This window comes from Leifsonia sp. NPDC014704, from assembly GCF_043083605.1.
Lineage (GTDB): Bacteria > Actinomycetota > Actinomycetes > Actinomycetales > Microbacteriaceae > Leifsonia.
Window position 1 is genome coordinate 276,359 of sequence record NZ_JBIBYW010000001.1, and the last position, 786,865, is coordinate 1,063,223.

Here is a 786,865-nt window from a genome sequence, read left to right on the forward strand (position 1 = left end):
CCGTAACGTGCTTCGATCATCGCGTCCAGGTCGTAAAGCCGGTCCGCGCTGAACACGTTAGGTGCATCCACGTTCATCAGGTATCGGTAGCGAGCCGTTATGGCGGGAAATCCGAAAGCTGCCTTGTTCATGTTCCAGTGAACCCAGCGTGCATCGGGGATGAGCTTTGCGTTCTCGAAGAAGCGCTGGAGCATCTCTTTTTCGCGCTCGACTGGGTCATCATTTGGCGACGAATTGGCTATTGAAAATACTTCCGTTTTGCTTTCGCCGGATGCGTCAATGATCTCAGTCAAGCCTATTGCTGCAATCGCCAGGGGGCGGTCCTGGACATCGTAGAAGCTCTCACAGGAGTAGTGAACGCACAGCACGCGTTCTCCTCGCGCGAGCGCTCGCGTGATCTCACTTATTGCCTGACGCACTTCAGTCATGTTGTCCCTTGAAGGTGTAGTACGCACGAGTAGGAAAAGTCATAACGCAGAGCGGGGCTCCCGGAATGGTTCCAGAGCCCGTATCGATGCAGGCGAAGCTGTCTGCAATGTATGGGAGCCCTTGACGCTGCGCGTAATGGCCCGCCACTACCATCTTCGGGAGCACGATGTCCGGGTCAAATAGCGTGGGGTGACTGCCATAGACCACGTCCTCGTCTAGCCGACTGTCCGGGCGCTGCGGATTGATGCCTGAGTGAGAAATAATCATGTCCGCGCTCTCCCAGTACGGGGCGAGGCGCTCTAGGAAGCGCCGGTGGGATGGAGGGAAGGCATGGCGAAACTCTGTGAACGGGTTGGCTCCCACATTTGAACCAAGGTAGCTATGCAAGGTGGTGAGGCCCGCGTGTGCCAGGAATTTTGCCTCATCTTGCCCTCTGACAAAGTTGAGGAGAGCCAAGTCATGATTGCCGGCAAGGAACGTGACGCGTTCGCCCAAATCGGAACCGAATGCGACCATCAGATCCAGTACTTCACGCGAAAAGGGCCCGCGATTCACGTAATCGCCTGCAAACACGACCTTCGCGGGCCAAGAGCTCATCCAGGCGAGAGCCTTTTCAAGGGCTCGAACGTTCCCATGAATATCGCCTACGACGGCCACCGCTTCCATCAGAACGGAGGAACCGAGAGCGCGCTGTACTCAATATCGCCCGGCCCGAGCACGGTTGCAAAAAGTGCTGCCAGATCTTTGGACGCAGAGTTTGCCACAGCGTAACTCAGAGTACTTCGGTTCTCGCGGCGAATCGGCGCGGGCAGCACACGATCGAGCAAGCGGGCGAGGATTTCAAGGTCCTGGAACGAAAATTCGGACTGGCGTCGCATCTTCAGAGCTTGAGCGAGACCGGCGATATCGAGATTCTCAGCAGCCAGATCGGCGTCGAAACAGGGTGTGCCGCTCTCAATTGACTTCAGGTACACGGCTGTGCGTAGCGTGTAAAGCGCAAGCCGGCACAAGCCGTGCTGATATTGCTCCACGTCAGGAGCCGCAAGGTTGACCGCACCCGCGACTACCGATAGTTGATTCCACACTGGTTGATATGACGCAGGCTGCCGGTATGCCCGAAGTGCCCTGTCGAGCACGCCAGACTCATCCAAGATGAATATTCCGTCGGTCAAGAGGTGCAGAACGAAAAGGCTGCCCCTTTGTGCCATTTCGTGCAGATGCGCAGGAGTGTATTGAGTGACGTTTACCGTCCCTCGCGAATATGGAGCCGGGGATTCCGCCACAATCTCTAGCAGGTCCACGTCGGAGTCGAACTGTTGAGTGCCGCGGGCATAGCTGCCATACAGCATCAGCGCCAGCGCTTTACCGGTCGAATGCTCCACGACTTCAGCAAGCTCAGGAGGAGTCAAGAGGTCGGCGGCGGGAGTCATGATCGCAGGATAACCACATCCTCCGACGCTGCAGGCTATCCCATGCCGTTGGGCGCGACGAGCCCGAAGAGAAGGGAACTTGGAATCTGAAAATCGTGGACGGCGACGTGGTGGAGTTCCGCTTCAACGTGTAGATCGCCTCGGCGTTCACCAGTGCCGTGACCCGGGCGACCCCTTGAAGGGCCCAACCACGGCTCTCGTGATCCAGCCGCCGTAGAAGCCTCCGGGCTGCGGCGTGACGACCTCCCCGTCGACCGTGCACGCGTCCATCTGCTGGGCGTAGATGGCGACGCGGTCTCGGAGCGGCTCGAACCCCGGTGACGGATGCGGGTAGTTCCACGCGCACGCGGGCCGAATCTCGCCTCCGCCGCGCACGTCCAAATATCGTGCGGTGCCCTTGAACTCGCAGAACGACGAACCATCGGCGTCGACCAGCGCGCCGGTCGCGAAGTCCGCTATCGGGAGGTAGTAGACCGGCGGATGGCTTGTCTCGAGCACCCGGACAACGTCGCGGGTGTCGACGATGAGCTGCCCGCCCAGACGGATCGTGACAGGCACGGCGACGCTCTCGATGCGCGGCGGCCTCGGGTAGTCCCACACAGACTCCTGCCCCGGTCCGGGGATCTCGGGACGCGGTCGGGGCACCTGTCCACTCTACGTCCGCGGTGATTCACTGGAGCATGGCCGCCTCACCGATGTTCCCGCTCGGCTCCGTGCTGTTCCCCTCCGTGCCCATCCCGCTGCGGGTGTTCGAGCCGCGGTATCTCACGCTGGTCGGGCGGTTGCTCGACGAGGTCGAACCGGATTTCGAGTTCGGCGTCGTGCTCATCGAGCGCGGATTCGAAGCCGGGGGCGGCGACCAGCGCGCCTCGGTCGGGACGATGGCGCGCCTTGTGAGCGCCGCCGTGGGCGCCGACGACCTGCTCATCGTCGGCGTAGGGACCCGGCGGTTCAGGGTCGAGCGATGGCTCGACGACGACCCGTATCCCCGGGCCGAGCTCTCGATGCTGCCGGATCTGGAGTGGTCCGAGGCACTCGCACCCCTACGGACCGAGGCAGAATCGGTTGTCCGCCGCGTGGTCGCCCGCGTCGCGGAGCCGCAGTCGGATGCCGAGATCGAGTTGTCTAACGACCCCGTCGAAGCCGCGTGGCAACTGGCGGCGATCGCCCCGCTGGGCGAGTACGACAGGTACACCCTGCTCAGATCGACATCGTTGGGAGGTCTCCTGCGTCAGACGATCGATCTGGTCATCGAAGCCGAGGAACTCTGGTCCGCCGAGTAAGGCGCCTGGCGCGCGGATTCCCGCTTCATTGTGGGTCACGAATCGCGTTCTCCAGGGCTGCGGGGCGCCCCGGTATAAATGCAGGTGATGCGGTTTTGTCCTGGTGGCTCGCGCGAGCCTCCAGCCCGTGCGGCGATGGGATATCGGGTGGGTTCGGCGAACGACGATCTGGAAACTCTGCTCTTCGAGAGCAAGACCACCGCTCCGCTCTTCGACCCGGCCTATGTACGCCGGCAGGACCTCATCGGATCGCTGCGCGCAAGTAACTCCCGCGTCGTCACGGTCGAGGCGCCTGCCGGCTACGGGAAGACGTCGCTCCTCGCCGAATGGGAACACCTCGAAGATCGGGCGACCGGTTGGCTCACGCTCCGCGAAGACGATGACGATCCGGCGGCGCTGATCCGCCTCCTGGCTCGGGTGTGCACAGCGTTCGCATCGGAGGCCGAATCGGTCTTCACGCAGATCGCGACCACCCAGACGGGAGTGCTGAGCAGGCTTGCCCCGGCGCTGGCTCTTGCGCTCTCGCGGTGCGAACGCCCTTTCGTCTTGTTCATCGACGACGTCCACGTGCTGAGAACGGTCGGGTGCATCGACGCCTTGGAGGTGGCTCTGGCTCGGGTGCCGGCGGGATCGCAGGTGGTGCTGGCGAGCCGGCAGCATCTGTCGGCGTTGGCCCGGGGGCGCGTCGAGCTGTCGGCGGCCAGGGTCGGAGCGGCCGAGTTGCGGATCGACCTCGACGGGGCCGCGCGGATCGCCGAGGAGGCGGGCGCCCAGGTGGACCGGGGCCTCCTTGCGGACTGGGTGGAGCGGTGCGAGGGCTGGGCGGCCGGGCTGCACATGTACGCACTGCTCTCCAGAAGCCGGCCGTTCGCCGTCACGAGCGACCACAGCGCACTCGCCGACTACCTCTATCGAGAATGCGTCCGCGACCTCCCGGAGGACACCCGCCAGTTTCTGCTCCGCACGTCGATCCTCGACACCCATATCCCGGACCTCTGCGATGCCGTGCTGGAACGGACCGATTCGATCCGGATTCTGCGGGACCTGGAAGCGCGCCAGCTCTTCGTCACCGCGGACGTGGACGGCCGCGCGTTCCGCCTGCATCCCCTGTTCAGGGAGTACCTGTCGGATGAGCTGCAGCTCGAGTCCGCCTCGCTGGTGCCGGTCTTGCACGCTCGAGCATCGCAGTGGTTCGCCGAGCGCGGCCAACTCCCCGCGGCCATCGATCATGCCATCGCCGCCGGGGACTTCCCCACCGCGACGGCCCTGGTGACCGCCGCCGGTCTCCCGGCCTACGAGGCGGGCCAGAGCGCGACACTCGGCCGATGGCTGCGTGAGATCGGCGACGCCAACCTCCTGGCGAACCCGTCAGCCGTTGTCGTCTTCGCCTGGTTCGCCGTCCTCGCGGGATCGGATGACGACGCCCGCAAGTGGGGAACCCTGTTGGGGATGGTTCCCGATGACGCTGCTGCCGCCGGCATCAACATCCCTTCGGCGAAGGCGATGATCCGGGCAATCATGATGTCCGACGGCATCGAATCGGCCCTCGAGGACGCAGAGTTCGCGGCTGAGGTCGAGCCGCTCGAGAGTCCGTGGCGCGACCCTGCCGTCCAGATCCTGGGAAGCACCCTGCTCCACGCCGGCTATGAGGAGCGCGCCAGGATCGTGCTCGGCGAGGCGATCCACATCGCCAGCGTCCACGGCAATCCCGCTTCGATTGTGATCTGCGAGTCCGAGTTCGCCTTCCTCGCGATCGAGGCCGGAGCGTGGGAGCGGGCAGCGACGCACATCGAGAGAGCCCTGGATACCATCCGGGAGGGAGGCATCGACGGCTACGTCATGTCCGCGTACGCGCACGCGGCTGCCGCCTGCCTGGAACTCCATGCCGGCCGAACGCTGTCCGGGGGACGGTACCTGGCGCGTGCCATGTCAGAACGTCAGCGCTGCGGGAGCGCCGTGCCGCTCCTCAGCATCCCGACCCGGCTGCTGCTCGTCCGCGCGCAGATAGCCGTCGGAGATGCGGACGCCGCCCGGATCCTCCTCGATGAGATCGATGAAGTCCTTCGCCCGGGGGTTCCGGGCGACGCCGTGGATACACGGAGAGCGTTCGCCCGGAATCTGCTTGCCGAGCACACGCGCACCGTGCAGCGTCGAGTCGACTCCGTGGCGCTCACCGAAGCCGAGCAGCGCGTTCTTCCGTACCTCCAGACTCACCTGACCCGACCGGAGATCGCGCAGCGCCTTTACGTCTCGCCCAACACCGTCAAGACCCACATCAGCGCGATCTTCCAGAAGTTCGGGGTGTCGTCGCGTTCGGAGGCGGTGCGGCGAGGAGTCGAATTGGAGCTCCTCGGCAAGGCGACCCAGCTCACGCCGGTCTGACGGGGGTCGGCTTGGATTTCCGGCTTATTGTCCGGTTGACCGGGACGTTCTTGCATTCGACTGTGAGAAGTTGCCGATTCTCCGAGTTCACCAAGCGCGGGAGCGTCTCGAAAACATCTCCCGCAGTGACCGTTTCCGTCCCGGCCGAGTCTCTCGGCTGGCTTCCTCCGCGACGGCCAATCCAGCCTCCGTCGCAACGACCCAGCAGGCGAATTCCCAATCGGTCGCGACCTGTGCGGCCGAGACTTCGTTCTGAACGCGTGCTCTGACGTCCTCGAGGGCCTCGGGAACGTGACGAACGGGCGCGTGGCGACCAGGCGGACCTCCGTCGATGTACTCCATGCGCCCGACGCTGATGAGGCCCAGGGTGCTGAGCTTTTCGAAGCTGCCGAAGGCCGCAGCAATGTCGTCGTCGCTTGGTCGCCAGTCGGGAGTCGGCGGCGGATTGGTCCTGATTCCGAGGTGGATCAGGGCCCAGACAAGGGCGACATCGTCGTATCCAGTTCCCGCGAGCAGCTCCGTCTCCGCCGGGGTCAATTCCGTGCCCTCGATCACCCGGTCAGGATACTGGTAGGGCTGAAAGATCCCGCGCCTCCTCGACGACGAGCTCGACCTGACGCTGCTCATCCAGCCCGGGGAACTCAGCCGGGGCGCGAGGGATCTCGTCGACCTCTTTGCGTACCGCCGATCGCGCTAGCCGAAGCGAGGCTCGAACGGCCGTCTAGCATATGAGCCATGACCGACGTCGAAACCGTCACGCTTTGGCGTCCGACGGGACCCGAAGAGCTGGTGCTGGTGGAGGAATCCGATTGGACTCGCTGGCCTCCGCGGTTGCCGGATCAGCCGATCTTCTATCCGGTACTCAACGAGGACCATGCGGTCCGCATCGCACGAGATTGGAACGTCAAAGCGTCCGGGGTCGGGCACGTCACCCGCTTCCGCGTGCGAAAGGACTTCTTGGACCGTTTCGAGGTGCAGCAGGTCGGCGGTGAGACCATCCTCGAGTACTGGATTCCCGCCGAGCAGCTCGAAGAACTCAACGGCAACATCGTCGGGCGCATCGAGGTGACGCGCAGCTTCCGACGCGGGCCGGACGGCGATGTGGTGGAGGCCCACCGAGCGTGAGCGATCATGACGGCCGCGGGGGAGTGGCCCTCCGGCTTGACCCTCACCCGGATGGGAACCTGTTCGAGTCCGTCTCTCTTGTCCAGCGTGATGGGGCCGTCCTCTGGACTGCGACTCCGAATGGTTTCGGCTCCGATGACGCATGGACGAGTGCCCGGCTGGTGGATGACGCCGTCATCGCTCATACGTGGTCGTGCTGGCGCGTGCGATTGAGCCTCGCCGACGGGCGTGTCCTCGACGCGGTCTTCACCAAGTAACTGCGCGCGCTTCGCCGCCATTCACGCGTGCGTCCCGCGACGGTCCCGTTCGGCGTCCCGTTCAGCCAGCCGCCGCCGGGAGTCGGCGGTGATCCGGAACCATTCGGATCCACGGGCGAAGTCCCGGACGGCGGGAGGTGCCGCGCCCGCTTCGGTGGCGCTGATGAACGCGTTGATGACGTCTGCCTGGGCGATGGCGCGGGAGCGGCGTACGGCCGTCGCCGGGAACGAGCGGGAGGTGCGTCTTCCTTCGCGCATCCAGGACAGAAGCAGCATCTGCACCGACCGGTACGGGGTGCCGCGGGTGACGAACCAACTGCTCCACCTATCGGTTCTGCACCGGGTCTCCGCGTCGATCGGGATCGTATAGGTGCGGAACCAGCTCCGCACCCGGATGTGGCGGTCGGACAGGTAGACGCCGACGAACAGCGACCGGACCACAGCGACAGCGAGCAGGCAGGCAGCAGCCCAGATGAGCGGGGCCCAACTCCGATCGAGCGCTGACCGATCCGGGGATGGATGGAACAGACCCGCCAAGCAGGCGAGCAGGAAGACGATCAGTGTGGTGATGGACGCCACGCGTGCACCGCGACTCGACTGCCGCAGCCGGACCTCGGTCGTCCGTCCGCCGATGGAGCCGTCGGCGCGCCTTGAGGTCGAGCGTGCGTCTCTGACAACCGCGGGACGCGATCCAAGCAGAAACGGAGGACATTACGCCGCGTGGGCGGCGAGCGGTCCTCCCTTTCCGGAGCGTGCCCGGTGTGTCGGAGCGGGAGTCCTCCCTTTCCGCGGCCGCCGCCCTCTCACCAGCTCCGGAGCACCGTCGCCTTCGGGCCGGCGACGAGCGTCCGCGCGGGCACGTCCTCCGCGACGGTCGCGCCGGCGGCGATCACGGAGTCGCGGCCGATGGTGACGCCGGGGAGGATGGTTGCTCCCGCGCCGATCCACACGTTCTCCTCGACCGTGATAGGTCCGCCGGTCAGCCAGATGCGGCGGTCGTCGGTGTCGACGGGGTGACCGACGGTGATGAAGGTCGCCTTGGGGGCGACCATGACGCGCTCGCCGAGGGTGATGCCCGCGTAGTCGAGGAAGGTGCAGTTCTGGTTGATGAACACCCGCTCCGCAAGCTTCAGGTTGCGGCCGTGGTCGGTGAAGAACGGCGGGTAGATGGTCACGCGTGGCGGGAGCGGGCGGCCGAGGATCTGCTCGAACAGGGCGGACTTGCCCTCCTCGTCGTCGAAGGGGAGCACGTTCAGCCGCGAGGTCAACGCGGTCACCTCCAGCACCCGCTCCGTCATCGCCTGGAACTCGGGACTGTGGATGCGCATCAGCAGCTCGGACACCCCATGATCCTGACGCGGCGTCGCGCGCGCAGGCAGCGGACACGCCAGGGCGCGCCCAGAGCCGGCGCACGCTACGGTAAGGCTCGACACCGCACATCCAGGAGGACCCATGCCGTACGTCGTCGACTTCGAGAACGTCTCCACCGTCGGGCTGGAGTCGTCGCCCGTGGCGGACGCGCTCGCCGGCCTTCGCGCGAACGAAGCGCGGTACTACCGCAACAAGTACGACCACGTCTTCACCGTCGGCACCGCCGAGGAAGAGCAGGATGCGGTGGACCGGGTCGCGCGGGTCCTGAAAGAGGAGCGCGGCATCGTCATCGGCTCGCCGGCGCTCGAGGCCACGGACTTCGAGGTCGACGGGATGCGGATGACGTACGTCTTCTACGAGTCCGGGCTGTCGATCAACGTGATGTACACGCTCGCCGAGGGCGGCAAGCGGGCGGTCGGCTTCAAGCTCTCCGACGGGATGGACGTGCCGGAGGAGCTGTCGTCGTTCAAGTTCGCGCGCCAGAAGTCCCGGCTCGCGGGAACCATCCGCGGGTCCTACTTCGTGATCAAGGGCGAGTACTGACCTCCTCCGTCACACGACCGTACGGACGAATTCGGCGACCGTCGAGGCGATGAGGTCGCGCACACCGGCCGCTCCCAGCGGGGACGCTTTCGGCACCCGCATGCCGTGATCGGCTCCCGGGACCTCCACCACCCGGATGCGATCGGCGGCCGCGGCCGCGGATGCCCCGACCTGTGCAGCGCCCACTTCGGACGCGACGAGAGCCGCTGACCCGAACGGGTCGCCTCCGCCCTGGACGACGAGCACAGGGACGGCCGGCTCAAGCAGTTCGTCCAGCCGCGACCGGTCGGCCTTTCCCGGCGGGCGCAACGGGAACGCAAGACAGACGACAGCTCGAGCGCCTAGGGCCGTCGCCGTCCGACAGGCGACGCGCGCGCCCGCGCTGCGGCCGCCGGTGACCAGGGGAAGGTCGCCGGCGAGCTCCCGGACCCGCGGCGCCGTCTCCTGCCACGCGATGTCGAGGGTGGCCGGACGGGCGGCCACGCGCTTGCCCGCGACGCGCCACGGCTGCTCGTAGCGCACGACGGTGATGCCCTCGTCGGGCAGCCGGGAGGCGAGGACAGCGAGGTCGGCCGCCTCGATGCCGCCGCCGGCGCCGTGACCCATCCAAAGGACCGCGCTGGGATGCTCGGACGCGGAGACGGTCAGCCGGCCGGGGCCGACCGAGGTGGGGACGTCGATCTGCATGGAGTCGACGCTACCCGTGCGGGCCCGGCAGAGGGCGGTGCGCGCCCCGACTGTGGATGAGTCGGTGCGGTGCGCGGCTGTGGACGGAAATGCGCACATCCCGACCGCCCGGCATCCACCGCGACTCTTGCTTCCGCACGCCGCCGGGCGGACCATGGAAGTGGCGATGCGGGCGCCAACGGGTCGGATGGGGATGATCACGATGGTCGCGGACTCACGGGTGTGCAGAGTGTGCGGAGGGCCGATCTCCGAGGAGCGGCGGCTGGTGCCGACGTCGCGCGGGGCTTGGACGGTGGTGACGGTGGCGGTGGGCTGCCGAAATCCGCTCTGCCGTGCGTCGTCCCTCGCCCAGCAGCGCACGGTGCCGCCCGGCACCACGCTGGTCGCCTGAGTGCAGGCAGCCGGTCCGCCGTCTGCGGGTCGCAACACGCCGTTCTGGCGCGCCCATAACGGCGTTGCGACCCACAGGAGCGGCGATCAGGAAGCGGAGGAGGCCGCGCGCCCGGACCGCCCCGCGCGCCCGGGCCGCACGAACACCAGCAGCGCCAGGTGCACCACCGCCAACACGGTCGCGACCCCGACGGCCGTCAGCCAGCTGCCTGCGGTCGTCCCTCCGCTGAACAACAGCCCGAGCACCGTCGTGGCGACGATCGCTCCGACATAGCGCGACGTCTGGAAGATGCCCGCGGCGACGCCGCTGTCCTCCGGGCGGGCCGCCGAGTAGAGCGCCTGATTCATCCCGATGCTGACGACGCAGTAGGGGATGCCGAGCGCCGCCGTGAGCACGAGCACGACCCACGGCGCCGTCGTCGCGGCGGCGACGGCGAGGAGGGCAGCCCCGATCACGAGCGCGATCGCACCGGTGATCAGCGTCGGCCGCAGCCCGACGGACTCGATGGCGCGCGCGGCGAACGGCGTGACGACGACGGTCACGGCCGCGAGCGGGAACATCAGCAGCCCGGCGACGCCCGCGCTGTAGCCGCCGTGCGTCTGCAGGTACTGCGGCAGGCCGAAGAAGGCGGAGTAGTAGACGACGTTGAAGATCGCGAAGCTGAGGTAGACCAGCAGCAGGCGCCGGTTCGCCGCCAGCAGCCGCAGGTCGAGGAACGGGTGGGCCGTGCGCAACTCCCGCCAGACGAAGAGCGCGGCGGCGACGGCGCACACCGGCAGCAGCCACCAGAGCGGCTGGGGTTCCAGGTCGAGGAGGAAGACGAGGAGCGACGTCAGGGTCGCGATGAACAGCAGGATGCCGGGGATGTCTGACTCGGCCAGGGTGCGACCCAGCGGCACCCGCTCCCGTTCGGCATCGCGTGGAGCGAAGAACCACACACCGACGAAGGCGATCAGGGCCAGCGGCACGTTCACCCAGAAGATCGACTGCCAGCCGAGGAACGTGATCAGCGCGCCGCCGAGCACCGGTCCGATGGCGGCGCCGGAGGTGTTGGCGATCTGGATGCGGCCGAGCAGTCGCGGCGTCCCCACCCCGGAGGTCGCTGCGAGCGGCCGCAGCAGGGCGATCGCCGACGGGAACGCGGTCGCCGTTCCTACCGCCAGCGCCACCCGGCCGATGCAGACAGCGGCGAGGGACCCGGCGAACGGCGTGAGCGCGCACGCGAGCACGACGACGAGCATCCCGAACAGGAACAGGCGGCGCGGGCCGAAGCGGTCGCCGAGCCGGCCCATGAGCGGCTGGCCCGCGGCCGACGCCAGGTAGAACGAGGTGATGACCCAGGTCACGGCCGTCACATCCACACCGAAGTCGTGCTGCAGCGGCACGAGGGCGACCGCGATCATCGACGAGTTGAGCGGGTTCAGCAGCGTGCCGAGGCTGAGCGCGGCGACGGCCGCCCCGGTGCGCGGGCGCGCTGGGTCGTCGGAGCGGGTCACTCCGTCCACGCTACTCGGGCCGTGCGGTCACTCGTCGAGGTCGGCGGTCGTGACCGGGATGGTGGAGCGGTACGGGTAGGCGGGCATCGACGAGTACTCCTCCTCGTCGGCCAGTTCGTACACGTCGTAGGCGAGGGCCCCGGCGAACAGGGTGGCGACGCGGATCTCGCCGGGCGGGCATCCGCCGATCAGCGGAACGACCACGACGCTGTCGAGGGTCCGGCCGTCCTCGTAGAGGAGGGCCGCTTTGATGGTTCGCGTAAGTGCGTCCATGACCGGACTTTACGGCGGTTCGTGCGACCGTGACTTGACGGCGCGCGGTGGTTTGGAGAAAGTGATCCCAAGAGGAAGGACTCGCGTGGGAACGTTGATCTACGACGGGGCCGACGGCTTCACGTTCGACGACCGGGTGCTCGCGCACCTCCAGGCGGTCGTCCAGACGAAGCTGCGGCGCCGGGAGGGTTTCCTCCTGATCTGGACGGATCGCACAGCCGGTCCGGACGGCGTGCTGCGGTCGATCTGGCTCGACCCGTCCATCTCGCTCCAATTCGTGTTCGCGAGGCCGGAGTTGCCGGAGCTGAACCGCGACTGGCTGACCATCCTCGGCGAGCGCGCCAACAGCAACTCCGGACTGATGCTCGAGGACGACCTGCGCGCCGAGATCCGCGAAGAGATCCCGGAGGGGACCTACCGGGCGAGCAGGACGAGGAACGGCAAGCGCCGCGAGGGGGCGTGACGTGGGGAGGCTGGTCTACGGGACCGCGCCGCAGGAGTACGAGTTCGACGACCGCACTCTGGCGCACGTCAAGATCGCCGTCGTCACGAAGCTGCGCCGCCACGAGAGCTTCCTGCTGAACTGGCAGATCCCGGCCGACTCGGGTGGCGGCCGGGTGAGCCTCTGGATCAGTCGCGACATCCCGCTGGCGTTCGTGTTCAGCGGCAGCAGGCCGCCGCGGCTCAACGAGCGCTGGATGGATGTGCTGCTGCGGACGAGTCAGCGGACCGGCGGAATGGTGGTCGTGTCCGAAGCGGAGGCGGAAGCCATCGTCGACCGCGACGAAAGAGGGAACTGAGGATGTCGTTTCAGGCGTACCTCGACGCCGTCGAGGAGAAGACCGGCAAGACGCCGCGCGAACTCGTCGCGGAGGCGGGGGAGCGCGGGTTCGGTCCGGGCACCAAGGCGGGCGACATCCTCGCCTGGCTGAAGGACGACTACGGGCTGGGCCGCGGACACGGGATGGCGATGGTGCACGTGATCACCAAGGGCCCGCAGATCGACACGAAGTTCGTCGGCATCGACGGCGCGCACCGGGACGAGTCGGCGACGTTGTGGCTGGACGGCAAGGCGACCAAGCCGGGCGGCTGATCTCTCGCGTGGCACCGCGGCGCCCGTCAGGGCAGCAGCGCGAGCTTGCCGCCCGGGTGGCCCTCCTTCAGGAACGCGAGGGCCGCTGGCGTGTCGGCGAGGGGATACGTGCGCGCCACGGGGACCTGGAGCCGGCCGCTGCCCGCCAGCTCGAGGAGTGAGCCGCGGACGGAGTCGCGGAACGCCTGGCTCTCGGGCTGGGCGCCGAAGACGGCGTGGAAGCCCTCCTGCTGCGCGCGCTGAGAAGCGACGATGGTGACGATGCGCCGCCGGTCGGGGACGAGTTCGAGGGAGACGTCGACCGCCTCATCCGTGCCGACCGTGTCGAGCGCCGCGGCGATCGGCCCCTGGGCGGCTTCCGTGGCGCGCTCTGCGAGCCCGGGGCCGTAGGCGATCGGCAGGCCGCCGAAGCGACGCACCCGGGCGAAGCTCGCCTCGCTCGCCGTCCCGATGACACGCGCGCCGATCTCGGCCGCCTGCTGCAGGATGCTCACGCCGACGGCACCCGACGCCCCGTGCACGAGGATGGTCTCGCCCGCGCGCACATCGGTGACGTCCAGCATCTGGGCGGCCGTCGTGCCGACGAGCAGGAGGTTCGCAGCCTCCTCATCGGCCAGCCGAGCGGGTTTGGCGAAGACGTCCTTCGCCGGCACGGTGACGGCGGTGGCATAGCCGCCCTGGATGCGGAACGCGACGACCGCGTCACCGACCGCCCCGCCGCCGGACGCGATCTCGGTGTCCGGACCGATGGCCGCGATGACGCCGGCCACCTCGTAGCCGATCGGAACCGGGAGCTCCAGGCCCTCCCGGGGTGCCGACACGTGCTTGTAGTCGGCCGGGTTGACGCCCGCGGCGCGGACCTCGATCGTGACCTCGCCCTGTCGAGGTTCGGGGACCTCGACCTCCGCGAACTCCCACGTCTCCGGCCCGCCCCAGCGGGTCGCTCGCCACTGTCGTGCTGTCTTCTGGCTCGCCATGCTCGCAGTCAACTCCCGTCGGCTGTGCGCCGGCTCAAGACCTGCGGTGTGCCGTCTCAGGTCGCGGAGACGCGGTCCGCAGCACGCCCGCTGTGCCGGGCCCGGCGCGGACGGGTCGGCGCGAGCCGGAGCATCTGGGCCGTCGAGCTGTCGTCGAGCTCGACCAGGTCGCCGCGCGACTTGATGAAGTCGCTGAACGATCGGTACCCGAGGGCCTTCTCGCTGAAGGACGGGTCCATCCGTTTCATCTGGCCTTTGACCGTCGAGCTGTGCAGCCACGGCGAGTCGTCTTTCTCGTGGCCGAGCTGCATGGCGCGAGCGAGGAGTCGCGTGGCGACGTGCTGCGGGTCCTCGCTCTGCTCTTCGTCCGCATCGCCCGTGCTGGTCGTCGCAGCGGCACGCTTGCGGCTGCCGCGCTTCGCCCGCTGCGGCGGCTCGGAGGCAGCGTCAGCGGCCGGGACAGACGCATCCACCGTCTCGGGTGTCGTGGCGGCGCCATCCGTCTCGGCCGGGTCACCCGCGGGCTCCGCGGCGACCGCGGTCACCGGCTCGGTGCCCGCGTCGACCTCGACGTCGTCCGCGTCCTCCGCCTCGTCACGGGCGATGCCCGGGAGATCGTCGTAGCTGACGAACTCGTCGCACGCTGCGGCGAGCGACTTGGCGGTCGAGCCGGCGACGCCGATCCCGATCACGTAGCGCCCGAGGCGCTTCACCCGCTGGGCCAGCGGGATGTAGTCGGAGTCGCCCGCGACGATCACCACGTGGGTGAGTTCGGGAAGCCGGAACAGGTCTTCGACCGCGTCGACCGCGAGCCGGATGTCGGCGCCGTTCTTGGCGTAGGCGGCGGCCGGGAAGAGCTGCACGAGGTCGACCGCGCGGCCCACGAGCTGGCCGCGGTACTCGGCGTTGACGGCGGACGACCAGTCGGCGTACGCCCGCGTCAGCACCAGCGTGCCGAACGACGAGGAGAAGTCGATCACCGCGCCCAGGTCGACGCGCGCTTCCGCCAGCTTCTCGGCGAAGCCCGCCTTGGGCGCGGTCGAACTCGACTTGGGCCGATCGCGCATATAGGAGCCACGACCGTGCACCTGGTCGTAACGGGATATGACGATGTTGTCGAAGTCTATGTAGACAGCGACACGGCCGTCTCCGGGTTCACTCATGCTGCCACGATAGCTTGCGGCCGCCGTGAGCCGACCGGGCGGAGGCAGGATGTGGACAACTTCGGTCTGTGGATGGGCGGCATCGGGTGCCGCCCATCCACCCGGCCGTCAGGCCCGCGCGTAGCGGTCCGCCACATCGAGCGCCGCGTCGATCGCGGCGAGACCGCGACGCAGCTCGTCCTCGCCGATGACCAGCGGCGGCGCGACGTGCACGCGGTTGAAGTGGGTGAACGGCCAGACGCCCGCGGCCTTGCAGGCCGCGGCGACCTCGGCCATGGGCGCCGCATCCGCTCCAGCGGCGTTGAACGGCACAAGCGGCTCCCGCGTCTCGCGGTCGCGCACCAGCTCCAGCGCCCAGAACAGGCCGCGGCCGCGCACCTCGCCGAGCGACGGGTGCCGCTCCTGCCACGACCGGAGCTCCGGCTCGACCACGCGCGAGCCGAGGTCGCGCACCCGCTCCAGGATGCCGTCGCGCTCGAAAACCTCGAACGTGGCGACACCGGCGGCGCAGGCGAGGGGATGTCCGGAGTACGTCAGGCCGCCCTGGAATGGCACATCGTCGAACTGCGCCGCGATGGCGTCCGAGATGACGACGCCGCCGAGCGGCACGTATCCCGAGTTGACGCCCTTCGCGAAGGTGATCAGGTCGGGCACCACGTCGAACGCATCGACGGCGAACCACTCGCCGACCCGCCCGAAGCCGACCATGACCTCGTCGGCGATGTACACGATCCCGTACCGGTCGCACAGCTCCCGCACGCCCGCGAGGTACCCGGGTGGCGGCACCAGCACGCCGTTGGTGCCGACGACGGTCTCGGCGATGAGTGCCGCGATCGTGCCGGCGCCCTCCAGCACGATCACGTTCTCGAGGTGCTCCAGGGCGCGCTGCGTCTCCTCCTCCGGCGAGGTCGAGTGGAACGCGCTGCGGTACGGGTACGGGCCGAAGAAGTGCGCGACCGACGGGTCGCTCGGCTCGTTCGCCCAGCGCCGCGGGTCGCCGGTGAGGGCGATCGCGGTCGACGTGCCGCCGTGATACGAGCGGTACATCGACAGGACCTTGCGGCGGCCGGTCACCGCGCGCGCCAGGCGCACCGCGTACTCGTTCGCGTCCGCCCCGCCGTTGGTGAAGAAGACCTTGTTCAGCGTCCCCGGCGCCACCCCGGCGATGCGTCGCGCGAGCTCGCCGCGCACGTCATTCGCCATCGAGGGCTGCACCGTGGCGAGGCGGCCCGACTGCTGCTGGATGGCCGCGACCAGATCGGGATGCTGGTGACCGAGGTTGAGGTTGACCAGCTGCGAGCTGAAGTCGAGGTACGCATTGCCGTCGTAGTCCCAGAACGTGGAACCCTCGCCCGCGGCGATCGGCAGCGGGTCGATCTTCGCCTGGGCGCTCCACGAGTGGAAGACGTGGCCGCGGTCGTCGCTGCGCACCTGGCGTTCGGCCGCCGCATCCCCGAACGGATGCTCGACTCCGTGCCGGTCTAGGTAGCCGGTTCGCGTGCCGGTGGCCGGGATGGTGTCCGTCATCGTCGTCTCCTCGCTCACGCGTTGCCGGGGAACGCCAGCTCGATGCGCGAGTGCAGCGGGTCCGGCCAGCGCGTGGTGACCACCTTGCTCCGCGTGTAGAAGTGGAACGACTCGGGGCCGTAGATGTGAGAGTCGCCGAACAGCGAGTTCTTCCAGCCGCCGAACGAGTAGGCGCCGACCGGGACGGGGATGGGCACGTTGATGCCGACCATCCCGACCTCCACTTCGAACTCGAAGCGGCGTGCCGCACCGCCGTCGCGGGTGAACAGGGCGACGCCGTTGCCGTACGGGTTGGCGTTGATGAGCTCGATCGCCTCGTCGAAGGTGTCGACCCGGACCACCGACAGCACCGGGCCGAAGATCTCGTCGTCGTACGCCTTCATCCCCGGCTTCACGTTGTCGAGCAGGCTGACGCCGACGAAGAAGCCGTCGCCGTCGAACGAGCGCGCGGTGCCGTCCTCCACGACCGTCGCGCCCTCCGCCGCTGCGCCGCTGACGTACGAGGCCACCTTGTCGCGGTGCTCGCGCGTGATGAGCGGACCCATCTCGCTGGCCGCATCGGTGCCTGGCCCGATGCGCAGGGCGCCGAGGCGCGACTGGATGGCCGGCACCAGCCGGTCGCCCACGTCGCCGACCGCGACCACCACGCTGACCGCCATGCAGCGCTCGCCGGCGGAGCCGTAGGCGGCCGAGACCGCGGCATCGGCGGCGGCGTCGATGTCGGCGTCCGCCAGCACCACCATGTGGTTCTTGGCACCGCCGAGCGCCTGGACGCGCTTGCCGTTGGCCGACGCGCGCTGGTAGATCGAGCGGGCGATCGGCGTGGAGCCGACGAAGCTGACCGCGGCGACGTCGGGGGAGTCGAGGAGGGTGTCCACCGCCTCCTTGTCGCCGTGCACGACATTGAGCACGCCGTCCGGCAGCCCGGCCTCGCGGAACAGCTTCGCCAGGAACACGGAGGCGCTCGGGTCCTTCTCGCTCGGCTTCAGCACGACGGTGTTGCCGCACGCGATTGCGCTGGCGACCATCCACAGGGGCACCATGACGGGGAAGTTGAACGGGGTGATGCAGGCGACGACGCCGACCGGCTGCTTGACGCTGTGCACGTCGATGCCGGTGGACACCTGCTCGCTGTACTCGCCCTTGAGCTTGTCGATCAGGCCGCTCGCGAACTCCACGTTCTCGAGCCCGCGGCCGATCTCGCCCGCAGCGTCGGAGAGCACCTTGCCGTGCTCGCTCGTGACGATGGCGGCGAGTTCGTCGCGACGCTCGGTCAGGAGGTGACGGAGGCGGAACATCACGTCGGCGCGCTTGGTCAGGCTGGTGGCGCGCCAGCCGGGAAAGGCAGCGCGCGCGGCGGCGATCGCGCGCTCGGTCTCGGCGGCGTCCGCGAGGGCGACCTCGTGCTGGCGCTCGCCGGTCGCCGGATTGAACACCGGGCCGGTGCGCAGGGCGCCGGTCGATTCTGCGGCGATCTCTTCGCCGGCGATGAAGTGGCGGATCAGGGCCACGGGGATCCTCCTCGCGGTTTCGCCGGACGTTCTGCCCGACGGTGACAGTAAGCTTGCCTCCCAATGATCACAGAGCAGGGGCGGTAGAAGCGATGCCAGATCGTCGGGACCCGCACGCGGGCCGAACAGTTCGTCCGGACAGTCCGGGGAGTGCGCCGCAGCTGCACGCGCCGTCATCGTCCGTGCTGCCGACGGTGCGCGAGGTGCTGCGCCTGGAACCGGTGGCCGTCGCCCTGCCCGAGGTGCTCACCGGACGGGAGCGGCTGGATGCGCCGGTGCGCTGGGTGCATGTCGCCGAGACGGCGGAGGCGGCCAGGCTCAGCTCCGGCGGCGAGCTGCTGCTGGCCACGGGAGTCGGCTGGCCCTCCGACGATGCAGCTCTGCGGCGGCTCGGCCGGGTGCTCGTCGAGGCCGGTGTGGCCGGGCTGGTGCTGGAGCTGGGCGCACCCGTGCCCGCAGCGCCCGCGGCCCTGGTGCAGGAGTTCCAGACGGCCGGCCTGCCGTTCGTCGTGCTCCACCGGGAGGCGCGGTTCGTCGCGATCACGGAGGCCGTGCACTCGCGCATCATCGCGGAGCAGATGGTGGCCTTGCGGGCGCGGGACGACATCCATGCGCTCTTCACCGGCCTCAGCCTGCGCGGGAGCCCGGCGGACTTCATCGTGGAGCAGGCGGCGCGCGTGCTCGGGTCGCCGGTCGTGCTGGAAGACACCAGCCACCGGGTGATCGCCGCGAGCGGCCTGACGGCGAGCGGGCAGACGGCGAGCGGCCTGACGGCGAGCGGCCTGACCGCGAGCGGCACCGGCGGTGGCGCGGCCGCCCCGGACCGCAGCGCACCGGGCGAGGACGAGCTGGCCGGCTGGGAGCAGCGGTCGCGCGCGGCCCACCGGTCCGGCGAGGCCGGGTGGACGATCGTCCCCGTCGAGGCGCGGGGGATGCGCTGGGGTCACCTGGTCGGTCTGCCGGGGGAGCCGCATCCCGCCGGGCGCTCCAACGTGCTCGAGCAGGCCGCCGTCGCGCTGGCGCTCAGCCGGCTCTCCGACCGGGACGAGGACGAGTGGACGCGGCGCAGCCACGACGCGCTGCTCGCGGCGCTCCTCGGGCGGCGGTTCGCGGGAGAGGGCGGCGTGACGGCGCGGTTCGAGGCGGCGGGGTTTCCCTTCGGCGGCCGAGCGGTCGCCGGCGTCGCCGTGCGGCTGAGGTCGGGCACCGTTCCCGTGCCCGCGGCGGCGAGGGCCGTCGAGGCGGCGCGGGCGGCGGGTGTCGACGCGGTGGCCGGGCGGCATCCCGAGCAGGCGGGCACCCTGGTCGTCGCCGTGTCGGCGCGGCCGGGACGGCAGCTCGCGGATGCGCTCTTCTCGTCGATCGCGGACGGCGTCGGGTCGGTGCGCCTCGACGACCCGGTGGCGGTCGTCGCCGTCGGATCGGACGCGCGAGGGGTCACCGGACTGCTGTCGTCGCTCGAGGAGGCGGTCGAACTGGCAGCGGGTTCCGCCACGCGAACCGACGCGCGCCTCGGGCGGACCCCGCTCATCCAGCGCGTGCAGCATCGCCCGCTGCTGCGGCTCGTCAACGCCCTCGGCAGCGACCCGCGGCTGCTGGAGCACACCGAGCAGCTGCTGCGCCCGCTGATCGAGTACGACCTGGCGACCGGCGGAGACCTCGTGGAGGTGCTGCGCGCGTACCTCAGCCACCCCGGCAACCGGACGCGCGCGGCCGCCGCGAGCCACCTCTCCCGGTCGGTCTTCTACCAGCGCATCGCCCTGATCGAAGAACTGCTCGGGATGGACCTGGACGACGGCGAGACCGTCGCGGCCCTCCACGCCGCGGTGCTGACGCGGGGTCGCGTCGCGACCTGACCTGACCTGACCGCGGCAATCTGGTTGACGCGACACGCCGTCGTGGAAGGCGCCCGAACGGCGTGTTGCGTCACCTCGACGCCCGACGGGACGGACGCTGTCAGGAGTCGAAGCCGAGGCCGACCGCATCCAGCGCGCGGAGGAAGGCGTTGCGGTGTCCGGCGCGGTGATCGGCCTGGTCGAGGGACCAGCGGGTGAGGTTGATCCCGATCGCCGCTGCGGGCTCTGGCGGGAAGGGGATGGGTCGCGTGCGCACCATCTCCAGCTCCGTCCGCTCGGTGGTGCGGCCGGCGAGCAGGTCGAGCATCACCTTCGCACCGAAGTGCGTCGCCGCCACACCGAGGCCGGTGTAGCCGGCGGCGTAGGCGACGCGTCCCTCCCGTGCCGATCCGAAGAAGGCGCAGAACCGGCTGCAGGTGTCGATGGCGCCCGCCCAGCGATGCGTGAACGTCAGCCCCTCCAGCTGCGGGAACGTGGTGAAGAAATGCCCGGCCAGGCGCCGGAACGACGCCGGGCGATCTTCGTACGACGACCGCACGCGACCGCCGTAGTGGTAGACCGCGTCATAGCCGCCGAACAGGATGCGATCGTCGGAGGTCAGGCGGTAGTAGTGGAACTGGTTGGCCGAATCGCCGATGCCCTGCCGGCCCTCCCATCCGATCGACTGCCGCTGGGATGCGGTCAGCGGCTCCGACATCAGCACGTAGTCGTACACGGGCACCGTCGCAAGACGGTTCCGCCGCAGCAGGCTGGGGAAGACGTTGGTCGCGAGAGCGGTGCGGCGGGAGCGGACGGTTCCCGTCGGCGTCTCGAGCACCGTCCCGTCGCCGATGCTCTCGACCGGGCTGCGCTCGAAGATCTCGACCCCCGCGTCGCTGCAGGCCTGTGCCAGGGCGCGGACCAGCTTCGCCGGGTGGACGAGCGCCGAGTCGCGGGTGCGCAGCAGAGCACCTTCGTACGTCGGGGAGTGGACGAGGGCCTGGATCGCGTCCCCGTCCAGGAGGGTGGCCTCCGGCCCCTCGGCCTCCCGCAGCCAGGGAAGCTGGTGCGGTTCGGTCGCCACATCCAGGGCGCCGTTGCGCTCGAACTCCGCGTCGAGCCGCAGCTCGGAGACGGTCTGCTCGATCTCGTCGAGGTTCTGCATCCCCAGCCGCTGCAGTTCGTCGAACTCGCCGGGCCAGCGGGTGCGGCCGTTCTCGTCGCCGTGCGTCAGGCTCGCCTCGCAGAAGCCGCCGTTCCGGCCGGAGGCCGCCCAGCCGACGCGACGGCCCTCGAGCAGGACGACGCGCGCGGACGGATCCTCCCGCTTCGCGAGCAGCGCCGTCCACAGGCCCGTGTAGCCGCCGCCGACGACAGCCAGGTCGCAGCTGAGGTCGCCGTGGAGGCGCGGATGACGCTCGGCGGGCGCGTCCTCCGTCCAGAACACGGCCTGCCTGCTGGCCGCGAGCGCGTGCCGCACGACGGATGGGTCGGGGCGCTGCCGCTCGAAGACGGTGCTGGTCCGGGATGGGCTCACGCCGACATTCTGCCCGACCGGGCTGCGGCCGTTCGTCGGGAAACCCGGGGTGCGCCGTCCAATCCGTCCGGGCGACGGGCCGGGCGCAGGGCGCGGCATCCCCTGAGCGTTCTCGCACGACCTGGCGGGTGCGCGAAACGCGCGAACAAGTATTGTTGGCCGCGCACCATGAAGGGAGGCGGCCGTGAGCAACGGAGCGGGGCGCGTGACCATCGCGGGGCTGGCCGACCAGCTGGGTCTCTCGAAGGCGTCCGTCTCGTACGCGCTCAACGGGCTCCCCGGAGTGAGCGACGAGACGCGCGAGCGGGTGCTGGCCCTGGCGGAGCAGCTGGGATGGCACCCCAGCTCGTCCGCGCGCGCTCTGTCGCGGGCGAGGTCCGACACGATCGGCATCGTCCTCCGCCGTGACCCGAGCCTGCTCGGAGCCGAGCCCTACTACATGAGCCTGCTCGCCGGGGTGGAGTCGGAACTGTCCGAGACCGGGCAGTCGCTGCTGCTGCGCATGGTCGGCGCGGACTCTGGCCAGGAGGTCGCCGCGTATCGCCGCTGGAGCGCGGAGGCGCGGGTGGATGGCGTCATGCTCTTCGACATCACGTTCGACGACCCGCGACCGCAGCTGCTGGAGGAGCTCGGCCTCGCGTTCGTGCTGCACGGAAACCGCGAGGCGGTCGCGCCCGGCAAGGTGCTGCTGTACGACGCGCGTGCCGACGCCGGACTCCTCGTCGAGCATCTGGCCTCCCTCGGCCATCGTCGCGCGCTGCACATCGCCGGACCCGCCGAGTTCGAGCACGAGCAGGACCGCCGCGACGCCGTCGCCGCGCACGGGCGGGAGCTCGGCGTCGAGTTCTCGTTCGCGGTCTCCGACTACTCGATGGAGTCGGGGGAGCGGCTCGCCGCCGAGCTGCTGTCGACCGACACCTCCCTCACCGCGGTGCTGACGTCGAACGACCTGCTCGCCCTGGGCGCACAGACCGCGCTCAACCACGCCGGCCGCGAGGATGTCGCCATCGTCAGCTGGGACGACTCCCTGCTTTGCCGCCTCGGCACCCGGCCGATCACCGCGCTCGACCGGTACCCGGAGGAGCAGGGGCGGCGGTCGACACGGCTGCTGCTCGACCAGCTCGCCGGGCGCCCGGCGTTCGACCGCCGCGCACGGCCGAGCCGGCTCGTGCCCCGCGCCACCAGCATCCGCGCCGGCGAGCACGCCGCGCGCTGAGCGCGCGGTCGCCGCTCGCCCTTCACGCCGCCTACCGAAGTGCACGTCGTTGCGGGCGACACGCCGTAGCGGACCGCCACTACGTGCACCTCGCGGCCACATCCTGGCGGCCAGCGCGGCGCGCGCAGCGCGCGGGACGGCGCGGCCGGGGCGACCGGCCGGTATACCCTCGGACGAGGTGAAGTCAAGGATTGACACCTGAACCGGTTAAGTTAGGCTCAGCGTGGCGCTCCCGCGTCCGGCTCTCGCACCAGGGCCGGGATCGCCCCCCATCAAGAGACGAAGGAGTCACAATGAGGAAACGCGCCATCGCCGTCGCGGCACTAGCCGCAGCGGTCTCGCTCGTGGTCGCGGGCTGCAGCAGCTCGGGATCCGGATCGTCGTCCAGCGGAGCGACGCTCACGTACTGGGCGAGCAACCAGGGGACCAGCCTCGACAACGACAAGCAGGTCCTCACCCCCGTCCTGGACGACTTCACGAAGCAGACCGGAATCAAGGTCAAGCTGGAGGTCATCGGCTGGAACGACCTGCAGACCCGCATCCAGACGGCGGTCACCTCGGGCCAGGGCCCGGACGTGCTGAACATCGGCAACACCTGGGCCGCCTCCCTGCAGGCGACCGGAGCGTTCCTGCCGTTCGACGACGCCAACATGAAGGCGATCGGCGGCAGCGACAAGTTCGTGAAGGCCGCGCTCGACACCGGCGGCGCCGAGGGCAAGCCCGTCACGAGCGTCCCGCTGTACGGCCTCGCATACGGCCTCTACTACAACAAGAAGATGTTCACGGACGCCGGCGTGCAGCCGCCGACGACGTGGGAGGAGCTCGTCGCCGCGGCGAAGAAGCTCACCAACGGCAGCCAGTACGGCTTCGCCCTCGCAGCGGGCAGCTACACCGAGAACGTCCACTTCGCGTTCATCAACTCGGCGCAGAACGGCGGCGAGTGGTTCGACAAGAAGGGCAACCCGACGTTCGACAGCCAGGCCAACATCGACGGCATCAAGCGCTACCTCGACCTGATGCAGAGCGACAAGGTCGTCAACCCGTCCAACGCCCAGTACGACAACGGCGTGCAGGCGGTCAACGACTTCGCCACCGGTAAGGTCGCGATGATCCTGAGCCAGAACAACGCCGACGCCTCGATCGTCGCCAACGGAATGAAGAACGACCAGTACGGCGTCGTCCCGTTCCCGGCTCCCGAGGGCGGCAAGGACATCGCCACCTTCATCGCCGGCATCAACCTGTCGATCTTCAAGAACACCAAGCAGAAGGATGCGGCGCTCAAGTTCGTCAAGTACATGACGAGCGAGGACGTCCAGACCACGCTGGGCAAGCCGTACGCCAGCCTGCCGGTGCTGAATGACGCCAAGCCGGTCTTCACCGACAACGCCGAAGAGGCGGCGACGTTCCAGAAGATCTACAACGACATGTCCAAGCCGCTCCCGCTGGTGCCGGCCGAGGACCAGTTCGAGAACACCGTCGGCAAGGCGATGAACGACATGTTCGCCAAGATCGCCACCGGCAGCACGGTCTCCGACGCCGACATCAAGGCGGCTCTGAAGAACGCGCAGGACCAGGTCAAGCAGTCGCTCGGCGGCTGACACCCGGAAACCAGCCCGTCGGGCGGGGCGCGGCCACCGCGTCCCGCCCGGCGGACAGCCACACCCCTCAAGGAGACTCATGTCGACGACGACAGACGTCCGCGGCCCAGCGCGCACCGTGCCGGCCGCCGCAGCTGCACCGCCCCAGCCCAAGCGCCGCCGCCCCAAGGGATGGTGGCTCCCGTTCATCCTGCTCGCACCGGCGATCGTGTTCGAGCTCCTCATCCACGTCGTCCCGATGCTCACGGGCATCTGGATCAGCTTCACGCAGCTGACGAAGTTCTACATCGCCAACTGGGGCGAGGCGCCGTTCGTCGGCCTGAAGAACTACGCCGTCGCGCTCGACTTCAACGGGTCGGTCGGCGCCGGGCTGCTCCGGTCGTTCCTCGTCACCGTCGGCTTCACCATCCTGGTCGTCGGCCTGTCCTGGGTGCTCGGGATGGCGGCAGCCGTCTCTTTGCAGGGCCGGTTCCGGGGGCGTGCGTTCTTCCGCACGCTGTTCCTCGTGCCGTACGCGCTGCCGCTCTACGCCGGCATCATCACCTGGAAGTTCATGTTCCAGAAGGACACCGGCGCGATCAACCACTTCCTCTTCGACAACCTCGGCCTTCCGGGCGACAAGCCGTTCTGGCTGATCGGCGGCAACGCCTTCTGGTCGATCGTCATCGTCGCGATCTGGCGGCTCTGGCCGTTCGCGTTCCTGATGCTGATGGCGGGTCTCCAGTCCATCCCGTCGGAGGTGTACGAGGCCTCCGCGGTGGACGGCGCGAAGCCCTTCCGCCAGTGGCGCGCGATCACACTGCCGATGCTGCGGCCGGTCAACTCCGTTCTGCTGCTCGTCATGTTCCTGTGGACCTTCAACGACTTCAACACACCGTTCGTGCTGTTCGGGAGCACAGCCCAACCCGCGGCCGGCGACCTGATCTCGTTCCACATCTACAACGCCTCCTTCCTGACCTGGAACTTCGGCTCCGGAGCCGCGATGAGCGTCCTCCTGCTGCTGTTCCTGCTGGTCGTGACCGGCGCCTACCTGCTCGTCGTCAACCGGAGGAACCGCAATGCGTGAGACCCGCTCTTCCCACGTCTTCCGCTGGGTCACCATCGCCGTGCTCACCGTGTTCACGGTGGTACCGCTCTACGTCATGATCACGTCGTCGGTGAAGCCGCTCTCCGAAGTGCAGTCGGCGTTCACGTGGTGGCCGCAGACGATCACGTTCCAGCCGTTCATCGACATGTGGTCGACCGTCCCGCTGGCGTCGTACTTCGTGAACTCGCTCATCGTGTCGAGCGCGGCGACGCTGATCTCGCTGGTCATCGCCGTGTTCGCCGCGTACGCCGTGTCGCGCTACCGGTTCAAGGGCCGGAACGTGTTCACCACGACCGTGCTGTCGACGCAGATGTTCCCCGGAGTGCTCTTCCTGCTTCCACTGTTCCTCATCTTCGTGAACATCAACCAGGCGACCGGCATCCAGCTGGTCGGCACCCGGTGGGGCCTCATCATCACGTACTTCACGTTCGTGCTGCCGTTCTCGATCTGGATGCTCGCGGGATACTTCGACGGCATCCCGCGCGACCTGGACGAGGCCGCGAAGGTCGACGGCTCCGGTCCCATGGGCGCACTGTGGCACGTGGTGCTGCCGGCCGCCCGCCCGGGTCTCATCGCGGTCGCGATCTACTCGTTCATGACCAGTTGGGGCGAGGTGCTGTTCGCATCCGTGATGACGACGGACGAGAACAGGACGCTCGCGGTCGGCTTGCAGCTCTACTCGACCCAGACGAACGTGTACTGGAACCAGATCATGGCGGCGTCGTTGGTCGTGTCCATCCCGATCGTCGTCGCGTTCCTCCTGCTGCAGCGCAACTTCGTCGCCGGTCTGACCGCCGGCGCGGTGAAGTGACGCGCGGCCGCATCCCCTCTTCCTTCTGAAAGGCACCATGGATCGCCCATCCCCGGTCTTGCAGGTCGACGACGCCCCCGTGGTGTGGCTCGGCGCCAACTTCTGGTCGCGCACCGGCGGCCCGCTGATGTGGACGCGCTACGACGCGGCCATCGTGCGGGAAGAGCTGCGTGTGCTCGCCGAGCACGGCCTGAACATGACCCGCTCCTTCTTCTACTGGCCCGACTTCCATCCGACCCCGGACTCCCTCGACGAGCAGTGCGTGGCGAACTTCGCCGACTTCCTCGACGCGCACACGGAGATCGGGATGACGACGGTCCCGACGTTCCTCGTCGGGCACATGTCGGGCGAGAACTGGGACCCGGCGTGGCGCGACGGCCGCGACCTGTACAGCGACGTCTGGTTCGTCGGGCGACAGGCCTGGTACGTGCGGGAGCTGACGTCGCGGTTCGCCGCGCATCCCGCCGTCGCCGGGTGGCTGCTCACCAACGAGGTGCCGATCTACGGAGGGGAGGCGCCCCGTCCCATCGTCGACGCGTGGGCCTCGCTGCTGGTGGATGCGGTGCGCGCGGGCGGCGGGACGCAGCCGGTCGCCGTCGGCGACGGCGCCTGGGGCATCGAGACGACGGGTCACGACAATGGGTTCTCGGTGCGCGACCTGGCGAAGTTCACCGACTTCATCGGCCCGCACGTGTACCGGATGGAGACCGACCAGGTGCGGCAGCACCTCAAGGCGGCGTTCATCGCGGAGCTCGCGGCGACCGACGGACTGCCCGTCATCATGGAGGAGTTCGGCCTGACGAGCGACTTCGTGTCGGACGCGGGCGCCGCCTCCTATTACCGGCAGCTGCTGTACTCGACGCTCCTGGCGGGTGCCACGGGATGGATCGCGTGGAACAACACCGACTACGACGACCTCGCCGATCAGCGGCCGTACTCGCACCATCCCTTCGAGATGCACTTCGGAATCACCGACCGTCACGGCAACCCCAAGCCGCCGCTGCGCGAGCTGGCGCGGTTCGCCGCCGACCTCGCCGCGATCGAGCTGCCGTCGGTGCGGCGGGCGCCGGTGGATGCGGCGCTCGTCGTCCCCTCGCACCTCGCCGAGGACTACCCGTTCACGCAGGAGGAGGAGCGCGCGCACATCGTGGCGACGGGGGAACAGTCCTACGTCGCGGCGCATGAGGCGCACATCCCCGTCGCGGTGGTGCGCGAGAAGGAGGACGGCGGGCTGCCGACCGGGTACGGCCTGTACCTGCTGCCGTCGGTCAAGCAGCTATGCGCGACCTCGTGGGAGCAGCTGGTGTCGCTGGCGGGCGAGGGGGCGACCGTGTACGCGTCGTACTCACACGGGCCGAGCGGCGTGCAGCGCGGACCCTGGTGGGCGCACACGGAGGAGCTCTTCGGGGTGCGGATGGACAGCGCGTACGGGCTCGCCGAGCCGGTGACGGACGCGACCGTGACGCTGCGGTTCACCGAGGACTTCGGGTCGATCGCGGCCGGGACGGAGCTGTCGTTCGCGGCGGCGGGCAACGAGAACGGGCGGACGTACCTCCCGGTGCGCACGACGTCGGGTCGCGTCGTCGCGGTGGATGCGCACGGCCGGCCGGCTGTCGTGGTGCGCGATCACGGCGCGGGGCGCGCGGTGCTGTGCACGTATCCGCTCGAGTTCTTCGCGTCGGCGCAGGGCCGCGTGAACCCGGAGGAGACGTGGCGGCTATACGACGCGCTCGCCGTCGTCGCGGATGTGGAGCGGGATGTGCGGCTCGACGACCCGCGCGTCTTCACCGACGCGCTCGTGCACGAGGACGGCCGCCGCTTCGTGTTCTTCGTGTCGCAGCACGACACCGCGGTCACGGTCGAGCCGACCGTCGCCGGCGGCGAGCTGCGGACGCTCGACGGCGACGCATCCCCGTCTGTAGCGCTCGACCCTTACGGCGTCGCGATCCGCCTCCTCGCCCTCGACTGACGCCTCCTCCCAAGCCAACAGCTCCTGAGTTTTTCCGCCTTTCGAGGCTCTTTCGTGCGAAAAACTCAGGAGCTGTTGGTTGGGATGTCTCAGGAGGCGGGGGCGTGGCGGTCGAGGAGATCATCTCGTTGGTAGGGTCGCATCATGATGCATCGGGGGATGGGTCGCGTCGCCGCGGCCGTGGTCGCAGCATGCGTCGTCGGGCTGATGTCGGGATGCGCGCTGGTCGCTCCTCTGGCGCGTCCGAGTGCGACGCCGCGGGCCACAGCGGAGGCCTCCGAGCCCATCGCGCAGCAGGTTCCGAACCTGCTCGTCCCGGGCGAGACGATCGGCTCAGGCCGGCTGAGCGTCATCGACCACGAACCGATCGCCGATCCGGTGGCGGAGCATCCCGTGACCGGGGCCGTTCGCATCGTCGTCCGTCCCGATCGGGGCATCGAGGTACGCGTCCATCCCGACGACCCGGCCCGCGCGAGCCTTGCCGGGATCGACCTGATGCTGACCGGGGAACGGCACGACGGCCTGCCGGAGAACATCCAGGACGAGGCCTACTTCCCGGTGACCTCCGGCGCTCAGAGCGTCGATGCGGATGGCGAACTCGTTCTCCCCGTGCTGCTCGACCAGCCGTCCCTCGGCGACCCGTCGTTCCTTCACTCGATCGAGGAGGCTCCCGACGGCGACGGGCGAGTGACGGCGGCCGCGTCGATCACCTGGACGCTCCCCTCCGCCTACCCCGGCCTGAAGCCTGTGGATCACGGCGTGGTCGCCTACGCGCACGGGCGGACGATCGTGGAGAGCGGGACGCTGGCGTACTACATCCCCAACCCGTACGACACGCTCTACCAGGTGTCGCGCCGCTTCGGCCTGACCGAGGCACAGCTGGTGTGGCTCAATCCCGAGCTGCTCATGGACTCGCCCGATCCCGAACTGACGAGCGGCGTCGGCGTCAACCTGGACCCCGCGCGCCGCTGACCGCCGTCGAGTCCGCAAACTTTGCACGCTTCCGCCGCGTGGCGTGTGCAAAGTCTGCGGACTCGACGATGGGAAGCGGGGGTCAGGGGTGGTGCTCCAGGTACTGCTGGAGCACGGTTGCGTGGTTGCGGTCGGGGTCGCGAGCGCCGACCAGCAGCGTCACCGTGGGATGCGTCCGGCCTAGCTCGCGGAGAGCATCCACGGCGGGGTTGGCGTCGAGTTCGTCCTCATACCGGTGGCGGAACTCGTCGAGCACCTCGTCGCCCGGCGGGTTCTGGTGGAACCAGCGCCGGAGGTCGGTCGACGGGGCGACATCCTTGAGCCATTCGTCGATGTCGGCGCGCTCTTTGCTGACGCCGCGCGGCCACAGCCGGTCGACGAGCACTCGGTAGCCGTCATCGGGTGCGGGAGCGTCGTAGATGCGTTTCACCATGAACACGGGAGGCCTCCTTCGGTCGGCGCGCGCGACGCGTTCGTGCTCTCGAGTGTGCCCGAAGCGGTCAGCCCGAGGCCAGCAGGGCGTCGGTCTCGGCGCCCGTCGGAGCGGTCGCCGGTCCGCGCCGGGTCACCGCGATCGCCGCGGCCGCATTCGCCCGCCGCGCGGCGTCGATCGGTGCTGCGCCGCGGGCCAGCGCGGCGGCGAGGACGCCGCCGAACGCATCCCCGGCCCCTGTCGTGTCGACCGCGTCGACCGGGAAGGCCGGCAGGTGCGCAGGCGCCGGCTCGTCGGTCGCGACCCAGCAGCCGGAGGAGCCGTCGCGGACGACCGCGACTCCGCCCTCGCGCAGACTGCCGCGCAGCGACCCGGCGGCGGGCGCGGGATGGGCGTGCGCCCGGAGGATGCGCGCCTCGCGCGCGTTGGCGCTGAGCACGTCGGTGCGGCGCAGCACCGTCTCCAGGAGCTCCGGATCGAGTGAGCCGACCAGCGGAGACGGGTCGAAGACGACACGCGTCTCCGGGCCGATGGCGCCCAGCCAGCCGGCGACGGCGGGGCCGGATCCAGGATGCGCGAGGCTGTAGCCCGAGACGTACACGACGTCCGCCGCGCGGGGCTGGACCGCATCGAGGTCGGCTCGGCTCAGCATCCCTTCGGCGCCGGGCGCGGTGACGAACGTGCGCTCCGCGTCGCTGTCGAGGAGGACGACGCTGTAGCCGTTGTCGACGCCCTCGAGCGGCGGGTTGGCGACCGAGATGCCCTCGCGCCAGAGCGCCTCGGCGACGACCTCGCCGAACGGGCCGGTGCCGGAGCGGCCGGCGAACACGACCTCCGCGCCGTCTCGGGCCGCCGCGGCCATGACGTTGAAGCCGCCACCTGCGGACATGCCCGCCGAGGAGGCGAGGACGTCGCCGCCGCGCTCGGGCAGCGCATCCACGGTCAGGAGAAGGTCGACGACGACCGTCCCGGTGAAGATGAGTCGTCCGTCAGCCATGTCGTCTCCTCAGCTCCAGCAGTCCGTCGACCAGGGGTTCCAGGTCGAGGGCGTTGGCGCGGCGGACCGTCTCGAGCGCGGTACGCGGCCAGGCGGCGGCTCCGGTCGCGCCGAGCACGGCTCCCGCCATTGCGGCGATCGTGTCGGTATCTCCGCCGAGCGCGGCGGCGCGGCAGAGCGTGTCCCAGGCCGCGTCGGGATCGGGATGCGCGGGCTCAGACCCGGCGACGGTCACCGCGACGAGCGCGAGCGCGGCGACCACGGACTCCTGAGCGGCCACCGACGTGCCGATGACGTCCGAGAGGGCGTCGTCCTGCTCACGCGGCGCGAGACCGAGCAGGGAGGGGATGGCCCACTCGAGCCGGGCGGCGATGTCGCCGCCCGCGACCCAGTGACCGCGCCGTGCTCCTTCGCGGGCTGCCGCGACCGCCACCTCCAGTGCTTCCGGAGTGTCGGCGCCGTCGACGCCGGCACTCACCGCGGCGCCGACCGCGGCCGCGCTCGCGATGCCGATGCCCGTGTTGTGGGTGAGCGCGCTCACGGACACCACGGCGTCGACGAATCCGCCGAGCGGTTCGACGGGCACGGCGATGCCGACCGGGGTGATCCGCATCGCCGCGCCGTTGGTGGCCCCGAACCGGCCGGCCTCTTCTGGCGGCATGCCGTCTTGCAGGCGCTGAAGGGCGGCGCGGGTGCTGGGACCGAGCAGGTCGAGGGAGCCGCGAGACTCCATGGTCCGCTCCCAGGCGAGCAGCTCGGCGGCGAAGACGCTCGGGCGGACGGTTCCACGCCCGTCGATGAGGAGGCGCGCGAGTAGGACGGCCTGTTCGGTGTCGTCCGTGATCGATCCGGCAGGCATCCCGGCGGCGATCTGCTGGTGCGGACCGGCGGCAACCAGACCGCGGAGGGTGCCGTGATCGGCGAAGATGCGTTCGCGCGACATCGACTGGGTGGGCATGCCGAGGGCGTCGCCGAGCGCCAGGCCCTGGAGCGCGCTCAAGGCCCGGGCGCGGGTGGTGTCCCTCACAGCGGCGCCAGGAGCGCCCCGCGCAGTCGCTCGCTCAGGTCCGGTGGGATTTCGACGGCGACACCGAGGGCCTGGATGGCGCGGCTGAAGTAGTTGCGCGCCGCGGCGGCCAGCGTGATGTCGACGATCTCGCGGTCCGTGAAGCCGAGGTCGCGCAGCCGGCCGGCGTCGTCGGGGGTCATGGCGGAGGAGTCCGTGCTGAGGCGTTCGGCGTACTCCATCATGGCGACGTCCGCCTCGCTCAGCCCGGCGTCGTGGTAGTCGCGGGCGATGCGCTCGAGTTCGGACTCATCCATGATCGACAGGGACTTGCGGCCGTGAGCGAGTCGGCAGTGCTGCGAGCGGAGCGCCTGGGCGGCCGCGAGCGTGACCAGCTCGTACCGGCGCTTGCCGAGGGTCGGAACGATCGTGTGGACGAGATCCTCGAACGCGTGGAACGCCTCGGGGTTCGTGCTCAGTACCCGCGTGTACTCGGGGACGTATCCGAGGTCGTCGATGTCTTCGGCGTACAGCTCGGCGACGGCACCGGTCGCGTCGGACGGTTCCGGGCTCTCGATGATGGACACGGTGGTCTCCTCCCATGCGGACCGCCTCATTCTGACTCGCGCGCCCCTCCGAGCACCACCGCTCCGCGCATCCATCCCCGTCGAGTCCGCGCACATTGCACACGCCGCGCGGGGCGAGCGTGCAAAGATTGCGGACTCGACGGTGGGGATCGGGTCAGTGGGCGAAGGCGAGGTCTTCGGAGGGGGAGTCGGCGGGCTTCCGGAGGAAGAACGAGCCGACAACCGCGAACAGCGAGATGATCGCGCCCGCGACGAACGCCGCCCGGATGCCTCCGGCCTGCGCGGCGTCCACCCCCGCGCCGCCCGCGGCAAGGGCCGTGCCCTGGAGCGTCAGCACCGCGATCAGCAGGGCCGTGCCCGCCGCTCCGCCGACCTGCTGGATGGTGCCCAGGATGGCGCTGCCGTGCGAGTACAGGTGCGGCGGCACCGCGCCCAGACCGGCCGTGAACAGCGGCGTGAACATCATCGCGAGGCCGAGGCTCATGGTGACGTGCGCGGCGATGACGAGTCCGACCGGCGTGTGCTCGGTCACCATCGTGAGCGACCACAGCACGAGGCTGACGAGGATCGAGCCGGGGACAACGAGCACGCGCGGGTCGAATCGGTCGTACAGGCGGCCGACGAACGGCGCCGCGAGCCCCATGATCAGTCCGCCCGGCAGCAGGATGAGTCCGGTCGCCAGCGTGTCGAGGTGCAGCACGTGCTGCAGGTACAGCGGCAGCACGATGATCACGCCGAACATCGAGGCGGTGGTGATGGCCATCAGCACGATCGAGACCGTGAAGATCGGGAACGTGAAGGTCCGGAGATCGAGCAGGGCCCGATCCTTCCGCTGCAGGAGCAGCTGACGCGTGATGAACGCGGCCAGACCCAGCACGCCGACGATCAGCGAACCCCACAGCATGACCGGGCTGGCGGACGCGCCGCCCGACTCGCCGGAGAGCGTGAGGCCGTAGACCAGACCGCCGAACCCGAGCGCCGACAGGATGACCGACAGCACGTCGATCTTCACCTTCTCGGTCTCCGTCACGTTCTCGACGAACTTCATGCCGATGAGCAGCATGACCAGGGCGATCGGAAGCACGATGAGGAAGATCCAGCGCCAGGGCAGGAAGTTCAAGATGAGGCCCGAGATCGTCGGTCCGATGGCGGGCGCGACCGAGATGACGATCGACACGTTGCCCATGGTGCGCCCGCGCATCGCCGGCGGCACCAGGGTCATCAGTGTCGTCATCAGCAGCGGGATCATGATCGCCGTGCCCGACGCCTGGATTACGCGCGCCGCGACCAGCACCAGGAACCCGGGAGCCAGCGCCGCGGACAAGGTGCCGAGCGAGAACAGGGACATCGCCGCGATGAACATCTGCCGCGTGGTGTACCGCTGCAGCAGGATGCCCGTGATCGGGATCACCACCGCCATCGTCAGCATGAACGCCGTCGAGAGCCATTGCGCCGCGAGTGCGTCGACGTGCAGGTCGTCCATCAGCTTCGGGATGGCGACCGTCATGATCGTCTCGTTGAGGATCACGACGAACGTGGCCGCGAGCAGCAGCCAGATCACGCGCTGGTCGCGCGGCGACATCCGCGGCGGGGCCGACGGCCCCGCCGCGGGCGCGGCCGGCTGTCCGATCGCGCCGGCATCGATCGAAGGCACAGGTGAGGTCTTCTCAGTCACCGGTACAACTTATCGGGGACCACCGACGCGCGGGGTGTCCGTGACCTGAACTGTGGATGAGTTCGCTGACCGCAGAACTGTGGAATAAAACGCCCGCTCAGCGCCCGAGCCCGACGCGGTCCACGCGCCGGTGGTAGCGCATCCCTGCGACGCCGCCGAGGATGGCGCCGGCCAGACTCACCAACGCGACGACGACCGCCGTGATGATGCCCGTGAGCGTGACGGATCCTTCGCCGAGCGGGATGCGCGGGAAGCTGTTCAGGTTGCCCAGGATGTTGTACTGGCTGCCGAAGATGAGGCTCAGCACGGCGACGACCACGGCGATGATGACCGCCCACAGCCACACCGCGATGCCCTGCTTGACGCCGTCGAAGCGCGCCATCCGCCCGGCGACGTATCCACCGCAGAAATAGGCGACGAGCAGGATGACGACGAGCGCGATCGCACCGACGAGCCCGACCGTCGACGCATTGGCGTTGGCCTGGTCGATCGCGCGGTCGGCGCTCCCCGCGGTGCCGAGGCCGACGGCCGCGCCGGCCGCCGCGACCAGCGCGGTCAGCAGCACGGCGGTGCCCGTCGCGGTCAGCCAGCCGAAGAAGGCGGAGCCGAACTTCATCCCGCCGAACTCGCTGCGTTCACGGGCGACGACGTCCTCGCGGAGGGTGTGCGTCCCGTCCCCGTACGTCCCGTCCGGGTGGATGCCGTCGACGGGAGCCGTCGCGGGCGCAGCAGGGGCACTGGCCGGAGCACCGGCGCCGTCCCGCACGGCCTCGCGGTCGCGCACGGCCTCGCGGTCTCGCACGGCGTCACGGTCACGCACAGCGTCAGCGGGCGCCCGGTCTTCGGGCGGCAACGGTCGATCGGTCATGTCGTGCCTCTTCCGGTTCGCCCGCACGCGGCGGGTGGTCGTCGTCGATGGACACGGTAGGCCGGCACAGAAGCACCCCACAGACGCTTGATTTCCACCCCGACCGGGAGGATTATCGCCCGCCTCCGCGTACAGCCCTAGCCGCCGAGCCCCGCGACGGCCCGCACGGCCTCGCCGACGGCCGGAGCCACCGCGGCGAGGTCACCCGCCGTCACCTCCGGCCCCCACGAGAACCGCACCGCCGTGCGGGCGACGTCCTCCGGGTACCCGAGCGCGAGGAGCACGTGCGACGCGTCCTCGCTGCCGGCGGCGCACGCCGAGCCGCTGGACGACACGACACCGCGCCGTTCCAGCTCCAGCAGCACCGCCTCCCCGTTGATCCCGGGGAACACGAACGACGCCGTCCCGGGGAGCCGCGACGTGGGATGCCCGGTCAGGGATGCGCCTGGCGCCTCAGCGAGCACGGCGGCGGCGAACGCGTCCCGCGCTGCGGCAGAGGCCGTCGCCCGCTCCTCGAGCCCGGCGACGCTGAGCCGCGCAGCCGTCGCCAGCGCCACCACGCCGGCGACGTTCTCGGTCCCCGAGCGGCGGCCGCGTTCTTGACCGCCACCGTGGATGACCGGCTCCAGCGGGATGCGCCCCCGCACGTACAGCGCGCCGACGCCCTTCGGCGCTCCGAGCTTGTGGCCGGAGACGCTCAGCGCATCCACTCCCAGCGTCCGCACGTCGAGCGGCAGCCAACCGGCCGCCTGTACCGCATCCGTATGAAAGGGGATGCCGTGCTCGTGCGCGATCGCGGCAAGCTCGGCGATGGGCTGCACCGTGCCGACTTCGTTGTTGGCGAGCATCACGCTCGCCAGGGTCGTGTCCGGTCGCACCGAGGCGGCGAACGCTTCGGCCGTGACCAGGCCGTCCGGCCCGACCGGGACGAACGTCACCTCGAAGCCGTGCAGCCGCACCAGATAGTCGACCGACTCCAGCACGGCCTCGTGCTCGATCGGCGTCGTCACGATGTGGCGTCCGCGCGGGTTCGCCAGCGCGATGCCCTTCACGGCCAGGTTGTCGGCTTCCGTCCCGCCCGAGGTGAACGTCACCTCCGACGCGCGGCAGCCCAGCCAGTCCGCGACCGTCGACCGGGCGTCGGCGAGCCCCCGGGCGGCCGATTCGCCGACGGCGTGGTGGCTCGACGGGTTGCCGAAGTCGCCTGTCAGGTACGGCCACATCGCCTCCAGCACCTCCCGGCGGACCGGGGAGGTGGCGGCCGCGTCGAGGTAGATCACTCCACCACCACGTCCAGTCCGAGGTCGAGCGAGCGGACGCTGTGGGTGAGCGCGCCGGACGAGATCACGTCGACGCCGGTCTCCGCGATCGCGCGGACGGTCGCGAGGCTGACGTTGCCGCTGGCCTCGACGATGGCCCGGCCGCCGACCAGGGCGACGCCTTCGCGCAGCTCGTCGAGGGTGAAGTTGTCGAGCATGATCGTGTCCACCCCGGCCGCGAGCACCGGCTCGATCTGGTCGATGCGGTCGACCTCGACCTCTAGGTGCGTGGTGTGCGAGAGCTGTTCGCGCACGCGCAGCAGCGCATCCGTCACCGACAGGCCGGTCTGCGCGGTGAGGACGGCGAGATGGTTGTCCTTCGCCATGACCGCGTCCGAGAGCGAGTAGCGGTGGTTGTGGCCGCCGCCGGCGCGGACGGCGTGCCGCTCGAACGCGCGCAGGCCCGGGGTGGTCTTGCGGGTGTCGACGATGCGGGCGGAGGTGCCGGCGACCTCGGCGACGAAGGCGGCCGTGAGGGTGGCGATGCCGCTCATGCGCTGGACGAAGTTGAGGGCGACACGTTCGGCCTGGAGCACCGAGCGGGCCGGTCCCTCGACCGTTGCGAGCGCATCCCCGGCCGCGAACGTCGCGCCGTCGGCGACGTTCACGGTCACGGCGATCGCCGGGTCGGTCAGCGTCATCGCGGCGGCGAACACCTCGCCGCCCGCGAACGTGCCCGGCTCACGGGCCATCAGACGCGCGGTCGCACGAGCCGTCTCGGGGATGAGCAGCTGGCTGGTGACGTCGCCCCACGGGGCGTCCTCGACGAGGGCGGCCTGGACGGCGGTATGGATGAGCTGGCGGGTCAGCATGCTGCGGGAACCTCGAGACGGGTCGGCTGGGGGAGCAGGACGGTGTGGGCGGGCTCGCCGGAGCCGGTGAGCGGGAAGTCGGAGCGGAAGTGCGCCCCGCGCGACTCTTCGCGGGAGAGCGCTGCGGCGACGACGAGACGGGCGAGGGTGAGGAGGTTCGCATCCTCTCCGGACGTCGCTCCGGCCTCGACGTCGGGCATCGCCGTGGCGGCGAGTTCGGCGGCGGCCGCGGCGAGGCGTGCGCCGTCGCGGTGCACGCCGGCGGCCTCCCACATGAGTGCGCGCAGGCGGTCGCGGTCGAAGGCGCGGAGAACGGGATGCGGCGAGCCGGCGGCTCGCGTCGCGGCGTCCGCCTCCACCCGCCCCGCGCGCTGCGTCCACGCGGGAGGCTCGGCCCACGGAGCGTCGATCGCCCCGGCCGCCCGGTGGGCGAAGACGAGACCTTCGAGCAGGGAGTTGGAGGCGAGCCGGTTGCCGCCGTGCGCCCCGGTGCAGGCGACCTCGCCGACGGCGAAGAGGCCGGGGACGCTGGTGCGCCCCTCCGTGTCCGTCGCGACGCCGCCCATCGCATAGTGCGCGGCCGGGGTGACGGGCAGAGGACCGCGAGCCCAGTCGTGCCCGGCGGCGCGAGACGCGGCGTCGATCGTCGGGAAGCGCCGGGCGAGGAACTCCGCGCCGAGAGCCGTCGCGTCGAGCATCACCGGGCGGCCGCCCTGCGCGGCCATTTCGACGGCGATGCCGCGGGCGACGATGTCGCGGGGCGCGAGCTCGGCGTCGGGATGCACGTCGAGCATGAAGCGCTCGCCGGCGGCGTTCCGCAGGACCGCGCCTTCGCCGCGCACGGCCTCGGAGACGAGGAACGCGCCTGCGCCCGCGTCGGCCGCCGCGCCCGCGCCATCGCCCGCGTAGAGCGCGGTGGGATGGAACTGCGTGAACTCCAGATCGGCGAGCATCGCCCCGGCGCGCCAGGCCGCCGCCACTCCGTCGCCGGTCGCGACCGACGGGTTGGTGGTGTGCGCGTACAGCTGGCCCCAGCCTCCCGTGGCCAGCACCACCGCGTCGGCGTCGATGGTGAGAGCCTCGCCGTCGGCCCACAGCGACACCCCGGCGGCCCGGCCGTCCTCGACGATGACGTCGCGGAGGAACGCGCCCCCGACGACCGGGATGCGCGCCGCCGTCACCGCGGCGACCAGCGCCCGCTCCAGCTCGGCGCCGGTCGCATCCCCTCCGGCGTGCAGCACGCGGGCGGAGGAGTGGGCGGCCTCGAGGCCGCGGGCGAGCGTGTCGCCGTCGCGGTCGAACGCCGCACCGCGGGCGATCAGCTCGCGGACGCGGTCGGGGCCGTCGGAGCAGAGCGCCTCCACCGCGTCGCGGACGTTGAGCCCGGCTCCCGCGCGGAGGGTGTCGGCGACGTGCGCCTCCACCGAGTCGTCGGGGAACAGCGCCGCGGCGATGCCGCCCTGGGCGTACGGTGTGCTTCCGGAGGCGACGGACGACGACTTGGTCACGACCGTGACGTCGTGGCCGAGCGTGTGCGCTCGCAGCGCCGCGGTCAGCCCCGCGATGCCGCTCCCGACCACGACCACGCGGCTCATGTCAGGCCGCCATCGTGGTGTCGGGCCGCGCCGCCAGCATCCGCTCGAGCGCCACCCGGGCGGGCTCTGCGACGGACGCGGGAACCGAGACCTGGTTGACCACCTCGCCGCGGACGAGCCCCTCCAGCACCCAGGCGAGGTAGCCGGGGTGGATGCGGTACATCGTCGAGCACGGGCACACCACCGCGTCGAGGCAGAAGATCGTGTGCTGCGGGAACTGCGCCGCCAGCCGCTGCACCAGGTTGATCTCCGTGCCGATCGCGAAGGTGGAGCCTGCGGGTGCGGCCTGGATCGCCTTGACGATGTAGTCGGTGGAGCCGTACTCGTCGGCGGCATCCACCACATCCATCGGGCACTCGGGGTGCACGATCACGCGGACGCCGGGGAACTCGGCGCGCGCGTGCTCGATCTGGCCGACCGTGAAGCGCTTGTGCACCGAGCAGAAGCCGTGCCACAGGATGACCTGGGCGTCCTGCAGGGTCTCGGCGTCCGTCCCGCCCCACGCCTTGCGCGGGTTCCACAGCGGCATCCGCTCGACCGGGATGCCCATGGCCTTCGCCGTGTTGCGGCCCAGGTGCTGGTCGGGGAAGAACAGCACGCGCTGACCGCGCTCGAACGCCCACTCCAGCACGGTCGCCGCGTTCGACGAGGTGCACACGATGCCGCCGTGCTCGCCGCAGAAGGCCTTCAGCGCGGCGGACGAGTTCATGTAGGTGACCGGGATGACGGGGACGCGGCCGTCGGCGTCCGGTTCGGTGCCGTACAGCTCCTCCAGCTGCTCCCAGCACTCCTCGACCGAGTCGAGGTCGGCCATGTCGGCCATCGAGCAGCCGGCGGCGAGGTTGGGGAGGATGACCTTCTGCTCGGGACGCGAGACGATGTCCGCCGTCTCGGCCATGAAGTGGACGCCGCAGAATACGATCGCCTCCGCCTCCGGCCGCGCCTTCGCCGCGTTGGCGAGCTGGAAGGAGTCGCCCACGAAGTCGGCGTACTGGACGACCTCGTCGCGCTGGTAGAAGTGGCCCATCACCGCGACGCGGTCGCCGAGGGTCTCCTTGGCGGCGCGGATGCGGTCGCCGAGCTCCTGGGCGGTGGCGGTGCGGTACTCCTCCGGCAGCTCGCCCTGCCGCGGCGCGTTCGCCGGGATGGGGTCGCCGAGCGACGCGCCGGGCCCGTACGAGGGGGTGGTGTTGTCGAACGTCCAGGGCGCCTCCACCAGGTCAGGCGTGCAGGTGTCGCCGTCGAGCTGCCCCGACGCGATGAGCCGGATGGTGGTGTCGACCGAAGCGATGGTCATGCGTTTCTTCCTTCGAACGGGTGCTGCTGGCGGGGGAGCGGCCCCGCGTCGGCGAGGTCGATCTGGTCGTTGTAGCGGTACAGCCGCGGCGGGCGATGTGGCGTGCCGGTGAGGTACTCGTCGGTGGCGACGACGGCTCCGGAGGCCTCGATCGTGCGGCGGAAGTTCGCCGGATCGAGAGCCTTGCCGAGCACCGCCTCGTGCACGCCGCGCAGCTGGGCCAGCGTGAAGCGCTCGCCGAGGAAGGCGTGGGCGATGCGGGAGTACTCCATCTTCGTGCGGAGGCGCCACAGCGCGTACTCGACGATCACGTTGTGGTCGAAGGCGAGCTCGGGGAGGTCGTCCGCGGGGAACCAGCGCACGTTCTCGCCGACGCTGGCACGCTCGGCCTCCTCGCTCCGGACGAGGGCCCAGTACACGACGGAGACGACGCGCTCGGCGCCGGGGGAGCGGTCGGCGTCGCCGAAGGCGTACAGCTGCTCCAGGTAGCTCGGCGTGAGCCCGGTGGTGTCGTTGAGCGTGCGGGCGGCGGCGTAGGCGAGGTCCTCGCCGACCCGGAGGGGCCCGCCGGGGAGGGCCCAGCGTCCCTCGAAGGGTTCGCGGATGCGGCGCACGAGCGGCAGCCACACCTGCGGCACGCCGCCGGTCTCGTCGTCGGTGCGCAGGGCGAAGATGACCGTCGACACGGCGAGGATAGCACTCGCCCGTTCGTGCCGTGCCGTCATGGCCCGCTCCCGTCACCTAAAGGTCAACCTGACTCTAACGTCGGGATCATCTTAGTGTCATCCCGACCCGAACGCCAAACGCCACCCCCCCTCCGCCTCCCGCGCTGGGATTTGCGCCAAATCTCCGTTATGACGGGCCCAATACCGAGATGTGGCGCACATGTTCGCGTGCGCACGGGGCGGCGGGAGCGGATATGCTGGCCGGACAATCGAATACCGGGCCAACGAGGTCGATGCGGGAGAGTCGCGCGCGAGCGCGGCACCGAAGGAGCAATCCTCCCCGACAATCTCTCAGGTACGCGTACCGCATCGGACTGGCCACTCTGAAAAGCAGGATGGCGCCCGCCGTCCTCGCCCACGGTGAAAGCCGCGCATCCCATCGGGAGGCGAGGTGAAACTCTCAGGCCGGATGACAGAGGGGGAGTTCTTCCCGGGAGCGGCGACGCCGCCCCCGCAGCCCCCGGCCGACGGCCGGCGATCGGAGAACTCATGACCTCGCAGAGCACGCCCAACGGTACGAACGCCTCGGACGCGGACGACACGGACGTGAACGACACGGACGCGAACGACACGACCGAGCGCACCTCGCCGCTCCACGACGCCCACACCGCGGCCGGCGCCTCCTTCACCGACTTCGCCGGCTGGCAGATGCCGGTCCGGTACTCCTCCGACCTCGCCGAGCACCACGCCGTGCGCACCGCCGCCGGCCTGTTCGACCTGTCGCACATGGGCGAGATCGTGCTCCTCGGCCCGGAGGCCGGTCAGGCGCTCGACTATGCGCTCGCCGGCAAGCTCTCCGCCCTCAACGTCGACCAGGCGAAGTACAGTCTCCTGCTCTCCCGCTCCGGCGGCATCGTCGACGACCTCGTCGTGTACCGCACCGGCGACGACCGCTACATGGTCGTCGCGAACGCGTCGAACCGGGATGCGGTGGCCGCCGAGCTGCGCGATCGCACCGCGCCCTTCGACGTCGAGGTCTTCGACGAGTCCGACGACATCGCGCTGATCGCCGTACAGGGGCCGGCCGCCCTCTCCATCCTGCTCGCGACGCCGGGCCTGTCGGCGGACGCCGGCGCCCTCGGCGGCTCCGACTTCGGCGAGCGCCTCTCGGCCCTCAAGTACTACTGGTCGCTCCCGGCCGAGTTCGAGACGCATCCCGTGCTCATCGCCCGCACCGGCTACACCGGCGAGGACGGCTTCGAGCTCTACCTCGCGCCCGACAACGCCCGCGCCCTGTGGGATGCCCTGCTCGAGGCCGGAGCCGAGCAGGGCCTCGTCCCTGCCGGCCTCGCCAGCCGCGACACCCTGCGCCTCGAGGCCGGGATGCCGCTGTACGGTCACGAGCTCGGCCTCGACACCATGCCGGCGCAGGCGGGACTCGGCCGCGTCGTCAACCTGGCGAAGGACACCGACTTCGTCGGCCGCGCCGCCAGCGAGGAGGGGCCCGACCCGGAGGCCCGCGTGCTCGTCGGTCTCACCGGGGAGGGCAAGCGCGCCGCACGCGCCGGCTACCCGGTCTTCGCGCACGACGACACGACCGGCGACGACGCCGAGGTCGGCATCGTCACCTCCGGCGCGCTCTCCCCGACGCTCGGCATGCCCGTCGCGATGGCCTATGTCGCGCCGCGCTTCGCTCGCGAGAACACCGTGCTCCACGTGGATGTGCGAGGCACCCGCCTGCCATTCACCGTCACCGCCCTCCCCTTCTACAGCAGAAAGAAGCGCTAGCCATGGCCGCAGAACGAGACCTGAAGTACACGCCCGAGCACGAGTGGCTCCTGGTCGATGGCGACGTCGCGACCGTCGGCATCACGGCCTACGCCGCCGAGAAGCTCGGCGACGTCGTGTTCGTGGAGCTGCCCGAGGAGGGCAGCGACGTCACCGCCGGCCGCGTGGTCGGCGAGATCGAGTCGACCAAGTCGGTCGGCGAGCTGTTCGCCCCGGTGAACGGCACCGTCGCCGAGGCCAACAGCGCCGTGGTCGACGCCCCCGAACTCGTCAACTCCGACCCGTTCGGCGAGGGCTGGCTGGTGAAGGTCCGCTTCACCGAGCTGCCCGACAACCTCCTGAGCTACGACGAGTACGCCGCCCTGACCGGCGAGTAAGGTTCCCCCACCTCACATGACCGACCTCTTCCCAGCGCGTCACATCGGCACCGACGGCGACGCGCAGAGCACCATGCTGTCCGCCATCGGCGCGGCCGCCTCCCGCGAGTGGGCCTCCGTGGAGGACCTCGTCCTCGCGGCCGTCCCCGACTCCATCCGCGTGGACGCCGGGCGCGAGTCCGTGCTTCCGGCTCCGCTGAGCGAGCGCGCCGCCCTCCGCGAGCTGCGCGCGCTGGCCGCCCGCAACACCGTCAACCGCAGCCTGATCGGCCTCGGCTACTACGGCACGATCACGCCCGCGGTGATCAAGCGGAACGTGCTCGAGAACCCGGGCTGGTACACCGCGTACACGCCGTACCAGCCGGAGATCTCGCAGGGCCGGCTGGAGGCGCTGATCAACTTCCAGACCATGGTCTCCGACCTCACGGGCCTCGACACGGCGAACGCATCGATGCTCGACGAGGGGACTGCGGTCGTCGAGGGGATGCTGCTGGCGCGCCGCGCATCCAAGGCGAAGTCGCCGCGTTTCGTCGTCGACGTCGACACCTTCCCGCAGACGCTGGCGCTGCTGCGCAACCGGGCGGACGCGGTCGGCATCGAGCTGGTCGTGCTCGACCTGGCGAGCCTCCCGGCGGATGCCCCGGAGCTGAGCGACGCCTTCGGCCTGTTCGTGCAGTACCCGGGCGCCTCCGGGCGCGTGTGGGATCCGAGCGCCGTCATCCGCACGGCGAAGGAGGCGGGGGCCGTCATCGTCGCCGGCGCCGACCTGCTCGCCCTCACCCAGCTGCGCGCCCCCGGCGAGCTCGGAGCGGATGTCGCGGTCGGCACGAGCCAGCGCTTCGGCGTCCCGATGGGGTTCGGCGGCCCGCACGCCGGCTACATGGCGGTCCGCAAGGGGCTCGAGCGGCAGCTCCCCGGCCGGCTGGTCGGGGTGTCGCAGGATGCGGTCGGGAAGCCGGCGTACCGACTCACGCTGCAGACCCGCGAGCAGCACATCCGCCGGGAGAAGGCGACCTCGAACATCTGCACCGCGCAGGTGCTCCTCGCCGTCATGGCGGCGATGTACGCCGTCTACCACGGCCCCGCCGGACTGCGTGCGATCGGTCGGCACGTGCACCTGACGACGGCCGCGGTCGCCCAGGCGCTCCGCGCATCCGGTGTCGAGGTCGTGTCGCGCTCGTTCTTCGACACGCTCCAGGTCGAGGTGGATGACGCGGCCACCGTCGTCGCCCGCGCGCACGACCGCGGCCTCCTGCTGCACGCCACCGACGCCGGTCTCGTCTCGCTGAGCATCGACGAGGAGTCGGCGGAAGACCTGCGCGACGGCGCCTTCCCGCTCGGCGACCTCATCGAGGTGCTCGGCGGCACCATCGACGGCACTCCGACGCTCACCCTCTCCGGCGAGGCGTCGTACGACCCGGTGCTGGCGCGGGAGTCCGAGTACCTCAGCCACCCGGTGTTCAACACGCACCACTCCGAGACCGCGATGATGCGCTACCTGCGCCTGCTGCAGGACCGCGACTACGCCCTCGACCGCGGCATGATCCCGCTCGGCTCGTGCACCATGAAGCTCAATGCGGCGACCGAGATGGAGGCCGTGACCTGGCCCGAGTTCGCTGCGCTGCATCCCTTCGCCCCGGCCGCCGACGTGGCCGGCTCGCTGGAGCTCATCGACCAGCTGGAGGAGTGGCTCGCCGACGTGACGGGGTACGACACCGTCTCGCTGCAGCCGAACGCCGGCAGCCAGGGCGAACTCGCCGGACTGCTCGCGATCCGCGGCTACCACCGGTCGCGCGGCGATCTGCAGCGCACCGTGTGCCTCATCCCGCAGTCCGCGCACGGCACGAACGCGGCCTCCGCCGTGCTCGCCGGCATGAGCGTCGTCGTCGTGGCGACGGACGAGCTCGGCAACGTCGACCTCGACGACCTGCGCACCAAGATCGCGGAGCACGCCGACACCCTCGCCGCGCTGATGATCACCTACCCGTCGACGCACGGCGTGTACGAGCACGAGGTGGTCGCGATCACCCAGGCCGTTCACGACGCAGGCGGGCAGGTGTACGTGGACGGCGCGAACCTCAACGCGCTGCTCGGATACGCCCGGTTCGGCGATTTCGGCGGCGATGTCAGCCACCTCAACCTGCACAAGACGTTCTGCATCCCGCACGGCGGCGGTGGACCGGGTGTCGGTCCGGTCGCGGCGAAGGCGCACCTCGCGCCGTTCCTGCCCGGCCACCCGCTCGCGCAGGACGCGACGCACCCGATCGCCGGCGGCAGCCGCGTCGAGCACGGCGGAGCGCCGGTGTCGGCCGCCCCCTACGGCAGCCCGAGCATCCTGCCGATCAGCTGGGCGTACGTCCGGATGATGGGCGCGGAGGGGCTCAAGGATGCGACGGGAGCGGCCGTGCTGTCGGCCAACTACGTCGCTGCACGGCTGCGGGAGCACTTCCCGGTGCTCTACGCGGGGGAGGACGGCCTCGTGGCGCACGAGTGCATCCTCGACCTGCGTCCGCTGACCGAGCGCACCGGGGTCACCGTTGACGACGTCGCCAAGCGGCTCATCGACTACGGCTTCCACGCGCCGACCATGTCGTTCCCGGTCGCCGGCACCCTCATGGTGGAGCCGACCGAGAGCGAGGACCTCGCCGAGCTCGACCGCTTCGTGGCCGCGATGATCGCGATCCGCGAGGAGGCCGACGCCGTCGCGGCGGGGGACTGGCCGTCGGACGACAACCCGCTGCGGAACGCCCCGCACACCGCGGAGTCGGCGGTCTCGTCCGAGTGGACGCACCCCTACTCCCGCGAGCAGGCGGTCTACCCCGTCCCCGCCCTCGTCCGCGCGAAGTACTGGCCGCCGGTGCGCCGCATCGACCAGGCCTACGGCGACCGCAACCTCTTCTGCGCCTGCCCGCCCCCCGAGGCCTTCGCCTGACCCACGCCGACAGCTCCTGAGTTTTTCCGCGATTCCTGCTCGTTTGGCGCGAAAAACTCAGGAGCTGTTGGCTGGTCAGGCGAAGATGTGCGGGAAGAGGGCGACGGCGAGGGGATAGCCGACGAACGAGACGATGTCGATGATCGTATGGGCGACGACGAGCGGCATCACCCGGCCCCAGCGGGTGTAGCACCAGCCGAAGACGATCCCCATGATCGCGTTGCCGACGAACGGGCCGAAGCCCTGGTACAGGTGGTAGCTGCCGCGCAGCACCGCGGCGCCCAGGATGATCGCCCACGTGCCCCAGCCCAGCTGGCGCAGACGCGTGAAGAGGTAGCCGACGACGATGACTTCCTCCTGCAGCGCGGCACGGAGTGCGGCGAGGATGAGCACCGGCACGGTCCACCAGTGGGCGTCGAGCGTCGAGGCCTCCACCGTCACGGTGATCCCGAGCAGCCGGGTGAGGGCGTAGACGAGGATGCCCGGGATGCCGATCACGAGGAACAGGAGCGCCCCGCCGCCGAGATCGCGGGCGGGACGCGTGAGGTCGAAGCCGATCCGCCGGAAGCCGCTGCGCTGCGGCTGCCAGAGCAGGTAGACGACCAGGGCGACGGCGAACAGCGGGAACAGGTTGCCCAGCACCTGGTACAGGAAGTCGAAGACCTCGCGGCTGGACTGGGCGGGGTTCACCTCCGCCTTCTGCTGTGCCAGGGGCGTGCTCTGCGTCGCCCGGTCGATGATCGTGACGATGGAGTAGATCGCCGACTGGCCGAGCGACAGCCCGAGGACGATCGCGACCTCCCACCACAGGCGTGGGCGCGCGGAGCGCTCCACGGGGGTCTCTCCGGCCCAGGTCAGCGCGTCAGCCATACCGGCATCCTGCCAGCCCCGACGCCAAACCATTCAATCGTTGCATTGCACGATCAAATCCACCGTTTTTGTGCGCATCGTGCACGAATCCACCGACTGAGTTACCACTCTGTAACGTTTTCCCGCGCTGTTTTGCAATAGCTGGCAGCGATACCTAGGGTCATTCTTATCCCGCGCGGACCAGGCTTCTCGCATGCCCGTTCCGACGCACACTTCGCACAGGAGGAACATTGCACATCAACGGAAGAAAGGGCAGGTTCGCGGTCAGCGCGGTCGCCGTCGCAGGCGTCGCAGCACTCGCGCTGTCAGCCTGCACCACGTCCGGGAGCACCAGCACCTCGTCCGCTGCCAAGGGCGGCACCGTGACGGTGGCGGTCGTGAACGACTTCACCTCGTTCAACTCGCAGACGCCGCAGGGCAACCTGGACACCAACGGCCAGGTCGGTTACCTCAACGGCTCCTACGGAACCGGTTTCCAGTACATCGACAACAACTACAAGATCGTCCACGACGACAAGTTCGGCACGTTCGAGAAGACCTCGGACGACCCGCTGACGGTCAAGTACACGCTGAACAAGGACGACAAGTGGTCTGACGGCGAGCCCGTCACCGCCGACGACATGATCCTCGCGTGGGCCATCGCCTCCGGCCACTACGACTCGGCGAAGTTCGACGACGAGGGCAACGTCACGAGCGGCACCCAGTACTTCCAGATCGCAGGTTCGACCGCCGGCATCGACGCGACCGACTTCCCGACGGTCAGCAACGACAACCGCACGATCACCCTCAAGTACGACACGCCGTACGTGGACTGGGAGCTCGTCAACCCGATCGCGCAGCCCGCGCACATCGTCGCCAAGAAGGCGGGCCTCTCCTCGGCCGCCGACCTGACGAAGCTGCTGAAGGGCCTGCCGAAGGGCGACCCGGCGAACCCGGCTCCGGCCGACCCGACGCTGAAGAAGGCGGCGGACTTCGTCAACACCGGCTACGACGTGACCGCGTTCCCGACCGACAAGGACCTGCTGGTCTCCTCCGGCCCGTTCGTCGTCTCGTCGTGGACCCCCGGCCAGTCGCTCACGATGACCCCGAACAAGTACTACGCCGGCGGTCTGAAGCCCAACGTGGACAAGATCGTGTTCCGTATCATCCCGGACGCGAACGCCCAGGTCACCGCTCTCCAGAACGGTGAGGTCGACATCATCAACCCGCAGGCGTCCGCCGACACGATCACCGCGCTCAAGCAGACCAGCGCGAAGATCCTCACCGGTGCGCAGGCGTCGTACGACCACCTCGACCTGAACTTCGGCTCGCCCGTGTTCAAGGACGAGAAGGTCCGCGAGGCGTTCCTCAAGACGATCCCGCGTCAGCAAATCCTCGACTCGATCGTCACCCCGGTCGACTCGAAGGCCAAGGTCCTGAACTCGCAGATCTTCCTGCCGAACCAGGAGCAGTACGAGGGCAGCGTCAAGCAGAACGGCTCTGACAAGTACGACAAGGTCGACATCGAGGGCGCCAAGCAGCTGCTCGCCGGTGCCACCCCGACCGTGCGCATCCTCTACAACACGAACAACCCGAACCGTGTCGACGAGTTCCAGTCGATCTCGGCCTCGGCCGCCAAGGCCGGCATCAAGGTCGTCGACGCCGGCTCGCCCGACTGGAGCAAGCTGCTCCCGGGTGGCGACTACGACGCCTCGCTCTTCGGCTGGATCAGCCCGGGTGCAGGCACCACGCAGCTGCCGCAGGTGTTCGCCTCGCAGGGTGGCGGAAACTACAACCGCTACACCGGCACCAACGACCTGGCCCTCAAGTCGCAGACCACCCTGGACAAGGATGAGCTGACGAAGATCGAGTACCAGATCGACAAGCAGACCTTCACCGACGGCTACGGTCTGCCGCTGTTCCAGCTCCCGGGTGTCTTCGCGACCACCGCGCGGGTTGACGGCGTCAAGTACAACGGCGGGCAGTCCGGCCCGTTCTGGAACTTCTGGGAGTGGTCGGTCAAGTCGTCCTCCAAGAAGTAACAGCTCCGTAAGTGAGAGTGCCCGGGTGAACCCCGGGCACTCTTACTGCGGCGGGGCGTCGGTTCCGGCCGGCGCCCCGTATCATGTAGTCGGTGGACGTGATCCGTCCACCCCGTGAGATACGCGCCTGGCGGCAAACCCCCCTCCGCCGCACCCCCGATCGGCGCGTCCTGTCAGTGAAGGTTTTGAACCTATGGCGAGTTTCATCCTGAGACGCCTTCTGGTCTCAGTGCTCATCATCATCGCCGCCTCGTTCCTGATGTACATGCTGGTCGCCTATAGCGCCGACCCGCTCCAGGATCTCCGAGGCAGCAATTCCCCCAATAAGACGCAGCTCATCAACGCGCGCATCCAGCTCCTGCAGCTCGACGTCGCGCCGCCGCTGCGCTGGCTGCTCTGGCTGGGCGGTGCGGCCAAGTGCCTCATCCCGTTCGCCAACGCCTGCGACCTGGGGTCCACCGTCTCCAACGCGAAGGTGACCGACATCCTCCCGCAGGCCCTCGGGTCGACGGTGCAGCTGGTCACATTCGCCCTCATCCTCGCGATCCTCCTCGGTGTCACCATCGGCATCGTCACCGCCCTGCGGCAGTACAGCGGACTCGACAACGTCGTCACCTTCCTCAGCTTCTTCCTGTACTCGCTTCCGGCGTTCCTCGTGGCGGTCCTGCTGAAGGAGTTCGTCGCGATCGGCTTCAACAACTTCCTCGCGCACCCGACCATCCCCTGGTGGGTGGCCGTGGTGATCGGGTTGGTGGCCGGACTCATCTGGCAGTCGCTGATCGGCGGTGACCGGAGGCGGCGCCTGCTGACCTTCGTCATCTCCGCCGTCGCGACGGCCGGCGTCCTGCTGCTGATGTCGGCGATGAACTGGTTCCTCATGCCGGGTCTCGGCCCGGTGGTGATGATCCTGCTGATCGCCGCGACCGTGATCGGCGCCACGGCGCTCATCTCGGGACTGCAGAACCGGCGGGCACTCATCTCGGCGGCCATCGCGGGTGCGATCAGCCTGGTCTGCTACTTCGCGCTCCAGCCGCTCTTCAACGTCTCGACCATCGGCACGATCATCATCCTGGCGATCGTGGCCATCATCGTGAGCCTCGCGATCGGCTGGTTCGTCGGCGGCTACGACCGCGGTCAGAACATGCGGATCGCGGTCATCGTGACGATCGTCTCGGGCTTCCTGATCATCGTCGACCGTTTCATGCAGGCGTGGCCGCAGTACTTCCAGGACACCAACGGCCGCCCCATCGCGACCGTCGGCTCCTCGACGCCGGGACTCGAGGGCGACATGTGGGTCACGGGCCTCGACACCTTCACGCACCTGGTCCTGCCGACCATCGCCCTGCTGCTCATCTCGTTCGCCTCCTACACCCGCTACTCGCGGGCCGGGATGCTCGAGGTGCTCAACCAGGACTTCATCCGCACCGCGCGCGCCAAGGGCCTGCCGGAGCGGACGGTCGTCGTGCGCCACGCCTTCCGCAACATGCTCATCCCGATCACGACCCTCGTCGCCTTCGACGTGGGAGCGCTGCTCGGTGGTGCGGTCATCACGGAGCGCGTGTTCGCCATCCCGGGCATGGGCTCGCTGTTCAACCTCGGTCTCAGCCGCGGTGACCTCAACCCCGTCATGGCGTACTTCCTCGTGATCGCGGCCATGGCCATCCTGTTCAACTTCCTGGCAGACCTCGCGTACGCCGCACTCGACCCGAGAGTGAGGGTCCGATAAATGTCCGTCAACGACACACGAATCGCCGATGAGCTGGAGGCGCCGAGCGCCCCGCCCGTCAGCCAGGGAAAGCTCGTCTGGAAGCGGTTCCTCTCCAACAAGGTCGCCGTCGCCAGCGCCATCCTGTTCATCCTCATCCTGGTGTTCTCCATCTCGGCGATCGGCCTCGGCCCGATCCCCGGGTGGTGGAAGTACAACTACACCGAGCTGAACGACCAGGTGCAGCAGGGTGCCCCGACCTGGGAGCACCCGTTCGGCCAGGACCGCATCGGCAAGGACTACTTCGCGCTGACGATGCGCGGCATCCAGAACTCGATCCTCGTCATGGTGGTCCTCGGACTCATCGCGAGCGTCGTCGGTGTCGTCGTCGGTGCCGTCGCCGGGTACTTCCGCGGCGTCGTCGACGCGATCCTGATGCGCATCACCGACGTGTTCATCGTCATCCCGGCGCTGGTCATCGGCTCGGTCGTCGGACACGCGTTCGGCGGGCTCGGCGCGTTCTTCCTGGCGCTGATGCTCGGGTTCTTCTCGTGGATGGGCATCGCCCGTCTGGTGCGCGGCGAGTTCCTGTCCCTCCGCGAGCGGGAGTTCGTGGAGGCGGCCCGCGTGGCCGGCGCCTCGGACTCGCGCATCATCTTCAAGCACATCCTGCCGAACGCCATCGGCGTCGTCATCGTGGCCTCGACCCTGATCATGGCCTCGGCCATCCTGCTCGAGACCGCGTTGTCGTATCTCGGCTACGGCATCCGTCCGCCGGACGTCTCGCTCGGCCTCCTGATCAGCTCGAACCAGTCCGCGTTCCAGACACGGCCGTGGCTGTTCTGGTGGCCTGGTGCGTTCATCGTGACGCTCGCGCTGCTCGTCAACTTCGTCGGCGACGGCCTGCGCGACGCGTTCGACCCGCGCCACCGCCGGTTCAACCTCCGCAAGATGCGGGAGCAGGAGCCGGAGGAGGGCGAAGGCGACGGCCGGAGCCCCAAGACCGGAGCGGCCCTCGCGGAGGACGTGCTGTGACGCCCGCCCGCGTCGCGCTGTTCCCGGCCGGTTCAGGCCAGGAGCAGCGCGACGACGGTGCCCGCGAGCAGGAGCACCAGCACCGCGAGTTCGACCAGGTGCCAGCGCACCGTGACCGGCGTCTCGTCGGCACGACCCGCGTCGATGGCGCCCGCGTCCTGGAGCATGCCCCATCGGCGGCGCACGACCTCGGCCGCAGCGCCGGATTCGGTGCCCAGCAGGTCGCCGGGGCGGCGCACGCTGTCCTCGACCCGTGGGCGGCCGATGCGGCCCTTCGTCTCGTTGCGGGTGGCGCGGAGCGTGCTGCCGGTGCCGGGCGCCGGAGCGGCCCACACCGGGATCTTGCGGCCCGGGGTGTACAGCGTCAGCGCGTACTTGGTGTCGACCGCGATCAGCGCCTCCCACGGGATGCGGACGGTGCGCGTGACATTGACGACCGTGATGCCCTCGTCGGCGACCGTCAGCTGCGGACGCCACAGCATCGCCCAGGCGACGAACGCGAACAGCACGCCGGGCACGATGTACAGCAGCCGGGCGTCGTGGACGCTGACCAGCAGGCCGATGGTCAGGGCGGCAGCGGCCGCCCAGATCAGAACGGCAAGGACCCGGTTGAACCGGGACACGAAAACCTCGCGTTCGGCGGGGGAGACGTAGGGCATGGGTCCATGCTCTCATCCCGCCGGAACGCCCCCGAAAGGAACCACGAATCATGACCGAGACCAACCCGGTCCGGGCGACGGCGCAGGCCGGCGGCCCCGTCCTCGAGGTGAACAACCTCTCCGTCGACTTCGGCGTGGACGGCGTCTGGGTGCCCGCGGCGAAGAACCTGAACTACCAGATCAAGGCGGGCGAAGTGCTCGCGATCGTGGGTGAGTCGGGTTCGGGCAAGAGTGCGAGCTCGATGGCGATCCTCGACCTCCTGCCGAAGAACTCCCGCGTCCGCGGCTCCATCAAGCTCGACGGCCGCGAGCTGACCGGCCTCAGCCAGCCGCAGATGCGGCGCGTGCGCGGTCGCCAGGTCGCCGTGATCTTCCAGGAGCCGATGACGGCGCTGAACCCCGTCTACACGGTGGGCTTCCAGATCGTCGAGACGCTGCGCATCCACTTCGGGATGTCGCCGCACGAGGCCAAGGAGCGCGCGCTCGAGCTGCTCGCCATGGTCGAGCTGCCCGACCCCAAGAAGGCGTTCAACTCGTACCCGCACCAGCTGTCCGGCGGCCAGCGCCAGCGCGCGATGATCGCCCAGTCCATCTCGTGCGACCCGAAGCTGCTGATCGCCGACGAGCCGACCACCGCGCTCGACGTGACGGTGCAGGCCGAGATCCTGGAGCTGCTGCGCAGCCTCCGTGACCGGCTCGACAGCGCCATCCTGCTGATCACCCACGACATGGGCGTCGTCGCCGACCTCGCCGACAACATCGTCGTGATGCGCAAGGGCGACATCGTCGAGTCCGGGACGGTGGCGGAGGTCTTCTCCGAGCCGAAGCACCCGTACACGATCGCCCTCCTCGACGCCGTCCCTCACCTCGGCCAGCGCGAGGACGAGGAGATCGACACGACGGCTGCCCTCGCCGCGGGCACGGAGAACCCGGACGCGTCGTTCGCCGAGCGCATCCGCGCCAACGAGCGCGCGGCGCAAGCCGAGCACGAGAAGGCCGAGATGGACAAGCGCGAGGTCGTCGTCGACTTCCGCAACGTCGCGATCGAGTACCCGAAGCACGGCCGCGTGCCCGCGTTCCGCGCGGCGAGCGACATCGACCTGAAGATCCACGAGGGCGAGGTCGTCGGCCTCGTGGGCGAGTCGGGCTCCGGCAAGACGACCCTCGGCCGCGCCGCCATCGGCCTGCTGCCCATCCACTCGGGTCAGCTCGTCGTCGCCGGGCAGGACATCAGCAACCCGAGCCGGGACGAGATCCGCAAGCTGCACCGCAACGTCGGCATCGTGTTCCAGGACCCGTCGTCGTCGCTGAACCCGCGCCTCCAGATCTCCGACTCCATCGCCGAGCCGCTGCGCCTCGCGAAGAACCTCAAGGGCGCGGAGCTCTCGAAGGAGGTCGACCGCCTCCTCGACAGCGTCGAGCTGCCGCGCGCGTACCGCAGCCGATTCCCCCACGAGCTGTCCGGTGGCCAGAAGCAGCGCGTCGGCATCGCTCGCGCCCTCTCGCTGAAGCCGCAGGTGCTCATCGCCGACGAGCCGACGAGCGCCCTGGACGTGTCGGTGCAGGCGCGCGTGCTGCAGCTGATGCAGACCCTCCAGAAGGAGATGAACTTCGCCTGCCTGTTCATCACCCACGACCTCGCCGTCATCGACGTGCTGGCCGACCGCATCGCGGTGATGCACCACGGACGGCTGGTCGAGGTCGGTACGCGCGACGAGATCCTCCGCTACCCGAAGGAGGCGTACACGCAGCGACTGCTCGCCGCCGTGCCGCTTCCGGACCCGGAGCAGCAGCGCGCCCGTCGCGCCCTGCGCCTGGAGCTGCTCGCCGCCGGTTCCGACGACACCGCGGCGACGCCGACGGTCGTGCCGGAGCCGCAGCAGCCGGAGCCGCCGGTCGCCCAGGGGCTCTGAGCCGCTTCGCCACACAGGGGAGGGTCGGTCCACCAGGACCGGCCCTCTCTGCGTTTGCGGAGGAAGCTTGCCGGCGGCCGCGGCCGCGACCACGGCAAACGGAGGAGACCCGGAAGGACACACCGCTGGTGCGCACGAAGGGAGGTGTGGGCGGCGGCGACCCCGCGAATGTCCTCCGTTTCGCAGGGCTGAAGGGCTCGCTGACAGCGGACACAGGAGAAGGGGAGCGGATCCACGATAGAATGGACCGTTCCCCTTCTTCCTTCTGACGAGAGTCGAGTCTGTACGCATGTCCGAGAACGCCGTCGCCCGCCGCGATGATCTGCGAAATGTCGCGATCGTCGCCCACGTCGACCACGGCAAGACCACGCTGGTCGACGCCATGCTCAAGCAGACGAACTCCTTCGACGCGCACGCGCACGTCGAGGAGCGCGCGATGGACTCGAACGAGCTGGAGCGCGAGAAGGGCATCACCATCCTCGCCAAGAACACGGCGATCTCGTACAAGGGCAAGCACGCCCCGAACGGCCCGATCACCATCAACGTGATCGACACCCCGGGCCACGCCGACTTCGGCGGCGAGGTCGAGCGCGGCCTCTCCATGGTCGACGGCGTCGTGCTGCTGGTGGATGCGTCCGAGGGCCCGCTGCCCCAGACCCGCTTCGTGCTGCGCAAGGCGCTCGAGGCCAAGCTCCCCGTCATCCTCGCGGTCAACAAGACCGACCGCGGTGACGCCCGCATCGACGAGGTCGTCGGCGAGAGCCAGGACCTCCTACTCGGCCTCGCGAGCGACCTCTCCGACGATGTCCCGGACCTCGACCTCGACGCGATCCTCGACGTCCCCGTCGTGTACGCGTCCGGCCGCGCCGGCGCTGCGAGCCGCAACAAGCCCGCGAACGGCGAGCTGCCCGACAACGACGACCTCGAGCCGCTGTTCGAGGCGATCCTGGAGCACATCCCGGCGCCGAGCTACGACCCCGAGGCCCCGCTGCAGGCGCACGTGACCAACCTCGACGCGTCGCCGTTCCTCGGCCGTCTCGCGCTGCTCCGCATCTTCAACGGCACCCTCAAGAAGGGTCAGACCGTCGCTTGGGTCCGTCACGACGGCGACGTGCACAACGTCCGCGTGACCGAGCTGCTGATCACGAAGGCGCTCGACCGCTACCCGGCCGAGTCCGCCGGCCCCGGCGACATCGTCGCCGTCGCCGGTTTCGCCGACATCATGATCGGTGACACCCTGGCCGACCCGGACGACGTGCGTCCGCTTCCCGCCATCCACGTCGACGAGCCCGCGATCTCCATGACCATCGGCACCAACACCTCGCCGCTCGTCGGCAAGGTGAAGGGTCACAAGCTGACCGCGCGCATGGTCAAGGACCGCCTCGACCGCGAGCTGGTCGGTAACGTCTCGCTCCGCGTCCTCGACATCGGCCGTCCCGACGCGTGGGAGGTGCAGGGCCGCGGTGAACTGGCGCTGGCCATCCTCGTCGAGCAGATGCGCCGCGAGGGCTACGAGCTCACCGTCGGCAAGCCGCAGGTCGTCACCAAGAAGATCGACGGCAAGACCTACGAGCCGTTCGAGCACCTGACCATCGACGCGCCGGAGGAGTACCTGGGCGCCATCACGCAGCTGCTCGCCGCCCGCAAGGGCCGCATGGAGAACATGGCGAACCACGGCACCGGCTGGGTCCGCATGGAGTTCATCGTCCCGTCGCGCGGCCTGATCGGCTTCCGCACCGAGTTCCTCACCACCACCCGCGGCACCGGCATCGCGAACGCGATCTCGCACGGCTACGACGAGTGGGCCGGTCACATCGTGACCCGCAGCAACGGCTCGATCGTGGCCGACCGCGCGGGCGTCGTGACGCCGTTCGCCATCATCGCGCTCCAGGAGCGCATGACGTTCTTCGTCAATCCGACGGAGGAGGTCTACGAGGGCATGGTCATCGGCGAGAACTCGCGCGCCGACGACATGGACGTGAACATCACCAAGGAGAAGAAGCTCACCAACATGCGCTCCTCCACGGCCGACACGTTCGAGTCGATGACGCCGAGCCGCCAGCTGACCCTCGAGGAGTCGCTCGAGTTTGCCCGCGACGACGAATGCGTCGAGGTGACGCCGGAGGCCGTGCGCATCCGCAAGGTTGAGCTGGATGCGACCGCCCGCGGCCGCGCCGCCGCCCGCCTCAAGCGCCAGGACGCCGCAGCCGTCTGACCTGCGCCGCTCACCGAGGGGTCGCAACGCGCCGTTCTGGCTCAGCCAGAGCGGCGCGTTGCGTCCTCCGGATGGCCGCCGACGGCACTGCCTAGCCAGAGCCGGGCGGTCATCCGGGAGAATGGCAGCATGAAACGCCGCCTCGTCGCCCTGCCCCTCGCTGCCGTCCTGCTGCTGGGCGCCGCTCCCGCGCTGACCGCGTGCAGCTTCCAGGGCGTCGTGAAGGATGTGTCGGGCGGCAACGTCGACCTGGGCGGGACATCCGTCCCGTCGGACTTCCCGAAGGAGGTCCCGCTCGCCGATGGCGAGGTCGTGTTCGGCGCGGGCCTCGGTTCCGGCGCCGACAAGGTGTGGAACGTGACCGTCAAGGTCGAGAACGGCGACGCCTACACCGCGATCGAGAAGCAGCTCACCGACGCCGGCTTCTCCGGTCAGTTCGGCACCCGCGGCCCGAACGGGGGCGGCACCGGCACATTCAGCAACGGCACGTACGGCGTGCTCGTGGTCGTGACGGATGCGGGCAACAACGGGTGGGTCGCCAACTACTCGGTGTCGAAGGGCGGAACGCCGAGCCCGACGCCGTCGGCCGGCTGAGCGAAGCGGCTAGGCGAAGAGCCCGGCTCCCACGTAGGAGCCCTCTTTCGCACCGGGTGGCACGGCGAACACGCCGGAGCCGACGTGGCGGACGTACTCGTTCATCAGGTCGTTCTGCGCCAGGCGCTGCTGGATCGGGATGAACTGCTTCCGCGGATCCCGCTGGAAAGCGATGAAGAACAGGCCGGCGTTGAGGCGGCCCAGCTCGTCGTTGCCATCGACGAAGTTGTAGCCGCGACGGAGCAGCTGCGCGCCGCTGTTCATCGTGGGATGCGCGAGCCGCACGTGCGAGTCGGGGTCGATCTTCGTGCCGCCGTCCTTCGCCAGCGCCAGGAAGTTGGGGTCGCTGAACTCGGTGCCACCGGAGAGCGGCGCACCCTCGCCCTTGTCGCGGCCGATGATGCGCTCCTGCTCGCCGAGCTGCTGGCGGTCCCAGGTCTCGATGACCATGCGGATCTTGCGGGCGACGAGATAGGAGCCCCCGGCCATCCACCCGGCACCGTCGCCCCCGGAGGCCCACACCTGGTCCTCGACCACGGTCTGGTCCTCGGACTTGATGTTGGCGGTGCCGTCCTTGAAGCCGAACAGGTTGCGCGGGGTCACCTGGGCGCGGGAGGTCGACGACGTGCGGCCGAAGCCGAGCTGCGACCAGCGGATCGCCGCGCGCCCGAAGGCGATGCGGGAGAGGTTGCGGATGGCGTGCACAGCCACCTGCGGGTCGTCGCTGCACGCCTGTACGCACAGGTCGCCGCCGGTGATCGACTCCTGCAGCGCGTCGCCCGGGAACCGGGGCAGGTCCACAAGGGCCTCCGGGCGGCGGGAGGCGATCCCGAACCGGTCCTCGCCGCTCGCCGTGCGGAACAGCGTCGGACCGAAGCCGAAGGTGAGCGTCAGACCGCCGGGCGGCAGGTCGAGCGCCTCGCCGGTGTCGTCCGGCGGAGCATCCATCGGTCCGGATGCTGGGCCGTACTTGCCGGCGGGACGCCCCTGCGTCATCCGCGCGGCGGCGGCCGTCCAGTCGTGCAGCAGCTCGATCAGCCCGTCCCGGTCGAGGCCGGGGGAGGTGTCGAAGGCGGCGAAGTGGAGGCGGTCCTGCGCAGGTGTGGTGATGCCGGCCTGGTGGGGGCCGTAGAACGGGTACGTCGTGGCGGATGCGGCGGTCGCGCCGACCACGACACGGTCGGCCGCGACACCCGCGCCGATGCCGACGAGCCCGGCGCCGACCGTCGCGCCCGCGAGGCCGAGCATCCCTCGACGGGACAGGCCGGAGCGCCCGGTGACCTGGTCGGCCTCCGGGCGCTCGGCGTCGTGGTGGTTCTGCGTCACGCGCCCTACTTGACGATGATCGAGGTCAGGTGGCTGAGCGGTTCGCTGAGCGCGTTGACCTGGTCGGAGAGCTCCTTGACCTGCTCGGTGCTGAGCTCCGTGTAGCTGACGAAGCCGTCTCCCGAGCGGTACTGGGCCAGCGTCTTCTCGATGGTCGTGAACTCGCCGTCGAGCTTCGCGACGACGTCCTTGCCGTTGCTGCCCTTCTGCTCGGCGATGTCGCGGACGACGCCGTAGGCCACCTGGGCGCCCTCGAGGTTGGCCTGGAAGTCCTGCAGGTCCGTGTGCGAGAAGGCCTCCTCCTCGCCCGTGATCTTCGACCCGGCGACCTCCTCCATCAGGCCGATGGCGCCGTTGGAGATCTGGTCGATGGTGAGCGTGAAGTCCTTGGCGTGGACGAGGTCGTACAGCCGCTGGGTGTCGGTCACGAGCTTGTCGGCGAGCTGCGTGCGCGTTGCGGCATCGGACGGCGTGTACCCGGCGGGAGCCCACAGGTCCTTCTCGATGCGGTGCCAGCCGGTCCACTCCTGGCCCTCGGCCAGGTCGGCCTCGCGCAGGTCGAGGGCGGGGTCGAGGTCGCCGAACTGCTCGGCGGTCGGCTCGATGCGCTCGTAGAAGGAGCGCGCCGATGCGTACTGTGCGCGAGCGGCAGCGTCGTCGCCGCCGGCGTAGGCGGTGGCGAAGGTCTTGGTCGCGGTCAGCAGTGCGCCGGCCTGGTCCTTCACATAGCCGGTGTAGTTGGCGACGGCCTGGGCCACCTGCTTGCTCTCGCTCTGCGAGACCGTCTTGCCGGTGCCGGGTGCGACGGTGAACTTCGCGACGTGCGCGGGCTCGCCCACCATCCCCTTGCGGCAGGCCGAGTAGTAGTCGCCCTCGGCGAGCTGGACCACGTAGTTGACGGTCGTGCCCGGGCCGATGTTCTCCTTCTCACCGACGATGCGCAGCTTGTCGGTGGCCAGCAGCTCGAACTCGTTCACGTCCGTGCCGGTGTTGGTCACCTGGAAGGTGATCGGTCCGGCCTTCGCGGTGTTCGTGGACACCGTGCACTTGTCATCGCTCAGGGTGACCGCGATGGCCTCGTCCGAGGCGGTCGCCTGGTTCGGGACGCAGCCGGTGAGCGCGGCGGCCAGGGCGGCGGTCCCCGCGAGGGATCCGGCGACGGCCGTGAGGCGGCGTCGGGTCGAGCGGGAGGCGAGCGTGCGGGGGGTCACCGGGCGCTGTCGAGACATGGGTGTGCTGTTCTTTCTCTTGTGGTGCAGTGAGGGATCAAGAAGTGGGGGTCACGACGCGATCGGCGCGTGCGGCGCTGCGGCCGCGGCCGGTGCCGTCGGCGCTGGTCGTGCGGCGGAACGGTGCTGCCGGATGTAGAAGTAGCCGACCACCGCGAGGTAGGTGAACCAGGCGGCGACCTGCAGCGCGGTCGGCGACGGGTTGAAGTTCAGGATGCCGGCGGCCAGCGTGCCGTACCAGCTGGAGGCGGGGATCGCGCGGCTGATGTCGTACGCGTGGACGCCTCCGCCGGGGAGGAGGCCGGCCTCCTGCAGGTCTCCGAGCCCGTAGGCGAGCACGCCGGCGGCGACGAGGACGAGGAAGGCGCCGGTCCAGGTGAAGAACCTGCCGAGGTTGATCTTCACCATGCCGCGGTAGAGCAGGAATCCGATCACCGCGGCGGTGGCGATGCCGAGGAGGGCGCCGACGGCCGGCTCCCAGCTGCCGCCGGTGCTCGCGACCGTCGCCCAGACGAAGAGCGAGGTCTCGATCCCTTCGCGTCCGACGCTCAGCATCGCGAGGAGCACGACGCCCCAGCCGGCGCCGACGAGCGCGGAGTCGAGCCGGTTGTGGAGGGTGGACTTCATGCTGCGGGCGGTCTTGCCCATCCAGAACACCATCCAGGTGACGAACCCGACCGCGACGAGCGAGAGGGAGCCGCCCAGGATCTCCTGCGCCTGGAAGCTCATGCCGTACGGGCCCCAGGTGAGCACGGCGCCGATCCCGAGCGGGACGATGAGCGCGATTCCCACGCCGATCCAGAGCTTCGACAGCACTTCGGTGCGGCCGAGCTTGACCACGTAGGCCACCAGGATGGTGACGATGAGCGCCATCTCGAGGCCTTCGCGGAGGCCGATCAGGTAGTTCGCGAGCACAGGTGACCTTCGTCGGGGGAGGGTTCGTGATTGGTAAGGCTAACCTTACTGAATCGAGCGTAGAGCACCGCCCTGGAAGTGTCCAGATAGGATGCGAGGATGCTCAGCCGGATCGTCAGCGCCATCCTCCTCGTGCTGGCGGGAGCGGTCTTCGGGGCGATCGGGACGGTCGCCCACCAGTACTCGGTGACCTGGGGGATCCCCATCCCGCTCGGGCTCATCGGCTCGCTGCTGGCCTTCACTGCGCTGCTCGTCGGCCTGCGCCTCCTCGGTCACAGCCGGTTGCCCGCGCTGCTCGCGGCGCTGGGCTGCATCGCCGTCATCCTCCTGTTCGCGCAGCAGAGCGCGGGCGGCTCCGTGCTCATCCAGAACGACCTCGCCGGCCAGATCTGGCTCGCGGGGCCCATCCTGATCGCGGCGATCGTGATCGCCTGGCCCGACGTGAAGACCCGGCAGTCGGCCCGCGACGGCCTAAGCTAGAGGGACAGCTCCACCTGAAGGGATCCGATCCACTGTGACCTATGTCATCGCTCTCCCGTGCGTCGATGTGAAGGACAGGGCCTGTATCGACGAGTGTCCGGTCGACTGCATCTACGAGGGCGAACGGTCGCTGTACATCCACCCCGACGAGTGCGTCGACTGCGGCGCCTGCGAGCCGGTCTGCCCGGTCGAGGCGATCTACTACGAGGACGACCTGCCCGAGGAGTGGAAGGACTACTACCGCGCGAACGTGGAGTTCTTCGACGACATCGGCTCGCCCGGCGGAGCGTCGAAGGTGGGTGTGATCTCCAAGGACCACCCGCTGATCGCCGCGCTTCCGCCGCAGGCGCACTGAGCCGCGGCGCACCGATGACGGCATCGATGGCCGCGCCGCCGAAGGAGCGCTGACGTGGCGCTGCAGGAGCTCCCTGACTACCCCTGGGACCTGATGGCGCCGTACGCCGAGCGGGCGCGATCGCATGCGGACGGTCTCGTCGACCTGTCGATCGGCTCGCCGGTCGACCCGACGCCGGATCTCATCCGCGAGGCACTCGCCAGCGCGACGGACGCGCACGCGTACCCGCAGACGGTCGGGACGCCCGCCCTGCGGGAGGCGATCGTCGACTGGTTCCACCGCAGGCGGGGCGTCCGCGGGCTGACCGTCGAGAACGTGCTGCCGACGATCGGCTCGAAGGAGCTCGTCGCGCTGCTGCCGTTCATGCTCGGCCTCGGCGAGGGCGACTTCGTGGTGCATCCGCGCGCCGCGTATCCGACGTACGCGATCGGCGCGGCGATGGCCGGCGCGACCGCCGTCGCGAGCGACGATCCGGCCGAGTGGCCGGAGGGCACGCGCCTCATCTGGCTGAATTCTCCCGGCAACCCGGACGGCCGCATCCTCTCGGTCGCGGAGCTGCGCGCGGCCGTTGCGCGCGCCCGCGAGCTGGGCGCGTACATCGCGAGCGACGAGTGCTACGCCGAGCTGGGCTGGGAGGCGCCGTGGGATGCGGAGCGCGTTCCGAGCATCCTCGACCCGCGGGTCATCGGGCAGGACCGCCGCAACGTCCTCGCGGTCTACTCGCTCAGCAAGCAGTCGAACCTCGCCGGCTACCGTGCGGCGTTCGTCGCGGGGTGCAGCGCGATCATCGGGCGGCTCGTCAACGTCAGGAAGCACGCGGGCCTCATGCTGCCGGCACCGCTGCAGGCCGCGATGGTCACAGCGCTCGGCGACGAGCGGCACGTGGAGGCGCAGAAGGCGCTGTACCGATCCCGTCGCGACCTGCTGAAGCCGGCGCTCGAGGCCGCGGGCTTCCGCATCGACCGCAGCGAGGGCGGCCTCTACCTGTGGGCGACGGAGGGACGCGACGCCTGGGAGAGCATCGGACGGCTCGCCGACCTCGGCATCCTCGCCGGCCCCGGCCGCTTCTACGGCGACTTCTACCCGGAGCACGTGCGCCTGTCGCTCACGGCGACCGACGAGCGGGTGGCCGCAGCGGCGGAGCGGCTGCGGGCGTTTGGAGACAACCTCTAACGGGTCGCCGGCCCCTTTGCCCGATGCCGCAGTTGTCGCCGGCGTTCGTTAGGCTGTACCGGCACGGCCTGTCGAGCGGACGGCGCCGGGCAGCGCTGCCACGATCGGCGCGCACCTTTGACCACCCATATGGGCGACTAACCCACCAGGAGGCGTTGTGAGCGGACTCGGCACCGAGAGCACTGGCACCGAGAAGGCCGTAGCGGAGGCCGAACTCGCGACCGCCTCTCTGACCTATCCGGGCGGTGTCGCCGAGTTCCCGATCCGGCCGAGCGTCGACGGGGCCTCGAGCATCGATTTCTCGACGCTGACGAAGCAGACCGGGCTGACCAGCCTGGACTACGGCTTCGTGAACACCGCTGCCACGCGCTCGTCGATCACCTACATCGACGGCGAGCAGGGCATCCTGCGCTACCGCGGCTACCCGATCGAGCAGCTGGCCGAGAACTCCACGTTCCTCGAGGTGGCGTGGCTGCTCATCCACGGCGAGCTGCCGTCGACGTCGGAGCTCGCGGAGTTCGACGAGCGCATCCGCCGCCACACGCTGCTGCACGAGGACCTGCGCCGCTTCTTCGACGCCCTCCCGCACGACGCGCACCCGATGTCGGTGCTGTCGAGCGCGGTGTCGGCGCTGTCGACCTTCTACCAGGACTCGCTGAGCGTCCACGACCCGGAGCAGATCGAGCTCTCGACCATCCGGCTTCTCGCGAAGCTCCCGGTGATCGCCGCCTATGCGCACAAGAAGAGCCTGGGCCAGGCGTTCCTGTACCCGGACAACTCGCTGAGCTTCGTGGACAACTTCCTGCGCCTCAACTTCGGCACCCTCGCGGAGCCGTACGAGGTGAACCCGGTGCTGTCGCGGGCCCTCGAGCGCCTGCTCATCCTGCACGAGGACCACGAGCAGAACGCGTCCACCTCGACCGTCCGCCTGGTCGGCTCGACGCAGGCCAACCTGTTCGCCTCCGTCTCCGCCGGCATCAACGCCCTCTACGGCCCGCTGCACGGCGGAGCGAACGAGGCCGTTCTGCAGATGCTCGCCGGCATCCGCGACTCGGGCGAGAGCGTCCAGAAGTTCGTCGAGCGCGTCAAGAACAAGGAGTCCGGCGTCAAGCTGATGGGCTTCGGTCACCGCGTCTACAAGAACTTCGACCCCCGTGCCAAGCTCGTGAAGCAGTCGGCCGACGAGGTGCTCGAGGCGCTCGGCGTGCACGACCCGCTGCTCGACATCGCGAAGGAGCTGGAAGAGGTCGCGTTGGCCGACCAGTACTTCGTCGACCGCAAGCTGTACCCGAACGTCGACTTCTACACGGGCGTCATCTACAAGGCGATGGGCTTCCCGACGCGGATGTTCACCGTGCTCTTCGCGATCGGCCGCCTGCCGGGCTGGATCGCGCACTGGCGCGAGATGAACCTCGACCCGCAGACGAAGATCGGCCGCCCGCAGCAGCTGTACGTCGGTTCGCCGGAGCGCGATCTCGGCCGCTGAGCCGCATCCACGACTCGACGTCATCTCGGAGGGATACGCTCCTTCAGAGACGGCGGTACCGGCCGACGAAGGAGCGACGTGGGCGACGACACCCCCCGACTGAGGCGGCACCATCGGGTCCTGAGGGTGATCGGCGGCGTGCTCGCCGTCCTCCTGGTGCTGGTCGTCGTCGCCGGGGGCATCGGCGTGTGGACGATCACGCGCTCGTTCCCGCAGACCGCCGGGTCGGTGGATATCCCGGGCCTCACGAAGCCGGTCACGGTGTACCGCGACGACGCCGGCGTGCCGCAGCTGTCCGCATCCACCGCCGACGACCTCTTCCGCGCGCAGGGGTACGTGCACGCGCAGGACCGCTTCTGGGAGATGGACTTCCGCCGTCACGTCACCGCGGGCCGGCTGTCGGAGATGTTCGGCGCGAGCCAGGTGCCGACCGACACGTTCATCCGCACGCTCGGCTGGCGTCGCGTCGCCGAGCAGGAGGTGAAGCTGCTCGACCCGACATCGCTGCGGTACTACCAGGACTACGCGGACGGCGTGAACGCCTACCTGAAGCAGCGGTCGGGCGCCGGACTGTCGCTGGAGTACGCCATCCTCGGCCTGCAGAATCCGTCGTACAAGCCGGAGCCCTGGACGCCTGCGGACTCGATCGCGTGGCTCAAGGCGATGGCGTGGGACCTCCGGTCGAACCTCGAGGACGAGATCGACCGCGCGCTGCTGGCGACCAAGCTGAAGCCGGAGCAGGTGGCCGAGCTCCATCCCGGGTACCCGTACACCGGGCACCCGACGATCACCGACCTCGGCGGCGGGAACCCGCGGACCGTCACACCCGATGCCGAGCCCGGTGCCGCCGGCGAGCCGGAGCAGTCCTCGGGGGACGCCTCCGCGCCCTCGCCCTCTGCGTACGCGTCGCAGCTGGAGCAGGTGGCCGCGAGCGTCGACTCCCTCCCGCAGCTGATGGGCCCGGCCGGCGACGGCATCGGATCCAACTCGTGGGTGATCGGCGGGGCGCACACCGCGAGCGGCAAGCCGCTGCTCGCCAACGACCCGCACCTCGGCGCCGCCCTCCCGTCGGTCTGGTATCAGATGGGGCTGCACTGCACGACGGTGGGCCCGGAGTGCCCGTTCGACGTGTCGGGCTTCAGCTTCTCCGGCTTCCCGGGCATCATCATCGGCCACAACGACCGCATCTCCTGGGGGTTCACCAACCTGGGTCCGGATGTCGCCGACCTGTTCGTCGAGAAGGTCAGCGGCGACACCTACGAGTACGACGGCACGCAGGTGCCGCTGGAGAAGCGCACCGAGCGCATCCGTGTCGCCGGCGGCAAGGATGTGACGATCACGGTCCGGTCGACCCGGCACGGCCCGATCGTGACGGACATCGGCGATGCGTACGCCGTGATCGCGAAGGACCAGGCGGGCAAGCTCGGCGTGCCCGCGCAGCAGTTCCAGCTATCGCTGGCCTGGACGGCGCTGACCCCCGGCACGACGGCGAACGCGATCTTCGCCTTCGACACGGCCCGCGACTGGCCCAGCTTCCGGGCGGCGGCCCAGCAGTTCCAGGTGCCGTCGCAGAACCTCGTCTACGCCGATGTGGACGGCAACATCGGCTACCAGGCGCCCGGCCTCATCCCCACCCGCTCCGGTGGCGACGGCACGATGCCGATGCCCGGCTGGAGCAGCGGGTACGGCTGGACGGGCACCCTCCCGTTCGAGCAGCTCCCGTCGGTGTTCGACCCGCCGGCCGGGTACATCGTCACGGCGAACAACGCCGCCGTGGGGCCCGGCTTCCCTCAGCTGATCACGGCCGACTGGGATCAGGGCTACCGCGCGAATCAGATCGAGGTGCGGCTGAGCGCACTGCTGGCGCAGGGGAAGAAGCTGACGTCGAAGGACATGTCGGCCATCCAGGCGGACACGTACGACGCGAACGCGGCGAACCTCGTCCCGGTCATCCGCGCGGTGGCGGAGAAGCCGGATGCGTCGGCCGACGTGCAGCAGACCGCGCGCCTCCTCGCCGACTGGGACTACCGCGACGACGCGGACAGTGCGGCCGCCGCCTACTTCGCGGTGTTCTGGCGGGAGCTGCTCCACGACATGTTCGCCCGCAAGATCCCCGCGGCCACCGCCCCGACCGGCGGCGACCGCTGGTTCACCGTCGTCGCCTCCCTGCTCGGGCAGCCCGAGTCGTCGTGGTGGGCGGACTCGGACCTCGGCACCTCGGACCGCGACTCGATGATCGCCTACGCGGCGGACCAGGCATGGAAGGAGACGACACACCAGCTCGGCGGCGACGTGTCGTCATGGCGCTGGGATCGCCTTCACACGCTCACGCTGAAGAACGCGAGCCTCGGGGAGTCCGGCGTCGCCCCGATCGAGGCGCTGCTGAACCGTGGACCCTGGCACGTGGGCGGCGGCAGCAGCGTCGTGGATGCGACGGGCTGGGATGCGACGCTCGGGTTCGCGGTGCAGCGCGTGCCGTCGATGCGGATGGTCGTCGACCTCTCCGATTTCGACAAGAGCACGTGGATCAATCTCACGGGAGCGTCCGGTCACGCGTTCGACGCGCACTACACCGACCAGACCGACCTGTGGGCGGAGGGCAGGACGCGCCCGTGGCCCTTCACCCCGGCCGCAGTGAAGAAGGCCGCCGACCAGACGCTCACACTGCGCCCCCCACGCTGACCCCGGAGATTCGTGCCGAATGTGCGGAAAGCGCGCCGGTTTCCGCACATTCGGCACGTATATCGGTCAGGGGGAGGTGAGGGCCGCCCAGGCCATGCGCTCGAGGACGGGGCGCACGATTCCGGGCGCGACCTGCAGGGTGCCGACGCGCGCGGTGTGCGGCGTCGAGTTGAGGAGGCCGAAGGTGGCCTGGACGCGCACGCGCAGCTCGTCGTCGGCGAGGGCCGGGTGTAGGGCGCCGAGCACGCCCATCCACACCTCGACGTAGCGGCGCTGGAGCCGACGGACCTGGCGGCGGGCGGCGTCGTCGAGCGAGTCGAGGTCGCGGTCCTGCACGCGGATGGTGTCGGGCTCCCCGAGCGCGAAGTCGATGTGGAAGCCGATCAGCGAGCGCAGGGCCGTCTCCGCATCCGCTGCGGCCCCCTCGACCGCCTGACCGCCCGCGAGGAGGCGCTCGCTGACGCCGATGAGGAGGGCGGACAGCACGGCCTGCTTGGACGAGAAGTGGCGGTAGACCGCCGGTCCGCTCACGCCGACGGCCGCGCCGAGGTCTTCGATGGACACGCCGTTGAAGCCGCGTTCGGCGAAGAGCGTCGCGGCCGCCTCGAGCAGCGCGGCACGGCGGTCGGCCTTGGCCTGGCTGCGCTGCGTCGGCCGTTCGAGGGGAGCGGCGGGGCTTGGCTGGGTCATCGTCCTCGCGGGGTCGGGCCGCCCGATCGGCGACACTGGACTTTTCGGTTAATGAACACTAACCTAAAAACCGAGTTAGTGACCACTAACCGGATGTCGACGACGACATGGAGCAGCATGCCGACCCTGACCAGTGAGGCGTCCGCGACGGACGCCCGGTTCGAGCAGAACGACGCCGCCCAGCGGGAGCTCGTCGCCGATCTGCGGCGGCGCCTGGCGGTCGCGGCGGCCGGAGGCCCGGAGCGTGCCCGCGAGCGCCATGTCGCCCGCGGCAAGCTGCTGCCGCGCGACCGCATCGACGCGCTGCTCGACGAGGGAAGCCCGTTCCTCGAACTGGCGCCGCTCGCCGCCACCGGGATGTACGACGACGAGAGCCCCGCGGCGGGAGTGATCGCCGGGATCGGCCTGGTCGCGGGTCGCCATGTCATGGTCGTGTGCAACGACGCGACGGTCAAGGGCGGAACGTACTACCCGATGACCGTCAAGAAGCACCTGCGGGCGCAGGAGGTCGCACTGGAGAACCGGCTTCCCTGCATCTACCTGGTCGACTCGGGCGGAGCGTTCCTGCCGATGCAGGACGACGTCTTCCCGGACCGCGACCACTTCGGCCGCATCTTCTACAACCAGGCCCGGCTGTCTGCCGCGAAGATCCCGCAGATCGCGGCCGTGCTCGGCTCCTGCACCGCCGGCGGCGCCTACGTGCCGGCGATGAGCGACGAGACGGTGATCGTGCGCGACCAGGGCACCATCTTCCTCGGCGGTCCGCCGCTCGTGAAGGCGGCGATCGGCGAGATCGTCAGCGCGGAGGAGCTCGGCGGAGGCGACCTGCACGCCCGCACCTCCGGCGTGGTCGACCACCTGGCAGAGGACGACGAGCACGCGCTCGCCATCGTGCGCGACATCGTCGCGACCCTCCCGCCGCCCGCTGCGCCCGCCTGGTCCGTCGAAGAGTCCGTCGAGCCCGCGGCCGATCCGGTCGAGCTGTACGGCGTCGTCCCCGTCGACGTGCAGGCGCCCTACGACGTCCACGAGGTGATCGCGCGCATCGTCGACGGCAGCGGCTTCCACGAGTTCAAGCCGGAGTACGGCACGACCCTCGTGACCGGCTTCGCGCACATCCACGGGCACCCCGTCGGCATCGTCGCGAACAACGGCGTGCTGTTCAGCGAGTCCGCCCTCAAAGGTGCTCACTTCATCGAGCTGTGCGACCAGCGAGGAATCCCGCTGCTCTTCCTGCAGAACATCTCCGGCTTCATGGTCGGCCGCGACTACGAGGCGGGTGGGATCGCGAAGAACGGCGCCAAGATGGTCACCGCCGTCGCGACGGCGCGTGTGCCGAAGCTCACCGTGGTGATCGGAGGGTCCTTCGGCGCAGGCAACTACTCCATGTGCGGGCGGGCGTACTCGCCGCGCTTCCTGTGGATGTGGCCCGCCGCCCGCATCTCGGTGATGGGCGGCCAGCAGGCGGCCAGCGTGCTGGCCACCGTCAAGCGCGACCAGCTGGAAGCGCGCGGCGAGGAGTGGTCCTCCGACGACGAGGCCGCGTTCCGCGCCCCGATCGCCGCCCAGTACGAGGAGCAGGGCAACCCGTACTACTCGACCGCCCGGCTCTGGGACGACGGGGTGATCGACCCCGCCGAGACCCGTACGGTGCTGGGTCTGGCGCTCGACGTCGTCTCCCGCTCGCCGCTGCCCGACACCGCCTTCGGGCTCTTCCGGATGTGATCGCGTGACCTCCACTCCCTTCCGCACCGTCCTCGTCGCCAACCGCGGCGAGATCGCCTGCCGTGTCATCCGCACCCTGCAGCGACTCGGCATCCGTTCGGTCGCGGTCTACAGCGACGCCGACCGCGACGCGCCTCATGTGGCGCTCGCCGATGTCGCCGTGCGCCTCGGACCGCCCGCCGCGCGCGAGAGCTACCTGGATGTCGACCGGATCGTGGATGCGGCCCGCCGCACCGGCGCCGAGGCCGTCCACCCCGGCTACGGCTTCCTCTCCGAGAACCCGGCGCTCGCTGAGGCGTGCGAGGCGGCGGGCATCGTGTTCGTCGGCCCGGGCGTCCACGCGCTGGAGGTCATGGGCGACAAGATCACGGCAAAGCACGCGGTCGCCGAGCACGATGTGCCGACGATCCCCGGGATCGCCGAGCCGGGCCTCAGCGACGACGAGCTGATCGCCGCCGCCGAGCGCATCGGGTTCCCCGTGCTGGTGAAGCCGTCGGCGGGCGGCGGGGGCAAGGGGATGCAGGCCGTGCGCTCTGCGGGCGAGCTCCCGGAGGCGCTGCGGGCGGCCCGACGCGTCGCCGCGGCCGCATTCGGCGACGACACCCTGTTCTTGGAGCGGCTGGTCGCCTCCCCTCGCCACATCGAGGTGCAGGTGCTCGCGGACCGCCACGGCGGGATCGTCCACCTGGGCGAGCGCGAGTGCTCGCTGCAGCGCCGCCACCAGAAGGTGGTGGAGGAGGCGCCGTCACCGCTGCTGGACGAGGCGACCAGAGCGCGCATCGGCGATGCCGCCTGCCGTGTCGCCGAGAGCGTCGGCTATGTGGGCGCAGGCACGGTCGAGTTCCTGGTGTCGGCCGAGGCGCCGGACGAGTTCTTCTTCATGGAGATGAACACCCGGCTGCAGGTCGAGCATCCCGTCACCGAGCTGGTGACGGGTCTGGATCTCGTCGAGCAGCAGCTGCGGATCGCCGCGGGCGAGCCGCTGTCGTTCGCGCAGGAGGACGTGCGACTGAACGGCCACGCCGTCGAGGCGCGCGTCTACGCGGAGGACCCGGAGCGCGGCTTCCTGCCCGCTGCCGGCCACGTGCTGGCGCTGCGCGAGCCGGAGGGCGACGGCGTGCGGGTCGACAGCGGCATCGTCGCGGGCATCCCGATCGTCACCGACTACGACCCCATGCTCGCCAAGATCGTCGCCTGGGGCGAGGATCGTGACCAGGCCTTCGCCCGGTTGCGCGGCGCGCTCGCCGGCACGAGCATCCTCGGCGCGGTCTCCAACCTGGCGTGGCTCGTCGGGCTCGTCTCCGACGACGACGTCCTCGCCGGACGGATGGACACCACGCTCATCGACCGCCGCTTCGCCGAGCGGTCGCCCGCGTCGGTGACCGAGCCGGAGCTGATCGCGGCGGCGCTGCTGGCCCACCGTGAGCGCTGGCAGCAGCCGCCGATCGGAGTCGGCGCGGTGTGGGGTGCGCCGACGGGATGGCGTCCCGGCCCGGCTCGACCGGTGCGGTACGACGTAGACGGGGTGGCAGTATCCGTGAGCGGACCCGTCGAGGATGCGACGGTCACCGTGGTGCGGGATGGGTCCGATGCGTCGGCACCCGACGCCCGCCGCGCCTCCCTACGCCTGCGCGAACCGGACGCCGCGGGGCGCCCCGCGGTCGCCCTCCTCGACCTCGACGGTGAGACCATCCGCTTCGACGCCGCCCGCGACGGCGACACCGTGTGGCTGGCGCGCGAGGGCCGCTCCCGTCCGCTGCGGCTGCGCGACCGCGCGACACGCCTCGCCGAGCGGCTGGCCGCGGTCGACCGCGGGTCGCTCGCCGCGCATCCCGAGCTCCGCTCGCCCATGCCCGGCACCGTCGTCGCCGTTCCGGTCGAGACCGGCGCGCGCGTCGCCGCGGGCGACACGGTCGTCGTGGTCGAGGCCATGAAGATGGAGCACCGCCTGGTGGCGCCCGTCGACGGCGTCGTCGCGGTGCACGTCGGGCCCGGCGACCTGGTGCGGCTCGACCAGCTCGTCGCCCGCGTCGACGCGGACGAGGCGGACACGGACGATGCGGACGCTGCCGACGCGACTCCGCCCATCCCGAGCACTTCCGACGTTCCGCCCCAGCAGGCGGACGCGGCGCCGACACGACCGGCCGCCGCACAGCGATAGTCACCACAAGAGACAGGACCCGCATGACCATGCAGATGACCCGCCCCACCGGCCCCGCGGCCGAAGCCGCCGGATCCGACGACACCGACGTCGCCGGCTTCCAGCTCACCGACGAGCAGCGCCGCCTCCGTGACGAGGTCCGCGACTTCGCCGACACGGTCGTCGCGCCCGCCGCCTACGAGTACGACACCAAGCGCAGCCTCCCGTACGACATCATCGCCGAGATGGGCCGGATGGGCCTGTTCGGCCTCCCGTTCCCGGTCGAATACGGCGGGCAGGGCAAGGACTACCTGTCCCTCTGCCTCGCCGTGGAGCAGCTGGGGCGCGTCGACCAGTCGATCGGCGTCACCCTGGAGGCTGGCGTCGGGCTGGGCGCCATGCCGATCTTCCGCAGCGGCACCGAGGAGCAGAAGCAGCAGTGGCTGCCGATGCTCGCCCGCGGCGAGGCGCTCGCCGGTTTCGGGCTCACCGAGGCCGAGGCGGGCTCCGACGCGTCCGGCACGAAGACCACGGCCGAGCTGCACGACGGCGAGTGGGTGATCAACGGCACCAAGCAGTTCATCACCAACTCCGGATCGGACATCACGCGGCTGGTCACCATCACGGCGGTCACCGGCGAGGAGCGGCGCGCGGACGGATCGATGAAGAAGGAGCTGTCGGCGATCATCGTCCCGACCGGCACCCCCGGTTTCGTCGCGGAGCCCGTGTACGACAAGGTCGGCTGGCACACCTCGGACACGCATCCGTTGACCCTCACCGACGTGCGCGTCCCGGAGGCGAACCTGCTGGGGGAGCGCGGCCGCGGCTACGCGAACTTCGTGGCGACCCTCGACGAGGGCCGCGTGGCGTTCGCCGCGCTCTGCACGGGTGCCGCGCAGGGCTGCCTGGAGGAGGCCATCCGCTACGCCAAGAGCCGGAACGTGTTCGGCCGGCCGATCGGATCGAACCAGTACATCGCCTTCAGGATCGCCCGGATGCAGGCTCGCGTCCACACCGCCCGCCTCGCCTACTACGACGCCTGCTTCAAGCTGATGGCCGGCAAGCCGTTCAAGATGGAGGCCTCCGTCGCCAAGCTCGTCTCCAGCGAGGCCGCGATGGACAACGCCCGCGACGCCACGCAGATCTTCGGCGGCTACGGCTTCCTCAACGAGAACCCGGTCGCGCGCCACTACCGCGACTCGAAGATCCTGGAGATCGGCGAGGGCACGAGCGAGGTCCAGCTGATGGTGATCTCGCGCGCGCTGGGCTTCTCCGCCTAACCTGAATCCGCAGCCGACAGCTCCTGAGTTTTTCCGCGCAGCACCCGGCGTGTCGCCGGAAAAACTCAGGAGCTGATGGCGAGAGACCCTCGAAGGGGAGGACGCATGATCGACAAGACCGTCGGAAGCGCCGCGGAGGCCGTCGCCGACATCCCGGACGGCAGTACGCTCGCCGTCGGCGGGTTCGGCCTGTGCGGCATCCCGAGCGCGTTGATCCAGGCGATGCTCGAGGCCGGGACCACCGACCTCGAGGTAGTCAGCAACAACTGCGGCGTCGACGACTGGGGTCTCGGGCTGCTCCTCGCCGAGCACCGCATCGCCAAGATGATCAGCTCGTACGTCGGCGAGAACAAGGAGTTCGCACGCCAGTTCCTCTCCGGCGAGCTGGAGGTCGAGCTCACCCCGCAGGGAACGCTCGCCGAGAAGCTGCGGGCCGGCGGCGCCGGCATCCCCGCGTTCTTCACCCCGGCCGGCGTCGGCACCCAGATCGCGACGGGAGGCCTCCCGCGCCGCTATGCCGCTGACGGCTCCATCGCGGTCGCGAGCGAGCCGAAGGAGGTGCGAACGTTCGACGACGCCGAGTACGTGCTGGAGCGATCCCTCCGCCCCGACTTCGCCCTCGTCCACGCCGCAAAGGGCGACCGGCACGGCAACCTCGTCTTCCACGCCGCTGCGATGAACTTCAATCCGCTCGCCGCGATGGCCGGCCGCATCACCATCGCCGAGGTGGAGGAGCTGGTGGAGCCGGGCGAGCTCGACCCCGGCGCCGTGCACTGCCCCGGCATCTTCGTGCAGCGGGTCGTGCACGCGCCGGGCGTGGAGAAGCGGATCGAACGGCGCACCGTCGCCGAAGGGAGCGCACGATGAGCCTCAGCCGCACCGAACTCGCCGCCCGGGTGGCGCGCGAGCTGGAGAACGGGCAGTACGTCAACCTCGGCATCGGCATGCCGACGCTCATCCCGAACTACATCCCGGAGGGCGTCGAGGTCATCCTGCACTCGGAGAACGGCGTGCTCGGCGTCGGCCCGTACCCCGCCGACGACGCGGTCGACCCCGACCTCATCAACGCGGGGAAGGAGACGGTCACGGTGAACCGCGGCGCCGCCTTCTTCGACTCGTCGCTGTCGTTCGGGATGGTGCGCGGCGGACACGTCGACCTGGCCGTCCTCGGCGCGATGGAGGTGTCGGAGCGCGGCGATCTCGCCAACTGGATGATCCCCGGCAAGATGGTGAAGGGGATGGGCGGGGCGATGGACCTCGTCTTCGGCGCCAAGCGACTCATCGTGATGATGGAGCACGTCGACCGCGAAGGCCGGCCCAAGATCGTGACCGAGTGCAGCCTCCCGCTGACCGGCACGGGATGCGTCGACCGGATCATCACCGACCTGGCCGTCATCGACGTCACGGACGACGGACTGGTGCTGCGCGAGGTCGCGCCCGGCGTCACGGTCGACGAGGTGGTCGCCGCGACCGGCGCACCGTTGCGCGTTGAGCTGGAGGAGGCGGCATGAGGGAGATCGAGCAGCGCGGGCTCTACTACGAGGAGTTCGAGCCGGAGACGCGGTACCTGCACCGGCCCGGGCGCACGGTGACGGAGGCCGACAACGTCCTCTTCACGACCCTGACCATGAACACGCAGGCACTGCACCTGGACGCCGCGTGGTCCGCCCGGCAGCCCTTCGGGGAGCGGCTGGTGAACTCCATGTTCACGCTGGCGACGATCGTCGGCGCCTCGGTCACCCAGCTGACGCAGGGCACGATCGTCGCGAACCTGGGGTTCAGCGAGGTCGCCTTCCCGCATCCGCTGCACCACGGCGACACGCTCTACTCGGAGACCGTCGTGCTCGCGAAGCGGCTCTCCGCCTCCCGGCCGGGGCAGGGCATCGTCACGCTCGAGCACACCGGACGCAACCAGGACGGGGTCGTCGTCGCCACGGCGACGCGTCAGGTGATGGTGTGGTGCCGGGACGTCTCTCCGGTCGCGTCCGATCCGGGCGCAGCGGGAGGCGACGGGTCGGACGAGATCCTGTGAGCGAGGGCCCTGCGCCTACCTTCCCGTGGGGGCCGGCGCTGCTGTTCTGCCCCGCCGACCGCCCGGAGCGCTACGCCAAAGCGCTTGAGCGGGCGGATGCGGTGATCCTCGACCTGGAGGACGCGGTCGACCCGGCCACGCGGCCCGCGGCGCGGGAGGCGCTCGTGGCGTCGGAGCTGGACCCGGAGCGCGTCATCGTCCGGGTCAATCCGGCCAGGACCGCCGATCACGACGCCGACCTGTCGGCGCTCGCCGCGACGCCGTATCGCGCCGTGATGCTGCCCAAGGCCGAGCGGCCGTCCGACCTCGACGGGCTGCGCGACTACGCCGTCATCGCCCTGTGCGAGACGGCTGCGGGCGTGCTCGCGGCGCCGTCGCTGGCTGCCGCGCCCGGCGTGATCGCGCTGATGTGGGGCGCAGAAGACCTCGTCGCCTCTCTCGGAGGCACGTCGAGCAGGCACCCCGACGGGCGGTACCGCGACGTCGCCCGCCATGCGCGGTCGGCGGTGCTGCTGGCGGCAGGCGCCGCATCCATCCACGCCGTCGACACGGTGCACCTCGACATCGCCGACCTCGAGGGGCTCGCGGCCGAGGCGGAGGACGCGGTGGCCGTCGGGTTCGCGGCGACGGCGTGCATCCATCCCGGTCAGGTGGAGACGATCCGGGCCGCCTACCGGCCCGTTCCGGCCGAGGTGCAGGCCGCTCGCGAGCTGCTCGCGGCGGCCGAGAACGCGGGCGGAGGAGTGTTCCGGCACGAGGGCCGGATGGTCGACGGACCGGTGCTCGCGCACGCCCGGGCGGTGCTCCGGCGTTCGTGATGAAACTGTGACCTAGCTTTCCTCCACGGTTCACCCGTTTCGTCCTTCGCACGTCGGAGGCATGTCGTACGCTGCAAGTGTTCAATCGGGAATCCGAGGTACTCGAATCGATTCGAGACCAGTCGATTCGCGGAGAACGGAGATACGCGGCGGTTGGAGGTCGCGGGGGAGGGGGAGACATGCCACAGCTGCTACCCCTGCGCCTGCTCGAGACCGTCGGCCTCCGCAGCAGCACCGCCGCCGACCCGCGCGCCGGCTCCGCCGAGCCGCCGACCGGCGTCATCGATGTCGACCCGGCGATCGCGAGCACCGGCCCGCTGTCGATCATCGCGCCCCGCCGCATCGGCGAGAGCGACCTCGCGGTGTACCCGCTGTCGCTGGGCGCGAGCGTCTTCGGCTGGACGGCCGACGGCGACACGTCGCTCGCCATCCTCGACCGCTTCACCGAGCTGGGCGGCGACTTCATCGACACGGCCGACAGCTACGTCGGCGGCCGCAGCGAGGTGCTCATCGGCAAGTGGATGCGCGAGCGCCGCAACCGCGACCGCATGGTCGTGGCGACCAAGGTCGGGCGGCACCACGACAACCCGGGCCTCGGCTCCGTGAGCATGATCCGCGCCGTCGAGGCGTCCCTCGAACGGCTGCAGACCGACCACATCGACCTGCTCTACTTCCACGAGGACGACCCGGAGACTCCGCTGGAGGACAGCCTGGCGACGGCCGAGTGGCTGATCGAGAGCGGCAAGGTGCGGTACCTGGGCGCATCCAACTTCAGTGCGGACCGCCTGATCGAGGCGCGCATCCTGGCATCGTCCGGCCTGCCGAAGTTCGTCGCCATCCAGACGCAGTACAACCTGATGCACCGCAGCGAGTTCGAGAGCGCCCCGCGCATCGTCGCGGCTGCTCAGGGGCTCGCGGTGATGCCGTACTATGCGCTGGCGAACGGCTTCCTCACCGGCAAGTACCGCAGCAAGGGCGACCTGACGGCCGGGGCGCGCAGCGTCCGCGCCGCCGCCTACGTGAACCGTCGGGGCCAGCGCGTGCTCGCCGTCCTCGACCGCATCGCGGCCGAGCACCACGTGGCGCCCGCCAGCATCGCGCTCGCCTGGCTGCTCGCGAAGCGGACGATCGCGGCACCCGTCGCCAGCGCCAGCCGGCCGGATCAGGTCGACGCGCTGATGGCCGCCGCGGGCATCCGCCTCACCCGGTCGCAGATGCTGGACCTCGACCGCGTCTCCGAGTAGCGCGCGTCCCGTCCGGCGCGACCGTCTCGTCCCGTCCCGCCCGTCGCGCATCTCCGCGCAGACGTGGGCCGCAGCGCGCCGTTACTCGGGTCGCATAGCGGCGTGTCGCGACCCACAGCTCGGGTCGCGCCGGTCAAACCTCGCCGAGGATGCGGTCGAGCGCCCGGTGCAGCGCGGCGCCCGCGGCGATCGGGTCGCCCACGTAGCCGCCGGCGAGGGCGCCGTCGCGCGCGAGGATGAGGTCGTCCGCGGCGTCTCCCGGCCGCGGGTGGCCGATCTGGCGGAAGAGCTCCTCGATGCGGTCCGCGTACCAGTCGCGGTGAGCCGTCACGGCGACGCGGACCGGGTCCGTCTCATCCGCGAACTGCGCGGCGGCGTTGATGAAGGGGTCGCCGTGAAAGCCGGGGCTGACGGCCTGCTCGTTGATCGAGTCGACGAGGGCGCGCGCGATGTCACGCGGATCCGCGTGCTTGGCCTCCTGCTCGGCGAACCATTCGCGCACCTGGCGGTCGCGTCCTTCGACGTAGGCGATGATCAGTAGGTCCTTCGACCGGTAGTGCTTGTAGAACGTCGCCTTCGTCACCCGGGCGCCCGCGATGATGCGGTCCACGCCGACGGTGTGGATGCCCTCCTGATAGAAGAGCTGATCCGCCGTCGCGAGGATCTTGACCTTCGACGGCGCGGGCGGCCGGATGGTCGCTCGGGCACTTACGACCATCCGGCACGACTCCTTGTTCGGGGGAGGATCGGGCGCCTCCGCGTTGCTGTTCGTAGGCCGATCGCATCCGGCGCAGGGCACCGGACACGATGGCTTTCACAGTATAGCCGTAGACAGACGAGTCTGTTTGTCCTCTTTTTCCTAGCCACGGAATCCCGCCGGCTCTGGCGTAGGGTGGAAGGGATGAACAGCGCAGTCGACCTCCCGCTCGGTATGGCCGACCTCACCTTCGCGGCGTCCGGCGAAGCGCTGGTCCGGCGGACGGTGCTCCCGAGCGGAGTCCGCATCCTCAGCGAGCAGGTGCCCGGAGCACGCAGCGCCACACTCGGCTACTGGGTCGCCGTCGGCTCGCGCGACGAGAGCGACGGCCAGCCCGGGCATCCCGGCACCCTCGGCTCCACGCACTTCCTTGAGCATCTCCTCTTCAAGGGCACACGCACTCGCACCGCCCTCGACATCGCCGTGTCGTTCGACTCGGTGGGCGGCGAGCACAACGCCATGACGGCCAAGGAATACACCTGCTACTACGCGAAGGTCCAGGACCGGGATCTCGCGATGGCGGTCGAGGTCATCGGCGACATGCTCACATCGTCGGTGCTCGACGCGGCCGAGTTCGAGAACGAGCGCGGCGTCATCCTCGAGGAGCTCTCCATGGCGGAGGACGACCCCGCCGACGTCGCCAACGAGCGGATGTTCCAGGCCGTCCTCGGCGACCACCCGCTGGGCCGTCCCATCGGCGGCCGCCCCGACACCATCCGTGCCGCGAGCCGTGACGGCGTGTGGGAGCACTACCGGGCGAACTACCGGCCGCAGGACCTGGTGGTCACGGCCGCGGGCGCGGTCGACCACGACCTGCTGGTCGCCGGCGTGGGGCGGGCGCTCGCCGCCGCGGGCTGGGATCCGGAGCTCGTCGCCACTCCGGTCGACCGCCGCCCGTCGGTGCCCGCCGACATCCGCCGCGGGAGCCCCATCGTCACGGTCGAGCGCCCCAACGAGCAGGCCAACGTGTTCGTCGGAATGCCCGGGATCCTGGCCACGGACGACCGCCGCACGACCATGAGCGTGCTGAACTCCATCCTCGGCGGCGGGATGTCGAGCCGCCTGTTCCAGGAGGTCCGCGAGCGCCGCGGCCTGGCCTACTCCGTCTACTCGTTCTCCGGCTCGTACTCCGACGCGGGCGTGTTCGGCCTCTACGCAGGATGCACGCCGGCGAAGGCCCGCCAGGTCACCGAGCTGATGCTCGACGAGCTGCGGCGGTTGGCGTCCGGCGGCGTGACGCCCGACGAGCTGCGCCGCGCGGTCGGCCAGCTGTCCGGTGGCGCGGCCCTCGCCCTCGAGGACTCCGACACCCGCATGTCCCGTCTCGGCCGTGCCGAGATCACACTCGGCGAGTTCGCCGACCTCGATGAGAGCCTCCGGCGCCTCCACCTCGTCACCGCCGACGATGTGCGCGCGCTCGCCGCCGATTTGGCGGACCGGCCGATCTCCGTCGCCGCGGTGGGGAGCGTCACCGACGACGTGTTCGCCGGCCTCTCCTCCTGACCCGCCCTTCCTTCCGTTCCATCTCCGAAAGGTCCCGCTCGTGCCCCACTACATCTACCTCGTGCGCCATGGCGAGCAGCAGGATGCCGAGCACGGCCTGCCGGACGGCCCGCTCTCGCCGCGGGGCAAGCGTCAGGCGCAGCTGGTCGCCGAGCGGCTGAGCGGCATCCCGTTCACGTCGATGTACCACTCGCCGCTGGTGCGCGCGGCCGAGACGGCCGCGATCATGGCCGAGCGGATGCCGGCGCTCGAACCGCAGCCGTCGAGCCTGCTGTTCGACTGCATCCCCTCCGGTCCGACCCCGGACATGCCGAAGGCGTTCGAATCGTTCTTCGGCCCGGTGACCGAGGCGGAGATCGAGGCGGGCCGGGCGCAGATGGACGACGCGGTGCACGAGTTCCTCACCCCGGCGATGGGCGACCGGCACGACCTGCTGGTGACCCACAACTTCGTGATCGGCTGGTTCGTGCGGCACGTGTTCGACGCGCCGGACTGGCGCTGGCTGGGCCTCAACCAGGCCAACTGCGGCCTGACGATCATCCGCGTGCGCTCCGCCAAGCCGCCGGTGCTGGTGGTGCACAACGACCTCGGGCACCTGCCCGTCGAGCTGCGTACGGGTCTCCCCGAGCTGCAGCCGGTCTGACCCGCCCCGCCTGAGCAGCGAACAGCTCCTGACTTTTTGGGTCTCTGAGCCCCGACTTCGCCGAAAAACTCAGGAGCTGTCGGCTTCAGCCGAGGGGCTTGCGGAACCAGTCGGTCGCGTTGGGGTTGTCGTTATACGGCTGGATCGGCTCGTAGCCGTGCGAGCGGTACAGGCCGCCCGCGGCCTCCAGGCTCGCGTTCGTGTCGAGCACCAGCTCGGTCGCACCGAAGCCGCGGGCGCGCAGCTCCAGCTCGGCGAGGATCGCCCGGCCGTATCCGTTGCCGCGCTGTGTCGGCGTCACCCACAGGTGCTTGATCTCGTAGCGCACGACCGGCACGCCCTCCTCGACCTCCGACAGCGGGACGCGCAGCTCGCGGATTCCGCCGCATCCCACCTCGACGCCCTCGTCGTAGGCGAGCAGGAAGACGCCGTTCGGTGCCACGAACTGGCTCGGGTCCGGGAACGACGTGCGGTACGCGCCCTGCGAGCTCGGGAACGTCTCGGCGCGCTCGGCGAAGTAGTCGGACAGCATCCGGTGGGCGGTCGCGTCGGTGACGGCGACGTCTGCGAAAGACACCATCGGCCCAGCGTAACGCGGCCCGCGGGTAGGCTGATCGGGTGAGCATTCGCGTGGCCGTCGCCGGGGCGACCGGAAAACTGGGAAGCGTGGCGGTCCGCCTCATCGAGGAGGCCGACGACCTCGAGCTCGTCGCACAGCTCGACTCCCGCTCGCCGCTGGAGGACATGCTCGGCGCGGACGTCCTCGTCGACATGACGCTGCCGCAGGTCAGTCCGGGGATCGTCGCCTTCGCGGTCGATCACGGCCTCAATGTGCTCGTGGGCACATCCGGCTGGTCGGCGGACCGCATCCTCGACCTGGAGCGACGCGTCGCCGCGCACGAAGGACGCGGCGCCGTCGTCATCCCCAACTTCTCCCTCGGCTCCGCCCTGGGCACGGCGTTCGCCTCTGTCGCCGCCCGCTTCTTCGACTCCATCGAGATCGTGGAGACGCACGGCGCGGGCAAGGTCGACTCGCCGTCCGGCACGGCGGTGCGCACCGCCGAGCTCATCGGCGCCGCACGCGCGGCGAAGGGGCCGGTGGAGGCACCGCACTCCGACCAGCGCGCCCGCGGTCAGCAGGTCGCGAGCGTGCCCATCCACAGCCTCCGGATGCGCGGCGTCGCCGCCCAGCAGCAGGTGATCTTCGGCGGCGCGGGGGAGCAGCTGACCATCCGCCACGACACGATCGGCCCGGAGGCGTACGAGGCGGGCATCCTGCTCGCGCTGCGTGCAGCCGCGACCGCGACCGGGGTGACGGTCGGGCTCGACAAGCTCGTCGACCTCGGGATCGCGGAGCCGAGCGGCGAACCGCCGCGTCCGACCGTCCGCGATGCGGGCGACGACGGCACCGACCCGACGCGATAACGGACCGGCCGCCATGAGAAACCGTCTGGCCGCCATCCTGATGGCCGTCCTCCTCCTCGTCTACCTCGTACTGGTCACGCAGCGCGCGATCATGCTCCTGCTGACCGGCGAGCCCGTCGGCATCGCCATGGGCGTCGCGTTGATCGTGCTCCCGTTCGTCGCCGCGTGGGCGATCGGCCGGGAGCTGCTGTTCGGCGCGCGCACCGAGCGCCTGGTGCGACAGCTGGATGCGGAGGGCGCGCTTCCCGTCGAAGACCTGCCGACGAGGGCAAGCGGCCGTCCGCTCCGGGACGCCGCGGACGAGGAGTTCCCGCGGTACCGCGCCCAGGTGGAGGCGGAGCCGGAGAGCTGGCGCGCCTGGTTCCGGCTCGGGCTCGCCTACGACGCGTCCGGCGACCGGCGCCGGGCACGGGAGGCGCTGCGGCAGGCGATCCGGCTGGAACGGTCGCAGGCGAAGGCGGAACGTCCCGCGGCACGCTGAGCACCCGGCTCCGGATGCCGGCTGCGGGAGTGCAACTGCCTCAGGCCGCGCGCACCTCGACGAGCCGATCCATCGCGTCCTCGATCGTCGGATCCCGGAATTCGAAGCCGTCGTCGAGCAGTGCCTTCGGCACCACCAGCTGATCCGCGAGCAGCAGTTCGCGACCCGCGTCCTGAAGCGCCAGCTCGATCGCGAACTTCGGCACCGGCAGGAGGTACGGCCGCCGCACCGCCTGCGCGAGTGCGCGTACGATCTCTCCGGCCGTCGCGGGCGTCGGCCCGGCGATGTTGACCGGCCCGTCGAGCGACGAGGTCAGCAGGTGGACGAGCGCTGCCGCCTCATCGTGCAGGCTCACCCAGGGCCAGTGCTGGCGTCCGCCGCCGAGTGGCCCGGCGAGTCCCGCCTTGGCGATCGGGAGCAGCGGTTTCAGAGCGCCGCCGCGGCCGATCACGACGCCGGTGCGCGCGAACGCCACCCGGGTGGACGAGGGCGCGAGCCGGGCCGCCGCCTCCCAGGCGTCGACCACGTCGGCGAGGAATCCCCGCCCCTTCGTCGCCGCCTCGGTCAGCTGCTGGCCGGGGCGATCGCCGTAGTAGCCGACCGCTGAGCCGCTGACGAACACGTCGGGCGGGGAGTCGGCTCGGCGCATCCCCTCGGCAAGAGTTCCCGTGGTCTGGAGCCGTGACGACAGGATGCGTCGCTTGGTCGCGCGTGTCCAGGGCAGATGCTGCAGCGAACTGCCGGAAAGGTTGACCACCGCGTCCGCCCAGTCGAACAGCGCGGGGTCGACGGCCCGCTCCTCAGGCGCCCAGCGGAATTCGTCGGCAGCGGAGGGCTCGCGGCGCACCAGCCTCCGTGTCTCATGTCCGGCCGCGGCCAGTTGACGGCGCAGCTCGCCGCCGATCATGCCGGAGGCCCCGGCGAGCAGCACGCGCATGTCCGGCCGCCGGCGGATCAGGCGAGCGACGCGTCGAGCGTGATCGGGATGCCGACCAGCGCCCGCGACACCGGGCAGGTGCTCTTGGCCTCGTCGGCGAGCCGCTGGAAGTCGTCCTCGGACAGGCCGGGAACGGTCGCCGTGACGGTCAGGTGGCTGCCGGTGATGCCCTGAGCGGGGTCGAAGGTGACCGCGGCGGTGGTGCGGATGCTCTCCGGCGCGTTGCCGAACTGCGCGAGCACGTTCGAGAAGGCCATCGAGAAGCAGGCGGCGTGCGCCGCCCCGAGCAGCTCCTCCGGGGTCGTGACCTCGGCTCCGCCCTCCGAGCGGGCCTTCCAGTTGACGGCCAGTTCCGCCGCGTGCGACGAGTCAAGCGTGACCGTTCCGGAGCCGCTCGTCAGATCGCCGTTCCAGACGGTGGTGGATGCGCTGGTGACTGCCATGAAGACCTCCTCGTGACGCCCCGCCGCCGAGCGCGGCCGGGCGTCTCCCACCCTACTGACGGGTTCCGACACCGTCACCGGGTGCTGGGCGGATTCCCGGCTGGGCCGCTCGCTCAGGCCTGGGCGCGGCGCCGGATGAGCCGCGCGCGCACCAGCAACAGGTACAGCTGGCAGCCCAGGCAGTATCCGAACACCGAGTTGAGGAAGGCGGCGGCGAAGGCGAGCGCCGCCGCGATCGGGAGGGCGAGCGGCACACCGGACACGTACAGAACGAGGCCGACGCCGGTGACGAGCAGCCCGACCGCCTGTGCGAAGGTCGGGGGCGCCGGGTCCTCGAGTTGGGTCGGAGGCGTGAGCCGGGGCCGGATGACCGCGCGGAACAGCACGCCGTACGGATGGCGGCGGATGCCCGCGAAGGCGCCCCAGGCGAAGAGCAGTGCGATGACGAGCAGCAGTACCGCGGCGGCAGTCGTCGCCCCGACGAGCGAGAGGAAGAGGTCGATCAGCAGCAGCACCGCGGTGATCCCCGCGCCCAAACGCGGCGACCGCGGGTCGATGCCGGTGCGAGCGGACGGATCAGGCTGAGACATGGTCACTCCCGAGGATGCGGTGGAGGGTGAGGCGGACGTCGGCCGGGCGGGCGGCGCCGCCGATCCGGGCGCGGACAGCGCCCGTGGCGTCGAGGACGAGGGTCGTCGGCGTCTGGAGGATCCCGAAGCGGGTGGCGAGCTCAGGCCGGTCGGTGAGGTCGACCTCGGTGTGGGTGACGCCGTCGACGTCGGCGGCGACGTCGTCGAGCACGCGGGCGGTGGAGCGGCAGGGCGCGCAGAACTCGGTGGAGAACTGCAGGAGGGTGGCGCGGCCGCCGAAGCCGTCGACGCCCACCTCGGCGGGGATGACGACGTCGTGGACGCGCACTGTGCGCGCCCGCCCGGTGGTCGCGCGCCAGAGGAGCCCGGCCGCCGCGACGACGGCGACGAGCCCGAGCAGGATGCCGAGAGCCGCGAATCCGTTCACAGCTCGGGACGCTACGCCGACGCTGTGGACAGCGCAGCTAATGTGACCTCCCGTGACGGCGACCCGATAGCCTTGTGCCATGGCTGCTTCCGCGAATCCGTTCGGCCAGGTCCTCGTCGCCCTGGTCACCCCGTTCACCGCCGATGGCGAAGTGGACTGGGCGGCGGTCGAGAAGCACATCGACGACGTGATCCGCGCGGGGGCGGACGGCATCGTGGTCACGGGCACGACGGGGGAGACCTCGACGCTGACGGACCCCGAGAAGCTCCGCCTGGTCGAAGTGGGCAAGTCGGTCGCCGACGGCCGCGCCAAGATCATCACGGGCGGCGGGTCCAATGAGACCGCCCACGCCATCCAGCTGTACCAGCAGAGCGAGAAGGCGGGGGCCGACGGCGTCATGGTCGTCACCCCGTACTACAACAAGCCGACGCAGGCCGGCATCCTGACCCACTTCCGGATGATCGCCGACTCGACCGACCTTCCCGTCATCCTCTACGACATCCCCGGCCGCACCGGCGTGCCGATCAAGTACGAGACCATCCTCCGCATCGCGAAGCACCCCAACGTGCTCGCGATCAAAGACGCGAAGGGCGACTTCAGCGAGGTCAGCCGCGTGCTCAACCAGACCGACCTCATGTACTTCTCGGGCGACGATGCGAACGTGCTCCCGCACCTCTCGATCGGCGCGAGCGGACTCATCGGGGTCACGGCGAACATCGCCCCGACCCCGTACCGCCAGATCGTGGATGCGGTGAACGCCGGCGACCTGGCGACCGCCACCGCCGCCCACATGAAACTCGAACCGTTGGTGCGCGCCGTGATGACGCACGTGCCCGGTACGGTTGCTGCGAAGTACATCCTCCACGGCCTCGGCCGCATCTCGAGCCCCCGCGTGCGTCTGCCGCTCGTCGGGCCCGAAGAGTGGGAGGCCGCTCAGATCGAAGACGAACTCGACCTCGTCAAGGACATCCCCGGTGTCGACTTCTCGAACTTCCGCCCCGACCGCAACGCGGCCGCGGGCGGTGCGCTCCCGAAGATCGCCGGGACCACACGCTGACGACCGCACAGGCGGTCGAACACATGGCGGGCGCGCGAAGCCCCGCGAAGAACACAGAAATAGGAGGGCACATGCCCAACCTCGTCGCCGAGCCTCCCGCGCTCGAACCCGGAACACTCCGCATCATCCCGACGGGCGGTCTCGGTGAGATCGGCCGCAACATGACCGTCTTCGAATACGAGGGAAAGCTCCTCATCGTCGACTGCGGCGTCCTCTTCCCCGAGCAGGACCAGCCGGGCGTCGACCTCATCCTCCCCGACTTCGCGCCCGTGCGCGACCGCTTGGACGACGTCGTCGGCGTCGTGCTGACCCACGGCCACGAAGACCACATCGGGGCCGTTCCGTACCTGCTCAGGCTGCGGCGCGACATCCCGCTGATCGGCTCGGGCCTGACGCTGGCCCTGGTGGAGGCGAAGCTCAAGGAGCACCGCATCCAGCCGTACACGCTGACGGTCAAGGAGGGGCAGGTCGAGCAGCTCGGCCCGTTCTCGCTGGAGTTCGTCGCGGTCAACCACTCCATCCCGGATGCGCTCGCCGTGGCCATCACGACGCCGGCCGGCGTCGTGCTCCACACCGGCGACTTCAAGATGGACCAGCTTCCGCTCGACGACCGCATCACCGACCTGCGGGCCTTCGCGCGCCTCGGCGAGAAGGGCGTCGACCTGTTCCTCGCCGATTCCACCAACGCCGACGTCCCCGGCTTCACGCCGCTGGAGCGCTCGATCGGCCCGGTGCTCGACGCCGTCATCGCCCGGGCGCCGCGCCGCGTCATCGTCGCCAGCTTCTCCAGCCACGTCCACCGCGTCCAGCAGGTGCTCGACGCCGCCGCCGCGAACGGCCGCCGCGTCGCCCTCCTCGGCCGCTCGATGGTCCGCAACATGACCATCGCGGCGGAGCTCGGCTACCTCAAGGTCCCCGAGGGCGTGCTCATCGACTACAAGAAGGCCGCCGACCTGCCCGACGACGAGATCGTCTACATGTCGACCGGATCGCAGGGCGAGCCCATGGCCGTGCTCGCGCGGATGGCGAACCTGGACCACCAGATCGAGGTCGGTCCCGGCGACACGGTGATCCTGGCGTCGAGCCTGATCCCGGGCAACGAGAATGCGGTCTACCGCGTCATCGACGGGCTCACCAAGCTCGGTGCGAACGTCGTGCACAAGGGCAACGCGAAGGTCCACGTCTCGGGCCACGCGGCCGCGGGCGAGCTGCTCTACTGCTACAACATCCTGAAGCCGAAGAACGTCATGCCCGTGCACGGCGAGTACCGCCACCTGGTGGCCAATGCGCGCCTCGCCATGGACACCGGCGTTCCGGAGAAGAACACGATTCTGGCGGAGGACGGCTCGGTCGTCGATCTGCGCGACGGCGTCGCCCGCGTGGTGGGCCAGCTCGACCTGGGCTTCGTCTACGTCGACGGCTCCAGCGTGGGCGAGATCACGGACGCCGACCTGAAGGACCGCCGCATCCTGGGCGAGGAGGGCTTCATCTCGATCATCGTCGTCGTGGAGGCCGCGACCGGCCGCATCGTGACGGGACCGGAGGTGCACGCCCGCGGTTTCGCGGAGGACGACGCGGTGTTCGACGACGTCAAGCCGAAGATCGCCGCCGCCCTGTCGGAGGCCGCCCACAACGGCGTCCGCGACTCGCACGCGCTGTCCCAGGTGGTCCGCCGGACCGTGGGCCGCTGGGTCAACACCAGCTACCGCCGCCGGCCGATGATCGTGCCGCTGGTGATCGAGGCCTGACCCGGCCTCGCGCCGGCCGGCCGGGATCGTTACCCGCCGGAAACACGACGGTGGGTAACGTTCGTCCATGAACGCGTTCCACATCCGCCCCGCCGTTCCCGGCGACGCCCGGGTGCTCGCGGACATGCTGGTGGAGGCCGCGAACTGGAACCCGGTCCGTACCCGGCCGCGGGTGACCGTCCTCGACGATCCGTCCGTGCGCCACTACATCGCGGGCTGGCAGCGGCCGGGCGACTTCGGTTGCGTGGCCGAGGACGCCCATGGTGTGCCCGTCGGTGCCGCCTGGGCGCGGCTGTTCTCGCCGAGCGACCCCGGCTACGGCTTCGTCGCGGCCGGGGTGCCCGAGCTGACGCTGGGCGTCTACCCGCAGTGGCGTGCGCAGGGCGTCGGCCGGGCGCTGCTCCGTGAGCTGGCGCGCGCAGCCGCTGCGCGCGGTCACGCACGACTGAGTCTCAGCGTCGAGCGCTCCAACTTCGCTCAGCGTCTCTACGTCAGCGAGGGCTACGTGACGGTGGCCTCGGGGGAGGGCTCCGACACGATGGTGCGCACAGTTCGCTGACCGGGCCGGATTTCCACAACTCAGGCGCGGGAACCGCGTGATGACGGGGGCACGACGTACCGTTGTGGCATGGCTACGAGCACCAAGTCGAATTCACGCGCCCGGAACTCCGGTCGCGGCGGGTCGACCGCGCGCAAGCCGGCGTCGAAGACCGCGCAGCAGAAGACGGTCGCCTACCCGGCAGCCGATGCGGGGACCAGTCCGCTGATCCGCGCGTGGATGGGTCTCGCGCACCTCACCGGCGCCGCCTTCCGTGCGCTCGGTCCCGAGAAGCTGGCCAAAGAGGAACGGCGTGACGGCTTTCCGTTCTTCCTCGTCCTGCTCGCCATCGCCGGGGCGGTCATCGAGTGGTTCCTGATCAACGACCAGGTCGCGCGCATGCTCGACGCCTGGACGTTCGGTGCGCTCTTCGGGCGCGTCGCGTTCGCTCTTCCGATCGTCATGGTGCTGTTCGCCGCGTGGCTCTTCCGGCACCCCAGCTCCGTGCACGACAACACCCGTATCGGCATCGGCCTGAGCATCCTGCTGCTCATGGTCTCGGGCCTGTGTCATCTGTTCAGCCCGCACCCGTCTCCGAGCGACGGCGTCACGGCTCTTGCGCAGGCCGGCGGCGTGCTGGGCTGGCTGATCGCGGCCCCGCTGTCGCTGCTGATCACCCCGTACGGCGCGGGCGCCGTCATCATCCTGCTGCTGATCCTCAGCCTCTTCATCATCACCAAGACGCCGCCGAACAAGCTGCCCGAGCGCATCCGTGAGCTGTATGCCTACCTGTTCGGAGCGCAGCTTCCGACGGAGGACGAGCGCCAGGAGGCGAAGGAAGCCCGATCGAAGCAGGTCGAGCTGGACGGGGTCGACGACGAGCCCGAGCAGGAGGCCAACCTGCCCTGGTGGCGCCGGAACAAGTCGCAGCGCGAAGAGGACCCGGAATACGACGCCGCCCCGGCGGACGGCCTCACCGAGGTCTTCGGCGCCGGCCAGCGGGGCAAGGGGGAGTTCGCGACCGCCCTCGAGCCCGACCCGGCCAGCGACCACTACAACACCGAGGTGCTGAGCGAGCTCGCCAACGCCGAGGACGCGCTGCAGCGTTTCACCGGCGAGCAGCCGCCGACGGCCGTCGCGCCGCTCCCGCCCGTGGGCGGGGCGGCCGGAGGCGCGGCCGTGCTCCCCGGCTTCCAGGCCGGCGCCGAGGATTTCGATGAGGATGTCGCCCCGCCGGCGCTCCCCGAGCCGTCCGCCCCCTACAACCTCCCGTCGGCGACGATGCTCTCCGCCGGAACGCCGGCGAAGACGCGTTCCGGCGCGAACGACGAGATCGTCGCCGCCATCACGTCCGTGCTCACCCAGTTCGGCGTGGACGCGAAGGTCACCGGCTACTCGCGCGGCCCGACGGTCACGCAGTACGAGATCGAGCTCGGTCCGGGCGTCAAGGTCGAACGCGTCACAGCGCTCAGCAAGAACCTGTCGTACGCGGTCGCGAGCAACGAGGTCCGCATCCTCTCGCCCATCCCGGGCAAGAGCGCCATCGGCATCGAGATCCCGAACAGCGACCGCGAGATCGTCTCGCTCGGCGACGTGCTGCGGTCTCCCGCGGCCACCAAGAGCGTCCACCCGATGACGATCGGCGTGGGTAAAGACGTGGGCGGCGGCTTCGTCGTCGCGAACCTGGCCAAGATGCCCCACCTGCTCGTCGCCGGTTCCACTGGTTCCGGCAAGTCGAGCTTCGTCAACTCGATGATTACCAGCCTCCTGATGCGCGCGAAGCCGTCGGAAGTGCGGATGGTGCTGATCGACCCGAAGCGCGTCGAGCTGACCATCTACGGCGGCGTCCCGCACCTGATCACGCCCATCATCACGAATCCGAAGAAGGCCGCGGAGGCCTTGCAGTGGGTCGTGAAGGAGATGGACATGCGGTACGACGATCTGGCGAGCTTCGGCTTCCGCCACATCGACGACTTCAACCGCGCCGTCGTGAACGACGAGATCGTCCTTCCCGCCGGCAGTGAGCGGAAGCTGAAGCCGTATCCGTACCTGCTCGTCGTCGTCGACGAGCTCGCCGACCTGATGATGGTCGCGCCGCGCGACGTGGAGGACTCGATCGTCCGCATCACGCAGCTGGCCCGTGCCTCCGGCATCCACCTGGTGCTCGCCACCCAGCGACCCTCGGTGGATGTCGTGACCGGACTGATCAAGGCGAACGTCCCCTCGCGACTGGCGTTCGCCGTGACGAGCGTCACCGACTCGCGCGTCATCCTCGACCAACCGGGCGCCGACAAGCTGATCGGCCAGGGCGACGCCCTGTTCCTGCCGATGGGCGCGTCCAAGGCGATCCGCGTGCAGGGTGCGTGGGTGAACGAGGACGAGATCCAGAAGGTCGTCGACCATGTCACCCGCCAGGCGCGGCCGGAGTACCGGCAGGACGTCACGGTGTCGGCCGAGAAGAAGCAGATCGACTCCGACATCGGAGACGACCTGGAGCTCCTGCTCGCCGCCGCGGAGCTCGTCGTGTCGTCGCAGTTCGGATCGACGTCGATGCTGCAGCGCAAACTGCGCGTCGGCTTCGCGAAGGCCGGCCGGCTCATGGACCTGCTGGAGTCCCGCGAGATCGTCGGGCCGTCCGAGGGGTCCAAGGCCCGCGACGTGCTCGCAACGGCGGAACAGCTTCCGCAGGTGATCGCGCGGCTCCGCGGCGAGGAGCCGCCCGCTGGAGCTGCCGCGCCGACCGCGGCGGCGGGAGCCGGTGCGGGCGCCGCGCTCGGACCGGCCGGGGGCGGCGTCGATGCCGAGCTGGACGACCGCTACGGAAACGACCCTGTCGCGGCGATGACGGCGGGCTATCCTGAGGTCGAGGGCGACTCCGACGAGGACGCCTGGCAGCTGACCGACAGAGAGTAGACGACCACGATGTCGGTGCCCGACACGCCTCCGCCCGCAGCGGCGGACGGCGGAACAGCGCACGTGAGCAACTGGAACCTGCCCAACGCGATCACCGTGGTGCGCATCCTGCTCGCTCCGCTGTTCGTCTGGATGCTCCTCGCCGACGGCGGAGACGACGGCTGGCTTCGCTGGGCGGCCGCGGTGCTGTTCATCCTCGCGATCGCGACGGACGGCGTCGACGGTGCCCTCGCACGGCGTCAGGGACTCGTCACCGATCTCGGCAAGCTCCTCGATCCGATCGCGGACAAGGTGCTCACCGGAGGTGCGCTCATCGCACTCTCCATCCTGGGTGAGCTGCCCTGGTGGGTGACCGTCGTCATCCTGGTGCGCGAGATCGGGATCACCGTCTACCGCTTCGTGGTGATCCGGCAGGGCGTCATCGCTGCCTCGCGCGGAGGCAAGATCAAGACCATTGTCCAGTCGGTGGCCATCTCCTTCGCGCTCGTCCCACTGTGGACGGTGTTCGGCGACTGGATCTTCTGGGTGAACGGCATCCTCATGACCGCGGCCGTCATCCTCACCGTCTGGACCGGCATCGACTACCTCTGGCAGGCCTGGAAGGGCCGGAGGGCGAAGCGTGCCGTCGCCTGAGCAGTCGTCGACCGAGGTCGTGGTCCGGGCCTTGATCGACCGCCGGCTCACGGTCGCCGTTGCCGAGTCGCTGACCGGCGGGCTCCTCACCGCCGAGCTCACGAGTGTGCCCGGCGCGTCCGCCGTCGTCCTCGGCGGTGCGGTCGTCTACGCCACCGAGCTGAAGCACACGCTGCTGGGTGTGGATGCCGATCTGCTGGCGGCGGAAGGCCCCGTCCATCCCGAGGTCGCCCGGCAACTGGCCACCGGCGTCCGCGAACGCCTGGCCGTCGCCGAAAGCCCCGCCGACATCGGAGTGGCCACGACAGGAGTCGCCGGACCCGATCCGCAGGGCGGCCGCCCGGTGGGCACGGTGTACGTCGGCATCGCCTCCGACGCCGGCGCGCGCTCGATCGAGCTCGTTCTCTCGGGCGACCGCGACGGCATCCGCCGGTGGACGGTCGTCGAGGCTGTACGTGCGCTCGCCGCCGAGCTCGGAATAACGGATGTTTGAGACCCCCGGATTACCGCGGGAATACGCGGTGTTTCGGTCTCGTTACACCTGCTGCATTCACAAGAAAAGCCCAGTAGCCCTCGATATCGTGGAGCGCAGGGATGCGGTACATTCGTATCCCATCGATACGTCGGCAGGGTAAGAGAGGGAGGCTCCGAATGATTCTTGTACGTCAGGAAATCGGCGACGTGCTCAGGGACTTCCGCCTGCAAAAGGGTCGTACGCTCCGCCAGGTCGCCAGTAAGGCGAGCGTCGCGCTCGGGTACCTCAGCGAGGTCGAGCGCGGACAGAAGGAGGCGTCGAGTGAGATCCTCGCCTCCGTGGCAGACGCTCTGGAGACGCCGGTCTCGGTCATCATGCGCGAGGTCGGCGATCGGATCGCGGTGCTCGAGGGTCTCGAGCCGGTGATTCCGGACACGGTTCCGGACGAGTTCGTCTCGGCGATGGACTCGGACCTGGTCGCCCGCTGATCCCGCACGCTCTGGAGGACGCCCCGCTCTCGGCGGGGCGTCCTTCGTTTACCCCCTCCCTGCTCTCCGAAACAAAGGACCCATGAAGCTCAGCGAGTTCCAGCGCGCCGTCACCGACGAGTTCGGCAGCACCTACGGTCAGACGCTGCTGACCGACCTCGTCCTCGGCGAACTCGGCGGCCGCACTCCCAACGAGGCCATCGCAGCCGGTCTGTCTCCGCGCGAGGTGTGGATCGCGCTCTGCAAGGAGACCGGTGTGCCGCAGTCGCACTGGTACGGCGCGGGAAAGCCCGCCCCGAAGCGCTGACCGTCGGCTCGACACGCCATTTTCGGTTCTCGAAGATATGTTCGGAACTGGCTACACTTCTTCACATCGGCAGTCGAAAACCGGTTGTCCACAGATGCGCGTCCCTCGCTTCGGGTGTCGGACGTCACTCCTAGAGTCGAACCGTAGCGAAGCCCACGAAGGAGAACCGCAAAATGCCATCACCCGCAGACCGCGAGAAGGCCCTGGAAACAGCCCTCGCGCAGATCGACCGCCAGTTCGGCAAGGGCTCCGTCATGCGACTGGGCAGCGACGAGCGCGCCCCCGTCGAGGTCGTGCCGACCGGATCCATCGCCCTCGACGTCGCCCTCGGCATCGGTGGACTGCCCCGCGGCCGCATCATCGAGATCTACGGCCCGGAGTCGTCGGGTAAGACGACCCTGACCCTGCACGCCATCGCCAACGCTCAGCGCGCGGGCGGCATCGCGGCCTTCATCGACGCGGAGCACGCCCTCGACCCCGAGTACGCCCGCAAGCTCGGCGTCGACATCGACGCCCTGCTCGTCTCGCAGCCCGACACGGGTGAGCAGGCGCTCGAGATCGCCGACATGCTGGTCCGATCCGGCTCCATCGACCTGATCGTCATCGACTCCGTCGCCGCGCTCGTGCCCCGCGCCGAGATCGAGGGCGAGATGGGCGACTCGCACGTCGGCCTCCAGGCCCGTCTGATGTCCCAGGCCCTCCGCAAGCTCACCGGTGGGCTCAACCAGACCAACACGACGATGATCTTCATCAATCAGCTGCGTGAGAAGATCGGTGTCTTCTTCGGCAGCCCGGAGACCACCGCCGGTGGTAAGGCGCTCAAGTTCTACGCCTCGGTGCGCCTCGATATCCGCCGAATCGAGACCCTGAAGGACGGCGCCGACGCGGTCGGCAACCGCACCCGCGTGAAGGTCGTCAAGAACAAGATGGCTCCGCCCTTCAAGCAGGCGGAGTTCGACATCCTTTACGGTGTCGGCATCTCCCGAGAGGGCAGCCTGCTGGACTTCGGTGTGGAGCACGGCCTCGTCAAGAAGTCGGGCGCTTGGTACACCTACGAGGGCGACCAGCTCGGCCAGGGCAAGGAGAACTCGCGCAACTTCCTGATCGCGAACCCGGACATCGCGTCCGAGATCGAGCAGAAGATCAAGATCAAGCTGGGCATCATGGCCGACCCGAACGCGGCGGCGGAACAGCCGTCCAACATCGGATCGATCGAAGACAAGCTGCAGGCTCGAAAGGGCGCGTGACCGCGCCCTTCGCCTCACGGAGGGGATCCTCGTGGTGGTGAAGTTCCCGTCCTCTCCGGAGGACAACCAGGGTGACGGTACGTCGACCGCTGAGACGGGGGAGCGGGAGCATCTGGCACTCGTGACCCCGCTCCGGCGAGCGGCCTCGGAGCGCGGCGCCGATGGTGACCAGCATCCCTCGCGGCGCGGCCGGGTTCGCGAGCGTCAGCCGCATGAAGGCGTTGTGCGGCCGGTGGTCACATTGCCTGGGGAGGCTCCAGTCGGGGACGCCGTGACGGGAGCCGCGCGCGGGCGATCCGGTCAGAGGACCGACGCGGGGTTGGACGCCGGGTGGAACAACACCTGGGGCGCCGAGCCTCCGGCGCCGGCGATTGCGGACGAGTCGGAGGTCGACGAGGAGACGGTCCGGCAGGCGCGGAAGACCTCCGGGGTCGCGATCCGTCAGCTGGCTCGACGGGGGATGTCGCGGTGGGAGCTCGAGCAGTTGCTCACCAAGCGCGAGATCGACCCTGCGGTGTACGGGCCGGAGCTCGATCGGCTGGAGGTGCTCGGCGTGATCGACGACGCAGCGCTCGCCGCGACGCTCGCCTTCACGCAGCACAGCCGGAAGGGGCTCGGGCGTACAGCGATCGAGCAGGAGCTCAAGCGCCGCCACATCGATCCCGTCCTGATCGAGGCCGCGTTGGCCGACATCGGCGACGACGACGAACTGGAGCGCGCGACGGAGCTGGCCGTGAAACGCATAGGGCAGCTGTCGTCCTACGACGACGAGACGGCCCGGCGCAGGCTGCATGGGTTCCTGGCGCGCAAAGGGTACGCGTCGGATGTCGTGCGGCAGGCGATGGATGCGGCGTTCGCGACCCGGCGCCCGCGTGGCGGTTCCGGAGTCCGTTTCCAGTAGGCGGGCGTCTGCCGAACGCCCCGTGACCACGTCGCCTGCCAGGCGGCGAGAAACGTAGACTTGTCGCCATCATGAGCATCCTGGAACAGCACAGCGTCATCGCGCCCTCCGAGGCGGCAGTCCGTCCCGACGGCCGAGCGCGAACCTACGAGGTGCGCACGTTCGGCTGCCAAATGAACGTCCACGACTCCGAGCGCCTCAGCGGCTCTCTCGAAGCGGCAGGTTACATCCCCGCCAACGGTGAAGAGGCCGACATCGTCGTCATCAACACCTGCGCGGTGCGCGAGAACGCCGACAACAAGCTCTACGGCAACCTCGGCCACCTCGCGGGCGTGAAGCGCCGGCACGAGGGCATGCAGATCGCCGTGGGCGGGTGCCTCGCCCAGAAGGACAAGAACGTCATCCTCGAGAAGGCGCCCTGGGTCGACGTCGTCTTCGGCACCCACAACATGGGTTCCCTCCCGAGCCTGCTCGAGCGCGCCCGACACAACGACGCTGCCGAGATCGAGATCCTCGAATCGCTCGAGACGTTCCCGTCGACGCTTCCGACCAAGCGCGACTCGTCGTACTCCGGCTGGGTCTCCATCTCGGTCGGCTGCAACAACACGTGCACCTTCTGCATCGTCCCGTCGCTGCGCGGCAAGGAGAAGGACCGCAGGCCCGGTGACATCCTCGCGGAGATCCAGGCGCTCGTCGACGACGGCGCCATCGAGGTCACGCTGCTCGGGCAGAACGTCAACTCCTACGGTGTGGAGTTCGGCGACCGTCAGGCGTTCAGCAAACTGCTGCGGGCCGCAGGGCAGATCGAAGGGCTGGAGCGCATCCGTTTCACCAGCCCGCACCCCGCAGCGTTCACCGACGACGTGATCGACGCCATGGCGGAGACGCCCAGCGTCATGCCGCAGCTGCACATGCCGCTGCAGTCCGGATCCGACCGCATCCTCAAATCCATGCGGCGTTCGTACCGCTCCGAGAAGTTCCTCGGCATCCTCGACCGGGTGCGGGCGAAGCTGCCGGATGCGGCAATCAGCACGGACATCATCGTCGGCTTCCCCGGCGAGACCGAAGAGGACTTCCAGGAGACGCTCCGCGTCGTCGAAGCCGCGCGCTTCGCGTCGGCCTTCACCTTCCAGTACTCCATCCGCCCCGGCACGCCCGCGGCGACCATGGAGGACCAGGTGCCCAAGGAGATCGTCCAGGAACGCTACGACCGGCTCACGGCGCTGCAGGAGCGCATCTCCCTGGAAGAGAACCAGAAGCTCATCGGCCGCGAGGTCGAACTTCTCGTCGCCAACGGCGAGGGCCGGAAGGACGCCGACACGCGCCGGCTCAGCGGCCGTGCCCAAGACAGCCGCCTCGTGCACTTCGAGCTGCCCGCAGGCTCCGAGACGCCGCGTCCCGGTGACGTCGTCACGGTCCGCGTCACCCAGGCCGCGCCGCACCACCTCATCGCCGACTCCGCCGACGGCGCGCCCCTGCGCATCCGCCGCACCCGCGCGGGCGACGCCTGGGACCGCGCAGAGGCCGAGTCCTGCGCCGTGCCCGCCCACGGCGGCACGGCGGCGGGCGCGGAAGCGGGCCGGGTTTCCCTCGGACTCCCGACGCTCCGCACGCGCGAACCGCTCACCTCGCCGGGTGTCGGCACGATGCCGATCTACGACCCGACGGACGGACAGCGCTGAGCGCGGCGCCCATCCCTCCGCTCGTCGCGATCGTCGGCGCGACCGGCACCGGCAAGACCGACCTCTCGCTGGCGCTGGCCGAAGCGCTGCGCGTCCGGGGGCGCTCCGCCGAGGTCGTCAACGCCGACGCGATGCAGCTCTACCGCGGCATGGACATCGGCACGGCGAAGATCACTGCGGAGGAGTGGCGCGGCATTCCGCACCACCTCTTCGACGTGCTCGACGTCACCGATGAAGCCACGGTCGCCCGCTACCAGCCGGAAGCGCGGGCGCGCATCGCGGAGATCGCCGACCGTGGCGCCGTCCCGATCCTCGTCGGAGGTTCGGGGCTATACGTGTCGAGCGTGCTCTTCGACCTGCGTTTTCCGGGGACGGACCCCGAGCTGCGCGCGCGCCTCGAGTCCGAACTCGCCGAACACGGCCCCGGGATGCTCTTCCAGCGCCTGGCCGAGCGCGACCCGGAAGCCGCCCGGCGGATCGGATCGCGGAACGGCCGCCGCATCGTCCGCGCCCTCGAGGTCGCCGAGCTGACGGGGACGTCCGTCACCGGCGCGTTGCCCGACGAACCGTCCCTCTGGCACGAACCGACCGTCGTCATCGGGCTGGCCGCCCCGCGCGACGAGCTCGTCACTCGACTCGACGCCCGGGTCGACAGGATGTGGGCCGACGGGCTCCTCACCGAGGTGACGCACCTCATCCCGCACGGCATCGATCGCGGCGTCACCGCCCGCCGCGCGATCGGCTACGCGCAGGCCCTGGCCGAGCTGCGTGGCGAGCTCTCCCGCGAGGACGCGATCGCCCAGACGCAGCAGCTGACCCGTCGCTACGCCCGCCGGCAGGTCAGCTGGTTCAAGCGCTACCCCGACATCCACTGGCTCGACTACGACGCCCCCGACCTGGTGGATGCGGCGATCACGCTGGTGGATTCGGCGGAGACCGTCGAGCGCAGTGCGCCGGCGACGGGTCGCTAGGCTGGAACGCATGGCGACCATCCACTTCACCAAGGGTCAGGGCACGGGCAACGACTTCGTGCTCTACTCCGACCCGGAGGGGCGCCTGCCGCTCACCGCCACCCAGATCGCCGAGATCTGCGACCGCCACTTCGGCGTCGGTGCCGACGGCGTGATCCGTGCGGTCCGCTCTGCGCACCTTCCGGAGGGCGAGGCAGCCCTCGCCGAGGACGACGCGGCCGCGTGGTTCATGGACTACTACAACGCCGACGGGTCGCCCGCCGAGATGTGCGGCAACGGCATACGGGTCTACGTCCGCTACCTCCTCGAGACCGGCCTCGCCGAACTCCCGGAGGGCGGGACGATCGCCATCGGCACGCGCTCCGGCGTGCGTGATGTGCAGCGCAGCACCAACGGCTTCCAGGTCGACCTGGGCCGCTGGCGGCTCGACGGCGGCGAGCCGCTCGTCCGAGCGAAGGAGCTCGCCGTCGCCCGCCCGGGGCTGGGAATCGACATGGGCAACCCGCACGTCGTGGTCGCCGTCGCCGACGACTCCGAGCTCGACGCGGCCGACCTCTCCTACATCCCGCACATCGAGCCGGCGCCCGAGCACGGAGCGAACGTCGAGTTCGTCGTGCCGCACGAGCCGCTCGTCGTCGACGGCGTCGGCCGCATCCGGATGCGCGTGCACGAGCGCGGCAGCGGCGAGACGCTCTCCTGCGGCACAGGGGCGGCGGCCGCCGCGCTCGCGGTCCGTTATTGGGCGGGCGAGGGCGCCCCGAACCAGTGGCGTGTGGAGGTGCCCGGCGGCACCGTCGGCGTCCGCATGTTCGCCACGGAGGACGGCGAGCACGTCGGCCTCTCCGGCCCCGCCGCCCTCGTCTTCACCGGCACCCTGGACCTCGCCTGACCTATCCAACAGCTCCTGAGTTTTTCGCCGATTCAGCGCCCGGAAACGCGAAAAACTCAGGAGCTGTTGGCTTGGGATGGTGGTCAGGCGTCGGCGTGGGAGCGGGCGCGAAGGACGCGGTAGCCCTTCGAGGTCGCGGCCCGCGTGGTGGTCAGCTCCGGGAAGGTCGCCTGGATCCACCGCTGGAGGGAGTCGCTGCCGAGGTTGCGCTGCACGACCAGCCACGCGTCCGACCCGGGCTCGAGCCGGGGCAGCCAGCGTTCGAGGATGTTGTGCAGCTCGTTCTTGCCCACGCGGATCGGTGGATTCGACCAGATCGTCGTAAATCGCACGTCATCGGGAACATTATCCGGCGTCACCGGGTTTACATTGGTGAGACCGAGCTTCTGCGCATTCCTGCGCACCATGTCCAATGCTCGGGTGTTGACGTCGACGGCCCAGACCGTCGCATGAGGGGATTCGAGAGCAAGTGTGAGAGCCAGCGGCCCCCAGCCGCAGCCGAGGTCGAGGAACTGACCGCCCGGCGGCGCTGCGGGGACATGGTCCAGCAGCACTCGCGTACCCATGTCGATGCGCTCGGGGCTGAAGATCCCGTTCGCCGTCACCAGCTCGTACGTCTGGCCGGCGAGCTGAACGGTGAACGGCCGCAGGTTCATCTCGCTCTCGGGCGCCGGGGAAAAGTAGTGATCTCCGCTGGCCATAAGCAGACCGTACAGGACACGAACAAACTAGGGTTAACCCGGATCGGGGAACTGATGACTGATAAGACCGACATCCGCGACCACGACGCAGACGACGTGGTCGCGCGCGTGCTCGCCACGCAGGACAGCCGTGCGACGGTGACGCTGTTCGGCTCGGATGCGTCCGCACGGGCGCAGGCCCTGCAGGCGGACGCGATCGACGGCGGACTGCATGACGGCGAGCAGTTCGATCGCGAGGAGCGCGCAGCGCTCCGCCGTGTGTCCGGGCTCTCCACCGAGCTGCAGGACGTCACCGAGGTCGAGTACCGGCAGCTGCGGCTCGAGAACGTCGTGCTGATCGGCGTGTACTCGCAGGGCTCCCTGCAGGACGCCGAGAACTCGATGCGCGAGCTCGCCGCCCTGGCGGAGACCGCGGGCGCGGCCGTGCTCGACGGCCTGCTGCAGCGCCGTCCGCATCCCGACCCCAGCACCTACCTGGGCCGGGGCAAGGCGGAGGAGCTCGCCGGAGTCGTCGCCGCGCTCGGCGCCGACACCGTGATCGCCGACACCGAGCTCGCACCGAGCCAGCGCCGTGCGCTGGAGGACGTGGTGAAGGTGAAGGTGATCGACCGCACCGCGGTGATCCTCGACATCTTCAGCCAGCACGCGAAGAGCCGCGAAGGCAAGGCGCAGGTCGAGCTCGCGCAGCTCGAGTACCTGCTCCCGCGCCTCCGTGGCTGGGGTGAGTCGATGTCCCGCCAGGCCGGTGGCCAGGTGGGTGGAGCGGGCGCCGGCATGGGCTCGCGCGGACCGGGTGAGACGAAGATCGAGTTGGATCGTCGCCGCATCCACACGCGCATGGCGCGGCTGCGCAAGCAGATCGCCGGCTTCAAGCCCGCCCGCGAGGCGAAGCGCGCGAATCGCAACCGCAACTCCGTGCCGTCGGTGGCGATCGCCGGCTACACCAACGCGGGCAAGTCGAGCCTGCTGAACCGCGTGACCAAGGCCGGCGTGCTGGTCGAGAACGCGCTGTTCGCGACGCTGGATGCGACGGTCCGCCGGTCGGTGACCGCCGACGGCCGGCTGTACACGCTCGCCGACACCGTCGGCTTCGTGCGCAACCTGCCGCACCAGCTGGTCGAGGCGTTCCGTTCGACGCTGGAGGAGGTCGCCGACTCCGACGTCATCCTGCACGTGGTCGACGGCTCGCACCCGGACCCGGCCTCGCAGCTGGCGACGGTGCGCGACGTGATCGGCGAGGTGGGCGCCCGCGACATCCCGGAGATCGTGGTCTTCAACAAGGCCGACCTGATCTCGGCGGACGGCCGGCTCATCCTGCGCGGACTGGAGCCGGGCGCGATCTTCGCCTCGGCCCGGACCGGCGAGGGGATCGACGAGGTGCTGGCCGCCATCGCGCGGCTGCTGCCGGATCCCTCCCTCGAGGTGGAGCTGGTGGTGCCGTACGACCGCGGCGACCTCATCTCCGCGCTGCACGAGCGGGGTCGCGTGATCTCGACCGAGTACGTCGAGGAGGGCACCCGCGTGACCGCGCGGATCATGCCCGAGTACCACGCGGCGTTCGAGCCGTTCGAGGTGGCCGCGACCTCGTAGCCGCACACCGTATCCCGAAGGCCGGGCGGATCCTCTGTGTCACTGGATGACGCGAGAGGTTCCGCCCGGCCTTCTGCGTTGCTAGATTGCCAGACAACCGAAGCGGGCGACCGCCGACGTGGTGCGACAGCCGAGCCCGGCACCCGCCCGAGTGAATCCCTCCCTGTGCCGAATGCCGAGCGCGGGTGGGACGTCCTTGTGCCGCTGTCCGACCATCCGAGGAACCCATGAGCTGTACCGAGGCCCGGTTCTCCTTCGAGCTGTACCCGCCGCGCACCGAACGCGCCGCGGCGGCGCTGCCGGGGACGATCGACCTGCTGGCCGCGACGCGTCCGGATTTCATCTCCGTGACGTACGGTGCCGGCGGCTCTTCGCGGACTGCCTCCCTCGACGTGCTGCGCTACATCATCGAGCACACCGAGGTCAGTCCGATGGCGCACCTCACCTGCGTCGGCTCGTCGCACGAGGAGGCGCACCGGCTGATCCGCGACTTCCTCGATGCCGGCGTGCGCCGCTTCCTCGCGGTGCGCGGCGACCCGCCGGAGGGACTGGCCGACGGGGAGGACGGGATCGGCGACATCCGCACGACCGCCGAGCTGGTGCAGCTCATCCACCGCGTTCAGTCCGAGCGTGCACCGTACGGCGAGCTGGTCGTTCCGGAGCTGCACGCGCAGGCCGTGCTGGAGCATCGCGAGCACGTGCAGATCGCCGTCGCCGCCTTCCCGAACGGGCATCCGTCCTCGCACTCGGTCTCGCAGGACATCGACGCCCTGCTCGCCAAGCAGGCCGCCGGGGCGAACCTGGGGATCACGCAGCTGTTCTTCCACGCCGAGGACTACTTCCACTTCGCCCAGCGTGCGGCCGAGGCAGGCGTGACGTTCCCCATCCTGCCGGGCATCATGCCGGTGACGAGCCCCGCACGCCTGAAGCGGATGCTGGAGCTCAGCGGCGAGGACCTCCCCAGCGACCTCGCGATCGAGCTGGAGGTCGAGCCGACCGACGAGGGTCGCCGCGAGATCGGCATCGCCTGGGCCGCCCGGCTCGGCGAGCGGCTGCTCGCGGGCGGGGCCCCTGGCCTTCACTTGTACACGTTCAACCAGCACGAGGCCGTCCTGTCCGTGCTGGACCGCATCGGCGCCCTCCCGGCGGCGAGCGAGACCGCATCCACCACCCCGGCGAACCCGGCCACCGAGAAGGAACCAGCATGACCGACACCACCTCCGCCGCTTCGGGCCGCCCCGCCTTCCCGGCGGGCACCATCATCGGCTACCCGCGCATCGGCCGCCGCCGAGAGCTGAAGAAGGCCGTCGAGGCGTTCTGGGCGGGCAGCATCGACGCGGACGAGCTGGAGTCGGCTGCGGCCGACCTGCGCGCCGCCACGCGTGAGCGGCTCGCGACCCTCGGCCTCGGCCGCACCGATGCGTCCATCCCGGAGAGCTTCAGCTTCTACGACCAGGTGCTGGATGCGGCGGTCACCGTCGGCGCCGTGCCCTCGCGGTTCGCGGGGCTCGCCGCGGCCGACGGCTCCGTCGACCTGGCCGGCTACTTCACGATCGCCCGCGGCGAGGGGGAGAACCCGCCGCTGGAGATGACGAAGTGGTTCGACTCCAACTACCACTACCTCGTGCCGGAGATCGGCCCGGAGACGGCGTTCCGGCTGGCCTCGGACCGCATCGTCCGCGAGTTCGAGGAGGCCCGCGCTGCGGGGTTCGTCACGCGTCCGGTCATCGTCGGGCCGGTGACCTTCCTGCTGCTGAGCAAGGCGGCCGACGACGCCCCGGAGGGTTTCCGTCCGCTCTCGCGCCTGGCCGACCTCCTGCCCGTGTACGCGGAGCTGCTTGCGCGCCTCTCCGCCGCCGGTGCTCCGTGGGTGCAGCTGGACGAGCCGGCCCTCGTCAGCGAGAGCATCGACGAGCCGCGGGATGCGGTGCTCGCCGCGGTGCGCGAGGCCTACGACCTGCTCGGGGCCGCGTCCGACCGTCCCGCGCTCTTCGTCGCGGCGCCCTACGGCAGCCTGGATGACGCCCTACCGCCCCTGGCCGCCACCCCGGTCGAGGCGATCTCCCTCGACCTGGTGCGCGGGTCCCTCCCGTCGGGGCTCGACGCGGCGACCGCATCCGCCCTCGCCGGGAAGACGCTCGTCGGCGGCGTGATCGACGGGCACAACATCTGGCGCGGCGACCTCGAGGCGGCGTTCGGGAAGCTCACGGAGCTGCTGTCGCTCAGCCCCGATGTCACCGTGTCCACCTCCACGTCGCTGCTGCACGTGCCGCATGACGTGGACGACGAGCCGGACCTCGATGCGCGCCTGACGTCGTGGCTCGCCTTCGCCGACCAGAAGGTCGCCCAGGTGGCCGTGCTCGCGCGCGGCATCGTCGACGGGCATGAGGCGATCCAGGAGGAGCTGACCGCGGCCACCGCTGCGCTCGCCGATCGTGCGTCGGCGCCGGGCGTGCGCGTCCCGGCCGTCCGCGAGCGCGAGGCGGCGCTCACCGAGGCCGACTTCCGCCGCGGCGCGTACGCCGACCGGCTGGCGGCGCAGGATGCCGCCCTCAGCCTCCCGTTCCTCCCCACGACGACGATCGGGTCCTTCCCGCAGACCGCCGACATCCGCCGGTCGCGGGCGCAGCTGGCGAAGGGACTCATCACCGAGGCGGAGTACCTGGGCCGCATGCGCGACGAGATCAAGCGCGTCGTCGACCTCCAGGAGGAGATCGGAATCGACGTCATCGTGCATGGCGAGCCCGAGCGCAACGACATGGTGCAGTACTTCGCCGAGAACCTGGACGGCTTCGCGGTCACCCGCAACGGCTGGGTGCAATCGTACGGCTCGCGGTGCACCCGCCCGTCGATCCTGTGGGGCGACGTTTCGCGGCCGGCGCCCATCACGGTCGAATGGTCGGCATACACGCAGAGCCTCACCGACAAGCCGGTGAAGGGGATGCTGACCGGCCCGGTGACCATCCTCGCCTGGTCGTTCGTGCGGGACGACCAGTCACTCGGCGAGACCGCGCGTCAGGTCGCGCTCGCCCTGCGCGACGAGATCGCCGACCTGGAGGAGGCGGGTATCCGCGTCGTCCAGGTGGACGAGCCCGCGCTGCGCGAGCTGCTTCCGTTGAAGAAGGCAGCGCAGGGAGAGTACCTGGACTGGTCGGTCGGGTCGTTCCGCCTGGCGACCTCCGGCGTCGCCAACGGCACGCAGATCCACACCCACCTCTGCTACTCGGAGTTCGGCGTCGTCATCGACGCGATCCGGAACCTCGACGCGGACGTGACCAGCATCGAGGCGGCCCGCAGCCGCATGGAGGTCGTTCATGACATCCAGCGCTCCGGATTCGAGCACGGCATCGGGCCGGGCGTCTACGACATCCACTCGCCGCGCGTGCCGTCGGTCGCCGAGGTGACCGAGCTGCTGGAGACGGCACTCGAGGCGATCCCGGGCCGACAGCTCTGGGTGAACCCGGACTGCGGCCTCAAGACGCGCGGGTACGACGAGACCGTGGCGTCGCTGCGGAACATCATCGAGGCGACGCGCGGAGTGCGCGAGCGGGCGGCCGTGAACGCCTGACGCGTTCATTGGTGCATTGTGCGACCCCGGTACGCTCACGGCGTACCGGGGTCGTCGTGTTCCGGGGGAGCGTGCGTGTGAGGATGGGCGCATGGTGCGCATCCCGGACGAGGAGTTCGAGCGGATGGTCGGCGACATCTTCGATGCGCTGCCGGACGACATGGTGGGGCCGCTGGAGAACGTCGCCATCCTCATCGAGGACCAGCCGGACGGCGCCCGGCCGCGGCTGTTCGGGCTGTACAGCGGACGGCCACTGACCCGGCGCTCGGTGTACGGGTTCGGCGAGCTGCCGGACCGGATCACGCTGTTCCGCAACAATCTGGAGGCGTCGGCCGTGTCGGAGGACGACCTGCGGGCGCGGGTCCGGCTCACCCTGGTGCACGAGATCGGGCACTACTTCGGGCTTTCCGACGACCGGCTGAGGGAACTCGGCTGGGCCTAGCCCTTTCGCCGAAGTGCACCTTGCTGCGCACCTGGCCGGCGTGTCGAGGCCGACAACGTGCACTTCGGCGGCGGTTCAGACCGCGCGGAGGACCGCGACGACCTTGCCGAGCACCTGCGAGTAGTCGCCGAGGATGGGCTCGAAGTTCGAGTTGCGCGGCAGCAGCCAGGTGTGGCCGTCTCGCTGGCGGAAGACCTTGACCGTCGCCTCCTCGTCGAGCATCGCGGCGACGATGTCGCCGTTCTCTGCGGTGTTCTGGGCGCGGACGACGACCCAGTCGCCGTCGCAGATCGCCGCGTCGATCATCGACTCGCCGACGACCTTCAGCATGAACAGCTCGCCGTTGCCGACCAGCTGGCGGGGGAGCGGGAAGACCTCGTCCACCTGCTGCTCCGCCGTGATCGGGATTCCGGCCGCGATGCGGCCGACGAGGGGAACCATCGCGGCGTCGCCAACCGGCGTCTGGTTCTCGTAATCCGGCGCGGACTGCGACGACGACGGCAGGTCGATCAGGATCTCGAGGGCGCGCGGACGGTTCGGGTCGCGCCGGAGGTAGCCGCTCAGCTCAAGCTGGTTCAGCTGATGCGTGACGGACGACAGAGAGGAGAGGCCGACGGCGTCACCGATCTCGCGCATGCTCGGCGGATAGCCGCGCTGGCTCACCGACCGCTGGATCACATCGAGGATCGCCAGCTGCTTGTCGCTCAGGTTCTTGCGGCGACGGGTGCCTCCGCGTGCCTGGTTCTCATTCGACACGGGCGTCCTCTCCTGGCGTCGGCGGCCCTGCGGGGATGCTCCCTGCAGGAATGTCGGTGGTTCCTGATCTGATGTCCTCAGACAGTCGAAACTGTATCCGCGTCGGGAAGGGAAGACAAACATGTGTTCGAGTGTGTCGCGAACTTCGTCCACGAATTCCCGCTCTGAGGGCATCTTGCGGATTCGGACATTCGAAGATACATTCGGAACACAGCTTCGCACCCGCGAGTCTGAGGAGGTCACGGCCATGAGCGCAGTATTGATGAGTGAGTCGGTTCCCACCCTTCGTGCGGTCCCGCCGCTGCCGAAGGGAGCACGGGTCCGCCTGCGTCTCACGCGGCGCGGTCGCGCGGTCCTCTCCGCCCTCGTCGCGCTCCCGCTGGTGATCGGCGCTCTGGTCTTCGCCCTGAACGGCGGCGGCGCCGTCGCCACGGGCGAGCAGACCCACGTCAGCTTCCAATACGTCACCGTGGAGTCGGGCGACTCCCTCTGGTCCGTCGCGGAGCGCGTCGCGCCGAACGCCGACCCCCGCGACGTGATCGCCGACATCGTCTCCCTCAACGGCCTCGACTCGGCCGTCGTCTCGCCTGGCCAGCAGCTCGCGGTCCCGGCGAAGTACGCGCACTAGGCGCCGTCGGCGTCTCCCGGTCATCGACGGAGGCGATCCGCGGCTCGGCAGCCGGGATCGCCTCCGTTTCCCGTTCCCCGGCTTTCATTCCGTCGGAAGGTCCTCCGTTTCCGTCGCCCGGAGGCCGGTGGCGAAAGGGAGGGGATCCGCCGGCGGAGGCCGGATTCGGCCCTGAACGGAGGTGGATGCGGTCGCAGCACCACCGGATCTCCTCCCTTCGTGCGGGCGAGCGATCCCGGGGCTTGGTGGGGGCTGCTCGTCGGGCATCGCCGCGTCGCCGGGCGTCATCCGGCGGAAGGGCAGTGACAGCGCTGGCTACGATTGAGGGGTGACTTCTCTTTCTGAGCTGCCCATCCGGGACGACCTGCGCGGTCGGTCTCCGTACGGCGCTCCGCAGCGTCCGGTGCCCGTCGCGCTCAACGTGAACGAGAACACACATCCCGTTCCGGACGATGTGGCCTCCGACATCGTGGCCCGCGTCGCCGCCGCAGTCGGTGGAGTGAACCGCTATCCCGACCGCGAGTTCACCGAGCTTCGTGCGGCGTTCGCCCGCTACCTCGGCCACGGTCTCGCGCCGGAGAACATCTGGGCGGCGAACGGGTCCAACGAGGTGCTCCAGCACATCCTGCAGGCCTTCGGCGGCCCGGGCAGGACGCTGCTCGGCTACACGCCCACCTACTCGATGTACCCCCTGCTCGCCTCGGGCACCGGGACCGCCTACGTCGCCGCCGCCCGCGACGCCGATTACGAGCTGACCCCGGAGACGGCCGTCGCCGAGCTCCGGCGGCACAACCCGGATATCGTCATCCTCTGCTCGCCGAACAACCCGACCGGCACGCCCCTCGGTCTCGACACCATCGAGGCCGTCTACGACGCCACCGACGGGATCGTCGTCGTCGACGAGGCGTACGCGGAGTTCATGCCGGAGGGCGAGCCATCCGCCCTGACTCTGCTCCCCGGGCGACCGCGCCTACTGATATCGCGCACGATGAGCAAGGCGTTCGCCTTCGCCGGCGCGCGCGTCGGCTACCTCGCCGCCGACCCCGCCGTCGTCGATGCGCTCCGGCTGGTACGCCTCCCGTACCACCTGTCCGCCCTGACCCAGGCTGCCGCGCTCGGCGCGCTCGCCCACTCCGACGAGATGCTAGCGACGGTCGGCGACATCCGCCGCCAGCGCGACCGGCTGGAGACCGAGCTCGCACGCCTCGGCTACACGCCCCACCGCAGCGGCAGCAACTTCGTTCTCTTCGGCGGGGTGGACGACCCGCACGCGACGTTCGAGGCGCTGGCCGACCGCGGCATCCTCATCCGGGATGTCGGAATCCCGCACCACCTGCGCGTCACCGCGGGAACCGAGGCCGAGACGACCGCCTTCCTGGAGGCGCTGGCCGCGCTCGGCCGGCCCACCCCGGAGGATGCAGGCGCCGACGAGGCCCCCGACAGGGCTCAGAGCGCCCCGGTAGACTCGGACGCATGACGAATCGCGCCGCCACGGTCACGCGGGAGACGAGCGAGTCGAGCATCGAGCTGAGCCTCGATCTCGACGGCACCGGTGAATCCGACATCCAGACGAGCGTCCCCTTCTACGACCATCTGCTGACCGCGTTCGCCAAGCACTCGCTCACCGACCTGCGGATCCGCGCGACCGGTGACACCGACATCGACGTCCACCACACAGTGGAGGACATCGGCATCGTCCTCGGGCAGGCGATCCTGGAGGCGCTCGGCGACAAGTCGGGCATCTCCCGCTACGGCGACGCCCTGGTGCCGCTCGACGAAGCGTTGGTGCAGGCGGTCGTGGACATCTCCGGTCGCCCGTACCTCGTGCACACCGGCGAGCCCGCCGGTTTCGAGCTGCACCTCATCGGCGGCCACTTCACCGGTTCGATGGTCCGTCACGTCTTCGAGGCGATCTCGTTCAGCGCGCGCCTCACCACGCACATCACGGTCGTCGGCGGTCGCGACCCGCACCACATCGCAGAGGCCGAGTTCAAGGCGTTCGCGCGCGCGTTCCGCCAGGCGAAGGCGCTCGACCCGCTGATCAGCGGCATCCCCTCGACCAAGGGCGCGCTGTGACCGTGGCACGCACTCCCGGCAGCGCCCCGCAGGTCGTCGTCTTCGACTACGGGACGGGCAACGTCCACTCGGCCGTCAAGGCGCTCGAGGCCGCGGGGGCCGAGGTCGAGCTGACCGGCGATCGCAAGCGTGCGCTCGAGGCGGACGGCCTGCTGGTGCCCGGCGTCGGCGCGTTCACCGCCGTCGCCGAGGCGCTGAAAGCGTCGCACGGAGACGAGGTCGTCGACCGGCGCCTCGCGGGCGGCCGACCGGTGCTGGGTATCTGCGTCGGCATGCAGGTCATGTTCGAGCGTGGCGTCGAGAACGGCGTCGAGACCGAGGGGCTGGGGGAGTGGCCGGGGACGGTCGACCTCATCCGCGCCGACGTCGTGCCGCACATGGGCTGGAACACGGTGCGCGCGCCTGAGGACTCCACGCTGTTCGCCGGCCTGCAGGACGAGCGCTTCTACTTCGTCCACTCGTACGCCGCGCAGGACTGGACCCTGGAGGCGTCGGGCCCGTTCCCCAAGCCGAAGGTGACGTGGGCCGATCACGGCTCCCCGTTCGTCGCGGCGGTCGAGAACGGCCCGCTGAGCGCCACGCAGTTCCACCCGGAGAAGTCCGGCCGCGCGGGCATCCAGCTGCTCCGCAACTGGATCGGCTCGCTGTAGCCGCCGCCCGTCCGGCCTTCACCGGCTCTGGCCCCACCCGTCCGCGCCGCGGACCGACACGAGGAAACACATGACCGACTTCATCAGCACGCCCCGGCTCGTCCTCCTGCCCGCGGTGGATGTGGCCGACGGCAAGGCGGTGCGCCTCACCCAGGGCGAGGCCGGCAGCGAGACGAGCTACGGCGACCCGGTCGATGCCGCGGCCGAGTGGAAGGCGGCGGGCGCCGAGTGGATCCACCTGGTCGACCTCGACGCCGCATTCGGCCGCGGGGAGAACCGGTCCCTGCTCAAGAGGGTCATCCACGAGGTCGACGGCGTGAGCATCGAGCTCTCGGGCGGCATCCGCGACGACGCTTCGCTCGAGCACGCCCTCGAAGCGGGCGCGACCCGCGTCAACCTCGGTACGGCCGCCCTCGAGAACCCGGAGTGGGCCGCCAGCGCGATCAGCCGGTTCGGTGAGGCGATCGCCGTCGGACTGGATGTGCGCGGTACCACCCTCGCCGCCCGTGGCTGGACCCGCGAGGGCGGTGACCTGTGGGAGGTCCTCGACCGCCTGGAGGACGCCGGCTGCGCCCGCTATGTCGTCACCGACGTGACCAAGGACGGCACTCTCCGCGGGCCGAACCTGGACCTCCTGCGCCAGGTACTGGATCGCACTGAGCGGCCGGTCGTCGCCTCCGGCGGCATCTCCAACCTCGACGACATCGCCGCACTGCGCGACCTGGTGCCGCTGGGGCTCGAGGGCGCCATCGTCGGGAAGGCGCTGTACGCCGGCGCGTTCACGCTGCCCGAGGCGCTGGATGTCGCGGGACGCTGACGACGAGACGGGCGCCGTTCCGGAGGGCGCGGCGCATGCGCAGGGAGTGACCCCGGCGGGCCGACCCAGCGCCGAGGGCGCCGCGCGGCTGGCCGGGTTCGCCGCATCCCTCGCCGACTCCGCGGGTCAGCCGTGGCAGGGCCGCGAATTCGACGACAATCCGTTCGGCGACGACGACGGCTCGGCGCCGCCCGCGCTGCTCGGCGCGCTCGCCGCGTTCCGCGCCGGCGAGACCGGAGCGGAGACCGTGGTGGATGCGCTGCGCGATGTGCGCCTGCTCGTCCCGCTGATGGCGGACCTCGGCGACGAGGGCACGAACGACGCGGGGATGCGCGTCGACAAGACGCAGGAGCTGTCCATTGTGACGGTGGCGGGGCCGGACGGACGCACCGTCCAGCCCGTGTTCTCGTCGGTGACGGCGTTGCAGGCCTGGAACCCGTCCGCGCGTCCCGTCCCGGTGGACAGCCGTCGGGCCGCGCTCGCCGCCGCAGCGGAGGGCACCGAGCTCATCGTCCTCGACCCGACGTCGGAGACCGAGTTCGTGCTGCGGCGACCCGCCGTGTGGGCGGTCGCGCAGGGCACGCCGTGGCTGCCGAGCGATCGCGACGCGGAGGTGCACGAGGCGTTCCAGCGGTCCATCGCCTCCGAGCTCGGCGTGCATGACGTCGCCCTGCTGGCGGGCGACCCCGGCAACCGACTGGCGGGTGAGGAGCTCGTGGTGCGCCTCTCCCTCGCGGCGGGCCTGACGCGCGAGGAGCTGGACGCCATCCTCTCGCGGCTGGCGCAGCGCTGGGCGGCGGACGACGTGATCGCCACGCGCGTCGACTCGCTGCGCGTGCAGCTCGTCGCGTCCGGTGACTGAGGCCGCGGTGACTGAGGCTGCGGTGACTGAGGCCGCGGAAGCCGTGCAGCCGGCCGCTTAGGCTGGAGGCACCATGACCGTCTTCGCCGCCATCGTGCTGTTCCTCAACGGCCTGTTCAATGTCTTCGCCTGGCCGCGGTTCTTCACCCGGGTCCGCAAGGATGCGCGGGCTCGGGATGCGGCGGGCCGCGCCACGCCGTTCCTCATCGTGCACGGTGTGCTGCTGGGAGTGGCGCTGCTCCTGGCCGCGCTGTCGGCTGTGGCGGGCGTGCTGCTCCTGGTGGCAGGCTGAGCGCATGGCTCTCAACATCACCGGCGACCCCGAGGCCGACGCGCTGCTCGATCAGTCGCCTTTCGCCCTGCTCACCGGGATGCTGCTCGACCAGCAGATCCCGATGGAGACCGCCTTCGCCGGTCCGGCGAAGCTGCGCGACCGGCTCGGCTCGCTCGATCCGGCGACGGTCGCCGCGCTCGATCCCGACAAGCTGGCGGAGGTCATGAAGCAGACGCCGGCCGTGCACCGCTTCCCCGGGTCGATGGCAGCGCGGGTGCAGGCGCTGGCGGCCGCGATCGTGAGCGACTGGGGCGGCGACACCGCAGCCATCTGGACGCAGGGAGAGCCGGACGGCGCGGAAGTGCTGCGCCGCCTCAAGGCGCTGCCGGGCTTCGGCGAGCAGAAGGCGAAGATCTTCCTCGCCCTCCTGGGCAAGCAGAAGGGACTGACCGCCGCCGGCTGGCAGCAGGCTGCCGGCGACTACGGCAGTGAGGGCTACCGCTCGGTGGCCGACATCGTCGACGCCGATTCGCTCGCCCGCGTGCGCGAGCACAAGCGGGCGATGAAGGCGGCCGCGAAGGGAAAGTGACCACAGGAAGCGGCTTTCGGCGCCCAGCCGGCCGCCCGTGTGGAAAACCCGCTGCTGTCGGTGGTCGCCGGTAGTCTCGCAAAGCGGGTGGCGCTACGGCCGCCCCGAAGCGAAGGGAGGTCGCCGTGTTCCTGCTCGACGGGATCATCGTCACGAGCGCCAGCGACCTCACCGAGGCGTCCAAGTGCGAGTTCGCCTTCCTGCGCACCCTCGATGTGAAGCTCGGACGGCTCGAGAAGACCGAAGAGGTCGAAGATCCGATGTACGTGCGCTCCTCGCGCATGGGCGACGAGCACGAACACCGCATCCTGGAGCGCTACCGCGAGCGGTTCGGGAGCGGGGTGGCCGAGATCGAGCGGCCGGAGCAGCTGACGGCGGAGTCGCTCGCCGACGCGGTCCGTCGCACGTCCGACGCGTTCGAGCGGGGAGCGGAGGTCGTCTTCCAGGCGACGTTCTTCGACGGGTCGTTCGTCGGGTTCGCCGACTTCGTCGTGCGACTTCCCGACGGCCGCTATCGGGTGCAGGATTCCAAGCTGGCCCGCAGCGCCCGCGTGACGGCGCTGCTGCAGCTCGCCGCCTACGCGGAGCAGCTGCGGCGGATGGGTGTGGATGTCGACGACACGGTCGAACTGCTGCTCGGCGACGGCTCGGTGAGCGAGCACTCGCTGAGCGACATCGAGCCGGTGTACCGCAAGCGGCGCGCGCGGCTTCTGACCATCGTCGCGGAGCACGTGGCCGACGCCGGGCCGGTCGCCTGGGGCGACCCGCGCTTCACGGTCGACGGGCGGTGCGACACCTGCGACGCGGAGGTGCAGGCGTCGCGCGACGTGCTGCTGGTGGCGGGGATGCGCGTGACCCAGCGGGAGCACCTCCTCGCGGCGGGCATCCCCACCATCGACGCGCTCGCCGCCTCGACCGGCCCGATCGACGGCATCCCCGAAGGCACGCTCGACGGGCTGCGCGAACAGGCGCGGCTGCAGCTGCAGGCGGTGCCGGACGCTCCGCCGCCGGTGCGGGTGTTCAACGCGCCGGTTCTCGCGGTGCTGCCGCATCCCGATCCCGGCGACATCTTCTTCGACTTCGAGGGCGATCCGCTGTACACCGAGGGAGCCGGTGAACGCTGGAACCTCGACTACCTGTTCGGGCTGGTAGACCAGGACGAGCGCTTCACCGCGTTCTGGGCGCACGACTTCGCGGCGGAGCGCGTGGCGCTGGAGGCGTTCCTGGCGTTCGTCCGCGACCGCCGTGCCCAGTTCCCGGGAATGCACATCTACCACTACGCGGCCTACGAGCAGACGCACCTGCTCGCCCTCGCCGCCCGCCACGGCGTCGGCGAGGAGCAGGTCGACGGCCTGCTGCGCGACAATGTGATGGTCGACCTGTATCCGCTGGTGCGGAAGGCCGTCCGGGTCGGGTCGCGCTCGTACTCGATCAAGAAGCTCGAGCCGCTCTACATGGGCGACGAGCTCCGCGAGAGCGACGTGACCACCGGCGCCGACTCGATCACCGAGTACGCCAACGCGCGCGACCTGATCGCCCTCGGCCGCCTGGATGAGGCCCAGCCACTGCTCGACGACATCGGCGACTACAACCGGTACGACTGCGTCTCCACCTTGCGCCTGCGCGACTGGCTGATCGCCCGCGCGACCGAGAACGGCATCCCGATCGGCGCAGCTCCGATGGAGGAGACGGAGGCCGCACCCGAGGCCTCGCCGCTGCGCGCCGGGCTGTTGGCGTTCGCCGGCGATCCGCTCGACCCGCATCGCGATGCCGATCGCCGGGCGATGGCGCTCGCCGCTGCGGCGATCGACTTCCACCGGCGGGAGCAGAAGAGCTTCTGGCAGTCGCACTTCTCGCGGTTGATCCAACCGATCGAGGAGTGGGGCGAGACGCGTGATGTGCTCGTGGTCGAGAGCGCGACGGTGTTGCGCGACTGGTATCTCGATGAGGGCCAGCGCGTCGAGCGGCGCGAGCTGCTGCTCACCGGCGCCTGGGGTGCGGGCAGTGCCATCCGCGTGAGCGAGCGCACCGGACCGTACCTGCTCTACGAGTACCCCGGACCCTTCCGTCAGCCGCGTGCGCAGCCCGGTGCGCGCGCCGCTCGGACGGTCGCGGTGATCGACGCGCTCGAAGACGGCTCCATCATCGTCCGGGAGACTCTGCCGCCCGAGGTGGCTCCCTACCGCGACCTGCCGAGCGCCCTCACTCCGGCCGCTCCACCGGATTCGCGGCGGCTCGGGGAGGCGATCCGCGAGTGGGGGACCGCGCTGCTGATCGCTCGGCACCATGAGACCTGGCCAGCGGATGCGACGATCGACCTGCTGCGGCGCACACCGCCACGAACCCGGTCTGGTGCCCTGGTGCCTGACCCGACGAGCAGTGGAGAGGACGAGGCGAGCGACGGCACGGGACGGCTCGACGCGGTCGTCGCGAGCCTGCTCGATCTGGACCGATCGTATCTGGCGGTCCAGGGGCCTCCCGGTACGGGGAAGTCGTATCTGGGCGCGCATGTCATCGCGCGGCTGGTGGCCGAGCACGGCTGGAAGGTCGGAGTCGTCGCGCAATCGCACGCGGTCGTCGAGAACCTTCTTGACCGGGTGGTGGCCGCAGGCCTCGAGCCGGAACAGGTCGGCAAGGTGCCCAGCGGGGGCGCGAAGCCGGATCAGGCGGAGGCCGAGGACGCGGCGGGGGAGTCGGCTGTCCGATTCACGCCGCTCTCGGCGAACGGGCATCTAGAGTTCGCCGGCATCAATGAGGAGCGCGGTTTCGTGCTGGGCGGGACCGCGTGGGACTTCGCGAACGCCGGCCGCGTCCCGCGGGGCAGCCTGGATCTGCTGGTGGTTGACGAAGCCGGTCAGTTCTCGCTGGCATCCACCATCGCCGTGGGTGTCGCGGCGAAGAACCTCCTCCTGCTCGGCGATCCGCAGCAGCTGCCGCAGGTGAGCCAGGGGCGGCATCCCGAACCGGTCGACGGGTCCGCGCTGGGCTGGGTGAGCGACGGCCACGACGTGCTGCCGCCGGAGTACGGGTACTTCCTCGCCGAGACACGGCGCATGCACCCCGCGCTCGCAGCTGCGGTGTCGCGGCTGTCGTACGAGGGCAAGCTGCGGGCTCACGAGTGCGCGTCGGAACGCGAGCTGGGCGGCGTGGAGCCGGGCGTGCATCCCGTGCCGGTGCTGCACGTCGGCAATTCCACCGCCTCGCCCGAGGAGGCGGAGACCGTCGTCGCCCTCGTCGACGACCTCCTCGGCCGATCGTGGAGCGACCCGGCCGCTGGGCGCGACGATGTTCCCCTCGCGGAGGACGACATCATCGTCGTGACGCCGTACAACGCCCAGCTCGCCGAGGTACGTGCCCTTCTCGATGCGGCGGGTCATCGCGGGGTGCGGGTGGGCACCGTCGACAAATTCCAGGGTCAGGAGGCTGCCGTCGCCATCGTCAGCCTCGCCGCGTCGTCCGCGGTCGACGTGCCGCGCGGCGTGTCCTTCCTGCTCATGAAGAACCGGCTCAACGTCGCCATCTCGCGTGCGAAGTGGGCGGCATACCTCGTCCACTCGCCCGAGTTGACCGAGTTCCTCCCGACGACACCGGCCGGGGTGGGGGAGCTCAGCGCGTTCATCCGGCTGGTCGAAGGATCGGAGCGCACGGCCGCGCTGCCGGTCGGCTGACACCGGCGCCACGACAGCGGCCCTGCCGCCGCGAGACGCGTGCTGTTACGCTCATCCCGTGTCACCGGAGGAGCTGCAGACGCTCGCGCACCTGCGCCGGGCCAGGGACCTCATCGACCGCGACTACGCGAAGCCGCTCGACGTCCCGACCATGGCCGCGCGCGCCTATATGTCGCCCGCGCACTTCTCCCGCCAGTTCCGGGCCGCGTACGGCGAGACGCCCTACAGCTACCTGATGACCCGGCGGATCGAGCGCGCGATGGCCCTGCTCCGCGCCGGGATGTCGGTCACCGATGCGTGCATGGCGATCGGCTGTACGTCGCTCGGGTCGTTCAGCTCCAAGTTCACCGAGATCGTCGGGATGACGCCGACCGAGTATCGCACCCGCGAGCATGAGGCCGTGCGGGCGATGCCGGACTGCATCGCCAAGCAGCGCACCCGGCCCGTCCGGGCGCGGGCCTGAACCCGTCCACAGACCGCCCGCGCGTGCAGTTATCCACCTGAGCAGTTTTGGAGAAGCGCGCTCGATCCGGCGTTCCTAGAGTCGACTCATGACCGTTTCACTCCAGTACTCGCAGATCACCGTCCTCGACCCGGAGGAGTCGCTCGCGTTCTACCGCGACGCCCTCGGCCTCGACGTCATCCAGGACGTCACCTCCGGCGACCACCGCTGGGTCACCCTCGGGGTGGCCGGCGACGACGGCGCGGCCGTCGTGCTCAGCGACCCGCACGCGGGCCGTTCCCAGGCCGACGGCGACGCGCTCGCGCAGCTCGTCGTCAAGGGCTCCCTGAGCCCGATCGTCTTCCGCACCGACGACCTCGACACCGCCTTCGAGCGGGTGCGCGCATCGGGCGCGGAGGTGCTCCAGGAGCCGATCGACCAGCCGTGGGGTCCCCGCGACTGCGCCTTCCGCGACCCGTCCGGCAACATGGTGCGCATCCTCCAGTCGACGCCCGCGACGCAGAACGCCTGAGCCGGAGGCCGGCGTGCGCGGCCGCTCGCCGCGCATGCCGGTCGCCCGTGCCGGCCGCGTGCGTCGGTGGATTGCGCTGGTCGCTGAGGCGGGCCACGCTCGCGGCCGCCCGCGTCAGGCGCGGTCGACAGACACCGGGACGAACTCCCGGACCGGATGCGCGATCGTCGCAGCGCACGTGCTCAACAGGGGCTCGGAGAGCCGCTCGCCCACCTCCACGGTGAGGCGATCGCGGCCGTAAGCGAGTTCCACCGTCCAGCCGTGGGGATGCGGACGCTCCTCCAGCGGCCGGAACGCACCCACGCGGTCGTCCTCGGTGTCGGCGCGGGCGAACGCCTCCGCCGCCTGGGCGACGGTGCTGCGGCTGGTGCGTCCGCGCAGCAGCTCCGGCACCACGCGGCCCTCCGCGTGACGCTCCACGATGCGCGACGCGTCCTCGGCGCCGACCCGACCGTAGAGGAGGCCCTCGGGGAACACGATCATCGTCGCGGCGAACCGGTCGCCGCCCAGATGGGAGCACTCCCACGTCAGCTCGGGATGCTCGGCGGCCAGCGTCTCCACGACGGGGCGACCCCGTACGGCGCAGCACTGGTCGTGGCGGGCGTGCGCGCACACCGCGTAGATCGGTGCGTCGCTCGACTCTCCGGCGCTCCCGTCGAGCGGGATCGCCAGGAGCTCAGCAGGGTCGTCGACGCGACCCCAGCGGATGCTCTCCCGGCCGGGACGGGAGTCCACCAGCGCCCAGCGCCACGAGGTCTGGTCGCGGCGGACCGGCGCACGCAACCGCGTGCGCCGGATCGCCAGCGGACGGATGCCCGCCTCCTCGGCCCGCGCGACGATCCGGGCGCCGAGCGCCGGATCGAGCGCGGAGTCGAAGAACGCGTGGCGCCCCCACCCGCTCTCGATCTCGACCAGCAGCCAGCGCTCGCCGAAGCCGGCCGTTCCGGCGAGCGGGTCGTGGCGTTCCAACGCGCGATCGCTGCAGGGCAGCCACCCGGGAGCGCCGTGCCCGGCGGCTGTGGGCGCCGGTCCCGCGAGATCCGGCGGAAGGCCGGTCACGTCGCCGTCGCGGTCCCGAAGTCGGCGGTCGCGCTCCGCTCACCGTCGCTCGAGACACCCGCTTCGTCGGCGGGGTCCACGTCAGGGAAGCCGGCGTCGACCGGGTCGGAGACCGGAATGACGATCCCCTCACGCAGCAGCCTCCGCGCCACGACGACGGCCGAGCGCTCGTCGAGCGGCAGCTCGCCCACGGCGACCGGAGACCCGTCCAGCAGACGTTCGACCGCTTTTCGCGCGGCGATGGGCAGTGCGACCGTCTTGGTCGCGAGCCGCACGGTCACCGTCTCCACCTCCACTGTCACGTCGACGCCGAGACCGGGCCGTGCCGCGACCACGCTGTCGACCGACAGGTCGTCGGCGACGGCGATCGTCGCCAGCGGCCGGACGGGCGCGGGCGGGGTGTCCGATCGCTGGCGTCGGCGCAGACGCTCCGTCACCGCGGCGGTGACCGCGGACCGGGCGGACGGGTCGCTGAGCGCCTCGATGAGCGCATCCACCGTCTCCTCGACGAGGGGCGCGACCGCGTCAGGGTCCGACGGGTCGAACCCGAGCGGAAGCGAGCTGCGCAGTGCGGCAGCGTCCGCCGCTCGGGAGACGGCCTCACGCACCACGTCGTGACGGGTGTACGCGGCGACCCCGATGGTCAGGTGCACCGAGACGCCGCCGAGCGCCTCGGCCGAGTGGATCCATCCGCGCGGCAGATAGAGCACGTCGCCAGGGCGGAAGGTCTCGTCGATCGCCGGAGCCTCCTGGGCGCGGGCGGCGACGGCGTCGCGATGGTCGCTCCACGGCTGGTCGCGCAGCGGGTCGACATGCACCGGCTCGTGGATGCGCCAGTGCTTCTCGCCGGCGATCTGCAGCACGAACACGTCGTGCACGTCGTAGTGCGGATCGAAGCCGCGGGAGGACGCGGGCGTGATGTACGCATTCACCTGGGCGGGATGCCCGAGCTCGGTGGCGAGACGTCGCGCGAACTCCTGGATGGGCGGCCAGGTGCGGTGCAGCCCCTGGAGCACGAGGGTCGCGCCGTTCGCGAACTCGGCCAGCACCTTCGCGGAGTCGAGCTGGTCGCCGACTTCCGCACCGAAGCCGCCCGGTCCGGTGAAGCGTGACGGCGGGAGGACGGAGCCCTCCTTCGCCATGCGGACGAACGGCGTGCGGATCGCGCGCGACGAGACCAGCTCATCCACGGCGTCCATGCTGAAGAGGTCGGAGAAGTCCTCCGGGAGCGCGGCCGTCCGGGTGAACAGCGGCTTCCGGCCCCAGTGATCGGCCGCGAACTCCTCGCGCGTGATCGGCACGCAACGCGAAAGCGCGGGCCGGTCGCCCGGCCCGCGCTCGTGGGTCGTCATCAAGCGGACCCGTCGGCTCCGCCGTCGTGGCCGCCGGGGTTCGCTCCGCCGTCGGCCGGGCCTTCGCCTGCGGCCGAGCCGTCGGCTCCGCCGTCGTGGCCGCCCGGGTTCGCTCCGCCGTCGGCCGGGCCTTCGCCTGCGGCCGAGCCGTCGGCTCCGCCGTCGTGGCCGCCCGGGTTCGCTCCGCCGTCCGCGGGGCCTTCGCCGCCGCCGACCGCGTCGGTGCTGATGTCGTCGTCGTTGATGTCGCTCATTCCGTCTCCAGTCCGTCTGCGGGAACGCTGACCCCACTCACCCTACGCGTGGCCCACCGCGACCGTAAGGGTCGCCGGATGAACAGGCGGCGTCACATTTCGCAAGACGTTTTGACCATTGTCGGCGGCTCGGGAGAGGCTCGGAAGTGCCGCCACCGCGTTCGCCGGCACATCCCCCCTTCACGAGAGAGAGGCACAGCCATGTCCGACGCCACCCCGTCCACCCCCGCGCTCCCGGAGAAGCCGAAGCGCTCCCGCACCGGCCTCTTCGTCGGCATCGGCATCGCCGTCATCGCGGTGATCGTGGCCGTCGTCCTCGTCGTCGTGAACCTCACGGGATCGGGCGCCGCCACCGCCAAGAGCGTCACGGTGAAGATCGGCACCACCGAGGCATCCTCGCCGTACTGGGCCGTTCTGAAGAAGGAGGCGGCGAAGGAGGGCATCGACATCCAGACCGTCAACTTCCGCGACTACACGCAGGCGAACCCGGCGCTCGCCGACGGTCAGCTCGACCTGAACCTGTTCCAGCACCTGCAATTCCTCGCCAATTACGACGTGCAGGCGAAGCAGAACCTGGTGCCGATCGGCGCCACCCTCGTCGTCCCGCTGCCGCTCTACTCGACCAAGCACACGAGCCTCGACGACATCCCCCAGGGCGGGAAGATCGCCATCCCGAACGACCCGACCAACCAGGCGCGCGCCCTGCTCGTGCTGCAGAAGGCCGGTCTGCTGAAGCTGAAGAATGGCGGAAGCACCCTGGCCACCCCCGCCGACATCGACGCCGCTTCCTCCAAGGTCACCGTCATCCCGGTGGATGCCGCCCAGACCGCCCCGGCCCTCAGCTCGGCCGACGGCGCGATCATCAACAACAACTACGCCCTGACCGCAGGCATCGACCCCAAGTCGGCGCTGTTCCAGGACGACCCGAAGTCGGAGACCGCCGAGCCCTACATCAACGCCTTCGTCGCGCGCGAGAAGGACAAGGACAACCCGACCTACCTGAAGATCGCGAAGCTGTACCACACGAAGGCCGTGACGGATGCGGTGCTCGCCGAGTCGAAGAACACGGCGGTCATCGTCAACCGCTCCGAGTCCGACCTGATCGGCATCCTCGACGACCTCAAGAAGACCATCGAGGCGGCGCAGTAGTGCCCGACACTCCCACCGCGGGTCCCATCATCGAGTTCCGCGGCGTCACCAAGAGCTTCGGCTCCGGCGGCGCCGCGGTTCCGGCCGTCGACCGGCTGGACCTCACGATCGGACGCGGCGAGATCTTCGGGATCATCGGCTACTCCGGTGCGGGGAAGAGCACCCTGGTCCGGCTGATCAACGCGCTGGAGCATCCCACCGCGGGCGCCGTGATCGTCGACGGTCGTGACCTGACGACGCTGCGGGAGCGGGATCTGCGGCGCGTGCGGGCGGGGATCGGCATGATCTTCCAGCAGTTCAACCTGTTCCGCTCGCGCACCGTGTTCGGGAACGTCGCCTACCCGCTCAAGGTGGCGGGCTGGCCGGCCGACAAGCGCAAGCAGCGGGTCGCCGAGCTGCTCGCCTTCGTCGGCCTCACCGACAAGGCGTGGAGCTACCCCGACCAGCTGTCCGGCGGCCAGAAGCAGCGTGTCGGCATCGCCCGGGCGCTCGCCACCAACCCCGACATCCTGCTCGCCGACGAGGCCACCAGCGCTCTCGACCCGGAGACGACCTCCGATGTGCTCGCCCTGCTCAAGCGCGTGAACCGCGAGCTCGGCGTCACCATCGTGGTCATCACGCACGAGATGGAAGTGGTGCGCTCGATCGCGGACCGCGTCGCGGTGCTCGACGCCGGCCGGGTGATCGAGCAGGGAACGGTCTTCGAGGTGTTCTCCGACCCGCAGACGCCGACAGCGCGGCGGTTCGTCGGCACGGTGCTGCGCAATCAGCCGGGAGAGGCGGACATCGAGCGCCTCCGCGGCAAGCATGCCGGGAGGATCGTCTCGGCACGCATCCACGACGACGGCCGTCTCGGGTCGGTGCTGTCGGATGCGGTGGGCCGCCACAACGTGCGCTTCGAGATCGTCTACGGCGGCATCTCCGCCCTGCAAGGGCGGTCGTTCGGAAGCCTCACGCTCGAGCTCCTGGGCGAGCCGGGCGACGTGGATGCGCTGATCGCCGAGCTCCGCACGGTCACCGAGGTCGAGGAGGTGGCCGCATGACCGACTGGTCGACCCTGTGGCCGGTGTATCTGGAGTCCATCGGCCAGACGCTGTGGATGGTCGTCGCCACCCTGGTGCTCGGTGGCATCCTCGGACTCGCGCTCGGCGTCCTGCTCTACACGACCAGGCGCGGCGGACTGCTCGAGAACCGGGCGCTCTTCACGGTGCTGAACGTCGTCGTGAACTTCATCCGCCCGATCCCGTTCATCATCTTCATGACCGCGATCGCGCCGCTGACGCAGTTGGTGCTCGGCACGTTCCTGGGCACCCCCGCGGCGATCTTCCCGATGACGATCGCGGCGACCTTCGGCATCTCCCGCATTGTGGAGCAGAATCTCGTCACCATCGAGCCGGGTGTCATCGAGGCGGCGCGGGCGATGGGGTCGAGCCCGTGGCGGATCATCACGACGCTGCTCATCCCCGAGGCGCTCGGTCCGCTCATCCTCGGTTACACGTTCATCTTCGTCGCGATCGTCGACCTCTCCGCCATCGCCGGCAGCATCGGCGGCGGTGGCCTGGGCGACTTCGCGATCTCGTACGGGTACCAGCGCTACAACTGGGCGGTGACGTGGATCGCCGTAATCACGATCGTGGTGCTGGTGCAGGCGGCGCAGTTCCTCGGCAACGGGCTGGCGCGCAAGGCGCTGCGGCGCTGACCGCCGATCCGCGGGTCGCAACGCGCCATTGAGGCGTCGCCGTAACGGCGTGTTGCGACCCACGGATGCCTTCCCGGGAGGCATCGCCGGTCACGGGCCGACGTACCGGCCGACCGGCCGCAGCCGCAGCGGGCGCTGCGCGTACTCGTCGAGGGCGTGCACGATCCAGCCGACGGTGCGGGCCGTGGCGAACACGACCTCGCCAGCGTCGTCGCGCATTCCCGTCGCAAGCGTGAGCGCGCCGAGCGCGAGGTCGACGTTGGGATGCACGCCGGTGCGCTCGCGGACGACGTCGCTGATGGCCCTCATCGCCGCCGTGACCTCGGCGTGGCGTGGGTCGTCGGCCAGCATCCCGAGCAGGATGCGCGCCCGCGGATCGCCCGACGGATAGAGCGGCTGGCCGAATCCCGGAACGGGTCCGTGCGTCGCGACCACGGCATCCGCGACCGCGCGGGCCGGATCCTCGCCCGAGACGACGCGTGCCAGCAGCCGGTGCGCCGCCCGGCTGGCGTTCCCGTGCAGCGGCGAGTCGAGCGCGCCGAGTCCCGCGACGACGACGCCGTACGGGGTGGCGCGCGCTGAGGCCGCGGCGCGAGCGGCGAGGGTTGAAACAGCGATGTCGTGGTCGAGCAGCAGCACGAGGGCCGCATTGAACAGCCGGATGTCGTCGGCCGACGCCGCCGCGGGGGAGAGCCGGGTGAACAGGCGGGAGGCGAGGTCGAGGTCGGGGCTTCCGGACGGGAGCGCTGCCGGCCCCGGGTCGCCGTCGGCGTGCCGTCTCGGCTCGAGCACCTCGACCATCCCGGCCACGAGGCGCTCGGCGGCGGAGGCCACCACCGCCGCGTCGAGGGAGGCGCGCAGCGGATCGGCAGCCGCGAGGGCGCTCACGGCGACGAGCTGGCGGTCACGGTCGCCGGCCAAAGCGGGAAGGGCGCCGGTTACGGCCCGCGCAGCCGCGAGGCCCGCTCCGGGCGCGAATCGCGCCGTCGCATCCCACTCGCCGGTGAGCGCCCAGCGTGCGACCGTCTCGAACGGCTCGGCAGCCAACCGGTCGACCGGCCGGCCGCGATAGCGAAGCTCGCCGTCTTCGATGAGGGCGAAGGTCGTCTCTATCACCATCAACGGGCGACCCTCGGAGTGGCCGCCGTCGGCGGATGGACGGCGGCGTCTGCTCGCCGCGAACCGCTCGACCTCCAGAGGGTCGAAGGTGGATCCCTCCGCGGTGCGCTCGCGTCCGAGCCGACCGCGCGCGACGTACGCGTACAGGGTCTCCAGCTTCACGCCGAGCCGCTCGGCGGTCTGGTCGGCGGTGAGGCGGGGGAGCGCATCCATATTGATCCGATCAACGTTGACGATGTGTTGCATCCACGTTCACACTACCGATATGGACAGGATGGACGACACCCTCATCGACGTTCCCCGCGGCCTCACCAACGTGGTGGCCGCGCGGACGGAACTCGGCGATGTGCGCGGTCACGAAGGCTTTTACCACTACCGGCAGTACTCGGCCGTCGACCTCGCGCGCGAGCGGACGTTCGAGGAGGCGTGGCACCTCCTGCTGTTCGGTTCGCTGCCGGGCCCGATGGAGCTGGACGCGTTCCGTGCCCGCATCGCGGCGGCCCGATCGATCCCGTCCGAGGTGCGCGACCTGCTGCCGGCGATCGCCCGGCTGACGACGGGCGGGGATGCGCTGGCCGGTCTGCGCATGGCGCTGACCGCGGTGGGTGCGGCGGACCGGGCGCGTCCGCTGTACGACGAGAGCCCGGAGGCCCGGGTGGAGGACGCGATCCGCACCGCCGCGGTCACGCCCGTCCTTCTCGCCGCACTCCACGCGCTCGCCGAGGGGCGCGAGCCGCTCGAGCCGCGGGACGATCTCGGGTACGTCGCCGGGTATCTCCAGCTGGTGACGGGTCGCGAGCCGACGCCGCCGGAGGAGCGCGCGCTGAGTGCCTATATGACCGCGGCGATCGATCACGGGTTCAACGCCTCCACATTCACCGCCCGGGTGATCGCGTCGACGGGGGCGGATCTCGCGTCGGCGGTCGGCGGGGCGCTGGGCGCGCTGTCCGGGCCGCTGCACGGCGGCGCACCGAGCCGCGCCTTGGACACGCTGGATGAGATCGGAACGCCGGATCGGACGGACGAGTGGGTGCGGCGCACGCTCTCGGAGGGTGGCCGCGTGATGGGCTTCGGACATGCGGTGTACCGCACGGAGGACCCGCGTTCGCGCATGCTGCGCGAGTTCGCGGAGGGGTTCGGCGGACCGCGCGTCGAGTTCGCGGTGCAGGTCCAGACCCGGGTGCAGGAGCTCCTCGCGGAGCTGAAGCCCGGCCGAGAGCTGCACACGAACGTGGAGTTCTACGCGGGCGTCGTGATGGAGCTGTGCGGCATCCCTCGATCGATGTTCACGCCGACGTTCGCCGCCGCACGGGTGGTGGGATGGACGGCGCACATCGTGGAGCAGGCGGCCGACGGGAAGATCCTGCGGCCGTCGTCGCGGTACGTCGGACCTGCTGCTCCCGAGCCGCTCCCGGCACGGGAGGCGGCCGTGCACTGAGCGGCGTTCGCGTCGCGCCGCGGCGGCCCATCACCGGGCGGCGGTCACGCCTTCGGCGAGTACACCTTCAGCGCCGCCGGTCGCACGCGGAGGGTGATCTTCCGCGGGTCCCCCGGCGTCTCGGTCGACGCCTCGCCGTCGTGCGCGTAGCCGGGGTCGTCGCCCCGCGCCGCGATGGTGATCTCGTCGACGGTGCGCGCCTCGAGCGCGGGCGGCCCCTGCAGGAACGGCAGCCGGGCGACCAGGGCGTCCGTCCTTCCTCCGAAGGCGAGGGCGACCGCGCCGCGTGATCGCGGCTTGCCGTTGGCGAAGAGGATGCGCACGTCGAGCAGGTGATCGTCGAGGCGCCGGCGCTCGATCGGCGCCACCGCGACCGGGTAGTACCGGTCGACGCCGACGAACACCGACCAGACCGTTCGCACCCGGCCGTCGATCTCGATCTCCAGGGGATCGCCGCGGCGGACGACCCGGATGGCCGCGATCAGCGCAGCGATCGGCTTGCCGAGCCGCTTCTCGTGCTTTTCGCGCTCTTCGACGAACGACGGGTAGATGCCGACCGACGCCGTGTTCAGCACCGTGATCGTCTCACCCGTCCCGAACGTCAGGTCGGCGACGTCGACCTCGCGGCCGGAGCCCGCGGCGAGTGCCTGCAGCGTCGCGTCGACCGTGTCGAGCAGGGAGGCCTTCGCGAAGTGGTTGAACGTTCCTCCCGGGAACACCAGGAGCGGGAGCTCTGCCTCACGAGCGCGTTGCGCGACCGCGGCGACCGTGCCGTCACCGCCGTAGACGCCGAGCACGCGCGGCGGCGTCTCCGCCTCGAGCCGGCGTCCGATCACCTCGCCGATGTCGTCGCCGTCCGCGAGCTCGTGGATGTCGGCCTGCGGCAGCCGTTCCCGAAGCAGCGGCGCCGGCTTCGGGCCGCCGAGCCCGCGACCGGATCCCGGGTTCACCACGATGAAGACGCCATCGCCGGTCTCGCTGGCGGGAAGGTCGATCATGCGAGCCGTCGGCGGGTCGCGACGCACGACGGGCTTCACCGCCGGAGCGGCGAGGTTCAGCGCGACGGCGGCCCCGGCGCCGATCGCGGCGCCTCCGGCGACGTCCGACAGCCAGTGCGCCCCGGTGTGCAGCCGCGAGTAACCGACACCCGCCGCAAGGGGCGCCAGGACCGCGCCGGCCGCCGGCCACTCCAGCGCCGCTCCGGTGGCGAAAGCGGCGGCGCTCGCCGTGTGACCGGACGGGAACGACGGCGAGGTGGGGGAGCGCTCCAGCCGTCGGGCGAGCGGGATCGACGTGAGCGCGGGCCGGTCGCCGCCGATCAGTCGCTTGCCGACCAGGTTGGCGACGAAGCTCGCGAGGCCGAGCGAGGCGAGTCCTCGCGCGGCAGCCCGTGGTCGACCCAGGGCGACCAGGACGGCCGCCGCAGCGAACCACAGCTTGCCGTGGTTGGCCGCGAGGGTGAGGCCGCGCCAGAAGCCATCGGACACGGCGCCCGTGGTGCGCGCATTGATGCGCGACGCGACGCTCGCATCCCACCGCTTCAGACGGGCGGGGAGCGAGAGGCGCCGGGGAGTGCGGCGCGAGGTGCGCGATCGGGTGCGACGACGGGATGCTGCCATACCGCCAACGTACGCCGAGGCGGTCCGGCGAGGCGCGCATCCCCGCCGTCTGTGGACAACCGCCGAGGACGCGGAGTTGTGGACGACTGCGCACGACCCACCCTGTGGACGGCCTCTGCGCGACGTCGCCGCGGGCGGTAGGATCGACGGCGTGAGCACGCACGTCATCTCCCAGCCCAACGAACAGCAGCGCGACGTCGTCGGCAGCGACGAGCACGGCACGCTCGTCCGCAGCCTCAGCACGACCCTGCCGACCGCCCTCGGCAACCTCCTCGCCACGATCGTCGTGCTGGCGTCGCTCGTCATCGGCATCTGGAGCCTCGTGGCCACCTGGACCGGCAACGCGGAGGACTTCCTGCCCTTCTTCCAGGTCTCGGTCGCGGCCACCGTCGTGTCGCTCAACGCGCTCTACGCCCGCCGGACGTTCAGCTACGTGATCACGCTCATCGGCGCGATCCTGTGGCTCTGGGTCTCCGTGACGCCGTTCACCCCGTTCTTCCAGGTGCTGCTCCAGGCGATCACCGTCGTGATCATGCTCGCAGGCGTCGTCTTCTCGACCGCCGCGGTGCGCCTCAGCAAGCAGCCTCGCTTCTGAGCACGGACCGGCAGCGCGGGACGGACCCGCACCCCAGCCCCGACCGGACCGGCATCGACCGGACCGGCATCGACCGGACCGGCCTCCCCGACCCGACCGCGTCGGCGGACCCGTCGGCGCCACCGGCCGAGACGCTGTCGCGGCGCCGTCACTTCGTCGACCTCTCGCCGCTGCGCGAATCCCCGGCTTTCGCCCGCCTGTGGGCGGGCGGCGCCATCTCCGGCATCGGCTCGCAGATGACCATCGTCGCGGTCGGCCTGCACATCTACGACCTCACGCACTCGACGCTCGCGGTGTCGCTGGTGGCGCTGTTCGCCCTGCTCCCGATGATCGTCTTCGGGCTCTACGGCGGCGTCCTCGCCGACGCCTTCGACCGGCGCACCGTCGCGCTGGTGACCGCGATCGTCGCATGGTCGTCGACGGCCGCGCTCGCGCTCCTGGCCTGGCTGCACATCCCCGTCGTCTGGCCGCTCTACGTGATCACGACGATCAACGCCGTCGCCGGGGTGATGATCGGGGCGACCCGCCAGGCCATCACGCCGCGACTGCTGCCGGTGAGCCTGCTCCCCGCCGCCAGCGCGCTGGGCGGCATCAGCATGGGCGTCATGGTGACGGTCGGCCCGGCGCTCGCGGGCCTCCTGGTCGCGACGGTCGGCATCCCGTGGACCTACACGGTGGATGCGGTGCTCTTCACGGCCGCGTTCCTCGGCATCTTCACCCTCCCGTCGATCGTGCCGGAGGGCGAGCGGAAGAGCGCGGGACTCTCCTCGGTGCTGGAGGGTCTGCGGTTCCTCCGCACCGCGCCGAACCTCAGCATGACGTTCGTGCTTGATGTCGTCGCCATGACCTTCGGCCAACCGCGCGCGCTGTTCCCCGCGGTGGGTGCGCTGCTGATCGGCGGCGGCCCGATCACGGTGGGCATCCTGACCGCGGCGGGAGCGGTCGGGACGCTGCTCTCGAGCGTCTTCTCCGGGCGGCTCGGCGGCGTCCGCTGGCAGGGCCGCGCGGTCGAGCGGGCGATCATCGCCTACGGGGTCAGCATCCTCGGCTTCGGCATCGTGCTCGCGGTGGTCGCGTTCACCGGGACGGCCGGCGGCGGAGCGTCCCTGGTCGAGGCCAACCTCCCCGCCCTGATCGCAGCGACGGTGCTGCTCGCCGCCTCGGGAGCGGCCGACAACGTCAGCTCGATCTTCCGGATGACCATCCTGCAGGCCTCCGCGCCGGATGCGATGCGCGGCCGGCTCCAGGGCGTCTTCACGGTCGTCGTCACGGGCGGCCCGCGCCTCGGCGACCTCTACATCGGCGTGCTGGCCGTGACCGGGGCGCTGTGGTTCCCGCCGCTCCTCGGCGGCCTGCTGATCGTCGTACTGGTCGGAGTGATCGCCCGCGTCCAGGGCTCGTTCCGGCGCTACGACGCGCTCGCCCCCACACCGTGAGTCTTTCGCCGAGGTGCACGTAGTGGTCGCTATTCGGGCGAAATAGCCGCCACGACGTGCACTTCGACGGTGGTCAGGACTCGCGGACGACCTGGTCGGGCCGCTTGTCGGGGCGGAGCCCGCGCCAGGACGGCTGCCGCAGCCGCCCGGGGCCGGTCCACTCGGCGAACTCGACCTCGCCGACGAGCTCCGGCCGCACCCAGTGCGCGCCCCGCGCGTCGGCGGACGGCACGCCCTCCAGCGGCGGCGTCTTACGTTCGTGCGCTCCGAGCTTGGCGGCCAGATCGTCCAGCACCCGGTCGGTGAACCCGGTCCCGACCTTGCCGACGTAGCGCAGGGTGTCGCCGTCCGGGATGCCGAGCAGCAGCGCGCCGATGGTGTTCGCGCGGCGGCCGTTGCCGGGCGTCCACCCGCCGATGACCACCTCCTGCGTGAGGTGGTGCTTGATCTTGATCCACGATCGCGAGCGGCGGCCGGTCGCGTAGGTGCTGTCGCGGCGCTTGGCCATGACTCCTTCGAGCCCGAGTTCCCGGCTGGATGCGATGGCGTGGTCGAGATCGCCGTCGAACGCCGGCGGCACCTGCACAGGGTCGCCTCGACCCGGCCGCAGCACCTCGGTGAGGAGCTCGCGGCGCTCGTCGTAGGTGTCGCGTGTGTGCTTCTTTCCGTCGACCTCCAGGACGTCGAACACCATGTAGTGCGCGGGCGCACGCTTGAGGGCGGCCTGAACGTCGCCGGGCCGGGTCAGTCCCATCCGCGTCTGCAGCAGCCCGAAGTCGGGCCGGCCCTTCGGATTGAGGGTGACGATCTCGCCGTCGAGGACGAGGTCGTGGTCGCCTGCGAGGTCGACGAGTCCGGCGAGGTCGGGATAGGTCACGGTCACGTCGTTGCCGTTGCGGGTGGTGAGCCGCAGCCGGCCGCCGCGCACCTCGGCGACCGCCCGGATGCCGTCCCACTTCATCTCGAACGCCCACTCGTCCTCGTCGGTCACGTCCGCCTGCGAGCCGAGCGTGGCGAGCATGGGGGAGACGGGGTCGCCGGTGATCGCCGGGCCCGGCTCGCGGGAGGCCGCCGCGGAGGGGCGCTTGGACCTCGACTCCGGCTCCGCGTGCTCGTCCTGCCCCTCCGTCTTCATGAGGTGGATGAGCCAGTTCTTCTCGTCGCCGCCTTGCGCCGTGCGGATGAGCGCGAACGTGCGGGGTTCGCCGCCGAGGCCGCCGTCCGGCTGGCCGTGCAGCGTGGCGATCACCTCGTCGTCGCGCCACTTCTCCAGCTCGTAGTCGCCGTGGTCCCAGATGTCGACGTGCCCGGCCCCATACTCGCCGTGCGGGATGTCGCCCGCGAAGCTCCCGTACTCGAGCGGATGATCCTCGGTGTGCACCGCGAGGTGGTTCTGCTTGGTGTCGGTCGGCGTGCCCTTCGGCAGCGCCCAGCTGACCAGCACGCCGTCGTTCTCGAGCCGGAAGTCCCAGTGCAGCCGCCGGGCGTGGTGCTCCTGGATGACGAACGAGCGTCCCTCCCGGGCAGCGGGCCGCTCGGCGGGCACCGGCTCGGGGGTCTTGGTCGCATCCCGCATCGAGCGGTAGGTGGACAGGCGGTCCGGCTCCGACGCGTGGCCCCCGTGCCCGGCGGAGAGCTCGGCCAGCGGGTCGCCGCGGCGCTTCAGCCGCTGCATGACCTCGCGATAGTCGAGGTGCTCCAGGCTCTTGGAGGCGAGTTCGCGCCAGGTGCGCGGGGCCGCCACCGTGGGATGGAACCGGCCGCGCAGCGAGTACGGCGCGATCGTCGTCTTCGCGCCGTTGTTCTGACTCCAGTCGACGAGCACCTTGCCCGCGCGCAGCGACTTCTTCATGTCGCTGACGACGAGGTCGGGATGGTCGGCTTCGAGCGCGCGTGCCAGCTCGTGCGCCACCGCGCTGATCTGGTCGCTGGTCTGCGACCCGTCGAGGGCGGCATAGAGGTGAATGCCCTTGGAGCCGGACGTGACCGGCATCGGGTCGAGCCCCATGTCGGTGAGGATGGCGCGGGCCAGCCGGGCGACCTCCGCGCAGTCGACGAGGGTGACGCCTTCGCCGGGATCGAGGTCGAGCACCAGCCGGTCGGGGTTCTTCCGCTCGCCGCCGCGTCCCACCCGCCACTGCGGCACGTGGATCTCGAGAGACGCGATCTGCGCCAGCCAGATGAGCGTCGCACGGTCGTTGACCAACGGGTACGTGTTGGTGCTGGTCTTGTGCGTGATGGACGCCTGGCGCACCCAGTCCGGGGTGGAGGACGGGTCGAGGTTCTTCTGGAAGAACACCTCCGCCGGATCGTCGGGCGTCCCCACGCCGTGCACCCAGCGCTTGCGGGTCGCGATGCGGTCCCGGATGTGGGGGATCATTGCGTCGGCGACGGCGTTGTAATAGCCGAAGATGTCGGCCTTCGTCGTCCCCGTCTCCGGGTACATGACCTTGTCGAGGTTGGTCAGCTTGAGGCGGTGGCCGTCGATCTCGACGACCTCGGTGTCCTGGGCGGCCATGTCCTCACCGTACGCCCGGGCCGTACGGTCGCGGATGCGTTCCGGCGCATTCCCTGATCATGGCTTGAAAATGCGCCTGTTGCCGGACACGATGGGCACATGAGGGCCATTTGGACGGGCGCGATCACCTTCGGTCTGGTCAACGTTCCGGTGAAGGTATACAGCGCGACCGAGGATCACGACGTCCCGTTGCACCAGGTGCACGACGCGGACGGCGGCCGCATCCGCTACCAGCGGCGCTGCGAGATCGACGGCAAGGTGATCCCGTACGAGCACATCGTGAAGGCGTACGACGACGGTGACCGCACCGTCATCCTGACCGCCGAGGACATGGCTTCGCTGCCCTCGGAACGCAGCCGCGAGATCGACGTGGTGGAGTTCGTCCCGAACGACCAGCTCGACCCGCTGATGTTCGACCGCAGCTACTACCTGGAGCCGGACTCCAAGTCGCTGAAGGCGTACGCGCTGCTGCGGAAGACGCTGGAGGACGAGGAACGCACCGCGATCGTGGAGTTCGCCCTCCGCCAGAAGACCCGGCTCGGCGCCCTGCGCGTGCGCGGCAACGTGCTCGTGCTGCAGACGCTGCTCTGGCACGACGAGATCCGGGCGGCCGACTTCCCGGCGCTCGATCAGACCCCGCGCATCTCGGACCGCGAGCTGCAACTGTCGAGCGCCCTGATGGAGAGTTTCGCCGGCGACTTCGAGCCGGAGAAGTTCAGCGACGAGTACCAGGACGAACTGCGCAAGCTCATCGACGCCAAGCTGGAGCAGGGGGAGAGCGTCGACACCGCCGCCACCTTCGGCGAGGAGGAGGAGAAGAAGGGCGGTGGCGAGGTCATCGACCTGATGGAGGCTCTGCAGCGCAGCGTGGAGCGCAGCCGGTCGTCGAAGTCCTCCGGCGACAAGTCCGGCGAGAAGAAGCCGGCGGCGCGGAAGAGCTCCGCCTCCGGGTCGAAGTCCGCCTCATCGAAGTCGTCCACCGCATCCACGCGTAAGGCCCCGGCCAAGAAGTCTGCGAAGAAGCCCGCGTGACGCGGCTGAAGCGCAGCAACCCGTCCGGCCCCGGGTACCACCGGCGGATGACGGATTCGGGACCGGTGTACGAGGACGAGGCGGGCAACACGATCGTCGACGAGCGGGAGCTGGAGCGCATCCGCTCGCTCGTGCTCCCTCCCGCCTGGCAGGACGTGTGGATCTCGCCGGACGCCCGCGGCCACATCCAGGCCGTCGGCACGGACCAGGCCGGCCGCCGCCAGTACCGCTATCACGACTCGTGGAGGCTGCACCAGGACCGCGTCAAATTCGAGCGGGCCGCGCAGCTGGCCGAGACTCTTCCGTCGGCACGCCGCAAGGTGACCATGGACCTCCGAGAGGAGGGGTTCGGCCGCGACCGCATCCTCGCCGCCGCCTTCCGCATCATCGACCTCGGCAGCGTCCGGATCGGCAGCGAGGAGTACCTGCACGCCAACGGCAGCCGCGGGCTGACGACCCTGCTCTGCCGCCATGCGCGTATCGAGGACGACGACATCACGCTGACGTTCCCCGCGAAGTCGGCGCAGAAGTGGACGAGCACCATCACCGACGCCGACCTGGCGGAGCTGCTGCGGCAGATCCAGGCACTCCGCGGCCAGCGCTCGCGGCTTCTGTCGTGGAAGGACACCACCTGGCACGCGATCCGCCCGGCGTCCCTGAACGAGTACATCCGGCGGCAGACGCGCGGCGAGTTCACCGCGAAGGACTTCCGGACGCTGCACGGCACGATCGTCGCGGCGGAGGCGCTCGCCGAGCTGGGCGTCTCGGGGTCCGACTCGCAGCGGAAGAAGCGGATCAGCGCCGCCGTGAACGAGGCGGCTGCCGCCCTCGGCAACACCCCCGCGATCGCGCGGAACAGCTACATCGACCCGCGCATCTTCGACCGCTACCGCAGCGGTGAGGTCATCGACACGTCCGGCGGGCGCGCCCCCGAGCCGGCTCTCCTCGAACTGCTCTCCACCAGCTGACGCCCCTCACACGCCGACAGCTCCTGAGTTTTTCCTAGCGACACGCTGTCGCGGGGGCGAAAAACTCAGGAGCTGTTGGCTTGGGACGGGGATTAGGGACAGGGTCAGCGGTTGGCGGGGGACTGGGCTTTGGTGGAGGCGGAGAGCGGGGCCGCGATCTCCTCCAGCGACTTGCCCTCCGCGTTCACGCCGAGGAAGAGCTCCACCAGCCCGGCCGCGATCATGAGGCCGGCCCCGATGTAGTACCCGATGGCCACCTGGTGGATGCCGCCCTCGATCAGGGTGCCGAACAGGATCGGGCCGATGATGCCGCCGATGCCGGTGCCGACCGCGTAGAAGAACGCGATCGCCATGGCCCGGGTCTCCATCGGGAAGATCTCGCTGACGGTGAGGTAGGCCGCGCTGGCGCCGGCGGAGGCGAAGAAGAACACCACCATCCAGCACGCGGTCAGCCAGAACGCGTCGAGCAGACCCGCGTCGAACAGGATGGCCGTCCCGACCAGCAGGACGCCGCTGCCGACGTACGAGAGGGTGATCATGAACTTCCGCCCGACCGTGTCGAACAGGTGCCCGAGCAGGAACGGCCCGAGGAAGTTGCCGATCGCGATCGGGACGAGCGCCCACGGCGCCACGTCGTCCGGCACGTTGAGCAGCTTGGTGAGCACCAGCGAGTAGGTGAAGAACACGGCGTTGTACAGGAACGCCTGGCCGATGAACAGCGAGAGTCCGAGGACGAACCTCTTCGGGTACTGGGTGATCGCGACGCGCACGATCTCGCCGAAGCCCGTGGACCGGCGCTGGTGGATCTCGATCTCGCGGTCCCGAGGCACGCTCTCGAGCTTCTGGTGGGTGTCCTTCTCGACGCTCTCCTCGATCTCGTCGACGAGCTTCTCCGCCTCCTCGTCGCGGCCGTGGATGAACATCCACCTCGGCGACTCCGGCACATTGCGGCGGACCAGCAGGATGACGAGGCCGAGCACCGCGCCCAGGCCGAACGCGATGCGCCAGCCGATGTTCGGGGCGAAGATGTCGGTGTTCAGCAGGAACACGGTGAGGATGGCGCCGAACGCGGTGCCGAGCCAGTACGACCCGTTGATGGCGAGGTCGACCAGTCCGCGCCGCCGTGCCGGAATCAGCTCGTCGATCGCGGAGTTGATGGCCGCGTACTCGCCGCCGATACCCGCACCGGTGAAGAACCGGAACAGGAAGAACATCCACGGGGTGACGGCGAAGGCTGTCAGCACGGTCGCCACCAGGTAGAGGCCCAGGGTGATGATGAACAGCTTCTTCCGGCCGAACCGGTCGGTGAGATGGCCGAACACCAGCGAGCCGGTACAGGCTCCGGCGACGTAGATGGCCGCCGCGAGTCCGACCTGGGCGGTGGTGAGGCCGAGGCCGCTGTCCGGTTCGGTCAGGCGGCTTCCGATGGCGCCGACGATTGTCACCTCGAGGCCGTCCAGGATCCACACGGTCCCGAGTCCGACGACGACGAGCCAGTGGAAGCGGGACCAGGGGAGGCGGTCCATGCGAGCGGGGATGGCTGTGCGGATCGTCTTCAGCGACGCCGCGTTCCTCTGCGATGTGTGAGCTGTCACTCCGGGGACTGTACGGGTGCTGTGTATCCGAAGGGAGAGCCTTGACAAACCGAGATTGATTTGCTCCATCGGTCGTTAGCGCACCGTCGGTACCCCTGTCAACCCCTTGTTGGGGCACGGGGTCCATTGCTTATCGTGGCTAACGAACCACCGACCCGGAAGGGAACGTGGAACACCCGAACTGAGAGCACTTAAAACGAGGTCGCCCGTGCGTACACGGGCTGAATGGGATGACACGATGACGACGCTCGAAGTTACCAGCGACCCGGTACGGGACTACCTCAACGCCATCGGCCGCACGCGGCTGCTGACCGCCGACGAGGAAGTCGCCCTGGCCAAGAGGATCGAGGTGGGAGTGCTGGCCGGAGAACGGCTGGCGATCCGCCCGAACCTGACCCCCCGCGAGAAGCGCGAACTGCAGTACCTCGCCGATGACGGCAAGCGTGCGTTCGAGCGCTTCATCGAGGCGAACCTCCGCCTGGTGGTGAGCATCGCCAAGCGCTACGCCGGCCGCGGCCTCCCCGTGATGGACCTCATCCAGGAGGGCAACCTCGGTCTCGTCCGCGCCGTCGAGAAGTTCGACTACCGCACGGGCAACAAGTTCTCCACGTACGCCACCTGGTGGATCCGCCAGTCGATCCTCCGCGGGATCGCCGACACGGCCCGCCTCATCCGCATCCCCGTGCACACGGTGGAGAAGATCGACAAGCTGGACCGCATCCGCCGCGACCTGGGCGGGGAGCTGGGCCGCACGCCCACCCTGGAGGAGATGGCCGAGGCGTCGAACCTCGACCCCGCCGAAGTCCACAAGCTGCAGATGAGCGACTCGGAGACCGTGTCGCTGGCCGTGCCGGTCGGCGAGAACGAGGGCGCCGAGCTCGGCGACTTGATCGAGGACGGCGACTTCGCCGGCCCGCCGGAGGCCGTCGAGGTGGAGTTCCGTCACCGCGACCTGGAGGAGCGCCTTCGCGAGCTGCCGCCGCGCGACGCCAAGGTGGTGCGCATGCGCTTCGGTCTCGACGGGCAGAAGCCGATGACCCTCGACGAGGTCGGCGAGGTGTACGGCATCACCCGTGAGCGCGTCCGCCAGCTGGAGACCCGCAGCCTCAAGCGCCTCCGCTGCCCGGAGCTGCTCGAGTACCTGCGCTGAAGCGAGAGCACGACACGAAGGACCCCGCATCCGATCGGATGCGGGGTCCTTCCGTGTGTGGTTGCGTTCAGCGCCCGGGGGGCGAGTCCGCGTCGACCTCGTCTGCGCCCAGCGCGCCGATCTCCTCGGTCAGCTGGAGACCCTGCGAGCTGTTCGACGACGCCGTCAGCTGCTCCAGCCAGGTCTTGTTGATGCGCGGGTACCGGCCGCCGCTGTAGCGGAAGAGCAGGGGGATGGCCGGGTCGATCCAGATCGCGCTCCGGCCGTCGCCGACGCCCTGCTCGTCGCGCCACGAGAAGAAGAAGCCCTCTTTGCGGCGGAGCTTCAGGCCGATGACGATCTGCAGGTGCGCCAGAACCCTGTCCTCGAAACCGATCTCGGTGGTGCCACCGTAGACGAGCTTTCCCATACCGAAAACGTACAGGATGGTCACCCCGGTCCTGGCGACGGCATACGGCTGCCACACCCGGATGTTCGTCCACGGGCGTACTGTCGGCAACATGAGGCCGTCCCGCATCCTGGTCACCGGCGCCACCGGTTATATCGGAGGCCGCCTGGTCCCGAGGCTGCTCGCCCGCGGCCACGACGTGCGGGTGCTGGCGCGCACGCCGCAGAAGCTGACCGATGTGCCCTGGGCGGGCGACGTGGAGGTGGTGCAGGGCGACCTCCACGACGCCGACGCCGTCGCGCGGGCGGTCCGGGATGTCGACGTCGTCTACTACCTCGTCCACTCGATGCGGGCCCGCGGAGACTTCGACGAGGAGGAGTCCGCCGCCGCCCGCACCGTCGCCGAGGCGTCGAGGGCGGCCGGCGTGCGCCGCATCGTGTACCTCGGCGCGCTGCACCCGGAGGGCGAGCTCTCGCGGCACCTGCGCTCGCGGGTGGCCGTCGGCCGCATCCTGCTCGACTCCGGCGTCCCGACCGTCGTGTTCCAGGCGGGCGTGGTGATCGGTTCCGGGTCCGCGTCGTTCGAGATGATCCGGCACCTGACCGAGGTGCTGCCGTACATGCCGGCGCCGCGCTGGGTGCGCAACCGCATACAGCCGATCGCCATCCGCGACGTCCTGCATTATCTGCTCGAGGCGGCGGAGCTCCCGCCGGACGTGTCGCGCGCCTTCGACATCGGCGGACCGGACATCCTCCGCTACGGCCAGATGATGAACGCGTACGCCCTGGAGGCGGGTCTGCCGCAACGGCCGATCGCCTCCCTTCCGGTGTTCACGCCGTGGCTGGCCTCGCAGTGGGTGAACCTGGTCACGCCCATCCCGCGCAGCCTCGCCGTTCCCATCATCGAGTCGCTGCAGTACGACTGCGTGATGCGCGAGCACGACATCGACGCCGTCATCCCGCCGCCGCCGGAAGGGCTGACCCCGTATCGCCGGGCGGTCCGGCTGGCCCTGGCGCGAGAGCGGTCGGGGGAGGTGGAGACCAGCTGGCAGGACGCCTCGGTGGCCGGAGCCCCCAGCGATCCGCTGCCGAGCGACCCCGAATGGTCGGGCCACACCGTCTACACCGACCTGCGCGAGCGCGACTCGACCGCCGATCCCGAGATGCTGTGGCGCGTCGTGGAGGGGATCGGCGGGGAGCGCGGCTGGTACTCGTTCCCGCTCGCCTGGGCGCTGCGCGGCTGGGCGGACAAGCTGGTCGGAGGCGTCGGCCTCCGCCGCGGACGCCGCGACGCCGATCACCTGAACACCGGCGACGCGCTCGACTGGTGGCGGGTCGAGCGGATCGAACGGGGGAGGAGTCTCCGGCTGCGCGCCGAGATGCGGGTCCCCGGGCGTGCCTGGCTGGAGCTCGCGGTCCGTCCGCGCGAGGGCGGGGGATCGCAGTACCGCCAACGTGCGGTGTTCTTCCCGCGCGGTCTTTCCGGCCGCCTCTACTGGTTCGCGATCCTGCCGTTCCATGGCGTGATCTTCAACGGGATGGCCAACCGCATCGTGTACGAGGCGGAGCACCCGAAGGCGGCTAGCCGCGTCGCGCGTCCGACGCGGCAGCAGAATCCGGATCCGAGTCCTGCGCCGCAGTCTCCGGGTCGCCCGAACCCACAGCAGGAACCGACGCCAGCGTCGTCTCGCTGAGGTCGCGAAGGAAGCGGGTCACCGTGTCACGGTCCTGGGGGCTGAGCGAACGCACCACCTCGAAGCGGCGGGCGTGCTGCAGCCCCATGGTCCGCCGGACCTCGCGGTGCGTCTCCGGCGTGATCTCGACGGTGACGGCACGACGGTCGGTGGGGTGCGGGCGTCGGACGACGTGGCCCGCGCGCTCCAGGCGGTCGAGCAGCTTCGTGGTGGATGCCGTCGAGATGTGCAGGTGGTCGGACAGTGCCCCGGCGGTGACCGGGACGTCGGCGTTCATCGACGCGATGATGTACCGCAGGGCCCGCATGTCGGTCTCGTTGAGCTTCATGTGGGTGCGGGATTCGAAGCTGAGCCGCTGGTCGGCGTCGCGCCACTCGCGCATCGCCGCGAGCAAGCGGACGATCTGGGCCAGCTCCTCCTCGCTCAGGTCGTCGTGGCGGACGAGCTCCTGGCGCGGGTCGATGACGCGTGGATCGGTGAGGGATGCGGAGATGCGGCGTGCGTCGCGTCGCGCGTCATCCCGAGCCGGTGTCATGCGAACATCCTATTCCTATCCGTAAGAATCGTGCTAGGTTATTTGCTACCCAAGCTAGACAAGGGAGCCCGGGTATGACACAGCTGCACCCCGAGACACAGACTCCTGACGCACAGACTCATGACGCACAGACTCATGACGCACAGACTCCTGAGGGCGTGACCGCCGAGCCGGCCGACACTCTGGCGGATGACCTCGCATCGGTCGAGCAGCGCATCGACGGCTTCTTCACCGAGCGCATCTCCGCAGCCTCCGCCTACGACCCCTCGTACCGCCGCCTCTGGGAGTCGGCGCGGGATGCGGCCGACGGCGGGAAGCGCATCCGCCCGCGCTTCGTCCTCCTCGCGTACCGCGGTCTCGGCGGCGTCGAGCGCGACGTCGCGTGCACCGGGGCGGTGGCGTACGAGCTGCTGCACACCGCGTTCCTCCTCCACGACGACGTGATCGACGGCGACACCGTCCGGCGCGGCCGGCCGAACACGGCAGGCGAGTTCGCCGCGGACGCCGTCACCCGCGGTGCGACCGCACTCCGCGCTCGCCGCTGGGGCGAGTCCGGGGCGATCCTGGCGGGCGATCTCCTGCTTCACGCCGCATCCACCGTCCTCGCCCGTGCCGACACCGACGAGTGGACGCGCGAGCGCCTGCTCGACATCCTCGACCACAGTGTCTTCGTCACGGCCGCGGGGGAACTCGCCGACGTCGCCCTGTCAGAGCGCCTGGGCGAAGACGCCCCTGCCCTCGAGGACGTGCTCGCCATGACCGAGCACAAGACCGCCGCCTACTCGGTCTCCGGCCCCCTGATGACCGGCGCGCTGCTCGCCGGCGGGGGAGAGGACGTGCTCGCGTCGCTGGCCGAGTACGGCCGGCTCGTCGGAATCGCCTTCCAGCTCGGCGACGACCTGCTCGGCGTCTTCGGTGCGGAGGACGTCACCGGCAAGAGCATCGTCAGCGATCTCCGGCAGGGCAAGGAGACCTCGCTCATCGCGTACGCCCGAGGCACCGCCCGGTGGGAGGAGGTCGCGCCCGCCCTCGGCCGCGGCGACCTCGCGCCGCACGAGGCCGGACGGCTCGCCACCGTGCTCGAGGAGTGCGGCGCCCGCCGGTTCGTCGAGCGGCTGCTCGCCGACCATGTCGACCGCGCCGTCGCGCTGCTCGACTCCCCGTCCATCCCGCCGGCACTGGCCGAACCCCTCGCCGACGTGGCACGCTCCTGCATCGGGAGGATCGCATGACCCGAGCGCCCGAGGCCCCCACGACCACCGTGCCGACCGACCTCGCCACCTACACCGACGCGGCGCACGCCGGCGCGGCCACCATCATCCACGCCTACTCGACATCGTTCGGGATGGCGACCCGCCTCCTCGCCGCGCAGATCCGTCCGCGTGTCGAGGATGTGTACGCCCTGGTCCGCGTCGCCGACGAGATCGTCGACGGGGCCGCGGCCGAAGCCGGGCTCGACGTCGACGACCAGCGCGAGCTGCTCGACGCCCTGGAGGCCGACACGGAGCGCGCGATGCGCACCGGGTACAGCGCCAACGTCGTCGTGCACTCGTTCGCGGTGACCGCCCGGGCGACCGGCATCGGGGTCGACCTGACCCGTCCGTTCTTCGCGTCGATGCGCCGAGACCTCAGCCCCGTCGATTTCACGGCGGAGGAGCTGCGCGAGTACGTCTACGGCTCGGCCGAGGTCGTCGGCCTGATGTGCCTCACGGTCTTCCTGGCTGATCGTCCGGTGACGGACGACACGCGCCGGCGGCTGGAGGCGGGCGCCCGACGGCTCGGCGCCGCCTTCCAGAAGATCAACTTCCTCCGCGACCTGGCGGTCGACTGGACCGAGCTCGGCCGCAGCTACTTCCCGGGCATCGACCCGGCGCGACTGACGGAGCGGCAGAAGCTCGCCCTGGTCGTCGACATCGACTGCGATCTCGGCGCGGCGGCCGACGTCATTCCGGAGCTCCCGGACAACTGCCGCAGGGCGATCATCGCCGCGCACGGCCTGTTCGCGGAGCTGAGCGACCGCATCCGCGCGACGCCCGCGAGCGAACTGCTGACCCGCCGCATCAGCGTTCCGACCCGGGTGAAGCTCGGCATCCTGACGCGCGCGACCGTCTCGGCCGCACTGCCGCGCTCGGCGCAGGGAGAACGACCGTGACCGGGCAGACCGCCGTCGTCATCGGCGGCGGGATCGCGGGACTCGCGACGGCGGCGCTGCTCGCCCGCGAGGGATACGCCGTCACACTGCTCGAGCAGAACGCGACCCTCGGCGGCCGGGCCGGCTCGTGGGAGCACGACGGCTTCCGCTTCGACACCGGACCCTCTTGGTACCTCATGCCCGAGGTCTTCGACCACTTCTTCCGGCTGATGGGCACGTCCACCGCCGAGCAGCTCGACCTCGTCACGCTCGACCCCGGCTACCGCGTGTTCTCGGAGGACGGCCGGCCGCCGCTCGACATCCTCGCCGACGGCGCGGCCAACTGTGCGGTGTTCGAACGGGAGGAGCCGGGAGCGGGTGCTGCACTCGACCGGTACCTCACCGGGGCGGCCGAGACGTACCGTCTGGCCGTCGATCGCTTCCTGTACAGCACCTTCGCCGATCTGCGGCCGCTGTTCGCCTCCGACCTGATTCGCCGGCTTCCGCGCCTCGCGCGCCTGCTGCTCGAACCGCTCGACCGCTACGCCGCCCGCTTCGTCCGCGATGTCCGGCTGCGCCAGGTGCTCGGCTATCCCGCGGTGTTCCTCGGCACCTCGCCGGACCGCGCGCCGAGCATGTACCACCTGATGAGCCACCTCGACCTCGACGACGGCGTGCGCTATCCGCTCGGCGGCTTCGCGGCGCTGATCGACCGGGTGGCCGCGCTCGCGGAGGGCGCCGGTGCCCGGCTGGTGACCGGGGCGCGGGTCACCGCGATCCGCACCACCGCCGGCCGCGGCGGCGGCGCTTCGGCGCGCCCGAAGGCGGCCGGCGTCGAGTACCGGGATGCGGCCGGCGGCGTGCACACCGTCGACGCTGACGTGGTCGTGTCCGGCGCCGACCTGCACCACACCGAGACCGCGTTGCTGCCCGAGAGGCTGCGCACGCATCCCGAGAAGAAGTGGGAGCGCCGCGACCCGGGCCCCGGCGTCGTGCTCGCCATGCTGGGCGTGCGCGGCCGGCTGCCGGAGCTCACCCACCACAACCTGTTCTTCACCACCGACTGGGATGCGAACTTCCAGACCATCTACGGACCGAACCCCGGCATCCCGAACCCGGCCTCGCTGTACGTCTGCATGCCGAGCACGACCGACCCGGACGTCGCGCCGGAGGGGTACGAGAACCTGTTCGTGCTCATCCCGGTGCCGGCGGATGTCTCCCTCGGAGCCGGTGGATTGAACGGCGCGGGCGACCGCGCGATCGAACGGGCCGCCGACGCGGCCATCGCGCAGATCTCCGCCTGGGCGGGCATCCCGGACCTCGCCGACCGGATCGTGCTCCGCCGGACCGTCGGACCGGAGGACTTCGCCACCGACCTGAACGCCTGGAGCGGCGGCGCGCTCGGCCCGGCGCACACGCTGCGGCAGAGTGCGTTCTTCCGTCCGGGCAACGCCTCGGCCAAGGTCGACAACCTGCTCTACGCCGGCTGCTCCACGATCCCCGGCATCGGCCTCCCGATGTGCCTGATCAGCGCCGAACTGGTGCTGAAGCGGCTGCGCGGCGATGGTGGGGCCGGTCCTCTGCCCGAACCGCTTCCCGCCCCCGAGGCGGAGCGTGTGTCGTGACCTTCGTCTATCTCGGCTGCCTGCTCGTATCCCTGGCGGCGATGGTGCTGCTCGACGCCCGCTTCCGCCTGGTGTTCTGGCGCAATGCGCGCCGCGCGACGATCGTGCTCCTCGTCGGCCTCGCCTTCTTCCTGGCGTGGGATGCTGCCGGTATCCTGCTCGGCGTGTTCGCCCGGGGAGAGTCGCGGCTGATGACCGGCGTCGAGCTCGCCCCGGAGCTGCCGCTGGAGGAGGTCTTCTTCCTGCTCTTCCTCTGCTACCTCACGCTGGTGGCCGTGTTCGGTGCGCGGGCCCTGATGGATGCGCGTAGCCGGCCGTCCCGCGAGGTAGCGCGCGAGAGCGAGCGTGCCCGGTGACCTACGCGCTGCTCAGCCTGGTGTTCCTCGCGATCGCGGCGGCCGTCCTCGTCGTCGCGCTGGCGACCGCGCGCGACCGGGCACGGCTGGTGCGTCGATGGTGGGCGCCGATCGCCGTCGCGGCCGTCGTCATCCTGCTGTTGACCGCGGTCTTCGACAATCTGATGATCGGCGCGGGATTCATGACGTATCAGGACTCGCGGATCAGCGGGGTCCGGTTGGGCATCGTGCCGCTCGAGGACTTCGCGTACCCGATCGCCGGTCTTCTGCTGCTACCAGCCCTGTGGCTACTGACCCGGCGGCGGGGGAGCCGGTCGTGACCGCCGTGGCGCCCGCGGCCCCGTTCCGGCAGCTGGTGCTGGCATCGCGTCCCCTCAGCTGGATCAACACGGCGTTTCCGTTCGCCGCCGCCTACCTGCTGACGACCGGCCGCGTCGATGCGACGTTCGTCATCGGCACGATCTTCTTCCTCATCCCGTACAACCTGGCGATGTACGGCATCAACGACGTCTTCGACTACGAGTCCGACCTGCGCAACCCGCGGAAGGGCGGTGCCGAGGGAGCGCTGCTCGACCGCTCGGCCCACCGCCGAACCCTGATCGCGGCGGCCGTGACAACCCTCCCGTTCGTCGTGTACCTGGTGATCGTCGGGTCGCCGCTGTCGTGGCTGGTGCTCGGGTTCTCGCTGTTCGCGGTGCTGGCGTACTCGGTGAAGGGCCTCCGCTTCAAGGAGGTGCCGTTCGTCGACTCGGCCACTTCGAGCGTCCACTTCGTCAGCCCCGCCCTGTACGGACTGGTGCTCGCGGGTGCGACCTTCACCCCGCAGCTGTGGCTGGTGCTGCTCGCCTTCTTCCTGTGGGGCGTCGGCAGCCACGCGTTCGGCGCCGTTCAGGATGTGGTGCCCGACCGCGAAGGCGGCATCTCGTCGATCGCGACCGCCATCGGCGCGGCGGCGACCGTCCGGCTGGCGATCGTCGCCTGGGCCGCGGCCGGCGTCGCCATGCTCTTCACCGCGTGGCCGGGCCCGCTCGCCGCGGTGCTCGCCCTCCCGTACATCGCCGCCGCCGCCCCGTTCTGGTCGGTGACCGACGCCGACTCCAGCACGGCGAACCGCGGCTGGCGACGCTTCCTCTGGATCAACTACGCCTGCGGCTTCGTCGTGACGATGCTCCTCATCCTCTGGGCCTCCCTCCGCTGACCCCCATCCCCCCACCGTCGAGTCCGCAAAAATTGCACGCCGATCGCGTGGTCGGCGTGCAATTTGTGCGGACTCGACGGTGGGGCGGAGCGCGCGGGAGAAGAAGGAGAGCGTGCTAGTCGCGCTTGGGGAGCTGCTGCAGCGTCCAGGCGTTGCCGTCCGGGTCGGTGAAGTCGACGAATCGGCCCCACGCGAGGTCGTTCACACCGCGCGCCTCGATGCCGTGCTCTGTCAGGTGTGCGAGGGCCGCGTCGGCGTCGGGCACGACGATCTGGAGGCCCTTCATCGTGCCGGGCGCCATGTCGGTGAGCCCCTCGCCGAACGCGATGGAGCACGCCGAGCCGGGAGGGGTGATCTGCACGAAGCGGAGCTCCGGCGAGACGCGCTGGTCGTGGTCGGCGTTCCAGCCGAGGGCGTCGACGTAGAACGCCTTCGCCCGGTCGACGTCCGTGACGGGCAGGATGATGAGCTCGATGCGCCAGTCGGTGATGGTCATGGTGACACCCTTTCGTGATCGGATGATTCCCAGGCTAGAGCGGAATGCGGTCAGTTTCCGGCCGCAATATGATTTCGGCATTTTCGCGGTCGCGCGCGCTATCGTCGTAATCTCCGCCCCCGTCAGAACCGAAAGCGACGCCCCAGCGATGAGCGACTCCCCGGCCGCCCCGAGCCCCTACGAGGTGCTCGGCGTCCGTCCGGATGTGAGCCACGACGACCTGCGCCGCGCGTACCGGCGTCTGCTGCGGGAGACGCACCCCGATACCGGCGGCACTGCGGCCGCGTTCCAGGCCGTCCAGCAGGCGTGGGAGCTCATCGGCGACCCGGAGGACCGCGCGCGGTACGACCGCGGCGAGAGCATCACGGTGGATGCGGTGGCCGGCGACTCCGCCGGCGGCGGCTTCAGCGCGACCTTCCACACCTCGCGCGGGACGTCGCGCGGCGCGACCGTCCGCGCCCGCAGCTACGGGCATCCGGGCGGCCGCTCGCGCGAGCGATTCCTCTCCCTCATGCGCGAGTGGATGGGCCGGGGCACCGACGACCGCGACCCGTACGATCCCGCCCTGGTGCGCTCCGCACCGCGCGAGATCCGCCAGCTGCTCGCGGTCGCGCTCGCCGAGGAGGCGACGGCACGCGCCGTCTCGGGGCTGGGCATCGGCTTCACGATCTGGAACGACGTGGCCGTCCATCCGTCGACCGACGCGAAGATCGACCACATCGTGCTCGGTCCGGCCGGGCTGTTCGCCATCCGCTCGGCGGACTGGGGCGCTCCCGTGAAGCTCGCCAAGGGCGAGGTGGTCGGAGAGGGCCTCGCTCCCGACGAGGAGCCCTTCCACGACCTGTACCACGCGGCGAAGAGCTTCGGCCGGCAGGCCGGCGTCCGGTTCACCGGGTACATCGTCGTGGTGCCGGACGACGACCTCGACGTGCCCTTCGACGTCGTGCGGCGCGGCCGGCTGAGCGGCTCGATGCTCGTGCGCCGGTCCCTCCTCCCGCGGCTGCTCCGCGACGGCGCGAACGCGGCCGGACGCGAGAGCGTCGACCGCGCGTTCGAACTGCGGACCCGGCTGCAGGAGGCCGTGCGGTTCGTCTGAACCCGCTCTAGACACGGCGCGGCCGGCGCGAGCAGAGTGGACGCCATGGTCACTCCACTCGAGATCTTCAGCGGCTTCAGCGTCGACGACATCGCCGCGGCCAAATCCTTCTACGGCGACACCCTCGGGCTCGCGATCAGCGACGGCCCGATGGGCAACCTCGACCTCGAGCTGCCCTCCGGCGGTCACGTGTTCATCTACCCGAAGCCCGACCACACTCCGGCGACGTTCACAATCCTGAACCTGGTCGTGGAGGACATCGATGCAGCGGTCGACGACCTCAACTCCCGCGGAGTGGTGACCGCCATCTACGACGATCCGTCGCTTCCCACCGACGACAAGGGAGTGCTCCGGGGCCGCGCGGCCGACAGAGGACCGGACATCGCCTGGTTCCGCGACCCCGCAGGCAACGTGATCTCCGTGCTGCAGAACTGATCGGGCGGGGTCAGGCGCGTTCGTCGTCGCTGTCGAGGTCGCTGCTCTGCTCCAGGTCGCGCTCGTGCTCCGGCAGATCGTCGGTGGAACGCGGGACGGTCGACACCAGCTGGAACGTCGCCTCCTCCGGCCACGCCCGGTCGTCGACGAGTTCGTAGACATCGAACGCCGACGCGCCGACGAAGTCGGACGGCACGCGGATGCGGCTCGGCGGCACTTCCACGTCGCTGGGCAGCGTCAGCGTGCGCGCGGGCTCCCCGTTGTCGCGGAGGAGCACGGCGCGGAACGCGTGGGGACCGGAAATCGACACGGTCACACGTTAGGCGTGTCGCGCTGAGAGTTCGAGTGCTCCTCGGCTTTCATTCAGCAGCATCCCGACGAAGTCACGGCGGTCGCACGGGAGTTCTACACTGTGCACGTGGAGCCCTTCATCGTCTGTCTCTGGATCCTGGCCGCCGCCTGCCTGGCGACCTGGGTGCTGTCCCTCATCACCAACGAGCACTCGTGGGTGGACCGCATCTGGTCGATCGTGCCGGTGGTGTACGTATGGGTCTTCGCAGGCGCGGCCGGTCTCGCCGACGTGCGCCTCGACCTCATGGCGATCCTGGTCACCCTGTGGGGAGCCCGGCTCACCTTCAACTTCGCCCGGAAGGGCGGCTACGCGCCCGGGGGAGAGGACTACCGCTGGGTGGTGCTGCGCGGTCGGATGGGCGCGGCGGCGTTCCAGGTCTTCAACCTGTTCTTCATCGTGATCTACCAGAACATCCTGCTGCTCCTCATCGCCCTCCCCGCGTGGACCGCGTTCCAGCACCGCACGCCGCTGAACGCGCTCGACGTCATCCTCGCCGCCGTCTTCCTCTTCTTCCTCACCGGTGAGACGATCGCCGACCAGCAGCAGTGGAACTTCCACCGCTGGAAGAAGCTGGAGGTGGCGGCCGGCCGTGAGCCGTCGCCGCGCTTCCTGCAGGCGGGGCTGTTCCGGTTCTCACGGCATCCCAACTTCTTCTTCGAGCAGGCGCAGTGGTGGGTGCTCTTCCTGTTCGGATGCGTCGCCGCCGGATCCCTCCTGCAGTGGACGGTCATCGGGCCGTTGCTGCTCACCGGCCTGTTCATCGGCTCGACGGTGTTCACCGAGAGCATCAGCCGGTCGCGGTACCCGGAGTACGCGGAGTACCAGGCGCGCACCTCGCCCGTGGTCCCGTGGTTCCCGGGCCGCGGTGCCGGAGCGGCGCGCGTGTCGCCTGAATCGCGGTGACGCACCCCGCGCGACGCTGACGACCGGGGCTACGGTGGAGGCATGTCCTGCATCCGGTTCAACACCCCCGCCCAGCGCCAGGCCATGCGGAACCACCGGCCGGCCATGCTCACCGCCGAGGAGGCGGCCGCTCTGCACCCGGCACCCGAGGTGACGGAGAGCAAGCTCCGCCGCCTGCGGCTGCTCGCCGCCGACCCGAACCCGAAGATCCGGGAAGCGGTCGCCAGCAGCTACAACACCCCGGTGGACCTCTTCGAGACGCTCGCGAAGGACCCCGACGACGGGGTGCGCGGCTGCGTCGCGAAGAACGAGGCGACGCCCTGCGACATCCTGCGCGAGCTCGCCGACGACCGCTCCGAGACCGTGCGCGGCTGGGTCGCCGTCAACTACTTCGTCCCGGCGGATGTGATGGAAAAGCTCGCGGCCGACCGCAGCCGGACCGTCCGGAGCCTGGTGAAGTGGAAGGCCTCGCTGGCGGAAGAGACGCAGCCGGCCACCGAGAGCCGCCCGGTCCCGGTGGCCTGACATGGCCGGCTCCACCCCGCACGCGACGCCGGACGGCGGCCGCTCCAGCGTCCGCGTCGACTCGTGGGCCTGGGCGGTGCGGCTCTTCAAGACGCGCTCCGCAGCCTCCGACGCGTGCAAGGCGGGCCACCTGAAGGTGAACGGCGACCGCGCGAAGCCCGCGCAGCCGGTGAAGGTGGGCGACGAGGTCCGCGCGCTCGTCGGCGGTGTCGAGCGCATCTACATCGCGCGCCGGCTCATCACGAAGCGGCTGAGCGCGGCCGCGGCCGCCGACTGCTTCGAGGACCGCACCCCGTTGCCCCCGCCGCGCACCGAGGCGCCCGCCGCCGTGCTTCGCGAGCGCGGCGCGGGGCGTCCGACCAAGCGGGAGCGGCGGCTCCTCGAGCAGCTCCGGGGCCGCTGATGGCGTTCGCGCGCATCGGCATCTCCGGCTGGACCTACGCACCGTGGCGGGGCGTGTTCTACCCGCCGAAGCTGCCGCACCGCCTCGAGCTGGAGTACGCCGCCGAGCGGCTGGACTCCATCGAGATCAACGGCAGCTTCTACTCGCTGCAGCGTCCGACGAGCTACCGGATGTGGGCCGAGCGGACCCCGGACGAGTTCGTGTTCTCGGTCAAAGGCGGCCGCTACATCACCCACATCCTGCGCCTGAAGAACGCCAGGGGAGCCGTCGCCAACTTCTTCGCCTCCGGCGTGCTCGCCCTCGGCTCGAAGCTCGGGCCGCTGTTGTGGCAGCTGCCGCCGACGCTGCAGTTCGATGCGGGCGAGGTGGATGCCTTCCTCGGCATGCTGCCCCGCACCACGACCGAAGCGGCGGTGCTCGCCCGCGAGACGACGCTGAAGGAGGACCGCACGCACCTGGCCGCGGGGGAGGAGCGACCGCTGCGGCACGCGGTGGAGGTGCGCCACGCCTCCTTCGACGTCCCGGAGTTCACCGCGCTCGCCCGCGCGCACGGCGTCGCGATCGTGCTGGCGGACACCGCCGGGCGGTATCCGGTCATCCGTGAGGCCACCGCCGGATTCGTCTACGTGCGGCTGCACGGCGACGAGGAGCTGTACACCAGCGGGTACACCGACGAGTCGCTCGACCGCTGGGCGGCCGAACTCGGGGCCCATCTCGGCGAGGGGCGGGATGTCTACGCCTACTTCGACAACGACGTGAAGGTGCGCGCGCCCTACGACGCCATGGGCCTGCGTGACCGCCTTGCCGAGTGGACGCCGCGTCCTCACTAGACTCGGGAGCGTGCAGGGTGAGACCGCCGTGGTGAGTTCGCGGGTGTGGACGATCCCCAACGTGCTCAGCTTCTTCCGGCTCGCGCTGGTCCCCGTGTTCCTGTGGCTGATCATCGTCGGGGAGGACGGCCTCGCCCTCCTCGTGCTGGTCTTCTCCAGCGTGACCGACTTCCTCGACGGCTTCCTCGCCCGCCGCCTGCACCAGGAGTCCCGTCTCGGGCAGCTGCTCGATCCGGCCGCCGACCGGCTCTACATCTTCGCGGCCCTGATCGGCCTGTGCTGGCGTGAGGTCATCCCCTGGTGGCTCTTCGTGGTCATCGTGGCGCGGGATGTGATGCTCGCCGTCCTCGGCGTCATCCTCGCGAACCACGGGTTCGGCCCGCTTCCCGTGCACCACCTGGGAAAGGTGGCCACCTTCTGCCTGTTCTGGGCACTCCCGCTGCTGATGCTGGGGGAGGCGTTCGAGCCGCTCGCGCCCTTCTCCCTCCCGCTGGGCTGGGCCTTCGCGCTGTGGGGGGCGTTCCTCTACTGGTGGGCCGGCATCGTGTACATCCGGGAGACGGCACGGGTAATCCGCCTTCCGGCCGATGACAGGGGCCTACGATCGGATACGCTGGACGGCAAGGAGGTTGACGGTGCCTGAAGACATTCACCCGAACGGCCCGGCCGACGGAGCCGACGACGCCGCCAAGGGCCCCCTGCGGGACGCGGCGGGCAACGAGGACACGACCGCGCGTTTCGGCGAGGAGTTCATCTCGAAGATGTACCCCTCGGGCGAGGTGTCGCCGGAAGAGCAGGAGGCCATCGCCGCCCTGCCGTCCGGCTCCGCCCTGCTGATCGTGCGACGGGGGCCAAACTCGGGCGCCCGCTTCCTCCTCGACGCCGACGTCACGACGGCCGGTCGCCATCCCAACGCGGACATCTTCCTCGACGACGTGACGGTCTCGCGTCGTCACGCGGAGTTCACCCGCCGCGGCACCTCCTTCGAGGTCCGCGACCTGGGCTCCCTGAACGGGACGTACTACGACGGCGTCCGGATCGAGAGCGCCCTCCTCTCCGACTCGGCCGAGGTGCAGATCGGCAAGTTCCGCCTCACCTTCTACGCCTCGCGTCACGACCTCGCCGCAGCGGCGAACGGCTAGTGGCCCGGCCGGCCACCAGGGCCGCCGACGGCGCTCCGGCCCTGCTCAGCATCGGCCAGGTCCTCGCGCGGCTCACTCCCGAGTTCCCGGACCTGTCGTCGTCGAAGCTGCGCTTCCTGGAGGAGCGTGGGCTGGTCTCGCCGGCCCGCACGGCCTCGGGCTACCGCAAGTTCTCGCCGGCCGACGTGGAGCGGCTGCGCGCCGTGCTCGCCATGCAGCGAGACCACTACCTTCCGCTGAAGGTCATCAAGAAGTACTTCGCCGATTTAGATGCCGGGCTCGATCCCGCGTTCCCCGGCACCGCGCCCGCGGGGTCCATCCTCGCCGGCACGCGCCGCTACCGGCGTGACGAGCTCCTGCGCGAGGCGGGCGCCGACGTGGAACTGCTGCAGGATGCGGTGAGCGCCTCGCTGCTCCCCGCCTCGGACGTGTACGGCGACGAAGCGCTGACCGTGCTCCGCGCCCTCGCCGAGCTCCGCCGCAGCGGGATCGAGCCGCGGCACCTCCGCGGTTTCCGCGCAGCGGCCGAGCGCGAGATCGGGCTGATCGAGACCGCGCTCGTCCCCATCGCGCGTCGCAACGACGTGAGCAGCAAGGCCCGCACCGCCGAACTCGCCCGCGAGATCGCGGCGCAGCTCGACGTGGTGCGCGGCAGCATCATCCGCTCATCCATCGCCCGGCTGCGTCCGTGACGGCCCCGTCGCCTCGACACGCCGAAACCGAAAGGGCGGATGTCGTTGCCCGGCGACCGCCGCATGGGTACCGTGGATGAAGCGACGCGGATGCGACGCGCGATCCACAACCCGGGGTGAGAGGCGAACAACATGAGCGAACTGAGTCGTGAAGACGGCGTCGCCCGGTACGACCTCGGACTCCTCTTCACCGACGGCCTCCCCGAGATGGATGACGTGAACGGCTACCGCGGTGCGGTCGCCGCCCGCGCGGCCGGCATCTCGTACCGCCAGCTCGATTATTGGGCGCGCACCGGACTGGTCGAGCCGACCGTCCGCGGTGCCGCGGGTTCCGGGTCGCAGCGCCTGTACGGCTTCCGCGACATCCTCGTCCTCAAGCTCGTGAAGCGTCTTCTCGACACCGGCATCTCGCTGCAGCAGATCCGCACGGCGGTCAACCAGCTGCGCGAGTCGGGCGTGAACGACCTCGCCCAGACGACGCTGATGAGCGACGGAGCGAGCGTCTACCTCTGCACGTCGAACGACGAGGTCATCGACCTCGTCAGCCGGGGGCAGGGCGTCTTCGGCATCGCCGTCGGCAAGGTGCTGCGCGAGGTCGAGTCGAGCCTCGTCGAGCTCGACACGCAGACCGACGCCATGGACGAGCTCGCCGCGCGCCGCGCCGCGCGCACCCGCGCCTCCTGAGGCTCCGCCCGCCAAGCCAACAGCTCCTGACTTTTCGGTCTCAAACGACGTTTTGAGCGGAAAAACTCAGGAGCTGATTGCTTCTTAGCCGGGTCAGGACTGGACGGTCGCGTACTCGCCAATGCGGGCGGTGCGCAGCACACGCTCCAGCAGCAGGTCGAAGTTGTGCGCCATCTCCTGAGCGCTCTCGCCGGGCCAGACGTGCAGCGGCTTCGCCGCGCCTTGCGCCTGCTGCAGCGACGTGCGCTCCGGCAGCTGAGGCGACAGCACGAGCGGCCCGAACATGTCGCGCAGCTCCTTGATGCGGAACTGGTGCTCCAGAGATTGCACGCGCGCGCGGTTCACGATGATGCCGAGCGGCTGGAGGCGCGGCGAGAGGCCGCGACGGATCTCCTCGATCGCACGCAGCGCGCGGTCCGCGGCGGCGACCGAGAACAGGCCGGGCTCGGTCACGACGGCCACACGGTCGCTCGCAGCCCACGCGGTACGGGTGAGCGCGTTGAGCGACGGGGCGCAGTCGATGAGGACGAGCTCGTAGTCGTGCTCGACGTTGGCGAGCGCCTCCTCGAGCTTCCAGATGTCGCGGATGCTGGGGTGCGGCCCGTCGAAGTTGATCGCGGACGGGCTGCCGATCATGACATCGATCGTGCCGGAACGGCCCTTCGTCCAGCCCGACGGGGCGATCGCGGCGCGCACGATCTTCTCCTTGGGCGACGCGAGCACATCGGCGACGTTGAGGTGACCGGCGACCTGGATGTCCATGCCGGTCGAGACATCCGATTGCGGATCGAGGTCCACCACCAGCGTCCGGAGGCCCTTCGCGAACGCCGCCGACGCCAGACCGAGCGTCACCGTCGTCTTTCCGACACCGCCCTTGAGGGAGCTAACGCTGAGTACGTGCACGAGAGCCACGTTACCTTCACTAGTCTTAGAGAACCTAACCGTTTGCTGTGTGGTGTCGACCCCTGCTCGAAAGGTCCCCATGTTCCGAAAGATCCTCGTTGCCAACCGCGGTGAAATCGCCATCCGAGCCTTCCGGGCCGCGTACGAGCTCGGCGCCGAAACGGTCGCCGTCTTCCCGTATGAAGATCGCAACTCGATGCACCGCTTGAAGGCTGACGAGGCTTACCAGATCGGCGAGCCGGGCCACCCGGTCCGCGCCTACCTGGATGTGGACGAGATCATCCGCGTCGCGAAGGAGTCCGGCGCGGACGCCATCTACCCCGGCTACGGCTTCCTGTCCGAGAACCCGGACCTGGCCGAAGCGGCTCGCGCGGCCGGCATCACCTTCATCGGCCCGTCCGCCTCCGTGCTCGAGATGGCCGGGAACAAGGTCACGGCGAAGGAGCACGCGATCGCCGCGGGCGTCCCCGTCCTCAAGTCCACCCCGCCGTCGCGCGACATCGACGAGTTGCTCGCCGGCGCGGACGCGATCGGCTTCCCCATCTTCGCGAAGGCGGTCGCCGGCGGCGGCGGTCGCGGGATGCGCCGGGTCAGCAGCAAGGACGAGCTGCGGCCGGCGCTCGAGGAGGCCATGCGCGAGGCGGACAGCGCCTTCGGCGACCCCACGATGTTCCTGGAGCAGGCCGTGCTCCGCCCGCGTCACATCGAGGTGCAGATCCTCGCCGACGGCACGGGCGAGACGATGCACCTGTTCGAACGCGACTGCTCGGTGCAGCGCCGCCACCAGAAGGTCGTCGAGATCGCTCCGGCGCCGAACCTGTCGGAGGACATCCGCCAGGCGCTGTACCGCGACGCCGTCGCGTTCGCCCGCTCCATCGGCTACCAGAACGCCGGCACCGTCGAGTTCCTGCTCGACACCGCGGGAGAGCGCGCGGGACAGCACGTGTTCATCGAGATGAACCCGCGCATCCAGGTGGAGCACACGGTCACCGAGGAGATCACCGACGTCGACCTCGTCCAGTCGCAGATCCGCATCGCGGCGGGCGAGACGCTGGCCGACCTCGGCCTCAGCCAGGAGACGGTGCACATCCGGGGTGCGGCGCTGCAGTGCCGTATCACCACGGAGGACCCGACGGCCGGCTTCCGCCCCGACACCGGCAAAATCACGACGTACCGCTCTCCGGGCGGCGCGGGCATCCGCCTCGACGGCGGCACGATCAACCCGGGCGCGCAGATCAGCCCGCACTTCGACTCGATGCTGGCGAAGCTCATCTGCCGTGGCCGCGACTTCCCGGCCGCCGTGCTGCGCGCCCGCCGCGCGCTGGCCGAGTTCCGCGTGCGCGGTGTCGCCACGAACATCCCGTTCCTGCAGGCGGTCATGGAGGACCCGGACTTCATCGCCGGCAACGTCTCCACCTCCTTCATCGAAGAGCGCCCGGAGCTGTTCAAGGGCCGCGCCTCGAAGGACCGCGGCACCAAGGTGCTCAACTGGCTCGCCGATGTCACGGTGAACCAGCCCAATGGCCCGCGCCCGATCAGCGCCGACCCGGCGGAGAAGCTGCCGAAGATCGACCTGAGCGCGCCGGCCCCCGCAGGTTCGCGTCAGCGCCTGCTCGAGCTCGGCCCGGCCGGTTTCGCGGAGGCCCTGCGTGCGCAGAAGGCGCTCGCGGTCACCGAGACGACGTTCCGCGACGCGCACCAGTCGCTGCTGGCCACCCGCGTCCGCACCCGCGACCTCGTCGCCGTCGCGCCCTATGTCGCGCGGATGACGCCGGAGCTCCTCTCGGTGGAGGCCTGGGGCGGCGCGACCTACGACGTCGCGCTCCGCTTCCTCGGCGAGGACCCGTGGGAGCGACTCGCGACGCTCCGCGAGGCACTGCCGAACATCAACATCCAGATGCTGCTGCGCGGTCGCAACACCGTCGGCTACACGCCGTACCCGACGCAGGTGACCGACGCCTTCGTGCAGGAGGCCGCCGCGACCGGTGTCGACATCTTCCGCATCTTCGACGCGCTCAACGACGTGTCGCAGATGCGCCCGGCCATCGAGTCGGTGCTCGCCACCGGCTCGGCGATCGCCGAGGTGGCGGTCTGCTACACCGGCGACCTCCTCGACCCGGCGGAAGACCTCTACACGCTGGACTACTACCTCCGTCTCGCCGAGCAGATCGTCGAGTCGGGCGCGCACATCCTCGCCATCAAGGACATGGCCGGCCTGCTGCGCCCCTCGGCCGCCGAGAAGCTCGTCGCCGCCTTCCGCGAGCGGTTCGACCTCCCGGTGCACGTCCACACGCACGACACCCCGGGCGGCCAGCTCGCCACGCTGCTCGCCGCCGCGCGCGCGGGTGCGGACGCGGTGGATGTGGCCAGCGCCCCCATGGCCGGAACCACCAGCCAGCCGAGCGCCTCCGCCCTGGTGGCCGCCCTCGCCCACACCGAGCGCGACACCGGCATCTCCCTCACCGCGGTCGAGGACCTCGAGCCGTACTGGGAGGCCGTCCGCCAGGTCTACCGCCCGTTCGAGTCGGGTCTGCCGGGCCCCACGGGTCGTGTCTACAAGCACGAAATCCCTGGCGGTCAGCTCTCCAACCTGCGCCAGCAGGCGAAGGCGCTGGGCCTCGCGGAGGACTTCGAGCTCGTCGAGGACATGTACGCGGCGGCCAACCGCATCCTGGGCCGCATCCCGAAGGTGACGCCGTCGTCGAAGGTCGTCGGCGACCTGGCCCTGCACCTCGCGGCGGTCAAGGCCGATCCGGACGACTTCGCCGAGAACCCGCAGAACTACGACATCCCGGACTCGGTGGTCGGCTTCATGGCGGGTGAGCTGGGCGAGCTGCCCGGTGGATGGCCGGAGCCGTTCCGCACGAAGGTCCTGGCGGGCAAGACGGTCAAGGTCGGCGTCGAGGACCTCTCGGCCGACGACCGCAGCGCGCTCGAGGGGTCGAGCGAGGAGCGTCGCGCGACCCTCAACCGCCTGCTGTTCCCGGCTCCCACCCGCATCTACGAGCAGATGCGCGAGCTGTTCGGCGACCTCTCCGTCGTCGACACGCTCGACTACCTGTACGGGCTCAAGCAGGGCTCGGAGCACGTCATCGAGTTCAGCCGCGGCGTGCGCCTGTACGTCGGTCTGGAGGCCATCGGCGAGGCGGACGAGAAGGGCATGCGCACGGTCATGACCACGCTCAACGGCCAGTTGCGGCCGGTGTTCGTGCGCGACCGCAGCATCGTCGTCGAGACCAAGGCGGCCGAGAAGGCCGATTCCGCGAACCCGGGCCAGGTGGCCGCGCCGTTCTCCGGCGTCGTCACCCTCCAGGTCGCGGTCGGCGACACGGTCGCCGCGGGCCAGGCGGTCGCCTCGATCGAGGCGATGAAGATGGAGGCCGCCATCACGGCCCCGATCGCCGGGACCATCGAGCGGCTCGCCATCCCGAAGACCCAGCAGGTCGACGCGGGCGACCTGCTCGTGGTGATCCAGCCCGCCTGATCGGGCGACGGACGGCCGCCCCGCGCCGGGGCGGCCTACAATGACGAGTCGCGGGACACTCCCGCGGCAGAAGGAGGACGAGACGACGTGGCAGACAGGTCCGACGCCGACGCGCCCGAGGAGCGCGCCCCGCGCGACCTCGTGCCCGCGGATGACGAGCTGACGCCCGCGCGCTCGTTCGAGCCGACGTCGTCGCGCGAGCCGGTGCTGGATGTGGAGTCGACGCTGAGCATCGCCGTCGACCTCCCGCCGACGCCGCCGCGCGAGATGCCGGAGGACGAGGCCGCCGTCGCGATCGACGAGGTCCCGGTCGATCCGGGATTCGTCGCCTCGCCCGCCGAGCCGACCACCATGTCGGTCGCCATCGTCGCCTCCCGTCTCGCGTCGACGCCCGAGCCTCCGGACGGCGCAGCGGCTCCCGCCGCCGACGTGCCGCCGCTTCCCGCGTCCGACGCGTTCGCCGGCTCCCGCCGCGACCGGCTCCGCGGCGAGCAGTCCGGCCAGCCCGAGCCCGCCGCGATGCTGACCGCCGACCGTCTCCTCGAGGTCAACCGCAAGACGCGCCCCGGCCCGGAGGGACCGTGGCAGCGCTTCGTCTACAACGTCACCTTCCGCACCGTGAACCTGGGCGACTCGGCCAAGGTGCGGGCGCGCAAAGAGCTCGACCACCGCATCCAGAAGCACTTCGAGGGCGGCGCACGTTTCGTGCCCGTGCTGACCCGTAAGGGCGGCGTGGGCAAGACCACGGTCACCACGCTGCTCGGGATGGCGCTGGCGTCGGCCCGCGAGGACCGCATCATCGCCATCGATGCGAACCCGGACCGCGGGACGCTGTCGGAGCGGGTTCCGCGCCAGACGCGTTCGACCGTGCGGGATGTGGTGCACAAGGCGGCGAGCATCGGCGGCTTCACCGACTTCTCGGCACTGGTCTCGCGCGACGAGACCCGGCTCGACATCCTCGCGTCGGACACCGACCCGATGCTCTCCGAGGCGTTCGACGAGAACGACTACAACGTCGTCGCCGACCTCTCCGCACGGTTCTACTCGATCGTGCTCACCGACTGCGGAACCGGCATCGTCCACTCGGTCATGCGCGCGACCCTGCAGCGGGCGGATTCGCTGGTCATCGTGTCCGGCGGCAGCGTGGATGAGGCGCGCCTGGCCTCCGAGACGCTCACCTGGCTGGAGGCGAACGGGTACGGCGAGCTCGTCCGCAACGCCGTCGTCGCGCTCAACACCGCGACGCACGCCACGAACCTGGTGAAGCTGGAGGAGATCGAGGCGCACTTCCGTTCGCGGGTCCGCGAGATCGTCCGCGTCCCGTACGACCCGCAGCTGGCCGCCGGCTCCGTGGTGTCGTGGAAGGACCTCAAGCCGCTGACCCGCCTCTCGGCACGCACGCTGGCCGCCCTCGTCGTCGAGGGCCTGCCGGCGGAGCGCGACTGAGCGCCCGACCGTCCGCCCGATCCATCGAGGAGCACCTGTGACCGAGCGTCAGATCCGCCTGTTCGGCGACCCCGTTCTGAAGACCCCGTCCGAGCCGATCGGGGAGATCGACGACGGGGTGCGCGGGCTTGTCGAAGACCTGGTGGACAGCGTCCTCCCGCCGGGCCGCGCGGGTGTCGCCGCTCCGCAGATCGGCGTCAACGAGCGCGCGTTCAGCTACAACGTCGACGGGAAGGTCGGCTACGTGATCAACCCCGTCCTCGTTGAGGTGTCGGGGGAGCCGGTGCTGATGGACGAGGGCTGCCTCTCCGTGCCGGGTCTCTGGTTCAAGACTCTGCGCTACCCGTTCGCCCGGGTGACGGGCGTCGACCTCGACGGCAACGAGATCGAGGTCTCCGGCACCGGTGTGCTCGCGCAGGCGCTGCAGCACGAGACCGACCATCTCGACGGCAAGCTCTACCTCGACCGGCTCGACAAGGAGAGCCGCCGCGAGGCGATGAAGCAGGTCCGCGAGTCGGACTGGTTCTGACGCTCCTGCTCCCGCCGCGCTCGTAGACTGGCGACATGCGAATCGCGGTCACCGGAGGATCGGGCAAGCTCGGACGCACTGTCGTGCGCGAGCTGCGGAAGTCGGGAGACGTCGTCGTCTCGCTGGACGCGGCGGGGGAGCGTGGTCCCGGTTTCGTCCGGGTGGACCTCACCGATTACGGACAGACGGTGGATGCGATCCTCGGCGTCAACGACCAGCACGACGGCTTCGACGCGATCGTGCACCTGGCGGCCATCCCGGCGCCGGGCATCCTGAGCGACGTCGCGACGTTCCACAACAACATCCGCGTGACGTACAACGTGTTCCAGGCTGCGCGTCGCGCGGGCATCCGTAACGTCGTGTACGCATCGAGCGAGACTGTGCTGGGCCTGCCCTTCGACGTGCCGCCGCCGTACATCCCCGTCGACGAGGACTACCCGGCCCGGCCGGAGAGCACCTACTCGCTCGTGAAGCACCTCGAGGAGCAGATGGCGATCGAGCTGGTGCGGTGGGATCCGGCGCTGAAGATCGTGGCGCTGCGCTTCTCGAACGTGATGGACCCGGAGGACTACGCGGCGTTCCCGGCGTTCGACGACGACCCGTGGGCGCGAAAGTGGAACCTGTGGGGCTACATCGACGCGCGGGACGGCGCCCAGGCGATCCGCCGCGCGCTGGAGTGGGACACGACCGGTTTCGACCGCTTCATCATCGCCGCCGCGGATACCGTGATGAGCCGTCCCAACGACGAGCTCGTCGCCGAGGTGTTCCCCGGCGTGCCGCTGAAGCGCGAACTCGGCGTCAACGACACCCTCCTGTCGATCGACAAGGCCCGCCGCATCCTCGGCTACGCCCCCACCCACTCCTGGCGCGACGAGGTCTGAGATTCGTGCCGAATGTGCGCTTTCGCTCCCGCTAAGCGCACATTCGGCACGAATCTGATGCCTGTGGATAACGGGGAGTGTCCACAGAAGTAGGAAAGCGGCGCTGCGCAGCGGTGGGGGCGGCGACGATGTGGGGATGCGCACACCTCGTCCCCTTCCTCGTTTCCTTGCCTCGGGGCCGTTCACCGCGGCCGATGCACGTGATGCCGGCGTAGGGCCCCGGCGATTGCTCGCCCGCGACCTGCGCCATCCTTTCCACGGCGTGCATCTCGCCGCGCCTGCGACCAGCGTCGAGGATCTCTGCCGCGCGTACGCGCCGATCATGCCCGAAGACGCCTGGTTCAGTCATCAGACCGCGGCTGCTCTCCTCGGGATACCGTTGCCCGCATCGTCCACGACGGAGTCGTTGCACGTTTCGGTCGCCTTCCCGCGGACTCCGCCGAGCGGTCGGGGAGTTGTCGGCCACAGCTTGGGAACCATCGCCGGCACGTCCGTCGAGGGGATGCCGGTGTGCAGCCCCGCCCACGTCTGGTGTCAGCTGTCGGGTGTGCTCGACCGCGAGGATCTGGTGGCGGCGGGCGACCATCTCGTCGGCGCACGCTCACGGGTGCCACTGGCGGAGATCGCGGACCTAGCCGCGCTCAGCGAGAAGCTGCGTCGGACGAAAGGCGCGAAAGCCCGGACGTGGGCGCTTTCGCGCATCCGGTACGGAGCCGACTCACGTCCGGAGACGCTGTTACGGCTCCTGCTCGAGAGCTGGGGCGTGTCGGACCTCGTGGTCAATGGCCCGCTCGCGGTCGCCGGCGGACGGCTGACCCTCCATCCCGACCTTCGCAGCCCGTCCCATCGACTCGCGTTCGAGTACGAGGGTGACGGGCACCGCGTCGATCGTCGCCAGTGGCACCGTGACATCGAACGCCGCGAACTCCTCGAGGCCGAGGGCTGGCATGTCCTCCGCATCACCGCCACGGACCTCTTCGCCGACCGCGCACCCTTCCACGCTCGCGTGCAGAGATTCGTGCCGAATGTGCGTTAAGCCACCGCTATAACGCACATTCGGCACGAATCAGCGGTCAGTGGGCGAGGGAGAAGCCCTCGGTGCGGGGGTTGTCGCTGTAGATGCCGTCGATCACGTCGGCGAAGTCGGCGAGGATGACGTTGCGCTTGATGCTCATCTTGGGCGTCAGGTGGCCGCTCGCCTCGCTCAGCTCCGTCGCGAGCACCACGAACTTGCGGACGCTCTCGGCACGCGAGACGCCGGCGTTCGCGTGGTCGATGGCGCGCTGGATCTCGGCGTGGACCGCCGGATTGACCGACGCTTCGGCGAGGGTCATGTCCTTGTCCTCGCCGTTGTTGGCGAGCCACGTGGGCAGCATCTCGGTGTCGAGGGTGATGAGCGCCGAGATGAACGGCTTCTGGTCGCCCACCACGATCACCTGGCTCACCAGCGGGTTGGAGCGGATGGGGTCCTCGAGGGCGGCGGGGGAGACGTTCTTGCCACCGGCCGTGACGATGATCTCCTTCTTGCGGCCGGTGATCGTGAGGAAGCCGTCCTTATCGAACGAACCGAGGTCGCCGGTCTTGAACCAGCCGTCGTGGAACGCCGCGGCGGTCGCCTCCGGGTTCTTCCAGTACTCCTTGAAGACGTTGATGCCGCGCACCTCGATCTCGCCGTCGTCGGCAAGACGTAGGTCGACGCCCGGGAGCGCCGGACCGACGGTTCCGATCCGGAACGTGTCCGGCCGGTTCACGGTGGCGGGGGCTGTGGTTTCGGTGAGCCCGTAGCCCTCCAGGACCTTGATGCCGAGGCTGTGGTAGAAGTGCCCGAGGTGCGACCCGAGCGGTGCGGAGCCCGACACCGCGAACTTCACGCGGCCGCCCATCGCGGCACGGAGCTTCGAGTAGACCAGCCGGTCGTAGAGGGCGAACTTCAGCTTCAGGCCGAACGGCACCGAGCCCGCTTCGACGGCCTTCGAGTGCTCGACGGCGACCTCCGCGGCGGCGCGGAAGATCTTGCCCCGCCCGCCCGACTCCGCCTTCTGCTCGGCCGAGTTGTAGACCTTCTCGAACACGCGCGGCACCGCCAGCAGGAACGTCGGCTTGAAGCTCGCCAGCGCCGGCAGCAGCTGCTTGGTGTCGGCCTGGTGGCCGACCTTCACACCGCCGGTGACGCAGAGCACGGCGATGAAGCGCGCGAACACGTGCGCCGTGGTGATGAAGAGCAGAGTGGATGCGCCACCCGGCTGCTGCACGACGTCCTTGAGGGCCTCGGCCGAGTTGCGCGAGAGCTCGACGAAGTTGGAGTGGGTGAGGACGCATCCCTTCGGCCGCCCGGTGGAACCCGAGGTGTAGATCAGCGTCCCGATGTCGGAGCCCTTGGCGATGCGGCGGCGCCGCTCGATCTCCTCGTCGGGCACGTCCACGCCCGCGGCGGCGAGCTTGTCGAGGTCGCCGAGGTGCAGCTGCCAGACGGTGCGGATGTCGGGGAGTTCCGGGTGCACCTCGTCGAAGCGCGCGTGCATCTCGGCGTTCTCCAGGAACACCGCCATCGCGCCGGAGTCGGCCATGTTCCACTGGATCTGGGTGGGGGAGGACGTCTCGTAGATCGGCACGAGCACCGCACCGGCGAACCACACGGCGAAGTCGATCAGGGTCCACTCGTACCGGGTCTTCGACATCAGCCCGATCTTGTCGCCGGGCTCGATGCCCGCGGCGACCAGGCCCTTCGCGAGGGCGATCACCTGGCGGTGGAACTCCGCCGCCGACACGTCGCGCCAGCCGTCGCCGTCCGGGAGGCTGAACAGCGGCTGGTCCGGCGTCTGCGCCACTCGGTCGACGAGCAGGTCGGTGGCATTGGCGTCCGGGTCCGCAGGGACGATCGCGGGGGTAAGGATCTGTTTCACGGTAGCTCCCTCGATACCGGTGGGCGGGCGTGCGGCCGAATGGCTCGGGGCGATTCGGTTGATTACACTCTAGATGGTCCCGCCACGGCTCGCCCGAGACCCGGCCCGACCGCCCCTCCCTCTCACCATCCCTCCAGGAAGGCCCCACGTGCACGCCATCGGCATCGACATCGGAGGGACCAAGATCGCCGGAGCCCTCGTCGACGAGCTCGGGACGATCGTCCGGGAGGATCGCGTCCCCACCGATGCGACGCGCCCGGAGGAGATCGAGAACGCCGTCGTCGCGATGATCCGCCGCCTCAGCGACGGCCCGGAGGAAATCGCCGGTGCGGGAGTCGCCGCGGCCGGCTTCATCGACGCCGCGCAGTCGACCGTCTACTACGCGCCGAACATCAACTGGCGCCACGAGCCCTTCCGGGAGAAGCTCGAGGCGCGCCTCGACATCCCCGTGATCATCGAGAACGACGCCAACGCGGCCGGCTGGGCGGAGTTCCGCTACGGTGCCGGCCGGCTCGTCTCCGACATGGTGGTCCTCACCATCGGGACCGGTGTGGGCGGTGCGATCGTCAGCAACGACCGGCTCTTCCGCGGCGGCTTCGGCGCGGGAGCGGAGATCGGCCACATGCGCGTCGTCCCCGGCGGGCTTCCCTGCGGCTGCGGCGCGCACGGCTGCATCGAGCAGTACGGCTCCGGCCGCGCCCTGCAGCGCATGGCGAACGAGCTCGCGGACGCCGGCGGGATCGGCCAGGGGCTCGCGGATGTGCGCAGCCGGACCGGCGCGCTCACCGGGCACGACATCAGCGCCCTGATCACCGCGGGCGACCCGGGAGCGCTCGCCGCGCTCCGCCAGCTCGGCGACTGGCTCGGGCAGGCCTGCGCGAGCCTCGGCGCCATCCTCGACCCGCAGCTGTTCGTCTTCGGCGGCGGCGTCGCCCAGGCCGGCGAGCTGCTGCTGGAGCCCATCCGGCTGGCGTATCTGGAGAACCTGCCAGCACGCGGCTTCCACCCGGAACCCGAGTTCGCGATCGCCGAGCTGGTGAACGACGCCGGCGTCGTCGGCGCGGCGGACCTGGCGCGACTGCACGCATCCTCGCTCTAGGCGCACCGCGGGGATAGGCTTCGGTTCGATGTTCTACTGGCTGATGAAGTACGTGATCGCGGGGCCGCTCCTGCGCGGGATCTTCCGGCCGTGGGTCGTCGGGCTCGAGAACATCCCGGCCGATGGTCCCGTCATCCTCGCGAGCAACCACCTGTCGTTCATCGACTCCATCTTCCTGCCGCTCGAGGTCGACCGCCGGGTCGCCTTCCTGGCGAAGAGCGACTACTTCACCCGCAAGGGCGTGAAGGGGTGGGCGACCAAGGCGTTTATGAACGCCACCGGTCAGCTGCCCATCGACCGCTCGGGCGGAAAGGCCTCTGAAGCGTCGCTCAACACCGGACTCGCGGTGCTGGCGCGCGGCGGCGTCCTCGGCATCTACCCGGAGGGCACGCGCAGCCCCGACGGCAAGTTGTACCGGGGCCGCACCGGCGTCGCTCGCATGATCCTGGAGGCGGGCGTCCCGGTGGTCCCCGTGGCGATGGTGGATACCGCCAGGATCATGCCGATCGGCAAGCGGCTCCCGAAGATCGGGCGCATCGGCATCATCGTGGGGGAGCCGCTCGACTTCTCCCGGTTCGACGGGATGGAGGGCGACCGCTTCATCCTGCGCTCGGTCACCGACGAGATCATGTACGAGCTGCAGCGCCTCGGCGACCAGGAGTACGTCGACGTGTACGCCAGCACGGTCAAGGAGAAGCGGGCAACGCTGTCACAGTAGGACGGCCGCATCGGCTTTCGCGATAGGCTCGGATATCCCATCCAACCCCGAGTGAGCGGAAGACCAGTGCTACAGACCACAGAGCCCGTCGTGCGACCTGACGAGTCCGTGATCGAGGGCCTGGAGTATTGGCGCACGCTCCCGATCAAGCAGCAGCCGGCCTGGCCGGACCCGGAGGCGGCCGCCGCCGCGTCCGCCGAGATCGCCACCCTTCCGCCGCTGGTGTTCGCCGGCGAGGTCGACCAGCTGCGCACGCGGCTGGCCCGGGCCGCCGAGGGCAAGGCGTTCCTGCTGCAGGGCGGCGACTGCGCCGAGACGTTCGCCGGAGCGACCGCCGACGCTATCCGCAACCGCGTCAAGACCGTGCTGCAGATGGCCGTCGTGCTGACCTACGGCGCCTCCGTGCCCGTCATCAAGATGGGCCGCATGGCCGGGCAGTTCGCCAAACCGCGTTCCAGCGACACGGAGACGCGCAACGGCGTGACGCTGCCCGCCTACCGCGGCGACATCGTCAACGGCTACGACTTCACGCCCGAGTCGCGCCAGGCCGACCCGCGCCGGCTGGTGCAGGGGTACCACACCGCCGCATCCACGCTGAACCTCATCCGCGCCTTCACCCAGGGTGGATTCGCCGACCTGCGCCAGGTGCACAGCTGGAACCGCGGCTTCGCCGCGAACCCGGCCAACCAGCGCTACGAGGGCCTCGCCCGCGAGATCGACCGCGCCATCAAGTTCATGGAGGCGGCGGGCGCCGACTTCGACGAGCTCACGCGGGTGGAGTTCTACTCCAGCCACGAGGCGCTGCTCATGGACTACGAGCGGCCGATGACGCGCATCGACTCCCGCACCGGCACCCCGTACAACACGTCGGCGCACTTCGTCTGGATCGGCGAGCGGACGCGCGAGCTCGACGGCGCGCACGTCGACTTCCTCTCGCGCGTGCGCAACCCGATCGGCGTGAAGCTCGGGCCGACCACCTCCCGCGACGACATGCTCCGCCTCATCGACAAGCTCGACCCCGAGCGTGAGCCCGGCCGCCTGACCTTCATCACGCGCATGGGCGCCGGGAAGATCCGGGATGCGCTGCCGCCGCTGCTCCAAGCGATCAAGCGCTCGGACGCGAAGCCGCTCTGGGTCACCGACCCGATGCACGGCAACGGGCTCACCACGCCGACCGGCTACAAGACGCGCCGGTTCGACGACATCGTCGACGAGGTGAAGGGCTTCTTCGAGGCGCACCGCGCTGCCGGCACCAACCCGGGCGGCATCCACGTCGAGCTCACGGGCGACGACGTGACCGAGTGCCTGGGCGGTTCCGAGCACATCGACGAGGAGACGCTGGCGACCCGCTACGAGTCGCTCTGCGACCCGCGCCTGAACCACCAGCAGTCGCTGGAGCTGGCGTTCCTGGTCGCCGAGGAGCTCTCGGCCGCCGCCCGCTGATACCGGCTCGCAGTACCCTCCACCCTCCGCAGAAACGGAGGAGCCCCCGGCCCCACGGCCGCGGTGCTCCTCCGTTTCTGCATTGACGGGCGCGGCGGAGCGCTATCTCCTCCGTTCCGACGCGGGGCAGCGCCGGCAGACCGCGCCGGTTGCCGCGTCGGTCGGCTCAGAACCCGGCGAAGTTGACCGTGATTGTCGAGCCCTTGGGCGCCTGCGTCCCGCCGGCCGGTGACACCTTCGACACGACGAATGCGTTCGGTGCGACGTCGGCGATGGCGCTGTATTTGAGCTTGAAGCCGGCGTCCGTGAGCGCCTTCTTGGCCACATCCCACGTCTTGCCGGCGACATCCGGGATGGTGACGGGCTCCGGCCCCTTCGACGTCTCCAGCAGCAGGGTGTCGCCGGGGCGGACGGGCTCATGCTGCGGCTGCGCGGAGATCACGTCGCCGTCTTCGACCGTGTCGCTGTAGCTTTCTGGGCCCGCAGAAGTGAGGAGCTTGACCTTGCTCAGGATGGCCGAGGCGTCTTCCACGGACTTGCCGGCGACATCCGGGATGGCGCCGACCGACACGACGAGGTTCACCGACGCGGCCTCGAAGTAGTTGCCGCCGCCGGAGATGTCCGCGCCGTTGTCGGCGCGGGTCGCCGAGATGACGGTGTTGGCGGGCACCTTGGCGTCGAACTGCTCCGCGACCGTTCCGACCTTCGCCCCGACGCCGGTGATGGCGCTCTTGGCCGTGTCGATGGTCGTGCCGGCGAGGGGCGGGATCGTCACCGGCTTCGGCCCCTGCGAGACGCGCAGCGTCACCGTGCTGCCGCGCCCGGCGGGGACGCCGGCTCCGGGGTCGGTGCTCGACACCATCCCGGCCGCGACGGTCGTGCTGTATTCGGGCGCCTGAGCCGTCTTGAAACCGAGCTTCTGCAGCTGCGAGACCGCCGCATCCGGCGCCTTATTGACGACGTTCGGGATGGCGACCAGCGAGCCGGGGCCCGCACCGAAGTACCAGCCGGTGCCGGCAGCGACGCCGGCGAGCACGAGGACGAGCGCGAACAGCCACCAGCCCTTCGAGCGCCGCTTGGTGGCGGCGGCGGTCAGGGTCGTCGCCGCGGCCGGCGTGCTGGACGCTACCTGCTGGCGGATCGCCGGGTTGATGATCTGGGTGTCGCCCTGGTCGATCTCGTACGCGGGCGGCAGGACCATGGTCGGCTGCAGCACAGCCTCGCCGCGGAGCGCCTTCTCGGCCTCCAGCAGGCGATCGAGCATCTCGCGCGCGTCGCGGGGTCGACGGTCCGGGTCCTTCTCCGTCGCCCAGAGGACGAGCTCATCCAGCTCTGCCGGCACGGCCGGGTTCTTGCTGCTCGGCGCGGGCACGGCGTCGTTCGCGTGCTGGTAGGCGATCTGCATCGGCTGCTCGCCCTGGAACGGCTGCTGGCCGGTGAGCATCTCGTACATCATGATGCCGAGCGCGTAGATGTCGCTGCGGGCATCGGCGACGCCGCGGGTGACGAGCTCGGGGGAGAGGTAGGCGATCGTGCCCAGCAGCGCCTGGCCGGTGGCCGTGTTGGCGCTGGCCGCACGAGCGAGCCCGAAGTCGCCGATCTTGATGCGCCCGTCGTCGGCGAGCAGGACGTTCTCCGGCTTGAGGTCGCGGTGGACGATGCCCGCCTTGTGCGCCGCGGCGAGGCCGGAGAGCACCGCCTCCATGATGTCGATGGTCTGCTCGGGCGTCAGCTTGCCGTAGTCCTTGAGCAGGTCGCGCAGAGTGATGCCGGGCAGATACTCCATGACCAGGTAGGCCATGTCGGAGTCCTGGCCCTGGTCGAAGACGTTGACGACGTTGGGATGGGCGAGCCGAGCGGCCGAGCGGGCCTCCTGCACGAAGCGGCTCTTGAACGTGGAGTCGTCGGCGAGGTGGCCGTGCATGATCTTGATCGCGACGCGGCGCTCGAGGCGCAGGTCGGTCGCGAGGTACACGGTGGCCATGCCGCCTCGGGCGATCCGCGAGCGCACCTGATAGCGGCCGTCGATGAGACGGCCGATCATCGGGTCGGTCTGGCTCGTGGTCACGGATCGAGTCTAGGGAACGACCCGGGCGAGAACCCTGCAAAACACCGGTGGACGCGGTGGCTGTGATCGGGCTGTGACATTCCGGCTCAGCCGAGCTGGGCCAGCCAGGTGCGCGCCGACGTCTCCCACTTGGCGTAGGCGTCGGGGAACGCCGAGATCTGCACGGCCTGCGCGGCCTGCGTCACGCTCATCCGCGTCCATCCGGGGATGTCGAGGAGGCCCCTGGTGCGGCCGGCGTTGGGGTTCCCCGCTCCGCCGTAGAAGGCGAGCGTCGCGCGCGTCGGGTCGAGCACCTGCTCCGGCGTGCCCCAGCCGGTGCTCGGCCGCTGCTGGAACAGCCCGAGCGAGTCGCGGTCGCCGTAGCGGACATTGCGGAGGCCGGATTCCTGCGCTGCTGCGGCGAGGGCGATGACGACTCCCTGGTCCGGGATGCCCTGCTGGCGGCCGATGCGGATGATCAGCTGAGCATTCGCGCGCATCTCGTCGGTGAGGGCGACCACCTGACCGGCGGACGCTGTCGGCAGCGGTGCCGGCGCGGCGACGGGGGCGGGGGCGGCGACGGGCGCGGGCGCCGGTGCCGAGGTGTTGAGTGCGGCAGTGGTCATGCCGGGGATGCGGATCTTCTGTCCGGGAAAGATCAGGCTGGACGTGCTCAGGCCGTTCGCAGCCAGCACCGCGCGGGTGGTGACGCCGAAACGGCCGGCGATGCCGCTGATCGTGTCGCCGCGCACCACGGAGTACACCGCGGCGGCGGGAGTCGGCGCGGGGGCCGCTGGGGCGGGAGCCGGGGCCGGCGCGGCCGCGGGTGCGGCCTGCGCGAGGGCGAGCACCTGGCCCGGGAAGATGAGGCTCTTCCAGCTGAGGCCGTTCATCGCGAGGACGGCGGCGGTGGAGAGCCCGAACCGCGCCGCGATGCCGGAGATGGTGTCGCCGGACTGCACGCGGTAGGTCGCGGGTGCTGCCGCGACGGAGGTGAGCGGAACGGACGTGCTCGACGTCGACCCGCTGGGCGTCATCCCGATGGTGCTCCCCAGCGCGGCGCGCTCGAGAGGACTGATCTCGCCGGTGTCGCCGGAGTGGTCGGTCGCGCGGTCCTCCTGCGGCACCGCCTGCGCGGGCGTGACCAGGTTCAGGGTCACCGCGAGCGAGCTCGCGACCGCGATCGGGACGGTGCCCAGGATGCTGCGCGATCTGCCGGTGTCTGCCAGAGCCATGTGACCCCCTCTTCGAGTGACACGTCGCCCATCACGCTGACACACAAGGAGAGAGGAGTCAACAGGAGTGACGGATGTGACACGGGTTTACATGATCGTAACAATTACTCCGGCTTCTCGGCGGACGGCAATCCGTGGCACGCTGGTGGGGTGACCGAGCACGTCCAGACCACCGAGTGGTTGACCGTACCCGACCTCGTCGAGCTGATGGGACTGAGCGTGAGCCGCGTCCGTCGGCTCATCGAGGACCGCCACCTGGGAGCCAAGCGCGTCGACGGCGTGCTCAAGGTGCCCGCGTCGTTCCTCAAGGACGGCCAGCCGCTCAGCGAGCTGCGGGGAACCCTGATCGTCCTGGCGGACGACGGCTTCAGCGACGACGAGTCGGTGGATTGGCTGCTGACGGAGGAGGAGAGCCTCGGCACATCGCCGATCGAGGCTCTGCGCGCCGGCCGCAAGGCCGAGGTGCGCCGCGTGGCCCAAGCGCTGGCCTGAATCGCTCCCGGCTCAGGGAGCGGGCCTACGCGCTCCGGCGCGTGACCGCGATCGCGAGCTCGCGGAGCTGCCCTTTCGCCGCCGCGCCGAGCGGTGCCGCATCCAGCGCCTCGATGGCACGCGCCACGTTGTCGGCGATCATCCGCTCCACCGTGTCGACGGCTCCGGACTCCCGGATGGTCAGCTGCATCGTCCGGATCTGCTCCGGCGTGAGCTCCGGGTCGCCGAGCAGTTCGTCCAGCGCGGCGCGCGCTCCTGACGGGATGGCCTGGCGCGTGAGTGCGATGAGGACCGTCCGCTTGCCCTCCCGGAGGTCGTCTCCGCTGGGCTTCCCCGTCACATCGGCGTCTCCGAAGACACCGAGCAGGTCGTCGCGCAGCTGGTAGGCGATGCCGAGGGGGAGCCCGAACGCCCGGAGCGACTCCAGCTGACCCACGGTCGCTCCGGCGAGGCTCGCGCCGATGAGCAGAGGGGACTCGATCGAGTACTTGGCCGACTTGTAGACGATGACGCGCTCGGCACGCTCCAGCTGCTCCGAGTTGGGTCGGCCCGACCAGCCGATCTCCTCGAAGATGTCGAGGTACTGGCCGGCCGTGACGTCGATCCGCATCCGGTTGAACTCCGCCCGCGTCGCCCGACGGGCCGGCGCGCTCACCAGCTGCGTGAGCCCCTCGTCGAACAGCTCGTCGCTGAGGATGAGCAGCAGATCGCCGAGCAGGGTCGCCGCGCCCGTGCCGAACGTGGCGCCGGAGCCACCCCATCCCTCGCTCTCGTGGAGGTGCTCGAAGCGCTTGTGGGCGGCCGGCTTTCCGCGCCGCGTGTCCGAGTTGTCGATCAGGTCGTCGTGGACGAGCGCGGCGGCGTGGAACAGCTCGAGGGCGCTGGCGACGGACACCACCGCGTCGAGGGCGCCGCCGGCCGTGACCGCGCCGCCGGCCGTGACCGCGCCGCCGGCCGTGACGGCGCCGCTGTCCGACCCGTCGTCGCCCTCGTCTCCCGCGGTGCGGACGGCCTGCCATCCCCAGAAGCAGAACAGGGCCCGGAAGCGCTTGCCGCCGCTGAGAAATTCCCTTGAGAACGCCGCTACGGGAGAGAGCTCATCGGCGATCGAGACGAGAATGGAGGCACGCGCATCGAAGAATCCATCGATTCTTGACTGGATGAGGTCGACGAATCGGATGCTTTCAGACACACGCCTAGCCTAGCCAGACACGTGAGGTCTAGAATCGACCTCACTGAAGCCTCGAACCCGCGAGAAAGAGGGGGAATCGGATGCCGCTTTCGGAACATGAGCAGCGCCTCCTCGAAGAGATGGAACGCAGTCTCTACCAGAACGACGCAGACTTCGTCGCGAAGGTCGGGGGCAAGCGGGCACGTCCCGCCTACCGGTCGATCGTGCTCGGCATCCTGCTCGCCGTCGTCGGCGTCGGCGTGCTGATCGCCGGCGTCTACTACCGGCAGCCGATCGTCGGCATCCTGGGCTTCGTGGTGATGTTCGCGGGTGTCCTCGTGGCCATCGCGCCGGGCAAGCGCGTCGCGGTCGAGCCGGGCGTCGCCGAGCCGAAGAAGGCGAAGGCGCGTGGCGGTCAGACGGGATTCATGGACCGCATGAACGACCGCTGGGACAAGCGCAACGACGGCGGCGAGGGCTAACCCTCCACTCCGCTCCACCTGTTCTTCGACGAAGGGCCGATCTTCTGATCGGCCCTTTTTTGTTGCTCCCGGGGCTTCCTATGTGCTCCACTTTCCTCCACCAGTTACTTCCGCGTATTTTCGGGCTTCGGCGTACCCATTTCGGGGCAATCTGTCTTCAATGCGAGATTTTGTGGATGGAAGTGGAGTAAAGTGGAGCCACACCGCAACCTGGGCCGGGAGAGTGGGGGTGGCAGCCGATGTTCCTCGGTACGCATGCCCCCAAGCTGGACGAGAAGGGTCGCATCATCCTGCCGGCGAAATTCCGGGATGAGCTCGCGTCCGGCCTCGTCCTGACCCGCGGCCAGGAGCACTGCGTCTACGTCTTCTCGCAGCGCGAGTTCGAATCGCTTCACGAGAAGATCCGCCAGGCGCCGGTGACGAGCAAGCAGGCCCGCGACTACCTGCGCGTCTTCCTCTCGGGGGCGAGCGCAGAGGTCCCGGACAAGCAGAACCGGGTGACCATCCCGTCCGCGCTCCGCTCGTATGCGGGACTCGATCGCGACCTGGTCGTGATCGGCGCGGGCAGCCGCGCGGAGATCTGGGACGCCCAGGCCTGGGAGACCTACCTGGCCGAACAGGAAGCAGCATTCGCCAACACGGAGGAGGAGGTGATCCCGGGACTCTTTTGAGCCCGCGTCCCTGGCGCCGGACTCCCAGCCATACGCCCTGACACCACTTCCCCGGTGCCAGGTCGGAATGGATGGGGATCCGGGATCAGGGGCAGGCGACTCGTCCCGAACGACCATGACCGACTCCGAAGACACCTCCCGCATCCACACTCCGGTCCTCCTGGAGCGCTGCATCGAGCTGCTCGGCCCCGCGCTGACGCGGCCCGGCGCCGTCTTCGTCGACGCGACGCTCGGGATGGGCGGCCACTCCGCCGGCATCCTCGAGCGCTTCCCGGACGTCACGCTGGTCGGGCTCGACCGCGACCCCGAGGCGCTGGCGATCGCGGGGGAGCGCCTGGAGCGTTTCGGTGACCGCGTGCACCTCGTCCACACGGTGTACGACGGCATCCGCGAGGCCATCGAGGGGCTCGGTTTCGACGCGGTCGACGGCGTGCTGTTCGACCTCGGCGTCTCCTCCCTCCAGCTCGACCGGGTGGAGCGCGGCTTCTCCTATTCGAAGGACGCGCCGCTCGACATGCGGATGGACGGCACGAGCGAGCTCACCGCCGCGACGGTCCTGGCGGAGTACTCCGAGGCCGACCTGCGGCGCATCTTCCGCGAGTACGGCGAAGAGAAGCTCGCGGGCCGCTACGCCTCCCGGATCGTGGAGTCGCGCGAGCGCGAGCCGCTCGTGCGCTCCGGCCAGCTGGTCGACCTGATCATCAAGGCGACGCCGGTGGCCCTGCAGCGGCAGGGGCATCCCGCCAAGCGCGTCTTCCAGGCTCTGCGCATCGAGGTCAACCAGGAGCTGGCGGTGCTGCAGCGGGCGATCCCCGCCGCCATCGACTCGCTCTCGGTGGGCGGGCGGATCGTCGTGGAGGCGTACCAGTCGCTCGAGGACCGCATCGTGAAGCGCGAGCTGCAGGCCCGCTCCACGTCGAGTGCTCCCGCAGGGCTGCCCGTCGAACTTCCCGAGCACCGGCCCGAGCTGAAGCTCCTCATCCGCGGTGCGGAGCTGGCAGACGACGACGAGAAGGCCGCCAACCCGAGGGCCACCCCGGTGCGCCTGCGGGCGGCCGAGCGGGTGCGCCCGGCGAGCGGCGCATCCACCAGCAAGGACGAGACGAGGAGGCGTTCGTGAGCGGCAATCTGGCAGAGGCGGCCCCGGTCATCGGGCGCAGGCCGACAGCTGCGCGGCGTCCGGCGGCGCTGTGGCGCGGCGGCGCCCTCCCCACACCGGTGGAGGAGCCGAAACGGACACACCTGGAGGTCGTCCCGACCCGGTCGCAGCGGCGGGCACGTCCGCGGGCCCTCTACGCGGGGATCGCGGTCGCCACGCTGCTGGCGGTCGTCGTTGCCCAGCTCCTCCTCAGCATCGGGATCTCGCAGGGCGCCTACCAGCTGCAGACGCTGGAGTCGAAGCAGACCGAGCTGCAGCGCTCGTACCAGGCGGTGTCGGAGGACCTGAACCGGGTCGCCTCTCCGCAGAACCTGGCCGCGAACGCGAACGCGCTCGGGATGGTCAGCAACAGCAACCCCGCCTACCTGCGCCTCTCGGACGGGGCGGTGCTCGGCGCGCCGGTCCCAGCGAGCGGTGCGGCGGGGACGGTCACCGGGACGCAGGGCAACCTCGTCCCGAACGCGCTGCTCGCGGGCGTCTCCCTGGTGACGCAGCCGCAGCAGACCGCGAATCCGTCCACAGCGGCGGGGCAGGCTGGGAATTCCACGACTTCGGGTGGGGCTACCGGTTCCGGTGCCACGCCGACCGTACCGTTGCAGGGAGCGTTGCCGACTCCGGTGACGCACTGACGACGGGACGGATGCGGGGCATGGTCAGCAAGAAGATGCTGCGGCGGCGGACCGCCGTGACGGTCCTCGCCGTCGCGGCGACCGTCGGCATCCTGGGCGCCAAGCTGGTCGACATCCAGGTGGTCCGGGCGGATGCGCTGCAGCGGCAGTCGGTGACCGCCAAAGAGGTGTCGACGCCGCTGCTGGGCAACCGCGGCGACATCATCGACACCGACGGCACGGTCCTGGCCACCACGATCTACACATACACCGCCGCGGCCTCGCCGAAGGATGCGATCGCCGGCGGGCGGGCGAAGATGGTCGAAGCCGCCGCGAAGATCGGTGCGATCACCGGCCAGGGCGGCGATGCGGTCGTCGCGCTCCTCGACGCGGCGCTCAAAGAGAACCCGAAGTCGCAGTACGTCCTCATCAAGGCCGGTATGGATGTCGGGACGTTCGACAAGCTCGACAAGCTCCCGTACCCGTGGCTCACCTTCACCAAGAAGCAGGCGCGCAGCTACCCGAACGGCGCCGTCGCCGGCAACCTGCTCGGCTACCTCTCGCAGGGCGGCGACGCGGGGCTGGAGGCCAGCGAGAACGGCTGTCTGGCGGGGGAGAACGGCGAGGAGACCTACCAGCGCGGAGCCGACGGGGTGGCCATCCCCGGCAGTACCGTCGTGCAGAAGCAGGCGAAGGACGGCGGCACGCTCAAGCTGACCATCGACTCGGACCTCCAGTGGTTCGCGCAGCAGACTCTCGCCCAGCAGGTCGCCGCGACCGGGTCCAAGTTCGGCTTCGTGACCGTGGCGGAGGCGAAGACCGGGAAGATCAAGGCGATCGCGCAGGTGCCGTCGCTCGACCCCAACAACATCGATGCGACGGATCCGTCGTTCTGGCGGCTCCAGCCGCTCACCGACCCGCGGGAGCCGGGCTCGACCTTCAAGGCGCTGACGGCCGCGATGCTCATCGACCAGGGCAAAGCCACGCCGACGTCGCAGGTGCTCGCTCCGTACTCCTGGCAGTCCGGCAACGGGGCCGATCTTCACGACTCGGGATTCCACGCACCGCTCCGGCTCACCCTGACGGGCGTGCTCATGATGTCGTCGAACACCGGTATGTCGCAGCTGGGCCGCGCGCTCAGCGACCAGACCCGGTACGACTACCTGAAGAAGTTCGGGATCGGCGACCCGACCGGTCTGCCGTACCCCGACGAGTCCTCGGGGGAGCTCCACCCGGTCAAGGACTGGGATGACCAGACCAAGTACGCGACGATGTTCGGCCAGGGCGTCTCCGCGACCCAGCTCCAGATGGTCGGCGCGTACCAGGCGCTCGCCAACGGCGGCACCCGCATCCCGCTGTCGCTGGTCGAGGGATGCGAGCACCCGGACGGCTCGGTGACGGACATCCCGAACAGCAAACCCACGCCGGTCGTCTCCGCCCAGGCAGCGGCCACGACGCTCGGGATGATGGAGTCCGTCGTCACCGACGGCGAGCTCAAGAAGCAGCTCCAGATCCCCGGGTACCGCATCGCCGCCAAGACCGGAACGGCCCAGCAGCCGGATGGCAAGGGCGGGTACCTGCCGTCGTACTACGTGTCGGTCATGGGCGTCGCGCCGGTGGACGATCCGCAGTACGTCGTTTCGGTCAACCTCGGGTTCCCGACTACCATTACTTCGTCGGCAGCCGCCGCTCCGCTGTTCCACACGATCATGAGTCAGGTGCTGAAGACCTACCGGGTGAAGCCCTCCACGTCGAGCCCGGCGGACTATCCGCCCTACTACTAGAAACACCGTCAACGGAAAGTGAGCCACGTGACAGGACCGGCGCCCTCTTCACTGCGCCCCGAGCATCCCGTCGCCCGCCCGCTCGCCCAGCTGGTAGCGGAGTTCGGGCTGGATTGCCGCGGCGACCTCGACGGGGTCGAGGTGACCGGTGCGGCTCTCGCGAGCTCCGCCGTGGAACCCGGTGACCTCTACGTCGGCGTACCCGGCCGCAACGCCCACGGCGCGACGTACGCGACCGCCGCGGCGGAGGCGGGAGCCGTCGCCGTGCTCACCGACGAGGAGGGTGCGGCCCTCGCGGTCGAGTCCGGCCTCCCGGTCATCGTCACGCCGGAGCCCCGGGCCGCGCTCGGCGCGGTCTCCGCGTGGATCTACCGCACCGACGAGAATTCGGCGACGCTGTTCGGCGTCACCGGCACCAACGGCAAGACCAGCGTCGTGTACCTGCTCAACGCCATCCTCGGGCAGCTCGGGGTCGTCTCCGGCCTCAGCTCGACGGCGGAACGCCGCATCGGCGACACGGCGATCACGAGCAAGCTGACCACTCCCGAGGCGAGCGAGCTGCACGCGCTGCTGGCCCGGATGCGCGAGGAGGGCGTCCGCGCCGTCGCCATCGAGGTGTCGGCGCAGGCGCTGACCCGTCACCGCGTCGACGGGATCGTGTTCGACGTCGTCGGCTTCACCAACCTCAGCCACGACCACCTCGACGACTACGCCGCGATGGACGACTACTTCGCCGCGAAGCTCGAGCTCTTTCAGCCCGACCGCGCCCGCCGTGGCGTCGTCACAGTCGACTCCGACTGGGGCCGCGCCCTGGTCGAGCAGTCGCGCATCCCGGTCGCCACGCTCTCCAGCTCGCCCGGGGCCGACTCCGAGTGGCTGCTCACCGTGCTCGAGGAGACGCTCACCCGCACTTCGTTCGCCCTCGAAGGCCCGGACGGCCGCCGGCTCGAGACCAGCATCCCGCTGCTCGGCGCCTACAACGCGGCGAACGCGGCGCTCGCCATCGTCATGCTGGTCGAGTCGGGTTACGACCTCGACGCGATCGGAGCGGCACTGGAGCGCGACGGCGGGATCGACGCCTACATCCCGGGTCGCGCCGAGCGGCTGTCCGGCGATCGCGGCCCGGTCGTCTTCATCGACTACGGCCACAGCCCCGATGCGTTCCTCTCGACGCTGAGCGCACTGCGCAAGGTGACCGACGGCCGCATCGTCATGGTGTTCGGCGCCGACGGCGACCGCGACACCACGAAGCGCACCGACATGGGCGCCATCGCGGCCCGCGGGTCGGACGCCGTGGTCATCACCGACTTCCATCCGCGCTGGGAAGACCCGGCGAGCATCCGCGCCGCCCTCCTCGAGGGAGCGCGCAGCGCGGTGCCCGACCTCGAGCTGTACGAGGTGCCCGATCCGCGCGCCGCGTTCCGCACCGCACTGTCCCTGGCGGACGAGGGCGACGTCGTCCTGTACGCCGGCCCCGGCCACGAGGACTACCAGGAGGTCGCCGGCCAGCGTCTGCCGTACTCGGCCCGCGACGACGTGCGCCTCGCGCTGCGAGAGGCCGGGTGGCTGTAGATGATCGCCCTCACACTTGCCGAGATCGCCGAGGCCACCCGCGGCACCCTGCTGCTCGACGGCACCCACGTCTCCCCGGAGACGGCCGTCTCCGGACTGTCCACGACCGACTCGCGCGAGGTCGTCCCCGGCAGCATCTTCTTCGCGAAGCCGGGGGAGGTGACCGACGGTCACCTCTTCGCTCCGCAGGCGGTGGAGGCGGGCGCCGCGCTCGTCGTCGTCGACCATCCCCTCGAGCTGCCCGTCCCGCAGTTGCTGGTGCAGGACACCGTGGTCGCTCTCGGCGACCTGGCCACCGAGGTCATCGCCCGCGTTCGGGCGCTCGGACGGCTCAAGATCGTCGGCATCACCGGGTCGAACGGCAAGACGACGACGAAGAACCTGCTCCGCGCCGTGCTGGAGCAGGTCGGACCGACGATCGCGCCGCGCGCCTCCTTCAACAACGAGGTCGGCGCACCCGTGACCATGCTGCAGGTGACCGAGGAGACGCAGTTCCTCGTCGCCGAGATGGGCGCGAGCGGTATCGGCGAGATCGCCCGACTGGTGCGTATGGCGCGCCCGGACGTCGGAGTCGTCCTCAAGGTCGGCCTCGCACACGCCGGCGAGTTCGGCGGCATCGAGAAGACCCTGCAGGCGAAGACCGAGATGGTCACCGACCTGCTGGAGTCGGACGTCGCCGTGCTGAACATGGACGATCCGCGCGTCGCCACGATGGCGGACAAGACCGTCGCCCGCGTGCTTTGGTTCGGCCTCGACGAGCGCGCCGACGTGCGCGCGACCGACGTCGTCTCCGACCGGCGCGGCACGTCGTTCACGCTTCACCTCCCGCCGCGCAACGGGGCCGACGGTCCCGGCTCCGAGGCGCAGTCGCGCCCGGTGCGGTTCCAGGTGCTCGGCGAGCACCACGTCATGAACGCCCTGGCCGCCGCGGCGTCCGCGTACGTGCTCGATGTCGACATCGACACCATCGTCTCCGCCCTCCAGACCGTGAAGACGGCGGAGCGCTGGCGGATGGAGGTCATGGGCGGCAGCGACGTGACGATCATCAACGACGCCTACAACGCGAGCCCGGACTCCATGGCCGCAGCGCTCAAGACCCTCGCGCAGATCGCCGAACCGGACGGCCGTACCATCGCCGTCCTGGGTGAGATGAGCGAGCTGGGGGAGTTCTCCGGTGAGGAGCACGACCGCATCGGTCTGCTCGCCGTGCGGCTCGGCATCGACCAGCTGGTGATCGTCGGACCGGCGGCACGCCGGATGCACATCTCGGCCATCAACGAGGGCTCCTGGGACGGCGAATCCCTGTACTTCGACACGCAGGACGCCGCGTTCGAGCACCTGAGGGGTGCCCTGCGCCCGGGCGACACGGTGCTCGTGAAGTCCTCCAACTCGGCCGGGCTGCGCATCCTCGGCGACCGGCTGGGAGAATCGTTCTCGTGAGAGCCCTGCTGACATCCGGTGCGCTGTCGATGGCGTTCACGCTCTTCCTGACCCCGCTCTTCATCCGGCTGTTCCGCCGGCTGCAGTGGGGGCAGTTCATCCGCGACGACGGGCCCCAGAGCCACCACGCAAAGCGCGGCACCGCGACCATGGGCGGCATCGTCGTCATCCTCGGCACGCTGTTCGGCTACTTCACGGCCCTCCTGCTGACGGGGGACGAGACGAGCGTCTCGGCGCTGCTCGTGCTGTTCCTCATGGTCGGCCTGGGCGTCGTCGGGTTCATCGATGACTTCCTGAAGACCCGTCGCGAGCGCAGCCTCGGACTCACCGGCTGGGCCAAGGTGGCCGGCCAGGTCATCGTCGCCACCGTCTGGGCCTTCCTCGCGATCCGCTTCCCGAACGGCAACGGCTACACACCCGCGACGATGACGGTGTCCTTCATCCGCGACCTGCCGGCGATCGACTTCGGCGAAATCACCCGCTACGGCGCCATCGGCGTGATCGTCGGCTACGGCCTCTACCTGATCTGGATCAACTTCCTGGTCGCGGCCACCTCGAACGGCGTCAACGTCACCGACGGCCTCGACGGGCTCGCCTCCGGCGCGTCCATCCTCGCGATCGGCGCCTACATCATCATCGGGTTCTGGCAGTCGATCCAGTCGTGCGCGAGCATCAACCTGAACCCCGAGAACGTCGCGAAATGCTACGACGTGCGCGATCCGTTCGACCTCGCGATCGTCGCGACGGCGATCGTCGGCGCGGTCGTCGGCTTCCTCTGGTGGAACACCTCGCCGGCGCAGATCTTCCTCGGCGACACCGGCTCGCTGGCGCTCGGCGGCGCGGTCGCGGCCCTCGCCATCCTGAGCCGCACGGAACTGCTGCTCATCCTCATCGGCGGCATCTTCGTCATCGAGGCCGGGTCGGTGATCGTGCAGCGGGCGTACTTCAAGCTCACGCACGGCAAACGCATCTTCCTGATGAGCCCGATCCATCATCACTTCGAGCTGAAGGGATGGGCGGAGGTGACGGTCGTCGTGCGGTTCTGGATCATCGGCGGACTGCTCGTCGCCGCGGGCGTCGGGTCCTTCTACCTGGAGTGGCTGGCGACGTGAGCGATTCCGACGGCACCGCCCGCGCGGGCGACGCCCTGGCCGAGCGCCTGGCCGCTCTGACCAGCTGGTACCACGACTGGAGCGGCCTCCGCGTCGCCGTGTACGGCCTGGGCGTCACCGGCTTCTCGGTCGCGGACACGCTCGCCGAGCTGGGCGCCCAGGTGCTCGTCGTCGCTGCGAAGGCCGACGACGAGCGGCGGATGCTGCTGGAGGTCATCGGCGCCGAGCTCCTCCAGGAGCCCGACCTCACCGCGCCGCCGGAGCGTCTCGTCGCGTTCGACCCCGAGCTGATCATCGCGTCGCCGGGCTTCCACTGGGATCACCCCCTGCTGCTGTGGGCGGAGGAGCGCGGCACGGCCGTGTGGGGCGACATCGAGCTCGCCTGGCGTCTGCGCGACAAGGTCGCCCGTCCCGACGGAGCCGAGGGTCCTGCCGACTGGATCTGCGTCACCGGCACCAACGGCAAGACGACCACCGTGCAGCTCACCGCGACGATGATCCTCGCCGGAGGCAACCGCGTCGCACCGTGCGGCAACATCGGCGTCCCCGTCCTCGACGCCATCCGCGATCCCGAGGGATTCGACGTGCTCGTGGTCGAGCTCTCCAGCTACCAGCTGCACTGGGTCAACCGGAACGTCGGCGGCGAGCTGTCGCCGTTCTCGGCGGCGTGCCTCAACATCGCCGACGACCACCTCGACTGGCACGGCTCGCTCGAGGCGTACATCGCCGCCAAAGCGAAGGTGTACGACAACACCCGCGTCGCCTGCGTCTACAACAAGGCCGACGAGAACACCCTGCACATGGTGGAGGAGGCGGAGGTCACCGAGGGCGCACGCGCCATCGGCTTCGGCCTCGGCGTGCCGGGCCCGAGCGACTTCGGGATCGTGGACGGCATCCTCTGCGACCGCGCCTTCCTCGACGACCGCGCGAACGCGGCGCTCGAGCTGACCACTCTCGACGAGCTGCAGGAGGCCGGGCTCTCGGCGCCGCACGTCGTCGCGAACATCCTCGCCGCCAGCGCGCTCGCGCGGTCGTACGGGGTCGCTCCACAGGTCATCCGCGACGTCCTGACGGCCTTCCGGCTCGATGCCCACCGCATCGAACTGGTGCGCGTCCAGGCCGGAGTGAACTGGGTGGATGACTCCAAGGCGACGAACCCGCACGCGGCCGACGCCTCCCTGCGCGCCTACCCGTCGGTGGTGTGGCTGGTCGGCGGCCTGCTCAAGGGCGTCGATGTGGATGCGCTGGTCGGCCGGCACGTCGGGCGCCTCCGCGGCGCGGTGCTGATCGGGGTCGACCGGGAGCCGCTCCTCGCCGCATTCCGACGACACGCGCCGGACCTTCCGGTGCTGGAGGTCGTCGCCGACGAGACTGAAGAGGTCATGCCGACGGCGGTCCGGCTGGCCGGTGATCTCGCGCGAGAAGGAGACACCGTGCTGCTCGCTCCGGCGGCGGCGTCGATGGACCAGTTCGCCGACTACGCAGAACGAGGCCGCCGCTTCCAGTCGGCCGTGAACGAGTACTTGGGAGGTGAGGCGGATGACGAGTCCGCCCCGCGTCCCGACGCGCAGGACTGAGCGTCCGACGGCCGCAGGCCAGGACTCCGCCCAGCCGACGTCCCGCCCCAGCGCCGCCGCGCGCATCGGCGCGCTGACCACCCGCATCCAGCTGGGCCGGGGGATGACGTCCGAATCGGCCAACTACTTCCTCCTGCTCGGAATCACGCTGTTCATGGTCGTGTTCGGCCTCGTCATGGTGCTGTCCTCCTCGTCGGTGGAGGCGCACAACGACGACGACAACTTCTTCTCCCGCTTCTGGTCGCAGGGCGCGTACACGCTGGTCGGCCTGCCGCTGATGTTCCTCGTCTCGCGCATCCCGCGCGGGTTCTGGAAGAAGACGATCTGGTTCTTCCTCGGCGCCGCGTGCTTCCTGCAGCTGCTCGTGCTGCTCACCCCGCTGGGCGTCGAGATCGGCGGCAACCGCAACTGGTTGCGCATCGGCTCGGTCACGGCGCAGCCGTCGGAGGCGATCAAGCTCGCGCTCGTCGTGTGGCTGGGCGTCGTCCTTGCGCGCAAGCGGGATGTGCTCGACCAGTGGAAGCACGTCGCCGTCCCCGTCGTCCCCATCGCGGGAGGCGCGGTCGCCCTCGTGCTGCTCGGCGGCGACCTGGGCACGACCATGATCATGGCGGCGCTCATCCTCGGCGCCCTGTACTTCGCCGGCGTGCGCCTCCGCTACCTCCTCACTGGTGTCGTCGCCGTCGGCGCCCTCGCGGTGGTCGTGGCGCTGTCGAGCGCGAGCCGTGTCGGACGCATCGCCGCCTACTTCGGCGGGACGAGCGTCGCGAACCCGGACGTGGACTGGCAGATCAAGAACGGCTTCTACGCGCTCGCCTCCGGCGGCGTCTTCGGGGTCGGGCTCGGCAACTCGCACTCCAAGTGGTCGTGGCTGCCCGCCGCCGACACCGACTTCATCTTCGCGATCATCGGCGAGGAGCTGGGCCTCATCGGCGCGGTCGTCGTGCTCCTGCTGTTCGTGATGCTCGCGGTCGTCTTCCTGCGCATCATCCACGCGTCGACCGACCCGTTCGCGCGGGTGACGACGGCGGCGATCATGGTGTGGCTGATCGGCCAGGCGTTCGTCAACATCGCCGTGGTGCTGGGGGTGATCCCGGTGCTGGGCGTCCCGCTCCCACTGATCTCTGCGGGAGGGACTGCGATGATCAGTTCCATGATCGCCATCGGAATCGTGCTGTCGTTCGCCCGGCAGTCGCACCGTGACTCCCTGGCCGCCTCCGAGACCGGTTCGGCGGGCCGCCGGGCATGACGCGGTACCTTCTCGCCGGCGGGGGCACCGCCGGCCACGTGAACCCCCTGCTCGCCGTCGCCGACCGTCTGCGCCGTGACCAGCCGGATGCCGAGGTGCTGGTGCTCGGGACGAAGGAGGGACTCGAAGCGCGCCTGGTGCCGCAGCGCGGCTACGAGCTCGCGACCATCCCGAAGCTCCCGTTCCCGCGCCGCCCGAACGCGGCCGCGCTGCGCTTCCCGGGCGAGTACCGACGCAGCATCGCGACCGTCCGCGCCCTGATCCGCGACCGCGGGATCGACGCCGTCGTCGGCTTCGGCGGCTACGCCGCAGCCCCGGCCTACTCGGCGGCCCGGCGAGAGGGCGTCCCGCTCGTCCTGCACGAGGCGAACGCGCGGCCGGGTCTCGCGAACCGGCTCGGCGCCCGGTACACGCCGTGGGTCGGCGTGGCCTTCGAGGGCACGCCGCTCGCGCATCCCACGTTCGTGGGCATGCCGCTGCGAGTGGAGATCGAGCAGCTGGACGCGGCCGCCGTGCGCCCTCAGGCCGCAGCCGAGTTCGGGCTCGACCCCGAACGTCCGACGCTGCTCGTCACGGGCGGCTCCCTCGGCGCACGACGGATCAATCAGACCGTCTTCGCACGCGCCGCGGAGCTGACAGCCGCCGGCTGGCAGGTGCTGCACATCCAGGGCGGCCGCGGCGAGCTGACGGACCCAGGAATCGAGCACTACCGCCTGCTGGACTACTGCGACCGCATGGACCTCGCGTTCGCCCTGACCGATGTCGCTGTCGCCCGCGCGGGCGCCGCGACAGTGTGCGAGTTCGCCGCGCTGGGCATCCCGGCGGTGTACGTCCCCTTCCCGATCGGCAACGGCGAGCAGCGGTTCAACGCCGCAGGCGTCGTCAAGGCGGGCGGCGGCGTGCTCGTCGACGACGCGGCGTTCACCCCGGACTGGGTGGACGGCGACCTGCTTCCGCTGCTGTCCGACCGCGCCCGCGTGGCCGAGATGGCGCGCCGGGCCGCGTCGGTCGGGGTTCGCGACGGCTCCGACCGCATGGTCGCCCTCATCCGCTCGGCCCTCTGACAGCTCCACTCCGGTGAGCCTCGGGCCGATCCGCAGGGTCGCCGCGTAGCCTCATACTGGATGGAGTCCCTCTCGCGTAACCGAAAGCTGTACCTGTGACGATCAAGCCCGACCTGACCCTCGCCCTCCCGGAGGAGCTCGGAAAGCTCCACTTCGTCGGCATCGGCGGTTCCGGAATGAGCGGCATCGCCCGCCTGTTCCTCGAGGCCGGCTACACCGTGACCGGATCGGATGTGCGGCACTCCGCGAACATCGACACCCTGCGGAACCTCGGCGCGACGATCGCCATCGGCCACGACGCCGCCAACGTCGGCGACGCCGACACGCTGGTCGTCACCGGCGCCCTCTGGCAGGACAACCCGGAGTACCAGCTGGCACTCGAGAAGGGTCTGCCGGTGCTGCACCGGTCTCAGGCCCTCGCCTGGCTGATCAACCGCTCGCGCCTGGTCGCCGTGGCCGGCGCGCACGGCAAGACGACCTCCACCGGCATGATCATCACCGGGCTGCTGGGCCTCGGCGAAGACCCGAGCTTCGTGAACGGCGGCGTCATCGCCTCCCTCGGCACGAGCTCCAAGACCGGCACCGGCGAGCTGTTCGTCGTCGAGGCGGACGAGTCGGACGGCTCGTTCCTGCTCTACGACACGGCCGTCGCCCTGATCACCAACGTCGACCCCGACCACCTCGACCACTACGGCTCGCTGGAGGCGTTCGAGGACGCCTTCGTGTCGTTCGCCCGCGAGGCGGACGAGTTCGTCGTGGTCTCGTCCGACGACGCGGGCGCCGTGCACGTGACCGGCCGGCTGCGCGAGCAGGCGCCGGACAAGCGGATCGTCACGTTCGGCGAGGCGGAGGACGCGGACGTCCGCGTCCACTCCATCGTGACCGACGGACCCGTGTCGTTCACGGTGCGCTACCAGGGGGAGGACTACTCGGCGCGACTGCGCGTGCCCGGGCGGCACAACGCCATCAACGCCGGCGGCGCCTTCGCCGTGCTGACCGGCCTCGGGTTCGACCCGGCCGCCTCCCTCGCCGCCATCGCCGAGTTCGGCGGCACCGAGCGCCGCTTCGAACTGCACGGCACGGTGGGCGGCGTCAGCGTCTACGACGACTACGCCCACCACCCGACCGAGGTCGCCGCCGCGCTCTCCGCCGCCCGCACGGTGGTCGGAGACGGGCGCATCATCGCCGTCCACCAGCCGCACCTGTACAGCCGGACGCGTCTGTTCGCGCAGGAGTTCGCCGAGACGCTCGAGCGCTACGCCGACGAGACCGTCGTGCTCGACGTGTACGGAGCGCGCGAGGACCCGGAGCCCGGCGTGACGGGAGCGCTCGTCGCCGATCGCTTCGAGCATCCCGAGCGCGTGGCCTTCATCGCCGACTGGCAGAAGGCCGCCGACCACACCGCTCAGATCGCCCGGGAGGGCGACTTCGTGATCACCCTCGGCTGCGGCGACGTCTACCGCATCGTGCCCCAGCTGCTGGACTCGCTGCGCCGGGAGCACCCGGACGCCGCCGGCGTGTAGCGGGCCGCTCGGTGAAGCGTCCCCAGGGTTTCGACCGGCAGGAGGTGCCGGCGTCCGCGCCCGCGCCGCTGCGGCACGAGCCGGAGGCGCGCGACGAGCAGCGGCGGGAAGCCGCGCCCGCGCGCGGCGTCGGCACGGTGACCGAGCCCATCCCGGTGATCGCCGATCCACCGGGCACTCCGGCCGCGCCGCCCGCCGACGCCGAACCGGTCCGTGCCCCGCGCACCGAAACCTCGACGGACACGTCCCCGTACTCCCGGCTCCCCACGAACCGCGAGATCGACAAGGCGCTGCGGGCGGCCCGCCGCGAGCGCAAACGGCTCGAGCGCGGCGAGGTGCGCCGCTTCACCAAGCGGTCGCGACGACGTCGCATCATGTGGCTGGCTGCGGCTGCCGTCGTGGCGGGGCTCGTGCTCTCCGTCGTGCTCATCGCCTACTCGCCGCTGCTCGCGCTGAAGCACATCCAGGTGACCGGCACCGCCCGGCTGGATGCGAAGGCCGTCGAGAAGAAGCTCTCCGACCAGCTGGGCACCCCGCTGCCGCTGCTCGACCAGGCGGGCATCTCGAGCGACCTGGCCGCGTTCCCGCTCATCCGCAGCTACACGGTGGAGAGCCACCCGCCCGACTCGATCATCGTGCGCGTGGTGGAGAGGCAGCCGGTCGGCGTCATCCAGCAGGGGGCCGCATACACGCTGGTGGACGCCGCGAAGGTGCCGATCTCCAGCAGTGAGAAGCGGCCGGACGGCTACCCGCTGATCGCGGCGAGCGGCGGGGCGGCCGACGTGGATGCGGACTCCGGGTTCGCGGCCGCGGCCAGCGTCCTGAGCGCCCTTCCTGCCGACGTGCTCGCACAGGTCGACACCATCGCCGCCAAGACGAAGGACGACGTGAGCTTCACCCTCCGGGGCAACGGTGCGACCGTGGTCTGGGGGAGCGCGGAGGACTCGTCGCTCAAGGCGGCGGACCTCGGCGCGCTGCTGAAGAGCGCGCCGGGATCGTCGCGGTACGACGTCTCCTCGCCGCACAGCGTGACGACGGGATGACCGGGTTGGGCACGACTTTTCCGACACGCCTGACCGGATACCGGGGCGGCGGCCCGGCCCACCTAACGTCGGATCGAGAATTGCATACTCAGCAAGACTTTAAGCCTCAGCTAGAGGTTGAAGGTTCCAGTGGAGGCCGGACGTGACAGCACAACAGAACTACCTCGCCGTGATCAAGGTCGTCGGCATCGGCGGAGGCGGCGTCAACGCCGTCAACCGCATGATCGAGCTCGGCCTCCGCGGCGTCGAGTTCATCGCCATCAACACGGACGCCCAGGCGTTGCTGATGAGCGACGCCGACGTCAAGCTCGACGTCGGCCGTGAGATCACGCGCGGCCTCGGCGCCGGAGCGGACCCCGAGGTCGGCCGTCGCGCCGCCGAGGACCACGCGGAGGAGATCGAGGAGGCCCTCGCGGGCGCCGACATGGTCTTCGTCACCGCGGGTGAGGGCGGCGGCACCGGAACCGGTGGCGCACCCGTCGTCGCGCGCATCGCGAAGTCGATCGGCGCACTGACCATCGGTGTCGTCACCAAGCCGTTCTCCTTCGAGGGCAAGCGCCGCCAGCAGCAGGCCGAGGCCGGCGTGCAGCGCCTGAAGGAAGAGGTCGACACCCTCATCGTCGTGCCGAACGACCGGCTGCTGGAGATCAGCGACCGCGGCATCAGCATGCTGGAGGCGTTCTCCACCGCCGACCAGGTGCTCCTCGCCGGTGTCCAGGGCATCACCGACCTCATCACCACCCCCGGCCTCATCAACCTCGACTTCGCCGACGTCAAGTCGGTCATGCAGGGAGCCGGCTCCGCCCTCATGGGCATCGGCTCCTCGCGCGGCGCCGACCGGGCGATCAAGGCGGCCGAGCTCGCCGTGGCCTCCCCGCTGCTGGAGGCGTCCATCGACGGCGCCCACGGCGTCCTGCTCTCCATCCAGGGTGGATCGAACCTCGGCATCTTCGAGATCAACGACGCCGCCCGGCTGGTGCAGGAGGCGGTGCACCCGGAGGCGAACATCATCTTCGGTGCGGTCATCGACGACACCCTCGGCGACGAGGTGCGCGTGACCGTCATCGCGGCCGGATTCGATGGCGGCGAGCCGAGCACGCGGCCCGCCGCCGTGGACGCGCGCCGCGCCAGCTACATCGAGGCCGGCTCGGAGGAGTCCCAGGTGGCCTCCTCCGCCGAGGTGGAGGCGGGCGAGATCCCCGCGCCCGTGACGAACGACGCCTGGCAGACCGGCGAGAGCCCGGTGACCGAGGCCGCCCAGCAGAAGGACCCGGCGTTCGACGACGAGAATGACGACCTCGACATCCCCGACTTCCTCAAGTAGTCCGCTGGCCGAGCGGCTCGCCGCGGTCCGGGAGGGCGTCGCCGACGCCGCCCGGGCCGCCGGTCGTTCGCCCGACGAGCTGACGACGATCGTCGTGACGAAGTTCCACCCGGCCTCGCTCGTCCGCGAGCTGGCCGAGCTCGGCGTCCGCGATGTGGGGGAGAACCGCCACCAGGAGGCGCAGGAGAAGGCGGCCGAGCTCGCCGACCTCGACCTCACCTGGCATTTCGTCGGCCAGCTGCAGAGCAAGAAGGCGCGGCAGGCGCGGCGCTACGCGTCCGTCATCCACTCGGTCGACCGGTTCTCGCTCGTCGACGCGCTCGCCGCGCGCGAGAGCGAGGGCGACCGGGATGTGGATGTGTTCGTCCAACTGAACCTCACCGACGACCCTGGGCGCGGGGGTGTCGCCGGCCGCGACCTCGAACCGCTGGTGGAGCACGTGCTCGCAGCGCCCGGGCTGAACCTGCTCGGCGTCATGGCCGTCGCCCCGCTCGGCGAGGCGCCGGCCAGTGCCTTCGAGCGGGTCCGTGCCGCCTCCGACCGCGTCCGCGAGCTCGCGCCGGAGGCCACGTCGATCTCCGCGGGGATGTCGCAGGACTACCGCGAAGCCATCGCGGCCGGCGCGACACACCTTCGGATCGGGACCGCCATTACCGGGAATCGGCCGGAGCTTCGTTAATCTCGAAACGAAGAGTTCGAAGTGCGTGGCGAGGCGTCGACGCGCAGGTCTGTACGGAGGAACCATGGCCAACCCGCTGAAGAAGACGATGGTCTACCTGGGCCTCGCCGACGAGGAACTGGAGTTCGAGGAGCAGCCGCAGGAGCAGGCTCATCACCAGCCGCGCCGCGAAGCACCGGTCCACACCCCGGCCCCCTCGCCGGTCCAGGCCGTCCCCCACCCCGCTCCGGTCGCTCCCGCGGCCGGTCGCGCTCCGGTCACGCCGCTGCGCAAGTCGTCCACCGCACGGAATGCATCGGTACAGGAAATGAACGAGATCCTCACGGTCCACCCCCGCCAGTACCGCGACGCCCAGGCGATCGCCGAGTCGTTCCGGGAGGGCATCCCGGTCATCATCAACCTCTCGCAGATGAGCGAGGGCGACGCCCGCCGCCTCATCGACTTCGCCAGCGGCCTCTCGCAGGGCCTCTACGGCAAGATCGAGCGGGTCACCCCCAAGGTGTTCCTGCTGTCGCCCAGCCACGTCGTCGTCTCGGGCGAGCACGGCGGCCAGGACGCCGAGGTCGACGCCTCCTTCTTCGCCCAGGCCTGAACCTGCGGGCTCCGGCCCGTCGACGCTCGAAGCGCACCGCCTCCCTCGTCGTCCATTGCGGACGCTCAGGGGACGCGGTGCGCTTTCGTCCATACTGGGAGGGTGTTTGTCGTCTCCCTCATCGCGACCGTCCTCTACTATGCGTTGCTGCTGTACTTCTTCGCCCTGTGGGCCCGGTTCGTCCTCGATCTGGTGCGCGTCTTCGCACGGCAGTGGCGCCCGCGGGGTTTCGGGCTGGTGCTGGCCGAGTCGACCTACGTGGTGACCGATCCGCCCATCCGCTTCTTCCGCCGGATCATCCCGCGCGTCTCGATGGGCCCGGTGGCGATCGACTTCGGCTGGAGCCTCACCATGCTCGTGGTGATCATCGGCTTGTACGTGACCCTGGGATTCCGCTGAGCGTCGGTCCACGGTTCGGGGGAGGGCCCGTTGTATCGTTGACGAGCCGACGCGCCGGACAGGCGCTGGAGTGCGCGACTCCCGCCCGCTTTGCTAGCGTTGGCTGAACGCGTTTCTGTTCCAATTTCACGATCTAAGGTGGCTTGCCATGGCGCTGACTCCGGAAGATGTAGTCAACAAGCGGTTCCAGCCGACGAAGTTCCGCGAGGGCTACGACCAGGACGAGGTCGACGACTTCCTCGATGAGGTCGTCGTCGAGCTGCGTCGCCTGAACCAGGAGAACGAGGAGCTCAAGCAGCGCCTCGTGGCGGCCGATTCGCGGATCGCCGAGCTGCAGCGCAGCGCGGGCCAGGGCGGTGCCGCCCCGGTCGCCGCCGCAGCGCCGCAGGCGGCCGACAACGGCGAGGCCGAGCGCCTCCAGCGCGAGAACGAGGAGCTCAAGCAGCGCCTCGCGCAGGCCCAGCAGGAGGCCGCTCAGGCGAAGCAGCAGGCCGAGCAGCAGGCGCAGGCCGCTCCCGCCTACCAGGCGCCCGCGGACGACGCGAACGACCCCAACGCCACCAACAACCTGCTCCAGCTCGCCCGCCGTCTCCACGAGGAGCACGTGCGCGAGGGTGTCGAGAAGCGCGACCAGCTCATCGCCGAGGGTCACGCGACCGCCGCCCGGATCGTCGCAGAGGCCGAGTCGAAGCAGCGCGCTCAGATCAGCGCCCTCGACCAGGAGCGCACCGGCCTCGAGCGCCGCATCGACGAACTGCGAACGTTCGAGCGCGACTACCGCAAGGGCCTCAAGAGCTACATCGAGGGTCAGCTCCGCGACCTCGACGCTCCAGTGCAGGGCGGCGGCGCCCAGCCCGGCGGTGCGTCCGGCAGCCGTTCCGCGGCTCCCGTGAGCGCGAGCGGCTCTGTCCCGGCGCCGGTCCCCGCGGGCGGCTCCGACGACTCCGGCCAGGGGCAGCAGCCTCCGGCGTTCCCCGGCTTTGGAGGCTAGTCCCTCCCGGTCCAAGGTCAGCATCAGGGCCTTGGCGGTCCTGGCGGTGGTCGCGCTGTGCGTGTACCTCGTCGATCAGATCGCCAAGGTCCTGGTCGTCTCGAACCTGTACGAGGGCCAGCAGATCGAGGTCCTGGGGCAGCTGCTCCAGTTCCATTTCGTCAAGAACGCCGGCGCGGCCTTCTCCATCGGCAGCGGCTCCACGTGGATCTTCTCCATCGTCGGTGTCGGCGTCCTCGGCTTCGTCATCTGGTACGCCCCGCGCATCCGCTCCACCGCCTGGGCCGTCTTATTCGGCCTGCTGCTGGGCGGCCTGCTCGGCAACCTGACCGACCGGCTGTTCCGGGAGCCGGGCTTCGGGGTCGGCCATGTGGTCGACTTCCTGCAGATCCCGCTCCTACCGGCCATCTTCAACCTGGCGGACGTCGCCATCGTGTCGAGCATGGCGCTCTTCCTCATCCTCACGCTCCGCGGGGTCGGCCTCGACGGCCGTCACACCCACGACGATGACGACGATGAGGCCGATGCGGATCAGGCGGATGCGGACGGCGTGGATGCGGATGCTGCTGATGCAGACGCAGCGGCCGCCGACACCGCCCGCCCCGCGCCCGAGCCGCACGACGACAAACCGCAGGCCTAGATGGAGTCGCGCAGCTTCCCCGTCCCGGACGGCCTGGAGGGCTCGCGGGTCGATGCGGGTCTCGCCAAGCTCCTCGGGTTCTCGCGCAGCTTCGCCGCCGAGATCGCCGAGGCCGGCGGTGTCAACGTCGACGGCCGTGAAGCCGGCAAGTCCGACCGCCTCTCCGCTGGCTCCTGGCTCGAGGTCTCGTGGCAGCCGAAATCCGACGTCGAGATCGTGCCGATCGCGGTCCCCGAGCTGACGATCGTCCATGACGACGACGACATCGTGGTCATCGACAAGCCCGTCGGCGTCGCTGCGCATCCCTCAGTCGGCTGGGAGGGTCCGACCGTGCTCGGCGCCCTGGCCGCCGCGGGCTTCCGCATCTCCACCTCTGGCGCCGCCGAGCGCGCGGGCATCGTCCACCGGCTCGACGCGGGCACCAGCGGGCTCATGGTCGTGGCCAAGTCAGAGCACGCCTACACGGTGCTGAAGCGCGCCTTCCACGACCGCACGGTCGAGAAGATCTACCACGCGGTCGTCCAGGGTCACCCCGACCCGCTGACCGGCACCATCGACGCCCCGATCGGCCGGCATCCCCGGTCCGACTGGAAGTTCGCGGTCGTCGCCGGCGGTAAGCCGTCTGTGACCCACTACGAGACCATCGAGGCGTTCCCCTCCGCCAGCCTGCTGGAGATCCACCTGGAGACCGGGCGCACGCACCAGATCCGGGTTCACATGGCCGCGCAGCGGCACCCGTGCGTGGGGGATGCGATGTACGGCGCCGACCCCGTCCTCAGCGAGAAGCTCGGCCTCACCCGGCAGTGGCTGCACGCCGTCCAGCTCTCCTTCGACCACCCCGCGACGGGGGAGTGGGTCACCTTCACGACCACGTATCCGGCCGACCTGCAACACGCGCTGGACGTCCTCCGAGAGTCGTGACCCCGAGCACGTCCGCCACCACCTCATCCCCGACCCCGCCCCATCTCCGGCCTCTCAGGCCGTCGAAACCGGAGGAATTCCCGTCGGATCCGGCCTCGATCTCCTCCGGTTCGCGCCCTGTTGCGGCGTGTCCGATCGGATCTCCTCCTTTCCTCGCTGGGCCGCCGAGGGTCGGCCCGAAAATGTCGCCGACGACGTTTAGGCTGAATGGGTCATGAGCGACTCCTTCGTCCACCTCCACGTCCACAGCGAGTACTCGATGCTCGACGGGGCTGCGCGCGTCAAACCCCTGGTGGAGTCCGCGGCCGCCCAAGGAATGCCCGGTGTCGCGATCACCGACCACGGCAACATGTTCGGCGCGTTCGATTTCTGGCGCACGGCCACGGACGCCGGGATCAAGCCGATCATCGGCACGGAGGCCTACCTCACGCCGGGCACGCACCGCTCCGACAAGACCCGAATCCGGTGGGGCGACGGCGGCGGCGACGACGTCTCCGGATCGGGCGCCTACACGCACATGACCCTTCTGGCGGCGACGACCGAGGGGATGCACAACCTCTTCCGGCTGTCGTCGTACGCCTCGATGGAGGGCTACTACTTCAAGCCGCGCATGGACCGCGAGCTTCTGAGTAAATACTCCAAGGGCATCATCGCGACGACGGGGTGCCCCTCCGGCGAGGTGCAGACCCGCCTGCGACTGGGACAGTACGAGGCGGCGCGGGCCGCGGCGGCCGACTACCGCGACATCTTCGGCAAGGAGAACTTCTTCGCCGAGATCATGGACCACGGGCTCGGCATCGAGCGCCGGATCATGTCCGACCTCATCCGGCTGGCGAAAGACCTCGGCCTTCCGCTCGTGGCGACCAACGACCTCCACTACACGCACGCGGAAGACGCCAAGAGCCACGCGGCGCTGCTCTGTGTGCAGTCCGGCTCGACCCTCGATGACCCGAACCGCTTCAAGTTCGACGCCGACGAGTTCTACCTGAAGACCCCGGAGCAGATGCGACAGCTGTTCCGCGATTACCCGGACGCCTGCGACAACACGCTCGCGATCGCCGAGCGCTGCGACGTGAAGTTCGACACCGCCGCCAACTACATGCCGCGCTTCCCGGTGCCCGAGGGCGAGACCGAGCAGACATGGTTCGTCAAGGAGGTCGAGAAGGGCCTCGAGCAGCGCTACCCGAACGGCATCACGCCCGAGGTGCGCAAGCAGGCCGACTACGAGATCGGGGTGATCTCGCAGATGGGCTTCCCGGGCTACTTCCTCGTGGTCGCCGACTTCATCAACTGGTCGAAGCGCAACGGCATCCGCGTCGGCCCCGGCCGTGGCTCCGGCGCCGGCTCGATGGCCGCGTACGCGATGCGGATCACCGACCTCGACCCGCTGCAGCACGGCCTCATCTTCGAGCGCTTCCTCAACCCCGACCGCGTCTCCATGCCCGACTTCGACGTCGACTTCGACGACCGTCGCCGCGGCGAGGTCATCAAGTACGTGACCGAGAAGTACGGCTCGGAACGCGTCGCCCAGATCGTCACCTACGGCACGATCAAGGCCAAGCAAGCGCTCAAGGACTCCGGGCGCGTCCTCGGTTTCCCGTTCTCGATGGGCGAGAAGCTCACGAAGGCGATGCCGCCGCCCGTCATGGGCAAGGACATCCCGCTGACCGGGATCTTCGACAAGGACCACCCGCGCTACAAGGAGGCCGTCGACATCCGGGCGGTCGTCGAGACCGACCCCGAGGCGAAGACCGTCTTCGACACAGCGCTCGGGCTCGAGAACCTGAAGCGCCAGTGGGGTGTGCACGCCGCCGGCGTGATCATGTCGTCCGACCCGCTGATCGACGTCATCCCGATCATGAAGCGGGAGCAGGACGGCCAGATCGTCACACAGTTCGACTATCCGGCCTGCGAGTCGCTCGGCCTGATCAAGATGGACTTCCTGGGGCTCCGCAACCTCACCATCATCAACGACGCCCTCGACAACATCCGCGACAACCGCGGAGAAGAGCTGGTGCTCGAAGACCTGGAGCTCGACGACCGGCCCGCCTATGAACTGCTGTCACGCGGTGACACGCTGGGCGTGTTCCAGCTCGACGGCGGCCCCATGCGGTCACTCCTGCGCCTGATGAAGCCGGACAACTTCGAGGACATCTCGGCACTCATCGCGCTGTACCGCCCGGGCCCGATGGGCGCCAACTCGCACACCAACTACGCGCTCCGCAAGAACGGGCAGCAGGCGATCACGCCCATCCACCCGGAGCTCGCCGAGCCGCTCGCCGACATCCTCTCGACCAGCTACGGCCTCATCATCTACCAGGAGCAGGTGATGGCGATCGCGCAGAAGGTCGCCGGCTTCTCGCTCGGTCAAGCAGACATCCTGCGCCGCGCAATGGGCAAGAAGAAGAAGTCGGAGCTGGACAAGCAGTTCGAGGGCTTCTCGCAGGGCATGCAGGCCAACGGCTACTCGATGGACGCCGTCAACAAGCTGTGGGAGATCCTGCTCCCGTTCTCCGACTACGCGTTCAACAAAGCGCACTCGGCCGCGTACGGGGTCATCTCGTACTGGACCGCGTACCTCAAGGCGCACTACCCGGCGGAGTACATGGCCGCGCTGCTCACCAGCGTCGGCGACTCCAAGGACAAGATGGCGCTGTACCTTAACGAGTGCCGTCGCATGGGCATCAAGGTGCTCCCGCCGGACGTCAACGAATCGAACCTCTACTTCGCCGCCGTCGGCCAGGACATCCGCTTCGGCATGGGGGCGGTTCGCAACGTCGGCGCCAACGTCGTCGAGGGAGTCCGCGAGGCACGCGAGAGCAAGGGCCGCTTCGAGTCGTTCCACGACTTCCTGAACAAGGTGCCCATCCACGCCGCGAACAAGCGCACGGTGGAGTCGCTGATCAAGGCGGGCGCGTTCGACTCGCTCGGCCACACCCGCCGTGCGCTCGTCGAGGTGCACGAGGATGCGGTCGAATCGGCCGTGAAGATCAAGCGCAACGAGGCCAACGGCGACGTCGGGTTCGACTTCGACAGCCTGTGGGGCGAGGACGAGGTGACGCAGACGCAGCACCACATCCCGCAGCGGCCGGAGTGGGCGAAACGCGACAAGCTGGCGTTCGAGCGCGAGATGCTCGGGCTGTACGTCTCCGACCATCCCCTCGCCGGGCTCGAACTGCAGCTGGCGAAGCTCGCCAGCACGGGGATCGCCGAACTCGTGGCATCGGAGAACATCCAGGACGGCGAGACGGTGACCATCGCGGGCCTCGTGACGAGCGTGCAGCACCGCGTGGCGAAGGCGTCGGGCAACCAGTACGGCATGATCCAGGTCGAGGACTTCGGCGGCGAGCTGACGGTGATGTTCATGGGCAAGGCGTACCAGGAGTACTCGGCCCAGCTGCAGGGCGACGCGATCGTCGTCGTCCGCGGCCGCGTCAGCCTGCGCGACGACGGGATGAACCTGCACGCGTTCTCACTGATGACGCCGGACCTGGGTCAAGCCAACGACTCCGGCCCGCTCGTCATCACGATGCCCGATCAGCGCGCGACGACCGACACCGTGATGTCGTTGAGCGAGGTGCTCGCGCGGCATCCGGGCGAGAGCGAGGTGCGTCTCCGGCTGGTGAAGGGACAGGTCGCGCGCGTGTTCGAGGTGCCGAAGCCGGTGACGGTGAGTGCCGACCTCTACGGCGAGCTGAAGGGCCTGCTCGGCCCGCACTGCCTGGTCTGACCGGGGTCCGGAGGGCGCCGGGTCAGACCGGGTTGCCCGGACGCCAGTAGGTGCGCTCGTGGTAGACGAGCGGCGCGTCGTCCTCGCCGAGGCCGCCCTGCTCGATCTGCACGATGACGACGGCGCTCTGGTGCACCTGCACGCGCTCGACGATGCGGCCGACCATCCACGCAGTCGTGTCCTTGATGACCGGCAGCCCGTGCGGGCCGCGGTACCAGTGGTCGCCGAGGAAGCGCTGGCTGTTGTCGCCCGACAGCGTCTGCGCGACCTCGCGATTGCGCACGCCGAGGGTGTGGATGACGACGCGCTCGGTCTCCGCGATGGCGGGCCAGCTCGATGCCGACAGCGCCATGTTGAACGTGGCGAGCGGCGGGACGGCGGCGAGTGAGGCGAGCGACGTCGCCGTGAACCCGACGGGCGTGCCGTCCTCGCGTTGGGCCGTGATGATGGCCACCCCGGCCGCGTGACGGCGGAAGGTCTGCCGGAAGGCCGCGAGGTCGGGGGTCGCGTCGGTGATGGCGCCGTCGGTGGGGTCGGGGGATGCGCTGTTCATACTGTTGGTTACAAGCCCGAATCTGTGTGGACCATTCCGCGGGGGAGGGACTCGCCCGAGCGGATAAGGTGGATGGGCCATGATCCAGACCATCGACCTCCGCGGTGTCCAGCCTACTCGCGCCGCCTTCCAGCGACTCGTTCCCCGTCCCGTCGTGGACGTGCAGGCGGCGATGTCGGTCGCCTCCGAGCTGATCGACGACGTACGGCATCGCGGTGTCGCAGCGCTCACCGAGCAGGCGGAGCGTTTCGACGGTGCGTCTCCCGCATCCGTCCGCGTTCCTCAGGCCGAGATCGATGCTGCGGTCGAGGCGCTCCCCGCCGATGTGCGCGAGGCGCTGGAGGAGGCAATCGCCCGCGTGCGCGAGGCGACGGCCGCGCAGGTCCCGCCGCCGACCGAGACAGTGATCCGCCCCGGCGCCTCCATCGTGCAGCGCTGGGAGCCGGTCGAGCGTGCCGGACTCTATGTGCCGGGCGGAAAGGCCGTGTACCCGTCGAGCGTGGTCATGAACGCCGTGCCCGCGCAGATCGCGGGCGTCGCCTCCGTCGCCCTCGCGAGCCCTCCGCAGCGCGAGTTCGGGGGAGCGGTCCACCCGGTCATCCTCGGAGCCGCGGGTCTCCTCGGCATCGACGAGGTGTACGCGATGGGAGGCGCCGGTGCGATCGGCGCGCTGGCGTACGGAGTCGAGGAGCTCGGGCTCGACCCGGTCCAGGTCATCACCGGCCCGGGCAACATCTACGTCGCCGCCGCGAAGCGCGTGGTGCGCGGTCAGGCGGGCATCGACTCCGAGGCCGGCACCACCGAGATCCTCGTGATCGCCGACGACACGGCGGACCCCGCGTACGTCGCGGCGGACCTCGTGTCGCAGGCCGAGCACGACGAGGCGGCCGCATCCCTGCTGGTCTCCGACAGCCCGGCGTTCGCCGAGCGGGTCGTGGCCGAGCTGGATGCGCTGGCCGGCACCACCAAGCACAGCGAGCGGGTGCGCACCGCACTCGGCGGCCCGCAGTCCGCCGTGGTGCTCGTGGATGACCTGGCCGCCGCGGCCGCATTCAGCAACGCCTACGGCCCGGAGCACCTCGAGCTGCAGACGGCCGACCCGCACGAGCTTCTCGGCTCCATCCGCAACGCCGGCGCCATCTTCCTCGGGCCGACGTCGCCGGTGAGCCTCGGCGACTATCTGGCGGGGTCGAACCACGTGCTCCCGACCGGCGGACAGGCGCGGTTCTCGCCCGGGCTCGGCGCATACTCGTTCCTCCGGCCGCAGCAGGTCGTGCAGTACGACCGCGAGGCTCTGCAGGAGGTCGCCGACCGGATCGTCGCCCTGTCGACGGCGGAGGACCTGCCGGCGCACGGCGAAGCGGTCACCCAGCGGTTCCGCACCCGCTGAGCGATAGAATCCCACCATGTTCTGCCCCTTCTGCCGTCACCCGGACTCCCGCGTCATCGACTCTCGGACGAGCGACGACGGGCTGTCCATCCGCCGCCGCCGGCAGTGCCCGGAGTGCGGCCGTCGTTTCTCGACGACGGAGACGGCGAGCCTCAGCGTGATCAAGCGCAGCGGGGTGGCGGAGCCGTTCAGCCGCGAGAAGATCGTGCTCGGCGTCCGCAAGGCCTGCCAGGGCCGGCCGGTGACCGACTCCGATCTCGCCGTGCTGGCGCAGAAGGTCGAGGAGACCATCCGCTCGACGGGTGCGTCGCAGATCGAGGCCAACGACATCGGTTTGGCGATCCTGCCGGAGCTGCGAGAGCTCGACGAGGTGGCGTACCTGCGCTTCGCGAGCGTCTACCAGGGCTTCGACTCACTCGACGACTTCGAGGAGGCCATCCGCTCGCTGCGGCTGGCGCACCACGCGGAGCCGGTGCAGGTCGACTAGCCGGTATTCTCTTACCGGCATGTATCGCGCACTCTTCGACCTCGTCCTGGCCCGACTCGACCCCGAGCGGGCCCATCACCTCGCTTTCGTGGTGATCCGCGCCCTCTCGGCCGTCGGGCTCGGCGGGCTGGCCCGGCGCTTCACGGCCCCGGATCCGTCGCTCGCCGTCGAGGCGCTCGGACTGCGGTTCGACTCGCCGTTCGGCGTCGCCGCCGGCTTCGATAAAGACGGCGAGGGCGTGCTCGGTCTCGGCGCACTCGGCTTCGGCCACGTCGAGGTCGGCACGATCACCGCGCGGCCGCAGCCCGGCAACGACAAGCCGCGGCTGTTCCGTCTCATCCCTGACCGTGCGGTCATCAACCGGATGGGCTTCAACAACCACGGCGCCGGTGCCGCTGCCAACCGGCTGCTCCGCGTGCGACGTGCATCCCGGCGTCCCGTGCTCGGCGTGAACATCGGCAAGTCGCGGGTCGTCGCCGTCGAGCACGCGACGGAGGACTATCTCACCAGCGCCCGCGCGCTCGCACCGGTCGCCGACTATCTCGTCGTCAACGTCAGCTCGCCCAACACCCCGGGACTCCGCGGCCTCCAAGAGCTCGAACTGCTCGGTCCGCTCCTCACCGCGGTCAAGGACGTCGCGGGCACGACGCCGCTGCTGGTCAAGATCGCCCCCGACCTCACGAACGAGCAGGTCGAGCGCATCGCGCGCCTCGCTGTGGAGCTCGGGCTCGCGGGCATCATCGCGACCAACACGACGATCTCCCGCGACGGGCTCCGCACCGATCCCTCCGTCGTCGAGGCGGCGGGGGCGGGCGGCCTCAGCGGCGCCCCGCTCGCCGCGCGCTCCCTGGAGGTGCTGCGCCTCATCCGGGCCGTCGTGCCCGCCGAGCTCTGCGTCATCTCCGTCGGAGGCGTCGACACCGCGGAGGACGTGCAGGAACGGCTGGATGCCGGGGCCACCCTCGTGCAGGGCTACACAGCGTTCCTCTACCGCGGCCCGCTCTGGGCCCGTCAGATCAACCGGGGGCTGCTACGCCTCCGGCGTGCCCTGGTGGAAGCGTAGCCGCCAGCGTCCTGAGCTGCGCACCCACAGCGAGCTGCGCAGGGTCGCGCCGCGCGCATCCGTCGTCCGTGCGGTGAGCAGCAGCGTCTCGGGCGCGACACGGTCGACCGCGAGCAGCTCCATGGCGGCCGCCTGGTCGTCTTCGACGGCCAGCTCGGAGATGATCGCATCCCGACCCCAGAGCCGGCCGGAGCGCCCGATCTCCTCGAACGAGGGATGCAGCAGCTCGGCGAGACGGGATGCGTCCGAGCGCACCGCAGGCTCCAGCAGCTCGCGCTCCAGTCGCGCGACGACCTGCTCGTCGGTCTCATCGGCGGCGAGGTCGGCGAAGAGGTCGAGTTCGAGGGAGGCGTCCTGCGCGGGGGCAGGTACGGCGGCCGCAGGGGCAGCAGCGGGTGCGGTCGCCGGCGCCGCTGCGGGTGCAGGAGCCGGCACCTCCGCGACCGCCGCTCGACCGGGCCAGCCCGGACCGATCGGGATCGGGTCGCCCTTCTGGTAGGCGAGGGCGACGGCACGAGCGCGCACATCCGCCGCTTCGTTGAGATCGTGGCCGGCGTGCCCCTTGACCCACTCGAAGCGGTAGCTCCGGTCCTGCAGGGCGCGATCGAGACGCTCCAGCAGCTCGCGGTTCAGCACGGGAGCGCCGTCGGCCTTGCGCCACCCCTTGCGCTTCCAGCCCGGCATCCACTTGGTCACCGCGTTGATGACGTACTGGCTGTCGCAGAAGATGTGCAGGTCTTCGCCCAGGTGCGCGGTCGCCTCCAGCAGGTCGATGACCGCCATGAGCTCGCCCTGGTTGTTGGTGCCGTGCGGCCACCCGCCCGCGGACCAGTGGTCGTCGTCCACGTACCAGGCCCAGCCGGCCGGGCCGGGGTTGCCCAGGGCGGAGCCGTCCGCCGCCGCGACGATCGTCACGTCAGCTCGGGAACTGGCCGCGCTTGACCTGCGGCTTCGGCAGGCGCATGACCCGCAGCTGCAGCGCGCGCATCGCGGCGTACCAGCGCAGGCCGCGCTCGACCTTCGTCGCGCCGAACTTGGCGGCGATGCGCTTGCGCACCAGGAAGCCGAGCACGAAGCAGTCGATGACCGCGATCAGGAAGAAGCCCCAGAGCGCGAACAGGCCGTAGACCTGCATCTCCGGCCACGGCAGGAAGGTCAGGATGATGACGATCAGCATCACCGGGATGAGGAACTCGCCGATCGAGAACCGGGCGTCGACGTAATCGCGCACGTACCGACGCTGCGGTCCGCGGTCACGAGCGGTCAGATAGCGGTCGTCGCCGGCCGCCATGCCGATGCGCGCCTTCTCGCGCGCCTCCGCCTGCTTCTGCCGGGCGACGCGTGCCGCCTCCTTGCGGTCCGTCGGCACCAGCGGGCGCTTGCGGGCGGCCTCCTGCTGGCGGCGCGAGGGCGTCGGTGCGCCCTTGCCCTGCTTCAGCCGGGCAGCCGTCTCTTCGGGGGTCTCGGCGACGGGCGTCTCCGCCTCGCCTGCCGCATTCTGTCGTTTCGCCAACTTCGAGCCTTCGCTTGTGGGGTCCGCTTAAGATTACCCGCATGACAGACAGCCAGCAGACCCCAGTTCCCGCGGCCGCCGACGATGCGTCGGGCGGACCGACCCCCGGCATCGAGGCGGAGGTCCGAGCCGCGGTCGAGGCGGGGCTGCCGTCGGCCGTCGCCGACCTCTCGCAGCTCGTCCGCATCCCCTCGGTGTCGTGGTCGGCCTTCGACCCGCAGAACGTGCGCCGCAGCGCCGACGCCGTCGCCACACTCCTCACGGACACGGGGATGTTCGACAGCGTCGAGATCACGCAGGCGCCGATCGGCGACGGCGACCCGCTCGGGCAGCCGGCCGTGCTGGCGACGCGGGCCGCGAAGAACGGCCGCCCGACCGTCCTCCTCTACGCCCACCACGACGTCCAGCCCGAGGGCGACGAGGCGAACTGGGACACGCCGCCGTTCGAGCCGACCGTACGCGGCGACCGCCTCTACGGCCGCGGCGCGGCCGACGACAAGGCGGGCGTGATGACGCACGTCGCGAGCGTCCGCGCCCTGCGCGACGTGCTGGGCGACGACCTCGAGGTCGGCCTCGCCGTCTTCATCGAGGGGGAGGAGGAGTTCGGGTCCCGCTCGTTCGCGAACTTCCTGCAGCAGAACAAGGCGGCTCTTGCGGCTGACGTCATCGTCGTCGCCGATTCCGACAACGTCGACGTGAACACCCCGGCGCTGACCGTCTCGCTGCGCGGCAACGTGACTTTCCGCCTCACCGTCTCGACGCTCGAGCACGCCTCGCACTCCGGCATGTACGGGGGAGCGGCGCCTGATGCGATGCTCGCCATGGTCAAGCTGCTCGCCACTCTGCACGACGACGACGGTGCGGTGGCCGTGGAGGGGCTCACCTCGTACGACGCCGCGGCGGAGCCCCCGGCGTTCACCGAGGAGCAGCTCGCGGAGGACGCGGCGTTCCTGCCGGGCGTCACCAGCGTCGGCCGCGGTCCCATCCTGTCGCGGATGTGGTCGCAGCCCACCGTCACCGTCACCGGCATCGATGCGCCGACCGTCGCCAACGCGTCCAACACCCTGTTGCCCAGCGTCGCCGTGCGGATCAGCTCCCGCGTCGCACCGGGCCAGCCCGCCCGCGAGGCGTACGAGGCGCTGGAGCGCCACCTGCGCGCGCACGCGCCGTTCGGAGCGCACATCGAGATCGACGACGTCGACCTCGGCGATCCGTTCCTCGTCGACACCGACGGGTGGGCGGCGACCGAGGCGAAGCGCGCGATGACCGACGCGTGGGGCGCCGAAGCGGTCGAGACGGGCATCGGCGGCTCCATCCCGTTCATCGCCGACCTCGTCCGCGAGTTCCCGGCCGCGCAGATCCTCGTGACCGGCGTCGAGGACCCGGACACCCGGGCGCACAGCCCCAACGAGTCGCTGCACCTGGGCGTGTTCAAGCGCGCCGTGCTGACCGAGGCGCTCCTGCTGTCGCGGTTCAACGGGCGCACCGCATCCTGAGCAGATCCCGCGCTCTGCCGAATTTCCAGTTCGGCGACGTACAATCGACGCAGATTTCGTTCCGAAGTCCCGTTTCACCTTCGTGAGGAGTCCCATGACCGACACAACGCTGACCGCGACCAAGGCCCACGGAGTCGGCCTGACCGACGCCGCGGCATCCAAGGTCAGGAGCCTGCTCGAGCAGGAGGGCCGCGACGACCTGCGTCTGCGCGTCGCCGTCCAGCCCGGCGGATGCTCGGGTCTGATCTACCAGCTGTACTTCGACGAGCGCATGCTCGACGGAGACGCGACCGTCGATTTCGACGGGGTGGAGGTCATCGTCGACAAGATGAGCGTCCCGTACCTCGACGGTGCGACGATCGACTTCGAGGACACGATCCAGAAGCAGGGCTTCACGATCGACAACCCGAACGCGACCGGTTCCTGCGCGTGCGGAGACTCCTTCCACTGAGCGCCGTATAGCACAGAGAAACACATCGGGCCGCCCTCCACAGGGCGGCCCTTTTGTTCGGATCAGGGTGTCAGTCGGAGTAGGGTAGACACAGCCACATACAGTTGCATGTGAACTGTCCAGTAGTCACTCGAAAGGTCACCGGTGCGTCACAATCGCCGTCTCCGATGGGCTGCCATCCCGATCGCCGCGACGCTCGTCGTGGCACTCGCGGGCTGCACGCAGGCTCAGCTGCACGGATTCCTCCCGGGCTTCGTCGAGGGCGAGCCGCCCGTCACGAACCACACCGACCGCATCAGCGGCCTCTGGGTGACCAGCTGGATCGTCCTCCTCATCGTCGGCATCGTCGTCTGGGGCCTCACGCTCTGGGCGGTCATCGTGTACCGCCGCCGGAAGGGCCAGACCGGCCTCCCCGTTCAGCTGCGCTACAACATGCCGATCGAGATCTTCTACACGATCGTGCCGCTCATCCTGGTGCTCGGCTTCTTCGCCTTCACCGCTCGCGATCAGAACGCCATCGAGCAGCCCTACGCGAACCCGGACGTCAAGATCCAGGTGTACGCCAAGCAGTGGGCATGGGACTTCAACTACGTCAGCGACAACGTCTACGATCCGGGAATCCAGGTCCAGCCGGATGACAACAGCGCCACCCCCGGATCGGTCCAGGAGGGCGAGGTCCCGACCCTGTACCTCCCCGAGAACAAGAAGATCACGATCCAGCTCGACTCGCGCGATGTGATCCACTCCTTCTGGGTGCCGGCGATGCTCTACAAGAAGGACGTCATCCCGGGCAAGACCAACTACATGTACTTCGAGACGACCGACCGCACGGGCACCTTCGTCGGCAAGTGCGCCGAGCTCTGCGGCGAGTACCACTCCGCGATGCTCTTCAACGTGAAGATCGTGTCGCAGTCCGAGTACGACGCCCACATCAAGAGCCTTCGCGACCAGGGCTACGAGGGTCAGCTGGGCTCCGAGTACGACCGCAACCAGAACCTGCCCGGAACGGGCGCCCCGCAGGGCAACGAGTAGGACGCACAGATGACGACGACAGCACCGGCGCCGGGAGCGACCACCGCTCCCAAGCCTGCGCCCACGATCCTCACCGCGAACGGTGTGGCCCGTAAGGGCAACATCCTCGTGAACTACATCACGTCGACGGACCACAAGACCATCGGGTACATGTACCTGATCTCGTCGTTCGTGTACTTCCTCATCGGCGGCGTGATGGCGCTGATCATCCGCGCCCAGCTGTTCGAGCCGGGCCTGCAGGTGGTCGCCACCAAGGAGCAGTACAACCAGCTGTTCACCATGCACGGCACGATCATGCTGCTCATGTTCGCGACGCCGCTCTTCGCCGGCTTCGCCAACGTGCTCATGCCGCTGCAGATCGGCGCACCGGACGTGGCGTTCCCGCGTCTGAACGCGCTGGCGTACTGGTTCTACTCGTTCGGCTCGCTCATCGCGGTCGCCGGCTTCCTCACCCCGCAGGGTGCGGCATCGTTCGGCTGGTTCGCCTACGCACCGCTCTCGAGCACGACGTTCTCGCCAGGAATCGGCGGCAACCTCTGGGTGCTCGGCCTCGGACTGTCGGGCTTCGGAACCATCCTCGGCGCGGTGAACTTCATCACCACGATCATCACCATGCGCGCCCCGGGCATGACCATGTTCCGCATGCCGATCTTCACCTGGAACACCCTGGTGACCTCGATCCTCGTGCTGATGGCCTTCCCGGTGCTGGCCGCCGCGCTCTTCGCTCTCGCGGCCGACCGCGTGTTCGACGCGCACATCTACGACGCGGCGAACGGCGGAGCCCTGCTCTGGCAGCACCTGTTCTGGTTCTTCGGCCACCCCGAGGTGTACATCATCGCTCTGCCGTTCTTCGGCATCGTGTCCGAGATCTTCCCGGTGTTCAGCCGCAAGCCGATCTTCGGATACAAGACGCTGGTGTACGCGACGATCGCGATCGCCGCCCTCTCGGTCACGGTGTGGGCGCACCACATGTACGTCACCGGCTCGGTGCTGCTGCCCTGGTTCTCGTTGATGACGATGCTCATCGCCGTCCCGACCGGTGTGAAGATCTTCAACTGGATCGGCACGATGTGGCGCGGATCGCTCACGTTCGAGTCGCCGATGCTCTGGTCGATCGGCTTCCTGATCACGTTCACCTTCGGTGGTCTGACCGGCGTCATCCTCGCGTCGCCGCCGCTCGACTTCCACGTGTCCGACACCTACTTCGTCGTCGCGCACTTCCACTACGTGGTCTTCGGAACCGTCGTGTTCGCCATGTTCGCCGGCTTCTACTTCTGGTGGCCCAAGTGGACGGGCAAGATGCTCAACGACCGGCTGGGCAAGTGGCACTTCTGGCTGCTGTTCATCGGCTTCCACACGACCTTCCTCATCCAGCACTGGCTGGGAGTCGTGGGCATGCCGCGCCGGTACGCCACCTACCTGCCGTCGGACGGCTTCACCTGGATGAACCAGGTGTCGTCGATCGGCGCCGGCATCCTGGCGATCTCGATGATCCCGTTCTTCGTGAACGTGTACCTCACCGCGCGCAACGCGCCCAAGGTCACCGTGAACGACCCGTGGGGCTACGGCCGTTCGCTCGAGTGGGCGACCAGCTGCCCGCCGCCGCGGCACAACTTCACGTCGATCCCGCGCATCCGCTCGGAGTCCCCGGCGTTCGACCTGAACCACCCCGAGGCGGGCATCCCGGTCGGGATCGGACCCGCGAAGGACGCCCCCGACGCCCCTGTGCACGATGTCGCGAACGACGAGGTGAAGTAACCCATGCGCGCCAATGCCATCCTGTTCTGGATCCTGTCGATCTTCTTCCTGCTGTCGGCGGTCGTCTACACGCTGTGGAACCTGCTCGACCAGGCCCACCGCAACGTCGAGTGGGTCGGCACCATCGGCATGCTGCTCGGTGCGATCCTCGCCGCGTTCATCGCGTTCTACGTCGGCCGCTCCCACGCTTCGCAGGGCGGGGAGCTCCCGGAGGACCGCCTCGACGCGAACATCGACGACGGCGACCCCGAGTTGGGCCACTTCAGCCCGTGGAGCTGGTGGCCGGTGGCTCTCGCCTTCGGCGCCGGACTGGTCGTCCTGGGCCTCGCCGTCGGTTTCTGGATCTGCTACATCGGCGTCGCCTTCGCCCTGGTCTGCATCGTCGGCTGGGTCTACGAGTACTACCGCGGCTACTTCGCGCGCTGAGCGAACCGTCCGCGCCTGACGAGGGCCGTCTCCTACGGGAGACGGCCCTCGCTGCGTGTCGGGGCGCACCCGGCTCTCCGCCGTGTCCGGGCCGGGTCCGCGGGGCTGCACTCCGGCGGCGCTGGGTTGCCGCCCCGGCGCTTGTCGTCTGTGGGGCGTAACGCGCCGTTATGCCGCTGTCGTAACGGCGTGTTGCGACCCACGGATGGGGCCGTTGTCGCGCGAGAGTTGGTTCGGTCTCCCGTCGCCGCCGGAGGCCTGACGCCATCCAGTTGACGCAACACGCCGTCGTGGGCGACACCATGACGGCGTGTTACGTCAACCAGTGCAGACGACGGGGCGCCTAGCGGAGGAAGGGACGGGCCGGTGGCGTCAGCGGCGGGTGAAGCGGAGGACGTCGACGGAGACGCGCGTGGCGTCCACGTCCGACGGGAGGACAGCACCGGCGGCGGCGTGACGTGCCGACGGTCCCATGCCCGCCAGAGCGTCGCGTAGCGGCGGCGTAAGCGCCAGGTCATACGCGATCCGTTCGCGCGCCAGGAGGCCGTACAGCGGCTCTGTGGTGGTGATGACGTCGTCCGCCTTGTCGGACGGGATGTCGAGCATGGTCCCGGCGGCGCGGAGCGAACCGAGGTGGTCGGCGCGGGGGACCACCACCACGAGGGTTCCTCCGGGACGCAGGACGCGGTGGAACTCCGGGAGGTTGCGCGGGGCGAACACGTCGAGCACGGTGTCGGCCGCTTCGGAATGGACGGGCAGCGGACGCCAGGTGTCGGCCACGAGGCCGTCCACCCGTTCCGAAGAGCGCGCGGCGCGGGCGACCGCCTGCGGAGACAGGTCCATCGCGAGCCCCCGTGCGTCCGGGAGGGCGGAGAGGGCGGCACGGAGGTAGTGGCCGGTGCCGGCTCCCGCATCCAGCACGCGCGTCCCGGTGGCTGACGCCGACACGGCGTCGGCGATGGGGGAGTAGGCGCCGCTCTCGAGCACCAGGTCGCGCGCATCCAGCATCTCGGCGGTGTCGCCCAGATGCTTTGTACCTCCGCCGAGCAGGACGATGTAGCCGCGCTTGTTGACGTCGTGGCGGTGCCCGTTCACACATCCCAGAGTGAGGCGCTCGACCGGTTCCAGATCGGCCTGGCACACCGGGCAGCGCAGCCAGGCGGCCAGGCGGGACGGATCAACGGACATCGGCAGCCCCTCGGTCGAAGGAACGGGAAACAGCGGGCGGGAACGCGAAAGCGCCGGCGCGAATGAACGCACCGGCGCTTCCGACGGAGGCGGACCTCAGTGGTGGTCGTGGCCCGACTCGAGCTCGTTCCGGGTCGGCGGAACGATGCGGTCCTCGAAGAACCAGCGGGACAGGCCCGCACGCATCCGGTTCGCCGCCGTGATCTTGCCCCGACGGTTCGGGCGCAGCATCAGCGGCTCGTACGACTCGAACGACACCAGACGCCAGCGCTCGTAGTCGCTCAGCTGCTCGTGCACTTCGATGAACTCGCCGCCGGGCAGCTTCACGATCCGGCCGCTCTCGTAGCCGTGGAGGGCGATGGAGCGGTCCTTCTTCTGGAGCGCCAGGCAGACGCGCTTCGTCACGAAGTAGGCGACCACCGGACCGACGAACAGCAGCGCCTGCAGGGTGTGGATGACACCCTCCATCGTCAGCTTGAAGTGCGTCGCGATGATGTCCGAGCTCGCCGCCGCCCAGAAGACCGCGTAGAACGTGACACCGGCAGCGCCGATGGCGGTGCGGGTCGCCGCGTTGCGCGGACGGTCCAGGATGTGGTGCTCACGCTTGTCGCCGGTGATCCACGCCTCGAGGAAGGGGTAGATCATCACCGTGACGATGAACAGGCCCAGGATCGCCACCGGGACGATGATGTTGAACGACCAGGTGCGGTCGAGCCACACGAACTCCCAGCCCGGCGGGACGAGCCGCAACGCGCCGTCGGCGAAGCCGATGTACCAGTCCGGCTGGGTACCCGCCGACACCGGGGAGGGGTCGTACGGACCGTAGTTCCAGATCGGGTTGATCGTGAACAGCGACGCCAGCAGCACCAGCACGCCGAAGACGATGAAGAAGAAGCCGCCGGCCTTCGCCGCGTACACCGGGAGGACCGGGTAGCCGACGACGTTGCCCTGGGTGCGACCGGGGGCCGCGTACTGCGTGTGCTTGTGGATGACCACGAACATCAGGTGGAGCGCGATGAACGCCACGACGAACGCGGGCAGGAGCAGGATGTGCAGCGTGTAGAGGCGCCCGACGATCGCCGTGCCCGGGAACTCGCCGCCGAAGAGCAGGAACGAGATCCAGGTCCCGACCACCGGCAGACCCTTGATCAGGCCGTCGATGATGCGGAGGCCGTTGCCCGAGAGCAGGTCGTCCGGCAGCGAGTAGCCGGTGAAGCCCTCGGCCATCGCCAGGATGAAGAGCACGAAGCCGATCACCCAGTTCAGCTCACGCGGCTTGCGGAACGCGCCCGTGAAGAAGATGCGGAGCATGTGCAGGCCGATGGAGGCCACGAACAGCAGCGCTGCCCAGTGGTGGATCTGTCGGACCAGCAGACCGCCGCGCACCTCGAACGAGATGTTGAGCGTGCTCTGCATCGCGGAGGACATCTCGATGCCCTTCAGCGGCACGTACGAGCCGTTGTAGGTGACCTCGGCCATCGACGCCTGGAAGAAGAACGTCAGGAACGTGCCGGACAGCAGGATGACGATGAAGCTGTAGAGCGCGACCTCGCCGAGGAGGAAGGACCAGTGGTCGGGGAAGATCTTGCGACCGAACTCCTTGACGGCCCCTGAGATGCTGGTGCGGTCTTCCAGGTAGTTCGCGGCTGCCGCCGTGAAGCCGCCCTTCTTGGCCGTCGTCGTTGCCGCGGGTGCGGCGGTCGTGGTGCTCAATGGCGCTCCCAGAAGCTTGGGCCGACGGGCTCGGTGAAGTCGCTGCGGGCGACCAGGTAGCCATCGGCGTCGACGGTGATCGGCAGCTGCGGCAGCGGCCGCTTCGCCGGTCCGAAGATGACCTGCGCTTCGTGCGTGATGTCGAACTGCGACTGGTGGCACGGGCAGAGCAGGTGGTGCGTCTGCTGCTCGTAGAGCGCCACCGGGCACCCGACGTGTGTGCAGATCTTGGAGTAGGCGACGATGCCGTCGTAGTTCCAGTTCTCACGGCCCTTGGACACGTGCAGGTCCTCGGGCTTGAGGCGCATGAGGAGCACGGCCGCCTTGGCCTTCTCCTCCAGCATGTTCTCCGACTCGTTGAGGCCTTCGGGGATCACGTGGAACGCGCTCCCGAGGGTCACATCCGAGGCCTTGATCGGGGTTCCGGTTGGGTCGCGGGTGAGCCGGACCCCCTTCGCCCACATCGTGTTCGAGAGCAGCTCGACCGGGTCCTCGTTCTCGGGCGCGAGGCCGCGGAACAGGACGACGGCGGGCAGCGGGAAGGCGATCAGTGCGCCGATGAGGCTGTTGCGCACGAGCGTGCGCCGGCTGAACCCGGACTCCTCGTCGGCCTGGCGGAAGATCTCCGCGGCGCGCTCGGTGGTCGCCTCGCTTCCGCGCACGGGGTGACGGAGGTCGACGCCCTCCTTCTCGTGCATGAGCGCCTTGCCCCAGTGGACGGCGCCGATGCCGATCGCGAGGAGCGCGAGGGCTCCGCCGATGCCGATGAACAGGTTGTTCAGGCGGACCGAGCCGGGGTCGCCGTCGACGATCGGGAAGGCGAGGTAGGCGGCGACCGCCCACACCGAGCCCGCGATCGACAGGTAGAACAGCGTGTAGACGGTGCGCTCGGCGCGCCGTTCCTTCCGCGGGTCGAGGTCGGTGACGCGCGGGCGGTGAGGCGGGAAGCCGGGGTTCTCGACGGCGTCGCGGATGATCACCGCCGTCCCGGGGTCGCCGGTGCGGTGCGCCTCAGACGAACTGGCGGGCGTCAGCTCGCGACCGCCGTTCTCGTCCTGTGCCATTGCTCTCCTTCTTACGCTGTGGTTCGTGCCTGTGCGGGCCGACTAATTGGACTTCGCCGTGATCCACACGGTGAGGGCGACGATGGCGCCCAGACCGAAGATCCAGAGGAACAGACCCTCGGCGACCGGGCCGAGGTTGCCCAGCTCGAAGCCGCCCGGGGACGGGTTGTTCTGGATGTACTTCAGGTACGTGATGATGTCGGCCTTGCCCTGCGGCGTGATGTTCAGGTCGTTGAAGACCGGCATGTTCTGCGGGCCGGTGACCATGGCCTCGTAGATGTGCTCGGCGCTGACGCCGGTGAGCGGCGGGGCGTACTTGCCCTCGGTGAGCGCTCCACCCGCGCCGGCCACGTTGTGGCACATGGCGCAGTTGATGCGGAACAGCTCTGCGCCGTGGGCGGCGTCACCCTTCCCGTCGAGGTACTTCTGCTCGGGGATGGACGGCCCCGGGGCGAGGGATGCGACGTAGTCGGCGAGGGCCTTGACCTGGTCGTCAGTGAACTGGACCGGCTTCTCCTGCGCCTGCGGGCCCTGCATCTGCATGGGCATGCGGCCGGTGCCGACCTGGAAGTCGACGGCGGCCGCGCCGACGCCGATCAGGCTCGGGGCCACCGAGGTGCCCTGGGCGTCGAGCCCGTGGCAGGTGGCGCAGTTGGCCTGGAAGAGCTTCTTGCCCTCGTCGACCGAGTTCTGGCTGGCGGCGGCCACCTGCGGCTCGTCGGCGGACGCGGTGGTCGTCGTGAACGCGGCGTACGCGCCGCCGGTCAGTCCGAGGCCGATCGCGAGGAGCGCGACGGTGGCCAGAGGGTGTCGACGGCCGGCCTTGCGGGCGGGCTTGCCCGTGCGGGGCTGGGTGGCCGGGCGGGGGTTTTTCGGACGCATGGGGTGAAGAACGCTCCTGTTTCCTATCGGATGATGTAGATGACCGCGAACAGTCCGATCCACACGACGTCGACGAAGTGCCAGTAGTACGAGACGACGATGGCGCTCGTCGCCTCCTTGTGGCCGAAGATCTTGACCGCGAATGCGCGGCCGATCACGAGGAGGAAGGCGATGAGCCCGCCCGTGACGTGGAGGGCGTGGAAGCCCGTCGTCAGGTAGAACGCCGATCCGTAGGCGTTGGAGCTGAGGGAGATGCCCTCCGAGACGAGGGTCGCGTACTCGAGCACCTGGCCGGAGACGAAGACCGCGCCCATGAGGTAGGTCAGCGTGAACCACTCGACCATGCCCCAGCGCCAGAACTGCAGCAGACCGCCCGTGCGGCGCGGCTGCATGCGCTCGGCGGCGAACACGCCGAACTGGCAGGTGACCGAGCTGAGCACCAGGATCAGCGTGTTGGTCGCCGCGTACGGGATGTTGAGGTGCTGCGTCTCGGCGGCCCACAGATCGGGCGACGTCGACTTGAGGGTGAAGTAGATCGCGAAGAGCCCCGCGAAGAACATCACCTCCGAGCCGAGCCAGACGATCGTGCCGACGGCCACGACATTGGGCCGGTTGATCGCCGGCGCACTCGCTGAGGGAGAAATGGAGGTGCTCGTCACGTAACCCATTATGGCTGAAAAGAACCCTTGGTTTTCCCACCTGAGGGGCGGGAATCGACCGGATTTCCGGTTAGGACAGCCTTACCGGGCACCGATCGGCCGCTATCGCCGTGGCGTGTCGCCCGCCGATAGGATCGCTTCATGGTCCACACGCAGTCCTGGTCGTCCGTGCTGACGTCTCTCCTGGCGGGGGAGCACTTGAGCGTTGCGGACGCGGCCTGGGCCATGGACCAGGTGATGACCGGCGAGGCCACGGACGCCCAGCTGGCGGCCTTCCTCATCGCTCTCCGCGCCAAGGGCGAGACGGTGGATGAGATCGTCGGGTTCCGCGACGCGATCCTCGACCACGCCGTCCCGCTGGTGGTGGATCCGATGGCGCTCGACATCGTGGGAACCGGTGGCGACCGGTTCGGCACCGTCAACGTGTCGACGACCGCATCGATCGTCGCGGCGGCCGCCGGTGTCCCCGTCATCAAGCACGGGAACCGCGCCGCGAGCTCGTCGTCCGGCTCCTCGGATGTGCTGGCCGCCCTCGGCATCGACCTCACGCTCCCCGCCGACCGCGTCGCCGAGGTGCTGAAGAAGGTCGGCATCACGTTCGCCTTCGCCAGCGCGTTCCACCCCGGGTTCGGCCACGCCGGTCCCGTCCGCGCCCAGCTGGGCGTCCCCACTGTCTTCAACTACCTCGGACCGCTGTGCAACCCGGCGCGCCCCGAGGCGTCCGCGGTCGGCGTCGCGACGCTCGACCGCATCCCGCTCATCGTCGGCGTGTTCCAGACCCGCGGCGCGACCGCGCTGGTCTTCCGCGGCGACGACGGGCTCGACGAGCTGTCGACCACCGGTCACAGCCACGTCTGGGAGGTCTCGAGGGGCCTCGTCACCGAGCACGACATCGACCCGCGCGATCTGGGCATCCCCCGCGCGCGGATCGACGACCTGCTCGGGAAGGACGCCGCGTACAACGCGGCGGTCGTGCGTGCCGTGCTCGCGGGAGAAGAAGGCCCCGTGCGCGACATCGTCCTGCTCAACGCGGCGGCCGGGCTCGTGTCCTTCGAGCTCGCGTCCGACCCGTCGAGGGTTCAGGAGTCCATCCTGGATCGGTTCCGTTCGCAAATGGCGGTCGCTGCCCGAGCGATCGACTCCGGGGCTGCGGCCGCGAAGCTCGACGAGTGGGTGGCGGCGACGCACTGACAAAGTGGAGCATTCCACGGGAATGGAAGGAAGGGTTTCGATGAAGAAGCTCATCAACGACGTACCCGACGTCGTGGCCGAGTCCCTCGCGGGCTTCGGCCGGGCACACGCGGACATCGTCACGGTGTCCCAGGATCCGCGCTTCGTCTCCCGGGCCGACAGCCCGGTGCAGGGCAAGGTCGGCCTGGTCAGCGGCGGTGGCAGCGGCCACGAGCCCCTCCACGCCGGATTCGTCGGCAAGGGGATGCTGGATGCCGCGGTGCCGGGCGAGGTGTTCACCTCGCCGACGCCCATGCCGATCGTGGAGGCCACCAAGGCCGCCGACGGCGGCGCCGGCGTGCTCCACATCGTCAAGAACTACACGGGCGACGTGCTCAACTTCGAGACAGCGGCCGACCTGGTGGCGGCCGAGGGCATCACGGTTCGCTCCGTGGTGACCAACGACGACGTCGCCGTGCAGGACTCCCTGTACACGGCCGGCCGGCGCGGTGTCGCCGGAACCGTCCTGGTCGAGAAGATCGCCGGGGCATCAGCCGACCGCGGCGACGACCTCGACGCGGTCACGGCCATCGCGGAGCGCGTCAACGCCAACGTGCGCTCGATCGGCCTCGCGCTGACGGACGGCACGGTGCCGCACGCCGGCGAGCCGGGCTTCGTGCTCCCGGAGGACGAGATCGAGTTCGGCGTGGGCATCCACGGCGAGCCGGGCCGCGAGCGCATCAAGCTGGAGCCGGCGGACCGCCTGGTCGACCGGATGATGGATGCGGTGCTCACCGACCTCTCGTTCGACGGATCGCAGGTGCTGCTGTTCGTCAACGGCATGGGCGGCACACCGCTGTCGGAGCTGTACATCCTGTTCCGGCGGGCGGCCGAGGTGCTCGACGAGCGCGGCATCACGCTCAGCCGCTCGCTCGTCGGCAACTTCGTCACGTCGCTCGAGATGCAGGGCGCATCCATCTCGGTGCTCAAGCTGGACGACGAGCTGACGCAGCTGTGGGACGCCCCCGTCCACACCGCGGCGCTCCGCTGGGGACTGTAGGAAGCCGGAACGGACAACGAGGAGGAGGCGTCGATGACGCTGGACACGAACTGGGTGAGGCAGTGGATCTCCGCCGCGGCGGCATCCATCGGCGAGCACAAGCAGGAGCTGAACACGCTCGACCGGGAGATCGGCGATGGCGACCACGGCGAGAACATGGACCGCGGGCTGCACGCATCGGTCATCGCGCTGGAGAAGCTGCCGGACGACACCACGCCGAACGCGGCGCTGCGGTCGGTCGCCATGACCCTGATCTCGACGGTGGGAGGCGCCTCCGGCCCGCTCTACGGCACGGCGTTCCTCAAGGCGGCCGACCCTGTCGGCGACGGCGCCGAGATCGACGAGAAGGCCATCGTGGCGGCCCTGGCGGCCGCGCGCGACGGCATCGTGTCCCGCGGCAAGGCCGAACCCGGCGACAAGACCATGATCGACGCATGGACGCCCGCCGTAGATGCCGCTGCGGCCGCCCAGGAGTCCGGGGCTTCGGCCGCGGGCATCCTGGCGGCTGCCGCGGAGGCCGCCGAGAAGGGTGCGGAGGCGACCGAGCCGCTCGTCGCCCGGAAGGGCCGAGCGAGCTACCTCGGCGAGCGGTCGGCCGGGCACCGCGATCCGGGCGCCCAGTCGACGGCGCTGCTGCTGCGCGCCGCGGCCCAGACCGCCGAGGCGGCCGGATGACCGCGAAGGTCGGCGTCGTCTTCGTCTCGCACAGCTCCCAGATCGCCGCCGGGATGGTGCAGCTCGCCGGTCAGATGGCGGGCTCAGTACGGCTCGTCGCCGCGGGCGGTACCGACGACGACGGGATCGGCACCAGCTTCACGAAGGTCATGTCCGCCGTGTCGGAGGCCGACAGCGGCGATGGCGTCGTGGTGATCAGCGACCTCGGCTCGGCTCTGCTCACCGCCGAGACGGTTCTCGACATGCTCGACGAGGCGCAGCGGTCCCGCGTACGGGTCGTGGACGTGCCGTTCGTCGAGGGCGGTGTTGCCGCCGCGGTGGCTGCGGAGTCCGGCGGGAGTCTCGACGAGGTCGTCGCCGGAGCGGAGGGTGCGGTGGACGCGTGGGCCGGGAGATCCAGCGGCGCGCCGGCGGCCGCATCCACTCCGGCCGAAGCGGCCGAGCCAGTGGTAACCGAGACCGCCGGCCGGTACGAGCGCGAAGTGCTCGTCCGCAACCCGGAAGGGCTGCACGCCCGCCCCGCGGCGGAGTTCGTGAAGCTCGCCAACACGTTCCCGGTGAAGGTGACCGTCAACGGCAAGGACGCGAAGAGCCTCCTCGGCATCATGTCGCTCGGGCTCACCGCGGGCTCCACGGCGCGCATCGCGTCCGAGGACCCGGACGGTCGCTCCGCCGTCGACGCGCTCGCCGACCTCGTCGACACCGGCTTCGGCGAAGTCTGACATCCACGCCGTCAGCTCCTGAGTTTTTCGCCCGACACGCCGTCGGAAGCGCGAAAAACTCAGGAGCCGGCGGGGGGTGACGCGGGGGAGGTCCGCGTCAGGGGAAGTTGCATCTCGCGCTCGTCGGCGGTGCGGTCGAGCGGGTAGGGCTGCGTGCGGCCGGTGAACATGAAGCCGCGGCGGAGGTACGAGCGGATGGCCGGCTCGTTGTCCTCGTGCACCTCCAGCAGCAGGCGGTCGCCGCGTCCGCGCGCCCAGTCGATCACCGCATCCAGCAGCGCGTCCGTCATGCCGTGCTCCCGTCCGCGCCACGCCGGCGACACGTACACGCCGACCAGGTACGGCTCCCGCGACGGCGCGGACTGGAACCCGCCCATGCTGCCGAGCCACCGGCCGTCGTCCGCGACAGCGGCGAACAGCCGGCTCGTCGACGATGTGTTCGCCGCACGTCTGCGCCAATGCTCGTCGGGATGCGCGCGCGCCTGCTCGAGCGTCTCCAGGAACGCGATCGGCGCATCCTCGAGCATCTCGAACCGCAGCGCGCGGTACGCCTGCCAGTCGTCCTCCGTGCTGGCGCGGACCGTCCAGCCGGCCATGCGGGTCAGTCCTGCGCGGACAGCAGGGTCTCCGCCTCGGCGAGGAGGATCGCCGTGCAGAGCCCGTCGAGCGCGGTCGTCAGCTCGTCCAGCGGCGGGAAGGTCGGGGCGATGCGGATGTTCGCGTCGCGCGGGTCGTCGCCGTAGGGGAACGTGGCCCCGGCCGGTGTGACCGCGATGCCGGCCTCCTTCGCCAGCTGCACGGCGCGCTTCGCGGCGCCGTCGATCACGTCCAGGCTCACGAAGTAGCCGCCGCGCGGCGCCGTCCAGGTGCCGCCGCCCCACGGTGCGAGCCGCTCGCGGAAGGCCGCGTCGACGGCGGCGAACTTCGGCTCCAGGATGGCGCGGTGCTTTTCCATGTGCGCCGCGAGGCCGTCCGCGTCGCGCAGCAGGTCGACGTGGCGCAGCTGGTTGAGCTTGTCGGGACCGATGCTCTGCGCCGACAGGTTGTGCAGCATCCACTCGACGTTGGCCGGGGAGGCGCCGAAGAACGACACGCCAGCGCCCGGGTACGTGACCTTGGAGGTGGAGGCGAACACGAGCGGGCGGTCCGGGTTGCCGGCCTCCGCCGCGAGGGCGAGCACGTCGATCGGCTCGGGGCGCTCGTCGGTGAGGTGGTGGACCGCATACGCGTTGTCCCAGATCAGCCGGAAGTCGTCGGCGGCCGGGAGCGACACGAGCGCCCGCACGACCTCCTCCGTGTACACGGCGCTGGTCGGGTTCGAGTACACCGGGACGCAGAACATGCCGCGGATGCTGTCGTCCGTCTCCAGCAGCGACGCGACCGCGTCGATGTCGGGGCCGTTGTCGTCCGACGGCACAGGGATGAGCCGGATGCCGAGGCGCTCGGCGATGGTGAAGTGCCGGTCGTAGCCGGGGACGGGCGCAAGGAAGCTGATCGGGCGGCCGGCCCACGGCAGCTCGCCGCCCGGAACGCCGTGCAGCAGCGCGAACATGATCGTGTCGTGCATCAGGGTCAGGCTGGAGTTGCCGAGCGCGAGCAGCTGGTCGACCGGCACGCGCAGCGCGTCAGCGAAGATCGAGCGGAGCTCCGGCAGTCCCGTCGCGCCGCCGTAGTTGCGCAGGTCGGTGCCCGCGGCATCGCGGTAGCGACCGTCGGGCAGGTGCAGCAGGTCGTTGGAGAGGTCCAGCTGCTCGGCCGACGGCTTGCCGCGCGTGAGGTCGAGCTTCAGGCCGGCGGCCTTCAGGTCGTCGTACGCGCGGGCGAACGCGGAGTGCGCCTCGCGGAGCGCGGCGGTGTCGAGCTCGGCCAAAGGGGACGGGCGGAGAGTGGAGGCGGAGTGGGCTGCTGACGTCACGTCATCGATCGTACCGGCGCTGCTTCACGGCGCGCTCAGCCGGCGTGTGCGAACATCCGGAGTGTGACCGACGATCTGCACAAGGGCCGCGGCCGGACCCGCGCGAAGATGACCACCGCCGTCGCGTCCGGCGTGGTGGTCGCCGTGATCGTGGGGCTGCTGAACGCCTGGCATTACGCGGTCATCGCGGGCTGGGCGGCCGCCTGCATCGTCTACATCGCGTGGGTGTGGCTGTCGGTCTGGAGGCTCGACGGCACCTCAACGAAAGACCACGCCACCCTCGAGGATCCGGGCAGACGGACCACCGATCTGGTGCTCCTCCTGGCGTCCCTGGCGAGCGTCGTCGCCGTCGTCTACATCCTGGTCGATGCGAAAACTCTCACGGGCGGAGCTCAGCTCGGAGTCGCGCTGCTGGCCGTCGTCAGCGTCGCCCTCTCGTGGACCCTGGTGCACACCGTCTACGCACTGCGGTACGCGCGTATCTATTACCGCACCGGCGGCGGCATCGACTTCAACCAGAAGGAGCCGCCCCGCTACAGCGACTTCGCCTACCTCGCGTTCACGCTCGGGATGACGTTCCAGGTCTCCGACACGAACATCCAGAACGCGTACATCCGGGCCACGGTGCTCCGTCACACCCTGCTGTCGTACCTGTTCGGGACGGTCATCGTCGCCGCGACGGTGAACCTGGTCGCCGGGCTGACCTGACGCGCTTCAGCGCGTGTAGGTGACGAAGCGATACCGCATCCCGTTGGAGCCGGTGAGCCACTCGCCCGCGTCGACCGTCCAGCCGTCGCCCGGCTCGGGGGCGTACGTGTCGCCCGCGACGTCGAGGTCGATCTCGGTGACCTCCAGCCGGTCGGCTGTCGGAAGCGTCTGGCGGTACAGCTCGGCGCCGCCCATCACCCAGACGATGGGGGCGTCTCCCGCGGAGGCGAGGGCCTCATCCACCGAGTGCGCCACCACCGCGCCGGGAGCCTCCCAGCCGGACTGCCGCGTGACCACGATGTTCTGGCGGCCGGGCAGCGGCCGGTAGCGCTCGGGCAGCGACTCCCAGGTGCGGCGGCCCATCACCACCGGATCGTCGCCGGTGAGCGCGCGGAAGTGCCGCAGGTCTTCGGTGAGGTGCCAGGGCATGACGCCGTCAACGCCGATCACCCCGTCGTGGGCCTGCGCCCAGATCAGTGCGATCGTCATACGGCGACGGCCGCGCGGATCGCCGGGTGGTGCTGGTAGTCCTCGACGACGAAGTCCTCGAACCGGTAGTCGAAGATGCTGTCGGGCGTGCGGGCGAAGCGCAGGGTGGGCGAGGGATAGGGATCGCGCGTGAGCTGCTCGGTGACCTGCTCAACGTGGTTGTCGTAGATGTGGACGTCTCCACCGGTCCAGACGAACTCGCCGGGCTCGAGGCCGACCTGCTGAGCGACCATGAGCGTGAGGAGCGCGTAGCTGGCGATGTTGAACGGGACGCCGAGGAACATGTCCGCGCTGCGCTGGTAGAGCTGGCAAGAGAGCTTGCCGTCGGCGACGTAGAACTGGAAGAAGGCGTGGCACGGGGCGAGGGCCATGTTCGGGATGTCGGCCACATTCCACGCCGAGACGATGATGCGGCGGGAGTCGGGGTCGCTGCGCAGCGTGTCGATGACCTGCTGGATCTGGTCGATGTGCCGGCCGTCCGGGGTCGGCCACGAGCGCCACTGCACCCCATAGACCGGGCCGAGCTCGCCGTCCGCGTCGGCCCACTCATCCCAGATGGTGACGCCGTTGTCGCGCAGCCAGCCGACGTTGCTCTCGCCGCGCAGGAACCACAGCAGCTCGTACGCGATCGACTTGAAGTGGACGCGCTTGGTGGTGATCAGCGGGAAGCCGTCGGCGAGATCGAACCGCAGCTGCCGGCCGAAGACGCTGCGCGTCCCCGTGCCCGTGCGGTCGGATTTGTGGGCGCCGTTCGTCAGCACGTCGCGCAGGAGGTCCTCGTACGGGGTCGCAATCTCGCTCACACCCCCGATGCTACTTCCCCCGCCCCCGCATCCAGGCGACCCACCGCCGAGTCCGCGGAGACTTACCGTTTCTCGACGCGAAACGTGCAAAGTGTGCGGACTCGACGGTGGGTGGGGTCGGTGGGTAGGGCGGCGGCGGGAGGGAGGCTCTGCTGCTCGGGGGCGGCGCGTCGTAGTCTGGGGGCCATGGACCGGGGAGCGGCCGATCGGCACAGCGACGACGAGCTGGCGAGCGTGCTCGAGGAAGAGGTCGCGCGCATCACGTCCGCCATCCCGATCATCCTTCCCGAGGCGCTCCGCGGGGGCGCGGAGGAGGCGTCCGACGGCGGGGCGCCCGACGAGGTCAGACCCGATGATGTGGCGCCCGCGGAAGTGGATGTCGACACAGGCGGTGCCGATGTCGCCGACGATGACGAAGGCGAGTGGACGGGGCCGCCGACGCAGGCGATCAGCTTCGACGACCTGCCCGTTCGCCGGGAGCCGACTGGGCCCGAGCCGACCTTCAGCCCGTGGGTGGCGACGGCCGCGATCCCGATCCAGCGCAGTGAGCCGGAGTCGGTGGCGGAGTCGGTGACGCGGGAGGCGCATCCCACCGGCGCTCACGCCCTGCCGGTCGGCGAGCGCGAGCCGGAGGACGGCGATGAGGGGCACCGGCCGGGGCGGCATGCGTCGGCGCCCGCCGAAGCCGAGCCGGAGCCGGAGCCGGAACCCGTCGCGGCCGTCGCCCCGCCCACCTATCCACCGCTCGCGCGGGCGGAGCCACTCGGTCTGGTGCCGGAGGAGTTGGCGCCGCGGGACTCGGAACCGGTTCCCCTCGTCCCGGTGGTGACGGCGGTCGCTCCCGCTGCGCCTCCGGTCGAGTCCGAGGGGGTCGCGTCGGAGACCGACACCGACGACTCGACCGGCGCCGACCTCCCCGCTCCCGTGGCCGCGTCGGTAGCCGCGACGGCGACTCCGTCGGCTACCGGCGAGGTGTCCACTCCCGAAGCCCCCGCGAAGCGCCGTCCCGGGGTCTTCGTCCCGGAGGCCGCCGACCTCGAACCGACGGCCGTCGAGCGCCGCGTCGGACGCGCCTCCCGGATGTTCTGGCTCTGGTTCGCCGGCACCTCCTCGCTCATCAGCGTGGGGGTCGGCGCGACCCTCTTCGTGCTCGGGCTGAGCCTGCGCCAGCTGCTCGTCGCGACCCTCGTCGGCGTCGCGCTCTCGTTCCTGCCGCTCGGCCTCGGCACGCTCGCCGGGAAGTGGAGCGGCCAGCCGACGCTGGTCGTCTCCCGCGCGTCGTTCGGACTCCGCGGCAACATTATCCCGACGGTGCTCGCGCTGGTCGTGAAGCTGTTCTGGGGGTCGGTCCTGCTCTGGCTGGCGGGCTCCGCGGCCGGGTCGCTCACGGTCGCAGAGCAGTGGCCGGGGGATGCGGTGCTCGCGACCTCCGCGGGGCTGGCGGTCACGATCCTGGTCGCCGTCGCCGTCGCCTACTTCGGATACGCCCTCGTCGCGCGCGTGCAACTGGTGCTGACCATCGCCTCCGCCGTGCTCATCGCCCTGATGGTGGCGGCGACCTGGCGGCACGTGGATGTGTCGCGGGCGCTCGCCGTGCCCGACGCGCTGTGGACGCACGTGGTCACGGGGGCCGTCATCGTGTTCAGCTACGTCGGGCTGGCGTGGGCGATGAGCAGCGCCGAGGTCGCGCGCTACCAGCGGCCGCTGTCATCCGGTGGTGCGGCGATGCTGTGGGCGACGTTCGGCGCGGGCGTGCCTCCGCTGCTGCTCGTGTCGTACGGCGGACTGCTGGCCGCATCCGATCCCGGGCTGGCGGGGGAACTCGCGCGCGACCCGGTGGCGGGCCTCGTGCAGCTCGGACTTCCCGCGTGGTACCCGCTGCCGCTGCTGCTCGCCGTGGGGCTGTCGCTCGTCTCGGCACTCGTGCTGACCGTGTACTCAGCCGGTTTCACCCTCGACGCGCTGGGCGTCAAGCTCGGGCGCCGGTGGAGCACGCTGATCGCCGGTGCGGCGATCGCGGCGGTCGGCATCGTGCTGGCCGCGACGGTGACCGACCTGTCCGCCGTCATCCGTGGCGTCCCGACTGCCCTCTCCGTGCCGGTCGCCGCGTGGGTCGGCGTGTTCTCGGGCGAGATGATGCTCCGCACGCGCCGCTTCCACCAGGCGTCGCTGCTCGCTCGCGGCGGCGTCTACCCGGACTGGCGGTGGATCAATGTGGGCCTGTTGGTGGCCGGAACGGCGGTCGGGTGGGGAACGATCAGCTCACCGTTGCCCTGGCTGGCGTGGGAGGGATATCTCTTCCGTCTCGTCGGCATCGACCCGAATGCGGGCATCGGCGCCAGCAACATCGGGGTGGTCATCGCCCTCGTCATCGGGATGTTGGGAGTGCTGGTGAGCGCCGTTCCGGCTGTGCGGCGGCAGGAGCTGGCGGCGGCGTGACGCGACGGGGGATTCCGTCCACAGCGCGACGCGTGGTCGCGTTCTCCACACCTTCGGCTCGTCCGGTGCCGTTCGGACCGCATCCCGTAGGCTGATCGACATGCCTCACACCCTCGCCTCCGTCCGCGACACCATCGAGCGGCTCTGGCCGCTCGCCGGTGCCGAGAGCTGGGATGCGCCGGGGCTCGTGACGGGTGATCCGGCCGCTTCGATCGAGCGCATCCTGCTGTCTGTGGACGCGGTCGCGGCGACCGTGGACGAGGCGGTGGAGCTCGACGCCGACCTGCTGATCGCCCATCATCCGCTTCTGCTGCGGGGAGTCACCAGCATCGCGGAGGACCGGTACAAGGGCGCGCTGCTCGCCCGGCTGATCCGCGGCGGCGTCGCCCTGTACGCCGCGCACACCACGGCAGACGTGGTCGCCGACGGCACCAGCGACGTCCTCGCCACGCGGCTGGGGCTCCGCGACACGCGCCCGATCTCACCGGCGGCCGACGGCACGACGGGCATCGGGCGCGTCGGCGACCTCGCGCAGCCGACGACGCTCGGGCAGCTCGCTCGCGCGCTCGCCGACATCCTCCCGCCGACGGCCGGGGGAGTCCGGGCCGCCGGCGACTACCACCAGCCGGTCACCCGCGTCGCCCTCTGCGGCGGAGCGGGCGACTCCCTGCTCGGCAGCGACGCCGTGCGGGATGCCGACGTCTACATCACCGCCGACCTGCGGCACCATCCCGCCTCCGAAGCACGCGAGCAATCGGCGCTCGGCGGCGGCCCCGCCCTCCTCGACGTCTCCCACTGGGCGAGCGAGTGGCTCTGGCTCGACACCGCCGCCGATCAGCTGCGCGCCGCGCTGCCCGGGGTGGAGGTCGTCGTCAGCGAGCTCCGCACCGACCCCTGGGATTTCGTCATCCTGCAATGACCACCTCGCATGAAGGAAGCACCACACCGTGAAAGCCAGCCCCGCCGACCAGAACGAGCTCCTGCGCCTCCAGGCGGCCGACACCCGCCTGGCGCAGCTCGCCCACGCCACCAAGAACCTGCCGCAGGCGGCCGAGCTGCTGAAGCTTCAGCCCGAGGTGGAGGCTCTTCGTGCGCGGTGGATCGCCGCCACCGGAGAGCTGGAAGACGCCCGGGCGGAGCTCAAGCGCATCGAGTCCGACGTCCAGATCGTCGACGCGCGGGCGAAGCGCGACTCCGACCGCGTGCAGCAGTCGGCCTCGATGAAAGACGTCCAGGCGCTCGAGGCAGAGCTCGCGTCGCTCGCCAAACGCAAGAACGACCTCGAAGAGATCGAGCTGACCGTCATGCAGCGCGTCGAAGACCTGGAGCAGGCGCTCGCCGGGGTGGAGGCGGAGCGTGCCGAGCTGAACGGCCGCGTCGCCGCGCTCGAAGGCGAACGCGATGAAGAGGCCGGCAAGCTGGAGGCGCAGCGAACGGCGCTCGCGAAAGACCGGGCCGCCATCGCTGAGACGCTCCCGGCCGACCTGATCGAGCTGTACGAGCGCCAGCGCACGCGCTACGGCATCGGCGCCGCCGCGCTCATCCGCGGCGTCTCCATGGGCTCCAACGTGAAGCTGACAGAGTCGGACCTGTCCGACATCCGCCGCGCTGCGGCCGACGACGTGGTGCTCTGCCCCGACAGCGGCGCCATCCTGGTGCGCGGGGAGGACTCAGGGCTCTGACGTGGGGCACTGTCGTGGGGCACTGACCTCGGCACGGCGAGTGACCTCAGGCCCCTGCGCTATCGTTGAGCGCGGAATGGGTCGGCAAGACGGTCGCGTCGGTCCGCGAGAGCGGGCCGCCGAGGAACGTCCGGGCTCCGCAGAGCAGGGCGGTGGGTAACACCCACCCGGGGCAACCCGCGAGAAAGTGCAACAGAAAGCAGACCGCCGCAGGCTTCGGCCCGCGGTAAGGGTGAAACGGTGGTGTAAGAGACCACCAGCGGCCGGGGTGACCCGGCCGGCTGGGTAAACCTCGCCCGGAGCAAGGTCGGACAGGGGACCATGAGGCTGCTCGTCTCGTCCCCGGGTAGACCGCTGGAGGGCGGCGGCAACGTCGTCCCGAGATAGATGGCCGTCCGCGGTGCTCGCACCGTGACAGAACCCGGCGTATCAGCCGGCCCATTCCCTCACGAGATTCGTGCCGAATGTGCGCTTTCGGGCGCTCGAAACGCACATTCGTGCCGAATGTGCGGCGTCAGGGCGCGTCGGTGTCGGCGCCGTCGGGCGTGAAGCGGTAGCCCATCCCGGGTTCCGTCAGCAGGTAGCGCGGCCGCGACGGCTCGGGCTCCAGCTTCTTCCGCAGCTGCGACAGGTACAGTCGCAGATAGCCGGTGTCGGTCGTGTACTGCGGACCCCACACCTGGGTCAGCAGGGATTGGCGCGTCACCAGCCGCCGCGGATTCCGCAGCAGCACCTCCAAAATCTGCCACTCCGTCGGCGTGAGCCGCACCGCGCGGGTCCCGTCCCCGTCCCGCCGGGTCACCTGACGCGCCGCGAGGTCCACCGTCACGTCGCCGAACGTGATGACCGGTTCGTCCGTCGTCGTGCTCTGCCGCCGGGTGAGGGCGCGGATGCGCGCGAGCAGCTCGTCCGCCGCGAACGGCTTCGTGACGTAGTCGTCGGCGCCGGCGTCGAGGGCGTCGACTTTGTCGGCGGAGCCCGTGCGGCCGGAAACAACGAGGATGGGTACGCTCGACCAGCCGCGGAGCCCTTCGATGACCTCGATGCCGTTGAGCTCCGGCATGCCCAGGTCGAGCATCACCAGGTCGGGATGCTGGTCGACGGCCACGCTGAGCGCCTCCGCCCCGCTGCGCGCGGTGAGCACCTGATAGCCCCGGGCGGTGAGCAGGATGCGCAGCGCGCGCAGGATCTGCGGGTCGTCGTCGGCGATGAGGATCTTCACGCGTCCGCCTCCCGTGCCGCGGGCAGGGAGACGACCATGGTGAGTCCGCCGCCGGGTGTGTCCTCCGCTTCGAGCGTGCCGCCCATCCCTTCGACGAACCCCTTCGACAGGGCGAGCCCGAGGCCGATGCCCGCCTCGTTGTCGGTGTCGGAGAGCCGCTGGAACGGCGCGAAGACCGCCTCTCGACGCTCGGCGGGGATGCCCGGTCCGCGGTCGATCACGCGCAGCTCGACCGTCCCGGCGAACTCGCTGGCGGAGAGCACCGGCCGCGCGTCTGGTGGGCTGTACCGGAGGGCGTTGCCGAGCAGGTTCACGATGACGCGCTGGAGCAGGACGCCGTCGGTCAGCATCGGCGGCACGTGGGCGCCGAGGTCCAGCTCGACGTCGCCGGGGCCGGCGCCGAGCTCGTCGAGCGCGGGAAGCACCACGTCATCCACTTCGGTCGGAGCCAGCGACACCGCCAGCGCGCCGGCCTGCACGCGGCTGGCGTCGAGCAGGTCCGTGACGAGCGATGCGAGACCGTGGAGGCTGTCCTCCGCGGTCTCCAGCAGCGCCTCCCGGTCGTCGTCGCCGAGCGCGAGGTCCGACTGGCGCAGGGTGGTCACCGCGGCGGTCGCGGCGGCGAGCGGTCGGCGGAGGTCGTGCCCGACCGCGGCCAGCAGTGCGCTGCGCACACGGTCGGCTTCGGCGAGTGGCGCGAGCTCTGCGGCCGTGGCGGTGAGGCGGCGGTGTTCGAGCGCGGCCTCCAGTTGCGCGACGATGGCCGACAACAGTCGGCGGTCGCTCGCCTCCAGGTCGCGTCCGTACAGCTCCAGCGTCGCGATCTCGTGCGGCCCCGACGAGGGCGACGTGCGGCCGGTCGTCGCGCCTCGCTCGTCGCCCGCCGCCGGCCCGACCGGGATGCGCTGCACCGGTTGCGACGCGTCCGCTTCGCCGTCCTCGGCCACGATGGACTCCGCGCGCTCCTGCCCGGTGACCACGAGCCGCACGGCGCTCAGCCCGAACGCCTCCCGGGTGCGAGCGACCAGCGCCTGCAGCGCATCCTCGCCGCGGATCACCCCGCCGGCGACCGTGGCCAGCAGTTCCGCCTCCGCTGCTGCCCGGATCGCCGCACGGCTGCGGCGCGCCGCCTGGTCGACCACCAGGCTGACGAGCGCCGCGATGACGACGAAGAGGATGAGCGCGAGGAGGTGCAGGGGCTCGCCCACGGTGATCGTGTAGAGCGGATCCACGAAGAAGAAGTCGAGCGTCAGCCCCGAGAGCAGTGCCGCGAAGAGCGCCGGCCAGATCCCTCCGACGAGGGCGACGAGCACGACGAGCAGCTGGTAGCTGAGCACATCCGCCGTCATCGACTCGCCCGACCGCACGCTGGTGAGCAGCAGGGTCAGCAGAGGGCCGCCGATCAGGGCGAGGGCGAATCCATACACCCGGCGCCGCACGGTCAGCCCTCCGCGCGGACGCGGCAGGGAGAACCGCCCGCCGGCGCGGGCATGCGACACGATGTGAACGTCGATGTCGCCGGACTCGCGGATCACGGTCGCGCCGATGCCCGGACCGGTCAGCAGGGCCGCGAGCCGGCTGCGGCGGGAGACGCCGATCACCAGCTGGGTCGCGCTCTCGCCGCGGGCGAACTCGACCAGGGCGCGCGGGATGTCGTCGCCGACCACCTGGTGATAGCTGCCGCCGAGCTGCTCCACGAGCGCGCGCTGCGCCGCGAGGACGCCGGGCTCCGCCTCGCGGAGGCCGTCCTGGCTGGTGACGTGCACGGCGAGCAGTTCGCCGCCGGCGCTCCGTGCGGCGATGCGCGCTCCGCGGCGGAGCAGCGTCTCACCTTCCGGGCCGCCGGTGAGCGCCACGACGACGCGCTCGCGCGCCTCCCAGGTGCCGGCGATCCCGTGCTCGGCGCGGTACTGCAGCAGCGCGTTGTCGACCTCGTCGGCGAGCCACAGCAGGGCCAGCTCGCGCAAGGCGGTCAGGTTGCCGAGGCGGAAGTAGTTCGACAGGGCCGCATCCACCCGAGCCGCCGGGTACACGAGACCGTCCGCCAGCCGGTCGCGCAGCGCCTGCGGCGCCAGGTCGACGAGTTCGATGCGATCCGCACGCCGCAGCACGGCATCCGGGATGGTCTCGCGCTGCGGAACACCGGTGATCTGCTCGACCACGTCGTTCAGCGACTCGATGTGCTGGATGTTGACGGTCGAGATCACGTCGATCCCCGCCTCCAGCAGGGTCTCGACGTCCTGCCAGCGTTTCTCATGCTCCGACCCGGGAGCGTTCGTGTGCGCGAGTTCGTCGACCAGGGCGACGCTGGGGTCGCGGCGCAGGACCGCATCCAGGTCGAGCTCGGTAAGCGTCACCCCGCGGTGATCGACGCTGCGCCGGGCCACGACCTCGAGCGTGTCGACGAGAGCGGCGGTGGCCGCTCGGTCGTGCGTCTCCACGATCGCAACGACGACGTCCTTCCCGAGCGCGCGGAGCCGTTCGCCTTCTTCGAGCATGGCGAACGTCTTGCCCACGCCCGGGGCGGCTCCCAGCATCACCCGGAGGCGACCCCGCGGCATGGGGTGTTACGCCGGGGTCGGCGCAGGAGCGTCCTGGGGCGTCCCGGCCTCCGCGCTGCGGCCGCGCTCGCCGGCGTCGCGGCGCTCGTTGCGGATGGTCAGCGCGGCGGCCCCGAGGATGCCCGCGTTGTTGCGGTGCACGGCGGGGACGATCGGGGTCTTCAGCTTCAGCAGCGGGAGGAATTCCTCGTAGTGCTTCGAGACTCCGCCGCCCACGATGAAGAGGTCGGGCGTGAACAGGAACTCGACGGTCGAGTAGTACTTCTGTAGGCGCTTGGCCCACTTCTCCCAGCTGAGGTCCTCGCGTTCCTTGGCGGAGTACGCGGCGCGCGACTCGGCGTCGTGGCCGTCGATCTCGAGGTGGCCGAGCTCGGCGTTCGGGATGAGGATGCCGTCGTAGATCAGCGCGGACCCGATGCCCGTGCCCAGCGTGGTCATGATGACCAGCCCGTCCTTGCCCTTCGCCGCACCGAAGCGGGTCTCGGCGTATCCGGCCGCATCGGCGTCGTTGACGAAGTGGATGTCGCGACCGAGCGCCTTCTCGAACAGGTCCTCGGCGTGCAGCCCGATCCAGTCCTTCGCGACGTTGGCGGCCGAGAGGGTGACCCCGTGGCTGACGATCGCGGGGAAGCAGACGCCGACGGGCGCATCCGGCTCTTCCTGGGCCAGCCGGTCGACGATCTCTTTCGTGGTCTCGACGATGTCGTCCGGCTTGCCACCCTCCGGGGTGGGCAGCTTAACCCGGTCGCTGACGAGCTCGCCGGTCGACAGGTCGACCAGGCCTCCCTTGATGCCGGTTCCGCCGATGTCGATGCCGATCGCGTGCTTCTGCGAAGTCATGCCTCGAATCTACCGCGCCGCGAACCTCACCGCTCGCCGGGGCTCCTCCGACGGGTCGCCAGTGCGAGCGGGAGGAACGCATCGTCGACGAACGACTCGAGGGTCGCATCATCGGCCGGGGTGAGCCGCATGAGCATCTCGTGGCGGACGAGGGTCAGCGGGAGGTCGGCGACGACGGGGGAGAGCCGGGCGAGGTCGATCTCACCCCGGGCGTCCGCGCGTTCGAGGATGGCGCCGAGCTGGGTCGGCTGGTCGCCGATCAGGCGTTCGCGGAGGCCCGCGATGCCCCCGTCGGCCTCGGTGACGACGCCGGAGAACCGTAGGAGCACCTCCGTTACCAGTCCGCGGCGCCGGGTGTTCATCTGGCGCAGCAGGTCGAGCGTGTCCTCGCGCAGACTGCCGTGGTCGGGCACCTGGATCGGTTCGGCGGCGAAGTGGTGGCGGATCGCCGCGAGTGCCAGATCGCTGCGCGTCGCCCAGCGGCGGGCGAGGACCGGGCGGCTGGTGCCGGCCCGGGCGGCGACAGCCTCCATGGTGAGGGCGGCGAAGCCGTGCTCGTTGAGCTCGTCCCAGGCGGCGTCGAGTAGCGCGCTCTCGAGGGCTGCTCCGCGGCGTCGACGACCACCGGTCTCTTTAGAGTCCATTTGCGCATCTTATCCGATCGTCGTACGATCTCGTTAAGATACAGATGCGCATCTTAAGGAGCGGACATGGCGAACAAGCTGGATCGGGCGGTCGTGCGGACGGCGACCGCACTCGTCATCGGCGCATTGGCGGTGGTCTTCGACACGACCATCCTCAGCGTCGCCCTGCACACGCTGGCGAGCGACCTGCACACGACGGTCGCGCGGATCCAGTGGGTGACCACCGGCTATCTGCTCGCACTCGCCGCGACCGTGCCGCTGTCTGCGTGGTGCCTGGCGCGGTGGGGCGGCAAGCGCGTGTGGATGGTGGCGCTGGCGACCTTCCTCGCCGGCTCGGTGCTCTCGGGCCTGGCCTGGAACGCGGACTCCCTCATCGCGTTCCGCGTGCTCCAGGGCATCGGCGGCGGTCTCATGCTGCCCGTCATGACGACGATGGTGATGGAGGTGGCCGGCGGCCGTCAGCTCGGCCGCGTCTCGGCGGTGATCGGGCTCCCGGCGATGGCCGGCCCGATCCTCGGACCGGTCATCGGCGGGCTCATCCTCGCGCTCGGCGACTGGCGCTGGGTGTTCTGGGTCAACATCCCGTTCTCGGTCGCCGGTCTCCTGCTGGCCTGGCGGATGCTGCCGTCGGACCGCGGCCGTGACCCGAAGCGCAGCCTCGACCTGATCGGCGTGCTGCTGCTGGTGCCCGGGCTCGCCGGACTGCTGCTCGGCCTGTCCGACTCGGTGCTGGACGGCGGGTTCGCGCGGCTCGACGCGTGGCTGCCGTTGATAGTGGGCGCGGCCCTCGTCGCCGCCTTCGTGTTCTGGGCACTGCGGCGGAAGGGAGCCGCGCTGGTGGATGTGCGACTGCTGCGGGTCCGCTCGGTCTGGTCGGCATCCACTCTCCTGTTCCTCTCCAGTGTCGCCCTCTACGGCGCGATGCTGCTGCTGCCGCTGTTCTGGCAGCAGGCACGGGGGACGGATGCGCTCGGCGCCGGCCTGCTGCTCGTGCCGCAGGGGCTCGGGACGCTGGCATGCCGTCCGATCGCCGGTCGGCTCATCGACCGCATCGGTGCCCGGTGGATCGCGGTGGCCGGGTTCGCGGTGGTCGCGGTGGCGACCATCCCGTTCGCGCTCGGTCCGACGTCGGCGGCGGATCCGCTGCTGCTGGTCGCCCTGTTCGTGCGCGGGTTCGGGCTCGGCGCGATCACGATGCCGCTCATGGTGGCCTCGTACCAGGGGCTCGCAGGGGAGCAGATCGCGCACTCCAGCATCCTGACTCGGACGGCGCAGCAGCTGGGAGGGTCGTTCGGTACCGCGCTGTTCGCGGTGCTGCTGCAGGCGGCTGTCCAGGGTGGCGCGTCCGTGTCGGCAGCCTTCGACACCGCCTTCTGGGTGGCGACGGCGGCGACGGTGCTCGGGGTGGGGATCGCGTTCGCGCTGCCGTCTCCCGCGCGGGCCGCGGCCGCCCCCGCGCCCGTCGCGCCCGAGCCCACCCCCGCACACTCCAACAATTCCTGACTTTTTCGGCCGGAATCAGCCGTCAGGGGTGAAAAACTCCGGAGCTGTCGGCGTGGGATCTCAGGGGAGCGTGAGGATCTCGGCGCCGCGCTCGGTCACGACGAGCGTGTGCTCGAACTGGGCGGTGATGCTCCGGTCGCGGGTCACCACCGTCCAGTCGTCGGCCCACATCTCCCACTCGTGCGTGCCGAGGGTGAGCATCGGCTCGATGGTGAACACCATCCCCGGCTCCATCACGTCGTCGTGGGCGGGCGCCGAGTCGTAGTGCGGGATGATCAGGCCGGAGTGGAAAGCAGCGCCGACGCCGTGACCGGTGAAGTCGCGGACCACTCCGTAGCCGAAGCGCTTGGCGTACGACTCGATCGCCCGGCCGATGACGTTGACCTGCCGCCCGGGGGCGACGGCCTTGATCCCGCGACCCAGGGCTTCGCGGGTGCGCTCGACAAGACCGGCGACCTCGTCGGAGGCGGTGCCGGCGATGAAGGTCTGGTTGCTGTCGCCGTGGAAGCCGTTCTTGTAGGCGGTGATGTCGATGTTGACGATGTCGCCGTCCTCGATCACCGTGTCGTCCGGAATGCCGTGGCAGATGACCTCGTTGACCGAGCTGCAGATCGACTTCGGGTAGCCGCGGTAGCCGAGCGTCGACGGGTAGGCGTCGTGGGCGAGCAGGAACTCGTGCCCGATCGCATCCAGCTCCTCCGTCGTCACGCCGGGGCGGACGGCCTCGCCGACGCGTTCGATCGCCTGCGCGGCGATGCGCCCGGCCTCGCGAATGAGCTCCACCTCGTCGGGCGTGTACACATCACCGCGGGTGTACGGAGCGGGCCCGGGACGGCCGACGTATTCGGGGTGCGCGATCCGGCTCGGCACGGGCCGCATCGGGGTGACGCGACCGGGGATCAGGTGACCGGCGGAATCCTTAGGCATACGATCAACCTTATGACGAGCGACGAGTACGGCATCAAGCAGGACGCCGAGCACAAGTACTGGTACAACATGAAGACCGGCGAGGTGGAGCAGGGTTTCCTGTCACCCGCGCCGAACCGCGTCGGCCCGTTCGACACCCGCGACGAGGCCGAGCACGCCCTCGAGAAGCTGCGCGAGAACTCCGCGAAGTGGGCCGAGGAGGACGCCGAGGACGGTCGCTAGACCCGCGACGGTCGGCCGCCCTGCCGCGGCCGGCCGCGCCGCGGCGCCGACGTGCGGGAGCCGGTGACCGCTAGAAGCTGTGCTCCTCCGTCGGGAACGTCCGCTCCTGGACATCCGCCTTGTACGCGCGCGCCGCATCCGACAGCACGGTCTTGATGTCGGCGTACTGCTTCACGAAACGCGGCACGCGGCCCGTCGTGAAGCCCGCCCAGTCCGTCCACACGAGCAGCTGGCCGTCCACGTGCGGCCCTGCACCGACTCCGATCGTCGGGATGCGCAGCTCGGCCGTCACGCGCTTGGCCACCTCGGCCGGCACCATCTCCAGGACGACCGCGAACGCGCCGGCCTCCTCGACGGCGTGCGCGTCGGCGAGCAGGTCGTCGGCCGCCTGGCCGCGTCCCTGCACGAGGTGACCCCCGAGGCCGTGCTCGCTCTGCGGAGTGAAGCCGATGTGCGCCATGACGGGGATGCCCGCGTCGACGATCCGGCGGATCTGCTCGGCGCTGCGCCGGCCTCCCTCGAGCTTGACCGCGTGCGCGCCCGTCTCCTTCATGAAGCGGACCGCGGTGTGCAGCGCCTCAAGCGGGCCGGTCTCGTACGAGCCGAACGGCATGTCCGCGACGACGAACGCACGCTTGACCGCGCCGGCGACCGCACGCGTCAGGGGAATGAGGTCGTCGACCGTCACCGGAAGCGTCGTGTCGTAGCCGAGCACGTTGTTGCCGGCAGAATCGCCGACGAGGAGGAAGTCGATCCCCGCCTCGTCGAAGATCTGGGCGGTGAGCATGTCGTAGCTGGTCAGGCCGGTGAACGGCGCCCCCTCCTCCTTCGCCGCCTGGAAGTGGCGGGTACGCACCCGTTTCAGCGACTGCATCGACGAGGTCGCGGGATGGACGGAGGGCACCGGTGACTGCTCACTCATGCGGCTCAGTCTAGTGACGGCGCGCAGAGGTGTCCGGCGGCTCAGGCGGATATGGGTTCGTGGAGTCCACGCTTCCGCGCTGCGGCAGCAAGCCGCTTGTCGAAGGTCACCAGTGGGATGTCGTTGTCAACGGCCAGGCCGAGCGCGCAAGCGTCCATCTCGCTCAGTCCGTCAGCGATTTGCAGCTGGGCGAGCAAGAGCGGGCCTTGCTCCGAGAGGTGCGTCGATACCACTCCGAGCCGCCGCAAGTCTTCGAATGCCTCGACCGCCAGGTGTGCCTTGTGAGGACGGATGAGTGCCTCCGCGAAATTCACGGGGTGGACGAGAAAGGCGCGCTCTGATTCGAATACCTTCTTTGATGCAGCGTGGTGTTCGTCTTTCGGATTGAGCAGTCCGATGAGCACGCTCGCATCGAGAACCAAGGTCACTCTGGCCGGCCGTCTCGAGCGCCCGAGGGGCTTTCGGTGAAAGCATGCGCGTAGCGCGCGCTGATGCGATCGAGTTCGGCCAGCCGATCGTCCGCTTGCTTCCTCTGATCGGCCCGAAGGGCGTGCTCGCCCAGCTCGACCAGATGCAGGAGCAGCTTGCTATCCGATTCGCCAGGCCACCTCTCCCGCGCAGTCTCCAGTGCATGGGCGACGGTCGGCGTATGTGTCACTTGAGTGCGGAGCAATGTGGTCGGCATGACAGAAGTGTCGCACCTACATTTCAGGTGTTGCACCGACGCGTGCGGGGTGACGCTGCCCGTCAGCCACTAGTCTGGACACGGCCGAGGAAAGGGGCAGGATGGACAAGCAGCGCGACTTCGTTCTTCGCACGATCGAGGAGCGTGGCGTCAAGTTCGTGAGGCTGTGGTTCACGGATGTTGTGGGCACCCTGAAGTCCGTCGCGATCGCCCCGGCCGAGGTCGAGGGCGCGTTCAGCGAGGGGCTCGGCTTCGACGGCTCCGCGATCGAGGGCCTCACCCGCGCCTACGAGTCCGACCTGCTCGCGCTTCCGGACGCGACGACCTTCCAGATCCTCCCGTGGCGGGGCGAGGTCGACCCGACCGCGCGCATGTTCTGCGACATCACGACGCCGGACGGGCAGCCCGCCGTCTCCGACCCGCGGAACGTGCTCAAGCGCACGCTGGAGAAGGCGGCCGACCGCGGCTTCACCTTCTACACGCATCCCGAGATCGAGTTCTACCTGCTCAAGTCGTCGTCTTTCGGCACCGAGGGCCCGGAGCCCGTCGACTCGGCCGGCTACTTCGACAACGTCCCCGGCGGCACCGCCCACGACTTCCGCCGCCGCTCGGTGCGCATGCTCGAAGACCTCGGCATCTCCGTCGAGTTCAGCCACCACGAGGCGGGCCCCGGCCAGAACGAGATCGACCTCCGCTACGCGGACGCGCTCACCACGGCCGACAACATCATGACGTTCCGCACGGTCATCAAGGAGGTGGCCATCGAGCAGGGCGTGTACGCCACCTTCATGCCGAAGCCGCTCTCCGGCCACCCGGGATCCGGGATGCACACCCACATGTCGCTCTTCGAGGGCGACACCAACGCCTTCTTCGAGCCGGGCGCGCAGTACCAGCTGTCCAAGATCGGGCGCCAGTTCATCGCGGGCCTCCTGCGCCACGCGCCGGAGATCACCGCGGTCACCAACCAGTTCGTGAACTCGTACAAGCGCCTGTGGGGCGGGGACGAGGCGCCCAGCTTCGTCAGCTGGGGCCACAACAACCGGTCGGCGCTGGTCCGCGTGCCGCTGTACAAGCCGAGCAAGGGCCAGAGCTCGCGCGTCGAGTACCGGGCGATCGACTCGGCCGCGAACCCCTACCTCGCGTTCTCGCTGCTGCTCGCCGCCGGACTCAAGGGCATCGAGGGCCAGTACGAGCTGCCGCCGGAGGCGGAGGACAATGTCTGGGCACTCTCCGACGGGGAGCGACGCGCCCTCGGCTACAACCAGCTCCCGGCGAGCCTCGACCACGCCATCTCGCTGATGGAGGACTCGGAGCTTGTCGCCGAGACGCTCGGCGAGCAGGCCTTCAACTACGTGCTGCTCAACAAGCGCAAGGAGTGGGCCGAGTACCGAGCGCAGGTCACCCCGTACGAGCTGCGATCCAACCTCGAGATCCTCTGACCCCTTCGTCGTGACGCGGCAGCAGCTCTCCCTCACCGCCCTGGCGCGCGCCGGGTTCGTGGGGCTGAGCTCGGTCCGCGACGGACTCGACGAGCTCGCCGACCTCACCGGGCTGCCGCCCGAGACGCTGATCTCGGCGCTGTCCGTCGCGGCCGATCCGGATACCGCGCTCGCCTCCGCGCTGCGGCTGCTGCGGCAGGCGCCGGAGCAGGCGACGGCGGCTCTCCGGATCGAGGACGACGCCCGTCGGCTCTTCCGTCTGATCGGCGCATCGGAGGGAGCGGCCGAGTTCTTCCTCCGCCAGCCGGCCGAGGTGGATGCGCTCGCCGCCCCGATCACCTCGCTCCCGTCGGCGGACGAACTGCGCACCGACCTGCTCGACGTCGTCGGAGCCGTCGACGGCGTGGCCGCCGACGGCGACGAGAGCGCGTGGACGCGCCTCCGCATCCGCTACCGTCGCCGCCTGGTCCAGGTCGCGAGCTTCGACCTGGAGCAGTCCGACCCGGTCGGCGGCTTCGATGCCGTCGCCGCGACGCTCTCCGACCTCGCCGCGGCGACGCTCGAGGCCTCGCTGGCCGTGGCGCGGCGGATGACGATCGGCACCGGCCCCGGCCGCTTCCCTGAGGAGCAGGTGCGAGCGACGCGATTCGCGATCATCGGGATGGGCAAGGCGGGCGCCCGCGAGCTGAACTACGTCAGCGACGTGGACGTGATCTTCGTCACCGAGGGCGACGAGGAGGCCGGACTGGAGCCCGGCCGTGCCGTCGACATCGCCACGCGCCTCGCGATGCTGACGATGCGCGGCATCCACGAGCCCGCCATCGAGCCGGGCCTGTGGGAGGTCGACCCCAACCTGCGGCCGGAGGGCAAGGACGGCGCGCTCGTCCGCACCCTCGACTCGCACATCGCCTACTACGACCGCTGGGCGAAGGGATGGGAGTTCCAGGCGCTGCTCAAGGCGCGCCCGCTCGCGGGCGACCCCGGGCTCGGCGAGCGGTACGTCGCCGCCCTCGCACCCAAAGTGTGGAGCAGCGCCTCCCGCGAGAACTTCGTGGAGTCGGTGCAGCGGATGCGTGAACGCGTGACCGACCACATCCCGGACGACGAGGTCCACTACCAGGTGAAGCTCGGGCCCGGCGGGCTGCGCGATGTCGAGTTCACCGTCCAGTTGTTGCAGCTCGTCCACGGCCAGACCGACGACGCCGTGCGGCAGCGCGACACGCTCTCCGCCCTGGCCGCCCTCGCCGCCCAGGGATACGTGGGCCGCGAGGAGGCGGCGACCTTCTCGCGCGACTACCGCTCGCTCCGCCTGATGGAGCACCGCCTGCAGTTGCGCCGGCTGAGCCGCACGCACCTGATGCCGCGCGACGAGGCGGATGTGCGCATCCTCGCCCGCGCCACCGGTCTCGCTCCCAGCGCCGACGGCCTCCTCACGCAGTGGAACGAGATCAAACACCGTGTCCGCGGACTGCACGAGCGGCTCTTCTACCGCCCGCTGCTCAGCGCGGTCGCGGCGACACCGGCCGACGACGCGCGGCTCGCCGGGGGAGCGGGACTCACCAGCGAGCAGGCGGAGGCGCGCCTCGCCGCGATCGGGTTCCGCGACCCGCGCGGTGCGCTCGCCCACATCGGTGCACTGACCTCCGGCGTCTCGCGTCGTGCGGCGATCCAACGGCACCTCCTCCCGGTGATGCTGCAGTGGTTCGCGAGCGGCCCGGATCCCGATTACGGCCTCCTCACCTTCCGGCGGCTCAGCGAAGAGCTGGGCAGCACCCACTGGTATCTCCGGATGCTGCGCGACTCCACGGGGGCGGCCGAAGGGCTCACTCGCGTCCTGTCGGGGTCGCGGTTCGCCGGCGAGCTGCTGGGGCGCATCCCCGAGTCCGTCGCGTGGCTCGAGGACGACGACGAGCTGCGGCCGCGCCCGGCGGCGCTGCTGCGGGAGGAGACGGCGGCTATTCTCGCCCGGCATGAGTCGGTGGACACGGCCGCCGCCGCGCTCCGGGCGGTACGGCGGCGGGAGATCCTGCGGCTCGCGTTCTCCGGCATCCTCGGCTTCGCCACGATCGAGGAGCTCGCGCACGGGCTCACCGACGTCACGGAGAACATCATCTCCGGTGTGCTGCAGGCCATCCGGCTCGCCCGAGGGGATGCGGACCAGCTGGAGTTCGCCGTCATCGGCATGGGCCGCTTCGGTGGTCGCGAGCTCGGCTTCGGCTCCGATGCCGACGTGATGTACGTGTTCCGGCCGCTGGCCGCGGACCAGGACGCGGCGAACCGGAGCGCACTGGCGATCGTGTCGGAGCTGAACCGGCTCACCGAGGACAACCGGCTCCCGCTCGATCTCGACATCGGCCTGCGCCCGGAGGGGAAGAACGGCCCGCCCGCGCGCTCGCTCGACTCGTACCGCGCGTACTATCAGCGCTGGTCGCTCACCTGGGAGGCCCAGGCGCTGCTGCGCGCCCGCGGGATCGCCGGGGACGCGGGCCTGCTGGCCGACTTCACCGAGCTCGCCGACGAGGTGCGCTATCCGCAGAGCATCGGCGAGCAGGAGATCCGCGAGGTGAAGCGCATCAAGGCGCGCGTCGAGAACGAGCGGCTGCCGCAGGGTGCCGATCCATCCCGCCACCTCAAGCTCGGGCGTGGTTCGCTGAGCGACGTCGAGTGGTTCGTCCAGCTGATCCAGCTGCAGCACGCCGCCGAGGTGCCCGCGCTGCGGACCACCTCCACACTGGATGCGCTGGCCGCGGCAGCCGAGCACGGGTTCGTCTCCGCCGAGGACGCCGCGCGGCTGCGTGACGCGTGGGTGTTCGCATCCCGGACCCGATCGGCGATGACCCTGTGGGCCGACAAGACGGCCGATGTGCTGCCGTCCGACCGCGTCGCCCTCGACGGGGTCGCCCGGCTGATGGAGTACCCGCCCGGCTCCGCCTCCCGCCTCGAGGAGGACTACCTCGCGGTCACCCGCCGCGCCCGCCAGGTCTTCGAGCGCGCCTTCTACGGCCTCCCGCAGCGCCCCGCACCCACCGCCTGACGCGCCCGCCCCCTCTCCGTCGCTCGCCCCCTTCTCCCGCCACCGTCGAGTCCGCAAACTTTGCACGGTTCTCGACGCTGGAACGTGCAAAGTTTGCGGACTCGACGGTGGGCGCATGGGCGGGGAGTGGGGGCGCGGAGGACGTCAGGCGTCGCGGAGGCGGGCGGCTTTGGCGAGCAGCACCTCGCGCTCGCGCTCATTCGCGGCGAGTCCCGCTGCTGCGGTCAGCTCCGAGACCGCCTCTTCCGTCCGCCCGAGTTGGGCGAGAAGCTCGCCGCGGACGCTCGGCAGCAGGTGCGATCCGGGCAGGGCGCCGCGCGCGGCCAGCTCGTCGGCGATCCGCAACGCGTTGGCCGGACCGGTCGCCATGGACACCGCCGCCGCCCGGTTCAACTCCACCACCGCGCTCGGCGCGATCCGGCCGAGCGCTTCGTAGAGGATGACGATCCGGTCCCAATCGGTGTCGTCGGCGCTCGGCGCGACCGCGTGACATTCGGCGATGGCGGCCTGCAGCGCGTACGGCCCGCGCCCGCGACCCAGCTCATCCGAGCGGGCGAGTGCCGCCCGCCCGCGAACGATCTGCGCTCGGTCCCATCGCGTCCTGTCCTGCTCGGTCAGCAGAACCGGGGTCCCGTCCGGCCGGGTTCGCGCCGGGAAGCGCGCGGCCTGCAACTCCATGAGCGCGACGAGTCCGTGCGCCTCGGGCTCCCGGGGCAGCAGCGCAGCGATCATGCGCCCCAGGCGCAGCGCCTCGTTCGCGAGGTCGGCCCGCATCCACTCGCGTCCCGTCGTCGCCGCGTAGCCTTCCGTGAAGATCAGGTAGACGACGCTGAGCACGCCGGCGAGCCGTTGCTTCCACTCGGCGGGCTCGGGGGAGGCGAACGGGATGCGCGCCTCAGCGATCGTCTTCTTCGCCCGGACGATGCGCTGCTGCACGGTGGCCACCGGCACGAAGTACATCCGGGCGATCTCCGCCGTGCTGAGCCCGGCCACCACGCGCAGGGTGAGTGCCACCTGACCTTCCCGCGACAGAGCAGGATGGCACGCGGTGAACACGAGCCGGAGCACGTCGTCGTCGATCGGCTCCCAGGCGTCTTCGCCCGTCTCCTCCAGCGTCGCCGCGATCGCCCGGTACCGGTCGTCGAGCCGTTCACGCCGCCGCCAGTGGTCGATCGCGCGCCGCTTCGCCACGGCGACGAGCCAGCCGCCCGGATTCTCGGGCACGTCATCCCGGGGCCATTGATTCAGCGCCTCGACGAGAGCCTCCTGCGCGAGATCCTCGGCCAGGCCGACGTCGCCGGTCACCTTCGCGAGCGTCGCGACGACGCGCGCTCCGTCGATGCGCCAGACGGCGTCGACCCGTGCCGGGATCCCGCTCATGTTCTGCTGCTTTCCGCTCTGCTCAGGCCTTGTCGGCGGCCGCGCGCCACTCGGCCTCCTTCTGGATGTACTCGTTGTCGGCGAAGGCGGCGAAGTCGCTCTCGTCGGTGACGCGGCGCACTTCCAGCTTCGAGCCGGGGCCGAGCGGGCATCGGCTGGCCCACTCCGCTGCCTCCTCCTTCGAGCCGACCTCGAGGATCCAGAAGCCGTTGAACAGCTCGTGGGTCTCGCCGTAGGGGCCGTCCGTGATCGCCGGGGGCGTCGACGAGAAGTCCACGACGAATCCCGAGTCGGCGACATCATCCGCGAGGCCGTCGCCCGACAGCAGGACGCCCGCGGAGATCAGCTGCTCGTTGTACTTGCCCATCTGGGTGATGACCTCGTTGAAGTCCATCTCCTGGTAGGCCTGCTTCGCGGCGTCGTCCGAGCGCATGATCAGCATGTACTTCACGGGGTGTCTCCCTCAGATCCGGGGTGCTTCGGTCGCACCCTCCTACCATCGTGTCGAACGGCGGTGCGAAAGGTCGACAGAGCGGTGGAAAATCTTCGGGATGCCGATCTCAGACCGGCTGCACGACCTTACCCCGGGCGTCGTCGCCGCTGTCGCTGGGCTCCGGCTCACCGCCGTCCACCGTCGCGTCGGTGTCGCCGGCCTCCGCCGCGTGCGCCTCGTCCTCATCGGTGAACGGCACGCCAGAGCGCGGGGCGTTGTACAGCGCAAGGTCCAGGATGCCTTCCCGCTTGGCGACGATCGTCGGCACCAGCGCCTGGCCGGCCACGTTGACCGCCGTCCGGCCCATGTCGAGGATCGCGTCCACCGCGAGCAGTAGGCCGACACCGTCGAGGGGCAGGCCGAGCGTCGAGAGCGTGAGCGTCAGCATGACGATCGCGCCGGTCGTCCCGGCGGTCGCCGCCGATCCGACGACCGACACCACGATGATGAGCAGGTACTGCAGGATGTTGAGCTGGATGCCGTAGAACTGCGCGACGAAGATCGCGGCGATGGCCGGGTAGATCGCGGCGCAGCCGTCCATCTTGGTCGTCGCTCCCAGCGGCGCAGCGAATGACGCGTACGCGCTCGGCACGCCCAGGTTCCGCTCGACGACGCGCTGCGTGAGCGGGAGCGTCCCGATCGAGGACCGGCTCACGAAGCCCAGCTGCACCGCCGGCCACACGCCCGAGAAGTACTGGCGGATGGAGAGACCGTTGCTGCGGACGATGATCGGGTAGACCACGAACAGCACGATCGCGAGGCCGAGGTAGATCGCGAACACGAACCAGGCGAGCGATCCGATGGTCGTCCATCCGTAGGTCGCGACAGCGTTCCCGATGAGGGCGAACGTGCCGAGCGGGGCCAGCCGGATGATCCACCAGAGCACACGCTGGACGATCTTCAGCGCCGAATCGGTGAAGGTGAGGAACGGCTCCGCCTTCCTGCCCACCTTCAGGGCGGCGATGCCGATGGCCGCAGCGACCACGATCACCTGCAGCACGTTGAAGCTGACGGCGGAGGTGGCAGTAGCCACGCCATCCACCACATCCACGTGGGTGTTGACCTGCGCGCCGACGAAGTTCGCGGGCACCAGGCCGAGCAGGAAGTTCCACCACGTCGCGGTGACGCCGGGATCGGCGGCGGCGAGCTCCCCGTGCGACGCCCGGCTGCCCGGCTGGATGACGACGCCCAGCGCGATGCCGATGCTCACCGCGATGAACGCGGTGATCGCGAACCACAGCAGGGTCCGCCCCGCCAGGCGCGCGGCGTTCGAGACGCGGCGCAGGTTGCCGATGCTGGAGACGATCGCGAGGAAGACGAGCGGGATCACCGCGGCCTTCAGCAGCGAGACGTACGACTGCCCGATGGTGTTCAGGGTGGCGGTGAGCCCGTTGGGTTGCCCGCCCGGTTCGCCCAGCTGGCGTGCGATCAGTCCGGCGACGACGCCGAGCACGAGCGCAGCGGTGACCTGGACGCCGAAGGAGCGAAGCCAACGAGGGCCGCGCCGGGTCCGCGGCGCGGGGGAGGAAAGCGAAGTAGAAGTCATGCTTCCACGCTAGGAGCGGGGGAGGTGGACCCCCAGTTCTACGGCAATATACCGAAACATACGAAAGGACCGCACCCGTGATCGGATGCGGCCCTTTCGTGTGATGAGCGTACGGATCAGACCCCGTAGTACAGCTCGTACTCGAACGGGTGCGGGCGCTGCGCGAGCGGCTTGATCTCCTTCTCGCGCTTGTACTCGATCCAGGTCTCGATGAGCTCCGGGGTGAACACGCCGCCCGCGGTGAGGAAGTCGTGGTCGGCCTCGAGCGCGTCGAGCGCCTCGCCGAGCGACGCCGGCACCTGCGGGATGTTGCGCGCCTCCTCCGGGGGAAGCTCGTAGAGGTCCTTGTCGACCGGCTCGTGCGGCTCGATGCGGTTCTTGATGCCGTCGAGGCCCGCCATCAGCTGCGCGGCGAATGCGAGGTACGGGTTGCCCGACGCGTCGGGGGCGCGGAACTCGATGCGCTTCGCCTTCGGGTTGGAGCCCGTGATCGGGATGCGGATCGACGCCGAGCGGTTGCCGGCCGAGTAGACCAGGTTGACCGGGGCCTCGAAGCCGGGGACCAGGCGGTGGAACGAGTTCACCGTCGGATTCGTGAACGCCAGGACGGCCGGGGCGTGCTTCAGCAGGCCGCCGATGTACCAGCGGGCGATGTCGGAGAGTCCGCCGTAGCCGGCCTCGTCGTAGAACAGCGGCTTGCCGTCGTTCCACAGCGACTGGTGGGTGTGCATACCCGATCCGTTGTCGCCGAACAGCGGCTTCGGCATGAACGTGGCCGTCTTGCCCCACTCGTTGGCGGTGTTCTTGACGATGTACTTGAACTTGAGGATGTCGTCCGCGGCGTGGACCATCGTGTCGAAGCGGTAGTTGATCTCCGCCTGGCCGCCGGTGCCCACCTCGTGGTGCGCGCGCTCCAGGATGAGGCCGGCGTCGATCAGCTTCAGCGAGATGTCGTCGCGCAGGTCGGCCTGCTTGTCGACGGGGCTCACCGGGAAGTAGCCGCCCTTGTACGGCGTCTTATTGGCGAGGTTGCCGCCCTCTTCGACGCGGCCCGAGTTCCACGCACCCTCTTCGGAGTCGACCGAGTAGAAGCTGGAGTTCTGCTTCACCTCGTAGCGCACGTCGTCGAAGATGTAGAACTCCGCCTCGGGGGCGAAGTACGCGGTGTCGGCGATGCCGGTCGAGGCGAGGTACTTCTCCGCCTTCTTGGCGACCTGGCGCGGGTCCTTGGAGTAGATCTCGCCGTTGCGCGGGTTGTAGATGTCGAAGACCATGATCAGCGTGCGCTCGGCACGGAACGGGTCGATGTAGGCCGTCGATACGTCCGGGATCAGCTGCATGTCGGACTCGTGGATCGACGCGAAGCCGCGGATCGAGGAGCCGTCGAAGAGCTGACCGACGGAGAAGAACTCCTCGTCGACCGTCGAGGCGGGGATGTTGAAGTGCTGCTGCACACCGGGAAGGTCGGTGAAGCGGATATCAAGGAACTTGACGTCGGTGTCCTTGATGAACTTGAGCACCTCAGACGAATCACGGAACATACGGACGACTCCCAATGGCTTTGCGGGTGACCGGACTGCGCGTGCAGCCCACGACAACGCTAAGGGGAGGCCGTTTCCCGGGGGTGACGCAAATGTTTCCGGCATGTTACGGGTACCCGGGCAGGGGATGCGCGATCGGGGCGCGCAGGGCTCAGGATGCGCCGGGAAGCTCTCGATAGACTCGGCGGGTGCCGCAGAATCCCGCCAACCGTCCCGGCGACATCGCCCCCAGTCGTTACCCGGGGGAGCGCCTCGGGCTCCCCGAGGTCGGTCCGCGGTCGGTCGGACGGGTGGGGCGGCGGATCGCGGCGATCGCCATCGACTGGGCCATCGCATCCCTGCTGTCGTTCGCGTTCTTCCATTACGACTCGTGGGCGACGATCTCGATCTTCGCCGTGCTGCAGATCGTTTTCATCCCGACCCTCGGCGGCAGTGTCGGCCACAGGGCAGTCGGGATGCGGGTCGTCGCCGTGCGCGGCGGCTGGGTCGGGGTGTGGCGTCCCATCGTCCGGACCCTGCTGCTCTGCATCGTGATCCCGGCGCTGGTCTGGGACTCCGACCAGCGCGGCTTCCACGACAAGATCGCCGGCACCGTCCTCATCCGCGCCTGACGCGGTCCCACCCACCGTCGAGTACGCAAAAACTGCACGGAATCCACGTGGAGACCGTGCAGTTTTCGCATACTCGACGACGGGCGGAGCGGCCCGACGGAGGGGAGTGCGAGCGTCAGCGCGCGCGCTGAGCGCGCACCTTCATCGGGTCGATGCCCTTCGGGATCGGCATCTGATTCTCCATCGACTGGAGGCGGTTGCTGATCGCGAGCACCTCGGCCTTGGTGAGGGTCGGCTTGATCTTGGCGAGCGTGCGCGGCACCTTGTGCAGCGGCACGGAGTCGGCGTCCGGCCCGACACTGATGACGGTGACCGGAACGTTCGGGAGCACGCGGTTCACCTTGCGGCGCTCCTCGTCGATCATCCGCTTGGTGCGGGTCACCGGGCCCTCGCTGATGAGCACGACACCGCCGCGACCGGTCGCCCGGTACACCGCATCCTGCGTCTTGCCGTTGACGGCCACCGGCATCTCGGAGCCGCGCCAGCTGCGCTTCAGCGACGAGCGGAGCACGGCGCCGACGGCGCCCGGCTGCCCCTCGATCTGCGAGTACGCGGCACGCTCGGCACGACGGCCGAGGATGATCAGCGCGATCAGGACACCCGCGAGAACGCCGGCGAGGATCCACAGCACCATCGTGAAGATGTTGCCGCCGGAGAGGAACACGGCGAGCAGGATGCCGAGGACGATCGGCAGGACAGCCCCGAGGACGATGTACAGCACCGCGCGGTTGTCGTACCGGCGGGTCATCTGGAACACCTGCCACATCTGCTTCAGACGGCCGGGCTCCTTGGTGGACTTGTCCTTTGCCATAGCTCCAAGGATACCGGCTCGGCGGCGTTCCAGATGACCCGTTCGCTGCGGGGAGAGGGCTCTCAGGACACCGCCTGCGCGAAGCCGAGCGTCGCGTCGGCGAGGTGCCGCAGTTCCTCCGGCACCGGCCGTCCCTTCGCCTGCATGGATTGCGCCCACAGGCGTCCCGCACGGTACGACGAGCGCACCAGCGGCCCCGCCAGAACGCCGAGGAATCCGATCTCCTCCGCCTCCTGCTTGAGCTCGACGAACTCGTCGGGATGCACCCACCGCGCCACCGGCAGGTGCCGCGGGCTCGGCCGCAGGTACTGCGTGATGGTGATGATGTCGGTTCCCGCGTCGTGGAGGTCGCGCAGGGCTGTGCTGATCTCGTGGCGCTCCTCGCCCATGCCGAGGATGAGGTTGGACTTCGTGATCAGCCCGGCGGACCGGCCCTGTGTCAGCACGTCGAGAGAGCGGTCGTAGCGGAAGGCGGGCCGGATGCGCTTGAAGATGCGCGGCACCGTCTCCACATTGTGGGCGAACACCTCCGGACGGGCGGAGAACACCTCGCCGAGGTGGGCCGGGTTACCCGAGAAGTCGGGCACGAGGATCTCGACCCCGGTGCCCGGCGACTGGCGGTGGATCTCGCGGATCGTCTCTGCGTACAGCCACGACCCCTCGTCCTCCAGGTCGTCGCGGGCGACGCCCGTCACCGTCGCGTAGCGGAGGCCCATGCGCTGCACGGACTCTGCGACCCGACGCGGTTCATCGCGGTCGAACTCCGCCGGCTTGCCCGTGTCGATCTGGCAGAAGTCGCAGCGGCGCGTGCACTGCGAGCCGCCGATGAGGAAGGTCGCCTCGCGGTCCTCCCAGCACTCGTAGATGTTCGGACAGCCGGCTTCCTGGCAGACCGTGTGCAGCTCCTCGGACTTCACCAGGCTCTGCAGCTGCCGGTACTCCGGCCCCATCTTCGCCTTGGTCTTGATCCACTCGGGCTTCCGCTCGATCGGCGTCTGGGCGTTGCGGACCTCGAGGCGCAGCATCCGGCGCCCCTCGGGGACGGCGCTCACGCGACGGCCTCCGCAGCGGTGAACTCCAGGTCGAAGGCATCCATGACGAGCGGCGCGACGTCCTGCGGCGTCACGGTCCGGCCGAGCACGCGGGAGATCGTGGTCATCCCGGCGTCGCGGATGCCGCACGCGACGATGCGGTCGTAGGCATCGAGGCTGTTGGAGCAGTTGAGCGCGAACCCGTGCATGGTGACGCCCTCGGCGACGCGGATGCCGATGGCGGCGATCTTCTCGTCCCTGGTGGCTCCGGGGTTGTGCTCTGGTCGCATCCACACGCCCGAGCGGCCCTCGATCTGCACCCCGGTGACGCCGACGCGCGCGAGCACGTCGATGAGCACCCGTTCGAGCGCGCGGACGTAGCCGACGACGTCGATGGGGTCGTGGAGGCGGAGGATCGGGTACCCCACGAGCTGACCCGGCCCGTGCCAGGTGATCTTGCCTCCCCGGTCGACGTCGACGACGGGGGTGCCATCGTCGGGACGTTCGTCCGGGGAGGTCCTTTTGCCCGCGGTATACACCGGCGGGTGCTCGAGGAGGATGACGGTATCGGGCGCCCGGCCTGCGACGACGGCGGCGTGCAGGGCACGCTGCTGTTGAAGGGCCTCGAGATACGGCACGGAGTTGGCGCTTAGCCCCGTGACGTCATACGTGGTCACGGGGCCAGTCTATGCGCGGGGGCGACTCATGTGTTCACAGGCGGGCGAGTGGATGCGTTGTGCACAGATCCGCGGGCGGGCGGCCGCGGCGCCCGGCGGTCGGATGGGATGGAGGGGTGACTTCCTCTCCCATCTCCCTTCGTTCAGCCTCCATCCGACCCCCCGCGTCCGCGCGTTCCGCCGACCGCGCCCCGACCGAGGCTGAACTCCTGCGCGTGGCCAGGTCGATCGCCGCCGCCGAAGGGTGGGAGGTGGATGCGCCGACCTGTCAGGTGCGCGGCGAGCCGCCACGAGAGCTCCGGGTGGCGGTCTCCGGCGGGAGGCTCCCCGCGCGGTGCCTCCTCCGTCTGCGGGAACCTTCTCCCGGGGCGCCGCCCGGTCGTGCCGAGGTGGACGCGCGCGTTGCGGCGGCGAGCGAGCACGTGGTCGGAGTGGTGGCAGACCTCCCGCATCGGCGTGTGCGGGGGAGGGAAGTGGATGCTGTGGTCCTTGCCAATCCGGAGCACGGCGATCTCGACAGCCTCCTCGCCCAGAGGCGCGGCGGCGTGCGTTCGGGGGAGGCCGCGACCATCCTGCTCGGCGTGGCTGGCGGGCTGGAGGCGCTGCACACGTCCGGCTGGGCCGGACCCGGACTGAGCGGCTCGGACATCGTCTTCCTCGGCGACGGGTGCCCGGCGCTCGACGCGTTCGACGATGTGGAGCCGTGGACCCCCGACAACGCCGTGACGGACGCAGAGAGGTTCTACGCCCTGGCCCGGGCACTGTGTCTGAAGGTTGTGGACGGGTCCGGGATGCGACTGCTGGCCGCTGTGGAGGCCGGTCTCCGTCGCGGGAGCTGGTCCGCGCTGGCCGATTCCGTCCTGCTCGTGGTGGCGCCGGAGCCGGTCGGACTCCGGCCGGCCCCGCTGGAACCGATCGCGTCCGCTGATGGCGGGGCCGACGAGAAGCGCAGGACCGGCGGTCGGGCATCGCAGCTCGCCGTGTCGGTGACTCGGATGATGGACCGGCTCGACGGCCGGCCGGGCCGTGCTCTCGGTGACCGGATCCGGACGACGCTGCAGCGGAGGCCCGCTGTGGCTGCAGCCGCGGCGGTGCCGGTGGTGGTGGCGATCGCGTTCGTCGCCCTGCTCCCCGCACCTGGCCCGACGTCGGAGTCGGCGTCGGGGGAGAGCCGGGGAGCGCTCACGTCGGCAGCGGCCGAGCAGAGCGATGCGACCGAGGGAACGGGAGCCGCCGCATCTCCGTCCCGGACCGCCGCGACGCCGACTCTGCCTCCTGGCTCCACGCCGAAGCCGACGCCTGCGTCGTCCGGGGTGAGTCCGGCTGCCGTTGCTGCCGACGCCTCGGCCGGGGCGGGTGCGGTCGGCGGCGGCTTGGCGAGCGATGATCCGGTGGATGCGGCCCGCGCTGTCCTCGACGCTCGGCATTCGTGCTTCGCGACGCGCTCCTCGCAACCCGACTGTCTGTCGGCCCTACTCGATGCGGGCTCGCCCGCGGTCGCGGAGGACACGGCCGCCCTCGGTGCGGAGGGTGCCGCCGCAGAGCGGGACTACCGCGGCGCGCAGCTGTCGCTGGTCGAGCGGTGGGGCGGTGCAGCGCTCGTCAGCGCCGCCCCGGATTCCGCCCGCACCCCGGAAAGTGAACCGGCCTCGCTCCTGCTGGTGAGGAGCGAGGCCGGTTGGCGGCTACGGGCGGTGTACCCGTGAGCGGATCAGATTCCGAGGTTGGCCTCGAAGTTGCCGCCCTCGAGGCGGTTCTTGACCGCGACGAGGAAGCGGGCCGCGTCGGCACCGTCCACGATGCGGTGGTCGTACGAGAGAGCCAGGTACACGGTCGAACGGATCGCGATCGAGTCGGTGCCGTCGGCCGAGATGACGACCGGCTTCTTCGTGACGATGCCCGTGCCCAGGATCGCGACCTGCGGGAGGAACACGACCGGGGTGTCGAACAGGGCGCCACGCGAACCGGTGTTCGTCAGCGTGAACGTGCCACCGGCGAGCTCGTCCGGCTTGAGCCGGTTGTCGCGGGTGCGCTCGGCCAGGTCGGTGATCTCCTTCGCGAGACCCGCGATGTCGAGCTCCGACGCGTTGCGCACCACCGGGGTGAGCAGGCCGCGCTCGGTGTCGACGGCGATCGACATGTTCTCGTGGTCCGGGTACACGATGCTGTCGCCGTCCACCGTCGCGTTGATGACGGGGTACGTCTTCAGCGCCTCGGCCGCGGCCAGGGCGAAGAAGGGCAGGAAGGAGAGCTTCACACCGGTCTTGGCGAGGAAGTCGCCCTTCACACGGTCGCGGAGAGCGGCGACCTTCGTGACATCGACCTCGACGACGCTGGTGAGCTGCGCGGTCGACTGCATCGACACGACGGCGCGCTCGGCGACGACCTTGCGCAGACGCGACATCGGCTGGGTCGTGCCGCGGAGCGGCGATACCTCGGGAGCCGGGGCCGCCTCAGCAGCGGGCGCACCACCCTGAGCCGCAGCCGGGGCAGCAGCCGAGAGGATGTCCTCCTTGCGGATGCGACCGCCGACGCCGGTCCCGGTGACGGTGGAGAGGTCGACGCCCTGCTCGTTCGCGAGCTTGCGGACGATCGGCGTCACGTAGCCGGCGTTGCCGGCGTGGGCGCCCGATGACGAGCCGCCGGACGCCGCGGGGGCCTCCTGAGCGGGAGCGGCCTGAGCCGGCGCGGGCTGCGCCGGGGCGGCCGGTGCCGCGGGAGCGGCAGGAGCCGCCTGCGGGGCGGGCGCGGCCTGGGCGGGCGCCGCCTGCTGGGCAGGAGCGGCGGGAGCAGCCGGAGCCGGAGCTGCGGGGGCAGCCGCGGCCGGAGCCTCCTGGGCCGGTGCGGCCTGCTGGGCAGGAGCGGCCTCCGCCGGAGCAGCCTGCGGCGCGGGTGCGGCCTGCTCGGCGGCGGGTGCGGCCTGCTCGGCGGGAGCCGGTGCGGCCTGAGCCGGGGCCGGTGCGGCCTCCGCAGGAGCAGCCTGCTCGGCCGGAGCGGCCTCCGCGGGAGCGGCCTCGGCCGCCGGAGCAGCGGGCGCCTCGGCGCCTGCACCGGAGCCGTCACCGATCGTCACGAGCGCAGTGCCCACCTCGACCGTCTCGTCCTCCTGCACCAGGATCTCCTCGATGACGCCGGCGACCGGCGACGGGATCTCGGTGTCGACCTTGTCGGTCGAGACTTCGAGCAGGGGCTCGTCCACCTCGACACGGTCGCCAACGTTCTTCAGCCAGCGGGTGACCGTGCCTTCCGTGACGCTCTCGCCGAGCGCCGGGAGGCTGACGGATTCGCTCATGAGCTTCTCTCCTTCAAAACCTGATCGTTCAGTAGCTTATTGCAGCCGGGTCCGCGGGGGCGGACCCGGCTGGTCGTCCTAGAGGGTGTGCAGCGGCTTGCCCGCGAGGTACAGGAAGGCCTCGCCGAGGGACTCGTTCTGCGTGGGGTGCGCGTGGATGAGAGGAGCGATGTCCTCCGGGTACGCCTCCCAGTTCACGGCCAGCTGCGCCTCGCCGATGAGCTCGCCGACGCGGGCGCCGATCATGTGCACGCCGACCACGGGGCCGTCGTTGACACGGACGACCTTGACGCTGCCGTTCGTGCCGATGATCTCGCTGCGCGCGTTGCCCGCGAGGCTGTAGTCGTAGCTGCTGATGCTGTCGGCACCGTACTTCTCGGCCGCCTTCGCCTCGGTGAGGCCCACGGAGGCCACCTCGGGGTCGGAGTAGGTGACCTTCGGGATGTTGACGTCGGGGACGACGATCGGGTTGAGGCCCGCGATCTCCTCGGCGACGAAGATGCCCTGCTGGAAGCTGCGGTGCGCGAGCTGCAGGCCCGGCACGATGTCGCCGACGGCGTAGACGCCGGGGATGTTCGTGTGCAGGCGCTCGTCCGTGATGACGAAGCCGCGATCCATGGTGACCCCGACCTCCTCGAACCCGAGACCCTGCGTCAGCGGGCCGCGGCCCACGGCGACGAGCAGGATGTCGGCCTCGACGGTGTTGCCGTTCTCGAGGGTGACGACGACGCCGTTCTCGTTCTGGGTGACACCCTGGAAGCGCACGCCGAGGCTGTAGTCGATGCCGCGGCGGCGGAACGCCCGCTCCAGCGACTTGCTGATCGACTCTTCCTCGTTGGGGACGAGGTGCGGCAGCGCCTCGATGATGGTGACCTCGGATCCGAACGACTTCCAGACGCTGGCGAACTCGACGCCGATGACGCCGCCGCCGAGCACGGCCACCTTCTGGGGCACGAAGTCGAGCTCGAGCGCCTGCTCGCTGGTGATCACGCGGCCGCCGATCTCGAGGCCCGGAAGCGAGCGCGAGTAGGAGCCGGTGGCCAGGATGATGTTCTTGCCGACGATCGTGTCGTCGCCCACCTGCACGGTGGTCGGGGAGGTCAGACGGCCCTCGCCCTCGATGACGGTGATGCCGCGCGCCTTCACCAGGCCCTGCAGGCCCTTGTACTTCTTCGCGACGATTCCCGTGCGGTACTCGGTCACGCCGTTGATGTCGACGCCCTGCAACTGGGTCACGATGCCGTACTTCGACGACTCCCGCGAGTAGTCGGCCACCTCGGCCGCATGGAGCAGCGCCTTCGTGGGGACGCAGCCGCGGTGCAGGCAGGTGCCGCCGACCTTGTCCTTCTCGATCATGCCGACGGTGAAACCGAGCTCGGCCGCACGCAGCGCTGCTGCGTAGCCTCCACTCCCACCGCCGAGCACCACAATGTCAAAGTTCTGCTCAGACACCCAGCTACTCCCTCGCGCATCAGGATCATGTGACACGATTTGCCGCCCAGAGGGGTGGCTCCGGGAGACGTGTTGATGGGCGGGATTTCCCGCCCATACGACCCTACTACTTCCCGGAAAAGCTCTCGGCCAGACGGATGAGCGCCCTTACGCTGACGGCGGACGGTCCCTTCCCGGTGAATCCGTACGGCGCAGCGGGGCTCTTCGCCGGGCCTGCGATGTCGAGGTGGGCCCACGGGATGCGCGGAGCGTCGTCCGCGTCGCCCGTGCGTCCCACGAACTCCTGGAGGAACACGCCCGCGAGCAGAGCGCCGCCCGCGGTGTTGCCCGGGTTGGCGTTCGCGATGTCGGCCACATCCGAGTTGATCGTCGCGCGCAGCTCGCCGGGCAGCGGCATCGGCCAGAGCAGCTCACCGCTCTCCTTGCCCGCCGTGAGCACCTGGTCGACGAGGTCGTCGGAGCCCATCACGGCGGCGTACCGGGTGCCGAGGGCGACCATCGCCGCGCCCGTGAGCGTGGCGACGTCGACGATCGCGTCGGGCTGCTCCTCGCTGGCGGCGACCAGGCCGTCCGCGAGCACGAGGCGGCCCTCCGCGTCGGTGTTGAGCACCTCGACGGTGCGACCGCCACGGATGCGCAGCACGTCGTTCGGACGGATCGCCGATCCGGACGGCATGTTCTCCGCCAGGCACAGCCAGGCCGTGACGCGTACGGGGAGCGCGAGGCGGGCGGCGGCGAGCACCACGCCGAGCACCGTCGCGGCGCCGGTCATGTCGTACTTCATCCCGACCATGCCGGTCGCCGGCTTCAGCGACAGGCCGCCGGAGTCGAACGTGATGCCCTTGCCCACCAGCGCGAGGTGCCGCTCGGCGCCGTCGGGGGAGTAGGCGACCTTGACCAGCCGCGGCGGCCGGGTCGAGCCTTGTCCGACCCCGAGGATGCCACCGAACCCCTCGACCGCGAGCTGCTCCTCGTCCCAGACGGTCACCGTCACGGGGAGGTCCGACGACGCCGCCTGCGCACGCTCGGCGAACGTCTCGGGGTAGAGGTCGAGCGGGGGAGTGTTCACCAGATCCTTCACGAGCACAGCAGCCTCGGCGATGGCGGTGGCGCGGGCGATCAGCGCTCCGCTGTCCGACGCGGCGCCGAGCACCTCGACGGACCCGACGGGGTCCTTCGTCGCTGCGCGGCTCTTCTCGCGGTACTCCGTGAAGGCGTAGGCGCCGAGCGCCGCGCCCTCGAGTACGGCGCCGAGCTGCGCGTCGCCCTCCGCCGGGAGGTCGAGCGCGACCGCGGCAGTGCCCGCCAGCTGCCGCACGGCGCTTCCCGCGGCATAGCGCAGCGCATCCTCTCCACCCTCGGGCAGCCCGATGACCGCGAGCGACGCGCCGGCGCCCTGCCCGGGCAGCCGCACCAGTTCGTCCTTGCCCCCGCTGAACCCGACGTCCCGCAACTGCTGCGCGAGCCCGTCGCGGTCGGCGCCGGACAGCACGGTCACACTGTCGCGGGCGACCCGCGCGGCGACGACGAGCACGTCGGCGGGGCCGGAGGGGGTGGATGCGTCGGTCACGGTCAGCGCAGGAACGGTCATGCCTCGACCCTAACGCGCGTGCGCGTTCCGCCCGGTCGGGCAGCCGTGTTCGCTGTGGGCGTTCGCGCACCCGCCCCGCACTCGGCTCCCGGCGCCGGGGTCCGCTCTAGAGTTGAGATATGCGTGACCCCGGCGAACTGTTCGAGCTCAACCCGGCACTGTCGGTGCCGGAGGGATTGCCGCTCGTGGCGGGGCTGACCGGCTTCGCCGACGCGGGCTCCGGCGTGAGCCAGCTGGGCACCTATCTGCTCGGCACGCTCGACAGCGAGGTGGTCGCCACCTTCGACGCCGACATCCTCCTCGACTACCGTGCCCGCCGTCCGATCATCTACTTCGACCAGGACCACCTGACCGACTACCAGCCGGCGACCCTCAAGCTGTACCTCGCCTACGACGAGCTGCGTCAGCCGTTCCTGCTGCTTTCGGGCTTCGAGCCGGACTTCCGGTGGGAGGCGTTCACGGAGGCCGTGCTCGGCCTGATCGAGCGCTTCAAGGTGAAGAGCGTGACCTGGGTGCACTCCATCCCGATGCCCGTGCCGCACACGCGACCGATCGGCGTGACGGTGAGCGGCAACCGCACCGACCTGATCGACTCGATGTCCATCTGGAAGCCGCACACGCAGGTCCCCGCGAACGCCCTGCATCTGCTCGAGTACCGCCTGCAGCAGCTGTCGTACCCGATCGCCGGCTTCATCCTGCTCATCCCGCACTACCTCGCCGACACCGAGTACCCGGCCGCGGCGATCGCCGCTCTCGACTCGATCAGCGCGGCCACCGGGCTCATCTTCCCGACCGACCGCCTGCGGCAGGAGGACAGGGAGTTCGTCGCGAACATCGACGAGCAGGTCGCCGGCAACGCCGAGCTCGGCCGCCTGGTGGGCACGCTGGAGGAGCGGCACGACTCCTATATGGAGGACACGCAGCTGCGCTCGCCGCTGACCGACAGCGACGGCGAGCTCCCGAGCGCCGACGAGATCGCCGCCGAGCTCGAGAACTTCCTCGCCTTCCGCCGCCACGGCGACGAGGAGAACGGGCGCGGCGAGCGCTGAGCGCACACGCCCGAGCGGCAGCCGCGTCACCCCGGAGGAGACCTTCCCGACGACGGGCATAGGATCGTCCGGTGAATTCGCGTCGCTCCTGGGTCGTCTACGGGATCGGTGTCTTCGCCTACCTGATCGCGGTCATGCAGCGCACGACCATCGGCGTCGCCGGTGTGGCAGCGACCGACCGCTTCCACGTCTCCGCGTCCGTCCTGTCGACGCTCGCGGTCGTCCAGCTGATCGTCTACGCCGGGATGCAGGTCCCGGTCGGCGTGCTCATCGACCGGATCGGGTCGCGCGTCCTCATGATCGCCGGGACCGCGCTCATGGTCGTCGGGCAGGTCGCCGTCGCGCTCGCGCCGAGCATCGCCATCGCAATCATCGGGCGCATCCTGGTCGGGGCCGGTGACGCGACCGTCTTCACCTCTCTGATGCGGCTCACCAATTCCTGGTTCCGCGGCAAGATCGTGCCGCAGCTGTCGCAATGGATCGGCAATGTCGGACAGCTGGGACAGGTGCTGTCGGCGGTTCCCTTCGCGCTGCTGCTGCACCTCTCCGGCTGGACGGTCGCGTTCCTCACCGCGGCCGGCCTCTCCGTGATCGCGTTGGTGGGCATCGTGGCTGCGGTCACCGACCGGCCGGTGGGGGCGAGCGAGGGTCCGAGGCCGGCGACCTGGTCCGACTCGCTGCGCCAGCTGCGCATCAGCCTGGCGCGTCCCGGAACCCAGCTCGGGTTCTGGTCCCACTTCGTCACGCAATCCTCGGGCACCGTGTTCAGCCTGATGTGGGGCATCCCGTTCCTGGTGTTCGCGATCGGCATCGAGCCGGCGGAGGCGTCGGCCCTGCTCACGGTGCTCGTCGGCGCCGGCCTCATCTCCGGGCCGATCCTCGGCATCCTCACCGCCCGCTTCCCGATGCGCCGCAGCAACCTGGTGCTCGGGATCGTCGCCCTGATGGCCGCCGCCTGGACGCTCGTGCTGCTCTGGCCGGGGCAGCCCCCGCTCTGGACCGTGATCGTCCTGATCGCGGCGATCGGCATCGGCGGCCCCGGATCGCTCATCGGCTTCGACTTCGCGCGCACCTTCAACCCGCTGCACAGCCTGGGCTCGGCGAACGGGATCGTCAACGTCGGCGGCTTCCTCGCGAGCTTCGTGATGATGTTCCTGATCGGCGTCTCGCTCGACGTGCAGGCGCACGGAGCGGGCGGGGATGCGGAGCTCTACCAGCTGGACCACTTCCGCTGGGCGTTCGCCATCCAGTACGTGATCGTCGGCATCGGGGTCGGGTTCCTGGTGCACGCACGACGCCGCACACGACGCAGATTGAAGGACGACGAGGGAATAGAAGTGGCCCCTCTGTGGGTTGCACTCGTCGGAGCGTGGAGGAGGCGCGGCGGGCGCGAAGCGCTGTAGGGGCGCAGGCGGCGTCCCGATTCGATCCGATATGGCCGTACGTGGTCGGGGGCTCACGTGGAACGTGCAATAATTGACGTCTGGACCCGTTCATGTCCCTGGGCCGGAGCATTCGACGATGCCCGGCGCAATCACCCAGGACTTGACATGGGTCTTAGTAGTGTCCGCACGCAAACCCTGAGCCAGGCTCGGCCGTCAGGATCCCGGCCCCTCTGCTTGGTATGAAAGGTGTTCACATGGCAACCCGTGCAGCAACGAAGACCCGCGATGCGGAGGTCGAGGTCGACGAGACCGTGACCGTCGCCGCGGACGAGACGGCGAAGCCCGCCAGGAAGACCGCCGCGAAGGCGGCTCCGAAGAAGGCTGCGACGAAGACGGCTGCGAAGAAGCAGACTGCGTCGAGCAAGGCGAAGGGCAGTGCGGCGGACGACGACGAGGAGATCGACGACGACGCCGAGGTCGAGATCGACGTGGAGGACGTGGCCGTCGTCGCGGACGACGACGCGGCGGCGGACGACACCGACGACGCGGAGACGACCGAGGAGGCCGACTCCGACGACGCCGACGAGACCGAGGGCAAGACGCCCGCGATCACCATCCCGGTCGGCGACATCCCGCTGCCGACGGACGCGCTCGTTCTGCGCGCCGTCGACGAGGACGACGACATCCCCGTCTACTCCTCGACGATCACCGGCGCGACGGCCGACCCGGTCAAGGACTACCTGAAGCAGATCGGTAAGGTCCCGCTGCTGAACGCGGCCGAAGAGGTCGAGCTCGCCATGCGCATCGAGGCCGGTCTGTTCGCCGAGGACAAGCTCGCGAACACCCCGAACCTGAGCAAGGAGCTGGAGCGCGAGCTGAAGTGGGTCGCCCGCGACGGCCAGCGCGCCAAGAGCCACCTGCTCGGCGCGAACCTGCGCCTCGTGGTGAGCCTCGCCAAGCGCTACACCGGTCGCGGCATGCAGTTCCTCGACCTCATCCAGGAGGGCAACCTGGGCCTCATCCGTGCCGTCGAGAAGTTCGACTACACGAAGGGCTTCAAGTTCTCGACCTACGCGACGTGGTGGATCCGTCAGGCCATCACCCGCGCGATGGCGGACCAGGCGCGGACCATCCGCATCCCGGTCCACATGGTGGAGGTCATCAACAAGCTGGCCCGCGTGCAGCGCCAGATGCTGCAGGACCTGGGCCGCGAGCCCACCCCGGAGGAGCTGTCGAAGGAACTCGACATGACCCCGGAGAAGGTCATCGAGGTGCAGAAGTACGGTCGCGAGCCCATCTCGCTCCACACCCCGCTGGGTGAGGACGGCGACAGTGAGTTCGGCGACCTGATCGAGGACACCGAGGCGGTCGTCCCGGCCGACGCGGTGGGCTTCACGATGCTGCAGAAGCAGCTGGAGAGCCTGCTCGACTCGCTCTCCGAGCGCGAGGCGGGCGTCATCCGCATGCGCTTCGGCCTCGGCGACGGGATGCCGAAGACGCTCGACCAGATCGGCGACACCTTCGGTGTGACGCGTGAGCGCATCCGCCAGATCGAGTCGAAGACGATGGCGAAGCTGCGTCACCCGTCGCGCTCGCAGTCGCTGCGCGACTACCTCGAGTAAACCGGTGCGCTACCGACTGGCGGTCATCGCCGGCCGCCTCGCCCGCTGGCTTCTGCGCCTGCGGGGAGGCGGCTCCGCGGTCCCCGGCCGTGTCGCGCTGGCCATCGCACCGAAGTTCCTGGAGCGCGCGGTCAGCCGCCTTCCGCTCGGCGTCGTGTTCGTGTCCGGCTCGAACGGCAAGTCCACGACGACGAACATGCTCACCGCGATCCTGCGCGAGCACGGTCTCGACGTGTTCACCAACCCGTCCGGCGGCAACCTCCCGCAGGGCATCGCGTCCGCGCTGCTCGCCGACGTGCCGCTCGACGGCTACGTCCGCGGCGACGTCGGCGTGATCGAGGTGGACGAGGCCTACGGCGTCGATCTCGCGCGCGTGCTGAAGCCGCGCGGCTCGCTGCTGCTCAACGTCCAGATCGACCAGCTGAATCGCTTCTTCGAGCCGACCCGCGTGATCGGGATGCTGCGCTCCATCGCCGAGGGCTCTTCGGAGTTCGTCGTCGTGAACGCGGACGACGACAGCCTCGCCCGGGTGGGTGCCGAGCTGGCCGCGCAGGGGCGCGACGTGTCCACGTTCGCCGTCGCGCCGTCCATCATCGAGTCGTCGCCCAATGGGCTGGCCAACGTCAAGGACCTGACGGGCGCGGCCGCAGGCGCCCTGCCCATCCCGTCGGTGTTCGTCAGCAAGCTCGAAGTGCAGAGCGCACAGCTGACCATCGGCGGCGAGAACGTCCGCATCGGCCTGCCCGCACGCGGCCTGCACTACGCGGTGGATGCGGCGGGCGCGACGGCGATGGCGCGTCGGTTGCTCGGCGACCGGTTCCAGCCGAACGCCGTCGTCGCTGCGATGGCGGCGCTCCGCACGGTCTACGGCCGCGGGGAGACGCTGCACGTCGGCGACGAGGACATCGAGATCATCATGATGAAGAACCCGCCGAGCCTCCAGCTCAACCTCGACTACCTGAGCGAGTCGCCGGAGCAGGTGTTCGTCTCGGTCGACGAGGGCACGCCCGACCCGTCCTGGGTGTACGACATCGACCTGTCGAAGCTGACCCATGTGGATGTGGTGTCCGGCACGAAGGCGTGGCAGTTCGCGACGCGCTTCGCCTACGCGGGCATCGACGTCGACCAGGTCGTGCCGGAGCTGAAGCCCGCACTGCAGGCGTTCCTGGCGCTGCCGAAGCCGTCGCGCGGCACCAAGACGATGATCGTGAACTACGAGCAGATGATGCTCATCCGCAAGCAACTCGGCTTCCTCGACCTGGAGGGCGGCGAGCGATGACCGTGCTGCGCATCCTGCACCTGTATCCCTCCGAGCTCGGGATCAACGGCGACGCGGGCAACGTGCTCGCGCTGGCCGAGCGCGCTCGCTGGCGGGGCGTCGACGTGGATATCGTCGAGCACGCTCCCGGCGCGGAACTCCCTGGCGCCGTGGATCTCGTCCACATCGGCTCTGGTCCGCTATCGGCGCAGCGTGCCGTTCACGACGACGTCCTCCGGATCGCGCCGCAGCTGCGCCAGTGGCGTGATGCGGGGGTGCCGTTCGTGGCGATCGCCGGTGGCTGGCAGCTGCTCGGTACCCAGCTGGAGACCCCGGAGGGCGAGGTGCTCGCGGGAGCCGCCGTCTTCCCGACGCGCGCAGCTCTCGGCAGCCAGCGGCACGTCGGCGAGATCGTGGTGCGCCTCGCGGACGGCACGACGATCGCCGGTTTCGAGAACCACTCGGCCCGCACCGTCCTCGACGGCGCCGAGCCGCTCGGCCGCGTCGTGCGCGGCACGGGGAACGACGGCTCGGTGGAGGGCGTCCTGGTCGGATCCTCGATCGGCACCCACCTGCACGGTCCGTTGCTGCCGATGAATCCCGTCCTGGCTGACCGACTGCTCACCACCGCGCTGCGCGGCGAGCTGCCGCCGGTGCCGCAGACGGAGCGCGTGGACCGCTACGCGACCAACGCCCGGCGCGCGATCGCGGACCGCCTCGGCGTCTCCCTCTGACGCACGCCGACTCACACCAACGGCTCCTGACTTTTTCGCGTGCGTACGGCCGTTTCGGCCGAAAAACTTAGGAGCTGTTGGCTGGGGTCAGTTGACGTAGACGCGGGGAACCCGGGTCGCGACGCCGGTGATCATCTCGTCGGCGATCGTCTCCGCCCAGTCGGCGTACTTCTCGGCGGTGGGCTCGCCATCCGTGCCCGGGCCGAACAGGATCGCGGTGTCGCCGACCTCCACGCGGTGCGCGCCCGCATCCACCAGCATGCTGTCGGCGGCGACCTCGATGACGGGGCAGCGGCGGCCGTTCAGCTGAATGGATGTCTTGGCGATGCCGAGCGTCGGTACGCCGTCGGCGTAGCCGATCCCGAGCCGGGCGTGCGTCGTGCCGCCGACGTGGACCTCGGTGACGGGAGCCTCCAGCCGCATCGCGGGGATGAGGCCCAGCTCGCCCCCGGTCGAGTCGTCGAAGGGGGAGAAACCGTACGCGGCGATACCGAAGCGCACGAAGTCGAAGCGCGCCTCCGGCATCCGGATGCCCGCGGAACTCGCGGCCAGGTGCAGCACGTCGAACGAGGCGCCCAGACGCTCCGCCTCGGCGACCGCGTCGCGGAACTCGGCCAGGGCGGCCTCGTCGTCGGCGATCGAGGCGTCGGCCAGATGCGACCAGGCGGCACGGATGCGGACGATGCCGCGCTCCTGCAGGTCGAGGGCGGCACGGATGAGACCCGGCCACTCGTCACGGGTCGCGCCGTTGCGGCTGAGCCCGGTGTCCACCTTGAGGTGCACGACGGCGGGGCGGTCGGCACCCGCCGCGGCGACGGCCTCCAGCTGCCACACGGCTGAGATGCCGAGCTCGATGTCGGCCTCGATGCCCGCACGCCAGTCCGTATCCTGGCCGTGCAGCCAGGCGAGCACCGGGACGGTGACGCCCGCGCGCCGGAGGACGAGTCCGGCCGGGATCTCCAGCACGGCGAGCGAGGTCGCTCCGGCCTCCAGGCCCGCCTCGGCGACCGGGAGGAGTCCGTGGCCGTAGGCGTCCGCTTTCACGGCGAGCATGGTCTGCGCCGGCGCGATCAGCCGCGTCAGGTGGGCGACGTTGTGCCGCACGGCGGCGAGGTCGATGACGGCGCGGGGGAGCGGCTCGGCGACGGCGTCCACGATGGTCACGCGCTGTACGTCCTCTCGATGCGCCGGCCCAGCCGGCTCGTGATGACCGGAGCCGCGACGCCCAGCGCATCCGCCCAGTCCCGCACGGTCGGTTCTCCGCGGTCCGGGTCGCCGAACAGGATGACGGAGTCGCCGGGCGCGGCGGAGTCGTCGCCGATGTCGACGACGAACTGGTCCATGGCGATCCGTCCGGTGATGCGGCCGACGGTGTCGCCGACCTTCACGGGCGCCTTGTTGGAGGCGACGCGCAGGATGCCGTCGGCGTAGCCGAGTGCGACCAGCACGAGGGTGCTAGGCCGGGCGGTGCGGTACGTGTAGCCGTAGGAGACGCCGCGATCGGCGGGGACGCGCTTGACGGCGATGATCTCGCCCTCGAGGCGCATAGCCGGGGCGGACGGGCGGTCGGCGTCGAGCCCGAAGAGTTCAGAACCGAGGAGAGCGCCTGCGGGCCGGGATGCGGGACGGCGGCTGCCGACGGTCGCCTCGACGGGCAGACCCTCGTCGGCGATGGCGGCGGCATCCTCGACCCGGGAGACGAGAAAACCGCCGACCCCCGCATCCATCAGCGCACGAGCCACGGGGATGAGCCCGTGTCCGTACGCGTCGGCGCGGAGATCGGCGGTGCAGTCGGGGATCGACGCGATGGCGGCGGCTGCCGTCGAGCGGATGACGGAGAGGTCGATGTGGGCGCGTCTGCGCACACCCGTTCCTGGTGTCATCCTCCGGTCAGCCTCGCGATTCGCGATGCGGCCGCGTTACGCGCGCTGCTCTTCGAACAGGCGAGCGGTCTCGTCATGCCAGCTGTGGGCGATCTGAGACAGCTTCTCCTGGTGCTTCTTGCCGTGGTGGGCGCAGAAGAGAAGTTCGCCGTTATTGACAACGACACGGATGTACGCCTGCGCGCCGCAGCTGTCGCAACGGTCCGCGGCCGTCAACTGCGGCCCCGATGCGAGCTCGTCAACCGCCCCGTTCTCCGAGGTGAGTGTCGACATGTGATGCTCCTTTCCGTCGCAACCGCTTGAACTCGGTACGTCTATAGAACCACGGATGCTCGGCAATCAGGCGCGCATTGGCTGCTATTTCGCTCAACGCGTAGCCTCGGCTCCGGACTCGTGTCGGTGACGTAGGCTGCGCCGCGCGGCGCTTACTCTGGAGAGGCACGTGCGTCCGCACCCGGATGGGCGCACCGGAACCACAAGGAGCACCCGTGGCGAGTTCGGACTATTCGGCCAGGCACCTCTCGGTGCTCGAAGGGCTGGAGGCCGTGCGCAAGCGCCCGGGCATGTACATCGGCTCCACCGACTCCCGTGGCCTGATGCACTGCCTGTGGGAGATCATCGACAACTCGGTGGACGAGGCCCTCGCCGGTCACGGGTCCGACATCGAGGTCATCCTGCACGCCGACGACAGCGTGGAGGTGCGCGACCGCGCCCGCGGCATCCCGGTCGATATCGAGCCGAAGACGGGCCTCTCGGGTGTCGAGGTCGTCTTCACCAAGCTGCACGCCGGTGGCAAGTTCGGCAGCGGGTCGTACGCAGCCTCCGGTGGCCTGCACGGCGTCGGCGCCTCCGTCGTCAACGCCCTGTCGGAGCGCCTCGACGTCGAGGTCGACCGCGACGGCAAGACGTGGGCCATGTCCTTCCACCGGGGCGAGCCCGGCATCTTCGACGACAAGAAGGGCGAGCCGGGACCGGACAGCCCGTTCACCCCGTTCGTCAGCGGCAGCGAGCTGCGGGTCGTCGGCAAGGTGGCGAAGGGCGTGACCGGTACGCGCATCCGCTATTGGGCCGACCGTCAAATCTTCACCAAGGGCGCCGAGTTCTCGACGGACGACCTTGTCGGGCGCGCCCGGCAGACGGCGTTCCTCGTCCCCGGCCTCTCCATCTCTATCGACGACAAGCGGCCGGGAACGGACGGCGCGGAGACGGGCCGCACGACCTTCCGATACGAGGGCGGCATCTCGGAATTCGTCGACTTCCTCGCGCCGGACAGCCCCATCACGGACACCTGGCGGCTCACCGGTGAGGGGCACTTCACCGAGACCGTCCCCGTGCTGTCGGAGACCGGCGCGATGCTGCCCACCGAGCTGAGACGAGACTGCCAGGTCGACATCGCGCTGCGCTGGGGCACCGGGTACGACACGGTCATGCGCAGCTTCGTCAACATCATCGCGACCCCGAAGGGCGGCAGCCACCAGGCCGGGTTCGACCAGGGGATGCTCAAGTTCCTCCGTCAGCAGGTGGAGCAGAACGCACGCCGGCTGAAGGCGGGGAACGACAAGCTCGAGAAAGACGACGTCATGGCCGGTCTCACGGCCGTCCTCACCGTCCGCCTTCCGGAGCCGCAGTTCGAGGGTCAGACCAAGGAGATCCTCGGTACCCCCGCCGTGCGTGCGATCGTCGCCAACGTCGTCCAGAAGGCCATGGCCGAGCGGTTCGGTTCGTCGAAGCGCGACGACAAGGCGCAGTCGGCCCTCGTGCTCGACAAGGTCGTCGCCGAGATGAAGTCCCGGATCTCCGCGCGTGCTCACAAGGAGACGCAGCGCAGGAAGAACGCGCTGGAGACCTCCTCCCTCCCCGCGAAGCTGGTCGACTGCCGCTCCAACGACGTCGCCAACAGCGAGCTGTTCATCGTCGAGGGCGACTCCGCGCTCGGCACCGCCCGGCGGGCGCGGGACAGCGAGTACCAGGCGCTGCTGCCCATCCGCGGAAAGATCCTGAACGTGCAGAAGGCATCCATCTCGGACATGCTGTCGAATGCCGAGTGCGCGGCGATCATCCAGGTCATCGGCGCCGGCTCCGGTCGCAGCTTCGACCTGTCGGTCGCCCGGTACGGCAAGGTCATCATCATGTCGGATGCTGATGTCGACGGCGCGCACATCCGGACGCTGCTGCTGACGCTGTTCTTCCGCTACATGCGGCCGATGATCGAAGAGGGGCGCGTCTTCGCGGCAGTGCCGCCACTGCATCGCGTCGTGGTCGTCAACCCCGGCTCGAAGCCGAACGAGACGATCTACACGTACTCGGAGGCGGAGCTGCAGGCGGTGCTCGCCGACCTCAAGAAGCGGGGCAAGAAGTACCAGGAGCCGATCCAGCGCTACAAGGGACTCGGCGAGATGGATGCGGACCAGCTGGCGACCACGACGATGGATCGTGCCCACCGCACCCTGCGCCGGGTGCGTGTCCCCGACGCCGAGGCGGCGAACCGCGTCTTCGAACTGTTGATGGGCAACGACGTGGCCCCGCGCAAGGAGTTCATCATCGCGGGCGCCGACGACCTCAGCCGGTCTCGCATCGACGCCTGACCCCTCACCGCCCCCAAGCCAACAGCTCCTGAGTTTTTCGCGTTTTGTGCCGCTTTCGGCGCGAAAAACTCAGGAGCTGTTGGCGTGGGACGGGGGATCGGGGACGGTCAGCCGATGCGGCGGCCGATGGAGCCGATGACCGTGTCGAGCGGGGTGCCCGAGCCGTCGCGGCGCGAGCCGCCCTCGGGAAGGGTCCGCGCGACGCCGTCCGGCGCGACCGCGTGAGCGGGCGCCGGGCCGGCCCAGGCGAGCACCAGTTCGCTCTCGCCCTTGAGGAACCGCTGCGCGCGCACCCCGCCGGTCGCGCGTCCCTTGGCTGGGAACTCCGCGAAATCGCTGACCTTCGCCGTGCCCGGGTCGGCGCCGGGAAGCGTGGCGTCGCTCGCCGCGATGGTCGCGACCACCGCTGTCTCCGCCTCCTCGGCGGAGACCGCACCGAAGTAGATGACGCGCGCGCCCGCACCGAGGTTGATTCCCGCCATGCCGCCGGCCGCTCGGCCCTGCGGACGCACGCTCGACGCGGCGAACCGCAGCAGCTGGGCGTCGCTGGCGACGAACACGAGTTCGTCCGCGTCCATGACCGTCGTGGCCCCGACGACCTCGTCGCCGTCCTTGAGCGAGATGATCTCGAACTCCGGCTTGTTCGCCCAGTCGCCTGCCGCCACGCGCTTGACGACCCCCTGTGCGGTGCCGAGCGCGATCGTGCGCTCCGAGTCGAGCGACGCGAGGGCGAGGATGCGCTCCTTCTTGTCGGCGAGCGCCAGGTAGTCGCCGACCTTCACCCCGGCGGCCAGCTGGATGGAGTTCGCCGGCACCGCGGGAAGGTCGACGGGGGAGAAGCGGATGAGCCGGCCGCGGTTCGTGACGGCGCCGATCTCGCTGCGGCTGGTGGTGTCCAGCTGCGACAGGATCGCGTCGTGCTTGCTGCGTCGTGCCGGCGCTTGGATGCGGTCGAGGCCGCCTTCCGCTCCGTCGGCGCCCGCGACCGCGTCCACGCGCAGGATGCGCCCGGTCGTCGACAGGAACACGCGCGTGGGCACGTCGGCGACCTCGAGCTGCACGTTCGCCGCCTTGCTGCGCGACGCTCCGGCGATCGACGGCTTGGCCTCGGTGAGCAGGGTGCGGCGCGGGGTTCCGAAGGTCGCGGCGACCCGCTCCAGCTCGTCCGACACGAGGTCGTTGATGGCCTGACGCGACGCGAGCAGCGCCTCCAGCTCGTCGATCTCACGGCGGAGCTGGTCGCGCTCGGTCTCGAGCTCGATCCGGCTGAACTTCGTGAGGCGGCGCAGCCGCAGCTCGAGGATGTAGTCGGCCTGCAGCGTGCTGAGGTCGAACACCTGCATCAGGCGTCCGCGCGCCTGCTCCGTGTCGTCCGAGGTGCGGATGACCTGGATGACCTCGTCGATGTCGAGGATGGCGATGAGCAGGCCCTCGACCAGGTGCAGCCGCTCTTTGCGGCGGGCGAGGCGGAACTGCGAGCGGCGGGTGACCACGCTGATGCGGTGGTCGAGGTACACCTGCAGCAGTTCGCGCAGGCCGAGGGTCTGCGGTCCGCCGGCGACCAGGGCGACGTTGTTGATCGCGAAGCCCTCTTCGAGCGGCGTGTACCGGTACAGCTGCTCCAGCACCGCCTCCGGGCTGAACCCGGTCTTGAGGCCGATGACCAGCCGGAGGCCGTTCTGACGGTCGGAGAGGTCGGTGACGTCGGAGATGCCGTTGAGCTTCTTGGCGTTGACGCCGTCCTTGATCTTCTCGATCACCTTCTCCGGGCCCACCAGGTAGGGCAGCTCGGTGACGACGAGCCCGCTCTTGCGGGCGGTGATGGACTCGACGGTCACCTTGGCGCGCATCCGGAAGCTGCCGCGGCCGGTCGCGTAGGCGTCGCGCACACCGGCGAGGCCCGCGATCGTCCCACCGCCGGGGAGGTCGGGGCCGGGGACGTACTCCATCAGGTCGTCGAGGGTGGCGTCCGGGTTCTCGAGGAGGTGCCGGGCGGCGCCGACGACCTCGATGAGGTTGTGCGGCGCCATGTTGGTGGCCATGCCGACGGCGATGCCGCTCGCGCCGTTGACGAGGAGGTTGGGGAAGGCGGCGGGCAGCACGTCCGGCTGCATCAGCTGGTTGTCGTAGTTGGGGACGAAGTCGACGACGTCCTCGTCGAGGTCCTCGGTCATCGCGAGCGCCGCGGCGGCCAGGCGCGCCTCGGTGTACCGGGCGGCCGCGGGGCCGTCGTCGAGCGAACCGAAGTTGCCGTGCCCGTCGACCAGCGGGACGCGGAGGGTGAAGTCCTGCGCCATCCGCACCAGGGCGTCGTAGATGGCGCCGTCGCCGTGCGGGTGCAGCTTTCCCATGACCTCGCCGGTCACACGTGCCGACTTGACGTGGCCGCGGTCCGGGCGCAGGCCCATCTCCGTCATCATGTAGAGGATGCGGCGCTGCACGGGCTTGAGGCCGTCGCGGGCGTCCGGAAGGGCCCGCGAGTAGATCACCGAGTAGGCGTATTCGAGGAACGAGCCCTGCATCTCGGTCGTGACGTCGACGTCTTCGATGCGTTCCGTCGTTCCGGCGGCGGGCTTGTCGTCTGCAGGTGTCATTCGGGCATTCTGTGCGGTGCGAAGGGGCGGGGGCGGCTTGTCAGGCGGCGGGATCGCTGTGCCAGACTGGGCCGGATGCCCCCCATGCTACCGGCCGCGTTCACGACGAGAGCGAGCCTCGCCACGGTTCTGCCGAGTTCGCTCGCCGCGCTCTCCGGCGAGACGAACGACCTGGGCCTGCCGCGGATGGAGCATGTCGTCGTCATCGTGGTGGACGGGCTCGGCGCAGCCGCCCTCCGTGCCCGCGCCGGGCACGCGAGGACGCTCGCCCCGCTGCTCGGGAAGACGACGACGATCGACGCCGGCTTCCCGACGACGACGGCCGCTGCCCTGGCCACATTGACCACGGGGACGACGCCCGGCGAGCACGGCCTGGTCGGCTACCGCGTGCGCGACGGCGCCGACCGTCTGACGAACCAGCTGACCGGCTGGGACGATCGGATGGATCCGGCGACCTGGCAGCGCTCGACCACGGTGTTCGAGCGGGCCGCGGAGCAGGGCGTCCGCCCGCGCGCGATCGCGCTCCCGAAGTTCGCGGGTACGGGATTCACCGCGGCCGTGCTGCGCGGAGCGGAGTTCGTCGGCGTCCAGTCGATGGCCGACCGGTTCGCCGCGGCGGCCGAGGTGCTGGCGACCGCCGGGCCGGGCCTCACCTATCTCTACGTCGCCGAACTCGACCAGCTGTCGCACGCCCGTGGCTGGGAGTCGCCGGAGTGGACGGCCGCCCTGGAGACCCTGGATGCGCTGGTCGCCGACTTCGCCCGCCGCCTCGGCCCCGGCCGCGGCGCACTGCTGACGGCCGATCACGGCGCGGTGGATGTGCCGGAAAGCGGCCATATCCTCTACGACACCGCGCCCGAGTTGCTGCAGGACGTGGCGGACTTCGCCGGCGAGCCGCGCCTGCTCCACCTCTACGTCGAGGACGGCGCCTCCCCGGTGGCCGTCGCCGAGCGCTGGCGCGACGCCGAAGGCGACCGGTCGTGGGTGGCGACGCGTGCCGAGGCGGTGGAGGCGGGCTGGTTCGGCGAGCGGGTCGATCCCGAGGTCGCACCGCGGATCGGGGATGTGCTGGTCGCCGCACGCAAGCGCATCGCGTACTACGACGGCCGCGACCCGCAGCGGACCGGCCGCAACATGGTCGGCCAGCACGGCTCGCTCACGCCGGAGGAGACGCGGGTTCCGCTGCTGCGGTTCGGAGCGGCAGGCTAGGCCAGTTTCAGGCCAGGTCGTCGTCCGTTCGGGCGCCGAAGACGATCTCGTCCCAGCTCGGCATGGCCGCCCGGCCCTTCTTACGCGACGGCTGCGGGCCCGAGTCGTTCGACGGGCCGCCGTTCGACGGACCGCTCGGCGGCGCCGGAACGTCGAGGGGGAGCGGCGGCTGCTCGGCCGCGGGCGGACGCTCGTCGATGAGACGGAACGGCGTCGCGGCGGGCGTCGGGGTGACCGGGGCCTCGGTCGACGCCGTCGGCACGACATCCAGCGGGGTCGCATCGCTCGGCGTGGGGCGGTCCTCGTAGCCGGCGGCCTCCCGCTCGCCGCGGCGGCGGCGCAGGGCCTCCAGCAGGTCGGCGGTCTGGTGCAGGTCGCGCGGGGCCCCGTCGTCGGCGCGCTTGATCGCCGAGACGGTGATCGAGTTGTTCGCGCCCGGCGTTCGGCCCTGCGGCAGCGGCTCGATGGGAGCGGTGATCTCCGGGCCCATCAGGTCGGCGGCCGGGGCGGGGAACGTGAAGGCTCCGCTGTCGAAGCGGGAGTTGTCGGGCTCGCCCTCGTGCGGCAGCACGGCACGGAGCCGGGGGATGAGCGAGCCGCCGCGCAGCTCGCCGGCCTGCGACAGGGTGGTCGCCTCCGAGTTGAGCGGTGCGAGGGCGTGCTTGCGCGCGTCGTACGACCAGCGTGCGTCGTGGTCGATCGTGTCGGCCGTGAACTCCAGCTTGACGATCCAGCCGGTCTCGCTGTCCTTCCAGCTCGCCCAGCGCTCGCCCGCGACACCGAGCGACGCGAGCCGGTCGCGGATGACGGATCCGAACGTCTCGGCCTCGCCCAGCGGGTCGACGGCGTCGGAGGTGTGGACGGGGACGCTGAGGGCGCTCGCGACGATGTGCTCGCGTTCCGCGATGATGGGTCCCTCGAAGCGCTGCACGTACTCCAGCGGGGCTCCGGTGACCGCTGCGACGTCCTCAGCGGACATGCCGGAACGGATGTGGGCCTGCACTTCGCGCGGTGAGAGTTTGGGTGCGTCGGCGGGCGTCTCCTGCCGCACCTGGCGCACCTTCGACTGCAACGCCTCGTCCACGGCGATGCGGAAACGCTCACCGTCGTCGCCGACGGCGACCAGTGCGCCGTTCTCGACCCCGATGACCTTCAAATCCTGCATGTGGATTGCCTTCCGAGCTCGTTCGTACGGCCCCAGGATGCCACGGAGCAGAAGGCATTCCGGGGAATACAGCGGGCGTGCCGGAAGTTGCACACCGAGCAATGCTGAGAGGCTCCTGTTTGGTTTTGCTATTCAGGGGCGATTGATGCAAACTATGGCCGCCGATTGCGAGAATCGGCCGTTACGACGAGAAGTGGATGGGCATGGCAACGGATTACGACGCACCGCGGAAGACCGAGGACGACTCCGAGTCGATCGAGGCCCTCAAGGAGCGTGTCCCGGACAAGATGTCGGGGGTCGTCGACGTCGAAGACGCTGACAACCCCGGCGGATACGAGCTCCCCGGTGCCGACCTCTCCGACCTCGACCTCGACGTCGTGGTGCTGCCTCCCCAGGCGGACGAGTTCACGTGCGTGAACTGCTTCCTGGTGAAGCACCGCTCTCAGATCGATCACGAGACGAAGCTCGGACCGATCTGCGTGGAGTGCGCCGCCTGACGTCGAACGAACTAGGAACTGAGGCGAGCCTCATCGAGAACCCGGACCAGCTGGTCCGGGTTTCTTGTTGAGAGGAGCCAGTAGGGCGCCGGGTCGTCCTGATCCACAACGGGGATCTTCACGACCGGCTTGATCCAGCCACGGATGAGGAGCCATGCGCGGGCGTCGAGCCGCCGGCCGCGCTCCTGGGTCGCGTCGTCGCCGCGGTAGGCCGTCGGCTGCCCCACGAGGTCGAGCGGGATGCGCGCGTGGCCGGCGACCAGCTCCTCCTTCGTCACCCGGATGACGGGCGCGGTCGCGACGAGGAAGATCGCGAAGGCCACGTAGATGGCGATGGCGAGCACGACACCGATGGTGAAGTTGATCGGCGCGAAGACGAGCATCACCGCGGGGATGACGAGCAGGGTGGAGATGAACAGCCAGGGGGTGGCCCACAGTCGCTCTCGGTACAGGTCCATGACCTCTATTCGATCAGACTTCTGCACTAGCCTCTGACACGTGACCGATACCGTCGACGTCCCGATTATCGCCTCCTCCCTGCCCGCGTACGCGCACCCGGGCGACGCCGGCGCCGACCTGTGCGCCGCGGAGGCGGTGACCCTGGGCCCGGGGGAGCGCTTCACCATGCCGACCGGCGTGTCCATCGCCCTCCCCGACGGCTACGCCGCGTTCGTCGTCCCGCGCAGCGGTCTCGCCATGCGGCACGGCCTCACGATCGTGAACGCGCCGGGGACGGTGGATGCGGGATACCGCGGCGAGATCCGGGTGACCCTTCTCAATACCGACAGGTCGATGCCGTACGATATCGCCGTCGGCGACCGGATCGCCCAGCTGATCGTCATGCCGGTCACGCGGGCCCGGTTCATCCCCGTCGACTCCCTCCCGGACAGTCACCGCGGCACCGCGGGCTTCGGCTCGTCCGGGTACACCGTGACCGAGTCAGGAGAACACGCGTGAGCGACATCAGCGACACCCCTCGTGGAGCCGAGGAGGGCGCAGGGCTCGAGCAGCAGGACGACGGCCTGGAGGCGGAGTTCGAGAAGTCCGCGCCGCCGGACCGCGAGACCGAGGGGCCGCTCGACGAGAGCGAGGCCAACCCGGTGCGCCCGTACGTCGACCTCGGCGGGGTGAAGATCCTCCCGCGCGAGGGCCTGCACCTGCGCCTCGAGGTGGAGGAGGAGACCCAGCGCGTCGTCGCGGTCGGCCTCGACTACGCCGGCTCCACCCTGCAGGTCCAGCCGTTCGCGGCGCCGCGGTCGACCGGCCTGTGGCACGAGATCCGCGAGCAGATCACCGACCAGATCCAGCGCCAGGGCGGCCGGGTCAGCGAGCGCGACGGCGCATTCGGTCCGGAACTCGTGGCGGAGATCCCCGTCGCTGCGCCCGACGGCGGCCCCGTCGAGACGCGCGTCGCGCGCTTCGTCGGCGTCGACGGCCCGCGCTGGTTCCTCCGCGGTGTGATCGCGGGCGACGCGGCGGTCCAGCCGGAGGCGGCCGCGCTCGTCGAAGACCTGTTCCGCAGCATCGTCGTGGTGCGCGGCTCGGTGCCCATGCCGCCGCGCGACCTCATCCCGCTGCGGATGCCGGCCGCGCCGACGACCGGCAACGAGAACGACTACTCCTCTCTCTAAGGCGCGCGCATGACCGATCAGGACCGGCCCGACCGGAAGAGCACGCCGGCCGAACCCGCCGCCACGGCGGAGGGTGCGCCGGCTCCCGCCCTGGGCGACAGCATCGCCGCGGCCGCCCGCCGCTCGGGTCTCGGGCAGCTGGCGGAGACCGACGCCTCCACCGGCGCGGCGCTCCTCGGCGCGCTCGGCGGCATCCGCGGGCTGTGCGAGACGATCCTTCCCGGGCTCGTCTTCCTGATCCTCTTCACGTTCACGCAGAACGTCCCGCTGTCGATCGGCTGCTCGGTCGCCGTCGCGGTCGTCTTCACCGCGCTGCGCGTGATCGGCAAGACACCGCTCACGCAGGCGCTGGCCGGCCTGATCGGTGTGGGCATCTCGGCGATCCTCGCGCTCATCACCGGGCGGGGCGAAGACAACTTCTTGTTCGGGATCTGGACCAACGCCGCGTACGCCGCCGGCATCCTCGTCTCGATGCTGGTCCGCTGGCCGGTGATCGGCCTCGCCGCCGGCTATCTGATGGGCGACGGCGTCGCCTGGCGCAGCGACAAGCGGAAGTTCCGCCTGATGCAGGCGCTCACCTTCCTGTGGCTGCTGCTCTTCGTCGCGCGGCTCGTCGTGCAGGTACCTCTCTATCTGGCGCACACGGACGAAGCGACCAGCGCGCTCGCCCTCACCAAGCTCCTCATGGGCGTCCCGCTGTACGCTCCGCTGCTGCTCGTGACGTGGTTCGTGGTCAAGGCGCAGTTCCCGCAGAAGGCCGCCGCGCCGCGCCGCACGGCCTCGGGCCGCTAGGGGCGGTCGCAGGCTCGCGGGCGACGAAGGGGGACGGATGCTGGACGCGGGGACGCAGACCGGGCTGACGGCCGCCCAGGTGGCGGAGCGGGTCGCGGCGGGTCGCGCGAACACGCAGACGCAGCCGAGCTCGCGGTCGCTGGGCGACATCCTGCGCGAGAACATCTTCACGCTGTTCAACGGCATCCTCACCGCCTGCTTCATCGCCGTGCTGCTGCTCGGCGACCTGCGTGACGGGTTCTTCTTCGGCATCGTCGTCGTCAACGCGCTGATCGGCATCGTGCAGGAGTACCGCGCCAAGCGCGTGCTCGACCGTGCGGCGCTGCTGGCCGCACCGCACAGCCGCGTGCGCCGCGACGGAGAGGTCGCCACGGTCGCCCTGGAGGACGTCGTGATCGACGACCTGCTCGTGCTGCGCCCGGGCGATCAGATCCCCGCCGACGCCGTGGTGGTCGAGAGCACGGGGCTGTCGCTGGACGAGTCGATGCTGACGGGGGAGTCGGACCCCGTGTTCAAGGATGCCGAGGCGCCACTCCTCTCGGGCTCGCACGTCGTCACGGGCACCGGGCTCGCGCTCGTGACGGCGGTCGGGGCCGACTCGTACGCCAGCCGGCTGACCAGCGAGATCCGCAAGCACTCGCTGGTGCGGTCGGAACTCCGCGAGGCGACCAACCGCATTCTGGTGTACCTGTCGTGGATCCTCGGACCGCTCATCGTCGTGACGCTGATCGGGCGCGTGCTCACCTACGGCGGCTTCTCGGAGATCTTCGTCGACGACCGCTGGCGGCGCGCGCTGCTCGACGCCGTCGCCGCGGTCGTCGGCATGATCCCGGAGGGGCTCGTGCTGCTGACGAGCCTCGCGTTCGGCGTCGCCGCCATCCAGCTCGCCACCAAGAAGGTGCTGGTGCAGGAGCTCGCCGCCGTCGAGGTGCTCGCCCGCGTGGATGTGCTGTGCCTCGACAAGACCGGCACGCTCACCACCGGCGAGCTCTCCCTGCACGGCACGGAGGTCATCGGCCACGCGGCCGTCGTGGAGCTGGCAGAGACGGCGCTCGCCGCTTTCGGATCGGACGAGGCGGGCAACGCGACGTCCGGGCTGCTCGGATCGCGGTTCCGCAGCGACCGGTTCCGGGTGACCCGACGCATCCCGTTCAGTTCGGCGACGAAGTACAGTGCGGTGGCGATGACGGTCGACGGCGCCGAGAGCGCGTGGGTGCTCGGTGCGCCGGAACGCGTGCTGGAGCAGCACCCGGAGGCACTGGCCCGCGCGACGGAGCTGGCGGCCACCGGGCTGCGGACGCTGGCGCTGGCGCGGGCGGTCGACCCGCTGCCCGCGGACGTCCACCGGCCGCTGACCGGGACGCGCGTCGAGCCCGCGCTGCTCGTGCTCCTCGCCGAGACCTTGCGGCCGGAGGCGCGCGACGCCCTCGGCTACTTCCGCGAGCAGGCGGTGCGTGTCGTGGTGATGTCGGGGGACAATCCGGTCACCGTCGCGGCCATCGCGCGCGAGCTCCAGCTGGAGGGCGCGGCCGTGGACGCGTCCACCCTGACGACCGACGAGGCGCTCGCCGAGGCGCTGGAGACCGCGAGCGTGCTCGGTCGCGTCAGCCCCGACCAGAAGCGCACGGCGGTGCGGCTGCTCAAGGAGCGGGGCCGCACGGTCGCCATGACCGGCGACGGCGTGAACGACGCGATGGCCGTGAAGGATGCCGACCTCGGCATCGCGATGGGCACCGGCACGGCCGCGACGAAGGCCGTCTCGCGGGTCGTGCTGCTCGACGACCGCTTCGACCGGCTGCCCGATGTGCTCGCCTCCGGACGGCGCGTGATCGCCAACGTGGAGCGGGTGTCGAACATCTTCCTCGCGAAGACGACCTACGGCATCCTGCTGGCCCTCGTCAGCGCCGTCGTGCTCTGGCCGTTCCCGTTCCTCCCGCGGCAGCTGACGCTGGTCTCGACGCTCGCCATCGGCATCCCGTCCTTCTTCCTCGCGCTCGCGCCCAACAAGCGCATCTACACACCCGGCGTGCTCGGCCGGGTGCTGAAGTACTCCGTGCCGACCGGCCTCATCGCCGGGGTGACGGCGATCGTCGCCTACGCGCCGCTCTACGGCAGCATCCCGCTGCACGAGGCCCGCAGCGTGACCACCGTCGCCCTGTTCTGCGTGTCGCTGTGGATCCTGTGCGTGCTCACGCGGCCACTGACCGGGATGCGGTGGCTGCTCCTCGCCGCGGTCGCCGCCGCCTTCGCGCTGGTGTGCCTCATCCCGTTCACCGCATCCTTCTTCGAGATGCACCTGCACGCGGACGGGGCGCTCGCGTGGGGCATCGCGGTCGGGGCTGTAGGCGCTGCGGGCGTCGAGCTCTTCTACCGCTTCGCGAAGCGTCGCTCGCTGGTCTTCGACCGGCTCTGAGCGTGCTAGATTTATCTCGACGTCAAGATACTTTCCGGTTCGGCGATTTAGGGTTACCTTGCTGGAAAGGCGCTTCGACGGACGAGGAAGATGGACGAGGCGTGCGTGGACATCGCCTGCCGATGAAGGAGAGGGCATTGTGACTGCAACCGAGAACGCAGGACACGGCAGCTTCGGTGCGAAGCGGACACTGACGGTCGGGTCGAGGGACTACACGATCTTCGGGATCGACACGGTCGAGGGGTACGAGCGGCTCCCGTTCAGCCTCAAGGTCCTGCTCGAGAACCTGCTCCGCACGGAGGACGGCGCGAACATCACCGCCGACCACATCCGCGCTCTGGGTGGCTGGGATCCGGCCGCCGAGCCGGACACCGAGATCCAGTACACGCCGGCCCGTGTCATCATGCAGGACTTCACCGGCGTCCCCTGCATCGTCGACCTCGCCACCATGCGCGAGGCGGTCTCCGCCCTCGGCGGCGACCCGAAGAAGATCAACCCGCTCGCCCCGGCCGAGATGGTGATCGACCACTCCGTCATCGCCGACCTGTTCGGCACGGAGAACGCGCTGGAGCGGAACACCGACCTCGAGTACGAGCGCAACGGCGAGCGGTACCAGTTCCTCCGCTGGGGCCAGACCGCCTTCGACGACTTCAAGGTCGTCCCGCCGGGAACCGGCATCGTCCACCAGGTCAACATCGAGTACCTGGCGCGCGTCACCATGACCCGCGAGGTGAACGGCGAGCTGCTCGCCTACCCGGACACCTGCGTCGGCACCGACTCGCACACCACGATGGTCAACGGCCTCGGCGTGCTCGGGTGGGGCGTCGGCGGCATCGAGGCGGAGGCGGCCATGCTCGGCCAGCCCGTCTCCATGCTCATCCCCAAGGTCGTCGGCTTCAAGCTGACCGGCGCCATCCCGACCGGTGTCACCGCGACCGACGTCGTGCTGACCATCACGCAGATGCTGCGCAAGCACGGCGTCGTCGGCAAGTTCGTCGAGTTCTACGGTGCGGGTGTCGCCGAGGTCCCACTCGCGAACCGCGCCACCATCGGCAACATGAGCCCCGAGTTCGGCTCGACCGCCGCCATGTTCCCGATCGACGACGTCACCCTCGACTACCTGCGCCTCACCGGCCGCAGCGAGGAGCAGGTCCAGCTGGTCGAGGAGTACTCCAAGGCGCAGAGCCTGTGGCACGACCCCTCGGTGGAGCCCGTCTTCAGCGAGTACCTCGAGCTCGACCTGTCGACGGTCGTCCCGTCGATCGCCGGCCCGAAGCGCCCGCAGGACCGCATCGAGCTGAGCCACGCGAAGGACCAGTTCGAGAAGGACCTCGTCGACTACGCCGATGTCTCCCACGACCTGGTCGACCTGACCATCTCCGAGTCCTTCCCGGCGTCCGACCCGGGTGAGCTCCAGCCGGAGGATGCGCGCAGCACCCACCAGCACAGCCACCACAGCCACGCGCCGAAGGCGGCATCCAACCCGGTCCCGGTGCGTCTGTCGGAGAACGGCGAGGACTTCGTCCTCGACCACGGCGCCGTCGCCATCGCGGCGATCACGTCGTGCACCAACACGTCCAACCCGTCGGTCATGCTCGCCGCGGGCCTCCTCGCCCGCAACGCGGCGAAGAAGGGCCTCAAGGCGAAGCCGTGGGTCAAGACGACCCTCGCGCCGGGCTCCAAGGTCGTCACCGACTACTACGAGAAGGCCGGCCTCACGCAGGATCTCGAGGCCCTCGGCTTCTACACGGTCGGCTACGGCTGCACCACCTGCATCGGCAACTCGGGCCCGCTGCCCGAGGAGATCTCGCAGGCCGTCAACGACAACGACCTCGCCGTCACAGCAGTGCTCTCGGGCAACCGCAACTTCGAGGGCCGGATCAACCCGGACGTCAAGATGAACTACCTGGCGAGCCCGCCGCTGGTCATCGCGTACGCCCTCGCCGGCTCGATGAACTTCGACTTCGAGGTCGACCCGCTGGGCACCGACACCGAGGGCAACGACGTCTTCCTCAAGGACATCTGGCCCGACGCGGCCGAGGTGCAGCAGACCATCGACTCGTCGATCAACGAGGGGATGTTCGTGCACCAGTACGCGTCCGTCTTCGAGGGCGACGAGCGCTGGAAGTCGCTGCCGACCCCGACCGGCTCGGTCTTCGAGTGGGACGAGAAGTCGACCTACGTGCGGAAGCCCCCGTACTTCGAGGGCATGACGCTGGACACGACCCCGGTCACCGACATCGTCGGCGCCCGCGTGCTCGCCAAGCTCGGCGACTCGGTCACCACCGACCACATCTCGCCCGCCGGCTCCATCAAGGCGGACAGCCCGGCCGGCCAGTACCTGACCGAGCACGGCATCGACCGCAAGGACTTCAACTCCTACGGCTCGCGCCGCGGCAACCACGAGGTGATGATCCGCGGGACGTTCGCGAACATCCGCCTGAAGAACCAGCTGCTGGACGGCGTCGAGGGCGGCTACACCCGCGACTTCACCCAGGAGGGCGCCCCGCAGTCGTTCATCTACGACGCGTCGCAGAACTACCAGGCGCAGGGCACCCCGCTCGTCATCCTCGGCGGCAAGGAGTACGGCTCCGGCTCGTCGCGCGACTGGGCGGCGAAGGGCACGAGCCTCCTCGGCGTCCGCGCGGTGATCACCGAGAGCTTCGAGCGCATCCACCGCTCGAACCTCATCGGCATGGGCGTCGTGCCACTGCAGTTCCCGGCCGGCGAGTCCGCTGACTCGCTGGGCCTCGACGGCACCGAGGTGTTCTCGATCACCGGCCTCGAGGCGCTCAACGAGGGCACCACGCCCAAGACGGTGCACGTGGTCGCCGAGCCGAGCGAGAACTCGACCGCGGGCAAGCAGACCGTCGAGTTCGACGCGGTCGTCCGCATCGACACCCCTGGTGAGGCGGACTACTACCGCAACGGCGGCATCCTGCAGTACGTGCTGCGGAGCCTCGTCTAAGCACGCTGCGCGCTGAAACGGAGGTGTCGGCGGCCAGAACGGCCGTCGACGCCTCCGTTTGCCGCGTCTACGGGCGTGTCGCGTCCGGATCTCCTCCGTTCCGATCGGGCACGGATGCACGACATGTTGTCAAGGGGACCGTCGAACGGCGGCTTCCGAGCCTCTCTTCACGATGGCGCGCCTAGACTCGAATCCATGGGAATCCTCGAGACCATCCACGGTCCCCGCGACCTCGACCGGCTGACCGAGCGGGAGCTCGTCCAGCTCGCCGCCGAGGTGCGCGCGTTCCTGGTGGCCAACGTGGCGAAGACCGGCGGGCACCTCGGACCGAACCTGGGCGTCGTCGAGACGACCATCGCCATCCACCGCGTCTTCGACTCCCCGCGTGACGCCGTCGTGTTCGACACCGGACACCAGTCGTACGTGCACAAGCTGCTCACCGGCCGTCAGGACTTCTCGAAGCTGCGGCAGCGCGGCGGGATGGCGGGCTACCCGCAGCGGTCGGAGTCCGAGCACGACATCGTCGAGAGCTCGCACGCCTCCTCGTCGCTCTCGTGGGCGGACGGCATCTCGCGTGCGTTCGAGCTGACCGGCCAGCAGGACCGGCACGTCGTGGCCGTCGTCGGCGACGGTGCGCTCACCGGCGGGATGACGTGGGAGGCGCTCAACAACATCTCCGACGACAACAACCGCAAGCTGATCATCGTCGTCAACGACAACGGCCGGTCCTACGCCCCGACGATCGGCGGCATGGCGCGGTTCCTCAACACCGTGCGGACGCGGAAGAGCTACCGCAACCTGTACCTCACCTCGCGTAAGGCGTTCGACAAGCTCGGCACGCCCGGGCGCTCGTTCTACCGCGGCGTGCGCGGCGGTCTCCACGGGTTCCTGAGCCGCTTCTCGAACAACGAGGCGCTGTACTCGAACCTCGACATCAAGTACATCGGCCCCGTCCACGGCCATGACATCGAGGCGATGGAGGAGGCGCTGCGCCAGGCGAAGAACTACGGCGCGCCCGTCATCGTCCACGCCATCACGCAGAAGGGCCGCGGGTACGAGCCGGCGCTGCGCGACGCGGCCGACCAGTTCCACTCCGTCGGCCAGATCGACCCGGAGACCGGCGAGCCGATGGAGGGGTCGAGCAAGCCGTCCTGGACCGGCGTGTTCGCCGACGAGATCGTCCGCCTGGCCGAGAAGGACCCGAAGATCGTCGGCATCACCGCGGCGATGCTGCGCCCTACCGGGCTGCACACGTTCGCCGAGCGGTTCCCCGAGCGCGTCCACGACGTCGGAATCGCGGAGCAGCACGCGGCGACCAGCGCCGCCGGCCTCGCGTTCGGCGGGCTGCATCCCGTCGTCGCGATCTACGCCACGTTCATGAACCGGGCGTTCGACCAGGTGCTGATGGATGTGGGGCTCCACAAGGCGGGCGTCACCTTCGTGCTCGACCGGGCCGGCGTGACCGGTCCGGACGGGCCGAGCCACCACGGGATCTGGGACCTCGCGATCCTGCAGGTCGTCCCGAACATCCGACTGGCCGCTCCGCGCGACGGCACGCGGTTCCGGGAGGAACTGGGGGAGGCCGTGGCCGTGGATGACGCCCCGACCGTCCTGCGCTTCCCGAAGGGCTCCGTGCAGCCCGACATCGAGGCGCTCCGCCGGCTCGACGACGGCGTGGACGTGCTGCGCGAGGGCGACCGGAAGGACGTCCTGCTGGTCACCGTCGGTCCGATGGCCGACCTCGGGCTGAAAGTCGCCGACCGCCTGGCTGCGCAGGGGATCGGCGCGACCGTGGTAGACCCGCGCTGGGTCGTCCCGGTGCCGAAGAGCATCCTCGCCCTCGCGGCGGAGCACCGGATCGTCGTCACGATCGAGGACGGCATCCGTGTCGGCGGCATCGGCACGCGCGTGCGGCAGGACCTCCGCGAGGCGGGCATCGACACGGCCGTGGACGAACTGGGCCTCCCGGACGCCTTCATCGACCACGCGTCGCGCGACCAGATCCTCGAGGACGCCGGGCTCACGCCGCAGAAGATCGCGCGCGACCTGGTCGCCCAGGTGCTCGGCAGCCGCGTCCCGATCGCGCGTCCGCTGCCCGACGACGACACCGCCGGCGACGCTGCTACGGCCCCCGCGAAAAAGCGCCGCGCCTAGCCCGTCCCTGCCGTCCGTCCCGTCCCTGACCCCGCCTCCCGCCCTAAGCGAGAGATTTGCGCCAAATCTCGGTTATAGCCGCCGCATAACCACGATTTGGCGCAAATCTTCGGAGTGGGTGGGATCGGTTGACTTGGAGTGCGCTCAAAGTTCTACTGTGGCGATATGACCGACACACGGACGGCGATGTCGATCTCCGACGTCGCCGAGCGGACCGGGCTCACCACCCACACCCTGCGCTATTACGAGCGCGAGGGACTGATGCTGACCCCGGTCGGGCGCGCATCCTCCACCCATCGGCGCTACACCGAGGCGGACGTCACCTGGGTGACGTTCCTCACGAAACTGCGCTCGACGGCCATGCCGATCGCGACGATGCGCCAGTACGTCGTGCTCGCGCGCGACGGAGACGGCACTCAGGCGGAACGGCTGGAGCTTCTGCTCCTGCACCGGATGGCCGTCGTGCGGCAGCTGGAGGAGATGACGGCGAGCCTGGCGGCCATCGACTACAAGATCGACCTGTACCGGCAGAGCGTCGGCCAGGTCACGGAAGGGAACGACGCATGAAGACGATCGCATTGGGAACCGAGAAGCTGGAGGTCTCGCAGCTGGGCCTCGGCTGCATGGGGATGTCCGCGTTCTACACCGGAGCGGGTGCCGACGAGGCCGGCTCGATCCGCACCATCCACCGGGCGATGGACCTCGGCGTGACGTTCTTCGACACCGCCGAGATGTACGGCCCCTACAAGAACGAGGAGCTGCTCGCGAAGGCGTTCGCCGACGGCCGCCGCGACCGCGTCGTCATCGCCACCAAGTTCGGCACCATCAAGCACCGCCAGAACGACGAGCGCGGGATGGACGGCTCGGCCGAGAACGTGCGGCTGTCGGTCGAGGGCTCCCTGCGCCGGCTGCAGACCGACCACATCGACCTGTACTACCAGCACCGGATGGACCCGGACACGCCCATCGAGGAGACCGTCGGGGCGTTGAAGGAGCTGATCGAGCAGGGCAAGATCCGCCACTACGGGCTATCGGAAGCAGCGCCTGCGACGATCCGCCGCGCCAACGCCGTGCACCCGGTGACCGCCATCCAGACGGAGTACTCGCTGTGGACGCGCGACCCGGAGGCCGAGGTGCTGCCGACGGTCCGCGAGCTCGGGATCGGCTTCGTGCCGTATTCGCCGCTCGGTCGCGGGTTCCTCACCGGCACGATCCGGTCGCTCGACCAGCTGTCGGACGACGACTTCCGCCGGTTCAATCCGCGCTTCGAGGGCGACAACCTGGAGGCGAACATCCGGATCGTCGAGCAGGTCGACGAGGTCGCGCGCGAGCTGGGCGCGAAGCCGGGACAGGTCGCACTGGCGTGGCTGCTGGCGAAGGGCGACGACATCGCGCCGATCCCCGGCACCACGAAGGTGGAGAACCTGGAGCAGAACGTGGCCGCCGCCGACCTGCACCTGAGCGACGACCAGATCGCCCGCCTGGATGAAGTGGCCGCCCCCGTGGGCGACCGCTACCCCGACATGTCGACGGTCAACCGCTGACCCATCCCGCTGCCTGGCGCAATACGCTGCCTGACGCGACACGCCGTCCGCCACATCAGGCGGACGGCGTGTTGCGTCAACTCTGCGGTGCTTAGGCGACGCCCTTGACCGGCGGGTGGTGGAACGTGTCCCCGAACACCCGCTCGGAGGCTCCGACGCGATCCAGGTAGGGGGTGATGCCGCCCATCTGGAAGGGGAAGCCGGCGCCGAGAATCATGCACAGGTCGATGTCCTCCGGCGCCTCGACCACGTGGTCGTCGGCGAGCATGCGGTGGATCTCGTCGGCCAGGCCGTCTTCGAGGGTCCGCAGGATCTGCTCCTTCGTCCACGGGTTCGTACCGCCGGAGACGATCTTTGCCGCGCCCTTGTCGAGGCCCTTCACCTTGCCCTTGGCGTCCTTCTCCAGCAGCGTGCCGTACTCGGCCAGCTTGTGGAGGTTCTCCGACCGGTAGAACCGATCGGGGAACGCCGCGTGGTGGGTGTCGAGCACGTGCGCGCCGACCTTGAGGCCGACCAGGTCGAGCAGGGCGGACGGCGCCATCGGCAGGCCGAGCGGCGCGATGGCCTCGTCCACGACATCGAACGGCGTCCCGTCGTCGACCGCGTGCATCGCGTCACCGAGGATCTTCGCGAGGATGCGGTTCACGACGAATCCGGGAGTGTCGGCGGTGATCACCGCGTTCTTCTTGAGGGCGGCCGCCGTCACCATCGCCGTGGACAGCGTGGCCTCATCCGTGAGCGGGGTGTTCACGACCTCGATCAGCGGCATGACCGCGACCGGGGTGAAGAAGTGGAAGCCCACCAGGCGCTCGGGATGCTTCAGCTTGGCGCCGATCTGCTCCACCGACAGGGAGGACGTGTTCGTCGCGAGCACCGCCTCGTCGGAGATGAACTGCTCCACCTGCTCGAACACGTCCTGCTTCACGCCGAGCTCCTCGAACACCGCCTCGATGACCCAGTCGCAGTCGGCGAAGTCGGCCTTGTCGGTGGTGCCGGTGACCAGCGCGCGCAGGCGGTTGGACTCATCGGGGGAGATGCGGCCCTTCTCCTGAAGCTTGCCGATCTCGTCGTGGATGTAGGCGACGCCCTTGTCGACGTGCGCCTGGTCGAGGTCCGTGATGACCACGGGCACCCGGAGGCGGCGGACGAAGAGCAGCGCGAACTGGCTCGCCATGTAGCCGGCGCCGATGACGCCGATCTTGGTCACCTTCTTCGCGAGCTTCTTGTCCGGGGCGCCGGCCGGGCGCTTTGCGCGCTTCTGCACCAGGTTGAACGCGTAGATGCTCGCCTGGAACTGGTCGCCGGCGATGAGCTCCGCGAGCGCGTCGTCCTCGAGGGCGAACCCGGCCTCGCGGTCGTTCGACTTCGCGGCCTTGAGCAGGTCGAGCGCCTTGTACGGGGACTTCGGGACGGTGCCGATGCGCGACTCGAGCATCTTCCGCGCGATGCCGATGGCGGCATCCCACTTCACCATCCGCTCGATCTTGCCCGGCTCGTTCGGGCGCTTGACGACGACCTCGCCGGTGAGCACCTTGTCGGCCCAGCGGAGGGAGTCCTCCAGGAAGTTGGCCGAGTCGAAGATCGCGTCCGCGATGCCGAGGTCGAACACCTCCTGCGGCTTCAGCATCCGGTTCTGCTTGAGCGGGTTCTCGACGACCACCTTGAGGGCGTTCTCGATGCCGATCAGGTTCGGCAGGATGGTCGCGCCGCCCCAGCCGGGGATGAGGCCGAGGAAGACCTCGGGGAGGGCGAAGGCGGCCGCGTTGCGGTCGATGGTGCGGTAGTCGGCGTTGAGGCCGATCTCCACACCGCCGCCCAGCGCAAGGCCGTTCGTGAAAACGAACGACGGGACGCCGAAGGTCGCCTGCTTGCCGAGGACGTAGTGGCCCAGCTGCGGGAGCAGCTTCGCCACCTCCACGCTCGGGATGGCGTCCACGCGGCTGAGGTCGGCTCCGGCGGCGAGGATGAACGGCTTGCCGGTGACGGCGACTGCGTCGATCTCGCCGCGCTTCGCCCGCTCGGTCAGCTCGTCGAAGGTCTTCCCGAGCTCCAGCAGCGTCGCCGGTCCCATGGTGTTGGGGCGGGTGTGGTCGCGGCCGTTGTCGAGGGTGACGAGGGCGAGGATCTTGCCGCTGGGAAGCGGAACATCCCGGACGAACGAGCGGGTGACGACCTCGTCGTCGGTGAGGTCGGCGAGGGGGGAGAAGTCGATCTTGCTGTAGTCGGTCACGTGCGTGTCAGCCCTTCCGTGCGGCGCGCTTGTCGAAGTTCGGGTTCTCCCAGATGACGGTGCCGCCCTGGCCAAGGCCGACGCACATCGCGGTGATGCCGTAGCGCACCTCCGGGTGCTCCTCGAACTGGCGGGCCAGCTGGATCATCAGGCGGACGCCGCTCGCGGCGAGCGGGTGACCGATCGCGATCGCGCCGCCCCACTGGTTGACCCGCGGGTCGTCGTCGTCGATGCCGAAATGGTCGAGGAACGACAGCACCTGGATGGCGAACGCCTCGTTCAGCTCGAACAGGCCGATGTCGTCGATGCTGAGGCCCGCCTTGCGCAGCGCCTTCTCGGTCGACGGGACGGGGCCGAGGCCCATGATCTCCGGCTCGACGCCCGCGAACGCGAAGCTGACCATGCGCATCTTCGGGGTGAGCCCGAGCTCCTTCACCGCGTCGGTGGACGCGAGGAGGGAGGCGGTGGCGCCATCGGTCAGCGGCGACGAGTTGCCCGCGGTGACCCGGCCGTGCGGCCGGAACGGGGTCTTGAGCGTGGCGAGGCCCTCCATCGTGGTCTGGGGACGCATGCCCTCGTCCTGCGTGGCGAGGCCCCAGCCGGACTCGGAGCGGATCGCGACCGGCACGAGGTCCGGCTGGATCTTGCCCGCGTCGTACGCGGCGGCCAGCTTGTGCTGGCTGCGCATGGCGAAGCGGTCCGAGCGCTCCTTGGTGAGCGCCGGGAACCGGTCGTGGATGCGCTCGGCGGTCATGCCCATGTTGAGGGCGTCCTCGGCGACCATCCTCTCGGAGAGGAAGCGCGGGTTCGGGTCGGCCCCGAAGCCCATCGGGTGACGGCCCATGTGCTCCACGCCGCCGGCGATCACCAGGTCGTATGCGCCGAACGCGATGCCGGAGCCGAGGGTGGTGACGCTGGTCATGGCGCCCGCGCACATCCGGTCGATCGCGAATCCGGGGACCGACTTGGGCAGTCCGGCGAGGAGGGCGGCGGTGCGGCCGAGGGTGAGACCCTGGTCGCCCTGCTGCGTCGTCGCGGCGATCGCCACGTCGTCGATCCGGTCCTTGGGCACCTGCGGGTTCCGCTCCAGCAGCCCGATCATCGCCTTCACGACGAGGTCGTCCGCGCGGGTGTTCCAGTACTGCCCTTTTTCGCCGGCCCGTCCGAACGGAGTACGGACTCCGTCGACGAACACGACATCGTTCCTATCGGCCACAGTGCCTCCCAAATCAAGGTCGGAAACGATCCTAGGTACACCGGTGTGCACGAAAAGAATCGTTTGATCCTTCCTACGAAACGGGCTCGGACCCCTCGTCGGCGCTTTGGCTGGCATCTACAAATGCCTGGGCGATCACCTGTGAGGTTGCGGCAACCTGCCACGGTCGTGCACCGTGTGCCGTGAGCGCCTCGCCGACGCTCTCCGGCGTGATCTCGGCGGGCGGAGTCCAGGCGACCCGGCGCAGCGTCTCGGGGGTGAGCAGGTTCTCCAGCGGGATGCTGCGCTCCTCGGAGACGGCCGTCAGAGCGGTCCGCGCGGCCTTGAGCCGGGCGTCGGCGTCCGGATTGCGGTCCGACCACGCGCGCGGCGGAGGCAGTGTGTCGCCGTTGCCGCGCACCACGGGGAGGTCCTCCGTGGTGCGGCCGGCCTCGATGGCCGCCCACCAGCGGTCGATCTCGGTGCGGCTGGCCCGGCCCGTGAACTCGCGCATGGCCGCGAGGGCGCGCTTCGACTCCGGCATCGCCTTGGCGGCGGCGGTCAGCGAGGCGTCCGGCACGAGACGCCCGGGCGCTGTGTCGATCTCGCGGGCGAGCGCATCCCGCGCCTGCCACAGTTCGCGGGCGACGGCGAGGTTGCGGATGCCGCGGATCGAGTGGATGCCCGACAGGCGCCGCCAGGGCTCGTTGCGGACGGGCACGAGGTCGCGGACGAGCTCGTCGGCGAACTCCTGCCGCGCGATGTCCGTCTTCCCCGCCTCGTCGAGGAGCGCGGCGATGGCATCGCGCAGGTCGGGCAGCAGCTGCACGTCGAGGGCGGCGTAGTCGAGCCACGGCTGGGGGAGCGGACGCGTCGACCAGTCGGCCGCGCTGTGCTCCTTCGCCAGGTGGATGCCGAGGAGCTCTTCCACGACCGTCCCCAGCCCGACGCGCGGCATCCCGAGCAGACGTGCGGCGAGCTCCGTATCGAAGACGATCGACGGGTCGAGGCCGACCTCGCGGAGGCAGGTGAGGTCCTGCGTCGCCGCGTGCAGCACCCACTCGTCGTCGTGGATGGCCTCGTTCAGCTCGTCGAAGCGTCCGACGGCCGGAGGGTCGAAGAGGAACGTGCCCGCCTCGCGCCGGAACACCTGGATGAGGTAAGCCCTCTGCGAATACCGGAAGCCGCTCGCACGCTCGGCGTCGACGGCGACCGGGCCGGTCCCTGCGGCGATGCGCTCGACCGCCGCCAGGTAGTCGGCACGGGTCTCGATGACCGTGTACTCAGCCACGCGGCGCCTTCCTGGGCGTGGCCGCCCGGGCGCTGAGCAGGCTCACCCCCTCGCCGGTCGGGGGGAGGCCGGCGAGCATGCAGAGCAGCTCACCCCATCCCTCGACATGGGCGGAGACGTCCGCCTCGAGCGGGCTCCAGGAGGCGCGCAACTCGATCTGGGAGCCGTCGCCCTGGGCGGCGAGCTCGCCGAAACCGGTGGAGATGATCTTGGTGGCCGTGCCGCTCGCGGCGGTGTAGCGCGCGTGGCGCGCATCTAGCGCATCCACCAGCCACGACCAGGCGACGTCGGCGAGGAACGGGTCGAGCCCGATGTCGGTCTCGAGCGGCGCCTGCGCGAAGCAGACGATGCGGAACGGGCCGCCCCACGCCTCCGGCTCATCGGGGTCGTAGAGCAGGATGAAACGGCCGGTGCCGAGATCCGAGTCGCTTCCATGCCGCGCGGGCCGGACGTCGGCCGCGAGCGCGACGGAGTACGGCGCCAGCTGCGCGGGCGCGGGGATCTCCTCGATCACGAGCTCCGGACGCGACACTGCGGTGCGAATGGACTGCAGCGCCGTGGCGAACTCCGCCGGGTGCTGCGGTGGGGATGTCGGTGTCGGCACGCTTCGAACACTAGAAGCCTTTGGTGTCGTGCGGCAGTAAGGCACGCCGCCTGGGGAACTCCTGAGTCCGTGTGCGTGCCGCCGCCGGTACGCTGCCGTTATGGCGGCAGGCGGCTCGGATTCGGCGTGGGGCAAGGCACTCGGAACAGCGGCGTTCGTCGCGGGAGGGCTGGTGGTCGGCACCGCCCTCATCGCCGGATGGGCCACGGCCCGCGTCGCGCGCACCGTGATCACGCCGGTGCGTCGCCGGCCGCAGAACCAGACCATCCGCTCGTTCGACGAGAGCGTCGGAACGGTGACCCTGCGCGAGACGCCGGACGCGACGATGCCCGGCCGCCTCGGCCTCTGGTGGGGCGGCGACACCGGCTACGCCAAGCTCGGCGGCCTCATCGAGCGTGCTGACGGCTCGGTGACGCGCGAGTTGGAGCGCGTGGAGTTCGGCGAGCTTCGTGCGGGACGCTCGCGCATCAGCGGGTACTACTACCTCCAGCCCGGCGAGCTCGGGCTGCCCGTCACCTCCGTCGAGATCTCGACCGAGCTCGGCGAGGCGCCCGCCTGGGTGTTCCCCGCGCCAGAGGGTGCAGGCGACGAGCGCTGGGTCATCCAGGTGCACGGCTGGGGTGCCAGCCGCCAGGAGGGACTGCGCGCCGTGCGGGTGTTCCACGACGCCGGGTTCACCTGCCTGCTCGCCTCCTACCGCAACGACGGGGATGCGCCGGAGAGCGCCGACCGCCGCTACGGTCTGGGCGGGACGGAGTGGCGCGATATCGAGGCCGCGATCGACTACGCGGTGTCGCAGGGCGCGCGATCCGTCGTCCTCATGGGCTGGTCGATGGGTGGCGCCGTGGTGCTCCAGACGATCACCCGGTCGCCGTCGGCGCAGCACGTCGCCGGCATCGTGCTCGAGTCTCCCGTCATCGACTGGATCGACACCCTCGGCTACCAGGGCAACCTCCTGCACCTGCCGGACATGATGACGCGCGCCGCGATGCGTCTCATCGAGTCGGAGTGGAGCGGGCCGATCACCGGTCAGGGCGCGCCGATCGACCTCCGCAGCATGGACTTCGTCGCCCGGGCGTCCGAGCTCAGCCTGCCGATGCTCATCCTGCACAGCGACGACGACGGGTTCGTGCCGTCCACCGGGTCGCGTGCGCTCGCCGAGGCGCGGAGCGACATCGTCACCCTCGTGCCGTTCGACGTCGCGCTCCACACCAAGCTGTGGAACTACGACGAGGCCAAGTGGACGGGCGCCATCGCCGAGTGGCTGGGCGCGAACATCCCCGCTGAGGCACCCGCCGTCTCGGCCGCGGCATCCGGCGGCGACTAGTCGTGCGGCGGTAGCTCGCCCGCGGTGAGGGCGATCATGCGCGACGTCGAGCGCAGGTACTTCTTGCGGTAGCCGCCGCCGAGCATCTCGTCGTCGAAGACGTCGCTGAGCGGAACTCCGGACTGCACGATCGGGATCTCGGCGTCGTACACGCGGTCGATGAAGGCGACCAGGCGCAGGGCGGCCATCTGGTCGTGCAGCACTTCCACATCCCGGAGGCCGATCACATCCACGCCGTCGATGATCTTGATGTAGCGCGAGGGGTGGACGGTCGCGAGGTGCGCGATGAGGTCCTGGAAGCGGTCGCTCGTCACGGTCTCGCCGCGGCCGGCCAGCGCGGTCACGACGCGCTCGTACTCGCTCGCATCCACCGTGATGGCGCTGCCGGTGGTGTCGCGGCGGCGGTAGTCGAGGCCGTCGATGCGGACGGTCTGGAAGTTCGACGACAGCGACTGGATCTCGCGCAGGAAGTCGCTCGCCGCGAACCGGCCCTCGCCGAGCGCGTTCGGCGGGGTGTTGCTCGTGGCGGCGATGCGGGTGCCGGAGGCGACCAGCTCGCCGAGCATCCGGGTCATCATCATCGTGTCGCCCGGGTCGTCGAGCTCGAACTCGTCGATGCAGATCAGGGTGGACCCGCGCAGCAGGTTGACGGCGCCCGCGTAGCCGAGCGCGCCGACGAGCGCGGTGTACTCGATGAACGTTCCGAAGTACTTGGGGCCCGGAGCCTCGTGCCAGAGCGCCGCGAGGAGGTGCGTCTTGCCGACGCCGAAGCCGCCGTCGAGGTAGACCCCCGGCTTCATCGCCTCCACCTTCTTGCGGCTGCGGCTGAACAGGCCCGCCGGGCGCTGCGGCTCCCACGTCTTCGCGAACAGCTTCAGCGTGGCGACCGCCTCGGACTGCGACGGGTAGTCGTGGTCGGGACGGTACGAGTCGAACGTCGCGTGCTCGAACTGCGACGGCGGCACCAGGCTCTCGGCGATCTCCGCGCCCGTGATCTCGGGCGAGCGGTCGGCGAGACGGGGGAGGGCGCCGGTCTGTTCGAGGGTCATGACGGGTTCTGCACCTTTGTGTCGAAGTCTTACCGCGGCTGTTCCGAGCCGCTTACGCTGGACGTAGATTCCAGCTTGTCGCAGGCTTCCCAGCCTAGTCCTGCGCCACCGACCGATTCCCTGGAGGGCATCACAGACATGACCATCGAGACCGACCCGTCGCCCGAGTTCGCCGGCTACGCGCACCCCGAGCGCCTCGTGAGCACCGACTGGCTCGCCGCGCACCTCGGCGAACCGGGACTCGTCGTGGTGGAGTCGGATGAGGACGTGCTGCTGTACGACACCGGGCACATCCCGGGCTCGGTCAAGATCGACTGGCACACCGACCTCAACGACCCGGTGGTCCGCGACTACGTGAGCCCGGAGCGCTTCGCCGAGCTGCTCGGCTCGAAGGGCATCGCCCGCGACACGACCGTCGTCATCTACGGCGACAAGAACAACTGGTGGGCCGCGTACGCGCTGTGGGTGTTCACGCTGTTCGGACACGAGGACGTGCGCCTCCTCGACGGCGGCCGCGACAAGTGGATCGCCGAGGGCCGCGAGCTCACCCGCGAGGTGCCGCAGCCGACCCCGGCCGAGTACCCCGTGGTCGAGCGCGACGACACCGTCGTTCGTGCCTTCAAGGACGACGTGCTCGCCCACTTCGGGCAGCCTCTGATCGACGTCCGCTCGCCCGAGGAGTACAGCGGGGAGCGCACCGAGATCCCCGGGTACCCGACAGAGGGCGCACTGCGCGCCGGGCACATCCCGTCGGCGAAGTCGGTGCCGTGGGCCCGCGCCGCCGCTCCCGACGCCACCTTCAAGCGTCGGGCGGAGCTCGAGGAGGTCTATCTCGACGGGGCGGGCCTGAAGCCGGGCGACGACGTGATCGCGTACTGCCGCATCGGCGAGCGCTCCAGCCACACCTGGTTCGTGCTCACCCACCTGCTCGGCTTCGAGAACGTGAAGAACTACGACGGCTCCTGGACGGAGTGGGGCTCGGCCGTCCGCGTTCCGATCGTCACCGGCTCCGAGCCCGGGGAGGTGCCGACGCGCTGACCCTGCGCGGCGCAATCGGACGTAGCCTTAAGGGATGACCGAACTGACGGGGACCCTCGCCGAGATCCGCGACGACTTCCAGGCGCTGGAGCAGAACGACCGGCTGCAGCTGCTGCTGGAGTTCTCCGACGAGCTCCCCGAACTGCCCGAACGCTACCGCGACCACCCCGACCTACTGGAGCGCGTCGAGGAGTGCCAGGCGCCGGTCTACATCTTCGTGGAGGTCGACGGCGCCGGAATCGTACACCTGTACGCGACCGCGCCGGCGGAGGCTCCGACGACCCGCGGCTTCGCGTCCATCCTCGTGCAGGGCCTCGCCGGCCTCACCGCCGACGAGGTCCTCGCCGTGCCCGACGACTTCCCGCAGACGCTCGGGCTCACGCAGGCGGTCTCGCCGTTGCGGTTGCGCGGGATGTCCGCGCTGCTCGGCCGCGCCAAGCGGCAGGTGCGCCAGAAGCTCGCCGCCTAGGGGCGTTGCAGCGCCTGCCGAGCACATCGGCGGCATCCTTCGCGCCCTGCGATAGGAACCACTGCTCGGTCGCGCGCTCTATTGCGGCCACGATCGGATTCGCGCTCGACCGGAAATGATACGGTCTGCGAGAAATACCGATTGAAATGTTGGAGCGCAGATGGTCAGGGCTGTCGGGGTCGATACGGCCGAGTTGAGGGCGGGTGCGGCGTCGTTGAAGGGGGCAGTCATGGGCCGTCGCCCGTCGGCGACGGAGGGGAAGGATTTCGGATCGGCCGTCTCGGAGGGAGCCGTCGGACGATTCGAGTCGTACTGGGTTCCGGGTCAGACGGCCGTCGATGACCTGATCGGAACGCTGGCCGGAGCGCTGGAGCAGGCTGCCGCGTCGTACGAGCGACGCGATGCGGATGACGCCCAGAGCCTGACGAGTCGCGGGGGCCAGTTCGTTGGGTTCTAGAGCAGAGGACTGGTCGCCGGTCGGGTACGAAACGGACCCGACGCCAGGTGATCGGGAAATGGTAGAGGCGCTCGGCACCCACCTTCGGAAGTGGTCGGAGCGGTTGGATCGTCAGGCGGAGGTGTCCCGGAACGTGCTGGACACCCGTCTGGGTGCGGCGTCGTGGTCGGGTTTGGCCGCGGACGTGTTCTCGGATCGGTTGCGTTCGTTGACGGCGTCGGCCTCGGACGCGGCGGCACGCCACGCGGAGGGTGTTGAGGCGGCGACCCGGTGGTCGGCGTCGATGGGGCTGGCGCAGAGTTCTGCCGATCGGGCGTTGCGGGACGCGGCGGACGCGTTGGCGGATCTGGAGCTGGCGCAGGAGTCGGTCGCCGCGTTGGGCGCAGAGCATGCCGCCCTCCTGTCCGCGCTGAGTGCGCTGCAGAAGGCGTACGCCTCAACCGAGAAGCCGCCACCGGGCAAGACCGCACCATCGGCGGGGGACGTGTCGGCTGCACGCCGGCGGGAGCAGGAGGCCAGCGGAGACCTGACGACGGCACGGTTCGCGGTCGAGGACGCACAGGAACGCCTGGAGGATGCGAAGCGTCGAGCGCAAGACGCCAAGCGCGAGTACGACGCAGCCGAGAGGGTGTTCGCCGACACCCTGGATGCTGCGTTGCACGACGCACTGACCACCGTCGCGAAGCCGGAGCGGCAGGCGTTCGCGTCGATGGTGGGAAAGCTGTCGAAGATCTCACCGACGGCGAGCGTGAACGCCACGCTCATGGACACGCTGAAAAGCCTGACACCCCAGGAACTGGCCACCCTCGTCGCCGACGACCCACACATCCTGCAGCAGTTCTGGCAGCACCCACCATCCCCGGACCAGGTCGCGAAGTGGTGGTCCGGCCTCGACCCCGAGGCGCAGGGTGCGTTCGAGACGGCCGTGCCTGGTGTCCTGGGCAATCTGGCGGGGTTGCCGTACGCGGTCCGCGGTCGCTGCAACCTGGAGATCTACAAAGCGGCGCGGTCGCACCCGGGCACTCTCACGCCGCAGCAGCGAAAAGTACTGGCCGCCCTCGGAGACGTTCTTGCCGATCCGTCAGCGTCGCTGGTCTGCTTCAACCTGGACGCGTCGGTTCCGATGGTCGCCGTCGGATACGGCGACCTGGACACGGCCGACACCGTGACCTGGGCGGCGCCCGGCATGCTCTCCGACGCCGCCGACGCCACTAAGGATTGGTCGCGGTCCGCAAAGAACCTCTACAACGAGCAACGCAGGCTCGACCCTGGTCGTACACATGGTGTGGTGGGTTGGATGGGCTATGACACTCCGGATCTGCTGACGGTGAACAACCCGGCGGCAGCGCAGGACGGATCCTGGCGATTCGCGGCGGAGCTGGACGGCACCCACGCCACTCGCGCCGCCAAGCCCGCATACGTGTCAGTCCTGGCACATTCGTATGGCACGACGATGGCTGCGGATGCGTTGACCCACACCAAACACCGGATCGACTCCTTCACCATGCTCGGATCTGCCGGAATCGACACCCAGGTGGTGAAATCGTTGTCGGATCTGCATGTGAAACAGTCGGATGGTTCTGCGGCGATCTACACGACTGCGGCGCAGAAGGACTTGCTTGCGCCGTTCGGATCAGTGGCGGGTCGGCGTGCCGAGCCCAACCCGGAGGTAGCCGGTCCGGGTTGGACGATGGGTGGTGCGCAGTCGTTCTCCTCCGAAGGTGCGGTGCTTCCGGACGGGAGCGTGGTGAAACAGACCAGAGGGCATAGCGCGCTAGGGGCGACGCTGGCTGATGACAATCCGAACCCGCTGAACGGGACGGCCCCCGCAGGGTACGGCTACCTCGACCTCAAAACGGAGTCGCTGTACAACGCTGCCTTTACAACGATCGGCCTTCCCGGGAAGGTCGAAGGAGGGTTGCGGCCAACCCGATGAATCACAAAGCGCGCGTGCGTCGCGTCGGAAGAATTTGCGCCACGGCTGCAGTAGTAATTGCGGCGACGGCGTTTCTAGGAGGGTGTATGTCTGTTCCTGCTCTGCGAGATCCCATCCCGCGCAGCCCGAGTGGTCCGGAGAAGACCATCTCACAGCTCCTGACCCAGTGGGCTGAACTGACTAAGGCGGCGATCGCGGCCACCGGGCACACTGACGGGTGGACGGAAGACACACCGTTGGCGAAAAGCAAGCCATGGGACCCGGCGGGAGGAGGCGTGAGCCTGGCACCGTGCGCCACGACTGCCTCGGATGATGCATCCCAGGTCACGGCCGTCGTTTTCCACGCTCCGTTCGAGCATGACCCGCATCCGATTGCGGACAAGCTCACCGCTTATTGGGAGAGCCAGGGGTTTACCGTCACCCGAACCATCGACTCGACCACCGGTACGGACTGGATGGCCGTGGAGATGCGTGCTGAGCGGGCTGATGGGGTCGAGTACGGTCTCACCGCGACGACGGAGATTGTCGCCATCGACGTGTTGACTGAATGTTCGGCGGATCCCTCGATACATGCGTGGGCGGAGGAGCGTGTGCAACAGAGGCTGGACTCCCTTTACCAGACCCCGACTCCTTCTCCATCGCCGTCGCCGTCCGCCGGGGCGGAGGTCGACGACGACGGATGGGTTTGGTAACCGCCTCGTGGCGGGAGTGATCCGCGCCAGGCGGATGCGGGGTGAAGTCGCGAAGAGGTGCGGTGTCGCGGTCGTGATGACCGTGACAGCGTCGCTGACAGGAGGATGTATGTCTGTTCCCGCTCTGCGTGACCCTGTCCCGCACACCCCGAATGGTCCGGAGAAGACCATCACGCAATTGCTGACCCAGTGGGAGGACCTCACCAACGCCGCGATCGCGGCCACCGGGCACACTGAGGGCTGGTTCCGCGGCCCGATCCAAGACAAGAAGCCGTGGGACCCGGCCGCCGAAGACGTGAGCCTGGCACCGTGTGCTACAACAACATCGGACGACGCTTCTCAGGTCTCTGCAATTGCTACCCACGTCGCATTCGAGCATGATCCGCATCCCATCGCGGATAAGCTCACCGCGTACTGGGAGAGCCAAGGCTTCACCGTCACCCGAATCATTGACTGGACCTCTCCCTCGGGCAAGACAAGCGTTGGGCTGCGCGCGGAGCGCTCCGACGGTGTCTCTTACGGTCTCACCGCCACGACGGAGCAGGTAGGAATCGATGTACTGACGGAGTGTTCCGCGGATCCATCGATCCATGAGTGGGCCCGTGAGCGGTCTTTACGTGACCTGAACGCGCCGTCTCCGACTCCGTCCTCCTCCGCCGGGACAGAAGTCGATGACGACGGGTGGGTCTGGTAACGGCCCCGTTGCGGGGTGATCCGCGGCGGGCGGATGCCGTGTGAGGCTGTGAACAAATGCGTGTCGCGGTTTTGGTGACCGCGGTCGTGTCGCTGTTGGGAGTGTGTACGTCAGTTCCTGCTCTGCGTGATCCTGTACCGTACAGCGCGAGCGGTCCGCAGAAGACCATTGCGGAGCTGCTGACTCAGTGGGCCGACCTCACCAGCGCCGCGATCGCCGCCACTGCGCACATCGACGAGTGGACGGACGACACACCGTTGGCAAAGAGCAAGCCGTGGGACCCGGCGGTGGGAAACGTGAGCCTCGCACCATACGCCACTACTGCCTCAGATGATGCGTTTCAGGTCACCGCCGTCGTCTTCCACGCTCCGTTCGAGCATGACCCGCATCCGATCGCGAACAAGCTCACCGCACACGGGGAGAGCCAAGGCTTCACCGTGACCAGAACCATCGACTCGACCACCGGTACGGACTGGATGGCTGTGGAGATGCGTGCCGAGCGGGCTGACGGGGTCGAGTATGGTCTCACCGCGACCACCGAAACCGTGGCCATCGATGTGTTTACGGAGTGTTCGCGGATCCGTCGATCCGCAGCTGGGCGCGCGAGCGGTCGTTGCGTGATCTGAACACGCCATCCCCGCACTGACCCCGACACCCCCGCGCCTCCCGGCCGACTCCGTACGCCGGCCGAGCACATCGGCAGCATCCCGAAACACACTGTTTACACACCGCCGGGATGCGTAACAGTCGCGAAACACGAGCATCCCTCTCACGAAACCTCTCGCATCGAGACTGGCTCCACCCCGAAAGCGCCCCCCACCCGGATCGGGATCGCGTCACCCCGCGGGGCTATGCACAGAGAGGTAGACAATTCGCATGGTGCTCCACACAGCAGCGGACTACGCGGAGGCAGGGACGGTCAACGCCCTCTGGCTCCTTGTCGCCGCAGCCCTCGTCCTGCTGATGACCCCCGGTGTCGCCTTCTTCTACGGCGGCATGGTCCGGGCCAAGAGCGTCATCAGCATGATGATGATGAGCTTCGGCGCGATGGCCCTGGTCGGCGTCCTCTGGGTGCTCTACGGCTACGGTCTCGCCTTCGGCCCCGCCTCGATCCCCGGCGTGCTGGGGACCCCCGACTGGTTCCTGTCGAGCCTGATGGGCAAGGACGGGATCACGCCTGACCTCGGCGGCCTCGCCTTCGCCGGCTTCCAGGCCACCTTCGCCATCATCACCGTCGCGCTGATCTCCGGCGCGATCGCCGACCGCGCCAAGTTCAGCTCCTGGATGGTGTTCGCGGGCATCTGGGTCACGGTCGTCTACTTCCCGGTCGCGTACTGGGTCTTCAACCTGCAGCACGGCTGGATCGCCGCCGGGCTCCACGTGAACGACTTCGCGGGCGGCACCGCCGTCCACATCAACGCCGGTGCTGCGGGTCTCGCCCTCGCCCTGGTGCTCGGCAAGCGCGTCGGCTTCCAGAAGGGCATGAACAAGCCGCACAACGTCCCGCTCACCCTGCTCGGCGCCGCCCTGCTGTGGTTCGGCTGGTTCGGCTTCAACGCCGGGTCGGAGGCCGCGGTCGACGGTGTCGCCGCGCTCGCCTGGGTCAACACCCTCGCCGCTCCGGCCGCTGCGACCATCGGCTGGCTGATCGTCGAGAAGATCAAGGACGGCAAGCCCACGTCCATCGGCGCCGCGTCCGGTGCCGTGGCCGGTCTGGTCGCGATCACCCCGGCCTGTAACATCCTCACGCCCGGCTGGGGGATCGTCCTCGGCCTGGTCGCCGGTGCGGTCTGCGCCCTGGCCATCGACCTGAAGTTCCGCCTCGGCTTCGACGACTCGCTCGACGTGGTCGGCATCCACCTCGTCGGCGGCATCATCGGAACCCTGTGGATCGGCGTCTTCGGCTTCACCCACGTGGACGGCGACGCGAAGAAGCCGTTCTCGAGCCTCCTGTACGGCGGCAGCTTCCAGCAGCTCGGTGTGCAGGCCCTCGGCGCCTTCGCAGTGCTGATCTACTCCTTCGTCCTGGCCTACGCGATCGGCTGGGTCATCCAGAAGACCATGGGCTTCCGGATCAAGAACGAGGACGAGCTCGCCGGTGTCGACACCGTCGTGCACGGCGAGGAGGGCTACTCGCTCGAGACGGTCTGATCGACCGTCACTCGACCGCAAGGGACGGGGCGTCGCCGGAAGGCGGCGCCCCGTCCTGTCGTCGCTAGGGTGAGTGCAGGCATTTCGACCGAGGGAGCCCATGGCACACGCCACGCCGGATCAGGTGGATGCGCTGCTGCTGTTCTTCTGCGGCGCGCTGGTGCTGCTGGCCGCGTTCGGCCTGGCGTTCTTCGCCGGCGGCATGGCCGGCCGCGCCCGGGCGGCCCGGGCGCTGCGGTTCGTGCTGGTCGGCGCGGCCGTCGTCGTGCTGCTCGCCGTTCTGGGCGGGTACGGCATGATCGTCGGCGACCCGCTCATCCCGCATCTCGTCGGCCGTCCGGACGTCGGGCTGGCGTCGATGGCCGGCCCGGACGCGGCCGACGCGTCGCCCTATCCACTCGCCCGCGCCGGATACCTGATGGCCGTTCTGGTGCTCTGCACGGCGATCGTCGGGGTCGCGGTCGCCTCGCGGCTGACCCTGCGGGCGTGGATCGTGTTCACGGTGCTTTGGTTCCCGGTGGTGGTCGTGCCGGTGGCGTACGGCGTCTTCGCCCTCAACGACGGCTGGGCGGTCGCCGGGCTCAAGGTCGTGGACTTCGGCGGGTCCCTGGTGGTGCTCGCCGCGGGTGGGAGTGCTGTCGGCATCCTGCTCGCCTGCGGTCGGGGTGAGCACCTGCCGACGCATGCGAGCCGGCCGTCGCTGGTCGCGATCGGCGGCGCGCTGGTCTGGGTCGGCTGGCTGGGGTTGATCGTCGGCTCGGAGGGCGCCCTCGATGCGTACGCACCACTGATGGCGTTCGGTGGGTTCCTCGCGTCGGCGACCGGAGTCCTGATGTGGATGCTCGTGGATGCTGTGGTGCTGCGCCGTCCGACGCTGACGAGCGCGGCGTGCGGGGCGCTCGCCGGTCTGGTCGCCGCCACCGCGGCCTCCGGCGTTCTCACGCTCGGCTGGGCGATGCTCGTCGGCGCGCTGTCCGCCCTGGCGTGCGCCACGATGGTTGACCTGGCCGCCCGCGCCCGTTTCGGGCCGGCCCTGACGCTGTCCGTCGTGACGATCGTCGGAAGCCTCGTGGGACTTCTCTTCCCCGGCCTGTTCGCGATCGGCGGCGGGATGGTCGACAGCGGCAACTTCGACCTGTTCATCGCCCAGGGGATCGCCGGAATGTCCGTGCTGCTCTACGCGACGACCGTCTCCCTGCTGCTCGCCCTCGCCCTGCGGTTCACGGTCGGGCTCACGCGGGTCCGCTATGGTGCCGTTCGTGGCATCCGTGAGAAGCGTCCTGTCGGCCCTGGGCGCACTGTTCCGTCCGTCGCGAGCGGATCGGACTCCGAGCCGGCCGGCTGAGACCGTCCAGGTCGATCCGTCTCGGCTGGGCCGCATCCGCACGTCGTACAACCCCAGCCTCGACGGCGATGCCGACCCCGGCGAGATCGTATGGACGTGGGTGCCGTACGAGGAGGCGGACGGCCGCGGCAAGGACCGCCCGGTGCTCGTGGTCGCCACCGAGCCGTCCGGTTCCGTGCTCGCGGTCGCGCTGACCAGTCAGGAGCATCCCGGCCGACCGGAGTACCTGCCGATCGGCTCGGGGGAGTGGGATGGACGCCACCGCCCCAGCTTCGTCCGGCTCGACCGGGTGTTCCGGGTGCAGCAGGGCGGCATGCGCCGCGAGGGCGCTGCACTCGACGCGCGCCGGTTCGACACCGTGCGCCGGGCGCTTGCCTCGCGTTACGGCTGGCGGTGAGCCGGTGAGCGGGTCAGTCGTCCGGTAGGGTCGTGTCACCGGGCGAATGGGGGATTCGTGTTCAGTGGGCTCGTCGGATGGCATGTGCTGATCCTGGGGATGTTCGTCATCCCGTTCATCCTGTGGCTGATCGCCGTGATCCAGATCGCCGCGATGCGGGCCGCCGCAGGACCGACGGTCGGATGGCTCATCCTGGTGACGCTGGCGCCCCTCCTCGGAGCGATCCTCTGGTTCACGATCGGGCGCAGGTCGCTGCGACAGGATTCACCGCCGGCGCAGGCGGGCTGACGGGAAGTCCGATGAGACGCACCGTCGCGACTCTCGTGGCTGCCGTCCTGCTCACGTCTGCGCTCGCCGCCTGCGCGGCACCGCTCCGCGTGGGCAGTGACGAGACGGGAGACTCCATCGCACGGGATGCCGCCCGGCAGGAGGCAGAGCGCATCGCGGAGACGATCGACGACTCCCGCCCGCGCAACGTGCTCGCCTCCGACCTCGCCTACCGCTACTCCGACTCGTACCGCGCATCGAGCGGCGCGGCGCCGACCGTGACAGCCGACGACGTCGAGCTGTCGGTTCAGGCGATGTCGTGGAAGGGGATGACACGCGATCCGGGCGGCGCCCGCATCACCCTCCGCATCACCGCGCACGCCCCGAGCCGGTCCGCTTCGCTCGCGCAGAAAGGCTGGTCGGAAGGGGACTGGTCGGGATGCTTCGCCTTCCGCGTCCGTCCGTTCTTCCAGTGGAGCACGACGAAGCCGAAGAGCGTGATCTGCCCGCCCGCTCCTGCTTCGCCGCCACCGACGCCGCTTCCGAATCCGAGTCTGCCCGCCGACACCGCCGACCGGATCTCCGCAGTGCTGGCTGCCGCTACGCCGAAGAGCCTCGCCGGCGATCTGAAGGCCGCGTTCCCGGACGATTCCGTCCGGCACGACCCCGTCACCGGCGCCCACCTGACCCGCGACAGCGGTGCGGAAGGCACGGTCCTCGGCGTCGCCGTCGGCATCTCGGGCACCACTGACTGCCTGGTAGGAAAGCGGGACGCCGACGGCTCCGTGCGCGTGTGGCACCCGGCCAACATCACCCTGCAGTCCGGCGAGGCGGGATGCACGCTGAGCAACGCCCTGCACCCGGTGACGACACACTGACGGCTGTGACCATCCAGACCCTGAGTGCGAAGAGCACCCGCCGCGTCGCGCGGGAGACCGGCATCCCGACGATCACCCGGGCGTGGATCGACAACGAGGCGGACCACCATCTCGTCCTGTTCGCCACCTGGGATCACCTGCACGGCTGGTACGACCGTCGCACCGGCGAGGCGGAGGAGCAAAGCGCGGGCGACGACGTGAAGCACCTGCCGTCGTGTCTGACCCAGGACGGCACACTGCTCACCGAGCTCGAACCGTTCGACGACGACGGCCGCTGGCCGACGCTGCTGACCTGAGCGCGCTGACATTCGTGCCGAATGTGCGTTTTGGCGGCGCCTTTCCGCACATTCGGCACGAATGTGGCGCTACACGAGCAGTGGCAGCGACATCAGCGCGACGGAGGCCGCCCCGAGTGTCGCCTCGGCGCGCGGGAGAAGCGGGAGCCGCCGGCGGAACGCCAGGAGCCCGGACGCCACCGCGAAGGCGAGCGCGGCGACTCCCAGCGCCGCGACGACGTTCACCCCGTGGGCGGAGTGTCCGCCGCCCACCGCGCCGTGGTGCGCACCCGCCGCGACGATCAACCCGCCCACCAGGATCGCCTGCAGCGCACGGTGCACTGCCATTGTCCGAGCGGGATGCGCGGGATGCGCGTCACCTGCACCACCCCGACCCTCCGGCCACAGCCGCAGCGCCACCGCCGTCGCGACCCCCGTCGCCACCAGCAGCGCCGCCCACACCACGGGGGCGACGAGGGGATGCGGCAGCAGCATCGTGTCCGCCATCGCCGCGAGCATGGCGAGCATCCCGAACCACGCGAGCGGGGAGCGGCGGTCGGCGCTCCCCGCCACGCAGCATGCCCCCAGCGTCGCCGGGAGCATGCTGCCGAGGTGCAGGGCCTCGATCATCCGTGGTGCGCGTGGTTGCCGTGCCCAGCGTGCGTTTCCCCGTGCCCGTGGTGCCCCGGCGCGCAGTGCGCGGGTGCCTCCGCCGGCACATTGAGGGCGGGGTTCCGGCCGAAGAAGCCGTACGGCTTGAGCGTGAACTTGGCGTAGTCGACCGGCATGACCGGCCAGTCCTCCGGGCGCGGGAAGTGGGTCGGCCCGAAGGTGTGCCAGAGGACGATGTCCTCGCCGTCGAGGGGGCGGTCCGCCGCCATGTAGGCGGGCAGGCCGTCGCCTCCCGGGTTCTGGTTGACGAACTCGCCGGCGGGGTAGCGCTCGTCGCTGGCGTACTGCGTCACCCACAGCTGCTTCGTCGTGAACGCGGCCCGGGCGGTGACGGTGGCGGAGGGGTCGGCCATCAGTGTCGGGTTCTGCTCCGCGTGGAGCACGTATCCGGTGGGCCGGCCGAGCCGGTTGGTCTTCTCCGTGTTGACGATGTGCCAGGTGCGGCCGACGGAGGCGTCCGCCTCCCGAGCGCCGTCCGCCTCGCTCAGGATGCGCGTGGCGCGCTTCGTGAAAGCGTTGCCGTACGGGTTGCTCTCGCTGACCGGAAGGCGCACCGCATCCACCTCTTCGACGGCGTTCGCCAGCCCGTCCACCATCATGTCGAGCCGCGCCGAGAACAGGTGCTGGTGGTAGGGCGCACCGAGCCCGGGCGCCACCTCGCTCGCCGTGGCCGAGCCCTCGACGTAGGACGACGTGAAGAGGATGCCGGTCAGTTTGGCCTCGCATTCGATCGTGCCGTCGAGGTACAGGTACCAGTAGAAGCCGTAGTCGTAGTTGCCGACCGTGGTGAAGAAGGAGATCACGAGCCGCCGCGACCGTCGCACCTCGTTCGCGGAGGTGAACAGGTCGGTGTGCTTCCACAGCGTCCCGTAGTCCTCTTCGTGCATGCAGATCGCGTTCTCGATCGTCTTCGGCCGGCCGAACTCGTCGGACAGCACCGCGTCGAAGTAGCGGATCTCGCCGAGGCAGTCGCAGCCGAGTGTCAGCGAGTTCGCGAACCGGCCGAACAGGTATTCGCCGGTGTCGAAGTAGTTCTGCCAGTACCGCGTCGGGGACGGGTCCGCGTAGGGCACGACCATTTCGGCGATGGATGCGCGGTAGACCACCGGACGGACCTCACCGCTCTGGTCGGGGTCGGCGAAACCGAGGTTCCGCAGGATGAGTCCCTCCCGGGCGTCGAACCCGAGGGAGAACGACCAGTTGGCCCAGGTGACCGTGTCTCCGTCCACCGCGAAGCTCGGTCCCTCCGGCTGGGTGATAGAGATCGGCTTGAGCGTGTCGAGCGGGGCCGGTCGCTCGGACTCCAGGTGGAAGTTGCCCGGCTCCTCGGGGACGGGGAGCTCGAACGCGTCGACCACCCGGGTGACCTCGCGGGCGATGACGTCGACGTACGCGCACAGCCCGTCCACCGGGTGGGCCCAGGGGTGGTCCTCGGCGTGGTCCATCCGGAAGGCGAAGACGCGGATGATCCGTCGGCCCTCCTCGCCGGGGATGTCGTACGAGCCGGGAGAGAGCGGAGCGTAGACGACCTGGTCGCTCACCAGCCCGCGCTTCTCGAGGGCCGCCAGCCAGCCGGCGTCCGCGGCGAGGATGCCGCCGATCGCCTCGAACTCCTCCTCGAGGATGGGCACCTGGCCGCGCGAGCCGTCGATCGGCACGAGCGCGATGACTTCGTCGCGTGTGAGCGAGACGGCGGCGTCGACGCTCTCGCCGGTGGCGACGTCGAGCAGCAGGATGCGCGCCTCGCGGTCCGGCGTCGGTGCGTCGCCCGCCAGCGCGGCCAGCACATCCGCCTTGTCGGGCTCCAGCAGGCCGACGTAGACGAAGCGGCTCGTTTCCGTCACGGCACCGGCCGAACGGAGGATGCGCGCCACGGCCTCGATCTCGGCCGCCGTCAGGCTGGAGAGCGGACCGGGCACTGTCGTGTCGTCGTCGGGGAGGGTCAGGGGCAGTTCGGTCGTCATGTCAGGTCTCCTAGGCGCTGATGGTGTCGATGATGTTCTCGTAGGCGGCGCGCTTGCTGCGGCGCAGGACGAGTGCCTGCACCACGCCGATCACGGGAACGGCGAGCATGGCGGCGAAGAAGGCGATCGAGAGCGGGCCGACCACCGGGGTGCCCTTCGCATCCACATCGCCGATGAGCAGGGGGAAGTTGTCGACGATGATGAGCGTCACCCCGATCAGGCCGAGCAGGCCGATGACGGGGGCGATCACCGTGCGCCAGAGACCGGCTCCGGTCTTCTTCCGGGCGAAGTAGACGATGACGGCCAGGCAGGTCAGCGCCATGAGCACGACGATCGCGAGGGTTGCGATGCCGCTGAACCAGGTGAACACCTGCAGCACGGGGTCGAGGCGGAACAGCGCGAACGCCACGATTAGCACCGCCGCTGTGGCGGTCTGCACCAGCGACGACACGTACGGAGACGAGTGCTTGCCGTGGACGCGCCCGATCGCCGCCGGGAACACCGACGCGTTCGACATCGAGTGCTGGTACCGCGTGACCACGTTGTGGAAAGAGAGCACGCAGGCGAACAGGCTCGTGATCAGGAGGACGTTGACGATGACCCCGCCGACGGATCCGAGGTAGTGGATGGCGGTGTTCACGATGAAGCCGCCGGTGTCGGCCGCGACCACATCCACGATCTTCGCGGGTCCCCATCCCATCACCAGCGCCCAGGACGCGAACGTGTAGAAGACGCCGATGGCGATGACCGCGATGTAGGTCGCCCGAGGGATGGTCTTCTCCGGCTCCTTGGCCTCGTCGCGGAAGATCGCCGTCGACTCGAACCCGATGAATCCGGCGAGGGCGAACATCAGCCCGATGCCGGGGGAGCCCGACAGCACGGTGCTCGGCTCGAACGGCACGAGCGACAGGCCCTCCGCGCCTCCCGTCCCGATGATCACGAAGCTCAAGACAATGACGATCCCGACCTCCGCGATGAGCAGGATGCCGAGCACGCGCGAACTCAGCTCGATGTGCCGGTAGCCGAGGACTCCGACCAAGGCGATCATCGCGAGCGAGTAGACGTACCAGGGGATGTCCGGGCCGTGCAGCGCGACGACCGACGACTCCAGCGTCGCGCCCAGGTAGCCGTACACCGCCACCTGCACGGTCGTGTAGGTGAGCAGCGCAAGATAGGCGGCGGCGAGGCCGAGCGGCCGCCCCATCCCGTAGCCGACATAGGTGAAGAACGCGCCCGGCCGGGGGATGAACCGGCTCATCGCGCTCAGCCCGACGGCGAAGAACAGCAGGATGACGGCGCCGATCGCGAACATGCTCGGCACGCCGGCGCCGTTGCCCAGCAGCACGGCGACCGGGAAGCCGCCGCCGATCACGGTGAGCGGCGCCGCAGCGGCGACCACCATGAACACGATCGAGCCGACGCCGAGCCGGCCGGAGAGCTGGCGCGCGGCGCCGGGACCACGGATGGCGATCGGATCGCCGAGCAGAGCCTGAGGCTCCTGTGCAGCCGTCATGGGTTCCTCCAGGGGGATGAGAGGGCGGGTGCCGCCAGTCTCGCGAGAGGGTGTTGCGCGGTCGTTCCGCCGCTGTGAAGAGTCGGCGCTCGCCGAATGGGACGGACCGTGTCGCATTCGAGGGTCACGCGCCCGTGACGCCGGCGAAACGCGGACGCAACACGCCCGCCGTAGCCTCGCGGGCGAGGAGCACACCGTGACAGCACAGCCCCCCGTGACGGCCCTGAGCCGAGCGATCGCCGACCCGACACCGGTCGACGGCCTGGCTGCGCGCTCGCCGATGGCCGGTCTCGACCGGCGCAGCCTCGGTTTCGTGGATGTGCTGGCCCAGTCGGTCGGCGCCGTCGCGCCCTCCGCTGCCGCGGCCACCTGCCCAGTGCTCGTCGCCGCGCGTGCCGGATCGGGCACGCTGCTCGCGTTCCTTCTCGCGGGGGTGCTGATGGCGCTCGTCGCGTACGCCGTCAACCAATTCACCCGGCGGATGGCCGCCACCGGCTCCCTTTACACGTTCGCCGCGCGCGGTCTGGGGGTTCGGGCCGGGTTCGCGACGAGCGCCGCGATGATCGTCGGCTATGGATTCGTCGCGATGTTCGCCCTGCTGGGCGCCGCGTACTACGGGTTGACGCTGCTCGCTCATGCCGTCCCGGGCGTGACCGGCTCGCGCGGGCTGGTGCTCCTGCTGCTGGCCGGGTTCGGTGCCGTCGGCCTGCTGGTGCTGTGGCGCGGCATCCGGCTGTCGGCCCGGGTCACGCTCGTCATCGAGCTGCTGTCGATCGCGGGCATCCTGATTTTGATCGTCGTGCTGCTCGTCCGCGTGCCCGGCTCGTCGTTCGCGGCCATTGCACTGCCCCGCTCGGTCGGCGTTCCGGAGCTCGCCGCCGGCACGACCGTCGCCGTCACCGCCTTCGTCGGCTTCGAGAGCGCCGCGACGCTCGGCGTGGAGTCGCGGCGGCCGTTCGCGACCATCCCGCGCACCATCCGCTGGACCGTGATCGCGGCAGGACTGCTGTACCTGCTCTCCGCCTACACGCAGCTGGCCGGATTCGAGGCGCTCGGCGGGGACCTGGTGGCCAGCGACAGCCCGGTGAACGACCTGGCGGCGCGTGCGGGGGTCGAGTGGATCGGCCTGCTGCTGGATGCGGCGCTCGCCTGCTCCTTCCTGGCCTGCGCCCTGGCCTCGACGACGGCGCTCGCCCGCGTCCTGTTCTCCCTCGGCCGCGAGGGGATCGCGCCGCGCGCCCTCGGGCGCACGCATCGCCGCTTCCGGACCCCGCACGTCGCGCTGGCGGTGGGTGTCGCGGTCGAGGTCGCCGTGCCCGCTGTCCTCGTGATGGCCGGAATGGGGGCGTGGCAGGCGATGGGCGTCGTGGTCGTCTGCGCGGCGGCCGGGTACATGACCGCCTACGCGCTCGTCTGCGTCGCGACGCCGTTCTTCCTGCGCCGGATCGGCGAGTTGACCGTCGGTCCTGCCGTCGCCGCTGCGGTCGCGACCGCGGGTCTCGTGGCAGCCCTCGCGCTCGACCTCTGGCTCGAGGCTTCCGGCGACCGCGCCCTCGCCGTTCTGCTGCTGGCCGGGGTGGCGGCCGTCGCGTTCGCGCTGTGGGCGCTGTGCCGACGCCGGAGGCCGGACGCGCTGCGACGCATCGGCCTGTACGACGAGCCGACGATGGGGGACGTGCTCGGCGGGGCGCCATGAACGCCATCCCGGAGCTGAGCGGACGACAGCCGGGCGCGGTGCACAGCGCGTTCGCGGTGCTGGAGGAGGTCGCGCGTGCGGGGCCCGGGATCACCGCGCAGCAGCTGTCCGCGCGCCTGGGCCTGCCGCGCGCGACGGCGTACCGCATCCTGAATCTGCTGGTGCAGGACGAGTACCTCGTGCGCATGCCCGACCTCCGCGGCTTCGCCCTGGGCCGGAAAGTCGCAGAGCTGGCCGATGTCGCCCAGGCGCAGGATGCGGCAGCCACCGCTCGGGAGGCGGTCGCCGACCTGCGCGGGCGCATCCGCGGTGGCGTGCACCTGGCCGTCTACCGCGACGACCGGGTGGTGCCCGTCGACGTGGACCCGGACTTCCCGCTCTCGGACGCCAAGCGCATCCAGTCGGACCTCAGCGTCTCCGCCCTCGGCCGGCTCCTCCTGGCGGAGCAGGCCGCGCGGGCCGTGCCGTCACCCACCCGGTTCACGACGCAGGAGGGCGAGCTGGTCCCGGGTTTCGGCTGCCTCGCCGTCCCGGTGCGCGGCGACGACCAGCGCCTGGTCGCCGGCCTCGCGCTGGCGCTCCCGGCCGCGCGCCTAGCCGACCGGGACGGGCTGGTGTCGCTGGTCGCCGACACCGCGGTGCGGCTGGGGCCGCTGATCAGCCGGGTGTGAGGCGGGGTCGCTGGTAGCCTGCGGGAGCAGATTCTGACGGGAAGGCAGCATGAGATCGCGCGATACCGATCACCAGAGCGCTGACGTGACCTGGTCCCAGCCGGTCCTGCAGATCGCCTTTGTGCTGTTCGTGATGACCGTGTTGGTGATCGCCGGGATCTTCCTCGCGGTTCGCACCATCAGCGGGCAGCCGGGGCCGCCGGTGTGGTTCGGCGCGTTGTGGATCCTTGCGCTCGGCTGGAGCATGTACTGGTGGCTTTTCCGAGTCGCGTACCGGGTCGAACTCGTCGGCCGCACCCTCAATTGGCGAGCGCCGCTCCGAAGCGGCAGCATCCCGGTGGATGCGATCGAGCGCGCCGGCCGATTCTTCGGTGCGCCGTCCACGTGCGTGCTACGCGGGAGCGGCTACCCACCCGTCGTGGTCTCCGCACAGCGCCAGGACTTCACGCCGATGCTCCAGGCAGTGAACCGCCTCAACCCAGCGGTTCCCACCCACCTGTAGTCGCCTCGTTCCGCCGTCTAGCCGCTGCGGTCACCGCCGCAGCCACGCGGTGAGCGAGAGTCCGGCGTTGGCGAACCGAAGCCAGTACAGCACGCTGACGAGTGCAGCGACGGGCAGGCCGATGGCGACTGGCCACGCCTTGTCGCCGGCCGGAAGGAGCGACATCGCGGCCACCGTTGCGGCCTCGGGCAGACCCTCCATCGAGACTCATCCTGCTGGAGAAGTTCGCACGCGTCCAGCGCTCCGCTTCACCAGCTGATGTCGTCCAGATCCGTCCGGAAGTCGACGAATTCGGTGGACTCGCCGTGGGCGATCTCGACCGTCGTAGAGGCGTGGGCCGGAAGGTGCCGCTGGATCGCCCGGCCGAGCGGCAGGAATTGGGCTTTCGTGGCGCTGTCGGGGACGACGGCGCGCAAAGTCAGGTCGCAGCTGTCCGTGTCAAGGACCGCCTCCGATGAGACGACGGTCGCGGAGGTCACGAGCGGCTGGTCGGAGAGCCAGCGGGCGAAGGGCTCGGCGATGGCTTCGCAGTCGCGCGGAACGGCGGTGTAGTCGCCGATCTGGCATCCGGAGAGGGCGCACGCGAGCGACGCCACAACGACAGAGACCCCGGCGAGGCGGCCACGAAATCCACTCATCGATGTCCCCCCTCGAACAAAGTACCGGGGTAGCGGGCGGAGACACGAATGGCCCGGCGTGGGGACGAGCGATAGCGTCTGGAGGATGAGTAACGTGCCCTCACGTCGATCGAACGCGGAACTCAATCGTGCCCGCGCGGCCGTGTTCATCTTCGGAGCTGCAGCCGTCGTCCTCGTCGTCCCGGCCGCGTCCGCGTACGGGGAGTGGCAGCATGCGCTCCACTACGGCTGGCCCGGCCCCTACCGGAGCAGCATCGCCGAGGCCAACGGTGGCGAGACGATTGTGAAGGCGCAGATCTGGGGACTCATGTCACTCGTAGTGCTCGCCGGAGCAGCTATTGCTTCCGGGTTCGCAGCCCGCACAGCCGGACAAAGGGTGTGGCTGGTGGTTCTCACCGGAGTGATTGTCACGGTGGCAATGCTCGCGGTCGTGGCGGTGCTGCTCACACCGCCGCTCGAATCATCCGGCTGAACGAGTGTCCGCAGAGCGGGCGCGGAAACCGTCGACGTTCATCTCCTCCAGGCATAGAGTCCGATCCGTGACCGACCCGCACACTCGAGGCCTCCGGTTCTGGCGAAACTTCGCGTGGATGTTCGCCGGTGTCTCGCTGCTCAACCTCGTCTGCGGTGTCGTTCTTGTCGTCCTCGGCACTCCGACAGGGTGGGTGAACATCGCACTCGGAATCATTTTCGCCGGCCAGGCCATCCTCTACCTCTGGTACTACCGGCAGGCAACGCGCGAACAAGCTGGCGATCGACCGAACTATGAGCCGTAACCGGAACACCCCGGCGCTTGTCGGCCTGACCGTGTCGTGCTTTGTCTTTGCGGTCATCGTCGCGGTGCTCGCAGTGACGCTACCTCTGCGGTCGCTCTGGATTCCCTCTGCCATCATCCTGGCTGCGGGAGTGGGCGGTGCGATCACGGTGTCCGTTCGCTTCCGGCGTCGACGACCACACCCACGGAGTCGACGGGTAGAGTCCGATTCGTGACCGGTGCGCCGTCGAAGAAGCCGTGGTGGATACTCACCTCCTCGCGCGCGGGCTCGTGGTGGATGGCGATCTTCTACACCGCCCTTGCCTCCATCGAACCGCTCCTCGCCTTGCGCCGAGGGGACTGGTGGTGGCTACTGATCGGGGTGTTCTTCGTCCTGGCCGCTGCGGTCGCTTGGATCTCACTCGTATGGGTGCTCCGGCACCCGGCGACAGCCGTGTCGGCAGCGCCGGACGGTGCCGATGATGCGCCGGTCCGAGATGATGGCTCACCCAAGCGCCAGCCGGGATCCTGACCCCACGGTTTCGGCAGCCGCGCGTGGCACTACGGGGTCGGCCCAGAATAAGAAACAGAAAACCCCCGGCGGACCGGGGGTTTTCTTTGGTGGGCGATACCAGACTCGAACTGATGACCTCTTCCGTGTGAAGGAAGCGCGCTACCAACTGCGCCAATCGCCCGTGTGCTGCGAGATTCGATACTAGCCGACTCCGGGGCCCCGATGCACATCGACACGGAGCGCCCGAACGCGGCCACAGGCGACACACCCGGCGGGCGTAATCGGTTTTGTCTTGCGCCTCCAGATCGGCTAGAGTCTTTCAAGTGCCGCAGGGAACTGCGGGGCGAAATGCGGATGTAGCGCAGTTGGTAGCGCATCACCTTGCCAAGGTGAGGGTCGCGAGTTCGAGTCTCGTCATCCGCTCGAGTCGGCCCGGTCTTCGGATCGGGCCTCTCAGGTACGGTACGGGTTTTTCCGTGTTGTGGCGTTCGGTGGATTGGCCGAGAGGCGAGGCAGCGGCCTGCAAAGCCGTATACACGGGTTCGAATCCCGTATCCACCTCGATCCTGAGCTTCGCGTTCAGGCTCGGGCGATTGGCGCAGCGGTAGCGCGCTTCCCTGACACGGAAGAGGTCACTGGTTCGATCCCAGTATCGCCCACAGAGAGAAACCCCCGGAGAACCGGGGGTTTCGTCGTTTCCGGATGGTTCCGACGAATCACGGGCCAGCCGTTTCCACCGGGGTCGGGACGATGAGGCGGCCGTCGTCGGCCCCGCCCACTTGGACCTTGCCGTCCATCCCGACGAGGACCATGCGGCTCCACTGGTCCGGCATAGGACACGGTGCACCCTTCTGCCCGGGAACGACCTTGAGCGCCATCCGTGCGGTCCGGGTCGCCGTCCCGGCCCGGTCGGTCAACGTGACGACAAGGTCGTGCTGCTTGCTGAGATCCGCGGTGCGAGGGACCAGGATGTCGAACGACGGCCTGGCTCCGTCCTCCTCGTCGCACGAGCCGGCGTAGCAGGCGTGAACCGTGCCGCCAGGATGCACCCGCAACCAGATCGCAGCGTCGACGGTGATGTGAGGCGGCCGGATGTCGGGCATAGAGCACACAGGGAACAGTGGGGCGCAGCCCGCAAGGAGCGTGACGGCGACGATACCCAGAGCAACGGTCATTGCATACTGAACCCGCGTCGCCTTCACGTCACCGACGTCCGGCAGGGCGGCCCTGCTCACCCTTCCGCGCGAAGTAGTACAGACCGAGCCACGCCCAAGCGGCGAGCATGCCCCACAAGACGCAGACGAGGACGAACCAGGGGTTGGGCGGCGGAGATGCTATGACGACCGACACATTGAGGGCGAAGATGGCTGTGTACCAGAAAGCCATGTTTCGCGAGTTCCGCAGGCTTGCGGCAGGGACCCACCACGGCCGCTTGCGTGGCGGCTTGCGCTGGCTGCTCGGGGTCATGAGTGTCAGCGTAGCGAGGACGGCCCCGGAAACCAGAGCTACCTCTTGCGGGCACCGCCAGCTCTGTGATCAGGTGGCGACCGTGAGCTTCTTCCCGCTGGACCCGCCCGAGGACGAGAACGAGACCGTCGAGAGTGTCGCCGCGCCATGGTGGAAGCCGTCCGACGGTGAGCTGGCTGCGATCTTCCCGATCGGTGAGACGATCGCCAGGAACGACAAAGTCGCCCTCATCCTGACGATGGCTCGGGTCTACAGCAACGGCGTGGAGCTCATCATCGACCGTCGCATCCGCCGTGGACGTGCGACCCGCCTGGAGTGGCAGGAGATGCAGTCGGCTATCCACAACCACTTCGCCCGGTACGACCCGGATCGCGTCCGCTACGGCGTCGTGCTGGGTGACGGTCAGCAGCTGATCTCCGATCTTGCGCCGGGCATGTACGGCGTCGCCCCCGAGAAGCACAGCCTCAACCCCTCCGGCGGGAATGGCGGGGGTGGTGAAGACATCTACCGGTTCGATGACGGGATGTGGCTGTGGCCGCTTCCCCCGGAGGGCCCCCTCGAGGTGGTCGTCCAGTGGCCGGCGTTCGACATTCCGGAGTCGCACGTCGTGCTGGATACCGCACCACTTCTCGCCCGGGCCTCTGAGGCCCGTCCGGTGTGGGGTTCCGACTAGATCGTGGTGATCATCATGGGAGTGTGCCGACGGCAGCGCTCGGCTCCTTCGAGTCCACGTGCAGTCGCCTCGGTAGGAGAAGCAGCACCAGCGGTACGGCTGCCGCAGCGATGATCGCGGCACCGATCAGGTTGTCGAGCAGCGGGTTCCCGGACGCGATGTCGATCGACTCGCCGACCAGGCCGATCAGCACGAGCACAGCGAGGGGGATGATCGCGGCGAGGCCACGGTGACCCCTCACGGCGTTTCCCGCACCCGCCGCGAGAGCGGTCGCGCCGCCGACGCAGACGACGACGAGGAAGGCGACGCCGCGATTCGCCGCATTGCTAGTGAGGTTCCCGATGGTGCCCTGCCCGGTGACCCATTGCACGACAAGTGCGACGGCCAGTAACGCCAGCACGAACGAGTAGCAAAACGATAGGACCGCCGCGACAATCACCGCTCCCGTCCGGCGGAACCGCGCCCGTGATCGAAAGGACGACACAGCGCGATCGTAGCGTTCGCCCGCGCCATCAACGTGGTTCATGAACCACCGATCTCGCCGCCCGCAGTCCCGAGTGGAGCGCGCCCTGGATCGATGGGGACTCTCGGTGATCGCCCGCGAGATGCAGGCCCGGGCCGATGCGAGTGGGGGACGGGTGCCGCAACGGCGGCGGCAGAGCGGGGAGCGCGTGCGGGATGTCATCACGGCGCAGGAGCCGCCATGATGACGAAGCCGGGCCATACAGCCGTGCGAGCTGGGCGCGCACGTCGGTCTCGCTCGCCACGCTGCCGGGAGTCAACAGGCAGGTCGCCTGCACGAGGTGGTAGCCGGGCGGCGCTGCCTCCGAGATCGTGGCGGAGATCGCCAGTGCATTGACGATCGGGCCTTCGCGACCCCCGTCAATCGTCAGCAACCCGGAGACCGGAGCTTGCTGCGCCGCGAACCACCAGGTCTGCAATCCCCGAGTGGATGGCACAGGCATGTCCACGAGTCCGTCGACTGCCTCCGCAGCCACCGCCACGACGACGTCGCGTGCGCGCAGGGTCTGCTCGCCGAGCGCATCCACCTCCCACCGACCGTCGCTCCGCCGCAGCCGGCTCACCGCGCGGCCGAGCCGGATATCCGCTCCCGCCGCGCGAGCGCGCGAAGCGAGCGCGATCGGGAGCCCGGCGATGCCGTCACGGGGCAGGCCCGCGGCGGCCGGGAGGAACGATCGGGCGAGCAGGCGCACGTACGTGTCTGACGTCGACTCCGACGAATCGGCGAGAACTCCCGCGAAGAAGGGCGACAACACCTCGGTACGGAGTGCCTCGGTCAGGCCGGCCTCGTCCCAGCCCCGCCCGACGGTGCGATCCGGGCGCGCGACCGAAGAACGCGGGCGGAGGACCATGGGACCGAGCCACCGGGCGAGCCCGACAAGGTCACGGGGTGTGACGAGACCGCTGGCGAGTGTCGCCGGAATCAGGCCGGGATGCCGAAGCGGATGCGCGAGGGTGGCCATCGAGCCGTCCGCGCGGCGGACCCGAACCGCTGTCGGGAACGCCGCGACGGAAAGACTATCGACGTCCACCGCCGCGCGGACCGCCGGGTAGGCGGTGTTCAGCACATGGAAGCCGCGGTCGAGGGTGAAGCCATCGACGCGGTCGGTTCGTTGCCGCCCACCGACACGGTCCGAGGCCTCGAGCACGACCACCTCGCGGCCGCGGGCGGCCAGTTCGGCTGCGCAGCGCAGCCCCGCGAGCCCGGCACCGATCACGATCACGTCATGCGTCCGCATGTGCCGAGTGTACGAGCGCATGATCGACGGCAAGCGGAGAGACCTCGTCGCAGGTGTCTGTGTCAGTCCGCCGACGGCGGGACTGTGATGCGCATCACCGTCTTGCTCTTGCCGATGTGCCGCTCGAAGGTGAATCCGGCCTTCTCGAACATCGCCCTCGTGCCGTTGTGGAGGAACGACGACGTCCGTTTCCCGGGAGCGAGCTCGTTGGGGAACGAGACCACCTCGCCACCACCGGCCTGCGCGATCAGCTCGAGCGCCCGATCCAGTGACTCCCGGGCTCCCTCGTCCACTCCTGTCAAGTGTGGCGGGACCGATTGCCGCGCACCAGGGGTACGCATCCAGCGTGAGAGTCCGGGAGACGAGGCGATCTCACTGGTCGAGGACGCACATGCGGAAACGGTCGCCGTCGGACGCCTCGCGATCGCTCTCGGTCATCACAGGGCTCCCGTGTCGGCGATCACCCTGTCGATCCACGTACGCCGGGGAAGCGCGGCGATGGCGTCGCGCTCGAACCAGCCGAGCTCGAGCAGCTCGTCCATATCCGGGGCGGCCGGGCTGAGCAGCTCACAGTCGTACGCAACGGTGACGTAGCCCACACGGTCGCCGTTCGGGTATTCGACCATCAGCGGCTCGCCGCCGTACGCACCGATGATGCCCGCGACCCGCACGCGAGCACCGGTCTCTTCGAGCACTTCGCGTCTGAGTGCTTCCGCCGGCTCTTCACCGGGCTCGATACCCCCGCCGATCAGGCTCCAGAGGCCGGAGTGCGCATGTCGCGCCAGGAGGAACCGGTCGTCGTCTCGGATCACCGCGCTGACTCCCGGCAGAAGCAGGAAGTCGTTACCGACGCGGTCACGGATCGACTGAACGTACTCGGACATCGGCATGGCTGCAGCCTAGACAGTGCACCCCGCTCCGAGCGGCATCCCCGCTCCGGCTAGAGTTGGAGGGTTCCCAATAGACCCACGAACAAGGAGTGGACAGGTGGCCGACGGCTTCGAGCTCTTCACCGACCGTTCCGTTGTCGCGATGCGCGTCAACGGCGAGCTGAAGGACCTCGCGACCACCGTCACGACGACCGACGAGGTCGAGCCGGTCACCATCGACTCGCCCGACGGCCTCAGCATCCTGCGCCACTCGACGGCGCACGTCCTCGCGCAGGCCGTGCAGGCCGTGAACCCGGAGGCGAAGCTGGGCATCGGGCCGCCCATCACGGACGGTTTTTACTACGACTTCGACGTGCTCGAGGCGTTCACCCCGGAGGATCTGAAGGCTCTCGAGAAGGAGATGTCGCGCATCCAGCGGGCGGCCCAGCGCTTCGTCCGTCGCGTCGTCACCGACGAGGAGGCGCGCGCGGAGCTCGCCGACGAGCCGTACAAGCTAGAGCTCATCGGCCTCAAGGGCGGCGTCCAGCACGGCGACACCGCCGCCTTCGACGAGAGCGAGTCGGTCGAGGTCGGCTCCGGCGAGCTGACCATCTACGACAACGTCGACCCGAAGACGGGGGAGACGGTTTGGAAAGATCTCTGCCGCGGCCCGCACCTCCCGAACACCCGCATGATCGGCAACGGCTGGGCGCTCACGCGCGTCGCGGCCGCCTACTGGCGCGGCAACGAGAAGAACAAGCAGCTGCAGCGCATCTACGGCACCGCCTGGGCGAGCAAGGAGGAGTTGCGCGCCTACCAGACCCGCATGGAGGAGGCCGCCAAGCGCGACCACCGCAAGCTCGGCGCCGAGATGGATCTGTTCAGCTTCCCCGACGAGATCGGCTCGGGCCTGGCGGTGTTCCACCCGAAGGGCGGGATCATCCGCAAGGAGATCGAGGACTACATGCGCGACCGGCTCATCGCCAACGGCTATGAGCTCGTCAACACACCGCACATCACCAAGGCGCACCTCTTCGAGACCAGCCAGCACCTCAACTGGTACAAGGAGGGGATGTTCCCGCCGATGCACCTCGACGAGGAGCGCGACGCGGAGGGCAACATCACCCGGCAGGGCCAGGACTACTACCTGAAGCCCATGAACTGCCCGATGCATAACCTGATCTACCGGGCGCGCGGCCGAAGCTACCGCGAGCTCCCGCTCCGTTTCGCCGAGTTCGGGACGGTGTACCGGTACGAGAAGTCGGGCACCCTGTCGGGGCTGACGCGCGTCCGCGGCCTCACTCAGGACGACGCTCACATCTACGTGACCGAAGACCAGATCAAGGACGAGGTCGCCCGCCAGCTGGAGTTCGTGCTGGAGACCCTGCGCGGCTACGGGCTCACCGACTTCTACCTGGAACTCTCCACCAAGGACCCGGATAAATACGTCGGAAGCGACGAGAGCTGGGAAACCGCGACGGAGACGCTGCGTGAGGTCGCGATCGACTCCGGTCTGGAGCTCGTGGACGACCCGGGCGGGGCGGCGTTCTACGGACCGAAGATCTCCGTGCAGGCGCGCGACGCGATCGGCCGCACCTGGCAGCTGTCGACCGTCCAGCTGGACTTCAACCAGCCGGAGCTGTTCGAGCTGGAGTACAACGCGGCGGACGGCACACGCAAGCAGCCGGCCATGATCCACCGCGCGCTGCTCGGCTCGATCGAGCGGTTCTTCGCGATCCTCCTGGAGCACTACGCCGGCGCGTTCCCGGTCTGGCTGTCGCCGGTGCAGGTCGTCGGCATCCCGGTCGCCGACCAGTACGCGCCGTTCCTCGACGACGTGATCTCGCGGCTCCGCGCCCGCGGCGTGCGCGCCGAGGTCGACCACTCCGACGACCGCATGCAGAAGAAGATCCGCACGCACACCAAGGCCAAGGTGCCCTTCCAGCTGATCGTCGGCGAAGAGGATGCGTCGGCCGGCACGGTCAGCTTCCGGTTCCGCGACGGTACGCAGCGCAACGGCGTGACCGTCGACGAGGCGATCGAGCGGATCGTCGAGAGCATCCGCTCGCACGAGCTGGTCGACACGGCATGGCACGACTGAACCTCGACTCGTACGGGGCGTCCGACGACTCGAACGGGGACGGCGACGCCGACGGGGCGATCCGGGACAGCGTGGACGCGGAGCGCATCCGTGTCGACGACCCGTCGTACCTCGTCGGCGTCCCGGACGAGTTCCAGCGGCTCTGGACCCCGCACCGGATGGTCTACATCCAGCACGGGCAGCAGCCGGGCAAGGACGACTGCCCGTTCTGCGTCGCCCCGAGCATGAGCGACGAGGATGCGCTGATCGTCGCACGCGGAACGCACGCCTACGCGCTGCTGAACCTGTTCCCGTACAACAGCGGCCACCTGCTCGTGTGCCCGTACCGCCACATCGCCACGTACGACGAGGCGACGCCGGAGGAGGTCGCCGAGATCGGCAGCCTCACCCAGACGGCGATGCGCGTCATCCGTCAGGTGTCGAAGAACGACGGGTTCAACATCGGCATGAACCAGGGCGAGGTCGCCGGAGCCGGGATCGCGGCGCACCTGCACCAGCACGTGGTCCCGCGGTGGGCTCAGGATGCGAACTTCCTGCCCATCATCGCCAAGACGAAGGCGCTACCCCAGCTGCTCGGAGAGGTCCGCACGGCCATCGCCGACGCCTGGCCGCGTCCCTAGCCAACAGCTCCTGAGTTTTCCGCCGTCTTAGCGGCGATTCGCGCGAAAAACTCAGGAGCTGTTGGTGTGAGGAGGCGGGTCAGCGCACGCGCGCGACCGCGAACTGCTCGCGCGGGTTGGCGTAGGAGTCCTGCGACTCGACCAGCTGCAGCTCGCGCTCGCCCGACTCCAGGGTGCGCGTGAGCAGGTCGAACACGCTCGATACGGTCTTCCGTAGGGCCAGCTCCGCGTCACCGGTCCGCACGTAGTGCGCGGTGAACAGCGCGGCCGTGACATCACCCGAGCCGTTGGCCTTCATCGGAAGCCGCGGCGTCTGCACGATCCACGCGCCCGCGTCGTCGACGGCGAGCATCTCGATCGTGTCGGCCGGCGCATCCGGACGCTCGACGCTCGTCACCAGCACGGTCTTCGGGCCCATCGCGCGGGCCGCATCCACCGACTCCAGCGTCGACTCGAGGGTGTCGGGCGAGGTCTCGGTCAGGAAGCCCAGCTCGAACTGGTTCGGCGTGATGATGTCGGCCACCGGCACGACGCGCTCGCGCAGCAGCACCGGGATGGCCGGGGCGACGAAACATCCGGACTTGGCGTTGCCCATGACCGGGTCGCAGGCGTAGACCGCGTCCGGATTGGCCGCCTTGACGCGGGCGACGGCGTCGATGATGACGTCGCCGATGCCCTCGCTGCCCTGGTAGCCCGAGAGTACGGCGTCGACCTGGCCGAGCACCCCGCGCTCCTCGATGCCGGTGATGACGTCGCGGACATCGTCGGGGGAGATGAGCGGTCCGCGCCACGCGCCGTAGCCGGTGTGGTTGGAGAAGTTCACCGTGTAGACGGGCAGGACCTCGACGCCGATGCGCTGGAGCGGGAAGACGGCGGCGGAGTTGCCGACGTGACCGTAGGCGACCGCGGACTGGATCGAGAGGATCTTCATCCTTCGATCCTCTCACCTGATCCGGGGCTCAGCGCGCCGCATCCACCAGGTCGTCGAGCAGTCGTTCGCTCTCCTCGTCCGAGAGGTCGTGCACGGTCAGGCGCAGGTGGTGCGACGGCTCGGGATGCTCGGCGAGCTGGAACTCGTCACCCGTCCGGGCCAGCCAGCCGCGCCGCATCAGGCGTTCCGCCACCGTCCGCGCCTGTACGGGCAGCTCGACCCACAGGTTGAGCCCGTCCGCCGCCTCCGCGGGGAGCCCGCGCGCTGTCAGCTCCGCCGCGAAGGCGCTGTTCCGCTCGGCGTAGTGCCGGCCGGCGTCGGCGATCTCGGCGAGGGCACCCTCGTCGGTCAGCTGGGCGAGCACGAGCCGCTGCAGGATGTGGCTGACCCAGGTCGTGCCCGGGCTCAGCCGGAAGGCGAGGCGCTCGGCCGTCTCCGGGTCGGTGGCAGCCACGGCGAGGCACATGTCCGGCCCCAGGAACTTCGACACCGAGCGGATGAGGGCGAAGCGCCGGTGCCCGGGGCCGATCAGCGTCTCGTAGCGCCGCTGCGAGAGCATGGAGAAGTGGTCGTCCTCGATGACGAGAACGTACGGGTGGTCGGCCAGCACGGCACGCAGCTCGGCGGCGCGAGCGGGGGAGAGGGTCGCTCCGGTGGGATTCTGCGCGCGCGGCGTGCAGATGACGGCGCGGACGCCCGCGGCGAGAGCGGCACGCAGGCCGTCCACGGTCATGCCCTCCGCATCCACCGGCACTGGGACGGCGCGATACCCGCCGAGCCGGACCGTGTGGATGCTCGCCAGGAAGCACGGGTCCTCCAGCGCGACGGCGTCGTCACGGAGCAGCGCCTGCGCGAGGAGGCGCTCGACCGCATCCACCGCGCCGTTGGTCACGGTGATGCGCACTGGCTGGTCGGGCAGGTCGTCGCGCACCCAGGCGAGCGCGCGCTCTTCGAGCGCCGGGTCGATGACCGGCTCTCCGTAGAGGACGGGCCGCCCGATGGCGCCCGCGAGCGCCGCGGACGGCTGGGGGATGCGCCGCGGATCGGGGTTGCCCGTGCCGATGTCGCGGAGGATGCTGTCCTGCGCGTAGCCCTCCTGCGCGACCGCCTCGACCCCGGCGATGACGGTGCCCGCCCGGCCGCGCGCGGTGACGACGCCCGCCTGCGCGAGCAGACGGTAAGCCGCGACGGCGGTGTTGCGGTTTACCCGCAGCTGCGCCGCCAGTTCGCGCACCGGCGGCAGGGCGTCGCCGCGGCGCAGCGCACCGCGCTCGCGCAGTGCGCGCACGCTCGCCGCGATCTCCGACGCCGTGGCGCCGGTGATGCCGTTTCCGTTCATTACGCTCCCCGCCGGTGGTCCCGTGGTCGAGTCTATCCAGCAGCGAGGGGGATGCTATCGTTCGGCATAGGCCAAAACATTCTTTGTTCCGCACGAGAGGGCGATGATGACAGACAACGTACAGGGCAGCGCGACCGGTTCGAGCCGGGTCAAGCGCGGCCTCGCCGAGATGCTGAAGGGCGGCGTCATCATGGACGTCGTCACCCCCGAGCAGGCCCGCATCGCCGAGGACGCCGGCGCGGTCGCCGTCATGGCGCTCGAGCGTGTCCCCGCCGACGTCCGCGCCCAGGGCGGCGTGGCCAGGATGAGCGACCCGGACCTGATCGAGGCCATCATCGCCGAGGTGTCCATCCCCGTCATGGCGAAGGCCCGCATCGGCCACTTCGTCGAGGCGCAGGTGCTCGAGGCGCTCGACGTCGACTACATCGACGAGTCCGAGGTGCTCTCGCCCGCGGACTACGTCAACCACATCGACAAGTGGCGCTTCACCGTGCCGTTCGTGTGCGGTGCGACGAACCTGGGCGAGGCGCTCCGCCGCATCAACGAGGGCGCGGCGATGATCCGCTCGAAGGGCGAGGCCGGCACCGGCGACGTCTCCGAGGCGACCAAGCACATCCGCAAGATCACCTCCGAGATCAACGCCCTGAAGTCGATGACCAAGGACGAGCTGTACGTCGCGGCCAAGGAGCTGCAGGCACCGTACGAGCTGGTGGCGGAGATCGCCGAGACGGGCAAGCTGCCGGTCGTGCTGTTCACGGCGGGCGGCGTTGCCACCCCGGCCGACGCGGCGATGATGATGCAGCTGGGCGCGGACGGCGTGTTCGTCGGCTCGGGCATCTTCAAGTCCGGAAACCCGGAGCGGCGCGCAGCGGCGATCGTCAAGGCGACCACGTTCTACGACGACCCGAAGGTCATCGCGGAGGTCTCCCGCGGCCTCGGCGAGGCCATGGTCGGCATCAACGTCGGCGACCTCCCCGCTCCGCATCGTCTGGCCGAGCGCGGCTGGTAAGCGTGACCGGAACGACGACGCGCGTCGGCGTCCTCGCGCTGCAGGGGGATTTCCGCGAGCACATCGCGGTCCTGCGCGGCCTGGGCGCCGATGCCGTCCCCGTGCGCCGTCCGTCTGAGGTGGAGGAGATCGACGGCCTGGTGATCCCGGGCGGCGAGTCCAGCGTCATGGACAAGCTCTCGCGCGCGTTCGGCGTCGCCGAGCCACTGCGCGACGCCATCGCCGGCGGTCTGCCCGTGTACGGGACGTGCGCCGGGCTGATCATGCTCGCCGATCGCATCATCGACGGCATCGCCGGTCAGCAGAGCCTGGGCGGCCTGGATGTGTCGGTGCGGCGCAACGCGTTCGGCTCGCAGGTGGACTCGTTCGAGACCGACCTCGACATCCCGGCGGTCGGCGAGGAGCCGATGCACGCGGTGTTCATCCGCGCGCCCATCGTCGAGAGCGTCGGCGAGAAGGCGACACCGCTCGCCCAGGTCGCCGACGGCCGCGTCGTCGCCGTGGAGCAGGGCAACCTTCTCGGTACGTCGTTCCACCCCGAGATCACCGGCGACACCCGCTTCCACGAGTACTTCCTCGGCAAGGTGCGCCGGGCGGCCCTGCGCGCAGCGTGAAGCTGATTGTGCTGCGCGGCCCGTCGGGAGCCGGCAAATCGACCGTCGCCCGCCTGCTGCGCGAACGGTTGGGCACGGGGATCGCGCTGGTCGAGCAGGACTACCTCGGGCGGACCGTCCTCGGTCGTCGCATGACCGACGACGGCGCGAACGCCGGACTGATCGAGGCGCTGACCCGCGCGGCGCTTGCCGCCGCTCCCGCGGTAGTGCTGGAGGGCATCCTCACGTCGGCGCGCTATGGAGACGTCATCGAGCGGCTCCGCAGCCTCCCCGGTGTGGAGTCGTGGTTCTACGCCTTCGATCTCCCGTTCAAGGAGACCGTTGCGCGGCATGCGACGCGAGCGAAGGCCGGGTCGTTCGGCGAGGACGAGTTGCGGCAGTGGTGGGCGGGAAGCGACCCGTTGCGCGGGCCGGGCGGGCGGATCCCGGAGCAGCTGATCGGTCCGGCGTCGTCCGCGGCCGACACCGCCGACCGGATCGTCGCGGACGCCCGGTTGTCACCGGGCGAGTTGCTCAGGTAGCGGGCGTCGTGCGGGAGCGGGGCGGGCAGTCGTCCTACAATGGTCAGGATCTTCAGACGTGAGACGAGGGAGCACCAGTGTCCGGGCATTCCAAGTGGGCAACGACCAAGCACAAGAAGGCGGTGATCGACGCCCGCCGCGCGAAGTCCTTCGCGAAGCTGATCAAGAACATCGAGGTGGCGGCGAAGACCGGCGGTGCCGACCTGTCGGGTAACCCCACGCTCGTGGACGCGGTGCAGAAGGCCAAGAAGACCTCGGTGCCGAACGACAACATCGACCGCGCCATCAAGCGCGGCGCCGGCCTCACCGGCGAGTCGATCGACTACACGACGATCATGTACGAGGGCTACGGTCCCGGCGGCGTCGCCCTGCTGATCGAGTGCCTCACCGAGAACAAGAACCGCGCAGCGGCCGAGGTCCGGACCGCGATGACCCGCAACGGCGGCACCATGGCCGACCCGGGCAGCGTCGCCTACAACTTCCACCGCAAGGGCGTCATCGTCGTGCCGCACGCCGACGGTGTGGATGAGGACTCGGTCCTCGCCGCTGTGCTCGACGCCGGCGCGGAGGAGGTCACCGACCGGGGCGAGAGCTTCGAGGTGCTGACCGAGGCCTCCGACCTGGTCGCGGCGCGCACCGCGCTGCAGGAGGCCGGCATCGACTACGACTCGGCCGATGCCGAGTTCGTGGCGACCGTGAACGTCGAGGCCGACGCCGAGGTGGCCCGCAAGGTGTTCCGTCTCATCGACGCCCTCGAGGACTCGGACGACGTGCAGAACGTGTACACGAACCTCGATATCAGCCCTGAGGTGCAGGCGCAGCTCGACGAAGACGACGAGTAGGTCGCGGCCGTGACGATCCGGGTGCTCGGCATCGACCCGGGTCTGACGCGCTGCGGTGTCGGGATCGTCGACGTGCAGGCGGACCGTCGCGCCACGTTGGTGGATGTGACGGTCATCCGGACCCCTCCGGGAATGGCCCTGGAGGAGCGGCTCCTCGCGGTGGGCACCGGCATCGAGCGCCTGCTCGACGAGCATCTGCCCGCCGTCGTCGCGATCGAGCGCGTGTTCGCACAGCACAACCTGCGCACCGTGATGGGCACGGCGCAGGTCAGCGGCGTCGCCCTGCACTCGGCGGCGAAACGCGGCCTCCCGGTCGCCCTGCACACGCCGAGCGAGGTGAAGGCGGCGATCACCGGCTACGGCTCCGCGGACAAGCGGCAGGTCCAGGCGATGGTCGCGCGCATCCTCGGGCTCGCGGAGGCGCCGAAGCCGGCGGATGCGGCGGACGCCCTCGCGATCGCCATCTGCCACGCCTGGCGCGGCGGCCCGGTGGCGGCCGACGCCGGGGGAGCGACGGACACCGCGCTCACCCCCGCGCAGCAGGCGTGGCGCGCCGCGGAGCGCTCCAGCCGCACGTCGGCGGTGCCCCGTAGGCTTGCACGGTGATCTCCTCCCTCCGCGGTACCGTGCTCTCGGCGAGCGGCGGCACCGCCGTCGTCGAGGTGGGCGGCGTCGGCTTCGCCCTGCAGCTGACACCCGACCACGTGCTGTCGCTGCGGGTGGGTGAAGAGGCCTTCCTGTACACGTCGCTCATCGTTCGGGAGGATGCCCTACAGCTGTTCGGGTTCGCCGACCGGGAGCAGCTGGAGGTGTTCGAGCTCCTCAACGGCGTGTCGGGCGTCGGTCCCAAGTCGGCCATCGGCGTGCTGTCGGTGCTGTCGCCGGACGACATCGCCACAGCGGTGGCGGCCGATGACGACGCCCCCTTCCGCAAAGTGTCCGGGATCGGACCCAAGACCGCGAAGCTCATCGTCGTCTCCCTGGCCGGCAAGCTCACCGCCGTCCGTCGTCCGGCGCCCGCGGTGAAGGCATCCCGGGCCCCCTCGTCGGTCGGCGACAGCGTGCTCGTCGCCCTCGTCGGGCTCGGCTGGCCGGAGCGCGTCGCCGCCGAGGCGGTCGCCGAGGTCACGGCCGACACCGAGGAGAAGGAGCGCGACAGCGTCCAGTCCCTCCTGCGCCTCACCCTTTCGCGGCTCGGACCGGCGCGATGAGCGACGACCTGACCACCCCGGAGCTCGAGTCGGAGACAGAGCTCGCCTTCGAGGGCGCCCTGCGGCCGCGCACGCTGTCCGAGTTCGTCGGGCAGGCGAAGGTGCGCGGCCAGCTCCAGCTGTTGCTGACTGCGGCGCGGATGCAGGAGCGGACGGCCGACCACATCCTGCTGGCCGGCCCCCCAGGCCTGGGAAAGACGACGCTCGCGATGATCGTCGCGCACGAGAGCGAGCGGCCGCTGCGCCTCTCCAGCGGTCCGGCCATTCAGCACGCAGGCGACCTCGCGGCGCTGCTGTCGTCGCTCACGCCGGGCGAGGTGCTCTTCATCGACGAGATCCACCGCATGGCCCGCTCGGCGGAAGAGATGCTGTACCTCGCGATGGAAGACTTCCGCATCGACATCATGGTCGGAAAGGGCGCGGGCGCCACGTCCATCCCGCTCGATCTGGCCCCGTTCACGCTGGTCGGCGCGACGACCCGCTCGGGCCTCCTGCCGAACCCGCTACGCGACCGATTCGGATTCACCGCGCACCTCGAGTTCTACGACGAGGCCGAGCTGACCCAGGTGCTCACGCGGGCGGCGACGATGCTCGACTTCGAGGTCGACCGGGAGGCGCTGGCCGAGATCGCCGGGCGCTGCCGGGGCACGCCGCGCATCGCCAACCGGCTGCTGCGCCGGGTGCGCGACTACGCGCTCGTCCACGGCGGCCGGGCCGACGTCAACGCGGTGCGCGCGGCGCTCGAGCTCTACGACGTGGACCCGCTCGGCCTCGACCGCCTCGACCGCGCGGTGCTGCAGATCATCCTCGAACGCTTCGACGGCGGACCGGTGGGATTGAACACACTGGCCGTCTCCGTGGGGGAGGAGGCGGAGACGATCGAGTCGGTCGTCGAGCCGTTCCTCGTGCGCATCGGACTGCTCTCCCGAACGCCTCGCGGCCGCATGGCGACCGCTGCGGCATGGCGTCATCTCGGAATTCCGAGCCCGCGGCGGGATTCCTCCCAGCCTCCGACGCTCGTCGATGACATATAATCCAAGCTGGCCGTTCGGCCAACCCCCTTGCCCCCATCGAAAGGTTCGGCAGCTTCATGGTCTTTGACCCGTTGACCATCCTGATGGTCGTCATCCTGGCGGCCCTCGTGTTCTTCATGTTCCGGAACAGCCGCAAGCGGCGCAAGGAGCAGGAGGAGACGCGTTCGAAGATGGTGCCCGGCGCCGAGGTCATGACCAACTTCGGTCTCTACGGCACGCTCCTGTCCGTCAACGAGGACGACAACACCGCAACCATCGAGACGAGCCCGGGCCACGTCGTCAAGGTGCACCGCCAGGTGCTCGCCCGTGTCGTCGAGCCCACGAACGCGGAGGCCACGAGCGATGACGCCGAGGCGACCGGTGTCGAGCTCAACGAGGACCACGCGATCACCCACGACGCGTCGGACTCCACGACGCCGGAGTACGGCGAGCGTCTCGACGACTCGCCCAAGAAGCCCGGCTCGAAGAGCGACGACTGACACATCCCCTGTGCTCCGGCGCCCATGCGGCGTCGGAGCGCTCGTAGAAAGCTGAGTTCCTGGTGGCAAAGTCGACCCCGGTCAAGAAAGCCTGGCGTTCGCTGACGTGGCTCGGCGTCATCGTGGTGGTGCTCCTCGGCACCCTCACGGCAGGCGTCCTGTTCAGCAACGCCACGTGGCTGCCGAAGCTCGCCCTCGACCTCGAGGGGGGAACGCAGATCATCCTCGCCCCGCAGGTCGAGAACGGCCAGTCTGTGCAGCAGCAGCAGCTCGACCAGGCGGTGTCGATCATCCGCCAGCGCATCGACGCGTCCGGCGTGTCCGAGGCGCAGATCTCCACCGAGGGCTCGAAGAACATCGTCGTCTCGCTGCCCGGCAAGCCGGACCAGGCGACGCTCGACCGCGTGAAGTCGAGCGCGCGTCTCGACTTCCGCCCGGTGCTCATCGCCGGCGGCCCGACCAACGAGGTCGTGGGTGCGGACGGCAAGTCCACGCCGGCGCCGTCGCCGGCGCCCGGCCTGCAGGCGACCCCGTCGACGAAGCCCACGAACGGCAGCGACCTCGCCTGGGTGACGCCGAAGCTGCAGGCCGACTTCAACGCCTACGACTGCAAGGCCAACAAGAACAAGACGACCAGCTCCGCGCCGACGGACCAGCCGCTGATCACGTGTGACGACCAGAACACGGTCAAGTACCTGCTGGGTCCGGTCGAGGTCAAGGGTCAGGACATCAGCGACGCGAACGCCGGGCTCGTGCAGAGCTCGCAGGGCGTGACGACCGGTCAGTGGGCCGTCAACATCATCTTCAACGGAGCGGGCACCAAGGCCTTCTCCGACGTCACGACGCGCCTCGTCGGCCTCCAGGGATCGCAGAACCAGTTCGCGATCGTGCTCGACGGCAAGGTGATCTCCGCGCCGACGACGCAGGCGGCGATCACGGACGGCAAGCCGCAGATCACCGGTAACTTCACCGAGACGACCGCGAAGGCCCTCGCCGATCAGCTGAAGTTCGGCGCGCTGCCGTTCAGCTTCAAGGTGCAGAGCCAGGACACCATCTCGGCGACCCTCGGTACGGCGCAGCTGCTCGCCGGTCTGATCGCGGGTCTGATCGGCCTCATCCTGGTCGCCATCTACACGTTCTTCCAGTACCGACTGCTCGGTCTCGTCACGATCTTCTCGCTGGTCGTGGCCGGCGTGCTGACCTGGCTGACGATCTCGCTGCTCTCATGGCACTACGACTACCGGCTCTCCCTCGCGGGTGTCGCGGGTCTGATCGTCGCGATCGGCTTCACGGCCGACTCCTTCATCGTGTACTTCGAACGCATCCGCGACGAGTTGCGCGACGGGAGGGGTCTCGAATCCGCCGTGGAGGCCGGCTGGGGACGCGCCCGCCGGACGATCTACGCGTCGAAGGCCACCAACCTCCTCGCGGCCGTAGTGCTGTACGTGCTCGCAGCGGCGAACGTGCGCGGGTTCGCGTTCACGCTCGGACTCACGACCATCATCGACGTCATCGTCGTGCTGCTCTTCACGCACCCGACGCTGCAGCTGCTCGCGCGGACGCGCTTCTTCAGCTCCGGTCACCCGCTGTCCGGCCTCGACCCGCAGGCACTCGGCGCCGTGTATCGCGGGGCCGCGCAGTTCCGGGCGCCGACGGCATCCGTCAAGGCGGGAACGGCCGCGCGAGCGGGCAAGGAGGCGGCTCGCCGCCAGACGATCGCCGAGCGCAAGGCGGCTGAGCTCGCCGGCGCCTCGACGTCCTCGGATCGATCGACCGAGGGGAAGGACTCCTGATGGCCAGCCGTCTCGTGCAATTCGGTAACGACCTCTACACCGGCGCGCGCTCGATCGACTTCGTCGGCCGCCGCAAGATCTGGTACTCCATCGCGGCCGTCATGGTCGTGCTCTCGATCCTCGTGCCGATCGTCCGCGGCGGGTTCAACTTCTCGATCGAGTTCCGCGGCGGTTCGCAGTTCCAGGTGAGCGACGTGTCGAGCACCGACACCGGCAAGGCGCAGGATGCTGTCAGCAGCGTCGTGCCGAGCGCCGTCTCGCACGTCAGCGTGGTCGGCGACAACGCCGTGCGGGTGCAGACCGACCAGCTGTCGGAGACGCAGACGCGCGATGTGTCGGAGGCGCTCGCGAAGGCGTACGACGTCGACGCCTCGGAAGTCTCCGCGACCTTCATCGGGCCGTCGTGGGGTGCGGATGTGACGCAGCAGTCCATCCAGGGCCTCGTGGTGTTCCTGCTGCTGGCCTTCATCGCGATGGCGCTCTACTTCCGCACCTGGAAGATGTCCGCCGCCGCGATCATCTCGCTGTTCCACGACCTCATCATCACGGCGGGCGTCTATGCGCTCGTCGGGTTCGAGGTGTCGCCGGCGACCATGATCGGCTTCCTGACCATCCTCGGCTACTCGCTGTACGACACCGTCGTGGTGTTCGACAAGATCCGCGAGAACACCAAGGAGGAGATGGAGCTGACCCGACGCACATTCGCCGAGTCGGTGAACCTGGCGGTCAACCAGACCCTGGTGCGGTCGATCAACACGGCCGTCGTCGCGGTGCTGCCCGTCGCGTCCATCCTGTTCATCGGTGCCTACGCGCTCGGTGCGGCGACGCTGCGCGACATCTCCCTCGCCCTGCTGATCGGCATCATCGTCGGCACGTACTCGACGATCTTCTTGGCCGCGCCGATGTACTCGCAGTTCCGTGAGAAGGAGCCAGCGATCCGGAAGCACGACCAGAAGGTGCTGTCGATCCGTCCGAAGGCCGAAGTCAAGGCCGACGCTGTCGCTGCGGCCGCGGAGTAGCCTGGCCGGATGACCGACGCCGCCCCGCAGACGCCTTTCCTCCCCGAGGACGAGATCTCCGTTGCACGTGCGCGCGAGCTGACCGACGCGGGTGACGCGTGGCTGCTCGACGTGCGCGAGCCGTACGAGTGGGAGGCCGGGCATGCTCCTGGCGCGCACCACATCCCGCTCGGTGAGCTGGGGGAGCGGCAGCACGAGCTGCCGGAGGATCAGCAGCTGCTGATCATCTGTCGAAGCGGGGCCCGGTCCCGGAGGGTCACCGATGCGCTCATCGAGGCGAACTATCCCGTCGCCAACGTCGCGGGCGGGATGAGCGCCTGGCACGCCGAGGGCGGTCCCGTCCTGCGCGACGACGGTACGCCAGGAGCGATCGTCTAGGACCGAGATCCCGCACCGTGACAGAACGGTGTTCCGGAGCGGTCATAATGGACGACAGGAGGCGCGCGAATGGTTGACACGACGACATCGCAGAGCGCTTCCCTGCGCCGTCTGGTGCCACGCATCTTCTCGCGAGCGCAGCCGTCCGGCGGCGCCGTCGAGACGCTGATGCGCACGGTGCGGATGCACCACCCGAAGGCCGACTTGTCGCTGATCGAGCGCGCCTACTCCGTCGCGGAGCGGGCGCACCGCGGCCAGAAGCGTCGTTCGGGTGAGCCGTACATCACGCATCCCGTTGCCGTAGCGCAGATCATCGCCGACCTGGGCATCGGCGCCAAGACCATCGCTGCCGCGCTCCTGCATGACACGGTCGAGGACACCGAGTACACCCTCGACGAGCTGCGAGATCAGTTCGGCGACGAGATCGCGATGCTGGTTGACGGCGTGACCAAGCTCGACAAGGTCAAGTACGGCGACAGCGCACAGGCAGAGACCGTCCGGAAGATGATCGTCGCGATGTCGAAGGACATCCGGGTGCTGATCATCAAGCTCGCGGACCGCCTGCACAACGCGCGCACGTGGGGCTTCGTCCCGGCCGCATCGGCGACGCGCAAGGCGACCGAGACCCTCGAGATCTACGCACCGCTCGCGCACCGTCTCGGAATCCAGGCGATCAAGTGGGAGCTCGAGGACTTGTCGTTCGCGGTGCTCTACCCCAAGCTGTACGCCGAGATCGAGAGTCTCGTGAAGCAGCGCACCCCGGAGCGCGAGCGCCTGGTGCAGCAGGTCATCGACGCGATCAACGACGATTTGAAGTCCGCCAAGATCCGCGGCAAGGTCGTGGGCCGGCCGAAGCAGTACTACTCGATCTACCAGAAGATGGTGGTCCGCGGCCGCGAGTTCGACGACATCTACGACCTCGTCGGCATCCGCGTGCTCGTCAACACGGTGCGCGACTGCTACGCCGTACTCGGACAGATCCACGCGCGCTGGACACCGATGCCCGGGCGCTTCAAGGACTACATCGCGACGCCGAAGTTCAACCTGTACCAGTCGCTCCACACCACCGTGATCGGTCCGCAGGGCCGCCCGGTCGAGATCCAGATCCGCACCGAGGAGATGCACCAGCGTGCCGAGTTCGGTGTCGCCGCGCACTGGAAGTACAAGGAGCAGACCACCGGTAAGAGCTCCGGCGGCCCCGCGAAGGTGGACACCGACCTGGCGTGGCTCGCCCACATTTCGGACTGGCAGGCGGAGACCGCCGACCCGAGCGAGTTCCTCGACTCGCTCCGCTTCGAGATCGGCGCGAAAGAGGTCTACGTCTTCACGCCGAAGGGACGAGTGATCGGCCTTCCGGCCGGCGCGACCCCGGTCGACTTCGCGTACGCCGTGCACACGGAGGTCGGCCACCGGACGATGGGTGCGAAGGTGAACGGCCGCCTCGTCCCGCTGGAGAGCAGCCTCAACACCGGAGACGTCGTCGAGATCTTCACGTCGAAGAACCCCGACTCGGGCCCCAGCCAGGACTGGCTCAACTTCGTCAAGAGCCCCCGTGCGCGTAACAAGATCCGCCAGTGGTTCACCAAGGAGCGTCGCGACGAGGCGATCGAGCAGGGCAAGGACGCGATCGCGCGCGCGATGCGCAAGCAGAACCTGCCGCTTCAAAAGCTGATGACGCAGGACGCCCTGGTCGAGGTCGCCTCGTCGCTCAAGTACCCGGACGTCTCTGCCCTCTATGCGGCCGTCGGCGAAGGGCACGTCTCGACGCAGTCCGTGATCGAGAAGATCGTCGCTTCGTTGCAGACCGAGGTCGAGTCGGACGGCGAGCTCGAGATCCCGGTCAAGGGCCGTCGCCAGCTGCGTAACAGTGACTCCGGCGTTCTCGTCCGCGGTGCTCCCGACATCCTCGTCAAGCTCGCGAAGTGCTGCACGCCCGTCCCGGGCGACCCGATCGTCGGGTTCATCACCCGCGGCCAGGGCGTCTCGGTGCACCAGGCGAACTGCCACAACGTGCAGTCGCTGCTGCAGGAGCCCGACCGCATGATCGAGGTCGAGTGGGCGCCGAGCTCCAAGAGCGTCTTCCTCGTGCAGATCCAAGTCGAAGCGCTCGACCGCTCCGGGCTCCTCAGCGATGTCACTCGCGTACTGTCCGAGCATCACGTCAATATCCTTTCCGCCACGGTGACCACCTCCAGTGACCGGTTGGCCCTCAGCCGCTTCGTCTTCGAGATGGGAGACACCACCCATCTCGACCGCGTCCTCAACGCGGTGCGCCGCATCGACGCCGTCTACGACGTCTACCGCGTCAGCGGCGGCTGACCGGCGGGCCGACGGCCGAGCCGACCGCAGGGCCGGCCGGAGGGCCGACTGCAGAGCCGACCGCAGCTCCGGTCGCGAGCGGAAGTCGCGCCCGCGCCACGGCGGGCAACCGCTGCCGCGCCAGCCCGCATCCCTTCTGTCGACTGCTCCGCAGCCGGTCGTCGAGTTCTGCCGGGGAGACGTCGGCGAGCAGCAGGAGGTGCCGGACTTCGAGCGCCTCGCCGTCGCCGAATCGCGTGCCGGAGCACAGCAGGTCGACGGCCGTGCGCAACGGGCTCGTCACCCGCACTCCGTCGTAGACGACGGTCTCGTCATCGCCCAGCAGGCGGTGCGACGTGTCGACAGCGGGGGAGAGGGCCCCTCCCCGGCGACGAGGCGGGACGCAGACCTGCGGCACCGGTGGCGCCATGGCGCGTGTGCCGTGGATCCAGGCCGCCGATCCACGATCGGCAACGGCCCAGCCAGGCGCTGTGCGAGCGAACGCCTGCGACCGCAGCGCCGGCCCGTCGACGGCGTCGGCCGGGGCGAACGCGTCGCCCACCCGGAACAGGTGACCGTCGAGGCAGAGAGCGAGCAGCTCGACGACGGGCAGGATGTCGGCGTCGAGCAGGGGAGCGGAGATCGAGTTCATGCCCCCAGCCTCGTCCGGGACAGGGCCGGTCGGGCCGCCGTTCGCGGAACGGTGGAGAACGTCTTCCTCAGGCGCGCTGTGGAGAACTGCGACGCGGCGGCGGGATCACCGCCGCCGCGTCGTCACGACCGATCAACCGAGCGCGTCGAGCCAGATCTTGCGCGCGTCGAGGGCCTCCTGCGCCGCCTTCACCTTGGCGCTGTCGCCGGTGGCCTGCGCATCCGCGAGCTCCTGCTCCAGCTTCGCGATGGCAGCATTGAGCTGGCTGGCGAGCCCCTCGGAGCGAGCCTTCTTCTCGGGGTTGTTCTTCTCCCAGTGCTCTTCGTCGAGGCGGCGGACAGCGGTCTCGACGCGGCGCAGGCGGTCTTCGATCGGCCGCACCTGCTCGCGCGGCACGCGGCCGATCTGATCCCAGCGCTCCTGGATCGACAGCAGCTGCGCGCGGGCCGTCTCACGATCGGTGGCCTTCAGCAGCGGCTCGGCCTCGTCGAGGAGCGCGAGTTTCTGCTGGAGGTTCGCCTCGTACTCGGCGCTGTCGCGCGCGTCCACTTCGGCCTTCGCCGAGTAGATCGCATCGCCCGCAGCCTTGAAGCGTGCCCACAGCGCGTCGTCGTTCTTCTTGCCCGCGCGGCCTGCGGCCTTCCACTGGTCGAGCAGGCGGCGGTACTCCGGCACCCCGTCCGCACCGAGCGGGATGAGCTTCTCGGCTTCCTCGATGAGCGCGTTCTTGCGGTTGCGCACGTCGCGGTGCTGCGTGTCCAGCTCGGCGAAGAACGCCTTGCGGTTGTGCTCGATCGTCGAGCGCGCGGCACGGAACCGCTTCCACAGCTCGTTCGCCTCGTTCTTCGGGATGCGCGGGCCGTCGTGCTGGTGCGCCTGCCACCGCGCGAACAGGGCGTCGAGTTCGGCGCTCGTCGTCTTCCACTGCGTCCGCGCCGGGTCCTGCGTCGCGAGGGCCTCCGCCTGCTCCACGATCGCGGTGCGCTCGGCGATTGCGGCCTCGAGAGCAGCCTTCGCCTCGGCGCTCTGCTGCTCGGTGAGCTCCTCCACGGTGCCGCCCAGTGCATCCAGACGCGTCAGGAGGGACGCGAGATCGCCGACCGCGTTCGCGCCCTCGACGGCCGACCGCAGGTTGGCGACGGACTTGGCGACATCGCTCGCGGGGGCTCCCCGCCGCGCACGCTGCTCCAGCAGGCCGACCTGCCCGGCGAGATCGGTGTACTTGCGCTCGAAGTACGCGAGCGCCTCCTCCGCCGTTCCGTCGGGGTACTCGCCGACGACGCGTTCGCCGTCGCCCTCGCGGACGTACACGGTTCCCGTGTCGTCGACACGTCCCCAGGGGTGCTGTTCAGAAGTAGCCAAGAGCCTCACCTTGCTGCTGCGCGATCGGGCGGGATGCCGCCCCTCGTTTGGGAATCAGCCTATTGCACGTGCCGCGGTCACTGCAGGGTGAAGCTGTCGATGGTGGTCGTGACCGCAGGCGTGCCGTCGGTCTTTCCTCCCTCGATGCCCTTGTCGGTGACCTGCGCCTTGAGCTGGTCCAGGCCGCTGGTGACGGAGCCGATAACCGTGTAGCCGCCGGCGTCGTCCGAGGGGATCTTCGTGTCCTCGTAGACGATGAAGAACTGGCTGCCCTGGCTCTCGGCGTTGTTGCCCTGACGCGCCATGGCGATCGTGCCCGCCTTGTAGACGTCATCGGCAGGCGCGTTCTCGATCGGGCCGTACTCGTAGCCCGGTCCGCCGGTACCGTCGCCCTTCGGGTCACCGCACTGCAGCACGTAGAAGCCGCCGTTGGTCAGTCGGTGGCAGGTCAGGCCGTCGTAGAACTTCTTCTGCACCAGCGACACGGTGGATGAGACGGCCTGCGGAGCCGCGGCGCCGTCGAGCGAGACCCCCAGCGGGACGCCGTTGATCGTCATCGTGCCCGTCCAGGTGCGGTCCTCGGCGAGCGTCTTCGGCGGGACGCCGCCCGCGGAGGGCGAAACCGAGGGCGACGCGGACGACGAGGCCTTCGCCGCGCCGGGGCCGGCGGAGAAGTAGAGGAGCTGCGTGCCCACCGCGAGGGCGACGATCACGACTGCTGCGATTCCGGCCACCCAGTTGTCACGCTTGCGGCGCTTGACCTTGTGCTCGTGCACGGTCTGCCGCGCCTGGTAGGCGCGCAGCCGCTCGCGTGCCTGTCGCGCTTCGCGGTCGTTCTGCTTCGGTGCCACGTGTGTCCTCCGGCGTCGGTACGGGGGATCTCCGCGAGGCGTGCGCCCGCTGGATCATGGAGAACCCTATCCGGCGGCCCTATGGACGACAAACTCGCCGCTCCCAGGCGGACTGTCGGTGGTCGCGACTAGCCTGGACGGGTGGTCGACGTGCAACCTGGGCTCCGCACCGGAGCGACTCCTCTCGCGGTGCGCATGCGCCCGAAGTCGCTCGACGAGGTGGCCGGTCAGCGTCACCTCCTCAAGCCGGGTTCGCCGCTGGTCGCGCTCGCCTCCGACAAGGAGGGGCAGTCAGGGTCGGTCTCCGTCATCCTGTGGGGTCCGCCCGGTACGGGAAAGACGACCCTCGCGCAGGCGATCGCGCACTCCTCGGGCCGCCGATTCGTCGAGCTGTCGGCGGTGACGGCCGGCGTGAAGGATGTCCGGCTGGTGATGGACGAGGCGCTCTCGACCCGCGACCTCTACGGGGTGTCGACCGTCCTGTTCCTCGACGAGATCCATCGCTTCACCAAGGCCCAGCAGGATGCGCTGCTGCCGGGCGTCGAGAACGGCTGGGTCATTCTCGTGGCGGCGACGACCGAGAATCCGTCGTTCTCCGTCATCTCGCCGCTGCTGTCGCGCAGCCTGCTCCTCACCCTGGAGACGCTGAGCGACGACGACCTCGGCGTCGTCATCGACCGTGCCGTGGCCGACGACCGCGGTCTCGGCGGCCAGTACACGCTCGACCCGGAGGCGCGTGCCGCCCTGATCCGTCTCGCGTCGGGCGATGCCCGCCGGGCGCTGACGGCGCTGGAGGCAGCCTCGGTCACAGCGGCGTCGGCAACGCCGGCGACCTCCAAGAAGAAGCCGGTCATCACCGCCGAACTCGTCGCGCAGGCCGTCGACCGCGCCCTGCTCCGCTACGACCGCAACGGCGACGAGCACTACGACGTCATCAGTGCCTTCATCAAGTCGGTGAGGGGCTCCGACGTCGACGCGTCCCTGCACTACCTCGCGCGCATGATCGAGGCGGGGGAGGACCCGCGCTTCATCGCCCGCCGCATCATCGTGCTGGCGTCGGAGGACATCGGGATGGCCGACCCGCAGGCCCTCGGCGTCGCCATCGCCGCGGCCGACGCCGTGCAGTACATCGGGATGCCGGAGGGCCGCATCCCTCTCGCCCAGGCCGTCGTGCACCTCGCCACCGCACCGAAATCGAACGCCGCGTACATGGCGCTCGACGCCGCGATCGCCGACGTGCGCGCGGGCAAGATCGGTCGCGTGCCCAAGCACCTCCGCGACGCCCACTATCCCGGCGCCAAACGGCTCGGTCATGGCAAGGGCTACAAGTACCCGCACGACGACGCGCTCGGGGTGCTGGAGCAGCAGTATCTGCCGGACGAGCTGGCCGGCACGACGTACTACACGCCCACCGAGCACGGCAACGAACGGGACGTCTCCGCGCGCCTCGCGAAGCTGCGCCGCATCGTGCGCGGGCGCTGACCGCGATCTGTTAGACTTTCTGCGCCTAGAAGCGTGTTCGGGGTGCGGCTGCCGCGTCCACGATTCGATGGGAAGAGCCCTGTAGCCGGGCGTCCCTGGCGACAATCCCTCTCTCTGCGGGCGCACACGTATGCCCGCATCCATCACGTCAGAGAGAACTTTCGAAAGGAAACCGTGTCTTCACGTTCCCGCAGCAAGACCCGCGAGTCGCGGGCCCTGGGCATCCCGCTCACCCCGAAGGCGGCGCGCTACATGGAGAAGCGCCCCTACGCTCCGGGTGAGCACGGCCGCACCAAGCGCAAGGCCGACTCGGACTACGCCGTGCGTCTGCGCGAGAAGCAGCGTCTGCGCGCCCAGTACGGCATCCGCGAGAAGCAGCTCCGGATCGCCTTCGAGGAGGCTCGCCGTACGCAGGGCCTGACCGGTGAGAACCTGGTCGAGCTCCTCGAGATGCGTCTGGACGCCCTCGTGCTCCGCGCCGGCTTCGCCCGCACCATCACGCAGGCGCGCCAGTTCGTCGTGCACCGTCACATCCTCGTCGACGGCCAGCTCGTCGACCGCCCGTCCTTCCGTGTGAAGCCGGGCCAGCTCATCCACGTCAAGGCCCGCTCCGAGGGCACCGAGCCCTTCCAGGTCGCGGCCGCCGGCGGTCACCTCGACGTTCTGCCGAAGACCCCGGGCTACCTGGATGTCGAGATCGACAAGCTGCAGGCCCGCCTCGTGCGTCGCCCGAAGCGCGCAGAGGTCCCCGTGACCTGTGAGGTCCAGCTGGTCGTCGAGTACTACGCGGCTCGCTGACCATCAGCACCACCCCGGACGGGGTCGCGACTCTTCGTCGCGGCCCCGTTCGTCGTTTCCGGGCACGCCTTTCCTGCTCGCGCCGTTCCCGCCGCCCGCGCGTGCGACTACGCTTGTGCCGTATGCCTGAGGCGGAATGGAAGGAGCCCACGTGTCCGGAGGAGACATCGCAGGGTTGATCGCGGCCGTTGTGTTCGCGGTCCTCGTCGGCTTCATCGCCATCCCCCTGATCAAGCTGGGGCGGGTGCTCGACTCGACGCGCGACGCGATCAAGGAGGCGAGCGACGGCATCACGCCGATCCTCGACGAGACCGCGACGACGCTGCAGGAGACGAACAAGCAGCTCGCGCGGGTGGACGTGATCACCAAGAACGTCGCGGACGTCACCGGCAACGTGTCTGCCCTGGTGGCCTTGTTCGCCGCGACGGTCGGCGGCCCGCTCATCAAGCTCGCCGGCTTCAGCGCCGCGGCGCGGGCGGCGTTCCGGGCCGCTGGAGGATTCGGCTCCAGGAAGGGACGCGGCGGCTCGCACTAGACTTGACTCTCGTGCGCCGCGCCCGCGCGCGGCGGCATCCAGAGAGGGAGGATCAGCATGAAGAGTTTCCTGTGGCTGCTCACCGGCGTGGCCATCGGCTTCGCCGTCGCCCACAAGGTCAACGAGACCGCCAAGGGTCGCGAATTCTTCAGCAACATCGACCAGAAGGCGCGCGACTTCGGGGAGGCCGTCACCGACGGATACCGTCAGCGCGAGGCCGAGATCCGCTCGGCCATCCAGGGCGACTGACGCCCCCTTTCCCTCCCACCCGCAGACTTCGATCGACCGGAACCCATGCAGACCGCTGAAATCCACCGCCGCTGGCTCGACTTCTTCGCGCAGCGCGGCCACACCGTCGTCCCCTCCGCCTCCCTGGTCAGCGACGACCCGTCGCTGCTCTTCACGGTGGCCGGGATGGTGCCCTTCGTCCCGTACCTGACCGGTGTGGTGCCGGCGCCGTTCCCACGCGCGACGAGCGTCCAGAAGTGCATCCGCACGCTCGACATCGACGAGGTCGGCAAGACGCCGCGACACGGCACGTTCTTCCAGATGTGCGGGAACTTCTCCTTCGGCGACTACTTCAAGGAGCAGGCGATCACCTTCGCCTGGGAACTGCTGACGACGTCGGAGGACGACGGCGGTCTCGGCTTCGACCCGAAGGACCTGTGGGTCACGGTCTACGAAGAGGACGACGAGGCGCGCGAGATCTGGGAGCGCGTCTCCACTCTGCCGGCCGACCGCATCCAGGGCCTCGGCAAGGACACCAACTACTGGTCGACCGGACAGCCCGGTCCCGCGGGCCCCTGCTCGGAGATCTTCTTCGACCGCGGCCCCGCCTACGGCATCGACGGTGGCCCCGCGACGGACGACGACCGCTACGTCGAGATCTGGAACCTCGTCTTCATGCAGTACCTGCGCGGCGAGGGCGACGGCAAGGAGTTCGAGATCCTCGGCGATCTGCCGAAGAAGAACATCGACACGGGCATGGGCCTCGAGCGCGTCGCGTTCCTCAAGCAGGGCGTCGACAACATGTACGAAATCGACCAGGTGCGCCCGGTGCTCGACCGCGCGGCCGAGCTCGCGGAGAAGCCGTACGGCAACGAGGCGCACGAGGACGACGTGCGGCTGCGCGTCGTGGCCGACCACGTCCGCAGCGCCCTCATGCTGATGGCCGACGGCGTCACCCCGTCGAACGAGGGACGCGGCTACGTGCTGCGCCGCCTCCTCCGCCGCACCGTGCGCGCCATGCGCCTGCTCGGCGTCGAGACCGCGACCTTCCCGGAGCTCTTCCCCGTGTCGCGCGACGCGATGAAGGCGGCGTATCCGGAGGTCGACACCGAGTTCGACCGCATCTCGCAGCTCGCCTACGCGGAGGAGGAGACCTTCCTCCGCACCCTCACGGCGGGCACGAGCATCCTGGACACCGCGGTGGCGACCACGCAGAAGGAGGGGCGGAAGCAGCTCGCGGGCGACACCGCGTTCCTCCTGCACGACACCTACGGCTTCCCGATCGACCTCACCCTGGAGATGGCAGAGGAGGCCGGGCTCACCGTCGATCGCGGCGCGTTCGACAAGCTCATGGCCGACCAGCGCTCCCGGGCGAAGGCGGACGCGAAGGCGAAGAAGACCGCGCTGGCCGACCTGTCGGTGTACAGCAGCTTCCGCTCGCTCGGCGAGACCGTGTTCACCGGGTACACCGAGCTGCAGACGGAGTCGAGCATCCTCGGCCTCATCGTCGACGGACGTTCCGTGAACAGCGCCCGCGAGGGCCAGGTCGCGGAGGTCATCCTCGGCGCGACCGCACTCTACGCGGAGTCCGGCGGACAGGATGCGGACGCCGGCTCGATCGTCGGCCCCGGCTATGAGCTCGACGTGCTCGACGTGCAGAAGCCCGTGAAGGGCCTGATCAGCCACAAGGTGCTGGTCCGCAGCGGCGAGGTCGGCGTCGGCGCCCCGGCGACGAGCATCGTGGATGCGGACTACCGCCGCGGCGCGCGACAGGCGCACTCGGGCACCCACATCATCCACGCGGCGCTCCGCCAGGTGCTCGGCTCGAACGCGCACCAGTCCGGCTCGTACAACAAGGCCGGCTACCTGCGTCTCGACTTCTCGTGGAACCAGGCGCTCTCGGCCGAGACGCGGAGCGAGATCGAGGAGATCTCGAACAACGCCATCCGGCAGAACCTCGAGGTCACGACGCGCGAGCTCCCGCTGAGCGAGGCGAAGGCGCTCGGCGCCATGGCACTGTTCGGTGAGAAGTACGGCGACGTCGTGCGCGTCGTCGACATCGGCGGCCCGTGGTCGCGCGAGCTCTGCGCGGGCACGCACGTCTCCACGAGCTCCGAGATCGGGATGATCAACCTGGTCAGCGAGTCGTCGGTCGGTTCGACGAACCGCCGCGTCGAGTCGCTGGTCGGCCTGGAGGCGTTCAAGGACCTCGCGGTCGAGCGCACGATCGTCTCGCAGCTCTCGAGCTCGCTGAAGACGCCCCGCGAGCAGCTGCCCGAGAAGATCGCCGACCTGATGTCGAGCCTCAAGGAGGCCGAGAAGCGCATCCAGGCGTTCGAGGCCCGCGCGGTGCTCGACAAGGTGCCTGCCCTGCTCGAGTCGGCGTCGCGCCGCGGAGCGGTCACCGTGGTGGCCGAGGACGCGGGCACGCTGAACAGCGCGGACGACCTCCGGATGCTGGTCACCACGGTGCGCGAGCGCCTGGGGTCGGACGCCGCGGCGGTCGCCCTCGCGGCACGCGCCGCCGGCAAGCCGGTCGTGATCGTCGGGACCAACCAGGCCGCTCGTGACGCGGGCGTCAACGCGGGTGCGCTCGCGAAGACGGCGGCGGGCGTGCTCGGCGGCGGTGGCGGCGGCAAGGCCGACCTGGCGCAGGGCGGCGGGACCGACGCGGGCGCGATCCCCGCGGCGCTGAGCGCCGTCGTCTCGGCGATCGGATAGCACCGCGTGCGCAGCGGGGTGCGGATCGGCATCGACGTCGGCAAGGTCAGGATCGGCGTGAGCCGGTCCGACCTGCACGGGATGCTGGCCACCCCGGTGGAGACGGTCGCTCGCTCCGAGGACGCTGCGGACCGCCGGCGGATCGCCGAGATCGTCGGCGAACTCGGAGCCTTCGAGGTTATCGTCGGACTGCCGTTGGCGCTCTCGGGCGCGCACACCGCATCCACGGCGGACGCGATCGGTTTCGCCGAGTCCCTGGCCGTCGAGGTGGGGATCCCGGTACGGCTGGTCGACGAACGCCTGTCGACCGTGTCGGCGGCCTCGGCGCTCCGCGCGTCGGGTAGGAACGCGAAGAAGGCGCGTCCGGTGGTGGATCAGGTCGCGGCCACGATAATTTTGCAGCACGCCCTCGATGCGGAACGGGCCACAGGCCGTCCGCCGGGTGACCCCGTCGAATCGAGCATTGGACAGTAGCTTGGCTCAGAACCCCCCAGAGCGGCCCGAGCCGCCCGCCTTCCCGGCCGTGAACCGGCCGCCGTCGCCGCCGCAGACGCCGGCGACGGACAGCGGCGAGCGTCCGCCGATGACGCGCCGCGAGGCGCGGGCCGCCCGCGAGGCGCAGCAGCGCAAGGCGGAGGAGTCGCAGGCGCAGCCGGAGCAGGCGCAGTCGGCGGCCTCGCAGCAGCCGGAGCCGCAGCGGCAGGAGCCGGAGCGTCAGGAGCCGTCCGCTCCCGCTCCCGGAGCTCCCGTCTCGGCCGCGCAGTCGCCGTCCGCGACGCCGTGGTCGCTGTTCGACGACAGCACGCCGATCTCCTCCCCGATCCCGCCGCAGGAGACCCCGGCCGACCGTGCGGCCCTCGCCGGCCTCGACTTCGACGCCGTCATCACCGGCCCCATCGCTCACGTCGAGGAGCCCGAGACGGTCTCCGTCGCGGCGCGCCACGGCTCGGACGATCAGACGCCATCGCACCATGACCATCCTGCGCGTACCATCTTCGGAGTGCTGGAGGAGACCGAAGACGATTCCGCCCAGGACGAGCATCCACTCGTCTGGCGGCAGCAGAACTATCTGTCGCATGACGAGCCGCCGAAGAAGCGCCGGTGGGTCAAGCGGCTGATCGTGACCATCGTCGTGCTCGGCATCCTGGGCGGCATGGCCGGCGCCGCGTACGCCATCTTCCAGCCGCAGATCGCCAAGGTGCAGAACGCGCTCTTCCCGCCCGAGAACGACTACAAGGGCACAGGGACGGGCGAGGTCATGTTCACGATCAAGTCCGGCGACGACGGCTCGACGATCTCGGAGAACCTCGCGAAGGCGGGTGTCGTCAAGACGTACGACGCGTTCTACTCGTTGCTGCTGCGGCAGAAGCCGGATGTGGAGTTCCAGCCCGGCGTCTTCAAGCTCGCGAAGCAGATGAGCGCGGCGGCCGCGCTTGCCGCCCTGAAGGATCCGTCGTCGCGCGTCGAGAACACCGCGGTGATCCCGGAGGGGACTCCGGAGAAGGACATCCTGCAGACGGTGTCCGACGCGACCAAGATCCCGCTCGCCGACCTCCAGAGCGCGGCCGCGAACCCGGCCGCGTACGGGCTCCCCGCCGAGGCCAAGTCGCTCGAGGGCTTCCTGTTCCCGGCGACGTACACCTTCGCACCGGGGACGACGGCGCAGCAGGCGATCAAGACCATGGTCGACCGGATGTTCCAGGCGCTCGACGAGGCGGGCGTCGCCCCGCAGAACCGCTGGAACACCGTCGTGCTCGCGTCCGTTGTGCAGCGCGAGGCCGGCCTGAAGGACGACTACCCCAAGGTCGCCCGGGTCTTCCTCAACCGGCTGGCCCAGGGATGGGACCTACAGTCGGACGCGACGGTCGCCTACGGCACCGGCCACACCGACCGCGTGGAGACGACCGACGCCGAGCGCGAGGACGCCACGAACCCGTACAACACCTACGTGCATCCCGGTCTGCCGGTCGGCCCGATCTCGAACCCGGGCGACCTGGCGATCAACGCGGTGCAGCATCCCGCCGACGGCAGCTGGATGTACTTCGTGACCTGGAACCTCCAGACCGGAGAGACGATCTTCTCCACCACGCAGGCCGAACACGAGGCAGCGGTGGAGAAATGGCAACAGTGGATGAGGGACAACCCCAACTATGAGTGACACGAGCAAGCAGCGGCGCGACGAGGACCTGGCGGAGCCCGCGGTGCTCGAGGACGACACGGTCGAGGAGTCGCAGACGGACGAGGCCGACGAGCAGCCGGCTGCCGAGGATGGGGTTTCCGAGGCGTCCGCGGAAGCGTCGATCGCCGCGCTCGTGGAGGCCGAACGGGAGCGCCAGGCCGAGGAGGCAGCGGTCGAGGAGGCGGAGGAGGCCGTCGAGCGGGAGTCCCCGCACGACGAGCCGGAGGACGAGGCGGAGCCGGAGTCCGAGACGGCCTCGGAGCCGGAGCCCGCGAAGGCCCCTACGAAGCAGTCGACCAAGGCCCCCGCGAAGTCGACAGCATCCAAGCCCCGCAAGCCGAAGACCCCCAGCCGCAAGCTGGCGGTGCTCGGCTCGCCGATCGGCCACTCGAAGTCGCCGCTGCTGCACCAGGCCGCGTACGAGGCGCTCGGCATGGACTGGTCGTATGAGGCCATCGACGTCACCGAGGACGCCTTGCCGGAGTTCATCGCGGGCCTCGGCCCGGAGTGGCGCGGGCTGTCGCTGACCATGCCGCTGAAGAAGGCGGTGCTCCCGCTCCTCACCGAGACCGACCGCATCGCGGAGCAGACCGGGGGAGCGAACACCGTGCTCCTCGACGGCGAGGCGGTCCGCGGCTTCAACACCGACGTCGCCGGCATCGTGCGCGCCCTGCAGGCGGCCGGGCTCGAGCAGGCGCACTACGTCCACATCCTGGGCGGGGGAGCGACCGCCGCGTCGGCGCTCGTCGCGGCGGCGGAGCTCGGCGCCGACCGGGTGGATGCGCACGTGCGCGACCTGGAGCGCAGCGCCTGGATCGAACCGCTGGCGAACCAGCTCGGCCTGCGTGTCCGCATCCGTCCGTTCGCGCAGGCGGACCGCTCGCTCGACGTGCCGGACCTCGTCATCAGCACGCTGCCGGGCGGCACCACCACCGAGGCGGTCTACACCGACTCCACGCGGCGCCGGTCCGTCCTGTTCGACGTCGCGTACGAGCCGTGGCCGACGCCGCTGGCGCGCCAGTGGGAGTCCGTGGGCGGCCGTGTCGTCTCGGGCCTCGCCATGCTGGCCCACCAAGCCCTTCTGCAGGTGCGTGTGTTCGTCTCGGGCGACCCGCTGCAGCCGCTGGAGGACGAGGAGGCCGTGCTCGCGGCCATGCTGGACGCGGTCGGCATCGACGCGCAGGGCGCTCCGCTGGAGGTCTGAGGGCGGCGTCAAGCGCCCCATGCGCTCGTCGGTTCGTGCCGACGGCACGATCTGTGCAGAATCCCGGGGAATGCGCCGAAGGGTGCAACGTAGGGGAATCTGCCCGAAATCTCCGACCGACCGCGGTGGCGATGGAGATTCGGCGCTCGATCGCCGCAATCTCCGAGGTTGGCCCGCGGTTCTCCGACGGTGGGTGACCGGGCTGGCGGCGGGCTGGTGAGTGGGCGCCGGCGGCGGCTCCGCACCGCGCTGTGCCAGAATCGAATCATGCTTCGTTGGCTCACGGCCGGGGAATCCCACGGTCCCGAACTCATCGCCGTCCTGGAGGGTCTTCCCGCCGGGGTCCCGGTCTCGCTCGACGCGATCCGTGCCGATCTGGCGCGTCGCAAGCTCGGGTACGGCCGCGGCGCGCGCATGAAGTTCGAGCAGGATGCGCTGGAGGTGTCCGGCGGAGTCCGTCACGGTCTGAGCCTCGGCAGCCCGATCGCGCTGCGAATCGGCAACACCGAGTGGCCGAAGTGGGTCGACGTGATGAGCCCCGAGCCGGTCGATCCGGAGGTGCTGAAGTCCGGCCGCGGCGCCGCGCTCACGCGTCCGCGTCCCGGTCACGCCGACCTCGTCGGCATGCAGAAGTACGGCTTCGACGAGGCCCGACCGATCCTGGAGCGCGCGAGCGCCCGCGAGACGGCCGCCCGCGTGTCCCTCGGCGCCGTCGCGCGCTCGTTCCTGAACGAGCTGGGCATCACGCTGGTCAGCCACACGCTCTCCATCGGGCCGGTCCGCGTTCCGGAGGGCTCCCCGCTTCCGCGCCCGTCCGACGTCGACACGCTCGACGCCGACCCGCTGCGCTGCTTCGACCCGGCCACCTCCGAGCGCATGGTCGCCGAGGTGGATGCCGCGCACAAGGACGGTGACACCCTCGGTGGCGTCGTCGAGGTGCTCGCGTACGGCGTCCCGCCGGGGCTCGGCTCGCACGTCCACTGGGACCGCAAGCTCGACGCACAGCTCGCCGCGGCGCTCATGGGCATCCAGGCGATCAAGGGTGTCGAGATCGGCGACGGGTTCCTCACCACGACGCGTCGCGGGTCGGAGGCGCACGACGAGCTCGTGGCCGCTGACGGCACGATCGCGCGCACCAGCGACAAGGCGGGCGGCACCGAGGGCGGAATGAGCACCGGCGGTGTGCTCCGCGTCCGTGCCGGCATGAAGCCGATCGCGACCGTCCCGCACGCGCTGCGCACAGTGGATGTGGCGACCAGCGAGGCCGCACCGGCGCACCACCAGCGCTCCGACGTCTGCGCGGTTCCGGCCGCGGGAGTCGTGGCGGAGGCCATGGTCGCTCTCGTCCTCGCGAACGCCGTGCTCGAGAAGTTCGGCGGCGACTCGATCGGTGAGACGGCCCGCAACCTCCACGCCTACCTGGCCAGCATCCCGGAGAACCTCACGACCGAGCGCGTCAGCGCCCCCTACGCCTGACGCCGTGTCGTCCGAGCTCACGACGCCCGTCGTCCTGATCGGCCCGCCCGCGGCCGGCAAGACGCGGGTCGGCAAGCGTCTCGCGCGCCGGCTGCACCTGCCGTTCGTCGACACGGACGCCGTCGTGGTGGCGCAGCACGGCCCGATCCCTGCTCTGTTCGCCGAGCACGGGGAGCCGTACTTCCGCCAGCTGGAGCGGGCGGCGGTCGCCGAAGCGGTGCGCGAACCGGGTGTCGTCTCGCTCGGCGGGGGAGCCGTGCTCGACCCCGCGACGCAGGCGGACCTGGCCGAGACCCGCGTGGTGCTGCTGACCGTGCGCCCGGAGGCGATCGCCCGCCGCATCGACAACTCCAAGCGGCCGCTGGTGACCGACCTCGAGTCGTGGAAGCGGCTCGTCGCCGCCCGCAGCGATCTCTACCACTCGCTCGCCGACTACACGGCCGACACCTCGTCCCGTCCCATCGACACCATCGTCGAGGAGATCGCGACCTGGGTCGAGTCGCAGAAGGAAGGACACGCATGACCGACGCCCCCACCGAGATCCTGGTCCCCGGTGCGCATCCGTACCCGGTGATCGTCGGCCGCGGACTCCGGCTGGAGCTCGCCGACCACCTCGGGAACGCGGTCAACAAGGTGCTCGTCGTGCACCCGCCGACGCTGGGCGCTGCTGCCGCCGAGCTGCGCGAGTCGCTCGTCGGGCGCTACGAGGTGCTGCTCGCCGAGGTGCCGGACGCGGAGGCGGCCAAGCGCGTCGAGGTGGCGTCGTTCCTCTGGGGCATCATGGGGCAGGCCGACTTCACCCGATCGGACGCCGTCATCGGGTTCGGCGGCGGCGCCGTCACCGACCTGGCCGGATTCGTGGCCGCGACTTGGCTGCGCGGCGTGAAGCTGATCCAGGTCCCGACGACGCTGCTCGGGATGGTGGATGCGGCGGTCGGCGGCAAGACCGGCATCAACACCGCGGAGGGCAAGAACCTCGTCGGAGCGTTCTACGCGCCGGATGCGGTGATCTGCGACCTCGACACGCTCACGTCCCTGCCGAAGAACGAGATCCTCGCCGGGTTCGCGGAGGTCGTGAAGTACGGCTTCATCGCCGAGCCGGAGATCCTGGACATCATCGAGGTCGACGTCGACCGGGCGACCGACCCGGAGACGCCGGAGCTGCGGCGACTGGTGGAGCTGTCCATCGGCATCAAGGCGCGCGTCGTGGGGGAGGACTTCACCGAGCAGGGTCTCCGCGAGATCCTCAACTACGGCCACACGCTCGGGCACGCCATCGAGCACGCCGAGCGGTACCAGTGGCGGCACGGCGCCGCCGTCTCCGTCGGGATGGTCTTCGCGGCGGAGCTCGCCCGGCTGAGCGGGCGGCTGAGCGACGAGGTCGTCGACCGGCACCGCCGCATCCTGGAGTCTCTGACCCTGCCGGTGTCGTATCCGCTGGGCCGCTGGCAGACCCTGCTGGCCACGATGCAGCGCGACAAGAAGGCGCGGGGCAGTATGCTGCGGTTCATCGTGCTCGACGATGTCGGCCGGCCCACTGTGCTGGCCGGCCCCGATCAGAGCCTGCTGTTCGCCGCATACCAGGAGGTGGGCTCGTGAGCGAGAAGACCGTGCTGCAGAGGTTCCAGGCGAAGCCCGGCGATGGGATCGCGCTGGTGGTCGCAGAGGACGGCGACCGCGCACTGCTGGGCGCACTCCCGGACGGAGCGACCGAGGCGCCGGTGGAGTCCGCCGCGATCGTGGCGACCGTGGTCCGGACGCGCGACGAGCTGCTGGCGCGCTACGCCGAGCAGCTGCCGGTGGCGTCCGGCGCGCGCGCCGTCTGGGTCGTGTACCCGAAGGGCGGGCGTGCCGACGTCAACCGCGACCTGGTCGCGGGCGAGGCGCGCGCCTATGGTTGGCGTGGCGTGAGCAACATCGCGGTCGACGACACCTGGTCGGCGGTACGCGTGCGCCCGCTCAAGGACGGCGAGGAGTGACATGACGAGCATCCTCGTCCTCAACGGCCCCAATCTCGGGCGCCTCGGCACCCGCGAGCCAGACGTCTACGGTTCCGGCACCCTGGACGACCTGCGCGCCGTCCTCGCGGAGGACGCCGGCGACGACACCATCGACCTGCGCCAGACCGACGACGAGGGCCAGCTGCTGCGGTGGCTGCACGAGGCGGCGGACACGGGTGCGCCCGTCATCCTGAACGCCGGGGCGTGGACGCACTACGCGTACGCAGTGCGGGATGCGGTGTCGCTCGTGACGAAGGCGGGAGGCACCGTGATTGAGGTGCACCTGTCGAATCCGCACGCCCGGGAGGAGTTCCGCCACACCAGCGTGCTGAGCGCCGTGGCGACCGGCGTCATCGCCGGGTTCGGCTTCGAGTCGTACCGGCTGGCGCTCGCGTTCATTCGCCGAAACGCCCGCTGACGTCTAGAATCTCTGGGGGCCGCCGTGCGCGGCCGACCGTGGGCCGCTTCCCGTAGCGAAGCCGGCACCACCCGAAACTTCTCATCGAGCGAACGGAAACATCCCCTTGGCCTCAACCGCTGACATCAAGAACGGCGTCGTCCTCAGCATCGACGGACAGCTCTGGACCGTGATCGAGTTCCAGCACGTCAAGCCGGGCAAGGGCGGCGCGTTCGTCCGCACCAAGCTGAAGAACGTCACGACGGGCAAGACGGTCGACCGCACCTACAACGCCGGCGCCAAGATCGAGATCACCAACGTCGACCGCCGCGACTACCAGTACCTGTACCAGGACGGCGCCGACTTCGTGTTCATGGACACGTCCGACTACGACCAGATCACCATCCCGGGCCCGGTCGTCGGCGACGCCGCCAACTTCATGCTCGAGAACCAGAACGTCACGGTCGCGCTGCACGAGGGTTCGCCTCTGTACGTCGAGCTCCCCGCCTCCGTCGTTCTCGAGATCACCTACACCGAGCCGGGCCTCCAGGGCGACCGCTCCACCGGCGGCACCAAGCCCGCGACGGTCGAGACGGGCTACCAGATCCAGGTCCCGCTGTTCCTCGAGACCGGCACCAAGGTCAAGGTCGACACCCGCACGGGCGACTACCTCGGCCGCGTCAACGACTGAATGAGCGCTCGGACCAAGGCGCGCAAGCGCGCGCTCGACGTGCTCTACAGCGCCGACCTGCGGCAGACGCCGCTCCGGCAGGCGCTGGCGACCGAGGCCGAGCGCGCGGCCAACGAGCCTGCGCGCGAGGCGTCGTGGCTGTATGCGCGCGAGATCCTCGACGGGGTCATCGAGCATGAGGACGAGATCGATGAGCTGATCGAGACCTACGCCCAAGGCTGGACGCTGGCGCGCATGCCCGCCGTCGACCGCGCGATCCTGCGCATCGGCGTGTGGGAGGTGCTGTTCAACGACGAGGTGCCCGAGGGTGTCGCGATCTCCGAGGCGGTCGAGGCGGCCACAGTGCTCTCGACCGACGACTCGGCCGGGTTCGTGAACGGGTTGCTCGCCAAAATCGCCCAAACGAGGTCGGTATGAACACCGCCGAGGTCGGTGTGAGCGGCGTGCGGAAGAGCCTGCGACGCCGCGTCGCCCGCGCGGCTGCTGCCGCCGTGCTGGCGGTCGGCATCGTCTCCGGCGTCGCGGCATGCTCGCTGCTGGGCGGCGCATCCAACGTCCCGGTGGCGACCGACAAGCCGCCGACGGGGACGGACGGCGCCGTCGACTTCGACGGCGGCTTCATCACCGCGGGCGACGGCGAGAAGAAGGTCGACATCTGGTTCGACGCGATGTGCCCGGTGTGCGGTGCGTTCGAGCAGACGAACGGCGAGACGCTGGCGAAGGCCGTCGACGACGGGTCGATCACGCTCCGTTTGCACCCGCTGACCTTCCTCGACGCCGCATCCAACGGCACCGGATACTCGACCAGGGCGGCCGCGGCCCTGACCTGCGTCGCCGTGACGGACCAGAGCGCGGTGCTGCCGTTCTACCAGGCGCTGTTCACCGACCAGCCGGAGGAGAACTCCGACGGCCTCACCGACAAGCAGCTCGCGAAGCGCGCGAGCGACGCCGGTGCGGGGGACATCGCCTCCTGCCTGGCCGACAGCGGCCCGTACCAGGCGTGGGCCCAGGCCAACACGGCCAACTCGCAGAAGGGCCCGATCGAGGTCGACGGCACGAAGGTGCTCGACACGATCAAGGGGACGCCGACCGTGCTCGTGAACGGCACGCAGTATCCCGGCGGCATCACCGACAAGAAGGCGTTCACCGCGTTCCTCGCCGACCACTGACCGGGATCGTCGGGGCGTTGCTTGCGTCGGACGAAGTGCGCTGAATCTCCGACCGGCCGCGGCCGGGCTGGAGATTCGGGCGGGAGTGGCGCAGATCTCCGACGTTCGGAGTGCGATCACCGACGGTACGGCGGCGCCCCGCTGCGCAGAAGCGGCACGACCGCCTGATAGGGTGGGCGACGTAGGCATCCTTTAAGAGCCGTCCTGTGAGGCGGGGAAGGAGGTCGGCATGACAGCGCGCACCGTGCTGCAACAGGCTGACATCGCCCGGGCGTTGACTCGGATCTCTCACGAGATCCTGGAGTCCAACCGGGGAACGGACGACCTGGTGATCCTCGGGATCCCGACCCGCGGCGTCGTGCTCGCGCGGCGGATCGCCGAGAACATCCAGCGCATCGAACCGGCGGCCATCGCGTCGCCGGCGGACATCGTGGGCGCGCTCGACGTGACCATGTACCGCGACGACCTCTCGCGGCATCCCACCCGCACGCCGCAGCCCACCTCGCTGCCAGGGCCGATCGATGGGAAGACCGTCGTGCTGGTCGACGACGTGCTGTTCTCGGGCCGGACTATCCGCGCTGCCCTGGATGCCGTGAGCGACCTCGGCCGGCCCCGGGCCGTGCGCCTCGCCGTGCTGGTCGACCGCGGCCACCGCGAGCTGCCGATCCGCGCCGACTTTGTCGGCAAGAACCTGCCGTCGGCCGCGTCGGAGCGCATCTACGTGCGGCTCGCCGACGTCGACGGCGACGAGTCGGTCACCATCGAGGACCCGAACGCCGAACCGAACGCCACGCAGGAGGCCGACGCATGAGGCACCTGCTCTCCACCCGCGACCTCCCGCGTGAGGACGCCATCCGGCTGCTCGACATCGCCGAGGACATGGCGGATGTGCAGGACCGCGAGGTCAAGAAGCTCCCGACCCTGCGCGGCAAGACCGTCGTCAACCTGTTCTTCGAGGACTCCACCCGCACACGCATCTCGTTCGAGGCCGCCGCGAAGCGTCTGTCGGCCGATGTGATCAACTTCTCGGCGAAGGGATCCAGCGTCTCGAAGGGCGAGAGCCTCAAGGACACCGCCCAGACGCTGCAGGCGATGGGAGCGGACGCCGTGGTGATCCGCCACGGGTCGTCCGGCGCCCCGCAGACGCTCGCGGCGAGCGGCTGGATCGACGCGGGCATCGTCAACGCGGGCGACGGCACGCACGAGCACCCCACGCAGGCGTTGCTCGATGCGTTCACGATGCGCCGCCGCCTCCACGGCACCGCGTCGCGCGGCAAGGACCTCGACGGCGTGAGTGTCGCGATCGTCGGCGACATCCTCCACTCGCGCGTCGCGCGCTCGAACGTGTGGCTGCTCCGCACGCTCGGCGCCCACGTCACGCTGGTCGCGCCGCCGACCCTGCTGCCGGTGGATGTGTCCGGCTGGCCGGCGACGGTCGGCTACGACCTCGACGCGGCGATCGCTGAGGGGCCCGACGTCGTGATGATGCTCCGCATCCAGGCCGAGCGGATGAACGCCGCGTTCTTCCCCACCACGCGCGAATACACGCGACGCTGGGGGCTGGACGAGGAACGGTTGGGCCGGCTGCGGGCCGATAGCATTGTGATGCACCCTGGGCCGATGAACCGCGGGCTGGAGATTTCGGCCGCGGCCGCGGACTCCCCGCGCTCGACGGTCCGGGAGCAGGTCGCGAACGGCGTCTCCGTGCGGATGGCAGCCCTGTACCTGCTGCTGTCGGGTGCAGGTCCCGAACAGGTACGGCCCGGCGGTGTGAGGTGAGTGTGGACGAGAGATTCCTGATCGGCGGCGCGACGCTGGCCGACGGCACGCGAACGGACCTCCTGGTCGAAAGCGGCCGGATCGTGGAGACCGGTACCGGGCTGAGCGCTGCGGGAGCGACGGCGATCGACGCGGACGGGCTGCTCGCGCTGCCCGGACTGGTCGATCTCCACACGCACCTGCGTGAGCCCGGGTACGAGCAGAGCGAGACCGTGCTGACCGGCACGCGTGCCGCCGCAGCGGGCGGCTTCACGGCGGTGTTCGCCATGGCGAACACGTCGCCGGTGGCCGACACCGCTGGCGTGGTGGAGCAGGTGCTGAGCCTCGGCGAGGCCGCCGGGTACGCGACCGTCCGCCCGATCGGCGCCGTGACGGTGGGCCTTGCGGGCGAACGCCTCGCCGAGCTGGGCGCGATGGCGCAGTCCCGCGCCCGCGTCCGGGTGTTCTCCGACGACGGCAAGTGCGTCTCCGACCCGCTGCTGATGCGCCGCGCGCTGGAGTACGTCAAGGCATTCGACGGCGTGATCGCTCAGCACGCGCAGGAGCCGCGCCTGACCGAGGGCGCCCAGATGAACGAGGGCGCGCTCTCGGGCGAGCTGGGCCTGGCGGGCTGGCCGGCGGTGGCCGAGGAGTCGATCATCGCCCGGGATGTGCTCCTCGCCGAGCACGTCGGCTCGCGCCTGCACGTCTGCCACGTCTCGACGGCCGGCAGCGTCGACGTGATCCGCTGGGCGAAGGCCCGGGGCATCGACGTGACCGCCGAGGTCACCCCGCACCACCTCGCTCTCACCGAGGAGCTGGCGACCGGTTACGACGCGCGCTACAAGGTGAACCCGCCGCTGCGCAGCCGGGAGGACGTCGAGGCGCTCCGCGCAGGCCTCGCCGACGGCACGATCGACATCGTCGCCACCGACCACGCCCCGCATCCCGTCGAGTCGAAGGACTGCGAGTGGGACGCCGCGGCGTTCGGCATGGTCGGCCTCGAATCGGCGCTCTCGGTGGTGCAGGCATCGGTCGTCGACAACGGAATGCTCGGCTGGGCCGACATCGCGCGCGTCCTCTCCGCCACCCCGGCGAAGATCGGCCGGCTGGACGGATACGGTGCGCCGCTCACCGCGGGCGCTGCCGCGAACCTGTTCCTCTACGACCCGACCGCGTCGCGCACGTTCTCGACCGGCGACCTCGCCGGGAAGGGCGTCAACTCGCCCTACCTCGGGCTGACCCTGCCCGGACGCGTCGTGGCGACCTTCCACCAGGGTCGGGCGACCGTGCTCGACGGCGCCGTGGTCGACGCAGAGCGGCTGGCCGCCGGAGCGGGGGTGACCGCGCATGGATAAGGTGCTCCCCACCCTCGGGATCCTCGCGGTCGTCGTCATCGTGCTCGCCCTCGCGGTCGTCGGCTGGCGCCGCCGCGTGCGGCGCGACGCGGCGTCCGGCGGCGGCTACTCCACCCCGGGAACGCTGAGCGCGCCGACGGCCTCCACCGAGGTGCTGTACGTCGCGACGACCCGCGCCGGTCAGCCCCTGGAGCGGCTCACCCTACCGGGGCTGGCGTTCCGCGGGACGGCGACGGTGACCGTCCGGCCGGAGGGCGTCGAACTCGCGGTGACGGGGGAGCAGCCGGTGTTCCTCCCGGCCGCCGTCGTCACCGGCGTCGGCGCCGCGAGTGTGGCCATCGACCGCGTCGTCGAGAAGGACGGCCTGCTCCGGCTCGGCTGGACCACCAGCGGCGGCACCGCCGCCGACAGCTACGTCCGGGTCGTCGACCCGGCCGGCCGCGCGCAGCTCGCCGCGGCCATCGAAGATCTCGTGCCGCGGGCGGACACCGCGGGCACGGCCGGTGCGGAGACGACCGGCGCCGACACGACGGGCGTCGACCGCCCGAACGACAAGGAGGTGTGACGTGCTCGCTGCAGAACCCGCAGTGCTCGTCCTCGAAGACGGAAAACGGTACGTCGGCCGGGCCTACGGCGCCCGCGGGCGCACGCTCGGCGAGGCCGTGTTCGCCACCGGGATGACCGGGTACCAGGAGACGCTGACCGACCCGTCGTACGCGGGCCAGATCGTCCTCATGACGGCGCCGCACATCGGCAACACCGGCACGAACGACGAGGACATGGAGTCGCGCCAGATCTGGGTCGCCGGCTACGTCGTGCGCGAGCCCAGCCGCGTCGTCTCCAACTTCCGCGCCCAGCGGAGCCTCGACGACGACCTGGTCGCCCAGGGCGTCGTCGGGATCAGCGGTATCGACACACGCGCCGTGACCCGTCACATCCGCTCGGCCGGTGCCATGCGCGCCGGCGTCTTCTCCGGCGACGACTTCGCGCTGAGCGACAGCGAGCAGCTGGATCTGGTGCTCGCCGGAGCTCCGATGAAGGGCCGCAACCTGTCGGCCGAGGTGTCGACGATCGAGCCGTACACCGTCCCGGCCGTCGGCGAGAAGGTGGGCTCGGTGGCCGTCCTCGACCTCGGCGTGAAGAAGTCCACGCTGGAGAACCTGGCCGCCCGCGGGCTCGACGTCCACGTCCTCCCGCAGCAGGTGTCCGCGCAGGATGTGCTCGACCTCGGCGTCTCGGCGCTGTTCTTCTCGAACGGCCCCGGCGACCCGCAGGCCTCCGACAAGCACGTCGCCCTGCTGCAGGAGACCCTGCGCGCCGGGCTGCCGTACTTCGGCATCTGCTTCGGCAACCAGCTGCTCGGCCGCGCGCTCGGCCTCGACACCTACAAGCTGCCGTTCGGCCACCGCGGGATCAACCAGCCGGTGCTCGACAAGCGCACCGGCCGTGTGGAGATCACCGCGCAGAACCACGGCTTCGCGGTGAAGGCGCCGATCGACACGTCCTTCGACTCGCCCGCCGGCTTCGGCCGCGTCGAGGTGAGCCACTTCTCCCTCAACGACAACGTCGTCGAGGGCCTGAACTGCCTCGACCTGAACGCCTTCAGCGTGCAGTACCACCCCGAGGCGGCCGCGGGCCCGCACGACGCCAACTACCTCTTCGACCGCTTCCTGGACATGGTGCGCGCTCAGCACGCCGACCGGTCCGCCAGCACCGAGAACCAGGAGAACGCCTGATGCCCAAACGCGAAGACATCCAGTCGGTCCTGGTCATCGGCTCCGGGCCGATCGTCATCGGCCAGGCGGTCGAGTTCGACTACTCCGGCACCCAGGCCTGCCGCGTGCTGAAGGCGGAAGGCGTCCGCGTCATCCTCGTCAACTCGAACCCGGCGACGATCATGACCGACCCCGACTTCGCCGATGCGACCTACGTCGAGCCGATCACCTGGCCGGTCATCGAGACGATCATCGCCAAGGAGCGCCCGGACGCGATCCTCCCGACCCTGGGCGGACAGACGGCGCTCAACGCGGCCATGCAGCTGCACGAGCACGGCATCCTCGAGAAGTACGGCGTCGAGCTGATCGGCGCGAAGTTCGAGGCGATCCAGAAGGGCGAGGACCGCCAGATCTTCAAGGAGCTCGTCGTGGAGGCGGGCGCCGAGGTCGCGCGCTCGCACATCGCCCACACGGTGGATGAGGCCCTCGAGTTCGCCGAGGACCTCGGCTACCCGCTCGTGGTCCGGCCCTCGTTCACGATGGGCGGACTCGGCTCGGGCTTCGCGCACACCCCGGAGGAGCTCCGCCGCATCGCCGGCGACGGCATCCACCAGAGCCCGACCAGCGAGGTGCTCCTGGAGGAGTCGATCCTCGGCTGGAAGGAGTACGAGCTCGAGCTCATGCGCGACACGGCCGACAACACGGTCGTCGTCTGCTCCATCGAGAACGTCGACCCGGTCGGCGTGCACACCGGCGACTCGATCACGGTCGCCCCGGCGCTCACGCTGACGGACCGCGAGTACCAGCGGATGCGCGACATCGGCATCGACATCATCCGCGCGGTGGGCGTCGACACCGGCGGCTGCAACATCCAGTTCGCGGTGAACCCGGAGAACGGCCGCATCATCGTCATCGAGATGAACCCGCGCGTCTCCCGCTCCTCGGCGCTCGCGTCGAAGGCGACCGGCTTCCCGATCGCGAAGATCGCGGCGAAGCTCGCCATCGGCTACCGGCTGGACGAGATCCCGAACGACATCACCAAGGTGACCCCGGCGAGCTTCGAGCCGACGCTCGACTACATCGTCGTCAAGGTCCCGCGATTCGCGTTCGAGAAGTTCCCCGCCGCCGACCCGACGCTGACGACGACCATGAAGTCGGTCGGCGAGGCGATGGCCATCGGCCGCAGCTTCAGCTCGGCGCTGCAGAAGGCGCTCCGGTCGCTCGAGAAGCGCGGCTCGTCGTTCCACTGGGGGCCGCAGACGCGCACCGTGGACGAGCTGCTCGCCTCGATCGCGACGCCGACCGACGGTCGCATCGTCGACGTCCAGCAGGCGCTCCGCCTCGGCGCGACGCCGGAGCAGGTGTTCGAGGCCACGAAGATCGACCCCTGGTTCATCGACCAGATCGTCCTGATCAACGAGGTCGCCGACCAGATCCGCGACGCCCCGACGCTCGACACCGACACGCTGCGCTACGCCAAGGACCACGGGTTCTCGGACGCGCAGATCGGCGAGCTGCGCGGCTTCGGCGAGGCCGACGTGCGCGAGGTGCGCCACATCCTCGGCGTCCGGCCGGTGTACAAGACGGTGGACACCTGCGCTGGCGAGTTCCCGGCGCTCACGCCGTACCACTACTCCAGTTACGACCTGGAGACCGAGGTGGAGCCGAGTGATAAGCGCAAGGTCGTCATCCTGGGCTCCGGGCCGAACCGCATCGGGCAGGGTGTCGAGTTCGACTACTCGTGCGTGCACGCGTCGTTCGCGCTGCACGACGCCGGGTTCGAGACGATCATGATCAACTGCAACCCGGAGACCGTGTCGACCGACTACGACACCAGCGACCGGCTCTACTTCGAGCCGCTGACGCTGGAGGACGTGCTGGAGATCATCCACGCGGAGTCGCAGTCCGGCGAGCTGGTCGGCGTCGTCGTCCAGCTCGGCGGCCAGACGGCACTCGGGCTCGCGAAGGGCCTGGAGGCCGCGGGCGTCCCGATCCTCGGCACGACCCCGGAGGCCATCGACCTGGCGGAGGAGCGCGGGCTCTTCTCGGGCATTCTCGACGAGGCCGGTCTCGTCGCGCCGCGCAACGGCACCGCCGTCGACTTCCCGAGCGCCTCGCACGTCGCCGAGCAGATCGGCTACCCGGTGCTGGTGCGCCCGAGCTTCGTGCTCGGCGGCCGCGGCATGGAGATCGTCTACGACAGCGCATCGCTCGCGGACTACTTCGAGCGGGTCGCCGGCCAGGGGATCGTCGGCCCGTCGCATCCGCTGCTGGTCGACCGGTTCCTCGACGACGCGATCGAGATCGACGTCGACGCACTGTTCGACGGCGAGCGGCTGTACATCGGCGGCGTGATGGAGCACATCGAGGAGGCAGGCGTCCACTCCGGCGACTCGTCGTGCACCCTCCCGCCGATCACGCTCGGCCGTCGCGAGATCGACCGCGTGCGCGAGGCGACCGAGAAGATCGCCAGAGGCATCGGCGTGCGCGGCCTGCTGAACGTGCAGTTCGCGATCGGCGCGGGCGTGCTCTACGTGCTCGAGGCCAACCCGCGCGCGTCCCGGACGGTGCCGTTCGTCTCGAAGGCGCTCGGCATCCCGCTCGCCAAGGCGGCCTCGCGCATCATGGTGGGCGAGACGATCGCCGATCTGGTCGCGGAGGGCCTGCTGCCCGATCAGGACGGCTCGCGCATCCCGATGGACTCGCCGGTCGCCGTGAAGGAAGCCGTGTTGCCGTTCAAGCGCTTCCGGACCAAGGAGGGCACCGTCGTCGACTCGGTGCTCGGCCCGGAGATGCGCTCGACCGGTGAGGTCATGGGCATCGACAAGGACTTCCCGACGGCGTTCGCGAAGAGCCAGTCGGCCGCGTACGGCGGCATGCCGCTCGGCGGGACGGCGTTCGTGTCGGTCTCCGACCGCGACAAGCGCGCCGTGGTGCTCCCGGTGCTGCGGCTGCACCAGCTCGGCTTCGAGATCGTCGCGACCGAGGGAACGGCCGAGGTGCTGAACCGCAACGGGATCGCGGCCCGCATCGTGCGCAAGCACAGCGAGGCCCAGGAGAGCGGCGGCGACTCGATCGTCGACATCATCAACCGTGCCGAGGTGGATGTGGTGATCAACACCCCGAGCGGGCGGTCGGCTCGCGCCGACGGGTACGAGATCCGTGCCGCCGCCGTGGCTGCGGACAAGCCGCTGTTCACGACCATCGCCGAGCTGAGCGCCGCCGTCGCGTCGCTGGACGCCATCCGCGAGGGCTTCGACGTGAAGTCCCTCCAGGAGTACGCCATCGAGAGGGCCGCCCGAGTATGACCACTCCCGCTCCCGCAGCCGACAGCTCCGGAGTTTTTCCGCCCGACACGCCGCTGGCGGGCGGAAAAACTCAGGAGCCGTCGGCGGGGCGCGGGGCGCGGTTCGGGGAGCGCCTCGCGGCGGTGTTCGCCGAGGAGGGGCGGCTGTGCGTCGGCATCGACCCGCACGCGCACCTGCTCGAGGCATGGGGGCTGCCGGCGTCTGCCGAGGGCCTGCGCTCCTTCGGGCTCACGGTGGTCGAGGCCGCCGCCGGCCGGGCGGGGATCGTCAAGCCGCAGGTGGCCTTCTTCGAGCGCTTCGGCGCCGCGGGCTACGGTGCGCTGGAGGAGGTGCTGGCCGCCGCTCGTGCCGCCGGTCTCCTGGTGATCGCCGACGTCAAGCGCGGCGACATCGGCACGAGCGTCACGGCCTACGCGGAGGCGTGGCTGACTCCCGGGTCTCCTTTGGAGGCCGACGCGATGACCGTCGCCGCCTACCAGGGGGTCGGGTCGCTCGCCGACGCCATGGCGCTGGGGGAGCGCGCGGGCAAGGGCCTGTTCGTCCTGGCCGCGACCTCCAACCCGGAGGCGGCGGATGTGCAGCAGGCGGTCGTCCGGTCCGGCCCGCGGGCGGGACAGTCTGTCGCTCGTGCGATCATCGAAGACGTGCATTCGTTCAATCAGGAGCAGGCGGGCGGCGCGCCCTTCGGATCGGTCGGGCTGGTGCTCGGCGCGACCGTCGAACTCGCCCACTACGGGATCGATGTGGCCACGGCGGGGGAGCGGACGCCCGCACTCCCGGTGCTCGCGCCCGGATTCGGGCACCAGGGCGCTCGGGTCGAGGATGCGCCGCGGCTGTTCGGCTCGCTCGCGACCGGCGTGATCGTCAGCGAGTCGCGCGGGCTCCTCACGGCAGGGCCCGCGGGTTTGGCCGACGCGATCGCGCGTCGCGCCGAGGAGGTGCGGTCCGCGCATGTCTGAGGCCGCATCCACCCGGGAGGCTGCCTCCCTGCGTCCGGCACCGCCCGAGGTCGACCGTCAGGCCGCCTCGCAGGCGGCCGTCGCCGCGCGCCGCGCTCGCGCCGCGGTGAAGGCCGCGATCGCGTCGCGCGAGGTGTCGCCGCTCGTCGTGCTCGACCGCGCGACCGCCGACCCGGAGGGCGTCGAGGGGCGCCTGCGGGTGACCGAGTTCCTGCTCAGCGTGCCCGCCATCGGCACGACGAAGATGCAGGAGGCTCTGGACCGCCTCGCCATCTCGCCCGCGAAGCGCCTCGGTGGCCTGGGGCGCCACCAGCGGCTCCGGCTGCGCCAGTACCTCATCGAGCGCGAGAACCGCAGCGCGCGCCAGCGCAACCGGCTGGTCGTGCTGGCCGGTCCGACCGCGGTCGGCAAGGGCACGGTCTCCACCTACATCCGCGAGCACTATCCCGACGTGCTGCTGTCGGTCTCGGCGACGACGCGTGCGCCGCGGCCTGGCGAGGTCGACGGGATCAACTACTACTTCGTCGACGACGCGGAGTTCGACCGGATGATCGCCGCTGGCGAGCTGCTCGAGCACGCCACCGTGCACAACGCCTACCGCTACGGCACCCCGCGCGCTCCGATCGAGAAGGCCCTCGCCGCCGGACGGGGCGTGCTGCTGGAGATCGACCTCCAGGGCGCCCGCCAGGTGCGCGAGTCGATGCCGGAGGCCCGCCTGATCTTCCTCCTCCCGCCGACCTGGGACGAACTGGTGCGGCGCCTCATCGGGCGCGGCACGGAGGATGCGGCCGAGCAGCAGCGGCGCCTGGAGACAGCGAAGGTCGAACTGGCCGCCCAGGACGAGTTCGACTACAAGGTCGTCAACCACGACGTCGCCGAGGCGGCCCGCGAGGTCGTAGACTTGATGAAGGTCCGTGCGGCGCCAGCGCGTCCATGACCTCTCTCCGCGCCGTCGCCGGCGCGCCCACCGTCCCCGGCCGCCTCTCGCGGTCGTCCGATCCGGCCCCGTGCCCGATCGCCCAGAGCAAGGAGCATCCATGGCCACCAGCAACAACGGCATCATCGACCCGCCCATCGACGACCTCCTGTCGCGCGTCGAGTCCAAGTACGCGCTCGTGATCTTCGCGTCCAAGCGGGCCCGCCAGATCAACGACTACTACGCCGACCTCCACGAGGGCAGCCTGTTCGACAACGTCGGCCCGCTGGTCGACTCGTCCGTCGACGACAAGCCGCTGTCGGTCGCGCTCCACGAGATCAACGAGGACAAGCTCGTTCTCAAGCCGATCGCCGCCGAGTAAGACAGAGGCAGAAGACAACACCGCAGGACGACCGCAGCCGGGAGGTCCCGGCCCAGGAGAGGTGCCGCCGTTGAGCCCACGATTGACCATCGTCGTCGGAGTGACCGGCGGCATCGCTGCGTATAAAGCCGTCGGTGTCATCCGCGCCCTGGTCCTCGAGGGTCACTCGGTGCACGTCGTCGCGACGGAGGCCGCTCTGCGGTTCGTCGGGCGGCCGACGCTCGAGGCCATCAGCCGCAACCCGGTCGCGACCGACCTGTACGAGGGCGTCGCCGAGGTGCGGCACGTCGCGATCGGCCAGTCCGCCGACCTGATCGTGATCGCCCCGGCGACGGCGAACACCATCGCCAAGCTCGCCGCCGGCCTGGCCGACGATCTGCTCGGGAACACCGTCCTCGCATCCACCGCGCCGCTGGTCATCGCGCCCGCGATGCACACGGAGATGTGGCGGAACCCGGCCACGGTCGCCAACATTGCAACCCTGCGCAGCCGCGGCGTCACGGTCGTCGGGCCGGCGAGCGGTCAGCTGACCGGCGCCGACTCCGGCCCCGGCCGCATGGAGGAGCCGGAGGTCATCGTTCGGGCCGCCCTGCGTGCCGCCGGGGCGATGCCGCGCGCGGTCGAGGCTCCCGCGCACGCTCCGGCCGCCCTCCCCGCGGGCTCGCCGGCCGAGACGCCCGCCGTCAACGACGTGGTGGTGCTCTCCGAGCGCCGTCGCGCCAACGAGGCCGCCCGTCGCCCGCGCGGCGGCGTCGACCTCGCCGGGAAGCGCGTCGTGGTGACCGCCGGCGGTACGCGGGAGCCGCTCGACCCGGTCCGCTTCCTCGGCAACCGGTCGAGCGGGCGGCAGGGCGTCGCCATCGCGAGCGCCGCGCAGGCGCGCGGGGCCGACGTCGTCCTGATCGCCGCGCACCTCGAGGTCGAACCGCCGGAGGGCGTCGAGCTGATCGAGGTGCAGACCGCGCTGGAGCTGCAGGAGGCCGTCCAGGAAGCGGCTCGCGCCGCCGACGTCGTCGTCATGACGGCGGCCGTCGCCGACTACCGTCCGGCCGAGACCCGCGAGGCCAAGATCAAGAAGTCGGACCACGGCGACACCCTGACGCTGGAGCTGGTGGCCAACCCCGACATCCTCGCCGGGCTCTCCGCGCACAAGCGCGACGACCAGGTCGTCGTCGGGTTCGCGGCCGAGACCGAGCCGGACCCGCAGGCCCTCATCGAGCTTGGCCGCACCAAGCTCGCCGCCAAGGGCAGCGACTTCCTCGTGCTCAATCAGGTGGGCTGGTCGCAGGGCTTCGCAACGGAGAGCAATGAGGTCGTGGTCCTGCGCAAGGGCGGCGATATAGTGATGGAGGCCTCAGGCAGCAAGCTGTCGGTGGCCGACCGTATCCTCGACGTCATCGCGTGAACAACGCTCGCGCCGGAGGAATCCGGTCGTGAGACAAGCGCCCCGTCGACCAGGGAGAACAATGGCAGATCTGCGTCTCTTCACGTCCGAGTCCGTCACCGAAGGGCACCCGGACAAGATCTGCGACCAGATCTCCGACAGCATCCTGGATGCGCTGCTCACCGTCGACCCGCACAGCCGCGCCGCCGTGGAGACCCTCGTCACCACCGGCCTGGTGCACGTCGCCGGCGAGGTGACGTCGAACGGCTACGTCGAGATCCCGGCCCTGGTGCGCAACAAGCTGGTCGAGATCGGGTACGACTCGTCCGACGTCAGCTTCGACGGCACCCAGTGCGGTGTCTCCGTGTCGATCGGCGCGCAGTCGCCCGACATCGCGCAGGGCGTGGACAACGCCCTCGAGACGCGCGCCGAGCAGAGTCACGACGACCTGGACCGGCAGGGCGCGGGCGACCAGGGCATCATGTTCGGCTACGCCACCACCGAGACCCCGCAGTACATGCCGCTGCCGATCTGGCTCGCGCACCGCCTCGCGGAGCGGCTCGCGTCCGTCCGCAAGGACGGGACGCTCGACTACCTGCGGCCCGACGGCAAGACCCAGGTGACCATCGGCTACGAGGGCGCCGTGCCGAAGTCGGTGCAGACGGTCGTGCTGTCGACGCAGCACGCTCCCCAGGTCTCCAACGAGCAGCTGCAGGCGGAGGTGATCGAGGAGGTCATCAACCCGGTGATGCACGCCGCGGGGCTCGAGACCTCGCACATCCGGACTCTCATCAACCCGACCGGACGCTTCGAGATCGGCGGCCCCAAGGGCGACGCGGGTCTCACCGGCCGCAAGATCATCGTCGACACTTACGGCGGGGCCTCCCGCCACGGCGGTGGCGCGTTCTCGGGCAAGGACCCGTCGAAGGTCGACCGCTCGGCGGCGTACGCCATGCGCTGGGTGGCAAAGAACGCCGTCGCCGCCGGCCTCGCCGACCGGCTCGAGGTGCAGATCGCGTACGCGATCGGCAAGGCGGCGCCCGTCGGGCTGTACGTCGAGACGTTCGGCACCGCGAAGGTTCCGGAGGAGCGCATCATCGGCGCGATCCGCGACGTGTTCGACCTGCGGCCGGCCGCGATCATCCGCGACCTCGACCTGCTCCGCCCGATCTACGCGCGCACGGCCACCTACGGGCACTTCGGCCGCGAGCTCCCCGAGTTCACCTGGGAGCGGCTCGACCGCGTCGACGACCTGCGCTCGGCCGCGGGGATCTAGCGGTGGCGGCGGCCGGACGGGTCGCCCGGGTGGTCCTCGACTCGCCGCTCCCGCAGCTCGACCACCTCTTCGACTACAGCATCCCCGAGGAGCTCGCCGCCGACGCGCAGCCGGGCGTGCGCGTGCGCGTTCCGCTTCGCTCGGCCGGCCGTGTCGCCGACGGCTATCTGGTCGAGGTCGGCGAGCCGGACGACGGGTACGACGGGACGTTGAGCCCGCTGGAGGCCGTCGTCTCGCCCGCCCAGGTGCTCACGCCGGGCGTCTGGCGGCTGGCGCGCAGGCTCGCGGACCGGAGCGCGGGAACCGCGAGCGACATCCTGCGCCTGGCCGTCCCCGGCCGGATGGTGCGCGTCGAGAAGGCGTGGCTCGCCGCGCGCGCCGCCGCCGCCGACAGTTCCGGAGTTTTTCCTCCCGACACGCCGTCGGAGGGGCGAAAAACTCCGGAGCCCGCGGGGGCGCGCGTGGCGGTGCGCGGGTACGGAGAGCGGATGCTGGAGGATGCGGTCGCGCGCGACGAGCGGATCGCGCTCCGCGCCATCCCGCGCCTCGTGCCGCTGCCCGACGGCACCTGGGTCGGCGAGTGGGCGGTCACCCTGGCGGCCCTGGCCGCCGACTGCTGGCGCGGCGGCCGCACCGCGATCGTCGCGGTTCCCGATCACCGCGACCTGGAGCAGCTGGCCGCGGCACTCGCGGTCACCGCTCCCGCGCACGCAGTCGTGCGCGCCGACGCCGGGCAGGCGAACCCCGACCGGTACCGCGGCTTCCTGGAGGCGCTCTCCGGCCCGCGCATCGTCATCGGCAACCGCTCGGTCGTCTACGCCCCCGCCGAGCGGCTCGGCCTGATCGCGGTCTGGGAGGACAGCGACCCTCTGCACGCCGAGCCGCTGAGCCCGTATGTGCACACGCGGGATGCGGCCCTCGTCCGGCAGGAGCTCGAGGGCTGCGCTCTGGTGCTGAGCGGCAACATCCGCAGCGTGGAGGCACAGCGCCTGGTGGAGCTCGGCTGGCTGCGCGACATCGCGCCGGAGCGCATCCAGAGCCCGAAGGTGGTGCTCACCGCCAACCAGCAGGCGCCCGAGCCGATGGCCCGCGCCGCGCGAATCCCGTCGACGGCGTGGCGCGCCGCCCGCGAGGCGCTGAACGGCGAGAGCGGACGGCCGCGCGGCCCGGTGCTCGTGCAGGTCGGGCGGCCGGGCTACGCTCCGGTGATCGCGTGCGCGAACTGCGGGCAGGCGGCGCGGTGCATGAACTGCAAGGGCGCGCTGCACCAGACGCGGGCGGGCTCGCCGCCGTCGTGCACCGTCTGCGGCCGGCTCGCGACCGACTGGCAGTGCGAGCACTGCGAGCACCGGCGGTTCCGGCTGGTCACGGTCGGCTCGGGCCGCACCGCCGAGGAGCTGGGGCGTGCGTTCCCCGGCACGCGCGTCATCCTCGCCGACGGCGACCACCCCGTGCAGCGTGTCGGGTCGGCGCCCGCGCTCGTGGTCGCGACCCGCGGCGCCGAGCCGATCGCCGAGGGCGGGTACCAGGCGGTGCTGCTGCTCGACGGCGAGCGGATGCTGGCGCGCGAGAGTCTGCACGTCGCCGAGGACTGTCTGCGCTGGTGGCAGAGCGCGGCCGGGCTCACCGCACCCGGCGCCCCGACCGTCCTGGTCGGCGTCGGGGGACCGCTGGCGCGCGACTTCGCGACCGGCCGCCTGGTCGAGTTCGCGCACGAGGAGCTGGTGGATCGCCGCGAGCTGCGCTTCCCACCCGCCGTGCGTCTCGCCTCGGTCACCGGGTCGGAGGCGACTGTGACCGAAGTGCTGGATGCGGTGGACCGCTCCCTCCTCATCGACGTCCTCGGCCCCGCACCGGTGGAGGCGGAGGGACCGTCGGCCCGCGCCGCCCGCTCCGGACCGGACCTCGTGCGCGCCGTGCTGCGATTCGAGTACGCGCATGGCGCCGACGTCGCGGCGTCCGTCCGTGCCGCCGTCGTGAAGAACGCGACCCGCCGTCGCCGCGCCCCGGCCGGGCGTCTGGGTTACCGCCCGGCGCCGGCGCTGCGGGTGCGCTTCGACGATCCCGAGATCCTCTAGGAGCACCCCGGCTGCCGCCGTTCGCGGCCGATCGGGAGCTGCGCAGAGTAGGCTGGGTCGCCGTCCCGAACCGAAAGAACCTTCTCCATGCGCATCGTCTTCGCCGGAACGCCGGCCGTCGCCCTCCCGTCCCTGGAGGCCGTCGCGGCCCGGCACGAGGTGGTCGCCGTCGTCACCCGTGAGGATGCGCCGCTCGGCCGCAAGCGCGTGCTGACGCCGTCGCCCGTCGCACAGGCCGCGGAGCGTCTCGGGCTACCGGTGATCAAGGCGAACCGCCTCGGCGACGACGTGACCGAGCGCATCGCCGCCCTGCAGCCCGACCTCGGCGTGGTGGTGGCGTACGGCGGCCTGGTGCGCGAGCCGCTGCTGTCGCTTCCGCGCCTCGGCTGGGTCAACCTCCACTTCTCCCTGCTCCCGCGCTGGCGGGGCGCCGCGCCCGTGCAGCGCGCCGTGATCGCCGGGGACACCGAGACCGGCGCGGCGGTCTTCCATCTTGTGCCGGAGCTCGACGCGGGGGATGTGTATGCCGAGCTGCGACGTCCCATCGGCCCGGATGAGACGGCCGGCGAGCTGCTCTCCGCCCTGGCCGAGGAGGGCGCTGCCCTGCTGGCCGACACCGCGGACGCGCTGGCCGCGGGCACGGCCGTCGCGACGCCCCAGGCGGGCGAGGTCACGCTGGCGCCCAAGCTGACGCTCGAGGATGCGCGGCTCGACCTGACCGAACCGGCCGAGCGGGTCTCCGCGCGGCTGCGTGGCGTGACGCCCGAGCCGGGCGCGTTCGTGCTGCTGGAGGGAGAGCGGTTCAAGGTGCACGAGGCGCGGACGACCGACGGCGAGGAGCCCGTGGCTCCCGGCGCGGTGGAACTGCGCGGCAAGCGGGTGCTCGTCGGGACGGGGACCGCTCCGCTGGAGCTCGTCACCGTCCAGCCGGCCGGGAAGCGCGCGATGGCTGCCGCCGACTGGCTGCGCGGAGTCGCCTCCGCGTCCGCCTCCGCCGCCGGGTCGACCGGGGTGGTGTTCGCATGAACGCGCCGCGCGACGACCGCAACCGTGACCGCAGCCCGGGCCGCCGGGACGACCGGCGCGACGACCGCCGTCCGCGTCCCCGCTCGGGCCCGCCGCAGACCCGCGTCCAGCCCGCTCGCCAGGTCGCCCTCGACGTGCTGCAGGCCGTCAGCGACTCCGACGCCTACGCCAACCTGCTGCTCCCGACGCGCATCGCCCGCGCCGGGCTCTCGCCGGCGGACGCCGGTCTCGCCACCGAGCTGACCTACGGCACGCTGCGGATGCAGGGCTACTACGACCGGGTCATCGCCATCGCCGCGGGCCGCGACGTCGACCGGATCGACCCGCCGCTCCTCGACGTGCTGCGGCTGGGCGCGCACCAGCTGCTGTCGATGCGCGTCCCGTCGCACGCCGCCGTGAACGAGTCGGTCGGGCTGGCGCGCACCGTCGGCAGCCGCTCGGGCACCGGCTTCGTGAACGGCGTGCTGCGCGAGATCGGCCGCCACACTCCCGACGAGTGGCGGGAGGAGGTCGCGTCGCGGGCGAAGAACGACGACGACCGCCTCTCGGCGCTGCACTCGCATCCCGTCTGGGTGGTCCGCGCGCTGCGCCGATCGCTCGACGCCGAGGGCCGGGTGGAGGAGTTGGAGCAGCTCCTGGAGGCCGACAACACCGCGCCGCGGGTCAACCTCATCGCACTGCCCGGTCTCGTCGACAAGCCGGACGACGCGCGCGACGACCGGTTCTCGCCTCCCGGCTTCACCGTCGGCGGCGGCGATCCGTTCGGGATCGTGGAGAAGACCGAGGGCCGCATCCGGGTGCAGGACGAGGGCTCGCAGCTGGCCGCCCTCGCGCTGACTCGCGCGGAGCCGGTGCGGCCAGGGGAGCGCTGGCTCGACCTGTGCGCCGGCCCCGGCGGGAAGGCGGCTCTGCTCGCCGCCGAGGCGCTGACCGGCGGAGCGACCCTGGTGGCGAACGAGCTGGTCCCCGCACGCGCCGAGCTCGTGCGACGCGCGCTCGCTCCGGTGCCGCTGGAGGTGCCGGTCTGGGAACTGGACGGCACCGCCGTCGGTGCCGAGCATCCCGAAGCATTCGACCGCATCCTGCTCGACGCCCCGTGCACCGGGCTCGGCGCGCTCCGTCGTCGGCCGGAGGCGCGCTGGCGCAAGAGCCCGCGGGATGTCAGCGAGCTGACCGCGCTGCAATCCGCCCTGCTCGACTCGGCGATCGCCGCGCTGAAGCCCGGCGGCCTGCTCGCCTACGTGACCTGCTCGCCGCACCTCGCCGAGACCCGCGGGGTCGTCGCCGACGCGCGCGAGCGTCACGGCGACCTGCTCGAAACGCAGGCGACCGCCGACACCCTGCAGTCCCTCGCCGTCGACCGGCTCGACCTGGCGAGCGACGGCGACACCGTCCAGCTGTGGCCGCACCGCCACCTCACCGACGGGATGTTCATCGCGCTTCTCCGCAAGCGCTCCGCCTAGGCTGGAGCCATGGCTTCGACCCCTTCCGCCGACCGGATCGACCCGCGCGTCCGCATCAACCCCAGCATCCTGGCCGCCGACTTCGTCAACATGCAGAGCGAGGTGGAGCGCATCGCGACCGCCGACCTGGTGCATGTCGACGTGATGGACAACCACTTCGTCCCGAACCTGACGTTCGGGCCGCAGATGGTGGGCCGCATTCAGGATGTGAGCCCCATCCCGCTGGATGTGCACCTGATGATCGACGACCCGGACCGCTGGGCACCGGGGTATGCGGAGCTCGGTGCGTACTCGGTGACCTTCCACGCGGAGGCCGCGCAGGACCCGGTCGCTCTGGCACGGCGGCTGCGGTCGATCGGCGCGCGGGCGGGCATCGCGGTCAAGCCGGGCACCGGCGTCGAGCCGTACCTCGACCTGCTGGAGGAGTTCGACCAGGTGCTCGTGATGACGGTGGAGCCGGGATTCGGCGGCCAGTCGTTCATGCCGGAGACCATGCCGAAGCTCAACGCTCTGCGGCGGGCCGTCGAGGCGCGCGGTCTCGACGTGTGGCTGCAGGTGGACGGCGGCATCACCGAGGAGACCATCGTCACGGCGGCCGCCGCCGGGGCGGACACGTTCGTGGCGGGCTCCAGCGTCTTCCGCGGCGAGCCGGCGGACCGCATCGCGGCCCTCCGTGCCGCCGCGCTTCCGCACCTCCACTGACCCACACCTCCGCACATTCGTGCCGAATGTGCGGAATCAGCGCGGCATACCGCACATTCGGCACGAATGTCTGACCGGCTCGGGCGGACCGGTACGCTGGAGGGGTGAAAACCTTCGACGACCTCTTCGCCGAACTCGCGCAGAAGGCGCAGGACCGCCCGGACGGCTCCGGCACGGTCCGCGAGCTCGACGCCGGCGTGCACGCCATCGGCAAGAAGATCGTCGAGGAGGCCGCCGAGGTCTGGATGGCCGCCGAGTACGAGTCCGACGAGGCCACCGCCGAGGAGATCTCGCAGCTGCTCTACCACCTGCAGGTCCTGCTCCTCGCCAAGGGACTGACGCCGGCCGACGTGTACCGACATCTGTGATGGACCAGCCTTACTGCCGTACCTAGGCCCATCCACTCGTCCGATCACGTCACGAAAGACCTGCGAATGCTGAAGATCGCCGTCCCCAACAAGGGCTCCCTCTCCGAGACCGCGGCGCAGATGCTGCACGAGGCCGGCTACGTCGGCCGCCGCGACCCGAAGGAGCTCATCGTCACCGACGCCCGCAACGGCGTCGAGTTCTTCTACCTGCGCCCGCGAGACATCGCCACCTACGTCGGATCCGGCGCGCTCGATGTCGGCATCACCGGCCGCGACCTGCTGCTCGACTCGGGCTCGCCCGCCGCCGAGATCAGCGCCCTCGACTTCGCCGCGTCGACGTTCCGGTTCGCCGGTCCCGCCGGCGTGTTCGCCGAGCTCGCCGACCTGGAGGGCAAGCGCGTCGCGACGAGCTACCCGGGTCTCGTCGGCGCGTTCCTCGGCGAGCACGGCGTCAGCACCTCCCTGATCAAGCTGGATGGCGCGGTCGAGTCGGCCGTGCGGCTCGGCGTCGCCGACGCGGTCGCCGATGTCGTCGAGACCGGCTCCACCCTCCGCAAGCAGGGGCTGGAGATCTTCGGACCGGTCATCCTGGAGTCGGAGGCCGTGCTCATCTCGTCCCCGTCGCCGGCCGCCGGCGTGGACACGCTGGTGCGCCGGCTGCAGGGCGTCATGGTCGCCCGCCAGTACGTGCTGATCGACTACAACCTCCCCGTCGCACTGCTCGAGAAGGCGGTCGCCCTGACGCCGGGCGTCGAGTCGCCGACCGTCTCTCCGCTGGGCGAGCCGGAGTGGGTGGCCGTCCGCGTGATGATCAAGCGCGAGCAGACCAACCACATCATGGACGACCTGTACGAGCTGGGCGCCCGCGCCATCCTGGTCACCTCCATCCACGCTGCGCGGATCTGATGGGCGTCGCGGTCCGGGTGATCCCCTGTCTCGACGTGGCCGCCGGCCGCGTCGTGAAGGGCGTGAACTTCCAGAACCTGCGCGACCAGGGCGACCCGGTCGAGCTCGCCCGGCGGTACTTCGAGCAGGGCGCGGACGAGCTGACCTTCCTGGATGTGACGGCGACCGTCGACGACCGCGCCACCACGTACGACGTGGTGCGGGCGACGGCCGAGCAGGTCTTCATCCCGCTCACCGTCGGCGGCGGCGTGCGCAGCCCCGAGGATGTGGCGAAGCTCCTCGGCCACGGCGCCGACAAGGTGGGTGTCAACTCGGCCGCGATCGCGCGCCCGGAGCTGATCTCCGAGATCGCCGCCCGGTTCGGCGCGCAGGTGCTGGTGCTGTCGCTGGATGTGAAGCGCTCGGCCGCGACGCCGTCCGGTTTCGTCGTGACGACGCACGGCGGGCGCACGGAGACCGACCTCGACGCCCTGGAGTGGGCGGCGCGCGCGATCGAGCTGGGCGCGGGGGAGCTGCTGGTCAACTCCATCGACGCCGACGGCACCAAGGAGGGCTTCGACCTGGAGCTCATCCGCGAGATGCGCGCCCTGAGCAGCGTTCCCGTGATCGCCTCGGGCGGCGCGGGGGCGCTGGAGCATTTCGTTCCGGCCATCCAGGCGGGAGCCGACGCCGTGCTCGCGGCGAGCGTGTTCCACCAGGGTGAGCTGACGATCGAGCAGGTGAAGGACGAACTGGCCGCGGCCGGGATGGAGGTCCGCCGATGAACGCGACGACGACCGATGCGGTACTGGAGCGCATCCGCTTCACCGACGCCGGGCTGGTGCCGGCGATCATCCAGCAGTGGGACACCCGCGAGGTGCTGATGATGGGGTGGATGGACGCGGAGGCGTTCCGCCGCACCATGAGCGAGGGCCGGGTGACCTTCTGGTCCCGCTCCCGCAAGGAGTACTGGCGGAAGGGCGACACGTCCGGCCACGTGCAGTACGTGAAGGGCGCCGCGCTCGACTGCGACGGCGACACCCTGCTGGTCACGGTCGAGCAGGTCGGCGCGGCCTGCCACACCGGCACGCGCACCTGCTTCGACGCGGATGTGCTGGAGCCGGTCGTCGGCGCGAGCCCCGAGATCGAGGCGGCCGACCTGTGATCGACACCGTAGGCGGCACGACGACCCGGAGCGCCTTCGACGGACTCGTCGGCGACCACCGCGTCGTCCCGGTGATCCGCGAGCTCTTCGCCGACGGGGAGACCCCCGTCGGCATCTACCGGAAGCTCGCGGCCGGCCGGCCGGGCACCTTCCTGCTGGAGTCGGCCGAGCAGGGCGGCATCTGGTCGCGCTTCTCGTTCGTCGGCGCGTCGTCGTTCGGCGTGCTCACGCAGGATGGCGAAGCCGTGAACTGGCTCGACTACGGCCTGCCCGCCGAGCGCGCGCTCGGCACGGCGGCCTCCCTCCGGCCGCTGGAGGCTCTCGCGGCGCTGCATGCGCGCTGGCAGACCGCCCGCATCCCGGGCCTCCCTCCGCTCACCGGCGGTCTCGTCGGGTTCATCGGCTGGGAGGCGATCCGGCAGATCGAGCGCCTGCCCGACGCCCCGCCCGCCGATGTCGACGTGCCCGGCCAGGCGCTCGCGTTCGTGGCCGACCTCGTCGTCGTGGATCACCGCACCGGCACCGTGAAGCTGGTCGCCAACGCGCTGGCCGACGACGTCGCCGACGCGGACGCGCTGTGGGCGGATGCGCAGGCGCGTCTCGACCGCATGCAGCGCGAGCTCGCGCAGCCCTCCGAGGCGTGGCTGGAGGACGTCGACCTCGGCATCCCGGCCGAGCCGATCTCCCGCACGCGCCGGGAGGACTTCCTGGCCTCGGTCGTCACGGCCAAGGAGCGCATCGTCGACGGCGACATCTTCCAGGTCGTCATCTCGCAGCGCTTCGAGCTGGAGTGCACAGCCCCCGCGCTCGACGTCTACCGGGTGCTCCGCGCGCTCAACCCGAGCCCGTACATGTACCTGCTGTCGCTCGAGAAGCCGAACGGCGAGCCGTACCAGATCGTCGGCTCGTCGCCCGAGGCGCTGGTGAAGGTGCAGGAGGGACGCGCGTTCACGCATCCCATCGCCGGATCGCGTCCCCGCGGCGCGACGCCGGAGCAGGACCTCGACCTGGAGGCGTCGCTGCTCGCCGACGACAAGGAGCGCGCCGAGCACCTGATGCTCGTCGATCTCGCCCGCAACGACCTGCTCAAGGTGTGCCAGGCGGGCACGGTCGAGGTGACGGAGTTCATGCGCATCGAGCGGTTCAGCCACATCATGCACATCGTCTCGTCGGTGGAGGGCGACTTGCTGCCGGACGCGACGGCGATCGACGTGTTCCGCGCGACGTTCCCGGCCGGAACGCTCTCGGGGGCGCCCAAGCCGATGGCGCTGCGGATCATCGACGAGCTGGAGCCCGTCCAGCGCGGCGTGTACGGCGGCGTGATCGGGTACTTCGACTTCGCCGGGGATGCGGATATCGCCATCGCGATCCGCACGGCGACGATCATGGGCGGCGTCGCACGGGTGCAGGCCGGCGGGGGACTGGTGGCCGACTCCGTGCCCGAGAACGAGTTCCAGGAGTCGCAGAACAAGGCGGCGGCCCCGCTGCGCGCCGTCGCCGTGGCGAACGCCATGAAGCGCGTGCTGTGAAGGCCGACAGCGTGAACGGCCGCCGCGTCAAGTACTCCACCATGCTGCTCCTCCTGGTGGGGAGCGGTCTCGCTCTGCTGGCGGCGACGCAGCCGTGGTTCACGATCACGCTGACCGACACGGCCGAGCACTCCACCACGATCAGCGTGGCGGGGTCGGTCGCTGCTCCCGCCCTGACCGCGCTGTCGCTCGCGGGGCTGGCCCTGACGGCGGCGCTCGCGATCGCCGGTCCGGTCTTCCGGATCGTGCTCGCGCTGCTCGGGCTGCTGCTCGGCGTCTCCGTGCTCATCTCGGCGATCAGCGCGGTGTCGGATGCGGTGGGCGCGTCGTCCTCCGCCATCACGACCGCGACAGGGGTGGCCGGGGACTCCTCGATCCGGCGCCTCGTGCACTCCGCCGCGGTCGAGCTGTGGCCGTGGGTGGCGCTCGTCGCCGGCATCCTCATCATCCTGGCGAGCGCGGCCGTCGTCGTCTTCTCGCGCCTCTGGCCCGGTCCGTCGCGCAAGTACCAGACCCGCTTCGCCGGGGAGGACGGCCGCCCTGCCGACGAACTCTTCGCCGACGAGCCTGAGCCCGCCGACGACGCCACGCCCCGCGCCGCGGCCACTCCGGCCGCTGGCGCGCCGGCCGCCGACGCGCCCGACCCCGCGACCCCCACCACCCTCGACCGCGACACGGCGATCGACAGCTGGGACGACCTCACCCGAGGCGACGACCCCACCCGCTGACCCGCGTCCCCTCCCGTCCCGTCCCATCCGTCTCGCCCCGCCCATCCCACCCACCCTCGAGTCCGCAAACTTTGCACGCCCACGCGCGCAGAACCGTGCAAAGTTTGCGGACTCGACGGCGGGGGCGGGCGCGTGGAGGGCGACGGGGTAGGAGCGCCTACTAGACTGGGTGCGTTCCAAATTCCCGTGCGCGCCGGGCGGCGCGCACCCGACGTGCAGGAGTCCCATGAGCAGCGAGTCAGTCGAGCCAGGCCACGGTCACTCGCCGGCGGCGTGGACGGCCGTGATCATCATGCTGGTCGCGTTCACCATCGGCGCCATCGCCTTCTTCTTCGACGCCCCCATCATCGTCTGGGCGGCGGCGGGACTCGCGGTGATCGGGCTCATCGTCGGCTGGGTCATGAAGCGCGCCGGGTACGGCGTCGGCGGCGACAAGTACACCCCGAAGGGGCACTGATCCGTGCTCGCCGACCTCGTCGCCGGCGCGCTCGAGGACGCTGAGCGGAGACGCGGTGAGCGACCGCTCGCCGAGGTGGAGGCCGCGGCGCTGGCCCGGCCCGCCGCTCTCGACGCCCTCACCGCTCTCGCCCCGGCGGAGCGCGTAAAGATCATCGCCGAGGTGAAGCGCGCGAGCCCGTCCCGCGGGTCGCTCGCCGCCATCCCGGACCCCGCAGCTCTCGCCGTCTCGTACGAGACCGGCGGTGCCAGCGCGATCAGCGTCCTGACCGAGGAGCGCCGCTTCCACGGCTCGCTCGCCGACCTCGAGGCGGTCCGCGAGGCCGTCTCCATCCCGGTGCTGCGCAAGGAGTTCGTCGCCGATCCGTACCAGGTGTTCGAGGCCCGCGCCGCGGGCGCCGACCTGGTGCTGCTGATCGTCGCCGCGCTCGACCAGAAGCGGCTCGTCGAGCTGCACGAGCTAATCACCGAGCTGGGCATGACCTCGCTGGTGGAGGCGCACTCGGCCGACGAGCTGAGCCGCGCCCTCGACACCGGCGCGGGTCTCGTGGGCGTCAACGCCCGCGACCTGACGACGTTCGAGCTGGATCGGGACCTGTTCGGCCGCCTGGCCGGCAGCATCCCCTCCGGCGTCATCCGCGTGGCGGAGTCGGCCGTGAAGACGGCCGACGATGTCGCGCACTACCGGGCGGCGGGCGCCGATGTCGTGCTCGTCGGCGAGGCGCTCGTCACGAGCGACCCCGTCGCGACGCTCGAAGAGTTCTTGGGAGTCTGATGTCCCTCCGCACTGAGCAGGGTCCGTATTTCGGCGACTTCGGCGGGCGGTTCGTCCCCGAGTCGCTGGTCGCAGCACTCGACGAGCTGTCGGCGGCGTGGGAGGAGGCCAAGGCCGATCCCGCGTTCCACGCCGAGCTGGATGAGCTTCACCGCAGCTATACCGGGCGCCCGTCGATCATCACGGAGGTGCCGCGGTTCGCCGAGGCTGCGTTCGATGGAAAGCCGGGCGGCGGTGCCCGCATCATCCTCAAGCGCGAGGACCTCAACCACACCGGGTCGCACAAGATCAACAACGTGCTGGGCCAGGCCATCCTGACGAAGCGCATCGGCAAGACCCGCGTGATCGCCGAGACCGGCGCCGGCCAGCACGGCGTCGCCACCGCGACGGCGGCCGCGCTCTTCGGGCTCGAGTGCACCATCTACATGGGCGAGGTCGACACCGAGCGCCAGGCGCTGAACGTCGCCCGCATGCGCCTCCTCGGCGCCGAGGTCGTCGCCGTCAAGACCGGCTCGCGCACGCTCAAGGACGCCATCAACGACGCCATGCGCGACTGGGTGACGAACGTCGAGCACACCAACTACATCTTCGGAACGGTCGCGGGCCCGCACCCGTTCCCGGCGATGGTGCGCGACCTCCAGAAGATCATCGGCGAGGAGGCGCGCGAGCAGGTGCAGGAGCTCACCGGCCGCCTGCCGGACGCCGTCGTCGCGTGCGTCGGCGGGGGCTCGAACGCGATGGGCATCTTCCACGCCTTCCTGGACGACGAGGATGTGCGCCTGATCGGCTTCGAGGCGGGCGGCGAGGGTGCGGACACCCCGCGTCACGCCGCGACGATCACCAAGGGCCGCCCCGGCGTGCTGCACGGCGCGCGCTCCATGCTGCTGCAGGACGAAGACGGCCAGACCATCGAATCCCACTCGATCTCGGCCGGCCTCGACTACCCGGGCGTCGGCCCGGAGCACGCCTGGCTCGCGAAGATCGGCCGCGCCGAGTACCGGCCGGTGTCGGATGCGGACGCCATGGAGGCCCTGCGCCTGCTCAGCCGCACCGAGGGCATCATCCCCGCCATCGAGTCGTCCCACGCCCTGGCCGGCGCCCTGGCCCTCGGGCGCGAGCTCGGCCCGGAGGGGATCATCCTGGTGAACCTCAGCGGCCGTGGCGACAAGGACATGGAGACCGCCGGGCGGTACTTCGACCTGATCGACGCGGACGCGGTGCAGTCGTGAGCGGCGTGGTCACGAGCCGCGTCGCCGACGCGATCGCCCGCCGCAACACTGAGGCTTCGGGCGCGCTGATCGGCTACCTCCCGGCCGGCTTCCCCGACCTCGCGACCAGTGTGGATGCGGCCGTCGCGCTCGCGAACAACGGCGTCGACGTCATCGAGCTCGGCCTGCCGTACTCCGACCCCGTGATGGACGGCACGGTCATCCAGGCCGCGACGCAGCAGGCTCTCAGCGCCGGCTTCCGCCTGCGTGACGGCTTCACCGCCGTCCGTGAGATCACCGCGCAGGTCGACATCCCCGTGCTCGTCATGACCTATTGGAACCCGGTGCTGCAGTACGGCGTCGACCGCTTCGCGGACGATCTCGCCGCGGCCGGGGGAGCAGGCCTCATCACGCCCGACCTCATCCCGGACGAGGGTGCCGACTGGCTCGCCGCATCCGACCGCGTCGGTCTCGACCGCGTGTTCCTCGCGGCGCCCAGCTCGACCGACGCCCGCCTGAAGCAGGCGGTGGAGGCGAGCCGCGGGTTCGTCTACGCCGTCTCGACCATGGGCATCACGGGCGCGCGCACCGATGTGGATGCGGCAGCGCGCACGCTCGTCGGGCGCCTTCGCGAGGCGGGCGCGACCAGCACGTGCGTCGGGCTCGGCATCTCGTCGGCCGCTCAGGTGGCCGAGGTGCTCGAGTACGCGGACGGCGCGATCGTCGGCTCGGCGCTCGTCAAGGCGCTGGCCGACGGCGGCGTGGCGGAGGCCGGGCGCGTGGCGGCCGGGCTCGCCCGCGGCACAGCGGCCTAGCCGGGCGTTCTAGACTATGGTGGCCGCGCGCCTCTCTGCGCCGCGGCATGATCGACACGAAAGGTGAGTCATCGGGTGTTTGCGACGATGAGCGGCTGGATGGCCAGCATCCCGAGTCCTGGGCCCGAGTGGGCGCAGATCCCGCTGCCTTTCTGGCCGTACCGCATCCAGATGTACGCGCTGATCATCCTCGTCGGCATCGTCGTCGCCGCCATGTGGACCTCGCGCCGCCTCACCAAGCAGGGCGCAGAGCCGGGCGTCGTGCTCGACATCCTGCTGTGCGCCGTGCCGCTCGGGATCATCGGCGCCCGGTTCTACCACGTGGTGACGCACCCGAAGGACTTCTTCTACCCGGGCGCGAACATCTGGAACCCCTTCGAGCCGGGCAGCATCTGGGCGATCTGGGAGGGCGGCGGCGCCATCTTCGGCGCCCTGATCGGTGGCGCCATCGGTGTGCTCATCGGCTGCCGCTGGACCGGGCTGCGGTTCTGGACGTTCGCGGACGCGCTCGCACCGGCCCTCCTGCTCGCGCAGGCCATCGGCCGCCTCGGCAACTACTTCAACCAGGAGCTCTTCGGCCTTCCGACCGATTTGCCCTGGGGCCTGCAGATCGACTCGCCCAACAAGGCGATCCCGGTCGGCCTGCCCGCGGACACGCTGTTCCAGCCCCTCTTCCTGTACGAGATGATCTGGAACGTCATCGGCGTCTTCGTGATCGTCTGGCTGCAGCGCCGCTTCCGCCTCCAGTGGGGCAAGGTGTTCGCCGTCTACCTGATCTGGTACGGCGCCGGCCGCTCCTACCTGGAGTCGATCCGCATCGACCCGAGCGAGTTCACGCTGCTCGGCATCCCGAGCAACGTCTGGGCCGCCTTCGGTGCCGTGGTGCTCGGCCTCATCATCTTCCTCGTCCAGTCGCGCAGGCACCCCGGCCTCGAGCCGAGCCCGTACCGACCGGGTCGTGAATGGGTGAACCCGGATGCTGAGGTAGACTCGGACGACACGGACCTGGAGGACGAGGACGCCGCCGACGCAGACGGTGTGCCTGCCGGGTCCGCTTCGGCCAAGGCCACAAGCCCCACGAACGGATAAACCCGACGGCTCGAAGTACCAAAAACCGTCGAGGCGATCCCACGCACCTGACCGCTCCACGATTCCGAGCCGCACACGGCCCGGAGGATGCGGCGGAACTCATAAGCACCGGGCCGATGGCGTCCCTGCACCCAACATCCCCACATCCACGACACTGTGAGGACGGTCGACAGATGGCGCTCACGCCTCCCTATTCCCGCTTCGGGACCGTGCCTGGCCCGCAGGGCCTGTACGACCCTGCCCACGAGAAGGACGCCTGCGGTCTCGCCATGGTCGCGACCCTCCGGGGCACGGCCGGGCACGACATCATCGACGCCGCGCTCGAGGCGCTGCGTCACCTCGAGCACCGCGGCGCGGTCGGCTCGGACGCCGGCACCGGTGACGGCGCCGGCATCATCACCCAGGTACCGGATACGTTCCTGCGCGCCGTCGCCGGCTTCGAGCTCCCGGCGGCCGGCCGATACGCGGTCGGCAACGCGTTCCTGCCGAGCGCGGAGGACGAGCGCGCCGAGGTCAAGGCGGCTCTCGAATCCATCGCGGCCGAGCACGAGCTGACCGTCCTCGGGTGGCGGTCCGTGCCTGTGCGCCCGGACGAGCTCGGCACGCTGGCCCGGCAGGCCATGCCGGTGATCGAGCAGCTCTACGTCGCGTCCACCCGCGTCGACGAGAACGGCGAGGCCGTCTCCGGCATCACGCTCGACCGTCAGACCTTCTTCCTGCGGAAGCGGGCCGAGCGCGAGCTCGACCTGTACTTCTCGTCGCTGTCGAGCCGCACGCTCGTCTACAAGGGCATGGTCACCACGCTCCAGCTGGAGCCGTTCTACCCGGACCTGTCGGATGAGCGCTTCGCCTCGAAGCTCGCCCTCGTCCACTCCCGCTACTCGACGAACACCTTCCCGTCGTGGCCGCTCGCGCAGCCGTTCCGGATGATCGCGCACAACGGCGAGATCAACACCGTCCAGGGCAACCGCAACTGGATGCGTGCCCGCCAGTCGCAGCTCGAGAACGAGCTGCTCGGCGACCTGAAGCCGGTGTTCCCGATCGTCACGCCCGGCGCCTCCGACTCGGCCTCGTTCGACGAGGTCGTGGAGCTGCTGTCGCTGAGCGGCCGGTCGCTCCCGCACGCCGTCATGATGATGGTGCCGGAGGCCTGGGAGAACCAAACCGAGATCGACCCGGTCCGGCGCGCGTTCTACGAGTACCACTCGATGCTCATGGAGCCGTGGGACGGCCCCGCGGCGATCGTGTTCACCGACGGCTCGGTCGTCGGCGCGACCCTCGACCGCAACGGCCTACGCCCCGGCCGCTACGTCGTCACGAACGACGGCCTCGTCGTGCTCGCCTCCGAGATCGGCGTGCTCGACTTCGAGCCCAGCCGCGTCGTCCGCAAGGGCCGCCTGCGCCCCGGTCGGATGTTCCTGGTCGACACGGTCGCCGGCCGCCTCATCGAGGACGAGGAGATCAAGTCCGAGCTCGCCGCCGGCGCACCCTACGGGGAGTGGCTGGACGAAGGCCGGATCAACCTGAAGGACCTCCCGGAGCGCGAGCACATCGTCCACACCCCGGCGTCGATCACGCGCCGCCAGCGGACGTTCGGCTACACCGAGGAGGAGGTCCGCATCCTCCTCCGCCCGATGGCGACCACCGGCGCCGAGCCGCTCGGCGCCATGGGGTCGGACACGCCCGTCGCTGTGCTGTCGGAGCGCCCGCGCCTGCTGTTCGACTACTTCACCCAGCAGTTCGCGCAGGTCACCAACCCGCCGCTCGACTCGATCCGCGAGGAGGTCGTCACCTCCCTGAAGCTCGGTCTCGGCCCGGAGCGCAACCTGCTGTCGGCCGGCCCGGAGCACGCCAAGCAGGTCGTGCTCGACTTCCCGGTGATCGACAACGACGAGCTGGCGAAGATCCAGCACATCGACCCGCGGCCGGGCAGCACGCTGACCACGACCGTGCGCGGCCTGTACCGCTCCGACGCCGGCCCGGACGCCCTGGAGCGCCGTCTGGCCGAGATGTGCGACGAGGTCGACGAGGCCATCGCGGCCGGAGCGCAGTTCATCGTGCTCAGCGACCGCGACTCGACGAAGGACCTGGCGCCCATCCCGTCGCTGCTGATGCTCGCCGCCGTGCACCACCACCTCATCCGCTCGGAGACCCGCATGAAGGTGGGCCTGATCGTGGAGGCCGGGGATGTGCGCGAGGTGCACCACGTCGCGCTCCTCATCGGGTACGGCGCCTCGGCGATCAACCCGTACCTGGCGATGGAGACCTGCGAGGAGCTCGTCCGCAGCGGGATGATCACCGGCGTCAGCCCCGAGAAGGCGGTCAAGAACGTCATCAAGGCGCTCGGTAAGGGCGTGCTGAAGATCATGTCGAAGATGGGCATCTCCACGGTGTCCTCCTATGCGGGCGCCCAGGCGTTCGAGGCCGTCGGTCTCAGCCAGGAGTTCGTCGACCAGTACTTCACCGGCACGACGAGCAAGCTCGGCGGTGTCGGGATCGACGTCATCGCGGCCGAGAACCTCGCCCGTCACGAGAGCGCGTACCCCTCCGAGGGTGCGGCGCTCGCGCACGAGCGCCTGGCGACCGGCGGCGAGTACCAGTGGCGCCGCGACGGCTCGCCGCACCTCTTCAACCCCGAGACGGTCTTCCGCCTGCAGCACTCCACGCGCACGCGGCGGTACGACGTCTTCCGCGAGTACACGAAGCTCGTCGACGACCAGTCCGAGTCGCTGATGACCCTGCGCGGGATGTTCTCGCTCAAGGAGGGCGAGCGTCCGCCGGTGCCGCTGGAGGAGGTCGAGCCCGTCTCGTCCATCGTCAAGCGGTTCTCCACGGGCGCGATGAGCTACGGCTCCATCTCCCAGGAGGCGCACGAGACACTCGCGATCGCCATGAACCGGCTCGGCGCCAAGTCGAACACCGGCGAAGGCGGCGAAGACCTCGACCGCCTGCTCGACCCGGAGCGCCGCAGCGCGATCAAGCAGGTCGCCTCCGGCCGCTTCGGTGTGACGTCGATGTACCTGACGCACGCCGACGACATCCAGATCAAGCTGGCGCAGGGCGCGAAGCCCGGCGAAGGCGGACAGCTGCCGCCGACCAAGGTGTACCCGTGGGTCGCGCGGACCCGTCACGCGACCGCCGGTGTCGGCCTCATCTCGCCGCCGCCGCACCACGACATCTACTCGATCGAAGACCTCAAGCAGCTCATCTTCGACCTGAAGCGCGCCAACCCGGGCGCCCGCGTGCACGTCAAGCTCGTCTCCGAGTCGGGCATCGGCGCGGTCGCGGCCGGCACCGCCAAGGCGCTGGCCGACGTCATCCTGGTCTCCGGCCACGACGGCGGCACGGGCGCATCCCCGGTCAACTCGCTGAAGCACGCCGGGACGCCGTGGGAGCTGGGCCTCGCCGAGACGCAGCAGACGCTGATGCTGAACGGGATGCGCGAGCGCGTCGTCGTGCAGGTCGATGGTCAGCTGAAGACCGGCCGCGACGTCATCGTCGGCGCGCTGCTCGGGGCCGAGGAGTTCGGTTTCGCGACCGCGCCGCTGGTCGTCTCCGGCTGCATCATGATGCGCGTCTGCCACCTGGACACCTGCCCGGTGGGCGTGGCGACGCAGAACCCGGAGCTCCGAGCCCGGTTCTCCGGCAAGCCGGAGTTCGTCGTCAACTTCTTCGAGTTCATCGCGGAGGAGGTGCGCGAGTACCTCGCGGCCCTCGGTTTCCGCACGCTCGAGGAGGCGATCGGTCACGTCGAGCTGCTCGACGTCGACCGCGCCATCGACCATTGGAAGGCGTCGGGGCTCGACCTCGCGCCCATCCTGCACGGTCCGGCCTTCGGCCCGGAGGAGCCGCGACGCAACGGCCGGGCGCAGGACCACGAGCTGGAGCACCACTTCGACGTGCAGCTGATCGACGCCGCACGCGACGTGCTGGAGAACGGGGGGCGCATCGAGCTGAGCCTTCCGATCCGCAACACGGAGCGGGCCGTCGGCACGATGCTCGGCCACGAGGTGACCGTCCGCCACGGCGAGAACGGCCTCCCCGCCGGCTCCATCGACATCACGCTCACCGGTTCTGCAGGCCAGTCGCTCGGCGCCTTCCTCCCCGCAGGCATCACGCTGCGGCTGGAGGGCGACTCCAACGACTATGTCGGCAAGGGCCTGTCGGGCGGCCAGATCGTCGTGAAGCCCCCGCGCGACAGCGTGTTCGCCGCCGAGCGGAACGTGATCGCGGGCAACGTGATCGGCTACGGCGCGACGCAGGGGAGCATGTTCATCCGCGGGATCGTGGGAGAGCGCTTCCTGGTTCGCAACTCCGGTGCGACGGCGGTCGTCGAAGGCGTGGGCGATCATGCGCTCGAGTACATGACCGGTGGCCTCGCGGTCATCCTCGGCGGCACCGGGCGCAACCTCGGCGCCGGCATGTCGGGCGGCACCGCGTACGTGTACGACCTGAAGCGGGAGCGCGTCAACCGCGACTCCCTCGCGACCGGCGAGCTCGAGCTCCTGCCGCTCGGAAGCGCGGACATCGAGATCGTCCGCGACCTGCTCGAACAGCACGCCGCCGAGACCGGCTCCGAGCTCGCCGCGCGGATGCTGGAGGACTTCGACGAGACCGTCGCGAAGTTCGTCAAGGTGCTGCCGCGCGACTACGCCGCGGTGATGCAGATGCGCCAGGAGGCCGTCGACGAGGGACTCGACCCCGACGGCGACATCGTGTGGAACAGAATTCTGGAGGTGACCGGTGGCTGACCCTAAGGGCTTTCTGAAGGTGACGGAGCGGGAGCTGCCCAAGCGCCGCCCCGTCTCGGTCCGGCTGATGGACTGGAAAGAGGTCTACGAGGCCCAGGACCCGGCGCAGCTGCGCCGGCAGGCCGGCCGCTGCATGGACTGCGGCGTGCCGTTCTGCCACTCCGGCTGCCCGCTCGGCAACCTCATCCCGGAGTGGAACGACCTCATGTGGCGCGGCGAGGGCCGCCAGGCGATCGAGCGCCTCCACGCGACGAACAACTTCCCCGAGTTCACCGGGCGGCTGTGCCCGGCGCCGTGCGAGTCGTCGTGCGTGCTCGGCATCAACCAGCCGGCCGTCACGATCAAGCAGGTCGAGGTCTCGATCATCGACCAGGCGTGGCAGCACGGCTGGGTGCAGCCGCAGCCGCCGGAGCGCCTCACCGGCAAGACGGTCGCCGTCGTGGGCTCCGGCCCCGCCGGTCTCGCCGCCGCCCAGCAGCTGACGCGCGCCGGCCACACCGTCGCCGTGTACGAGCGGGACGACCGCATCGGCGGCCTGCTGCGCTACGGCATCCCGGACTTCAAGATGGAGAAGAAGCACCTCGAGGCGCGCCTCAACCAGATGATGGCCGAGGGCACGCGTTTCCGCGCCGGTGTCGACATCGGCACGGACATCAGCTGGGACGACCTGCGCGCCCGGTACGACGCGGTCGTCGTCGCGACCGGCGCCATGGTGCCGCGCGACCTGCCCATCCCGGGCCGTGAGCTCTCCGGTGTGCACTTCGCCATGGAGTACCTGGTGCAGCAGAACAAGGCGGGCGCGGGCGACCAGATCGCCGACCAGATCACGGCGGACGGCAAGCACGTCATCGTCCTCGGCGGCGGCGACACCGGTGCGGACTGCATCGGCACCGCACACCGTCAGGGCGCCGCGAGCGTCACCAACCTCGCCATCGGCAAGCAGCCGCCGTCGGAGCGTCCGGACCACCAGCCGTGGCCGACCACGCCGACGCTGTTCGAGGTCCAGTCCGCCCACGAGGAGGGCGGGAAGCGCGAGTACCTCGCGTCGACCGTCGAGTTCCTCTCCAACGAGTTCGGCGAGGTGCGCGCCCTGCGCGTGGCCGAGACCGAGTTCCTCGACGGACGCCGGGTGCCGAAGGCCGGAACCGAGCGCGAGATCCCGGCCGACCTGGTGCTGCTGGCCCTCGGATTCACCGGCCCGGAGCAGCAGGACCTGTCCTCGCAGCTGGGCCTGCCGTTCGACGGCCGCGGCAACGTCGCGCGTGATTCCGACTACCAGACGGAGCAGGAGGGCGTGTTCGTCGCCGGCGACGCCGGCCGCGGTCAGTCCCTGATCGTGTGGGCTATCGCAGAGGGCCGGGCAGCGGCGGCCGCTGTTGACCGGTATCTTGAAGGGGAGACGCAGTTGCCGTCTCCGATCCGTCCCACCGACCGCGGCATCCTCGTCTGAGCGAGGCGATGCCCGCACGACCGGGCGCCACCAAGAAATCACGCGCCGTCGGCGCAGAATCACGGAGCGAACAGAAAAGCATGAGAAGGGCCAAAATCGTCGCGACCCTCGGGCCGGCGACCTCCAGCTACGACAACATCCGCGCGATCATCGACGCGGGTGTGGACGTGGCCCGCATGAACCTGAGCCACGGCAGCTACGAGGTGCACGAGGGGGTCTACGCCAACGTGCGCAAGGCCGCCGACGACGCCGGGAAGCCGGTCGCCGTCCTCGTCGACCTCCAGGGCCCCAAGATCCGCCTCGGCAAGTTCGAGGCAGGGCCCTACGAGCTCGCCGAGGGCGACATCTTCAAGATCACCACCGAGGACATCATCGGCACGAAGGAGATCTCCTCGACGACGTTCAAGGGCCTGCCCAACGACGTCAAGCCGGGTGACTACCTGCTCATCGACGACGGCAAGGTGCGCGTGCGCGTCGTCGCGGTCGACGGGCCGGTCGTCACGACCGAGGTGATCGTCGCCGGTCCCGTCTCGAACAACAAGGGCATCAACCTGCCGGGCGTCGCCGTGAACGTCCCGGCGCTGTCCGACAAGGACGAGGCCGACCTGCGCTGGGGCCTCAAGCTCGGCGCCGACCTGATCGCCCTCTCGTTCGTCCGGAACGCCAAGGACATCGAGCGCGTGCACGAGATCATGGCGGAGGAGGGCCGCAAGGTCCCCGTCGTCGCGAAGATCGAGAAGCCGCAGGCCGTGGATGCGCTCGAAGAGATCATCGAGGCGTTCGACGCCATCATGGTCGCCCGTGGCGACCTGGGCGTCGAGCTACCGCTCGAGGCCGTGCCGATCGTGCAGAAGCGCGCCGTCGAGCTGGCCCGCCGTGCGGCGAAGCCGGTCATCGTCGCGACGCAGATGCTGGAGTCGATGATCTCGAGCCCGGTGCCGACCCGCGCCGAGACGTCGGACGTCGCCAACGCCGTCCTCGACGGCGCGGACGCGGTCATGCTCTCGGGCGAGACCAGCGTCGGCGAGTACCCGACGGTCACCGTGCAGACCATGTCGCGCATCGTCACCTCGACCGAGGAGCACGGTCTGGACCGCATCCAGCCGCTCGGCACCCGGCCCCGCACCCAGTCGGGCGCGATCACGCTCGCCGCGGTCGAGGTCGCCGACTTCGTCGAGGCGAAGTTCCTCTGCGTCTTCACCGAGTCGGGCGAGTCCGCCCGCCGCATGGCGCGTCTGCGCAACAAGATCCCGATCCTGGCGTTCACGCCGGAGGAGTCGGTGCGCCGCCGCATGTCGCTGTTCTGGGGCGTGGAGTCGTTCGTCGTCGGCCGCGTCACCCACACCGACCAGATGGTCGCACAGGTGGATGAGGCCCTCAAGTCGACCGGCCGCGCCGTCGACGGCGACAAGGTGATCATCATCTCCGGTTCCCCTCCCGGGATCCCCGGAACCACCAACGACATCCGCGTGCACCGGGTCGGCGACGTCCTGTAGCACCGGTCGGAAGGGCCCCGCTTCGCCGGGGCCCTTCTGCATTCCCGGGTTGCGCTCCGGGCGCCCGCCCTCGTCGCGGCGCGGGTTCGGAGGACTTCCGAGCCGCCGCGCCCGCATCCACCTCCCTTCCCCGCGTTCTGCCGCGCGTCGGGTCGGCTTTTCCTCCCTTTCCACCGCCGTGCGAGGGGATGGGACGCGTCCATTGGGCGCCTCGGAGGCGGCCGGAAAGGGAGGCGATCCGGCGTGACACGCCGAGGATAGAACGGGAACGGAGGGGAGCGGAGGGCCGGCCCTGACCGCGTCCTCCGTTTCCGTCGACAGGCGGTTCTGAGCGGGACGACCGGGCCGGGCATCCGGACGTCGTCCTCAGGGATGACGCGGGGTACGACCGGGGGATGAAGTCCGGCTTTGCCAGCCAATCCGGAGGGTCGGGGGTGCTCCGGCGCGCGTATCCTCGGGCTATGGAACACCGTTGGATGCGCTGGGCGCCCGCCGTCGTCGCCCCCGTGGCGATCGCCGCCGCCGTCATCGTCTCGCCCCTCGCCGCCGGAGCGTCGGACCTCCCCGTGAAGTCGCCCTCCGACGTGCTGCGGCTGGTCGCAGCGAGCGACACGCGGTCGTTCTCCGGCACGGTCGAGCAGAGCTCCGAGCTCGGACTTCCCGAGCTCCCCGCGACCACGTCGAAGGGCATGGACGACGGCGATGCCGCGAGCCTGCTCGAACTGGCTCTCGCCGACCACACCGCGAAGGTGTGGGTCGACGGCCCGACGCACGTGCGCGTCCAGGTGCTTGACAAGCTGGCCGAGCGGGATGCGATCCGCAACGGCGACGACCTCTGGCTGTACGAGTCCAACGGCAAGAAGGTCGCGCACGCGACACTCCCTGACTCCGACGCCAAGGCGACGCCGACTCCGGACGCCACGGCCCTGACGCCGTCGCAGCTGGCGCAGCGCTTCCTCGCGGCGGTCGACCCGTCCACGAAGGTGACCCTCGGCGACGAGACGAAGGTGGCCGGACGCGATGCATACGACCTCGTGCTGACCCCGCGCACCGACGCCACCCTCATCGGCACCGTCTCCATCGCGGTCGACGGCAAGACCGGCATCCCGCTGAGGGTCGCCGTCACCGCCCGCGGCGCGAGCGCGCCCGCCTTCGAGGCCGGCTTCACCGCGTTCAGCGACCAGAAGCCGGATGCCGGTGTCTTCTCGTTCACGCCGCCGAAGGGTGCGAGCGTGTCCGAGCAGAAGCTGCCGACCGGTCACCAGGTCAAGGATGCCGCGGTCTCGCACCCGAAGCCCGCTGTCTCGGGCGAGGGATGGGCGACCGTCGTCTCCCTGCCCGCCGGCTCGGCTCCGGCCGGGGTGGCCGACGACCCGCTGTTCCAGCAACTGACCCAGCCGGTCGACGGAGGCCGGGCGCTGAGCTCCTCGCTGGTGTCGGTGCTCATCACTGCGGACGGCCGTGTCCTGGCGGGATCCGTCCCGGTCTCGGCTCTGCAGACCGCGGCGGCGCAGGCGACCGCGCAGTGACCGACGCGGCGATCGCGACCAGCGGGCTCACGAAGCGCTTCCGGTCGCGGGCGGTCGTCGACGGCCTCGACCTGAACGTTCCGCGCGGTTCCGTGTTCGGCTTTCTCGGCCCGAACGGGTCGGGTAAGACCACGACCATCCGGATGCTGCTCGGCCTCGTCTCCCCGTCCGCCGGCTCGATCCGGGTGCTGGGGGAGGCGATGCCCGACCGCGGCGCACGCGTGCTCCCGCGGGTCGGTGCGCTCGTCGAGGGGCCTGCGTTCGCGCCGTACCTCTCGGGCACCGCGAACCTCATGCGGCGCGACACCGCCGACCGCTACGCTCCGGGCGCCACCCGCCGCGCGCGGGTGGAGGCTGCGCTCGAACGCGTCGGCCTCTCGCACGCGGCCGGCAAGCATGTCCGCGCCTACTCGCTCGGGATGAAGCAGCGCCTCGGGATCGCGGGCGCACTCCTGACCGACCGCGACCTCCTGGTGCTCGACGAGCCGACGAACGGGCTGGACCCGCAGGGCACCCGCGAGGTGCGCGCGCTGGTGCGGTCGCTCGCCGACGAGGGGACGACCGTGTTCGTCTCCAGTCACCTGCTGGCCGAGATCGAGCAGGTCTGCACGCACGCGGCGATCATGCGCACCGGCCGGCTGGTCGCGCAGGGGTCGCTCGACGAGCTCCGGAGCGCGTCCGGTCCGCGAGTGGCGGTCGAGACGCCGGATGCGGCACAGGCAGTCGGTGTGCTGAGCCGGTTCGGTCTGGACCCCGTCGTGACGGGCAACGGAGTCGAGGCGTCCCTGGGCGACGCTGCTCCGGCGGCCGAAGAGCTGTCGGCGGCGCTGGTCGGCGACGGAGTGCGGCTGCGTGGATTCGCCGTGCGCTCCTCCAGCCTGGAGGAGCGCTTCGTCGAGCTCACGGGGGAGGGCTTCGATGTCGAGCAGTGAACTGCCGAGCAGTGAGCTGCCGAATGCGGCGCCCCGCACCGACCAGGTCGGCACCGAGCAGGCGATCCAGCCGTCCGTCACGCGGCCGGCGGGCGGCGTCGCGGAACGTCGCGAGCGTCCGAGCGGCGGATGGGCGCTGCTGGGATCGGAGATCTCGGTCATGTTCCGCCGGTGGCGCACCTGGGCGATGCTGGGTGCCCTCGCGGCCATCCCGCTGCTGATCGCCATCGCGGTGCGCGTCACCGGCGGCAGTTCGCGCGGGCCGGCCTTCCTCAGCGAGATCACCTCCAATGGGCTGTTCGTCGCGTTCACCGCCCTCGTCGTCTGCGTGCCGCTGTTCCTTCCGTTGACGATCGGCGTCGTCGCCGGCGACACGATCGCGGGCGAGGCCAGCCACGGCACCCTCCGCTATCTCGTCATCGCGCCGGCCGGGCGGCTCCGGCTGCTCGCGGTCAAGTACGCCGGGAGCGCGGTCTTCTGCATCGCTGCCGCGCTGGTCGTCGGGCTGGCCGGAGCCCTCATCGGCATGCTGCTCTTCCCGATCGGCCCGGTCACTCTGCTGTCCGGGATCCAGGTGAGCATGGGGGAGGCGTACTTCCGCCTGCTGCTGATCGCTCTCTACATCGTGGTGTCGCTGCTCGGGCTGTGCGCGATCGGGCTGTTCCTGTCGACGCTCACCGACGTCCCGGTCGGCGCCATGGCCGCGACCGCGGTGCTGGCCGTCGTGTCGCAGGTGCTCGACCAGCTGCCGCAGCTGGAGGGACTCCACCCGTGGCTGTTCAGCCACTACTGGCTGGGGTTCGGTGACTTCCTGCGCGATCCGATCTCGTGGGACTCGTTCGGCGACAACGCGCTGCTGCAGCTCGGCTACATCGTCGTCTTCGGGGCGCTGGCCGTCGGCCGCTTCACCACGAAGGACATCCTCAGCTGATCTGTAGGTCGCAACACGCCGTTATGCGGCGCGCATAACGGCGGGTTGCGTCCCACAGCGGCGGGTTGCGTCCCATAGCGGCGTGTCAGGGGACGGACTCGGCGGTCTGCTCCAGCTCGGAGCGGGGATGGTCGCGCTGCGTCGCGATGGTGATCCCGGCGGCGAGGCACACCACCACGATGCCGACCAGCTGGATGAGCGTGAAGTGCTCGCCCAGCACGATCACCCCGAACACGGTGGCGACCACCGGCCCGAAGCTCGTGATGACGGCGTACAGCCGTGGAGTGATCCGGCGCAGGATGAACGTGTCCAGGCTGTACGGGACGGCCGACGACAGCACGCCGAGCGCCAGCAGCAGGAGCAGTACCCGCGCATCCACTCGGCTGTAGTCGATGACGACGAGCGCGATCGGTACGGTCAGGATCGTGGAGACGATGCTCGCCACGCTGAGGCCTTCGAGGCCCGGCAGCCGCATCGCGACCTGGCGGGTGAGCAGGATGTAGGCTGCCCAGGCGGCGGCAGCGGTCAGCGCCAGCGCGACGCCGAGGGGATCGACCGTCCCCTCGGTCGCCGTGAGGAGCAGGACGCCCGCCGCTGCAGCGACCGCGCATCCCGCATCCAGCAGGCGCCGGGATCCGGCCAGCGCGAGAGCGAACGGTCCGAGGAACTCGATGGTGGCGGCGATGCCGAGCCCGAGCCGGCCGACGGCCTCGTAGAAGCTGAGGTTCATGGCGGCGAGCACCACGCCCAGCGCGAGGGCGGGCCAGAGCCGCCGCCAGGTCAGTTCGGCGCGGCGCGGACGGTAGAACGGCAGAACGGCCGCGGCCGTCACGACCTGCCGGGCGGCGACGACGACGACGGATCCGACGATCGGGATGAGGAGGCCGGCTAGCGCCGAGCCGTAGTTGATGCTCACTTCCGTCGCCACCTGGGTGCTCGCGCCGACGAGGCGGTCGCGACGGGTGGAACTCACCCGGTCGAGCTTACCCGCCGCTGGGGCTCAGACGGTCCGGCGCATGATGGCGCGCGTCGCGCTCGGACGGCGTACCACCTCAAACCCGCCGTCGCGGAACAGCGCGACGGTGCCGTGGTACCGTTCCGCCGCCGAAAGCGACGGCCGCACCTCCGGGTCGACCGGGTATCCCTCGACCACCTCCGCGCCCTGGGCGCGGGCGTGCTCGACCGCGCCGTCCAGCAGCACCCGGGCGACGCCCTGACGGCGGAACTCCGAGCGAACCACGAAGCAGGTGACCGCCCAGGGGTCGGCGGGGTCGCCCTCCCTCCGCTTGGTGATGGGGGAGCGCGCGAGCGTCGGATACGCCGAGTACGGCTCGACGGCCGCCCACCCGGCGGGCTCGCCGTCGATCCAGGCGATCACCCCGGGGGAGCCATCGCGGACCTGATCGTGCAGCAGCTCCCGCCGTTCGTCCACCGAGAGCCGGTCGTTCTGCGACCGCGGCACCTTGAACCACTGGCACCAGCATCCCGATGGGTCTCCCGGTGTGCTGAACACGGTCTCCAGATCGCCCCAGAAGGCGTCGTCGACAGGACGGACCACGGTGTCGCTCATGCCTCGACGCTAGCGCGCACGGGTGACACGGGCCAGGGGCGGTTCCTCACCGCCTGCCTCACCGGCCACGCCCAGGCAGAGCGCCGCGAGGAGCGAGGGATGCTCGACGTGCGCGAAATGCCCGGTGGCGGGCAGGATGCGCGTGCGCAGCCCGGTGACGATGGCCGCGAGCCCGGCGTCGTCCGCCGCCGTGACGAAGACGTCCCGGTCGCCATGCAGGGAGAGCACCGGGCACCGGATGCGCGCCCAGCGCTCGGCCGCCGGGTACCGCCGCGCGCAGGCGACCGCGCGCACGAACGCGGCCGGCCGTAGGTCGCGCGCGAGCTCGTGGGCGGAGCCGGGGACCGGCGACGAGAACAACCGAGCGATGAGCAGCGGCAGCAACCGCATCCGCTCCAGCGCCCGCACCAGTCGGTGCCCGCCTGGTCCGAGCGCGGCCAGCACGCGCATCCCGGCGAGCAGCAGCATCAGGGGCGCGTGACGGTATAGCAGGGATGCGGTGCTCCGGCGATCCGCCTGCCCGCCGAACGTCGTGGCCGACACCAGCACCACCGACTCCGTGGCGACCGGCTCGCGCACAGCGAGCTCGAGCGCGACGAACCCGCCGAGCGAGTGCCCGACCACGCGCCAGCGTTCGTACCCGAGCGCGCGGGCGACGGTCGCGACGCTCGTCGCGAGCACGGCGGCGTCGAGCGACGCCACGTCCGCGGGGGAGTCGCCCCAGCCCGGGAGGTCGGGGACGACCAGATCGGGGACGGTCGATCCGCGTGCACCCTCCGCCGCGGCGACCATCGGCTCCCACGTCGTCCACGATCCCGCCGCTCCGTGCAGCAGGATGGTCGCCGCCGCGGATTCACGCGCCGTTCTGTGCACCGTCACCGGCCCGGCATCCGTCTCCACCATCGTCTGTTCCACTCCTGTTCTTCGGAGCGGACCGGCCGTAGGATGCGCGAGGAGTCCATGCCCGCGCCGGACCTCTCCGCGCGCGGGACACGTCACCGAGCAGGGAGCACCCGTTGACCGAGACCACCACTGCCGCCGACCACCGCATCCACGACCTCAGTGAGGAGACGCTCGACCGCATCGACGCCTGGTGGCGCGCGGCGAACTACCTCTCGGTCGGGCAGATCTACCTGCTCGACAACCCGCTGCTGCGCCGCCCGCTGTCGCGCGACGACATCAAGCCGCGGCTGCTCGGTCACTGGGGAACGACGCCCGGTCTCAACTTCATCTACGCGCACCTCAACCGGGTGATCCGGGAGCGCGACCTGAACACCCTCTTCGTCGCCGGACCCGGTCACGGCGGCCCGGGCGTCGTGGCCGGCGCCTACCTCGACGGCACCTACAGCGAGCTGTACAGCGCGATCGACCAGAGCGAAGACGGCCTCCGCCGACTGTTCCGCCAGTTCTCGTTCCCGGGCGGCATCCCGAGCCATGCCGCGCCGCAGACGCCGGGCTCCATCCACGAGGGCGGCGAGCTGGGCTATGCGCTGTCGCACGCGTACGGAGCCGCCTTCGACAACCCGGACCTGCTGGTCGCGGCCGTCGTCGGCGACGGCGAGGCCGAGACAGGGCCGCTCGCGACCGCCTGGCATTCGAACAAGTTCCTGAACCCGAAGCAAGACGGCGTCGTGCTCCCGATCCTGCACCTCAACGGCTACAAGATCGCCAACCCGACCGTGCTCGCCCGCATCCCCGAATCCGAGCTGCTCGACCTCATGCGCGGATACGGCTACACGCCGTACATCGTCTCGGGCGGGTTCGACGGCGAAGACCCGCGCGAGGTGCACAAGCGGATGGCGGCGACGCTGGACGAGATCCTCGACCGGATCGCGCAGATCAAGGCGGCCGCGGATGCCGACGAGCTCGACGGACGCCCCGCCTGGCCGATGCTGATCCTCCGCACCCCGAAGGGATGGACGTGCCCCGCCGAGATCGACGGGCACCCGGCCGAGAACAACTGGCGCTCGCATCAGGTGCCGCTCGCCAACGCCCGCGACACCGAGGCGCACACGCGCCTGCTGGAGAGCTGGATGGCCTCGTACCGTCCGCAGGAGCTGTTCGACGTGCAGGGACGCCCGGTCGAGTTGATCACCGGCCTCGCGCCGGAGGGAGAGCGGCGGATGAGCGCCAACCCGGTCGCGAACGGCGGCCTGCTGCGCCGCGACCTCCGGCTGCCCGACTTCCGCGACTACGCCGTCGACGTGCCGCAGCCCGGCGAGACGGTGGCCGAGGCGACCCGTGTGCTCGGCGAGTGGCTGCGGGATGTGATGATCGCCAACCCGCACGACTTCCGGCTGTTCGGCCCGGACGAGATCGCCTCCAACCGGCTCCAGGCGGTCTTCGACACCACCAGCAAGCAGTGGAACGCCGGGTACCTGCCGATCGACGACGACAACCACCTCGCTCCGACGGGCCGGGCGATGGAGGTGCTGAGCGAGCACCAGTGCCAGGGCTGGCTGGAGGGATACCTCCTGACGGGCCGCCATGGCGTCTTCACCTCGTACGAGGCGTTCATCCACATCGTCGACTCGATGTTCAACCAGCACGCCAAGTGGCTGAAGTCGGCGGGCGAGGTGTCGTGGCGACGGCCGGTGGCCTCCCTCAACTACCTGCTCAGCTCGCACGTCTGGCGCCAGGATCACAACGGCGCCTCACACCAGGACCCGGGATTCATCGACCACGTCGTCAACAAGAAGGCCGACGTCGTGCGCGTGTACCTGCCGTTCGACGCGAACACGCTGCTGTCGACGTACGACCACTGCCTGCGCTCGGTCGACTACGTCAACGTCGTGGTCGCGGGCAAGCAGCCCGCGCCGAACTGGCTGACGATGGAGGAGGCCATCGCGCACTGCACCCGGGGCATCGGCATCTTCCCGTGGGCGGGCACCGAGGTGGAGGGCGAGGAGCCGGATGTGGTGCTCGGCTGCGCGGGCGACATCCCGACGCTGGAGACACTCGCTGCGGCCGACATCCTGCGCCGCCGCCTGCCGGACCTCAAGGTGCGCGTGGTCAACGTCGTCGACCTGATGCGGCTACAGAGCGAGGGAGAGCACCCGCACGGCCTCAACGATCGCGAATACGACGCGCTGTTCACGGCCGACAAGCCGGTGATCTTCGCGTACCACGGCTATCCGTGGCTCATCCACCGCCTCACCTACCGTCGCAACGGCCACGCGAACCTCCACGTGCGCGGCTACAAGGAGGAGGGCACCACCACGACGCCGTTCGACATGGTGATGCTCAACGACCTCGACCGCTACCACCTGGTGATCGACGTCATCGACCGGGTCCCCGGGCTGGCGTCGCGCGAGGCGGAGCTGCGGCAGGAGATGCAGGACGCCCGTCTGCGCGCGCGGCAGTACACGCGTGAGCACGGGGAGGACATCCCCGAGGTCGCCGAGTGGACGTGGGCCGGCGGCGAACGCACCACCCGCTTCGACACGACCGGCGGCGACAACGACTGACGCGGGTCTCCCCGCGCAACCGGTTGACGCAACACGCCGTCCACGCCCAGCGCCGGACGGCGTGTCACGTCAACTCAACGGCAGCGGGGGGCGTGGAAGCGGGGGTCAGAGGGGCTGGGCGGAGGCCGGGTCGACGGGGGTGAGGGTTGCGATCTTGGCGGTGCGGCCGTCGCCGGAGGAGCGTCCGGTGAGCCGGCGGCCGATCCACGGCAGCACGAAGCGGCGGTAGTACTCCGCCGTGCGGCGCGTGCTCTCGCCGGAAGGCGCGGCGGCGACCTCCTCCACACCCCATTCGCCGGGAACCGGGATACCGAGGGCGGTCAGCACGTTGCTCGCCACCCGCGCGTGACCGAGCGGACCGAGGTGCAGGCGGTCCTCCGACCAGTAGCGGATGTCCTCCAGTCCTTCGTCGGCCCAGTTGTCGACGAACGTGATCCCCTCGCGCGGCAGCATCGCCCGCACAGCGGCGGCCAGCTCCTCACCGCGGCGACGGATGAGACCGCCGAGGGGCAGGTGCGCGCTGGGGTTCGCGCCGCTCAGCAGGAGCATGTGGCTGCCGGATGCGACGACGCGGTCCGCCGCATCCATCAGCGTCCGCGCGACGCCCTCGAGGGACACGCGCGGTCGCATGATGTCGTTTCCGCCGCCGTTGAGGCTGACCAGGTCGGGATGCTGCGCGATCGCCGGCTCGACCTGCTCGGCCACGATCGGCCCGAGCTTGCGGCCGCGCACAGCGAGGTTCGCGTACCGGAAGGGCCCGTCGGACGCGGCGGCCATCCCGAGCGCGACGAAGTCGGCCCAGCCGCGCACCCGGCCGTCCGGCAGCTCGTCGCCGACCCCCTCCGTGAAGCTGTCCCCGATGGCGATGTAGCTGGCGAATGCAGTGCTGGACACGGGTGCAACGCTACTCCGCGCGGCTACGATGGGCCGCATCGGCATCGACGCCCGGAGGGGGACACCCATGCAGAAGGTCACTTCGTTCCTGTGGTTCGAGAGCGGGGTGGAGGAGGCGGCTCAGCTGTACACGTCCCTCATCCCGGATTCGGAGATCCTCGAGGTGCAGCGCTTCGGCGAGGGGATGCCGGAAGGGCTGGTCGTGCTGCGCTTCACGCTCGCCGGGGTCGAGTACCAGGCGATGAACACGGGCCCCGCCGGCGGATTCACCGAGGCGTTCTCGCTGTCGGTGCTGTGCGACGACCAGGCCGAGGTCGACCGGCTGTGGGAGGCGCTCACGGCGGACGGCGGTGAGGAGAGTATGTGCGGCTGGCTGAAGGACCGCTGGGGAGTCAGCTGGCAGATCGTGCCGCGCCGGCTGATCGAGCTGCAGTCCGACCCGGATCGGGCGCGTGCGGCCCGGGCGAATCAGGCCATGCTCGGGATGCGCAAACTCGACATCGCCGCGCTGGAGGCCGCCGCCGACGGCCGCTGACGCGCGTCGCATCCCCGCGAGGTGCACGTTGTTGCGCCCGCGCACGGCGTGTCGGCCGCAACAACGTGCACCTCGGCGGATGGAGGTCAGCCCGCGATGAGGGTCTGCCACGACAGCAGATGCTCGACGGTGACGCCACCGTAGCCGCGCAGGCCGCCGAGGGCCGTTCGCACCTTCGCCGTCTCCGACTCGAGCAGGGCGGCGCTGTCGTCGCCGAAGGTCGCGGCTGGTCCGCCGGCGACCTCGGGCGTGTCCGTCTCGACGCCGATGCTGAACGGGATGCGCTTGTTGGCGGCCGCGGTCGCCGCGGGCTTCGCGAGCGCCACGATCCCGTCGGTGCCCGCCGCGTGGTCGCTGAACGCCACGATCGCGACCGACTTGAGGTGGGGGAGCAGCGCGTCGAACGCGGTTCCGCCTCCCGGCTGCGGCTTGGCGGCGAGCCACCAGGGCAGGTCTGCGCCGATCGGCACGGTCCCGGCGGCCGCGCGGGCCGCGTCGTACATCGCCTGGAGCTGCGCGACGACGGCGGGAAGCTGGTCGTCGGAGGAGACCACCCACGGCTCGACGTCGAACTGCACCGCGTCGAACGGGGCGGCGCGCAGAGCGGCGGACGTCCAGGTGGCCGCGAGCGACGGGTCGTCCGCCCACGCCGGATCGCCGCCGAGCGCCGCGACCTTGGTCACGCCCGCAGCGTGCAGGGCGTTGACCGCATCCGTGAGCCAGACGCCGAACGCTCCCTCGTCGGCCGCCCAGGGCACGGAGAGGAAGACGGTGCGCAGGTGGTGGGACGCCGCGAAATCGGCGAGCGCCTGCGGCTCGAACTGCGGCAGCCCTTCGCCGCGCGCATCCGTCGCCGGGTCGATGGGGTTGCCCCACGCCCACATGCTGGTAATCGCCGAGGTCGGCGTCGTGGCATCCACGCGCTGGGTCACCGCCGTGGCCGGGGCCGCGGCGACGAGCGAACCGCCGATGACGAGCGCGAGTGCGGCCGACGTGATCGCTGAGCGGAGAGTCGGAGCTCGCATGGCACACCCTTTGATCGCGGAACGGTACGGTCACCGCAGATTCGGGTGTGCGGTACGACCATCATCGCAGTATCCCGGGATACGTCTATGCCGCATTCGGGGTACATCGTCCGCGCCGTGTGCCTCGCTTCGTCAGTCGCGCCAGCCCAGCGCCGGCGCGATCTGGGTGACGATCGTCTCCAGCAGGTGGGCGTTGTACTCGACGCCCAGCTGATTCGGCACGGTCACCAGCAGCGTGTCCGCGTCGGCGACCGCGGCATCCTCGCGCAGCTCTTCCACGATCCGCTCCGGCTCGCCCACGTAGCTCTTGCCGAAGCGCGCCAGCCCGCCGTCGAGGTGGCCGACCTGGTCGTGACGGTCGGCGAGGGCGGAGGCGCCGAAGTAGCGACGGTCGAGGTCGGTCGTGATCGGCAGGATGCTGCGGCTGACCGACACGCGCGGCTGGCCCTCCCAGCCCGCGGCCTTCCACGCGTCGCGATACTGCTGCAGCTGCTCCGCCTGGAGGTCGGAGAACGGCACGCCGGTGTCCTCCGTCAGCAGCGTCGAGCTCATCAGGTTCATGCCCTGCTCGGCCGCCCACACGGCGGTCGCGCGTGTGCCCGCGCCCCACCAGATCCGGTCGGGGAGTCCGGGCGACTGCGGCTCGATCGCCAGCGCGCCGCGCTGTCCGCCCGTCATCGCCGGGTTCGCCTCGGCGACACCCGCGCCGGAGATGGCCGCGCGGAATAGCTCGGTGTGGCGCCGCGCCATGTCCGCATCCGACTCGCCCTCCGCGGGCACGTAGCCGAAGGACTCGGAGCCGCGCAGCGCGGTCTCGGGTGACCCGCGGCTGACGCCGAGCTGCAGCCGGCCGCCGGAGATCAGGTCGGCCGCCGCCGCGTCCTCGGCCATGTAGAGGGGGTTCTCGTAGCGCATGTCGATCACCGCGGTGCCGATGTCGATGCGCGACGTGCGCGCGCCGATCGCGGCGAGCAGCGGGAACGGCGACGCCAGCTGCGGCGCGAAGTGGTGCACGCGGAAGAAGGCGCCGTCGGCCCCCAGCTCCTCTGCGGCGACGGCCAGGTCGATCGCCTGATGGAGGGCGTCCGCGGCGGTGCGCGACACGGAGCCGGGGATGGGCTGGTAGTGCCCGAAGCTGAGGAACCCGATGCGTTTCACATCCACTCCAATCGGTCCTGGTCGCAGCCTATTCCGTCGGGCTAGAGTCCCGGATGTGGCGGAGTGGCTGTGTGCGACCTGTGCCGTGGAGACGGCGCCTGTGATGACGGCGTCGGGGGAGGAGCCCCCGGAGCGCTGCCCGATCTGCGAGGACGAGCGGCAGTACGTGCCGCCGACCGGGCAGGAGTGGACGACGCTGCAGCGGTTGCAGCGCGAGGGCGAGCGCGTCGTCGTCGTCGAACTGGAGCCCGACCTGTACGGGCTGCGCAGCGAGCCGAAGGTCGGGATCGGGCAGCAGGGCATCCTGCTGCGCACCCCCGACGGCAACCTGCTTTGGGACCCGCCCGGCTTCGTCGACGAGGCGGCGGCAGCCGCCGTCCAGGACCTCGGCGGGGTCGCGGTCATCGCGACCAGCCACCCGCACATGTTCGGCGCGCAGGTGACGTGGTCGAGGATGCTCGGCGACCCGCCGGTGCTGGTCAACGCGGCCGACCGCCACTGGGTGCAGCGGGAGGACCCGGCCATCCAGTCGTGGACCGGCGAGGAAGAGGTGCTCCCCGGCGTCCTGCTGCGGACGATCGGCGGCCACTTCCCGGGGAGCGCGGTCGTGCACTGGGACCGCGGGGTCGTGCTCAGCGGCGACACGGTGTTCCCCGGGCCGTCGCAGCGGTGGGTGACCTTCCAGCGCAGCTTCCCCAACGACATCCCCCTGTCGGCCGCCGTCGTCCGGCGGATCGCCGACACGGTCGGCGACCGGCCGTTCGAGCGGATGTACGGCAACCTCGGCAACGTCATCCCGCGGGATGCGCGCGAAGCGGTGCTGCGATCGGCCGACCGCTACATCGGGTGGGTGAGCGGGGCGTTCGACCACCTCACCTGACGCTCCCGCTCGCGGCGGGTCGGCGGCGGGTCGGCGTCCGGTCACAGGAAGGGAGCGAGCTCCATCTCCATCGCGGGCTTCGGCTTGGCCCCGATGATCGTCTTCACCACCTCGCCGTCGCGGAACACCTTCATCACCGGCAGCGCGAGCGCCTTGTAGGCGACCGTGCTCTCCATGTTCTCGTCCGCGTTGATCTTGACGATGCGGATGCGGTCGGCGTGCTCCTCCTGCAGCTGCTGCAGGATGGGGCTCAGCGCCCGGCACGGACCGCACCATTCCGCCCAGAACTCGACGACGGTGGTGCCCGGGGCGGCGAGCACGGCCTCCTGGAAAGTGGCGTCGGTGACGCTCTCGATCGTGGTCATGCGAGCACGCTAAGCCCTGACCACGAGGGCAGGGTCAAGTGGTGCTTCCCCGATCCTGTGCGAGCATTGGAGGAGGAGGTGCGCATGGAGATCCTGAGCCCGCAGCAGATCCGCGAGTCGTTCGTCAACTGCTCCCGCAGCGAAGCAGAAGAGCTTCCGCTTCCACCGGGGCTGCACGAGGTGGATTGGGCCAGACGCGAGTACCTCGGCTGGCGCGACCCGCGGCTCCCGCAGCGCGGGTTCGTGGTCATTCCGACGGCGGACGGACCGGTCGGGATCGTGCTCCGCGCTTCTGAGGCCTCCATGCGGTCACATGTGCCGTCGATGTGCGGCTGGTGCCAGGACGTGCACCTCACCAACGACGTGTGGTTCTGGTCGGCACGCCGCGCCGGCCAGCCGGGCCGCAACGGCGACACCGTGGGGACGCACGTCTGCGGCGCCTTCGAGTGCAGCGCCAACGTGCGGCGCACCCCGCCGCCGTCGTACGTGGGATTCGACGCCGACCAGGTGGTCGAGGACCGCATCGCCGGCCTCGCCGAGCGCGCCCGGCGGTTCGCCGCGACCGTGGTCGGCGCCCGCATCTGAAGTCGTGCCGCTGGTGGGACTCGAACCCACACGCCCTTTCGGACAAAGCATTTTGAGTGCTCCGCGTCTGCCATTCCGCCACAGCGGCGCACAACAACCCCTGAAGAATACCGTAGGCTTTCGGACGTGACTGACCAGGAATCCACCACCACCGCACCCCGCCGCGTCGTCGTGGCGGAGGACGAATCGCTCATCCGCCTCGACATCGTCGAGATCCTGCGCGACAACGGTTTCGAGGTCGTCGGAGAGGCCGGAGACGGCGAGACGGCGGTCGCCCTCGCGACCGAGCTGCGGCCCGACCTGGTCATCATGGACGTCAAGATGCCGCAGCTCGACGGCATCTCCGCGGCCGAGCGCCTGTCGAAGGACCACATCGCGCCCGTCGTGCTGCTGACCGCGTTCAGCCAGAAGGAGCTCGTCGAGCGGGCGACCGAGGCCGGTGCGCTCGCCTACGTGGTGAAGCCGTTCACGCCGAACGACCTGCTGCCCGCCATCGAGATCGCTCTCGCGCGCTACCAGCAGATCATCGCGCTCGAGGCCGAGGTCTCCGACATGGTGCAGCGCTTCGAGACCCGCAAGCTGGTCGACCGCGCGAAGGGCCTCCTCAACGAGAAGATGGGCCTCAGCGAGCCGGAGGCGTTCCGCTGGATCCAGAAGGCGTCGATGGACCGCCGCCTCACCATGCACGATGTCGCGCAGGCGATCATCGAGCAGCTCGCGCCCAAGAAGTAGTCGCCCCCCTGGGCACGATTTGCGCCAAATCTCGGTTATGCGGGCTCGATAACGACTATTTGGCGCAAATCTTCAGCGCTGGGGTTCGCTAGAGGTCTTTGATCAGGTTCGTGATGCGGATCGTGGAGCAGCGGCGGCCGCGGTCGTCGGTGACCGCGATCTCGTGCGTCGTCAGCGTCCTGCCCAGGTGGATGGGCGTGCACACGCCGGTCACGTAGCCGCTCGTCGCCGAGCGGGTGTGCGACGCGTTGATCTCGATCCCGACCGCCAGGCGTCCCTCGCCGGCGTAGAGGTTGGCCGACATCGAACCGAGCGACTCGCCGAGGACGACGTACGCGCCGCCGTGCAGGAGATCCGCGGGCTGGGTGTTCCCCTCGACCGGCATGCGGGCGACGGAGCGCTCGATGCTGAACTCGATGATCTCGATCCCCATCTTCTCGGCCAGCCGGCCGAGCCCCCTCTGCTGCACGTACGCGAGCGCGTCTTCGGTCATCTTCGGCCTCTCTCGACGGGTCGTCTGGACTGTCACCGGCCCCTTGTAGGCTGTCCTGGTGTCAGACTCCGAAAAGCCTACCCTCCTCGTCGTCGACGGCCATTCGCTCGCTTTCCGGGCCTTCTACGCACTCCCGGTGGACAGCTTCGTCAACCGTGAGGGTCAGCACACCAACGCGATCCACGGCTTCATCGCGATGTTCATCAACCTGCTCCAGCAGCAGAAGCCGACCCACCTCGCGGTAGCGTTCGACATCTCCCGCTACTCGTTCCGCACGCGCGAATATCCGGAGTACAAGGGCACCCGCGGCGAGACGCCGTCGGAGTTCGCCGGCCAGGTCCCGCTGCTCGAAGAGGCGCTCCACGCGATGAACGTCACGACCATCGCGAAGGAGGACTACGAGGCCGACGACATCCTCGCCACGCTCGCCCGCCGCGGTGTGGAGGAGGGCTACAAGGTCCTCCTCGTCTCGGGCGACCGCGACACCATCCAGCTGGTCAACGACGACGTGACGCTGTTGTACCCGAACGTGCGCGGAGTCTCCGAACTGAAGGTCTACGACCCCGCTGCCGTGCGCGAGAAGTACGGCATCGAGCCGCACCAGTACCCCGAGATCGCCGCCCTGGTGGGCGAGACGAGCGACAACCTGATCGGCATCGACAAGGTCGGCGAGAAGACCGCGGTCAAGTGGGTGCAGCAGTACGGCACGGTCGAGAACATCGTCGCGCACGCCGACGAGATCAAGGGCGTCGTCGGGCAGAACCTGCGCGACCAGAAGGAGAACGCTCTCCGCAACCGTAGGCTTAACCAGCTGCTCGACGACGTCGAGCTGCCGATCGCGCTCGACGACCTGGAGCGCAAACCCCTCAACGAGAACGCGGTGCGCGACATCTTCGCCCGGCTGCAGTTCAAGACCCTCCTCGACCGCCTGATGAAGATCGCGGGGGAGGAGGGGATGCTCGACGGCGCTCTCTCCGTCGCCGACGTGGGCGACGCCGGTGCGGTGAGCGCGCCGGCCGTGCGCACGATGGTCGACGAGGAGCTGGCGAACTGGCTGTCGAAGGCCTCGGCCGACGACACGGCGATCGCCGTCCAGCTCGAGGTCGGTCCTGCCGGCATCACGGGATTCGGCCTCGCCGCGGCCGACGACACGGTGTACGTGCCGTGGGTCGCCGGCCGCAAAGACTACGAAGCGCTCGAGCAGTGGCTGGCGTGCAGCGCGCCCAAATATTTCTTCCACGCGAAGCCCCAGTTCAAGGCGCTGAGCCGTGCCGGCTTCGTGGTCGACGGCCTGGCGTTCGACACCCGGATCGCCTCCTGGCTCGTGAAGCCCGGCGCCGCGCCGCAGTCCCTGGCGGAGCAGGTGTACGAGGTGCTCGGCGAGACCCTGCCGGTCTCCGACCCGAACCAGCTCGTCCCGATCAACGACGCCGTGAGCCCCGCGACCGAGGCCTGGTACATCCGCCGGGTCGCCGAGGGGCAGATGATCGCGCTCGACGAGGGCACGCGCGCCGTGCTCGACGATATCGAGCTGCCGCTCGTCGCCGTGCTCGCCGAGATGGAGCTGAACGGCGTCGCGATGGACTCCGAGGTGCTCGCACGCCTCCGCGGACAGCTGACCGACAAGGCCAACGACTACGCCGCGCAGGCGTACGCGCAGATCGGCCACGAGATCAACCTCGGCTCACCGAAGCAGCTCCAGCAGGTGCTGTTCGAGGAGCTCGGGATGCCGAAGACGCGGGCCACGAAGACCGGGTACTCGACCGACGCCGGCTCGCTCGCCGACCTGCAGGAGAAGAACCCGCATCCGTTCCTCGGGCTCCTGCTGCAGCACCGCGACGCCACGAAGCTCAAGCAGATCGTGGAGACGCTGGAGCGCTCGGTCGAGGTGGACGGCCGCATCCACACCACCTACGACCAGACCGGGACGAGCACCGGCCGCATCTCCTCGAACGACCCCAACCTGCAGAACATCCCGATCCGCACGGAGGAGGGCCGCGAGATCCGCTCGGCGTTCCGCCATGGCGAGGGCTTCGAGACGCTGCTCACCGCCGACTACTCGCAGATCGAGATGCGGATCATGGCGCACCTGTCGGAGGACCCGGGACTCATCGAGGCCTTCAACGCGGGGGAGGACCTGCACCGGTTCGTGGGCGCGCGCGTCTTCGGCGTCGACCCGTCCGAGGTGACGTCCGCGATGCGCACCAAGGTCAAGGCGATGTCGTACGGCCTCGCGTACGGCCTCAGCGCGTTCGGCCTCTCCAAGCAGCTGCGCATCGAGACCTCCGAGGCGCGGCAGCTGATGACCGACTACTTCGAGCGCTTCGGCGCGGTGCGCGACTACCTGCGCAACGTCGTCGAGCAGGCGCGCGTCGACGGCTTCACCGAGACGATCTTCGGCCGTCGCCGTCCGTTCGCCGACCTCACCTCCACCAACCGGGTGCTCCGCGAGAACGCGGAGCGGCAGGCGCTCAACGCGCCCATCCAGGGCTCCGCGGCCGACATCATGAAGGTCGCGATGCTCGGGATCGCGGGCGACATCATCGACCAGAGGCTCGAGTCGCGCATGCTGCTGCAGGTGCACGACGAGCTCATCTTCGAGGTGGCCCCCGGCGAGTGGGATGCGCTGGAGGCGATCGTGCGCGCCCGCATGGCCGGGGCGGCCGATCTCCGCGTACCGCTCGACGTGCAGGTGGGCCGCGGCTCCAACTGGGATGCCGCCGCGCACTGATCGCCGCGGGGCGTAGTCTCCGGACGTGAGCGAGCTGGAGCCGCGGAAGCGCCGGAAGAAGGCGGTCGTTCCGCGGCGCATCCCGAGCGAGGTCCTTCCCGTGCCTCCGGCGCAGGCGCGCGACTTCGTCCGCGACGCGTTGAAGGGCACGAGTCTGCGGGACCCGTTCGCGCAGCTGCTCTCGCTCGCGCTCGTCTTCGAGCAGCGTGTCCGCTTCGTGCCGGTGGACGAGACGCACACGCGGTTCGAGTTCGACGCGGTGGGCCAGATTTCCGGGGCTGATGTGCTGATGTACACGCGTCGTCTGGGCGAGATCGACCGCTTCTTCGTCGCCCTGCACGATGAGCTCGACCGTCGGGAGCGGCATCATCGCCCCGACACAGTCGACGGGCCCATCGACGAGGCTCACTGAACGCCACCCGGTGGGATGTGCCCACAGGTCGCGGCGACAGCGAGTTGTCCCCAATCGCGGTCACACCGTGCCGGGGTCGCCGCCTCCTGGGTAGGGTCGGATCATGACCAACGATCAGAAGCGCGAACCCACTCCGGTCGACACGATCGCCGAGGAGTGGGTCGACACCCAGCTCGAGTTGTACCCGGAGTTCCACGTCTGGCTCGGTCGCCCCGGCCGCGAGGGGGAGTACGCCGATTACTCGCCGGCCGGCGCCGAGCACGCCATCGGCAAAGTCCGCGAGACCCTCGCCCGCATCGAAGCGGCCGAACCGGTCGACGACATCGACCGGGTCACGAAGATGGATCTTACGCGTGAGCTGCAGCTCACGGTCGAGAAGCACGAGGCGGGCTTCGCCCAGCGCGACCTCAACGTCATCGCATCGCCGCCGCAGGAGCTGCGAGACATCTTTGACCTGGTGCCGACAGACACGGAGGACGACTGGGCCAACGTCGCCAAGCGCCTCCACAATCTGCCCGCCGCGATGGACGGCTACATCGAGACCCTGCGCAGCGGCATCGCAGCGGGAAACGTTCCGGCCATCCGCCAGGTGCGCGAGGTGCTCGCGCAGGCGCGGAAGCAGGTGGCCGACACGGGCTTCTTCTATGAGTTCACCGCCGACGCGAAGCCCCTGAACGGCACGCTTCCCGAGTCGCTGAAGGGCGATCTGGCGGATGGCGCGAAGGAGGCCGCACAGGCGTACGCCACGCTGGCCGACTTCTTCGAGAACGAGCTGGCCCAGCACGCCCCCGAGAAGGACGCCGTAGGCCGAGAGCTCTACGCGCTCGCCTCGCGGAGCTTCCTCGGCGCCACCGTCGACCTCGACGAGACGTACGAGTGGGGCATCGAAGAGCTCGCGCGCATGCGCGCCGAGCAGGAGTCGATCGCGCGCGAGATCAAGCCGGGAGCGACGGTCCTCGAGGCGATCGAGTTCCTCGACGGCGACGCGAGCCGCAAGCTGCACGGGACCGACGCGCTGCAGCGCTGGATGCAGGAGACGAGCGACCGAGCCATCGAAGAGCTCGGCAAGTCGCACTTCGACATCCCCGCCGAGATCCGTCGTCTCGAGTGCATGATCGCGCCGACGCAGGAAGGCGGCATCTATTACACCGGTCCGAGCGACGACTTCTCGCGCGCGGGGCGGATGTGGTGGAGCGTCCCCGAGGGCGTGACCGAGTTCGACACCTGGCGTGAGCTGACGACCGTCTATCACGAGGGCGTTCCCGGCCACCACCTGCAGATCGCGCAGGCGACCTACAACAAGGCGCAGCTCAACTCGTGGCGTCGCATCGCCGGCACCTCGGGGCACGCGGAGGGCTGGGCGCTGTACGCCGAGCGGCTGATGGAGCAGCTGGGCTACCTCGACGACCCGGCCGACCGGCTCGGGATGCTCGACGGGCAGCGCATGCGCGCGGCGCGCGTCGTGCTCGACATCGGTGTGCACCTCGAGAAGCCGCTGCCGGACGGCTCGCGTCCGTGGACCGGAGAGGACGCCTTCCCGTTCCTTCGCGAGAACGTCAACATGAACGACGGGTTCGTCCGCTTCGAGGTGAACCGCTATCTGGGGTGGCCCGGGCAGGCTCCGTCGTACAAGATCGGTCAGCGCATCTGGGAGCAGCTGCGCGACGAGTACGCCCGCCGCGAGGGTGCGTCGTTCGACATCAAGGCGTTCCACAAGAAGGCCCTCGACATCGGCGGCGTCGGCCTCGACACGCTGAAGGCCGCGCTGCTCGACTGAGCGGCGCATCCTTCCACCGGTGACCTCCCCGTACCGCGCCGTGCTGGGCGCGGCGTTCGACGACCTGCATCCGCGATTGCGGGCGTACTTCGACGCCATCCCGGTCGGCGCGGTCGGGAGGGGGAGCGGCGTGTTCGAGACGGTGGGCACGCCGCGCCGGTGGCTGTGGCCGGTACTGGCGGTGTTCGCCCGGTCGCACGTCATGTTCCCGGTGTGGGAGCGTGAGGTGCCCTTCACCGTCGAGAACCGCGCGGTCACAGCGTTCGACGGTTCGTCGGCCGTCGCGGCGACGCGACGGTTCGCACTCCGGTCCGGTGCGGCGACCATGGTGGACGAGATCGGCGTCCGCCGGGGAGCGGTGATCGACCGGCTCGGCGATCCGGCGCGAGCAGAGGCGCGGTTCGCCGCCACCGTACGGGACGGCGGACTCCGGCTGCGCTCCACCGCCGTCTGGCTGGTGCTCGGAGGGCGGCGCCTGCGCATCCCGAACCCGCTCGCTCCGACCGTCGTCCTCACCGAGCGGTGGGACGACCAGTACGAGCACCAGCGGGTCTCGATCACCGTGCACGTGCCGTTGATCGGGCGGATCTACCAGTACCGCGGCCGGTTCCGCTACGCGATCGAACCGGGCGGTCCGGCGGCGCAGACACACGCATCGCGGAACACAGAAGCACCAGAGAAGAGAGAAACGGGGGAGCGGTCGGAGTGAACGAGCGCATCGTCATTGCCGGGGCATCCGGATTCGTCGGGCAGTACCTGGAGGAGCACTACCGCTCCGCGGGCGCGGAGGTCATCCTGGTCGGCCGCAGCGGCCCCGACGTGCGCTGGGACGACGCCGACGGCCTGCGCAGGGCGGTCACTGGTGCGACGGCCGTGATCAACCTCGCGGGCAAGAGCGTGAACTGCCGCTACGGCGATGCCAACCGGGCCGAGATCTTCCGCTCCCGGCTCGCCACCACCCGGGCGGTGCGGGAGGCGATCGCCGCGAGCGACGCGCCGCCGCCGGTCTGGTTCAACGCCTCCACGGCGACCATCTACCGCCACGCGGAAGACCGCCCGATGACCGAGTCCACCGGCGAGCTGGGCTCCGGCTTCTCGGTCGAGGTCGCGAAGGCCTGGGAGCACGAGCTCTTCGAGGGAGACCTCCCGGGCACCCGACGTGTCGCGCTGCGCATGGCCATCGTCCTCGGTGACGGCAGCGCGCTCACACCGCTCGTCAACCTCACCCGGTTCGGGCTGGGAGGCCCCCAGGTGGACGGCCGCTGGTTCGCCACGACCGCACGCCGGAACGCAGGAACGTTCCACGAGTTCCGGGCGCGCGGCGGACGCCAGCGATTCAGCTGGGTGCACATCGCCGACGTGCTCGGCGCGATCGAGTTCCTGCGCGGCCGGCCCGACCTCGACGGACCGGTCAACATCGCGGCGCCGCACCCCACCGACAACCGCACGCTGATGGCGGAGCTGCGCCGTCTGCTGGGCCGTCCCATCGGTCTCCCGGCCCACCGGTGGATGCTCGAACTCGGCTCGATCGCGATCCGCACGGAGACCGAACTGGTGCTGAAGAGCCGCTGGGTCGTGCCCGAACGGCTGCTCGACGCCGGCTACGGATTCGCCTACCCCGACCTCGGGCCGGCGCTGCGCGACATCCTCTCCGACCGCGGCTTGCTGCACGCCTCCGCGGCCGGGTAGACTAGAACGTCACTTGTGTGACATCCCTATCCGCCTGCCGTTCGCGGAAACACATCAGAAGAACAACGCGACCGGCCTGATTCCTGTCCATTACGGAGCACCCACTACATGACAACCGCAACGACCGACAAGGCACCCAAGCAGGTCGCCGTCAACGACATCGGATCTGCTGAGGACTTTCTTGCCGCGGTCGAAAAGACGCTGAAGTTCTTCAACGACGGAGACCTCATCGAAGGCACCGTCGTCAAGATCGACCGCGACGAGGTCCTCCTCGACGTCGGTTACAAGACGGAGGGCGTCATCCCCTCCCGTGAGCTTTCCATCAAGCACGACGTCGACCCCAGCGAGGTCGTCGAGGTCGGCGACACCGTCGAGGCCCTCGTTCTCCAGAAGGAGGACAAGGAGGGTCGCCTCATCCTGTCCAAGAAGCGTGCGCAGTACGAGCGCGCCTGGGGCGATGTGGAGAAGATCAAGGAGGCCGACGGTGTCGTCACCGGTACGGTCATCGAGGTCGTCAAGGGCGGCCTGATCGTCGACATCGGCCTGCGCGGCTTCCTGCCCGCGTCGCTCATCGAGCTGCGCCGCGTCCGCGACCTCACCCCGTACCTGGGTCAGGAGATCGAGGCCAAGATCCTCGAGCTCGACAAGAACCGCAACAACGTGGTGCTCTCGCGCCGCGCGCTGCTGGAGCAGACCCAGTCGGAGTCCCGCACCACGTTCCTCAACAACCTGCACAAGGGCCAGGTCCGCAAGGGCGTCGTCTCGTCGATCGTCAACTTCGGTGCGTTCGTCGACCTCGGCGGCGTCGACGGTCTCGTCCACGTGTCGGAGCTCTCCTGGAAGCACATCGAGCACGCCTCCGAGGTGGTGGAGGTGGGCCAGGAGGTCACCGTCGAGATCCTCGAGGTCGACCTCGACCGCGAGCGCGTCTCGCTGTCGCTCAAGGCGACGCAGGAGGACCCGTGGCAGGTCTTCGCCCGCACCCACGCGATCGGTCAGGTCGCACCGGGCAAGGTCACCAAGCTGGTTCCGTTCGGCGCGTTCGTCCGCGTCGCCGATGGCATCGAGGGCCTCGTGCACATCTCGGAGCTGTCCGGCAAGCACGTCGAGCTGGCCGAGCAGGTCGTGTCGGTGGGCGACGAGGTGTTCGTCAAGGTCATCGACATCGACCTGGAGCGCCGCCGCATCTCGCTGTCGCTCAAGCAGGCGAACGAGGGCGTCGACCCCGAGGGCACCGAGTTCGACCCGGCGCTCTACGGCATGGTCACCGAGTACGACGAGCAGGGCAACTACAAGTACCCGGAGGGCTTCGACCCGGAGACCAACGAGTGGAAGGAAGGCTTCGAGTCGCAGCGCGACGAGTGGGAGCAGCAGTACGCTGCCGCCCAGGCTCGTTGGGAGGCGCACAAGCGCCAGGTTGCGAAGGGCCTCGAGGAGGCTGCCGCCGACAGCGGCACGTCGACCTACTCCTCCGACTCCGGTGCCGGTGGAACGCTCGCCGACGACGAGTCGCTCGCGGCACTGCGCGAGAAGCTCAGCTCCAACTCCTGAGTATCTGAGTACGAGCGGCCGGTCCTTCGGGGCCGGCCGCTTCGTCGTTCCCGGGAGGTCCCGCCGAGTGCCGCGGTTGCGCAGCGTCGTGGCTAGGCTGAGCAGGTGCAGCTGATCGGACTCACGGGCGGGATCGCGTCCGGAAAATCGACCATCGCCTCCCGTCTCGCCTCCCACGGCGCCGTCGTGGTGGATGCCGACCGGATCGCCCGCGAGGTGGTGGAGCCAGGAACCCCGGCCCTGGCGGAGATCGCCCGCCGCTTCGGCGACGGCGTCATCGCACCGGACGGCAGCCTTGACCGTCCTGCTCTCGGGGCGATCGTCTTCGGTGACTCGGAGGCACTGCACGCTCTCAACGGAATCACTCACCCGGCCGTCCTCCGGGAGTCGACGGCACGGTTCCGGGCGGCCGCCGACCGCGACCCCGACGCCATCGTCGTCTACGACGTCCCCCTGCTGGTCGAGTCAGCCAACGAGTACCCGTTCGACCGCGTGGTCGTCGCCCACGCCGACGAGCAGACCCGAATCTCCCGGCTGGTGGAGCTGCGGGGGATGGATCGGGGCGAGGCCGAGCGCCGCATCCGCTCCCAGGCGTCCGACGCCGAGCGGCTGGCCGTCGCCGACGTCGTGATCGAGACCGGCGGAAGCCTGGAGCACACGCTCGAGCAGGTCGACGCCCTCTGGGAGGAGCTGCGCGCGCGGCCGTGACCCGCGCCGTTCCGCTGTGAGCGAGAGCCCACCGCACTGTCGGTGGTCCTTCCTAGACTGGAGACATGCTTCCCACGCGCTCCGTCCGTCCGTTCGAGGTCGTCAGCGAATACAGTCCGAGCGGCGACCAGCCGCAGGCGATCGCCGAACTTTCCGCACGTATCAACGCGGGTGAGACCGACGTGGTGCTGCTGGGTGCGACGGGTACCGGAAAATCGGCGACGACCGCCTGGCTGATCGAGCAGGTGCAGCGCCCGACCCTGGTGCTCGCGCACAATAAGACGCTTGCCGCGCAGCTGGCGAACGAGTTCCGCGAGCTCCTGCCCAACAACGCGGTCGAGTACTTCGTCTCGTACTACGACTACTACCAGCCCGAGGCCTACGTTCCGCAGACGGACACCTTCATCGAGAAGGACTCGTCGATCAACGCCGAGGTCGAGCGGCTGCGCCACTCCACCACCAATTCGCTGCTCAGCCGGCGCGACGTCGTCGTCGTCTCGACCGTCTCGTGCATCTACGGCCTCGGTGCCGCTGAGGAGTACCTGGAGGCCATGGTCGCCCTGCAGGTCGGCCAGAACGTCGGCCGCGACGCGCTGATCCGCCGCTTCGTGAACATGCAGTATGAGCGCAACGACGTCGACTTCTCGCGCGGCAAGTTCCGCGTGCGCGGCGACACGATCGAGATCATCCCGGTCTACGAAGAGAACGCGATCCGCATCGAGCTGTTCGGCGACGAGATCGAGGCGCTGTACTCGCTGCACCCGCTGACCGGCGACGTCATCAAGAAGATGGACGCTGTTTCCGTGTTCCCGGCAACGCACTACGCCGCCAGCCCCGCGACGATGCAGCGTGCGATCGGAACCATTCAGGAGGAGCTTCAGGAGCGCCTGCAGGAGCTGGAGCGCGAGGGCAAGCTGCTCGAGGCCCAGCGGCTGCGGATGCGTACCCAGTTCGACCTCGAGATGATGGAGCAGATCGGTTTCTGCTCCGGTATCGAGAACTACTCGCGTCACATCGACGGTCGCGCGCCGGGGGAGGCCCCGAACTGCCTGCTCGACTACTTCCCCGACGACTTCCTCGTCGTGATCGACGAGTCGCACGTCACCGTTCCGCAGATCGGCGCCATGTACGAGGGCGACGCGTCGCGGAAGCGCACGCTGGTCGAGCACGGTTTCCGGCTGCCGAGCGCTCTCGACAACCGCCCGCTGAAGTGGAACGAGTTCAAAGACCGGGTCGGTCAGACGGTGTACCTCTCGGCCACCCCGGGCAAGTACGAGATGGGCATCGCCGACGGCGTGGTCGAGCAGATCATCCGCCCGACCGGCCTGATCGATCCCGAGATCGTGGTCAAGCCCACTAAGGGGCAGATCGACGACCTGCTGGAGGAGATCCGCCTGCGGGTGGAGCGCGACGAGCGCGTGCTCGTCACCACGCTCACCAAGAAGATGGCGGAGGAACTCACCGACTTCCTCGCGGAGGCGGGGGTGAAGGTGCGATACCTCCACTCGGACGTCGACACGCTGCGCCGGGTGGAGCTGCTCAGCGAGCTCCGCGCGGGCGTCTACGACGTGCTGGTCGGCATCAACCTGCTGCGTGAGGGACTCGACCTTCCGGAGGTGTCGCTGGTCGCCATCCTCGACGCCGACAAGGAGGGCTTCCTGCGCTCCTCGACCTCGCTGGTGCAGACGATCGGACGAGCCGCTCGAAACGTGTCCGGGCAGGTCCACATGTACGCGGACGTGCTCACCGACTCGATGAAGAGCGCGATCGAGGAGACCGACCGGAGGCGCGAGAAGCAGATCGAGTACAACCGCGTCAACGGCATCGATCCGACCCCGCTCCGCAAGCGCATCGCCGACATCACCGACGTGCTGGCGCGCGAGGAGGCGGACACCGCGCGGATGCTCGCCGGGCGGGAGCAGAAGCGCAAGAGCCCGACGCCCAACCTGCGCAACGGCGGGATCGCGGCACAGGGTGCGGCAGAGCTCGAAGGACTCATCGCCGACCTCAACCAGCAGATGCTGGCGGCGGCGGGCGAGCTGAAGTTCGAACTGGCGGCCCGCTTGCGCGACGAGCTCTCCGATCTGAAGCGCGATCTGCGGCAGATGGAGAAGGCCGGGCACCTGGGCTGACCGACGGCACTGCTGGGCGTCCGCGCGGGTTACGGTGGCAGGGTGACCACGAAGGCGGGCGGACGGCGGCGATGGACCCTCGCCGTGTGCGTCGTGCTCGCGGCGGTCGCCCTCGTCGCCGTGGCGTTCCAGGGAGCACCGCAGTTCAGCGGGCCGCGGATGTTCCTGCCGCCCGGCCCCGTCCGGACGCAGGCGCCGGCGCCGCAGCAGTCGGGCAGCCCGGCACCGCGCGGAACAGCGCACGAGGTCCGCGTCGACCTGTCGTGGCTGCTGGTCGCTCTCGTCGTGCTCGCGGTCATCATCGGCCTGGCGCTGCTCTGGCGTCTGCGTCGCCGTCCGTCTCGGCCGCTCGAACTGCCTCCGCTCGACACGGTCGGCGTGGCGGAGACCTCCGAGGTGCATGCCGACCAGGGCCCAGAGCCCGAGCCGGAGCAGGTGCGCCGCGGACTCGACCGCGCCGCTGAGGTTCTCGCCGAGCCGCGCGAGCCGCGCGACGCGATCGAGGCCGCCTGGGTGGGACTGGAGGAGGGCGCCGCCGATTCCGGCGTCCGTCGCCTCCCCGCCGAGACGCCCGCCGAATTCGCCGCGCGCGTCGTCGCCCGCGTGGCGGCCGACCGCGACGCTGCGGCCCGGCTCCTCGCCCTGTACCTGCGCGCGCGGTTCAGCAGCGCGCCCGTGACCACCGACGACGTCGCAGCCGCCCGTGATGCGGTGGAGGCGCTGCGGGCATCCTGGAGCGTCGCGTCCGGCGGCCGGCCGATCACCCGGGAAGGGGGCCGCCGATGAGCGCACGAGACACTCGGCGAACGCCCCGCACCGAGCGGGACGCCCGCCGCGAGGTCCAACGGCAGCGGGTCGCTCCGCGTCCGAAGCGCCTCCCGCCGCGCCTGCTGCGCCGTCTCATCCTGAGCGCCGTGCTGGGCGTCGCGGTCGGTCTGGCGGCGTGGTCGCTCGGGATGGACGAAGCCCACGCAACCGGCCTGGGGGCTGCGGCCCTGGCGTTCGCAGCCTGTCTGTCGGCCCTCGGCGAGGCGGACGATCTGACCTGGCCGCCGGCCGCGCCGCCAGTGCGTGCCGGGTCGCGACGGGATGTCGTCGCCCTCGGCTGGTCGCTCAGCTCGCGCGGCGGCCGCGCGTCGCCGGAGGGGCTACGCGCCCTCCGTTCGGTCGCCGAGCGCGCCCTCGCCCTGCGCGGGCTCGACCTGGAGGATCGCGCGGCGGATGCGCAGCTGGAAGCGCTCCTCGGCTCCGACATCCTCGCGCTCCTCCGTCGTGGGTCCGTCGTCACGTCTCCGCGGACCTCGCAGATCTCCGCCGTGCTCGACCGCCTCGAACAGCTCGTGCCTCAACACGCGCCGTCCGTCACTCGTACCCCCACCGCCCACTCGCCCGAGGAGCCGACCCGTGCCCGCTGACCCCCGCACCGCATCCACCACCGCCGCATCCCCGTCGGACGCATCCGCTTCGCTGCCGGTCGACGAGGTCGCCCGGCTCGGCGCGGCCGTGCTCGATCGGGTCGGCAGCGTCGTGGTCGGGATGCGCGAACCGCTGCGGATCGCCTTCGCCACGATCCTGGCGGGCGGCCACGTGCTGTTCGAAGACGTGCCCGGCCTCGGCAAGACCCTCGCCGCCCGCAGCATCGCGGCGGCCGTCGGACTCGACTTCCGCCGCCTCCAATGCACCCCTGACCTGCTGCCCTCCGACATCACCGGGTCGTTCGTGTACGTGCCGAGCAGCGGCGACTTCGAGTTCCGTCCAGGACCGGTGTTCACGGGCCTGTTCCTCGCCGACGAGATCAACCGCACCTCGCCGAAGACGCAGTCCGCGCTGCTGGAGGCCATGGCCGAGGGGCAGGTGTCGGTCGAGGGCCGCAGCTTCCCGCTCCCATCGCCCTTCCACGTCGTCGCGACGGCGAACCCGATCGAGTCGGAGGGCACGTACGCGCTTCCCGAGGCGCAGCTCGACCGGTTCATGGTGCGGCTCGGCGTCGGCTACCCGGACGAGGCGGGGGAGTCGCGCGTCCTGCTCTCCCGCGTTGCGCGGCGGCATGAGGTCGCCACGGTCGAGGCGGTCATCGACGCGGCGACGCTCGCAGCCATGCAGGCGGGCGTCGAGGCGGTGGATGTGGATGCGGACATCGCGGCGTACTGCGTCCGTCTCGCCGCAGCCACCCGCCGGCACCGCTCCGTCGAGGTCGGGGCGTCCCCGCGCGGTTCGCAGGGCCTCCTCCTCGTCGCGCGAGCACTGGCCGTGCTCGATGGGCGCGACTTCGTCATCCCCGACGATGTGAAGGCCGTCGCGATCGCGGTGCTCGCGCACCGGCTCACCTTGACGGTGCAGGCGTGGACGGGCGGTGTTCGTGCGGAGCAGGTCGTCCTGGAGGTGGTCAACACCGTGCCGGGACCGCCCGCGGTCGGGACGGCCCAGCGCGCGGCGGCGGAGCCGCCCGCGTGACCGCCCCCGCCCAGGGCGCGAGGTTCCGGTGACCGAGCGGGCAGCGACCGCCACGCGGGTCGGGTGGATGCCCAGCCCGGCGTTGGCGGGCGCGATCGTCGTCGGAGTGATCGGCGTCGTCGCCGCCTTCATCATGTCCCGGCTCGAACCGGCGCTGATCGGCATCCCGCTGCTGCTCTCCGCGGCGTGGGGATGGGACCGCCGGCCGGCCGGGTCCGTCGACCCGGTCGAGATCACCACGGCTGTGACCGTTGAGGAGGCCGCCCGCGGCGCGGTCGGCGACGCGACTCTCGGCGTTCACGTCGCCGTCTCTGCCGGCCAGCGTCCTGACGCCGCACACCTCCGCCTGAGCCTGGGCGGTGCTGCACCCGTCGAGGCGGTCGTCACCCCGCGGACCGCCGCCGACCTCCGGAGCGAGGTGCCCATCGTGCACTCCGGTCCGCAGCGCGTCGCCGCGGTCGAAGCGCGCGCCCTCGGCGCGGATGCCGCCTGGGCGAGCGCGCCCACGGACGAGGCCGCGGTCGAACGGGTGGTGCGGCCCCGGCGCGCGCCCCTCCGCAGCCTTCCACTACCCGCGCGGCTGCTCGGGCTGACGGGGCAGCACGTCTCCACGCGGCCGGGCGACGGCGGCGAGTTCCGCGACATCGACCTGTTCCATCCCGGCGACCGGCTGCGGCGCATCGACTGGAAGGCCACGGCGCGCGCCGGTCGCGGAGTCGACCTGTACGTCCGGCGCACGACGGCGACTTCGGACGCGGCCGTCCACCTCGTGCTCGACGCCCGGGATGATGTCAGCGCGGTCGTCGCCGACTGGTCGCGTGCGTACCCGCGGCCGGCGGTGTCGTCGCTCGACCTCGCGCGCGAGGCCGCTTCCTCGCTCGCCGCCGCCTACGCGGGCGCGGCCGACCGGATCGGGTTCGACGACCTGGGGGAGTCGCGCCGTATGCTCCCTCCGCGGGCCGGCGCTCGGCACCGGGAGCGTGTGCTGCGGGCGATCGAGGCGACCGCCGCGAACGGGGCGCCGTTCACGCGGGTCCGTTCTCCGCGGCTCGCCCCTGGCTCGATCGTGTTCGTCCTGTCGACCTTCCTCGACGATCAGGCCGTGACGCTCGCACTCACCTGGCGCGCCGCCGGCCACAGGGTGATCGCGGTCGACGTACTGCCGGCCCGGGATGCGCGAGAGCTGCCCGCCCGTGACCGCCTGGCCCTGCGCACCATCGAGCTCGAGCGCTCCCTCCGCCTCGAGCAGCTGCAGGCGGGCGGCGTAGAGCTGCTCGTCTGGCAGGATGCTGCACTGCGCGAGGCGGCGCTGCGTGTGCTGGCGTCCGGACGGGCCCGACGGTGAGCCGCGACGACGCGCGGCCGGCGAACGGGCCCGCACTCGGTGCCGGGACGCCGGTCGGGACACCATCCGGGTCGTCGACGCCGGCGCCGGTGCTCGGCGTACGGACCGTTCCTGCCTGGTCTGTCCGCGCGCTCTTCGCCGCGATCGCGCTGTTGCTCGTGCTGGTCGGCGTGCCCGAGGGTCCGTGGACGGGCATCGCAGCCCTCCTGATCGGCGTCTCGGTGTGGCGGCCGCGCTGGCTGACCGCGTGGGTGCTCATCGGGGTGCTGCTGCTGTCCTCCCTGGTCGAGCCCGGCACGCTCACTCCGCGCCTGCTCGGCCTGATCGCCGGTGCGCACGCCCTCCACCTGCTGGCCGGATGGATGCTGGCCCTGCCCGCCGCCGCACGCCTGCAGCCCGCGGTGCTGCTCCCTTCTCTTCGTCGGTTCGCGATCATCCAGGTGCCGGTGCAGCTCGCCGCCGTCGCCCTGCTGCTGCTCCGGGGCGGCGGAGGCATCGGGCCGAGCGTCCCCGTGCTCGCCGCCGTCTCCGGACTCGCCCTCGCCGCGCTGGTCGGCCTGCTGCTCCCCGCCCTGCTCCGCCGAGCGCCGCGCTGAGCGCTCGGCCCGGCGTCCGCATCCACTCCAGCCTTCGCATCCACTCGCCGAGGGTTGGAATGTCGGTGGTCGCGCCTAGACTCGCGGCTGCACGGGATCACCGTGCCGTCCAGGGTAGAATCGAACACACGTTCGACCTGGCGAACGGGTGCGCGGTGGGCGAACAGCCCCGATTTCCCAGTACGGATGGCGGAGAATAGAGCGAGTGAGCAGCGGGCGAGTGAACAGCGATCGGGTCGGGGAATCCGGCAACATCAGCAGGGTGACGGGGTCGCACCTCAGTGTGCGCGGAGCACGCGTTCACAACCTGCACAACGTCGACCTCGAGATCCCACGCGACTCGATGGTGGTCTTCACGGGCCTGTCCGGATCCGGCAAGTCGTCGCTCGCGTTCGACACGATCTTCGCGGAGGGGCAGCGCCGCTACGTCGAGTCGCTGTCCGCGTACGCGCGGCAGTTCCTGGGCCAGGTGGACCGGCCGGACGTCGACTTCATCGAGGGCCTCAGCCCCGCGGTGTCGATCGACCAGAAGTCGACCAACCGCAACCCGCGGTCCACGGTGGGCACCATCACCGAGATCTACGACTACATGCGTCTGCTGTGGGCGCGTATCGGCGTTCCGCACTGTCCGATCTGCGGTGAGCGCATCCAGCGCCAGACCGTCCAGCAGATCGCCGACCAGCTCATGGAGCTCGAGCCCGGCACCCGCTACATGGTCGTCAGCCCGGTGGTCTCGCAGAAGAAGGGCGAGTTCGTCGACCTCTTCAAGGAGCTCGCGGCGAGCGGTTACTCGCGCGCACTCGTCGACGGCGAGCAGATCCAGCTCTCCGAGCCGCCGACGCTGAAGAAGCAGTACAAGCACGACATCTCGGTCGTCGTCGACCGCCTCGTCGCCGGCCCGGACATCCTCGGCCGGCTGACCGACTCCCTGGAGACGGCGCTGCGCCTGACCGACGGCCTGGTGCAGGTCAACTACGTCGACCGCGAAGGGCCCGCCGCGTGGCAGAACTTCAGCGAGAAGCTGTCGTGCCCCAACGGCCACCCGATCCAGCTGACCGAGATCGAGCCGCGCACCTTCTCGTTCAACGCCCCGTTCGGTGCCTGCCCCGAGTGCTCCGGCCTCGGCACCCGCATGTCGGTGGATGACGAGCTCCTGCTCGGCGACGACGAGCTCAGCATCGCCGAAGGCGTCATCGTGCCGTGGACCACCCAGGGCAAGGGACTCTTCAACTACTACGAGAAGCTGCTCGACGGCCTCGCCCGCGACCTCAAGTTCTCGCTCAAGACGCCGTGGAAGAAGCTGCCGGAGAACGTGCGCGACGCGGTGCTGCACGGCGACAACTTCGAGGTCAAGGTGCGGTGGAAGAACCGCTACGGCCGCGAGATGTCGTACACCTCCGGCTTCGAGGGCGTGGTGCCCTACATCGAGCGGCAGTACCTGCAGGCCGAGACCGACACGCAGCGCGCCCGCTGGGCCGAGTACCTGCGCGAGGTCCCGTGCCCGGTCTGCGGCGGCAAGCGGCTGAAGCCCGAGGTGCTCGCGGTGCTCGTGCACGGCAAGAGCATCGCCGATGCGTCGCTGCTCAGCCTGAGCGACGCCCGCAACTTCATGGAGAAGCTGCACCTGACGGAGCGCGAGCAGAAGATCGGTGCGCAGGTGCTGCGCGAGATCAAGGTCCGGCTCGACTTCCTCATCCAGGTCGGCCTCAGCTACCTCGACCTGGCCCGCGCGGCCGGCACGCTGTCCGGCGGCGAGGCGCAGCGCATCCGCCTGGCGACCCAGATCGGCTCCGGCCTGACCGGTGTGCTCTACGTGCTCGACGAGCCGAGCATCGGTCTGCACCAGCGCGACAACCGCCGGCTCATCGACACGCTCGTCGCCCTGCGCGACCTCGGCAACACGCTGATCGTGGTCGAGCACGACGAGGACACCATCCGCACCGCCGACTGGATCGTCGACATCGGCCCCGGCGCGGGAGTCAACGGCGGTCACGTCGTCCACTCCGGTTCGTACGACGACCTGCTCGCCAACACCGAGTCGCTGACCGGCGACTACCTGGCGGGGCGTCGTGAGATCGCCATCCCGTCCAAGCGCCGCAAGGTCGACAAGAAGCGGATGATCCGCGTCGTGGATGCGGAGGCCAACAACCTGAAGAAGGTCACGGTCGACTTCCCTCTCGGCACGTTCGTGGCGGTGACCGGAGTCTCCGGTTCGGGCAAGTCGTCGCTCGTCAACGACATCCTGTACCGGGTGATGGCCAACAAGCTCAACGGCGCCCGCAAGGTGCCGGGAAAGCACCGAACCGTCACCGGTCTCGAGAACCTCGACAAGGTCGTCCACGTCGACCAGGCGCCCATCGGCCGCACCCCGCGGTCGAACCCGGCGACCTACACCGGCGTCTTCGATCGCATCCGCAACCTGTTCGCCGAGACGCCGGAGGCGAAGACCCGCGGCTACCTGCCTGGGCGGTTCAGCTTCAACGTCAAGGGAGGACGCTGCGAGGCGTGCTCGGGGGACGGCACGATCAAGATCGAGATGAACTTCCTGCCCGACGTCTACGTCGCGTGCGAGGTGTGCGGGGGAGCGCGGTACAACCGCGACACCCTGTCCGTGCACTACAAGGGCAAGAACATCGCCGAAGTGCTCGACATGCCGATCAGTGAGGCGGCGGAGTTCTTCCGGCCGATCTCGGCCATCCACCGCTACCTGCAGACACTCGTCGACGTCGGCCTCGGCTACGTCCGGCTCGGGCAGAGCGCGACGACCCTCTCCGGCGGCGAGGCGCAGCGCGTGAAGCTCGCGACCGAGCTGCAGCGCCGGTCCAACGGCCGTAGCGTGTACGTGCTCGACGAGCCGACGACGGGTCTGCACTTCGAGGATGTCCGCAAGCTGCTGTTGGTGCTGAACGGCCTGCTCGACAAGGGCAACACGGTGATCGTCATCGAGCACAACCTCGACGTCATCAAGTCGGCCGACTGGATCATCGACATGGGTCCGGAGGGTGGCGCCGGCGGCGGAGAGGTCATCGCGACGGGCACACCCGAAAAGGTCGCGGAGACCCCGGGCAGCCACACCGGCTTCTTCCTCAAGGAGATCCTGCAGGGCGAGTCCGCCCGGGGCGCCGCGTAAGAGGCGCCATGGCAGACACTGTCAGCTACCGGCCGAAGGCCGGCGAGATCCCGACGCAGCCCGGGGTGTACCGGTTCCGTGACAAGAACCGGCGCGTGCTCTACGTCGGCAAGGCGAAGAACCTGCGCGCGCGGCTGAGCAACTACTTCCAGCCGCTGCGCAGCCTCCACGAGCGCACCCGCCGCATGGTCACCACCGCGGCGAGCGTCGAGTGGACGGTCGTCGGCACGGAGTACGAGGCGCTGCAGCTGGAATACACCTGGATCAAGGAGTTCAACCCGCCTTTCAACGTCAAGTTCCGCGACGACAAGACGTACCCGTACCTGGCGGTGACGCTCGGCGACCGCATCCCGCGCGTCATGATCACGCGCAACCGCAACATCAAGGACGCCCGCTACTTCGGCCCGTACACGAAGGTCTGGGCGATCCGCGAGACGGTCGACCTGATGTTGAAGGCCTTCCCGATGCGGAGCTGCTCCGACGGCGTCTACCGCCGCGCCGAACTCACCGGGCGGCCCTGCCTCCTGGGCGACATCGGCAAGTGCGCAGCGCCCTGCGTCGGGCGCATCTCGCCCGGCGACCACAAGTCGCTCGCCATCGACTTCGCCTCCTTCATGGCGGGCAACGACAGCGGCTACCTGCGCGACCTGAACGAGAAGATGAAGCAGGCGGCCGGCACGATGGACTACGAGTCCGCCGCGCGCCACCGCGACGCCATCCAGGCGCTCGAGGGAGTGCTCGGCAAGAGCGCGGTCGTTCTTCCGGAGAACATCGACGCCGACGTCTTCGGCATCGCCCACGACGAGCTGGCCGCGGCCGTCCAGCAGTTCATCGTGCGCGGCGGCCGCGTCCGCGGTGTGCGCAGCTGGGTCGTCGACAAGGAGCTCGACATGGAGCTCGCCGAACTCGTCGAGACGGTCGTCCAGAACGCCTACGACGGACCGGACGCCCCGCCGCGCGAGATCATCGTGCCCGAGCTGCCGGAAGACACCGCGGAGCTCGAGCAGTGGCTGACCCAGCGCCGCCGCGAGACGCCGGACCCGTCCGCCGCCCGCGGCCGTCTCACCGGCCGCGTCGAGCTGCGCACGGCGCAGCGCGGCGACAAGGCCGCGATCGCGCAGACGGTCGAGATGAACGCGAAGAACGCGCTCGTCCTGTACAAGACCCGGCGGAGCTCGGACTTCGTGGCGCGGTCGAAGGCGCTGAACGACATCCAGGACGCCCTCGGCATGGACGAGGCCCCGCTCCGGATGGAGTGCTACGACGTCTCGCACCTCAGCGGCACGAACATCGTGGCGTCGATGGTGGTCTTCGAGGACGGCCTGCCGCGCAAGGACCAGTACCGCCGGTTCAGCATCCCCGAGTCGACCGACGACACGGAGTCGATCTACCAGGTCATCTCCCGCCGCCTGGCGTACCTGAAGGACGCGCCGGCAGCGGCAGCCGACGCCGCCCCCACCGTCGATGAGGAGACGGCGCTCGACGCCGAGGGCGCGGCCGGTGCCGACGAGATCGTGGATGCCGCCGAGGGCCGTCGCCGCAAGTTCTCTTACCCGCCGAACCTGCTGATCGTCGACGGAGGCCAGCCCCAGGTCGCCGCCGCGAAGCGCGCGCTCGACGAGTCCGGGGTCACCGGCATCCAGCTCGCGGGAATCGCCAAGCGCCTGGAGGAGATCTGGCTGCCGGACTCCGACTTCCCGGTGATCCTGCCGCGGAACAGCGACGCCCTGTTCCTCATCCAGCGCCTCCGCGATGAGGCCCACCGCTTCGCTATCACCTACCAGCGGGCGCGCCGCAAGCGCGACATCGGGACGGTGCTGGGCGAGATCCCGGGCCTCGGTCCGTCGCGTGTGAAGGAGCTGCTGAAGCACTTCGGCTCGGTGGCGCAGCTGCGCAAGGCGACGCCCGAGCAGATCTCCGAGGTGCGCGGGGTCGGTCCGACCCTCGCGACCGCGATCTTCGAGCGGCTCGCAGAGGGCGGCAGTCGCTAGGCTGGGGGAACACCACAACGGAGGAGACCGGACGATGGCCACCGACGGCGACACAGTCGCGACGAACGCCGAGCAGCAGGAAGTCCTCATCGTCACCGGGATGTCGGGCGCCGGCCGCTCGACGGTCGCCAATGCGCTGGAGGACCTCGACTGGTACGTCGTGGACAACCTCCCCCCGCAGATGCTGCGCCCGCTGATCGAGCTCGCCAACCGCGCCGAGTCGGGTCTGCCCCGCATCGCCGCGGTCGTCGACGTTCGCGGGCGCAACTTCTTCGTCGATCTGCGCGACATGATCCAGAGCCTCCGCGAGGGCACGAAGGTGCGCGTGCTGTTCCTGGAGGCGTCCGACGCGGTGCTCGTCCGCCGGTTCGAGCAGGTGCGCAGGCCGCACCCGCTGCAGGGTGACGGCACCATCCTCGACGGCATCTCGGCGGAGCGGACGCGGTTGCGCGAGATCCGCGAAGCGAGCGACATCATCGTCGACACCACCGACCTCAACATCCACCAGCTGGCGACCAACATCACCGACACCTTCGCGGCGGAGGACGCCGCCGACGTGCAGGTGACGGTGATGAGCTTCGGCTTCAAGTACGGGCTGCCCGCCGACGCCGACATGGTCGCCGACGCGCGCTTCCTGCCGAACCCGTTCTGGAACCCCGAGCTGCGGCCGCACACGGGTCTGGAGGAGATCGTCAGCGACTACGTCCTGGCGCAGGACGGCGCCGACGAGTTCATCCAGGGATACGTCTCGGCGCTCCGCCCGATCATGTCCGGCTACCAGCGTGAGAACAAACGGCACGCTCTGATCGCGATAGGCTGCACTGGCGGAAAGCACCGGTCCGTCGCGATTGCGGAAGAGCTCGCGGCGCGGTTGCGGAGTTTCCCCGGTCTGTCGGTCAACACCAAGCACCGCGACCTCGGCCGTGAATGATCACGGCTTTTCCCTCCACGGCACCATCCCCGCCTTGAGACAGTAAGGAATCCGATTGGCTCTCACCGCCGACGTCAAGGACGAGCTCACGAAGGTCGAGGTCAGCAAGACCACGGTCCGAGCAGCAGAACTGGCCACCATCCTCCGGTTCTCGGGCGGTCTGCACCTCATCGGCGGCCGGATCGCGGTCGAGAGCGAACTCGACACCCCGGAACTCGCCCGGCGGGTGCGGAAAGACCTCGCGGAGCTGTACGGCGTCCGCAGCGAGGTGTCCGTCATCTCCGCGTCCGGACTGCGCCGCAGCAGCCAGTACCTCGTCCGCGTGCTCGAGGGCGGCGAGACGCTCGCCCGGCAGACCGGACTCCTGGATGCGCGTCGCCGGCCGATCCGCGGCCTCCCGAACCGCCTGACCACCGGCTCCCGCGACGAGCTCGCCGCCGTCTGGCGCGGAGCCTTCCTCGCCCACGGCTCGCTCACCGATCCGGGCCGCTCCGCCGCCCTCGAGGTCACCTGCCCCGGTAACGAGGCCGCCATGGCGCTCGTCGGCGCAGCCGGCCGTCTCGGCATCGCGGCCAAGGCCCGTGAGGTGCGCGGCGTTCACCGCGTCGTCATCCGCGACGGCGAGGCGATCAGCGCCATGCTCGTCGCGATGGGTGCCCTCCAGACCGTCACCAACTGGGAGGAGCTTCGGCAGCGCCGCGAGGTGCGCGCCAACGCCAACCGCCTGGTCAACTTCGACGACGCCAACCTGCGCCGCTCGGCCCAGGCCGCCGTCGCCGCGTGCGCGCGCGTGGAGCGCGCGCTCGAGATCCTCGGCCCCGACGTCCCGCAGCACCTGCGCTACGCGGGTGAGCTGCGTCTCGCGCACCGCGACTCCAGCCTGGACGAGCTGGGTCACCACGCCGACCCGCCCATGACGAAGGACGCCGTGGCCGGCCGCATCCGCCGCCTGCTCGCGATGGCGGACAAGCGCGCGAGCGACCTCGGCATCCCCGGCACGGAGGCGAGCCTCCCCGCCGATCTGGACGAGGTGTAAGTTTCGACGGGGAACGTGCGGCCGGAAGGAAGCATCCGATGGCCGCCCGGGTTGCCCTTACTAGACTCGACGAGTCGCTCGAATCACAACAACAGTGGAGATGAGTAATGGCTGACTACACGCTGCCGGACCTTCCGTACGACTACTCGGCTCTTGAGCCGAACATCAGCGGCCGGATCATGGAGCTGCACCACGACAAGCACCACAAGACGTACGTCGACGGCGCGAACACCGCCATCGCCAAGCTGGCTGAGGCGCGCGACGCCGACGACCTGACCTACGTCAACAAGCTCGAGAAGGACCTCGCGTTCAACCTCGCCGGCCACGTCAACCACACGGTGTTCTGGAACAACCTCTCCCCGGACGGCGGCGACAAGCCGGTCGGCGAGCTGGCCGCCGCGATCGACGAGTTCTTCGGCTCGTTCGACAAGTTCCGCGCCCACTTCACGGCGTCGGCGCTCGGCATCCAGGGCTCCGGCTGGTCGATCCTGGCCTGGGACTCGCTCGGGCAGAAGCTCATCATCGAGCAGCTGTACGACCACCAGGGCAACCTCGCTGCGGCGACCGTCCCGCTCCTCATGCTCGACATGTGGGAGCACGCCTTCTACCTCGACTACGTCAACGTGAAGGCCGACTACGTGAAGGCGTTCTGGAACATCACCAACTGGGGCGATGTCAATGACCGCTTCGTCCGTGCGCGCGAGAAGACCGCGGGTCTGCTGCTACTGTCGTAGGCGGGTGGGCGTCCCGGGAGGGACCCTCCCGGGACGCCGCCGTCCGCAATCAACACCTGACAAAGCGCGCCGTCCGGCGCCCATCGAGTAACTGGAGACATCTGTGTCCGTAAAGATCGGAATCAACGGGTTCGGTCGCATTGGTCGTAACTACCTGCGCGCCGCCCTGGCGAAGGGCAGCGACCTCGAGGTTGTCGCGGTGAACGACCTCACCGACAACAAGACGCTCGCACACCTGCTCAAGTACGACTCCATCACGGGCCGTCTCGACGCGACGGTGGAGCTCGACGGCGACAACATCGTCGTCAACGGCAACCCGATCAAGGTCCTCGCGGAGCGCGACCCCGCCAACCTCGGCTGGGGCGACCTGGGCGTCGACATCGTCATCGAGTCGACCGGCCGCTTCACCAAGGCCGACGACGCGCGCAAGCACATCGAGGCGGGCGCCAAGAAGGTCATCATCTCGGCTCCGGCGACCGGCGAGGACGCCACGTTCGTCATGGGCGTGAACGAGCACCTCTACGACCCGGCGTCGCACAACATCATCTCCAACGCGTCCTGCACCACGAACTGCCTCGCGCCGCTCGCCAAGGTGTTCAACGACGAGTTCGGCATCGAGCGCGGTCTGATGACCACGGTCCACGCCTACACCGCCGACCAGAACCTCCAGGACGGCCCGCACTCCGACCTGCGTCGCGCCCGCGCCGCCGCGATCAACATCGTCCCGACCTCCACCGGTGCGGCGAAGGCCATCGGCCTCGTCCTCCCGGAGCTCAAGGGCAAGCTCGACGGCTTCGCGCTGCGCGTCCCGGTCCCCACCGGCTCCATCACCGACCTCACGGTCACCGCCTCGCGCCCGGTCACGGTCGACGAGGTCAAGGCGGCCTACAAGAAGGCGGCGGAGGGCCCGCTGAAGGGCATCCTCAAGTACACGGAGGACGAGATCGTCTCCTCCGACATCGTCTCCGACCCGCACTCCTCGATCTTCGACTCGGGTCTGCTGCGTGTCCTCGGCGACCAGGTGAAGCTCTCGAGCTGGTACGACAACGAGTGGGGCTACTCCAACCGTCTCGTCGACCTGACCGAGTACGTCGCCGAGCGCCTCTAAGCGCAGGGAACCGACGTGACGCTCCGCACTCTCGACTCACTCGGTTCGCTCGCCGGCAAGCGGGTCGTCGTCCGCTGTGATCTCAACGTGCCCCTGGACGGCGCGAAGATCACGGACGACGGTCGCGTGCGAGCGTCGATTCCCACGCTGAACGCCCTGATCAACCAGGGCGCGAAGGTGGTCGTGATCTCGCACCTGGGACGCCCCGAGGGCGCCCCGGATGCGAAGTACAGCCTGGCGCCGGTCGCCCAGCGGCTCTCCGAGCTGCTGGGCGCGCCGGTGACCTTCGCCAAAGACACCGTCGGCGGCGGCGCCGAGGAGGCCGTCAACGGCCTCAACGACGGCGACGTCGCCCTGCTGGAGAACCTCCGGTTCAACCCGGGGGAGACCTCGAAGGACGAAGGCGAGCGTCGTGCCTTCGCCGAGAAGCTGGCCGCCTTCGGCGACGCCTTCGTCTCGGACGGCTTCGGCGTCGTGCACCGCAAGCAGGCGAGCGTCTACGAGCTCGCCCAGCTGCTGCCGAGCGCGGCCGGAACGCTGATCCAGGCCGAGCTCGACGTGCTCGACCGTCTGACCGAGAACCCCGAGCGGCCGTACGCGGTCGTCCTCGGCGGCTCGAAGGTCTCGGACAAGCTCGGTGTCATCGGTCACCTGCTGCCGAAGGTCAACTCGCTGCTCATCGGCGGCGGGATGCTGTTCACCTTCCTCGCGGCCAAGGGCATGAAGGTCGGGTCGAGCCTGCTCGAAGCCGACCAGATCGACACCGTCAAGGGCTACCTGGCGAAGGCCGAGGAGCTCGGCGTCGAGCTGGTGCTCCCGCGCGACGTCGTGGTGGCCTCGAAGTTCGGCGCCGACGCGGAGCACGTGGTGCGCCCGGTCGACGCGATCGAGGACACCGACTGGGGTGACAAGGGCCTGGGGCTCGACATCGGCCCGGAGACCGCCGAGCTGTTCTCGGAGTACGTCCGCGGAGCGCGCACGGTGTTCTGGAACGGCCCGATGGGCGTGTTCGAGCTGGCGCCGTTCGCGGCGGGCACGAAGGCGGTCGCGCAGGCGCTCACCGAGGTCGACGGCCTCAGCGTCGTCGGAGGTGGCGACTCCGCCGCGGCCGTCCGTGCGCTCGGGTTCCGTGACGACCAGTTCGGTCACATCTCGACGGGCGGAGGCGCGAGCCTCGAGTTCCTCGAAGGCAAGCGACTCCCCGGACTGGAGGTCCTCGGATGGCAGCAGTGAGCCCCACGGTGCGGCGTGTCCCGCTCATCGCCGGCAACTGGAAGATGAACCTGGACCACCTCCAGGCGATCGCGTTCGTGCAGAAGCTCGCGTGGACGCTGAAGGACGCCAACCACGACTTCTCGGCGGTGGAGGCGGCGGTCTTCCCGCCCTTCACCGACCTGCGGAGCGTGCAGACGCTGGTCGCGGCCGACAAGCTGCCACTCGCCTTCGGCGGACAGGACGTCTCGGAGCACGAGTCGGGCGCGTACACGGGCGAGATCTCGGCCGCGTTCCTCGCGGCCCTGGAGTCGCGGTACGTCATCATCGGTCACTCGGAGCGGCGCACGCTGCACGCCGAGACCGACGAGCAGGTCGCCGGAAAGGTGGCCGCCGCGCTGAAGCACAACATCGCCCCGATCATCTGCGTCGGCGAGACGGCGGAGGACCTCGAGACCCACGGCGCGAGCGCTGTGCCGGTTGCGCAGCTCCGTGCCGCGTTGTCCCGTGTCGACTCGGCCGCCGACTTCGTCGTGGCGTACGAGCCGGTCTGGGCCATCGGCTCCGGACAGGCGGCGACGCCCGAGCAGGCGGAGCAGGTGGCGGCGGCACTGCGTGCGGTCATCGCCGAGGTGCTGGGCGACGACGTCGCGGCCAAGACGCGCATCCTGTACGGCGGTTCGGTGAAGTCGGGCAACATCGCCGGCTTCATGCGCGAGCCGAATGTGGACGGCGCCCTGGTCGGCGGTGCGAGCCTCGACGTGAACGAGTTCGCCGCGATCGTCCGGTATCAGAAGCACGTCGGTCTCTGAGGGCTCCTGCCGGTTATACTGGTCGTTGGTCTTCCCGGGCACGGCCCGGACGCTTCCCGAAAGGTTCCATGTGCTGATTCTCCAGGTCGTCCTGCAGGTGCTGCTCGGCATCACCAGCCTCCTGCTGACGCTGCTCATCCTGCTGCACAAGGGTCGCGGCGGCGGTCTGTCCGACATGTTCGGCGGCGGCGTCACGTCCAACCTGGGTGCGTCGGGTGTCGCCGAGCGCAACCTGAACCGCATCACCGTGATCCTGGGTCTGATCTGGATCACCTGCATCGTCGTGCTCGGTCTGATCACGAAGTTCAGCGCGTAAGCGCACACTGAAGAAGGAGAGACTGCATGGCATCCGGAGGCAGTGCAATCCGCGGCTCGCGCGTCGGCGCAGGGCCCATGGGCGAGCAGGACCGCGGTTTCCACGCGGACCGCGTCGCGATCTCGTACTGGGACGCTCTCGGCAACGAGACGGTCCGCTACTTCGCGGCGAACCTCCCCGAGGAGGAGATCCCCGACATCATCGACTCGCCGTCGACCGGTCTGCCGGCCGGCCGCGACAAGGAGAACCCGCCGTCGGTGGCGAAGACGGAGCCCTACAAGACGCACCTCGCGTACGTGAAGGAGCGCCGTAGCGAGGAGGAGGCGGAGCAGCTGCTCGAGGACGCCCTCAACCAGCTGCGTGCCCGTCGGGGTCGTCCGACCACCAACTGATCGTTCACGTCACGAAGGCCGCCCACCTCCCGGTGGGCGGCCTTCGTGCGTTTCGGCCGCCGGTTGGCGCAAGTCTCGGGGCTAGACTGCGGGGCATGCGGGGAGCACGGGATGATCGGGCGGACACTCCGCGTGCGCTCGGCGACGAGGTCAGCCGGCTCAGTCTGCTGGCCCTCTTGGAAGAGGCGGTCGACGCGGCCGAGAAGGCCGACATCCTGCTCGCGCGCTGCGATGATATCGACGTGACGACTGCGGCGGATGCGCGCCAGGCGCTCCGGCTCCGGGTGACGTTCGCCGAACTGCAGCGCTGGGTGGACGAACTCGACCTCGACGCCCGGGAGGCGGAGGTCCGTGACGAGGCGGCCCGCCTGCTTGCGTTCTACCTGCACCTGCTGACGCACGCGTTCGACCGCCGCATCGCCGCGGCAGGGCACGACCGGCGTGCGATCCGCAGTCGCGGACCATTGACCGGCGCGCCCTGCGCGCGACTGACGACGCTGCGGGAGCGGGTCAGTAGCTGGGTGCGATGAGGTTCTCGGGCACGTCGACAGCGGCATCCTTGTCGACGAAGAAGACCGTGCGCTTGCGGCCCTTGGCACCCGCGACGGGGACCTCGGTGTAGCTGGCACCGGCGAGGGCGAGCCCTAGGGCGCTGGCCTTGTCGCTGCCGGACAGCACCAGCCAGATGCGGTCGGACGAGTTGATCACCGGGCGGGTGAGGCTCAGACGCTGCGGCGGCGGCTTCGGCGAGTCGCGCTCGGCGATCACCGACGCCTTCTCCTCGCGGATGCCCGGGCGGTCGGGGAACAGCGACGCGATGTGACCGTCGGGACCGACGCCGAGGAAGGTGATGTCGAACTTCGGCACCGGCCAGCCTTCGTGGGCGAACGCCTCGAGCTCGGCCGCGTACAGGCGGGCGGCCTCGTCGATGTCCGGCGTCTCGTCCGACGACGGGAAGGGGTGCACGTTCTCCGGCGGGACCGCGATGTGGTCGAGCAGGGCCTCGCGGGCCTGGCGCTCGTTGCGGTCGGGGTCGTCGCGCGGCACGAACCGCTCGTCTCCCCACCAGAAGTGCACCTTCGACCAGTCGATGGTGTCGCGAGCGGGGGAGGCGTTGACCGCCTCCAGCACCGCGATGCCCATCGTCCCTCCCGTGAGCGCGATGTTCGCCGCTCCCAGGTCGTCGACGATGTCGATCGTCTTGGTGAGGAAGCGTGCGGCCACCGACGCGGTCAGCGCCTCCTTGTCCGGGTGGACGAGCACCCGCCGTTCGTTCGTCATGCCCTGGCGCCTGCTCCTTCGTCGGAGGTCTCCAGCAGTGCGAGACCCTTGGTGATGACCTCGCCGTAGAGGTCGTCCGGGTCCAGCCTACGCAGTTCTTCCGCCAGGCAGTCCCGAAGACTGCGGCGTGGCAGGGAGAGGTCGTGCGAGGGCTGACCCGGCTGCGACAGACGAGCGACGTTCGGGATCTCGCGCTGCAGCTCGATCACGCCGGACGCGCGCTCCATCTTCACGCCGTGGATGCCGCCTGAGCCGATCGCGCGCGAGGCGAGGTCGTACTGCACAGGCACCTGCAGCTGGAGCCGCAGCCAGGCGGCGAGGAGCAGCGTGGAGGGCGAGTCGGCCGCGCCGGCCACGTCGACGCCGATGATCGGCTCGTACGGCGGCTGGTCGAGCACCGCGGCGAGCTGGGCGCGCCACAGCGTCAACCGGGTCCACGCGAAGTCCGTGTCGCCGGGGGCGTACGTCTGCCCCAGGTGGAACAGGAACTCCTGCGGGTTCGGCTGCGCGGAGGCGTCCGTGATCCGCCGGGTCGCGATGCGGCCCAGGGGAGAGGTGGATGCCTTCTCGGGCGCGATGCCCGGCCACCAGACAACGACGGGGGCGTCGGGGAGGAGCAGGCCGGTGACCAGTCCCTCCTCGTCGCTCGCGGTCTCGCCGTAGGCGCGGAGCACGATGACCTCGCTGGCTCCGGCGTCGCCGCCGACACGGATCTGCGCGTCGAGGCGGCCGTCGCCGTTGTGCGTGCGCTCCTCCTCGGTCGACACCACGATCACGCGCATCGGGTGCTCGCGGGAGGCGTCGTTGGCGGCCTCGATGGCCTCCTCCTCCTGTCCGAGGTGCGTCGCGATGATGAGCGTCAGAACGCGGCCGAGGGCGACGGCGCCGCCCTCCTCGCGGATCTTGACGAGCGCCTTCGAGATGTTGCTGACGGTCGTCGCGGGAAGGTCGACGATCATGGACGCCTCCAGACGCGGCCGTCACGGGCGAGGAGCTCGTCGGCCGATTTCGGGCCCCAGGTTCCGGGGCGGTACTGCTCGGGCTGGCCCTGCGTGGCCCAGAAGTCCTCGATCGGGTCGAGGATCTTCCAGGAGAGCTCGACCTCCTCGTGGCGGGGGAACAGCGGCGGGTCGCCGAGAAGCACATCCAGGATGAGCCGCTCGTACGCCTCGGGGCTGGCCTCGGTGAAAGCGTGGCCGTAGCCGAAGTCCATGCTGACGTCGCGCACCTGCATGCCGGCGCCGGGGACCTTCGAGCCGAAGCGGATGGTCACACCTTCGTCCGGCTGGACGCGGATGACGAGCGCGTTCTGGCCGAGCGCACTCGTCTGCGACTCCGCGAAGAGCTGCTGCGGAGCGCGCTTGAAGACGACCGCGATCTCGGTCACGCGGCGGCCGAGGCGCTTGCCCGCGCGCAGGTAGAAGGGGACGCCTGCCCAGCGGCGGGTGCCGATCTCCAGCTTGATGGCCGCGTAGGTCTCCGTGGTGGACTGCGGGTTCATCCCGTCCTCCTCCAAGAAGCCCGGGACCTTCTCGCCGCCCTGCCAGCCGCTGCCGTACTGTCCGCGGGCCGTCGACTTGGCGAGGTCCTTGGGCAGACGGACGGCGGCGAGGACCTTCTCCTTCTCGGCGCGCAGGTCTGCGGCGTTGAACGAGATGGGCTCCTCCATCGCCGTGAGGGCGAGGAGCTGCAGCAGGTGGTTCTGGATGACGTCGCGCGCAGCGCCGATGCCGTCGTAGTAGCCGGCACGGCCGCCCACGCCGATGTCCTCGGCCATGGTGATCTGCACGTGGTCGACGTAGTTGGCGTTCCAGATCGGCTCGTACAGCTCGTTGGCGAAGCGCAGCGCCAGGATGTTCTGGACCGTCTCCTTGCCGAGGTAGTGGTCGATGCGGAACACCGAGTCCGGGGGGAAGACCGTCTCGACGACCGCGTTCAGCTCGCGAGCCGACTGCAGGTCGTGTCCGAACGGCTTCTCGATGACGACGCGCCGCCAGCCGTCGCCGGACTGGTCGGCGAGACCGGACCGCTTCAGCTGCTCGGTGACGATCGGGAACGCCTTCGGCGGGATGGACAGGTAGAACGCATGGTTGCCCATGGTCCCCCGCTCCTTGTCCAGGTCCTCGACGGTCTGCTTGAGGCGCTGGAACGCGTCGTCGTCGTCGAACTCGCCCGGAACGAAGCGGATGCCCTGTGCGAGCTGCTGCCACACGTCGTCGTCGAACGGCGTGCGGGCGTACTGCTTGACCGCGTCGTACACGACCTTCTCGAAGTCCTGGTCCTCCCAGTCACGCCGGGCGAACCCGACGAGCGAGAACCCGGGCGGCAGGAGGCCGCGGTTCGCGAGGTCGTACACCGCGGGCATCAGCTTCTTGCGGGACAGATCGCCTGTCACGCCGAAGATGATGAGGCTGCTGGGCCCGGCGATGCGATTCAGACGGCGGTCGGAGGGCAACCGCAACGGGTTGAACTCCGGGGTGATTTCCACCGGTGACACGTGGGTGATCTCCTTTATCGACGGCTCAGTTGACGGCCTCGAACAGCGAGACGACATCCGCCTCGGGGTTCGTGAGCGTCAGCGTCAGCACCGGGCGGCCGTGCTCGCCGAGGACGCTGGCGTCGCCGGCGGCCTGGGCCTGGATGAGCTGCCCGAAAGTGAAGGGACGGCCGGGGATCTCGAGGTCCTCGGAGGGCGTCGCCGTGATCTGCAGGAACACGCCGACCGCTGGTCCGCCCTTGTGGAACTGACCCGTCGAGTGCAGGAAGCGCGGCCCCCAGCCGAACGTGACCGGGCGGTTCGCCTTCGCCGCCAGCAGGTCGCGGATGCCCGCGAGCTGGGGGAGCGCGAGGCGGTCCACGTAGGCCTGGACAGCGACGTAGCCGTCGGGCCCGAGCTGGGCGAGCAGGGCATCCACGGCCGCGTCGAGCGTGCTCGCCTCGCCGAGGAAGGACCCGGTGCTGCGCACCTCGATGCCGCCCGCGGTGAACGCGGGGGTGACGGGCTCCGGCCGGTTGTCGAGCAGCGAGCGTGCGGCGACCTTGGCGGCCTCCACATCCGGCTGGTCGAACGGGTTGATGCCGAGCAGGCGTCCGGCGACGGCGACCGCGTACTCCCAGACGATGAGCTGGGCGCCGAGGCTGCCGGAGACCAGGATCTCGCCCTCGTGGCGGTCGGCCGGGAACAGGTGGTGCGCCTCGGCGTTGGCGACGAGGCGGACGACCTGCAGATCGGCCGGCTTCGACTCGAGCTCGGGGGCGAGCTTGTCGAGCACGACCGGCAGCAGGCCGGTGCCCTCCTTGCCGGTGGACTCGGCGATCAGCTGCTCCGCCCAGTCGGCGAAGCCCACGATGTGGGTCCCGTCGGCGACGATGCCCAGCTTGTCCTTCAGCGGGCTCGTGCCGGCGATGGCGGCGCCGAGCACGAGGCCCGGGTTCTGCTCGTTGTCGACGGCGAGCTCGATGGACGTGGCGTCCGCCTCGTCGAGGAGCTCGGAGATGTCGACGCCGGCGAGGCCGGAGGGGACGAGGCCGAACGCGGTGAGTGCCGAGTAACGGCCGCCGACGTTCGGATCGGCGTTGAACACGCGGTAGCCGGCCTCACGGGCGGACTGGTCGAGCGGCGAGCCCGGGTCGGTGACGACGACGATCCGCTCGCGCGGGTCGATCCCGGCGTCCTCGAACCACTTCTCGTAGACGCGCTTCTGGCTGTCGGTCTCGAGCGTCGAGCCCGACTTGGACGAGATGACCACCGCGGTGGCCTCCAGCCGGTCGCGGAGCGCGGAGAGCACCTGGCTCGGGTCGGTCGAGTCGAGCACGGTCAGCTCGGCCTCCGCCGTACGGGTGATGACCTCCGGCGCGAGCGACGAGCCGCCCATGCCGCCGAGGACGATGTGGTTCACGCCCTTGGCGCGCAGCTCGTCGCGGAGCGCGACGATCTCGGGGACCAGCGGGCGCGAGATGGCGACCGCTTCGGTCCAGCCGAGGCGCTTGCTCGCCTCGGCCTCGGCGGCGGGGCCCCAGAGGGCCGGGTCGAGCGCCGTGATGCCGGACGCCACCTTGTCGGCGACGAGCTGCGGCACCACGGTGCGGACGGCCTCCGCCGCCGGACCCGTGACGTGGATGCGGAACGTCACTTGGCGGCTCCCTCGAGGGCGTTCTTGACGGTCTCGACGAGCTCGCCCCACGAGACGTTGAACTTCTCGACGCCTTCGCGCTCGAGGGTCTCGGTCACGTCGTCGTAGCTGATGCCGAGGTCGGCCAGCTTGTTGAGCACGTCGTTCGACTCGGCGTAGGTGCCGGTGACGGTGTCGCCGGTGACGTGTCCGTGGTCGAAGGTCGCGTCCAGCGTCTTCTCGGGCATCGTGTTGACGACGTTCGGGGCGACGAGCGCCTCGACGTACAGCGTGTCGGGCAGGCTCGGGTCCTTCACGCCGGTGGAGGCCCACAGCGGGCGCTGCTCGTTGGCGCCGGCCTCGACGAGGAGCTTCGCACGCTCGGTGGCGAACTGCTGCTCGTACACCTCGTAGGCGAGGCGGGCGTTGGCGATGCCGGCCTTGCTCTTGAGGCTCTCGGCCTCGTCCGTGCCGATGGCGCTGAGGCGCTTGTCCACCTCGGTGTCCACGCGGGAGACGAAGAACGAGGCGACCGAGTGGATGCCGGAGAGGTCGATGCCCGCCGCCTTGGCCTTCTCGAGGCCGGTGAGGTAAGCGTCGATGACCTGGCGGTAGCGCTCGAGACTGAAGATCAGCGTCACGTTGACGCTGATGCCGGCCGCGATGGTCTCCGTGATGGCCTCGAGGCCCTCGACCGTCGCCGGGATCTTGATCATGACGTTCGGCTTCTGGATCTTGTCCGCGAGCTTCTTCGCGGCCGCGATGGTGGCCTTCGTGTCGCGGGCGAGCGCCGGGGCGACCTCGATGGACACGCGGCCGTCGACGCCGTTCGAGCGCTCGTAGACGCTGTGGAAGATGTCGCTCGCCTTGGCGACGTCGTCGGTGGTGATCTCGAAGATCGCGTCGTCGACGTCCACACCGGCGGCGGCCAGCTGGCGCACCTGCTCGTCGTAGGCCTCGCCCTTGGCGAGGGCGGCCGCGAAGATCGTCGGGTTCGTGGTCACGCCGACCACGTTCTTCTCGGCGATCAGCTTCTCGAGGTTGCCCGTGTTGATGCGCTCGCGCGACAGGTCGTCCAGCCAGATGCTGACGCCCGCTGCGGACAGTGCGGCCGTGGGGGTCGCGGCGGTGGCGGTTGTGTCGGTCATTTTCTCTTATCTCCTCTTGTGCCCGCGCTCAGAGCGACGCGAGCGATTCCTTCGCTGCGGACACGGCGTGCTCGGTGGTCATACCGAACTCGCGGAACAGCGTCTTGTAGTCGGCCGATGCACCGAAGTGCTCGATCGAGACGCTCCGGCCGTGGTCGCCGACGATCTTGTCCCAGGCGAGCGACGCGCCGGCCTCGATCGAGACGCGGGCCTTGACGGCCTCGGGGAGCACCTTCTCGCGGTACTCGGCGGGCTGCTCCGCGAACCACTCGAGGCTGGGCGCGGAGACGACGCGGGCGTTGATGCCCTCGCCGCGCAGCTCCTCGCGGGCCTCGAGCGCGATCTGGACCTCGGAGCCGGTCGCGATGAAGATCACGTCCGGCGTGCCGCCGGGCGCCTCGGCCAGGATGTACGCGCCCTTCGCGACGTTCTTGGCCGACGCGAGGGTGTCGCCCTCGGCGTCGCCGTCTCCGCGCTCGAACACCGGGATGTTCTGGCGGGTCAGCGCGATGCCGGCCGGGCCGTTGCGGCGCTCCAGCATGGTCTTCCAGGCCCAGGCGACCTCGTTGGCGTCGCCGGGGCGGACGACCGTGAAGTTGGGGATGGCGCGCAGCGTCGAGAGCTGCTCGATCGGCTGGTGGGTGGGACCGTCCTCGCCCAGCGCGACGGAGTCGTGCGTCCAGACGAAGATCGACGGGATGTTCATGAGGGCGGACAGGCGGAGGGACGGCCGCTGGTAGTCGCTGAAGATCAGGAACGTGCCGCCGAACGGACGCGTCGGTCCGTGCAGCACGATGCCGTTCAGGATGGCCGCCATGGCGTGCTCGCGGATGCCGAAGTGCAGCACGCGTCCGTATGGGTTGCCGGTCCACTCGTGCGTCGAACGCTCGGTGGGCACGAACGAGGCCGCGCTCTCGATGGTCGTGTTGTTCGACTCCGCGAGGTCGGCCGAGCCGCCCCACAGCTCCGGCATGACCGGCGCGATGGCGTTGAGCACCTTGCCGCTCGCGGCGCGGGTGGAGACGTCCTTGCCCGGCTCGAACACGGGGAGCGCGCTCTCCAGCTCCTCCGGCGCGGCGCCGCTCAGCAGGCGGTCGAGCAGCTGCTTGCGCTCGGGGTTCGCCTCGGCCCAGGAGTCGAAGCCCTTCTGCCACTCGGCGCGCTCCTCGGCACCGCGCTCGATGGCCTTGCGCGTGTGCTCGATGACCTCGTCGGCGACCTCGAAGGTCTGCTCGGGGTCGAAGCCGAGCACCTCCTTGACGGCGCGGAGCTCGTCGGCACCCAGGGCGGAGCCGTGGATCTTGCCGGTGTTCTGCTTCTTCGGGGCCGGCCAGCCGATGATGGTCTTGAGGATGATCAGCGACGGCTTGTCGGTGACGGCCTTCGCGTTCTCGATCGCCTGGTAGAGCTCCTCGACGTCCTCCTGGTAGACGCCGGTCTTCTTCCAGTCGACGACCTGCACGTCCCAGTGGTACGCCTCGTAGCGCGCCTTCACGTCTTCGGTGAAGGCGATGTCGGTGTCGTCCTCGATCGAGATCTGGTTGCTGTCGTAGATCGCGATCAGGTTGCCGAGCTCCTGGTGGCCGGCGAGCGACGAGGCCTCGGAGCTGACGCCCTCCTCGAGGTCGCCGTCGGAGGCGATCACGTAGACGTGGTGGTCGAACGGGCTGGTGCCGGGGGCCGCGTCCGGATCGAACAGGCCGCGCTCGAAACGCTGCGCATAAGCGAAACCGACGGCGGAGGAGATGCCCTGGCCCAGGGGACCGGTGGTGATCTCCACGCCGTCGGTGTGTCCGTACTCGGGGTGGCCGGGGGTGAGGGAGCCCCACGTGCGCAGCTTCTTCAGGTCGTCGAGCTCGAGACCGTAGCCGCCCAGATAGAGCTGGATGTACTGGGTCAGAGAGGAGTGGCCCGCCGAGAGGATGAAGCGGTCGCGGCCGAGCCAGTGCTGGTCGCGCGGATCGCGGCGCATCACCTTCTGGAACAGCAGGTAGGCCGCGGGAGCGAGGCTCATGGCGGTGCCGGGATGCCCGTTGCCCACCTTCTCGACCGCGTCGGCCGCGAGAACGCGCGCCGTGTCTACTGCCTTGTTGTCAATGGGATCCCACTGCAGTGCTGCCACGTGAAAACTGACCCTTCGTCGAATGTGGTGAGGGTCGTCGTGGAACCCGCACCGGTTGAGGTAGTGCGCGCCGTGGACGTCATCGGCGCCGAGCCATTCCTCCGTCACCGTCCTACAAAGAGTGCGGCCGGAACAGGGCTTCGGCTGGCGAGCATCTCCAAGTATAGGTAACGCGCAAGAAACATGGGGTGTTCCCTCAGACGGTTGTGTCACAGGCGGACACGGGGTAGTCGGGTGGCCCGGTCCTCGACGTGACGTAGAATCGGATACCGTCTGAGTACATCGCCGACACATCACGAGGAGCAATGGACGTCGCTGTAGAGAGCCGTGTCGAACCGGGCCGCATCGGCGTCGCTCGCAAGGTGAAGGCGTACGTCGCCCTCACCAAACCGCGGGTGGTCGAGCTGCTGCTGGTCACCACGGTCCCGACGATGATCCTCGCGGCGAACGGCATCCCGAACCTGTGGCTGGTGCTGGCCACGGTCGTCGGCGGCTACATGAGCGCAGGCTCCGCAGGCGCCTTCAACTGCTACATCGACCGCGACATCGACCGCGTCATGCGGCGCACGAAGAACCGCCCGCTCGTCACCGGCGAGCTGTCCGACCGCGAGGCGCTGGTCTTCGCCTGGGCTCTGGGCATCGCCTCCGTGGTGGTGCTGGGCTTCTTCACCAACTGGCTCGCCGCCGCGCTGTCCGTCGCGGCCATCCTGCTCTACGTCGTCTTCTACACGCTGATCCTGAAGCGCCGCACCCCGCAGAACATCGTCTGGGGCGGCGTCGCCGGCTGCATGCCCGTGCTCATCGGCTGGGCGGCCGTGACCGGCTCCCTCGGCTGGGCGCCGTTCATCCTGTTCGGCATCATCTTCCTGTGGACGCCGCCGCACTACTGGCCGCTGTCGATGAAGTACCGCTCGGACTACCAGGAGGCCGGTGTCCCGATGCTCGCGGTGGTCCGCGGTCGTGCCGTCGTAGGCCTGCAGGTCATCCTGTACGCCTGGGCGATGGTCGCGTGCTCGCTGCTGCTGATCCCGGTCGCGCACATGGGGCTGCTGTACACGGCCGTCTCCCTGGTGGCCGGCGGCTGGTTCATCTACGAGTCGCACCGCCTGTACAACCTCGCGATCCGTCACGAGACGGTGTCGCCGATGCGCGTGTTCCACGGATCGATCGCGTACCTGACGCTGATCTTCCTCGCCGTCGCGATCGACCCGCTGCTGCCGTTCTGATCGTGGGCCGGACGCAGGTTCCGGCCACGAAGTCGTGCCACGAGGCCCTCTGCGGCTCTACCATGTGCGCATGACGGCACCGGTGCTGACCCTGCGTCTGACGACGCCCCGCCTCGTGCTGGACGTGCCGACGGACGACGACATCCCGGACGTGCTGGAAGCCTGTCAGGACGTCGAGACGCAGCGGTGGGTGCCCCTCCCGTCGCCGTACACGCGTGAGAGCGCGCAGTTCTTCGTGCGCAGCTACTGCCCGCACGGTCTGGCGAGCCGCCGGTACACGGTCTGGGCGTTGCACGCGCGCGGCGGCGGCCGCCTCCTCGGCGCGCTGGAGGTCCGCAAGGACGAGCGCGCCGGGTCGGCCTCCCTCGGCTGCTGGTCGGGTCCCTGGGCGAGAGGCCAGGGCTACATGCGGGAGGCGCTGGGGGCCGTCGCCCGCTATGCGCTCGACCCCGATGGACTGGGATTCGACCGGCTGAACTGGGAGTACGTGCCCGGCAACGAGCCGAGCAGACGTCTCGCCGAGGCCGTGGGCTTCGGCTTCGGCGACGGGATGCGCTCGGTCGTCAGCCTCCACGGCGAGACGCGCGAGGCGCGTGTCGGCCGGCTAGGCCGCGACGACGTCCGCGGTTGAGCCTTCGGTCTCGCGCGCGGCGGACACGGGGGAGTAGAGCGACAGCACGACCGCCGTCATCATGGCGGCGAGCAGTGCGGCGAGCGTCATGTGGATGCCCACCAGGACTCCCGGGAGGCCGGTGTTGGCCTGGATCAGCCCGACGACGATCTGCAGCAGTTCGACCGCGAGCAGGTACTGCGTGAAGCGGCGCACGGCGGGACCGCCGACGCGGAACGCCGCCACGACCAGCACCAGCGTCAGCGCGAACGTGACATAGGCGGGGATGGCGTGCACATGCTGCAGGATCTCGGGGTTCAGGCCGCTGCGGGGAGTGTGGTCGTCGCCCGCGTGCGGTCCCGCCCCGGTGGTGACGATCCCCACCAGGATCGTGATGAGCACGACGACGGCGGTCACGGCGGCGACGGCGAGATACCAGGCGGGGACGGCCCGGTAGCGCGGGCCGGGGACGGCGTAGACGCGGACGAGGTATGAGGTGGTCAGCGTCACGAGCACGACGGACGCGACGAAGTGCATCCCCACGACCCACCAGGTGAGACCGGTGAGCACCGTGATCCCGCCGAGGATCGCCTGGAACGGCACGCCGAGACCGGCGATCAGGGTCAGCCAGAACAGATCGCGCCGCGAGCGGTACAGCTTCACGACCTGCAGGAAGGCCACGATCGCGAGCACGGCGAGCACTCCGCCCAGCACCCGGTTCCCGAACTCGATGACGCCGTGGATGCCCATCTCGGGCGTGTTGACGAGCGAGTCGGCCGTGCACTTCGGCCAGGTGGGGCAACCGAGGCCGCTGCCGGTGAGCCGCACAGCGCCGCCCGTCGCGACGAGCATGATCTGCGCAGCCAGGTAGATCCACGCGACGACGCGGGTGCGCCCGTCCACACGGTCCGGCAGCCAGGCGATGATGCGCTTCATGGTTCGGGGCTCTCTCGGTCGGATCGGCGGGGCCGGATGCGGATACTCGGGCAATGCGCAGGCGCGCCTCTACTAATACCGCGCCGCACCTGTAGAATTGGTGGGTTCGAGGAACGCGCAATTTAGCGCGTGCGCGCGGCCGGTTTCTCCGTCCGTGGCCGGGGCATCGTGGCCCGTCTCCACGAACAGTCTAGGTACGCACGTGTTGGTACGCAGTCACCGCCACCCGCACAATCAGGACGCTCAGCAGCGACCGGCGAAAGCCGTGCTTGCGGAGGGGAATGAGCCGGACTGATATCCGGTTACGAGTGGAAGGAAACGAGGTAGATATGTCAGACATCCTGATCGATCGGCCTGAGCTCGCCTCTTTGGGGCAGTACGAGTTCGGCTGGTCCGATTCCGACGCCGCGGGTTCCATCGCCCGCCGCGGTCTCTCTCCCGAGGTGGTGAAAGACATCTCGGCTCTGAAGAAGGAGCCCGAGTGGATGCTGCAACGCCGTCTCAAGGCCCTCCAGCTCTTCGAGCGCAAGCCGATGCCGACCTGGGGCGCCGACCTGTCGGAGATCGACTTCGACAACATCAAGTACTTCGTCCGCTCCACCGAGAAGCAGGCGCAGAGCTGGGAAGACCTGCCGGAGGACATCCGGAACACGTACGAGAAGCTCGGCATCCCGGAGGCGGAGCGTCAGCGTCTCGTCGCCGGCGTCGCTGCGCAGTACGAGTCCGAGGTCGTCTACCACCAGATCCGTGAAGACCTCGAGCAGCAGGGCGTCATCTTCCTCGACACCGACACCGCGCTCCGCGAGCACCCCGAGATCTTCGAGGAGTACTTCGGAACGGTGATCCCGGCCGGCGACAACAAGTTCGCCGCACTGAACACCGCCGTGTGGTCGGGCGGATCGTTCGTCTACGTCCCGAAGGGCGTCCACGTCGAGATCCCGCTGCAGGCCTACTTCCGCATCAACACGGAGAACATGGGCCAGTTCGAGCGGACGCTGATCATCGCCGACGAGGGCAGCTACGTCCACTACATCGAGGGCTGCACCGCTCCGATCTACAAGTCGGACTCGCTGCACTCCGCGGTCGTCGAGATCATCGTGAAGAAGAACGCCCGCGTTCGCTACACGACCATCCAGAACTGGTCCAACAACGTCTACAACCTCGTCACGAAGCGGGCCACCGCTGCCGAGGGCGCGACGATGGAGTGGATCGACGGCAACATCGGCTCCAAGGTGACGATGAAGTACCCGTCGATCTACCTGATGGGGGAGCACGCCAAGGGCGAGACCCTGTCCGTCGCGTTCGCCGGTCCCGGTCAGCACCAGGACGCCGGCGCCAAGATGATCCACATGGCGCCGTACACGCAGTCGTCGATCGTCTCCAAGTCGATCGCGCGCGGCGGCGGCCGTGCCGGCTACCGCGGCGAGGTGCGGATGGATGCGAACGCGCACCACTCCGCCAACACCGTGCGCTGCGACGCGCTGCTCGTCGACACGATCTCGCGATCCGACACGTATCCGGCGATCGACATCCGTGTCGACGACGTGCAGCTCGGCCACGAGGCGACCGTGTCGCGCGTGAGCGAGGAGCAGCTCTTCTACCTCATGTCGCGTGGGCTCCCGGAAGATGAGGCCATGGCGATGATCGTCCGCGGCTTCATCGAGCCGATCGCCCGCGAGCTCCCGATGGAGTACGCACTGGAACTCAACAAGCTCATCGAGATGGGCATGGAAGGCTCTGTCGGATGACGCAGATCGAGACGACGCAGACCACCGCGCCCGCCCCGACCCACATGCGAGCACCTGTCCCGGTGCAGAGCCGCGCCGAGCGGTTCACCTCGACCGAGGTGTCGGACTTCCCTGCGGTCACCGGCCGCGAGGCGATGTGGAAGTACACGCCGGTGGCGCGCATCCAGGAGCTCATCACGGGCGACCTGGACGGCTCGCCGTACGTGTACGACGCCACGACGGCCCCCGGTGTGACCACCGCGTGGATCGGCCGTGACGACGCCCGCATCGGCGCTGCAGGAAAGCCCGAGGACCGCGCCTCCGCCAACGCCTGGACGGCCTTCGAGCAGGCGCTGCTCGTGACCATCGGCGCCGACCTCAGCGGAGACCGTCGCGAGGTCACGCTGACCCGCTCCGCCCTCGGCGGACCGGCGCGTGCCGCGCACACGGTCGTCGAGGTCGCCCCGGGAGCCGTGGCGACCCTCATCCTGCAGAACACCGGATCGGCGCACCTGACCGAGAACGTCGAGTTCCTCCTGGGTAAGGATGCCGACCTCACGGTCGTGTCGCTCCAGGAGTGGGACGACGAGGCGCTCCACGTCGCCGCCCACTTCGCCGAGCTCGGCGAGGGCGCGCGCATCAAGCACGTCGCCGTCACTCTCGGCGGCGGTGTCGTCCGGCTCAACCCGTCGGCCCACCTGGCCGGCGCGCGAGCGGACGCCGAGCTCCTCGGCGCCTACTTCGCCGACGCCAGCCAGCACCTCGAGCAGCAGGTGTACGTCCACCACGACGGCCCCGAGACCCGCAGCCGCGTGACCTACAAGGGCGCGCTGCAGGGCCAGGGCGCTCGCACGGTGTGGATCGGCGACGTGCTCATCGGCCCGAAGGCCGTCGGCACCGACACCTACGAGCAGAACCGCAACCTCGTCCTCACCGACGGGGCCCGCGCCGACTCCGTGCCGAACCTCGAGATCGAGACCGGCGACATCGTCGGCGCCGGTCACGCGAGCGCCACCGGCCGTTTCGACGACGAGCAGCTGTTCTACCTCCAGTCCCGCGGGATCCCGGAGGAGGAGGCGCGCCGCCTGGTCGTGCGCGGCTTCCTCGCCGAGATCGTCCAGCAGATCGGCTCGCCGGCGCTCCAGGAGCGCCTGCAGGCCAAGATCGAGGACGAGCTGGAATCGGCGTCGGTCACCGCGTCGGCGCCCTCCGCGCCGGCCGCCGGGGCCGAGAACTGATGGCGGGCCAGCGCGTCGCAGCCGTCGCGGAGCTGGTCGAGAACCAGGCCACCCGCGTCGTGCTCGACGGCGTCCCCATCGCCGTCGTCAAGGACTCGTCCGGTGCGGTGCACGCCATCGGCGACACCTGCACCCACGGCGAGATCTCGCTGTCCGAGGGTTTCGTCGAGGACGAGACCCTGGAGTGCTGGGCGCACGGCTCCCAGTTCTCCCTCGTGACCGGCAAGCCCCTCAACCTCCCGGCTTACGAGCCGGTCCCCGTGTTTCCCGTCGAGATCATCGACGGAGACGTCTTCATCGACCCCAGCGCCCCGAAAGTGAACAACTAACCATGTCAGTCCTCGAGATCCGCGACCTCCACGTCACCGTCGAGACGGACCAGGGCACCAAGCCCATCCTGAACGGCGTCGACCTCACCATCAACGAGGGTGAGATCCACGCGATCATGGGCCCGAACGGCTCCGGCAAGTCCACCCTGGCCTACACGATCGCCGGTCACCCGAAGTACACCGTGACCCAGGGCTCGATCACGCTCGACGGCGAGGACGTCCTCGCGATGACCGTCGACGAGCGTGCGCGTGCCGGCCTCTTCCTCGCGATGCAGTACCCGGTCGAGATCCCCGGTGTCACCAACACCAACTTCCTCCGCACCGCCAAGACGGCGATCGAGGGCCAGGCGCCGTCCATCCGCACCTGGGTGAAGGACGTCCGCGAGTCGATGGGCGCCCTGCGCATGGACTCGTCGTTCGCCGAGCGGAACGTCAACGAGGGCTTCTCGGGCGGTGAGAAGAAGCGCAACGAGATCCTTCAGCTCGAGCTGCTCAAGCCGAAGTTCGCCGTGCTCGACGAGACCGACTCGGGCCTCGACGTGGATGCGCTCAAGATCGTTTCCGAGGGCGTCAACCGGGCGAAGGCCAACACCGGCCTCGGCATCCTGCTGATCACGCACTACACGCGCATCCTCCGCTACATCAAGCCGGACTTCGTGCACGTGTTCGTCGCCGGCCGCGTGGCTGAGCAGGGCGGACCGGAGCTCGCCGACCGCCTGGAGGAGGAGGGCTACGACCGCTACGTCGACGCCCCCGAGCCCGCAGCCGCCTCGGCGGCCGAAGTCGCCGGATCCTGAGAGAGGTAGAATCCTCACATGCCCGCCACTTTGAGCTCAGCGCTCTTCGACCAGGTCGAGGAGGCGCTGAAGGACGTCATGGATCCCGAACTCGGGATTAACGTCGTCGACCTGGGCCTCATCTACGACCTGGCCTGGGATGACGAGAACAACGCGCTCATCATCTCGATGACGCTCACCAGTGCCGGCTGCCCGCTGACCGACGTGCTCGAGGAGCAGACCGCCGAGGCGCTCGACGGCATCGTCGAGGCGTTCCGCATCAATTGGGTGTGGATGCCGCCGTGGGGCCCCGAGCGGATCACCGACGACGGCCGCGACATGATGCGCGCCCTCGGCTTCGCAATCTAAGACATCCCCTCCAACAGTTCCGGACTTTTTCGACCGCGCCGTGGCGTGTCGGGCCGAAAAAGTCCGGAACTGTTTGCTGAGAACCGAGTAGAGAAGAGATCGACGTGCTTGCCGTGCAGGGGCTGGAGCTGCGCGTTGGCGCACGCCTTCTGATGGAGGACGTGAGCTTCCGCGTCGCCGACGGGGACAAGATCGGACTCGTCGGCCGCAACGGCGCCGGCAAGACGACACTCACCAAGGTCCTCGCCGGCGACCTGCTCCCGACGGCCGGCAAGGTCGACCGCTCCGGCGACCTCGGGTACCTTCCGCAGGACCCGCGCTCCGGCAACCTGGACGACCTGGCGCGCACGCGCATCCTCGACGCCCGGGGCCTCGGCTCGATCGTGCTCGGGATGCAGCAGGCGACCGTCGACATGGCGAGCACCGACTCCGCGGTGTCCGAGGCCGCGATGAAGAAGTACGGCCGGCTGGAGGAGCGCTTCCATCTGCTCGGCGGGTACGCGGCCGAGGCCGAAGCCGCATCCATCGCGTCCAACCTCAACCTGCCGGATCGCATCCTCGACCAGCCGCTGAAGACCCTCTCGGGCGGTCAGCGCCGCCGAATCGAACTGGCGCGCATCCTGTTCTCCGACGCCCGCACGATGATCCTCGACGAGCCGACGAACCACCTGGATGCGGACTCGGTCATCTGGCTGCGCGAGTTCCTGAAGAACTACACCGGCGGCTTCATCGTCATCTCGCACGACGTGGAGCTGGTCGGCGAGACGGTCAACCGCGTCTTCTACCTGGATGCGAACCGCCAGGTCATCGACATCTACAACATGGGCTGGAAGAACTACCAGCGCCAGCGCGCCGCCGACGAGGAGCGCCGCAAGAAGGAGCGCGCCAACGCCGAGAAGAAGGCGGGCGCCCTGCAGCTGCAGGCGGCGAAGTTCGGCGCGAAGGCGACGAAGGCGGCCGCGGCGCACCAGATGGTCGCGCGCGCCGAGAAGCTGCTCGCGGGCCTCGAGGAGGTGCGCCAGGTCGACCGGGTCGCGAAGCTGCGGTTCCCGACCCCGGCGCCGTGCGGACGAACGCCGCTGCAGGCGAGCGACCTCTCCAAGAGCTACGGCTCGCTCGAGATCTTCACCGCCGTCGACCTCGCGATCGACCGCGGCTCGAAAGTCGTCGTGCTCGGGCTGAACGGTGCGGGCAAGACCACGCTGCTGCGGATGCTCGCGGGTGTCGACAAGCCGGACACCGGCCAGGTCGAACCCGGACACGGACTGCGCATCGGGTACTACGCGCAGGAGCACGAGACCATCGACGTCGAGCGCAGCGTCCTCCAGAACATGGTGTCGTCCTCGCCGTCACTGACCGAGACAGAGGCCCGCAGGGTGCTCGGCTCGTTCCTGTTCACGGGCGACGACGCGCACAAGCCGGCCGGTGTGCTCTCCGGTGGCGAGAAGACCCGGCTCGCGTTGGCGATGATCGTCGTGTCTGGGGCGAATGTGCTGCTTCTCGATGAGCCCACCAACAACCTCGACCCGGCGAGCCGGGAGGAGATCCTGGATGCGCTGGCTCACTACGAGGGCGCCGTCGTGCTGGTCAGCCACGACGAGGGCGCGGTCGAGGCGCTGAATCCCGAGCGCGTCCTCATCCTCCCCGACGGCGTCGAGGACCACTGGTCGCGCGACTACCTCGACCTCATCTCCCTCGCCTGAGGCCTCCCCGCCCCCGTCGAGTACGCACAAATTGCACGCCCCGAGCCTCCGCGGCGTGCAATTTGTGCGTACTCGACGGTGGGGGTGCGGCGCGAGGGGTCAGCGGGCGGCGTCGAGGAGCTCGTCCTCGACGTCGGCGTCGGTGCGCTTGGCGCGACGGCGACGCTCGCGTGCGGCAGCGCGCTCGCGCTCCGCGGGGTCGTCCGAGTTGCGCTTGCGGTACTCCGTCACGAGCGCGTAGCCGAGGCCGAAGAACCCGATCAGGGCGAAGATGATCCACTGGATCATGTACGACCAGTGCAGCCCCTCATCCTGTGTCGGCGGGCTGGTCACGGTCGGCGTCGGCGCTGTAGCGGGGGCCGGGTCCTCGCTGTCGAGCAGCCCGTACGCGCCCGTGTAGACGTCGGCGCCGCCGAGCTTCTCTTTGACCACGGACAGTTGGATGGTTCCCACCTGATCACCCGTCGCCGTTCGCCCGGCGATGGCCGGCTCGCTCGCCTTCAGCCGCGCGACCACCGTCACGGTTCCGGCGGGTGCGGCCGGCACGTGGTCGGGGGAGTCCGTCGTGTTGCCGGTCGGTACCCAGCCGCGATCGACGATGAACAGCGAGCCGTCGGCGGTGCGCAACGGTGTGAGCACCTCGAAGCCCGGGCTCCCGTTGAACGGACGGTTGCGGACGAGGAGCTGCTTGTCGCGCTCGTACGTCCCGGTCACGGTGACGCGCTTCCACTCCTGCTTCGGCGAGTACGCGCCGAGCGACGGCAGCTCCTCGGTAAGCGGGACGGGGGACTGGTCGAAGTTCGCCGTCACCAGGGCGTTCGCTGCCGCCGCCTCCTTGCTGCGGGCGAGCTGCCAGTTCGACAGGAAGCCGCACGCGATCGCGAACACGATCGCGAAGGCGAGATACCCCAGCCAGCGGCGGGAGAACGCGAAGCGCCACCCGTCGGTCGTCGATCCGGTCACGCGATCGGCCCCCCGGCGGCGACCTCGGCCGCCGGCACGACGCGCAGGGGGAAGTCGCGGGCAGCCAGGAACTCGCGGAGGAAGTCGACGTGCTCATCGCACGCCAGCCACACCTTCACGCGGTCAGCCGAATGGATGCGCGGGTTGCGCCACTCGATGCGCCACGACGCGGTGTCTCGGCAGCCGGCGCGCGAGCACGTGAGCGGCTCCGGCTCGCCCATCCCGATCACTGGCCCTCCCGAGGCTCGTCCTTCTGCGCCGGCGGAGGCGGCGCAACTGGAACGATACTGCCTGGACGCTGAACATCCACTCGACCCTGCTCCACCGAGACGTTGGCGATGACGACTGCGAAATAGGGGAGGAAGATCGCTCCGACGAGCGGGATGGCGGCCCACCAGCCGGGGACGATGACCGCGGCGATGAGGCACAGCACGCGCACTCCCATGGCGACCGAATACTTGATCATCCGGTGCCGTCGCTCCTCATCGGGAGAGAGGGGGAGACTCGTGATCGACGGTGCTGAGGGCTTCTTCATGTGCGTTGAGTCCAGCGTACGTCCATAAACTTGGGTTCGGCCCTGCTGGGGTCGAATCTGCAGAAAGCCGTCTTCCTGAAGGGAATCGCATGACCACGCCACGCACCGTCCTCGTCACCGGAGGCAACCGGGGGATCGGCTTCGCCATCGCCGAGGAGTTCGTCGCCCAGGGGCATCGCGTCGCGGTCACCGCGCGGTCGGGAGAGGGCCCGGAGGGCGCGCTGACGGTGCGGGCGGACGTCACCGACGCCGCCTCGGTCGACGCCGCATTCACCGAGGTCGAGGAGAAGCTCGGCCCGGTGGAGGTCGTGGTCGCGAACGCGGGCATCACCAAGGACACCCTCCTGATGCGCATGACGGACGAGGAGTTCGACTCGGTCATCGAGACGAACCTCGGCGGCGCCTTCCGCGTCGTCAAGCGTGCGAACAAGGGGATGCTGAAGGCGCGGTTCGGCCGCATCGTGCTGATCTCGAGCGTCGTGGGGCTGTTCGGCGGCGCCGGGCAGGTCAACTACGCGTCGTCGAAGGCGGGACTGGTCGGCATGGCGCGGTCCATCACCCGCGAGCTGGGCGCCCGCGGCATCACCGCGAACGTCGTCGCCCCCGGCTTCATCGAGACCGACATGACGGCGGCGCTGCCCGAGGCGCAGCAGGCCGAGTACAAGAAGAGCATCCCGGCCGGACGGTTCGCGTCGGCCTCCGAGGTCGCGAAAGTCGTGACGTGGATCGCCGGGGACGACGCCGGCTACATCTCCGGCGCGGTCATCCCGGTCGACGGCGGCCTCGGGATGGGGCACTGACCCACGCACACAGCTCCTGAGTTTTTCGGCCCCGCGCCGGCGTGTCGGGGCGAAAAACTCAGGAGCTGTCTGCCGCTCAGCTGTCGGGTTCTCAGCCGCGGAGGCCGAGGAGCGGGAGCACCTGCGAGAGGTCGGGGCGGTCGATCACCAGGTCGGCCTCCGCACGCACGCGGGGCTTCGCGTTAAAGGCGACGGACAGGCCGGCCTCCGCCATCATCCGCAGGTCGTTCGCGCCGTCGCCGATGGCCACGGTCTGGCGCAGGTGGACTCCGGCGTCTGCGGCCCAGAACAGCAGCGCCTGAGCCTTGGCCGCCGCATCCACCACCGGTCCGTCGACCTCGCCGGTCAACTTTCCGTCTGCGACGACCAGCCGGTTGGCGCGCCAGTGGTCGAGGCCGAGGCGTTCGCCGATCGGGTCGAGCAGCTCGTGAAAGCCGCCGGAGACCACGCCGACGACGCCACCGGCCGCCTGCACTCCGGCGATGAGCTCGGGGACGCCCTCGGTCACCCGGATGCGCTCGCCCACGTGCTGGAACACGGAGGCGGGGAGGCCGGCGAGGGTGCGGACCCGTTCGCGCAGGCTCTCCTCGAAGTCGAGCTCACCCCGCATGGCGCGCTCGGTGATCTCGGCGACCTCCGGACGTGACCCCGCCTCGTCGGCGAGCAGTTCGATGACCTCGTCCTGGAGCAGCGTGGAGTCGGCGTCGAGGACGACGAGGACGGAAGCGGACCCGGTGTGCTGTGCGGTGGTCGTCATGGAACGACGTGCACGCCCTTGCCGACGACGGTGATGCCCGAGTCGGTCACCGTGAAGCCCCTGGCGCGGTCGCGGTCCGGGTCGACGCCGATCTGCGCGCCCTCGGCGACCACCACATCCTTGTCGAGGATGGCGCGGCCGACGAACGCGTTCGGCTCGATGATCGCGCGCTCGAAGACGACCGAGTCGACGACCTTCGCACCGGAGTCGACCTTGGCCCACGGGCCGAGGACGCTCCGCTCGAGGTGGGCGCCGGAGATCACGGAGCCGAGCGAGACGATGGAGTCGATGGTCGTGCCGAGCGCGCCGCGGCCGTCGCGCACGATCTTCGCCGGCGGCGAGTTGAGCACCTGGCTGAAGATCGGCCAGGAGCGGTTGTAGAGGTTGAACACCGGCAGGGCCGAGATGAGGTCCTGGTGCGCCTCGAAGAACGAGTCGATGGTTCCGACATCCCGCCAGTAATAGCGGTCACGTTCGGTCGAGCCGGGGACGTCGTTGTTATTGAAGTCGTAAACCCCCGCCTCGCCGCGCGCGACGAAGTCAGGGATGATGTCGCCGCCCATGTCGTGGTTGGAGTCCGGGCGGTCGCCGTCGCGCACCACGGCGTCGATGAGCGCATCGGCGTCGAAGACGTAGTTGCCCATGGAGGCGAGCACCTCGTTCGGGGAGTCCGGGAGCCCCATCGGGTCGCGCGGCTTCTCGCGGAAGGCGCCGATGCGGTCGGGGCGCTCCGGCTCGACCTCGATGACGCCGAACTGGTCCGCGAGCCCGATCGGCTGGCGGATTGCGGCCACCGTCGCGGGGGCCCCCGAGGCGATGTGCGCCTCGATCATCTGGCCGAAGTCCATCCGGTAGACGTGGTCGGCGCCGACGACGACGACGATGTCCGGCTTCTCGTCGCGCAGCAGGTTGAGGCTCTGCAGGATGGCGTCCGCAGACCCCGAGAACCACCGCTTCCCGAGGCGCTGCTGCGCGGGGACCGATGCGATGTAGGAGCTGGTGATGCCGTCGAGCCGCCAGGTCTGCGACACGTGGCGGTCGAGGCTGTGCGACTTGTACTGGGTGAGCACGACGATCTGGCGCAGCTGCGAGTTGATCAGGTTCGACAGGGCGAAGTCGATGAGGCGGTACTGGCCGCCGAACGGGACGGCGGGCTTCGCCCGGTCCGCCGTCAACGGCATCAGCCGCTTTCCCTCTCCGCCCGCGAGGACGATGCCGAAGATCTTCTTGCCTGATGCCATGTCCACAACAGTAGAGGCGAACTGATCGCTGTACTAGCGTTTCGGTCATGCGCGTCGATCTGCTCACCCGGGAGTATCCGCCGGACATCTACGGCGGGGCCGGGGTCCATGTGACCGAGCTCGTGAAGGCTCTGCGGACCGACACCGAGGTGATCGTCCGCGCCTTCGGCGAGCCCCGGGACGAGCCGGATACCGCGTCGTACCGCGTGCCCGCAGAGCTCGCCGACGCCAACGGGGCGATCGCCACGCTGGGCGTCGACCTGCAGATGGCGCAGGACTGCGGGGGAGCGGATGTCGTCCACTCGCACACTTGGTATGCGAACGGCGCCGGTCACCTGGCGAAGCTGCTGCACGGCGTCCCGCACGTCGTCACGGCGCACAGCCTGGAGCCGCTACGGCCGTGGAAGGCCGAGCAGCTGGGCGGCGGCTACCGCGTGTCCAGCTGGATCGAGAAGACCGCGTTCGAGGCGGCGGACACGGTGATCGCGGTGAGCGATGGGATGCGCCGCGACATCCTCGCCTCCTACCCGCAGCTCGACCCGACGAAGGTCGTCACGATCTACAACGGCATCGACCTGGAGCGCTGGCAGCCGCTGCGCGACGACGACCGCGCACGTGCGCTCGGGATCGACCCTGAGCGCCCGGCGGTCATCTTCGTCGGCCGCATCACCCGCCAGAAGGGGCTGCCGTACCTGCTGCGCGCGGCCAGGATGCTGCCGCCCGAGGTGCAGGTCATCCTGTGTGCCGGAGCGCCGGACACTCCGGAGATCCTGGCCGAGGTGAGCGGGCTCGTCGAGGAGCTGCAAGGCGAGCGGGACGGCGTGGTCTGGATCGATCGTCTGCTCCCGAACGACGAGCTGCGCATCGCACTGACCGCATCCACCGTCTTCGTCTGCCCGTCGATCTACGAGCCGCTCGGGATCGTCAACCTCGAGGCGATGGCGTGCGGGCTGCCCGTGGTCGGAACGGCGACCGGCGGCATCCCCGAGGTCATCGTGGACGGGGTGACGGGACGGCTGGTGCCCATCCGGCAACTCCAGGACGGGACGGGCACCCCGACCGACCCCGAGGCGTTCGTCAGAGACCTCGCGGCCGCCCTCACCGAGGTGGCCGGCGACCCTGTGCGCGCGGCCGAGATGGGTCGCGCGGGGCGCGAGCGGGCGGAGACCTCGTTCAGCTGGACGGCCATCGCCGAGCAGACGCGCGACGTGTACCGGTCCCTCGCCGGTCGTCACTGACCCGTGTCCGGCGACGGTAGGCTGGAAGGCATGGCCGACAGCGTTCTCCGACTTTCCGACGTGTCCGTTGTGCGGGACGGCAACCCCGTCCTGAAGGGTATCGACTGGGCGGTCGAACCGGACGAGCGGTGGGTCATCCTGGGCCGGAACGGCGCAGGGAAGACCACCCTGCTGCAGATCGCCGCGGCGGCTCTGCACCCGAGTTCGGGCGAGGCCGTCGTGCTGGGCGAGTCGGTCGGCCACACCGACCTCGCCGAGCTGCGTCCGCTCCTCGGCTTCGCATCCAGCGCTCTCGCCCGCCGCATCCCGCGCAACGAGCGCGTGCTGGATGTGGTCATGACGGCCGCTTACGCCGTGACGGGTCGCTGGAACGAGCTCTACGAGGACATCGACGAGCGCAGGGCGCACCGGGTGCTCTCCGAGTGGCACCTCGACCACCTCGCCGACCGTACGTTCGGCAGCCTGTCCGACGGCGAGCAGAAGCGCGTGCAGATCGCCCGATCGGTGATGACCGATCCCGAGATCCTGCTGCTCGACGAGCCGGCGGCCAGCCTCGACCTCGGCGGCCGCGAGGAGTTGCTCCAGCTGCTCGGCGGATACGCCAGCGACCCGAAGTCGCCCGCGATCGTGATGGTCACCCACCACGTCGAGGAGATCCCGCAGGCCTTCAACCGTGCACTGCTATTGAAGGACGGCGAGATCACCGCTCAGGGCCCGATCGGCGAGGTCCTGACGAGCGAGAACCTCAGTGCGACCTTCGACATCGACGTCCAGATCACCGAGTCCGACGGCCGCTACACCGCCCGGGCGCGCCAGGGCGTCGAGGGCTGATCGGCCGCCGTCGATCTGCTAGACTCGATAGCTGGCCCCCGATCCGATTGTGCCTTCACGGCTGCAATCCATGGCTCTCGGGTCTGAAGCTTCCCGTCCACGCGGTCTGCGCGGACACGACCGAACCGACTACTAGCTGCAACAAGGAAGTCCTGATGAAGACTGGCATCCACCCCGACTACGCCCCGGTGGTTTTCCGCGACCTGGCCTCGGGTGCGACGTTCCTCACCCGCTCCACCGTGTCGAGCGACAAGACCATCGAGTGGGAGGACGGCAACACCTACCCGGTGATCGACGTCGAGATCTCGTCCGAGTCGCACCCGTTCTACACGGGCAAGCAGCGCATCATGGACTCGGCCGGCCGCGTCGAGAAGTTCAACTCGCGCTACAAGAGCTTCGGCAAGTAAGCCGCTTCACGAAGGCCCCCGTCGATTCGACGGGGGCCTTCGTTGTTTCTGTGCGTGCTTGCCGTCGGAGATTCGCCGCCCACCGTCGGAGTTTCGGCCGGAACGGCGGCAGATCTCCATCCGCACCGCGGTCCGTCGGAGATTCGGCGGGGTTTCACCTACGCAAGCCGCGACGGCGTCAGCGCGGTTCGACGGCGCCTCACCCGCGGGAACTCCAGACGCACGAAGGCCCCCGTCCGCCGGACGGGGGCCTTCGACGTTGCAAGACGAGCTCAGTTGTAGTTGTAGTTGTTCATCGCTGCGCCGAGCGACGCGAAGAAGATGATGGTGAAGATGATGCTGAAGGCGACCGACACGAAGCCGATGATGATGGCCGCGATCGCGAGGCCGCGGCCCTGTTCGCCGGTGCGCTTGATCTGGTTGAGGGCGATGAAGCCCAGGATGATGCCCACGATGTTGACGATGAAGGACAGGATGAAGGCCACGATCGACATGGTGTTCCAGCCGGGCTGCGCGCCCTGGTACTGCTGCTGGTAGCCGGCGGGCTGCTGCTGCGGCGGGAGGGGCTGCGGGTTCAGGTTGGAGTCGCTCATGCGGCACAATCTAGCGGGCCAGCGCCCGGTGCAGTAGCCCCCGCATGCGGGGGAAGCCCGCGGGCGGTGCTCAGCGGATGGGCCAGGCGCCCGACGTCGTGAACTCCGGGTCGCGCTCGCGCCGCATGTACTCCTGAAAGTCGGCGGCCTGCTCGCGGCACCAGTCGACCTGGCGGCGGTGCAGTTCGGCGGCCTCCAACGCCAGGGCCTCGGCGTGGATGCGGGCCAGCGCTTGCGCGACGCGGCCGGCCGCGATGGCGTCGGCCCCCGCATCGTGCGCGGCGAGGAGGTCGACACCGTAGTGGGTCGCGGTGACGGTGAGCGTGCGCTTGCCACGGCGGTACTTGTCCACCGCCTTGTCGATGACGAGCGGGTCGATGATGGGGCCGGGGGAGACGAGCGGGGCGACGCCGTGGCGGCGTGCCTCGCGGTCGAGGAGCGTGAAGTCGTAGGGCGCGTTGTAGGCCACGACGGGGATGCCGCGATCGAACAGGCTGCGCAACTGCGCGACGATCGCGGCGACCGCTCTGGCCGCATCCATCCCGTGCTCACGGACCCGCTCGGTGGTGATGCCGTGCACCGCTGTCGCCTCGGAGGGGATCTCGACCTGCGGATCGATCAGCCAGTCGCGGCGGTGAAGCACCTCACCGGTCTCGTCGAGGAGGCCGACGTGGGCGGTGACGATCCGGGCCGATTCGACGTCGATTCCGGTGGTCTCGAGGTCGAACACCCCGAGTCGCTGGTGCCACGTGCTCATGCCCTCACGCTAAGCGGACCCACCGTCATCCCCCGGGAACGGCACGCCGAGGTGCACGTAGTTGCGCTCGACACGCCGGGGGAGGGCGCAACAAGGTGCACCTCGGCGAACCGGGGAACCGCGGCTCAGTCGCGGCGCGGCTCCATGTGCAGCCAGTAGAAGTTCTGCGTGCCGAGGGTGAGCGTGAAGCGGCCGTCGTCGGCGACGGTCGGGAACTCCGCACCGCCGAACAGGTCGTACAGGGTACGGCCGGCGAATTCCGGTGCCTCCAGCGTGACCGACACGGGATTGTGCGCGAACGAGAACACGCACAGCACGTCCTCCGGCTGGTCGCCGAAATGCGTGCCGCTGCCCGCATACGAGCGCACGAACGCCAGGACGGACTCGTGGTCGGTCGGCAGTACGCGGATGTCGCCCAGCCCGAAGACGGGATGCGCCTTCCGCACGTGGATCACGTTGCGGATCCAGTGCAGCAGCGACCGCGACTGCGCGAGCTGCGCCTCCACGTTCACCTGGTTGTAGTGGAACACCAGCGACTGCACGACGGGCAGGTAGAGCTTGCCCGGGTCGGCGCTGGAGAAGCCGGCATTGCGGTCCGGCGTCCACTGCATCGGGGTGCGGGAGCTGTCGCGGTCGGGCAGCCAGATGTTGTCGCCCATCCCGATCTCGTCGCCGTAGTACAGGAACGGGCTGCCGGGGAGCGAGAAGAGCAGTGCGTGGGCGAGCTCCAGCTCGGCACGGGAGTTGTCGAGCAGCGGTGCGAGGCGGCGCCGGATGCCGATGTTGGCGCGCATTCGCGGGTCGTAGGCGTACCAGCCGTACATCGCCTGCCGGTACTCCTCGCTCACCATCTCGAGCGTCAGCTCGTCATGGTTGCGGAGGAACACGCCCCAGGCGGCGCCGTCGGGCACGTCCGTGGTCTCGGAGAGCACCCGCACGAGCTCGCTCGCCTGCTGCGACCGGAGCGCGTAGAAGATGCGCGGCATCACCGGGAAGTCGAACGCCATGTGGCACTCCGGCTCCTCCTCGCTGCCGAAGAACGCGGCGACCTCGCGGGGCCACTGGTTGGCCTCGGCGATCATGATGCGGCCGGGGTACTCGCGGTCCACCCACTCGCGCAGCTTGATGATGAACTCGTGGGTCTTCGGCTCGCCCTCGCCGTTGCCCTCGTCGGACTCGTACAGGTACGGGATGGCGTCGAGCCGGAAGCCGTCGACGCCCAGGTCGAGCCAGAACCGGACCACGTCGTACATCGCCTCGTGCACGGCCGGGTTCTCGAAGTTGAGGTCCGGCTGGTGCGAGAAGAACCGGTGGAAGTAGAACTGACGCCTGGCCTCGTCGAACGCCCAGTTGGAGTCCTCGGTGTCGACGAAGATGATGCGGATGTCCGGCCACTTGTCGTCCGTGTCGTTCCACACGTAGAAGTCGCCGTACGGGCCTTCCGGGTCGGAACGCGACTGCTGGAACCACTCGTGCTGATCGGAGGTGTGGTTGATCGGCAGGTCGATGATGATGCGCATGTTGCGCTCGTGCGCCTTCGTGACGAGCTCGCGGAACTCGTCGATCGTCCCGAACTCGGGGAGGATCGACGTGAAGTCGGAGACGTCGTAGCCGCCGTCGCGCAGGGGCGACCGGAAGAACGGCGGGAGCCAGAGCGCGTCGATGCCGAGCCACTGCAGGTAGTCGAGCTTGGAGGTGAGGCCCGCGATGTCGCCGGAGCCGTCGCCGTTGCTGTCGACGAAGGATCGGACCATGACCTCGTAGAAGACCGACCGGCGGTACCACTGGGGGTCGAGGGCGAGCCCGGGCAGCGTGATGGGCGCGGTGAAACTCACGGTTCTCCTTCAGCAGGGTAAATCGGGGGTGGTGCCGGGAGCGGATCAAGCGGGGAGGTGCGGGGGCGGAGCGTGTGCTGAGCCGGGCGGCCGCCGGGGGAGCGGCATCCGGTGCAAGCGGTTACATCCAGAGAAGTCTAGGACGTGCGGGCGGTGCCCTGTCCAGTCCTGTCCGGACCCTGCCTAGACTGGGGAGCGATGACTGTCTCCTCACCCTACGCCGCCGCCCTGGAGCGGGTGCCCGTACGCGAAGAGGCGGTCGCTGTGCTCGGCTCGACGACCCGGTACTGGGACTACGGCAACCGGGATGCGACGACCACCCTGGTGCTCGTCCACGGCTTCCGCGGCGACCACCACGGTCTGGAGCCGGTGGTCGCCCAGCTCGATGGCATCCGCATGATCTCGCCGGACCTCCCCGGGTTCGGCGCGTCCACGCCGATGACCGAGGCGGCCCACGACATCGTCGGCTACGGCCGCTGGCTTCGCGCGTTCGTCGGGGGGCTCGGTCTGAGCGGACGCGTTGTGCTGCTCGGGCATTCGTTCGGGTCGATCGTCGTGTCCGGAGCGCTGGCGGAGGCGGCCGGCGGGGGCGGCGAGGCCAGCGCGGCCGAGCGCCCGGCCCGCGTCGTTCTCGTCAATCCGATCGGCCAGCCGGCGCTGGAGGGTCCGCGCGGCGTGTTCACCCGGCTCGCGATCTTCTATTACTGGCTCGCAGCGGTACTGCCCGAGCGGCTCGGATTCGCGCTGCTGCGCAACCGGGTGATCGTGCGCGTGATGAGCATGGCCATGGCGAAGACGAAGGAGCCGGCACTCCGGCGCTGGATCCACGACCAGCATGACCGCTACTTCTCGGCGTTCAGCGACCGGCGGGTGGTGCTGGAGGCGTTCCGCGCCTCGGTGTCGCACGATGTCAGCGAGTACGCGGGACGCATCCCGGAGCGCACGCTGCTCGTCGCCGCCGAGAAGGACGACATCACGCCCATCGCGGCCGAGTACCGCCTGCAGACGCTGTTCCCGGATGCGGAGCTCGTCGTCATCCCGGATGTCGGCCACCTCATCCACTACGAGACTCCGGCGGCGGCCGCCCGTGCCATCCAGCGCTTCGTCGCGGAGCTGCCGGGGGAGCGCTCGTGAGGATCCTGTTCGACTGCCGCTACACGCGCATCGGCCGGCACGACGGCATCAGCCGCTACACGGCCGGCCTCGTCACCGCCCTCGCGAAGCGGCACCCGGTGACGATGCTGATCAGCGACCATCGGCAGCTGGAGATGCTGCCCGACCTGCCGTGGGAGCTCATCCCGTCGCCCACGTCGGCGGGCGAGCCGTGGGTCGCGCGGACGGTCAACCGCCTCAAGCCGGACGTCGTGTTCACGCCGATGCAGACGATGGGCGGCTTCGGGCGCAAGTACCGGCTGGTGCTGACCGTGCACGACCTCATCTACTACCGCCACCCGACGCCGCCGCGCGACCTGCCGGCGTTCGTACGGGGGCTGTGGCGGCTATACCACCTGGCGTGGTGGCCGCAGCGCCTGCTGCTGAACCGCTCCGACGCGGTCGTGACCGTGTCGGAGACGACGAAGGCGCTCATCGCCGAGCACCGCCTGACCAAGCGGCCGGTGCACGTCGTGCCCAATGCGGCCGACATGCCCGAGCTCGCACCCGGCCGGGCGGAGCGCACCGCGGCGGAGAGCAAGAGCCTCGTCTACATGGGCTCGTTCATGCCGTACAAGAACGTGGACACGCTGGTGCGTGCGGCCGCGCTGCTGCCGGAGTACACGCTCCACCTGATGAGCCGGGTGTCGGATGCGGAGCGGCAGCGCCTGACCGAGCTCGCACCGGGTGCGCGCATCGTCTTCCATGACGGCGCCAGCGACGAGGAGTACGCGGAGACGCTCGCCGCTGCGACGGCCCTCGTGACGGCGTCGCACGACGAAGGGTTCGGCATCCCGCTGGTGGAGTCGATGACGCTCGGCACGCCGGTGGTCGTCAGCGACATCCCGATCTTCCGGGAGATCGGCGGGGAGGCTGCACTGTACTTCGACGCGGATGCGCCGGAGCAGGTGGCGGCGCGGGTCCGGCACCTCGAGGAGGACGGCGTGTGGGCGGCTCGGTCGGCGGCCGCGCGTGCTCAGGCGGCGCCGTACACGTGGGACGGCTCGGCGGAGCGGCTGCTGGCGGTGCTCGAGGGCGTCGCGTCGCGCTGACGGCCGTCTGTGGGTCGCGACTCGCCGTTATCGGCGGGCCGGAACGGCGCGTTGCGACCCTGGATGCGGCGGGGTGGCGTTCCGTCACATCACGGAGGCGGTGAACAGGTCGCGGTCCTCCGGGCCAAGGTTGAAGCGGTCGAGCGTCAGATCGCCGTCGTCGTAGCGGAAACGGTGGACGGACCCGTTCGGGATCAGCTCGCCCGGCCCCGGCAGCGCGTGATCGGTGACGTGGCGCACCAGCGACGAGATGACGCCGCCATGGCTGACGACGATGACGTTCTCGCCGGGATGCCGCTCGCCGAGGTCGCGGAGCGCGGGAAGGGCGCGCGCGACGACCTCGTCGCGGGTCTCGCGACCCGGCACGGGCATCCCGTCGGGCCAGCGGGCCAGGATCTGCTCGCCGGTCAGGCCCTCGGCCTCGCCGTACTGCCGCTCGGCGACCGCCGGCAGACGCTCCGGCTCGCCGAGGCCGACATGGCCGGCGATGATGCGCGCAGTGTCGAGCGCGCGCGAAAGCGGGCTGGCGTAGATCGCGTCGAAACGTCCGCCCGCGAGCGCGCGTCCCGTCGCCTCCGCCTGGTCGCGTCCCGTCGCATTGAGCGGGATGTCGCTGGAGCCCTGGATGCGTTTCGCGAGGTTCCAGTCGGTCTGGCCGTGCCGCACCAGCGAGATGAAGGTCACACGCGTCCTTTCGTCACCGGGACGCGCGGGCGGTCGGGTCAGGCCAACCGTTCGGCCAACTGGACCAGCGTCTCCGTCGTCCCACCGTCCAGCTTAATGGTCGCGCGGCCGTCGCCCTTGGTCGCGCCCCGGTTGACGATGACGATCGGGAGGCGGCGGCGCCGTGCCTCCTCGAGCAGACGGATGCCGGAGTTGACCGCCAGCGACGAGCCGGCGATCACGAGCGCGTCGGCCGAGCGGACCAGCGCGCTGGCCTCGCGGTACTTCTCGGCGGGCACGAACTCGCCGAAGAAGACCACATCCGGCTTCAGGTGGCCGCCGCAGACGGTGCAGTCCGGGACGACGAAGGCGTCGATGTCGGTGACGATGGCGTCTCCGTCCGGCGCGATCTCGACCGCGCCCTCCGTGTCGAGCCACGGGTTCGCGGCGTCGATGCGCGCGGTGATCGCCTCACGGGCGAAGATCTGGCCGCAGATCAGGCACAGGACGCGATCCATGGCGCCGTGCAGGTCGACGACCTTGCGCGACCCCGCCTGCTTGTGCAGCCCATCCACGTTCTGGGTGATGACGCCGTTCGCGGCGCCCGCCGCCTCCAGTGCCACCAGAGCACGGTGGCCGTCGTTGGGATGCGCGGCGGCGAACCGGCGGTAGCCCAGGTGGCTGCCGGCCCAGTAGCGCTTGCGGAAGCGGTCGTCGGAGAGGAACTGCTGGAACGTCATCGGCGTGCGCTTCGGCGCGCCCTCGCCGCGGTAGTCCGGGATGCCGGAGTCGGTGGAGACGCCCGCGCCGGTCAGAACGGCGAAGCGGCGGCCGGAGAGCAGCTCGACGGTCTGGTCGATCCCGCGGGCCAGCTCCGGCGGGAGCTCGGTCGTCAGCGTGGTCACAGGCACCTCCAGATCCTCTCTGAGTCTAAACACCCCAGTTTTCCGATTTGTTTCGTGCGGCTGGCAGTGTTGACGTCATGCTCCTGCACCGCATCGACGACCTGGAGGCCGAGGGCCTCGCCGACTACTCGCGCCTGACCGACGTGGCGCTGCGACGGGTGACCGAGCCGGCGGGCGGCCTGTACATCGCCGAGTCGACGAAGGTGATCACGCGCGCCCTGGCCGCCGGGCACCGGCCGCGTTCCGTGCTGCTGCAGGAGCAGTGGCTCCCGGACATCGAGCCGCTGCTGGAGCCGTATCCCGACGTCCCGGTCTTCGTCGGCGACGCGGCCGTGCTCGAGCGGCTCACCGGGTACCACCTGCACCGGGGCGCGCTGGCGGCGATGCACCGCCCCGAGCTGCCCGATCCCACCGACCTGCTGCGGGATGCGCGGCGCGTGGTCGTGCTGGAGGACATCGTCGACCACACCAACGTCGGGGCGATCTTCCGCGCGGTCGCCGGCCTCGGCGCGGACGCCGTGCTCGTCACGCCGCGGTGCGCCGACCCGCTCTACCGTCGCAGCGTCCGCGTCTCCATGGGCACCGTGCTCCAGGTGCCGTGGACACGACTGCCCGAGTGGGATGAGGCGGTGCCGTTACTCCACGGCGCCGGGTTCGACATCGCCGCTCTCGCGCTCTCCGACGAGGCCGTGACGCTCGACGCATACGCGGCCGACCCGCCGGAGCGCGTGGCCATGGTGTTCGGAGCGGAGGGGGACGGGCTCAGCAGGCGGGCGCTGGCCGCGGCGGACACGGTGGTCACCATCCCGATGCTGCACGGCGTCGACTCGCTCAACGTGGCTTCCGCGTCCGCCGTGGCGTTGTGGGCGTTGCGCGCGCGTTCTCAGCCGTCGCAGGGATAGCCGCCGCTAAAATCCGAGGGTGCCCCAGCAAGTTCTCGTCGATCCGCCGCGCCGTGTCTCCCGGAAGGTGTACCGCCGGCGCCGGATCGTGGTCTTCGGCACGCTGATCGCCATCCTCGTCGCCTTCGTGTACGTGGTGGGATCGCTGGTCGCGCCCGTCCCGGCGACCGCCGCGGTCACGGCGCACGGCAAGCAGCTGGTGCAGCCGGCCGTGCAGCTGGCCTGGCCGGGATACGGCTCGGCCGCGATCGTCGCGCCCGACTACCGGGGGGCGTCGGCGTCGCACGGGAGCGACGCCAGCGTGCCGATCGCGAGCATCACCAAGACGATCACCGCGCTCGTCGTGCTCGAGAAGAAGCCGTTGAACGGCAACGACCAGGGGCCGGACATCTCGTTCACGCAGCGGGATGTCGACATCTGGAACGACGTCGTCGCGGCGGGCGGATCGTGGGCACCGGTGGTCGCGGGCACGTCCATGACCGAGAAGCAGGCGCTGGAGGCGATGCTCCTGCCGTCGGCGAACAACTACGCGATCTCGCTGGCGAACTGGGCGTACGGGTCGACGAGCGCGTACGTGTCGGCCGCCAACGACTGGCTGGCGAAGAACGGGTTCACCGGCACGAAGATCACAACGCCCGACGGCCTCGACCCGGGGAACGTGAGCACGACGAAGGATCTGATCGGCATCGGGAAGCTCGTGCTCGCGTCGCCCGCGCTGTCGTCGATCGTGTCGCAGAAGAACGCCAACCTCCCCGGCGCCGGGTCGCAGGACAACACCAACACGCTGCTCGGATTCGAGGGCATGGACGGCATCAAGACCGGGAACACGGACGAAGCCGGCAACTGCCTGCTGTTCTCGGCGGAGCTGCCGGTCGGGTCGACCAAGGTGCGGGTGCTCGGCGTGGTGCTCGGCGCGCCGACCCACGATGATCTGTGGGCCGGAGTGCAGGCGCTGATGACCAGCATGAAAAGCGGGTTCCACCAGGTGACGCCGGTCGAGAAGGGTCAGGTGTTCGGCACCTACACGACCGCGTGGGGAGCGTCGTCGAAGCTCATCGCGACCGAGACGAAGTCGTTCTTGGTGTGGTCGGACACGCCGATCACCGTGGATCTGCAGACGCGACCGCTGTCGTCCGGGTTCAAGGGCGACATCCTCGGTCAGGGGACGTTCACGCTCAACGGGACGACCGCGACGGTGCCCCTGGCGCTCGCGCGGGATGTGCCCGACCCGGGATTCGGGTGGCGCCTGGCGCATCCGGGCGGGCTCGGGACGTAGGGCGTCGCGCGCGAATGCCGGTCGCGCGTGTGGGTCGCGCGTCTGGGCTCGCGCATGTGCAGATCGCGGTCTCTGGGTCGCACCACGCCGTTATCGCGGCGCCGTAACGGCGTGTTGCGACCCATGGAGGTGCTCGCGGGCGATGGCGCCGGGCGTCGGGCGCGTTAGTCGCGGCTGAGGAGGAACGGGCCGGCCTGCGGCCGCTTCGGGGTGACGTGATCGCCCGAGGACTGGTGGCGGATCCGGCGGATCACCCACGGCACGAGGTACTCGCGCGCCCAGGAGAGGTCCTCGGAACGGGCGCGGCGCCAGGTCCGTGGAGGCAGTGGCTCCGGCTGGAGCGGCTGCAGGTCGTTGTCGACGTTGAGCGCCGCGAGCACCATGCGGGCGACCGTGTGGTGGCCGAGCGGCGCGAGGTGCAGCCGGTCGGGAGCCCACATGCGCTGGTCCTGGATCTCGGTCAGCGACCACTGATCGGCGACGATGCAGTCGTAGCGCGCGGCGATGGCGCGGACGTTCTCGTTGTAGATGGCGACCTTGCCGCGGATGCCGCGGAAGACGGGCGAGAATCCGACGTCGACGCCGGTGAAGACGACGATCGTGGCGCCGTCGACGCTGAGCCGAGAGACGGCCTCGTCGAAGAGGAGGGCGATCTGGTCGGGGTCGGTGCCGGGGCGGATCACGTCGTTGCCGCCCGCCGAGATCGTGATGAGGTCGGGGCGGAGGGCAACCGCCGCATCCACCTGCTCGTCGAGGATCTGACGGATCAGTTTGCCGCGCACGGCGAGGTTCGCATAGGCGAAGTCGTCGGTCTGCTGGCTGAGGACTTCGGCCACGCGGTCGGCCCAGCCGCGGTGGCCTCCGGGGCTGCCGGGTTCCGGATCGCCGATGCCTTCGGTGAACGAGTCTCCGAGGGCGACGTAGCGGGACCAGGGATGCCGTGCTTCTGCCATTGCTCCATTCTGCATCGGACTCCGCTGTCGGCGGGCTCCGGTAGATTTGATTCAAGTGGAGACGTCAGCAACACCCCAGCCGGAAGAGGCCTCCGGTGACCCGGAACTCAGTGGTCTCGAGCGTCCTGGCGTGCACGCGGGAAGCTTCGCGGCCGAGCATCTGTCGCCGTCCTTCCCGGAGCGCGCGGCCTGGGGGACCGCGGGAAAGCTGCGTGCGTGGCAGGCGGAGGCGCTCGACGCGTACTTCGTCCACGAACCCCGCGACTTCCTCGCGGCGGCGACCCCCGGCGCCGGTAAGACGACCTTCGCACTGAGGCTCGCGACCGAACTGCTGTCCCGGCGTGTCGTGGAGCGCGTCACCGTCGTCGCGCCGACCGAGCACCTCAAGCGCCAGTGGGCCGAGGCGGCCGCGCGGGTCGGGCTCCATCTCGATCCGGACTTCAAGAACTCCGATGGGCGCTACGCGCGGCACTATCGCGGCGCGGCGGTCACCTACGCGCAGGTGGCCATGCGCCCGAGCCTGCACAAGGACATCACCGAGGCATACAAGACCCTGGTCATCCTGGACGAGGTGCACCACGGCGGCGACGCGCTCAGCTGGGGCGATGGCATCCGCGACGCCTTCGAGCGGGCGACCCGACGACTGTCGTTGACCGGTACGCCGTTCCGCTCGGACACGGCGCCGATCCCGTTCGTGACGTACCTGCCGGACAGGCAGGGCATCCGCACCTCGGTCACGGACTACAACTACGGCTACGGGCGGGCGCTCGAGGACGGCGTGGTCCGTCCCGTGATCTTCATGGTCTACGCCGGCCACATGCGGTGGCGGACCAAGACCGGCGACGAGATGGAGGCACGTCTCGGCGAGGGCAACACGAAGGACATCACGTCGCAGGCGTGGCGGACGGCCCTTGATCCGCGCGGCGAGTGGATTCCGGCCGTACTGGCAGCGGCCGACCGCCGGCTCACCGAGGTGCGCAACTCCATCCCCGACGCGGGCGGCCTGGTGATCGCGACGGACCATTACGCGGCCCGCGCCTATGCCGATCTCCTGCAGCAGATCAGCGGCGAGCCGGTGACGGTCGTGCTGTCGGACGAGAAGGAGGCGAGCGACCGGATCGCCGAGTTCTCGCAGGGCGACTCCCGCTGGATGGTCGCGGTCCGCATGGTGTCGGAGGGAGTCGACGTGCCGCGGCTGGCCGTCGGCGTGTACGCGACCAGCGCATCCACCCCGCTGTTCTTCGCCCAGGCGATCGGCCGCTTCGTGCGAGCCCGCCGCCGCGGTGAGACCGCATCGGTGTTCCTGCCGAACGTCCCGACGCTGATGGCGCTGGCGAACGCGATGGAGCTGGAACGCGATCACGCGCTCGACCGCGTCGAGGAGAACGTCGAGGGCGACCTGTGGAACCCCGAGGACGCGATGATGGCCGAGGCGAACCGCGAGGAGCGCGCGTCGGAGGCGCTGACGGAGGAGTTCGCGTTCGAGGCGCTGGGGTCGGAGGCGAACTTCGACCGAGTGCTGTACGACGGGAAAGAGTTCGGCAGCTTCGCTGTGCCCGGCACGGATGAGGAACTGGACTTCATCGGGCTTCCGGGGATCTTGGAGCCGGAGCAGGTGCACGAGTTGCTGCTGCAACGGCAGCAGCGGCAGGCGCGCCGGCACTCGTCGCGGCCGGCGACCGCGGAGGGGCATCCCCCTGCTCCGCTGCACCGGACGCTGAAGGAGCAGCGGCAACTGCTGAACAGCCTGGTGGGGTTGTACTCGAAGAACTCGGGGGAGCCGCACGGCCTCATCCACGCCGAACTTCGCCGGGTGTGCGGGGGCCCGGCAGTGGCGCAGGCCAGCGTGACGCAGCTGCAGGCGCGCATCGACTTCCTGCGCAAGCGGCTGGGCAGTCATTAGGGTCGCCGAACCTTGCTGGCGGGCGGTCGGTGTGGTTCCTAGGCTGGGCGCATGGGCGACACAGGATCGGATGATCTGACAACGAGCGGGGCGGCGGCGGACCGCGCGGCGGCCGACGAGGCGGTGGGCGGGCCGCACCCGGACGAACCGCACCGCGGCGGCTTGGCCCAGCGCCTGAACTGGCTGCGCGCCGGAGTGCTCGGTGCGAACGACGGGATCGTCTCGGTCGCCGCCGTCGTGGTGGGCGTCGCAGGAGCGACGAGCTCCGTTCCGGCGATCGTGACCGCGGGGCTGGCAGCACTCGTCGGCGGTGCGATCTCGATGGCCCTGGGCGAGTACGTCTCGGTGAGCAGCCAGCGCGATAGCGAGCGATCGCTGATCGCGAAAGAGCGCCGCGAACTTGCGGAGATGCCGGAGGAGGAACTGGACGAGCTGACGGGCCTGTACGAGCAGCGCGGGCTGACGCCGGCCACCGCTCGTCAGGTCGCTGTGGAGCTCACCGCGCACGATGCCCTCGCCGCGCACCTGTCGGCGGAACTCGGAATCGACCAGGACGATGTCGTCAGCCCGTGGCACGCCGCGCTCGCGTCGGCCGTCGCGTTCACGTGCGGCGCCGTGCTCCCGATGCTGACCATCCTGCTCCCCGAGGCGGTGCGCATCCCGGTCACATTCGTCGCGGTGCTCGTCGCCCTCGCCGTCACCGGGTACGTCGCGGCCTGGATCGGGGGCAGCTCCCGCGGCCGTGCCATGGTACGAGTGGTGGTGGGCGGCGCCTTGGCACTGGCCGCGACATTCATCGTCGGGTCTCTGCTCGGCACCAGTGTCGCCGGCTGACCGGCGCCGCACGACGGAGGGAGACACAACAGCATGGTGGATGCGCAGGACCGCGAGGCCGCGGCGAACGTGATGCCCAGCGAGGGCGGCATGAAGGACAAGGAGGCCATCGTCCGCGACTGGCTCCCGCGCTACACGGGCACGCCGGTGGAGCAGTTCGGCGAGTACATTCTGCTGACCAACTTCGGCGACTACGTGCAGCGCTTCGCCGACTGGTACGGCGCCGAGGTACGCGGGCTGGATCGGTCGATGCCGAACGCGACGGCAGACGGGATCACGATGGTCGACTTCGGGATGGGCAGCCCGAACGCGGCCACGATCATGGACCTGCTGACCGCTGTGTGTCCGAAAGCGGCCCTGTTTCTCGGCAAGTGCGGTGGGGTCAAGCGCAAGAACAAGCTCGGCGACCTCGTGCTCCCGATCGCGGCGATCCGCGGTGAGGGCACATCGAACGACTACCTGCCTCCCGAGGTGCCCGCGCTGCCGGCGTTCCAGCTGCAGCGCGCGGTGTCGTCGACCATTCGCGACTTCCAGCAGGACTACTGGACGGGGACGGTCTTCACGACGAACCGCCGGGTGTGGGAGCACGACGACACGTTCAAGGAGTACCTCAAGCGGACGCGGTGCATGGCGGTCGACATGGAGACGGCGACCGTGTTCGCGGCGGGTTTCGCCAACCGCATCCCGAGCGGGGCGCTGCTGCTCATCTCGGATCAGCCGATGACGCCGGAGGGTGTGAAGACGGCGGAGAGCGACAAAGGGGTGACGCGCGATTTCGTCGAGCGTCACATCCGGATCGGCGTGGAGGCGCTCCGGCTGGTGCGGCGGAACGGCCGCAGCGTGCGGCATCTGCGGTTCGAGGAGTGACGGGACGCGCTGCGGCCTGAGGCGGCTCATCGGAAGTCCCTCGAGACGGTTCGGATCCCGGTGTCGAGTGCTTCGAGCCGGTCGGCGAGCACATTGACGACGCCTTCCTCGCTGCGCTCCAGGATGCCGCGGACGATCATCGCCGGCGCCTGGCGGGCGACTCGGCGGTAGCGGTTCCAGACGCCGACCGGGCAGATGACGTTCACCATCCCCGTCTCGTCCTCGATGTTGAGGAACGTGACTCCCGCCGCCGTCGCCGGGCGCTGGCGGTGCGTCACCACGCCGCCCACCTCGATACGGCGGCCGGATTCGCCCGCGGCGAGCGTGTCGGCGGGGCGGACGCCGCGGGCGGCGAGCGCCGGGCGCAGGAAGCGGATGGGATGGTCGTCGGTCGAGATCCCGGTCGCCCATAGGTCGCTGGCGAGCTGTTCGGCGGGGGAGAGCATCGGCAGCAGGGGCGGCTGCACGGTGATCGCCGTGCCGGCGAGGTACTCGGGACGCTCCTGGGCAGCGTTGCCGGCCTCCCAGATCGCTTGCCGTCTGCTCAGGTCGAAGCCGTCGAACGCGCCGGCGGCGGCGAGCGCCTCCAGCTGACCGGTGTTGAGTCCGGTGCGCCGGGCGAGGTCGCCGAGGTCGCGGTAGGGACCGTACGCCTCGCGCTCGGCGACGATGCGCTCCGCGACCTTCTCACCGATCGACGTGACCGCCGCGAGGCCGAGCCGGACCGCGTGACCGCCGTCGCGGCGGTGCGCGGCGAAGTCGAGCGCGACCGCCGGATCGAAGGGGTCGATCGGCGGCTGATCGGTCTGCAGGCACGGATCGGATCCGGTCGGCCCGCGCTGCGTGTCCGGGTCGTCGAGCGGCTCGAGGAGCGGGAAGACCCCGGATCGCTGGATGTCGGGACGGTGCACGGTCACGCCGTGCCGTCGTGCGTCGGCGGTGAGGGTGCGCGGTGAGTAGAAGCCCATCGGCTGGGCGCGCAGCAGCCCGGCGAGGAACGCGCCGGGGTAGTGCAGCTTCATCCACGAACTGACGTAGACGAGCAGCGCGAAGCTGATCGCGTGGCTCTCCGCGAAGCCGAAGTTGGCGAACGCCTCGATCTTCTCGTAGATGGCGTCGGCGTCGGCTCCGGTGATGCCGTTGTTCGCCATCCCGTCGTACAGCTTCGCTTTGAGCGCCTCGATCTTCTCCACCCCGCGCTTGGAGCCCATCGCTCGGCGCAGCAGGTCGGCGTCCTCCGCCGTGCAGTCGCCGACCGCGACCGCCATCTGCATCAGCTGCTCCTGGAACAGCGGGACGCCCATTGTGCGCTCCAGCACCGGCACGAGCGAGGGGTGCAGGTAGGTGACGGGCTCTTTGCCGAGCTTCCGGCGGATGTACGGATGCACCGCCCCGCCTTGGATGGGGCCGGGGCGGATGAGCGCGATCTCGATCACGAGGTCGTAGAAGCTGCGGGGCTGCAGGCGCGGCAGCGTGCCGATCTGCGCGCGGCTCTCCACCTGGAAGACGCCGATCGAGTCGGCACGGCAGAGCATGTCGTAGACGCCCTGCTCCTCCTTCGGGATGCTGTCGAGCGTCCACTTCTCGCCGAGCGACGCCTCGATGGTGCGCATCGAGTAGTCGAGCGCCGACAGCATGCCGAGGCCGAGGAGGTCGAACTTGACCAGTCCCATCCACGCGCAGTCGTCTTTGTCCCACTGCAGCACGGTGCGGCCTTCCATACGTGCGTGCTCGATCGGGCACACCTCGCCGACGGGCCGGTCGGTGAGGACCATCCCGCCCGAGTGGATGCCGAGGTGTCGCGGGAACTTGAGCACCTGTTGCGCGAGACCCACCACGTCGTCCGGGATGTCGTGGTCGTCGCTGGTCTGGACGGTGCCCCACGAGTCGATCTGCTTGCTCCACGCGTCTTGCTGGCCGGTGGAGTAGCCGAGCGCTTTCGCCATGTCGCGCACCGCGTTCTTGGGCCGGTAGGTGATCACGTTGGCGACCTGGGCTGCGTTGTGCCTGCCGTACTTGGCGTAGACGTACTGGATGACCTCCTCGCGGCGATCGGAGTCGAAGTCGACGTCGATGTCGGGCTCCTCCTCGCGCATGCTGGAGAGGAATCGCTCGAAGGGCAGGTCGTACTTGATGGAGTCGACGGCGGTGATCCCGAGCAGGTAGACGACGGCCGAGTTCGCCGCGGACCCGCGACCCTGGCAGAGGATGCCGCGGCTGCGGGCGAACCGGACGATGTCGTGGACGATGAGGAAGTAGCCGGGGAAGTCCTTCGCCTCGATCACATCCAGCTCGCGTTCGATGCGCTCGCGTTTCGCCGGGTTGCTGTCGAGGTCGGGATACCGTTCGGCGGCGCCCCGCCAGGTGAGCTCGCGCAGCCAGCTCATCGGCGTATGACCCTCCGGGACGTCCTGTTTCGGTAGCCGAGGACGGGCGCTGCGGAGGCGGAAGGAGAGGTCGTCGGCGATCTCGACGGTCCGTTCGACCGCGCCGGGGTAGCGCGCGAACCGGCGGGCCATCTCGGCGCCGCTGCGCAGGTGGGCCGCCCCTGCGGCGGGGAGCCAGCCGTCGAGCTCGTCGAGGCTGCGGCGGGCGCGCACGGCGGCGACGGCGGTCGCCAGGGGATATTGCGCCGGGCTCGCATAGTGGACGTTGTTGGTCGCAACGGTCGGCAGCCCGAGCCGGCCGGCGATGCGGGTGAGGATGTCGTTGTCGGTCGAGTCGCGCGGACCGCCCTGGTCGATCAGCTCGACGAGCACGTTGTCGTGCCCGAACAGGTCGGCGAGCCGCGCGACCTCCCGCTCAGCCGCGCGTTCGCCGTGCTCGGCGAGGGCCAGCCGGACGTCGCCCTTCCGGCACCCGGTCAGCACCATCCACTCGCCGCCCGACTGCTCGGCGAGCTCGTCGAGCCGGTACACCGGCCGGCCCTTCTCCTCGCCGGCGAGCTGCCCCGCGGTGATCGCGGCGGCGAGCCGGTGGTAGCCGTCCTGCCGGCGGCCGAGCACCACCAGATGGCTGCCCTCTGGGTCGGGTTCGCCGTTCTGCGGTTTGGTGAGCGACAGCGACAGCTCGGCGCCGAAGACGGTCTTAACGCGGTCGTACGCCTCGGCCGCCTCGGCCAGGTGCACGACGCCGTACATGCCGTCGTGGTCGGTGAGAGCGAGCGCGTGCAGGTTGAGCCGAGTGGCCTCCTCGAGCAGTTCTTCCGGGGAGGATGCTCCGTCGAGGAAGCTGAAGTTGCTGTGCGCGTGGAGCTCGGCGTACGGGACCGCGTCCTCGGGCGTCTCCGGGATCGCCTGCGGAACGTATTTCTGCCGCTTGCGCGACGACGGGCGTTCGTCGTCCTGCTGTCCGGTGCGTCGTCCGGAGAGCCGCCGCTCGAACTCGGCCCACGGGATCGGCGGGTTGTTCCATCCCATCAGGCATCACCTCGCTCAGTCATAGCGCGCCTCCGCGAACCAGCCGGAGCCTGCCAGGGCGAGCAGCCAGGCGGTGCCGTCGGCATCGACCAGCTGGAAGCGGTGCATCGTGCGGGAGAGGGAGGCGTCCCACCACCGCTCCCGCACGGGCCAGGGACCGGCCCAGGAGTCGACCGGCCGGGCGTCCCGCACCTGGCCGGTGGGAGAGAAGCGGACGATCGGTGCGGTCACATCTCCGCGATCGGTCACCTCGACCGCCGTGCCCTCCTCGGTGAGAACCGCGACGGGACGCGGAACCTCGAACACGGTCGACGGCGCGGGCGCCGGCAGCGATCCGGGCCACGGCTGGTCGGCACGGGCGACCCCCACCGGCCGATCGCCCCACGGCACCAGCACCTGCCGTTCACCGGGCGCGCGCCCACCGCCGATCGTGGCCGTGACCACCGCTTCGTGCCCGAGCATGCTCTGCACGCGGGTGAGGCCGTGGTGGATACGCTCGTCGGCGCCGCCGCCCCACAGGCCGTCTTCATGGTGGCCGATGTCGTCGACCGCCTCCGGCTCGAGCACCACCCGGGAGATCGGGGACGCCAGCCCGGAGTCGATCGCGCCGGAGCCCTGCAGCTGCCAGCGGACCCGGTCGACCACGTCGGGCGGCGAGAACAACCGGGGGTGGAGCCAGGTGCGCTCGCTGACCCGCCCGGACTCGTCGGTGACCTCCACCCGCAGCGACGTGCACACGAGCCCGGCCTTGGTGAGGCCCCCGATGAACTGCTCGGCCGTGCCGCGCACGGCGAAGGTCACCTGGTCGACACGGTCGAGGGGAGGTTCGAACTCGATGGAGCGGTCGAGCTGCTTCGGCGGGGTCCGCGGCACCACCGCCGTGCCGTCCAGTCCGCTGGCCAGAGTGTGCGCGAGTTCTCCCCGCTCGCCGAACCGCTCCCGCATGTCCACGCGCGAGAGCGCGGCGATGTCGCCGAGCGTGTGCAGTCCCAACCGACGGAGCAGCGGCGTGAGTTCGGTGAAGCCCAGGTGGGCGACCGGGAGCGGGGCCAGGAACCTCGGAGAGTCGCCGGAGGGGATGATGCGCACACGGCTGCGAGCCCAGAAGTGCGGGGCGGGGGCCTCTGCGGCGCGACCGGCAGCGGCATCGGTCGACGTCCCGGTGGAGGGGGTGCTGACGAGTGGCCGGGCGGCTCCCGTCGAGCGCGCGGCCTGCTCGGCGGCGAAAGGACCGTCGGCGATCCCGACCCGGGCATCCGACACCCCCAGCCCTTCCAGGCAGCGCAGCAGTTCGGCGGCCGCCTGCTCCTCGCCGCCGTAGTAGCGCGCCGGCCCGCGCGCCCGGAGCACGCAGGTGCCCGGGCGGACCGGCTGAACGCCGGGGGTGATCTCCTCGATCGCGGTGAGCACCGGCTCGAAAGCACGCGCATCGAGCACCGGATCGTACGGCAGCACGTTCAGCTGGGGGCAGCGCGCCTGCGCCTCGCGCATCCGCAGCCCGCGCTTCACCCCGTCGGCTCGTGCGGCCGGAGAGCAGGCGAACACCACGCCCTTCTCGACCAGGGCGAGAGGTTCATCGGAGGGCAGGTCGAGCGCATGCTGCGCAGCGATGACCGGCCAGTCGGGGCACCAGAGCACGATCGCCCGGGTGACGACGGCTTCGCGTGCTTCGTTCGTCATCTAGCTCACCGCCTCCAGCCGTGTGGGCCCGGAGGTGCGGAAGCTCTCATCGACGGCCGGCAGCCACAGCTCGGCCGTGCGGCGTGGTCCCGTCCCGCCACGCGGTGCCGACTCCACGGTGACCCTCCGCGACGACAGGTAGCCGTTCCCGGTGCCGAGGCCGTCCCACCCGCTGCGTGCGACGGTGAGCGTCGCTTCCACCTGCGGCCAGTCGCCGGCGACGATGAGGGTCGCCTCGCGCTGCCTCAGCCGGGCGGTGAGCCGGGCGACGTCGCCGTCTTTCGCGCGGGCGGGTGGCGCGACGACCACCACGCTGAGCACATCGACGACCGCCGCGGTCACGGTCAGCCAGTTCTCACCGGGATGCGGCACCAGCACGAGCCGCTCGAGGTCGATGCCGAACCGCCCGGCGGCCTCTGCGCCGAAGTCGGGCATACCGACCACGCCGCACCACGCCCCGGCCGCGCTCGGACCGGCCAGCATGGCCATCAGCAGGGTCGTCGAACCGCGTACCGAGTATGCCGCCCCGGCTTTGAGCGAGCCCCCGGGCAGGAGCGGGGAGAGCGCCGGATGCGTCTGCAGGGTCCGGCTCTCGAGCTTGGTCGCCTGCATCTGCCGGATGCGGGTCTGCAGTTCGTGCACCTGCGCCCGGCCGGCGCCCGGTTCATCGAGGTGTGGAGCTGCGAGGGACATGAGTCCATTTTCGAACGTATGTTCGAACAACGCAAATGGAATTTCGACGTTGTGGACAACCGCTCCGTGTGGAGAAGAACAGTACGCCACCCGACCGACAGCCGTCGGCGCACAATGGACTCGTGCGCCCGACCTATCCCGCCGCCGTGTACCTGTGCCTGTTCGACGGCGACCGCATCCTGCTGCAACGCCGTGCGGGCACCGGCTACCGGGATGGCGAGCTGTCCCTCCCCGCCGGGCACATCGAGCCGGGGGAGTCGGCCACGGCGGCGCTGCTCCGAGAGGCGCGGGAGGAGGTGGGCCTCGCGCTCGGTTCCGACCAGGTGCGGCTCGCCCTGGTACAGCATGGGCGCGCGGACGGTGACACCTACATCGACTTCTTCTTCGCCGCCGCGCTCCCCGAGGGGGCTGTTCCCGTGATCGGGGAGCCCGAGAAGGCTTCCGAGCTGGTCTGGGCGCCGCTGGCCGACCTCCCGGGCGATGTCATCCCGGTGATCCGCCACGGCATCGAGGCGCTCGGCCGCGGTGATGCGTACACCGAATACGGCTGGTGAACGGCGTGGTCCCTCCTGCGCCTAACGCCCCTGGGGTTCGGTGACGAAGTCGATCAGCTGCTCGACCCGGCCGAGCAGCTCGGGCTCGAGATCGGTGTAGGAGCGGACCTGGCCGAGGATGCGCTTCCAGGCGCGTGCGATGTCGGCCTGCGTCTCGTGGGGGAGGCCGAGGGCGGCGCAGATGCCGTGCTTCCATGAGATCGAGCGGGGGATGCTCGGCCACGCCTCGAGGCCGACTCGTTGTGGCTTCACCGCCTGCCAGATGTCGATGTAGGGGTGGCCGACGACGAGGACGTGTGCGCCGTACGGCCCGCGCGCCACCTGCTCGGCGATCCTGCTCTCCTTCGAGCCGGGGACGAGGTGGTCGACGAGGACGCCGATGCGTCGGCCGCGGTCGGGCTGGAACTCTCGCACGATCGCGTCGAGGTCGTCGACGCCTTCGAGGTATTCGACGACGACGCCTTCGACCCGCAGGTCGTCGCCCCAGACTCGCTCGACCAGTTCGGCGTCGTGGCGACCCTCCACGAAGATGCGGCTGGCGAGGGCGACACGTGCCTTCTGGTCGCCGACGGCGAATGACCCGGACGCGGTCCGCGTGGGGCCGGCCGCCGCCCGGGACGGGACGACCAGGCGGATCGGTTCTCCGTCGATCAGGAACGAGCCCGTCAGCGGGAAGACGCGCTTCTTGCCGAAGTAGTCCTCGAGTTCGACCGTCTGAGCCTCGAGTCGCGTGATGGCCCCGCAAAAACCGGACGCAGCGTCCTCCACAACGAGGTCTTTCACGGCTTCGACGGTGGGGACGGGCTTCTTGCCGGCGCTTCTCCAGTCGCCGGCGAGCACATCGGTTCCGTAGCGGTCGTCCATCACCCGATGGAGGCTATGCGACGGGATGCGCCGTGCGGGTGAGCCACGCTGCGCTCAGTCGAAAACGCGGACCAGTCGCCACGATCGGGCGACCGCGTCGTGCTGCACGTCGAACACGTGCGCCTCGCCCTCTTCGCTCGTCCCTTGGAATCGCCAGCCGCCGATGGAGCGCGGAATGGTCCCGATGGCGTAGCGGTGTTCACCGAAAGGTCGCCACCAGGCGCACACCTCCGCCCAGACGGTGGGGGTGTCCGAGACGCGGTAGCGGGTCGCCCGCCAGACGAGTCGGGTGGGCACGCCTTCGTCAGTCGTCCAGACGGCAACGGCTTCATTGATCTCCGTCATTCTCCTCACCCACATTCGAATACATGTTCGAAAGTGAGTGTAACCTGCACCCGCTGACATCGCACCCCGACGTCGCATTCCTGCGAGGACCGCCCCGGCCGCACTGCGCTGTCAGGCGGCCCTGCGTCGTTTCAGCTTGTACCAGGCACCCAGAGCGGCCGCGAGGGCAAGTACTGCGCTCCCGGTGATGGTCAGAGAGTCGGCGCCGAGTCCTCCCGTGAAGGGGATGGCGGGAACAGGGATCTGCTCGTTCACGATGTCGTCCAGCTCGACCGTCGCGGACGTGGCCGAGACGGTCACGAGGATGGGGGTCGTGTTGAGCAGGAAGCCGGTAGGGGCGCGCGTCTCCACGAGCTCGTACGAGCCAGGTCCCAGGTCGGTGACCCGGAAGAGGCCTCCGAGGGGTTCCGTGTCCGCGTTGGCGCATTGGTTGGCCGAGGACGCCACGCAGTCGGCGACGACAATGGACGGGCCGGCAGGCTTCCCCGAAGCGTCTAGGGGCGTCAGGGTCCATTCGGCACCGGCAAGCGTGTTCCTGGATGCGCCGGCGTCGACTTTGTGCCACTGGACGGTGCTCACGAGAACGCCCACGATGGCCGTGCACGTTGTATCCGAGCTGTCCGGAGGGCAATTGTTCCCGCGCGAGGGTGACGTCACCGAGTTGACCAGGCGATGGTCGCCCGAGGCCGGGTTCTTCACGGTCGCCGTATAGGTGATCGTCGCCTGATCGCCCGCAGCAAGGGCACCCTTCCAAGACAACAGGGGTGCGGTGTAGGACACAGCGCCGGATGACGCCTTCGCGTCGTTCCCGTAGGTCGCCTCTTGGAGGACATCGCTGAGATCGTCGGAAGCCTGCGCATCTGCGTATGCCTGCGAGCCCGTGTTGGTGATGGTGATCTGATAGTCCACGCGTTCGCCTGGACGCGCGGTCTGCACAGAAGATGTCTTCGCTATTGCCAAAGAGCATTGGTCGTCCTCGGCCTTGACGAAGAAGACGGCGGATCCTGTCGTGTGTCCAGCTGGCGCGTCGCTTTCCGATTTTGAGGTGGTCACGGCGCGTGCGGAGTTCTTTACCGGGGAGGGCGCGCCGGCGTCGCACGCCACCGGTGGCGCCGTCGTCGTGAAGCACATCTGCGGCGGCTCACCGCTCCAGGCGAGCGAGATCTGCCCGCTTCGTACCCCGGCCGGGTCTCTGACGCCATTGAGGGTGACGGTTGCTGTGATCGACTGGACGGACGACGGGATGGCCTGGAGGTCGACCGTCTGCCCAGCGGGGATGTCCCGTGCGTCATACCCGGGGATCGGTGCGCCGTTCTGGTCTCGCAGCGAGACGGTGCTGCCCGTATACGCCGTCGTGACCAAGCCGGGGAACGACAGAGTGCTCCATCGGAACTGCGGCGATTCCGTGCCGCAGTAGTACGTGCGCGGCGAGACCGTGACGCTCTGCGGCGACGGTTGGAGGCAGGCCCCGCCAGAGAATCGGTCGAAGAAGGTGATCTGGCCGGCGTCGCCGCTGGCGACCAGGCAGTCCGGGGCGACGTCTCCAGCGGCGCGGACCGTGTAGTTCGTCTTGTTGACCGGGCTGGTGAAGCCCGCACACGCCGGCACCGTTCCCGAGCCCGAGTACGCGGCGAAGTCACGGCAGGTGACCTGGTTGCCGGTCGAGATGTAGACGCGCGATCCGACGGTGAATGCATCGCCCGACCCGTTGCCACCAGCCGAGAACACGGCGCCAGTCCCCGCATACGGGTTGGGGATCGCGCCGCCGGTGAGGTTGAGGCACGTGGATGCGGTTCCTGCGCCGTTGATGATCGTGCAGACTCCGGTGAGTGCGCCGGACGTGGAGAGCACCGGAGCGAACGGTGTGCCCGCCCGCGAAACAGCGGTGGACGAGCTCTGGGGCCACGAACCGCTGCAGAAGGCACCCGCCTTGATGTTGTAGCAGTAGGTACGCCAGGCCGCCGTGGTGGACTGCTGCACGCTGGCGAAGACGTAGTCGCCGAAGGTGGCGGACGCAAGGACGTTCGGGGACGTCATGGTGATGATCAGTGGGATGTTCGCACACGCGACGCCGGCCTTCGTCGCGCAGGTGATCACGGCATAGCCGTTGTTCGCCGCCACTGCGTAGTAGTTGCCGTTCGAGGCCGGGAGGCCGGTTCCTCCGACCATGGCCGCGAGCTGCGTGTTGCTGACGGCCTTAGCTGCCGTCGGCCTATAACCGCAACTGGTCGGAGTCGTGGTCGAGAGGTCGAGGCATGCGACGCCCGTGCTGGAGTTGTCGGCGGGGCCGACGTACCAGTACATGCGGTCGCCGTCGATCCACGTTCCGTTCTGCTGCGGCGTCGTACCCGAGAACGGCGTGCCGGTTCCGATCGGGGTACCCGGCGTAGGTGACCAGCTCTGGACGTTGCCGTTGGTCGGCCAGCCCGGACATGTCGCGCCGTTCAACTGGGCGCAGTACAGGAACGGTCCCGGATTGTGGTGCCAGAGAGCATAGACGAGGTCATCCCGCACGACGGCGTTATAGGCGTCTCCGCCGGAGACCGAGATCGTCGAGGACGTGGCCACCTCGAACGGCGCGGAAAGCTGCTGAGTGCCGGTGGGGGCGGCCGTTGCGGTGAAGCCGACGCCGGTCGCTCCAGCCGGGGGACTCCCGGGCCGCCAGGAGGTGCCGCCGTCGATGGAGAACTGGGGCGTGAGTGCGCCGGCCGGGTTCTGGTTGGGAGGCAGTTGCAGTGAGTCCGGAACGTAGGCGCCAGCGTCCGTCAGGACATCGGTGAGTGCGACGGACGCGCTTCCCGACGTGTCGTTCTGGTAGCTCACCACCCACCGGAGCTGATCTCCGGGCTTCGCCGTCCCCGTCTTCTCCCCGCCCGGGGCGTACGGGGATGCCGCGGTCGACCCGTTCGCGAGATTCGTCCCCGTCTTGTGGATCGTCGACACGCCGCTCGTGCCCGCGTTGGAGAAGTAGTGCGGCAGGACGAAAGCGCTGGCGATCACCCCGGCCAGGACGCAGATGCCGACGTAGGCTCCCACCGTCCAGGCGCGCGAGCGGCGTGTCAGGAATCGGGGACGGTGGCCCATGTGATGCTCTCTCCTCCCGCCGCAGCGGATCCGTTGGTGACCCGGGGAGGGTCCTCGATTATGAGGACGCGTGCGGAGGTCGGTTCGTAACGGCGATGCCTGTCCAATGAAGGCAACAGACGTGTTGCATGCCCCTGGCATACTGTGGACATGGCTGACTACTCAGACGCTTCGGGCGCCGCGCTACGCCTGAGCAACGACGAGCGGGAGCGGGCAGTCGCCGCCCTGCAGTCCCACGCCGCGCAAGGGCGGCTGACCGACGGCGAGCTGCAGACGCGATCGGCTTCGGCACGGAGCGCGGTGACGCGCGGCGACCTGGCGCCGCTGTTCGCGGATCTTCCCGGGGGTGTGCGGCTCGACCCCGGTGATCCCGCCCCCACGGCGCAGCCACCGGGGGCGGACGTCCCGCCGGCGGCCTATCCGGCGCGGGCTCCGGAGAACAACCGAGAGCCCTCGAGCCGCTGGGGGCTGCTCCTCGTCTCCGTCATGCCGTTCGTCTCGGTCATCCTGTTCTTCCTGACCGGGATGGCATGGGGATACCAGTACTCGTGGCTGTGGTTCCTGCTCATTCCGCTGGCAGGAGCGATCACCTACGGCGTCGACGGCGGCAGACGCCGCTAAGCCGTCAGGGCGTCAGCCGACGGTCGCGCCGAAAAGGAGACCGAGGAGGTATGTGGCGGCCGCCGCTCCGTACCCGATGAGGAGCTGACGGATGGCGCGCTTCAGCGGTGACGCTCCGGAGAGCAGCCCCACGACGGCTCCCGTGCCGAGCAGGACGATCCCGACCAGCAGCGCGGAGACGATGATCGCGGCCGTCCCGGTCAGCCCGAAGAGGAAGGGCAGGATCGGGATGAGTGCACCGGAGGCGAAGAAGCAGAAGCTCGAGATCGCGGCGTTCCACCCGGTCCCGATCGCCTCGTGCTCGTCCTCCTCGATCGCGGGGGTGATGGGGATGGGCGAGGTCACCGCCTGCAGGCTGGAGAGAACCTCGCGTGCGTGATCGGCGGCCTCGTCCGCCGTCATTCCGCGAGCTCGGTAGACCAGAGTGAGCTCGTTCGCGTCGACGTCGAGGTGCGGCAGCGCTGAGCCGGTGGCGGGATTGGGCGTGGATGCTTCCAGCAGTTCGCGCTGCGACCGTACGGACACGTATTCTCCCGCGCCCATGCTGAGCGCTCCGGCGAGGAGGCCGGAGATGCCGGTGAGCAGCACCACGTGCGTCGGGACGCCGCTGGCGCTGACGCCGAGGACGAGCGCCAGGTTGCTGACCAGGCCATCGTTCGCGCCGAAGACCGCGGCCCGGAAGGTGCCGGAGAGCCGTTGCCTGCCGCGGGCGGCGAGCGCCCGGACGACCTCTTCGTGCACCTGCTCGTCCGCCGCCATCTGCGCCGTCGCGTCGGAGTCGTCCGCGTACGGCGACCGGGCTTCCGCGCGCTGAGCGAGTGCGAGCACGAACACCGAGCCGAACCGCCGGGCGAGCCAGCCGAGCATCCGCGTGCGCAGGTCGCCCCTCAGCGGCCGGCCCGCCTGGTCGCCCAGCAGGTCGACCCAGTGCTGCTCGTGGCGTCGCTCGGCTTCGGCCAGCGCGAGCAGGATCTCACGCTCCTCGCCCTGGCGGCGGCTGGCGAGATCGCGGTACACCGAGGCCTCGGCGCGCTCGTCGGCCAGGTAGCGACGCCACCGCCTGATGTCGGCGGGGCTCGGGGTTCGGGCTGCTGTCGTCATCCCCTCAAGTCTAGGAGTTGGCGACGGACTCTCTCGCGGAGGCGGCCTCAATGGTGAGCGCCAGCGCCGAGCGGGTGAACCGGGCACCCCAGTCCGCTGCCGCGACGATCGCTTCCTCCGGGCCGAGGATGCGGAAGGGCGCGTCGACCGCGGCGAGCCCGAAGAGCGCCCATTCGGCGCTGTCCGCGGTGATCCGGACAGCGCACGTGCCGTCGCCGCGGTCATCGACCGTCGCCCACCGCCCGAGCACCTCGACGACCCGGTCGCCGGGTGCCTCGATGAGTGCCTCCACGATCATGGGCTCCACCGCGCTGTGGAGGGATTCGCGCACGTACTCCGCGGCGTCCTCCGCCGGCAGCGCGCGCGGCCGGAAACGGACCCCGGTCGGATGCGGATCGGCGATGCGGTCGAGACGGAAGCTGCGCCAGTCGAATCGGGTGAGATCGTAGGCGACGAGGTACCAGCGGCGCTCGATCGAGACCAGCCGGTGCGGTTCGACCGTGCGGTTGGAGGCTTGGCCGTCGCGGGCGACGTAGGCAAACTCGATCCGCTCCTCGTCGCGGCAGGCCTGGGCGAAGGCGGTGAGGATGCCAGGGTCGGTCGTCGGCGTCGGTCCGAGCGTTGTGGACAGCGTGGTCATCCGCAGCGCGTCGACGCGGCGCCGCAGCCGCGGCGGCATCACCTGGACGACCTTCGCCAGCGCACGCACGGACGCCTCGTCGACCCCCGCGATGCCGCTCTGTGCCGCTGTCCGGAGGCCGACGGCGAGCGCGACGGCCTCGTCGTCGTCGACGACGAGGGGAGGGAGGGATGCGCCGGCGGCCAACTGGTATCCGCCGGACACGCCGCGGGTGGCGTCCACCGGGTACCCGAGGTCGCGGAGCCTTTCGACGTCACGGCGGAGTGTGCGCGGAGAGACCCCGAGGCGGTCGGCGAGCTCTTGTCCTGGCCAGTACCGGTGCGTCTGAAGGAGGGAGAGGAGCTGGAGCGAGCGGGAGCCGGTACTTGCCATGCATCCATTGTGCACATCCTTGCGGTCGGAAACTGACCGCTAGCTGCGTACGGCGGCCTCCGGACCCGGGCCACGCCCGGAGGGACGCAACGGTGCGGCGCCAGGCCGGGAAAGCGTGATCACGGCCTCGGTGATCCACTCCGACTCCTCGAGCGACGCTTCGACCGCCTGCAAGTCGGCGGCCACATCCGACTCCCGGTCGTTGCCGACGAGGTCGACGGCCGCCACCAGATAGAACCTCTCGGGACCGACGTACTCGAGGTGCAGGTAGGTGACCGTCTCGACCTCGGGATGCGCGAGCAGGGCGCCGAGCGCGGCCTCCGAGGCTCGGTCCGAGCCGGGCTGCCCGACCAGGAACCGCCGGTTGCGCTCGATGAGCACGACGGCGACGATCGCCAGGAGCACACCGACCAGGATGGAGCCCAGCGCATCCCAGAACGGGTTGCCGGTGAGCTCGTGCAGCAGAAGGCCGAGGAAGGCGATCACCAGGCCGACCAGGGCCGCGGAGTCTTCGGCGAACACGGCCCGCAGCGTCGGATTCGATGTGCTGAACACGTGCTCGAACGTGCCGGTGCCCGAGGACTCGGCCTTCGCGTGCGCCTGGCGGTACGACTGGATGAACGAGATCCCCTCGAAGACGAAGGCCGCGGCAAGCACGAGATAGCCCACGAGGTAGTCCGAGTCCTCCTCCTTCGAACCGAGCGCCTGGACGCCGTGCATGATCGACACCACCGCGCCGGCGGTGAACAGCCCGACGGCGGCGAACAGGCTCCAGACGTACGCGTCGCGGCCGTACCCGCCCGGATGCGAGGAGTCGCGCGGCCGCACGGCGGAGCGCTCCGCCTGGATGAGGAAGATCTCGTTGCCGGCGTCGGCCCACGAGTGCGCGGCCTCGGCGACCAGGGAGGCGGATCCGGTGAGGATGGCGGCGATGGTCTTGGCGATCGCCACCAGGACGTTCGCCGCGAAGGCGAGCAGCACCGTGAACAGGCTCGAGGATCGTTTGCTGCGGGGCATGGCGACACCATAGCCCCGCGGCATCGCGGGAATGCAGAAGGCCCCGGTCGCCATGACCGGGGCCTTCCCTCCGCTTTCGCGGTTCTGTGTCCGAGGGGGGACTTGAACCCCCACGCCCTATACGGGCACTAGCACCTCAAGCTAGCGCGTCTGCCATTTCCGCCACCCGGACGAGGTGAGATGGCCGCCGAACTGCTCCGGCTGCCGAAGAAAGACGATAGCACGGATTCTCCACAGAGGATCACTCGTCCACACACCTCGGGCGTGGCGCGGCGGTGGTCGGATGCGGCAGGTAGCGTGGTGGGATGACCGACGAACTCCGCGCGACCGAGCCCGACCTCGACGAGACCGCGATCATCGCCCGGGACCTCATCCGATTCGACACGACCAACTACGGTGAGGGCCGCTCGAACGGCGAGGCGGAGGCCGCCGCCTATGTCGAGGCGAAGCTGGCCGCGCTCGGCCTGCGTCCGCAGGTGTTCGAGTCCGATCCGGGCCGCGCGAGTGTGGTGGCGCGCGTCGACGGCTCCGACCCGGGCAAGCCGGCGCTCGTCGTCCACGGTCACCTCGACGTCGTCCCGGCCGACCCGCGCAACTGGACCGTCGATCCGTTCGGCGGCGAGATCAAAGGCGGCCTGCTCTGGGGCCGCGGCGCGGTCGACATGAAGAACATGGATGCGATGATCCTGACCGCGGTCGGCGACATCCTGCGCGCGGGGGAGCGTCCCGCCCGAGACCTCGTCGTGGCGTTCTTCGCCGACGAGGAGGACGGCGGCCGCCGAGGGTCCCATTACCTGGTCGACACGCATCCCGAGCTGTTCGCCGGAGCGACCGAGGCCATCAGCGAGGTGGGCGGTTACTCCATCGACCTGGCGGGTCGCCGCGCGTATCTGCTGCAGACCGGCGAGAAGTCGCTCGTCTGGATCAAGCTGATCGCACGCGGCCGCGCTGCGCACGGTTCGCGGCTCATCCGTGACAACGCGATCACGCGGCTGGCGGAGGCCGTCGTCGCGCTGGGCCGCGAGGACTGGCCGGTCCAGCTGACCGCCACGACGACCCGGCTGATCGGCGAGCTCGGGCGGCTGCTCGACGTCGACCCGCAGCGGATCGGCCCGGACGAGGTGGTGATCCGCACGGGTACGGCCGCCGGCTTCATCCTGGCGACGCTCCGGACGACGACGAACCCGACGCTGCTCGAGGCCGGCTACAAGCACAACGTCATCCCCGACACGGCGGAGGCGCTGATCGACATCCGCACGCTGCCGGGCGAGGAGGACGCCGTGCTCGCGCGCGTGCGGGAGCTGATCGGCGACGACGTCGAGATCCAGGTCATGCACCGCGACATCGGCCTGGAAGCCGAGTTCGGCGGGGGTCTGGTGGACGCGATCACGGGCACGCTGCATCAGCACGACCCGGGCGCGCCCGTCCTCCCGTATCTCCTCTCCGGCGGCACCGACAACAAGGCGCTCAGCACGCTCGGCATCACGGGATACGGCTTCGCGCCACTCCAGCTGCCCGCCGACCTCGACTTCCCCGGCATGTTCCACGGGGTGGACGAGCGCGTCCCGCTCGACGCGCTAGTGTTCGGTAGGAACGTGCTCCGCGACCTCCTCCGCGCCTACTGACCCCGGGATTCGACGCTTCGTATGGACTTCATCAACGCCCTGATCCTCGGCCTCGTTCAGGGGCTCACCGAGTTCCTCCCCATCTCGTCCTCGGCGCACATCCGCATCGTCGGCGAACTGCTCGGCACCGGTGCCGACCCGGGCGCGCGCTTCACGGCGATCATCCAGCTGGGCACCGAAGCAGCGGTGCTCCTCTACTTCTGGCGCGACATCACGCGCATTATCGCGCAGTGGTTCCGCGCGCTGTTTGGCCGGATCCCGCGGAATGACCCGGACGCGCGGATGGGGTGGCTCGTCATCCTGGGCAGCATCCCGATCGTGGTCCTCGGACTCTTCTTCCAGGATCAGATCGAGACGACGTTCCGCTCGCTGTGGATCGTCGCGACGACGCTCATCGTGTTCGGCATCCTGCTCGGCATCGCCGACTGGGTCGGGTCGAAGCGCAAGCGGCTGCGGGAGCTGACCTGGGGCGACGGCATCATCTTCGGGCTCGCGCAGGCGCTCGCGCTCATCCCCGGCGTCTCCCGCTCCGGCGGAACGATCACGGCCGGGCTGTTCATGGGGTACCAGCGCCGCGCGGCCGCCCGCTACTCGTTCCTCCTCGCGCTGCCCGCTGTGTTCGGCAGCGGTTTCTACCAGCTGTACAAAGCGGTCAAGGAGCCGTGCACCGAGGCGCTCGCGAAGGCCGGGACCTGCACGCCCGAGGTGTTCGGACCGGTGGAGACGGCGGCTGCGACCGTCGTCGCGTTCGTGGTCGGACTGCTGGTGATCGCGTTCTTCATGGGCTACATCTCGCGCCGCAGCTTCCTGCCGTTCGTGATCTACCGCATCGCCCTGGGCGTGCTGCTGATGATCCTGCTCGCCACCGGCGTTCTCCAGGCGTGAGCGACCTGGTCGCGTCCGTTCGACGTGACCGGAGACGGCGAGAAGAACGCTCCCGCGGCTGTCAGCCGCGGCGCGGGTCGTCGGGCGCTCGCCCGGCCGTCCCGCCGTCGCGGCCGTCACCGCGCCGGCGCAGGTACCGCTCGAACTCCTGCGCGATCGCCTCGCCGCTCGCCTCGGGCGAGTCGACGGTGTCGCGCGCCTGTTCGAGCTGCTGAATGTAGGAGGCCATCTCCTCGTCGTCGGCAGCGAGAGCGTCGATCCCGGACTCCCACGCCGCTGCCTCGTCGACCAGGCTGCCGCGGGGAATCGTCACGTCGACGAGCTCCTCGAGCTTGTCGATCAGCGCGAGAACGGCCTTCGGGCTGGGCGCGTTGTGCACGTAGTGCGGAACCGACGCCCAGATCATCAGCGTCGGGATGCCGACGTCCTCTGCGCCCTCGGCGAGCGCGCTGAGGATGCCGACCGGCCCCTCGTACGTGGAGCGCTCGAGGCCCAGCTCGGCCCGGACGGCCGCGTTGTCACTGGACGCGAAGACGGAGATCGGCCGGGTGTGCGGGACATCAGCGAGCATCGCGCCCAGGAAGACGACGGCTCCGATGTCGGCGGCGAGTGCCACATCCATGATCTCGGCGGTGAAACTGCGCCAGCTGCGCGACGGCTCGGTGCCGAGCAGCAGGAAGATGTTGCCGGCGTTGTCGCCGGTGACGGTCAGCTCGGCGTCACCGGCCAGGTCTTCGCCGACGCGCCCGGGAAGCGACGGCCCGTACATGACGGCGGAGGGCCAGATCAGGCGCCTGCGGCCGTCGTCGTCCGTCACCACCGGCCTGTTGAACTGGAAGTCGAAATAGAGCTCGGGGTCGACCTCGGCGATGGGAACCACGTCGAGCTGCTCCTTGAGCGTCTTGACCGCGCCGCTGGCCGCCTCGCCCGCGTCGTTCCATCCCTCGAAGGCCACCACGAGGATACGCCCGCCGAGGATGTTCTGTCCGTCTGTCACGAAGCTGTCCCTGGTCCCTTCCTGGCGTCCGGTCGGGGCGCCATCCATCCAGGATAGGCCCGCGGCTCTCCCGATAGACTTGCCCGTTGTGACCGCGTCTTCCCCCCGCAGCGAACATACCCGTAGCGACGCCGACCTTCCCGCCGCCGTGCTGTGGGACATGGATGGCACCCTCGTCGACACCGAGCCGTACTGGATGGCGTCGGAGGTCGAGCTCGTCCATTCGTTCGGCGGCACGTGGACGCACGACGACGGCCTGCTCCTCGTCGGCCTCGGCCTCTGGAACTCGGCGGAGATCCTCCGCTCCCGCGGCGTCGCGATGGAGCCGGACGAGATCGTGCAGTGGCTGACCGACCGGGTACAGCAGAAGCTGGACGAGGACGGCGTGCCGTGGCGCCCGGGCGCCCGGGAGCTGCTCGAGTCGCTGCGCGAGCGCGGCATCCCCACGGCGCTGGTGACCATGTCGGTGCGGAGGATGGCGGAGCAGATCGTCGCGCATATCCCGTTCGATGCGTTCGACGTGATCGTGAGTGGCGACGAGGTCGACGAGCCGAAGCCCGCGCCGGAGCCGTACCTGCGCGCCGCGGACCTGCTGGGCGTCGACATCCGCGAGACCGTCGCCCTGGAGGACTCGCTGGTGGGCCTTGCGTCCGCCGTGGCGTCCGGTGCGACCACGATCGGCGTTCCGCACATCGTGCCGCTTCCGGAATCGGAGGAGCACACGCTGTGGTCGTCGCTCGACGGGCGCACCGCGGATGACGTGTTCGCCGTCGCCCGCGCGCGCCGTGAGGCGGCCAACCGATGAACGAGACCACTCGCAGCTCCGGTCCCTTCCGGGCGGGTGACCGCGTCCAGCTCACCGGTCCGAAGGGCCGGATGAACACCATCACGCTGGAGCCGGGCAAGCAGTTCCACAGCCACCGCGGCGTCCTGTCGCACGACGCCATCATCGGACTGCCCGACGGCTCGGTCGTGACCAACAACGCCGGCGTCGAGCACCTCGCGCTGCGTCCGCTGCTCACCGACTTCGTCATGTCGATGCCGCGTGGCGCGGCCATCGTCTACCCGAAGGATGCCGCGCAGATCCTCGCGCTCGCGGACATCTTCCCGGGCGCAACGGTCGTCGAGGCGGGGGTCGGCTCCGGTGCGCTCTCGCTCTGGCTGCTGCGCGCGATCGGTCCGGAGGGCCGGCTGCTGTCGTTCGAGCGCCGCGAGGAGTTCGCCGATGTCGCCCGCGACAACGCCGCGACCTTCCTGGGAAGCGAGCCCGCCAACTGGACGCTGACCGTCGGCGATCTGCAGGATGCGCTGCCCGCCGCCGTCGAACCGGGAACCGTCGACCGCGTGGTGCTCGACATGCTGGCGCCGTGGGAGACGCTCGACGCGGTCACCGCCGCGCTCAAGCCCGGCGGCGTCGTGATCTGCTACGTCGCGACCGTGACCCAGCTGTCCCGCGTCGCCGAGGCCATCCGCGCCTCCGGCGACTACACGCACCCGCAGTCGAACGAGACGATGGTCCGCGGCTGGCACGTGGAGGGGCTCGCGGTGCGGCCCGACCACCGGATGATCGCCCACACCGGCTTCCTGATCACCGCCCGCCGGCTCGCCCCGGGGACCGTCCTGCCCGAGCTGAAGCGCCGTCCGTCGAAGTCCGACTACTCCGACGAGGATGTCGAGGCCTGGACGCCCGGCGCCCTCGGCGAGCGGCAGTCCAGCCCGAAGAGCCTCCGCAAGCGGATGCGCGAAGCGGCCGCCAGCGCCGAGCTCGCGAAGGGCCGTGAGGCGGACGAGGACGCTCCGGGCGTCGGCTAGCATGAATGCGGGAACGCCGGGCTCGCCCGCTGCTGTCCCGAACCCCACTGATCGGATCGAAAGAGGACCCGTGCCCAACGCAACTGCTCGCCGCGCGTCTGCACTCGGACGAACCGCCGCCGTCATCGGAGCCGCCGGCCTCGTGGCAGTGGCGCTGTCGGCATGCTCGACGAACCCGAACAACGACTGCGGCTCGGCATTGTCTTCGGGCAAGGCTTCGCAGCTGGTCGAGGCGACGGGCAAGATCGGATCTCGACCGAAGGTGACGGTGCCGACGCCCGTCGATGCGACGAAGTCGCAGCGTTCGCTGCTCACCGAGAGTAGTGACAGCACCCTCGTGCACAAGGGGCAGCAGGTCGAGGTCGGCTTCACGGTCATCGACGCGGCGACCGGGAGCGTGCTCGGCAGCGGTTACGGAGATCAGGGTGCGGTCGTCCCGGTCGGGACAGATGTGATCAGCCGCGGATTGATCTGCGCTCCGGTCGGGTCGCGCGTGGCGATCGTGGTGGCGCCCAAGGACGCGCCGCAGCAGGCAGACTCCGCCCCCGGCACCCAGATCTACGTCCTCGACGTCCTCAAGACCTCGCTGAACGCCGCCAACGGCGCGGTCCGCCCTGCGGCTTCGGGGTTCCCGACCGTCGTGCTCGCGCCCACGGGTCAGCCCGGACTCACCATCCCGTCCTCAGGGTCGGCGCCGACGAAGGTCCGAAGTGAGCTTCTCAAGCAGGGCGATGGACCGGCCGTCAAGAAGGACAGCACTGCGGTTCTGCAGTACACCGCCGTCGGATGGGACAGCAAGCAGGTCCTGACCAGCAGCTGGACCGACGGGGGTCCCGATCGCGTCGACATGGCCAGCGGCCAGAGCCAGATCCAGAATCAGAACAGCTCGGTCCTCCCGCAGGCGATGCTCAAGGAGCTCGTGGGGCAGAAGGTCGGCTCCCAGTTGGTGATCGAGACGCCGACCCAGGGCCAGTTCCCGGCCGCCGCTTGGGTGGTGGACATCCTCGGGATCCACTAGCTCGCGGACTAGGATGGACGGGTGTCCCGTTCCCCCTCTTCGCCCGCGCGCGTCCCGGTCGAGGAGCGCCTGTTCAGCCTCGTGCTGGCACTGCTCGCGACCGAGAACGGCCTGACCAAGAGCGAGATCCTGTCGACCGTCCAGGGGTATCGCCAGCGGTATGAGCCGCACGGCGACAACAGCAGCCTGGAGCGGCAGTTCGAGCGCGACAAGGACGACATCCGCGAGCTGGGCGTCCCGCTGGAGACGGTCGAGGCGCCCGAGGCGTCCGGCAACAATCAGCTGCTGCGTTATCGCATTCCCAAAGGGGCATACGACCTCCCGGCCGATGTCAGCTTCTCTCCCGAGGAGCTGACCCTGCTCGGCCTCGCCGCTGCCGTCTGGCGTGAAGGGTCGCTGTCGGGGGAGTCGCGGCGTGCGCTGATGAAGCTGCGATCGCTCGGCGTCGAGGCGGACGACCCGGTCGTCGGGTACGCGCCGCGGCTGCGCGTCCGCGAGAGTGCGTTCGAGCCGCTCAGCCAGGCGCTGGAGCGTCACGTCATGGTGCAGTTCCCGTACCTGAAACCCGGCGAGAGCGCGTCGCGTCAGCGCACCGTGGCACCCCTCTCGCTCGTGCAGCACCAGGGCCGGTGGCACCTGCAGGGGATCGACCAGGACGCCCGCGGGTCGCGGACCTTCCTGCTTTCCCGCATCGTCGGGCCCGTCAAGCTGACGTCGCGCGTCTTCGACCCGGAGCAGTACCGCGTCGACGGCGAGGCCTTCGCCGAACGGGCGCTGCTCGAACTCGAGCGCATCTGGGAGTCGAACGTCGCCGAGATCGAGGTCACCGCCGGCACGGATGCGGCGACGCGCCTGGGCAAGCGGTACGGCGACGCCGTCCCGGTCGGAGCCGAGGGCGAGCCCGTCCGCCTCACCGTCAACTTCTCGGACATCAACATCCTCGCGGATCAGCTGGCGTCGTTCGGCCCCGAGGTGCTCGTCCTCGCCCCGCCGGAACTGCGCGACCACGTGCTCCAGCGCCTGCAGGCGACCGTTGCGGCGCACGCGGCGCCGGGCAGCGCGGCGGAACGACAGCCGGGGGAGGCCCGCGATGGCTGAGCGCCGCAAACCGATGCAGGCGCAGGACAAGCTCGCCTTCCTGCTCGCCCTCGTGCCGTACCTGATGGATCGCGACCGCGTGAGCGTCGCAGAAGCCGCCGAGCATTTCGGCGTCGACCAGGAGCAGCTCCGCGACGCCGTGCGACTGATCGCTGTTTCCGGCATCCCGGGCGAGACTAACGCGTATCAGCCGGGCGACCTGTTCGACATCGCCTGGGACGACTTCGAGGAGAACGACCAGATCGTCCTCACCCACCAGGTGGCCATCGACGACTCGCCGCGCTTCTCGGCGCGCGAGGCTGCCGCGCTCATCGCCGGGCTGCAGTACCTCACGGCCCTGCCGGAGAACGCCGACCGGGATGCGATCGGCTCGCTCATGGCGAAGCTCGCGCGCGGGGCATCGGCGGCACCGAGCCAGCTGGCGGTCGCGCGGTCGGAGACAGACGAGGCGCTGGCGACGATCCGGGATGCGGTCATCGCGGGCGTGCAGGTCGAGTTCGACTACCTCAGCTCGCGCGGGGAGCGGGAGCGGCGCCGCGTCGACCCGCTGCGCATCGAGTCCGTCGACCAGGACTGGTACCTGCGCGGCTGGGATCACCTCCGCACGGCCATCCGCACCTTCCGTCTCGACCGGATCGACGACCTGGTCGCGACCCAGGAGGCGATCACCTACCGCCCGGGCGACGTGATGCTTCCCGAGACGCTGTTCACCGGCACGCCGGAGGACCAGCTGGTGACGGTGGAGGTGTCGGCGTCGGCGATCCCGCTGATCGAGGACTACATCCCCGAGGGTGCAGAGCGCGAGGAGCGGGACGGCGTCATCCGCACGAGCGTCCGCGTCGCCCACTTCCACGGCCTCAAGCGGCTGGTCGCCGGGCTGTCAGGCGTGCTCACTGTGCTCGACCCGCCCGAGGCGCGCCAGGTGGTCGCGGGCTGGGCGCGTGCTGGCGCCGAACGCTACCTTTGAGCGCGCGGACCGCCGGGTAGGCTGGGCCCATGCCCTGGTGGTCGTGGCTGGTGATCTGGATCGTGCTCGTGCTCGGTCTCCTCGGCATGCTCGCGTTCTTCGCGTGGTGGCTGTTCCGCAAGGTGGTCGCCGCCGGCCGTGAAGCCGCCGCGCTGATGGAGAAGGCGGAGGTGCTGTCGCGCCGAGCCGAAGAGCTGCACGAGACGTTCGAGCCGGCCGTGCTGGCGGATGCCGACGAGCTCCGCGCGCAGCGACAGGACCACCTCACCGAGCGGGCGTTCGCCCGGCAAGCTCGCAGGGACGCCCGCGTCCGGCGCGGTAGACTACTGGTCGATGTGGACCCGGAAATGGTGCCCGCTCGCTTCGCCCACCTTTTGAGAAGGACCTGATCTCATGTTCGCAGGACTGACCGGATGGCATCTGCTCATCATCCTCGCCGTGATCCTGCTGCTCTTCGGTGCGCCCAAGCTCCCGGCGCTCGCCAAGAGCATCGGCCAGTCGATGCGGATCTTCAAGGGTGAGGTCGACGAGCTGAAGAAGGACGGCAAGGACGGCAAGTCCGACCAGGTCGCCGACGGCACCACGACCACCCCCACCGCGCAGAGCACCGCGGCACCGACGGTGACGCCCGCCCCGGCTCCCGTCGACCCCTCGACCGAGTCGAACCCGAAGTCCTAGTCCGGTGGCCTCCACGAAGCGAGGCAAGAACCGCGAAGGACGGATGACGCTCGCCGAGCACTTCATCGAGCTTCGCAAACGCCTCTTCCGTTCCGCCCTCGCTCTGGTCGGCGGCGCCGTCATCGGCTGGTTCCTCAGCGGCTATGTGATGGATGCGCTGCGCGGTCCGATCACGGATATCGCGAAGCAGCAGGGCCGCGAGGCCATGCTCAACTACGACAGCATCACGGGCGCGTTCGACCTGAAGATGCAGGTCGCGATCACGATCGGCGCGATCATCTCCAGCCCGGTGTGGCTTTACCAGATCTGGGCGTTCTTCGTCCCGGCGATGACGCGCAAGGAGCTGCGCTACGGCTTCGGTTTCTTCTTCACCGCCGTCCCGCTGTTCATCGCGGGCGGCGTGACCGGCTGGCTGCTCGTCCCGCACATCGTGAGTCTGCTGACGAGCTTCGCCCCGGAGCCGGACTCGGCGATCATCCAGGCGAAGACCTACTTCGACTTCATCCTCAAACTGGTCATCGCCGTGGGCATCGCTTTCGTGCTCCCCGTGTTCCTGGTGCTGCTCAACTTCGTCGGCGTGGTGAGCGCGAAGTCGATCATCGCGTCGTGGCGCTGGGCGCTCATCCTGATCGCCCTGTTCACCGCCATCGCCACGCCGGCGGCCGACGTGCTCTCGATGTTCCTCCTGGCCATCCCGATGGTCGCCCTGTACTTCGCCGCGTACGGCGTCGCCTGGCTGCACGACCGCCGGGCGGCCAAGCGCGAGCTGCGACTCGAGGCCGAGCTCGCCGCCTGACCGCGCGGGCATAGGCTGGTGGGGTGACCGACCAGACGCTCTCACCGGCGGAGCGGTTCGCCGCCTCGCGCGACCGGGCCCGCCAGCCGCTGCTCGAGACCTTCCGCGCGAGTCTCCGGTTCGACCTCGACCCGTTCCAGCGGGAGGCATGCGGGGCCTTGGAGCGCGGGCGCAGCGTCCTCGTCGCCGCCCCCACCGGCGCCGGCAAGACCATCGTGGCCGAGTTCGCCGTCTTCCTCGCGATGCGCGAGGCCAACGCGAAGGTCTTCTACACGACGCCGATGAAGGCGCTCAGTAACCAGAAGTTCCAGGAGTTCGTGGAGGCGTACGGCCCCGAATCCGTCGGGCTCCTCACCGGCGACACGAACATCAACTCGCACGCCCGCATCGTCGTCATGACGACCGAGGTGCTCCGCAACATGCTCTATGCGGACTCCGACCTCCTCACCGACCTTGCCTACGTCGTCATGGACGAGGTGCACTACCTGGCCGACCGGTTCCGCGGCGCGGTGTGGGAGGAGGTCATCATCCACCTGCCGTCGGAGGTGCGGATGGTGTCGCTCAGCGCCACCGTGTCGAACGCCGAGGAGTTCGGCGACTGGCTGCAGGCCGTTCGCGGCGACACCGACGTCGTCGTTTCGGAAGAGCGTCCCGTGCCGCTGGAGCAGCACATCCTCATGCGCTCCAAGCTCATCGACCTGTTCGACTCGTCCGGTCTCGCCGCCACCAACCGGGTCAATCCGGAGCTCGTGCAGATGGCGCGCTACGGCGGTCGGGTGCTGAGCAGCCGGCAGATGCGGGATGTGGGCCGCTACCACTCCAAGGGCGGTCGTCCGGACACCTTCCGGATGAGCCGGTCGGATCTGGTCGCGCTGCTCGACGACCGCAATCTGCTGCCTGCGATCTTCTTCATCTTCAGCCGCAACGGCTGCGACCAGGCGGTGCGGCAGGTTCTCCGGGCGGGCGTGCGCCTGACCGAGAAGCACGAGCGGGACGAGATCCGCGAGATCGTGGAGGAGCGCTGCCGCACCCTTCTCGATGAGGATCTGGCGGTGCTCGGCTACTGGGAATGGCTGGAGGGGCTGGAGCGCGGTGTCGCCGCCCATCACGCCGGCCTGCTGCCCGCCTTCAAGGAGGTCGTGGAGGAGCTGTTCCGCCGGAAGCTCGTCAAGGTCGTCTTCGCGACGGAGACGCTCGCGCTCGGGATCAACATGCCGGCCCGGACCGTGGTGCTGGAGAAGCTGGAGAAGTTCAACGGCGAGGCCCGCGTCCCGATCACACCGGGGGAGTACACGCAGCTGACCGGTCGCGCCGGCCGTCGTGGCATCGACGTGGAGGGGCACTCCGTCATCCAGTGGGAGGACGGTCTGGACCCGCAGTCGGTCGCCTCTCTCGCGTCCCGCCGCAGCTACCCGCTGAACTCCAGCTTTCGGCCGACCTACAACATGGCCGTGAACCTGATCGACCAGTTCGGCCGACCACGCACCCGGGAGATCCTCGAGTCGTCGTTCGCTCAGTTCCAGGCGGACCGAGCCGTGGTGGACCTTGCGCGCAAGGCCCTGCAGCAGGAGCAGTCGCTGGCCGGTTACGAGGAGGCGATGACGTGTCATCTCGGCGACTTCCGCGAGTACTTCGCCATCCGTCGAGAGCTGACGGACCTGGAGCGGTCCGGATCCCGCATCGAGTCGGCGTCGAGCGCCGACAGGGAGAAACGTCAGCGTCAGCTGGCCGCGCTGCGCAAGCGGATGAAGGACCACCCCTGTCACCGCTGCCCGGAGCGTGAGCAGCACGCCCGCTGGGCGGAACGCTGGTGGAAGCTGAAGCGCGACACCGACCGGCTGCGGTCGCAGATCCAGTCGCGCACGGGTGCCGTGGCGAAGGTCTTCGACCGCGTGTCCGAGGTGCTCCTGGAGCTCGGCTACCTGGCGAAGGAGGACGGCGAGACCGTGCTGACCGTTCACGGCCGCACCCTCAAGCGCATCTACGGCGAGCGGGACCTCCTGGTCGCCGAGTGCCTGCGCCGCAACGCCTGGAAGGATCTGGATGCGCCGGGCCTGGCTGCCATGGCGTGTGCCCTGGTCTTCGAGCCGCGACGCGACGACGGCCTGGCCAACGACCGAACGTTGCCGCGCGGCGCGTTCCGACCGGCGCTCGAGAAGACGATCACGCTGTGGAGCACGCTCGACGACCTGGAGCAGGACAACCGGCTCCCGGGCAGCGAGCCGCCGTCCACGGCGTTGTCGCTGGCGATGTGGATGTGGTCCCGCGGCTCGGGGCTCGACGCGGTTCTCAGCGAGGCCGACATGGCGGCGGGCGACTTCGTGCGCTGGGCAAAGCAGACGATCGACCTGCTCGACCAGCTGTCGCTCGTCGCCCAGGGCAACGTGGGTCGGGTGGCCCGGCAGGCGCTGGAGTCCATCCGGCGAGGGATCGTCGCGTACTCGTCGGTCGCTTGACACGGCTCGCGAGCGGCCCGCGCGACCGTGTCGCGCATCCTGAACGGCCCCCACACGCGGATGCTTTAAGCTCTCCCTTCGTGCAGACCGTCCCGCGAGCCCCCCTTCCGCTCTGGCTCGCGCTGCTGGTCGCCGCGGCCGCCGGCCCGGTGCTCGATGCGGGGTTCCCGGACAAGGACTGGTGGCCGCTGACGTTCGTCGGCATCGCGATGGTGCTGCTCGCGCAGCGGGGTCGTCGGGCCGGCTCGGCGTTCCTGGTCGGCTGGGTCGCGGGGGAGACGTTCTATCTCGTCCACGTGTCCTGGACGGCGCTGTACCTCGGCCCTGTGCCCTGGGTGGCGCTCTCGACGCTCGAGGCGCTGTTCTGGGGTGTGGGCGGCATCCTGATCACGCTCGCGTACCGGTGGGTGCCGCGGGCCTTCCCGACCGTGCTCGGGCGGCTGGGGCTGCTGCCGGTGATCGTGAGCGGCCTCTGGGTGCTGCGGGAGTTCGTGACCGGCACCTGGCCGTACGGCGGTTTCTCCTGGGGGCGCGTCGCCGAGTCGCAGTCCCTCAGCCCGCTCGCCCCGATGGTCGCGTGGATCGGCATCTCGGGTGTCAGCTTCGTGATGGTGTGGCTGGTGGCCTTCCTGCTCGAGCTGCCGGGCGCGTTGGATGTGCGCGCGGTGCAGCGCTGGCTCCTCGCCGGGGCGGCGGTCGCGCTCGTGTTCACGATCCCTGCCTGGCCCGCGACGACCAGCGGATCGACGCGGATCGCCGCGGTGCAGGGGAACGGGCCGGCCGGCTACTTCGACAATGCGCCCGTCGGCGCCGTGTTCAACGCGCAGGTGGCCGAGACACTGCGCATCCCGTCGTCGCAGGTCTCTGGCGCGAAGAAGGTCGACATGGTGGTCTGGCCGGAGGGGTCCGCCCTGCCGGACCCGACGCGTGACCCCGACAATGCCGCGATCCTGGATGCGCTGAGCCGCAAGTTCGGAGCCCCGTTCGTCGTCGGAACGATCACCTCGCGCGACGACCGCCTCTACAACACCTCGCTGCAGTGGGAGGCCGGGCAGGGCGCCGTGGACTACTACGACAAGAAGCACCCGGTGCCGTTCGGCGAGTACGTCCCGGACCGCGCATTCTGGCGTCCCTTCGCCCCCGAGCTCATCGACTTGATCGGACGCGACTACACGCCCGGGACACGCGACAACGTCTTCGACGTCGGCGGCGTCCGCGCCGGTATCTCGATCTGCTTCGACATCGTCGACGACCAGCTGCTGACGGACATGATGCGCGGGGGAGCGCAGGTGATCCTCGCGCAGACCAACAACGCGGACTTCGGTGAGACGGACGAGAACCAGCAGCAACTCGCGATCGCCCGTCTGCGCGCGATCGAGGCCGGGCGGTCGCTGGTGAACATCTCGACGGTGGGCAGCAGCCAGATCATCGGGCCGGACGGTCGCACGATCAGCTCCATCCCGCCGTTCAAGCCCGGGCACATGGTCGCGGACGTCCCGCTCGGGACCACGACGACGCCGGCAACACTGCTCAGCCGCGGGATCGAGTTCCTGGTCGCCGGCCTCGGGCTGTTCGGCCTCGTTGTCGCGTTCACCGGCCGTCGTGCGCCGTTGCTGACGACGAAAAGGCCGCTCCCACCGCAAGGGTGAGAACGGCCCGGTGTCCTGACGGGGTCAGGCGGTGTGCTTGTGCTCGCTCGTTCCGCGACGCGACCGCAGGTACTGCAGGCGCTCCTCGAGGAGCTCCTCGAGTTCGGCGCGGGTGCGACGCTCCAGCAGCATGTCCCAGTGGCTGCGGGGGGTCTTGACGTCGGAGTGGTCGACCTCGACGGGAGTGTCGCCGATAAGCAGGCGCGCCTCCTGGCCGCAGTGCTTGCACTCCCAGGTCTCGGGGGCCTCGGCCTCGGCCGAGAACACCATCTCGGTCTCCTTGCCGCAAGCCGGGCACAGGTAGTTGTAACGGGAACGCGGAGAGTAGACGACGCCTTCTTCACTCTGTAGGCTCTGGGCGCCGAGTCTCATACCGCGCAAGCTTCGATCTGCCATTGTGTGGTCTCCTCTAGTGCGCGCGAATCCTCACCGTTATAAACGGTCAAGCTGGGGATTCTCTTTCCAGGAGAGCGTTTCTCCCAGTGCCCTCTCAGAGTCGGCTGCGTCGCCGGACGTCAGCGGCGCGACGTCACCACGGTCGTGAGCACGTCGCAGCGGTCGGTGACGATGCCGTCGACCCCGAGGTCGAGCAGCCGGACCATGTCGGCCGGATCGTTGACCGTCCAGACATGGACTTCGGCACCGGCCGCGTGGATGCGTTCGACGGACCGTCGCGTGACGATGCGCAGCGGACCGCGCCGCTCGGGCACCTGCACCGCGACGAATCCGCGAAGCGCCCGCCGGACCAGCGGGGGAATGTTCAGCCGGGCGCCGGTCAGGGCGGGGAGGAACTCTGGGACGGCGGGGGAGGAGGCGACCCCCGGGAGTGCGTCGGCGACGGCACGTCGCCGCTCGCTCGAGAAGCTGGTGATCAGCACACGGTCGGTCGCCCGGGCCTCGCGGATCGCGGCGACGGCCGATGCGGCTGCCCGCGCATCCTTCACGTCGACGTTGAAGCGCGCCTGCGGGAACGCGTCGAGGGCTTCGGCCAGCGAGCAGAAGCCCTGTCCGTGACCCAGTTCGATGCGGCGCAACTCGCTCATCGTCAGCTGCCCGACCTGTACGTTCCGCCCGGCGACGCGGGCGAGGTCCGGATCGTGGGCGATGACGGCGACACCGTCCGCCGACGCGTGGATGTCGGTCTCGAGGTGCGTCGCTCCCGCCGAGAGGGCGCGCAGGAACGCCAGCAGGGTGTTCTCGGGCGCGTCCAGGGCGAGGCCGCGATGCGCGATGATGCGCGTCCCGGCTCCGTCGAGGAACGTCACGGCGCGGTCGGTGCCGCCGGCCCGGTCTCGGCTGCCGGCGCGGGCGGCGTCACGGAGCCCGTCGCGGCTGCCGCCGACGGCGGCTGCTGCGCACCAGCGCCCGGTCCAAAGGCCTGACCGATGCCCTTCAGCGCCTCGGTCAGCTCGCTCGGGATGATCCACAGCTTGTTCGCGGGACCCTCGGCGAGCTTCGGCAGCGTCTGGAGGTACTGGTAGGCGAGCAAGAGATTGTCCGGGTTGCCCTGATGGATCGCACCGAACACCGTCGTGATCGCCTGCGCCTCGCCCTCGGCTCGGAGGACCGCCGCCTTCGCGTCGCCCTCCGCCTTGAGGATCGCGGCCTGCCGCAGTCCCTCTGCGTTGAGGATCTCGGACTGCTTCGTGCCCTCGGCCGTCAGGATCACAGCGCGGCGGTCACGTTCGGCGCGCATCTGCTTCTCCATCGAGTCCTGAATGGAGAGGGGCGGCTCGATCGCCTTCAGCTCCACGCGCGCCACACGGATGCCCCACTTGCCGGTGGCCTCGTCGAGCACCACGCGGAGCTGTCCGTTGATGTTGTCGCGGCTGGTCAGCGCCTCTTCGAGGTTCAGGCCACCGACGACGTTACGGAGCGTGGTTGTGGTGAGCTGCTCCACCGCGCCCAGGTAGTTGGCGATCTCGTAGGTCGCGGCGCGCGCATCGTTCACCTGGAAGTAGACGACCGTGTCGATCGAGACGACCAGGTTGTCCTCGGTGATGACCGGCTGCGGCGGGAAGGAGACCACCTGCTCGCGCATGTCGATCAACGGTCGCACCTTGTCGATGAACGGGACGACGACGTTGAGCCCCGGCATCAGTGTCTTGTGGTACCGTCCGAGCCTCTCCACGACGCCCGCCCGCGCCTGCGGGATGATGCGGATCGCGCGGAACAGCGTGACCAGCACGAAGATCGCGATGATCAGGACGATGACGCTGACCACGATGGTCAGGACCAGCTGGCTCGGATCGTTCACGGAGTGATCCTCTCGGTGAGGCCGTCGCTGCCTGCGGAGACCGGTGCGGGGGCGACGACGGCGGTCGCACCCTCGATCGAGACCACGATCACGTGCTCCCCGGGCACGAGCTCCCCGCGACCGCCGCCCGTGAAGCCGCTGTCGGCGAGGCGCGAGGTCCAGGTCTCGCCGACCTGCAGCTTCACCAGGCCCGTCGTGGGCGTGACGGTCGAGACGACGACGCCGCCCATCCCGATCAGGCGGTCGATGTTGCTCTTCGCGGGGTCTCCCCCGCGCTTCAGTGCGCGGAGGAGCGGCGGCCGGATGAAGAAGATGAGGACGACGGAGAGGGTGGCCGCGATGATCAGCTGCAGCCACCAGGGCGCTCCGACTAGGCCGGAGACGAGGCCGCCGAAGCTGCCGACGGCAATCATCAGGAAGACGAAGTCGAGCGTCAGCATCTCGATGATCACGAAGATCAGGATGAGGACGAGCCAGACGATCCAGGCGAAGGACGTGATGTCCATGACGTCCCCCTTTCACTGCTTTCTCCGACCGTATCAGGTGCGGCCCACGCCGATTCCACCCCTCTTGGTAGTCTCAGGATGCAGACATCGACGCCGAGGAGTTTTCGTGGCAAACCCCCTTTCACCTGGTTCGCTGACGGGCAAGCGCGCCCTCGTCACCGGCTCGTCGCGCGGGATCGGCGCCGACACCGCGCAGTACCTCGCCGAGGCGAGCGCGAGTGTCGTCATCAACTACCGCAATAAGGAGGCGCGGGCCCAGAAGCTCGTCGACTCCATCGTCGAGCAGGGCGGGACGGCCATCGCGGTCGGTGCCGACCTGACCGACCCGGACTCCGTCGAGGCCATGTTCCGGACAATTGCCGAGGCGTGGGGCGGCCTCGACATCCTCGTGCTCAACGCCTCCGGCGGCATGGAGTCCGGCATGGCCGAGGATTACGCCATGCAGCTCAACCGCGACGCCCAGGTCAACACGCTCACCGCGGCCCTCCCGCTTCTCGGTGAGGGTGCACGAGTCGTGTTCGTCACCAGCCACCAGGCGCACTTCATCCGGACCACGCCGACCATGCCCGAGTACGAGGCCGTGGCGCTGAGCAAGCGGGCGGGAGAGGATGCGCTGCGCGCGCTGCTCCCGTCGCTCACCGAGAAGGGCGTCGAGTTCGTCGTCGTCTCCGGCGACATGATCGAGGGCACCATCACGGCGACGCTGCTCAACCGTCTCAACCCGGGCGCCATCGACGCCCGCAAGGAGGCTGCCGGGCGCCTCTACAACGTCAGCGAGTTCGCGGCCGAGGTCGCATCCGCCGTCGTCGACCCCATCCCCGCCGACCACACGCGCCTCGTCGGCGACGTGTCCAGCTTCACGCCGGTCGTCGAGTGAAGGCCGCCGATCTCGGTCTGCTGACCGGCGTCTCGACGCCGACGGTCCACCCCGGCGGCACGAAGGCCGTCGTGTCGGTGACCCGGCCGTCCCTGGAGGCGGACGCCACGGTCGGGCAGCTGTGGAGCATCCCGCTCACCGGTCACGCCGCGCCGCGGCTGCTGACCCGCGGGTTCCGCGACACCGCGCCGCGATTCTCGCCCGACGGACGCCTGCTGGCCTTCCTCCGCGCCGAGCCGAAGAAGCCGCCGCAGCTGTTCGTGGTCGACGCCGCCGGCGGCGAGCCGGTGGCCGTCACCGACCGGACCCTCGGCGTCTCCGAGTTCGCCTGGTCGCCCGACGCCCGGACGCTCGCCTTCGTCAGCCGTGTGCCCGAGCAGGGTCGCTACGGCACAGTCGAGGGGATCGACCCGAACGGCGAGCCCGCCCGCCGGATCGACACTCTGAAATATCAGGCGAACGGGCTCGGTTACATCACCGACCGGCGCGCACACGTCTTCATCGTGCCGGTGCCGGACGTGTGGGCCGCGCCCACCCCGGATCCCGTGCCGAAGCCCGATGGATCGACCGACCCGGTTCCGTCAGTCGTCGAGCCGCGCCAGCTGACCGACGGGCCGTGGGACGACGGGGCGATCTCGTTCTCGCCGGACGGCCGGAGCATCGCCTTCGTCTCCGAGCGGCACGCGAGCCGCGACCTCGACCTCCGGTCGAACGTCTTCGTCGTCTCGGTCGACGGGGGAGAGGCGCGAGATCTGACTGGCTCGCACGGGTCGTTCAGCGTGATCGCCGCGCACTACGCCAACGGTGGCGCGCTGTTCTTCACCGCGCAGGATGTCGGCCAGACGGGGCGCGACTTCGTCGCGAAGAACGCCGCCCTGTACGTGATCGACGCCGCGGGTTCCGCGCCGCGCCGGCTGACCGACCCGGAATCGGTCGACTTCACCGAGTCCGACATCGCGCCGCGAGCCGATGACTCAGTGCTCGTGCTCGACCGCAGTCACGGTGCGCTCGTGCTCACCGAGGTGAATGCGGCGGGGGAGAGCCGGCGTCTCACCGACGACCACACGGTCGTGAGCGGTGCGGACGCGACGGGCGAGGCGATCGTCGTCTCCTTCGCCGATGCGCGGACGACCGGAGACGTCGCCATCGTGGAGGGTGCCGGTCTGCGTCGCCTGACGGATTTCTCGGCCCCGCTGCGCTCGACGGGCGTCATCGAGCCCCGCGAGCTCACGGTCACCGGCCGCGACGGCTATCCCGTGCACGGCTGGGTACTGGTCCCGGAGGGCGACGGGCCGCATCCCGTGCTGCTCAACATCCACGGCGGGCCGTTCGCCTCGTACACGCACGCGCTCTTCGACGAGGCGCAGGTCTATGCCGCGGCCGGCTACGCGGTCGTCATGTCGAACCCGCGCGGTTCGGCAGGCTACGGCCAGGAGCACGGCCGGGTCATCCGTCAGCGGATGGGCACGGTCGACCTCACGGACGTGCTCGACTTCCTCGACGGCGCCATCGCCGAAGTCCCGGGCCTCGACGCCGAGCGCGTCGGGATCATGGGCGGCTCGTACGGCGGGTACCTCACCGCCTGGACGATCGCGCACGACCACCGCTTCGCCGCGGCGATCGTGGAGCGCGGATTCCTCGACCCGGACGCCTTCGTCGGGACCAGCGACATCGGCAGCTTCTTCGGCGACGAGTACACCGGGACGGACCCGGAGCTGATGCGGTCCCAGAGTCCACAGGCCGTGGTCGACCAGGTCCGCACGCCGACGCTCGTGCTGCACTCATCCCACGACCTGCGCTGCCCGCTCGGGCAGGCCGAGCGCTACTACGCGGCGCTCAAGCGCAGGGGAGTGGAGACGGAGCTCGTCATCTTCCCGGGCGAGGACCATGAGCTGAGCCGGAGCGGGCGGCCTCGCCACCGCCGGGAGCGCTTCGACATCATCCTCGACTGGTGGGCGCAGCACCTGCCGAGCCGCAGCAACCACCGCTGAGCCGCGCGCGATTCGTGCCGAATGTGCGTTTCGGGCGCGCGTTTCCGCACATTCGGCACGAATCTGTTGTCGTGGATCGTATACGATCAGGCTACGCGGGGGGAGGCGGCAGGGGAGTCGGTCGCCTTGAGGACCTCGCGGCCGAAGGTGAACGCTCGCACGATCCCGATCACGCCCAGGACGATCAGCGAGAACGCTGCGAAGAACAGCAGGAACACCGCGGACGACGCCGGAAGCACCAGCACGACGATGCCGGCGATGATGCTCAGGATGCCGAAGGCGATGGCCCAGCCGGACGACGCGGCGCGTCCGGATTCGGCCAGCGCCATGACGCCGTCGATGATCCAGCCGACGCCGATGAACGCGATGGCGAAGATCGCCAGCGTGACCGCTGCGGCCGAGACGTTCTTCAGCGCGACGATGCCGGCGAAAATGAGCAGGACTCCGAGAACGATGTTGAGCGCTCTGGACCCGCCCCGCATCCCGCGGGTGAAGATGCCGATCCCGAGACGCATGATCCCGGCGACCAAGAAGTAGATCCCGAGGAAGATCGCCAGCACCGACAGCGTCTTCTCGGGCCAGAACAGCAGGACGATGCCGAGGATCAGCGAGACGGCGCCGCTGACGCCCAGCGCCGTGCGAACGGCGTTGATGGCCGTACGGGTCATGTGCTGGGCATCCAGCGAGAATTCATGCAGCATCGGGTCGGTCGGATCTGTAGCGCTCATCACGTCATCCCTTCGAGAGCGGCGGCCGCTTCATAGGCGGTTCGCTGCTGACACTAGCGCGCCGCATGCACGCTGTCAGGAGTGCGAATCCGTCGTGTCGTCGCGGTATATCGTTACGCTGATAATGCACATTATGTCAGCTTAGAGTGAGAGCGTCCCCTCAGATGATGGTGTGAAGTCGCGTGGACCAGCGATTTCGATGCTCCGGATCAACGATCGGATTCGATAGCGAAGGTGTTGCCGTCAGGATCTTGGAACCAGGCGATCCGCCCTCCGCCGGCTCTTTCGGTGATGCCGCGGCGGTCGTGCTCGAGCTGGTCGTAGCGAAGGAATCGGACGCCGGCCGAGGTGAGTTCGTCGACGATCGACTCCAGATCGTCGACGTACCAGGTCGCCATCGTCGCCTCTGACTTCCCCGCGGTGCCTGACTGGAAGACATTGAGGGCCACCGCACCACCGGATCCATAGATGCGGCTCCCGTCGGTGATGTTCGCGCTCGGGCCGGACTCGACCAGGGGCAAGCCGAGCTTTCCCTCATAGAAGCGGACAGCGGTTGCGATGTCGGACACCGCGATGGAGGCACGCACGGGGTGATCGCTGAGCGGCATGGATCACTGTCTACTCGCCCGCCTCTACCTGGGCAAGCCATCGACGAGGCGGAGGGCGGTGCTGGGCGAACCCTTCAGAGATTCGGGTAGCGACTCCGCGGTGGAGCCGGCCGCAGCGAGAACGTGTCGATGATCAGTTGCGCGGATTCGGGCGGGGCGAATCGCTCCGTGTCTATCGCCAGATCGACGGGAAGCGGTTCTGCCGCGTCTGCGTCGCCTCCCTGCGCGCGCAGCCGCCGAAGCGTGGCGAGGTCGTTGAGCTTGGCGAACTCGCTTCGACTCGGGTTCTCGATTCGTCGTTCCTGCTCGACCTCACTCACGTCGAGGCGAACGAAGCGGGTCCGTCCTCCCGCGTCGTTGATGACGCCCTGCACCCTGCCTGCGAATCCGCTGGCGACCGTCGGTTCCGGAGCGAACGTGAAGACCAGGTCGGTGCCTGACGCCGACGCCTCCCTGAACGTAGCGAGCCAGAATTGCTCTCGCAGCTTCACGAATTGTGGCGATCCGAAAGTGAAGACAGCGGAGAGCGCGTCGACGATCAGGTGGTTATGAAAAACGCCGAAGTTGAGGCGGCCGCCGAGCTCCCGGGCCACGGTGAGCTTTCCTGCTGCAGCAGGTCCATACAAGAACACGAGCTCCATGGGTACACGGTAGTGGGCGCGTCGCCAGGCGAACGCGGCCCCACCGCGTGAAGTACGCCCCTTGCGAACGCTCCCCCAAGCGTCGTCTCGGGAAGCGCACACTCGTGTCATGTCGAACGCCGATGCCGATGCCTTGGATGCGTACTCCACTGTGGTCGTGCGCGTCGCTGCCGCCGTGAGCCCGGCGGTCGCTGCCGTGACCGCGCGCACCGCCCGAGGCGTGGGCCTCGGAAGCGCCACGGTCGTCTCAGCCGAGGGGCACCTCCTGACCAGTGCGCACGTCGTGGAGAGCACGACGAGCGTCGACCTGGCGTTCGGGGACGGAACCCGTGTGCGCGCGCGGGTCGTCGGGCGCGACCCGCTGTCCGACCTCGCGATCCTGAAAGCCGACGAATCCACGCCGCCACCGGTCGAGCTGGGCGACGCCGCCGCGCTTCAGGTCGGACAGCTCGTGGTCGCGGTCGGCAATCCGTTCGGCCTGGCGGGAAGCGTCACGGCCGGGATCGTGTCGGCGCTCGGCCGCTCGCTGCCGACCCGCGCCGGGCGGGTGGTCGACGAGGTCATCCAGACCGACGCCGCCCTCAATCCTGGGAACAGCGGTGGAGCGCTCGCCGACAGTTCTGCCCGCATGATCGGTGTGAATACCGCCGTCGCGGGAGCCGGGTTGGGGCTCGCCGTGCCCGTGAACGCGACGAGCAGGCAGATCATGGACACCCTCATGCGCGAGGGGCGCGTGCGCCGCGGCTGGCTCGGCATCGCGGGCGCGGAGATCGCGCTGCAGGAGGCGGTCGCCCGGAAGGCCGGCGCTCGCACCGGAATCCAGGTCATGACCGTCGTGCCGAGCAGCCCGGCGGACCTCGCGGGCGTCTGCCCCGGTGACGTCCTGATCTCCCTCGACCGGACGCCGATCCACTCGGTTGCAGACCTGCAGCGTCTGATGATCGCCAGCACCATCGGACGCCGACTCGAGTTGACCGTGTGGCGTAACGGCGCCCTCGTCGACGCGGTCGTCGAGCCCACCGAGCTCGCTGACGCGTGATCGGACCGGCGCTCGTTTAGTCTTTGGGCATGACGAACGGCGCCCCGTGTGACCTCTGCGGGAAGCCCGTAGACCTCCACGACCGTCATGTGCGCTTCGTGAAGCCCGATCCGGTCGTGGACGCGGGAGACATCCCCGCGTCCGACGTCTGGATGACGGACTCAGACGCCAACGCCTCCGTCATGATGCAGGTGAACGGCATCGGCGCGTTCGTGCGTGCCCTGCTGCCCATCCATCTGACAGCCGGCCACACGATCACCTACGGCGTCTGGGTCGCGATCAACCCCGACGAACTCCGGCGTGTGTTCGATACGTGGTGGACAGCGGAATACCGGGACCTCGTCGTCGATGGCCTCCTGGCCAACACCATCGAGCCGTGGGGGCTTCTGGGTGCGCCGGTGACCCTCCGCGTGATCGATCCGGACCACACGCCGTATTGCGTCGACAGCGTCGACGGCCGGATGCGCTCAGTGCTCACGGACGAGTGGGATCACGACCTCGTTCTCTCCGCGCTCCGCTGATTACGCGGGCCAGGGCTCCGTGGCGTGCGCGAGCCACACTTGCTGCGGGTCGAGGGAGCGGATGAGGCGCTGGCCCTCGGTCGTCGGGGCGTCGAGTTCGCCGAACCACACGGCGGTATCGCCGGCGATGACGATAGGCCGCTCCCCCGTCTCCACCACGACGATCTGCGAGCCGCGGGTGTGCCCGGGCGCCGGGACCAAGCGGACGCCCGGCAGGAGCTCGAGTTCGCCGTCGACCGGCGTGTACTCGACGCCGGGCGCATCCACCCACTCCCGGATCGTATAGTCCTCCTGCGTGCGCGCATCCTCAAGTTCCGCCCGCTGCACATAGATCGGGCGGCCTGGGAAGAGGTGGTTGCCACCGCAGTGGTCGAAGTGCAGGTGCGTGTTGACGATCGCGGTGATGCTGTCGAGGTCGACGTCCGCGTGGTCGGTCAGAGGCACCAGCTGCGGGTCCATGTCGGCGAAAGCAGGATGCAGCGCCGTCAGCCCTGTGTCGACCAGGATGCGGCCGTCCGGGTGGTCGATGAGATGGACGAACACCGGAAGCCGTTCGTCCTCCCCCACGAGCAGGCTGGCGACGCGGATCGGTGTGACAGTCACAGACGTGGTCATGCGGTCACAGTACCGGCAACGGGCACAAAAAATGCGAGGAATATCACCTCGCATTTCCAGAATATATCAGGCCAGGGGGCTTGCCACAAGAGCCCCCTCCCCCGGCAGACTGCACTCTCGGCCGATTCCTGCAGAAGGGCACAGCACCGTGAGCATTGTCGTCGCCAACCAGACCATCACCGCCGACGGGTACGCCGCCGGCGTCGACCCGACCGAGGAGCGCCCATTCGGCGAGGACGGCGGAGACGGATGGGGTAACCGGCTCCACGCGTGGATGTTCGACCAGGGTGACGAGAACCGGGCCGAGGTCGAGCTGATGACCGGCGCCCGCGCACACATCATGGGGCGCAACATGTTCGGCCCGGTCCGCGGCGAGTGGCACCGTGACTGGAACGGGTGGTGGGGCGACAACCCGCCGTTCCATGCTCCGGTGTTCGTGCTCACCCACCACGCGCGCGACCCGCAGCCCATGGAGGGCGGCACGACGTATCACTTCGTCACGGACGGCATCGCGTCGGCGCTCGCGCAGGCGCGCGAGGCGTCGGGCGACGGCGAGATCTCGATCCAGGGCGGCGCGGACACGATCAACCAGTACCTCGCGGCCGGGCTGGTCGACGAACTGCGGCTGCACATCGTCCCGTTCACTCTCGGTGCCGGCGCCCGCCTGTTCGACGGTGTGCCTCCGCTCGATCTGGAACAGGTGTCCGCCCGCGCGGCGAGCACGGTCGTCCATGTCACGTATCGGGTGTCGCGGAAAACGACGGGAAGGAGCAACTGATGGCAACCGTGCTGTACATGTCGGTGTCGGTCGACGGGTACGTGTCGACGCCCGACGACTTCCTCGGCGGGGACGACGGCAACCGGCTCCACGACTGGTACGCGCCCGGCGGAGATGAGGACGCACTGACCGGCGAGGCCAAAGCGCTCGCGGGAGAGCTCGACCAGATCGGCGCGGTGGTCACCGGGCGACGCACCGCCGAGCTGATGGACCACTGGGGCGGCGACGTCCACAACGGCGTTCCCATCTTCATCCCGAGCCACCGGCCGCCCGGTCCCGCGGCCCGCTGGGGCTACCCGAACGTGACCTATGTGCTCGACGGGATCGCGAGCGCGATGAGACAGGCGGTCGCCGCCGCAGGCGATCGCGATGTGTACGTCCAGGGCGGCTACACCACACAGAAGGCGCTCGAAGAAGGGGTGCTGGATGAGATCCAGCTCCACCTGATCCCGGTGCTGCTGGGCGGCGGGCATCGCCTGTTCGACGTGCTGCCTTCCGAGATCGAGCTCGAGATCGTGAAGGTCATCGACACGCCGCACGCCACCCACATCCGCTACCGGGTACTGCGCTGACCCTCCTGACGCCTCTCTTCTTTTCCTCCACTGATCGGACCGCGATGACCCTTGCCCTCCCGTCCCTGTTCGCCCTCGACGCACATCCCGCCAAGGCCGCGCCCGAGCTGATCGACGACGACGTTCGCCACTTCGCCCGGATCGAGGCGCGCCTGGCAGCCGAGCGCGAGGAGGTCGATGGTCGCCTCGCGGTGCTGCTGGCGACACGCGGCGGGAACGGGCAGGAGGCGTACGAGCGGGAGGTGGAGATCGTCCGGCTGAACCGGCGGGCACGGTTGCTGCGCCGGTTCGGGGCCGACCTCTGCATCGGGCGGGTGGTCACCGGCGCGGGAACGATCTACATCGGTCGCGCCGGCTTGGCGGACGCCGACGGCGACCGGCTGCTGGTCGACTGGCGCACCCCGGCGGCCGAGCCGTTCTTCGGCGCCACGCTCGCGCATCCGATGGGGCTCACCTCCCGGCGCCGCTATCGATGGACCGACCGCCGCGTGACGGACTACTGGGACGAGGCCTTCACCGAGGCGGCCACCTCCTCCCCCGCCGCGCTCGACGACCAGTCCGCGTTCATCGCCAGCCTCGGTGCGAGCCGGACTCCGCGGATGCGGGATGTGCTGGGCACCATCCAAGCGGATCAGGATGCGATCATCCGCGCCGACGGCCAGTGCACCCTGGTGGTCGACGGCGGACCGGGCACGGGGAAGACGGTGGTCGCGCTGCACCGGGCCGCCTACCTCCTGTACTCCGACCCGCGGCTGCAGAGCGGCCACGGGGGCGTGCTATTCGTCGGACCGTCGCACGCGTACACCGACTACGTCGCCGACATCCTCCCGGGCCTCGGCGAGGAGGGCGTGCGCGCCTGCACGCTCACCGACCTCGTACCGGAGGGCGGAGAAGCGGTTCCCGAACCGGATCGCCGCGTCGCGCTGCTCAAGGGCGACGGCCGGATGCCCGGGGCCGTCGAAGCCGCCATCAGACTGTCCGAGCGCCCGCCGTCGCGTCCGACCGTGCTCGACACCCCCTGGGGCGAGCTCCGCATCGGCCAGCGGGAGTGGGCTGAGGCGCTCGCCGCGGCAGACCCGGCCGCACCGCATAACGACGCGCGGGCGGAGATCTGGGAGGCGCTGCTCGACATCCTGGTCGATATCGTCTCCACCCGGAACGGCGAGAGCGACGCAGTGCGTCACGGCCGGTGGAGCGGCGAAGGGTGGGGCGACGCGGGATGGGATAACGGGAACTGGGATGACGCAGCGTCCGCGCGTGACGACGACGCCCCGCGCTGGGGGTTCGACGACGAGGAGCAGTTCGACGCCTACGGGCTGGCCGGCGGAAGGACGGACGCTGACGCCATCCGTCGCACGCTGACCGACGACACCGACCTGCCTGTGGTGTTCGACGCGGTGTGGCCGCTCCTCGATCCGGCCGCGATCGTCCGGAGGCTATGGAGCTCCCCCGCCCTGCTGCTGCGCTGCGCACCATGGCTGACCGCTGACGAGGCGGCGCTGCTCCAGCGATCGCCGTCCGACCCGTGGACGGTGTCCGACCTCCCGCTGCTCGATGCGGCCCTGCAGCGTGCGGGAGACCCCGAGCGGGATCGCCGCCGTCGCGCGGAGGCTGCACGTGCGGCCGCCGACCGGGCCGTGATGGACGACGTCATCCACGACCTCATCGCGACAGACGACTCCGATCTCAAGACGATGTCGATGCTGCGAGGCCAGGACCTCCGCGCTGCACTGGACACGTACACCGGCCCGGCCACGTCATCCACCGAGCTGCTCGCCGGCCCGTTCGCGCACATCATCGTGGACGAGGCGCAGGAGCTGACGCCGGCCGAGTGGGCGATGGTCACCCGCCGCGTTCCGTCGCACAGCCTGACGGTCGTCGGCGACCGTGCGCAGGCACGGCACGGCTTCCGGGAGAGCTGGACCGAGCGCCTCGCCGAGGTCGGGCTGCCGGGCGCGACGGTGGCGACGCTGTCCGTCAATTACCGGACGCCGGTCGCCGTCATGGAGCAGGCCGCACCGGTGATCCGCGCCGTCCTGCCCGACGCGAACGTGCCGACGTCGATCCGTGACAACGGCATCCCGGTGCGGCGTGCGCGGGCTTCCGACCGCGACCGCATCCTTCGCGCATGGCTGGATGCTCACGCAGAGGGCACCGCCTGCGTCATCGGCGACGACTCTTTCGCGGGCATGCCGCGTGTCCGCTCTCTCAGCGCCGTCGAGGCGAAGGGGCTCGAGTTCGACCTCGTGCTCCTCGCGGAACCCGGTGCACGTCCCGGCGTCGCCGAGCTCGATCGCCCGGCAGCCATCGAGTCGGCGGTCGACCGCTACGTGGCCATGACCCGCACAACCGGCGAACTCGTCATCCTCGATGCGTCCGACTACTGACTTCCCGCCCCGCTCCCCCGCTGCGATACTGCGGGCACCATCCGCCCGGACGTAGCGCCGGCCCGGCTCAGGAAGGCGCCCGCATGAACGCTGATCAGTTCCCAGTGCTCGGCGGCATCCTGATCCTCGCCGACCTCGCCATCCGTATCGCGGCCCTCATCATCGTGCCGCGCGACCGCAAGCCGACCGCTGCCATGGCGTGGCTTCTGGCGATCTTCCTCATCCCGTTCATCGGCATCCTGCTGTTCCTGCTCATCGGCAATCCGCGCCTGCCGAAGAAGCGACGGGAGAAGCAGGATGAGCTGAACCGCATCATCACGGACCGCGCGCAGGGCATCGAACTCGTCGACGGGCGCGGCTCCTGGCCGGACTGGTTCGCGTCGCTCGTGAGGCAGAACCACGAGCTCGGCGCACTGCCCGCGGTCGGCGGTAACGCAGCTACGCTGATCGGGGATTACCGCGCGTCGATCGACGCGATGACAGCGGACATCGAGACCGCTACCCGTTTCGTCCACGTCGAGTTCTTCATCGTGTCGTGGGATGCGACCACGAAGCCGTTCTTCGCGGCGATGGAGCGCGCGGTGCAGCGCGGTGTGACGGTCCGTCTCCTCGCCGACTACGTCGCCTCCCGCCGGGCGGTCGACAGCGACAAGACGTTCGCCGAACTCGACCGGATCGGCGTGAAGTGGAGCTGGATGCTCCCGGTCCGCCCGTTCTCCGGCGAGTACCAGCGGCCGGATCTGCGCAATCACCGCAAGCTCGTGGTCGTCGACGGCCTCGTGGCCCACATGGGGTCGCAGAATCTCATCGACCGCAGCTACAACACCCCCAAGAACCTGAAGCGCGGCCTCCAATGGCAGGAGCTGATGACGCGGATCACCGGCCCGGTCGTCGCCGAGACGAACGCCGTGTTCCTCTCCGACTGGTACCTCGAGACCGGCGAGCTGCTCGGGTCGGACGCGCAGGTGAGGGCGGTGGATGTGCCGGCCGACCCCTCCCCGGACGCGCTCGTCTGCCAGGTTGTCCCGAGCGGTCCGGGCTACGGCGAGGAGAACAACCTGCGCCAGTTCTTGACGCTGGTCACGTCGGCGCAGCGGAAGGTCATCATCACGAGCCCGTACTTCGTGCCCGACGAGGCGATGATGTACGCCATCACGACGGCCTGTCAGCGGGGTCTGGAGGTGCAGCTCTTCGTCTCCGAGGTCGGCGACCAGGGCGCTGTCTGGCACGCACAACGGTCGTACTACGAGCCGCTGCTGCGCGCGGGCGTGCAGATCTGGCTGTACCCGGCGCCGTACATCCTGCACTCGAAGCACCTCTCGATCGACGACGACGTCGCCGTGATCGGGTCGAGCAACATGGACATCCGTTCGTTCGCGCTGAACTCGGAGGTGACCCTGCTCGTGCACGGCCGCTCGTTCGTCGATCAGATGCGCGCGGTCGAGCAGGGCTATCGCGACGCGGGCAGGCAGCTGACGCTCGAGGAGTGGAAGCGCGAACCGAAGTCGGCCACCTTCCTCGACGGGGTCGCTCGGCTCACCTCCGCGCTGCAGTAGGGAAGCGCTTCGGCCCCGCCCGCCTGCGTTCCCGCTATGAGCCGCTTGCGGCGCTCTCAGACTGCGGCCGGGGTCTTGCAGCCGTGTCATCGACTCGCGCCGTAGCGTCGCATCCGAGAGGAGGCGGCCGATGATCGCCCTGTCGCACGATCCGTCGGGTGGACGGCTGCTGGCGTCCCTCCGCGCTCTGCGAGAGCCTCCCGCCCTCCGCGCACCGGTCGTCGCACGCGAGCTTCGCACCCCGCGCCTCCTCCTCCGCCCGTATCGGCTGACGGACGAGTCCGACTGGATGCGCATCGAAGGGGACGAGAGGATCAGGCGCGGGCTCGGCTGGCCGATCCGCACCGAGAGGGAAACCCTCCGCCACCTCCGGGACCGCACGCGCCACAGGGCGCTCTCCGTTCCCGGGGACCTCCTCGTGCTCGCCGTCGAACGGGACGGCCAGGTGATCGGCGACGTCTCCCTGCACCTGCGCACGACCGCGGCGGAGACCCGGACGGCAGAGATCGGCTGGCTGCAGCTGACCAGCGCCTGCGGGCACGGGTATGCGACGGAGGCGGCGAGGGCGATGCTCGAGTTCGCCTTCCGCGACCTGAAGGCCGCGATCGTGACCGCCGTGATCGACAGCACGAACGCGACGTCCGCAGCGCTCGCCGTGCGCCTCGGGTTCCTCGCCGCGCAGGACACCGGACGGCGGAGGACGTTCGTACTCACGGCGGTCAGCGCCGGGTTGACCCTGGTGCAGAACGCTCAGCGCTGCGAAGAGCGGTAGAGCAGGTCAGGCGCAGTCGCAGGCCTCTTCCCCGCAGCATCCCGGCTCGACATAGAGCACGACGCGGAGGAGCTCATCCAGTGCCGGCGCAAGGTGACCGTCGGCCAGGCGGTACCAGGTGCGCCGCCCATCCGGCACCGCCTCGACGAGGCCGCAACCGCGCAGGCACGCCAGCTGGTTAGACATGACCTGCCGGGAGACGCCCAGCGCGTCGGCGAGGTCCGACGGATATGCAGGCGCCTCGCGCAGCGCGAGCAGCGCCCCGACGCGGGTCGGATCCGACAGGGCGTGCCCGAAACGCGCGAGCGCCGCGGTGTGGGTGATGCTGGCGGTCGCAGTGGCGGTGGTCATGCGAACGATGGTACAGCGTTGTCTGAATTAAGGAAACGCTGTAATGCCCTCACCTGTCCGCGGGCGTCAGCTTCTGCGCGAGCATCAACAGGATCCCGCTCGGCCCACGCAGGTAGGTCAGCTTGTAGATGTCCTCATAGGTGGCGACGCCGCGCAGCGGGTGGTAGCCGTGCCGGGCCGCGATGGCCAGCGACGCGTCGATGTCGTCGACGGAGAAGGCGACGCGGTGCATGCCGATCTCGTTCGGGAGCGTCGGCTGCGTCGGGATCGCGTCCGGGTGCAGGTACTCGAAAAGCTCCAGGCGGCCGTGGCCGTCCGGCGTCTGCAGCACCGCGATCTTCGCGTGGTTGCCGTCCAGCCCGACGGCGGTGTCCGCCCACTCGCCGCTGACCGTGTCGCGGCCGAGAACCGTGAGGCCCAGGTCTGTGAAGAAGGTGATCGCGGCTTCGATGTCGTCGACGGCGATGCCGACGTTGTCCAGGGCGATGGGCATGGGATGCCTCCTTGAGGGCTCGACGGCGGTGGCGCCATGCTAGCGAGCTTTCTCAGCGCGCGGCGAGCCGCTCCAACTGCCGGGTCAGGTAGGCGACCTCGGCCGCGTTGTCTGTCAGCGCGAGCGCTGCCTCGTACGCGGCGCGCGCATCCACCTCCCGCCCCAGCCGCACCAGCAGCATCGCGCGCGCCGCGTGGAACGGGTGGTAGCCGGACAGCTGCGGGGCGAGCGCGTCCAGCAGCGCGAGGCCGGCCTCCGGGCCGTCCCGCTCCCCCACCGCGACTGCTCGGTTGAGCCGGACGATGGGCGACGGATCGAGCACCGCCAGCTGGTCGTACAGTGCGACGATCTGCGCCCAGTCCGGCGCGTCTCCGTCCGTGTGCACGGCGTTGATCGCCGCCAGCAGCTGGTACCGGCCGGGCGGCTCGCCCGACGCCAGCCGTTCGCGCACCAGTGCGTGGCCCTCGGCGATGAGGGACGCATCCCACATCCCGCGGTCCTGCTCGCCCAGCGGCACCAGTTCGCCGGTGGACGAGACGCGGGCGTCGCTGCGCGCCTCGCTGAGGAGCATCAACGCGAGCATGCCCGTCGCCTCGCCGTCGTCGGGGAGGAGCTCGTGGACGAGCCGCGCGAGACGGATCGCCTCACGAGTGAGGTCGCGCCGCACCGGGGCGGTGTCGGGACCGGACGCGAGGTACCCCTCGTTGAAGATCAGGAACAGGACGGCGAGCACCCCGGAGACGCGTTTCGGAAGGTCGTCCGCGGTCGGCAGCCGGTACGGGATGTTCGCCGCCGCGATCTTCGCCTTCGCCCGGGTGATGCGTGCGCCCATCGTGGTGTCCTGCACGAGGAACGCGCGCGCGATCTCCGGCACGCTCAGACCGCCGACCATGCGCAGGGTGAGGGCGATGCGCGCATCCATGCCCAAGGCCGGATGGCAGCAGGTGAAAATCAGCCGCAACCGGTCGTCGTCGACCGCGCCGACCGGCTCGGGCTGCGTGTCGTACACGAGGTGCGCCTCCCTGTGCCGGGCGTCGCGGGTGCTCTCGCGGCGGATGCGGTCGATCGCCTTGCGGGTGGCGGTGGTGGTGAGCCACGCGCCGGGATTCGGCGGGATGCCGTCGACGGGCCACCGCTCGGCGGCGGTCGCGTAGGCCTCGGCGGCCGACTCCTCCGCCAGGTCGAGGCTGCCGAACCGCTTGGCGAGCGTGGCGACGACCCGCGCCCACTCCTCGCGGTGGGCCCGGGTGAGGGCGTCGTGCGCGGCGGTGACCCGTCGAGGAGCGGTCACACGACGAGGAGGGGTCGCACCTCGAGCCGGCGGTTGCAGGCCTTGGAGCCCTCGGCCATCAGCGCCAGGGCGACGTCGAGGTCGGGTGCTTCGATCAGCCAGAAGCCGGCCGCCCACTCCTTTGCCTCCACGAAAGGGCCGTCGGTGAAGACGGGCTCGTCCCCGCGCCCGTCGATGACGGTGGACACGGACGGGTCGGCCAGTCCGCCGGCGAACACCCAATGGCCGCCGGCCCGCAGCTTGTCGTTGAAGGCGTCGATGGCGACGGCCTCCTCCTCGGTGCCCGAGTTGCTGCGGCTGTCGATGACGTTCACGAGATACTGCATGCGCTCATCCTCTCCCTTCGGGCCGCCTCCTCGCGGCAGCCTCCACCCCTGCTACGAACGCCGGCGTCGCGTTTCGACAGTGTTGCAGATCGCACACCGATTCGGGCTAGCTCCCGCAGCCCCGGATCCCCCACACTGTGCAGCAGGCGACGCGTCGTACCCCCGTCGGCCGACGGCACGAGAAGGCAGGGCACCCATGGGACCAGTGATCGGCGACATCATCCCTCTTGCACTCGGTGTCGCGATCAGCCCCATCCCGATCATCGCGGCGATCCTCATGCTGCTGTCGCCGAAGGCCCGCGGGACGAGCGTCGGGTTCCTCGTCGGCTGGCTGCTCGGCATCGTCGTCGCCGTCGTGGTGTTCACCCTTCTCTCGTCGGTCCTGCCGCAGGGCGATCCGGACGAGTCCAAGCCGATCCTGGGCACCGTCCAGATCGTGCTGGGCCTGCTGCTGCTCGTGCTCGCCGTGCAGCAGTGGCGCGGCCGTCCGAAAGTCGGAACCGAACCGGCGCTGCCGAAGTGGATGTCGGCGATCGACACGATGACGGGCGCCCGAGCGCTCGTGCTCGGCTTCCTGCTCTCCGCCCTCAACCCGAAGAACTTGCTCATGGGCGTCGCCGCCGGCGTCGCGATCGGCTCCAACGCGCAGACGACGGCGGAAACGGTCGTCGCGGTCATCGTCTACACGGTGATAGCAGCATCCACCGTCGCCATCCCCGTGATCGCCTACCTCGCCGCCTCCGCCCGGATGGCCCGCCCGCTCGAATCCCTGCGCACCTGGCTGGTCTACAACAACGCCACCATCATGGCCGTGCTGCTCCTGGTGATCGGCGTCGTGCTGATCGGCAAAGGGCTCGGGGAGTACTGACGCCTCACAAGAGTCGCGGCGCGGCGGAGAGGGCCAGGCTGAATGCTCCGCCCGCGCCTCTCAGGACGGGTGTCGCTCTGCCAACGCGGCGAGCACCTGGGCGACGGAGGCGTCGATGGGCGTGCGCGCGTCCACCGTTATCGCGCGCTCGTCCGCGTCCGGAGCCTCGAAGTCGCTGAGGTGCGCATCCATCACGTCGTCCGTGACGTCGTGGCGGGCGAGATCGCTGCGGTTCGCCGCGAGACGCGCGCGGATCAGCTCCTCCGGGGCGTCGACGAAGACGAGGGCCATCTCGGCAGGAACTCGGGTGGCAAGCTCACGCCAGCGGTCACGAAGGAAGCGCGGCGAACTCGTATCGTCGACGATGACGGTGCGTCCAGCGCCGAGCGCTTCCCTGACCCGGGCGGACGCTTCGTCGTTGGTGCGCATCCACTCGGACACCGGGATGCCGGTCCCGCCGCGCAGTCCGCGCTCTTCGTTGATGGCGTCGAGGCTGACTCGTTGCGCCCCGAGCCGGTCGGCCAGGGCGAGCGCGAGCGACGACTTCCCGGAGAACGAGCGCCCGCACATCACCACGAGCAGAGGCGCGTTGCGGGTGGTCATCGAGTCGCCTCCGTCGACAGGCCGGACGGAGGCCAGCCGACCACACGGAGGATCGCCAGCGCGACCGTCGACTTCCCGACTCCCGAGCGGCCGCCGATCAGCAGGGCCCTCGTCTCGGCGGTTGTGATCGGCACGCTGGGAATCTATCCGAGCCGCAGTCTCACCGCGAACCCCGGCCCGCGCGTCCGCCGGATTCGGTCTAGCCGCCGCGCGCACCGCGGGCATACCCTCACGCGCGAACGACTCGAGCCTGAACGTGTGACGCACGCAGCGCTGTGGGAGGTCCCCGTGCCCGTTTCATCAGAGAACAAGACGTCGACAGAGCAGAAGCCGGACGAGCCGGAAGCTTCCGTCGCCCTCGACCAGGCGTTCGAGCAAGACCTGCGGACGTCGCGGAACGCGTATCTGCGCGCATCCCGGCGGGCCGAACAGGTGAGCGAAGTCCTGGCCGGCATGGATCAGCGGTTCGTGGAGCTGAGCGCGTCCATCGCGCGGCTTGAAGCGCCGGTGATCGCCCGCCGCGATCCGAACCCGTCACCGGGCGAGCTGCACACGCTCAGTCTGGTCACCACCGGGAGCAGCGACCGCCTGTTCATCGCCACTCCCCCGTACGACCGCACCTGGACGACCTTCCAACCCCCGGGAGCAGCAGGGACCGCCGCGCGAGGCCCCAGTGTGTACCCGCAGCAGGCCAGCATGTTCATCGACCTGACGGAAACCTATGTCGACCGTCCGGTGGCGGAGGGCGGATGGATGTACGCGGGAGCAGGGCTCGGGCTGTGGTTCAAACCGAAGGCACCATCCACCTACGTCCGTGTGTCCGGCCTCGTGGAGTACTCGTACGACTGGGCGGACAGCTCCAGCCTCCAGGTCGCCCACAACCATGCGCAGCTGTGCGTGATGGTGCAGCACCGGCGCGGCCCGGGCGAGATGGAGACCATCCTCGACACCCGCGACCAGCTGTGGGCCGACGGCACCTCCTGGTACGAGGACCACAGTGACAGCGGCGACGGCTACTGGCCGAACCAGAACTACTTCTGGGGAACCAGCAATGACTGGTACCTCGTCTGGTTCTGGATGAACGGCGGCATCGACTTCTCCACGAAGGCGACGATCGGGTCCAGCAAGGCGTGGCAGGGCTGGCACACCCGGGTGCCGCTCATGGTGTTCGAGCAGTGGGCGTGAGCCCGCCGACTGCTGTCCTGCCATGAGCGCCGGCCGCCGCTACCGTGTGGCCTGTGCGCGCCAAGAAGCGACGGCTACGTCGCCGTGACATCGTCAAGGACGCCATCGCCGGGGTCGTCCTCGGCATCGAGAGCGTGCCGGACGGCCTGGCGTCCGGGCTGCTCGCCGGCGTCAACCCGCTCGCCGGGCTCTACGCCTACTTGTACGGGATGGTCGGCGCGGCCGTGCTCACCAGCAGCACCTTCATGGCGGTGCAGGCGACCGGGGCGATGGCCCTCGTCATCCAGGACGCGAACCTGGAGACGCGTCCCGACCCCGACCGCGCGCTCTTCACGCTCGCCCTGCTGACCGGGCTGGTGATGTGCATCGCCGGGCTGCTGAAGGGCGGCCGGCTGATCCGGTTCGTCCCCGCCGACGTCATGACCGGGTTCATCACCGCGGTGGGCGTCAACATCATCCTCGGCCAGCTGTCGGCGTTCACCGGCTACTCGGGCGAAGGCAGCAATCGGGTGACCCGGTCGATCGACCTGCTCCGGCACATCCCGCAATGGAGCATCCCGACGGTGATCGTCGGTGCTGTCACGATCCTCACCATCGTCGTGCTGCAGCGCACGCCGGTGGGCGGGTTCGGGCTCGTCATCGCGGTCGTCGTCGGGTCGCTGACCGCCGCGGCTCTGAACCTGTGGGTGGATGCGCGCGTGCCGCTGCTGGGCGACATCGTCGTGGTGCCGGCCGGGCTGCCGCTGCCGACGCTGCCGTCGATCGGCGACATCCCGTACCTGCTGATCCCTGCGGTGTCGCTGGCGCTGGTCGGTCTCATCCAGGGCGCGGGGGTGTCCGCGGGCATCCCGACGGCGAGCGGGCGGCCGGCGAACCCCTCGCGCGACTTCATCGGGCAGGGCGTCGGCAACATCGTGTCCGGGCTGTTCCGCGGCATGCCCGTCGGCGGGTCGATGTCGGGGTCCTCCCTGCTGGTCACGGCGGGAGCGCGGTCGAAGCTGGCGCTGTTCGTCGCCGGGGTCACGATGGCGCTTGTCATCGTGTTCGCCTCGGGCATCGTGGCGCTCACCGCGATGCCGGCGCTCGCCGGGCTGCTGATCATGATCGGCTTCGCGGCCATCAAGCCGAGCCGTGTCTACTCGGTGGTGAAGAGCGGGATCCTGCCCACAGCGGTCATGACGGTGACCTTCGTGCTCACCCTCGTCATCCCGTTGCAGTTCGCCGTGCTCGCCGGAGTCGGGCTCGGCATCATCCTCTTCGTCGCGCGGCAGTCGAACCGGCTGCGGGTGCGGCAGGTGCACCTGGACGAGAGCGGCGGGATGCGCGAATCGGACCCTCCCGCCACCGTCGGTCAGCGCGAGGTGATCGTGCTGCAGCCGTACGGGAGCCTGTTCTTCGCGAGCGCGCCCTCGTTCGAGCGGCAGCTGCCGGGCGTCGACGAGGAGACGGAAGGCTCGGTGGTGATCATCCGGCTGCGCGGGACGGACGAACTGGATCTGGCGCTCATCGACTCCCTCCGCCGCTACGCCCGCACGCTGGCCGCGGCCTCCTCCCAGTTGAAGCTGGTCATCAGCGAGGCGGCTGTGCGCCAGCAGCTGGCCGCGAGCGGGCTCCTCGCGGAACTCGGCGAGGACAACGTCTACCAGGGCACCGAGTGGATCGGCAAAGCAGTGCAGCTCGCGTGGGCCGACGCCCAGCGCTCCGTCGCCCGCGAGTGACCCGTCTCGCATCCCCCTCTCCGCCCACCGTCGAGTACGCACAAACTGCACGCTGTGAGCCTCCGGAGCGTGCAAAGTCTGCGGACTCGACGGTGGGCGGAGAGGGGTGGGACGGGGTCAGGGAGCGTCGAGGCGGCCGGGGGCCCCGTGGCCGGGGCAGACGAGGCGCGGGCGGAGGGACGCGATGAGATGCTCGGTCGCGAGCGCCTGGGGCTTGTCGCTCGTGAGGAGGGCGGGCATCTGCCGGAGCCGGCCGGCACGGACCGTCACCGCATCGCCCGCGAAGACGACGCCGCGGTACTCGACGATGACGTGGCCCGGCGTGTGACCGGGCGCGGCGATCGCGCGCACGCCGGGAACGATCTCCGTCTCCCCCGCGTCCGGCAGCTCGTGCAGGCCGGCCGGAACCTCGGTGGCCCGCCAGACCCGCGCCAGAAAACGGCGGAACCGCGTCGGCGGCGGTGTCTGGCTGCGGAGGATGTCGGCATCCCGAGCGCCGACCCACACCCGGGCTCCGGTCTCCCGCTGCAGGGCCGCAGCGGATCCGGCGTGATCGGGGTCGTAGTGGGTGAGGACGATGTCGGTCACCGGGCCCAGGCCGTGCTCGTCTCGGAGGTCGGCGATCAGGGCGGATGCTCCCCCGGGCGTGCCGGTGTCGATGACGACGGAGGCTTCGCCCGTGTCGACGAGATACGCGTTGGCGCCCGTCGCCTTCCGCAGGCGGTAGACGCCGTCGGTGAGTAGCTGCATGCGCTCAGCTTCGCACGCCGTAGCCGCGTTCTCGCTAGCGATGCACCGGGGTGCCCGACGGCGGGCCCTCGAGGCTCCCCTCGTCGAGCACCTGCAGGCCGAGCGGTGTCGACGCGGAGACGACCAGCGCGTTCACCCAGTCGCGGTTGATCTCGGGGAAGCGGCCGCCGGAGTACGTGAAGTGGAGGTCGGTCTGCGGGCCGATCCACACGCCGCTCCGGCCGTCGCCGACCGACTCGTTGTCGCGCCAGTTCAGCATGAAGGTCTCATGGCGCCGGAGTTTCGTGGAGATCGCGATCTGGAGGTGGGCGAGGACGCGGTCGTCGAAGCTGATGGCCAGGCGGGCGGCGCCGTAGAAGAGGGTTCCCATGTGTGTGCTCTCACCTCGTGTGGATGGTGCTGCTCATCCGAAGTGCTCCTCCGGGAGGTCCGAGTTGCGGCCGATGACCGGCGACGACGGCTGGAGGCGTGCCGTCTTGTCGCGCATCGAGCGGGTCGACTCCGCATCCCGCAGGTCCGCGCCGCGGTCGAGGGCCGGTGCGGTGAACAGCTGGCTCGCCGGCCCGATGAGCAGGCGGGTCTCCCCGCGCAGGCCTTCGTCGGAGAGGGCCGGGACGACCACCAGATCCGACTTGCCGACATCCGCGAGGGCCTGCGCGTAGCGCACCAGTGCGTCGCAGACATCGTCGTCGAGGAAGATGTGCCCTCCCGCGTAGTAGAGCTTCTGCATGCTTCCATCAATCGCACGGATCGCCGCCGTTTCCAGGGGGAACCGTGCCTGTCCGCACAGGCGCCCGCTGTCGTACCCTCGGCTGAGCGGACGGCGCACGGGCGGCCGGCTCGCCGCGGGCTCTCCGGCGAAAGGAGTCGCATGCTGAGCGTCATCGGGCAGCTCCTGCCGCTGGCCGTCGCCGTCGCGCTCAGCTCCGTCCCGATCCTCGCCGTTCTCGTTCTCCTGCTCGGCGCCGCCCGCCCCCGCGTGCCGACCCTGTTCGTCGTCGGATACGTCGCGGGCCTCGTCACGATCACATCGCTCTTCGCGATCTTTCTGCACGCCATCCCGGCGAACACCTCGGTCGGGCCGGAGCCCTTCGTCGGCGTGCTGGAGATCCTCGTGGGCGTCGCCCTGCTCGTCTACGCGGTCATCGAGCTGCGGCGGCACCCGGAGGCGGCGGAACGTGAGACGCTCCCCCGCTGGATGGTGGCCCTCGGCCGGATGCGCTCCATTCCTGCCCTCGGCCTGGGATTCGCCCTGAACATCCGGCCGAAGTCCATCCTGCTCGCCATCGCCGCCGGCCTCGTGATCGGCCCGGCGAAGCTCCCGGTGTCCGAGGACGCCATCGTCATCGCCATCTATGTGCTCATCGGGGGCAGCTCGGTCGGCGGACCGGCCCTGTTCGCCCTCATCCGTCCCGACAAGGCGCGGCCGGCGCTCGCCGCGACCGAACGCTGGCTGCTGCGCAACGACACGACGGTCGCGATCATCGTCGCGACCGTGATCGGGACGGTCATCATCGGCAACGGGCTCTCGCGCTTCTGAGCCCGACGGCACATCGAGCTGCCGGGATCAGCCCGCCGGCTTCTCCAGCCCGACCAGCGGATACAACAGCCGGACGCCCTCGGTCAGCCCGCCCATGAGCGCACCCCGGCCGTGGCCGCCGGTCGGCAGGTCGGCGAATGCGGAGTCGATCCCGGCCGCTCGGGCAGCGGCAGCCGCCCGGAGTGCGACGTGGTGGTACGCGGGGTCGTCGCGGCAGGCTGTGAAGATCGCCGTCATGCCCGGATGCCGGAACTGCCGCAGCTTGACGAACGGCTTCGCCGCCTCGTACGCCTGACGGTCGCCGCCGAACTGGTCGCGCAGGGTCGCATCGGGATGCTCGGCTCCGGGGAACTCCTCCCCCGAGATGTCGAGGATGCCGCCGTACAGCTCCGGATGGTCGATCGCGAACGACAGCGCGCACAGTCCGCCGTTGGAGTACCCGGCCGCCGTCCAGAACCGGTGGTCGCGGGTGACGGGAAGGTTGCCCTCCGCCCAGGCCGTCACATCCGTCGTCACGTAGGTCTCGGCCTTGCCGAATCGCGCGGTGTCGAGGCACAGCGTGTCGTCGTAGGGGCTGCCCAGCTGGTCGGCGACGACGACGACCGGCGCGAGACCGTGGTGGGTGGTGGCGTACTGGTCGAGCACCTCGGCGATGGGCTCCGGGTCCGGATTGCCGGGCTGGCCCATCATCATGACGATCAGCGGAAGGGCGGGGGGATGCGCCACGCGCGCCGCCGGCGGAAGGTACAGTCCGGCATCCCGCGCGCGGAATCCGCTCGCAGTAGCCGGGATCTTCGCCGTGCCGACCAGCCCGTGTGCGGGCATGTCCGCCGGAGGTGTCCAGTGCTTCCAGAGGGACGAGTCATACCCCGTGGAGGCGAGCGCGGGCGGAGCGAGCTTGAGCGGCTTCTGGACGGCGATGGCGAGCACGCTGCCGAGGGTGCGGTTGAGCCCGTAGTTGGCGTTGATGCCGACGCCGGCAGCCAGGAGGAACACCGGGACGGCGGCGATCGCGACCGCCGTGCGCCAGGCGGGGCGCCTCCCGATGCTGACGACGGCGATCGACACACCGACGAAGGCGACGGCCATCCAGGCGTAGTTGCCGAAGCCCAGCGACTCGCCGAATAGGTTCAACCAGCGGATGCAGACCAGCCAGGTCGCGACGGCGGCCAGCATCCCCGCCACAGCCGCGAGACTGATCCGCAGCAGCCAGCGTGGCGACGGACGGCGGAGCAGGAGCCCGACCAGCAGCGCGACCGCCAGCGTGAACACCACCACGGGCACCGGTCCGTCGACGACGTCCAGCGCCAACAGTCCGTCGAACACGCGGCCCCCTCGTCCCCCGGACCGCAGGACGGGTCCCCTCAAGCAGCTCGACTATACAAGTGTTCGGCGAACGAACAGGCCGACTCGTCGGGAGAGTCTGTGGAGGTTCGCAGATCGGTGGGAGGCGGCCCCCGAGCGCGGGTCTTGCACGAGAGAAATATTACCGTAGAGTGACCGGGACGAATTTTTGCATGCGTGCAGATCGGCGGCGAGAGGAACCCGTGAGCGACGAACGACAGAGCCGCCCCCAGCCTGAGGATGCGGCCCCGCAGGCCGTTCCGCCGGTCGACGCGTCGATGCCCCCGGCGGCTGCAACTCCCCCGGCTCCGCGGCGCCGCGGCCGGTTCTGGATCGTGGCGACCGCAGTCCTCCTACTGATCACCGGTGGGACGCTGGCGGCGGGATGGGGCTGGCGCGCGCTCGCCGCGGAGGCCGAGTCGCAGGCGCACCGCGAACTGGTGGCTGCATCCACCGCGCTGGACGATGTCACCGATCGTCGCGGAATGGCGATCGACAAGGCGCGAGCGGCGCTGCTGTCGCTGTCCGCGTGGGGCGTGAAGCAGCGTCCGGACTACCTGCAGGAGTCGACGGCGAAAAAGCTGTCCGACGCTCAGGGGTCGCTGGCGAAGGCGTCGAAGGGCCTGAAGTTCACTCCGTTCGACCCGCCGCAGGTGCCCGCGGGCAGCCCCGACCTGATGCCGTGGAGCGTCTCCGCCGACGTGCAGCGCACGCTCCAGCTCGCGAAGCAGGAGGAGACCACCCGCAGCACGCGGGCGGCGGAACTGAAGGCCCTGACCGCGGCGCAGAAGGCCGTGTCGACCAGCGCGGCCGCGGTCTCCGCCGAGCTCACCGCGCACGGCGAGCAGGTGCTCACGGCCGACACCTCCGCGACCTACGAGAGCAAGGTCGCCCTGCGGCATGCCATCGACGACGCGAAGGCGGACGTCTCGGCGGCCTCGACCATCGACGGTTCGCGCCTGCTCGCCGTGATCTCGGCGATCGACGGCGTCAACACGGCGCAGGCCGCGGGCGAGGCGGCCAAGCAGGACCCGGCGTATCCGGTACGCGCGCAGATGGAGGCCTACGCCCGTTCCATCGCCCACGGCGTCACCCTCGACTTCCAGTGGCACGAGAAGGTCAGCGGCCTGGGTGAGGGCTGGTACTCCGGGACGACGATGTACCACGAGGGCGACGGCGGCTGGGCGACGATCGACCTCAATTTCAGCCTGCAGGAGGGCTGGTCCTACGGCGACGTCAACGCGAAGGCCCTGATCACCCACGAGGTCGGGCACGCGCAGGTCGTCCGTCCGGAGTGCAAGCCGCTGTTCGACGGTCCGACCTTCGAGGGCGACGACGAGATGTGGGCGACGGCGTGGGCGATCGCGATGGGCTTCGACGTGCCGGGCTCCGGCATCGAGGCCTACGGCCGCCCGAGCGACCAGCAGATCGCGGTCGCCGGGCAGTGCCGCTGAGCGGCCGGCCGCAGGCGCGTTAGACGAGCAGCGCACCGCCGTCGACGGGGATGGATGCCCCCGTCATGAACTCCTGGGTCATCGCGTAGACGAAGGCCCGCGCGACATCCTCGACCTCGCCGACCCGGGCGACGGGAAGCGCTGCGGCCTGCTGGTCGTACATCGCCTGCTGGTCGTCCGCGCTCATCCCGGACCACAGCGGGCTGCGCACGATGCCCGGCTCGACCACGTTCACGCGCACGGGCGCGAGCTCGACCGCGAGTGCGCCGGCCAGGCTCGTCATCGCGCCGCACAGGCTGGAGGCGACCGCCCATCCTGCTCCGGGCCGCGTGCGGGCGGACCCGGACGTGAGGGTGATGGATGCGCCGTCCGCCAGGTGAGGCCTGGCGGAGGCGACGGCGTTGAGGGCGCCGAAGTAGCGCACCTGGAAGAAGCCGCGTGCCCGGTCGAGATCGAGTTCGTCGAGAGGCATCAGGCTCAGCGGCTCCCCCGCCGTGTAGACCAGGTGGTCGAGCTCTCCCACCTCGGCGAAGAACGCCCGCAGGTCGGCGGGGTCGAGGACGTTCACCGCGCGGCCGGATGCCGTGGGCAGCTGGGCGAGCGCCGCATCCACACTCGATGTGCGGCTGGATGCGATGGTCACCCGTGCGCCGGCGTCGAGCGCCGCGCGGGCCGTCGCCAGGCCGATGCCGGAGCTTCCGCCGATGACGACGACGTGCGAGTTCTTCAGTGACATGGGGTTCCTTTCGGTGGGACGGATCCAGTGTTCCGCCGAGGCGACGCGGGCGTCCAAGACCTCTTTGGACCTCGGTGACACCCGATGGGTATCAGTGCGATCATCGACAGATGAATACCGACCTCGATCTGCGACGGCTGCGCTACTTCGTCGCGGTGGCGGAAACGCTCAACTTCGGCCGTGCGGCGGAGGCGCTGATGATCGCACAGCCGGTGCTCTCGCGGCAGATCCGGGTGCTCGAGGCCGAGCTGGGCGTGCAGCTGTTCGTGCGCGACACCCGCGGCACCCAGCTGACCGAGCACGGGCGGATGCTGCGCGACGAGGCCGAGACGCTGCTCGCCGCCGCAGCTGCCGTGCGCCGCCGCGTCGCCGTCGCGGCGCGCGGCGAGACGCTGTTCACCGTCGGATTCATGCCCGGGCTTACGGTCACCGGTGCCGTGCGCGCGTTCCGTGAGACGCATCCTGACGTGACGGTGGAGGTCATGCGGACGACCTGGGAGGAGCAATCGCGCGTCCTCCTGGACGGCCGCGCCGATGTCAGCTACCTGCGCGAACCCTTCGACGCCGGCGGCATCGCCTCGGTCCGTCTGTTCACCGAATCACGGGTCGCGATGCTCCCGTCGACGCATCCGCTCGCGGCATCCGCCGAGGTGCGACTCCCCGACCTCGCCGGCGAGCACCTCCTGCAGGACCCCGCCGCTGTGCCCGAATGGACGGCGACCGAAGCGGGCCCGCGCCGCGGACGGGCACCGGGTCGCAGGCCCAGCCGCACGGTCGAGGAGAAGCTCGAGCTGGTGGCGATGGGAGCGGGAATCGCCGTCCTCCCCCTCTCGACCGCCACGTTCTACATCCGTCCGGATGTACGCGCCGTGCCGGTGGCGGATCTCGCGGAGACCGCGGTCCACCTGGGCTGGGAGTCCTCTCGGCGTTCGACGCTCGTGGAGGACTTCGTGGCGGTCGCGTCCGCCGTGCCCGCGGCGCAGCCCACCTGCTGACCTGCTGGCTTTCCGGCGCGCGTCCGCATCCCTAGGGTGCAGACATGGATGGCGATGTCACGTTCGAAGCGGTGATGCAGCGACCGGGTCTGGTCGACGCGGTGATCCGGCTGACCGCGGGCCCCGGAGAGCCGCCCGCGGCTCTGCGCGGCCGGGCGCGGTACCGGGACGACGAGGTGTGGGAGGTGTTCGTCCTCGACGACAGCACCGACTGGCCCCGCCGCGCGGTGTACCGGCTGGTGGACCGGATGGACGACGACGGCGACCCGCTCCCGGAGGGGGCATGATGCAGACGGCCGAGCGCACCTCGCGCTTCCGGGCTCGCGCGGCGCAGCTGCCCGTGCTCGCCTTCGGCCGGCTGGGACCGGAGCGCGAGGACGTCACGCGTCACATCCTGGATGGAGCGCGGATGGCGACCACCACTCCCCTCGCCGACTACCTCCGCGACGGGGAGCCGCTTCCCGTGCCCGGCACCCGCTACCAACTGGTCGACTCGAACGACGAGCCGGTGGCGATCGTCGAGCTGGCGGCCGTGACCACCTGCCGCGTCGACGACGTCGACCTGGCGCCCGCGCGTCCCGCCGTCGCCGGTGGGACCGACGATGCGGCGGCCCGCTGGCAGGCCGCCCACCGTGCGGCCTGGCCCGGCATCGACGGCGATACGGAGATCGTGGTCGCGGAGTTCGAGCTCGTCGAGCTCCCCAGCCGTCACCGGGCCGTCCGCATCGCCTGAGCGGCGCCGTCAGGCTGGGTTCAGAGCGCGAGCGGCGGCCGCTCGACGCCCGGCGTCACGGCATCCGCGGGGTCGTCGCCGATCGCGAGGATGCGGTTGGCCGCGTCGACGTGCACCACGGTCGGGACGAACGTGCGGGCCTCCGCGTCATCCAGCTGCGCGTAGGAGATGACGATGACCGTGTCGCCGACCTCCGCGAGGTGGGCGGCCGCACCGTTCACGCCGATGACGCCGCTTCCCGGCGCCCCGGCGATCAGGTAGGTCTCGAAGCGCGCGCCGTTGGTCACATCCACTACGGCGACCTGTTCGCCCGGGAGGAGGTCGGCCGCCGCCATCAGGTCGCTGTCGACGGTCAGCGACCCGACGTAGTGGAGGTCGGCATGCGTCACCGTCGCGCGGTGGATCTTCGACTTGAACATCGTCCTGAGCACGCACCTATCCAACCAGGTCGGCCTCGCGGTCATTCCTCAATGTAAAAGAGCTTTGACATCGTGTCCGCTCAGCCTTACACTCGCCATGTACACAATCTTTGACATGACCGAGTGAGCGGAGGCGGCGGATGTCGTTCGACGAGAAGAACTCATGGGTCTACCTGGTGACTGCGGTCGCCGGGTATGCGACCTACCTGATCCTGCTGGCCTCCCTGGGGCCCGATGCTTACGTACCGCTCCTGCTGTGGACGGTCGGCGGGGCGATCGTGGCCAACATCCTGGCGCGGATCGTGCTGGCGATCGGCAACCGGCGGGATGCGGGCAAGCGCGACCAGCGCGACCGCGAGGTGTTCGCGTTCGGGGAGCGCGTGGGCGGCGCGTTCGTCGTCATCGGCGCCGTCGCGGCCCTCCTCCTCTCGCTCGTCGAGGCGCCGTGGTTCTGGATCGCCAACGCCGTCTACCTGGCCTTCGTGCTCTCTGCGATCGTCGGCGCCGCCGCTCGACTGACCGCGTACCGCCGGGGGATGCCGCAATGGTGAAGCCCACGCGCGTGACCAACTCGCTCCGGGCACTCCGCTTCGCCGCCGGCGAGATGACGCAGGCCGAACTCGCCGAGCGGGTCGGCGTCACGCGGCAGACGATCATCGCCATCGAGCAGGGGCGCTACTCCCCCTCGCTCGAGATGGCCTTCCAGCTGGCACGGGTGTTCGGGGTCCCCCTCGACGACGTCTTCCAGTACCCGGCGAACTGAGAAACAGGACTGCGACAGGAGATCCCGATGGACACGAACGAAGGCCGCACGATGCGGGCCGTGACCCAAGACGCCTACGGGCCGCCGAGCGCGCTGCGCGTCGAGCGCATCCCGGTGCCGGTGCCCGGCGAGAACCGGGTGCTGGTCCGCGTGCGTGCGGCCGGGGTGGATGCGGGCACCTGGCATCTCACGACCGGCCGGCCGTACCTGATGCGCGCGATCGGATTCGGCTGGCGCGGCCCGAAGGCACGCGTGCGCGGGCTCGGGTTCGCCGGTGTGGTCGAGGAGGTCGGCGCCGGCACGCAGACCGCCTGGCGGGTCGGGGACGCCGTGTTCGGCTCGGCGGACGGCGCCCTGGCGGAGTTCGTCGTCGCCTCGGCGGACGACCTCGTGGCCGTGCCGAACAACATCGGTTTCGAGGAGGCCGCAGCTGTGCCGGTCTCCGCCGTGACGGCCCTGCAGGCGGTCACCGCGAGCGGTGCCGGCGCGGGCGACCGCGTACTCGTCATCGGCGCGGCCGGCGGCGTCGGCCACATCGCGGTGCAGCTCGCAGCGGCCCGAGGAGCCCAGGTGACCGGGGTCTGCAGCGGAGCGAAGGCGGACCTCGTCCGCTCGCTCGGTGCGCGGGAGGTCGTCGACTACACGACGACCGACATCCTGACGCTCGGCCGGGTCTACGACGCCATCATCGACACCGCCGGCAACCGCCCGCTCTCCGCGCTGCGCAGCATCCTGAGCCCCACCGGCTCGGTCGTGCTCGTCGGCGGCGAATCCGGCGGCCCGTTGCTCGGCGGCATCCAGCGGACGGCGGCGGCTGGGATGCTCGACCGCTTCAGCAGGCAGCGGCTGGTCGGCCTCATCTCGCGAGAGCGGCCGGAGGACCTGCGCGAGCTGGCCCGGCTGCTCGACGACGGATCCTTCCGGCCCGTCATCGACGCGGTCTATCGGCTGGAGGAGACGGCCGCCGCGGTGGCGCATATCGGCGAGGGGCGCGCGCGGGGCAAGGTCGTCGTCGTGCCGTGACCGGGCGCCCTCACGATTCGTGCCGAACGTGCGGTTAGAGCGGCCGTAAGCGCACATTCTGCACGAATGTGCGGGTCGTTCTCCTAATATCGAGGACGTGGCCATCACTCCTGACCGACGTCCAGCGGTCGCCGAGACGCGGGTGGAACTCCCCGTCGACAGCTGGGTCGCCACGCGCGACACGCTCCACATGTGGACGCAAGTCGTCGGCAAGATCCGGATGGCGCTGACGCCGCCCATCAACCACTGGTGGCACGTCACGCTGTATCCGAGCGCCCGCGGGCTCGGCACCGGCCCCATCCCCCTCCCGTCGCGGATCCTCGACATCGAGTTCGACTTCGTCGACCACGAGCTCACGCTGCGCACCAGCGACGGCGGGCTGCGCCGGTTCCCGCTCGCGGGTCATTCGGTCGCCACGTTCTATGCCGCGACGCGGGAGGCGCTCGCCGACCTCGGCGTGACCGTCGACATCCACGCGGTCCCCAACGAGGTGGCGGTCGCCATCCCGTTCGCCGAGGACACCGAGCACTGCACGTACGAGCCGGAGCAGGCGCAGGCCTTCTGGCGGCAGCTGATCGACGCCCAGCGGATGCTGCTGGAGTTCCGCTCGGGCTTCACCGGCAAGGTAAGTCCGGTGCACTACTTCTGGGGTGCGATGGATCTGGCGGTCACCCGGTTCTCGGGACGGACCGCACCGCCGCATCCCGGGGGTGCGCCGAACTGCCCCGACAGCGTCATGCTGGAGGGCTACTCCCGCGAGCTGAGCAGCGCAGGCTTCTGGCCGGGCGGCGGTGCGGAGGGCGCCTTCTACTCGTACGCCTATCCCGCGCCGGAGGGGTTCGAGCGCACGGCGATGCCCGAGGGGGCGTTCTACAGCGACGAGCTGGGCGAGTTCCTGCTGCCGTACGAGAACGTCCGGCGTGCGGAGGACCCCGAGGGGCTGGTCCGCGACTTCCTCGAGGCGACGTATCGGGCCGCCGCCGACCTCGGGCGGTGGCCGGTGCCTGATGCAGAGGTAACGCCTGACGTGACCGCCCGATGACCGCACCCGCGAGCAGGACGGCGCAGGCCGCATCCCTCTCCCCCTGGGCGCCCCTGGCGATCTCGGTGTTCCGCGTGCTGTGGTTCGCGCAGCTCGGCAGCAACATCGGCACGTGGATGCAGACCGTCGGCGCCCAGTGGTTCCTGGTCGAATCGCATGCGGACAGCGTCGTGATCGCGCTGGTGCAGACGGCGAGCCTGCTCCCGGCGGTGGTGTTCTCGCTCCCGGCGGGCGTGCTCGCCGACTCGTTCGACCGCCGCAAACTGCTGATCTGGGGGTCGGCGGCCAGTGCCGTGCTCGCCATCGCGCTCACCGTCGTCGCCGCGGTCGGAGGGCTCACCGCGCCGACGCTGCTCGGGTTCACGCTGCTGCTCGGGGTCGCATCCACCCTGACCTCGCCCGCCTGGCAGGCGATCCAGCCGGAGTTGGTCCCCCGCGAGCAGGTGGTCGCTGCCGCCGCGCTCGGTGGCGTGACCGTGAACGGCGCCCGGGCGATCGGTCCGGCGCTCGCGGGTGTCGTGCTGTCGCTGTTCGGGACGCCGGTGGTGTTCGGGATCAACGCCGTCAGCTTCCTCGGAGCCGTCGCCGCGCTGATGTGGTGGCGCCGGCCGGCGCAGCCCGGCCTCGACGACCGCGAGCGGTTCGGCCCGGCTCTGCGCGCCGGCGTGCGATACACGCTGTCGGCGCACCTCGTGCGGCGCATCCTTCTCCGCTCGGTGCTGTTCGCCTTCCCGGCCAGCGCGCTCTGGGCACTGCTGCCGCTCACGGCGACCCGCCTCGGGCTCGACTCGAGTGGATACGGCCTGCTGCTCGGCGCCCTGGGCATCGGTGCCGTCGCGGGTGTGTTCCTGCTGCCCGTCGCCCGGAAGCGGTTCAGCGACAACGTCGTGATCTCCGCGAGTGCATTCCTCTTCGCGTTGGGCACGGTCGCCGCCGCGTTCGCGCCGTTCGTCGTCGCGCTCGTCGTGCTCGTCGTGGCCGGGCTCGCCTGGATCGGCACCCTCACCGTCCTCAACGCCGCCCTGCAGCTGACGCTCCCGCAGTGGGTGCGGTCGCGGGCGGTCGCCGTCTACATCCTGTTCTTCATGGGCGCGATGGCCATCGGGTCGTTCCTCTTCGGCGTGCTGGCGCAGGCGGCCGGTACGACCGCCGCGCTCGTGATCTCGGCCGTCCTGCTGGTCGTCGTGGCGGTCAGCGTGCGTCCGCTCCCGCTGCTCCCGGGCACGGCGACCATCGACCGGACCATCGCGAACTCGTGGCCCGAGCCGATGCTCGTCTTCGAACCCGACCCGACCGACGGACCGGTGCTGATCGAGATGTCGTACCGCGTGAGCGACGCCGACCGCGCCGCGTTCGAGCGGGCCATCCGGCAGGTGGCCGACTCCCGCAGACGCACCGGCGGCTACCGCTGGCGGCTGTACCGCAGCGGCGACCACCCGGACACCATGCTGGAGACGTTCCTCGTCCCCTCCTGGGGCGAGTTCACCCGGCAACGGACGCAACGCTTCACCGGACGCGACCGGGAGCTCTGGGAGGCGGCACGCGCGTTAAGCAGCACCGAGCCGGTGGAGCGGCACTACTTCCACGCTCCGTGATGCGGTAGCCTCGGCGGCGGATGATTTCTCACACTGTGATCCCCGCAGGCGCCTGACGGCAGCCTTCCCGCGCGTGCGCGCGACGACGGTCTCGTGACGGCCGGGAGTCTCGACTCCCCCGCCCCGGAACCTGTTCTCGTCGACTCTTCAGGAGCACGCAATGACCCACATCCTCATCACCGGCGCGTCCGGTCGTCTCGGCGGCGCGGCCGTCCGATCCCTGCTCACCCTCCACCCCGCCGAGGAGGTGCATGCGCTCGTCCGGACCCCTGATGCGGCCGCACGGCTGCGGCGGATCGGAGTGGATGCGCGACGCGCCGACTACGCCGATCCCGTGGGCCTCGCCACGGCTTTCCGCGGGATCGACCGCCTGCTGTTCGTCTCGAGTCCCGTGCTCGATCCGGACGAGCGACTCCGGCAGCACCGCGCGGTGCTCACCGCTGCGGCGTCACTCGAGCACATCGTCTATACGAGCGTCCACGGCGCCGACCACGACCCGGCGCACGCGGCGACGGAGGCGACTCTGCGCGAACGCGGTGGGGCGACCCTCCTGCGCAACGGGTTCTACACGGAGCCGTTCGTCACGGCCGCGGTCGAACGGTCGGCGAGCGGGTGGATCGGATCGGCCACCGCGTCCCGTCCGCTGGCCACCGCATCCATCGCAGACCTCGGCGAAGCCGCCGCCCGGGTGGTCGTCGATCCGCCCAGCGAGGCGTTGTGGGAGCTGCGCGGGCCGGCTTGGACCTACGATCGGCTCGCCCGCATCCTGAGCGGTCTGCTCGGGCGGCCCGTGGCACACCGGGATGTGTCCGCAGCCGATGCGGATCCGCTCGGGCTGTTGCACGCCGCGGCGGCCGCGGGGGCGCTCGCGCAGGAGACGGACCACCTCCGGCGGCTGCTCGGACGCGAGCCGCGCGGGATCGATGCGGTCGCCGCGAGCGTGGTCGAAGACATCGACGGTCATCTATGATTCGGGTACTGAGAGAATGCGAGGCCGCCGTGTCCGACCGCCCCACCGTGCTGTTCGTCTGCGTGCACAATGCGGGACGCTCCCAGATGGCCGCCGGATACCTCCGCGAGCTGTCCGGGGGTCGGGTGGAGGTGCTGTCCGCCGGCTCCGAGCCCGCCGACCGGCTCAATCCCGCGGCCGTCGCCGTGATGGCCGAGGAGGGCATCGACATCGCCGGGAACACCCCGCAGATCCTGACGACGGACGCCGTGCGCGAGTCCGACGTAGTGATCACCATGGGATGCGGCGACACCTGCCCGATCTTCCCGGGCAAGCGCTACGAGGACTGGGACCTCACCGACCCCGCCGGTCTCCCGGTGGAGCAGGTGCGCCCGGTGCGCGACGACATCAAGCGGCGCGTCGAAGCCCTCATCGCGGAGCTGCTGCCCGCTGGCTGAGCGGTCCCGCGCTCACAGCCGACCGCGTCGAAAACGGAGGGGATGCCAGGCACGCTCGCCCGCATCCCCTCCGTTCGCGGCGTTTCGCGGAGTGTCCCGCCGAATCTCCTCCGTTTCTTACGCTCGAACCGTCGTTCGCTGCGCTGTCGGAAACGGAGGGGATGCTGCGGCGACACGCCGCTGTCGCGCCGGAACGGAGGACGCCCGACCGTCCGGGCCGCGGGATGTCCTCCGTTTGCGGCGCGTGGGCGGAGGCTAGGCTCGGCGCGACGAGAGGGATGAGGGGACGATGACGCAGTATCGCGCGGTGTTCGACGCCGAGGTGACGTTCTCGAACGAGGGCGGATTGCAGGCGCAGGGGTTCCGCGTCGACGTTCCGGGACCCGAGGTCACCCCCGAGGAGATCGGGCGGCTGTTCGTCACCTCCCTCGACCTACTGATGACCGAGAGCGTCACCGTGCACGACGTGCGGATCATCGAGGAGGCTCACAAGGGCACGCGGGGCGGCCCGAGCGACCCGCGCAACCACTGACCGCTCGGGCGATCCGCGGCCCGGCTACCGCATCCCGAGCAGCTGACCGGCGAGCGTGGCGGCCAGCCACTGCTCGAAGTGCTCCGGCGTCCATCCGGCGTTGACGACCAGCTCGAGGTAGACACCGCTCGCGGCGAACGCCCGGTACACCGCCTGGGCCTCGGACAGGGGAACGACCAGCGCGTCCTCCACGGAGGCGATCAGGCTGTCCATCACGCGGTTGCGTGCGCGGAGCTTCGAGCGCAGCAGGGCCTGAGTCTCCGCATCCTCGTCCAGAGCGGAATCGAGGATGCGCACGACGTCGAAATCGGTCGAGTACAGCACCGTCAGCCAGCGGGCCGCTCCCGTCATCCGCTCCCCCGGCTCCGGCAAGTCCAGGATCTCGCGGGCGAGTTCGCGGGCGCGCGCCCGCTCCAGCCAGCGCTCGCAGATCACATTGAGGATCTCGCGCTTGGCCCCGTACGCGGCATAGACGGTGCGGGTGCCGACGCCGGCTTCCCGGGCGATCGCCTCGATGCTGGTCACCGCATACCCGTCGCGCGCGAACAGCGCCTGAGCGGCCGACGCGATGCGGAGGCGCGTCTGCAGCGCCTGCTCCTTCCGGTAAGAGGATGCGGTCTTGACGTCGGCGTTCACGAGATCGATACTAATGGTGCAGTCAATGCAGTGTCACTGCACTGACTGCAGCGAAGGTGCAGATAGAGGAGTTCTCCCATGATCACCACAGACGCAGAACCGGCCGCGGTCGTCCTTCTGGAGCGGATGCTCCACGAGGGATTCGCCGGCGGCCGCACGGACATCGTCGACGAGCTCTGCTCCCCCGACCTCGTCGAACACCAGCTCGGGCTGTCCGGGACCGGCGCCGACGCCATCGCCAAGGTCAAGAAGGGCATGACCGACGTGCACACCGCCTTCCCGGACCTCCGATTCACCATCGGGGACTGGGCCCAACGTGACGACATCGTCTGGGTCCGCGCCGAAGGTGCGGGAACCAACACGGGGCCCTTCCTCGGAGCGCCGACCGGGCGGCCGGTGCACTTCACCGTCGTCGATGTGGCGCGGGTCGCCGATGGGCGGATCGTCGAGCACTGGGGTGTGCCCGACCGCTTCGCGATCCTGCTCCAGCTCGGCCGTATCGAGGTCCCTCAGCCGCAGTGACGGCGCCACGGCCTTCGCCTGGCGAGCTACTCCCCCGCGTCAATCAGGCGTGCGAGGTTGTCCAGCTCGTTCGCCCGGCCGGCCAGGAGCCGCTCGGTCCACACATCGTCGTGCAGCGGCTCGACCCTCATGATCACACGCGTCCCACCGTCGACCGGCTCGAGCTCGACCTCGGTCAGCTGCTCGTAGGGCTCGTGGCCGGGCACGAAGTCGATCAGGGAGCGGTACCCGAGCCGCGTCGGCCGCTCGACTGTGGTGAAGGTCTTGCGGGATGTCGTACTCAGCGGCATCCCGTTCTGCTCCATGAACGCCACCTGCTCGGGCGCCGTCGCCGTCATCGTGTAGACGAGCTCACCTCCGGGCCGCAGGTCGAGCGCCGACACGTCGGTGCGGAACCCGTCCGGCGCCCACCAGCGCCCGATTCCCGCCGGGGTCGTCCAGAGTTCCCAGACGGTCTCGGCCGGGGCTGCGATGGTACGTTCGATCGTTTCCATGATTTGCTCCTTCGTTTGATCGCACGATATATTCGTTGCGACGAATGTGTCAAGCATCGATCGATCGGAGGATCGGATGGCGGTCGAAAGCGACCGGGTGCACGCGATCCTCGCGGTACTCGCAGAACCGACGCGGTTCCGGATCGTCGAGGCGCTGGCCATCCGCCCGCACACGGTCGGCGAGGTCGCCGCCGTGCTCGGGGCCTTGCAGCCTCAGACGACCAAGCACCTCCAAGCACTCGAAGCTGCCGGCGTGGTGCGTGTCCACCGGCTGGGCCGGCGCAAACTCGCCTCCCTGAACCGAGCGGCCCTCGATGAGGTCGCCGACTGGCTCGGCGGTCTGTCGGCGGCGACTCCGGACGACGTCGCCCTCGCGCGATACGCAGATGCGGTAGCGGCAACCGAGGCGCGGCTCTCCGACGACGCGGCCGGTCACGCGACCATCCTGCACTTCCGTCGCACCATCCCCGCTCCTCCGGCACAGGTGTGGGAGGCCTGGACCGATCCCCGCCTCCTCGCGCAGTGGTGGGCACCCCGGCATTTCGAGGTGGAGCGCAGTCGATTGGATGCGACTCCCGGCGGCCACGTCGAACTCCGGCTGCGCGAGGCCGACGGCGCGCGTTACGCCTCGGCCGGCACGGTCCACGCCGCAGAGCCGGGCCGCCGCTTGGAGTTCACGCTCGCGCCCCTCGGGCCTGACGGCGAACCGCTGTTCGACGCGGTGCACGAGTTGACCCTGTCGGGCCGGACCCGCTGCCGCATGGAGCTCACGATCCGGGTCGCCGATGCGGATGCTGCCGCCGCACCCATGATCGCCGGCCTCGAACCGGGGTGGACGCAGCTGCTGGACGCCCTGGCGGAGGTAGTCGCACGCCCGGCGTGACTCAGCGCGTCGACCCCGCCGTCAGCCCCGACACCAGCCGACGCTGGAAGAACGCGGCCGCGGCGAACACGGGGATGAGCCCGATCACCGATGCCGCCGCGAGCTTGCCGTAGTCGGTGATCCGCTCCCCCAGCATCAGCGTCAGCACGACCGGGAGCGTCTGCGCGTCCGGCGACTGGGTGAGGAAGGCGGCGAGGAGGAACTCGTTGTAGTCGAGCACCGCGACGATGATGCCGACCGCGACGAGCGCCGGGGCGAGCAACGGGGTGACAATGCTGATCAGCACGCGGAAGCCTCCCGCGCCGTCCAGCTGGGCGGCCTCGTCGAGCTCGGCGGGGATGCGCCGGGTGAAGCCTTCGAGCAGCCAGACGGCGACCGCGACGTTCGAGAGGGCGTAGACCAGGGTCAGTCCGGGCAGCGTGTTGTTGAGCGACAGGGAGCGCAGCAGGGTGAACAGCGGGATGACCGCGACGATCGGCGGAAGCAGCCACGGGCTCAGCACGGTCGCCGCCAGCGTGCGCCCTCCCGCACGGTACCGGGTGATCGCCCAGGCCGCCGGAACCGCGATGACGAGCGTGAGCGCCGCACCGGCCAGGGCAGCGACGAGGGAGTTGAGTACGCCCTGCAGCAGGCCGCCGGAGAGAGCGTTCACCCAGTTCTGCGGCTGCGGGTGTGCAGGGACGAGGAGGCCGGCGCCGACGTCGGCGCGCGACATCAGCGACACCGACACGAGGTACGCGATCGGGATCAGCGTGCCGGCGAGCACCAGCGCGAGCACGACGACCGCGGCGATGGGCCGGCGGTCGCGGGTTGCGGCGAGCAGGCGGTCAGTCACGGTGGAGCCTCCTGGCGATGAGGATGACCGGCAGCGTCACGACGGTCACCACGACGGCGAGCAGCAGTGTGATCGCCGACGACCGGCCGAGGTCGAACTGCTGCAGTGCTGCCTGGTAGATCAGGTACGCGGGCATGCTCGTGGACGTGCCGGGCCCTCCCGAGGTCAGCACGAACACGAGGTCGAACACCTTGAAGGCGAGCACCAGCCGGATGAGGAAGGCCGCCGCAATCGTGCCCGCGATGGCGGGCAGCGTGATGCTGCGGAAGAACCGGAACCCGTGCGCACCGTCGAGCGCCGCGGCCTCGGCGACCTCACGGTCCTGTCCGAGGAGCGCTGCGAACACCAAGAGCGCGATCAGCGGCGTCCATTCCCACACGTCTGCGACGCCGATCCCGACGAGCGCCCAGCCCGGCGACGACAGCACGGCGACGGGCGCCCCGTGGTAGCCGACGAGGCTCAGCACCGTGTTGAGCAGGCCGCCCGACGGGTTGAAGATCAGCTTCCAGAGCACGCCGACGATCACGGGCGGGGTGATGAGCGGCAGCAGCAGGAGAGTGCGGCTGAGCGAGCCGCGGCTCGTCGCGCTGCGCAGCGCCAGCGCGGTGACGACGCCGAGCACGGTGCTCGCCGCCGATACGACCAGGGCGTAGACCACGTTGCGCGCGAGCGAGGCGGTCACATCCCCGTCGGTAAGCGCGTCGGTGAGGTTGGCCGTGCCGACCCAACTCTGCAGCGGCCGGCCGAGCGACGACTCCGACAGCGCGGTCAGCACGATGAAGACGAGCGGATACGCGCCGAGCACGATCGTGGCGAGCACGGTCGGAGCGACCATGGCCCGGCGCACCCCGGCGCCGCCCGCCCGGGCCCGGCGCGCGGGTGTGCGCGCGGCGGCCCGGGGGGCGGCGTCGGTGACGAGGGAGGCCTCCGTCACTTGAGGATGCTCTCCCACTTCTTCTGGATGTCGTCCATCGTCTGCTTGGCGCTCCCGCCCTGGCCGGCGAGCAGCTTGGCGAGGCCGTCCGTCAGCACCTGGGCGAGCTCCGTCGCGTGCTTTCCGGTGGGCCAGGCGAGCGATCCGGTCAGAGTGGCCTTGTTGACGTTCTGGATGGTCGGGAAGTCCTTGCCGTAGGTCGCGTCGTTCAGCGAGCTCTTCCGGTTCGGGTCGATCCCGGTGGGCGGCGACGCGACGAGCAGCTGGGCGTTGACCTTCGACGAGGTCGCGAACTGGATGAACGCCTTGGCCAGGTCGGCCTTCTTGGTGTTGGCGGTGATCACCCAGGTGAAGCCGGCGACCAGCGATGCGCGGGAGGTCGTGTTGGATCCACCGGTGGGCAGCGTCACGACGCCCCACTTGCCCGCGACCTTCGAGTCGCTGGATGCGTCCTCCGAGCGGACGCCGAGGTCGGTCCAGTTCTCGATGAATCCGACTCTGCCGGCGAACCAGGCGCTGTTCCCCGCACCGAAGTCCGTCTCGGCCGGCGTGGGCAGCGCGTACTTGTTCACATCCACCAGCGCCTGCGCCGCCTGCACGGCCGCCTCGGAGTCGAGTGCGGGCTTGCCCTTGTCGTCGAGGAACTCGCCGCCGAAGCCGGCGAGGCGGTTAGCGTAGCTGGCGCCGAGGATGAGCGGCGACTTCTGCCCGAAGACCGCGGCGCCGTACACGCCCTGCGCCGACTCGTTGGCGGTAATCGTCTTCACGTCCTGCAGGTACTCGTCCCAGGTCTTCGGCGGCGCCTGGATGCCGTTCCTCGCGAGGATCTCCGTGTTGTAGAACAGCACGTGCGTGTCGCCGTCGAACGGAAGGCCGTAGCGCTTGTCGCCGACCTTGCTGTACGCGTCGTAGATCGACGGGATGAAGTCGGATGTGTCGAGCGCTTTGTCGTCCTTGATCCAGGAGGAGAGGTCCTGGATTGCGCCGTCGGAGGCGAGGTCTCCGAGCGAGACGTACCAGGGCGCCGCAGCGTCGATCGTGTTCGCGCCGGACTGCTGGTCGAGGGCGATCTTCGACCCGATCTCGTCGTAGGGCACGATGACGGTCTTGACCGTGGCGCCGGTCTCCTTCTTGAACTCGGCGGCGAGCCATTTGGCGGCGCCCTCGTGCGAGGAGATCATCTCCACCGTCAGCGTCTGACCGGCGAACTTCTTGCCGTCGGAGGCGGTGGATGCGCTGGAGCCGTTCGAGGCGCCGGCGCAGCCCGCGAGGACGAGAGCGGTGGCGGCGAGGGCGGCGACCGCTGCGGCGGAACGTCGTCGGGATGTCATGGGTGCTCCTCGGGAAGGGATCGGAGGCGGGTGCTGGGGGCTCAAGGCCGGATGCACGGAAAGCCGGGTGGTGAGTGCCGTCACGCTAGGGACTCCCCCGGCTCTGCCGCAAGCGAGTGTGACGCTGTGCTACGCCGACGCAATCTGGCGTCACATGCGCTGGCCCGCGGGCGCGCGAACCGCTAGCGTTCCGCACCTATGGCCGACCGAATCATCCTCAACGCGTTCGATATGAGCTGCGTCACCCACCAGGCACCCGGACTCTGGCGTCATCCCGACAACCAGGCGCACCGCTACACCGACCTCGACTACTGGACCTCCCTGGCCCGGACGCTCGAGCGCGGCGGTTTCGACGCCCTGTTCCTCGCCGACGTGCTCGGCGTGTACGACGTGTACCGCGACTCCGCCGCCCCGGCGCTTCTCGACGCGGCGCAGATTCCGCTGGGCGACCCGGTCGCCCAGATCAGCGCGATGGCGGCGGTCACCGAGCGCCTCGGTTTCGGGGTGACCGTCGCGACCACGTACGAGCAGCCCTACCTGCTCGCCCGCCGGTTCTCGACGCTCGACCACCTCACCAAGGGCCGGATCGGCTGGAACGTGGTCACCTCCTACCTCGACTCCGCCGCCCGCAACCTCGGGCTGCGCAAGCAGATCGCGCACGACGACCGCTACGCGATCGCCGAGGAGTTCCTCGACGTCACCTACAAGCTGTGGGAGGGGTCGTGGGAGGACGGCGCGGTCTTGCGCGACCGCGAGACCGGCGTCTTCACCGACCCGGCACTGGTGCACCCGATCGAGCACGACGGCGAGCACTACCGGGTGCCCGGCATCCACCTGAGCGAGCCGAGTCCGCAGCGCACGCCCGTCGTCTTCCAGGCCGGCGCGTCGCCGAAGGGCCGGGAGTTCGCGGCGAAGCACGGCGAGGCCATCTTCATCAACGGCCTCACGCCCGAGCTCACGCGCAAGGCGACGGACGACATCCGTGCCCGTGCCGCCGCGATCGGCCGACCGGCCGAGACGGTCAAGATCCTGACCCTGGCGACGGTGATCGTCGCGCCGACCGACGAGGAGGCGCAGGCGAAGCTCGACGAGTACCGCACCTACGTCTCGACCGAGGGGGCGTTCGCGCTCTACGGCGGGTGGTCCGGGCTCGACCTGTCGCAGCTGCCGCTCGACGAGCCGCTGCAGTACATCGACACCGACGCCGCACGGTCGGCCCTGTCGATCTTCACCACGGCCGACCCGAACCGCCAGTGGACAGCCCGCGACATCGCCGAGTACGTCGGCATCGGCGGGATCGGCCCGGTGATCGTCGGAAGCCCGACCACCGTCGCCGACGAGCTGGAGCGCTGGATCGAAGTGGGCGGCATCGACGGATTCAACCTCGCGTACGTGGTCACCCCGGGGAGCTTCGAGGAGTTCGTCGAGCTGGTGGTGCCCGAACTGCGGGCCCGCGGCCGCCTCGACGACCAGCCCGGGACGACCCTGCGGGGACGCCTGAACGGCACCGGCGACGCCGTCGTGCCTGCCTGGCACCCCGCGCACCCCTACCGCGGTGCGTACCGCGGACGCCCCAGCGCCGCGGACCGCCGCGAGCCCGTGACCGAAGGAGCAGCATGACCCGCAGCTATTGGACCGGCCAGGCCGACGCCGCCGAGCTCGCGCACTGGGAGGCCGTCGCCACCGAGGCCGCCGACCGGCTGGCCGTCGACGCCCTGGAACGTGACCGGGCCAACCAGGATCCGACCGCCGAGCTGGAGCTGCTGCGCGACACCGGCCTCGTCAACCTGCTCGACCCCGCGGAGTTCGGCGGAGGCGGTGCGCACTGGGAGACGGCCTTCCGGGTGATCCGCATCCTTTCGCGTGCCGACGCCTCGGTCGCGCAGGTGCTCGCGTACCACTACATCAACTCCGGCAATATCGGCTTCGCCGTCGCCCCGGAGCGCCAGTCGGACCTGTACCGCCGCACGATCGACGGTCGCTGGGTCTGGGGCGACTCGGTCAACCCGGTTGATCCGGACCTCACGCTCACCGACCTGGGGGACGGACGCCACCGCCTCGACGGCACCAAGCGCTTCTCGACCGGCGCCTCCGCCGGCGACATCGTGCTGGCGGCCGCGACCGTCGCGGGCGGCGCGCGGGCAGGCACCCCGGTGTTCGTGCTCCTCGACCACGACCGCGCGGGCATCCGCTATCACGGCGACTGGGATGCGCTCGGCCAGCGGCTGTCGGCGAGCGGTTCCGTCACCTTCGACGGCGTCGCCGTGGACGAGTCCGACATCCTGGGCGAACTCAGCGACGAGCCGTTCTCGACCCTGATCACCCCGGGCATCCAGCTCGCCTTCGGCAACCTCTACCTCGGCATCGCGGAGGGCGCGCTCGCCAAGGCGCGCGAGCTCACCCTCGCCCGCACGAACTCGTGGTTCCTCTCCGGCGTCGACCGGTACGCTGAGGACCCGTTCGTGCTGCGCGTCTTCGGCGAGCTGCTGTCGCGCATCGAGGCCGTGGAGGCCCTCGCCGACGCGGTCGGCCGTGAGTTCGACGCCGTCGTCGAGAAGGGCGAGGAGGTCACCGCGGAGGACCGCGGCCGGCTGGCCCAGCGGATCGCCCGGCTGAAGGTCGTCTCGACCGAGGTGTCGATCGAGGTGACGACGCGCGTGTTCGAGGTCACCGGATCCAGCTCGGCTCGCGCCTCCGTCGGGCTCGACCTGTGGTGGCGCAACGTGCGCACGCACACCCTGCACGACCCGGTCGACTACAAGAAGCTCGAGGTCGGCGCGTACTACGTCAACGGCGACCTGCAGCCCATCTCCCTGTACACCTGATCGGAGCGACATGACCGACACGACGACCGCCGCCCGTCCCTCCGCGCCCGCGAGCGCCGCCGAAGCGCTCGAACGGCTGGAGCCGATCCTGGAGCGCCTGCGGAGCTCGGCGTCGCGCCGGGAACGCGAGCACGAGCTGCCGACCGGCGTGGTGCGCGAACTCGCCGATGCGGGGCTCGGTGCTCTGCGCGTCCCGCGGGACAACGGCGGCGCCGGCCTGAGCCTCGTCGAGCTGGGTGAGGTGCTGGTGGAGCTGGCGGCTGCAGACTCCAACCTCCCGCAGATCTTCCGCGGTCACTTCGCCTTCGTGGAGGACCGCCTCACCGCTCCCGCTTCCGCCGAACGCGACGCCTGGCTGGAGCGCTTCGCGGCGGGCGAGATCGTCGGCAACGCCTGGAGCGAGACCGGTTCGGTGGGTCTTGGCGACTCCGGGACGCACATCCGCCGCACCCCGGACGGCCCGCGCGTCGACGGCCGCAAGTTCTACACGACCGGCAGCCTCTACGCGGATTGGATCGACGCGACCGCGAAGGACGCCGACGGCACCGACGCGACGGTTCTCCTGCGCGTCGACCAGCCGGGAGTGTCGGTGCGCGACGACTGGGACGGTTTCGGCCAGCAGCTGACCGGCACCGGCACCGCGGTCTTCGACGACGCAGCGGCATCTCCGGCCGACGTCCTCCGGTTCTCCGATCGCTTCCGGTACCAGACCGCCCTCTATCAGTGGGTGCTCGTCAGCGTGCTGGCGGGCATTGCACAGGCGACCGAACGGGAGGCGGGTGAGGCGCTGCGCGCACGCACGCGGGTGTACAGCCACGGCCTCGCTCCGCTGGCGAAGGACGACGGGCAGCTGCAGGCCGTGATCGGCGAGATCTCGGCGGTCGCGTTCACCGCGCGGGCGCTCGTCCGCTCGGTGGGCGAAGCCCTCGATGCGGCCGCCGCCACCGCATCACGGCGCGGCAGCGCGGAGGACGACGAGGCCAACGTGCGGGCGGAGATCGCCTCGGCGCAGGCGCAGATCGTGCTCAGCCAGTCGGTGCCCCTCGCCGCGACCCGGCTGTTCGACACGCTGGGCGCCTCGGCGGTGAGCCGGGCGGCCGGACTCGACCGGCACTGGCGGAACGCGCGCACGGTCGCCTCCCACAACCCCTGGGTCTACAAGGCGCGCATCGTCGGCGACTGGAGCGTCAACGGCACGGTTCCGCCGTACATCTGGCAGATCGGCACTGCGCGCTGAGGCGCGACGGGCTGGTCAGGCGCCCGTTCCGTCGGCTTCTTCGGCGGCCGGCGCCTCCCACAGCTCGATGGGCAGCCCCTCCGGGTCGTGCAGCCGTGCGAACCGGCCGTAGTCGCCATCCCACTCGGCCCTCCGCTCCACGACGATCCCGGCTGACTCCAGCGAGCCGACCAGCTCATCCAGTCCGCTGACCCGCAGGTTCAGCATGAACGGCTGGTCAGCTGCGAAGTAGTCGGAGTCGGCCGGGAACGGCGCGAACACGGTCATGCCGCCCTGCTGCTCCCACACGCTGTCCGAGCCCGCCGCGATCCCGAGATGCTCGCGGTGCCAGGCCGCGCGCGCCTCCGGATCACGGCTCCGGATGAACAGTCCGCCGATGCCCTCAACGCCCACTGCGACCTCCTCGCCTCGGCGCTCAGGCTAGCAACCGACGGTCGCTCCGGCGATTGTCACCGGCGGTCACCCGCGCGGATCGAGCACGGACAGCACGGCCGGGCCGACCTGCTCGGCCGACACGAGCCGCAGTTCGGTCGGGCTGCCGGCGGCGTCGAACAGCCGTCTGCCCGCCCCGACCGCGGTCGGGAACGTCAGCAGCCGGTACTCGTCGATGGCGTCCCTCCCGGCCAGTTCGGCGACGACCGATCCGCTGCCGATGACGACCACATCCCGCTGCGGCACCGTCCGGTCGAGCCAGCTCTCCAGTCCGCCGACCGCGGTCGAACCGGACCACGCGTCCAGCGCCACCGGCATGCTCGCCAGCACGGCCTTGCTCGCCTGATTCATCGCCCGCGAGAACGGGTCGTCGCGGTTCGGCCAGAGGGTGCTGAAGTGCTGCCAGGTGCGGCGGCCGAACAGCAGCGTCCCGGTCTCGAGGATGCTGCCCAGCCGGAACTTGTCCCCCCGCGACCCCCTGTGGCCCGAACCGCATCGCCCAGCCGCCGAACGGCGTGCCGTCGCTGCCGTCCGGATCCTCCACCACGCCGTCCAGCGTGATGAACTGCACCACGATCACTCGTCCCATTCGCTCGTCTCCTTCTGTTCGCGTTCTCGTTGCGTTCACACGTGCATACGAACGAGCGCTCCCAAACTCATCTCCGCCCTCTCCGCCCTCTCTGCCCACCGTCGAGTCCGCAAAAAATGCACACGTCTGGCCCCGGAGCGTGCAGTTTGTGCGGACTCGACGGTGGGGGTCAGCGGGCGGGGGCGAAGAGGGCGAAGAGGCGCGGGTCCTGGTAGACGAGCACGCTGGCGATGGCGTCGCCCCGAGATGTCTCGGACCCGTCGAAGAGCTGCACCGTATGCGGCTCGCGACCCTGCTCGGTGAGGCGGTACAGGAGGAAGCCGCGCTGGCCGTTCGCGGCGATCGGTTCGGTCGCCCAGGAGGTGCCGCGCCAGGTGAACAGGTGCTCCATGAAGGCGGCGAACGGTGCGCGTCCGATCGACCACTGCGGCACCGGCGGCATCTCGAACACGACGTCGTCGGCGACCAGGGCTGCCAGCGCCCTCACATCGGCGGCCCGGATCGCGGCCGCGTAATGCTCGACGACGCCCGGGCGGAGGGGATGCGCGCGCCGCGTCCCCTCACGGATCGCCGCGCGAGCCCGCTGCAGCGCCGAGTTCGCCGACGCGACGGAGACCTCGAGCACGGCCGCGGTCTCCCCCGCGCTGAGCCCGATCACGTCGCGGAGCACGAACGCACCCCTCTGCAGCGGCGAGAGCGTCTGGAGCATGGCCGTCACGGCGAACCGCACGTCCTCCGCCTGCTCCGCCGCCGCGGCCGGCTGCGAGTCGGATGCGGCACGGCCGACCCAGCCCGTCGGCGCGGGCAGAAGCCACGGAACGTCGAAGGACGGCACGAGCGGCGCGCCCACCTCGATGCTCGGATCCGTCAGGTCACGGGGAAGCGGTCGCCGAGGGGTCTGCCGCAGCCGGTCGACGCACACGTTGCGGGCGACCCGGTAGGCCCAGGTGACGAAGGATGCGCGGGCCGGGTCGAAGCTGTCGCGGGCGCGCCACATCCGCTCGAGCGCATCCTGCACCGCATCCTCGGCCTCGAACGGCGACCCGAGCAGCTGGTACGAGAACGCGAGCAGGCCCCGGCGGACGCCCGCCAGGTCCGCCTCCGAGAACGCCGCCATGCGCTGATCCTAGTGACGGCGCGAACCGGCCCCCGTCAACTTTTGACGGTTTCTGTCCTCCGAATTGGGGACGCGGCGGCACGCGGGTTAGCGTTGTCGAGGCCCGGGGATGCCGGACCGACGCGGATACGAATTCTCAGCGAAAACGTCTCAACCCGACGCGAAACGGAACGGCATCCCGGGAAACCCTCTCCCCCGACGTTGCGCAGCCCGCGAGGTGTTCAGCCCGCGCTGTGGTCGACCAGCGGCTGCACCTGGACCCCGCTGTGATCCTGACGGGCCTCGGCGAGACCGGACGCCAGCGCGACCGCCGCATCCCTGTCGGGCATGTCGATGACGTAGAAGCCGCCGACGACCTCCTTCGCCTCGGTGAACGGGCCGTCGACCGCGATCGGCTCCCCGTCGTCACCGCGACGGACGGTCACCGCGGTCTCCGGTCCTTGCAGCTCGCCGGACGCGACCACGGCATCCCCCGCCTTCTGCCAGAACTCGCGGTGGGCGGAGTCGATCTCCGCGCGCTCGTCGGCGGACATCGCCTTCCAACGGTCCGCGTCGCCCTGGATGAGAATGATGAACTGGCTCATCGGTCATGCCTTCCTGCTGTCGGAACATCTTCTGACCAGGCGTCGAACGAACACGCCGGAAATCGACACGGGCGCGGGATGCGAGCGTCCTCACGCGACACGCTCGAGGACGATGAGGGGTGTCCGGTAGTGCTCGGTAACCGTCCCTCCGAGGTCGCAGACCGCGACAGCGGCCTCCTCGGCCTCCGCCTCCGACCAATCGCTGAAGGTCGTGAACAGCCCGCGCACCCCGTCCTCGTCGAGGTCGATGGACCACGGGAACTCTTCCATGTGTGACGCGCGGAAAAACCCGCCGCCTTCAAGCAGTCGGGCCCACTCCGCCGTCTGCGACTCGTCCGGACCGGGCCGGGGCGGCGCATCCCGCCGGTCGACGATCGCCTGCACCCGCCCACGGAACGGCGTCGGCGGCACGGATGCGTCCCCGTAGGCGTTCCGCCAGACCGCCAGGTGGCCGCCCTGCGCCAGTGCGGCGTGCAGCTTCGGCAGCACCACATCGAGGTCGAACCAGTGCACCGCGGTCGCGACCGTCGCCAGAGTGAAGGATGCGGCGGGCAGGTCCGCCTCCTCCGCCGTCGTCGCGATCACCCGCACATCCGGAAGCCGTTCGGCGAGCCGTACCGCCAGCGCCGCGCCCGGCTCGACGGCGGTCACCTCCATCCCGGCCTCCACCAACCCTCGGGTCGCCTGCCCGCTCCCGGCGCCGAGATCGAGCGCCCGCGCGCCGGGAATGAGCAGCCCGAGCGCTGCGAGCCGCTCCCACAGGGCAGCGGGATACGGCGGCCGGGCGCGGTCGTACAGCTCGGCGTGCCGATCGAAATGCATCGGGTCGGGCATGCGCCGACGATATCGCGGAGGTGCTCCGTGCATGTAGGGAACGATTGCCGCGATGTCGCCGTGAGGGGGATACTGCTCGCATGAACGCCGTGGCACAGGTGCTGGCGGTCGTTCTCGGGGTGATCCTCATCGGCGTGGGATCCCTCGAAGCGTTCCAGTACCGGAATCAACGCTGGTTCTCGATGTTCCATATCCGCAGCGAGGATGCTCCGGCCGTGCGGCTCTGGGTCGTCAACCTGGGGTTCTACAACATCGTCTACGGCCTCGGTTCGATCGCCGGCGTAGTGCTCACGCTGATCGGGCTCGTGGCCGCAGGCATCGGCATCGTCGTGTTCGTGTGCGTCTCGCACATCATCCTGGGCCTCGTGCTGGTTATCGTCGAGCGCACGCTCTGGCGCAACGCGGTGTACGAGGCGAGCCTGCCCGTCGTCGTCCTGGTGGCGCTCTCATTCGGATGACACCGAGCACGGAGGCCGACCGGCGCGTCGCACGCGGGTCAGAGCGACACGCGGTTGCGACCCTGCTTCTTCGCCCGGTACATGGCGGCGTCGGCCGCGTCGAGCAGCTGCTTCGCCGTCAGCCCGGCCTCGATGGGCAGGACGCCGCACGACGCCGTCACGGTCATCGGCCCGCGCGCGGTGTCGATCGGCAATGCGATCTCCTCCACCAGCCGTGCGGCGAACCGCTCGCCGTCCTCCGCCGTCACTCCGACGCTGAGCACCACGAACTCATCCCCCGCCAGGCGGGAGATCACGTCGGTGGCGCGGCTGCCCGCGGTGAGGCGGTCGGCGACCGTCCGCAGCACGGCATCCCCGGTCTCGTGGCCGTGGCGGTCATTGATGGCCTTGAAGCCGTCCAGGTCGAGGAACAGCAGCACGCCGCCCTCGCCCGCCGCCACTGTGGATCCCAGCCGGTGCTCGAGCGAGCGCCGGTTGTGGAGGCCCGTCAAGTGGTCGATCAGCGCCAGCTGGGCGAGACGCGCCTCCTGGCCACGATCGAGAGCCCGCGCCAGGTCGCGCCCGAGCTCACGCGCTTCCTCGGGGATCGATCCCCACGCGAGCGCCGTCCCCTCCACGCTCTGCCGCCACTCGGAGAACGAGCGGCGCGGCGACAGCGGGGTGTCGCGATTCTCGGGACTCTGGTCTCCGAGCCAGCGGATCACCTGCGTGACCTCGTGCCGGAAGAACAGCAGGACGCCGTGCGCGCCGACCGGCACCACGAGTAACCCCGCGAAGCCGGGCATCAGGGCCGCCAGTGCGGGGTGGGTGCGCTGCAGCTCGCTCGTGTGGAACGGTTCGATCCCGACGGCGGAGAGCAGCAGGCTGCGGTCGATGGTCGGGACGTCGCCCACGCTGCGGCTCACCCCATCCAGCGCCAGCACCGCGCCGTCCGCGCCGACCAGCCGGCAGAGCTCGGCGCCGCCGTCGACCAGTGTCAGCAGCGGGTCGTCAGACGACGGGATGCCCGCCAGCATCGCCGCGCGCTGCTCGCGGACGGTGAGGTCGCGGCGCAGCTGCGCGATCGACTCGAGCGCGGTCAGCTGCAGGGTCAGCTGGGTGGCGAGCACCTCCAGCGCGCGGCGGAGCAGGACGGGCATCCGCCGTTCGGTCCGGTGTGCACAGGTGATCATGCCGGTCAGCCGGTCGTCTTCGATCAGCGAGAACGACACCGTGGACGCCTGGCCCATGTTGCGCATGAACTGCAGGTGGTGCGGTGAGACCGCCCGGAGCTCGCCGCTGCTGAGGTCGAGCGGCGGCACGTTCTCGTCGACGGAGACCAGCGGGGTGCCGGCATCCTCGGTGCTCACGATCTGGCGCGACAGCTTGGTCAGGTAGAGCGAGCGGGCCTGCTGCGGGATGTCGGACGCCGGGAAATGCAGTCCGCGGTACGACTCCATGTCGGGCTCCGACGCCTCACCGGCGACCTCGCCGTGACCGTCGTCGAAGAAGCGGTAGACCATCACACGGTCGAAACCGCTGATCCGCTTGACCTCCTCGGCCGCCGCCTGGCGCAGCTCCTCGGCGCTCGAGACCAGGCCCAGCGAGCGGATCGCGCCGACGACCGACGCGGTCGGGAGGTCCGGGGTGCCGGCGGCCGGCTCCAACTCGATGACGACCTGCTCGCCGAGACGGTGCGTGACGGCGTCGTACGGCTCGCCCTGCAGCTCGACGCGGACGGGATCACCGTGCGTCTCCGCCGCGATGCTCCACTCGAGGGTGGGACTGCGGAGCTCCGACACGGAACGGCCGAGCCACTGCGCCGCGTTCTCGCTCGCGGTCACGATCTCGTACGTCGCTGCGCTGACGACCAGCAACATCCCGAACGACTGGATCCGGCCCGGTGTGCGGATCGGCTCCTTCACACACTCTTCGAGCCTCCGAAGCTCCGACGCGTCGGGAACCGCACCACCATCCACCACCACTCGACCCTAGCCCAGACCCGAGCGCAGCGTGACCCGGGGCGCAGATCGGCCGCGCCGCCTCTTCCGCGCCGGCAGCCGTCGCATTCTGCCGGAAATGGAGGCGTTCATGTCCCGGCCCACGCCCATCCACCTCCGTTTCTCACCCGTCGTCGGCGCGCCGCCTGATGTCTCCTCCCTTTCCGCCGCCGCGCGAAAGGGAGGACATCCTGGTCGGCTTCCCGGTGTGTCGCGAGAACGGGAGGGGATGTGACCCGCCCCGCCGCCCAGCACCTCCGTTTCCGTCGCCCAGCACCTCCGCTTCCGCCGCGGAGCGGAGCAGTGGACGACGCGGGGGTGTGCCGCGGGCATCGGGCGGTGGATGATGCCTAGAGACACGGAAGGACGCACATGGACGAGACAGCGAACACCGACCGCTCCGAATACCCCGACGACGCCGGCTACCCCGACGGCCAGGGCACTCTCGATGAAGGGACCGGCGCCTTCCGCGGCCCGACCGGCGACGAAGCGGCCGACGACGGCGGTCGCGACGACGCCGGACTCGAGGGCGAGGAGGTCGTCGAGGAGCTGTCGGAGTTCGACGGCCCTGACGAACGAGACGAGTAAGCCGAACGAGACGAGTAAGCCGAACGAGACGAGTAAGCCGAACGAGACGTGTAAGCCGCGCGGGACGAGTGGCCGCCTAGCGCGGAACCGCCGCCACCGCGTCGATCTCCACCAGCGCACCGGGCCGCGCAGGCGCGACGGTGAGCACCGTCACCGCGGTCCGGTGGTCGCCCCACACGGCCCGCGTCGCCCCGTAGGCGTCGGTCGGGTCGATCCCGGGCGCCAGGTGAATGGTGAGTTTGGCCACCTGTTCCGGCCCGCTTCCGGCCTCCTCGAGCACGGCGAGGAGGTTCCGGAGCGCTTGCTCCGTCTGTGCGGCGAGCCCATCGAGCAGGGCGCCCTCCGCATCCACCCCGTTCTGACCGCCGACGAAGAGCAGCGGACCCGGTGGGACGATCATCCCCTGGGCGAAGGCCGGGCTGCGGTACAGCTGGGGCGGGTCGACGGGGGTCGGTGTCTCGGACATGGCGCGTCCTCCCTGGTGAGTTCTGGTGAGCCTCCAGTGTCCCGCCGACCCCTGACACCGCGGCTGGTCGAATCGGAGGCGAGAGTACGGTTCCTTCCCCACGACTGACGGATCCGGCGCGTCTGCCGACTATGACTGAGGAAGGGCGGACGCCGTCCTCCGCCGTCCTGTCCCCGACCCCGAGGAATCCCGTGTCTCAGCCGCTCTCCGCCGCCGCCCGCACCGCACCGACCGTCATCACCGCGTCATTCTGGCTGTGGATCGCCAGCACGGTGGTGAGCCTGATCGCGTTCGCCGTCCTGGTCCCCGGCCTGTTCGCGGGCGCGCCGGACGGGGGCGGGATCGCCGCAGGCTCCGTGACCGGGGCGATCATCGGCTCGGGGCTGCGCGTGTTCCTCGCCACGTACCTGCTGCGCGGAGCGAACTGGGCCCGCATCGTGCTCACCGTCATCGCGGGCGTCGTTCTGCTCACCGGCATCTCGTCGCTCCTGACCGGCGACCTCCTCGGCCTCCTCGTCGTGGTCATCGTCATCGTCGCCGCCGTGCTCATGTGGCTGCCGGCCGCGCGGCCGCACTTCCGCCGGGCCTGACCCCGGCGGCTGTCGCGCCCCGGGTTGACAGCCCCCGATAGAGTGGATGTGTGAACCCGCTCATCTCGCAGCTCGACGCCGCCTTCGCGGCCACCGGGCGTCTGGAGGTCGTCGGCGCGCTCAGCGCCGGCGTCAGAGCGTTCTGAACCTGTTTCGGTGATTCTTCACCTGTTTCGGTGATTCTTCGCGCGCACGGCGCGCGACCGCGGCCGCGGCATTCCCGCGCGCGGGCTTCTCTCCCATCGGCTCGACCGATGACGGCTTCAGACATGTCAGGCGTTCATTCATGCATCCTTTGACCGAGCAACAGCTCCGTGCCTCCTTCGTCAACGCGTCCCAGCGCGAACGCAAGGAGCTCACCCTCCCCGATCTGGCGCAGGTGCGCTGGGACGACATCGACTACCTCGGCTGGCGCGACCGCAAGCTGCCCGCCCTCGGGTACGTCGTCGCCGAGATCGACGGCGCGCCCGTCGGCGTCCTGCTGCGCCAGGCGGAGGGCCGCGTCCGATCGCGCCCGCAGTGCTCCTGGTGCGAAGACGTGCACCTCCCCAACGACGTGCTCTTCTTCATCGCGAAGCGCGCCGGGAAGGCCGGCCGCAACGGCAACACGCTGGGTACGCTGGTGTGCGCCGAGTTCCAGTGCTCGGCCAACGTCCGGAGGCGCCCGCCGACGGCCTATGTCGGCTTCGACGTCGAGGCGGCCCGGCTCGCCCGCATCGAGGCCCTGCGGGAGCACGTCGACGCATTCGTCCGCAGGGTGATGGCCGAGTGAGCCGCCCCAGTGACGACTGCCTCGTGACATCGGCCCAGTGACGGCCTGAGTGAGGCGGCCCCGTCAGGCCGCCTCACTCAGGAACGGCTCGTGCCGGTACCCATCGTCGTCCAGCACGGCCACCGTGTTCTCCGGAACTTCCACGAAGGCGCCGGGCATGTCGTTGAGCGGCTCCGAGACGACCACCTTGGCGTGGTCGCCGAAGACCTCGAGCCGGGCTGCATCCGGGAACATCTCGCGCAGTTCGGGCACGGCCACCGAGTGGAACAGTGACCGGCTGCGCTGGGCGGACGAGTAGCGGAACGCCCACATCCTGGTCCCGTCGGACACCGCGAACGTGCCCTGCACCGGGAACTGGATGCCGTGCTTGTGCCCGGTCTCCTCGACGAATCGCAGGGCCCGCCCGAGTCCGGCGACCGGATCGTCCATCAGCCCCATCGTCAGGGCGACGTAGAACAGGGTCTCGGTGTCCGTCGTCCCCTGGATGAGCGGGAACAGCTCGGAGTCGACCGAGAAGGCGAGGTCGCGCTTCATCTTCGTGAAGCCGTCGAGGAATCCGTTGTGCATGAACAGCCAGTTCTCATAGCGGAACGGGTGGCAGTTCGACTGCTGGATGGGCGGATGCGCCGCAGCCCGCACATGCCCGAAGAACAGCGGGCTGGCGATGGCATTGGTGAGCTCGTGCAGGTTCTCGTCGTGCCACGCCGGCTCGATGCTGTGGAACAGCGCCGGGATGTTGCCCTCGCTCGTGTCCTCCGGGTACCAACCGAAACCGAAGCCGTCGCCGTTCACAGTCTCCGCGCCGAGCGGCGAGTTGAGCGACTGCGCCACCAGCGAATGTTGCGCATCCAGGATGAGGACGGCGGGTTTCAGGGGCTCCCCCGAGTATGCAAGCCAGCGGCACATGACGACCTCCTCGAACGTGGTGGGCCCTGCGGACGGGTTGACCATAACCCCGGCCCGGCGCCCGCGGGAATACACCACTTCCGACCGCGCAACGCCCTCCGACCACGCCGTCCTCGAGCTGTCAAGGGATGGCCGCGGAACGCTCGGTCTACTTGGCTGGACCCATGAAGACGCACGCACGGTTCCTCCGCCAGGGACTGGAGGTTACGGAGATCTCCAACCGCGAATGGCGGGTGAGCGACACCCGGTTCGCCGAGATCGGTGCTCCGGACGTCGTCGGCTTCATCCTCCAGCTGGAGGGGATGTTCGAGGTGACGCAGATCGGCCGGCCCGGCCAGCGCACCTACTTCCGGTCATTCGACGCCGCTCTCGACGCGCTGCGCTCCTGACCCGGCGCGGTCGCGGCGACCCCGCCGCACCGGGATCGAACGACGGCTGAGCACAGCGGCCACGAGGAAGCACGCAGCGCCGAGGAACGTGCCGAGGTTCGCCCAGAACAGGCTCACGAGGGAGCCCGTCGAGGGGATGACGTAAGCCCCCACGGCGGAGAGGGCGAACAGCACGGAGCCGAGCATGTTCAGCCAGGTGCCGTGCCAGGTGCGCGCGCGGGGGTCCCACAGGCGGTCCTGGTCGACCGTCGCGACGACCGCGAGGGCGCTGGCGACGAGGAAGCAGATCGAGCCGAGGGCGTCCGGCCGCCAGCCGCTCCCCACCCGTGCCGCGTCGTTGACCGCGGTGAGCAGCGCCTCCGTGGTGCTCACATTGAAGAACAGGGTGCCTGCGAACTGGATGGCCGCCGCCCACCAGTCGAACAGGTCGGGACGTTCGCCGCCGCGTCGGGGCGGCTTGCGTCCGCTCAGCGCGAGCTGGATGAACGCGGCGGCCGTGAAGAACAGCGCACCGACGAAGAACGTGACCGCGGCGACCACCGGGCCGACCGCCTGCTGGTAGTACGGGACGGCGCCGAGCAGGAAGAACAGCGACCCGATCGCGAACCCCCAGGCCTCCCGCCGGAGTCGGATAGCACGTTCTGCCGACATGGTCGAAGACTAGAGCGAGGGATTCGGCCTGCGGCAGTGGGTCGTTCGGCTCATGCGAGCGTCGGACCGTTCCGGTCCTTCGTCACCGGGACGACCACGACCGGGACCGTCTGGTCATGCGTCAGATGCGCGCCGACCGAGCCGGCCAGCCAGTTCTCCAACGTGTGCGAGAAGCCGCGGCGGTGCGTGCCGACCACGATGATGCGCGCGTCGACCTCCGCGGCCAGCCGCGCCAGTGCCTTCGCAGGGTCGCCGGCGAGCAGCCGGAGCGCCCAGCTCGAGGGCTTGTCCGGCCGTTCGTCGATCGCCGATCCGATGGCGGCGGACAGCGCGAGGACCGCTTCGCCCTCGCCGGACCCGACCTCCGTAGGGTGCAACGACTCCCCCGCGACGTCCGACGGGTCCCACTCGGTCAGGTAGCTGTCCTCCGAGACGTACGCGCACAGCAGCGGACGCTCGAATTCGACAGCCAACCGCGCCGCCTCGTCGAGCACCGCCCTGGCCTGGCCACGGTGCACCCCGACGATGATCGCGCCGCCCATCTCGGGAGCGCCGGGGTCCGGCGCAGCGTCCGCGGCCTCCGCCGCAGGCTCGTCCATCTCGCTCACCGCCCGCTGCGGCGCCCGCCTAGCCCTCTGCCTCCTGCGGCGTCCCCGCGATGTTGATCAGCCACTGCACGCCGAAGCGGTCGACCGCCATACCGAAGCTGTCGCCCCAGGGCGCCTTGTTGAGCGGCTCGAGGACGTTTCCGCCCTCGATGAGCTTCTCCCAGTAGCCGGTCAGCTCCGCCTCGTCGTCGCCGCTCAGCGAGATGCTGATTGCGCTGCCCTCGGTGAAGTCCATGTGGGCGGGGACGTCGGCCGCCATGAGCGTGAAGCCGCCCGGTGTCGTCAGCTGCGAGTGCATGATCAGGTCGTTGTCGGCCGGATCCTGAGCCATCTGGAACTCGGCGAAGGTGCTGCGCTGCACCTCTCCGCCGAAGACCGACTGGTAGAAGTCCATCGCCTCGCGGGCGGACGAACGGAAGTTGAGGTAGGGGTTGAGTGTCGACGGCATGGTGTCCTCCTTGTGAGAGCTCCCGAGCCGGTGAATGCCGGTTCGCCGCCCAGCGTAGCGAGCACCCGCAACCCGGGACCAGAGCCTTCACGCGCGAGAAGGCATGCGATGCGGTCAGCGCAGGTACGCCGCCACGAACAGGTCGCCGCGGATCTCCCCCAGGCGCTCGACGATCCGGTCCACGAGCGCGTCGGTGATCCCGCCCGCGTGCACGTCGTAGGGGCCGATCGGCTGCAGCTTGCCGCAGCGGACCCGCACCACCTCCCATCCCGACGCCCGCAGCAGGCGGTCCTTACGCCGGTCCGACGCCTCGCGCGGGCCGACGTGTTCGAGTCCATGCCGTCCGGTGGTGTCGTACTCGATCGCGACGCGGAGGTCGGGTAGCAGGATGTCGGGCCACACCTCCAAATGGGAGTGGAAGGGTTTCGCGACCCGGACGGCGTTCTTCGAGAGATCGATGTCCAGCCGCTCCGCCAGACGCCGCTTCAGTTCCGGTTCGGCCGCGGAGGCCGGCGTCGGCGCCCAGCGACTGACGAACGCCTCGCCGACCGGCACCGCCTCCGCCCCCGCGCGGGCATGCCGGCAGATGGGGCACCTCCTGCCGCCGAGGATGCGCTCGATGCTCGTCTGGTACGACGGATGCCCCTGGTCGCACTGCCACGAGAACGTCCCCGCGGTGCTGTTCGCGTTGGACACGGCGACGCGCGATCCGGGGGCGGCCATGCTGACCAGCTGCTCCCGCGTCAGCGGTTCCCGATCGAGCCGGCGGCAGAGGTAGCAACGGTCGTCGTCCGGGTCGTTCTCGATCCTCCGCAGGTCGCGGGCGTGGCCGCACGCGTGGAGTCCGGCGTCCGGTTCCACCGTTCGCACCGGCTTCGGTGCCGCCGCCGCGGAGCATTGCGGGCACCACGCCGATCGGCGTCGCGTCCCGCCGGGCCGAGCCCGCTGCTCCTCCGGCGTCGCGACGAACCGGTGACCGGAGTCGCACTCCCACACCAGGTAGACGTCGGCCGCGGGCGGCACCTGCGTCAGCGTGATCCCGTGGTTGAGGTCGGGATGGTACTGGCGGACGAGCACGGGATACCGCTCCCAGTCGGTGCGGTACCGCCCGACCTCGTAGGGCACGGCAACGCCCTTCGACCACTGGCGGCGCGCCCACCACTGCTCGACGCTCTCCGGCACGGCATCCCTCCTCATCCTGAGGCTAGAACGCACCACCGTCACTGCAGCCCCGCGATTCGTGCCGAATGTGCGCTTTCGCGGCGCCGAAGCGCACATTCGGCAGGAATCTGCGCGCGGCTCAGAGCACGAACGGGAGGAGGGCGCGCCGCTCGGAGGGGTAATCCGGGAAGGTCTCGCGGTACCAGCGGTGGTTCGCGAACGCCCGGGGCGCCAGGTTCGCGAACGTGTACAGCGCGAACGCGGTACCGGCGAGCGACCAGGTGGCGACCGCCCATCCCGTCCACTCGATCATCTCGCCGAGATAGTTGGGGCTCGAGACGTACCGGAAGCCGCCGCCCTGAGGGATGCGGTACCCGCCTCCCGACCGTCGCAGCAGCCGCAGCGTGCGGTCGGAGCGCGCATTCAGCGTGAGCCCGCCCGCGAACAGGACGACGCCGGCCCAGAACCGCCAGTCCCCCAGCCACGACACGGGATAGTTCCAGTACTCAGAGATCCATCGCGCGTTGACCCACGCGTTCAGCAGGTTGAAGCCGATCGCGAGCAGCATCACGAGCACGGGCATCCGTGACCCCGAGCGCATCAGGAACGGGTAGACGAATGCCCTGTACACGTAGTGCACAAGCCAGAGCGCCAGGAACAGAAGCGGCACGAGATCGAAGCGGTGCGATCCGAGCAGGTAGAACACCACGAAGAGGATGGACGCGGGCGCCTCCATGACGACCCAGCCGACCCGCGCGGGCACCGTGGGGCCCCATCCGCCGCGCCCGTGCCGCCCGCCGTACGGCGCGACGATGAACAGCAGCGCGACGAACGTCACGACGGCCAGCGCGATCTCGACGTAGACGAACCAGCGGTACGGTCCCTCGGGCATGCGGCCAGCCTAGCCACGCGGCGGCCGCACACGGCGATGCCCCGGCCCGCCGAGCTCCACTCGGCGAACCGGGGCCGGCGTCACTGCTGCTGCGCGTTCGCGGCGGCGAGCAGCCCGTCGATCATGTCGGGCGTCACCTGGCCGCCGGACATCATGCCGACGCGCCCGATCGGAAAGGATGCCATCATCCGCTCCATCGAGACGCCTTCCGGCATGATCGACGACGCGCCGTCGAGCAGCTCCGACATCCCCGCCAGCGCTCCCTGCACCATCGGACCGGCGACGGGATGCGCGAGCACCTCGCCGAGCGACGACTCGCGCGTGAGCGGCAGCCGCACCTCGTCTCCGTCGAGCGTGGCCGAGACCGCGGCGCGCAGGTCGCGGCTGGAGGCGCCCACCTCGATCGTGTACTCGCCGCCCTCGACCACCCAGCGGTCGGCGCGAACGTCCCAGTACGCCAGGTCCTCGCGCCGGATCGTCACCGCGACCTCACCGGAGGCGCCCGGCTCGAGCTCGATCGCGCCGAAGCCCTTGAGCTCCCGCGGTGGCCGCTGAACGCGCGACCCGGCCAGCGACGTGTACACCTGCACCACCTCACGACCGGAGCGCTCCCCCGTGTTCGTCACGGTGACGCGCACCTCGATGTCGCCGGATGCAGTCACGGAAGCGCTCGCGTCGCCGTAGGAGAAGGTCGTGTAGGAGAGTCCGTGACCGAACGGGTACTCGACCTCCATCCGGCGCGCATCGTACCAGCGGTAGCCGACGAACAGGCCCTCGCCGTACCGGACGTGTCCCTCCTCGCCGGGGAAGTTGAGGAACGCCGGGGTGTCCTCCAGCCGCAACGGGACCGTCTCGGTGAGCTTGCCCGACGGGTTGATCGCGCCGAACAGTACGTCGGCGGTGGCGGAGCCGCCCGCCTGGCCGAGCAGCCATCCCTCCACGATCGCCGGCACGGTCCTCGAGAACGGGAGCGTCACCACACCGCCGTTGGACAGCACGACCATCGTGCGCGGGTTGGCCGCGACGACCGCATCGATGACGGCCAGCTGGTCCGCCGGCAGGTCGATGTCGTCGCGGTCGTAGCCCTCCGACTCCAGCCGTGCGGGCAAGCCGGCGAAGACCACGGCCACGTCGGCGGAGGATGCGGCCGCGATAGCTTCGTCGCGCAGTCGCGACGACTCCGCCGCATCCACCTCGGCCGCCAGCGAGAACCCCGGTGCGTACGTCACGTCGGCGGCCGCCGCGCGCATGGCGGTGAGGGCGTCGTCGAGCCGGGTGGGGTGGATCATCGACGACCCGGCGCCCTGGTACCGCGGCTTGTCGGCGAACGCGCCGATGACCGCGATCGACCGGTCGGCGTCGAGCGGCAGAAGCGGCTGCCCGCCGTCCCCGGCCGCGTCGTTCTTCAGCAGCACGATGGATCGACCGGCCGCCTCCCGGGCCAGGGCGTGGTGGGCGTCCACATCGAGCGGACCCTGCACGCGCTCGGTGGCCGCCCAGCGCGTAGCGAGCGCAGCCACCCGGGCCGCCGACGCATCCAGCACGGACTCGTCGAGCGAGCCGTCGCCCACCGCCGCGACGACCGCGGCATCGCTCAGCCCGGCGTTGCCCGGCATCTCGAGGTCGAGTCCGGCGTGCAGGGCGGCGACCCGGTCGCTGACCGCTCCCCAGTCGGAGACGACCAGGCCCTGGAAGCCCCACTCGTCGCGCAGCACGTCGGTGAGCAGCCACCGGTTCTCGGACGCGAAGACGCCGTTGATGCGGTTGTACGAGCACATCACCGTGTGCGGCTGGGCGTCCTCGACGACCCGTTGGAAGCCGCGCAGGTAGATCTCGCGCAGCGGCCGCGGGTCCACATCGGAGGAGGAACGCATCCGGTCGTCCTCCTGGTTGTTGGCCGCGAAGTGCTTCAGCGACGCACCGACCCCCTGCGACTGGATGCCGCGCACGAGCGCAGCGCCGAGCACGCCGGAGACGATGGGATCCTCGCTCAGGTACTCGAAGTTACGGCCGCACAGCGGCGACCGCTTGATGTTGATGCCCGGGCCCAGGAGGACGGCGACGTCCTCGATGGACGACTCGACGCCCAGCGCGGTGCCGACGCGCTCGACCAGCTCGACATCCCACGAGGAGCCGAGGGCCACCGCGGGCGGGAAGCAGGTCGCCGGAACGCTGTCGCCGATCCCTAGGTGATCGCCGCCCTCCCGCTGCTTGCGGAGGCCGTGCGGGCCGTCGGTGAGCATGACGGACGGGATGTCGCCGACCGCCTTCGTGCGCCAGAAGCTCTCCCCGCTGGTGAGCGAGGCCTTCTCCTCGACGCTGAGCCCGGAGATGTCGGCAGCGGTGGCCGCCGTGGTCGTGTCTGTCATGTGTTTCCTTCCGTGTGGTGCGTGGAGCAGTGAGGCAGAGAAGTCGGTCGGGGTCAGCGGGTCGCCTTGATGGGCCAGACGGCCAATGCCCCCAGGATGCCGAGGACGATCCCGATGGGGAAGAGTCCGGCGTATCCGAAGGCGAGCACGATCGCGCCGGCGACACCCGGGGCGAGGGTCTGCGGCAGGGTGGCGGCGATGTTCACGACGCCGAGGTCCTTCGCGAAGGACTTCGCGGACGGGAGCACCTCGCTCATGAGGGCGGTGTCCACAGCCTGGAACATCCCGAAGCCGAATCCCGAGATGGCCGTCATGATCACCCAGGCGCTCAGATCGGGCCAGAGCCACGGCAGCAGGAAGGCGACGCTGACAACCGCGGCAGAGGCGAACACGAAGGGCTTGCGACGACCGAAGCGGTCGGAGAGCGGGCCGGAGACCACCGTCGAGATGATGATGCCGGCGAGGCTGAGCAGCCCGAGCAGCGGGATGACCTGCTCCGGGTGCGCGACATGGAAGTAGTCGGTCAGCAGGAAGAGCTGGTACCCCGTCACGGCGAAGTAGCCGGTGTAGAGCAGCAGTCGTCCGGTGAACGCCCAGAAGAAGTCGGGGTGCGCGATCGGGTTGACCCAGAACGTCCGGAGGAACTCGCCCAGGGTGAACGGCTCCCGCTCGAGTGCCCGGCTCGAGTAGTCGGGGTTGAGAAGGACGAACAGGCTCAGGACGACGAGCGAGAACACGGCGAAGAAGACGTAGCCGACGGCGATGCTGTTGAAGAAGAGCGAGCCGATGATCGAGCCGCCGAGCGCGCCCACCATCAGCCCGATCCCGGAGAGGGCGGCGAACGTGCCGCGGCGCTTGAGCGGCACCCGGTCGGGCATGACCGCCGTGAGCGGGCCCTGGGCGAAGTTGTAGCAGATCTGCACGAGGGTCCAGGCGATGATGACGCCGATGAGCGAGTTCGCGAAGGCGAGACCGATCAGCGACAGTCCGCCGGCGAGGGAGCCGAGGAGGATCCACGGCGCTCTGCGGCCGAAGCGCGACCGGGTGCGGTCGGAGATCTGGCCGGCGATCGGCTGCGCGATCATGGCCGCGAATGCGCCGATAGTCGCCACGATCGTGAGGTTGGCGACCTTGTCCTGCTCGCCGAACAGCTGCGTGATCTGCTGCGGGAGGAGGATGCCGGGCAGCGCGCCCCAGATCAGATAGATGCCGAGGTTGGCGGGGATGATCCACACCATCAGCCGGCGGAGGCCCCTGATGGGCGCGGGCGGGTCGTCGTTGCCGGAGGCGGTGCCGACGAAGGTGTTGGTCGTGATCGGTGTCGGCTCAGCGGCGGGTTCGCCGAGCGGGACGGAGGTGTCTGACGTCATTGTCGAAGGGGTTCCTCTCACCATCCACCGTGGACGGTGGGAAAACCATACGTCACTCGGTTTTCAGAAAGCAAGCGCTGTTCGGTTTATGATGGAGGCATGGCACGACGAGGTTCCTACGCGAAAGGCGTGGCGAAGCGGGACGAGATCCTGGAGCGCGCGCTCGAGGTGATCGCTCGCGAGGGCATCCGCGGAGCGTCGGTGAAGGAGCTGGCGGATGCGGTGGGCCTCAGCCAGGCCGGCCTCCTCCACTACTTCGACAGCAAGGAGGAGCTGTTCACGGCGATCCTCCGCAAACGCGACGAGGTCGACAGCCGCCGCTTCGGCGACGTGGACGAGCAGGCGTCGCTCGACCGCATCCGCGACGGGTACGTCGGAATCGTGCGGCACAACGCCGAGGTTCCGGGTCTGGTGCAGCTGTTCTCGCGCCTGGCGGTCGACGCCGGCGACCCGCAGCATCCCGCCCACGACTACTTCGTCGAGCGCAGTGCGGCCCTCCGCCGCACGTTCGCCGCGGCGCTCGCGGAACGCCAGGGCGCCGACGCGGTCGGGAGCCGGGTCGACCCGGACACGCTCGCGCGCATCCTGCAGGCGGTCTCCGACGGCATGCAGCTGCAGTGGCTGCAGGACCCGTCGGTCGACATGGCCGCGACGGTCGACGCGCTCTTCGAGCTGCTCGGGCCCAACCGACCGATTCGAGAAGTGGGCCCTGCCGGGATCGAACCGACGACATCCACGGTGTAAACGTGGCGCTCTACCAGCTGAGCTAAAGGCCCGTGACGCCCCTCTACCCTACCGAACCCGTCACCTCGCGAGAGATTTGCGCCAAATCTCTGTTATGCGTGTCTCATAACCGAGATTTGCGCCAAATCTTCGCCACGCGGAGGGCGTCAGGCGGCGGTCAGACGTGGGCGGGGAGCCGGTCGAGCGCCGCGCGGTACGCGTCGATCGAGCGGGCCTCGCCCGGCGCGGTGATGAAGGACTGGCGGATGATGCCGCGCTCGTCGATGAGGAAGGTCGCGCGGTTCGCGAAGCCCTTCTCGGGAAGGAAGACGCCGTACTCCTTGGCGATATCGCCGTGCGGCCAGAAGTCCGCGAGCAGCGAGAATTCGTAGCCCTCCTGCTCCGCCCACGCCCGCAGCGTGAACTTGGAGTCGACCGAGACGCCCAGCAATTCGACCCGGTGATCCTCGAACAGGGAGATGTTGTCGCGCAGCGCGCACAGCTCGCCGGTGCAGGTGCCCGAGAAAGCGAGCGGGAAGAAGACGATCGCGACCGCCTTCCTGCCCCGGAAGTCGCTCAGTCGAACCGTCTCCCCGTACTGGTTGAGCAGTTCGAAATCGGGTGCGAGCGTGTCGTTCTCTAGAGCCACGATGACACAGCCTAGACCTCGGTTCTCGCAGCACCAAGTGACGGTCAACGACGGCGCCGGAGTGAGGCTAGGCTGGACGATGGTGCCCGCGCTTGTCGAAACCCGACAGCGCTCCGGCTTGTCCACGATCCATCCGACACAAGAAAGAGGTCGAGGGTGACTGTAAACGACCAGGACCCGTACTCGATGAATAACATCGATTCGGACCCGGAGGAGACCGCCGAGTGGCGCGAATCCCTCGACCAACTGGTTGCGGCCCATGGCCATGAGCGTGCTCGCGAGATCATGCTCAGCCTGCTCAAGCGCTCGAAGGAACTGCACGTCGGCGTGCCGATGGTCCCGACGACGGATTACATCAACACGATCTCCCCGGAGAACGAGCCCGAGTTCCCCGGTGACGAGGAGATCGAGCGCCGCTACCGCGCGTGGATCCGCTGGAACGCCGCCGTCCTCGTCCACCGTGCGCAGCGCCCCGGCATCGCCGTCGGCGGCCACATCTCGACGTACGCGTCGAGCGCCGCGCTCTACGAGGTCGGCTTCAACCACTTCTTCCGCGGCCAGGACCACCCGGGCGGCGGCGACCAGATCTTCATCCAGGGCCACGCCTCCCCCGGCACCTACGCCCGGGCGTTCCTCGAGGGGCGCCTGAGCGCCGACCAGCTCGACGGCTTCCGCCAGGAGAAGTCGCACGCCGGCGGCGGCCTCTCGAGCTACCCGCACCCGCGCCTCATGCCCGAGTTCTGGCAGTTCCCGACCGTGTCGATGGGCCTCGGGCCGATCAACGCGATCTACCAGGCGCAGCTCAACAAGTACCTCACCAACCGCGGCATCAAGGACGCCTCCGACCAGCACGTCTGGGCGTTCCTCGGCGACGGCGAGATGGATGAGGTCGAGTCGCGCGGTCAGCTCCAGGTCGCGGCCAACGAGAAGCTCGACAACCTCACCTTCGTCATCAACGCGAACCTGCAGCGCCTCGACGGCCCGGTCCGCGGCAACGGCAAGATCATCCAGGAGCTCGAGAGCTTCTTCCGCGGCGCAGGCTGGAACGTCATCAAGGTCATCTGGGGCCGCGAGTGGGACGACCTGCTCGCCCGCGACGCCGACGGCGCGCTCGTCAACCTCATGAACGAGACGCCCGACGGCGACTACCAGACGTACAAGACCGAGAGCGGCGCCTACGTCCGTGAGAACTTCTTCGGCCGCGACCCGCGGACGCTGGAGCTCGTCAAGGACTACAGCGACGACCAGATCTGGAACCTCAAGCGCGGTGGCCACGACTACCGCAAGGTGTACGCCGCCTTCAAGGCGGCCGCCGAGCACAAGGGCCAGCCGACCGTCATCATCGCCAAGACCATCAAGGGCTACGGGCTCGGCCCGTCGTTCGAGGGCCGCAACGCGACCCACCAGATGAAGAAGATGACGCTGGACAACCTGAAGACGTTCCGCGATGCCATGCGCATCCCGATCACGGACGCCCAGCTCGAGGAGAACCCGTACCTTCCGCCGTACTACAACCCCGGTGCGGACGACGAGGCGATCCAGTACCTGCACGACCGCCGCCGCGCGCTCGGCGGCTACGTGCCGGAGCGCCGCGCGAAGTACACGCAGCTCAACCTGCCGGACGACTCCGCGTACGCGATCTCGAAGAAGGGCTCCGGAACGCAGGAGGTCGCCACGACCATGGCGTTCGTCCGCCTGCTGAAGGACCTGCTCCGCTCGAAGGACTTCGGGCACCGCATCGTCCCGATCATCCCGGACGAGGCGCGCACCTTCGGTATGGACGCCTTCTTCCCGAACGCGAAGATCTACAACCCGAACGGCCAGCACTACACGTCGGTCGACCGCGAGCTGCTCCTCGCCTACAAGGAGAGCCCGCAGGGCCAGATCATCCACGTCGGCATCAACGAGGCCGGCGCGCTGGCCGCTTTCACCAACGTGGGCACGTCGTACTCGACGCAGGGCGAGCCGCTCATCCCGGTCTACGTCTTCTACTCGATGTTCGGCTTCCAGCGCACGGGCGACGCCCTGTGGGCGGCGGGCGACCAGATGGCGCGCGGCTTCCTCATCGGTGCTACCGCCGGTCGGACCACGCTGACCGGTGAGGGCCTGCAGCACGCGGACGGCCACTCGCCGCTCCTCGCATCCACCAACCCGGCCGTCGTCCAGTACGACCCCGCGTACGGCTACGAGATCGGCCACATCGTGCGCGCCGGCCTCGAGCGGATGTACGGCGGCAACCACCCGGACCCGAACGTCATGTACTACCTCACGGTGTACAACGAGCCGATCGTCCAGCCGGCCGAGCCGGAGGGCGTGGATGTGGACGGCATCGTCCGCGGCGTCTACAAGCTGCGCGCCGGCGAGGGCGATGGGCCGAAGGCCCAGCTGCTCGCGTCGGGCGTCTCCGTGCCGTGGGCCCTGGAGGCCCAGCACCTGCTCGCGCAGGACTGGGGAGTCTCGGCCGACGTGTGGAGCGTCACCTCGTGGGGCGAGCTGCGCCGCGACGGTCTCGCCGCCGAGGAGCACAACTTCCTCTACCCGCAGCAGGAGAAGCAGGTGCCGTACGTCACGCGCAAGTTGGAGGGGTCCGAGGGCCCGTTCGTCGCCGTCACCGACTACTCGCACGCCGTGCCGGACATGATCCGTCAGTTCGTCCCGGGCGAGTACGCGACCCTTGGCGCCGACAGCTTCGGCTTCTCAGACACCCGCCCCGCGGCTCGCCGGTTCTTCAAAATCGACGGACCGTCGATGGTGGTGCGGACGCTGGAGCTGCTCGCCGCGCAGGGCAAGGTCGACCCGAACGCCCCCGCCTGGGCGATCGAGAAGTACCTCCTGCACGACGTCAACGCCGGCACCACGGGCAGCGCGGGCGGCGAGGCGTAACGGCTCCCGTGGCAGGCAGCCAGGTGGAGAGGACGAAGCCCGAGACGCTCGCGTGGCTGCGCAAGATTTCGGGTGAGCTGGCGACGACCACGCTCAAGCGGCTCGAGGACACCCTCCCCTGGTACCGCGACATGCCACCGGGCCGGCGCAGCGCCGTCGGCCTGGTGGCCCAGGCGGGTATCTCGTCCTTCATCTCCTGGTACGACGATCCCCGCTCGACGCCGTGGATCGCCGCCGACGTGTTCGGCGCGGCCCCCCGCGAGCTGCTTCGCAGCGTGAGCCTGCAGCAGACGCTGCAGCTCATCAAGATCACCGTCGAGGTGGTCGAGGAGCGCGTGAAGACGGCGGGAAGCGAGGATCTGCGGGAGGCCATCCTGCTGTACTCCCGCGAGATCGCGTTCGCGGCGGCCGACGTCTACGCGCGTGCCGCCGAGGCCCGCGGCCTGTGGGATGCACGCCTCGAAGCCCTGGTCGTCGACAGCATCCTGACCGGCGAGTACGACGACGAGCTCCCGAGCCGCATCGCCGCGCTCGGCTGGCACGGCCACGGCGAGGTCAGCGTCCTTGTCGGGACCGCCCCGAAGATGCTCGACGTCGACCAGCTGCGCCGCACCGCCCGGCACATGTCGGCCGACGTGCTGATCGGCGTGCAGGGCAGCCGGCTGGTGCTCGTGATCGGCCGCGCCTGGCCGAGCAACAGCACGCCGGAGGAGGCGATCGGCGCCGCCCCCGTGGTCTCGTTCATGGAGATCGCACAGCAGCTGGAGCCCGGCTTCGGCCCTGGCCATCTGGTGCTCGGCCACGAGGTCCCGAGCCTGGTGGATGCGTCCAAGAGCGCGAAGGCGGCCCTCGCCGGTTTCGCCGTCGCCCGGGCCTGGCGCAACTGCCCGCGCCCGGTTCACGCGGACGACCTGCTCCCGGAGCGCGCCCTCGCCGGCGACGGCCTCGCCCGCGCGACGCTGATCAGTCGCATCTACCGCCCACTGCAGGGCTACTCCACCGAGCTGCTGACCACGCTCTGGTGCTACCTCGACAACGGCCGCTCGCTGGAGGCGACGGCGCGGGAGCTGTTCGTGCACCCGAACACCGTCCGCTACCGCCTGAAGCGCGTCTCCGAGGTCATCGGCTGGGATGCGACCGGCGCGCGCGAGGCCCTGATCTTGCAGGCTGCGCTGATCGTCGGCTCCATCAACGAGCCCGACTCACCCCGCCGCGGCGGCTGAGTTGTAGACAACCACAAAGCATTCTCGAATAGTTCGTATCCATCCGACACATCCGCCCTGCGGAAGATTGGCAGACTGGAAACCGTGATCGTCATCGTGTGCCCGGGTCAGGGATCCCAGACCCCTGGCTTCCTGGACCCATGGCTCAGCGAGTCCTCGTTCCGCGACCAGCTCACCGGCATCTCCGACGCCGTGGGCATCGACCTCGTAGCGCACGGAACCGTCAGCGACGCGGACACCATCCGCGACACCGCGGTCGCTCAGCCGCTCATCGTCTCGGCCGGACTCCTGACGCTGTCCGCGCTGTTCGCCGACGGGCGCCGCGACCGGGTCGGCGGCATCGCCGGCCACTCCGTCGGCGAGCTCACCGCGGCCGCGGGAGCCGGTGTCCTCAGCGAGACCGACGCCGTCGCCTTCGTGCGCGAGCGCGGCGCCGCCATGGCCCGCGCGGCCGCCGAGGCGCAGACCGGCATGAGCGCCGTGATCGGCGCCGACGAGACCGAGCTCCTCGCCCGCCTCGACGAGCTTGGCCTCTCCCCCGCCAACTACAACGGAGGCGGCCAGATCGTCGTCGCCGGCGCTCTGGATGCGCTGGCCCAGCTGGCCGAGAACCCGCCGGCCCGCGCGCGCGTGATTCCTCTGCAGGTCGCCGGTGCATTCCACACCCGGTACATGGCGTCCGCCGTCCCGGCGCTCGAGCAGTTCGCCTCCACCCTGACGACGAACGACCCGACGCTGCGTCTCTGGACCAACAAGGACGGCTCGGAGGTGACCGACGGCGCGGAGTTCCTGCGACTCCTCGTCGGCCAGGTCTCGTCGCCGGTGCGCTGGGACCTCGACATGAAGGCCTTCGAGGAGGCCGGCGTCACCGGCCTGATCGAGGTCGCCCCCGCCGGCGCGCTCGTCGGCCTCGCCAAGCGCGGCCTGAAGGGCGTCCCGACCGTCGCCATCAAGACCCCCGACGACCTGCCGGCCGCCTTCGACCTCATCGACCAGGCCGCGTAAGGCCGCAAGGAGCTCCCCCGATGACCCACCCCACCCTGCAGCAGTCGCACGGCCCGCAGTACACCCGCATCCTCTCGATCGGCGCCGCCCGCGGCGAGAACGTCGTGCCGAACGACGACCTGGTCGGCCCGATCAACTCCTCCGACGAGTGGATCCGGCAGCGCACCGGCATCATCACCCGCACCCGCGCCGGGCGTGACGTGCTCGCCGTCGACCTCGCCACCGAGGCGTCGAAGGAGGCCATCGCGAAGTCGGGTGTCGACCCGAAGCTGATCGACGCCGTCATCGTCGCGACCGTGTCGAACGTGCAGCAGACGCCCTCCATCGCCGCCGTGCTCGCCGACCGCGTCGGCGCCAACCCGGCAGCCGCGTACGACATGAACGCCGCCTGCGCCGGGTACGCCTACGCGGTGGCCCAGGCGGATGCGCTCATCCGCACCGGGGCCGCGCACTACGCGCTCGTCGTCGGCGCCGAGAAGCTCTCCGACGTCGTCGACCCGACCGACCGCACCATCTCGTTCCTGCTCGGCGACGGCGCGGGAGCCGTCGTCATCGGCCCGAGCGACTACCCGGGCATCGCCAAGACGGTGTGGGGCTCGGACGGCTCCAAGGCCGACGCGGTCGGGATGGGAAACACGCTCCTCGAGTTCCGCGACGGCGAGAAGCCGTGGCCGACCCTGCGCCAGGAGGGCCAGACGGTCTTCCGCTGGGCGGTCTGGGAGATGGCCAAGGTCGCCAAGCAGGCGCTCGACGAGGCCGGGGTCTCCCCCGACCAGCTGGCCGCGTTCATCCCGCACCAGGCCAACATGCGCATCGTCGACGAGTTCGCCAAGCAGCTGAAGCTTCCCGACACCGTCGCCATCGCCCGCGACATCGAGACGACGGGCAACACGTCCGCCGCATCCATCCCCCTCGCGACCCACCGACTGCTCCAGGAACACCCGGAGCTGAGCGGCGGCCTGGCCCTTCAGATCGGCTTCGGAGCCGGTCTGGTGTTCGGCGCGCAGGTCGTCGTGCTGCCCTAGACTGTTTCCCGGTCACAACGACACCCCCCTCAAGGAGAGAAAAACCATGGCATTGTCCACCGAAGAAGTTCTTGCCGGCCTGGCCGAGCTCATCAACGACGAGACCGGCATCGCGACCGACACGGTTGAGCTGGACAAGTCGTTCACCGACGACCTCGACATCGACTCGATCTCGATGATGACCATCGTGGTCAACGCCGAGGACAAGTTCGACGTGAAGATCCCCGACGAGGAGGTCAAGAACCTCAAGACCGTCGGAGACGCGGTCGAGTTCATCGTCAAGGCGCAGAACGCCTAGGCGCAGAGCCAGGATTCTTCCGCGCGGGCGGCGCGCGACCGTGTCGCCGCCCGCGCGTGCGGCAGCGCTCTGACCGAGCGCCGCCATCCTCATTCAGGAGAGTTGCCGTTATGACCAAGAAGATCGTCGTCACCGGTATGGGCGCGTCCTCGCCCCTCGGTGGCACCGCCCCCGAGAGCTGGAGCGCCCTGCTCGCCGGCGTCTCCGGCGCCCGCACCCTCGAGCACGACTGGGTCGCCCAGTACGAGCTGCCGGTCACCTTCGCCGCCGAGGCCAAGGTGCGCCCGGAGGAGGTGCTGGAGCGTCCCGTCGCCAAGCGTCTCGACCCGTCCAGCCAGTTCGCCCTCATCTCCGCCATGGAGGCGTGGGAGGACGCCGGCCGTCCGGATGTCGCGCCCGAGCGCCTCGGTGTCGACTACGCCACCGGCATCGGCGGCGTGTGGACCCTGCTCGACGCCTGGGATACGCTGCGCGAGCGCGGCCCGCGCCGTGTCCTCCCGATGACCGTCCCGATGCTCATGCCGAACGCGGCATCGGCCGCGGTCTCCATGCACTTCGAGGCGCGTGCCTACGCCCGCACCGTCGCCTCGGCCTGCGCCTCCAGCACCGAGTCGATCGTCAACGCCTACGAGCACCTTCAGCTGGGTCTCGCGGACGTGGTCATCGCCGGTGGCACGGAGTCGGCCATCCACCCGATCACCGTCGCGTCGTTCTCGTCGATGCAGGCGCTCTCGCGCCGGAACGACGACCCGGCGCACGCCTCCCGCCCGTACAGCGTCGACCGTGACGGCTTCGTCATGGGCGAGGGTGCCGCCAGCCTGGTGCTCGAGACCGAGGAGCACGCGCTCGCGCGCGGCGCCCGGATCTACGCCGAGCTCGCCGGCGGCGGAGTGACCGCCGACTCGTACCACATCACCGCGAACGACCCCGAGGGTCGCGGCGCCAGCCGTGCCGTGCACATCGCCCTCGACCGGGCCGGTGCCGTGCCGGACGACGTCACCCACATCAACGCGCACGCGACCAGCACCCCGGTCGGCGACCCGTCCGAGTACGTGGCGCTCCGCGAGGTGTTCGGTGAGCGCGTGCACGGCATCCCCGTGTCGGCCACCAAGGCGTCCACCGGCCACCTGCTCGGCGGCACCGGTGCGCTGGAGGCCGTGTTCAGCATCCTCGCGATCCGCGACCGTCAGGCCCCGCCGACGATCAACATCACCGAGATGGACCCGGCCATCCCGCTGCAGGTGAAGAGCGAGCCGCAGCTGCTCGGCGACGGACCTCAGCTCGTCATCAGCAACTCGTTCGGCTTCGGTGGACACAACGCCGTCGCCGCGTTCCGCAGCTACTGAGCCGACGCAGCGCACCGGACGACACCGGACAGCAGGAAGGCCCCGCTCGTGACGAGCGGGGCCTTCTCTGTGTCACCGCAGGCGGGCGGCCATGCCAGGCCCGCCGCGGGAGTCGGTTCGGCGGTCAGCCGACGTTGTGCAGCCAGATGACCGACGTGTCGTCGTGGGCGTGCCGGAACGGCTCCAGCTCGTCGTCCCACGCCTGACCGAGGGCCAGCCGGAGCTCCCGGTGCAGTTCGAGCGCGTTCGCGCCGGCGATCTCCATGGCGTAGCGGATGCGGTCCTCCGGCACGACCATGTTTCCGGCCGTGTCGACCTGGGCGAAGAAGATGCCGAGGTCGGGCGTGTGCATCCACCGGCCGCCGTCGGTGCCGTGACCGGCGTCCTCCGTCACCTCGTACCGCAGGTGCTCCCAGCCGCGCAGGGCGGACGCGAGGCGCGCGCCGGTGCCGGGAGGGCCGTCCCAGAAGAACTCCGTGCGCTGGGAGCCCTTCAGCACGGGCTGCGACTCCCAGGTGAAGTTCACTGCACGCCCGAGGGCGCGACCCGCCGCCCACTCGATGTGGGGGCAGAGCGCGCTGGGAGAGGAGTGCACGTAGAGCACCCCTCGAGCGACGTGTGCCGACATGGTTCTCCTCCGTTCGTTGGTGCGTCTTCCCCTACGACCAGGAACGGATGGAAATCTTCGGCGTGTGAAGTTGCGGTAGCGCTCGCGCGCGTTGCCACGATTATGCCCGAGAACCGCGGGGAGTTACAAGATTGTGATTCGGCGATTCGCTCGCCGGGCGAACACCGGACGGAATAGCATACCGAGTATGTCGGTCCAGAACGGTTTCCTCGCGCTCCTCACGCAGGGCGCTGCTTACGGCTCGCAGCTCCAGAGCGAGTTCCTCTGCCGCGCGGCGCACCGACGCCAGCTCAACCCCGGCCAGGTCTATTCGACGCTCGACCGGATGACGGATCAGGGTCTCGCCGCTTCCGCCGGCGCCACCGACGACGGTCTTCCGCTCTACGAGCTGACCGCGGCCGGACGGGAGGCCGCAGCCGCGTGGCTCGGCGGTCCACCCGCCGACGGCCGCCCCGACTGGGACGAGATGCAGGACCAGGTTCTGATCGCCGCGTCTCTGCAGGGGGTGGATGCGCTGGCCGTGGTCGACGGCTATCGCGCCGCCTACGCCGAGAAGATCCGCTACCTCACCCACGAGGCGGACTCGCGGGCTCTCCTCGCTGCCAATCGCGCGGCCGAGCTCGGCGCGAAAGCCGCCATCGAGTGGCTGGACGAGGTTGCGGCCACGCTGCGGTCGCATCCCGACGCCCTGGTGCAGCCGCGCTCCCCCGAGCGCCCGCGGCGCGGCCGTCGGCCAGCCGCCGAGACGGCGGCGGCGAGCCCGGCCGATTAGCCGGCTTCCGTCCAAAATCCGCCGCGCATCGTCGGAGGTTCGGCGACTTCGGGCCCCAAAAGTCCATCCCCACCCCGGTCTGTCGGAGATGTGAAACACTTTCTCCGACGGAAGGCGCCCGACCCCGGAGGCCGCAGCGCGACCTAGTGCAGCAGCTCGCCCTGCTTGTTGAGCACGTTCTTCTCGCCGGCCTCGATCGGCACGGCGAAGCGGTTCTGCGCCGGCGGAAGGGGGCAGTTGAAGTTGTAGCTGAACGCGCACGGCGGCAGGACCGCGAGGTTGAAGTCGAGCGTGACCGTGCCGTCCTCGTTCGGCACCACGAACAGGAACCGGCCGACCGAGTAGGTGCTGTCGCCGTTGGTGGTGTCCGCGAAGACGAGTTGGAGGGCGCGGCCGGCCTTGAATGCGGCGAGGTTGTAGTCGACGCCGTCCTTGGTGAAGGTGATCTCGCCCGGGATGACCATGTCGCGCGTCGCACCGTCATCCTTGAGGTGCTCGAAACCGACCGTCTTGCCACCCTCGATCGGAGTGAACGCGGCCTGGATGATCCACTCCGGGTTGAACGGGAAGGCGTCGATGGAGCCGAACTCCTGGATCGCCTCCGAGTTCGCGTCCCATACGCGGAGGGCGTAGTCGCCGTCCTCGCTGGCGATGACGAACCCGCTGACCGTGTCGCTGAAACGGATCTTGCCGGGGTTGGGGTCGTCCTTCCCGCGCACGATCGCCGAGCCGTCGACCAGCACGTCGTCGACGAAGACGTTGTCGGTCGCCGCGGCGGTGACCTTCAGGCCCGACTCGCCCTTGGGCAGCGGAGACCAGAGACCGGGGACGCCCCAGATCGGCTGCTCCGAGTCCGGCTCTCCGGTGATCCACTGGGTGTTCACCAGCGCCAGGTTGCCCTGCGGCGCGGTCACGGCCTGTTCGCGGCGGGCGCGGTAGCGGGCCAGGACGGCGTTCGGGTCGGTGGGAGCGGCAGCGGCGGTGTCGGTCATGGTCTCCATCCTCGGTCAGGTCGGAGGTGACAACCAACTCCGACACTCGGGCATTCCGCGGGCGACGTCATTTCGCCTCCGCGTAGCTGTCGACGATCGCGGCCGTCACCGGGAACTCCACGGGGAATCCGCCGAACAGCAGCCTGCCGGCCTGCTCCGCCGCGGCATGCACGGCCACAGCGACATCGTCCGCCAGCGCCTCCGGAGTGTGGACGATGACCTCGTCGTGCAGGAAGTACACGAGATGAGGGGATGCAGTGAGCGGTGCATCCGGAACGAGAGCGGTCAGGCGGTTGCGGAGCTCGGCCATCCAGCACAGCGCCCACTCTGCGGCGCTGGCCTGCACGACGAAGTTGCGGGTGAATCGGCCCCAGTCGCGGGACAGGCTTCGGGCGCGCCGCTCGTCGGCCTCGGTCGCATCGGACGCAGACGCCGCCGATTGAGCCGCCGCCCATCGGCCGCCCGGGACCGGCGAACTGCGACCGAGCCGCGACGTGACATTCTCGCCGCGCTCCCCCGCCCGCGCCGCCTCCTCCACGAGCCGGACGGCCCGCGGGAAGGCGCGCGTGAGCCGAGGCATCAACCGGCCGCTCTCCCCCGTCGTCGCCCCGTACATCGCGCCGAGCATAGCGACCTTCGCCTGCGCGCGGGCTTCGACGGCACCGGACGCGACGATGCCCTCGTAGAGGTCTTTGCCCCGTCCGGCGGCGGCCATCGCCTGGTCGCCGGAGAGTCCGGTGAGGACGCGCGGCTCGAGCTGGGCGGCGTCTGCCACCACCAACTTCCAGCCCGGATCGGCCACGACGGCCCCGCGGACCTGCCGCGGCAGCTGCAACGCGCCGCCTCCGCGGGTCGCCCAGCGGCCGGTGACGACGCCGCCCGGCACATAATCGGGTCGGAAGCGGCCGTCGTGCACCCAGGCGTCGAGCCACGTCCAGCCGTTCGCGGTCAGCAGCCGCGACAGCTTCTTGTAGCGCAGCAGCGGATCGATCACGGGATGCTCGATGCGCCGGAGCTCCCACGACCGCGTGGAGGTGGCCATGATGCCGGCGCGCTGAAGGGCCTTGAGCAGGTCCGGCGGGCTGTCGGGGTTCAGATCGGGCGTATCCAGCTGGTCGCGGAGTTCTCGCGCCAGGGTTTCCAGCACGGCCGGACGCCCGTATGCGGGACGGGGGCCGAGCAGGCCGGTCAGCAGTTCGTCGTGCCGCTCCGCGCTATACGGCAGGCCGGCGTGCTGCAGCTCGACCCCGATGAGCGCGCCGGCGGACTCGGCCGCGAGCAGCAGTCGCAGGCGGCGCGGGTCGGCGCTGGCGGCGACGGCCTGCTCCTGGGCCTCGAACTCGTCGTGAATGGATGGCGTGGTCGCGTTCGCCGCCTCGGCCGGCTCCGCAGAATCGAAGAGGGCCTCGTCGAAGTCGAAGAGGGCGGTGTGCGCGGCAGGCGCCTCGGCCTCGGGCTCGACCGCCACATCCCAGGGGCCCGGCTCGGCGCGCGCGAGGGGCGTGGACGCGGTCAGGGTCGAGTTCCGGAGGATGACGTGGCAGAGCCGCAGGTCGACGCAGCGCTCCACACGCACCCCGGCGGAGAGGAGCGCGGGATACCAGGCCCGCGTGTCATCCCACACCCAGCGCGGCCGATCGCCGCCGCCTCCCGCGCCCGTCTCCTCCGCACGCACGAACTCCGGCAGGGCGTCGAGCGCGAGCGTCTCGCTCCGCTCGGCGCCGCCCCCGCGTGACGGGTCGAGCCACGTCGCGCGGAGGTCGCCGCGCCCGACGCGCTCGAGGAGGATGTGCACCCTCCCATTCTCGCCGCGACCGCCGACACAGATCGCCGCACGGATGCTTGCGTGCGCGCCCGCAGCTGAGGATAATTCACGGAACGACGATGCCGACCCGAAAGGCATGATCGACGATGACCGTCTACCTGCACGACAGCCAGGGGGTCTGGATCGCGTTCCGAAGCGACCTGACCTCCCGCGACCTCTTCAACCCCGATGGCGACTGGATCGGATGGTTCCCCTGGGGCGACGACGATGCCGTCGCGCCCGACGGCGACTATCTGGGGACCGTCCGCGGCGACCGCCTGTTCGCCCGCGCCGACCGTCCGTACCGCGGCCGGCCCGGCTATCCCGGGGCACCGGCGTACCCGGGTACGGTGCCGTATCCCGGCGCCGCGTCGTACACGGGTCTGCCCGACGGCTGCGAGGACGTCGCCGGCGCCCTGCTCTGGCCGCGCGTCGCCTCCTGACCCGCGCCCCCAGCCAACAGCTCCTGAGTTTTTCCGGCCCGAGCCCGCGTGTCGACCCGAAAAACTCAGGAGCTGATGGCTGGGGCGTCAGGTTGGCTGGGACGTCAGTCCGAGAGGGCGGTGAGGCGCGCGCGGAGCTGAGGCCACGACGCCGCGAAGCCGGGATGCAGCGGGAGCGCGCTCACCTCGTCCACCGGGACCCAGCGCAGCTCGATGCTCTCCACATCCGCCATATGCGGCTCGAACGGACGCACGGCCTGACCGACGACGGTGGTGTACGACCAGAAGCCGAGGTCGAGCACGCTCTCGAACAGCACGTGAACGGCGTCGGGCGGTACGGCGGCTTCCTCCGCGGCCTCCCGCAGCGCCCCGTCGACAGCGCTCTCACCGGCGTGACGCGCTCCGCCCGGCAAACCCCAGGTTCCCCCGAAATGGCTCCAGTCGGCCCGGTGCTGCAGCAGGATGCCGCGCCGCAGGTCGTGAACGAGCAGGCCGGCGGCGCCGAACCGACCCCAGAACCGCTGGCCGTCCGGCCCTTCCACCCACGCGTCTCCCGAGTCCACGTCTCCACGTTAGTCGCCGTCCGGCGCCGCTTTCGCCGCGCTGTCATACGACGTCGCGTCGTGGGAGGCTGGGCGCATGCCCGTCCGCAGCGCCGCCCTCCTGCTCTACCGTCGTCGTGCCGCCGTGGAGGTGTGGATCGCGCACATGGGCGGCCCGTTCTGGGCGCGCAAGGACGAGGGCGCCTGGTCGCTGCCGAAGGGCATCGTGGAGTCCGACGATCTGGGCGACGAGCTCTCCGCCGCGCGCCGCGAGTTCGCCGAGGAGATCGGCGCCCCTGCCCCGGATGCCGACTACCTCCCGCTCGGCGAGTTCCGCGGTTCGGGCAAGACCATCGTCGTCTTCGCCGCCGAGTCGGAGTTCGAGCCGGACACGATCACCAGCAACACGTTCGAGCTGGAGTGGCCCCCGCGATCGGGTCGGATGCAGGAGTTCCCGGAGATCGATGACGCCCGATGGTTCTCGGTGGACGACGCGCGGTTGAAGCTGACGAAAGCGCAGCGGCCCGTTCTGGACGCGCTGCTCGCGCGGCTCGAGGAGGACGCGGAAATCCACTAGTCCCCACAGCTGCGCCGGGCCGTAGGGTAAGCCCCAGCAGGGCGGATCCCGAAGGAGGGGCTGTGGCGAAGAGCAAGGCCGAGAAGGCCGCCGAGAAGGCACTCGACGCGGCGCGGGTCGCCGTCGGCGAAGCGGAGCAGGCGGTCAAGAAGCTGGACAAGAAGACACGGCGGGAGGCGGAGGATCTGGCCGATCGCCTCCAGCAGGCCGCGAAGGATGCGAAGAAGGCGGTCCGGCGGGCGAAGAAGACGGCGGATGACGCACGCACCTCGGCCAAGCAGATCAGCGAGCACGTCGCGGCGCCCGCATCGAGCACCGGCATCCCGACGTTCCGCGAGTTGCGCGACCGGGCCAAGGCGCGCGGCATCCAGGGGTATTCGCGGATGAACAAGGCCCAGTTGCTGCACGCGCTGGGCGAGGGGTGAGCGGGGGCGTCCGTTCACCGGCGCTTTACCGGGCACCCGTAGCGTGCGGCCGTGGCCGATGCTCCCCTGACCGATGTGTCCGACGGTGACGCGCCGACAGCCGGCAGTCCCCGCGCCGGCGTGCTGCTGCGGTCGGAGGATGCGCCGCCCGCGCGCACGCTGATCGACATCCTGAGGGAGACGGCGCAGCGCTTCCCCGACGCCTCCGCGCTCGAGGATGCCGCGGGAGCACTGAGCTATCGCGAACTCCTGGCGCGGATCGCCGCGGGTGCGGCCCGCCTGCGCGAGAACGGGGTGAGCCGGGGCGACCGGGTCGGCGTGCGGATGAGCTCGGGCAGCCGCGACCTCTACCTGGCGATCCTCAGCGTGCTCGCGGCCGGTGCGGCGTACGTGCCGGTGGATGCCGACGACCCGCAGGAGCGCGCCGACCTCGTCTTCGGCGAGGCCGGCGTCCGGGCGATCCTGACCGATGCCGGACTGGCTGTGGCGAGCAAGGATGCGCCGCAGCAGGTACTCCGCGACGCGCCGCATCCCTCGACGGCAGCACTCCCGGTCGTCGCCCCTCCGGAGCCGGAGGACGACGCCTGGATCATCTTCACGTCCGGCTCGACGGGAACACCAAAGGGCGTCGCCGTTCGCCACCGGTCCGCCGCCGCGTTCGTCGACGCCGAATCCCGGCTGTTCCTGCAGGAGGAGCCGATGGGCCCGCAGGATCGCGTGCTCGCCGGCCTCTCCGTCGCGTTCGACGCATCCTGCGAGGAGATGTGGCTGGCCTGGGCGCACGGCGCCTGCCTGGTTCCCGCTCCGCGCGCGCTCGTCCGCACCGGGATGGACCTCGGCCCGTGGCTCTCCGCCCGCCGCATCACCGTGGTCTCGACCGTTCCCACCCTCGCGGCGCTCTGGCCGGTGGATGCGCTGGACAACGTCCGGCTGCTCATCTTCGGCGGCGAGGCCTGCCCTCCCGAGCTGGTGAGCCGGCTGGCCGTTCCTGGCCGCGAGGTGTGGAACACGTACGGGCCGACCGAGGCGACCGTCGTCGCGTGCGCGGCGCCGCTGGTCGCGGGCGAGCCCGTGCGCATCGGGTTGCCGCTCGACGGCTGGGATCTGGCGGTGGTGGATGCGGAGGGCCTCCCGGTCGCGGCCGGCGAGAGCGGCGAGCTCGTCATCGGAGGCGTCGGGCTCGCGCGCTACCTCGATCCGGCGAAAGACGCGGAGAAGTACGCGCCGATGCCCACCCTCGGCTGGGAACGCGCCTACCGCAGCGGCGACCTGGTGCGGTTCGACCCGGCCGGGCTCTTCTATCAGGGCCGTGCCGACGACCAGGTGAAGGTCGGCGGCAGGAGGATCGAGCTGGGCGAGGTGGAGTCCGCGCTGCAGCAGCTCCCCGGGGTCTCGGGGGCTGCGGCCGCCGTTCGCCGCTCGGCCGCCGGCAACGACATCCTGGTCGGCTACCTGGCCGTGCCGGATGCCGCATCCTTCGACCGCGCCGCCTCTCTCGCCCACCTGCGGGAGACGCTCCCTGCCGCGCTCGTCCCGCTGCTCGCGGTGGTCGACGAACTCCCGGTTCGCACCTCCGGCAAGGTGGACAAGGCGGCGCTGCCGTGGCCGCTGGAGGACACCGGCTCTGACGGCGCGACAACGGACGACCCCGTCGCCGCCGCGCTCGCGGACGACTGGCGCAGCGTCCTCGGGCTGCCCGTCACCGGCCCCGATGACAACTTCTTCGATCTGGGCGGCGGCTCGCTGGCCGCGGCGCAACTGGTGTCGCTGATCCGCCGGCGGCATCCCGACATCACCGTCGCCGACGTGTACGCGACGCCGCGCTTCGGCGCGATGGCGCAGGCGCTGGCGGAGAGCTCGCCGTCGTCGTCGGCCGCGTCCACGCACGTGGTCCCGCCCACCCCGCTGCGGATGCGCGCGCTGCAGACCGTCCTCGGCATCCCGCTGTTCATCCTCGGCGGCATCCGCTGGCTGCTGTACCTGCTGACGGCCTCCGTGCTGCTCCGGCCCTTCGGCGGGTTCGACGTGCTGCCCGCGGCCGACGCGGTGTGGCTCATCCTCGGACTGCTCGTGTTCGTGACGCCGTGGGGCCGCATGGCGATCGCGGTGGTCGCCGCCCGGCTGCTCCTCCTCGGGGTTCGGGCGGGCGACCATCCCCGCGGCGGCGGCGTGCACCTCCGGCTGTGGCTGGCAGAGCAGGTCGCCCACCAGATCGGCGCCGCCAGCCTCGCGGGAGCCCCGTGGATCCTCTACTACGCCCGCGCGCTCGGCGCGACGATCGACCGCGGCGTCGACCTGCACACCCTGCCGCCGGTGACCGGGATGCTGCGCATCGGCGCCGGCGCATCCATCGAGCCGGAGGTCGACCTGGCCGGCTACTGGATCGACGGCGACGTCGTGCGGATCGGCGAGATCCGCATCGGCGCCGGCAGCTCGGTAGGCGCGCGGAGTTCGCTCATGCCCGGCACCAAGATCGGCCGCAACGCCACCGTCGCCCCGGGGTCGGCCGTGTTCGGCCGGGTTCCCGCCGGCCAGAACTGGTCGGGCTCCCCCGCCGTCCGCATCGGCCGGGCGCACGACTGGTGGCCGCAGGAGCGGCCGCAACGCCGGACCCGCTGGCTCGCCGCGTACGCCGTGTCGTCGATCGTCGTGTCGCTGGTGCCGGTCGTCGCGCTGGCCGCAGGTGCCGCGGTGGTCGCCGCCTTCCTCCGTGGTGCGACCGGGTGGGGCGCGGTGATCTCGGGCGCCGCCGCCGGCCTCGTTCCCGGAACCCTCGTCGCCGGCCTGGTGCTCGCCGCGCTGGTCGTCGTGCTGGTCAGGCTGCTCGGTATCGGGATGCGCGAGGGCGTCTATCCGGTCCGCAGCAGGACGGGGTGGCAGGCATGGTCGACGGAGCGTCTGCTCGACCAGGCACGCACGATGCTCTTCCCGCTGTACTCGAGCCTGTTCACTCCGGTCTGGCTGCGGATGCTCGGCGCCAGGGTCGGCGACGACGTCGAGGCATCGACCGTGCTCCTCCTCCCCCGGATGACCCGCATCCGCGACGGGGCGTTCCTCGCCGACGACACCCTCGTGGCGTCGTACGAGCTCGGCGGCGGATACGTCCGCATCGCCGCGGTCGATATCGGGGCGCGCGCCTTCCTCGGAAACTCGGGGATGGCCGGAGCGGGCAACCGGGTCCCGCGCGACGGCTTGGTCGCCGTGCTGTCGTTCGCGCCGCGCAAGGCGAAGGCCGGGACGTCGTGGCTGGGCTCGCCTCCGGTGAAGCTCCGCCGCCAGACCCAGGACGCCGACCTGTCGCGCACCTTCGAGCCGCCGACGCGGCTGCGGGTCGCCCGCACCGCGTGGGAGCTGCTGCGGATCGTGCCCGTGATCGTCACCTGCGCCATCGGCCTCGCCGTCGTCATCGCGCTGGGCGCCGTGGACGTGGCCTGGGGGCCGATCTGGGCGATCATCCTGAGCGGGCCCGTCCTCCTGCTCGCGGGCGCCGTCGCCGCAGCGCTCAGCACCGCCGCGAAGTGGGCGCTGATCGGGAGGCTGAAGCCGGGCGAGCATCCCCTCTGGTCGTCGTTCGTGTGGCGCAGCGAGGTGTCCGACACGTTCACGGAGATGGTCGCGGCGCCCTGGTTCGCCTGGGCGGCCTCCGGCACCCCCGCGCTGGTGTGGTGGCTGCGCAGCCTCGGCGCCCGGATCGGCTCCGGCGTCTGGATCGACAGCTACTGGCTCCCGGAGGCTGATCTGGTCACACTGGGGGACGCATCCACCGTCAATCGGGGCTGCGTCGTGCAGACGCACCTGTTCCATGATCGAATCATGAGCATGGACCAGGTCACCATCGAACGCGGCGGAACGCTCGGGCCGCACAGTGTCATCCTGCCCGCCGCCGACATCGGCGCCGACGCGACCGTCGGACCCGCCTCCCTCGTGATGCGCGGAGAGACCGTCCCCGCGGGCAGCCGGTGGAGCGGCAACCCGATCGGTCCGTGGCGCGAAGTCGTCGTGCGCGAGTACCGGGCGCGGGCCGGCGGATGAGCGACGGAGCACCGCACGCCTACCTGCCGCGCTCCGGCACCCACGACTTCTCGGTCCTCCGGTACGACCTCGACCTCGACTACCGGGTGACGACGAACCGCCTGGATGCGACGGCGCTGATCCGAGCGCGCGCCGACGTCGCGCTGACGGCGATCGTGTTGGACCTCGTCCATCTCAAGGCCAAGAAGGTGCGGGTGGACGGGCAGAAGCGCGCCCGGTTCAGCCAGAGCGCGACGCACCTCCGCATCCTTCCGGCCACGCCCATCCCGGCCGGCGCGGAGTTCACCGTCGAGATCGTCTACGACGGCTCGCCCGTGCCGCGCCGGACACGCTGGGGCACGCTCGGCTGGGAGGAGCTGACCGACGGGGTCATCGTCGCCTCACAGCCCTCCGGAGCGCCCAGCTGGTTCCCCTGCAACGACCGGCCCTCCGATCGCGCCGCCTACGGCATCCGCGTGACGACCGAGCAGGCGTATACGGTGCTGGCAACCGGCGAGCCGACCGGGCACAGCGTCAACGGAGGGCGCGGAACCTGGACGTTCGAGCGCGAGGAGCCGACGGCGACCTACCTCGCCTCCGTGCAGATCGGCCGTTACACGCTCGAGCCGCGGCGAACCGCCGGCGTGGAGTGGGTGGTCGCCTATCCGCCCGCCCTCGCCCGCCGCGTGCTGCACGACTTCGAGCCCGTCGGGAGAATGCTGGAGCGCTTCCAGGAGCTGTTCGGCCCGTACCCGTTCCCCTCGTACACGGTCGTGGTCACCGAGGACCCGCTGGAGATCCCGCTCGAAGCTCAGGCGATGGCGACCTTCGGATCGTCGCACGCCGACGGCCGCAACGGCTCGGAGCGCCTGGTCGCGCACGAGTTGGCGCACCAGTGGTTCGGCAACAGTGTCGGGCTGGCCTCCTGGGGCGACATCTGGCTCAACGAGGGGTTCGCCTGCTACGCCGAGTGGCTGTGGTCGGAGGTGTCTGGCGGGATGTCGGCGGCGGCCCACGCGCGCATCCACCACGCCGCACTTCGGCTCGCGCCAGGTCAACTGCTGCTCGGCGACCCGGGACCCGACTCGATGTTCGACGACCGCGTGTACAAGCGGGGAGCGTGCCTGCTGCACGCGCTGCGGGTGCGGCTCGGCGACGCCCGCTTCTTCGAGCTGCTGCGGACGTGGACGCGCGAGTACAGGTTCGGGACGGTCGCGAGTGCCGACTTCGAGGCACTCGCCGAGCGGTTCTCGGACGAGCCGCTCGGTGCGTTCTTCGATGCGTGGCTGAGGGAGACGCGGCTGCCTGCGCTCGGGCGCTGAAGGGGCTCCCCGGTCAGGGCTGCCGACTCAGGCCGGTCGCGACGGTGACCAGGCAGTCGCCCGCGCGTGTGGTGCGCAGCGTGTAATGGCGGCCGTCGAGGCGCGCGGAGAGCCGTCCGACCCTGACGGCGCCGGGATCCCGCCGCAGCCCCCTCCCGTCCGCTTTGAGCACGGCTTCGACGGCTGTCCACCGACGTGCCGGGTCGCCGCGGCCGGGGGCGAGCTCGTCGATGGCACCGCCGCGCGCGCGAAGGTCATCCATCGCCTCCGCGTCGATGCCGATGGGATGCCGGGCGGCCACCGCGAACGCCTGCCCGGCGGCGTGCGACACCGAGACGTACAGCCGCCGAGATCCGTCTACGGCGCGGGGTCGGCCGTGCGACAGGCCGCAGTCTGGACAGGTCGCGTCGATGCGCGCGTCCCCATCCCCCGCATCGCTCAGCGCGCGCTGGAGGGCGGCCCGCCCCGCGACGAAGGCGGCGAGACCGTCCAGGTCGTGGTGCAGCGACGACAGCCGCGCACGGTCGCCGTCGGAGAGGCGGGAGGAGACGCGCGCGACGAGGGCGGCATCCACCGAGCGATGCGGGACGATGACGAGGGCGGGCATCGCACCTCCGTCCCGTGTGCCGGTCGTGACGATGCTAGCGCGGTTCGCGTCGGCGGCAGGGAAAGTGCGGGCCGCCGGTCTCGCTTCCGACGGCCCGCAGCCTGGGGGCGGAACTCAGCGGGCGGTGCCGCCGGTGCCGTCGTCGAAGCGGGGCGCCTCGTGGCGCGCGGCACGGCGCGGCGAGTCGTCGATCGCCCCGTTCGGGTCCTGCGGGCGGTCGGCGACGGGGGCCGCATCCGAAGCGGGAGCGCCCGGTGCGGCGGTCGTCCCGGGTGCTGCGGCCGGAGCCGCCGTCGTACCGGGTGCGGCCGCCGGGGCAGCGGTGTCGGCACGCGCGCCGTCGTCGACACGGTTGCCGTGACGGTCGGTGCGCACGTCCGGGTCGACGTGGTCGGCTCGGCGCAGGGCCTCCTCCGACTCGGTTCGGGCGTCGGCGGCGGCGTTCTGACGCTCCTCCGCCTCCCGGCGCAGACGTTCGGCGTCGACCTCGGCCTGCTTGGCGTCGGCGGCGGCCCGGGCGGCCTTCGCCTCGCGTTCGCGCGCCTCGAGTTCGGTCTGCGCGGCAGACTGCCGCATCTCCTCCGCCTTACGACGATCCGCCTCGCGCTTGCGGTTGCGGCCCACCGTGGCGGCGATGATGGCGATCACGATGATGACGACCACCACGACGACGATGAGGACGATCCATCCGGTTGTGTTCATGCCGTGTCACGGTACCCCCGGCTGCCGGAATAGCTAGGGGATTGAACCATCCGAACGCACAGCGACGGGTGGATGCAGTGGCACGACCCAGTTCTCGTCGCTGTAGTCGTCCTTGTAGACGGCCAGCCGGGTGAAGCCGACGACCGACCGCCAGGCGTCTCCGAAACGGAACCGGCTCGAGCCGGTCTCGTGCGCCTCGCTGAGCACGACCGGGACCTCCACGACCCGCAGGCCCTGCTGCTCAGCCGCGAGCACGAGCTCCGTCGTCCACATCAGGCCCGACTCCCGCGACACCACCGCGAGCGAGCGGCACCAGTCCCCGTCGGCCCAGATCGTCCCCTGGCTGTCGCCGACCTTCGACTGCAGCAGCGCCTCGCGGAGGAACCGGAAGATGCGCGACTGCACCGAACGCCGCCACGAACGGCGGACGCGAGAGTCCGGGTGCGCCTTCGATCCGATGGCGACCACGACATCGTCCGGCAGCTGCTCGAACTGCTCGTAGTCCGACATCCCGAACGGGAGGTCGTCGGCCGTCAGCAGGACGCGGTTCCCGCGGCTGTTCATGACTCCGGTCCGCAGGGCTTCGCCCAGGCCCGGCTGCGACTGCCGCAGAACCAGCTCGGGAACGCCCGACCACGACGCCTGCGCGCGCTGCAGCATCTCCCAGGTGTCGTCCGTAGAGCCGTTCTCGACGACGATGATCTCGTCGCGGGAGGTCAGGGCGGTGCCCAGGGTGGCCAGCGTCCCGCCGAGCACGGCCGAGCCGTTGCGGGTGGGGACGATGACACTGAGACGCACGGGAGACTCCCGCCGAGGCTCACCGGGCAGCGCGCGAGTGCTCAGGCGGTTGCGTTCCGACGCCCGCACGTGCGCCGGCATCGACGTGAGCGACCAGACGAGCCCGCCGAGGCTGATCGCGACGAGGATGCTCAGGGCCGCGGTGAGCTCCGAGTAGTAGTACAGCAGCGGCATCACGAGAACCGGCGGGACGAGACCGAGCAGGATCGTGGGGATGGTCACCGCGATCGCCGCGCCCAGCGGTCGGCGTTGCGGCGCCCGTCTCATCAAGGCCAGCACGAGCCCGACGAGGATGAACGCGAGCATCGCCCCGAAGTGCTTGACGACGTAGAGGAACTTCTGCAGGTAGAGCTTCGCGACCGTGAACGGGTGCTCCTTGACCTGGTCGAGGTAGAGGTCCTTGATGATGAGGTCGTATTTGTCGCTCGCGATCACGACGTCCGGGTCGATGGCGTGGGCCTTGTCCCAGCCGAACTTGTCCGACCACACAATGCCGAGCGGCGAGGGCTGGCCGGTGATCGGCTGCGGGTACGCCAGCCCCAGGTACAGCGGGTGCCAGGTGCCGTGTGCGTTCGGGAGGTCCGCCATGCTCTGACCCGTCGTCGCGCTGCGTGCGGCGTTCAGGCCGGTCATCGTCGCCGTCTGCAGCCCGAAGGTGAGGACGACCGCGACGACGGCGGCGCCCAGGCCGGCCAGCCAGCGCCACTTCTTCCGGACGTGCAGCCACCAGAGCACGCCGACGCCGGCAGCGATGCCCATCCCGGAAAGTGAGCGCGAGAGGTCGCCGATCGCCGCGAGCACGACGAAGCCGCAGCTCACGGCGATGAGGAGGCTGGTGCGGAGCCGGAAGGTGCAGAAGAGCACCAGCAGGGAAAGGGACAGGAAGGCGATGGACGCGGCGATGCCGTACAGGGCGTAGACCCGTGTGGTGCTGACGGAGTCGGACAGGCCGTATTCCGTGCCCGCCAGGATGGTGCCGTTGTTCAGCAGCCACATCAGCGGAGGGAGCAGGACGACGGCGTAACCTGCCCGCGCCCGCTTGAAGATGCGCGCGACGGCGGTCGGCAGCCACAGCAGAGGCAGGGCGACGAGCAGCGCCTCCGCGATGCCCAGCCCCGGGTATGCCGAGGCGGAGTGCGTGACGAGACTCATGAGGCTGGCGACGATGTACGCGCCGGGGTCGTCGTCCCAGGCTGCGGAGACCCACGGACCAGGCGCAGGGACCTGCGTGTAGTAGGAGCCGGAGTGCACGGCCTTGATGAGCAGCGTTCCCGTCTCGCGGAACGCGTCGTATGTCGCCTGCAGCTCGTCCGATCGAGCCGGGTGCCAGGGCAGCGCCGGCATGTTGATGACGACGATGAACGAGAGGACGCTCAGCACCACCCCGACGAGGATGAGGAAGATGCTGGTGGATCGAGGCCATAGACGGTTCGCCGAATCGGCTCTGATCTGGAGAGACATGCTGGAGCGGAAATCCTCGTGATGGTCGTGCCCGACCGGGCGCCTCGGGTGCCGGCCTGTCCGAACACCCCCGCGGAGTCTAACAGCGGGCCGCGCCTGCTCCGGTCACCCGCGCGGCGTCTCCACCAGCCCCGGCGTCTCCGCGCCGGACGCACGACCCTTCGTCCTCCGCAGCTCCACCGCGATCCCGACCACGACGAGCGCGGCGGCGATCACCGACGTGCAGACGACGATCGCGGACACCGACTGGTGCGCCCACAGCGAGACGACCACCACCTGGCAGACCAGCGCGCAGCCGGTGAGGATGCCCAGAGCGCGCGCCTGCGACGAGAAGCCCGCGTAGAGGATGACCTGGACGACGGCGAACAGGCTGCCTTCGAGCGCGAACAGCCAGGCGAGCGAGGCGAACTCCGCGTACTTGTCCCCGCCGATCAGCCACACCAGCGGACCGGCAAGGACCGCCGCTCCGACGGTCGCCACCGCCCCGATCGCGGCGGACAGCCCGGTCGCGAGGGCAAACGCGTGCCGCATCGTCCCCGCCGACATCTTCGGGAAGAACACCGTGATCACGGCATACGGGAGGAAGAACGCGATCTTCGCGACGAGCGACCCGAGCGCATACTCCCCCGATCCCGTGCCGTCGAGGAAGATGCGGGCGAGCAGCAGGTCGACGTTCGAGAGGGCGTACAGCGCGACGAGCGAGCCCGTGGTCGCGGCGAACTCCCGCGCCAGCCGCGGGGTCAGCCGCAGCCTCGGCCGCGACGGCCCGGCGATCACCACGGCGGCGACGGTACCGGCGATGCTGCCGATCAGGATCCCCGCGCACGCGGAGGTGACATCCGGGTGGATGAAGAGGGCGACGATTCCCCCGGCGGCACGGAGGCAGCCGATCGCGGCGTACGCGTACCCGTAGTGGCCGTGGCGCTCGTTCCCCTGCACCAGGCCGAGCGCTCCGAACCCCATCACCGACGCGGCCACCGACAGCACCGTCAGGGCCACGGCCGCGAACGGGACGTCGAAGAGGACAGCCAGCGGCCAGCTGACGGCGAGGCCCACGACGGCGATCAGTGCGGTCAGACGCAGGCCGAGCGAGACGACGGCCGCGCGTTCCTCGTCCGCTCCCGCTCCCGAACTCGCGATGCGACGTGCCGCGACCGCCTGGATGCCGAGCGCAGCGGTCCCCCCGATGATCGACACGCTGAGCATCGCCCCGAGCGCGCCGTACTCGGGAACACTCATGAGACGCGCGGCGAACATCGACAGCAGATACGACGCAGCGTTCGCGAGCATGGTGGCGACGCCGACGAGGAGGATTCCGCCGGCGATGGCACGACGGGTCTGGCTCACCCGAGGACTCTACCAGCCGCGTCGGCGTCCCTCTCCGCTCACCGCGCCGGAGCGGAGCGCGGTGCTCGCCGTCTTCCCGAGAAGTAGGGCGGACGGGACTTGAACCCGTGACCGAGGAATTATGAGTTCCCTGCTCTGACCAGCTGAGCTACCGCCCCGATCGTGCGCCGGCTCCGGTCATTCGGGAGCGGGCACGCTGGGGGCCGCGTCCGTCACCGGCTCGGCCACCGGCTCCCCACGATACAGGCTTTCGAAGGTGCTGATCGTGGTCTGGATGTCGTGCGCGGCGACGATGCGGAGGGACGCGCGCTTGAGCACATCCAGCTCCTCCTGCGGCAGCCGGAGCACGCTCTCGAGCTTGTCCGCGAGGTCCTGCGCGTCGCCCGGACGGAACAGGTGCCCGTTCTCACCCTCGTGCACCAGGTGCGGCAGCGCCATGGCGTCGGCGGCGACCACCGGGAGGGCGGAGGCCATGGCCTCCATCGTCGCGATCGACTGGAGCTCGGCGATCGACGGCATCGCGAAGACCGTTGCGCGCGTGTACGCCTGGCGCAGCTCCTCGTCGCTCACGTAACCGAGGAACTCGACGCGGTCGGAGATGCCGAGCGTCTCGGACATCGACTGCAGGTTCTTGAGCTGGTCGCCGCCGCCGACGATCTGCAGGCGCGCGTCCAGGTCTTCGGGCAGCAGCTTGACCGCGTTGAGCAGCACGTCGATGTGCTTCTCGCCGGTGACGCGGCCGACGAAGAGGATGCGGTTGCCGCTGCGCGGGGTGAAGTCGGGGGTGTAGTTGTGGGCGTCGATGCCGCACGACACCGCGTGGACGCCACGGAGGCCGGTGGACGCCTCCAGGAACTCGGCGGCCTTCCGGGTGGGCGTCGTCACGGATTCTGCACGGTCGAAGCTCTTGCGGGCGTCCGCCCAGGCGAGCCTCACGAAGGTCTTGCGCAGGAACTTCGGCAGCAGCGTGAACTCGACGATGTTGTCCGCCATGACGTGGTTCGTCGCGACGATGCGGATGCCGCGCTTCTCGGCCTCCGCGGCGAGACCGCGGCCGACCACGATGTGCGACTGGAAGTGCACGACGTCCGGCTTGACCTCGTCGAGGACGCGGCGGGCGTTCGCCTTGCTCATCCACGGGAGGGCGAACCGCAGCCAGTCGTGCGGATACCAGCGCCAGCTGCGGAGCCGGTGGGCCGTCATCTTCTGGCCCTCGTGCTCCTCGATCCAGGTGCCGTGTTTGCGGCTCGCGGCCGGGGCGACGATGTGCACGTCGTGGCCGTGCTCGACGAGGCCGGCGGCGAGGCGCTCGGCGAAACGTGCGGCGCCGTTGACGTCGGGGGCGAAGGTGTCGCACCCCATCACGATGGTCAGCGGCTTCTTCTCAGCCGGGGCGGCAGGGGTGGGATGCGGTCCGCTCGAGTCAGGCACGTGGTTCGTTCCCTCGGTCGTGGGCTTCGGATGGCGAATCCGGCGACGGCGTTCGCGGCCCGGGCGGGTGGTCGCGCCCGGTCGTTCAACGGCCTAGTCTAAGCGGCTTTCCTCCGCGGCGTCGGCAATGCGGTCAGCTACCGGCGCGTCCGACGCGCTCTGCGGATGGTACTTCGCCAGCTGGAACACGCCGAGGATGGCGACCGCGCCCGTCAGCGCGAACCCGACCATGGCCCACCAAGGAGCCCCGGCCGCCTCGTTCAGCACCAGGATCCCGATCGTGACGGCGACCAGCGGGTCGATGACCGTGAGGCCGGCGATGACCAGGTCCGGCGGGCCCGACGAGTAGGCGTTCTGGACGAAGTAGGCGCCGAGCACGGCGGCGAGCAGCAGCGCGACGATGCAGGCGACCAGCAGCCAGTCCCACTCCTGATTCGAGATGCGGTCGATGGCGACCTTGGCGAGGGTGGCGACGAAGCCGTAGAGCACACCCGCGCCGACGATGTAGATGATCGCCTTGAACTTGTGGCGCAGGAACCAGAACAGCGTGCCGAACGCGATAAGCACAACCGCGAGGATGATCAGGATGACGACCAGCGCCCGGCTGGTGACCGGCAGATCCCGTGCGAACACGGCGGCCAGCAGCACGAACGCGCCGACGCCGCTGACGCAGAGGGTGACCGCGATCACGGACTGATGGTTCAGCTTCACGCCGCTGACCCGGGCGTTGAGGATGCTCGTGATCACGAGGCCGACCACGCCGAGCGGCTGCACGAGGATGATCGGCGACAGCTTCAGGCTGACCAGCTGGAAGACGATGGCGAGACCGAGGAGCAGTGTCCCGATCACCCACGACGGCCGCGCGAGCAGGCGACCCATCTGGCGGCCGCTGAGCCCGCCGTCCGCGTGGCCTGCTGTCGCCTCGACCTTGGCCACGCCGTGGTGCTGCAGCTGGGCGCCGACGGAGAGGAAGCAGGCACCGACGAGCGCGACCGGGATGCCCAGGAGCTGGCTGGGCTGATACGACAGGTCGAACGCGTCCATCAGTTCCGTGCCCACCCCACCGACCCTACCGGGAATGATCCGGATAGTCTTGCTGAATGGCCGTCATCCCCATCCGAATCACCGGTGACCCCGTTCTCCACTCCCCCGCCCTCCCCGTCGCCGAGATCGACGACGAGCTGCGCACCCTGGTCGCCGACATGTTCGAGACGATGGATGAGGCCCCCGGCGTCGGGCTCGCCGCACCCCAGGTGGGCGTGCCGCTGCGCCTGTTCGTCTACGGCTGGACCGACGACGACGGCGTCTCACACCGTGGCGTCGCGATCAACCCGACGCTGTGGCTGAGCCCCCTGCGCGTCGGCGAGCTGGATGAGGACACCGAGTCGGAGGGATGCCTGTCGTTCCCGGGCGAGCGGTTCCCTCTGCGGCGGGCCGAGCACGCCATCCTGCAGGCCACCGACCTCGACGGCGCCGACTACGAGGTGCGCGCCACGGGGTGGCTCGCACGCATCTTCCAGCACGAGTACGACCACCTCGACGGCGTGCTCTACGTGGACCGGCTGACGCATCCCTTCGGGAAGGCGGCGCTGAAGACACAGCGGAAGAACAGCTGGGGCGTGCCCGGGCTGAGCTGGCTGCCCGGACGCGACCACCTCGAGGACTGACGCGGCCGCACCCACGCTGGTGCGGCGGATTGCGGTCAGCGCCGCAGGTCGACCCCGTGGATGCCGTTGTGATGGCGCAGGGCGGGGAACACCGCTGACAGGGTGAAGCCCACCCCGGCGACGGTCTGCGCGTTCAGCGTCCCTCCGAACAGGGCGGCGCGATCGCGCATCTCGATGATGCCGGCTCCCTCGTAGTGCTCGGTGAGCGCGCGGACGTCGTCGGCGATCGAGTACGCCGTGGCCTGGTCGACGCCCTCGCGGTCGAGACCCAGCCGGCGCGCGGCAGCGCGGATGCCGTCGTCCTCGACGGTGACGGCCAGACCCTCCGGCGTCCAGGCGAACGCGACGCCGGCGTTCGTGCCGGGGCCGCCGTGCTTGAGCGCGTTCTCGAGGCTTGTCTGCAGGATGCGGAACACGGCGAGCTCGGCGCCGGGGCGGAGCTCGAAGCGCTCCCCGCTCTCGGTGAAGGTGACCGCCAGCCCGGCGTCGCGCATGACCCGGAAGAGGTCGCGCGCCGAGTGGAGGCTGGGCTGGGGCGAGGAGGCGTCCTGCGCCTCGCGGGCGACGGCCTGCAGCCGGCGGAGGTCGGCGAGCGCGTCCCGCGCAGACGTTTCGAGCACGCCGGCCGACCGGACGGCCGCTGCGGGGTCGGCGGAGGCCGCATAGCGGACGCCCTCGGCCTGCGTGACGAGCCGAGAGACGGACTGGATGGCCACATCGCCCAGGTCGCCGATGATCCGGAACCGGCCCGCCTGCTCGGCGAGGTCGAGCTCGCGGTCGATGCGGTCCCACTCCGATTCTTGACGCGTATCGCGGAGTCGGATGCGGCGGCTGCGCTCCCACAGCCAGAGGCCCAGGAAGACGAGCGCAACGATGCCGAGCGCGGCGACCGCGATCACCATGACGTCCATCTTCCGTCTCCTTCCGCCGCATGGCTGTGCGGCCCGGTCAACACTACCGGGCCGCACAACGGTGAGGACGGGACTGGACGCGGCTGTGGATGACTCCGCGTCCGGCCGCCCTGTGGAGAAACCGATCAGGCGCTGTCGCGGTTCGCCCGCAGCACCTCCAAGCGCGCCCGGTACTCCTGCTCGTCGATGTCGCCGTTGGCGTACCGCTGCGCGAGCGTCTTCTCGGCGGAGCGGACGCCGCCGTTCGGGCCCCAGCCGTCGTATCCACCGCGTGCAGCGGCAGCACGACGCCAGCGTCGGCCGGCGAATCCGAAGATGGCGACGAAGACGAGGATCCAGAAGATCGGGATGAAGATCCACCACCAGCCGACGAACGGCGGGCCGTAGGCGACGGCGCAGGGCGCGGCGGCGACGACGGTGGCCAGTGAGCTGAGCATGATGCGTGTCCAATCGTGAGTGGTCCGCGCCTATCGCGGACCGACACCCTCAGCCTCGCCGCCGAATCCTTCTCCCGAATCCCCCCTCGGGTGCGTTCCGCCCTACTCCCCCGGGAGCACATTCGTGCCGAATGTGCGCTCAGCGCCGCCCAAAGCGCACATTCGGCACGAATCTCGAGACCCCCGCACGCGCAACGCGCACTGTCGCGTGGGCGGTGTGCGGCCGTACGATGCCCGCATGGAGCACGAGGACGGCCGCCACGAGGCCGACGACGAACAGCCGGATGACGCGGTCACCGAATACGAGAACGACCAGGCGGAGAACCGCGAGTCCCTGGAGCGCGAGGCGGGACTGACGGCATTCGGCGGCCCGACGTTCGGGCACCTGTTCGACCAGCAGCCGGACGACGGCGGGTTCGACGCCGAGCACAACCCGTGAGCTCACCCGACGTCGTCTCCGTACTCCCCGGGGAGTAGACCCCGGACACCCGTCGGCGGACGTGACGCCCAGGTGCCCTGGCTAGCATGAGGAGATGCCCTGGAACGCGCCCCCCGATCAGGGAGCGAACGCGCGCTTCGGAGACACTCCGACCGAGCCGCCCGGCTGGGAGCGCACGCCGTGGACGGAGCGCGGCCGCCCGCGCGGCGCACGCTGGTTCGCGGTCATCGTCGCCGCCCTCATCCAGCTGCCCTTCATCGTCATCGCTGCACGGGATGCGTCGCACGATCCGCTGACCCTCGCCTTCTCGCTGCTCGCCTTCGCGGCCTCGTTCGTCCTGCTGGCCTCCCCGCGGCATCCCGGCCCCACTGTGGTCGCCATCGCCGTGCTCTGCGCACCGGCCATCGCGGTGACCACGGGACCGCCGTTCTCCGCCGTCCCGCTCGCCTTCGCCGTCGTCAGCGCGGTGGTCCGCGGCGCGCGTGTGTGGGCCTGGTGGACGCTCGCCGGCTTCGCGATTGCCGCTCCGGTCGCCGCCTACCTGCTGCGCGGCCAGCCGGCCGCCATGCTGCGGCCCCTGATCATCGCCCTCATCCTCTGCCTCCTGCTCGGTGTCGGCGAGGCGCTGCGCAATCGCCGGGAGCGGTTCCGCGAGGTCGCCCGCCAGGTCGCGGCCCGACGGGAGGCCGCAGCGGAGGCCGAGCGTCTCCGTATCGCCCGCGAACTCCACGACGTGCTCGCGCACTCGCTCTCGCAGATCAGCGTCCAGGCCGGCGTCGGCCTCCACCTGTTCGACTCCCGTCCCGAGAAGGCCCGCGAGAGTCTGGAGGCGATCAAGACCACCAGCAGCCAGGCGCTCGAGGAGGTGCGCGGCGTCCTCGGCTTCCTCCGGGGTACCGAGGAGCAGGCCGCCCGCTCGCCCGAGCCCGATCTCACGCGCATCCCCGTCCTCGTCGAGACGTACCGCAAGGCCGGCCTGCGCGTCACATACGACACCGACCTGACGTCGACCCCGTCGGCCGCGACGCAGCTGGCGCTGTACCGGATCGTCCAGGAGTCGCTGACCAACATCGGCCGGCACGCGCAGGCGTCCAGCGTCGGGATCAGGCTCACCGAGATCGACGGCTGGTACGTGCTGACCGTGCGCGACGACGGCCGGGGCCTGCCCACGAGCGCGAGCGGGGATGGCCGCACCTCGGCGCAGTCCGCCGCCGCGGGCGTCGGGCGGGGCGGCCGGGGCATGGTCGGGATGCGCGAGCGCGCCGAGCTGCTCGGCGGTCGCTTCGACGTCCGCCCGGCCGACGGCGGAGGGCTCCTCGTCGAGGCGCGCATCCCCTCCACGGCACCGCGGTCTGCACAGAGAGAGGCTGCATCGTGATCCGGGTCCTGCTCGCCGACGACCAGCTCCTGGTCCGCGCCGGTTTCCGCGCGCTCCTGGAGGCCGAGGACGACGTCGAGATCGTCGCTGAGGCCGGAACCGGCCGCGCGGCAGTGGATCTCGTGCGCGAGACGCATCCCGACGTCGTGCTGATGGACATCCGGATGCCGGATGGCGACGGACTGTGGGCGACCGGTGAGATCGTCGCGGACCCGGCCCTCGCCGGTACCCGCATCGTCATCGTGACGACGTTCGAGCTCGACGAGTACGTCGCCCAGGCGATCATCGCCGGCGCCAGCGGCTTCCTGGTGAAGGACACCGAGCCGGTGGAGCTCATCCGCGCCGTGCACGTCGTGGCCGACGGCGACGCACTGCTCTCCCCGGGCGTGACCCGGCGTCTCATCGAGCGTGTGTCGGGTGGCCTGCGACCGGCACCGGATGCGGCGGCACTTCAACATCTCACCGAGCGGGAACGCGAGGTGCTGACTCTGGTCGCACACGGTCTGACCAACACCGAGATCGGCGAACGGCTCTTCCTCAGCCCGCTCACCGCGAAGACCCACGTGTCGCGGATCATGACGAAGCTGGATGCGCGCGACCGCGTCCATCTCGTCGTCCTGGCCTACGAGACCGGCCTCGTCCAGCCCGGCTGGCAGTAGCTGCGGCCCGCAGATTTGCGCCAAATCGTCGTTCTGCGCGCGCCATAACAGAGATTTGGCGCACATCGCAGGCTCGAAGGGGCAGACAACGAAAACCCCCGGCCTTCCGAAGAAGGCCGGGGGTTTCACAACGCTCCCCGACTTGGACTCGAACCAAGAACCTGCCGGTTAACAGCCGGCTGCTCTGCCAATTGAGCTATCGAGGAATGCTTGATCAGCGAAGCTACTCTAGCAAGGTTCGCGGCCGCGGGAGAAATCGGGCGTGCATCCCGCGCGCGTCCAGGCTCAGTACCCCGCCGACGGGTCGACGACCCCCACGAACCGGCCGTCGTCGAGGAAGGCGTGGACGTTCAGGCGGATGCGCTCGGCGAGCAGCGGTGCCGTCATTTCGGGGGTATCGGCCTGGTGCGGCGTGATGATCACGTTCGGCTCGTCCCAGAGAGGATGGCCGTCCGGCAGCGGTTCCGGGTCCGTCACATCGATGCCCGCACCCGCGATCGTTCCCGAGCGCAGCGCCTCCAGCAGCGCATCCGTGTCAACGAGTCCGCCACGTGCGATGTTCACCAGGTACGCGGTGTCCTTCATCGCTGCGAACTCCTCCGTGCTGAACAGGTGGCGCGTTCCGCCGGTGAGGGCGGCGGCGACGACCACGAGGTCGGCCGAGGGCAGCACCTCGGTGAGCCGGTCGGCGGTCACCGTGCGAACGGCGCCCTCGACCGGCGATTCCGTGCGCCGCACGATGGTGACGCGCACGCCGAACGGCTCCAGCAGCCGCATCAGCTCGAGGGCGATGCCGCCGGCCCCGACGATGACGACGTCGAGGCCGTACAGCGACCGTCCCTCCTGCTCCGTCGCCCAGGACCGAGCACGAACCCGCTTCGGGATCACCCGCAGCAGCGCGAGGCTCAGCACCAGGGCGTGCTCGGCGACGGGCTGCGCGTACGCGCCCTTCGCGCTGGTCCAGATCAGCCCGGGGCGGTCCTCGGTCGCGAGGACGTCGGCGAACGCATCCACACCGGCCCAGGGCAGCTGCACCCAGCCGATGCCGGGATGCGCGTGAAGCACTGCCGGGAACTCGGCCGCCTGCGTGTTGGACAGCCAGACCACACCGCGTGTGCGTTCGGAGAGCGGCTCGACCGTCCCGCCGGCCGACTCGACGGCATCCACGAACCGCTGCGACGGCTGCGGCAGCACGGCGATCGGTCCGCGTTCCGGCCGCTGGTCCTCCGGGAGCGCAGTCGCCTCGACGGCCAGCACGGCCCGGTGATACGACGGCGTGCCGGTCTGCTCGGTTTCGTCCATTCCCTCTGCGCTCATCGCGTCTCCACTCCGTGCTGCTCCACCGTTCCCGCGCTGTCCGCCGCCGCGCGCCGGGTCGCCCCGCGCTGGGGGCGCCGCTCCGTACGCTGCGCCGGCGGCTTCAGCGCGCGTGCGAGACCGGCGACGAAGGGATGCGTCGGATCGGCGAGCACCTGCTCGATCGGCCCGTAGCCCACCGGCCGGCCGCCCTGCAGCACGAGAGACACATCCGTCGCCCGGCGCAGCACGGCGAGGTCGTGGCTCACGACCACCGCCGAGAAGTCGGGATGCCCGCGCAGCTGCCCGAGCAGGTCGATCACCGCGTCGCGGACGGTCGCGTCGATCCCGGCGGTCGGCTCGTCGGCGACCAGGATGGTCGGGCCGAGCACGAGCGCCCGCGCCAGGGCGACACGCTGCCGCTGCCCCGAGCTCAGCTCGTACGGGTACTTGTTGAGCACACTGAGCGGCAGGTGCACGGTGTCGAGCATGGTCGCCGCCCGGGCGCCGGCCGTCCGCCGCGGGTAACGCTCGTCGCGCTCGAAGATCGGGAGCGTGACGTTGTCCTGCACGCTGAGCGACGGCTCCAGGGTCGCGGCGGCCTCCTGCGGCAGGTAGCCGACGTGGAAGGTCACCTCGGCCAGGTCGCGCTTGCGCGCCTTCCGCAGCGGGTGACCGAGGACGGACGCCTCTCCCCCGCTGATCCGGGGGCCCGGATCGGACGCGCGCGGAGGGAGGACCCGTCCGGAGAGCACCTGCGCGAGCGTGCTCTTACCGGAGCCGGTCTCCCCCAGCACGCCGAGCACCTGGCCTTGCTCAAGGCGGAAGCTCACCCCGCGCAGGGCCACGCACGACGCGCTCGGGCCCCGCGCAGGGTATTCGACGGACAGGTCGCTGACGACGATGGCGGGGTCGGAACTCACATCTTCGACCCTAGGCGCTCTCCGCCTGCAACTCCCGCAGCGCCTCGCGCCGGTCGGCCTGTTCGACCGGGTCCGGAACGGGAAGGGAGGCGAGAAGCCGCTGGGTGTACGCCTCGCGCGGGTTGCCGAGCACCTCGGCGCCGGTCCCCTCCTCGACCAGCTTTCCGCGGTGCAGTACCGCGATCCGGTCGGCGAGAAGGTCGACGACGGCGAGGTCGTGGCTGATGAACAGCGACGCGAACCCGAACTCCCGCTGCAAGTCGGCGAACAGCTCCAGCACGCGCGCCTGCACCGACACGTCGAGTGCCGAGGTCGGCTCGTCGGCGATCAGGAGGCTCGGCTCCAGCGCGAGCGCACGCGCCAGGCTGGCGCGCTGCCGCTGACCGCCGGACAGCTCGTGCGGATACCGGTCGCCGTATGCGCGCGGCAGCTGGACCGCCTCCAACAGCTCGTCGACGCGGCGACGGGCCTCGGCTGCCGAGCTCGCGCGACCGTGGACGACGAGCGGCTCGGCGACGCACTCGGCGATGGTGAGCAGCGGGTTGAAGCTCGACGCCGGGTCCTGGAACACGAACCCGATGTCGCTCCGCACCTTGCGGAACCGCCTCTCGCGGACGCCGTTCATCTCGATGCCGAGCACTTCGAGCGATCCACCGGTGACCTTGTTGAGTCCCGCGATGGCCCGCCCGATGGTCGTCTTGCCCGAGCCGGACTCGCCGACCAGTCCGAGCACCTCGCCCGGACGGATCTCGAACGAGACCCCGTCGACGGCCACGAACCCGGGGCGGCCGAGCCGGCCGGGGTACTGGATGCGCAGGTCGCGCGCCTGGACGACCGGCGCCTCGATCGGGCGCTCTGCCCGGGCGATGGCGCGGTCCTGCGTGGCGATCAGGCCCTGCCCGATCTTCGGCACCGCGGCGAGCAGCTTGCGCGTGTAGTCGGCCTGCGGGGAGGAGAACAGCGTCCGCACATCCGCCTGCTCGACCAGCTTGCCCTGGTACATGACCGCGACGCGGTCGGCCAGGTCGGCGACCACGCCCATGTTGTGGGTGATGAGCACGATGGCGGCCCCGAACTCGTCGCGGCAGCGCCGCAGCAGGTCGAGGATCTCGGCCTGGACCGTCACATCCAGGGCGGTCGTCGGCTCGTCGGCCACGATCAGGCCGGGGTTCAGCACGAGCGCCATCGCGATGACGATGCGCTGCTTCTGGCCGCCGGAGAACTGGTGCGGGTAGTACTTGACCCGCTTCTCCGGCTCGGGGATGCCGACCCGGCCGAGGATCTCGACGGCGCGCTCGCGCGCTTCCTTCTTCGACAGCTTCGCGTGTGCCCGCAGGCCTTCCGCGATCTGCCAGCCGACGGGATAGACGGGGTTCAGCGCCGTCGACGGCTCCTGGAACACCATGGCGACGTCGGTGCCGCGCACCTCGCGCAGCTTGCTCTTGCCGATGGAGACGATGTCCGCCTCGGTCTTGCCGTCGCGGCTGCGCAGGATGACCGCACCCGATGCCGTCGCCGTCTCGGGCAGCAGTCCGAGGATCGTCTTGGCGGTGACTGTCTTGCCCGAGCCTGACTCGCCGACGATGGCGAGCACCTCGCCCGGGGCGACGTTGAGGCTCACCCCGTCGACCGCCTTCACGGCGCCCGCGTCGGTGGAGAAGGAGACCGACAGGTCCTTGATCTGTACGACGTCGCTCATGGACGCACCTCGATTCCGTGCTCGTCGAACGATTCGCCGCCCTCGAGTCCGTCGACCCCTCCGGGGCCGGCGGTCAGAGTGCCGCCGGGGACGACGGAGGTCTCGGCGACCTCTCCGGACGCCGCAGCGGCGCGGCGGCGACCGCGCAGACGCGGGTCGGCCAGGTCGTTGAGGCTCTCGCCCACCAGGGTGATGCCCAGCACGACCAGCACGATGGCGAGACCCGGGTAGATCGAAGTCCACCAGATCCCGCTGGTCACGTCATCCACGGCCTTGTTCAGGTCGTAGCCCCACTCGGCCGCGGCGGTCGGCTCGATGCCGAAGCCGAGGAAGCCGAGGCCGGCGAGCGTGAGGATGGCCTCCGACGAGTTCAGGGTGAAGATCAGCGGCAGCGTCCTGGTCGAGTTGCGCAGCACGTGACGGAACATGATCCGGCTGTTGCTCGCGCCGACGACGCGCGCCGACTCGACGTACGCCTCCGCCTTGATCCGGACGACCTCCGAACGGATCACGCGGAAGTACTGCGGGATGTAGACGACGGTGATCGAGATCGCCGCCGCCAGGATGCCGCCCCACAGGCTCGACTGGCCGCCGCTGATCGCGATGGCCATGACGATGGCGAGCAGCAGGGAGGGGAAGGCGTAGATGGCGTCGCAGATGACGACGAGCACGCGGTCGAGCCAGCCGCCGAAGTAGCCGGAGACGAGTCCGAGCAGCACGCCGAGGAAGATCGACAGGAGGACGGCGATGATGATGACGAGGATCGCGGTCTGCGCTCCCCAGATCACCCGCGAGAACACGTCGTACCCACCGGACGTGGTGCCCCAGATGTGCGCGGCGCTCGGCGGCTGCTGCGCGCCGAACGACTTCCCGTCCGCCTTGGACTGCGCGAAGCCGTACGGCGCGATGACGGACGCGAAGATCGCCGTCAGGATGAACAGCGCGGTGAGCACGAGACCCACCACGAGCATCCCGCGCTGCAGGCCGACGCTCTGGCGGAGCTGGTGGACGACGGGCAGGCGGTCCCAGAGGGAGCGCTTGCGGGAGGTCACTGATGCGGTCGACATCTCAGTACCTCACTCTCGGGTCGATGAGGGCCGCGATGACGTCGACCACGAAGTTGGTGAGGGTCACGATGACGGCGAGCAGCACGACCATGCCCTGCACGGCCACGAAGTCGCGCGCCTGCAGGTAGTGGACGAGCTGGAAGCCGAGGCCCTTCCACTCGAACGTCGACTCCGTCAGGACGGCACCGCCGAGGAGCAGGGCGATCTGCAAGCCGATGACCGTGATGATCGGGATGAGCGCCGGGCGGTAGGCGTGCTTGCGCAGCAGCCGTGATTCGCCGACACCGCGCGATCGCGCCGCGTCGACGTAGTCGGTCGACAGCGTCCCGATCACGTTGGTGCGGACCAGCCGGAGGAAGATGCCGGCGGTGAGCAGACCGAGCGCGAGTCCCGGCAGGATGGCGTGCATCAGCACGTCGCCGACGACGGCCGGGTCGCCGGTCTGGAACGCATCGATCAGGTAGATGCCGGTCTTGTTGTCGAGCGTCTGCATCTCCAGCTCGGAGCTCGTCGATGCGCGTCCGGCGACCGGGAGCCAACCCAGCCAGATGGAGAAGATGAGCTTCAGCACGAGCCCGACGAAGAACACCGGGGTGGCGTAGAAGAGGATCGCCATGATCCGCAAGCCCGCATCCGGGGCCTTGTCACGGAAGTACGCGGCGATCAAGCCGAGCGGGATGCCGACGATGAAGGCGACGATCAGCGCGTAGAACGCGAGCTCCAGCGTTGCTGCGCCGTACGTCAGCAGCACCTGGGTGACCGGCTGGTTGTCGGTGAACGTCGTCCCGAAGTCGCCGCGCAACAGCTGGCCGAGGTACTCGAAGTACTGGACGATGATCGGCCGGTCGTATCCGGCCTCGTGCACGCGCTCGGCGAGCTGCGCCGGGGGCAGCTTCCCGCCGAGCGCCGCGGTGATCGGGTCTCCGGTCGACCGCATCAGGAAGAAGACGACGGTGACCAGGATGAAGATGGTCGGGATGATAAGGAGGGCGCGGACGAGGATGTAGCGGCCGAGGCCGCCTCCGGATCGTCGCTTCGCCTTCGTCCGGTCCGGCCCGGGGGCGGTCCCGGCCGCCGGGGCGCTGACAGTCGCTGTCATGGAAGCCAATCGTGATGGTTCGTGGAAAGGGGGCGGCTCGCTGCGTGAGCGAGCCACCCCCCGGTTCGGCTCAGAGCTGGTGGCTCAGAACCGGTTTACTTCGAGAGAGCCGCGTAGCGGAACTTGAACGACGGGTCGAGCGTCTTGTCGGCGCCCGAGACACCCTTCGCGACGACCGCGATCTGCGAACCCTGCAGAAGCGGAAGCGTGCTGAGGTCGGCCCCGACCTTGGCCTGGATCTCCTCGATCAGCTTGGTGCGCTCGGCCTTGTCGGTCGTGCCCGCCTGCTTCGCGATGAGGTCCTGGACCTCCGGATTGTCGTAGTGGTTCGCCAGGAAGTTCTCCTTGATGAAGAACGGCGACAGGTAGTTGTCGGCGTCCGAGTAGTCCGGGAACCAACCGAGCTGGTACGCCGGGTAGACGTCCTTCGTGCGGTCCTTGGAGTACTGCACCCACTCGGTCGACTGCAGGTTGACCTTGAACAGGCCGCCGTTCTCCAGCTGCTCCTTGACCAGGGCGTACTCGTCACCGGAGGACGGGCCGTAGTGGTCCGGGTTGTACTGGAGGTTCAGCGAGACCGGAGTGGAGACGCCGGCCGCCTCGAGGGTCTGCTTCGCCTTGTCGAGGCTGGGGCCGCCGTTGCCGTCGCCGTACAGCTCCTTGAGCACCGTGGTGGCGCCGGTCAGGCCGTCCGGGACGAACGAGTACAGCGGGGTGTAGGTGCCCTTGTAGACCTGGTCGGCGATCGCCGAGCGGTCGACGAGGTCGGCCGCCGCCTGACGCACGGCGAGGGCCTTCTTCGCGTCGGCCTCCGGCGTGGTCGCACCGAACGGCTGGGTGTTGAAGTTGAACACGATGTAGCGGGTCTCGCCACCCGGGCCCTTCACGACCTTGACCTTGTTGTTGTTCTCGAGGCTCGCGACATCCGTGGCCGAGAGGCTGCGGAAGGCGACGTCGATGGCGGCCTTCTGGATGTCGAGCTTCAGGTTCGACGACTCGGCGTAGTACTTGACGTTGACTTTGTCGGTCGCGGGCTTGCCGAGCAGACCCTTGTACCCCGAGTACGCCTTATAGGCGATCAGGTTGTTGAAGTCGTAGCTCGTGATGTCGTACTGACCGGCGAACGGGTGGCCCTTGACGATGGTGTTGTCGGGCGTGACCTTGTCGGCCGAGAAGACCTGCTCATCCACGATCGGACCGGCAGGGCTGGAGAGCACCTGCGGGAAGGTCTGGTCGTTCGGGACCTTGAGCTTGAAGACGACCGTGGTCTTGTCCGGCGCGGAGACGCTGTCCAGGTTGGCCAGCAGCGATGCCGGGCCGTTGGGGTCGTTGATCTTGATCTGGCGGTCGAAGGTGAACTTGACGTCCGACGAGGTGAGGTCGTGTCCGTTGGCGAACTTCAGTCCCGGCTTGAGCTTGACCGTGTACTCGGTCGGCGCGGTGAAGTCGGCGCTCTCGGCGATGTCCGGCTTGACGTCCGGGCTGCCGTACGGGGTGTTCAGAAGGAACGGGTAGACCTGGTTCATGACCGCGAACGAGCCGTTGTCGTACGAGCCGGCGGGGTCGATCGACGTGATCTTGTCGGTGGTGCCGACGGTGATGGCGCCACCGCCGCCGCCGCCCGAGCCGTTGTTGTTCCCGGAGCAGCCGGCGAGCACCAGTGCCGCGGCCGCGAACGCGGCGGATACGGCGAGCAGGCGCCGTCCGCCGTTGTGTGCGGATGTCATATCCGATTACCTCTTCCTGGTGTGGGATGCGCAAGCGGCGTCGTCACGGGCGTGCGGGATCGCCGTTCGCGTGAGAACTTTCCTAGCACGGAATGCTCGTTCTTCCTGCATTCGGATGCGGATCCGGGCGCGATCTTTACACGGACGCAACAAAAGAGCGCAGCTGCAGGCATTCGTCTGCGGATTCCGGCAGCGACTCTTCCGGCGTGCTATTCGCCGCGCAGGCGGCGCCGTTCGCTCTCGATCGCGACCATGGCGAGCGAGATCTGGCGGCGCAGTTCCGGGTCTTCGGTGCGGCCGAGGCGTGAGGTGAGTTCCGCCTTTTCGCGGAGCAGGTCGCGGTCGATGAGCCCATCCACGATGGATCGTGCGTAGCGCCCGGGGTCGCCGCCCTGCGGGAGTTCCGCAACCGCCAGCGCGTTGACCGTCGGGGCATACGCCTGCGGCACCTCGGCGAGCACCCGATCCACCCAGCCCGGCTGTTCGAGGGTGGCGAGCTGACTCGCGATCGCGTCGCGCACCACGGCGTGGGTCGGGTTGACGAACGGGACCTGCACGGCGCGCGCCGCCCGCTCCTGACCCACCTCGCCGGGGAGCTGCAGGAGCACCATCAGGCTCTCGCGCTCGGTCCGCTGCGTCGGATCGGTGAGGTCGGCCTGCGCGAGGGGACGCGGCTGCTCGGCGGACCCGGATGGACCGTCGCCGCCCGAGTACGAGCGGGTGCGGCCGTCGTCGCGGGATGCGTCGCGCGAGCCGTCCCGTGAACCTGAGCCTCGCTGGGCGGCCCGGACGGCGCGGATGGCGTCCTGGAGGTCTGCTCCGGAGAGCCGCGCGAGTTCGCGGGTGTAGCCGTTCTGCGATGCGGGGTCGCGGATCGTCGCCACGATGGGCGCTCCCGCGCGCAAGGCGGCCGCCCGGCCCTCGACCGAGTCGAGGTCGAAGCGCTCGACGGTCCGGCGGATCATGAACTCGAACATCGGCTTGCGGGCGTCGATCATGCGGCGCACCGCCACATCCCCCTGGGCCAGCCGCAGATCGCACGGGTCGAGGCCGTCCGGCCCGACCGCGACGTAGGTCTGCGCGGAGAACCGCTGCTCTTCGCCGAACGCGCGGGATGCCGCCTTCTGGCCCGCCGCATCCGGGTCGAACGTGAAGATCACCGATCCCTGACTGTTGTCGTCGCCCATCACCCGGCGGATCACCTTGATGTGGTCGACGCCGAACGAGGTGCCGCAGGTGGCGACGGCCGTTGTGATCCCGGCGAGGTGGCACGCCATGACGTCCGTGTAGCCCTCGACCACGACGACCTGGTCCTGCCGCGAGATGTCGCGCTTGGCCAGATCCAGCCCGTAGAGCACCTGCGCCTTCTTGTAGACGGGCGTCTCGGGGGTGTTGAGGTACTTCGGCCCCTTGTCGTCGTCGAGCAGGCGGCGCGCGCCGAAGCCGATGGTCTGGCCGGTGACGTCGCGGATGGGCCAGACCAGGCGGCCGCGGAAGCGGTCGTAGACACCGCGGTCACCCTGAGAGACGAGCCCGGCGGTCAGCAGCTCCTCCTGGCTGAAGCCCTTGCCGCGGAGGTGCTTGGTCAGCTCGTCCCAGCTCTTCGGGGCGAACCCCACGCCGAAGTGCGCCGCCGCTGCTGCGTCGAAGCCGCGCTCACCGAGGAACCGGCGGCCGGGGTCGGCATCCGGGGCGGACAGGCGGTCGCGGAAAAACTCCTCCGCCGCGGCGTTCGCCGCGAGCAGGCGGGCGCGGTTGCCGGAGCTCTCGGAGGGGCCGCCGCCGCCCTCCTCGTAGTGGAGCTGGTAGCCGATGCGCGCGGCGAGCCGCTCGACCGCGTCCGTGAACGAGACGTGGTCCATCTTGAGCAGGAACTCGTAGACGTCGCCGCCTTCGCCGCAGCCGAAGCAGTGGTAGCGGCCGACGCCCGGGCGCACGTAGAAGCTGGGGCTCTTCTCGTCGTGGAACGGGCAGAGGCCCTTGAGTGCGCCGACGCCGCCGGTCTTCAGGCTGACGTAGTCGCCGACGATGTCGCCGATGTTGGTGCGGGCTTTGACCTCTTCGATGTCGCTCTGTCGAATCCGGCCTGCCATACTCTCGATTCTAGTGAGCCGGACCGACGCTCCGGCCCGGACAGCGAAACCCGAGCGCCCCGTCGGTCGCGGTCACTCCCCCGGCGGACGGCGGCGACGCGTGTTCTGGGCGATCTCGATGATGGCGCAGAACACCTCGATGCCCACGCGCAGCAGGAGCACGCTCAGCATCGCCCCGACGAGGGTGATGAGGACGCCGAAGAGGAACACGAACGCACCGATCGGCGCATGCGTCGCGATCGCCGAGGTGAGCGAGTTGGCGAAGCCGACGATGATGCCGAGCGCGATCAGCACCAGCCCGACGACGTACACCGGACCGGCGAGCTTGCGCGTGACGTAGTTCGTGAACGTGAAGTCGAACAGGGAGGAGAAGAACCGCGAGTCGTCCAGGCGATCGGCGAGGTCGCCGACCGTGCGGCCGGGGGCGGAGTGTGCGGCGGTGGCTCCGGTCGTCGCGGAGTCGGCGGTTGATCCGGCGGCGGTGCCGCCGTCGACGGTTGTGGCGCTCGCTCCTATAGCGGTGGCTCCGACGGGGGCACTGGGCGCGGCTACCGCGGGCGCGGCGGGTGCTGCGGGCGGTTCGGTGGCGTTCGTGGGTTCGTCGCCCGTCTCGCTCGCCGTCGTCGTGTCCACAGCGGCCTCCTGGTCGGTGTCGGTCGTGTCGGCATCGAGCCGCTCGGTCGGAGTGTCTCCGGGCGCGCCGGCGGAGGGCGCCGTGCCGGCGGAGGTCGTCGTATCGAGGGATGCCGCGGCAGCGGCCACAGCAGCCGCACCCTGATCGGTGGATGCGGGTCGCGCGTAGAGCTCTTCGGCCGTCGGGAGACGCTTGGTCGCGGCTGCACCGGAGTCGTCGGACGTCTCGGCCGCTCCCGTGCTCTCCTCGATCAGAGGTTCGGCGGGCGAGGTCGACGTGTCACGGGCCGACGCACTGCGGCCGCGGCCCGACCGACCGCTGGGCGCGAGCGGTTCGCGGGCGCCGAGGGTCGCATCCATGATGTCGGGTGCTTCGCCCTCCGGTGCGATCGGGGTGGGCTTCGCGGTCGTCCGGCGCGTTCGGGGCGTCGTGGGCTTTTTGGCGGCGGGCTTTCGCGCCGGTACGGGCGCGGACGTTTCAGTGCTCGCGGCGGCAGCATCGGTCGACGGGTCGGTCTCTGGGGTCTGCGACGCGGCGCTCTTCGTCGCCCGCGGCTTCGTCGACCGCGCTCCAGGCGTGCCCGCGGTGGACGACGAGGTCGTCTTGGCGCCCGTCGTCTTGGCCGCAGTCGTCTTGGCCGTTCGGCTCGTCGAGGAGCCGGTCGTTCGCGGGGTCCGGGTCGTGCGTGAGCCCGCGGTCGCACCGCCGCCCGCCGCCGGTGTGGCGGCTCCGGTCCCCTCCGGTGGGGTGCCGGCCGTCTCCGTCGACTCCCCCTCTGCGGGGCGGTCGCCGTCGGACGGTGGTAGTGCGGTGCTCATTCGTCTCCTCCCGAAGCCTGACTCCCAGCATTCTGCACTGCGCCGCGGTATACAACCCCGGCGCGCGGAGCATCCGGTGCTTCACAGCGGTTCTGCGCCGAAGCCCCCAATCTTTCCGTGTTCAGTGCTGCACGAGACGCTCGTACCAGCTGAGCGCGGACTGGTCGGTGAGGCTGGCGACTTGGTCGACGACGACCCGCCGGCGCTCGTCGTCCGTCGCTGCCGCACGCCAGTCCTCCGCGAATCCCGGGTCGAGTTCGGCTGGACCGCGCTGGTAGAGCAGGTCGGCCAGCGTGGTCAGGATCTGCCGCTGCTGGGCGTAGATCGGCTGGCGCGTGTTCCGCGACATGACGAACGTCGCGACGATGCCCTTCAGCACGGCGATCTCGGCCTGGATGCCGGCCGGCACGACGACGTCGGCGCCGAACCGGATGAGGTCCACCCGGCCAGCGGCCTCTTTGGTCGCGTGGACGGCCGCGTGCGCGAAGCGGCCGATCAGCTGGCTCGTGAGGTTCTTCAGGCGCGCCTGGGACCGGCGCGAACCGTCCCACCCGTCGAGCCAGATATCCATGCTGTCGAGCCGATCGAACGCCTCGATGAGCTCCTGGTGGCTGACTTCGCCGCCGATCCACTCGTGCATGGACTCGACGAGGTCTTCGTGGTCGACCCGGCTTCCGAGGGCCGCGACGTCGATGTAGCCGTTCACCACGGCGTCTTCGAAGTCGTGGACGGAGTAGGCGATGTCGTCGGAGAGGTCCATGACCTGCGCCTCGATGCAGCGCTGGCGCTCGGGGGCGCCCTGCCGCATCCACTCGAACACGGCGCGGTCGTCGGCGTAGAAGCCGAACTTCGCGCGCCCGCTCGGGTCGGCCACCGACGAGGCCGCGGGCCACGGATACTTGCAGCTCGCGTCGAGACTGGCGCGGGTGAGGTTGAGCCCGTACGGCCGGCCGTCGCGCCCGAAGACCTTCGGTTCGAGCCGGCTCAGCAACCGGAGCGTCTGCGCGTTGCCCTCGAAGCCGCCGATGTCGTCGGCCCAGCTGTTCAGGGCCCGCTCACCGTTGTGGCCGAACGGCGGATGCCCGATGTCATGCGCGAGGCAGGCCGTGTCGACGATGTCCGGGTCGAGTCCGAGGCTGTTGGCGAGCTCGCGGCCGACCTGCGCGACCTCGAGCGAGTGCGTCAGCCGGTTGCGGGCGAAGTCGAGCCCGGCGGTGGGGCTGAGCACCTGGGTCTTCGCCGCGAGACGGCGGAGCGCACTGGAGTGCAGCAGCCGCGCGCGGTCGCGGGCGAAGTCGCTGCGCCGGTTCGAGTGCTGCTCGGGGAGCCAGCGCTCCCGGTCGTGGTCGGAGTACCCGCGCTCGGCGGACGCCTCGGCCGTCTGCATCGCTCCGGCACCCGCGCTCGTGGTCGCCGCGATGTCATCCACCACTGTTGTGCACCTCCGCGTCGGCGACCTCGGCGCGCTGCACGCCGTCGAGGTCCCGGCTCTCCAGCCAGCCGTCCGGCAGCGCCGGCCGCTTCGGGGAGCCTGCACGACCGCGCTGGCCCTCCGCCGCCTCGCCCGGGTACTCCTGGTCGGGGTCGAGCGTGGCGAGCAGCTCGTCGAGGTGCTCGAGCGTGTCGACGGTCGCGAGGCTCGCCCGCAGGTCGCCGCCGACCGGGTAGCCCTTGAAGTACCAGGCCACGTGCTTGCGGATGTCGCGGCAGCCGCGCTCCTCGCTGTCGAAGAACTCGACCAGCAGCTCCGCGTGGCGGCGGAACGTCTGCGCCACCTGCCCGAGCGTCGGACGCGCCTGGGCGGCCTCCGCCTCTGCTGCCGAGATCTCGCCCGCCCGCGCGCGGAAAGCGGCGGCCAGGTCGCCGAACAGCCACGGACGCCCGAGGCAGCCCCGGCCGACCACGACGCCGTCGCAGCCGGTCTCCTCCACCATCCGGATCGCGTCGGCGGCCGACCAGATGTCGCCGTTGCCGAGCACCGGCGTCGAGGTCACCGTCTCCTTCAGCTTCGCGATCGCGGACCAGTCGGCGTGACCCGAGTAGAACTCCGCCGCCGTGCGTGCGTGCAAGGCCATCGAGGCGACACCGGCGCCCTCGGCGATGCGCCCGGCCTCGAGGTAGGTCAGGTGGTCGCCGTCGATGCCCTTGCGCATCTTGATCGTGAGCGGGATGTCGCCGGACGCCTGCACGGCGCCTTCGACGATCTCGCGGAACAGTCCGAGCTTCCAGGGGAGCGCCGCTCCCCCGCCCTTGCGCGTGACCTTCGGCACAGGACAGCCGAAGTTGAGGTCGATGTGGTCGGCGCGGTCTTCGGCGACAAGCATCGTCACCGCCTCGCGCACGGTGACAGGGTCGACCCCGTAGAGCTGGATGGAACGCGGCGTCTCCGACTCGTGGTGCGTGATGAGGCGCAGCGATTCCGGAGTGCGTTCGACGAGCGCGCGGGACGTGATCATCTCGCTGACATAGAGACCGGCGCCGAACTCGCGGCAGAGCCGCCGGAACGCGGTGTTGGTGATCCCGGCCATCGGTGCGAGGACGACCGGCACGTCGAGCCCCAGCGGACCGATGGTCAGCTGAGGCGCGTGGCTTAGGGTGGCAGTGGTAGACATCTCACTCGATTCTCCCAGAAAGCGTGCTGAGCTATGGCCGAGAGCCCGGAATCCGTGGACAGCTCCCCCGTTGGCGCACCTGTGAGCACCGGTCGGGAGCGCGTCGCCGCCGACGCGCAGGCCCGCGGCATCGAGGTCGACATCGTGGAGCGTCCCGCCGCGCGGAGCCTCGAAGAGGCCGCCTCGCTGCTCGGCATCCAGCCCGGCGACATCGTCAAGACGCTTGTGGTGAAGCGGAGCGACGACACGTTCGTGTTCGCCCTCGTGCCCGGCGGCCGCAAGATCGCCTGGCCGAAGCTGCGCTCGGTGCTGCAGGTCAACAAGCTGCAGCTCCCGGATGCCTCGGTCGCGTTCGCCGCCACCGGCTACGAGCGCGGCACCATCACGCCCTTCGGCAGCACCACCGCCTGGCCGGTCGTCGCCGACGCCACCATCCTGGGCCGCCGCGTGTCGATGGGCGCCGGCGAGCACGGCTACTCCCTCTTCGTCGACGCGGACGCCCTCATCGCCGCCTTCGACGCGACCGTCGCCGACATCACCGATCCCGAGTAGCGCGCCTCCCGCGCCCCGTGCGGCCATCGAGTTGACGCAACACGCCGTCGCCGCCACTCGCCCAACGGCGTGTTGCGTCAACTCAAGTGTGAGCTGTGGATAACGGCGGGCAGGCAGCAGACATGACTGGCAGCCTGTGGCGATGGAACCGCTCAGGATGGGACCCCACTTCACGACGAGCGAGGCGCTGCTGCACGGTGTCTCACGCTCTCGGCTGCGACGCGGGGATCTGACGCGCCCCCACCACGGCGTCCGGGCCACCGGTCCCGCGAATGATCTCGTCGAACGTTGCCGGGCATTCCACCCTGCGATGGCTGAGGGGATGCTGTTCAGTCACATCACCGCCGCACGCCTCCACGGGCTTCCCGTCGGACGGGAGGCGGATCCCGACGAGGCGCTCCATGTCTCCACTCGGGCGCCGGGACGGGCACCGCGGCACCGTGGAATCCACGGCCATCAGACGAGGATCGCCGACGACGCGACCACGACACTCCACGGACTACCGGTCGTGTCCGCGGTCGAGGCCTGGTGTCAGCTCGCCACCATGTTCGCTGAGGATGACCTGGTCGTCTGCGGGGACGCCCTCATTCGTCGCAAGGAGCCAATCGCGACAGTGGAGCAACTGGCCGCCGCCGTCGCGTCCAGTCCGCGACGGCCCGGTGTGCGTGCCCTTCGGTGCGCAATGGCCCGCGTCCGGGCCCGCACCGACTCCCCAATGGAGTCAGTGCTTCGCCTCGCTCTGGTGCGCGCCGGACTCCCGGAACCGGCGGTGAACTATCGGATCGTCGGTCCCGATGGCGATGTGATCGCACATGGCGACCTGGCCTATCCAGCGGCGAAAGTCGTGGTCGAGTACGACGGTGATCAACACAGAACGGACACGCGCCAGTACTACATCGACGTCGATCGCTTGTGGCGCATCCGGACCATGGGCTGGGAGATCGTCCGCCTCAACCGCACACACATGGTCAACAACGCCCACGAGGCCGTTCGCCGTGTCCGTCTGGCACTGGCGTTGAGTTGACGCAACACGCCGCCGCGTAACGGAGCGCGACGGCGTGCTGCGTCAACTCGTTCGCTAGAAGGTGCAGGTGTCGCCGTCGCAGACGGCAGCCGTTCCGCCCAGCGGGATGAGCGGGAGGGGCGGCGCGGACGGCGCGGGCGCGGCGGCGGACGCGGACGCGGCCGGCTCCACGCCGCTCACGCGGTCACCGCCGCGCGCTCCGACCAGACCTGCTCCAGCACCTGGGCGAAGGTCTGCGCGTCCTGCGCACCCGAGACGCCGTACTTGCCGTCGATGACGAAGAACGGGACGCCGTTGATGCCGTACTCTCCGGCGGTCGCCTGGTCGGCGCGCACGTCCTGGAGGTACTGCTCCGATTCGAGCGCCTGGAGCGCCGCATCCCGGTCCAGCCCGACCTCTGCGGCCAGGTCGGCGAGATCCTCGACCCGGCCGACATGACGGCCCTCGATGAAGTAGGCGCGGAACAGGCGCTCCGCCAGCTCCAGCTGCTTGCCGCTCGCCTTCGCGAAGTGCAGGAGCTCGTGCGCCTTGACGGTGTTGGTGTGCTTGAGGTGGTCGAAGTCGTAGTCGAGCCCGACAGACGAGGCGATTCCCGTCACGCGCTCCAGCATCTGCTGCACCTGCTCGGCCGGGAGGCCCTTGTGTCCGGCGAGGAAGTCGACCTCGCTGCCGTCGAAGTCGACGGGGGTGTCCGGGGACAGCTCGAAGGAGTGATACTCGACCTCGACCCCGCGCCCGTCGCCCGCCCCGGCGAACAGACCGCTGCCCGCCTCGAACTTGCGCTTCCCGATGTAGCACCACGGGCACGCGATGTCGGACCAGATGTCGATCTTGATGGGTTCGCTCACATCAGGGACAACGCGAGGCGCGCCGCGGTCTATTCCGAGGTCGATGCCGCCTCGGCGGTCGGCGCGTCGACCGCACCGCCGAACCGGCGGTTGCGGCGCAGGTACAGCTCCACCGCATCCCACAGGTCGGTGCGGCTGAAGTCCGGCCACAGCGTGTCGAGGAACACCATCTCGGCGTACGCGCTCTGCCAGAGCAGGAAGTTGCTGGTGCGCTGCTCCCCCGAGCTCCGCACGAACAGGTCGACGTCCGGCATGTCCGGCAGGTAGAGGTGACGCTGGATGGTCTTCTCGCTCACCGCGGACGGACGCAGCCGTCCCGCAGCGACGTCGTCGGCGATCGACCGCACGGCGTCGGCGATCTCGGTCCGTCCGCCGTAGTTGACGCACATCGTCAGCGTCAGCACGTCGTTCCCAGCCGTAAGCTGCTCGGCGTACTGCAGCTCCTTGATGACCGACGACCACAGGCGCGGCTTCCGGCCCGCCCAGCGCACCCGCACACCCCACTCGTTGAGCTGGTCGCGGCGCCGGTGCAGGACGTCCCGGTTGAACCCCATGAGGAAGCGCACCTCGTCGGGAGACCGCTTCCAGTTCTCGGTCGAGAACGCATAGACGCTGAGGTGCTTGACCCCGGCCTGGATGGCGCCCGCCACCACGTCAAGAAGCGCGGCCTCCCCCGCCCGATGCCCCTCGATGCGGGTCAGTCCCCGGCGGTTCGCCCACCGGCCGTTGCCGTCCATGACGATCGCCACGTGCGACGGGACGCTTCCCGCCGGGAACGCGGGCGGATACACGCCGGTCCAGTCGAGCGGGCGGTACTCGACCGCATCCTTGTGCGTGTAGGGCTTCGGACTCATCCACTCGCCTTCTGGTCGTGCTGAACGTGCTGGAGCGAGCGCAACCCGCGCTCGAGATGCCACTGGGTATACGCCGCCACCACGCCGTTAGCGCGGTTCCGCGTACCGTCTGGCGCGGCCTCGGCGGCCTCCCAGTCGCCGGACAGCAGCGCCCCGAGCAGGGCGATCGTGTCGGCGTCGACCTTGGGGGCGCCCTGCGGGGCGCAGTCAGCGCACACGACACCGCCGAGCTGCACGACGACGGACGTGTGCGGCCCGGGTGCGCCGCAGCGCGAGCAGTCCTGGAAGCTCGGCGCCCATCCCGCCAGCGACAGCGCACGCAGCAGGTACGAGTCGAGGGTGAGGCCGGCGCCGTGCTCCCGCCGCGACAGGGAGCGCAACGCGCCGACGAGCAGGAGGTACTGCTGGATGGACGGCTCGGCATCGGTCAGCCGGTCGGCCGTCTCGACCATCGCGTTGGCGGCGGTGTAGCTGGCGTAGTCGTCGGCGATGAGCGCACCGTACGCACCAAGGGTCTCGGCCTGCGTGATCACGTCGAGGCTGCGGCCCTCGTAGAGCTGGACGTCGGCAACCATGAACGGCTCGAGCCGCGACCCGAATCGGGAGGCCGTCCGCCGCACACCCTTGGCGACCGCGCGGATCTTGCCGTGCTGCCTGCTCAGCATCGTGACGATGCGGTCGGCCTCGCCCAGCTTGTGGGTTCGGAGCACGACGGCTTCATCACGGTAGACAGGCACACTCCAGTATCGCGCGCCCAGCTGACAGTGCGGCGGATGCGGGATGCGGCGGGGCGCGCCGTGATACACATGGGGTGTGAGCACGACCCCCGTCGACATCGGCGCCCTGTCGATCCCGTTGTGGGGCGACCTCATCGCGGTCGGCGTCGGCAGCCTTCAGGGCGCCATGTTCGCGTCGGGATTCCGGGACCGGCGGCTCGACCTGCTCGGCGTCGCGATCATCGGCGTCGCCACGGGCGTCGGCGGCGGACTCCTCCGCGACCTCCTGCTCAATGTCACCCCGGTCGCGCTGCAGTCGAACTGGTACCTGCCGATCACCGTCGTCGCCGCACTGCTCGGGATGCTGCTGATCCGGCTGTTCCGCCGTCTCGACCCGGTCATCACCTTCCTCGACGCCCTGACGATCGGGCTGTTCGGCGCGATCGGGGCCAGCAAGGCGCTCGCGCTCGGGCTGCCGGAGGTTCCCGCGGTGTTCGTCGGGGTGGTCGCCGCGGTCGGCGGATCGATCCTGCGGGACGTGCTGCTGAACCTGCCGATCGCGCTCATGCATGTCGGCTCGCTGTACGCGGTCGCGGCCGGCGCTGGCACGATCGTCCTCGTCGTCATGCTCGACTTCGGCGTGCCGTTGACAGTCGCGGCCGTCGTCTGCGTCGTGGTGACCCTCGTCATCCGGCTTCTCGCCGTGCGCTTCGGGTGGAGCTTGCCGGAGCAGCGGGAGCTGGGCCGCATCCCTCGTCCGCGGTGGCCGCGCTTCACACGCGCGCCGAGCGCCGCCCGCACCGCCGAGCGCACCGACACCGGTGCGATCCCGCGCTACCGCATCGACAAGCCCGAGTAACCCCGCGCCGACAGCTCCTGAGTTTTTCCGGCGATTCGGCCGGAAAAGGCCGAAAAACTCAGGAGCTGCCGGCTTGGGGGCTCGGGGCGGGCGTGGGTCAGGCCGAGACGAGCTCCTGCGCCGACTGACCGGCAGCCGAGCGCACGGCCCGGTTCACCGCCGACAGGACCGCCTTGAACGACGCGGTCGTGGTGTCCGCGTCGATGCCGACGCCCCAGCGGCGCTGGCCGTCCACATCCACCTCGACGTACGCGGCGGCGAGAGCCGACTCGCTCGCCGACAGCGTGTGCTGCGAGTAGTCGTACAGGTGGGCGTCCACCCCGTGCTGGTGCAGGATGTCGAAGAACGCCGCGATCGGACCGTTGCCCTCGCCCGTGGCCTTCGAAACGGTGTCCCCGTCGCGCAGCGTCACCGTGAGCACGACGTGCTCCCCGGTCTCGTTGGACGTCGTGGTGCTCCCCAGCTCGAAGCGGCCCCACTTGGCGTCCGGGTCGGAGGCGGGGGCCGGCAGGTACTCGTCCTGGAAGACGGCCCAGATCTGGTCGCTGGTGACCTCGCCGCCCTCGGCGTCCGTCTTCGCCTGCACGACCCCGGAGAACTCGATCTGCAGCTTGCGCGGCAGGTCGAGCGAGTGGTCGGTCTTCAGCAGGTAGGCGACGCCGCCCTTGCCCGACTGCGAGTTGACGCGGATGACCGCCTCGTAGCTGCGGCCCAGGTCCTTCGGGTCGACGGGCAGGTACGGCACCGCCCAGACCAGGTCGTCGACCGGGACACCGCTGCGCTCGGCCTCGGCCTCCATGGCCTCGAAGCCCTTCTTGATGGCGTCCTGGTGCGAGCCGCTGAACGCGGTGAACACCAGGTCGCCGCCCCACGGGCTCCGCTCGCCGACGGGCAGCTGGTTGCAGTGCTCGACGGTGCGCTTGATCTGGTCGATGTCGCTGAAGTCGATCTGCGGGTCGATGCCCTGCGTGAACAGGTTGACGCCCAGCGTGACCAGGTCGACGTTGCCGGTGCGCTCGCCGTTGCCGAACAGGCAGCCCTCGATGCGGTCGGCCCCGGCCATGTAGCCGAGCTCGGCCGCCGCGACAGCAGTTCCGCGGTCGTTGTGCGGGTGCAGCGACAGGATGACGTTCTCGCGGTGGTTCAGGTGCCGCGACATCCACTCGATGGAGTCGGCGTACACGTTGGGCGTCGCCATCTCCACCGTCGCCGGCAGGTTGATGATGACCTTCCGCTCCGGAGTCGGCTCGAACACCTCGAGCACCTGGTTGCAGATGTCGGCCGCGAACTCCAGCTCGGTGCCGGTGTAGCTCTCGGGCGAGTACTCGTAGTAGATCGTGGTCCCGGGAACCAGCTCCTCGAACTTCCGGCACAGCCGCGCGCCGTTCAGCGCGATGTCGACGATGCCCTGCTGGTCGGTGCGGAACACGACATCCCGCTGCAGGATGCTGGTCGAGTTGTAGAGGTGCACGATCGCCTGCTTGGCGCCGACCAGGGACTCGTACGTCCGCTTGATCAGGTGCTCGCGCGACTGGGTCAGCACCTGGATGGTGACGTCGTCCGGGATGGCGCCCTCTTCGATCAGGCTGCGCACGAAGTCGAAGTCGGTCTGGCTCGCCGACGGGAAGCCGACCTCGATCTCCTTGTAACCGAGACGCACCAGCAGGTCGAACATGATGCGCTTGCGCTCGGGGCTCATCGGGTCGATGAGCGCCTGGTTGCCGTCACGCAGATCGACGGCGCACCAGCGGGGCGCCTGGGTGATGTGCTTGGACGGCCACGTGCGGTCCGGCAGGTCGACGCGGATCTGCTCGTGGAACGGCCGGTAACGGTGGATCGGCATGGCGCTCGGCGCCTGTGTGTTCTTCATGGTCTTCAGGAATCCTCTGCTCGTGTGGTGTGGAGAGCCGACGACGAACTCCGCGACGAGTGAGGCCCAGAACTAGGACTCGTCGCGGCAGCTAAGGAGGAGCAGACCGTACACAGCACTGAGAGTACCACCTCGGCGTCAGCCGCGCCCCCGCACGAACGTCGCCGCCTGCCGCATGGACAGACCCGGCAGGTACGCGCGGACCAGCGCGATGCCGATCGCGGGCAGGGCGACGGGGTCCGGGTAGGCCATGATCAGCGGGTGCAGCTCCGGCTGGAACTTCTGCTTGAACTTGAGCAGCGAGCGGAATCCGTACACCGGCTCAAGCGATGAGCTGAGATAGCCGAGCAAGCGGTCCATGGTGTCCTTGCCGCCCTCCTGGGCCGCCGCCGTGTGGGCGAGCGGCGCGGCGGAGAGCGACATGAACTCGATGCCGTCGTCCTTCATCCGGGTCGCGGCCTCGGCGATGAGGAACTCCATGACGCCGTTGATGCTGTCGGGGCGCCGGCGCATGAAGTCGAGCGTCCAGCCGACGACGATTCCGGCGCGGTAGGTCGGCAGCCAGCCGGTCACGGCCTCGATCCGGTCGTCCTCGTCCACCGCCAGCATCAGGCGCACCTCGGGGTCGCGGAGTTCGTCGAGGCCGCCGAGGGTGAAGCCCATCTCCGGGAGGTCCTTCTCGGCGACCCACTGCTCCGAGATGTCGGAGAGCTGGACCGCCGAGGTGAGCGGGAGGGCGGCATACGTCGTCCACTCCGAGCGGATGCCGGCGCGCTGCGCCCGGTTGATCGACGAGCGGACGTCCTGCCACTTCTTGCCCGTCGTCGCCCACAGCTGCGGGCGGATGACGGTCTCCTCCGCGACGGTCATGGTCGACCAGCCGAGACGCTCAAACAGCGACGTGTACCGCGCCTCCACGCTGTAGAACACGGGGATCCAGCCGTTGTCGTCGCAGAACCGGGCGAACCCCTGGATGGCACCGTCGTGCGGACCGAGCGCACCGAACGGCCCGCCGGTGGTCAACGCGACCCGTCCCTCCACGCGGTACGCGATCGCGCCGCCGCCGATCGGGTCGAACCAGTAGGAGTTCCCGGGCCAGGTCGCCATGAAGGAGATCGCGTCGCCGCCGCCGCGGTACAGCAGCTCGCGCACGTGCGCATCCTCCGTGTTCACGCGGCGCCGCAGTCCGCGGCCCAGCATCGGCGGGATCGCCCCGATGATCGCGACGATCCAGAACACCGTTCCGATGTTGTGGTAGACGATCGTCGCCAGCGGCGTCGTCGGCAGATACTGCAGGGGCTCACGCCGCAGGAAGCTGACCGGCACGAACCGCTCGAGCACATCCGCGAACAGATCGCCGACGTCGATGGGGCGAGTGAAGCCGGTGTCGCGCTGCAACCAGCCGACGAGCACGTAGACCGCCACGAGCCCGACCCCGGTCCCGAGCACCAGATAGACGTACCTCCGCACCGCCGTCCCGGACGGCAGCACGGTGAAATGGCGCCGGAAGACGACGAGCAGGATGGCCATCGCGAGCGGCACGAGCGTCGACAGCGCGAGGATGAACGTCACCTCCCAGTACCGCGGAGAGACCGACGGGCGGGTGGATGCGATTGGAAGGATGCCGTAGTACAGCGCCGAGAGCAGCGCCAGCAGCCCGTTCACGGCCACAGCCAGCCACACCGCGAACCGTCGCCCGCGCAGGAGCCCGTATGCCGCGACCAGGAGCAGGAGCAGCGGGAGCACCGAGAGGAGCACGGGGCCGAGGCCGTTGATCCGCTCCAGCGTCAGCTCGCGGAAGCAGTCGCGCGTCACGGCGAACGCCTGGCAGCGCTGGATGACCGAGGTCGCGCTCGGCGCCTCATTGCTGAACAGCAGGCCGACCGGAGAGAGGAGGCCGTACCGCGTCGAGCCGAGGAGTCCGATGACCGGGCCGACAGCGGTGATGGTCAGCGCCGAGGCGAGCAGCACCCGGACCTCGTGATGCGAGCTGCGCAGCCATCCGCCCGACACCTTCGCTTGCCGCAGCAGCGGACCGAGTGCCAGTCCGGTCAGCACGGCGAGCAGCCGGTAGAAGTCGGACGGGAGGCCGGAGTACAGCAGGTACATGATCGCGACGAGCAGCGTGATCACGCGGATGCGGCGGCGCCAGAGCGTTCCGGCGAAAGCGCTCGCCGTCATGATCGTGCCGCCGATGGCCGTGAACGCGTCGAGCACGAGCAGCCCGTGGACATTGCGCGCCCAGAGCTCGCCGATGTCGTTCGCCGCCACCTGGATGACTGCACCCACCACAATGCCCACGACGGCCGTGCCGAAGAACGCCAGCGCCGTGCGCCAGGTGCCCATCAGGCGCTCCGAGGCGCCCACCAGCACGACGGTCAGGACCAGCACGACGATCAGCTCGAGCAGATCGTCGGTGAAGAGCACGGCCGTGAACGGCGACCACCAGTGCCCGTCCAGGAGTTGGACGGCACCCGCGCCCAGCCACCCGCGGAGGGGACGGTGCGGCCCCCGGATCGGCCCGGTGATGAGCGCGAGCAGCAGGATGAGCAGCGTCACCCCCGTCGTGAACGGATGGCTCGCGATGAACCGCCCGGTCCGCTGCGCGAGAGCGGCCGGTTTCACGACCCGAGCCCCAGCTGCCGCGCGATCGTCGGGAAGCCGTGCGCGAGCACGTAGCGCACGGTCTTCCAGTCGTGCGCGGTGCCGGGCGAGCTGAGCAGCTCGGCGTGGATGCCGGCACGCCCGGCGTCTTCGTACAGCGTGCGGGCGAAACCGGAGTACTTCGCGTCGTCGGCGCCGGCCCCGAACACCATCACCGAGTCGCGGTACGGCGCGTTCGCCTTCATCATCGCGGCCGGCTGCGCCTTCTCGTACGCCTGCTTCGACCCGCCGAATCCCGTGCTGATGGTCAGCTCCTCATCCCCCAACGTCGGCCCGAGTTCGCTCGACGACGCGAGCGCGGAGCCGAACAGGTCCGGCCGCCCGCTCGCGAACTGCACAGCGCAGGTCGCCCCCTGCGAATAGCCGAACACGCTCCATCCTGCCGGGTCACTGCTCACTCGCAGGTGAGAACGCACCCAATTCCGCACATCCGTCAGAAGATACGTCGCCGAGTTGCCGTAATCGCGCGAGTCGACGCACATCGGGTTGCGTCCGGGGCCGCCCAGCTGGTCGGCGGCGACCACGATCGGAGCGTAGCCGTCGTGCTGAGCGGCGAACGCATCCATCGCCGTGGCGACTCCCCCGGCGGTGAACATGTCGGCCGGCGCGCCCGGCTGACCCGACAGGGCGTACATCACGGGAAGCGCAGGAGGGTTCGCGGTCAAGGCGACCGGCGAAAGGTAGACGACGGCCTCACGCGCCGGGAACCGGGACTCGGTGGCCGGGATGCGGACGGTGCCGACCTCGCCCTTCGCCGGGAGTTCCCCCGCCGCAACCGGCGTCGTCGTCGCCTTCCAGTCGGTGCCGGCCACGACCTCGCCGCGCTCGGAGTGCAGCTGGAGCGCCCCGTAGGGCACCACGCCGAGCACGTCGTTCAGGTTGCGGTAGGCGCCGAAGTCGGCGTTGATGCCGCAGAACGCCGCCGCCAGGGACACCGGGATGCTCACGATCGCCACGACCTTCCGCCACCAGCGGGAGCGGAACAGGTTCGCCACCGCGAGACTCACCCCGCCGAAGCCGAGGGCCGTCCAGAGGGTGGTCACAGGGGTCAGGGCGACACCGAACACGTCGAAGACGTCGGTGACCAGCCACACCACGAACCAGCCGACCAGACCGCCGGCGATGGCGGCGATCAGGCCGGTGAAGGTCCGCCGCCAGGTGGGACGCACGAGCAGGTAGAGCACGAGGATCGCGGCCACGACATCCAGCGTGATGAGGAACGGCGGCTTGTCGATCCTCAGCGTGTTCAGCCAGTTCAGGGATGGATCCTCTCGCGGGCGGCCCGGTGGACGGGACGGGGCGGACGCCTCATTATTCCGGCCTCAGTTCATCGATAGCTGAAGCTCCGTGAGAGTTCAGCCAACATCCAGGCGGCGTCATTCGACCGCGAGGGCCGCGACAGGCGAGACACGCGTGGCCCTGCGGGTCGGCGCGAGGGCGGCGACGACGGCGAGAAGGGCGGCGCCCAGGACGATCGCGGCCAGGAACGGCCAGGGAAGGACGGGGGCGAGGACGCCTCCGCCGGGGATCATCCCGAGCAGCGACTGCGCGCCGATCCAGCCGTAGAGCGTCCCCAGCGCGAGCCCAGTCAGCACAGAGGCGACGGTCAGCTGAGCGCTCTCGGCGAGGACCATCCTCCGCACCTGCCCGGCCGTGAAGCCGAGCGCGCGCAGGAGTCCGAGCTCGCGGCTCCGCTGCAGCACGCTGAGCGACAGCGTGTTGACGACACCGCACGCCGCGATCATCGCCGAGAACCCGACGAGCACCGTGAACACCGCCATCGTGACCCCGATGATGCCGTCGCTGCCTTCGTACATCCCCGGCTCGCGTGCCTCGGCATCCCGGATCAGCGCCTGCCAGGTGGATGCCGCCACCACGAACATCGTGATCAGCGTGACGCCGATGACCAGGCCGATCGCGGTGCGGGAGCTGCGCTCCGGGTTGCGCACGGCGTTGGCCGCAGCCAGACGGCCCGCGGCTCCCCGGCCGAACAGCAGGCCGACCGCCCGCAGCACAGAGGGGAGGAAGAACGGCGCGGCCAGCACGATCCCGGTGAACGAGAGGATTCCGCCCGGGAGCGCGACCAGCACGCCGTAGGACGACAGTTGGGCGAGAGTCGCACTGACCCGTACGAACACGCCGGTGCCGAGGAGGAGCCCTAAGACCAGCAGCGCCGCGCCCGACAGGATCAGGACGAGCGACACCGCCAGCCGGCCGCGGCTGCGCACCGCGGCGGCTGGGCGCTCCTGTGCAGCGCCCAGCGCCTGCACCGGCGTCACGGTGAGCACGCGTCGGCTGCCCACCCACGAGGCGAGCCACGTGGTGAGGACGACGATGACCGCCGGCGGGACCATCAGCAGGCTCAAGACGGGATACTGCGCCTCCGGGAGGACACCCGCCATCATGAGGAGCCGGACGGCGAGGAGCGAGAGCGCCGCAGCAGCGGCTCCCCCGACCGCGGCCCCGATCAGACCGACCGCGAGACCCTCGCCGGAGACGGAACGACGCTGCGTCCGCGCGCTGGAGCCGATCAGCCGCAGCAGCGCGATCGTGCGGGTGCGGCCCGCAATGACGGTGGCGAAGGTGTTGGTCGTGACGATCGCACCGACGTAGACGGCGACGACGAAGAAGATGCCGGCCACGATGGCGAGAGCGAGCTGGACGCTGGCGCGCTCCCCCATCGACGATCCGCCGATGAACGCGGCCATCACGTCCACTCCTCCGACCAGGGCGACGCCGAAAGCCGAGCTGAGGGCCGCGACGAGGATGCCCGCACGGTGGTCGCGCGCGTTCGCGCGGAAGGCGGAGAAGGGGCGGCTCACGCGCGCGCCTCCATCCCGAGCATGAAGGACGAGATCTCCTCGGCCGACGACTGCGGCCGCTCGGCGGCGACCCGCCCGTCGGCGAGGAAGACGATGTGGTCGGCGTAGCTCGCCGCCACCGGGTCGTGGGTCACCATGGCGATGCTCTGGCCGAACGTGCGCGCCGCGTCCTGCAGCACTCCGAGAACCTCGCGGCCGGTGCGGGAGTCGAGGTTGCCGGTCGGCTCGTCCGCGAAGACGAGGTCGGGGCGGGTAGCGAGCGCGCGCACGATCGCGGCACGCTGTTGCTGGCCGCCGGAGAGCTCGTGGGGGCGGTGGGTCAGGCGGCCACCGAGGCCGAGCGTGTCGACGAGGTGGTCGATCCACTCGTTCTGCTCGCGGGTCGGCCGGCGGCCGTCCAGCTCGAACGGGAGCAGGATGTTGCCGCGCACGTCGAGCGTCGGCACCAGGTTGAACGACTGGAACACGAAGCCGATGCGGCGGCGGCGCAGCAGCGTGAGCTCCCCATCCCCCATCGCGGTGATCTCGGTGTCGCCGAGGAACACGCGACCGCCGGTCACCGAGTCGAGCCCCGCCATGACGTGCATCAGGGTCGACTTGCCCGATCCGCTCGGGCCCATGACGGCCGTGAACCGGCCTGCCGGGATGCCCAGGGTGACACCGTCGAGCGCGTTCACCCGGCCCGCGCCGGTGCCGTAGGTCTTCGTGGCCGCTTCGACGCGCGCCACCGTTTCTGTGAGAGTCAGCTCCATGCCCTCAACGCTAGGGAGGCGGCCCCTGCGGCCGAATCGGGCGGTGGGGCGATCCCGTGTCCTCCCTGAGGATGACGCGGGATGGCACCGGCCGGCGTGTCGCCGCCGCCGCGGCCATTCACTCCCGTCGGAGATCGGCCAGCCCGCCCCGAAACTCCATCTCAACCGCGGCCTGTCGGAGAATCGCGGCCCTTTCACCGACGGAAGCGCGCCTATCTCCGACCGAGGCCTCCGTCGGAGATCGGAGCGGAACCGGCCCAGAACTCCATCCCCACCTCGGCCCGTCGGACATTCCCGGCCTTCTTACCGACGGAAGCCCGCCCATCCCCGACCGAGGCTTCCGTCGGAGATCTGGACGGAACCCGCCCGAAACTCCGTCCGCACCGCCGCCGGTCGGAGATCTGCGGCACTTCTACCGACGGAAGCCAGCCCATCCCCGACCGAGGGCTTCCGTCGGAGATACGGGCGGAACCCGCCCGAAACTCCGTCCCCACCGCGGCCCGTCGGAGACTTGCGACCCTCTTACCGACGGAAGCCCGCGCATCTCCGACCAGAGTTCCGTCGGAGATCGGAGCGGAACCCGCCCGTAACTCCGTCCCCACCGCGGCCCGTCGGAGATTTGCGGCCTTTTTACCGACGGAAGCCGGCGGCTACTCGGCGGCCGTCAGGCCGTGCTCGAAGGCGTAGACCACCATCTGCACGCGGTCGCGCAGCCCCAGCTTGGCCAGGATGCGCGAGATGTGCGTCTTCACGGTCGCCTCGCTGAGGAACTCCGACCCGGCGATCTCCGCGTTGCTCAGTCCACGGGCGGCGAGGACGAAGATCTCCCGCTCCCGGGAGGTGAGGGAGGCGAACTCCGGCGGCTCCGGCCGCACCGGCTGCGCGGACGAGAAGTACTCGAACAGCTCACGCGTCGCCCCGGCCGCGATGACCGCGCTCCCGGCGTGCACTGTCCGGATCGCGGCGAGCAGGAACTCGGGCTCCGCATCCTTCAGCACGAACCCGCTCGCTCCGCCGCGGATCGCGCGAGCGGCCGCCTCATCCAGGTCGAACGTCGTCAGCACCACGATCCGTGGCGCGGTGCGTCCCGCGCGCTCGGCGTCGGCGATGATCGCGCTCGTGGCAGCGATGCCGTCCATCACGGGCATCCGGATGTCCATCAGCACGACGTCCGGACGCGTCTCCGCCGCCAGGCGCACACCCTCCTGCCCGTTGCCGGCCTCCCCCGCGAACTCGAGGTCGTCCTGTGAGCTGAGCAGCATCCGCACGCCCGCGCGGAACAGCGGCTGGTCGTCGACGAGCAGCACCCGGATGGGCGCCGCTTCGACCGTCGCGCCGCTCACGCGACCGCCCCCGGGAGGAAGGCCGTGACCACGAACTCCCCGCTCATCGGCCCTGCCGTGAGATACCCGCCGGCGAGGGACGCGCGCTCGCGCATCCCGGGCAGCCCGTGGCCGATGCGGGGCACGGAGCCGGTCGTGGTCGGTTCGAGGGTCGTGTCTCTCATGGTGTTCCTCACGGTGATGACGATTCCTGGTCCGCGTTCGGCCGGCGCCTCCGCGAGCACCACGCTCGCGGGGCGGCTCGTGTCGCCGTGGCGCAGTGCGTTGGTCAGAGCCTCCTGCACGATGCGGAAGGCGGCGAGCTGCTGCGCCGAGCCGAGAGCCGCGACGCTCCCCTGCCGTTCCAGTTCGACCGCCAGGCCGGCCGAGCGGATGTGCTCGACCGTCTGATCGAGGTCGGCCAGCGACGGCTGCGGTCCGTCGTGCGCACCCGGTTCGCGCGCGGAGTCGGCGGGATGCGACTGCCGCAGCTCGGCGAGCAGCACGCGCACGTCGCCGAGCGCCGACCGGGCGGTGGATGCGATCGTCGCGAGCGCCTCATCCACCGCGTCGGGGTCGGTGCGCCGGGCGTATCGCGCTCCGTCCGCCTGGGCGATCACGACCGCGAGCGAGTGGGCGACAACGTCGTGCATGTCCCGGGCGATGCGCGTGCGCTCCTGCTCGACCACGACGTCCTCGACCGCCCGATTGCGGTCGAGCTCCGCCTCCGCCCGGGCCCGGCGGGCGACGCGTGCGTTGCGCCAGGTGCGCATGAGCAGGCCGAGCACCCACGACAGGCCGAGAACCGTGACGCTCACGACGAACAGGAACGCGAACTGCAGCGCGACGCTCGCGATCGCGCTCGACAGGAGGTCGTAGTAGCCCTGCGCGACCGCCGCCGTCACCGTCAGGTACAGGGCGGCGACCAGCGCGCCGATCCCGGCCGAGATGAGACCGGCGGCACGGACGATCCGGTCGCCGTAGGCCGCGGTGGCGTACAGCACGATGAGCACGGCGAGATTGCTGACCAGGATGCTGTGCCCGGTGGTCATCTGCAGCACCGCCGCCAGCCACGCGAGCGAGAGGGCGACGGCGGGCGACATCCGGCGCAGGGCAACCGCGACAGCGAACACGATCGTCACCAGGAACGCCGACCGGTCGGCTCCGGCGATGAGCAGGGAGAACACGGCCAGCGCGATGGCGCCGGCGACGTCGGTGGTCAACTGCGTCCGGGTCAGCCGCCGGACGAGTTCCGGACGCGACGGGTCGTCCTCGCCGGACTCGATCCCGCCGTTGGACGCCAGCCAGACGAGGACGGACGGGCCGCGCGAGCCCGAGACGGTCACATTGGCCGCGCGCTGCCTCGCGACCAGGAAGCCGAGCAGCCAAGCGGCGACGAAGATGACCGCCAGCAGCAGGCTCATCAGCAGGAAACCGATGCCCTGGCTGGTGTAATACCCACCGATCACCGGACCGAACTGCGGGAACTTCAGGTCGCCGCGCACCGTGAACAGGTAGGCGACGGCCGGGGCGAGCAGGATCGCCGACGAGAAGTCCAGCCAGCGGAGCACCCGCCCGCCGTGCGCGGCGACACCGACCAGCGACGCGACGACCGCGACCGCCGAGATCACCCGGAAGGCGCTATCCAGTGACTCCTGCTCGGTCAGCTCCAGCAGGACGGCGACCCACACGAGCCCCAGCGCGACGCCGGGGAGGATGCGCGACAGCGCGACCGCGGCGCAGTAGAACACGAGTCCGAGGCCTGCCGCCAGGTCGTACGGCAGACCGGTCACCAGCCACGCCGCGAACAGCACGACGGCCAGCGCAGGCTCCAGCACCCAGCGGTGCGGAGCGAGCGCGCTCAGCAGTCTGCGGCGGTCGGGCATGCTTCTACCGTACGGTCCGGGTGGGCGCGGCAGCGCATCCAGCGGCCGGAATCATCCTCGGGATGTACGGCCTCCTCCGCCTAGAACCCGAGCCGCCCCAGCTGCTTCGGGTCACGCTGCCAGTCCTTCGCGACCTTCACCCGGATCGACAGGAACACGTGGCGCCCGAGCAGCTTCTCGATCGGCACGCGGGCCGCAGCGCCCACGTCGCGGATGCGGCTGCCGCCCTTGCCGATCACGATCGCCTTCTGGCTGTCACGCTCGACGAAGAGGTTGGCGTAGACCTCGACGAGGTCCTTGTCGTCGCGCTCGATGATGTCGTCGATCGTCACCGCCAGCGAGTGCGGCAGCTCGTCCTCGACGCCCTCCAGGACGGCCTCGCGGATGTATTCGGAGATGCGGTCCTCGAGTCCCTCATCGGTGATGGCCTCGTCCGGGTAGAGCGGCGCCGACGACTCCGGCAGCAGCTTCATGAGCTCCGAGGTCAGGGTGTCGAGCTGGATGCGGCTCACCGCCGACACCGGGATGATCGCCTCCCACTCGCGGAGCGCGGACACCGCGAGCAGTTGCTCGGCCACCTGCGTCTTGCCCGCCGCGTCCACCTTGGTGACGATCGCGACCTTCTTGGCGCGCGGGTACTCGTCCAGCTGCTCGTTGATGAACCGGTCGCCCGGGCCGATCTTCTCGTCCGCGGGAACGCAGAAGCCGATGACGTCGACATCGCCGAGGGTGGATTGCACGAGCGTGTTGAGCCGCTCTCCGAGCAGGGTGCGCGGCCGGTGGATGCCCGGGGTGTCGACCAGGATGAGCTGGCCGTCCTTCTGGTGGACGATCCCGCGGATCGCGCGCCGGGTGGTCTGCGGCTTCGAGCTGGTGATGGCGACCTTCTCGCCGACGAGGGCATTGGTCAGCGTCGACTTGCCCACATTGGGGCGGCCGACGAACGAGACGAATCCGGCGTGGTACTCGGTCACGATCTGCTCTCCTGGGTGTGTCTGGTGTCGCGGCGGGAATCGCCGACGTCACCGTGGCGGTTGTCGCCGTGTCGTGTGTCGCCGTGCCGGTCGTGCCGCGCCGCGCGTCGGTCGTCGTCGCGGGAGTCGCGGGCGCCGGTGGGTTCGCCGTCCGCCTCCGGAAGGAGGGCGGCATCCCGCTCCACGATGACCGTCGCGACGTGCTTGTGCCGGCCTTCGATGCGGTCGACCGTGAACCGCAGCCCGTGCACCGTGACCGCCGAGCCGACCTCGGGCAGACGCCCGAGCGCCTTCGTGACGAGACCGCCGACACTGTCGACGTCCTCCTCCTCGATCTCGGTGTCGAACAGTTCGGCCAGGTCGTCGATCGGGAGCCGGGTCGCGATGCGGTAGCGGCCCTCCCCGATCGCCTGGATCAGCGCGACCTCGTGGTCGTACTCATCGGAGATGTCGCCCACGAGCTCCTCGATGAGGTCTTCGAGGGTGACCAGCCCGGCGATGCCGCCGTACTCGTCCACGACCATCGCCAAGTGGTTCGACTCGCGCTGCATCTGGGCGAGCAGAGCATCGGCCTTCTGCGACTCGGGCACGAAGAGGGCGGGCCGGGCCAGGTCGCGAACCGTCAGTTCGTCGGCACCGAGTGGGCGTTCGAAGCTCAGCTTCGCCGCATCCCTCAGGTAGAGAATGCCCACCACCTCGTCCGGGTCGCCGCCGTCGATGACGGGCATGCGCGAGACGCCGGTGCTGAAGAACAGCCCCATCGCCGTGCCGAGGCCGGCGGTGGAGTCGACGGTGACCATGTCCGTGCGCGGGATCATCACCTCGCGCACCACGGTCGCGTTGAACTCGAAGATCGAGTGGATGAGCTCGCGGTCGTCCTCTTCGAGCACGTCGAACTCGGTCGCCTCGTCGACGATCGACAGCAGCTGCTCCTCGCTCGTCACCGGCGCCGAACGGGCGCGCGACGGCGTCACGCGGTTGCCGAGGGCGACCAGCCCGCCCGGGATGGGGCCGAGCACGACACGCACGAAGCGCACGATCGGCGCGGTGAGGCGGAGCAGCAGCGTCGAGTTGGCCCGGCCGACGCTGCGCGGGCTCACCCCGACGAGCACGAACGACACGGCGGTCATGATGAGCGCGGCGAGGATGAGGGACACCCACCACTGCTCGAAGATCTGCTCGAAGGCGAGCGTCACTAGCACCGCGGCCGTCGTCTCGGCGATGATGCGGGTGAAGCTGATGGCGTTGAAGTACGCGCCCGGGTCCTCCGCGATCGCCCGCAGCGACTTCTTCGCACGCGAGGTCTCGGCGAGGTCGGCGATGTCGGCGCGCGACTGCACGGCGAGGGCCGAGTCGACGGCGGCCATCAGACCGCCGAAGGCCACGAGCAGGAACGCGACGATGAAGAACAGCGCCTGCAGCATCCCGCCCCCTACCGCTGTCGGTCGTAGCGCGAGAAGCCGACGAGGATGTCGCGCTGGATGGCGAACATCTCGCGCTCCTCGGCCGGCTCCGCGTGGTCGAAGCCGAGCAGGTGGAGGATGCCGTGCGTCGTGAGCAGCAGCAGCTCGTCCATCAGCGAGTGGCCGGCCGTCTCCGCCTGCACCTGGGCGACCTGGGGGCACAGCACGACGTCGCCGAGCAGACCCGCGGGCGACGGCTCCTCCTCGGTTCCCGGCCGCAGCTCGTCCATCGGGAAGCTGAGGACATCGGTCGGGCCGGGCTCGTCCATCCACTGCACGTGCAGCTGCTCCATGGCGGCCTCGTCGACCAGCACGATCGCGAGCTCCGCGTCGGGGTGCACGTGGAGGATGTCGAAGGCGTAGCCGGCGAGGCGCTGCAGGGCGGCCTCATCGACCTCGATGGTCGACTCGTTGTTGATCTCGATGCTCACTGCGGCCCTATCGTCGCTTCGGGAGGTGGTCGCGCGGCCCGCCGGAGCGGCGCTCGGCACGGTTGGCGAACTCCGCCGCCTGCTCGCGCTCAAAGTGCCGCGCCTGCTGACGCGCGTCGTATTCGGTGTACGCGTCGACGATGCGCCCGACCAGGCTGTGTCGAACGACATCTTCGCTCGTCAGCCGCGCGAAGTGGATGTCGTCGATGTCGTTGAGCACGCGAGTGACGAGCCGCAGCCCGCTGGCCGAGTTCGGCAGGTCGATCTGCGTGATGTCGCCGGTGACGACCATCTTGGAGTTGAAGCCGAGACGGGTCAGGAACATCTTCATCTGCTCGGGCGTGGTGTTCTGGGCCTCGTCGAGCACGATGAAGGAGTCGTTGAGGGTGCGGCCGCGCATGTAGGCGAGCGGGGCGACCTCGATGGTCCCGGCCGCCAGCAGCTTCGGGACGAGCTCCGGATCCATCATCTCGTTGAGCGCGTCGTACAGCGGGCGCAGGTACGGGTCGATCTTGTCGGTCAGCGTGCCCGGCAGATAGCCGAGCCGCTCGCCCGCCTCGACGGCCGGACGCGTCAGGATGATCCGGTTGACCTCCTTGCGCTGCAGCGCCTGGACGGCCTTTGCCATCGCGAGATAGGTCTTACCGGTACCGGCGGGGCCGATGCCGAAGACGATCGTGTTGTGGTCGATCGCGTCGACGTACTGGCTCTGCCCGAGCGTCTTCGGGCGGATGCTCTTGCCGCGTGCCGTGAGGATGGCCTGGCCGAGCACGTCGGACGGGCTCAGGTTCAGGTCGGTGCCGAGCATCCGGGCGGAACTCGTCACCTCGGCCGGCGACAGGTCTTGCCCGTTCCGCACCATCTGGAGCAGCTCCTCCACGAGCCGTTGCGCCTCGGCCACCTGGCCGGCGTCGCCGCTCAGGGCGATCTCGTTGCCGCGCACGTGGACGCTGACGAGCGGATACTGCCGTTCCAGCGTGGTGAGCAGGCGATCCTGGGGTCCGAGAAGGCGGACCATCTGCACGCCGTCGACGCTCAGGCGCACCTCGGCGCCGTCGCCCGGAGTCGCTCCGGAGGCGGTGGATTCGCTAGAGGGCAAGGCTTCCTTCCTCGAGGCCCGGGCCGTCACCCGGCGCGCTCAGTACGTGTGCGTGGACGTGGAACACGGTCTGACCCGCGCGCTCGCCCGTGTTGAAGACCAGACGGAAGTCGCCGTCGCCGAGCTCGTCGGCGAGGCGCTTCGCCGTCGCGACCAGTTCGGCCAGCAGCTCCGGATCGCCGGCCGCCAGCTCGGCGACATTGCGGTACTGCTCCGTCTTGGGCACGACGAGGAGGTGCACGGGGGCTTTCGGGGCGATGTCGCGGAACGCGATCAGCCGCTCCGAGTCGTACACCACGTCCGCCGGGATCTCGCCCGCAATGATGCGGGAGAAGATCGAACGCTCCGTCTCTGCCATACCCCTATCCTATTCGCCCCCTCCGACGCTCGGCCGAGTCCCTCCCGGCTCCCCTTCCGCCCGCCGTCGAGTCCGCAAACTTTACACGCTCCGAGCGCGTTTCGTGTGCAAAGTTTGCGGACTCGATGGTGGGTGTGTGGGTCCGGTGGGCGTCACCAGCGGTGGAGAGAGGCGTTGAGGACGGCGAGGGCGGCGGGGCCGGCCGTGGAGGTGCGGAGCACCGTGTCGCCCAGGCGCACGAGTTCGGCGCCCGCGTCGCGGAAAGCGGCCAGCTCCTGCGGCGCGATCCCGCCCTCCGGACCGACGACGAGCACCAGGTCGCGGCCGTCCGGCTCGACGCCGGTCAGGGGGTCGGTCGCATCCGGCTCGAGGACGAGCACCCGGGCGGAGGCCGCCAGCGCGGCGATCTGCTTCGTCGTCGCCAGCTCGCCGACCTCGGGCGTCCAGGCGCGGATGGACTGCTTGGCCGCCTCCCGCACGATCGTCGCCCAGCGCTCCCGGCCCTTCGCGACCTTCGCACCCTCCCAGCGCGAGACCGAGCGGGATGCGGCCCACGGCACCACCGCATCCACACCGAGCTCCGTCGCGGCCTGGATCGCGAGCTCATCCCGGTCACCCTTGGCGAGCGCCTGCACCAGCGTGATCGTCGGGGCCGCGCGCTCGACGCGCGACACTGACTCGACGTCGATCGTCAGCTCGGTGTTCGTCGAGACGAGCACCTCGCCCGACGCGACGAGCCCCCGCCCGTTGCCGATGAGCACCGACTCCCCCGGTCGCGTGCGGTTCACGGTCGCGGCGTGCTTCGCCTCGGCGCCGGTCAGCGACAGCCGGGCGCCGACCTCGACGTCCTCGAGGTCCTCACGCAGGTAGAGGGACGCCATGGCCCGCTAGAGGTTGAGGAACCGGTCGCGCAGCTTCGCGAACAGCCCCTGCTGGAACCGAGCCAGCGACGGCTCCGGACCCTTGTGGGCGGCGGCGAACTTCTTGATCAGGTCCTTCTCCTTGTGGTCGAGCTTCGTCGGAGTGACCACCTGGATGCCGACCCGGAGGTCGCCGCGGCCGGTGCCGCGGAGGTGCGTGATGCCGCGGTCCTTCACCGTGATGATGTCGGCGGACTGCGTCCCGGCCTTGAGTTCGAGCCGGATGTCGCCGTCGAGCGCCTTCACGGTCGCGGTCGTGCCGAGGATCGCATCCGTCATCGACAGCTCCAGCGTGCAGAGCAGGTCGTCGCCGTCGCGGCTGAACACGTCGTGGTGCTTGACCTTGATCTCGAGGTAGAGGTCGCCGTTGGGGCCGCCGGCGGGGCCGGCCTCGCCGCTGCCCGGCATCTGCAGGCGGAGGCCCGTGTCGACGCCCGCGGGGATGTCGACCGGGACGGTGCGACGGGCGCGCACGCGGCCCTGACCCTGGCAGGTCACACACGGCGTCGCGATGACGGTGCCGTAGCCGCGGCAGGTGCCGCAGGGGCTCGACGTCATCACGTTGCCGAGCAGCGACCGGACGGAGCGCTGGATGCTGCCGGTGCCGTGACAGATGTCGCAGGTCACCGGCTGCGTGCCCGGCTGGCAGCACGAGCCGTTGCAGGTCTCGCAGACCACGGCCGTGTCGACCTCCAGGTCGCGGTGCGTGCCGAAGATGACCTCGTCGAGGTCCACCTCGACGCGCAGCAGGGCGTCCTGTCCGCGCTCACGGCGGGAGCGCGGCCCGCGGGTCGCCCCGCCACCTCCCCCGAAGAACGTCTCGAAAATGTCGCTGAAGCCGGCGAAGTCGGCTCCGCCCGCGCCTCCGCCGAAGCCGCCGGAGCCGCCAAGGTCGTACTGCTGGCGCTGCTGCGGGTCGCTGAGCACGTCATAGGCGTGCGTGACGAGCTTGAAGCGCTCCTGCGCCTCGGCGCTCGGGTTCACGTCCGGGTGGAGCTCGCGCGCCAGCCGGCGGTACGCCTTCTTGATCTCGTCGGGGCTGGCGTCGCGCTCGACGCCGAGGACTTCGTAGTGGTCGGCCACGTGGGGCTGTTCCTTCTTCTTTCGTCGCGTGTGGTGATCGCCGGATGCGGTGGCGCCCTATTGGTCGCCGAGCAGCCGGGAGAGGTAGCGGGCGACCGCGCGGACGGCGGCCATGTTGCCCGAATAGTCCATGCGGAGCGGTCCGAGGAGGCCGACGCGGGCCACATCCGATCCCGCCGCACTGTAACCGCTGGACAGCACGGATGCTTCCGTCAGCCCGAAGCCCGCGTTCTCGCGGCCGATGCTGACGGCGACGCCGTGCTGGTCGGTGGCCATCTCGTCGAACAGCCGGAGCAGGACGACCTGCTCCTCGATCGCCTCGAGGACCGGGGTGATCGTTCCGGGGAAGTCGAGTTCGGTCCGCACCAGGTTCGCCGCCCCGGCCATGACCAGCTTCTCCTGGCGGTTGGCGGCGATCTGGTCGAGCAGAGCGCTCGCCACGGGCTCCACCAGGGCGCGTGTGCGCTCGGTGAGGGCATCCGGCAGTTCGCGCAGCCGCGTGGCGGCCTCCGCCAGCATCAGCCCCGCTGCCGCACCGTTGATCGCGCCGCGGATCTCTGCCACATCCTCATCGCTCACGTCAGCCGCCAGCTCGATCACGCGCTGCTCGACTGCGCCGGAATCGGTGATGAGCACGCTCAGCAGCCGATGCGGCGCGAGGGCGACCAGCTCGATGTGGCGGATGCGCGACCGCGCGACCGATGGATACTGCACCAGCGCGACCTGATTGGTCAGCTGGGAGAGCAGCCGGACGGTGCGCGAGAGCACATCGTCGAGGTCGACCGACTGGCCGAGGAACGTCTCGATCGCGGTGCGCTGAGCCGAGGTGAGCGGCCGCATCTCGGCCAGATGGTCGACGAACAGCCGGTAGCCCTTGTCGGTGGGGACACGCCCGGAGGACGTGTGCGGAGCCGCGATCAGCTCCTCTTCCTCCAGCAGCGCCATGTCGTTGCGGATCGTCGCGGCGGACACTCCGAAGGAGTGGCGCTCGACGATGCTCTTCGAGCCGACCGGCTCGCGCGACGCCACGTAGTCCTGGACGATGACGCGCAACACTTCGAGGCTGCGTTCCGAGACCATCTCCGCCTCCCGTCGACCGTTTAGCACTCGCTCTTCCTGAGTGCCAATCCTACCGCGTCGAAACGCGGCGAGGATGATTGCTGCCTGTGACAGGCCGCAGTACCGTATGCTCACCGGTTCGACGCACCGTTGCAGCCGATCACGAAAGGGTTCCGCCGAATGACCGACCCGAACCAGCCGACCGACCCTGCGGGTGGGGTCCCCCCGCAGCAGCCCGGCGGCGTTCCGCCCCAGCAGCCCTACTCCAACGTCCCTCCCCAGCAGCCGTACGGCCAGCCCGCCGGGCAGCAGCCGTACGCGGCCGCACCCGCCGCTCCGCTCGACGCCGCGCAGGACAAGCAGTGGGCCGCGTTCGCCCACCTCGGCGGCATCCTCTGGATCCTCCCGTCGCTGATCATCTGGCTCGTCTTCAAGGACCGCGGCCGCCTCACCAACCAGGAGGCCAAGGAGGCGCTCAACTGGCAGATCACCTGGATCCTCGCCTGGGTCGCCTCGCAGATCATCGGTGTGATCATCGGCAGCTTCACCTACGGGATCGGTTACCTGCTGTTCGGTCTGCTCATCCCGTGGGCGCTGTACATCGTCAACCTGGTGTTCTCGATCCTCGGCTTCGTCCGCGTGAACAGCGGAGGCACCTACCGCTACCCGGTGAACTTCCGCTTCATCAAGTAGCTCCCGCCAGGCAGCACTCGGCCCCCAGCCGGGCGTCGGCGCGTTCAGGCTCTTTTCAGCCTGCGCCCCCGCGCCCTAGGCTGGGGGCCGAACACGTCCATCCCCAGCTCTTGAGGAGAACCGCGCCATGTCCGCGACACCCCCGCCGCCGCCACCACAGCAGCCTTACGGAGGCGGCGCGCAGCAGCTCAGCCCCGCCGACGAGAAGCTCTGGGCGACGCTCGTCCAGATCGGCGGCATCCTGTTCAACTGGATCCCCGCGCTCATCGGCTACCTGGTGCTGAAGGACCGCGGGCCGTTCGTCCGCGCCCACACCGCCACGGCGCTGAACTTCCAGATCACCATCTTCATCGCGTACGTCGTCGGCGGCCTGCTCTCGATCGTCTTCATCGGGATCTTCGTGATCCTCGCCGCCTGGGTGCTCAACATCGTGTTCAGCATCATCGCGGCCGTGAAGGCCAACCAGGGCGAGTACTACACGTACCCGATCGCCATCCGGTTCGTCAGCTAGACGCGACGCACCTCAGGCGGCCTCGTCCGCCAGCAGCCGCCGCACCACCGCGTCGGCCAGGAGCCGCCCCCGCAGGGTCAGAACGATCGATCCGCGGAGGGCGGCTCGTCCGTCTACCAGGCCATCGGCGATCAGACCGGGCACCTCGTGCCGTCCTGCCTCGCCCAGTTCTGCCGTGCCCAGCCCGTCGCGGATGCGCGAGAGCAGCAGCACCCGCTCCACCCGCCGGGTCTCGGCGTCGAGCGTCTCCCGGCCTGCGGCGGGCGACTCCCCCGCCAGCACGCGCTGTGCGTAGGCCGCGGGGTGCTTGACGTTCCACCAGCGGACGCCGCCGACATGGCTGTGCGCCCCGGGTCCGACACCCCACCAGTCGTGCCCGAGCCAGTAGGCGAGATTGTGGCGGGACCGATGGGATGCGTCGGTCGCCCAGTTGCTGACCTCGTACCATTCGTAGCCGGCGTCGGAGAGGCGCGTGTCCGCCAGCTCGTACATGTCGGCTTCGAGGTCGTCGTCGGGCTCCGGCACCTGTCCTGACCGGATCTGGCGCGCCAGCTTCGTGCCCTGCTCGACGATCAGCGCATACGCGGACAGATGATCCGGCTCGCAGGCGAGGGCGGTGTCGAGGCTGCGCGACCAGTCGTCGAGCGACTCCCCCGGCGTCCCGTAGATCAGGTCGAGGCTGACCTGCAGGCCGGCCTCCCGCGCCCAGCCGACCACCAGCGGGATGCGAGCGGGGTCGTGCGTGCGCTCCAGCGTCTCCAGCACGTGCGGGACGGCGGACTGCATCCCGAACGACACCCGGGTGAAGCCCGCGTCGGCGAGTCGCTGCAGGTCATCCGCATCCACGGAGTCCGGATTCGCCTCGGTGGTGACCTCGGCGCCGTCGGCGAGACCCCACGCGTCGCGCACGGCGCCGAGCATCGCGGCGAGGTCGCCGGGCGGAAGCAGTGTCGGCGTCCCGCCGCCGAAGAACACCGTCGACACCGTGCGGTCGGGCACACCGCTCGCGCGCAGGGCCTCGCCGGCGAATGCGACCTCGCGCACGGCGTGACCGGCGTAATCGGACTGCGAGACGCCGCGCAGCTCGGTCGCCGTGTACGTGTTGAAGTCGCAGTAGCCGCAGCGCACCCGGCAGAACGGCACGTGAAGGTAGACGCCGAAGTCGCGCTCGTGCGCGCCATCGGCGGCGGTCGCGGGCAGCAGGCCGTCGGCCGGCGCGGGGTCGCCGATCGGGAGGACGCTCGGCATCAGGCGGACCGGACGGGGTGGAGCGCGCGCAGGTACTTCGCGGTGTAGCGGCGCTGGACCATCGCCAGCACCGGAGCGACCAGGCGGTAGAACGCGTTGGAGGGCCGCGACAGCGCGCGCAGCACGAACCAGACGGTGCCGTCATCGCGCTGCTCGACCAGGAAGAGCTCCTCGCCGCTCTCGGGATGCCCGTGCAGCGTCCCGTAGGCGAACCCGCGGCGGTGCGGCTCGTCGACAACGTAGACGACACGGATCGGCGCGGACACCCGGAACGGGCCGAACGGGATCTTCAGCACGGCGGTCATGCCGTTGCGGACGAACGGGGTGCCGTCGTCGGCGAACACGTCCTCCTCCGTGCGGTTCTCGCGCATGCGGACAGGCGTGCCGTCCGGGCCGAACTCGACGCCCTCGTACTGAACGCCGGTTCCCTCGTGCACATCCGTCACCTGGATGCCGCTGCCCTTCTGAACGCCCCACGCCATAAGCGCGGTCGCCGCGGTCTCGAACCGCTCGTCCCCGCTGCCGAGCCGGATGCTGCGCTCCAGCGGCTTGTAGCCCTTCGGCGGGTAGTACAGCAGATCGGCCGCCTGGGTGCCGCCGACCGCCCCGTACGTGACGGGTTGGTCGGTGAACGTCGAGCGGCGCATATATTCATCATCCGCCATGTCGAGCGGGTTCGCGAAACGGGGGTTCGCAGGCAGGCCGGTGCAGACGGCTACTTCTTGTCCTTCTTCTCCGTGTCGCCGGAGAGCGCCGCGATGAAGGCTTCCTGAGGGACCTCGACGCGGCCCACCATCTTCATGCGCTTCTTGCCCTCCTTCTGCTTCTCGAGGAGCTTGCGCTTGCGGGTGATGTCACCGCCGTAGCACTTGGCCAGGACGTCCTTGCGCATCGCGCGGATGTTCTCGCGCGCGATGATGCGGGCACCGATGGCGGCCTGGATGGGGACCTCGAACTGCTGGCGCGGGATGAGCTCGCGCAGGCGGGACGCCATCATCGTGCCGTAGGCGTAGGCCTTGTCGCGGTGCACGATGGCGCTGAACGCATCCACCGTCTCTCCCTGCAGCAGGATGTCGACCTTGACGAGGTCGGACTCCTGCTCGCCGAACGGCTCGTAGTCGAGGGAGGCGTAGCCGGCGGTCTTCGACTTCAGCTGGTCGAAGAAGTCGAAGACGATCTCGCCAAGGGGCATCGTGTAGCGGATCTCGACGCGGTCCTCACCGAGGTACTCCATGCCGAGCAGGGAGCCGCGCCGGCTCTGGCAGAGCTCCATGATGACGCCGACGTAGTCCTTCGGCGCGAGGATGGCGGCCTTGACGACCGGCTCCTCGACCTTCTCGATCTTGCCGCCAGGGAACTCGCTCGGGTTGGTCACGGTAACGGTCTTCTTGTCCTCGGTCGTGACCTCGTAGATCACGCTCGGGGCGGTGGTGATGAGGTCGAGGCCGAACTCACGCGACAGCCGCTCGGTGATGATCTCCAGGTGCAGGAGGCCGAGGAAGCCGCAGCGGAAGCCGAAACCGAGCGCGACCGAGGTCTCCGGCTCGTAGACGAGCGCAGCATCGGACAGCTTCAGCTTGTCGAGGGCCTCGCGCAGCTCCGGGTAGTCGCTGCCGTCGATCGGGTAGAGGCCCGAGAAGACCATGGGCTTCGGCTCGGTGTAGCCGGGGAGCGCGTCGGTGGCGGGCTTCGAGGCGGTCGTGATCGTGTCACCGACCTTCGACTGGCGGACGTCCTTCACGCCGGTGATCAGGTAGCCGACCTCGCCGACGCCGAGACCCTTCGACGGGGTGGGCTCGGGAGCGGACACGCCGATCTCGAGGATCTCGTGGGTGGCGCGGGTGGACATCATCTGAATGCGCTCGCGCGGCTGCAGCTTGCCGTCGACCATGCGGACGTAGGTCACGACGCCGCGGTAGCTGTCGTAGACGGAGTCGAAGATCATCGCGCGGGCCGGGGCGTCGGCGTTGCCCACCGGGGCCGGGATCTCGGCGACGACGCGGTCGAGGAGGGCTTCGACGCCCATCCCGGTCTTGCCGGACACACGCAGCACGTCCTCCGGCTTCCCGCCGATGAGGCTCGCCAGCTCCTGCGCGTACTTGTCCGGGTCGGCCGCGGGCAGGTCGATCTTGTTGAGCACGGGGACGATGGTGAGGTCGTTCTCCAGCGCCAGGTACAGGTTGGCGAGCGTCTGTGCCTCGATGCCCTGGGCGGCGTCGACGAGCAGGATGGCGCCCTCGCACGCGGCGAGGGACCGGGAGACCTCGTACGTGAAGTCGACGTGCCCCGGGGTGTCGATCATGTTGAGCGCAAACGTGTCGCCGTCGACCTGCCACGGCATGCGCACGGCCTGGCTCTTGATCGTGATGCCGCGCTCACGCTCGATGTCCATGCGGTCGAGGTACTGGGCGCGCATATCCCGGTCGGACACCACGCCGGTGATCTGCAGCATCCGGTCGGCCAGGGTCGACTTGCCGTGGTCGATGTGCGCGATGATGCAGAAATTGCGGATGGAGGCCGGGTCGGTCGCGGCGGGCTCGAGGGCCTGAAGAGCTCGTGGTGACATCGTCCGGCCATTCTCCCATGAACGTCCGGCCACCGGACGCACCGCTGACAGGACGCCAGGCGGGCCGCGTCCTCAGGCGAAGCGCTCGGAGCGCTCCACCACGTGACCGCGGCCGTCCTCGAACCGGTAGACCTCGGCGCCGCTGATGTACACACGCTCGGCGCGCGAGTTCACGTCGAGCGGGTCGCCCGACCAGACGACGACGTCGCCGTCGAGACCCGGCGTGAGCGAGCCGACGCGGTCGTCGAGGCGGAGGAAGGCGGCCGGGTTGACCGTCAGCGCCTCGAGCGCCGTCTGGCGCGGCAGGCCGTCCTTCACCGCGAGGGCCGCCTGGTACACGAGGAAGTTGATCGGGACGACCGGGTGGTCCGTGGTGATCGCGACGCGGACTCCCGCCTTGGCCAGGGTCGCCAGGTTGGCGATCGCGCGGTCGCGCAGCTCGACCTTGGATCGCGAGGTGAACATCGGACCGAAGATGACCGGGATGTCGCGCTCGGCCAGCACGTCGGCGATCTTGTGGGCCTCAGTGCCGTGGTTGACCACCAGGCGGTAGCCGAACTCGTCGGCGAGGCGCAGCGCCGTCGCGATGTCGTCGTGGCGGTGGGTGTGCTGATCCCAGGCGAGTTCGCCGTCGAGCACGCGCGCCAGGGTCTCCTTGGCCAGGTCTCGCTCGAACGGCTTGCCCTCGAGCTCGGCGTTCTCGCGCTGCACCCGGTAGTTCTGGGCGGCGATGAACGCCTCGCGAATGATCATCGCGACACCGAGCCGCGTGCTCGGGGTGGTGTTCTTCGCGCCGTAGACGCGCTTCGGGTTCTCGCCGAGCGCCGACTTCACGCTCACCGCCTCGTGGATCACCTGCTCGTCGATGATCCGGCCGCCCCAGGTCTTGATCGCGACGGTCTGACCGCCGATCGGATTGCCGGAACCGGGCTTCACGACCACCGAGGTCACGCCGCCGGACAGGGCGTCCCGGAAGCCCTCATCGTCGATGTTGATGGCGTCGATGGCGCGAACCGCTGCGGTGTTCGGCGTGGTCATCTCGTTGGTGTCGTCACCCGCGGGGCCGTTCGCCTCTTCGTGGATGCCCACGTGTCCGTGCGACTCGATGAACCCGGGCAGAACCCACTTGCCCGCCGCATCCACCACCGTCGCGCCCTCCGGCACAGACACGTCGTCAGCGCTTCCGACCGCTTCGATGACCCCGTCCGTGACGAGGACGACGCCGTTCTCGATCGGCTCCTGGGAGACGGGGACGACGTAACCGTTGACGATGGCGATGCTGGAGGTGGTCATGGAACGAGCCTACGCGCGCCCCTGCGCCGGGCATCCCCGCACCGCGGACCTGGGGAATGTTCGCGGGACGGTCGTGTTGTGGACGATATGAACATCCTGCTCACCGGCGCGACCGGCTTCATCGGATCCTCTGTCCTCCCCCGGCTCCTCGACGAGGGCCACAGCGTCACCGCGCTCGTCCGCGACGACCAGAAGGCGGAAGCCGTTCGCGCGGCGGGCGCGACTCCCCTCGTCGGCGATGCGGCCGACGCTGCGCTCGTGGAGGGCGCGGCGCGCGAGAGCGACGGCGTGATCCACCTGGCGTCGTCGAAGGACGTCGACGCGGTGCTCGTGCCGGCCGTCCTCGCCGGGCTCGCGGGCACCGGCAAGCCGTTCGTGCACACCGGAGGGATCTGGACGTACGGCGACAACGACGACATCACGGAGGAGTCGCCCGCGCAGCCGCCGGCGCTCACGGCGTGGCGCGCCTCGGCCGAGAAGCTCGTCCGCGAGGCCGAGGGCGTGCGGGCCACCCTCGTCGTCCCGTCGATCGTCTACGGCCACGGCACAGGTCTCGCCAATGTCATCGTGGATGGGCCCCGCGGGTCCGGCACGGTGCCCGCGCTCCGGCTCATCGGCGACGGATCGCAGCACTGGGCCACGGTGCACGTCGACGACCTCGCCGCCCTCTACGTGCTCGCGCTCGAGCAGGGCGCGGCCGGTGCGACGTACATCGGGGCGGGCGGGCAGAACCCGACCGTCCGGGAGCTCGGCGAGGCCGCCGCTCAGGCGGCCGGAATCGCCGGCGGGGTCGCCGCCGAGTCGGTCGACGAGTCGCGCGGCCGCCTGGGTGAGGCGCTCGCCGATGCGCTGCTGCTCGACCAGCAGGCGCGCGGAACCCGTCCGCGCATCGACCTGGGCTGGGAGCCGAACGGTCCGAGCCTGCTCGAAGAGCTGCTGGTCGGGTCGTACGCGCCCGCTCGCGTCTGACCTCGATCCGCACCGTTTTGCCGCTGGGCGGTCTGCGCTGGTAATGTTGTTTGTTGGCTTGCGTGTGGATGTGTCCGCACGAAACGCCGCAAGGCGCCCTCTCCGCTGAGCGGCACATCCCTAACTCATCCAGAACGAAAGTGACCATTCGTGGCAAACATCAAGTCGCAGATCAAGCGCAACCGCACCAACAAGAAGGCTCAGGAGCGCAACAAGGCCGTCAAGAGCGAGCTCAAGACCGCCATCCGCGCCACCCGTGAGGCCGTCACGTCGGGCGACAAGGAGAAGGCGACCGCGGCGCTGCGCGTCGCCGCCAAGAAGATCGACAAGGCGGCCAGCAAGGGCGTCATCCACAAGAACCAGGCGGCGAACCGCAAGTCGGCCATCGCCAAGCAGGTCGCAGCGCTCTAAGCGACGACCGCCAGCGGGACCTGTCCCGCGCCGCGAGAGAGCCCCCTCCTGGACTTCGGTCCGGGCGGGGGCTCTCTGCGTTTCTGGGTCGCGCGACCGTGGCTCAGGCGCGTCTGTGAAGGGCGCGCCTGAGCCTCAGAGGTGCGCGACCGTGTTGTCAGCCGCGGCCGCGCGCGCTGATGACGCGGATCATCCGCTCGAGCGCGAACACCGGATCGCGGCCGCCGCCCTTGACGTTGGCATCCGTCTCGGCGAGCAGTTCGATGCACCGACCGAGCCCCTCCTCCGTCCAGCCCGCCAGATCGCGTCGTGCGCGGTCGACCTGCCACGGCGCCAGGCCGAACTGCTGCGCGAGCTGGCCCGAGCCGCCGCGCGCGCCGGAGATCTTGGCCATGGTGCGGATCTTGCTGGCGAAAGCGGCCACCATCGGGACGGGATCTGCGCCCGATGCGAGGGCGTGCCTCATGGTGACGAGAGCCTCACCGTGCCGGCCGGCGATCGCGGCATCGGCGACCTGGAAGGCGTTCGTCTCGACGCGACCGCCGTAGTACTTGTCGACGGTGGCTTCGGTGATCTGCTCGGACGAGTCGGACAGCAGCTGCTGGCAGGCGGCGGCCAGTTCGGCGAGGTCGTCGGAGAACGCCGACGTGATCGCCCGCAATGCACCGGGGGTCACCTTGCGCCCGGCGGCTGCGAACTCGGCCTGGGCGAAGTCGTACTTCTCGGCGTCCTTCTTGAGTTCCGTGCAGACGATCTCGATTCCGCTGCCGGAGCGGATCGCGTCGAGCAGCTTCTTGCCTCGAACGCCTCCACCGTGGCGGAGGGTCACCACGGTGCCGTCGGCCGGCTCTTCGAGGTAGGCGAGCATGTCCGAGAGGAAGGCGTCGTTGAGCTTCTCGACGGCCTCCACGCGGATCAGTCGTGGCTCGCCGAACAGGGAGGGGCTCGCGAGCGTGAGCAGCTCGCCGGGGGCATAGTCGCCTGCGTGGAGGTCGCTGATCTCGAGGCTGGGATCTTCGGCCTTGAGCGCGTCACGAAGCGTGCGGACGGCCCGATCGGCGAGGAAGCCCTCGGATCCGGTGACGAGGACGATCGGCGCGGCGCGCACCTGATTCCAGGGAAGCTGCGGGATCGCGCTCGCGGCGGCGCGCGTCTTGCCCGCACCGGTTCTGCTGCTGCTTCGGGTGGCCACATTCCTCCTCGTCCGTATCCAGGATACGGGCGGCCACTGTCAGTGCCGTCCGGCGTGCGCTCGCTCCAGAGCCGCATCGTCGGACCGGTGCCGCCCGGCGGCGACGGCGAAACCAGAAGCATCCCCTGCTCGTCGGTGCGACCGACGGCCGTTCCGCTGTCCGCCAGCATCCGGAGCGCCGACGCCGTGGGATGCCCGTAGCCGTTGCGGACGCCCACCGACACCAGCCCCAGCCTGGCGTGCACCCGACCGTAGAAGTCCGCACTCTGGTCGGCGGACCCGTGATGGGCCACCTTCACGACATCCACCGGGCGCACCCCGTCGGCGGCGATCAGTGCATCCTGCGCTTCCTCGCCCACGTCGCCCAGGAACAGCGCACGGAGGCCGCGGCCGTCGGTCTCCAGCGTGATGCTGCCCGCATTGCCTGTGTCCTGCTGGCCGCCCGTGGGCTGCGGCGGCGGCCAGAGCACTCGCCAGCTCACGCCTCCCAGCCGTCCCGACAGTCCTGCGTAACCGTGTTCGGTCGGCACTCCCGCGGCCCGGAGGATCGCGAGCGTACGCTCGTCGGCGTCGCGCACCGGGCGCTGAACGATCGCGTGCTCGACGCGACCGGCCACAGCGGACAGCCCGCCGACGTGGTCGGCGTCGAAGTGGCTCAGCACGAGGAGGTCGATCCGGGTGATGCCCAGACGGTCGAGGCATGCCGCCGCGGGCCCCGGCTCACGCCCGACGTCGATCATGGCGACGGCGTCGGCGTCTCGGATCAACAGGGCGTCTCCCTGGCCGACGTCGCAGGCGGCGAGCTGCCAATCGGACGGAAGTGCGAGCGCGCGCCCGACCAGCCCACCGCCCAGCGTCGCGAGGTAGACCACCGCTCCCCCGCACAGGGCGACGACGGCGACGATCGAGACGACGTGCGAGGAGTTCCGCCCGAGGACGATCACAGCGACCGCGACGAGGACCGCCGCACTCAACAGCACTCCGACCATCCCCGGCGCCCACGGCGCCGCGACACCAGGAAGCCGGCTCGTGAACACCGCGACCTGGGCGATCCAGGCAGATGGCAGCCACGCTATCCAGATCACCGCCTGACCGAGCCCTGGCGCCAGCGGAAGCAACGCGCACGCGATGCAGCCGAGCATCGTGGCCACGGGTGCCGCCGGCTCGGCGAGCAGGTTCGCCGGCACGCCGTACAACGGCAGCGTCGGCGCGAGCAGCAGCAGCACCGGCTGGCAGGCGAGCTGGGCGGCCGTGGGGACCGCTACCGCGATGGCCAGCGACTGCGGCATCCAGCGGGTGAAGAGTCGGCTTAACGGTCCCGCGAGGACCAGCAGCCCGGCCGTGGCGAGTACCGACAGCACGAAGCCATAGTCGCGCGCCAGCCAGGGATCGTGGACCAACAGAACGACCATCGCGAGAGCGAGGGCAGGAATGCCGTCCGCAGGCCGGCCGCGCGCCAAGCCGATCAGCAGCACCGCCGCCATGACAGCCGCCCGGATGACGCTCGCTCCCGGTCCGACCAGCGCCACGAAGGCCGCCAAGGCTGCGGCGGCTGCCAGGATGCGCGAGCGGCGTCCGAGCCCCGCCAGACGTGCGAGGCCGAAGACCAGGGCGATGACGAGAGCGCAGTTGGCACCCGAGACGGCCGTGAGGTGGCTGAGCGATGCCGCCTTCATCGCCTCGTCGAGGTCGACCGACACAGCGGTCTCGTCACCGATCGCGAGTCCGGGGAGCAGCGCGCCGCCGTCACCCGGTGTCGACGCCGCGGCTCGCGCGAAGGTCTCGCGCGCGGACGCCGCCCAGCCGAGCCACGGGGGCGGAGCAGCGGCCACGGCCACGTCATCGCGCGCGCTGACCGTGTACGTCGTCGGCTCACCGGGATCCTCCCGCTGCACCGTGCCGTGGACGCGGACGACGGCTCCGAACGCGCAGGCGCGGGCATCCTCCTTGCTCGCGCCGAACAGCACCGACACCGGGACAGACGCCCCTCCACCCTCGGTCCGGCCGCGCAGGCTCCAGCGTGCGCCGCCGTCGAATCCCGGGGCGATCCGTTGTGGTGACCGCTCGACACGCACCAGGAGGGAAACGGTCTCTGATCGTTCCACCGCAGTTTCGAGTCCCGGTGACTCGCGGGCCGCCGCCCGCACTGCGACCGCAACGGACCCGACTGCAATAGCGACGAGCACGACTGCAACGACCGGCAATACCGGACGTGACGTGCGCATCGCCGGCCCGCGGCGACTAAACACCGCCGCGCCTACGCACCACGCCAGGGCGGCTCCGGCGCCCGCGCCGGACGCCACCGCCACAGCCCACGCAGCGTCCGGCACGCCGATCAGCGCGGCGACGGCGACCCAGAGCGCGCAGGCGGGCAGCGCAAGACGCAGGTCGGGCATCAGACGACCACCCGATCCTTGAGACCGTCGAAGAGCTTCTGACCGATCCCGGAGACCTTCAAGAGGTCGGTGACGGCGCCGAACCGACCGTTCGATGCTCGCCAATCGGCGATCCGCTGGGCGAGCGTCGGGCCGATCCGCGGCAGCGTCTCCAACTCCGCCGGCGTCGCCGTGTTGAGATTCACCGGCGCACCCGTCGCGCCTGCTGCACCGCCGGTCGCGGCGGACGACCCACTGGACGCCGCCCCACCCACAGGCGGCGGGTCACCGATCCGCGGCACCACCAGCTGCTCTCCGTCGGCGACAGGCCGAGCGAGATTGATCGCGGCGATGTCGGCATCGTCCGCTGCTCCCCCGGCGGCGGCGACCGCATCCACCACCCGAGACCCCGCGGGGAGGTCGACGAGCCCCGGCTCCCGCACCGCGCCGGTGATATGCAGGAGCAGCCGCCCACCACCGGCTGGAGTGCCGGAGGACGCTCCGCCGCTCGCGTCGGCGGACGGTGGGTCCGTCGCACCGAGGTCGACCGACGTCCCCTGCTGTGCCGTGGCCGACACCAGCACGGCAACGACGGCCGCGACGATCGCCAGCACGATCGCCGCGCCCACACCGACACGAACGCGTCGCGCACCGGGACCAGTGGCCGTATCCGTCGGCTTCGAGCCCTCGGCACCGACGTCCGACCCCGGCTCAGAACCGGACCGCTCGGGCATGCCGGACCCGACGGCTGAGGGCTCGGCACGGTGTCGCATGCCCTCACGCTACGAAGCACCGCAGGCGCGGATCCCGATCACCACCGCATCCGTGGACAGACGACAGAAGCGCCGGGCTGTGAACAACCCGGCGCTTCCGACGACGTGCCCGCTCAGGCGGGCGCTGCACTCAAACGGGCGCTGTGCTCAGCCGCGCGGCTTCGTCGCGATGTTGACCAGTCGCGGTGCGCGCACGATCACGTTGACGATCTCGCGGTCGCCGACCGAGCGCACCACGGCCTCGGAGCCGCGCGCCAGAGCCTCGAGCTCGTCCGACGCGATCTTCGGCGAGACCTCCAGGCGGTCGCGCACCTTGCCGTCCACCTGCACCACCGTGGTCACCGACTCCTCGATGAGCAGGGTCGGGTCGGGCTTGCGCCACTGCGCCAGCGCCACCGACGGCTCGTAGCCGAGCTTCGCCCACATGTCCTCCGCGGTGTACGGGGAGAACAGGTTCAGCGCCATCGCGATGACCTCGGCAGCCTCGCGGACGGCGGCGTCGCCCGCACCGGGCCCGGAGTCGATCGTCTTACGCGTGGCGTTGACCAGCTCCATCAGCCGGGCGACGACCACGTTGAACTTGAACGACTCGACCAGTCCGGGCGCGTCGGCGAGGAAGCGGTGGGTGACGCGGCGCAGCGCCGGGTCGCCCGTCTTCCAGACCACGTCGGGCGCGCTGGTGACGTCGTCCGCGATCCGCCAGGCACGTGCCAGGAACTTCGCGCTCCCCGACGGCGAGACGTCCGCCCAGTCGATGTCGTCCTCCGGCGGGCCGGCGAACGCCATCGTCAGGCGCACCGCATCCACACCGTGCTCGTCCAGCTGCTCGGAGAGCTTGACCAGGTTGCCGCGCGACTTCGACATCGCCGAGCCGTCCATCAGCACCAGGCCCTGGTTCAGCAGCGCCGTGAACGGCTCCGTGAAGCTGATGTAGCCCAGGTCGAACAGCACCTTCGTGATGAAGCGCGCGTACAGCAGGTGCAGGATGGCGTGGGTCACGCCGCCGACGTACTGGTCGACCGGCGCCCACTTCTCCGCCTCGCGCGGGTCGAACGCCTGGGTGTCGTCGTTCGCCGACAGGAACCGCAGGAAGTACCAGGAGCTGTCCACGAACGTGTCCATCGTGTCCGTGTCGCGCGTGGCCGGTCCGCCGCAGTTCGGGCAGGAGACGTTGACCCAGTCGGTTGCCCCGCCCAGCGGGCTGGTGCCCTTCGGCTGCAGGTCGAGTCCCTCGGCCGGCGGCAACAGCACGGGCAGCTCGGACTCGGGCACGGGCACCTCGCCGCACTGCTCACAGTGGATGATCGGGATGGGCGTGCCCCAGTAGCGCTGTCGCGAGATCAGCCAGTCGCGCAGGCGGAAGTTCTTCGCCGGTGCGCCCAGGTTCGACGCCTGCAGCGCCTCCGTCACGCGACGGATCGCGTTGGACTTGCTCAGCCCGTCGAACGGCCCCGAGTTGATCAGACGCCCCTCGCCGGTCAGCGCGACACCCGTCTCGGACGGGTTCTCGAGCGCCGCCTCCTCCGGCAGGATCGGCTCCCCGGTCTCCGGGTCCGTGTGGATGACCGGGATGGCGCCGGTGACGGGCTGCGTGGTGTCGACGACGACCCGAACGGGCAGGTCGAAGGCGCGCGCGAAGTCGAGGTCGCGCTGGTCGTGCGCGGGCACGGCCATGATCGCGCCGTGACCGTAGTCGCTCAGCACGTAGTCGGCGGCCCAGATCGGGATGCGCTCCCCGGTCAGCGGGTTGATCGCGTGACGCTCCAGGAAGACGCCGGTCTTCTCGCGCTCCGTGCTCAGGCGGTCCATCTCGGTGGTGCCGCGCACGACCTCCAGGTAGTCGTCGAAGCGCTTGCGCACCTCGGGACGCGCGCCCTCGACCAGCTCGGTGGCCAGGTCGGAGTCGGGCGCGACCACCATGAAGGTCACGCCGTACAGCGTGTCCGGGCGCGTCGTGTACACCGTCACCGGCTCGTCGCGGCCCTCGATGCGGAACGTGACGTCCGCACCCGTGGAGCGCCCGATCCAGTTGCGCTGCATCGAGATGACCTTGGACGGCCAGGCGCCCTCCAGCTGGTTCAGGTCGTCCAGGAGGCGGTCGGCGTAGTCCGTGATCCGGAAGTACCACTGGGTCAGCTTCTTCTTGGTGACCAGGTTGTCGCACCGCTCACAGCGGCCGCCGACGACCTGCTCGTTCGCCAGAACCGTCTGGTCGAACGGGCACCAGTTGACCTGGCTCGCCTTGCGGTACGCCAGGCCCTTCTCGTACAGCTTCAGGAACAGCCACTGGTTCCAGCGGTAGTACGCCGGGTCGGAGGTCTGCAGCACGCGGTCCCAGTCGAAGCTGGGCGCGTAGCGGCGCATGCTCGCCTTCTGCTGCGCGATGTTGTCGTTGGTCCAGCCGGCCGGGTCGAGTCCGCGCTTGATGGCGGCGTTCTCGGCGGGCAGACCGAAAGAGTCCCAGCCGATGGGATGCAGCACGTTGAAGCCCTGCTGGCGCCAGTAGCGCGCGATCACGTCACCCAGGGCGTACGCCTCGGCGTGACCCATGTGCAGGTCGCCGGACGGGTACGGGAACATGTCGAGGATGTACTTGCGCGGGCGGCTGTCGGCGGGGTCGTCGGTCGCGAACGGCCGCAGCTCTTCCCAGACGGGGAGCCACTTGTCCTGGATGGCGGCGAAATCGTAGGCGGCGCGCTCATCGTGGGCGCGACCGGTCTGCTGGGGGGTGCTCGCTGCCGTGGTGCCGGCTGCGTCGTGCTCGTGTGCCACGTGACTCTCAATCTCGGTTCCGTCGTGCCGCGTCGGGATTTCTGGCGGCACGGAAGAGGACGGGCGGCGCGCGCCCGGTACTCCAGACTACTAAACGTCGGCGACGTCCAGTCCGTTCCCAGCGCGCCCTCAGTTCGCCGAGCGCGTGCTCCCGCCGCTCAGTCCGGCCGCCGCCAGCAGCGCGGCCGCCTTCACGCGCACCTCCGCCAGCTCCTCCGCAGGGACCGAGAGCGCGGTGATGCCGCCTCCCGCGCCGATCACGACGTCGTCGCCGCTGAAGTGGATGCTGCGGATCACCATCGCGAGGTGCGCGCTTCCGTCCACGCCCAGATAGCCGAAGCATCCGGCGAACGCCCCGCGCGGGCCGCCCTCCAGCCGGTTCAGGATGCGCATGGCGCTCAGCTTGGGTGCCCCGGTCATCGAGCCGGCCGGGAAGCACGCCGCCACCGCATCCACCGCGCCGAGTCCGGGGCGGAGCCGGCCCTCGACCGTCGAGACCAGCTGGTGGACCTGCGCGTAGCTCTCCACCGCCAGCAGGTGGCTGACCTCGACGGAGCCGACCTCGCACACCCGACCGAGGTCGTTGCGCATCAGGTCGACGATCATCACGTTCTCGGCGCGTTCCTTCTCGCTCGCCTCCAGCTCCGCGCGCATTTCGACATCGGCGGCGACGGTGGCTCCGCGCGGCCGCGTGCCCTTTATCGGGCGCGTGCGGACGCGGCCCGCGCCGACGCGCAGGAACTCCTCCGGCGACGAGCTGACGAGCGTCTGCTCGCCGATCCGGACGAAGCCGCCGAACGGCGCCGGACTCGCCCGGCGGAGGCGCAGGTGCACGGCGAGCGGGTCGGCCGTGCTGCTCGCCGTGATGCGGTTGGTGAGGCAGAGCTGGTAGGCGTCGCCGGCGCGGATCGCGTCCTGGCACGCCTCGATCGCGGCGAGGTAGGCGTCGTCGTCGTGGCGCCAGAGTGCGGCAGCCGACGGGAGGGGATGCGCAGCCAGGTAGGCGTCGGCGGCACCGGCGGCGTTCGCCAGCGCGCGCACGGTCGTGTCGATCCAGGCCGCTCCGTCGGCGTCATCCGGGGCGACGATCTCGATCGTCCGGTCGGTGTGGTCGAAGGCGACCACGCGGTCGACGAACAGCAGGGATGCGTCGGTCGTGCGGCCGTGCTCCGGCACCGCGACCGGCGCACCGGCTGCCGAGGCACCGGCCTCATAACCGATACGGCCCCACCAGCCGATCGGAGCGGCGAGACGCTCGGCCCGCTCGTCGCGCTGCAGCCCCAGGTCGGAGCGCAGCGCATCCAGCACGCCTCCCGGCCGCGTCACGCCGCCGACGGTGACCGTGCCGTCGGCAACGGAGGCGGTCATCCGCACACGGCCCGTCCCGATGAAGGACCGCCCGCTGAGCGCCTCGGGCCCGCTGTCGAGCCAGACCCCATCCACTCCGCCCCCGCCGCCGCCGAACAGCGTCGCGAACGCGTCGGCCGGGTCGACCCAGGTGTCGAGCGGCTGCACGCGGAGCGGGGTGAGCACCGGACTAGCCTAGGCGAGTGGACACGCGCAGCACCGGACCGGTCAGCTCCCTCGCCGACTGGGCGGGCGGTGAGCTCCGCGTGCGCGACGACTGCGAGGTGACGGAGACCGAGCTGCTCGCCGCCGACTCGTTCCTGGTCCGCGACGGCCGCGTCCTGGCGCTCGGACTGCACCGCAGCCGGTTCGCCGAGACCGTCCGCGAGCAGGGCTTCGCCGACCGCGCCGAGGTGGAGACGTTCTGGGATGCCGCGATCGGCTCGCTGCCGCGTGAGGGCGACTGGTTTCCGCGGCTGGAGCTCGTGCGTGCGCGCGACGCCCTGCGCCTGCGGTTCCGGCTGCGGACGGCGCCGGAACTGACCTCCGAACTGGTGGTCGCGACCGCCGACGCCGACCCGCGCGTCGTCCCGCACCTGAAGGGGCCGGACCTCGATCGGCTCAGCGCTCTCCGTCAGCGGGTGCAGCGGCGCGGGGCGCAGGAGGCGATCATCCTCGACCACGGCCGCGTGTCGGACGGCACGACGACCGCACTGCTCTGGTGGCGCGGCGATGCGCTCTACGCACCGCCGTTCTCGCTCCCCCGGGTCGACAGCGTCGCCGCGCGCACGGTACGAGGTGTGGCCGCGGCGCTCGGCGTGCCGGTCGAGGATGTGGCCGTCCGGCCCTCCGAGCTGGAGGGCGCCGTGCTCTGGGCCGTGAACGCGCTGCACGGTATCCGCGCCGTCACCGCGTGGGTGGGCGGACCGGCTCTCGCGCATGATCCCGCGCGGACCGACGCGTGGCGTGCGCGGTTCGCCGCGCTGGCGCGACCGTTGCCTGACCCGCTGCCCTGAGCCGCTCGGCCCGGCAACGACCCCGCTAGCCGACCAGCGCGCCGTCCTCCAGCCGCACCACCCGATCCACCAGCTCGGTCGGAACGTCCGTGTGCGAGATGAGGAGCACCGTCCGGCCGTCCTCCGCCGCGGTCCGCAGCACATCCCGCACGATCGCATCGGCGACCGCGCTGTCGACGTTCGCGGTGGGCTCGTCGACCACGAGCACCGGGAAGTCGGCGAGCAGCGCGCGGGCGAGCGCGATCCGCTGGGCCTGACCGCCCGACACCAGGGCGCCGCGCTCGCCGACCGGCTCGGACAGCCCGCCGCGGGCGAGAGCCCAGTCGCGCAGTCCCACCCGGTCGAGCGCAGCCAGCAGCTCGTCGTCTGTCGCCGTGTCGCGTGCGAACAGCAGATTCTGTCGCAGGTCGGAGTCGAACAGGTAGGGCCGCTGCTCGACCAGCCCGATCACGCGTCGCACGTCGTCCTGGCGCAGGTCGCGGGCCGGAACACCGTCGATGGAGTAGTCCCCGCTGTGGTCGATGAGCCGCGTCAGCACGTGGGCGAGTGCCGTCTTGCCTGCACCGGTCGGGCCCGTGAGCAGCACGCGCTCCCCCGGCCGCAGCCGCAGGTCGAGCTCGCGCAACACGTCGTGATCGTCGTCCGGCCAGTGCGCCGACACGCCGTCGAGCAGCACCTCCGGGGCCCCACCGGCGCGGTTCACGCCAAGGGGCCGGGCGTCCGGCGCATCCACCGGGACTCCGTCCGGCACCTCGATCGGCGCCGCCGACGCGATCCGCTCCGCGCTCGCCCGCACTCGCCGCCAGGCGCCGAACGCCAGCGGGACGGTGCCGAAGACCTCGAACACCGCGAGCGGGAGCAGAGCCACGACGGCGAGTCCCGGCGCGCCGAGCGAGCCGTCGATCACCGCGGGGATGCCGCCCGAGAGCCCGAGGACGGTCGCCGCGCCCGCGAGGAGCGACACCACGCCCGCGGTCAGGCCGAGACCCACCGCCCGCGTGCGCGACGCCGCCGTCAGCCGCTCGCCGGCCGCGCGCACGCGCTCCTGCGCCGCGGGAAGCGCCCCGTAGGCGGTCAGGACATCGAGGTTCGCGACCAGGTCGTGCAGGGCATCGTCGAGCTCGGCCCGGAGCGGCGCGATGCGACGCTCCGCGGCTCCCGCGACCCACCGGTTCACCAGCATCCCCGCGACCAGGGCCACCGCCAGCGTGACCAGCAGCGCGACGCCTGCTGGCGGCAGGATCAGGAACGCGGCGACGATGCTGCCGACGGCGACCAGCCCCGCGCTCACCAGCGGCTGGATCACGCGCAGCGCGAGGTTCTGGAGCTCGTCCACGTCGTCCGCCAGCCGCGCCAGCAGGTCGCCCGAGCGCACACCGCGCAGTCCGTCCGGCGCGAGCGGCTCCAGTCGCGCGTAGAGGCGCGAGCGCACCGTCCCGAGCTGCCGGAAAGCCGCGTCGTGACCGGCCAACCGCTCCAGATAGCGGAAGAACGCGCGTCCGAGGGCGAACGCCCGGACCCCGACGACAGCCGCCGACAGGTACATCAGCGCGGGCTGCTCCGAGGCCCGCGTGATCAACCACGCCGAGACGCCCAGCAGCGCGACGGCGCTTCCCCCGCTCAGGAACCCGAACCCGATGGCGGCCCACAGCCGGCCCGGGGAGGGGATGGCCAGGCGCAGAATGCGGCGCACCTCCACGGGATCCGCAGCACCCTGCATGCGCGAGTCTCGCGCCATCGTCTCAGCGGACACCGGACACCTCGCTCTCCTCGGACTGCGTGCTCGCTGCGGCCGCGGCCGACGCGTCGCGCACAGGCAGCGTGAGCACCACATCCGCCGACTCCGCCACCGCCGGCCGGTGACTCACCACGAGCACCGCCGTGCCGTCGTCCGCCGCACGCCGCACCGCACGCAGTAGGCGCGCCTCGGTGTCCGCGTCGAGCGCCGAGGTCGGCTCGTCCAGGATCAACACGGGGCACCGACGCGACCGCAGGCGGTACAGCGCCCGTGCGACCGCGACCCGCTGGGCCTGGCCGCCGGACAGCCCGGATCCGCCCGGGCCGAGCTCCAGCGTCGGGTCGAGCTCGGCGGCCGCAGCATCCCGCAACGCCGCGGCGACGCGTGCGTCCCTGTCGAGTGCGGAGCCCTCGTCGCCCAGTGCGACGTTCGACGCGATGCTGCCTGCGAGCAGCCCGGGCCGCTGGCCGGCCCACGCGATCGCCTCGCGCCGCCCGACCGCGTCGGTCCGGCCGCCCGCGTGGATGCGGCCCTCGGACGCGGTGAAGCCCAGCACCGCGCTCACCAGGCTCGACTTGCCTGCCCCGCTCGGCGCCCGGAGCACCGCGAACGTCCCCGGCGGCACCGCAGCGGTGAAACCGTCGACGACCGCGCGTCCGTCATATGCGATCCGTACATCCTCGAATGCCAATCCGGTGCCGGCGGCGGCATCGGCACGCGGCGTCACGACGTCCACGCTCTCCGCCGCCTCGATCACCTCGAACGCGTTCGACGCGGCCTCGATGCCCTCCGCGGCCGCGTGGTAGCTCGCGCCCACGTTGCGCAGCGGGAGGAACGCCTCGGGCGCGAGCAGCAGCACGAACAGTCCGACCGAGAGGTCGAGCGAGCCGCCGAGCAGGCGCAGGCCGATCGTCACGGCGATCACCGCGACGGACAGGCTCGCGGCCAGTTCCAGCACGAACCCGGAGAGGAACGACATGCGCAGCACCCGCATGGTGTGAACGCGATACTGCTCGCTCACCTGGCGGATCCGCGCCTCCTGGCGGTGCTGCCGCCCGAACAGCTTCAGCGTCGAGAGCCCCGCGACCACATCCAGGAACCCGCTCGAGAGGGTGGAGAGCGCCCGCCACTGCTGCTTCTGGGCCGCCTGGGTCGCCCAGCCGACCAGAACCATGAACACCGGGATGAGCGGGAGCGTGATCACGAGGATGATCCCGCTGGTGAGGTCGCGCCAGCCGATCGTCAGCACCAGAAGGGGTGTCGCGATGGCGGTGCCGATCAGCTGCGGCAGGTACTTAGCGAAGTAGCCGTCCAGCGCGTCCATGCCGTGACCGGCGACGAGCGTGACGTCGGCGGTGCTCCGGCGGGCGACCCATCCCGGACCGAGCCCTCCGACCGCCGCGACCAGCCGCTCCCGCAGCTGCCCGACGACGCGCGCTCCGCCGCGGGACGACACCGACTCGACCGCCCACAGCAGACCCGCGCGCACGACCACGACGAGACCGAGCAGGCCGACCGTCGGGCCGAGACTCGCGAGCGGCTCCCCGGCGATCGCACGCACCACGACATCCGTCAGCAGCCACGCTGAGGCGATGATGGATGCGGTCTGCAGCACCGCGAGCCCGGCTCCCGCGGCGAGGGTGCCGCGGGTCGCCGAGGCGTACCGCAGGAGTCGGGGGTCGAGCGGGCGCACGTCAGGCCGTCACGGGCTGCTGGGCGTCGTCCGCGCCGCCGGGCTCGGGAGCATCCTGCGGGATGTGGTCCCGCGTCACCCGCTTGCGGAAGATCCAATAGGTGAAGCCCTGGTAGACGAGGATCAGCGGAAGGAAGATCGCCGCGACCCACGTCATGATCGTCAGCGTGGTCTGCGAGCTGGACGCGTTCGCGATGGTGAGGCTGTTCTCCGGGTTCGGCGACGAGGGCATCACGTCGGGGAACAGCGCAGCGAACAACGACACGACGGCAAGGGCGATGGTGGCCGCCATGAACCCGAACGACCATCCCTCGGCACCGCGCAGGTTGGCGATCCAGGAGGCGACCAGCGCAACCGCCGCGAAGATCGCGAGCGCGAGGAACACCGGCGAGAAGTGCGAGATCGCCGTCCAGGCGAGGAACACCGCCGCGACAACGATGGCCACAACCCCCGAACGCGCGGCGAGCCGCCGTGCCCGGACGCGGAGGTCGCCATCCGTCTTCAGCGAGATGAAGACGACGCCGTGGGTGAAGAACAGCAGGAGGGTCGTCAAGCCGCCGACGATGGCGTAGCCGTTCAGGAGGTCGAACAGCGTCCCGGTGTAGTCGTGGTTGGCGTCGAGTGCGACGCCCTGCACGATGTTCGCGAAGGCGACGCCCCAGAGGAACGCGGGGACCGCGGAGCCGACGATGATCATCCCGTCGAACCACTTCTTCCACCGGGCGCCGGCGCGCTGATGCCGGTACTCGAACGACACGCCGCGCACGATCAGGGCGAGCAGGATGAGCAGCAGCGCCAGGTAGAAGCCGCTGAACAGGGTGGCGTACCACTCGGGAAAGGCGGCGAAGAGCGCTGCGCCTCCCACGATGACCCACGTCTCGTTGAGGTCCCAGACCGGGCCGATCGTGTTGATCATCACGCGGCGGTCGACGTCGTCGCGGCCGAGGAACGGCAGCGCCATCCCCACTCCGAAGTCGAAGCCGTCGAGCACGAAGTACCCCACGAAGAAGAAGGCGACGATGCCGAACCAGAGAACTGCGAGATCCATTGTCGTGCTCCTCCTAGTAGACCGTGGCGACGGGGATGGGCTCGCCGGCGTCGTCGAGGTGCTTCTCGATCGGCTCGGGCCCCTTCTGGGCGGCGCGCTTGATGAGCATGAACTCGACGACCGCGAGGGTGCCGTAGATGGCGGTGAAGGCGACGAGCGAGATCAGCACTTCGAGTCCCGTCGTCCCGGGCGAGACGCCGTCGGCCGTCTTCATGAGGCTGAACACGATCCACGGCTGCCGCCCCATCTCGGTGAAGACCCAGCCGACGATCATCGCCAACAGCGAGAGCGGCATGGCCCAGATCGCGATCTTCCACTGCCAGGCGCGAGTTGGTGTGCGGCCCTTACGGGTCAACCACAGTCCGACCACGGCGATGGCGACGTGGAGCATCCCGAGCCCGATCATCCAGCGGAACGCCCAGTAGGTGATCCAGATGGTCGGCGTGTAGTCGCCGGGGCCGTAGAGCTGCGTGTACTGCGCCTGCAGGTCGTTGATGCCCTCCACCGTGCCCTTGAGACTGTGCGTCGACAGGAACGACAGCAGGTACGGCACGCGGATCGAGAACAGTTCGTGCACGCCGTCCGGGGTGCCGAGGGTGAAGATGGAGAAGGAGGCGTCGGCACCGGTCGAGGTCTTGTAGAGGGCTTCCGCGGCGGCCATCTTCATCGGCTGCGTCTCGACCATCGCGAGACCCAGCTGGTCGCCGCTCAGGACCGTGCCGATCCCGGCGCCGACCATCAGCCAGAGACCGAACGTGAGCGCTGGCCGCATCGTCTCGAGGTGGTTGTTGCGCGAGAGATGCCACGCGGCGACGGCGATGATCAGGCCGGCCGAGACCATGAAGCAGCCGAAGATCGTGTGCGGGAAGGCGGCGACGGCGACCTTGTTCGTGAGCACGGCCCAGAGATCCGTGAGCTCCGCCCGGCCCTTTGCAGCGTTCAGGTGATAGCCGACCGGGTTCTGCATGAAAGCGTTCGCCGCGAGGATGAAGTACGCCGAGAGGATGCTGCCCACCGACACGATCCAGATGGTCGCCAGGTGCAGTCCTTTCGGGAGGCGGTCCCACCCGAAGATCCACAGCCCGATGAACGTCGCCTCCAGGAAGAAGGCGAGCAGCCCCTCCAGGGCGAGCGGCGCGCCGAAGATGTCGCCGACGAAGCGCGAGTAGTCCGACCAGTTCATGCCGAACTGGAACTCCTGCACGATGCCGGTCACCACGCCCATCGCGAAGTTGATGAGGAAGATCTTGCCGAAGAAGTGGGTCAGCTGCAGGTAGTGCGGCTTCCCTGTGCGGTACCAGGCCGTCTGGAAGATCGCGGTGCAGGTGACCAGGCCGATCGTCAGGGGCACGAACAGGAAATGGTAGATCGTGGTGAGCCCGAACTGCCACCGGGATAGCAGGAGCGGGTCCAGCATTTCGTTCACGTGCGTTCCCTTCGCCTCTTCTTCTACACATTGTAGAACCGAACTTCTACGAACTGTAGAACATTCTCAGCCTGATCGCGCTACTCTGGATTCGTGGCCAATCTCGGAGAACTCGAACGGGCTGTCATGGACGCCCTGTGGGACGGCGACGCCCCCATCACCGCGGGCGAGCTACGCGACAAGCTGGCGGCGGCCCGCGACACCGGAAAGGCACCGGCGCTCACGACGATCCTCACCGTCCTCTCCCGCCTCGAGGCCAAGGGGTTCGTCGGCCGCGATCGCGACGCCCGACCGCACCTGTACTACGCGGCCCTCTCGCGCGCCGGTCACGTCGCCGATCTGATGCGCGAAGTGCTGGAGTCGTCCTCTGACCGCACCGAGGCGCTCGCCTACTTCGTCGGCTCGGTCGACGAGTCCGAAGCCGAGGTGCTGCGCCGCCTGCTCGACGCCCGCAGCGTGTGAGCAGCGACCCCGCCGCCGGGCTCACCGGCGCGATCTTCCTGGGCGCGCTCGCCATAGCGCTCGCGTGGCCCGTGCCGCTGCTGCTCGCGCGCGCCAAGTGGCCCTCCGCCGCCCCCGTGCTGGCCGTCGCCCTCTGGCAGTCGATCGCCCTCGCGGGAGGCATCTCGATGATCGGCTCGCTGCTACTGGCCGGGCTGCAGCCGTTCGGCGACAACCTGTGGTCGCGCATCGGTGGAGCGGCTGCCTCGCTGTTCCACGGCCCCTTGCCGCCCGACGCCAGCCTCCTCAACGCGTTTCTGCTGAGCGCGGCCGTGCTGCTGACAGCCCACCTCCTCCTGAACCTCGCACTCACCTCGGTGCGCAGCCGCAACCAGCGCCACCGGCACATGGAGCTGCTGAGACTGCTCTCCTCTCCCCTGCCGGACGCACCGACCACCCGCGTGATCGACCATCCCGCGCCCGCCGCGTACTGCCTGCCGGGCGCGCGCAGCGTCACCGTGCTCTCCGAGGGCATGATCGCGCTGCTCTCCCCCGACCAGCTGGATGCGGTGGTCGCCCACGAGCGCGCCCATCTGCGGCAGAAGCACCACCTGCTGCTGGATGCGTTCCGCTCCTGGAAGCGCGCCCTCCCCTGGTTCCCCATCGCCACCCGGGCGCAGGACGCCGTCGCGTTGCTCCTGGAGATGCTCGCCGACGACACCGCTCGCCACGAGGCGGGGGACCGCGTGCTCGCGGGGGCGATCCGGCTCGTCGACGAGACGGGGCACGCGGGCGCCGTGCTCGGGGCTCCGAAGGACCGTCGGACGCCGGAGCAGCGGCGCGCCGCCCTCGTCGCCCGCGAGGAGCGCCTTGCCGACGGCCGCCGGACCGTCGGTCCCGTGCTGCGAGCGACCGTGGTGGTGGCCACGGTGCTGCTCGTCGTCGTGCCGCCGGTGGTCGTGCTCGTCAGCTGAGCGCATCCGCTCGATCCAGCAACGGGTCAGGCCGCGCCGCTACGCTTCGGCTATGCCGCTGCCCGGAGGGACGACATGAACGACGCGCTGACCTGGGTGCTCGACCTCGTACAGAGCGTCGACCCGGTGCTCCGGACGCTGCTGGCCGGGCTCGGCATCCTGCTCGAGACGTCCATCCTGATCGGGCTCATCGTCCCGGGCGACACGATCGTGCTGGTCGCCAGCACCGGCGTGGCGAACCCGGTCGAGTACGTCGCGCTGGTCGCCGTCGTCATCGTGGGTGCGCTCTGCGGCGAGTCGCTGGGGTTCGCGCTCGGTCGCTGGTTCGGCCCGCGCATCCGCACCAGCCGGCTCGGCCGTCGCGTCGGCACGCGCAACTTCGATCGCGCCGAAGCGTACCTGGCGCGCCGCGGCGGGATCGCCGTGTTCCTGTCGCGGTTCCTCCCGGTGCTGCACTCGCTCATCCCGCTCACGGTGGGGATGAGCCCGATGCGCTACCGGACCTTCATGGCCTGGACGGCTCCTGCCTGCGTGCTCTGGGCGTTCGCCTACGTGAGCGTCGGCTCGGCCGCCGCGGGAGGCTACCGCGAGCTGTCGCGAGAGCTGCACTGGGCGGGATACGCCTTCGTCGCCGTCATCGCAATGTTCATCATCGCGGTGTTCGTGGTCAAGAAGGTGCTCGGCAAGCGCGAGAGCCGGCACATGGAAGCGGCGGCCCGGGAACCCGAGCCGCCGCTTGATGGAGCCGACCGAACCGTTACTTGATCGGGTGGTCCTGGAGCCACTTCTTGGCGACGGCGTCCGGCTGGGTCTTGCTCGACCCCTGGTTCTCGCCGTTCATGTCGATGAGATCCTCGGTGGTGAGTTCCTTCGACACCTTGTTCAGCACGTCCTTGACCTTGTCGGACGCCTTCTTGCTGTTGATCAGCGGCACGATGTTCTGCGCGGCGATCAGGTTCTTCGGGTCCTTCAGGGTGACGAACCCGTTGTCCTTGATGGCCGGCGTCGTCGTGTAGATGTCGGCCAGCTGGACGTCACCGTTCTTGAGGGCGGCGACGGTCAGCGGTCCGCCGGAGTCACTGATCGGCTTGAGCGTCGCGGTGACGCCGTACGCCGACTTCAGCCCGGGGATACCGTAGGGGCGGGTCTGGAACTCGGGGTTCGCGCCGACGGTCAGCGGGTCGGTGACCTTCTTGAGGTCGTCAAGGCTCTTCACGTCCCACTTCTCGGAGAACTCCTTGGTGACGTTGTACGAGTCGGCGTCCTGGGCCTCGGACTGGTCGAGCACCTCGAAGCCCTTCGGCAGGGCGTCGTTGAGGCCGGCATAGACGTCGTCGCTCGAGGTCGCGGTGCTGTTCTTGTCGTAGAACTGGAGCAGGTTGCCGCTGTACTCGGGGATGAGGTCGATGGAGCCGTCCTGCAGAGCCTTCAGGTAGACGTCGCGCTGGCCGATGCTCGGCTTGTACGCGACCTTGACGCCGTTGGCCTCGAGCGCCTGGCCGTAGATCTGCATGAGGATCTCGGACTCGCCGAACGCGGCCGAGCCGACCGTGACGGTGTCACTGGAGGACGAGGCGGAGTCGCTGCTGAACGCGCCGCCCCCGGAGGAGCAGGCGCTGAGGGCGAGCAGCGCCCCGGCGGCGAGAACGCCGGCCGCGAGGCGGCTCTTCTTCGATGCGAACATGATCTTCTCTTCTCTTGGGTGCTCCCGGTCGGGAGGCTGGTGTGCTGGGTGGGACAGGACGGGTTCAGGTCGTGGGGGCGCCTTCCGGCACCGGGCGGGCGGTGGAGCGGCCCCCTTCGGCGCTGTCGCGGACGCGACCGGCGGTGACGCCGCGGGGCACGACAAGACGCTGGACGATGGCGAACAGGCCGTCCGAGACGAGGGCGAGGACGACCACGATGATGGAGCCGCCCAGGATCTCCGGATAGTTCTGCACCGCGATGCCGTCGAACAGGAATCGGCCGAGGCCGCCGACCGGCAGGATGGCCGCAACGGTCCAGGTGGCGATCACCTGCAGTCCGCCGGAGCGGATGCCGCCGATCACGAGCGGCAGGGACAGCGGCAGCTCGACCTTCGTGAACACCTGCCAGCCGGTCATCCCGATCGCGCGGGCGGCGTCGATGGGGGCGCGGTCGACCGATTCGAGGCCGGAGTACGCGCCGGCCAGGATCGGCGGGATCGCGAGGATCGTCAGCGCGATCAGCGGAGGGACGATGGTCAGGTTGGTCGTCAGCAGCGCCAGGTAGATGACCAGGCCCAGCGTCGGAAGCGCGCGCAGCGCACCCGATACGCCCACCGCGAGCCCGCGGAAACGGCCGGAGTGACCGATCGCGAAACCGATCGGCAGGGCGATGATCGCCGCGAGCAGCAGGGTGAGCAGCGAGTAGACGATGTGCTCGCCCAGGCGCGCGGGAATGCCGCTCGGTCCGGCCCAGTTGGCCGGGTCGCCGATCCACCCGAAGGCGGCGAGGATGTCGGTCACGCGCCGGTCACCGCCCTCATCGCCGCCCGCCTGCTGAGGCGGCCGGCTCGCCGGCTGGATCGGGTCCAGGGCAGCAGCACGCGCCCGAGTCCCACGAGGATCAAGTCGAAGACGAGCGCCACCACCATGATGAGGATGATGCCGACCAGGACCTCCTCAGTGTACGAACGGTTGAGGCCGTCCGTGAACAGGTAGCCGAGGTTCGGGACGCCCAGAAGCGCTCCGACGCTCACGAGGCTGACCGTGCTGACCGACACCACCCGGAGGCCCGCGAGCAGTACCGGACCGGCCAGCGGGAGCTCGACGGACCAGAAGCGGCGCCAGGCCGAGAACCCGACGGCGGTCGCCGACTGCAGCACGTCACCGGGCACAGAGCCCAGCGCGTCGGCGGTCGTGCGCACCATCAGCGCGAGCGCGTAGATGCTCAGCGCCACCACGACGTTGAGCGGCGACAGGATCTGGGTGCCGATCAGCGCGGGCATCGCGAAGAAGAGCGGAAGCGACGGGATCGTGTAGAGGATGCCGCCGATCGTCAGCAGCACGCCGCGGCTCCAGCGAAAGCGGTTCGCGACCCAGCCGATGGGCAGCGACACCACGAACCCGATGACGATCGGGAGCGCGGCGAGCCACACGTGGGTGACCGTGAGATTCCAGACCTGGCCGAGATTCGACCACAAGAAGCTCACGACGCGTCCTCACCCTGCGCCGGAGCACCCGCGACCGAGACGGTCGCGGCCTTTGCCTCGGAGGGAACGGCTGCGCCACGCGGCGAGCCGGAAAGGACGCCCGCTGCACGGCCGTCGCTGTCGACGAGCACCGAACCGGTCGCTGTCTCCTCGACGTGGAGTGCCCGGCGTCCGCGGTCGGCGCCGACGAAAGACGCGACGAACTCGTCGGCCGGGTCGGCCAAGATCTCGGCGGGCGTCCCCTTCTGCGCGACGATGCCGCCCTTCCGGAAGATGACGACCTGGTCGCCGAGCTTGAAGGCCTCGTCGATGTCGTGGGTGACGAACACGACCGTCTTGTCGAGATCGCGCTGCAGCCGGAGCAGCTCGTTCTGCAGATCGTCGCGGACGATCGGGTCGACGGCGCCGAACGGCTCGTCCATCAGCAGGATGTTCGGGTCGACCGCGAGGCCGCGGGCGACGCCGACGCGCTGCTGCTGACCACCGGACAGCTGACTCGGGTACCGGTCGGCGAGCGAACGCTCGAGCCCCACGGTGTCCATCAGCTCGAGTGCGCGCTCCCGGGCATCCTTCTTCTTCACGCCCTTGAGCAGCGGGACGGTGGCGATGTTGTCGACGACCTTGCGGTGCGGCAGCAGCCCGGAGTTCTGCATCACGTAGCCGATCGAGCGACGCAGGGCGACGGGCTTGAGCGAGAGCACATCCTCGCCGTCGATCTCGATCTGCCCGGAGGTCGGATCGACCATCCGGTTGATCATGCGGAGGATCGTCGTCTTGCCGCTGCCGGACGAACCGACGAGGACGGTGATCTTGCGCGACGGGATCACCAGCGAGAAGTCGTCGACGGCCAACGTCCCGTCCGGGAAACGCTTCGTGACATCACGGAACTCGATCACGAGCGGGCTCCCGTCGCCGGGGGCGCTGCGATATCCGTGTCGCGGGATGCGGAAGCTGGTGCGGCCATCCCACCCAGCCAAACAGCGTCTGGCCGATTGCGCAATGGAATGCGTCGAATTGTGGCATTCAGGGTCGGTCGCACTGCCGGCCCCCCTTCTGTCGGTGTCACGGCCGTCCGGCGCGTTCGTTCCTTGTTCGGAACGCGCGCCGGTGTGGATGGCAACTTGCCACCGACCACCGACATTCCCGCCGGACGGGAATCCAGCAGAACCGCTACGGAGTCAGGACTCGGGGCCGAACCGACGCTCCAGGTACTCGCGGGCGACCGTCCTGGCCTCGGCGATGTAGCGCTCGTCGCCGTTCGGGTCTTCCACGAAAGCGCGCGTGATCAGGGAGTCCATGATCTCGACGACGACCTGGAGGCGGAACGCCAGATCTTCTCCGGCCGGCAGCCCGTACTCGTCGGCGAGGATCTGCGCGAACTGGTTGGCGAACCCGGTGTCCTGGGCGACGTCCTCATCGCCCGCGCCCGCGCGCTCGGCGCCCGAGAAGCGGATGATGCGGAAGCCGCTCTCGGTGCGGAACATGTCGACGAACGCGTCGATCGCGCACTCCACGGCGTTCCACCAGTGCTCGGGCGACTGGGCGTCGATCGCCTCGACGACCGAGCGGCGGTACCGCAGCAGCGCGCGGTCGCGCAGCGCCTGCAGCAGGACGATGCGGTCAGGGAAATAGCGGTACACGGTCCCGATGGACGCGCCGGCGCGTTCGGCCACCATCGCGGTGGTGAGCCGATCGAAGCCGATCTCGTCGACCACTTCGGCGGCGGCGTCCAGGAGGGCGTCGATGCGCGCTGCGCTGCGCTCCTGGATCGGTTCCGTGCGCACGAGCGGCGCTCCGACGGTGTTCTGACCGGCGACCAGATCGTTGATGGGCACGAGGGCGGCTCCTTCTTTCTCTCGAACAAGGTGGTGGTGCGGGTCCCCAGCCCGGCGACGGGATCACCGTCGCACTACCGGGATCATATTCGGGGAAACCTCACTTCCGCTGGGGAATACCCTTCGACGCGCCGCAGAAATGTCCCCCAGATCTGGGGGATGCATTCGTGTGCACGTTCACTCCATGAGAAAATGACTCAGATGCCCTCCCCCGAATCGCGCCCCGAGCACGTCTCCGGCGACTCCGTCGCCCGTCGCGGCGCCGCGGTCGAGCCGATCATGCACCGTGCCGCGCGCATCGAGGACGCGTTCCACGAGTTCCGTGCTCGACGCGCCCGCAAGCGCGGATTCCTCGCGACTGTGGTCCCGTACACCGGCTACGGCTCGCCCAGCTGGGTGCGTATCCTCGGCCGCGTCGTCCTCGCCAAGGACCCGCGGCCCGGAAGCCGCGCCGAGCGGCTGCACCGCAAGCGCGAGGAGTCGGTCCGCGGCTGGAGGTCGTTCATCAGCGTGCCTCTGGCGGAGACGACGGTGACGGTCGAGATCGAGGGCGACCGGCACGAGGTCGTCACCGATCGCGGCGGGGTCATCGACACGGTGGTCCCCGTACAGCTCGCACCGGGCTGGCACACGATCAAACTCTCGACCTCCGAGTCGGCGCGCGTGTTCGAGGCCCCGGTGTTCATCGTCGACCCGAAGGCGACCTTCGGCATCATCTCCGATGTCGACGACACGGTGATGGTGACGGCACTCCCCCGCCCCCTGCTCGCAGCGTGGAACACCTTCGTGCTGGACGAGCACGCGCGCGTTCCCACGCCGGGCATGGCGGTCCTCCTGGAGCGGCTTTCCGCATCCCACCCGGGCGCGCCCGTCATCTACCTCTCGACGGGGGCCTGGAACGTCGCGCCGACCCTCACCCGGTTCCTGAACCGCAACCTCTTCCCCGCCGGTCCGCTGCTCCTGACGGACTGGGGCCCGACGCACGACCGCTGGTTCCGCAGCGGTCGCGAGCACAAGCGGACGAGCCTCGATCGTCTGGCAGAGGAGTTCCCGGGGCTCAAGTGGCTGCTCATCGGCGACGACGGCCAGCACGACGAGGACCTCTACGGTGACTTCACGACCGAGCATCCGGAGAACGTCGCCGCTGTCGCCATCCGGCAGCTCTCCAGCGGCGAGGCGGTGCTCGCCGGTGGCCGCTCCAAAGCAGACAAGCACGCGGAGTTGTCCGGCACGCCGTGGGTGTACGCGCCGGACGGCGCCGGCCTCAGCGAGCAGCTGACCGAGCTCGGCCTCCTGCGTTAGCCGTCCCGGCCCGGCCTGCTCGCCGCGGTGCGCCCCGCCCGGGATGCGCGCGTCGGCGGTGCCTGGCAAGCTGACTGCCATGCCTGCCAGCCGCTCCGACCTGCTCCGCCTCCGCCGGCTCGCCCACGCGATCGACGGTCCGCGCGAGCCGGACGTGAGCTCCGTCGCACGGCGCATGCTGGCCCTCCAGGGTCAGGACTTCGCCGCGGGCTGTTGGGCGCTCGCGCTCCGGACCACCGGCGCGACCCAGAGTGACGTGCTGGCCGCGCTCGATGCCGGCACCGTCATCCGGTCGTGGCCCATGCGCGGGACGCTGCACTTCGTGCCACCGGAAGACCTGTGCTGGATGCTCTCGGTCACCATGGACCGCATGGTGGCCGGTCTCGCGCGGCGTCAGCAGCAGCTCGACCTGACCGCAGCCGACTTCGCCCGAGCGGCCGACGTCGTCACCGGGGCGTTGACGGGCGGCAGGAGTATCGGTCGAGCCGAGGCGATGCAGCTGTGGGAGGACGCGGGCATCGCGACCGCGGGCCAGCGCGGCTACCACCTCATCTACTACCTCGCTCAGACCGGGCTGCTGTGCTGGGGTCCCGTCGTCCGCGCCGGCAACGGGAACCCGACGCAGGCGCTGGTGCTGCTCGACGAGTGGGCGCCGGCACCTCCCGCGCTCGAACCCGACGAAGCCATCGCGCAGTTCCTCCTCCGCTACCTCCAGGGCCACGGTCCGGCGACGGTGAAGGACTTCGTGTGGTGGACGAAGGGGACGGTCGCGGGCGCCAAGACGGCGCGTGCGGTGCTGGGGGATGCCCTGACGACCCTCGAGGTCGACGGGGTGGAATACCTGCTGACCGCCGAGCTGGCCGACCGCGCAGCGTCCACTCCCCCGACCCGCGGCGAGAGGGATGCCGTGCACCTGCTGCCCGGCTTCGACGAGTACCTGCTCGGCTACCAGGACCGCTCGCCCATCCTCGACGACGACCACTGGGAGCTGATCGTGCCGGGCAACAACGGCATCTTCCAGCCGATCATCGTGGCCGGAGGACGGGTCGTCGGGACCTGGCGTCGCGAAGGCGGCCGTGTCACCCCCCTGCCGTTCGCCGCGCTGAGCGCCGCTCGCGAGGCCCATCTCCAGCGGTCTGCACGCGCGTACGCGTCGTACGCCGCCGGGTAGCGTTGAGGGGTGGCACGCACCAGATCATCCGGAAGCCGGCTCCCGGCGGGGATCGCGATTCCCGCCACCATCCGCACCTCGACCCGCGCGCCGTTCCTGCAGGTGGTGAAGACCGCCGTCGCCATGATCTTGGCCTGGGCGGTGGCGAGCATCTTCGTGCACGGCGAGCTGCCGATCTTCGCGACCATCGCTGCGCTGCTGGTCGTGCAGCCGAGCGTCAACCAGTCCGTCGGGCGCGCGATCGAGCGCTCCATCGGCGTGATCGTCGGCGTCGTGATCGCCTACCTGATCGGCCTGGCCTTCGGGACGAACAGCTGGATCGTGCTGCTCGCGGTCGTCGTGTCGGTCCTCCTGGCCTGGGCGCTGCGCCTGACGCCGGGGACGGCGAACCAGGTGCCGATCACGGCGATGCTGGTGCTGGCGATCGGCGCATCCGACCCGGAGTACGCGCTCGCCCGCATCGTGGAGACGGTGATCGGCGCCGTCATCGGCGTCGTCGTCAACGTGGCCATCGTGCCGCCGGTGCTGACGGCGCCCGCGCGTCAGGCCGTGATGGCCCTGGGCCGCGAGACCGCCTCGACTCTCGAGCGCTTGGCGGACGCCCTGACCACGAAGCACACCCGTGGCGAGCTGGATGCGCTGCTCATCGAGGCGCGGCTGCTCCGCCCGATGGAGACCAAGGCACAGGCGGCGTTGACCGCGGCCGACGAGAGCCTGTCGCTGAACCCGCGGCAGCGGAAGCATCGCGTCTTCCTGCAGCACGACCAGGAGCTCTCCGACCGGCTGCGACCGTTGATCAACCGCACGCTCGGGATGACGCGGGCCTACCACGACCACTACGACGACAGCCTCGCGGGCGAGCCGACCATCCACGCGATCGCCGACGAGCTCGATCGCGCTGCCCACGACCTCCGGCTGCTGGCGCGCGACCCCGACGAACCCATCGTCGAGCCGGGGACGGAGACGGCCGGCATCCCGGCGCTCACCGCTCCCCTGACGGTCGCGACGCCCGACCCGCGGCACTGGGTGCTGATCGGCTCCCTGGTGGAGGATCTCCGCCGCATCCACGTGGAGATCGCCGGCGACGACGCGTCGACCGGCTGAGCTCCTCGCCGGCTACGCCGTGAGCTCCGCCACGGCCTCCGCGATGGGCAACGTGCGGCGGTCGCCGTTGCGGCGGTCCCACAACTCGACCTCGCCGTCGGCGGCGCCGCGGCCGACGACGAGGACGCGCGGGATGCCGATCAGCTCGGCGTCGCCGAACTTCACACCGGGCGAGACCTTGGGGCGGTCGTCGTAGAGCACATCGAGGCGGGCATCCTCCAGCTGGGCGACGACCTCCTCCGCCACGTCATAGGCGACCTGCTCACGTCCGGCCGCCACCACGTGCACGTCGAACGGCGAGACCGACTCCGGCCAGACGAGACCGCGGTCGTCGTTGTTCTCCTCCGCGATGATCGCGAGGATGCGCGTCACGCCGATGCCGTAGGAGCCCATGGTGACGGTGACGAGCTTGCCGTTCTCGTCGAGCACTTTGAGCCCGAGGGCCTCCGCGTACTTGCGGCCGAGCTGGAAGACGTGGCCGATCTCCATGCCGCGGGCGAGCTCGACCGGCCCGGATCCGTCCGGTGCGGGATCGCCCGCCTTGACCTCGGCGGCCTCGACGACGCCGTCCCAGCCGAAGTCGCGGCCCGCGACGAGACCGAAGACGTGCTTGCCCTCGATGTTCGCACCCGTGATCCAGCCGGAGCCGTCGACCACGCGCGGATCGACGACGTAGCGGATGCCGGTCGCCGACTCCTCGCCGAGCACGGGCCCCTCAGGGGACCACGGTCCGATGTACCCCTTCACGAGGCCGGGGTGCTTGGCGAAGTCCTCGTCCGTCGCGGCCTCGACCTCGGCGGGCGCGAAGGCCACCTCCGCGCGCTTCATGTCGACCTCGCGGTCGCCGGGCAGTCCGACGACCACCAGGTCGCGCGTGCCGTCGAGGTGCGTCAGCGCGAGCACAACGTTCTTCAGGGTGTCGGCGGCCGTCCACGAACGGCCGTCGGGCCGCGGGTGCTTCTCGTTGGCGAGCTCGACCAGCGACTGGATGGTCGGCGTCCCGGGGGTGTCCAGCACCTCCTGCGGCGTCAGCTTCTCGTACGAACGCGCGGGCGGCGCGAGCGTGGTGAACGCCTCGACATTCGCCGAGTAGCCGCCGGGCGAGCGCACGAACGTGTCTTCTCCGACAACGGTCGGGTGCAGGAACTCCTCCGACCGCGAGCCTCCCATCGCCCCGGCATCCGCCTGGACGATGACGTACGAGAGCCCGAGCCGCGTGAAGATGCGCTCGTAGGCGTCGCGCTGCGCCATGTAACTCGTGTCGAGGCCCGCGTCGGTGTAGTCGAACGAGTAGGCGTCCTTCATCGTGAACTCGCGCCCGCGCAGGAGGCCGGCCCGCGGACGTGCCTCGTCGCGGTACTTGTCCTGGATCTGGAAGATCGTGAGCGGGAGGTCCTTGTAGGACGAATAGAGGTCCTTCACCAGCAGCGTGAAGACCTCTTCGTGGGTCGGAGCCAGCAGGTAGTCGGCGTCCTTCCGGTCTTTGAGCCGGAAGATGCCGTCGCCGTACTCCTCCCAGCGGCCGGTGGCCTCGTAAGGCTCACGGGGCAGCAGCGCGGGGAAGTGCACCTCGTGCGCCCCCGCGGCAGCCATCTCCTCGCGGATGATCCGCTCGATCTTCTCCTTCACGCGCAACCCCAGCGGCAGCCACGCGAAGATCCCCGGCGCCTGGCGGCGGATGTACCCGGCGCGGACCAGCAGGCGGTGGCTGGTGACCTCGGCGTCGGAGGGGTCTTCTCGGAGGGTGCGGAGGAAGTAGTTGCTCAAGCGTGTAGGCACCGTTCCATGTTAGAGGGCACGCGATAGCCCGCACGCGCGTGGAGACTACGGTGGGGGCATGCCCGACCGCCGGACCCGCGTCGTCGATTCCGCCTCCGCCGCTCCCCTCGCCGCCTCGCTCGCGGCCTTCCGGCACGAGCTCGGCCTCCCGGACGGCTTCCCCGCGCCGGTCGAGGCCGAGGCTCGCTCTGTCGCCGCCGCGCACCCCCTCCCGGAGGCCGACCTCACCGACGTGCCGTTCCTCACCATCGATCCGGCCGGATCGACCGACCTCGACCAGGCGCTCCACCTCGCCCGCACTGCCGATGGATTCCGCGTGCTCTACGCGATCGCCGACGTGCCGGCCCTGGTGCGGCCGGACGGCGAGGTGGATGCCGAGGCGCGTCGCCGCGGTCAGACCCTGTACGCGCCGGACGGACGGGTGCCGCTGCACCCGGCGGCGATCGGCGAGGACGCCGGGTCGCTGCTCCCGGATGTCGTGCGCGGCGCGTACGTCTGGGACATCGCCCTCGATGGGAGCGGTCACGAGGTCTCGGCGCACGTGTCGCGCGCCCGCATCCGGTCGCGCCGCCAGTGGAGCTACGAAGAGGCGCAGGCTGCCATCGACGACGGCTCGGCACCGGAGGAGCTGGCGCTGCTCAGCGAGGTCGGGCCGCTCCGCATCGCGTGCGAGCGGGAGCGCGGCGGAGCGAGCCTCAACACGCCGGACGAGGAGATCGTCTTCCGCGACGGCGCCTACACCCTCCAGCGACGCGCCACGCTCCCGGTCGAGGAGTGGAACGCCCAGCTCTCGCTGCTGACCGGGATGGCGGCGGCTGCGCTGATGCTGGAGGGCCGGGTCGGCATCCTGCGCACGATGCCCGCGCCGTCGCCCGAGGCGTTCGCCGCGTTCCGCGCCCAGACGATCGCCCTCGGGCAGCCGTGGGCGGAGGGCGTTCCGTACGGCGAGTACCTGCGCTCGCTCGACCGGGCGCAGCCGCACGCGGCCGCCGTGCTTCAGGCCGCGACGGCCCTGTTCCGCGGAGCGGGCTATGTCGTCCTCGACGGCGAGCCACCGGCCGACCCGCAGCAGTCGGCGATCGCCGCCCCGTACGCCCATGTCACGGCACCGCTGCGCCGGCTCGTCGACCGCTGGGGCCTCGTCGTCTGCGAGGCGTTGTGCGCCGGGCGGCCGGTGCCCGACTGGGCGCGGTCGTCGCTCGGCGAGCTGCCGTCGGTCATGGGTGCCTCGAACCGGCTCGCAGCACAACTCGACGCGGGGGCCGTGGATCGCGTGGAGGCGGCCCTCCTCAGCTCACGCATCGGAGCGGTGCTCGACACCACCGTGCTCGCCGTCCGAAACGGCACCGTGCTCGTGCAGCTCGACGACCCGGCCGTCACCGCGTCCGTCGCGCGCTGGGACGGCGTACAGCCCGGTGACCGCGTACGTCTGCGGGTGGTCGCCGCAGACATCCCGAGCGGCCGCATCCACTTCGAGCCGGTGGATGCGGCACAGCCGGTCCCGGACACGTCCGACCGTGAAGAGCCGGACGCTACGCCCGCCGGTTGACGGGCAACCGGCCGGCAGAGGTCAGTGCGCGCCGACGCTGACGGTGGGCTCGCCCGATGGGCGGTCCTCCATCTCCTCGGCGAGACGGTTCGCCTCGGCGATGAGCGTCGCGACGATCTCCGACTCGGGGACGGTCTTGATGACCTCGCCCTTGACGAAGATCTGGCCCTTGCCGTTGCCGCTGGCGACGCCGAGGTCGGCCTCGCGGGCCTCGCCCGGACCGTTCACGACGCAGCCCATGACGGCGACGCGGAGCGGAACGCTCATGCCCTGCAGACCCTCGGTGACGCTGTCGGCGAGCGAGTAGACATCGACCTGGGCGCGACCGCAGCTGGGGCACGACACGATCTCGAGCTTCCGCTCGCGGAGGTTGAGCGACTGGAGGATCTGCAGGCCCACCTTGACCTCCTCGGCCGGAGGCGCCGAGAGCGAGACGCGGATCGTGTCGCCGATGCCCTCGCCGAGCAGGATGCCGAACGCGGTCGCCGACTTGATGGTGCCCTGGAACGCCGGGCCGGCCTCGGTGACACCCAGGTGCAGGGGCCAGTCGCCGCGCTCGGCGAGCATCCGGTACGCCTTCACCATGACGATCGGGTCGTTGTGCTTGACCGAGATCTTGAAGTCGTGGAAGTCGTGCTCTTCGAACAGGCTCGCCTCCCAGACGGCCGACTCGACGAGCGCCTCGGGGGTCGCCTTTCCGTACTTCTCGAGCAGGCGGCGGTCGAGCGACCCGGCGTTCACGCCGATGCGCAGCGAGACGTCCGCGGCCTTCGCGCGGCGGGCGATCTCTCCCACCTGGTCGTCGAACTTGCGGATGTTGCCCGGGTTCACCCGGACCGCCGCGCACCCGGCGTCGATGGCCGCGTACACGTAGTTCGGCTGGAAGTGGATGTCGGCGATGACCGGGATCTGGCTCTTCTTGGCGATGATCGGCAGCGCCTCGGCGTCGTCGCGGCTCGGAACCGCGACGCGTACGATGTCGCAGCCGGACGCCGTGAGCTCGGCGATCTGCTGCAGCGTGGCGTTGATGTTGGTCGTCGGCGTCGTGGTCATCGACTGGACGCTGATCGGGGCGTCGCCGCCGACCAGGACTTTGCCGACGCGGATCTGGCGGGACTTGCGACGGGGTGCGAGGGTTTCGGGGACCTTGGGCATCCCCAGATTGATTGCTGCCACGGGCTCAATCCTACGCGGCACGGTGGGAGGGGGCTGGACGTCAGCCGAAGAGGTTCACGGGCTTCACGATGTCCGCGTACATCAGCAGGACGCTCATCCCGCCGAGCACGATGACGACCGCGAAGGTGAGCGGCATGAGCTTCGCCATGTCCACCGGTCCGGGATCGCGGCGGCGGAAGATCTTCGCGAACGTGCGCCGCAGACCCTCCCAGAGCGCTCCGGCGATGTGACCGCCGTCGAGCGGCAGCAGCGGCACCAGGTTGAAGACGAACAGCGCGATGTTCAGCGACGCCAGCATCCCGATCATCGTGTAGACCTTGTCGACCACGGGGACGCCGTCCAGGGCCGTCAGCTCGCCCGCCGCCCGGCCGATCCCGACCACGCTGATGGGGCCGTTCGGGTCGCGCTCGGCGGAGCCGAAGGCGGCGTTCCAGACGTCGACCATGCGCTGCGGCAGATGGAGGAAGACGTTGAAGACGGCGCCGGTCTGCGCTCCGACCGCCGGGAGCACGGCCGTGATCGGCTGCGGCACGAGCTTCGCCACCGGGCCGATGCCGACGAACCCCACGGTCAGCGTCTCGATGCCGCCCGCGGCGTCCTTCACGACGGCGCCGTTCGCATCCGTCTTGGCCACCTTGTTGACGACCGGCGTCAGCTGGACGGTCCGCTCCTCGCCATCGCGGCTGAGCACGACGGTGAGGGTGCGGCCCGCCGACTCGCGGATGATCGCCGTGGACTGGTCCCAGCTGCTGATCTTCTGGCCGTCGATGCTGACGATCGTGTCGCCGGGCTTCAGTCCGGCGGCCGCCGCCGGGCCTTGCGGTGCGTCGTCCGGGCACGTCTTGGCGGTGCTCCCCGCGGGCAGCACGCACTGGCTGACGGTCGCGAGCGTCGTCGAGCTCTGCGGCGCGCCGAACCCCATCAGCAGCACGCCGAACAGCACGACGCCGATCACGAGGTTCATGAACGGACCGCCGAACATGATGACGATGCGCTTCCAGACCGGCAGCCGGTAGAAGGTGCGCTCCTCCTCGCCGACGGCGACAGTCTCCGAGCTCGCGACGCGCGCATCCTGGACCATCTGCTGCATGAACCCGGTGGTCGCATTGCGGCCACGGCCGCCCTCCTTGCCCGGAGGGAACATCCCGATCATCGAGATGTAGCCGCCGAGCGGGATGGCCTTCACGCCGTACTCCGTCTCGCCGCGACGGAACGAGAACAGCGTCTTACCGAAGCCGATCATGTACTGCGTCACCTTGACGCCGAACAGCTTGGCCGGAACGAGGTGGCCGATCTCGTGCAGAGCGATCGACAGAGCGACGCCGATCAGGATGATGACGACGCCCAGCGCGAACAGGAGCACGGAATCCACGGGTTCAGGGTACTGGGGTGCGCCTTGGAAGTGGCCGCGAGGCGCCTCGGTGACCGCTATGTCCGCTCCGGCGCCTCTGACCGCTCAGGCGCCTCCGTGTTGTGACGGCGCGACCAGCATCGTGATCGGGCCGGGATACGGGTCGGCGATGGCGAGCACGCCATAGGCTGCGGCCGAGGCCGTGGGGACGAGCTGCGAGCCGGGAGCGGCGACGACGAGCAGTTCGGCCTGCGTGCCCGCACTCGTAGTGGAGGTCCCCATCCGGTCGGGGTCGTTCCAGCCGGCGATGGCGTCGACCGACGAGCCGACGGCGACTCCGCCCTCGGCGCTGATGCGCACGTTCCCGACCTCCGCCGTCTCGACCGCGATCCACCACACGGGCCGGATCGTCGCGTCTGTCGTCACGCCCGCGCCGTAGTGGGGCTCGAAGACCGCCACTCCGTCGCCGAACCGGTATTCCGTGCTGGCAGCGCTGTGGTTCGTGGCCTCGTGCTCCTCCGAGCCGCTCTGCGCTCCCAGCGCGTCGGCGATGGCGGCGAGGGCCACGTCGGCGGGGGCGTCGTAGGCGACCGTCTCACGCACCGTCGCGCCCGCCTGGAAGCGAACGCCGTCGGCAAGGACGACGATGGCGGTGATCGGCTCCACCGTCGGCGCCGTCGAACCTGCGGTGGAGGCGGCGGGGCTGCCCGTCGCGGTCGAGCCGGAACCCGGCGCTCCGGCGCACGCCGCCGTGCTCAGCAGGACGGCGATACTGACGATGAGCGTGGCCACCCTGCGCATAAATTCCCCCCGGAGACGACGTGCGGTCGATCGATTATCTCCGGTCGATGAGCTGGTCGGCCTTGCGGCGCGCCCATCCCTCCGCTTCGACGAGGGACTCGCGCGTCAGCTCGCCGGAGGGCACGTGCGCGTCCACGACCCGCTCCACCGTGCCGAGGATGTCGAGGTAGCCGATCGCGCCGGCGTGGAATGCGGCGACCGCCTGCTCGTTCGCTGCGTTGAACACGGCGGGATACGTCCCGCCCTGCAGTCCGACACGCTTCGCCAGCGATACGGCGGGGAAGACGTCGTCGTCGAGCGGCTCGAACGTCCAGGTGTGCGCCGCGGTCCAGTCGAGCGGCGCGCCGACGTCGGGCACCCGGTCGGGCCAGCCGAGCCCGAGCGAGATGGGGAGGCGCATGTCGGGCGGCGACGCCTGCGCGATCGTCGAGCCGTCGACGAACTCCACCATCGAGTGGATGACGGACTGCGGGTGCACCGTCACGTCGATCCGGTCGTAGGGCACGTCGAACAGCAGATGCGCCTCGATCACTTCGAGGCCCTTGTTGACGAGCGTCGAGGAGTTCGTGGTGACCACGAGTCCCATGTCCCAGGTGGGATGCGCGAGCGCCTGCTGCGGAGTGACGTCGCGCAGCGAGTCGCGCGACCGTCCCCGGAACGGGCCGCCGGACGCCGTGAGCACGAGCCGCCGCACTTCCTCGCGCGTGCCGGAACGCAGCGCCTGCGCGATGGCGGAGTGCTCGGAGTCGACCGGGACGATCTGGCCGGGCGCTGCCGCGCGCTTCACCAGTCCCCCGCCGACGATCAGCGACTCCTTATTGGCGAGCGCCAGCATCGCGCCGACCTCCAGCGCCGCGAGGGTCGGCCCGAGCCCGACGGAGCCGGTGATGCCGTTCAGGACGACATCCGCCTCCACCGAGCGCACCAGCAGCTCGGAGTCATCGGCGCCCAGGGCGGTGTCGACCACGCCGAACCGCTCCGCCTGCGCCGCGAGTTCCTCCGCGTTGCGCCCGGCGCTCAGCCCGACGACTCGGAACCGGTCCGGGTTGGCCGCGACGACGTCGAGCGCCTGCGTCCCGATCGAACCGGTGGACCCGAGGATGATGACTCTGCGCACGAGGGACATCGTACGCACGCGACGTCGCGGCGGCGTGTGCCGCATCCGTCGGGCCGCCGCTCGTGCGAACGGAGGATGCACGCCCCCGCCACGACTCGAACTCCTCCGTTCTTCGCACGCGACCGGCGTGTCACGCCAATCCGCCTCCCTTTTCGTCCATCGCCAGAGGGCGACGCCGCCGAGCGTCGCCGCGCCCGACGGCGGGCGGAAGGGAGGTTGGGACGCGCGACACTCCGCGCGAATGCCCCGAACGGAGGTTCCGCGGGCGCTCGGCGCGCGGATATCCTCCCCGGCGTCGAGACGAGCGGAGACGTCCTGCGAACTCAGCCGAGGCGGCCGAGCGCCTCCTCGAGCACCGTCGCGGCGTCGTCGATGAGCTCCTCGCTGATGACGACCGACGGGAGCAGACGCAGCACGCTGTCCCAGCTGCCCGCGTCGAGCGGGATCACGCCGTTGCGGGTCGCGTGGCCGAGCACCGAGGTGAGGGCCTCCGGGTTGGGCTTCTTCGTTCCGGGGACGACGAGCTCGATGCCGAACATCGCGCCCTTCCCGCGCACCTCGCCGACGACGGGGAAGCGCTCGGCCCAGTCGCCGATCCGCGCCCACAGCGCCTTCTCGACGCGGCGGGCCTCACCAAGGAGGTCCTCGTCCTCGAACGCCTGGAACACCGCGAGGGCTGCAGCGGTGGACACCGGGTTGCCGCCGAAGGTGCCGCCGATTCCGCCGGGCTGGACCGCATCCATGATCTCGGCGCGGCCGGTGACGGCAGCCAGCGGGAAGCCGCCCGCGATGCCTTTGGCGCTGGTGACCAGGTCGGGCACGACGCCGTGGTGCTCGATCGAGTACCACGTGCCGGTGCGGCCGATTCCGGCCTGGATCTCGTCCGCGACGAAGACGATGCCGTTCTCGGCACAGAACTCGGCCAGGCGGGCGAAGTAGCCGGGCGCCGGGATGATGATGCCGCCGTCGCCCTGGATCGGCTCGACGAACAGGGCGGCCAGCTCGGTCGCACCGATGTGGGTGCGGACGTAGTCGATCGTGCGCTCCGCGGCCTCCTCGCCCGTCATCCCCTCGGGGTCGCGGAAGGGGTAGCTGATCGGGAGGCTGTAGATCTCGCCGGGGAACGGCCCCATCCCCGCGCGCTCCGGCCAGGGGCGATACGTCATCGCCATGGTCAGGTTCGTGCGGCCGTGGAAGGCGTGGTCGAGGGTCGCGATGGCACGACGGCCGGTGTACTTGCGGGCGATCTTCACGGCGTTCTCGACCGCCTCCGCGCCCGAGTTGACGAGGATGCTGTGCTTCTCGAAGTCCCCGGGCGTGATCTCGGCCAGCTTCTCGGCGACAGCGACGTAGTTCTCGTACGGCGTCACGGTGAAGAGCGTGTGGGTCAGCTTCGCGGCCTGCTCGGCGGCGGCAGCAGCGATAGCGGGATGCGCGTGGCCGATCGTCGTCACGCCGATACCGCAGCCGAGGTCGATGAGCCGGTTGCCGTCGACGTCCACCAGGATCGCGCCGGAGCCGGACTCCATGTAGATGTTGGCGAGCGTGCCTGCCCCACGACTCACCGCGGCGACCCGGCGCTGCTGCAGTTCGACCGACCGCGGGCCGGGCAGCTCGGTGACGAGATGGCGGGACTGGGGCACGGAGAATTCGCGGGTCATGTCCTCCATCGTAGGTGGCGCATCCAGCGGACCCATGACCTGCTGTCAGGTACGGCGGAGGCGGATAGGGCAGGATGGACGACCGTGCGTACCTCTCTCAAGGCCCTGACCGCGTCCGCGACCGCGGCCCTCCTCGTCGCCGGACTCGCGGCATGCAGCAGCTCGTCCGAACCGACCTCGAGCGCGACCCCGGCGGCGAACGCCTGTCAGAACGTGAAGTCGGGGGCGACGTCGAAGTCGGTGAAAGTGAGCGGCGAGTTCGGGGCGGACCCGAAGGTCGAGTTCTCGACGCCTCTGAAGGTCACGGACACCGAGCGCACCGTGGTCATCACCGGGAAGGGTGAGAAGACCACGGCCGGCCAGACCGTCGGACTGGGCCTCGCCGCGTACAACGGCACGACGGGCAAGCCGATCGCACCGTCCGAGGGCTACGGCACGAGCGCACCCGTGACCGCGAAAATCGACGAGAAGGCGTTCCTGCCCGGCTTCGTGCGGGCAGCTGAATGCCTCCCGGTCGGATCCCGCGCAGTGCTCACCACCACCGCAGAGGGGGCCTTCGGCCAGGCATACGGACAGCTGGGGGTCAAGCAGAAGGACCCGGTCGTCATCGTCACCGACGTCCGCAGCGTCCCGCCCGCGCCCGCCACGCGCGCGACCGGCAAGCCCGTGGCGCCGACCCCGGGCCTCCCCACGGTCAAGCTGAACGCCAAGACCGGCGAGCCGAGCATCACCATCCCGAAGTCCGACCCGCCGAAGGAGACGAAAATCGCCCTCCTCAAGGAGGGCGACGGAGAGACGGTGCAGAAGGGCGACACGGTCTCCGTGCAGTACAAGGGCGTCCTGTGGCGCAACGGCCAGATGTTCGACTCCAGCTGGAGCCGCGGAGAACCCACCTCGTTCCAGACCACGGGAGTGATCGCCGGCTTCACGAAGGCGCTCGAGGGCCAGAAGGTCGGCTCCCAGGTGCTCGCGGTGATCCCGCCCGCCGACGGCTACGGTGCCGCGGGAAACGGCGACATCACGGGCACCGACACGATCGTCTTCGTCATCGACATCCTCTCCACCTCGCGCTAGGAACAAGCGTTGCGGCTCCCTCGCCTGCGTCTGATCGCCGCGGCGTCCGCTGCGGCGGCGGCACTCGCGCTCGTGCCCACCGCAGCGGTCGCCGAGCCGCCGACGCCGTTCTATCCCGGCTACATCATCAGCGATGACAGCTTCTACAACCCGGACGCCATGACGGCCGGACAGATCCAGTCGTTCCTCGACGACCGCACCTGCCGCCCGAAGGACGACTCGCCGTGCCTTGCGGACTTCCGGATGGATGCGCCCGCGCAGAAGGCCTCGAAGGACCGGTGCACGGCGATGCCTGCGCGCTCGAACGAGCGGGCCAGCAGCATCATCGCGCGGGTCGCGAAGGCCTGCACGATCAGCCCCCGCGTGCTCCTCGTGCTGCTGCAGAAGGAGCAGTCGCTGCTCACTGCGCCCAGCGCATCCGGCTACCAGAAGGCCACCGGGTACGCCTGCCCCGACACCGCCGAGTGCGACGCCCGCTACTTCGGGTTCTTCAACCAGGTCTACCGGGCGGCGTGGCAGTTCCGGGAGTACACGGTGCACCCCGGCGACTGGCGGTACAAGGTCGGCGGCAATCGCATCCAGTACCACCCGGATGCGACGTGCGGCGCGAGCAGCGTGAACATCCTGAACCAGGCCACCGCGAACCTGTACAACTACACGCCGTACCAGCCGAACGCGCAGACGCTGAAGACGTCGTTCGGCGGCGACGGCGGGGCGTGCGCCGCCTACGGCAACCTCAACTTCTCGCGCATCTACACGGCGTGGTTCGGAAGCCCCCTGGCCGTGCGCTACACCGGCATCGTCGAGGCCTGCCTGGTGTACACCGCCGGCTTCGGCTGTCCCGAGAAGAACCCGCTCGAGCCGTGAGCGGGATGCCGCAGCGCCCGCACACGACCGCATGCCGTCGTCGGCATACGACCGCGCTTAATCTCGATAGGTGAGCATCGACGAGCCCGACGATGGTGCCGCCGAGGTGAAGAGGCCCGGCGCACTGTACTTCCTCGGCCGCGTCCTGATGGCGCCGCTGCTGAAGCTGGTCTACCGGCCGCGCGTGATCGGCAAGCGCAACGTCCCCAAGCAGGGACCGGTGATCCTCGCCAGCAACCACCTCTCGTTCATCGACTCGGTCGTCATCCCGATGACGGCTCCGCGGCGCGTGCAGTTCCTGGCGAAGTCCAGCTACTTCGAGGGCACCGGACTGAAGGGACGCGTCTCCCGCGCCTTCTTCACGGCGATCGGCGCCGTCGGCGTGAAGCGCGGCGCCGGTGCGGCCGCCCAGGAGGCGCTCGACCAGTCCCGCAAGATCATCGACACGGGTGCGGCGTTCGCGCTCTATCCCGAGGGCACCCGGTCGCTCGACGGCCGGCTGTACCGCGGCCGCACCGGGATCGGCTGGCTGGCCCTGACCACGGGCGCCGTCGTCGTCCCGGTCGGGCTGATCGGCACCGACCAGATGCAGCCGGTCGGGGCCCGATTCCCCAAGCCGCACCGCATCACCGTGACCTTCGGCACGCCCATCGACGTGTCGCACTTCGGTCCGGCGGAGTCCGGGCGGGCACGACGTCAGGCGACGGATGCGATCATGGCGGCCATCCACGAGCTGACCGGGCAGGAGCTCGCCAACGCCTACAACGAGGCGCCGCCCGCGAGCACGGTCGAGCGGGTCAAGCGGGCGCTGCGTCCTGAGCGGCTGTAGCGACGGTCAGGAGCCGTCGCGCTCCTTCGAGCGGTACGTGCGTGCTTTCTGGCGGTTGCCGCACACCTCCATGCTGCACCACTGCCGGGAGCCGTTCCTGGACGCGTCGTAAAACGCCCAACGGCAGTCCTCTCCCCCGCAGAGCTTCACGCGGCCGAGCTTGCCCTGGATGCTGAGGACCAGAGCGCTGGCGACGGCCGCGTCCGCCGCGGTGCGGGGGCTCAGTCCCACCGCGCCCGGCGCGACATCGACGGGAAGCGCGAGAGCCGGAAGTGCCGCAGGGGATGAGTCTCCGTCGACGATCGCGCGGAGTGCATCCCGAGCCTGCTGGGTGGTCGCGCGGTCCCCCGGTTCGAGGCCGTGCTCGGACGCCCAGCGGCGGTGACCCTCGTCGTCGGCCAGCTGGTCGATGTCGTCCTCCACGTCGAGCGTGTTGAGGAAGTCGACCAGCAGGTCGGCTCCGAGCTCGGGAGCATTCGTACGCATGTAACCATTGTAACTCAATAGAGAGTTACGGTAGCCTGTAACCTGTCAACGCAGATAGGTGGTTATCATGCATCCGCTGTTCTTCTGGTCCATCTCCGTCTCCGAACTCGCCGAACGCCAGCGCGAGGAGGCCCTGCTGCGGGCGCAGCGCGACTCGGGCGTCGTACAGCCGCCGCCGCTCACGCGCGACGACCGCTGGCGCGCCGCGATCCAGCGCTGGGCGGCCGCCGAGCCGCCGCAGTCCGTCACGCCGGCCCCGTCCGTCCCGGCGCCCTCCGCCGCTCCGCGCTTCGGCCGCGCCTGACCCTCCCCGTCCCTTCCGTCGCTCCCCTCACCCCCCGCCGTCGAGTCCGCATATTTCGCACGGCACACCCGCGTGTCGTGTGCACAGTTTGCGGACTCGACGGTGGGGCTCTCGACGGCGGAGCTGGAGAGCAGGATCGGAGTCAGGCGAGGGTGAGGGTTTCGGGGACGTGGTGCACGGGGAAGTTCACGCTCGCGGCGATGAAGCACTTCTCGGAGGCGGGGCGGTGCAGGGACGCGGCCAGCTCGGCCTGAGCGGGATCGGCGATCGTCACCCGCGGGTGCAGCGTCACCTCGGTGAAGTGTCCGCCGCCGTTTCCCGTCTGCTGCATGGTGCCCGTCGCGGCGTCGGTGTAGCCCACGACGACGACTCCGGCGCCCGCCGCTTCGGCGAGATAGCTCAGCATGTGGCACTGCGCGAGCGCCGAAAGGAGCAGCTCCTCCGGGTTCCAGCGGTCGCGGTCGCCGAAGAACACGCGGTCCGCCGACCCCTCGATCGGGAGCTTGCCCTCGGCGCTCACGACGTGGTCGCGCCCGTAGTCCTTGTAACCGCTGGTGCCCGTCCCGCGGTTGCCGGTCCACTGCAGGTCGATCGCGTACGCGTGCTCGAGCTTCATGCTCCGATTCTCGCACCGCCGCTAGACTCGAATGACCATGACTGACACCGTGAGCACCCCCGCGCCCGTCTTCTCCGTTCCACAAGAACGCCGCATCGTCACGGCCGTACCCGGCCCCAAGTCGCAGGAACTGCACGAGCGACGCCTGGCCGTCGTGCCGACCGGCGTCTCCTCGGCCCTGCCGATCTACATCGCGCGCGCCAACGGCGCCATTCTCGTGGATGTGGACGGCAACCAGTTCGTCGACTTCGGCGCCGGCATCGGGGTCACCACCGTCGGCCACACCGAGACCGCGGTCGTGGAGGCCGCGGCGGGGCAGTTGCAGGATGTCATCCACACGCTGTTCACGATCACGCCGTACGAGGAGTACGTGCGCGTGGCCGAGCTCCTCGCCGAGCACACCCCCGGCGACCACGCGAAGAAGACCGTGCTGGTCAACTCCGGCGCCGAGGCCGTCGAGAACGGCGTGAAGATCGCGCGCAAGTTCACCGGCCGTCGCGCCGTCGCGGTGCTCGACCACGCCTACCACGGACGCACCAACCTCACGATGGCCATGAACTACAAGGCCATGCCGTACGCGACCGGCTTCGGTCCGTTCGCCGGCGACGTGTACCACGCGCCGAACTCGTACCCCTACCGCGACGGCCTCAGCGGCGCCGAGGCGGCCGCACGCACCATCGCGTACCTGGAGAAGGTCGTCGGCGCGTCCGACCTGGCCTGCCTCGTCGCCGAGCCGATCCAGGGCGAGGGCGGCTTCATCGTCCCCGCCGACGGCTACCTCGCCGCCCTGCAGGAGTGGTGCGCCGCCAACGGCGTCGTGTTCATCGCGGACGAGATCCAGAGCGGCATGGCGCGCACCGGCGCCTTCTACGCCAGCGAGCACTTCGGCGTCGTCCCTGACCTTGTCCTCAGCGCGAAGGGCATCGCCGGCGGTCTGCCGCTCGCAGCCGTCACCGGCCGTGCCGAGATCATGGACTCCGCGCAGCCGGGCGGGCTCGGCGGAACATTCGGCGGCAACCCCGTCGCCGCCGCCGCCGCCGTCGCCGTCTTCGAGACCATCGAGCGCAACGACCTCCTCGCCGAGGGCCGTCGTATCGAGAACGCGCTCAAGCCGGCGCTCGAGAAGCTGCAGCAGAAGTACGACATCATCGGCGACGTCCGCGGCATCGGCGCGATGATCGCCGTGGAGCTCGTCAAGCCCGGCACCGCGCAGACGACCAAGGAGCCCAACCCCGAGGCCGTCAACGCGATCATCCAGGCGGCGGCGCAGCAGGGCATCCTGTTCCTCAACGCCGGAACCTGGGGCAACGTCCTCCGCTTCCTGCCCAGCCTCGCCGTCTCCGACGAGCTCATCGCCGACGCCGTGTCGGTGATCGACGACGCCATCGCCGCGCTGTGAGCGCCGAGCCGCACGCGGGAACGCCGGCGGTCTTCAGCACCGCTGAGGCCGCCGAGCTCGCCGTCGTCGAGCGCAGCGGATTCGTCGAGTCGCGGCACGCCGGATCGGCGATCGTGCTCGGACCGGAAGGCGACGTCGTCCGCACCCTCGGCGCTCCCGACCAGCCGGTGTTCCCGCGCTCGAGCATGAAGCCGTTCCAGGCGGTCGCCGTCATGGGTGCGGGCGTCCCGCTCGAGGGCGCGAGCGCCGTGCTCGCCACCGCCAGCCACGCGGGCACCCCTGCGCACCTGTCCGTGGTGCGCAAACTGCTCGCACAGGCGCAGCTCACCGAGGACGCGCTCCGCTGCCCGGCCGACTGGCCGCTCGACACCGCCGCCCGCGACGAGCTGGTCCGCGCCGGGGAGCACAAGCACCCGCTGTACATGAACTGCTCCGGCAAGCACGCCGCGATGCTGCTCGCGTGCCGGGTGAACGGTTGGCCGACCGAGAGCTACCTCGACCCGCAGCATCCCATCCAGCAGCACATCCGCGACACCGTCGAGCGGTTCACCGGAGAGAAGGTCGTCGCGACCGGGATCGATGGATGCGGGGCTCCGGTGCACGCCATGTCGTTGCTGGCGCTCGCCCGCGGCATCCAGCGCATTGCGACCGCGTCGGACGGCTCCCCGTTCGCCCTGTTCCGCAACGCGGCGCTGCTCAAGAACGCGGTGCTCGCGGACGGCTGGGCGATCGACGGACCGGGACGCGCGAACACGGTCGTCATCGACGAGCTCGGCGTCTTCGCGAAGGGCGGAGCCGAGGGCGTCATGGTGATGGCCGCCCCCGACGGGACGACCGTGACGCTGAAGGTGCTCGACGGCAGCCTGCGGGCCGCATCCATCGTCGCCCTGCGGCTGCTCGCCGACACCGGCGCGCTCTCGCATGAGGACGTCGACCGCGTCGCCCCGAAGCTCGACCTCGCCGTCCTCGGCCGGGGCGAGCCCGTCGGCTCCATCCGCGCCTCCTACGCCTGACGCCCACGCCAACAGCTCCTGAGTTTTTCCGCCCGACACGCGGGTTAGGAGGCGAAAAACTCAGGAGCTGTTGGCTTGGGTCGCGGCTATTGGCGGGCTAGGCGCTTGGCTCGGGCGGCGGCGGTCAGCTGCGAGATCAGCACCACGAGGATCGTCAGGATGAAGACGGCGCTGGCGATCACATTCGCCTGTGCCGGGATGCCACGAGAAGCCGCGATGTAGATGTACATCGGGAACGTCGTCACAGCGCCCGCGTTGAAGTTCGTGATGATGAAGTCGTCGAAGCTCAGCGAGAACGACAGCAGCGCCGCCGACGCGATGCCCGGGAGCAGCAGTGGGAACGTGATCCGCCAGAACACGGCATTCGGCGACCCGTACAGGTCGCGCCCCGCCTCCTCCAGCGCCGGGTCGAGCGACGCGACGCGCGCCTTCACCGTCACCACGACGAAGCTGATGCAGAACATCACGTGCGCGATGATGATCGTCATGAAGCCCTTGTTGACGCCGAGGCTCAGGAACTGCGCGGCTAGTCCGGCGCCGAGCACGACCTCCGGGCTCGCCATCGGGAGGAACAGCAGGAGGCTGGTCTGCGAACGGAAGCGGAACCGGTAGCGCATCAGGGCGATCGCGATCATCGTGCCGAGCACCGTGGCGACGACGGTCGAGATGATGCCGATGATGATGCTCGCCATGAACGCGTCGCAGATCCCCGCCGCGTCGCACACGTTCGTCCAGTTGCGGAGCGTGAACCCGCGCCACGCGATGTTGTTCTTGATCGCGTCGTTGAACGAGAACACGAACGTGTAGATGATCGGGATGAGCAGGAAGGCGAGCGCGAGGAACGCGTAGACGCCGAGCCCGATCCCCTTGTAGCGTCGGCGGCCCTTGGTGGCACTGGGCGGGGTGCTCGTGTCGGTGGGTGTCGCCATCGTGGTCACAGCAGCTCCTCCGTCCCACTCCGTCGCACGTACACGCCGACGATCACCAGGATGACGGCCATCAGGACGACGGACATCGCCGCCGCCGTCGGATAGTTCTGCAGCACCAGGAAGTTGCTCTCGATGACGTTTCCGATCATCGAGGTGTCCGCGGCGCCGAGGAAGTCCTGCGATGCGTTGATGTAGTCGCCGGCCGCCGGGATGAACGTGAGCAGCGTCCCGGAGACGATGCCCGGCATCGACAGCGGCACGGTCACCTTGCGAAACGTCGTCCACGGGCTCGCGTAGAGGTCCTGCCCGGCCTCGAGCAGCCGGATGTCGAGCCGCTCCAGCGTCGAGTACAGCGGGAGGCACATGAACGGGATGAAGTTGTAGGTCAGACCGAAGATCACCGAGAACGGGGTGCCGGTGATGTGCGCATCCGGCGGGAGGATCGAGACCGCCTTGAGGGAGCTGGCGATCCAGCCGTCGTCGCTCAGGATGGCCTTCCAGGCGAGCGTCCGCAGCAGGAAGCTGATGAAGAACGGCGCGATGACGAGGGTCATCAGCAGGTTCTGCACCACGGGACGGCCGCGCATCTTCACGCCGATGAAGTACGCCAACGGGTAGCTGATCAGCAGCGCCGCCGCGGTCGCGATCAGCGCGTACACGAACGACCGAAGCACCTGCGGCCAGTACTCGGCGAGGGAGTCGGTGTAGTTGCTCCACTGGAACGCCGTCTGGTACTGCCCGATGTCGCCGTCGAGCACCGGCGACTGGAATGAGGTGATGATCAGGGAGATCAGCGGCGTGAGGAAGAACAGGACGAGGTAGAGCACACCGGGGAGGAGCAGGACGAGCGCGATGCTGCTCTTGCGGCGGACGGCCGGCTCCTGGTCCTTCGTCGGCTGCGCCCCCGTGAACGCGGCGAGGGCCATCTACGCCTCCTCCAGCTCCGTCAGCATCCGCTCACGCGCCTGCGCCGCGATCGCCTGCGTGTCGGCGTCGTCGGAGAACCGGCCGTCAGCGGGCGGCTCGTCGGCGAGCACGAACGTGTGCCCGGCATCCCACGCCACCCAGACCTCGGCGCCCAGGGCGGCGACCGGGCCGCTGGTCGTGTTCTGAGCGAACACCACGATCGTCCCGAGGGCCGGGATGTCGACCAGGTACTGCGTGCTCACGCCGCTGAACGAGACGTCCGTGACTCGTCCGGGCCCGAGGCGGTTGGTGCCGGATTGGATGGTCTCCGGCGTCTCGTGCAGCGTCAGCTTCTCCGGGCGGACGCCGACCGTGACGTACCCGCTGGTGCGCTGCGCACGCGACCGGGGAACCTGGATGCGCTCCCCGCCGACGTCGACGCCGATCGTCTCGCCGCCGGACTCCTGCACCGGACCCGCGAACAGGTTGGACTGCCCCAGGAAGTTCGCGACGAACACGGTCGCCGGGAGCTCGTACAGGATCTCGGGCGACCCCATCTGCTCGATGCGGCCCTTGTTCATCACCGCGACCGTGTCGGCCATGGTCATGGCCTCCTCCTGGTCGTGCGTGACGTGCACGAAGGTCAGACCGACCTCGGTCTGGATCGACTTGAGCTCGAGCTGCATCTGCCGGCGGAGCTTCAGGTCGAGCGCGCCGAGGGGTTCGTCGAGGAGGAGCAGCGCCGGACGGTTCACCACCGCGCGGGCCAGGGCGACGCGCTGCTGCTGGCCGCCGGACAGCTGCGCGGGGCGACGGGAGGCGAGGTGGTCGAGCTCCACCAGCCGCAGGGCCTCGTGCGCCTTGGCCACCGGGTCGCCGATGCGGCGGCGCCGCAGCCCGAACGCGACGTTCTCGAGGATCGTCATGTGCGGGAACAGCGCGTAACTCTGGAACACCGTGTTCACCGGGCGCTGGAACGGCTTGGTGCTCGTCACATCCTGACCGCCGATGAGGATGCGTCCCTCGGTCGGCTCCTCGAGTCCGGCGACCAGGCGCAGGGTCGTCGTCTTGCCGCATCCACTCGGCCCGAGCAGTGCGAAGAACGAGCCGGCGGGGATGGTGAGGTCGAGCTCCTCGATGGCGGTGAAGCCCGGGAACCTCTTCGTGATGCCCTCCAGGCGCAGGTCGGCGCCGGACTCGGCGAAAACTCCTTTCGCCATCAGGCCCCCAGGATCACTTTCTGGAACGCCGCCTGGTACTTCTGCTCTTCGGCGGGGGTGAGCGACCGGAAGATCTTCACCTTCGACAGCGTCTCCTCGTCGGGGAAGATCAGCTGGTTGTCCGCGAGCTCCGGGTCGATCTTCGTGGCCGCTTCCTTGGCGCCCTCGACCGGGGTGATGTAGTTCACCCAGGCGGCCACCTCGGCCGCCACCTCCGGCTCGTAGTAGTAGTCGATCAGCTTCTCGGCGTTCGCCTTCTGCGACGACCCGATCGGGATCACGAAGTTGTCGCTCCACAGGGTCCCGCCGGCCTCGGGGATGGCGAACTGCCAGTTGTCGCCGGCCTCGGCGTTCAGCTGGGTGATGTCGCCCGACCAGCAGATCGCGGCGAGAGTATCGCCCGACTTGAGGTCGTTGAGGTACGAGTTGCCCTTGATGTTGCGGATCTGGCCGTTGCTCACCTGCTTGGTGATGGTGTCGATCCCCTTCTCGAACTCCGCGTCGCTGAAGTCCTTGGAGATGTCGACGCCCTGCTGCATCAGGATGAGGCCCATGGTGTCGCGCATCTCGCTGAGCACGCCCACCTTGCCCTTGAGCTCCGGCTTCCAGAGATCGTCGATGGACTTGAGGCCGGCGGGGAGCTTCTCCTTGTTCCAGCAGATGCCGGCGAAGCCGCTCTGCCACGGGAGGGACTTCTTGCGGCCCGGGTCGAAGTCGACGTCCTGGAGGTTAGCCACCAGGTTCTTCTTGTTCGGGATCGCGGACTCATCGAACGACTGGACGTAGCCGAGACGGATCCAGCGGGCGATCATCCAGTCGGTGAGACAGACGGTGTCGGCGCCGATGTCCTTGCCGAGAGCGAGCTGGTCCTTCACCTTCGCGTAGTACGTGTTGTTGTCGTCGACAGCCACGTCGTACTTGACCGTGAGGCCGCTCTGCTTCTCGAACGCCTCGAGGGTCGGGTACTTGCCCGCGTCGTCCTGGTCGAGGTAGGCCTGCCAGTTCGCCCAGGTGAGGGACTTGTCGCTCGCCGACTCGTCCTTCGCCGCGGTCGGCTTGCTGTTCGCTCCGCCCGTGGAGCAGGCGGCGAGGGCCAGGGCCGTCGCACCGGCTCCCGCACCGGCGAGGAGCCCGCGTCGTGTGAGCTGCGACGCACGGGCCGACTGCACGAGCTGGCGGATCATCGGGTCTTGCGGAAGGTTGCTCGGTTTCACTGGAGTGCTCCTTGGGGGATCGAACACGGACCACGGGCGACGGCGCTTCGGCGGCACACCGATGTGCCGTCGCGGTGGACCCGATCCTGACACACAACCGTCGCGATCCGCATCAGAAAAGGGCCGGATCGTCCATTCGGAAACACAATCTTTACGAAATCCGTGTCGGATCGGTCGAATCGCCCGGGAAACCGCAGACGGAGTGTTCTGCCGCGACAGCCGGATGTTCCGAGCCGTCGGCAAGGCCCCCCACCGCTGCGGAAACCGTCTGCGTGAACGCCATCCGTCCGCGAAATCAGCACCGCTTCATCCAGAATTCAGTCGAAATCCTCCGTGAACCCCGCTATGGTGAGAGCGAACCACCACGTCGAAGTGTCGAAGGAGCCCCATGAAGGTCGCGATCCCCCGCGAGATCAAGAACAACGAGTTCCGGGTGGCGATCACGCCCGCCGGTGTCCACGACCTGGTCGGCGCCGGTCACGAGGTCTTCGTCGAGACCGGTGCAGGCGTCGGGTCGTCGATCCCGGACGAGCTGTACGCCGGAGCCGGCGCGACCATCCTGCCGGACGCCGCCGCCACCTGGGCTTCCGGCGACCTCATCCTCAAGGTCAAGGAGCCGATCGAGAGCGAGTACGGCTACTTCCGGCCGGGACTCGTGCTCTTCACGTACCTTCACCTCGCGGCGGACGAAGCCCTGACCCGTGCGCTGATCGACGGCGGAGTCACCGCCATCGCCTACGAGACGGTGCAGCTGCCGACGCGCGCGCTGCCGCTGCTCGCCCCGATGAGCGAGGTCGCCGGACGCCTCGCGCCCATCGTCGGAGCCAACACCATGCTGAAGCCGAACGGCGGCCCCGGGCTGCTCGTCCCCGGCGTCCCGGGCACGCACCCGGCCGTCGTGACCGTCCTCGGTGGCGGCGTGGCCGGCACGAACGCCATTTCGGTAGCCGTCGGCCTGGGTGCGGAGGTCACGGTGCTCGACACCAACATCCAGCGACTCCGCGAGCTCGACGCCCTCTACGCGGGCCGGATCAAGACGATCGCGTCGAACAGCTTCGAGATCGACAAGGCCGTCGTCGCCTCCGACCTCGTGATCGGCTCGGTGCTGGTGCCCGGTGCCAAGGCGCCGAAGCTGGTCACCAACGAGATGGTGTCGCGCATGAAGGCGGGCAGCGTGCTCGTCGACATCGCGGTCGACCAGGGCGGCTGCTTCGAGGACTCGCACCCCACCACGCACGCGGACCCCACGTTCACGGTGCACCAGTCGCTGTTCTACTGCGTCGCCAACATGCCGGGTGCGGTCCCCCACACCTCCACGTATGCGCTGACGAATGCGACGCTCCCCTACGCCCGGGCGATCGCGAACCGCGGCTGGCAGGAGGCGCTGCGTGCGGACGCATCCCTCGCGCTCGGCCTCAACGTCCACGACGGTCGCCTCACGAACGAGGGCGTCGCCTCGGCGCACGGCCTCGACTCCCTCCCCGTCGCCGACGCCCTCGCCTGACGCAAAGTACGTTCCCTCGCCAACAGCTCCGGAGTTTTTCCCGCCGCGGACCGCGTGTCGGGGTGAAAAACTCCGGAGCTGTTGGCTTGGGTCAGGGCGACACGAGGGTCAGGAAACGTCGAACCAGTGGTCGCCGATCTCGACGCGGGTGCCGCGCGTGACCCGGTAGCGGCGGCCGGCCTCGCACTGGCGGGCCACGCCGCCGAGGGGATGCGCGACGGTGCCGTTGCCGGAGTAGCGATCGCAGATCCACAGTTCGTCGCCCTCGAGCCCGAACTCGAGGTGAGTCTTCGAGACGCTGCGACCGGGGTCCGAGACGACCACGAGCTGGTCGACGTGCTCCCCCGGCTGCGTGATGGGGCGGCGGCCGATGAGGCCGGAGCCGGACACCTCCACGACATCGCCGGTCGAGAAGCTGAGCGTGTACGCCCGCTGGGCCTTCTTGTGCGGGGGAGGCGCCTCCTCCACGGGCACGATCGTCATGGCCTGGGTCGGCGGGAGGCCGTCCTCATCCAGCAGGACGTCCTCCGGGAAGCGTCCGGCGACCGCGGGCGACGGCCGCGACTCGGCGAGGCGGTCGGAGATGATCGACGTGTCGGACGGCCGCGGATCAGCGAGCTCGGGGGCGCGCACCCGCGACGAGGTGACCGAGCTGCCGCACAGCGGGCAGAACAGCGTGCCTTCGGCCAGCTCCGCTCCGCACACCCGACAGTTCATCGTTCCCGTCCCTTCGCGTTCCGTCTTCCACGGTAGCCGAGCGATCGCAGCGAGACGGCCGCCAGCAGCCGCTTCCAGCGCGTGTCGCGCTTCGCGAGCTGCGAGCGGAGCTCGTCGACCGCCTTCCAGACCGTCTCGGCCTCTGCAGGCGTCGGCGCGACGCCGCTGAACGTCGCCCGGTCTGCGACCTTCGCGAGCGCGTTCGCGCGCGATCCGCCGATGGTGTCCGCGAACTCCACACGCGTCGCGGCCGGCGGCGGTTCGTAGCCGTGGTCGACGGCCGCGTCGGCGAATTCGCGCCACCCGCCGACGATGCGCTCGCGCGCCGTCGGCGCCGATCGGCGCAGCGCCCTGCGTCGCCACTTGGCCGCGAGCACGGCGAGGAATGGTGACGCGACCAGCGCGAGGATGAGCAGCGTCCAGCCGACGACCATCAGCACGGCCAGCAGCGTCTCCAGCACCGGATTCGGCTGCGGCTGGTTGGACGGGTCGACCTGCGCCTGCGGCGGTTCGTCGTTGCGCTGCGGGTTCTCGTCGATCGGCGGCTGAACGTTGGTCTGCGGCCGCGAGATCTGCGTGGGCTGATCGGGCTGCTTCGGCGGGACGGGGCGAAGCGGCGGGGTCGGATCGACGGTCACCCAGCCGGAGGTGGTCTGCACTTCGATCCAGGCGGAGATGTCCGATCCCACGAAGGTCACGTTGGAGCCGGTCGCGTCCTTCGGCGCCACGAACCCGACGACGACCCGCGCCGGGAACCCGAGCTGGCGGGCCATGAGCGCGGCGGTGACCGCGTACTGCTCCTGGTCGCCGAGCATGGGCACGTCGGTCAGAAGCTCCGTGATCCTGTCCGCGCCGTGACCCGACCGGCTTGCTGGCTCCTTCGGGCCCACGCCGTGGCTGATGTAGCCGTCCTGCGCGAGTCCGCGCAGGGCCGCCGCGAGCTTGGCGCCCGCGCCGTCGACCCCCGCGGTGTACTTCTGCAGCACGGAGGCGAGCTCGTCGGGGATGACCCGCGGCCGCGGCACGGAGTCGGTCCCCGGCTCGACCTTCTCGAGCTGGTCCGCCGTCAGCTGCGGCTTGACGACCGTCTCCTCGGTGTAGGTGTCGCCGCTTCGCAGCGCGGTGGTCACCGCTCCCGTCCCGGTCACGTCGTTGTAGAAGAACGCGCCGGCGAGGCGTTGCGCGTCATCGCCGCTGAACCGGACCTGCTCCAGCTGGCCGCTGCCCGGGAGCCACGGCCCGCGGTAGTCCCGCACGACGACACTCGTCGTCGTGCGCTTGCCCTTCGTCGCGCCCTGGTCGATGCGGTACGGGACGCGGGTGAACGAACCGGATGCGCTGGTCTCGTCACCGCTCCCGACCGCATAGGTGACGCCGTCGTACGTGTCGAGGGTCGCGATCCGCAGCCGCCGGTCGGCCGGGAGACCCGTCACGGTCAGCATGGCCTGATCCGCGCGGTCCGGCTCGAAGTAGGAGCGGAAGCCGCTCAGCGGGCTCGGATACTCGCGCGGGTCGAAGGGCTGCTCCACCGCGGTCCGCGCGACCTGCCGTGCGCCGGCCGGCGGGATGAACGCCGCCGCCGCGATGCCCGCGGCGGCCGCGGTGATGAGCATCACGGTCGCACCCGCGGTGGTCAGCAGGGCGGTCGATCGCCGCTCGCTCCGGGACTCGACCAGCAGCCCGCTCTGCTCCCGCAACGATCGGATGGATGCGGCGCGCCGCTGGAGCCGGAAACGGATCAGCCAGGAGAGCAGCACGACGAACAGTGCGAACAGCAGAGGCAGCGGCAGCGACGACACCGAGGATCCGAGCACGATCCCGGCGACGAACAGCAGCGCAGGCGGGAGCGCCGCGAGTTCCGGTCGCGACGACCGCAGGGCGATGGTCACGGTCAGGACGGTGGCCACCAGCGCCAGCAGGAACGCGGGAACCAGCAGCGCCTGATACGACCCGACCGGGATGCTGATGGTCACCAGCTGCTTCCAGCTGAGCCACGTTCCCTGCACCAGGTCGACGAATCCCGGACCGGTCGGCAGCAGCCCCCCGGCGGTCGCCTCGGACGGGACCGCGACTTGGACGCCGAGCCCCAGGTAGACGACTGCGATCAGTCCGGCCACGGCGATGCTCGAGAGGCGGAACGCCCATCCCACCGCCGCCACCGCGGCTCCCGCCAGCAACGTCACGGCCAGCATCAGGATGAACTCGGGCGACTGGTAGACGGGCCAGAAGGACCAGGCGCCCAGCATGACGGCGACGAGCGCGAAGAGGACGTCGATCAGGACGGCGGCGGAGCGGCGGGCCGGCATCAGAGCGCCAGCCTCTTCGCCAGGCTGCGCTGGAGGTCCTCCAGGTAGCCGATGGTGAGCACGCTGAGGTCGGCGACCCGGCGCATCGACGGCACCGCGCCCTCGTCGCAGACGATCGCGACGACATCGACGCCGAGCGGGAAGTGTCCGGCGGCCGCCCGCAGCTGCGCCGCCGACGGCGTGGAACCGCAGATCAGGAAGGCGATCGAGATGCCCGCGGAGCCGTCGGAGGCCACCTGCGCAAGCTCCGGGAGCCGGAGTGCGGACTCAGCGGTGTCCACCCCGGACAGGTCGTCGAGGAGCCGCCCGCGATTGACCGTGCTGAGTTGCCGGGCGCTGAACACCATCCGCTTCGCGAAGTCCGGTGTCTCCGCGCTGGCGACGACCGAGACGGTCCGCGAGTCCTGCATGGCGCGGACGCCGAGCGAACCGGTGACGCTGACAGCGAGCTCGAACTCCTCCTCGGTGGCGTAGTCGGCCGCCGACAGGCTCAGCGCGACGAGGAGGTGGCTCCGCCGGGTCTCCTCGAACTGGCGCACCATGTAGCTGCCGGTCTTGGCGGTCGACTTCCAGTGGATGTAGCGGCGCTCGTCACCGGGGACGTACTCGCGGAGCGCGTGGAAGGCGATGTCGCTGGCCGTGAGATCGCGGGTCGGCGACCCCTCGAGGTCGCGTACGAAGCCTGTGCTCATACTCGGGATGGCGATGGTGCGTGGATGCACGAACAGGTCGAGGGAGTCGGCCCAGACGACCTCGCGACGGAGCATCCCGATCGGGTCGGCACGGACCGTTCGCACCGGGCCGATCGGCACGATCCCGCGCCGGGTGGTCGGCACGACGAACACGTCGGTGTGCTCCTCGCCCGACGCGAGCGGCGGCGCGGCGAACTCGGCGAGTCCCAGTCCGACGGGCACCTCGACACGGACACCGGGGAGCCCGCGGCGCAGGGTGTTGCGCACCGCGACCTCGCCGGGCGCCCGATCGCCCACGACGACCCGGTTCGCCGGGAGCGAGAGCCCGACGTCGTACGCCGTGCGGCCGATCAGGTAGCCGGAGGCGACGACGAGCAGCGCCAGCGCCGTCCATCCCGCGACCACCGCCTCCACCCAGCCGAAGACGTAGCCCGCCGTCAGCGCGAGAACAGCCAGCAGCAGCATCGACCAGCCGAGCGCGGTGACCACCGCGCTGATCCGCCGGGCGAGGGTCGCGACCGCGCGTCCGGCCGTCGCCGACGTGCGGACGACCCACACGATCGCGTCGGCCAGGAAACCATCGCGTTCGCCGACGATGCGGGCGCGCGCGTTGGTGAGCTCGGTCTGCGAACGGGTGACGGTGGTCACACGGCGGCCCGATCGCTCGGCGGCGGGGTCTCGATGAGCAGCTGGCCGATGAGGCTGGACGCGCTGACGCCCTCGAACTCCGCTTCGGGGTCGAGCACGAGCCGGTGGGCGAGCACGGGCTCGGCGAGGGCCTTCACGTCATCCGGCGTGACGTAGTACCGGCCCGATGCGGCCGCCATGGTCTTCGCCGCGCGCAGCAGGGCGAGCGCTCCGCGCACGCTCACGCCGAGCCGGATCTCGTCGGCCGTGCGGCTGGCTTCGACCAGCCGCGAGACGTAGTCGTTGATCGTCGGGTCGACGTGGACGCCTCGCGCCATCGTGGCCATCTCGACGACCGTGGAGGCGGAGATGACCTCCGGCACGACGACCTCGTGCGCGCGCCGCTCGGACCCTTCGAGGATGCGCAGGGTCGCCTCGTGGTCGGGGTAGCCGATCGACGCCTTCATCAGGAAGCGGTCGAGCTGGGCCTCCGGCAGCCGGTAGGTGCCGGCCTGCTCGATCGGGTTCTGGGTGGCGATCACCATGAACGGTGCGCCGACGGAGTGCCGGACGCCGTCGACGGTGACCTGCTGCTCCTCCATCACCTCCAGGAGTGCGGACTGCGTCTTCGGGCTGGCGCGGTTGATCTCGTCGGCGAGCACGATGTTCGCGAAGACCGGGCCGCGGTGGAACTCGAAGGCGCCGCTCCGCTGGTCGTAGATGTTGACGCCGGTGATGTCGCCCGGGAGCAGGTCGGGGGTGAACTGGACGCGGTTGGTCGTCCCGCGCACGCTCTCGGCGATGGCGCGGGCGAGGGAGGTCTTGCCGGTACCCGGGAAGTCTTCCAGCAGCAGGTGGCCCTCGCTGAACAGCGCGGTCAGGGCCAGCCGGATCACGTGGGTCTTTCCCAGCAGCACCCGGTCGATGTTCCCGACGAGACGATCGAAGACTCCGGAGAACCAGGTTGCCTGCTCGGGGGTCATCGTCATGCTCCGGCCTCTTTTGGTTCGGGGCGCGGCCGATCGGGCCGCTGGGAAGGGGATGCGAGCCGCCGGGAGCGGCACATCCCATCAGTATGGCGTCCTCCACTCATTGCAGACTCGATTCCGGGTATGCCTGGCTGTACGTGTCGGACCCGCTGACGACCCGGATGACCAGGGTCGGCGTCGGATCGCCCTCGGGTGGTGTGCAGGACGCCGTCTGTCCCGTCGCCGGCATGGGCAGCTGCGTCGTCCCGTCGCAGCTGTACGTGACCGCGTCGTACTGCCCGGTCGGCCAGCTTGTCCATGTGAACGTGCGGCTGGTGCGGTCGTAGCGCCCGCCACCGATGGCGAGGCTCACCGCGACTCCGAGATCCTGCGTCGCTGTCTGGTTGGAGCAGAGCGGCGCGCTGTCTGCGTAGCTCTCGCAGACGCGGATGATCTTCACTTTCAAGGGGACGCCGTAGTGACCGCCGTTGGAACCGGTGAGGATGCCCGAAGTGCCGGCGAGCTGACCCGAGTCCACGACGGCGTCGCCTGGGCCGAGCAGCTGGTAGTCGAACACCGGGTTGGACCCGCCGCCCGCGCGGTACGAGATGGAGACGCCGAAGTCGACGGTGTCTCCGTTCTGCACCCGCCCGTTAACATCGATCTGGCTGACATCGCCCGGCGCCTGGCGCGGGGTCGCACTAACGATCGCGGCGGGCGTGCAGCCCTGGCCGTTGTAGGCGTAGACGATGAAGTTGTAGGTGCGGTTCGGGTTCAGCCCGTCGAAGGTGGTGCTGCCGCCCTGGACGCGGGTGAGGCCCGCGGTGCTGAGGGTGGGCTGGCCGTCCTCGACGCCGTCGACCCGGCACGACGTGGGGTTGCCGCCCTGGAAGACGGCGACGTAGTAGGCGGTGATCGCGGTGCCGTTGTCGCCGAAGACGTTCGACCAGCTGAGCGTGGCGCTCGTGCCGTCGGTCGTGCTCGGGGTGGCGACAGGCGCGGTCGTCGTCGTCGTCGGCGCCCCGGCGGGCACGCCGCTCCCCTGGCTCTGGTTCCACGTCGTCCGGCCCTGATAGAACTCGTTGCGCGACGCGACGGTGAAGCCGATCGCCGCGCCGTTCGCGATGCCCAGGTCGGTCACGTTCAGCGCGTAGCGGGTGCCGACCGGGTCCGTGCCCATGACCTGCAGGGCCTTCGTCACGCCGCCCACCGACACCACGTACGAGGTGATCGGGCTCGCCCCCGGAGCGTCGGCCGGCTTCGCCCAGGTGACCCGGAGGCCCTGATCGAGAGGCGTCGACGAGAGGGCGGCCGGGGCGTTCGGGATCACGTCGGACCACACGGGTTCGGCGTACGTCGTCGGATCAGAGAGTCCGAGCGCGTTCTTCGCCCGCACGCTGAGGGTGACGGAGTTGGACGGCCCGTTGCCCGGCGTCGTGATAGCGCAGGTCGTCGTCGCGCACGGCGTGGTGGACAGCACCGCGCCGGTCGACGCCGACGCCATCGTCACCTCGAATCCGGTGATCGGCGAGTTGTTGAAGGCGCCGGGGATCCACGAGAGCGTGAGGCTGCGGTCGGCGATGGCACCGACCTGGACGTTCGATACCGGGGCGGGGCGGTCCTGCACCGAGACCGTCACCGTGCCCCAGACATACCGATCCGGGTCTCCGGTCGCGTCGGCGACCTCGTACTGCAGCGTGGTGTCCGCAGGCGCCGCGGTCTGCGAGACGGTGATCTGGAGCTCCGCGTTGTCGGCGCTCGGCGTGATGGTCACTCCGTCCGGCAGCCCGGCGCCGAGACCGCGAACGGCCACGACCCGCAGCGGCTTGCCGGGGAACGGGTTGGTCGCGCCGTCGTTGGCCAGCACATCCACCGTCGACGTCTGCCCGCGCGGCGCGATCACGCGGTCGGGTTGCGGACTCGCGAGCGGACGCGTCGAAGGCACGACCGAGATGTCGATGCGCCCGGCCTGCCCGGCGTTCACGGCATCCTTCACCCCGATGGAGAGGGACGGACGTGTGCCCTTCTCGGCGTCGGCGGCGACGGTCACCGTCAGCTTCTGCCCGTTCAGCGACGCCGAGACTCCGGCGGGTCGCGGATCCTGGATGGAGTACACCAGCTCGCCGACGTCCTTGGCGTACGGGTACTTGGTCACCTTGGTCAGGTCGATCGTCTTCGTCTGCCCCGGCTCGAAGTCGATGAGCGCCCCGGTGAACACCGGCGGCTGGTTCTCGCGCGGCGTCACCTCGATCGGGAGCACGATCGTCGCGACGTTGCCGTCCGGGTCGGTCGCGCTGGTGCCGTCCGTCACCTGGAACGAGATGGACGCCGGCCCGAAGTACCGTGGCGACGACGTGAACTGGAGGGTGTCGCTTCCAGCGACCAGGTCGTCTCCGTTCGCGTGGGTCGCACGGACGGTCGCGGCGTCGGTCAGCCGCACCTTCCGGTCGCCAACGGCCACGATGTAGTCGTTGAGGTGGATGGTCAGGGTCTTCTCGCTCACCACCGTCAGCTTGGGCGCACCCCGCTTCAGCTGCGGCAGGGCGTCGTTGTAGCCGGGCACCCGCACGAACCCGTAGGCGACGACGTCCTCGTCTTCCGGGTTCGCCACCCGGAAGGGCACGATCTGGCTCTTCGCCCCGATGGCGATCCGGATGCGCTTCGACGAGGTGACCTGCGCATCGCTGGTGTACCCGGGCACGAGCGACAGCTTCAGGCTGGACACCGGCCCGTCGGCGAAGAAGACGTTGGCCAGCACGTTCACATCCACCCGGTCCTTGCCGAGAATGTCCGAGAGACCCAGGGTCGTGTCGGACACGACGGGACGCGCGGGCGGCGCCTTCGTATCGACGGTGAGCCGCAGGAACGCCTGGCTGGTTCCCCCGCGCTCGTTCTGGATCGTGTAGAGGAAGCCGTAGGCGCCCTCGGTCTGGGGCGCGGTGACGGTCACCACATCGCCGCTGATCTTCGCCTTCGCCTTGCCGTCGAGCGAGGTCACCGCCGTGACGCTGAGCGGGCTGCCGTCGGGGTCGCTGTCGTTGGCGAGCACCTGCACCGAGAGCGTCCGGCCCGGCCGGGCCGTCACGTCGTCCTCGACCGCGATCGGGTTGCGCGCGCCCTCCACCCGGGCCGCGATGCCGACCCGGACCGTCCCGGTGGCGCGGGCGCCGAGCGCGTCGACCACCGCGTAGGTGAAGGTGTCGGTGCCCGCCGCGTAGTCTCCGGCCTGGAAGTCCATCCAATCGGGCCCGGAGGCGATCACGGCGCCCTTCTGCGGGTTCGTCTCCTGCCCGATGAACTGCACCGAGTCGCCGTCGGGGTCGATCCCGGAGAGCGGGACGGTGATGCGGACCGTGTCGCCGGCGAGCACACGGGCGGTGACGGTCTTGGGCACCGGCGGATTGTTGGTGGCGGCGTCGCGCTCGCGCACGGCGATCGTCACTTCGGCAGTCGCCCACTGGCCGTCGGCGCCGTAGACCTTGTACGCCGCGGTGTAGTTGCCGGGCTTGGCCGGAGCGAGGTACCGCAGGTGGTCGCCGCTGGCGAACAGCAGTCCGGCGCCGCTCGGAAGCGGCGTCGCCAGCGTCGGGTCGAGGGTGAGCTTGTCACCGTCGGGCTGCACGTCGTTGGCGAGCACCGGGATGTCGACCACGTCGTTCACCCGGACGGAGACGCTGTCGGGCGCAGCGATCGGCGGCTGGTGCACGGTCAGCGGCGGCAGCTGCACGACGGTGACGGTGCCGACCGTGTCGGCCAGGCCGTTGCTGAGCCGGTAGTGGAAGTCCACGGGGCCCTCGAGCGGTCGGCTCAGCGTGACGCGCAGGGTGCGCTGCTGCAGCACCTGCACGCGGACGCCGCTCGCGGCCTCCGGCTCCGTCACCCCGGTGACGAGCAGCACGCCGCCGGACGGGTCGATGTCGGTGGCGAGGACATCGACGTCCTGCGTCGACTGCTCGCGGATGAATGCGGTGTGCGGCACCGCGATCGGTGCGGTTTTCGCCCCGGGTGGCGCTTTCACCTCGACTCGGACGACGCCGGTCGCCGTCACGATGCCGTCGGTGACCGAGTACTCGATGTTGTGCGTCCCGGCCTGATCGGACTCGAAGCGGAAGGTGCCGCCCTGGTAATCCGGCGTGATCGTCGCATCCGCCTTGGTCGGGACGGTGCTCAGGCGCACCGTGCCGTTGCCGCCGCGCACATGGTCGAGCGGTGCGACCGTCACCTCCTGCCCCTGGTAGGCCACGACGGCGAAGGGGTCCGCGATGATCGGCACCTGGCCCGGCGCGCGCACGGTCACGGCGAGCAGGCCGGCGGCCTCCGCGCGCCCGTCCGAGAGGGTGAGGGCGACATCCTTGACCCCCTCGCCGTCGCCGTGGTCGGAGTAGGCGACCTGGCCCTGCGGGGTGAAGGTCACGGTGTCCGGAGCGGGGACGGAAGCGCCGGCGAGGTAGAAGGAGTCGCCGTCGGGGTCGTAGCAGTCGCCCAGCACGGGAGCCGACACACGACCGCCGGACTGCACCACGGCCTTCGCGTTGCGCACACAGACCGGAGGGCTGTTCTCGGCGGACGTCCGCACCGCCACGGTCACGTGCGCACTCGCCGTCCCGCCGCGGCCGTCCGAGATCGTGTAGTCGAAGGCGATCGTCCCGGTGGCCGTGTCGGGAAGCGAGAGCTGGAGCTGCTGATCGGCGTTGGTGAGCTCGATCGTGCCCTGGTTCGCCGGCACCGCGGTGAACGAGTCGATCGTCAGCACGTCGCCGTTGGGGTCGTAATCGTTGAGGAGCACCGGCAGCGGCGTCACGCGTCCTGGCCGGGCACCGAAGGAATCGGCGACGGCGACGGGAGGCTGCTCCTGCTTCTCGTACTGCGGGGCGTCATCCTGCTTGGTCTGGTTGACGAGCTCCTGCGTGGTCTTCTTCGACACCAGCTCGTCCCAGTTGTCGATGCGGGCGTTTCCGCTCTGCACCGCCCAGGAGACACCGGAGCGGCCGTCGTTCAGGACGACGCGGTCGCCGTTCACGCGGAATCCGAGCACGGCGCCCGACGGCACATCCTTCAGCGTCGACCTCTCGCCCGAGCCGTTCGCCGAGCACGACCGCCAGGCCGTCCCGTCGTTCCAGGCGGCGTAGGTACAGCCGTCGACCGCGACCGGCGCGGCCGGCGCGGCCGACTGCCGGGCGAGCACGCGGCTCGCCGACCCGTTGTCGAGCGGCACCCGGATGAGTCCGGCGGTGGAAGCGATGAATACGGCGTCCCCGTCGGCCGACGGCTGCTGCAGCACCGGATCGTCGCCCTCGGGAAGGAGGGCTGCGAGGCTGACCGTCCGGCCCTCCATCGACAGCGTGCGGGCCGACGGGTCGAGCAGCGCCCAGTGACCGCCCACCGAGGTGAGCGAGACATCGGCTCCATCGCCCCGCGTGCGCAGCGTCTCGGTCGTCGTGGACGGCTCGGCGCCGTCGAGGGCGACACGCACCAGGGCACGGGTGGCCGGCTGGTACGCGAACAGCACGCCGGACGGGTCCATCGCCGACACCGCGCGGCCGCCGAGGTCGATCGTGGCCGCCGAGCCGGAGTTGAAGTCCTCCAGCTGGTCGACCCCGGTGAGCCACAGCTGGCCGGTCGTCTGGGACAATAGAGCGACGTGGCCGCCGGCGAGCGACACCTGCGGCGCACGCGGCGGGAGCGCGACGGACTTGCCGGCCTCCGCGGTGGCCGGGTCGACCACCGCGACCGTGTTCGCCTCCCGGTCGAGCAGGAGCACGTCGGTACCGTCCTGGACGACGTCGAGCGCCTCCCCCGTGCCGGCCACCACCGAGTTGAGCTTGTCGATCTCGGTGTTCGCCCGCCCGAGCGACTTCTTGGCGTCGCTCGCGACCCAGACCGAGGCGTCATCGAGCCGCAGGTGCTGCGCGCTGTAGCCGCCCGAGACGACGGCGAGCGTCGTCACCAGAGCGGCCACCGCCGTCCCGCTCACGGCTGTCGCCGCGATGGACTTGTGCGCGGCGAGCCACGAGCCGATGGCGCCGAGGCGGGTCACGTCCCGCCCGTCCCTTCGACGCACTTCTGCCCGCTCGGCGTCCCGGTCTTGCCGTCGCGGTTCACCGTGACCGTGACGCAGACGGTCTGGCCCGACTTCGCATCAACGCGGAACTCGGTCGCGTGCTGGCTGCTGGGCGGCTGGTCGTCGACCGTGACCTGGTACGTGTCGCCCTCCTGGAGCCCTGGATCGGTCCAGGTGAACACGATGGTGCTGCCGGTCACCCGGCCGCTGAGGTCGCGGACGGTCGGGATGTCGTCGCTGGCCCCGGCACGAACGAGCACGATCGAGGCCGTCACGGCGAGCACGACGACGAGCACCGCGCACGCGACGAGCGAGAGCACGAGCGCGCGCGAGGTCTTCGACGGGGCTGCCTGCTGCGGCGTCTGAGCGCTCCCGCTCTCGCGGACGACGGTCCGGGTCGGCGCGCGCGTGACCGTCGCGGAGGCAGGTGCCGCCCGGCGTCGGCGGCGGCGCGCGCCCGGGTCGACGGCAACGACGCCCTTCACGCGGGTCCGGTCCTCCGGATCGCCGGCCGTCGCCAGGGCCCAGTCATCCATCGCGACCTCGATGGGCGTCTGCGGCAGCCCGAGCTCGCTCTCCACCGCCTGCAGCTCGCGGATGAACTCCAGCGCGCTCCGCTGACGCTGCGACGGGCGGCGAGACATCGCACGCATCAGCACCTGTTCGAGGCGCGGCGGGACATCCGCCCGCCCGATCGGGAGCGGTCGACTCTTGGTGATGCGCTGGATGAGCTCGGCGGACGTGTTCTCCTTGCCGGGCACCTCGAACGGCGAACGCCCGGCGAGCAGCGAGTACAGGGTCGCGCCGAGCGACCAGACTTCGCTCGCGATCGTCCCGCTCGTCTCGTCGAGCAGCACCTCGGGCGCCGACCACGGGATGGAGAGGCCGATCGCCTCGGTGACGTCGGCCTCGCTCAGCGTGGCCGCGATGCCGAAGTCGCTCAGCACCGGGTGCCCGTACGCCGTGCTCAGGATGTTCGACGGCTTGATGTCGCGGTGCAGCACTCCGGCGCGGTGGGCGGTCTCGACCGCGCTGGCGATGCGCACGCCGGTGCTGAGCGCCTCCGGCACCGACAGGGGCTCGGTGCGGTAGCGCTGGCCGATCGCCGCGGAGCAGAGCTCCATGACCAGGTAGGGCCGCCCGTCGGAGGAGACGCTGGCCTGATAGACGGTGAGGATCGAGGGATGCGTGCTGAGCTGCGCCATCAGGTTGGCCTCGGCCTGGAACATCTGCTTGACCTGGCTGGTGACCACTTCGGCGAGCATCACCTTGACCGCCACCTGACGACGCGGCATGTTCTGCTCGTACAGGAAGACGTCGGCGAAGCCGCCGGAACCCAGCACCCGGACGTAGGAGAAACCGGGGAGATTCGGCGGCTGGGACGGCAAACGCCGGGCCATCGGCTCCTCCCGTTCGTCGATCACGCCTTCGCCGGTGCGAGGCGTCTGACAATTGTAGGCAGCCGGATCCCGCCGACGACCGGCCCGGACCCGCACTGGGGACAACTCGATTACCCCCAAGTCGGGGGGCAGAATCAGTGGCGGCGCGCGGCCCTGCGGGAGACGCCCTCGCGGTGCGCTCCGGACTCCGGGGTCGCCAGCACGTCGACGACCACGACGGTCACGTTGTCGCGCCCGCCGTTGCCGAGTGCCGCATCCATCAGCTGTTGCGCTGCGTCGAGCGGAGAGGAGCCCTCGCCGAGGAAGTAGCGGATGCCGTGCTCGGTGAGCTCCTTCGTCAGGCCGTCCGAGCACACCAGCAGCCGGGAGCCGGCGACGATCGGCAGCAGGAAGTAGTCGGGGACCGGGTCCTCGTTGAAGCCGACCGCGCGCGTGATGACGTTGCTGTGCGGGTGCACCTCGGCCTCCGCCGGGGTGATGGCGCCCGCGTCCAGCAGCTCCTGCACGATCGAGTGGTCGACGGTGAGCTGCTCCAGCGTCCCGTCGCGGTAGCTGTAGACGCGGGAATCGCCGATGTTGAACACCAGCCAGTACGGGTTGCCGTCTGCCAGCGTGAGGGCGATGCCGGTGACCGTCGTGCCCGTTCCGAGGTCGGTCTGGCCCACTCCGCGGGTCATGTCGTCGACCGCCGCGCGGAGCGCCTCGGTGAGTGCGAGTTCTCCGACGAAGTCGGCCTTCACCTTCTCGGCGAGACGCGTGACCACCGCCGTGCTGGCGAAATCTCCCGCCGTGTGGCCGCCCATACCGTCGGCGACGGCGAAGATCGGGGACCGCGCGAGGAGGCTGTCCTCGTTCACGCTGCGGCGGTATCCGGTATCGCTGAGGGCGGCCCAGGAGAGGCTGATGCGGGCGTCGGGATCGCCGGGGACAGCCACGGTATGGCGTCTGCTGCTGCGACCGATCTGGGTCACTCGCGTCCTTCGTCTCTGCGGGCGGTGATCTCGATGATATTACCGTCGCCGATCTCCACCCTCGCTCCGGCGAGCACCACGGACGACTCGCCCGGCCGCAGCCGCCGCGCACCGGTGGGTCCGGTCACCACCGTCCCGTTCGTCGAGCGGAGGTCGGTGACGACGACCGCGTCCCCCGACTGCTCGATGCGGACGTGCGTCGACGACACCTCCTGGGTAGGCGATGGGACGGTGGCGAGACGCGGCTCCACGCCCGAGTCGACACGCTGCGGGGCCGGCCGGCGGCCGATCAGGACGGGCACGTCGAGCGGGATCGTGTCCCCCGACGGGAGGCGCGCGGCGAAGGTCGCAGGGGGCGGCGGGAGCACCACCGGCTCGGTCGGCGGGAACACCTCGTCCGCGCGGATCGTCAGCGGCCCAGCGGGCGCGACCGGCGTGTCGCAAGCCGGAGCGAGCACCACAGGACCGGGCGAGGACGGCGCGGGTTCGTCGATGTCGACGGCACCGGGCAGCTCGTGCGCGGCGGGATGCGCCGCGGGCGGCACGACCTCGGACGCCGCACCGGCGTCACCGACACCGGCTTCCGCGCCTCCCGCGCCGCCGAACAGGCTGGAGCTCTGATTGCGGGACCGGATGATCGTCTCTTCGGCCGCCGGACCGGTCACCGCCTCGGCTGCGGCCGGGGCCTCACGGCTGCGCTCGGCGCGCTCGATCGGCTGCAGCGTCCAGGTCAGGAGTTCGCCGTCGGTCACGCCGACGCGGAGTGGCAGCGAGCCGATCGAGAGCCGGGCGACCGGCCCGGTCGGTGCGTCGTCGCCCTGCAGCACCAGGCCCGTCACCGTGCGGAACTCGGCCAGCACCCACGGCTGGACTCCCCCGGACGAGAACCGGCGCGCACCGCCGACTGAGAAGACGTCGACGGCCGCCGACCCGCGCACCACCGCCGTCACGGTGACCTCGCCCGCGGCGTTGGGCTCGGCGATCTCCGCGACGGCGAACGAGCGGACGCTGTCCGGCCCGGCGAGCGGGAAGGCTCCGACGACGGACTCGATGGTCGCCAGGTCGGAATCCGCCAGCCAGTAGACGGCGTCGACGATCCCATCGGAGACCGTGCTCTCGACGGCGGCGACGAACCGGCGACCCGCCACGAGCAGCCACCGCGACGCACCGGCCGTCGGCGCGTACCGGATGAAGCCGCCAGTCATCGTCGGCTCCTCCTGGTCGTCTGGTCCCGGGCCTGTCGCCGGCCGGGTCGCGCGTGTGCGCGGTCGTTGCGAGTGTAGCCCGGCGGCACAACGCCTGCAGGCTGATGCGCCCGGGCCCCGCTCAGACTCCCCCGGTCTCCACGAGCCGGAACGTCGTCCCCGCGCACTCCTCCGCATCGGGGCCGACGGGGATGACCGTCCCGGCCGGCACGGCCGGATCCGTCGACACCGTCACGCGGCCGTGCTCGTTGACGAGCGCCAGCGGCCGGTCGCTCCCGAGCATGGCCGGGAGCAGCACCCGCTCGAGACGCTTGACGTACACATCCACGCCGACGACGCCGAGCATCCGGCCGTCTCGCTCGACCGGCGACGTCACCGTGACGATGTAGTCGCATGCGCACAGGTGGTCGACGTACGGACCGGTGATGTGCGTGCGGTGGGTCGACTGCGGGACGCTGTACCACTCCAGCGACCGGAAGTCGCGCAGGTACTCCGAGTACGAGCGCGCGGCGAGGTCGAGCTTCGACGGCACCCGCGTCGCGCCGAACACCGGGTTCTCGTCGAGGGGGCCGAGCCACCAGCAGAACCGGACGTCGGAGCCGCCGGTCAGCTCCGGCGCGGCGACGAAGCCGGCGCCGATGAACAGCGGGTCGTCCTCGCCGAGGGCCGGCAGCACCAGCGCCGCGATCCGATCGTCGAGGGCGGACGCACCCGACGGCTCGGCGGCGAGGATCGCCTCCCGCCAGCCGCCGAGGGTGTCGTGGATGCGCGCGAACAGGTCCGAGACGCGCGCGGCCGCGGCAAGGGCCTCCACCGCGGCCTCCGTGGTCGGTTCAGCCATCGATCGTCCCTCCGCGCTCGATCCGCGCCTTCGCCGCGAGCAGCCACCGGGCCACCTCGTCCAACAGCCCGCTCAGCCGTGCCCGGGCGGTCGAGGCCTCACGCGAAGCGACTGCCTCCACGACCTCCCGAGCGGCGGATTCGGTGGCCGCACGCAAAGCCGGGTCGCGCATCCCGAGCCACAGCAACGGGCCGAACTCCGCCTGCAGCCGCAGCTGCTCCCGCACCAGTCGCGCGGACTGGCTGAGCACGGCGAGCTCCAGGAGGAAACCGCCGGCATTGCGCCGAGCCTCGGCCGCGTCGGAGAAGTCCGCCGCCGCCACCCAGGCGCCCAGCCGGTCATCGTCGGCAGGCGTCGAACGCTCGGCGGCGCGGTCGGCGCACCCGGCGGCGATCGTCGTCACGTACACCGCCAGGTCGGTCAGCTCGACCTGCGAGAGCCCGCGCAGCCGCGCCGCGAGCAGGGCGTCGTCGGCCTCTCCGCGGTGCACGACGAAACTGCCGCCGTCGCGCCCGCGCCGCGTCTCGACGAGCCCGGCCTGCCGGAGCATCCCGAGCCCCTCCCGCGCCGTCACGAGCGCCACGCCGAAGCGGCGCGCCAGCTCGGCCTCGCTGGGAAGCCGCTCGCCGGCTTCCAGCACCCCGAGCAGGATGGCGTCCGTCAGCCTCCGGGCCACCTGTTCCGCGCGTCCGGCGTCGTCGAGCTGGGCGAACACGGCGTCGCGCGCGCCGGGCGCCGCACGGCCGGTGCGTGCTGCTTCGCGCGTCGCTGTGGTCACCCGTCCACGATAACGTGATCGAATCATTCGCTATAGGATGAATTCGTGTCGAGCGAAGGAGCGAGCATGGCCGACGAGCGCGGCCCTCTCTCGGAAAAGCCGGATGCGGGCGTGCTGCGCGGGGTCCGCGTGGCCGACTTCTCGCGCGTACTCGCCGGGCCGTACGCCACCATGATGCTGGCCGACTTCGGCGCCGATGTGATCAAGATCGAGAGCCCCGGCGGCGATGACACCCGCGCCTGGCGTCCTCCGGTCGACGATGCGGGCCAGTCCACCTACTTCGGCTCGGTCAACCGCAACAAGCGCTCGGTCGTCTGCGACCTCTCCACCCCCGACGGGGTCGCGACGGCCCGGCGCCTGGCGAGCACGGCCGACGTCGTGGTCGAGAACTTCCGCCCCGGCGTCATGGAGCGCTTCGGCCTCGATGAACAGTCCCTGCGCGAAACGAACCCGCGGCTGGTGTTCTGCTCGATCACCGGTTTCGGTCGAGAAGCGGGCGCGGCCCTCCCCGGCTACGACCTGCTCGTGCAGGCGGTCGGCGGGCTGATGAGCATCACCGGAGCGCCCGAGGGCGAACCGAGCAAGGTCGGCGTCGCCCTGGTGGATGTGCTGACCGGCCTCAACGCGTTCTCCGGCATCCTGCTCGCCCTCCGCCAGCGCGACGCGACCGGGCGCGGCTCCCGGGTGGATGTGGACCTGCTCGGGTCTCTGCTCGCCGCCCTCACCAACCAGGCATCCGGCACCCTCGCGACCGGCCGCTCCCCCGCACGGCTCGGCAACGCTCACCCGAGCATCGCGCCGTACGAGCTGTTCCGTGCAGCGGACCGCGAACTCGTCGTGGCTGTCGGCAACGACCGGCAATTCGGCGCGTTCGCCGGCGCCCTCGGCCACCCTGATCTCTCCGGTGACGAGCGTTTCGCCACCAACGAGGCCCGCGTGCGCAACCGCGACGCCCTCCGCGGTGTCATCGAACCACTGCTGGCCTCCCGGACTGCCGCCGACTGGGTGGACGCGTTCACCCGTGCCCGCGTTCCGGCCGGGCTCGTGAATGACATCGGCGAGGCGTTCGCATTCGCCGAGTCGCTCGGCCTCGAACCGGTCGTGACGAGCGTCGACCCCGAGACCGGGCGCACCTCGCGTCAGCCGGCGACGCCCATCCGGCTGGACACCGCTCCGGCCGTCCACCGCACCCCGCCTCCGCCGCTCGGCGCGCACGAGGGACGCTGGGCGGACGAGCGCTGAGCGCGCCAGACAAACCTGCATTACCGAATCACCTGCACCACCTGATGGACCGGCGAAAGGACCGACCGTGACGACAACCCTCGACGAGGCGTTCAGCATCGACCACCTGCTCAGCGACGAGGAGCGCGGCTGGCGCGACCGTGCGCGCGCGTTCGCGACCGAGCGCATCCGCCCGGTCATCGAGCAGGACTTCGAGGACAAGCACTTCCGCCGCGAGCTGGTCGCAGAGCTCGGTGCGCTCGGCGTGCTCGGCATGCACCTGAAGGACGAGGGATGCGCGGGCGCCGGCGCGGTCAGCTACGGTCTGGTCTGCCACGAGCTGGAGGCCGCCGACAGCGGCTGGCGCACGTTCGTCTCGGTGCAGGGCTCCCTGGCGATGAGTGCGATCTCGAAGTTCGGCTCCGACGAGCAGAAGGCCGAGTGGCTCCCGCCGATGGCCCGCGGCGAGCGCATCGGCTGCTTCGCGTTGACCGAGCCGGAGGGCGGGAGCGACCCGGCGGCCATGCGTACGACGGCCCGTCGCGACGGCGACGACTGGGTGCTCAGCGGCGCCAAGCGCTGGATCGGGCTGGCCGCTCTCGCCGATGTCGCCGTCGTCTGGGCGGCCACGGACGACGGTGTCCGCGGCTTCGTGGTGCCGACCTCGACCCCGGGGTTCTCCGCGACCGCGATCGACGGAAAGCTCTCGATGCGCGCCTCGGTGCAGTGCGACGTGGTGCTGGATGAGGTCCGCCTCCCGTCGTCGGCGCTCCTCCCCGGCGCGCGCGGCCTCTCCGGTCCGTTCTCGTGTCTCAACGAGGCGCGTTACGGCATCGTATGGGGCGCGATGGGTGCCGCCCGCGACTGCCTCGAGGTGTCGATCGAGCGCGCGACGACGCGTGAGGTGTTCGGACGCCCGATCGGCGCGACCCAGCTGATCCAGGAGAAGCTGGCGAACATGCTCGTCGAGTACGAGAAGGGGATGCTGCTGGCGCTGCATCTGGGTCGGCTGAAGGAGTCGGGGCGGCTCACCCCGACGCAGATCAGCGTCGGCAAGCTGAACAGCGTGCGCGAGGCGCTGGCGATCGCGCGCGAGGCGCGCACCATTCTCGGCGGCGACGGCATCACGAGCGCCTTCCCGGTCATGCGGCACATGGCCAACCTGGAGTCGGTGCGCACCTACGAGGGCACGGACGAGATCCACACGCTCGTCCTGGGCCGGGCGCTGACCGGGCTGGCGGCTTTCGCGTGAGCGCCAGTGCGGCCGCACTCGAGACCGCCGTGGCCGATGCGGCGATCGCGGCGGCCCGTGCCGCATCCACTCCCACGACCCGCGAGGAGCGCGCCGGCTGGCTGGAAGCCCTCGCCGCAGCCCTCGACGACGACCGGGCGGAGCTCGTCCGCCTCGGCAACGAGGAGACACACCTCTCTGTCGCACGGCTCGACGGAGAGGTCACGCGCACGGCGGCGCAGCTGCGGTTCTTCGCCGGGGTGATCCGCGAGGGCGCGTACCTGGAGGCGGTGGTCGAATCGCCCGACCCGTCGCTCATCCCGCCCCGCCCGGACCTCCGCCGCATCCTACGGCCGCTGGGCCCGGTCGCGGTGTACGCGGCGTCGAACTTCCCGTTCGCGTTCTCGGTGCTCGGCAACGACACCGCGTCTGCGCTGGCGGCCGGCTGCCCGGTGATCGTCAAGGCGCACCCGGGTCACCCGCTGCTCTCCCGCCGGACGGCTGCTCTCGCGGCGCGCATCCTCCCACCCGGCTGGTTCGCGCTCGTCGAGGGGATGGACGCGGGCACCGACCTGGTCCGCCACCCGCTCATGCGCGCGGCCGGGTTCACCGGTTCGACCCGGGGCGGGCGGGCTCTGTTCGACCTCGCCGTCTCGCGTCCCGACCCGATCCCGTTCTACGGGGAGCTCGGCAGCATCAACCCGGTCGTCGTGACGCGGGCCGCCGCGACGGAGCGAGCCGATGCCATCGGGACGGGCCTGGTCGCCTCCTTCACCCGCGACGCGGGTCAGTACTGCACCAAACCGGGACTCGTCTTCGTTGCGTCCGGCGGCGGCGTCGAGGACGCTGTGCGGAACGCTCTCGGCCACGCCCCGTCGAGCCGTCAGCTGACCCCGGCGATGACGGAGGCCTTCGCCGACGGCGTGGCCGCGTTCGCCGCCCACCCGTCCGTCGAGGTGCTACGCGGGGAGGCCGCGGGCGGCGCCTCCGCGCCGACCGTCGTCCTCATGGACGCCGACACCTTCCTGGCCGACCCCGCACCCTTCCTCGCCGAGTGCTTCGGCCCGGTCACCGTGCTGGTCCGCTACGACGAATCCCAGCTGCCGGCGCTGATCGCAGCACTGGAGCCGTCGCTCACCGCGACCATCCACCGCGGGACGGACGAGGACGTCAGCGCCCTGGCGGCCTCCCTCACCGCTGTCGCGGGCCGCCTCCTCTTCGACGGCTGGCCGACCGGCGTCGCCATCGGGTGGGCGCAGCACCACGGTGGCGGCTGGCCGTCCACGACCGGGAGCATCCACACCTCGGTGGGCGCGACCTCCCTCCGCCGCTGGCTGACGCCCATCGCCTACCAGGACGCCCCGCAGGGCGCCCTCCCGGCCGAACTCCGCGACGGCAACCCCCTCCGCATCGCCCGCCGGGACTCCTGACCCGCCGCCCACGCCGACAGCTCCGGACTTTTTCCGCCCGACACGCCGCGGCGGGGGCGAAAAAGTCCGGAGCTGTTGGCTGGGCGGCCGGCCTACTCGCCGATGTACGACATGACGTGCTTGATGCGCGTGTAGTCCTCGAAGCCGTACGCCGACAGGTCCTTCCCGTAACCGGAGTGCTTGAACCCGCCGTGCGGCATCTCGGCGACGATCGGGATGTGCGTGTTGACCCACACGCAGCCGAAGTCGAGCCCCTTCGCGAACCGCATCGCGCGGCCGTGGTCCTTCGTCCAGACCGACGACGCGAGCCCGTACTTCACGCCGTTGGCGTTCGCCAGGGCCTCCGCCTCGTCCGCGAACCGCTGCACCGTCTGCACCGGGCCGAAGATCTCGTTCTGCACGGCCTCGTCGTCCTGCCGCAGGCCCGACACGATGGTGGCCTCCCAGAAGTAGCCGCGATCGCCCTGGCGGTTGCCGCCCAGCTCGACGCGGGCGTGGTCCGGGAGCCGGTCGACGAATCCCGACACCTGCGCCAGCTGGTTCGCGTTGTTCAGCGGACCGTAGAGGATGCCGTCCTCCCGCGGCGCGCCGGTGCGCGCGTTCTCGCGGGCGTACTGCGCCAGCGCGGCGACGAACTCGTCGTGGATGCCGTCCTGCACGAGCAGGCGCGTCGCGGCCGTGCAGTCCTGACCTGCGTTGAAGTAGCCGGCCGCCACGATGCCGGCGACCGCCTTCTCGATGTCGGCGTCGTTGAACACGATCACGGGCGCCTTGCCGCCGAGCTCGAGGTGCACCCGCTTGAGGTCGAAGGACGCCGCGCGCGCCACCTCCATCCCGGCCCGCACGGACCCGGTGATCGAGATCAGCTGCGGGATGGGATGCGCGGTCATGGCCGCGCCGGTCGTCCGGTCGCCGAGCACCACGTTGAGCACGCCCGCCGGCAGGAACTCGGCGGCGACCTCGGCCAGCAGCAGCGTCGACAGCGGTGTGGTGTCGGACGGCTTGAGCACGGTCGTGTTGCCCGCGGCCAGCGCCGGGGCGAACTTCCACACCGCCATGTTCAGCGGGTAGTTCCAGGGCGTCACCTGACCGACGACGCCGATCGGCTCGCGCCGGATGAACGAGGTGTGGTCGGGCATGTACTCCCCCGCCGACCGCCCCTCGAGGTTGCGCGCGGCGCCGGCGAAGAAGCGGATCTGGTCCACCGACAGCAGGATCTCGTCCTCCACGAGCGTGGCGCGCGGCTTGCCGGTGTCCTGCGACTCGGCGTCCGCGAACTCCTCCGCACGCGCCTCCATCGCGTCGGCGATCCGGAACAGCGCGAGCTGGCGTTCGGCCGGCGTAGTCTGCCCCCACGTCCGGAAGGCGCGCTCGGCGGCGGCGTACGCGTCGGCGACATCCGCCTCGGTGGACACGGGCGCCGTGGCGTAGACCTCTTCCGTCGCCGGGTCGATCAGCGGGATGCTGTCCGTGCCGCGTGCCTCCACGGAGCGGCCGTCGACGAAGTTCCGCAGTTCCCGTACGGGTGAGTCGGTAGCAGTCATGGCGGTCAGCCTACTGATTTCGTCAGCGAAACGGGCAAATTCGTGCGGAATCGCTTGCCAGACATCCAATCCACTGACAGAATCGCTCCATGAGTACCCCTCGGGCAGCGAACGGCCAGAAGGCTGCGGTCATCGACGACGTCTCCAAGGCGATCATCGAGCAACTGCAGGCGGACGGCCGCAAGTCGTACGCGGAGATCGGCAAGGCCGTCGGTCTCAGCGAGGCGGCGGTGCGCCAGCGTGTGCAGAAGCTGACCGAGTCGGGCGTGATGCAGATCGTGGCCGTGACCGACCCCATGCAGCTCGGCTTCTACCGTCAGGCGATGATCGGCGTGCGCTGCACGGGCGACACGCGTGCGGTGGCCGACAAGCTGGCGGCCATGCCGGCGGTGGACTACGTGGTGCTGACAGCCGGCACCTTCGACATCCTCGCCGAGGTGGTGTGCGAGAACGACCTCGACCTCATCACGATGCTCAACTCCGAGATCCGAACGCTGGAGGGCGTGCTCTCCACCGAGACGTTCGTGTATCTGAAACTCCACAAACAGTTCTACAACTGGGGAACGCGATAACCATGACGACAACCGTAGAAACGTTCGGCGAGCCGATCGCGGCCGAGGAGGCGGCGCTGCAGGCGAAGGCGCGCGACCACCTCTGGATGCACTTCGCCCGCCAGTCGGTGATGGAAGAGGGCCACGGCGTCCCGATCATCACGCGCGGCGAGGGGCACCACATCTGGGACTCGCACGGCAAGCAGTACATCGACGGGCTGTCCGGACTCTTCGTGGTGAACGCGGGCCACGGCCGCAAGCGCCTCGCCGAGACGGCGGCGAAGCAGGCCGAGCAGCTCGCGTTCTTCCCGATCTGGTCGTACGCCCACCCGAACGCGATCGAGCTGGCCGACCGGCTCGCCTCCTACGCGCCGGGCGACCTCAACCGCGTCTTCTTCTCCACCGGCGGCGGCGAGGCGGTCGAGACCGCGTTCAAGCTGGCCAAGTACTACTGGAAGCTGCAGGGCAAGCCGACCAAGCACAAGGTGCTGTCGCGCGCCGTCGCCTACCACGGCACCCCGCAGGGCGCCCTGGCGATCACCGGCATCCCGGCCATGAAGGAGATGTTCGAGCCGCTCACCCCCGGCGGGTTCCGCGTCCCGAACACCAACTTCTACCGTGCGGGCGAGATGGGCGCGCCGACCGACGACATCGAGGCCTTCGGCGTCTGGGCGGCGAACCGCATCGAGGAGATGATCCAGTTCGAGGGTCCCGACACCGTCGCGGCCATCTTCCTCGAGCCGGTGCAGAACTCGGGTGGATGCTTCCCGCCGCCTCCCGGATACTTCCAGCGCGTCCGTGAGATCTGCGACAAGTACGACGTCCTCATGGTCAGCGACGAAGTCATCTGCGCGTTCGGCCGCATCGGGCACATGTTCGCGTGCGACGAATACGGCTACGTGCCGGACATGATCACCTGCGCGAAGGGCATGACCAGCGGGTACTCCCCCATCGGCGCGACGATCATCAGCGACCGCATCTACGAGCCCTTCAAGCACGGCAACACGTCGTTCTACCACGGCTACACCTTCGGCGGTCACCCGGTCTCGGCCGCGGTGGCACTGGAGAACCTCGACATCTTCGAGGAGGAGCAGCTCAACGAGCGGGTGCGTGAGAACTCCCCGCTGTTCCGCGCCGAACTCGAGAAGCTCCTCGACCTGCCGATCGTCGGCGATGTCCGCGGCGCCGGCTACTTCTTCGGCATCGAGCTGGTGAAGGACAAGAACACCAAGGAGACCTTCAACGACGACGAGTCGGAGCGTCTGCTCCGCGGGTTCCTGTCGAAGGCCCTGTTCGACGCCGGCCTGTACTGCCGCGCCGACGACCGTGGAGACCCCGTGGTGCAGCTCGCCCCGCCGCTCACCATCGGTCCGAGCGAGTTCGTCGAGATCCGCCAGATCCTGGAATCGGTGCTGACGGAGGCCTCGAACCACCTGTAAGACCCCCAAAGGACGAATCCGGGACTGCTCACGCGGTCCCGGATTCGCGCCTTAACGAGAAGGAGCGCAATGGACTACCGCACGGTCGGCTTCTGGTTCGACTCCATCGCTGCCGACGAGGACGGCTTCCGTCCCCGGCCCGGCCTCGACGCCGATGCCGATGTGGATGTCGCCATTGTCGGTGCCGGCCTGACCGGCCTCTGGACCGCCTACTACCTCCAGGAGCGCGACCCGTCTCTGCGCATCCTGCTGCTGGAGAAGGAGGTCGCCGGTTTCGGTGCGTCCGGCCGCAACGGCGGGTGGTGCTCGTCGCTGTTCCCGTGGTCGGCGTCGAAGCTCGAGGCGCGATACGGCCGGGACGCTGCCGTGGGAATGCGCCAGGCGATGGTCGACACCGTCGACGAGGTCGGCCGGATCGCCGAAGCAGAGGGCGTCGACATCGACTTCGCCCGCGGCGGCACGGTGACGTTCGCCCGGTCGAAACCGCAGGTCGCGGCCGCGCGCGCCGAGTTCGAGGAGTCGGAACGCTACGGCGTCGATCGTGTGGCGCTGTGGGGCACCGAGACCGTGCGCTCGCGGTTCGGGGTGCGGGATGCGCTGGCCGCGACGTACACGCCGGCGTGCGCGCGCATCCACCCGGCGAAGCTGGTGCGCGGTCTCGCCCGGGTCGTCGAGCGGCGGGGAGCGACCATCGCGGAGGGCACGGAGGTGCTGTCGTGGGACGCCGGGACGGTGCGGGTGCGCTCCGGCGGTTCTGAGCGCACGGTCCGGGCCGGGACCGTGGTCAACGCGACCGAGGGCTACGGCTCGCAGCTTCCGCAGGTGGGTCGCCGCATCCTCCCGCTCTACTCGCTGATGATCGCCACCGAGCCGCTGCCCGACGCGACGTGGGAGCGCATCGGCATCGAACACGGGCAGACGTTCACCGACTTCCGGAACCTCATCGTCTACGGGCAGCGGACCGCCGACAACCGGTTCGCGTTCGGAGGCCGCGGGGCGCGGTACCACCTGGGGAGCGCCATCCGGCCGGGATACGACCGGTCGCCGCGGGTGCGTGACCACCTCATCCACACGCTCTACGACCTCTTCCCGGACGCCGCGGGCGCTCGCATCACGCACCACTGGGGCGGACCGCTCGGCGTTCCGCGGGACTGGCATGCGAGCGTCGGCTATGACCGGGATGCGCGCGAGGCCTGGGCGGGCGGTTACGTCGGCGACGGGCTGAGCACCACCAACCTCGCCGGCCGCACGCTGGCGGACCTGCTCACCGGAGCCCGCTCCGACCTGACGATGCTGCCGTGGGTCGGGCACCGCTCACCGCGGTGGGAGCCGGAGCCGCTGCGGTTCGCCGGGGCCAACGCCGGCCTCGTCGCGATGGAGTCCGCCGACCTGGAAGAGTCGGTCACCCGCCGCGCCTCCGTCATCGCGCGAACCCTGGCGCCCCTGCTCGGCCACTGACCCCTCCGCTTAAGCGCGTCCGCCCACCGTCGAGTCCGCAAACTTTGCACGCACGCGCGGCGTGGCGTGTGCAAAAAGTGCGTACTCGACGGTGGGCGGAGGGGCGCTGGGAGAAGGGCGCAGGGTCAGGCGGCGAGGACGGCCTGGAGCTCGAGGGTGATGGTCACCTCGTCGCCGAGCAGCATGCCGCCGGTCTCGAGCGCGGCGTTGTACGTGAGGCCGAAGTCCTCACGGTTGATCTTGGTCTTCGCGGTCGCGCCGGCCTTGTAGTTGCCGTACGGGTCCTGGCCGAAGCCGCCGAAGTCGAACTCGAAGGTGACGGGCTTGGTGACGCCCTTGATGGTGAGGTCGCCGTCGACGAGGAACTCGCCGTTCTCGTGGCGCACGCCGGTCGAGACGAAGTCGATCGTCGGGTGCTCCTCGGCGAGGAAGAAGTCGCCGGTGCGGAGGTGCGCGTCGCGGTTCTTGTCCTTGGTGTTGATGGAGGCGACGTCGGCCTTCGCGGTGACCTTCGACTCGAGCGGGTTCTCGGCGGTCACGAAGGTGGCGTCGAAGTTCTCGAAGACGCCCTTCACCTTGCTGATCATCAGGTGACGGATGCTGAAGCCGACCTCGCTGTGGGTGGGGTCGATGGTCCAGGTGCCTGCCTTGTAGCCGGGGATCTCGATGGTCACGGTGTCTCCTAGAAGTCGCGCGCCGGGCGGCCCATCCGCCCCGCGTCGAATACATGCAAGCGCATGGACTCCCGGACTATTCCGCGATTCGCAAAAAAGTTGACGCGTCACTCTTCGGCGGACAGCGACCGGCGCAGCTCCAGCAGCTTCAGCGCGTCCGCGTCGATCTGCGCGACCGGGATGCGGCTCTGCTGCACCGCCGCCACGACGGCATCGATGAGCGCATCCGGATCGCCTCCGGCCGGCAGCACGTCGAGCACCATGGTGTTCCCCGCCGCGATCGCCTGCACCGCGTTCTCCCCCGGGTCCTGGTATTGCGGCAGCCCCGTGTCCTGCAGCATCCGCAGGTCGTCGGTGATGCTCGCGCCGCGGAAACCGAGCTCATCGGTCAGGATGCGGTGCCAGGCCGCGGAGAGCGACGCCGGCGCCGCATCCACCTGCGTGTAGGCGAGGTGCCCGAACATGACCAGTTCGGCACCAGCGGAGATGCCCGCCTGGAACGGCGGGGCGTCACGCGTCGACCAGTCCTGCTTGCTGACGGCGGTCGACGGTACGGCGTGGTGCGAGTCGGCCTCGCTCTCGCCGTGTCCGGGGAAGTGCTTGAGCGTGCTCAGTACCGTTCCGCGCTCTCCCGTGACCGAGGCGGTGACACGGGCGGCCGCCGCGCCAGGGTCCGTGCCGAGCACGCGGTCGGCGATGAAGGAGGCCGGGTCGGCGGTGACGTCGGCGACTGTCCCGAAGTTCACCGAGATCCCGGCCTGCTTCAGGAGCGTCGCGCGCCGGGCGAAGGCGTCGCGCGTCGCCGCCGGGTCCTGACTCCGCAGGGTGTCGGCGCCCGGCTGGTCGTCCCAGCCGAGACGCGTGACGTCGCCGCCCTCCTCGTCCACACCGATCAGCGGAGGGAGGCCGGGGTCGGATGCGGACATGGCCGCCGTCTGCGCGGCGAGCTCGGCAGGAGTCGCCGGGATGTTGTCGCCCATCAGGATCATGCCGCCGACGCCGTACCGGTCGACGTACCCGCGCAGTGCCGCCGGGTCGGTGCCGGGTGTGTGCAGCATGAACAGGCTGGCGACCTTCTGCCGCAGGGTCATGTTCGCGAGCCGCTGCCGGGCGTACGCCTCGACCGCGTCGACCGTCGGCGTGGGCGAGGGAGTGGGCGCAGCCGCAGCGGTGCGTGTCCCGCCCGCCGTGCGGGCCGGCGCCGGGCCGACGCATCCGGTCAGCACCCCGGACAGCAGGGTCGCCGAGAGCGCCACGGCGACCACCGCGGCCGTCCGACGTCGGGCTGCGCGCATCCCTCGATGCTAACCCAGCCGTCTCATCCCTTCACGGCGCCGCCGAGCCCTGCGCTCCGCAGGAACAGGCCCTGGAACACCAGGAACAGCGCGATCGGGATGAGCGTAGAGATCGCCAGGGCGGCGAGGTACACATCCAACTGGATCGCCGCCTGCAGGGTGGGCAGCCGCACCGACAGCGGTTGGATGGCCGGGTCGCGCAGCACGAGCAACGGCCACAGGTAGTCCTTCCACGCCGCGATGATCGCGAACACGGACACCACGCCGAGGATCGGCTTCGACATCGGCAGCACGATCGACCAGAACAGCCGGAAAGGTCCGGCGCCGTCGGTCCGCGCCGCCTCGAAGATCTCGCGCGGCAGGTTGTCGAAGAACCGCTTGACCAGCACGACGTTGAAGGCACTGGCGCCGGCCGGCAGCCAGACCGCCCAGAACGTGTTGATGAGCGACTGGCCGAGCAGCGGCGGGTTCAGGATGGTCAGGTACAGCGGCACGAGCAGCACCACCGACGGCACGAACAGCGTCGTCAGGATGAGGCCGTACAGCACCCTCCCGTACTTCGGCCGGAGCACGCTCAGGGCGTACCCCGCGGTCGTCGCCACCAGGATCTGCGCCGCCCACGATCCGGCGGCGACCCAGATCGTGTTCATGAACTGCACGTCGATATGGACCGTCGACCACGCGGTCGACAGGTTCGCCCAGTCCACCCCGTTCGGGAACAGCGCCATCGGCGTGCGGAGGGTGTCCTCCGTCGGCGTGATGGCCGACTTGGCGAGCCAGAGCAGCGGCCCGAGGCCGACGATCACGAGGACGACGAGCAGAGCCCCGTGGATGACGCGCGCGCTCCACCGCACCCCGGGCTTCCGCCGGTCGGAGATCGAGAGGATGCCGCGGTCGCCCGCCTCCTCGAGCCCGCGGCGCCGGGCGCGCGGATGTCTCGTCGGTTCCTGGGGAGCCGGGGCGAGGAGCTCCTGCGCGTTGGCCGCCGCCTCGCGCGGCAGCTCGGTCGAGGTCGTCAATTCTGGCTCCAGGACTTGGTGAGGCGGAAGTACACGAGGGACAGCACGGCGAGGAACGCCGCCAGCATCAGGCTGAGCGCGGTGGCGGCGCCGTAGTCGCCGCCGAGCGAGTTCTGGAACGCGTACCGGTAGATGAGCAGCAGGATGGTGACGGTCGAGTCGACCGGACCTCCCCCGGTGAACAGGAACGGCTCGAGGAACACCTGCGCCGTCCCGATGATCTGCAGGATGAGCGTGATCAGCAGGACGCTGCGCAGCTGCGGCAGCGTGACGTGCCAGATCTTGCGCCAGATGCCCGCGCCGTCGACCTCGGCAGCGTCGTACAGCTCGGGCGCCACTCCGGTGATCGCGGCCAGGTAGATGATGATCGTTCCGCCCGCCGCGGCCCAGGTCGCCTCGACGACCAGCGACGGCATCGCCTGCGTCGCCGACTGGATCCACGGCTGCGGCGGGATCCCGACCCATCCGAGGATGGTGTTGAACACGCCGTCCGGGCGGGCGTCGTAGAAGAACTTCCACAGCAGCACCGCCACCACCGGCGGCACGACCACGGGCAGGTACGCGAGCGCGCTGTAGAGCCCTTTCGCGCGCTTCACCTCGCTCATCAGCACCGCGGCGATCAGCGGGATGGGGTACCCGAGCAGCAGTGCGAGGAAGGCGAACCACGCGGTGTTGCCGACCGCGGTCCAGAACAGCGGATCGTTCACCACCTGCACGAAGTTGTCCCACCCGACCCAGGTGGGCGCGCTCACCAGGTTGGTGTGCTGGAAGCTCATCACGACGCTTCGCACGATGGGCCACCAGGAGAAGACGCCGAAGATCAGGAGCATCGGCAGCAGGAAGAGCAGGCTGCTCAGTCCGCCGCCGCGGACCCAGGTCGCTGGGGTGCGCCGCGGGCGGGCGCGCGTTCGGTCGATCGCTGTCATCGGGTTCTCCCGTGGCCGGGGCCGGCGGGATGCGCTGCATCCCGCCGGCCGGTGTGCTGTGTGCTCGAAGGCGCCGCGTCGGCTACTTGTCGGCGTCCACGAGCTTCTGGATGTCGCTGTCAACCTTGCTGAGCAGCTTGTCGATGTCCGCGTTCTTGTCCGTCAGCACGGCCTGGACGACCGAGTCGAGGGCGCCGTACAGCTCCTGCGTGTGCTTGTTCGGCTCCGGGACCAGGGTCGCGTCGAAGATCTTGTCGGTGAACGGCGCCACGTTCTGCTGCGGCACGTTGATCTCGCCCTTGATCCACTCCATGTTCTGGTCGTAGGTGGCCTTGTCGAAGACGGGCAGCGTGGGAACGCCGACCGGCTGGTTCGACTTCACGAGCACCTTTGCGTCGGCGATCGCCTGGTCCTTGTCGAGCAGCTTCTGCATGTAGTAGAAGTCGATCCACTTCACCGCGGCCTCCTTCTGGGCCTGCGACGACTTCGGGCTGACGGCCGCGACGTTGCCGCCGACGAGGACGCCGGCGTCACTGTTCGACGAGTCGATCGGCAGCATCGTCAGTCCACAGTTGGCCGGGTCGACGTTGTTCTGCTGCACCAGCGAGGTGAGCACATCGGATCCCGACGGGTACATGGCGATCTGCCCGGCGCCGAACGCCTGGTTGATGCCGCTCCAGTCGAGCAGGAAGTTGCTGCCGACGGAGTTGTCCTCCCAGCGGAGGTCGTGCAGCCACTGCAGCGCCTCTTTGGTGACCGGGTTGTCCGTGGTGACCTTCGTCTTCCCGCCGTCGGTGGTCTCCATCCGGCCGCCGCGCGCGTACACGGTCGTCGTCAGCTCCCATCCGCCGGTGTTCCCTTGCGTCATCTGCATGTAGCCGGCGACACCCGGGACCTTCTCGGAGATGGTCTTGGCGGCCGAACGGACCTCGTCCCAGGTCGTCGGCGGCTTGTCCGGGTCGAGCCCGGCCTTTCGGAAGATCTCGCGGTTGTACGACAGTCCCATGGCGTACGGGCCGTACGGGATGCCGTAGATCTTGTCGCCGGACTTCGCCACCGCGAGCACGTTCTCGTTGAACTTGTCCGCGTACGGCAGCTTCTTCACCTCCGCGGTGATGTCGGCGAGCTGTCCGGCCTGCAGCAGCGACTGGGAGTCCGTGAACGGAACATTGAAGACGTCCGGGAGGGTGCCGCCGGCGAGCTGGGTCGCGAAGGTCGGACCCGTCCACTGGTACTCCTCGGACGTGATGTCGATGTTCGGGTTGGCCTTCTCGAACTCCTTGACCCGGTCGTCGAAGGCCGTGAATGCGGCCTTGTCGCTGCCCGGGATGAGGCTGGCGACGGTGATGTGGATTTTCCCGTCGACGGAGTCGCCGCCGGATGACGAGCATCCGGCCAGGAGCCCCGCTCCGGCGAGGGTGACCGCGGCGACCGCCGTGATCCTGAGTGATGACTTCATTGTCTGGACCCTTTCGAGTGATGGTGCAGTGCGTGGATGGTGCGTTCAGGTGGTGAGGTGTCCCGCCGGCCGGTGCTGCGTCCGCAGCCAGACCGTCGAGTCGGGTGGCAGCTTGCCGTCGACGAGCGGACGGCTGCTGAGGAGGATGGCCTGGTGCTCCGGGAGGTCGACCGGGGCGGCGGAGAGGTTGGTGACGTTCGCGAAGGCGGCGCCGCGGGCGAACGCGAGCACACCGTCCGGCGCATCCAGCCAGGTCAGCGGTCCGTCGCCGAGGCCGGGCTCTGCGCGGCGGATGCGGAGCGCCTGCCGGTAGAGCCACAGCATTGAGGCGGGGTCGCTCTGCTGCGCCTGCACGGTGAGCGCGGCCCAGCCGGCCGGCTGCGGAAGCCACGGATCGGCGTCGGCGCCCTCGGGGCTGAAGCCGAACGGCGCTTGGGTCCCCCGCCACGGGAGCGGGACGCGGCAGCCGTCCCGGCCGGGGTCGACGCCGCCGGAGCGCTCGTGCATCGGATCCTCGCGGAGCTCGTCGGGGAGGTCTTCGACCTCCGGCAGCCCCAGCTCGTCGCCCTGGTAGATGTACAGCGAACCGGGCAGTGCTGCCGTGAGGAGCGCCGCGGCTCGTGCCCGGCGCGTCCCGAGGGCGAGGTCGGTCGGGGTGCCCTTGCGCTTGGTGGCGAAGGCGAACGACGAGTCCTCGCGTCCGTACCGCGTCACCGCTCGGGTGACGTCGTGGTTCGAGAGCACCCACGTGCTCGGAGCGCCGACCGGCGCGTGCGCCGCGAGCGTCTCGTCGATGGATGCGCGCAGCTCCGCCGCATCCCAGGGGCGCGCCAGGAAGTCGAAGTTGAACGCGGTGTGCAGCTCGTCCGGTCGCAGGTACAGCGCGAACCGCTCGATGTCGGGCAGCCAGATCTCGCCCACCAGCACGCGGGTTCCCGGATACCCGTCGGCGAGGGCGCGCCAGCCGCGATAGATGTCGTGGAGCTCGTCGCGGTCCTGGTTGGGGTGCTCCCCCGCCCCGGGATGCTCGGGCACCTCCGGCAGCGCCGGGTCCTTGACGAGCAGCGCGGCCGAGTCGATGCGCACTCCGGCGACGCCGCGGTCGAACCAGAACCGCAGGATGTCCTCGTGCTCGCGCCGCACATCCGGGTGGTCCCAGTTGAGGTCCGGCTGCTGCGGGCTGAACAGGTGCAGGTACCACTCGCCGGGCGTCCCGTCGGGGTTCGTCGTGCGCGTCCAGGTGTCTCCGGAGAAGTTCGACGGCCACGACGTCGGCATCTGCGAGCCGTCGTCACCGCGGCCGGGCCGGAACCAGAAGCGATCGCGCTCGGGCGATCCCGGGCCGGCGGCGAGGGCCTCCTGGAACCAGCGGTGCCGGTCGGAGACGTGGTTCGGCACGATGTCGATGATGGTGCGGATGCCGAGGTCCAGCGCCTCGCCGATCAGCGCCTCGGCTTCCGCCAGGTCGCCGAAGGCCGGGTGGATGCGACGGTAGTCCGCGACGTCGTAGCCGCCGTCGGCGAGGGGCGAGTCGTACCAGGGTGTGAACCACAGCGCGTCGACGCCGAGGTCGGCGAGGTACGGCAGGTGTTGCCGCACGCCGGCGAGGTCGCCGACGCCGTCCCCGTTCCCGTCGGCGAAGCTGCGCGGGTAGATCTGATAGATCACCGCGCTGCGCCACCACTGCGCGTCGTCGGACGGCGGTGTGGATGCGGCACGCGCCGTGGTGCCGGCGCGCGCCGGCTGCGGAGCGGCGACGGGTGCGGCGGTACCGCCGTCCATCACGGTGAGATCCACGCTGAGTCCTTCGGTCGTCTGTCGTCGCGACGGACACCGCGGCGCCGTCGTCGTACACCGAAATGTAGCTAGTACGACAGAATGACGCAAGAACTCAACAATACGTAATTGGTTTGCGCACTTTTGCGCGCGCTTGCGTCCTCAGCCGGTGTGCGGAGCGGGTCCGGTGGACCCGCGCACCACCAATTCCGGCTCGAAGAACAGCTCGTCCCGAATCGCCGAATCGCTCGAGATCTGGCGGAGCAGGAGCTCGATGATCGTGCGTCCCATCGGCTCGATCGGCTGCCGGATCGTCGTCAGCGGGGGCTCGGTGCAGTTCATGAGCGCCGAGTCGTCATAGCCGACGACGGAGACGTCGCGGGGCACCGAGAGGCCGGCGCGGCGCACCGCGCGGATCGCCCCGAGCGCCATCGGGTCGCTCGCACACACGATCGCCGTGACGCCGGCGGCCAGCAGGCGGGACGCGGCCGCCTGACCCGCCTCGAGGGAGTAGAGCGAGTGCACGACGAGCGACTCATCCAGCTCGTCGCCCCATTCCGTCGTCACCTGGCGGGCCGCCGCGAGCTTGCGCTGCGACGGGATGTGGTCGCGCGGCCCCAGCAGCAACCCGATCCGCTCATGGCCGAGCGACCGCAGGTGCGTCAGTGCCTGAGTCGTGGCGACCGTGTCATCGCACGACACCGTGGCGAATCCCAGAGAGTCGACGGGTGCGTTGACGAGCACGGTCGGGAGGTGCAGGTCGGTCAGCCGGCCGTAGTGGCTGTGGTCCGCACCCTGCTGGGCATAGGCGCCGCCGACGAAGACCACGCCGGAGACCTGCTGCTGCAGCAGGAGCTCGACGTAGTCGGCCTCCGAGATGCCGCCGGCGGTCTGCGTGCAGAGCACCGGCGTGTAGCCGTTTTGCGCCAGCGCTCCCCCGATGATCTCGGCGAAGGCGGGGAAGATCGGGTTCTGCAGCTCGGGGAGGACGAGCCCGACGAGCCGCGCGCGCTCTCCGCGCAGCTTGGTCGGTCGCTCGTATCCGAGCACGTCGAGGGCGGTCAGCACCGCCTGCCGCGTGGCCTCGGATACCCCCGGCTTGTCGTTGAGGACGCGGCTGACGGTGGCCTCGCTGACACCGACTTTGCGCGCTACTTCGGCGAGTCGTTTCGACATGACCATAGTGTACGCAAGTCTTTGCAAATCGACGCAAGTAGTTCGCAGCGCAGCCTCGGGATACGATGACGGCATGGCGAAGAAGGTGCTCTCCCTCCTGCTCGCCAGTCATCCAGGGCCGACGGTGGTCGTCACCGTGATCGCCACGTTGCTCGGTGTCGGCCTCGGCTATCCGCCCGGCCGGCTGCTGGTCCTCGCGCTGGCCGTGCTCTTCGGCCAGCTCTCGATCGGATGGTGCAACGACTGGCTGGATGCTGCCCGCGACCGGGCGGTGGAGCGCAGCGACAAGCCGGCCGCACGCGGAGACGTGTCGGTCGCCACCGTCCGCGCCGCCGCCTTCGTGGCGCTGGCCGCGGCGATCCTGCTGACGATCCCACTCGGGCCGGGGGCGCTGGTCGCGCACCTGATCGCCATCGCCGGCGGCTGGGCGTACAACCTGGGCCTCAAGGCGACCGTCTACTCGTTCGTCCCGTTCGCCGTCGCCTTCGGCGTGCTGCCCGCCATCGCCACTCTGGGCCAGGAGGAGCCCGCCCTGCCGCAGTGGTGGGTCTTCGCCGCCGGCGCGCTGCTCGGCGTCGCCGCGCATGTCACCAACGTGCTCCCGGATCTCGAGGACGACGCGCGCACCGGCATCAGCGGGCTCCCGCATCGGCTGGGCGCGCGGCTCAGCGGCCTGCTCGCCTTCGCGGCGCTCGCGATCGCGACGCTGCTCATCACGTTCGGCCCGGGCCTCCCTGTCCGCCCGCTCCTCATCGTCGGGCTGGTCATCGGACTCGCCGCGACCGTGACGGGCATCGTCCTGCTGTTCCGGCGGACCCCGACGCGCCTCCTCATGCAGCTGATCATGACGTGCGCCATCGTGGACGTCGCCATGCTCGCGCTGACCGGTCAGTCGGTCACGGTCTGAATCCTGTCGGCGACCGGCGCCTTGTTGCGGATGCCGATGGCCGACACCACGCCGCCGACGAGCAGCAGTGCGGCCGCGGCGATCATGGCGCGGTGGAGTCCCTCGGTGTCGAGCGTGCCGCCGATGATCATGCCCGCGGCGGCGACCGCGAGCAGTCCCGCGATACGCGACACGGCGTTGTTCACGGCCGACGCGATACCCGCCTGCTCCGGGTGGATGGCACCCAGGATCGCGCTCGTCAGCGGCGCGACCGTGATCGACAGGCCGACTCCGAACAGCAGGACCGCGGGCAGCAGGGTCGTCCAGTAGTCGACGTCGGTCCCCATCATCAGCAGCCAGAGGAAGCCCGCGGAGGCGATCATCGGACCGACCGCCATGAAGAGCCGCGGCCCGTAGCGGCCGGCGAGACCGCCGAACAGCCCCGAGAGCAGCAGCATGCACAGCGTCGACGGGATGAACACGAACCCGGCCGCGATCGCCGAGAATCCGGCCACCTGCTGCAGGTACAGCGTGACGATGAGCGGGCCGAACGACAGCGCGCCGTAGACGAAGAACGTGGAGACGTTGCCGACCCAGAAGTTGTGGACGCTGAACAGGCCGAGCGGCAGCATCGGCTGCTTCACCCGCGTCTCCACGATGAAGAACGCCACCAGGCTGAGGATGCCGACGACGAGCGGGATCCAGACGCGGGGGTTCCCCCAGCCGTACGTCCCCTGCTCGATCAGGGCGAACACGGTCCCGGCGAGACCCACCGACCCGAGGATCGCGCCCGCGTAGTCGACGCGGCCGCCCATCCCCTTGTCCTCGCCCTTCAGGGCCATCATGAGGATCAGCGTGATCGCGATCGGGATCACATTGATGACGAACACCCACCGCCAGGAGAGCGTGTCGACGAAGATGCCGCCGACCACCGGCCCGGCGATCATCGCGACGCCGGTCCACGCCGTCCAGCGGCCGATCGCCTTCGCCTGGGCCGGGCCGTCGAAGCGGGAGATGATGATCGCGAGCGAGCTGGGCACCAACAGTGCCCCGGCCACGCCCTGCAGCGCCCGGGCGATCACGAGGAACACCCCGGTCGGCGCGAACGCACACATCAGCGACGTGATGCCGAAGCCGATCAGTCCCGCGTAGAGCACGCGCTTGCGGCCGAACACGTCGGACAGCGACCCGGCGATGAGGATGAGCGAGCCGAGCGTGACGAGGTAGCCGTCGACCACCCACTGCTGCAGCGGGAGCCCGCCGCCGAGCTCCTTCGAGATGGCCGGAAGGGCGACGTTGATGACGGCGCCGTCGAGGAAGGCGACGAAGCTCGCGAGGATCGCGATGACGAGCACTCTCAGCTGGAGCGACGACATCCGCTCGATCCGCACGTTGGTCATGGACTCATTCAACGTGGTCGCGGGGATCGAGGCAACATCGGCCGATCGCCCCGCGCCAGAACCGGAGGTGGGTGCGGCCGCTCGCCGCCCCATACCCTCCGTTTCGCGCAGACACGCCGTCCCGGCCCGTCGAATTCCTCCCTATCCGTCACGCGGCGGCGCGCTCGACGAACGGAGGAGATACCAACCGACGCCCCGGCGTTTCGCCACGAACGGAGGTGGATGCGCGCCCCCGGAGCGCGGATCCCCTCCGTTCCGCGCACGAGACCCGGCTAGTTGTTGCCCTTCGTGCAGGTCTGCTGCGCAGCCGTCTGGCCGGTGATGGTCGACGGCAGCTCGACCGCTCCCCCGGCGGACGGGTCCGTGGTCCCGGGCGTCCCGGGCGCGGCGGGCGTCGCCGGAGCGGCCGGCGCCGCGGGCGACGGTTCCCCGCCCGGTTCCGGCGCCGGTGACGCGGTCGCGGTCGGGTCTTCGGCGGCTCGGCCGGTCGAGCCGGTCAGCTTCACCGGCTGATCGTTGACGAGGGCTTCGTTGAGCGCATCCGCCGCCGACTCCTGCGGCACCACGCGGTTCGGGTTGTCCGGGTCGGTCACCGCCGGGTACTGCACGAACACCATGTTCTGCAGGCCCGTGTCCTTGAGCGCCAGCGCGATCTGCACCAGGGTCGTGGGGTTCGTCAGGGTGTCCGACGGCGTGATGTTGTTCACGGCCGCCTTCGCCAGCGCATAGAGCTGCACGGGGTTCGAGAGCACCCCGCCGTCCACGACCTTGCGGGCGAGGGCCGACAGGAAGACCTGCTGGTTGGAGATGCGGCCGAGGTCGCTGCCGTCGCCCACCCCGTGGCGGCTGCGCAGGAACGAGAGCGCCACATCCCCGACGATCGTGTTCTCGCCGGCGGGGAGGTCGAGCGGGGGGTTGGTGTAGTCGTCGGTGACGGGCGAGGCGAGGCAGACGGTGACGCCGCCGACCGCGTCCGACATGGCGCTGACCCCGTTGAAGTTGATCACCGCGGCGAACGGGATGCTCAGGCCGGTCATGTTCGACACCGTCGCCACCACGCAGTTGAGGCCGCCGCGGGACAGTGCCGTGTTGAACTGCGCGTACGAGCTGCCGTCGATCGTCCCGCCCTTCGGATCCGGGCAGTCCGGGATGGGCACCATCAAGTCGCGCGGGAAGCTGACGACCATCATGCTCTTGTGGTCCTGGGCGATGTGCAGCAGCATCGTGACGTCGTTGTTGCCCGCGCCGCTGCTGGCGTCCTGTTCGTCCTCGCTGTTGTAGATGCCGCCCAGATCGCTGCGGCTGTCGGTGCCGGCGAGGAGCAGGTTGACTCCGCCCGGCATCGCTCCCACGTTCGGGATGTCCTGCGGGATGGGCGTCTGGCCCGGCAGCGCCTGAAGGTGCACGCCGGTCTTGATCGAGTGCGCGACGTCCCACACGGCGTAGCCGGCGACCGAGCCGATGCTGACGAACGCGACCACGAGCGCTCCCGCGAGGAGTTTGAGCGCCGCGATCCCGGCGCGCCGCCGCGGCAGCCGACCGTGACGGACGCCCTCCGGTCCCCGGGCGCGCTGATGCCGTCGCGGCAGATCGGTCATCGGCATCCCTCGGTTCGGCGGACGTTGCTGGAAATCCTAGCGACCATCCCTTTCCGCCCGCTGCGAGGCGCGCACGCGTGATGAGGACGTTCACACGCTTGCGAGCGGTGAGGGGTTCCCGCCACCCTGCCGCGGTGCGCCCGCCCCCTTGACGGTTCTCCCCGATGCCGCCGGCGACCGCCCGGCGTCACCATCGACTCGCGACGGCCGCTCGACCGCCGAATACAGCGCACACCGCCGGGACAGCGGGCACCGCCGAGACCGGGACCACCGAACATCCGAGGAGCAGCCATGACCATCGCCGAACACCGCCAGGACGCCGACAGCGCTAGCGCGGAGGACATCCGCCCGTTCACCTACACCGCCACCGACGAGGAGCTCGACGACCTCCGGCGCAGGATCCGCGCGACGCGCTGGCCCGAGCGCGAGACGGTCGACGACAGCTCGCAGGGCGTTCAGCTCGACGTCGTGCGCGCCCTGGCCGAATACTGGGCCGACCAGCACGACTGGCGCGCGGTCGAGGCGCGGCTGGCCGAGATCCCGCAGTTCGTGACGGAGATCGACGGCCTCGACATCCACTTCCTGCACATCCGGTCGCCGCACCCGGACGCCCTCCCGATGATCGTCACGCACGGCTGGCCGGGCTCCGTCATCGAGCAGCTGAAGATCATCGGCCCGCTCACCGACCCGACCTCCGACGGAGCCGACGCCTCCGACGCCTTCGATCTCGTCATCCCGTCCCTTCCCGGCCACGGCTTCTCGGGCAAGCCCGACGCGACCGGCTGGGACCCGATCCGCATCGCCCGGGCGTGGGCGGAGCTGATGCGGCGGCTCGGCTACGACCGGTACGTCGCCCAGGGCGGCGACTGGGGAAACGCCGTCACCGAGCAGCTGGCCCTGCTCGCCCCTCCCGGGCTCATCGGCATCCACACCAACATGGCGGCGACCATCCCGCCCGCGATCCAGGAGGCGTTGGATGCGCACGAGCAGCCGCCCGCCGACCTCGACCCCGAGGAGCGCGGAGCGTGGGACCAGCTCGCGTTCTTCTACGCCCACGGTCTTGCCTACGCGCAGGAGATGGGCAACCGCCCGCAGACCCTGTACGGGATCGCCGACTCCCCCGTCGGGCTGGCCGCGTGGATGCTCGACCACGACGCCCGCAGCTACGACCTCATCGCCCGCGTCTTCGCCGGCGGCTCGGAGGGACTGACGCGCGACGACATCCTCGACAACATCACGCTGTACTGGCTGACCAACACCGCGGTCTCGTCCGCGCGGCTCTATTGGGAGAGCAAGCTCGCGTTCTTCGCTCCGAAGGGCGTCACCCTCCCGGTCGGCGTCAGCGTGTTCCCGGATGAGATCTATGCCGCACCGCGGAGCTGGGCGACCGCCGCGTACCCGAACCTCATCCACTTCAACCGTCTCGACCGCGGCGGCCACTTCGCCGCGTGGGAGCAGCCGGAGCTGTTCTCGCAGGAGCTGCGCGCCACATTCCGGTCTCTGCGCTGAGCACCGTCGGGGGCAGGATCGGATCAGACGACGGGAGCGCGAGCATGGCTGGAATCGACGGGACATCCGAAACCGATGGGATGGACGCGGTGCGGCAGGTGGACGCCGGCGAGCTGAACGTCGGATACACCGACACGGGGCCGGCCGACGGCCCACCGGTGCTCCTGCTCCACGGCTGGCCGTACGACATCCACAGTTTCGATGGCGTGGTGCCCGCACTCGCGGGCGCCGGCTTCCGCGTCGTCGTGCCGTTCCTCCGCGGCTACGGCACGACGACGTTCCGCGACCCCGGCTCCCTGCGGAGCGGTCAGCCGGCCGCGCTCGCCGCCGATGCGATCGCCCTGCTGGATACGCTGGGCATCGAGCGGGCGCTGATCGGCGGCTGCGACTGGGGCGCCCGGACGACGAACATCCTCGCCGCCCTGTGGCCGGAGCGCGTGATCGGTCAGGTGACGGCAAGCGGCTACCTCGTCGCCGGCCAGGCTTCCAACGCGAACCCGCTCCACCCGGTGGACGAGCTGACCTGGTGGTACCAGTTCTACTTCGCGACCGAGCGCGGCCGAGCCGGCTACGACCGCTACCGCGACGAGTTCGCGCGGCTGATCTGGCGCACGGCGTCACCGCGATGGGACTTCGACGACGCCACCTTCGAGCGCAGCAGACCGGCGTTCGCGAATCCCGATCACGTCGACATCGTCATCCACAACTACCGGTGGAGGCTGGGGCTCGCCCACGGCGACCCCCGTCTCGACGAGGTGGAGGCCCGCATCGCCGCCCGTCCGGTGATCCCGGTCCCCGCGATCACGCTGGAGGGCGACGCGAACGGCGCCTTCCACCTCGACCCGGCCGCCTACCGCGACCGCTTCACCGGGCCCTACGAGCACCGGCTCATCACCGGCGGGATCGGGCACAACCTGGCGCAGGAGGCGCCGCGCGCGTTCGCAGACGCCGTCCTCGACGTCGCGCGGATGGCCGATGCGACCGTCGCCGGAACGGAGCACGACCGTGTCGGCTGACGACGACCGCGCGCGCGGTCTGTTCCGCACCATCGCGCACCGCCTCGCGGGCGATGAGGAGCCGCTCCCCGACGAGGGCCGCCTCCCCTCGTTCGCCCGCGCCACCGGTTGGCTCAACTCGGAGCCGCTCACCCCAGAGGGACTGCGCGGCCGGGTCGTCCTCGTGGGCTTCTGGACCTACACCTGTGTCAACTGGCTCCGCACCCTCCCGTACCTGCGCGCCTGGCACGAGAAATACGCTGCCGACGGGCTCACCGTGATCGGCGTCCACACGCCCGAGTTCGGCTTCGAGCACGACCGGGCGAACGTGATCGAGCGCACCCGCGCGCTCGGTGTCGAGTACGCGGTCGCGGTGGATGACGACTACGGCGTCTGGGACGACTTCGCCAACCACTACTGGCCGGCCGTCTACCTGGCCGATGCCGACAGTCGGCTGCGGTTCCACCACTTCGGCGAGGGCGAGTACGAGCGCACGGAGATGATGATCCAGCGGCTGCTGATGGCCGCGGGCGCCCGCGACCTGGATCCGAACCTCGTCATGGTCGAGCCGCGCGGACTGGAGGTGGCGGCGGACTGGCGCGACCTCCGCTCGCCCGAGACCTACCTCGGCTACGGCGAGAGCAGCGGCTTCCTCTCCGAGTCCGCCGAGCGCTACGACCGGAGCGAGTCCTACGACGGCACCCGCGCGCTGCCGCTGAACGGCTGGGATCTGACGGGCCGGTGGACGCACGCGCGGCACGCGGCGGTGCTCGACGAGGGTGGCGGCAGCGTCGCGTTCGCCTTCCACGCGCGGGATGCGAATCTCGTGATGGGGCCGACGCCGGCCGGCAGCAGCATCCCGTTCCGGGTACTGCTCGACGGTCGACCGCCGGGCGACGCCCACGGCACGGATGTGGATGCGGACGGCCGCGGCGTGGTCGACCGCCAGGACACCTTCCAGCTGATCCGTCAGCCGGGGCGCGTGCAGGATGCGGTGCTGCAGCTGGAGTTCGACCGCGCGGGGCTGGAGGCGTACTGCTTCACCTTCGGGTGATCCGCGCTCGCCTCGCCCGCGCTCAGTCCGTCGGCCTCAGACGACACCGTACCGGAGCGCGAACGCCGTCGCCTCGCTGCGGCGGCCGACCCCGATCTTGCGGTACAGGCTGGTGATATGGCGTTCCACCGTCCGATCGCTCACCCACATCACGCCCGCGATCTCCTTGTTGCTCAGCCCCTGCGCCAGGAGGCCGAGCACCTCCAGCTCACGGCGGGTCAGCGTCTCGTCGAGCGGAACCGTGCCGTCGGCCGTCCCGCCCACCGGTTGATCGGGGTCGAGGGGCGAGCTGCGAAGCGCGACCACCCGGGGCTCCTCCGAACGCTGCGCCGAAAGAGCATGCGTCCCTGCCGCACCGACGGGCACATCCGGATCGCCCACCTCCTTCGCCGCCTGGCGGACCCGGCGCGTCGCCTCCGACAGCGCTGGCGCCAGGTCGTCGAGAAGCGCATGGAGGGCACGAGTCTGTGTGTCCAGAGCCAGCTCCGCCGCACGGCGGGCGCTCTGCTCGGTCGCCAGTCGCCGTGAGGTGTGGAGGGCGATCGCGGCCTGTCCGGTCGCGACCCGCAGGAGGTGCGTCTCCCGCTCGGTCGGGAAGTCGGCTCGGGATGCCGCCACGAGCACGCGTGCCGACTCCCACGGCAGCGCGAGGGTGAGCGCGGCGGCCCGGGTGATGCGCCCGCTCGTCGCCGCTCCGACCTCGGCCGTCCGGACCGCAGCCGTCGCGAAACCGGTCGAATTCGGTTCCGCGCCGCCGGGGGCCGGGAATGCGCGGCCCGAGCGCAGCGCCTCCACCAGGGAGTCCGGCGCCGGCGGACCGGACGGACGCCAGGACTCGAGCCGCTCCTGGCCGTCGGGGACCTCGAACCGCAAGAAGGCCGCCTCCAGCCGCAACACGCCGACCAGCACGCTCAGCAGGCCGTCCGCGATCTCGGCGGGACTGTGATCCACCCACAGCGACGGGAGAGCGAGCATCGCCCCCAGGTCGCGCATCCATCGCCGGTCGTCGGCGGCGACCGCTGCAGGCTGGCGTTCCGGCTCGTCAACCACGCGCAGCCCGCTCCTCCAGGAAGTCCTCCGGAGGCACAAAGAACGGGTTCTCCTGCAACAGGCCGCCGATCAAGACCATCGGATGCGTCCGCAGGATGTCGATGATGAACGCGCCGTCGAAGCGAGAGGTGTCGTAGGCGCAGATGACGACATGCTCGTGTCGCGCGTGCAGGAAGTTGGCGCGCGCCTCGAACTCGATCAGGTCGTCCGCGACCCCGTCGCGATCGGCCGCCCACCCCATGTCGGCGAGAAGCCGGATGCGCGGCCTGGCCGCGGTGCCGAGCATCGCATCCAGCTGGTCCAGCATGTCGCCCTGGTCGAACGCCCCCGTGCGCAGGTAGGTCTCGGCCCACGTCCGGACCTCGCAACGCCCGCCTTCGAGCAGCGAACCGGCGTCGTAGCCCAGGCGGCGGAGACGGCGGAGCGGAGCGCCCGGCGTAGCGGTGTCCACCAGGTACAGGAGGCGGTCACCCGCATCCACTCCGTCCCGCAGGAAGGGATCGAGCACGGCGTCGGCCTCCGCGCGACCGTTCACGAACGCGCAGACATGGCGGTAGCGGTCGAGCACCCCGCCGGCGAAGGCCACAGGGCGAGGTGTTTCTGGGATCTCCGCTGCCATCGACGACTCCCGTCCGTGCGGGAGACTAGTCCAGCCTCGGCCCGACGCACAACGACTCCTACCCCGACCCGCAATGAGGCTACGCTCGCCTCATGACGAACAAGACCCCGCGCGAAGAAGAGATCCAGAAGGAGCAGGAGGCGAAGGACGCCGAGAAGGAGCGTCTGGAGCAGGAGGAACGCCGCCTGCTCTGAGGCTCAGACTCCGTCCGCCGGGTCCCGCGCATCCCGCCACATCGTGGTGACGGCGGCCCCGTCGACGATGGATGTGAAACCGCCGACCGCCCGGAATCCGGCGCGTTCGTAGCGGTGGTCGTTGGCCGGATTCGTCGACTCGAGATACGCCGGAAGGCCCTTGGCGTCGAACAGCGCAAGATCTTCGGCAAGCATGCGCTGACCGATTCCGCGCCCGCGATGAGCCGGGTGCGTGGCCAGCAGGCTGAGGTACATGTGCGGTTCGCCGTGCGGGTGCGTCTCGTCGAAGCGCTGCCACAGCCGCTGGTACGCCTCGAAGCGCTCGGGCGCGAGCGTGCGCTCCATCAGGGCGTCGACCTCCGCCTCCTGCTCGTCGGTGAGCTCGTCCACCCCCGGTGGCAGCCAGACGGCGACCGTCGCCGCCTCGCCCGACGGGCCCTCCTGCACGGACACCGTGCGGTGGCCGATCGCACCTTCCACGAAGTACCTCCAGAACCGCTCCAGGTGAGCGGTCCCGCCATCCGGGGCCGCCAGAGCCGGGCCCCACACCGGGTCGTCGCGGAAAGCCAGGGCGATCGTGGTCGTGATGGCGTCCGCGTCGGCGGGGCCGGCGATCCGAGTCTCCATGGAAGAGACTGTACTTCCCAGAATCACTGGTGGCATGTATAGTCGTGAATCCTGCGCCGATCGGCGCGGGCAGCCCACGCTGAAGAACGCCGAACGGAAGGACACCGGGATGCTCAGCATGCAGTACCCGAAGCGCGAACAGCGCACCTTCCGCGCGCTCGAGCGCCCGCGGGGTCTGTAGCACCGCACCTTCCGGTGTACAGCCCCGCCGTTCGAGGTCCGGGGGTGACCTCCTCCTTCGCATCTCTGCGGGGAACGGCCGTCCCGGCCGCACCCCGATGAGAAACGAAAGGATCATGGAAAGAATCTCGAACCGCCTGCTGAGCTGGGCCTCCCTGCTGGAGGACTCCACGCGCGAGCAGGCGGTCACCACCTCGCGGATGCCGTTCATCCACCCGCACCTCGCCCTCATGCCGGACGCCCACCTGGGTCTCGGCGCCACGGTCGGGTCGGTCATCCCGACCCTCGGCGCCGTCATGCCCGCGGCCGTCGGCGTGGACATCGGATGCGGGATGATCGCCGTGCGGACGCAGTTCACGCGCGACGACGTGGCGGCCTCCTCCGCTCCGCTCTCGGAGCTGCGCACGCAGATCGAGCGCGCCATCCCGCTCTCCGCCGGTGCCCGCAACCGGAAGATCGTGGCGACAGCGGAGCCGCGCATCCAGGAGCTGACAGAGCTGGCCGAGCAGTCCGGTTTCGACCCGTCGACGCACCTGCGCGACTGGGAGCGTCAGCTGGGGTCGCTGGGCTCCGGCAACCACTTCATCGAGGTCAGTCTCGACGAAGAGGACGTGGTGTGGCTGTTCCTGCACTCGGGTTCCCGCGGTGTCGGCAACCGGATCGCCGGGCATCACATCAAGGTCGCGCAGGCGCTGATGGAGAAGTGGTGGATCGAACTCCCCGACAAGGACCTCGCCTACCTGGTCGAGGGCACGCCGGAGTTCGACGAGTACATCGCGCAGCTGCGATGGGCTCAGCAGTTCGCGCTGCTGAACCGTGAGGAGATGATGGACCGCGTGGTGCGTCAGACGTCGGAGTGGTTCGGCGTGGACGTGATCGAGTCGGAGCGCATCAACTGCCACCACAACTTCACGCAGAAGGAGAACCACTTCGGCAAGGACGTCTGGGTGTCGCGGAAGGGCGCCATCTCGGCGCGCGTCGGCCAGGCGGGACTCATCCCCGGTTCGATGGGGACAGCGTCGTACGTGGTCTCCGGGCTCGGCAACCCGCTCGCGCTGCACTCGTCGCCGCACGGCGCCGGGCGCCAGTTCTCGCGGACGGCCGCGCGTAAGCGGTTCACCATCGAGGAGCTGCGTGAGGCGATGACCGGGATCGAGTTCCGTGACACGGAGGCGTTCCTCGACGAGATCCCGCAGGCCTACAAGCCGATCGACCAGGTGATGACCGACGCGGCCGAGCTCGTCGAGATCCGCCACACGCTGCACCAGCTGGTGAACGTGAAGGGCGACTGACCACCGACGGAGAGACACTGACCGGGAAACGCAGAAGGCCGGCCCTTTCGGGCCGGCCTTCTGTCATCTCTGGTGGATCTGAGGGGACTCGAACCCCTGACCCCCTGCATGCCATGCAGGTGCGCTACCAGCTGCGCCACAGACCCAGAGTGTGTACCGTTCGGGTCTTTCGGACCTCCCGGAACAACTCATTCAGACTACTACATCGCGCCCGCCAGAAAAAACTGAGCGCCGCTCGTATCAGTCGAACAACTCGCTGAGCCAGTTCTCCTTCTTCTTCTTGTACGGGCGCTGGCCCTGCTGGTCGTAGCGGGGGTCACCGTAGCGCTGGTCACCGTATCGAGGCTCACGGTACTGCGGCTCCGCGTACGGCTGCGGAGCAGCGTACTGCGGCGGCATCGGCTGCGCGGCGGCCTGCGGGCCGGGCGTGGCCGGAGCCGAGGTCCCGGCGCGGTCGATGATCTTGTCGAGCTCGCCGCGATCGAGCCAGACTCCCCGGCATTCCGGGCAGTAGTCGATTTCGATGCCGTGGCGCTCGCTCATGACCAGGGTCGCGTTGTCGTTGGGACACTTCATGTGCCCATCCAAGCGACCCTTCTTGAGAGGGCTCTCAGGTGAACCCGACAGAACGCTGGGAGCCGGCTGCGGCGCTCTACTCGGCGTTCTCGTGGACGGGCAGCTCGATCGGGATCGTCGGGCAGTCCTTCCAGAGGCGCTCGAGCGCGTAGTACATGCGGTCCTCTTCGTGGAAGACGTGCACGACGAGGTCGCCGAAGTCGAGGAGCACCCAGCGGCCCTCCCCCTTGCCCTCACGGCGCAGCGTCTTCACACCGGCCTCGTTGAGGCGGTCCTCCACCTCGGAGGCGATGGCGACGACGTTGCGCTCGACCCGTCCGCTGACCAGCAGGAAGGCGTCCGTCAGCGGCAGCGGGCCCGACACGTCGAGGGCCACGAGATCCTGTCCGCCCTTCGAGTCGGCGGCGGCGGCAGCCACCTGCAGGATCTCCCGGGCGTGCTCGGATGCGGTCACGGAAGGTCCTCCGGTCGTGGGGTCGCGGTCGGTGCGAGAAGAGTGGCGCAGGTGCGGATGATCAGAACACCTTCAGCACATAGGCGGCCACGAGCAGCGCGGTGACGCTCACGGCCAGGACGCCGGCGGTGACCATGAGGATCACCGGCAGCGTATTGCCGCGCTTCTTCGGCGGGGCGATGACGCCCCGGGTGGAGGTGTGGGTGCTGATGGCGCGCGACGCGCGGACCGGCTGCACCTCCGAGGTGTTGAACTCGTTCTCCTCGCCGTCGAGCAGACGGTCGAGGTCGGACGAGTCGATGCGGTCGGGGTGGGCGCCGGTGGCTCCCATCCCGCGCGGAAGGTCGATCGAGCCGGTGACCAGGATCTCCCCCGTGCTCGTCAGAGGCGCGCGGGTGTCCGGCTGCGGGATGACGGGCAGGATGAGCGCGTTGGTGGTGGTCGCGGCGGTCGACTGGGCGACGTTCCGCGAGATGATCGGCTGGTTCTGGTCGTCGAGCTCGGCGGCCGTCGACCAGTGCCCGGTCGGCGGGGTGAACGGCCGGCGCTCCTGCGCGGCGGTCTCGTCGGGGTCCTCGCTTTTCTCCGGGGCGGCTGTAGCGGCGGCCGGACGCTCCGCCACAGGCGAGGCCGGAGCCTCCGCAGCGGTGTCGGCCACCTGGGGCGCGGCGCTCCCGAAGGCGGCGAAGGGGGACGTGGAGCTTTGGGTGACCGTGGTCTCCGACTGGCCCGAGCGGGATGCGGCCGGCGCCGACGACGGAGTGAGCGGTGCGAACGGCCAGGCCGACTTCTCGCTGGTCGGCGCGGGCGTCGCCGGGTCCGCCGCAATGGGATCGGCGGCGGGAGCTGCAGCTGCGGGCTCGGGGGCCGACGAGCCGGACTCCTCGGGAGCGGACGTGAAGGACACCGGGAAGACCTGCTCGCCCGCAGCGGGCGCGTGATTGGCCTGGGCGTTCGCCTCCTGCGCCTGCAGCATCGCTCGGAGCTCGCGGCGCGTCAGCGTGCGCTCCGGCCCGGCGTTCGCCGGTGCCGGCGGGGCGGACGGACCGGGGGTGCCGGACGCGGGCGCGGCGGGCGGCGTGGTCGGCTGAAGGATGGCCATCGGCTGAGTCACGGGCTCGGGCTGTGTGGTGTCGGGACCCTGACGGAACAGGTCGAAGGTGTCGCGTGACGGCGACGAGACGCCGGGCTCGGCGAACGCGCTGGCCGGAATGGCCGGGCGCTCCGGCTGGACCGGCGCCTGCTCGGCCTTCGCGGCGGGCGCGGACGGCTGCGACTCGGCCGGCTGCGACTCGGCCCGCTTCGGCTTGGCCTGCGCCTTCTCGGCGTCTCGCGACTCGGCCTGCGGCTTCTCCGCCGACGGCGCCGCGTCAGCCGCGGCCTCGTCCGTCTCGGGCGCGCGCGGCGGCACCGTGGTGGTCATCTCGGGGATCTGCCCACCGGGGGTCGGCTCGGCGGTTCCGGCACGTCGGGAGGCGGAGCGCTCGAACTCCCTCGCCTGTCGCCGCGTCTGCGGCTGGCCTGTTGGCGGCTGTTCAGGCCACGATGTCATGCCACGCTCCGATACAGATGGTGTTTGGAGATGTATTGAACAACCCCGTCCGGTACCAGGTACCACACCGGGAATCCCCTGCTCACCCGGCTCCGGCAATCGGTCGACGAGATCGCCAGGGCCGGAACTTCCAACAAGCTTACGTCTTGCTCCGGCAATCCAGAAATACTCAAGTCATGTCCCGGGCGACTCACAGCCACGAAGTGGGCGAGCTCCCAGAGCTCCGCGACGTCGCGCCAGCTGAGGATCTGGGCGATGGCGTCGGCGCCGGTGATGAAGAACAGCTCGGCGTCCGGCCGCTCCTCGTGGAGGTCACGCAGGGTGTCGATCGTGTAGGTGGGGCCCTCGCGGTCGATGTCGACCCTACTGACCGTGAACTGCGGGTTGGATGCTGTCGCGATGACGGTCATCAGGTACCGGTGCTCAGGTTCCGTGACCGCGCCCTTCTGCCAGGGCTGACCGGTCGGGACGAAGATCACTTCGTCGAGGTCGAAAGACTGGGCCACTTCACTGGCGGCGACCAGGTGGCCGTGGTGGATGGGGTCGAAAGTGCCGCCCATCACACCGATCCGCGGCCGGCCCGTCTCCTTCAGCTCCATGCCCGGATCGGCTCAGTGCCCCTGGGTCGGGTGGCCGGTGCCGTGGTGCGTGGCGCCCGGAGCGCCCGCGTGGGCGGCGGCGTCGGGGGCGGAGCGGTGGCTGTGCCGGTTGGCGACATCCTTGAAGCTCCAGGCGACGAAGGCGAGGGCGATGAAGAGGACGATGGCGATAGCACCGAAGGCCCAGGTGGGCATCGGCAGTTCGACGTGGGTCTCCGCCTCGGCGAGGACGGTCGTCAGGAATGACATCGTGCGTGATCCTTTCTCGGGGCCTTCGGCCCGCCGTCAAGTCTAGCGGTCGGTCACGCCCGGACCTGGCCGGACCCGCGGACGATCCACTTGGTGCTGGTGAGCTCCGGAAGTCCCATCGGCCCGCGTGCGTGCAGCTTTTGCGTCGAGATGCCGACCTCGGCGCCGAATCCGAACTCGCCGCCGTCGGTGAAACGCGTCGAGGCGTTCACCATCACAACCGCGGAGTCGACCTCGGCCAGGAAGCGCTCCGCGTTCTGCAGGTCGTTCGTGATGATCGACTCCGTGTGCTGGGTCGAGTATCGGCGGATGTGCTCGATCGCCTCGTCGAGGTCGTCGACCACTTTCACGGAGATGTCGAGGCTCATGTGCTCGGTGGCGTAGTCATCCTCCGTCACGGGCACCGCGTCCGGGGCGAAGGGCAAGGCGCGGTCGTCGGCGTGGATGGTGACGCCCTCGGTGCGCAGCGCGGAGAGCACCGGGGGCAGTAACCGCTCGGCAGCGGCGCTGTGCACGAGCAGCGTCTCGACGGCGTTGCACACGCTCGGCCGCTGGACCTTGGCGTTGCGGACGATGTCGACGGCCCAGTCCTCTCGGGCCGACTCGTCGAGCACCACGTGCACGACGCCCGCGCCGGTCTCGATCACCGGGACGGTCGACTGCGTCACGACGGCCTGGATCAGGTCGGCGCTCCCCCGCGGGATGAGCACGTCGACGAATCCGCGCGCCGTCATCAGCTCTGCCGCACCGTCGCGACCGAAGTCGTCGATCGTCTGCACGGCATCGGACGGAAGTCCGGCGCTCGCCAGCGCCTGCTGGATCACCTGCACGAGCACGCGGTTGGTCTCGATAGCCGCGCTGCCGCCGCGCAGCACCGCGGCGTTGCCGCTCTTGATCGCGAGCGCGGCGATGTCGATCGTGACGTTGGGCCGGGCCTCGTAGATCGCGCCGACGACGCCGAAGGGAACGCGCACCTGCGAGATCTTCACGCCGTTCGGCAGCGAGCTGCCCCGCACCGCCTGGCCGACCGGGTCGGTCAGGCCGACGATCTCGAGGACGGCGTCGGCGAGGCCCTGGAGACGCGACGGGCTCAGCGTCAGCCGGTCGAGCAGGCCGGTGGAGAGGCCGTTCTCACGGCCGTTGGCCAGGTCGAGCTCGTTGGCGGAGAGGATGTCGGCCGACGAGGAGAGCACACCGTCGGCGATCGCGCGCAGCGCGCGGTTCTTCCGATCGGTGTCGGCGATCGCCAGATCGCGCGACGCGGTCTTGGCGGCGGCGAGCCGTTCGTGCAGGGAGAGCGCGGCCGTGGGCAGCGCACCGGTCAGCGAGGACATGCGTCGATTCTAGGACGCCGCGGCGTCGGAGGTGACGGCCGCGGTCGAACCGGTGGAAAGCCCGGACCTGTGGACGGAAGCGTCGGATGTATCCGTGTCGGGTGCCGGCGCGAACCACGTCCCGACGTGCTCGCCCCGCAGCGCCTGCGACACCAGCGACGTCGCGGTGAGCACGACGGCGGTACCGCGCTCGGCCGCCTGGCGGGCGGCCGACACCTTCGTCACCGCTCCCCCGCTGCCGACGCCGGAGAGACCGGTCGATCCGATCTCGACGCCCTCCAGCTCGTCGTCCCAGCCGACGACCTCGATGCGCTCGGCGCCGGGCTCGTGCGGCGGACGCGTGTAGAGCGCATCCACATCGGAGAGCAGCACCAGGACGTCGGCGTCGACCAGCAGCGCCACCAGCGCTGCCAGACGGTCATTGTCGCCGAACCGGATCTCGTGCGTCGCGACGGTGTCGTTCTCGTTCACGATCGGCAGGATGCGGAGATCGAGCAGCCGCTCCATCGCGCGCTTCGCGTTGCTGCGGTGCGTCGGGTTCTCCATGTCGCCCGCGGTCAGGAGCACCTGACCCGCGACGATGTCGTAGCGGTCGAAGCTGTCCTGGTAGCGGTAGATGAGCACCGTCTGACCGACCGCGGCGGCCGCCTGCTGGGTCGCGAGGTCGGTGGGGCGCTCGGAGAGCGACAGGAACGGCGTGCCGGTCGCGATGGCGCCGGACGAGACCAGGATGACCTGCGTGCCGCGGCCATGAGCCTCGGCGAGGGCGTCGACCAGCGGCACGATCTGACCCGCGTTCTCGCCGCTGATGGACGACGAGCCCACCTTGACGACGATGCGTCGGGCGGAGGGGATCTGGCTGCGGTCGTCGATGGTCATTCCTCTGCGGTCTCCTCGTCTCCACGGCTGCCGTCAGCCGCGCTGCGCACCACGTTGTCGTCGTAGCCGTCGTCCTGCCACAGCCCCGCCTCGCGCTCCCGCAGGAGCTGCTCGCGGGCCTCCGCCTTCGCGTCCATCCGATCGAAGTAGTCGTCGCGGCGCTGAGCGCGGGTCGGACGCGCATTCGTGTCGAGGCGCACGTCGCTTCCGCGGGGCGAGGTGATGAGCTCCGCGGTGGAGGTGAGCGTGGGCTCCCAGTCGAACACCACGCCGTTGTCACGGCCGATGACGACGGTGGATCCGGCGACGGCGCCCGCACGGACCAGCTGGTCCTCGACGCCGAGCTTCGCGAGGCGGTCCGCCAGGAAGCCGACGGCCTCGTCGTTGGCGAAGTCGGTCTGGGCGACCCAACGCTCCGGCTTCGCGCCCAGGATGCGGTACACCGGGCCGTCCGTGCCACCCTCGACCTTGACGACGAAACCGGAGTCGTCGACGGCCTTCGGGCGGATGACGATGCGGGGTCGTGCCTGCTCCAGAGCGGCCTGCTCGGCGCGCGCCTGCTCCACGATCTCGGCCAGGGCGAAGGACAGCGGGCGCAGCCCCTCGTGGCTGACCGTCGAGATCTCGAAGACGCGGTAGCCGCGCTGCTCGAGCTCCGGGCGGACGAAGTCGGCGAGCTCGCGGGCGTCCGGGACGTCGATTTTGTTGAGGGCGATCAGCTGCGGGCGCTCGAGCAGCGGCGTCTGGCCTTCCGGCACCGGATAGGCGGCCAGCTCGCCGAGGATGACGTCCAAGTCGCTCAACGGGTCGCGACCGGGCTCCAGCGTCGCGCAGTCGAGCACGTGCAGGAGGGCCGAGCAGCGCTCGACGTGACGGAGGAACTCCAGGCCCAGCCCGCGTCCCTCGCTCGCACCCTCGATGAGACCGGGGACGTCGGCGACGGTGTAGCGGACATCGCCGGCCTGCACGACGCCGAGATTCGGGTGGAGGGTGGTGAACGGGTAGTCGGCGATCTTCGGCTTCGCCGCCGACATGGCGGCGATGAGGCTCGACTTGCCCGCCGAGGGGTACCCGACGAGGGCGATGTCGGCGACGGTCTTCAGCTCGAGTTGGACGTCGCCCTCCCACCCCGGGGTGCCCAGCAGAGCGAAGCCCGGCGCCTTGCGCTTCGGGTTCGCCAGCGCGGCGTTGCCGAGGCCGCCGACGCCGCCGGGAGCGGCGACGAAGCGCATGCCGGGCTCCGACAGATCGACGAGCTCGTCGCCGTCGGCGCTCTTGACGACCGTGCCGACCGGAACGGGCAGTTCGAGGGTCTCGCCGGTGTGGCCGCTGCGGTGGTCGCCCATGCCGAAGCCGCCGTTCTCGCTCGAACGGTGCGGGTGGCGATGGTAGCCGAGCAGCGTGGTCACCTGCGGGTCGGCGACGAGGACGATGTCGCCGCCGTTGCCGCCGTTCCCGCCGTCGGGTCCGGCCAGCGGCTTGAACTTCTCGCGCCGGACCGAGACGCACCCGTTGCCGCCGTTGCCGGCGCGCAAGTGCAACGTCACGCGATCAACGAACGTCGCCATGGTGCTCTCCTACTGATTGTGGTGCTGAAACGGCGGATGGGCGGGCCGAAGCCCGCCCATCCGGAAGAGTGGTGCTCGTGGTCGAGGCTCAGGCCTCGGCCGCCACGATGTTGACGACCTTGCGGCCGCCCTTGGTGCCGAACTCGACCGCGCCGGCGGCGAGGGCGAACAGCGTGTCGTCACCGCCACGGCCGACGTTCACGCCGGGGTGGAAGTGGGTGCCGCGCTGACGGACCAGGATCTCGCCCGCGTTGACGGTCTGGCCGCCGAAGCGCTTCACGCCGAGGCGCTGCGCGTTGGAGTCGCGGCCGTTGCGAGTGGAGCTCGCTCCCTTTTTGTGTGCCATGGTGTCTTCTCCTCGAGAGCCGTCGGCTACTTGATGCCGGTGATCTTGACGCGCGTGAGCTCCTGACGGTGGCCCTGGCGCTTCTTGTAGCCGGTCTTGTTCTTGAACTTCTGGATGACGATCTTCGGGCCGCGGAGGTCGCCGAGGACCTCGGCGGTCACGGTGACCTTCGCGAGGGACTTGGCGTCGGAGGTGATCTTGTCACCGTCGACCAGCAGCACCGGCGCGAGCTCGACCTTGCCGTCCTTGTCGGCCTTGATGCGGTCCATCGTCACGATGGTGCCGACCTCGACCTTCTCCTGCCGGCCACCGGCGCGCACAACTGCGTAAACCACTTTCACGTACCTTTTCGTCGGGGAACAGTTCCCGGCGCTGCCGCGGACCTGGTCCTGCTTCTTCAACTGTTTGGAAGTCACTGGCGAGTCCCGCCGGTAGCGACATGCTCCCGGCTGCTCTCAGAAAACCATGATGGCTGCGCGGGTCACACCCGGCACACACCAACGGTCAACTTTACCCGACGCCCGACAGGCCGTCAATTCAGCGACCGTCGTCACGGTGGCGACACCGTTCCGGCTTCGGGACCGTTCGGCTCCGACAGCGGAACCGGTTCCTAGAATCATTCTATGACGGTCCTGATCGATCCCCCGGCATGGCCGGCCCACGGCATGTTGTGGTCGCATCTGGTCAGCGACGCGTCGCTCGACGAGCTGCACGCCTTCGCCGAGGCCAACGGCATCCAGCGCCGCGCCTTCGACATCGACCATTACGACGTGCCCGACCGGCGCTACGACGAACTGGTGGCGGCCGGAGCGCATCCCGTCTCCGGCAAGGAGCTCGTGTCGCGGCTCATCGCCAGCGGGTTGCGGGTGCGGGCGCGCGACCGGGTCCGCCGCCGGCACTGACGGCGTCCCGGTCGCTCCAGTCCGGTGGTGGAGGCTACTCGCCCTTCGGCGCCAGCTCGCCGCCGGCGATGACCGCCGTGCTCGCACGCCGGCTCCGGTTGCGACCCTGACCCGGCTCCTTCGGCGCAGGCAGCGCATCGAGCACGGAGTCGAGCAGGAGCTCGGCCTCTTCGGGCGACGGGCGCGGCGCGGGCGGGCGCACCTCCGCCGGCTCCGGGAGGTCGAGGAGCGGGAGGATCGGCTCGGCCGCCGGCTCGGACGCCGCGGCCTCCGGCCCGGCCTCCGCCGGAACCTCGGCCGACTGCTCCGACGTGGGCTCGCTGGCCGCGTCCTCGGGCGGCGTGACCTCGGCCTGCTGCCGATCGGCACCGCCCTTGCCCTTACGGCGGCGCTTCTTCGTGGCGGTGACCTCGGTCAGCGTCACCTCGGTGACGCTGATCTCCTCGACCTCGGCCGACGCGGCGCTCTCGTGCGCCTTCGCCTCCTCGTCGTGGTGGATGGTCGACGCGGCGATCTTGGCCAGCGCGTTCTTGGCGTCGTCGGTGATGGCGTGCGTGCCGTTGTGGCCACCGCCGCCGTTGCCGCCGTTTCCGTTGCCGTTGCCGTTCGATCCGCCGTTGCCGCTGCCGCCGGTGCTGCCGCCGCGACCGCGGCGACGCTCGTTCTGCGGCTGCTGCGGCTGGCGGTGCTTCACGACCGGGTCGTGGTGCACGATGACACCGCGGCCGGCGCAGACCTCGCACGCCTCGCTGAAGGTCTCCAGCAGGCCCAGGCCGAGCTTCTTGCGGGTCATCTGCACGAGACCGAGCGAGGTGACCTCGGCGACCTGGTGCTTCGTCCGGTCGCGGCTCAGGCACTCCACCAGGCGGCGGAGCACCAGGTCGCGGTTCGACTCCAGGACCATGTCGATGAAGTCGACGACGATGATGCCGCCGATGTCGCGAAGCCGCAGTTGACGGACGATCTCCTCGGCCGCCTCCAGGTTGTTCTTGGTGACCGTCTCCTCGAGGTTGCCGCCCGAGCCGACGAACTTGCCGGTGTTCACGTCCACGACGGTCATGGCCTCGGTGCGGTCGATGACGAGCGAACCGCCCGACGGGAGCCACACCTTGCGCTCCAGCGCCTTCTCGATCTGCTCCGTGATGCGGAACTCGTCGAACGCGTCGCGCTCCCCCGTGTACGGCTCGACACGGTCGAGCAGGTCGGGGGCGACCTGGCGGAGGTAGTTCTCGATCGTCTGGCGCGCGTCGTCTCCGGCGATGACGAGCTTCTGGAAGTCCTCGTTGAAGACGTCGCGGATGATCTTGATCAGGAGGTCGGGCTCGCTGTGAAGAAGCGCGGGCGCCTGCTGCGTCTCGACGCGCGTGCTGATGTCCTCCCACTGCGAGGTCAGGCGCGTGACGTCGAGGGTGAGCTGCTCCTCGGTCGCTCCCTCGGCGGCGGTGCGCACGATCACGCCCGCGTTCTCGGGCAGCACCTCCTTCAGGATCTTCTTGAGGCGCGAGCGCTCGGTGTCCGGGAGCTTGCGGCTGATGCCGTTCATGGAACCGCCCGGCACGTACACGAGGTAGCGGCCGGGAAGCGAGATCTGGCTGGTGAGACGCGCGCCCTTGTGACCGACCGGGTCCTTGGTGACCTGGACGAGCACACGGTCGCCGGGCTTCAGGGCCAACTCGATGCGGCGCGGCTGGTTGCCGGTCTCGACCGCATCCCAGTCCACCTCACCCGAGTACAGGACGGCGTTGCGGCCACGGCCGATGTCGACGAACGCGGCCTCCATGCTGGGGAGCACGTTCTGCACGCGGCCGAGGTAGACGTTGCCGATGAGCGACGCCTCCTGCGAACGGGCGACGTAGTGCTCGACGAGCACCTTGTCCTCGAGAACGCCGATCTGGATGCGGCCGCCCTTCGAGCGGACGATCATCTGACGGTCGACGGACTCGCGGCGGGCCAGGAACTCGGCCTCGGTGATGACCGGGCGGCGCCGGCCGGCGTCACGACCGTCGCGGCGGCGCTGCTTCTTCGCCTCGAGACGCGTGGAGCCCTTGACCTTCTGCGGCTCGGTGATGAGCTCGGGCTCGCGCGGCGTGCGCACCTTGACGACGGTGTTGGCCGGGTCGTTGGCGTTGTCGCGCGACTCGCCCGCGCGGCGGCGGGACCGACGGCGGACACCGCCGACCGGCTCCTCGTCGGCCTCGGGGAGCGGCGGGAGCGGCAGGACGTCCGGCGCCTGGAAGAGCAGGGTCGTCGGGGGCAGGCCGGGCGCGGCGGCGCCGACGACCGGTGCCTCCGTCTCGCCGTGCTTGTCGGGGAGCGCCGGGGGCTCGAGGCCCGCCGGGGGCTGTCCGCCCTCCGCGGCAGAGGCGGGCGCCGTCTCCTCGACGGTGGCGCCCGGTGCCGCTTCGGGCTCGGCAGGCGTCTGCTCGGCAGGCGCCTGCGTCACAGCGACCTGCTCGGCCTCACCCTGTCCGGAGGAAGGCGGGAACGCATCGGCCTGTGCGGCCTGGAAGGGCTTCCTCACGACGCGTCGTGCGCCGAAGAGCCCCTTGCGCTTCCGTCCTCCCGTCTCCGTCTCGTTGTTGTCCGTGTTGTCGATATTTTCGTTATCCACCATCGCTGGTGCACTCCTCGACCGGTGGCGGTTGCCCGCTCACCGGGTCTCTCCGTCGGGAGGCGGCGCGAGCGGCGCCTCCCTCAATCCTGTTCGGATACCGCCGGGCTCGTGGCGCGGCCTGCATCCGGCTCATGTTCTCCACCGGCCACGGCCGGCATTTTTCACGGACGCTCAGGGCGCCCTCAAGCCTTCTGTCGGTGCTCCCGGCCTCGGCCGGGACGACTGCTGCAACGATTATCGCACGGGCGCGGGTCCACCCGAGTCTCCTCCCAGGACGACACGCAGGCGTCATGCCATAATCCGAGGGTGCCAGACAGCCCCGCCGAGGTTTCCTACCGCCGCCCGACCGCTCTCGCCGTCTTCCTGATCATCGCCGGACTCATCGGAGTATGGGCGGCGTTCATGCTCACCGTGGACAAGTTCCACCTCCTGGAAGATCCGAACGCGCAGCTCTCCTGCAACTTCTCGGTGCTGGTCGGTTGCGCCAAGAATCTGAACTCCTGGCAGGGATCGCTGCTCGGCTTCCCGAACCCGCTCCTCGGGCTCGGCGGCTGGACGGCCACGATCGCCGTCGGCGCCGGCCTCCTGGCGAACCGTGGGCGTTTCGCCCGCTGGTACTGGATCGCGTTCAACGTGGGCGTGCTGCTCGCGCTGGTGCTCGTCATCTTCCTGATCACGCAGTCCATCACCGTGCTCAACGTGCTGTGCCCCTGGTGCATGGTGACCTGGCTCGTGACCATCCCGACCTTCTGGGCGGTGACCCTCTACAACCTCAAGGAGGGCAACATCCCCGTCCCGGAGCGCGCGCGTCGCGTGTTCCGCACGCTGTACGGCTGGGTGCCGCTGATCACCATCGTCTGCTACGCGATCGTCGCGATCCTGGCTCAGATCCAGCTCGACTGGATCCACCGCGCCTTCGTCTGATCTGATCGCCTGATCGGTCCGCTTGGCCGGACCGCCGGACCGCCGGACCGCCTACTCTCCGTCCGGACGCTCTCCGACCGGCGGCGGCGCGTCACCTCCTCGTCTGCTTCGTGGGAAGCAGCGCGAGAAACGGAGGCATTCCGGGCACTCCTTCTCGGAAAATCCCTCCGTTCGCTGCGCTTCCCCAGCGCGCCTGACCGATGCGCCTCCCTTTCCGCGCGCAAGAGAAGGCGGCGGGAAACGGAGGTCTTCCGGCGCGACACACCGGTGGATGCGCGAAAGGGAGGCGTCCGCGGCTCAGCCGGCCGGGGATGCCTCCCTTTCGTGCAGCGTGTCGGCTCAGCCGAACCAGAGGCCGAGTTCGCGCTGCGCCGACTCGGGCGAGTCGGAGCCGTGCACGAGGTTCTGCTGCACCTTGAGGCCCCAGTCGCGGGCGAGGTCGCCGCGGATGGTGCCCGGGAGCGCGGTCGTCGGGTCGGTGGCGCCGGCGAGGGAGCGGAAGCCCTCGATCACGCGGTTGCCCGCGAGGCGGATGGCCACGATCGGGCCCGACTCCATGAACTCGACCAGCGGCTCGTAGAACGGCTTGCCCTCGTGCTCGGCGTAGTGCTGCGCGAGCAGTTCGCGGTCGGCCTGCAGCATCCGCAGGTCGACGAGCGAATAGCCCTTCGCCTCGATCCGGCGCAGGATCTCACCGGTCAGCCCGCGGGCCACTCCATCCGGCTTGATGAGGACGAGGGTCTCTTCGACGGCACTGGTCATGGGTTCTCCGTTCCATTGTCGGCCGCGGAAGCCGCGGCCCGGTTGTTTCGGTCGATGCGTGCGGCGGCGATCATGCAGTACGCCCACATGGCGGTGAAGATCGCGCCGACGATGAAGAAGGCGGGGACGAGGAGGCCGGCCGCGACGATGACGACCTGGACGATCCAGCCGAGCACGATGCCGACGGTGTTCCGCAGCAGCCCGATCGCGACGATCATCAGGACGATCAGGGCGGCTCCTCCGCCGAGGGCGACGGCGGCGGGCAGCGAGCCCAGGCCGAACAGCACCAGCGCGCCGAGGAAGACCACGAGCAGCTCGAAGCCGAGGACGATCGACCCGAGGAGCTCGCGGAGCGATCGCTGACGGCGCGGGCGCCCGGCTCGCCCGCCTCGCGGGGGCTGCTGCTCGGGCGCGTCGCCCGCGGATCCGGCGTCGGTCACGTCGCCGCCTTCTTCCACTCCTGCTCCTCGGCGTACGCCATGGCCTGGCCGACCAGCACGATGCTGCCGGCCACGACCACCGCGCGGCGGCCCTCCTCGCCCGCCCAGTCGCGGGCGGACTCGAGCGCGTCGATGGGGTCCGAGTAGACGATGGTCGCCTCGTCGCCCACCTCCTCGCGCACCAGGTCGCCGAGGTCCTCCGCCTCCCGCGCCCGCTCCGAGTCGGGACGCGTGACGAAGAACTGCGTGGCGACCGGCGCGAGCGCTCGGATGACGCCGCGCGCATCCTTGTCGCCCAGGATGCCGACGACGAAGGTGATCTCGTCGAAGTCGAAGTACGTGCGCAGGGCTTCGGCGAGCACCTCAGCGCCCGCGGGATTGTGCGCGGCGTCGACGAGGATGCTCGGCTCGATACCGATCAGTTGCAGGCGGCCGGGGGACGTGGCCGTGGCAAACCCCTCCTCGACGAGCGCGGGATTGAGCGGCTGGGTACCGCGCCCCAGGAACGTCTCGACCGCTGCCACGGCGACGGCCGCGTTCTGCGCCTGGTGGTCTCCGTAGAGCGGGAGGAAGACGTCCTCATAGGTGGCTGCACGCCCGCGGACGGTCACCAGCTGTCCGCCGACGGCGACGCGGGTCGATGCGACATCGAAGTCGCCCGGCTGCTCGGCGAAGGTCGACTCGGTGAGCAGCGCGGCATCCCGCAGCACCCGGTCGGCCTCGGGAGTCTGCGCGGAGGACACGAGGTCGGCCGACGGCTTCACGATCCCCGACTTGGTGCGCGCGATCTCCTCGACGGTGTCGCCGAGCGCCTTCGTGTGGTCGAGGGCGATCGGGGTGAATACGGCCACCTGGCCGTCTCCGACGTTCGTAGAGTCCCACTCGCCGCCCATGCCGACCTCGATCACCGCGACGTCGACGGGTGCGTCGGCGAACGCGGCGAAGGCCAGGGCCGTCAGCGCCTCGAAGAACGTCAGCGGCGCCTTGCCCGACTCGGTCAGCTCCGCATCCACGATCTCCAGGTACGGGCTGATGTCCTCCCAGTTCCGCACGAGCGCCTCGTCCTCGATCGGCTCGCCGTCGATGACGATGCGCTCGTTGAAGCGCACGAGGTGCGGACTCGTGAGCAGTCCGGTGCGCAGCCCGTAGGCCCGCAGCAAGCTCTCGGCGATGCGGCTGGTGGACGTCTTCCCGTTGGTGCCGGTGACGTGGATGATCGGGTACGCGCGCTGCGGGTCGCCCAGCAGCTCCACCGCACGGCGGGTGGCGTCGAGCCGCCGCTCGGGCGCTCCCTCGCCGACCCGGGCGAGCAGCGCCTGGTAGACGGCCTCGGCGCGGTCGCGGTAGTCGTCCTCGTCGGTCACGACTCCTCCTCGTTCAGCTTGGTGACGCCGACGGTGAACGCCCCGGCGTTAGCGAACTGCCCGGCGCCGAACTGCTGCTCGTACGCGGGCTCCTCCCGTGTCGATGCTCCCGCGGCCGACACCTGCACCGCCAGGGCCAGCGTCTCGGTCGCGATGTCGACGTCGCCGGCGAGGTCGAGCGCGCGCGCGTCGTCCTCGTGCTCGAACGTCAGGGCGAGCCGGATCCGGTCGCTGACGTCGAGTCCGGCCGCCTTCCGGGTGTCCTGCACAGCGCGGATGATGTCGCGTGCGAGTCCCTCCGCCTCGAGCTCCGGGGTGGTCGCGGTGTCGAGCAGGACGAACCCGCCGCCGGCGAGCAGCGCCAGCGCCGAGCTCCCGTCGCCGTCGGCCGCGGTCTCGAGCACGAGGTCGTACTCCCCCTCGACCAGCTCGACGCCGCCGACGGTGACCACACCGTCGGTCTCCGTCCAGTCACCGGCCCGGGCGGCCTGGATGACCTGCTGCACCTGCTTGCCGAGTCGCGGACCGGCCGCGCGGGCGTTCACGGTCAGCTTGCTCGTGATGCCGTAGTGCGCAGCGCTGTCGTCCTGCAGCTCGACCAGCTCGACCGCCTTCACGTTGAGCTCGTCGCGCAGGATGCCCTCGAACGGGGCCAGCGCGGCGGCGTCGTGCGCTACGACGGTGAGCGAGGCCAGCGGCAGCCGGACGCGCTTGCCGGCCTGCTTGCGCAGCGACAGCGCGGTGGAGCTGATGGCGCGGATGCGGTCCATCGCATCCACCAGGGCGTCGTCCGCCGGGAACTCGGCGGCCGCCGGCCAGTCGGTGAGGTGGACGCTGCGGCCGCCGGTGAGGTCCTTCCAGATGCGCTCGCTGATGAGCGGCAGGAGGGGCGCGGCGACGCGGGTCACGGTCTCGAGCACGGTGTAGAGAGTGTCGAACGCCTCGGTACCGCTGCCATCCTCGCCGACGCCCTCCCAGAACCGGTCGCGCGACCGGCGCACGTACCAGTTGGTGAGCACGTCGGCGAAGTCACGCAGCTTCGCGGCGGCGAGGGTCGAGTCCAGGGCCTCCAGGTCGGCGGTCACGGCCTCCACCAGGTCGCGCGTCTTGGCGAGGAGGTAGCGGTCGAGCACATCGGTGGACGCGGTCGAGCGCTTCGCCTCGTACCCGCTCGCGTTGGCGTACAGAGAGAAGAAGTACCAGGTGTTCCACAGCGGCAGCAGCACCTGACGGACGCCCTCGCGGATGCCCTCCTCGGTGACCACCAGGTTGCCGCCGCGCAGCACGGGGCTCGACATCAGGAACCAGCGCATCGCGTCGGAGCCGTCGCGGTCGAAGACCTCGTTGACGTCCGGGTAGTTGCGGAGCGACTTCGACATCTTCTGCCCGTCACTGCCGAGCACGATGCCGTGGCTGATGACGTTCTTGAAGGCCGGGCGGTCGAACAGCGCCGTCGCGAGGGTGTGCAGCAGGTAGAACCAGCCGCGCGTCTGCCCGATGTACTCGACGATGAAGTCGGCCGGGTTGTGGCTGTCGAACCAGTCGCGGTTCTCGAACGGGTAGTGCACCTGGGCGAACGGCATCGATCCGGAGTCGAACCACACATCGAGCACATCCGGGATGCGGCGCATGGTGGATCGGCCGGTCGGGTCGTCCGGGTTCGGGCGCGTGAGCTCGTCGATGAACGGGCGGTGCAGATCCGGCTCTCCCGCGGCGTTCAGCGGCAGGCGGCCGAAGTCGCGCTCCAGCTCCTCGAGCGACCCGTAGACGTCGACCCGCGGGTAGGCGGGGTCGTCGCTCTTCCACACCGGGATGGGCGACCCGAAGTAGCGGTTGCGCGACACCGACCAGTCGCGGGCACCGGCGAGCCACTTGCCGAACTGGCCGTCCTTGACGTTTTCGGGAACCCAGGTGATCTCCTGGTTGAGCTCGCCCATCCGGTCGCGGAAGTCGGTGACGCGCACGAACCAGCTCGACACCGCCTTGTAGATGAGGGGATTGCGGCAGCGCCAGCAGTGCGGGTACGAGTGCTCGTAGCTCGCCTGGCGCAGCAGCCGGCCCTGCTCCTTGAGCAGACGGGTCAGCGGCTTGTTCGCGTCGAACACCTGCAGGCCGGCGACATCGGGCACGTCGGAGAGGAAGCGTCCGCCGTCGTCCACCGAGATGATGACCGGGATGCCGGCCTTCTCCGTGACCCGGTGGTCGTCCTCGCCGTAGGCAGGCGCCTGGTGCACGATGCCGGTGCCGTCCTCGACCGTCACGTAGGCGTCGACGAGGATGCGCCACGCGTTCTGCGTGCCCCACTTCTCGGTGTCGGCGTAGTAGTCCCAGAGCCGGTCGTACTCCACATCTTCGAGCTCGGAACCGCGCAGTGTGCCGGTGATCGCGGCCACCGCGTCGGCGGGCGACTCGTAGCCGAGATCCTTTGCGTAGTTGCCGACGAGATCCTTCGCCAGCAGGTAGCGGCCGCTCAGCACCTCCTGGTCCGGGTCGCCGTACGAGTCGGCGGCGCCGTTCGGTCCGGAGGGCAGCACGGCGTACTCGATGTCGGGACCGACCGCGAGCGCGAAGTTGGTGGGCAGCGTCCACGGCGTCGTCGTCCAGGCGAGCGCCCGCACGCCGGTGAGCCCGAGCACCTCGGCCTTCTCGCCGACCAGCGGGAATGTGACCGTCACGGTCTGGTCCTGACGCATCTTGTAGACGTCGTCGTCCATCCGCAGCTCGTGGTTGGACAGTGGGGTCTGGTCGCGCCAGCAGTACGGCAGCACGCGGTAGCCCTCGTAGGCGAGACCCATCTCGTGCAGCTGCTTGAACGCCCAGATCACCGACTCCATGTACGTGGTGTCGAGCGTCTTGTAGTCGTTGTCGAAGTCGACCCAGCGCGCCTGACGGGTGACGTACTCGCGCCATTCGCGGGTGTACCGGAGCACCGAATCCTTCGCCGCCTGGTTGAACGCGGCGAGGCCCATCTCCTCGATCTGGCTCTTGTCGGTGATGCCCAGCTGCCGCTCGGCCTCGAGCTCGGCGGGCAGGCCGTGCGTGTCCCAGCCGAAGCGGCGCTCCACCTTCTTGCCGCGCATCGTCTGGAAGCGCGGGAAGACATCCTTCGCGTACCCGGTCAGCAGGTGGCCGTAGTGCGGGAGGCCGTTGGCGAACGGCGGGCCGTCGTAGAAGACCCACTCCTCGGCGTCGGCGCGGTTCTCGATGGAGGCGCGGAAGGTCCCGTCCTTGTCCCAGAACTTCAGGACGTCGGTCTCGATCTCCGGGAAGACGGGGCTCGGCGTGACTTCGGGGCGCTGCTCGCCGTCGTCAGGCGAGTCCGGCGCGGACTTGGGGTACGGCATCTCACTCCTGGCAGGTTCTCGTGCTGGACGAGGACGCCGGACGCTCGCGCGCCCGTCGCGGTACCACCCCGCTTGCCCCACCCGCCGCCGGTGGCGGAAAGGGCCTCTCATTCTTCGGCTATGACGGGCCGGCCCCGTTCGGTTCTACTGAGCGCCGCTCGCGCGGCCGCCGTTCTTCCGAAAGCTCCCCGGCGATACCCGGATCTATGCCTGTGCCCTCCATCTTATCCGCTCCACGCCCCTCCGCGTCCGGCTTTCCGTGAAGTGCAGCCTGTGGCGGTCGACACGCCGCCCGAGACCGCAACTACGTGCACTTCGCGACGAAGTGCGTCGCGAGGGGCCGAGCACCTCAGAGCGCGGAGGCGTAGCCGCGGCAGACCGGAGCGACGGCCGTCCGGACGAGCGGGGTGAGGGCCCCGCGGCGGACGCCGGCGCGCGCCCACGCTGTTGCCGCCGAGACGGCGGCTCCCACGACCGCAGTGGCTGCCGCGCGCGGGAGCAGCGCGTCGCCGCCGAGCGTCGCCCGGCCCGCGATGAACGCCTGGAGGCTGCGCACGAGCGCGAGGAACCGTGGGAGGGCGGAGGCCTGCAGCTCCGCATCGGTGCCCATCAGGTCCACCTGGGTCACGGCGAGCGGCAGGCGGCCCGGGCCGAAGGTGTCGGCGAGGCGCGTGACCGCGTCGAGCACCGCCTCCATCGGCGCCAGCTCGGCCGGCACGGACGCGAGCGTCGTGTCGAATGCGGCGAGCGCCTCGTCGACCTCCAGCCACAGCAGGTCGCTCTTTGACCCGAAGTAGTTGAAGAAGGTGGCCCGGCTGACGCCGGCGCGCCGCGCGATGTCGTCGACCGTGGTTCCCGTGTAGGTCTGCTCGAGGAAGAGTTCGGCGGCCGCCTCGGCCAGCATTTCGCGGGATGAGGAGCGGGGCCGACCGGAGCTGGACGAACGCGGGGAATGCTGCAGAGCCATCTCGCGTTCCCTTCTCGTGCCATTATTGGACCCGGTCCACATATTAATCCGTTCTGAAGGACACCCGTGACAACCACCACCAGCCCCGTCCGCAGCGAGACCGATCGCCCGGGCATCACCCCCGGCACCGCACGCCGCGTCACCATCGCCTCGTTCGTCGGCACGGCGCTCGAGTCGTACGACTTCTACCTCTATGCGTACTTCGCGGCCTTCTTCGTCGGCCCCCTCTTCTTCGCGCCCCTCGGTGCCTTCGGTGGAGCACTGGCCGCGTTCCTCGCCATCGCCGCCGGCTTCGTCATCCGCCCGATCGGCGCTGTCGTGTTCGGCAACCTGGGCGACCGGATCGGACGCCGCCCGACCCTGCTCATCACCATCCTCATCATGGGATTGAGCACCGGCCTGGTCGGACTGCTCCCGACATACGCGGCGGCCGGCTGGTTCGGGGCGATCGCGATCGTGCTGCTGCGCCTGCTGCAGGGCTTCTCGGTCGGCGGCGAATGGGGCGGCTCCATCCTGCTGGCCACCGAGTACGCCAACCCGAAGCGTCGCGGCTTCTACGCGGCTCTCCCCCAGTTGGGCTCGCCCGTGGGCTCCATCCTGAGCGCGGTGGTGTTCATCGTCCTCACCCTCAGCATGTCGACCGCGGACATCGCCGCCTGGGGATGGCGCATCCCCTTCCTGACGGCGTTCCCACTGTTGCTCGTGTCGCTCTACCTGCGGTGGTCGATCGACGAGACGCCGGTGTTCCGCAAGCTGCTCGAGACGGGAACGCGCGACCGCTTCCCGGTGATCGACGTCTTCCGCAAGGCGCCTTCGGGCTTCGTCATCGGGATCGGCGCTGCGGTGCTCGGCATCGGCTCCTACTCGCTGATGAACACCTACATGGTCGACTACGGCACCTCGGTGCTGGGCTTCAAGTACCAGGACCTGCTGGTCGCCACGACCATCGGCGGTCTGCTTCAGCTGGTCACCATCCCGCTGTTCGGCCTCTGGGCGACCCGGATCGGCTCGGCGAAGGTCGTCGCCATCGGCGCGGTCGGAACGCTGATCGTCGCCTTCCCGATGTACTTCCTGCTGCAGTCCGCGTCGTTCGCGATCCTCGTCGGCAGCATGATCATCGGCGGCATCCTGCCCACCCTGTCGTGGGCGGGCCTCGGCGGGCTCATGTCGGACCTCTTCCCGAGCGAGGTGCGCTACAGCGGGCTGTCGGTCGCGTACAGCCTCGCGGCGCTGCTCACGTCGTTCGTCCCGGCGCTCACGCTGGTCTTCGGCAAGGCCACCGGCAACGCCTGGTGGCACCCCGGCATCGTGCTCGCCGTCATGTCGCTGATCACCCTCGTCGCGGCCCTTCTCGCGGCTCGGCGGAAGCCCATCATCGACGAGGTCTGACGCGTTCGTACCCGAGGTTCGGTACTCTGGAGGGGATCCCACACTCAGGCACCCCGTGGACACGGTGCCGCACATATCGACTCGGAGGACCTCTATGAGCGAGAACACGCCCGCCCCTCGCGTACCGGACAAGCCCGCACTGGAAGGTCTCGAGTCGAAGTGGGGTGACCGCTGGCAGCAGGACGGCACGTTCGAGTTCGACCGCGATGGCGCTCTCGCCGCCGGCCGCGACGGCGTCTACTCGATCGACACGCCGCCGCCGACGGCCTCTGGGTCGCTGCACATCGGCCACGTCTTCAGCTACACGCACACCGACGTGATCGCACGCTTCCAGCGCATGCGCGGCCGCACGGTCTTCTACCCGATGGGATGGGACGACAACGGCCTGCCCACCGAGCGCCGCGTTCAGAACTACTACGGCGTGCGCTGCGACCCGTCGCTCCCCTACGAGCCGGACTTCACGCCGCCCTTCGAGGGCGGCGACAACAAGAGCACCAAGGCGGCCGACCAGAAGCCGATCTCGCGCCGCAACTTCATCGAGCTGTGCGAGCGGCTGACCGAAGAGGACGAGAAGCAGTTCGAGGCGCTCTGGCGCACCCTCGGCCTCTCGGTGGACTGGTCGCAGACCTACCGCACCATCGGGCGCGACTCGATCCGCACCTCCCAGCTGGCCTTCCTCCGCAACATCGAGCGCGGTGAGGCGTACCAGGCGCAGGCGCCGACCCTGTGGGACATCACCTTCCGCACCGCCGTCGCGCAGGCCGAGCTGGAGGACCGCGAGCAGCCGAGCGCCTACCACCGCGTCGCCTTCCACGGCGCCGACGGCCCGGTCTACATCGAGACCACCCGCCCGGAACTCCTTCCCGCCTGTGTGGCGCTGGTGGCGCATCCCGACGACGAGCGATACAAGCCGCTGTTCGGCACCACCGTCCGCACTCCGCTGTTCGACGTCGAGGTCCCGGTCGTCGCCCACCACCTCGCCCAGCCGGACAAGGGATCGGGCATCGCCATGATCTGCACTTTCGGCGATGTCACCGACGTCACCTGGTGGCGCGAACTCGATCTCCCGAACCGGGCGATCATCGGCTTCGACGGTCGCATCCTCCCCGAGCCGCCCGCGGCGATCACGTCGGAGGCCGGCAAGGAGGCCTACGCCCAGCTGGCCGGCAAGACGGTGTTCTCGGCCAAGCAGGCGGTCGTCGAGCTGCTGCGCGCGTCCGGAGACCTGGAGGGCGATCCCAAGCCCATCCAGCACCCGGTGAAGTTCTTCGAGAAGGGCGACAAGCCGCTCGAGATCGTCTCCACCCGCCAGTGGTACGTGAAGAACGGCGCCCGCGACGAGGAGCTGCGCGCCCGGCTCATCGAACTGGGTCGCGAGATCGACTGGCACCCCGACTTCATGCGCGTCCGCTACGAGAACTGGGTCAACGGCCTCACCGGCGACTGGCTGATCTCGCGCCAGCGGTTCTTCGGTGTGCCGATCCCGGTCTGGTACCCGCTCGATGCGGACGGCAACCCGCTCTTCGACGAGCCGATCCTCCCAACGGAGGAGATGCTGCCGGTCGACCCGTCGTCCGACACCGCGCCCGGCTTCGACGAGGCGCAGCGCGGTCAGGCCGACGGCTTCGTCGGCGAGCACGACGTGATGGACACGTGGATGACCTCCTCGCTCACTCCGCAGCTGGCGGGCGGGTGGATGCGCGATCCGGAGCTGTTCGACGCCGTCTTCCCGTTCGACCTGCGGCCCCAGGGGCAGGACATCATCCGCACCTGGCTGTTCTCGACCCTGCTGCGGGCGAAGCTGGAGGCGGACGTGGCTCCGTGGCGCAACGCCGCCCTCTCCGGCTTCATCGTCGACCCCGACCGCAAGAAGATGTCAAAGTCGAAAGGCAACGTGGTGACGCCCGCCGACATCCTCGAGAAGCACGGCTCCGACGCGGTGCGGTACTGGGCGGCGTCGAGCAAGCTCGGCACCGACGCGGCGTTCGACCCGCAGAACCCGACGCAGATCAAAATCGGCCGCCGGCTGGCGATCAAGCTGCTCAACGCGGCGAAGTTCATCCTCGGCTTCGACGCGCCCGCCTCGCTCGAGCTCGACCGGGTGACGAGCCCGCTCGACCGCAGCATGCTGCAGAACCTCGCCGGGGTCGTGGCGGACGCGACAGCCGCGCTCGAGAACTACGAGCACTCCCGGGCGCTGGAGATCGTGGAGCCGTTCTTCTGGACCTTCTGCGACGACTACCTGGAGCTCGTGAAGGAGCGCGCCTACGGGGAGGCCGGTGAGGAGCAGGCCTCCGCCGTCGTCGCCCTGCGCGTCGCGCTCTCCGCGTTCCTCCGGCTGTTCGCCCCCGTGCTGCCCTTCGCGGCGGAAGAGGCGTGGAGCTGGTCCGAGGAGGGCTCGGTGCACGTGGCGCCGTGGCCCGAGGCCCGGGAGGTCGCGCTCGACTGGAGCGCGGACCGTGAGGTCCTCGCCATCGTCGGTCGCGCCCTGACCGGCATCCGCGGTGCCAAGACGGCCGCCAAGGCGTCCCAGCGCACGCCGGTCGACTCGGCCGTCATCGCCGGCCCGGCCGTCGAGATCGCTGCCGTCGAATCCGCTGCGGGCGACCTCCGCTCTGTCGGCAGAATCGCCGACCTGCGGTTCGCCTCCGCCGACGAGCTGCAGGTGACCGATATCCTGCTCGCCGCAGCCCCGAGCGAGGAGGAACGATGACCGCGACCGTCCGGCGCGTACGAGACAACGAGTTCTTCACCTGGCTCGACCTCTACGCAGGCTACGGCGAGTTCTACGAGCGCCCCATCACCGACGAGAAGGCCCTGCTCGTGTGGAGCTGGATCTCGGACCCGGACAACGAGCTGGAGGCGTACTTCGCCGTCGACGAGGAGGACACGCCGATCGGCCTGGCGCATGTGCGCGAGTTCGTCCGCCCCCTCGACGGCAGCAAGGGCCTGTACCTCGACGACCTGTTCGTGAGCCCCGACGCCCGCGGCGCCGGAGCCGGCTCCGCCCTGCTGGAGGCCCTGCGCGCGAGCGCCAAGGACCGCGGCCTGTCGGTCGTCCGGTGGATCACGGCGAAGGACAACGAGACCGCTCGGCGCCTCTACGACAGGTTCGCTGAGAAGACCAAGTGGGTCACCTACGACCTCGTCCCCTGAACGTGACCGTTATATGGTCGGTACACGCACCGGTCTCGCGACCGGGCGCGAAACGCGAACGGAGGAATCCATGTCGATCGAGGTTCGACCGGTCAAGGACGGCGATTTCTTCGCCTGGCTCGATGTGTACGCCCAGTACGCCGAGTTCTACGACACCCAGCTGACGGACCAGAAGGCCCTGGTCCTGTGGTCGTGGCTCACCGCCGACGACCACGAGGAGGACGGCTACGTCGCCGTCGACGGCGACCGCATCGTCGGGCTCGCCCACGTGCGCGAGTTCGCCCGTCCGCTCGAGGGCGACCGCGGACTGTTCCTCGACGACCTGTTCGTCGTCGAGGAGGAGCGCGGCAAGGGCGTCGGCGGTGCGCTCATTCAGAAGGCCCGGTCCCTCGCCGAGGAGCGCGGGCTCGGTGTCGTGCAGTGGATCACCGCGCAGGACAACTCGGCGGCACAGAAGCTCTACGACCAGATCGCGAGCCGGACGTCCTGGGTGACGTACGAGATCGACCTGGCGTCCGCCCGCGTCGAGGCGGGACGCGCCTGATGCAGCTCGGAACGCGCTGGGCGGTCGGCGAGCAGCCTCCCGCCTCCCTGCCGGAGGTCGTGGCATACGCCGTCCAGACCGTCGAGGAGGAGCTCGTCGCCACCGATGTGGAGACGACCGGCTGGAGCTGGACGCTCACCTGGCTGGAGGGCAAGCCGGTCGTCACGCTCGACGACGGCACCGAGATCCGTTACAACGCCCAGGAGGACTCGGCCACGATCACGCAGACGATCGAGGCCGACGCGTCCGACTACGACGAGGCCTGACCCGGGCGGTCAGCGCACTTGCACTCAGCGAGGCAGTTCAGCGCGGCAGCTGCGGCAGCGTGTGTGCGGCCGCGTCGCGCGTACGCTCGATGAGCGCAACGCGGTCGGCGTGGCGGAGCCCGCGGGGCAGCGGACGGGCGCCCCACGCGGTGAGGGCGGTGCCGACCCGCAGGGCGACGCGGTGGGTGAACGGGCGGTACGGCGCGACCAGGACGGTGGTCATGAGGGTTGTCCTTCCGGGACGGGTTCGTGGGCCGGGGTCTGGGCGGACGCCGACAGGATCAGGCGCGACGCGACGAGCGTCAGGACGACCACCACGCCGCCGCCGATGACGAACGGCAGCCGGAGGTCGATGCGGGCGACGAAGCCGCCCAGGACGGTGGCGATGGGGGTCAGGCCCCAGCCGAGCGTGCGGACGATGCCGAGTGCGCGCCCGAGCATGGCGTTCGGGATGATCGCCTGGCGGAGCGCGCCCCACGGGACGTTCCAGACGGCGACCCCGAAGGCGCCCACCGCGTAGGCGGCGATCGCGATGAATACGTTGGCGGTGATGCCGACGCCGAGGATGCCGACCCCGCTGACGAGGATCGCCCAGAACATCACGCGGCCGCGGCCGAACCGCTCGACGAAACGGCTCGAGACCAGCGCGCCGATGAGCGCCCCCACTCCGACGGCCGCGGTGACCACGCCGACCAGGGCGGCCGGCACGGAGAATGTCTGCAGCAGCAGGAGCACGACGCTCCCCTGAGCGAACGCCAGAGCGGATGCCGTGGTCGAGGTGAGCAGGATCATCCAGCGCAGGAACCGCTGCTGCCACAGGAAGCCGACGACCGCCGAGAGCGTCGGCCGCGGCTCGGCCGTTCCCGCCTCCCCGCGGTGCGCCGCGTGGGCGGCGGCCGCCGGGATGCTCAGGGCCAGCATCCCCGCGACCAGGAAGCCGGCGCCGGTGAGCCAGATCGGCAAGACGATCGCCACGGCGAACAGGAAGCCCGCGACCGGAGTGGCGATGAAGTTCTGGATGGTGATCTCGGCCGACTGCATCCGCCCGTTCGCTCGATCCAGCTGGTCGCGCGAGACGAGTGCGGGGACGACGGTCGACGTCGCGTTGTCGAAGACGGTCTCCCCCAGCCCGAACGCCAGCACGCACGCGTACAGCAGCCAGATCGTGAGGGCGTCGGTGGTGATCAGGATGGCGAGCACGGCAGCGACGGCGAATCGCAGCGAGTTGGCCGCCGCCATGGCGACGCGCCGGTCGACACGGTCGAGCAGCATGCCCGCAGGGATGCCGAACAGCAGCCACGGCAGGAACGCCACGGCACTCACGCCCGCGATCAGGGCCGGGTCGCGCGTCAGCGTCGTGGCGATCAGCGGGACGGCCGTGCGGCCGAGACCGTCGGCCAGGTTGCTGGCGATCGCGGCGGTCCACAACCGGCTGAACCCGGCGCCGAGGGGCGTGCGCGCCGGCGATGCGGCCGTGGCAGCGGATGCGGATGCGGACATCAGCGGTCCTCCTGCTCCACCAGCGGGAACGCGTTGAACTGGATCTGGACCCGCTTGCGGTCGGCGACCTCGCCTCCGGCCTTCTCGACCTCCGTGTTCTCGGCCTTCCACTTCTCGCGGAGGCGCTCCTGCAGCACGTAGTACTCGCGGCCGAACTCGGCCAGCTGCTCGCGCGTGAGTTCCTGATGCGACGTCGACAGGGTGCTCGACTCCATCCATTCGAACCCGAAGGTGTCGAGGCCGCGACGCAGGAACGCAGCGAGGCGGCGTTCGTTGTTCTGCTGCCAGCCGAGTGAGATCAGTTCGCTTGCCTCGCGGCCGGCCGGCGTCGCCAGCGTCTCGGCGGAGCCGATGGTCACACCGCCGGGGGCCATGCGCCACCAGCGCTCCCGGCCGGAACCGCGCTCGGTGTCCTCGAATATGATGTCGTGCTTCGCGAGCTGACGGAGGTGGTAGCTGGTTGCGCCGCTCGACTCCCCCAGACGCTCGGCGAGCATGCTCGCGGTCGCCGGGCCGAAGTCGGACAGCTCGTTCATGAGCTCGACGCGGAGGGGATGCGCCAGCGCACGCAGCGCCGCCATGCCGAGCGCCTCCTCGTAGCGGGAGGCGCCGCCTACGACACCGCCGGGTTCGGTCTGCTCGCGCTGCTCTTCGTTCGCCATGCGTCAAGAATACAAGTGCAAAGACTTCTTTGCAAGCACTTCTTTGCAATTTACTCTTTGCAATCATTTCTTTGTCGGGGAGCGGCCGTTGTCTAGGCTGGAGCAATGGCCGAGACCGCGAATCCCTTCCTCACCCCCACCACCCTCCCCTACCAGCTGCCGCCGTTCGCCGAGATCCGGGATGAGCACTACCGGCCCGCGTTCGAACGCGGTTTCGAGGAGCAGCTGGCCGAGATCGACGCGATCGTCGCCACTGACGAGCCCGCGACCTTCGAGAACACGATGCTTCCGCTCGAGCGATCCGGCCAGACGCTCCTGCGCGTCGCGGAGGTCTTCTTCAACAAGAGCTCCAGCGACAGCACCGACTTCACGAACGCCCTGGAGGAGGAGATGGCACCGCGCCTGGCCGCCCACCAGGACGCGATCCGGCTGAACCCCGCCCTCTACGCGCGCATCGCCTCCCTCCACGAGCAGCTCGACGAGCTCGGCCTCGACCCGGAGTCGCGCTACCTCGTCGAGCGCTACTACACCGAGTTCACCCTCGCGGGCGCCGGCCTCGACGACGCCGACAAGGAGCGCCTGCGCGAGTACAACCAGCGGCTCTCGACCTTGACCACACGCTTCGAGAAGAACCTGCTCGCCGACACCAACAACCTCGCGGTCGTCTTCGACAGCGCCGAGGAGCTCGACGGCCTCGGCGAGGGCGAGCTGTCCGCCGCAGCGCAGGCCGCCGCCGAGCGCGGGCTGGAGGGCAAGTTCGTGGTCACCCTCGTCCTGCCCACCGGCCACCCGTGGCTGGCCGACCTCACCCGGCGCGAGAGCCGGGAGCGGATCATGGCCGCATCCCGCGCCCGCGGCATCCGCGGCGGCGACAACGACAACCGCGACCTGGTGCTGGAGATCACTCGCCTGCGTGCCGAACGCGCACGCCTGCTCGGCTTCGACACGCACGCCGCCTACGTCACCGCCGACCAGACCGCCCGCACGCCCGAGGCCGTCGCCGACATGCTCGGCCGCCTGGCACCGCCGGCCGCGCGCAACGCCCGTGCCGAGCAGGCGGACCTGCAGCGCCAGCTCGGCGACGACGAGACCGTGGAGGCCTGGGACTGGGCCTACCTCACCGGCAAGGTGCGCGCCGAGAAGTTCGACGTCGACTTCGCCGCGATGCGCCCCTACTTCGAGGCGGAGCGCGTGCTGCGCGACGGCGTCTTCTACGCGGCGAACCGGCTCTACGGCATCAGCTTCACCGAGCGTCCCGACCTCGTCGCCTACCACCCCGACGCCCGCGTGTTCGAGGCCCGCAACGAGGACGGCTCCGAGCTCGGCCTGTACATCCTGGACCTCTATACGCGTGACTCGAAGCGCGGCGGCGCGTGGATGAATCCCCTCATCTCGCAGTCCGCCCTGCTCGACACCCCCACAGTCGTCGTGAACAACCTCAACGTGCCGAAGCCGGCCGCCGGGGAGCCGACGCTGCTGACTTACGACGAGACGAACACCCTCTTCCATGAGTTCGGGCACGCGCTGCACGGCCTCTTCGCGCGGGTGACCTATCCGCGGTTCGCCGGCACGAACGTGTTCCGCGACTTCGTCGAGTTCCCGAGCCAGGTCAACGAGATGTGGATGCTGTGGCCCGAGGTGCTCGAGAACTACGCCGTTCACTTCCAGACGGGCGAGCGGATGCCGCAGGAGCTGGTCGACAAGCTCCACGCTGCCGAGGGCTTCAACGAGGGCTTCGCGACCAGCGAGTACCTGGGGGCCGCGCTGCTCGACCAGGCCTGGCACCGGATCACCGCCGACGACACGGTCGACGACGTCACGGCGTTCGAGTCGCGCGCGCTCGCGGACGTCGGGCTCGACAACCCGGCCGTCCCGCCGAGGTACGCCAGCACCTACTTCGCCCACACGTTCTCGGGCGGCTACGACGCCGGGTACTACTCCTACATCTGGAGCGAGGTACTCGACGCCGACACGGTGGAGTGGTTCCGCGAGAACGGCGGCCTCACGCGTGCGAACGGCGACCGGTTCCGGTCGCGGCTGCTGGGCGTCGGCGGGTCGAAGGACCCGCTCGACGCGTACCGCGATTTCCGTGGCCGCGATGCCGAGATCGACCCGTTGCTGAAGCGCCGCGGGCTGGACAACTGAGCCTAGCCCGCCTCACCGGCCACCCTCTACGCTGAGCCCATTCGAGCGCTGAGCCCAGTCGAGTGCTGAGCCCAGTCGAGCGCCGAGCCCATTCGAGCGCTGAGCCCAGTCGAGAGGGGGTGGCCATGACAGCCACGCAGCCGGAACTCGCAGCGCCGTCCGTCCGCCAACTCGTCCTCCTCAGCATCCCGGCCGTCGTCGTCGGCGTGTTCAGCGCTCTCGCCCTGTGGGCGATCGAGTCACTGGCCGGCCTGATCGAAGATGGCGTGTGGACGAACCTCCCGAAAGCCCTCGGGATCGACCCGTCGTCGGGGTGGTGGATCTTCGCCGTCCTCACCGTGACCGGTGCCGCGGTGGGGCTGACGGTCTGGCTGGTTCCCGGGCACGCGGGCCCGGACTCGGCGACGACGGAACTCGTTGCTCCTCCCCTGCGCCCCGCGGTGGTGCCGTCGCTGGCGCTGGCCGCCATCCTGGGCCTCGCCGGCGGTGTCAGCCTGGGGCCGGAGAACCCGATCATCGCGATCAACATCAGCCTGATGGTCGCGCTCGTCGGCCGCCTCTGGAAGGCCGTGCCAGTGCAGCTGGTGCTGATGATGGCCGCATCCGGCACCATCGGGGCCCTGTTCGGCACGCCGGTCGCTGCGGCCCTGGTGTTCACCGGGATGGTCGCGGCGGTGAAGGGCGGCGGCGCGCTCTGGGACAAGCTGTTCCTGCCGCTGGTCTCGGCGGCGGCCGGCTCGCTGACGATGACCTTCTTGGCGCATCCGCATTTCGCCATCCCGATGCCCGCGTACACGACGATCACCGGGTGGGACGTGCTGGCGGCACTCATCATCGCGGTGCTCGCCACCGCGGTGGGGCTCGTCGGGGTGTACCTGTTCCCGCTGATCCACCGCGGCTTCCACGCTCTTCGTCATCCGCTGCTGATGACGCTGATCGGCGGCGCGGTGCTGGGTGGTTTGGGCGCGCTGGGCGGCCCCGTCACGCTCTTCAAGGGGCTGACGCAGATGAACCAGCTGGTCACCTCGCGGGGTGACTACACCGCCGGACAGCTGGCGCTCATCCTCGTGGTCAAGCTGGCTGCGCTGCTGGTGGCCGCCGGAGCCGGGTTCCGGGGCGGTCGCATCTTCCCTGCCGTGTTCATCGGCGCGGCCGTCGGGACGCTCGCGAACGCCCTGGTGCCCGCCGTGCCGCTGCAGATCGCCGTCGCCGCGGGTGTACTCGGGCTGACGCTGGCGATCGCTCGCGACGGCTGGATCGCGATCTTCATCGGCGTCGCGGTCACGCAGAACCTGCTCATCTTGCCGATCCTGTGCCTCGCCGTGCTGCCCGCGTGGCTGCTGGTGACGAAGGCGCCGGAGATGCTGATCAAGCAGCCGGTGCTTACGCCGACTTCTCCTCGCGCCGCGGGCGGTGCGGGACGATAGTCGGCGCCGCGTTCTCGAGCACCGCCTCCTTCGTCACGACAACACGCGCCACTTCGGAGCTGGACGGCACCTCGAACATGATCGGGCCGAGCACCTCCTCCATGATGGCGCGGAGTCCGCGGGCGCCGGTCTTGCGGAGAACCGCGAGATCGGCGATCGCCTCGAGCGCTGCGTGGTCGAACTCCAGCTGAACGCCGTCGAGCTCGAACATGCGCTGGTACTGGCGCACCAGGGCGTTCTTCGGCTCGGTCAGGATCTGCATGAGAGCATCCTGGTCGAGCGGCGTCACCGTCGTCACGACCGGGAGGCGGCCGATGAACTCGGGGATGAGACCGAACTTGTGCAGGTCTTCCGGCAGCACCTCGCTGAAGAGGTTGATGTCGTCGCCCTTGGAGTGCAGCGGGGCGCCGAAACCGATGCCCTTCTTGCCCGCACGCGAGGAGATGATCTCCTCCAGCCCGGCGAAAGCGCCGGCCACGATGAACAGGACGTTCGTCGTGTCGATCTGGATGAACTCCTGGTGCGGGTGCTTGCGGCCGCCCTGAGGCGGGACCGAGGCGACCGTGCCCTCGAGGATCTTCAGCAGCGCCTGCTGCACGCCCTCGCCGGAGACGTCGCGCGTGATCGACGGGTTCTCGGCCTTGCGGGCGATCTTGTCGACCTCGTCGATGTAGATGATGCCCGTCTCGGCCCGCTTGACGTCGTAGTCGGCGGCCTGGATGAGCTTGAGGAGGATGTTCTCGACGTCTTCTCCGACGTAGCCGGCTTCGGTGAGGGCGGTGGCGTCGGCGACGGCGAACGGCACGTTGAGGCGCCGGGCCAGCGTCTGGGCGAGGTACGTCTTGCCGCAGCCGGTGGGGCCGATCAGCAGGATGTTCGACTTCGCGATCTCGACGTCGTCCATCGTGTCGGCGGCCGTGAGGCTCTGCCGAGCGCGGACGCGCTTGTAGTGGTTGTACACCGCGACGGCCAGAGCGCGCTTGGCCTGCTCCTGGCCGATGACGTACTCCTCCAGGAACCCGAAGATCTCCTTGGGCTTCGGAAGGTCGAACTCGCTCGACGCCTCCTCACCCGCCTCGGCGAGCCGCTCCTCGATGATCTCGTTGCAGAGCTCGACGCACTCGTCGCAGATGTACACGCCAGGACCGGCGATGAGCTGCTGAACCTGCTTCTGGCTCTTGCCACAGAAGGAACACTTGAGCAGATCGGCGCTTTCCCCGATGCGTGCCATCCCTCTCCCCTCCTTCTTCGGGTCTGTTCTGACGAGCCTAACCCGTGCGGACGACAATGGTGCGCAGCACGGCCGTTTTCGTTCACGCGGCGGTTCTGCTCACAGCAGATGGCCTCCCGGACACGCGAACGGGGTGGCCGTCCGTGCGGACGACCACCCCGTTGCGGGTGCGGCTGGTTACTTGACCAGCGCCGGAAGCGACTTGCGGCTGGTGAGCACCTGGTCGATCAGGCCGTACTCGAGGGCCTCGGCCGCCGACAGGATCTTGTCGCGGTCGATGTCCTTGTTGACCTGCTCCACCGAGCGGTTGGAGTGCTTCGACAGCGTCTCCTCCAGCCAGGTGCGCATGCGCATGATCTCGTTGGCCTGGATCTCGATGTCGGACGCCTGCCCCTGACCGGCCTCGCCGACGGCGGGCTGGTGGATGAGGATGCGGGCGTTCGGCAGCGCGAGACGCTTGCCGGGGGTTCCGGCGGCCGTCAGCACGGCGGCGGCCGAGGCGGCCTGGCCGAGCACGACGGTCTGGATCTGCGGACGGATGTACTGCATCGTGTCGTAGATCGCCGTCATCGCGGTGAACGAGCCACCGGGCGAGTTGATGTACATGACGATGTCACGGTCAGGGTCCTGGCTCTCGAGCACGAGGAGCTGGGCCATGATGTCGTCGGCGGACGCGTCGTCCACCTGCACACCGAGGAAGATGATGCGGTCCTCGAAGAGCTTCGCGTACGGGTCCTGGCGCTTGTAGCCGTACGCCGTGCGCTCCTCGAAGCTGGGGAGGATGTAGCGGGCACCGGGCGCCTGAACGCCGCTGAAGGCCTGACCGCCGAGCATGGGGGTGTTCATTCTGTTGTCCTTATCCTTTTCCAGCGGCCTACTCGGACTCCGGCTCGGTTCCGCCGCCGCCCGAGACGTCGAGGGCCGACTCCCGGATGTGGTCGACGAAGCCGTACTCCAGCGCCTCCTGGGCGGTGAACCAGCGGTCGCGGTCGCCGTCGGCGTTGATCTGCTCGACCGACTTGCCCGTCGCCTCTGCGGTGATCTGCGCGAGGCGGTTCTTCATGTCGATGATGAGCTGAGCCTGTGTCTGGATGTCGCTCGCCGTTCCGCCGAAGCCGCCGTGCGGCTGGTGCAGCAGAACGCGCGCGTTCGGGGTGATGTAGCGCTTGCCCTTGGTGCCTGCGGTGAGGAGCAGCTGCCCCATCGACGCGGCCATTCCGATACCGACGGTGACGATGTCGTTCGGGACGAACTGCATCGTGTCGTAGATGGCCATGCCCGCGGTGATCGAGCCACCCGGGGAGTTGATGTAGAGGTAGATGTCCCGCTTGGGGTCCTCCGCGGCCAGGAGCAGCAGCTTCGCGGCGATCTCGTTCGCGTTCTCGTCCCGGACCTCCGAACCGAGCCAGATGATCCGGTCCTTGAGAAGTCTGTCGAAAACACTGGGCTGGATACCCATATCGGCCATGTTCGCTCCGTTTCCTTTGTCGCTTGGTGTCGAATCTATCGGAGCGCCGAGCGCATTTCGGCGCTGTTCGCCCTCGGCAGAGAGAGCCGCGCGCCGCGGAGCGGATGTGGGGGTCAGTCGTCGTCGAGGGCAGCCGCGTAGGCGGTCACCGCGCGGCCGTACCGGGGCAGGTGCGGGGCGAGTGCGCCGAGCGCCTCGCGGAGCGCGTCGGCGCGCATCCCGTCGTCGAAGAGGCACAGCGCGGCGAACGCGCGGGCCGCGTCGGCGAGGGGATGTTCGGGCTCTGCGCCGAGGAAGTCGCGCAACAGGCTGAGTGCTTCGGCCGGACGGTCGAGATTGCGGAGGGTGCTCGCCAGCTGCACGATCGCCTGCCCCCGGTACGGCTCGGTGAGGCCGTGCGCGAGCGCGGCGCGGTAGAAGGGCTCGGCGTCGGCTTCGCGGCCGGCGAAGTCACGGCCGCTGGCCGCCTCGAACAGCGCCTCCGGGTCGTTCGCGGGGCGTTCGGCAACGAGGGCGTCGATCGCGTCGAGGGTGGCCTGCTCGCGCGAGTCGTCCGCGTCGGCCCAGACCGCATCCACCCGCTGTCGCCAGTCGTCCATCCCGTTCTCCTTCGCCTACATGACACAACACGCCGTCTCGCAACAGTACGAGACGGCGTGTCGTGTCAACTAGATGAATGGGGCCTAGTCGGCCTTCTTCTTGGTGGAGCGCTTCTTCGGCTTCTCCTCTGCGGCGGGGGCCTCGTCGGTGGCTGCCTCGTCCGCAGCGGCGGTGTCGTCGGTGTCGGCGTCTTCCGCGATGGCGGTGAACTCGGCCAGGTCGACCGGGTTGCCGTTCGTGTCGACGACCTTCACCTTGCCGAGGACGATCGCGAGCGCCTTGTTGCGGGCGACCTCGCCGACCATCGACGGGATCTGCCCGTTCTCGCTGAGGATCTTCACGAACTCGTTCGGGTCCATGCCGTACTGCGCGGCACCCTGCACGAGGTACTGGGTGAGCTCGTCCTGGCTGACCTTGACGTCGTTCTCCTGCGCGACCTCGTCGAGGAGGATCTGCGTCTTGAAGGTCTTCTCGCTGGACTCCTTCACCTCGGCGCGGTGGACGTCGTCCTCGAGGCGGTTCTCCTGCTCCAGGTGGCGGTGGACCTCGTCCTCGACCAGCTGCTCCGGGACCGGGATCTCGACCAGCTCGAGGAGCTTGTCGACCAGCTGGTCGCGGGCGGCCGTGCCCTGGCCGAACACCTTGGCGCGCTCGACCTGCGTGCGCAGGCTCTGGCGCAGCTCGCCGATGGTGTCGAACTCGGAGGCGATCTGGGCGAAGTCGTCGTCGGCCTCGGGGAGCTCGCGCTCCTTGACGGCGTTCAGCGTGACGGTGATCTGCGCGTTCTCACCCTCGTGGTCGCCGCCCATGAGCGGCGCCTCGAACGTGGTGGTCTCGCCGGCGGTCAGCGTGTCGAGCGCCTCGTCGATGCCGTCAATGAGCTCGCCGGAGCCGATCTCGTACGAGATGTTCGCGGCGGTGTCGACCTCCTCGCCGCCGATCACGGCGACCAGGTCGATCTGCGCGAAGTCACCGGTCTTGGCGGGACGGTCGACCGTGACGAGGGTGCCGAAGCGGCTGCGGAGCCGGTCCAGCTCCTCCTCCACGTCATCCACGCCCACCTCGGCCGCGTCGACCGTGATGGTGATGTCGTCGAAGTCGGGCAGCTTCACCTCGGGGCGGACATCCACCTCGATGGTGAGCAGCAGGTCGCCCGAGAAGTCGGACTCGTTCGGCCACTCGGTGATGTCGGCCTCCGGGCGGCCGAGGGGACGCACGTCGTTCTCCTCGATCGCCTGACGGTAGAACCCGTCGAGACCCTCGTTGACCGCGTGCTCCAGGACGGCGGCCTTGCCGACCCGCTGGTCGATGATGGGCGGCGGCACCTTGCCCTTGCGGAAACCGGGGATGGTCACCTGCTCGGCGATGTGCTCGTACGCGTGCTTGATGGAAGGCTGCAGCTCCTCCGGCGTCACCGAGATGGTGAGCTTGGTCCGGGTGGGGCTGAGCTTCTCGACCGTGGTCTTCACGATGTCTGGGTTCTCCTGAATGATCGAACGATGGTCTTCTCGCAAGGAACGAGGTCCTCGTCGGGGCGACAGGATTCGAACCTGCGACCTCCCGCTCCCAAAGCGGGCGCTCTAGCCAAGCTGAGCTACGCCCCGGCTTGAAGCGGTGCGAAAGACCTGGGCAAGTCTACTGCACACGTGCTCCCCCGCGCGTGTACTACGATGGTCGTCGGCCGCCGCGAAGAATCGGGCGGCCACCGTGCCGCACCTGCGGCGCCGGGGATGTAGCTCAATGGTAGAGCCTCAGTCTTCCAAACTGATTACGCGGGTTCGATTCCCGTCATCCCCTCCATCTCGCGCGAAAGCGCCTCCACATCCGCTGGTGCCGCATCCTCGCATCCCGCGGCAGAATGCCGTCATGACGGCGACTCCCCCGCCCGACGACGGGCTCACGCCCGCGCAGCGCAGCCTGCGCGCGCAGCTGCTCGCGACCGAGCACTGGGGGCTGCTGGCGTCGCGAAGCACGACGCAGAGCGAGGTGCTGACGCGGATCGCGATCTTTCTGACGTTGGTGTCCGCCGGGCTTGTGACGCTCGGGTTCATCGGACAGGCGAGCGGGTTCCGCGGGTGGTTCGGGGTGGCGGCGCTCGGGGTGCTGTTCGCGCTCGCGCTGCTCGGGCTGGTCACGGAGGTGCGGGCGTTCAACACGGCCAGCGAGGACCTCATGTACGTCGTCGCCATGAATCGGCTGCGGGCGGCGTACGTGGAGCTCGACCCGGGACTGGAGCAGTATCTGATGGCGTCCGCGCACGACGACGAGGTCGGGGCGCGGATCACCTACCACTTCTTCTATCCGCGCGGGCCGAGTCCGGTGCTCGGCAGCTCCATGATGATCATCACCATCGTGGAGGCGATCGTCGTCGGTCTGCTCGTCGGCGGGGCGTCGTGGGCGCTCGGCGCACATCCCGTCGTCGCGGCCGTTCTCGGGTGCCTGGTCGGGGTAGCGGTCGTCGTGCTGTCTCTGCTGTGGGGCATGCGCACGTACAAGAAGGCGTTCCGCGCCCATCGGCTGCTGCGGCCGACCGAGTGACCGCTATTCGTTGCCGACGTGCTTGTCGGCCTCGTCGCGCGCGCCCTCGATCTTGTCGTCGAACTTGCCGCCCGTGACCTTCTTCGCGGCGCCCGCGACGCCGTCGAGGAGCTTGTCGCTGACCCCTTCCGCCTGCTCGGAGTTGAGCGCGTCCTTGACCTTCGGGTCGTTCAGGAACTCCTGCGCCTTCTTGGTGATGTCGTCGAATCCAGCCATGCGGCCATCCAACACCTCAGCGCTGCAGGAAGGCCAGTACCGCCAGCACCCGGCGGTGGTCGTCGCCGGAGTCCTCCAGGCCCAGCTTCTGGAAGATGGAGGTGACGTTCTTCTCCACCGCACCGACGCCGACGACCATGCGGGCGGCGATCGCGGCGTTCGTGCGGCCCTCGGCCATCAGCTCCATCACCTCCCGCTCGCGCGGGGTCAGGCGCTCCAGCGGGTCGGTGCGCCGGGTCAGCAGTTCGCGGACCACCTGCGGGTCGAGCACCGTGCCGCCCGCGGCGACCCGGGTGACCGCATCCCGCAGCTCATCGAGGGAGGCGATGCGGTCCTTCAGCAGGTAGCCCGTGCCGCCTTCGCCGCCGGCGAGCAACTCCTGCGCGTAGGTGCCCTCGACGTACTGCGACAACAACAGGACAGCGATCGCCGGATGCTCGCGGCGGATGCGCAGCGCAGCCCGCACGCCCTCGTCGCGGAAGGTCGGCGGCATGCGCACGTCGAGTACGGCGACGTCCGGCATCAGGTCGGGCACCGCCTCCAGCAGGGTGTCCGCGTCGCCGAACGCGCCGACGGTGTCGAAGCCCGCCTCATCGAACAGCCGGATGAGGCCCTCGCGCAGCAGGACGGAGTCATCCGCGACGACGACACGCAGGGGGACGGATTCGCTCGGCACCCACTCAGCCTAGAGCGCCGGGCCCGAGGCACCGGGTTGACGCGACACGCCGTCGCGCCAGGGTGGCGGACGGCGTGTTGCGTCAACTGGATGGGCCGGGCACGGCCCGCACTCAGGCGAGCGGAATGCGCGCACCGATGCGGGTGGGGCCGCCCTCGGGGCTGTCCACGACGAGCTCGCCGCGCAGGCCGCGCACGCGCTCCTCCAGTCCGCGCAGGCCGTGACCCTCGACGAGGGAGGCTCCCCCGCGGCCGTTGTCGGTCAGCCAGACGCTCAGCCAGGCGGCGCCCGACGCATCCACCGATCGCTCCAAGAAGAGACGGCCGGCCTGCGCGCCGGAATGCTTGGCCAGGTTCGCCGCGAGTTCCGCGAGTACGTAGTAGGCGTTCCGCTCGATCTCGGGGCTGAAGCGCTCCCCCGGCGGCAGCGACGACTCCACGGTGACCGGGATGGGGCTGCGCGCGGCGAGCGACTCGGCGGCGGCGACCAAGCCGCGGTCCTGCAGGATCGGCGGGGCGAAACCGCGCGACAGGGCCCGCAGCTCCTCCAGGGTGTCGCCCGCCTGCTGCCGCGCCTCGGCGAGCAGCGTCGCGGCGGCCTCCGGGTCGTCGGTGAGCTTGCGCTCGGCGGCGGCGATGTCCATCTGCAGCCGGATGAGACGCTGCTGCGGGCCGTCGTGCAGGTCGCGCTCCAGCCGGCGCAGCGCCTGATCCTCCGCCGCGACAGCCGCGCCGCGGGAGGCGGACAGGTCGGCCACCTCCTGCTGCAGCTCCTCCGACGGCCACCGGCCGAGCAGGCCGCGCGCCACCGCCTCGTGCAGCAGCGTCAGACCGCGCGTCACGAACGGCAGGGTCGCGGCGAAGAGGATGCCGGCGATCAGGTACAGGATGCGGTCGCCCACAGTCGGGTCGAACGTCGATGTGGTGCGGAACACCGCATCCACCACCGTCTGGGAGAGGAAGAAGTCGCGGTCGCCCTGCGGGATGAACGGTTCCCAGATCCACCCGGTCAGCCCGCCCAGCGCGACGGACGCCCAGACGATGGTCAACGTCCACGAGACGATGCTGACGATCGGGTTGATGAGCATCCCGTGCAGCAGATACAGCCAGTAGTGGCCGTTCGCGAACGGTCCGAACACCGAGCGGAGGAACGTGCGCGGGGTGCCCGGCTTCTCCCAGACCGGGCGCGGGATGGAGGGCCGGCCCGCCCAGTCCAGTCGCGTGATCTCGACCAGGCCGAACCCGCGAGCGGTGTAGAAGGCGGCGACGATGATGAAGAAGCCGACATAGATCACGATCGTGCCGACGCCGGTCCAGAACAGCGACATCAGCACCGACAGCCCGACGATCGCGATCGGCATGGTCAGGAGCAGGAAGCCGAGCTCGCGCGGCACGCCGCGCCACAGCGAGCCGTAGTTCGCGCGGGCGGGATGGGGCTGGGATGGTGTCACGGCATCCAGCGTGGCAGAAGGTCGCGCGGCGCCGGGCTGCCCGGTGACCGTTTCAGTGGTCATGGCTGGTGTCCTTTCGTGGGCCGCTTCCGCCGTGCGGAGCGGTGGTGTCTTCCGGAACGACGCCCGCGTGCTCGCCGGGGCGGACCACGACGAACTGGCCCATCATTCCGGCGTCCTCGTGGGCGAGGAGGTGGCAGTGGTACATGTACGGGGCGTCGGGGTCGGTGTAGTCGGCGAACTGCAGCAGCAACCGGAACTCGGTCTGCGGAGGCAGGTAAACGGTGTCCTTCCAGCCGGCGAGCTCGGGCGGCGGCGGTGCGCCGCCGATCGACGCGATGCGGAACTGGACGTCGTGGACGTGGAAGCTGTGCGGCAGATCCATCGTGTTGGTGACGACCCACTCCTCCGCCGTGTCAACCGTGACCGTCTCGTCGATGCGACCGGACTCCATCTTCCGGCCGTTGATCTCGTGGCCGTCGAGACGGAAGGTGCGTGTGACCTGCGGTTTCGGTAGCGGCTCGACAGGCGCCAGGACGGCCGGCACATCGGGGCGGTGCTCGAGGGACGCGGCGGCGCGGAGCTGCAGCACGTCGAGGGTGTCGGTGCCCGCATTCATGCCCGGCAGCGGACCGTCGAGCCCCAGGTCTGGTGGGAACGACCGCAGTACGGCGCGCTCCCCCGGCTGCACGGCGACGACGATCTCGGCCCGCTCGCCCGGTGAGAGCCGGATGTGGTCGAGAGCCACCGGGGCCGGGAGCAGCCCGCCGTCGCTCGCGATGAGCTGCACGGTCCGCCGATCCGAGAAGCCGAAGTCGTAGGTGCGCGCGGCGGAAGCGTTGAGGAGACGCAGGCGGACGCGGTCGGTGGTCACCTCGGCGTAGGGCCCGATGGCGCCGTTCACGACCAGGGTGTCGCCGATCGGCCCGATGAACCCCGAGGTGGAGTCGGTGAACTGCCCGTGGGAGCCGAAGCGCTTGTCCTGCACGATCACCGGCAGGTCGTCGACCCCGTACGTGCGCGGGAGAGCGAGCGCCGCCTCCTGCGGGTCGCGGAGGAGGAACATCCCCGCCATCCCGAGCTGGACGTGCTGCTCGGTCCGCCCGTGCAGGTGCGGGTGGTACCAGAGGGTCGCGGCAGGCTGGTCGATGCGCCAGTGAGGCTCCCATACTTCGCCCGGCGACACCATCTGGTGCGGGCCGCCGTCCATCCGGGCGGGGAGGTGCATCCCATGCCAGTGGACGCTGGTCTCCTCGGTGAGGTGGTTGGTGACGCGCACGCCCACCTCGTCGCCGCGGTCGGCGACCAGCGTGGGGCCGAGGTAGGAGCCGTCGAAGCCCCACGTCGTCGTCTTCTTGCCCGGAAGGAACTCGGTCGTACCGGCGCGGGCGTCGAGCTCGAAGGTCTTGGAGCCGTCGGGTTCGACGGTCGGGAAGGCGAGAGCCGGGACGGGCAGTGGCGTGTCGAAGTCGACCTTTCCGGCCGTGTCGATGGTTCCCGCGCCGAGCCCGCCGCACGCCGCCAGCGTCGCGGCCGACGTCACCGCGAGGGCGACCGTGAGGCCGAGCGCGAGGAGCGATGCGCGCGGGCGGCGGAGCTTCGGCGGCGGTGTGGATGTCATGGTTCGAGCCTCGTCGCACACGGCTCAGCACCCCATCCCGGGCGCCGCCGAACCCGTACGGGGGTTAACCCGAGACGCGTGGATGAGAGGGCAGGCTAACTAAGCGCAGCCTTCGCTTCGTTGCGGAATTCGCGGGCCTGAGTAGCGTTATCGCAGGCAGAAGAAAGGACGCCAATCATGACGGACATCGCCGCAACCCAGAGTGTCTCGAACCCGGACGTCGCAGCCGGAGTCGCCCAGTTCCTCACCCCCGTCGTCATCGACCTGACCGCCATCGTCGTCAACGGCAAGCAGGCGCACTGGCACGTACGCGGAGCCAACTTCATCGGCGTCCACGAGCTTCTCGATACCATCGTCGACCACGCTCAGGAATGGGCCGACCTCGCCGCGGAGCGCATTGTCGCCCTCGGCCTCCCTGTCGACGCGCGCCTCGGCACCGTCGCCGCCAAGACCACCACCGGCGAGCTCACCGCCGGCTTCCGCCCCTCCAACGAGACCATCGCCGAGGTCATCGCGCAGCTCGACGCGGCCCTCGCCGGGGTGAACACCGCCGTGCGCGAGCTTGCGGAGCTCGACCAGACCAGCCAGGACGTCGCGATCGAGATCGCCCGCGGCCTCGACAAGGACCGCTGGTTCCTGTTCGCGCACATCAGCGAGTAGCAGCCGCCGTTTCGTCGAAGGGGTCGTCCGCGGATGCGGGCGGCCCTTCGTCGTCCGGGCCCCGGACGCCGGGATGGAGTGGTTGGCCGAACCTGCCGGGCGCCAGGGCGCCTGCCGTTTCGGACGCTGGGCGGCACGTCTCCGACGCAACGCCGCAGCCCTGCCAGCGTCGGTAAAGTGCCGCGAAATCTCCGACGCACCGCGGCCCGGATGGAGATACGGAACGACTTGGCGCCGGTCTCCGACGTTGGGCGGCACATCCCCGACGCAACGCCGCAGCCCTGCCAGCGTCGGTAAAGTGCCGCGAAATCTCCGACGCACCGCGGCCCGGATGGAGATACGGAACGATTCGGCGAAGATGTCCGACGTTGGGTGCCGAATGTCGGCCGCTTCTGGAGGGCGAGGACACCAGATTCGTGCCGAATGTGCGCTTTGGCGGGCGCAAACCGCACATTCGTGCTGAATGTGCCGGCGGGGCGGGGTCAGCGCAGGGTGTCGTGGGTCGCGCGGCCGGCGACGAAGGTGGCGGCGACCGGCATCGTGCGGAGGTCGGCAGGGGACGCGGTGAGCGGGTCGCGGTCGAGCACCGCGAGGTCGGCCGGGTGGTCCGGGGCGACGATCGAGCGGACGGAGGCGGCGAGGGCAGCGTCCGGAGACAGGGACTGCTCGGGATGCCACGGGTCGCGGCCGTCGCGGGAGCGACCGACGGCCGAGGCGATCGCCGCCCAGGGGTCGAGGGGCGCGACCGGGGCGTCGGAGCCGAAGGCGAGGTGGGCGCCGGCGGCGTGCAGCTCGTCGAGAGGGAAAGCCCGGTCGGCGCGGTCGGACCAGAGGCGGTCGGCGACGTCGCGGTCGTCCATCGCGTGCTCGGGCTGGACGCTCGCAGTCACGCCGAGGCGCGCGAAGCGCGGGATGTCGGCGACGTCGATCAGCTGGGCGTGCTCGATCCGGCCGCCCGAGCCGACGGCTTGGAAGGCGTCCAGCGCGCGGCGGTTCGCCTCGTCGCCGATGGCGTGGACGGCGGGGACGAGGCCGTGGTCGACCGCGAACCGCATCCGCTCGACCAGTTCGTCCGGGGTCAGGTTCGCCACGCCGTGGTCGCCGTCGGGATAGGCGTGCGTGCACAGCGCCGTGCGGGTGTTCAGCGAGCCGTCGGAGATCACCTTGAACGGGCCGACCGTGAGCAGGCCGGCCGTGTCATCCACCACATGGCCGGTGCGCAGGCCCAGCTCGGCCGCGCGTTCCAGGTGCTCGCCGTAGATGCCGAACTCGACACGGAGATCGGAGGAGCCGGATGCGCCGCCCGCGATGCGGCGCCGCCAGACGTCGAGGTTCCAGCCGTACTCCAGGTCGACGATGCCGACCACGCCACGGGTCGCGGCGACCCGGGCCGCGTCGGCCGCCCAGCGGTCGAGCGTCGCGTCGTCGGCGGCGGTGAGGAGGCTGGTCACGGCGAAACTCGCGTCCTCCCGCAGCACGGCGTCCGACGTGCCGGGCGCGAATCGTGCGGCGGCGGCCGAGTTCAGCCAGGAGCAGTGCAGGTCGCCCGCGATCAGTACGACCGGGCGGTCGCCCGCGGCGGCATCGAGCAGCTCGCGCGTCGGTAGGTCCGGCCAGAGCGCGTCGTGGAAGCCGAAGCCGACGAGCACGTCGTCCGCCGCATCCGCCGCCGACGCTGCCGCCGCCCCCGCCGACGCTGCCGCCGCCCCCGCCGACGACGCCCGTGACCGCACCAGCGCCGCGGCCTCGGCGGCCGACCCCGCGCGGGACACATCCAAACGGCGCGCGGTCTGCGCCCACTGCGTGAAGTGCACGTGCTGATCCCACAGCCCCGGCACGAGCCAACGACCGTCGAGCGGGATGCGCTCCCCCGCCCGGTCACCGCCGCCCGCCGAACCAGCCGGTGAGACAGACGCGATCCGCCCGCCATCGAGCACCACATCCATCAGCTCGTCGCGCCCGGGAAGCCGCGCGCCGGCAAGCAGCACCGTCATCGTGCGGCGCGGCGCCGGTCGTGCACGAGACGCATCTCGCGCAGCAGGCCGGCGCTGGCGTACGGGCCGTCGCCGCCGAGCTCGTCCATGATCGCGTCGACGATGTGGTCCGGGCGGTTCTGGCTCATCTTCTGCTTGGCGACCACGCGCGTCGGCGTCAGCCGCAGGCCGACGGTGCCCGAGACGATGCGCTCGGCGTAGGCCGCATCCTCCAGGGTGCCGCGCATGCGGCGCGGCTCCGGCAGCTCGTCCTCGAAGTGGTCCACCAGCCGGGCCAGCACGTCGAGGTTCTCCTCGTCGCCGAGAAGCTCAGGAACGCCCGAGAAGTGAGCGGCGATGAAGTTCCAGGTGGGAACCGCGGGCTTCTCGTCGTACCAGCCGGACGAGATGTAGCCGTGCGGCCCCTGCACGATCACGAGCAGCTCGTGCTCCCCCAGTTCGTGCAGCTGCTCATCGGGGCGGCCGACATGGCTGAGCAGCGTGAGCTCTTCCCGCGACTCGTCGAGGATCACCGGATAGTGGGAGGCGACCAGCCCGGCGGACGTGTTGCTCACGAAGGTGGCCCACGGGTTCTCGCGCACCAGCCGCTTCAGTTCGGCCCGGTCGGTCAGGGTGAAGCTCGGATTCTGTCGCACGGGGTCCTCCTACGCCTGGTTCACGGGGCACCAGTACAGCTTGCGGCCGCCCAGCTCCTCCATGAGGATGTTCGTGCCGCAGACCCGGCACGGCAGTCCCTCGCGCTTGTAGACCCAGTGGCGGTCGTCGCGGTTCGCCATCGCCTTGCGGTAGGACTGCTCGTCGAGGTCGTCCATCGTCATCATCTGGCCGGTCTCCACGCCGATGCGGAGCAGGTGCACCCAGTCGCGCCACAGCGCCCGCACCGTCTCCTCCGGCACCTGCTTGCCCGGCGTGTGCGGGTTCTGCCTGGCGCGGAACAGCAGTTCGGCGCGGTAGACGTTGCCGATGCCGCTGACCACGCTCTGGTCCATCAGCAGCAGCGCGATCGCGGTCGGCTTGCGGCGAACGATCGAGACGAAGCGGTCCTCGGCCTCTTGGCTGTCGTCGACCTGGGGATCGGGCCCGAGCTTCGCGATCACCGCATCCACCTGCGCCGGGTCGAGCACCTCGCAGGCCGTCGGCCCGCGCAGGTCGGCCACCGCGCTGTCGGTCAGCAGCCGCACGCGCACCTGGCCGATCGGCTCCGGCGGGAAGGAGGTGATCTCGGCCTCCACCTTCTCGGACTCGGCCATGCGCAGCCGGGTGCGCCGGGGCGCGCCGATGGAGTGGAGGGAGTTCTCGCCAGCGCTGTCCAGGACGGGCTCGAGGTCGGTGCCCCGCTGGTTCGTCTGCCCCATCCGGCCGTTCGCGCTCGCGATGGTCGGGTCGATACTGATGTCGCCCGCGAAGTCCCACGCGCCGTACAGGCCGAGGTGCACGCGCAGCCAGAGGTCGTTGTCGAACTCCAGGAACATCTGCTTGCCGACCGCCTTCGCATCGGTCATCACGTGGCCGTCGATTCGTGTCGCATCCGCCGCGAACCGCCCCTGCGGCGACGAGACGGAGACCCGGTGGCCGACGAAGTTGACCGCGAACTGGCGGGCGATGCGATGGACGGAGTGACCCTCGGGCATCAGCGGTCCACGTGCTTGCCCGCGATGTCGCCGGTGGCCTCGTACTCCGCCAACTGGGCGATACGGCGGACGTGGCGCTCCTCGAACGAGAAGGGCTCGGCGATGAAGGCGTCGATGAAGCCGGTGGCCTCTTCGACGGTGTGCTGGCGGGCGCCGATCGCGATGACGTTGGCGTCGTTGTGTTGGCGGGCGAGCAGCGCGGTGGACTCGCTCCAGACCAGGGCGGCGCGGGCGCCACGGACCTTGTTGGCGGCGATCTGCTCGCCGTTGCCGGAGCCCCCGAACACCACGCCGAGCGCCTCCACACCGGCCTGCTGGTCGCGCACGACCGCAGCGGCGGCGTTGATGCAGAACGCCGGGTAGTCGTCGATGGGGTCGTACTCGACAGGGCCGTGGTCGATCACTTCGTGACCGGCAGCGGTCAGATGCTCCTGCAGGTGCCTGCTGAAGTCGAGTCCGGCGTGATCGGTGGCGATGTGGATGCGCATATCCACAGTCTAGGGACGGCCACCGACGGCGTCGGAACCGGTGGCTAAGGTGGACGGGTGGACACGATCCACCCGTCCGATCCCCTCGAAGGAGTCAGCGTTGCCCGGAGAAAACCTCACCCGCATCGAAGCCCAGGAGCGCGCGTCGCTCGTCCGCACCCACAGCTACGACGTCAGCCTCGACCTGACGACGGGTCCGGAGACGTTCCTCAGCACCACGACGGTGCGGTTCTCGGCCACCGCGGGTGCGTCGACCTTCATCGACGCGATCACGCGGACGGTGCACAGTGTGACGCTGAACGGCGCGGAGCTCGACCCGGCGACCGTGAGCGACGGGGTGCGCATCCAGCTCGACGGCCTCCAGGAGGAGAACGAGCTGACCGTGGTCGCCGACGCGATCTACACCAACACCGGTGAGGGCCTTCACCGCTTCGTCGACCCGGTCGACGGCGAGGTGTACCTCTACAGCCAGTTCGAGGTCCCGGACTCGCGGCGCATGTTCGCGGTGTTCGAGCAGCCGGATCTGAAGGCGCAGTTCACCTTCACGGTCACCGCCCCGGCGCACTGGGCCGTCGTGAGCAACTCCCCCACCCGCGAGCCGCAGGATGCGGGCGACGGCACGAAGGTCTGGTCGTTCGCACCCACCCCGGTCATCTCCTCCTACATCACCGCGCTGATCGCCGGCCCGTACGAGTCGGTGCACAGCGAGCTGACCAGCCGCGACGGCCGCACCATCCCGCTCGGCGTCTACACGCGCAAGAGCCTCGCCGAGTACCTCGACGCCGACTACATCTTCGACAAGACGCGCGAGGGCTTCGCCTTCTACGAGGAGCGCTTCGACTACGCGTACCCCTTCGAGAAGTACGACCAGCTCTTCGTCCCCGAGTTCAACGCGGGCGCGATGGAGAACGCCGGAGCCGTCACCTTCACCGAGACGTACGTCTTCCGCTCGAAGGTCGCCGACGCCATCAAGGAGCGCCGCGTCGTGACGATCCTCCACGAGCTGGCGCACATGTGGTTCGGCGACCTGGTGACCATGAAATGGTGGAACGACCTCTGGCTGAACGAGTCGTTCGCCGAGTACGCCTCGACCCTCGCCACGGCAGAGGCAACGGAGTGGACCGAGGCGTGGACGACCTTCGCCGCCATGGAGAAGAGCTGGGCGTACCGCCAGGACCAGCTGCCCTCGACGCACCCGATCGTCGCGACGATCAACGACCTGGAGGATGTGCAGGTCAACTTCGACGGCATCACCTACGCGAAGGGCGCCTCCGTCCTGAAGCAGCTCGTGGCATGGGTCGGTCAGGACGACTTCCTCGCCGGTGTCGCGCAGTACTTCAAGAAGCACGCGCACGGCAACACGGAACTCAAGGACCTCCTGGTCGAGCTGGAGGCCACCAGCGGCCGCGACCTCACCGACTGGTCGGAGAAGTGGCTCGAGACCGCCGGCGTCAACACGCTCCGCCCCGAACTGACGGTGGATGCGGACGGCACGATCACGTCCTTCGCCGTGCTGCAGTCGGCGGCCGCCGACTACCCGACCATCCGCCCGCACCGCCTCGCGATCGGCCTGTACAACCTCAGCGACGGCAAGTTGGTTCGCGACGAGCGCTTCGAGCTCGACGTCGACGGCGAGCGCACCGAGGTCGCCGACCTCGTCGGCACCCGCCGCCCCGACCTCGTGCTCATCAACGACGACGACCTCGCCTACGCGAAGATCCGCCTCGACGAGGAGTCGCTGAAGGTCGCCATCGAGCACCTCTCCGACATCGAGAGCCCGCTCGCCCGCTCGCTCGTCTGGGGTGCGGTGTGGGATGCGACCCGCGACGCCGAGACGAGTGCGAGCGACTACGTGCGCCTGGTGCTCGGCAACATCGCGTCCGAGACCGAGTCGACGACCATCCGCACCACGCTCAACCAGCTGGTGCTCGCCGCCACCGCCTACGTCGCCCCCGAGCGTCAGAAGCAGACGGCTCAGGATGCGGCGTCCGCGCTGTGGGAGCTGGCGAAGGGCGCAGAGGCCGGAAGTGACGCGCAGTTCCAGTTCGTGAAGTTCTTCGCGGCGCTCGCGTCCACCGACGAGCAGCTGGAGACGGTCGCCGCGTTGCGCGACGGCTCCGTGACGCTCGAGGGCCTGACGATCGACACCGACCTGTCGTGGGAGCTGCTGATCGCGCTCGTCGCGGGCGGCGCGGCGGGCAACCCCGAGATCGACGCGGCCCTGGCCGCCGACAACACCGCGAACGGCGGCCAGTTCGCCGCGCAGGCCCGGGCCAGCATCCCGACCCTGGAGGGCAAGCAGGCGGCCTGGGACTCGGTGTTCGGCTCCGACAGCCTGCCGAATACGATCGTCCGGTACACCGGCATCGGCTTCCAGCGTGCGAAGGACAAGAGCGTGCTCGCCCAGTTCGTCGAGCCGTACTTCGCCGCGCTGCAGCAGATCTGGACCTCGCGCACGTACAAGATCGCGGAGTACCTGGTCGAGGGCATGTACCCGGCGCCGCTGGCGAACGAGGCCCTGCGCGACGCGACCCGGGCCTGGCTCGACGCCAACCCGGAGCCGGCGGCGCTGCGCCGCATGGTGGTGGAGAACCTCGCCGGTGTGGAGCGCGCTCTCGCGGCTCAGAAGCGGGACGCGCAGTGACGGGCGCGCACTGACCATCGCGTCGCATCCAACGACGCAGACGAGGGGCCTCACCGCGGTGGGGCCCCTCGTGCCGTGCCCACGGCCGACCCGTCGTCGTACCGCGGGACGATGACGGCGTGGACCCGTCACCCCTAGTCTCGGAGACATGATCCAGCTCGATCACCTCACCAAACGCTTCGGCGCGAAGACCGCCGTCGACGACATCTCCGTGACCATCCAGCCCGGCAAAGTGACAGGCTTCCTCGGCCCGAACGGCGCAGGCAAGTCGACCACCATGCGCATGATCATGGGGCTCGACCGCCCGACCCGCGGCCAGGCGCTCATCAACGGCAAGCGGTACGCCGAGTTCCGGTCGCCGCTCACCGAAGTGGGCGCCCTGCTCGACGCCAAGGCCATCCACACCGGCCGCACCGCCTACGCGCACCTGCTGTCGCTGGCGGCGACCCACGGCATCCCGAAGTCCCGCGTCCACGAGGTGATCGGCATGACCGGTCTCGAGTCGGTCGCCAGCAAGCGCGTCGGAGGCTTCTCGCTCGGAATGGGGCAGCGGCTCGGCATCGCCGCCGCCATGCTCGGCGATCCGGCGACGCTCATCCTCGACGAGCCGGTGAACGGACTCGACCCCGAGGGCGTGCTGTGGGTGCGCCAGTTCGCCCGGCACCTCGCGTCCCAAGGCCGCACGATCTTCCTCTCGTCGCACCTGATGAGCGAGATGGCGCAGACCGCCGACCACATCGTGGTGCTGGGTCGCGGACGCGTGCTCGCGGACGCCCCAGTGGACAGCATCCTCGCCGCCGCTACACGCCACGCGGTCCGCGTGCGGACGCCGCAGCCGGAGCAGCTCGCGCGAGCCGTCGCCGGCGCGGACGTCGCCATCACCGGCGTCGAGGCGCAGCTGCTCGAGATCACCGGCCTCACCGCCGCCCAGATCGGCGAGACCGCTGCGCGCGACGGGATCGTGCTCCACGAGCTGACCCCGATCAGCGCCTCGCTCGAGGAGGCCTACCTCGAGCTCACCCAGGACGACGTCGAGTACCGCACGGAGGTCAGCCGATGAGCACCGCCACACACCCCGCCACCCCGGTCGGGCACCCGCACACCTCGCTCGGCCGGCTCAGCTTCCCGCGCGTGATCCGGTCGGAGTGGATCAAGCTCCGCACCCTCCGGTCGACCTTCTGGACGCTCATCAGCGCCGTCGTGCTCGTGGTCGGCATCGCCGCTCTCGTCGCGGTCACCATCCCCGAGAAATCGGTGCTGGTCGGCCAGGTGCCGGCGGGTCAGCGCGCTGCCATCGAGGCGCAGAGCGCCGCATTCGCGACCACGGCCGCGACCGCCGGTCTGACGTTCGCCTCCCTGGTGATCGCCGTGCTCGGCGTCCTCGTGATCAGCGGGGAGTTCTCGACGGGCCAGATCCGCTCGTCGTTCACCGCGGTTCCGCGCCGCTTCCCGGTGTTCGCGGCGAAGACGCTCGTGCTGTTCGTCGTCGCCTTCGTCGTCGGCCTCGTGTCGTCGGCCGCGTCCTGGGCAGTCGCCGTCCCGCTCCTCAACAGCAAGGGATACGAGGGCGATCTGCTCTCTTCCGACACGTTGTGGGCGATCCTCGGCGCCGGAGCGTACCTCGGTCTCGTCGCCGTCTTCGCGCTCGGCGTCGGCGCCATCCTCAAGTCGACGGCCGGCGGCATCGCCGGTGCCCTCGGCGTACTGCTCGTGCTGCCGATCATCGCCAGCCTCATCAGCGGCCTCACCCGCACCGAGTGGGTCGCCGACGCGCAGCACTACCTGATCAGCAACGCCGGACAGGGCCTCGCCGGCGTCGGCAACGGTACCCTCGAGCCCTGGGCGAACGTCGCGACCGTGCTCGTCTGGGCGGCCGTCGCCTTCATCGCCGGTTCGGTGCTGCTGCAGCGCAGGGACGCCTGACCCTCGTCGTGACCTCGGAGGCGACCACCACGCAGACCCCGGGCGGACTCGAACTGCCGAGACCGCCCGGGGTCGTGCGTCGTTTCCTGGCAGCGCATCCCCTGGCCGTCGACATCTTCGTCGCGGCGTTCTACCTCATCCCCGCGGTCGTCGGTGCCCTCGTAGTCTCGGCCGTCCACCCGACACCGCAGGAACTCATCCACCTCGTCCTGTCGGCCGTGGCCGGCGCTGCCCTGCTGGCGCGTCGCCAGCAGCCCGCGGTCGTCTTCGCGATCGCGACCGTGCTGCTCGGTACCAGCGTCTTCCTCGGCCGCGACATGGATGTGGTGCCCACTCTGTTCGCGCTGTACGCGCTCGCGGTCTACCGCTCCATCCGCTCGGCGTGGGTGGCGTTCGCGGTGACCTCGGCCGTCACGGTCTCCACCCTCATCGTGCAGGTGATCCTCACCCAGGCGAAGGTGTTCACGCCGCTCGAGACGGCGGCGATCCCGTCGGGCATCCTGGTGCTGTCGTTCAGTGTCGTCTCCGTGCTCATCGGCAGCAACGTCGGAAACCGCCGTCGCTACCTCAACGCCCTCATCGACCGCGCGCGTCAGCTCGCCCGCGAGCGCGACCAGCAGGCCGAGATCGCGGCGGCGGCCGAGCGGAGCCGGATCGCGCGCGAGATGCACGACATCGTCTCGCACAGCCTCACGGTGATGATCACGCTGGCGGACGGCTCCGCCCGAATGGTGGATGCGGCATCCGATCGTCCGGAGTCCGAGCGGACGGAGCAGGCGGAGCGGTCGGCGCAAGCCATGCGGCTCGTCGCCGAGACAGGGCGCGGCGCTCTGGCCGACATGCGCCGCCTGCTCGGGGTGCTCCGCGACGGCGAGGACGGCACCGCGGCACGGGAACCGCAACCGGGCGTCGGCGAGCTCGCCGAACTGGTCGAGACGTTCCGTGCCGCCGGTCTGCCGGTGCGGATCACGGTCACCGGAGTGCCCCCGGAGGACATCGGACAGCAGCTCACTATCTTCCGCGTCGTGCAGGAGGGTCTGACGAACGCGCTCCGCTACGCCCCGACCGCGACGGCCGTGCGCGTCGTCATCGTCTTCCAGCCGGGGACCGTGATCGTGACGATCGACGACGACGCTGCGCTGCATCCCTCCCCCGGGCAGGGCTCCGGGCGCGGGCTGATCGGCCTGCGCGAACGGGTCGGACTGTATGGCGGGACGCTGGAGGCGGGGCCTCGGCCCGGCGGCGGCTGGCGCGTTCGGGCCGTGTTCGACGCGGTGCGCACGACGGCGCCCGCGGCTACGACGACCGCTGCCTCGGCGGCGCCACCTCCGCCTCCCCCGCCTCCCGGCCACGTCCCGGCAGCAGCGGCGGCACCCGCACCGAAGAACCCGAAGGAGAACCCGTGACCGACGCCCCCATCCGCATCCTGCTGGTCGACGATCAGCAGCTGGTCCGCATGGGCTTCCGGATGGTGCTGGAGGCCGAACCAGACCTCGCCGTCGTCGGCGAGGCGGCCGACGGCGCCGAAGCCGTCCGGCTCACCGCACAGGTGCGTCCGGATGTGGTGCTCATGGATGTCCGGATGCCTGTGCTCGACGGCATCGAGGCGACCCGGCGCATCGTTGAGACCGACCCCGGAGCGCGGATCATCATCCTGACCACCTTCGACCTCGACGAGTACGCGTTCGGAGGCCTGCGGGCGGGCGCGAGCGGATTCCTGCTCAAGGATGCGCGCCCCGACGAGCTGATCGGCGCCGTGCGCGCGGTGGCGGCGGGTGACGCAGCCATCTCCGGCCGGGTGACCCGGGCGATGCTGGAGATGTTCGCCGGCCGGCTCCCGTCGGGATCTTCGCCGAACCAGACCGGGCACGACCCGGCTGCCGCCCTCACCCCGCGCGAGCGCGAGATCCTCCTCGCGATCGGCGAGGGCCTCAGCAACGGCGAGATCGGCGCGCGGTTCTATTTGACCGAGTCGACGGTGAAGACCCACGTCGGCCGCGTGCTCTCGAAGCTGCAGCTGCGCGACCGCGTGCACGCGGTGATCTTCGCGTACGAGCACGGGCTGCTGGAGCGATGACCCGACCCGCCTCCGATTCCAGCGACCGCCAAGGCGCGGCTCGCTAGGCTCGACCGGGTATGGGAATCGTGAAATCAGACTTCTGGACCAACCTCGGGCTGTGGGCGGTCGACGCCGGCTGGAAACTCGTCAGCGCCGCCTGCATCGTCGGTGGGGCGTTGCTCCTCAGCTGGATCCTGCGCGTCGTCATCCGCAAGGTCGTCGCCCGGATCGTCAGCGGCGTCAAGAAGGGCCAGAACGTCAGCGACACGCAGGCGCTCGTGGCCTCGCCCCTCGCCGCCGTCCGCGTCGTGCAGCGCACCCGGACGCTCGGCTCGGTGCTGACCAACATCGTCAACGTGACGATCGGCATCATCGCGATCATCCTCATCCTCAACGTCTTCGTGCCCGACGTGCTCGGATCGTTCGCCCTCCTCACCGCCGCGATCGGCGCCGGCCTCGGTTTCGGCGCGCAGAACATCGTCAAGGACGTGCTCAACGGCCTGTTCATGGTCATGGAGGACCAGCTCGGTGTCGGCGACGTCGTCGACCTCGGCTCCGCGACCGGCGTCGTCGAGGCGGTCGGCATCCGCGTCACCCAGGTGCGCGACGTCAACGGGACCCTGTGGTTCGTCCGCAACGGCGAGATCCTCCGCGTCGGCAACATGTCGCAGGGCTGGGCACGGGTGATCATCGACCTCGCCGTGCCCTACGAGGCGGACGTCGAGGCGGTCGAAGCGAAGATGCTGGAGACCGCGACGGCGCTCGCGACCAGCACCAAGTGGCGCTCGCGCATCCTCGAGAAGCCGGAGCTGTGGGGAATCGAGTCGATCTCGGCCGACGCGATCGTCATCCGCATCGTGCTGAAGACCCGCACCACCGCGAAGGACGACGTCTCGCGCGAGCTGCGCCTCCGCCTCAAGCAGGCCCTGGATGAGATGGATGTGAAGCTCCCGTCGCTCTCTGCCGTCGTGCTGAGCGGATTCGACAGCGCCGCGAGCGTCATGGGAGCGAAGCCGCCGCGCACCCGGCCGAGCCAGGCCGTGACGCCGGAGCCGCCGCTGAAGGGACGCAAGGCGCGCGCGGCGGCGAAGCGGCAGCAGGCGGCGGGCGGCGGACGGGTGGCCGACCCGGGCGCGATCCGGATCACGCCGGCGGTCGAAGGCGGAGCGTCCGTGCGGAAGGCGGCGGGCGAAAAGGCGGCGAAGCCCGACGCCGGCACCGCGCCCGACGCCCGCCCCGACACGGACGGACCCGCCCGATGAGCATTCCCGTCGGTCCTCAGCCGAGCTTCTACGACCAGATCGGCGGACACCAGACGTTCGTTCGGCTGGTGGACGCGTTCTACCGCGACGTCGCCGGCGACCCGGTGCTGCGTCCGATGTACCCCGAGGAGGATCTCGGACCGGCGAAGGAGCGGCTGACGCTGTTCCTGGAGCAGTACTGGGGCGGTCCGACGACGTACAGCGAGCAGCGCGGACACCCGCGCCTCCGGATGCGGCACAACCCCTTCAAGGTGAACCCGGACGCCCGTGACCGCTGGCTGACCCACATGCGTACCGCGGTCGGCGAGCTCGACCTCCCACCGCTGCAGGAGGAGACGCTCTGGAATTACCTGGAGCGGGCCGCGTTCGCTATGGTCAACACATTCGAGGAGTAGCGCTCCTCCCGCCATCCCGGTGCCGAAGGAGACACGGATGACCTACGAACCCGACGCGATCGTCGTCGGCGCGGGCCTTGCGGGCCTGGTCGCCGCATCCGAACTGCTGGACGCGGGGCGCCGGGTCACCATTGTGGAGCAGGAACCGTCTGCCTCGTTCGGCGGGCAGGCCTGGTGGTCGTTCGGCGGACTCTTCCTCATCGACTCCCCCGAACAGCGCAGGATGGGCGTGCACGACTCCCTCGCGCTCGCCCGCGACGACTGGTTCGGCACCGCCGGCTTCGACCGCGACGAGGATCACTGGCCGCGGCAGTGGGCGGAGGCGTACCTGCAGTTCGCGGCCGGTGAGAAGCGGGCCTGGCTGCACGAGAAGGGCATGCGCTTCTTCCCCGTCGTGGGATGGGCGGAGCGCGGCGACGGAAGGGCCGGCGGTCACGGCAACTCGGTCCCCCGGTTCCACATCACGTGGGGCACCGGTCCGGGCGTCGTCGAGCCCTTCGCGCGGCGGGTGCAGTCAGCGGCGGCGAACGGACGCGCGGCGATCCGCAACCGGCACCGGGTGGACGAGCTGATCGTCGAGGACGGCCGGGTCACCGGCGTGCGCGGCGCGGTGCTCGCACCGGACACCGCCGGCCGCGGGGCACCCAGCAACCGGGACGTCGTCGGCGACTTCGAGCTCCGGGCGCCGGTCGTCATCGTCGCCTCCGGCGGGATCGGCGGAAATCACGACCTCGTCCGCGCCGCCTGGCCCGCGCGGCTGGGCGAACCTCCCGCATCCATGCTCTCCGGCGTGCCCGCCCACGTCGACGGCCGCATGCTGGGGATCGCCGAGACTGCGGGCGCGCACCTCATCAACGGCGACCGGATGTGGCACTACACCGAGGGCATCCAGAACTGGGATCCGGTGTGGGAGCGGCACGGCATCCGCATCCTCCCCGGTCCATCATCCCTGTGGCTGGATGCGCACGGCGACCGGCTGCCGTCGCCGCTGTATCCGGGATTCGACACGCTCGGAACCCTGGAGCACCTGCGGCGGACGGGTTCGGACTACAGCTGGTTCGTGCTGACCCAGAAGATCATCGAGAAGGAGTTCGCGCTCTCCGGCAGCGAGCAGAACCCCGACCTGACCGGCAAGGACGTGCGGCTGCTCGCCAAACGCGTCGCTCCGGGCGCACCCGGGCCGGTGGAGGCGTTCAAGGAGAAAGGCGCCGACTTCGTGGTCGCCGACACGCTCGACGAGCTGCTCGCCGGGATGCAGCGCATCGCGGACGTCCCGCTCGACACGGAGCTGGTCGCACGGCACGTTCGCGAGCGCGACCGCCAGCTGGACAACGAGTTCGGCAAGGACCTGCAGCTCGCCGCGATCCGGGCGGCGCGCCGGTACCGCGGCGACAAGCTGATCCGCGTCGCAACGCCGCACAAGCTGCTCGACCCGGCGGCGGGACCTCTGATCGCGGTGAAGCTGCACATCCTGACCCGGAAGAGCCTCGGCGGGATCGAGACGGACCTCGACGGGCGGGTGCTGTCGGCCGATGGCTCGGTGGTTCCGGGCCTCTACGCGGTCGGTGAGGCGAGCGGCTTCGGCGGCGGAGGGATGCACGGCTACCGCGCCCTGGAGGGCACGTTCCTCGGCGGTTGCCTCTTCTCGGGCCGGCAGGCCGGCCGCGCCGCCGCCCGCGCCTGACCGACCCTCGATCCGCGCTTCTCACGCCAATAGCTCCTGACTTTTTCGCGATTCAACGTCGCTTTCGTGCGAAAAACTCAGGAGCTGTTGGCTTGTCAGCGGCGGAGGGTCCAGGCCTGGCGGCGGACGAGGGTGTGACCGCGGCGCGTGGTGAGGCGCGTCCAGCGGCCCGTCTCATGGATGGTGACGGTGTCGTCGTCGTCGCCGACGAAGCCGAGGCTGTCCGCGGCGAATGCGGCGCCCGCGGGGATGTACTCCAGGTCGTCGATCGGACGGCCCCACACCTCGGCGCGGACGCGCTGCACCAGCTGCTCACCTGTGCCGGTCGGCACGGCCTCTGCGACCTCGGCGACGCCCGTCTTCGCGGTCGACTGCAGCAGGGCGGACGATGTCTCGCCGACCTTCTGCCAGCCTCCCCGCGGCGGCGAGATGCCCGCCCACGTCACGGTCGACACCTCGAGCGGCAGGCGGACCTCGATCGGGGCGGTCGTGCCCTCGGCGCCGGTGCCCTCAGCCTCGGCGGCCTCTGCGCTCTCGCGCACGCGCGCCACCCGGTCGAGCAGCGAGCGGATGGGAACGACGACGTCGAACTCCACATCCGCACCCGTCGCGAAGGTCCGCAGGCCCAGCACGGTCGGCGTCTCATCCATCAGTCCCCGCGGATACAGGATCGCCGTGTAGACGGCCAGCACCCCCGATCCGGCGATCAGGCGCACGGAGCCCTCCTCGACACGGGCCGCCCGCGACAGATAGGTCTGCAGATCGGCGACGGCGAGGAGATCGACTAGAGAAAACGACTGGCTCATCGGATGTCTAAACTACCAACACACCACCGACTTGGAGGCACCGTGACCGAGCCCCTGGCTTCCCTACTGACCGCGCTCGATCTGACCGACACCGGCGCACGCACCAGTGAGGACATCTTCACGGGCCCATCGCAGTGGATGCCGCTGGGCCGCGTGTTCGGCGGCCAGGTGCTCGCGCAGTCCATCATTGCGGCCACCCGGACGGTCGAGGACGACCGCAGCATCCACTCGATGCACGGATACTTCCTGCGTCCAGGTGACGTGAACTTCCCGATCACGTTCTCCGTGGACCGCATCCACGACGGCCGGTCCTTCTCGCGGCGCCGCACGCAGGCGTACCAAAACGGGCTCCCCATCCTGTCGATGATCGCCTCGTACCAGACCGAGGATGAGGGCATCGAGCACCAGGACGCGATGCCCGATGGGCTCCCGGACCCGGAGAGCCTGCCATCGACCGCCTCGTCGCTGGAGGACGTGCGCCATCCCGTCGCGCAGTACTGGGCGAGCCAGCGCCCGTTCGACATGCGGCACGTCACCTCGCCGGTCTACCTCTCGGTCGAGGGCGACCGGGTCGCGCATCAGGCGGTCTGGTTCCGCACCATCGGGGACATGCCCGACGATCCCCGGCTGCACCAGGCCGCACTCGCCTACGCGAGCGACTACACGATCATGGAGTCGATCATGCGGCGGCACGGCATCGCCTGGGCCACCCCGGGGCTCAAGGCCGCGAGCCTCGACCACGCGATGTGGTGGCACCGGCCGGCCCGGGTCGACGAGTGGCTGCTGTACGTGCAGGAGTCGCCGACCGCCGGCGGCGGGCGCGGGTTGGCGGAGGGGCGTATCTTCACGCGCGATGGACGCCTGGTGGCGAGCGTCGCGCAGGAGGCCACCATCCGGCTCCCGCGCACCGAGGACTGAGCGGGCCGACCGGCCGCCGCCGACGCCGCCCCTAGTCGAACGTGCTGCGCAGCAGCACCGTCCCGCCCGCTGCGCGGATGTCTACCGAGGCGATGTCCGCGATCGGGATGCTCGTCGTCGCGACAGGCGTTGCAACCGTTCCCGCCTCCGCCGTCCAGGTCGAGATCTCGTGCTGTGTGCCCGAGCGGTCGGTGACGACCATCGCGTAGGTCCACGCTCGGTCGCCGTCGTCGCCCCCGAGGTGGGCGTAGCGGCAGTCGGAATCGATGCGGGTGCCCCACGGTTCGGCGGTCAGCCGGAGGTCGGCGGTGAGCGGGCTCGGTTCGACCTGCTTCATGACCACTGCTGCAGTGGGCGTGGATGCGGGCTGCAGGATCGCGGGCAGGGCGAAGGCGGCGAATCCCACCACGATCGCGGCAGCAGCGGCGGACAGCCCCGCCACCAGCCAGCGGGAGCGGATGCGGCGCCGGCGTGCCCGGTGCAGCAGCGACGGGAGCACGTCGGACGACGGTCCCTCGGAGTCGGGCCGGTCAGTCGCGCTCGGCGCGGGCAGGGGATCCTCCAGGAGCGCTGCCGCCTGCTCGCGCGGGACGCGGCTCAGGATGCCGGGCATCCCCGCCAGCTCTGCCACCGCTTCCGAGCACCGGTCGCATTCGCGCAGGTGCGCCTCGAAGGCGCGGCGCTCCGTCGGTGAGAGCGCGCCGAGCACGTACGCGGCGTCCCAGGTGGCGAACTCGTCGTGCGTGGTCATCGTTCCGTCACCCCTCTCTCCTGAAGTGCGAGCCGCAGGGCTCGCAGGCCGTAGTGGAGGCGCGACTTGACCGTGCCCTCCGGGATGTCGAGCTCGCGCGCGATCTCGGCGATCGAGCGTCCACCGTAGTAGGCGTGCACGATGACCGCGCGGTGCTCGACGGACAGCTCGGCCAGCGCATCCGACACCAGCCAGGCGTCGAGGACGGCGTCCGCCTCGCTGTCCGGTGCGGGATGCTCGGGCAGCGTGTCCGTGCCGAACTCGTGCCGGTGGGCGGCGCTGCGGCGGCCGTCGATGACGAGATTGCGGGCCACGGTGAAGAGCCAGGTGCGCGCCGACTGTTGGGATTGATCCAGCACGGAGGGCTTCCGCCAGGCGCGCAGCAGCGTCTCCTGCACCACGTCGTCGGCCATCGCACGGTCGCCGGTGAGGTGCACGACGTACCGCCAGACGGCTTGCGCGTGCTGGTCGTGCAGCTCGCGCAGCAGGCGGGCGTCCTCCTCCGGCATGTTCACCTCCACCTCGTACACGATGCAGCCGACGGAAAGGTTCATGCGGAACGGTTGAACCGACCGCGCGACCGTCTCGTGATAACCGTAGAAGACGCATCCGCCGAACGGGAGGAATCCGCATGAACGACCACGCACCGCTCACCCGCCGCACCCTCGTCACGATCGGCGGGGCTTCCGCCGGCGCGGTCCTGCTCGCCGCCTGCACGCCCGGCGGCGGACAGGACTCGAACGGTGGCGGATCCGGCTCGGGAGACGACGGTTCGTCCTCGGGAGGCGGCGGCACGGCCGAGGTCTCGCTCGCGTCCATCCCGGTCGGCGGCGCCGTGTCTGCGACGCTCGCGGGCAAGCCCATCGTGGTCTCGCAGCCGACCGCTGGTCAAGTGGTGGCGTTCAGCGCCGTGTGCACGCACCAGGGATGCACGGTCGCGCCGCAGGGCAAGGAGTTCGACTGCCCGTGCCACGGCTCGAAGTTCGACGCGACGACGGGCGATGTGCTCAACGGCCCTGCGCGCGAACCGCTGCCGAAGCTGAAGGCGACCGTGTCGGGCGACTCCGTCACCGTCACCGCGTAGGGCGCGCCGTGGAGGTCAACGGACTGCCGCTGCACGTCCTGCTGGTCCACTTCGTCGTCGTGCTGGTGCCGCTGACGGCGATCGCCGCCCTGCTGGTGCCGATCTGGCCGGCCGCACGCCGGCGGCTCGGGATCGTGGTGCCGCTGCTGGCGCTGGCGGACCTGATCTTGGTTCCCGTGGTCGTGGAGGCCGGGGAGTGGCTGCAGGCGCGGCTGCCGGCCACCCCGCTGATCCAGCAGCACGCTGCGCTCGGCCATGGTCTGCTGCCGTGGGTGATCGCGCTGTTCGTCTTCACCGTCGTACAGTGGGCGTGGTTCTTCTTCTTCGACCGGCCGGACTCGTCACGCCGGCCGAGCGTGACGGTGCGCCGGGTCGCGATCATCGTGCTGACGGTACTCGCGGCCGTGCTGGCCGTCGGAACGGTCGTCGAGGTGATCCTGATCGGCGAGGCGGGCTCGCGCGCGGTGTGGGAGAACTCGTTCAGCCCGGACCCGGTGCAGAGCAGCCCGACGCCGGCTCCCGCCCCGTGAGCGAAGACCGGGGCATCGTCTAGGACCGCTTGGCGAACGCCACGGGCTCGTCGAGGTACGGCGTCCAGGCGTCCCGCTCGCGCTCGTTGATCCGGCGCGGCCGTTGCGTGGTCGCGTCGACGAGCACGATCGTGGTGGCCGCGCGCGTGAACAGCGTCTTCGGCTCCGTGCCCTCCGGCGACCAGACCTCGTAGCAGACTTCGAGGCTCGCGCCGCCGAGGCGGCCCAGCCAGAGCTGCACGTCGAGCGGTTGGCGGAGGTACGGGATGGGCGCCAGGTACTCGATCTCCTGCCGCGCGATCAGTGTCAGGGTATCCGCTCCCGGACGGCCGTCGAGGACCGCGGTCGACCCGCCGACGGCCTCACCGCTTCCCGCCACGCCGCTCGTGTCGCCGCCGGAGTCGTCGGTCGCCCAGAACGCCTCGATGCGCGCCTCCTCCAAAAGGCGCAGCATCTCGGCGTTGTTCACGTGGCCGTAGGCGTCGAGGTCGCTCCAGCGGAGCTTGATCGGGACGTGCAGTCGCATGACCGGCCGTCTCAGTCGCGCGTGAGCTTGCGGTACGCGGAGCGGTGGGGCTTCGCGGCGTCGGGGCCCAGACGCTCGACCTTGTTCTCCTCGTACGCCTCGAAGTTTCCCTCGAACCAGTACCAGTCGGCCGGGTTCTCCTCGGTGCCCTCGTAGGCGAGGATGTGGGTCGCGATCCGGTCGAGGAACCACCGGTCGTGGGTGATGACGACCGCACAGCCGGGGAACTCGAGCAGAGCGTTCTCCAGGCTGGACAGCGTCTCGACATCCAGGTCGTTGGTCGGCTCGTCGAGGAGCAGCAGGTTGCCGCCCTGCTTCAGGGTGAGGGCGAGGTTCAGGCGGTTGCGCTCACCACCGGAGAGCACGCCGGCCTTCTTCTGCTGGTCCGGCCCCTTGAAGCCGAAAGTGGAGACGTAGGCGCGCGACGGCACCTCGGTCTTGCCGACCTGGATGTAGTCGAGCCCGTCGGACACGACCTCCCAGACGTTCTTGTTGGGATCGATCCCGCCGCGGGTCTGGTCGACGTACGAGATGTGCACGGTCTCGCCGACCTTCAGGTCGCCCCCGTCGAGCGGCTCGAGGCCGACGATCGTCTTGAACAGCGTCGTCTTGCCGACACCGTTCGGGCCGATGACGCCGACGATGCCGTTCCGGGGAAGCGTGAAGGTGAGGCCGTCGATGAGCTTGCGGTCGCCGAAGCCCTTCTCGAGGTTCTTCGCGTCGATGACGACCTGACCGAGGCGCGGCCCCGGCGGGATCTGGATCTCCTCGAAGTCGAGCTTCCTCGTGCGCTCCGCCTCGGCCGCCATCTCCTCGTAGCGGGCCAGACGGGCCTTCGACTTGGCCTGGCGCCCCTTGGCGTTGCTGCGCACCCAGTCGAGCTCCTCGGAGAGGCGCTTGGCCAGCTTCGCGTCCTTCTTGCCCTGGATCTCGAGGCGCTCGCGCTTCTTCTCCAGGTAGGTCGAGTAGTTGCCCTCGTACGGGTACAGGTGACCGCGGTCGACCTCGGCGATCCACTCGGCCACGTGGTCGAGGAAATACCGGTCGTGGGTCACGGCGAGAACGGCGCCGTGGTACTTCGCCAGGTGCTGCTCGAGCCAGAGCACGCTCTCGGCGTCGAGGTGGTTGGTGGGCTCGTCGAGGAGCAGGAGGTCGGGCTTCTGCAGCAGCAGCTTGCAGAGCGCCACGCGGCGCTTCTCACCACCGGAGAGCGTGTGGACCGGCCAGTCCCCCGGCGGGCAGCGGAGCGCATCCATCGCCTGGTCGAGCTGGGAGTCGAGGTCCCACGCGTCGGCGGCGTCGATCTGCTCCTGCAACGTGCCCATCTCGGCGAGGAGCGTGTCGAAGTCGGCGTCCGGGTCGGCGAGGAGTCCGGAAATCTCGTTGAAGCGGTCGACCTTCTCCTTGATCTCGCCGACGCCCTCCTGGACGTTCTCGAGCACGGTCTTGTTCTCGTCGAGCTCCGGCTCCTGCATGAGGATGCCGACGGTGTAGCCGGGGCTCAGCTTCGCGTCGCCGTTGGAGGGTGTGTCCAGACCGGCCATGATCTTCAGGATGGTGGACTTACCGGCGCCGTTGGGACCCACGACGCCGATCTTCGCTCCCGGCAGGAACGCCATCGTGACATCGTCGAGGATCACCTTGTCGCCGACCGCCTTGCGGGCGCGCACCATCGAGTAAATGTATTCGGCCACTCTTCTTCTTCAACTCCCTGTCGTCGGCTTACTGCCGTATTCGAGGATACCGGCCCTGCGCCGCCTCCCGGGCGGCTCCGGCCCTACCAGTCGATCGGACGGGTCTGCCCGATGAGGCAGTTCCCGGTGGACAGCACGGGGGTCACCATGCTGGAGTAGCCGCCCGCGTCGGCGCCGTTCTGGCCGATCAGGCAGCTGTCGCCCATCCGCACCGAGAACTGGATCGAGTTCGCCTTCAGCCCGATGGTCGTCGTGTCGACGGTCACCTGCATGTCGGCCTTGGCGAAACCGGCCTTGACGAGCGCGTCGATGAAGTCGCGACCCAAGGCGTTCGGGTTCGCCGCGAGCGTCGCGTGGTTCACCGTGTCGAAGTAGGCGAGATTCTCCTGGGCCGTCCCGCCCGGCACCAGACCAGCCGGCGTCGGTGTGGCCGTGCTCGTCGCCACCGGCGTCGCGGTGGGCGTCGCAGACGCTCTCGGCGTGGATGCGGTGCACCCGGCGAGAACGAGAGCCACGGTCAGTCCGGCCACCAGGGTGAGAGCTGAAGCAACGGGCGAACCGGTCCGGCGGACCACGGAAGACGGCATATCCGGCATCTTAGGGTGCCGCCGCTGGGATTCCCTCGGGAGGTGCTGGTGCGGGATCACCGTCGGTATCCGGTGCGACCGCCCGCGTGAACCGTGATCGCCCCCAGGTGAGGTCATGTCCGATGGACTCCGCCTCGATCTCGACCGTCATGCCCTGCTTCTCACCCGACCACTCGCGCAGGCACAGTCGCCCGGCGACCAGCACCGGGTCACCCTTGGTGACGGACTCCGCTATTCCCAGCGCGAGACGCCGGAAGGCGCTCACGGTGTACCAGTTGCTGCCGCCGTCTTCCCACGAAGACGCCTGGCGGTTGTAGCGGCGGTGCGTGGTGACGAGCCGGAAGCTCGTGATCGGCAGCCCGCCTTCGGTGACGAGGTGACGGGGCTCGGTGGCGACGAAGCCGCGGACCGCAACGGTATCGGACATGTTCTCCTCTTCTCTGCGCCCGCTCCTGCGGCGGGCACAACCCCAGCCTCGCCGTTCCGTGGGCGTCACGAGCCGCGGGCGGAGGATCTGTGGAGAACCGGCCCAGTCCGGAAGAGGTGGACGGATTCAGGCCGCCACGTAGTCCGCGTACGACGCGCGGATCTTGTTCACCTTCGGCAGGGCGACGGCGAGACAGTAGCCCTGGCCCGGGTTCTTCGCGAAGAAGTCCTGGTGGTACTCCTCGGCGCGGTAGAACGGCCCGAGCGGCTCGATGGTGGTCACGATCCCGCCATCCCAGTACTCGGCGGCGCGGTCGCGCGCGCCCTCGAACAGCTCGCGCTGATGCTCGCTGTCGTAGAACATCGCCGAACGGTACTGGGTGCCGATGTCGTTGCCCTGCCGGTTCAGCTGCCGCGGATCGTGCAACGTGAAGAACACGTCGAGGATGACGCTCGGCGGGATGACCTCGGGGTCGAACGTCACCGCCACCGCCTCCGCGTGCCCGGTGCGACCCGTGCACACCTCTTCGTAGGTGGGGTCGACGGCGGTCCCGCCGGTGTAGCCGGACACGACATCGTGCACGCCGCGGAGCACGCGGTACACGGCATCCAAGCACCAGAAGCATCCGCCTGCCAGCACGAAGGTCTGCATGGGGTCCCCTTTCGATCGTCGTCTCCATTCTGCCGCGCCCGCGAAGCCGCGCGCAGAGACGCCGTGCGCCCGTTTGACGACACGACGCGGAGGGTCCGCGGCCAGGTGGACAACCGCGGCTACCATCACGGCATGCAGTGGTGGAATGACTTCGTCGATTGGCTCACGTCGCCGGCCGCGCGCCCGGCGCTCTTCTACGCGGCGGTCCTCGCGGTCGCCGTGATCGTCTCCGGCCTGATCTCCGCGTGGATCGCCCGGGGCGCCCTCAAGGGTCTCCTCTCCCGCACCGACCGCCAGCAGAAGGCGTCCGCGATCGCCGCCCTCGTGGATGCTGCGACCGAGGCCTCCGTCTGGAACTCCCTCACCCCGGCCGAGCAGGTGCTGTCCGATCGCGCCGTCGGCCAGGCCGACATCATGGTCCGGCTGCTCCCGATCAAGACCGCGGGCCTGGCGGCGACCTGGGCGGGCCACCAGCTCGCCGAGATGAAGCGGGCTTCGGCCACCTTCGGCTACCAGCTCGACCCGGCGATCGCGGAATTCCGCGACCGCCTGCTCGAGTGGCAGAACAACCCGCGCCGCGCCCGCCGCATCTTCCAGAGCGACCTCGAGCGGTGGCGGTTCGAGAACACCGACACCGAGCGGTCGCTGATCGCGCAGCAGGACGCGTGGGTTGCGCAGCAGCACCACGACCAGTACGCCGCGCCGGCGACCACAGCCGCTCCGGCCGCTGCGCCCGCGCAGGACGACACGGCCGAGACGAACCCGTTCGTGCAGGCCGCCGCGGCCGGCGCGCAGCCGCAGGACACCGCGCCGACCACGCGACTGGGCCAGCCCGTCTGACGACCGCCGCTCCGGCGGCATCCACTCCACCCGACACGAAGGGCGCCGACATCACGCCGGCGCCCTTCGTCGTTGCTTCGACGTTCAGCGGCTGTACGCGCCCTCGCCCCACCACGAGTCGAACATGCTCGCCGGGGGCTGCCGCTTGTGCTCCGTCGACCGGTACCGCGCCTCCAGTGCCTCCGCGACCTCGTCCGACACGTTCTTCCCCTCCAGGAAGTCGTCGATGTCGACGTACGTCAGCCCGAGGTTGTCCTCGTCGGTCTGGCCCGGGTTGAGGTCGAGCAGGTCTGCCGTCGGCGCCTTCTCGTACAGCCGGGCCGGTGCCCCCAGGTGCGCGAGCAGCTGCTTCCCCTGCCGCTTGGTGAGGCCGCTGAGCGGGAGGATGTCCGTGCCGCCGTCGCCGTACTTGGTGAAGAACCCGGTCACCGCCTCAGCCGCGTGGTCCGTACCGATGACGAGGAGACCGCGCTGGCCGGCGATCGCGTACTGCGCGACCATGCGGATCCGTGCTTTCACATTTCCCTTCACGAAGTCGGTCATCGGCTCCCCGAGAGCATCCGCGTACTCGTCCTCGACGCCGTCGGTGCCGCGCTGGATGTTGAACACGACCGAGCTCTTCGGCTGGATGAAGGACAGCGCCAGCTGCGCGTCCTCCTCATCCCGCTGCACGGCGTACGGCAGACGGACCGCGACGAAGTCGGCGTCCGTCCCCTCCGCGGCGAGTCGCTCGACCGCCAGCTGGGCGAGCCGGCCGGCGAGGCTCGAGTCCTGGCCGCCGCTGATTCCGAGGACGAAACCGGCCGCACCCGTCGACCGGAGGTAGTCCACCAGGAAGCCGACGCGTCGCTCGACCTCGGCGGCCGGGTCGATCTCCGGACGGACGTGCAGCTCTTCGATGATCTGTGCCTGAAGTTCGCGCATGACGCCACATTATCCCCGTCCGGTTTCGCCCGTGTGAACGCATCCCTCCCCCACGAACGGTCTGCCGCGGACGCCGCGGCGGTCGCTACCATGCGCCCATGGAACCCGCCGTCTCGAGCGTCGTGCTCGTCCCCCTGCTCGGCGTCCTGGCCGCCCTTCTCACCACCGCGGTCGGGCGGTTCGTCAAGATCCCGCTCGTCGTGTTCGAGATCGTCCTCGGTCTGATCATCGGCCCCAGCGTCCTCGGCTGGGTGCCGGAGACGGCCGGTCTGGATGCGATCGCCAACTTCGGCCTCGCCTTCCTGTTCTTCATGGCGGGCAACGAGATCGACTTTCCGGCCATCGCCGGGCGGCCGCTGCGTCGAGCATCCCTGGGCTGGCTGTTCTCCCTGGTGTTCGCGATCGTGCTGGCCACCCTCATCGCGGGCTCCATTGTGCCCGGCGTCTATGTCGGCATCGCTCTCACCTCGACGGCCCTCGGCACCCTGATGCCCGTGTTGCGCGACGCCGGGGAGATGCACACGCCGTTCGGCCGGGTCGTCACCGCGATCGGCGCCGTCGGCGAGTTCGGCCCGCTGCTCGCGATCTCGCTGTTCCTCAGCGGCCGGAAACCCCTGGCCGCCGCCCTCGTGCTGATCGGCTTCGCCGTGATCGCCGGAGCCGGGATCTGGATCGCCTCGCGCGGAGGCCACGAGCGTTTCCACCGGCTCGTCCGGGCGACGCTGCACACCAGCGGCCAGTTCGCCGTGCGGTTCGTGGTGTGCGTGATCGCGGCTCTCGTCGGGCTGAGCATCGCGCTCGGTCTCGACATGCTGCTCGGTGCGTTCGCCGCGGGAGTGCTCTGCCGCATCCTGCTCTCCGGGGCGAAGCCGGAGGACGCCCATCACATCGAGAGCAAGCTCGAGGCCGTCGCCTTCGGCGTGCTGGTGCCGGTGTTCTTCATCAACACGGGCATCGGCTTCGACCTGAAGGCGTTGCTCGGAGACCCGCGGGCACTGATTCTGCTGCCGATCTTCCTCGTCCTGCTGCTGCTCCTGCGCGGCGTCCCGGCGTCGTTCCTGGCTCCGCCGGGCTCGACGTTCCGCGACCGGGCTGCGCTCACGCTGTTCAGCGCGACCGGGCTGCCGATCATCGTCGCGGTGACCGCGATCGGTGTGCGCGAGCACGACCTGCAGGTCGGCACCGCGACGGCCCTGGTCGGAGCGGGGATGCTCTCCGTGCTGCTCTTCCCGCTGATCGCGCTGACCCTCCGCCGGAAGTCGTCCGACGGCGGCGTTCGGCCGGCCGATCCGGACGCCGTGCCGATCGAAGGCTGAGCGGGATCAGGCCACGCGGCTGACGGCGCGGGCCAGGATCGCGGTGGTCAGCGCATCCACCGGCTCCCGCGCCGCGGACGGGTTGGACAGCAGCGTGAAGTCGACGTGTCCGAGCTCCGGCAGCCCGAAGCGGTTGGTCACCTTGATGAGATCCGTGGGGATGAGCGACCGCGGGAAGACGGCGACGCCGATCCCCGCACGTACCGCCGCGAGCACGCCGTTCACTTCACGGGTGTTGCAGGTGATCCGCCAGGTGCGGCCCGCCGCCTCCAGGGCGTCGATCGCGACCTGACGGCTGAGGCTCGGCCCCTGGTACGAGATGAGCGGGACGGGGCCGTCCGGATCGAGCACGGTCTTCTCCTGCCCCATCCACACCAGCTCGTCGGTCGCCACCACCGCGCCCTCCGTCGTGCCGGGCGTCTGCTTGATGAAGATCAGGTCGAGCTGGCCTGCTTTGAGCTTGCGGTGCAGCGGGCCGGACTGATCGACCGTCAGCTCAAGATTGATCTGCGGGTTCTGCTGGCGGAAGTGGCGCAGGATGCGCGGGAGCGTCGTGATCGCGAGATCGTCGGCCGCGCCGAAGCGAAGGCGGCCGCGCATCGCCGACCCGCTGAAGTAGCTGTCCGCCTCGGCGTGTGCGGCCAGAATCGTGCGGGCGAAGCCGGCCATCGCATCCCCGTTGTCCGTCAGCCGCACCACACGCGTGTCGCGGGCGATCAGCTGGCGCTTCGCCGCCTGCTCCAGTTTGCGGATGTGCTGGCTGACGGTCGGCTGGCTGATGCCCAGCCGACCGGCGGCCTTAGTGAAGCTCCGCGTATCGGCGACGGCGAGGAAGGTCTGCAGCAGGACAGGGTCGAACATTCGCATCCATTCGAAAAGCCAATGGGACTTATAGCCGTGATCGGCTCCAAGAATAGTCCGGATTGCGTAGTGTCGAAGGGAGACTTCATACGGAACCAGCGACGACATCGAGGTAACACGCACGTGGCGCACTCCCCCGCAGCGGCCCCGCCCACCGGACCCATGCCGGTCCTCTCCGCCCGGCCGCCGTGGCGCGAGACGTTCGCCTCGCTGCGGGTGCCGAACTACCGCCGGTTCGCCGCGAGCAACCTGGTCGCCAACACGGCGGTGTGGATGCAGCGCATCGCCATGGACTGGCTGGTGCTCCAGCTCTCCGGAAGCGTCGCCGCGGTCGGGGTCACCGTGTTCATGCAGTTCACCCCCATGCTCCTGTTCGGCCTCTGGGGCGGCGTCATCGCCGACCGGTACTCGAAGCAGCGGCTGCTCGTCATCACGCAGTCGTGCGCTGCCGCGCTGGCAGCGCTCCTCGCGGTGCTCACGCTCACCGGCGCGATCGAGGTCTGGCACGTGTACGCGATCTCGTTCACCCTTGGTCTGGTCACGGTGGTCGACAACCCGGCGCGCCAGGTGTTCGTCAACGAGCTCGTCGGCCCCCGATACCTGCGCAACGCGATCAGCCTCAACTCGTCGATCTTCCAGCTCGGCGGGCTGATCGGGCCGGCCATCGGCGGCATCCTCATCACCGCGGTCGGCGGCGGGTGGTCGTTCGCGATCAACGCCGTCGCGTGCCTGGCCGTGGTGTTCGCGGTGGCGACGCTGAGGCGGTCGGAGCTGCACGCATCCCCGCCGGCTCCCCGCGGCAAGGGGCAGCTGGCCGAGGGGATGCGGTACGTGCGCCGCAAGCCGGTGATCTTCTGGACCGTGATCATGGTCGCAGTGATCGCCGTCTTCGCCTTCAACATGCCGGTGTTCCTCGCCGCCTACGCGAACGACGTCTACCACGTGGGCGCGCAGGGCTACGGGATGTTCAACGCGCTCGTCGCCGCCGGCGCGCTCACCGGGGCGCTCGCCTCGACGCGCCGCACCAGCGTCCGGCTGTCGATGGTCGTCGGCACCGCAGCAGCCCTCGGCGTCGTGCAGGCGCTGGCCGGGTTCGCGCCCGGCGAGCTGGCGTTCGGGGTGCTGCTGGTCGCGATCGGTGTCGGGAACCTGCTCTTCATCACGGCGGCGAACTCGCTCGTGCAGATGTCGTCGAACGTGCAGATCCGCGGACGCGTCATCTCCCTCTACATCCTCGTGCTGCTCGGCGGGCAGGCCCTCGGCGGACCGCTGATGGGGTGGATCGTGGAGCAGGTCGGCCCGCACATCGCCATGGCTATCTCGGGGCTCGTCCCCGCCGCGGCCGCCGCCGTCGTCGCCGTGCTCATCGCCCGGCAGGCCAGCCTCCGGCTCCGCTTCGGCCTCCGCGGCCGGCGTCCCGTCATCGCGATCGTGAACCGCGCGGGGAAGACCGGCCAGACGCTCTGACGCGGAGGCGGCGAGCCGCTCCGGTATCGTGGACTCGACGCCCCCGTAGCTCAGCGGATAGAGCAGGAGCCTTCTAATCTCTTGGTCGCAGGTTCGATTCCTGCCGGGGGCACCAGAGCAAATCTCGCGGTGCTTCTCATCTCTTGGTCGCAGGTTCGATTCCTGCCGGGGGCACCAGAGCAAATCTCGCGGTGCTTCTCATCCCTTGGTCGCAGGTTCGATTCCTGCCGGGGGCACCAGAGCAAATCTCGCGGTGCTTCTCATCCCTTGGTCGCAGGTTCGATTCCTGCCGGGGGCACC

The 786,865-nt window shown here is 70.0% G+C and carries 744 protein-coding genes, 13 tRNA genes, 1 other RNA gene, 1 pseudogene and 2 riboswitches (1 of these 761 only partly in view); of the genes and pseudogenes, 425 read left to right on the forward strand and 334 right to left on the reverse strand.

Translation table 11 applies throughout. From position 1 onward, the window contains the following. The 4 genes from ACF1AJ_RS01405 to ACF1AJ_RS01420 all read right to left on the reverse strand — a co-directional run. On the reverse strand, positions 1–428 hold the start of the coding sequence (locus tag ACF1AJ_RS01405) for a hypothetical protein (protein ID WP_391505821.1). The gene continues 703 nt to the left of window position 1, outside the view; the window shows 428 of its 1,131 coding nt (coding positions 1–428); it begins with the start codon at positions 426–428; its stop codon lies off the left edge, out of view. After that, complete coding sequence (locus ACF1AJ_RS01410; protein ID WP_391505822.1) at positions 421–1,095, reverse strand: metallophosphoesterase; 675 nt, start codon at positions 1,093–1,095, stop codon at positions 421–423. The genes ACF1AJ_RS01405 and ACF1AJ_RS01410 overlap by 8 nt, the downstream gene beginning before the upstream one ends. Continuing rightward, positions 1,095–1,859 (reverse strand): nucleotidyltransferase domain-containing protein, encoded by a 765-nt coding sequence (locus ACF1AJ_RS01415; RefSeq protein ID WP_391505823.1) that lies wholly within the window; start codon positions 1,857–1,859, stop codon positions 1,095–1,097. The genes ACF1AJ_RS01410 and ACF1AJ_RS01415 overlap by 1 nt, the downstream gene beginning before the upstream one ends. A 147-nt stretch (positions 1,860–2,006) precedes the next feature. Next, complete coding sequence (locus ACF1AJ_RS01420; protein ID WP_391505824.1) at positions 2,007–2,504, reverse strand: DUF427 domain-containing protein; 498 nt, start codon at positions 2,502–2,504, stop codon at positions 2,007–2,009. A gap of 35 nt (positions 2,505–2,539) precedes the next feature. On the opposite strand from ACF1AJ_RS01420, the gene ACF1AJ_RS01425 reads away from it, so the two are divergent. Both ACF1AJ_RS01425 and ACF1AJ_RS01430 read left to right on the forward strand, forming a co-directional pair. Then, the gene (locus ACF1AJ_RS01425; protein WP_391505825.1) at positions 2,540–3,142 is read left to right on the forward strand and encodes an LON peptidase substrate-binding domain-containing protein; all 603 of its coding nucleotides are present in this window, start codon (positions 2,540–2,542) and stop codon (positions 3,140–3,142) included. 147 nt (positions 3,143–3,289) lie between these two features. Next, the gene (locus ACF1AJ_RS01430) at positions 3,290–5,524 is read left to right on the forward strand and encodes a LuxR C-terminal-related transcriptional regulator (protein WP_391505826.1); all 2,235 of its coding nucleotides are present in this window, start codon (positions 3,290–3,292) and stop codon (positions 5,522–5,524) included. A gap of 87 nt (positions 5,525–5,611) precedes the next feature. Here the strand turns inward: ACF1AJ_RS01430 and ACF1AJ_RS01435 are convergent, their stop codons facing one another. Further along, positions 5,612–6,079 (reverse strand): hypothetical protein, encoded by a 468-nt coding sequence (locus ACF1AJ_RS01435; protein WP_391505827.1) that lies wholly within the window; start codon positions 6,077–6,079, stop codon positions 5,612–5,614. Between the two features lie 180 nt (positions 6,080–6,259). On the opposite strand from ACF1AJ_RS01435, the gene ACF1AJ_RS01440 reads away from it, so the two are divergent. Next, positions 6,260–6,649, forward strand: a complete 390-nt coding sequence (locus ACF1AJ_RS01440; protein ID WP_391505828.1) for an ADP-ribosylation/crystallin J1 — start codon at positions 6,260–6,262, stop codon at positions 6,647–6,649. 278 nt (positions 6,650–6,927) lie between these two features. Here the strand turns inward: ACF1AJ_RS01440 and ACF1AJ_RS01445 are convergent, their stop codons facing one another. Further along, positions 6,928–7,485, reverse strand: a complete 558-nt coding sequence (locus ACF1AJ_RS01445) for a hypothetical protein (protein WP_391505829.1) — start codon at positions 7,483–7,485, stop codon at positions 6,928–6,930. A 224-nt stretch (positions 7,486–7,709) separates the two neighbouring features. Next, positions 7,710–8,249 (reverse strand): sugar O-acetyltransferase, encoded by a 540-nt coding sequence (locus ACF1AJ_RS01450; protein ID WP_391505830.1) that lies wholly within the window; start codon positions 8,247–8,249, stop codon positions 7,710–7,712. A 109-nt stretch (positions 8,250–8,358) separates the two neighbouring features. On the opposite strand from ACF1AJ_RS01450, the gene ACF1AJ_RS01455 reads away from it, so the two are divergent. Beyond that, on the forward strand, positions 8,359–8,820 hold the full coding sequence (locus ACF1AJ_RS01455; RefSeq protein ID WP_391505831.1) for a phage tail protein: 462 nt from the start codon (positions 8,359–8,361) through the stop codon (positions 8,818–8,820). Positions 8,821–8,829: 9 nt separating this feature from the next. Here ACF1AJ_RS01455 and ACF1AJ_RS01460 read toward each other — a convergent pair whose 3' ends face one another. Further along, entirely contained in the window at positions 8,830–9,507 is a 678-nt protein-coding gene (locus ACF1AJ_RS01460) for an alpha/beta family hydrolase (RefSeq protein ID WP_391505832.1), read from the reverse strand. Between the two features lie 265 nt (positions 9,508–9,772). Between ACF1AJ_RS01460 and ACF1AJ_RS01465 the strand changes: the two genes are divergently transcribed. Further along, the gene (locus ACF1AJ_RS01465; protein ID WP_391505833.1) at positions 9,773–9,898 is read left to right on the forward strand and encodes a hypothetical protein; all 126 of its coding nucleotides are present in this window, start codon (positions 9,773–9,775) and stop codon (positions 9,896–9,898) included. A gap of 86 nt (positions 9,899–9,984) precedes the next feature. Here the strand turns inward: ACF1AJ_RS01465 and ACF1AJ_RS01470 are convergent, their stop codons facing one another. Together ACF1AJ_RS01470 and ACF1AJ_RS01475 are read right to left on the reverse strand one after the other, a co-directional pair. Next, positions 9,985–11,394 (reverse strand): MFS transporter, encoded by a 1,410-nt coding sequence (locus ACF1AJ_RS01470; protein ID WP_391505834.1) that lies wholly within the window; start codon positions 11,392–11,394, stop codon positions 9,985–9,987. Between the two features lie 27 nt (positions 11,395–11,421). Next, entirely contained in the window at positions 11,422–11,667 is a 246-nt protein-coding gene (locus tag ACF1AJ_RS01475) for a hypothetical protein (RefSeq protein ID WP_309861190.1), read from the reverse strand. An 85-nt stretch (positions 11,668–11,752) separates the two neighbouring features. On the opposite strand from ACF1AJ_RS01475, the gene ACF1AJ_RS01480 reads away from it, so the two are divergent. Genes ACF1AJ_RS01480 through ACF1AJ_RS01490 form a run of 3 tightly spaced genes read left to right on the forward strand, consistent with a single transcriptional unit; the run spans position 11,753 to position 12,760 of the window. Further along, positions 11,753–12,130: a hypothetical protein gene (locus tag ACF1AJ_RS01480; protein ID WP_309861187.1), complete on the forward strand. Its 378-nt coding sequence runs from the start codon at positions 11,753–11,755 to the stop codon at positions 12,128–12,130. Position 12,131: 1 nt separating this feature from the next. Beyond that, a complete protein-coding gene (locus tag ACF1AJ_RS01485; RefSeq protein WP_391505835.1) occupies positions 12,132–12,467 on the forward strand; it encodes a hypothetical protein in 336 nt (111 codons plus the stop codon). A 2-nt stretch (positions 12,468–12,469) separates the two neighbouring features. Further along, on the forward strand, positions 12,470–12,760 hold the full coding sequence (locus ACF1AJ_RS01490) for a DUF4287 domain-containing protein (RefSeq protein WP_391505836.1): 291 nt from the start codon (positions 12,470–12,472) through the stop codon (positions 12,758–12,760). A gap of 26 nt (positions 12,761–12,786) precedes the next feature. On the opposite strand, the gene ACF1AJ_RS01495 is transcribed toward ACF1AJ_RS01490, so the two are convergent. From ACF1AJ_RS01495 to ACF1AJ_RS01510, 4 genes are all read right to left on the reverse strand, one after another. Then, positions 12,787–13,737 (reverse strand): NADP-dependent oxidoreductase, encoded by a 951-nt coding sequence (locus ACF1AJ_RS01495; RefSeq protein WP_391505837.1) that lies wholly within the window; start codon positions 13,735–13,737, stop codon positions 12,787–12,789. Positions 13,738–13,793: 56 nt separating this feature from the next. Further along, positions 13,794–14,900, reverse strand: a complete 1,107-nt coding sequence (locus ACF1AJ_RS01500) for an NYN domain-containing protein (protein WP_391505838.1) — start codon at positions 14,898–14,900, stop codon at positions 13,794–13,796. A gap of 108 nt (positions 14,901–15,008) precedes the next feature. Next, positions 15,009–16,427, reverse strand: a complete 1,419-nt coding sequence (locus ACF1AJ_RS01505; RefSeq protein WP_391505839.1) for an aspartate aminotransferase family protein — start codon at positions 16,425–16,427, stop codon at positions 15,009–15,011. Positions 16,428–16,441: 14 nt separating this feature from the next. Then, positions 16,442–17,938 (reverse strand): CoA-acylating methylmalonate-semialdehyde dehydrogenase, encoded by a 1,497-nt coding sequence (locus ACF1AJ_RS01510; protein WP_391505840.1) that lies wholly within the window; start codon positions 17,936–17,938, stop codon positions 16,442–16,444. Positions 17,939–18,141: 203 nt separating this feature from the next. Between ACF1AJ_RS01510 and ACF1AJ_RS01515 the strand changes: the two genes are divergently transcribed. Then, entirely contained in the window at positions 18,142–19,794 is a 1,653-nt protein-coding gene (locus tag ACF1AJ_RS01515; protein WP_391505841.1) for a PucR family transcriptional regulator, read from the forward strand. 100 nt (positions 19,795–19,894) lie between these two features. On the opposite strand, the gene ACF1AJ_RS01520 is transcribed toward ACF1AJ_RS01515, so the two are convergent. Beyond that, positions 19,895–21,310 (reverse strand): NAD(P)/FAD-dependent oxidoreductase, encoded by a 1,416-nt coding sequence (locus ACF1AJ_RS01520; protein WP_391505842.1) that lies wholly within the window; start codon positions 21,308–21,310, stop codon positions 19,895–19,897. 184 nt (positions 21,311–21,494) lie between these two features. On the opposite strand from ACF1AJ_RS01520, the gene ACF1AJ_RS01525 reads away from it, so the two are divergent. From ACF1AJ_RS01525 to ACF1AJ_RS01550, 6 genes are all read left to right on the forward strand, one after another. Beyond that, entirely contained in the window at positions 21,495–22,526 is a 1,032-nt protein-coding gene (locus ACF1AJ_RS01525; protein WP_391505843.1) for a LacI family DNA-binding transcriptional regulator, read from the forward strand. 293 nt (positions 22,527–22,819) lie between these two features. Continuing rightward, a complete protein-coding gene (locus ACF1AJ_RS01530) occupies positions 22,820–24,124 on the forward strand; it encodes an ABC transporter substrate-binding protein (RefSeq protein ID WP_391505844.1) in 1,305 nt (434 codons plus the stop codon). Positions 24,125–24,203: 79 nt separating this feature from the next. Next, on the forward strand, positions 24,204–25,190 hold the full coding sequence (locus ACF1AJ_RS01535) for a carbohydrate ABC transporter permease (RefSeq protein ID WP_020077269.1): 987 nt from the start codon (positions 24,204–24,206) through the stop codon (positions 25,188–25,190). After that, positions 25,183–26,022, forward strand: a complete 840-nt coding sequence (locus ACF1AJ_RS01540; RefSeq protein ID WP_018191516.1) for a carbohydrate ABC transporter permease — start codon at positions 25,183–25,185, stop codon at positions 26,020–26,022. Before ACF1AJ_RS01535 ends, ACF1AJ_RS01540 begins: the two co-directional genes overlap by 8 nt. Positions 26,023–26,059: 37 nt before the next feature. Further along, positions 26,060–27,991: a cellulase family glycosylhydrolase gene (locus ACF1AJ_RS01545; RefSeq protein ID WP_391505845.1), complete on the forward strand. Its 1,932-nt coding sequence runs from the start codon at positions 26,060–26,062 to the stop codon at positions 27,989–27,991. Between the two features lie 144 nt (positions 27,992–28,135). Beyond that, the gene (locus tag ACF1AJ_RS01550) at positions 28,136–28,963 is read left to right on the forward strand and encodes a LysM peptidoglycan-binding domain-containing protein (protein WP_391505846.1); all 828 of its coding nucleotides are present in this window, start codon (positions 28,136–28,138) and stop codon (positions 28,961–28,963) included. 82 nt (positions 28,964–29,045) lie between these two features. Here the strand turns inward: ACF1AJ_RS01550 and ACF1AJ_RS01555 are convergent, their stop codons facing one another. The 11 genes from ACF1AJ_RS01555 to ACF1AJ_RS01605 all read right to left on the reverse strand — a co-directional run bounded on the left by ACF1AJ_RS01555 (position 29,046) and on the right by ACF1AJ_RS01605 (position 40,277). Next, positions 29,046–29,402, reverse strand: a complete 357-nt coding sequence (locus ACF1AJ_RS01555) for a DUF488 domain-containing protein (protein WP_391505847.1) — start codon at positions 29,400–29,402, stop codon at positions 29,046–29,048. A 61-nt stretch (positions 29,403–29,463) separates the two neighbouring features. Further along, a complete protein-coding gene (locus tag ACF1AJ_RS01560; RefSeq protein ID WP_391505848.1) occupies positions 29,464–30,393 on the reverse strand; it encodes a PfkB family carbohydrate kinase in 930 nt (309 codons plus the stop codon). Further along, complete coding sequence (locus ACF1AJ_RS01565; RefSeq protein ID WP_391505849.1) at positions 30,386–31,420, reverse strand: ADP-ribosylglycohydrolase family protein; 1,035 nt, start codon at positions 31,418–31,420, stop codon at positions 30,386–30,388. The genes ACF1AJ_RS01560 and ACF1AJ_RS01565 overlap by 8 nt, the downstream gene beginning before the upstream one ends. Next, entirely contained in the window at positions 31,417–31,986 is a 570-nt protein-coding gene (locus ACF1AJ_RS01570; RefSeq protein WP_391505850.1) for a carboxymuconolactone decarboxylase family protein, read from the reverse strand. Before ACF1AJ_RS01570 ends, ACF1AJ_RS01565 begins: the two co-directional genes overlap by 4 nt. 154 nt (positions 31,987–32,140) lie before the next feature. Continuing rightward, a complete protein-coding gene (locus ACF1AJ_RS01575; protein ID WP_391505851.1) occupies positions 32,141–33,640 on the reverse strand; it encodes an MDR family MFS transporter in 1,500 nt (499 codons plus the stop codon). Between the two features lie 118 nt (positions 33,641–33,758). Then, entirely contained in the window at positions 33,759–34,529 is a 771-nt protein-coding gene (locus ACF1AJ_RS01580; RefSeq protein ID WP_391505852.1) for a hypothetical protein, read from the reverse strand. 137 nt (positions 34,530–34,666) lie between these two features. Further along, complete coding sequence (locus ACF1AJ_RS01585; protein WP_391505853.1) at positions 34,667–35,809, reverse strand: cysteine desulfurase family protein; 1,143 nt, start codon at positions 35,807–35,809, stop codon at positions 34,667–34,669. Beyond that, positions 35,806–36,660, reverse strand: coding sequence for a carboxylating nicotinate-nucleotide diphosphorylase (gene nadC / locus ACF1AJ_RS01590; protein WP_391505854.1), 855 nt, complete (start codon positions 36,658–36,660; stop codon positions 35,806–35,808). The genes ACF1AJ_RS01585 and nadC overlap by 4 nt, the downstream gene beginning before the upstream one ends. Then, positions 36,654–38,255: an L-aspartate oxidase gene (nadB, locus tag ACF1AJ_RS01595; protein ID WP_391505855.1), complete on the reverse strand. Its 1,602-nt coding sequence runs from the start codon at positions 38,253–38,255 to the stop codon at positions 36,654–36,656. Before nadB ends, nadC begins: the two co-directional genes overlap by 7 nt. Position 38,256: 1 nt before the next feature. After that, complete coding sequence (gene nadA / locus ACF1AJ_RS01600; protein WP_391505856.1) at positions 38,257–39,552, reverse strand: quinolinate synthase NadA; 1,296 nt, start codon at positions 39,550–39,552, stop codon at positions 38,257–38,259. After that, positions 39,549–40,277, reverse strand: coding sequence for an NUDIX domain-containing protein (locus tag ACF1AJ_RS01605; RefSeq protein ID WP_391505857.1), 729 nt, complete (start codon positions 40,275–40,277; stop codon positions 39,549–39,551). Before ACF1AJ_RS01605 ends, nadA begins: the two co-directional genes overlap by 4 nt. A gap of 226 nt (positions 40,278–40,503) precedes the next feature. Beyond that, a riboswitch (glycine riboswitch) is annotated at positions 40,504–40,594 on the forward strand. Then, a riboswitch (glycine riboswitch) is annotated at positions 40,595–40,703 on the forward strand. Positions 40,704–40,766: 63 nt separating this feature from the next. Here ACF1AJ_RS01605 and gcvT point away from each other — a divergent pair. Genes gcvT through gcvP form a run of 3 tightly spaced genes read left to right on the forward strand, consistent with a single transcriptional unit; the run spans position 40,767 to position 45,314 of the window. Further along, positions 40,767–42,005: a glycine cleavage system aminomethyltransferase GcvT gene (gcvT, locus tag ACF1AJ_RS01610; RefSeq protein WP_391505858.1), complete on the forward strand. Its 1,239-nt coding sequence runs from the start codon at positions 40,767–40,769 to the stop codon at positions 42,003–42,005. 2 nt (positions 42,006–42,007) lie between these two features. Then, on the forward strand, positions 42,008–42,382 hold the full coding sequence (gene gcvH, locus ACF1AJ_RS01615) for a glycine cleavage system protein GcvH (RefSeq protein WP_018191498.1): 375 nt from the start codon (positions 42,008–42,010) through the stop codon (positions 42,380–42,382). Positions 42,383–42,398: 16 nt separating this feature from the next. After that, complete coding sequence (gene gcvP, locus ACF1AJ_RS01620; protein ID WP_391505859.1) at positions 42,399–45,314, forward strand: aminomethyl-transferring glycine dehydrogenase; 2,916 nt, start codon at positions 42,399–42,401, stop codon at positions 45,312–45,314. A 75-nt stretch (positions 45,315–45,389) separates the two neighbouring features. Here the strand turns inward: gcvP and ACF1AJ_RS01625 are convergent, their stop codons facing one another. Next, entirely contained in the window at positions 45,390–46,184 is a 795-nt protein-coding gene (locus ACF1AJ_RS01625; protein WP_391505860.1) for a CPBP family intramembrane glutamic endopeptidase, read from the reverse strand. Between the two features lie 230 nt (positions 46,185–46,414). On the opposite strand from ACF1AJ_RS01625, the gene ACF1AJ_RS01630 reads away from it, so the two are divergent. From ACF1AJ_RS01630 to ACF1AJ_RS01640, 3 genes are all read left to right on the forward strand, one after another. After that, positions 46,415–48,205, forward strand: coding sequence for an ABC transporter family substrate-binding protein (locus ACF1AJ_RS01630; RefSeq protein ID WP_391505861.1), 1,791 nt, complete (start codon positions 46,415–46,417; stop codon positions 48,203–48,205). A 193-nt stretch (positions 48,206–48,398) separates the two neighbouring features. Further along, a complete protein-coding gene (locus ACF1AJ_RS01635; protein ID WP_391505862.1) occupies positions 48,399–49,931 on the forward strand; it encodes an ABC transporter permease in 1,533 nt (510 codons plus the stop codon). After that, entirely contained in the window at positions 49,932–50,945 is a 1,014-nt protein-coding gene (locus ACF1AJ_RS01640; RefSeq protein WP_309861093.1) for an ABC transporter permease, read from the forward strand. It begins immediately after the preceding gene. 32 nt (positions 50,946–50,977) lie between these two features. Here the strand turns inward: ACF1AJ_RS01640 and ACF1AJ_RS01645 are convergent, their stop codons facing one another. After that, complete coding sequence (locus tag ACF1AJ_RS01645) at positions 50,978–51,604, reverse strand: PH domain-containing protein (RefSeq protein ID WP_391505863.1); 627 nt, start codon at positions 51,602–51,604, stop codon at positions 50,978–50,980. 50 nt (positions 51,605–51,654) lie between these two features. On the opposite strand from ACF1AJ_RS01645, the gene ACF1AJ_RS01650 reads away from it, so the two are divergent. The 3 genes from ACF1AJ_RS01650 to ACF1AJ_RS01660 all read left to right on the forward strand — a co-directional run bounded on the left by ACF1AJ_RS01650 (position 51,655) and on the right by ACF1AJ_RS01660 (position 56,326). Beyond that, positions 51,655–53,517 carry an ABC transporter ATP-binding protein gene (locus ACF1AJ_RS01650; RefSeq protein WP_391505864.1) on the forward strand — a complete coding sequence of 621 codons (1,863 nt, stop codon included), beginning with the start codon at positions 51,655–51,657 and terminating at the stop codon, positions 53,515–53,517. A 289-nt stretch (positions 53,518–53,806) separates the two neighbouring features. Then, positions 53,807–55,732 carry a translational GTPase TypA gene (gene typA, locus ACF1AJ_RS01655; protein ID WP_018191490.1) on the forward strand — a complete coding sequence of 642 codons (1,926 nt, stop codon included), beginning with the start codon at positions 53,807–53,809 and terminating at the stop codon, positions 55,730–55,732. A gap of 129 nt (positions 55,733–55,861) precedes the next feature. Next, complete coding sequence (locus ACF1AJ_RS01660) at positions 55,862–56,326, forward strand: hypothetical protein (RefSeq protein ID WP_391505865.1); 465 nt, start codon at positions 55,862–55,864, stop codon at positions 56,324–56,326. Positions 56,327–56,335: 9 nt separating this feature from the next. Here the strand turns inward: ACF1AJ_RS01660 and efeB are convergent, their stop codons facing one another. The 3 genes from efeB to efeU are packed head-to-tail and all read right to left on the reverse strand — an operon-like array spanning position 56,336 to position 59,796. Further along, a complete protein-coding gene (gene efeB / locus ACF1AJ_RS01665) occupies positions 56,336–57,652 on the reverse strand; it encodes an iron uptake transporter deferrochelatase/peroxidase subunit (RefSeq protein ID WP_391505866.1) in 1,317 nt (438 codons plus the stop codon). 5 nt (positions 57,653–57,657) lie between these two features. Further along, positions 57,658–58,881 carry an iron uptake system protein EfeO gene (gene efeO / locus ACF1AJ_RS01670; RefSeq protein ID WP_391505867.1) on the reverse strand — a complete coding sequence of 408 codons (1,224 nt, stop codon included), beginning with the start codon at positions 58,879–58,881 and terminating at the stop codon, positions 57,658–57,660. A 51-nt stretch (positions 58,882–58,932) separates the two neighbouring features. Further along, on the reverse strand, positions 58,933–59,796 hold the full coding sequence (gene efeU, locus ACF1AJ_RS01675) for an iron uptake transporter permease EfeU (RefSeq protein ID WP_391505868.1): 864 nt from the start codon (positions 59,794–59,796) through the stop codon (positions 58,933–58,935). 99 nt (positions 59,797–59,895) lie between these two features. On the opposite strand from efeU, the gene ACF1AJ_RS01680 reads away from it, so the two are divergent. The 5 genes from ACF1AJ_RS01680 to ACF1AJ_RS01700 all read left to right on the forward strand — a co-directional run bounded on the left by ACF1AJ_RS01680 (position 59,896) and on the right by ACF1AJ_RS01700 (position 65,972). Further along, positions 59,896–60,276 carry a hypothetical protein gene (locus ACF1AJ_RS01680; RefSeq protein WP_391505869.1) on the forward strand — a complete coding sequence of 127 codons (381 nt, stop codon included), beginning with the start codon at positions 59,896–59,898 and terminating at the stop codon, positions 60,274–60,276. 34 nt (positions 60,277–60,310) lie between these two features. Continuing rightward, positions 60,311–60,631 carry a ferredoxin gene (gene fdxA / locus ACF1AJ_RS01685; protein WP_018191484.1) on the forward strand — a complete coding sequence of 107 codons (321 nt, stop codon included), beginning with the start codon at positions 60,311–60,313 and terminating at the stop codon, positions 60,629–60,631. A gap of 54 nt (positions 60,632–60,685) precedes the next feature. Then, entirely contained in the window at positions 60,686–61,804 is a 1,119-nt protein-coding gene (gene dapC / locus ACF1AJ_RS01690; RefSeq protein WP_391505870.1) for a succinyldiaminopimelate transaminase, read from the forward strand. Between the two features lie 157 nt (positions 61,805–61,961). After that, on the forward strand, positions 61,962–63,290 hold the full coding sequence (locus ACF1AJ_RS01695) for a citrate synthase (RefSeq protein ID WP_089876435.1): 1,329 nt from the start codon (positions 61,962–61,964) through the stop codon (positions 63,288–63,290). Positions 63,291–63,368: 78 nt separating this feature from the next. After that, on the forward strand, positions 63,369–65,972 hold the full coding sequence (locus tag ACF1AJ_RS01700) for a penicillin acylase family protein (protein ID WP_391505871.1): 2,604 nt from the start codon (positions 63,369–63,371) through the stop codon (positions 65,970–65,972). 66 nt (positions 65,973–66,038) lie between these two features. Here the strand turns inward: ACF1AJ_RS01700 and ACF1AJ_RS01705 are convergent, their stop codons facing one another. Continuing rightward, the gene (locus ACF1AJ_RS01705; RefSeq protein WP_391505872.1) at positions 66,039–66,662 is read right to left on the reverse strand and encodes a TetR/AcrR family transcriptional regulator; all 624 of its coding nucleotides are present in this window, start codon (positions 66,660–66,662) and stop codon (positions 66,039–66,041) included. Between the two features lie 117 nt (positions 66,663–66,779). Between ACF1AJ_RS01705 and ACF1AJ_RS01710 the strand changes: the two genes are divergently transcribed. The 8 genes from ACF1AJ_RS01710 to ACF1AJ_RS01745 all read left to right on the forward strand — a co-directional run bounded on the left by ACF1AJ_RS01710 (position 66,780) and on the right by ACF1AJ_RS01745 (position 75,901). Continuing rightward, positions 66,780–68,387: a carboxyl transferase domain-containing protein gene (locus ACF1AJ_RS01710; RefSeq protein WP_391507413.1), complete on the forward strand. Its 1,608-nt coding sequence runs from the start codon at positions 66,780–66,782 to the stop codon at positions 68,385–68,387. A 4-nt stretch (positions 68,388–68,391) separates the two neighbouring features. Further along, positions 68,392–70,548 (forward strand): biotin carboxylase N-terminal domain-containing protein, encoded by a 2,157-nt coding sequence (locus ACF1AJ_RS01715; protein ID WP_391505873.1) that lies wholly within the window; start codon positions 68,392–68,394, stop codon positions 70,546–70,548. 23 nt (positions 70,549–70,571) lie between these two features. Continuing rightward, on the forward strand, positions 70,572–71,807 hold the full coding sequence (locus tag ACF1AJ_RS01720; protein ID WP_391505874.1) for an acyl-CoA dehydrogenase family protein: 1,236 nt from the start codon (positions 70,572–70,574) through the stop codon (positions 71,805–71,807). Positions 71,808–71,912: 105 nt separating this feature from the next. After that, a complete protein-coding gene (locus ACF1AJ_RS01725) occupies positions 71,913–72,674 on the forward strand; it encodes a CoA transferase subunit A (protein ID WP_391505875.1) in 762 nt (253 codons plus the stop codon). After that, positions 72,671–73,318: a CoA transferase subunit B gene (locus tag ACF1AJ_RS01730; RefSeq protein ID WP_391505876.1), complete on the forward strand. Its 648-nt coding sequence runs from the start codon at positions 72,671–72,673 to the stop codon at positions 73,316–73,318. Before ACF1AJ_RS01725 ends, ACF1AJ_RS01730 begins: the two co-directional genes overlap by 4 nt. After that, on the forward strand, positions 73,315–73,839 hold the full coding sequence (locus ACF1AJ_RS01735; protein ID WP_089876426.1) for a MaoC family dehydratase: 525 nt from the start codon (positions 73,315–73,317) through the stop codon (positions 73,837–73,839). The genes ACF1AJ_RS01730 and ACF1AJ_RS01735 overlap by 4 nt, the downstream gene beginning before the upstream one ends. Continuing rightward, complete coding sequence (locus ACF1AJ_RS01740; RefSeq protein ID WP_391505877.1) at positions 73,836–74,657, forward strand: HpcH/HpaI aldolase/citrate lyase family protein; 822 nt, start codon at positions 73,836–73,838, stop codon at positions 74,655–74,657. Before ACF1AJ_RS01735 ends, ACF1AJ_RS01740 begins: the two co-directional genes overlap by 4 nt. A gap of 179 nt (positions 74,658–74,836) precedes the next feature. Then, on the forward strand, positions 74,837–75,901 hold the full coding sequence (locus tag ACF1AJ_RS01745) for an aldo/keto reductase (protein ID WP_020077305.1): 1,065 nt from the start codon (positions 74,837–74,839) through the stop codon (positions 75,899–75,901). Positions 75,902–76,034: 133 nt separating this feature from the next. Here ACF1AJ_RS01745 and ACF1AJ_RS01750 read toward each other — a convergent pair whose 3' ends face one another. Further along, positions 76,035–76,619, reverse strand: coding sequence for a TetR/AcrR family transcriptional regulator (locus ACF1AJ_RS01750; protein WP_309861731.1), 585 nt, complete (start codon positions 76,617–76,619; stop codon positions 76,035–76,037). A gap of 183 nt (positions 76,620–76,802) precedes the next feature. Here ACF1AJ_RS01750 and ACF1AJ_RS01755 point away from each other — a divergent pair, with 183 nt between their 5' ends. Both ACF1AJ_RS01755 and ACF1AJ_RS01760 read left to right on the forward strand, forming a co-directional pair. Beyond that, positions 76,803–78,161, forward strand: a complete 1,359-nt coding sequence (locus ACF1AJ_RS01755) for a M16 family metallopeptidase (RefSeq protein WP_391505878.1) — start codon at positions 76,803–76,805, stop codon at positions 78,159–78,161. A gap of 40 nt (positions 78,162–78,201) precedes the next feature. Beyond that, the gene (locus tag ACF1AJ_RS01760) at positions 78,202–78,804 is read left to right on the forward strand and encodes a histidine phosphatase family protein (RefSeq protein ID WP_309861726.1); all 603 of its coding nucleotides are present in this window, start codon (positions 78,202–78,204) and stop codon (positions 78,802–78,804) included. Positions 78,805–78,889: 85 nt separating this feature from the next. Here ACF1AJ_RS01760 and ACF1AJ_RS01765 read toward each other — a convergent pair whose 3' ends face one another. After that, entirely contained in the window at positions 78,890–79,384 is a 495-nt protein-coding gene (locus ACF1AJ_RS01765; RefSeq protein WP_391505879.1) for a GNAT family N-acetyltransferase, read from the reverse strand. 38 nt (positions 79,385–79,422) lie between these two features. Between ACF1AJ_RS01765 and dapB the strand changes: the two genes are divergently transcribed. Then, positions 79,423–80,229, forward strand: a complete 807-nt coding sequence (gene dapB, locus ACF1AJ_RS01770; RefSeq protein WP_391505880.1) for a 4-hydroxy-tetrahydrodipicolinate reductase — start codon at positions 79,423–79,425, stop codon at positions 80,227–80,229. A 13-nt stretch (positions 80,230–80,242) separates the two neighbouring features. Next, complete coding sequence (locus tag ACF1AJ_RS01775; protein ID WP_391505881.1) at positions 80,243–80,710, forward strand: tetratricopeptide repeat protein; 468 nt, start codon at positions 80,243–80,245, stop codon at positions 80,708–80,710. 40 nt (positions 80,711–80,750) lie between these two features. Here ACF1AJ_RS01775 and ACF1AJ_RS01780 read toward each other — a convergent pair whose 3' ends face one another. From ACF1AJ_RS01780 to ACF1AJ_RS01795, 4 genes are all read right to left on the reverse strand, one after another. Next, positions 80,751–81,647, reverse strand: coding sequence for a TIGR01777 family oxidoreductase (locus tag ACF1AJ_RS01780; protein WP_391505882.1), 897 nt, complete (start codon positions 81,645–81,647; stop codon positions 80,751–80,753). Between the two features lie 17 nt (positions 81,648–81,664). Next, the gene (locus ACF1AJ_RS01785; RefSeq protein WP_391505883.1) at positions 81,665–82,090 is read right to left on the reverse strand and encodes an OsmC family peroxiredoxin; all 426 of its coding nucleotides are present in this window, start codon (positions 82,088–82,090) and stop codon (positions 81,665–81,667) included. 113 nt (positions 82,091–82,203) lie between these two features. Further along, positions 82,204–82,680, reverse strand: coding sequence for a DUF4395 domain-containing protein (locus tag ACF1AJ_RS01790; RefSeq protein WP_391505884.1), 477 nt, complete (start codon positions 82,678–82,680; stop codon positions 82,204–82,206). Continuing rightward, the gene (locus ACF1AJ_RS01795) at positions 82,667–83,107 is read right to left on the reverse strand and encodes a TlpA family protein disulfide reductase (RefSeq protein ID WP_391505885.1); all 441 of its coding nucleotides are present in this window, start codon (positions 83,105–83,107) and stop codon (positions 82,667–82,669) included. The genes ACF1AJ_RS01790 and ACF1AJ_RS01795 overlap by 14 nt, the downstream gene beginning before the upstream one ends. Before the next feature lie 79 nt (positions 83,108–83,186). Here ACF1AJ_RS01795 and dapA point away from each other — a divergent pair, with 79 nt between their 5' ends. The 13 genes from dapA (at position 83,187) to dapF (ending at position 96,956) form a co-directional block, all read left to right on the forward strand. Then, positions 83,187–84,164 (forward strand): 4-hydroxy-tetrahydrodipicolinate synthase, encoded by a 978-nt coding sequence (dapA, locus tag ACF1AJ_RS01800; protein ID WP_391505886.1) that lies wholly within the window; start codon positions 83,187–83,189, stop codon positions 84,162–84,164. 71 nt (positions 84,165–84,235) lie between these two features. Then, positions 84,236–85,912 (forward strand): ribonuclease J, encoded by a 1,677-nt coding sequence (locus tag ACF1AJ_RS01805; protein ID WP_309861696.1) that lies wholly within the window; start codon positions 84,236–84,238, stop codon positions 85,910–85,912. A 67-nt stretch (positions 85,913–85,979) separates the two neighbouring features. Beyond that, positions 85,980–86,471 carry a GNAT family N-acetyltransferase gene (locus ACF1AJ_RS01810; protein ID WP_391505887.1) on the forward strand — a complete coding sequence of 164 codons (492 nt, stop codon included), beginning with the start codon at positions 85,980–85,982 and terminating at the stop codon, positions 86,469–86,471. 69 nt (positions 86,472–86,540) lie between these two features. Beyond that, the gene (locus tag ACF1AJ_RS01815; protein WP_391505888.1) at positions 86,541–89,363 is read left to right on the forward strand and encodes a DNA translocase FtsK 4TM domain-containing protein; all 2,823 of its coding nucleotides are present in this window, start codon (positions 86,541–86,543) and stop codon (positions 89,361–89,363) included. A 9-nt stretch (positions 89,364–89,372) separates the two neighbouring features. Continuing rightward, the gene (gene pgsA, locus ACF1AJ_RS01820; protein WP_391505889.1) at positions 89,373–89,996 is read left to right on the forward strand and encodes a CDP-diacylglycerol--glycerol-3-phosphate 3-phosphatidyltransferase; all 624 of its coding nucleotides are present in this window, start codon (positions 89,373–89,375) and stop codon (positions 89,994–89,996) included. Further along, positions 89,983–90,489, forward strand: a complete 507-nt coding sequence (locus ACF1AJ_RS01825; RefSeq protein ID WP_391505890.1) for a CinA family protein — start codon at positions 89,983–89,985, stop codon at positions 90,487–90,489. Before pgsA ends, ACF1AJ_RS01825 begins: the two co-directional genes overlap by 14 nt. A gap of 158 nt (positions 90,490–90,647) precedes the next feature. Continuing rightward, positions 90,648–90,959, forward strand: a complete 312-nt coding sequence (locus tag ACF1AJ_RS01830; RefSeq protein ID WP_018191455.1) for a helix-turn-helix domain-containing protein — start codon at positions 90,648–90,650, stop codon at positions 90,957–90,959. A gap of 82 nt (positions 90,960–91,041) precedes the next feature. Then, positions 91,042–91,266: a DUF3046 domain-containing protein gene (locus ACF1AJ_RS01835; protein WP_018191454.1), complete on the forward strand. Its 225-nt coding sequence runs from the start codon at positions 91,042–91,044 to the stop codon at positions 91,264–91,266. 173 nt (positions 91,267–91,439) lie between these two features. Beyond that, positions 91,440–92,513, forward strand: a complete 1,074-nt coding sequence (gene recA, locus ACF1AJ_RS01840; protein WP_391505891.1) for a recombinase RecA — start codon at positions 91,440–91,442, stop codon at positions 92,511–92,513. A 31-nt stretch (positions 92,514–92,544) separates the two neighbouring features. After that, entirely contained in the window at positions 92,545–93,414 is an 870-nt protein-coding gene (locus ACF1AJ_RS01845; protein WP_391505892.1) for a regulatory protein RecX, read from the forward strand. A gap of 71 nt (positions 93,415–93,485) precedes the next feature. Then, positions 93,486–95,096: a tRNA (N6-isopentenyl adenosine(37)-C2)-methylthiotransferase MiaB gene (gene miaB, locus ACF1AJ_RS01850; RefSeq protein WP_391505893.1), complete on the forward strand. Its 1,611-nt coding sequence runs from the start codon at positions 93,486–93,488 to the stop codon at positions 95,094–95,096. A gap of 11 nt (positions 95,097–95,107) precedes the next feature. Then, on the forward strand, positions 95,108–96,067 hold the full coding sequence (gene miaA / locus ACF1AJ_RS01855) for a tRNA (adenosine(37)-N6)-dimethylallyltransferase MiaA (protein ID WP_391507414.1): 960 nt from the start codon (positions 95,108–95,110) through the stop codon (positions 96,065–96,067). A 10-nt stretch (positions 96,068–96,077) separates the two neighbouring features. Further along, complete coding sequence (dapF, locus tag ACF1AJ_RS01860) at positions 96,078–96,956, forward strand: diaminopimelate epimerase (protein ID WP_391505894.1); 879 nt, start codon at positions 96,078–96,080, stop codon at positions 96,954–96,956. Between the two features lie 83 nt (positions 96,957–97,039). Here the strand turns inward: dapF and ACF1AJ_RS01865 are convergent, their stop codons facing one another. Further along, positions 97,040–97,657, reverse strand: coding sequence for a class I SAM-dependent methyltransferase (locus ACF1AJ_RS01865; protein WP_391505895.1), 618 nt, complete (start codon positions 97,655–97,657; stop codon positions 97,040–97,042). A gap of 54 nt (positions 97,658–97,711) precedes the next feature. Between ACF1AJ_RS01865 and hflX the strand changes: the two genes are divergently transcribed. The 4 genes from hflX to ACF1AJ_RS01885 all read left to right on the forward strand — a co-directional run bounded on the left by hflX (position 97,712) and on the right by ACF1AJ_RS01885 (position 103,257). Continuing rightward, complete coding sequence (hflX, locus tag ACF1AJ_RS01870) at positions 97,712–99,247, forward strand: GTPase HflX (RefSeq protein ID WP_391505896.1); 1,536 nt, start codon at positions 97,712–97,714, stop codon at positions 99,245–99,247. Between the two features lie 227 nt (positions 99,248–99,474). Then, positions 99,475–100,455, forward strand: a complete 981-nt coding sequence (locus tag ACF1AJ_RS01875; RefSeq protein WP_391505897.1) for a methylenetetrahydrofolate reductase — start codon at positions 99,475–99,477, stop codon at positions 100,453–100,455. Further along, positions 100,452–102,815 carry a 5-methyltetrahydropteroyltriglutamate--homocysteine S-methyltransferase gene (gene metE / locus ACF1AJ_RS01880; protein WP_391505898.1) on the forward strand — a complete coding sequence of 788 codons (2,364 nt, stop codon included), beginning with the start codon at positions 100,452–100,454 and terminating at the stop codon, positions 102,813–102,815. The genes ACF1AJ_RS01875 and metE overlap by 4 nt, the downstream gene beginning before the upstream one ends. A gap of 91 nt (positions 102,816–102,906) precedes the next feature. Next, positions 102,907–103,257 carry a metallopeptidase family protein gene (locus ACF1AJ_RS01885; RefSeq protein ID WP_018191444.1) on the forward strand — a complete coding sequence of 117 codons (351 nt, stop codon included), beginning with the start codon at positions 102,907–102,909 and terminating at the stop codon, positions 103,255–103,257. Positions 103,258–103,332: 75 nt separating this feature from the next. Here ACF1AJ_RS01885 and lexA read toward each other — a convergent pair whose 3' ends face one another. After that, entirely contained in the window at positions 103,333–104,013 is a 681-nt protein-coding gene (gene lexA / locus ACF1AJ_RS01890) for a transcriptional repressor LexA (protein WP_018191443.1), read from the reverse strand. 262 nt (positions 104,014–104,275) lie between these two features. On the opposite strand from lexA, the gene ACF1AJ_RS01895 reads away from it, so the two are divergent. The 11 genes from ACF1AJ_RS01895 (at position 104,276) to ACF1AJ_RS01945 (ending at position 114,551) form a co-directional block, all read left to right on the forward strand. After that, positions 104,276–104,641, forward strand: coding sequence for a LysM peptidoglycan-binding domain-containing protein (locus tag ACF1AJ_RS01895; RefSeq protein ID WP_391507415.1), 366 nt, complete (start codon positions 104,276–104,278; stop codon positions 104,639–104,641). A gap of 328 nt (positions 104,642–104,969) precedes the next feature. Further along, the gene (locus tag ACF1AJ_RS01900; protein ID WP_391505899.1) at positions 104,970–106,118 is read left to right on the forward strand and encodes a histidinol-phosphate transaminase; all 1,149 of its coding nucleotides are present in this window, start codon (positions 104,970–104,972) and stop codon (positions 106,116–106,118) included. Beyond that, complete coding sequence (gene hisB, locus ACF1AJ_RS01905; RefSeq protein WP_391505900.1) at positions 106,115–106,717, forward strand: imidazoleglycerol-phosphate dehydratase HisB; 603 nt, start codon at positions 106,115–106,117, stop codon at positions 106,715–106,717. The genes ACF1AJ_RS01900 and hisB overlap by 4 nt, the downstream gene beginning before the upstream one ends. Next, on the forward strand, positions 106,714–107,367 hold the full coding sequence (gene hisH / locus ACF1AJ_RS01910; RefSeq protein WP_309861650.1) for an imidazole glycerol phosphate synthase subunit HisH: 654 nt from the start codon (positions 106,714–106,716) through the stop codon (positions 107,365–107,367). Before hisB ends, hisH begins: the two co-directional genes overlap by 4 nt. Before the next feature lie 70 nt (positions 107,368–107,437). Next, positions 107,438–108,184: a bifunctional 1-(5-phosphoribosyl)-5-((5-phosphoribosylamino)methylideneamino)imidazole-4-carboxamide isomerase/phosphoribosylanthranilate isomerase PriA gene (gene priA / locus ACF1AJ_RS01915; protein ID WP_391505901.1), complete on the forward strand. Its 747-nt coding sequence runs from the start codon at positions 107,438–107,440 to the stop codon at positions 108,182–108,184. Then, complete coding sequence (locus tag ACF1AJ_RS01920; protein ID WP_391505902.1) at positions 108,168–109,046, forward strand: SseB family protein; 879 nt, start codon at positions 108,168–108,170, stop codon at positions 109,044–109,046. Before priA ends, ACF1AJ_RS01920 begins: the two co-directional genes overlap by 17 nt. Positions 109,047–109,119: 73 nt before the next feature. After that, positions 109,120–109,338: an SCO4848 family membrane protein gene (locus ACF1AJ_RS01925; RefSeq protein WP_391505903.1), complete on the forward strand. Its 219-nt coding sequence runs from the start codon at positions 109,120–109,122 to the stop codon at positions 109,336–109,338. A 4-nt stretch (positions 109,339–109,342) separates the two neighbouring features. After that, a complete protein-coding gene (locus tag ACF1AJ_RS01930) occupies positions 109,343–109,909 on the forward strand; it encodes an HhH-GPD-type base excision DNA repair protein (RefSeq protein WP_391505904.1) in 567 nt (188 codons plus the stop codon). Positions 109,910–110,034: 125 nt separating this feature from the next. Continuing rightward, positions 110,035–113,577, forward strand: a complete 3,543-nt coding sequence (locus ACF1AJ_RS01935) for a TM0106 family RecB-like putative nuclease (RefSeq protein WP_391505905.1) — start codon at positions 110,035–110,037, stop codon at positions 113,575–113,577. A 58-nt stretch (positions 113,578–113,635) separates the two neighbouring features. Next, entirely contained in the window at positions 113,636–114,040 is a 405-nt protein-coding gene (locus tag ACF1AJ_RS01940; protein ID WP_391505906.1) for a helix-turn-helix transcriptional regulator, read from the forward strand. A gap of 88 nt (positions 114,041–114,128) precedes the next feature. Continuing rightward, on the forward strand, positions 114,129–114,551 hold the full coding sequence (locus ACF1AJ_RS01945; RefSeq protein ID WP_018191432.1) for a VOC family protein: 423 nt from the start codon (positions 114,129–114,131) through the stop codon (positions 114,549–114,551). Between the two features lie 114 nt (positions 114,552–114,665). On the opposite strand, the gene ACF1AJ_RS01950 is transcribed toward ACF1AJ_RS01945, so the two are convergent. The 3 genes from ACF1AJ_RS01950 to ACF1AJ_RS01960 form a co-directional block, all read right to left on the reverse strand. Next, positions 114,666–115,520, reverse strand: coding sequence for a sucrase ferredoxin (locus tag ACF1AJ_RS01950; protein ID WP_391505907.1), 855 nt, complete (start codon positions 115,518–115,520; stop codon positions 114,666–114,668). A gap of 86 nt (positions 115,521–115,606) precedes the next feature. Next, positions 115,607–116,962, reverse strand: coding sequence for a cupin domain-containing protein (locus ACF1AJ_RS01955; RefSeq protein WP_391505908.1), 1,356 nt, complete (start codon positions 116,960–116,962; stop codon positions 115,607–115,609). Next, positions 116,962–117,216 carry a hypothetical protein gene (locus ACF1AJ_RS01960; protein WP_018191429.1) on the reverse strand — a complete coding sequence of 85 codons (255 nt, stop codon included), beginning with the start codon at positions 117,214–117,216 and terminating at the stop codon, positions 116,962–116,964. The genes ACF1AJ_RS01955 and ACF1AJ_RS01960 overlap by 1 nt, the downstream gene beginning before the upstream one ends. Before the next feature lie 201 nt (positions 117,217–117,417). Between ACF1AJ_RS01960 and ACF1AJ_RS01965 the strand changes: the two genes are divergently transcribed. Genes ACF1AJ_RS01965 through ACF1AJ_RS01975 form a run of 3 tightly spaced genes read left to right on the forward strand, consistent with a single transcriptional unit; the run spans position 117,418 to position 120,064 of the window. Continuing rightward, a complete protein-coding gene (locus tag ACF1AJ_RS01965) occupies positions 117,418–118,365 on the forward strand; it encodes a MetQ/NlpA family ABC transporter substrate-binding protein (RefSeq protein ID WP_391505909.1) in 948 nt (315 codons plus the stop codon). Continuing rightward, entirely contained in the window at positions 118,365–119,408 is a 1,044-nt protein-coding gene (locus ACF1AJ_RS01970; RefSeq protein ID WP_391505910.1) for a methionine ABC transporter ATP-binding protein, read from the forward strand. The genes ACF1AJ_RS01965 and ACF1AJ_RS01970 overlap by 1 nt, the downstream gene beginning before the upstream one ends. Beyond that, complete coding sequence (locus ACF1AJ_RS01975; RefSeq protein WP_391505911.1) at positions 119,405–120,064, forward strand: methionine ABC transporter permease; 660 nt, start codon at positions 119,405–119,407, stop codon at positions 120,062–120,064. The genes ACF1AJ_RS01970 and ACF1AJ_RS01975 overlap by 4 nt, the downstream gene beginning before the upstream one ends. Before the next feature lie 90 nt (positions 120,065–120,154). Here ACF1AJ_RS01975 and ACF1AJ_RS01980 read toward each other — a convergent pair whose 3' ends face one another. Continuing rightward, positions 120,155–121,429, reverse strand: coding sequence for a citrate synthase (locus ACF1AJ_RS01980; protein ID WP_391505912.1), 1,275 nt, complete (start codon positions 121,427–121,429; stop codon positions 120,155–120,157). Positions 121,430–121,448: 19 nt separating this feature from the next. Between ACF1AJ_RS01980 and ACF1AJ_RS01985 the strand changes: the two genes are divergently transcribed. Further along, entirely contained in the window at positions 121,449–122,621 is a 1,173-nt protein-coding gene (locus ACF1AJ_RS01985) for a citrate/2-methylcitrate synthase (protein ID WP_391505913.1), read from the forward strand. 44 nt (positions 122,622–122,665) lie between these two features. On the opposite strand, the gene ACF1AJ_RS01990 is transcribed toward ACF1AJ_RS01985, so the two are convergent. Then, entirely contained in the window at positions 122,666–124,240 is a 1,575-nt protein-coding gene (locus ACF1AJ_RS01990) for a phosphatase PAP2 family protein (RefSeq protein ID WP_391505914.1), read from the reverse strand. A gap of 151 nt (positions 124,241–124,391) precedes the next feature. Between ACF1AJ_RS01990 and ACF1AJ_RS01995 the strand changes: the two genes are divergently transcribed. Both ACF1AJ_RS01995 and ACF1AJ_RS02000 read left to right on the forward strand, forming a co-directional pair. Next, the gene (locus ACF1AJ_RS01995; protein WP_309860344.1) at positions 124,392–124,835 is read left to right on the forward strand and encodes a hypothetical protein; all 444 of its coding nucleotides are present in this window, start codon (positions 124,392–124,394) and stop codon (positions 124,833–124,835) included. Between the two features lie 134 nt (positions 124,836–124,969). After that, positions 124,970–126,271, forward strand: coding sequence for an MFS transporter (locus ACF1AJ_RS02000; RefSeq protein ID WP_391507416.1), 1,302 nt, complete (start codon positions 124,970–124,972; stop codon positions 126,269–126,271). A 73-nt stretch (positions 126,272–126,344) separates the two neighbouring features. On the opposite strand, the gene ACF1AJ_RS02005 is transcribed toward ACF1AJ_RS02000, so the two are convergent. Continuing rightward, positions 126,345–128,789: an ATP-dependent DNA ligase gene (locus ACF1AJ_RS02005; protein WP_391505915.1), complete on the reverse strand. Its 2,445-nt coding sequence runs from the start codon at positions 128,787–128,789 to the stop codon at positions 126,345–126,347. A gap of 99 nt (positions 128,790–128,888) precedes the next feature. Between ACF1AJ_RS02005 and ACF1AJ_RS02010 the strand changes: the two genes are divergently transcribed. Together ACF1AJ_RS02010 and ACF1AJ_RS02015 are read left to right on the forward strand one after the other, a co-directional pair. After that, positions 128,889–129,821 carry a Ku protein gene (locus ACF1AJ_RS02010; protein ID WP_391505916.1) on the forward strand — a complete coding sequence of 311 codons (933 nt, stop codon included), beginning with the start codon at positions 128,889–128,891 and terminating at the stop codon, positions 129,819–129,821. Beyond that, positions 129,818–130,789 (forward strand): DNA topoisomerase IB, encoded by a 972-nt coding sequence (locus tag ACF1AJ_RS02015; RefSeq protein ID WP_391505917.1) that lies wholly within the window; start codon positions 129,818–129,820, stop codon positions 130,787–130,789. Before ACF1AJ_RS02010 ends, ACF1AJ_RS02015 begins: the two co-directional genes overlap by 4 nt. A 104-nt stretch (positions 130,790–130,893) precedes the next feature. On the opposite strand, the gene ACF1AJ_RS02020 is transcribed toward ACF1AJ_RS02015, so the two are convergent. Further along, positions 130,894–132,315, reverse strand: a complete 1,422-nt coding sequence (locus ACF1AJ_RS02020; RefSeq protein ID WP_391507417.1) for an MFS transporter — start codon at positions 132,313–132,315, stop codon at positions 130,894–130,896. 307 nt (positions 132,316–132,622) lie between these two features. Between ACF1AJ_RS02020 and ACF1AJ_RS02025 the strand changes: the two genes are divergently transcribed. Beyond that, positions 132,623–133,534 carry a sigma-70 family RNA polymerase sigma factor gene (locus ACF1AJ_RS02025; RefSeq protein ID WP_309860336.1) on the forward strand — a complete coding sequence of 304 codons (912 nt, stop codon included), beginning with the start codon at positions 132,623–132,625 and terminating at the stop codon, positions 133,532–133,534. Positions 133,535–133,601: 67 nt separating this feature from the next. Here ACF1AJ_RS02025 and ACF1AJ_RS02030 read toward each other — a convergent pair whose 3' ends face one another. Then, positions 133,602–134,036 (reverse strand): ATP-dependent DNA ligase, encoded by a 435-nt coding sequence (locus tag ACF1AJ_RS02030; protein ID WP_391505918.1) that lies wholly within the window; start codon positions 134,034–134,036, stop codon positions 133,602–133,604. Here ACF1AJ_RS02030 and ACF1AJ_RS02035 point away from each other — a divergent pair. Next, the gene (locus ACF1AJ_RS02035; protein WP_391505919.1) at positions 134,035–135,615 is read left to right on the forward strand and encodes an SDR family oxidoreductase; all 1,581 of its coding nucleotides are present in this window, start codon (positions 134,035–134,037) and stop codon (positions 135,613–135,615) included. The two genes, ACF1AJ_RS02030 and ACF1AJ_RS02035, sit on opposite strands and share 2 nt — an antisense overlap. On the opposite strand, the gene ACF1AJ_RS02040 is transcribed toward ACF1AJ_RS02035, so the two are convergent. After that, on the reverse strand, positions 135,503–136,150 hold the full coding sequence (locus ACF1AJ_RS02040) for a MarR family winged helix-turn-helix transcriptional regulator (protein WP_391505920.1): 648 nt from the start codon (positions 136,148–136,150) through the stop codon (positions 135,503–135,505). The genes ACF1AJ_RS02035 and ACF1AJ_RS02040 overlap by 113 nt on opposite strands. A 158-nt stretch (positions 136,151–136,308) precedes the next feature. Here ACF1AJ_RS02040 and ACF1AJ_RS02045 point away from each other — a divergent pair, with 158 nt between their 5' ends. From ACF1AJ_RS02045 to ACF1AJ_RS02070, 6 genes are read left to right on the forward strand one after another with little or no spacing between them, the layout of a single operon-like run. Beyond that, complete coding sequence (locus ACF1AJ_RS02045) at positions 136,309–137,382, forward strand: polyprenyl synthetase family protein (RefSeq protein ID WP_391505921.1); 1,074 nt, start codon at positions 136,309–136,311, stop codon at positions 137,380–137,382. Next, on the forward strand, positions 137,379–138,302 hold the full coding sequence (locus ACF1AJ_RS02050; RefSeq protein ID WP_391505922.1) for a phytoene/squalene synthase family protein: 924 nt from the start codon (positions 137,379–137,381) through the stop codon (positions 138,300–138,302). Before ACF1AJ_RS02045 ends, ACF1AJ_RS02050 begins: the two co-directional genes overlap by 4 nt. Then, the gene (gene crtI, locus ACF1AJ_RS02055) at positions 138,299–139,906 is read left to right on the forward strand and encodes a phytoene desaturase family protein (RefSeq protein ID WP_391505923.1); all 1,608 of its coding nucleotides are present in this window, start codon (positions 138,299–138,301) and stop codon (positions 139,904–139,906) included. The genes ACF1AJ_RS02050 and crtI overlap by 4 nt, the downstream gene beginning before the upstream one ends. Beyond that, the gene (locus ACF1AJ_RS02060; RefSeq protein ID WP_391505924.1) at positions 139,903–140,262 is read left to right on the forward strand and encodes a lycopene cyclase domain-containing protein; all 360 of its coding nucleotides are present in this window, start codon (positions 139,903–139,905) and stop codon (positions 140,260–140,262) included. Before crtI ends, ACF1AJ_RS02060 begins: the two co-directional genes overlap by 4 nt. Continuing rightward, a complete protein-coding gene (locus tag ACF1AJ_RS02065; RefSeq protein ID WP_391505925.1) occupies positions 140,259–140,582 on the forward strand; it encodes a lycopene cyclase domain-containing protein in 324 nt (107 codons plus the stop codon). Before ACF1AJ_RS02060 ends, ACF1AJ_RS02065 begins: the two co-directional genes overlap by 4 nt. A 5-nt stretch (positions 140,583–140,587) precedes the next feature. After that, complete coding sequence (locus ACF1AJ_RS02070; RefSeq protein WP_391507418.1) at positions 140,588–141,460, forward strand: prenyltransferase; 873 nt, start codon at positions 140,588–140,590, stop codon at positions 141,458–141,460. 115 nt (positions 141,461–141,575) lie between these two features. Here the strand turns inward: ACF1AJ_RS02070 and ACF1AJ_RS02075 are convergent, their stop codons facing one another. After that, a complete protein-coding gene (locus ACF1AJ_RS02075) occupies positions 141,576–141,956 on the reverse strand; it encodes a glyoxalase superfamily protein (RefSeq protein WP_309860318.1) in 381 nt (126 codons plus the stop codon). Positions 141,957–142,104: 148 nt separating this feature from the next. Between ACF1AJ_RS02075 and ACF1AJ_RS02080 the strand changes: the two genes are divergently transcribed. Both ACF1AJ_RS02080 and ACF1AJ_RS02085 read left to right on the forward strand, forming a co-directional pair. Continuing rightward, entirely contained in the window at positions 142,105–143,052 is a 948-nt protein-coding gene (locus ACF1AJ_RS02080; RefSeq protein WP_309860316.1) for a DnaJ domain-containing protein, read from the forward strand. Between the two features lie 45 nt (positions 143,053–143,097). Further along, entirely contained in the window at positions 143,098–143,487 is a 390-nt protein-coding gene (locus tag ACF1AJ_RS02085; RefSeq protein ID WP_391505926.1) for a VOC family protein, read from the forward strand. A 10-nt stretch (positions 143,488–143,497) separates the two neighbouring features. On the opposite strand, the gene ACF1AJ_RS02090 is transcribed toward ACF1AJ_RS02085, so the two are convergent. Continuing rightward, positions 143,498–143,797, reverse strand: a complete 300-nt coding sequence (locus ACF1AJ_RS02090) for a hypothetical protein (protein WP_309860312.1) — start codon at positions 143,795–143,797, stop codon at positions 143,498–143,500. A gap of 102 nt (positions 143,798–143,899) precedes the next feature. Here ACF1AJ_RS02090 and ACF1AJ_RS02095 point away from each other — a divergent pair, with 102 nt between their 5' ends. From ACF1AJ_RS02095 to ACF1AJ_RS02130, 8 genes are all read left to right on the forward strand, one after another. Continuing rightward, the gene (locus ACF1AJ_RS02095; RefSeq protein ID WP_391505927.1) at positions 143,900–144,742 is read left to right on the forward strand and encodes a DUF1295 domain-containing protein; all 843 of its coding nucleotides are present in this window, start codon (positions 143,900–143,902) and stop codon (positions 144,740–144,742) included. Between the two features lie 42 nt (positions 144,743–144,784). Continuing rightward, positions 144,785–145,267 carry a hypothetical protein gene (locus ACF1AJ_RS02100; protein ID WP_391505928.1) on the forward strand — a complete coding sequence of 161 codons (483 nt, stop codon included), beginning with the start codon at positions 144,785–144,787 and terminating at the stop codon, positions 145,265–145,267. A gap of 1 nt (position 145,268) precedes the next feature. Next, positions 145,269–145,670: an RNA-binding S4 domain-containing protein gene (locus ACF1AJ_RS02105; RefSeq protein WP_391505929.1), complete on the forward strand. Its 402-nt coding sequence runs from the start codon at positions 145,269–145,271 to the stop codon at positions 145,668–145,670. After that, positions 145,670–146,500, forward strand: coding sequence for a DUF72 domain-containing protein (locus tag ACF1AJ_RS02110; RefSeq protein WP_391505930.1), 831 nt, complete (start codon positions 145,670–145,672; stop codon positions 146,498–146,500). Before ACF1AJ_RS02105 ends, ACF1AJ_RS02110 begins: the two co-directional genes overlap by 1 nt. Before the next feature lie 10 nt (positions 146,501–146,510). Continuing rightward, a complete protein-coding gene (locus ACF1AJ_RS02115) occupies positions 146,511–147,143 on the forward strand; it encodes a CDP-alcohol phosphatidyltransferase family protein (protein ID WP_391505931.1) in 633 nt (210 codons plus the stop codon). Beyond that, entirely contained in the window at positions 147,136–147,642 is a 507-nt protein-coding gene (locus ACF1AJ_RS02120; RefSeq protein ID WP_391505932.1) for an FHA domain-containing protein, read from the forward strand. The genes ACF1AJ_RS02115 and ACF1AJ_RS02120 overlap by 8 nt, the downstream gene beginning before the upstream one ends. Beyond that, a complete protein-coding gene (locus ACF1AJ_RS02125; RefSeq protein ID WP_309860301.1) occupies positions 147,642–148,334 on the forward strand; it encodes a MerR family transcriptional regulator in 693 nt (230 codons plus the stop codon). The genes ACF1AJ_RS02120 and ACF1AJ_RS02125 overlap by 1 nt, the downstream gene beginning before the upstream one ends. A 132-nt stretch (positions 148,335–148,466) precedes the next feature. Further along, positions 148,467–149,018: a MerR family transcriptional regulator gene (locus tag ACF1AJ_RS02130; protein WP_018191394.1), complete on the forward strand. Its 552-nt coding sequence runs from the start codon at positions 148,467–148,469 to the stop codon at positions 149,016–149,018. A 93-nt stretch (positions 149,019–149,111) separates the two neighbouring features. On the opposite strand, the gene ACF1AJ_RS02135 is transcribed toward ACF1AJ_RS02130, so the two are convergent. Beyond that, positions 149,112–149,921 carry a ParA family protein gene (locus ACF1AJ_RS02135; protein WP_391507419.1) on the reverse strand — a complete coding sequence of 270 codons (810 nt, stop codon included), beginning with the start codon at positions 149,919–149,921 and terminating at the stop codon, positions 149,112–149,114. A gap of 79 nt (positions 149,922–150,000) precedes the next feature. On the opposite strand from ACF1AJ_RS02135, the gene ACF1AJ_RS02140 reads away from it, so the two are divergent. The 5 genes from ACF1AJ_RS02140 (at position 150,001) to ACF1AJ_RS02160 (ending at position 157,297) form a co-directional block, all read left to right on the forward strand. Continuing rightward, positions 150,001–153,405, forward strand: coding sequence for a pyruvate carboxylase (locus ACF1AJ_RS02140; RefSeq protein ID WP_391505933.1), 3,405 nt, complete (start codon positions 150,001–150,003; stop codon positions 153,403–153,405). 87 nt (positions 153,406–153,492) lie between these two features. After that, positions 153,493–154,851 (forward strand): AAA family ATPase, encoded by a 1,359-nt coding sequence (locus ACF1AJ_RS02145; RefSeq protein WP_391505934.1) that lies wholly within the window; start codon positions 153,493–153,495, stop codon positions 154,849–154,851. A 37-nt stretch (positions 154,852–154,888) separates the two neighbouring features. Beyond that, positions 154,889–155,380 carry a peptide deformylase gene (gene def / locus ACF1AJ_RS02150; RefSeq protein ID WP_391505935.1) on the forward strand — a complete coding sequence of 164 codons (492 nt, stop codon included), beginning with the start codon at positions 154,889–154,891 and terminating at the stop codon, positions 155,378–155,380. A 35-nt stretch (positions 155,381–155,415) separates the two neighbouring features. Beyond that, positions 155,416–156,261, forward strand: a complete 846-nt coding sequence (locus ACF1AJ_RS02155; RefSeq protein ID WP_391505936.1) for an NAD-dependent epimerase/dehydratase family protein — start codon at positions 155,416–155,418, stop codon at positions 156,259–156,261. Between the two features lie 469 nt (positions 156,262–156,730). Beyond that, a complete protein-coding gene (locus tag ACF1AJ_RS02160) occupies positions 156,731–157,297 on the forward strand; it encodes a hypothetical protein (RefSeq protein ID WP_391505937.1) in 567 nt (188 codons plus the stop codon). A gap of 37 nt (positions 157,298–157,334) precedes the next feature. Here the strand turns inward: ACF1AJ_RS02160 and ACF1AJ_RS02165 are convergent, their stop codons facing one another. Continuing rightward, positions 157,335–159,164: an AMP-dependent synthetase/ligase gene (locus ACF1AJ_RS02165; RefSeq protein WP_391505938.1), complete on the reverse strand. Its 1,830-nt coding sequence runs from the start codon at positions 159,162–159,164 to the stop codon at positions 157,335–157,337. Between the two features lie 148 nt (positions 159,165–159,312). Here ACF1AJ_RS02165 and ACF1AJ_RS02170 point away from each other — a divergent pair, with 148 nt between their 5' ends. From ACF1AJ_RS02170 to ACF1AJ_RS02180, 3 genes are all read left to right on the forward strand, one after another. Next, positions 159,313–160,263 (forward strand): ROK family glucokinase, encoded by a 951-nt coding sequence (locus ACF1AJ_RS02170; RefSeq protein ID WP_391505939.1) that lies wholly within the window; start codon positions 159,313–159,315, stop codon positions 160,261–160,263. Positions 160,264–160,291: 28 nt separating this feature from the next. Then, on the forward strand, positions 160,292–160,981 hold the full coding sequence (locus tag ACF1AJ_RS02175; protein WP_391505940.1) for a lysophospholipid acyltransferase family protein: 690 nt from the start codon (positions 160,292–160,294) through the stop codon (positions 160,979–160,981). 108 nt (positions 160,982–161,089) lie between these two features. Then, entirely contained in the window at positions 161,090–162,424 is a 1,335-nt protein-coding gene (locus ACF1AJ_RS02180; RefSeq protein WP_391507420.1) for a class II 3-deoxy-7-phosphoheptulonate synthase, read from the forward strand. 166 nt (positions 162,425–162,590) lie between these two features. On the opposite strand, the gene pknB is transcribed toward ACF1AJ_RS02180, so the two are convergent. Together pknB and ACF1AJ_RS02190 are read right to left on the reverse strand one after the other, a co-directional pair. After that, the gene (gene pknB / locus ACF1AJ_RS02185; RefSeq protein WP_391505941.1) at positions 162,591–164,492 is read right to left on the reverse strand and encodes a Stk1 family PASTA domain-containing Ser/Thr kinase; all 1,902 of its coding nucleotides are present in this window, start codon (positions 164,490–164,492) and stop codon (positions 162,591–162,593) included. Between the two features lie 86 nt (positions 164,493–164,578). After that, positions 164,579–165,706, reverse strand: coding sequence for a LysM peptidoglycan-binding domain-containing protein (locus ACF1AJ_RS02190; protein WP_391505942.1), 1,128 nt, complete (start codon positions 165,704–165,706; stop codon positions 164,579–164,581). Between the two features lie 150 nt (positions 165,707–165,856). On the opposite strand from ACF1AJ_RS02190, the gene ACF1AJ_RS02195 reads away from it, so the two are divergent. After that, positions 165,857–166,198, forward strand: a complete 342-nt coding sequence (locus tag ACF1AJ_RS02195; RefSeq protein ID WP_018191377.1) for an Rv2175c family DNA-binding protein — start codon at positions 165,857–165,859, stop codon at positions 166,196–166,198. 25 nt (positions 166,199–166,223) lie between these two features. On the opposite strand, the gene ACF1AJ_RS02200 is transcribed toward ACF1AJ_RS02195, so the two are convergent. Beyond that, positions 166,224–167,390: a polyprenyl synthetase family protein gene (locus ACF1AJ_RS02200; protein ID WP_391505943.1), complete on the reverse strand. Its 1,167-nt coding sequence runs from the start codon at positions 167,388–167,390 to the stop codon at positions 166,224–166,226. A gap of 80 nt (positions 167,391–167,470) precedes the next feature. On the opposite strand from ACF1AJ_RS02200, the gene ACF1AJ_RS02205 reads away from it, so the two are divergent. The 21 genes from ACF1AJ_RS02205 (at position 167,471) to dnaE (ending at position 191,929) form a co-directional block, all read left to right on the forward strand. Next, positions 167,471–167,851 (forward strand): DUF3040 domain-containing protein, encoded by a 381-nt coding sequence (locus tag ACF1AJ_RS02205; protein ID WP_391505944.1) that lies wholly within the window; start codon positions 167,471–167,473, stop codon positions 167,849–167,851. Positions 167,852–168,090: 239 nt separating this feature from the next. Beyond that, complete coding sequence (gene mraZ / locus ACF1AJ_RS02210; RefSeq protein WP_018191374.1) at positions 168,091–168,522, forward strand: division/cell wall cluster transcriptional repressor MraZ; 432 nt, start codon at positions 168,091–168,093, stop codon at positions 168,520–168,522. A 115-nt stretch (positions 168,523–168,637) separates the two neighbouring features. Then, positions 168,638–169,642 carry a 16S rRNA (cytosine(1402)-N(4))-methyltransferase RsmH gene (gene rsmH / locus ACF1AJ_RS02215; protein ID WP_391505945.1) on the forward strand — a complete coding sequence of 335 codons (1,005 nt, stop codon included), beginning with the start codon at positions 168,638–168,640 and terminating at the stop codon, positions 169,640–169,642. Beyond that, entirely contained in the window at positions 169,639–170,310 is a 672-nt protein-coding gene (locus tag ACF1AJ_RS02220) for a hypothetical protein (protein WP_391505946.1), read from the forward strand. Before rsmH ends, ACF1AJ_RS02220 begins: the two co-directional genes overlap by 4 nt. Positions 170,311–170,330: 20 nt before the next feature. Next, positions 170,331–172,073 (forward strand): peptidoglycan D,D-transpeptidase FtsI family protein, encoded by a 1,743-nt coding sequence (locus tag ACF1AJ_RS02225; protein ID WP_391505947.1) that lies wholly within the window; start codon positions 170,331–170,333, stop codon positions 172,071–172,073. 27 nt (positions 172,074–172,100) lie between these two features. Beyond that, the gene (locus ACF1AJ_RS02230; protein WP_391505948.1) at positions 172,101–173,645 is read left to right on the forward strand and encodes a Mur ligase family protein; all 1,545 of its coding nucleotides are present in this window, start codon (positions 172,101–172,103) and stop codon (positions 173,643–173,645) included. Continuing rightward, positions 173,646–175,085, forward strand: a complete 1,440-nt coding sequence (gene murF, locus ACF1AJ_RS02235; RefSeq protein ID WP_391505949.1) for a UDP-N-acetylmuramoyl-tripeptide--D-alanyl-D-alanine ligase — start codon at positions 173,646–173,648, stop codon at positions 175,083–175,085. Continuing rightward, a complete protein-coding gene (mraY, locus tag ACF1AJ_RS02240) occupies positions 175,082–176,197 on the forward strand; it encodes a phospho-N-acetylmuramoyl-pentapeptide-transferase (RefSeq protein ID WP_018191368.1) in 1,116 nt (371 codons plus the stop codon). The genes murF and mraY overlap by 4 nt, the downstream gene beginning before the upstream one ends. Further along, complete coding sequence (gene murD, locus ACF1AJ_RS02245; RefSeq protein ID WP_391505950.1) at positions 176,194–177,774, forward strand: UDP-N-acetylmuramoyl-L-alanine--D-glutamate ligase; 1,581 nt, start codon at positions 176,194–176,196, stop codon at positions 177,772–177,774. The genes mraY and murD overlap by 4 nt, the downstream gene beginning before the upstream one ends. Further along, on the forward strand, positions 177,737–179,023 hold the full coding sequence (gene ftsW, locus ACF1AJ_RS02250) for a putative lipid II flippase FtsW (RefSeq protein WP_391505951.1): 1,287 nt from the start codon (positions 177,737–177,739) through the stop codon (positions 179,021–179,023). The genes murD and ftsW overlap by 38 nt, the downstream gene beginning before the upstream one ends. After that, the gene (locus tag ACF1AJ_RS02255) at positions 179,020–180,087 is read left to right on the forward strand and encodes a glycosyltransferase (protein WP_391505952.1); all 1,068 of its coding nucleotides are present in this window, start codon (positions 179,020–179,022) and stop codon (positions 180,085–180,087) included. Before ftsW ends, ACF1AJ_RS02255 begins: the two co-directional genes overlap by 4 nt. 95 nt (positions 180,088–180,182) lie before the next feature. Further along, a complete protein-coding gene (gene murC / locus ACF1AJ_RS02260; protein ID WP_391505953.1) occupies positions 180,183–181,610 on the forward strand; it encodes a UDP-N-acetylmuramate--L-alanine ligase in 1,428 nt (475 codons plus the stop codon). A gap of 11 nt (positions 181,611–181,621) precedes the next feature. After that, positions 181,622–182,653, forward strand: a complete 1,032-nt coding sequence (locus ACF1AJ_RS02265; RefSeq protein ID WP_391505954.1) for an FtsQ-type POTRA domain-containing protein — start codon at positions 181,622–181,624, stop codon at positions 182,651–182,653. Positions 182,654–182,795: 142 nt separating this feature from the next. Then, positions 182,796–183,977: a cell division protein FtsZ gene (ftsZ, locus tag ACF1AJ_RS02270; protein WP_391505955.1), complete on the forward strand. Its 1,182-nt coding sequence runs from the start codon at positions 182,796–182,798 to the stop codon at positions 183,975–183,977. After that, positions 183,943–184,656 (forward strand): YggS family pyridoxal phosphate-dependent enzyme, encoded by a 714-nt coding sequence (locus ACF1AJ_RS02275; RefSeq protein ID WP_391505956.1) that lies wholly within the window; start codon positions 183,943–183,945, stop codon positions 184,654–184,656. Before ftsZ ends, ACF1AJ_RS02275 begins: the two co-directional genes overlap by 35 nt. Before the next feature lie 64 nt (positions 184,657–184,720). Then, positions 184,721–185,248: a cell division protein SepF gene (locus ACF1AJ_RS02280; RefSeq protein WP_018191360.1), complete on the forward strand. Its 528-nt coding sequence runs from the start codon at positions 184,721–184,723 to the stop codon at positions 185,246–185,248. A gap of 102 nt (positions 185,249–185,350) precedes the next feature. Next, the gene (locus tag ACF1AJ_RS02285) at positions 185,351–185,647 is read left to right on the forward strand and encodes a YggT family protein (protein ID WP_309860255.1); all 297 of its coding nucleotides are present in this window, start codon (positions 185,351–185,353) and stop codon (positions 185,645–185,647) included. A 148-nt stretch (positions 185,648–185,795) separates the two neighbouring features. Further along, positions 185,796–186,638: a DivIVA domain-containing protein gene (locus ACF1AJ_RS02290; protein WP_309860253.1), complete on the forward strand. Its 843-nt coding sequence runs from the start codon at positions 185,796–185,798 to the stop codon at positions 186,636–186,638. A 31-nt stretch (positions 186,639–186,669) separates the two neighbouring features. Further along, entirely contained in the window at positions 186,670–187,278 is a 609-nt protein-coding gene (gene lspA, locus ACF1AJ_RS02295; protein WP_391505957.1) for a signal peptidase II, read from the forward strand. Continuing rightward, entirely contained in the window at positions 187,279–188,199 is a 921-nt protein-coding gene (locus ACF1AJ_RS02300) for an RluA family pseudouridine synthase (protein ID WP_391505958.1), read from the forward strand. A gap of 214 nt (positions 188,200–188,413) precedes the next feature. Beyond that, positions 188,414–191,929: a DNA polymerase III subunit alpha gene (dnaE, locus tag ACF1AJ_RS02305; RefSeq protein WP_391505959.1), complete on the forward strand. Its 3,516-nt coding sequence runs from the start codon at positions 188,414–188,416 to the stop codon at positions 191,927–191,929. Between the two features lie 22 nt (positions 191,930–191,951). On the opposite strand, the gene ACF1AJ_RS02310 is transcribed toward dnaE, so the two are convergent. Then, on the reverse strand, positions 191,952–192,482 hold the full coding sequence (locus tag ACF1AJ_RS02310) for a flavin reductase family protein (RefSeq protein ID WP_391505960.1): 531 nt from the start codon (positions 192,480–192,482) through the stop codon (positions 191,952–191,954). Between the two features lie 79 nt (positions 192,483–192,561). Here ACF1AJ_RS02310 and hisD point away from each other — a divergent pair, with 79 nt between their 5' ends. The 3 genes from hisD to ACF1AJ_RS02325 are packed head-to-tail and all read left to right on the forward strand — an operon-like array spanning position 192,562 to position 195,422. Further along, positions 192,562–193,872: a histidinol dehydrogenase gene (gene hisD, locus ACF1AJ_RS02315; RefSeq protein WP_391505961.1), complete on the forward strand. Its 1,311-nt coding sequence runs from the start codon at positions 192,562–192,564 to the stop codon at positions 193,870–193,872. 16 nt (positions 193,873–193,888) lie between these two features. Beyond that, a complete protein-coding gene (nrdR, locus tag ACF1AJ_RS02320; protein WP_018191352.1) occupies positions 193,889–194,359 on the forward strand; it encodes a transcriptional regulator NrdR in 471 nt (156 codons plus the stop codon). A 19-nt stretch (positions 194,360–194,378) separates the two neighbouring features. Then, positions 194,379–195,422, forward strand: coding sequence for a quinone-dependent dihydroorotate dehydrogenase (locus ACF1AJ_RS02325; RefSeq protein ID WP_391505962.1), 1,044 nt, complete (start codon positions 194,379–194,381; stop codon positions 195,420–195,422). Here the strand turns inward: ACF1AJ_RS02325 and ACF1AJ_RS02330 are convergent. Both ACF1AJ_RS02330 and ACF1AJ_RS02335 read right to left on the reverse strand, forming a co-directional pair. After that, positions 195,390–196,337 carry an RNase H family protein gene (locus tag ACF1AJ_RS02330; protein ID WP_391505963.1) on the reverse strand — a complete coding sequence of 316 codons (948 nt, stop codon included), beginning with the start codon at positions 196,335–196,337 and terminating at the stop codon, positions 195,390–195,392. The two genes, ACF1AJ_RS02325 and ACF1AJ_RS02330, sit on opposite strands and share 33 nt — an antisense overlap. Position 196,338: 1 nt before the next feature. Beyond that, a complete protein-coding gene (locus ACF1AJ_RS02335; protein WP_391505964.1) occupies positions 196,339–196,935 on the reverse strand; it encodes a DUF3043 domain-containing protein in 597 nt (198 codons plus the stop codon). 41 nt (positions 196,936–196,976) lie between these two features. On the opposite strand from ACF1AJ_RS02335, the gene ACF1AJ_RS02340 reads away from it, so the two are divergent. The 5 genes from ACF1AJ_RS02340 to ACF1AJ_RS02360 all read left to right on the forward strand — a co-directional run bounded on the left by ACF1AJ_RS02340 (position 196,977) and on the right by ACF1AJ_RS02360 (position 202,098). Continuing rightward, entirely contained in the window at positions 196,977–198,431 is a 1,455-nt protein-coding gene (locus tag ACF1AJ_RS02340; RefSeq protein WP_391505965.1) for a dipeptidase, read from the forward strand. Between the two features lie 94 nt (positions 198,432–198,525). Next, a complete protein-coding gene (gene erpA / locus ACF1AJ_RS02345) occupies positions 198,526–198,882 on the forward strand; it encodes an iron-sulfur cluster insertion protein ErpA (protein WP_089910115.1) in 357 nt (118 codons plus the stop codon). A gap of 144 nt (positions 198,883–199,026) precedes the next feature. Next, positions 199,027–199,914 carry a cytochrome c oxidase subunit II gene (gene coxB, locus ACF1AJ_RS02350; protein WP_309860233.1) on the forward strand — a complete coding sequence of 296 codons (888 nt, stop codon included), beginning with the start codon at positions 199,027–199,029 and terminating at the stop codon, positions 199,912–199,914. A gap of 9 nt (positions 199,915–199,923) precedes the next feature. Then, positions 199,924–201,672, forward strand: coding sequence for a cytochrome c oxidase subunit I (ctaD, locus tag ACF1AJ_RS02355; RefSeq protein WP_391505966.1), 1,749 nt, complete (start codon positions 199,924–199,926; stop codon positions 201,670–201,672). Positions 201,673–201,675: 3 nt separating this feature from the next. Further along, positions 201,676–202,098 carry a cytochrome c oxidase subunit 4 gene (locus ACF1AJ_RS02360; RefSeq protein ID WP_391505967.1) on the forward strand — a complete coding sequence of 141 codons (423 nt, stop codon included), beginning with the start codon at positions 201,676–201,678 and terminating at the stop codon, positions 202,096–202,098. A 372-nt stretch (positions 202,099–202,470) separates the two neighbouring features. On the opposite strand, the gene ACF1AJ_RS02365 is transcribed toward ACF1AJ_RS02360, so the two are convergent. The 5 genes from ACF1AJ_RS02365 to ACF1AJ_RS02385 all read right to left on the reverse strand — a co-directional run bounded on the left by ACF1AJ_RS02365 (position 202,471) and on the right by ACF1AJ_RS02385 (position 207,613). Beyond that, positions 202,471–203,286 carry a methyltransferase domain-containing protein gene (locus ACF1AJ_RS02365; protein ID WP_391505968.1) on the reverse strand — a complete coding sequence of 272 codons (816 nt, stop codon included), beginning with the start codon at positions 203,284–203,286 and terminating at the stop codon, positions 202,471–202,473. A 96-nt stretch (positions 203,287–203,382) separates the two neighbouring features. Continuing rightward, positions 203,383–204,999, reverse strand: a complete 1,617-nt coding sequence (locus tag ACF1AJ_RS02370; RefSeq protein ID WP_391505969.1) for a cytochrome bc complex cytochrome b subunit — start codon at positions 204,997–204,999, stop codon at positions 203,383–203,385. Then, a complete protein-coding gene (locus tag ACF1AJ_RS02375; protein WP_018191341.1) occupies positions 204,996–206,063 on the reverse strand; it encodes a ubiquinol-cytochrome c reductase iron-sulfur subunit in 1,068 nt (355 codons plus the stop codon). Before ACF1AJ_RS02375 ends, ACF1AJ_RS02370 begins: the two co-directional genes overlap by 4 nt. 42 nt (positions 206,064–206,105) lie before the next feature. After that, entirely contained in the window at positions 206,106–206,945 is an 840-nt protein-coding gene (locus ACF1AJ_RS02380; protein ID WP_309860225.1) for a c-type cytochrome, read from the reverse strand. A gap of 23 nt (positions 206,946–206,968) precedes the next feature. After that, positions 206,969–207,613 (reverse strand): heme-copper oxidase subunit III, encoded by a 645-nt coding sequence (locus tag ACF1AJ_RS02385; protein WP_026307206.1) that lies wholly within the window; start codon positions 207,611–207,613, stop codon positions 206,969–206,971. A 132-nt stretch (positions 207,614–207,745) separates the two neighbouring features. On the opposite strand from ACF1AJ_RS02385, the gene trpD reads away from it, so the two are divergent. Genes trpD through dhaM form a run of 4 tightly spaced genes read left to right on the forward strand, consistent with a single transcriptional unit; the run spans position 207,746 to position 211,231 of the window. Continuing rightward, positions 207,746–208,795, forward strand: a complete 1,050-nt coding sequence (gene trpD, locus ACF1AJ_RS02390) for an anthranilate phosphoribosyltransferase (protein WP_391505970.1) — start codon at positions 207,746–207,748, stop codon at positions 208,793–208,795. A gap of 40 nt (positions 208,796–208,835) precedes the next feature. After that, positions 208,836–209,834 carry a dihydroxyacetone kinase subunit DhaK gene (gene dhaK / locus ACF1AJ_RS02395; RefSeq protein WP_391505971.1) on the forward strand — a complete coding sequence of 333 codons (999 nt, stop codon included), beginning with the start codon at positions 208,836–208,838 and terminating at the stop codon, positions 209,832–209,834. A 33-nt stretch (positions 209,835–209,867) separates the two neighbouring features. Further along, entirely contained in the window at positions 209,868–210,509 is a 642-nt protein-coding gene (gene dhaL, locus ACF1AJ_RS02400; protein WP_391505972.1) for a dihydroxyacetone kinase subunit DhaL, read from the forward strand. Further along, positions 210,506–211,231 carry a dihydroxyacetone kinase phosphoryl donor subunit DhaM gene (gene dhaM / locus ACF1AJ_RS02405; RefSeq protein ID WP_391505973.1) on the forward strand — a complete coding sequence of 242 codons (726 nt, stop codon included), beginning with the start codon at positions 210,506–210,508 and terminating at the stop codon, positions 211,229–211,231. The genes dhaL and dhaM overlap by 4 nt, the downstream gene beginning before the upstream one ends. Before the next feature lie 59 nt (positions 211,232–211,290). Here the strand turns inward: dhaM and ACF1AJ_RS02410 are convergent, their stop codons facing one another. Together ACF1AJ_RS02410 and ACF1AJ_RS02415 are read right to left on the reverse strand one after the other, a co-directional pair. Continuing rightward, positions 211,291–211,827, reverse strand: coding sequence for a GNAT family N-acetyltransferase (locus ACF1AJ_RS02410; RefSeq protein ID WP_391505974.1), 537 nt, complete (start codon positions 211,825–211,827; stop codon positions 211,291–211,293). A gap of 5 nt (positions 211,828–211,832) precedes the next feature. Then, entirely contained in the window at positions 211,833–213,146 is a 1,314-nt protein-coding gene (locus ACF1AJ_RS02415) for an aminotransferase class I/II-fold pyridoxal phosphate-dependent enzyme (RefSeq protein ID WP_391505975.1), read from the reverse strand. 108 nt (positions 213,147–213,254) lie between these two features. On the opposite strand from ACF1AJ_RS02415, the gene ACF1AJ_RS02420 reads away from it, so the two are divergent. Beyond that, entirely contained in the window at positions 213,255–213,854 is a 600-nt protein-coding gene (locus tag ACF1AJ_RS02420) for a DUF1345 domain-containing protein (protein WP_391507421.1), read from the forward strand. A gap of 6 nt (positions 213,855–213,860) precedes the next feature. On the opposite strand, the gene ACF1AJ_RS02425 is transcribed toward ACF1AJ_RS02420, so the two are convergent. Next, entirely contained in the window at positions 213,861–214,343 is a 483-nt protein-coding gene (locus ACF1AJ_RS02425; RefSeq protein ID WP_391505976.1) for a dihydrofolate reductase, read from the reverse strand. After that, positions 214,340–215,146: a thymidylate synthase gene (locus ACF1AJ_RS02430; protein WP_391505977.1), complete on the reverse strand. Its 807-nt coding sequence runs from the start codon at positions 215,144–215,146 to the stop codon at positions 214,340–214,342. The genes ACF1AJ_RS02425 and ACF1AJ_RS02430 overlap by 4 nt, the downstream gene beginning before the upstream one ends. 186 nt (positions 215,147–215,332) lie before the next feature. Between ACF1AJ_RS02430 and ACF1AJ_RS02435 the strand changes: the two genes are divergently transcribed. The 4 genes from ACF1AJ_RS02435 (at position 215,333) to rnpB (ending at position 219,712) form a co-directional block, all read left to right on the forward strand. Further along, complete coding sequence (locus ACF1AJ_RS02435) at positions 215,333–217,585, forward strand: purine-cytosine permease family protein (RefSeq protein WP_391505978.1); 2,253 nt, start codon at positions 215,333–215,335, stop codon at positions 217,583–217,585. 100 nt (positions 217,586–217,685) lie between these two features. After that, complete coding sequence (locus ACF1AJ_RS02440; RefSeq protein ID WP_391505979.1) at positions 217,686–218,504, forward strand: Nif3-like dinuclear metal center hexameric protein; 819 nt, start codon at positions 217,686–217,688, stop codon at positions 218,502–218,504. Between the two features lie 28 nt (positions 218,505–218,532). Continuing rightward, positions 218,533–219,267 (forward strand): zinc ribbon domain-containing protein, encoded by a 735-nt coding sequence (locus ACF1AJ_RS02445; RefSeq protein ID WP_391505980.1) that lies wholly within the window; start codon positions 218,533–218,535, stop codon positions 219,265–219,267. 77 nt (positions 219,268–219,344) lie between these two features. Further along, positions 219,345–219,712: RNase P RNA component class A (gene rnpB / locus ACF1AJ_RS02450), an RNA gene on the forward strand. 69 nt (positions 219,713–219,781) lie between these two features. On the opposite strand, the gene ACF1AJ_RS02455 is transcribed toward rnpB, so the two are convergent. From ACF1AJ_RS02455 to ACF1AJ_RS02470, 4 genes are read right to left on the reverse strand one after another with little or no spacing between them, the layout of a single operon-like run. Next, positions 219,782–220,489: a response regulator gene (locus ACF1AJ_RS02455; protein WP_391505981.1), complete on the reverse strand. Its 708-nt coding sequence runs from the start codon at positions 220,487–220,489 to the stop codon at positions 219,782–219,784. Then, the gene (locus ACF1AJ_RS02460) at positions 220,486–223,050 is read right to left on the reverse strand and encodes an ATP-binding protein (RefSeq protein ID WP_391505982.1); all 2,565 of its coding nucleotides are present in this window, start codon (positions 223,048–223,050) and stop codon (positions 220,486–220,488) included. Before ACF1AJ_RS02460 ends, ACF1AJ_RS02455 begins: the two co-directional genes overlap by 4 nt. A gap of 6 nt (positions 223,051–223,056) precedes the next feature. Next, positions 223,057–223,890 carry a polyphosphate--glucose phosphotransferase gene (ppgK, locus tag ACF1AJ_RS02465; protein ID WP_391505983.1) on the reverse strand — a complete coding sequence of 278 codons (834 nt, stop codon included), beginning with the start codon at positions 223,888–223,890 and terminating at the stop codon, positions 223,057–223,059. Between the two features lie 26 nt (positions 223,891–223,916). Next, complete coding sequence (locus tag ACF1AJ_RS02470; protein ID WP_391505984.1) at positions 223,917–224,534, reverse strand: TetR/AcrR family transcriptional regulator; 618 nt, start codon at positions 224,532–224,534, stop codon at positions 223,917–223,919. 66 nt (positions 224,535–224,600) lie between these two features. On the opposite strand from ACF1AJ_RS02470, the gene ACF1AJ_RS02475 reads away from it, so the two are divergent. Beyond that, a complete protein-coding gene (locus tag ACF1AJ_RS02475) occupies positions 224,601–226,037 on the forward strand; it encodes an MDR family MFS transporter (protein ID WP_391505985.1) in 1,437 nt (478 codons plus the stop codon). 60 nt (positions 226,038–226,097) lie between these two features. Here ACF1AJ_RS02475 and map read toward each other — a convergent pair whose 3' ends face one another. After that, positions 226,098–226,964 carry a type I methionyl aminopeptidase gene (gene map / locus ACF1AJ_RS02480; RefSeq protein WP_391505986.1) on the reverse strand — a complete coding sequence of 289 codons (867 nt, stop codon included), beginning with the start codon at positions 226,962–226,964 and terminating at the stop codon, positions 226,098–226,100. Between the two features lie 12 nt (positions 226,965–226,976). On the opposite strand from map, the gene ACF1AJ_RS02485 reads away from it, so the two are divergent. Continuing rightward, complete coding sequence (locus ACF1AJ_RS02485) at positions 226,977–227,186, forward strand: SPOR domain-containing protein (RefSeq protein ID WP_018191320.1); 210 nt, start codon at positions 226,977–226,979, stop codon at positions 227,184–227,186. A gap of 70 nt (positions 227,187–227,256) precedes the next feature. On the opposite strand, the gene panB is transcribed toward ACF1AJ_RS02485, so the two are convergent. From panB to ACF1AJ_RS02500, 3 genes are read right to left on the reverse strand one after another with little or no spacing between them, the layout of a single operon-like run. Then, positions 227,257–228,108, reverse strand: coding sequence for a 3-methyl-2-oxobutanoate hydroxymethyltransferase (gene panB, locus ACF1AJ_RS02490; protein ID WP_391505987.1), 852 nt, complete (start codon positions 228,106–228,108; stop codon positions 227,257–227,259). Positions 228,109–228,149: 41 nt separating this feature from the next. After that, entirely contained in the window at positions 228,150–228,536 is a 387-nt protein-coding gene (locus ACF1AJ_RS02495; protein ID WP_043742455.1) for a type II toxin-antitoxin system VapC family toxin, read from the reverse strand. After that, complete coding sequence (locus ACF1AJ_RS02500; RefSeq protein ID WP_391505988.1) at positions 228,533–228,793, reverse strand: hypothetical protein; 261 nt, start codon at positions 228,791–228,793, stop codon at positions 228,533–228,535. The genes ACF1AJ_RS02495 and ACF1AJ_RS02500 overlap by 4 nt, the downstream gene beginning before the upstream one ends. Positions 228,794–228,894: 101 nt before the next feature. Between ACF1AJ_RS02500 and glnA (ACF1AJ_RS02505) the strand changes: the two genes are divergently transcribed. Both glnA (ACF1AJ_RS02505) and ACF1AJ_RS02510 read left to right on the forward strand, forming a co-directional pair. Further along, a complete protein-coding gene (gene glnA, locus ACF1AJ_RS02505; RefSeq protein WP_309860187.1) occupies positions 228,895–230,232 on the forward strand; it encodes a type I glutamate--ammonia ligase in 1,338 nt (445 codons plus the stop codon). A 10-nt stretch (positions 230,233–230,242) separates the two neighbouring features. Beyond that, the gene (locus ACF1AJ_RS02510; protein WP_391505989.1) at positions 230,243–233,266 is read left to right on the forward strand and encodes a bifunctional [glutamine synthetase] adenylyltransferase/[glutamine synthetase]-adenylyl-L-tyrosine phosphorylase; all 3,024 of its coding nucleotides are present in this window, start codon (positions 230,243–230,245) and stop codon (positions 233,264–233,266) included. Positions 233,267–233,410: 144 nt separating this feature from the next. On the opposite strand, the gene ACF1AJ_RS02515 is transcribed toward ACF1AJ_RS02510, so the two are convergent. The 4 genes from ACF1AJ_RS02515 to glnA (ACF1AJ_RS02530) form a co-directional block, all read right to left on the reverse strand. Beyond that, positions 233,411–234,646, reverse strand: a complete 1,236-nt coding sequence (locus ACF1AJ_RS02515) for an RNA polymerase sigma factor (protein WP_391505990.1) — start codon at positions 234,644–234,646, stop codon at positions 233,411–233,413. Positions 234,647–234,668: 22 nt separating this feature from the next. Next, on the reverse strand, positions 234,669–235,097 hold the full coding sequence (locus ACF1AJ_RS02520) for a YciI family protein (protein ID WP_391505991.1): 429 nt from the start codon (positions 235,095–235,097) through the stop codon (positions 234,669–234,671). 109 nt (positions 235,098–235,206) lie between these two features. Continuing rightward, positions 235,207–236,685 (reverse strand): dicarboxylate/amino acid:cation symporter, encoded by a 1,479-nt coding sequence (locus tag ACF1AJ_RS02525; RefSeq protein ID WP_391505992.1) that lies wholly within the window; start codon positions 236,683–236,685, stop codon positions 235,207–235,209. Between the two features lie 116 nt (positions 236,686–236,801). Next, positions 236,802–238,226: a type I glutamate--ammonia ligase gene (gene glnA / locus ACF1AJ_RS02530; RefSeq protein WP_018191311.1), complete on the reverse strand. Its 1,425-nt coding sequence runs from the start codon at positions 238,224–238,226 to the stop codon at positions 236,802–236,804. Between the two features lie 188 nt (positions 238,227–238,414). Between glnA (ACF1AJ_RS02530) and ACF1AJ_RS02535 the strand changes: the two genes are divergently transcribed. Continuing rightward, entirely contained in the window at positions 238,415–238,837 is a 423-nt protein-coding gene (locus tag ACF1AJ_RS02535; protein WP_391505993.1) for an RDD family protein, read from the forward strand. A 115-nt stretch (positions 238,838–238,952) separates the two neighbouring features. Here ACF1AJ_RS02535 and ACF1AJ_RS02540 read toward each other — a convergent pair whose 3' ends face one another. The 3 genes from ACF1AJ_RS02540 to lipB all read right to left on the reverse strand — a co-directional run bounded on the left by ACF1AJ_RS02540 (position 238,953) and on the right by lipB (position 241,356). Beyond that, positions 238,953–239,648 (reverse strand): DUF4191 domain-containing protein, encoded by a 696-nt coding sequence (locus ACF1AJ_RS02540; protein ID WP_391505994.1) that lies wholly within the window; start codon positions 239,646–239,648, stop codon positions 238,953–238,955. 62 nt (positions 239,649–239,710) lie between these two features. After that, positions 239,711–240,700 carry a lipoyl synthase gene (gene lipA / locus ACF1AJ_RS02545; RefSeq protein WP_391505995.1) on the reverse strand — a complete coding sequence of 330 codons (990 nt, stop codon included), beginning with the start codon at positions 240,698–240,700 and terminating at the stop codon, positions 239,711–239,713. Continuing rightward, complete coding sequence (gene lipB / locus ACF1AJ_RS02550; protein WP_391505996.1) at positions 240,697–241,356, reverse strand: lipoyl(octanoyl) transferase LipB; 660 nt, start codon at positions 241,354–241,356, stop codon at positions 240,697–240,699. Before lipB ends, lipA begins: the two co-directional genes overlap by 4 nt. 215 nt (positions 241,357–241,571) lie before the next feature. On the opposite strand from lipB, the gene ACF1AJ_RS02555 reads away from it, so the two are divergent. After that, positions 241,572–243,062, forward strand: a complete 1,491-nt coding sequence (locus ACF1AJ_RS02555) for a hypothetical protein (RefSeq protein WP_391505997.1) — start codon at positions 241,572–241,574, stop codon at positions 243,060–243,062. 5 nt (positions 243,063–243,067) lie between these two features. On the opposite strand, the gene sucB is transcribed toward ACF1AJ_RS02555, so the two are convergent. From sucB to ACF1AJ_RS02570, 3 genes are all read right to left on the reverse strand, one after another. Next, a complete protein-coding gene (gene sucB, locus ACF1AJ_RS02560) occupies positions 243,068–244,648 on the reverse strand; it encodes a 2-oxoglutarate dehydrogenase, E2 component, dihydrolipoamide succinyltransferase (RefSeq protein WP_391505998.1) in 1,581 nt (526 codons plus the stop codon). 78 nt (positions 244,649–244,726) lie between these two features. Then, entirely contained in the window at positions 244,727–246,100 is a 1,374-nt protein-coding gene (gene lpdA, locus ACF1AJ_RS02565; RefSeq protein ID WP_309860131.1) for a dihydrolipoyl dehydrogenase, read from the reverse strand. Positions 246,101–246,206: 106 nt separating this feature from the next. Then, complete coding sequence (locus tag ACF1AJ_RS02570) at positions 246,207–247,691, reverse strand: leucyl aminopeptidase (protein ID WP_391505999.1); 1,485 nt, start codon at positions 247,689–247,691, stop codon at positions 246,207–246,209. 119 nt (positions 247,692–247,810) lie between these two features. Between ACF1AJ_RS02570 and ACF1AJ_RS02575 the strand changes: the two genes are divergently transcribed. From ACF1AJ_RS02575 to ACF1AJ_RS02595, 5 genes are all read left to right on the forward strand, one after another. Then, positions 247,811–248,740: a proteasome assembly chaperone family protein gene (locus tag ACF1AJ_RS02575; protein ID WP_391506000.1), complete on the forward strand. Its 930-nt coding sequence runs from the start codon at positions 247,811–247,813 to the stop codon at positions 248,738–248,740. Between the two features lie 71 nt (positions 248,741–248,811). Then, positions 248,812–250,143 (forward strand): nitrate/nitrite transporter, encoded by a 1,332-nt coding sequence (locus tag ACF1AJ_RS02580; RefSeq protein ID WP_391506001.1) that lies wholly within the window; start codon positions 248,812–248,814, stop codon positions 250,141–250,143. Positions 250,144–250,379: 236 nt separating this feature from the next. After that, positions 250,380–251,747, forward strand: a complete 1,368-nt coding sequence (locus tag ACF1AJ_RS02585) for an RNA polymerase sigma factor (RefSeq protein WP_391506002.1) — start codon at positions 250,380–250,382, stop codon at positions 251,745–251,747. A 4-nt stretch (positions 251,748–251,751) separates the two neighbouring features. Beyond that, a complete protein-coding gene (locus ACF1AJ_RS02590; protein WP_018191300.1) occupies positions 251,752–253,026 on the forward strand; it encodes a MurT ligase domain-containing protein in 1,275 nt (424 codons plus the stop codon). Continuing rightward, complete coding sequence (locus ACF1AJ_RS02595; RefSeq protein ID WP_391506003.1) at positions 253,023–253,739, forward strand: type 1 glutamine amidotransferase; 717 nt, start codon at positions 253,023–253,025, stop codon at positions 253,737–253,739. Before ACF1AJ_RS02590 ends, ACF1AJ_RS02595 begins: the two co-directional genes overlap by 4 nt. 87 nt (positions 253,740–253,826) lie before the next feature. Here the strand turns inward: ACF1AJ_RS02595 and alr are convergent, their stop codons facing one another. Genes alr through ACF1AJ_RS02610 form a run of 3 tightly spaced genes read right to left on the reverse strand, consistent with a single transcriptional unit; the run spans position 253,827 to position 255,895 of the window. Further along, positions 253,827–254,903, reverse strand: coding sequence for an alanine racemase (gene alr, locus ACF1AJ_RS02600; protein WP_391506004.1), 1,077 nt, complete (start codon positions 254,901–254,903; stop codon positions 253,827–253,829). Further along, positions 254,900–255,622 carry an alanine racemase C-terminal domain-containing protein gene (locus ACF1AJ_RS02605; RefSeq protein ID WP_391506005.1) on the reverse strand — a complete coding sequence of 241 codons (723 nt, stop codon included), beginning with the start codon at positions 255,620–255,622 and terminating at the stop codon, positions 254,900–254,902. Before ACF1AJ_RS02605 ends, alr begins: the two co-directional genes overlap by 4 nt. 36 nt (positions 255,623–255,658) lie before the next feature. Further along, positions 255,659–255,895, reverse strand: a complete 237-nt coding sequence (locus ACF1AJ_RS02610; protein WP_018191296.1) for a hypothetical protein — start codon at positions 255,893–255,895, stop codon at positions 255,659–255,661. A 215-nt stretch (positions 255,896–256,110) separates the two neighbouring features. Between ACF1AJ_RS02610 and ACF1AJ_RS02615 the strand changes: the two genes are divergently transcribed. Next, complete coding sequence (locus tag ACF1AJ_RS02615) at positions 256,111–258,207, forward strand: type IIA DNA topoisomerase subunit B (RefSeq protein ID WP_391506006.1); 2,097 nt, start codon at positions 256,111–256,113, stop codon at positions 258,205–258,207. 107 nt (positions 258,208–258,314) lie between these two features. Here ACF1AJ_RS02615 and ACF1AJ_RS02620 read toward each other — a convergent pair whose 3' ends face one another. After that, a complete protein-coding gene (locus ACF1AJ_RS02620; protein WP_391506007.1) occupies positions 258,315–260,801 on the reverse strand; it encodes a DNA topoisomerase (ATP-hydrolyzing) subunit A in 2,487 nt (828 codons plus the stop codon). Positions 260,802–260,885: 84 nt separating this feature from the next. Here ACF1AJ_RS02620 and ACF1AJ_RS02625 point away from each other — a divergent pair, with 84 nt between their 5' ends. Then, positions 260,886–262,010 (forward strand): alkaline phosphatase family protein, encoded by a 1,125-nt coding sequence (locus ACF1AJ_RS02625; protein ID WP_391507422.1) that lies wholly within the window; start codon positions 260,886–260,888, stop codon positions 262,008–262,010. 7 nt (positions 262,011–262,017) lie between these two features. Here ACF1AJ_RS02625 and sepH read toward each other — a convergent pair whose 3' ends face one another. After that, a complete protein-coding gene (sepH, locus tag ACF1AJ_RS02630) occupies positions 262,018–263,175 on the reverse strand; it encodes a septation protein SepH (protein ID WP_391506008.1) in 1,158 nt (385 codons plus the stop codon). A 203-nt stretch (positions 263,176–263,378) separates the two neighbouring features. On the opposite strand from sepH, the gene ACF1AJ_RS02635 reads away from it, so the two are divergent. After that, positions 263,379–263,672: a DUF4193 domain-containing protein gene (locus ACF1AJ_RS02635; protein ID WP_026307201.1), complete on the forward strand. Its 294-nt coding sequence runs from the start codon at positions 263,379–263,381 to the stop codon at positions 263,670–263,672. An 11-nt stretch (positions 263,673–263,683) separates the two neighbouring features. On the opposite strand, the gene ACF1AJ_RS02640 is transcribed toward ACF1AJ_RS02635, so the two are convergent. Next, positions 263,684–264,130 carry a DUF3093 domain-containing protein gene (locus tag ACF1AJ_RS02640; protein ID WP_391506009.1) on the reverse strand — a complete coding sequence of 149 codons (447 nt, stop codon included), beginning with the start codon at positions 264,128–264,130 and terminating at the stop codon, positions 263,684–263,686. Between the two features lie 40 nt (positions 264,131–264,170). Between ACF1AJ_RS02640 and dut the strand changes: the two genes are divergently transcribed. The 8 genes from dut to ACF1AJ_RS02680 all read left to right on the forward strand — a co-directional run bounded on the left by dut (position 264,171) and on the right by ACF1AJ_RS02680 (position 275,174). Continuing rightward, on the forward strand, positions 264,171–264,629 hold the full coding sequence (dut, locus tag ACF1AJ_RS02645) for a dUTP diphosphatase (RefSeq protein ID WP_309860104.1): 459 nt from the start codon (positions 264,171–264,173) through the stop codon (positions 264,627–264,629). A gap of 65 nt (positions 264,630–264,694) precedes the next feature. After that, positions 264,695–265,303, forward strand: coding sequence for a DUF3710 domain-containing protein (locus ACF1AJ_RS02650; RefSeq protein WP_026307200.1), 609 nt, complete (start codon positions 264,695–264,697; stop codon positions 265,301–265,303). Between the two features lie 9 nt (positions 265,304–265,312). Further along, positions 265,313–266,095: a DUF3159 domain-containing protein gene (locus ACF1AJ_RS02655; RefSeq protein WP_391506010.1), complete on the forward strand. Its 783-nt coding sequence runs from the start codon at positions 265,313–265,315 to the stop codon at positions 266,093–266,095. Between the two features lie 37 nt (positions 266,096–266,132). Then, positions 266,133–268,508: a cation-translocating P-type ATPase gene (locus ACF1AJ_RS02660; protein ID WP_391506011.1), complete on the forward strand. Its 2,376-nt coding sequence runs from the start codon at positions 266,133–266,135 to the stop codon at positions 268,506–268,508. 139 nt (positions 268,509–268,647) lie between these two features. Then, positions 268,648–271,476, forward strand: a complete 2,829-nt coding sequence (gene acnA, locus ACF1AJ_RS02665; protein WP_391506012.1) for an aconitate hydratase AcnA — start codon at positions 268,648–268,650, stop codon at positions 271,474–271,476. A gap of 195 nt (positions 271,477–271,671) precedes the next feature. Continuing rightward, positions 271,672–273,630 (forward strand): 1-deoxy-D-xylulose-5-phosphate synthase, encoded by a 1,959-nt coding sequence (gene dxs / locus ACF1AJ_RS02670; RefSeq protein WP_391506013.1) that lies wholly within the window; start codon positions 271,672–271,674, stop codon positions 273,628–273,630. Positions 273,631–273,795: 165 nt separating this feature from the next. Further along, positions 273,796–274,197 carry a MerR family transcriptional regulator gene (locus ACF1AJ_RS02675; protein ID WP_018191282.1) on the forward strand — a complete coding sequence of 134 codons (402 nt, stop codon included), beginning with the start codon at positions 273,796–273,798 and terminating at the stop codon, positions 274,195–274,197. Further along, positions 274,194–275,174 carry an aldo/keto reductase gene (locus tag ACF1AJ_RS02680; protein WP_391506014.1) on the forward strand — a complete coding sequence of 327 codons (981 nt, stop codon included), beginning with the start codon at positions 274,194–274,196 and terminating at the stop codon, positions 275,172–275,174. The genes ACF1AJ_RS02675 and ACF1AJ_RS02680 overlap by 4 nt, the downstream gene beginning before the upstream one ends. A 91-nt stretch (positions 275,175–275,265) precedes the next feature. Here the strand turns inward: ACF1AJ_RS02680 and ACF1AJ_RS02685 are convergent, their stop codons facing one another. The 4 genes from ACF1AJ_RS02685 to ACF1AJ_RS02700 form a co-directional block, all read right to left on the reverse strand. Further along, positions 275,266–277,404: a 3-hydroxyacyl-CoA dehydrogenase NAD-binding domain-containing protein gene (locus ACF1AJ_RS02685; RefSeq protein ID WP_391506015.1), complete on the reverse strand. Its 2,139-nt coding sequence runs from the start codon at positions 277,402–277,404 to the stop codon at positions 275,266–275,268. Positions 277,405–277,411: 7 nt separating this feature from the next. Further along, complete coding sequence (locus ACF1AJ_RS02690; protein WP_391506016.1) at positions 277,412–278,620, reverse strand: thiolase family protein; 1,209 nt, start codon at positions 278,618–278,620, stop codon at positions 277,412–277,414. Between the two features lie 73 nt (positions 278,621–278,693). After that, positions 278,694–279,890: an HRDC domain-containing protein gene (locus ACF1AJ_RS02695; protein WP_391506017.1), complete on the reverse strand. Its 1,197-nt coding sequence runs from the start codon at positions 279,888–279,890 to the stop codon at positions 278,694–278,696. Further along, positions 279,883–280,494: a DUF3000 domain-containing protein gene (locus ACF1AJ_RS02700; protein WP_020077430.1), complete on the reverse strand. Its 612-nt coding sequence runs from the start codon at positions 280,492–280,494 to the stop codon at positions 279,883–279,885. The genes ACF1AJ_RS02695 and ACF1AJ_RS02700 overlap by 8 nt, the downstream gene beginning before the upstream one ends. 100 nt (positions 280,495–280,594) lie before the next feature. On the opposite strand from ACF1AJ_RS02700, the gene ACF1AJ_RS02705 reads away from it, so the two are divergent. Continuing rightward, positions 280,595–281,821 carry an alpha/beta hydrolase family protein gene (locus ACF1AJ_RS02705; RefSeq protein ID WP_391506018.1) on the forward strand — a complete coding sequence of 409 codons (1,227 nt, stop codon included), beginning with the start codon at positions 280,595–280,597 and terminating at the stop codon, positions 281,819–281,821. Here the strand turns inward: ACF1AJ_RS02705 and zapE are convergent. Further along, on the reverse strand, positions 281,818–282,870 hold the full coding sequence (gene zapE, locus ACF1AJ_RS02710; protein ID WP_391506019.1) for a cell division protein ZapE: 1,053 nt from the start codon (positions 282,868–282,870) through the stop codon (positions 281,818–281,820). The two genes, ACF1AJ_RS02705 and zapE, sit on opposite strands and share 4 nt — an antisense overlap. 138 nt (positions 282,871–283,008) lie before the next feature. Here zapE and ACF1AJ_RS02715 point away from each other — a divergent pair, with 138 nt between their 5' ends. From ACF1AJ_RS02715 to ACF1AJ_RS02775, 13 genes are all read left to right on the forward strand, one after another. Further along, positions 283,009–283,908 carry a sulfurtransferase gene (locus ACF1AJ_RS02715; protein WP_391506020.1) on the forward strand — a complete coding sequence of 300 codons (900 nt, stop codon included), beginning with the start codon at positions 283,009–283,011 and terminating at the stop codon, positions 283,906–283,908. Positions 283,909–283,942: 34 nt separating this feature from the next. Next, a complete protein-coding gene (locus tag ACF1AJ_RS02720; RefSeq protein ID WP_391506021.1) occupies positions 283,943–284,377 on the forward strand; it encodes a SufE family protein in 435 nt (144 codons plus the stop codon). A 229-nt stretch (positions 284,378–284,606) separates the two neighbouring features. After that, the gene (locus ACF1AJ_RS02725) at positions 284,607–284,834 is read left to right on the forward strand and encodes a hypothetical protein (RefSeq protein WP_391506022.1); all 228 of its coding nucleotides are present in this window, start codon (positions 284,607–284,609) and stop codon (positions 284,832–284,834) included. Between the two features lie 58 nt (positions 284,835–284,892). Beyond that, complete coding sequence (locus ACF1AJ_RS02730; protein WP_391506023.1) at positions 284,893–286,770, forward strand: alpha/beta hydrolase; 1,878 nt, start codon at positions 284,893–284,895, stop codon at positions 286,768–286,770. An 86-nt stretch (positions 286,771–286,856) separates the two neighbouring features. Next, on the forward strand, positions 286,857–287,462 hold the full coding sequence (locus ACF1AJ_RS02735; protein WP_391506024.1) for a hypothetical protein: 606 nt from the start codon (positions 286,857–286,859) through the stop codon (positions 287,460–287,462). Positions 287,463–287,571: 109 nt separating this feature from the next. Continuing rightward, complete coding sequence (locus ACF1AJ_RS02740) at positions 287,572–288,156, forward strand: hypothetical protein (RefSeq protein WP_391506025.1); 585 nt, start codon at positions 287,572–287,574, stop codon at positions 288,154–288,156. A gap of 56 nt (positions 288,157–288,212) precedes the next feature. Beyond that, positions 288,213–288,782, forward strand: a complete 570-nt coding sequence (locus tag ACF1AJ_RS02745; RefSeq protein WP_391506026.1) for a hypothetical protein — start codon at positions 288,213–288,215, stop codon at positions 288,780–288,782. A gap of 250 nt (positions 288,783–289,032) precedes the next feature. Next, positions 289,033–290,307, forward strand: coding sequence for an ammonium transporter (locus ACF1AJ_RS02750; RefSeq protein WP_391506027.1), 1,275 nt, complete (start codon positions 289,033–289,035; stop codon positions 290,305–290,307). A gap of 100 nt (positions 290,308–290,407) precedes the next feature. Next, complete coding sequence (locus tag ACF1AJ_RS02755) at positions 290,408–291,652, forward strand: ammonium transporter (protein WP_391506028.1); 1,245 nt, start codon at positions 290,408–290,410, stop codon at positions 291,650–291,652. Next, entirely contained in the window at positions 291,576–292,049 is a 474-nt protein-coding gene (locus ACF1AJ_RS02760) for a type II toxin-antitoxin system PemK/MazF family toxin (protein ID WP_391507423.1), read from the forward strand. The genes ACF1AJ_RS02755 and ACF1AJ_RS02760 overlap by 77 nt, the downstream gene beginning before the upstream one ends. Before the next feature lie 57 nt (positions 292,050–292,106). Beyond that, complete coding sequence (locus ACF1AJ_RS02765; protein WP_391506029.1) at positions 292,107–292,337, forward strand: PLD nuclease N-terminal domain-containing protein; 231 nt, start codon at positions 292,107–292,109, stop codon at positions 292,335–292,337. An 11-nt stretch (positions 292,338–292,348) separates the two neighbouring features. Continuing rightward, positions 292,349–293,194: a hypothetical protein gene (locus ACF1AJ_RS02770; protein WP_391506030.1), complete on the forward strand. Its 846-nt coding sequence runs from the start codon at positions 292,349–292,351 to the stop codon at positions 293,192–293,194. 5 nt (positions 293,195–293,199) lie between these two features. Further along, the gene (locus ACF1AJ_RS02775) at positions 293,200–293,490 is read left to right on the forward strand and encodes a hypothetical protein (RefSeq protein ID WP_391506031.1); all 291 of its coding nucleotides are present in this window, start codon (positions 293,200–293,202) and stop codon (positions 293,488–293,490) included. A 69-nt stretch (positions 293,491–293,559) separates the two neighbouring features. Here the strand turns inward: ACF1AJ_RS02775 and ACF1AJ_RS02780 are convergent, their stop codons facing one another. From ACF1AJ_RS02780 to ACF1AJ_RS02790, 3 genes are read right to left on the reverse strand one after another with little or no spacing between them, the layout of a single operon-like run. Beyond that, positions 293,560–294,099 carry a hypothetical protein gene (locus ACF1AJ_RS02780; RefSeq protein WP_391506032.1) on the reverse strand — a complete coding sequence of 180 codons (540 nt, stop codon included), beginning with the start codon at positions 294,097–294,099 and terminating at the stop codon, positions 293,560–293,562. After that, a complete protein-coding gene (locus ACF1AJ_RS02785) occupies positions 294,096–296,105 on the reverse strand; it encodes a primary-amine oxidase (RefSeq protein WP_391506033.1) in 2,010 nt (669 codons plus the stop codon). The genes ACF1AJ_RS02780 and ACF1AJ_RS02785 overlap by 4 nt, the downstream gene beginning before the upstream one ends. A gap of 10 nt (positions 296,106–296,115) precedes the next feature. After that, the gene (locus ACF1AJ_RS02790) at positions 296,116–297,618 is read right to left on the reverse strand and encodes an APC family permease (RefSeq protein ID WP_391506034.1); all 1,503 of its coding nucleotides are present in this window, start codon (positions 297,616–297,618) and stop codon (positions 296,116–296,118) included. Between the two features lie 196 nt (positions 297,619–297,814). On the opposite strand from ACF1AJ_RS02790, the gene ACF1AJ_RS02795 reads away from it, so the two are divergent. Genes ACF1AJ_RS02795 through ACF1AJ_RS02805 form a run of 3 tightly spaced genes read left to right on the forward strand, consistent with a single transcriptional unit; the run spans position 297,815 to position 300,487 of the window. Continuing rightward, positions 297,815–299,314, forward strand: coding sequence for an APC family permease (locus ACF1AJ_RS02795; protein ID WP_391506035.1), 1,500 nt, complete (start codon positions 297,815–297,817; stop codon positions 299,312–299,314). After that, positions 299,311–299,985: a helix-turn-helix domain-containing protein gene (locus ACF1AJ_RS02800; RefSeq protein ID WP_391506036.1), complete on the forward strand. Its 675-nt coding sequence runs from the start codon at positions 299,311–299,313 to the stop codon at positions 299,983–299,985. The genes ACF1AJ_RS02795 and ACF1AJ_RS02800 overlap by 4 nt, the downstream gene beginning before the upstream one ends. Positions 299,986–300,034: 49 nt before the next feature. Continuing rightward, positions 300,035–300,487, forward strand: a complete 453-nt coding sequence (locus ACF1AJ_RS02805) for a hypothetical protein (protein WP_391506037.1) — start codon at positions 300,035–300,037, stop codon at positions 300,485–300,487. A gap of 30 nt (positions 300,488–300,517) precedes the next feature. On the opposite strand, the gene ACF1AJ_RS02810 is transcribed toward ACF1AJ_RS02805, so the two are convergent. Both ACF1AJ_RS02810 and ACF1AJ_RS02815 read right to left on the reverse strand, forming a co-directional pair. After that, a complete protein-coding gene (locus ACF1AJ_RS02810) occupies positions 300,518–300,688 on the reverse strand; it encodes a hypothetical protein (protein WP_391506038.1) in 171 nt (56 codons plus the stop codon). 47 nt (positions 300,689–300,735) lie between these two features. Further along, a complete protein-coding gene (locus ACF1AJ_RS02815; protein WP_391506039.1) occupies positions 300,736–301,125 on the reverse strand; it encodes a hypothetical protein in 390 nt (129 codons plus the stop codon). A gap of 85 nt (positions 301,126–301,210) precedes the next feature. Here ACF1AJ_RS02815 and ACF1AJ_RS02820 point away from each other — a divergent pair, with 85 nt between their 5' ends. From ACF1AJ_RS02820 to ACF1AJ_RS02830, 3 genes are all read left to right on the forward strand, one after another. Further along, on the forward strand, positions 301,211–301,597 hold the full coding sequence (locus ACF1AJ_RS02820; protein ID WP_391506040.1) for a hypothetical protein: 387 nt from the start codon (positions 301,211–301,213) through the stop codon (positions 301,595–301,597). A 67-nt stretch (positions 301,598–301,664) separates the two neighbouring features. Then, positions 301,665–301,901 (forward strand): hypothetical protein, encoded by a 237-nt coding sequence (locus tag ACF1AJ_RS02825; protein ID WP_391506041.1) that lies wholly within the window; start codon positions 301,665–301,667, stop codon positions 301,899–301,901. 210 nt (positions 301,902–302,111) lie between these two features. Beyond that, positions 302,112–302,411 (forward strand): hypothetical protein, encoded by a 300-nt coding sequence (locus ACF1AJ_RS02830; protein ID WP_391506042.1) that lies wholly within the window; start codon positions 302,112–302,114, stop codon positions 302,409–302,411. A gap of 87 nt (positions 302,412–302,498) precedes the next feature. Here the strand turns inward: ACF1AJ_RS02830 and ACF1AJ_RS02835 are convergent. Further along, a tRNA-Val gene (locus ACF1AJ_RS02835) sits at positions 302,499–302,574 on the reverse strand. Positions 302,575–302,743: 169 nt separating this feature from the next. Between ACF1AJ_RS02835 and ACF1AJ_RS02840 the strand changes: the two genes are divergently transcribed. From ACF1AJ_RS02840 to ACF1AJ_RS02850, 3 genes are all read left to right on the forward strand, one after another. Further along, a tRNA-Gly gene (locus ACF1AJ_RS02840) sits at positions 302,744–302,816 on the forward strand. Between the two features lie 67 nt (positions 302,817–302,883). Then, positions 302,884–302,954, forward strand: a tRNA-Cys gene (locus ACF1AJ_RS02845). Positions 302,955–302,980: 26 nt separating this feature from the next. Then, positions 302,981–303,052 (forward strand) — tRNA-Val (locus tag ACF1AJ_RS02850). A 57-nt stretch (positions 303,053–303,109) separates the two neighbouring features. Here the strand turns inward: ACF1AJ_RS02850 and ACF1AJ_RS02855 are convergent. Then, positions 303,110–303,496, reverse strand: a complete 387-nt coding sequence (locus ACF1AJ_RS02855) for a hypothetical protein (protein WP_391506043.1) — start codon at positions 303,494–303,496, stop codon at positions 303,110–303,112. A gap of 100 nt (positions 303,497–303,596) precedes the next feature. Further along, positions 303,597–303,860, reverse strand: a complete 264-nt coding sequence (locus ACF1AJ_RS02860) for a hypothetical protein (RefSeq protein WP_391506044.1) — start codon at positions 303,858–303,860, stop codon at positions 303,597–303,599. Positions 303,861–303,942: 82 nt separating this feature from the next. On the opposite strand from ACF1AJ_RS02860, the gene ACF1AJ_RS02865 reads away from it, so the two are divergent. Further along, complete coding sequence (locus ACF1AJ_RS02865; protein ID WP_391506045.1) at positions 303,943–304,533, forward strand: hypothetical protein; 591 nt, start codon at positions 303,943–303,945, stop codon at positions 304,531–304,533. A gap of 13 nt (positions 304,534–304,546) precedes the next feature. Here the strand turns inward: ACF1AJ_RS02865 and ACF1AJ_RS02870 are convergent, their stop codons facing one another. The 4 genes from ACF1AJ_RS02870 to ACF1AJ_RS02885 form a co-directional block, all read right to left on the reverse strand. Beyond that, the gene (locus ACF1AJ_RS02870) at positions 304,547–304,933 is read right to left on the reverse strand and encodes a hypothetical protein (RefSeq protein ID WP_391506046.1); all 387 of its coding nucleotides are present in this window, start codon (positions 304,931–304,933) and stop codon (positions 304,547–304,549) included. Between the two features lie 112 nt (positions 304,934–305,045). Next, on the reverse strand, positions 305,046–306,293 hold the full coding sequence (locus ACF1AJ_RS02875) for an FAD-dependent oxidoreductase (protein WP_391506047.1): 1,248 nt from the start codon (positions 306,291–306,293) through the stop codon (positions 305,046–305,048). 62 nt (positions 306,294–306,355) lie between these two features. Next, positions 306,356–306,586: a hypothetical protein gene (locus ACF1AJ_RS02880; RefSeq protein WP_391506048.1), complete on the reverse strand. Its 231-nt coding sequence runs from the start codon at positions 306,584–306,586 to the stop codon at positions 306,356–306,358. Positions 306,587–306,730: 144 nt separating this feature from the next. Continuing rightward, on the reverse strand, positions 306,731–307,183 hold the full coding sequence (locus ACF1AJ_RS02885) for an NUDIX domain-containing protein (protein ID WP_391506049.1): 453 nt from the start codon (positions 307,181–307,183) through the stop codon (positions 306,731–306,733). A gap of 97 nt (positions 307,184–307,280) precedes the next feature. On the opposite strand from ACF1AJ_RS02885, the gene thrS reads away from it, so the two are divergent. Both thrS and ACF1AJ_RS02895 read left to right on the forward strand, forming a co-directional pair. Beyond that, positions 307,281–309,263: a threonine--tRNA ligase gene (thrS, locus tag ACF1AJ_RS02890; protein WP_391506050.1), complete on the forward strand. Its 1,983-nt coding sequence runs from the start codon at positions 307,281–307,283 to the stop codon at positions 309,261–309,263. Next, positions 309,251–309,883, forward strand: a complete 633-nt coding sequence (locus ACF1AJ_RS02895) for an HIT family protein (protein WP_391506051.1) — start codon at positions 309,251–309,253, stop codon at positions 309,881–309,883. The genes thrS and ACF1AJ_RS02895 overlap by 13 nt, the downstream gene beginning before the upstream one ends. Positions 309,884–309,962: 79 nt before the next feature. Here ACF1AJ_RS02895 and pdxY read toward each other — a convergent pair whose 3' ends face one another. Both pdxY and ACF1AJ_RS02905 read right to left on the reverse strand, forming a co-directional pair. Further along, the gene (pdxY, locus tag ACF1AJ_RS02900; protein WP_391506052.1) at positions 309,963–310,814 is read right to left on the reverse strand and encodes a pyridoxal kinase PdxY; all 852 of its coding nucleotides are present in this window, start codon (positions 310,812–310,814) and stop codon (positions 309,963–309,965) included. A gap of 28 nt (positions 310,815–310,842) precedes the next feature. After that, entirely contained in the window at positions 310,843–312,153 is a 1,311-nt protein-coding gene (locus ACF1AJ_RS02905) for an aminotransferase class I/II-fold pyridoxal phosphate-dependent enzyme (RefSeq protein WP_391506053.1), read from the reverse strand. A 103-nt stretch (positions 312,154–312,256) separates the two neighbouring features. Here ACF1AJ_RS02905 and pdxS point away from each other — a divergent pair, with 103 nt between their 5' ends. From pdxS to ACF1AJ_RS02965, 12 genes are all read left to right on the forward strand, one after another. Further along, positions 312,257–313,162, forward strand: coding sequence for a pyridoxal 5'-phosphate synthase lyase subunit PdxS (gene pdxS / locus ACF1AJ_RS02910; RefSeq protein ID WP_391506054.1), 906 nt, complete (start codon positions 312,257–312,259; stop codon positions 313,160–313,162). Positions 313,163–313,164: 2 nt separating this feature from the next. Further along, positions 313,165–313,776 (forward strand): pyridoxal 5'-phosphate synthase glutaminase subunit PdxT, encoded by a 612-nt coding sequence (gene pdxT / locus ACF1AJ_RS02915; protein WP_391506055.1) that lies wholly within the window; start codon positions 313,165–313,167, stop codon positions 313,774–313,776. Then, a complete protein-coding gene (locus tag ACF1AJ_RS02920; protein WP_391506056.1) occupies positions 313,773–314,297 on the forward strand; it encodes an AAA family ATPase in 525 nt (174 codons plus the stop codon). The genes pdxT and ACF1AJ_RS02920 overlap by 4 nt, the downstream gene beginning before the upstream one ends. Before the next feature lie 77 nt (positions 314,298–314,374). Continuing rightward, entirely contained in the window at positions 314,375–315,139 is a 765-nt protein-coding gene (locus ACF1AJ_RS02925; RefSeq protein ID WP_089910407.1) for a YebC/PmpR family DNA-binding transcriptional regulator, read from the forward strand. A gap of 15 nt (positions 315,140–315,154) precedes the next feature. Next, the gene (gene ruvC, locus ACF1AJ_RS02930; protein ID WP_309860365.1) at positions 315,155–315,745 is read left to right on the forward strand and encodes a crossover junction endodeoxyribonuclease RuvC; all 591 of its coding nucleotides are present in this window, start codon (positions 315,155–315,157) and stop codon (positions 315,743–315,745) included. Beyond that, positions 315,742–316,350: a Holliday junction branch migration protein RuvA gene (gene ruvA, locus ACF1AJ_RS02935; RefSeq protein WP_391506057.1), complete on the forward strand. Its 609-nt coding sequence runs from the start codon at positions 315,742–315,744 to the stop codon at positions 316,348–316,350. Before ruvC ends, ruvA begins: the two co-directional genes overlap by 4 nt. Beyond that, positions 316,347–317,384: a Holliday junction branch migration DNA helicase RuvB gene (gene ruvB, locus ACF1AJ_RS02940; protein ID WP_018191236.1), complete on the forward strand. Its 1,038-nt coding sequence runs from the start codon at positions 316,347–316,349 to the stop codon at positions 317,382–317,384. The genes ruvA and ruvB overlap by 4 nt, the downstream gene beginning before the upstream one ends. Positions 317,385–317,440: 56 nt before the next feature. Further along, on the forward strand, positions 317,441–317,863 hold the full coding sequence (gene yajC, locus ACF1AJ_RS02945) for a preprotein translocase subunit YajC (RefSeq protein WP_309860021.1): 423 nt from the start codon (positions 317,441–317,443) through the stop codon (positions 317,861–317,863). A 62-nt stretch (positions 317,864–317,925) separates the two neighbouring features. Then, the gene (gene secD, locus ACF1AJ_RS02950; RefSeq protein ID WP_391506058.1) at positions 317,926–319,656 is read left to right on the forward strand and encodes a protein translocase subunit SecD; all 1,731 of its coding nucleotides are present in this window, start codon (positions 317,926–317,928) and stop codon (positions 319,654–319,656) included. Next, a complete protein-coding gene (gene secF, locus ACF1AJ_RS02955; protein ID WP_391506059.1) occupies positions 319,656–320,675 on the forward strand; it encodes a protein translocase subunit SecF in 1,020 nt (339 codons plus the stop codon). Before secD ends, secF begins: the two co-directional genes overlap by 1 nt. Before the next feature lie 9 nt (positions 320,676–320,684). After that, complete coding sequence (locus tag ACF1AJ_RS02960; RefSeq protein WP_391506060.1) at positions 320,685–321,053, forward strand: rhodanese-like domain-containing protein; 369 nt, start codon at positions 320,685–320,687, stop codon at positions 321,051–321,053. A 69-nt stretch (positions 321,054–321,122) separates the two neighbouring features. Beyond that, on the forward strand, positions 321,123–323,372 hold the full coding sequence (locus ACF1AJ_RS02965; RefSeq protein ID WP_309860014.1) for a bifunctional (p)ppGpp synthetase/guanosine-3',5'-bis(diphosphate) 3'-pyrophosphohydrolase: 2,250 nt from the start codon (positions 321,123–321,125) through the stop codon (positions 323,370–323,372). Here ACF1AJ_RS02965 and ACF1AJ_RS02970 read toward each other — a convergent pair. The 3 genes from ACF1AJ_RS02970 to ACF1AJ_RS02980 form a co-directional block, all read right to left on the reverse strand. Then, complete coding sequence (locus ACF1AJ_RS02970; RefSeq protein ID WP_391506061.1) at positions 323,359–324,003, reverse strand: type IV toxin-antitoxin system AbiEi family antitoxin; 645 nt, start codon at positions 324,001–324,003, stop codon at positions 323,359–323,361. The genes ACF1AJ_RS02965 and ACF1AJ_RS02970 overlap by 14 nt on opposite strands. A gap of 132 nt (positions 324,004–324,135) precedes the next feature. Then, positions 324,136–325,365, reverse strand: coding sequence for a DUF349 domain-containing protein (locus ACF1AJ_RS02975; RefSeq protein ID WP_391506062.1), 1,230 nt, complete (start codon positions 325,363–325,365; stop codon positions 324,136–324,138). A 77-nt stretch (positions 325,366–325,442) separates the two neighbouring features. After that, positions 325,443–326,216, reverse strand: a complete 774-nt coding sequence (locus tag ACF1AJ_RS02980) for a peptidylprolyl isomerase (protein WP_391506063.1) — start codon at positions 326,214–326,216, stop codon at positions 325,443–325,445. Positions 326,217–326,357: 141 nt separating this feature from the next. Between ACF1AJ_RS02980 and ACF1AJ_RS02985 the strand changes: the two genes are divergently transcribed. From ACF1AJ_RS02985 to ACF1AJ_RS03220, 48 genes are all read left to right on the forward strand, one after another. Continuing rightward, on the forward strand, positions 326,358–327,698 hold the full coding sequence (locus ACF1AJ_RS02985) for a replication-associated recombination protein A (RefSeq protein ID WP_081630431.1): 1,341 nt from the start codon (positions 326,358–326,360) through the stop codon (positions 327,696–327,698). Between the two features lie 174 nt (positions 327,699–327,872). Continuing rightward, positions 327,873–328,496, forward strand: coding sequence for a 30S ribosomal protein S4 (gene rpsD / locus ACF1AJ_RS02990; protein WP_018191226.1), 624 nt, complete (start codon positions 327,873–327,875; stop codon positions 328,494–328,496). Between the two features lie 151 nt (positions 328,497–328,647). Continuing rightward, positions 328,648–329,031 (forward strand): DUF948 domain-containing protein, encoded by a 384-nt coding sequence (locus tag ACF1AJ_RS02995; RefSeq protein ID WP_018191225.1) that lies wholly within the window; start codon positions 328,648–328,650, stop codon positions 329,029–329,031. Positions 329,032–329,088: 57 nt separating this feature from the next. Continuing rightward, positions 329,089–329,280, forward strand: coding sequence for a hypothetical protein (locus tag ACF1AJ_RS03000; protein ID WP_018191224.1), 192 nt, complete (start codon positions 329,089–329,091; stop codon positions 329,278–329,280). A gap of 45 nt (positions 329,281–329,325) precedes the next feature. After that, positions 329,326–331,980 (forward strand): alanine--tRNA ligase, encoded by a 2,655-nt coding sequence (gene alaS / locus ACF1AJ_RS03005; protein ID WP_391506064.1) that lies wholly within the window; start codon positions 329,326–329,328, stop codon positions 331,978–331,980. Positions 331,981–331,986: 6 nt separating this feature from the next. After that, the gene (ruvX, locus tag ACF1AJ_RS03010; protein WP_391506065.1) at positions 331,987–332,454 is read left to right on the forward strand and encodes a Holliday junction resolvase RuvX; all 468 of its coding nucleotides are present in this window, start codon (positions 331,987–331,989) and stop codon (positions 332,452–332,454) included. 1 nt (position 332,455) lies between these two features. Then, positions 332,456–334,138 carry an endolytic transglycosylase MltG gene (mltG, locus tag ACF1AJ_RS03015; protein ID WP_391506066.1) on the forward strand — a complete coding sequence of 561 codons (1,683 nt, stop codon included), beginning with the start codon at positions 332,456–332,458 and terminating at the stop codon, positions 334,136–334,138. Then, the gene (locus tag ACF1AJ_RS03020) at positions 334,131–335,363 is read left to right on the forward strand and encodes a shikimate dehydrogenase (protein WP_391506067.1); all 1,233 of its coding nucleotides are present in this window, start codon (positions 334,131–334,133) and stop codon (positions 335,361–335,363) included. Before mltG ends, ACF1AJ_RS03020 begins: the two co-directional genes overlap by 8 nt. 267 nt (positions 335,364–335,630) lie before the next feature. Then, positions 335,631–336,839 (forward strand): chorismate synthase, encoded by a 1,209-nt coding sequence (gene aroC, locus ACF1AJ_RS03025; RefSeq protein WP_391506068.1) that lies wholly within the window; start codon positions 335,631–335,633, stop codon positions 336,837–336,839. 4 nt (positions 336,840–336,843) lie between these two features. After that, entirely contained in the window at positions 336,844–337,362 is a 519-nt protein-coding gene (locus ACF1AJ_RS03030) for a shikimate kinase (RefSeq protein ID WP_018191212.1), read from the forward strand. Further along, positions 337,359–338,438 (forward strand): 3-dehydroquinate synthase, encoded by a 1,080-nt coding sequence (gene aroB / locus ACF1AJ_RS03035; RefSeq protein WP_391506069.1) that lies wholly within the window; start codon positions 337,359–337,361, stop codon positions 338,436–338,438. The genes ACF1AJ_RS03030 and aroB overlap by 4 nt, the downstream gene beginning before the upstream one ends. Further along, entirely contained in the window at positions 338,435–338,818 is a 384-nt protein-coding gene (locus ACF1AJ_RS03040; protein WP_391506070.1) for a hypothetical protein, read from the forward strand. Before aroB ends, ACF1AJ_RS03040 begins: the two co-directional genes overlap by 4 nt. A gap of 1 nt (position 338,819) precedes the next feature. Then, positions 338,820–339,257 (forward strand): type II 3-dehydroquinate dehydratase, encoded by a 438-nt coding sequence (locus tag ACF1AJ_RS03045; RefSeq protein WP_391506071.1) that lies wholly within the window; start codon positions 338,820–338,822, stop codon positions 339,255–339,257. A gap of 106 nt (positions 339,258–339,363) precedes the next feature. After that, positions 339,364–339,927 (forward strand): elongation factor P, encoded by a 564-nt coding sequence (gene efp / locus ACF1AJ_RS03050; protein ID WP_018191208.1) that lies wholly within the window; start codon positions 339,364–339,366, stop codon positions 339,925–339,927. Next, on the forward strand, positions 339,928–340,344 hold the full coding sequence (gene nusB, locus ACF1AJ_RS03055) for a transcription antitermination factor NusB (protein WP_020077487.1): 417 nt from the start codon (positions 339,928–339,930) through the stop codon (positions 340,342–340,344). Next, entirely contained in the window at positions 340,341–341,096 is a 756-nt protein-coding gene (locus ACF1AJ_RS03060) for a DsbA family protein (RefSeq protein WP_391506072.1), read from the forward strand. Before nusB ends, ACF1AJ_RS03060 begins: the two co-directional genes overlap by 4 nt. 229 nt (positions 341,097–341,325) lie before the next feature. Next, entirely contained in the window at positions 341,326–341,907 is a 582-nt protein-coding gene (gene pyrR / locus ACF1AJ_RS03065) for a bifunctional pyr operon transcriptional regulator/uracil phosphoribosyltransferase PyrR (protein ID WP_018191205.1), read from the forward strand. Further along, a complete protein-coding gene (locus ACF1AJ_RS03070; RefSeq protein WP_018191204.1) occupies positions 341,904–342,875 on the forward strand; it encodes an aspartate carbamoyltransferase catalytic subunit in 972 nt (323 codons plus the stop codon). Before pyrR ends, ACF1AJ_RS03070 begins: the two co-directional genes overlap by 4 nt. Positions 342,876–342,877: 2 nt before the next feature. Next, positions 342,878–344,212, forward strand: a complete 1,335-nt coding sequence (locus ACF1AJ_RS03075) for a dihydroorotase (protein WP_391506073.1) — start codon at positions 342,878–342,880, stop codon at positions 344,210–344,212. Next, positions 344,205–344,777, forward strand: coding sequence for a hypothetical protein (locus ACF1AJ_RS03080; protein WP_391506074.1), 573 nt, complete (start codon positions 344,205–344,207; stop codon positions 344,775–344,777). Before ACF1AJ_RS03075 ends, ACF1AJ_RS03080 begins: the two co-directional genes overlap by 8 nt. A 22-nt stretch (positions 344,778–344,799) precedes the next feature. Then, on the forward strand, positions 344,800–345,948 hold the full coding sequence (gene carA / locus ACF1AJ_RS03085; RefSeq protein ID WP_391507424.1) for a glutamine-hydrolyzing carbamoyl-phosphate synthase small subunit: 1,149 nt from the start codon (positions 344,800–344,802) through the stop codon (positions 345,946–345,948). Continuing rightward, positions 345,948–349,235, forward strand: a complete 3,288-nt coding sequence (gene carB / locus ACF1AJ_RS03090; protein WP_391506075.1) for a carbamoyl-phosphate synthase large subunit — start codon at positions 345,948–345,950, stop codon at positions 349,233–349,235. Before carA ends, carB begins: the two co-directional genes overlap by 1 nt. Further along, on the forward strand, positions 349,232–350,194 hold the full coding sequence (gene pyrF / locus ACF1AJ_RS03095) for an orotidine-5'-phosphate decarboxylase (protein WP_391506076.1): 963 nt from the start codon (positions 349,232–349,234) through the stop codon (positions 350,192–350,194). The genes carB and pyrF overlap by 4 nt, the downstream gene beginning before the upstream one ends. Beyond that, positions 350,187–351,131, forward strand: a complete 945-nt coding sequence (gene gmk / locus ACF1AJ_RS03100) for a guanylate kinase (protein WP_391506077.1) — start codon at positions 350,187–350,189, stop codon at positions 351,129–351,131. Before pyrF ends, gmk begins: the two co-directional genes overlap by 8 nt. A gap of 100 nt (positions 351,132–351,231) precedes the next feature. Beyond that, on the forward strand, positions 351,232–351,492 hold the full coding sequence (rpoZ, locus tag ACF1AJ_RS03105; protein ID WP_018191197.1) for a DNA-directed RNA polymerase subunit omega: 261 nt from the start codon (positions 351,232–351,234) through the stop codon (positions 351,490–351,492). Positions 351,493–351,574: 82 nt separating this feature from the next. Continuing rightward, the gene (locus ACF1AJ_RS03110; RefSeq protein WP_391507425.1) at positions 351,575–352,897 is read left to right on the forward strand and encodes a bifunctional phosphopantothenoylcysteine decarboxylase/phosphopantothenate synthase; all 1,323 of its coding nucleotides are present in this window, start codon (positions 351,575–351,577) and stop codon (positions 352,895–352,897) included. Between the two features lie 61 nt (positions 352,898–352,958). After that, entirely contained in the window at positions 352,959–354,152 is a 1,194-nt protein-coding gene (metK, locus tag ACF1AJ_RS03115; RefSeq protein WP_018191195.1) for a methionine adenosyltransferase, read from the forward strand. A 2-nt stretch (positions 354,153–354,154) separates the two neighbouring features. Continuing rightward, entirely contained in the window at positions 354,155–356,230 is a 2,076-nt protein-coding gene (locus ACF1AJ_RS03120) for a primosomal protein N' (RefSeq protein ID WP_391506078.1), read from the forward strand. A gap of 87 nt (positions 356,231–356,317) precedes the next feature. After that, a complete protein-coding gene (gene fmt / locus ACF1AJ_RS03125) occupies positions 356,318–357,256 on the forward strand; it encodes a methionyl-tRNA formyltransferase (RefSeq protein WP_391506079.1) in 939 nt (312 codons plus the stop codon). Further along, complete coding sequence (locus ACF1AJ_RS03130) at positions 357,253–358,719, forward strand: RsmB/NOP family class I SAM-dependent RNA methyltransferase (RefSeq protein WP_391506080.1); 1,467 nt, start codon at positions 357,253–357,255, stop codon at positions 358,717–358,719. The genes fmt and ACF1AJ_RS03130 overlap by 4 nt, the downstream gene beginning before the upstream one ends. A gap of 9 nt (positions 358,720–358,728) precedes the next feature. Next, positions 358,729–359,421, forward strand: a complete 693-nt coding sequence (rpe, locus tag ACF1AJ_RS03135) for a ribulose-phosphate 3-epimerase (protein ID WP_391506081.1) — start codon at positions 358,729–358,731, stop codon at positions 359,419–359,421. A 104-nt stretch (positions 359,422–359,525) separates the two neighbouring features. Further along, positions 359,526–359,789: a phosphoribosyl-ATP diphosphatase gene (locus ACF1AJ_RS03140; protein ID WP_391506082.1), complete on the forward strand. Its 264-nt coding sequence runs from the start codon at positions 359,526–359,528 to the stop codon at positions 359,787–359,789. 66 nt (positions 359,790–359,855) lie between these two features. Further along, the gene (gene hisG, locus ACF1AJ_RS03145; RefSeq protein WP_020077501.1) at positions 359,856–360,695 is read left to right on the forward strand and encodes an ATP phosphoribosyltransferase; all 840 of its coding nucleotides are present in this window, start codon (positions 359,856–359,858) and stop codon (positions 360,693–360,695) included. After that, positions 360,695–361,459 carry an imidazole glycerol phosphate synthase subunit HisF gene (gene hisF, locus ACF1AJ_RS03150; protein WP_089910530.1) on the forward strand — a complete coding sequence of 255 codons (765 nt, stop codon included), beginning with the start codon at positions 360,695–360,697 and terminating at the stop codon, positions 361,457–361,459. Before hisG ends, hisF begins: the two co-directional genes overlap by 1 nt. Continuing rightward, positions 361,456–361,839, forward strand: coding sequence for a phosphoribosyl-AMP cyclohydrolase (gene hisI / locus ACF1AJ_RS03155; protein ID WP_391506083.1), 384 nt, complete (start codon positions 361,456–361,458; stop codon positions 361,837–361,839). Before hisF ends, hisI begins: the two co-directional genes overlap by 4 nt. Further along, on the forward strand, positions 361,836–363,368 hold the full coding sequence (locus ACF1AJ_RS03160) for an anthranilate synthase component I (RefSeq protein WP_391506084.1): 1,533 nt from the start codon (positions 361,836–361,838) through the stop codon (positions 363,366–363,368). The genes hisI and ACF1AJ_RS03160 overlap by 4 nt, the downstream gene beginning before the upstream one ends. Then, on the forward strand, positions 363,365–364,096 hold the full coding sequence (locus ACF1AJ_RS03165; RefSeq protein WP_391506085.1) for a Trp biosynthesis-associated membrane protein: 732 nt from the start codon (positions 363,365–363,367) through the stop codon (positions 364,094–364,096). Before ACF1AJ_RS03160 ends, ACF1AJ_RS03165 begins: the two co-directional genes overlap by 4 nt. 226 nt (positions 364,097–364,322) lie before the next feature. Beyond that, a complete protein-coding gene (locus ACF1AJ_RS03170; RefSeq protein WP_018191184.1) occupies positions 364,323–364,553 on the forward strand; it encodes a DUF6704 family protein in 231 nt (76 codons plus the stop codon). A gap of 3 nt (positions 364,554–364,556) precedes the next feature. Beyond that, a complete protein-coding gene (gene trpC / locus ACF1AJ_RS03175; RefSeq protein ID WP_391506086.1) occupies positions 364,557–365,327 on the forward strand; it encodes an indole-3-glycerol phosphate synthase TrpC in 771 nt (256 codons plus the stop codon). Beyond that, positions 365,327–366,556 (forward strand): tryptophan synthase subunit beta, encoded by a 1,230-nt coding sequence (gene trpB / locus ACF1AJ_RS03180; protein WP_391506087.1) that lies wholly within the window; start codon positions 365,327–365,329, stop codon positions 366,554–366,556. The genes trpC and trpB overlap by 1 nt, the downstream gene beginning before the upstream one ends. Then, on the forward strand, positions 366,553–367,350 hold the full coding sequence (gene trpA, locus ACF1AJ_RS03185; protein WP_391506088.1) for a tryptophan synthase subunit alpha: 798 nt from the start codon (positions 366,553–366,555) through the stop codon (positions 367,348–367,350). The genes trpB and trpA overlap by 4 nt, the downstream gene beginning before the upstream one ends. 87 nt (positions 367,351–367,437) lie before the next feature. Beyond that, positions 367,438–368,439 carry a prolipoprotein diacylglyceryl transferase gene (gene lgt, locus ACF1AJ_RS03190; RefSeq protein ID WP_391507426.1) on the forward strand — a complete coding sequence of 334 codons (1,002 nt, stop codon included), beginning with the start codon at positions 367,438–367,440 and terminating at the stop codon, positions 368,437–368,439. Between the two features lie 173 nt (positions 368,440–368,612). Next, entirely contained in the window at positions 368,613–373,190 is a 4,578-nt protein-coding gene (gene gltB / locus ACF1AJ_RS03195; protein WP_391506089.1) for a glutamate synthase large subunit, read from the forward strand. Continuing rightward, positions 373,183–374,640 (forward strand): glutamate synthase subunit beta, encoded by a 1,458-nt coding sequence (locus ACF1AJ_RS03200; RefSeq protein WP_020077509.1) that lies wholly within the window; start codon positions 373,183–373,185, stop codon positions 374,638–374,640. Before gltB ends, ACF1AJ_RS03200 begins: the two co-directional genes overlap by 8 nt. Positions 374,641–374,720: 80 nt before the next feature. Next, positions 374,721–376,136: a pyruvate kinase gene (gene pyk / locus ACF1AJ_RS03205; RefSeq protein WP_018191177.1), complete on the forward strand. Its 1,416-nt coding sequence runs from the start codon at positions 374,721–374,723 to the stop codon at positions 376,134–376,136. Positions 376,137–376,612: 476 nt separating this feature from the next. Continuing rightward, entirely contained in the window at positions 376,613–377,665 is a 1,053-nt protein-coding gene (locus ACF1AJ_RS03210; protein WP_391507427.1) for an outer membrane lipoprotein carrier protein LolA, read from the forward strand. Beyond that, positions 377,662–378,597, forward strand: coding sequence for an ABC transporter ATP-binding protein (locus ACF1AJ_RS03215; protein ID WP_020077511.1), 936 nt, complete (start codon positions 377,662–377,664; stop codon positions 378,595–378,597). The genes ACF1AJ_RS03210 and ACF1AJ_RS03215 overlap by 4 nt, the downstream gene beginning before the upstream one ends. After that, positions 378,584–379,528: an ABC transporter permease gene (locus tag ACF1AJ_RS03220; protein ID WP_391506090.1), complete on the forward strand. Its 945-nt coding sequence runs from the start codon at positions 378,584–378,586 to the stop codon at positions 379,526–379,528. Before ACF1AJ_RS03215 ends, ACF1AJ_RS03220 begins: the two co-directional genes overlap by 14 nt. Before the next feature lie 85 nt (positions 379,529–379,613). Here ACF1AJ_RS03220 and ACF1AJ_RS03225 read toward each other — a convergent pair whose 3' ends face one another. Genes ACF1AJ_RS03225 through ACF1AJ_RS03235 form a run of 3 tightly spaced genes read right to left on the reverse strand, consistent with a single transcriptional unit; the run spans position 379,614 to position 382,013 of the window. Next, complete coding sequence (locus ACF1AJ_RS03225) at positions 379,614–380,501, reverse strand: DMT family transporter (RefSeq protein ID WP_391506091.1); 888 nt, start codon at positions 380,499–380,501, stop codon at positions 379,614–379,616. Between the two features lie 27 nt (positions 380,502–380,528). Next, on the reverse strand, positions 380,529–381,098 hold the full coding sequence (locus ACF1AJ_RS03230) for a GNAT family N-acetyltransferase (protein ID WP_391506092.1): 570 nt from the start codon (positions 381,096–381,098) through the stop codon (positions 380,529–380,531). A gap of 9 nt (positions 381,099–381,107) precedes the next feature. Then, positions 381,108–382,013 (reverse strand): alpha/beta fold hydrolase, encoded by a 906-nt coding sequence (locus ACF1AJ_RS03235; protein ID WP_391506093.1) that lies wholly within the window; start codon positions 382,011–382,013, stop codon positions 381,108–381,110. A 101-nt stretch (positions 382,014–382,114) separates the two neighbouring features. On the opposite strand from ACF1AJ_RS03235, the gene ACF1AJ_RS03240 reads away from it, so the two are divergent. Next, positions 382,115–384,565 carry a phosphoketolase gene (locus ACF1AJ_RS03240; RefSeq protein WP_391506094.1) on the forward strand — a complete coding sequence of 817 codons (2,451 nt, stop codon included), beginning with the start codon at positions 382,115–382,117 and terminating at the stop codon, positions 384,563–384,565. Between the two features lie 105 nt (positions 384,566–384,670). Here ACF1AJ_RS03240 and ACF1AJ_RS03245 read toward each other — a convergent pair whose 3' ends face one another. Next, positions 384,671–385,459, reverse strand: a complete 789-nt coding sequence (locus ACF1AJ_RS03245; RefSeq protein ID WP_391506095.1) for an SGNH/GDSL hydrolase family protein — start codon at positions 385,457–385,459, stop codon at positions 384,671–384,673. A 67-nt stretch (positions 385,460–385,526) separates the two neighbouring features. Between ACF1AJ_RS03245 and ACF1AJ_RS03250 the strand changes: the two genes are divergently transcribed. Further along, a complete protein-coding gene (locus ACF1AJ_RS03250; RefSeq protein ID WP_391506096.1) occupies positions 385,527–385,994 on the forward strand; it encodes a VOC family protein in 468 nt (155 codons plus the stop codon). Between the two features lie 86 nt (positions 385,995–386,080). Here ACF1AJ_RS03250 and ACF1AJ_RS03255 read toward each other — a convergent pair whose 3' ends face one another. Together ACF1AJ_RS03255 and ACF1AJ_RS03260 are read right to left on the reverse strand one after the other, a co-directional pair. Beyond that, complete coding sequence (locus ACF1AJ_RS03255) at positions 386,081–387,019, reverse strand: hypothetical protein (RefSeq protein WP_391506097.1); 939 nt, start codon at positions 387,017–387,019, stop codon at positions 386,081–386,083. Positions 387,020–387,151: 132 nt separating this feature from the next. Next, on the reverse strand, positions 387,152–388,183 hold the full coding sequence (locus ACF1AJ_RS03260) for an LLM class flavin-dependent oxidoreductase (RefSeq protein WP_391506098.1): 1,032 nt from the start codon (positions 388,181–388,183) through the stop codon (positions 387,152–387,154). 97 nt (positions 388,184–388,280) lie between these two features. On the opposite strand from ACF1AJ_RS03260, the gene ACF1AJ_RS03265 reads away from it, so the two are divergent. Then, positions 388,281–389,057, forward strand: a complete 777-nt coding sequence (locus ACF1AJ_RS03265; protein WP_391507428.1) for a hydrolase — start codon at positions 388,281–388,283, stop codon at positions 389,055–389,057. 41 nt (positions 389,058–389,098) lie between these two features. Here ACF1AJ_RS03265 and ACF1AJ_RS03270 read toward each other — a convergent pair whose 3' ends face one another. Beyond that, complete coding sequence (locus ACF1AJ_RS03270) at positions 389,099–389,422, reverse strand: co-chaperone YbbN (protein WP_020077522.1); 324 nt, start codon at positions 389,420–389,422, stop codon at positions 389,099–389,101. A gap of 84 nt (positions 389,423–389,506) precedes the next feature. Here ACF1AJ_RS03270 and ACF1AJ_RS03275 point away from each other — a divergent pair, with 84 nt between their 5' ends. Next, positions 389,507–390,007 (forward strand): FBP domain-containing protein, encoded by a 501-nt coding sequence (locus ACF1AJ_RS03275; RefSeq protein ID WP_309859919.1) that lies wholly within the window; start codon positions 389,507–389,509, stop codon positions 390,005–390,007. A 5-nt stretch (positions 390,008–390,012) separates the two neighbouring features. Here ACF1AJ_RS03275 and ACF1AJ_RS03280 read toward each other — a convergent pair. After that, a tRNA-Leu gene (locus tag ACF1AJ_RS03280) sits at positions 390,013–390,095 on the reverse strand. Positions 390,096–390,133: 38 nt separating this feature from the next. Between ACF1AJ_RS03280 and ACF1AJ_RS03285 the strand changes: the two genes are divergently transcribed. Continuing rightward, positions 390,134–390,739 carry an ANTAR domain-containing response regulator gene (locus ACF1AJ_RS03285; RefSeq protein WP_020077523.1) on the forward strand — a complete coding sequence of 202 codons (606 nt, stop codon included), beginning with the start codon at positions 390,134–390,136 and terminating at the stop codon, positions 390,737–390,739. 88 nt (positions 390,740–390,827) lie between these two features. On the opposite strand, the gene ACF1AJ_RS03290 is transcribed toward ACF1AJ_RS03285, so the two are convergent. After that, on the reverse strand, positions 390,828–391,232 hold the full coding sequence (locus tag ACF1AJ_RS03290; RefSeq protein ID WP_391506099.1) for a hotdog fold thioesterase: 405 nt from the start codon (positions 391,230–391,232) through the stop codon (positions 390,828–390,830). 58 nt (positions 391,233–391,290) lie between these two features. On the opposite strand from ACF1AJ_RS03290, the gene polA reads away from it, so the two are divergent. The 24 genes from polA to ACF1AJ_RS03410 all read left to right on the forward strand — a co-directional run bounded on the left by polA (position 391,291) and on the right by ACF1AJ_RS03410 (position 418,819). Then, positions 391,291–393,963, forward strand: a complete 2,673-nt coding sequence (polA, locus tag ACF1AJ_RS03295; protein ID WP_391506100.1) for a DNA polymerase I — start codon at positions 391,291–391,293, stop codon at positions 393,961–393,963. Positions 393,964–393,988: 25 nt separating this feature from the next. Further along, a complete protein-coding gene (locus tag ACF1AJ_RS03300) occupies positions 393,989–394,375 on the forward strand; it encodes a hypothetical protein (protein WP_391506101.1) in 387 nt (128 codons plus the stop codon). 103 nt (positions 394,376–394,478) lie between these two features. Next, positions 394,479–396,152: a DUF885 domain-containing protein gene (locus ACF1AJ_RS03305; RefSeq protein WP_354482202.1), complete on the forward strand. Its 1,674-nt coding sequence runs from the start codon at positions 394,479–394,481 to the stop codon at positions 396,150–396,152. Between the two features lie 19 nt (positions 396,153–396,171). Next, positions 396,172–396,861 carry a DUF4166 domain-containing protein gene (locus tag ACF1AJ_RS03310; protein ID WP_391506102.1) on the forward strand — a complete coding sequence of 230 codons (690 nt, stop codon included), beginning with the start codon at positions 396,172–396,174 and terminating at the stop codon, positions 396,859–396,861. Continuing rightward, positions 396,858–397,841 carry an epimerase gene (locus tag ACF1AJ_RS03315; protein WP_391506103.1) on the forward strand — a complete coding sequence of 328 codons (984 nt, stop codon included), beginning with the start codon at positions 396,858–396,860 and terminating at the stop codon, positions 397,839–397,841. Before ACF1AJ_RS03310 ends, ACF1AJ_RS03315 begins: the two co-directional genes overlap by 4 nt. 108 nt (positions 397,842–397,949) lie before the next feature. Then, positions 397,950–399,392: a 30S ribosomal protein S1 gene (gene rpsA, locus ACF1AJ_RS03320; RefSeq protein ID WP_309859905.1), complete on the forward strand. Its 1,443-nt coding sequence runs from the start codon at positions 397,950–397,952 to the stop codon at positions 399,390–399,392. Between the two features lie 105 nt (positions 399,393–399,497). Then, entirely contained in the window at positions 399,498–400,100 is a 603-nt protein-coding gene (gene coaE / locus ACF1AJ_RS03325; RefSeq protein ID WP_391506104.1) for a dephospho-CoA kinase, read from the forward strand. A 65-nt stretch (positions 400,101–400,165) separates the two neighbouring features. Beyond that, positions 400,166–402,232 carry an excinuclease ABC subunit UvrB gene (gene uvrB / locus ACF1AJ_RS03330; protein WP_309859901.1) on the forward strand — a complete coding sequence of 689 codons (2,067 nt, stop codon included), beginning with the start codon at positions 400,166–400,168 and terminating at the stop codon, positions 402,230–402,232. 42 nt (positions 402,233–402,274) lie between these two features. Continuing rightward, positions 402,275–403,018 carry a DUF4129 domain-containing protein gene (locus tag ACF1AJ_RS03335; protein ID WP_391506105.1) on the forward strand — a complete coding sequence of 248 codons (744 nt, stop codon included), beginning with the start codon at positions 402,275–402,277 and terminating at the stop codon, positions 403,016–403,018. Continuing rightward, positions 403,015–403,647, forward strand: coding sequence for a hypothetical protein (locus ACF1AJ_RS03340; RefSeq protein ID WP_391506106.1), 633 nt, complete (start codon positions 403,015–403,017; stop codon positions 403,645–403,647). The genes ACF1AJ_RS03335 and ACF1AJ_RS03340 overlap by 4 nt, the downstream gene beginning before the upstream one ends. After that, positions 403,637–404,686 carry an AAA family ATPase gene (locus tag ACF1AJ_RS03345; RefSeq protein ID WP_391506107.1) on the forward strand — a complete coding sequence of 350 codons (1,050 nt, stop codon included), beginning with the start codon at positions 403,637–403,639 and terminating at the stop codon, positions 404,684–404,686. The genes ACF1AJ_RS03340 and ACF1AJ_RS03345 overlap by 11 nt, the downstream gene beginning before the upstream one ends. A 28-nt stretch (positions 404,687–404,714) precedes the next feature. Beyond that, the gene (locus tag ACF1AJ_RS03350) at positions 404,715–406,031 is read left to right on the forward strand and encodes a DUF58 domain-containing protein (protein WP_391506108.1); all 1,317 of its coding nucleotides are present in this window, start codon (positions 404,715–404,717) and stop codon (positions 406,029–406,031) included. Next, a complete protein-coding gene (locus tag ACF1AJ_RS03355; RefSeq protein ID WP_391506109.1) occupies positions 406,028–406,627 on the forward strand; it encodes a hypothetical protein in 600 nt (199 codons plus the stop codon). The genes ACF1AJ_RS03350 and ACF1AJ_RS03355 overlap by 4 nt, the downstream gene beginning before the upstream one ends. 220 nt (positions 406,628–406,847) lie before the next feature. Beyond that, positions 406,848–409,757: an excinuclease ABC subunit UvrA gene (gene uvrA / locus ACF1AJ_RS03360; RefSeq protein ID WP_018191147.1), complete on the forward strand. Its 2,910-nt coding sequence runs from the start codon at positions 406,848–406,850 to the stop codon at positions 409,755–409,757. Positions 409,758–409,765: 8 nt separating this feature from the next. Then, on the forward strand, positions 409,766–411,748 hold the full coding sequence (uvrC, locus tag ACF1AJ_RS03365; protein WP_391506110.1) for an excinuclease ABC subunit UvrC: 1,983 nt from the start codon (positions 409,766–409,768) through the stop codon (positions 411,746–411,748). Positions 411,749–411,782: 34 nt separating this feature from the next. After that, on the forward strand, positions 411,783–412,679 hold the full coding sequence (gene rapZ / locus ACF1AJ_RS03370; protein WP_089876044.1) for an RNase adapter RapZ: 897 nt from the start codon (positions 411,783–411,785) through the stop codon (positions 412,677–412,679). A 55-nt stretch (positions 412,680–412,734) separates the two neighbouring features. Then, positions 412,735–413,715, forward strand: a complete 981-nt coding sequence (gene whiA / locus ACF1AJ_RS03375; RefSeq protein ID WP_018191144.1) for a DNA-binding protein WhiA — start codon at positions 412,735–412,737, stop codon at positions 413,713–413,715. Between the two features lie 107 nt (positions 413,716–413,822). Then, entirely contained in the window at positions 413,823–414,449 is a 627-nt protein-coding gene (locus tag ACF1AJ_RS03380) for a superoxide dismutase (protein WP_020077536.1), read from the forward strand. 103 nt (positions 414,450–414,552) lie between these two features. Further along, positions 414,553–415,557: a type I glyceraldehyde-3-phosphate dehydrogenase gene (gene gap, locus ACF1AJ_RS03385; RefSeq protein ID WP_018191142.1), complete on the forward strand. Its 1,005-nt coding sequence runs from the start codon at positions 414,553–414,555 to the stop codon at positions 415,555–415,557. A gap of 15 nt (positions 415,558–415,572) precedes the next feature. After that, on the forward strand, positions 415,573–416,790 hold the full coding sequence (locus ACF1AJ_RS03390) for a phosphoglycerate kinase (protein WP_018191141.1): 1,218 nt from the start codon (positions 415,573–415,575) through the stop codon (positions 416,788–416,790). Beyond that, the gene (gene tpiA, locus ACF1AJ_RS03395; RefSeq protein ID WP_391506111.1) at positions 416,778–417,581 is read left to right on the forward strand and encodes a triose-phosphate isomerase; all 804 of its coding nucleotides are present in this window, start codon (positions 416,778–416,780) and stop codon (positions 417,579–417,581) included. The genes ACF1AJ_RS03390 and tpiA overlap by 13 nt, the downstream gene beginning before the upstream one ends. 70 nt (positions 417,582–417,651) lie before the next feature. Beyond that, positions 417,652–417,897, forward strand: a complete 246-nt coding sequence (gene secG, locus ACF1AJ_RS03400; RefSeq protein ID WP_018191139.1) for a preprotein translocase subunit SecG — start codon at positions 417,652–417,654, stop codon at positions 417,895–417,897. Positions 417,898–417,923: 26 nt separating this feature from the next. After that, complete coding sequence (locus ACF1AJ_RS03405; protein WP_018191138.1) at positions 417,924–418,289, forward strand: RNA polymerase-binding protein RbpA; 366 nt, start codon at positions 417,924–417,926, stop codon at positions 418,287–418,289. Between the two features lie 95 nt (positions 418,290–418,384). Next, positions 418,385–418,819, forward strand: coding sequence for a hypothetical protein (locus ACF1AJ_RS03410; RefSeq protein WP_391506112.1), 435 nt, complete (start codon positions 418,385–418,387; stop codon positions 418,817–418,819). Here the strand turns inward: ACF1AJ_RS03410 and pgl are convergent. The 6 genes from pgl to tkt are packed head-to-tail and all read right to left on the reverse strand — an operon-like array spanning position 418,800 to position 426,952. Continuing rightward, the gene (pgl, locus tag ACF1AJ_RS03415; RefSeq protein ID WP_391506113.1) at positions 418,800–419,570 is read right to left on the reverse strand and encodes a 6-phosphogluconolactonase; all 771 of its coding nucleotides are present in this window, start codon (positions 419,568–419,570) and stop codon (positions 418,800–418,802) included. The genes ACF1AJ_RS03410 and pgl overlap by 20 nt on opposite strands. After that, positions 419,567–420,529 (reverse strand): glucose-6-phosphate dehydrogenase assembly protein OpcA, encoded by a 963-nt coding sequence (locus ACF1AJ_RS03420; protein WP_391506114.1) that lies wholly within the window; start codon positions 420,527–420,529, stop codon positions 419,567–419,569. The genes pgl and ACF1AJ_RS03420 overlap by 4 nt, the downstream gene beginning before the upstream one ends. Continuing rightward, positions 420,526–422,067 carry a glucose-6-phosphate dehydrogenase gene (gene zwf, locus ACF1AJ_RS03425; RefSeq protein ID WP_309859865.1) on the reverse strand — a complete coding sequence of 514 codons (1,542 nt, stop codon included), beginning with the start codon at positions 422,065–422,067 and terminating at the stop codon, positions 420,526–420,528. Before zwf ends, ACF1AJ_RS03420 begins: the two co-directional genes overlap by 4 nt. Positions 422,068–422,092: 25 nt before the next feature. After that, positions 422,093–423,703: a glucose-6-phosphate isomerase gene (locus ACF1AJ_RS03430; protein ID WP_391506115.1), complete on the reverse strand. Its 1,611-nt coding sequence runs from the start codon at positions 423,701–423,703 to the stop codon at positions 422,093–422,095. Beyond that, a complete protein-coding gene (tal, locus tag ACF1AJ_RS03435; protein ID WP_391506116.1) occupies positions 423,700–424,830 on the reverse strand; it encodes a transaldolase in 1,131 nt (376 codons plus the stop codon). The genes ACF1AJ_RS03430 and tal overlap by 4 nt, the downstream gene beginning before the upstream one ends. A gap of 28 nt (positions 424,831–424,858) precedes the next feature. After that, positions 424,859–426,952, reverse strand: coding sequence for a transketolase (tkt, locus tag ACF1AJ_RS03440; RefSeq protein WP_391506117.1), 2,094 nt, complete (start codon positions 426,950–426,952; stop codon positions 424,859–424,861). Between the two features lie 305 nt (positions 426,953–427,257). Here tkt and ACF1AJ_RS03445 point away from each other — a divergent pair, with 305 nt between their 5' ends. Both ACF1AJ_RS03445 and ACF1AJ_RS03450 read left to right on the forward strand, forming a co-directional pair. Beyond that, positions 427,258–428,178, forward strand: a complete 921-nt coding sequence (locus ACF1AJ_RS03445) for a heme o synthase (RefSeq protein WP_391506118.1) — start codon at positions 427,258–427,260, stop codon at positions 428,176–428,178. 70 nt (positions 428,179–428,248) lie between these two features. Further along, positions 428,249–428,809, forward strand: a complete 561-nt coding sequence (locus ACF1AJ_RS03450) for a GNAT family N-acetyltransferase (protein ID WP_391506119.1) — start codon at positions 428,249–428,251, stop codon at positions 428,807–428,809. On the opposite strand, the gene ACF1AJ_RS03455 is transcribed toward ACF1AJ_RS03450, so the two are convergent. Then, positions 428,783–429,724 (reverse strand): heme A synthase, encoded by a 942-nt coding sequence (locus ACF1AJ_RS03455; protein ID WP_391506120.1) that lies wholly within the window; start codon positions 429,722–429,724, stop codon positions 428,783–428,785. The two genes, ACF1AJ_RS03450 and ACF1AJ_RS03455, sit on opposite strands and share 27 nt — an antisense overlap. Before the next feature lie 329 nt (positions 429,725–430,053). On the opposite strand from ACF1AJ_RS03455, the gene sufB reads away from it, so the two are divergent. The 6 genes from sufB (at position 430,054) to ACF1AJ_RS03485 (ending at position 435,866) form a co-directional block, all read left to right on the forward strand. Further along, positions 430,054–431,472: a Fe-S cluster assembly protein SufB gene (gene sufB, locus ACF1AJ_RS03460; protein WP_309859852.1), complete on the forward strand. Its 1,419-nt coding sequence runs from the start codon at positions 430,054–430,056 to the stop codon at positions 431,470–431,472. Beyond that, positions 431,469–432,689, forward strand: coding sequence for a Fe-S cluster assembly protein SufD (gene sufD, locus ACF1AJ_RS03465; RefSeq protein ID WP_391506121.1), 1,221 nt, complete (start codon positions 431,469–431,471; stop codon positions 432,687–432,689). The genes sufB and sufD overlap by 4 nt, the downstream gene beginning before the upstream one ends. Then, positions 432,689–433,018 (forward strand): non-heme iron oxygenase ferredoxin subunit, encoded by a 330-nt coding sequence (locus tag ACF1AJ_RS03470; protein WP_018191125.1) that lies wholly within the window; start codon positions 432,689–432,691, stop codon positions 433,016–433,018. Before sufD ends, ACF1AJ_RS03470 begins: the two co-directional genes overlap by 1 nt. A 2-nt stretch (positions 433,019–433,020) precedes the next feature. Continuing rightward, positions 433,021–433,815: a Fe-S cluster assembly ATPase SufC gene (gene sufC, locus ACF1AJ_RS03475; protein WP_391506122.1), complete on the forward strand. Its 795-nt coding sequence runs from the start codon at positions 433,021–433,023 to the stop codon at positions 433,813–433,815. An 18-nt stretch (positions 433,816–433,833) separates the two neighbouring features. Beyond that, positions 433,834–434,163 (forward strand): metal-sulfur cluster assembly factor, encoded by a 330-nt coding sequence (locus tag ACF1AJ_RS03480; RefSeq protein ID WP_391506123.1) that lies wholly within the window; start codon positions 433,834–433,836, stop codon positions 434,161–434,163. 104 nt (positions 434,164–434,267) lie between these two features. Next, positions 434,268–435,866, forward strand: a complete 1,599-nt coding sequence (locus ACF1AJ_RS03485) for an ABC-F family ATP-binding cassette domain-containing protein (RefSeq protein WP_029043033.1) — start codon at positions 434,268–434,270, stop codon at positions 435,864–435,866. 99 nt (positions 435,867–435,965) lie between these two features. Here ACF1AJ_RS03485 and ACF1AJ_RS03490 read toward each other — a convergent pair whose 3' ends face one another. From ACF1AJ_RS03490 to ACF1AJ_RS03500, 3 genes are read right to left on the reverse strand one after another with little or no spacing between them, the layout of a single operon-like run. Next, complete coding sequence (locus ACF1AJ_RS03490) at positions 435,966–436,829, reverse strand: SURF1 family protein (protein ID WP_391506124.1); 864 nt, start codon at positions 436,827–436,829, stop codon at positions 435,966–435,968. Next, positions 436,826–437,050 carry a hypothetical protein gene (locus ACF1AJ_RS03495; protein ID WP_172823194.1) on the reverse strand — a complete coding sequence of 75 codons (225 nt, stop codon included), beginning with the start codon at positions 437,048–437,050 and terminating at the stop codon, positions 436,826–436,828. Before ACF1AJ_RS03495 ends, ACF1AJ_RS03490 begins: the two co-directional genes overlap by 4 nt. A gap of 5 nt (positions 437,051–437,055) precedes the next feature. Beyond that, positions 437,056–437,364 carry a DUF3099 domain-containing protein gene (locus tag ACF1AJ_RS03500; RefSeq protein WP_309859844.1) on the reverse strand — a complete coding sequence of 103 codons (309 nt, stop codon included), beginning with the start codon at positions 437,362–437,364 and terminating at the stop codon, positions 437,056–437,058. An 89-nt stretch (positions 437,365–437,453) separates the two neighbouring features. On the opposite strand from ACF1AJ_RS03500, the gene fabG reads away from it, so the two are divergent. Next, entirely contained in the window at positions 437,454–438,164 is a 711-nt protein-coding gene (fabG, locus tag ACF1AJ_RS03505; protein ID WP_309859842.1) for a 3-oxoacyl-ACP reductase FabG, read from the forward strand. Positions 438,165–438,255: 91 nt separating this feature from the next. Here the strand turns inward: fabG and serB are convergent, their stop codons facing one another. Together serB and ACF1AJ_RS03515 are read right to left on the reverse strand one after the other, a co-directional pair. After that, positions 438,256–438,921 carry a phosphoserine phosphatase SerB gene (serB, locus tag ACF1AJ_RS03510; RefSeq protein WP_391506125.1) on the reverse strand — a complete coding sequence of 222 codons (666 nt, stop codon included), beginning with the start codon at positions 438,919–438,921 and terminating at the stop codon, positions 438,256–438,258. Next, positions 438,918–440,162: a glucose-1-phosphate adenylyltransferase gene (locus ACF1AJ_RS03515; protein WP_309859838.1), complete on the reverse strand. Its 1,245-nt coding sequence runs from the start codon at positions 440,160–440,162 to the stop codon at positions 438,918–438,920. The genes serB and ACF1AJ_RS03515 overlap by 4 nt, the downstream gene beginning before the upstream one ends. Positions 440,163–440,209: 47 nt before the next feature. Here ACF1AJ_RS03515 and glgA point away from each other — a divergent pair, with 47 nt between their 5' ends. From glgA to ACF1AJ_RS03530, 3 genes are all read left to right on the forward strand, one after another. Next, positions 440,210–441,400 (forward strand): glycogen synthase, encoded by a 1,191-nt coding sequence (gene glgA / locus ACF1AJ_RS03520; protein WP_391506126.1) that lies wholly within the window; start codon positions 440,210–440,212, stop codon positions 441,398–441,400. 30 nt (positions 441,401–441,430) lie between these two features. Then, positions 441,431–442,231, forward strand: a complete 801-nt coding sequence (locus ACF1AJ_RS03525; RefSeq protein WP_391506127.1) for an ABC transporter ATP-binding protein — start codon at positions 441,431–441,433, stop codon at positions 442,229–442,231. Positions 442,232–442,386: 155 nt separating this feature from the next. After that, entirely contained in the window at positions 442,387–442,638 is a 252-nt protein-coding gene (locus ACF1AJ_RS03530) for a type B 50S ribosomal protein L31 (RefSeq protein ID WP_018191113.1), read from the forward strand. 272 nt (positions 442,639–442,910) lie between these two features. Here the strand turns inward: ACF1AJ_RS03530 and ACF1AJ_RS03535 are convergent, their stop codons facing one another. From ACF1AJ_RS03535 to treS, 3 genes are all read right to left on the reverse strand, one after another. Further along, the gene (locus ACF1AJ_RS03535; RefSeq protein WP_391506128.1) at positions 442,911–443,231 is read right to left on the reverse strand and encodes a DUF4190 domain-containing protein; all 321 of its coding nucleotides are present in this window, start codon (positions 443,229–443,231) and stop codon (positions 442,911–442,913) included. Positions 443,232–443,301: 70 nt separating this feature from the next. Continuing rightward, entirely contained in the window at positions 443,302–443,988 is a 687-nt protein-coding gene (locus ACF1AJ_RS03540; protein ID WP_391506129.1) for an exonuclease domain-containing protein, read from the reverse strand. Positions 443,989–444,113: 125 nt separating this feature from the next. Next, positions 444,114–445,823 carry a maltose alpha-D-glucosyltransferase gene (gene treS, locus ACF1AJ_RS03545; RefSeq protein WP_018191110.1) on the reverse strand — a complete coding sequence of 570 codons (1,710 nt, stop codon included), beginning with the start codon at positions 445,821–445,823 and terminating at the stop codon, positions 444,114–444,116. Positions 445,824–446,021: 198 nt separating this feature from the next. Here treS and ACF1AJ_RS03550 point away from each other — a divergent pair, with 198 nt between their 5' ends. After that, positions 446,022–446,957, forward strand: a complete 936-nt coding sequence (locus ACF1AJ_RS03550; RefSeq protein ID WP_391506130.1) for an alpha/beta fold hydrolase — start codon at positions 446,022–446,024, stop codon at positions 446,955–446,957. After that, on the forward strand, positions 446,954–448,027 hold the full coding sequence (locus ACF1AJ_RS03555) for a glycosyltransferase family 4 protein (protein ID WP_391506131.1): 1,074 nt from the start codon (positions 446,954–446,956) through the stop codon (positions 448,025–448,027). The genes ACF1AJ_RS03550 and ACF1AJ_RS03555 overlap by 4 nt, the downstream gene beginning before the upstream one ends. Before the next feature lie 84 nt (positions 448,028–448,111). Here the strand turns inward: ACF1AJ_RS03555 and ACF1AJ_RS03560 are convergent, their stop codons facing one another. Together ACF1AJ_RS03560 and ACF1AJ_RS03565 are read right to left on the reverse strand one after the other, a co-directional pair. Continuing rightward, positions 448,112–448,711, reverse strand: coding sequence for a histidine phosphatase family protein (locus ACF1AJ_RS03560; RefSeq protein ID WP_018191107.1), 600 nt, complete (start codon positions 448,709–448,711; stop codon positions 448,112–448,114). A gap of 38 nt (positions 448,712–448,749) precedes the next feature. Then, positions 448,750–449,595 (reverse strand): Sir2 family NAD-dependent protein deacetylase, encoded by an 846-nt coding sequence (locus tag ACF1AJ_RS03565; RefSeq protein ID WP_391507429.1) that lies wholly within the window; start codon positions 449,593–449,595, stop codon positions 448,750–448,752. A gap of 77 nt (positions 449,596–449,672) precedes the next feature. Between ACF1AJ_RS03565 and ACF1AJ_RS03570 the strand changes: the two genes are divergently transcribed. Together ACF1AJ_RS03570 and ACF1AJ_RS03575 are read left to right on the forward strand one after the other, a co-directional pair. Beyond that, positions 449,673–450,497 (forward strand): TrmH family RNA methyltransferase, encoded by an 825-nt coding sequence (locus ACF1AJ_RS03570; protein WP_391506132.1) that lies wholly within the window; start codon positions 449,673–449,675, stop codon positions 450,495–450,497. Positions 450,498–450,516: 19 nt separating this feature from the next. After that, positions 450,517–451,773, forward strand: coding sequence for a D-alanyl-D-alanine carboxypeptidase family protein (locus tag ACF1AJ_RS03575; protein ID WP_391506133.1), 1,257 nt, complete (start codon positions 450,517–450,519; stop codon positions 451,771–451,773). Positions 451,774–451,937: 164 nt separating this feature from the next. Here the strand turns inward: ACF1AJ_RS03575 and ACF1AJ_RS03580 are convergent, their stop codons facing one another. Beyond that, positions 451,938–452,726, reverse strand: a complete 789-nt coding sequence (locus ACF1AJ_RS03580) for an SGNH/GDSL hydrolase family protein (protein WP_391506134.1) — start codon at positions 452,724–452,726, stop codon at positions 451,938–451,940. A gap of 130 nt (positions 452,727–452,856) precedes the next feature. Here ACF1AJ_RS03580 and ACF1AJ_RS03585 point away from each other — a divergent pair, with 130 nt between their 5' ends. The 3 genes from ACF1AJ_RS03585 to ACF1AJ_RS03595 are packed head-to-tail and all read left to right on the forward strand — an operon-like array spanning position 452,857 to position 456,330. Beyond that, complete coding sequence (locus tag ACF1AJ_RS03585) at positions 452,857–454,629, forward strand: DEAD/DEAH box helicase (RefSeq protein ID WP_391507430.1); 1,773 nt, start codon at positions 452,857–452,859, stop codon at positions 454,627–454,629. A gap of 51 nt (positions 454,630–454,680) precedes the next feature. Next, positions 454,681–455,463: a VIT family protein gene (locus tag ACF1AJ_RS03590; protein WP_391506135.1), complete on the forward strand. Its 783-nt coding sequence runs from the start codon at positions 454,681–454,683 to the stop codon at positions 455,461–455,463. Positions 455,464–455,496: 33 nt separating this feature from the next. Further along, positions 455,497–456,330: an AMP nucleosidase gene (locus ACF1AJ_RS03595; RefSeq protein WP_391506136.1), complete on the forward strand. Its 834-nt coding sequence runs from the start codon at positions 455,497–455,499 to the stop codon at positions 456,328–456,330. A gap of 26 nt (positions 456,331–456,356) precedes the next feature. Here the strand turns inward: ACF1AJ_RS03595 and ACF1AJ_RS03600 are convergent, their stop codons facing one another. From ACF1AJ_RS03600 to ACF1AJ_RS03610, 3 genes are read right to left on the reverse strand one after another with little or no spacing between them, the layout of a single operon-like run. After that, on the reverse strand, positions 456,357–459,749 hold the full coding sequence (locus tag ACF1AJ_RS03600; RefSeq protein ID WP_391506137.1) for an error-prone DNA polymerase: 3,393 nt from the start codon (positions 459,747–459,749) through the stop codon (positions 456,357–456,359). 15 nt (positions 459,750–459,764) lie between these two features. Next, the gene (locus ACF1AJ_RS03605) at positions 459,765–461,429 is read right to left on the reverse strand and encodes a DNA polymerase Y family protein (protein ID WP_391506138.1); all 1,665 of its coding nucleotides are present in this window, start codon (positions 461,427–461,429) and stop codon (positions 459,765–459,767) included. After that, on the reverse strand, positions 461,430–462,122 hold the full coding sequence (locus ACF1AJ_RS03610; RefSeq protein ID WP_391506139.1) for a hypothetical protein: 693 nt from the start codon (positions 462,120–462,122) through the stop codon (positions 461,430–461,432). It abuts the gene before it with no gap. Positions 462,123–462,244: 122 nt separating this feature from the next. Here ACF1AJ_RS03610 and ACF1AJ_RS03615 point away from each other — a divergent pair, with 122 nt between their 5' ends. Beyond that, the gene (locus ACF1AJ_RS03615; RefSeq protein WP_391506140.1) at positions 462,245–462,676 is read left to right on the forward strand and encodes an NUDIX domain-containing protein; all 432 of its coding nucleotides are present in this window, start codon (positions 462,245–462,247) and stop codon (positions 462,674–462,676) included. Between the two features lie 21 nt (positions 462,677–462,697). Here ACF1AJ_RS03615 and ACF1AJ_RS03620 read toward each other — a convergent pair whose 3' ends face one another. From ACF1AJ_RS03620 to ACF1AJ_RS03630, 3 genes are all read right to left on the reverse strand, one after another. After that, the gene (locus tag ACF1AJ_RS03620) at positions 462,698–463,540 is read right to left on the reverse strand and encodes a DUF3097 domain-containing protein (protein WP_391506141.1); all 843 of its coding nucleotides are present in this window, start codon (positions 463,538–463,540) and stop codon (positions 462,698–462,700) included. A gap of 54 nt (positions 463,541–463,594) precedes the next feature. After that, entirely contained in the window at positions 463,595–463,885 is a 291-nt protein-coding gene (locus ACF1AJ_RS03625; protein ID WP_391506142.1) for a DUF6504 family protein, read from the reverse strand. Between the two features lie 111 nt (positions 463,886–463,996). Then, on the reverse strand, positions 463,997–466,969 hold the full coding sequence (locus ACF1AJ_RS03630) for a SpaA isopeptide-forming pilin-related protein (protein ID WP_391506143.1): 2,973 nt from the start codon (positions 466,967–466,969) through the stop codon (positions 463,997–463,999). A 150-nt stretch (positions 466,970–467,119) separates the two neighbouring features. Between ACF1AJ_RS03630 and ACF1AJ_RS03635 the strand changes: the two genes are divergently transcribed. Next, a complete protein-coding gene (locus tag ACF1AJ_RS03635) occupies positions 467,120–467,590 on the forward strand; it encodes a DUF1707 domain-containing protein (protein WP_391506144.1) in 471 nt (156 codons plus the stop codon). Positions 467,591–467,602: 12 nt separating this feature from the next. Here ACF1AJ_RS03635 and ACF1AJ_RS03640 read toward each other — a convergent pair whose 3' ends face one another. The 4 genes from ACF1AJ_RS03640 to ACF1AJ_RS03655 form a co-directional block, all read right to left on the reverse strand. Further along, on the reverse strand, positions 467,603–468,691 hold the full coding sequence (locus tag ACF1AJ_RS03640; RefSeq protein WP_391506145.1) for a VIT1/CCC1 transporter family protein: 1,089 nt from the start codon (positions 468,689–468,691) through the stop codon (positions 467,603–467,605). A gap of 10 nt (positions 468,692–468,701) precedes the next feature. Next, on the reverse strand, positions 468,702–469,703 hold the full coding sequence (locus tag ACF1AJ_RS03645) for a helix-turn-helix transcriptional regulator (RefSeq protein WP_391506146.1): 1,002 nt from the start codon (positions 469,701–469,703) through the stop codon (positions 468,702–468,704). 39 nt (positions 469,704–469,742) lie between these two features. Then, positions 469,743–470,720, reverse strand: a complete 978-nt coding sequence (locus tag ACF1AJ_RS03650; protein ID WP_391506147.1) for a cation diffusion facilitator family transporter — start codon at positions 470,718–470,720, stop codon at positions 469,743–469,745. Between the two features lie 87 nt (positions 470,721–470,807). Next, a tRNA-Leu gene (locus ACF1AJ_RS03655) sits at positions 470,808–470,892 on the reverse strand. A 133-nt stretch (positions 470,893–471,025) separates the two neighbouring features. On the opposite strand from ACF1AJ_RS03655, the gene ACF1AJ_RS03660 reads away from it, so the two are divergent. Together ACF1AJ_RS03660 and ACF1AJ_RS03665 are read left to right on the forward strand one after the other, a co-directional pair. Then, a complete protein-coding gene (locus tag ACF1AJ_RS03660; RefSeq protein ID WP_391506148.1) occupies positions 471,026–472,345 on the forward strand; it encodes a M20/M25/M40 family metallo-hydrolase in 1,320 nt (439 codons plus the stop codon). Between the two features lie 21 nt (positions 472,346–472,366). Continuing rightward, positions 472,367–473,230 (forward strand): undecaprenyl-diphosphate phosphatase, encoded by an 864-nt coding sequence (locus tag ACF1AJ_RS03665; RefSeq protein WP_018191087.1) that lies wholly within the window; start codon positions 472,367–472,369, stop codon positions 473,228–473,230. Positions 473,231–473,291: 61 nt separating this feature from the next. Here the strand turns inward: ACF1AJ_RS03665 and ACF1AJ_RS03670 are convergent, their stop codons facing one another. Then, positions 473,292–474,227 (reverse strand): PAC2 family protein, encoded by a 936-nt coding sequence (locus ACF1AJ_RS03670; RefSeq protein ID WP_309859795.1) that lies wholly within the window; start codon positions 474,225–474,227, stop codon positions 473,292–473,294. Between the two features lie 88 nt (positions 474,228–474,315). Here ACF1AJ_RS03670 and ACF1AJ_RS03675 point away from each other — a divergent pair, with 88 nt between their 5' ends. From ACF1AJ_RS03675 to lnt, 10 genes are all read left to right on the forward strand, one after another. Then, a complete protein-coding gene (locus tag ACF1AJ_RS03675; RefSeq protein WP_391506149.1) occupies positions 474,316–475,032 on the forward strand; it encodes an HAD family hydrolase in 717 nt (238 codons plus the stop codon). Further along, a complete protein-coding gene (locus ACF1AJ_RS03680) occupies positions 475,029–476,039 on the forward strand; it encodes a tRNA (adenine-N1)-methyltransferase (protein WP_391506150.1) in 1,011 nt (336 codons plus the stop codon). Before ACF1AJ_RS03675 ends, ACF1AJ_RS03680 begins: the two co-directional genes overlap by 4 nt. 70 nt (positions 476,040–476,109) lie before the next feature. Beyond that, positions 476,110–477,057 (forward strand): peptidylprolyl isomerase, encoded by a 948-nt coding sequence (locus ACF1AJ_RS03685; protein WP_391506151.1) that lies wholly within the window; start codon positions 476,110–476,112, stop codon positions 477,055–477,057. Positions 477,058–477,078: 21 nt separating this feature from the next. Continuing rightward, on the forward strand, positions 477,079–478,155 hold the full coding sequence (locus ACF1AJ_RS03690) for a helix-turn-helix transcriptional regulator (RefSeq protein ID WP_391506152.1): 1,077 nt from the start codon (positions 477,079–477,081) through the stop codon (positions 478,153–478,155). Continuing rightward, on the forward strand, positions 478,148–479,122 hold the full coding sequence (locus tag ACF1AJ_RS03695; protein WP_391506153.1) for a helix-turn-helix transcriptional regulator: 975 nt from the start codon (positions 478,148–478,150) through the stop codon (positions 479,120–479,122). The genes ACF1AJ_RS03690 and ACF1AJ_RS03695 overlap by 8 nt, the downstream gene beginning before the upstream one ends. A gap of 29 nt (positions 479,123–479,151) precedes the next feature. Then, positions 479,152–479,511, forward strand: coding sequence for a hypothetical protein (locus ACF1AJ_RS03700; RefSeq protein ID WP_391506154.1), 360 nt, complete (start codon positions 479,152–479,154; stop codon positions 479,509–479,511). A gap of 4 nt (positions 479,512–479,515) precedes the next feature. After that, complete coding sequence (gene tatA / locus ACF1AJ_RS03705) at positions 479,516–479,800, forward strand: Sec-independent protein translocase subunit TatA (RefSeq protein WP_391506155.1); 285 nt, start codon at positions 479,516–479,518, stop codon at positions 479,798–479,800. A gap of 43 nt (positions 479,801–479,843) precedes the next feature. Next, positions 479,844–480,596, forward strand: coding sequence for a twin-arginine translocase subunit TatC (tatC, locus tag ACF1AJ_RS03710; RefSeq protein WP_391507431.1), 753 nt, complete (start codon positions 479,844–479,846; stop codon positions 480,594–480,596). 23 nt (positions 480,597–480,619) lie between these two features. After that, complete coding sequence (locus ACF1AJ_RS03715; RefSeq protein ID WP_391506156.1) at positions 480,620–483,052, forward strand: DEAD/DEAH box helicase; 2,433 nt, start codon at positions 480,620–480,622, stop codon at positions 483,050–483,052. Positions 483,053–483,132: 80 nt separating this feature from the next. Next, a complete protein-coding gene (gene lnt / locus ACF1AJ_RS03720; RefSeq protein WP_391506157.1) occupies positions 483,133–484,701 on the forward strand; it encodes an apolipoprotein N-acyltransferase in 1,569 nt (522 codons plus the stop codon). A gap of 24 nt (positions 484,702–484,725) precedes the next feature. Here the strand turns inward: lnt and ACF1AJ_RS03725 are convergent, their stop codons facing one another. The 4 genes from ACF1AJ_RS03725 to ACF1AJ_RS03740 form a co-directional block, all read right to left on the reverse strand. Continuing rightward, complete coding sequence (locus ACF1AJ_RS03725; protein WP_309859775.1) at positions 484,726–485,097, reverse strand: RNA polymerase-binding protein RbpA; 372 nt, start codon at positions 485,095–485,097, stop codon at positions 484,726–484,728. Between the two features lie 119 nt (positions 485,098–485,216). Further along, the gene (locus ACF1AJ_RS03730; protein ID WP_391506158.1) at positions 485,217–485,966 is read right to left on the reverse strand and encodes a glycerophosphodiester phosphodiesterase family protein; all 750 of its coding nucleotides are present in this window, start codon (positions 485,964–485,966) and stop codon (positions 485,217–485,219) included. After that, positions 485,963–486,958 carry an SPFH domain-containing protein gene (locus ACF1AJ_RS03735; RefSeq protein WP_391506159.1) on the reverse strand — a complete coding sequence of 332 codons (996 nt, stop codon included), beginning with the start codon at positions 486,956–486,958 and terminating at the stop codon, positions 485,963–485,965. Before ACF1AJ_RS03735 ends, ACF1AJ_RS03730 begins: the two co-directional genes overlap by 4 nt. Continuing rightward, entirely contained in the window at positions 486,955–487,464 is a 510-nt protein-coding gene (locus ACF1AJ_RS03740; protein WP_391506160.1) for an NfeD family protein, read from the reverse strand. The genes ACF1AJ_RS03735 and ACF1AJ_RS03740 overlap by 4 nt, the downstream gene beginning before the upstream one ends. Positions 487,465–487,570: 106 nt before the next feature. Between ACF1AJ_RS03740 and ACF1AJ_RS03745 the strand changes: the two genes are divergently transcribed. Beyond that, positions 487,571–488,341: an SDR family oxidoreductase gene (locus tag ACF1AJ_RS03745; RefSeq protein WP_391506161.1), complete on the forward strand. Its 771-nt coding sequence runs from the start codon at positions 487,571–487,573 to the stop codon at positions 488,339–488,341. Further along, positions 488,338–490,332: a S9 family peptidase gene (locus ACF1AJ_RS03750; protein WP_391506162.1), complete on the forward strand. Its 1,995-nt coding sequence runs from the start codon at positions 488,338–488,340 to the stop codon at positions 490,330–490,332. The genes ACF1AJ_RS03745 and ACF1AJ_RS03750 overlap by 4 nt, the downstream gene beginning before the upstream one ends. 86 nt (positions 490,333–490,418) lie before the next feature. Here ACF1AJ_RS03750 and ACF1AJ_RS03755 read toward each other — a convergent pair whose 3' ends face one another. From ACF1AJ_RS03755 to ACF1AJ_RS03765, 3 genes are all read right to left on the reverse strand, one after another. Further along, a complete protein-coding gene (locus tag ACF1AJ_RS03755; RefSeq protein ID WP_391506163.1) occupies positions 490,419–491,060 on the reverse strand; it encodes an HdeD family acid-resistance protein in 642 nt (213 codons plus the stop codon). A gap of 209 nt (positions 491,061–491,269) precedes the next feature. Continuing rightward, complete coding sequence (locus ACF1AJ_RS03760) at positions 491,270–491,668, reverse strand: VOC family protein (RefSeq protein WP_391506164.1); 399 nt, start codon at positions 491,666–491,668, stop codon at positions 491,270–491,272. Positions 491,669–491,742: 74 nt separating this feature from the next. Beyond that, on the reverse strand, positions 491,743–492,309 hold the full coding sequence (locus ACF1AJ_RS03765) for a hypothetical protein (RefSeq protein WP_391506165.1): 567 nt from the start codon (positions 492,307–492,309) through the stop codon (positions 491,743–491,745). Between the two features lie 109 nt (positions 492,310–492,418). Here ACF1AJ_RS03765 and ACF1AJ_RS03770 point away from each other — a divergent pair, with 109 nt between their 5' ends. Together ACF1AJ_RS03770 and ACF1AJ_RS03775 are read left to right on the forward strand one after the other, a co-directional pair. Further along, positions 492,419–493,348: a S1C family serine protease gene (locus ACF1AJ_RS03770; protein ID WP_391506166.1), complete on the forward strand. Its 930-nt coding sequence runs from the start codon at positions 492,419–492,421 to the stop codon at positions 493,346–493,348. 29 nt (positions 493,349–493,377) lie between these two features. Continuing rightward, positions 493,378–493,869 (forward strand): DUF2199 domain-containing protein, encoded by a 492-nt coding sequence (locus ACF1AJ_RS03775; RefSeq protein ID WP_391506167.1) that lies wholly within the window; start codon positions 493,378–493,380, stop codon positions 493,867–493,869. Here the strand turns inward: ACF1AJ_RS03775 and ACF1AJ_RS03780 are convergent, their stop codons facing one another. After that, complete coding sequence (locus ACF1AJ_RS03780) at positions 493,870–494,484, reverse strand: N-acyl homoserine lactonase family protein (RefSeq protein ID WP_391506168.1); 615 nt, start codon at positions 494,482–494,484, stop codon at positions 493,870–493,872. It abuts the gene before it with no gap. A 148-nt stretch (positions 494,485–494,632) separates the two neighbouring features. On the opposite strand from ACF1AJ_RS03780, the gene ACF1AJ_RS03785 reads away from it, so the two are divergent. The 5 genes from ACF1AJ_RS03785 (at position 494,633) to ACF1AJ_RS03805 (ending at position 500,549) form a co-directional block, all read left to right on the forward strand. Beyond that, positions 494,633–495,262, forward strand: a complete 630-nt coding sequence (locus ACF1AJ_RS03785) for a dihydrofolate reductase family protein (RefSeq protein ID WP_391506169.1) — start codon at positions 494,633–494,635, stop codon at positions 495,260–495,262. Next, entirely contained in the window at positions 495,262–495,834 is a 573-nt protein-coding gene (locus ACF1AJ_RS03790; RefSeq protein WP_391506170.1) for a dihydrofolate reductase family protein, read from the forward strand. The genes ACF1AJ_RS03785 and ACF1AJ_RS03790 overlap by 1 nt, the downstream gene beginning before the upstream one ends. 44 nt (positions 495,835–495,878) lie before the next feature. Further along, positions 495,879–498,221, forward strand: a complete 2,343-nt coding sequence (locus ACF1AJ_RS03795; protein ID WP_391506171.1) for a HelD family protein — start codon at positions 495,879–495,881, stop codon at positions 498,219–498,221. Between the two features lie 83 nt (positions 498,222–498,304). Beyond that, positions 498,305–499,777, forward strand: coding sequence for a cardiolipin synthase (gene cls / locus ACF1AJ_RS03800; RefSeq protein ID WP_391506172.1), 1,473 nt, complete (start codon positions 498,305–498,307; stop codon positions 499,775–499,777). A gap of 130 nt (positions 499,778–499,907) precedes the next feature. Beyond that, a complete protein-coding gene (locus ACF1AJ_RS03805) occupies positions 499,908–500,549 on the forward strand; it encodes a GNAT family N-acetyltransferase (RefSeq protein ID WP_391506173.1) in 642 nt (213 codons plus the stop codon). 6 nt (positions 500,550–500,555) lie between these two features. On the opposite strand, the gene ACF1AJ_RS03810 is transcribed toward ACF1AJ_RS03805, so the two are convergent. The 4 genes from ACF1AJ_RS03810 to ACF1AJ_RS03825 are packed head-to-tail and all read right to left on the reverse strand — an operon-like array spanning position 500,556 to position 503,010. Continuing rightward, positions 500,556–500,900, reverse strand: a complete 345-nt coding sequence (locus tag ACF1AJ_RS03810) for an ArsR/SmtB family transcription factor (protein ID WP_391506174.1) — start codon at positions 500,898–500,900, stop codon at positions 500,556–500,558. Between the two features lie 49 nt (positions 500,901–500,949). Next, a complete protein-coding gene (locus tag ACF1AJ_RS03815) occupies positions 500,950–501,393 on the reverse strand; it encodes a VOC family protein (RefSeq protein WP_391506175.1) in 444 nt (147 codons plus the stop codon). Between the two features lie 52 nt (positions 501,394–501,445). After that, entirely contained in the window at positions 501,446–502,684 is a 1,239-nt protein-coding gene (locus tag ACF1AJ_RS03820; protein WP_391506176.1) for an RNA polymerase sigma factor, read from the reverse strand. After that, entirely contained in the window at positions 502,681–503,010 is a 330-nt protein-coding gene (locus ACF1AJ_RS03825; protein WP_309859717.1) for a YciI family protein, read from the reverse strand. Before ACF1AJ_RS03825 ends, ACF1AJ_RS03820 begins: the two co-directional genes overlap by 4 nt. Positions 503,011–503,206: 196 nt before the next feature. On the opposite strand from ACF1AJ_RS03825, the gene ACF1AJ_RS03830 reads away from it, so the two are divergent. Beyond that, entirely contained in the window at positions 503,207–503,878 is a 672-nt protein-coding gene (locus ACF1AJ_RS03830; protein WP_391506177.1) for a GAP family protein, read from the forward strand. 60 nt (positions 503,879–503,938) lie between these two features. Here the strand turns inward: ACF1AJ_RS03830 and ACF1AJ_RS03835 are convergent, their stop codons facing one another. Both ACF1AJ_RS03835 and ACF1AJ_RS03840 read right to left on the reverse strand, forming a co-directional pair. Continuing rightward, positions 503,939–504,481 carry an AAA family ATPase gene (locus ACF1AJ_RS03835; RefSeq protein ID WP_391506178.1) on the reverse strand — a complete coding sequence of 181 codons (543 nt, stop codon included), beginning with the start codon at positions 504,479–504,481 and terminating at the stop codon, positions 503,939–503,941. Beyond that, positions 504,478–504,615, reverse strand: coding sequence for a hypothetical protein (locus ACF1AJ_RS03840; protein ID WP_391506179.1), 138 nt, complete (start codon positions 504,613–504,615; stop codon positions 504,478–504,480). The genes ACF1AJ_RS03835 and ACF1AJ_RS03840 overlap by 4 nt, the downstream gene beginning before the upstream one ends. A 154-nt stretch (positions 504,616–504,769) precedes the next feature. On the opposite strand from ACF1AJ_RS03840, the gene ACF1AJ_RS03845 reads away from it, so the two are divergent. Both ACF1AJ_RS03845 and ACF1AJ_RS03850 read left to right on the forward strand, forming a co-directional pair. Continuing rightward, positions 504,770–505,666: a hypothetical protein gene (locus tag ACF1AJ_RS03845; RefSeq protein ID WP_391506180.1), complete on the forward strand. Its 897-nt coding sequence runs from the start codon at positions 504,770–504,772 to the stop codon at positions 505,664–505,666. A 53-nt stretch (positions 505,667–505,719) separates the two neighbouring features. Next, a complete protein-coding gene (locus ACF1AJ_RS03850; protein ID WP_391506181.1) occupies positions 505,720–507,384 on the forward strand; it encodes a SulP family inorganic anion transporter in 1,665 nt (554 codons plus the stop codon). A gap of 117 nt (positions 507,385–507,501) precedes the next feature. Here ACF1AJ_RS03850 and ACF1AJ_RS03855 read toward each other — a convergent pair whose 3' ends face one another. From ACF1AJ_RS03855 to ACF1AJ_RS03865, 3 genes are read right to left on the reverse strand one after another with little or no spacing between them, the layout of a single operon-like run. Continuing rightward, positions 507,502–508,134 carry an MBL fold metallo-hydrolase gene (locus ACF1AJ_RS03855; protein ID WP_391506182.1) on the reverse strand — a complete coding sequence of 211 codons (633 nt, stop codon included), beginning with the start codon at positions 508,132–508,134 and terminating at the stop codon, positions 507,502–507,504. Between the two features lie 34 nt (positions 508,135–508,168). Further along, a complete protein-coding gene (locus tag ACF1AJ_RS03860) occupies positions 508,169–508,504 on the reverse strand; it encodes an ATP-dependent DNA ligase (protein ID WP_391506183.1) in 336 nt (111 codons plus the stop codon). A 33-nt stretch (positions 508,505–508,537) separates the two neighbouring features. Then, the gene (locus ACF1AJ_RS03865) at positions 508,538–508,864 is read right to left on the reverse strand and encodes a hypothetical protein (RefSeq protein ID WP_391506184.1); all 327 of its coding nucleotides are present in this window, start codon (positions 508,862–508,864) and stop codon (positions 508,538–508,540) included. Positions 508,865–509,005: 141 nt separating this feature from the next. Here ACF1AJ_RS03865 and ACF1AJ_RS03870 point away from each other — a divergent pair, with 141 nt between their 5' ends. Continuing rightward, positions 509,006–509,674, forward strand: coding sequence for a GAP family protein (locus ACF1AJ_RS03870; protein ID WP_391506185.1), 669 nt, complete (start codon positions 509,006–509,008; stop codon positions 509,672–509,674). 27 nt (positions 509,675–509,701) lie between these two features. On the opposite strand, the gene ACF1AJ_RS03875 is transcribed toward ACF1AJ_RS03870, so the two are convergent. Further along, positions 509,702–511,000 carry an alpha/beta hydrolase gene (locus ACF1AJ_RS03875; RefSeq protein ID WP_391506186.1) on the reverse strand — a complete coding sequence of 433 codons (1,299 nt, stop codon included), beginning with the start codon at positions 510,998–511,000 and terminating at the stop codon, positions 509,702–509,704. A 221-nt stretch (positions 511,001–511,221) separates the two neighbouring features. Between ACF1AJ_RS03875 and ACF1AJ_RS03880 the strand changes: the two genes are divergently transcribed. Next, complete coding sequence (locus ACF1AJ_RS03880; protein ID WP_391506187.1) at positions 511,222–512,472, forward strand: hypothetical protein; 1,251 nt, start codon at positions 511,222–511,224, stop codon at positions 512,470–512,472. 19 nt (positions 512,473–512,491) lie between these two features. On the opposite strand, the gene ACF1AJ_RS03885 is transcribed toward ACF1AJ_RS03880, so the two are convergent. Further along, positions 512,492–513,208, reverse strand: a complete 717-nt coding sequence (locus ACF1AJ_RS03885; protein ID WP_391506188.1) for an SDR family oxidoreductase — start codon at positions 513,206–513,208, stop codon at positions 512,492–512,494. A 110-nt stretch (positions 513,209–513,318) separates the two neighbouring features. Between ACF1AJ_RS03885 and ACF1AJ_RS03890 the strand changes: the two genes are divergently transcribed. From ACF1AJ_RS03890 to ACF1AJ_RS03900, 3 genes are read left to right on the forward strand one after another with little or no spacing between them, the layout of a single operon-like run. Further along, positions 513,319–514,203, forward strand: a complete 885-nt coding sequence (locus ACF1AJ_RS03890) for a LysR family transcriptional regulator (RefSeq protein WP_391506189.1) — start codon at positions 513,319–513,321, stop codon at positions 514,201–514,203. Positions 514,204–514,247: 44 nt separating this feature from the next. Next, positions 514,248–514,490 carry a hypothetical protein gene (locus ACF1AJ_RS03895; protein WP_391506190.1) on the forward strand — a complete coding sequence of 81 codons (243 nt, stop codon included), beginning with the start codon at positions 514,248–514,250 and terminating at the stop codon, positions 514,488–514,490. Continuing rightward, positions 514,490–514,936 (forward strand): ASCH domain-containing protein, encoded by a 447-nt coding sequence (locus tag ACF1AJ_RS03900; protein ID WP_391506191.1) that lies wholly within the window; start codon positions 514,490–514,492, stop codon positions 514,934–514,936. The genes ACF1AJ_RS03895 and ACF1AJ_RS03900 overlap by 1 nt, the downstream gene beginning before the upstream one ends. Before the next feature lie 20 nt (positions 514,937–514,956). On the opposite strand, the gene panD is transcribed toward ACF1AJ_RS03900, so the two are convergent. Then, complete coding sequence (panD, locus tag ACF1AJ_RS03905) at positions 514,957–515,367, reverse strand: aspartate 1-decarboxylase (protein WP_391506192.1); 411 nt, start codon at positions 515,365–515,367, stop codon at positions 514,957–514,959. Between the two features lie 128 nt (positions 515,368–515,495). Between panD and ACF1AJ_RS03910 the strand changes: the two genes are divergently transcribed. The 8 genes from ACF1AJ_RS03910 (at position 515,496) to ACF1AJ_RS03945 (ending at position 521,717) form a co-directional block, all read left to right on the forward strand. Continuing rightward, a complete protein-coding gene (locus tag ACF1AJ_RS03910; RefSeq protein ID WP_391506193.1) occupies positions 515,496–515,906 on the forward strand; it encodes a hypothetical protein in 411 nt (136 codons plus the stop codon). After that, complete coding sequence (locus tag ACF1AJ_RS03915) at positions 515,900–516,118, forward strand: helix-turn-helix transcriptional regulator (protein ID WP_391506194.1); 219 nt, start codon at positions 515,900–515,902, stop codon at positions 516,116–516,118. The genes ACF1AJ_RS03910 and ACF1AJ_RS03915 overlap by 7 nt, the downstream gene beginning before the upstream one ends. Positions 516,119–516,145: 27 nt before the next feature. Further along, entirely contained in the window at positions 516,146–517,141 is a 996-nt protein-coding gene (locus tag ACF1AJ_RS03920) for an NAD(P)-dependent alcohol dehydrogenase (RefSeq protein WP_391506195.1), read from the forward strand. A 97-nt stretch (positions 517,142–517,238) separates the two neighbouring features. Further along, a complete protein-coding gene (locus ACF1AJ_RS03925; protein WP_391506196.1) occupies positions 517,239–518,183 on the forward strand; it encodes a DUF5996 family protein in 945 nt (314 codons plus the stop codon). Then, positions 518,180–519,778, forward strand: a complete 1,599-nt coding sequence (locus ACF1AJ_RS03930) for an MFS transporter (protein ID WP_391506197.1) — start codon at positions 518,180–518,182, stop codon at positions 519,776–519,778. The genes ACF1AJ_RS03925 and ACF1AJ_RS03930 overlap by 4 nt, the downstream gene beginning before the upstream one ends. Positions 519,779–519,938: 160 nt before the next feature. After that, positions 519,939–520,748, forward strand: a complete 810-nt coding sequence (locus ACF1AJ_RS03935) for an NAD(P)H-binding protein (RefSeq protein ID WP_391506198.1) — start codon at positions 519,939–519,941, stop codon at positions 520,746–520,748. Between the two features lie 29 nt (positions 520,749–520,777). Further along, a complete protein-coding gene (locus ACF1AJ_RS03940; RefSeq protein ID WP_391506199.1) occupies positions 520,778–521,185 on the forward strand; it encodes an arsenate reductase ArsC in 408 nt (135 codons plus the stop codon). 289 nt (positions 521,186–521,474) lie between these two features. Next, complete coding sequence (locus ACF1AJ_RS03945; protein ID WP_018191003.1) at positions 521,475–521,717, forward strand: hypothetical protein; 243 nt, start codon at positions 521,475–521,477, stop codon at positions 521,715–521,717. A gap of 24 nt (positions 521,718–521,741) precedes the next feature. Here the strand turns inward: ACF1AJ_RS03945 and ACF1AJ_RS03950 are convergent, their stop codons facing one another. Beyond that, entirely contained in the window at positions 521,742–522,353 is a 612-nt protein-coding gene (locus tag ACF1AJ_RS03950) for a TetR/AcrR family transcriptional regulator (protein ID WP_391506200.1), read from the reverse strand. A 78-nt stretch (positions 522,354–522,431) separates the two neighbouring features. On the opposite strand from ACF1AJ_RS03950, the gene ACF1AJ_RS03955 reads away from it, so the two are divergent. Beyond that, positions 522,432–522,875, forward strand: a complete 444-nt coding sequence (locus ACF1AJ_RS03955; protein ID WP_391506201.1) for an ester cyclase — start codon at positions 522,432–522,434, stop codon at positions 522,873–522,875. 26 nt (positions 522,876–522,901) lie between these two features. Here ACF1AJ_RS03955 and ACF1AJ_RS03960 read toward each other — a convergent pair whose 3' ends face one another. Further along, a complete protein-coding gene (locus tag ACF1AJ_RS03960) occupies positions 522,902–523,369 on the reverse strand; it encodes an SRPBCC domain-containing protein (RefSeq protein ID WP_391506202.1) in 468 nt (155 codons plus the stop codon). Positions 523,370–523,445: 76 nt separating this feature from the next. On the opposite strand from ACF1AJ_RS03960, the gene ACF1AJ_RS03965 reads away from it, so the two are divergent. Beyond that, the gene (locus ACF1AJ_RS03965; RefSeq protein ID WP_391506203.1) at positions 523,446–524,252 is read left to right on the forward strand and encodes a metalloregulator ArsR/SmtB family transcription factor; all 807 of its coding nucleotides are present in this window, start codon (positions 523,446–523,448) and stop codon (positions 524,250–524,252) included. Position 524,253: 1 nt separating this feature from the next. Here ACF1AJ_RS03965 and ACF1AJ_RS03970 read toward each other — a convergent pair whose 3' ends face one another. From ACF1AJ_RS03970 to ACF1AJ_RS03980, 3 genes are read right to left on the reverse strand one after another with little or no spacing between them, the layout of a single operon-like run. Continuing rightward, complete coding sequence (locus ACF1AJ_RS03970; protein ID WP_391506204.1) at positions 524,254–525,087, reverse strand: carbohydrate ABC transporter permease; 834 nt, start codon at positions 525,085–525,087, stop codon at positions 524,254–524,256. Next, positions 525,080–526,021: a carbohydrate ABC transporter permease gene (locus ACF1AJ_RS03975; RefSeq protein WP_391506205.1), complete on the reverse strand. Its 942-nt coding sequence runs from the start codon at positions 526,019–526,021 to the stop codon at positions 525,080–525,082. The genes ACF1AJ_RS03970 and ACF1AJ_RS03975 overlap by 8 nt, the downstream gene beginning before the upstream one ends. Continuing rightward, the gene (locus tag ACF1AJ_RS03980) at positions 526,018–527,352 is read right to left on the reverse strand and encodes an ABC transporter substrate-binding protein (RefSeq protein ID WP_391506206.1); all 1,335 of its coding nucleotides are present in this window, start codon (positions 527,350–527,352) and stop codon (positions 526,018–526,020) included. The genes ACF1AJ_RS03975 and ACF1AJ_RS03980 overlap by 4 nt, the downstream gene beginning before the upstream one ends. 198 nt (positions 527,353–527,550) lie before the next feature. On the opposite strand from ACF1AJ_RS03980, the gene ACF1AJ_RS03985 reads away from it, so the two are divergent. From ACF1AJ_RS03985 to ACF1AJ_RS03995, 3 genes are read left to right on the forward strand one after another with little or no spacing between them, the layout of a single operon-like run. Beyond that, a complete protein-coding gene (locus tag ACF1AJ_RS03985) occupies positions 527,551–528,972 on the forward strand; it encodes an LLM class flavin-dependent oxidoreductase (RefSeq protein ID WP_391506207.1) in 1,422 nt (473 codons plus the stop codon). Further along, positions 528,969–530,177: an acyl-CoA dehydrogenase family protein gene (locus ACF1AJ_RS03990; protein WP_391506208.1), complete on the forward strand. Its 1,209-nt coding sequence runs from the start codon at positions 528,969–528,971 to the stop codon at positions 530,175–530,177. Before ACF1AJ_RS03985 ends, ACF1AJ_RS03990 begins: the two co-directional genes overlap by 4 nt. Before the next feature lie 10 nt (positions 530,178–530,187). Further along, the gene (locus ACF1AJ_RS03995) at positions 530,188–531,414 is read left to right on the forward strand and encodes an acyl-CoA dehydrogenase family protein (protein ID WP_391506209.1); all 1,227 of its coding nucleotides are present in this window, start codon (positions 530,188–530,190) and stop codon (positions 531,412–531,414) included. A 15-nt stretch (positions 531,415–531,429) separates the two neighbouring features. On the opposite strand, the gene ACF1AJ_RS04000 is transcribed toward ACF1AJ_RS03995, so the two are convergent. The 5 genes from ACF1AJ_RS04000 to ACF1AJ_RS04020 form a co-directional block, all read right to left on the reverse strand. Then, positions 531,430–531,807: a VOC family protein gene (locus ACF1AJ_RS04000; protein ID WP_391506210.1), complete on the reverse strand. Its 378-nt coding sequence runs from the start codon at positions 531,805–531,807 to the stop codon at positions 531,430–531,432. Between the two features lie 66 nt (positions 531,808–531,873). Beyond that, positions 531,874–532,197 (reverse strand): dihydrofolate reductase family protein, encoded by a 324-nt coding sequence (locus ACF1AJ_RS04005; RefSeq protein ID WP_391506211.1) that lies wholly within the window; start codon positions 532,195–532,197, stop codon positions 531,874–531,876. 407 nt (positions 532,198–532,604) lie between these two features. Continuing rightward, complete coding sequence (locus tag ACF1AJ_RS04010; RefSeq protein WP_391506212.1) at positions 532,605–533,552, reverse strand: RNA polymerase subunit sigma-70; 948 nt, start codon at positions 533,550–533,552, stop codon at positions 532,605–532,607. A 221-nt stretch (positions 533,553–533,773) separates the two neighbouring features. Next, positions 533,774–534,136, reverse strand: coding sequence for a YciI family protein (locus ACF1AJ_RS04015; protein WP_391506213.1), 363 nt, complete (start codon positions 534,134–534,136; stop codon positions 533,774–533,776). A gap of 90 nt (positions 534,137–534,226) precedes the next feature. Further along, positions 534,227–534,970, reverse strand: coding sequence for a class I SAM-dependent methyltransferase (locus tag ACF1AJ_RS04020; RefSeq protein WP_391506214.1), 744 nt, complete (start codon positions 534,968–534,970; stop codon positions 534,227–534,229). Between the two features lie 80 nt (positions 534,971–535,050). Between ACF1AJ_RS04020 and ACF1AJ_RS04025 the strand changes: the two genes are divergently transcribed. Next, complete coding sequence (locus ACF1AJ_RS04025; RefSeq protein ID WP_391506215.1) at positions 535,051–535,428, forward strand: DUF1304 family protein; 378 nt, start codon at positions 535,051–535,053, stop codon at positions 535,426–535,428. Between the two features lie 38 nt (positions 535,429–535,466). Here ACF1AJ_RS04025 and ACF1AJ_RS04030 read toward each other — a convergent pair whose 3' ends face one another. After that, the gene (locus ACF1AJ_RS04030) at positions 535,467–537,332 is read right to left on the reverse strand and encodes a diguanylate cyclase domain-containing protein (protein WP_391506216.1); all 1,866 of its coding nucleotides are present in this window, start codon (positions 537,330–537,332) and stop codon (positions 535,467–535,469) included. Between the two features lie 447 nt (positions 537,333–537,779). Between ACF1AJ_RS04030 and ACF1AJ_RS04035 the strand changes: the two genes are divergently transcribed. Next, positions 537,780–537,995: a hypothetical protein gene (locus ACF1AJ_RS04035; protein WP_391506217.1), complete on the forward strand. Its 216-nt coding sequence runs from the start codon at positions 537,780–537,782 to the stop codon at positions 537,993–537,995. A gap of 76 nt (positions 537,996–538,071) precedes the next feature. Here the strand turns inward: ACF1AJ_RS04035 and ACF1AJ_RS04040 are convergent, their stop codons facing one another. Beyond that, positions 538,072–538,461, reverse strand: a complete 390-nt coding sequence (locus ACF1AJ_RS04040) for a RidA family protein (protein ID WP_309859585.1) — start codon at positions 538,459–538,461, stop codon at positions 538,072–538,074. A gap of 191 nt (positions 538,462–538,652) precedes the next feature. On the opposite strand from ACF1AJ_RS04040, the gene ACF1AJ_RS04045 reads away from it, so the two are divergent. Continuing rightward, positions 538,653–539,051, forward strand: a complete 399-nt coding sequence (locus ACF1AJ_RS04045) for a hypothetical protein (protein ID WP_391506218.1) — start codon at positions 538,653–538,655, stop codon at positions 539,049–539,051. Between the two features lie 286 nt (positions 539,052–539,337). After that, a complete protein-coding gene (locus ACF1AJ_RS04050; protein WP_391506219.1) occupies positions 539,338–539,823 on the forward strand; it encodes an FBP domain-containing protein in 486 nt (161 codons plus the stop codon). Positions 539,824–539,886: 63 nt separating this feature from the next. Here the strand turns inward: ACF1AJ_RS04050 and ACF1AJ_RS04055 are convergent, their stop codons facing one another. Beyond that, positions 539,887–540,774, reverse strand: a complete 888-nt coding sequence (locus tag ACF1AJ_RS04055; RefSeq protein ID WP_391506220.1) for a class II glutamine amidotransferase — start codon at positions 540,772–540,774, stop codon at positions 539,887–539,889. Positions 540,775–540,893: 119 nt separating this feature from the next. Here ACF1AJ_RS04055 and ACF1AJ_RS04060 point away from each other — a divergent pair, with 119 nt between their 5' ends. Beyond that, positions 540,894–541,118: a hypothetical protein gene (locus ACF1AJ_RS04060; RefSeq protein WP_309859574.1), complete on the forward strand. Its 225-nt coding sequence runs from the start codon at positions 540,894–540,896 to the stop codon at positions 541,116–541,118. On the opposite strand, the gene ACF1AJ_RS04065 is transcribed toward ACF1AJ_RS04060, so the two are convergent. The 7 genes from ACF1AJ_RS04065 to ACF1AJ_RS04095 all read right to left on the reverse strand — a co-directional run bounded on the left by ACF1AJ_RS04065 (position 541,083) and on the right by ACF1AJ_RS04095 (position 548,617). Beyond that, on the reverse strand, positions 541,083–541,769 hold the full coding sequence (locus ACF1AJ_RS04065; RefSeq protein WP_391506221.1) for a hypothetical protein: 687 nt from the start codon (positions 541,767–541,769) through the stop codon (positions 541,083–541,085). The genes ACF1AJ_RS04060 and ACF1AJ_RS04065 overlap by 36 nt on opposite strands. Before the next feature lie 50 nt (positions 541,770–541,819). Then, positions 541,820–542,368 carry a universal stress protein gene (locus ACF1AJ_RS04070; RefSeq protein ID WP_391506222.1) on the reverse strand — a complete coding sequence of 183 codons (549 nt, stop codon included), beginning with the start codon at positions 542,366–542,368 and terminating at the stop codon, positions 541,820–541,822. Positions 542,369–542,396: 28 nt separating this feature from the next. Next, entirely contained in the window at positions 542,397–542,825 is a 429-nt protein-coding gene (locus ACF1AJ_RS04075; RefSeq protein WP_391506223.1) for a VOC family protein, read from the reverse strand. 114 nt (positions 542,826–542,939) lie between these two features. Then, on the reverse strand, positions 542,940–544,007 hold the full coding sequence (locus ACF1AJ_RS04080) for a zinc-ribbon domain-containing protein (RefSeq protein ID WP_391506224.1): 1,068 nt from the start codon (positions 544,005–544,007) through the stop codon (positions 542,940–542,942). Positions 544,008–544,125: 118 nt separating this feature from the next. Beyond that, the gene (locus ACF1AJ_RS04085; RefSeq protein ID WP_391506225.1) at positions 544,126–544,878 is read right to left on the reverse strand and encodes a methyltransferase; all 753 of its coding nucleotides are present in this window, start codon (positions 544,876–544,878) and stop codon (positions 544,126–544,128) included. An 80-nt stretch (positions 544,879–544,958) separates the two neighbouring features. Beyond that, a complete protein-coding gene (locus ACF1AJ_RS04090) occupies positions 544,959–547,247 on the reverse strand; it encodes a glycoside hydrolase family 3 C-terminal domain-containing protein (protein WP_391506226.1) in 2,289 nt (762 codons plus the stop codon). 53 nt (positions 547,248–547,300) lie between these two features. After that, complete coding sequence (locus tag ACF1AJ_RS04095; protein WP_391506227.1) at positions 547,301–548,617, reverse strand: MFS transporter; 1,317 nt, start codon at positions 548,615–548,617, stop codon at positions 547,301–547,303. Positions 548,618–548,716: 99 nt separating this feature from the next. Between ACF1AJ_RS04095 and ACF1AJ_RS04100 the strand changes: the two genes are divergently transcribed. Next, positions 548,717–549,361, forward strand: coding sequence for a TetR/AcrR family transcriptional regulator (locus ACF1AJ_RS04100; protein WP_391507432.1), 645 nt, complete (start codon positions 548,717–548,719; stop codon positions 549,359–549,361). Here the strand turns inward: ACF1AJ_RS04100 and ACF1AJ_RS04105 are convergent. Together ACF1AJ_RS04105 and ACF1AJ_RS04110 are read right to left on the reverse strand one after the other, a co-directional pair. Then, a tRNA-Val gene (locus ACF1AJ_RS04105) sits at positions 549,321–549,393 on the reverse strand. The genes ACF1AJ_RS04100 and ACF1AJ_RS04105 overlap by 41 nt on opposite strands. A 125-nt stretch (positions 549,394–549,518) precedes the next feature. After that, positions 549,519–549,989, reverse strand: coding sequence for a peroxiredoxin (locus tag ACF1AJ_RS04110; protein WP_309859500.1), 471 nt, complete (start codon positions 549,987–549,989; stop codon positions 549,519–549,521). Between the two features lie 156 nt (positions 549,990–550,145). On the opposite strand from ACF1AJ_RS04110, the gene aceE reads away from it, so the two are divergent. The 6 genes from aceE (at position 550,146) to ACF1AJ_RS04140 (ending at position 557,769) form a co-directional block, all read left to right on the forward strand. Beyond that, positions 550,146–552,872, forward strand: coding sequence for a pyruvate dehydrogenase (acetyl-transferring), homodimeric type (gene aceE / locus ACF1AJ_RS04115; RefSeq protein ID WP_391506228.1), 2,727 nt, complete (start codon positions 550,146–550,148; stop codon positions 552,870–552,872). Between the two features lie 23 nt (positions 552,873–552,895). Further along, positions 552,896–554,095 carry a CdaR family transcriptional regulator gene (locus ACF1AJ_RS04120; RefSeq protein WP_018190966.1) on the forward strand — a complete coding sequence of 400 codons (1,200 nt, stop codon included), beginning with the start codon at positions 552,896–552,898 and terminating at the stop codon, positions 554,093–554,095. A gap of 84 nt (positions 554,096–554,179) precedes the next feature. Then, positions 554,180–555,100: an ACP S-malonyltransferase gene (locus ACF1AJ_RS04125; protein WP_391506229.1), complete on the forward strand. Its 921-nt coding sequence runs from the start codon at positions 554,180–554,182 to the stop codon at positions 555,098–555,100. A 20-nt stretch (positions 555,101–555,120) separates the two neighbouring features. Further along, the gene (locus ACF1AJ_RS04130; RefSeq protein WP_391506230.1) at positions 555,121–556,125 is read left to right on the forward strand and encodes a beta-ketoacyl-ACP synthase III; all 1,005 of its coding nucleotides are present in this window, start codon (positions 555,121–555,123) and stop codon (positions 556,123–556,125) included. A 46-nt stretch (positions 556,126–556,171) separates the two neighbouring features. Continuing rightward, on the forward strand, positions 556,172–556,423 hold the full coding sequence (locus ACF1AJ_RS04135; RefSeq protein WP_018190963.1) for an acyl carrier protein: 252 nt from the start codon (positions 556,172–556,174) through the stop codon (positions 556,421–556,423). Positions 556,424–556,533: 110 nt separating this feature from the next. Continuing rightward, a complete protein-coding gene (locus ACF1AJ_RS04140) occupies positions 556,534–557,769 on the forward strand; it encodes a beta-ketoacyl-[acyl-carrier-protein] synthase family protein (protein ID WP_391506231.1) in 1,236 nt (411 codons plus the stop codon). 124 nt (positions 557,770–557,893) lie between these two features. Here ACF1AJ_RS04140 and ACF1AJ_RS04145 read toward each other — a convergent pair whose 3' ends face one another. Next, positions 557,894–558,397, reverse strand: a complete 504-nt coding sequence (locus tag ACF1AJ_RS04145; protein WP_026307170.1) for a DUF3145 domain-containing protein — start codon at positions 558,395–558,397, stop codon at positions 557,894–557,896. 187 nt (positions 558,398–558,584) lie between these two features. Here ACF1AJ_RS04145 and ACF1AJ_RS04150 point away from each other — a divergent pair, with 187 nt between their 5' ends. Further along, positions 558,585–559,169, forward strand: coding sequence for a PadR family transcriptional regulator (locus tag ACF1AJ_RS04150; RefSeq protein ID WP_391506232.1), 585 nt, complete (start codon positions 558,585–558,587; stop codon positions 559,167–559,169). Positions 559,170–559,312: 143 nt separating this feature from the next. Here ACF1AJ_RS04150 and ACF1AJ_RS04155 read toward each other — a convergent pair whose 3' ends face one another. Continuing rightward, complete coding sequence (locus tag ACF1AJ_RS04155; protein ID WP_391506233.1) at positions 559,313–560,161, reverse strand: DUF1684 domain-containing protein; 849 nt, start codon at positions 560,159–560,161, stop codon at positions 559,313–559,315. 67 nt (positions 560,162–560,228) lie between these two features. After that, positions 560,229–561,956 carry a bifunctional 3'-5' exonuclease/DNA polymerase gene (locus ACF1AJ_RS04160; protein ID WP_391506234.1) on the reverse strand — a complete coding sequence of 576 codons (1,728 nt, stop codon included), beginning with the start codon at positions 561,954–561,956 and terminating at the stop codon, positions 560,229–560,231. A gap of 116 nt (positions 561,957–562,072) precedes the next feature. Between ACF1AJ_RS04160 and ACF1AJ_RS04165 the strand changes: the two genes are divergently transcribed. Next, positions 562,073–562,408, forward strand: coding sequence for a hypothetical protein (locus tag ACF1AJ_RS04165; protein WP_391506235.1), 336 nt, complete (start codon positions 562,073–562,075; stop codon positions 562,406–562,408). Between the two features lie 104 nt (positions 562,409–562,512). Here the strand turns inward: ACF1AJ_RS04165 and ACF1AJ_RS04170 are convergent, their stop codons facing one another. Further along, positions 562,513–562,971: an NUDIX domain-containing protein gene (locus ACF1AJ_RS04170; RefSeq protein ID WP_018190956.1), complete on the reverse strand. Its 459-nt coding sequence runs from the start codon at positions 562,969–562,971 to the stop codon at positions 562,513–562,515. A gap of 76 nt (positions 562,972–563,047) precedes the next feature. Here ACF1AJ_RS04170 and ACF1AJ_RS04175 point away from each other — a divergent pair, with 76 nt between their 5' ends. The 4 genes from ACF1AJ_RS04175 to ACF1AJ_RS04190 all read left to right on the forward strand — a co-directional run bounded on the left by ACF1AJ_RS04175 (position 563,048) and on the right by ACF1AJ_RS04190 (position 569,285). Beyond that, positions 563,048–563,527: an NUDIX domain-containing protein gene (locus tag ACF1AJ_RS04175; RefSeq protein ID WP_391506236.1), complete on the forward strand. Its 480-nt coding sequence runs from the start codon at positions 563,048–563,050 to the stop codon at positions 563,525–563,527. 62 nt (positions 563,528–563,589) lie between these two features. Next, positions 563,590–563,952: a hypothetical protein gene (locus ACF1AJ_RS04180; RefSeq protein WP_309859460.1), complete on the forward strand. Its 363-nt coding sequence runs from the start codon at positions 563,590–563,592 to the stop codon at positions 563,950–563,952. A gap of 51 nt (positions 563,953–564,003) precedes the next feature. Next, a complete protein-coding gene (locus ACF1AJ_RS04185; RefSeq protein WP_391506237.1) occupies positions 564,004–567,984 on the forward strand; it encodes a Pls/PosA family non-ribosomal peptide synthetase in 3,981 nt (1,326 codons plus the stop codon). Next, positions 567,981–569,285 carry a M1 family metallopeptidase gene (locus tag ACF1AJ_RS04190; protein WP_391506238.1) on the forward strand — a complete coding sequence of 435 codons (1,305 nt, stop codon included), beginning with the start codon at positions 567,981–567,983 and terminating at the stop codon, positions 569,283–569,285. The genes ACF1AJ_RS04185 and ACF1AJ_RS04190 overlap by 4 nt, the downstream gene beginning before the upstream one ends. Positions 569,286–569,298: 13 nt before the next feature. On the opposite strand, the gene ACF1AJ_RS04195 is transcribed toward ACF1AJ_RS04190, so the two are convergent. The 7 genes from ACF1AJ_RS04195 to ACF1AJ_RS04225 form a co-directional block, all read right to left on the reverse strand. Beyond that, positions 569,299–569,892 carry a 4'-phosphopantetheinyl transferase family protein gene (locus tag ACF1AJ_RS04195; RefSeq protein WP_391506239.1) on the reverse strand — a complete coding sequence of 198 codons (594 nt, stop codon included), beginning with the start codon at positions 569,890–569,892 and terminating at the stop codon, positions 569,299–569,301. 114 nt (positions 569,893–570,006) lie between these two features. Then, positions 570,007–570,594, reverse strand: a complete 588-nt coding sequence (locus ACF1AJ_RS04200; RefSeq protein ID WP_391506240.1) for a hypothetical protein — start codon at positions 570,592–570,594, stop codon at positions 570,007–570,009. A gap of 33 nt (positions 570,595–570,627) precedes the next feature. Next, complete coding sequence (locus ACF1AJ_RS04205; protein ID WP_391506241.1) at positions 570,628–572,853, reverse strand: glycosyltransferase; 2,226 nt, start codon at positions 572,851–572,853, stop codon at positions 570,628–570,630. Between the two features lie 105 nt (positions 572,854–572,958). Next, the gene (locus ACF1AJ_RS04210; RefSeq protein WP_391506242.1) at positions 572,959–574,200 is read right to left on the reverse strand and encodes a hypothetical protein; all 1,242 of its coding nucleotides are present in this window, start codon (positions 574,198–574,200) and stop codon (positions 572,959–572,961) included. A gap of 84 nt (positions 574,201–574,284) precedes the next feature. After that, positions 574,285–574,358: transfer RNA gene (locus ACF1AJ_RS04215), tRNA-Ile, on the reverse strand. Between the two features lie 19 nt (positions 574,359–574,377). Then, complete coding sequence (locus ACF1AJ_RS04220) at positions 574,378–575,631, reverse strand: glycosyltransferase (protein ID WP_391506243.1); 1,254 nt, start codon at positions 575,629–575,631, stop codon at positions 574,378–574,380. Between the two features lie 93 nt (positions 575,632–575,724). After that, positions 575,725–576,690, reverse strand: a complete 966-nt coding sequence (locus ACF1AJ_RS04225; protein WP_391506244.1) for a multidrug DMT transporter permease — start codon at positions 576,688–576,690, stop codon at positions 575,725–575,727. A 41-nt stretch (positions 576,691–576,731) separates the two neighbouring features. On the opposite strand from ACF1AJ_RS04225, the gene def (ACF1AJ_RS04230) reads away from it, so the two are divergent. After that, entirely contained in the window at positions 576,732–577,298 is a 567-nt protein-coding gene (gene def / locus ACF1AJ_RS04230; RefSeq protein WP_391506245.1) for a peptide deformylase, read from the forward strand. 35 nt (positions 577,299–577,333) lie between these two features. Here the strand turns inward: def (ACF1AJ_RS04230) and ACF1AJ_RS04235 are convergent, their stop codons facing one another. After that, a complete protein-coding gene (locus tag ACF1AJ_RS04235) occupies positions 577,334–578,209 on the reverse strand; it encodes a sensor histidine kinase (RefSeq protein ID WP_391506246.1) in 876 nt (291 codons plus the stop codon). A 125-nt stretch (positions 578,210–578,334) separates the two neighbouring features. Continuing rightward, entirely contained in the window at positions 578,335–578,646 is a 312-nt protein-coding gene (locus tag ACF1AJ_RS04240; protein ID WP_018190944.1) for an SHOCT domain-containing protein, read from the reverse strand. A gap of 238 nt (positions 578,647–578,884) precedes the next feature. On the opposite strand from ACF1AJ_RS04240, the gene ACF1AJ_RS04245 reads away from it, so the two are divergent. The 3 genes from ACF1AJ_RS04245 (at position 578,885) to ACF1AJ_RS04255 (ending at position 581,122) form a co-directional block, all read left to right on the forward strand. Then, a complete protein-coding gene (locus ACF1AJ_RS04245) occupies positions 578,885–579,085 on the forward strand; it encodes a hypothetical protein (protein ID WP_018190943.1) in 201 nt (66 codons plus the stop codon). Between the two features lie 94 nt (positions 579,086–579,179). Beyond that, positions 579,180–580,463, forward strand: a complete 1,284-nt coding sequence (locus ACF1AJ_RS04250; RefSeq protein WP_391506247.1) for a histidine kinase — start codon at positions 579,180–579,182, stop codon at positions 580,461–580,463. Further along, positions 580,460–581,122: a response regulator gene (locus ACF1AJ_RS04255; RefSeq protein WP_391506248.1), complete on the forward strand. Its 663-nt coding sequence runs from the start codon at positions 580,460–580,462 to the stop codon at positions 581,120–581,122. Before ACF1AJ_RS04250 ends, ACF1AJ_RS04255 begins: the two co-directional genes overlap by 4 nt. Positions 581,123–581,255: 133 nt before the next feature. Here ACF1AJ_RS04255 and ACF1AJ_RS04260 read toward each other — a convergent pair. The 11 genes from ACF1AJ_RS04260 to dusB form a co-directional block, all read right to left on the reverse strand. Next, positions 581,256–581,328 (reverse strand) — tRNA-Asn (locus ACF1AJ_RS04260). A 79-nt stretch (positions 581,329–581,407) separates the two neighbouring features. Continuing rightward, a complete protein-coding gene (locus tag ACF1AJ_RS04265) occupies positions 581,408–582,424 on the reverse strand; it encodes a D-isomer specific 2-hydroxyacid dehydrogenase family protein (protein WP_391507433.1) in 1,017 nt (338 codons plus the stop codon). A gap of 11 nt (positions 582,425–582,435) precedes the next feature. After that, on the reverse strand, positions 582,436–583,341 hold the full coding sequence (locus ACF1AJ_RS04270; protein WP_391506249.1) for an ATP-binding cassette domain-containing protein: 906 nt from the start codon (positions 583,339–583,341) through the stop codon (positions 582,436–582,438). A 10-nt stretch (positions 583,342–583,351) separates the two neighbouring features. Further along, on the reverse strand, positions 583,352–585,040 hold the full coding sequence (locus tag ACF1AJ_RS04275) for an ABC transporter ATP-binding protein (RefSeq protein WP_391506250.1): 1,689 nt from the start codon (positions 585,038–585,040) through the stop codon (positions 583,352–583,354). Next, on the reverse strand, positions 585,037–586,107 hold the full coding sequence (locus ACF1AJ_RS04280) for an ABC transporter permease (protein ID WP_309859410.1): 1,071 nt from the start codon (positions 586,105–586,107) through the stop codon (positions 585,037–585,039). The genes ACF1AJ_RS04275 and ACF1AJ_RS04280 overlap by 4 nt, the downstream gene beginning before the upstream one ends. Before the next feature lies 1 nt (position 586,108). Further along, positions 586,109–587,206 (reverse strand): ABC transporter permease, encoded by a 1,098-nt coding sequence (locus tag ACF1AJ_RS04285; RefSeq protein WP_391506251.1) that lies wholly within the window; start codon positions 587,204–587,206, stop codon positions 586,109–586,111. 95 nt (positions 587,207–587,301) lie between these two features. After that, complete coding sequence (locus tag ACF1AJ_RS04290; RefSeq protein WP_391506252.1) at positions 587,302–588,933, reverse strand: ABC transporter substrate-binding protein; 1,632 nt, start codon at positions 588,931–588,933, stop codon at positions 587,302–587,304. A 209-nt stretch (positions 588,934–589,142) separates the two neighbouring features. Further along, on the reverse strand, positions 589,143–591,026 hold the full coding sequence (gene dnaG / locus ACF1AJ_RS04295; RefSeq protein WP_391506253.1) for a DNA primase: 1,884 nt from the start codon (positions 591,024–591,026) through the stop codon (positions 589,143–589,145). Positions 591,027–591,098: 72 nt separating this feature from the next. Continuing rightward, on the reverse strand, positions 591,099–592,478 hold the full coding sequence (locus tag ACF1AJ_RS04300) for a DUF4282 domain-containing protein (RefSeq protein ID WP_391506254.1): 1,380 nt from the start codon (positions 592,476–592,478) through the stop codon (positions 591,099–591,101). A 121-nt stretch (positions 592,479–592,599) separates the two neighbouring features. Next, a complete protein-coding gene (locus ACF1AJ_RS04305) occupies positions 592,600–593,865 on the reverse strand; it encodes a deoxyguanosinetriphosphate triphosphohydrolase (protein ID WP_391507434.1) in 1,266 nt (421 codons plus the stop codon). Positions 593,866–593,899: 34 nt separating this feature from the next. Continuing rightward, entirely contained in the window at positions 593,900–595,090 is a 1,191-nt protein-coding gene (gene dusB, locus ACF1AJ_RS04310; protein ID WP_391506256.1) for a tRNA dihydrouridine synthase DusB, read from the reverse strand. A 33-nt stretch (positions 595,091–595,123) separates the two neighbouring features. Here dusB and ACF1AJ_RS04315 point away from each other — a divergent pair, with 33 nt between their 5' ends. Beyond that, positions 595,124–595,642: an aminoacyl-tRNA deacylase gene (locus ACF1AJ_RS04315; RefSeq protein WP_391506257.1), complete on the forward strand. Its 519-nt coding sequence runs from the start codon at positions 595,124–595,126 to the stop codon at positions 595,640–595,642. 322 nt (positions 595,643–595,964) lie between these two features. Then, positions 595,965–596,666 (forward strand): DUF559 domain-containing protein, encoded by a 702-nt coding sequence (locus tag ACF1AJ_RS04320; protein ID WP_391506258.1) that lies wholly within the window; start codon positions 595,965–595,967, stop codon positions 596,664–596,666. Between the two features lie 54 nt (positions 596,667–596,720). On the opposite strand, the gene ACF1AJ_RS04325 is transcribed toward ACF1AJ_RS04320, so the two are convergent. The 4 genes from ACF1AJ_RS04325 to recO are packed head-to-tail and all read right to left on the reverse strand — an operon-like array spanning position 596,721 to position 599,105. Further along, the gene (locus ACF1AJ_RS04325) at positions 596,721–596,846 is read right to left on the reverse strand and encodes a hypothetical protein (RefSeq protein WP_391506259.1); all 126 of its coding nucleotides are present in this window, start codon (positions 596,844–596,846) and stop codon (positions 596,721–596,723) included. Then, positions 596,843–597,514: a DsbA family protein gene (locus ACF1AJ_RS04330; RefSeq protein ID WP_391506260.1), complete on the reverse strand. Its 672-nt coding sequence runs from the start codon at positions 597,512–597,514 to the stop codon at positions 596,843–596,845. Before ACF1AJ_RS04330 ends, ACF1AJ_RS04325 begins: the two co-directional genes overlap by 4 nt. A 29-nt stretch (positions 597,515–597,543) precedes the next feature. Next, entirely contained in the window at positions 597,544–598,368 is an 825-nt protein-coding gene (locus tag ACF1AJ_RS04335) for an isoprenyl transferase (RefSeq protein WP_309859379.1), read from the reverse strand. Further along, positions 598,365–599,105 (reverse strand): DNA repair protein RecO, encoded by a 741-nt coding sequence (gene recO, locus ACF1AJ_RS04340; RefSeq protein ID WP_309859376.1) that lies wholly within the window; start codon positions 599,103–599,105, stop codon positions 598,365–598,367. The genes ACF1AJ_RS04335 and recO overlap by 4 nt, the downstream gene beginning before the upstream one ends. A 76-nt stretch (positions 599,106–599,181) precedes the next feature. Between recO and ACF1AJ_RS04345 the strand changes: the two genes are divergently transcribed. Further along, complete coding sequence (locus ACF1AJ_RS04345) at positions 599,182–599,943, forward strand: trimeric intracellular cation channel family protein (protein WP_018190924.1); 762 nt, start codon at positions 599,182–599,184, stop codon at positions 599,941–599,943. A gap of 97 nt (positions 599,944–600,040) precedes the next feature. On the opposite strand, the gene leuA is transcribed toward ACF1AJ_RS04345, so the two are convergent. The 15 genes from leuA to hrcA form a co-directional block, all read right to left on the reverse strand. After that, entirely contained in the window at positions 600,041–601,813 is a 1,773-nt protein-coding gene (gene leuA / locus ACF1AJ_RS04350) for a 2-isopropylmalate synthase (RefSeq protein ID WP_391506261.1), read from the reverse strand. A gap of 138 nt (positions 601,814–601,951) precedes the next feature. Continuing rightward, on the reverse strand, positions 601,952–604,438 hold the full coding sequence (locus ACF1AJ_RS04355; RefSeq protein WP_391506262.1) for a bifunctional lysylphosphatidylglycerol flippase/synthetase MprF: 2,487 nt from the start codon (positions 604,436–604,438) through the stop codon (positions 601,952–601,954). Further along, positions 604,435–605,676 (reverse strand): alpha/beta hydrolase, encoded by a 1,242-nt coding sequence (locus tag ACF1AJ_RS04360; RefSeq protein WP_391506263.1) that lies wholly within the window; start codon positions 605,674–605,676, stop codon positions 604,435–604,437. Before ACF1AJ_RS04360 ends, ACF1AJ_RS04355 begins: the two co-directional genes overlap by 4 nt. A gap of 177 nt (positions 605,677–605,853) precedes the next feature. Next, positions 605,854–607,299 carry an FtsX-like permease family protein gene (locus tag ACF1AJ_RS04365; protein ID WP_391506264.1) on the reverse strand — a complete coding sequence of 482 codons (1,446 nt, stop codon included), beginning with the start codon at positions 607,297–607,299 and terminating at the stop codon, positions 605,854–605,856. After that, the gene (locus ACF1AJ_RS04370) at positions 607,296–608,051 is read right to left on the reverse strand and encodes an ABC transporter ATP-binding protein (RefSeq protein ID WP_391506265.1); all 756 of its coding nucleotides are present in this window, start codon (positions 608,049–608,051) and stop codon (positions 607,296–607,298) included. The genes ACF1AJ_RS04365 and ACF1AJ_RS04370 overlap by 4 nt, the downstream gene beginning before the upstream one ends. A 650-nt stretch (positions 608,052–608,701) precedes the next feature. Then, complete coding sequence (locus ACF1AJ_RS04375; protein WP_018190918.1) at positions 608,702–609,394, reverse strand: response regulator transcription factor; 693 nt, start codon at positions 609,392–609,394, stop codon at positions 608,702–608,704. Continuing rightward, the gene (locus ACF1AJ_RS04380) at positions 609,391–611,259 is read right to left on the reverse strand and encodes a sensor histidine kinase (protein WP_391506266.1); all 1,869 of its coding nucleotides are present in this window, start codon (positions 611,257–611,259) and stop codon (positions 609,391–609,393) included. The genes ACF1AJ_RS04375 and ACF1AJ_RS04380 overlap by 4 nt, the downstream gene beginning before the upstream one ends. Positions 611,260–611,339: 80 nt before the next feature. Next, a complete protein-coding gene (gene era, locus ACF1AJ_RS04385; protein WP_391506267.1) occupies positions 611,340–612,233 on the reverse strand; it encodes a GTPase Era in 894 nt (297 codons plus the stop codon). Then, positions 612,230–613,657: a hemolysin family protein gene (locus ACF1AJ_RS04390; protein WP_391506268.1), complete on the reverse strand. Its 1,428-nt coding sequence runs from the start codon at positions 613,655–613,657 to the stop codon at positions 612,230–612,232. Before ACF1AJ_RS04390 ends, era begins: the two co-directional genes overlap by 4 nt. Before the next feature lie 8 nt (positions 613,658–613,665). Next, on the reverse strand, positions 613,666–614,127 hold the full coding sequence (gene ybeY / locus ACF1AJ_RS04395) for an rRNA maturation RNase YbeY (RefSeq protein ID WP_018190914.1): 462 nt from the start codon (positions 614,125–614,127) through the stop codon (positions 613,666–613,668). A gap of 7 nt (positions 614,128–614,134) precedes the next feature. Continuing rightward, entirely contained in the window at positions 614,135–615,226 is a 1,092-nt protein-coding gene (locus ACF1AJ_RS04400; protein ID WP_391506269.1) for a PhoH family protein, read from the reverse strand. Next, positions 615,216–615,584 (reverse strand): histidine triad nucleotide-binding protein, encoded by a 369-nt coding sequence (locus tag ACF1AJ_RS04405; protein WP_391506270.1) that lies wholly within the window; start codon positions 615,582–615,584, stop codon positions 615,216–615,218. Before ACF1AJ_RS04405 ends, ACF1AJ_RS04400 begins: the two co-directional genes overlap by 11 nt. A 152-nt stretch (positions 615,585–615,736) precedes the next feature. Further along, positions 615,737–616,465: a 16S rRNA (uracil(1498)-N(3))-methyltransferase gene (locus ACF1AJ_RS04410; protein WP_391506271.1), complete on the reverse strand. Its 729-nt coding sequence runs from the start codon at positions 616,463–616,465 to the stop codon at positions 615,737–615,739. Positions 616,466–616,471: 6 nt separating this feature from the next. Then, positions 616,472–617,587 carry a molecular chaperone DnaJ gene (dnaJ, locus tag ACF1AJ_RS04415; protein ID WP_309859351.1) on the reverse strand — a complete coding sequence of 372 codons (1,116 nt, stop codon included), beginning with the start codon at positions 617,585–617,587 and terminating at the stop codon, positions 616,472–616,474. Positions 617,588–617,644: 57 nt separating this feature from the next. After that, the gene (gene hrcA, locus ACF1AJ_RS04420; protein ID WP_391506272.1) at positions 617,645–618,667 is read right to left on the reverse strand and encodes a heat-inducible transcriptional repressor HrcA; all 1,023 of its coding nucleotides are present in this window, start codon (positions 618,665–618,667) and stop codon (positions 617,645–617,647) included. A 159-nt stretch (positions 618,668–618,826) separates the two neighbouring features. Here hrcA and ACF1AJ_RS04425 point away from each other — a divergent pair, with 159 nt between their 5' ends. After that, positions 618,827–619,339 (forward strand): DUF4870 domain-containing protein, encoded by a 513-nt coding sequence (locus tag ACF1AJ_RS04425; RefSeq protein ID WP_391506273.1) that lies wholly within the window; start codon positions 618,827–618,829, stop codon positions 619,337–619,339. Positions 619,340–619,466: 127 nt separating this feature from the next. Then, entirely contained in the window at positions 619,467–619,850 is a 384-nt protein-coding gene (locus ACF1AJ_RS04430; protein ID WP_018190907.1) for a DUF4870 domain-containing protein, read from the forward strand. A gap of 12 nt (positions 619,851–619,862) precedes the next feature. Here the strand turns inward: ACF1AJ_RS04430 and hemW are convergent, their stop codons facing one another. The 4 genes from hemW to ACF1AJ_RS04450 form a co-directional block, all read right to left on the reverse strand. Next, positions 619,863–621,098: a radical SAM family heme chaperone HemW gene (gene hemW, locus ACF1AJ_RS04435; RefSeq protein WP_391506274.1), complete on the reverse strand. Its 1,236-nt coding sequence runs from the start codon at positions 621,096–621,098 to the stop codon at positions 619,863–619,865. After that, positions 621,098–621,745 carry a DUF1990 family protein gene (locus tag ACF1AJ_RS04440; RefSeq protein ID WP_391506275.1) on the reverse strand — a complete coding sequence of 216 codons (648 nt, stop codon included), beginning with the start codon at positions 621,743–621,745 and terminating at the stop codon, positions 621,098–621,100. Before ACF1AJ_RS04440 ends, hemW begins: the two co-directional genes overlap by 1 nt. A gap of 68 nt (positions 621,746–621,813) precedes the next feature. Continuing rightward, on the reverse strand, positions 621,814–623,664 hold the full coding sequence (gene lepA / locus ACF1AJ_RS04445) for a translation elongation factor 4 (RefSeq protein WP_391506276.1): 1,851 nt from the start codon (positions 623,662–623,664) through the stop codon (positions 621,814–621,816). Positions 623,665–623,736: 72 nt separating this feature from the next. Next, positions 623,737–624,957 carry an amidohydrolase gene (locus ACF1AJ_RS04450; RefSeq protein WP_391506277.1) on the reverse strand — a complete coding sequence of 407 codons (1,221 nt, stop codon included), beginning with the start codon at positions 624,955–624,957 and terminating at the stop codon, positions 623,737–623,739. 87 nt (positions 624,958–625,044) lie between these two features. Between ACF1AJ_RS04450 and ACF1AJ_RS04455 the strand changes: the two genes are divergently transcribed. Further along, positions 625,045–625,926: an NAD-dependent epimerase/dehydratase family protein gene (locus tag ACF1AJ_RS04455; protein ID WP_391507435.1), complete on the forward strand. Its 882-nt coding sequence runs from the start codon at positions 625,045–625,047 to the stop codon at positions 625,924–625,926. Between the two features lie 150 nt (positions 625,927–626,076). Next, a complete protein-coding gene (gene rpsT / locus ACF1AJ_RS04460) occupies positions 626,077–626,337 on the forward strand; it encodes a 30S ribosomal protein S20 (RefSeq protein ID WP_309859342.1) in 261 nt (86 codons plus the stop codon). 157 nt (positions 626,338–626,494) lie between these two features. Here the strand turns inward: rpsT and holA are convergent, their stop codons facing one another. From holA to pabB, 5 genes and pseudogenes are all read right to left on the reverse strand, one after another. Then, positions 626,495–627,529: a DNA polymerase III subunit delta gene (gene holA / locus ACF1AJ_RS04465; RefSeq protein ID WP_391506278.1), complete on the reverse strand. Its 1,035-nt coding sequence runs from the start codon at positions 627,527–627,529 to the stop codon at positions 626,495–626,497. Positions 627,530–628,086: 557 nt separating this feature from the next. Then, positions 628,087–629,925 (reverse strand): annotated as a pseudogene (locus tag ACF1AJ_RS04470) (ComEC/Rec2 family competence protein); the annotation flags it as partial. Continuing rightward, positions 629,925–630,677 (reverse strand): ComEA family DNA-binding protein, encoded by a 753-nt coding sequence (locus tag ACF1AJ_RS04475; RefSeq protein ID WP_391506279.1) that lies wholly within the window; start codon positions 630,675–630,677, stop codon positions 629,925–629,927. The gene ACF1AJ_RS04475 and the pseudogene ACF1AJ_RS04470, both read right to left, overlap by 1 nt. A 147-nt stretch (positions 630,678–630,824) precedes the next feature. Further along, positions 630,825–633,449, reverse strand: a complete 2,625-nt coding sequence (gene leuS, locus ACF1AJ_RS04480) for a leucine--tRNA ligase (RefSeq protein ID WP_391506280.1) — start codon at positions 633,447–633,449, stop codon at positions 630,825–630,827. A 129-nt stretch (positions 633,450–633,578) separates the two neighbouring features. Continuing rightward, positions 633,579–634,982, reverse strand: coding sequence for an aminodeoxychorismate synthase component I (gene pabB, locus ACF1AJ_RS04485; protein ID WP_391506281.1), 1,404 nt, complete (start codon positions 634,980–634,982; stop codon positions 633,579–633,581). A gap of 17 nt (positions 634,983–634,999) precedes the next feature. On the opposite strand from pabB, the gene ACF1AJ_RS04490 reads away from it, so the two are divergent. Then, on the forward strand, positions 635,000–635,812 hold the full coding sequence (locus tag ACF1AJ_RS04490) for an aminotransferase class IV (RefSeq protein ID WP_391506282.1): 813 nt from the start codon (positions 635,000–635,002) through the stop codon (positions 635,810–635,812). A 25-nt stretch (positions 635,813–635,837) separates the two neighbouring features. Here the strand turns inward: ACF1AJ_RS04490 and cydC are convergent, their stop codons facing one another. From cydC to ACF1AJ_RS04510, 4 genes are read right to left on the reverse strand one after another with little or no spacing between them, the layout of a single operon-like run. Next, positions 635,838–637,550, reverse strand: coding sequence for a thiol reductant ABC exporter subunit CydC (cydC, locus tag ACF1AJ_RS04495; protein WP_391506283.1), 1,713 nt, complete (start codon positions 637,548–637,550; stop codon positions 635,838–635,840). Between the two features lie 4 nt (positions 637,551–637,554). Further along, on the reverse strand, positions 637,555–639,243 hold the full coding sequence (cydD, locus tag ACF1AJ_RS04500) for a thiol reductant ABC exporter subunit CydD (protein ID WP_391506284.1): 1,689 nt from the start codon (positions 639,241–639,243) through the stop codon (positions 637,555–637,557). A 1-nt stretch (position 639,244) separates the two neighbouring features. After that, a complete protein-coding gene (gene cydB, locus ACF1AJ_RS04505; RefSeq protein WP_391506285.1) occupies positions 639,245–640,291 on the reverse strand; it encodes a cytochrome d ubiquinol oxidase subunit II in 1,047 nt (348 codons plus the stop codon). Between the two features lie 13 nt (positions 640,292–640,304). Then, positions 640,305–641,717, reverse strand: a complete 1,413-nt coding sequence (locus ACF1AJ_RS04510) for a cytochrome ubiquinol oxidase subunit I (protein ID WP_391506286.1) — start codon at positions 641,715–641,717, stop codon at positions 640,305–640,307. A 93-nt stretch (positions 641,718–641,810) separates the two neighbouring features. Between ACF1AJ_RS04510 and ACF1AJ_RS04515 the strand changes: the two genes are divergently transcribed. From ACF1AJ_RS04515 to ACF1AJ_RS04525, 3 genes are all read left to right on the forward strand, one after another. Continuing rightward, complete coding sequence (locus tag ACF1AJ_RS04515) at positions 641,811–642,179, forward strand: BlaI/MecI/CopY family transcriptional regulator (RefSeq protein ID WP_391506287.1); 369 nt, start codon at positions 641,811–641,813, stop codon at positions 642,177–642,179. Then, positions 642,176–643,132 (forward strand): M56 family metallopeptidase, encoded by a 957-nt coding sequence (locus ACF1AJ_RS04520; protein ID WP_391506288.1) that lies wholly within the window; start codon positions 642,176–642,178, stop codon positions 643,130–643,132. Before ACF1AJ_RS04515 ends, ACF1AJ_RS04520 begins: the two co-directional genes overlap by 4 nt. 75 nt (positions 643,133–643,207) lie before the next feature. Continuing rightward, positions 643,208–643,897, forward strand: a complete 690-nt coding sequence (locus ACF1AJ_RS04525; RefSeq protein WP_391506289.1) for a DedA family protein — start codon at positions 643,208–643,210, stop codon at positions 643,895–643,897. On the opposite strand, the gene ACF1AJ_RS04530 is transcribed toward ACF1AJ_RS04525, so the two are convergent. The 5 genes from ACF1AJ_RS04530 to ACF1AJ_RS04550 all read right to left on the reverse strand — a co-directional run bounded on the left by ACF1AJ_RS04530 (position 643,890) and on the right by ACF1AJ_RS04550 (position 648,139). After that, entirely contained in the window at positions 643,890–644,816 is a 927-nt protein-coding gene (locus tag ACF1AJ_RS04530; protein WP_018190885.1) for an ABC transporter substrate-binding protein, read from the reverse strand. The two genes, ACF1AJ_RS04525 and ACF1AJ_RS04530, sit on opposite strands and share 8 nt — an antisense overlap. Before the next feature lie 64 nt (positions 644,817–644,880). After that, complete coding sequence (locus ACF1AJ_RS04535) at positions 644,881–645,618, reverse strand: ABC transporter permease (protein WP_391506290.1); 738 nt, start codon at positions 645,616–645,618, stop codon at positions 644,881–644,883. After that, positions 645,615–646,304: an ABC transporter permease gene (locus ACF1AJ_RS04540; RefSeq protein ID WP_391506291.1), complete on the reverse strand. Its 690-nt coding sequence runs from the start codon at positions 646,302–646,304 to the stop codon at positions 645,615–645,617. The genes ACF1AJ_RS04535 and ACF1AJ_RS04540 overlap by 4 nt, the downstream gene beginning before the upstream one ends. Continuing rightward, positions 646,301–647,200 (reverse strand): ATP-binding cassette domain-containing protein, encoded by a 900-nt coding sequence (locus tag ACF1AJ_RS04545; RefSeq protein ID WP_309859303.1) that lies wholly within the window; start codon positions 647,198–647,200, stop codon positions 646,301–646,303. Before ACF1AJ_RS04545 ends, ACF1AJ_RS04540 begins: the two co-directional genes overlap by 4 nt. 282 nt (positions 647,201–647,482) lie before the next feature. Continuing rightward, a complete protein-coding gene (locus ACF1AJ_RS04550) occupies positions 647,483–648,139 on the reverse strand; it encodes a TetR/AcrR family transcriptional regulator (protein WP_391506292.1) in 657 nt (218 codons plus the stop codon). A 201-nt stretch (positions 648,140–648,340) separates the two neighbouring features. Here ACF1AJ_RS04550 and ACF1AJ_RS04555 point away from each other — a divergent pair, with 201 nt between their 5' ends. From ACF1AJ_RS04555 to ACF1AJ_RS04565, 3 genes are all read left to right on the forward strand, one after another. After that, complete coding sequence (locus ACF1AJ_RS04555; RefSeq protein WP_391506293.1) at positions 648,341–649,441, forward strand: App1 family protein; 1,101 nt, start codon at positions 648,341–648,343, stop codon at positions 649,439–649,441. A 79-nt stretch (positions 649,442–649,520) separates the two neighbouring features. Beyond that, positions 649,521–650,612, forward strand: coding sequence for a winged helix DNA-binding domain-containing protein (locus ACF1AJ_RS04560; protein ID WP_391506294.1), 1,092 nt, complete (start codon positions 649,521–649,523; stop codon positions 650,610–650,612). Between the two features lie 9 nt (positions 650,613–650,621). Then, a complete protein-coding gene (locus ACF1AJ_RS04565) occupies positions 650,622–651,716 on the forward strand; it encodes an aromatic acid exporter family protein (protein WP_391506295.1) in 1,095 nt (364 codons plus the stop codon). 12 nt (positions 651,717–651,728) lie between these two features. Here ACF1AJ_RS04565 and ACF1AJ_RS04570 read toward each other — a convergent pair whose 3' ends face one another. Then, positions 651,729–653,495 (reverse strand): proline--tRNA ligase, encoded by a 1,767-nt coding sequence (locus ACF1AJ_RS04570; RefSeq protein WP_391506296.1) that lies wholly within the window; start codon positions 653,493–653,495, stop codon positions 651,729–651,731. Positions 653,496–653,553: 58 nt separating this feature from the next. Here ACF1AJ_RS04570 and ACF1AJ_RS04575 point away from each other — a divergent pair, with 58 nt between their 5' ends. After that, positions 653,554–655,044 carry an RNB domain-containing ribonuclease gene (locus tag ACF1AJ_RS04575; RefSeq protein ID WP_391506297.1) on the forward strand — a complete coding sequence of 497 codons (1,491 nt, stop codon included), beginning with the start codon at positions 653,554–653,556 and terminating at the stop codon, positions 655,042–655,044. Between the two features lie 21 nt (positions 655,045–655,065). Here ACF1AJ_RS04575 and ispG read toward each other — a convergent pair whose 3' ends face one another. From ispG to ACF1AJ_RS04600, 5 genes are all read right to left on the reverse strand, one after another. Next, the gene (gene ispG / locus ACF1AJ_RS04580; protein ID WP_391507436.1) at positions 655,066–656,199 is read right to left on the reverse strand and encodes a flavodoxin-dependent (E)-4-hydroxy-3-methylbut-2-enyl-diphosphate synthase; all 1,134 of its coding nucleotides are present in this window, start codon (positions 656,197–656,199) and stop codon (positions 655,066–655,068) included. Positions 656,200–656,260: 61 nt separating this feature from the next. Then, the gene (locus tag ACF1AJ_RS04585) at positions 656,261–657,583 is read right to left on the reverse strand and encodes a M50 family metallopeptidase (protein WP_391507437.1); all 1,323 of its coding nucleotides are present in this window, start codon (positions 657,581–657,583) and stop codon (positions 656,261–656,263) included. A 93-nt stretch (positions 657,584–657,676) separates the two neighbouring features. After that, positions 657,677–658,363: a hypothetical protein gene (locus ACF1AJ_RS04590; RefSeq protein ID WP_391506298.1), complete on the reverse strand. Its 687-nt coding sequence runs from the start codon at positions 658,361–658,363 to the stop codon at positions 657,677–657,679. A 43-nt stretch (positions 658,364–658,406) separates the two neighbouring features. Next, positions 658,407–659,498, reverse strand: coding sequence for a 1-deoxy-D-xylulose-5-phosphate reductoisomerase (locus ACF1AJ_RS04595; protein WP_391506299.1), 1,092 nt, complete (start codon positions 659,496–659,498; stop codon positions 658,407–658,409). A gap of 314 nt (positions 659,499–659,812) precedes the next feature. Next, positions 659,813–661,159: an aminotransferase class III-fold pyridoxal phosphate-dependent enzyme gene (locus ACF1AJ_RS04600; protein ID WP_391506300.1), complete on the reverse strand. Its 1,347-nt coding sequence runs from the start codon at positions 661,157–661,159 to the stop codon at positions 659,813–659,815. Positions 661,160–661,234: 75 nt separating this feature from the next. Between ACF1AJ_RS04600 and ACF1AJ_RS04605 the strand changes: the two genes are divergently transcribed. The 3 genes from ACF1AJ_RS04605 (at position 661,235) to ACF1AJ_RS04615 (ending at position 663,920) form a co-directional block, all read left to right on the forward strand. Further along, positions 661,235–662,224, forward strand: a complete 990-nt coding sequence (locus ACF1AJ_RS04605) for an FKBP-type peptidyl-prolyl cis-trans isomerase (protein ID WP_391506301.1) — start codon at positions 661,235–661,237, stop codon at positions 662,222–662,224. A 9-nt stretch (positions 662,225–662,233) separates the two neighbouring features. Continuing rightward, positions 662,234–663,091, forward strand: coding sequence for a hypothetical protein (locus ACF1AJ_RS04610; protein WP_391506303.1), 858 nt, complete (start codon positions 662,234–662,236; stop codon positions 663,089–663,091). A 70-nt stretch (positions 663,092–663,161) separates the two neighbouring features. Beyond that, positions 663,162–663,920: a lysophospholipid acyltransferase family protein gene (locus ACF1AJ_RS04615; RefSeq protein ID WP_391506304.1), complete on the forward strand. Its 759-nt coding sequence runs from the start codon at positions 663,162–663,164 to the stop codon at positions 663,918–663,920. 6 nt (positions 663,921–663,926) lie between these two features. On the opposite strand, the gene ACF1AJ_RS04620 is transcribed toward ACF1AJ_RS04615, so the two are convergent. Further along, positions 663,927–664,406: a CGNR zinc finger domain-containing protein gene (locus ACF1AJ_RS04620; protein WP_391506305.1), complete on the reverse strand. Its 480-nt coding sequence runs from the start codon at positions 664,404–664,406 to the stop codon at positions 663,927–663,929. Positions 664,407–664,473: 67 nt separating this feature from the next. On the opposite strand from ACF1AJ_RS04620, the gene ACF1AJ_RS04625 reads away from it, so the two are divergent. After that, the gene (locus ACF1AJ_RS04625) at positions 664,474–664,710 is read left to right on the forward strand and encodes a hypothetical protein (RefSeq protein ID WP_391506306.1); all 237 of its coding nucleotides are present in this window, start codon (positions 664,474–664,476) and stop codon (positions 664,708–664,710) included. A 142-nt stretch (positions 664,711–664,852) separates the two neighbouring features. Here the strand turns inward: ACF1AJ_RS04625 and ACF1AJ_RS04630 are convergent, their stop codons facing one another. Continuing rightward, positions 664,853–665,326, reverse strand: coding sequence for an OsmC family protein (locus ACF1AJ_RS04630; protein ID WP_391506307.1), 474 nt, complete (start codon positions 665,324–665,326; stop codon positions 664,853–664,855). A 37-nt stretch (positions 665,327–665,363) separates the two neighbouring features. Here ACF1AJ_RS04630 and gabT point away from each other — a divergent pair, with 37 nt between their 5' ends. Both gabT and ACF1AJ_RS04640 read left to right on the forward strand, forming a co-directional pair. Then, the gene (gabT, locus tag ACF1AJ_RS04635) at positions 665,364–666,725 is read left to right on the forward strand and encodes a 4-aminobutyrate--2-oxoglutarate transaminase (RefSeq protein ID WP_391506308.1); all 1,362 of its coding nucleotides are present in this window, start codon (positions 665,364–665,366) and stop codon (positions 666,723–666,725) included. Next, positions 666,722–667,738: an asparaginase gene (locus tag ACF1AJ_RS04640; RefSeq protein WP_391506309.1), complete on the forward strand. Its 1,017-nt coding sequence runs from the start codon at positions 666,722–666,724 to the stop codon at positions 667,736–667,738. The genes gabT and ACF1AJ_RS04640 overlap by 4 nt, the downstream gene beginning before the upstream one ends. An 86-nt stretch (positions 667,739–667,824) precedes the next feature. Here the strand turns inward: ACF1AJ_RS04640 and ACF1AJ_RS04645 are convergent, their stop codons facing one another. Genes ACF1AJ_RS04645 through ACF1AJ_RS04660 form a run of 4 tightly spaced genes read right to left on the reverse strand, consistent with a single transcriptional unit; the run spans position 667,825 to position 672,007 of the window. Continuing rightward, the gene (locus tag ACF1AJ_RS04645) at positions 667,825–668,676 is read right to left on the reverse strand and encodes an ABC transporter permease (RefSeq protein ID WP_018190863.1); all 852 of its coding nucleotides are present in this window, start codon (positions 668,674–668,676) and stop codon (positions 667,825–667,827) included. Beyond that, positions 668,673–669,593, reverse strand: coding sequence for an ABC transporter permease (locus ACF1AJ_RS04650; protein ID WP_391506310.1), 921 nt, complete (start codon positions 669,591–669,593; stop codon positions 668,673–668,675). The genes ACF1AJ_RS04645 and ACF1AJ_RS04650 overlap by 4 nt, the downstream gene beginning before the upstream one ends. Next, on the reverse strand, positions 669,594–670,793 hold the full coding sequence (locus ACF1AJ_RS04655) for an ABC transporter ATP-binding protein (RefSeq protein WP_391506311.1): 1,200 nt from the start codon (positions 670,791–670,793) through the stop codon (positions 669,594–669,596). After that, positions 670,793–672,007 carry a PotD/PotF family extracellular solute-binding protein gene (locus ACF1AJ_RS04660; protein WP_391506312.1) on the reverse strand — a complete coding sequence of 405 codons (1,215 nt, stop codon included), beginning with the start codon at positions 672,005–672,007 and terminating at the stop codon, positions 670,793–670,795. The genes ACF1AJ_RS04655 and ACF1AJ_RS04660 overlap by 1 nt, the downstream gene beginning before the upstream one ends. A 388-nt stretch (positions 672,008–672,395) precedes the next feature. Here ACF1AJ_RS04660 and ald point away from each other — a divergent pair, with 388 nt between their 5' ends. Next, positions 672,396–673,511: an alanine dehydrogenase gene (gene ald, locus ACF1AJ_RS04665; RefSeq protein WP_391506313.1), complete on the forward strand. Its 1,116-nt coding sequence runs from the start codon at positions 672,396–672,398 to the stop codon at positions 673,509–673,511. Positions 673,512–673,619: 108 nt separating this feature from the next. Here the strand turns inward: ald and ACF1AJ_RS04670 are convergent, their stop codons facing one another. The 10 genes from ACF1AJ_RS04670 to ACF1AJ_RS04715 all read right to left on the reverse strand — a co-directional run bounded on the left by ACF1AJ_RS04670 (position 673,620) and on the right by ACF1AJ_RS04715 (position 690,077). Continuing rightward, a complete protein-coding gene (locus ACF1AJ_RS04670) occupies positions 673,620–674,228 on the reverse strand; it encodes a zinc-ribbon domain-containing protein (RefSeq protein ID WP_391506314.1) in 609 nt (202 codons plus the stop codon). Then, positions 674,225–676,534, reverse strand: a complete 2,310-nt coding sequence (locus tag ACF1AJ_RS04675; protein WP_391506315.1) for a transglutaminase-like domain-containing protein — start codon at positions 676,532–676,534, stop codon at positions 674,225–674,227. Before ACF1AJ_RS04675 ends, ACF1AJ_RS04670 begins: the two co-directional genes overlap by 4 nt. Then, on the reverse strand, positions 676,534–677,874 hold the full coding sequence (locus tag ACF1AJ_RS04680) for a DUF58 domain-containing protein (RefSeq protein WP_391506316.1): 1,341 nt from the start codon (positions 677,872–677,874) through the stop codon (positions 676,534–676,536). Before ACF1AJ_RS04680 ends, ACF1AJ_RS04675 begins: the two co-directional genes overlap by 1 nt. Then, positions 677,871–678,842 (reverse strand): MoxR family ATPase, encoded by a 972-nt coding sequence (locus tag ACF1AJ_RS04685; protein ID WP_309859247.1) that lies wholly within the window; start codon positions 678,840–678,842, stop codon positions 677,871–677,873. Before ACF1AJ_RS04685 ends, ACF1AJ_RS04680 begins: the two co-directional genes overlap by 4 nt. Before the next feature lie 100 nt (positions 678,843–678,942). Next, entirely contained in the window at positions 678,943–684,858 is a 5,916-nt protein-coding gene (locus ACF1AJ_RS04690) for an Ig-like domain-containing protein (protein ID WP_391506317.1), read from the reverse strand. Then, the gene (locus ACF1AJ_RS04695) at positions 684,855–686,306 is read right to left on the reverse strand and encodes a serine/threonine-protein kinase (RefSeq protein ID WP_018190854.1); all 1,452 of its coding nucleotides are present in this window, start codon (positions 686,304–686,306) and stop codon (positions 684,855–684,857) included. The genes ACF1AJ_RS04690 and ACF1AJ_RS04695 overlap by 4 nt, the downstream gene beginning before the upstream one ends. A 110-nt stretch (positions 686,307–686,416) precedes the next feature. After that, the gene (locus tag ACF1AJ_RS04700) at positions 686,417–687,253 is read right to left on the reverse strand and encodes a PP2C family protein-serine/threonine phosphatase (protein WP_391506318.1); all 837 of its coding nucleotides are present in this window, start codon (positions 687,251–687,253) and stop codon (positions 686,417–686,419) included. Next, the gene (locus ACF1AJ_RS04705) at positions 687,250–688,458 is read right to left on the reverse strand and encodes an FHA domain-containing protein (protein WP_391506319.1); all 1,209 of its coding nucleotides are present in this window, start codon (positions 688,456–688,458) and stop codon (positions 687,250–687,252) included. Before ACF1AJ_RS04705 ends, ACF1AJ_RS04700 begins: the two co-directional genes overlap by 4 nt. Positions 688,459–688,579: 121 nt before the next feature. After that, positions 688,580–689,299: a cache domain-containing protein gene (locus ACF1AJ_RS04710; protein ID WP_391506320.1), complete on the reverse strand. Its 720-nt coding sequence runs from the start codon at positions 689,297–689,299 to the stop codon at positions 688,580–688,582. Further along, on the reverse strand, positions 689,292–690,077 hold the full coding sequence (locus ACF1AJ_RS04715; protein ID WP_391506321.1) for a FadR/GntR family transcriptional regulator: 786 nt from the start codon (positions 690,075–690,077) through the stop codon (positions 689,292–689,294). The genes ACF1AJ_RS04710 and ACF1AJ_RS04715 overlap by 8 nt, the downstream gene beginning before the upstream one ends. 66 nt (positions 690,078–690,143) lie before the next feature. Between ACF1AJ_RS04715 and ACF1AJ_RS04720 the strand changes: the two genes are divergently transcribed. From ACF1AJ_RS04720 to ACF1AJ_RS04730, 3 genes are all read left to right on the forward strand, one after another. Further along, complete coding sequence (locus ACF1AJ_RS04720; protein WP_391507438.1) at positions 690,144–691,319, forward strand: CaiB/BaiF CoA transferase family protein; 1,176 nt, start codon at positions 690,144–690,146, stop codon at positions 691,317–691,319. Between the two features lie 67 nt (positions 691,320–691,386). Continuing rightward, positions 691,387–692,550: an acyl-CoA dehydrogenase family protein gene (locus ACF1AJ_RS04725; protein WP_391506322.1), complete on the forward strand. Its 1,164-nt coding sequence runs from the start codon at positions 691,387–691,389 to the stop codon at positions 692,548–692,550. Continuing rightward, the gene (locus ACF1AJ_RS04730; protein WP_391506323.1) at positions 692,547–693,959 is read left to right on the forward strand and encodes an aldehyde dehydrogenase (NADP(+)); all 1,413 of its coding nucleotides are present in this window, start codon (positions 692,547–692,549) and stop codon (positions 693,957–693,959) included. Before ACF1AJ_RS04725 ends, ACF1AJ_RS04730 begins: the two co-directional genes overlap by 4 nt. A gap of 92 nt (positions 693,960–694,051) precedes the next feature. Here ACF1AJ_RS04730 and ACF1AJ_RS04735 read toward each other — a convergent pair whose 3' ends face one another. Then, on the reverse strand, positions 694,052–695,503 hold the full coding sequence (locus ACF1AJ_RS04735; protein ID WP_391506324.1) for a gamma-aminobutyraldehyde dehydrogenase: 1,452 nt from the start codon (positions 695,501–695,503) through the stop codon (positions 694,052–694,054). 89 nt (positions 695,504–695,592) lie between these two features. Between ACF1AJ_RS04735 and ACF1AJ_RS04740 the strand changes: the two genes are divergently transcribed. From ACF1AJ_RS04740 to ACF1AJ_RS04750, 3 genes are all read left to right on the forward strand, one after another. After that, positions 695,593–696,075, forward strand: a complete 483-nt coding sequence (locus ACF1AJ_RS04740) for an Lrp/AsnC family transcriptional regulator (protein ID WP_018190844.1) — start codon at positions 695,593–695,595, stop codon at positions 696,073–696,075. 2 nt (positions 696,076–696,077) lie between these two features. Continuing rightward, positions 696,078–697,493 (forward strand): aspartate aminotransferase family protein, encoded by a 1,416-nt coding sequence (locus ACF1AJ_RS04745; RefSeq protein WP_018190843.1) that lies wholly within the window; start codon positions 696,078–696,080, stop codon positions 697,491–697,493. Between the two features lie 69 nt (positions 697,494–697,562). Continuing rightward, the gene (locus ACF1AJ_RS04750; protein WP_391506325.1) at positions 697,563–698,951 is read left to right on the forward strand and encodes an NAD(P)/FAD-dependent oxidoreductase; all 1,389 of its coding nucleotides are present in this window, start codon (positions 697,563–697,565) and stop codon (positions 698,949–698,951) included. Between the two features lie 125 nt (positions 698,952–699,076). On the opposite strand, the gene ACF1AJ_RS04755 is transcribed toward ACF1AJ_RS04750, so the two are convergent. From ACF1AJ_RS04755 to ACF1AJ_RS04785, 7 genes are all read right to left on the reverse strand, one after another. Continuing rightward, entirely contained in the window at positions 699,077–699,625 is a 549-nt protein-coding gene (locus tag ACF1AJ_RS04755; RefSeq protein ID WP_391506326.1) for a YceI family protein, read from the reverse strand. 107 nt (positions 699,626–699,732) lie between these two features. After that, positions 699,733–700,920: a glycoside hydrolase family 3 N-terminal domain-containing protein gene (locus tag ACF1AJ_RS04760; protein WP_391506327.1), complete on the reverse strand. Its 1,188-nt coding sequence runs from the start codon at positions 700,918–700,920 to the stop codon at positions 699,733–699,735. A 23-nt stretch (positions 700,921–700,943) separates the two neighbouring features. After that, a complete protein-coding gene (locus ACF1AJ_RS04765; protein ID WP_391506328.1) occupies positions 700,944–701,939 on the reverse strand; it encodes a carbohydrate ABC transporter permease in 996 nt (331 codons plus the stop codon). Beyond that, positions 701,936–702,865, reverse strand: a complete 930-nt coding sequence (locus ACF1AJ_RS04770) for a carbohydrate ABC transporter permease (protein ID WP_391506329.1) — start codon at positions 702,863–702,865, stop codon at positions 701,936–701,938. The genes ACF1AJ_RS04765 and ACF1AJ_RS04770 overlap by 4 nt, the downstream gene beginning before the upstream one ends. 82 nt (positions 702,866–702,947) lie before the next feature. After that, positions 702,948–704,324, reverse strand: a complete 1,377-nt coding sequence (locus ACF1AJ_RS04775; protein ID WP_391506330.1) for an ABC transporter substrate-binding protein — start codon at positions 704,322–704,324, stop codon at positions 702,948–702,950. A 45-nt stretch (positions 704,325–704,369) separates the two neighbouring features. Continuing rightward, positions 704,370–706,106 (reverse strand): glycoside hydrolase family 13 protein, encoded by a 1,737-nt coding sequence (locus ACF1AJ_RS04780; protein WP_391507439.1) that lies wholly within the window; start codon positions 706,104–706,106, stop codon positions 704,370–704,372. 156 nt (positions 706,107–706,262) lie between these two features. Continuing rightward, positions 706,263–707,276 (reverse strand): LacI family DNA-binding transcriptional regulator, encoded by a 1,014-nt coding sequence (locus tag ACF1AJ_RS04785; RefSeq protein ID WP_391506331.1) that lies wholly within the window; start codon positions 707,274–707,276, stop codon positions 706,263–706,265. Between the two features lie 73 nt (positions 707,277–707,349). On the opposite strand from ACF1AJ_RS04785, the gene ACF1AJ_RS04790 reads away from it, so the two are divergent. Beyond that, positions 707,350–708,183 carry a UbiA family prenyltransferase gene (locus ACF1AJ_RS04790; RefSeq protein ID WP_391506332.1) on the forward strand — a complete coding sequence of 278 codons (834 nt, stop codon included), beginning with the start codon at positions 707,350–707,352 and terminating at the stop codon, positions 708,181–708,183. Here ACF1AJ_RS04790 and ACF1AJ_RS04795 read toward each other — a convergent pair. Together ACF1AJ_RS04795 and ACF1AJ_RS04800 are read right to left on the reverse strand one after the other, a co-directional pair. Further along, complete coding sequence (locus ACF1AJ_RS04795) at positions 708,165–709,562, reverse strand: MFS transporter (protein WP_391506333.1); 1,398 nt, start codon at positions 709,560–709,562, stop codon at positions 708,165–708,167. The two genes, ACF1AJ_RS04790 and ACF1AJ_RS04795, sit on opposite strands and share 19 nt — an antisense overlap. A gap of 272 nt (positions 709,563–709,834) precedes the next feature. Beyond that, on the reverse strand, positions 709,835–711,160 hold the full coding sequence (locus ACF1AJ_RS04800; protein ID WP_391506334.1) for an LCP family protein: 1,326 nt from the start codon (positions 711,158–711,160) through the stop codon (positions 709,835–709,837). 291 nt (positions 711,161–711,451) lie between these two features. Between ACF1AJ_RS04800 and ACF1AJ_RS04805 the strand changes: the two genes are divergently transcribed. The 3 genes from ACF1AJ_RS04805 to ACF1AJ_RS04815 are packed head-to-tail and all read left to right on the forward strand — an operon-like array spanning position 711,452 to position 714,718. Continuing rightward, positions 711,452–712,669, forward strand: coding sequence for an epoxide hydrolase family protein (locus ACF1AJ_RS04805; protein WP_391506335.1), 1,218 nt, complete (start codon positions 711,452–711,454; stop codon positions 712,667–712,669). Positions 712,670–712,713: 44 nt separating this feature from the next. Continuing rightward, positions 712,714–713,685, forward strand: coding sequence for an alpha/beta fold hydrolase (locus tag ACF1AJ_RS04810; RefSeq protein WP_391506336.1), 972 nt, complete (start codon positions 712,714–712,716; stop codon positions 713,683–713,685). After that, positions 713,675–714,718, forward strand: a complete 1,044-nt coding sequence (locus ACF1AJ_RS04815) for a thioredoxin (RefSeq protein ID WP_391506337.1) — start codon at positions 713,675–713,677, stop codon at positions 714,716–714,718. The genes ACF1AJ_RS04810 and ACF1AJ_RS04815 overlap by 11 nt, the downstream gene beginning before the upstream one ends. Before the next feature lie 36 nt (positions 714,719–714,754). Here the strand turns inward: ACF1AJ_RS04815 and ACF1AJ_RS04820 are convergent, their stop codons facing one another. The 3 genes from ACF1AJ_RS04820 to ACF1AJ_RS04830 all read right to left on the reverse strand — a co-directional run bounded on the left by ACF1AJ_RS04820 (position 714,755) and on the right by ACF1AJ_RS04830 (position 717,208). Continuing rightward, positions 714,755–715,768 (reverse strand): response regulator transcription factor, encoded by a 1,014-nt coding sequence (locus ACF1AJ_RS04820; protein ID WP_391506338.1) that lies wholly within the window; start codon positions 715,766–715,768, stop codon positions 714,755–714,757. Beyond that, on the reverse strand, positions 715,761–716,387 hold the full coding sequence (locus ACF1AJ_RS04825; protein WP_391506339.1) for an MEDS domain-containing protein: 627 nt from the start codon (positions 716,385–716,387) through the stop codon (positions 715,761–715,763). Before ACF1AJ_RS04825 ends, ACF1AJ_RS04820 begins: the two co-directional genes overlap by 8 nt. Before the next feature lie 197 nt (positions 716,388–716,584). After that, the gene (locus tag ACF1AJ_RS04830; RefSeq protein ID WP_391506340.1) at positions 716,585–717,208 is read right to left on the reverse strand and encodes a GNAT family N-acetyltransferase; all 624 of its coding nucleotides are present in this window, start codon (positions 717,206–717,208) and stop codon (positions 716,585–716,587) included. A 34-nt stretch (positions 717,209–717,242) separates the two neighbouring features. On the opposite strand from ACF1AJ_RS04830, the gene ACF1AJ_RS04835 reads away from it, so the two are divergent. Together ACF1AJ_RS04835 and ACF1AJ_RS04840 are read left to right on the forward strand one after the other, a co-directional pair. Further along, complete coding sequence (locus ACF1AJ_RS04835) at positions 717,243–717,389, forward strand: hypothetical protein (RefSeq protein ID WP_391506341.1); 147 nt, start codon at positions 717,243–717,245, stop codon at positions 717,387–717,389. Positions 717,390–717,504: 115 nt separating this feature from the next. Beyond that, positions 717,505–718,680, forward strand: coding sequence for an RtcB family protein (locus ACF1AJ_RS04840; RefSeq protein ID WP_391506342.1), 1,176 nt, complete (start codon positions 717,505–717,507; stop codon positions 718,678–718,680). A gap of 70 nt (positions 718,681–718,750) precedes the next feature. On the opposite strand, the gene ACF1AJ_RS04845 is transcribed toward ACF1AJ_RS04840, so the two are convergent. The 11 genes from ACF1AJ_RS04845 to rplU all read right to left on the reverse strand — a co-directional run bounded on the left by ACF1AJ_RS04845 (position 718,751) and on the right by rplU (position 726,572). Continuing rightward, positions 718,751–718,826, reverse strand: a tRNA-Ala gene (locus tag ACF1AJ_RS04845). A gap of 94 nt (positions 718,827–718,920) precedes the next feature. Then, positions 718,921–719,256 carry a zf-TFIIB domain-containing protein gene (locus tag ACF1AJ_RS04850; protein WP_391506343.1) on the reverse strand — a complete coding sequence of 112 codons (336 nt, stop codon included), beginning with the start codon at positions 719,254–719,256 and terminating at the stop codon, positions 718,921–718,923. A gap of 76 nt (positions 719,257–719,332) precedes the next feature. Next, a complete protein-coding gene (gene rsfS, locus ACF1AJ_RS04855; RefSeq protein ID WP_391506344.1) occupies positions 719,333–719,710 on the reverse strand; it encodes a ribosome silencing factor in 378 nt (125 codons plus the stop codon). A 61-nt stretch (positions 719,711–719,771) separates the two neighbouring features. Continuing rightward, entirely contained in the window at positions 719,772–721,262 is a 1,491-nt protein-coding gene (locus ACF1AJ_RS04860) for a hypothetical protein (RefSeq protein WP_391506345.1), read from the reverse strand. Further along, positions 721,259–721,861, reverse strand: a complete 603-nt coding sequence (nadD, locus tag ACF1AJ_RS04865) for a nicotinate-nucleotide adenylyltransferase (RefSeq protein WP_309859159.1) — start codon at positions 721,859–721,861, stop codon at positions 721,259–721,261. Before nadD ends, ACF1AJ_RS04860 begins: the two co-directional genes overlap by 4 nt. A 12-nt stretch (positions 721,862–721,873) precedes the next feature. Beyond that, on the reverse strand, positions 721,874–722,110 hold the full coding sequence (locus ACF1AJ_RS04870; protein WP_018190819.1) for a hypothetical protein: 237 nt from the start codon (positions 722,108–722,110) through the stop codon (positions 721,874–721,876). Between the two features lie 53 nt (positions 722,111–722,163). After that, a complete protein-coding gene (locus tag ACF1AJ_RS04875) occupies positions 722,164–723,444 on the reverse strand; it encodes a glutamate-5-semialdehyde dehydrogenase (RefSeq protein ID WP_391506346.1) in 1,281 nt (426 codons plus the stop codon). Positions 723,445–723,453: 9 nt separating this feature from the next. Then, positions 723,454–724,323, reverse strand: a complete 870-nt coding sequence (proB, locus tag ACF1AJ_RS04880; RefSeq protein ID WP_391506347.1) for a glutamate 5-kinase — start codon at positions 724,321–724,323, stop codon at positions 723,454–723,456. Then, positions 724,320–725,891, reverse strand: a complete 1,572-nt coding sequence (obgE, locus tag ACF1AJ_RS04885; RefSeq protein ID WP_391506348.1) for a GTPase ObgE — start codon at positions 725,889–725,891, stop codon at positions 724,320–724,322. Before obgE ends, proB begins: the two co-directional genes overlap by 4 nt. An 88-nt stretch (positions 725,892–725,979) precedes the next feature. Beyond that, the gene (gene rpmA, locus ACF1AJ_RS04890) at positions 725,980–726,237 is read right to left on the reverse strand and encodes a 50S ribosomal protein L27 (RefSeq protein ID WP_018190815.1); all 258 of its coding nucleotides are present in this window, start codon (positions 726,235–726,237) and stop codon (positions 725,980–725,982) included. 26 nt (positions 726,238–726,263) lie between these two features. Then, entirely contained in the window at positions 726,264–726,572 is a 309-nt protein-coding gene (gene rplU, locus ACF1AJ_RS04895) for a 50S ribosomal protein L21 (RefSeq protein ID WP_175337332.1), read from the reverse strand. Positions 726,573–726,860: 288 nt separating this feature from the next. Here rplU and ACF1AJ_RS04900 point away from each other — a divergent pair, with 288 nt between their 5' ends. Then, entirely contained in the window at positions 726,861–727,139 is a 279-nt protein-coding gene (locus ACF1AJ_RS04900; RefSeq protein WP_391506349.1) for a DUF4031 domain-containing protein, read from the forward strand. A 34-nt stretch (positions 727,140–727,173) separates the two neighbouring features. Here the strand turns inward: ACF1AJ_RS04900 and ACF1AJ_RS04905 are convergent, their stop codons facing one another. Next, positions 727,174–729,753, reverse strand: coding sequence for an Rne/Rng family ribonuclease (locus ACF1AJ_RS04905; RefSeq protein ID WP_391506350.1), 2,580 nt, complete (start codon positions 729,751–729,753; stop codon positions 727,174–727,176). Positions 729,754–730,059: 306 nt separating this feature from the next. On the opposite strand from ACF1AJ_RS04905, the gene ACF1AJ_RS04910 reads away from it, so the two are divergent. Beyond that, positions 730,060–730,677, forward strand: coding sequence for a vitamin K epoxide reductase family protein (locus tag ACF1AJ_RS04910; protein ID WP_391506351.1), 618 nt, complete (start codon positions 730,060–730,062; stop codon positions 730,675–730,677). A gap of 339 nt (positions 730,678–731,016) precedes the next feature. Here the strand turns inward: ACF1AJ_RS04910 and ndk are convergent, their stop codons facing one another. The 5 genes from ndk to ACF1AJ_RS04935 form a co-directional block, all read right to left on the reverse strand. Then, positions 731,017–731,439, reverse strand: coding sequence for a nucleoside-diphosphate kinase (ndk, locus tag ACF1AJ_RS04915; protein ID WP_309859138.1), 423 nt, complete (start codon positions 731,437–731,439; stop codon positions 731,017–731,019). After that, positions 731,436–731,879: a DUF4233 domain-containing protein gene (locus ACF1AJ_RS04920; protein WP_391506352.1), complete on the reverse strand. Its 444-nt coding sequence runs from the start codon at positions 731,877–731,879 to the stop codon at positions 731,436–731,438. Before ACF1AJ_RS04920 ends, ndk begins: the two co-directional genes overlap by 4 nt. Continuing rightward, complete coding sequence (locus ACF1AJ_RS04925) at positions 731,876–733,243, reverse strand: bifunctional folylpolyglutamate synthase/dihydrofolate synthase (RefSeq protein ID WP_391506353.1); 1,368 nt, start codon at positions 733,241–733,243, stop codon at positions 731,876–731,878. Before ACF1AJ_RS04925 ends, ACF1AJ_RS04920 begins: the two co-directional genes overlap by 4 nt. Continuing rightward, entirely contained in the window at positions 733,240–736,587 is a 3,348-nt protein-coding gene (gene ileS / locus ACF1AJ_RS04930; protein ID WP_391506354.1) for an isoleucine--tRNA ligase, read from the reverse strand. Before ileS ends, ACF1AJ_RS04925 begins: the two co-directional genes overlap by 4 nt. 349 nt (positions 736,588–736,936) lie before the next feature. Then, entirely contained in the window at positions 736,937–737,554 is a 618-nt protein-coding gene (locus tag ACF1AJ_RS04935) for a TetR/AcrR family transcriptional regulator (RefSeq protein WP_391506355.1), read from the reverse strand. Positions 737,555–737,620: 66 nt separating this feature from the next. Here ACF1AJ_RS04935 and ACF1AJ_RS04940 point away from each other — a divergent pair, with 66 nt between their 5' ends. The 5 genes from ACF1AJ_RS04940 to ACF1AJ_RS04960 all read left to right on the forward strand — a co-directional run bounded on the left by ACF1AJ_RS04940 (position 737,621) and on the right by ACF1AJ_RS04960 (position 742,909). Next, a complete protein-coding gene (locus ACF1AJ_RS04940; RefSeq protein ID WP_391506356.1) occupies positions 737,621–738,943 on the forward strand; it encodes an MFS transporter in 1,323 nt (440 codons plus the stop codon). A gap of 94 nt (positions 738,944–739,037) precedes the next feature. Continuing rightward, positions 739,038–741,656 carry a valine--tRNA ligase gene (gene valS, locus ACF1AJ_RS04945; protein ID WP_391506357.1) on the forward strand — a complete coding sequence of 873 codons (2,619 nt, stop codon included), beginning with the start codon at positions 739,038–739,040 and terminating at the stop codon, positions 741,654–741,656. Continuing rightward, positions 741,653–742,099 (forward strand): GNAT family N-acetyltransferase, encoded by a 447-nt coding sequence (locus ACF1AJ_RS04950; RefSeq protein WP_309859125.1) that lies wholly within the window; start codon positions 741,653–741,655, stop codon positions 742,097–742,099. The genes valS and ACF1AJ_RS04950 overlap by 4 nt, the downstream gene beginning before the upstream one ends. A 70-nt stretch (positions 742,100–742,169) precedes the next feature. Beyond that, complete coding sequence (locus ACF1AJ_RS04955) at positions 742,170–742,643, forward strand: GNAT family N-acetyltransferase (protein ID WP_391506358.1); 474 nt, start codon at positions 742,170–742,172, stop codon at positions 742,641–742,643. Then, entirely contained in the window at positions 742,643–742,909 is a 267-nt protein-coding gene (locus tag ACF1AJ_RS04960) for a hypothetical protein (protein WP_018190801.1), read from the forward strand. Before ACF1AJ_RS04955 ends, ACF1AJ_RS04960 begins: the two co-directional genes overlap by 1 nt. Before the next feature lie 37 nt (positions 742,910–742,946). Here ACF1AJ_RS04960 and ACF1AJ_RS04965 read toward each other — a convergent pair whose 3' ends face one another. From ACF1AJ_RS04965 to ACF1AJ_RS04975, 3 genes are read right to left on the reverse strand one after another with little or no spacing between them, the layout of a single operon-like run. After that, entirely contained in the window at positions 742,947–743,132 is a 186-nt protein-coding gene (locus tag ACF1AJ_RS04965; RefSeq protein WP_391506359.1) for a hypothetical protein, read from the reverse strand. Further along, entirely contained in the window at positions 743,129–744,409 is a 1,281-nt protein-coding gene (locus ACF1AJ_RS04970; RefSeq protein ID WP_391506360.1) for an MFS transporter, read from the reverse strand. Before ACF1AJ_RS04970 ends, ACF1AJ_RS04965 begins: the two co-directional genes overlap by 4 nt. Beyond that, positions 744,409–745,071, reverse strand: a complete 663-nt coding sequence (locus ACF1AJ_RS04975) for an ArsR/SmtB family transcription factor (protein ID WP_391506361.1) — start codon at positions 745,069–745,071, stop codon at positions 744,409–744,411. Before ACF1AJ_RS04975 ends, ACF1AJ_RS04970 begins: the two co-directional genes overlap by 1 nt. A gap of 105 nt (positions 745,072–745,176) precedes the next feature. Between ACF1AJ_RS04975 and ACF1AJ_RS04980 the strand changes: the two genes are divergently transcribed. Together ACF1AJ_RS04980 and ACF1AJ_RS04985 are read left to right on the forward strand one after the other, a co-directional pair. After that, a complete protein-coding gene (locus ACF1AJ_RS04980; protein ID WP_391506362.1) occupies positions 745,177–747,216 on the forward strand; it encodes a M3 family metallopeptidase in 2,040 nt (679 codons plus the stop codon). A gap of 125 nt (positions 747,217–747,341) precedes the next feature. Next, the gene (locus ACF1AJ_RS04985) at positions 747,342–748,643 is read left to right on the forward strand and encodes an ion channel protein (RefSeq protein WP_391506363.1); all 1,302 of its coding nucleotides are present in this window, start codon (positions 747,342–747,344) and stop codon (positions 748,641–748,643) included. On the opposite strand, the gene clpX is transcribed toward ACF1AJ_RS04985, so the two are convergent. The 6 genes from clpX to ACF1AJ_RS05015 all read right to left on the reverse strand — a co-directional run bounded on the left by clpX (position 748,600) and on the right by ACF1AJ_RS05015 (position 753,546). Beyond that, positions 748,600–749,874, reverse strand: coding sequence for an ATP-dependent Clp protease ATP-binding subunit ClpX (clpX, locus tag ACF1AJ_RS04990; RefSeq protein WP_089911448.1), 1,275 nt, complete (start codon positions 749,872–749,874; stop codon positions 748,600–748,602). The genes ACF1AJ_RS04985 and clpX overlap by 44 nt on opposite strands. Positions 749,875–750,051: 177 nt before the next feature. Next, positions 750,052–750,720: an ATP-dependent Clp protease proteolytic subunit gene (locus tag ACF1AJ_RS04995; RefSeq protein ID WP_018190794.1), complete on the reverse strand. Its 669-nt coding sequence runs from the start codon at positions 750,718–750,720 to the stop codon at positions 750,052–750,054. A 28-nt stretch (positions 750,721–750,748) separates the two neighbouring features. Further along, complete coding sequence (locus tag ACF1AJ_RS05000; protein WP_309859106.1) at positions 750,749–751,342, reverse strand: ATP-dependent Clp protease proteolytic subunit; 594 nt, start codon at positions 751,340–751,342, stop codon at positions 750,749–750,751. Between the two features lie 113 nt (positions 751,343–751,455). Further along, positions 751,456–751,941: a tetratricopeptide repeat protein gene (locus ACF1AJ_RS05005; RefSeq protein ID WP_391506364.1), complete on the reverse strand. Its 486-nt coding sequence runs from the start codon at positions 751,939–751,941 to the stop codon at positions 751,456–751,458. Positions 751,942–752,025: 84 nt separating this feature from the next. After that, on the reverse strand, positions 752,026–753,411 hold the full coding sequence (gene tig / locus ACF1AJ_RS05010) for a trigger factor (protein ID WP_391506365.1): 1,386 nt from the start codon (positions 753,409–753,411) through the stop codon (positions 752,026–752,028). 60 nt (positions 753,412–753,471) lie between these two features. After that, positions 753,472–753,546, reverse strand: a tRNA-Pro gene (locus ACF1AJ_RS05015). 122 nt (positions 753,547–753,668) lie between these two features. Between ACF1AJ_RS05015 and ACF1AJ_RS05020 the strand changes: the two genes are divergently transcribed. Both ACF1AJ_RS05020 and ACF1AJ_RS05025 read left to right on the forward strand, forming a co-directional pair. After that, positions 753,669–753,742 (forward strand) — tRNA-Gly (locus tag ACF1AJ_RS05020). Positions 753,743–753,808: 66 nt separating this feature from the next. Further along, positions 753,809–754,480, forward strand: coding sequence for a hypothetical protein (locus tag ACF1AJ_RS05025; protein WP_391506366.1), 672 nt, complete (start codon positions 753,809–753,811; stop codon positions 754,478–754,480). Between the two features lie 3 nt (positions 754,481–754,483). Here ACF1AJ_RS05025 and ACF1AJ_RS05030 read toward each other — a convergent pair whose 3' ends face one another. The 4 genes from ACF1AJ_RS05030 to ACF1AJ_RS05045 all read right to left on the reverse strand — a co-directional run bounded on the left by ACF1AJ_RS05030 (position 754,484) and on the right by ACF1AJ_RS05045 (position 758,443). Further along, a complete protein-coding gene (locus ACF1AJ_RS05030) occupies positions 754,484–754,696 on the reverse strand; it encodes an Rv0909 family putative TA system antitoxin (RefSeq protein ID WP_089875537.1) in 213 nt (70 codons plus the stop codon). A 16-nt stretch (positions 754,697–754,712) separates the two neighbouring features. Continuing rightward, on the reverse strand, positions 754,713–755,372 hold the full coding sequence (locus tag ACF1AJ_RS05035; RefSeq protein ID WP_391506367.1) for a response regulator: 660 nt from the start codon (positions 755,370–755,372) through the stop codon (positions 754,713–754,715). Between the two features lie 112 nt (positions 755,373–755,484). Then, a complete protein-coding gene (locus tag ACF1AJ_RS05040) occupies positions 755,485–756,885 on the reverse strand; it encodes a sensor histidine kinase (protein WP_391506368.1) in 1,401 nt (466 codons plus the stop codon). Further along, positions 756,875–758,443 carry a multicopper oxidase family protein gene (locus ACF1AJ_RS05045; protein ID WP_391506369.1) on the reverse strand — a complete coding sequence of 523 codons (1,569 nt, stop codon included), beginning with the start codon at positions 758,441–758,443 and terminating at the stop codon, positions 756,875–756,877. The genes ACF1AJ_RS05040 and ACF1AJ_RS05045 overlap by 11 nt, the downstream gene beginning before the upstream one ends. Before the next feature lie 177 nt (positions 758,444–758,620). Between ACF1AJ_RS05045 and ACF1AJ_RS05050 the strand changes: the two genes are divergently transcribed. Continuing rightward, a complete protein-coding gene (locus ACF1AJ_RS05050) occupies positions 758,621–759,103 on the forward strand; it encodes a Dps family protein (protein ID WP_020074922.1) in 483 nt (160 codons plus the stop codon). 482 nt (positions 759,104–759,585) lie between these two features. Here ACF1AJ_RS05050 and ACF1AJ_RS05055 read toward each other — a convergent pair whose 3' ends face one another. Genes ACF1AJ_RS05055 through ACF1AJ_RS05070 form a run of 4 tightly spaced genes read right to left on the reverse strand, consistent with a single transcriptional unit; the run spans position 759,586 to position 763,216 of the window. Next, positions 759,586–761,097 carry an amidohydrolase gene (locus ACF1AJ_RS05055; protein WP_391506370.1) on the reverse strand — a complete coding sequence of 504 codons (1,512 nt, stop codon included), beginning with the start codon at positions 761,095–761,097 and terminating at the stop codon, positions 759,586–759,588. Further along, a complete protein-coding gene (locus ACF1AJ_RS05060; protein ID WP_391506371.1) occupies positions 761,094–761,732 on the reverse strand; it encodes an FMN-binding negative transcriptional regulator in 639 nt (212 codons plus the stop codon). The genes ACF1AJ_RS05055 and ACF1AJ_RS05060 overlap by 4 nt, the downstream gene beginning before the upstream one ends. Before the next feature lie 9 nt (positions 761,733–761,741). Beyond that, positions 761,742–762,728: an Fpg/Nei family DNA glycosylase gene (locus tag ACF1AJ_RS05065; RefSeq protein WP_391506372.1), complete on the reverse strand. Its 987-nt coding sequence runs from the start codon at positions 762,726–762,728 to the stop codon at positions 761,742–761,744. Next, positions 762,728–763,216: a ribose-5-phosphate isomerase gene (locus ACF1AJ_RS05070; RefSeq protein WP_018190781.1), complete on the reverse strand. Its 489-nt coding sequence runs from the start codon at positions 763,214–763,216 to the stop codon at positions 762,728–762,730. The genes ACF1AJ_RS05065 and ACF1AJ_RS05070 overlap by 1 nt, the downstream gene beginning before the upstream one ends. Before the next feature lie 100 nt (positions 763,217–763,316). Here ACF1AJ_RS05070 and pepN point away from each other — a divergent pair, with 100 nt between their 5' ends. The 8 genes from pepN (at position 763,317) to ACF1AJ_RS05110 (ending at position 773,183) form a co-directional block, all read left to right on the forward strand. Continuing rightward, positions 763,317–765,860 (forward strand): aminopeptidase N, encoded by a 2,544-nt coding sequence (gene pepN, locus ACF1AJ_RS05075; protein ID WP_391506374.1) that lies wholly within the window; start codon positions 763,317–763,319, stop codon positions 765,858–765,860. 148 nt (positions 765,861–766,008) lie between these two features. After that, positions 766,009–766,920, forward strand: coding sequence for an ATP-binding cassette domain-containing protein (locus ACF1AJ_RS05080; RefSeq protein WP_391506375.1), 912 nt, complete (start codon positions 766,009–766,011; stop codon positions 766,918–766,920). Further along, the gene (locus tag ACF1AJ_RS05085) at positions 766,917–767,783 is read left to right on the forward strand and encodes an ABC transporter permease subunit (RefSeq protein WP_391506376.1); all 867 of its coding nucleotides are present in this window, start codon (positions 766,917–766,919) and stop codon (positions 767,781–767,783) included. Before ACF1AJ_RS05080 ends, ACF1AJ_RS05085 begins: the two co-directional genes overlap by 4 nt. Positions 767,784–767,791: 8 nt before the next feature. Beyond that, complete coding sequence (locus ACF1AJ_RS05090) at positions 767,792–769,189, forward strand: sensor histidine kinase (protein WP_391506377.1); 1,398 nt, start codon at positions 767,792–767,794, stop codon at positions 769,187–769,189. Beyond that, positions 769,186–769,860: a response regulator gene (locus tag ACF1AJ_RS05095; RefSeq protein WP_391506378.1), complete on the forward strand. Its 675-nt coding sequence runs from the start codon at positions 769,186–769,188 to the stop codon at positions 769,858–769,860. The genes ACF1AJ_RS05090 and ACF1AJ_RS05095 overlap by 4 nt, the downstream gene beginning before the upstream one ends. Before the next feature lie 59 nt (positions 769,861–769,919). Then, entirely contained in the window at positions 769,920–771,104 is a 1,185-nt protein-coding gene (locus tag ACF1AJ_RS05100) for a mechanosensitive ion channel family protein (RefSeq protein ID WP_391506379.1), read from the forward strand. After that, positions 771,101–771,499, forward strand: coding sequence for a globin (locus ACF1AJ_RS05105; protein ID WP_391506380.1), 399 nt, complete (start codon positions 771,101–771,103; stop codon positions 771,497–771,499). The genes ACF1AJ_RS05100 and ACF1AJ_RS05105 overlap by 4 nt, the downstream gene beginning before the upstream one ends. Positions 771,500–771,536: 37 nt before the next feature. Then, positions 771,537–773,183, forward strand: coding sequence for an FAD-binding dehydrogenase (locus ACF1AJ_RS05110; RefSeq protein WP_391506381.1), 1,647 nt, complete (start codon positions 771,537–771,539; stop codon positions 773,181–773,183). A gap of 95 nt (positions 773,184–773,278) precedes the next feature. Here ACF1AJ_RS05110 and ACF1AJ_RS05115 read toward each other — a convergent pair whose 3' ends face one another. Continuing rightward, complete coding sequence (locus ACF1AJ_RS05115; protein ID WP_391506383.1) at positions 773,279–773,989, reverse strand: hypothetical protein; 711 nt, start codon at positions 773,987–773,989, stop codon at positions 773,279–773,281. 42 nt (positions 773,990–774,031) lie between these two features. On the opposite strand from ACF1AJ_RS05115, the gene ACF1AJ_RS05120 reads away from it, so the two are divergent. Beyond that, positions 774,032–774,907 carry an acyl-CoA thioesterase gene (locus ACF1AJ_RS05120; RefSeq protein WP_391506384.1) on the forward strand — a complete coding sequence of 292 codons (876 nt, stop codon included), beginning with the start codon at positions 774,032–774,034 and terminating at the stop codon, positions 774,905–774,907. Between the two features lie 31 nt (positions 774,908–774,938). Here the strand turns inward: ACF1AJ_RS05120 and ACF1AJ_RS05125 are convergent, their stop codons facing one another. Together ACF1AJ_RS05125 and ACF1AJ_RS05130 are read right to left on the reverse strand one after the other, a co-directional pair. Next, positions 774,939–775,658, reverse strand: coding sequence for an anti-sigma factor family protein (locus ACF1AJ_RS05125; RefSeq protein ID WP_391506385.1), 720 nt, complete (start codon positions 775,656–775,658; stop codon positions 774,939–774,941). Then, positions 775,655–776,212: a sigma-70 family RNA polymerase sigma factor gene (locus ACF1AJ_RS05130; protein WP_020074936.1), complete on the reverse strand. Its 558-nt coding sequence runs from the start codon at positions 776,210–776,212 to the stop codon at positions 775,655–775,657. The genes ACF1AJ_RS05125 and ACF1AJ_RS05130 overlap by 4 nt, the downstream gene beginning before the upstream one ends. A gap of 77 nt (positions 776,213–776,289) precedes the next feature. Here ACF1AJ_RS05130 and ACF1AJ_RS05135 point away from each other — a divergent pair, with 77 nt between their 5' ends. Together ACF1AJ_RS05135 and ACF1AJ_RS05140 are read left to right on the forward strand one after the other, a co-directional pair. Further along, positions 776,290–776,742: a ubiquinol-cytochrome c reductase iron-sulfur subunit gene (locus ACF1AJ_RS05135; protein ID WP_391506386.1), complete on the forward strand. Its 453-nt coding sequence runs from the start codon at positions 776,290–776,292 to the stop codon at positions 776,740–776,742. Between the two features lie 8 nt (positions 776,743–776,750). After that, entirely contained in the window at positions 776,751–777,272 is a 522-nt protein-coding gene (locus ACF1AJ_RS05140; RefSeq protein ID WP_391506387.1) for a hypothetical protein, read from the forward strand. A gap of 19 nt (positions 777,273–777,291) precedes the next feature. Here ACF1AJ_RS05140 and ACF1AJ_RS05145 read toward each other — a convergent pair whose 3' ends face one another. The 5 genes from ACF1AJ_RS05145 to msrA all read right to left on the reverse strand — a co-directional run bounded on the left by ACF1AJ_RS05145 (position 777,292) and on the right by msrA (position 781,157). Then, the gene (locus ACF1AJ_RS05145) at positions 777,292–777,798 is read right to left on the reverse strand and encodes an acyl-CoA thioesterase (RefSeq protein ID WP_391506388.1); all 507 of its coding nucleotides are present in this window, start codon (positions 777,796–777,798) and stop codon (positions 777,292–777,294) included. Positions 777,799–777,809: 11 nt separating this feature from the next. After that, positions 777,810–779,492 carry an energy-dependent translational throttle protein EttA gene (gene ettA / locus ACF1AJ_RS05150; RefSeq protein WP_391506389.1) on the reverse strand — a complete coding sequence of 561 codons (1,683 nt, stop codon included), beginning with the start codon at positions 779,490–779,492 and terminating at the stop codon, positions 777,810–777,812. Between the two features lie 83 nt (positions 779,493–779,575). Continuing rightward, positions 779,576–780,079: a DUF6993 domain-containing protein gene (locus tag ACF1AJ_RS05155; protein WP_391506390.1), complete on the reverse strand. Its 504-nt coding sequence runs from the start codon at positions 780,077–780,079 to the stop codon at positions 779,576–779,578. 10 nt (positions 780,080–780,089) lie between these two features. Beyond that, the gene (locus ACF1AJ_RS05160) at positions 780,090–780,506 is read right to left on the reverse strand and encodes a single-stranded DNA-binding protein (RefSeq protein ID WP_391506391.1); all 417 of its coding nucleotides are present in this window, start codon (positions 780,504–780,506) and stop codon (positions 780,090–780,092) included. A gap of 126 nt (positions 780,507–780,632) precedes the next feature. After that, positions 780,633–781,157, reverse strand: a complete 525-nt coding sequence (msrA, locus tag ACF1AJ_RS05165; protein WP_391506392.1) for a peptide-methionine (S)-S-oxide reductase MsrA — start codon at positions 781,155–781,157, stop codon at positions 780,633–780,635. 132 nt (positions 781,158–781,289) lie between these two features. Between msrA and ACF1AJ_RS05170 the strand changes: the two genes are divergently transcribed. Then, complete coding sequence (locus ACF1AJ_RS05170; RefSeq protein WP_391506393.1) at positions 781,290–781,997, forward strand: hypothetical protein; 708 nt, start codon at positions 781,290–781,292, stop codon at positions 781,995–781,997. A gap of 84 nt (positions 781,998–782,081) precedes the next feature. Here the strand turns inward: ACF1AJ_RS05170 and nadE are convergent, their stop codons facing one another. After that, entirely contained in the window at positions 782,082–782,921 is an 840-nt protein-coding gene (nadE, locus tag ACF1AJ_RS05175) for an ammonia-dependent NAD(+) synthetase (protein ID WP_391506394.1), read from the reverse strand. 98 nt (positions 782,922–783,019) lie between these two features. Here nadE and ACF1AJ_RS05180 point away from each other — a divergent pair, with 98 nt between their 5' ends. Beyond that, a complete protein-coding gene (locus tag ACF1AJ_RS05180) occupies positions 783,020–784,237 on the forward strand; it encodes a cation:proton antiporter (RefSeq protein ID WP_391506395.1) in 1,218 nt (405 codons plus the stop codon). 6 nt (positions 784,238–784,243) lie between these two features. On the opposite strand, the gene ACF1AJ_RS05185 is transcribed toward ACF1AJ_RS05180, so the two are convergent. Next, entirely contained in the window at positions 784,244–785,098 is an 855-nt protein-coding gene (locus tag ACF1AJ_RS05185) for a LysR substrate-binding domain-containing protein (protein ID WP_391506396.1), read from the reverse strand. A gap of 162 nt (positions 785,099–785,260) precedes the next feature. On the opposite strand from ACF1AJ_RS05185, the gene ACF1AJ_RS05190 reads away from it, so the two are divergent. Both ACF1AJ_RS05190 and ACF1AJ_RS05195 read left to right on the forward strand, forming a co-directional pair. After that, the gene (locus ACF1AJ_RS05190) at positions 785,261–786,565 is read left to right on the forward strand and encodes an MFS transporter (protein WP_391507440.1); all 1,305 of its coding nucleotides are present in this window, start codon (positions 785,261–785,263) and stop codon (positions 786,563–786,565) included. 39 nt (positions 786,566–786,604) lie between these two features. Next, positions 786,605–786,680, forward strand: a tRNA-Arg gene (locus ACF1AJ_RS05195). Positions 786,681–786,865 lie beyond the last annotated feature (185 nt).

Coding starts and splice junctions, on each gene's coding strand:
- ACF1AJ_RS01410 (WP_391505822.1), bottom strand. CDS start 1,095: ATGGAAGCGGTGGCCGTCGTAGGCGATATTCATGGGAACGTTCGAGCC.
- ACF1AJ_RS01415 (WP_391505823.1), bottom strand. CDS start 1,859: ATGACTCCCGCCGCCGACCTCTTGACTCCTCCTGAGCTTGCTGAAGTC.
- ACF1AJ_RS01425 (WP_391505825.1), top strand. CDS start 2,540: ATGGCCGCCTCACCGATGTTCCCGCTCGGCTCCGTGCTGTTCCCCTCC.
- ACF1AJ_RS01440 (WP_391505828.1), top strand. CDS start 6,260: ATGACCGACGTCGAAACCGTCACGCTTTGGCGTCCGACGGGACCCGAA.
- ACF1AJ_RS01455 (WP_391505831.1), top strand. CDS start 8,359: ATGCCGTACGTCGTCGACTTCGAGAACGTCTCCACCGTCGGGCTGGAG.
- ACF1AJ_RS01460 (WP_391505832.1), bottom strand. CDS start 9,507: ATGCAGATCGACGTCCCCACCTCGGTCGGCCCCGGCCGGCTGACCGTC.
- ACF1AJ_RS01475 (WP_309861190.1), bottom strand. CDS start 11,667: ATGGACGCACTTACGCGAACCATCAAAGCGGCCCTCCTCTACGAGGAC.
- ACF1AJ_RS01490 (WP_391505836.1), top strand. CDS start 12,470: ATGTCGTTTCAGGCGTACCTCGACGCCGTCGAGGAGAAGACCGGCAAG.
- ACF1AJ_RS01495 (WP_391505837.1), bottom strand. CDS start 13,737: ATGGCGAGCCAGAAGACAGCACGACAGTGGCGAGCGACCCGCTGGGGC.
- ACF1AJ_RS01500 (WP_391505838.1), bottom strand. CDS start 14,900: ATGAGTGAACCCGGAGACGGCCGTGTCGCTGTCTACATAGACTTCGAC.
- ACF1AJ_RS01505 (WP_391505839.1), bottom strand. CDS start 16,427: ATGACGGACACCATCCCGGCCACCGGCACGCGAACCGGCTACCTAGAC.
- ACF1AJ_RS01530 (WP_391505844.1), top strand. CDS start 22,820: ATGAGGAAACGCGCCATCGCCGTCGCGGCACTAGCCGCAGCGGTCTCG.
- ACF1AJ_RS01535 (WP_020077269.1), top strand. CDS start 24,204: ATGTCGACGACGACAGACGTCCGCGGCCCAGCGCGCACCGTGCCGGCC.
- ACF1AJ_RS01540 (WP_018191516.1), top strand. CDS start 25,183: ATGCGTGAGACCCGCTCTTCCCACGTCTTCCGCTGGGTCACCATCGCC.
- ACF1AJ_RS01545 (WP_391505845.1), top strand. CDS start 26,060: ATGGATCGCCCATCCCCGGTCTTGCAGGTCGACGACGCCCCCGTGGTG.
- ACF1AJ_RS01550 (WP_391505846.1), top strand. CDS start 28,136: ATGATGCATCGGGGGATGGGTCGCGTCGCCGCGGCCGTGGTCGCAGCA.
- ACF1AJ_RS01560 (WP_391505848.1), bottom strand. CDS start 30,393: ATGGCTGACGGACGACTCATCTTCACCGGGACGGTCGTCGTCGACCTT.
- ACF1AJ_RS01580 (WP_391505852.1), bottom strand. CDS start 34,529: ATGACCGATCGACCGTTGCCGCCCGAAGACCGGGCGCCCGCTGACGCT.
- nadC (WP_391505854.1), bottom strand. CDS start 36,660: ATGCTGACCCGCCAGCTCATCCATACCGCCGTCCAGGCCGCCCTCGTC.
- nadB (WP_391505855.1), bottom strand. CDS start 38,255: ATGAGCCGCGTGGTCGTGGTCGGGAGCGGCATCGCGGGGCTGACCGCG.
- nadA (WP_391505856.1), bottom strand. CDS start 39,552: ATGACCATCGCTTCGGTCGACACCACCATCCGGCTCATCGCGTCGGGG.
- ACF1AJ_RS01605 (WP_391505857.1), bottom strand. CDS start 40,277: ATGACGGCACGGCACGAACGGGCGAGTGCTATCCTCGCCGTGTCGACG.
- gcvT (WP_391505858.1), top strand. CDS start 40,767: ATGACCTCGCAGAGCACGCCCAACGGTACGAACGCCTCGGACGCGGAC.
- gcvH (WP_018191498.1), top strand. CDS start 42,008: ATGGCCGCAGAACGAGACCTGAAGTACACGCCCGAGCACGAGTGGCTC.
- gcvP (WP_391505859.1), top strand. CDS start 42,399: ATGACCGACCTCTTCCCAGCGCGTCACATCGGCACCGACGGCGACGCG.
- ACF1AJ_RS01625 (WP_391505860.1), bottom strand. CDS start 46,184: ATGGCTGACGCGCTGACCTGGGCCGGAGAGACCCCCGTGGAGCGCTCC.
- ACF1AJ_RS01635 (WP_391505862.1), top strand. CDS start 48,399: ATGGCGAGTTTCATCCTGAGACGCCTTCTGGTCTCAGTGCTCATCATC.
- ACF1AJ_RS01640 (WP_309861093.1), top strand. CDS start 49,932: ATGTCCGTCAACGACACACGAATCGCCGATGAGCTGGAGGCGCCGAGC.
- ACF1AJ_RS01645 (WP_391505863.1), bottom strand. CDS start 51,604: ATGCCCTACGTCTCCCCCGCCGAACGCGAGGTTTTCGTGTCCCGGTTC.
- ACF1AJ_RS01650 (WP_391505864.1), top strand. CDS start 51,655: ATGACCGAGACCAACCCGGTCCGGGCGACGGCGCAGGCCGGCGGCCCC.
- typA (WP_018191490.1), top strand. CDS start 53,807: ATGTCCGAGAACGCCGTCGCCCGCCGCGATGATCTGCGAAATGTCGCG.
- ACF1AJ_RS01660 (WP_391505865.1), top strand. CDS start 55,862: ATGAAACGCCGCCTCGTCGCCCTGCCCCTCGCTGCCGTCCTGCTGCTG.
- efeO (WP_391505867.1), bottom strand. CDS start 58,881: ATGTCTCGACAGCGCCCGGTGACCCCCCGCACGCTCGCCTCCCGCTCG.
- ACF1AJ_RS01680 (WP_391505869.1), top strand. CDS start 59,896: ATGCTCAGCCGGATCGTCAGCGCCATCCTCCTCGTGCTGGCGGGAGCG.
- ACF1AJ_RS01705 (WP_391505872.1), bottom strand. CDS start 66,662: ATGACCCAGCCAAGCCCCGCCGCTCCCCTCGAACGGCCGACGCAGCGC.
- ACF1AJ_RS01710 (WP_391507413.1), top strand. CDS start 66,780: ATGCCGACCCTGACCAGTGAGGCGTCCGCGACGGACGCCCGGTTCGAG.
- ACF1AJ_RS01720 (WP_391505874.1), top strand. CDS start 70,572: ATGACCATGCAGATGACCCGCCCCACCGGCCCCGCGGCCGAAGCCGCC.
- ACF1AJ_RS01725 (WP_391505875.1), top strand. CDS start 71,913: ATGATCGACAAGACCGTCGGAAGCGCCGCGGAGGCCGTCGCCGACATC.
- ACF1AJ_RS01730 (WP_391505876.1), top strand. CDS start 72,671: ATGAGCCTCAGCCGCACCGAACTCGCCGCCCGGGTGGCGCGCGAGCTG.
- ACF1AJ_RS01735 (WP_089876426.1), top strand. CDS start 73,315: ATGAGGGAGATCGAGCAGCGCGGGCTCTACTACGAGGAGTTCGAGCCG.
- ACF1AJ_RS01745 (WP_020077305.1), top strand. CDS start 74,837: ATGCCACAGCTGCTACCCCTGCGCCTGCTCGAGACCGTCGGCCTCCGC.
- ACF1AJ_RS01750 (WP_309861731.1), bottom strand. CDS start 76,619: ATGGTCGTAAGTGCCCGAGCGACCATCCGGCCGCCCGCGCCGTCGAAG.
- ACF1AJ_RS01755 (WP_391505878.1), top strand. CDS start 76,803: ATGAACAGCGCAGTCGACCTCCCGCTCGGTATGGCCGACCTCACCTTC.
- ACF1AJ_RS01765 (WP_391505879.1), bottom strand. CDS start 79,384: ATGGTGTCTTTCGCAGACGTCGCCGTCACCGACGCGACCGCCCACCGG.
- ACF1AJ_RS01775 (WP_391505881.1), top strand. CDS start 80,243: ATGAGAAACCGTCTGGCCGCCATCCTGATGGCCGTCCTCCTCCTCGTC.
- ACF1AJ_RS01780 (WP_391505882.1), bottom strand. CDS start 81,647: ATGCGCGTGCTGCTCGCCGGGGCCTCCGGCATGATCGGCGGCGAGCTG.
- ACF1AJ_RS01785 (WP_391505883.1), bottom strand. CDS start 82,090: ATGGCAGTCACCAGCGCATCCACCACCGTCTGGAACGGCGATCTGACG.
- ACF1AJ_RS01790 (WP_391505884.1), bottom strand. CDS start 82,680: ATGTCTCAGCCTGATCCGTCCGCTCGCACCGGCATCGACCCGCGGTCG.
- dapA (WP_391505886.1), top strand. CDS start 83,187: ATGGCTGCTTCCGCGAATCCGTTCGGCCAGGTCCTCGTCGCCCTGGTC.
- ACF1AJ_RS01805 (WP_309861696.1), top strand. CDS start 84,236: ATGCCCAACCTCGTCGCCGAGCCTCCCGCGCTCGAACCCGGAACACTC.
- ACF1AJ_RS01810 (WP_391505887.1), top strand. CDS start 85,980: ATGAACGCGTTCCACATCCGCCCCGCCGTTCCCGGCGACGCCCGGGTG.
- ACF1AJ_RS01815 (WP_391505888.1), top strand. CDS start 86,541: ATGGCTACGAGCACCAAGTCGAATTCACGCGCCCGGAACTCCGGTCGC.
- pgsA (WP_391505889.1), top strand. CDS start 89,373: ATGTCGGTGCCCGACACGCCTCCGCCCGCAGCGGCGGACGGCGGAACA.
- ACF1AJ_RS01830 (WP_018191455.1), top strand. CDS start 90,648: ATGATTCTTGTACGTCAGGAAATCGGCGACGTGCTCAGGGACTTCCGC.
- ACF1AJ_RS01835 (WP_018191454.1), top strand. CDS start 91,042: ATGAAGCTCAGCGAGTTCCAGCGCGCCGTCACCGACGAGTTCGGCAGC.
- recA (WP_391505891.1), top strand. CDS start 91,440: ATGCCATCACCCGCAGACCGCGAGAAGGCCCTGGAAACAGCCCTCGCG.
- miaB (WP_391505893.1), top strand. CDS start 93,486: ATGAGCATCCTGGAACAGCACAGCGTCATCGCGCCCTCCGAGGCGGCA.
- dapF (WP_391505894.1), top strand. CDS start 96,078: ATGGCGACCATCCACTTCACCAAGGGTCAGGGCACGGGCAACGACTTC.
- ACF1AJ_RS01865 (WP_391505895.1), bottom strand. CDS start 97,657: ATGGCCAGCGGAGATCACTACTTTTCCCCGGCGCCCGAGAGCGAGATG.
- hflX (WP_391505896.1), top strand. CDS start 97,712: ATGACTGATAAGACCGACATCCGCGACCACGACGCAGACGACGTGGTC.
- ACF1AJ_RS01875 (WP_391505897.1), top strand. CDS start 99,475: ATGAGCTGTACCGAGGCCCGGTTCTCCTTCGAGCTGTACCCGCCGCGC.
- metE (WP_391505898.1), top strand. CDS start 100,452: ATGACCGACACCACCTCCGCCGCTTCGGGCCGCCCCGCCTTCCCGGCG.
- ACF1AJ_RS01885 (WP_018191444.1), top strand. CDS start 102,907: ATGGTGCGCATCCCGGACGAGGAGTTCGAGCGGATGGTCGGCGACATC.
- ACF1AJ_RS01895 (WP_391507415.1), top strand. CDS start 104,276: ATGAGTGAGTCGGTTCCCACCCTTCGTGCGGTCCCGCCGCTGCCGAAG.
- hisB (WP_391505900.1), top strand. CDS start 106,115: ATGACGAATCGCGCCGCCACGGTCACGCGGGAGACGAGCGAGTCGAGC.
- priA (WP_391505901.1), top strand. CDS start 107,438: ATGACCGACTTCATCAGCACGCCCCGGCTCGTCCTCCTGCCCGCGGTG.
- ACF1AJ_RS01920 (WP_391505902.1), top strand. CDS start 108,168: ATGTCGCGGGACGCTGACGACGAGACGGGCGCCGTTCCGGAGGGCGCG.
- ACF1AJ_RS01925 (WP_391505903.1), top strand. CDS start 109,120: ATGACCGTCTTCGCCGCCATCGTGCTGTTCCTCAACGGCCTGTTCAAT.
- ACF1AJ_RS01930 (WP_391505904.1), top strand. CDS start 109,343: ATGGCTCTCAACATCACCGGCGACCCCGAGGCCGACGCGCTGCTCGAT.
- ACF1AJ_RS01945 (WP_018191432.1), top strand. CDS start 114,129: ATGACCGTTTCACTCCAGTACTCGCAGATCACCGTCCTCGACCCGGAG.
- ACF1AJ_RS01955 (WP_391505908.1), bottom strand. CDS start 116,962: ATGACGACCCACGAGCGCGGGCCGGGCGACCGGCCCGCGCTTTCGCGT.
- ACF1AJ_RS01960 (WP_018191429.1), bottom strand. CDS start 117,216: ATGAGCGACATCAACGACGACGACATCAGCACCGACGCGGTCGGCGGC.
- ACF1AJ_RS01965 (WP_391505909.1), top strand. CDS start 117,418: ATGTCCGACGCCACCCCGTCCACCCCCGCGCTCCCGGAGAAGCCGAAG.
- ACF1AJ_RS01975 (WP_391505911.1), top strand. CDS start 119,405: ATGACCGACTGGTCGACCCTGTGGCCGGTGTATCTGGAGTCCATCGGC.
- ACF1AJ_RS01980 (WP_391505912.1), bottom strand. CDS start 121,429: ATGCAACACATCGTCAACGTTGATCGGATCAATATGGATGCGCTCCCC.
- ACF1AJ_RS01985 (WP_391505913.1), top strand. CDS start 121,449: ATGGACAGGATGGACGACACCCTCATCGACGTTCCCCGCGGCCTCACC.
- ACF1AJ_RS01990 (WP_391505914.1), bottom strand. CDS start 124,240: ATGGCAGCATCCCGTCGTCGCACCCGATCGCGCACCTCGCGCCGCACT.
- ACF1AJ_RS02005 (WP_391505915.1), bottom strand. CDS start 128,789: ATGGCCGCCCAGGACACCGAGGTCGTCGAGATCGACGGCCACCGCCTC.
- ACF1AJ_RS02010 (WP_391505916.1), top strand. CDS start 128,889: ATGAGGGCCATTTGGACGGGCGCGATCACCTTCGGTCTGGTCAACGTT.
- ACF1AJ_RS02020 (WP_391507417.1), bottom strand. CDS start 132,315: ATGGACCGCCTCCCCTGGTCCCGCTTCCACTGGCTCGTCGTCGTCGGA.
- ACF1AJ_RS02025 (WP_309860336.1), top strand. CDS start 132,623: ATGACGACGCTCGAAGTTACCAGCGACCCGGTACGGGACTACCTCAAC.
- ACF1AJ_RS02035 (WP_391505919.1), top strand. CDS start 134,035: ATGAGGCCGTCCCGCATCCTGGTCACCGGCGCCACCGGTTATATCGGA.
- ACF1AJ_RS02030 (WP_391505918.1), bottom strand. CDS start 134,036: ATGTTGCCGACAGTACGCCCGTGGACGAACATCCGGGTGTGGCAGCCG.
- ACF1AJ_RS02040 (WP_391505920.1), bottom strand. CDS start 136,150: ATGACACCGGCTCGGGATGACGCGCGACGCGACGCACGCCGCATCTCC.
- ACF1AJ_RS02050 (WP_391505922.1), top strand. CDS start 137,379: ATGACCCGAGCGCCCGAGGCCCCCACGACCACCGTGCCGACCGACCTC.
- ACF1AJ_RS02075 (WP_309860318.1), bottom strand. CDS start 141,956: ATGACCATCACCGACTGGCGCATCGAGCTCATCATCCTGCCCGTCACG.
- ACF1AJ_RS02080 (WP_309860316.1), top strand. CDS start 142,105: ATGAGCGACTCCCCGGCCGCCCCGAGCCCCTACGAGGTGCTCGGCGTC.
- ACF1AJ_RS02085 (WP_391505926.1), top strand. CDS start 143,098: ATGGTCACTCCACTCGAGATCTTCAGCGGCTTCAGCGTCGACGACATC.
- ACF1AJ_RS02100 (WP_391505928.1), top strand. CDS start 144,785: ATGTCCTGCATCCGGTTCAACACCCCCGCCCAGCGCCAGGCCATGCGG.
- ACF1AJ_RS02105 (WP_391505929.1), top strand. CDS start 145,269: ATGGCCGGCTCCACCCCGCACGCGACGCCGGACGGCGGCCGCTCCAGC.
- ACF1AJ_RS02110 (WP_391505930.1), top strand. CDS start 145,670: ATGGCGTTCGCGCGCATCGGCATCTCCGGCTGGACCTACGCACCGTGG.
- ACF1AJ_RS02130 (WP_018191394.1), top strand. CDS start 148,467: ATGAGCGAACTGAGTCGTGAAGACGGCGTCGCCCGGTACGACCTCGGA.
- ACF1AJ_RS02140 (WP_391505933.1), top strand. CDS start 150,001: ATGTTCCGAAAGATCCTCGTTGCCAACCGCGGTGAAATCGCCATCCGA.
- ACF1AJ_RS02155 (WP_391505936.1), top strand. CDS start 155,416: ATGCGAATCGCGGTCACCGGAGGATCGGGCAAGCTCGGACGCACTGTC.
- ACF1AJ_RS02175 (WP_391505940.1), top strand. CDS start 160,292: ATGTTCTACTGGCTGATGAAGTACGTGATCGCGGGGCCGCTCCTGCGC.
- ACF1AJ_RS02190 (WP_391505942.1), bottom strand. CDS start 165,706: ATGGCTCTGGCAGACACCGGCAGATCGCGCAGCATCCTGGGCACCGTC.
- ACF1AJ_RS02205 (WP_391505944.1), top strand. CDS start 167,471: ATGCCGCTTTCGGAACATGAGCAGCGCCTCCTCGAAGAGATGGAACGC.
- mraZ (WP_018191374.1), top strand. CDS start 168,091: ATGTTCCTCGGTACGCATGCCCCCAAGCTGGACGAGAAGGGTCGCATC.
- rsmH (WP_391505945.1), top strand. CDS start 168,638: ATGACCGACTCCGAAGACACCTCCCGCATCCACACTCCGGTCCTCCTG.
- ACF1AJ_RS02225 (WP_391505947.1), top strand. CDS start 170,331: ATGGTCAGCAAGAAGATGCTGCGGCGGCGGACCGCCGTGACGGTCCTC.
- murF (WP_391505949.1), top strand. CDS start 173,646: ATGATCGCCCTCACACTTGCCGAGATCGCCGAGGCCACCCGCGGCACC.
- ftsW (WP_391505951.1), top strand. CDS start 177,737: ATGACGAGTCCGCCCCGCGTCCCGACGCGCAGGACTGAGCGTCCGACG.
- ACF1AJ_RS02255 (WP_391505952.1), top strand. CDS start 179,020: ATGACGCGGTACCTTCTCGCCGGCGGGGGCACCGCCGGCCACGTGAAC.
- ACF1AJ_RS02275 (WP_391505956.1), top strand. CDS start 183,943: ATGACGACCTCGACATCCCCGACTTCCTCAAGTAGTCCGCTGGCCGAG.
- ACF1AJ_RS02280 (WP_018191360.1), top strand. CDS start 184,721: ATGGCCAACCCGCTGAAGAAGACGATGGTCTACCTGGGCCTCGCCGAC.
- ACF1AJ_RS02290 (WP_309860253.1), top strand. CDS start 185,796: ATGGCGCTGACTCCGGAAGATGTAGTCAACAAGCGGTTCCAGCCGACG.
- ACF1AJ_RS02300 (WP_391505958.1), top strand. CDS start 187,279: ATGGAGTCGCGCAGCTTCCCCGTCCCGGACGGCCTGGAGGGCTCGCGG.
- dnaE (WP_391505959.1), top strand. CDS start 188,414: ATGAGCGACTCCTTCGTCCACCTCCACGTCCACAGCGAGTACTCGATG.
- ACF1AJ_RS02310 (WP_391505960.1), bottom strand. CDS start 192,482: ATGAACAGCGCATCCCCCGACCCCACCGACGGCGCCATCACCGACGCG.
- hisD (WP_391505961.1), top strand. CDS start 192,562: ATGATCCAGACCATCGACCTCCGCGGTGTCCAGCCTACTCGCGCCGCC.
- nrdR (WP_018191352.1), top strand. CDS start 193,889: ATGTTCTGCCCCTTCTGCCGTCACCCGGACTCCCGCGTCATCGACTCT.
- ACF1AJ_RS02325 (WP_391505962.1), top strand. CDS start 194,379: ATGTATCGCGCACTCTTCGACCTCGTCCTGGCCCGACTCGACCCCGAG.
- ACF1AJ_RS02340 (WP_391505965.1), top strand. CDS start 196,977: ATGACAGACAGCCAGCAGACCCCAGTTCCCGCGGCCGCCGACGATGCG.
- erpA (WP_089910115.1), top strand. CDS start 198,526: ATGACCGACACAACGCTGACCGCGACCAAGGCCCACGGAGTCGGCCTG.
- ctaD (WP_391505966.1), top strand. CDS start 199,924: ATGACGACGACAGCACCGGCGCCGGGAGCGACCACCGCTCCCAAGCCT.
- ACF1AJ_RS02360 (WP_391505967.1), top strand. CDS start 201,676: ATGCGCGCCAATGCCATCCTGTTCTGGATCCTGTCGATCTTCTTCCTG.
- ACF1AJ_RS02365 (WP_391505968.1), bottom strand. CDS start 203,286: ATGTCCGTTGATCCGTCCCGCCTGGCCGCCTGGCTGCGCTGCCCGGTG.
- ACF1AJ_RS02375 (WP_018191341.1), bottom strand. CDS start 206,063: ATGGCACAGGACGAGAACGGCGGTCGCGAGCTGACGCCCGCCAGTTCG.
- ACF1AJ_RS02380 (WP_309860225.1), bottom strand. CDS start 206,945: ATGCGTCCGAAAAACCCCCGCCCGGCCACCCAGCCCCGCACGGGCAAG.
- ACF1AJ_RS02385 (WP_026307206.1), bottom strand. CDS start 207,613: ATGGGTTACGTGACGAGCACCTCCATTTCTCCCTCAGCGAGTGCGCCG.
- trpD (WP_391505970.1), top strand. CDS start 207,746: ATGGTCCACACGCAGTCCTGGTCGTCCGTGCTGACGTCTCTCCTGGCG.
- dhaK (WP_391505971.1), top strand. CDS start 208,836: ATGAAGAAGCTCATCAACGACGTACCCGACGTCGTGGCCGAGTCCCTC.
- dhaL (WP_391505972.1), top strand. CDS start 209,868: ATGACGCTGGACACGAACTGGGTGAGGCAGTGGATCTCCGCCGCGGCG.
- dhaM (WP_391505973.1), top strand. CDS start 210,506: ATGACCGCGAAGGTCGGCGTCGTCTTCGTCTCGCACAGCTCCCAGATC.
- ACF1AJ_RS02410 (WP_391505974.1), bottom strand. CDS start 211,827: ATGGCCGGCTGGACGGTCCGCGCCAGCACGGAGGACGACTGGCAGGCG.
- ACF1AJ_RS02420 (WP_391507421.1), top strand. CDS start 213,255: ATGACCACCGCCGTCGCGTCCGGCGTGGTGGTCGCCGTGATCGTGGGG.
- ACF1AJ_RS02425 (WP_391505976.1), bottom strand. CDS start 214,343: ATGACGATCGCACTGATCTGGGCGCAGGCCCACGACGGGGTGATCGGC.
- ACF1AJ_RS02435 (WP_391505978.1), top strand. CDS start 215,333: ATGGACCGGGGAGCGGCCGATCGGCACAGCGACGACGAGCTGGCGAGC.
- ACF1AJ_RS02440 (WP_391505979.1), top strand. CDS start 217,686: ATGCCTCACACCCTCGCCTCCGTCCGCGACACCATCGAGCGGCTCTGG.
- ACF1AJ_RS02460 (WP_391505982.1), bottom strand. CDS start 223,050: ATGCCGCGGGGTCGCCTCCGGGTGATGCTGGGAGCCGCCCCGGGCGTG.
- ppgK (WP_391505983.1), bottom strand. CDS start 223,890: ATGACTTCGCAGAAGCACGCGATCGGCATCGACATCGGCGGAACCGGC.
- ACF1AJ_RS02470 (WP_391505984.1), bottom strand. CDS start 224,534: ATGGACTCTAAAGAGACCGGTGGTCGTCGACGCCGCGGAGCAGCCCTC.
- ACF1AJ_RS02475 (WP_391505985.1), top strand. CDS start 224,601: ATGGCGAACAAGCTGGATCGGGCGGTCGTGCGGACGGCGACCGCACTC.
- map (WP_391505986.1), bottom strand. CDS start 226,964: ATGCCTAAGGATTCCGCCGGTCACCTGATCCCCGGTCGCGTCACCCCG.
- ACF1AJ_RS02485 (WP_018191320.1), top strand. CDS start 226,977: ATGACGAGCGACGAGTACGGCATCAAGCAGGACGCCGAGCACAAGTAC.
- panB (WP_391505987.1), bottom strand. CDS start 228,108: ATGAGTGAGCAGTCACCGGTGCCCTCCGTCCATCCCGCGACCTCGTCG.
- ACF1AJ_RS02500 (WP_391505988.1), bottom strand. CDS start 228,793: ATGCCGACCACATTGCTCCGCACTCAAGTGACACATACGCCGACCGTC.
- glnA (WP_309860187.1), top strand. CDS start 228,895: ATGGACAAGCAGCGCGACTTCGTTCTTCGCACGATCGAGGAGCGTGGC.
- ACF1AJ_RS02515 (WP_391505990.1), bottom strand. CDS start 234,646: ATGAGCGGGATCCCGGCACGGGTCGACGCCGTCTGGCGCATCGACGGA.
- ACF1AJ_RS02525 (WP_391505992.1), bottom strand. CDS start 236,685: ATGACTTCTACTTCGCTTTCCTCCCCCGCGCCGCGGACCCGGCGCGGC.
- glnA (WP_018191311.1), bottom strand. CDS start 238,226: ATGTTCCGTGATTCGTCTGAGGTGCTCAAGTTCATCAAGGACACCGAC.
- ACF1AJ_RS02540 (WP_391505994.1), bottom strand. CDS start 239,648: ATGGCAAAGGACAAGTCCACCAAGGAGCCCGGCCGTCTGAAGCAGATG.
- sucB (WP_391505998.1), bottom strand. CDS start 244,648: ATGAGCGAATCCGTCAGCCTCCCGGCGCTCGGCGAGAGCGTCACGGAA.
- ACF1AJ_RS02570 (WP_391505999.1), bottom strand. CDS start 247,691: ATGACCGTTCCTGCGCTGACCGTGACCGACGCATCCACCCCCTCCGGC.
- ACF1AJ_RS02575 (WP_391506000.1), top strand. CDS start 247,811: ATGCGTGACCCCGGCGAACTGTTCGAGCTCAACCCGGCACTGTCGGTG.
- ACF1AJ_RS02585 (WP_391506002.1), top strand. CDS start 250,380: ATGGCAACCCGTGCAGCAACGAAGACCCGCGATGCGGAGGTCGAGGTC.
- ACF1AJ_RS02595 (WP_391506003.1), top strand. CDS start 253,023: ATGACCGTGCTGCGCATCCTGCACCTGTATCCCTCCGAGCTCGGGATC.
- ACF1AJ_RS02605 (WP_391506005.1), bottom strand. CDS start 255,622: ATGACACCAGGAACGGGTGTGCGCAGACGCGCCCACATCGACCTCTCC.
- ACF1AJ_RS02610 (WP_018191296.1), bottom strand. CDS start 255,895: ATGTCGACACTCACCTCGGAGAACGGGGCGGTTGACGAGCTCGCATCG.
- ACF1AJ_RS02620 (WP_391506007.1), bottom strand. CDS start 260,801: ATGACACCTGCAGACGACAAGCCCGCCGCCGGAACGACGGAACGCATC.
- ACF1AJ_RS02625 (WP_391507422.1), top strand. CDS start 260,886: ATGCTACCGGCCGCGTTCACGACGAGAGCGAGCCTCGCCACGGTTCTG.
- sepH (WP_391506008.1), bottom strand. CDS start 263,175: ATGCAGGATTTGAAGGTCATCGGGGTCGAGAACGGCGCACTGGTCGCC.
- ACF1AJ_RS02635 (WP_026307201.1), top strand. CDS start 263,379: ATGGCAACGGATTACGACGCACCGCGGAAGACCGAGGACGACTCCGAG.
- ACF1AJ_RS02640 (WP_391506009.1), bottom strand. CDS start 264,130: ATGGACCTGTACCGAGAGCGACTGTGGGCCACCCCCTGGCTGTTCATC.
- ACF1AJ_RS02655 (WP_391506010.1), top strand. CDS start 265,313: ATGACCGATCAGGACCGGCCCGACCGGAAGAGCACGCCGGCCGAACCC.
- ACF1AJ_RS02660 (WP_391506011.1), top strand. CDS start 266,133: ATGCTGGACGCGGGGACGCAGACCGGGCTGACGGCCGCCCAGGTGGCG.
- dxs (WP_391506013.1), top strand. CDS start 271,672: ATGGGAATCCTCGAGACCATCCACGGTCCCCGCGACCTCGACCGGCTG.
- ACF1AJ_RS02675 (WP_018191282.1), top strand. CDS start 273,796: ATGACCGACACACGGACGGCGATGTCGATCTCCGACGTCGCCGAGCGG.
- ACF1AJ_RS02680 (WP_391506014.1), top strand. CDS start 274,194: ATGAAGACGATCGCATTGGGAACCGAGAAGCTGGAGGTCTCGCAGCTG.
- ACF1AJ_RS02705 (WP_391506018.1), top strand. CDS start 280,595: ATGGCGGCAGGCGGCTCGGATTCGGCGTGGGGCAAGGCACTCGGAACA.
- zapE (WP_391506019.1), bottom strand. CDS start 282,870: ATGACCCTCGAACAGACCGGCGCCCTCCCCCGTCTCGCCGACCGCTCG.
- ACF1AJ_RS02715 (WP_391506020.1), top strand. CDS start 283,009: ATGACCATCGAGACCGACCCGTCGCCCGAGTTCGCCGGCTACGCGCAC.
- ACF1AJ_RS02720 (WP_391506021.1), top strand. CDS start 283,943: ATGACCGAACTGACGGGGACCCTCGCCGAGATCCGCGACGACTTCCAG.
- ACF1AJ_RS02725 (WP_391506022.1), top strand. CDS start 284,607: ATGGGCCGTCGCCCGTCGGCGACGGAGGGGAAGGATTTCGGATCGGCC.
- ACF1AJ_RS02730 (WP_391506023.1), top strand. CDS start 284,893: ATGGTAGAGGCGCTCGGCACCCACCTTCGGAAGTGGTCGGAGCGGTTG.
- ACF1AJ_RS02735 (WP_391506024.1), top strand. CDS start 286,857: ATGTCTGTTCCTGCTCTGCGAGATCCCATCCCGCGCAGCCCGAGTGGT.
- ACF1AJ_RS02740 (WP_391506025.1), top strand. CDS start 287,572: ATGTCTGTTCCCGCTCTGCGTGACCCTGTCCCGCACACCCCGAATGGT.
- ACF1AJ_RS02745 (WP_391506026.1), top strand. CDS start 288,213: ATGCGTGTCGCGGTTTTGGTGACCGCGGTCGTGTCGCTGTTGGGAGTG.
- ACF1AJ_RS02750 (WP_391506027.1), top strand. CDS start 289,033: ATGGTGCTCCACACAGCAGCGGACTACGCGGAGGCAGGGACGGTCAAC.
- ACF1AJ_RS02755 (WP_391506028.1), top strand. CDS start 290,408: ATGGCACACGCCACGCCGGATCAGGTGGATGCGCTGCTGCTGTTCTTC.
- ACF1AJ_RS02770 (WP_391506030.1), top strand. CDS start 292,349: ATGAGACGCACCGTCGCGACTCTCGTGGCTGCCGTCCTGCTCACGTCT.
- ACF1AJ_RS02780 (WP_391506032.1), bottom strand. CDS start 294,099: ATGATCGAGGCCCTGCACCTCGGCAGCATGCTCCCGGCGACGCTGGGG.
- ACF1AJ_RS02785 (WP_391506033.1), bottom strand. CDS start 296,105: ATGACGACCGAACTGCCCCTGACCCTCCCCGACGACGACACGACAGTG.
- ACF1AJ_RS02790 (WP_391506034.1), bottom strand. CDS start 297,618: ATGACGGCTGCACAGGAGCCTCAGGCTCTGCTCGGCGATCCGATCGCC.
- ACF1AJ_RS02800 (WP_391506036.1), top strand. CDS start 299,311: ATGAACGCCATCCCGGAGCTGAGCGGACGACAGCCGGGCGCGGTGCAC.
- ACF1AJ_RS02805 (WP_391506037.1), top strand. CDS start 300,035: ATGAGATCGCGCGATACCGATCACCAGAGCGCTGACGTGACCTGGTCC.
- ACF1AJ_RS02810 (WP_391506038.1), bottom strand. CDS start 300,688: ATGGAGGGTCTGCCCGAGGCCGCAACGGTGGCCGCGATGTCGCTCCTT.
- ACF1AJ_RS02815 (WP_391506039.1), bottom strand. CDS start 301,125: ATGAGTGGATTTCGTGGCCGCCTCGCCGGGGTCTCTGTCGTTGTGGCG.
- ACF1AJ_RS02820 (WP_391506040.1), top strand. CDS start 301,211: ATGAGTAACGTGCCCTCACGTCGATCGAACGCGGAACTCAATCGTGCC.
- ACF1AJ_RS02855 (WP_391506043.1), bottom strand. CDS start 303,496: ATGCCCGACATCCGGCCGCCTCACATCACCGTCGACGCTGCGATCTGG.
- ACF1AJ_RS02860 (WP_391506044.1), bottom strand. CDS start 303,860: ATGACCCCGAGCAGCCAGCGCAAGCCGCCACGCAAGCGGCCGTGGTGG.
- ACF1AJ_RS02875 (WP_391506047.1), bottom strand. CDS start 306,293: ATGCGGACGCATGACGTGATCGTGATCGGTGCCGGGCTCGCGGGGCTG.
- ACF1AJ_RS02885 (WP_391506049.1), bottom strand. CDS start 307,183: ATGCCGATGTCCGAGTACGTTCAGTCGATCCGTGACCGCGTCGGTAAC.
- ACF1AJ_RS02895 (WP_391506051.1), top strand. CDS start 309,251: ATGGCACGACTGAACCTCGACTCGTACGGGGCGTCCGACGACTCGAAC.
- pdxY (WP_391506052.1), bottom strand. CDS start 310,814: ATGAAGATCCTCTCGATCCAGTCCGCGGTCGCCTACGGTCACGTCGGC.
- ACF1AJ_RS02905 (WP_391506053.1), bottom strand. CDS start 312,153: ATGAACGGAAACGGCATCACCGGCGCCACGGCGTCGGAGATCGCGGCG.
- pdxS (WP_391506054.1), top strand. CDS start 312,257: ATGATGACAGACAACGTACAGGGCAGCGCGACCGGTTCGAGCCGGGTC.
- ruvB (WP_018191236.1), top strand. CDS start 316,347: ATGAGCGACGACCTGACCACCCCGGAGCTCGAGTCGGAGACAGAGCTC.
- yajC (WP_309860021.1), top strand. CDS start 317,441: ATGGTCTTTGACCCGTTGACCATCCTGATGGTCGTCATCCTGGCGGCC.
- secF (WP_391506059.1), top strand. CDS start 319,656: ATGGCCAGCCGTCTCGTGCAATTCGGTAACGACCTCTACACCGGCGCG.
- ACF1AJ_RS02960 (WP_391506060.1), top strand. CDS start 320,685: ATGACCGACGCCGCCCCGCAGACGCCTTTCCTCCCCGAGGACGAGATC.
- ACF1AJ_RS02965 (WP_309860014.1), top strand. CDS start 321,123: ATGGTTGACACGACGACATCGCAGAGCGCTTCCCTGCGCCGTCTGGTG.
- ACF1AJ_RS02970 (WP_391506061.1), bottom strand. CDS start 324,003: ATGAACTCGATCTCCGCTCCCCTGCTCGACGCCGACATCCTGCCCGTC.
- ACF1AJ_RS03000 (WP_018191224.1), top strand. CDS start 329,089: ATGAAGAGTTTCCTGTGGCTGCTCACCGGCGTGGCCATCGGCTTCGCC.
- alaS (WP_391506064.1), top strand. CDS start 329,326: ATGCAGACCGCTGAAATCCACCGCCGCTGGCTCGACTTCTTCGCGCAG.
- ACF1AJ_RS03020 (WP_391506067.1), top strand. CDS start 334,131: ATGAGTGACACGAGCAAGCAGCGGCGCGACGAGGACCTGGCGGAGCCC.
- aroC (WP_391506068.1), top strand. CDS start 335,631: ATGCTTCGTTGGCTCACGGCCGGGGAATCCCACGGTCCCGAACTCATC.
- aroB (WP_391506069.1), top strand. CDS start 337,359: ATGACCGACGCCCCCACCGAGATCCTGGTCCCCGGTGCGCATCCGTAC.
- ACF1AJ_RS03045 (WP_391506071.1), top strand. CDS start 338,820: ATGACGAGCATCCTCGTCCTCAACGGCCCCAATCTCGGGCGCCTCGGC.
- nusB (WP_020077487.1), top strand. CDS start 339,928: ATGAGCGCTCGGACCAAGGCGCGCAAGCGCGCGCTCGACGTGCTCTAC.
- ACF1AJ_RS03060 (WP_391506072.1), top strand. CDS start 340,341: ATGAACACCGCCGAGGTCGGTGTGAGCGGCGTGCGGAAGAGCCTGCGA.
- pyrR (WP_018191205.1), top strand. CDS start 341,326: ATGACAGCGCGCACCGTGCTGCAACAGGCTGACATCGCCCGGGCGTTG.
- ACF1AJ_RS03070 (WP_018191204.1), top strand. CDS start 341,904: ATGAGGCACCTGCTCTCCACCCGCGACCTCCCGCGTGAGGACGCCATC.
- ACF1AJ_RS03080 (WP_391506074.1), top strand. CDS start 344,205: ATGGATAAGGTGCTCCCCACCCTCGGGATCCTCGCGGTCGTCGTCATC.
- carB (WP_391506075.1), top strand. CDS start 345,948: ATGCCCAAACGCGAAGACATCCAGTCGGTCCTGGTCATCGGCTCCGGG.
- pyrF (WP_391506076.1), top strand. CDS start 349,232: ATGACCACTCCCGCTCCCGCAGCCGACAGCTCCGGAGTTTTTCCGCCC.
- gmk (WP_391506077.1), top strand. CDS start 350,187: ATGTCTGAGGCCGCATCCACCCGGGAGGCTGCCTCCCTGCGTCCGGCA.
- rpoZ (WP_018191197.1), top strand. CDS start 351,232: ATGGCCACCAGCAACAACGGCATCATCGACCCGCCCATCGACGACCTC.
- metK (WP_018191195.1), top strand. CDS start 352,959: ATGGCAGATCTGCGTCTCTTCACGTCCGAGTCCGTCACCGAAGGGCAC.
- fmt (WP_391506079.1), top strand. CDS start 356,318: ATGCGCATCGTCTTCGCCGGAACGCCGGCCGTCGCCCTCCCGTCCCTG.
- ACF1AJ_RS03130 (WP_391506080.1), top strand. CDS start 357,253: ATGAACGCGCCGCGCGACGACCGCAACCGTGACCGCAGCCCGGGCCGC.
- rpe (WP_391506081.1), top strand. CDS start 358,729: ATGGCTTCGACCCCTTCCGCCGACCGGATCGACCCGCGCGTCCGCATC.
- hisG (WP_020077501.1), top strand. CDS start 359,856: ATGCTGAAGATCGCCGTCCCCAACAAGGGCTCCCTCTCCGAGACCGCG.
- hisF (WP_089910530.1), top strand. CDS start 360,695: ATGGGCGTCGCGGTCCGGGTGATCCCCTGTCTCGACGTGGCCGCCGGC.
- hisI (WP_391506083.1), top strand. CDS start 361,456: ATGAACGCGACGACGACCGATGCGGTACTGGAGCGCATCCGCTTCACC.
- ACF1AJ_RS03170 (WP_018191184.1), top strand. CDS start 364,323: ATGAGCAGCGAGTCAGTCGAGCCAGGCCACGGTCACTCGCCGGCGGCG.
- trpB (WP_391506087.1), top strand. CDS start 365,327: ATGTCCCTCCGCACTGAGCAGGGTCCGTATTTCGGCGACTTCGGCGGG.
- lgt (WP_391507426.1), top strand. CDS start 367,438: ATGAGCGGCTGGATGGCCAGCATCCCGAGTCCTGGGCCCGAGTGGGCG.
- gltB (WP_391506089.1), top strand. CDS start 368,613: ATGGCGCTCACGCCTCCCTATTCCCGCTTCGGGACCGTGCCTGGCCCG.
- pyk (WP_018191177.1), top strand. CDS start 374,721: ATGAGAAGGGCCAAAATCGTCGCGACCCTCGGGCCGGCGACCTCCAGC.
- ACF1AJ_RS03210 (WP_391507427.1), top strand. CDS start 376,613: ATGCGCTGGGCGCCCGCCGTCGTCGCCCCCGTGGCGATCGCCGCCGCC.
- ACF1AJ_RS03220 (WP_391506090.1), top strand. CDS start 378,584: ATGTCGAGCAGTGAACTGCCGAGCAGTGAGCTGCCGAATGCGGCGCCC.
- ACF1AJ_RS03230 (WP_391506092.1), bottom strand. CDS start 381,098: ATGAGCGACACCGTGGTCCGTCCTGTCGACGACGCCTTCTGGGGCGAT.
- ACF1AJ_RS03250 (WP_391506096.1), top strand. CDS start 385,527: ATGCAGAAGGTCACTTCGTTCCTGTGGTTCGAGAGCGGGGTGGAGGAG.
- ACF1AJ_RS03255 (WP_391506097.1), bottom strand. CDS start 387,019: ATGCGAGCTCCGACTCTCCGCTCAGCGATCACGTCGGCCGCACTCGCG.
- ACF1AJ_RS03265 (WP_391507428.1), top strand. CDS start 388,281: ATGACGGCGTCGGGGGAGGAGCCCCCGGAGCGCTGCCCGATCTGCGAG.
- ACF1AJ_RS03270 (WP_020077522.1), bottom strand. CDS start 389,422: ATGACCACGATCGAGAGCGTCACCGACGCCACTTTCCAGGAGGCCGTG.
- ACF1AJ_RS03275 (WP_309859919.1), top strand. CDS start 389,507: ATGGAGATCCTGAGCCCGCAGCAGATCCGCGAGTCGTTCGTCAACTGC.
- ACF1AJ_RS03290 (WP_391506099.1), bottom strand. CDS start 391,232: ATGACCGAAGACGCGCTCGCGTACGTGCAGCAGAGGGGGCTCGGCCGG.
- ACF1AJ_RS03305 (WP_354482202.1), top strand. CDS start 394,479: ATGACCAACGATCAGAAGCGCGAACCCACTCCGGTCGACACGATCGCC.
- rpsA (WP_309859905.1), top strand. CDS start 397,950: ATGACAACCGCAACGACCGACAAGGCACCCAAGCAGGTCGCCGTCAAC.
- uvrB (WP_309859901.1), top strand. CDS start 400,166: ATGCTTCCCACGCGCTCCGTCCGTCCGTTCGAGGTCGTCAGCGAATAC.
- ACF1AJ_RS03340 (WP_391506106.1), top strand. CDS start 403,015: ATGAGCGCACGAGACACTCGGCGAACGCCCCGCACCGAGCGGGACGCC.
- uvrC (WP_391506110.1), top strand. CDS start 409,766: ATGGCAGACACTGTCAGCTACCGGCCGAAGGCCGGCGAGATCCCGACG.
- rapZ (WP_089876044.1), top strand. CDS start 411,783: ATGGCCACCGACGGCGACACAGTCGCGACGAACGCCGAGCAGCAGGAA.
- ACF1AJ_RS03380 (WP_020077536.1), top strand. CDS start 413,823: ATGGCTGACTACACGCTGCCGGACCTTCCGTACGACTACTCGGCTCTT.
- tpiA (WP_391506111.1), top strand. CDS start 416,778: ATGGCAGCAGTGAGCCCCACGGTGCGGCGTGTCCCGCTCATCGCCGGC.
- ACF1AJ_RS03405 (WP_018191138.1), top strand. CDS start 417,924: ATGGCATCCGGAGGCAGTGCAATCCGCGGCTCGCGCGTCGGCGCAGGG.
- ACF1AJ_RS03410 (WP_391506112.1), top strand. CDS start 418,385: ATGCGGGGAGCACGGGATGATCGGGCGGACACTCCGCGTGCGCTCGGC.
- pgl (WP_391506113.1), bottom strand. CDS start 419,570: ATGACGAACGAACGGCGGGTGCTCGTCCACCCGGACAAGGAGGCGCTG.
- ACF1AJ_RS03420 (WP_391506114.1), bottom strand. CDS start 420,529: ATGATCGTCGACCTTCCCGCGACGACCGTCAGCAACATCTCGAAGGCG.
- tal (WP_391506116.1), bottom strand. CDS start 424,830: ATGACCGACACAACCGCCACCGCCGCGACCCCCACGGCCGCACTGTCC.
- ACF1AJ_RS03445 (WP_391506118.1), top strand. CDS start 427,258: ATGGACGTCGCTGTAGAGAGCCGTGTCGAACCGGGCCGCATCGGCGTC.
- ACF1AJ_RS03450 (WP_391506119.1), top strand. CDS start 428,249: ATGACGGCACCGGTGCTGACCCTGCGTCTGACGACGCCCCGCCTCGTG.
- ACF1AJ_RS03455 (WP_391506120.1), bottom strand. CDS start 429,724: ATGAAGCGCATCATCGCCTGGCTGCCGGACCGTGTGGACGGGCGCACC.
- sufB (WP_309859852.1), top strand. CDS start 430,054: ATGTCAGACATCCTGATCGATCGGCCTGAGCTCGCCTCTTTGGGGCAG.
- sufD (WP_391506121.1), top strand. CDS start 431,469: ATGACGCAGATCGAGACGACGCAGACCACCGCGCCCGCCCCGACCCAC.
- ACF1AJ_RS03470 (WP_018191125.1), top strand. CDS start 432,689: ATGGCGGGCCAGCGCGTCGCAGCCGTCGCGGAGCTGGTCGAGAACCAG.
- sufC (WP_391506122.1), top strand. CDS start 433,021: ATGTCAGTCCTCGAGATCCGCGACCTCCACGTCACCGTCGAGACGGAC.
- ACF1AJ_RS03480 (WP_391506123.1), top strand. CDS start 433,834: ATGCCCGCCACTTTGAGCTCAGCGCTCTTCGACCAGGTCGAGGAGGCG.
- ACF1AJ_RS03495 (WP_172823194.1), bottom strand. CDS start 437,050: ATGGGCGAGCCGGAGCCGCTCACGTGCTCGCGCGCCGGCTGCCGAGAC.
- ACF1AJ_RS03500 (WP_309859844.1), bottom strand. CDS start 437,364: ATGAAGAAGCCCTCAGCACCGTCGATCACGAGTCTCCCCCTCTCTCCC.
- fabG (WP_309859842.1), top strand. CDS start 437,454: ATGACCACGCCACGCACCGTCCTCGTCACCGGAGGCAACCGGGGGATC.
- serB (WP_391506125.1), bottom strand. CDS start 438,921: ATGACGACCACCGCACAGCACACCGGGTCCGCTTCCGTCCTCGTCGTC.
- ACF1AJ_RS03515 (WP_309859838.1), bottom strand. CDS start 440,162: ATGGCATCAGGCAAGAAGATCTTCGGCATCGTCCTCGCGGGCGGAGAG.
- glgA (WP_391506126.1), top strand. CDS start 440,210: ATGCGCGTCGATCTGCTCACCCGGGAGTATCCGCCGGACATCTACGGC.
- ACF1AJ_RS03525 (WP_391506127.1), top strand. CDS start 441,431: ATGGCCGACAGCGTTCTCCGACTTTCCGACGTGTCCGTTGTGCGGGAC.
- ACF1AJ_RS03530 (WP_018191113.1), top strand. CDS start 442,387: ATGAAGACTGGCATCCACCCCGACTACGCCCCGGTGGTTTTCCGCGAC.
- ACF1AJ_RS03535 (WP_391506128.1), bottom strand. CDS start 443,231: ATGAGCGACTCCAACCTGAACCCGCAGCCCCTCCCGCCGCAGCAGCAG.
- ACF1AJ_RS03540 (WP_391506129.1), bottom strand. CDS start 443,988: ATGAGCACGTGGCACCAGCGACTCGGGGTGTTCGACCTCGAGACCACC.
- ACF1AJ_RS03550 (WP_391506130.1), top strand. CDS start 446,022: ATGACTGTCTCCTCACCCTACGCCGCCGCCCTGGAGCGGGTGCCCGTA.
- ACF1AJ_RS03570 (WP_391506132.1), top strand. CDS start 449,673: ATGCTCCTGCACCGCATCGACGACCTGGAGGCCGAGGGCCTCGCCGAC.
- ACF1AJ_RS03580 (WP_391506134.1), bottom strand. CDS start 452,726: ATGGCAGAAGCACGGCATCCCTGGTCCCGCTACGTCGCCCTCGGAGAC.
- ACF1AJ_RS03590 (WP_391506135.1), top strand. CDS start 454,681: ATGGGCGACACAGGATCGGATGATCTGACAACGAGCGGGGCGGCGGCG.
- ACF1AJ_RS03595 (WP_391506136.1), top strand. CDS start 455,497: ATGGTGGATGCGCAGGACCGCGAGGCCGCGGCGAACGTGATGCCCAGC.
- ACF1AJ_RS03600 (WP_391506137.1), bottom strand. CDS start 459,749: ATGGGATGGAACAACCCGCCGATCCCGTGGGCCGAGTTCGAGCGGCGG.
- ACF1AJ_RS03605 (WP_391506138.1), bottom strand. CDS start 461,429: ATGACGAACGAAGCACGCGAAGCCGTCGTCACCCGGGCGATCGTGCTC.
- ACF1AJ_RS03610 (WP_391506139.1), bottom strand. CDS start 462,122: ATGTCCCTCGCAGCTCCACACCTCGATGAACCGGGCGCCGGCCGGGCG.
- ACF1AJ_RS03620 (WP_391506141.1), bottom strand. CDS start 463,540: ATGGACGACCGCTACGGAACCGATGTGCTCGCCGGCGACTGGAGAAGC.
- ACF1AJ_RS03625 (WP_391506142.1), bottom strand. CDS start 463,885: ATGACGGAGATCAATGAAGCCGTTGCCGTCTGGACGACTGACGAAGGC.
- ACF1AJ_RS03630 (WP_391506143.1), bottom strand. CDS start 466,969: ATGGGCCACCGTCCCCGATTCCTGACACGCCGCTCGCGCGCCTGGACG.
- ACF1AJ_RS03635 (WP_391506144.1), top strand. CDS start 467,120: ATGGCTGACTACTCAGACGCTTCGGGCGCCGCGCTACGCCTGAGCAAC.
- ACF1AJ_RS03640 (WP_391506145.1), bottom strand. CDS start 468,691: ATGACGACAGCAGCCCGAACCCCGAGCCCCGCCGACATCAGGCGGTGG.
- ACF1AJ_RS03645 (WP_391506146.1), bottom strand. CDS start 469,703: ATGGCAAGTACCGGCTCCCGCTCGCTCCAGCTCCTCTCCCTCCTTCAG.
- ACF1AJ_RS03650 (WP_391506147.1), bottom strand. CDS start 470,720: ATGCCCCGCAGCAAACGATCCTCGAGCCTGTTCACGGTGCTGCTCGCC.
- ACF1AJ_RS03660 (WP_391506148.1), top strand. CDS start 471,026: ATGACCGACGAACTCCGCGCGACCGAGCCCGACCTCGACGAGACCGCG.
- ACF1AJ_RS03665 (WP_018191087.1), top strand. CDS start 472,367: ATGGACTTCATCAACGCCCTGATCCTCGGCCTCGTTCAGGGGCTCACC.
- ACF1AJ_RS03680 (WP_391506150.1), top strand. CDS start 475,029: ATGAACGAGACCACTCGCAGCTCCGGTCCCTTCCGGGCGGGTGACCGC.
- ACF1AJ_RS03695 (WP_391506153.1), top strand. CDS start 478,148: ATGGCTGAGCGCCGCAAACCGATGCAGGCGCAGGACAAGCTCGCCTTC.
- ACF1AJ_RS03700 (WP_391506154.1), top strand. CDS start 479,152: ATGCCCTGGTGGTCGTGGCTGGTGATCTGGATCGTGCTCGTGCTCGGT.
- tatA (WP_391506155.1), top strand. CDS start 479,516: ATGTTCGCAGGACTGACCGGATGGCATCTGCTCATCATCCTCGCCGTG.
- tatC (WP_391507431.1), top strand. CDS start 479,844: ATGACGCTCGCCGAGCACTTCATCGAGCTTCGCAAACGCCTCTTCCGT.
- ACF1AJ_RS03725 (WP_309859775.1), bottom strand. CDS start 485,097: ATGGCAGATCGAAGCTTGCGCGGTATGAGACTCGGCGCCCAGAGCCTA.
- ACF1AJ_RS03740 (WP_391506160.1), bottom strand. CDS start 487,464: ATGGACATCACGTCCTTCGCCTGGATCGTCTGGCTCGTCCTCATCCTG.
- ACF1AJ_RS03755 (WP_391506163.1), bottom strand. CDS start 491,060: ATGAGCGCTACAGATCCGACCGACCCGATGCTGCATGAATTCTCGCTG.
- ACF1AJ_RS03760 (WP_391506164.1), bottom strand. CDS start 491,668: ATGCCGCTCAGCGATCACCCCGTGCGTGCCTCCATCGCGGTGTCCGAC.
- ACF1AJ_RS03765 (WP_391506165.1), bottom strand. CDS start 492,309: ATGGAGCTCGTGTTCTTGTATGGACCTGCTGCAGCAGGAAAGCTCACC.
- ACF1AJ_RS03770 (WP_391506166.1), top strand. CDS start 492,419: ATGTCGAACGCCGATGCCGATGCCTTGGATGCGTACTCCACTGTGGTC.
- ACF1AJ_RS03775 (WP_391506167.1), top strand. CDS start 493,378: ATGACGAACGGCGCCCCGTGTGACCTCTGCGGGAAGCCCGTAGACCTC.
- ACF1AJ_RS03780 (WP_391506168.1), bottom strand. CDS start 494,484: ATGACCACGTCTGTGACTGTCACACCGATCCGCGTCGCCAGCCTGCTC.
- ACF1AJ_RS03790 (WP_391506170.1), top strand. CDS start 495,262: ATGGCAACCGTGCTGTACATGTCGGTGTCGGTCGACGGGTACGTGTCG.
- ACF1AJ_RS03795 (WP_391506171.1), top strand. CDS start 495,879: ATGACCCTTGCCCTCCCGTCCCTGTTCGCCCTCGACGCACATCCCGCC.
- cls (WP_391506172.1), top strand. CDS start 498,305: ATGAACGCTGATCAGTTCCCAGTGCTCGGCGGCATCCTGATCCTCGCC.
- ACF1AJ_RS03805 (WP_391506173.1), top strand. CDS start 499,908: ATGATCGCCCTGTCGCACGATCCGTCGGGTGGACGGCTGCTGGCGTCC.
- ACF1AJ_RS03810 (WP_391506174.1), bottom strand. CDS start 500,900: ATGACCACCGCCACTGCGACCGCCAGCATCACCCACACCGCGGCGCTC.
- ACF1AJ_RS03815 (WP_391506175.1), bottom strand. CDS start 501,393: ATGCCCATCGCCCTGGACAACGTCGGCATCGCCGTCGACGACATCGAA.
- ACF1AJ_RS03825 (WP_309859717.1), bottom strand. CDS start 503,010: ATGCAGTATCTCGTGAACGTCATCGACAGCCGCAGCAACTCGGGCACC.
- ACF1AJ_RS03830 (WP_391506177.1), top strand. CDS start 503,207: ATGGGACCAGTGATCGGCGACATCATCCCTCTTGCACTCGGTGTCGCG.
- ACF1AJ_RS03835 (WP_391506178.1), bottom strand. CDS start 504,481: ATGACCACCCGCAACGCGCCTCTGCTCGTGGTGATGTGCGGGCGCTCG.
- ACF1AJ_RS03855 (WP_391506182.1), bottom strand. CDS start 508,134: ATGCAGCTACTCACCGACGGCGTCTACCGCCTGCGGAAGGCGACGGGC.
- ACF1AJ_RS03860 (WP_391506183.1), bottom strand. CDS start 508,504: ATGGGAACCCTCTTCTACGGCGCCGCCCGCCTGGCCATCAGCTTCGAC.
- ACF1AJ_RS03865 (WP_391506184.1), bottom strand. CDS start 508,864: ATGCAGAAGCTCTACTACGCGGGAGGGCACATCTTCCTCGACGACGAT.
- ACF1AJ_RS03870 (WP_391506185.1), top strand. CDS start 509,006: ATGCTGAGCGTCATCGGGCAGCTCCTGCCGCTGGCCGTCGCCGTCGCG.
- ACF1AJ_RS03885 (WP_391506188.1), bottom strand. CDS start 513,208: ATGTCACTGAAGAACTCGCACGTCGTCGTCATCGGCGGAAGCTCCGGC.
- ACF1AJ_RS03890 (WP_391506189.1), top strand. CDS start 513,319: ATGAATACCGACCTCGATCTGCGACGGCTGCGCTACTTCGTCGCGGTG.
- ACF1AJ_RS03895 (WP_391506190.1), top strand. CDS start 514,248: ATGGATGGCGATGTCACGTTCGAAGCGGTGATGCAGCGACCGGGTCTG.
- ACF1AJ_RS03900 (WP_391506191.1), top strand. CDS start 514,490: ATGCAGACGGCCGAGCGCACCTCGCGCTTCCGGGCTCGCGCGGCGCAG.
- ACF1AJ_RS03910 (WP_391506193.1), top strand. CDS start 515,496: ATGTCGTTCGACGAGAAGAACTCATGGGTCTACCTGGTGACTGCGGTC.
- ACF1AJ_RS03915 (WP_391506194.1), top strand. CDS start 515,900: ATGGTGAAGCCCACGCGCGTGACCAACTCGCTCCGGGCACTCCGCTTC.
- ACF1AJ_RS03920 (WP_391506195.1), top strand. CDS start 516,146: ATGGACACGAACGAAGGCCGCACGATGCGGGCCGTGACCCAAGACGCC.
- ACF1AJ_RS03930 (WP_391506197.1), top strand. CDS start 518,180: ATGACCGCACCCGCGAGCAGGACGGCGCAGGCCGCATCCCTCTCCCCC.
- ACF1AJ_RS03935 (WP_391506198.1), top strand. CDS start 519,939: ATGACCCACATCCTCATCACCGGCGCGTCCGGTCGTCTCGGCGGCGCG.
- ACF1AJ_RS03945 (WP_018191003.1), top strand. CDS start 521,475: ATGACGCAGTATCGCGCGGTGTTCGACGCCGAGGTGACGTTCTCGAAC.
- ACF1AJ_RS03955 (WP_391506201.1), top strand. CDS start 522,432: ATGATCACCACAGACGCAGAACCGGCCGCGGTCGTCCTTCTGGAGCGG.
- ACF1AJ_RS03960 (WP_391506202.1), bottom strand. CDS start 523,369: ATGGAAACGATCGAACGTACCATCGCAGCCCCGGCCGAGACCGTCTGG.
- ACF1AJ_RS03965 (WP_391506203.1), top strand. CDS start 523,446: ATGGCGGTCGAAAGCGACCGGGTGCACGCGATCCTCGCGGTACTCGCA.
- ACF1AJ_RS03980 (WP_391506206.1), bottom strand. CDS start 527,352: ATGACATCCCGACGACGTTCCGCCGCAGCGGTCGCCGCCCTCGCCGCC.
- ACF1AJ_RS03985 (WP_391506207.1), top strand. CDS start 527,551: ATGGCCGACCGAATCATCCTCAACGCGTTCGATATGAGCTGCGTCACC.
- ACF1AJ_RS03990 (WP_391506208.1), top strand. CDS start 528,969: ATGACCCGCAGCTATTGGACCGGCCAGGCCGACGCCGCCGAGCTCGCG.
- ACF1AJ_RS03995 (WP_391506209.1), top strand. CDS start 530,188: ATGACCGACACGACGACCGCCGCCCGTCCCTCCGCGCCCGCGAGCGCC.
- ACF1AJ_RS04005 (WP_391506211.1), bottom strand. CDS start 532,197: ATGAATCAGGCGAGCAAGGCCGTGCTGGCGAGCATGCCGGTGGCGCTG.
- ACF1AJ_RS04010 (WP_391506212.1), bottom strand. CDS start 533,552: ATGGCGGCGTTCTCGGAGGCGGACCTGGCGGGCGTCCGCCGGGGCCTG.
- ACF1AJ_RS04015 (WP_391506213.1), bottom strand. CDS start 534,136: ATGAGCCAGTTCATCATTCTCATCCAGGGCGACGCGGACCGTTGGAAG.
- ACF1AJ_RS04020 (WP_391506214.1), bottom strand. CDS start 534,970: ATGCCCGACCCGATGCATTTCGATCGGCACGCCGAGCTGTACGACCGC.
- ACF1AJ_RS04025 (WP_391506215.1), top strand. CDS start 535,051: ATGAACGCCGTGGCACAGGTGCTGGCGGTCGTTCTCGGGGTGATCCTC.
- ACF1AJ_RS04035 (WP_391506217.1), top strand. CDS start 537,780: ATGGACGAGACAGCGAACACCGACCGCTCCGAATACCCCGACGACGCC.
- ACF1AJ_RS04040 (WP_309859585.1), bottom strand. CDS start 538,461: ATGTCCGAGACACCGACCCCCGTCGACCCGCCCCAGCTGTACCGCAGC.
- ACF1AJ_RS04050 (WP_391506219.1), top strand. CDS start 539,338: ATGCATCCTTTGACCGAGCAACAGCTCCGTGCCTCCTTCGTCAACGCG.
- ACF1AJ_RS04055 (WP_391506220.1), bottom strand. CDS start 540,774: ATGGTCAACCCGTCCGCAGGGCCCACCACGTTCGAGGAGGTCGTCATG.
- ACF1AJ_RS04060 (WP_309859574.1), top strand. CDS start 540,894: ATGAAGACGCACGCACGGTTCCTCCGCCAGGGACTGGAGGTTACGGAG.
- ACF1AJ_RS04065 (WP_391506221.1), bottom strand. CDS start 541,769: ATGTCGGCAGAACGTGCTATCCGACTCCGGCGGGAGGCCTGGGGGTTC.
- ACF1AJ_RS04070 (WP_391506222.1), bottom strand. CDS start 542,368: ATGGACGAGCCTGCGGCGGAGGCCGCGGACGCTGCGCCGGACCCCGGC.
- ACF1AJ_RS04075 (WP_391506223.1), bottom strand. CDS start 542,825: ATGCCGTCGACACTCAACCCCTACCTCAACTTCCGTTCGTCCGCCCGC.
- ACF1AJ_RS04085 (WP_391506225.1), bottom strand. CDS start 544,878: ATGCCCGAGGGACCGTACCGCTGGTTCGTCTACGTCGAGATCGCGCTG.
- ACF1AJ_RS04090 (WP_391506226.1), bottom strand. CDS start 547,247: ATGACAGACACGACCACGGCGGCCACCGCTGCCGACATCTCCGGGCTC.
- ACF1AJ_RS04095 (WP_391506227.1), bottom strand. CDS start 548,617: ATGACGTCAGACACCTCCGTCCCGCTCGGCGAACCCGCCGCTGAGCCG.
- ACF1AJ_RS04100 (WP_391507432.1), top strand. CDS start 548,717: ATGGCACGACGAGGTTCCTACGCGAAAGGCGTGGCGAAGCGGGACGAG.
- ACF1AJ_RS04130 (WP_391506230.1), top strand. CDS start 555,121: ATGACCCACCCCACCCTGCAGCAGTCGCACGGCCCGCAGTACACCCGC.
- ACF1AJ_RS04135 (WP_018190963.1), top strand. CDS start 556,172: ATGGCATTGTCCACCGAAGAAGTTCTTGCCGGCCTGGCCGAGCTCATC.
- ACF1AJ_RS04140 (WP_391506231.1), top strand. CDS start 556,534: ATGACCAAGAAGATCGTCGTCACCGGTATGGGCGCGTCCTCGCCCCTC.
- ACF1AJ_RS04145 (WP_026307170.1), bottom strand. CDS start 558,397: ATGTCGGCACACGTCGCTCGAGGGGTGCTCTACGTGCACTCCTCTCCC.
- ACF1AJ_RS04150 (WP_391506232.1), top strand. CDS start 558,585: ATGTCGGTCCAGAACGGTTTCCTCGCGCTCCTCACGCAGGGCGCTGCT.
- ACF1AJ_RS04155 (WP_391506233.1), bottom strand. CDS start 560,161: ATGACCGACACCGCCGCTGCCGCTCCCACCGACCCGAACGCCGTCCTG.
- ACF1AJ_RS04165 (WP_391506235.1), top strand. CDS start 562,073: ATGACCGTCTACCTGCACGACAGCCAGGGGGTCTGGATCGCGTTCCGA.
- ACF1AJ_RS04175 (WP_391506236.1), top strand. CDS start 563,048: ATGCCCGTCCGCAGCGCCGCCCTCCTGCTCTACCGTCGTCGTGCCGCC.
- ACF1AJ_RS04190 (WP_391506238.1), top strand. CDS start 567,981: ATGAGCGACGGAGCACCGCACGCCTACCTGCCGCGCTCCGGCACCCAC.
- ACF1AJ_RS04195 (WP_391506239.1), bottom strand. CDS start 569,892: ATGCCCGCCCTCGTCATCGTCCCGCATCGCTCGGTGGATGCCGCCCTC.
- ACF1AJ_RS04200 (WP_391506240.1), bottom strand. CDS start 570,594: ATGAACACAACCGGATGGATCGTCCTCATCGTCGTCGTGGTGGTCGTC.
- ACF1AJ_RS04205 (WP_391506241.1), bottom strand. CDS start 572,853: ATGTCTCTCCAGATCAGAGCCGATTCGGCGAACCGTCTATGGCCTCGA.
- def (WP_391506245.1), top strand. CDS start 576,732: ATGGCCGTCATCCCCATCCGAATCACCGGTGACCCCGTTCTCCACTCC.
- ACF1AJ_RS04235 (WP_391506246.1), bottom strand. CDS start 578,209: ATGGACGTCATGGTGATCGCGGTCGCCGCGCTCGGCATCGTTGCGCTC.
- ACF1AJ_RS04240 (WP_018190944.1), bottom strand. CDS start 578,646: ATGCTCAGCTCACTGGCCACCGTCGTCGCCGCCGCGCCCTGCGCCGTC.
- ACF1AJ_RS04245 (WP_018190943.1), top strand. CDS start 578,885: ATGGAGCACGAGGACGGCCGCCACGAGGCCGACGACGAACAGCCGGAT.
- ACF1AJ_RS04250 (WP_391506247.1), top strand. CDS start 579,180: ATGCCCTGGAACGCGCCCCCCGATCAGGGAGCGAACGCGCGCTTCGGA.
- ACF1AJ_RS04265 (WP_391507433.1), bottom strand. CDS start 582,424: ATGGACGAAACCGAGCAGACCGGCACGCCGTCGTATCACCGGGCCGTG.
- ACF1AJ_RS04275 (WP_391506250.1), bottom strand. CDS start 585,040: ATGAGCGACGTCGTACAGATCAAGGACCTGTCGGTCTCCTTCTCCACC.
- ACF1AJ_RS04280 (WP_309859410.1), bottom strand. CDS start 586,107: ATGTCGACCGCATCAGTGACCTCCCGCAAGCGCTCCCTCTGGGACCGC.
- ACF1AJ_RS04285 (WP_391506251.1), bottom strand. CDS start 587,206: ATGACAGCGACTGTCAGCGCCCCGGCGGCCGGGACCGCCCCCGGGCCG.
- ACF1AJ_RS04290 (WP_391506252.1), bottom strand. CDS start 588,933: ATGACATCCGCACACAACGGCGGACGGCGCCTGCTCGCCGTATCCGCC.
- dnaG (WP_391506253.1), bottom strand. CDS start 591,026: ATGGCAGGCCGGATTCGACAGAGCGACATCGAAGAGGTCAAAGCCCGC.
- ACF1AJ_RS04300 (WP_391506254.1), bottom strand. CDS start 592,478: ATGAGCACCGCACTACCACCGTCCGACGGCGACCGCCCCGCAGAGGGG.
- ACF1AJ_RS04305 (WP_391507434.1), bottom strand. CDS start 593,865: ATGCAGACGGCCGAGGCGTCCGCCGAGCGCGGGTACTCCGACCACGAC.
- dusB (WP_391506256.1), bottom strand. CDS start 595,090: ATGTCTACCACTGCCACCCTAAGCCACGCGCCTCAGCTGACCATCGGT.
- ACF1AJ_RS04315 (WP_391506257.1), top strand. CDS start 595,124: ATGGCCGAGAGCCCGGAATCCGTGGACAGCTCCCCCGTTGGCGCACCT.
- ACF1AJ_RS04320 (WP_391506258.1), top strand. CDS start 595,965: ATGCTGTTCAGTCACATCACCGCCGCACGCCTCCACGGGCTTCCCGTC.
- ACF1AJ_RS04335 (WP_309859379.1), bottom strand. CDS start 598,368: ATGAGTCCGAAGCCCTACACGCACAAGGATGCGGTCGAGTACCGCCCG.
- leuA (WP_391506261.1), bottom strand. CDS start 601,813: ATGAAGAACACACAGGCGCCGAGCGCCATGCCGATCCACCGTTACCGG.
- ACF1AJ_RS04370 (WP_391506265.1), bottom strand. CDS start 608,051: ATGGAGCTGACTCTCACAGAAACGGTGGCGCGCGTCGAAGCGGCCACG.
- ACF1AJ_RS04380 (WP_391506266.1), bottom strand. CDS start 611,259: ATGCCCGACCGCCGCAGACTGCTGAGCGCGCTCGCTCCGCACCGCTGG.
- ACF1AJ_RS04390 (WP_391506268.1), bottom strand. CDS start 613,657: ATGCTGCAGGCGCTGTTCTTCATCGTCGCGTTCCTGCTCGTGGCCTTC.
- ACF1AJ_RS04405 (WP_391506270.1), bottom strand. CDS start 615,584: ATGGCAGAGACGGAGCGTTCGATCTTCTCCCGCATCATTGCGGGCGAG.
- ACF1AJ_RS04410 (WP_391506271.1), bottom strand. CDS start 616,465: ATGGCGTCCCTCTACCTGCGTGAGGACCTCGAGGACGTCGAGGTCGGC.
- hrcA (WP_391506272.1), bottom strand. CDS start 618,667: ATGGTCTCGGAACGCAGCCTCGAAGTGTTGCGCGTCATCGTCCAGGAC.
- ACF1AJ_RS04425 (WP_391506273.1), top strand. CDS start 618,827: ATGACCGACCCGAACCAGCCGACCGACCCTGCGGGTGGGGTCCCCCCG.
- ACF1AJ_RS04430 (WP_018190907.1), top strand. CDS start 619,467: ATGTCCGCGACACCCCCGCCGCCGCCACCACAGCAGCCTTACGGAGGC.
- hemW (WP_391506274.1), bottom strand. CDS start 621,098: ATGCCGAGCGTCCTCCCGATCGGCGACCCCGCGCCGGCCGACGGCCTG.
- ACF1AJ_RS04440 (WP_391506275.1), bottom strand. CDS start 621,745: ATGCGCCGCTCGACGTTCACCGACCAACCCGTCACGTACGGGGCGGTC.
- lepA (WP_391506276.1), bottom strand. CDS start 623,664: ATGTCACCACGAGCTCTTCAGGCCCTCGAGCCCGCCGCGACCGACCCG.
- ACF1AJ_RS04450 (WP_391506277.1), bottom strand. CDS start 624,957: ATGACCACCTCCAGCATCGCCATCGTCAACGGTTACGTCGTCCCCGTC.
- ACF1AJ_RS04455 (WP_391507435.1), top strand. CDS start 625,045: ATGAACATCCTGCTCACCGGCGCGACCGGCTTCATCGGATCCTCTGTC.
- ACF1AJ_RS04475 (WP_391506279.1), bottom strand. CDS start 630,677: ATGCGACACCGTGCCGAGCCCTCAGCCGTCGGGTCCGGCATGCCCGAG.
- cydC (WP_391506283.1), bottom strand. CDS start 637,550: ATGGCGCGAGACTCGCGCATGCAGGGTGCTGCGGATCCCGTGGAGGTG.
- cydB (WP_391506285.1), bottom strand. CDS start 640,291: ATGGATCTCGCAGTTCTCTGGTTCGGCATCGTCGCCTTCTTCTTCGTG.
- ACF1AJ_RS04525 (WP_391506289.1), top strand. CDS start 643,208: ATGAACGACGCGCTGACCTGGGTGCTCGACCTCGTACAGAGCGTCGAC.
- ACF1AJ_RS04530 (WP_018190885.1), bottom strand. CDS start 644,816: ATGTTCGCATCGAAGAAGAGCCGCCTCGCGGCCGGCGTTCTCGCCGCC.
- ACF1AJ_RS04555 (WP_391506293.1), top strand. CDS start 648,341: ATGCCCTCCCCCGAATCGCGCCCCGAGCACGTCTCCGGCGACTCCGTC.
- ACF1AJ_RS04560 (WP_391506294.1), top strand. CDS start 649,521: ATGCCTGCCAGCCGCTCCGACCTGCTCCGCCTCCGCCGGCTCGCCCAC.
- ACF1AJ_RS04575 (WP_391506297.1), top strand. CDS start 653,554: ATGCCCGACCGCCGGACCCGCGTCGTCGATTCCGCCTCCGCCGCTCCC.
- ispG (WP_391507436.1), bottom strand. CDS start 656,199: ATGCCCAAGGTCCCCGAAACCCTCGCACCCCGTCGCAAGTCCCGCCAG.
- ACF1AJ_RS04595 (WP_391506299.1), bottom strand. CDS start 659,498: ATGTCCCTCGTGCGCAGAGTCATCATCCTCGGGTCCACCGGTTCGATC.
- ACF1AJ_RS04600 (WP_391506300.1), bottom strand. CDS start 661,159: ATGGAGGACATGACCCGCGAATTCTCCGTGCCCCAGTCCCGCCATCTC.
- ACF1AJ_RS04620 (WP_391506305.1), bottom strand. CDS start 664,406: ATGCGTACGAATGCTCCCGAGCTCGGAGCCGACCTGCTGGTCGACTTC.
- ACF1AJ_RS04625 (WP_391506306.1), top strand. CDS start 664,474: ATGCATCCGCTGTTCTTCTGGTCCATCTCCGTCTCCGAACTCGCCGAA.
- ACF1AJ_RS04630 (WP_391506307.1), bottom strand. CDS start 665,326: ATGAAGCTCGAGCACGCGTACGCGATCGACCTGCAGTGGACCGGCAAC.
- gabT (WP_391506308.1), top strand. CDS start 665,364: ATGACTGACACCGTGAGCACCCCCGCGCCCGTCTTCTCCGTTCCACAA.
- ACF1AJ_RS04650 (WP_391506310.1), bottom strand. CDS start 669,593: ATGGCCCTCGCCGCGTTCACGGGGGCGCAGCCGACGAAGGACCAGGAG.
- ACF1AJ_RS04655 (WP_391506311.1), bottom strand. CDS start 670,793: ATGGCGAAAGGAGTTTTCGCCGAGTCCGGCGCCGACCTGCGCCTGGAG.
- ald (WP_391506313.1), top strand. CDS start 672,396: ATGAAGGTCGCGATCCCCCGCGAGATCAAGAACAACGAGTTCCGGGTG.
- ACF1AJ_RS04670 (WP_391506314.1), bottom strand. CDS start 674,228: ATGAACTGTCGGGTGTGCGGAGCGGAGCTGGCCGAAGGCACGCTGTTC.
- ACF1AJ_RS04675 (WP_391506315.1), bottom strand. CDS start 676,534: ATGCCGGCCCGCCGCTCCGCCGCCGTCCTGATCGACGTCCTCTTCGCG.
- ACF1AJ_RS04685 (WP_309859247.1), bottom strand. CDS start 678,842: ATGACGATGACCCCCGAGCAGGCAACCTGGTTCTCCGGAGTCTTCGAT.
- ACF1AJ_RS04705 (WP_391506319.1), bottom strand. CDS start 688,458: ATGACTGGCGGCTTCATCCGGTACGCGCCGACGGCCGGTGCGTCGCGG.
- ACF1AJ_RS04710 (WP_391506320.1), bottom strand. CDS start 689,299: ATGGCTGAACCGACCACGGAGGCCGCGGTGGAGGCCCTTGCCGCGGCC.
- ACF1AJ_RS04720 (WP_391507438.1), top strand. CDS start 690,144: ATGGCCGACGAGCGCGGCCCTCTCTCGGAAAAGCCGGATGCGGGCGTG.
- ACF1AJ_RS04735 (WP_391506324.1), bottom strand. CDS start 695,503: ATGACTGCTACCGACTCACCCGTACGGGAACTGCGGAACTTCGTCGAC.
- ACF1AJ_RS04740 (WP_018190844.1), top strand. CDS start 695,593: ATGAGTACCCCTCGGGCAGCGAACGGCCAGAAGGCTGCGGTCATCGAC.
- ACF1AJ_RS04745 (WP_018190843.1), top strand. CDS start 696,078: ATGACGACAACCGTAGAAACGTTCGGCGAGCCGATCGCGGCCGAGGAG.
- ACF1AJ_RS04750 (WP_391506325.1), top strand. CDS start 697,563: ATGGACTACCGCACGGTCGGCTTCTGGTTCGACTCCATCGCTGCCGAC.
- ACF1AJ_RS04760 (WP_391506327.1), bottom strand. CDS start 700,920: ATGCGCGCAGCCCGACGTCGGACGGCCGCGGTGGTCGCCGTGGCGCTC.
- ACF1AJ_RS04770 (WP_391506329.1), bottom strand. CDS start 702,865: ATGACAGCGATCGACCGAACGCGCGCCCGCCCGCGGCGCACCCCAGCG.
- ACF1AJ_RS04775 (WP_391506330.1), bottom strand. CDS start 704,324: ATGAAGTCATCACTCAGGATCACGGCGGTCGCCGCGGTCACCCTCGCC.
- ACF1AJ_RS04780 (WP_391507439.1), bottom strand. CDS start 706,106: ATGGACGGCGGTACCGCCGCACCCGTCGCCGCTCCGCAGCCGGCGCGC.
- ACF1AJ_RS04785 (WP_391506331.1), bottom strand. CDS start 707,276: ATGTCGAAACGACTCGCCGAAGTAGCGCGCAAAGTCGGTGTCAGCGAG.
- ACF1AJ_RS04790 (WP_391506332.1), top strand. CDS start 707,350: ATGGCGAAGAAGGTGCTCTCCCTCCTGCTCGCCAGTCATCCAGGGCCG.
- ACF1AJ_RS04795 (WP_391506333.1), bottom strand. CDS start 709,562: ATGACCAACGTGCGGATCGAGCGGATGTCGTCGCTCCAGCTGAGAGTG.
- ACF1AJ_RS04800 (WP_391506334.1), bottom strand. CDS start 711,160: ATGACCGATCTGCCGCGACGGCATCAGCGCGCCCGGGGACCGGAGGGC.
- ACF1AJ_RS04805 (WP_391506335.1), top strand. CDS start 711,452: ATGACCATCGCCGAACACCGCCAGGACGCCGACAGCGCTAGCGCGGAG.
- ACF1AJ_RS04810 (WP_391506336.1), top strand. CDS start 712,714: ATGGCTGGAATCGACGGGACATCCGAAACCGATGGGATGGACGCGGTG.
- ACF1AJ_RS04825 (WP_391506339.1), bottom strand. CDS start 716,387: ATGGCAGCGGAGATCCCAGAAACACCTCGCCCTGTGGCCTTCGCCGGC.
- ACF1AJ_RS04830 (WP_391506340.1), bottom strand. CDS start 717,208: ATGGAGACTCGGATCGCCGGCCCCGCCGACGCGGACGCCATCACGACC.
- ACF1AJ_RS04835 (WP_391506341.1), top strand. CDS start 717,243: ATGTATAGTCGTGAATCCTGCGCCGATCGGCGCGGGCAGCCCACGCTG.
- ACF1AJ_RS04840 (WP_391506342.1), top strand. CDS start 717,505: ATGGAAAGAATCTCGAACCGCCTGCTGAGCTGGGCCTCCCTGCTGGAG.
- ACF1AJ_RS04850 (WP_391506343.1), bottom strand. CDS start 719,256: ATGAAGTGTCCCAACGACAACGCGACCCTGGTCATGAGCGAGCGCCAC.
- ACF1AJ_RS04860 (WP_391506345.1), bottom strand. CDS start 721,262: ATGACATCGTGGCCTGAACAGCCGCCAACAGGCCAGCCGCAGACGCGG.
- nadD (WP_309859159.1), bottom strand. CDS start 721,861: ATGGAGCTGAAGGAGACGGGCCGGCCGCGGATCGGTGTGATGGGCGGC.
- ACF1AJ_RS04870 (WP_018190819.1), bottom strand. CDS start 722,110: ATGTCATTCCTGACGACCGTCCTCGCCGAGGCGGAGACCCACGTCGAA.
- ACF1AJ_RS04875 (WP_391506346.1), bottom strand. CDS start 723,444: ATGTCCTCGCTGACCGGTGCGCTGCCCACGGCCGCGCTCTCCCTGCAC.
- proB (WP_391506347.1), bottom strand. CDS start 724,323: ATGACCATCGACGACCGCAGCCAGATCCCCTCCGCCCGACGCATCGTC.
- obgE (WP_391506348.1), bottom strand. CDS start 725,891: ATGGCGACGTTCGTTGATCGCGTGACGTTGCACTTGCGCGCCGGCAAC.
- rpmA (WP_018190815.1), bottom strand. CDS start 726,237: ATGGCACACAAAAAGGGAGCGAGCTCCACTCGCAACGGCCGCGACTCC.
- ACF1AJ_RS04900 (WP_391506349.1), top strand. CDS start 726,861: ATGACGGTCCTGATCGATCCCCCGGCATGGCCGGCCCACGGCATGTTG.
- ACF1AJ_RS04905 (WP_391506350.1), bottom strand. CDS start 729,753: ATGGTGGATAACGAAAATATCGACAACACGGACAACAACGAGACGGAG.
- ndk (WP_309859138.1), bottom strand. CDS start 731,439: ATGACCAGTGCCGTCGAAGAGACCCTCGTCCTCATCAAGCCGGATGGA.
- ileS (WP_391506354.1), bottom strand. CDS start 736,587: ATGCCGTACCCCAAGTCCGCGCCGGACTCGCCTGACGACGGCGAGCAG.
- ACF1AJ_RS04935 (WP_391506355.1), bottom strand. CDS start 737,554: ATGGCTCTGCAGCATTCCCCGCGTTCGTCCAGCTCCGGTCGGCCCCGC.
- valS (WP_391506357.1), top strand. CDS start 739,038: ATGAGCGAGAACACGCCCGCCCCTCGCGTACCGGACAAGCCCGCACTG.
- ACF1AJ_RS04950 (WP_309859125.1), top strand. CDS start 741,653: ATGACCGCGACCGTCCGGCGCGTACGAGACAACGAGTTCTTCACCTGG.
- ACF1AJ_RS04955 (WP_391506358.1), top strand. CDS start 742,170: ATGTCGATCGAGGTTCGACCGGTCAAGGACGGCGATTTCTTCGCCTGG.
- ACF1AJ_RS04960 (WP_018190801.1), top strand. CDS start 742,643: ATGCAGCTCGGAACGCGCTGGGCGGTCGGCGAGCAGCCTCCCGCCTCC.
- ACF1AJ_RS04965 (WP_391506359.1), bottom strand. CDS start 743,132: ATGACCACCGTCCTGGTCGCGCCGTACCGCCCGTTCACCCACCGCGTC.
- ACF1AJ_RS04970 (WP_391506360.1), bottom strand. CDS start 744,409: ATGTCCGCATCCGCATCCGCTGCCACGGCCGCATCGCCGGCGCGCACG.
- ACF1AJ_RS04975 (WP_391506361.1), bottom strand. CDS start 745,071: ATGGCGAACGAAGAGCAGCGCGAGCAGACCGAACCCGGCGGTGTCGTA.
- ACF1AJ_RS04980 (WP_391506362.1), top strand. CDS start 745,177: ATGGCCGAGACCGCGAATCCCTTCCTCACCCCCACCACCCTCCCCTAC.
- ACF1AJ_RS04985 (WP_391506363.1), top strand. CDS start 747,342: ATGACAGCCACGCAGCCGGAACTCGCAGCGCCGTCCGTCCGCCAACTC.
- clpX (WP_089911448.1), bottom strand. CDS start 749,874: ATGGCACGCATCGGGGAAAGCGCCGATCTGCTCAAGTGTTCCTTCTGT.
- ACF1AJ_RS04995 (WP_018190794.1), bottom strand. CDS start 750,720: ATGAACACCCCCATGCTCGGCGGTCAGGCCTTCAGCGGCGTTCAGGCG.
- ACF1AJ_RS05000 (WP_309859106.1), bottom strand. CDS start 751,342: ATGGCCGATATGGGTATCCAGCCCAGTGTTTTCGACAGACTTCTCAAG.
- ACF1AJ_RS05005 (WP_391506364.1), bottom strand. CDS start 751,941: ATGGACGACTGGCGACAGCGGGTGGATGCGGTCTGGGCCGACGCGGAC.
- ACF1AJ_RS05025 (WP_391506366.1), top strand. CDS start 753,809: ATGACGGCGACTCCCCCGCCCGACGACGGGCTCACGCCCGCGCAGCGC.
- ACF1AJ_RS05030 (WP_089875537.1), bottom strand. CDS start 754,696: ATGGCTGGATTCGACGACATCACCAAGAAGGCGCAGGAGTTCCTGAAC.
- ACF1AJ_RS05040 (WP_391506368.1), bottom strand. CDS start 756,885: ATGACCACTGAAACGGTCACCGGGCAGCCCGGCGCCGCGCGACCTTCT.
- ACF1AJ_RS05045 (WP_391506369.1), bottom strand. CDS start 758,443: ATGACATCCACACCGCCGCCGAAGCTCCGCCGCCCGCGCGCATCGCTC.
- ACF1AJ_RS05050 (WP_020074922.1), top strand. CDS start 758,621: ATGACGGACATCGCCGCAACCCAGAGTGTCTCGAACCCGGACGTCGCA.
- ACF1AJ_RS05055 (WP_391506370.1), bottom strand. CDS start 761,097: ATGACGGTGCTGCTTGCCGGCGCGCGGCTTCCCGGGCGCGACGAGCTG.
- ACF1AJ_RS05065 (WP_391506372.1), bottom strand. CDS start 762,728: ATGCCCGAGGGTCACTCCGTCCATCGCATCGCCCGCCAGTTCGCGGTC.
- ACF1AJ_RS05070 (WP_018190781.1), bottom strand. CDS start 763,216: ATGCGCATCCACATCGCCACCGATCACGCCGGACTCGACTTCAGCAGG.
- ACF1AJ_RS05080 (WP_391506375.1), top strand. CDS start 766,009: ATGATCCAGCTCGATCACCTCACCAAACGCTTCGGCGCGAAGACCGCC.
- ACF1AJ_RS05085 (WP_391506376.1), top strand. CDS start 766,917: ATGAGCACCGCCACACACCCCGCCACCCCGGTCGGGCACCCGCACACC.
- ACF1AJ_RS05100 (WP_391506379.1), top strand. CDS start 769,920: ATGGGAATCGTGAAATCAGACTTCTGGACCAACCTCGGGCTGTGGGCG.
- ACF1AJ_RS05105 (WP_391506380.1), top strand. CDS start 771,101: ATGAGCATTCCCGTCGGTCCTCAGCCGAGCTTCTACGACCAGATCGGC.
- ACF1AJ_RS05110 (WP_391506381.1), top strand. CDS start 771,537: ATGACCTACGAACCCGACGCGATCGTCGTCGGCGCGGGCCTTGCGGGC.
- ACF1AJ_RS05115 (WP_391506383.1), bottom strand. CDS start 773,989: ATGAGCCAGTCGTTTTCTCTAGTCGATCTCCTCGCCGTCGCCGATCTG.
- ACF1AJ_RS05125 (WP_391506385.1), bottom strand. CDS start 775,658: ATGACCACGCACGACGAGTTCGCCACCTGGGACGCCGCGTACGTGCTC.
- ACF1AJ_RS05130 (WP_020074936.1), bottom strand. CDS start 776,212: ATGAACCTTTCCGTCGGCTGCATCGTGTACGAGGTGGAGGTGAACATG.
- ACF1AJ_RS05135 (WP_391506386.1), top strand. CDS start 776,290: ATGAACGACCACGCACCGCTCACCCGCCGCACCCTCGTCACGATCGGC.
- ACF1AJ_RS05145 (WP_391506388.1), bottom strand. CDS start 777,798: ATGCGACTGCACGTCCCGATCAAGCTCCGCTGGAGCGACCTCGACGCC.
- ACF1AJ_RS05155 (WP_391506390.1), bottom strand. CDS start 780,079: ATGCCGTCTTCCGTGGTCCGCCGGACCGGTTCGCCCGTTGCTTCAGCT.
- ACF1AJ_RS05160 (WP_391506391.1), bottom strand. CDS start 780,506: ATGTCCGATACCGTTGCGGTCCGCGGCTTCGTCGCCACCGAGCCCCGT.
- msrA (WP_391506392.1), bottom strand. CDS start 781,157: ATGCAGACCTTCGTGCTGGCAGGCGGATGCTTCTGGTGCTTGGATGCC.
- ACF1AJ_RS05170 (WP_391506393.1), top strand. CDS start 781,290: ATGCAGTGGTGGAATGACTTCGTCGATTGGCTCACGTCGCCGGCCGCG.
- nadE (WP_391506394.1), bottom strand. CDS start 782,921: ATGCGCGAACTTCAGGCACAGATCATCGAAGAGCTGCACGTCCGTCCG.
- ACF1AJ_RS05180 (WP_391506395.1), top strand. CDS start 783,020: ATGGAACCCGCCGTCTCGAGCGTCGTGCTCGTCCCCCTGCTCGGCGTC.
- ACF1AJ_RS05185 (WP_391506396.1), bottom strand. CDS start 785,098: ATGTTCGACCCTGTCCTGCTGCAGACCTTCCTCGCCGTCGCCGATACG.
- ACF1AJ_RS05190 (WP_391507440.1), top strand. CDS start 785,261: ATGCCGGTCCTCTCCGCCCGGCCGCCGTGGCGCGAGACGTTCGCCTCG.